The following is a 922,746-nucleotide window of genomic DNA, read 5'->3' on the forward strand; positions in this document are numbered from 1 at the left end:
TGCCAGGAAAACTGCACGCACTGGGCAACGTCTTTGGCCGGTTTGTCCGAGTTCAGGGTTTTGTACGGGGCCTTAGTGCGAGCATCGTTCATTGCCGAGCCCGCGCATCCCGCCAGCAAGGCAGCGGCCAGCGCTACCATCAGAATTCGCATTGCATTGCCTCATCAGGAAAAAGCGGACTGTATCACCGTGGCACAGCGAATCGTTCTGCTTTACTTCATTTATACAGCGACACCGCGCGACGATTCGCGCACCCTGTCGCGCCATAACGCTGCATCGCACTTTTGACTGGAAGCCCCATGACCCCCAACGCCGAGTTTTACAAACCGACCGCTGAATATGCCGACAAGCTGATCAGCCAGATCGGTCAGACGCCGTCCTGGATCGCCAAGCGAATCGGCGTCACCGACAAGCGAATTCGTTACATCCTCGACGGCGAGAGAACCGTCAAAGGCGAAACCACGCCGATCCAGATGACCTACACCGAGCAATTTGCCCTCGAATGTCTGGCAGCAGCGGCCAAGGCCAGCAAGAAACAGTCTTCGTAATCCGTTCTAAAGGAGTGACCATGGCGGCATCCGAGTTGCAACACGAACAGGCACTTAAGAAGTTTCTCGATGAACGTCCCGAGTTGCTCCATCAACTCGACAATCTCAACCCGCTGCTGGCGCAGGCCAAGGGTGAAACCCAAGCGCAGTTTCGCGAAGAGCGGTTGCATGAAGCCTTTGAGGAAGAGGCCGAACGCCTGGGATTGTTCGCCTGGGAGCTGACATTGCAACTCACGGCCGCCACGCCGCAAGACTACGAGGCCCAGCGCCTTGCCGTGCACCGGGAAGTGGCAGAGATGGCCGGCATGGACTGGCTGGAATATTGTGACTTGTATGGGATAACACCTTAGTCATCGCTCAAGGACATCGATCGCCCATGCTGCCATCCACCGCCAAGCCCCACGCCAGCCCCGGTCACCTGCACACGCAGAAATGGCGCGGGCGCATCGGCCTGAGTCTGGTGGCCATGCTTTCGGTATTGGCCGGGATGACCGACGCGATCGGCTTCATGGCCAGCGGCGACTTCGTTTCGTTCATGAGCGGCAACACCACCCGCATGGCCGTGGCCATCAGCGCGGGCGATCTGGGACTTACCCTGCGCCTGGTGATACTCGTCGCGACGTTCATCCTCGGCAATGCGCTGGGCATTATTGTCAGCCGGCTCAGCGGACGCCGAGCGCTGCCCCTGCTGCTGAGCATCGCCGCCCTGTTGTGCGCCGCCGCGGCCTGGCCTTACGACGAGCAACTGCCTGCGCTGCTGGCGGCGATCATTGCGATGGGCATGCTCAATGCTGCGGTGGAAGAAGTGAATGGTTTGCCGGTCGGACTGACCTACGTGACGGGTGCCCTGTCGCGCTTCGGTCGCGGACTCGGGCGCTGGATGCTCGGCGAACGGCGCAATGGCTGGCGCGTGCAATTGATACCGTGGACCGGCATGTTTGCCGGGGCGGTCATCGGTGCTGTGCTGGAGCATCACTTTGGGCTCAAGGCGCTGTTTGCCAGCGGTCTGTTGGCGGCGGCGTTGGGTTTGTTGTCGCTGAAAATTCCGCGGCGTTGGCAGTTGGGGTATATGCCGCGCTGAATAATATGCTGCCTGTAAGGACGCCTTCGCGAGCAAGCCCGCTCCCACACTCGACCGAGTTCTATCTAAAGAATACGGTTAAATGTGGGAGCGGGCTTGCTCGCGAAGGGCGCGACTCGGTCTCAAGACAATCGCCCTTCGCCGCCCCGCCGATAAAGCTTTATCATGGCCGCAGTTTCGCTGATCGAGTCCGTCATGAAGTTCGCCATCGCCGTGTTTTCCGCCGCCCATGCGCCCTCCTCGCGCCGCGCCTTGCTGTTCGCCCAGGCCGCGCTGGCCGGTGGGCATGAAATTGTCCGGCTGTTTTTGTATCAGGATGGCGTCTACAACGCCTCCGGCAGCGTGGTCACGCCCCAGGACGAACTCGACTTGCCCAAGCAATGGCGCACCTTCGTCAGTGAGCAAAAACTCGATGGCGTGGTCTGCATCGCCGCCGCCCTGCGCCGTGGCGTGTTGAACGAGGAAGAAGCCAAGCGTTATCAACGCGACGCTGTTGCCGTCGGCGCACCATGGGAATTGTCCGGGCTCGGCCAGTTGCATGACGCGGTGCAGGATGCCGACCGCCTGATCTGTTTCGGAGGCGCATAAGATGGCCAAATCCTTGTTGATCATCAGCCGTCAGGCGCCGTGGTCCGGACCGGGCGCGCGGGAAGCGCTGGACATCGTGCTGGCCGGTGGCGCTTTCGATCTGCCGATCGGCCTGCTGTTTCTCGATGACGGCGTGTTCCAGCTCGCGACGAAACAGGACGCCAAGGCCCTGCAACAGAAAGATCTGAGCGCCAACCTTCAAGCCTTGCCGATGTTCGGCGTCGAAGAGCTATTCGTTTGTGCTGACAGCGCGGCGCAGCGGGGGCTGGACCCGAGCGCGCTGTCGCTGGAGGAAGCCCAGGCGCTGGACGCCGCTGAAATCACCGCACTCATTGACCGTTACGACCAGGTGATCACCCTCTGATGTCGACTTTGCATGTGTTGTCTCATTCCCCCTTCGGCGACGAACGCTTGAGCAGTTGCCTGCGCGTGATCGGCTCCCATGACGCGCTGCTGCTGTCCGGCGACGCGGCCTATGCCTTGCAGCCGGGCACCGCACCGTTCAATGCATTGAACGCTCGCGGCCTCAAGCTCTATGTTCTGGCCGAAGACGCCCAGGCCCGGGCCATCGACGTTCCAGACTGGGCCGAAGCCATCGATTACCCGGCCTTCGTCGAACTGTCGATCAACCACGACAAGGTCAACAGTTGGCTATGAATGCATTGACGGTCGGCGCCCGCGCCATCGAGCTGGACAAGGACGGCTTCCTGGTCGAACTGAGTGACTGGTCGGAGGATGTCGCCAGTGCCCTGGCAGCTGCCGAAGACATCGAGTTGAGCCCCGAACACTGGGAAATCCTCGAACTGCTGCGCAGTTTCTACGCCGAGTTCCAGTTGTCGCCGGCCACCCGCCCGCTGATCAAATACACCGCATTGAAGCTCGGCCCGGAAAAAGGCAACAGCCTGCACCTGAACCGACTGTTCAAAGGCACCCCCGCCAAACTCGCCGCGAAACTGGCGGGCCTGCCCAAACCGACGAATTGCTTATGACCGACTACCCAGCGCTGACCCTCGAAACGCCCGCCGAACACCCGTTCGCCCAGTTCGTGCGCATCCTTGGCAAAGGCAAACGCGGCGCCCGCGACCTGACCCGTGAAGAAGCCCGCGCCGCCATGGGCATGGTGCTCGATGAACAGGTCGAGGAAACCCAACTCGGCGCATTTTTGATGCTGCTACGACACAAGGAAGAAAGCGCCGAGGAAATGGCAGGCTTCACCGAGGCCTTGCGCGAGCGCTTGACTCCACCGGCAATGGCGGTGGATCTGGACTGGCCAACCTACGCCGGCAAGAAACGTCACCTGCCTTGGTATCTGTTGGCAGCGAAGTGCCTGGCGCAGAACGGCGTGCGGATTTTCATGCATGGCGGCGGCGCCCACACGGCGGGTCGGCTGTACAGCGAGCAATTGCTGGAGGAACTGAACATCCCGCTGTGCCGCAACTGGCAGCAAGTCGGTGCGGCCCTGGACAACGGCGGACTGGCGTTCATGCCGCTGGTGGACTGGGCGCCACAGCTGCAACGGATGATCGATCTGCGTAACACCCTGGGACTGCGCTCGCCGATTCACTCGCTGGCGCGGATTCTCAATCCATTGGGCGCGCGTTGTGGCTTGCAAAGCATTTTCCACCCCGGCTACCAGGCAGTGCATCGCGATGCCAGCGGCTTGCTCGGCGACACCGCGATTGTGGTCAAGGGCGATGGCGGCGAGATCGAGATCAACCCGGACGCCGACAGCCATTTGTACGGCACCACGGGCGGTGAAAGCTGGGATGAGGAGTGGCCGCAACTGTCGAGCCAGCGCCACGTCAAACCGGCATCGCTTGAGCCAGAGCATCTGAAGGCCGTATGGCGTGGCGATGTGATTGACAGCTACCCGCAAATGGCCCTGATCTCCACCATGGCGCTGGCCTTGCGTGGCCTCGGCCAGACTCGCGAGCAAGCGTTCGAAACCGCCCAGCAATACTGGGACGCTCGGGACAAATCGATTTAATCGATCATACCCCCTCAAGCTTTGCGCTTTTTTATCGAACCTATCGGAATAGACTCCTCTCCAACGCTTATCGGTTGAGGAGTCTCGAACATGGGTTTGTTAGTTGAAGGTCGCTGGCAAGACAAGTGGTACGAAAGCAGCAAGGACGGCGCGTTCCAGCGTGAGCAGGCGCAGCGTCGCAACTGGGTCACCGCTGACGGCCAACCCGGCCCGAGCGGTGTCGGCGGTTTTGCTGCCGAGCCTGGTCGCTATCATCTCTACGTGTCCCTCGCCTGTCCGTGGGCTCATCGCACGCTGATCCTGCGCAAACTCAAGGGGCTGGAAAGCCTGATCGATGTGTCGGTGGTCAGTTGGCTGATGCTGGAAAACGGCTGGACCTTCGACAAGACGCTGGGCTCTACCGGCGACAAACTCGACCATTTCGAATTCATGCACCAGCGCTACACCGCCGATACCGCCGACTACACCGGTCGCGTCACCGTGCCGGTACTCTGGGATAAGCAGCAGAAGCGCATCGTCAGCAATGAATCGGCGGAAATCATCCGCATGTTCAACAGTGCCTTCGATGACTTGACCGGCAACGGTCTGGATTTCTATCCGGAACCATTACGCAGTGAGATCGATGCGCTGAACGAGCGGATCTATCCGGCAGTGAACAACGGCGTGTACCGCGCCGGTTTTGCCACATCACAGCATGCCTATGAAGAGGCGTTCGACGATGTGTTTGCGGAACTGGATCACCTGGAACAGGTGCTGGGCGCCAACCGTTACCTGACCGGCGAGTTCCTGACCGAAGCGGACATTCGTCTGTTCACCACACTGATTCGTTTTGACGCGGTGTATTACGGCCACTTCAAGTGCAACCTGCGGCGCATTGCCGATTATCCGAACCTGTCGAACTGGCTGCGGGAGATGTATCAGTGGCCGGGGATTGCCGAGACGGTGGATTTTACCCACATCAAGAATCACTACTACGGCAGCCACAAGACCATCAACCCGACCGGGATTGTGCCGAAAGGCCCAGAGCAGGATTTCACCGCGGCCCATGATCGGGAGCGGTTGAGTGGGAAAGGGGTTTGGCGCAGGGTCTGAAGATTGAGCAGTTTTTGAGGGCCCCAATCGCTAGCAGGCTAGCTCCCACATTTGATTTGTGTCGTTTCACAAATCCCCTGTGGGAGCTAGCCTGCTAGCGATGGGACCGACTCGGTTTTCAGAGTTGCCCCTGAGCCCCTTCAAACCACGCCAGTTTCTCGCGCAGTTGCACCACTTCACCGACGATCACCAATGTCGGCGCATGTACTTCATGCTCCGCCACCAATTGCGGCAAATCAGCCAGCGTGCCGGTAAACACCCGCTGATTGACCGTGGTGCCCTGCTGGATCAGCGCCGCCGGGGTATCGGCGCCGCGACCGTGCTTGATCAACTGCTCACAGATAATCGGCAAACCCACCAGCCCCATGTAGAACACCAGGGTTTGCGCTGGGGCAACCAGGTCGGCCCACGGCAAATCGGTGGAACCGTCCTTCAGGTGCCCGGTGACGAAGCGTACCGACTGCGCGTAGTCGCGGTGGGTCAGCGGAATCCCGGCGTACGCCGCGCAACCGCTGGCTGCCGTGATACCCGGCACCACCTGGAACGGGATGCCGTGAGCCGCCAGTTCTTCGATCTCTTCACCGCCACGGCCGAAGATGAACGGATCACCACCCTTCAATCGCACCACGCGCTTGCCTTGCTTGGCCAGATCCACCAATTGCTGGTTGATCTGATCCTGCGGCACGGCGTGATCAGCGCGACGCTTGCCGACATAAACACGCTCGGCGTCGCGACGGCACAATTCCAGGATCGCCGGTGCAACCAAACGGTCGTACAGCACCACATCGGCTTGTTGCATCAGACGCAATGCCTTGAACGTCAGCAGATCGGGATCACCCGGCCCGGCACCCACCAGATACACCTCACCGGTGGCCACCGGCGCTTCACCATCGATTTTCGCCTGCAACAGACGCTCGGCTTCACCGCCCTGCCCGGCCAGTTGACGGTCGGCAATCGGCCCCTGGAAAACCTCTTCCCAGAACGCGCGGCGCTGCTGCACATCCGGGAACAGTTTTTTCACCTGATGGCGAAAACGCGCCGCCAGGCCAGCCAGTTGGCCGTAGGTAGAAGGAATCCAGGTTTCGATCTTGGCGCGGATCAAACGTGCCAGCACCGGCGCATCGCCGCCGCTGGACACTGCAATGATCAACGGCGAACGGTCGACGATCGCCGGGAAGATCACGCTGCACAGCGCCGGCGCGTCGACCACATTGACCGGCACGCAACGCCGATGGGCATCGGCGGAGACTTGTGCGTTCAGCGCTTCATCGTCGGTGGCGGCGATGATCAGCCCGCAACCGTCGAGGTCCGCTTCGGCATAGCCACGCACCAGGCACTCGCCACCGCTGCCGGCAACCAGTTCGCGCAATTGCGTTTCGATTTCAGGTGCAACCACCCGCAGCAGCGCACCGGCATCGGCCAGCAGGCGGGATTTGCGCAAGGCGATCTCCCCCCCACCGACGACCAACACACGACTGCCGCGAAGGTTGTGAAACAGCGGCAGATAGTTCATTTAACCGATGACCTCGAGGCCACCCATGTACGGCTTGAGTACCTCAGGCACACGGATCGAACCGTCGGCCTGCTGGTAGTTTTCCAGCACCGCCACCAGGGTACGACCGACCGCCAGGCCGGAACCGTTCAGTGTGTGCACCAGCTCGGGCTTGCCGGTTTCCGGGTTGCGGAAACGCGCTTGCATGCGACGGGCCTGGAAGTCGCCACAGTTGGAGCACGACGAGATTTCGCGGTACTTGTCCTGGCTCGGGATCCACACTTCCAGGTCGTAGGTCTTGACCGCGCTGAAGCCCATGTCGCCAGTGCACAGCGCCAGGGTGCGGTAAGGCAGCTCCAGCAGTTGCAGGACTTTCTCGGCGTTGGCGGTCAGGCCTTCCAGCGCTTCCATCGACTGCGACGGCTCGACGATCTGCACCATCTCGACCTTGTCGAACTGGTGCTGACGGATCATGCCGCGGGTGTCGCGACCCGACGCGCCGGCTTCACTGCGGAAGCACGGGGTGTGGGCGACGAACTTGATCGGCAGTTGCTTCGCGTCGACAATTTCACCGGCAACGATGTTGGTCAGCGATACTTCGGCCGTCGGGATCAGGTACAGATCGGCTTCGCCTTCGCGGGCGATCTTGAACAGATCCTCTTCGAATTTCGGCAACTGGCCGGTGCCTTGCAGCGCCGGAGCCTGGACCAGATAAGGCGTGTAGGCCTCTTCGTAGCCGTGCTCGGTGACGTGCAGGTTGATCATGAATTGCGCCAGGGCGCGGTGCAGACGGGCAATCGGGCCGCGCAGCAGGGCGAAACGTGCGCCGGACAGCTTGGCGGCGGTTTCGAAGTCCAGCCAGCCGAACTTCTCGCCCAGGGCCACGTGGTCCTGAACCGGGAAATCGAAAGCGGTCGGCGTGCCCCAGCGGCGCACTTCGACGTTGTCGTCTTCGTCTTTACCGACCGGCACCGATTCGTGCGGCAGGTTGGGGATGCCCAGCAGGATCGAGTCCAGATCGGTCTGGATCGCGTCCAGTTCGACTTTACCGGCACTCAATTCGCCCGCCATGCGCTCGACGTCCGCCATCAGCGGCGCGATGTCTTCGCCGCGCTGCTTGGCCTGACCGATGGATTTGGAGCGCGCGTTACGTTCAGCCTGCAGTGCTTCGGTGCGGGTCTGGACGGTCTTGCGCTGTTCTTCCAGCGCTTCGATGCGCGCGACATCCAGGGCATAGCCACGGGATGCCAGGCGGTCCGCTACGTCCTGAAGGTTGCTACGTAACAGTTTGGAATCGAGCATGTCGGTCTCTCGTTATCAAAGTTTGGTCAAGGACAGGCCAGCCCAGGTGGCGAGCAGCCCGCCGAATACGCTGATGGCCGCATAGCCCAGGGCCAGCGGCACTTGCCCGCTTTCCAGCAAGCGCACCGTATCCAGTGAAAAGGATGAAAAAGTCGTCAGCCCTCCGAGGAAGCCGACGATCAACCCGGCGCGCACCTCGATCGGCACCTCCGGGCGAATCAAAAACAGACCGTATAGAACGCCGATCAGCAAACAGCCCACGATATTAACGGCCAGCGTCGCGGTATAGAAGTGCCGCGGCCAATTAGCGTTGATCCAGTTACCCGTGGCAAAGCGCAACAGCGTGCCGGCGATCCCGCCGACGGAAACCGCAACGATCAATGGAAGCACTATTTTCTCCGCTGCCGAGGGCTTAAACGGTCGAGTTTTGCCAGGTGATTGAGCTTTTCGCCGATCTTCAACTCCAGTCCCCGGGGCACCGGTTGATAGAACGGGATCGGGTCGAGTTCTTCCGGAAAATAATCTTCCCCTGCGGCGTAGGCATCAGGTTCGTCGTGGGCATAACGGTATTCGTCGCCGTAGCCCAATTGTTTCATCAGTTTGGTCGGCGCGTTGCGCAGGTGCAGCGGCACTTCCAGCGAACCGTGTTCGGCGGCGGCGCGCAGTGCGGTCTTGAAGCCCATGTACACCGCGTTGCTTTTCGGCGCGCAGGCCAGATAGGTGATGGCCTGGGCCACCGCCAATTCGCCTTCGGGGCTGCCGAGGCGCTCCTGCACTTCCCACGCCGCCAGGCACAGGCTCAGCGCTCGCGGGTCGGCATTGCCGATGTCTTCGCTGGCCATGCGCACCACGCGCCGGGCCAGGTACAACGGATCGCAACCGCCGTCGATCATTCGCGCAAACCAATACAACGCGCCGTCGGGATTGGAGCCGCGCACCGATTTGTGCAGCGCAGAGATCTGGTCGTAGAACGCTTCGCCGCCCTTATCGAAACGCCGACGGGTATCGCCGAGCAGGCTTTGCAGCAGGTCGGTGCCGATTTCGCTGTTGTCTTCGGCCAGGTCCGAGGCGTTTTCCAACAGATTGAGCAAGCGCCGGCCATCGCCATCGGCAGCCGACAGCAGCATCTGGAAGCCTTCATCGCTGAGGGTCAGGTTGCGTTTACCCAAACCGCGCTCTTCGGTCAGCGCGCGGTGCACCAGTTTGCGCAGTGCGGCTTCGTCGAGGCTTTTCAGCACATAGACTCGCGCACGGGACAGCAAGGCGTTGTTGAGTTCGAACGAAGGGTTTTCGGTGGTCGCACCGATGAAAATCAGCGTGCCGTCTTCGACATACGGCAGGAATGCATCCTGCTGGGACTTGTTGAAGCGGTGCACTTCGTCGACGAACAGAATCGTGCGCCGACCGTATTGCGCGGCCTGCTGCTTGGCGATTTCCACCGACTGACGGATCTCCTTGACCCCGGCCAGCACCGCCGACACCGTTTCGAAGTGCGCTTCCGAGACTTCCGCCAGCAATCGCGCCAGCGTGGTTTTACCCACGCCCGGCGGCCCCCAGAAAATCATCGAATGCAGGGCACCCTGCTCCAGCGCTTCGCGCAAAGGCTTGCCGCGAGCGAGCACGTGTTCCTGACCGACGTACTCATCCAGATTGGTCGCTCGCAGGCGCGCGGCCAAAGGCTGAGAGATCGGGGCGCTGCGAAACAGGTCCATGGCGTACGTTTAAAACCTCGTATTACAAATCTGCTGGAAACCTGTGGCGAGGGAGCTTGCTCCCGCTGGACTGCGCAGCAGTCCCTTTTTTGGGGGCGCTTCGCACCCCAGCGGGAGCAAGCTCCCTCGCCACATAAGCTCGCACCTACGGATTGCGGTTACTCCTGGATCACGTCCGCACCCTTCGGGATATCGAACTTGAACTTGGACGCCGGGATCGGCTCATTGGCCTTCACCCCGGTGAACAGGATATTGGTGCGCTGGCCGACGCTGTCGATCAGTTGCATGTCATTGACCAGACCGTTGCGGAACGACAGGCGCAGGCTGTCGAACAGGGTGTCCTTGGTTTTCGGCTTGAGGGTGAAGTCAATCACGCCGCCGGCTTCCTTGGCACTGATGTCGAAGCTCTCGCTGATCTTGGACACGTCACCGGACAACAGCAACGCTGGCGTCTGGGTCAGGCGCTGGTCGAGGTTCTTGATGGTGGCCTGCTCCAGGTCCGGGTCCCACAGGGTGACTTTCTTGCCATCGGAAACCATGGTCTGCTCGGCAGGAGCATTGGTGTGCCAGTAGAACAGGCCTGGACGCTGCAACGACATCTCGCCGGCAGTTTCCTGCAACTGAGTGCCAGTGCCATCGAGGGTCAGTTGCGAGAAACGTGCGCTCAGGGTCTGGGATTTTTCCAGCAGTTGGGTCAGACGCGCCACGTCCTTGTCATCGGCGTGGGCCGAAAGCGTGGTCAAAGCCAGTACCGGCAGCAACAGCATGCGGATCAGACGCATGGGAGTCCTCATTACATTCGTGGGAGTGCGGGTGGCGCCTCAGGACGCCGCCCCTTTTCATATCAGGTCAGTCGCGCGCCGGGGTTGGGGCCAGGACTTCTCGCGAACCGTTGGTGTTCATGGACGTCACGACCCCGGCCATTTCCATGGCTTCGATCATGCGCGCGGCGCGGTTGTAGCCGATTTTCAGCTTGCGCTGGACAGCGGAAATGGAAGCACGACGGCTTTCCAGAACGAACTGCACCGCTTCATCGTACAGAGCGTCAGCCTCGGGATCATCACCGTCGCCACCACCGCTGCTGCCTTCAAAGCCACTACCGGCCTCTTCGACACCGTTGAGGATGTCGTCGTTGTACTCCGGCGCACCGCGCAGTTTCCAGGCCTCGACCACACGGTGAACCTCATCGTCGGACACGAAAGCACCGTGGACACGAATCGGCAGGCTGGTGCCCGGCGGCATGTAGAGCATGTCACCGTGGCCCAGCAGTTGTTCGGCGCCGCCCTGGTCGATGATGGTCCGCGAGTCGATCTTGCTCGATACCTGGAACGCCATGCGGGTCGGGATGTTGGCCTTGATCAGACCGGTGATCACGTCCACCGATGGACGCTGGGTCGCGAGGATCAAGTGGATACCGGCCGCACGCGCCTTCTGGGCGATACGAGCGATCAGTTCTTCAACCTTCTTGCCGACGATCATCATCATGTCGGCGAATTCATCGACGACCACCACGATGGTCGGCAGTTTTTGCAGCAGCGGTGCTTCGTCGTGGATGCTTTCGCGCTTGTACAGCGGATCGCTCAACGGCTCGCCAGCGTCCTGGGCTTCCTTGACCTTGGCGTTGAAGCCCGACAGGTTTCGCACGCCCATCTTCGCCATCAGCTTGTAGCGGCGCTCCATCTCGGCAACGCTCCAGCGCAGGGCGTTGGCGGCGTCCTTCATGTCGGTAACCACCGGGCACAACAGGTGCGGAATGCCTTCGTAGATCGACAGTTCGAGCATTTTCGGGTCGATCATGATCAGCTTGGCGTCTTCCGGGCCGGACTTGAACAGGATCGACAGGATCATCGCGTTCACACCCACCGACTTACCGGAACCGGTGGTGCCGGCCACCAGCAAGTGCGGCATTTTCGCCAGGTCAGTGATGACCGGCTTGCCACCGATGTCGTGGCCCAGGGCCAGGGTGACCGGCGATTTGAAGTTGTCGTACTCAGGGGTCGACAGCACCTCGGAGAAGCGCACGATCTGCCGGTCTTCGTTAGGAATTTCGATACCGACCGTGGTCTTGCCCGGAATCACTTCCACCACACGCACACTGGTCACGGCCAGGGAACGTGCCAGGTCTTTGGCCAGGTTGGAGATGCGGCTGACTTTTACGCCGGCCGCAGGCTGGATTTCGTAACGGGTAATCACCGGGCCCGGGTGAATCGAATCCACGGTGACTTCGACGCCGAATTCCTTGAGCTTGATTTCCAGCAAATGGCCAACCGCAGCCAGGGATTCAGGCGAATAATTGAGTTGTTTCTTTTCTGCCGGGTCGAGAATCGAGATCGGCGGCAAGGTGCCTTCCACAGCGCTGTCGACGAACAGCGGTGCCTGTTTCTCTTTTTCGACACGCTTGCTCGGCGCGGCGGGCTTGACCGGCGCCGGCGCAATAACCGGCGGCACCTGCTTCTCGCGCTCGGACATGTGCTTGCTCAGGGCCTGCTCACGTTCGATCAGGCGTTCCTTGACCTTGGCCTGTTCGCGTTTGTCGCTGACGGTCGGCGCGACCACGTCGTGCACACGATCGTCGACTTCACGCAATTGCGCGACCAGTTGCTTGCGTTCGGTACGGGCCGCCCACCAACGATTGGCGGCGCCCTGGAACAGTTCAAACAGGTCGAGGGTGATCTTGCCGGTGACGTCCATCACCTTGAACCACGACAGGTCGGTGAATACGGTCAGGCCGAACAGGAACAGAGCGATGAACAGCAACGTGCTGCCCTGAATGTTCAGCGCGTTTTTGGCCAGGTCGCCAAGGCTTTCGCCCAGTGCACCGCCAGCGCCAGCCGGCAGACCGGTCGCGGCATGGAAATGGATATGAGCCAGCGCAGCACCGGACAGCACCAGGAACACCAGGCCGATCAAACGCCAGGAAAACAGCCAGCCGCTCCACTGCCAAGGCTCGTGGCGCTGACGGAAGATCTGATAAGCCTTGATCGCCAGCAACAACGGGAAGATATAGGCGAAGTAACCCAACACCATGAACAGGATATCGGCGCTGTAGGAGCCCGCCGGACCGCCGAAGTTCTGCACGTCGTCGATCTTGCTGTTGTGGCTCCAACCCGGATCGTCCTTGCCATAGGTCAGCAAGGCCATCATCAGAAACAGGCACAACGCACCGATGGCGATCAATGCACCTTCCTTGAGGCGGTAGTGCAAATGCTGGCGCCAGAGCGGAACGACTGTTTTGGGTGCTTCGGTGGATTTCTTCAAAACGCTACTTTTCCTGCGCCCAAGGCGCGTCCATCTGATGAATGTCTTTAAAAAAACGGCAAAAAACTGCCCAATCCAGGCAGGTAAAAAAGTTAACAGGCCTAACTGGTACTACTTTTAACACTGCGCCCCGGTTTTTATAAACACGAAGCGCATCGCTTATTTTGTTACAAACACTGTTACAGCCAGGCATTGTACGGGTTTGCTCATCCAATGCCATGCTGGCAACACTTGTATGCAGCATAGTCAAAAGCACATTGCATGCGACTCAATTTGAGCATGCATTCTCTTTTGTGACAAAGGCTTATGAGGTGTTTTTATGAGCGCAGTGCAACATCACCGTCTGATCATTCTGGGTTCCGGCCCCGCCGGTTACAGCGCAGCCGTGTATGCCGCCCGCGCCAACCTCAAACCCGTTGTCATTACCGGCATACAGGCAGGTGGCCAGCTCACCACCACCGTCGAAGTCGATAACTGGCCTGGTGATGTCGAAGGCCTCACCGGCCCCGTCCTGATGGAACGCATGCAAAAACACGCCGAACGCTTTGACACACAGATCGTCTACGACCACATCCATACAGCCAAGTTGCAACAGCGCCCGTTCGAGTTGACCGGCGACAGCGGCACTTATACGTGCGACGCGCTGATTATCGCCACCGGCGCTTCCGCGCAATATCTGGGCCTGCCATCGGAAGAGACATTTGCCGGCAAAGGCGTTTCGGCCTGCGCGACCTGTGATGGATTCTTCTACCGCAAGCAAGTGGTTGCCGTGGTCGGCGGCGGCAACACGGCGGTTGAAGAAGCCCTGTACCTGTCGAACATCGCCAGCGAAGTGCACCTGATTCACCGGCGCGACAAGCTGCGCTCGGAGAAAATCCTCCAGGACAAACTGTTCGAGAAAGCCGCCAATGGCAACATCCGCCTGCACTGGAACCAGAATCTGGATGAAGTGTTGGGTGATGCCAGCGGCGTGACCGGCGCCCGCCTGCGCGATAGCCATACCGGCGAAACCAAGGAACTGGCGGTTTCCGGCGTGTTCATCGCCATCGGCCACAAACCCAATACCGACTTGTTCGTCGGCCAACTGGAAATGCGCGACGGTTATCTGCTGGTCAAGGGCGGCAGCGAAGGTGATGCCACCGCAACCGCCATCGAAGGCGTGTTTGCGGCCGGCGACGTGGCCGATCACGTCTATCGCCAGGCAGTCACCTCCGCCGGGGCCGGCTGCATGGCAGCCCTCGACGCGGAAAAATACCTCGACGACATTCCCGTCGTTTAACGGCACACTGGGTGGCGAGCCTCACGCTCGCCACCGCCCTTCCCTTCTGCAAGCCCGGACGCCATGCTGACTTGGTTACAACGCAACTCCCTGACTTTCCCACCGCTGGAAAAAGCCATGCGCGACCCCAACGGCCTGTTGGCCGCCGGCGGCGACCTGTCTGCCGATCGGTTGATTCAGGCCTACCGCCACGGTTGCTTTCCATGGTTCTCGGAAGGCCAGCCGATTCTCTGGTGGTCGCCGGACCCGCGCACCGTACTGTTTCCCGACGAACTGCATGTGTCCCGCAGCCTGAACAAATTGCTGCGCCAGCAACGCTATCAAGTGACCTTCGATCAGGATTTTGCCGCGGTCATCAGCGCCTGCGCTGCCCCTCGGGAATACGCCGACGGCACCTGGATCACCGAAGCCATGCAGAACGCCTACCTGCAACTGCACAAACGCGGTTACGCACATTCGGTGGAAGTCTGGGATCAGGGCACGCTCGTCGGCGGGTTGTATGGCCTGGCGATGGGGCGGCTGTTTTTCGGCGAGTCCATGTTCAGCCGCGCCGACAACGCCTCCAAATATGGCTTTGCCACCTTGGTGCGACATCTGAAAGACTCAGGCTTTGTCCTGATCGACTGCCAGATGCCCACCGACCATCTGCACAGCCTGGGCGCCCGGGCGATCCCGCGCAGCGCATTCGCCGGTTATCTGTCGCAATATCTGGATCAACCCAGCCGCGCAACCTGGGTTTGCTGAGCGACTTTTGCGCGCGTGGCTTACACTTAATCGAAAGCATTATCCCGAGGGTTGATCATGACCGAGTTGGCGCGTTTGAAGTTCTATGCCACTCAGCCCCACTCTTGCAGCTATCTGCCTGAGGAGCAGGCCACGACCCTGTTCCTAGACCCTAGCCAGCCCATGGATGTGCATGTCTATGCAGACTTGTCGGAAATGGGTTTTCGTCGCAGTGGCGACCACTTGTATCGCCCCCATTGCCAGAACTGCAATGCGTGCGTGCCGGCGCGCATTCCTGTAGCCCAATTCACGCCCAACCGTCAGCAGAAGCGTATTTTCAAGCGTAACGCCGACTTGCAGGTGCGCCCGGCCAAGCCAGGTTTCAGCGAAGAGTATTTCGACCTTTATCAGCGTTACATCGAAGAGCGGCATGCCGATGGCGACATGTACCCGCCCAGCCGCGATCAGTTTTCGACCTTCCTGGTACGTGACCTGCCGTTCTCACGGTTCTACGAATTCCGTCTCGACGGACGGTTGCTGGCGATCGCCGTCACCGACCTTCTGCCCAACGGCCTGTCGGCGGTCTACACCTTCTACGAGCCCGCCGAAGAACGACGCAGCCTGGGGCGTTACGCCATCCTCTGGCAAATCGCCGAGGCCCGGCGCTTGGGGCTGGACGCGGTGTACCTGGGCTACTGGATCAAAAACTGCAAAAAAATGAGTTACAAGACCCAATATCGCCCCATCGAGCTGCTGGTTAACCAGCGCTGGGTCGTTCTGAACTAGAGCACACCCTTAAACCCCTTGGCTTGACCCCCACTTTTCGGGCACAATGCACGCCGCTTTTGCCTGGCGCAGTTGCACCGGGCCATTCACTGGACACCGAGGGCTTTACTGCATGTCGAAAGAAGACAGCTTCGAAATGGAAGGCACTGTCGTCGACACCCTGCCCAACACCATGTTTCGCGTGGAGTTGGAAAATGGGCACGTCGTAACCGCGCATATTTCCGGCAAGATGCGCAAGAACTACATCCGTATTCTTACCGGTGACAAAGTGCGCGTCGAGCTGACGCCCTATGACTTGAGCAAAGGGCGCATCACTTACCGCGCTCGCTAATCAAGTCAATACAAAACGCCCGGCATAATGCCGGGCGTTTTTGTTTGCCTGCGATTTACCTGCCGAACTCGGACAATGTGGGAGCGGGCTTGCTCGCGAAGGCGATCTGTCTGACACAGGGATGCTGGACCCACCGACGCTTTCGCGAGCAAGCCCGCTCCCACACTGGATTTGTGTATGACCTGCAGACAGCAAAAAGGCGCCAATCGGCGCCTTTTTGCTGTACTGCGGTTTAACGTCAGGCCATTTCAGCCGTGGTCTCGAACTCGAAGGTCAGCTCGCCGTCCTTGATGTCGATGTGTACCACACCGCCATGTTCGGCCAGTTCGCCAAAGAGAATCTCCTCCGCCAGTGGACGCTTGATCTTGTCCTGGATCAGGCGAGCCATAGGTCGAGCACCCATTGCCGAGTCGTAACCACCGGCCGCCAGCCAGCTGCGAGCCGCATCGGTGACTTCCAGCAACACACGCTTGTCTTCCAGCTGCGCCTGAAGCTCGGTAAGGAACTTGTCCACCACACTTTTGATGACCTCATGGCTGAGGCGACCAAACTGGATAATGGTGTCCAGACGGTTGCGGAACTCCGGCGTGAAGCTCTTCTTGATCACTTCCATCGCATCGGACGAGTGGTCCTGATGGGTGAAACCGATCGACGCACGCGCTGCGGTTTCGGCACCGGCGTTGGTCGTCATGATGACGATCACGTTACGGAAGTCCGCTTTACGCCCGTTGTTATCGGTTAGCGTACCGTGGTCCATGACCTGCAACAGCAGGTTGAAGACTTCCGGATGCGCCTTCTCGATTTCATCGAGCAACAGCACGCAGTGAGGCTGCTTGGTGATGGCTTCGGTCAGCAGACCGCCCTGATCGAACCCGACATAGCCCGGAGGTGCACCGATCAGACGCGATACGGTGTGGCGCTCCATGTACTCGGACATGTCGAAGCGAATCAGCTCGACGCCCAACGCCTTGGCCAACTGACGCGCCGCTTCGGTTTTACCGACACCGGTAGGCCCGGCGAACAGGAACGAACCGACAGGCTTGTCAGGCGACTTGAGGCCGGCGCGGGACAGCTTGATCGCGGTTGCCAACGAGTCGATCGCCGCATCCTGACCAAACACTGTCAGCTTCAAATCACGCTCAAGGTTACGCAGCAGTTCTTTGTCGGAACTGGTGACGTGCTTTGGCGGAATCCGCGCGATTTTCGCGACGATGTCCTCGACTTGCGGCACTTCGATGCGCTTCACACGCTTCTCGACCGGTTGCAAGCGCTGGTAGGCACCCGCTTCGTCGATGACGTCGATGGCCTTGTCCGGCATGTGACGGTCATTGATGTAACGCGAAGCCAGTTCGGCAGCCGCGCGCAGGGCTTCATCACTGTATTCAATATTGTGATGGCTCTCGAAACGCCCCTTCAGGCCGCGCAGAATACCAATGGTGTCCTCCACCGAAGGCTCCGACACATCGACCTTCTGGAAGCGTCGTGCCAAGGCACGGTCCTTCTCGAAGATCCCGCGGAACTCCTGGAAGGTGGTCGAGCCGATGCAACGGATATCACCGGACGACAGCAGCGGCTTGAGCAGGTTCGAGGCATCCATGACGCCACCCGACGCTGCACCCGCACCGATGATGGTGTGGATTTCGTCGATGAACAGGATCGCCTGCGGACGTTTTTTTAGTTCATTGAGCAACGCCTTGAAGCGTTTCTCGAAATCACCGCGATATTTGGTCCCGGCCAGCAAGGCTCCCAGATCGAGGGAATACACCACGCTGTTGGCCAGCAGGTCCGGCACCTGGTTGTCGACAATACGCTTGGCCAGGCCTTCGGCAATCGCGGTTTTACCCACGCCCGCCTCGCCCACCAGCAACGGATTGTTTTTGCGACGACGCGCCAGGATCTGGGCGACGCGCTCGACTTCCAGCTCACGACCTACCAACGGATCGATACGACCCTGGCGCGCGAGTTCGTTAAGGTTGCTGGCATAAGCATCCAGCGGATTGCCTGAAGAAGAAGACTCACCGCCCTCGTCATCCTGCATATCTTGCTCACCTTCAGAGTGATCGCCGTGCCCTGGCACCTTGGAGATGCCGTGGGCGATGTAGTTGACGACATCGATACGCGCAACGCTCTGCTGTTTCAGCAGGAACACTGCCTGACTCTCTTGCTCACTGAAGATCGCGACCAGCACGTTGGCGCCAGTCACTTCGCGTTTGCCCGAGCTCTGTACGTGAAACACAGCACGTTGCAGGACACGCTGGAAGCCCAGGGTTGGCTGGGTTTCGCGATCCTCGTCATGGACGGGGATCAATGGCGTGGTGGAGTCGATGAACTCCTGCAGGTCATGCTTGAGTTTGTCGAGGTTTGCACCGCACGCACGCAAAACGGTGGCGGCAGCCTCATTGTCCAATAGGGCCAGCAGAAGGTGTTCGACGGTCATGAATTCATGACGCTTCGAACGAGCCTCCTTGAAGGCAAGATTGAGGGTGACTTCGAGCTCGCGGTTTAACATAGCTTCACCTCATACCCAAGTGTCCGGCGATTAACCGTCCTTCTCGATTTCACAGAGTAGCGGATGCTGGCTTTCCCTGGCGTACTGGTTGACCTGCATGGCCTTGGTCTCGGCGATGTCGCGGGTAAACACTCCACATACTGCCCGTCCTTCTGTATGGACGGCCAGCATGACCTTGGTCGCCAGCTCGCGATTCAGGTTAAAAAACACCTCGAGCACTTCGACGACGAAATCCATCGGTGTGTAGTCATCATTAAACAAAACCACCTTGTACATCGGCGGCGCCTGTAAAGCAGGCTTGGCCTCCTGAACAGCAATGCCTGCGGAATCGTCGTCGTGTTCCTCCGGGCGATCTTTCTGGAGAGTCGGGCGATCCTGATTGAATGTTAGTCGAATCTGGCTGATTGCATGCATGGAAAGAAAGGTTCGTCAGTTGTGCAAATACAGTGGTGGGGGCGGCCTTGGAGGATTTCAACTCCGACTGCCTGGTCACCTTGACTATCGGCAAAACGGTGTTACAACCAATAGAGCCCACAGTGGGTAAAAAAGGTCCGCGGAGTCAACTTTTTTCGAAGAAGTGACTGCGGATGAACTGGATGATACTCCAGTGATGGAGTCTGTTGCAGAGGGATATGGGTATGTCAGGCGACAAGAAGACAGCGCCGGTCAAAGGCACTGTGAAAGGGAAGGTCAAATGGTTCAACAATGCAAAGGGTTACGGTTTTATCAACGAGGATGACAAAAGCGAAGACCTCTTCGCCCATTACTCGGCCATACAAATGGAAGGCTATAGAACCTTGAAAGCCGGGCAAGCCGTCGTCTTTGACATTATTCAAGGACCCAAAGGCTTGCACGCCGTCAACATCGGCGACCCAGCCGCTACAGCGAACAACACTACAGTCGCCATGCAACAGACCGAGAAGGTTTAACACCGCACCGTCATCCAGTCATAAAAAAACCGCCCGATTCAATCGCTTGAATCGGGCGGTTTTTGTCATGCCTGCTGTTCGCTTACATGTGCGAGATCAGCGCATCGCCGAAGCCTGAAGACGAAACCAGCTTGGCGCCATCCATCAAGCGCTCGAAGTCATAGGTCACGGTCTTCGCGGAGATCGCGCCGTTGGTGCCCTTGATGATCAGGTCGGCCGCTTCGGTCCAGCCCATGTGGCGCAGCATCATTTCAGCGGACAGGATCAACGAACCCGGGTTGACCTGGTCCTTGCCGGCGTACTTCGGTGCAGTACCGTGGGTGGCTTCGAACATGGCGACGGTGTCGGACAGGTTGGCACCTGGCGCAATACCGATACCGCCCACTTCTGCCGCGAGGGCATCGGAGAGGTAGTCGCCATTGAGGTTCAGCGTTGCGATCACATCGTACTCGGCCGGACGCAGCAGGATCTGCTGGAGCATGGCGTCGGCGATGGCATCCTTGACGACAACGTTCTTGCCGGTTTTCGGGTTCTTGAACTGCATCCACGGACCACCGTCGAGCAGGGTCGCGCCGAACTCTTCTGCCGCCACTTCGTAGGCCCATTCCTTGAAGGCGCCTTCGGTGAACTTCATGATGTTGCCTTTGTGCACGATGGTCAGCGAATCGCGATCGTTGTCGACCACATATTGCAGGGCCTTGCGCGCCAGACGCTTGGTGCCTTGCAGGGAAACCGGCTTGACGCCGATACCGCAGTTTTCGTCGAAACGGATCTTGGTAACGCCCATTTCTTCTTTAAGGAATTTGATGACCTTTGTCGCTTCCGGCGTACCGGCCTTCCACTCGATGCCGGCGTAGATGTCTTCGGAGTTCTCGCGGAAGATCGTCATATCGACGTCGCCTGGCTTCTTGACCGGACTCGGCACGCCTTCGAACCAACGTACCGGACGCAGGCAGACATACAGGTCGAGTTGCTGGCGCAGCGCTACGTTGAGGGAACGGATACCGCCGCCGACCGGCGTGGTCAACGGGCCCTTGATGGAAACCACGTAATCCTTGACTGCGTCCAGGGTTTCCTGAGGCAGCCAGGTGTCCTGATCGTAAACCTGAGTCGCTTTTTCCCCGGCGTACACTTCCATCCAGGAAATCTTGCGCTCGCCGCCGTAAGCCTTTTTCACAGCAGCATCGACAACCTTGATCATGACCGGACTGATGTCGACACCAATGCCGTCGCCTTCGATGAAGGGAATGATCGGGTTATTAGGAACATTGAGAGAATGGTCTGCATTGACGGTGATTTTGTCGCCGACGGCTGGAACCTGAATCTTCTTGTAACCCATGCTGAACTCCATTGATTGGATTGAACATCTGGCTTGGTTCGAGCGTAACCCAGTTGAATCGGCGCGCAAACCCTATGTTCTATCCATATGCCGCAAAGCCCTGCAACTGGCGCGCTACAAGCCTGAAAGCAAAGGGAAAAGCGCCAAAATCAAGCACGACGAATGACACCTCGCCGCACTCGCCCCTGCGACCTTTAGACCAATGGACGAGAATCGTTGCGTATGAACCATCGGCAGATTGCCAGCTACCTATGTATAATGCCGCCGCTGACCAAAGGGTCACGACGACTGGAAGGCTCTACGATGAGACTTTCAGCCCGACAGGCCGGCCTGTTACCGCAGACCGGCTGCTTGACGCCCTACTGATGCACCCAACATCACAGCAACGAAATCTCGATATTCGGCTCATGGATGACTTTGAACGAACGCGCTTACCCGGCGCCCCTCGAGTTTCTGCGCACGCTTTAGCAAAGAAGAGAGAGTTAATCCGAATATGCCCACCCGCTCGAAGATCATCTATACCTTCACCGACGAAGCCCCAGCCCTCGCCACCTATTCACTGTTGCCTATCGTAGAGGCGTTCACCGCCTCGGCTGATATCGCCGTGGAAACCCGCGATATCTCTCTTGCAGGGCGCATCCTGGCCAGCTTCCCCGAGCAACTGGGCGACAAAGCCGTAGCCGACCACCTCGCCGAACTGGGCGCCCTGGCCGTTACGCCTGAAGCCAACATCATCAAACTGCCGAACATCAGCGCCTCGGTTCCGCAGCTGCAAGCCGCGATCAAAGAACTGCAAGCCCAGGGTTACGCGCTGCCGGACTACCCGGAAACCGTGACCAGCGACGCCGACAAAGAAGCCAAGGCCCGCTACGACAAGATCAAGGGCAGCGCCGTGAACCCGGTTCTGCGTGAAGGCAACTCCGACCGTCGCGCGCCGCTGTCGGTGAAGAACTACGCTCGCAAGCACCCGCACAAAATGGGCGCCTGGGCTGCGGACTCCAAGTCCCACGTTGCGCACATGAGCAGCGGTGACTTCTACGGCAGCGAAAAAGCCGCCCTGATCGACGCCGCTGGCGCCGTGAAAATCGAACTGATCGCTCAAGACGGCACCACCACCGTCCTGAAAGAAAAAACCAGCGTTCAGGCTGGCGAGATCCTCGATTGCGCCGTCATGAGCAAAAACGCTCTGCGTGCTTTCATCGCCGCTGAAATCGAAAGCGCCAAGGCCCAAGGCGTGCTGCTGTCCGTTCACTTGAAAGCGACCATGATGAAGGTCTCCGACCCGATCATGTTCGGTCAGATCGTTGCCGAGTTCTATAAAGACGCACTGGCCAAGCACGCTGACGTGCTGGCACAGATCGGCTTCAACCTGAACAACGGCATCGGCGACCTGTACGCTCGCATCAAGGCCCTGCCGGCCGAGCAGCAAGCTGCCATCGAAGCTGACATTCAGGCGGTCTACGCCGCTCGCCCTTCCCTGGCGATGGTCAACTCCGACAAAGGCATCACCAACCTGCACGTGCCGAGCGACGTCATCGTCGACGCCTCGATGCCGGCCATGATCCGTGACTCCGGCAAGATGTGGGGCACCGACGGCCAGCTGCACGACACCAAGGCTGTGATCCCGGATCGCTGCTACGCGACCATCTACCAGGCCGTGATCGAAGACTGCAAGGCCAATGGCGCCTTCGACCCAACCACCATGGGCAGCGTGCCGAACGTTGGCCTGATGGCGAAAAAAGCCGAAGAGTACGGTTCCCACGACAAGACTTTCCAGATCAAGACCAACGGTGTTGTCCGCGTGACCGACACCAACGGCACCTTGCTGCTGGAACAGTCGGTTGAAGCCGGCGACATCTTCCGCATGTGCCAGACCAAAGACGCGCCGATCCAGGACTGGGTCAAACTGGCCGTCAACCGTGCTCGCGCCAGCAGCACTCCGGCGATTTTCTGGCTGGACCCGATGCGCGCCCACGACGGCGTAGTGATCGAGAAAGTTCAGGCTTACCTGAAGGATCACGACACTGCCGGTCTGGACATCCAGATCATGGCGCCAGTCGATGCAATGAAATTCACCCTGCAACGCACCCGCGAAGGCAAGGACACCATCTCGGTGACCGGCAACGTACTGCGCGACTACCTGACCGACCTGTTCCCGATCATGGAACTGGGCACCAGCGCCAAGATGCTGTCGATCGTGCCGCTGATGAATGGCGGTGGCCTGTTCGAAACCGGCGCCGGCGGTTCGGCTCCGAAGCACGTTCAGCAGTTGCTGGAAGAAAACTTCCTGCGCTGGGATTCGCTGGGTGAATTCCTGGCCCTGGCCGCGTCCCTGGAACACCTGGGCGTGACCTACAACAATCCAAAGGCGCTGGTTCTGGCCAAGACCCTGGACCAGGCCACCGGCCAGTTCCTGGACAACAACAAGTCGCCATCGCGCAAAGTCGGCAACATCGACAACCGCGGCAGCCACTTCTACCTGGCGCTGTACTGGGCTCAAGCGCTGGCTGCCCAGACTGAAGACACTGCACTGCAAGCGCAGTTCGCGACCCTGGCCAAAACCCTGACCGAGAACGAGGCAACCATCGTTGCCGAGCTCAACGCCGTTCAGGGCAAGCCAGTCGACATCGGCGGTTACTACCACGCCAGTGCCGAGCTGATCAGCAAGGCCATGCGCCCAAGCGCCACACTCAACGCGGCGATTGCTGCGCTGGTGTAAGGTTGTAAGGAAACATCACAAACCCCGGCCCTGTGCCGGGTTTTGTGTTTTCAGACCTTACACAAATCTCATGTGGGAGCGGGCTTGCTCGCGAATGCAGTTTATCATTCAGCATCTTTGTTGGCTGACACGCCGCATTCGCGAGCAAGCCCGCTCCCACACTGATCGCATTTCAATTTCAGAATTGAGGAATTTTATGGACTGGAAACCCCACATCACCGTCGCCACCATCGTCGAAGACAACGGCCGCTTCCTGATGGTCGAAGAGCACAAGGCCGGTCGCAACGTACTCAATCAGCCCGCCGGTCATCTCGACCCGAATGAAACCCTGACCGAAGCCGCGGTCCGCGAAACCCTCGAAGAAACCGGCTGGGACGTAGAACCCACCGGCGTACTGGGCATTTACCTCTATACCGCCCCGAGCAACGGCGTGACCTACCAACGGGTCTGCTTCATCGCCAAACCGCTGAAACATCATCCGGATTATCAGCTGGACGACGGTATCGTCGGCGCCAAGTGGTTGACCCGCGACGAATTAATCGAGCAGCGCGACAACTGGCGCAGCGAGTTGATCATCCGTTGCATCGACGACTACCTGGCCGGCAATCACTTCGGCCTCGAATTGATCCGTCCTTCTCTTTAGCCTTGTGCGCTTCAGCCTGCTAGAATCGCGTCCTTTTTCAAGACACTCATTGAATCCCTATGCGTGATCCAGCCCCTTCTGACACACAAAAGAAGCGCGTCATTGTCGGCATGTCCGGCGGCGTGGACTCTTCCGTTTCCGCCCTCCTGCTGATCGAGCAGGGTTATGAGGTGGAAGGCCTGTTCATGAAGAACTGGGAAGAAGACGATGGAACGGAATACTGCACCGCCATGGACGACCTGGCGGACGCCCAGGCCGTGTGCGACAAGATTGGCATCAAGCTGCACACCGCCAACTTCGCCGCCGAGTACTGGGACAACGTGTTCGAGCATTTCCTCGCCGAATACAAGGCCGGACGCACGCCGAACCCGGACATCCTGTGCAACCGCGAGATCAAGTTCAAGGCGTTCCTCGACTACGCCATGATGCTCGGCGCCGACCTGATCGCCACCGGTCACTACGTGCGTCGCCGCGACATCGACGGCCGCACCGAACTGCTCAAAGGCCTGGACCCGAACAAGGACCAGAGCTACTTCCTGCACGCCGTCGGCGGCGAACAGATCGCCAAGACCCTGTTCCCGGTCGGCGAGCTGGAAAAACCGCAAGTGCGCGCGATTGCCGAGAAATACGAGCTGGCGACCGCGAAGAAAAAGGATTCCACCGGGATCTGCTTCATCGGCGAGCGCCGCTTCAGCGACTTCCTCAAGCAGTACCTGCCGGCGCAACCCGGCGAGATCAAGACCACCGAAGGCGAGGTCATCGGCCGTCACCACGGCTTGATGTATCACACCATCGGCCAGCGTCAGGGCCTCGGCATCGGCGGCCTGAAAGACGCCAGCGACGAGCCGTGGTACGTGCTGATCAAGGATCTGGAGCACAACGAACTGATCGTCGGCCAGGGCAACGACCATCCGTGGCTGTTCTCCCGCGCCCTGCTCGCTTCGGACATCTATTGGGTCAACCCGATCGACCTGACTGAGCCGCGCAAGCTGACCGCCAAGGTCCGTTATCGCCAGAGCGACCAGCCTTGCACGCTGGAGAAGACCGCCACCGGCTACCGCGCAACCTTCGATGACCCGCAACGCGCGGTCACTCCAGGTCAGTCCGTGGTGTTCTACGACGGCGAAATCTGCCTCGGCGGCGGCGTCATTGAAGTTGCAGAGCCGTGGACCAGCAAAGGCGCTCTTCAAGGCGAGCAGCAATGACCCCCACTCAGGAGCAACTGACCGCGCTGGGCGGCGTATTCCTCGCCGCCGTGCTGGTGGACAAGATTGCCAAGACCGGCCAGACCAACGAAGCCGGCCTGACCTGCATGCTCGGCAGCCTGCTGATCCGCGACCCCAAGGACACTCTGGAAGTCTACGGCGGCGACGACATCAATCTGCGCGAAGGCTATCGCGCCTTGGTCGGCGCCCTCGAACGCGACCCGAGTGCCCTGCAGCGCGAACCGCTGCGTTATGCGCTGGCCATGCTCGGTCTTGAGCGTCAGCTGGCCAAGCGTAGCGACATGCTGGACGTGATCGGCAAGCGCCTGCCACAGATTCAGTCCCAGGTTGAACACTTCGGCCCGGCCCACGAAAACGTGATCGCCGCCTGCGGCGCGCTGTATCAGGACACCTTGAGTACCCTGCGCCAACGCATCCAGGTGCATGGCGACATGCGCAACCTGCAACAGCCGAGCAACGCCTCGAAAATCCGCGCCCTGCTGCTGGCCGGCATCCGTTCGGCACGCCTGTGGCGGCAGTTGGGCGGTCATCGCTGGCAGTTGGTGGTCAGCCGCCGCAAATTGCTGAAAGAGCTTTACCCGTTGATGCGTAACGAATAACGCGCATCGACAGCACCGAACCTAGCAATACGCGTAATACGCCGGTCAGTTGGCGACGGACCGGCGGATTTTTTCATGTATGATACGCGCCCCATTTCGTTGCCCGACTGTCCGAGAACACCCCATGCAGCTTTCTTCGCTCACTGCGGTTTCCCCTGTTGACGGCCGCTACGCCGGCAAAACCCAGGCCCTGCGCCCAATTTTCAGCGAGTACGGCCTGATCCGTGCCCGCGTTCTGGTTGAAGTGCGCTGGCTCCAGCGCCTGGCCGCTCACCCTGCCATCAGCGAAGTGCCGGCGTTCTCCGCCGAAGCCAACGCTGTGCTCAACACCCTGGCGGAAAACTTCTCTCTGGAGCACGCCGAGCGCGTCAAAGAGATCGAGCGCACCACCAACCACGACGTCAAAGCCATCGAATACCTGCTCAAAGAGCAAGCGGCCAAGCTGCCGGAACTGGCCAAGGTCAGCGAGTTCATCCACTTTGCCTGCACCAGCGAGGACATCAACAATCTGTCCCACGCCCTGATGCTGCGCGAAGGCCGTGATGACGTGATGCTGCCGCTGATGCGCCAGACCGCCAACGCCATCCGCGAACTGGCCATCCGTTTCGCCGGCGTGCCAATGCTGTCGCGCACCCACGGTCAACCGGCCTCGCCGACCACCCTGGGCAAAGAACTGGCAAACGTGGTTTACCGCCTGGAGCGTCAAATCGCTCAAGTCGCCGCCGTTCCGCTGCTGGGCAAGATCAACGGCGCTGTCGGTAACTACAACGCTCACCTGTCCGCCTACCCTGAGATCGACTGGGAAGCCAACGCCCGCGCCTTCATCGAAGACGAGCTGGGCCTGGGCTTCAACCCGTACACAACGCAGATCGAACCGCACGACTACATCGCCGAGCTGTTCGACGCGATCGCCCGCTTCAACACCATCCTGATCGACTTCGACCGTGACATCTGGGGCTACATCTCCCTGGGTTATTTCAAGCAGCGCACCATCGCTGGCGAAATCGGTTCGTCGACCATGCCGCACAAGGTCAACCCGATCGACTTCGAGAACTCCGAAGGCAACTTGGGCATCGCCAATGCATTATTCCAGCACCTGGCGAGCAAGCTGCCGATCTCCCGCTGGCAGCGCGACCTGACTGACTCCACCGTACTGCGCAATCTCGGTGTCGGCTTCGCCCACAGCGTGATCGCGTACGAAGCCAGCCTCAAAGGCATCAGCAAGCTGGAGCTCAACGAGCAGAAGATTGCCGCTGACCTGGACGCGTGCTGGGAAGTTTTGGCCGAGCCGATCCAGACCGTGATGCGTCGCTACAACATCGAAAACCCGTACGAAAAACTGAAAGAATTGACTCGCGGCAAAGGCATCAGCCCTGAAGCACTGCAGACTTTCATTGACGGCCTGGACATGCCAGCCGCCGCCAAGGCCGAGCTGAAACTGCTCACCCCGGCCAACTACATCGGTAACGCTGTAGAGCAAGCCAAACGCATCTGATCGACCGCTTGACCCTTTTAAGACGCCCGGCAGCGCCGGGCGTTTTTATTCCCGTATGAAAAGTGCTTTTTTTCAATAGGTTACACATGAATCCTGACATCCCTCTTCAACTTCTGGGCGGCATCACGGCACGGGAATTCCTGCGCGACTACTGGCAGAAAAAACCGCTGCTGATCCGTCAGGCGATTCCTGATTTCGAAAGCCCGATCGACGCCGACGAACTGGCCGGCCTGGCGCTGGAAGAAGAAGTCGAATCGCGCCTGATCATCGAGAACGGCGAGCGTCCTTGGGAATTGCGTCGCGGCCCGTTTGCCGAAGACGAATTCAGCAAGCTGCCTGAGCGTGACTGGACCTTGCTGGTTCAAGCCGTTGACCAGTTCGTACCGGAAGTCAGCGAACTGCTGGAGCACTTCCGCTTCCTGCCGAGCTGGCGTATCGACGACGTGATGATCAGCTTTGCCGCCCCCGGTGGCAGCGTCGGTCCGCACTTCGACAACTACGACGTATTCCTGCTGCAAGGCCACGGCAAGCGCAACTGGAAAATCGGCCAGATGTGCGATTCCGAAAGCCCGCTGCTGCAACACGCCGACCTGCGCATTCTCGCCGACTTCGAAGCGACCGATGAATGGGTTCTGGAACCGGGCGACATGCTGTACCTGCCGCCGCGCCTGGCCCACTGCGGCGTGGCCGTCGATGACTGCCTGACTTACTCGGTCGGCTTCCGCGCACCGAGCGCCGCTGAAGTACTGACCCACTTCACCGACTTCCTCAGCCAGTTCCTACCGGACGAAGAGCGCTACACCGACGCCGACGCCCTGCCTGCGGCCGATCCGCACCAGATTCAGCACGACGCCCTGGATCGCCTGAAAAACCTGCTCGCCGAACACATGAGCGACGAGCGCCTGCTGCTGACCTGGTTCGGCCAGTTCATGACCGAGCCGCGCTACCCGGAACTGGTAGTGGGCCCGGAAGACCTCGCAGAAGACGACGTCCTCAGCGCACTGGAGCAAGGCGCGGTGCTGATCCGCAACCCGAGCGCGCGCCTGGCCTGGTCCGAAGTCGACGACGATCTGCTGCTGTTCGCCAGCGGCCAGAGCCGTTATCTGCCGGGCAAACTGCGCGAGCTGCTGAAGATGATCTGCGCCGCCGATGCGCTGCACGTCGACAACCTCGGCGAATGGCTGAGCGACGAAGACGGCCGCGGCCTGCTGTGCGAACTGATCAAGCAAGGTAGCCTGGGGTTCGCCGATGAATAAGATTCACGTACGTGTCGCAGACTGGCAAAAGGACAACGCCGAGATCCGGCGCATTCGTGAGACGGTGTTCGTTGCCGAGCAATGCGTTCCACCTGAACTGGAATGGGACGCCGATGATGCATCGGCCGTGCACTTCCTCGCGCTCGAAGGCGACTTTCCGATTGGCACCGCACGTCTGCTGCCCGACGGCCACGTTGGCCGGGTGTCGGTTCTCAAGGACTGGCGCGGCCTTAAGGTCGGCGATGCATTGATGCAAGCAGTGATCGGTGAAGCCGAAGAGCGCGGGCTGAAGCAACAAATGCTCAGCGCTCAGGTTCAGGCCACGGCGTTCTATGAGCGCCTGGGCTTCAGCATGGTCAGTGAGGAGTTCCTGGAAGCCGGGATTCCGCATGTGGACATGGTTCGCCATTCGGCCTGATACCTTGTGGCGAGGGAGCTTGCTCCCGTTGGGTCGCGAAGCGGCCCTAAATTATTGGGACTGCTGCGCAGCCCAACGGTAGCAAGCTCCCTTGCCACAAAAGCTGCATGCAAACACCACAAAACGCCCTGACATCTCACGATGCCGGGGCGTTTTGCTGTCTACCATTCAACTTGCCCCTCCCCGGGCCGACAAACTGGCAATATCAACACTTTGAAGTTGGCGGAGATAACGGATATGTCCCTACGCACCCTGCTTGCCACACTGTTGGTGAGCTGCAGTTTTTCGGTCATGGCAGCCACTGAAATCGTGCCTTTGAATTACCACACCAGTGCCGACATGCTGCCCGTGGCGCAGGATTTCATCGGTAAGGAAGGCACCGTCAGCGCCTATGGCAATCAGCTCATCGTCAACGCTGATCAACGCAAAATCGACGAACTTAAGGCCTTGATTGGCCAACTCGATACTGCGCCAAAACGCCTGCTGATCACCGTCGATACCAACGAAAACAACTTCCAGGGCGATCAGGGTTACTCGGTGAACGGTGCAAAGCCCAGCCAGACCCGCATCATCAATCGCAGTACCGATAGCCGCGACGGCGGCATTCAGCAAGTCCAAGCTACCGATGGCATGCCGGCACTGATCCAGGTTGGCCAAAGCGTGCCGCTGACCAGCACCCAGACCGACTCCTACGGCGACCTGCGCAGCCAGACCGAATATCGCAACGTCACCCAGGGTTTCTACGTCACGGCCAACGTCACCGGCGAGATCGTTCATCTGTCGATCAGTACAAACCGTGACCGCTTGAGCCAGGAACGTCCCGATGTAGTGAACGTGCAAAGTACCGACACAACCGTCACCGGTCGCCTCGGCGAATGGATCCTGCTGGCCGGCACCAACGGCCAGACACAAGCTGATAAACAGGGCGTGACCCACAGCTACTCGACTCAAAGCCGCAACGACATGACCCTGCGGGTGAAGGTCGACACTTTGGACTAAGGCACCGAAAACTGACTGAAGAGTCGTATTAGACCAAAGATGTAGTGCTTGAAAAAAAGCACTACAAAACGTTTGACGAGCCAAAAAAGCGAAGGCATGATGGCCTCGCTCCCGCTAATCAGGGGCCCTGGCAAGGGCCTTCGAGGCGATGTTCGCACCTACCCCGCGAACCGCTTCGTGTCTGTACCGCCCACAAGGTGTGTTTGACGAGGTTGCCGACTGGAACGAAGTTGTCCCGAGGGACGGAAGCGTATTTAGGTAAACCCGGCATCACACTGAAGTTCGTATAAAGGCCCACGACGCCCGAATGCGCCCGCCAGTTCGCCCTTACCTGCTCACTTCCCCTCGAGCCCATCGTTCATCCCGTCGCCATCCCCGCCGAATCCGACTTGACCGCCTAAGCTTCTGGTCAGCGAGCGCAGGAATTTTCCACCGCAGAACAACTTTTCATAAAGACGCGACGAGGTTTATCTCCCATGGCACTGACACGCGAACAGCAAATTGCAGCCCTCGAAAAAGACTGGGCTGAAAACCCGCGCTGGAAAGGCGTGACACGCACTTACTCCGCTGCTGACGTCGTCCGCCTGCGTGGCTCGGTTCAACCTGAGCACACCTTTGCAAAAATGGGCGCCGAGAAGCTGTGGAACCTGGTTACCCAGGGTGCCAAGCCAGCCTTCCGTCCTGAGAAAGATTTCGTCAACTGCATGGGCGCCCTGACCGGCGGCCAGGCTGTGCAACAAGTCAAAGCCGGTATCCAGGCGATCTACCTGTCGGGCTGGCAAGTGGCTGCGGACAACAACTCCGCCGAATCGATGTACCCGGACCAGTCGCTGTACCCGGTGGACTCGGTTCCAACCGTGGTCAAGCGCATCAACAACTCGTTCCGTCGTGCCGACCAGATCCAGTGGAAAGCCGGCAAGAACCCGGGTGACGACGGCTACATCGACTACTTCGCGCCAATCGTTGCGGACGCTGAAGCCGGTTTCGGTGGCGTACTGAACGCTTACGAGCTGATGAAGAGCATGATCGAAGCAGGCGCCGCCGGCGTTCACTTCGAAGACCAACTGGCTTCCGTGAAAAAATGCGGCCACATGGGCGGCAAGGTACTGGTTCCAACCCAGGAAGCCGTACAGAAGCTGACCGCTGCTCGCCTGGCTGCTGACGTTGCCGGTACTCCGACCATCATCCTGGCCCGTACCGACGCCAACGCCGCTGACCTGCTGACTTCCGACTGCGACCCGTACGACCAGCCTTTCGTGACTGGCGAACGTACCCAGGAAGGTTTCTACAAGGTTCGCGCCGGTCTCGACCAGGCCATCGCTCGCGGCCTGGCTTACGCTCCATACGCCGACCTGATCTGGTGCGAAACCGCCAAGCCTGACCTGGACGAAGCTCGTCGCTTCGCTGAAGCGATCAAGAAGGAATACCCGGACCAACTGCTGTCGTACAACTGCTCGCCTTCCTTCAACTGGAAGAAAAACCTGGACGACGCGACCATCGCCAAGTTCCAGCGCGAACTGTCCGCCATGGGCTACAAGCACCAGTTCATCACCCTGGCCGGCATTCACAACATGTGGCACAGCATGTTCAACCTGGCGCACGACTACGCCCGCAACGACATGACTGCCTACGTGAAGCTGCAAGAGCAGGAATTCGCTGACGCTTCGAAAGGCTACACCTTCGTGGCTCACCAGCAGGAAGTGGGCACCGGCTACTTCGACGACATGACCACCGTGATCCAGGGTGGCTCGTCTTCGGTTACCGCGCTGACCGGTTCGACTGAAGAAGAACAGTTCCACTGATCTGCTTCGCCTGAGTAAACGGCCGTTGCGGACCGATTAAAAACCGCAACGACGCACATCTGACGCCCCGACTGGTTCGGGGCGTTTTTTTGGGTGCCACTTAGCCCTGACACGATCCTGTAGGAGCAAGGCTTGCCCGCGATGGGTGCGCCGCGGTGAATCAGGGGAACCGTGTCATCGTTCATCGCGGGCAAGCCTTGCTCCTACAAAAGCACAGAATTTGATTGATCCAGCTCGCCATCGCCACCCGAAAAATCCGCTAAAACCCAGCCCGCCGCTACTTGCAGTAACGCCCATATAAGACAACTTCCCAACTTCCCACAGGGCAAACAGTTTAAATCCCACGCCAAACAATATTGATTATCATTTAGCTACAACTATGTTCGTTACATTCCCTACAAAACATAATTGACGAAATGCCGGCTAATGCCCACGGGCCAAGGGTTACAGGGCTTTGAGGGTACGTAATGTCCTTATTCCTATAAATAATTTCGCTATAGGAATTTTACTTGCCGGGTGTTTAGCCATAAAATCAGCGGGATTGATTGCTGCGACATATCGTCACTGCTTTGTTCTTTTTCAAGCTCAGAGACCTTTGCTCTCTGTTAAGGATTACCAGCATGCCCGAAGCGACAGGACTCATGGCCCACAACTGGGGCTTTGCCATTTTCCTTCTAGGCGTCATCGGCCTCTGTGCCTTTATGCTGGGCGTCTCCAGCCTCCTCGGGTCAAAAGCCTGGGGCCGCAGCAAAAACGAACCGTTCGAGTCCGGCATGCTACCTACAGGTGGCGCCCGCTTGCGGCTCTCAGCCAAATTCTATCTGGTCGCGATGTTGTTCGTGATCTTCGATATCGAAGCCCTCTTTCTCTTTGCATGGTCTGTGTCCGTCCGCGAAAGCGGCTGGACCGGATTCGTCGAAGCTCTCGTTTTCATAGCAATTCTGTTGGCAGGTCTTGTCTACCTATTCCGAGTGGGCGCCCTTGACTGGGCTCCGGAAGCTCGGCGCAAGCGGCAAGCGAAGCTGAAACAATGAGGCTTTGGCAATGCAATACAATCTCACCAGGATCGACCCCGATGCTCCTAACGAGCAGTATCCGATTGGCCAACGGGAAACCGTTTCCGATCCGTTAGAAGATCAAGTCCACAAAAACATTTTCATGGGCAAGCTCGAAGACGTGCTTAACGGCACGATCAACTGGGGGCGCAAGAACTCCCTGTGGCCGTATAACTTCGGTCTTTCGTGCTGCTATGTGGAAATGACCACCGCCTTCACGGCGCCCCACGACATCGCGCGCTTTGGCGCCGAGGTTATCCGGGCATCGCCGCGTCAGGCGGATTTCATGGTTATCGCCGGTACCTGCTTCATCAAGATGGCGCCGATCATTCAGCGTCTCTACGAGCAAATGCTCGAACCTAAATGGGTCATTTCCATGGGTTCGTGCGCCAACTCCGGTGGCATGTACGACATCTACTCTGTCGTTCAAGGGGTGGACAAGTTCCTGCCCGTGGACGTCTACGTGCCTGGCTGCCCGCCCCGTCCAGAAGCTTTTCTGCAAGGCTTGATGCTGTTGCAGGAGTCGATTGGCCAGGAGCGTCGCCCGCTTTCCTGGGTCGTTGGCGATCAAGGCGTGTATCGCGCCGAGATGCCTTCCGAAAAGGAAAAGCGCCGCGAACAGCGAATCGCAGTCACCAACCTGCGCAGCCCCGACGAAGTCTGATCCAGATCTGCTTCTTTAATAGAACGAGAAACTGGCTTCATTCTTTACGTTGACCGAAAGCGATAAAATAACCATGACTACAGGCAGTGCTCTGTACATCCCGCCTTACAAGGCAGACGACCAGGATGTGGTCGTCGAACTGAACAACCGTTTTGGCCCCGAGGCGTTCACCGCCCAGGCTACCCGCACCGGCATGCCGGTGCTTTGGGTTGCCCGCGCCAAACTCGTCGAAGTCCTGACCTTCCTGCGCAACCTGCCCAAGCCGTACGTCATGCTTTATGACCTGCACGGCGTGGACGAGCGACTGCGCACCAAGCGTCAAGGGCTGCCGAACGGCGTCGACTTCTCCGTGTTCTATCACTTGATGTCGATCGAACGTAATAGTGACGTCATGATCAAAGTCGCCTTGTCCGAGAGCGACCTCAGCCTGCCGACCGTCACCAGCATCTGGCCGAACGCCAACTGGTACGAGCGTGAAGTCTGGGACATGTACGGCATCGACTTCAAAGGCCACCCGCACCTGACGCGCATCATGATGCCGCCGACGTGGGAAGGTCACCCGCTGCGCAAGGACTTCCCGGCGCGCGCCACCGAGTTCGACCCGTTCACCCTGAACCTGGCCAAGCAGCAGCTCGAAGAAGAGTCCGCGCGCTTCAAGCCGGAAGACTGGGGCATGAAGCGTTCCGGCCCGAACGAGGACTACATGTTCCTCAACCTCGGTCCTAACCACCCTTCGGCGCACGGTGCGTTCCGCATCATCCTGCAGCTGGACGGTGAAGAGATCGTCGACTGCGTTCCGGACGTCGGCTACCACCACCGTGGTGCCGAGAAGATGGCCGAGCGTCAGTCCTGGCACAGCTTCATCCCGTACACCGACCGTATCGACTACCTCGGCGGCGTGATGAACAACCTGCCGTACGTGCTCTCGGTCGAGAAGCTGGCCGGCATCAAGGTGCCAGAGAAGGTCGACGTCATCCGCATCATGATGGCCGAGTTCTTCCGAATCACCAGCCACCTGCTGTTCCTGGGTACCTACATCCAGGACGTCGGCGCCATGACCCCGGTGTTCTTCACCTTCACCGACCGCCAGCGCGCGTACACGGTGATCGAAGCCATTACCGGTTTCCGTCTGCACCCGGCCTGGTACCGCATCGGTGGCGTCGCCCACGACCTGCCGCGCGGCTGGGAAAAGCTGGTTAAAGACTTCGTCGAGTGGATGCCAAAGCGTCTGGACGAATACCAGAAAGCCGCACTGGACAACAGCATCCTGCGTGGCCGGACCATCGGCGTCGCCGACTACAACACCAAGCAAGCCCTGGAATGGGGTGTCACCGGTGCTGGTCTGCGTTCGACCGGTTGCGATTTCGACCTGCGCAAGGCGCGCCCGTACTCGGGCTACGAGAACTTCGAATTCGAAGTGCCGCTGGCGGCCAATGGCGATGCCTACGACCGCTGCATCGTGCGCGTCGAGGAGATGCGCCAGAGCATCAAGATCATCGAGCAGTGCATGCGCAACATGCCGGAAGGCCCGTACAAGGCGGATCACCCGCTGACCACGCCGCCGCCGAAAGAGCGCACGCTGCAGCACATCGAAACCTTGATCACGCACTTCCTGCAAGTTTCGTGGGGCCCGGTCATGCCGGCCAACGAATCCTTCCAGATGATCGAAGCGACCAAGGGCATCAACAGTTATTACCTGACGAGCGATGGCGGCACCATGAGCTACCGCACCCGGATTCGTACCCCAAGCTTCCCGCACCTGCAGCAGATCCCTTCGGTGATCAAAGGCAGCATGGTCGCGGACTTGATTGCGTACCTGGGTAGTATCGATTTCGTTATGGCCGACGTGGACCGCTAAGCATGAACAGCACGCTTATCCAGACAGACCGTTTCGCCCTGAGCGAAACCGAGCGCTCGGCCATCGAGCACGAGCTGCATCACTACGAAGACCCGCGCGCGGCGTCGATCGAAGCCCTGAAGATCGTCCAGAAGGAACGTGGCTGGGTGCCGGACGGCGCCCTGTACGCCATCGGCGAGATCCTCGGCATCCCGGCGAGCGACGTTGAAGGCGTGGCGACTTTCTATAGCCAGATCTTCCGTCAACCGGTCGGCCGCCACATCATTCGCGTCTGCGACAGCATGGTCTGCTACATCGGTGGCCACGAGTCCGTGGTCAGCGAAATCCAGAGCAAGCTCGGCATCGGCCTGGGGCAGACCACCACCGACGGTCGTTTCACCCTGCTGCCGGTCTGCTGCCTCGGCAACTGCGACAAGGCGCCGGCGTTGATGATCGACGACGACACTTTCGGTGATGTGCAGCCAGCAGGCGTTGCCAAATTGCTCGAGGGCTACGTATGACCCTGACTTCTTTCGGTCCAGCCAACCGCATCAAGCGTTCGGCCGAGACTCACCCGCTCACCTGGCGTCTGCGTGACGACGGCGAAGCCGTATGGCTCGACGAGTACCAGGCCAAGAACGGTTACGCCGCTGCGCGCAAAGCCTTCGCCGACATGGCCCAGGACGACATCGTCCAGACCGTGAAAGACGCCGGTCTTAAAGGTCGCGGCGGTGCAGGTTTCCCCACTGGCGTGAAGTGGGGCCTGATGCCCAAGGACGAATCCATCAACATCCGCTACCTGCTGTGCAACGCGGATGAAATGGAGCCGAACACCTGGAAAGACCGCATGCTGATGGAGCAACTGCCCCATCTGCTGATCGAAGGCATGCTGATCAGTGCCCGCGCACTGAAAACCTACCGGGGCTACATCTTCCTGCGTGGCGAATACACCACCGCCGCCAAGCACCTCAACCGTGCCGTGGAAGAAGCCAAGGCAGCGGGCCTGCTGGGCAAGAACATCCTGGGCAGCGGCTTCGATTTCGAGCTGTTCGTCCACACCGGCGCCGGGCGTTACATCTGCGGTGAAGAAACCGCACTGATCAACTCCCTCGAAGGCCGCCGCGCCAACCCGCGCTCCAAGCCGCCCTTCCCTGCCGCCGTTGGTGTATGGGGCAAGCCGACTTGCGTGAACAACGTTGAAACCCTGTGCAACGTGCCGGCGATCATTGCCGACGGCGTGGACTGGTACAAATCGTTGGCCCGCGAAGGCAGCGAAGATATGGGCACCAAGCTCATGGGCTTCTCCGGCAAAGTGAAGAACCCGGGCCTGTGGGAACTGCCGTTCGGCGTCACCGGTCGTGAGTTGTTCGAAGACTATGCCGGTGGCATGCGCGACGGTTACAAGCTCAAGTGCTGGCAGCCTGGCGGCGCCGGTACCGGTTTTCTGTTGCCGGAACACCTGGACGCACAAATGTACGCCGGCGGCATCGCCAAAGTGGGCACCCGCATGGGTACCGGCCTGGCCATGGCGGTGGACGACAGCGTCAACATGGTGTCCCTGCTGCGCAACATGGAGCAGTTCTTCGCCCGCGAGTCCTGTGGTTTCTGCACCCCGTGCCGCGATGGTTTGCCATGGAGCGTCAAGCTCCTGATGTCCATCGAGAACGGTGAAGGCCAGCCAGGCGACATCGAGACCCTGCTGGGTCTGGTCGGCTTCCTCGGCCCAGGCAAGACCTTCTGTGCTCACGCACCGGGCGCCGTGGAGCCGTTGGGCAGCGCAATCAAATACTTCCGTCCAGAGTTCGAAGCCGGTATCGCGCCTGTCAGCGCCGCCGTCCCGCCTCTGGCAAGGCCGATCGTAGTCGGCGCGTAAACGCTTAAAAAAAGCGAAGGGTCCGTGCCCTTCGCTTTTCGTGTGATGACGCCTTTAACGGCTGTGTTGATTCACGCGGATAACAAGATTCCATTAGCCACGCCCGCTGACACCGGGCCAACGAAGAACTTTGAACCATGGCCACTATCCACGTAGACGGCAAAGCGCTCGAAGTCGATGGGGCAGACAACCTGTTACAGGCATGTCTGTCTCTGGGCCTCGATATTCCGTATTTCTGCTGGCACCCTGCCCTTGGCAGCGTTGGCGCTTGCCGCCAATGCGCGGTCAAGCAGTACACCGACGAGAACGACACCCGTGGTCGTATCGTCATGTCCTGCATGACCCCTGCCACCGACAACACCTGGATCTCCATCGAAGATGAAGAATCCAAGGCCTTCCGCGCCAGTGTTGTCGAATGGCTGATGACCAACCACCCTCACGACTGCCCGGTCTGTGAAGAAGGCGGTCACTGCCACCTGCAAGACATGACGGTAATGACCGGCCACAACGAGCGCCGTTACCGCTTCACCAAGCGTACCCACCAGAACCAGCAACTGGGCCCGTTCATTTCCCACGAAATGAACCGCTGCATCGCTTGCTACCGCTGCGTGCGCTTCTATAAAGACTACGCCGGCGGCACCGACCTCGGCGTGTTCGGCGCCCACGACAACGTGTACTTCGGTCGCGTTGAAGACGGCACCCTGGAAAGCGAGTTCTCCGGCAACCTCACCGAGGTCTGCCCGACCGGTGTGTTCACCGACAAGACTCACTCCGAGCGCTACAACCGCAAGTGGGACATGCAGTTCTCGCCGAGCATCTGCCATGGCTGCTCCAGCGGTTGCAACATCTCCCCGGGCGAACGTTACGGCGAACTGCGTCGCATCGAAAACCGTTTCAACGGTTCGGTGAACCAGTACTTCCTGTGCGACCGTGGCCGTTTCGGCTATGGGTACGTCAACCGCGAAGACCGCCCGCGTCAGCCATTGCTGGCCAACGGCACCAAGCTGAGCCTCGACGAAGCGCTGGATAAAGCCGCTGACCTGCTGCGCGGTCGCAACATCGTCGGTATCGGTTCGCCTCGCGCCAGCCTCGAAAGCAACTACGCGTTGCGCGAACTGGTCGGTGCCGAGCACTTCTACTCCGGTATCGAAGCTTCCGAACTGGAACGCATCCGTCTGGTCCTGCAAGTGCTGAAAGACAGCCCGCTGCCAGTGCCGAACATGCGCGACATCGAAGACCACGACGCCGTGTTCGTCCTCGGTGAAGACCTGACCCAGACTGCTGCGCGCATGGCTTTGTCCCTGCGTCAATCGGTCAAGGGCAAGGCCGAAGACATGGCCGACGCCATGCGCGTTCAGCCTTGGCTTGACGCCGCGGTGAAGAACATCGGCCAGCACGCGCTGAACCCGTTGTTCATCGCCAGCCTGGCTGAAACCAAGCTCGACGACATCGCCGAAGAGTGCGTTCACGCCGCTCCCGACGACCTGGCCCGCATCGGTTTCGCCGTGGCTCACGCCCTCGACGCCAGCGCTCCAGCCGTTGAAGGCCTGGACGCTGAAGCCCTCGAACTGGCCAAGCGCATCGCCGACGCCCTGCTCGCGGCCAAGCGCCCATTGATCATCGCCGGTACTTCCCTGGGCTCAAAAGCCCTGATCGAAGCGGCTGCGAACATCGCCAAAGCCTTGAAGCTGCGCGAGAAGAACGGTTCCATCAGCCTGATCGTGCCAGAGGCCAACAGCCTCGGCCTGGCCATGCTCGGTGGTGAATCGGTCGACGCTGCGCTGCAAGCCGTGATCGATGGCAAGGCCGACGCCATCGTCGTGTTGGAAAACGATCTGTACACCCGCACCGACAAAGCCAAAGTTGATGCCGCTCTGACCGCCGCGAAAGTGCTGATCGTTGCCGACCATCAGAAGACTGCCACCAGCGATCGCGCGCATCTGGTCCTGCCAGCCGCCAGCTTCGCTGAAGGCGACGGTACTCTGGTCAGCCAGGAAGGTCGCGCCCAGCGCTTCTTCCAGGTTTTCGATCCGAAGTACATGGACGCGAGCATCCTGGTTCACGAAGGCTGGCGCTGGTTGCATGCCCTGCGCGCTACCCTGCTGAACCAGCCGATTGACTGGACCCAACTGGACCACGTCACCGCCGCTGTCGCAGACAGCACTTCGATCCTGAACCGCATTGTCGATGCCGCACCGTCCGCCGCGTTCCGCATCAAGGGCATGAAACTGGCCCGCGAACCGCTGCGTTACTCCGGTCGTACCGCCATGCGCGCCGACATCAGCGTGCATGAACCGCGTACCCCGCAGGACAAGGACACCGCGTTCGCCTTCTCGATGGAAGGTTACTCGGGTTCGGTTGAACCGCGTCAGCAAGTGCCATTCGCCTGGTCTCCGGGCTGGAACTCGCCGCAAGCCTGGAACAAGTTCCAGGACGAAGTCGGTGGTCACATCCGCGCTGGCGACCCGGGCACCCGCCTGATCGAAAGCACCGGTGACTCGCTGAACTGGTTCGCCAGCGTTCCGCGCGCGTTCAACCCGGCTCAGGGCACCTGGCAGGTCGTGCCGTTCTTCCACCTGTTCGGCAGCGAAGAGAACTCTTCGAAAGCCGCTCCGGTTCAAGAGCGCATCCCGGCCGCTTATGTTGCTTTGGCCAAGTCCGAAGCCGATCGCCTCGGTGTCAATGACGGCGCCATGCTGAGCCTGAACGTGGCTGGCCAGACCTTGCGTCTGCCGCTGCGTATCAATGAAGAACTGGGTGCAGGTCTGGTGGCATTGCCTGCGGGCATCGCCGGCATTCCGCCAGCCATCTTTGGCAAATCCGTTGACGGTCTGCAGGAGGCAGCTCAATGACCTGGTTCACTCCTGAAGTGATCGACGTGATCATCGCGGTCCTCAAAGCCGTGGTGATTCTGCTCGCCGTGGTGGTTTGCGGCGCACTGCTGAGCTGGGTCGAGCGTCGCTTGCTCGCCCTCTGGCAGGACCGTTACGGTCCGAACCGCGTCGGTCCGTTCGGCGCGTTCCAGATCGCCGCCGACATGATCAAGATGTTCTTCAAGGAAGACTGGACGCCTCCATTCGCCGACAAGATGATCTTCACCCTGGCACCGGTAGTCGCCATGAGCGCCCTGCTGATTGCCTTCGCGATCATCCCGATCACCCCGACCTGGGGCGTGGCGGACCTGAACATCGGCATCCTGTTCTTCTTCGCCATGGCCGGTCTGTCGGTCTACGCGGTGTTGTTCGCAGGCTGGTCGAGTAACAACAAGTTCGCCCTGCTGGGCAGCTTGCGTGCCTCGGCGCAGACCGTGTCGTACGAAGTGTTCATGGGCCTGTCGCTGATGGGCATCGTGATCCAGGTCGGCTCGTTCAACATGCGCGACATCGTCGATTACCAGGCGCAGAACCTGTGGTTCATCATTCCGCAGATCTTCGGTTTCCTGACCTTCTTCATCGCTGGCGTGGCCGTGACTCACCGTCACCCGTTCGACCAGCCGGAAGCGGAACAGGAACTGGCCGACGGTTACCACATTGAATACGCCGGCATGAAATGGGGCATGTTCTTCGTCGGTGAGTACATCGGCATCGTGCTGATCTCGGCGCTGCTGGTGACCTTGTTCTTCGGTGGCTGGCACGGTCCGTTCGGCATCCTGCCGCAGATCCCGTTCATCTGGTTCGCACTGAAAACCGCGTTCTTCATCATGCTGTTCATCCTGCTGCGCGCCTCGATTCCGCGCCCACGGTATGACCAGGTGATGGATTTCAGCTGGAAGTTCTGCTTGCCGCTGACCCTCGTCAACATGCTGGTGACCGCTGCGATCGTGTTGCTCAACACGCCCGCCGTCGCGGCTCAGTGAGGATAGAGAATCATGAAGTACATATTTGACATCGTGCATGGCCTCTACACCCAGCTTCGCAGCCTGGTGATGATTTTCGGCCACGCCTTCCGCAAGCGCGACACGCTGCAGTACCCGGAAGAACCGGTCTACCTGCCGCCGCGCTACCGTGGCCGTATCGTCCTGACCCGCGACCCCGACGGCGAAGAGCGTTGTGTAGCCTGCAACCTGTGCGCCGTGGCGTGCCCGGTCGGTTGCATCTCGCTGCAGAAAGCCGAAACCGACGACGGTCGCTGGTATCCGGAGTTTTTCCGTATCAACTTCTCGCGCTGCATTTTCTGCGGCCTCTGCGAGGAAGCCTGCCCGACCACCGCGATCCAGCTGACGCCGGATTTCGAAATGGCCGAGTTCAAACGTCAGGACCTGGTTTACGAGAAAGAAGATCTGCTGATCTCCGGCCCCGGAAAAAACCCTGATTACAACTTCTATCGTGTTGCAGGTATGGCGATTGCCGGGAAGCCGAAAGGCTCCGCGCAGAATGAAGCCGAACCGATCAACGTGAAGAGCTTGCTGCCTTAAGGAAGAAAGATGGAATTCGCTTTCTATTTCGCATCGGGTATCGCTGTGGTGTCCACGCTTCGCGTGATCACCAACACCAACCCTGTGCACGCCCTGCTCTACCTGATCATTTCGCTGATCGCCGTGGCGATGACGTTCTTCGCCCTCGGCGCACCGTTTGCCGGTGTCCTGGAAGTGATCGCCTACGCTGGCGCCATCATGGTGCTGTTCGTGTTCGTGGTGATGATGTTGAACCTTGGCCCGGCCTCGGTTCAGCAAGAGCGCGTCTGGCTCAAGCCCGGCATCTGGGGCGGCCCGGTCCTCCTCGCCGCGCTGCTGCTGGTGGAACTGCTGTATGTGCTGTTCTCCCACCAGACCGGTGAAGCCGTCGGCCACACCACCGTAGACGCCAAGGCCGTGGGCATCAGCCTGTTCGGTCCGTACCTGCTGGTGGTCGAACTCGCCTCGATGCTGCTGCTCGCCGCAGCCGTCACGGCGTTCCACTTGGGCCGCAACGAAGCCAAGGAGCAATGACGATGCCTGCTATCCCTATGGAGCATGGTCTGGCGGTCGCCGGCATCCTGTTCTGCCTCGGTCTGGTCGGCCTGATGGTCCGCCGCAACATCCTCTTCGTGTTGATGAGTCTTGAAGTGATGATGAACGCCTCTGCACTGGCCTTCATCGTTGCCGGTAGCCGTTGGGCGCAGCCGGATGGACAGATCATGTTCATCCTGGTGATCAGCCTGGCAGCCGCCGAGGCCAGTATCGGCCTGGCGATCCTGCTGCAACTGTATCGCCGCTTCCACACGCTCGATATCGACGCTGCCAGTGAGATGCGCGGATGAACCTACTCTTTCTGACTTTCGTATTCCCTCTCATTGGTTTCCTGCTGCTGTCGTTCTCCCGTGGACGCATCTCGGAAAACCTGGCCGCACTGATCGGCGTGGGTTCCATCGGTCTGTCGGCAATCGTTACCGCCTACGTGATCTGGCAATTCAACGTCGCCCCGCCGCAAGGCGGTCACTACACCCAGGTGTTGTGGCAGTGGATGGCGGTTGAGGGCTTCACGCCGAACTTCGCGCTGTATCTGGACGGCCTGTCCGTGACCATGCTCGGCGTGGTTGTCGGCGTCGGCTTCCTGATCCACCTGTTCGCGTCCTGGTACATGCGCGGTGAAGCCGGTTACTCGCGCTTCTTCGCCTACACCAACCTGTTTATCGCGAGCATGCTGTTCCTGGTGCTGGGCGATAACCTGTTGTTCCTGTACTTCGGTTGGGAAGGTGTGGGCCTGTGCTCGTACCTGTTGATCGGTTTCTACTACAGCAACCGCAACAACGGTAACGCCGCACTCAAAGCCTTCATTGTGACCCGTATCGGTGACGTGTTCATGGCCATCGGCCTGTTCATTCTGTTTGCCCAACTGGGCACGCTGAACGTTCAGGAACTGCTGGTGCTGGCACCGCAGAAATTCCAGGCCGGCGACTTCTGGATGGTCATGGCCACCCTGATGCTGCTGGGCGGCGCTGTCGGTAAATCCGCGCAACTGCCGCTGCAAACCTGGCTGGCGGATGCGATGGCCGGTCCTACTCCGGTTTCAGCACTGATCCACGCCGCAACCATGGTGACCGCGGGCGTCTACCTGATCGCCCGTACCCACGGCCTGTTCACCCTGGCGCCGGAAATCCTGCACCTGGTCGGCATCGGCGGCGGCGTGACCCTGGTTCTGGCTGGCTTCGCAGCCCTGGTTCAAACCGACATCAAGCGTATCCTCGCCTACTCGACCATGAGCCAGATCGGCTACATGTTCCTGGCCCTGGGCGTTGGTGCCTGGGACGGCGCGATTTTCCACCTGATGACCCACGCCTTCTTCAAGGCGCTGCTGTTCCTTGCTTCCGGTGCGGTGATCGTTGCCTGCCACCACGAGCAGAACATCTTCAAGATGGGCGGACTGTGGAAGAAGTTGCCACTGGCCTATGCCAGCTTCATCGTCGGCGGCGCGGCCCTGGCGGCCCTGCCTCTGGTGACTGCGGGCTTCTACTCCAAGGACGAAATCCTCTGGGAAGCGTTCGCCAGCGGCAACAACGGTCTGCTCTACGCAGGTCTGGTTGGCGCGTTCATGACCTCGCTGTACACCTTCCGCCTGATCTTCATCGCGTTCCACGGTGAAGCGAAGACCGAAGCCCACGCCGGTCACGGCATCGCCCACTGGCTGCCACTGTCGGTGCTGATCGTACTGTCGACTTTCATCGGCGCAATGATCGTTCCTCCGCTGCACGGCGTGCTGCCACAAAGCGTCGGCCATGCCGGCGGCGAAGCCAAGCACAGCCTGGAAATCGCGTCGGGCGCCATCGCCCTGGCCGGTATCCTGCTGGCCGCGCTGCTGTTCCTCGGCAAGCGTCGCTTCGTCACTGCCATCGCCAACAGCGGCGTCGGTCGCTTCCTCTCGGCCTGGTGGTTCGCTGCCTGGGGCTTCGACTGGATCTACGACAAACTGTTCGTCAAGCCGTACCTGGCGATCAGCCACATGCTGCGCAAAGACCCGCTCGACCAGACCATCGGTCTGATCCCGCGCATGGCCAAAGGCGGTCACACCGCCCTGAGCCGTACCGAGACCGGTCAACTGCGTTGGTATGCCGCCTCGATGGCTGCGGGTGCCGTGCTGGTAATTGGCGCCGTCGTGCTGGTAGCGGTCTGATATGAACCTTGCGAATTTGCGAAAGGAAACGAGCCCGTCATGATTCTGCCTTGGCTAATCCTGATTCCCTTCATCGGCGGCCTGCTGTGCTGGATGGGTGAGCGCTTCGGCTCTACCCTCCCACGCTGGATTGCGCTGTTGACCATGTCCCTGGAACTCGCGCTCGGCCTCTGGCTGTGGGCCCACGGCGACTATTCATTTGCTCCGGCGCCTGGCGCCGATCCGACCTGGGTGATCGAGTTCAAGCACATCTGGATCCAGCGCTTCGGCATCAGCGTGCACCTGGCCCTCGACGGCCTGTCGCTGCTGATGATCCTGCTGACCGGTCTGCTGGGTGTCCTCTCGGTACTCTGCTCGTGGAAAGAGATTCAACGTCACGTTGGCTTCTTCCACCTGAACCTGATGTGGATCCTGGGCGGTGTCGTCGGCGTGTTCCTCGCCCTCGACCTGTTCATGTTCTTCTTCTTCTGGGAAATGATGCTGGTGCCGATGTACTTCCTCATCGCGCTCTGGGGTCACAGCTCTTCGGACGGCAAGAAAACCCGGATCTACGCGGCGACCAAGTTCTTCATCTTCACTCAGGCTTCCGGCCTGATCATGCTGGTGGCGATCCTGGGTCTGGTACTGGTCAACTTCAACGAAACCGGCGTGATTACCTTCAACTACGCCGACCTGTTGAAAACCAAGATGTCGATGACCACCGAGTACATCCTGATGCTCGGCTTCTTCATCGCCTTCGCGGTCAAGCTGCCAGTCGTACCGTTCCACTCCTGGTTGCCTGACGCTCACGCCCAGGCGCCGACCGCTGGTTCCGTAGACCTCGCCGGTATCTTGCTGAAAACTGCGGCCTACGGCCTGCTGCGTTTCGCCCTGCCGCTGTTCCCGAACGCTTCGGCCGAGTTCGCGCCGATCGCCATGACCCTGGGTCTGATCGGGATCTTCTACGGTGCGTTCCTGGCGTTCGCGCAAACCGACATCAAGCGTCTGATTGCCTTCTCGTCCGTTTCCCACATGGGCTTCGTACTGATCGGCATCTACTCCGGCAGCCAACTGGCGCTGCAAGGCGCTGTGATGCAGATGCTGGCGCACGGTCTGTCGGCCGCGGCACTCTTTATCTTGAGTGGCCAGTTGTACGAACGCACCCACACCCGCGACATGCGTGAAATGGGCGGCCTGTGGTCGAAGATCGCTTACCTGCCGGCCCTCAGCCTGTTCTTCGCAGCCGCATCCCTGGGCTTGCCGGGTACCGGTAACTTCGTCGGTGAGTTCCTGATCCTGATCGGCACGTTCCCTGCTGCGCCGTTGGTCACCATCATCGCGACGTCCGGCCTGGTGTTCGGTTCGGTCTACTCGCTGATCATGATCCACCGCGCGTACTTCGGCCCGGCCAAATCGGACGCGGTACTGCATGGCATGGACGGTCGCGAACTGATCATGGTGGTCGGTCTGGCTGCACTGCTGATCTACATCGGCGTGTACCCACAACCGTTCCTCGATACCTCTGCCGCGACGATGCATGGCGTGCAGCAGTGGCTCGGCACCGCCTTCACTCAACTCGCTTCGGCCCGGTAAGAGCGCTATGGAATTCACGACTCAACACTTTATCGCGCTAGCGCCGCTGTTGATTACCAGCCTCACCATTATCGTGGTGATGCTGGCAATCGCCTGGCGCCGCAACCACTCGCAGACCTTCCTGATTTCCGTGGCGGGCCTGAACCTGGCTTTGCTGTCGATCCTGCCAGCCTTGAAAGTCGCGCCATTGGCCGTGACGCCATTGCTGCAAATCGACACCTTTGCCTGCCTGTACATGGCGCTGATCCTGGTCGCCACCCTCGCCTGTGTCACCCTCGCCCACGCCTACCTCGGCGATGGCGGTTCGGGTTACCCGGGCAACCGTGAAGAACTTTACCTGCTGATCCTGATGGCCGCCGCCGGTGGCCTGGTTCTGGTCAGCGCGCAGCACCTGGCCGGGTTGTTCATCGGTCTGGAACTGCTGTCGGTGCCGGTCTATGGTCTGGTGGCTTACGCCTTCTTCAACAAGCGCTCGCTGGAAGCCGGCATCAAGTACATGGTGCTGTCGGCTGCCGGCTCGGCGTTCCTGTTGTTCGGTATGGCGCTGCTGTACGCAGACTCGGGTTCCCTGAGCTTCGTCGGCATCGGTCAGGCGCTGGCGGCTACTGGCCTGCCAAGCTCGCTGGCGCAACTGGGCCTGGGCATGATGCTGATCGGTCTCGCGTTCAAGCTGTCGCTGGTACCGTTCCACCTCTGGACTCCAGACGTTTACGAAGGTGCTCCGGCGCCGGTTGCAGCGTTCCTCGCTACCGCATCCAAGGTTGCCGTGTTCGCCGTGATGGTGCGTCTGTTCCAGATCTCGCCAGCCGCAAGCAGCGGCGTGCTGAGCGACGTGCTGACCATCATCGCCATCGCGTCGATCCTGTTCGGTAACCTGCTGGCACTGACCCAGAGCAACCTCAAGCGTCTGCTGGGTTACTCGTCCATCGCCCACTTCGGTTACCTGCTGATCGCCCTGGTGGCGAGCAAAGGTCTGGCCGTGGAAGCCATCGGCGTGTACCTGGTCACCTACGTGATCACCAGCCTCGGCGCCTTCGGCGTGATCACCCTGATGTCCTCGCCGTACAACGGCCGTGACGCGGACGCCCTGTACGAATACCGCGGCCTGTTCTGGCGCCGTCCGTACCTGACCGCCGTACTGACCGTGATGATGCTGTCCCTCGCTGGTATCCCGCTGACCGCTGGCTTCATCGGCAAGTTCTACATCATCGCCACCGGTGTCGAATCGCACCAATGGTGGCTGGTCGGCTCGCTGGTACTGGGCAGCGCCATCGGCGTGTTCTACTACCTGCGCGTCATGGTCACCCTGTACCTGATCGAACCGAACCTGCGTCGCCACGATGCGCAACTGCACTGGGAACAGAAGGCAGGCGGCGTGATGCTGCTGGCCATCGCCCTGGTCGCGTTCTTCCTCGGCGTCTACCCACAACCGCTGCTGAACCTGGTTCAGCAATCGGGCCTGGCGGGTTGATCGCATAAGCGACATTCGGCAGTAAACAGAACGGCACCTTCGGGTGCCGTTTTTGCGTTTGGGCATTTGCGTGCAGCCACAAGTCATCGGTTGTCAGGAATGGCCTCTTCGCGGGCAAGCCCGCTCCCACAGGTTATGTGTCGTGCACAAAATTTGTGGTCTCACTCGGTTACTGTGGGAGCGGGCTTGCTCGCGAAGGCATCGGGACAGACACCAACAAAAACGGCACCTCTCGGTGCCGTTCGCCTTTAACAATACAACCAGCTTACTTACGCGCCGCCTCCCACGATTTCAGCAGTTCGGCGTAGCTTACGGTCTCGCCTTTAGGCTTCTCGTTCGCCAGTTTCGGCTTCGGTGCACCCGGTTGGTCGAACCAGTATTGCGCATCGCGCTCAGGGTTCATTTTCGGGGCGCAGGTGGCTTGGGCCTTGGAGCGTTCCAGGCGGGACATGATGGCGTCCTGATCCTTGGCCAGACCGTCGAGTGCCTCTTGCGGGGTTTTCTCGCCGCTGGCGGCTTCAGCAATGTGGCTCCACCACAACTGCGCGAGGCGAGGATAATCCGGCACGTTGGTCCCGGTCGGGGTCCATTGCACGCGGGCCGGGCTGCGGTAGAACTCCACCAGACCACCGAGTTTTGGCGCCAGGTCGGTCATCGCTTGCGAGTTGATGTCCGACTCGCGGATCGGCGTCAGGCCAACGATGGTTTTCTTCAGCGAAACGGTTTTCGAGGTTACGAACTGCGCATACAGCCAGGCAGCCAGTTTCTGTTTCTCAGGCGTCGACTTCATGAACGTCCACGAACCCACGTCCTGATAGCCCAGTTTCATCCCCTCTTCCCAGTACGGACCACGCGGCGACGGCGCCATACGCCATTTCGGCGTGCCGTCGGCGTTCATCACTGCCAGGCCGGGTTTGGTCATGTCGGCGGTGAACGCGGTGTACCAGAAGATCTGCTGGGCGATGTTGCCTTGGGACGGCACCGGTCCGGATTCGGAGAAGGTCATGCCCGCCGCTTCCGGTGGCGCGTATTTCTTCATCCAGTCCACGTACTTGGTGGTGGCGAACACGGCCGCCGGGCCGTTGGTGTCGCCGCCGCGGGTCACGCTGGAACCCACCGGATGGCAATCCTCGACGCGGATACCCCACTCGTCCACCGGCAAGCCGTTCGGCAAGCCCTTGTCGCCGCCACCAGCCATGGAGAACCAGGCATCGGTGAAGCGCCAGCCCAGGGACGGGTCTTTCTTGCCGTAGTCCATGTGCCCGTAAACACGCTTGCCGTCGATTTCCTTGACGTCTTCGGTGAAGAACTTGGCGATGTCTTCATAGGCCGACCAGTTCACCGGTACGCCCAACTCGTAGCCGTACTTTTCCTTGAACTTGGCTTTCAGGTCCGCGCGTTCGAACCAGTCGGCACGGAACCAGTACAGGTTGGCGAACTGCTGGTCGGGCAGCTGATAGATCTTGCCGTCCGGTGCGGTGGTGAACGAGATGCCGATGAAGTCCTTGATGTCGAGGGTCGGCGAAGTGAAGTTCTTGCCTTCGTTGGCCATCAAGTCGGTGATCGATTCGGTCTTGCCGTAGCGGAAGTGCGTACCGATCAGGTCCGAGTCGTTGACCCAGCCGTCATAGATGTTCTTGTCCGACTGCATCTGGGTCTGCAGTTTTTCAACCACGTCGCCTTCCTGCAGCAGGTCGTGGGTCAGCTTGATCCCGGTGATCTCGCTGAACGCCTTGGCCAGCACCTTGGATTCATACTCGTGGGTGGCGATGGTTTCCGATACAACCTTGATGCTCATCCCGCGAAACGGCTCAGCCGCCTTGATGAACCACTTCAGCTCTTCGAGTTGCTGATCGGCCGTCAGGGTGGACGGCTTGAATTCAGCGCCGATCCATTTCTTCGCGGCATCTTCGTAGGCATCGGCCCAGGCCGAAGCGCTCAAACCGCTGAGTGCCAGCATGGCTGCCAATGAAATGCTATGTCGCAGCTTATTGTTTTTGTCGAACATAGAGACCTCCTTATTGAATTTCGGAGCAACATTGCCGAGCGATTCGACTAGCCCCAACGCATCACAGCCAACAGCCACACCAGGGACAACGCGAACGCTACCCAGATGCTCCAGTCGGTGACGCCAATTACCAGCAAATGCAGGTAGGCGCTGCCGAGAAGACCGATAAACAACCGATCGCCACGGGTGGTGGCAATCGGCAAAAAACCACGTCTGAGAACACTCGGCGAGCGCAACTCCCAAGTCGTCATACCGATCAGGATCAAGCCGATCACACCAAAGAATGCCGCCGTCGGGACGGTCCAGCTCATCCATTCCATCATCAGCTCCTCATACCCGGCCCAGGGCAAAGCCCTTGGCCACGTGGTTGCGTACAAACCAGATCACCAGCATGCCCGGCAGGATGGTCAACACCCCCGCCGCCGCCAGCACGCCCCAGTCGATACCGGACGCCGAGACCGTGCGCGTCATGACCGCTGCAATGGGTTTGGCGTTCACCGAGGTCAGCGTTCGCGCCAGCAGCAGTTCGACCCAGGAAAACATGAAGCAGAAAAACGCCGTGACACCAATGCCGGAGCCGATCAGCGGGATGAAGATTTTCACGAAGAACTTGGGGAAACTGTAGCCGTCGATATAGGCGGTTTCGTCGATTTCCTTGGGCACGCCGGACATGAAGCCTTCCAGAATCCACACCGCCAACGGCACGTTGAACAAGCAATGCGCCAGAGCCACGGCAATGTGCGTGTCGAACAAGCCGATCGACGAATACAACTGGAAGAACGGCAGCAGGAACACGGCCGGTGGCGCCATGCGGTTGGTCAGCAACCAGAAGAACAGGTGCTTGTCGCCGAGGAAGCGGTAACGCGAGAACGCGTAGGCCGCCGGCAACGCCACACTGAGGGAAATCACCGTGTTCAGGCTCACGTAGTACAGCGAGTTGAGGTAACCGGTGTACCAGGCCGGATCAGTGAAGATCACCTTGTAGTTGTGGAAGGTGAAATCCTGGGGAAACAGCGTCAGCCCGCCGAGGATTTCGGTGTTGCTCTTGAAGGACATGTTCAGCAGCCAGTAGATCGGCACCAGCAGGAACAGGATGTAGATCAGCAGTGGAATCAGCTTTCTCTTGCTCATGGCGGGCCTCAGCGGTTGGCGTCAGAGTGAGTCATGGCGGTGTAGAACAGCCAGGACACCAACAGGATGATCAGGAAGTACACCAGCGAGAACGCGGCCGCCGGCCCCAGGTCGAATTGCCCGATCGCCATCTGCGTCAGGGTCTGGCTGAGGAAGGTCGTGGCGTTGCCCGGCCCGCCGCCGGTGAGCACGAACGGCTCGGTGTAGATCATGAAACTGTCCATGAAGCGCAGCATCACCGCGATCAACAGCACACTCTTGAGCTTGGGCAACTGGATGTGCCGGAACACCGCCCAGGCCGAGGCCCGGTCAATTCGCGCGGCCTGGTAGTACACGTCCGGAATCGCCCGCAACCCGGAGAAGCACAACAGCGCCACCAGCGAGGTCCAGTGCCAGACGTCCATCACCAGCACGGTGACCCAGGCGTCCATGGTGTTCGCCGCATAGTTGTAGCTGATGCCCATGGCATTGAGGGTCGAACCGAGCAGGCCAATGTCGGCCCGGCCGAAGATCTGCCAGATAGTGCCGACCACGTTCCACGGGATGAGCAACGGAATCGCCAGGATGATCAACACTACCGACGACCAGCGGCCCTTGGTCGGCATGGTCAGGGCGATCGCGATCCCCAGCGGAATTTCGATCAGCAGCACGCAGGCCGAATAGATGAACTGGCGCAACAGCGAGTCATGCAGACGCGGATCGAGCAGCACCTGCTTGTACCAATCGGCGCCAACAAAGTAACGGCTGGACTGGTCGAAGATGTCCTGCACCGAATAGTTGACCACGGTCATCATCGGGATCACCGCACTGAACGCCACCAGCAGGAACACCGGCAACACCAGCCACCAGGCCTTGTTGTTCTGCACCTTGTTCATGGCTGCACCTCATGGTTGGCCTGGGCTTCCAGCAGGAACTCGTCGGCGTAGACCATCAGCCACTGCGCCGGAAAACTGATGTAGGCCGTGCCTTCGGGCACCGGTTTGTCTTCGGCCAGGCGCACTTTCAGCGGTGCGCCATCGAGGTTCAGGGTCATGATCTTGTAGGTGCCGAGGTCTTCGACGTGTACGACCTGTGCCCGCATCGCGTCATCAAACGGCTCGTCCCAGACATGCACGAACTCCGGGCGAATGCCGACTTTCAGGGTTTTCCATTCAGACTCGGCGATGCGTTTCTGCATGGCCTCGGACAATGGCAAATGAGTCGAAGCGAAACCGACACCACCCGGTTGCGGCTGCACCTCGATCAGGTTCATCCCCGGACTGCCGATGAAGTAGCCGACAAAGGTATGACTCGGGCGCTCGAACAATTCCCGTGGCGTGCCGAACTGCACGATCTGCCCGCCGTACATCACCGCGATCTTGTCGGCGAAGGTCGAGGCCTCCAGCTGATCGTGGGTGACGTAGACCATGGTGATGTTGAACTGCTCGTGGATCTGCTTGAGCTTGCGCCGCAGCTTCCACTTCAGGTGCGGGTCGATCACCGTCAGCGGTTCGTCGAAGAGGATCGCCGACACGTCATCGCGTACCAGCCCACGGCCCATGGAGACTTTCTGTTTTTCGTCGGCAGTGAGGTTGCGGGCTTTTTTGCTGAGGAGGTTCTGCAGGTCGAGGACTTCGGCGATTTCCTGCACCTTGGTGTGAACTTTCGCCTCGGCCATGCCCTGATTGCGCAAGGGGAAGGCCAGGTTGTCGAACACCGTCATGGTGTCGTAGACCACCGGAAACTGGAAAACCTGGGCGATGTTGCGCTTCTCCGGGGTCAGGTTGTTGACCGCTTTGCCGTCAAACAGCACATGGCCCTGGGACGGGCTGAGCAACCCGGAAATGATGTTGAGCAACGTCGACTTGCCGCAGCCCGACGGGCCGAGCAAGGCGTAGGCGCCGCCCTGTTCCCAGATGTGGTCCATCTCGCGGATCGCGTAATCCTCCGGACCACTCGGCGTGCTGGTGTAGCTGTGGGCGAGGTTCTGCAAACGGATTTCGGCCATCAGGCAACCCTCGCGATGCGCCGGCCCGGCGCCTGGACCAGCCGCCCCTGCGCATCGAACACAAACAGTTTATGAGTCGGGATGTAGATGCGGATCGGCGCATCGACGTCGTATTCGTGCACGCCGGGCAAGTGCAGCACCAACAGGAAGTGTTCGTTGCGCACGTGCAGGAAGGTTTCCGAGCCGCTGATTTCCGCGACTTCGACGGTCACCGCCAATTCGAGGTCATCGTCGTTGCTCGGCACCAGCGAGATGTGGCTGGGACGCACGCCGAAGCGGAATTCGCCCTCGCCTACCGGGCGCAAATCGACGTTCAACGGGAAGTGCACGAAATTGGCGAAACTCACTTCGTTGCCGGCAATGCGTCCGGGCATCAGGTTGATCGGCGGCTCGGAAAACAGCTCCGCCGCCAGCACGGTCTGCGGCTGGTGATAGACCTCGGACGACTTGCCGCTCTGGATCACCCGGCCTTCGTGAAGAATGGTCGTAGTGCCGCCCAAAGCCAGGGCTTCGTTGGGTTCGGTGGTGGCGTAGATCGCGATGGTGTGACGCGCCTTGAACAGCTCGCGCATTTCCTGACGCAGCTCCTCGCGCAATTTGTAGTCGAGGTTGACCAGCGGCTCATCGAACAGGATCAGTTCGGCGTCCTTGACCAGCGCCCGGGCCATGGCCGTGCGCTGTTGCTGGCCACCGGAAAGTTCGAGGGGATAGCGCTTGAGGAATTTCTCGATGCGCAGCATCTTCGCGGTTTCCAGCACTTTGCTCTGGATCAGCTCATTGGACACACCGGCCTGACGCAGCGGCGAGGCGATGTTCTCGAAGACGGTCATGGTCGGGTAATTGATGAACTGCTGATAGACCATCGACACGTTGCGCAGGCGCACCGGGCGTTGCGTGACATCGACGCCATTCATCAGGATGCGGCCGCTGTCGGGCTTGTCCAGCCCAGCCATCAGACGCATGAGACTGGTTTTGCCGGACAGCGTGCGCCCGAGCAAAACGTTGAAGGATCCGGGTTCGAAACTGAGGCACGCATCGTCAATCCAGGTCTGGCCCTCGACGGTGCGGCTGACATGCTCCAGGGTTAATGACATGGCTCGGCCTTTTTTATTTTTGGAATCAAGCGACCGGAGCACTAGAGCGACTTTCGTGCCAGAAAATTCAAGTTGTTGATTCGTCTAGAAAATCCCGAAAATCAGGAAAAACTTGCGTTCGTTGCTGAACACAAATGAACAATCGCAAATGAACAATTGAACAGTTCACCGATTGACAATGAACAATAGTGAACAACACTCTATGGATGTTTTTGCCTCTGTAGGAGCACGGCTTGCCGGCGATGGCGTCTTCAAAATCGCCATCGCCGGCAAGCCGTGCTCCTACAGGTTTGTAGTGTTTGAATGTGATGCAACACCCATAAAAACAATAAAAGCTTGTTCAGAGACTGACTGCCATGGCCGCACCCGCCTCGCCGCTGTCCCACGACACCATCATCCAGGACTCCTGGTCCCGTTGCCGCGCGTTCGGCCTTGATCACCAGAGCGCCCCGGCATTCGATCAACTGCCGGCGGACGGCATCAAGCAATTGCTGGAAAGCCAGCATTCACTGGTGCAAACCACCCACCAGGAAGTGCTGCCGTACTACGAGAACATCCTCAGCAACTCCAATTGCCTGATCATGCTCGCCGACAATCAGGGCCAGGTGCTGACGTCCTGGGGCACCCAGCGTTTCATCGAGCCGAGCCTGACCCGTGGTTTCAGCGCCGGCGCCAGCTGGATGGAGCGTTGCAGCGGCACCAACGCCATCGGCACCGCACTGGCCTGTGAGCAGGCGGTGCACATCGAGCACGATGAACACTTTCTCAAGGCCAACCGTTTCATGACCGGTTCCGCCGCACCGATTTTCGATGCCGAGCGCAAGGTCATCGCGGTGCTCGATGTGTCCAGCGACAGCTACCTGCCGCCGTCCCACACCCTGGGCATGGTCAAGATGATGAGCCAGACCGTGGAGAACCGGCTGATCCTCAACCTGTTCCATGGCCAGCATTTCCAACTGACGTTCAACACCGGCCTGAACAACCTCGACAGCCAGTGGGCCGGGTTGCTGATTTTCGATGAGAGCGGCCAGGTGCTTTCGGCCAATCGCCGCGCCGACAATCTATTGGGCATTCGCCTGTCGCGAGTCAGTGTCGAAAGCCTGTTCAAAGTCTCGCTGCTGGAACTGCTGAATCAACCTGAAGGCCTGCCCTTCTCGCTGCAGGCTTCCGGGCGCAATCGCTTCCAGTGCCTGTTGAAACGGCCGAAACAGGTTCCGATTCAACCCAGAATCTTCACCGAACCTGCTGTGGCAAACCCGGCACCGGCGGCGATCAGCCTTAATACCCTGCATTTCGGTGACAGCCGCGTGGAAAAAGCCGTGCGCCAGGCCGAGCGCTTGCTGGAAAAAGACATTCCGTTGCTGATCCACGGCGAGACCGGCGTCGGCAAGGAAGTCTTCGTCAAAGCCTTGCATCAGGCCAGTTCTCGCAGCAAACAGGCATTCATTGCGGTGAACTGTGCAGCGATCCCCGCTGAACTGGTTGAGTCAGAACTGTTCGGCTACGAGAAAGGCGCGTTCACCGGCGCGAATCAGAAAGGCAGCATCGGCCTGATCCGCAAGGCTGACAAAGGCACACTGTTCCTCGACGAAATCGGCGACATGCCGCTGCCGACCCAGGCGCGTTTGCTGCGTGTGTTGCAGGAGCGTTGCGTGCAACCGGTGGGCAGCAGCGAGTTGTTCCCGGTGGACATTCGGATCATTTCCGCGACCAACCGTTCTTTGCGCGAGCAGGTGCAGTTGGGGCGCTTCCGCGAAGATTTGTACTACCGCATTGGCGGCCTGACCCTGGAACTGCCGCCGTTAAGAGAACGCAGCGACAAAGAGGCACTGTTCAAACGTTTGTGGGAACAGCATCGCGAACCGAGCCAATGGGCGGGGCTTAGCCGCGAGGTGCTGGAGCTGTTCAGCCGTCACCCGTGGCCGGGAAATCTGCGCCAGGTCAGCAGCGTGATGCAGGTGGCGCTGGCCATGGCCGAAGAACAACCGGTACGGCCGGAGCATTTGCCGGATGATTTTTTTGTCGATCTGGAGATGGAGCCTGTGGACACGCCCGAGCCGTTGGCCGTGGATCTGAATGATGTCGAGGATTTGAACCGGCAGTTGCAGGCGGCTGGGGGGAATATTTCGTATCTGGCGCGGCGGTTGGGGGTTAGTCGCAATACCCTTTACAAGCGGTTGCGTCAGTCAGGCGATTGATCGTTCCCACGCTCCGCGCCGCTAATGTCCGATAAATTTTTTTCAAAGCTGAAGGCAGCCGTGGGCACCTGTAAGCTTTGTTCGTTTTGGCCTTCGGTGTTCAAACTGTTCGATGCTCAATCCAAAGTAGGCATAGTTCACTGTTTCCATTGCTTGAGTTGAATCGCTCTCAGTTGGCGCCGCATACATGGTCATCCAGACAGTGCCAATTACTAGAAGGTTGGCTCGGCATATATCGCTGACGCGGTACCAAGTGCGCGCAGACCAATAAGCACGACCACCACCATTACCAGCCCCGCAACAATGGCTACACCGAACCCTGCCCGCGCGCCATAGACGTCGATGATCAGGCCTGAAAGTACTCCACCGAGCGCTACGCCGATGCTGATGCCTGTCGTCATCCACGTTAGTCCTTCGGTGATCCTGGACGGAGGAACAATGATAGTTCCCAGATTCATCACGATGACCATCGTTGGCGCGAACGACATGCCTGCCACAAAGAGCATTCCCGCAAGGATGTAGACGTCCGGTGAGAAAATGGGCAATACAGCTGTGACTGCCGTTACCAATATCCCGATAAAAAACTGCTTTTCAATCGCCAGGGAAATCCTTAACGCTCCGAATGTCAGGCCCGCGATCATTGAGCCGAGCGCATAGGCTGCCAAGATGAAGCTGGCGGACGTTGGCCAGCCTTGTGCGTTGGCGAAGGCAACTACAGCCACATCGATTGATCCCCCAATAACACCCATCGCTAGAAGTGCCAGAACGATGGTGCGAACGCCGGGGATAAGTAAGGCCGAACTTGCGTTCCTCCTGCTGCCCGCGACGACCTTCGGTTCTGTCTGCCGCTGCAGAAGAAAAGCAGTCACACCGATTACCAGGAGCAATACGGCAACAAGAGGTCCGGCTTCGGCGAAGAAGCTGATGCTCAGAGCAATGGCGAGTGGTGGGCCGATAATAAAGGCGAGTTCAGTTAGAACAGTGTCCAGTGAGAAGGCCGTGTGTAGTTGCGGCTTGCCACGGAAAAGCTGTGTCCAGCGCGCTCTTATCATGGCAGGCATGCTAGGCATTGTGCCTGCCAGTGCCGCAAGAATAAAAAACAGTACCGCTGGGGCCCGCATGTAGACAGCAAGTATCAGCGTCAGCAACATACCAATGCTGAAGGCAGTCACAAAGGGCAAAACCCGACTCTGACCTCGCTGATCGACGAGTTTCGATATTTGCGGGCCGATCAGCGCATTCGCCAATGTAAAGGTACCTGCGACAGAACCAGCCAGCCAATAAAGGCCCGTCTGCTGCACCAACATAGTAATGATGCCGATGCCGATCATTGCCTGTGGCAGACGAGCGATGGAGCTCGCGATGACTAACCCCATGACACCGGGGGTTGTCAGAAGTTCGCGATAAGGATTAGCCATGATTTCTCCAGTTTTTAATTCGACGCTGATAAGTATTCCGCTGCACGTGACGTAAACAATTGGATGCGGTTTACCGGCGACAAAAATGTCGATTTGAGCAAGCATACAAGAAGGTAGTTACAAAACTTGCAACAGCCCCACTTGCATGCCGGCTAGTGTCTGTAAAGCTAATGCTCAATCATCCTTGCAAGTGCTCGATCAAATGCTTCAGCCAAGTGCTCGCGATTACTGACATCAGCCATCATGGACAGATGCCCGCCCGGAACAGAAATAGAACGAATAGCCAAATCAGGTAATCGTTCTCTCCACCCGCCTACCATATCAACCCGAGGCAGACTCGAACGCTCACGATCCGCAGCGTAGAAATGATAGAGATTGATCGGTAATGGCACGGGCTTATAGGCGCCGGCAATTTGTGAAAATTGATAAATGGCCTGCCATTTGACTGTTTCCAGTGAGATGTCTGCGTTTAAATCATAACCTCCCAGTTCCTGGGCTTTTCTTATCAGCTTACCAAACTCATCACACTCACTTAATATATCGAATTCATGACGCTCCGCTTCGGAAACCATCGCCTTAACATGATCAATAAAATAGTGATTTATATCTTGATTCTTATAAAGCAACTTATGTGGCGCCGGAACATCAATAAATCCTAAAAACTCAACGCTGGCATCTTTGCACATAAGCGCATGGGCGATGGCGTAAGCGAGGATTCCTCCAGAAGAATATCCCGCAATCCGATAGGGCCCTTCAGGCTGAATCGCCTGGATGAGCGGTACCATTCTTTCCGCCATAACCTCCATTGAGCGAGGAAAAGGTTCGCCAATGGCCGACCACGGCAACACATGGATCGGGCAGCTCATCCGGATCTGTTGTGCCAGAGAAATAGCATACGAATAATCAGCTAATCCCGAAGGAACAAAAAAGACCGGAGACTCAGTCCCGCCACTGCGCACCGTGATCGCTCCGACATGCCGATTAGGCAAAGGAGACTGTGCGATTTCAAAGGCAAGGCTAGTCATACGCGGGTGTTCAAAAATGTCGCTCAGCGAACACTCCAAACCATAACTCCTGATTTTTTGCATCAGCTGGATGGCCATGAGCGAATGACCGCCGAGGGCGAAGAAGTTGTCATGGCGCCCCACCTGTTCAACCCCGAGCAACTCTGACCAAAGCGCTGCCAGGATAGTCTCAGTCTCACCTTGTGGGGCCTCATAGGCCGCATGGGCAAAGGCCTCCCCCTCAGGGACAGGCAATGCCCGCCGATCAAGCTTGCCGTTAGGCGTCAGCGGCAAGCTTTCAATGAGCACAAAGGCAGACGGCACCATGTAGTCGGGTAAACGTTCACTCAGATAATCACGCAGTCGTCCTGCAAGCGGTAAACCCGCCTCGGAGTAGGCCTTGAATATAGAGGCATCATTGTCCGAGACTGGCTGAGCCACCACATAAGCGACCAGTCGCTTGTCGGTGTCTACGCCTTGCACCTCCACAACCGCCTCGCGGATGGAGGGATGCTCGGTCAATCTGGCCGCGATTTCGCCCGGCTCAATCCTCAAGCCCCGGATCTTGACCTGGTCGTCATTGCGGCCCAGGAACACCAGGTTTCCGTTCGACAGATAACGGGCCAAATCCCCCGTTTTATACATACGCGCGTCAGGCTTGCCTGCAAAATGATCGAGCAAGAAACGCTCGTCCGTCAGTTCGGGGAGGTTGAGATATCCACGTGCAACACCGCTCCCGCCGATACACATCTCACCCACCGCACCCATCGGAACAGGCTCGCCATGCGCGTCCAGAAGGTAGATGCACGTGTTTGAAATCGGACGGCCTATAGGAACAGGATCAACATCATCAGACGAACAGCGATGGACCGCAGCCCAGACCGTCGCTTCCGTCGGGCCATATTCATTGAATAATTCAATGGCAGTAAATGCTGAAGTCACATCCTGAATCAGCTTCGCAGGACACAATTCACCCGCCACGATCACCTGACGGAGTTTTCCATATCCGAGTTGGGCGACTTGCGGCAGAACCAGTCTTGCGAGAGACGGCACAAGCAGCACCGATGTGACGCTGTTTTCAATCAAAAGACTGCTGATAATTTGTGGATCTATGACTGCTTTGGTGCCTGGTAAACACAAAGTACCACCGGTTGTTAACGTTCCAAAGATGCCTGCCACGGAACTGTCAAACGCCATCGATGACAATAGTAAAAACACCACATCGGATCCCGGTTTATAGACCGTGGTTCTTGCCAGTGTCGATGCAATCAATCCACGATGTTCGATCATGACGCCCTTGGGCTGTCCGGTTGAACCCGAGGTGTAGATGATATAAGCGAGGTTGCGGGGTGTAAGGCCGGGAATCTGGAAATTGGCATCAGCCTCCGTCAACACCCCTGCCTGGGATTCATTGGGATCTAGCACAATATGGGTCTGCAACGCCTCACCCAACACTTGCCGCCCGGCCGCATCGGCCAGCACCAGGGCCGGCGCCGTATCGGCAAGAATATAAGTCAGTCGATCTCCCGGATAGGCGGGATCAAGCGGCACATAGGCGCCACCCGCCTTCAGGATCGCCATAAGGCCAACAACCATCGCTGCAGAGCGCTCGACACAGATCGCCACCCGCTGGTCTGGTCCAACACCCAACTCGATCAGCCGATGTGCCAGTCGATTTGCCCTGACATTGAGCTCACCGTAACTGAACGCCTCCCCCTCAAAGATCAGTGCCGTCGCCTCTGGACTGAGCGCAACCTGCGCCTCAAATAAATGATGAATGCACAAATGATCCGGGCAGGATGCATCCGTCGTGTTCAACGTCTTGAGCAGCAATGTACGCTCAGACGCAGGCAGAATGTCCAGCTGTCGAACCGGGCGGAGCGGCGAGCGTTCCAAGGTCTGCGCCAGACTTTCCAAGGCCTGCTCCATATAGCCACACACACGATCGGAATCGAACGGAGTGACCACTTGGGTCGTCAACCCCAGCGAGTGACTGAAATCTTCCACAGACAATGTAAACGGATAATTGGTCCGCTCTTGTTCACTCAAGAACTCGACGCCGGGCATTTGCTGCATGGTTTGAACAATATTGTCCGCACCAGACAGATCATTGTGCCGATAGTTGAGCAATGCGCTGAACAGTGGCGTACCGGTAGCGACCCCACTGCACCTTTGTGCCAGCGCCAGTGAGGCATGCTCGTGAGCGAGCAACTCAGCCAATCGAGCATGAGCCCGCTGGACACTCCCGGCGGTATCAATGCCACCTGAGTCCAATCGGATCGGTAGAGTGTTGATGAACATGCCCATGGCTCGATCTGACCCATCTCCCGCTTGCATGCGTCCAAACAACACCGTACCAAACACGACCTGTTCCTGACCGCTGGTGCGTGCCAGTACTTGAGCAAAGGCAACGTGACACAGACTGGCGAGACTCACATTCAATCGCCTCGCCTGCGCCCGCAGCCGATCATTCAGTTCGGCCGAAACCATGCGGTGGGTCTGCCCCACCTGCGCGCCGTCCAGATGTACTTCCGCCAATCCAAATGGAAGCGTCGGCTCTTCTACATCAGCCAGCATTGATTTGAAGAAACGTTCATGCTCCTGCACGCTCTTGCCCATACGCACCTGAGCGATCAGGTTGCGGAACGGCTGAGGCGATGGCAGTTTCTCCCCACATCCGGAAAGGAAGGCTTGTACTTCGTTATAAAAACACTGCAATGAAGAAGCATCATCAATCAAGTGATGCTGAAGTTGCAGCAGAACAAAACGGCCTTCGACAGGATCATGGGCAACAATAAAGCGCAGCACCGGTGCCTGGGTCAGGTCAATTCGGTGGCAGCATGAATCAAAGCGCCGGGAAAGCTGTTCGGTAATCGGGCCATCTGCCGGATCAAGAACAACATCAGTGACTGAGAGTGGAGCCTGTCGCCAGACCACTTGCGCGGCGCGTGACATCCCTTCCCAGACAAAGGCGGTACGCAAAATGTCGTGACGGTCTACCACTTGTTGAACTGCGCCGAGGTATCGCTCCAATGTTTCACGATCAGCAAAGGTCATCTGGGCCACCAGCAAATAGGGGTCGCCTTCTTTAGCCAGCATGTGGTGGAACAGGATGCCGTCCTGCATCGGTGAGAGTGCATAGATGTCCTGGATGTTGGCTGCCCCGCCAGGAACCTGTGAAACGATCAGGTCGACGTCCGATTGGCTGAGTTCAATCAACGGCAACAGTTCGGGCGTGATTCTGGACGTGTCAGGCGTGATCAGGTTGGGCGGCACCATCACCTCACTGTGTTGGCCAAGCGTGCTAGCCAGCACCAACAACACGGGCGTCTGGAACAGATCACGCACAGCAAGGCTCAAGCCCTGGCGGCGCAACCGCTCGATCAACCGCACAGCCAAGAGTGAATGGCCGCCGAGGGCGAAGAAGTTGTCGTGGCGACCGACCTGTTCAACGCCAAGCAGTTCTGACCAGATCCTGGCAAGGATGACCTCTATCTCGCCTAACGGCGCCTCGTAGGCCGCATGGGCAAAGGCCTCGCCCTCAGGATCCGGCAACGCTCGCCGATCAAGCTTGCCATTACCCGTCAGCGGTAAGCTTTCCAGGCGTACAAAGGCAGACGGCACCATGTAGTCAGGTAAACGGCCACTCAGATAATCACGCAGTGTTCCCGCCAGCGCCAACCCAGCCTCAGAGCCTACCGACGTGTCATGAACATCCGACTGCGCCACTAAGTAAGCAACCAGGCGCTTGTCGGCCTTCTCGCCTTGTGCCACCACCACCGCCTCACGGATGGAGGGATGCTCGGCCAATCGGGCCGCAATTTCACCCAGTTCAATCCGGAAGCCGCGGATCTTGACCTGATCGTCATTACGGCCAAGGAACGCCAGATTGCCGTTCGGAAGATAACGGGCCAGGTCTCCCGTTTTATACATCCGCGCGCCAGGCTTGCCGGCAAAAGGATCGAACAAGAAACGTTCTGCGGTCAGCTCGGGACGGTTCAGATAGCCACGCGCAACGCCCGCACCGCCTACGTACATTTCACCCACAGCCCCCATCGGAACAGGCTGGCCAAACGCGTCCAGAAGATAGAGAGTCAAATCAGGCAGGCGCTTACCGACCCCGCTATCGTCTTGTTGCGCATCGGATGAAGTCAGCGGATACCAGGTGACGTGAACCGTGGTTTCCGTGATCCCGTACATGTTGACCAATTTCGGAGCCGACTCGCCACGCACACCATACCAATCGCGCAAGGTCGACGACGGTTGTAGCGCTTCGCCGCCAAAGATGACGTAACGCAGCCGATCCGATGACGGTTGTACATACTCCATCAAGGCGGTAAAGGCGCTCGGGGTCTGGTTCAGGACGGTGACGCCCTGTTCACAAATCAACTGGTAGAACGCCTGCGGAGAGCGGGTAATGGCATGAGGAACCAACACCAGCGTGCCGCCATAACGAAGGGCTCCCCACAGTTCCCAGACAGAGAAGTCGAAGGCAAAAGAATGGAACAGGCACCAGATGTCGCTGTTCGCAAAACCAAAGGCGGCGTGGGTCGTATCGAACAGACGCACCACCTGGGCATGCTCGACCATGACGCCTTTTGGCTGCCCAGTTGAGCCCGAGGTATAGATGATATAAGCGAGGTTGCTGGGGGTAAGCCCGGGAACTTCAGGATTGGCGTCCGCCCCGATCAACACTTCAGCCTGGACCTCATCGGGATCGAGCACGGTATGAGCCTGCAAAGCACTCCCCAGCGCCTGGCGCCCGGCCGCATCAGCCAGCACCAGGACCGGCGCGGTATCCCCAAGAATGAACGCCAATCGCTCCCCTGAGTACTCCGGATCAAGCGGCACATAGGCGCCGCCCGCTTTCAGGATCGCCATTAGGCCAACAACCATCGCCAGGGAGCGCTCGACACAGATTGCCACCCGCTGGTCGGGCCCCGCTCCCAGTGCAATCAGCCGATGTGCCAGCCGGTTAGCCCTGGCGTTGAGTTCGCCATAGCTCAGAGACTCTTGCCCAAAGACCAGTGCCGTTGCCTCAGGACTGCGTGCAACTTGCTCCTCAAATAGATGATGCATGCACAGATGAGCTGGGCAGGACTCCTCCACCGAGTTCCACGTCTTGAGCAACAATGTGCGCTCGGACGCATCAAGCAGGTCTATTGTGGCTACAGTCTGGCTTGCATCCCTGGTCATCTCGGCAAGGGCGGTCTTCAGATAACCTACATGACGCTCAATCGTGACCGAATCAAACAATGCAGTCGCATAGCCAAGAGCACCAACGATTCGATCGCCCGCTTCGGCCAGGTTCAGCTCCAGATCGAACCGCGCTACATCATAGGAAGAACCAACCGGACTGACTTCAAGGCCGGGAAAGGCCCATTGGCCTGCATCATGGTTTTGCCAGGCAAACACCACCTGAAACAGTGGCGTATGGCTCAATCGTCTTGGCGGCTGCGTGATTTCCACCACCTGTTCAAATGGCAGATCCTGATGATCCTGGGCCTTGAGTGCCCGCTCGCGTACTTGAGCAATGAGGTCGGCAACGGTCGGGTTTTCGCCAAGATCAATCCGCAGCGCCAGTGTGTTGACGAAGAAACCGATCAGCGGCTCAATGTCGCAATGGCCCCGGTTGGCACTTGGCGCTCCGATCACAATATCGTCCTGCCCCGACAGACGTGACAGTACAGTCGCCCAGGCCGACAACAGTGTCGTGAACAGCGTCACCCCTTGCTGCTGGCTAAAATGCTTGAGAGCAGTTGTCAGCTCTGCACTTAGTTCGATCGGCACAGAGGCGCCTACAAGGGATTGCTGCTCAGGCCGCCGTCTGTCTGTAGGCAGGGCGAGCAGCGTTGGTGCATCGGCCAGAGCCTGCTTCCAATAAGCCGCTTGCTCATTCAAGCGCTCCCCCGACAGCCATTGCCGCTGCCAGGCGGCATAGTCCGGATACTGGATTGCAAGCGGCGGCAAGGGACTGGCCTGATGGTTTCTGAAAGCCGTATACAGCGCACTTAGCTCAGGCAAAAGTATGCCGAGCGACCAGCCATCCGAGACGATGTGGTGTTGTGTGAGTAGCAATACATGCTTATCAGCAGATGAGGGGACAGACACTCGGATCAGGCAAGCCCGGATCAGTGGCCCCGCAGCGAGATCAAAGGGGGCGCGAGCCTCTTCGGTACAAAGCCTTGCAAGCTCGGCTTTTGCGCCCGCCCCAGGGAGATCAATCCGACGCAATGGCAAACCTTGATCACAGGCCAGCAGACGCACTTCGACCTCCCCCTCTTTGGTGACAAAGACCGAGCGCAATGCCTCATGGCGCGACCACAGTGCATCAAGGGCCTGCTGCAAGACCGTCAGGTTCAACTGGCCACATAATCTCAGAGCCAAGGGGATGTGATAGGCATCGCTGATTCCACTATCGAGTTGCGCCAGAAACCACAGTCGCTGCTGAGCAAAAGACAGCGGCAAGGACTCATCGCGAGAAATTGCCCTGATCGATGCTCGCGCCACAGCGCCAGCGTTGCGCTGAGCCTCAATCGCCAAAGCCACAGCCTTGAGCGTTGGAGAGGCGAACAAGGTTGCCAGAGGTAATTCAGCCCCAAACGATGCGACGCGACTGACCAGCCGCACGGCCATGAGCGAATGGCCACCAAGGGCAAAGAAGTTATCATGGCGACCGACGTGTTCAACGCCAAGCAGCTCTGACCAGATCCCGGCAAGGGTGACCTCTATCTCGCCTAACGGCGCCTCGTAGGCCGAATGGGCAAAGTCGCCCTCCTGCGGAACAGGCAACGCCTTGCGATCAAGCTTGCCATTGGCCGTCAGGGGGAAGCTTTCCATTCGCACAAAGGCAGACGGCACCATGTAGTCCGGTAAACGGCCACTCAGATAATCATGCAGCGTTCCCGCCAGCGCCAAGCCAGTTTCAGAAGCTACTTCCTTGTGCTCAGAGACATCAGTTTCCAGAATCTCGGACTGAGCCAAAACATACGCGACCAGGCGCTTGTCGGTCTCCTCGCCTTGCGCCACCACCACCGCCTCGCGGATGGAGGGATGCTCGGCCAATTTGGCCACAATCTCACCCAACTCAATGCGGAAGCCGCGGATCTTGACCTGGTCGTCATTACGGCCAAGAAAAACCAGATTCCCGTTCGGAAGATAACGGGCCAGATCCCCCGACCTGTACATCCGCGCGTCAGCCTTCCCCGCAAAAGGGTCGTGCAGGAAACGTTCTGCGGTCAGTTCGGGACGGTTCAGGTATCCGCGCGCAACTCCCGCCCCACCGATATACATCTCACCCACCGCCCCCATCGGAACAGGCTGGCCATGCGCGTCCAGAAGATAGAGGTTCAAATCCGGCAGACGTTGACCGATCACGCTGTCGGCTTGTTGTGCATCTGATGACGTCAGAGGGTAATAGGTGACGTGGACCGTGGTTTCCGTGATCCCATACATGTTGACCAGTTGTGGGACAAATTCGCCACGCACCCCATACCAGTCGCGCAGGGTCGACGGCTGCAGCGCTTCGCCTCCAAAGATGACATAGCGCAGCCGGTCCGATGACGGATGTACGTACTCCATCAAGGCGGTAAACGCGCTCGGCGTCTGGTTCAAAACGGTGACGCCCTGCTCACAAATCAACTGGTAAAACGCTTGCGGAGAACGGGTAATCGCATGCGGGACCAGCACCAGCGTCCCTCCATAACGAAGGGCTCCCCACAGTTCCCAGACCGAGAAGTCGAAGGCAAAAGAGTGGAACAGACACCAAACATCACTGGCCTCAAAACCAAAAGATGGATGTGTCGTGTCGAACAGACGCACCACCTGAGCATGCTCGACCATGACCCCTTTGGGCTGTCCGGTTGAACCCGAGGTATAGATGATATAGGCGAGGTTGCTGGGGGTAAGGCTGGTGACTTCAGGATTGGCGTCAACTTCAGCGTGGACATCACCAGGATCAAGGACGGTATGAGCCTGCAAAGCAGCCCCGAGCGCTCGGCGTCCCGCCGCGTCAGCCAGCACCAGGACTGGAGCCGTATCTGCAAGAATGAACGCCAGCCGTTCCCCCGAATATTCCGGATCGAGCGGCACATAGGCACCGCCCGCCTTCAGGATCGCCATCAGGCCAATAATCATCGCAGGGGAGCGCTCGACACAGATCGCCACAAGCTGGTCAGGTCCAACACCCAAGGTAATTAACCGATGGGCCAGCCGATTAGCCCTGGCGTTGAGTTCACCATAGCTGAGCGCCTCCCCCTCAAAGACCAGTGCCACTGCCTCAGGGTTGCGCGCAACTTGCGCCTCGAATAAATGGTTAATGCACAGATGATCCGGATATTTAGACATATTCTTCACCTTTCCCTCCTGGAAGCGAAAACTCCACTTTTATCGATTAATTGCACCTAAAATCGGACCTGTGCAAATTCTATAAAATATTGTCCATTGAACCACGTCTTTGGTTTTCCGTTACGACCTCACCATTGGCAAAATAGCGAATAAGGCAAAATCCTACTCATACGCAAGAAAGTTCCGACAATAATTACAAGCAGGCTATGTTCATTCATCACCTACGAATGCTAACAACTTAAGAGACTCAACCCCAAACACTTATATATGAACACCGGACTCACATAAGCACTAGAAGCTATTTTTATTCCCCGTCAAGATTTACCGCACTGCTCATACCGAATGGCTTATACCAGCAACACCTAAAGACACTAATATTTCCCAGACCAAGGATAGTTACCATTTTCTAAATATCCTGAGCACTGAAAATTATTAGTTACTTGATTTTTTTACCACAACGACTGCAGCAGAAAAAACAACTATAAAAAAATCACAACTATTTAATAACCACTCAGAATGTAACCCTCGACAAGATCTAAAGATAACGCAACACTGTTTTAATTAAACACTGATAAAAACAATGTATTTGCCATCCTAAAATCAGGAGTTAACCGAAGAACATCAAATAAAAACATGTCCTTATTTTATGAAATGCGCCAAGCGCCCCCTAATCGGCATAGGGGACGGACTTCATAGTCCGTACCCCTGCCACACCACCCGGCATGCGGGTCCGCACCGGGCGGTTCGAGAAATTGAGGTCAGGAGAGACGTGGTAGTCCCAAGCGGTCGAACCATGCAATATCAAGCACTCGGTTCATTTCCATACGGCTGTTACGCCACCAACTGCGCGAGTTTCCCGCAACTCTGCGTGCGCTTTCCTCGCGCGCACCCAGTGCTCGCAGCTCTCTGTAGATCGTCGTTCCACGCTTCCAGTGTTTGAGTTGGATAGCTCGGAGTCGATGTCGTATCCATTCGTCCAGCTCTCGCCAGACTCGCGGGGCTTGCGACAATCCAAAGTAAGCTTTCCAACCCAGCAGATAAGGATGCAGGCCGTTCACGACTTGCTGCATGCTACGACCGACTGAGCGTCGGGTACATTCGCGTATCCGCTTCTTGAATCGCTGCTGCGCTTTGAATGAGACGGCTCGCTTGGCTTCACCTTGGTAGGGCCAAAAGGCATACCCCAGGAACTTGCGACCGAATGCGCTCGTCACTGCACTCTTGCTCGTGTTGACGCTCAGGTGCAGCTTTTCATACAAACGCGTCAGCAAAGCCATCACCCGTTGCCCCGCCTTTTGACTATGAACATACACATTCGCATCGTCGGCATAGCGCACGAAACAATGGCCTCGGCGTTCAAGCTCGCGATCTACTTCGTCCAGCAGCACATTCGCCAGCAACGGCGACAGCGGGCCGCCTTGCGGCGCCCCGCAACGGCTTTTCTCGATCACGCCATTGATCAGCGTTCCCGAATCCAGATAGGCGCGGATCAGTCGGATTACCGCCCGATCCGCGATCCGTTTACGGAGACGATCCATCAGAATGTCGTGATCGACCCGATCGAAGAATTTCTCCAGATCCACATCCACCACTACTTTTCGACCCAAGGACACGTAGCGCTGAGCCGCCAAAACGGCGTCCTGCGCGCAGCGCTCCGGACGAAAACCGTAGCTGTGCTCACTGAAAGTCGGATCGAGGAGTGGCTGCAAGACTTGCAGCAGCGCTTGTTGGATCAAGCGGTCGGTGACCGTTGGGATACCCAACTCGCGCTCACCGCCGTCAGGTTTGGGAATGACCACACGTCGTACTGGACTGGGCCGGTAGACACCTGAAAGAAGCTGTTCACGAATCGCCGCCCACTGGGTCAGCAAGTGTTCGGCGGTCTGTTCAATATCCAGACCATCGACGCCCGCTGCCCCCTTGTTGGCCTTGACCCGTTTCCACGCCCGCTTCAGGTTTTCTCTCGCAAAGGCCCATTCCAGCAGCCCTTGCCCCGCGTTATCGGGTTCATCTTGCGGGCGATTGACCTCGTCGCTGATGGGACTTCTCACGGTTTCACCGCTCGCTATCTCCATCCGCCCCGCGTTTGGCAGGCATCTGACTTCCGGTTTCTCGCATCAACATGGCCTATAACGCTTTCTCTCGTTCGGCCCTTCGTCAAAAAAAAAGAAGACTACTACGGCCTCTGCTGACTTCTCGCTCCGGCTGGCGCCGTCGCCCTTTCAGGCGCGAGGCGAGATCTCCCCAGGTAAGAACGCAATCCTTCCCCGCACAACCGCCGGATCTACGCTGCCGTCCTTAAACCACAAGAGTTTCGCGGTTATTGGCCCACTCACCCTGGTCGACATCGCCTTATATCCGGTTCTTGTTCATCGGCTCGCGGTTTCGCTCCACGCTTCCTCCCCACACTCGGTCGCCCTCATGCAGTTGCGTTTCACTTCATTCACTGTGGTCAGCTCACGGCGGGACTTTCACCCACAAGATTGCGCCCATGCTGGGCGCACAAAACGAAAAACCCGCACAAGGCGGGTTTTGTTTTGTAGCGGATCAAGCAATCAGTCAGCCAATCGCCAAGTCGTCCCACCTTTCCCGTCTTCCAGCACCACGCCCATGGCGGTGAGCTGGTCGCGGATGCGGTCGGATTCGGCCCAGTCCTTGCCGGCACGTGCCGCCAGACGCGCAGCGATCAGCGCTTCGACTTCGGCTGCATCCACGCGCCCTTCGGCACCGGCTTGCAGGAAGTCATCGGCTTCAAGCTGCAACACACCCAATACGCTGGCGAGTTCTTTCAGACGCGCCGCCAGACCGGCCGCAGCATTGAGATCGCTCTCACGCAGACGATTGATCTCACGAACCATCTCGAACAACACCGCGCAAGCTTCCGGCGTGCCGAAGTCGTCGTTCATCACCGTGGTGAAACGCTCGACAAACGCTTCGCCGCCAGCCGGTGCCACGTTCGGCAGGCCTTTCAACGCGTGGTAGAAACGCTCCAGAGCGCCCTTGGCGTCCTTGAGGTTGTCTTCCGAGTAGTTGATGGCGCTGCGGTAATGGCTCGACACCAGCAGGTAACGCACGACTTCCGGGTGGTACTTGTCGAGCACGTCGCGAATGGTGAAGAAGTTGTTCAAGGACTTGGACATCTTCTCGCCATTGATGCGAATCATGCCGCAATGCATCCACGCGTTGGCGTAGGTCTTGCCGGTGGCCGCTTCGCTCTGGGCGATTTCGTTTTCGTGGTGCGGGAACTCAAGGTCGCTACCGCCGCCATGAATGTCGAAGGTCTCGCCCAGGCAGCAGGTCGACATCACCGAGCATTCGATGTGCCAGCCCGGACGCCCGGCGCCCCACGGCGATTCCCAGCTCGGCTCGCCCGGTTTGGCGGCTTTCCACAGCACGAAGTCCAGCGGGTCCTGTTTGGACTCGTCGACTTCGATGCGTGCGCCGATGCGCAGGTCTTCGATCTTCTTGCGCGAAAGCTTGCCGTAGCCCATGAACTTGGCGACGCGGTAGTACACGTCGCCATTGCCCGGGGCGTAGGCGTAACCCTTGTCGATCAGGGTCTGGATCATCGCGTGCATGCCAGGAATATGGCCGGTGGCACGCGGTTCCATGTCCGGTTTCTTGATGTTCAGGCGCGCTTCATCTTCGTGCATCGCCGCGATCATGCGCTCGGTCAACGCTTCGAACGACTCGCCGTTCTCGTTGGCCCGGTTGATGATCTTGTCGTCGATGTCGGTGATGTTGCGCACGTAGGTCAGATCGTAACCGCTGAAACGCAACCAGCGCGTCACCAGGTCGAACGCGACCATGCTGCGGCCGTGGCCCAGGTGGCAGTAGTCGTACACGGTCATCCCGCAGACGTACATGCGCACCTTGTTGCCATCCAGCGGCTTGAAGACTTCTTTGCTCTTGGTGAGCGTGTTGTAGATCGTAAGCACGTTAAATCCTTGAATCACTGGCCCCACGAATCACGCAGGGTCACGGTACGGTTGAATACCGGTGCGCCCGGTTTCGAGTCCTTGATATCCGCGACGAAGTAGCCTTCGCGCTCGAACTGGAAACGGTCTTCCGGCTGTGCATTGCCCAGCGAGGGTTCAGCACGACAACCGGTGAGTACCTGCAGCGAGTCAGGGTTGATGTTGTCCAGGAAACTGGCGCTGTCTTCGGCTTTCTCTGGGTTGGCCGAACGGAACAGACGATCGTACAGACGCACTTCGCACTCGACGCTGGCCGCAGCCGGCACCCAGTGCACCACGCCTTTGACCTTGCGGCCTTCAGGGTTCTTGCCCAAGGTTTCCGGGTCGTACGAGCAACGCAGTTCGACGATGTTGCCATCGGCGTCCTTGATCGCTTCGTCGGCGCGGATCACGTAGCTGCCGCGCAGGCGTACTTCACCGGTCGGTTCCAGGCGCTTATAGCCCTTCGGCGGCTCTTCCATGAAGTCGTCACGGTCGATGTAGATTTCACGGGCAAACGGCAGCGCGCGCACGCCCATGTCTTCTTTCGGATGACGCGGCAGTTCGAGGTTCTCGACCTGGCCTTCCGGGTAGTTGGTGATCACGACTTTCAGCGGACGCAGCACGCACATCGCGCGCGGGGCGCTCTGGTCGAGGTCGTCACGGATGCTGAATTCGAGCATGCCGAAGTCGACCACGCCGTCGGAACGGTTGGTGCCGATCATTTCGCAGAAGTTGCGGATCGATTTCGGCGTGTAGCCACGGCGGCGGAAACCCGACAGCGTCGACATGCGCGGGTCGTCCCAGCCGTTGACGTGCTTTTCATCGACCAGTTGCTTGAGCTTGCGCTTGCTGGTGATGGTGTAGTTCAGGTTCAGGCGGCTGAACTCGTACTGGCGCGGGTTGGCCGGCACCGGCAGGTTGTCCAGGAACCACTCGTACAGCGGACGGTGGCTTTCGAATTCCAGGGTGCAGATCGAATGGGTGATGCCTTCGATGGCGTCCGACTGACCGTGGGTGAAGTCGTAGTTCGGGTAGATGCACCACTTGTCACCGGTCTGGTGGTGATGCGCGTGACGGATGCGATACATGATCGGATCGCGCAGGTTCATGTTCGGCGAGGCCATGTCGATCTTGGCCCGCAGTACACGTGCGCCGTCCTTGAATTCGCCGGCCTTCATGCGGGCGAACAGGTCCAGGTTCTCTTCGACGCTGCGGTCGCGGAACGGGCTGTTCTTGCCTGGCTCGGTCAGGCTGCCACGGTATTCCTTGGCTTGCTCAGGGGTCAGGTCGTCGACGTAGGCATTGCCGGATTTGATCAGCTCTACCGCCCAGTCGTGCAACTGGTCGAAATACTGCGAGGCGTAGCGCACTTCACCGGACCATTCGAAGCCCAGCCATTTGACGTCGCTTTCGATCGCGTCGATGTATTCCTGGTCTTCCTTGGCCGGGTTGGTGTCGTCGAAACGCAGGTGCGTGACGCCGCCGAACTCCTGGGCCAGGCCGAAGTTCACGCAGATCGACTTGGCATGGCCGATGTGCAGGTAGCCGTTGGGCTCAGGCGGGAAACGGGTGACGATCTGCGTGTGCTTGCCCGAGTCCAGGTCTGCCTGGATGATCGGCCGCAGGAAGTTGACCGGCACGGCTGGGCCGGTCTTGGCATTCGAGGTAGGGTCGACAGTGGGCTTGCTCATAGGATCCTTGAACGTACAAGTGCGTGGCCGTAATGAAGGCCGGACAAAACAAAGCCGCTATCATAGCCGATGCCGTCAAGCACCTGACAGAGCGCACCTGCAAACGGTCGTATTTAATAGGCCGTAAATGAAAAACAGCCTCGAAATTCGCGCCCGTCACGCTAAACTGCGCACCTTGGCCGAGACAGGCTGAACCGGTTGCGGGATGGAATGTCCCAAAACCACGAATTCCTTATAAAGAGAAACGATCATGACCCAAGTCAAACTGACTACCAACTTCGGCGACATCGTCCTCGAACTGAACGCCGACAAAGCCCCGATCACCGTGGCCAACTTCATCGAATACGTTAAAGCCGGCCACTACGAAAACACCGTTTTCCACCGTGTCATCGGTAACTTCATGATCCAGGGCGGCGGTTTCGAGCCAGGCATGAAAGAAAAGAAAGACAAGCGCCCAAGCATCCAGAACGAAGCTGACAACGGTCTTTCCAACGAGAAGTACACCGTTGCCATGGCTCGCACCATGGAGCCGCATTCGGCTTCCGCGCAGTTCTTCATCAACGTGGCTGACAACAGCTTCCTGAACCACAGCGGCAAGAACGTGCAAGGCTGGGGCTACGCAGTGTTCGGTAAAGTGACCGCCGGCCAGGACGTTGTCGACAAGATCAAAGGCGTGGCCACCACGTCCAAGTCCGGTCACCAGGACGTACCAGCAGACGACGTGATCATCGAGAAAGCCGAGATCATTGAGTGATATTGCTGATTTCAGATTTACATCTGGAAGAGGAGCGCCCGGACATTACCCGGGCGTTTCTGGATTTGCTCGCCGGACGCGCCCGCTCGGCGAGTGCGTTGTACATTCTGGGCGACTTTTTCGAGGCGTGGATTGGCGACGACGCCATGACCCCTTTCCAGCGTTCCATCTGCCAGGCCCTGCGTGAATTGAGCGACAGCGGCACGGCCATCTTTCTGATGCACGGCAATCGTGACTTCATGCTCGGCAAGGCCTTTTGCAAACAGGCCGGCTGCACATTGTTGAAAGATCCGAGTGTCGTGCAGATCAACGGCGAGCCGGTGCTGCTGATGCACGGCGACAGCCTCTGCACCCGCGACGAAGCCTATATGAAGCTGCGTCGCTACCTGCGCAACCCGATCACCCTGTTCATCCTGCGGCATCTGCCGTTAAGCACCCGGCATAAACTGGCGCGCAAGCTGCGCAGTGAAAGCCGTACGCAAACGCGGATGAAGGCCAACGACATTGTCGATGTCACGCCCTTGGAGATTCCGCGGATCATGCAGCAATACGGCGTGAAGACACTGATCCATGGGCATACCCACCGCCCTGCCATTCACAAGCTGCAACTGGGCGAACAAGCGGCCCGGCGCATTGTGTTGGGGGATTGGGATCGTCAGGGTTGGGCGTTGCAGGTGGATGAAAACGGGTTTGCGCTGGCGCCGTTTGATTTCACGCCACCGCCGCAATTGGCTGCTCCGGCAAACTAACTACCGCACACTAACCCCTAATGAAATGGCTACCCCCTCACACCCTGTGATCGCTCTCTAAGCTTTCACAGGGTGTCTTTCGGAGGCCATTGCCATGAACAACGTAACTATTGTCGCTATCGATCTAGGGAAACATACCTTCCATCTGCATGCTCAAGATGATCGCGGTCATGAGCTCTACCACAAGAAATTCAATCGCGCAGGACTGGCCAGGCACTTGGCCAACCTTGAACCGTGCACGGTGGTGATGGAAGCCTGTGGCGGCGCCCACTATATGGCGCGAGAAGCAGCAAAATGGGGGCATATGCCCAGGCTCATAGCGCCTCATCTCGTGCGTCCTTATGTAAAAAGCAACAAGAACGACTTCGCCGATGCCATGGCGATTTGCGAGGCGGCGAGCCGCCCGACCATGCGTTTTGTGTCCCCGAAAACCGAAGCGCAACAAGCGCTGGCCATGCTCAACTCAGTGCGCGAGTCCTACATCAAGGAGCGCACCGCTACGGTCAATCGGATTCACGCCGGCCTGTTGGAGGTCGGTATCAGCCTGTCCCCAGGCTTTCACGCCATCAAAGAACTGCCAGCGCTGCTGGAGGAATGCTCATTTTCTGCGCTGATCAAACAAATCCTGCTGGGACTGCATGCGCACTTCAACTACCTGGACGGGCAGGTCAAGGCGCTGGACAAGCAGGTTGAACGCCAAGCCGCTGAAGATGATCTGGCTTCTCGCCTGATGACGATACCTTGCGTAGGCCCGATCACCTCCAGCGTCCTGGCTGCGGAGTTGGGCAACGGCCAGCAGTTCAAGTGCGGTCGAGACTATTCAGCCTCGATTGGGCTGGTGCCCAAACAACATTCCACCGGTGGCAAGACCGTACTTTTGGGTATCAGCAAACGCGGTGACCGAAATCAAAGGCGACTGCTCATTCAATGCGCCCGTGTGTATCTGATGGGGCTGGAACGACAGACAGGAGCGCTAGCCGATTGGGTTCGCCAGCTACTGGCTCGCCATCATTCCAACCGTGTGGTCTGCGCCCTGGCCAACAAACTGGCAAGAATCGCCTGGTCGATCGCCGCTCACCATGATGAATTCAAGGCGGGGTCAAGCGCGATGAACGCTTGACCCCGCTGCCACCCGAGCACCACCCACCTGGTTTTGCGATGCTGGATAACAGATGACGTGAACGGCCAACCGGCCTGACGACTACCCTGGGCTCCCACAAGGCTGAAAAAGCCTTCTCCCTATGAAGGGCCGTCAGGCGCGATTCTCATCGAGGCGCAGGGTCGTCCCCCAGACGCCGGATAGATGAAAGCAAGCCAAACACACATCAAAAACAGTATTGCAGAAATGGGGGTATCCATAGATGTGGGAGCGGGCTCGCTCGCGAAGAGGGCGTGTCAGTCGACATCTTTATTGACTGATCCACCGCTTTCGCGAGCAAGCCCGCTCCCACATTGGTTGCGCGGTGGTTAGTGGCCGGCGGACGCCGCAGGCCCGGCCTTCGCCGTAAACGGCGGTTTGGCCAGCCACACGATCAATATCAGCCCGAAGAACATCCAGCCCAGCAAGGTGAAGTAATCCACCGTAGACATGATGTACGCCTGGCTGATCACCATCTGATCCAGCTGCGTATAAGCCTTCGCCCCTGCCCCGCCGAGATGCGTCAACGCTTCACGAGTCGCCGGATCGAACTGGGTGATGCTTTCGGTCAGATAAGCGTGGTGCTGGTCGGCGCGACGGATCCAGATCCAGGTGGTCAGCGATGCAGCAAAGCTACCGCCCAGGGTTCGCAGGAACGTCGCCAGGCCCGAGCCGTCGGCAATCTGGTGCGGTGGCAAGTCCGAGAGCAGGATGGTCAAGGTCGGCATGAAGAACAGCGCCACGCCGATGCCCATGAACAACTGCACCATGGCGATATGCTGGAAATCCACTTCATTGGTGAACCCTGCGCGCATGAAACAGCTCAGGCCGATGGCCAGGAACGCCCCGCCCGCCAGCACCCGCATGTCGAATTTCGGCGCGTATTTACCGACGAAAGGTGACAGCAACACCGGCAGGATTCCCAGCGGCGCCACGGCAAAACCGGCCCACGTCGCGGTGTAGCCCAGTCGCGTCTGCAACCATTGCGGCAATATCAGGTTGATCCCGAAGAACCCGGCGTAACCCAGAATCAGCACGATGGTGCCGTAGCGGAAGTTGCGATAGGCGAATAGCCGCAGGTTCACTACCGGATGTTCGTCGGTCATTTCCCAGATCACGAAGAACACCAGCGCGACAACGGAAATCACCGAGCCAATGATGATGAAGTTCGATTCAAACCAATCGGCATCGTTGCCTTTGTCGAGGACGATCTGCAACGCGCCGACGCCGATGATCAAGGCGATCAGGCCGACGTAATCCATCGGCTGGCGGCTGGTGACCACCGGGCGTTTCTTCATCTGCTGGGTCACCACCCATGCGGCGAACACACCGATCGGCACGTTGATGAAAAAGATCCACGGCCAGCTGTAACTGTCGGTGATCCAGCCGCCGAGGATCGGCCCGGCAATCGGCGCCACCACCGTGACCATCGCCAGCAGCGCCAGCGCCATCCCCCGTTTCGCCGGGGGGTAGACCGCAATCAGCAGCGTCTGGGTCATCGGGTACAACGGCCCCGCCACCACGCCTTGCAGGACGCGGAAGCCCACCAGTTCCGGCATGGACGTAGAAATCCCGCACAGGAACGACGCGATTACGAACAGCAGCGTCGCCCAGATAAACAGCTTCACCTCGCCGAAACGGCGGCTGAGCCAACCGGTCAGCGGCAGTGCGATGGCGTTGCTCACCGCGAACGATGTGATCACCCACGTGCCCTGCTCCGCACTCACGCCGAGGTTGCCGGAAATCGTCGGCAACGCCACGTTGGCGATGGTGGTGTCGAGCACCTGCATGAAGGTCGCCAGCGACAGGCCGATGGTGCTGAGCACCAGGCTGGGCGGCGTGAAAGAGGCGTTATTGCTCATCGCGAATCCTTTGACACTCAGGTTGCGCTGCGCCCGTTACAGGCGCAGCCGGCGGATTGGCGAATCAGCGATGCGCGGTCTTGCTGACCGCGGCGCTGTTGTCGTGAATCAATTGCGTGATCATGGCGTCGGCCTCGGCCAACTGGCGGTCGTAGATGCTGGTGCTGAACGACGCCTTCTGCGGCGGTTGTTGCGCCAGCACCGGGCCGCTCTGGTCGTGCAGGTCCACATCGACGATGGTCGACAGGCCAACCCGCAGTGGGTGTTTGGCCAGTTCTTCGGCGTTGACGTGAATCCGCACCGGCACCCGCTGCACGATCTTGATCCAGTTCCCGGTGGCGTTCTGCGCCGGCAGCAAGGCAAACGCGCTGCCGGTACCGGCGCCGAGGCTGTCGATGGTGCCGCTGTATTTCACGCTGCTGCCGTAGAGATCGGTTTCGATCTCCACCGGTTGGCCAATGCGCATGTCACGTAGTTGGGTTTCCTTGAAGTTGGCGTCGATCCACAGTTGATCCAGCGGGATCACCGCCATCAACGCCTCGCCCGGCTGCACCCGTTGGCCCAGTTGCACGGAGCGTTTGGCCACGTAACCGGTAACCGGCGCGATCAAGGTGCTGCGGGAATTGTTCAGGTAGGCCTGACGCAGTTGCGCGGCGGCGGCCATGACGTCCGGGTGCGAGGACACCACGGTGTCGTCGACCAGCGCGCTGGTGGTTTTGAGTTTCTGCTGGGCGTTGGCCAGGGCGTTTTGCGCCGAGGTCAGGTCGTCACGGGCGTGGGACAACTCCTCCTGGGAAATCGCCCCGCCGCTGGCCAGGTTTTTCCGGCGGTTGTAGTTGTCCTGGGCTTTCTGCACTTCGGCTTGCTGGGCGTTGACCTGGGCTTTCATGCCGTCGACGTCGCTGTACAAACCGCGAACCTGACGCACCGTGCGGGCCAGATTGGCCTGGGCGTTTTGCAGGCCGATTTCGGCATCGTTCGGGTCGAAATTCACCAGCACCTGGCCCTCGTGGACCAGATCACCATCGTCGGCGCCGATGCTCACCACGGTGCCGGTGACCAGCGGGGTGATTTCCACCACGTTGCCGTTCACATAGGCGTCGTCGGTGCTTTCGCTCCAGCGCCCGTAAAATTCGTGATAGGCCCAGACGCCCACGCCACTGAGTGCAACGACTACGGCAAGCACCAGCAACATGAACTTGCGCTTGCCCGCGTTGGGATTGGCCGGGGTGTTTTCCGGGGATTGAGTTGTATCGGCAGTGGCCATGACAAGTACCTTGAATTAGTGGGTCAGCGTGGCTGGAGCGGCGTCGGCCGAGGCAATGGCCTCAGGCTGGAAGCCGCCACCCAGCGCCTGTATCAGTTGGATCGACAGGTCGATCTGCTCGGCATTCAGGTTGGCCAGCTGACGCTGGGCCTGAAGCAATTGCTGCTCGATGCTGAGCACGTCCAGGTAGTTGCCGATGCCGGAACCGTACCGCTGGACCACGGTGTTGTATGAATCCTGGGCGATGTCGGTGGCGTGCTGTTGGGCAGCGATTTGCCGACCGATATCACGCAACTGGTTGATGCTGTCGCTGACATCACCCAATGCCCTGACCAGGCTTTTGTTGTACTGCGCCACCGCCAGGTCGTAGTCGGCGTCGCGGGAATCGAGGTCGGCGCGTAGACGGCCACCGTCGAAAATCGGCACGGAAATGGTCGGCGCGACATTGAAGAAGCGGCTCGCCGAACCGAACATCGCATCGCCCAACAACGATTCGGCACCCGCCGCCGCGCTGAGGTTCAAGTTCGGATAGAACTGTGTTTTGCCCGCGTCGATATTCTTGCTCGCCGCCTCGACCCGCCAACGCGCGGCGACCAGGTCCGGACGACGACCGAGCAGCTCGGCCGGCAGCACCGACGGCAACGCCACGGCGCCAGGCTTGAGAATGTTCGGCCGGACGATTTCATTGCCGCGATCCGGGCCTTTGCCGAGCAGCACGGCCAGCGCGATCTTGGCGCTTTGCAGGCGTTTTTCGGCGTCGATCAGGTTGGCTTCGGACGTGGCTTCCAGGCTCTCGGTTTGCTGGAACTGATACTGGCTGTCGATCCCGGCGCTCAGGCGACGCTGGCTCAGGTCGAGCATTTGTTTGGTGCGTTTGAGGTCTTCGGCGGACAGGTCATGGACGATGTAAGCCTGCCCAAGATCGCTGTAGGCACGGGCCACGTCGGCGGACAAGGTCAACTGCGCAGCCTTTTGATCGACTTCCGCAGCGCGGGCCTCGCCCAGTGCAGCTTCCCAGGCGTCGCGCTGACCGCCCCAGAGATCGAAGTTGTAATTGAAAGTGGCACCGATGCTGCGCACGGTGGCGTAGTTGTCGCCCTGCCCCAGCGGATCCTGATCCTTGGCCAGACGCGAACGGCTGACACCGGCGCTGGCATCGAGGGTCGGCATCCGCGCGGCATCGGCGGCGTACGCCGCGGCGCTAGCCTGATGGGCACGGGCGTCGGCGATCTGCATGTCGGGGCTGTCGTGCAGGGCTTCGCGGATCAGGCCGTCGAGCTGCGGATCGCCGAGACTTTTCCACCAGTCGCTTTTCGGCCATGCCGCCAGGGACAACGTCACGCCGCTGAGGGATTGCCCGGCCTTGAGGTTTTTCGCATCGAGGCTGACGCCTTCGGTGGTCAGGCCGCTGTAACTGGCGCAACCGGCCAGGCTCATGGCCAACAGCACCAGGCTTAAACCGGTGCGCAGGGTTTTACTGTTCATTGTTGCCACCCAGACGCAGCACGGTGATCGAGTCACCGGCTGCCAGCAGAATTTTCTTGAGGATCAGCTCCAGGGTTTTCAGCTCGTCTGGAGTGATGGCGCCGGCCAGTTCATTCATGGCTTCGGCACCGATGTGCGGCAGGCGGTCAGCCAGTTTTTGCCCCTCTTGCGTGAGCACAAGCTGCACCTGCCGGCGATCCGCCTCGGAGCGCTGGCGAGCGAGGAAGCCTTTCTGTTCCAGACGATCGAGCATGCGCGTCATCGAACCGCTGTCCAGCGACAGGTGCCGACACAGCTCGCCCGGCGAATCAACGCCGTACTGGGCCATGATGATCAGCACCTTGAACTGCGCGGCGGTGATGCCGTGGGGTTCCATGTGCGTGTCGATGATCCGGTCCTTGAGCAGCGCAGCACGCCCGAGCAGGAGACCGAGATGGCAATTGTGGAAATCGTCTGGCGTGAAATGTTTCATCTGAACACCAATTAGCTGCCTAGGCAGTGAATGTATGTCGAGATGTTACTGCCTAGGCAGCGAATGTCAACGTAATAGTTAGGGTGCTTGGTAAATAGTTGACCGGTGGTGGCTTTTGGTTGGGTACATATCCGGTGCTGCGGTAACGGCTGCTTAGGGTTCCGCCCTTACGGCGGGTCACTTTCGAAGAGCGCGAAAGTAACCAAAGCGCTTTGCCCCTGACGTTCGGTGCCTCGCTGTGGCTCGGCATGCCCTCGCTCCGGTCCTGCTCCGTGGGCCCGCCGCCATCGGCCATCCATGGCCGGGGGCGGCTAACCCGGCATCCTTGCCGGGTTGCCCACTGCGCAGAACCTCCACTCGGCCTCTCGATGGGGCGACTACCGCCACAGCACCGCGAGGCGGCCTACCGGCCGGCCTGACTCTTGATGCGTGCGCACTTCTCTGTAGGAGCTGTCGAGTGCAACGAGGCAGCTCCTACATTGGGCGTGATACAGCACAAAATCGGGTCGGCTGTCAGGCCGCCATCGCCAGCAGGCTGGCTCCCACAATGGATCGGCGTACACCCACGCTCTTCACCACTCCACAGGCCGAGCGTTAGCTCGCCTGCCGCTTTTGATCTTGATCCACCCGCCCCATCGGAAGGCTGAGTGGAGGCGTTTATCCGGGGGTGGGCGCGCAGCGCCGTGCGGCGAAGCCGCACACATCGAGAGGAGGTCGTCGCGAAGCAGACCGGAGGCGATGCCCCCGGATGAATGCCGGAGCGAAGGAACCCCGAGCTCTAGCGAGGTGCCGTACGTAAGGGGCGAGCGTTTTTTTTGCTTACTTTTTTGAGGCGTTTGTCAAAAAAGTGAGTCGCCGTAAGGGCGAAACCCTAAGCCGCCGTTACCGAAGAAACGGATATGTACTCGATGAGAAATCAAAAATCCCGCTTATAAAAAATATCCAGCGAACTGGCCACACCACTCGCGGCTTCGAGGTAAACCTTCTTGCTCAGCTTGTAACGCAAGGCAATCGTATTGGCCGGCTCAAACACCCCAACGCCATACCGCAAACTGAGCTTCTCCGAAAGGTTGCCACTGGCCACAACACTGGTGGCATTACCACTGCCCTGGGTATCAAGCTGAAAATCCTCAATCCCCAGATTCTTCGCCAAACCACCCGTCACCCCGGAACTGCCCATCAGCCCCAAACCAAGCGCCGCCTGGGCAAGCATGTTGTTGTCCTCACCGTTGGTGCTCAGCGGACGCCCCAACACCAGATAGGACAACGCCTGCTCCTGACTCATGGCCGGCTCGGAGAAAATCTGCGTAGTCGGCTGCTCAGCGCTACCGCTCAAACGAATACCGGCGATCACATCGTCAGTCTGGCGAATCGCTTCAATATCGAGATACGGCTGATCAATGGGACCTGCAAACAGCAACCGCGCCCGACGCACCGTAAGCCGCTGGCCATAGGCGCGATATCGACCGTCGTTGAGCCACAGTTCACCGCGAGTGTCCATGTTGTCGCCGATGTGCACATGCCCCTGCACATTCGCGGTCAGGCCGAACCCGGCGAAGCTGAGTTTCTCCTCGCCGACCACCACATCGATGTCCATTTTCATGGCCAGTGGTGGTTTGCCTTCTTCGGTCTGCTGGCCGACGATCACCGTGTCATCGGAAACCTTGACCGTTGATGGCGGCAACTCGCGGATGGTGATGTCGCCCTTGGGCACCTGTACTTTACCGGCGATGGCCAGCTCGTCGCCCTTCATCGAGATTTTCAGGTCCGGCGCCACTTCGACCTTGGCGTACGGTTCGACGCTGACCGGCAAGTGCGAGCCCTTGAGCACCAGATCCACCACCAGCGCCTGACCCCAGGCAATGTTGCCGTTCAAGCTGCCCTGCCCGGTCTTGCCGCTTTTCCAGCCACCGTTGATCTGAACGGTTTCACCGGCGATCACAGCCTGCAATTGCAAGGCTTCAATCTCCATCGGTAGCTCAGGGCCGGACACTTCGCCGTCGCTGAGTTGCAGACTGCCGTTGACCTGCGGCGCCAGCAGCCCACCGGAAATCGTGCCGCTGCCATTCAAACGTCCGGTCAGCTTCTCGACCATCGGCACGAACGGCCGTGCCACCGACAAGTCCAGACCACTCAAGCGGAAGGAACCGCTCAACGGTTTGTTCTTCGGCAGCGGGTTGATCTGCGCCTGCACCATCAGTTCGCCGAGCTTGCCGCCGACGAAACTGAGGTCGGTGTCGATGCGCTTGGGCGTGAGTTTGCTGGTGAGTTTCAGGGTCTGGTACGGGAAGTCCAGCCACTGGTCTCTCTCCTTCACGCGCAACGTGCCACCGCTGGCATCGATGCTGACTACGCCGTTCGGGCCACTGGCGGGCAAGTCCAGTTGCACGTCAGCGTTGAGTCGACCCTGCCAGGCGAAATCCTTCGGTAGCCACTGCGCGAGGCTGTCGATCGGGAATTGCTTGAGGTGGTAACGCAGCTTCGGCTCCGGCATCAGCCGCTGGTCTTCGCCGCACAGACTGGCCGGACCAGACGCCCAGCAATGGGCGCCGAAGTTGATTTTGCCATCCGCCAGCCGCTCCAGTTTTGCCGGACCTTGCAGTTTCCAGTCCTGGCCCCCCGCCTGGATATCGCCGCTGGCCAGACGTCCGCGCCAATTGCCTTTATCCAGCGCTCCGTCGAGGCCGAGCGCGAGTTTGAGCTTCGGCCCTTGCAGGTCGAGGTTCAGTTTCTGGTTCTTGATGTCGCCCTGTCCGCTGGCGGTCAACGTGCCCAGCGAGGTATCGCCCGCCTGGATGCCGCTGCCCTTGAGGTCGATTTTCGCCCGTTGTGCGCTGTCGAGGGTCGCGTCGAGGTTCAGGCTTTGCAGGCGATTGTCCTGGAACGCCAACTGCGTGCCTTGCAGTCCCAGTTTGCCTTGCGGTGCCTTCAGCGTGCCGGCGACATCGACCCGGCCATTGATCTGCCCGCGCAGCTGCGGCCAGAGCTGAGCCAGGCGCAGCAGCTTGATATCGATCTGCCCGCTGAGTTTCTGTTGCAGGCTGCCCTTGCCGTTGATGCTGTTGTCACCGAGGCGAATTTGCAGGGCATTGAGATTCCATTGCTCACCAGCGCCGTCGGCCTTGGCCTGCAAAATCGCCGGTTGGCCGCGCAGTTTGCCCTTCAGATCAAGGTCGGCAGTGAGACCGAGTTTTTCATTCTTCAGCTCACCCTTGCTGCGCAACGGTCCAGCGAGGGTGCCCGGCAGTTCCGCGACCCAGTACGCCGGATTGATCGCCGAAAGATCCAGCGAAGTGTCCCATGCGATGCCATCGGCGAATTGCAGGTTCAGATGCCCTTCGGCCTTGCCCTGCCCGGCCACCAATTGAATTTGTTGTAGATAGATTTTCGTCAGGTCGCCGGCGAACGGGCTGGTCAGGGTGAACGCACCGGCCGGGCCGTCCAGCGCCGCATTGAAGTGGCCGAGGTATTTGCCATCGGTGTAGGAAACTTCACCGGTGAAGCTGCGCAGGGCCACCTCCGGTTCGTCGATCAACGGATAGAGGCTGTGCCACGGAAAGTCCAGCCAATCGATTTTCGCCTCGGCGCTCAGGCCTTTGCTCCAGTCCACCTGCCCGTTGAGTTTGAGGCTTTGCTTGTCGTTGGCAGTCAGGTCCAGCGCGGCGATCTGCGCGCCATTGGCGTCGACCTTGCCTTGCAGCGCCAGCGCGACCGGGCCTTTTTCCCCAGGCAAATTGGCCTTGCCGAGCAACTGATAGCCGCTTTCAAGATCGCCGGCGCCGGTGAGCTCCAGTTGATTGAGTTGCAGGGTGTCCGGCAGATCAGCACTGGGCTTGAAACCGTCAGCGGTGATGCGCACCTTGGCCGGCAGGTTTTCCGTCAGCGGTTGTAGCTCGCCAGTCAGTTGCCCGGTGAGATAGCCGCTGCTGTCGGCTTTCAGGTTCAGGGTTTTCAGCAGGTCGCCGTCAATCTTCAACGCCAATGTCCAAGGCGCGGGAGTCGACAGGGTCAATTGGCCCTCAGCGGTGAGCGGCCAGTTTCCACCGGGTTGCAATCGACCCGACAGACTCAGGCTCAGATCGTCACGCTGCAATTTCACCGAGTCGATCTGCATGCCTTGTTCTGTCCAGTGCGCCGCCAGCTGCAAATCCTTGAGCTGTTCGCTGCCATTGAACAACAGGCTGCCGACCTTGATGTCACCCAGCTCCAGTGCTACCGGCAGCTTCAAGTCTGGAAGAGTGATCGGCCCGCTGCTTTTCTCCTCCGCACCGGGCGGGAATTGCAGGCTGACCTGCTCAGCTTGCAATTGATCGATGCACAAGGTCATGCGTGTCAGGCACAGCGGCGACCAGGCGAAGATGACTTTGCTCAGCTCAACACGGTTGGTGTGTTGCTGCCACAGCACGCGGTCGGCGCTCCATTGCCCGCCGAGGCGACCCTGAAAATTGTCCAGGCTCAAACCCGGCGCAAAGCCCAGCGCCCAACGGCTGCCCGTCGCCGTACCGAGCACCGTGGCCAGCGTCACGACCAGCAACATCAACAGTGCCGCAATCGCCAGCAGCGTTACTTTCAAACCGCGTTTCAAAGCTCAGGCCCCATGGAAAAGTGCAATCGAATGCCACCATCGTCGTCCAGCGCATGGGCCAGGTCGAGGCGGATCGGCCCTACCGGCGAAACCCAGCGCACGCCGATACCGACGCCGGTCTTGAGGTTCGGCAGTTCGAGGGTATTGAAGGAGTTGCCCTGATCGACGAAGGTCGCGACCCGCCACTTTTCAGCGACGGAGTATTGGTACTCGACACTGCCGGCGACCATGTAGCGGCCACCGATGCGGTCACCTTCGTTGTTTTCCGGGGACAGGCTCTGATAGTCGTAGCCGCGCACGCTCTGGTCGCCACCGGCGAAGAAGCGCAGCGACGGCGGCACCGATTTATAGCCGTTGGTGGCACTGCCGCCGACCTGAACCCGTCCGAGGAAACGGTGCTTGTCGAACACTGTGGTCAAGCCTTTGACCAGAGCCGTGCCGTACAACAGGTTGTTGTCCGAGCCCAAACCTTCCTTGGCCACTTTGCTTTCGAATTGCAGGCGATAACCGTTGTGCGGGTCGATGCGGTTATCGCTTTTCAGGTACGAATAACTCACGCCCGGCATCAACAAGGTACTGAGCCCGGAGTCGTCGCCGAGTCGGTATTCCTCACGCTGCCATTTAAGCGAGACCACCCGCTGCCAGCCGCTTGGCAACTTGCTGTGCCATTCCGGGCCGATGGTCAGCAGCTTGCTGAGGCTGTCCTTGTCGGCGATTTCCTCTTTCTGATAGCCCCCGGCGAAACGCAGTTTGTCGGTCAACGGTGGGTCCAGCGGAATGTCGTAGAACAGCCCGACGTTTTGCCGTGGCGCCGAAATTTCCGTCTCCCAGCCATAGCTGTGGCCCTGCGGGTTGACCCAGTGCCGAGTCCAGTTGGCCTTGACCCGAGGGCCGACGTCGGTGGAGTAACCCAAACCCAAACCCATGGTCCGCGGCTTGCGGGTTTCCAGTTTGACGTCCACCGGGATCACATCGTCCTTGGACGCTGTCGGCGCGGCATCCACCCGCACACCCTCGAAATAGCCGCTCGATTGCAGCGCCTGATTGAGTTCGGCGATCAGTTCGGAGTCGTATGGCGTGCCGGCCTTGAACGGCACCATGCGTTGCAGCAGGTCTTCGTCAAACGGCGTGTCGCCTTCAAACTTGACCTTGCCCAGTGAGTAGCGTGGGCCGCTGTCATAAATAAGCTCGATATCGGCCACGCCGGCACGCGGGTCGACCGACAGTTTCGAACGGGTGAAATGGCCGCTGAAAAAGCCGTAGCGAGAAGCCTGGTTCTGGATCAACCGCTTGGCGTCGTCGTACTGGCCATGATTGAGCACCGCGCCGGTTTGCAGCGCATGGCTCTTGGGCACACGAAAGGATTTGAGCGAGGCTGCGGGGCCGTCGATGCGGATGGTGACGTTGCGCAAATGCACCGGCTCGCCGGGCACGATATTGAGGATCAGGTGCGGCGTCTTGCCACCCGTCACGTTGCTGTCGATCTGCGGCTGGTAGTAACCCAAGGCCTGGGCGGCCTTGCGCGCCTGTTCCTCGGCACCACGGCTGAAGCGCAACAAGGCCTCTTCGTCACGATCGCCGAGACTGCCGATATAGCCCTCTATATTGGCTTTGAGTTCATCGTTGGACGGTTTGATCCGCACATCCAATTCACTTTGCGCCAGTGCCGCGCAGCTGCTGATCAGCATGAGCACGCCACTGGTAATTCTTCCTGGAAACTTCATAGGCGCGGATGCTATCACGGGCACGGGAGCGTGATAGAGCCTGGCACGCAAGGAAAGTTCGACCTTAAGCGATTGCGCTCTGCACGACCTGCGGATTGGCGTGAAAAAACACATGCTCGCGAATCGGTCCTACGGCCACTTCGCCGATTTCCTCGTAACCCTGGCGCTTATAGAACTCCAGATAACGCGGATTGCCGGTATCGAGCATCACTCCCTGGGAATTTTCATCCACCGCGCACCAGTTATGCACCGCTTGCAGCAATTGTTCGCCGAAGTGTTTGCCCTGGAACTGCGGGTGAATCCCCAGCAATGGCAAGACATGCACCGAGTCTGACGGCGAACACGCCGCCACCGCATCGTGATATTCAAGGTAGCGACGGGTGCAGCGAAACCCGGTGCTGAGCACCATGCGCAAACGCCAGGCCCAGCTTTCGGTGATCCCCAGCCGACGTTGCGGCGGTGCGATCAGGGCGATACCGATCAAGCGATCGTTGACCAGCAGGCCGATGGCCGGTAAATCCTGCAAAAAGTGCTGTTTGACCAGTTCGCGCACGGTCGCGCGCACTCGCTGTTCGTAGCCGGGGCGTTCAGCTTCGAACAGGTAGCCGAACGTCGGCTCGTGGCGGTAAGCCTGATACAACAGCGAACGCGCTTCGCGGGAATAGCCGCTGTCGAGCATGTGAATATCGGCAATGGCGGTGGAGGTTTCGGGCATGTTGGTTGATCTCCCCGGCACAGCTCGGGCGGCTGCGCTCTTATTGGTACGAACTCAGTGGCGCTGACACAGTTCCTTACTGATTCGGAATCAGTGTAGGCAATGAAATGGCAAACGTCCCACCTCGCACTGGCCCGATTCCTACATGTCAGCTAGCATCGCCCTTTTGCCAGGACTGCCGACCATGAAGATTGTCTCCTTCAACATCAACGGGCTGCGCGCCCGTCCCCATCAGCTGGCGGCGCTGATCGAAAAGCATCAGCCCGATGTAATCGGGTTGCAGGAAACCAAGGTCCACGACGACCAGTTCCCGCTCGATGAAGTCAGGGCCCTTGGCTACCACGTGTATTTCCACGGGCAAAAGGGTCACTACGGCGTCGCCCTGCTCTCGCGCCAGGAACCGCTGGCCCTGCACAAAGGCTTCGCCACCGATGAAGAAGACGCGCAGCGGCGTTTTATCTGGGGCACGTTCGCCGACGCCAATGGCGTGCCGGTGACCATCATGAACGGCTATTTCCCACAAGGTGAAAGCCGCGACCACCCGACCAAATTCCCGGCCAAGCAACGCTTCTACGGCGATCTGCAGCAACTGCTGGAAAGCCAGTTCAAGAACGATCAACCGCTGGTGGTCATGGGCGACGTGAACATTTCCCCGGAAGACTGCGACATCGGCATTGGCCCGGACAACATGAAGCGCTGGCTGAAAACCGGTAAATGCAGCTTCCTGCCGGAAGAGCGCGAGTGGATGGCACGCCTGAAAAACTGGGGCCTGACTGACAGCTTCCGCCACCTCAACCCGGAAGTGGCTGACGTTTTCAGCTGGTTCGACTACCGCAGCCGTGGATTTGAGGACCAGCCCAAGCGTGGATTGCGCATCGACGTGATCCTCGCTTCCCACGGCCTGTTGCCACGGGTCAAAGCGGCCGGTGTCGACTATGAGCTGCGCGGCATGGAAAAACCGTCGGATCATGCGCCGATCTGGCTTGAGTTGAGCTAAAAAGCAAAAGATCGCAGCCTGCGGCAGCGCCTACAAATATCTTCTGTAGGAGCTGCCGCAGGCTGCGATCTTTTGACTGTCATATTTTAGAAACCTCACTGACTTAATCTCCCGACACCTCCTTTGGCTATATAAGGTGCCGGCATGACGCTGCGCGTATTGTTCCTGTTGATGCTGTGCCTGCCGCAAATGGCAACGGCCGGCACGTTGCCGATCCCCGAACACGGCCCGGCGCTGCGCATCCAGGGTTCCAACACCATCGGCGCGGCATTGGGCCCGGCGCTGGTCGAGGGGCTTTTGCGCGAACAGGGTTTGCTCAAGGTGCACAGTGAGGCCCCGGACAAGGCCAATGAGTTGCGGATCGTCGGCGAAACCGCGCAAGGACGCCGGGTCGAAGTGGAACTCGCGGCCCACGGTTCCAGTACCGGCTTCAGCGCGTTGAAAAACGGCAGCGCCGATCTCGCCGCTTCGTCACGTCCGATCAAGGACAGCGAGTTGCTGAACCTCGAATCTTTCGGCGACCTGAAAAGCCCCAGCGCCGAGCAAGTCATTGCCATCGACGGCCTGGCAATCATCCTTCACCCGCAGAATCCGTTGAATCAACTGGACACCGTGCAACTGGCGCGGATCTTCAGTGGCGAGGTCAAGACCTGGGAAGAACTCGGCGGCAGCGGTGGGACAATTCATCTTTATGCGCGGGATGATCAGTCCGGCACGTATGACACGTTCAAGGAATTGGTCCTCAGCGGTCGTGGGAAATCCCTGAGCAGCGCCGCGAAACGCTTCGAGTCCAGCGAACAATTGTCAGACGCGGTCAGCCTTGATCCGCAAGGCATCGGTTTTATCGGCTTGCCCTACGTGCGGTCAGCCAAAGCCGTGGCGATTGTCGACGGCCAGTCACAAGCCATGCTGCCGCTGAGCAATCTGATTGCCACTGAAGACTATCCGCTGTCGCGCCGCTTGTTCCTTTATCTGCCGCCTTCCGGAAACAATCCTTGGGCGCAAGCCCTGGTAACGTTCGCCCAAAGCAGTCAGGGCCAGGCGATTGTCGCGGCCAATGGCTTTATCGCCCAGACCGTCCAGGCCATGGCCGTCACACCGAATGCGCTGATGCCCGAGGGCTATCAGGCGCTTAGCCGTCACGCCCAGCGGTTGTCGGTGAATTTTCGCTTCGAGGAAGGCAGCGCCAATCTGGACAACAAGGCACGGCAGGACCTTTCGCGGGTGCTCGACTATATAGAGCAGAACGACAAGACCGAACGGCGGGTAACGCTGGTGGGGTTTGGCGACGCCAAGGACGACCCGGCGCGCGCCGACCTGTTGTCGAAACTGCGGGCCATGGCGGTACGGCGGGAACTGGTGAAGAGCGGCGTGGTGTTGCGCGAGATTCGCGGGTTTGGCGCGGTAATGCCGGTGGCGGCCAACAGCGCGGATGAGGGGCGGATCAGGAATCGGCGGGTTGAGGTTTGGGTGTATTGAAATGAAACAGGAACACATGTGGCGAGGGAGCTTGCTCCCGCTCGGCTGCGAAGCAGCCGCAAATCCAGTCACCATGGTGTGCCAGCAATACCATGGTCGCAGGTTTTAGGGCCGCTTCGCGACCCAGCGGGAGCAAGCTCCCTCGCCACAGGGGTCTTACTGCCCGCTACGCATCATCTCTTTCGGCACATATTTACCGATTTCGAATTTGCCAATCGCCGCCCGGTGCACTTCATCCGGGCCGTCGGCCAGTCGCAGAGTGCGCTGCATCGCATACATGTAGGCCAGCGGGAAATCATTGGAAACCCCTGCCCCGCCATGCATCTGGATCGCCCGGTCGATCACCCGCAAAGCCACATTCGGCGCGACGACCTTGATTTGCGCGATCTCGCTTTTCGCCACTTTGTTGCCGACGGTGTCCATCATGTACGCCGCTTTCAACGTCAGCAGGCGTGCCATGTCGATCTCCATCCGCGAGTCGGCGATCTTGTCGATGTTGCCGCCCAGGCGCGCCAAAGGCTTGCCGAACGCGGTGCGATTCACCGAGCGCTTGCACATCAGTTCCAGCGCGCGCTCGGCCATGCCGATCGAACGCATGCAGTGGTGAATCCGGCCAGGGCCAAGGCGACCTTGAGCGATTTCGAAGCCGCGTCCTTCACCCAGCAGGACGTTTTCGTACGGCACCCGCACGTTTTCGAAATGCACTTCGGCGTGACCATGAGGCGCGTCGTCGTAACCGAACACCGGCAGCGGGCGCACGATCTTCACACCCGGCGCATCCACCGGCACCAGAATCATCGAGTGCTGGGCATGGCGCGGCGCATCAGGATTGCTCAGGCCCATGAAGATCAGGATCTTGCAGCGCGGATCGCAAGCACCTGACGTCCACCATTTCTTGCCGTTGATCACCCATTGGTCGCCATCACGCACGGCACGCGCGGCCATGTTGGTCGCATCGGAGGACGCAACGTCCGGTTCGGTCATGGCGAATGCCGAGCGGATCTCGCCGCGCAGCAGCGGTTCGAGCCAGCGCTGTTTCTGTTCTTCGTTGGCGTAACGCACCAGCACTTCCATGTTGCCGGTGTCCGGCGCCGAGCAGTTGAACGGCTCCGGCCCCAGCAATGAGCGGCCCATGATTTCCGCCAATGGCGCGTATTCGAGGTTGGTCAGGCCAGCACCGAGCTCGGACTCAGGCAGAAACAAATTCCACAGCCCTTCAGCCTTGGCCTTGAGTTTGAGTTCTTCCATGATCGCGGTCGGCTGCCAGCGATCGCCCTCGGCGACCTGGCGCTCGAACACGGCTTCGGCGGGGTAAACGTAGGTGTCCATGAACGCGGTCACGCGCTCACGCAGTTCCTGAACCTTGGGCGAATAAGCGAAATCCATGAGCAGCTACCTTCTTGGGAGAGGTTGTTTAGGTCATGCAATCGATGCTAGAACAGCCATGAAAATTTACCTAGCCTATTCTCGGCGTGTATTAACATTCATCACCGATATATGATCGGCTGATCTTCAAGGCCAGCCGTCCACACAATAAGAGAGCCGCGTAAATGAATCTGAGCAAGGTCGACCTCAACCTTTTCATCGTCTTCGACGCGATCTACACCGAAGCCAACCTGACCCGTGCCGGGCAGATCGTCGGCATCACCCAACCGGCGGTGTCGAACGCTCTGGCCCGCCTGCGCGAGACTTTCAACGACCCGCTCTTCGTCCGTACCGCCCAGGGCATGGTGCCCACGCCGATGGCGCAGAACATCATCGGCCCGGTCCGCAACGCGCTTTCGCTGCTGCGCATTTCCGTGCAGGAAAGCCGCATTTTCAACCCACAGCAGGCGAACAAGACCTACCGCATCAGCATGACCGACCTCACCGAAGCGGTGATCCTGCCGCCGCTGTTCCAGCGTCTGCGCCGCCTCGCACCGACGGTGGTTATCGAGAGCTTCCTGTCCAAGCGCCGCGAGACCACCAAGGAACTGGCAGCCGGTCGCCTCGACTTCGCGGTGGACGCACCGCTCAACACCGACCCGCAGGTGCGTCACGTCAAACTGATGGAAGACCGTTACGTGTGTGCCATGCGCAAGGGACACCCGCTGGCGGGTAAGGAAAAACTCACGCTCGACGAGTACCTGAGCCTGACCCACATCCATATTTCCAGCCGTCGCAGCGGTCTCGGTTATGTCGACCTGGCACTCGGAAAAATGGGCATTCAGCGCAAGATCGCCCTGCGCTCCCAGCACTACTTGATGGCATCACAGGTGATGCAGCAGACCGACATGGTCATGACCGTGCCGGAACGCTTCGCCCGTCGTAACGATTTGCACGCCTTCAATTTGCCGGTCAACGATGTTCCGCCGGTGGAAACCCACCTCTACTGGCACGAAAGCACCGATCAGGACCCGGCCAACCGCTGGATGCGCGAGCAGATGATCGAGTTGTGCCAGCAGGTGACGGCGCATGAGAAGAAGCTCGAAAAAGCGTAGGACCTGACACCGAGTTATCGTTCATCGCGAGCAAGCTTTGCTCCTACAGGTTCGCCACCGCCCCGTAGGAGCAAAGCTTGCTCGCGATGGGGCCAGAGCGAGCCACCTAAAACCCTGCCCCTTGACGTAAACGTCAACCTACCTTTAGCTTAGCGCCATGACCTTTCGTGAGCGCTTCCATGAGCAGCCAGACCTACAGCATCTCCGACCTCGCCCGCGAGCTCGACATCACCACCCGCGCTATTCGCTTTTATGAAGAGCAAGGCCTGCTCAGCCCTGAACGTCGTGGTCAGGAACGTATCTACTCGCCCCGTGACAAGGTCAGCCTGAAGTTGATCCTGCGGGGCAAGCGCATCGGTTTTTCCCTGGCCGAATGCCGCGAGTTGATCGAGCTTTACGACCCCTCCAGCGGTAACACCAAGCAACTGCACAGCATGCTGGCGAAAATCAGCGAACGCCGGGAACAGCTGGAACAGCAATTGCTGGACATCGAACAGATGAAACTGGAGCTGGATACTGCCGAAGAGCGCTGCGTGCAGGCGCTGGAACAGACGCTCAAAAGCCAGGAATCGATTCAATAAACCCCGACCCCTTGTAGGAGCGAGCCTGCTCGCGATGGTCGTCAACGATGACGCATGTCTGCGGGATAAACGCGGTGCCTGGGAGCCCATCGCGAGCAGGCTCGCTCCTACAGGGTTCTCCGAACAATCAACACAGGTCGAATCCCCATGTCCCTCCCCACCCAAGTACGCCTGGTCGAAGTCGGCCCCCGCGATGGTCTGCAAAACGAAGCCCAACCCATCAGCGTCGCCGACAAGGTGCAACTGGTCGACGCGCTCACGGCTGCGGGCCTGGGCTATATAGAAGTCGGCAGTTTCGTTTCGCCCAAGTGGGTGCCGCAGATGGCCGGTTCCGCTGACGTCTTCGCACAAATCCAGCGCAAACCGGGCGTAACCTACGGCGCCCTCGCCCCCAACCTGCGCGGCTTTGAAGATGCATTGGCCAGCGGGGTCAAGGAAGTCGCGGTGTTCGCGGCAGCGTCGGAAGCGTTTTCCCAGCGCAACATCAACTGCTCGATCAGCGAAAGCCTGGAGCGTTTCGTGCCGATCATGGACGCCGCCAAACAACACGGCGTGACGGTGCGCGGTTACGTGTCCTGCGTACTGGGCTGCCCTTATGAAGGTCACGTCAAACCTGAGCAAGTCGCCCTGGTCGCCCGCGAGCTCTACGCCATGGGCTGCTATGAGGTTTCGCTGGGCGACACCATCGGCACCGGCACCGCCGGCGCAACGCGCAAGATGTTCGAAGTGGTGTCGGCTGACGTGCCGCGAGAAAAACTGGCCGGGCATTTCCACGACACCTACGGTCAGGCCATGGCGAATATCTACGCCAGCCTGCTGGAAGGCATCGCGGTGTTCGACAGCTCCATCGCCGGCCTCGGCGGCTGCCCATACGCCAAGGGCGCCAGCGGTAACGTCGCCACCGAAGACGTGGTTTACCTGCTCAACGGCCTGGGTATCGAAACCGGAATCGACCTCGACGCATTGATCCTGGCCGGCCAGCAAATCTGCAACGTGTTGGGTCGCCCGACCGGTTCGCGTGTGGCCAAGGCTCGCAGCACACAATGAGTGGGGGGAATGTGTCCGGGTGTTACCGCAACCTCTGAAACGTGGGCGCAAGCGAGTAACACGGAAACAAAATGTAGGGTTTTACCTGAGACGAAAAACCCTTCAAAAACTTAAAGCGTTGATTTTAAAGGGTTTTTAAAAGTTGGCACGGCTCCTGCTATATCTATCGCACAACAAGAATAAAAAAATTGCGGCAACCCTAATAAAAACAAGACGTAACGACTCTGACATAACAAAAACAACACGGCAGAGACGCAGCTAACAGATTTTTTTGGAGAAGATGTGCTTTTCAGGGTGCTTTTCGGAGTTACCCGCAACCGGACAGAGAATAATAAAACTACCTTCAGGTAGCTCCCGAATCGGTTGGATCGCTCAGCGAGAAAGTAGATCAGCGCTCAAAAAAATACGTTTGCTCTTGATCCCGAATGGGGATCGCCAAAAACAGCGGTAAAGGGCAACGGTTGCCAAAAACAAAAACAGACCGACCCTCAATAATAAAAAAAGAGCACGCGCAACGAAAATTAAAGGGGAGCTTCGGCTCCCCTTTGTGCTGTCTGGTGTTCTGGCTTTTCTCGATCCAATGTGGGAGCGGGCTTGCTCGCGAAAGCGGTGTGTCAGTCGACGCATGTATTGACTGACACACCGCTTTCGCGAGCAAGCCCGCTCCCACAGGGAAATGAGTCAGGCTTTATCGACGCGCAACTCCTCGATACTGATCTCGCGCATCCGGAATTTCTGGATCTTGCCGGTCACCGTCATCGGAAACTCCTCGACGAACTTGAAGTAACGCGGTGTCTTGAAGTGCGCGATGCGCTCCTTGCACCACGCTTGCAGCTCCTGCTCGGTGGCGCTGTGGCCGGGGTGAAATTTGATCCAGGCAACGATCTCTTCGCCGTAGCGCGAGCAAGGAATGCCGATCACCTGCACGTCGGCCACGGCCGGGTGGGTAAAGAAAAACTCTTCCAGCTCCCGCGGGTAAACATTCTCACCGCCGCGGATGATCATGTCCTTGTTACGCCCGGCAATGCACACGTAACCCTCGTCGTTCATGCTCGCCAGATCACCGGTATGCATCCAGCCTGCCTGATCGATCGCTTCTGCGGTGCCCTCAGAATTGTTCCAGTAACCGAGCATCACGCTGTAACCGCGAGTGCACAACTCGCCGATGGTGCCGCGCGGCACAAGGTTGCCTGCCTCGTCGATGATCTTGCTTTCCAGTTGCGGCTGGGTGCGGCCGACAGTAGTGACGCGCAACTCCAGCTCGTCTGACGGACCGGTCTGCAACGACACCGGACTGGTTTCCGTCATGCCGTAGGCAATCTGCACCTCGCTCATGTGCATTTCGCTGATGACACGACGCATCACTTCGATCGGGCACGTCGCCCCCGCCATGATCCCGGTGCGCAGGCTCGACAGGTCGAATTCGCCACGCTGCGGCTGATCGAGCATGGCGATGAACATGGTCGGTACACCGTAGAGCGCAGTGGCTTTTTCTTCGGCGACCGTGCTGAGGGTCAGCAGCGGGTCGAAGGCATCGTTGGGGTAAATCATGGTGCTGCCATGGGTGATGCAGCCGAGATTGCCCATGACCATGCCGAAGCAGTGATACAACGGCACCGGGATCACCAGGCGATCCGCGGCGGTCAGGCCAAGGCTTTCACCGACCATGTAACCGTTGTTGAGAATGTTGTAGTGACTGAGGGTCGCGCCCTTGGGGAAACCGGTGGTGCCGGAGGTGTACTGAATGTTTACCGCCTGATCGAAATGCAGGCTGTCCTGACGCTCGCGCAGTTGTTCGCCCGACACGCTGCTAGCCAGATCGGCCAATTGCGACCACGGCAGGAAACCGCTGGGCGGCTGCGCATCCAGGCTGATCACGCCGCGAAGATCCGGCAAGCGTTCACTCTGTAATTTGCCGATGGATTGCTCGGCCAGCTCAGGCACCAGGCCTTGCAGCATGGCGTGGTAGTTCGAGGTCTTGAAAGCCCCGGCGCAGACCAGCCACTGGCAACCCGACTGCTTTAATACGTATTCGAGTTCGGAGCTGCGGTAGGCCGGGTTGATGTTGACCAGGATCACGCCGATTTTCGCCGTGGCAATCTGCGTGATGCACCATTGCGCGCAATTCGGCGCCCAGATGCCGAGACGGTCACCAGCCTGCAAGCCCAGCGCCAGTAATGCCCTGGCATGCGCATCCGCCGCATCCGCCAGTTGCCGCCAGGTGTAGCGCAGCTGTTGATGGCGTACGACCAGCGCTTCTGCGGTCGGGTACTGCGCGACAGTGTTATCGAACGCCTGGCCAATGGTCATCGCCAGCAAGGCTTTGTCCTGGGAACCACGGGTGTAACTGCGTTGCGGGCTTGCACTGGGTTGATCCATGACGACCCCTATTGTCTTTATTAATGGGCTTGCCGCGGCTTCTTGTGGGAGCGGGCTTGCTCGCGAAAGCGTCGCATCAGTCAGCACATATACCGACTGAAACACCGCCTTCGCGAGCAAGCCCGCTCCCACAAAGTGGGTCCGCATTCTATCTTGAACTGTCTCTACTCTCGCTCAAGTTGACGTTAACGTAAAGGGTGATTGACAGCCTTTCGTCACAGGCTTACGTTAACGTAAAGGTGAGAGCCGAATCACTGCCCTCCCCACCCTACAAAAAAGCCAAAAGGTGACCCATGAGCTACCCATCCCTGAATTTTGCCCTCGGTGAAACCATCGACATGCTGCGCGATCAGGTTCAGTCCTTCGTCGCCAAAGAGATCGCCCCGCGCGCCGCTCAGATCGACATCGACAACCTGTTCCCCGCCGACCTGTGGCGCAAATTCGGCGACATGGGCCTGCTGGGCATCACCGTTCCTGAAGAGTACGGCGGTGCTGGCCTCGGCTACCTGGCCCACGTGGTGGTAATGGAAGAAATCAGCCGTGGCTCGGCCTCGGTGGCGTTGTCCTACGGCGCCCACTCCAACCTCTGCGTCAACCAGATCAACCGCAACGGCAATCACGAACAGAAAGCCAAATACCTGCCGAAGCTGATCAGCGGCGAGCACATCGGCGCCCTGGCCATGAGCGAGCCGAACGCCGGTTCCGACGTGGTGTCGATGAAACTGCGCGCCGAAAAACGTGGCGACAAGTACGTGCTCAACGGCAGCAAGACCTGGATCACCAACGGTCCTGACGCCAACACCTACGTGATCTACGCCAAGACCGACCTGGAAAAAGGCCCGCACGGCATCACCGCTTTCATCGTCGAGCGCGACTGGAAAGGCTTCAGCCGCAGCAACAAGTTCGACAAGCTCGGCATGCGCGGCTCGAACACCTGCGAACTGTTTTTCGATGACGTTGAAGTGCCGGAAGAAAACATTCTCGGCGTGCTCAACGGCGGCGTGAAAGTGCTGATGAGCGGCCTCGATTACGAGCGCGTCGTCCTTTCAGGCGGCCCGACCGGGATCATGCAGTCGTGCATGGACTTGATCGTGCCGTACATCCACGACCGCAAGCAGTTCGGCCAAAGCATCGGCGAGTTCCAGCTGATCCAGGGCAAGGTCGCGGACATGTATACCCAACTCAACGCCAGCCGCGCCTACCTGTATGCCGTGGCCCAGGCCTGCGAGCGCGGCGAAACCACGCGCAAGGACGCTGCCGGGGTGATCCTCTACAGCGCCGAACGCGCCACGCAAATGGCCCTCGACGCGATCCAGATTCTCGGCGGTAACGGCTACATCAACGAATTCCCGGCCGGCCGTCTGCTGCGTGACGCCAAGCTGTACGAAATCGGCGCCGGCACCAGTGAGATCCGTCGCATGCTGATCGGTCGCGAACTGTTCAACGAAACCCGCTAAACGGAGCTGTCCATGGCTATCCTGCATACCCAGCTCAACCCCCGTTCAGCGGAGTTCGCGACCAACAGCGCGGCGATGCTCAAACAGGTCGACGCGCTGCACACCTTGCTCGCCCAAGTCGCGCAAGGTGGTGGTCCGAAAGCTCAAGAACGCCACACCTCGCGAGGCAAATTGTTGCCTCGCGAGCGCATCAACCGCCTGCTCGATCCGGGTTCGCCGTTTCTCGAGATCAGCCAACTGGCGGCCTACGAGGTTTATGGTGAGGACGTTCCCGCCGCTGGCGTGATTGCCGGGATTGGCCGTGTGGAAGGCGTCGAATGCATGATCGTTGCCAACGACGCCACGGTGAAAGGTGGCTCGTATTACCCGCTGACCGTGAAAAAGCACCTGCGCGCCCAGACCATCGCCCAGCAAAACCGCCTGCCGTGCATCTATCTGGTGGACTCCGGCGGCGCCAACCTGCCGCGTCAGGATGAAGTGTTTCCGGACCGCGAACACTTCGGCCGGATCTTCTTCAACCAGGCCAACATGAGCGCTATGGGCATTCCACAGATTGCCGTGGTCATGGGCTCCTGCACCGCCGGCGGCGCGTATGTGCCGGCGATGGCTGACGAAGCGATCATGGTCCGCGAGCAAGCGACGATCTTCCTCGCCGGCCCGCCGCTGGTGAAAGCCGCGACCGGTGAAGTGGTCAGCGCCGAAGACCTCGGCGGGGCCGATGTGCACTGCAAGATTTCCGGTGTAGCCGACCATTACGCCGAAAGCGATGAACACGCCCTCGCCATCGCGCGACGCAGCGTGGCCAACCTCAACTGGCGCAAGCAAGGCGAGGTTCAGCAACGCACGCCGATCGCCCCGCTCTATAGCAGCGACGAGTTGTACGGCGTAGTCCCGGCCGACGCCAAGCAGCCGTTCGATGTGCGCGAAGTGATTGCGCGGTTGGTGGACGGGTCGGTGTTCGACGAGTTCAAGGCGCTGTTCGGGACTACGCTGGTGTGCGGTTTTGCCTACCTGCACGGTTACCCGATCGCGATCCTCGCCAACAACGGCATCCTGTTCGCTGAAGCGGCGCAGAAAGGCGCGCACTTCATCGAGTTGGCCTGTCAACGCCGCATCCCGCTGCTGTTCCTGCAAAACATCACCGGTTTCATGGTCGGCCAGAAATACGAGGCCGGCGGCATCGCCAAACATGGCGCAAAATTGGTGACCGCCGTGGCCTGCGCCAAAGTGCCGAAGTTCACCGTGATCATCGGCGGCAGCTTCGGTGCGGGCAACTATGGCATGTGCGGGCGCGCCTACGATCCGCGCTTCCTGTGGATGTGGCCGAATGCGCGCATCGGCGTGATGGGCGCCGAACAGGCGGCCGGCGTGCTGGTGCAGGTCAAGCGCGAACAGGCCGAACGCAGTGGCCAGGCTTTCAGCGCCGAGCAGGAAGCCGAGATCAAGCAACCGATCCTCGACCAATACGAAGAACAGGGACACCCCTACTATTCCAGCGCTCGCTTGTGGGACGACGGTGTCATCGACCCGGCCCAGACCCGCGATGTGTTGGCCCTGGCCTTGTCCGCGTCGTTGAACGCGCCAATCGAACCGAGCCGCTTCGGCGTGTTCCGGATGTGATTTTCTGTGGGAGCGGGCTTGCTCGCGAAGGATTCGCCGCGGTTCATCTGATGCACCGCGTTATCGTTCTTCGCGAGCAAGCCCGCTCCCACAAGGACCGTGGAGACGGAAGAACATGAGCGACTTCAACACCCTCGAACTGCTGACCGACCCCCGTGGTTTCGCCACGCTGTGGCTCAGCCGCGAAGAAAAGAATAACGCCTTCAACGCCGAGATGATCCGCGAACTGATCCTCGCACTGGACAAGGTCGCGAGCGATGCCAGCCTGCGCTTCCTGATCGTCCGAGGCCGTGGCAAGCACTTCAGCGCCGGCGCCGATCTGGCGTGGATGCAGCAGTCGGCCGAACTCGATTACCACACCAACCTCGACGACGCCCGGGAACTGGCGGAGTTGATGTACAACCTGGCCAAACTGAAAGTCCCGACCCTGGCCGTGGTGCAAGGCGCAGCCTTTGGCGGTGCGTTGGGCCTGATCAGTTGCTGCGACATGGCCATCGGTGCCGATGACGCGCAGTTCTGCCTGTCGGAAGTACGCATCGGCCTGGCACCGGCGGTGATCAGCCCGTTCGTGGTGCAAGCCATCGGCGAGCGCGCCACCCGGCGCTATGCCCTGACCGCTGAACGCTTTGGCGGGCAACGGGCACGGGAACTGGGCCTGTTGTCGGAGAGTTATCCGATTGCCGAGCTGGAGCAAAAAATCGATCAGTGGATCGACAACCTGCTGCTCAACAGTCCTGCCGCCATGCGTGCCAGCAAGGACTTGCTACGTGAAGTCGGCGACGGTTCGCTGAACCCGGCACTGCGTCGCTACACCGAAAACGCCATCGCCCGCATCCGCGTCAGCCCCGAAGGCCAGGAAGGTCTGCGTGCCTTTTTGCAGAAACGTCCGCCGAGCTGGCAAGCCGAAACCACCACCAAGGAGCCGCGTTGATGAGCGCACCTGTCCTCACTACCCTGCTGGTGGCCAACCGTGGCGAAATCGCTTGCCGGGTGATGCGCACCGCGAAGGCCCTGGGCCTGACCACCGTGGCCGTGCACAGCGCCACCGACCGAGACGCCCGCCACAGCCGCGAGGCGGATATCCGCGTCGACCTGGGTGGCAGCAAAGCCGCTGAGAGTTACCTGCAAATCGACAAACTGATCGCCGCGGCCAAGGCCAGCGGCGCCCAGGCGATCCATCCCGGTTATGGCTTTCTGTCGGAGAACGCCGGGTTCGCTCGCGCCATCGAAGCGGCAGGCCTGATTTTCCTCGGCCCGCCCGCCTCGGCCATCGACGCCATGGGCAGCAAGTCCGCCGCCAAGGCCCTGATGGAAACGGCTGGCGTGCCGTTGGTGCCGGGCTATCACGGCGAGGCTCAAGACCTCGACACCTTCCGCGATGCCTGCGAACGCATCGGCTACCCGGTGCTGCTCAAGGCCACGGCCGGTGGCGGCGGCAAAGGCATGAAAGTGGTCGAGGACGTCAGCCAACTGGCCGAAGCCCTGGCCTCGGCCCAACGTGAAGCGCTTTCGTCGTTCGGCGATTCGCGGATGCTGGTGGAGAAGTACCTGCTCAAACCGCGTCACGTGGAAATCCAGGTGTTCGCCGATCAGCACGGCAACTGCCTGTACCTCAACGAACGTGACTGCTCGATTCAACGTCGGCACCAGAAAGTCGTCGAAGAAGCGCCGGCGCCTGGCCTGAGCCCGGAATTGCGCCGCGCCATGGGCGAAGCCGCCGTGCGTTCGGCGCAGGCAATCGGCTATGTCGGCGCCGGCACCGTGGAGTTCCTGCTGGATGCTCGCGGCGAGTTCTTCTTCATGGAGATGAACACCCGCCTGCAAGTGGAACACCCGGTCACCGAAGCCATCACTGGCCTCGACCTGGTGGCGTGGCAGATTCGCGTGGCACGCGGCGAAGCGTTGCCGATGACTCAGGATCAGGTGCCGCTGCTCGGCCATGCGATCGAAGTGCGGCTGTATGCCGAAGATCCGGGCAATGACTTCCTGCCCGCGACCGGGCGTCTGGAGCTGTATCGCGAATCCGCGCCGGGTGCGGGCCGTCGAGTGGACAGCGGCGTTGAAGAAGGCGATGAAATCTCGCCGTTCTACGACCCGATGCTCGGCAAGCTGATTGCCTGGGGAGAGGACCGTGAACAGGCTAGATTGCGCCTGCTAAGCATGCTGGATGAATTCGCCATTGGCGGACTGAAGACCAACATCAACTTTCTGCGGCGCATCATCGGCCACCCGGCGTTTGCCGCGGCGGAGCTGGATACCGGGTTCATCCCGCGTTATCAGGAACAACTGCTGCCAGCACCTGCGCAACTCAGTGACGAATTCTGGCAAGCCGCTGCCCAGGCGTTTGCCCAGAGCCAGCACCGTTCAACACGCAGTGATGATCCGTGTTCGCCATGGGCCGTCGGCAACGGTTTCCGCGCCGGATTGCCAGCGGAAATCACCCTGCACCTGAGTTGTGAAGGCCAGGATCGTGCGCTGACTTTGGGCGACATCAACGCTCAGCTCCGGGGCGAGCAATTGCTGACCGAACACAACGGCGTGCGCCGCCAGCATCGGGCGATCCGTCGGGGTGAACATGTGTATTTGCAATGGGACGGTGAGCTGCATCGCATCGAGTCGTACGACCCGATCAGTGCCGTCGAGGCCAGCCATAGTCATCAAGGTGGGCTGACTGCGCCGATGAACGGCAGCATCGTGCGGGTGCTAGTGGAGGCCGGGCAAACGGTCGAAGCCGGGGCGCAATTGGTGGTGCTGGAAGCGATGAAGATGGAGCACAGCATTCGTGCACCGCATGCGGGTGTGATCAAGGCGCTGTATTGCCAGGAAGGCGAAATGGTCAGCGAAAGTAGTGCATTGGTCGAGCTGGAAGAGGCGTGAAAGGAAGATCGGTCCTACGCGCTGCGAGGACCGATCTGATCAGAACTTGGCTGTTGCCTGAACCACCACGCCGATGATTCGGCACCCTTCGGTGTAAAGGGCTTTCGGATACGTCGGATTGAGCGGGACCAGGTAACGCTGCCCGCCCTCTTCGATCAACTTGCGAAAAACCGCCTCGCTGCTGTCTCGCCACTGGGCTATGACCAGTTTGCCAGGCACTGCTTCCACGTCCGGGTCCACCAGGATCAACATGCCTTCGGCGATGCTGAGGCCACTGGGTGCGGTCATCGCATCGCCCGTGACCGTCAGCCAGAATGCTGCGCCTTGTGCGTGGTAGTCCGACAGTTCAAAACGGTATTGCGCCTGTTCGCCATCGCGGACTTCCCCGGTTTCCCGCCAGTCACTGACCGGGTAGCGGAAGTACGGGTTGTACTTTTGCGTCAGGGAAATCCCGTCGTCCTGCGGCTCTTGAGGCTCGCGAATCACCAACACCACCTCGAGAAAATCCATCCCGAGCGCCTTCAACACGCGGTTCATGTTGTCGATGCCGGGCTCGCGACGCTTATTCAGCCAATGACCAACGCCACCCTGGGACATCCCGAGGCGGTCGGCGAGTATCTCTTGAGTGACTTTGAGCTCACTCATCTTGGCCTTGACCAATTCAATCCATTTATCCATGTGCGGCACGATACGGGGTGGACTCCGCCCATCAAAACACAAATTGTAGTATTTAAACTATGGTCACAAATACATATCGTACTAGGATGGATTCACGGATCTGAATCAATCACGGAGCTTTCCCCCACCATGAGCCAACCCGCCAACGACCTGCCTGATATGCAAATCGACACCTCCCTCACCTCACCGCAAGGTTCGGCCGCCGCCCAGCGCGCACTGGACTATTACCTGAAACCGGCTGTTTCAGAGGAAGGGGTCGCGGAACGTTTCTTTGATGTGAACCGAAATATCAGCAGCGAGGAGGCGCTGGTCCATGCGTCAGACCTGCTGCGCTGTGCCGCAGCCACGGCTTTCGAGTCAGCCAGCCATTTGCAGGGTTCAAGTCGGGACTTGGCGTTTTCGGCAGTGCACATGATCGACATGGCCAAAGCCATGGTGGATCGGTCACTGGAGAGACATCAAATCGGTTGAAGCGAAGGTGTAAAAAAGAGAGGACTGGAAAGAATTTTCCAATCGCGCAGATAAAATCATTTGACTTGCAAACGAGAATGATTATTATTGCATCAGCTGGTCGCGAGATCAGTCGATGGACCAAAAGACCTTAGGTCGGTCTTTTGGACTATCTCCTCATCAGGCTAATCACGGTTTTTGACCCGGCTTTTTGCCGGGTCTTTTTTTGCCAGTTTTCTGGCTTATGGCTTCAGGCTAATGAAGTCTTTAGGTGCCGCAAATTCGATGGCGCGGATGATATCAAAAGAATATTTGTTGGCAAGAGAAGCCTGTGATCATTAGGGCAAACTAATGGCAAATAGCACTTGAGAATCAATCGCACAATCTCTAAGCTGCCTCGGCGTCAAGGAGGACGCCCCCCTTGATACCCCCTTCCAGCCCTTTCAATACACCGCGATATGCGAATCCGTTCGCGGCTCGGTTCCCCCGCACAACACTCCCGTTTCAGGATCACGCAGGATGATCTGCCCTCGCCCGTAACTGGTGAGATCGCAGGCAACTTCCACCGTGTGACCACGCCGTGCCAGCGCCGCCGCCATGTCCCGTGATGCATCCTGTTCGATTCCGACCTTCAGTCCGCCCAGCCATTGCCAGCGCGGCGCATCAAGGGCCGCTTGCGGGTTGAGTCCAAAATCCACCAGGTTCATCACCATTTGCACATGCCCTTGCGGCTGCATGTAACCGCCCATCACGCCAAACGGCCCCATCGCCTCACCGTCCTTGCTGAGGAACCCGGGAATGATGGTGTGGAAAGTCTTTTTGCCAGGGGCCAGGCAGTTGGAATGCCCGGGATCGAGGCTGAATTCTTCGCCACGGTTTTGCAGGGCGATACCGCTGTCGGGCAATACCACGCCGGAACCGAACCCGTGATAGTTGCTCTGGATAAATGAAACCATGTTGCCATCGGCGTCGGCGGTGGCCAGGTAGACGGTGCCGCTGGCGTGGGGATCGCCCGGCTGCGGCGCGATTGCCTGTTCGCCAATCTGCGCTCGGCGATGGCTTGCATAGTGTTCACTCAGCAAGTCATCGACAGCAACCCGCATGTGTTCCGGATCCGTGATGTAGTGCAAGCCATCGCTGTAGGCGAGTTTCATGGCTTCGAGTTGACGATGCCAGGTCTGTTGACTGTCGCGGTGATCGAAATCGAAGCCCTCAAGTATCTTCAATGTCATCAAGGCCACCAGCCCCTGCCCGCTCGGTGGAATCTCCCAGACGTCGACCCCGCGATAATTGACCTTGATCGGCTCGACCCATTGCGCGCGGTAGTCCTGCAAGTCGCTGGCGCGCAAGTAACCACCCGTGGCCCGGGAGTGTGCGTCCAGCCGTTGTGCCAGCGCACCACGGTAGAGACTTTCACAACCGCTGGCCGCCAGCTCGCTGAGGGTGCGAGCCTGGGCCGGGTTGCGGAACAGTTCACCGGCACGGGGCGCACGACCTTCAATCAGAAAGGTCTCGAACCAGCTTTCAAGCACCTCGCTGCGGTCGGGTGTGAAATCCTCCAGTGCGCTTTGCCATTGCAGCGCAACCACCGGCGACACGGGAAAGCCATCGCGCGCCAGACTGATTGCCGGTTGCAGCAACTCGGCAAACGGCAGTCGACCGAAACGTTTGGACAGCTCAGCCCAGGCCGACGGGCAACCCGGAACGGTGACCGGCGTCCAGCCATGCAACGGCATCTTTTCATGGCCCGCGGCTTTAACCGCCTCGATGCTCAAGGCTTGTGGCGCAGCGCCATTGGCGTTCAAACCGTGCAATTTGTTTTGCGTCCAGACCAACGCAAACGCGTCGCCACCAATACCGCAACCGGTGGGCTCGACAACGGTTAACGCTGCGGCGGTGGCAATCGCTGCATCGATGGCATTGCCACCACGACGCATGATTTCAATTCCGGCTTCAGCGGCCAGTGGTTGTGAAGCGGCGACCATGCCGCGTTTGGCGAAGACGCTTTGACGTTGTGAGGCGTAGGGATATTCATGGGCAGAAAATTTGAACATGGCAGGACTCACACAAATTTGTTTGATGGGCTTACAACACTCGACTGAGAAAGGCGCGGGTACGCGCGTGCTTCGGCTGACTGAAAATCTGCTCAGGCGGCCCCTGTTCGATCAGTTCGCCCTGATCGAGCACCACCACCCGATCAGCCACCTCACGGGCAAACCCCATTTCATGGGTGACAACGACCATGGTCATGCCCTCCTCGGCCAGCTCCTTCATGACTTGCAGCACTTCCCCCACCGTCTCGGGGTCAAGGGCGCTGGTGGGCTCATCGAACAGCATGGCCTGGGGTTTCATGGCCAATGCCCGGGCGATGGCCACCCGCTGCTGCTGGCCACCGGACAACATCGACGGGTAATGATCGGCCTTTTCCGCCAGCCCCACCCGCGTGAGCAGCGCCCGCGCTTGCTCCAGCGCCGCCGCGCGCGAAACACCCAGCACCTGGATGGGCGCCTCGATGATGTTTTCCAGAGCCGTCATATGCGGGAACAAATTGAATCGCTGGAACACCATGCCGATGTCCCGACGCTGGCGAGCAATGTTGCGCTCCGAATCCCGGACCAGGCTGCCATCGGCCCGGGTGCGATAGCCCATCGGCTGACCCGCGACGCGGATCTGCCCCGACTGGATGTCCTCCAGCAAATTGATACAGCGGATAAACGTGGTTTTACCGGAGCCCGACGCACCGATCAGCACCACCACTTCACCGCGTTTCACTTGCAGGGAAATGCCCTTGAGAATCTCAAGCTCACCAAACGACTTGTGGATATCCAGCGCTTCGATGACCAGTTCTTCACTCATGTGCGCCATCTCAACGCCCTCTCAACAGTTTCATGGTGTTGCGTCCGAACATCCGGCTGGCGGCCGGTGCCGGGCGATCGGACTGACCGAAACGTGTCTCCAGCCAGCGCTGGAAAAAGCCCCAGAGTGTGGTCAACGCCAGGAAGTAGATGGCCACGACCAGGTACAACTCGAACACGCGGAAGGTCGCCGAGGTCACCATTTGCGTGCTGAGCAGCAGTTCCTGCACCCCGATCACGCTGACCAGCGTGGTGTTTTTCAGCATCACGTTGAACTCGTTGCCCAGCGGCGGCACGATCACCCGGAACGCTTGCGGCAGCACGATGCGGCGCATCAATTTGGGGAACGTCATGCCCAGGGACCGCCCGGCTTCGTACTGCCCCTTGTCCACCGCACCGATGCCGGCCCGAATGATTTCGGCCATGTAGGCGCCTTCGTTGAGGCCCAGAGCGATGATCGCCGCCTGGATGTTGCCCGGCACGATGAACCAGCCGAGGTCCAGGTCTTCAAAGCGGAAAATCCCGCCCGCCGCCAACGCCGTGTACAGAAACACGATCTGCACCAGCAACGGCGTGCCGCGCATCAGCCAGACATAAAAGCGCACCGGGTATTGCAACAACGGGTTACTCGACAGCTTCATCAACGCCGCGATCAGCCCCAGCACACAACCGAGCAACATCGCCGAAACGCTGATCAGGCAAGTCAGCCAGAGCCCCGTCAGGTACACATCGCTGGGCTGCAACAGGTACTGCCAGAACACATCCCAATTGAAATTCATCTGGTTTTCCCTCAGTCCAGTTTGTCGCTGTCGACATGCCATTTACTGAGGAGCGCGGTGTAGCTGCCGTCGGCGCGCATGCCTTGCAGGACTTCGGTCAACGCCACGGTCAGTTGCGGATCGCTTTTGCGGACGCCAAAACCGGTGAGGATGCGATTGAAGGCTGGCACCGCTGACTGGAACAGGTCAGGAGCCAGTTGCTGATAGTGTCCGGCGGACTCGACCGTGGTGCCGAAGGCGTCTACCTGGTTGATGCGCAAGGCCTGGAACGCATCGGCATCGACGTTGTACACCACCAGTTTCATCGGCGCCTTGCCGGCCGCTTCAAGCTTTTCGTTCTCCTTGCCCAGCAGCATGCGGATGGTCGAACCGTTACTGACCGCGACCTTGAGCCCCGACAAATCCTCCAGCGTGCTCACCGATTTCGGGTTGCCCTTGGGCACGACGATCGACTGGCTGGAATACATGAAGTTGACGATGTCGATCACTTCGCGGCGTTCGGGTTTGTCGAACAGTTGATCGACGATCATGTCGCACTGCTGCGCCAGCAATGCCGGGATCAACCCGGCGAAAGGCGAGATGCGCCATTCGACTTTCTTGTCACCCAGGCGTTTGGCAATCGCTTCGCCCATGTCGACCTGAAGTCCGACCGGTTTTTGCTTCAGGTCAAACGACACCAGCGGCGGTGAGTCCATGCCGGAGCAATAGACGATCTTTTCGCTCTTGCTTAATCGCTCGGGTAACTCGGGGGCAGCAAACGCCCATTGGGAACACAGACTCAAGGTGAACACCGCAACTAACGCGCAAGGCTTTTGCATGACATGACTCCAGGTGGCTGCAACGGGGGATGTGTTTGTTCTTCTACTGATGAGCCTCAAGAAACTGAATCAACCGCGGGATGGTGCCTTCGATGTGCTCGCACACCACGGCGGCTGCCTTATCCGGATCGCCGGAACGCAACGCGGTCACGATCGAGGCGTGTTCGTCCCGGGCACTGCGGGGTTTGTCGGCGTGTTGCAGCCATAGGCGCATGTGCGGCTCGATCACCGAATACAGCGCCGAAATTTGCCGCATCAGGCGCGGGCGCTCACTCAAGCTGCACAGGTATTCATGGAAGGCGCGATGGCGGCTGACCCACTCGGCACCGTCCTCGCGGTAATCGTCCATCTCATCGAGCAGACGCTCCAGATGGCTGAAATGGCGCTCGCTCATTTTGGTGACAGCCACCCGGATGGCGAGGCCTTCCAGGGCACTGCGCATCTCGAAGACTTCGCGCATTTCGTCGATGTTCAAGCCGCGAACGATGGCGCCGCGATTGGGCCGCAGCGTCACCAGGCCGTCGGCATCCAGACGGCGGAAGGCTTCGCGCACGGGCATGCGGCTCATGCCGATTTCACCGGCGATGTCCTCGGCGATCAGCCGCTCGCCGGTGCGGTAACGTCCCTTGCAGATGGCCTCGAGAAGAAAATTGTAAGCCTCTTCCTCGGCGGTAACAGGCTGGCGCTCGGTGTAAACAGGGGCAAATTTCATCGGTGCACCTTTTGTATTTTTGTATCCAATTATCCATAAAGCCAAAAAAGCACGATGCATGCCAGATTACGCCTGGTACATGCAGGTGATTGATTAGGTTGATTTATTGAGAATGTAGGACGCCGGTGCGCGGATTGATCAGAGTCGGGTAACGAGTTGAAATGCCCCAGTCTGGGGTCGACAGGCCCCAAAGAGGTGCTGCTGGTAACACAACTGAAACCTTTGACTGCAATCGAACGTCGCGGCGATCGGTGAGCGACGAAACAGAACGGCGCTCATGGGGATGAAACGTTTTTTCTGCGCTCCTAACCCTTTACTCTTGCGTGTAAAGTAGCCGCCATAAAATCTAAATCAGGAACCCTGACCGTGGCTAAATCCTCTCTCGACATCAGTGCCAATTTCGACAGCGGCAACATTCAGGTCATTGACCTCAGCGACCCGCTCAAGCCCCTGCTGGCGATCCGCCCCGATACCAAGAGCAATCACTTTCAATGGTTCCACTTCAAGGCCAGCGGCCTGCACGTCGGTCAGGAACACTGGTTTCGCCTGAACAATGCCAGCCAGTCTTCGTACAACAAGGCCTGGGACGGTTATCAGGCGGTCGCGTCGTACGACCACGTCAACTGGTTCCGCGTGCCAACCATCTTCGAAGGCGACTGCCTGCGCTTCTGCCTTGAAGCCACGCAAACCCACGCCTGGTTCGCCTACTTCGAACCCTACAGCCGTGGCCGCCACGACTGGCTCATCGAACAGGCGCTGACCAAGGCCGGCACCGAACTGCTGGCCACCGGCAAGAGCGTCGAAGGTCGCGACATCCAGTTGCTGCGCAAAGGCACCGGCGCTGAAGGCCAACGCAAAGTGTGGATCATCGCCCAGCAACATCCGGGCGAACACATGGCCGAGTGGTTCATGGAAGGTGTGATCGAACGCCTGGAACACCACGACGACCCGGTGCTGAATAAACTGCTGGCCAGTGCCGACTTGTACCTGGTGCCGAACATGAACCCGGACGGTGCCTTCCACGGCCACCTGCGCACCAATGCCATGGGCCAGGACCTGAACCGCGCATGGCAGAACGCCAGCCCGGAAATCAGTCCGGAAGTGTTTTTCGTACAGCAGCAGATGGAAAAGTACGGCGTCGATATGTTCATCGACGCGCACGGTGACGAGGAAATCCCTCACGTGTTCACCGCCGCGTGCGAAGGCAACCCGGGCTACACGCCGCGCATCGAAAAACTCGAAGAGCATTTCCGCAGCCACCTGAAGCACACCACCAAGGACTTCCAGACCAAACACGGCTACACCCGCGACGAACCGGGGCAAGCCAACATGACGCTGGCCTGCAACAGCGTTGGCCAGAAGTTTGATTGCCTGTCACTGACCCTGGAAATGCCGTTCAAGGATCACGACGAACATCCGAACCCGTTGACGGGGTGGTCGGGCAAGCGGTCGAAGCAGTTGGGGAAGGATGTTTTGACGACTGTGGCGGATATGGTTGGTATTCTTCGCTAATACGCCGATCAACAAATCATGGCCTCAATGAGGCCATGAATCGCAAGGAATGCAGAAATCATTAAAATTTTGTTTATTTTTGCAGGGACACCAGCACGTTGATGGGAACCTCCCAACTACCTGACAAATTACGCGCCTTCATTTTCAGTGCTCCGTTAAATATACCTGAAGGTAGACCGGGATTATCTGCTTCAAGAAATGTCAGTTTGAAAGAAAAATCAATCTGATTTTGCTCCGAATTTTGACAACCAATATAAGAGTTCATGGCATACCAACCACACCTCCCCAACGCACGCTCTCCACGCAAATAAATGGTATGTTTCACACCACTACTATTTTCTAGTTCCACAGTTAGCCTGTTGTAGCCTGCTATCGCATAAACAAGCGTTGTTGGACCTTGGTCTGGAGCCAAAGTAACTACACCAGCCTGATAACTCCTTAACACGCTCAAATTCACGGTCTGCGTGGTAGTGCTTCCGTTGAGATTCAGAGCTATTCGATGAGTATTGGATGGTAGATTAGTGTATGAGGATAGCCGATCCGCATTCTCGCGCCATACTCGAGCCATGTTAGCAGTAGCTGTATTACCCAACGGCAAGCCGTGTTGATCTCGAACGGCTGAAGTTGAATAGTAAGGGGCTTCATTTCCACATTGAGCAGTGGTGGATTTCCCATTATTGAAACCGAAGTTATAACCTCCTCCCGGCTCATGACAGTGCCCCCCACCCACGTTATGGCCTACTTCATGACGAAACGCCTCTCCATAGACATACCCCAAAGCTAAACGGCCTGGCACGTACGCCCAACCAACGGCCGAATCATCGGGATGACCGGAAAAAATCCCATACAGCATATCTGGATCAAATGCTTGCATACTGGCAGAAAATATCTCAGGCAATCGGCTTAGCGTATCAGGCGTGAGTGGATAATTAGTCTCAACGACTTGCACCCCGACCAATTTCATCGAAACATTGGTTACTTGAGAGTTACGCAGAGCCAGATTGACGCTTTCCACTTGAGCCAATGCATTGGCATGAGCGTCTCCACCAGCGGCCTCAACCGCAGAACGTGAATATCCGATGAGCATTTCGATGACATAGGGGCCCTCCGAAGTGCGCGACTCCGGTACAACAGTCTTTGCGTCTTCCACGACCGTATCCGGGAGTGAATAATCTCGCTTTGGAAAAGGAGTATACCGACTATCACCTTTACCGTTGATTACAAGCAAACCTTTGTTTCCTGGTTGTTCAATAACAGCAGTCAACCCACCGTCACCAGACCTGACCGTCACCAATGAGCCGACAGACTTGTCCGGCATTAATAGATTCCCGCTCTCAACGGTATAACCATCAATCACCTTCGAACTCGACCGCTCAAACACCCCCGGTTTAATTACATCCGCATAAAGTTCTGCCGTTGTCTTACTCGCCACATTCTCCACAACCCAACTTTTCGGCCCAGCGGGATCTGGCGCAGGTGAATGAGCACACGCTCCAAGCAACCCAGCCAACAACACAACCGACAGCGAAGTACAAACACCTCGCATAAAACGCACACCTGCAGTCTTGAACATGACTCGTCTCCCTGAATGACACGAACAGTGCTGTTCGACTGGCCCCATCCGAGGCCACTGCAGTCTTCGAGCATTGAACGCGTCTTTTCGAGATGGCGAAACTGTCAAAGTTGACAGGTGGGGGGCTACACCAACCTGTAGGAGCTGCCGCAGGCTGCGATCTTTTGATCTTGACCTTTAAAAGCAAAGACAAAAGATCGCAGCCTGCGGCAGCTCCTACATTGGTCGTGTGTGTCGCGGAGTTCAGCCGCGATCCTTACCCCGCAACATGCTGTCCAGCACATCATCCCGACGTACCCAGGCATGAAACAACGCCGCCGCCAAATGCAGCAGCACGGTCAAAAACAGCAAGTACGCCAGATACCCGTGGGCCTTGCGCAGGAACGCAAACACCTGAGCGTTGGCCGCAACGATCGATGGTAATTGCAGCGAGCTGCTGAGCATCACCGGTTCGCCGGACGCCGAAATCATCGCCCAACCCAGCAACGGCAAAACCAGCATCAAGACGTACAGCAACACATGCGAGGCTTTGGCCGCGAGTGCTTGCCAACCCGGCAGGTCGGCGGGTAATGGAGGCTGCGTGGTGGAAAAACGCACCACAAGACGCACGATTACCAACAGCAGAATCGCAACGCCCAAGGGTTTGTGCAGGTGGATCAGCATTTCATGTCGCTCAGACACCGAAGCGACCATGCCCGCGCCGATAAACAACATGGCGATGATCATCAGCGCCATCAGCCAGTGCAGCAAGCGCGCCAGAGGAGCGAAGTGGTTGGGTTGAGTGCTCATTGCTGGGCCTCCTGTTTGGCGGCGGGCAATTGGCTGACTTCGCTGGTGCGACGCAGGTAGGACGTGGCGTAACCAGCTGAACGAGCGGCGAGCAACGGGTCGTCGGAACCTTCGATACCGGCGGGCAATACCAAGGGGTCGTAGTTGATATCACGGCACTCGCCGCTGAGTTGCGGCTGGGTGCTTTCAAGCACCAGCGTGCCGGCGTTCAACACTTTGCGCCCTTCGGGCCAGGCTTTGCTGGCGTCGTTCACTGGGTCGCCGGGGTTAGCCAACGTGATGTTCAACTGCCAACGCAGCGGCCCAGCGGCGATCCGTTGCACCAGATCCTTCTCCAAAAAATCGCTGCCTTCCGGCGCCGTGGCACCCGGTGCGTCCTGAGCCACCGGCACCATGCTCCAGCGCACCGCTTGCCGCTGCCCGGCGGCGTTCACCAGATAGAACGCGTTGACGCTGTTGTAGGTTTCGGTCACGTAGCTGGCCGAAGGCCTGGCCGTCTTGACCCACGTCAGAAACGGCACGGCTTCCGGGTGCGCTGCGAAGAATGCCGGCACAGCCTTGGGGTCCGGCTTGCCGGTAGCCGGGTCCGGCGATTGCGCCTGCTGGAATTGATAGAACGCCTCGGGCGTGCCCACCGGGAACACCGGCATGCTGTTCATCCCGGTGCGCCATTGCTGGCCGTTGGCCTGGGTGAAACGCAATGCCAGGCTGCGGATCGGCACGGCATTGTCCGGGGCATAAGGATTGCCGGCCGGCAGGGCCAATCGTCCGACCACCGGGGTGCGCGGCTCATTGAACACTTGCGCCGTGGAATAACTGCGCGCCTCGCCGCTGCTCTCGAAATGGCCGATCACGCACACGCCTTTGGAGTGATTGCGACGGAATCCGGGATGCACGCCGTTGTTGGTTTCCAGCACATTGATCAGTTTTTTCGGCGTCAGGCGCTGTGGGTCAAGCGCGCCGTTGACGTAGGCAAACGCCCCGGCCACGGCGGCGACGACCACGGCAATGCCGGCCAGACGCAATGTCAGGCTCGCGGCACTCAACGGTGGCCGGGTTGGCGGTGATGATCGATCTACCATGAAAGACTCCAGGGCCATCGGCCGCGAGTGAGAAGAATCAGGCAGACGAACCGCGCAGCGGTTTATTCCCTCGCGCGGTATTTATTTTTTCGGGCGTGGAATAACCTCCAGTCCCGGGCGTCTTCCTAGTCCACAGCGTAGTGACTAGTCAGTACTTCATGAACGATATCGACGAACAACTGAGAGAAATCATTCCCAGATTGCGGCGATTTGCCGTGTCGTTGACGCGCAACTCCAGCAGCGCCGACGACCTGGTTCAAGCCAGCCTGGAGCGTGCGCTGTCGAGTTGGGGCGCCAAGCGAGCCGACGGTGATTTGCGCGCCTGGCTGTTTTCGATTCTCTATCGACAGTTTCTCGATGCGCATCGACGTTCCCGGCGCTATGCACGCATGCTCGAATTTTTCACCGGGCGCGACGATGCGCAGCCGTCGGTGGAGCGCACCGTCATCGCGCAATCGACCCTCAACGCCTTCGACCGACTGCCCACCGAACAGCGCGCTCTGCTGCTTTGGGTGTCGGTCGAAGGCCTGAGTTATAAAGAGGTCGCCGAGATTCTCGACGTACCCACCGGCACCGTGATGTCCCGCCTGTCCCGGGCCCGCCAGGCCCTGCGCCAACTCAGCGATGGCGAAATCACCCGCCCAGCCCTGCGGAGACTCAAATGATCAGCATGCCCCCAAGCGAGCGCGACCTGCACGCGTACGTCGACCATCAACTCAACGAAGACGACCGACGTCTGGTGGAGACTTTTCTTGCAAGTAATTCGGACGTTTCCGCACAGGTCCGCGCCTGGCAGCAGGACGCCCAGCAACTGCGCGCGGCGCTCAGCGGCGCGTTGCAGCAAACCGCCAACCCGGCGCTTGATCCGGCGATGATTCGTCAGCGCCTCAAACGCCAATCGCGGCGACACCTGGCCAGCGCCGCGGTGTTGCTGATTGCGGTCAGCGTCGGCGGCTTCGGCGGCTGGCAAGCTCGGCAAATGACCTTCATCAGCGCTCAGCTACCGATGACCGATGCCCTGCAAGCCTATCGCCTGATTGCCCAGCAAGAAATATTGCCGGCCGACTACAAGGCCAGTGACGACGGCGACATGCAGGGCTGGCTCGACCGTTATTTCACCCTGGCCAATCGCCTGCCCGATCTTGCCGACGCCGGGTTCAAACCGGTGAGCGGACGCTTGCTCAGCACCGAACAAGGGCCGGCGGCAATGGTGGTCTACAAGAATCAAGGCGGGCAAAAGATCAGCTTCTACGTGCGCCCGCCGGGGCCGAAAAACTATCTGCTGCCGAGAGGCAGCCGCAGCGATGGCGGTTTGCAGGCCGAGTATTGGTCCGGGGGTGGCTACAACTATGCGATGGTCAGCCCGACCGATACGCCGGCGGCGCAGATGCTGAGGCAGACTCTGCAATTCTGATCACACACCAATCCCTATGTGGGAGCCAGCCTGCTGGCGATAGCGCCCTTACAGTCACTGCAATGTTGACTGACAGACCGCCATCGCCAGCAGGCTGGCTCCCACAGTTTCACCCCTGCCCAAACACCTGCGAAGGCCTGCGCAGCAACGGATCAAACGGATTGATCCGCGGCCCGATCAGCGCCGCTTCACGCTTGAGCATGTCCACCACCGTCGGCAAGCGATCCGGCCCGAGGCGATCACTCACCGTCGCCACACTCAACGCCGCCACCGCCCGCCCCTCACGATCGAGAATCGGCACCGCGACCCCGGCCATGCCCTGCAACACGCCGGTGTTGCGCCCGGCATAACCGAGCTTGCGCACGTTCTCGACTTCCGAGCGCAAAAACACTTCGTCGTACAGATGGAAATCCTTCAACCGGGGCAGGTTGTAATGGATCACCGTGTCGCGCTCTTCTTCCGGCAGAAACGCCAGGATCGCCAGGCTGCCCTGCCCCACGCCCAACGCCACGCGCCCGCCGATATCCCCGGTAAAGGTGCGAATCGGAAACGGCCCTTCACTGCGATCCAGACAGATCGCATCAAAGCCGCAACGCGCCAGCAAGAACAACGAATCACCCAGCGACGCCGACAGCCGCAGCAACGCCGGACGCACCAGTTCGCGCAGGTTGCCGCTGTTGCCCGCGCGGGCGGCCAGGGCGAAAAAATCCAGGCTCAGTCGATAGCGTTTGCTGCGCGCATCCTGCTCGACCATGCCCTCGTCCATCAGGCTGCGCAGCAGACGGTGGGTGGTCGGTTGCGACAAACCGATGTGTTGCGCCAGTTGCGTCACCCGCTCCCCGCCCTCAACCGTATCGCCCAACGCACGCAGCACCGCAAACAGTCTTGAGACGGCCCCGACTCCGACTTCATTTTTACTTTCATTCCGCTCAATGGAATCTGACATGTGATTTCTCGACAATTAATTTACTGATCGAATAAAACTAAAAATAGTCATCGCCTCAGTGAAATAGGCCATTGAGCCCATCCTAGTCTTCGACCTAATCTGCGTCCAGACGGGGTGATTCGAACAACAACGGCAGCCGACTGAAGTCGAGCGCCATCGCACCCCGCAACAACTTTTCGTATCTGCCCATACAAAAAAGCGCGCCCTCGGGCGACGCATAACAATCTCAGGTGGAGGCGCAGGCATGGCTTTTGTGCAACTTGAAAAACTCGGCAAACGCTACGGTGAAATCGACGCCGTGGTCGCCACCGACCTCTCAGTCGAGAAAGGCGAATTCGTTTCTCTGCTCGGCCCTTCCGGGTGCGGCAAAACCACCACCCTGCAAATGATCGCCGGCTTCGTCGAAGTCACCAGCGGGCGCATCGTGCTCGACGGTCGCGACATCACCCACGCCAAACCCGCCAGCCGTGGCCTCGGCGTGGTGTTCCAGAGTTACGCGTTGTTCCCGCACATGACCGTCAAGGACAACGTCGCCTTCGGCCTGCGCATGCGCAAAGTGCCGGGCGCCGAAATCCAGCAACGGGTCGATCGGGTGCTGAAACTGGTGCGCCTCAATCAGCACGCCGAGCGTTACCCACGGGAACTGTCCGGCGGCCAGCGTCAGCGTGTCGCCCTGGCCCGGGCGCTGGTGATCCAGCCGCCGGTGCTGCTGCTCGATGAACCGCTGTCCAACCTCGACGCCAATCTGCGCGAAGAGATGCAATTCGAGATCCGCCGCATCCAGCGCGAAGTCGGCATCACCACGCTGATGGTCACCCACGACCAGTCCGAGGCGCTGTCGATCAGTGACCGCGTGGTGGTAATGCAGGCCGGGCGCATCACCCAGATCGACGCGCCTTACACCCTCTACGAACACCCGCGCACCGAGTTCATTTCCGGTTTCGTCGGCAAGGCCAATCTGTTGCCCGGTGAACGCGACACGGCCGGCGTGGTTCAGGTGTGCAGTCGTGGCGACGGTGATCTGACCCTCAGTCTGCGCCCGGAAAAAATCGACCTGCGCGACGCCGGACATGGCCGCTTGCAAGGCAAGATTGCCAGCCGTTTCTTTCTCGGCAGCCAATGGCTGTACGGCGTATCAACCAACCTCGGTGAACTGTGCGTAGTGCGCCGCAACGATGGCTCGGCGCCGCTGAGCGAAGGCACCGCCGTCGGCCTCGATTGGGACGCAGCGCTGTTGCGCGTGCTGAGTGTCGACGAGGTGACGGCATGAGTACGCTCGCTGCCATCCGCCAAGGACGCCAGGGTTACTGGTTGTCGGCACCGGCCCTGGCCTTGTACCTCGGGTTGTTGGTTATCCCGCTGGCCTTGACGTTGGTGCTGTCGTTCAACGTCTTCGACTACAGCTCGGGGATCGACGGCGACGCCTTCACCGTCGAGCACTACAGCAGCCTGCTGGGCGATCCGTACTTCTATGAAATCTTTCTGCGGACCTTGTGGATCAGCGCGCTGACCACTCTGCTTTGCGTGCTGATCGGCGTCCCTGAGGCCTACATCCTCAGCCGCATGGGCACGCCGTGGCGTTCGATTTTCCTGATCCTGATCCTCACGCCGTTGCTGATTTCCGTGGTGGTGCGCGCGTTCGGCTGGAGCCTGTTGCTCGGCGCCGATGGCCTGTTCAATCAGACGTTGCAAGCATTCGGCGGCTCGCCGATGAAGCTGCTCTACACGCCGTTTGCCGTGGTGATTGCGCTGGTCCACGTGATGCTGCCGTTCATGATCATTCCGGTCTGGACCTCGCTGCAAAAACTCGACCCCGCCGCCGAGCAAGCCGCGCTGTCGCTGGGCGCCAGTCAGTTCACGGTGATTCGTCAGGTGGTGCTGCCGCAAGTGATGCCCGGCATTTTGTCCGGAACGCTGATCGTGTTCGGCCTCGCCGCCAGCTCTTTCGCGATTCCCGGGCTGCTTGGCGGACGCCGCTTGAAGATGGTCGCCACGCTGATCTACGACCAGTACCTGTCGGAGCTCAACTGGCCCATGGGCGCGGCGATCGCCGTGGCCCTGCTGCTCATCAACCTGCTGATCATGCTGTCGTGGAACCGCATGATCGAAGGCCGCTACAAGAAGTCATTGGGATAATTCGCCATGTCCAGGAACGGTCCTTTCGCCCTGTTGTTTCATACCCTGGTGGTGCTGTTCATGCTCGCGCCGCTGGTGGTGGTGTGCCTGGTGGCCTTCACCCCGGAGAACACCCTGAGCCTGCCGACCACGGATTTTTCCCTGCGCTGGTTCCGTGCGGTGTTCGAGCGCGCCGATTTTGTCGATGCGTTCTACAACAGCCTGATCCTCGCCTTCAGCGCCGCCTCGCTGGCGACCCTGATTGCCGTACCCGCCGCGCTGGCGATCACTCGTTTCGAATTTCCCGGCCGGGACTTTCTCAACGGGCTGTTTCTGTCACCGATCATCATTCCGCACCTGGTGCTGGGTGTGGCGCTGCTGCGTCTGTTTGCGCTGATGGGGGTCAACGGCAGCTTCGCCTGGCTGATCTTCGCCCACGTGCTGGTGATCACGCCGTATGTGCTGCGACTGGTGTTGGCCTCGGCCATCGGCCTGGACCGCAGTGCCGAACACGCGGCGCAATCGTTGGGTGCCGGGCGTTTCACGCTGTTCCGGCAGATCACTTTGCCGATGATTCTGCCGGGTGTCGCTGGCGGTTGGTTGCTGGCGTTCATCAACAGTTTCGACGAGGTCACGCTGTCGATCTTCGTCACCTCGCCGGCCACGCAAACCCTGCCGGTGCGCATGTACGTGTACGCCACCGAATCCATCGATCCGATGATGGCCGCAGTGTCGGCGCTGGTGATTGCGCTGACCGCGGTGACCATGATTCTGCTCGACCGGGTCTATGGCCTGGATCGGGTTCTGGTAGGGAAACAATGAGGACGCCATGGTGCTGCTGAAACGACTGGCCGAAGGCGACCGCTCGGCCCTGGACTTTACCCTCGACGGCCAACCGGCCAGCGCCTTGCTCGGTGACACCGTGTTGACGGCGGTGCTGACCTGCGGCGAACACCTGCGCGGCAGCGACTTCAGCGCCGAACCCCGCGCCGGTTTCTGCCTGATGGGCGCCTGCCAGGATTGCTGGGTGCGCCTGGGCGATGGCCGCCGGGTGCGCGCCTGCTCGACCCTGCTCGAAGCCGGACAACAAATCAGCCGCGAACCGGGGCGATCGTTATGAAACCCGTCGTCATCATCGGCGCCGGGCCGGCCGGGATTCGCGCGGCACAAACGTTGGTCGAACACGGTGTACACCCGGTTCTGCTGGATGAAGCGGCACGCGGTGGTGGGCAGATTTATCGGCGTCAGCCGGCCAACTTCAAGCGTTCGCCGGTCAAGCTGTATGGCTTCGAAGCGCGCAAGGCCAATGCGCTGCACCAGACAATCGACATCCTGCGCGAGCAACTGGATTACCGCCCGGAAACGCTGGTCTGGAACGCCGAGGACGACGCACTCGACACGTTGCAGGATGGCCGGGCCGGGCGACTGGCGTTTTCCAAAGTGATCGTCGCCACCGGCGCCACCGACCGGATTCTCCCGGTGCCGGGCTGGACCCTGCCCGGCGTCTACAGCCTCGGCGCCGCACAGATCGCCTTGAAATTCCAGGGCTGCGCCATCGGCGAGCGCGTGGTGTTTGCCGGCAGTGGACCGCTGCTGTACCTGGTCGCCTATCAATACGCCAAGGCCGGCGCGAAGGTTACCGCCGTGCTCGACAGCTCGCCGTTCAGCGCTCAGGCCCGCGCCCTGCCCGGCCTGCTGGCGCAACCGGCCACGCTGGCCAAAGGCATTTATTACCGAGGCTGGCTGACCGCCCACGGCATCGCGGTGCATCAGGGCGCAACGCTGAATCGCATCGACGGTGAACAGCGCGTGCAGTCGCTGAAATGGTCCGACTCTAACGGCCAACATCAGCTGGACTGCGACGCCGTCGCTTTCGCCCACGGCCTGCGCAGCGAAACCCAACTCGCCGACTTGCTGGGTTGTGAGTTCGCCTGGAACCCGCTCAATCGCGCGTGGCTGCCAACTCGTGACAGCGCCGGACGCAGCAGTGTCGCCGAGGTCTACCTGGCTGGTGATGGCGCCGGGATCATGGGCGCAGACGCTGCGGAAATGACTGGCGAGCGAGCCGCATTGGCGTTGCTCGAAGACATCGGCTACCTGATCCCGCCGCAACGCCCCGCGCAACTGGAGCAGGCACTGCAACGCATCGGCGATTTTCGTCAGGGTCTGGAGCGTGCTTTTGCCTTTCCCGACAACTGGGCCGCCGACGTCGCTGATGACGTGACGGTCTGCCGCTGCGAAGAAGTGTGTGCCGGTGACATTCGCCAAGTCGTGCGCGAAGGCCACTGGGAAATCAATCGGGTCAAGGCGCACTGCCGGGTCGGCATGGGCCGCTGTCAGGGCCGCATGTGTGGTACCGCTGCGGCGGAAATCATTGCCCGCGAAAGCCAGCGCCCGGTTTCCGAAATCGGTCGGCTGCGGGCGCAGGCACCGATCAAGCCGTTGCCATTTGGCCTGGAGATCGAAGCATGATCGACGTCGACGCAGTGATCATTGGCGGCGGTATCGTCGGCGCCTCCGCAGCGCTGTTTCTCGGCAAGGCTGGTCGCCGCGTGGCGTTGCTGGAACGGGATTTTTGCGGCTCGCATTCCAGCGGTGTGAACTACGGCGGCGTGCGCCGACAGGGCCGCCCGCTGTCGCAACTGCCACTGTCGCAACGGGCGCATGCGATCTGGGCGCAACTGCCACAGTTGATCGGCATCGACGGTGAATATCAGCGCAGCGGACACCTGAAACTCGCCCGCAGCCTCAACGATCTGCACGCCCTGCAAGACTATGCCGACAGCAGCCAGGGGTTCGGCCTCGACCTGCAAGTGCTCGACCGCGCTCAATTGCGTGCGCGTTTTCCATGGGTCGGCGAGGTGGCGGTGGGCGCGTCGTATTGCCCGGATGACGGCCACGCCAACCCACGGCTGGTGTCCCCGGCATTCGCCCGGGCGGCGCAGCGTCACGGTGCGCAGGTGCATGAACAATGCGCGGTGAACGCGGTTGAACATGACGGTCAGCGCTTCCGTGTGCGCACACAAACCGGTCTGGAGTTGCACGCGCCGTGGCTGTTGAACTGCGCCGGCGCCTGGGCGGGCAGCCTCGCCGCGCAATTCGGCGAGCCGGTGCCGATGCATTCCGGGCACCCGGCGATGCTGGTGACCGAACCGTTGCCGCTGGTGATGAACGCCAGCACCGGCGTCGAGGGTGGCGGCATTTATGCGCGTCAGGTGGCGCGGGGCAATTGCGTGTTGGGCGGTGGCCAGGGCTTTGCCCTCGACGACGCCCGCGCCCGCCCCGGTCAAGGCGCGGTGCTGGAAATCCTCCGCCAGGCCGTCGAGCTCTACCCGTTTCTTGAAGGTGCCCAGGCGATTCGCACCTGGAGCGGCACCGAAGGTTACTTGCCCGATCGCCAACCGGTGATTGGTCACAGCCGTACCCAGCCAGGTCTGTTGCATGCGTTCGGGTTTGCCGGCGCCGGTTTCCAGATCGGCCCGGCGGTGGGCCAGGCGCTCACCGAAATCATCTGTAGCGGCGCGTCAAAGACGTCGCTGGATGCGTTTTCCATCACCCGGTTTCACTCCATTTCCGTAGCTTGATAGAGGAAGGTCGCGCCAATGAAAAACTTCAAACGCACTGCTCTGCTCGGTTTGTCCTGCATGAGCGCCCTGCTCACCGTCACCCAGGCCCACGCCGAACCGACGCTTTACCTGGGCATGAATGGCGGGACCATGGAGCGGCTCTACGCCGACAAGGTGCTGCCGGCCTTCGAAAAGGCCAACAACGTCAAAGTGGTGATCGTGCCGGGCACCTCCGCCGACATCCTGGCCAAGGTCCAGGCCAGCAAGGGCAACCCGCAGATGCACGTGATGTTCCTCGATGACGGCATCATGTACCGCGCGATCGCCATGGGCCTGTGCGACAAACTCCAGGACAGCCCGACGCTGGAACAGATTCCGGCCAAGGGACGAATCAAGGAAGAAGCCGTGGCCGTCAGCCTTGGCGTCACGGGGCTGGCGTACAACACGCGCCTGTTCAAGGAAAAAGGCTGGAGCGCGCCGACCTCCTGGATGGACATGGCCGACCCGCGCTTCAAGGACAAACTGGTGTTCCAGTCGATGGCCTCCTCGACCTTCGGCTTGCATGGTTTCCTGATGTTCAACCGGATTCAGGGCGGCAGCGAGACCGATGTCGAACCGGGGTTCAAGGCCTGGCCGAACAGCGTCGGGCGCAACGTGCTGGAGTACATTCCGAGCTCGGCAAAAATCTCCGAAATGCTCCAGACCGACGAAGCGGCGCTGTTCCCGCTGACGCCGACCCAGGTCACCGCCCTGAAACTCAAGGGCATGCCGGTGGAGTACGCGCAGCCGAAGGAAGGCGCGGTGGTGCTCAACGTCGCCGAATGTGCGATCGCCAACAACACGCAACCGGAACTGGCGCAGAAACTCGCGGCGTTCCTGCTGACGCCTGAGGCTCAGGCTGCGGCGCTTGAGGATGGTGACCAGATTCCTTCTAACCCGAATACCCCGACGACCGATCGTACCCGTGGGCAGGTTGAGGCGATGAAGCAGTATCTTCAGACGGCGATTGCGGTGGATTGGGATCAGGTCAACGAACAGCGCCCGGCGTGGAATGCGCGGTGGAATCGGAGTATTGAGCGGTAGATAGCGTTTGTACGGGCACAGAAAATCCCTGTGGGAGCTAGCCTGCTAGCGATGGCTTTGTGTCGGGTTGAGCTGTTTTTGATGGTGTACATATCCGTTGCTGCGGCAAAGGCTTCCTATGGTTCCGCTCTTACAGCGGGTCACTTTCGAAGAGCGCGAAAGTAACCAAAGCGCTTTGCCCCTGACGTTCGGTGCCTCGCTGTGGCTCGGCATGCCCTCGCTCCGGTCCTACTCCGTGGGCCCGCCGCCATCGGCCATCCATGGCCGGGGGCGGCTAACCCGGCATCCTTGCCGGGTTGCCCACTGCGCAGAACCTCCACTCGGCCTCTCGAGGGGGCGACTACCGCAACAGCACCGCGAGGCGGCCTACCGGCCGGCCTGGCTCCTGAGGCATGCGCGTTTCTCTGTAGGAGCTGTCGAGTGCAACGAGGCTGCGATCTTTTGATGTGATTACATCCGCAAGATCAAGTCGGCTGTCAGGCCGCCATCGCCAGCAGGCTGGCTCCTACAGTTGGATTGGGTACATCCGTAGAAATCAGGTCGGCTGTCAGGCCGCCATCGCTGGCAGGCTGGCTCCCACAGTTGGATTGGGTACATCCGTAGAAATCAGGTCGGCTGTCAGGCCGCCATCGCCAGCAGGCTGGCTCCTACAGTTGGATTGGGTGTATCTGAAAGGGATTGGTTGGCTGTGAGGACGCCATCGCTGGCAAGCCAAGCTCCCACAGAAGAGCAAAAAAAGATCGGCGTACACCCACGCTTTTAACCACTCAACAGGCCGAGCGTTAGCTCGCCTGCCGCTTTTGATCTTGATCCACCCGCCCCATCGGAAGGCTGAGTGGAGGCGTTTATCCGGGGGTGGGCGCGTAGCGCCGTGCGGCGAAGCCGCACACATCGAGAGGAGGTCGTCGCGAAGCAGACCGGAGGCGATGCCCCCGGATGAATGCCGGAGCGAAGGAACACCGAGCTCTAGCGAGGTGCCGTACGTAAGGGGCGAGCGTTTTTTGCTTCCTTTTTTAGGCGCTTGTAAAAAAGGGAGTCGCCGTAAGGGCGAAACCATAGGAAGCCGTTACCGCAGCAACGGATATGTACCCAATCAACCAAGAACCTGGTCGGCCCAGAGGCCGCCAAGTCAAAACCCAACATCAAGCACAACGCTATCCAGATAAGTCCCCGCCGGCGGCGTCACCTGATCCGTATAAACCTTCGCGTTGTAATTAAAAACCTGACTCCCTGTACCCAACCCATTCCCAGGATTAACCTCGGCATCCGTACTCGCCCGCCGCGCACTCCCCACATTGCCCCAGCGAGTCACCCCGGCACTTTTGAAAATATCGTAAGCCAGAAAATTCCCCCCAGACACCATCCGCCGCCGCCCCCCGACACTGACCGCATTCTGCCCGTCCCCCAACCCGACGGTATACGCACTGCCCTTGGTACACGCCAGATTGATGGTCTGCCCAGTGACCGGAGCAAACGCACTGACCACAGGCGCACTGCCAAACGCAATGTTCGGCGCAGTGATGGTGCAGTCATTCGCCACCGTCATATTCACCGTCAGCGTGGTGGTGCCGCTGCTGATATCGCGCCCCAGGCAAATGTCACCGATGCCAATACCGGAGCAGTAATTCCAGCTCCAGAAAATGCTTAGGGTTTCGCTGTAGACCCCGGCCGCGACATTGCTGCCAACGATGGTGCGCAGGTAAAGCGGCACGGTTTTCGGCACCGTGCCGTTGAGCAGACCCAAGGCATCGATGATGCCGTTGCGGGCAAAGTCGTACGCCGTGCCACGGGTCAGCGGGTAACTGGTGCTGTTGTTGGCGTAAATCGTGTAGCCGATGACATCGCCGGTGGGTCCGCGCAAGCCGCTCTGGGTCGACGTGACCGTGGCATAAAAATGATCATTGGTCGTCAGCAAAGACAGCAGCGAACCGGTACAACTCAAGCCACCGTTGAGCGTGGAACTGGGCTGCGACGTGGTGCGCACGGCAATCGAACTCTGCGAACCGAATCCCGCCGGCGTAGTACTGACCACCGAGCACAAGGCCCACGCCGATCCCGGCAGCCATAGCGCCAGCAGCATCAGCCACTTCGCCATGTTCATTGGCACACCAGCGGACCGATCAACGGGATCTGATCCTGGTTCATGTCCACGGCGAACTGCACCTGGCAGGTTTTGCCATCGGCCAGGGTCACCTGCAGATTGTTCTGCGGCTGCAGGTTTTCCAGGTACACCAAGCCGTCCCAACCGACCACGGTTTGCGTGCCGCTCTGTGTGTGCAAAACACCGCTGCCCAAGGCCAATTCCTGCTGATGTGCGTCCACCAGCACGATGCTCGCGGCGATCACCCGGCTCAGTGGAAATTCCAGCAAATAGCCGCTGCCACGACGCACAGCGATGCGTTGCTCGACGTTCGGGCTGCGCACGTTGGCCGGTAGATTCAGCGGATCGATTTCGTATTTGCCACGGTAATAGGCACTGCTCCACGGCACGAGCAAATGGCCGTTGCGATCGGTCTGGCCGACCTGCTGGTTTTCGTAGCGCACCGGGATGTTGGCATAGCCATCGGTGCTGACCACCACGAAGGCATCGTCGATGCGGTTGGCGGCGAACACCTGGCGGTCCATCCACACCAGCGAACCGCTGGCATCGGCCCAGCGCGTTTCGGCGTCGCTGGTGCCGTAGACACCTGCCTGCAATTGCACCGATTGCAGGCGCCAGGTCAGGTCGGCCTGCCGGTAATCCGCCCCATCACCCTTGGCGTAACCGAGATTGAAACCCACCCCGCCCTCGGTCGGTACGGCGCGGCTGTAGTTGACGCGTTGTTGGCTTTGCCCGGTCTTGCTGCGCTCGCTGCTGATGGCCAGGCTGCTGCGCAGGTCGAAGGGAATCACCAGTTGCGCCTGCACCGCCCAGTTGCTGTCACCGATCTCGCGATTGGCAGACAGGTAAAAACTGCTGTTGCGCCACAGCGGTTTGCTCCACGTCAGGTTGAGCAGGCGCGTGCGCGAATCGTCCGCCGCGCGCACGTCGAAATACCCGGCGCCCAGGCTGCCCCAGGTATCGAGATTCACGCTCAGGGTCGCCTGTTCACTGCGCGTGCTGAGCGTGGTGTACGAGTTGTCGACAACCGTCAGGTCAGTGTATTGATCGCGCCGTTGCAGGCGCTGCCAGGAAAAACTGAAACGCTGGCTGCTGTACTGATAACCGAGGCTCATCTGCTGACCGCTTTCACCGTCGAAACGGCTTTGGCTGATGGCGCTGTTGAGCACACCGAAATTGCCCAGGCGCACATTGCCGCCGACACCGCCAAGGCTCAGGGCGTCCGAGGCTTCGGCGTGGCTTTCCAGGGTGAAGTTGTCACTCAGGCCATAACGCAGGCTGCCGGACGTTACGCCGGGGCCGTAACTGAAATCACGCAGGCCGTAATCCTGGCGCAAGGTGCCAGCGGCCACCGAGAAGTCGCTCAAGCCTTTTTGCAGCAGGCTGCTGGTGACGTAGAACGGCACCGTGGTCGAGACCTGTCGACCCAATGCATCGGTGGTGACCACTACGGCTTCGCCGGCGCCGTTGATGAAGGGAATGTTGGTCAGCGTGTAGGGGCCGGGTTGCAGATCGGCGCTGCTGGATTTGTAGCCGTTGATGAACAGGTCCACCGACGACGGCACCGCCGCCTCCCCGGCAAACTGCGGCAAGGGATAGGTCACCAGATCCGGGCGCACGCCGAAATCCCTGGAAAACTGCACCCCGCCCAGACGCACCGAATTGCTCCACGGCAAGGCACCGCTGACCAGATCCCCGGCCTCGTAGGTCAGCAGCCGCTCATCATCGGAGTAACGCCAGGTAGTGTCGTAACGCAGGTAGCCATTGCTCAGCGTACTGACTTCATCACCGGACAGCGTGCGGCGATATTGCCCGGTATTGGACAGAGTGCCCCAGCTGTCGAACAGCCGCACTTCGTTCCATGCCGCGAGGTATGTGCCGGCATCATCGGTGTCATTGAGGTACAGGTCATAGTTGAACAACGCGCCAAAACTGCTCAGGGCCGGAGTGCGCGGGTAGGCCTCGCGGCGGCCGACAAACTGTTCGGGCAACCAGTCCGGCGGCACGTCCAACAGCAAACGCTGGCCGTTGCTGTCGTACTCGCTGTGCAGGCCCGGCAGACTGTCGAGGCCGACTTCGGTGTCGATGTCTGCCGGCAGTTTCATTCCGGTATCGCGCAATGCACTGGCCGGGAGGAAAAACTGCCCGTTGCGCTGCTCGACCGCGACGACTCGTCCGGTGTTCATCTGGTTGACCACCAGCTCCAGAAACAACTGCGCATCGGCCACAGCCTCCATGCCGCTGGGCGGAGGCGGCAGGTCGCCGGCCTCTGCGTGATGAACGATCGCCAGGCAACACACCCAACCCACGGCCCACAACGGACGCTGAACACTGCGAGCCCAACCCTGGTTCATTACTACTTTTTGTCCGTCATTGGACTGTTGACTCCTTTACCTCATCCGGCCTTCATCGCGCTGGCGCAATACTCTGCACCTGCGACGCGCCATTGACCCGCACCTGCAACGCCGGTTCGCCGGCAACCGGACCGGGCGCAGGCCAACGCATGATGGCGCCGGGCAACACGTAGCCCAGCAGTCCTTCAACCAAGGGTTTGGTCTGGCTGCCCTGCTTGAGTGCCACATCGGTCAGCCGCGCGTGCACCGCGCCCTGGTTGCGCACTTCCACATAGGGCTTGCCGTCCACGGCCACCGTGCGCCAGGTCAGGTTCGGCAGGCCGATGCCTTTCGGATCGCGCTGGCGGGTGGTGTCTTCCTTGCTCCACAGGCCTGCGCCATAGGCGAACAACGGCACCGAGTAGCGCATCTGGAAACGAATCGCCGCCGCGGTTTTGCCGTCATCCGCCTGAGGTGGTTTCGCCGAGGGAATTTCATCGATGATGATCCGGTAGGCCAGCTCCTGACCCGGCGGAACATCCCGGGTTCGCGTCAGGCGCACCAGTTGCTTCTGGCCCGGTTCGATCTTCGCCACAGGTGGGCTGCCGATCACGTCGCGCTGATTCTGGTATTGATCGCTGAAGCCGCTCTGGCTCCAGGCAAACACGCGGATCTGCAGATTGGCCGTCTCGCTGCCGCGATTTTCCAGCCACAAGGCGCTGGCCTGTTGATCGGCCTCCAGCACCGGATCGATCGGCCAGATCAGCACCGAACTGGCCGCCTGCACCTTGGCCACTCCCAGCAACAGCACCGCCGACAACGTGCATCGCATAACCGGTAACCACATACACCTGCTCCTTGTTCAAATCACTCCGTTACCACGACAACTGCACTTGCAGCACATCGCTGTAGGTTCCTCCCGGCTGATTGCCCGGTAACTGCACCTGGCCGTAGATCGGCAGGCTGATGTTGTTTGCGTCGCTGTACGCCACTGCCACGCTTTGGCCGATTCCCAAGACCTGGCTGAACGCCGCATCGCGAAACAACTGATACGCCACCCGGTTGCTGCCGGTGGTGAGCTGCATCTGTCGCCCGCCGTTGTTGTACTGACCACCATCGACGCTCATGTTCAGCGTCACCCCCGGCGTGCATTGCAACTTCACCCCGCCGGTCAACGCCACCTGGACCGGGCCGGTGGCCAGCGCTGAACGGCTGCCGAAATTCAGGCTGCCGTAATTGGAAACGCCGCCGACCACCAGGCAACCGGCGGTCACCGTGGCGCTGACCTGGAAGCTCTGGCTGGTCACCGCCGCCAGCGGCAACGGCACACTGCCTGCGCACAGCAGCAGAAACGCCGCACAAGCATGGCGGGCCATGGCGCTAGAACGTCAGTTCGACGGCGACGGTGTCGGTGTAAGTACCGGCGGGCAAACCAGCCTTGCCCAGCGCCTGGCCGTAGATGTTCACGGTCTGCGCCACCCCGGTGCTGGGGGCGAGGTTGATCACGCCGTCAATCGCCAGCAGCTGCGAGTGCCCGGCATCGGTGTACAAGTCATACGGCACGTAGTTGGCAACCCCGTCATACAGCGCTCGGGTACCGCCCGCCGATTGCCCGTCATGGGCGCCGGCGCGGACCTTGACCGTCGGCGTGGTGCCGCTGGAGCAGAGAATCGACAGCGCCCCGCCGCCACCGCCCAGCACCTGGCCGCTGGCGGAGGTGAACAGGCTGTTGGCGGTGCCGAAATTCAACGCGCCGAAGTTCAGGTTGGTGGAGCCGCCGACACCGTTGACCTGACAACTGCTGGTCAGGATCAGGCTGGAAGTGATCTGGCCGGTGACCGTGGTGGCGGCCGTTGCGCTGGACGCCAGCGTCAGGCCAAGCAATGACAATCCGATCCTTGATGCAAACGTACGCATGGTGTCCGTCCTCTACGGGGTTACCAGTCGAGCGTCACCGTCAGGGTGTCGGTATAGACACCGGCCGGTAGCGCGCGGGTATTCGCCACCACCGAGCCGAATACCGGAATCGGTATCTGCGCCCCGCTGGTAACAGCGAAATTGTGTTGTTGGCCGATGCTGTAGCTGCGGTTACCGGAAGCATCGAGGAACAATTGATAAGGGATGGTCTGGCTGCCATTGCTCAGGCGCCGGGTGGTGCCGTCGCCGTGAGTGCCGCCGTCGATGGTGACGGTGAAACCGGTGACCGAGGGGTTGCAGGCAACGTTCAGCTTGCCGCTGGCTTCGTCGCCGAGACTGGCCTTGATCGGGTTGTTCCAGGTCGGGCCTTGCTGGCCGAAATCGAGGGTGCCGAAGTCGGCGACCGGGCTATCGGGGTTGGCCCCGTTAGTCACTTCGCAACCGGCGATGAGGGTCAGCCGCGCCTGAATCTGCCCGCTGATTGCGGCCTGCGCGACACCGCCCGTCAGTAGCAGTGCGCCTATGGCGATAACCCTGCAAAACTCGATTGTCATCACACCAATCCCAATTCCTTCAGGATTAAACACACGGTCGTTCGCTCGCGAACACCTCCTTCCCTGCACAATCGGGCTCCGCCAGATTGTTTGCTGCCAATCCACTCACCAGCTCACCGTCACCTTCACCAGATCCGAATAGCGACCGACCCGCACAATGTCCGCCAAGGGTTCGATGCGCGCATACAAGGGTAAATCCACCGAGCCGCTGTCCGGCACGCGACCGCTCATCGGCACATCCACCGCCAGCGGAATACGCCGCGCCGGGTCCTGATACAGCCGATAGGGAATGGGTTTGCTGTGCTCGGCGTTAGCCGCCATGTAGCGCACGTCGCCGACGCCGCCATGCAGGCCGCCATCCACGCGTAATTGATAAGGGGTATCGGGGTTGCATTCGAGCCGTGGCAAGCGCTCGTTCATCAGCGCGGCGCTCAATGGCCCGGCAGGATCATCCAGACGCGCGGTGCTGCCGAAGTCCAGCACGCCCAGTTGCTCGATTCCTGCGCTGCGTTGTTGCCCGACCAATTGACAGCCGCGCTGCACATCGACCCGTACCTCCACCTGGAGTTCGGCGGCCGATACTGTCGCACTGAGCCCTGCGCCCAAGACTGCCAACACCACACGTCCATTCACGGCCCCATTCCTTTTGAGGGGTGTCTTGTAGAAGTCAGGTTAGCAATGCATCGGGAAATCGCCAGTCAGCTAACGATAATTGGATCCATGAAAAGCAGTGATTTTATAGTGCCACTACCGCCAAAAGCCTCGACGGCTACGGGTTATAAGCTGTACACACCGCAGTATTCCGTCCAATTACATCCGAATTCAATCGACACAACTGGAAGCACATTCATCGCTCTGGTTACACTACGCCGCCGCAGCTCGGGGAGCCTGCCTGAAGATCACGGGGTGACATCCAGTGGCCGTTCGACCGCCCAACCGTTCACGTCTCACACCACGCTGGCCGTCACTTCGCCGCCTGTTCGGCAAAGCCTCGGCCGCGCCTGCGACCGGTCGGCTCATCCACGACTACTTTCACCACAAGGCCCATGCCCAGGGCTACACCCTCAGTCACAGCCAGCAACGCGTGATCGACTGCATGGCGCAACACGCCACGACGCTGACGGGCGCTGCGGCGAAAACCCTGCCGGGGCTCTATCTGCATGGTGCCGTAGGCCGTGGCAAGAGCTGGCTGCTGGATGGTTTCTTCCAGGCCATTCCCCTTGCGGAAAAACAACGCCTGCACTTCCACGAGTTTTTTGCCTGCCTGCACCAAGGGATGTTCCGCCATCGCGATCAGCCGGATGCGCTGGCGACCACCCTCGATGAATTGCTGCGTGATTGCCGGGTGTTGTGTTTCGACGAGTTCCACGTCCATGACATCGGCGATGCGATGTTGATCACGCGGCTGTTCAAGGCATTGTTCCGCCGAGGCATCCTGCTGCTGGTCACTTCCAATTACCCACCGGAAGGCCTGCTGCCCAATCCGCTGTACCATGCGCGCTTCAAACCGGTGATCGACCTGATCAATGCGCGCATGCAGGTGATGGAAGTCGGCGGGCCGCACGACTACCGCAGTCAGGTCAGAACCCACGCGCAGCAATTGTTCACTCAAGGTAAGTACGTCTGGCCCGCCACGCAGGCGCAGCGTCAGGCCTCCAACCTGCCTGACGCCGATGCCGCCGCCATTGCCTTGCCGGTCGGTACGCGCCACTTGCCGGCGCGCTACTGTGAAGGGCGCACCATCGGTTTTACCTTCAGCGATTTGTGCGATCAGCCCACGGCAGTCATGGATTATCTGGAATTGTGCCGACGCTTCGATCACTGGATCATCGATGAACTGCCGAACCTGGCGGACTGTTCGATTGCCGCCCAGCAGCGTTTCATCAATCTGGTGGACGTTCTGTACGATCAGGACAAGCACCTGATCCTGCTCGGCCAACGCTCGTTGCGTGAAAGCCTGGACGGTGATGCGATTGATCTGGCGCGTACGCGCAGCCGGTTGGGGCAGTTGGTGGAAGTTCGGGAGCCAGCCTGACAGGCAATCTCCCTTTCCCGCTATCATGCCGCCCATTCACTCGATCTACAGCGAACCCTTTCATGCACACCCTTGCACAACTGCGCGCCGGCACGCTGGCAGGCATCACTCGCCTGGACCTCAGCTGCGGCCTGACAGAATTCCCCCGGGAAATCTTCGATCTGGCGGACTCCCTGGAAGTGCTGAACCTCAGCGGCAACGCTTTGAGCTGCCTGCCGGACGACCTGCATCGCCTGACCCGTTTGCGCGTGTTGTTCTGCTCGGACAATCTGTTTACCGAATTGCCCGCGTGCGTGGGTCGTTGCATGGCGCTGACCATGGTCGGCTTCAAGGCCAATCGCATCGAGCACGTACCGGGCGCTGCGTTACCGCCCCGGCTGCGCTGGCTGATCCTCACCGAGAATTGCATCGAGTCCCTGCCGACCGAACTGGGTGAACGCCCGGACCTGCAAAAGCTGATGCTCGCGGGCAACCGTTTACAGTGCTTGCCCGAGAGTCTGCGCAACTGCCACCGACTCGAACTGATTCGCATCGCCGCCAACCGGTTGACCGAGTTACCTGAATGGTTGTTGTCCCTGCCGAGCCTGAGTTGGCTGGCCTACGCCGGCAACCCGCTGGAAAGCGAAGCGGCCCTTGAAGCAACGGCGAACATCCCTTGGTCGCAACTGCAACTGGAGTAGCAAATCGGCCAGGGCGCTTCGGGCGTGATCCATCGGGCCTCTTGGGCCAAACCGGGCCAGACCACAAGCGCCGTTGCGGTCAAACTCTACAAAGGCGAAATGACCAGCGATGGCTCGCCGCTACACGAAATGAACGCCTGCATCAGCGCTGGCAGCCATCCCAACCTGATTCGCGTTGAGGGTCGGGTGGTCGATCATCCGCAACAAACGGCAGGATTGGTGATGCAGTTGATCGAACCGGACTATCGCAACCTCGCCGGGTTGCCGAGCCTGGCGTCCTGTAGCCGCGACGTCTACGCCGACGATACCCGCTTCAGTGCCGAAGTCGCCCTGCGCATCGCCCGCGGCATCGCATCGGTGGCCGGACACTTGCACCATCACGGCATTACCCACGGCGATCTGTACGGCCACAACATTCTGTGGAACGAGCACGGTGATTGCCTGTTGGGTGACTTTGGCGCGGCGTCATTCCATGCCACGGCGGACAATCCGCAAAGCCGGGCATTGCAACGAATCGAAGTGCGAGCGTTCGGGATTCTGCTGGGGGAATTGCTGGAGCGGATTGACTCCGGGTTGAGCGATGAACAGCGTGGGACGCTGCGAGATCTGGAACAGTGCTGCTGTCAGCCCGATGTGCTGGCGCGGCCGGGGTTTGATGAGGTTGTTCAGGCGTTGGCAGTGCTTAACTCCGACAGCTAACAGCCCGTACAAAAATCTGTGGCGAGGGAGCTTGCTCCCGCTCGGTTGCGAAGCAGCCGTCGCTTTTGGGGACGGCTTCGCCGTCCAGCGGGAGCAAGCTTCCTCGCCACAGGTTAGATCAAAGCCAGTCTGACTTAACCCGCCAACCCGACAAACATGTCCTGCACGTCGTCGTGGTTATCGAGGCCTTCGAGGAACGCTTCGACTTCAGCCATCTGCTCATCGCTCAGGCCGCTGACCGGATTCTTCGGCTGGTAACCCAGCTTGGCCGACAGCACGGTGAAGCCTTGCTCGGGCAGGGCTTTTTGTACCGCGTCCAGGTCGGTAGGCTCGGTCAGGAACAGGGTCGCACCGTCTTCGCCCGGCTCGAAATCCTGGGCACCGGCTTCAATCGCGGCCATTTCCGGATCGGCGTCCGGGGTATCCGGCGAGGCTTCGATCATGCCGACGTGGTTGAAGTCCCAGGCCACCGAACCGGAAGCGCCCAATTGGCCCTTGCGGAACGCGACGCGGATTTCAGCCACGGTGCGGTTGATGTTGTCCGTCACGCATTCAACGATCAGCGGCACCTGGTGCGGGGCGAAGCCCTCATAGGTCACGCGATGGTATTGCACGGTTTCGCCCAACAGGCCCGCACCCTTCTTGATGGCGCGGTCCAGTGTTTCCTTGGGCATCGAAGCTTTCTTGGCCTGTTCAACCACCAGACGCAGGTGTGCGTTGGTGGTGGTATCGGCACCGTTGCGCGCAGCAATGGTGATTTCCTTCACCAGTTTGCCGAAGATCTTGCCCTTGGCGTTGGCTGCCGCTTCTTTGTGTTTAACCTTCCACTGTGCGCCCATTACTCACTCTCTTGTCTATGGCGCCGAGACATCTATTGGCCGACGCTTTGCGCAAGTTTACCCGGCCTAAAGTTGGCAATCGACCAAAAATTCCGACCACGAATCGACATCTTCTCCAACGGTTGTAGGGCGATTCTGAAACTTCGGTTTGCGATGTCCATAAACCGCTGAGGTTTCGTACCCTCTTCGCCTGTACCCATGGCAGAAGCGCGTTCGATGCATAACGACAAGGAAAGTCCCTACACCCTGACACTTCTCGACGACGACTTGAGCTTTCAGGTAGTACGGTTCAGCGGTCGTGAGGCCCTCAATCAACCCTATCGGTTCGACATCGAAGTGCTGGGCCTGGCGCCGGCCATGCCCCCCGAACACCTGTTGCAACAACCGGCGCTCCTTGGTTTTGGGCGAGGTGCGGGTATTCATGGCGTGCTGCACAGCGTCAATCGCGAGCATCACGGGCCGCACTGCGTCGGCTACAAACTGGTGCTGGTACCGGCGATGCAAGCGCTGGAGCAGTCTCGATCCCGGCGCATCTTTGCGCACCTCAGCGTGCCGATGATCCTGCGCCAGTTGCTGGAGGAACATCATCTGCCCGACAGCAGTTATCGCTTTGAACTGACGACCGGGCACTATCCACTGCGGCCGTTTTGCATTCAGTACGACGAGACCGACCTGGCCCTGCTGCAACGGCTGTGCGAAGAGGAAGGCATTCACTATCACTTTGAACACCATCACGACGCCCATGTGCTGGTGTTTGCCGAAGACAGCCTGAGTTTCCCGCAGGAACCGCTGTTGATGCCGTTCCACAGCGATGCGCCCGACGCCGGCAACGTACCGACGATCAGTGAATTGTTCCAGCGCCATGACGCGCCGCTCCTGTCGCCGCGACTCGACAGCAGAAACCGTGGCGCCGCAGGCCTCGACGACGGGGCGGCCAATCAGCCCATTGCCGGGGGAACGCCAACCTTGCCTCGCCCCGCCATCGAAAAGAGCCATCGCGATCAACTCGCCCGTCGTCATCTGGAACGCTTGCGTTGCCAGCAAGTGCAGATCCACGGTCAAAGCAATCACGGTGAATTACGCAGTGCCTGCATCGTGCAAGTGGCGGAACATCCGCTGTCAGGGTTTAACGATCAATGGCTGGTAACTCAAGTGCGGCATCAGGGACAACAGGGCTCGATTCTGGCGCCGGACACGCCGGACCTGCCGCCGCGCTACTGCAACCAGTTCACTGCCGTTCCCTGGTCGACGGTGTTCCGTCCGATGCTTGAACAGCCGAGGCCGAACATTCCCGGTCATCAGCCAGCGCGAGTGTGTGGCCTCGGCGGGCAACAGGCGACGGTGGATGAGCGAGGCCGAATCGAGGTCCGTTTATGGCCGGCATCGATCGCTGATCCCGAGACATCCGGCGGTCTTTGGCTACCGGTTGCCCTTGCTGTTTCGGACAACCGTAGCGAGCCGTGCGCACTGCCTTTGGCCGGCAGCGACGGGCTGGTCAGCTTTCTCGACGGCGACCCCGATCGGCCGGTGTTTTGCGCAAACCTGGGGCATCGCTCTGCGCCCCGTCCCGTTCGTTCCCCGGCGCCGCGCAGCGATACCCGACTGCTGCTGGACTGGCTGATCAAACCCACGAATCCGGGGGCCTGACCGTCAACCCTTGTCGGCCTTGCCGGCAGCAGCCGCGAACTTCGCCAGACGCACGTCCAGGTGTCGTGGCCGATGTCCGTGATCCTCGGCGCGCTCCTTGCGGCGGATGGCGTTGCGCACCATCAGCGAGCCGAGGTAGCGAATCGGCTCCGGTGGGAAGAAGCCCAGCGGCCCGTTGACCAACGGCGAACGGGTCCAGGCATTGTCGAGCCCCTGGACCATCGAAGCGAGAATCTGCCCGCCCATATGACACGGCCCGACGCCACTGCCGGAGTAACCGAAACCGTAGAACACGTTGCCGCTGGCGCTCATCTGGCCGAAGAACGGTAAACCGGTGACCGAACGATCCGACGGGCCGTTCCACGTTGCTTCGACCTTGACGTCGGCAAACGCCGGGAAGAAATCCGCCAGGCTGCTCTGCAACACGCCGGCATAAGGCGATGGTTGATCGAACACCGGCAGCATGCGTCCGCCATAGGCGAAGGTATTGCCACCCTTGCCGAGCATGATCCGGCCGTCCGGGGTGTTGTGGTAGTAGTGCACGAAAATCCGCGAATCAAGCACCGTGACGCCGCTGGTCAAACCGATCTCATTGAGCAAATCGGGCCGTGGTTCGGTGATCGCCATGTCGCTGGAAACGATCGCCACACTGCGCTCGAACTGCGGGAATGCGCGAGCCATCCAGGCGTTCATCGCCAGCACCACACGGTCAGCGCGAATAGTACCGTTACGGGTTTCGATGCCTGCTGGTTTGCCTTCTTCCAGCCCGGTCATGGCGGTGTTTTCATGAATCTTCACCCCCAATTGCAAAGCCACCCGGCGCAAACCGCGCACCAGTTTGCCCGGCTGCACACTGGCCGCCGCCGGAGAAAACCAGCCTTCCAAATGCTTGACCGAACCCGCCATGCGCTGCACATCGGCCACTGGCCTTTGAGTGAACGAGTTGATGCCGTTGCGCTCCAGCGCCGCGATTACCGCATCGGTCGAGCCGACCTGAGCGCGGTTGGTCGCGGTGTAGAGGGTGCCATCGAGGCGATAGTCCGCGTCCACCGCGTACTGTTCGCAGAAGGCGCCAATGGCGTGGATGCTGCGCTCCGATTCCTTGACCAGCCGCACGGCTTCTTCGACGCCGAACAACCGCTCAAGGGTGAAATACTTGGCCGACCACGACAGCGCGCAACCACCGTTGCGACCACTGGCCCCGGCACCGCAGATGTCCGCCTCGATCAGCAATACATCCAGCTCGGGGTTCTGCTCCTTGAGCATGATCGCAGTCCACAACCCGGTGTAACCGCCGCCGACGATACACACGTCGGCGCGGGCGTCGCCTTCCAGTGGCGGACAGGTTTCGGATGTATCAGCCTTCAAGGCCTGGTCCAGCCAAAAGGGTCTCATGGGGTCAATCTCCGGTCAGTGGTCCACACGCCAGCCTGCCGCAGGTGCAGCAGGCGACGAGGGACGGGATTCAGGTACGCAGGGTTTTGATGGTCATCGCTTGATTGGGCACGTAGGCGAAGTGAGTACCCAGGCCACCGGGGCGGCTGTTCCAGTGCGGGATCAGCACCAGCGCGGAGAACATCGCGCAACCGGCAAAGACGATGAACACGGTGACGGTGTCGAAGTAACCCGGTAGCAGCCCGCCGAGAATCGCCCCGACCGAGCCGCAGCCATTGACGAAACCGGCTGCCGTGGCGCCGGCCTTGGCGGTGCCGAAATCGATGGCCGCCGCGCCGCTGATCATCGAGTCCGGTCCGTAGAGCGTCAGGCCCATGACGAACAACAGCGCCACCACCAACGCCACGCTGCCGGTGTGCAGGGCGCCCATGAAAAACGCCAGGGAAACGGTGAGCGCCAGCAGGCTGATCACACAGGCCGGCATGCGCCGGGCGCCGAACAGTTTGTCCGAAGCCAGGCCAATCATGATCGGCCCGAGCAACCCGGCCAGTTCAAACGCAGTGGGAATGATCGCCGCGCCGACCTTGCCCACCGAGGGCATCTGTTCGAAAACGATCACCGGCCCCCACAGGAGAATCGCGTAGCGCGCCGGTTTGAGCATGAAGTACGCCAAACCCAGCACCAGCACGGTGCGGTTGCGCAGGATTTCCTTCAGCGGCTCCCACATGCTGATTTTGCTTTGCGCCTCGGCTTCTTCAGCGGTCAGCACAGGTTCCGGCTCCACCGCCGGCAAGCCGACGTCTTCCGGTTTGTTGCGTTGGAAAATAAAAAACAGCACGGCGACCAGCCCAACTACCGCCGCACTGGAAATGAACGCCGCATGCCAGCTACCAATGAGCGTATACGCCCACCAACCGGCAAACGGCGAGGCCACCAGACCACCAAAGGCGTAGCAGGAACTCCACAACCCCAGGACTCGCCCACGTTGCTCGGAGGGAAAGAAACTGCCGAGGTTCTTGCACAGCCCCGACCAACCGGTGGACTGCGCCAAGCCTTGAATCAACATGCAGGTGGCGAAGATCGGCAACGTGGCGTAAGTGCCCATCACCAGCGCGGCGGCCGCCGAAATCAGCAAGCCGCCGAGTACCACCACGCGAGGCCCGAAGCGGTCGGCGAGGATGCCCCAGGTGAATTGGCCGATGGCGTAAGCGGTCAGGTAAATGGCGTCGAGGTTGGCCATGGCCATTTTGTCGAGCATGAACGTCGGGTCTTCGCCGATGCCGAGTTTGGCAACGGAAAACGCTTTGCGGGTGAAGTAGAAAGCGGCGTAGGCGAGCCAGGTGATCGCGAAGATCTGCACGCGCCAACGCTTGATGGTGCCGATGTGCTTGTTCATTGTGGTTCTGACCTCAGGGTGTGAGTGTGCCGGCAGAATTGGAAGAAAACGCCTTTGTTTTTTATTGTTGAGCACTGCGAAATCACCTTGTCCCTGTGGGTGATTCCGGTCAGATGAGTCCTGTAGTTGCACGCACAGGCTCATGGCACCCGCTGCTGTTCGACTGACCAGTCACCGGGGCTGAGGTGGATAAAAACAATTACTGATTAATAAGTGAAATCGATTTATCGTATTTCACAAATAAGCTCAGCTTGTTACTGGAGTTTCCCATGTCGGTTTCCCACGCCCAGCTCAAAGCCTTCCATGCCGTGGCCGTGTACGGAAGCTTCACCAAAGCCGCCGAGCGACTATTTCTCACGCAACCGGCGATTTCCGACCAAGTGCGCAAGCTCGAAGAGCGCTACGGCGTTTTGCTGTTTCACCGCAACAAACGCTCGGTGCGATTGACCGATCTGGGAGAGCGATTGCTGAGTGTCACGCAGAAACTGTTCGTGATCGAAGCCGAGGCCCAGGAGCTGTTGCAGGACTCCCAGGCGCTGCAAACCGGCAGCCTGATTCTGGCGGTGGATGCGCCGGTGCACGTGCTGCCGCAGATCGCCCGGTTCTGCGAGCGCTACCCCGGCATCAGCGTCAAGATCGAAACCGGCAACACCGATGAATCGCTGTTCCGGCTCTTCAACTACCAGGCTGATCTGGCGTTGCTGGGCCGTGACGTCAGCGATGAACGCCTGCTCTCCCTGCCGCTGCGCAACGACCCGATGGTGGCGTTCGTGTCACGCAATCACCCATGGGCCGACCGCGAATCCATCACCCTCGCCGACCTCGACGACACACCGCTGGTGCTGCGGGAAATCGGCTCGGTGACTCGCCAGACCCTGGAAGAAGAAATGGCCGGCGCCGGGTTTCGCATCCGTCCGGCGATTCAGGTTGAAGGCCGTGAAGCGGCGCGTGAGGCGGTGGTGGTGGGGATTGGTGTGGGTGTTGTCTCGGCGGCCGAGTTTGGTGCGGATTCGCGGGTTTGTGCGTTGCCGATTACCGATTGCAAACGCAGGCTGACGGAAACGCTGGTGTGCTTGCGCGAGCAGAGTTCGCGGCGGATCGTGGCGACATTTCTGGAGATGGTTCGCGAGAGTCTTGTTTAAGCAGGTCTGGTCCTATCGCTAGCAGGCTAGCTCCCACAGGGGATTTGCGTTGACCACAGATTTTGCAGACAACACAGGACCACTGTGGGAGCTAGCCTGCTAGCGATGCAGGCAACTCGGTCTACCCGCCCGGTGCCAACCCGAAAAACGCCTGAATCAAGCGCAAATCCCGCCGCCGCTCCATGCACCCCATCATGTGCCGGTTCACCAACCCCTCGCCAATGATCGGCACCGCCGCCACTCGCGGATCATGGCTGACCTCAACTGACGACACCACGCCCACGCCCAACTCGGCGGCAACGGCCTCGGTCACCGCTTCACGACTGTCCAACTCCAGCAACACCCGTGGATTGACCTTGGCCTGGGCACACGCGTCATCGAACGTACGCCGGGTAATCGAACTCGGTTCACGCAACACCATGATCACCTGATCCAGTTCCTTGAGCGGAATGCCTTTGGTCCGTTGCGCCCAAGGATGCCCATCAGGCACCAACGCACAAATGCGTGATTCGCTCAGGGCTTGCAGATGCAGACCCTTGCGCGGCTCGACTTCGGTCAGCACCGCCACGTCGGCATGCTCGGACAACAATGCCGCCAACGTTTCCTGGGCATTGCCCAAGCGCAAATTCACGGTGATTCCCGGATAGCGTGCGCGCAGGCTCGCCAGCATCGGCATGACCATGTGCGGCCCGTCCGCCGCCACTTCCAGGCGCCCGGTCAGCAACTGTCGGTTGGCCTCCAGCATCACCTGCGCCTCTTCGGCCAGGCCGAACATCGCCCGGGTGATCGCCGCCAGTTTGGTGCCCTCCTCCGTCAACTCCACCCGTCGCGCGGTGCGGCGCAACAAGGTGATCTGGTAGTGCTCCTCCAGTGCCTTGATGTGCCCGGTGACCGCCGGTTGGCTGATGAACAACCGCGCGGCCGCCCTGGTAAAGCTGCCCTCGCGGGCCACGGCATCAAAAGCGCGGAGCTGAAACAGATTCATGGATAACCCTCACTGATGGCTGGCATAACAACAAACAATTTGATTGATAACTCGGCAAATTGCAATTTAGGCCCCGTAGCTTCATCCCATCGATTGCGAGGACACGAGAATGAGTACTGCCGCACCCATCCTGCTCACCCCCGGCCCGTTGACCACTTCGGCCCGCACCCGCCAGGCGATGATGGTCGACTGGGGTTCATGGGATGACCGCTTCAACCAACTGACCGCCAGCCTCTGCGAACAATTGCTGGCGATCCTCAACGGCGCCGCCACTCACCACTGCGTGCCGTTGCAAGGCAGCGGCACCTTCGCTGTCGAGGCGGCAATCGGCACACTGGTGCCTCGCGATGGCAAGGTGTTGGTGCTGATCAACGGCGCCTACGGCAAACGCCTGGCGAAGATTTGCGAAGTGCTCGGCCGCTCGTTCAGCACTTTCGAAACCGCCGAAGACGAACCGACCACCGCCGCCGACGTCGATCGTCTGCTGCGCGCTGATGCCGGCATCACTCACGTTGCGCTGATCCACTGCGAAACCAGCACCGGCATCCTCAACCCGCTGCCGGAAATTGCCCAAGTCATTGCGCAACGCGGCAAACGCCTGATCATCGACGCCATGAGTTCGTTCGGCGCCCTGCCGGTGGACGCACAACAGATTCCATTCGACGCACTGATCGCCGCTTCCGGCAAATGCCTGGAAGGCGTACCGGGCATGGGCTTCGTCTTTGCCCGTAAAGAATCCCTGGCCAGTGCCGCCGGCAACTCGCATTCGCTGGCGATGGACCTTTACGACCAGTACAGCTACATGGCCAAGACCGGCCAATGGCGCTTCACCCCGCCGACCCACGTGGTCGCGGCGCTGCATGAAGCCCTGCTGCAATACAACGAAGAAGGTGGCTTGCCGGCGCGGCACGAACGCTACGCCGCCAACTGCCAGGCATTGATGGAAGAGATGGGCAAACTGGGCCTGCGCAGCTTCCTGCCTGCCGCGATCCAGGCGCCAATCATCGCCACCTTCCACGCCCCGAAAGACCCGCGCTACCAGTTCAAGGAGTTCTACGAACGGGTCAAGGCCAAGGGTTACATCCTCTACCCCGGCAAACTGACCCAGGTCGAAACCTTCCGCGTGGGTTGCATCGGTCACGTCCAGCCGGCGGAGATGCGCGAAGCCGTGGCGGCCATCGCTGAAGTGTTGCGCGAGATGGAAGTGCTCGAAATCTGAACCACACCACCTTCCCCTGTGGGAGCGGGCTTGCTCGCGAAAGCGGCGTATCAGTCGACATCATTGCTGAATGTCAGACCGTATTCGCGAGCAAGCCCGCTCCCACAAAAAAGCAACCCATTATTAGCCAGTTGCCACAGGACTTGATCACCATGAACTACACCAACCCAACCAAACTGCAAGCCGCCATCCTCGACTGGGCCGGCACCGTCGTCGACTTCGGCTCCTTCGCGCCGACGCAGATTTTTGTCGAAGCCTTCGCCGAGTTCGACGTCCAGGTTTCCATCGAAGAAGCGCGTGGCCCGATGGGCATGGGCAAGTGGGACCACATCCGCACGCTGTGCGACCAACCGGAAGTTGCCGAGCGTTATCGCAAAGTGTTCGGCCGCACGCCGACCGACGATGACGTCACCGCCATCTACCAACGCTTCATGCCGTTGCAGATCGAGAAAATCGCCGAACACTCGGCGCTGATTCCGGGCGCCCTGGACACCATCGCCAACCTGCGCCAGCAAGGGATCAAGATCGGCTCCTGCTCGGGCTACCCGAAACAGGTCATGGACAAAGTCGTCGAACTGGCCGCCACCAATGGCTACATCGCCGACCACGTGGTCGCCACCGACGAAGTCCCCAATGGTCGCCCTTGGCCAGCCCAGGCATTGGCCAACGTGATCGCCTTGGGCATCGACGATGTCGCGGCTTGCGTGAAAATCGACGACACCGTGCCGGGCATTCTCGAAGGCCGTCGTGCCGGCATGTGGACCGTGGCGCTGATCTGCTCGGGTAACGCACTGGGGCTGGACTATGAAGGTTATCGCGCACTGGCCAGCGACACCCTGGACAGCGAACGCAAACGCATTCATGCAATGTTCGAAGGTTCGCGTCCGCATTACATGATCGACACCATTACCGACCTGCCGGAAGTGATTGCCGATATCAACAAACGTTTGGCCAACGGCGAAATGCCGCAAAACCAGTAAGTAAAAAGCCGTAGTACTCAAGTGAGCACTACGGCTTTTTTATGTCTTCGATTTACAGCAACATCAATTATCGCTCGTCGCTACCGAGAGGAATGTAGGTCTCGGCATCATCCTCATCTTCAATAATCAACGTTTGAACTTCATCCGTTGGATTCGTGGTGTCCGCCACTTCCTCCTGCTCAACAGATTCGGCATTTTCGACGACCTTTGTTTCAGCATCGTCCGGTACCTCGCCGTTGGGCTCGACCAGCCCTACCTGCTGCCCCGTTGCATCGATGACAACCCCATCCGGGTAAAACGTCAAACCATCAAACTCGAGCGCGCCATCGGCATATTGAATGGCGCCGTTGTTAAACTCTTTTGTTCCGTCGGACCACATTCTTCCCCAGGTGTATTCACTCACTTCACCACGGACTCCGTTCACATTGTCATTCATGCTCATTCCTTTGATCGCAAATTAATAAATACAGAAACATGGCAAACCCTTTAAATCAGCCGCCAAGCCAGATGCATATTAATCAACTACCTTCGTCACTCAAGCCTGAAACTGAAAATACGGCACAAACAGAATCGCCCTACACCTGATCAACCTCTTTCAAACAGCCTGCGGTTATTTTATTTACGTGAAACTTTCTTCATGTTCGCATGCGACAGAAAAGCCTGCGTGCGCCAGGCAATCCCATACAAACAGGATTACAGTTAAAGCACGCCGTCACACAAGAACGGTGGTTGGATCCGTCCCGTGAGGAACACCGTATGCCGTGGAAAAATTCCGCCTCGCGCTACAGCACCGTATCGATCGCGTTGCATTGGTTGATGCTGGTCTTGCTGGCGCTGGTTTATGCCTGTATCGAGCTCCGCGGGATCTTTCCCAAGGGCAGTGGCGGGCGAACACTGATCGTTGAATCGCACTTCATGCTCGGCCTGACGGTATTCGTACTGGTCTGGGTGCGGTTGTTCGCTCGCAGCCTCGGCCCGGCACCGCAGATCTTCCCGGCCTCGCCGCACTGGCAGATAACACTGGCCAGGCTGATGCACTGGGCGCTGTACATTTTCATGATCGCCATGCCATTGCTGGGTTGGCTGGTCACCAGCGCCAAAGGCAATCAAGTGATGTTCTACGGCCTCGACTTGCCGCTGCTGATGGCCGAGAACAAGGAACTGGCCAAAGAGCTTCAGGGCTGGCACGTCCTGGGCGGCACCATCGGCTACTGGCTGATCGGCCTGCATGCCGTGGCCGGGCTGTATCACCACTATGTGGTGGGCGATAACACCTTGTTGCGGATGATGCCCAAGCGCACTTGATTGCGCGATTCACTGAAATCCCCGGCGGCCCTGCAAGCCGCCGGTATGAACGAAGATCAGGCGTGTGCCCTTTTTGAATCGCCCTGATTCGACCTGCTGCCTGAGCGCCAGCAATGCCTTGCCGGTGTATAGCGGCTCAAGAGGAACGCCGCTGGCATGCTCGGTCCGTTCGATGAATTCAATTAGTTGCTGATCAACTTTAGCGAATCCGCCACGGCTGGCATCGATCAGCTCATAGACCGCTTCACCCGTTTGCTGAGTAATTTTTTCGACCTGCTGCGCTACACCATGATCGTCGGGTACCGCCAGCGCGCCATAAACCGCGTGCTCTCCCGCTTCGGCCAAAACCAGGCCAGCCAAGGTTGTTCCGGTTCCACAGGCCAGCCACCAACCGTCGTAATCACTCCAACCCAAATGAGGCAATTGCTTGCGGACCTGATCCTTGAGCTGCATGCAGCCACGCGCACCCGGCAAACCGCCACCGCCTTCAGGCACAGAATGCAGATCGGGATACCGTTCTTTCCATGGCAGCCAGAAACCCGGTTCGTGCCGCGCTCGATAACCGCCATAACCCAGCCAGTGCAACTGCATGCCGAACGCCTGCAAGTCCTTAACCGTTGGTGTTTCCTGTGGATGCCCGCGCAACAGGCCGACCGTGGAAAACCCGAACCGCTTGCCGGCCGCGGCCAGTGCATGCAGATGATTGGAATGCGCTCCACCGAGGCTGATGATGCCTTTAGCACCAGACTGTTCAGCGACTTTGAGGTGTTCAATCAGCTTGAACCATTTGTTGCCGCTGATCAGTGGGTCGATCTGATCAAGACGCAGGATCGCGACTTCGATGCCGGCCGTGGTGAGCCAGTCGAGAGAAAGGGGTTCGAGGGGGGCTTGGGGGAGCCAGTCGTTGAGAGAGAAAAGCATCGATGCCGGTTCTGGATGAAGATCCGGCATCTTAGCAATCAAACTGTGGCGAGGGAGCTTGCTCCCGCTCGACTGCGCAGCAGTCGCAGATCCGGTAAATCGACAATTCTGATCGACCGCATCTAATGGACTTGGGGCCGCTTCGCAGCCCAGCGGGAGCAAGCTCCCTCGCCACAGGTACTGGGTGGATTACAACTGCGCAGCCAACCGCGAACCCTGATTGATCGCCCGCTTGGCATCCAGCTCCGCCGCGACATCCGCGCCACCGATCAGATGCACGTTCTGCCCCGCCGCTACCAGACCGTCCTGCAACTCGCGCAGTGGATCCTGCCCGGCGCAAATCACGATGTTGTCCACCGGCAATACTTGCGGCTCACCGGTTTCGCCGATGCGGATGTGCAGGCCTTCGTCGTCGATCTTCAGGTATTCAACACTGTTGAGCATCTGCACCTGCTTGTTCTTCAGACCGGTGCGGTGAATCCAGCCGGTGGTCTTGCCCAGCCCGTCGCCGACCTTGGATTTCTTGCGTTGCAGCAGGAACACTTCGCGGGCCGGTGCATGGGGGGCAGCCTTGATCCCGGCGACACCGCCGCGTGCTTCCAGATGCGTATCGATGCCCCACTCTTTCCAGAACTCATCACGGTTCAGGCTGGTGGCCTCGCCCTGATGGACCAGGAATTCCGAGACGTCAAAACCGATACCGCCAGCGCCGATCACCGCAACGCGTTTGCCCACCGGTTTGCGCTGAAGCAGCACGTCCAGATAGCTCAACACCTTGGCGTTCTCCACGCCCGGAATCGCAGGGGTTCTTGGGGCGATGCCGGTCGCGAGGATGATCTCGTCGTAACCGCCCTCGACCAGTTTCGCCACATCGACACGAGTGTTCAGGCACACCTCGACGTTGCTGGTCTGCAATTTGCGGCTGAAATAACGCAGGGTCTCAAAGAATTCTTCCTTGCCCGGCACGCGTTTGGCGACGTTGAACTGGCCGCCGATCTCGCTGGCCGAATCAAACAGCGTCACCTCATGACCCCGCTCGGCCGCCACGGTCGCAGCGGACAACCCGGCAGGACCGGCACCGACCACGGCGATCTTCTTGATCTGCTGCACCGGCAAATAGTTGAGTTCGGTTTCGTGGCAGGCACGCGGGTTGACCAGGCAACTGGTCAACTTTCCGCCGAAGGTGTGGTCCAGGCACGCCTGGTTGCAACCGATGCAGGTGTTGATTTCATCGGCGCGGCCTTCTGCGGCCTTGTTGACGAAATCCGCGTCGGCGAGGAACGGCCGTGCCATGGACACCATGTCGGCATCGCCCTCGGCCAAAATCTGCTCGGCCACTTCCGGGGTGTTGATGCGGTTGGTGGTGATCAGCGGAATGCTCACCGAGCCACGCAGCTTGGCGGTGACTTTACTGAACGCCGCACGCGGCACCTTAGTGGCGATGGTCGGAATCCGCGCTTCGTGCCAGCCGATCCCGGTGTTGATGATCGTCGCACCGGCCTGCTCAACAGCCTTGGCCAACAGTACGATTTCGTCCCAGGTGCTGCCACCTTCGACCAGATCGAGCATCGACAAACGGAAAATGATGATGAAGTTCGGGCCGACCGCTTCACGTACGCGGCGGACGATTTCCACCGGGAGGCGCATGCGGTTTTCGTAGCTGCCGCCCCAGCGGTCGGTGCGGTGGTTGGTATGGGCCGCGAGGAACTGGTTAATGAAATAACCTTCGGAGCCCATGATTTCGACGCCGTCGTACTCGGCCTGTTGCGCCAGGGTCGAGCAGGTGACGAAATCGCGAATCTGTTTCTCGATGCCTTCTTCGTCCAGCTCTTTTGGCTTGAACGGATTGATCGGTGCCTGGATGGCGCTTGGCGCGACCTGCTTCGGGCTATAGGCATAACGACCGGCGTGGAGGATCTGCATGCAGATCTTGCCGCCCGCTTCGTGCACCGCGCGGGTCACGATCTGGTGCTTGAGCGCTTCTTCCTCGGTGGTCAGCTTGGCTGCGCCGGAGTAAACGCCACCCTCGTCGTTCGGCCCGATACCGCCAGTGACCATCAGGCCCACACCACCACGGGCACGCTCGGCGAAGTACGCCGCCATGCGCTCGAAGCCCCCCGGTTTTTCTTCCAGACCGGTGTGCATCGAGCCCATCAAGGTGCGGTTGCGCAACGTGGTAAAACCCAGGTCCAGCGGGGCCAACAGGTGCGGGTAATGAGCGGCGGTCATCGGTAACTCCACTACGAACGATCACGGAAAAAGTGAGGACGCTCTTTGGCGTCCCTCTGTCATGGGTTACAGACTATGAGCAGTCCATCGGTCGCTCAATGACCGAAACTGACAACTTATTGATCAAAATGTGCAGCGCCCCTTGGCAAGCGGGAACATGGGTCATACCCTAGTCGTCGAACCCTGCACACGGCTGTTGACTGTTTCCCCATGCGCAAACTTCTGTACCTGACTTTCTCCATGGCGTTGATCGCCGCACTGACGACCTACGCCATGTGGGCCGCGGACCGCCCGGTCGGTCATTACCTCTCGGACCTGCGGATCGATCTCGCGGTAGACCAGGGCCAACCCTCCGATCGAGGCAACCTGCTGGGCATACAACCGGAACTGTTTCCCACCGACTATCAAAGCCCTGAACGCTTGCACCGCAAACTCGCGGCCTACCTGCAAAAAGCGCAGGAACAAGGTCTGTTGAACGAAAAAACCATCGTCGTGTTGCCCGAACATGTCGGCACCTGGCTGATGGTCAGCGGTGAAAAGGACGAGTTGTACCAGGCCACCACCCTAAAGGAAGCCATGAACTGGCTGGCCGTGAGCAATCCTTTGAAATTCGTTCGCGCACTGATTGGCGCCGAGGGCGGCAGTCGTCTGGATGACGCGCATTTGCGCATGAAAGCCAAAGGCATGGCCAAGGATTACCAGGCGTTGTTCGGCGGGCTGGCAAAAGAATTCCATGTCACGCTGGTGGCGGGGTCCATCGTGTTGCCCGAACCGAGCATCATCGAAGGCACCCTGAAAATCGGTCGCGGCGCGCTGTACAACAGCAGCGTGGTGTTCGGCCGCGATGGATTGCCAATCGGCCAGCCGCAGCGTCAGATGCACCCGGTTTTCGAGCAGCAGGATGCGATCAAAGCCAACGGTGAGCACACCCTCAACGTCGTCGATACTCCGGCCGGGCGCCTGGGTGTGCTGATCGGCAGCGACAGTTGGTATCCGGACAACTATCGCAAACTCGACACTCAGCAGGTACGGATCGTCGCGGTTCCGGCGTTCGTTACCGGCCGTGGCACCTGGGATCAACCGTGGCGCGGTTACCAGGGCTCATCGACCCCGGGCTCCGTCAGCCTCAAGGCCGGAGAGCTCAGCGAGGGCCAGGCCTGGCATCGCCTGACCCTGACCACTCAATCGCCTTCCAGCCAGGCAATCGCTGGCATGAGCGTGTTCCTGCGCGGGCAATTCTGGGACCAGTCCAGCGCCGGCCAGAGTTTTCTGAGCAGCAACGGCCAGCATTTCGCCGACGGCAATGTCCGCGGTGCGCGTCTGCTGAACCTTTGGTTGTAAGCCATGAAACCGCAGCCGATGCGTCTCGGCGATTTGTCGGTCGGCTTCGTTCATAGCCTGGCCGACGCCGTGCGCAGCCACGGTGCCGACCCACAGCCGCTGCTGGAACAATACGGACTGGATGCCGCACGCCTCAGCGAAGCAGGTGCCCGACTCTCAATTCCGCGCTACATGCGCCTGGGCCACAGCGCCATCCAGTTGACCGGCAACCCGGCGCTCGGCTTGCGCATGGGTCAGCTCAGCCGCTTGAGCCAGGCCGGTCTGGCCGGTGTCACCGCGGCACAGGCACCGACTGTGCGCGAAGCGGCGCGCTGCCTGATTCGCTTCGAAGCCTTGTATGGCTCCAACTATCGCGGGCAATCGAGCTTTCACGAAGACTCTCAAGGGGCCTGGCTGCGTTTTTACTCCATCAGCCCTTACAACGGCTATAACCGCTTCGTGGTGGATTCGATCATCGCGGGCTGGTTGCAGCAATTATCCAGCGTCAGCCCTGCCCCGCTGTGCGCCGAACGCATCGAGATCGAATTCGAAGAACCCGACTACCGCGACGCCTACGACGCGTTGGGCGACTGCCCGATACAGTTTGTTGCCGAGCACAATCAACTGCGCCTGAATCTGGCCAGCCTCGCCCAGCGCAACCCGGAGCACTGCCCGAGCACCTGGCGCCACTTGCTGAGTTTGTGTGAGCGGGAACTGGAGCAACTGACACGCACCCGCAGCCTGCGTGAACGCATCACTCAGTTACTGGGGCCGTTGCTCAATGGTGGCCGGGAACCCGACCTGGAAGAAGTGGCGGCACGCCTGAAGCTGCCCACCTGGACTCTGCGTCGCAAACTCGCCGAGGAAGGCACGCAATTTCGCGCGATTCTCAACGACACCCGTCGCGACCTGGCCATGACCTACATTCGCGATACCGAACTGGCATTCGGAGAAATCGCCTACCTGCTGGGCTTCGCCTCAGCCGAAGCGTTTCAACGCGCCTTCAAACGCTGGACCGGCCAGACACCCGGCGAGTTTCGCCGCAGTCATCGCCAATCCGCCTGACACTTACAACTCGGTAGCGTCTTCGGCAGGCTCCAGCGGATCCAGTTCAAACGCCTGATACTCGAGCAGCTCTTCTTGATAATCGTCCATTTTCGAATCCCCCACAGCTCATTGAAAAAATGTCTGAATAAATGACCAGCGCCTTGAGCCTAAAGTGCCCACATGAAGGAAAAATGACGCGGGCACGACACTTCGTCGCTAATAAATAAAACGTAGCAGGCGGTCAGGGATTTATCACAGGATTTTTTCGATGCAGAGTGCAGGACAGCGGTCTGTTTGATGCGGGTCAATATTTACAGCGGGTACGGGACCAACGCGGCCTTCGCGTGGCCCCTTAGCGCCGATCACTGACCGGTGATCGGCATGGCCTGAATCGGCTCCGAAGGTGGCGCCATGTCGCTTGGGTTGGCCGGTGGCGTGATCGCTTCCGGGGAAGGCGTTGGCTCAGCGCTTGGAGCCGCAGTAATCGGTGCCGCTTCAGGCGGTGGTGCTACCGGCTCTGACGCGACTGGAGTCGCTTCGACCGGTGCCTGTGCCGCTTCTGCTGCCGGGGCAGGCTCAGCCGCGGTTTGCGGGGCCAACGGCGCCGGTGCGGCCTTGGGTTCAGGCACGCCCAGATCGGTTTTCGGCTTCTCGGTGATATGCGCCGCTTCTTTCACTTCCTTGGGCAGGAACAGTTCGACCAGCGCGAAGAAACGCTCGTAGAACTTGGCGGAGGTCACGGTTTCGCTGGCGACCTTGACCATCGAGTCATCCGACGAACCAATCGGCATCGATACCGAGCCCAGCACACCGACACCGAGACTGGCGGAGTTGTTGGTTTTCTTCAGTGCATACTTGTCTTGCAGGGCATTGGCGAACACCGTGGCGTGATGCCCGGCACTGCCATCTTCGGCGCAGACCACACTGAAACTGATTTCCATGTGGGTCTCGCCGGTCTGCTGGAAGCTTTTGTGCCCGCTGATCAGTTTTGGATCGCTGCTGGTGATGATGTAGCCCTGACTCAGCAAGGCCCGACGAGCGGCTTCACAGGAAGCGGTGTCGGCCACTGGATAGTTACGGGAAAATGTCCCGGAGTCGTCGAAGTTCTCATGCTCATAGATGGCGGCTTTCTTCGACGAGCACCCGGCCGCAACGGCCAGCACCAGCGCCAGCCCGGCAACACGCATGGGAAATGATTTAAACATTGAACATCCTGAGGAAAACGGTTCGGGGCGTATTGTGCAACAGATCGATGCTTAGCGGCGCATCGATTGTGTCTTAAACAGTTACAGGAGTGTTGACTCCGACATTCAGCAAATGTCCCGCACGCTTGTCTGTTCACCTGTAACAAAAAACCCCGGCCTTTCGGCCGGGGTTCTTGTGTAGCGCACCATTCATTCTGACATCAGAAACGCTTGATGTCGGCCTGGCTTTCCAGCTGCTTGCGGTAGGCCGCAAAGTCTTGCTGGCCAACGCGCGAAGCGAGGAAGCGACGGTATTGAGCCTTCTCTTCTTCAGTCGGCGATGCGGCTTCGTTGACACCGTTCAGGCGCACGATCACCAGGTTGCCGTCGGCCAGAGTCACGCTGGTGAACGTCGGCTTGTCCTTGGCGGCAGGCTTGGGCATGCGGAACAGCGCTTGCAGTACAGCCGGGTCAACCCCTTCCTGAGCGCGAGTCGCGGCTTCGGTAACCTTCCAGCTCTGACCGTCAATTGGCTTGTCCAGTGGCGACTTGCCTTCGCGCAGGCTGGCAATCAACTCATCAGCATGGGTCTTGGCAGCCGCAATGGCGTGTTCCTTGGCCAATTGCGCCCGGATCGGGCCCGCGACGCTTTCCAGCGGCAATTGCGTTGGCTTGAGGTGTTCCTTGGCGCGCAACACGATTACGGTTTCCGGATCGAGCTCGATGGCGGTGCTGTTGGCACCTTCATCCAGCACTTCCGGGCTGAACGCTGCGGTGATCACGGCACGGTTGGCCGCAATGCCTTCGCCACCTTCACGGCCGAACGGCGCGGAGGTGTGAACGGTCAACTTCAAGTCTTGCGCCGGCTGGGCCAGGTCGGAAGCTTCGAACGAGGCGTCCTCCAATTGCTTGGTCGCCTCGACGAATCGCTGCTCAACCTGCGCGGTCTTCAAGTCGCGGGTCAGCTTGCCTTTCAGGCTGGCGAACGTCGGTACTTCAGGCGCTTCCACGCCCAGCAGCTTGATCAGGTGGAAACCGAAGTCGGTGCGAACCGGCTCGGAAACCTGATCCTTGGCCAGCGAATACAGGGACTTCTCGAATACCGGGTCATAGACACCAGGACCTGCGTAACCGAGATCGCCGCCATTGTTCGCCGAACCCGGATCCTGGGAGAACTCCTTGGCCAGGGCCTCGAACTTCTCGCCTTTGGCCAGACGCGCCCGGATCTCTTCGATCTTGGCCTTGGCCTGCGCTTCGGTGGTCTTGTCGTTCACTTCGATCAGAATGTGCGCAGCCCGGCGTTGCTCGGACAGGTTGGCGATTTCTTTCTGATACGCCGCTTGCAGGTCTTCGTCCTTGACGCTGACCTGATCAAAGAAGGAAGCCTTCTTCAACTCCAGATAATCGATGACCACCTGATCCGGTGTCATGAATTCCTTGGCGTGTTCGTCGTAATAGGCTTTGACTTCGTCATCAGTCAGCTTCACCGCTGCCGGGTCAACCTTGATGTTCAGGGAGGCGAAATCGCGGGTCTGTTTCTCCAGACGGGCGAAAGCCAGAACCTGTGCGTCAGTGACGAAACCGCTACCCGCCAGACCGGCGCGCAACTGGCCGATCAGCATTTCCTGGGCCAGCATCTGGCGGAACTGCATACGGCTGTAGCCGAGTTGACGAATTACCTGGTCGAAACGCTCAGGACTGAACTTGCCATCGACCTGAAATTCAGGAGTTTGCAGGATGACCTGGTCCAGCGCCGCTTCGGAGAAGGCGAACTTGGAGTTTTCTGCGCCTTGCAGCAGCAGTTTGCGATCGATCAGGCCTTTGAGGGCCGATTCGCGCAGCATTTTTTCGTCGAGCAAGGAAGCATCGAAATCCTTGCCCAGCTGTTGCATGAGTTGACGGCGTTGCATATCGACCGCCTGGCTCAGCTCGTTCTGGCTGATTTCGTCACCATTGACCTTCGCCGCCTCGTTCTTGTGCGTCGTGGCCTGAAAAATGGCGTCGAAACCGGTCAAAGCCATCAGTGCAACGATGACCCCGATAATGGTCTTGGCAATCCAGCCTTGTGAATTGTCCCTGATATTCTGCAGCATGCGTCCCCCATAAACGGTTGAACTTCAAAAATTAGGCAACCGTGGAGCGTGGGTAGAATCCGGATAGAAGAAAGGCGCATCCGAGGATGCGCCTTCTCGTAACTGGCGGAGCGGACCGATGACTCGAACTTGCGAGCCTCGGCGTCTCGGACCGGCAACTGCCGTCTGGACTACCGCTCCGCTGCCAGGTCAGGCTTGACCCTGACCCGGATAGGCAAAAACCTGAATCGAACTTAGTTGACAGCTTCTTTCAGTGCTTTACCGGCTTTGAAACCTGGTTTTTTGGCTGCTGCAATTTCCAGCGTCTTACCGGTCTGTGGGTTACGACCAATGCGAGCTGGACGATCAGTTACGGAGAAAGTACCGAAACCAACCAGAACAACGGAGTCGCCAGCCTTGAGAGCGCCAGTGACGGATTCGATTACAGCGTCCAGCGCACGGCCAGCAGCAGCTTTCGGGATATCAGCGGATGCAGCGATAGCATCAATCAGTTCCGACTTGTTCACTCTAAGTCCCCTTATATCTATTTGAGTATGATTCTAAGTTTTTTTGGTGAAAGCAAAAACGAGTGCTGAATGGCCAACAGACACTTAAGAGCCGCTTTATAACAAGGGCTCTAAAAATCTGTCAAGGAAGCCCCCCAGGCAAATACGTACTAATGCGTGCTAATTCTTTCCTTAGAATCGGACTCGCGTTTTTCATCCTTCGCGACAATCTCCGGAGCCACATCCGGCAAGGGCTCCGGCGCGTATTGCAGCGCAATTTGCAGGACCTCGTCAATCCATTTAACCGGTTTAATCTGGAGATCTTGCTTGATATTGTCAGGAATCTCCTTCAGATCGCGAACATTCTCTTCAGGAATGATCACGGTCTTGATTCCACCGCGGTGAGCAGCGAGCAGTTTTTCTTTCAAACCACCGATCGCCAGCACTTGACCACGCAAGGTGATTTCACCGGTCATGGCTACGTCCGCACGCACCGGAATGCCGGTCAATGCCGACACCAGCGCCGTGCACATGCCTACACCGGCGCTAGGGCCGTCTTTCGGCGTCGCCCCTTCCGGCATGTGGATGTGGGTGTCACGCTTCTCGTGGAAGTCCAGGGGAATGCCCAGGCTCTTCGCGCGGCTGCGCACAACCGTCAGGGCTGCGGTGATCGATTCGACCATCACGTCGCCCAGGGAACCAGTCTTGATCAGCTGGCCTTTGCCCGGCACGACAGCGGCTTCGATGGTCAGCAATTCGCCGCCCACCTGAGTCCACGCCAACCCGGTTACCTGACCGATCTGATCCTGCTGCTCAGCCAGGCCGTAGCGGAATTTACGCACGCCCAGGTAGTGTTCCAGATCGTCCGCAGTGACCTTCACCGAGAAGCGTTTTTCCAGCGCATGCTCTTTGACCGCCTTGCGGCAAACCTTGGCAATCTGGCGCTCCAGCCCACGCACACCGGCTTCGCGGGTGTAGTAGCGGATGATGTCGCGGATCGCTTCGGCGTCGAATTCCAGCTCGCCTTTCTTCAAACCGTTGGCCGTGATCTGCTTCGGCGAAAGGTATTTGACGGCAATGTTGATCTTCTCGTCTTCGGTGTAGCCCGGCAGACGAATCACTTCCATCCGGTCCAGCAGCGCCGGTGGAATGTTCATGGAGTTCGAGGTGCACAGGAACATCACATCCGACAGGTCGTAGTCGACTTCCAGATAGTGATCGTTGAAGTTGTGGTTCTGCTCGGGATCAAGCACTTCCAGCAACGCCGACGCCGGATCGCCACGCATGTCGCTGCCCATTTTGTCGATTTCATCGAGCAGGAACAGCGGGTTACGGACGCCCACCTTTGTCATCTTTTGAATCAATCTTCCGGGCATCGAACCGATGTAGGTACGGCGATGACCACGAATTTCCGCTTCATCACGCACACCGCCAAGGGCCATGCGCACGAATTTACGGTTGGTGGCGTGCGCGATCGACTCCGCCAGAGAGGTTTTACCCACCCCCGGAGGCCCTACCAGGCACAACACCGGACCACGAATCTTCTTCACGCGCTTTTGCACGGCGAGGTATTCGAGAATCCGCTCTTTGACTTCTTCCAGACCATAGTGGTCGGCGTCGAGAATGTCTTCTGCGCGCGCCAGGTCCAGACGCACCTTGCTCTGAGCCTTCCACGGCACCTGAACCAGCCAGTCGATGTACGAACGCACCACGGTCGCTTCCGCGGACATTGGCGACATTTGCTTTAGCTTGTTCAGTTCGGCCGTAGCCTTGGCGAGCGCGTCTTTTGGCAGGCCGGCGGCATCGATGCGCTTTTTCAGCTCTTCGACTTCGTTATGCCCTTCGTCGCTGTCGCCGAGCTCTTTCTGAATGGCCTTCATCTGCTCATTCAAGTAGTACTCGCGCTGACTGCGCTCCATTTGCTTTTTGACGCGACCGCGAATGCGTTTTTCGACTTGCAGCAGATCGATCTCGGCATCCAGCAACGCCAGGACGTGCTCGACCCGGGCCGACAAATCGATGATTTCGAGGATTTCCTGCTTCTGCTCGATCTTCAGGGCCATGTGCGCGGCCATGGTGTCGACCAGGCGGCCAGGCTCGTCGATGCTGTTGAGCGACGACAGAACTTCAGCCGGGACTTTCTTGCCCAGCTGCACATATTGTTCGAACTGCGACAGCAGGCTGCGGACAAACACTTCCGACTCGCGCTCTGGCGCGTCGACTTCGTCGATCAACGAGACTTCGGCACGGCAATGGCCGTCCACTTCGCTGAAGCGCTCCACGGCGCCCCGCTGCTCGCCTTCGACCAGAACTTTTACCGTGCCGTCAGGCAGCTTCAGCAGCTGCAGAACGGTCGCTATCGTACCTACGCGATAAAGTGCGTCTTCACCGGGATCGTCGTCAGCAGGGTTTCTCTGAGCCAGCAGAAGGATCTGCTTGTCGCCCGTCATCGCTGCTTCGAGAGCTTCGATGGATTTCTCGCGCCCCACGAACAGCGGGATAACCATGTGCGGATAAACCACGACATCACGCAATGGCAGGAGAGGCAATTCGATGGTTGTCTTCATGATTTCGCCTCTACGGCGGCCATATGGCCGGAAACAGATGGAAGTAAGCTTGAAACCAAGATGGGGGCAGCCTTCAAAAAAAACAAGCACAAAGACTGTGTAAAAAACCGGAAAAAGCAAAGGGGCCCGAAGGCCCCTTCTTTGTACCAACCGCGTGACGCTTAGGCGTCTGGCGCGGCCTTGGCAGCAGGCTCACTGTTTTCATAGATATACAGTGGCTTGGACTTGCCTTCTATAACGCTTTCATCGATCACTACTTTACTCACCTCGGACTGCGAGGGGATTTCATACATAGTGTCGAGCAATACACCTTCGAGAATCGAACGCAGCCCACGGGCACCGGTTTTACGTTCCAGCGCGCGCTTGGCGACCGATTTCAGTGCGTCAGCCCGGAATTCCAGGTCCACGCCTTCCATCTCGAACAGCTTGGCATACTGCTTGGTCAGAGCATTTTTCGGCTCGGTGAGGATCTGCATCAAAGCAGCTTCATCAAGCTCGTCCAGCGTCGCAAGAACCGGCAGACGACCGACGAATTCAGGGATCAGACCGAACTTGACCAGATCGTCAGGCTCGACTTCACGCAGGGATTCACCGACTTTCTTGCCTTCTTCCTTGCTGCGAACTTCCGCGTTGAAACCGATGCCGCCCTTGGTGGAACGGTTTTGAATAACCTTTTCCAGACCGGAGAACGCACCACCGCAGATGAACAGGATGTTACGGGTGTCGACCTGCAGGAATTCCTGCTGCGGATGCTTGCGACCACCTTGAGGCGGAACGGAAGCGACCGTGCCTTCGATCAACTTGAGCAGGGCCTGCTGCACGCCTTCACCGGAAACGTCCCGGGTGATCGACGGGTTGTCAGACTTGCGCGAAATCTTGTCGATTTCGTCGATGTAGACAATGCCCATCTGGGCCTTTTCCACGTCGTAATCGCACTTCTGCAACAGCTTCTGAATGATGTTCTCGACATCTTCACCTACGTAACCCGCCTCGGTGAGGGTGGTTGCGTCGGCAATGGTGAACGGAACGTTCAGCAAGCGGGCCAGTGTTTCGGCAAGCAGGGTTTTACCCGAGCCTGTCGGACCGATCAGCAAGATGTTGCTCTTGCCGAGTTCGACGTCGTCATTCTTTTTGTCACGCTGGTTCAGACGCTTGTAGTGGTTGTACACCGCTACGGCCAGAACCTTTTTTGCACGCTCCTGACCAATCACGTACTGATCAAGGATGCCGCTGATTTCTTTAGGCGAAGGCAATTTATGCGCGCTGCTCTCGGCCTGTGCTTCCTGCACCTCCTCGCGGATGATGTCATTGCACAGGTCGACGCACTCGTCGCAGATAAAGACCGAGGGGCCGGCAATCAATTTGCGCACTTCATGCTGGCTTTTGCCACAGAAGGAGCAATAGAGCAGCTTGCCGTTGTCCTCGCCGTTGCGGGTGTCAGTCATTCGTTCGATCCAAATCCGATAGGCTTGCAACACAAGATGAAGGCTATTGCGGGCTTTTTCAAGCCCGCCGCTGATCAGACCAGCCGACCAAGCCTATTTTGAGCTGCTTATTTTAAGCGGGGCGCTGATTGATCACTTCGTCGATCAACCCGTATTCACGCGCAGCTTCTGCACTCATGAAGTTATCGCGGTTGGTATCGCGCTCGATTTCTTCAAGCGTGTGCCCGCTGTGCTTGGCCATCAACGTGTTGAGACGCTCACGGATGAAGAGGATTTCCTTGGCATGGATTTCGATATCCGATGCCTGGCCCTGGAAACCGCCCAGTGGCTGGTGAATCATCACACGCGAGTTCGGCAGGCAGTAACGCTTGCCAGGAGCACCGGCGGTCAGCAGGAAAGCGCCCATGCTGCACGCCTGGCCGATACAGGTGGTCGACACGTTGGGCTTGATGAACTGCATGGTGTCGTAGATCGACATGCCTGCTGTCACCGAACCGCCCGGGGAGTTGATATAGAGATGGATGTCCTTGTCCGGGTTTTCCGCTTCAAGGAACAGCAGTTGCGCACAGATCAGGTTGGCCATGTAGTCCTCTACCGGGCCAACCAGAAAGATCACTCGCTCCTTGAGGAGACGCGAGTAGATGTCATAGGCGCGCTCGCCACGAGCGGACTGCTCGACAACCATCGGGACCAGGCCGCCTGCGGCCTGGATATCAGAGTTCTGCTGAATATACGAATTACGGAACATGCTCTGCAGTCACTCCCAAATAGTTATGTCTTGAATACGCATAAGCCAGCTCGAGAGCTGGCTTATGGTGTGTGCTTCTAACGCAAAAACAATCAGTCGGCTTGTGGAGCTTCTACCGGCTTGACCGCTTCTTCGTAAGAGACCGATTTGTCGGTCACGCTAGCTTTCTGCAGAACAGTATCCACAACTTGCTCTTCCAGCACAACCGAACGAACTTCGTTCAGTTGCTGGTCGTTCTTGTAGTACCAGGACACAACTTGCTCAGGCTCCTGGTAGGCCGAAGCCATTTCCTGAATCATCTCGCGAACGCGGGTTTCGTCAGGCTTGAGGTCGAATTGCTTGACCACTTCAGCCACGATCAGACCCAGCACTACACGGCGCTTGGCTTGCTCTTCGAACAACTCGGCCGGCAGTTGGTCAGGCTTGATGTTGCCACCGAACTGCTGAACAGCCTGCACGCGCAGACGGTCAACTTCGTTGGACAGCAGAGCCTTAGGCACTTCGATCGGGTTGGTGGCCAGCAGACCGTCCATTACCTGATTCTTGACCTTGGATTTGATCGCCTGACGCAGCTCGCGCTCCATGTTCTTGCGAACTTCGGTGCGGAAGCCTTCCAGACCGGTTTCCTTGATGCCGAATTGAGCGAAGAACTCTTCGGTCAGCTCTGGCAGTTTTGGCTCGGAAACAGTGTTCACGGTCACGGTGAACTCAGCGGTTTTGCCAGCCAGGTCGAGGTTCTGGTAGTCCTCTGGGAAAGTCAGGTTCAGAACGCGTTCTTCACCGGCTTTAGCGCCAACCAGACCATCTTCGAAACCAGGGATCATGCGGCCGGAACCCAGAACCAGCTGAGTACCTTTGGCGGAACCGCCGGCGAACACTTCACCGTCGACCTTGCCGACGAAATCGATGTTCAGCTGGTCTTCGTTCTGGGCAGCGCGATCGGCCACTTCAAAACGGGTGTTCTGCTTGCGCAGGATGTCGAGCATCTTGTCCAGATCGGCATCAGCCACGTCAGCGCTCAGGCGCTCAACATTGATACCTTCGAAACCGGCAACGGTGAACTCAGGGAACACTTCGAATACGGCAACGTATTCCAGGTCCTTGCCTGCTTCCAGCGATTTAGGCTCGATCGAAGGCGAACCAGCCGGGTTCAGCTTCTGCTCAACCACAGCTTCGTAGAAGGAAGACTGGATCACGTCACCTACAGCTTCCTGACGCGCATCAGCACCGAAACGACGCTTGATTTCGCTCATTGGCACTTTGCCTGGACGGAAGCCAGCAATCTTGGCCTTTTGGGCGGTCTGCTGCAGACGCTTGTTGACCTGGCTCTCGATGCGCTCAGCCGGCACGGTGACGCTCATGCGGCGCTCAAGAGCAGTAGTATTTTCAACAGAAACTTGCATGGATATTCCTCGTTGCACAGACGTTAGCCGGCCGTTTCCGACCCCAGAATCAAGGGCATGCATTCTAGTGGGTCAAACTCAAGAAGTCACCCTACTGAAAACGGGTAAAAACGCAGCAGGCAATTTATAGGTGCGAATGCACGAATGCACCTCGCCCCGATGGCAAATACAACCAATCACGCCAGGGCTCTGCGCCAACCCTTCTATATATAGAAGCGGTCGCCAGCGATCTCCCTGACAGCCGACCTCGCAAGCAAGGCCGACGGACAGAGCGGCATCATCGAGAAACATAAATACGACGAAACGCCCCGCCCCTGCGGCCCGGAACCTGCGGCCGCTGAAACAAAAAAGGCGCCAGACTTTTCAATCTGGCGCCTTTCGAAATATGGGGTGGACGATGGGGATCGAACCCACGACAACGGGAGTCACAATCCCGTGCTCTACCAACTGAGCTACGCCCACCATATTGCGTAACAAGGAAGCCAAACAGCTTCGTTGCTGAACCCCATTCACACCAACCGGTATGAACGAAGCTTTATTTGGTGCGGATGAAGAGACTCGAACTCTTACGCCTCGCGGCGCTGGAACCTAAATCCAGTGTGTCTACCAATTCCACCACATCCGCGGAGTGAAGCTTTTAAAGCAAAGGCGCCAGACTGTTAATCTGGCGCCTTTTCGAAATATGGGGTGGACGATGGGGATCGAACCCACGACAACGGGAGTCACAATCCCGTGCTCTACCAACTGAGCTACGCCCACCATATTGCGTTACTTGTGCCAAAGCTGCCTAATGGCGCACCCGGCAGGACTCGAACCTGCGACCATCCGCTTAGAAGGCGGATGCTCTATCCAGCTGAGCTACGGGCGCCTTATTAGCTGTACCCTTGAAGGACTACAAACTAAGAGCTTGTCAGTCTTGCAGAACTGTAATTCCGTTCGACCTTCTTAACCAGTGCTAGGCTGTGCCCGACAAGTGCGACGAATAGTATAGAGCCCCCCAGAGGTCGTCAAATCCTTTTTAAAAAAAATTCATTTAATTAAAGGGGTTAGAGGAATTTGCAGACCAAGCGCCTTTGCCCTCACCGCATGACATGCGAGAATGCGTTCTCTTTTTTTCCCCTCTCGATGGTTAATCACGCGCAATGACTGCACAACTAATCGACGGCAAATCGATCGCCGCCAGCCTGCGCCAGCAGATCGCCCAACGGGTTACCGAGCGTCGCCAGCAAGGCCTGCGCACGCCCGGCCTCGCGGTGATCCTGGTCGGCAGCGATCCTGCCTCTCAGGTTTATGTCTCGCACAAGCGTAAAGACTGTGAAGAGGTCGGCTTCCTTTCCCAAGCCTATGACCTGCCTTCCGAAACCACTCAAGAAGCGTTGACCGATCTGATCGATCGCCTGAATGACGATCCGGCGATTGACGGCGTTCTGTTGCAGCTTCCTCTTCCTGAACACCTGGACGCCTCCAAATTGCTGGAGCGCATTCGTCCGGACAAAGACGTCGACGGTTTCCATCCTTATAACGTCGGTCGTCTGGCCCAGCGTATTCCACTGCTGCGTCCGTGCACGCCCAAAGGCATCATGACCCTGCTGGAAAGCACCGGTACCGATCTGTACGGAATGAATGCCGTGGTCGTAGGCGCGTCCAACATTGTTGGTCGCCCGATGGCGATGGAGTTGTTGCTGGCCGGTTGCACCGTGACCGTCACTCACCGCTTCACCAAGGATCTGGCCGGCCACGTCGGTCGTGCTGACCTGGTTGTTGTCGCCGCCGGCAAGCCGGGCCTGGTCAAGGGTGAATGGATCAAGGAAGGCGCGATCGTGATCGACGTCGGCATCAACCGCCAGGAAGACGGCAAACTGGTCGGTGATGTGATCTACGAAACCGCCCTGCCCCGCGCCGGCTGGATCACTCCGGTCCCGGGCGGCGTCGGCCCGATGACTCGTGCCTGCCTGCTGGAAAACACGCTGTACGCCGCCGAAACCCTGCACAGTTAAGGCTGGTTGCAGAGGTAGTCCGCGACACAAGGAACCCCGCCCATGGCGGGGTTCTTTTTTGCCCGCGGAACAGGTTCGACCATCCGCCGGAAAATGACATTTTTTTCATGTTTTCCGGGACTTTCACCTGTTACTTGAACAACCATCGACAGTTATTCAGCCATACTCCAGAATGTCGCGCTTTTTACGAAATAGCCCGTTACACAAACGGCGTATCAACACTTTATGAGTCTGCCAGCGTGAAAATCCGTCTTTCCATCCTGAGCCTAGTTTTTGCAGTTACAGGGACTTTCATCACGCCAATCGCCAGCGCTGGCGAAACCACCGCAGCGCCTCGAGATACCTCGCAACTCAAGCTCGCTTCCGGCAGCTCGTTGCTGCTGGATATGCAGACCAACAAAGTCATCTACGCCAGCAACCCTGACGTGGTTGTCCCCATCGCTTCCGTCAGCAAGCTGATGACCGGCCTGGTCGTGGTTGAAGCCCGGCAAAACATGGACGAATACATCAACATCAACATCAGCGATACGCCGGAAATGAAAGGCGTGTACTCACGGGTGAAGCTAAAGAGCGAACTGCCACGCAGGGAAATGTTGCTGATTGCCCTGATGTCCTCCGAAAACCGCGCCGCCGCGAGCCTGGCCCATCACTATCCGGGTGGCTATGCCGCGTTCATTGCGGCGATGAACGCCAAGGCCCGTGCCCTGGGCATGACCAATACCCATTTCGTCGAGCCGACGGGGCTCTCACCGCGTAACGTTTCGACCGCTCGCGATTTGAGCAAACTGTTGATCGCCGCGCACAAGTACCCGCTGCTGACCGAGTTGAGCACGACCAAGGAAAAAACCGTTACGTTCCGCAAACCCAACTACAGCCTGGGCTTTCGCAACACCGACCATTTGGTCCGCAAGCCGGACTGGGACATCCAGCTGACCAAAACCGGCTTCACCAACGAAGCAGGTCACTGCCTGGTGCTGGTGACCCGGATGGGTAATCGCCCGGTGGCCTTGGTGATTCTTGACGCCTATGGCAAGTACACGCACTTTGCTGATGCCACGCGCATGCGTAATTGGGTAGAGAGCGGCAAGAGCGCGGACGTGCCTTCCGTAGCCTTGCAGTACAAGGCAGACAAGAACCTCAAGCAGCGCCAGAGCGGCGTGGTTGAGGCTTCGAAGTAACATTGCCGTGAACCCATGAAAAAGCCCCGAACAGTCGGGGCTTTTTTTCGTCGCCAATTAATCGTTAGGCAGCGGCATCTGGTCGTCATCCGGAATGCCATCCCCTTTGCTCGGGTCGCGCCAGCCTTGCGGATGTTCGGTTGGCGCTACGGTGGGACGCGCCAGTGGATCTCGCATTGGGCTGTCCGGGTCCAGCACCGGATCGATGCTTTCTTCAGGAGTGGTCGGAACCGTTTCCGGACGTTTGTCGTTGAAACTCGAATCGGTAGACATACGCACCTCCATGAGACCTATGGTTTCAGATCACCGAGTGGATCGTAGGGCTTTGCCGGAGCCTTGGGATTGTCACCCGGCTTCACATCCTTCGGCGCTTTGGCCGGTCCGATGGGATCGACCTGAGGATCGGCGAGGTCAGGAGAATCGGGATCGAACCCCAGCTCATCATCGCCGGACGAATGCTCGGACGAATGTGGGCCGGCGGGGGTATTGGAATGTGCCATGGACGCCTCCTGATCACGGCCCGGAAAGATCAGGGCCTTACAGGTTCAGAGGACGCCAACGGGCCGGGGTGCCCGGCAGATGACGAACGGGCTTACTGTGCGTTCAGAGCCTTTTTGGCCTTCGCCGCCGCCTGTTCCTGGCCGGCCTGGGCCAGGTCGTTCGCCGCCTTGAGCCAGCGCTGCTGATCGACTTCCGCTGGAATCTGCGTCGGAGCCTGAATCAGCACCGCCCATCCACCGGCATCCTTGAAAGCCGATTCAAATGAACCGAAGCTCATCAACAACCGCTGGTCCATCCCGGCGCGCAACAGCACGGTCTGTTTCTGACGGTTATAGCCAGAGAGAATTGCATAACGCGGTTCAGCCCAGAGCGCCGAACCCTCGGTAAACCGCACCATCACCGGATATCCGGCCGCCACCTGAGTCAATAAGGCTGGCAAATTGCTGTCCAGCGGATAAACCATCATTCCGTACTCACGGGCGAGGTTCTGCATGTTCTGTTGCAACTGGGCTTCGGCGCCCGGTAAACGCAGCGGTTTGTCGAGCAAACCCGGGGTGATCACAATGCCTTGCTGGGACAACATGCTCGCCAGCACTTGCGGCCCGCTTTGATTGGCCACGCCCTTATAGAACCGGCCAGTGAGTTCGACCCGCTCCGGCAGCCGCTTGATCTGCGGCGCAACGCTCCCCGCGCAACCAGAAAGACTGGCGACACAACCCACGATCACCGCCACCGAAAGCATTCGAGAAATTACCCGCACCATCATCACTCTCTTGTTCAGACGCCAGGCAATCCGCTTCCCGGCTTGGGCATCGATCATAGGACGCCGCGCGGCAGCGGTATAGCCTTAACCGGTAGTTGGTTGCTTTCGATAGAGCGAACTGGTTGGTGCCAGGCGACTTTCGGTCAATTGCCTGAAACACGCCAGCGACTAGACTGTCACTTGCATAGCGTGTGCGCCCGCTGCAGGGCAAAGAGGAGGCATCGATGAGCCTGACAATGACAATCGTAATGTTGATTTCCGGCTGGCTGGCCGTCGCCGCTGCCATGTTGTGGGGAGTTCTGCGCATTACCCGCCGCCACCATCACCATCCGGTCCAATCGGCGCCAGTGACGAAAGCCGAGGAACCTCCCGTACGTCACGCCACCGCGCACTGACGTTATCCGGATACAAACAAAAACGGCCGCCTGGACTCTTTCGAGTTCAGGCGGCCGTTTCGTTTAGCGATGGTTAAGCTTCAGTGGCAATCCGCTTTTGCTTCGCGCGCCGGGACATCATGTTCAACACTTCAATCGTGGCCGAGAACGCCATGGCGGCATAAACGTAGCCTTTCGGTACGTGGGCGCCGAAGCCTTCAGCGATCAGCGTCATGCCGATCATGATCAGGAAGCCCAGGGCCAGCATGACCACCGTCGGGTTGTCATTGATGAACTTGGCCAGCGGATCAGCTGCAAACAACATCACCAATACCGACACCACTACCGCGATGATCATGATCGGCAGGTGCTCGGTCATGCCGACGGCGGTAATGATGCTGTCGATGGAAAACACCATGTCCAGCATCAGGATCTGCCCGATCGCCGCGGCGAAACCCAAGGTTACCGTCGATGTCGCCGATGTCGGATCATCAGGAGCAGGGTCCATGCTGTGATGGATTTCGGTCGTCGCCTTCCACAACAGGAACAGACCACCGGCGATCAGGATCATGTCTTTCCAGGAGAACGCGTGGCCGAAAATCTCGATCACAGGCGTGGTCAACTGGACAATGAACGCGATGGTGCTGAGCAAGCCCAATCGCAGGATCAACGCCATGCCGATACCAATGCGCCGCGCTTTCTGCCGGTGCTGCTCGGGCAGTTTGTTGGTCAGGATCGAGATGAAGATCAGGTTATCGATGCCGAGCACGATTTCCATCACCACCAGGGTGGCCAGGGCGACCCAGGCAGTGGGGCTGGCGGCGAGTTGTAAAAGGTATTCCATGGGTCAGTCCTGACTCGTTGTAAGACGGTTTAGATTTCCTTGGAGGAAGATTCGGATTTTTCCGAGTCTTTTTCCGATGATTCTTTTTTGCTGATCAGCCCGCCGGTGGCATCACTGAGCGCTTGCTCGGCGGCTTTATGGGTATCGTCGATGGCCTGTTTCGCGCTTTCGGCGGCCTTGCCCATCAGTTGTTGGGCGCTTTTTTCGGCTTGGTCGCAACCGGCCAATACCAGTAAAGATGTGATCAACAGCGCCGTGGCTTTAATTTTCATGATGCTTCCCTCGATATAACGAACGGGACCGAAACGATGGCCCGTTGATAGCGAGGCATTCTAGGGAAGCAGATACTTCAGGAAAATTCGTATTTTCAGCGGTTATACTTCGGTTTTTACGAACTGTAGAAGATCATGCTTAACTATCGGCAATTGCATTACTTCTGGGTGGTGGCCAAAACCGGCAGCATCGTGCGCGCCTGCGAACAGTTGAACCTCACGCCGCAGACCATCAGCGGTCAGATTTCACTGCTCGAACAAACCTATGGCATTGAGTTGTTTCGCCGTGTCGGTCGGCAACTGGAACTCACCGAAGCCGGCCGGCAGACCCTGCCCTACGCCGAGCAGATGTTTCAGCTGGGCGGAGAACTGGAACTGATGTTGCGGGCGCAACCCAATGAACAGCAGATTCTGTTCCGGGTCGGTGTGGCCGACGTGGTGCCCAAATCCATCGTCTATCGCCTGATCGCGCCGACCATGGAGTTGAGCGAACCGCTGCGCATTACGTGCCGCGAAGACAAGCTTGAACGTTTGTTGGCCGACCTGGCGATCCAGCGTCTGGACCTGGTGATCTCCGACAGCCCGATGCCATCGCACCTGGACATCAAAGGCTACAGCCAGAAGCTCGGTGAATGCGGGATCAGTTTCTTTGCCACCCCTGAGTTGGCGGCGCGATACGGCGAGGATTTCCCGCGCAACCTGCACGGTGCGCCGTTGCTGATTCCGGGACCGGAAACCGTCGTGCGCAGCCGTTTGCAACGCTGGTTTGCCGAACAACAGATCCAGCCGAAGATCGTTGGCGAGTTCGATGACAGCGCCTTGATGCAGGCCTTCGGCCAATCCGGCAGCGGAATTTTCATCGGCCCGAGCGTGATTGCCGATGAAGTGAAACGCCAATGCGGCGTAGAGGTGATTGGTCAGACTGACGCCGTGAGCGAGTCGTTCTACGCCATTTCCGTGGAACGCAAGGTCAAGCACCCTGGCATTGTCGCCATTACCGAAGGTGCCCGACGCGAGTTGTTTACAACGCTGTGATTTCTTCGCGTGGCTTGAAAGTCATCAGGGCGATGGCCAGCAGAATCGAAGCAAGAATAAAAGCCGCCGCCGCGAAGCCAAGACCTTGCAGGCCAACACTGTCGATCACCCGACCGCCGATCATCGCGCCCAAGCCAATACCGAGGTTGGCCCCGGCGATGTTCAACGACGCGGCAAACGCCGGTGCCTCGGGTGCGGCTTTCATCAGGCGCACATGGCTGACCAAAAACAACGCCGCCTGAGTCACGCCCCAGATACCCATCGCCGCCGCCAGACCGAGGGGCGAATGAATGTTCGGTACCAGCGCCACCAGGCCGGCAATCATGAATGCGCAGAACATCATCGAAGCCATCAGCGGGTGACGATCCACCGCGCGACCGCCCAACGAGTTGCCGATCAACCCGACCGCACCGAAGCCCATCAGGCACCAGCCAACCACCGTGCCGTTGAAACCGGCCAGGCGTTCAAGGATGTCCGCCAGATAGGTGTACGCGGTGAACATGCCGCTGAACACAATCACTGACAGCAGCACGTGACCGATCATCAACGGGCTGCGCAGGATCTTGAACTGCGAGCGAAAGCTGACCTGATGCTGGTGCAGGTTGGTTTTCGGCAGGTAGATAAACAGCAGCAAAGCCTTGGCAAAGGCGATGACCGCCAGAATGGCGAATGCGCTGCGCCAGCCGAACGCATCGGAAATCAGCGTGCCGACCGGAATGCCGAACACCGTGGCGCAGACGATGCCGAAGCCGATCTTGGCGATGGCGCGACCCGCGTAGTCCGGGCCGACAATATCGACGGCGGTTTCACTGGCCAGCGCCCAGAACACCGGCAACCCCAGTGCCGGGATCAACCGGGCGAACGCCATCACCCAGATATTCGGCGCCAGCGCCGCGAGGGTGTTGGCCAGGCCAAACATGATCAACACCGAGATAAACAACTTGCGTCGCTCGAAGCGGGCGAAGTACGCGGTGAGGAACGGCCCGAACGCGGCGACGGTGAAGGCGAACAGGGTCACCAGCAAACCCGCTTGCGGGATGCTGACGTCGAGGTCACGGGCGATGGCCGGCAACAGGCCGACGATGATGAACTCCGTGGTCAGCACCGTGAAACCGGCGGCGGACAACAGAAGAATCGGAAACAGCATGCAAAACTCCAGAAAACGACAACACCAGCGATAGGCCCGAAGGCTCACTGGCAGATGAAAATGAGGATGGCGAATCTTAACAGAGTGTTTCCGGATGCGGTTGCACGAACCTGCAATTCGCGTTGAATGCCGGGGTGGCAGTTCGTCACAGGTCTGAAAGATCGTTCTTACGCTGTGATAAAGTCCGCGCCCTTGTGGCGAGGGAGCTTGCTCCCGCTGGACTGCGCAGCAGGCCCATTTGGTGGGGCCGCTTCGCTGCCCAGCGGGAGCAAGCTCCCTCGCCACAGGAATCAGCGCTGGCATTAGCCCCGTGTTTCTTTCTCGGTTTCCTGCCCGCAGCCTGCCCTGTTTGTTGCTGCGCACCTTCGAAACCTCGCACTTATAAAAAATCAGAGATGCCGTTTTATGACTGCTTCATCCCCTTCTCTATTGCAACGCCTCAAACGCCTGAGCCTGGTCACGCAAATCGTGATCGGCCTGATCGCCGGTATTGCCCTGGCCGTGTTTGCGCCTGAAGCGGCGAAGTCCACCGCGTTCATCGGCAAAGTGTTTGTCTCGGCGCTGAAGGCCGTCGCGCCGATCCTGGTGTTCGTGCTGGTCATGGCGTCGATTGCCAACCACAAGCACGGTCAGGAAACCCACATTCGGCCGATTCTGTTTCTGTATCTGCTGGGGACTTTCGCCGCCGCCGTGGTCGCTGTGGTTGCCAGCATGATGTTCCCGTCGAGCCTGGTGCTGTCGACTCAGGATGTTGCTGTGTCTGCGCCTGGCGGTATCGGCGAAGTGCTGCAAAGCCTGTTGCTGAGCGTGGTCGACAACCCTGTCAGCGCCCTGATGAATGCGAACTTCATCGGCATTCTGGCGTGGGCCATCGGTATGGGCGTTGCCATCCGTCACGCCGGCGACACCACCCGTGAAGTGCTGGGCGACCTGTCCAACGGCGTGACCGTGATTGTGCGAGTGGTGATTCGCTTCGCGCCGCTGGGCATTTTCGGCCTGGTGGCCTCGACCTTGGCGACCTCCGGTTTCGGCGCCCTGATCGGTTACGCGCATCTGTTGGCCGTGTTGCTGGGCTGCATGTTGTTTGTGGCGCTGGTGATGAACCCGCTCATCGTGTTCTGGAAACTGCGTCGCAACCCGTACCCGCTGGTGCTGACCTGCCTGCGCGAAAGCGGCATCACCGCGTTCTTCACCCGCAGCTCGGCGGCGAACATTCCGGTCAACCTGGAGTTGAGCAAGCGTCTGGGCCTGCACGAAGACACCTACTCAGTATCGATCCCGCTGGGCGCGACCATCAACATGGCCGGTGCGGCGATCACCATCACAGTACTGACTTTGGCGGCTGTGCACACGCTGGGCATCGCTGTGGACATCCCGACCGCGATCCTGTTGAGCGTCGTCGCAGCGATCTGCGCCTGCGGTGCCTCGGGTGTGGCCGGTGGTTCGCTGTTGCTGATCCCGCTGGCGTGCAGCCTGTTCGGCATCCCGAGCGAAATCGCCATGCAGGTGGTGGCGGTTGGTTTCATCATCGGCGTGTTGCAGGACTCGGCAGAAACCGCGCTGAACTCCTCCACCGATGTACTGTTCACCGCAGCGGCTTGCCTGGGTGAAGAGGCAAAAGCAGAACGCCTGGCCTGACACAAATCCCTGTGGGAGCTAGCCTGCTAGCGATGAGGGCGCGACATTCAACATTGATGTTGACTGACAGTACGCCATCGCTAGCAGGCTAGCTCCCACAGGGTTAGTGGTGTAGCGAATAAATGCATACCCATGAAAAAGCCCCCGCAGCCTAAGGCTCCGGGGGCTTTTTTGTACCTGGACGGTTTAGAACGCGCCCATGTAGTCGCGCTTGCCCACTTCCACGCCGTTGTGGCGCAGCAGTGCGTAAGTGGTGGTGACGTGGAAGAAGAACTGCGGCAGGCCGTAGGTCAGCAGGTAGGACTGGCCGCTGAAGCGCTTCTCTTTAGGCGTGCCCGGACGGGTCACGATCTCGATGTTTTCCTTGCCGTTGATCTGCTCTGGCGTGAACTCGCCGATGTAAGCCAGAACCTTGGTGATCAGTGCTTGCAGCTCGGCGAAGGTGGTTTCGGTGTCGTCGTACTTGGGCAGTTCGACTTCGGCCAGGCGCGAAGAAATGCCTTTGGCGAAATCAACAGCGATCTGCACCTGACGCACCAGCGGGAACATGTCCGGGAACAGGCGCGCTTGCAGGAACGCATTCGGGTCGATGTTCTTTTCAGTGGCGTGGGCTTCGGCCTTTTTCAGCACGCCGCTGAGGGCGTTGAGCATTTGCTGGAGAACAGGGATGGAAGCGTCGTACAGGGAAATAGTCATGGCAGTCTCATGTGATGACAGGAGGGAAACGTCGGCCGATTATATCCATCCGCGCCCTCCCGAGACCGTTCTTTTTCAGCCGCCGTAAACCTTCGCCGCCGCAGATGTGGCTTCTCGTACTTTTCTTTGCTCTGCCAGTGCTATTTCTTTGAAATCATAGGTAGGAAAGAATTCTGTCCGGTAACTTCCCCACGCGGTGTTTTCGAGTGCGAGATTTACCGCTGAGAGTCGCGAGGCAGGCAAACGCAGAACGATGACTTGTCCTATACCCATCGTTATATTCCAGCTGACAATCTCTACCCCGGCGGGAGGGAACATCTTGTAAAACTCCTGTTTTACGAGTTGCGCTTTCAGCTCGCCCAATGGCCGTGACTGATCATGCTTCAGGAAAACAGTCAGCATGACTGCATTATCTGGCGTGACAACAGCCTCTTTGGAGACTGAAGGCGTTGTCGACTGTGCATTTGCGCCAGCCGAGCATATTCCAGCCAGCAGTAACATAGACATTAATAGCGATCTGAACTTAATCATCATGTTTTGCCTTTTATTTTTTGGGCTTTGCGGATGTTATTACAGAGCAGCGTCAATAACGTGAACGCTAGAAAACATTAAAACAATGGGCTGATAAAACATTGCAGGATGTATTTATTGCGACATCGAGGTTTTTATAGCGCCTTTGTAGGGTGCATGGACCATATAAATCCGGACCGGAGAATTGACATCTACAATGTCGCGGGCCACTTCTCGTGGATAGATGAACTCTTCGTCATTTAATCTTTCCAGTCTTCTGACCACAGTTCTGACCGCTCCTTTACCAGGCATCAGGATATGCTTTGCTTTATCACCGGTCCTCGATGACTTTAGTGGTGGCGCTTATTTTTTCTTGTGGAAAACCATCACTGCGATCAGCGAATAGAATATAGGACCGATATCAACCACTCACAATACCTGGTATATATTTGCAACAATTGCAGCAGTCATTACTTCCAATAACGGCCGATAGAATAATGGATATACGGGCATCTTCGTCAAGACACGGAAATCTCTGTAGGAATTATCGCTGGCTTCGACTTTCAGATCTTGTACTTCTCGCAATCAATGGAAAATCAAGATCAAAAGATCGCAACCTTCAACAGCGCCTGGGGTTGCGTTATGCAGGTGGTTCCATTTGATCGAGCACTCGATTCGTGGTGATCTTGGCAAGCGTGACGCTATTGGAAATACCCGGCAAAACATTGCGGGACCCGCCTTCCAGAAGATCCACCAGGTAATGGACCATGACATCGACCGAACTGCTGGCGAGCTCCTCCATGTAGGCAACGCTCAGATCGAGCACTTGCTGCGCGTCAGGCGATGTCGCCAACAATGAAGCGCGGCAAGACGGCAATGCTCGACTAACATCCCTGAACGAGGTTTTATTAGCCGATATTTTCCAGATCAACCGTTAGCGAGGTTCCAGCCACTGTGAGCACTGAGCAAGAAACGACGTTCGACGAACCACGGCTCAACAGCACGGAAATCCGCATTCTGGGTTCGTTGATCGAGAAACAGGCCACCAGCCCGGAAACCTATCCGCTGACCCTCAATGCCCTGGTGATTGCCTGCAACCAGAAAACCAGCCGCGAGCCAGTGATGAACCTCACGCCCGGTCAGGTCGGCCAGAGCTTGCGTGCGCTTGAGGGACGTGGTTTCACCAAACTGGTGATGGGCAGTCGTGCCGATCGCTGGGAACACAAGGTCGACAAGGCGCTGGAACTGGTGCCGGCGCAGGTGATTTTGACCGGGCTGATGTTTTTGCGTGGCCCGCAGACGGTGAATGAACTGCTGACCCGCAGTGGCCGCATGCATGAGTTTGAAGATACCGAACAGGTGGTGCATCAGCTGGAGCGGTTGATTGCGCGAGGGCTGGCGGTATTGATTCCGCGTCAGGCCGGGCAGCGTGAGGACCGCTATTCCCATGCGATGGGTGATCCGGCGGATATCGAGGCGATCCTTGCGGCGCGACAGAATCCGAGCGAGCGCGGTGCCGGCAGCGGTGTTTCGGTTGAGCGGATTGAAGAGCTGGAAGCGCGGATTGCGGCGCTGGAAGAGCGGTTGGCGCGCCTCGAATAAAGTGGTCTGCCTGTCACTTTTATGTTGGATGTACCGCCGCCTTCGCGGGCAAGCCCGCTCACACAGTGGATTGTGGAGGTTCATGGTATTTGTGAACGCCACAAAACCCTGTGGGAGCGGGCTTGCTCCGGGCGGCGTTCCGACGAAGACGGACTGAAAATTACCGCAAACTGGAAGGCTACTCACCGTCCCAATAATCGATGCCATCCTCCTGCCGCGCCACCGCAACAAACCCCGAAGCATTGCCCTCGGCATCCACCTTGAAATCATCCATCACCGCATATTTGCCGGAATCCGGGTATTCGCAGATTTCCGGTGACTGCTGAGTGCTGACCGCGAGGTAACGCAGTTCGGCGTTGCTGGTATTGATGATCTGGTGGGCTTTTTCCGGGCCGCCCGGCGGGCAGGCAATCACGTCGCCGGTACGGATTGGAAAACGCTCTGCGCCGAGTCGCACCTCGCCTTCCCCGGCCACCACATAGAACATCTCTTCATTGACCCGATGACTGTGAAACGGACTGCCACGCATGCCCGGTTCCAGCACATACAAGCGATAACCGAGCTTCTGCGCCCCCAATAGCTGACCGACGCGGGCCAGGCGCTGCTGGTAGCGCCCGGCAGTTTCGCCGGTGGGCGCGAACGCTTCGGGCAGCGGTTCAAGTTCGACCTGGTTCAAATTGAGAATGGGTGGATGCATGGAATCCTCCTAGCTGCGGGCAAATGCCACCGCTTTCTGAAATTGTTCCTCGGTTGGTCGCACGCCGGTGTACAACACAAACTGCTCCAGCGCCTGGATCGCAATCACTTCCAGCCCGGTAATCACTTTCTTGCCCTCGGCACGGCCACGCACGATCAGCGGGGTTTCCGAAGGAATCGCCACTACATCGAAGACGATGTCTGCCGATTTGATGACGTCAATCTCGAACGCCAGTTGACCGGCCTCGGTGCCACCATCCATACCCACGGGTGTCACGTTGACCAGCATCTGCGGGCGCCCCGTGCCCAGCTCCGGCTGCCACTCATAGCCCAGGGATTCGGCCAGTGCCCGCCCGGCGCGCTCGTTACGGGCCACGATCAAGCCATTTTTGTAGCCACCGTCACGCAAGGCGCTGGCCACGGCCTTGGCCATGCCGCCGCTGCCGCGCAGGGCGAAGGTGGTGTCCTTGGGCACGGCGTGGGTTTCCAGCAATTGGGCGATGGCAATGTAATCGGTGTTGTAGGCCTTGAGGTGGCCGTCGGTGTTGACGATGGTGTTGATCGACTGGATGGCGGCGGCCGATGCATCCAGCTCGTCGACCAAGGCAATGCAGGCCTCTTTGAACGGCATCGATACGCCGCAGCCGCGAATGCCCAAGGCGCGAATGCCGCCCACTGCACCGGGCAAATCCTGGCTGCTGAATGCCTTGTAGTAGAAATTCAGCCCCAGTTGTTCATACAGATGATTGTGAAATCGCAGCCCAAAGTTCCCCGGACGCCCGGAGAGCGACATGCACAGTTGGGTGTCTCGATTGGGGTTCATCTGCATGTGAATCTCCTTCTAACGCACTTTCAGATGGACGGGATTAGCCAGCCCACAGGATCTGATCGATGATATTCGCGTACCTGCCCGCGGCACTAAAACGTCCGTAAGCAAACCGGTACAGACCTTACACAAAATTTACCAAACGGCTGTGCTGATTTTCAAAAAAGCGCTGTCTTAGAAGTATCCCCGCGACAATCCTTGGGTCTATTGCAGACGCAAGCGCCGGGTTGAAGAACCGAGGAATTATCATGATCCGTAAAATCCCCACAGTTGCCTTGCTGATCGGCGCGCTCGCTATCGCAGGACAGGCGCAAGCCCATGGTGGTGGTAATGACGCGGCGGTATTTGGAGCGATCGTCGGTACTGCCATCGTTGGCTCGGCTCTGATCAACGCCAACCGGCCAGTCTATGTCGCGCCGCAACCGGTCTACGCGCAGCCGGCACCGGTTTATTACGCGCCACCGCCACCACCGGTTTACTACCAGCCGGCGCCGGTGTACGTGCAACAGCCGATCTATTACCGTCCGGCGCCGGTCTACTACGGACCACCCCGTGGCTATTACGGCCCGCCGCGCGGTTACTACGGCCCTCCCCACGGTTATGGCCGCTGGTGACAGACTCAAGGCCCCGCCCGAAAGCGCGGGGCTTTTTTGAGGCCGCTCGTCGGCAACCGTCTGGATAAATCGCGTCAGTGTCGTTATCGGGACAGTATCGATTGTTCAAGCAGGCAAGATTGACTCGCCCCTTCTTTTGGGGAAACCGTCATATATATGTCATGTCAGATCCGCAAGCTTGAACCTGTCCGCCAACAACAGGTTGAAAACAACAAGGACGCCCTCATGCCAACGCAGAACCCGCACCGCATTGTCGGTCTGTGCACTTCCAGCAAGGTGTACAACGCCCTGACCGAACTCAAGCACCTGGAAGGCCACCGCAGCGCCAAGTTCCTTTCGCTGCTGACGCAAAACCTGGTGCGCAAAGGCCTGCTCAATGAGCAGGAAGTGGTGCATATGCTCGACCAGGTGGTTGACTGACCGACAGACGGTCGGTTAGCCACAACTGCGTCAATGACCACTATCGAAAACGGTGATTGTCGGAAATTTCGCCCGCCCCGTAAGGTAGCTCCATAGATTGGTGGAGGTACTTATGATGTCTCAGGTTCAGATTATGTCCGTTATTGGCAGCGCCGTTCCCGCGCCACTCAGAGCGCTCGGAATGCTCGCCTGCTGGTATCTGGTCCAGGACGGCGAACAAATCAGCGGCCCGCTCACCTCACTGCCCGACGCCCAGGCGTTGTCGCAGCAAATCAGCGCCGGCCAGCAAGGCAAACTCAGCGCCTAAGGCAGCTGAACCCGCGGTTTGGTTTCGATGAAAATGGCCCAGCTCGACATGAACAGGGCCGCGATCAACGGGCCGATGACAAAGCCGTTGAGGCCGAAAATTGCCAGGCCGCCGAGGGTCGAGATCAGGATCATATAGTCCGGCATTTTCGTGTCCTTGCCCACCAGGATCGGACGCAGCACGTTGTCTACCAGGCCAATCACGAATACGCCGAACAACACCAGCGTCACCCCTTGCCAGATCGCTCCGGTAAACAGGAAAAACGCCGCTACCGGCGCCCAGATAATCCCCGCCCCCACCGCTGGCAACAGCGACAGAAATGCCATCAACACTGCCCAGATCAACGCGCTGGGAATGTCCAGAAACCAGAAAATCAATCCGCCCAACGCACCCTGCGTGATCGCCACCACCAGATTGCCCTTCACGGTGGCCCGCACCACCCGGTTGAACTTGAGCTGCAAACGACGTTTCTGGTTTTCCTCCAGTGGCACGGCCATGCGCACTTTGCGCGCAAGCTCTGCACCATCGCGCAAAAAGAAAAACAGCAGGTACAGCATGATGAAAAAGCTGACGATGAATTCGAACGTACCCTGACCAAAACTGAAGGCCTGGGTGGCGACGAACTGGTTGCCGGTCATCGCGCTCTTGATGATTTTCTCGCGCAGGCCGTTCAGTTCCCCCATGCCGAAGCGATCGAGCAAATGCTGGAAGTACGGCGGCAGGCTGTGCTTGAACTGCGCCACATAACCGGCGATATCCAGTTCCCCGCTTTCGATGTTCTTGTAGAGCGCCGTGCCTTCCTGAACCAGGAAGATACTCAGGATGATCACTGGCAGGATCGCGATCAACAGACAGATGCTCAAGGTCAGCAGTGAAGTGAGGTTACGTTGCCAGCCGAACTTCAATTGCAGTTGACGCTGCAGTGGGGCAAACAGAATTCCGAGGATCACCGCCCAGAATACTGCGCCGTAAAACGGCAGCAGAATCCAGACGAAAGCGATGCTCACCAGCAACAGCAAAACGGCCAGCGATTTGTCTTTGAGCGTCTCTTCGTTCATGTCCGATCCATGCCAATCCACCGGGTCGCAGAAGTACGCCCTGATGCTTAGGCCACGATGGCCCGCGCGAGTGCCATCGGTTTGTTCATCAAGCATAGATCCAGATCAATAAAGCCTTCGGGCCAGGCGTTTACCCTCTGCAGCTTTTGCGATCGACCCGCCATGAACCTCATTGCTCCCGAATTGCTCGCCCCCGCCGGCACCCTGCTCCAGGCCAACACGGTGAACTGATCACATGGAACTAATGACGCCCAAGGGCAACTTTCACTTTGATTTGCATCAGTTGCAGAACGTCAAAAGCGAAGCGATTGAAGTTGCACCGGGGGATGGGCACACGGTGTATTTGCCGATTCCGGATGCGGTGGATCTGAATTTCGGTCTGCTGATGCGCGATATCAGCGCAACGTAAGCCCCCTGTAGGAGCTGCCGAAGGCTGCGATCTTTTGATCTTAAGAAGCAAAATCAAAAGATCGCAGCTTTCGGCAGCTCCTGCACAGGTGGAACGCCTAAGCGAATTCCTCGCGCAACATCGCCACAAATGCTTCCCGCGCCGGGTGTACCCCGGCGTTTTCATGCCAGTAGAACAGGCTCTCGATTGCCGTCAGTTCAGGAAACTCGAACGCCACGCACCCGGCACCCTTGGCGTATTGATCGAAAACCCCTTTGGTCACCAGCGCCACGCCGGCACCGGCGCTGACGCAACCGACAATCGCGCCATAGCTGGCCAGGCTGACAATCGGCAGCGACAACCCGTTGCGCAATAACCAATGCTCCATCGCCGCCCGGTAAGGGCAGCCCTGAGGCCAAAGAAACATGGTCTTGTCGTGCAGGTCCGCCACATCGTGCAGCGGTCCGAGGGAAGTTGAGGCGATCACCAGCAACTCTTCGCGGTACATCGGCGTGCGCTTGAGTTGCGAGCGCTCGACGTCGACCGCGACGATTGCGCCGTCGAGCTTGTGATTGAACGTGTCGTCGAGCAACTGGGCCCAAGTGCCGGTGGTCAGCTCCAGCGCCACTTGCGGGAAACGCTTGTGGAATTTCGCCAGCAAACGCGGCAAACGCCCGGTGGCAGAAGACTCGATGGCACCGATGCGCAATGGCCCGGACGGATCGGCCGAAGGGTCCACCGCGCGTTTGGCCTCGGCGGTGAGGGCCAGGATTTTCGAGGCATAGGCCAGAAAGGTCTGGCCCGACGGGCTGATGCGCAATCCGCGCCCCTCACGCAAAAACAGCGCGACACCCAACTCTGCTTCCAGCGACTTGATACGCGCCGTGATATTCGATGGCACGCAATGCAGCAACTCGGCGGCACGGGCAATGCTGCCCACCTCGGCCACGGTCTTGAACATGCGAATCTGCGCCAGCTCCATACATCACCAAAAGTGAACGGTTAGCACAGTATAAGTCAGTTGTGGCGAACGATCAGGATTCCGATACTCGGTGCATATCCCACCGGTGCACGACCATGAATCCACTCACGCCCTCCCCCTTGAAAATCATCCTGGCCATGGCGTTTGTCGTGGCCTGCTGGGGTTACTCCCCGACCGGCATCCACATCGGATTGCTGGCCTACGACCCTGTGCACCTGGCGTTGCTGCGCTTTCTGATCGCTTCGGTGTTCATGGCCGTAGTCGCGGTATGGCGGGGTATCCACCTGCCGAAACTGCGGGATCTGCCGCTGCTGTTCGGGCTGGGTTTCTTTGCGGTGAGCCTGCATCACGTGGCAATCAATTTCGGCCAACAAGGTGTCAGCGCCGGCGCGTCGAGCGTACTGGCGCAGACGACACCGCTGTTCAGCACGTTGCTGGCGCGTTTCGTATTCAAGGATCGGGTGAGCCTCTGGCGTTGGGGCTGCGTGATACTGGGATTGGTCGGCGTGGTAATTGTGGTGGCCGGGGATCATGGCTTCGGCAGCATCGATGCCCATGGTTTGCTGATCCTGCTGGCGGCGCTGTCGTGGAGTCTCTACTTCGGTCTGCAAAAGCATCACACCGGGCGTTACGACGGGTTGACGCTGGTGTGCTACACGGTCTGGTCCGGGACCGCGCTGTTGTTGGTTTTTCTGCCGGGGCTGGTGGATCAGGTGGTGAATGCGCCGCTGCGTGTGCAGTTGGCGGTGTTTGCCTTGGGGATTTTCCCGAGCGCGCTGGCGTATCTGGCGTGGGCTTATGTGTTGGCGCATGTGGACTTGAGTCGGGCGACGATGACCTTGTATCTGGTGCCGCCGATGGCGATGCTTATTGCTTCTTTTGCGCTGGGCGAGAGACCGACGCTGATGGTTGGGGTGGGTGCGGTGGTGGTGTTGATCAGTGTGTTGGCGTTGAATCTGGAGCGTAGAGCGGTGGTTCAGGTGGCGCAGGCTTGATCGACGATTTGTGTTGAGGCGTTTGACGCCATCGCGGGCAAGCCTTGCTCCTACAGCGAAAACCGGTCCCGGCTGTTGGTCAAATGCAGCCACATCGCCGCCCGCGCCGCGTCCGGGTCCTGGCGTTTGATGGCGTTGAGAATCGCTTCGTGTTCGAGGTTGGCCAGTTGCCCGAGTTTGCTCAAATCCACCGCGCCGCGTTCGGCCGCGTTGACCCGGGTTCGCGGGATCATCGCGCTGCCCAGGTGTTGCATGATTTCGGTGAAGCACACGTTGCCGGTGGCCTCGGCGATCAGCAGGTGAAAGCGCCGGTCGGCTTCGACACAGCTGTCGTTGTTGGCCAGCAGGCTTTGATAGTCGTCGAGCGCTTCGCGCATCTGCTCCAGTTGCTGGTCGGTTCGGCGAGTCGCGGCCAGCGCCGCCGCCTGGGTTTCCAGGCCCATGCGCAATTCCAGAATGCTGCGCACGCCCAGCGCGGTATCGACATTCAGCCGTAACCCCTGCTCCGGCGCACGTTCCAGCACAAACGTGCCGATGCCGTGACGGGTTTCCACCAGCCCCGACGCCTGCAATTTCGAGATCGCCTCGCGCACGACCGTGCGACTGACCCCGTGCTCCTGAACAATCGAGTTCTCCGACGGCAGCTTGTCGCCGGGCGACATTTGCCCGAGCAGGATGCTCTGGGTCAGCTTGGCCACCAGATCGTGGGCCAGATTGTGGCTGCGCTTGCGGGCAGGTGCGTCGAGGTCTTCTTGCATGGCGGTCATCCAAAAGCAGAGCTAGCGGAATCGTAGCACCGCGCTCGGCCAGATTCTCAAGAAAACTTATTTACACTTGTATGACAACACTCAACAAAACGGCCTTTTCACGCACAAACGACGCTTTCTCAAATCGTAAAAAGATCAATTACTTTGGTACAAATCGCCATTTTGTTAGGCAAACCCTGTTGCAGGACGAAAAATTCTAGTTGTATGATGTCTATCAACAACGCAGCACCCGTCACACCCCGCATAAAAATAACGAGTGGGAGAAAACACAGTGAATACATCCATCTCCGGGATGAACGACGACGCCGATTCCGTGCTGAAGTCCGCCATCTCCAAAGTCAAACGTCACGTCCTGCCGCTGTTCGTCATCATGTTCATCGTCAACTACATTGACCGCGTGAACATCGGCTTCGTCCGCGCCCACATGGAACACGACCTGGGCATCGGCGCGGCCGCCTACGGCTTCGGTGCCGGCCTGTTCTTCATTGGCTACGCGCTATTCGAAGTGCCCTCCAACATCCTTCTGCAAAAAGTCGGCGCGCGCATCTGGCTGACCCGCATCATGCTGACCTGGGGCCTTGTCGCGGCGGGCATGGCGTTCATCCAGAACGAAACCCACTTCTACATCCTGCGATTTCTGTTGGGTGTGGCTGAAGCCGGATTCTTTCCCGGGGTGATCTACTACTTCACCCGCTGGTTGCCCGGTGTTGAACGCGGCAAGGCGATCGCGATTTTCCTCAGCGGCTCGGCGATTGCCTCGCTGATCTCCGGCCCGCTGTCCGGTCTGCTCCTGCAAATCAGCGGATTCGGCATGCACGGCTGGCAATGGATGTACTTCATCGAGGGCATGTTCTCGGTGGGCTTGTGCGCCTTTGTCTGGTTCTGGCTGGACTCCAAACCTCACGACGCCAAATGGCTGACCCGCGACGAGCAAGACGCACTGGTCAAGGCCATCGACGACGAACAACTGGCCCGCGAAGCCGCGACGCCGATCAAACCGTCACTGGGCAAACTGCTCAAGGACCGGCAGATCATCCTGTTCTGCGTGATCTACTTTTTCATCCAGCTAACCATCTACGCCGCGACGTTCTGGCTGCCGAGCATCATCAAGAAGATGGGCGACCTCAGCGATTTCCAGGTCGGCATGTTCAACTCGATTCCATGGTTGCTGTCGATCATCGGCATGTACGCCTTCGCGTCGCTGTCGGCCAAGTGGAAGCACCAGCAAGCCTGGGTTGCCGTCGCATTGTTGATTGCTGCTGCCGGGATGTTCATGTCCACCACCGGCGGACCGATCTTCGCTTTCGTTGCGATTTGCTTTGCGGCGCTGGGTTTCAAGTCGGCGTCGTCGCTGTTCTGGCCGATTCCCCAGGCCTATCTGGATGCACGCATCGCTGCGGGTGTCATCGCGTTGATCAACTCGGTGGGCAACCTCGGCGGCTTCGTCGCGCCGACCACCTTCGGCTTGCTGGAAGAGCGCACCGGTTCGATTCAGGGCGGGCTGTACGGCTTGGCCGCGACCTCGATCATCGCCGCGATCATTGTCTTCGCCGCACGCAACAAACCCAAATCCGCGCCCGCCATCCCATCGGCTGAATCCGCGCCTCGTCACGCTTGAAAGGATAAAAAAATGATCGCACAAGACACCACCAAAGCCCCGATCATCACCAGCATGCAGGTGGTTCCGGTGGCCGGCCATGACGGCATGCTGCTCAACCTGAGCGGCGCCCACGGCCCGTTTTTCACCCGCAATATCGTGATTCTCAAGGACAACGCCGGCCACACCGGCGTCGGCGAAGTACCGGGTGGCGAGCGCATTCGCCAAACCCTCGAAGACGCCCGCAGCCTGGTGGTCGGCAGCCCGATCGGCACTTACCAGAAGATCCTCAATCAGGTGCGCCAGACCTTTGCCGACCGTGATGCCGGTGGTCGCGGTTTGCAGACCTTCGACCTGCGCATCACCATTCACGCGGTGACTGGACTTGAAGCCGCGCTGCTCGATTTGCTCGGCCAGCATCTGGACGTGCCGGTCGCTGCCCTGCTTGGTGAAGGCCAGCAACGCGACGAAGTGAAGATGCTCGGTTACCTGTTTTATGTCGGTGACCGCAACGAAACCGACCTCGCCTATCGCAGCGAACCGGAGGCCGACAACGACTGGTTCCGCGTACGTCACGAGAAAGCCATGACCGCCGACGCCGTGGTGCAACTGGCAGTCGCCGCCCACGCGAAATATGGCTTCAAGGACTTCAAGCTCAAGGGCGGCGTGCTCAGCGGCGATGCCGAAATCGAAGCGGTCACCGCCCTCGCCGAACGCTTCCCCGATGCGCGCATCACCCTCGATCCGAATGGTGCCTGGTCCCTGAAGGAAGCGATCCGCCTGTGCCGCGATCAGCACAACGTTCTGGCCTACGCCGAGGACCCGTGCGGTGCGGAAAACGGTTATTCGGGCCGCGAAGTCATGGCCGAGTTCCGCCGCGCCACGGGCCTGAAAACCGCCACCAACATGATCGCCACCGACTGGCGGGAAATGGGCCACGCGATCCAGTTGCAATCGGTCGACATTCCGCTCGCCGACCCGCACTTCTGGACCATGCAAGGTTCGGTTCGCGTGGCGCAGATGTGCCACGAATGGGGCCTGACCTGGGGCTCGCATTCCAACAACCACTTCGACATTTCCCTGGCAATGTTCACCCACGTCGCGGCGGCTGCGCCAGGTGAGATCACGGCCATCGACACCCACTGGATCTGGCAGGATGGCCAGCGCCTGACCAAGGCCCCGCTGCAAATCGTTGACGGTTGCGTGCAGGTGCCGCAGAAACCTGGACTGGGCGTAGAACTGGACATGGACCAGGTGGCCAAGGCCCACGAACTGTACAAAGGCATGGGCCTTGGCGCGCGGGACGACAGCGTGGCCATGCAGTTTTTGATTCCGGGATGGAAGTTCGATAACAAGCGGCCGTGCCTGGTACGTTGATTCAGCGTTAGCGCGCCCAAAGCCCTATACCCGAGCCGCCAATCAACGGCTCGGGTTTAAAGATCGAGGTTTTAACCTCTAGAATGGCGCGCATATGAATCGACAACGGACAACATCAACATGGATCGCCTGAAAACGCTCGCGGCGTGCCTGGGACTGCTGACCGCAGGCCAGTGCGTCGCACAGGACCCAATCGAGTCGGTGGTGAATGCCGCTGTTAAACCGGTCATGCAGAAAGAAGGCATTGCCGGAATGGCCGTGGCCGTTACCGTCAACGGCAAACAGCACTTCTTCAACTACGGCGTGGCATCGAAAGAACCCGCCAAACCGGTCACCGAAAACACCCTGTTCGAGATCGGCTCGGTCAGCAAGACCTACACCGCCACCCTCGCCGCCTATGCTGTGGCCAACGGCAAACTGTCCCTGAACGACAAGGCCAGTCACATCCTGCCAGCCTTGCGGGGCAGCGCCTTCGACAACATCAGCGCCTTGCAACTGGGCACCTACAGCGCCGGCGGCTTGCCCCTGCAATTCCCGGCCGAATTCGATTCGCCCGACAAAATGCTCGGCTACTACCAACAGTGGAAACCGGCTTACGCCCCCGGCAGCCAGCGACTGTACTCGAACCCCAGCATCGGCCTGTTCGGCTACCTCGCCGCGCACAGCCTGGGTCAGCCGTTCGATGAGGTGATGGCGAACACCCTGCTGCCGAAACTCGGCCTGAAACACACCTTCCTGAAAGTGCCGCAAGACCAGATGGGGCTTTATGCCCAGGGCTACAACAAAGACGGAAAACCGGTGCGAGTCGGGCCGGGGGCGCTGGATTCCGAGGCATACGGGGTGAAAACCAGCGCTGCGGACCTGCTGGCGTTTGTTGAAGCGAACCTGAAACCGTCGCGCCTGGAAAAACCATTGCAGCAGGCGATTGCGTTGACTCATACCGGTTACTACACGGTCGACGACTTGACCCAGGGTCTCGGTTGGGAGTTGTATCGTTACCCGATCACTTTGGATCGATTGTTGGCGGGCAACTCGACGCCGATGGCGATGGAGCCGCACAAAGTCCAATGGCTGAATCCGCCGCAGTCGCCAGCGCAAGACTTGCTGATCAACAAGACCGGTTCGACTGGCGGGTTTGGGGCATACGTTGCGTTTGTGCCGTCGAAGGACATGGGGATTGTGATTCTGGCGAACAAGAATTATCCGAATGCGGAGCGGGTCAGGATTGCGCATCAAATACTGACCGCCCTGCCCTCGCTGTAGCAGCTGCCGAGCCTGCGAGGCTGCGTCCGGCTGCGAAGCAGTCGTAATCCGGCGAATGCGGTGCACCTGAAAGTACGCGGTTGCAGGTTTTACGACTGCTGCGCAGCCGGACGCAGGCTTCGCCAGCTGCTACAAGATCAGTCATCCGGCATTTCAGGCGGTTTGGTAGGTTTCGCCGGTTTCGCTGGCTTACCATTTTTTGCGCCTTTGGCCGCCGGTTCAGGTTCAGCGGCGGGCGTCGCCACGGTTGGCGCCGGGGTTTCTTTTTCCGCCGCCGGCAGCTGGTCGACGGCTGCGAAAATCTCTTCCAGCTTGACGGTATCCGATTGTTCGAATTTCTTTTCGCCGTCCTTGCCGACCAGTATCACTTTGGTCTTGGCGCCGGCGCCCAGCTTCAGTGAGCGGATCAATGCCGCCGTGTCTTGCGGCCCCAGGTCTTTGCCTTCGCGCTGGCCCATCAAGTTGAGCACGGTGTACAGCACCATGTTGCGATCGGTGAAACCCTTGCGATTGGCCGGCTCATCCAGCGCCTTTTTCAGGCTGACCCACGTCGGATCAACCGTGCTCGGAGCGATGACAATCAGCGGCCGGGCCCTGCCCTTGTCCATGTCCAGCGGTGAGTCGCCATCGGCGGCGAACAGGGGGCCGGCGACAGCCAGCAGGGTAGCCAGGGTCAGTGACCTGATGAGCATGCGCATCTCCTTTTGATATCCACGCTCTAATGATTGCGCATTGCGACGTTCGTTCCGGTGACGCTTCGCAAATGTGATTCGCCTTGCCCCAAGCTTAGGTCAGGGACGTCATTGCGCAACAGGCCTGGCTAATCTGAAACCATTACAAAGCACTACCTGATACGCCATGCGGATCGCTTATGAGCGCCACCCGCACCGGGATGGAAAAGGTAAACACGCTGCCCTCCCCCGGTTCGCTCTGCGCCCAAAGTTCCCCGCCGTGGGCCTGCACGATGCTGCGGCAGATGTACAACCCCAGGCCGCTGCCGTTGGGATTGCCTTCACGGATCGTCCAGTAGCGTTCGAAAATGTGCGGCATATGCTCCGCGTGAATGCCGCCGCCGTTGTCGCGTACCGAGACCATCACCTTGTCGTCCACTTGCCAGGCGTCGAGGTCGATTCGTCCGCCGGCCGGGGTGAATTTGATGGCGTTGCCCAACAGGTTCGACAGCACCTGGAACAGCCGCTGCGGGTCGGCTTCGACGCTCAATCCTGCAGAACTGGAGCAATTGAGCTCGATGTTTTTGTCGGACGAGAGGGTCACGAGCAAGGCACACGCTTTGTGCAGAACATCGACGACATCCAGTGGCTGGCATTCGAGCGGGTACTGCCCGGCGTCGAGTTTCGACTTGTCCAGCAGGTCGGCGATCAGCTTGTTCATCCGCCCGGTGGCGTCTTCCACGGAACCCAAAGCCGCGCTCATGCGCACGGTGTTCTTGCCCTCATCCCGGGCCACCAGGCGCTGCATCATTCCGCATTGCATGATGATGATCGACATCGGGTTGCGCAGGTCATGGGAAACAACCGCCACCAGCTCGTCGCGCACACGAACGGCTTCGTGTTCACGATGGACCTGACGGGCCAGGTCATTTTCAATCGCACAACGGCGCAACTCCCTGACCGCGTAGGCATCCGCCTCGCTCCACTCCCGCGCCCGGCCCTCCACTTGTTGTTCCCACAGGGCAAACGAGGTGCGCGGCCGTAGCCCGCTGCCAACGCTGTCGCCTCCGGTGAAATGCTCTTCGGGGTTGCCGCTCCATTGCATGCTCGAGCGCAGTTGCGGGCGAAACCACATGACCGCGTTGTCCACCGGTTTGGGCAGCACGAAGGCCAGCAGCCCACTGGCCACGTCGCTGTACAGCGCACTGGCGCCGTGTCGGCCTTGCAGGTGGTTGGTCAGCAAAGGGTCGGCGCTTTCCAGGCACTGCTCGCGAACCCACAGATGAAGCGCGCGCACCTGTTCGACGGTCGGACACTCGCCAAACATCTGCAAGCGATCTTCAATCAGCACCGCCACACCACCGGCCGCCGTCAGGTCCAGCAGTTGCTGCGGCTGGGTGAGCAGTCCCTCCAGTACATCGCGTTCAGCCTGCTGCATGGCGTTGCTCAGTTCATCGATCAGGCGGGATTTCTGCGCCCGCTGGTACTGCTCGTCGCGAGTTTGCAACGCGCTGATTTGCACACTGAGCAACTGCGCGATAGCGGTGCACATCGTGCGCAGTGAATGACTGACCAACAGCGGTTCCGGGTGAGCGCAGGTGATCAACCCCCAAAGCCGATCGCCCTCCAGCAGCGACAGGCTCATGGAGGCCCGCACGCCCATGTTTTCCAGGTACTGACAGTGCACCGGCGACACGCTGCGCAACACCGCAAAACCCAGGTCCAGCGGTTGTCCGGTGTCCGGGCGCAACGGCGGAAGAATCGGCACCGGTAGATACTGCGCGTCGGGGATCACCCGGATCCAGTTCAGCCGATACAGTTCACGGGCCTGCGGTGGAATGTCGGAAGCGGGGAAACATTGCCCCAGGTAACCAGGCATTTTCCCGCCCAGCGCCTCGCTGAGGACTTGCCCATGTCCTGCCGGCTCAAAGCGATAAAGCATCACCCGGTCGAACCCGGTGAGGCGCCGGATTTCGTCGACGCTGACGCTGTACAAGGCGTCGAGGGTCGCGGCTGCCTGCATCCGCCGCAGCGCCCGTAACAGGATGGCGCCGTTGTCCTGCGTCGTGTCCTGCACCGGTTCCAGTTCAAGTATCAGCATGCCGTCATGGCGGTTGAGCGATCCGGTGAAGCGCTGCCCGTTGATCTCCAGCAGCAAGGGGTTGGCATCTTCCAGATCATTCAGCCGTATCGCCCGGCGGACCTGGTCGGTTGTCGTGATACCCGCAAGCAACTGCAAAGGCTGTTGCAGTAATGCACCCGTCGTCCAACCGAGCAACGAAGCGCAATTGCGGCTGATCTGCTGGATGATCAACCCGGGCTCACTCATGGCCAACAGCACGCCATGGGGCTGGATTGTTCCCGGGATGCGGATCGCTTCGCTGGCGCACTCGGCGAGCGCGGCTTCAAGTTGCGCGTCGGTGAGGCGGTTCATGTCAATACCTCGCAATGTTCGAGCCAGGCTTCGAACGCCCTGAAGGTCGCCTGGGCCGCGACCACTGACTGCACCCGTTGAGCTGGCTGACGTACCTGATACAGACACGTCAGGAAACCACGCCACATCAACAAGGTGGCCGTGCCATACACCGCCAGAAACCGCCCGCCGTTGCGCTCATCGATACCCAGGCGCACGTACAGCTTGCTGCGCAGCGATTGCCCGCCCAGCGTTGCGCCTTCCAGTACGTACATCACGCCCAGCACGCTGGCAACGGATCGGGTCTGGAGGGAAAACCGGCAAAGGGGAATGGCGTCGATGGCGGCAGCGTCCAGCCCGAGGGCATACAGGTCGGCCTCCAGCGACGGTGTCTTGCTGCGAATCAGCCAATCGAGGTCGGGGATGCTCATCGCCACCGGTAACAGCAGGTTTTCCAGTGGCCGGTAGAAACCGTAATAGGCTTTGATCAGGCGGGTGTAGAGCAGCAGGTCGGCAGTGAGAAATGGAATGCGTTTTTCCAGCCCCTGATGCTGCAGGGTGGTAGCGACGCGCAGCTCGCTGAGGATCAGCGGCAGGTCTTTGGGCGGGGCGGTCACGACAATGTGTCGAGAGAGTACCCGGCGTCGGATTGATAGTCAGTAATGAGCGTGTGCACAGGCCACCTCTTGTCGATCACGGGGAATGCCGAGAGGTCATTCAGTGATGAATGAGGGCTGGCTTTTCACCGTATCACCTATCCGGTGCACGAGGTGGTTTGTTTCGGCAACCGCTACCGGTTAAAAGGCCAGCTTGTAACCAATCAGCACCAGCATCGTCGCCAGGCAAGGGCGCAGCACTTCATCGGAGATGCGTCCGGTCAGGTGGCTACCCAGGTAAATCCCCGGCAGCGAACCGACCAGCAAGTAACCCAGCACCTGCCAATCCATGTTGCCCATGCTCGCATGGCCCAGACCGGCGACCAGCGTCAGCGGCACGGCGTGCGCGATTTCCGTGCCGACCAGGCGGCGGGTCGGTAATAGCGGATAAAGGATGAACAACGCGACAGTGCCCAGGGCGCCGGCGCCGATGGAAGTCAACGCAACCATGGTGCCAAGGACCAGGCCCGTGATGACGGTCATGGCATTGAGGCGTGGGCCGCTTGGGTTGTAATTGCCGCCGGCGCGTTTGTGGGCGAAATCGAGCAGACGCTTCTTGAACAGAATTGCCAGCGCCGTGGCGAACAAAACAAAGCCCAGGGCTTGCTTGATGATCGCGTTCATCGCGTCGGGGCTGGAATGCAACGTGCTGAGGAACCACAGTGTCAGCATCACGGCCGGCACACTGCCGAGGGTCAGCCAACCGGTGATCTTCCAGTCGATGTTGTTGTTCTTCCGGTGAACCAGCACGCCGCTGGATTTGGTGATGGCCGCGTACAGCAAATCCGTGCCGACCGCCGTCGCCGGGTTGATGCCGAACCACAGCAGGATCGGAGTCATCAACGACCCGCCACCCACGCCCGTCATGCCGACGATGAAGCCGACGACGAGTCCGGCTACGACCAACCCGATGTTCACTAAATCCATTGATACGTCCACATAGACCGCAGGGAAAATCTGGCCCGCAGCATAGCGATTTTTCTTATAACCAGTTATATCGATACGATCTATCTTTATGCCTTGGCGCTAAATCACCCTGTGGGAGCGGGCTTGCTCGCGAAGACGTCCTGTCAGGCGAAATATGTGCTGGCTGACCCACCGCTTTCGCGAGCAAGCCCGCTCCCACATGAAATTGTGGCGAGTTCACTGCACGGGCAGGAAATTCAGAAACAGCAGGCTCTGCGCATAATTGAGACCGATACGCCGGTAGCGCTCATCGAGCATCTGCGTCAACAAGTCCAGCCGTGCAACGATCTTGCCGAACTCCACGGCAAAACTCAGGTTACTGCCCTCCTCCGAAATTTCGTTGGAGAACAGCATCGGCTGGCCATCCTTGTTCTGTCGCTGGCTCAAGATCCAGGTGGCGATTTCGATGTTGCGCGCGGCGTTGCTGACGAACGTCGGGTTGATCGCGTCCGTCATGTAGAACTCCAGGCGATTGCCGTGGGCGGTGACCAGCATGCTGCCGATGGCATAAATGAACGCCCCGACCCGGTCGCCGAGAAACTCCGGGCTCATGGCGAAACGCAACGCCGCCAGGTCTTTTTTTCCGCCCAGGGTGGGTAACGGCTGTTGCTGCTCGATGGCCATGCGCACTTGCTTGCCGGCGGTGCGGGCGTCGAGGAAGCCGGATTTTTTCAGTTCATCGGGGTTGCGCAGGTAGAGCTTGCTCATCAGCAGATACAGGCTGTCGAGGTTGTCACGCATGGTCAGCGTGGCCATGCGGTCGACGCTGGTTTGCAGGAATTCCTGGGGTTTTCCTTCGCGGATCTGGGTGAAAAGGTCATTGCCTGGCTGATGACTGCAGCCGCTGGCGCAGAGCAGCAACAGACCGGCCAACAGGCGAACGCGGACAAGGTTAAAGGGCAACACTCGAACCATAAGGGATTGGACTGACACATTCCTGTGCGGCGGGATTCGCCGCAACGGCTATGGATAGAGCCGGTCAATTGGAAAAAGTGCAGTGGTGGGGGTGAGCAATCGATCACCGGCAGTCAGGTTGCTTGCGTACGCGAGCTGTAACGGATATGTCCTCGACCAAAGGAACCCACCAGCTATCCTGATGCCAACCAAAGTAACGAGCAAAAAGGAAACAGGCATGCGCACGCTACAACTGGCCGGCACCCACGTACCCGTCATCGGCCAAGGCACCTGGCAGATGGGCGAAGACCACACCCGCCAAAAAGAAGAAGTCGCCGCCCTGCGCCAGGGCATCGAACTGGGCATGACCCTGATCGACACCGCCGAGATGTACGCCGAGGGCGGCGCCGAGCAAGTCGTGGCGCAAGCCATCGCCGGTCAGCGCGACAAAGTCTTCCTCGTCAGCAAGGTCTACCCACATAACGCCAGCCACAAAGGCGTCCCCGAAGCGTGCGAGCGCAGCCTGCGTAGGCTCAAGACTGACCATATCGATCTGTATCTATTGCACTGGCGCGGCCAGTACCCGCTGGAAGAAACCGTCGAAGCCTTCGAACGCCTGCGCGAAGCGGGCAAGATCGGCCGCTGGGGCGTGTCCAATTTCGACGTCAATGATCTGCAGGAACTGAACGCCCCGGCCTGCGCCACCAATCAGGTGCTCTACAACCTGGAAGAACGTGGCATAGAATTTGATCTATTGCCCTGGTGCCAGCAGCACCAGATGCCGGTCATGGCCTACTGCCCGATCGGTCAGGGCGGCAAGATGCTCGCCAACGCTACGCTCAAACAAGTGGCTGCCCGGCACGGCATGACGCCAGCCCAGGTATCGCTGGCATGGCTGCTGCGGCAGGACGGAGTGATTGCCATCCCCAAGGCGGTCCGCCCCGAACACGTACGACTCAATGCGCAAGCAGCGCAGTTGCAACTGGAAGCTGGGGATCTGGAGGCGCTGGACCAAGCGTTTCACGCGCCCAAACGCAAGCAGCGGCTGGCCATGGTCTGAGCCATCACGCTGTCAGAGGGCTTCGACATGAGAAGCACCGATCAACCGGACGACTTTAACCTGCAACGCTTTATCCAGGCGCAAGACCCGGTGTTCGACCGGGTCCAGGCCGAACTGAATACCGGCCACAAACGCAGTCACTGGATGTGGTTCGTCTTTCCGCAGTTTGCCGGGCTGGGCGGCAGCGAAATGTCCCGACGCTACGCCATCCGCTCCCGGGAAGAAGCGCAGGCCTACCTTGATCACCCCCTGTTGGGTGCCCGGTTGCGCACCTGCACACAGGAAGTGCTGAACATCGAGCAACGTTCGGTGGCGGCGATTTTCGGTCATCCCGATGACCTGAAATTTCATTCATCGATGACCCTGTTCGCCCAGGTCGCCGCCGATGACAGCCCGTTCCACCAAGCCTTGAACCAGTACTTCCACGGCATTCTGGATGACTGGACGTTGTCGCTGATGGACTCAAAACAAGCCCAGTTGCCCACCAATCAGGGTTGAGAAATCGTCATCGACAAACGGCAGGATCGCGTCCGCCACCGGTTGCAGCTGTTTGCTGATGTAGTGATCGTAATCGATGGGTGCGCTGCGGATTTCCAGCGGCTCGGGGCCGGCGACGGTGATCACGTAGCTGATCCAGCCACCGTTCTGGTACTGCCTTGGGCGGCCCTGCCGGTCGTTGTATTCGTCGGCGATGCGCGCCGCCCGCACATGCGGCGGCACGTTACGCTGATAGTCGTCGAGGGTGCGGCGCAGGCGCTTGCGGTAGATCAGGCGATCGTCGAACTCACCGGCCAGGGTCTTGCGCACGTAGTCGCGCACGTAGTCCTGATATGGTTTGCGGTGGAAGATCATTGAATACAGCTCTTGCTGGAACTGCCGGGCCAGCAGCGACCAGTCGGTGCGCACGGTTTCCAGGCCTTTGTAGATCATCTCGTCGGTGCCATCAGCGCGGGTGACCAGTCCGGCATAACGCTTCTTGCTGCCCTCTTCCGCACCGCGAATGGTCGGCATCAGGAAGCGTTTGTAGTGGGTTTCGTATTGCAGCTCCAGCGCACTTTCCAGGCCGTATTCCTGCCGCACATGCGCACGCCACCATTGATTGACGTGGTCCACCAGCGCCTGGCCGATCTGCGTGGCTTCCTGTTGGCCGTGGGCGCGGCGCAGCCAGACGAAGGTCGAGTCGGTGTCGCCGTAAATCACCGTGTGGCCCTGGGCTTCGATCAACTGGCGGGTGCGCAACATGATCTCGTGGCCGCGCAAGGTAATGGATGACGCCAGACGCGTATCGAAAAAGCGGCAACCGCTGGAACCGAGCACGCCGTAAAAGGCGTTCATGATGATCTTCAGCGCCTGCGACAGCGGCGCGTTGTGTTCGCGCTTGGCGGTTTCCCGGCCCTCGGCGACCCGCGAGACGATGGCCGGCAAACAATGCCGCGTGCGGGAAAACCGCGCCCCGCGAAAGCCCGGCACCGAGTCGGCATCGTCAGGATGCTTGAGCCCTTCGATCAGCCCCACCGGGTCGATGAGGAACGTGCGGATGATCGACGGGTAGAGGCTTTTGTAGTCGAACACCAGCACCGATTCGTACAGGCCCGGTTGCGAGTCCATGACAAAACCACCGGGGCTGGCTTGCGCTGGCTTACTGCCCAGATTCGGCGCGACGAAGCCCTGGCGGTGCATCAATGGCATATACAGATGCGTGAACGCCGCGACCGAACCGCCCATGCGGTCCACCGGCAAACCGGTGACGCTGGCCCGTTCCAGCAGGAACGTCAGCAACTCGGTCTTGGCGAAGATCCGCGTGACCAGTTCGCAGTCCTTGAGGTTGTACTTGGCCAGCGCTGGTTTGTCCTCGGCGAACATGCGGTTGATTTCGTCCATGCGCTGGTAAGGGGTATCGATGGACTTGCCTTCGCCCAGCAGGGTTTGCGCGACGTTTTCCAGGCTGAACGACGGGAAGCTCCAGGTTGCCGAACGCAGGGCTTCGATGCCGTCGATGATCAGCCGGCCAGCGGCGGACGCAAAGTAATGGTTGCCGCTGCCGTGTTCGCGCCACTGCATTTCATCGCCGCCACGCCCCAGTTTCAGCGGTACTGCCAGGCGCCGGGCGTGTTCGTGCAGCACCCGCAGGTCGAACTGCACGACGTTCCAGCCGATGATCGCATCGGGGTCATGTTGGGCGAACCAGTCGTTGAGTTTTTTCAGCAGCAGGGTTCGCGATTCGCAGTATTCGAGCTGGAAATCCACCTCGCTGTCGTCGCCGTTGGCCGGGCCGAGCATGTACACCTGGCGCTCGCCGCAGCCTTCCAGGGCGATGGAATACAAATCACCCTGCGCGGTGGTTTCGATGTCCAGCGACACCAGTTTCAGGCTCGGCCGGTAATCGGGATCGGGTTTCATCTGTGCATCGAGCACCAGGCCATCGGCCCCCGGCGTCCCGCCAAAACGTACCGGTGCGGTGATGAAGCGCTCCATCATGTAGCGCTCCGGCGGGCGCACGTCAGCTTCGTACACCTCGATGCCGGCCCGGCGCAGCGCAGTTTCCAGGCGCATCAACTGCCCGTGTTGCCGGCAATACAAACCGAGTACCGGGCGATGTTCGAAATCCAGCAGGGCCAGGGTTTTGAGCTCGATGTTTTTCTCGTCGTGTAACAGCGCCTCGGCCTGTTCACGCTGCGCGGCCGGAATGAACGCCACCGACGGCTGATGAGGCAGGCGGATGCGTCGCGGACCGCTGTCGGTCGCCAGCCAGAACTCGACTTCCGTGCCGGCCGGGGTATCGCGCCAATGCCGGGTCAGGACGAAGCCCTGCGGTAAATCCACCACTGCAAACCTCAGATTTGATTCAGGGTGATGATTCTACGCGTGATCTTTTCGAGGATTACGCAAGAAAAACCGCCGAATGACGTTTTTTGAGTGTTATCTGCCGCTTTCGCCCTTGCCCTGAACGCTTGCGTCTACGATTCTTCAATAACAACGACAACACCCGGGAAACCGCCATGAAAACCGTCGCGCAACTGCTCAAGCTGAAAGATCAGAAAAACCAGGAAGTGCACCAGATCAAGCCGGATCACATGGTGCTCGAAGCGCTGATGAAAATGGCCGAAAAGAACGTCGGTGCCTTGCTGGTGGTGGAAAACGACCAAGTGCTGGGCATCATCAGCGAACGGGACTACGCGCGCAAACTGGTGCTGCATGGCCGTTCTTCGGTGGGTACGCCGGTGCGCGACATCATGGTGTCGCCGGTGATCACCGTGGACACCCACCAGACCGTCGACACCTGCCTGGGCATCATGTCCGACAGACGCTTGCGTCACCTGCCGGTGGTGGAAAACGGCAAGTTGATCGGCCTGCTCTCGATCGGTGACCTGGTCAAGGAAGCCATCGCCGAACAGGCTGAATTGATTCGTCAGCTGGAGCAGTACATTCGCGGCGAGTAATGCGAGTCCTGTAGGAGCAAGGCTTGCCCGCGATTGAGGCACCTCGGTTTTCAGGCCAACCGAGTCATCGTTCATCGCGGGCAAGCCTTGCTCCTACAAGGGCGCGGGCCAATGCCGGGCGAAGACCGGTGCCAGTGTCGGATGCCGATCAATGCGTTCCAGCCACGCGAAAAACCCCGGTCGGGTCGTGCGCAAATGCTCCCGGCTCCCGGCCCATCGCGTAATCACCGCGGCCAGCACATCCAGTGCACCAGGTTTTTCGTCCTCCAGATACAGCTCAGCGGAAAACTGGTCGGCAAACACTTCCCAACTCCAGTGAAGACGCTGCCGGGCGCCAGCCATGAGATTTTCTCGCGACGCCTCATCCGCCCTGACCAGCCAGCGTTCGGGGTAATCGATGATGCCAATGGCCGCATAACAATTGCTGACGATGTACACCATCCCGCGAATGACCTGGTCTCGTTCGGCGGCTTCATACGGCAATAACTTCGAGCGGGGAAACATCATCCCGAGATGAATCAGGATCGCGGCGCTCTCGGTGAGGATGCCGCCATCGGGCAGTTGCAGCGTGGGGATCTGCTTGAGCGGGTTGAGCTTTTCCAGGGCCTGGGCGGCCTCCGGGGATGACTCGACATCGATGAAACGATAAGGAATCTCACACAGCTCCAGTGCGGCCTCGATCGCCGCCGCGCCCGAATTCTTATGACCATAGAGCTGATACATACACACCTCCTTGGGTTGCTCTTTAGTAGCTGACTCAGACCCCGTTGAAAAATTTCTTCGGCGCACTGCATCCAAAACGCTTAGCCAAGGGTAGTACCTGTAGCAGCCCCTGTTGCTATCGAGCGCAGTACTTACTTTCGGAGAGCTTTTGATGAACGCCAAACAGCTGATTTGCCTTGTCGGATTGTTCACCGCCATCCCTGCGGCCTACGCCCAGACCGGCCTGCCCGACAGCATCAAGGTACCGGAGGGGCACAAGGTCGCCATGGAAACCACCGGGGTCGGCGAGATTACCTACGAGTGCCGGGACAAAGCCAACGCAGCCGGCCAGACCGAATGGACCTTCGTCGGCCCCAAAGCCGTGCTCAATGATCGCAGCGGCAAGCAGGTTGGCACCTATTTCGGACCACCGGCCACCTGGCAAGCCAAGGACGGGTCGAAAGTCACGGGCACCCAATTGGCTGTCGCGCCATCGAGTCCGGGCAACCTGCCGTACCAATTGGTCAAGGCCAACCCGGCCGAAGGCAAAGGCGCCATGAGCGGCGTGAGTTACATCCAGCGTGTTGCCCTCAAGGGTGGCGTCGCGCCGGGCACCGAGTGCACGACGGCCAACAAGGGCAAGCAGGAAGTGGTGAAGTATCAGGCGGATTATATTTTCTGGGCGGCCAGTTGAGGCCCGGAATCCGACTGGACCTCCTGGGGGAGCCGCGTTGCTCCTACAGGAGTGCCGTTTGTTTGCTAGATTGCATTCGACATTTCACCCCATTGCCGGCCGAGAACAGTGTCCCTGCCCGAACCGCTTTTTGATTACGAACAGCACCTGGCTCGCTGCGCTCGCGGTGAGCGTCAGGCCCTGCGCGATTTGTATGTGCAGGAGAGCCCGCGGTTGCTGGGAGTGGCCAAGCGTCTGGTGCGCGACACGGCGCTGGCCGAGGACATCGTCCACGATGCGTTCCTGAAGATCTGGAGCGGCGCCGGGCGTTTTGACCCGGCGCGGGGTTCGGCCAGAGGCTGGATGTTCAGCGTGACCCGGCATCTGGCACTCAACCACCTGCGTGATCACAGCCGCGAGGTGCAGGGCGATGTCGATCTGCCGGACGACGTGGAAACCTTCGAAATACAGGAACACTCGGCACGCATCCATCTGTGCCTGGAACAACTGGAACCGGCGCGACGCAGTTGCATTGTGCACGCCTACGTCGACGGCTATTCCCACGCGCAGATTTCACACAAACTCGGTACCCCGCTGGGCACCGTCAAAGCCTGGATCAAGCGGAGCCTGACGGCATTGCGGGAGTGCATGGGATGATCACCAGACCCACCGACGAAACCCCGGAAGCGCTCGATGAACTGGCCAGTGAATACGTGCTGGGGACGCTGTCGGCCGAACAGAGAACGGAAGTTCAGCGACGCCTGCACAGCGATATCGGGCTGCGCACCGCGATAGACACCTGGGAACGCCGCTTGCTGGGCCTGACCGAACTGGCCGAACCGTACACTCCATCGACACATTTGTGGCGGCGCATCGAACGCAGCCTGAATGCCCTGAACCGCCAACCAACGGCGGCGTCCTGGTGGAACCGCTTGCCGCTGTGGCGTGGGCTCGCCGGTGCCGGGCTGGCCGCGACGCTTTTGCTCGGCACGATGTTGCTGACGCAAACCACGGTCAAACCGACCTACCTCGTGGTGCTGGTCGCCCCGCAGGACAAGGCTCCGGGCTGGGTGATCCAGGCCAGCAACCTGAGGGAAATCCAGTTGATCCCGCTGGGCGTTGTGGAGGTGCCCGCAGACAAGGCGCTGGAATTCTGGACCAAAGGCGAAGGCTGGCAGGGGCCGGTGTCCCTCGGTTTGGTGAAACCGGGTCAAACACTCTCGGTGCCGCTGGATAAATTGCCGCCCTTGGAACCGAACCAGTTATTCGAACTGACCCTGGAAAACCCCAATGGCTCGCCGATCGGCAAACCGACCGGGCCGATTCAGTTCATCGGGCGCGCGGTGAAAGTGCTCTGAGCGGCATCATCAGCCGCACGACAGGTATGTCGCTCGCTCTATCAATGCCGTCGATGTTCACAATCACGTCAATGAAGTTCTCTTAAAAATTGCGCGGCGTAACATCAGCTCCATACCAACCCATTACACCCCGGAGCACACGATCATGAAACGCCAAACCATCATCAGCATCGCTTTCTCGATCTTCGCAGTTAACGCTTTCGCCGCAACTTCTGCTCAACCCGTAGTCGCTGAAGGCGGCGCGGATCGTCTGATCGAAAGCCGTGTGGCTGAAGGTGGTTCGGATCGTCTGATCCAGAATCGTGTGGCTGAAGGCGGTTCTGATCGCCTGATCGAAAACCGCGTCGCTGCCGATGGTTCGGATCGTTTGAAAGGTAACGAAGTGGCTGCTGATGGTTCTGATCGCCTGCAAGGCAACACCGTCGCCGCCGATGGTTCGGATCGTCTGCAAGGCAACACCGTCGCCGCCGATGGCTCGGATCGCCTGAAAGGCAATGAAGTTGCCGCCGATGGCTCTGATCGCCTGAAAGGCAACGCCGTCGCCTAAGCAAATCGCTTCACCGCAACACCCAACAAAAAGCCCGGCCTGATCAGCCGGGCTTTTTCATGCTTTTTTTCAGGTCTGTGTCAGCGCGCCATGCAGCGCTGGTAACGCTCATCGACCCGTTTGGCAAACCATGCCGTGGTGAGTTTGCGGGTGATTTTCGGGCTTTGCAGCACGATCCCCGGCAGTACCGCGCGGGGCAGTGGCCGCCCTTCAGCCTTTTCCGCCAATGCAAAGACGCGCTGATAGAGCTTGCTGTTCTCGAACGCCAGCGTGTTGCCCTCCTCCAGTTGATCCCTGATTGTCGGATTGCGCATGTCCAGTTGCTTGCCGAGGGTGCGCACCGCCAGTTCCGTGGTGCCGGGCATGATCGAACCGTAGCGAACGAGGTCGCCATCCAGCGCCAGAGGGATGCCCGAAGCCCGACTCACAGCATTCTGGAACGCGGCATTGCGGCTGGCGTACCAACCGGCGTTGAAATCGGCGAAGCGATACAACGGCTGCGGGTAATTCACCGGATAGCCGAGCAAATGGGCGATGCCGAAGTACATCCCGCCACGACGGGTAAAGACTTCACGGCGGATCGAACCGTCCACCGGGTAGGGATAATCCTTGGCCTGTTGCTCGGCAAACTCGATGCTGACCTGCATTGGCCCGCCGGTGTGCACCGGGTTGAAGCCTGCGAACAGCGTCTTGCCCATGGGCACCATGCCGATGAAATCATCGAAAATCGCGCTCAGCTCCTTCTCGCTGCGCGCCGCATTCAAGCGGTCGCTGTAGGTTTTGCCATTGGGCGAATTGACCCGCAGCGCGCCACTGACCAATAGACCGGGAATGTGCGCCGAGGCTGCCCGGCGGTCGATCTCGTCACGGGCGATCTTGCCCAGGCCGGGCACCGTGGGATCAACCTGAAAGGTCGACTCCTGCTCGGTGACGGCCAGTACCGCACAGAGGTTTTGCGTGGTCGGCGCGATGTTCTGCGCGGCAAACGCCGCATAGATATCCGTGGCCCAGCCCTGGCGGTCGACGGTTTTCGCCGGTAGCAGGCGCACGATTTCCGCCTTGACCTCGGCGGGTTTGCGCGCCGGTGGCTCCTGGGTCCGTTGACTGCTGCAACCGGCGAGCACCAACAACGCGGCGAGGCTCATGATCAATCGATGGGCGTGCATGTGGCTCCTGGTCATTCGATGCGCCGGGTCGACGATAAGGCCGATGGCATGGTGCTGGCTATGACCCTCGTGCAGCGCCGCTGTTCCTTGAGACTGACACAGACCTGAAGCCCATTCGCCTCCAAATCTTTACCTGCACACCGTAATGACAAACGGTTTTTGCAATACATTTGGGAACAACTACCATTTGTATCTGGAGTCGCATTTGCGCAAGGAGTACCCGCGCCGTTCCAACTTACCTATCGGCGGCGCGCCGCCCAGGACCGGACCATGACTTCTCCAGCCCTTCCCTGCGTTCCTTTTCGCCCGACCCTGCTCGCCCTGCTCTGCTCAATGTCCATGACAGCCTATGCGGCAACGCCCGAACCCACCGAAGGAAAACCGCTAGTGCTGGGCGATGTCAACGTCAACGCCGAAGCCCCGGTGCCACCGGATCTGCCTCCGGTGTATGCCGGGGGGCAAGTCGCACGGGGCGGGCAACTGGGCGTGCTGGGCAACCAGGACATCATGGACGTGCCCTTCAGCGTCACCGCCTACACCGAAGAACTGATCCGCGACCAGCAAGCCGAAAACGTCGGTGATGTACTGCTCAACGATTCGTCGGTACGCCAGGCCTCCGGGTTTTCCAACCAGGCGCAGACCTTCATGATCCGCGGCCTGCCGCTCAACGGCGACGATATTTCCTTCAATGGCCTGTACGGCATCCTGCCGCGGCAGATCATTTCCACCGATGCCCTGGAGCGCGTCGAAGTGTTCAAAGGCCCGAACGCTTTCATCAACGGCGTGACCCCGTCCGGCTCCGGCATCGGCGGCGGCGTCAACGTGCAACCCAAGCGCGCCGTCGATACGCCCTTGCGACGCTTCACCATGGACATCAGCGATGACGGCCGCATCGGCGAGCACATCGATGTCGGTCAGCGCTTTGGCGAAGACAACCGCTTCGGTGCGCGGATCAACCTGTCCCAGCGCGAAGGCGACACCGCCATCGACGATGAAAACCAGCGCTCCAAGCTGTTCGCCATCGGCCTGGACTACCGCGGTGATGCCCTGCGCATTTCCGGCGACTTCATCTATTCCAAGGAACGCATCAACGCTGGCCGCAGCTCGGTGAACCTGGGCAATACCACGCACATCCCGGATGCGCCATCGGCCGACACCAACTACGCGCAGAAGTGGGGCTTCAGCCAGATCGAAGACACCTTCGGCATGCTGCGCGCCGAATACGACCTGAACGAGAGCTGGACGGCCTATGTCGCTGCCGGCGCCAAGCACACTCGCGAGGTCGGCAACTACGACGGCACCACCCTGGTCGGTAACGATGGCAGCTCCACCACCTCCGGCTCGTTCATTCCCCATGACGAGGACAACACCAGCGCCATGGGTGGCCTGCGTGGCAGATTCGCCACCGGCCCGGTCACCCACCAACTCAACCTTGGCCTGGCGGGCGTCTGGACCCAACAGCGCAACGCCTTCGATTTTGACCTGACTCAATACCCGAACAACATTTATCACCCTGTAGACGTGCCGGCGCCCCAGCCTGGCTTCTCCGGCGGCGACTTGCACGATCCCGGCATCACCGGCAAAACCTTCGCCCGCAGTGGCGCGGCCTCCGACACCCTGGGCTTCATGGATGACCGGTTGCTGGTGACCGTCGGTGTGCGGCGTCAGCAACTGGTGGTGCAGAACTACGCTTATGGTTCCGGGCCGCGCACGTCCAACTACGACAAATCGATCACCACTCCGGTCTACGGCATCGTGTTCAAGCCGTGGGAACACGTGTCGTTCTACGCCAACCGCATCGAAGGCCTGGCCGAAGGTCCGATTGCGCCGACCACTGCCGGCTCGCGCGTGGTGGTCAACGGTAACGAAGCCTTTTCACCGGCCCGTTCCAAACAGATCGAAGCCGGCGTGAAAGTCGACATGGGAACCTATGGCGCCACTCTCGGTGTGTATCGCATCGAGCAACCGGCGGATGGCTACACCCAAGCCATCGATGCCACCACGGCAGAGTTCATTCACGACGGTGAGCAGGTAAACAAAGGTGTGGAGCTCAACGTGTTCGGCGAACCGCTTGAAGGCCTGCGCCTGCTCAGTGGCGTGACGGTCATGGACACCGAACTGAAAAAAACCCAGGACGGCCTCAACGACGGCAACCACGCCATCGGCGTACCGACCTTCCAGTTCAACGCCAGCGTCGATTGGGATGTCCCCGGCCTGCAAGGCGTCGCCCTCAACGGGCGGATGTTGCGCACCGGCGGTCAGTATGCCGACGCGGCGAACAACCTCAGCCTGCCGACCTGGAACCGCTTCGACGCTGGTGCGCGGTATGCCTTCAGGGTTCAGGAAAAAGACGTGACCTTGCGCTTCAACGTCGAGAACGTGGCCAACAAGGAGTACTGGGAATCGGCCCAGGGCGGCTTCCTGACCCAGGGTGAACCACGGACGGCGAAGTTGTCGGGCACGATCGACTTCTGATCGCTGAATGCATTGCCTGTCGATCATTTCCGTTTGGCGGCCAACCTGGCCGCCCCGCAAGGCTGGACCATACTTGCTGCACACGGAAAGGAGGACAGGCTCATGCAGCGTAGCGACGTGTTGATCATCGGCGCCGGGCCGACCGGGCTGGTACTGGCACTGTGGCTGAGCAAACTGGGAATCCGCGTGCGGATTCTCGATAAAACCTCGACACCCGGCACCACGTCCCGGGCGTTGGCCGTACAGGCGCGAACGCTGGAGTTGTATCGCCAGCTCGGCCTTGCCGACGCTATCGTGGAAAAAGGCCACCGCGTGGCGGCGGCCAATTTCTGGGTCAAGGGCAAGCCTGTGGTGCGCCTGCCGCTGAGCCGGGTCGGCGAAGGCCTCACGCCCTACGCGTTCCTCGAAATCTTCCCGCAGGATGAACACGAACGTCTGCTGATCGAACGCCTCGCCACCTTCGGCATTACTGTCGAGCGCGACACCGAGTTGCTCGGTTTCGAGGAAACCGGCGATGGCATCACCGCCACGTTGCGCCTGCCCGACGGCCAGCAGGAAACCTGTCAGACCTGTTATCTCGCCGGTTGCGACGGCGCTCGTTCAATCGTGCGCAAAACCCTCGACACCGGGTTTCCCGGTGGGACTTATCAGCAGATTTTCTATGTTGCCGATGTGCAGACCAGCGGACCGACGGCCAATGGCGAACTGCACCTGGATCTCGATGAAGCGGATTTCCTCGCCGTGTTCCCGTTGGACGGCCAAGGCCGTGCGCGCTTGATCGGCACGGTGCGCGACGAACGCGCCGAGCACGCCGAAACCCTGCGATTCGAAGACGTCAGCAGCCAGGCCATCGAGCACATGAAGGTGAAGATCGAGCAAGTGAACTGGTTCTCGACCTATCGCGTGCATCATCGGGTGGCGGATCACTTCCGCACCGGACGCGCGTTTCTACTGGGCGACGCGGCCCATGTGCATAGCCCCGCCGGCGGCCAGGGCATGAATACCGGCATTGGCGATGCGATCAACCTGGCCTGGAAGCTCGCGGCCGTATTGAGCGGCGGTGCCGAGGCCAAATTGCTCGCCACCTACGAAACCGAGCGCATCGCGTTTGCCCGCAAACTGGTGGCCACCACCGACCGGGTCTTCACGTTCGCCACCGCCGAAGGCCGCATCGCCGACCTGCTGCGCACGCGCTTGGCGCCGTTCCTGATTCCGAAAATGGCTTCGTTTGAAACCTCCCGCGAATTCCTCTTCCGCACGGTCTCGCAAATCACCCTGAATTACCGGGGCATGCCGTTGAGCACGGGTGTTGCCGGACACGTCCATGGCGGCGACCGCCTGCCTTGGGCGCACGATGGCGAGGGCGACAATTTCGAATCGTTGAAGTGTGCGGGCTGGCAGGTGCATGTGTATGGCGACACCAGTGACGAGATGATCGCCTGGTGCAACGAGCATCATTTGCCGCTGCATGTGTTCGACTGGCGACCGGCGTTTGAAACCGCGGGCCTGGGGCGCAACGGCTTTTACCTGTTGCGGCCCGATACCTATGTGGCGATTGCCGAGACGAGTTCCGATCCGAAGGTGATTGAGCGGTATTTCAGTCATCAGGGGATTCGGCCGTTTTTTGGCGCATCCTGAAAAACACCCCATCCCCCTGTGGGAGCCAGCCTGCTGGCGATGGCGGCAGCACATTTAGCATCTATGTGTCTGACACGCCGCAATCGCCAGCAGGCTGGCTCCCACAGTTTTTTTGTGGTGAGGTCAGATCCCCGCCAACGCCAGATCCATCGCAAAGTAGGTGAAAATCAAATCCGCCCCGGCCCGCTTGATTGCCCCGAGGCTCTCGCGCACCACACGGTCTTCATCGATGGCGCCAGCTTGCGCGGCGAACTTGATCATCGCGTACTCGCCGCTGACCTGATAAGCCGACAGCGGCAAACGCGAGGCTTCGCGGATGTCGCGGATGATGTCCAGGTACGCACCTGCCGGTTTGACCATCAGCGCATCGGCGCCTTCCTGTTCGTCCAGCAGCGATTCGCGCAGCGCCTCGCGGCGGTTCATCGGGTTCATCTGATAGCTTTTGCGATCACCCTTGAGCGCGCTGCCGCCGGCTTCGCGGAACGGGCCGTAAAGGGCCGAAGCGAATTTGGTCGAATAGGCCATGATCGCCGTCTGGGTAAACCCGGCCTGATCGAGCGCCCGACGAATCGCCTGGACCTGCCCGTCCATGGCCGCCGAAGGCGCAATCACATCAGCCCCGGCGCTGGCTGCCGCCACCGCTTGCTTGCCGAGGTTGATCAGGGTCTGATCGTTGTCGACTTCATGGTTGTGCAGCACGCCGCAATGGCCGTGATCGGTGTACTCGCAGAAGCAGGTGTCGGACATGACGATCATGTCCGGCACCGCATCCTTGGCGATGCGCGACATGCGCGAAACCAGACCATCCTCGCGCCAGGTATCGCTGCCATTACCGTCAAGATGATGGGACACGCCGAACGTCATCACCGACTTGATCCCGGCGCGGGCATAGCGCTCGATCTCGCCGGCCAGTTTCGACTCGGGAATGCGCATCACACCCGGCATGCTTTTGATCGGCACGAAGTCATCGATTTCTTCTTCGACGAAAATCGGCAGCACCAGGTCGTTCAGGCTGAATTCGGTTTCCTGGAACAGACTGCGCAGGCTCGCATTGCGGCGCAGACGGCGTGGACGTGCTTCGGGGAACTGGCTGGACATGGGCAATCCTGAAAATCGGGGGACAATATGTGTGGGAGCGAGCTTGCTCGCTCCCACAGGGTTTGCGGTGTATCAGTTGGTGATGGGGTTCGGGATTTCCAGCCCACGCTTCACCGCCGGCCGCGCCAGGAATTTCTCGAGTACGCGGGTGACGTTCGGGAAATTCTGGATGCCAACCAGATCACCGGCCTCATAGAAGCCGATCAGGTTGCGGATCCACGGGAACGTCGCGATATCGGCGATGGTGTAGCGTTCGCCCATGATCCAGTCACGCCCTTCCAGACGTTTATCGAGGACGCTGAGCAGGCGTCGGCTTTCCTCGACATAACGGTCACGCGGACGCTTGTCTTCGTAGTCCTTGCCGGCGAATTTGTTGAAGAAACCGAGCTGGCCGAACATCGGACCGATCCCGCCCATCTGGAACATCAGCCACTGGATGGTTTCGTAGCGAGTCGCGCCTTCCTTGGCCAGCAGTTGCCCGCTCTTGTCGGCCAGGTAAATCAGGATCGCCCCGGACTCGAACAGCGGCAACGGCTGACCATCCGGGCCGTGGGGATCGAGGATGGCCGGGATTTTGTTGTTGGGGTTCAACGACAGGAATTCCGGGGACATCTGGTCGTTGGTGTCGAAGCCAACGCGATGCGGCTCATAAGGCAGGCCGATTTCTTCGAGCATGATCGAGACCTTGACGCCGTTGGGGGTCGGCAAGGAGTACAGCTGAATCCACTCCGGATACTGGGCCGGCCATTTTTGAGTGATGGGGAACGCAGACAAATCGGTCATGGGTTGGATCCACGAGAAAATTGAGAATGCCGATGATAATGGAGATCACACGGATTGAGACCGTTAGCGCCATCAATAACGCTGATGGTCGAGATCAATGCAGATCACAGTGTGCTTTCAGGCCTTCAGTGTAGGGTGTCCATAAATCCGCAACATCCTGTCGATAACCTTCGCTGCAACTCGTTGAAGGTTACCGGTAGATTGCTGCGCTCTCGGCCGGAATCGAACCAATGGGCTTCAGAGGACTCTGAGCACTGCCCATTTGAAACGGACCGGCTCCACGACATGGAAAACACCCGACTCAGGAAAAGTCGCGGTGTAAAGGTTTGTCAGCCTTAACCCAATACGCTGAAGAACCCTTTTTTCCATGAAGAATTTTCTGAAACTCGCCAATCGCTTCAAACATCGCGCCTATATATTCCTGCCCGCCCTGCTGGCGGCCAGCGCGTTGTTCATGTTGCTTGAGTCCCGCGAAAGCCGCGCCCAAACGGTGGACGGCACTCAGACGCTGGTGTTCCTGCGCCACGCCGAAAAACCCGAGGGTGGCCTGGGCCAGCTCAACTGCCAGGGCCTGAACCGCGCAATCGATCTGGCGACCTTGCTTCCGGAAAAATTCGGCAAGGCCAACTACGTGTTTGCCGCCAACCCGACGCGCAACGTCGAGGAAGGTGAGCTGGACAATTCCTACAGCTACATCCGCCCATTGATGACCATCAGCCCCAGCGCGATCAAGCTCGGCCTGCCGGTGAACATCAAATATTCGGCCAACGACACCAGCGACCTGGCCGATGAACTGCTCCACGACAAGTACCACAACTCGGTGATCTACACCGCCTGGTCCCACGGCTATCTGCCGGAACTGATCAACAAGGTCGCCGGGGAAGCTGTCGGCAAGAAGCAGAAGATCACCGAAGATTGGGAATCCAGCGACTTCGATTCGCTGTATGTGCTGACGTTGACCTGGCACAACGGCAAGGCCAGCCTGCAAAGCCATGTCTACAAGCAGGGGCTGGATAATGGGCAGGAGACTTGCCCGACTTGAGTTTTGCAGTGTCTGGGCGGGCCTCATCGCTAGCAGGCTAGCTCCCACAGTAGTTTTCAGTGAACACAGAATTTGTGTCCGGCAAAAATCAAATGTGGGAGCTAGCCTGCTAGCGATGAGGCCGGCATGAGCACCCTCACCCTCGCTGACTCACCCGCTCCCGCAAGTACTCGATAACCGCCCCCCGCTCCCCCGCAAACTCGATCCGCGCACCCTTCTTCTCCCGCTGAAAAACATACATCGGGTCGTAATACTCAACCAGCAACCCTTCGATCCAGCCTCGGTGCAGATCCACCGCGCCGCTGCGCCCCTGCTCGGCCAACGCGTCTTCCATCAGGATCAACATCCGCCGGTGCCGCTCACCGCCCAAACGCTTCTGCACATTGTTCAAGCTCGCCAGCAAGCGCTCGGAAAACAGCGCATAGCCTTCCTCGCCATGCACAGCGATGAACTCGGCACACAAATCCACCACGTAATCGCGCAGGATCCGCTCGACCCGCCCTTGCAGGCTGTCTTCGAGCCAGACCATCGGAAACTGCTGCATGCCCTGAAACAGCTGCAATGGCAACGCGCAACTGCCGATCGCGCGGCTCTCGTCTTCCAATACGAATTGTTCGAGGCCGTGATTGCGCTTTTTCAGCAGATCCACGGCCAGACGATTCTCGAAATCGATATTCGACGGTTGGCCCGTGGCGCGTTTGCCGAAGCTTGAACCGCGATGATTGGCGTGACCTTCCAGGTCCAGCCCGTTGCTCAATTGCGTCAGCACTTCGGTTTTACCGGTGCCGGTCATGCCGCCCAATAAAACGAAATCGCACTGGGCGACGGCCTGGTCGACGGTGTCCAGCAGGAATGTACGCATGGCTTTGTAGCCGCCCCCGACGCGCGGGTAGTCAATGCCCGCCTCGTCCTTGAGCCAGCGCTGGACGATCTGCGAACGCAAACCGCCACGAAAGCAATACAAAAACCCATCGGGATGCGCCCGGGCGAAATCCGCCCATCCTTGGATGCGTTCGGCCTTGATGGCGCCGGAGACCAATTGATGACCCAGTTCGATGGCGGCCTGCTGACCGTGTTGCTTGTAGCAGGTGCCAATCCGCTGCCGCTCGTGATCGTTCATCAGCGGTAGGTTGATCACGCCGGGAAACGCGCCCTTGGTAAATTCAACCGGCGCACGGGCATCCATCATCGGCCGGTCGTTGAGGAAGATGTCGCGGTAATCGGTATAGTCGACAGGCATCAAGACACCTCGACCGCGTTGCTCTGTCGCTCAACCAGTTCGCCGATCGGCGCCAGGTCCAGGCCCAGCTCGGCGGCGACCTTGAGGAATTCAGCATTGCCCTCAGGAGTGACGGCGATCAACAGGCCACCGCTGGTCTGCGGATCGCACAGCACGCGCTTGTGCAATTCCTGCAGGCGCCCGAGTTTGCTGGCGTAGCTGTCGAAATTGCGCAAGGTGCCACCGGGAACGCAGCCTTGTTCGAGGTAATACTCGACGCCCGGCAAGCGTGGCACCCGGTCGTATTCGATACGCGCGGTCAGGTCGCTGCCATCGGCCATTTCCACCAGATGCCCTAGCAGGCCGAAACCGGTGACGTCGGTCATCGCGGTCACGCCCTCAAGCTTGCCGAAGCGGCTGCCGGGTTTGTTCAGGGTGCACATCCAGTCGCGTGCCAGGCCGATGTCGGCGTTGCGCAACTTGCCCTTCTTCTCGGCGGTGGTGAGGATGCCGATGCCCAGGGGTTTGGTCAGGTACAGCAGGCAACCGGCGGTGGCGGTGTCGTTGCGCTTCATGTGGCGCTTTTCCACAAGGCCGGTGACGGCCAGGCCGAAGATCGGCTCCGGCGCGTCGATGGAATGGCCGCCGGCCAGTGGAATACCCGCCTCGTCACACACCGAACGACCACCGCGAATCACTTCCCGGGCAATCTCCGGCGCCAGTACGTTAACCGGCCAGCCGAGGATCGCAATCGCCATCAACGGATCGCCGCCCATGGCGTAGATATCGCTGATGGCATTGGTGGCGGCAATGCGCCCGAAATCGAACGGATCGTCGACGATCGGCATGAAAAAGTCGGTGGTCGACACCACGCCACGCTCTTCATCGATGGAGTACACCGCCGCGTCATCGCGCGAGGCATTGCCGACCCACAGTTTCGGGTCCAGATTCTGCGCGCCGCTGCCGGCCAGAATCACTTCCAGCACCTGGGGGGAAATCTTGCAGCCACAGCCAGCGCCGTGGCTGTATTGGGTCAGGCGGATCGGCTCGCTCATCAGGGACTCCTCGCAAAATAATGCGAGGAGTTTATACCAACGCGATTTTGAAGGATCGACTTACGGCAACAGAATCACCTTGTCGCCACTGCCCTGATTCACTTCCGCATATCGCTCCAGCCCTTCAGCCAAAGGCGTTTCGAACAACCCCTGAGGCAACGGCAGCAAGTCCTGATCGAAGAACTTGCCGAACTGGTCGAGCATCGCCGCACAGGCTTGCACGCCATACAGCAACGAGTTGATCCCCACCACCGAACCGCCCTTGCGATACAACGCCAGCGCCGGCAACTGCACCATGCCATCGACTGGCGCGGCGATGATTGCAATGCGCCCGAATGGGGCCAAAGCCGCAACGGAGGCCGGCAGCCAGAAGCCGGTAGTGTCGAAGATCACATCGGCGCCACCGGTGAACACAGCATTGACTTGCGCGCCCAGATCCTCGGGTTTATCCAGTTGCAGCGTTTGATAACCCTGGGCCTGCAAGTCCTTGACCTGCTCCGGCCGGCGCGCCGCCGCCAGCAGCTTGGCGCCCCGCACCTTCGCCAGTGCCAGCGCGGCACTGCCCACCGCCCCACCACCGATCACCAGCAAGCGGGTTTCGGCGGTCACCAGGCTGCGTTCCAGCGCATCCCACGCCGTGGTGTAGGGCACGCCAAGGCTGGCGGCTTGAGCGAAGCTCAAATGCGTCGGTTTGAGGGCTACGCCATTGGCCGGCAGTTTGACGAACTGCGCGTGGGAGCCATCGGCGAAGAAACCCAATTCGCGACCCGTTCCCCAAACTTCTTGTCCTAGCAGCGCTTGCGGGCCTTGCACCACGACACCGGCAAAATCACGGCCGGGAATCCTCGGCAGCGTGGTGTACGGAAAGCGTCCCAAAACGTTCTTTACGTCGCTGGGATTAAGACCGGCGGCCTTGATCTCCACCAGGACTTCATCAGCACCGGCAACGGGCGTCGGCACGTCGACGTAGCGCAGGGCCGCGAGGTCGCCGGTTTTGTCGAACTGTAATGCTTTCATGAATGTATCCATCGAGTAGGCGAAGAGGTTTCAGGAAATCCAGCCAGCGACCAACTGCCGGCCCATCGGCCAGAGTTTTTCACCGGCGAGCATGCCCAACAGGCCTATCAGCGCAATGGCCGGTGGCGCGGGCGAACGAAAATCCAGGGCGCCGTAGAGCAGACCGACACCCAGACCGATAACCAATGAAATGAAGTAGCTCATGGCAGACTCCGTGGGCGATTGAGGTATGCCTGGAGTCTAGAGAGGGAGGGCCGCGAACACCGGCCAAGTGCTTCTGAATTTCGGCCAAAACACCAACGCCGAACACAACACAACTTTGTAGCAGCTGGCGAAGCCTGCGTCCGGCTGCGCAGCAGTCGTGAAATCAGGCAAAGCGGGGTGTCAGTCAGATCACGAACGCAGGTTTTACGACTGCTGCGCAGCCGAACGCAGCCTTCGGCTGCTGCTACAGGGTTTACGTCAGGGCTGGATTTGGGACTGCGTCGCTGAATACTGCGAAGGCGCCACGCCCAACGCCCGACGGAACATGTCGCTGAAACTGCTGGGCGAATAGCCCAGTTCCCGGGCAATCGCACTGACCGGCACACCCTGGATCAACTCCGCCGCCGCCATCGCCAGTTGCACCTGCCGCCGCCACTCGGCGAAACCCATGCCCAGCCCATCCTTAAACAACCGCGCGAGGGTACGAACGCTGGCACCGGCATTTTCGGCGTGTTGTTCAAAGGGAATATCCAGCGATGGCTGGGCCATGACCGCCTGACAGAGATTCATCAAACGCCGATCGGAATCGTCCGGCAACGGGATCTTCAGCAGCGAGCGCCTGGCCCGCTTGAGCTCCAGTAGCGCCAGGCCTACCAACGCTTCGTAATATTCGGGAGCACCGTCGTCGCCCTGCTCCACCAGACCAACGATCAACTCGCGCAACAACCCGCCCACCTCAATCACCTGCACGCTGTCATCCAGCGTCGCGGCCAGGGATGGGCGCAGATAGATATTGCGCATTTGCAGGTCCGACACCACGCGAATCCCGTGGGGCACACCCGGCGGCAACCACACGGCGCGTTGCGGCGGCACAACCAGCGCTTCTTGCGGCGTCTCGACCCACATCACCCCGCTCATCGCGTACAGCAACTGCCCCCAGACATGCTCATGCGGCTCGATGAACAACCCGCGCGGGTAGGTCCGCGCCAGCGGTTGCACCGGCACATCGGTATCACTCAAATCGGGCGGGGCGGCAAGGGCCATGGTCAATGATCATTGGGTTGGGGGGACATACCATGGTAACGAGGCGACGCCGATGCCGCCAGCAACGGCAACCGCCTGACAATCCGACTGAATTTTCCCGGTGGCCCGCGATCCTTCTAAGTACAACAGGGAGGAAGTAGGGCTTTATGAACAACGCAAAACTTTTCGTCATTGAATACACCCTTCACGGCGCCCCCAAGTCGTTCATTATCCGTCTGGAAAAAATGGACAACGCCGAGGCCTGGCATTGGGCGAGCTGCGACGCAGGGATCGGAAGAATCCCGCGCTTTGGCCGTGAAAAGGTGCAAAAGACCAGCAAGCCGATGGCAGAAAAATTCGGCGTGGAAAATGTCAAATGGCGGCCGGCCAACTGACAGCGAACACGCGGAAAAGCTTGAAACCGGATGTGGAGCCCGACCAGGCTCCACATTCCTTTGTGCGATGCTTTTCAGTGAGCGCACTTGCAGCCTTGATGGCTGCACTCTTCACCGTGTTCGTGATGCTTGGCGCAGGCTTCACAGCAATAGTGCTTGCCGTGCCGCACGATCGGATGCTCGCCAAGATTGCAGTTGCATTTCGGACAGTCACATTTACGGTCATCGGACATGGAGCTGACTCCTTTTGTGGTGGTCGTCGGGGGTTGGGTTGATGGCCCGTTTTACCAGTGTAGGAGTTGGTGAAGGGACAGTTGGAAGAGATTTGGTGGTTTGGAGGACGCCATCGCTGGCAAGCCAGCTCCCACAGTGAGCGGGGATATCTGCAAGATTTTGGTCGGCTGCCAGGCCGCCATCGCCAGCAGGCTGGCTCCCACAGTTGGATTGGGTGTATCTGAAAGGGATTGGTTGGCTGTGAGGACGCCATCGCTGGCAAGCCAGCTCCCACAGTGAGCGGGGATATCTGCAAGATTTTGGTCGGCTGCCAGGCCGCCATCGCCAGCAGGCTGGCTCCCACAGTTGGATTGGGTGTTCTGAAAGGGATTGGTTGGCTGTGAGGACGCCATCGCTGGCAAGCCATGCTCCTACAGTGAGTGGGGATATCTGCAAGATTTTGGTCGGCTGCCAGGCCGCCATCGCCAGCAGGCTGGCTCCCACAGTTGGATTAGGTGTATCTGAAAGGGATTGGTTGGCTGTGAGGACGCCATCGCTGGCAAGCCAGCTCCCACAATGGTTTGGGGTGCACTTATGCTCTTCACCACTCCACAGGCCGAGCGTTAGCTCGCCTGCCGCTCTTGATCTTGATCCACCCGCCCCATCGGCAGGCTGAGTGGAGGCGTTTATCCGGGGGTGGGCGCGTAGCGCCGTGCGGCGAAGCCGCACACATCGAGAGGAGGTCGTCGCGAAGCAGACCGGAGGCGATGCCCCCGGATGAATGCCGGAGCGAAGGAACCCCGAGCCCTAGCGAGGGGCCGTACGTAAGGGGCGAGCGTTTTTTTTGCTTACTTTTTTGAGGCGTTTGTCAAAAAAGTGAGTCGCCGTAAGGGCGAAACCCTAAGCCGCCGTTACCGCAGCAACGGATATGTACACAAAACCCCAGGAGCCTGGTCGGCCCAGAGGCCGCCAAGGTCAAACCGCACACCGACTACTGCGATACATGAACACAAGCGCCAACCCCAAAAGCACCATCGCCAACACCCGACTCCCCGACAACTCGATAGCCGGATTCCCCAACCAGCCAAAATTATCGATCAACATCCCCATCCCCAACTGCCCGACAATCACCGCCACCGTCGCCACCGCAGTCCCGACCCGCGGCACCGCGCCGACCATCACCATCATGTAGACCACCCCAAACAGCGCCCCGCCGAGCTGCCACTTCGGCACCTCCAGCAGGCTCACCGCATGGGTAGGCTCGAAAAACACAATCAGCAACCCGGTCAACACCGCGCCCACCACGAAGGTCAGCAAACTGCTGCGCAACACACCGACCGTCTCGCCCAAACGCCCATTAATCGCCGCTTGCACACTCAAAACCGCACCAGCCGCCACGACCACCGCCAACAAAATAATCAGATTCATCATTACCCCCGAGCAATCAGAACAAGCGCCGCGACAATCAGCAGCAAGGCCAGCCAGCGTTCAGCGTTGACCTTTTTACGGGTGGCGCCGAACCAGCCGAAATGGTCGATCAGCACACTCTTGCCGACCTGCCCGGAAAGAATCGCGATCATGGTCATCGCAATACCGATGTGCGGCGTCGCCAACGTCAGCACCACCACATAGACCGGCCCGAGAAAACCGCCGATCAATTGCCAGCGCGGCAGCTCGCTCAAGGCCGGTCCCTTTTGCGGGCCGCTGAGCAGCAACAGGAAAAACAGGATCGCCGAGCCGACGCCGAAAATGCTCAAGGTCGCCCACAAGTGCCCGACCTGAACGCCCAACGGTCCGAGCAAACCAGCCTCCACGGACAGGCCCATGCCGGCCAGAATCACCAGCGGCAGCAGCAACAGCCGCAACCCCGGCTGCGTGACGGGCGTCGCTACTGCACCAACGTTGTCGAGAGAGGAAGACTGCATAAGAAAACACCGTTAAAGGAAATATGGCGCGCATTATCGGTTGGCGTTGCTGTGCGATAAATGGGAGCATCCAGACAACACTTTTGCGTAACTCGCACAGCAGGAATCACCATGCACGGCCTCAACGAACTGGGATTCAAGGCACTTCGGCTGTTTGTCGCGGTGCTCGACCATGGCAGTTTTTCCGAAGTCGCGCGCCGTGAGGGCCTGGCGCCCTCTTCGATTTCCCGACAAATCCAGTTGATGGAGCAGGCCCTCAGCCAGCAATTGCTCTACCGTCACACCCGTGCCGTGACGCCCACCGAGGCCGGGCGAGTGCTCGGCGATCACGCGCGACTAGTGCTGGTGCAACTGGAGGAAGCCGAACAGGCGTTGCAAGAACAACAGAGCGAACCGAGCGGACTGGTGCGGATCAACGCGCCAGTGGTGTTCGGCGAGCGGCATCTGACGCCGTGGCTGGGGCAGTTGTGCGCGCGCTATCCGAAGCTGCAACTGGATATCCAGCAAACCGACAGCTACGTCGCACCGTTGCAGGAAGGTGCGGATCTACTGTTTCGCATCGGCCCGCTGCACGACTCCAGCATGCAGGCGCGGGTTCTGGCGCCCCAGCGTTTTCAGGTCGCGGCAAGTCCCGCTTACCTGGAACGCCACGGCACGCCGCAGCATCCTGACGACCTCGCCAAACATCAGTGCCTGGCCTACAAAGGCGTGTCCGGGCTGCAACGCTGGTTTTTTCGCAAGGGCCAGCAACAGTGGACGCCGTACTCGGTGAAAGGGCCGATCACCGGCAACCACGCCGACACCCTGACGCAAGCCGCCGAACAGGGCTTGGGGCTGGTGATGTTTCCGTCATGGTTGATCGGTGAAGCGGTGCGCAACGGCAGGCTGGTGCCGGTGCTGAGGAACTATCAGGTGTCTAACAGCCTGGAACCGCAGCAGATCGCCGTGCTCTGGCCGGGCAGCCGACGCTTGTCGGTGAAGGTCAGGACGGTGATTGATTACTTTGTTGAGTGTTTTGGCGAGGTGCCGTATTGGGATAGGTCATAACCCCTCGGCCGGAAACTGCGCTTCTGTGGCGAGGGAGCTTGCTCCCGCTGGGCTGCGTAGCAGCCCCAAAAAAGCAGTGAGCGCTGCGCACTCAAGCGCGAGCAAGCTCGCTCGCCACAAAAAGCTTTGCCAGTCAGATCCGGAACTGTCCGACCAGACTGCCCAACCGCTGCCCAAGATCCGCGAGACTGCGGGAGGTTTGCGCACCGAGCTGGGTTTCGCCGGCAACGTTGTCCACCGCCACCGCAATCTGATGCACGCTGCGGTTGATCTCTTCAGCCACGGCGGTTTGCTCTTCGGCGGCGCTGGCGATCTGCGCGTTCATCGAATTGATGGTGGCGATCAACTGCGCCATGGTGTCGAGCGAGGCGCCCGCCTCGTTGGCCTGCGCGGACGTGCCGTCGCCGGCCTCGCTGGAGCGGCGCATGGCTTCCACCGCCGATTGGGTGCCGGCCTGCAAGCGATCGATCATGCCCTGGATTTCCTGGGTGCTGATTTGCGTACGACTGGCCAGCGCCCGCACCTCATCAGCGACCACCGCAAACCCGCGTCCGGCCTCACCGGCGCGAGCGGCTTCGATGGCGGCGTTGAGCGCCAGCAAATTGGTCTGCTCGGCAATCGAGCGGATCACCCCAAGCACGCTGACGATCGACGACACGTCTTTTTGCAGACTGTCGAGCGATACACCGCTGCTGCGAATGTCGTCCACCAAAGCATGAATCTTGACGATGCTGCCGGCCACCACACGCTTGGCGGCCTGGCCTTCTTCATCGGTCTGCTGGGCAGCCACCGCCGCGTTTTGCGCACTCTTGGCCACTTCCTGGGCGGCGGCGGACATTTCGTTGATCGCCGTGGCGACCTGATCGGTTTCGTGACGCTGACGCTCCATGGCCTTGTCCGAACGATGGGCCTGGTCGGACACCTGAGTCACCAGCCCGGTCAGTTGCGAAGTCATTTCGGTGATCTGGCGCACCAGGCCATGAATCTTGTCGACGAAACGGTTGAACGAGCCGGCCAGTTCGCCCAGTTCATCCTGGCTGGTGATGGTCAGGCGACGGGTCAGATCGCCCTCGCCTGCCGCGATGTCGTCAAGGTTGGCTTTCATCAGGTTCAGCGGACGCAGAATGGTGTTGGCCAACAGCATCCCCGCCGCAGCGATCAGCAACAGCACCACCCCGGCTACGCCAACGATGCTCAGCACCACGCCTTGCATGCGCTCCTGAACCTTGGCCTCGACCACCGCGACTTGCGCTTCGATGCCGTCGAGGTTGACCGACGTACCCACCGCCATGTCCCACTTCGGCAAGTATTCGGTGTAACCGAGCTTGGGCACCAGCACTTGGCTATTGCCCGGCAGCGGCGAGCTGTATTGCAGGTAATGCGTACCTTCCTTGGCGACTTTCACCAGATCGCGGTTGACGTAGACACCATTCGGGTCGCGGTTGTCCTTGAAGCTCTTGCCCACGCCTTCCGGGTCTTTGGCCTTGAACAGGCGCACAGTGTTGGAGTCGTAGCCGAAGAAGTAGCCGTCCTTGCCGTAGCTGATGCTCGATAGCAACTTGATCGCCTGGGCCCGTGCGGCGTCGTCGCCTTGAGCGGCAGCGTCGTACAGCGGCTTGATGGTGGTCATGGCCACGGCAACATAGCTTTGCAGGGTCGCCTTGGCATCGCTGAGCAGGCGCTCACGGGTTTCCTCGACTTCATGGCGGGCCTGGCCTTGCAGGATAAACAACGTGGTCAGGCTGATGACCAGCGCGAAGAGCAACACCGGCAGGACGGCAAGGGACAGGACTTTAGCCTTCAGGCTCATGCGCATGACGTTCACTCTTTTGATTTTGTTGGCGTGGGTAAAGGCTTTAACGGCACGCCGGGTCAAAAGTTGAACGCGATAATCGGAGGACACTGCAGATCCCCTGTGGGAGCGGGCTTGCTCGCGAAGAGGGCGTGTCAGTCACTATAAATGTTGCCTGACACACCGCTTTCGCGAGCAAGCCCGCTCCCACAGGGTAAGCGGTGTTTTACAGGACCATCGCAGCCACCCAGCCGAACACCAGCAGCGGCAGGTTGTAGTGCAGGAAGGTCGGGACCACGGTGTCCCAGATGTGGTGATGCTGGCCGTCGATGTTCAGGCCGGAGGTCGGGCCGAGGGTCGAATCGGAGGCCGGTGAACCCGCGTCGCCCAAGGCGCCGGCGGTGCCAACGATGCACACGATCGCCAATGGACTGAAACCCAGTTGCACGCACAGCGGCACGAAGATCGCCGCCAGGATCGGCACGGTGGAGAACGACGAACCGATGCCCATGGTCACCAGCAAACCTACCAGCAACATCAACAAGGCGCCGACGCCCTTGCTGTGATCGATGTAAGCCGCCGACGATTCGACCAGCGTTTGCACCTCACCGGTAGCCTTCATCACTTCGGCAAACCCGGACGCGGCGATCATGATGAAGCCGATCATCGCCATCATCTTCATGCCTTCGGTGAACAGGTCGTCGGTCTCACGCCATTTGACGATGCCCGACACCGAGAAAATCAGGAACCCGGCCAACGCACCGATAATCATCGAGTCCAGCAGCAACTGAATGATGAACGCCGCCGCAATCGCCACACCCGCCACCAGCAGGCTCATCGGGTTGTATTGCACCGCGACCTGTTCGACTTGCTCGATCTTTGTCAGATCGTAAACGCGTTTCTTGCGGTAGCTGACAAACGCGATCAGCAGGCCCGCGACCATGCCCAGCGCCGGAATGCCCATGGCGTGGGTGACATTGATGCCGCTGATGTCCACGCCGCTGCGCGCAACGTTGGCCAGCAGGATTTCATTGAGGAAGATGTTGCCGAAACCCACCGGCAGGAACATGTACGGGGTGATCAGGCCGAAGGTGATGACACAGGCGATCAACCGGCGATCCAGTTGCAACTTGGTCAGTACATAAAGAAGCGGCGGCACCAGCAAGGGAATGAAGGCGATATGTATCGGCAAGATGTTCTGCGAGGCGATGGCCACCACCCACAGCAGGCCGATCAACAGCCACTTGACCTCGCCACCGCCCGTGGCGTGCTGGCGATCGACCATTGCCAGGGCCTTGTCGGCCAAGGCATGGGCCATGCCCGACTTGGCAATCGCCACCGCGAAAGCACCGAGCAACGCGTAGGACAACGCCACCGTCGCCCCGCCGCCGAGGCCACTGTTGAAGGCTTTCAGCGTCGCTTCGATCCCCAGGCCACCGGTCAAACCACCCACCAGCGCACCAACGATCAGCGCGATCACCACATGCACGCGGGACAGGCTGAGTATCAGCATGATGCCGACCGCGGCAATTACTGCATTCATTGTCGTTCTCCAGACAAGCGAAAAGAGTCCAGCCGGGCGTCTGCATCAGCCGCCAGCGGGTTGAAGAATGGGTCTTATTAGAAGGGCGCGCACTTTGCCGGACCGCTGCCGCCTTGTCAAAGCCAACACCTGCCCACGTAGGAGCTGCCGAAGGCTGCGATCTCTTGATCTTCAACGCCGCTGAGGACGTAAAAATCAAAAGATCGCAGCCTTCGGCAGCTCCTACAGAGGACACTCCGTTATTCGACGGGAGGGATAAAGAAAGCTCTTTTGCAGCCGTTACAGTGCAAAGTCTCAGATATTTATCGAATAAGGACGTCTCCATGTCGCTCAGACAACTTTCCATCCAATGGAAAATCACCCTGCTGGCCGGGCTGTGCCTGGCGGGCATCGTGACCTTGCTGGTAGGTCTTTCGCTGTATCGCATGGAGCACAGCTCCGAGCTGGTGAAAGCCTCGAGCATGGAGATGCTGAATGAAGCGGCGCAAGCGCGGATCGAGTCCCAGGGCGAAAACCAGGCGCTGGTCATTCGCCAGCAATTCATGGACGCCTATCAATATGGCCACGGCTTTTCGCGTCAGGTGCTGTTCCTGCGCGACCAGGCCGAGAAGCGCTTTCTCGATGCCTTCGACCTGCGCGAAGACCTGACTCGTCAGGTCAAATCGGCGCTGCAAGCCAATCCGGAATTGCTCGGGTTGTCGTTGGTGTTCGAACCCAACGGGCTGGACGGCAAGGACGAACTGTTCGCCGATCAGAGCGAAGTCGGCAGTAACGAGAAGGGTCGCTTTGCCTTGTACTGGTCGCAACCGACGCCGGGCAAGCTGACCTCCATGCCCTTGCCGGAAAGCGACATGGCCAACACCCGCACCGGCCCCAGCGGCGAGGCGGCCAACGCCTGGTTCACCTGCCCGCGCACCAGCCTCAAGCCCTGCGTGATCGAGCCCTACTTCTATGTAATCGACGGTCACAACGTGCTGATGACCAGCATCGTTTTCCCGCTGATGGTCAACGGCAAGGTCATCGCTTCGCTGTCGGTGGATATCAACCTCAACAGCCTGCAAACGCTCAGCCAGAGCGCGAGCAAGAAACTTTATGACGGCCAAACCAGCGTCAGCATCGTCAGCCCGGCCGATTTGCTGGCCGGTTACAGCGCGGATGCGAGCAAGCTCAGCCAGCGCCTGGAAACCGTGGACAAGACCAGCGGCGCCGAGCTGATGCGCCTGCTCGCCACCAGCAGCACGACCAGCAGCCTGCACAGCGACCAACAACTGAAAGTGCTGGCGCCATTCCAGCCGATTCCGGGCGGCAAAGCCTGGGGCGTGTTGCTCGACGTACCGGAGAAAGTGCTGGTCGGCCCTGCCGAAACGCTGAAAAAACAACTGGATGACAGCAACACCGCCGGCACCCTGACCGAACTCGGCCTGGGCGTGCTGGCCGCACTGATCGGCCTGTTGCTGGTGTGGCTGATGGCGCGCAGCGTGACCAAACCGATCCTCGGCGTGGCGCACATGCTCGAAGACATCGCCAGCGGCGAAGGCGATCTGACCCGACGCCTGGCCTATGACAAACAGGATGAGCTGGGGCAGTTGGCCGGCTGGTTCAACCGTTTCCTCGACAAGCTGCAACCGATCATTGCCGAAGTGAAACGCTCGGTGCAGGACGCCCGCAGCACCGCGGACCAGTCATCCGCCATCGCCACCCAGACCAGCGCCGGCATGGAACAGCAGTACCGTCAGGTGGATCAGGTCGCCACCGCGTCCCACGAAATGAGCGCCACCGCCCAGGACGTCGCCCGCAGCGCGGCACAAGCGGCACAGGCTGCGAAGGATGCTGACCAAGCGACCCGCCGGGGCCTGTCTGTGATTGACCGCACGACCACCAGCATCGACAACCTCGCCGCCGACATGAGCGCGGCCATGGTTCAGGTCGAAGGCCTGGCGGCCAACAGCGAGAAAATCGGTTCGGTGCTGGAAGTGATCCGCGCCATCGCCGAACAGACCAACCTGTTGGCGCTCAACGCGGCGATCGAAGCGGCCCGTGCCGGTGAGGCCGGGCGTGGTTTTGCGGTGGTCGCCGATGAAGTACGCAACCTGGCGCGACGCACCCAGGAGTCGGTCGAAGAAACCCGCCTGGTGATCGAACAACTGCAAAGCGGCACTCAGGATGTGGTGGGTTCGATGGGCAACAGCCATCGGCAGGCCCAGGGCAGCGTCGAACAGGTTGGGCAGGCCGTGACGGCGCTGCGACAGATCGGCGACGCGGTGACTGTGATCAGCGACATGAACCTGCAAATCGCCAGCGCCGCCGAAGAGCAAAGCGCGGTGGCCGAGGAAATCAACAACAACGTCGCGACCATTCGCGACGTGACCGAATCGCTGTCGGGGCAGGCCAATGAATCGGCGCGGGTGAGCCAGTCGCTGAACTGCCTGGCCAATCATCAGCAGGGCTTGATGGATCAGTTCCGGGTTTAATTCCCACTGATCCCCTGTGGGAGCCAGCCTGCTGGCGATGGCTGTGACACATTCAGTATCAATGTGTCTGATACACCGCTATCGCGAGCAGGCTCGCTCCTACAGTTTTTTCGTACCTGTCATAACTCCTCGCCTTCATTAAGAATGATGGCGAGTGGATATCTACCCAAAGCCGATTATGCTTCATGAAACCTTGCAGCGATGCGAGGCCGTCAGTCTGTGTCCAATGGCCCGGGTACGGCAAAAATTGAGAGGTGCTCCGGCCTAAAACAAGAACAACGGAGAAAACTCATGGCGGCAATCGACAACACAACCACGGGCAGCGCACCCAACCACGGGATTACCAAGGAGGAGCGCAAGGTCATCTTCGCCTCGTCCCTGGGCACCGTGTTCGAGTGGTACGACTTTTACCTCTACGGCTCCCTCGCGGCGATCATCGCCAAGCACTTCTTCGCCGGCGTCAACGAGACCACGTCCTTTATCTTTGCCTTGCTCGCCTTCGCCGCAGGCTTTGCCGTGCGGCCATTCGGGGCGATTGTGTTCGGTCGGTTGGGCGACATGATCGGGCGCAAACACACCTTCCTCATCACCATCGTGATCATGGGTATTTCCACAGCGGTGGTGGGTTTCCTGCCCGGCTACGCGACCATTGGCGTGGCGGCGCCGATCATCCTGATCACCCTGCGCCTGTTGCAAGGTTTGGCCCTGGGCGGTGAATACGGCGGTGCGGCAACCTATGTGGCCGAACATGCACCGAAAGGCAGGCGCGGTTTCTTCACCTCGTGGATTCAGACGACCGCGACCCTCGGCCTGTTTCTTTCGCTGTTGGTTATCCTCGCCTGCCGCACCATCCTCGGCACTGAAGCCTTCGAAGCCTGGGGCTGGCGGATTCCGTTCCTGCTGTCGATCCTGCTGCTGATCGTCTCGGTGTATATCCGCCTGCAACTCAGCGAGTCGCCGGTGTTCCTGAAAATGAAAGCCGAAGGCAAGGCCTCCAAGGCCCCGCTGACTGAATCCTTCGCCCGCTGGGACAACCTCAAGATCGTGATCATGGCGCTGCTCGGCGGGACTGCCGGCCAAGCCGTGGTCTGGTACACCGGGCAGTTCTATGCACTGTTCTTCCTGTTGCAAACCCTGAAGATCGACCCGCAGACCGCCAACCTGCTGATCGCCGGCTCGCTGCTGATAGGCACGCCATTCTTCGTGATCTTCGGCAGCCTGTCCGACCGCATCGGCCGCAAGGGCATCATCATGGCCGGCTGCATCCTCGCAGCGCTCACGTACTTCCCGATCTTCCATGCGTTGACCCAATACGGTAACCCTGACGTGTTCATCGCGCAGGAGAAAAACCCGGTGACGGTGATCGCCAATCCCGACCAGTGTTCGTTCCAGTTCGACCCGGTGGGCAAGGCCAAATTCACCAGTTCCTGCGACTTGGCGAAGACTGTGTTGGCCAAACGGGCGATCCCCTATCAGAACGTCAAGGCTGAACCCGGGACCGTGGCGCAGGTACGCATTGGCGAGAAAGTGATCCAGAGTTTTGAGGGCACCGGCATGCCGGCCGCCGACTTCAAGACCCAGAACGATGCGTTCACCGCCACGCTCGTTACCGCCCTCAAAGAGGCCGGTTACCCCGAGAAGGCTGACCCGGCCAAGACCAACTACCCGATGGTGTTGCTGCTGCTGACGATCCTGGTGATCTACGTGACCATGGTCTACGGCCCGATCGCCGCCTGGCTGGTGGAATTGTTCCCGGCGCGCATCCGCTATACCTCGATGTCGCTGCCCTACCACATCGGCAACGGCTGGTTCGGCGGCTTTCTGCCGACGGTGGCGTTCGCCATGGTGGCGGCTACCGGTGATATCTACTACGGGCTGTGGTATCCGATCGTGATCGCGGTGATGACGGCGATCCTTGGCATTTTCTTCATGCCGGAAACCAAGGATCGGGAGATTCATCACACCTGAGCCTGACACAACACTATCCCTGTGGGAGCGGGCTTGCCCGCGAATGCGGTCTGTCAGTGGCGAATATGTTGTCTGACAAACTGCATTCGCGAGCAAGCCCGCTCCCACATGTTTTTGCGGTGTGGTTTTAGATGCGTTTTGGCAGTTCGATCAGCACTCTGAGCCCGCCCCACTCGCTTTCCAGCAACCGCAATTCCCCGCCCCACGTGTCGACGATATCGCGCACGATGCCCAGACCCAGACCATGACCAACAGTCTGTTCATCCAGCCGTGTGCCACGACTGAACACCTGATCACGCCGGTCTTCGGGAATGCCTGGCCCGTCGTCTTCGACGCTTAGCTCATAGCCATCCGTGGTCTCGACCACGCTCAAGCGAACCTCGGCGTCCGCCCATTTGCAGGCGTTGTCCAGCAGATTGCCCAGCAGCTCCAACAGGTCTTCGCGATCCCACGGCAGTTGCAGCCCCGTCGGGGCGCGATAACTCAGGTCCAGATGTTCACCGTGAATCATGTTCAATGTCGCCAACAAACCCGGCAACTCGGCGTCGCAATCAAACAGCGCGCCCGGTAAGGCATCCCCGGACAAGCGAGCGCGATTGAGTTCGCGATTGAGCCGCTGCTGCACCTGCTCCAACTGGTCCTTGAGGGTCTTGCGCAATTTCGGATGCGCGTCGAGTTGTTCGCTCGATGCCAGGCTCAACAGCACCGCCAACGGGGTTTTCAAGGCATGGCCGAGATTGCCCAGGGCATTGCGCGAACGCTTGAGGCTGTCTTCGGTGTGGGTCAGCAAATGATTGATCTGCGCCACCAGCGGCTCCAGTTCCACTGGCACCTGGTCGTCGAGTTGCGAGCGCTGGCCCTGCTGCAATTGGGCGATCTGTTCGCGGGCCTTTTCCAGTGGCCGCAGAGCACGGCGCACGGTGATGCGCTGCAACAGCAAAATCAGCAACAACCCCGCCAGCCCGAGTGCGAGCCCGACCTGCTGCATCCGCTGGAAGCTCTCGCGCACCGGCGTGTAATCCTGCGCCACGCTGATGGAGATCGACTGGCCGAGGCGGCGATAGTCCGAACGCAGCACCAGCAACTGCTGCCCCTCAGGCCCCAATTGCAGGTTGCTGTGCAGGCCGGGATGGTCGAGGCGCGGTAGCTCCTGGTCCCACAGCGAACGGGAGCGCCAATGGCTGTCGGCAAAATCGATACGGAAATAATGCCCGGAAAACGGCCGCTGATAGGCCGGTGACAGGCGTCGCTCATCCAGCTGCAAGCCCTGCGGACCGCGCACCAGCGCCACCAACAGGTTCTCGCTGTCGTTGCGCAGCCCGGCTTCGAGGTAGCGTTGCAGGCCCATTTCGAACAACCACAAACTGGTTTGCGCCAATATCAGGCCCACCACCACCATTACGCTGATCAGGCCCAGGCTCAAGCGACGCTGGATCGACCTCACCGCGCTTGCCCGCCGAACAGGTAACCCTGGCCGCGACGGGTTTCGATCACACTTTTGCCGAGCTTGCGCCGCAGGTGATTGACGTGGACTTCCAGCACGTTGGAGTCGCGCTCGGTTTCGCCGTCGTAGAGGTGTTCGGCGAGGTGGCTTTTGGAGAGGATCTGCTCGGGGTGCAGCATGAAATAGCGCAGTAATCGGAATTCGGCGGCGGTCAGCTGAATCTCCGCACCGTCGCGGGTCACGCATTGCCGGCCTTCATCCAGTTGCAGCCCGGCAGCCTTGAGCGTCGGTTGATTGACCTGGCCATGGGAGCGGCGCAGCAACGCCTGAATACGCAGGTGCAGTTCTTCAGGATGAAAAGGCTTGGTCAGGTAATCGTCGGCGCCGGCCTTGAGCCCCTCGATGCGCTCGGCCCAGGAACCGCGGGCGGTGAGGATCAGCACCGGCGTGGCCAGTCCACCGGAGCGCCACTGCTCCAGCACTTCCAGCCCCGGAACGCCCGGCAGACCCAGGTCGAGGATGATCAGGTCATAGGGTTCGGTGCTGCCCTGATACACCGCGTCGCGGCCGTCGGCCAGCCAATCCACGGCGTACCCCTGGCGATTGAGGCCGGCCATCAGTTCGTCGGCCAGGGGCACGTGGTCTTCCACCAGGAGCAAACGCATCGGTCAATCTTCCTTGTCTTTCAGTAAACGGCCGGTGGCGGCATCGAGGTCGAGCTCACGGACCACGCCTTCGGTGGTCAGCAACTCGACTTCATAAATGTAGACGTCGTGCTTCTCTTCAAGCTCGGCTTCCAGCAGTTTGGCTCCGGGATAGCGGTCCAGCGCCTGCTGCAATAACTGCTCAAGCGGCAGGATCACACCTTGTTGGCGCAGGCGCAGGGCTTCGTCCTGGTCCAGGTCGCGGGCCATGACCACCGAGCAGAAAGCCAGCAGCGCCAGCGCCCATCGGCTGCTGGCGCGCCAGTGTGTAAATGAAAACAGCGTCATTACAAATCCTGATGATCCTTGAGTACCTGCCCACTGACCGCGTCTAATTCCAGATCCCACTCGACGCCCTGCGGGTCGCGCAGTTCAATCTGGTAGATGTACTTGCCGTACTCTTCTTCCAGCTCGGTTTCGGTGACGGTGGAGCCCGGGTGTTTGGCCAGTGCGGTGGCGTTGAGTTTCTCGAACGAGACAATGGTACCAGCGTCGCGCAGCCGCAAGGCTTCATCCGGCCCCAGATCGCGGGCATGGGCGATGCTGGCGGTGAGACCGATGATGGTCGCGGTGAACAGGGCAGTCAGGGTTTTCATGGGTGTCTCCGTATTCTTTTATGTGTTGCCTACGGGGTGCACCTTAGCGATATGAACTTAATTGAAACTGAATTGCCATCATTGGCCACACCACAAAATCTGTAGGAGCACGGCTTGCCGGCGATGGCGCCCGCGAAATCGCCATCGCCGGCAAGCCGTGCTCCTACAGGTTTGGTGCAAGCTGTCACATAATTAACTGTTTTCCAGACACAGAGACCGGTATGACCGCCATCCACATCAAGTTCCCTTCCCTGACGCTCAAGGCCGGGCCGCGTGCCTTGGCGCGCATTCGTGAAAACGGCCTGAACGCCGCCGATGTCGGCACACTGCCGGGCGCTGCCGGGGGCCCGAAGGCACTGGGGATTCAGGGGCTGGACCTGGCGCTGTTCGGCGAATGGCTGCCGGCGGCGCCACGGGAGCGCTCGTTGATCGGTGCGTCGGTGGGCTCCTGGCGCTTCGCCAGTGCGTGTCTGCCTGACGCCACCGAAGGCATCCGTCGTCTCGGCCACCTCTACACCGAGCAGAATTTCGCCAAGGGCGTGACCATGGCGCAGATCAGCCAGAGCTCGCGGCGCATGCTCAATGACTTGCTCGACGGTCGCGATGCCACCCTCCTCGACAACGCCCATTACCGCTTGAACATCATGGTGGTCAAAAGCCACGGCCTGCTCGCCGACGATCATCGCGGCCGTCTGGGCCTGGGCCTGTCATCGGTGATTGCCGACAACCTGCGCGGTCGCGCCCGGCTGTCGCGGCACTTCGAACGGCTGATCATTCACGACCCGCGCCTGGCGCCACCGGTCAACGCATTGAACGACTTCCCGTCGCGCTTCGTCGCACTCGATGCCAACAATCTGCGCCAGGCCCTGCTCGCCTCGGGGTCGATCCCGATGGTGATGGAAGGCGTGCGCGACCTGCCGGGCGCCGGTGCCGGCACGTTCCGCGATGGCGGTTTGCTGGACTATCACCTCGACCTGCCCTACAGCGGCGATGACATCGTGCTCTATCCGCATTTCACCGACCGGATCATTCCCGGCTGGTTCGACAAGACCCTGCCGTGGCGCCGCGCCTGCCCGGCACGCCTGCAAAATGTGCTGCTGCTGGCGCCGTCGAAGGAATACCTGGCGCGCCTGCCCTACGGCAAACTGCCGGACCGAAACGACTTCAAGCGCTTCATGGGCGATGCCCCGAGCCGGCAGAAATACTGGCGCGCGGCGATGGATGAAAGCCGTCGGCTGGGTGATGAGTTTCTCGAACTCGCCGCCAACGGTCGCCTCGGCGAGCGCTTGCTGACCCTTTAGTCAGGACAAGCTGTTAAACTCGCCGCCTGCCCGAATCGCTGCGGCGAACGCCACCTGAACAGAGCTGAAAACACTGTGGAAATCTTCAAGGAATTTACTTTCGAATCCGCCCACCGCCTGCCTCACGTCCCGGACGGCCACAAGTGCGGACGCCTGCACGGCCACTCGTTCAAAGTGGCGATTCACCTGAGCGGCGATCTTGATCCGCACACTGGCTGGATCCGCGATTTCTCGGAAATCAAAGCGATCTTCAAGCCGTTGTACGAGCGTCTGGACCACAACTACCTGAACGATATTCCTGGCCTGGAAAACCCGACCAGTGAAGTGCTGGCCAAATTCATCTGGGCTGAACTCAAGCCGTTGCTGCCGGAACTCAGCGCGATTCGCATCCACGAAACGTGCACCAGCGGTTGTATCTATCGCGGCGAGTAAGCCAACAGAGCTGCGTTTCGTCAGTGATACAAAAAACAGCCTTCAAAGGCTGTTTTTTTTTGCCTATGCTTTTTGGCTCGCCCCCGCCAAGAGGACACGCGCATGACTGATTGGCCATTGCCTCAAACCTATCGCTTCAACGGACACTCCGTTCGCTATGCCGTACGCGGTGACGGTCCGCCGCTGGTGTTTGTGCACGGCACGCCCTTTTCTTCTTATGTATGGCACCGGATTGCGCCGCATTTCATCACCACGCACCGCATTCATTACTTCGACCTGCTCGGCTATGGGCTATCCGAGAAAGTCGAGGGTGACGTTTCATTGGGCGTGCAGAACGAGTTATTGGCACAACTGCTGGAACACTGGGGCCTGGATAATCCCGACGTGGTGGCCCATGACTTTGGCGGTGCGACCGTCCTGCGCGCGCATCTTTTGAACGGCAAGGATTACCGCAGCCTGACACTGATCGACCCGGTGGCATTGACGCCTTGGGGCTCGCCGTTCGTGCAGCATGTACGTCAGCATGAAGCGGCGTTCAGTGGGTTGCCCGACTACATTCAGCGGGCCATCGTGCCGGCTTACATTCGCGGGGCGATCAAGCGCGAAATTCCCGACGATGAACTCGCGCCCTATGTGCAACCGTGGCTGGGCGATCCGGGGCAAGCGGCGTTCTATCGGCAGATCGCCCAGATGGACGAGCGCTACACCCGCGAGGCCGAGGGCCTGTACCCGACGATTCGTTGCCCGGTGCAGATTCTCTGGGGCGAAGACGATCAGTGGATTCCCATCGAACGCGGGCGCGCCTTGCAGCAAATGATTCCTGGCGCGCAGTTCCATCCGGTCCCGAACGCCGGTCATCTGGTGCAGGAAGATGCGCCTGAAGCCATTGTCGCTACGCTGAATCGATTTCTGCCGTTACTCACCCATTCTGAATAAACCACGATCTACTGTGGGAGCGGGCTTGCTCGCGAAGGCTGTGGGTCAGTCGATGAATATGTTGTCTGACACTCTGCCTTCGCGAGCAAGCCCGCTCCCACATTTGATCTGCTGTGATCAATGTCACTGGCGAGGATCGCCGCTGGCGAGCTAACGTAGGGATATCGTCTACACGGTTCTCTATAAGGATTCGCCTCATGCACATCATCAACGCCCGGCTGCGCAACCAGGAAGGCCTGCATGAGTTGCACCTGGAAAACGGCCTGATCAGCAACATCGCGCGCCAGACCGAGGCGCCAACGCTGGGGCCGGAGGATCTGGACGCCGGCGGCAATCTGGTGGTGCCGCCCTTCGTCGAGCCGCACATTCACCTCGACGCGACCCTGACCGCCGGCGAACCGCGCTGGAACATGAGCGGCACGCTGTTCGAGGGCATCGAATGCTGGGGCGAGCGCAAGGCGACCATCACCTTGGAAGACACCAAGACCCGGGCCAAAAAGACCATTGAAAGCCTCGCCGCCCACGGCATCCAGCATGTGCGCACCCACGTCGACGTTACCGACCCGCAACTGACCGCGTTGAAGGCCATGCTCGAAGTCCGCGAGGAAAGCCGTCACCTGGTGGACATGCAAATCGTCGCGTTCCCCCAGGAAGGCATCGAGTCGTACCGCAACGGCCGGGACTTGATGGAGGAAGCGATTCACATGGGCGCCGACGTGGTCGGTGGCATTCCGCATTTCGAATACACCCGCGATCAAGGCGTCAGCTCGGTGAAGTTCCTGATGGATCTGGCTGAGCGCACCGGTTGTCTGGTGGACGTACATTGCGATGAAACCGACGACCCCCACTCGCGCTTTCTCGAAGTGCTGGCCGAAGAAGCCCGCAGCCGCGACATGGGCTCGCGGGTCACCGCCAGCCACACCACGGCGATGGGTTCTTACGACAACGCCTACTGCGCCAAACTGTTTCGCCTGCTCGGGCATTCGGGCATCAGTTTTGTTTCGTGCCCCACCGAAAGCATCCACCTGCAAGGGCGCTTCGACAACTTCCCGAAACGCCGGGGCGTAACCCGGGTCAACGAGTTGCTCGAAGCAGGCATGAACGTTTGTTTCGGTCAGGACTCGATCGTCGACCCGTGGTATCCGCTGGGCAACGGCAACATTTTGCGGGTACTCGAAGCGGGGCTGCACATCTGCCATATGCTCGGTTACCGCAATCTGCAAAGCGCGCTGGACCTGGTCACCGACAACAGCGCCAAGGCCTTGGCCTTGGGTGATCGCTACGGACTGGAACCGGGGCGGCCGGCGAATTTGCTGATTCTTTCTGCCGAGAATGACTACGAGGTGATCCGCAGCCAGGGGTTGCCGCTGTATTCGGTGCGCGGTGGCAAGGTGTTGATGAAGCGGACGATGCCGGTGGTGGAGTTCCCTGGCGATTAACGCTGGATCATCTATTGACCAGGCTGGCCTCTTCGCGAGCAAGCCCGCTCCCACACTTGATTTGTTTGCTGCACAGAATTCGTGTTCACAGGAGATTCAATGTGGGAGCGGGCTTGCTCGCGAAGGCGACTTCACAGTCACTCCACAAATCGAGCCGTCCCAAACAAGCTGACCCGACTCAATTCCCCCTGCTCTTCCTCCAGCAAAATCGGCGCCGTGCCACCGGGCATGGTCACTTTCACCTCACCGGCACTGACCCAACCCACGCGCCACGCCGCACACGCCACCGCACTGGCGCTGGTGCCCGACGACGCCGTCGGCCCTTCGCCTCGTTCGAACACTCGTGCGACCACATGCTGCCCGGACTCATGCATCGCCCATTGCAGATTGATCCCCGCCGGACACGGCCGCCCAGCCCCGGTCGGCATGGCATAGGCAATACGCGTCAGCCCTTCGCCCAACGCCGGCTCGCGCATCTGCTCGTTGCTCGGCAAGTGCTCGGCGCTGTCCACCAGCGTCACGCAATGTGGATTGCCAACCCGCGCGAATTGGCTGCGCGACCAAGCGCTATTGAGTGCTGACAAGGGTTGAACGTGGCTGAGTTCGCGGCCGTTCAACAGCGCCGTTTCGACGCCAACGGCACTGACCGCCGCCGGCCCGAACCCTGGCCCGCCCAGGTCAAGCCAGAAACCTTGCACGCCCTCGACTTGCGCGGCTTTCACCGATGTCTGCCCCGGTGAAGGGGTGTCGGATTTGTCGTGGTGAACCCTGAGTAAACAGGCTTCATCGCTGGGCAAAATCCCTTGGTCGCTGAGCGCCTGGGAGAAAATCGTCAGCCCGTTGCCACTGCGCTCGGCCAGGGTGCCGTCGGTGTTGACGATCAACAAATCGAAGGGCGGCGAAGACTGGAACGGGCCAACCAGAAGGCCGTCGCTGCAATGATCCTTGCTCCCCGCTGGTTGCGTGCCGGGAGCCCAGGAACAACACGCCTCGATGGCCGCCAACGCCCACTCTTCGCGGGTTTGCGCGGCGTAGCCGGCCTGATCGGGTACAGCGATACCCTGTTGGCGCAACGCCTCGGGCGCCACGACCCTATAAATGTTGCCTCGTGCATCGTAGAGCCGCTTCATGGCGCCCTCCCTGTGGAATGATCGGTCTGGCTCAACATATCGCGAAACACGGTCGGGCTGTGCAAGGATGTCAGCCTGTCGGAACGCAAAACCCTGCGGACGCTGATCGAACCCTCACCGCGAGATCAATGTCCCTTGGAGACGCGACGTTTTTTGCCAAGGATTGATATGACCACCCTCAACACCCGGACCTCATTCGTACCCGGACGCCTGGAACAGATGTCCACGCGCCTCGCCTTTTTCATCGCCGGGTTCGGCATCGCCGCGTGGGCGCCGCTGGTGCCGTATGCCAAGGCGCGTGCCGGGCTGGACGAAGGCACGTTGGGCTTGTTGCTGCTGTGCCTGGGCGTGGGCTCGATACTGGCGATGCCTTTAGCCGGCATCCTTGCCACACGCTTCGGTTGCCGCAAGGTGGCGACCGGCGGGACCTTGCTGATCTGTGCAGCGCTGCCGTTGCTGGCGACGGTGTCGTCGATTCCGGCCTTGATCGGCGCCTTGTTCATGTTCGGCGCGGGCCTGGGCACCGTGGACTCGACGGTGAACCTGCAAGCGGTGATCGTCGAGCGCGCCAGCGGCAAAAACATGATGTCGGGATTCCACGGGTTGTTCAGCCTGGGCGGGATCGTCGGCGCAGCGGGCGTCAGTGCCCTGCTCGGCCTTGGGCTTTCGCCGCTGGGCGCGATGCTGGTGGTGATTGCCTTGTTGCTGGTCACACTGTTGAAAGCCGTGCCGCACATGCTGCCGTATGGAAGCGAGAGTTCCGGGCCGGCGTTCGCCGTTCCCCATGGCATCGTGCTGTTTATCGGCGGGATGTGCTTCATCGTGTTCCTCGCCGAAGGTGCAGCGCTGGACTGGAGCGCGGTGTTTTTGGCGCAGGAGCGCGGGATCGACACGGCTTATGCCGGATTGGGTTACGCAGCGTTTGCGCTGACCATGACGGTGGGTCGCTTGACCGGTGATTCGATCGTGCGACGGCTTGGCGCGACGCGGGTGATTGTGTTCGGTGGGCTGACGGCGGCGGCTGGATTGGCTCTGGCCACATTCGCCCCGAGCTGGGAAGCGGCGCTGGTGGGATATGCGTTGTTGGGTGCCGGTTGTTCGAACATTGTGCCGGTGCTGTACACCGCGGTGGGCAAGCAGACGGTCATGCCGGAAAGCATCGCCGTGCCGGCCATTACCACTTTGGGTTATGCGGGAATACTTGCGGGGCCTGCGGTAATCGGATTCGTCGCCCACGCCGCCAGTTTGAGTTTTGCCTTTGGCCTGATGGCGCTGTTGCTGGTTGCAGTGGCGATTGGCGGGAAGGTGTTGAAAGTTTAAGAGCATCGCTAGCAGGCTAGCTCCCACAGGTCCTCGGTCGTACACATTTATTGTGTTCACCGAAAATCCTGTGGGAGCTAGCCTGCTAGCGATGAGGTCAACTCGGTCGGTCTATCAGAACCCGACGCTGGCCTGCACGAAGAACGTGCGCGGTGCGCCGACGTACATGCCCGAGTTGTTGTCGCTGGAGCGGGTGAAGTACTGCTTGTCGAAGATGTTTTTCACCCCGGCGCCGACTTTCAGGTTCGACACCTGCGGACCGAAGTCATAGCCGCTGCGCACGTTCCAGGTGACATAACCCGGAATGTCGCCGTACTGGCCATCGGCGGTGCCTTCGGTGATGTAGTTGTTGGTGAAGCTGCCGTCGGCGTTTACCGCGACGCCTGGCGAGCGCTGCTTGGACTGGGCAAATGCGTCGATGTTGTAAGTCCAGCGGTTGATGTCATAACGCAGGCCGGCAGTTGCCACCTGACGCGAGTAGAACGGCAGGTCACGGCCCTTGAAGTCCGGAATTTCCCCTTCATACACGGCACGGGTGTAAGTGAAACCGGCGTTGGCGGTCAGGCCATCCAGGCGAGGGTCCAGTGCGGCCATGTTGTAGTGGACCGACGCTTCAATCCCGCGGTGCGTGGTCGCGCCAAGGTTGGTCCAGCCTGCGTCGTTGCTGATGTACTGCAACTCTTTGTCGAAGTCGATGTAGAACAGCGTCACTTCACCGCCCCACACATCATCGTTGTAGCGCGTTCCGACCTCGTAGGTCTTGGCTTTTTCCGGCTCCAGACCGTTGGCCGGTTCGTCACCGGAGCCACCTTGGCCGAGCTGGAAATATTGCAGGCTGCCGAACGACGTCTCGTAGTTGGCGAACAGTTTCCAGGCATCGGAGATGTGATACATCACGCTCAGGGCCGGCAGCGGCTCGTTGCTTTCGATGCTGCGGTTCTTCTCCGGCACAGGCTTGCCCGCGGTGTCGAGCACCGGGCGGTCGTGCCAGTCGGTGCTGATGTGTTCAAAACGGATGCCCGGCGTCACGGTCCAGTTGCCGACATCGATTTTGTTGTCGACATACACCGAGTTCGCTTCAGTGCCACCGGTACGGTCCTGATAGATGTGTCCATCGGAACCCGGACGTACCACCGGTTCGTTGCTGCTGTTCAGCGCCAGGCGGCTGGCCGATTCGTGCATGCCTTCCTTCAGGTAGCGATAACCGACGCTGACTTCCTGGGTGGTCGGGCCGACGTCGAACACATGGGACACCCGTGGCTCGATACCGAAGGTGTAGTAGGTACGCGGGAACGAGCCGATAGTCTTCTGGTCCCGGGCGGCGATATTGCTGCCACGGAAGCTGTCGGAATAGTAGGTCAGCACTTCAGCCTGGGTACGGTCGTCGATCTGCCGTGCCCACTTGAACGACACGTCCTTGCGGCGGCCGCTGAAGTTGTCGTTGTTGCGATCGGACTGGAACGGGTCGGCGTCGTACTGCTTCTGCGTCAGGCCACCGGGCATGTCGGCGCTGGCGTCGTAGTAGTGGAAGTTGAGGCTGAAATCGTCGTAGTCGGTCGGAGCCCAATGCGTCTTGAGGATCACGTCGTCGATGTCGTTGCCGTTGTTGCGCTCGCGGTAACCGTTGCCGTTCACGCCGGAGTACAGCAGCGCCACGCCGAGCCCGTTGTCGGCGGTGCCACCGACGAATGCCGTGTCGATGTGCTTCCAGCCGCCGTGCTGGGAGGTTTCCAGGGTGCTGCCGATTTCAGCGGAAGCCTTTTCCGGAATCGCACGGGTCACGAAGTTGATCACGCCGCCCACGTTCTGTGGTCCGTAGCGAACCGAACCGGCGCCGCGCACCACGTCGATGCTGTCGAGGTTGCCAGAGGATATCGGTGCCATCGACAGCTGAGGCTGGCCGTAAGGGGCGAATGCGGCAGGTACACCGTCGATCAACACGGTGGAGCGTGGCGACAGACGCGAAGTCAGACCGCGCACCCCGACATTGAGGGAAATGTCGCTGCCGCCGGTGCCGTTGGCGTCCTGCACTTGCACGCCGGGTACACGCTTGAGCACGTCGCCAACGTTCATCGCGCCCTGCTCGACCATGGCTTCACGGCGAATCACGGTACGCGCGCCGGGGTGGTTCTGCACCACGGCGGCATCGGCGTCACCGAGCCAGTCGCCGACCACCTTGATGTCGGTCGCGCTCAGTTCCAACGGGCCGTTCGACGCCGAACTCGGCGCCGGCATCAAGGTCACCGAACCTTCATCGATCTGGTACTGCAGGCCGCTGCCTTGCAGCAACTGACGCAACGCTTCTTCCGGCGAAATATTGCCGTCCACCGCCGGGGCCTGCTTGCCGGCAACCAGTTCCGGGCTGAAAAAAACCTGCAACGAAGTCTGCTGGCCCAACTGAGTCAAGGCCTGGCCCAAGGGTTGCGCCTGGATGTGGATGGCGTCTGCGGCGAATGCCTGAGGCATCGCGACGTTGACCGCCAGCGCGAGCGCCAGCGGCAACCAAGGGAAGGTTTTGTTTTTAGCGGTGGATTTATTCACGTCGAACGTATTCCTGTGGATCGCAAGAGTGTGCGCTTGTTAATGCAAACCAGTTGCAGTTGAACAGGAAGACGATGAACTCGAAAAAAACCTGAATTTATTTTGAAATTATTTCCTGACTGCCGTCATCGAGGGTGCGCACGGCCACCGGAAGGATGCTCGGCAAGGCCTTGAGCAACGCATCGGTGTTGTCGGATTTGAACACGCTGGTCAGGCGCAGATTGCCCACCGCCGCGTTGCCGACCTTGAGTGGCTTGTCCCGATAACGCGAAACCTGCTCGGCGACATCGCTCAGGCTGGCGTTGTTGAACACCAGTTTGCCGCTGCGCCAGGCCGTCAGTTCAGCCGGATTGACCGGGTAGGCAGGCACGACCTTGCCCCCGGCATCGACATGAGTGCCCATGCCGGCGGTGAGGCTGACAAAATCGTTATCGGCCGCCGAGCGACCTTGAACCTTGACCGTGCCCTGCTCCACCACGACCCGGGTGTCGGTGCTGCCGTGGCGCACATCGAACCGGGTGCCGGTGACTGTGACCTTGCCGCTGCCGGACTCGACCACGAACGGTCGGCTGGTGTCGTGCTGGACGCTGAACATCGCCTCGCCTTCGGTCAGCTCGACGCCGCGCCGATTCTTTTCAAAGCGCACCTGAATCCGGCTGCGGCTGTCGAGGTCGACCACCGAACCATCCGGCAATGCCACGTGGCGACGCTCGCCCAGGGCTGTGGAAAACTCCGCCGTGTAAGGTGACGGTTGATTCAAGCCGCTGAACAGACCCAAACCGAGCGCCACTGCCACCACACTGGCGGCCACTGCATAACGCAGGATCGGGCGACGTTTGCTGCGGGCCGGCGCTTCTTCACACAGCGCGCGCAGACGCGCCGACGGCACCAGGTCGGCGGCTTTCCACAGGCCCTGGAGCAATTCGAATTCGTTTCGGTGTTGAGGGTGTTCGTCCAGCCAGGTTTCGAACTGGCGATGCGCGTCGACATCGACCGCGGGTTCCTGCAAACGCACAAACCACCGCGCCGCTTCATCGCGAACTGTTGTTTGCCCGCACGCACAATCACGAGTATCCATCATGGAAGTTCCTGTTTGGCTGGGGATGAGAATTCGCGGCCGCTCATGGGTAAAGTCCTTCAAGGCGGTCGCGCAGATGCCGCAGCGTGCGGATCATATACTTTTCCACCATGTTCTTGGACAGTCCAAGGCGTTCGGCGATTTCCGCCTGGGTCAAACCCTCGATTTTCTGCCAGACAAACACCTTGCGGCAGTTGACCGGCAGCTCGGTGAGCGCCCGTTCGATGGAATCAGCCAACTGGATTGCGTGCATGTAATGCTCCGGGTCGCCGTTGGGCGACTCACTGACATCAATCGCCTCTGACTCCATGGCGCCCCGCCGGTCCTCGCGCCGATAACCATCCACCGCGATATTGCGTGCGGTCTGGTGCAGATATGCCCGAGGTTGCTGCACCGCCGCCGAATCGGACTCAAGCACCCGCACAAAGGTATCGTGGGCCAGATCCTCAGCCTGCGAGCGATTTCTCAGGCGACGGGTCCAGGTGCCAACCAACTCTTCGTAATGCTCGAAAAAGCCGTGTCTGCGGGGCAGCTTGGGGGTCATTTCGGTGTGCTGTGGAGACGGGGGCGTGAATAGTAATGCTTCCTATTAACTCGAAGCAATGCTTTCGGTCCCGTCACAAAGCGCTTTGAGCGCTTGCCAATCCCCCGCCGGTCGGGAAAGCTAATGACGGCACAGATCCAAAGGATTCTGGCAGCAATTCCAATGCAGCTCCGCACCGGCTGTAGCAAAGTGCTGGCATTGTCTGACCCGGTTTTTCCGAAGGAACCCAGAAATGTTCACGTCACTTGCGTCGCGTCACAGTAAACCGCTCGCCCGGCTCGCCCTGGCCATCTCCCTGAGCGCCCTCGGCCTGCCTTTCTGGGCGAGCACTGCCCAGGCCCACGGCGGGCACGCCGAGATGGTGCCGCTGCAAGCGGGCCTTGAGGAGTTTGGCGCAACGGTCAAGTGGGACGACTACGCCAACCTGTTCACCATCGCCAAGGACGGGGTCTACCTCAAGGTCAAACCGAACAGCAAAGTGGCGATGCTCAACGGCAAACGCATGGAGTTGACGGTGCCTGTGGTGTTCAAGGACAAGACCGCCTACATGTCCAAGGACTTCATCAACCAGGTGTTCCAGTCCGGGCTGGACACGACTTTTGTCGTGGAAACCCGCCCCAACCCGCTCAACCCATTGAGCGCCGACGAAATCACCGCCGCGGTGGACATCGTCAAAAAATCGGAAAACTACAAACCCGGCTTCCGCTTCACCGAAGTCTCGGTCAAGGAACCGCCGAAGGACCAGGTGTGGAACTTCGTCTACACCGGGCAAAACGTCACCCAACCGCGCCAGGCGAACATTGTGGTGCTGGACGGCAAGCATGTGATCGAGGCGCTGGTCGATCTCGACAGCAAGCAACTCAAGTCCTGGAACCCGGTGCAAGGCGCCCATGGCATGGTGCTGCTGGATGACTTCGCGACCGTGCAAACCGCCGTCGAAACCAGCCCCGAATACGCGCAAGCCCTGGCCAAGCGCGGCATCACCGATGTAAAAAAGGTCGTGGCCACGCCGCTGACTGTCGGCTATTTCGACGGCAAGGACGGACTGGCACAGGACAAACGCCTGCTGAAAATCGTCAGCTACCTGAATGTCGATGACGGCAACTATTGGGCGCACCCGATCGAAGGCCTGGTGGCGATTGTCGATCTGGAGCAGAAGAAGCTGATCAAGATCGAAGACGAAGCGCTGATCCCGGTGCCGATGAAACCGACGCCGTATGACGGTCGCGGGCGCAAGGGCGTGGCGGTCAAACCGCTGGAAATCATCGAGCCGGAAGGCAAGAACTACACCATCACCGGCAACAGCATTCACTGGCAGAACTGGGACTTCCACGTTCGCCTCGATTCGCGGGTCGGCCCGATCCTGTCCACCGTCACCTACGACGACAAGGGCAAGAAACGCAAAATCATGTACGAAGGCTCGCTGGGCGGGATGATCGTGCCTTACGGCGATCCGGACGTCGGCTGGTACTTCAAGGCTTACCTCGACTCCGGCGACTACGGCATGGGCACGCTGACTTCGCCGATCGCCCGTGGCAAAGACGCCCCGGAAAACGCCGTACTGCTGGACGCGACCATCGCCGACTACACCGGCGCGCCGACCGCAATTCCACGTGCGATGGCGGTGTTCGAGCGCTACGCCGGGCCGGAATACAAACACCAGGAAATGGGCCAGCCCAACCTCAGCACCGAGCGCCGTGAACTGGTGGTGCGCTGGATCAGCACCGTCGGCAACTACGACTACATTTTCGACTGGGTCTTCCAGCAGAACGGCACCATCGGCATCGACGCCGGCGCCACCGGCATCGAAGCGGTCAAGGGCGTGAAGTCCAAGACCATGCACGAGGACACCGCCAAGGAAGACACGCGCTACGGTACCCTGCTCGATCACAACATCGTCGGCACCACGCACCAGCACATCTATAACTTCCGCCTCGACATGGACGTGGACGGCGAACAGAACTCACTGGTGGAAGTGAACCCGGTGGTGCTGCCGAACGACCGTGGCGGCCCGCGCACCAGCACCATGCAGACCGAAACCAAAGTGGTCAGCACCGAACAACAGGCCGCGCAGAAATTCGACCCGTCGACCGTGCGCCTGCTGACCAACTTCAGCAAGGAGAACAAGGTCGGCAACCCGGTTTCCTATCAGCTGATTCCGTATGCCGGCGGCACGCACCCGGTGGCCAAGGGCGCCAATTTCGGCAAGGACGAATGGCTGTATCACCGCCTGAGTTTCATGGACAAGCAACTGTGGGTGACGCAGTACAACCCGGAGGAAAAATACCCGGAAGGCAAGTACCCGAACCGCTCGGACAAGGACTCTGGGCTGGGGCAGTTCACTCAGGATAACCAGTCCATCGAGAACACCGATGACGTGGTCTGGCTGACCACCGGCACGACCCACATCGCCCGCGCCGAAGAGTGGCCGATCATGCCGACCGAGTGGGTGCATGTGCTGTTGAAGCCGTGGAATTTCTTTGATGAAACGCCGACGTTGAATCTCAATTCACCGAAGTAAGGCACACACGAAAACCTGTGGGAGCGGGCTTGCTCGCGAATGCGGTATGTCATTGAAATAGATGTCGACTGATACGACGCATTCGCGAGCAAGCCCGCTCCCACAGGGTTATCCGGTGATCAAGCGTGTTGCTTACGATACTCCCCCGGCGCAATGCCGAAGCGTGACTTGAACGCCGTCGAAAAATAGCTCGAATCGGAAAACCCCCACGAATACCCCAGCACCGACAACTTCTCTTCCCTGCCCGACTGGCGCAAAGACTCAGCACACAAATCCAGCCGCCGATTCTTGATGTAGCGCGCCACCACCAGGCCTTTCTTGGCGAACATCCGGTACAGGCCACGGGTCGACATGCCGACTTCCCGCGCCAGCCATTCCGGGCAGAGCTCTTCGGAGCGGATGTTCGCGTCGATAAAGCTCAGGGTCTTGCGGAAGATGCGCTCGTGCGGGTCCGCGCAATCGTCGGTCTGGCTGATCGCCGGACGCAGCAGGCTGACAATCGCTTCCAGCGTTGCTTCGCTTTCCTGGCGAGTGAGGTTCTGTTGGCGCGTGGCGTCGAGGATCAAGCGATGCGAGAGCATGGCGATGGGCGATGTCCCGGCGATCCGGTGGCCGCACTTGACCTGATTGAAGCGCAGGGTTTGCTCCACCAGTTGATACGGCAGGATCAGCGACAATTGCCGGGAGTTTTCGCTGTAGGTGAAATCGCTGGGCCTTGAGGCATCGATCAGCGTGATGTCACCGGCGGACAACAACACCTTGTCGTCGCCCTGAGCCATACCCGCCGTGCCATCGAGCTGGAACACCGCGAAGTATTTGCCGCCCTCGCCCGCCGCGACTTCATGCGGCGTGCGGTACAACCGCGCCTGGCAGGCATCGACGAAACTGAGTTTGAGGGCATCGCTGCGGTATTCCCTGATCTGACCGGCGAAACCGGCGCCCAGGGGTTGTGCGTTAAAGGCGCCACAGATCTGGTTGATCTGATGAATCCATTGATCGAACCCATCCTGGCGCTGTGCGTTTGTAGAAATCATGGCAGGCCTCACGCAGGCTTATTTTTATTGTCTACGTCAAAACACAGGTTCTCCTGAACAGCGACTCTCCCTGAACGGCGACGGGTTACTTCAACCCGCCAAACCGTCGATAAAAACTCTCGCCCACATCCGGCAACGGTCCGTCGGCGGTTTCCAGGGCACTGTTCAGCCATTCCTCGGCCTTGGCGTAGATCAAACGATAAATATTGCGGCACAACTGCCGGGCCGCGCGGCCTTCCCAATCGCCGGGCAACAACTCGTCCGGCAGTTGCGGGTCGCGCAGCAGCAGTTTGCGGTATTCATGAATAAGCAGGATCCGCGCCAGGAAGCAGTCGGACGGCTGCAGGTTTTCCTGCTCGCGAAGCGCTTGCCAGAGCGGTCGGAACAGTTGAATGAATTCGCTGTAGTGGGTCGCCAGTTCCTCGATGTTCCAGCTCTCGCGCACTTGCAGGCGCAGCGCCTTGGAGGCCAGTACGTCCTGGGCCGTGGTTTCGAAGACGATGGTGTCTTCCTGGGCGCCGAGGTCGAGCAAGGTTGCATTGACGTCGGTGCGATCGCTGCGCGGGCAGGCCAGGACTACGGGCGAAATCGCACCAAAACCTTGCCACTCCAGTTCTTCGCGCACTTGTTTGCGCTTGTCCTGGGTCAGTTGCGAAAGCATCACCAGGCACCACGAACCGTCCCAGGCCGGCATCGTGGTGCTGTAGACCCGCTTGAAGGCCTTGTCGAAACGCCGGCGACCGGTGCCGGTCAGGCTGTAGTAGCTGCGACGGCCGACTTTCTCGGCGGTCAGCCAGCCTTCCTTGGTCAGGCGAAAAATCGAGGTGCGGATCAGGCGTTCGTTGATGCCGATCGGTTCAAGCAATTGAATCAGGCTGCCAAGCCACACCGTCCCGCCGTGGGGTTCGATGGCATCACCGTACAAGGTGATGATCAAGGAACTGGCGCGAATCGGCGTCTGCTCCTGGAAGCGGGTAATCAGATGGTTCAAGGGTGTCAGGGACGACATGGGCGTACCGAGCAAAAAAAAGAAAAGGAATATACCGAAAGCTTTGGGGTTAATCCCAATCCCTTGTGGGAGCCAGCCTGCTGGCGATGGTGTGTCAGTCGACGCCAAGGTAGCTGACACACTTTCGCCAGCAGGCTGGCTCCTACAGGAGGGCAGTGTTCACAGGTTACTGCCTTTAGGCCGTAACCCGCTGTCGCTGATCCGTGGCCGATCCGGCTCCGGCTCGCTCAGCGGTTCGCACACCTGCATCTGCTCCAGGCAACGCTGGGCCAGTTGTTGATACTCGCGGGTCCCCGCCTGCTTCCACGCCACTTCCTGATCGCTGAGGGTGCGCTTGACGCTGGCCGGCGCGCCCATGACCAGCGACTGCTCGGCGCACTCGAAACCGGCCTTGACGAACGCCGCCGCCGAGACGAATGAACGCGGGCCGATCCGGGCGTTGTCCATCACCACCGCATTCATTCCCACCAGCGCGTCGGCGCCGATGCGGCAACCGTGCAGCACCGCGCCGTGACCGATGTGGCCGTTGCGCTCGACCACGGTGTCGCTGTCCGGGAAGCCGTGCATCACGCAGGTGTCCTGCAGGTTGGCGCCCTCCTCCAGCACGATCCGCCCGAAATCCCCGCGCAGGCTGGCCAGCGGCCCGACGTAACAATGCGGCCCAATGATCACGTCACCGATCAGCACGGCGGACGGATGCACATAAGCAGTCGGGTCGACCACCGGGGTCAGGCCATCGAGGCTGTAGCAGGTCATGGAAGGTTCCTTCACAAAGCGATGCCGATAATGACTTATTTTGTATCACATCGCTTTTACATACACAAAGACAAAAAAGCGTATCACTTGACAAGCGGCTTTCCGACGACCTGCTCCACAACGCAAAACCTCGCATGAAACCCAATGAAATATGGGTAAAACCCGCTATCAACTGCTGTTTCAGATTACCAGCGCACAACCACCATTCGACCAAAAGGACACATTAAATCAATTTCAGTATTGCATTTGCGTATCACGTTGTAGCTATACTTGGGCAAAACCGGCCCCTGCGGCCGATCCAATAACGAGCCGGCACCACGCCGAGCGTGCACCGTGAGGGCATCTGCCATGCCTCAAACCCTTGCCGTCGAACTGATAGAGCCTGGCGTTCGCCTGATTACCTTGCAGCGCCCGCAAGCCCTGAACGCCCTGACCACCGAATTACTGGGTGAGCTGGCCGATGAACTGAATGCCGCGCAAGCCGATGCCGAGACCCGTGTCGTGGTGCTCACCGGCAGTCGCAAGGCCTTCGCCGCCGGCGCCGACATCAAGGAGATGGCCGAGCGCAACCTGGTCGGCATCCTCGACGACCCGCGCCAGGCCTCGTGGCAAACCATCACCCGCTTCAGCAAACCGCTGATCGCCGCGGTCAACGGCTTTGCTCTGGGCGGTGGCTGCGAACTGGCGATGCACGCCGACATCATCATTGCCGGTGAAGATGCGCGCTTCGGCCAGCCGGAAATCAACCTCGGGATCATGCCCGGCGCCGGTGGCACCCAACGCCTGCTGCGCGCCGTCGGCAAATCCATGGCCATGCAAATGGTCCTGACCGGCGAGCCGATCGACGCCCGTCAAGCCCAGCGCGCCGGCCTCGTCAGCGAAGTCACGCAACCGGAATTCACCGTCGAACGCGCCCTGCACATCGCTCGCAACATCGCCGCCAAGGCACCGCTGGCGGTGCGTCTGGCCAAAGAGTCGCTGCTAAAGGCGATGGACACCGACCTCGCCAGCGGCCTGCGTTTCGAGCGCCACGCCTTCACCGTGTTGGCCGGCACCCGCGACCGCGACGAAGGCATTGCCGCCTTCCAGGAAAAGCGCAAGCCGACCTTTATCGGCCAGTAATCCGCCCACGAATTCGAATGACCTCCAAGAGAGCGCCAAGACCATGAACTTCGAACACATCCTGTTTTCCATCGAGGCCGGCGTCGCCCTGCTGAGCCTCAATCGCCCGGACCAGCTCAACAGCTTCAATACCCAGATGCATGGCGAAGTGAAGGAAGCGCTCAAGCAAGTGCGGCAGAACCCGGACGTGCGCGTGTTGCTGCTGACCGGCGAAGGCCGCGGCTTCTGCGCCGGGCAGGATCTGAGCGACCGCAACGTTGCGCCGGGCAGCGCCGTGCCGGACCTGGGCGAGTCCATCGAGAAGTTCTACAACCCGCTGATCCGCCAATTGCGCGACCTGCCGATGCCGGTGATCTGCGCGGTCAACGGCGTGGCGGCTGGTGCTGGCGCGAACATTCCGCTGGCGTGCGACCTGGTGCTGGCGGCGCGTTCGGCCAGTTTCATTCAGGCGTTCTGCAAGATCGGCCTCGTCCCTGATTCCGGCGGCACCTGGACGCTGCCGCGCCTGGTTGGCATGGCTCGAGCCAAGGCTTTGGCGCTGCTGGGTAACCGCCTGAGCGCCGAAAAGGCCGAGCAATGGGGCTTGATTTACCAGTGTGTGGACGACGCCGATTTGCGCGACGAAGCCCTGAAACTGGCACGCCACCTGGCGACTCAGCCGACCTACGGCCTGGCGCTGATCAAGCGCAGCCTCAACGCCAGCATGAGCAACAGCTTCGACGAACAGCTTGAGCTGGAGCGCGACCTGCAGCGTCTGGCCGGCCGCAGCGAGGATTACCGCGAAGGCGTCGGCGCCTTCATGGAAAAACGCACCCCAAGCTTCAAGGGACGCTGAGTCATGACCGCACTGAACACTAACGCACGCATCGCCGTGATCGGCGCCGGTGCCATGGGCGCGGGGATTGCCCAGGTCGCGGCACAGGCCGGGCATCCGGTGCTGCTGCTGGACAACCGCCCCGGCGCTGCCGCTCAGGCCATTGAAGGCATCGATCGGCAACTGGGCAAACGGGTCGAGAACGGCAAGCTGTCCGCCGAGTCGCGCAGCGCAACCATCGCCCGCCTGCAAGCCGTGGAAGCCATCGAGGCGCTGGCCGATTGCGAGCTGATCATCGAGGCCATCGTCGAAAACCTTGAGGTCAAGCGCGCATTGTTCCGCCAGCTCGAAGGCATTTGCGGCGAACACTGCATTCTGGCCAGCAATACCTCGTCGCTGTCGATTACCAGCATCGCCGCGCAGCTTGATCACCCAGAACGCCTGCTCGGCCTGCACTTCTTCAACCCGGCGCCGGTCATGGCGCTGGTGGAAATCGTCTCCGGTCTGGCCAGCGATCCGGCACTCGCCGAGTGCCTTTACGACACCGCCAAGGCCTGGGGCAAAAAACCGGTTCACACCCGCTCCACACCGGGTTTTATCGTCAACCGCGTGGCCCGACCGTTCTATGCCGAGAGCCTGCGCCTGCTGCAAGAAGGTGCCGCCGATTGCCCGACTCTCGACGCGTTGATGCGCGAAGCCGGCGGCTTTGCCATGGGCGCGTTCGAGCTGACCGACCTGATCGGCCACGACGTCAATTACGCCGTGACCTGCTCGGTGTTCGACGCTTATTACCAGGACACCCGTTTCTTGCCGTCGCTGATCCAGAAAGAGTTGGTGGACGGCGGGCGTCTGGGACGCAAGAGCGGTCAGGGTTTCTATAGCTACGCCCAAGGTGCAGAGCGCCCGCACGCCACTGAAATCGGCAGCGATGCGCAGATCGAAGTTTGTGCCGTGGAAGGCGACCTCGGCATCGCCCGGGGTTTGCTCGCACGCTTGCGTGAACAAGGCGTCCAGATCATCCAGCGTGACGGTCAAGGTTTGCTGCGGGTCGGTGATGCCGTTCTGGCGTTGAGCGACGGGCGCATGGCTTGCCAGCGCGCCAAGGAAGATGGCCTGCGCAATTTGATCCTGCTGGATCTGGCGCACGATTACGGCACTGCCAAGCGTATCGCCATCAGCTATGCGGCCGGCATTGATCCGCTAGCGCTCGAACAAGGCATCGCCCTGCTGCAACGGGCCGGCCTCAAGGTCAGCCTGCTCAGCGACAGCCCGGCCCTCGCCGTCCTGCGCACCGTCGCCATGCTCGCCAACGAAGCCGCCGACGCCCTGCTGCAAGGCGTGGCTTCTGCCGCCGACATCGATCTGGCAATGCGCGCCGGGGTCAACTACCCGCAAGGCCCGCTGGCCTGGGCCGATGCCGTTGGCCTGCCACACATTCTGAACGTGCTGGAAAACCTGCAAGCCAGCTATGGCGAAGAACGCTACCGGCCGTCGCTGCTGCTGCGCCGTCGGGTCGCCGAAGGGAGAAACTTCCATGACTAATCACGAAGCCATGACACTGGCCAGCGACTGCGCACAAGCATTGTTCCAGCGCGACACCGCCAGTCAGGCCATGGGCATGCGCCTGCTCTCGGCCGGTCCCGGCTGCGCCCGCGTCGGCATGACCGTGCGCGCCGACATGCTCCAGGGCCACGGCACTTGCCACGGCGGCTACCTGTTCGCCCTCGCCGACTCGGCGTTTGCCTTTGCCTGCAACAGCTACAACGAAGCCACCGTGGCCATCGGTTGCAGCATCGACTACATCGCCCCGGCGCATCTGGGCGACACGCTGAACGCCGACTGCATCGAGCAAAGCCGCTCCGGGCGCACCGGCAACTACGACGTACGCATTGAAAACCAGCAGGGCCAGTTGATCGCCCTGTTCCATGGCAAATCCTACAAAGTGCGCGGCCCGGTGCTGACGCAGGAGAACCCGAATGAATGACGCCCTGATCATCGACGCAGTCCGCACCCCTATCGGTCGCTACGCCGGTGTATTGAGCAGCGTGCGCGCCGACGACCTCGGCGCGGTGCCGCTGCGCGAACTGCTGCGCCGTCACCCGCAAGTGGACTGGAGCAGCGTCGACGACGTGATCTACGGCTGCGCCAACCAGGCCGGCGAAGACAACCGCAACGTTGCGCGCATGTCGGCGCTGCTGGCCGGGTTGCCGGTCAGCGTGCCCGGCACCACCCTCAATCGCCTGTGCGGTTCCGGGCTGGATGCGGTCGGCACTGCGGCGCGCGCCATTCGCAGTGGCGAGGCCGGTTTGATGCTGGTGGGCGGCGTCGAATCGATGTCCCGCGCACCGCTGGTGATGGGCAAGGCTGAGCAGGCGTTTTCCCGTTCGGCGGAGATCTTCGATACCACCATCGGCTGGCGCTTCGTCAATCCGCTGATGAAAAAAGCGTTCGGCATCGACTCCATGCCGGAAACCGCCGAGAACGTCGCCGAACAGTTCAACATCTCCCGCGTCGACCAGGACGCCTTCGCCCTGCGCAGCCAGCAACGCGCTGCCGCCGCCCAGGCCAACGGGCGCTTGGCCAAGGAAATCGTCGCCGTGGAAATTGCCCAGCGCAAAGGCCCGGCCAAAGTGGTCGAGCACGATGAACATCCGCGCGGCGACACCACCCTTGAGCAACTGGCCAAACTCGGCACGCCGTTCCGCGAAGGCGGCAGCATCACCGCCGGCAACGCTTCCGGGGTCAATGACGGCGCTTGCGCGTTGTTGCTGGCCAGCCCGGAAGTCGCCAAGCGCCATGGCCTGACCGCCCGTGGTCGCGTTGTTGCCATGGCCACCGCTGGCGTCGAGCCACGGATCATGGGCATCGGCCCGGTGCCAGCGACCCGCAAGGTACTGGAACTGGCCAACCTGAGCCTGGCGGACATGGACGTGATCGAGCTCAACGAAGCGTTCGCCGCACAAGGCCTGGCGGTGTTGCGCGAACTGGGCTTGAGCGACACCGATCCACGGGTCAACCCGAATGGCGGCGCCATCGCTCTCGGCCACCCATTGGGCATGAGCGGCGCGCGTCTGGTAACCACCGCCCTGCATGAACTGGAAGAACGTAACGGCCGCTACGCCCTGTGCACCATGTGCATCGGCGTTGGCCAAGGGATCGCGCTGATCATCGAGCGTCTATCCCACTAAAGAATCGCGATTCCCAAGGAGCCGAGAGGTATCCTTGGGGCATGCACTCAAAGCCCTTCCGTGAAAGGGCTGGAACACAAAAACAATTCGAGTGAACACATGAACATGCCAATAGCCCAAGCCGTGCTGAACCCTGTGCTGGACCCGCTGGAAACCGCCAGCATCGACGAGCTGCGCCAGCATCAGCTCGAGCGCCTGCGCTGGAGCCTGAACCACGCCTATAACAACGTGCCGCTGTACCGTCAGCGCTTCGATGCGCTGGGCGTGCACCCGGACGACATCAAGTCCCTGGATGACCTGGCGAAGTTCCCCTTCACCACTAAGTCCGACCTGCGCGACAACTACCCGTACGGCATGTTTGCCGTGCCGATGAACGACATCGTGCGCCTGCACGCGTCCAGCGGCACCACCGGTAAACCGACCGTCGTCGGCTACACCCAGAACGACATCGACACCTGGGCCAACGTGGTCGCGCGCTCGATCCGAGCCGCTGGCGGCCGACGTGGCGACAAAGTGCACATCTCCTACGGCTACGGCCTGTTCACCGGCGGCCTCGGCGCGCATTACGGTGCCGAACGCCTGGGTTGCACGGTGATCCCGATGTCCGGCGGCCAGACCGAAAAACAAGTGCAGCTGATCAAGGATTTCCAGCCGGACATCATCATGGTCACACCGTCCTACATGCTCAACATCGCCGATGAAATCGAGCGTCAGGGCATCGACCCGCACAAACTGGCCTTGCGCCTGGGCATCTTCGGCGCCGAGCCGTGGACCGCCGAACTGCGCAGCGCCATCGAAGCGCGTCTGGGCATCACCGCCCTTGATATCTACGGACTCTCGGAAATCATGGGCCCGGGCGTCGCCATGGAATGCGCGGAAACCAAGGACGGCCCGACCATCTGGGAAGACCACTTCTACCCGGAAATCATCGACCCGGTGACCGGCGAAGTGCTGCCGGACGGTCAGATGGGCGAACTGGTGTTCACCTCATTGAGCAAAGAAGCCCTGCCGATGATCCGCTACCGCACCCGCGACCTGACGCGCCTGCTGCCGGGCACCGCACGGCCGATGCGGCGCATCGACAAGATCACCGGACGCAGCGATGACATGTTGATCATTCGCGGGGTCAACGTGTTCCCGACGCAGATCGAGGAGCAGGTGCTGAAAATAAAACAGCTTGCCGAGTGCTACGAGATCCATCTGTATCGCAACGGCAACCTGGACAGCGTTGACGTGCATGTGGAGCTAAAGGCTGAACACCAGCACTTGACCGATGAACAGCAGAAGGCTGTTTGCGGGGAGTTGAGCAAGCACATCAAGACTTACATCGGGATCAGTACGCGGATCGTTTTACAGCCTTTCCATTCGATCAAGCGTTCTGAAGGCAAGGCCTGCCACGTTGTGGATAAACGTCCGAAAGCATGACTGCTGCACCTTTTCAGCCCCGCTTTTGCGGGGCTTTTTTTTAGTTGTCAACCGCCTACACCTGGATGCCTTAAACCGACTGTTCAGAGATTGCGTGCCAGTACACTGCTGACATCGACCCGGTTTTCATCTTGCGGCACCCGTTCTCTGAGCTGCTCAAGATGCGCGCCCAAACCGCCGATAATGCGCTTTTTGCGCTTGGCAGCTTCAACACGCAGCAGCAGGTAAAACCCGAACCCCGCTGACGCACCCCACCAGAAACCAAAAAAATAGGCCGCAATCCCCGAAAGCACAGTGGTGACCAACGCTGGAATCCAGTGGGATCTCGGCGGAACCAGCCGTGCGTACACCCACTCAGGTCTCGTCAACACAACGCTTTGCGAAACACTGTAGTTGCACACAATGGCAGGCAAACCATTCGTGCCTTTTGCATCCCCGACATAGACGACAGAGAGATCATCGCCTTTGCGAAACCGAAAGTCCGGGTTGCCGAGAACCAATTGCAACTCCAGACCATCAGGCGTTCTGACCCAGTACTCGTCTTCAATCTCATATTCAACGGGCTCGCGGCGTCGCTCACGGCTCAATATTTCACCACGATGAGTCCAGAACCTGACAACCACATTGTCGTATTTGTAGTCGTACATCGCTATTCCTGAAAATGCATCAACGATTGCGCGAGAGCGCCCGGCGCACGCTGTCACTGTTCAGCGCGGCACTTTCGGTTTCGGCTGGTGCTAAAGCTGGAGCTGGAGCTGGAGCTGGAGCTGGAGCTTGAGATTCCACCTGAACCGGGATTTCGATCTGGAAAGAAATTTCCGCCTGAATCGGGCTTTCGACTCGAGCAGCGACTGGCGCCGGGACTGCGCTTGGCATCTGAACACCATTACCGATCTGGTTTTTCAGCTTCTCAAGGTAGGCATCCAGATCGCTGGCCAGCATTTTCTTGCGCTGCGAGCCCTGATATAGCGCGTAGCAAAGGTACGCGGCCGCCGCCAGCAAACCCAGCCCCGCCGTTGCAAAACCGGCGACGCACAATCCCAGCACGATCAGCAGGGTCTTCCAGTTAAAGGGCCATAGTTCCAGCTCCGTACCGAGCATCTTGCCGTCGCGCAACGCCCAACGCTTGGCCGCCGTGTGGTTGTGCAGCAGGACGTGTAAAGGGTTGCCGTCCTTCTTCAAGGCACTGATCAAGGAGATTTGTTGCCCGGTACGCAACGGAATGTCCACGCCGCGCAGCTTCACGTCGTGCTCGATGCCATCGGCGGTCCTGATCCAGAACTCATGGTTGATGATCGACACCGAGCTGACCCGCAACGGTTTCTCTTCACCACTGTTGCCGCTTACAGGGCCGCCGGTGGTGGTCACGCGGGTTTCGCTGAGTTTTTCGCTGCCCACCACTTCACCGCTCAAAACAGTGAACGCAATGGTTTTATCGCCATGGGTGAAGGTGTGCATTTCGATTCCTTGATGAGTCCACGTCGGTCGATGCGCCGGAGGAAAGGTCCGTCAGCGGCGGATGCTACTAAGTAGCCACTAGCCTGTCCAGAAACCGTAATCGCCCTCCATACGTCGGAAGCGATACAGAAAAATTTACGACACGTTATTTTGTGTTTGATATTAATTTCTGTATCGCTTATAAAGTTCTCCATGCCTCAGAACAGATTCAAGGCGGGAGACCACAAATGTACGCACAGCTCGTAGAAACCGGCGTCAAGCGCATCAAGGACCTGTCGGAGATGTCCGAACAGGAACGCGCCTTCCAGGAAAAAATCGATTCAGAAATCAAGATCGAAGCGAAGAACTGGATGCCAGATGCTTATCGCCAGACGCTGATCCGGCAGATTTCCCAGCACGCCCATTCCGAGATCGTCGGCATGCTGCCGGAAGGCAATTGGGTCACCCGTGCGCCGACGCTCAAACGCAAACTGCAACTGATGGCCAAGATCCAGGACGAAGCCGGCCACGGCCTGTACCTGTACAGCGCCATGGAAACCCTGGGCGCCGACCGCGATGAAGAAATCGCCAAGCTGCACAGCGGCAAGGCCAAGTATTCGAGCATCTTCAATTACCCGACGCTGAACTGGGCCGACATGGGCGCGGTGGGCTGGCTGGTGGATGGCGCGGCCATCGTCAATCAGGTGGTGCTGCAGCGCACGTCCTACGGCCCCTACTCCCGGGCCATGGTGCGCATCTGCAAGGAAGAGAGCTTCCACCAGCGCCAGGGCTACGAAATCCTCCTGACCATGATGCGTCACGGTACCCAGGCGCAAAAAGACATGGTCCAGGACGCGATCAACCGTCTGTGGTGGCCGTCGCTGATGATGTTTGGTCCGAGCGATGAACACTCGCCGAACAGCGCGCAATCCATGGCCTGGAAAATCAAGCGCCAGAGCAACGACGAACTGCGCCAGCGCTTCATCGACCAGACCATCCCGCAACTGGAACTGCTGGGCTGCACCTGCCCAGATCCGGACCTGAAGTGGAACGCCGAGCGCGGCCACTACGACTTCGGCGAAATCCAGTGGAACGAATTCTACGAAGTGCTCAAGGGCAACGGCCCTTGCAACACCGAACGCGTCGCCACCCGCCGCAAGGCGATTGAAGACGGCGCCTGGGTCCGTGAAGCCGCCGTCGCCCACGCCCGCAAAAAACAAAACAAGAACGCCGCCTGATTCGGCCACCTGATGTGGAGTAACTGAAATGTCCGAGTGGACCCTCTTTGAAGTCTTCGTGCGCAGCAAGCACGGCCTCAACCACAAGCACGTCGGCAGCGTACATGCCGCCGACACCACCATGGCCATCGAGAACGCGCGCGAGCTCTACACCCGTCGCAGCGAAGGCGTGAGCCTGTGGGTCGTGCCTTCGGCGCTGATCACCGCTTCGTCGCCGGATGAAAAAGACCCGCTGTTCGATCCATCGGACGACAAGGTTTACCGCCACGCCAGCTTCTACGAGCTGCCGGCCGAAGTCGGGCACATGTGAGGTCGACCATGGACAACAAGACTGATCTGATCGAATACCTGCTGCGCCTCGGCGACAGCGCCCTGATCCAGGGCCAGCGCCTGTGCCAATGGTGCGGCAAGGCGCCGGCGCTGGAAGAAGAACTGGCGCTGATGAACGTCGGCCTCGACCTGGTGGGCCAGGCGCGCAACTGGCTGGAATACGCCGCCGAACTGCTGGACGACGGCCGCAGCGCCGACGACCTGGCATTCCGCCGCGATGAGCGCGCCTATCGCAACCTGTTGTTGGTGGAACAACCCAACGGCGACTACGCGGTGACCATCCTCAAGCAGTTCCTGTATGACGCCTGGCACCTGCCGGTGCTGCACGGGCTGAGCCAGTCCAGCGACGAGCGCATCGCCGGGATTGCCGCCAAGGCTGTGAAAGAAGTGACTTACCACCTGCGCCGCTCCGGCGAGTGGGTCGAGCGTCTGGGTGACGGCACGGAAGAAAGCCACAAGCGCATGCTCGCGGCGATTCCGGAAGTCTGGCGCTTCACCGTGGAACTGATCGCTGCCGATGACAGCGAACAGCGTCTGTGCGAAGCCGGCATCACCCCGGACATCGCCAGCGTCGCCGCGCAGTGGCAAGCCAAGGTCAACGAAATCTTCGCCAGCGCCACCCTGCCCGTGCCCGCCGCGCCGAGCTATTTCTACCTGAATGCGCGCAAGGGCCTGCACACCGAACACCTGGGCATCCTGCTGGCCGAAATGCAGTTCCTGCCACGAGCGTACCCCGATGCAACCTGGTGAGCTGATCGCCAGCGACCTCGGCGCCCGGCCGGCTCAACCGACCGACCTGGCCGCTGCGTGGGCGATCCTGTCCGAAGTCATGGACCCGGAAGTGCCGGTGGTCAGCGTGGTCGACCTCGGCATCGTCCGCGATCTGGACTGGCAGGCCGGACACCTGCACGTGGTGGTGACGCCGACCTACTCCGGTTGCCCCGCGACCGAAGTGATCGAGGGCGATATCCGTCAGGCGCTGGAACTGGCCGGATTCAAGGCGCCGCAACTTGAGCGCAAGTTGACCCCGGCCTGGACCACCGACTGGATCAGCGCCAGTGGCCGCGAACGCCTGCGCGCCTACGGCATTGCGCCGCCCGAGGGCAGCACCAGCAAACGCAGCCTGCTCGGCGAGAGCCCGGTGATCGTCTGCCCGCAATGCGGCAGCGCTCACACCGAAGTGCTCAGCGAGTTCGGTTCCACCGCGTGCAAGGCGCTGTACCGCTGCGTCGATTGCCGGGAACCGTTCGACTATTTCAAGTGCATCTGAGCGGCAAATCGGCCGTCGCAGCTGGAGAACAATAATGAGCAAATTTCACAGCCTGACCATCAAGGATGTGCGCACCGAGACCCGTGATGCGGTGTCCATCGCCTTCGAGATTCCGCAGGAACTGCAAGACAGTTTTCACTACACCCAGGGCCAGCACCTGGTGATGCGCACGCAACTGGACGGCGAAGAAGTGCGCCGTTCCTACTCGATCTGCACCGGGGTCAATGATGGTGAACTGCGTGTTGCCATCAAGCGCGTAGCGGGTGGGCGTTTTTCCGCGTTTGCCAATGAACAGCTCAAGGCCGGGCACAGCCTGGAAGTGATGCCGCCCGCCGGACATTTCAGCGTGGAACTCGACCCGGCGCGCCATGGCAGCTACCTCGCAGTAGCCGCAGGCAGCGGCATCACGCCGATCCTGTCGATCATCAAGACCACCCTGGAAACCGAGCCCCACAGCCGCGTGACCTTGCTGTACGGCAACCGTTCCAGTTCCGGCGCGCTGTTCCGCGAACAGCTGGAAGACCTGAAAAACCGTTACCTGCAACGCCTGAACCTGATCTTCGTGTTCAGCCGCGAGCAGCAGGATGTCGACCTCTACAACGGTCGGATCAACGCCGAGAAATGCGAGCAACTGTTCAGCCGCTGGCTCGACGTCAAGGCCCTCGACGCTGCGTTCATTTGCGGCCCTCAGGAAATGACCGAGACCGTGCGCGACAGCCTCAAGGCCAAGGGCATGGCGCCTGAGCGCATTCACTTCGAACTGTTCGCCGCCGCCGGCAGCCAGCAAAAACGCGAAGCCCGCGAGGCGGCGCGTCAGGTGGACGCCGCGATGAGCCAGATCACCGTGATCAGCGACGGCCGTGCCCTGGCCTTCGACCTGCCGCGCAACAGCCAGAGCATCCTCGACGCCGGCAACGCCCAAGGCGCCGAACTGCCCTACTCGTGCAAGGCCGGCGTGTGCTCGACCTGCAAATGCAAGGTCATCGAAGGCGAAGTGGAAATGGACAGCAACCACGCTCTCGAAGACTACGAAGTCGCGGCCGGTTATGTGCTGTCGTGCCAGGCGTTCCCGATCAGCGACAAAGTGGTGCTGGATTTCGATCAGCTCTGATTCTTCTGCCGCAATCGAATGATCCACAAAATCCTGTGGCGAGGGAGCTTGCTCCCGCTCGATCGCGAAGCGGTCGCAATACAGACGATGAGGTGTATCTGACGAATCGCGGCGTGAGGTTTTACGACGGCTACGCCGCCGAGCGGGAGCAAGCTCCCTCGCCACAAAAGCCAGGCAATACGTTCGTTCCTAAAAAAACAATAAGGAGAGCGCTTCCATGACACCCCAAGACATAGAACTCATCCGCCAGCACCCCGACTTCATCCAGCTGGTGCGCCGCAAGCAGAAACTCTACTGGTCGCTGTCGCTGATCATGCTGGTGATCTACTTCGGCTTCGTGTTGCTGGTGGCGTTCTCCCCCTCCACCCTCGGCCAGTCGCTGAGCGGCGGCGTGACCACCGTGGGCATGTTGGTGGGCGTGGTGATCGTGGTGCTGGCCTTTGCGTTGACCGGGTTCTATGTCTATCGCGCCAACAACGTGATCGACCCGCTGAATGAAAAACTCAAGCAGGAGTGCGCCCGATGAGCCGTCTTCTCGCGTTGTTTTTGCTGCCGCTGGCGGTAGTCACCGATCTTGCGGTGGCCGCCGACGGCGCGTCCCGTCCGCTGAACTGGAACGCCATCGGCATGTTCCTCGTGTTCGTGCTGTTCACCCTTGGCGTCACCCGTTGGGCGGCGCTGCGCACCCGCTCCGCCAGCGACTTCTACACCGCCGGCGGTGGCATGACCGGTTTCCAGAACGGCCTGGCGATTGCCGGTGACATGATCTCCGCAGCGTCATTTCTCGGCATCTCCGCGATGATGTTTCTCAACGGCTACGACGGCTTGCTCTACGCCTTGGGCGTGTTGGCAGGCTGGCCAATCATCCTGTTCCTGATTGCCGAACGCCTGCGCAACCTCGGCAAATACACCTTTGCCGACGTGGTTTCCTATCGCCTGGAACAGACTCCGGTACGCCTCACTTCGGCCTTCGGCACCCTGACCGTGGCGCTGATGTACCTGGTGGCGCAGATGGTCGGCGCCGGCAAGCTGATCGAATTGCTGTTCGGCATCGACTACCTCTACGCAGTCATGCTGGTCGGCGTGTTGATGGTGTTCTACGTGACCTTCGGCGGCATGCTCGCCACCACGTGGGTGCAGATTATCAAAGCGGTGATGCTGCTGTTCGGCACCAGTTTCATGGCATTCATGGTGCTCAAGCATTTCGGTTTCAGCACTGAGGCTATGTTCGCCGGCGCCACTGCCGTGCACGCCAAGGGCAACGCGATCATGGCCCCCGGTGGCTTGCTGTCGAACCCGATCGATGCGATTTCCCTCGGCCTGGGCATGATGTTCGGCACCGCCGGTTTGCCGCACATCCTGATGCGTTTCTTCACCGTCAGCGATGCCAAGGAAGCGCGTAAAAGCGTGTTCTACGCCACCGGCTTCATCGGCTACTTCTACTTGCTGCTGATCATCGTCGGCTTCGGCGCCATCGTCATGGTCGGCACTGATCCGACGTTCCGCGATGCCAGCGGCGCGATCATCGGCGGCGGCAACATGGTCGCGGTGCATCTGGCTCACGCGGTGGGCGGCAACCTGTTCCTCGGGTTCATTTCGGCGGTGGCCTTCGCCACCATTCTGGCGGTGGTCGCCGGGCTCGCGCTGTCCGGTGCTTCGGCGGTGTCCCACGACCTGTATGCCTGCGTGATGCGCAAGGGTCAGGCCAGCGAGCAGCAAGAGATGCGCGTGTCGCGCATCGCCACGCTATGCATCGGCGTGCTGGCGATCATCCTCGGCTTGTTGTTCGAGTCGCAGAACATTGCCTTCCTGTCCGGCCTGGTTTTGGCCATCGCCGCGTCGGTGAATTTCCCGGTGCTGTTCCTCTCAATGTACTGGAAAGGCCTGACCACTCGCGGCGCGGTGCTCGGCAGCCTGGCGGGGTTGTTCTCGGCGATTGTCCTGCTGGTGCTGAGCCCGGCGGTGTGGGTCAACGTCATGCATCACGACAAGGCGTTGTTCCCGTACTCCAACCCGGCGCTGTTTTCCATGAGCCTGGCCTTCTTCAGCGCCTGGCTGTTTTCCGTCACCGACAAATCACCCCGTGCAGCCCTTGAACGCGGCCGTTACCTGGCGCAGTTCATCCGCTCGATGACCGGCATCGGCGCCTCGGGTGCCAGCCAACACTGATTTCCCTCTTGACCGGCGCGGCCTCAACCGCGCCAGACACTGACCATACCCGGAGCAATCCTGATGTCTCACTCCCCTACCCTGCAAAGTTTCATCGCCGGTCGCTGGATCGGCCAACACGGCGCGCAGATCCTGCGCAGCGCCATTGACGGCCATGAAATCGCCCGCACCCATGAAGAGCGCCCGGACTTCGCCGAAGCCATCGAGCACGGCCGTCGCCAAGGTGTCAGCGGCTTGATGGCGCTGGATTTCCAGCAGCGCGCCCAGCGTCTTAAGGCTTTGGCCCTGTACCTGAGCGAGCGCAAGGAACAGCTCTACGCGATCTCCCATCACAGCGGCGCAACCCGCGCCGACAGTTGGATCGACATCGAAGGCGGCAACAGCACGCTGTTCACCTACGCCAGCCTCGGCTCCCGTGAGTTGCCGTCGGGCAACGTCGTCCACGAAGGCCCGGCCATGCAGCTGAGCAAAATGGGCACCTTCGCCGGCACTCACATCCTGGTGCCGCGCGGTGGCGTGGCGGTGCACATCAACGCCTTCAACTTCCCGATCTGGGGCATGCTGGAAAAATTTGCGCCGAGCTTCCTCGCGGGCATGCCGTGCATCGTCAAACCGGCCAGCGCCACCAGCTACCTGACGGAAGCCGTGGTGCGCCTGATCGATGAATCCGGCCTGTTGCCGGCAGGCAGCCTGCAATTGATCATCGGCGGCACCGGCGACCTGCTCGACCGCCTGCAAGGCCAGGACGTGGTGACCTTCACCGGCTCCGCCGAGACCGCGGCCAAGCTGCGCGTCAACCCGAACCTGATCCGCAACTCGGTGCCCTTCACTGCCGAAGCCGACTCGCTGAACTGCGCGATCCTCGCCCCGGACGTAACCCCGGATGACGAAGAGTTCGAGCTGTTCATCAAGGAAGTCGCCCGGGAAATGACCACCAAGGCCGGGCAGAAATGCACCGCCATCCGCCGCGCCATCGTTCCGGCCAAACACATTGACGCAGTCGCTAGCCGCTTGCGTGATCGCTTGGCCAAAGTCGTGGTTGGTGACCCGTCGGTGGAAGGCGTGCGCATGGGCGCACTGGCTTCCCACGATCAGCAGAAAGACGTGGCCGAACGTCTGGAAGCCCTGTTGCAAAGCAGCGACCTGTTGTTCGGTGCCCGCGATGGTTTCGAGCCGCGCGGTGAAAATGTCGACAAAGGCGCGTTCTTCGCCCCGACCCTGTTGCAAGCCCGCGACCCGCACGCCGAAGGCGGCGCTCACGATATCGAAGCGTTCGGTCCGGTCAGCACCTTGATGGCCTATGACGATCTGGACGAAGCGCTGGCATTGGCCGCGCGCGGTAAAGGCAGCCTCGTGGCCAGCCTGATCACCAAAGATCCGCAAATCGCCGCCAAAGCCGTTCCAGTCGCAGCAGCCTTGCACGGGCGTTTGCTGGTGCTGGATCGTCACTGTGCCGGTGAATCCACTGGCCACGGTTCGCCGCTGCCACAACTCAAGCACGGTGGCCCGGGTCGTGCCGGCGGTGGTGAAGAGCTCGGCGGCCTGCGTGCGGTAAAACACTACCTGCAACGCGCGGCGGTACAAGGTTCGCCAACCATGCTCGCGGCAGTCACCGGCGAATTCGTGCGCGGCGCCAAGGTCATCGAAACCGAAGTACATCCGTTCCGTCGCTACTTCCAGGACCTGCAGATCGGCGAGTCGCTGCTGACTCACCGCCGCACGGTTACCGAGGCTGATTTGGTGAACTTCGGTTGCCTGTCGGGCGATCACTTCTACATGCACTTCGATGACATCGCGGCCAAGGAATCGCAGTTCGGCAAGCGTATTGCCCACGGATACTTCGTGCTGTCGGCGGCGGCTGGTCTGTTCGTTTCCCCTGGCGTCGGCCCGGTACTGGCCAACTACGGCCTGGACACTTTGCGCTTCATCAACCCGGTGGGCATCGGCGACACCATCCAGGCGCGCCTGACCTGCAAACGCAAAATCGACCAGGGCAAGAAGAGCCCGCAAGGCGTCCCGCAAGGGGTGGTGGCGTGGGATGTGGAAGTGACCAACCAGTTGGGTGAACTGGTGGCGAGCTATGACATTCTCACCTTGGTTGTAAAGCGCGAGGATTGATCAGGGTTTGTCGTTGGCCACAGATCTTGTGGCCAACCACTAACCACTGTGGGAGCGGGCTTGCTCGCGAATGCGGAGTGTCAGTCGCCAAGATAAGTGGCTGACCCTCCGCTTTCGCGAGCAAGCCCGCTCCCACATTTGATCTTTACTGGTCTTAATTCTTACGCAACCACTCGATAAACAGCGCAAACAATTCCGACTGCGAACCAACCTCCAACTTCAAATACAGGTTCTTGCGATGCATGCGCACGGTTTCCGGTGAGATGTTCATCTGGCTCGCCGTGGATTTCACCGAGTGGCCCCTGAGCACCATGTGCGCCACTTCCCGCTCGCGTTCGGTGAGCACATCGCAACCGAATTGCTCGAAGGCCGATTGCACCCGTTGCTTGAGGTCATCGCGCAGGCCTTGGTCGTTATTGCCCTGGATCTCGCTACTGCGTTGCAGGCCACGCTGACTGAATTCGCTGATGAACTCGCGCACCAGCGGTTCGACGGCGCGCAGCAGATTCAACTGTTCGACACCCAGGCATTCACCGCCGAAACCTTGAAACAGGCTGACGGAAATTTTCGTGTCATTGCCGGTATCGACGATGTAGTAACTGTCTTCCGAACAGTTCGCCTTCAGGTAATAGGTCTTGTAGTAGTCGCTGTCGAAGAAGTTGTCCGGCGCAATTTCCTCCAGGTGATAGAACCCCTGCGCCAACCCTTGCTCCACGGCCAGGCAGAACGGGTCGAGCAAATACCCCCCGGCAAAATAGCGCTCAAGAATCGAGACCTGAAACTCCTGCGCGATGCCGCGCTGATGCAGCAACTGCGGTGCGCGGTCCTTGCGTTCCAGGCTGATCATCACCGACTCGATGGACACCAGCTGCCCCAACGCTGACGCCAGATATTGCAGGGCGTCAGGCTCATCGACATGGGCGAATGCCTCGCGCATTCCCCCATGCCATTTGTGCAATGCCCCGAAGGGCATCGCGATCAGCGTATCGTCGTTTGGTTTGCTCATGCCCCGCAGTCTAGCGGCTGAGCAAGCCCTTGGTAACAGCCGCACTGACGAAATCATTGGCCGGCGTACTGTCCGCTCGCCTCAAGCTCGGCCGCCACTTCCAGAATGCACACCCGCAGGATCTCGACAATTTCATCCACCTGCTCATAGGTGAGAATCAGCGGCGGCGACATGACGTTGAGGTGCATGATCGGCCGCACCAGCAAGCCTCGGGCCTGCGCGCGCGAGTGGATTTTTTCGCCGATGTTGATCTCGTCGGCGAACAGCGCCTTGGTGCGTTTGTCGGCGACGAACTCCACGCAGGCCATCAGTTTCAGACAGCGCACATCGCCCACCAGCGGCAAATCCCGCAGCGTGGCCAGACGCTGTTCCAGATAACCGCCGACATCGTCGACATGGGCCAGCAGGTTTTCCCGCTCGATGATTTCGATGTTCTTCAGCGCCGCCGTGCAGCACACCGGATGGCCGCTGTAGGTGAAGCCATGGGTAAAGCAGCGGCCCTTGCCAGGCTCGGCGATGACTTTCCAGATGCGGTCGGAAAAGATGCACGCACCCAGCGGCAGATACGCCGAAGTCAGACCCTTGGCGGTGGTGATGATGTCGGGTTGCACGTCGAACACGTCGAGGGAGGCAAAGAATTTGCCCAGGCGTCCGAACGAAGTCACCACTTCGTCAGCGACGAACAGAATGTCGTAACGCTGGCAGACTTCCCACATGCGCTTGAGGTAACCCTTGGGCGGAATGATCACCCCGCCCGAACCCATCACCGGTTCGGCAAAGAAACCGGCGACCTTGTCCGCGCCAATCGACTGGATCTTGTCTTCGAACTCCTTGACCAGAAACTCAAGGAACTGCGCCTCGTCCATGCCGTCCGGTGCGCGGTACGGGTTGGGGTTGGAGACGTGGTGGATCAATGGATTGGCGTAATCGAACTCCGGCACCCGGTCGGCAGCCTTGTTGCCGATCGACATGGTCAGCGTGGTGGAGCCGTGATACGCGTTGAAGCGGGCGATGACGTGTTTCTTTTCCGGTTTGCCACGGCAGTTCTGGTAGTACTGGATCAGCCGGTACGCGGTGTCCACGGCGGTGGAGCCGCCGGTGGTCAGGAACACATGGTCGAGGTCACCGGGAGCGAGGCTGGCAAGCTTTTCGCAGAGCTGGATCGCCACGTTGTTCGACATGTCGGAAAACGGATTCGAATAGGCCAGTTGCCGCACTTGATCGGCGATGGCCTCGGCCATTTCCTCACGGCCCAGGCCAATGTTGGTGCACCACATGCCGCCCACGGCATCGAGGAAACGGTTGCCCTGGGTGTCGTAGATGTAGGCGCCGTCGCCGGCAACGATGTTCAGCGAACCTTGTTCGGCGTGTTCGTCGAACACGTGATAGCCGTGCATATGGTGGGCCTTGTCGGCCTTGACCAGCCGGGACTCGTCCGCTGGGGAAAAAACGGTGCGTGTTGGCGTCGCCATAAATAAACCTCTAACCGAATTGACTAACGTTCGAACAAATCAGATCCCGCTTTTCACCGTGCTCCAGACCCGGGTCATGGCCCGCATGTCCTTGGCGTTCTGGGTCTTCTGCGGAAACAACCGCTCACGGGTTTGTGCATCGGGGTAAATCGCCGGGTTGTCGCGCACCGCGGCATTGAGCAACGGGGTGGCAGCGGCGTTACTGTTGGCGTAGTTGATGTAATCACTCACATCGGCCATCACCTGCGGTTGCATCAGGTACTCGAGAAACTTGTGGGCGTTGGCCACGTGTGGGGCGTCGGCCGGGATGTACATGTTGTCGAACCAGATCAGCGAGCCTTCCTTGGGAATGAAGTAGGCCAGGTTGATCTCTTTCTTGGCTTCTGCGGCGCGGGCCATGGCCGTCGCGTAATCGCCGGACCAGGTCATCGCCATGCACACATCGCCATTGGGCAGGCTGGTCAGGTAATTGACCGAGTCGAATTTGCGGATGTACGGCCGCACCGAAAGCAGCAACGCCTGGGCAGCTTTCAGGTCTTCCGGCGCGGCGCTTCGCGGGTCGCGCCCCAGGTACGTCAAAGCCATGGGAATGACTTCGGTGGGTGCATCGAGCAGGGTCACACCGCAGTCGGCAAACTTGGCGACGATCTTCGGATCGAAAATCATCGCCAGCGAACCGATCGGCGCGTCCGGCATGCGTTCCTTGATCTTGTCGACGTTATAGGTGATGCCGTTGCTGCCCCAGGTGTAGGGCGCCGAGTAGGTGGTGCCCGGATCGAAACCTTGCAGGTCCTGCAAGATTTTCGGGTCAAGGTTAGGCCAGCTCGGCAGCAGTTTTTTGTCCAGCGGCTGGAACACCTTGGCCTGGATCAGCGGTGGCGCGAGGGACGCGTTCAGCACGATCAGGTCATAACCGGAATGGCCGGTGAGCAACTTGGCCTGCACCGTTTCGTAGGCATCGAATGTGTCGTAGATGACCTTAATGCCGCTGGCCTTTTCGAAATCGGCCAGGGTCTTTTCGCCGATGTAATCCGCCCAGTTATAGAGCCGTAGCGTGTTGCTGTCGTTTACCTCGGCGGCGTAGGCATTCAGGGTCAGCGGTACAACAAACAGACTGGAAATCACCTTAAGCAGTGTCTTGCCCATAGCAAATGCACCTTATCAAGCGAGTTCGGCTCTGGATGAGCGGATGCACCTACTATTGGGCGATTCAACCGGTGGCACCATACCCCGAATGGGTGTGTCCACCGCGCACATGGCAAAAAGCATCAGCCCGGTTGACCCGTTTTGTCATAGCTGCGGGGTTTGCCTGACGCTTAAAGTGGCCGCCAAACCGAACCCGCAGGCGCCTTCCATGACCGACCTGATCAAACAAGAACTGAACGATGGCGTGCTGACGCTGACCATCGACCGCCCGGACAAGCTCAACGCGCTGACAAACGCCATGTACATGCGGCTGGCCGACCTGTTGTTTGCCGCTGACGAGAACGATGAAGTCCGGGTGATTATCGTGACCGGTGGCCCGAACTGCTTCACCAGCGGCAACGACCTGGTGGACTTCTTGAAAGAGCCGCCGACCCACCTGGACAGCCCGGCATTTCGCTTTATGCGCGCTGTGACGCATCTGCAAAAGCCGCTGATCGCAGCGGTGTGCGGGGCCGCCATCGGCATCGGCACCACCCTGCTGTTGCACTGCGATCAGGTGCTGGTGACCCGCAACGCCAAGCTGCGCACGCCGTTCGTCAACCTCGGCCTGTGCCCGGAGTTCGGCGCCAGCCTGCTGTTGCCGCGCCTGCTCGGCCAGGCCCGGGCTGCTCGCCTGTTGCTGCTGGGCGATGGCCTCGACGGTGCTCAAGCGGTTGAATGGGGTTTGGCCAATGAAGCCTTCGATGACGGCGAGCAATGCCTCGCTGCGGCAAGGAAAATCGCCCAACGCTTGTTGGCAATGCCTCAGCAAGCCTTGCGCCAATCACGCCACCTGATGAAGCAGCCCGGCATGGAAGAACTGCAAGCCACCCTGCGCGAAGAAAACACGCTGTTCATTCAGCGCCTCAATAGCGATGAAGCGAAAACAGCCTTGAACGCCCTGCTCAATCGCAGTACAGATAAGAATCCACCGAAAGGAAACCTGCCATGAACACTCCAGAAATCTACGTCGTCAGCGCCGCCCGTACCGCCATCGGCACGTTCGGCGGCTCGCTCAAGGACGTGCCACTGGCCGATCTGGCGACCACAGCCGTGAAAGCCGCGCTGCAACGCGCCGCCGTAGACCCGGCGCTGGTCGGTCATCTGGTGATGGGCAACGTGATCCCGACCGAAACCCGTGACGCCTACATCTCCCGCGTCGCTGCGATGAACGCCGGAATCCCGAAAGAAACCCCGGCCTACAACGTCAACCGCCTGTGCGGTTCGGGCCTGCAAGCGATCATCAACGCCGCACAGACCCTGCTGCTGGGCGATGCCGACATCGTCGTCGGTGCCGGTGCCGAATCCATGAGCCGTGGCCCGTACCTGCTGCCGTCCGCCCGTTGGGGTTCGCGCATGGGTAACGTGCAAGCCGTCGACTACATGCTCGGCATCCTGCATGACCCGTTCCAGAGCATCCACATGGGCATCACTGCCGAGAACGTCGCTGCGCGCAACGGCATCACTCGCGAAATGCAGGACGCCCTGGCCTTTGAGGACCAGAAACGCGCGGCCCATGCGATCGCCAACGGCTACTTCAGCGAGCAGATCGCGACCGTGGAAATCCAGGATCGCAAGGGCACCAAACTGTTCAGCGTCGACGAGCACCCGCGCGCCACCTCCCTGGAACAACTGGCCGCCATGAAGCCGGCGTTCAAGAAGGACGGCTCGGTCACCGCCGGCAACGCTTCCGGGCTGAACGACGGTGCCGCCGCGCTGGTCATGGCCACCGGCACCGCGGTGCAGGTCAACAACCTGAAACCGCTCGCCCGCCTGGTCAGCTACGCCCACGCCGGCGTCGAGCCGGAACTGATGGGCCTGGGCCCGATCCCCGCTACGCGCCTGGCGCTCAAGCGTGCCGGCCTGACCGTCGCCGACCTCGACGTGATCGAAGCCAACATCGCTTTCGCCGCTCAGGCCTGCGCAGTCAGCCAGGAACTGGACCTCGACCCGGCCAAGGTCAACCCGAACGGCTCGGGCATCGCCCTCGGTCACCCGGTCGGCGCGACCGGCACGATCATCGCCACCAAAGCCATCCACGAACTGCATCGCACCGGTGGCCGTTACGCGCTGGTGACGATGTGCATTGGCGGCGGTCAGGGGATTGCGGCGATTTTTGAACGGACTTGATACGTCCTTTCGGGGTGTTTAACCGCGTGCATATCCATTGCTGCGGTTAAGGCCACTTATGGTTCCGCCCTTACGGCGGGTCACTTTGGAAAAGCCCCAAAGTAACCAAAGCGCTTTGCCCCTGACGTTCGGTGCCTCGCTGTGGCTCGGCATGCCCTCGCTCCGGTCCTGCTCCGTGGGCCCGCCGCCATCGGCCATCCATGGCCGGGGGCGGCTAACCCGGCATCCTTGCCGGGTTGCCCACTGCGCAGAACCTCCACTCGGCCTCTCGAGGGGGCGTACACCTCAAAAGCAAAAGCGAGGCGGCCTGATAGCCGACCTGACTATTGCTGATGTCTCCGATTCCCTGTGGGAGCTGGCTTGCCTGCTATAGCGGCCGAACGGTCCACCAACCCCTCACAGATATGTCCCTGATCCCATTGTGGGAGCGAGCCTGCTCGCGATGGACGTTAACGATAACGCGTGATGCCTGATTGAACGCGTTGTCCAGAGTTTTCCGCGAACAAACTCCTTCAGGTGAGACTCGTACCCGACATCAGACCTTCGGTCAGCAACGCGACCAGGGGTTGCAGCAGATGTTGGGTACGGGGCTCGTCGCCGATCACCGCGACTTCCGTGGACGGTAGCGTCGGCAGCTTTTCCGACGGTTCGATAATCCGCATGCCTTCCTGCAAAAACGAAGTGCCCAGGGCGGTAACTCCGAGCCCGGCAGCCACGGCAGCCTGAACCCCGCCGAGATTGCTCGCCAGACACGCCGACGACCATTCCCGCTGCACCGAAGCCAGCGCCTCGACCATGATCGCGCGATACGCGCAGGGCGGTCGCATCATCACCAGGCGCAACGGTCGCGCCGCTTCGATTTCGTAGTCCTTCGCAGCAATCCACACCAACGGCTCACGCCAGATGATCCGGCCGCGTTGAGCGGCGCCCATCTTGCGCTTGGAAATCACCACATCCAGCCGCCCCGCTTCATGATCGGCCAGCAGGTCGCTGCTCAGCCCGGTGGTCAGCTCCAGTTCCAGGTCGGGATATAACTTGCTGAAACGCGACAACAACCGCGGCAACTGCGTGGGTACCAGGTTCTCGGAGATGCCCAGACGCAGAGTGTTGACCGTCACCGGCGCGCGCATCTCACGCATGAAACTGTCGAAGTGCAGCATCATTTTTCGCGCCCCGACCAACAGTCGCTCACCCTCCGCCGTCAACGTCAGGGTACGGCTGGTGCGCTCGAACACGCGCATGCCGAGGATCTCTTCCAGACGGATGATTTTCTGGCTCACCGCCGATTGAGAACGCGCCACCACCTCGGCCGCTGCCGTGAAACTGCCGGTTTCCGCCACCGCGATAAACGCGCGCAGCAAGTCGATTTCAAGGTCGCTGGATTGCATGATGTATTCGCCACTCAACTGGATGCCATAAATATTATGCGTTCGACTTCTAGATGGCAAAGACCGAATACTTTGGTCCAAGGCCCGGTTTCAAACAGCCGGGCAACCATGTCCTTGTCCAAGAGGTGCAACACTATGTCATCCAATACAGCCGTACAGATCGTCGAAAGCTTCTGGCGCGAAGTCTGGCAGGCACGCGATCCGCAAGCCGCCGCCAGGTTCGTCGCCGAAGACTTTGTCATCACCTCCGGTGGCGTTGAAATCGCCGGTCGTGAGCAGTTCATCGAATGGATCGGTATCTTCCTTTCGAAAATCGACGACTTTCAGTTCGGCGCCATCGAAACCTTTCAGAACGCCGACGGCACGCGCGTGGCGTCACGCTGGAAACTCTGCGGTAAAAACCGCGGCTTTATCGGTGGACGCTCCTGCGGCACGCCGTTCGAAATGCTCGGCACGGCCGTGTGGCAAGTGCGCGCCGATGGTTTGTTGCAGCACAACTGGGTCGAACGCAATGCGCTGGAAGTGCACCGCGACCTGATCGGCCTGTAAGCCCCCGTCACTACAGGGCTCAACCGCCCACGACCGTTAGATAATCCGCCCCGTTGCGCGTCGGCGCTGAAAGCCGCTGCCCAGGAGGCTATTACCTGAAAAAAGGTGATTGTCATGAAAAAACTACTGATGTTGTTTGCGCTGGTGTGCTCAGGTTCGGCGCTCGCGCAATCCCCTTCCGCCACCGAGCAATACCGTTACGGCATGCACCTGGACGTGGCGCAGGTCATTTCCATCTCGGAACCCCAAGACAAATGCCATCCATCACCGGTGACCATGATTTACCGGGACTCCCACGGCAATGTGAAAAGCCTGAAGTATTTGGTGGCGGGCACCGATTGTGGCAACGCGAACGACTGATCACTCCGCGGCACATCTGAGAAGTCCGATGGCGGTGATCGTGTTACTTCTGCATGTCCTGACCCCGGCCCATGGCGCAAGGCCGCCGGAAATTGTCATGGATATCCGCAACTGCCTGTATCCGTCGACACTGCTGCTGTCCCCATAAAAAAAGACGGGCAGACGAGTTGCGGCTCGTCCGCCCGCCAAAACGGGAAACCTTCAATACAGTTCTTTGTGCACGTGATTCGTTATAAATCGATCAGTACTGTTCAACCGACTGACGATGGGCGCTTAGAAAAAAGAGGACCCGACCCATGACCGGATCCTAAAAAGGAGTTCGTTGTTTGCTTCAAATCGACGCAGGGATCAGCTGTCCTGAGGCTCCAGGCGCGCGCCTTTACGCGTTACTTGCTGGCCGGGTTCGAAGCGCGCGTTGGGCGAGCGCACGGTGCTGATTTCACCTTGGGTGTCTTTGACTTCGTAGGCGGTTTCGGTGAGGCCGGCCGCTTCCTGCACCGAACTTCCGGCAAAGAATCCGGCGCCAGCACCAACCAGCGCCCCGACCGGCCCGCCCACCGCGCCCACCATCAACCCGGTGAGTGCACCGAAGCCTTTGCCGGCGGTGGTGTCGGGAACCTCGCGGACCACTTGGTCGGCCATGCACAGGGAGGAAAGCAACAGGCAGAGGGTAAAGCTGAGGGGGATTGAACGGGGCATGGCGATTTCCTGCTTCGGTTACGATGTTTTGGATACATCACGAAGCGTGCCAACTAGTAAATCGTTTATTTTCAATATGTTGCGAAACATACAAGTCTTAAAGACAACTATTAAAAAGAGTCCTAATGACTCCAAAATAGTCAAATAGACTCTGCCGACCTATTGATATCAAAATCAAAAATTGCAGCCTGCGGCGGCTCACTGGTAGCGCGTGCGATGCACATTCTTAGCTGTTCCTGGACATGAATGGGCTACCAACAGCTGCGATCTGTTCATAACACCCTGTAAAAAAATGACACAAACAGAAAAAGGAGACCGTCGTTTCGGAAACGTCTCACAGCCAGAATCTGAGCTTCTCGGTAGGGTCAATATCCCTCAGCGAGACGCTGGGATTCCCAAGGAAGAAAAGCATGACCAAAAAGGCAGTTATCGTTTTCAGTGGCGGGCAAGATTCAACAACTTGCTTAGTCCATGCGTTGCCGCTCTACGATGAAATTCACTGTATTACGTTCGACTATGGCCAACGCCATCGTGCGGAAATTGAAGTGGCGCAACAACTTTCAAAACAGCTAGGCGTGAAAGTGCATAAAATTCTAGACACTTCCTTACTGAATGAGTTGGCTATCAGCAGCCTAACGCGCGATAACACTCCATCTCTAAACATAAACAGCTCCGGGAATAACCTACCAAACACTTTCGTACCTGGTAGAAATATTCTGTTTTTGACCCTGGCATCTATTTACGCATATCAAGTGCGTGCTGAGGCAATCATCACTGGCATTTGTGAAATAGAGTGTTCCGATTACCCTGACTGCCGCGATGAATTTGTAAAGCACCTGAATGACGCTATCGAATTTGGCATGGATTACAAATTACATATTCAAACTCCGCTGATGCGGCTTAGCAAAGCGGAAACTTGGGCGCTTGCAGATCATCACCAACAGTTAAACTTGATTCGCCACGAGACATTAACTTGCTATAACGGCATAAAAGGAAGTGGTTGCGGCAATTGCGATGCGTATAATCTTCGTGCAAATGGATTAAATGAATTCCTTGAAAATAGAACGCAAATCATGAACAACCTAAAAACAAAACTTGATCTATAAATAACAGCCAATGGCAGGGGCATATGCGATTAACATCATGCCCCTAGCTTCATGCCGTTGATGCACCAGCAACATACCTTTTAAATAGTGACCTTGCTCCATATGCTGGAAAAACATTAAACACAGCAAAACACATTTTTATAGCTATCTGAGCGTAAATCAAATTCAGTATATCAGCACTTTGCATAATTCCGTAAAACGCAATATAACAAAATAGAAAACTATCTATAATCACAGCAAAAAAAGTGCTAAAGAATACACGCAAAAACAGAAATTTCGAATTCGTAAGCTCTTTTATTTTGCACAACAAATAAGAATTTACAGTCTCAGAAAACACAAAAGAAACTGATGACGCCACTAAAACAGACGACACATGAGCGACAACTTCCGCATACGGAACATCTAATTTCCAACCAGGCAGTCCAGGGAGAAAATTAACCGCATTAAGCAACAGAACAATTAGAGCATTACCGCCAAATGCAAATAACAAAGCTTTTTTGGCGAGTCTAAATCCGTAAGTTTCATTCAACAAGTCAACCACTAGAAATGTCAACGGATATAGAAATACGGCGGGAGGGACAACAAGATCGAATAAATCCAAATGTACAAGCTTGGTAGCAGCGATATTTGTAAAAACAAAAAGCGCAAGCAAAATCAAATTCAAAACAACATAAATCATCCACGACCGCTCATTACGATCGTAAATTTCGTAAGCTGTCACCGCAGCTCCACCAGAGTAGTACTTCCTGTAAATATCCTTAATTTCGGATTTACTTAAATCATCTATTATCTCGCTTTTCACCACTTCACTTATTTTTACCTTAATAATTTTCCCTGTAGAAATCACCATGACAACAACAAGGCCTTTACTATTCTCGAACCCTAGAAGCTTGTACTTGCCATTTTCAGGTTCATTACCCATTAAACCTTTCCTCTATTATCTCCCCCACAACACGAACAACTTCAGAATCATGGCAAGACGCATTAGTTATAAATAGCTTCCTCTCTATCCCGTCATACACCAATTTTTCTCTATCACTCCTCGTCACTCCTTTCCTTATTATCAAAATGTCACCGGGCTCGTTCACACCACTAATGCCCTTCTCCAAGAGCACACCTATTAAGTTACATGCGGTGCCAAAATAATAAGTAAGCGGGTGAGTTGCCGCCAACTCACCGATCCTCTTGTCAAGATTCAGAAAAAGCAAACTCTCTTTAATTATAGGAACCGCCGCAGGATTCATATTACCCTCTAGAGAAATACTGCTCTCAATGATTTCTCTCTCTTCAAAATCAACAGTCTCTATTTCCCTATAGGACACACCAAAAAAATCAGAAATCTTACGAATCGTGGATTGCTGAACGTTGACGACTCTTCCTTCGAGAATGTTATATATCGTCGTCCTGGTCAAACCACTAGAGCTACACAACGACAACTGCGTCTCCCCTCGACTTTTTATAAGATACTTTATGTTGCTCTTCAATCTTTCAGTTTTTTCTTTCTTATGCATCATGCAATTACCAACTCATAGCTATTACAGAATATTTACATATATTTTTTGATGAACAAGCATCCGACACAACTGACCTCAGCTAAAAAAGTAATAATGCAACCAAGCCAAAAAATCGTCAAACAATGTTTCACATCACTATCCCTACGTAAAGTCCTACAGGCACGCCCCACTTAATTTTAAGATGTTTCTTACAGCAAACAGTGTGTTATCCAGCGAAATAACCTACAGAACTATAGACGTGAAAAACGATGCAATGAAACACGAATCATTTAATTACATAGATGTTCAATATTTTGATTAATTATTTTGAATTTTCTGGTAATAAACCTGGCAGCCCGTCAATTCACGCACTGCCGCCAACAACTCTTCGACGGCATGGGACTGGCACTTCTTTTACTTTGAAAGGAAATCCGAAATGAAAAGGACCACCCCAAAACCAGACGCAGAGACAATCGACTTCTCCAAGCTCTCAAACATCACTGAACCCCTCGTCAGTGCGCGCCTGCGTAATCCAAACCGCCCCGATCCCGTCAGCCATGTCTTCACCATCATTCCGAACATCGATACGGAATCCTTGCTCTGTCACGCCTGCGAAACCCTTGCATCCCTGAATGTGATGGCTACTGATCTCGCGTGCGAAGTGGAAGGCTCGCGGCGAAACGTGATGTTGGCCATTCAGCAATTGGCCGTGCTGGGCGAATTGCTGGTCAATCGAGCGCTGGACAATCTCGACCCACCCGGTGGTTTGCCTGAGGCTGCGTCAAGTAGCTAATGCAGAGGTGCCGGTTCTTTAACTTCAAGGAGGTATTTCGTCATGGATAGATACATGCCCATCACCGGCATCGACTGCACCATTGCATCGCTGGTAATCGACACCGAAGCACCATTGGATGTATTGCACGAAACCGCGGCCTACCGCATCCGCACCGCGACTCAACTGCTGGAAGCATTTGCCTTCAGCGAGAGTGTTCACAGCGAGTTGGCGCGGGTGCTGGTGACTTCACTGCGCGACGGCTGTGACTTGCTGGATGTCGTCGGACGACGATTGCAGGCGCATCTTTCGTGAATCGCCAGAAATGACAACGGGCGCCTTTGGGCGCCCTTTCACAATCTTTGCCACTGCATTTCCCTTTGATGTTTTCACCCGCCAACTGGTCGCTTTCCATCAATCTGCCTCCCTCCTCGCGCCCTAGATTAGGTCCCAGAACGAAGCCGTACCGTGCGGCGCCAGTCACCGAGGAGATCATCCCGATGCACAATATCCAGAACCTCAAAACCCAAAGTTCGATCGACGGCTGGGATCATCAGGACCCGGAAGAGGCGTTCACCCTGCCCTCGCGTTATTTCTACGACGAGACTCTGTTCAAGGCTGAGCGCGACAATATTTTCATGCACGCCTGGCATGTGGCCGGGCACGTCAGCGAGTTCGCCGAGCCGGGGCAGTACGTGGTGACGGATCTGTTCGACCAGAGCGTGGTGGTGGCGAAGAATCGTCAGGGGCAGATCCATGCGTTCCACAACGTTTGCCAGCATCGCGGCAATCGCCTGCTCGAAGAACGTCGCGGCACCACCGGTGGCGTGGTGCGTTGCGCCTATCATTCGTGGTGCTACGAAATGGACGGCAGCCTGCGCAGCGCACCGCGTTGCGAGAAGATGAAAAACTTCGAGTTGCAGCAGTTCAACATTCCGCAGGTTCGCACCGAAGAACTGGGCGGCTTCATCTACTTCAACCTCGACCCGAACGCGCCGTCGCTGCGCGACTTGTTCCCCGGCGCCGACGAGGAAATGCATCGGGTGTTCCCGGACCTGGCCAACATGCGCCTGATCGAGGAACAGGACGTGATCGTGCCGGCCAACTGGAAGGTGATCATGGACAATTCCATCGAGGGCTATCACTTCAAGTTGTCGGGCCCGTGCCATATCGACCTGGCCGAGCTCATCGACTTCAAGGGCTATCAGTTGACCAAACGCGACAACTGGTGGACCTACATCGCCCCGGCCAATCTCTCGGTGACCGAAGCTTACGGCGTGCCGTTGCGCAAAGACCTCAACCCCGATGAGTGCTTTTTCAACATTGGCATGTGGCCGAACAACACCTTCTACACCTTCCCGTTCTCGGAGTTCCTGGGCTCGTTCATCATGATTCCGCTGGACGCCGAACGCTCGCTGCTGCGCTTTGGTTACTACTCCAACAACGCCGAGACCGCGGCGGTCAGCCAGTCGTGCATGAAGTGGATGAACGAAGACCTCGGGCCGGAAGACATTGCGCTGAACATCTCGGTGCAAAAAGGCCTGCGCTCAATGGGCTACAACCAGGGCCGCTACATGATCGACGCCCAGCGCAGCAATGAAAGCGAGCATTTGGTGCATCACTTTCATCGGTTGGTGTTTAACGGGATTCATGGGGCTTCCATAGCCTGATCCTGTAGGAGCAAAGCTTGCTCGCGATGACGGAGTAATACCCGACATCTATGTCACCTGACACACCGCCATCGCGAGCAAGCTTTGCTCCTACAGAGGGTGTGTCATGACTTTCTATTGATGGAGCACCCCGAACCATGGCCAACCATGCGTTTGATTACCTGATTGTGGGCGCCGGGTCCGCAGGCTGTGTGTTGGCCAATCGTTTGGGCGAAGACCCCGCCGTGCGGATTTTGCTGCTGGAGGCCGGGCCGGCTGACCAGAGCTGGACCATCGACATGCCGTCCGCCGTGGGTCTGGTGGTGGGCGGCACGCGCTACAACTGGAGCTACAGTTCCGAGCCGGAACCGTATCTGGACGGGCGCCGGATCGGCACGCCGCGAGGCCGCACGCTCGGCGGTTCGTCGTCGATCAACGGCATGGTCTACATCCGTGGCCATGCCAGGGATTACGACGGCTGGGCCGAACAAGGCTGCGAAGGCTGGCGCTATCAGGACGTGCTGCCGTACTTCAAACGTGCGCAAACCCATGCCGATGGTGCGGACGATTATCGCGGCGCGACCGGACATCTGCATGTCACGCCCGGCGATACGCAAACGCCGTTGTGCGCGGCGTTTCTGGCGGCCGGTGCCGAGGCCGGATATGGCTTGAGCAGCGACCTCAACGGCTATCGCCAGGAAGCCTTCGGACCGGTGGATCGCACCACCCGCAACGGCCGGCGCTGGAGCACGTCACGTGGCTATCTGCGCGAAGCGTTGGGCCGGGGCAACGTGCGCGTGACCACCGATGCGTTGGCGTTGCGCATCCTGTTTGAGGGTTCGCGCGCGGTCGGCATCGAGTACGAACAAAGCGGTGAGACGCATCAAGTATTTGCCCGACGTGAAGTGCTGCTGACTGCCGGAGCGATCAACTCGCCGCAGTTGCTGCTGCTCTCGGGCGTCGGCCCGGCGGCGGAACTGCGCGACCTGGGCATCAGCGTCAAACACAATCTGCCTGGCGTCGGTCGGCGACTCAACGATCACCCGGACACGGTCGTGCAGTACCTGTGCAAAAAACCGGTGTCGCTGTATCCGTGGACCACTGCACCGGGCAAATGGTGGATCGGTGCCCGTTGGTTCGCCACCCACGACGGCTTGGCGGCGAGCAATCATTTTGAGGCCGGGGCGTTCATTCGCTCGCGGGCCGGGGTCGAGCATCCCGACCTGCAACTGACCTTCATGCCGCTGGCGGTGAAACCCGGCAGTGTCGATCTGGTGCCGGATCACGCCTTCCAGATCCACATCGACCTGATGCGCCCCACCAGTCTGGGCAGCGTGACGCTCAGCAGCGCCGACCCTCGACAGCCGCCGCGCATCCTGTTCAATTACCTGAAAACCGCGCAGGATCGAGCCGACATGCGTGCCGGTGCGCGACTGGTGCGCGAGATCATCGAGCAACCGAGCATGGCCGCTTTCAAGGGTGAAGAACTGGTGCCCGGCCGGCACGTAAAAAGCGATGAAGCGCTGGACACGTGGGCAAGGCAAGTCACCGAAACCGGCTACCATGCCAGCGGCACGTGCAAGATGGGCCCGATGAGCGACCTCGAAGCGGTGGTCGACCCGCAACTGCGCGTGCATGGCCTGGATGGTTTGCGCGTGGTGGACGCGTCGATCATGCCGGTGATTGTCAGCGGCAACACCAATGCACCAACGGTGATGATCGCGGAAAAGGCCAGCGACATGATTCGTGGCCTGCCACCGCTGGCAGCGTCTGAAGCGCCGGTCTGGATTCACCCGCAATGGCAGACGCAGCAACGATAGAGGCGACGCATGAGCAACCACGCACCTGACAGCGCAATGCCTTCGCAATCCACCTTCACCTGGCGGCGCGGCGATGTCGCGCCGTTGCGGGTTGCGGTGTTGCTGTTGCCGTCGTTTTCGAACTTCGGCCTGGCCGCCGTGCTGGAACCCTTGGCCATCGCCAATTGGCTGACTCAGCGCCAGTTGTTCCAGTGGTCGCTGTTGTCCCTGGACGGCGAACCGGTGCAGGCCAGCAACGGTTTGGTCACCGTCGCCAATGACGGATTGAAGGCCGACCAGGGTTTTGATGTGTGCCTGGTAATCGCCAGTTTCGATGTGCACAAACACAGCCGCAACCTCGCGCTCAAGAGCTGGCTGCGCAAGCAGGCGCTGTTCGGCGCGGTGTTGATGGGCGTGGAAACCGGCACCGAACTGCTCGCCGCCGCCGGCGTACTCGACGGTTACGAAGCCGCTGTGCACTGGGACAATCTGCAGGGTTTTCAGGAAAGTTATCCACGGGTCCACGCCAAGCCGCAGCTCTATACGCTGGAGCGTCAGCGCATGACGTGCGCCGGCGCGACAACGACGCTGGACATGCTGCTCGGCTGGATCGGCCAGAGCGTCGACAGCGAACTGGCGCGGGAAATCGGCATGCATCTGTTAATGGGTCAGGTGCGCGCGCCGGCCGAAAATCAACTCGACGGCGGCCTGACCAACACCGGGCTGTACGGCAGCAAGATCCGCCGTGCCGTGCAGTTGATGGAACAGGCGCTGGAAGAACCGCTCGACTGCGAAGCGATTGCCGACAAGGTCGGGCTTTCGCGGCGACAACTGGAGCGGCAGTTCAAGCATCAAACCGGCCTGTCGCCGCTCAAGTACTACATCACTCTGCGGCTGGCCAAGGCCCACAGTTTGCTGCAACAGACGCGCCTGAGCGTGGCGCAAGTGGCGGCCTGTTCCGGGTTCGGTTCGCTGGAGCATTTCTCCCGCACCTACCGTGCCCGCTTCGGCTGCCCGCCCAGCGAAGACCGCAGCCAAATCTGGACCGCCCCGGTGATGCGCCAGCCGCTGCGCAAGGAGCAGCGGCCGGTCGAGGCGGACTGAATTCACAGGCGATAGCCCGGTTCTTCCTCGTCGAGAATCCCCATCAGCGCGTTGAAATGTTTGTCGGCAAAGCCCGGATAATCGAGCCATTGCCGGCAGGTCTTGCGCGCAATTTCATCACTGGCGATGCGCAACTCACGGCCGGTTGAAAGCGCGGTGATGTAGGTTTCGCAGGCCCGTTCGAAGTAGTACAGATCATCGAACGCCTGGGCGATGCTCGGCGCCGCCACCAGCAAACCATGGTTGCCCATCAACAGAATCGGTTTGTCCCCGAGCAGGCGGCTGACCCGCTCCGCCTCATCGCCCAGGCCCATTCCGTCAAAGCCGTCGTCGATGACCACTCGCTCGAAAAAGCGCATGCAGTTCTGCTCGATCGGTGGCAGCCGCGAATCCGCCAGACACGCCAGCGCCGTCGCGTATTTCGAATGGGTGTGCAGGATGCAACGGGCGTGAGGCTGGTTGCGGTGCAAGGCGCTGTGCAACGCCCACGCGGTGATGTCCGGCGCGTCGGGGCGGTCGAGGCTGGCGGGCTCGTCAGCGTTGACCAAAAGCAAGTCGCTGGCCTTGATCCGCGAGAAATGCTTGCCGTACGGATTGATCAGAAACTCCCGACCGTCCCCCGACACCGCCACGCTGAAGTGATTGGCGATGGACTCGTGCAGGTTCAGCCGCGCGGCCCAGCGAAACGCACAGGCCAGGCGGATTCTCAGTTGCTCGACAGGTTGATTCATCCCGTGCTCCACAGATGTTGATCGGTTGCCTGGCAGTGTAGAGAGACGCCTTGCGCGCACTTGACGGGAAACGACATTGGCTGCCGCTATTACGCGACTTCGCAACCGTGGGAAAACGGCGTGGTTATGCCGCGTTTGATCAAGAGCCGCGTTGCGCTCGCCGCCATAGTGAACAGCACGAACCCTTGGCTGGAGAGGCACATGTTGCAGATTCGTTTGTTCATTGCGGGCAGTTGGCAGGCACCACAAACTCCGCGCTACCGCGACGTGATCAACCCAGCGAACGAAGAAGCCCTGGCTCAGGTAGCCGTCGCTGGCCCGGAGGATGCGCAACGGGCAATCGAGGCTGCGCGCCAGGCTTTCGATCAAGGATCGTGGCCGACCATGCCGGTCACCGAACGCGCTCAACTGTTGCAGCAAATCGCCCGTTTGATCGAACAGGACGCCGAGCACCTCGCCCGCCTGGAAACCCTCAACGCCGGTAAAACCCTGGGCGAAAGCCTGGCTGACATCGGCAACGTGGTCGCGACTTTTCGCTACTACGCCGCGCTGCTGGAAAGCGAAAGCGCCAGCGTCAACAGCCATGCGCCGGCCCATATCATCAGTTTCAACCAACGCGAACCGGTGGGCGTGTGTGCCTTGATCGCGCCGTGGAACTACCCGCTGCTGCAAGCGGTGTGGAAAATCGCCCCGGCCCTCGCCGCCGGCAACACCGTGGTGTTCAAGCCCAGCAGCCTGACGCCGATGACGGCCCATCGCTTAACCGAACTGCTCAAACAAGCCGGTTTGCCCGACGGTGTTTTCAACCTGCTGTGCGGCCCGGGCGATGTCGGTGAATTGCTCGCCGCCAGCCATGACGTGGACCTGGTGTCGCTGACCGGTGGCGCCGGAGCCGGCGGCAAAGTGATGCGTGCGGCCACCGGCAACTTCAAGCGTGTGGCGCTGGAACTGGGCGGCAAGAATCCGAACATCGTGTTCGCCGATGCCGATTTTGACGTAGCGCTGGATCAGGCAATGAACGCGGTGTTTTTCAATGCCGGACAAATCTGCTCGGCCGGCTCGCGACTGTTGGTCGAGGACGGGATTCATGACCGGTTTGTCGAGGCGTTGCAGCAGCGGATCGGGAAGATTCGCCTGGGCAATGGCCTCGATCAGTCGACGCAAATGGGCCCGCTGATTTCCGCCGGGCAACGCGATCTGATCCTGACAATGATTGCCGGCGCCGTCGAACAAGGCGCGACGTTGCTGGCGGGCGGGACGATTCCCGAGCAGTTCGAACGCGGGTTCTGGCTGCGCCCGACGTTGCTCGGCAATGTCACCGCCGACATGCGCATTGCCCGCGAAGAAATCTTCGGCCCGGTGATCACCGTCGAGCATTTCAGCGGCGAAGCCCAAGCGCTGCAATTAGCCAACGACACGCCTTACGGCCTGGCGGCGGGCGTCTGGACCCGGGATATCGGCAAGGCGTATCGCATGGCCAAGCGCCTGCGGGTCGGCACCCTGTGGATAAACGACTACAACGCCGCTTTCCCGCAGGCGCCTTGGGGCGGCTACAAATCCAGCGGTATTGGTCGGGAACTGTCGCGAGCCGGGCTCGATGAGTTCACCGAGCTCAAGCACATCTACCTCAACACCGAACCGGCGGCGCTGAACTGGTTTGGTGCCGATCAAGCCTGAGACTTACGACTGCTGCGCAGCCGAGCGGGAGCAAGCTCCCTCGCCACAGGCAGGTTTCGCCACACCCACAACAACAAAAAAACCGAACACCCCAAACCGCTGCCGACGTTTACCTTCGAGGAGTTGATCCATGAAAGCCTTGCTCTTGCTTGTATCTCTGAGTTTGCCGCTGCTGGCCCAGGCAGCGGAACCGGAATCCTGCGCCACGGTGCGTTTCTCCGATGTCGGCTGGACCGACATCACCGTCACCACGGCCGTCGCCAGCGAAGTGTTGGAATCACTGGGCTACAAAACCAAAACCACACTGCTGTCGATCCCGGTGACCTACCGCGCCTTGTCCTCGGGCAAGGAGCTGGACGTGTTCCTCGGCAACTGGATGCCCACCACCGAAAACGACATCAAGCCCTACCGCGATGCCGGCACCGTGGAAACCGTGCGCGCCAACCTGCACGGCGCCAAATACACCCTGGCGGTGCCCGACTACGTGTACGACGCCGGGCTGCATGATTTTGCCGACATCGCCAAATTCAAGGACAAGCTCAACGGCCAGCTCTACGGCATTGAACCGGGCAACGACGGCAATCGGCTGATCCAGAGCATGATCGACAAGAACGCCTTCGGCCTGAAGGACTTCAAGATCGTCGAATCCAGCGAAGCGGCGATGCTCTCGCAACTCAAACGCGCCACGCGCAAGAACGAATGGATGGTGTTCCTCGGCTGGGAACCGCACCCGATGAACACCCGCAACAAGATGAAGTACCTCAGCGGCGGCGACGAATACTTCGGCCCCAACTTCGGCCAGGCCACGGTCTACACCAACGTGCGCAAGGACTACCTCAAGGAATGCAGCAACGTCGGCAAGTTGCTGCAGAACATGGAGTTCAGTTTGGTGATGGAGAACCAGCTGATGGACGCGGTGCTGAACCAGAACCAGAAGCCACGGGCGGCGGCGAAGGCGTGGTTGAAGGCTAATCCTGCGGTGTTGGAGGCTTGGCTGGTTGGGGTCAGCAGTCGCGACGGGAAAGATGGATTGGCGGTAGCCGGCGCCAGTCTGACCAGCCAATGATCATTTGAAGTCTGTCGCCTGACAGGGTAGCGAGCAGATTGTCAGGCGACCGTTTCACTGATGGGTTGATCACGCCTGGTCCTTCGGTGGCTTGATGCACGCCAACAACCAGGCCACCACCGCACAGATCATCAGGGTCCCACCCAGCGTCTGCCCCCAGGCTGCCAGCATCAATCCGCCACCTATCAACAGGTAATACAGCAAACCGAACAGCGCGCCGGCCGTACCCAATCGATCACCATAGTTGACCAGCGCCGAACCGAGGATGTTCGGGATTGCCATGCCGAAGGCCAGAACCACCAACACCATCGCCAGCACGAACAGCGCAGTGTCTTCCATCAGCCAGACAAAACTGGCGCCAACCAATGTCAGTGATCCCGCCACCTGTATGAGTTGCGCACTACTCAACCCGCGCTGCAGCAGCCGTTTATTGAGCCCGGCTCCCAGACCGGAACCCAGGGCGAGAATGACGCCACTGTAGCCGAACATTTTCGCACTCAGCCCCAGCCGCTCAAACATGAACGGAGCCAGGCTGTAGTAGCTGAACAAGCCAATGTTGAAGACCGCTACCAACAACGTCGAACGCCAAATGTCTCGATCCCGCAGCATTTGCCACGACGTCTCGAACAGCGCGGGCGACGCCACATGCTGTGGTCGGGTTTCCGGTAAAACCCGCAGGCACCAGAACCACAGTCCAACGGATAGCAGCAAAAGCCCTCCCGGCACGCCTGGATATCCGAAGCCATGCACCAGGCTTGCTCCGGTGAACAATCCAATGGCCGGGCTGGCGGCTAGCGCGATGCCCATAATCGAAAACACCTGAGCGAGTGCCGCCCCCTTGAAGCGGTCGCGCAACACGGTTTGCGTAACGACCGAGCCTACCGCAGCGCCGAATGCGGCCACGCCCTGGGCGGCCAACAGAGCATTGAACGTGCTTGCGCTGAGCGCCATCAACGAAGCTGCAGCGTACAGGGCCAACCCCGCAAGCATCGTTGGACGACGCCCGATCAGGTCGCACATCCGGCCCCATACCACCACGCCGAACGCGAACGCCAGGAAATACACAGAAAGCATTTGCGCCGATGCTTGCTGCCCAACGCCGAAGACTCGGCCAATGTCTACCAGCGCCGGGCTGTAAATGGATTGCGCCAACTGTGGAAACATCAACAGCGCGACCGCCAATACGACGATTTTTTTATCATTCATCACGACTTCACTCTCGAAAGAAACTGCCGTGCAGCTTAAGAAGTCGTAACTGTCGTAGTATCAGGATCCTGCCAACTTATCTCTGAAATCGGACAAACCATGGCTTGGCTCGACGCCCACGCGTCTTTTGATCCTGACAGCTTCAATGCACCGGTTGTCGGCATCGCCGCCGCCCTCGGTGATCACGATTCGGGCATGCATCATCATCAACGCGGGCAACTGCTGTTTACCCGTCAGGGCTGTACGCGTATCACCCTTGCCCAGCAATTGTGCCTGCTGCCACCCTCGCGCGCGGCCTGGATTCCTTGCGGTGTGGCCCATCGCGCCGTGATGCAACAGAGCGTCGATTACCGTTCCATTTACCTGAGCCCCGCGTTGTGCGCAGACCTGCCGCAGCAGGTCTGCGTGATTGAAGTCAACCCGTTGCTGAGGGCGGTGCTGGAGTCGATCGCCCACGCAGATTTCGACACGGCTTGGCAGCAGGGAAAGTACGTGCATTTGTTGGCGCTGTGCCTGAGCGAAATTCGTGACGCAGCCCGACAACCCATGCTGCTCCCGCTGCCGTCGGACAAACGCCTGGCACCACTTCTCGCGACCATCGAAAAGCTGCCGCCGAAACTTCAGTCACTGCAAGAGCAGATAGGTGCCAGCGGCCGCACCATCGGCCGAATCTTCCAACGTGAAACCGGCATGAGTTATCAGCAATGGCGCCAACAATGGCGCCTGATGCGCGCCATTGAACTGCTCACGACCGGGCGAAACATCGGTTTCAGCGCTTTCGAGCTGGGATTTTCCAGCGACAGTGCCTTCATCGCGTTCTTCAAGGACATGACTGGCATCACCCCCGGTGACTGGCTGAAATAGGACCTGACGACCGGCAGCACAAACCAATTGCAACAATATATTACCTGCGTCATATTACGCCCGTAATAACAGGCCGATTTCACAGGTACCCTTTCATGACCAGCATGCCCACCGTTGAACCTGCCCTGGCTGCCCCGCTGACCACCGCCAAACCGCCCCTGCTCAAACGCCTGCTCCTGTCGACATTGGGTATCGCGGCTCTGGTGCTGGTTGGCGTATACGCCACGCACTGGTGGACGACTGGCCGTTTCATCGAGGAAACCGACGACGCCTACATCGGCGGCGACGTGACGGTGATCGGGTCGAAGGTCGCCGGTTACATCGACGAAGTGCTGGTGACCGACAACCAGAAGGTCAAGGCTGGCGACGTGTTGATTCGTCTGGATTCGCGCGATTACCGCGCCAACCTGGCCAAGGCCGAAGGTGCGGTGGCGGCTGAAGAAGCCTTGCTCGCCAATCTCGACGCCACCGAGCAACTGCAACAGGCGGTGATCGGCCAGGCCCGCGCCGGCATCGATGCCGCCGGGGCCGAAACTGCGCGTTCGCGGGATGACGATGCGCGCTACAAACGCCTGGTCACCACCAGCGCCGTGTCGGTGGAAAGCGCCCAGCGAGCGAATGCCACGTTCAAGACCGCCCAGGCCCAAAGCAACCGCGCCCAGGCCGAACTGCTGGCGGCGCAACGACAGTTAAACGTGATCGCCACGCAGAAACAGCAGGCCCGCGCCGCGTTGATACAAGCCAAGGCCGAGCGTGATTTGGCGCAGTTGAACGTCGGCTACACCGAGTTGAAAGCACCGGTGGACGGTGTAATCGGCAACCGTCGGGCCCGGGTCGGTGCCTACGCCCAGGCCGGATCGCAACTGCTGTCGGTGGTGCCATCCAGCGGTTTGTGGGTCGATGCCAATTTCAAGGAAGACCAACTGGCGCGCATGGTGCCGGGGCAACGGGTGGTGATTCACGCCGACGTACTCTCAGGCCAGGAATTCCACGGTCACCTCGACAGCCTCGCACCAGCCAGCGGTTCGCAATTCAGCGTGCTGCCACCGGAAAACGCCACCGGCAACTTCACCAAGATCGTGCAGCGGGTGCCGGTAAGAATTCACCTCGACCCGGCCGACAGCGTGCTCGGTCATCTGCGTCCGGGTCTGTCGGTGACCGCTGAAGTCGACACGCGCAAGGAGCCTGAAACGACAGCCGTGGCCAGCGCGCCATGAGCCGCGCCCTCGCCGCCCCGGCGCAACCGTTCAATGCCGCGAACATGGCGACGGCGACCAAGGTCTTCGCCTTCGCCAGCATGTGCATCGGCATGTTCATCGCGCTGCTGGATATCCAGATCGTCTCGGCGTCGCTGCGTGATATTGGCGGCGGGCTGTCCGCCGGCACCGACGAAACCGCATGGGTGCAAACCAGTTACCTGATCGCCGAAATCATCGTGATTCCGCTGTCCGGCTGGCTTTCGCGAGTGTTTTCGACGCGCTGGCTGTTTTGCGCGTCAGCCGTGGGATTCACCCTGACCAGCCTGCTCTGCGGCGCGGCCTGGAACATCCAGAGCATGATCGCCTTCCGCGCGCTGCAAGGCTTTCTCGGCGGCTCGATGATCCCGATGGTGTTCACCACCGCGTTCGTCTTCTTCACCGGCAAACAACGGGTGATCGCCGCCGCGACCATCGGCGCTGTAGCCTCGTTGGCGCCGACTCTCGGGCCGGTAATCGGTGGCTGGATCACCGACGTTTCGTCCTGGCACTGGCTGTTCTACATCAACCTCGTCCCCGGCATTTTCGTCGCGGTGGCCGTGCCGATGCTGGTGAAAATTGACCAACCGGAACTGTCGCTGCTCAAAGGCGCCGACTATATAAGCATGGTGTTCCTGGCGCTGTTCCTCGGCTGCCTGGAATACACCCTCGAAGAAGGCCCACGCTGGAACTGGTTCAGCGACAGCACGATTCTGACCACCGCGTGGATCAGTGGCCTGTCGGGTCTGGCGTTTATTGGTCGGACGCTGCACGTGGCCAACCCGATCGTCGATTTGCGCGCCTTGAAGGACCGCAACTTCGCCCTCGGCTGCTTCTTCTCGTTCGTCACCGGGATTGGCCTGTTCGCCACCATTTACCTGACGCCGCTGTTTCTCGGCCGGGTTCGCGGTTACGGCGCGCTGGACATTGGTCTGGCGGTTTTCTCCACCGGTGTGTTCCAGATCATGGCGATTCCGCTGTATGCCTTTTTGGCCAACCGCGTCGACCTGCGCTGGATCATGATGACCGGCCTTGGCCTGTTCGCTTTATCGATGTGGGATTTCAGCCCGATCACCCACGACTGGGGGGCCAAGGAATTGATGCTGCCGCAAGCCTTGCGCGGGATCGCCCAGCAACTGGCGGTGCCGCCGGCCGTGACATTGACCCTCGGCGGCCTCGCACCGTCGCGGCTCAAGCATGCTTCGGGCTTATTCAATCTGATGCGAAACCTGGGCGGCGCCATCGGCATCGCCGCGTGCGCGACCATTCTCAACGATCGCACCAACCTGCACTTCACCCGGTTGGCGGAAAATCTCAACAGCACCAACGAGGCGCTCAACCAATGGCTGTCCCAGGTCGGCAACAACTTCGCCGCCCTGGGCCAGACCGGCGATATCGGCGTGACGGCCAGCCTGCATCAGCTCTGGCTGTTGACCTACCGCGAAGCGCAGACGCAAACCTACGGCGACGCGTTCCTGATGATCGGGGTGTGCTTCGTCATCGCCACGGCCATGGTGCCCTTGATGCGCAAGGTGCAACCACCGGCCGCGCCAAGTGCCGATGCGCATTGAGGCTCGACACGCTTGCTGAATACTCAGGCTTGAGGCGTTTTGCGGAAGCCGACGGCCAGTCGGTTCCAGCTGTTGATGGTGCTGATGGCCACGGTCAGGTCGACCATTTCCTTGGGCGAGAACTGGGCGGCGACCACTTCGTAATCTTCGTCCGGGGCGTGGGTCAGGCTCAGTTGGGTCAAGGATTCGGTCCACAGCAGCGCAGCACGTTCACGTTCGGTGAAGAACGGCGCCTCGCGCCAGGCCGTTACGGCGAACAGGCGACGCGGGGTTTCGCCTCCCTTGATCGCGTCGGCGGTGTGCATGTCGATGCAGAAGGCGCAGCCGTTGATTTGCGAAGCACGCAGCTTGACCAGTTCGATCAGGTTCTTTTCCAGTGGCAGCTTGGAAACGGCGGTTTCCAGGGCAATCATGGCTTTCAGGGCGTCAGGGCTAGCGGTGTAGAAATCGATGCGCGGTTGCATTACATGCTCCAAGGCAAGTGGGTGTGTCACTACGTTAGTCCCATGGGCGGATTGCACAAATAGCCAATTCCTCAGAAGTCGAGGAGGCCACCGACATCTTCCCTGAAAAAAGTTCCAAATGAGAATTGCCATCAGTCGGTCCGGGGCACTAGAATGCGATCAATTCTTAATTGCACTCACGCAGGATGCCCGAGTCGAGTATCTGCCCGCCATGTCGTCTGCCGATCAGCCTCTGAACCAGCAAGTCCACACCCTTTACAGCGAACATCACAGTTGGCTGCAAGGTTGGCTGCACCGCAAACTGGGTAACCGCTGTGATGCGGCCGACCTGGCCCACGATACGTTCCTGCGCCTGTTGACGCGCCAGGTGGTCAAACCGCTGGGCAGCGAACCGCGGGCGTTGCTGACGCATATTGCCAAGGGTCTGGTGATTGACCGCTGGCGGCGCCAGGACATCGAACGCGCGTATCTGGAAACCATCGCGTACCTGCCGGTGGCCGAAGTGCCGTCGCCGGAAACCCGCCTGCTGATCCTCGAAACCCTGTGGCGCATCGAAGCGCTGCTGCGGGAACTGCCGGCCGCGACCCGCGACACATTCCTCCTGTCGCAGATCGAAGGCCTGACTTATGCGCAGATCGCCACGCGACTGAATGTCTCGCTGATCACCGTCAAGCGCCATATGCGCGCGGCGTTCATTGCCTGCCTGAGTGTCGCTTGATGAATTCGTCGATGATCAACCCGCAGATTCTCGGAGAAGCCGCCGATTGGCTGGTGCAATTGCATTCCGGCACCGCAACACCGGCCGATCATCAGGCCATCGCCCAATGGCGCAGCCGCAGCGCCGAGCATGCCCAGGCCTGGCAACGGGCCGAAGTGCTGCTTGGGGATTTTCGTGGTGTGCCGGCCAACCTCGCGATCCAGACACTGCAACGGGCTTCGCGCAAAGAAGGCCTGAGCCGTCGTCAGACCCTCACCCGCCTGGGCTTGCTGTTGATGGCTGGTCCCTTGGGCATTGCCTCGCAGCATTTGCCTTGGGAGCAATGGAACGCCGATCAACGCACCGCCGTGGGCGAGCAGAAAAACCTGCAATTGCCCGATGGCAGCCAGTTGCTGCTCAACACCGACAGTGCGGTGAATATTGCTTTCAACCCACGTGAACGACGCGTCAAGTTGATCGACGGCGAGGTGCTGATCAGCACCGCGAAAGACCTCGGTGCCCGGCCTTTTATCGTCGAAACGCCCCACGGCACTGCACGTGCGCTGGGCACCCGGTTTTGCGTACGGACCGAGGGCTCGCGCAGCCATGTTTCAGTTCTCGAAGGGCAAGTGGTGGTCACGCCGCAACTGCTGCATGAAAGCACGACCCTCAATGCCGGCGAGCGCCAGAGCTTCAAGTTGAACAGGCTCGATGCACCGGAACGCTTCGACATCGAGGCCGTGTCCTGGGACAAGGGCATGCTGCTGGCCAACAACATGCGCCTGGATGAACTGCTGGGCGAACTGAGCCGCTACCGGCCGGGCGTATTGCGCTGCCACCCGGACGTCGCGGCGTTGCGGGTGTCGGGTGCGTTTTCCTTGCGTGACACCGACGCCAGCCTGCGCCTGCTCAGCGATACCCTGCCGCTGAACATCAGCCGCATGACCCGCTACTGGTTGTCGGTCGAACCGAGGGTCTGACGCGGTCAGTCGTTGATGTTCAAGCATTCTTTTTTGCGCATTGCCCTGAGCTGCGCGGCGCTGCTGCCGATCCACAGCCATGCGGCAGACATTGTTAGCGCCAGTCGCAACATTTCAATTGATCCGGGCTTGCTCAGTCAGGTACTGGCGCAATTTGCCGTTCAGGCAGGCGTGCCGCTGTCGTTCGACCCGGCATTACTGGGCAACCGCCAGAGCCCGGGGCTGCACTGCAATTTCAGTGTGCAATCAGGTTTTCAGCACTTGCTCGATGGCAGCGGCTTCGTCCTGATCAGCACCCGCGACAACGGCTTCACCTTGAAGCCTGAAGACGCCGCCAGCCCGGCGCTAGAACTGGACACGACCAACGTCAGTGCCTTGGGCAACGACAGCCCGGACACCTACGGCGGCGGACAGCTCGCCCGCGACGCAAACATCGGCATGCTCGGTCATCAGGCATTGAACGACCTGCCCTTCAGCGTCACCAGCTACACCGCCAAAACCATCGCCGACCAACAGGCCCGGACCGTCGGCGATGTGCTGCTCAATGACGCGTCGGTGCGACAGTCTGCCGGTTTCGGCAATTTTTCCCAGGTGTTCATCATTCGCGGCCTGTCGCTGGCCTCCGATGATATTTCCTTCAACGGCCTGTATGGCGTCCTGCCGCGCCAGATCATCGCCACTGAAGCCTTGGAACGGGTCGAGTTGTTCAAGGGGCCGAACGCCTTTATCAACGGGGTGACGCCCAGCGGCAGCGGCATCGGGGGCGGTGTCAACGTGCAGCCTAAACGTGCCGGCGACACGCCGACGCGCAGCATCACCCTCGATTACAGCAGCGACGCCCGCATCGGCGGGCACCTCGACCTCGGCCAGCGTTTCGGCAAAGACAACCGGTTGGGTGCGCGACTCAACCTGCTGCAGCGCGAGGGCGATACCGCCGTCGATGATGAAGACCAGCGTTCAGCGCTGATCAGCCTGGGCCTGGATTATCGCGGCGAGCGTCTGCGCCTCTCCACCGATCTGGGCTACCAGAAGCAGGTGATCAATCAGGGGCGCGCGGTGGTTTATGTCGATTCCACCTTGAACAAAGTACCCAAGGTGCCCGACGCCAATGCCGCCTATTCTCAGAGCTGGAGTTACTCGCAACTGGAGGACTCGTTCGGCATGGCCCGCGCCGAATATGACCTGAGCGAAACCTGGACGGCCTATGTCGCGGGCGGTGCCAAACACACCCGCGAAAACGGTGTGTATTCATCGCTGACCGTCACCGACCTTGATGGCAACGCCCGTGGCGGCATGCTCTACCCGCCCCACGATGAGGACAATCAAAGCCTGATGACCGGCCTCAACGGTCGCCTTCAAACCGGCCCGATCAGTCATCAACTGAGCCTCGGGCTGGCCGGCATCTGGGGCGAGCAGCGTTCGGCCTTCGAAACCATCGGCAGCACCGGGCGCTACAGCACCAACCTCTACAACATCGCTGAACAACAGCGACCTGCCGCCACTTCGTTCGGCAGCGATATTCACGATCCGCGCATCGTTGGCAAGAATACCCTGCGCAGCGGCGCCATCGCCGACACCCTCGGCGTCCTCGACGACCGCGTTTTGCTGACCCTCGGTGCGCGTCGCCAGTCGTTGAAAGTCGATGGCTGGAGCACCACTTCCGGCGCCCGAACGTCCAGTCATGACGCGTCGATCACCACCCCGGTTTTTGGTCTGGTGATCAAGCCTTGGGAATATGTTTCGTTCTACGCCAACCGCATCGAAGGCCTGGCCAAAGGTCCAACACCACCGACCACTTCACTCAACCGCGACGATACCTTCGCCCCGGTGCGCAGCAAGCAAATCGAAGCCGGCGTACGCCTGGACATGGGCAGCTACGGCGCGAGCATTGGGGCGTACCGCATCGAGCAACCGTCGAGCTATACCCAGGACGGGATCTTCCGGGTCGACGGCCAGCAACTGAACAAAGGCATCGAGCTCAACGTCTACGGCGAACCGCTCGATGGCCTGCGCCTGCTCAGCGGCGCAACCCTGATGAAGACTGAAATTGAAGGCAGTGCCAACGGCATCAACGACGGCAACCGCGCCGTCGGCGTGCCGCGTTTCCAGTTCAACCTGGGGGCGGACTGGGATGTGCCGGGGCTTGAAGGTGCGGCGCTGAGTGCAAGAATGCTGCGCACGGGCGGGCAATATCTCAATGCCGCCAACACCCAAAGCATTCCGGCGTGGAGCCGCTTCGATCTGGGTGCGCGGTATGCCTTCGGGTTCGATGACCGGGACGTCACGCTGCGCGCCAATCTTGAGAATGTTGCCAATGAGGCCTATTGGGCTTCGGCCAATGGCGGGTATCTGACCCAAGGGACGCCGCGGACGTTGAAGGTTTCGGTGACGGTGGATTTTTGATTCAACCCGAAATTTGCGGTGCGGCTTATGCCGTCATCGCGAGCAGGCTCACTCCCACATTGAATCTGCGTCGTTCACAAATCCCTTGTAGGAGCTAGCTTGCTAGCGATCCGCGCAGCGGCCATTCACCGCTAAGCCCGCTTGAGCAACCACTGCAAAAACCCTTTCTTGCGCACCACCACCGGCTCTTCCTGGATCAACGCCTGCACTTTGTGCAAGCGGAAATCCAGCAAGGTTTTCATCGCGTCGTTGATGTCGTGACGGGCATCCAGGCACGGTTTCAGGTAGTCCTTTTCGATGCGGTAAAGCGTACAAAAGGTCTTCGCGGCAAATTCGGCGGCCGATGAGGTGTCGGTCAGGATACCGGCCTCGCCGATCACTTCCCCTGGTCCCATGCGCCCGGTTTCGATGAGTGCACCGTGGATGTTCAGCGTCACCGAAACCACCCCGGACTCGATGATGAACAAGTGGTGGCTGACCTCCCCCGCCGCCAGTATCGTCTCCCCGGCGCGGAAGGTTTGCAGGTTCATGTTCTGGCTGAAGGTTTCTTTCTCTTCCTGGCGCAAGGTCGAGAAAATCGGCGAACTGTCGAGCAACGCCCGTGGTTTTGAAGAATCGCTCTCCGGATTGGGTTCCACGCTCGACAGCAAATTGATCCCCGATGCATGCAAGTGCCGATACGCCAGGTCGAACAGTTGATTGCGCACCGTGCGCTTCTCGCTCATCGAAGCGACAAACCCGCTGATTTCATACTCCGCGCCAGCGGCGCTGGAGCTTTTCAGCGCCACTTTCGGGCCGGGCACACTCAACAGAATGCGGCAGCCCTGCATCGCCCGCTCAAGGGCATCGATCACGGTTTGCGGACGGACATGGGGGCTGACCTGCAAACTGATGGAAAGGCCGAACATGTCGCTGGGGCGGCTGAAGTTGGTGATCTTGGCCTTGGCCGCCAGCGAGTTGGGGATCACGATCATACTGCCCTGGGAAGTTTGCAGCCGCGTGGCACGCCAATCGATGTCGATCACCCGGCCTTCGGTGCCATCGATGGCGATCCAGTCATCCAGTTGATAGGGCTTGGTGGTATTGAGGACGATCCCGGAAAACACGTCGCTGAGGGTGCTTTGCAACGCGAGGCCGACGATGATCGCCAAGGCGCCGGACGTGGCCAGCACGCCTTTGACCGGCAGATCGAGCACATAGGCCAGCGCCGCAATAACGGCGATCAGGAATATCACCGCCCCGAGCAAGTCTTGCAGCAATCGCCCGGTGTGCCCGACCCGTTGCATCATCACGGCACCGATCGTCACCGTCAGGGTGCGCGCGGCGAACAGCCACCAGGTGATCTGCAAACCGGTGGCTGCCAGGTGCAGCGGCACGTTGTCCACCCAGGGTGCCGGCACCATCGGGTTCATGCCTTCGTTGAACAACAGAACGCTGTACAGCGAAAAAATCACCAGCCGTGCAAGCAACTTCCAGTTGTGGTGGCTGGCATCGATCAAGCGCCACAACACCAGATCGATCAGGATCAGGATCAAGGCGCAGATCAGCGGGTGTTCAGCGAGCAACGACAGCATCAAGCAGCTCCAGCACAGGACGATGAGCAAAAGATCTCACAGATTGAGCACAGTGTAGGAGCAATTGATTTCGCTGGAATCTACAAACACCACAAAAACAAATGTGGGAGCGGGCTTGCTCGCGAATGCGGTGTGTCAGACAACGTAAATGCTGTTTGACACGCCGCTTTCGCGAGCAAGCCCACTCCCACAGGGGTGAGGTGTATTGCCGGAGTTATTTGCTGTCGGTCAGCGTGCTATAGCTGGTCATCAGGTTGCGGTAATCCGGGATGTGGTTGGAGAACAGCGTGCCCAAGCCTTCCACGTCGTTGCGCCAGTCGCGGTGCAGTTCGCAGGCCAGGCCGAACCAGGTCATCAATTGCGCACCTTGCGCGGTCATGCGGCTCCAGGCCGATTCACGGGTCAGTTCGTTGAACGTGCCGGACGCGTCGGTCACCACGAATACATCAAAACCTTCGGCCAGCGCCGAGAGTGCCGGGAACGCCACGCATACTTCAGTCACCACACCGGCGATGATCAATTGCTTCTTGCCGGTGGCCTTGATCGCCTTGACGAAATCTTCGTTGTCCCAGGCGTTGATCTGGCCTGGACGGGCGATGTACGGCGCGTCCGGGAATTGCGCCTTGAGCTCGGGCACCAGCGGACCGTTGGGGCCGGTTTCGAAACTGGTGGTGAGGATGGTCGGCAGCTTGAAGTACTTGGCCAGGTCGGCCAGGGCCAGCACGTTGTTCTTGAAACGGTCGGGGTCGATGTCGCGCACCAGCGACAACAGGCCGGTCTGATGATCCACCAACAGAACGGCGGCGTTATCCTTGTCGAGTCGTTTATAAGAAGTAGTCATTGCAGTAGTCCTGATTAGTTATCGGTGCCGATTGAGTATCGGCGTGAAGTACCCGCTTAACGTTCGGAATCCAGCTTTTCGTGCTCGTTGGCCACTTGCTGAGCCTTGAGATAGCTCTCGATCAGCAATTGATAATGCGGCATGGCCTGGGCGTAGACGGCGGCCCACTGCTCGGCGTCCGGACGGTTCCACGAGCCTTGCAGCTCAGAGAGCGTAGCCATGATGTCGATCGGCACCACGCCGGCCTGGGCCAAACGGGCAACTGTCAGATCGGTGGCCAGTTTCGAGTGGTTGCCGGAAGCGTCGACCACGGCAAACACTTTGTAGCCTTCGTGCACCGCCGCGATGGACGGGAACGCCAGGCAAACGCTGGTCAGGGTGCCGGCGATCACCAGGGTCTTCTTGCCGGTGGCTTTGACCGCCGCGTGAAATTCCGGGTTGTCCCAGGCGTTGATTTCACCTTTGCGCGCCACGTACTGCGCATGCGGTGCGGCCTCATGAATCTCCGGGATCAGCGGCCCGTTCGGCCCTTGCGGTACGGAAGCGGTGGTGATCACCGGCATCTTCAGCAGAGTCGCGGCCTTGGCCAGTGCGATGGCATTGGCGCGCAGTTGTGGCACGTCCATGTCCTTGACGATCTGGAACAGTCCGCTCTGATGGTCGATCAACAACATCGCGGCGTCGTTGGGGTCGATGGTCGGTTTCTGACCATTGAAGTTGGCAGCATTGACGGTGCTCATGAGCGTTTCCTCTTTTTGACAGGCAACAGCCATCCCTGGCCCGAAAACCGGCCTACGCGTCCTGTGTAGAGCGGGTTGTTGAAGCGAAACGGTTTAACCGTGCATCTGGCCGAAGCGGCCGGACTGGAAGTCGGCGAACGCCTGGTGGATTTCTTGCTCGGTGTTCATCACGAACGGGCCGTGGCCGACGATCGGTTCGTCGATCGGTTCGCCGCTGAGCAACAACACCACCGCGTCTTTGCTGGCTTCAAGGGTCAACTGATCGCCCTTGCGATCGAGCAGGGCCAACTGCCCTTCACGCACCGATTCCAGACCATTGACCTGAACCGCACCGCGCAAGACCACCAGTGCGGTATTACGCCCTTCATGCAGATCCAGAGTGAGCAACTTGCCGGCATTCAGGCGCAGGTCCCAGACGTCAATCGGCGTGAAGGTCCGCGCCGGTCCTTTGCGGCCGTCGAACTCACCGGCGATCAGGCGCAGGCTGCCGGCGTTGTCTTGCAGGGCAATGTCCGGAATGTCGCCATCAAGAATCGTCTGGTAACCGGCGTCGGCCATTTTGTCTTTGGCCGGCAAGTTGACCCACAACTGGACCATTTCCAGAGTGCCGCCGCTCTTGGCGAAACCTTCGGAGTGGAACTCTTCGTGGAGAATTCCCGAGGCGGCGGTCATCCATTGCACGTCGCCGGGACCGATCTTGCCGCCACTGCCGGTGGAGTCGCGGTGTTCCAGTTCGCCCTTGTAAACGATAGTCACGGTTTCGAAGCCGCGGTGCGGATGCTGACCAACGCCACGCCGTTCGGTGGTCGGGGTGAATTCAGCAGGCCCGGCGTGATCGAGCAGCAGGAACGGGCTGATGTGTTTACCCAGGTTGTCGTAGGAAAACAGCGTGCGAACCGGAAAACCGTCGCCAACCCAATGGCCGCGAGGACTGGTGTAGATACCGATGATGTTTTTCATGGTGTCTCCTGATGAAGTGAGTGAAGCCATGGACAAAGCTTAAAACCGTGGCCTTTGCTGCGCTAGACTGCAAAAATCAGCCTTAGCGTTCTATCTGGAGAACGATGGTGGAAGACCTCAACACCCTCTATTACTTCACTCAAGTGGTGGAACATCACGGTTTCGCAGCGGCCGGGCGCGCGCTGGACATGCCCAAGTCCAAGCTCAGCCGACGCATCGCCGAGCTCGAAGAGCGCCTGGGCGTACGCCTGCTCAATCGCACCAGCCGCCATTGCTCGCTGACCGAAATAGGCCAGGCGTATTACCAGCGTTGCCTGGCCATGCGCGTGGAAGCGGAAAGCGCCGCCGAACTGATCGAACGCAACCGCTCCGAACCCCAAGGCCTGGTGCGCATCAGTTGCCCGACGGCGCTGCTCCACACCTGGGTCGGGCCGATGCTGACCCGCTACATGCTCAAGTACCCTTTGGTGGAGTTGTTCATCGAGAGCACCAACCGCCGGGTCGACCTGATTCATGAAGGTTTTGATATCGCCCTGCGGGTGCGTTTTCCGCCGCTGGAAAATACCGACATGGTGATGAAGGTATTGGGCAACAGCACCCAGAGTGTCGTCGGCAGTCCGGCGTTCGCCCAACGCCTGTCGACACCGCCGTCGCCGGCAGACCTGAGCGGCATGCCGAGCCTGCATTGGGGCGCGGCGCAACGTGAGTATCAGTGGGAACTGTTCGGCGCCGAGGGCAGCACCGCATTGATCCGGCACGCGCCGAGGATGGTTACCGATGACCTGTTGGCCTTGCGCCATGCAGCGGTCGCCGGGGTCGGCATCGTGCACCTGCCCAGCGTGGTGGTACGCGATGAAATCGCTACCGGGCAATTGGTTGAACTGGTGCCGGGCTGGGCACCGAAAAGCGGCATCATCCACGCGATTTTCCCGTCGCGCCGAGGGTTGCTGCCGTCGGTGCGCAGCTTGATCGACTTTCTCGGAGAGGAATTCAGTCACAGCGATATCGCCTGAGACGGGCGACACATGGGACTGGCGGAGTTTTTATTTCGGACATAATATCGACGAGGATTACAACCATAATATCCGCTCCCGCCGAGGACTTGATCTCATGCAAAGCCCAACCCGCGACGCCACGCTCGCCCAATGGATCGCTCAGGAGCAGGCCATGCGCGCCCGTCTCGCCGGGCCCGGGAGTTTGTCCATGGCCGAAGTCAGCGCCCTGACGCCCGCAGAGTTTTTCGAAGGTATCGGCGACGGCACGCTGCCCTCCCCGCCAATTGGCACACTGATGGACTTCATTCCAATCGAATGGTCGGCCGGCGTGTTCATTTTCCAGGGCACACCGGATTCACGTCATTACAACCCGCTGGGCACGGTGCACGGTGGCTACGCCGCGACGTTGCTGGATTCGTGCATGGGCTGCGCGATTCATACGCAGCTGAAAAAAGGCCAGGGCTACACCACGCTGGATCTGCGCATCAGTTATGTCCGCGCCTTGAACAGCGCCAGCGGACCGGTGCGGGCCGAGGGCAAGATTGTTCACTTGGGGCGCTCGACGGCGTTGGCCGAGGGGCGGATTTATGATGTGGATGGGCGGCTGTATGCGACGGGTTCGACGACTTGCATGATTCTTGAGGCGCGGGGGTAAGGCTCCAGAACCGCGGTGCTGCCTTCGCGAGCAAGCCCGCTCCCACATTTGATCTTCAGTGAACACGGGGTTTGTGTCCCATACAGATTAAATGTGGGAGCGGGCTTGCTCGCGAAGAGGACCTTTCAACACCGACACCTGACCGACATACGGCCGATTCTTGACTTGCGGTAAACATTGCTTTGCCAATCCAGCGGTTTTTCCCACGAATGCAGGCGCGGATACTCACGCCCATTCCCACTGCAACCACTGGAGTCAATCATGTCTATCCCCGCATTCGGCCTGGGTACGTTTCGCTTGCAAGGCCAGGTAGTCATCGATTCGGTCAGCACCGGCCTGGAACTGGGCTACCGGGCCATCGACACCGCGCAAATCTACGAGAACGAAGCCGAAGTCGGCGAAGCCATCGCCGCCAGTGGCGTTGCCCGTGAAAACCTGTTCATCACCAGTAAGATCTGGGTCGCCAACTTCGCCAAGGATCGCCTGATCGAAAGCCTCAGGGAAAGCCTGCAAAAACTGCAGACCGACTACCTGGACCTGACCCTGATTCACTGGCCGTCGCCGGAAGACCAGGTGCCGGTCGAGGAATTCATGGGTGCCCTGCTCGAAGCCAAGCGCCTGGGCCTGACCCGGCAGATCGGCGTGTCGAACTTCACCGTCGACCTGATGAAACAAGCGATCGCCGCCGTCGGTGCCGAGAACATCGCCACCAACCAGATCGAACTGCACCCGTACCTGCAAAACCGCAAGGTGGTCGAGTTCGCACAAAGCCAAGGCATCCGGATCACCTCCTACATGACCCTGGCCTACGGCGAAGTGCTCAAGGACCCGGTGATCGCGACGATCGCCGACCGCCTTCAATCGACCCCGGCGCAAGTCACCCTGGCCTGGGCCATGCAACTGGGTTACGCGGTGATTCCGTCGTCGACCAAACGCGCCAACCTCGCCAGCAACCTCAAGGCCTGCGCCATGAAGTTGAGCGACGCCGACATGGCGCTGATCGCCAGCCTGGATCGCGGCCATCGCCTGACCAGCCCGAAAGGCATCGCACCGGCCTGGGACTGATCTTCAGCCCTGCTCAAGACGTTGGTCCAGGCGCGTCATGGCCTGATGCAACTGATCGACGGCGGCGTCGATCAGTGCCGCATCGCCCTCGCCGCAGGCACGTTCCAGTTGTTCGCAACAATCCACCAGCGCATGCGCCCGGATCATCTGCGCCCCGCCCTTGATCCGGTGCGCCAGATCCTGCAAGCCGTGGCTATTGCCGCTGGCATGCTCGTGCAGCAGGCGTTCGCGATCGTCGCGATTGGTCGCCGCTACATCACGCAACAGTTGCAGGATCAGCTCGCTGTCGGCACCCGCGAGCTGCTGCAGCCCGCTTAAATCTATTTCGGCGCTGGGAGGCGCTTCGCTGGAAAATCTCGCGGCCAACCATCCGCTCAGGTCAATCAGTCGAATCGGTTTGAACAGGCAATCGTCCATGCCCGCTTCAATGCAGCGGATTTTTTCTTCGGGTTGTGCGTTGGCGGTGAAGCCCAGAATCACCGTCGGTTGCTCCACGCCAAACCGTTCCTCATCGCGTATCGCACCCGCCAGTTCATAACCGCTGACCACCGGCATGTTGCAGTCGGTGATGACCAGATCGAAGGCCTGTTCGCGCCATTGCTCGAACCCTTGCCGGCCGTCCTCGGCGAGCAGTACGCGGTGCCCCAGATAACTCAGCTGCCGGGAAAGCAACAACCGGTTGGCCGGATAATCGTCCACCACCAGAATCGTCAGCGGCCGGGTCTTCACCTGGGATTGGCCCGGTAACGTTGCAGTGGCGGGCAATGGGTGCAACGCCACCAGTTCAAGGGTGATGTCCAACCGGGTGCCACGTCCCAAATCGCTGTCGAGCTGCAACTGGCCGCCCATCATTTCGCACAGCGTGCGGCTGATTACCAGTCCGAGCCCGGAACCCTGACGGCCCGATTGCGGGTTGTTCCCGGCCTGCTCGAACGGGCTGAACAGTCGCCGCTGGTCAAAGGCGCTGATGCCGATGCCGCTGTCCTCGATACGCACGCTGACCGCGAGGCGTTCCGGTGACACCGGCTCGACCGACAATTTCAGGCTGACCTCTCCCTTGTCGGTGAACTTGATGGCATTGCTCAACAGATTGGACAGCACCTGCTTGAAGCGAGTGGGATCGATCAGCACGTCGCGGTCACTGTGTTCGTCCATTTCGACCCGCCACTGCAAGTTTTTCTGCCGGGCCAGGCCTTCAAAAACCCGACACACCGACACCACCAACGCCTGTAGATTGGCCCGCTCCGGCGACAACGACAGATGCCCGGACTCGATACGGGCGATGTCCAGAATGTCGCCGATCAAGGCCAGCAACTGTTGCCCTGCATTTGATGCCACCTCGATCGCCGCCCGGTCAGTCACGCCCTCATCCGCCCGTTTCAGCGCCAGCTCGAGCATGCCGATCAGGGCATTCATCGGCGTGCGGATCTCATGGCTCATGGTTGCCAAAAACGTAGTCTTGGCCCGGTTGGCGTCGTCGGCGATGTCCTTGGCTTCCTGCAATTGAGCAAGCAATTGCTGACGTTGACGGATGTGCCGACGTTGCCAGGCGATCCACGCCACGGCGAGCAAGAGCAAGGCGCCAGCAACCGCGAACGCCTGGAAAATGCTCTGTCGATGGCGCAGCCAATAGCTCTGTTCCACCATCAGGTCATTGCGCCAAGGCAATATCAACGCGTCGATTTCTTCCGGAGGAATACTCAGCAATGCCTTGTCCAGAATCGAATGCAGCTCGGTGGCATCGAGGCTGGTCGCCAGAGTACTGCGCGCGGGATCGGTGCCAACCGTACTGCTGACCTCGAGGCGATCACGGTATTGCCGGGAAATCAGGTAACGGGCGCTGATCAATGAATTGATGCTGCCTTGTGCCTTGCCTTGGGCGACCATTTCCATGGCATCCGCCGACAATGGCGCATCCACGCACCGGATCAACGGGTAGTGTTGGCGAATGAACTCGCCGCCAACATTGCCTTGGGTCAGCGCCAGGATTTTACCGGCCAGGTCATCCAGGGTCTTGGGGCTGTCCGGTCCCACGCGCGTCACCAGCACAGTCGGACTGGTCAGCATCGCCCGGGTAAACAGCAAGTCCTCCTCGCGCCTGGAACTGAGACCGATGCCGGCCAGCACGTCCACCTCACCGCTCTTGATCGCCTTCATCATCTCAGCCACTGACTGCATCGAGCGGATGTCGAATTGCAGGCCGGTGCGCAGACTGATTTTCGCCAGCACATCGACACCGATGCCGCGAAACTTGCCTTCACTGTCGATGAAGGTGATCGGCGGGATATTCTCGTTGATCGCCACACTGACGCGCGGGTGCCGGTCGAGCCAACGCTGCTCGGCCACGCTCAATTGCAATGACTGCGTGCCCGGCATGGACACCCCGCTCGCCCCCCATCGCCGCAGAATGTTCATCTGCTCATTGGCCGTTATCGCCGACAGGGCCTTGTTGACGATGCGCAGCAACGCCGGGTTGTCACGGGCCATGGCAAAGGCAAAGCGACCGGATTCCAGGGGCGAGAAGTCCGCCAGTTGTACGTTGTTCAGGTAGTTTTTGCTGATCAGGTAATGGGCGCTGATTGCATCGCCCAGATAGACATCCGCCTGCCCGAAAGCCACGGCGCCCACGGCCCCCAGCGTCGACGGAAACAGTTCGACCTGCGCCTGTGGGTAGAATTGCTGCACGTTTTGCTCAGGCAAGTAGTGATACAACATTGCCAGGCGCTTGCCGGCCAGCGTCGGGTCCAGCGTTTGCGAGGAGTCGGTGCGGGTCACCAGTACCGGTTGATCGACCGCATAGGCGCCGGACATCTGTAGCTGCGGATCTTGCGCCTCATAACTGTTGGCCGTTCCCAGCAGGTCCGCCGCCCCTTGCTTGAGCGCCCGAACCGCCTCGTCTCGCGACGCATAGCGCCGAACCTCGACCTCCACCCGCAACAGTTGCTTGAGCAGCCCGGCGTAGTCCGCGGTCATCCCTTCAAGCGCATAACCTGTGGTGGTGATATCGAAGGGAGGATAGTCCGGGGCAGAGACGGCCAGCACCAACCGACCTTTTTGCCGCAGCCAGCGAGCGTCCGCCTTCGACAGTTTGACCGTCACCCCTTCCACATAGGAGCGTCCGAGCAAAGTCAGGGTTTGCGGCTCGGCGCTGGCACTCGCCCCCCACAGGCCAAGCCCCAGCACCAACAAGCAGTGCAGACAGCGCAGGGTTTTCATTCAGATCAAATTATTGCGTCGGGCAAGATCGCGCAGGTGCACCGACGACTCCACGTTGAGTTTTTCGGTCAAACGGGTTTTGTAGGTGCTGACGGTCTTGTGGCTCAAATGCATGATTTCAGCAATGGCCTTGTTGCTGATGCCTCGGGCCAGGTGCTGGAAGATCGTCAATTCGCGGTCCGACAGGTTGTCGATCAGCTGCTTTTCGCTGCGCTGCAACGAGCTCATCGACACCGAACTCGACGGGAGACGGGTGAAATACGTGTAGCCCCCCATAACGGCATGTACCGCCTTGTGCAGATGCTGCAGATCGTTGGTCTTGGCGACGTAGGCCGAAGCACCGGCGCGCATGCAGCGATCCTGATAGAACATCGGCTCCTGGGAGGTGAAGACCACGACGCGACACGGCACTTCACCTCCCTTGATCCGGGCCAGCACGTCCAGCCCGTCAAGGGACGGTATGTTCAAATCCAGTACCACCAGTTCCGGTTTGTGCTCGCGGATCATCGGCAAGACTTCATTACCACTGGAGGCTTCGTAAATGCGCTTGTACCCCTCAAGCTTGAGGACGATTTTGACCGCGCCGCGAATCACCGGATGATCGTCCACAATCAGCACTGACTTCATGGCAACTCCCTGGGCAAACACACGACGACCGGGCAGCGACTGCCCGTGGGCAAGGCCCGAACCAAACGCAGTCGCTGCGCATAGACTCTTGCACGGAAAACCGCGTCGCACTACCTGACAGAAATGACAGTGCCGACGAACGGTAGACGAGGATCAACCAGCGCCATCAAGCGCTGGATCGACGCGAAGTCAGGCAACAGGGCATGGCTCACCCGAACTTTCTGCTGCCCGCAGGCCGGGATCGGCGGCAGATCGGTCTGTTGGCCGTCATAGATCAACACGCGGTCCAGTTGCCGGTTATCCAGGCAGAAATCCAGCAAATCCAGCTTTCCACCTGCCAGCGCAGCATTGACGACCAGCAGATCGAAAGGTTCGCAAGCGTACTCCACCAGAGTGAGCAGCTCTTCCAGGCTTTGCACCGGCGCTACCCGGAAGTAGTCGAGCTGGTTGAACAATCGCTCGATTTTCATCCGGTTAAAATGCTGTTCATCAGCAATCAGGATACGTAAGGACTTGTCGGACAACGTGGCCCCCGGGTCAGATTAACGAGGGTGCAAGGCTACGGAAGACCCGCAGTGCTTTCTGTAGGACTTTTCCTAAATGCCTCACACAACTGCCTACAATCATTGCCAGCCAAACCGTCGGATGTAGAAACCCTTCACCGCCTGAGTCAGCCCCATGTACGCCAGCAGAATCACCGGCAGGAACACGAAGTAAAGCGACGGCAGCGCCTGCAATTTGAAGTAGTGCGCCAGCGGTCCCATCGGCAGGAAAATCCCCACGGCCATGATGATCCCGGTCATCACCATCAACGGCATCGCCGCGCGGCTTTGCAGGAACGGCACCTTCGGTGTGCGGATCATGTGCACGATCAGTGTCTGGGTCAGCAGCCCGACCACGAACCAGCCGGACTGGAACAGCGTCTGGTGATCCGGGGTATTGGCGTCGAACACGTACCACATCAAGGCAAACGTGGTGATGTCGAAGATCGAGCTGATCGGTCCGAAAAACAGCATGAAGCGTCCGACGTCGCCCGGCTGCCAGCGCTGCGGTTGCTTGAGCATTTCGTCATCGACGTTATCGAACGGGATGGCGATCTGGGAAATGTCGTAGAGCAGGTTCTGCACCAGCAGGTGCATCGGCAGCATTGGCAGGAACGGGATGAACGCGCTGGCCACCAGCACCGAGAACACGTTGCCGAAGTTGGAACTGGCGGTCATCTTGATGTACTTGAGCATGTTGGCGAAGGTCCGCCGACCTTCCAGCACGCCCTCCTCCAGCACCATCAGGCTCTTTTCCAGGAGGATGATGTCGGCCGCTTCCTTGGCGATGTCCACCGCGCTGTCCACGGAAATCCCGATGTCGGCGGTGCGCAGGGCCGGCGCGTCGTTGATGCCGTCGCCCATGAAGCCAACCACATGACCGTTGCCCTTGAGCAGGCGCACGATGCGTTCCTTGTGCGACGGGGTGAGTTTGGCGAAAACGTTTGTGGTCTCCACCGCCACCGCCAGTTCGGCGTCGCTCATGCGTTCGATGTCGTTGCCCATCAGCAGGCCTTGTTGCTCCAGCCCGACTTCGCGGCAGATCTTCGCGGTCACCAGTTCGTTGTCGCCGGTCAGCACTTTCACCGCCACGCCGTGCGCTGCCAATGCCTTGAGCGCCGGCGCGGTGCTTTCTTTTGGCGGATCAAGGAATGCCACGTAACCGATCAACGTCAGGGCCTGTTCATCAGCGAGGCTATAGGTGTCGCGACCCACGATCATCGGCCGTGCCGCCACGGCGACCACCCGCAGGCCTTCGGCGTTGAACACCGCAGTGACCTGACGAATCCGTGCCAGCAGTTCTTCACTCAACACTTCATCCACCACGCCGTGACGCACGCGCGTGCACACCGCCAACACTTCTTCCACGGCACCTTTGCAGATCAACAGATGCGGTTGATCGCGCTCGGCGACCACCACCGACATGCGCCGACGGGTGAAGTCGAACGGGATTTCGTCGACTTTGCGAAACGCTGTGCCGACTTTCAATTCACGATGGATTTCCACGTGTTCGAGCACCGCCACATCCAGCAGGTTTTTCAGGCCGGTCTGGTAGTAGCTGTTGAGGTAGGCCATTTCCAGCACGTCATCGGAATCGTTGCCCCAGACGTCGACGTTGCGCGCCAGGAAAATCCTGTCCTGGGTCAGCGTGCCGGTCTTGTCTGTGCACAGCACGTCCATGGCGCCGAAGTTCTGGATGGCGTCGAGACGCTTGACGATGACCTTCTTGCGCGACAGGAATACCGCGCCCTTGGCCAGGGTCGAGGTGACGATCATCGGCAGCATTTCCGGGGTCAGGCCCACGGCAATCGACAGCGCGAACAGCAGCGCTTCGGTCCAGTCGCCCTTGGTGAAACCGTTGATGAACAGCACCAGCGGCGCCATGACGAACATGAAACGGATCAGCAGCCAACTGACTTTGTTGACCCCGGTCTGGAACGAAGTCGGAGCACGATCGGTGGCGCCAACGCGCTGGGCCAGCGCACCGAAATAAGTGCTGTTGCCGGTAGTGAGGATCACCGCCATAGCGGTGCCGGACACCACGTTGGTACCCATGAACAGGATGTTGTCCAGGTCCAGAGGATTGAGCGTGTTGCTGTCCTGCTGGCGCGGGAATTTTTCCACCGGCATCGATTCGCCGGTCATGGCCGCCTGACTGACGAACAGGTCCTTGGCACTGAGCACCCGGCAATCGGCGGGAATCATGTCGCCAGCCGACAACACGATCAGGTCGCCCGGCACCAGTTGCTTGATCGGCAACTCACGACGGCCTTCGTCGCGACGCAGCACCGTGGCGGTGTTGCTGACCATCGCCTTGAGCGCATCGGCGGCCTGGTTGGATTTGCTTTCCTGCCAGAAGCGCAGCAGGGTCGAGAGCACCACCATGGAAAAAATAACGATGGCGGCTTTCATGTCTTCGGTCAGCCAGGAAATGACCGCCAGCAGGGTCAGCAGCAAGTTGAACGGGTTCTTGTAGCAGTGCCATAGATGGGTCCACCACGCCAGCGTTTGTTCGTGCTCGACTTCATTGAGGCCGAATTGCCCGCGCAGAGCTTGGGCTTCCAGTTCGCTCAGGCCGTCGGTGTGACTGCCCAGCGTGTCCAGCAACAGGCCGGTGTCACTGCCGGCAGCACTGACCAGGGTTTGCGCCAGGGTCGGCGGCACCTCACGGCTGACCGTGGTGTCGGTGAAGTTTTCCAGCAGCGCCAGGCGACGGAAGTGTCGGGCGATGTGGCGGGTGCGCAGGAATCCGGCGAAGAATTCTTTGAGCAGGGTCAGGTTCATGGCAGTTCCCCCAGGATCAGCCGGGAAACCGTCGAGCAGGCGTGTCGGTGCGCCGCGATGACGACACAGGGTCGAACATCACGCACGGTTCAGCGTCGATGAGAAGGACGTCGGGACACGGACCGGGACCGGCCGTGATCGGGATGCCGCTGCTCGCTTTTACGGCGAGACAACGGCACAAAAAGTCTGCGCGTTATCTGGCCGAGGATGTGCCGGTTATCGAAACCGGCCGACTACTGTCACTCGAACAAGTACCCACTGTGGGTCTCCGCTATTGATTGAAAACGCGCGAAGCTTACGCCCCGGTTTTTGCAGAGTAAACGCTGTGGCGGGGAATGGCTGGGGAAATGCGGGGTTCTTCAGGGAGGGTTCAGTTTTCAAGACTTACATCGTTCTCAAGGGCCTCTTCGCGAGCAAGCCCGCTCCCACATTTGACCTGTGTTCGCAGATTAAGTGTGGGAGCGGGCTTGCTCGCGAAGGCGGCCTTATAGACGCCGAAAATCCTAGCTGGCAGTCGCCAACAACAAATCCACCACCGAACGACTGTGCCCACGGTTCTTGCCATGGTCATACAGCGACCCGGCAATTTCATCGGCGCGGATCGGCAGGATCGACAGCAGCGTATCGCTCAAGCCGTGGCTGGCCTGGCAGAAGCCCTGCATATAGATGCCGGCCTTGCAGCGTTCGTCGGTGATCAGTTTGTAGTTGCGGTCGACCTCGAAATCGCCCAGGTATTGCTCCAGTGGCGCGAGCAGTTTGCGGTGCATCTGGCGCTCGTAACCAGTGGCCAACACCACGGCGTCGTAGTGACGAACCGTCACTTCACCGGTGGCATTGTTGCGCACCGCCAGTTCGATGCCGCGCTCGGTGGCCGTGGCTTTTTCGATGGTGGTCAGGGTTCGGAACGCGTGACGGGCGATGCCCGAGACTTTCTGACGGTAGAAGATCCCGTAGATGCGTTCGATCAAATCGATGTCCACCACCGAGTAGTTGGTGTTGTGGTACTCGTTGACCAGACGCTCACGCTCGCTGCTCTCCTGCTGGAACACCAGGTCGGTGAACTCCGGCGAGAACACTTCGTTGACGAACGGGCTGTCGTCCGCAGGCTTCAACGCCGAGCCGCGCAGGATCATGTCGACCTGAACCGACGGGAAGCTGTCGTTGAGATCGATGAAGGCTTCCGCCGCACTCTGCCCGCCGCCAATAATCGCGATGCTCATCGGTTGGTTGTTCACGCACGGCTGCTTGGCCATCTGCGCCAGGTACTGCGAATGGTGGAACACCCGACCGTCATCCTTCAGCACCTTGAACGCTTCGGGAATGCGCGGCGTGCCGCCGGCGCTGACCACCACGGAACGCGCGGTGCGCACGTGTTGATGGCCGGTCGCATCACGGGAAATGACCCGCAGCGCTTCGACTTGGTGGTTATGCAGCACCGGCTCGATGGTCAGCACTTCTTCGCCGTAGCGGCTTTGCCGTTCGAACTGCGCGGCGACCCAGCGCAGGTAGTCGTTGTACTCCATGCGGCACGGATAGAAAGTGCCCAGGTTGATGAAGTCCACCAGACGGCCGTGGGCCTTGAGGTAATTGACGAACGAATACGGGCTGGTCGGGTTGCGCAGGGTCACCAGGTCCTTGAGGAAGGAAATCTGCAACTCGCTCTGGGTCGACAGGGTGTTGCCGTGCCAGCTGTAGTTGGCCTGCTTGTCGAGAAACAGTACATCCAGTTCGCCCTGGATCGGCCCGCGCTCTTGCAGAGCGATGGCCAGCGCCAGGTTCGAAGGGCCGAAACCGACGCCGATCAGGTCGTGAACGATGGGCGATGCAATTGCCTGTGTCATTTCCAGTGTCCTCTGGATGAACCCCTCAACAATGGGGCAAGGAGAGCCTAAGTGACCTGACCGGCCTTGAGCAGGACAGTAGGTCGTCTGTTGAGTAGGAACGAGGACAGTGAAATAAAATTTAACAAGAAGGGATCAAAGGAGGATCAATGCGCATCCCATTGCCGCACGCGCACCCGGCAATGCTTCATCGCGTTGACGATGTGTTTCTCGACCAGCGCCTTGGAAATGCCCAGGCGTTCAGCGATCTCCGGGTGCGACAGGCCTTCGATCTTGCGCAGCAGGAAACTCTCGCGGCACAGCCTTGGCAATTCCGCTAACGCACGCTGGAGCATGTCCAGGCGCTGACCATGATCGAGGCTGCTGAAAGGCGACGGGCAGAAATAGCGCTCTTCATTATCGAGCACGTCCAGCGACTCGACCTGACGCAAGGCATTGCGCCGGTGATCGTCGATCACCAGGTTCAGTGCCGTGCGATAAAGGAATGCCCGGGGCTGCTCGATCGGCGTCTCGCTGGAACGCTCCAGCACTCGCAGATAAGCGTCATGCACCACATCTTCGGCGACCTGACGGTTGCCGAGCTTGGCGTTCAGGAAACACACCAGCTCTCGATAGTAGTTTTCCAACATGACTCCGGCACGGGTGCGGTTTCTGTCCTTGAACCAGCTAATCGACCATAAAAACGGGCAATGGCACGATAGTGGCAGTTTGAGCTGCGTAATTTATAGTAATTCTCATATAGATTTAAAGTACTGCTTTGTGTTGCCCGACAAATAGTCATGGTCTACACGTGTAACCCCATATGTCCGGGCCTAAATTCCCCGGGTCTTTCAACGTATAAAGGACAGCTCCCCGTCTTCCCGCCGCTGAACGACGGGCCGAAATCCTTTGGCCGGAACACTGCATGAAACGTCCCCGTCACACCCGACGCGCCCTGCTTGTCGCACTCTGCCTGATCCCCGTCATCGCCGTCGCTGCCTGGAAAATCATCCCGCCCGGCCGTGATCAGTTCGCAACCGTGCAAGTCACCCGCGCCGACATCGAAAGCAGTGTCACGGCATTGGGCACCCTGCAACCGCGTCGCTATGTCGACGTCGGCGCCCAGGCGTCCGGGCAAATCCACAAGATCCATGTGGAAGTCGGCGACGTGGTCAAGGAAGGCCAGTTGCTGGTGGAAATCGATCCGTCCACGCAACAGGCCAAACTCGACGCCGGGCGTTTCTCCATCGAAAACCTCCAGGCGCAGCTGCAAGAGCAAAAGGCACTGCATGAACTGGCCCGGCAGAAATTCCAGCGTCAACAGAACCTCAAGGCCGGCGGCGCCACCCGAGAAGAGGACGTGCAAACCGCCCAGGCCGAATTGCGCGCCACCCAGGCGCGGATCGACATGTTCCAGGCACAGATTCGCCAGGCTCAGGCCAGCCTGCGCAGCGATCAGGCCGAACTCGGTTACACACGCATTTACGCGCCGATGTCCGGCACCGTGGTCGCACTCGATGCCCGTGAGGGCCAAACGCTCAACGCCCAGCAGCAGACACCACTGATTCTGCGCATCGCCAAACTGTCGCCGATGACCGTCTGGGCGGAAGTCTCGGAAGCCGACATCGGCCACGTCAAACCCGGCATGACCGCCTGGTTCACCACCCTCAGCGGCGGCACCCGACGCTGGAAAAGCACCGTGCGGCAGATTCTGCCCGTGCCGCCAAAACCTCTGGACCAGACCAGCCAGGGCGGCGGCAGCCCCGCCAGTTCGAGCAAAAGCGGCAGCGCTCGCGTGGTGCTGTACACCGTGTTGCTCGACGTCGACAACGCCGACAACGCGCTGATGGCGGAAATGACCACCCAGGTATTTTTCGTCGCCGATCAGGCGCAGAACGTACTGACCGCGCCGATTGCCGCCCTGCAGGCCGGAACACAAGCCGATACCCAGACCGCGCAAGTGGTCGCCAAGAATGGCAGCATCGAACAACGCAACGTGCGCACCGGCATCAGCGATCGCTTGCGGGTGCAGATCCTTGACGGCTTGCAGGAAGGCGATCACCTGTTGATCGGCCCGGCTGACGGGAGCGGCGGTTGAATGCAAACGCCCCTGATCGAACTGCAGGACATCCGCAAAGCCTACGGCGGTGGCGACGCGCCTGAAGTTCACGTGTTGCGCGGCATCGACCTGTCGATCCATGCCGGGGAATTCGTGGCGATTGTCGGTGCCTCCGGTTCCGGCAAGTCGACGCTGATGAACATCCTCGGCTGCCTCGACCGCCCGACCTCCGGCGAGTACCGCTTCGCCGGGGAAAACGTCGCGGCGCTGGACAGCGACGAACTGGCCTGGCTGCGTCGCGAAGCCTTCGGATTCGTGTTCCAGGGTTACCACCTGATTCCGTCGGGCTCGGCCCAGGAAAACGTCGAGATGCCGGCGATCTACGCAGGCTTGCCGGCCGCCGAGCGCCACGCCCGCGCCGCCGCCCTGCTCGACCGCCTCGGCCTGGCCTCGCGCACCGGTAACCGTCCGCACCAACTTTCGGGCGGGCAGCAGCAACGGGTGTCCATCGCCCGCGCCTTGATGAACGGCGGCCACATCATCCTCGCCGACGAACCCACCGGCGCCCTCGACAGCCACAGCGGCAAGGAAGTCATGGCGCTGCTCGACGAGCTGGCGAGCCAGGGCCACGTGGTCATCCTGATCACCCACGACCGCGAAGTGGCGGCGCGGGCCAAACGCATCATCGAAATCAGCGACGGTTTGATCATCAGCGACAGCGCCCAAGACAACCCCGCCGCGCAACACTCCGCCACCCCCGGCGCCCTGCAAGCCGTCGATTTACGCAAACGCCTGAGCGAAGGCGCGGAAGCTACCGGCGCCTGGAAAGGCGAACTGGTCGACGCCGTGCAAGCCGCCTGGCGGGTGATGTGGATCAACAAGTTCCGCACCGCGCTGACCCTGCTCGGGATCATCATCGGCGTGGCTTCGGTGGTGGTGATGCTGGCCGTCGGCGAAGGCAGCAAGCGCCAGGTCATGGCGCAGATGGGCGCGTTCGGCTCCAACATCATTTACCTCAGCGGCTCGGCGCCCAACCCGCGCACACCGCTGGGCATCATCACCCTCGACGAGGTCAGGGCCGTGGCGAGCCTGCCGCAAGTGATGCGGATCATGCCGGTCAACGGCCAGGAAGCCGGGGTGCGCTTCGGCAACCTCGACCACTTGAGCTACGTCGGCGGCAACGACACCAACTTCCCGGCGATCTTCAACTGGCCCGTGGTCGAAGGCAGCTACTTCACCGAGGCCGATGAACAGAATGCGGCAGCGGTGGCCGTGATCGGTCACAAGGTCCGGACCAAATTGCTCAAGGACGTGGCCAACCCCATCGGCCAGTACATCCTGATCGAGAACGTGCCGTTTCAGGTGGTCGGCGTGCTGGCGGAAAAAGGCGCCAGCTCCGGCGACTCCGACAGCGACGACCGCATCGCCATCCCCTACTCCGCCGCCAGCGTGCGCTTGTTCGGCACGCACAATCCGGAGTACATCGCGATTGCCGCCGCCGATGCGCGCAAGGTCAAGGAGACGGAGCACGCCATCGAACAACTGATGCTGCGCCTGCACAACGGCAAGAAGGATTTCGAGCTGACCAACAACGCGGCGATGATCCAGGCCGAGGCGCGCACGCAAAATACCCTGTCGCTGATGCTCGGTTCGATCGCGGCGATTTCGCTGTTGGTGGGCGGCATCGGCGTGATGAACATCATGCTGATGACCGTGCGCGAGCGTACCCGCGAGATCGGTATCCGCATGGCCACTGGCGCCCGGCAACGGGACATCCTGCGCCAGTTCCTCACTGAAGCAGTGATGCTCTCGGTGGTCGGCGGGCTCGCCGGGATTGCCCTGGCATTGATCGTCGGCGGCGTGCTGATTCTCAGCGAAGTCGCAGTGGCGTTCTCCCTGATAGCGGTACTCGGCGCCTTCGGCTGCGCCCTGGTCACCGGTGTTGTCTTCGGCTTCATGCCGGCCCGCAAAGCTGCCCGACTCGACCCGGTCACGGCCCTTACCAGTGAATGATCGATTTATGAAGCCGCAACTCAGCCTGTTGACCATGTGCCTGCTGCTCAGCGCCTGCGGCAGTCCTGCCCAGCGTCCGGACAGCGGCATTGCGCCGCCCGCCGCCTGGCAATCGCCGCACATCGCCGGCTCCACCCGCGACAACCAGCAATGGTGGAACCGCTTTGGCAGCCCGCAACTGGGGCGCCTGATCGAACAGGCCCGGGTCGGCAGTTACGACCTGGCCGCCGCCATCGCCCGAGTGCGTCAGGCGCAGGCTGAAACGGTGGTCGCCGGCGGTTCACAGTTGCCCGAGGTCAAGGCCGGCGCCAACGCCAACCGCCAGAAACTGCTGCGCGGCAACGGCTACAGCCAACTGGATGCCGACAGCGACAACAGTGCTGTGGATTACTTCAACGCCAATCTGACGGCCAGTTACGAGATCGATTTCTGGGGTGGCCAGCGCGCCTCCCGCGACAGCGCGCAATTCGCCCTGCGCGCCAGCGAGTTCGATCAGGCGACGGTTGAGCTGACGTTGCTCAGCGGCGTGGCTAACGGCTACGCACAAACCCTGTCGTTGCAGGAACAGAGCCGCATTGCCGAGTTGAATCTGGCCAATGCGCAGAACGTTTTGAAGCTGGTGCAGACCCGTTTCGATTCAGGTTCGGCGACCGCGCTGGAACTGGCCCAGCAAAAAAGCCTGGTGGCAGCGCAGCAACGGCAATTGCCGCTGGTACAGCAACAGGCCACGGACGCGCAGATCAGCCTCGCCGCCCTGCTCGGTCGTCCGGTGCAGGAGTTGTCCCTCGGCCAGGAACGCTTTGATCAATTGTCATGGCCCGTCATCGATGCCGGCGTGCCCAGCCAATTGCTCAGCCGTCGCCCGGACATCGCCCGGGCCGAAGCGCAGCTGTCCGCGGCCCAGGCCGACGTCACCGTGGCCCGCGCCGCGATGTTGCCGACCGTCACCCTCAGCGCGGAAATCGGCTCCGGCGCCGACCGCGCGGGCGACATTCTGCGCAGCCCCTTCTACAACCTCACTGCCGGATTGCTCGCGCCTGTGTTCAACAACGGCCGCCTGGGCGCCGAACGCGACAAGGCCACAGCCCGCCAGGAAGAACTGCTGGAAAGCTATCGTGGGGCGATCATCAATGGTTTCGCCGACGTCGAGAAGGCCCTCAACAGCATTCGCGGACTGGACGAGCAACGGCAGTGGCAAAGCGAAGAACTGAACCAGGCGCAAACCGCGTTCAACATTGCGCAAAGCCGCTATGAAGCCGGCGCCGAGGATTTGCTCACGGTGCTGGAGACCCAGCGCACGCTGTATGCGGCGCAGGATTTGAATGTACAGCTGCGGTTGTCGCGGATGCAGGCGAGCATTGCGTTGTACAAGGCGCTTGGGGGTGGGTGGCAGGTTTTGTAATTGCTGCGTTCTTTCGACCGCCTTCGCGAGCAAGCCCGCTCCCACATTTGACCGTTTTTCCTCAGTTGGAATGCAGCCAAATGTGCGGACTTGCTCGCGAAGAACGATAACGCGGTGCTCAGGCCTGACTCTGCTTGGCCTTCAAATGCCGCGCATACCACGGTCGTTGCGGCACCTTGCGGAACAGGTCCGCGAGTTTCTTTTCGTCCTCACCAAAGGTAATCCGCAGCGCCAGCTTCATGGTTTCCGGATCCATTTCCACCGACTTGCCGGCCTGCAACCCCGGCGTGGTGCTGCAACCATGAGTGCTCGGGCCGAGCCACGGGTCGGCGATCTCGACCCAGCGCCCCGGCGCAAACCACGGCACGCCATTGACCTGCAATCGACTGACCTCACCCGGATGGAAGCGCTCATGGGCGCGGAACCAGTCTTCCAGCCGATCATCGATCCAGCCATGGAAATGCCAGAACACCGGATTTACATGGGAAGAAAACGGATCACCCAGGAAATCGTTTTCCGGCGCATACCACCGCGCGGAAAAATCCGCCGGATCGCGAGCGAACGGCACCGGCTGACCATTGGACGGATCACGCGGCACCGAAGCCCAGCGCATGTGCAGCCAGTCGTGCAAGCCCAGCTCCACCTCGGAACCAAACTGCCCCAACGTCAGCTTCGACAGATAACGCGGATCGCGGTACTGCGATTCCCAGACCTGGAAATTGCTGTGATACGTCTCATTGGTCTTGATGTCGCTGACCCACTGCGAGTACTCGTCATCGTCCTCGGCCAGCCAGGTCGGCGGCAGCGCGGTGGCGTCGTGGTTGTCGAAATAGTTGGCGAAGCCGATGCGGTCCCGGGCCAGTTCAGGCTGCGGCAGCGGAAAATGCGTCCACGATGGCAAATCCTGTAGCGAGCGCGCCGTACCGAGCATGTGCCGGTGCATGAAGAAAAAATCCACGCCCGAGCCATTGCGATCCTTGCGCTTGCCCCTGGCATCGCGCTCCAGGTCCCGCGGGCCCGGTTGCCAGCCGATACCGCGCAAGGCATTGCGCTTGTCTTCGGGCAAGGTGTGCCACTTGTCCCGGGACGCATGCCAGAGCTGATGGAACAGGCGATGTTCCTGGGACGTCAGCCACGCCAACAGCGGCGGATTCAGGCCGGTGCGCTCGCGGGCTTCGGGGAAGACTTTCTTCACAGCGACGAAACGATTGTCCTGCGCCGTCAGCATCAAGGGCCGATCCAGATCCAGCACGCGACCGCTCAAAGAGCCGCTGCCGGCATTGCCGAAACCAGCCCAGACTTCGTCCAGCGCCATGCTGAATTCGTAGTCACAGCTGCCATTGGCACTGACCAGTCGCCAACTCAACTGCGCCGGTTTGACGCCGGCCAGATCGCCGAGCACCCGGTAACGAGGCTGTTCGCCGGAACGCAAACGTTCGGCGGTGTCGAGAAAACCGATCAGGCCACGACCTTTGTGCCCGATGTCGAGAAACACTTCCAGACCGTCCCGTGGCAAGCCTTCAAGCCCCGCGTCACGGCCTTCGAAACGAATCTGCCAGACACCGCGCAGCGTATCCGCCAGGCGTTGGCCGGCGACATCCGCCACATCGAATGAAGCTTCGCCCGGCGTGATCGTCGGATCCGGTTTCGTCCATTCGCGATGCCCATAAAAAGCCGCAGGCACGGCAGCGCTGGTCAGCGCCAGGCCCGCCATGAACCATCGTCGAGAAATCGTCATTGCCCTACCTGTGTCAGCCATGAAGCAGGCTTTATCCAAGCTAGAACGTTTGTTGCCCCCATAAATTTAAAAGCTTCGCGAGCAAGCCCGCTCCCACATTTGATTTGTGTTCACCTCGTTCCAATGTGGGAGCGGGCTTGCTCGCGAAGAGGCCGGCACAAACATCTAAATTTCCGGATCAGCCACTCGTTCCTCCCAGATAGCAAAGCCCCCTGCGGCGAACCTGACTGAGACGGCAATGACAAAACCACGTTCGAAAAAGGCTCTTTTCATCGGCCTGCCGCTGGCCCTGGCGATCAGCGCCGGTGCCGGCTTCGCGGCCTGGGATTACTGGTTCAAGGACAATCCCGGCTACCCGGTCAAGGTGATGAAACAGGCCGATGAACTGCATGAGCGCCTTCTCTCGTTCGACAGTCACATCACCGTGCCGATGGATTTCGGCACCGCCGGCAACGAAGCCGACAAGGACGGTAGCGGCCAGTTCGACCTGGTGAAAACCGGACGCGGTCGCCTGTCCGGCGCGGCACTGACCATCTTCGGCTGGCCGGAAATCTGGAACGGTCCCAACGCGCCGCATCGCCCTACCGCCGGTTTCATCGAAGAGGCGCGGTTCGAGCAGGAAACCCGCTACAAAATCATCAGCACGATGGTGCGCGACTATCCCAATCAGGTCGCCATCGCCTACACCCCCGACGATTTCCGCCGCCTGCATGGCGAAGGCAAGTTCGCGATTTTCATGAGCATGCTCAACGCCTACCCGCTGGGCACCGACCTCAACGCCCTGGACAAGTGGGCCGCACGCGGCATGCGCATGTTCGGCTTCAGTTATGTGGGCAACAACGCCTGGGCCGACTCGTCGCGGCCGCTGCCGTTCTTCAATGATTCGCGCGACGCCCTCGGCGGGCTTTCGGACATCGGCAAACAAGCCGTGCACCGCCTCAATGATCTGGGCGTGATCATTGATGTGTCGCAGATGTCGACCAAGGCCCTGGAGCAAGTCGCGCGTTTGAGCCGCACGCCGATGGTTGCATCGCACTCGGCGCCGCGAGGACTGGTGGACATTCCGCGCAACTTGAGCGACCACGAAATGCAGTTGATCAAGGACAGCGGCGGCGTGGTGCAGATTGTCGGTTTCCCGACCTACATCCGCCCGCTGAGCCAGGCCACCCAGGACAAACTCAACGCCCTGCGTGCTCGCTTCGACCTGCAACCGCTGCAAGGCCTGGAGATGGCGTTGATGCCGGGCGACCCGATCATCACCGTGTGGTCCGAGCAACGTTTCGGCGAGTACGCCAGCCAGCTCTACGCCATCGTCGACGAAGAACCCAAGGCCACCCTCAAGGATTACGGCGACGCGATTGACTACGCGGTGAAGAAAATCGGCATCGATCATGTCGGCATCAGCTCCGACTTCAACGACGGCGGCGGCCTCGATGGCTGGAAGGACGTCAGCGAGGCGCGCAACGTGACCGCCGAACTGATCAGTCGTGGTTACAGCGAGGCCGACATCGGCAAGCTCTGGGGCGGCAATTTCCTGCGGGTCTGGGATCAGGTGGAAAAATCCTCCAAACCCGTCGCCAAAAACTGATGCCACTTTTGCCAAGCGAAGCCGAAGCCATGACCAACCGTCGTTCATTCCTCAAGCAGGCCGGTATTCTGGCCGCCGGCCTGCCGTTGACTGCCGGTGTGAGCCTGCCGGCGCTGGCCGGCAATCTGCAACAGCAGCCGCAACAGCAGCCGCAACCGCTGCCCAAAGGCAAATGGGCGCAATTGCGCCAGTTGTTCAATCAGGACCCGGACTACCTGCACTTCGCCAACTTTCTGGTGACCTCGCACCCGACACCGGTGCGCAATGCGATTGACATGCACCGCGCCAACATCGACCGCAACCCCGGCCGCGCCATGGACTGGGACCTGCAGGAAACCGAGAAACGCGAGCACAACGTGCGGGTCTGGGCCGGCCGTTACCTCAACGCCAAGCCTGAGCAGGTCGCGCTGACAGGCAGCACCACCGAAGGTCTGGCAATGATTTACGGTGGCATTCATGTGCGCCCGGATCAGGAAATCCTGGTCAGCGAACACGAGCATTACTCCACCAACTACACCCTGGAATTCCGTCAGCAACGCCAGGGCACCAAGGTGCGCAAACTCAAGTTGTTCGAGAACAGCCACGATATTTCCGTGGACGAAGTGCTGGACTCGATCAGCAAAGGCATCCGCCCCGAAACCCGCGTGCTGGGCATGACCTGGGTGCAATCGGGCAGCGGCGTGAAACTGCCGATTGGTGAAATCGGCAAACTTGTCGAAGAGCTGAACCGTCAGCGCGACGAGAAGGATCGCATCCTGTACGTGGTCGACGGCGTGCACGGTTTTGGCGTGGAGAACCTCGATTTCCCCGACATGCACTGCGATTTCTTCATCGCCGGCACCCACAAATGGATGTTCGGTCCTCGCGGCACCGGGATCATTTGCGCCCGCTCCGCCGAGGTCAAGGACGTCACGCCGATCATTCCGACCTTCAGCGAATCCACCGACTTCGCGACCATCATGACCCCCGGCGGCTATCACAGTTTCGAGCATCGCTGGGCGGCAGACGAAGCGTTCAAGTTGCACCTCGACCTGGGCAAGGCCGAGGTCCAGGCACGCATCCACGCACTCAACACCTACGCCAAGAATCGTCTGCTGGAGCAGCCACGGATCGAACTGGTCACGCCGCAAAGTCCGCAGCTGTCCGCCGGTTTCACCTTCTTCCGGATCAAGGATATGGACTGCGAAAAAATCGCCAGCGGGTTGATGCAGAACCGCGTGGTCTGTGACTCGGTCGACCGCGACGTCGGCCCCGTGATCCGTATCGCCCCCGGCCTGCTCAACAGCGAAAACGAAATCGACCGCTTCATGGCCCTGCTCAACAAAACCGCCTGACACAACCCCTGTGGGAGCGGGCTTGCTCCCGAATGCGGACTGCCAGACAGCATTAAGTTGACTGAGTCACCGCTTTCGCGAGCAAGCCCGCTCCCACAGGGGGCCTGCACAAGGCTGGCATCTCCCCGTTTTTTCTTTATCGAGATAACTCATGAACAGTGATCTGCTGTCTCACTTCAAGGCCCTCGCCCTGACCGCACTGATGGCCGGCCTGCTGCCGACTGCGGCTCAAGCCGCCACGCCCCCGCCACCGGGCAAGGTATTCAAAGACTGCAAGAACTGCCCGGAAATGGTGGTTCTGCCTGCCGGCACCTTCACCATGGGCACCCCTGACGACGAAGTCGGCCGCGAGCCCGATGAAGGGCCGATGCATGACGTGACGTTCGCCAAGCCGTTCGCCATGAGCCGCTTCCAGATCACCGCCGGTGAGTGGGACAGCTACGTGAAAGAGAGCGGCGCGACCATCGCCAACGGCGATACCCGCCCCGGTCGCGAATGCATCGCCAGCAAGCCGCGTTATCCACAGAGCCCACGCCAGCCGGCGGTGTGCATGAACTTCGACGACGTTAAAAACTACGTTGCCTGGTTGTCGAAAAAAACCGGGCAGAAGTACAGCATGGTCAGCGAAGCCCAACGCGAATACGCCGCACGCGGCGGCACCAAGGGCCCGTTCCCCTTCCCGTTCGATGAAGGCAAGGAATACAGCATCGCCAAGCACGCCAACACCTATGGCCCGGCGGACGGCTACAGCTACAGCTCGCCGGTAGGCAGCTACCCGCCCAACGCCTTTGGCATGTACGACATGCACGGCAACGTCTACGAATGGGTCGAAGACTGCGAACACCCGAACTACGTCGGCGCCCCCACCGACGGCAGCGCCTGGCTGGAACCCAACTGCGAAGCCGTGCGCATCCGCGGCAACGACTGGGGTGAAGCGCCGGTGTTCTCCCGCTCCGGCAACCGCAACAGCCAGTACCCGCAGGAACGTGGGGACTGGATGGGCTTTCGGTTAGTGCGCGACCTCTAAGCCACACCACACCCCCTGTAGGAGCCGAGCTTGCTCGCGATGGCGGTATTCCTGTCGAAAGAGATGTCGACTGGCAGTCCGCTATCGCGAGCAAGCTCGGCTCCTACAGGGGTATGTGTGCTGTCAGCCGCCATCAGTCGGCACCTCTCTAAATTAACCCCTCGACCAGACGTTCTACTGGGTATCTGCCTTCCGACCCAAGGAACTGTCTTCCATGACCCAGCCCACCCGAGGCGCCATCGGCGAATTGTTCGCCCTGCTCAAACCCTTTCGACTGATCGTCGCCGCGTCCATTTTCCTGGGCATGGTCGGCGGCCTGAGCGTCACGGTGCTGCTGGCGACCATCAACAACGCTTTGCATTCGGACAGCGGTCTGACCCAGGGCGTGGTCGCGCTGTTCGCCGGCCTGTGCCTGCTGGCGCTGGCCAGTTCGATCTGCTCCGACATCGGCACCAACTACGTCGGCCAGCACATCATCGCCAAGCTGCGTAAACAGCTGGGGGAAAAAGTCCTGTCGGCGCCGATCGAACAGATCGAGCGCTACCGCAGCCATCGGCTGATCCCGGTGCTGACCCACGACGTCGACACCATCAGCGACTTCGCCTTCGCCTTCGCGCCGCTGGCGATTTCCGTCACCGTGACCCTGGGTTGCATGGGCTACCTGGCGATTCTGTCGTGGCCGATGTTCCTGATCATGGTCGCCGCGATCCTGATCGGCACCGCGATCCAGGCCTACGCCCAGAGTAAGGGCGTGCAAGGTTTCATGGCCGCCCGTGACGCCGAAGACGAACTGCAAAAGCACTACAACGCAATCGCCGAAGGCGCCAAGGAACTGCGCATTCACCGCCCACGTCGCCAGCGCATGTTCACCTCGGGCATCAAGGGCACTGCCGAATTCATCTGCAACACCCAGGTGCGCTCGATCAACACCTTCGTCATCGCCAAGACCTTCGGCTCGATGCTGTTCTTCGTGGTCATCGGCCTGGCGTTGGCCCTGCAAACCTTCTGGCCGAGCGCCGACAAAACCGTGATGAGCGGCTTCGTGCTGGTGCTGCTGTACATGAAAGGCCCGCTGGAACACTTGATCAGCACCCTGCCGATTGTCAGCCGCGCGCAGATCGCCTTCCGCCGCATCGCCGAATTGTCCGAGCAATTTTCCACCCCGGAAGCGCATCTGCTGCACAATGATCAGGGCGACGTCAAACCGGCTGTGCATGAACTGCAACTGGCCGACGTGCACTACGCCTTCCCGTCCGTCGACGGCGCCGCGCCGTTTCAATTGGGGCCGGTGAACCTGACGATCAAACAGGGCGATATCACTTTCATCGTCGGCGAGAACGGCTGCGGCAAGACCACGCTGATCAAGTTGCTGCTGGGCCTGTACACCCCGCAACAGGGGCAGATCCGTGTTAACGGCGAAGCCATCGACGCGCAGAACCGCGACGACTATCGCCAGTTGTTCACTACCATCTTCGCCGACTACTACCTGTTCGACGACGTGGTCCAGGGCGATACGCACATCCCGGAAGACGCCAACAAATACCTGCAACGCCTGGAGATCGCACACAAGGTCAGCGTCAAGGACGGCAATTTCACCACCACCGACCTCTCCACCGGCCAGCGCAAACGCCTGGCGCTGGTCAACGCGTGGCTGGAAGAACGCCCGGTGCTGGTGTTCGACGAATGGGCCGCCGACCAGGACCCGACCTTCCGCCGGATTTTCTACACCGAGCTGCTGCCGGACCTGAAACGCCTGGGCAAGACCATCATCGTGATCTCCCACGACGACCGTTACTTCGATGTCGCCGACCAACTGGTGCGCATGGAAAGCGGCCGGGTCGTCACCGAGCTGATGCCGGCCTGAACCCCAATGACATTTTTTTCACATTTCTTTTCCGGTTTCGCATTCACGCCCCGTCTTAATAATCATTCCTATTAACAAAAACTCTGCACGACACTTTTTCAGGAGCACAGGTAAGTAATGCGATCTCTTCCACGCCGCACACCTCTCGCGCTGGCCGTACAGCGCCCGTCTCTGCATCGGACCCTGTTGACCAGCGTTCTGCTGACCGCCACGTTGCTGGGGAGCAACATGGCCAACGCAGCGCCTGTAAAAGTGAGTATCTCCGTGCAGCCGCTGTCCAGCGCGCTGACCGAGCTGGGCATGCAGACCAATCTGCAAATCCTCTACAGCCCGGACCAGGTTGCCGGCATCAAGTCCCGCGCCGTGTCCGGCTCGCTGGAGCCGTCCGCGGCCCTGGCCGAGATGCTCAAGGGCACCGGCATTTCGTTCCAGATCAACGGCAACAGCGTGACGCTGATTTCCGGCGGCTCTTCGAGCCTGCAACTGGGCGCGACCACCATTTCCGGCCAGGCGCTGGGCCTGACCACTGAAGACACCGGTTCCTACACCACCGGCGCCACCACCACCGCCACCAAGCTGCCGCTGACCATTCGCGAAACGCCGCAATCGGTGACCGTGGTTACGCGCCAGCAGATGGATGACCGTGGTGTCACCAGCGTCGCCGATGCCTTGCGCAATACTCCCGGCGTTACGACACAGAAGTACGACAGTGACCGTACCGAGTTTTCCGCCCGAGGCTTTGCCATCACCAACTTTCAGTACGATGGCGTCAATATTCCCTACGACGGTGTCTACGGTGAAAACCCGAACAACGGTGACGATGCAGCCAACCTCGACCACATTGAAGTCATCAAAGGCGCTACCGGCCTCATGACTGGCGCGGGTGACCCGTCCGCCACTGTCAACCTCATCCGCAAAAAGCCGACCAAGGAATTCAAGGCTTCAGTCAGCGCCACTGCCGGTTCCTGGGACAACTACCGCACCGAAGGCGACATCTCCGGTTCGCTGACCGAGTCGGGCAACGTGCGCGGTCGCTTTGTCGGCGCCCTGCAGGACAAAGATTCGTACATCGACCACTACAGCCAGAAGAAAGACCTGTATTACGGCGTGCTCGAAGCCGACCTGACTGACGATACCCTGCTGACCCTGGGTGTCGACAAGTCCAGCATCACTCCGCGCGGCAGTTCCTGGACCGGTAACACGGTTTACTTCGCCGACGGCGGCAAAACCGACTTCTCCCGCAGCTTCAATCCGGGCGCCGACTGGAGCCGTCGTGACTTCGACAGCACCACCTACTTCGCGTCCCTGGAGCAGGCGCTGGCCAACGACTGGAAACTCAAAGTCAGCCTCGACCAGAAAACTACCGATCACGATACTCAACTGGCCTCGGCCAGCGGTGGTTTCCCGGACCGCGACACCGGCGAAGGCATGTCCTTTTATCAGGGGCACTGGGAAGGCCATCGCGAGCAGTACACAGGCGACGTGAACGTCTCGGGCCCTTTCACCCTGGGCGGTCGCCAGCATGAACTCGTGGCTGGTTTCATGGCGGCCCACTCCCGTCAGACTGGCGCAAACTTTGGTAGTGCCACTGACTCCGATGGACTGGTGCCGGGCAACATCTTTGACTGGGCAGGCCATATCGCGAAACCGGACTTCCCGAAAATCGGCAAGTACGAGCGCACCCAGAGCCAGAACGGCGCTTACCTGGCCACCCGCCTGCGCCCGACCGATGATCTGTCGTTCATCCTTGGCGGCCGTGTCAGTACCTACAAGTACAACGAGGATTACAGCTACTACCCAGGCGCTGGCACCGACACACACGCCAGCTACAAGGAACATGGCGTCGTCACACCCTACGCCGGTGTAGTCTATGACCTGAACGATACCTATTCGGTCTACGCCAGCTACACCAGCATTTACCAGCCACAAATCAACAAGGACATCAATGGCAATACCCTTGAACCGGTTGAAGGTGACAGCTACGAAACCGGTCTGAAAGCGGCCTACTTCGAAGGCAAACTGAACGCCAGCCTGGCCTTCTTCCGCATCGAGCAGGACAACGTTGCAGAGTCGATCGGTACCAATGAGATCACCGGCGACGGCATTTTCAAAGCCGTCGACGGTGCCACCACCAATGGCGTTGAACTGGAGCTGGCCGGCGAACTGGCACAGGACTGGAATGTTTCGGCCGGTTACACCTACGCCCGTACTCGCGATCAGGACCATCAACGTATCTACGGCTTCCCGCTGGCCACCAGCAAACCCGAACACGTAGTGCGTACGTTCACTACCTACCGCCTGCCCGGCGCACTGGACCAGGTCACCGTCGGTGGCGGTGTCAGCTGGCAGAGCGCGTTTTACGGTCAGAGCTTCAGTCCGAACGTGGGTAATGGCGAAGGCGGTAGCACCATGCTCAAGCAAGGCGGCTACACCCTCGTGGACCTGATGACCCGTTATCAGTACGACGAGCACCTGAGCTTCACCGCCAACGCCTACAACGTCTTCGACAAGAAGTACCTGACAGGCCTGGGCAACTTCGGCACCACCTTCTACGGCGAGCCGCGTAACTTCCAGGTAACGGCCAAGTACGACTTCTGAGCCTGAGCCAAAATGAAAAATGCCCGTGTCGTGAGATGCGGGCATTTTTTTATGGGTCGGGATTTGCGGTGGATTTGATACCGCCATCGCGAGCAGGCTCGCTCCTACAGGGGATCTGCATTCACCTCGGTCAACTGTAGGAGCGAGCCTGCTCGCGATGGCAATAATTGCCACACCACAAACGCAACTGCCAGGCACAAAAAAACCGTCATCCCCAATCCGGAAATGATGGTTCTGTTTACTTCAGATCAAACCTTTGACCGCACCCACCCCGCCACTTCCGCATGAATCGCTTCCACCTCACTCAACAACCCCGCCATGCGCAGAAAGTCATGAGTCATGCCCGGCTGTTCAAGCAAGGTCACGTCGTTGCCGGCAGCGCGCAAGCGCTCGGCATAGGCCAGGCCTTCGTCGTGCAGCGGATCGTGGCCGGCCAGGTACACCAAGGCGGGCGCCATACCCGACAGGTCTTCGGCCAGCAGCGGTGAGCAGCGCCAGTCCGCGAGGTCTGCCGGGGTGCGGCCGTAGTGGGCGTAGAACCAGTCCAGCGTCGGGGTTTCCAGCAAGTACCCTTCGGCAAAATCCCGGTGCGAGGCGCGATGGGTGGTGGCGTCGGTGACCGGGTACACCAGCAATTGCGCCTTGGGTTTCAACGCCAGTTCTTCGGGTTCACGCACGGCGATCAGTGACAGCACCGTCGCCAGGGTTGCACCAACGCTGTCACCGGCCAGCGCCACCCGTGACGCGTCCAGGCCATGGGCCGAGCCTTCGCGCACCAGCCAGTTGCCGGCATCGCAGGCGTCCTGCACCGGGGCCGGGAAACGCCATTCCGGCGCCAGGCGATAATCCACGGTCAACAGGGCAAAACCACCCTGCGCGGCCAAGCGTCGGCACAGCGCATCGTGGGAATCGAGGCTACCGACTACGTAGCCACCCCCGTGGAAATACAGGATCACCGGTTGCAAACCGTCGACCGTTTGCCCGTCGCGATACAGCCGCGCCGCCAGGCGGTGGCCGTCGCGCGCGGCGATGCTGAAGTTCTCGCAGACGATGGTGTCCAGCGGCACATCGAGGAACCCCGAGGACGCTTCGAAATCGATCCGCGCCTGTTGCGGGGTCTGCTCGTGCATTGCGCGACTTTTGCCGGTCAGGCGGCCGAACTCGGCGAGTTCGAGAAAAGCTTCAAGTTCTGGCAGTACGGCCATGGGGTGAATCCTTCAAACAAAGAAATAGGATCTGCACATAATCCTGAAACGGCCACGGATCTTGTGGGAGCGGGCTTGCTCGCGAATGCGGTGTGTCAGCAGCATGAATGTCACTGACACTCCCTCTTCGCGAGCAAGCCCGCTCCCACAGGGGTTCGCGTAAGGCCGACCGTTATGCGATCGCCGTGCGGCGCTCCAACACTTGCTCAAGCTCATCCAGCAACTCATCACCACGCAGCAACTCGTAATGCCCGCCCGCCAACAAGCGATCAACGCCGTGATGGCCGACCTGCGCCTCGAACACCCGGCGTTCGTCGTCGCGCTCGGCCACCCACCAGCGATGGGCCGCCACTTGCACCTTCGGCAACTGCCGTTGGGCCAGGGCCAGTTGCTTGAGCGATGAACCGGTGGCGAAGATCTGCGTCAGTTCGCTCGCACCCAGCGCGGCGTTTTCGTTGGAACCGTGCATCGCCGCTTCGATCACCGCTGCGGCACCTTCACGCTCGTTCAGGCCAGCGGCTTTCAAGGCAATCAGCGTCTCTGCTTCTTCAGACGGTTGACCGAGGACGAACTTAAGGAAGTCGGCCAAATCTTCGCGCCAATCCCCCGCTTCCGCCGTGCCCGCCACGTAGCTGTCGACCAGTCCGGCAAACGCAATCGTCTGACCTTGGGCTTCCAGTTCATAGGCAACCAGTTGCGTCAGCGCACCACCCAATGACCAGCCGAGCAGGTAATACGGACCTTCCGGCTGCTGCGCACGAATCCGCTGTGTATAGGCCCGAGCCATCGCCAGCAGCGATTCGTCCTGCCATTGCGGGTCGAGCAACATGCGGCATTGCAGGCCATACACCGTGCGCCGGCCTTCCAGACGCCGGGCCAGCGGTTCGTAGTCGAACACCGTGCCGAAACCGGCGTGCAGGCAGAACAGCGCCGGCACGTTGGCAACCCGGCCATTCAACGCCAGCAGCGGGTCCGGCGCTTTCGCAGGCTCGGCCACTTGATAACCGCTGAGTTCGGCAATGCACGGTTTCTGCATCAGGTCGCGCAGCTTCAATTCGTAGCCCAGTTGCGGCTGACTGCGCACCCGCGAGATCACTTTGAGCACCTGCAACGAGTCGCCGCCGAGTTCGAAGAAGTTGTCGTCGATGCCCACTTGCGGCACGCCGAGCACCTCTTGCCAGATCGCGGTCAACGCCTGCTCCAGCGCGTTGCGCGGCGCACGATATCCACCGGTTGCCCATTCCGGCTCCGGCAGTGCGCGGCGGTCGAGCTTGCCGTTGGCCGACAGCGGGAAACGCTCCAGCACGAGGATTCGCGCCGGCACCATGTAGTCCGGCATTTGCGCTTGCAGCTCCGCCTTCAAACGACGATCCAGCCCGACCGTACCAGCAGCCACCACATAACCGACCAACTGCTTGCCGGTCGGCGTGTCGTGCACCACCACGGCGGCATCCTGCACGCCTGCGCATTCACGCAAGCGCGCCTCGATTTCGCCCAGTTCGATACGGAAACCTCGGATCTTCACTTGCTGATCGAGGCGGCCGAGGTAGTCGATCAAGCCGCATTCGCGCTGGCGCACCAAGTCGCCGGTGCGGTACATGCGACCACCGGCCTCGAACGGATCGGGAATGAAGCGCTCGGCGCTCATGCCCGGACGCTGGTGATAACCCCGCGCCAGGCATTCACCGCCCAGGTACAGCTCACCGCTGACACCCACCGGCAGCGGATTGAGATCGGCATCGAGCACGTACAAACCACGCCCGGCCACGCCACGACCAATCGGCGCATAGGCCGCGTCGCAGGTTTCGCTGGCTTCTGCACGCCACAGCAGCGGCGTGACCACGGTTTCAGTCGGGCCATAACCGTTGACCAGACGCTGCGGACGCAAGGCACGCTTGACCTGTTCGAAACTGGCGTCCGGTACCGCATCACCGCCGAAGCAATACACCTCGACCGCCGGCGGATTGCCCAGGCGCTCGGCCACTTCGGCCATCTGTTGCAGGTAGGCCGGCGGGAAGCAGGCGACGGTGACGTGGTGCCGATGCAGCACTTCCAGGGTTTGTTCCGGGGTCCACAAGCTGTCCTCGCGGATCACCAGGCTGCCACCGGCCAGCATCACACTCAGCCAACGTTCCTGGGCGCCGTCGAAAGCGAACGACATGAAATGCAGTTCGCGGCTGCGCGGTGCCAGTTCATAGAGGTCGATGATGCCGCGGCAATGCCGGGCAATCGGTCCACGCGCCACGGCCACGCCCTTCGGTTGGCCGGTGGAGCCGGAGGTGTAGATCAGATACGCCAGATGCCCCGGCAGTGGATCAACAACCGGGGATTCGCTGCTGCCAGCAACGCTCAACTGATCGAGCAACAAGCGCGGCGGGCTGTCGGCCAATGTCAGGCGTTCACCCAGATCGCTGTCGCAGATCAACAGGCTCGCCGCCGAGTCGCTGAGCATGTAGGCCAATCGTTCGGCCGGGTACGCGAGGTCCAGCGGCAGATACGCCGCACCCGCCTTCAGCACCGCGAGGAACGCCACGATGGTGCGCTCGGAACGCGGCAACGCCACCGCCACCATGCTTTCGGCACCGATGCCGCGAGCGATCAATTGCTGCGCCAGACCGTTGGCCTGTGCGTCGAGATCGGCATAGCTGACCTCACGATCCTCGCAGAACAGCGCGACTTTCTGCGGCTGGCTGCGGACATGTTGATTGAACGCCTGCAACAGATCAGCGTTGTCGGTAGACGCTTGCGGCAGGCACAAACGCACTTCGGGCAAGCCGATGTTGCCAAGCAAGCGATCGGCGTCTTCCGGCAAGGCGCGCAGCAACCCTTCCAGCTGAGCACGAATGCGCTCGACTTCCTGTTCGCTGAAGCGATCACGCAAGTACAGGTATTCGACTTCCAGGCCTTCGTCGTTGGCGCTGACCATCAAGTCCATCGGGAAGTTGGTGACGCCGCCGCTGCCGACTTCGGCGAAGCGCAGTTCGCCTTCCTCACCACCGCGCAAAGCACGGTCCACAGGATGGTTTTCAAACACGATGATGCTGTCGAACAGGCCTTGGCCACCCTGTCCGGCCCAGCGCTGGACGTCGGACAACGGCGTGTGTTCGTAGTCGCGCACGGCCAGGTTGTAATCCTGCAACTCACGCAGCCATTCGCCCAACGGCTGTTGCGGGTCGAGGGTCTGGATCACTGGCAAGGTGTTGATGAACAGGCCGAGCATTTCCTGGGCACCGGGCAAACCGGTCGGGCGCCCTGCCACCGTCGCGCCGAAGGCCACGCAGCGCTGCCCGCTATGGCGCTGCAACAGCAACAGCCAGGCACCTTGCACCAAGGTGTTGAGGGTCACGCGCTGACGCTTGGCGAAACTGTGCAACTTGCGTGTCGCCTCGGCATTGAGGTCACTGTACATCACGCCGTGGCCTGAGCCTGCGGCACCCGAAGCCTTGGCCAGAATGGTCGGGGCTTCCAGCAAAGCCAGGCGCTCGCGCCAGAAACCTTCGGCCTGGGCATCGTCCTGACGTTGCAGCCAGGCGATGTAATCGGCGTAGCGACCGGTCAGCGCCGGCAGGCTGTCGTGGTGATACAGGCGCAGCATCTCGCCCAGCAGACGCGAAGCACTCCAACCGTCCAGCAGCAGGTGATGGTAGATCCAGATCATCTGGTAACGCTCTTCACCGAGGCGAACCAGAATGAAGCGCATCAGCGGCGGGCAGCTCAGGTCGAAGCCTTTCGCCTGCTCGGCAGCCGCCAGTTCGCTCAGCGCTTGCTCGGTGTCACTACGCTCGCGCCAGTCGAGCTCTTCGATCGGCAACTCGACTTCGGCAAACACCGCTTGCAACGGATCGGCCAGGCCGTCGCGCCAGCGGAACGCCGCACGCAGTACTTCATGCCGCTCGACCAACGCCTGCCATGCCGCGCGGAAACGCGGCACCTGCAAGCCATCCACGGCCACGCTCAACTGGTTGACGTAGGGGTTGAGCTCCGGCGAATCGAGGCAATGGAACAACATGCCCTGCTGCATCGGCGACAGCGGATACAGGTCTTGCAGCCCCTCACGCGCCGTCACGTCGATGTGTGGAACCAGCGCGAAAGCCTCTACGGTCGGCGCGTCGACCAACGTAGTTTCACGACGGGTCGCCACGGCGGCGAGTGCACGGATGGTCTGCTGTTCGAACAATTGCTTCGGACTGAACACCAACCCGCGCTGCCCGGCACGGCTCACCGCTTGCAGCGAAATGATCGAGTCGCCACCCAGTTCGAAGAAGTTTTCGGTGACGCCCAGCGAATCCAGGCCGAGCAGGTCCTGCCAGATCTCCACCAACAGCGCCTCGGCGGGCGTCGTGGCGGCGACCTGATCGAGGCTCTGACGCGAGGCTTCCGGCGCTGGCAAACCCTGACGATCGAGCTTGCCGTTCGGCGTCAGCGGCAGCGCGGCCAGGCACATCAGGTGTGCCGGCAACATGTGCGCGGGCAGACGGCTGCGCAAGTGTGCGGTTAGTGCGTCACGCAGGTCCTGCTCATCGGCGAGCGGATCGCGCGGCACCACGTAACCCACCAGTTGGCGACTCACTGGCCCTTCGCGGTCGATGACGAACGCTTCACGCACGCCTTCGTGCTCCATCAGGCAAGCTTCGATTTCGCCGAGTTCGATACGGAAACCGCGAATCTTCACTTGCTGGTCAATGCGGCCGAGATATTCGACCACGCCATCAGCGCGGAACCGTGCGAGGTCGCCGCTGCGGTACAGCCGCGCCCCCGGCACGAAAGGGTCCGGCACAAAACGTTCGGCAGTCAGGTCTGGACGCTGGTGGTAACCCCGCGCCACGCCCTCGCCGCCGAGGTACAACTCGCCCGCCACGCCCACCGGCAACGGCTGCAAGCCACCGTCCAGGATGTACGCGCTGCGGTTGCCCACCGGGCGGCCAATCGGCATGAACGCCGAGTCGAATTCGGTATCCGGATACGCCAGCCAGATCAGCGGCGTGATCACCGTTTCGGTCGGGCCGTAGCCGTTGATCAGGCGCTTGGGTTGCAGCACTTGCTGAACTTCGTCGAACGCATGCTTGGCCATGCCTTCACCGCACGGGGTGTAGGAACGGATCGGCAGATCGCGCCCCGCTTCGCCCATGTAGTCGGCGATCTGCGCCAGGTAACTCGGGGTGAAACAGGCGATGGTGATGCGGTGTTTTTCGATCTCGGCGCAGGTGCGCTCGACGCTCCACAACTCGTCATCACGCGGCATCACCGCCGAACCGAACACCAGCGGCGTCAGCCAGCGTTCGTGGGCGCCGTCGAAGCTGATCGAGGCAAATTGCAGTTCGCGGTCGTCCGGGGTCATGCCGTACAACTCGCCGATCGACACGCAATGCATGGCCAGCGGACCGTGGGCCACGCTGACGCCTTTCGGTCGCCCGGTGGAGCCCGAGGTGTAGATCAGATAGGCGAGGTTTTCGCCGCAGGTCAGGTTGACCGGGTTGCTGTCCGCCATGGACTCCAACGGTTCACGGTCGATTTCCAGCACCGCCAGACCTTCCGGCAACGGCAGTTTTTCCCGCAGCCAGGATTGACTGATCAGCAGCGAAATCCCGCTGTCGTCCATCAGATAGCTCAGGCGTTCAGCCGGGTACGCCGGGTCGAGCGGCACGTAGGCGCCGCCCGCCTTGAGGATCGCCAGCAATCCGACGATCATTTCCGGCGAACGCTGCATCGCCAGGCCCACCCGCACTTCAGGGCCGATACCGCGCCCGCGCAAGTGGTGGGCCAGGCGGTTGGAGCGGCGGTTGAGTTCGTCGAAGCTCAGTTCCACATCATTGAAGATCAGCGCCGTGGCGTCCGGTCGGGCAACGGCCTGCGCCTCGATCAATTGGTGCACGCATAGCGGGTTTTCCGCGACGGTGAACGGCGGGTTCCACGCCAGCAATTGCTGGGCGCGCTCCGGTGCCGTTAGCAGGGCCAGTTCGCTCAAAGCAGCCTGAGGTGCCGCGACCATCGCCGCCAGCAGCGCGGCCAGATGCTCGCTCATGCGCGCAATCGCCGTGCTGCTGAAATGGTTGCACTGGTAGCTCCAGTTCAGGCTCAGCTGACTTTCAGCGGTGGCCGCCAGGGTCAGCGGGAAGTTGGTGCGTTCGTGATTCTGCGGGATCGAGAAGCTCAATCCGGCCGGCGCACCCTGTTGCAGGGCTTCGGCCACCGGGAAGTTTTCGAACACCAGCAGGCTGTCGAACAGCGGCTCACCGGCACGCCCGGCCCAGCGCTGAATGTCCCCGAGGGCGGTGAATTCATGTTCGCGCAGTTCGAGGTTCTGCGCCTGCAAACGGCTCAGCCATTGCTCGACGCTTTCCACGGCGTCCGGGCTGCTGATCACCGGCAAGGTGTTGATGAACAGACCGAGCTGGCTTTCCGCACCCGGCAAATCCACCGGACGCCCGGCCACGGTGGCGCCGAACGCCACGCTGCGCTGGCCGCTGTAGCGTTGCAGCAGCAGCGCCCACGCGCCTTGCACCAAGGTGTTGAGGGTGACTTTCTGCTGGCGGGCAAAGTCGCTGAAGCGTTTGCTGATGGCGACGTCGAACGTCTGGAGATGGTCGGAAAACTCCGCGTCCGACAGGTTTTTGCTGTCGCCATGGGCGAGGCTCTGAGCCAGCAGCGTCGGGTTGTCGAGGGTTGCCAGTTGCCCGCGCCAGAAAGCCTCGTCGGCCTCGGCATCCTGACGTTGCAGCCAGCCGATGTAGTCGGCGAAACGCCCGGTGGGCGCCTGCACTTCTTGCCCGGCATAACGCTGCAAGACTTCGCTCAGCAGCAGCGAGTTACTCCAGCCGTCGAGCAGCAGGTGATGGTGGGTGTAGATCAGTTGCTGACGCTCGTCGTCCAGGCGCACCAGCGTCAGACGCATCAGCGGCGCTTTGGTCGAGTCCAGTTGCAGGCGTTCGCTGTCGATCAGTTGCGCCAGCGCTTCGGCCTGATTGTCGCGACCGCGCCAGTCAAGGCAGGTCAGCGGCAATTGCAGTTGACGATGCACCAGTTGCACCGGCGCTTCGAAACCTTGCGGGAAGTGGAAACTGCTGCGCAGGATCGCATGGCCGTCGAGCACCGCTTGCCACGCGCGGCCCAGACGTTCGGAATCGAGACCGCGAGCCTCGACGCTGAGTTGGTTTACATACGCGCCAGACGCCGATTCGTAGAGACTGTGGAACAGCAAACCGGCCTGCATCGGCGACAGCGGATACACATCTTCGATCTGCGCCGGCGGCACCGGCAGACCATCGAGTTGCGCCTGGCTCAGGCGCGCCAGCGGGAAGTCGGCCGGGGTCACGCCACCCGCACCGTCGCTCAGGCAATGGTCGATCAGCGCCAACAGTTCGGCGCGGAAATCGATCGCCAGGGCTTCAATCTCGCGCAGCTCGAAGCATTCGCGGCTGAAGGTCCAGTCGAGTTTCAGTTCACCGCCATAGACCTGGCCGTCCACCGACAGCCAGTTCGGCAGTGGCGAGTCGGCGGATTGCGCGGCGCCGCTGCATTCCCTGGCCGGGGTGAACAACGCGTCCTCGGCAAAGCTTTGGTCGAACTGGCCCAGGTAGTTGAAGGTCACCCGCGCCTGCGGCAACGCCGCCAATGCGGATTGCGCCGCAGCATCGCCCATGTAGCGCAGCAAGCCGAAGCCCAGGCCTTTGCCTGGGATGTCGCGCAGTTGCTGCTTGATTGTCTTGATCGAAGCGCCGAGGTTGGCGGTCGGTGTCAGGCGCACCGGGAACAGGCTGGAGAACCAGCCGACGGTGCGGGTCAGGTCGATGTCGTCAAACAGCTCTTCGCGGCCATGGCCTTCGAGCTGAATCAGTGCCGATGCTTCACCGGTCCAGCGGCTGAGTGCGCGGGCTAATGCGGTCAGCAGCAGATCGTTGACCTGAGTGCGGTAGATCGCCGGGGCCTGTTGCAGCAACTGGCGGGTCTGATCACGATCCAGGCCGATGCTCACGCCCTGGCGCAGATGCCCGGCCTGACTCGCTTGCGCGTTGGCCGCCGGCAGCAAATCGCTGGCTCCGGTCAACTGCGCTTGCCACCACTTCAGTTCGGCGGCGGCGGTTTCAGAGCGTGCGTAAGTATCGAGCTTGTCCGCCCAAGCCTGGAAAGCGCTGGTCTTCGGCGGCAGTTCTTCACCTTGATAAGCGGCCTGCAAATCTTCCAGCAACACCCGCCACGAAACACCGTCCACCGCCAAGTGGTGGATCACCAGCAGCAAGCGTTGCGAGCCATCGGCCTGGGCGATCAGCGCCACGCGCAGCAGCGGTCCATCTTGCAGGCTGAAGCTGCGCTGGGCTTCGTCGCACACCGACTCCAGCGAGGCATCGCTGGCGACACGGGCGGTCCAGAGCATGTCAATGACGTCGGCGCTGTCGGCGCCGACATAACGCGCCGACCATTGGCCGTCGACCTGACTGAAGCGCAGACGCAGGGCATCGTGCTGCTTGAGCACACGTTGCAAGGCACCTTGCAGACGCGGCAGTTCAAGGGTTTCGCGCGGTGTCAGCAACACCGCCTGGTTCCAGTGTGCGCGTTGCGGGATCGGTTCTTCGAAGAACCAGCGCTGGATCGGCGTGAGTTTTTGCACGCCATCGACCGGCCCTTGTTGGGCCAGCGGCGCGGCCTGTTCCTTGACCACGGCAGCCAGGGCTTGCAGGGTTTGCTGCTGGAACAGGTCGCGCGGTTGCAGGCTCAGGCCGGCACGGCGGGCGCGACTGACCACTTGAATCGAGATGATCGAGTCGCCGCCCAGCTCAAAGAAATTGTCCTGACGCCCGACTTGCTCCACGCCCAACACGTCCTGCCAGATCTGCGCCAACACCTGCTCATGGCTGCTGCGCGGTGCTTCGAACGCACGCTGGCTGACCTGCGCGGTCGGCGCCGGCAGGCGTTTGCGGTCCAGTTTGCCGTTGGGACTCAGCGGCATCTGTTCGATCAGCACGGTCTGCGCCGGCACCATGTAATCCGGCAGGCTGCCGAGCAAATGGCTTTTCAGGGTTTCGCGCCACGCGCCTTGCTGCTCGGCATCAGCACCGACCAAAGCACGGTCCTGCGGCACGATGTACGCCACCAGTTGCTTGCCGCTCGGGCCGTCTAGGGCCAGGACTACGGCTTCCTGCACGTCCGGATGTTCTTGCAGACGCGCTTCGATTTCCCCGAGCTCAATACGCAGGCCGCGAATCTTCACTTGGTGGTCGATGCGTCCGCAGTAATCGATAACGCCATCGGCGCGATACCGCGCCAGGTCGCCGGTGCGGTACAGGCGCTCGCCGCTGCCGAACGGATCGACCACGAAACGCTCGGCAGTCAGCGCACCACGACGGTGATAACCGCGCGCCAGACCAACGCCGCCGAGGTACAACTCACCCACCGCGCCCAGCGGCAACGGTTGCAGTTCGCTGTCGAGAATGCAGGTGCGCAGATTGGCGATTGGTCGGCCGATCGGCACGCTGTCGCGACCCTCTTCGACGCAGGTCCAGTGGGTCACGTCGATGGCCGCTTCGGTCGGGCCATACAGGTTGTACAGGTTGGCTTGCGGCAGGCTGCGCAGGGTCTGGCGTTGCAGTTCCATCGGCAGCGCTTCGCCACTGCAAATGATCCGGGTCAGCGAGGTGCAAGCCAGCGCTTCGTCGGCACCGATGAACGCCGAGAGCATCGACGGCACGAAGTGCAGCGTGGTGATCGCTTGCTCAACGATCAGCGCGGCAAGGCGTTGTGGATCGCGATGCTCGCCCGGTGCGGCGATCACCAGCGTCGCGCCTTTCATCAGCGGCCAGAAAAACTCCCACACCGACACGTCGAAACTGAACGGCGTCTTTTGCAGCACGCGGTCTGACGGCAGCAGGTTGTAGGCTTCCTGCATCCACTCGATGCGGTTGTGCAGCGCCACATGGCGGTTGCCCGCGCCTTTTGGTTTACCGGTCGAACCGGAGGTGTAGATCATGTAGGCGAGGTTTTCTGCCACGGCGATGTTCGGCAGATCGCTGCCCGGCAGTTCGCTCAGCCAATCGGCATCGGCGTGCAGGCTCAAAGTGCGCACGTTGTCCGGCGTCGGCAGTTGCGCCAGCAAATGCGCTTGGGTCAGCAGCAGCGAAATGCCGCTGTCTTCGATCATGTAGCTCAAGCGATCCAGCGGGTATTCCGGGTCCAGCGGCACGTAGGCGCCACCGGCCTTGAGAATTGCCAGCAGGCCGACGACCATTTCGAACGAGCGGTCGCAGGCAATCCCGACGATCACTTCCGGGCCGACGCCCTGCGCACGCAAGTGATGGGCCAGACGATTGGCGCGCAGGTTCAGCTCGGCGTAGCTCAAGGACTGGCCCTGGAACACCAGCGCCGTCGCTTCAGGGTTTTCAATCACCCGCGCTTCGAAATGCCGCTGCACGCAGACTTCACCCGGATATACCTGAGCGGTGTCATTGAGATCATCGAGGATGCGCAGGCGCTCGTCAGCGTCCAGCAGCGGCAATTCGGCCAGCGGGGTTTGCGGGTTGGCCAGCACCCCGGCGAGCAGGTTGCGCCAATGCCGGGCCAGCGTTTCGATGCGCTCAGCGTCGAACAGGTCGGTGGCGTAGGTGAGGCTGGCGAACAGTTTGTCGCCCTCTTCCTGGGTATCGAGTTGCAGGTCGAACTGGGTGGTCTGCGCCGTGGCGTTCAATGCCTCGACCCGCAGACCGGCCAGCAAACCGCTGACCGCTGCCGGCCGGGCTTGCTGGTGATTGAACATCACTTGGAACAGCGGGCTGTGGCTCAAGCTGCGCTCACCTTGCAGCGCCTGCACCAGACGCTCGAACGGCAAGTCCTGATAATCCTGGGCATCCAGCGACGCGGTGCGGGTTTGCTCCAGTAACTGGCTGAACGGCAGGCGTCCGTCGAGTTCGGCGCGCATCACCTGGGTGTTGACGAAGAAGCCGATCAGGCCACGGGTTTCCGCGCGATTACGGTTGCCGATCGGCACGCCAATGCGCAAATCGGATTGACCGCTGTAGCGATAGAGCAAGGCATGGAAACTGGCGAGCAACAGCATGAACGGGGTCACGCCGCGTTGCTTGGCCAAGGTCATCAAACCGCTGGCCAGATCTGCGTCGAGGGCGAAATCCAGACGCGCACCGCGCTGGCTCGGCTGGGCCGGACGCGGACGATCCGTCGGCAATTCCAGCAGCGGCTGTTCGCTGCCGAGCTTCTCACGCCACCAGTTCAGTTGACGCTCCAGCTCTCCGGCGTCCATCCAGCGACGTTGCCACGCGGCGTAGTCCGAATACTGGATCGGCAGCGCTTGCAGTTCCGCGCCCTGCCCTTGGCAATGGCCGGCATACAGTCGGGAAAACTCTTCGATCAATACGCCCATCGACCAGCCATCGGTGACGATGTGGTGCAGGGTCAGCACCAGCACATGGTCCTCGGTGTCCAATTGCAACAGGCTGACGCGTAGCAGCGGGCCGTGCTGCAAATCGAATGGCCGGGCGATGTCCTGCTCGACCTTTTTCATTGCGCATTCGAAACGCTGCGCCGCAGGTTCTTCGCGCAAATCGTGCTGTTCGATGGACAGCGAAGTGAACGCCGCCAGCGTTTGCAGCACTTGGCCGTCGTCCTCGATAAAACGACTGCGCAGGCTCTGGTGCCGCTCCAGCAGCACATCAAAACTCTGTTGCAGGGCCGCGACATTCAGCGGTCCATGCAGACGCAGGGCGGCAGGAATGTTGTACGCCGAACTCTGTGGATCGAGCTGCCAGAGGAACCATTGGCGCTGCTGCGCGTAGGACAGTTCAAACGTCGCTTGCGGCTCGGCAGCGGCTGGAATCGGCAGTTGGCCAAAACTCACACCCTGCTCTTGCATCTTGGTCAAAAACTCGCGGCGCTTGTCGGCGGGCAGGCCGGCAAAGCGGGTGGCGATACGCATGGCGGTGGTGTGTTCCATCAGTTGATCTCCATCTCGTCGAGAAGCGACTCAAGCGCATCCAGACGTGCATCGTTGTCAGTCGGGGCTTGTTGCCCGGCCATGGCGGCGTAAGCCTGAAGGTCGTTGCTTTCGAAGAGCGCACGCAGCGGCAGCTCGATGCCCAGTTCCAGTTCCACGCGGGCGCTGGCCTGGGCGGCGAGCAGCGAGTGCCCGCCCAATTCAAAGAAGTTGTCGCGCCGGCCGATCTGCGCCACACCCAGCACGTCGGCCCAGATCGCCGCCAGTTGCTGTTCGAGTTGGCCTTCGGGGGCTTCGAACGGTCGTTGCCAGTTCTCTGCATCCGGCAGCGGCAAGGCCTTGCGGTCGAGCTTGCCGTTGCTGGTCAGCGGCAGGTCATCGAGCTGCAGCCAGTGGCTCGGCACCATGTAGTCCGGCAGGTCGACCTTGAGCGCGGCGCGCAGTTTGTCGCGCCAGGCGATCGGGTCATGCGGGGTCTGTTCAGCGACGACGTAGGCGCAGAGCTGCGGCCCAGCATCACCGGCATGCACGCTCAACACCGCCTGACGCACACCCGGTTGCGCCAGCAGCGCGGCCTCGATTTCACCCAGTTCGATGCGGAAGCCGCGAATCTTCACTTGCTGGTCGATGCGCCCGAGGTAATCGATGCTGCCGTCGGCGCGTTGACGCGCCAGGTCGCCGCTGCGATAGAGACGTTGCGACGCGTCAAACGGGCTCGGCACGAAACGCTCGGCGGTCAGACCGAAACGCCCGTGATAACCCCGCGCCAAACCAGCACCAGCGATGTACAACTCGCCCGCCACACCCACCGGGACCGGTTGCAACTGACTGTCGAGCAAGTACCAGCGCAGGTCGCGGATCGGCAGGCCAATCGGGCTCTGCGCCTTGCCGTCGAGGTCGGCCAGGCGAATGGCGCGGTAGGTCACATGCACCGTGGTTTCGGTGATGCCGTACATGTTCACCAGCGTTGGCTGTTGATCGCCGAAGCGTTCGAACCACGGACGCAGGCTGGCGACTTCCAATGCTTCGCCACCGAAGATCACCTGACGCAACGCCAGATTGCGCGAGCTGGTGCAGGCAATCGGCAACAGTTGGCGGAACGCGGTCGGGGTCTGGTTCAACACCGTCACGCCTTCATCGCAGAGCAAACGATGGAATTCCTGCGGCTCGCGGCTGATGTAATACGGCACGATCACCAGACGTCCGCCGGTACACAGCGAACCGAACAGCTCCCACACCGAGAAATCGAACGCGTAGGAATGGAACAGGGTCCAGACATCGTCCGCGCCGAAATTGAACTCGGCAGCAGTGGCCGTCAGCAGGCGGCCCACGTTGCCGTGGCTGAGCAAAGCGCCTTTTGGCCGACCGGTTGAACCGGAGGTGTAGATCACGTACGCGAGGTTGTCCGGGGTTGCCAGCGGCAGCAAATTGTCGGCGCTGTAGGCGTCCAGTTGCAGCGACGCCAGGTCCAGCACCTGCACGCCATCGCGGGCCGGCAAGCCGTCGATCAAGTGAGATTGGGTCAACAGCAGCGCAATGCCGCTGTCGTCGATCATGTAGCTCAGGCGCTCGGCGGGGTATTGCGGGTCCAGCGGCACATAGGCACCACCGGCCTTGAGAATCGCCAGCAAACCGACCACCAGCGGCATCGCCCGCTCGGTGGCGATACCCACGCGAACTTCCGGGCCGACACCCTGCTCGCGCAGTTTGCGCGCCAGTTGGTTGGCCTGGGCGTTGAGCGCGGCGTAGGTCAGGTGTTCGCCTTCATACACCAGCGCAATCGCGTCCGGCCGTTGCGCAGCCTGGGCTTCGAACAGTTGATGCAAGGTTGGCGACGGCGCTTGCGCTTGGAACGTCGGGTTCCAGTGCTGGATCAAGCCGTCGTATTGCGGCGCATGCAACAACGGCAGTTCGGCGACTCGCTGTTGCGGATCGGCCACCACCGCATGCAACAGGTTCAGCCATTGTTCGGCCAAGCGCTGCATCGAAGCCTCGTCATACAGATCGGTGGCGTAGCTCAGGCTGGCGTCCAGTGTGTCGCCCTGCTCCTGGGTATCAAGCACCAGATCGAATTGCGCGGTGTGCTGCTGCCAGTGCAAACGCTCGACCTGCAAGCCAGCGACGACCCGTTCCACGCTCGCGCCCAACTGCTGCTGGTGGTTGTAGAGCACTTGGAACAATGGGCTGTGATTGAGGCTGCGGTCCGGTTGCAAGGCATCGACCAACTGCTCGAATGGCAAGTCCTGATGGGCCTGCGCGGTCAGCGCCGTTTGCTTGACCTGTTGCAACAAGGTGCTGAATGGCTGTTGCCCGTCGATCTCGGCACGCAGCACTTGAGTGTTGATGAAGAAGCCGATCAGGCCTTCGGTCTCCAGGCGCGAACGCCCGGCACTCGGCACGCCAACGCTGATGCCCGACTGCCCGCTCTGGCGATGCAGCAAGGTCTGGAAGCTCGCCAGCAACAGCATGAACAAGGTCACTTGCTGTTCTTGTGCGCGTTGACGCAAACCGGCCAGCAGTTCGCGATCCACGTTCAGCGACAGACTTGCCCCGCGTTCGCTGCGGCGAGCCGGTCGGGTCAGCTCACTCGGCAGTTCCAACGGTGCCTGGCTACCGTCCAGTTGCTCACGCCACCACGCCAGTTGCCGCGCGCCCTCGCCCGCCTCCAGCCAGTTGCGCTGCCAACGGGCATAGTCGCTGTATGCCACCGGCAAACGGTTGAGGTCAGCCGCGCGGCCCTCGGCAGCCGCCTGATACAACGCGCTGAACTCATCGACCATCACCTGCATCGACCAGCCATCGGCGGCAATGTGGTGCACGGTCAGGACCAGCACATGTTCCTCGGCGCTGACTTGCAGCAGCAATGCGCGCCACAGCGGACCGTTGCGCAGGTCGAACGGCCGGGCGATTTCTTCGGCCACGGCATCGTTGATCGACGACTCTGCGACTGACCGCTCGCTCAATTGCAACGCCAGTTCGGCGTGCACCAACGGACGCGCCTGTTGACCGTCCTGTTCGAAGGTCGTGCGCAGGGTTTCGTGGCGGGCCTGCAATTGCAGGAAGGCTTGACGCAAGGCCTGTCGGTTCAACGGTCCTTTCAGGCGCAGCGCAGCGGGAATGTTGTAGGCGCTGCTCTGCGGGTCCAGTTGCCAGAGAATCCACTGACGCTGTTGGGCGTAGGACAGAATCCGCGGTTGATCGCCCGCCGCACGCTGCAGTAGCGGCTGAGCGCTGGTGTCGGCAAGCGCCGTACGCTCGGCGAATTCTTCCAGGTTCGCAGCGGAAAACAGGCTGCTCACCGACAGTTCGATGTTCAGTTGCTGGCGTACTCGGGAAATCACTTGCAGCACCAGCAACGAATGGCCGCCCAACTCGAAGAAGTTGTCGTCGCGGCCTACTTGTTCGACCTGCAATACGCTCTGCCAGATCGTCGCCAGTTGCATTTCCAGCCCTTCAGCCGGAGCGACGAACGCGCGCTGTGCAACGCCGGCTTCAGCACGCGGCAAGGCCTTGCGGTCGAGTTTGCCGTTGTTGTTGAGCGGCAATTTCGCCAGCAGGATCAGATGGCTCGGCACCATGTATTCCGGTAGCGCTTTGCGCATAACGGCCTTGAGACTTTCAACGTAGTCAGCTTCAGAATTCACCACGCCGCTGGCGACGACGTACGCCACCAGTTGCGTGCCGTCCTGGGCGATGACCGCTGCTTCGCGTACCTCGTCCCGGGCTTGCAGGCAGGCTTCGATCTCGCCCATTTCGATGCGGAAACCGCGAATTTTTACTTGATGGTCGATACGCCCGACGTACTCCAGATCGCCGTTGGCGTTGTAGCGCGCCAGGTCGCCGCTGCGATACAGACGCGCGCCCGGCTCGCGGGCAAATGGGTCCGGCAGGAAACGTTCGGCGGTCAGCGCCGGACGGTCGAAATAGCTCTGCGCCAGACAGGCCGGGGCGCCGATGCACAATTCGCCGACGCCATCGGCCGGCAGCAACTGACCGGCCGCATCCAGCACATATAACGCTCGGCCGGGAATGGCGCGACCGATCGGGATGCCGAACGCGTCGCTGGCATCGTCCAGACGGCATTCATGCACGCTGGACACCACGGTCGCTTCGGTCGGCCCGTAGGTGTTGAGCAGGCGTACATGACTCAAACCGGCCTGATGCCACAGGCGCAAACCTTCCACCGACATGGCTTCGCCGCCGACGTGCACCTGACGCAAATCGCCGAGGCTGCGCACCACGCCGCTGGCACATTCACGGGCCAGCAGGAACCAGTAGGCGGCGGGCAAGTCGGCCACGGTCACGCCTTGATCGACGATTTCCGTCGCCAGTCGACCGGCGTCCCACAGGTCATCGCCGCGCATGATCAACGCCGCGCCAACGCACAGCGCCGGGTAGCACTGCTCGACGAAGCCGTCGAAGCTAAAGGTCGCGAATTGCAGCACACGGTCGCCGGTCGACAACGCTGAATACTCGGCAGCGGTCTGGCAGAACTCGCGCAGCGCGCCATGGTCGATGGCCACGCCTTTGGGCTGACCGGTCGAACCGGATGTGTAGATGATGTAGGCCAGGTCTGCGGCTACGGCGCGGTTTTGTGGATCGCTGTCCGGATAGCCTGTGGCTTCGTCCAGGCTCAACAGGCGCAGATGCACCGGCAGCGGCAAGTCTTCCAGCAGGCCCGATTCGCACAGCAGCACATCGAGACGGCTGTCCTCGATCATGTAGCCGAGGCGTTCGGCCGGGTATTTCGGGTCCAGCGGCACATAGGCCGCGCCGCTTTTCAGCACGGCGAGCAGGCTGACGATCAACTGTGGGCCGCGACGCAGCGCCAGACCGACACGCTTGCCGGGTCCGGCGCCGTTGTCGATCAGGCGATGGGCCAGGCGATTGGCCTGGGTATTCAGTTGGCCGTAGCTCAGGGACTGACCATCAACCTGCAACGCCAACGCATCCGGAGTGGCAGCGGCTTGCGCGGCGATCCGTTCGTGGACCAGAAGTGTTGTGGATAACTCAACCGTGGCCGGCTGGCTGATGGCGAGTACCGCGTTTTTGCCTTCGGCATCGAGCAGTTCCAGCGCTCCCAATGCAGCGTCCGGGGCGCCGACCAATTGCGTCAGCAGGTGCTGCAGATTGGCCGACAGTTGAGCGACCTGAGCAGCACTGAAACGCGCCGCGTCGTAACTGAAATCGAAACTCAACGCTTCGCCCAACTCGATGCCCAGCGTCAGTGGATAGTGAGTGCGCTCGTGGTTGTGCAGGTTGCCGAAGGACAACCCGGCCGGCGCGCCCTGCTTCAGCGCTTCGTCGACGGGGAAGTTTTCGAACACCAGCAAACTGTCAAACAGCGCCGAACCCTGCTGCCCCGCCCAACCCTGAATGTCGTACAGCGGAACGTGTTCGAACTCGCGCATCGCCAGGTTCAGGCCTTGCAACTCGCTCAGCCACTGGCTGACGGTCTGATCCGGTTTCATCGAGCACACCAACGGCAGCGTGTTGATGAACAGCCCCAGTTGCTCTTCGATCCCCGGCAACGGTGCCGAACGCCCGGCCACGGTGGCGCCGAACACCACGCAGTCCTGGCCGGTGTAGCGTTGCAGCAACAGGCTCCACGCCGCTTGCAGTACGGTGTTGAGGGTGACTTTCTGCTGACGGGCGAACTCGGCCAGACGCTGGGTTGCGCGGCTGTCGAGGGCTACGCGATGTTCCTCGGTGCCTTCGGCGCCAACCGGTGGGCGCAGGGCTTCGGCCAGCAGGGTCGGGGCTTCCAGCGGCGCCAGCGCAGCTTTCCAGAATTGCTCGCCAGCGACGGCCGATTGCTGCTGCAACCAGCCTAGGTAATCGCGGTATTGCCCCGTTGGCGCCGGCAGCGACTGCCCGGCGGCGTAGTGCTGGATGACTTCGGCCAGCAACTGCGCGTTGCTCCAGCCGTCCATCAGGATGTGATGGCTGGTGTAGATCAGGTGCCAGGCGTCGGTGCCGGTACGCACCAGTTTCAAACGGAACAGCGGCGCCGTGCCCAGCTCGAAACCCTGGGCACGTTCGGCATCGGCCAGCGCGTCGGTGTCGGTCGCTTCAAGCACTTCCAGCGGCAGCGTCACCTGACGAGCAATCGCCTGATGGGCAACGTCGAGACCCTGCCAGTGAAAGCTGCTGCGCAGAATATCGTGACGCTCGACCGCTGCCTGCCAGGAGCGGGTGAAACGCTGGATGTCCAGGCCGCCGACGTCCAGGCGCAACTGGCTGATGTAGGCGCCGACTTGCGGCTCGTACAGGGTGTGGAACAGCATGCCCTGCTGCATTGGCGACAGCGGATACAGGTCCTCCAGCGTCGAGACGGCGAGCGGCAATCCATCGAGTTGCGCCTGATTGATCTGCGCCAGCGGGAAGTCCGACGGCGTGGCTTGCGCCACATCAAGCGCACAGCAGTGATCGATCAGCGCGTTCAGTTCATGCGCGTATTCGTCGGCCAGACGCTGAATGGTCGCGGTGTCGAACATCTCGCGGCTGAAGCCCCAGCTCAGGGACAACTCGCCGCCATAGACCTGACCTTCGACCACCAGCCAGTTGCCCAGCGGCGCCGATGGGTCCTGCGCCACACCGTTGCCTTCGGTGGACGGGGTGAACAACGCGCCCTCATCGAACTGACGGTCGAACTGCCCCAGATAGTTGAAGGTAATCCGCGGTTGCGGCAGCGCCGCCAGTTCCGCGCGGACCTCAGGCGTGCCGAGATAGCGCAGCGCGCCGTAGCCCAGGCCTTTATCCGGGACGTTGCGCAGTTGTTCCTTGATCGACTTGATCGATGCGCCGAGGTCGGCGTCGGGTTTCAGGTTGACCGGAAACAGGCTGGTGAACCAGCCGACGGTGCGGGTCAGATCGATGTCGTCGAACAGGTCTTCGCGGCCATGGCCTTCGAGCTGGATCAGCGTGCTGCCCTGCCCGCTCCAGCGGCAAACGGCGCGGGCCAATGCGGTCAGCAGCAGGTCGTTGACCTGGGTGCGATAGGCCGCCGGCGCCTGTTGCAGCAGCTTGCGGGTTTGTTCGACGTCGAGTTTGAGTTCGAGTTTTTCTTCGTAGCGGTTTTCCAGCGCACCGTTCGGGCGTTCGCATGGCAGCTCGTTTGCCGCGTCTTGCAGTTGCTTCTGCCAGTGGCCGTGGTTCTGTTCGAAGGCTGGCAGATGATCCTGCAAACGCGCGATCCAACGCTGATAAGTGCTGGTTTTCGCCTGCGCCGTGCCGCCGTTGTAGAAGTGCTGCAAATCTTCCAGCAACACGCGCCAGGAAACACCGTCCACCGCCAGGTGATGGATCACCAACAGCAAGCGTTCGGAGCCGTCGCCCATCGCCACCCATAGGGCGCGCAACAGCGGGCCGTTTTGCAGATCGAGGCTGCGTTGGGCCTCGTCGCACAAGGCGTTGAGTTGCTCGGCCGATTGCGCCTGACGCTGCCACAACACTGACTCCGTGGTCGGCGCGGCGTAAGTTTGCTGCCAGGTGTTTTCTGCCTGTGCATAACGCAGGCGCAAGCTGTCGTGCTGGGTCAGCAATTGCTCCAGTGCCCGCTCCAGCGCTTCGATGTTCAGCGCCTCGCGCGGCATCAGCAACAACGACTGGTTCCAGTGCTGACGCTCGGGGATCGCCTGTTCGAAGAACCATTGCTGCACCGGCGCCAGCGCCACTGCGCCGACCGCCGGACCTTGATCGATTTGCGATTGCCCGCCAGTGCGCGCCGCTTGGGCGAGGCTGCGGATGGTCTGGTGCTGGAACAGATCCTTGGGGCTGAGCACGATCCCGGCCTGCCGCGCACGGCTGACCACTTGCATCGAAACGATGGAGTCGCCGCCCAGTTCAAAGAAATTGTCTTCCAGGCCGACACTGTCGATGGCCAGCACGTCTTGCCAGATAGCGGCGAGGGATTTTTCCAGTTCGCTGCGCGGCGCGACGTGTTCGCGTTGTTGGGTAGAGCCATCAATCGCCGGCAAGGCCTTGCGGTCGAGTTTGCCGTTCGGCGTCAGCGGCAGGTGGTCAATGAACAACAGGAACGCCGGGACCATGTAGTCCGGCAAATGCTGACGCAGCGCGGCTTTCAGCGTCTCGCGCAGGGTCGCTTGCGCATCGGCATCGACTACCAGCGCCGAATCGTTTGGCACGATGTACGCCACCAGTTGCTGACCGTTGGCGCCGTCCTGGGCCAGCACCGCCAGTTCGCGCACCGCTTCCTGCTGCAACAGCCGCGCTTCGATTTCACCGAGCTCGATACGGAAGCCACGGACCTTGACCTGATGGTCGATGCGGCCAACGTATTGCAGGGTGCCGTCGGCCTGATAACGGGTCAGGTCGCCGGTGCGGTACAGGCGTTCGCCGCTGCTGGAAAACGGGTTCGGCACATACTTTTCAGCGGTCAGGCCTGGGCGAGCCAGGTAGCCACGGGTGATACCCGCACCGCTTAGGTACAGCTCGGCGGACACGCCTTGCGGCACCGGTTGCAGGTCGGCATCGAGCAGATAGCTGGCGGTGTGCTTGAGCGGGCGACCGATGTTGGCGCGACCGCCGGCTTCGCGGCGGGTCCAGGTCGAATAGGTGGTGTCTTCCGACGGGCCGTACAGGTCGTAGACGTGCTCGACGGTCGCTTGCTGGTACAGCGCGTCAACCAGGCTTTGCTTGAGCGGTTCACCGGCCAGATTGATGATGCGCACGCTTGGCGGGATCTGCCCGTCGCGTTGCAGCGCGTTGATCGCCGATGGAACCGTGTTGATCAGGCGCACTTGGTCCCGGGCCGGCAGGTGCGGCAACTCCAGGGCGTTGCGGGCGATGATCAGCGAACCGCCGTTGGCCAGGGTGACGAAGAGCTCCCACACCGACAGGTCGAAGCACACCGACGTGGAAGCCAGCACGCCTTGAATGTCGTCGCGGCTGTAAACCGATCTGGACCAGTCGATCAGCGCCAGCACATTGCGATGGGCGATGGCTACGCCTTTGGGTTTGCCGGTGGAGCCCGAGGTGTAGATCACGTAGGCGAGGTTGTCCGGCGTGACGCGGGTGACCGGGGCGCTTTGCGGGTAGTCGGTTAGCGACTGGATGTCGTCCATCAACAGGACTTGAGTGTCTGCGCTCACACTCAACGATTCGGCGACAGCCTGCTGCGTGATCAGCACCAGCGCGCGGCTGTCTTCGAGCATGTAGGCGACGCGCTCGGCCGGGTAATCCGGGTCCAGCGGCACGTAGGCGCCACCCGCCTTGAGCACGGCGAGCAAAGCCACCAGCAGTTGCTCGGAACGCTGCATGGCCACGCCGACCCGCACTTCCGGGCCGACGCCGAGTTCGATCAGTTTGTGTGCCAGACGGTTGGCTTGCTGATTGAGTTCGCTGTAAGTCAGTTGCGTGTTCGCGAAGGTCACGGCCAATGCATCAGGGCTCGCAGCCACTTGCTGGCTGATCAGCTGATGAATGCACAGATCTTCAGCGAAGCTTTCATCGGCGCGGTTCCAGTCATGCACGATGCGCTGATATTCGGCCTGTTCCAGCAACGGCAAATCACTGATGCGCTGCTGCGAATCGCTGACCATGCCTTGCAGCAAACGTGTCCAGTGCTGCGCCATGCGCGCGATGGTCGCAGCGTCGAACAGGTCGTTGGCGTAGGTCAGCGCGGCGTGCAGTTTGCCACCCTTCTCATAAGTATCGAGGGTCAGGTCGAACTGGGTGGTGCGCCCTTGCCACTCGATCATGCCCAGCGCCAGGCCGGACGCCGTGGTCACCGTGGAAATGTCCGCGACCTGCGGCTGGTGGTTGTACATCACCTGGAACAGCGGCGTGTGGCTGAGGCTGCGTTCCAGTTTCAAGGCTTCGACCAGACGCTCGAACGGCAGGTCCTGATGGGCTTGTGCGCCCAGCGCCGTTTCCTTGATGCGGCGCAGCAGATCGTCGACACGGGTCTGGCCGTCCAGTTGCGTGCGCAGCACCTGGGTGTTGACGAAGAAACCGATCAGGCCTTCGATATCGGCACGGTTGCGGTTGGCGATCGGCACGCCGACGCGGATGTCGTTCTGCCCGGTGTAGCGGTGCAGCAGCACGTTGAACGCACCGAGCAACAGCATGAACAGGGTGATGTTGTGTTTCTGTGCAGTGGCGCGCAGTTGCTCGGCCAGTTGCCCGTCGACGGCGAACTCGTAGCGCGTGCCGCGATAGCTCGGCATCGCCGGGCGCGGATGATCGAGGGGCAATTCCAGCACCGGGTGTTCGTCGCCCAGTTGCGCTTGCCAGTATTCAAGTTGACGCGCCTGCTCGCCCGCCTCCAGCCAACGCCGCTGCCACAAGGCGTAGTCGCTGTACTGGATCGGCAATGGCGCGAGTTGCGGTTGCGTGCCCGCATCGAAGGAGTCGTAGCAGCGGATGAATTCGTCGATCAGCACGTTCATCGACCAACCGTCGGACACGATGTGGTGCAGGGTCAGCAGCAGCACGTGTTCCTGTTCGGCGAGCTTGAGCAAGGTCACGCGCAGCAGCGGACCGCTACCCAGATCGAACGGCAACACCGATTGCTGCTCGGCGGCCCGGGCCACCGCCTGCTCGCGCTCGATGGCGGGCAAGGCGCTGAAATCGACGTGATCGATCACCAGCGGCGCCGTGGCTGGCACTTGCAGCAGAGTGTCATCGGGTTGCGGCGCAAACACGGTGCGCAAGGTTTCATGACGCGCCACCAGACTGGCGAAGGCCTGTTCCAGCGCCGGCAGATTCAGACGACCGGTCAGGCGTACCGCGCCCGGCAGGTTGTAGGCGCCGCTTTGCGGGTCCAGTCGCCAGAGAAACCACATGCGCTGCTGGGCGTACGACAACGCCTGGCGATCCTCGGCCTCGACGCCGGCAGGAATGGGGAAACGGGCGAAATCAACGCCCTCCTTGTGCAAGGCCGCAAGGAACATCTGGCGCTTTTCCAGGGGCAACCCGATAAACCGGCGAGCAAGTTTCAAGGAGTCTTCAGCATTCATTTCTGGGTATCCGGATCAGTGGCGGGAAGCACAAAGGCACGTCGTCCCTATAAAACGAATGCAGGCCGGAAAAATTAGCGAATGAGAACAAGTATCAGAAGGGAGGTAAAACGAGGGTGATTACAGGAACCTTGCGAACCCAAAAACCTGTAGGAGCAAAGCTTGCTCGCGATGGCGGTGTAACTGTCGATATCTATGTTGAATGTCAGACCGCTATCGCGAGCAAGCTTTGCTCCTACAAGAATCGGGGTCAGGCACTGGCAGCCATGGCATGCCGCCGATGATGCACCTCCAGCTGATCCTTGATCACCCGCAGCACCTTGGCCTCATGCTCATGAATGAAGAAGTGCCCGCCAGCGAGCATGTCCACGGAAAAGCTGCCGTGGGTTTCCTTGCTCCAGCCGATCAACTGCTCGGTGGTGGCGCGGTCAGCCTTGCCGCCGAGCACGTGCACCGGGCACTTGAGCAACGGTCGCTGGATCGGCTCGAAACGCCCGCACAACTGAAAGTCGGCGCGCAGGATCGGCAGCGTTAGGCTCATCAGCTCTTCGTTGGCCAGCACTTCCTCGCTGGTGCCGTTGAGCGTGCGCAGTTGCTCGATCAGTTCGGCATCGGTCTTGGGTTCGGCAAAACCTCGGTCGTAGTCGGCGCGCATCGTGGGCGCGGCGGTGCCTGAAGCGAACAAGGCCACCGGCTCCGGACCGCCGAGCGAGCGAAACGCGTGGGCCATTTCACAGGCCAGCAACGCGCCGAGGCTATGGCCGAACAAGGCAAAAGGCGCCTTGAGCATGGTTTTTTGCTCGTGGGCCAGTTGCAGCGCCAGGCGGCGCATGTCGGTGTGCAACGGCTCGCCGTAGCGCACACCACGCCCCGGTAATTCCACCGGTTGCAGCTTGATCCACTCCGGCAGTTTGCGCCGCCAGCGGCTATAGACCATGGCGCTCGCGCCGGAATAGGGCAGGCACAGCAATGTCAGCTGGGTCACCGGGCGTACCTCGAAAGTTGTCTGTAAAGAGAACGGATGAAGTACGCAGAGAATTAGTCGACCGGAGATCCCTGTAGGAGCGAGCCTGCTCGCGATGGAGTGTCAGCCACATTGATATTGACTGACACTCCATCGCGAGCAAGCTCGCTCCTACAGTTAAATCTTCATTTCAAATGGCGATAGCTTTGCACCGCTGACCCGAGAACCACCGCACCCGCGCCAATCGCCAGCCAAAACCCGCTCCTGGCCCCGAACGCATCAACCATCCACCCCGACCCCGCCGCACCGATCGCCACGCCGATGCTCAACCCGGTCACCAGCCAGGTCAGGCCCTCAGTGAGCTTGGCCGGCGGAACGATCTGTTCCACCAAGGCCATGGCGACAATCAACGTCGGCGCAAAAAACAGACCGGCGACAAACACCGCCAGCGACAACCCGAGAATGTTCACCGCCAGCAACAGCGGCAAGGTCGTCACCGCCGTCGCCACGCCACCATAGAGAAACAGTCGAGGCAACGGCACTTTCGAACGCAACGCACCGAACGCCAATCCGGCCATGCACGAGCCAATCGCATACACCGACAGCACAATACTCGCCGCCGCCGGTTGGCCCTGATGCTGGGCGAACGCGACGCTGACCACATCCACCACACCGACGATGGTGCCCATGGCGACCATCAACAGCATCAGCAACTGGATGTCCACGGAGCGGATGATCGACGCGGCATGATGTGCTTCATGAGGATGCACCGGTGGCTCGGTGCTGCGCTGCGACACAAACGCCGTAACTCCGATCGCCAGCATCAGCAATGCCGCCAACGGTCCGGCCTCGGGGAACGCCACCACGCACAAGCCCACCGACAGCGGCGGCCCGACAATAAAGCAGACTTCGTCCAGCACCGATTCCAGGGCATAGGCCGTTTGCAGTTGCGGCTGGCCGCGATACAACTCGGTCCAGCGCGCCCGCACCATCGCCGACATGCTCGGCATGCAACCGGCAATCGCGGCGAACACAAACAACGTCCAGTTCGGCGCCTGCAACCGGGTGCAGAGCAACACCATCAACAACGCCCCGCCACCGATCAACGCTGACACCGGCAAAATCCGTCGCTGACCAAAACGGTCCACCAGCCGCGACACCTGCGGCGCACAAAACGCCGTGGCCAGCGCAAACGTCGCCGCCACCGCGCCGGCCAATCCGTAGCCACCCTGCAACTGCGACAGCATGGTGATCAGGCCGATGCCGGTCATGGAAATCGGCATGCGCGCGATCATCCCGGCCAGCACAAAAGCACGGGCGCCCGGGGCTTTGAACAGTTCGCGGTAGGGGTTGGCCATGGGTGCAGGTCTCGTCAAGGGACTGCACGTTGCCATAAACGCTGATTGAGAAGAAAGCGTGGAATTGTTGGTTGTATGTGAAGGCCCCATCGCCAGCAGGCTGGCTCCCACAATGACTGATGTACACCCATCCAATGTGGGAGCCAGCCTGCTGGCGATGGGGCCAGAACAGTCAACGCACAAATGAACTCCAGTCCACCCAAACCAGTCAGCTAAATAGACCCCTGATTCCCGGAGCCCCGCGACAATGGCTGATCACCCCGAACGCCAAAGCCCCATCGACGCCCACGGCATCATCGGCGACATGCGCAGTGCCGCGCTGGTCAATGACAAGGGCAGCGTTGATTTTTTCTGCTGGCCGGAGTTCGACAGCCCGTCGATTTTCTGTTCGCTGCTGGACAGTCCCGAGGCCGGCATTTTCCAGTTGTCCCCGGACTTGCCCGACGCCCGCCGCGAGCAGATTTACCTGCCGGACACCAACGTCTTGCAGACCCGCTGGCTCAGCGATCGCGCGGTGGTCGAGGTGACCGATCTGCTGCCGATCGGCGACAGCGAGGACGATTTTCCGGTGCTGATGCGCCGGGTGCGAGTGGTCAGCGGCAAGGCAACTTTTCATCTGCGTTGCGCCGTGCGTCACGACTACGCCCGCGCCATGACCCGCGCGCGCATGGACAAAAAGGACGTAATTTTCGAAGCCGCCAATCAGCCATCGCTGCGCCTGTCTGCGGATCAGATTTTGCGCATGGACGCCAATGCGGCGGTCGCCGAATTCACTCTCGAACAGAACCAGACCGCCGAGTTCCTGCTCGGCGCCATCGACGATCCGCGCTTCAAGGAAGGCGCCGCCGCACTGTGCCTGCAACGCACGCTGAAGTTCTGGCGCGACTGGATCGGCCAGTCCAACTATCGCGGTCGCTGGCGGGAAATGGTCAATCGCTCGGCGCTGGCGATGAAGCTGCTGACCTCACGCAAACACGGCGCCATCCTCGCCGCCGCCACCTTCGGCTTGCCGGAAACCGTCGGCGGCGAACGCAACTGGGATTACCGCTACACCTGGATCCGCGACGCCTCGTTCACGGTGTACGCCTTCATGCGCCTGGGCTTTGTCGAAGAAGCCAATGCCTACATGCGCTGGCTGCGCGGGCGGGTCAGCGATTGTCGCGGCCAACCGATGAAACTCAACATTCTGTATGGAATCGACGGCCGTCAGGAACTGCCGGAAATCGAGCTCACGCACTTGTCCGGCCACGGTGGCGCGAAGCCGGTGCGCATCGGCAATCTGGCGTACGCGCAGGTTCAGCTCGACATTTTCGGCGAGCTGATGGACGCGGTGTATCTGGTCAACAAGTACGGCGAGGCTATTTCCCACGAAGGCTGGAAGCACACCGTGGAAGTGGTCGATCAGGTCTGCGAAACCTGGCAACAAGAAGACGTCGGCATCTGGGAAATGCGCGGCGAGCAGCATCACTTCCTGCACTCGCGCCTGATGTGCTGGGTCGCACTGGATCGGGCGATTCGTCTCGCCTCGAAACGCTCGTTGCCCGCCCCGTTCGCCCGCTGGGATCAGACTCGGCAAGCGATCTACGCCGACATCTGGGACAACTTCTGGAATGAGGAACGCGGGCATTTCGTCCAGCACATCGGTGGCACTGGTCTTGACGGTTCGATGCTGCTGATGCCGCTGGTACGTTTCGTCAGCGCAAAGGACCCGCGCTGGCTCTCGACCCTCGACGCCATCGAAAAAAACCTGGTGCGCGACGGCATGGTCTACCGCTACCACAACGACCTCAACCAGATCGACGGCCTGCCCGGCACCGAAGGCGCGTTCGCCGCGTGCTCCTTCTGGTACGTCGAATGCCTGGCCCGCGCCGGCCGGGTGGAAAAGGCTCATCTGGAGTTCGAACAACTGCTGCGCTACGCCAATCCGTTGGGGCTGTACGCCGAAGAGTTCGACAGCCACGCGCGGCATATGGGCAACACGCCGCAAGCGTTGACGCACCTGGCGTTGATCAGCGCCGCGTGTTTTCTTGATCGGAAGTTGAGTGGGGAGAAGAGTTTTTGGCAGCCTTGAAGTCGCCGCCTAATCAGCTCTGGCGAACAGGCTTTTGTGGCGAGGGAGCTTGCTCCCGCTGGGTTGCGAAGCAGCCCTGGAGGCTGTGAATACGATCTGTCAGGTGCACCGCATCGAAATGGTTTTACGACTGCTGCGCAGCCGAGCGGGAGCAAGCTCCCTCGCCACAAAAGCTCATTCGGCGTGGATTCTGTACAAGCCCGAGTCCTACATCTAATAAACAACCCCACCGCAATCCCCGATTGCCAGCCTATCCATCCCAACCTAACATCGACCTTCAGCGGGTACAGCGGAGCGGCGAAGTATTTCAACCAGATAGCGAAAGTTGAGTTCCAGGAGAAAACTGACGAATGAGTAATCACGCGCCGATCCAGTATGTCCGGACTCCGATTCTGAACCTCGCCTATGAGGAACACGGCCCCATCACCGGCGACCCGGTCATCCTGCTCCACGGTTTCCCCTATTCCCCCCGCGCCTTCGACGAAATCGCCCCGCCTCTCGCGGCCAAGGGCTACCGCGTGATCGTGCCCTACCTGCGCGGTTACGGCCCGACGCGATTCAACAGTCCTGACACGCTGCGTTCCGGGCAGCAAGCCGCCCTCGCTCAGGATTTGCTCGAGCTGATGGATGCACTTTCCATCGAGCAAGCGGCGCTCTGCGGTTATGACTGGGGCGGTCGGGCGGCGTGTATTGTCGCGGCGTTGTGGCCGGAGCGGGTTCGTTGTCTGGTGACGGGTGATGGCTACAACCTGCAGAACATTCCTCGTTCGATCCGGCCGCGCGCCCCGGAAACCGAGCATCGTCTCTGGTATCAGTATTATTTTCATACGCCGCGTGGCGTTGAGGGACTGACGGAAAATCGCCGGGGCGTGTGTGAGTTGTTGTGGAAGCTGTGGTCACCGACCTGGGCAAACAGGGCCGAGCGTTATCCCTTGAGCGCGCCCGCCTTCGACAACCCGGATTTCGTCGACGTGGTGATTCACTCTTATCGTCACCGCTTCATGTATGTGGCCGGCGACCCGGCGCTGGAGTCGATCGAGGAGGCGCTGACCCTCCAGCCACCGATCAGCGTGACGACGATTTCCCTGTGCGGCGCCGACGATGGCGTTGGCCCGGCAGGGGAGGTCGACGACGACATCGAGCATTTCACCGGGTGTTACGAGCGCCGGATGCTGGCGGGTGTCGGGCATAACATTCCCGAAGAAGCCCCCGAGGCAACGCTCAAGGCATTACTGGATCTGCTGCAACGCTGACGGAAAAACGCTCGCGATAGGCTTGCGGCGTTACGCCCATCGCCCGTAGGAAATTGCGACGCAGGGTTTCTTCGCTGCCGAATCCGCATTGCATGGCGACCCGTTTGATCGGTACGCCGGTATCGCTGAGTAGGCGCCGCGCAGTCTCGACCCGGATCAGCTCGATGGCCCGGGCCGGGGTCTGGCCGGTGTCGGCGCGGTAGTGGCGGACGAAGCTGCGTTCGCTCATGCCGGCCTGTAGCGCCAAGGTTGGAATGCCGAGGTCTTTGGTGAGGTTTTCGCTGATCCAGGCGTGAAGTTCGTCGAAACGGCTGCCTTCTTTCTGCAAGGACAAGGTCACGCTGAATTGCGACTGGCCGCCGGGCCGTTTCAGGAACACCACCAGTTGCCGCGCGACCTCCAAGGCCATATTGCGGCCCAGATCGGCTTCTACCATCGCCAGCGCCAGGTCGATGCCGGCGGTGACCCCGGCCGAGGTCCAGACCGGGCCGTCGTTGATGAAAATCGGATTGGGTTCGACCTGCAATTGTGGATGTTGCTGCGCCAACTGCTCGCATCGGGTCCAGTGGGTGACAACGCGCCGGCCATCGAGCCAGCCGCTGGCCGCCAGCAAAAAAGCCCCCGTACACACCGATGACACCCGTCGACATTGCGCCGCATGCTCACGCACCCAACTCACCAGAGGCTGATCTTCCGCCGCCGCGTAAACACCCCAGCCCCCGGCGATGATCAAGGTGTCGCTGCCCTGCTCGGGCAATGGTTCGGCCAACAACGCCAACCCTGCCGACGACATCACCGCCCCGCCGCCGCTGGCGATCACCGATGGCGCATACGGTGCCGGTGAACCTTGCTGGCGGGCGATGTCGTTGGCCGAGGCAAACACCTGCAACGGCCCGGTGACGTCGAGCAATTGCACGTTGGCGAACGCGAGTACGTGAATGGTTTTCGTCATTTTGGCGGAATTCGTGGGGTGATTGGCGTATGCGCCAAATCCTAGGCGCCTACAGTGAAGTCGTCCACCCACTTCAGGAGAAAAACACCATGACCTTGCAGATCGGTTTTCTGTTGTTTCCACAGGTGCAGCAACTCGACCTCACCGGCCCGTACGACGTACTGGCCTCGTTGCCGGATGTGAAGGTGCATCTGATCTGGAAGGACCTGATGCCCATCACCGCCAGCACCGGCCTGATGTTGAAACCAACCGTTACTTTCGACGATTGCCCGGCACTGGACGTGATCTGCATTCCCGGGGGCAGCGGCGTCGGGCCGCTCATGGAAGATGAGCAAACGCTGGCGTTCATCAAGGCTCAGGCCGCGAATGCGCGTTACGTGACGTCGGTCTGCACCGGTGCGCTGGTGCTCGGCGCGGCGGGCTTGTTGAAAGGCAAACGCGCCACCACCCACTGGGCCTATCACGAATTGCTGGCACCGCTGGGGGCGATTGCGGTGAAGGATCGCGTAGTGCGTGACGGCAATCTGCTGACCGGTGGCGGGATTACCGCGGGCATCGATTTCGCCCTGACGCTGGCCGCAGAACTGTTCGATAGGGACACCGCTGAACTGGTGCAATTGCAGCTGGAGTACGCCCCGGCTCCGCCGTTCCAGGCAGGTAGCCCGGAAACTGCGCCAGCCAGCGTATTGGAAGAGGCCCGCAAACGCGCCGCAGGTTCGTTGAAACTGCGCACGGAAATCACTGAGCGTGCCGCCGCGAAACTCGACCGTCGGTAGAAAAAAGCAGCGGGGGCCAAGGCTCCTGCTGCCAGGACTTTTCCTGCGCCCATAAAAAAACCCGCCGAAGCGGGTTCTTCCAAGACCATTACGACTCCCTGTCGTCAGCATTCCATGCAAATGGCCGATCATCCATGATCCTGAGCACTCCCTGTGCATCAGTGGATGAGGCCAGAATACGCATGGGATCCAATCCGCAATAGACGACATAGTTGTTACGGCGTGTAAGACATTCGCTATAGCGTCCCCTCCGAACACCCTTAGATGCCTCATGCACCAAGGCTGGAGGCCCCGAGTTTCGCGACTTGTAGCTGACTTTCAGCCGCCCGGTCGTCGCCATCCTCAAGAAACCACGCCGCCGACAAACCGGCAAACGCCAATACCCATTGCAACAACCGGCGCCGATCAAGCCCGGCGGCCTCGGCCACCACCTCTATCTGCCGCTGGAATCGTCGCGGGTCCGAGGCGGTCGGCAAGTCTGGATTGCAGATCAGATTGGCGTAATCGAAACCGCGCTCGCCGCTCACCCGTTTCGGGTCGATGGCCAGCCAGCCGCGCGGGCCGAAATCCAGGACATTGTCGTGGTGCATGTCGCCGTGCAACACCACAACGTCCTGCGGCTCGGCCAGCAAGGCTTCGGCGGTCAACAGGCACGCGGAATACGCACCGCCCTGAAGCTGCGCCGCCGCACGTAGCGAGGCGAACCAGGGTGACAAGGCAAACATCGGCGGTGGCGGTGTCGGTCGCGGAGCATGCAAACGGTCCAACGCCGCACACAGGATTCGGCTGGCCTCGTCGTCCTCGCCGTTGAGGGCCATGTGCATCAATGACCGCTGCCCCATCGCCCGCTCCAGCAACAGGCCATCGCCGTGCTGCGCGTAAACCTCGGCAGCGCCGTCGCCGTCCCACCAGGTCATCAACAGGTTGCCGAATTTTTCTTCGGCGTCGATGGCAATCTTCAACATGGCCGGCGCATCGCCCCGGCGCACCGGCAACAAGCGGCTGCCGGGCGTGGTGATCGGTTGTCCATCCGGCACCAGCGCCCAGCGTTTCAGCCACAGATCAAACATACTGCCGTCAGTCACTCTCGCGCTCGCGGGCTTTGGCGTTTTCAACAAGGAATTGTTCCAGTCTGTTCAATTGCTCTTCCCAGCCACGGCTGTCCATGTAATACGCCTCCTTCTGGCGTATGTCGGGAATGTGCGCGAATCCGGACTCGGAAACCTTGAGCAGCGTGCCGTCCTCGTAGTCTTCCATTTCGAATTTCACCAGCGTGGTGGGCTCCTGGGAGTAGTCGATCTTCGGATTCACGGCGTAAGGATGCCAGCGAAAGGAAAACAACTGCTGCGGCTCGACCCGCTCCACCAACACATTCCACAACACATGTTCGTAACCGGGATACGTCACCTGCCCCTGCGTCCACTCGCCGGCAATGAAACGCCTGCCTTCAAGCGCTACGCCGAACCATTGACCGAACGCCTCCGCGTCGACCAAGGCACGCCAGACATGGGAGCGCGGCGATTTAAGCTTGATTTTGCGCTCAAAACTATTGGGAACTGGTTTCATACGTCACCTCCTGTACTGAACAACAGTAGGCCTCTAAGACCACATGTCCAGCCCGAAAGTTGTATGAGTGGGCTGTCAGCTGTCGTAATCGTTCGCCTGACATCGATGCCGGCTTCGCTACACTGCACCGCAATTTCCCTCGTTACAGCGAGTTTCTGCCATGTACGCACGCTTTCTCCTGGCGTTGACGCCTTTGTTGTTCACGTCCCTGGCTCATGCCGTTGACTGCGACAACGCCACCGATCAGGCCACGATGAACCAGTGCGCGTCGCAGCAGCATGCGGCGGCGGACAAGGAGTTGAATGCGCTTTACCAGCAAATCACTTCGCGCCTGAAGGGTAACCCCGACAGCAAGAAACTGCTGCTGGGCGCGCAGCGGTCGTGGATTGCGTTTCGTGATGCCGAGTGCAAGTTTTCGGCGTCCGGGGTGGAAGGCGGGAGTGTTTATCCGCTGATCTACAGCAATTGCGTGACTGAATTGACCAAGGCGCGGGTTGAGACGTTCAAGACTTATCTGAAGTGCCAGGAGGGGGATTTGGGGTGTCCGGTGCCGGGGGTTTGATTTCGGCTATTTTTGTAGTGTTTTTGAGGGCCCCATCGCTGGCAGGCCAGCTCCCACAGGGTTCGGTGGTGTTCACACAATAGTGACCACACCGCAAATCCACTGTGGGAGCTGGCCTGCCAGCGATGGCGCCAGTTCAGGCGCCGCAATTACCGGACAAAAATCTGCGCCGTGGTAATCGCCATGTCCCCACCCGGCAACTTGATGCTGCCCGTCTGTTTCAGGCTGTCGGCATCGAAGATCGCCACATCGTTGAACGTCCCGGCCAGGTAGATCTTGCTGCCATCCTTGTTGAAGGAAATGCAGTAGTAGGAGTGTTCAAGCGTCGCCGCCTGGAGCATTTTCTTCTCTTTGATGTCGTACTTGGCCAGCCGATTGAGCACGCCGAACATCAGGTTCGGGTCTTTCGGCGAGCGCATGCCGCTGAAGTAGATTTCGGTCAGAGGGCCGAAATCGGTGGTTTCGGTCTTGCCGGTCTTCAGGTCGACACTGAACAGGCCGTACAGGTATTCGGCGGTGGCCGGGTCCTGTTTCTTGTCCTTGAATTTCGCGGCGGTGTAGAGCAGCGAGAAGTCATGGCGATAGGTCTGCTGGTTCCACACGTAGAGCACGTCCGGTGCGCTGTAGTTCGCGCGTTTCCAGTGGCGGCTGGGGATCAGCACGTCGAACTTGCCGGTCTGCACATTGACCTTGTAGACATCCGCCCCCGCCACGTACAGCGTGCCGTCGTCGCCGCTCTGCATGATGGTCAACTGACGCGGCGCCGGGAAACTGCGCACCGGTTTGGCGTCCATGCCGGCGTCGGTCTTGTACACATCAAGCCGCGGTTGCTGCACTTCGTAGCGATCGTTGAGCATCAAGGTCGGGTTGGCGACGGTGAACAACTCCTTGCCATCGTGGCTGAGGGTGAAGGCGAACATCGACTTGGCTTTCTCCCCCGGCTTCTGGGTAATGCTGGCGTGGAACACCTGCTTGCAGCTGTCCAGCTCAACGCCGTAGACATCCGCATAGTGATTGTTCAGGACGTAGGCGGTCTTGCGATCCGGTGACAACTGCACGGTGCCGGGGCCGAAGGCGTCGGGCATCTTGCAGGTCTTGTACAAGGTGTCCGTGGCCAGGTCGATAACATGCAGGTTGTTCGGGTAGTTGGTGGTCAACATGTATTCGTGACCGTCTTGCAACGCGGTGTTTTCATCCGCCAGGACACTGAGCGAACAGGTGCTCAGGACGGCGAAAGCGGCCAGGCCGCAGGCTTTTATGCTGTGCATGCTGGAATCCTTCTTCTTGTCAGATCACTTGTCTTTCGGGAAGACAGTGCCGAGGTTGCGCCAGTTGTCGTTGGACGCCTGGGCATCCTTGTTCCAGTCCGGATAGGTGCTCATCATGTCGGGCACCTGGGCCGGCCACCAGCACGGGTCGGAGCAGCCATACAGGTCAGCCTCCATAGGCTGGCACAGCGACGACACACCGCCAAACGCATCGATTTCCCAGCCTGGGTCGGTGGTCGACGCACAGCCCGCCACAGAGCTCATAGCCACCACTTCTTCGATGCGGTTCTCGTCCGCGGCCTGATCCAGCTTCAACGCTTTGTTATTGATTGCCTTGAGATGTTTCATATCAGTGAGCCTTGCGCGGAGTGATGTAGCTGCTGATGAACGCAGGGTTGTGAGCCATGATCCGGGTATAGACCTCGATGCCGAAGTCGACCCAGTCACGCATCAGTTCGCAGTAGTGATAAGTCGGGTGCGTCGGGTCGCCGTAACGCGCGTAGCTCTCGTGGTAGCAGCCGCCGGAGCACAGGTTGCGGATCTGGCAGTCCTCACAACCGGTGTTCGTGCGGTCCAGGCGCTGGGACAGAAAGTCGTTCAACTCCACTTGCTTCACGCCGCTGTGGACGTTGCCGAAGGTCGGCAGGCTCGAACCGGTAAAGCGATGGCACAGGTTCAGCTCACCCTTGTGATCCACCGCCAGCATCTTCAGGCCCGCGCCGCATGGCAGGGCTTTCTTGTGGCCTTCGTGAATGTCGGTGATCAACTGGTGCAGGTTGGAGAAACCGATGTTGCGGTGTTCCAAAGCGGCCTCCAGGTAACGCCGACCGAGGCGCTTCATGCTGGCGAAGACTTCGATCAGCTCGTCGCTGGTCAGGTTGAAGCTGCTGATGTCGCCGGAGGTCACCGGGGCAAAGCCGACTTCGGCAAAGCCCAGTTCGTTGAACAGGTGATCCCAAATGGTTTCGACGTCGGTCACGCCAGTGGTCAACGTTACCCGCGCGCCCACCGGACGGCTGTTGTAGCGCGACAGCAGCATCTCGGCCTTGCGCCGCACCACGTCATAGGTGCCCTGTCCGCCCACGGTGATGCGGTTGCGGTCGTGCACGGTTTTCGGACCGTCGATACTCACCGACAGACCGAAGCGGTGAGCGTTGAGATAGTCCACGGTTTCTTCGGTGAGCAGCGTGGCGTTGGTGGTCATCACGAACTCGACGAACTTGCCCGCCTCGCGAAAACGCTTCTCACAGTAGTCGACCATGTACTCGATCAGCTTGCGATTGCTCAGCGGTTCGCCGCCGAAAAACACTACGGTGAAACGCTCTTCGTCCGGGGATTCGCGCAGCAGCATTTCCACTGACGCGATGGCCGTTTCCACGTCCATTTTCTTGCCGGCCGAAGGCTTGTCCAAGTCTTCCTTGTAGCAGTAGGTGCAGCTCAGGTTGCAGCCGGTATTGACGTTCAAGACCACGGTATTGATTGCCGTGCGCTCGACCCGTTTGGCGGCGATGTCCGGCGTCAGCGGCGAGCCGTCGCTGACCAGTTCCAGGGCCATCAACTCGCGCAGGGTTTCGGTGATTTCCTCGCCGTTGAAACGCGAGGCGAGGCGCTGGATCAGGTCGTCCGAAGAACAACCGGGACCGCGCAAGGTATCGATGATCGTCCCGGTCAGTTCATCGCTGGCGAACAGCGAACTGCTGGGAATGTGAAACAGCATGCGGTCGGCATCGACGTGCACTTCGTGCAGGTTGCGTTCGACCAGATTCAAGATAGCGCCCATTGCCAACCTCCTGTGCAAGCCCTGCTTTGAGGGCCTGCGGTCATTCCGAAAAAATGTCTGAAACGTACAAGTCCAGGCACATCACGGAATGGGTGGATTGTTCCAGCGTTGCACGGTCACGATCATGTGACCTTCGCCGGTCAGGGATTTCCCTGCGTCGTCGACGGCGGCGATCACCTTGAGGTTGCCGGCATTGTTGGTGGACATCTTGCGCGCCGGGTTCGGCCCGGCATCGCCCGGCGTGAACACGCCCGTGTCGGCGTGCATGGTGCCGGCAAACTTGACGTCCTCGTCTTCCTTGGCGCGGTCGTCGAAGGCCTCGACCTTCCACTGCGCCGGGAACACACCGATGCGATACGGTTTGCCATCGGCGCCTTTGCCCCAGGCTTCGGCATCGAAACGGCCCTGGACTTTCGGCGTCGAACCGCCGCCCTCGCCTATGCGCGCCACCGAGAACTCCGGCACCACTTTGACCGAGGCGATCTTGCTGTAGACCGACAGGTTCGGGCCTTTCAGCGTACCGACGGTGACCGCGCGCAGGCCCGGCTGGGCATTGGCGGCAGCCTTGATTTTGACTTTGATCTGCTCCGGGCCTTGCTCGACGACTTCGAGCACTTCCACGCCTTTACCGAAGTTCGGCTTGCCACTGAGGCCACTGCCGATCAGGGTCACTTCGGTTTCGCTGCCGGCCTTCACATAACCAGGCTGCACCGCCAGCAAACGCTGGGAGCCCTGCTTGGCGGCGACGAAGTCCAGACCGCGCTCATCGTGCTCGGCCTCGAACATCCGGCCCTGCATCGCATTGCCTTGGGCAGCGAACACCTGGCGCATGGTCACGCCATCGATGGTCACGTTGCCGCGCCATTCGTAGCCGGTGTAGAGGATTGCACTGCCCTCACCGTTGAACGGCGTGCCGTCGGCGTATTGGCCTTTGACGCTGACCTTGAAAGTGTCGTTGCCGTCGGCGCTGACGCTCATCACACCGGCCAGTTCACCCTTGCCCGGCAAGTGACCGCTGAAGCTCCAGTCGCCGACCAGCGCCTCGCTTTTCGGCGCGGTGCTCAGCCATTTTTTCCAGGCCGGGTTGTCCAGCGGATAACGCTTGGCCAACAGCGGCACCATCTCTTTGCGGGCGAGATCGAACCAGTCGCGGTCACGGGACATCGCCTGGTATTCCAGCGACGGCCATTGGCCGAGGTGGAAGTTCACCAGTCGTTCCCACTCCTGCGCCGGACGCCGTTGCAGCGCCACCCGCGCACCGGAGTGGCAGCGGCCGCACATCTGGCTGGTCTGGTCGTCGAACTGCTCGACCGTGTTGAGCCGGCGCTCCATGGCATAACGCACGCCATCGGTTTCGCTCGGCGCCAGGCCTTGAGTGTCGGCCAGGTATTTGACCAGCGTTCGACGGTCTTCATCGCTGATCTGCAATCCGTGCATGGTCTGCATGCGGGCGATGCTCATCAGCCAGCCTTCCGGCGTCTTGCGCTGGTGGCTGATACGGCTCAGGGCGTTATCGGCTTCAGGGGTGTGACAGCCCTGACAGGTTTCCTTGAGGATGGTCTGGGCGTCGCGGGCTGCCAGGCTGTGAGGCGAATGCAGCGCCACGCAAGCGGCCACGGCCAGCAGGCTGGCGCTCATGCCTGATCGGAGTTTTCTCTTCATCAACGTCGAACCTCGCACGGTGCTTTCTTATTTTTGTGGCTTATCGTTTTTTTGGTTTCTGCCGTCGGTGGCGAACCACTGACGGAGGCAAGAGAAACGTCTGCGATGAGCAATACACGGAGCGTGCCAGCTTATGAATATTTCTATGAATCAATGACTTGTCGATAAAGGCCGGTGTTTTGCCAATCGTGTCGTCTGCGTTCCGCGTTTAATTTCGCGACAACTGTTTCAGCCTGAGACAAGCATAGCTTTCTGTAGGAGCGAGCCTGCTCGCGATGGTCGTTAACGATTACGCGTGCTTACTGGCTAAACGCAGTGCTCTTTAGTCCATCGCGAGCAGGCCCGCTCCTACAGGGTTTTGTGTTCGGGATGTCTCACGTCGTCGCAATTTGCGACGCTTGCCCACGCCGAGGCCATTCGAAAAACCACCAGCGAGCCCGCCCGTCCGGGCTCGAAACAAAGAAATCAACAACTGGCACAACCGTTGCGAAAGACCTCGCCACACGAACAAGACGAGGTTTCAACATGTCGCTCCCAAACCTGCTTCCCGCCACTTCGGCATTCATCCAGCGCGCCCCGCGCATGCTCATCGGCGGCGAATGGGTCGAGGCCGCCGACGGCCAGACCATGCCCCTGCACAACCCGGCCACTGGCGAAGTGCTGTGCGAGGTGCCACGGGCCACGCCGAACGATGTAGACCGCGCCGTGCTCGCCGCGCGCCAGGCCTTCGATGATTCAGCCTGGACCCGCACCCGTCCACGGGAGCGACAAAACCTGCTGTGGAAACTCGCCGACCTGATGCAACGCGACGCCGAGCTGCTGGCGCAACTGGAATGCCTGAACAACGGCAAAAGCGCAGCCGTCGCTCAAGTGATGGACGTGCAGCTATCCATCGACTTCCTGCGCTACATGGCCGGTTGGGCGACCAAGATTGAAGGTTCCACCGTCGACGTGTCGGCGCCGTTGATGCCCAACGATCAATTCCACAGTTTCATCCGCCGCGAAGCCGTGGGCGTGGTCGGCGCCATCGTTGCCTGGAACTTCCCGCTGCTGCTGGCCTGCTGGAAACTCGGCCCGGCGCTGGCCACCGGTTGCACCGTGGTGCTCAAGCCCGCCGACGAAACCCCGCTGACCGCGCTGAAACTCGCAGAACTGGTCCTGGAGGCTGGCTACCCGGAAGGCGTGTTCAACGTGGTCACCGGCACCGGCATCACCGCAGGTTCGGCCCTGACCCACAACCCGCTGGTGGACAAGCTGACCTTCACCGGCTCCACCGCCGTGGGCAAGCAGATCGGCAAGATCGCCATGGACTCGATGACACGGGTCACCCTGGAACTGGGCGGCAAATCGCCGACCATCGTCATGGCCGACGCCGACCTGAAAACCGCCGCGGCCGGTGCCGCCAGCGCGATATTCTTCAACCAGGGCCAGGTCTGCTGCGCCGGTTCGCGCCTGTATGTACAGCGCAAGCATTTCGACAATGTGGTGGCGGACATCAGCGATATCGCCAATGCCATGAAGCTCGGTAACGGCCTGGACCCGAGCGTCGACATGGGGCCGCTGATCTCGGCGCGTCAGCAGGAACGCGTCTACGGCTACATCGAAAAGGGTCGCGAAAGCGGTGCGACCATCGCCTGCGGTGGCGAGCAGTTCGGGCCGGGTTTTTTCGTCAAGCCGACGGTGATTGTCGACGTCGATCAGAAGCATTCGCTGGTGCAGGAGGAAATCTTCGGCCCGGTACTGGTGGCGATCCCGTTCGATGACGAAGCCGATGCTCTGCGCATGGCCAATGACAGCCCTTATGGATTGGGCGCGAGTATCTGGTCCAACGATCTGGCGGCGGTGCACCGGATGATTCCGCGGATCAAGTCCGGTTCGGTGTGGGTCAACTGCCACAGCGCCCTGGACCCGGCGCTGCCGTTTGGCGGGTACAAGATGTCGGGGGTCGGGCGTGAGATGGGGTATGCGGCGATCGAGCATTACACCGAGTTGAAATCGGTGTTGATCAAGCTGTAATCGCGGCGTTTTTCGGTCCGTCATCGCTAGCAGGCTAGCTCCCACAGGGGAATGCATTCCAATGTGGGAGCTAGCCTGCTAGCGATGAGGCCAGCCCAATCAGCACGAATTTCAGGGTTTGTAGCCTTGAGCCAACAACCAACTCCTGACCATCCGCCCCTGTTCGCAGGTCAACCCCGCCAACACCTTCTCCGCCGGCTCCGTGCGCAACCGCCGCACCAACACCGCCACCTCAATCCCCTGCACATGCCAAATCCCCAACGGCTGATCCGCGGTAATCACCACCTCAGCCTCATCGACAAATCCATCACGCAACACCGGCGCCCGTTCAATCCTCAACGCCTCGAAATTCGCCTCGGCATGGGCAACCTCGGCATCCGGCCATTGCCGCCGTGCCTGCCAGAAGGGTTGATCGAACCAACGCTGCTCATCGGCATAAAAGTCCCGACCGATCCGGGCGAAGCGCAGAAACAACTGCTCGACCCGCTGCTGATGAAAACGCTGGGCCAACCCCGCGCGTTCGGTTTTGCGCAGCAGGGTGTTGATCACCGTCGGTGCCTGCAAGGCCGAGGACAGCGATTGAAAAATGCCATTGCCCGACAGCGGGTCCACGGCCATCGCCGCGTCGCCCACGCGAATCCAGTTATCGCCGCACACCTGCGGGCTCAGAATCGCCGTGCTGCTGCGGGCGCGGAGCTGTAGATCGAGCTCGGGTTCGTCACCGAAAAATGCCCGGGCCACCGCCGAGTCCTGACGCCGCTGTTGGCAGTACTCCAGCAATTGCGCCTTGCCCGGCAACCCGGCGCTGGCCACGTCCACCGTCCATTGCCAGTAGCACTGACCGTCGGCCCGCCGCGCCATCCACGCCCAGCCATCCTTGAGGCTCTCCACGGCGCTGGCGGTAGTGCCCGGCGCACCTTGCCAGCGGTTGAGCAGGCTGACCGTCTCCGGCCCGCGCAGGCCTTTGCCGAGGGTCGGCGCCTGACGGCCACGGGCCTCGACCAGAAAGTCCGCGCTCAGCACCTCATGCCCTTCGATCTGGACTTGATGCCCTGAGGACGACGACTGCACGCCAAGCACCCGGCCTTCAATCAACACCACTCCCGCCGCACGCAAGTCCTCACGCAAACCGCGATCAAAGGTCGGGCGATCCAGCAGATACTCGATGTTTTGCGCGTGCTGCTGGCCGTTCCAGTTCACCTGACGTTGAGAGGGCAGCGTCGCATCCGCCAACGCCTGATGCAGGCCCGCAGCGCGCAAAGCCTCCAGCACCCGAATGGAAACGCCCTCCAGCGCCGCAAACCGGCGCCATTCACTGACCAGCGTAACGGCGTAACCCAGTCGCCGCAGCCCCAGGGCCACCGCTGCGCCTGCCGGCCCGGCGCCCACTATCACGATCGTGGTCATGGCGCGAAACGCCGTTCAGGGCCGCGATAACGCGCGTTGTGTCGAAGCCATTCGATGATTTGTTCGTTACTCGTCCCGGGCTGCTCCACCAGGAAACCGGCGATGTGCCCGCTCAATGCCGCGCAGCCGAGACTGGCGCCCGACTGCCCCGGATACGTGCCATGCACACACGCGGCGAAATCGGCCTGGGCACTGTTGAGCCAGGACCACTCGAGTTCGGCACAGCGTGCATCGCCGGTGACGCGCAGCACCTGTGGATAATTCGCCGGATACACGCCCTCGCCCTGCGCCGGACTGGAAGCGCAAAGCAGCACGCCCCGCGCCACAGCTGCCGCACAAGCTGTACGCAACAGGCTGCGATCCTGACGCAAACCGAGGCTCAGATTGATCAGGCGCACGTCCTGCGCCACCAGCCAATCGATGGCCGTGGCGATCTGCAAAGCGCTGGTGACCCCGCGCTGATCAAACACCTGGGCGACGCAAAACAGCGCCGACGGTGCACGCCGGCCGATGGCGTCGATCACTGCGCTGCCGTGTCCCAGTGGATCATCACGCAGGTCGCTTTCGGCGAGTCCGTCTTCTATCAGGGAAAAACGCCGCCCGGCGATCACCTGCACCCGTTGCGCCGCCGAGTGACCACTGTCCACCACACCGATACGCAGCTCAGCTTTCATAAGGCTCAGACTTCATGCAACACCGTTTTCGACATCAGTACACCGTCAATCAATTCGAAACGCAGATCGGCATCGGCCAGGGTTGAGGGGCGATGGCTGATCAGGATGCGGGTGCGCTCGGCAAACAGGCGGTCGATGGCCTCGATCACTTCGCGCTCGGTGGCTTCATCCACCGCCGAGGTGGCTTCGTCGAGTACCAGAATCAAAGGGTCCTGCAACAGCGCGCGGGCAATGGCGATGCGCTGTTTCTGCCCGCCGGACAACTGCTGGCCGCGCTCACCCAACGGACTGTCCAGACCCTCAGGCAAGGACGCGATCAGGCTGTCGAGCTGCGCCAACCGCGCCACTTCGGCAATCGCTTCACGGCTAGCATCCGGCACCGCATAGGCCAGGTTGTCGGCCAGACTGCCACCGAACAACACGATGTCCTGACTGACCACCGCAATGCGCTGACGCAGCTGGAACAGGTCCAGCTCACGCACATCCACTTCGCCCAAAAGCACCCGCCCGGACTGCGGATCGTGATGTCGTTGCAGCAGGTCGATCAGCGTCGATTTACCGACGCCGGAGCCGCCGCTCAGCGCAACTTTCAGACCGTAGGGAATCCGCGCCTCGATACCGCGCAATGTCGATTGGCGACCGGGATGTGTGAAATGCACGTCCTCGAAACGCAGCTCACCAGAAGCCGGCATCGGCTTCGGTGTGACCGGTGTGAGCACGGTCGGTTCTTCGCCGCGCAATTCCATCACCCGGCCGAGGCTGACGGTCATGCGTTGAATCGCCACGTACAGCCCCAGCAGGCTTTGCACCGGCCCGACAGCCATGCCCAGATAAGTGGAAAACGCGATCAATGCACCCAGTTGCCAGGTGCCCTGCACTACCCAGTAACCGCCAATCAAAAACGCGCAGGCCCGGGACAGCGAGGTCAATGTGCCCGGCACGGCCTGGGTGAAAAATTCTGTGACTTGCAGGCGCAGCAGTTGGCTCATGTAGCCCTGCCCCAACGTTTCCAGACGTCGCGCTTCACGCTGCTGCTGGCCAGCCGACTGGATGAATTTCATCACCGGCAGCGTCTCGACCATGAACGACGACATGTCCGCCGAACGCTCACGCAGTTGCCGCACATCGCGCTCGACCTTGCGCCGCATCCAGCGTAGCCAGAGCACGTCGAGAGGAATCAGCACCAGCGCCAGCAACGACAGTTTCCATGACAGGGTCAGCAGCATCGCCACCGCCACCACCAGGCCGATCACGCTGGACACCGCCGAGAACAGCGAGTCCACGGCAAAGCGCTGGATCTCCGCCACGTCGCCATCGAGGCGCGACATCAGGTCGCCGATGCGCCGCTGCCCGTAGAAGCTCGGCGACAGGTTTTGCAAATGCCGATACAGGTCATCGCGCAGGGCAAACAGCATGCGCCCGGACAACCGCGTGTGCAGGTAGCGGTTGATCCCCGACAGCGCCGTGCCCAGCAGTCCGGCGACAATCATCAGCCCGGCGATCAGCACCAGCATCGGGAAGTTGCGCGCCAGCAAACCATCGTCGATCAGCAGCTTGGTCAGCCATGGCTGCACCAGCACCAACGCCGAGGCGCACACCGACAATCCCAGCAACCCGGCAATCGCCAGCCGATGGGGCCGCACAAAACTGTAGAGCCAACGCAACGCCGCTTGCAGGGCCTCGGGGTTCTGGCTGTCGATCAGCCGAACGATCAAGCGCTGCATCACGAACGCAACTGTTTGAGCTTGCGATACAGGGTCGCGCGACTGATGCCCAGGGCGTCGGCGGCGGCCGAGACGTTGCCCTGATGGCTGTCCAGGGACTGGCGAATCATCTCCAGTTCGTTTTCACGGATGCTGCCGGCCTGGGGCCGTTCGGTCGCGGTCAATTCGTCGAGCATGCTGTCGGGCAAGTGGTCGAGGGTCAGCACTGTGTCACCCGGTTCACGCATGGCCAGCGCGGTGCGCAAGACCATCTCCAGTTGACGGATGTTGCCCGGCCAATGATAGCCGCCAAGCAAGTGATTGAGGCCGTCATGCAGCACCACGGTCGGCGCATCGAGCTTGGCCAGCAAACGACTGACCAAACCCGCGAAATCCTCGCGCTCGCGCAAGGCCGGAAGCATCACGCTGATGCCGTTGACCCGGTAAAACAGGTCTTCACGAAAATGCTTTTCTTCGACCAGACGCTTGAGGTCGCGGTGGGTCGCGCAGATCAATGCGACGTCGATGTCCTGCTCTTCGCCAGCACCCAATGGCGCGACCTTGCGGTCCTGCAACACGCGCAGCAGGCGAGCCTGCAGGGCCAGCGGCATGTCGCCGATTTCATCGAGAAACAGCGTGCCGCCATGGGCCTGCTGCAAGCGACCGACCATGCCGCCACGACGCGAACCGGTGAACGCACCTTCGCGGTAGCCGAACAGTTCGGACTCGATCAGGCCTTCGGGGATTGCCGCGCAATTCACCGCGACGAAGGGTTTGTCGCAGCGCGCGCCGGCCATGTGCAAGGCACGGGCGATGACTTCTTTACCGGTGCCGGTTTCGCCCAACAGCAAAACCGGTAGTTCGTTGGCCAGGCCTTGTCGGGCCATGCGCAGCGCGCGAGCGTAACGGGTATTGCTGCCGGCCAGGGATTCAAGATCGGGTTGCGGTTTGGCGGTTTTCGCCACGCTGCGCGGCGGGCTGCTGACATTGATTGAGCGTTGCGGCGCGCGCAGGGTCTTGTAGAAAAACTCGCCTTTGGCGGTTTGCAGACTACCGACGCCGCCCTGATGCAGTCGCGCCAGCAATTGCAGGCCATCGACACCGAGAAACTCTTCACAACGCCGACCGACCAGCGCCGAACGCTCGGCATGCAGCAACTGGCAGGCCTGGGCGCTGACCGCGAGGATCTGCCCGCCGAGGCTGACCGCCAGCAGGCCTTGCCATGGGGATTCGAGGTACTGGCGACGGCTGTGAAACGCCAGCACGATCTCGTCCGGATAACTGGCGTTGAACACCCGGCTCTCGATCTGGCTGACGGCCATGGCCAGCAGCGCGGTGCTGTCGTGGGCGCGGCCGAGCGGGCCTTCGCGGGTCAGGTCGAGGACGCCAAGGATGCCGCCCTGCGGGCAATGAATCGGCACCGAGGTGCAGGAAAAATCGCTGAGGCGATCCAGATAATGTTCGCCGCAATCGATCAGCGTTGGCCGGGCTTCAACCAGCGCGGTGCCAAGAGCATTGGTGCCGCGAGCGGCTTCGCTCCAGCAGGCACCGAGGGTGATGTCTTGCAGGCCGCTGCCCTTGAGACGGTCGGCGCGACCTTCGACGGCAAGGATGGTGGCGTCGGAGTTGGCGAGGATGATCAGCCCTTCCTTGCCCTGACGTTCGGCCAGGTAATCGATGGCCGGCAACGCGGCGTCGATCAGCAATCGGTTACTGGCCAGCAGCACGTCGAGGCTGGCACTCGATTCCAGTGCCAGCTCATGCTTGGCATTAAAATGCACGCCATGGCTGAGGCTGCGTCGCCAGGAGGCGTCGATTTCGGCGCGCAGCACGCCATCGGGCACTTCGCCTTCCAGATGCAGCTTTTCCCGGGCCAGCCGGGCTTCGCGGTGCAGTTTGGGGGAGTTTGTTTTTATTAGCGTCATCAAGCGCTCCGGGTCGTCCGCCCTGCGCCTTCAAACATCGGCGCCCTGGAGCAATCTTTACGTTAACGTCAGGGCGATGGCAAGTGCCGTAGGGCGCTTGTGTTCCGTCAGGTGGACCGCGTTATCGTTCATCGCGGGCAAGCCTTGCTCCTACGGTATCGAGGCGACCCAACAATTGCATTCAACCCCATCCCCTGTAGGAGCAAGGCTTGCCCGCGATGACGGTCTCCCAGGCGCGAAAAACTTAGAGCTGCCAAACCTCAGGGCTCACAAAAAACGCCTTGGCATTATCCTCCAGACTCTCCAGGTGATACCCACCTTCCTGCACAATCAGGCACGGCAACCCAAGACCGCGAAGCCGCTCACCCAGCACGGCGAATCCTTCCTGTGTCACCGCCACTTTGCTCTGCGGGTCCAGTTCGAAAATATCGAAGCCCAGGGACAGCACCAGCACCCCGGCGCCGAACTCCGTCACCGCCTTCAAGCCTTGATGGTTCAGACGTGAGGATCGCCCGGCGCCTTGCTCGGCACGGCGTACTGCGGCTTCAAGTGCCCGTCCTGATCGAGTAGCCAGGCGTCCATGATTTGCCGCACTACCGGTCCGGCAACTCGGCCACCGGCCTCGCCGTTTTCGATCATCACCGAAATCACGATCTTCGGATGTTCGGCCGGAGCGAAACCGACGAACAAAGCGTTGTCGCGGTTACGCTCGCGGGTTTTCTCGCGGTTGTAGCGCTCACCCTGCTTGATCGCCACCACTTGTGCGGTGCCGCTCTTGCCAGCGATCCGGTACTGCGCACCTGCCGCTGCGGCCCGGGCAATCCCGCGAGCATCGTGCATCACCATCTGCATGCCGTGGTTGACCTGCTCCCAGTCACGCGGATCCTTGAGCAGAATATTTGGCATCGGATGCTCATCCACCGGCGCAGCGCCGTCCACGGTCATGGCCAGATGCGGGCGGTTCCACACACCTTTGTTGGCGATCAGCGCCGTGGCCTGGGCCAATTGCAGCGGTGTGACTTGCATGTAGCCCTGACCGATACCGAGGATCACGGTTTCACCCGGGAACCACGGTTGGCGGCGTGTGGCGCGCTTCCAGGCCTGGGACGGCATCAGACCTGAGGATTCTTCGTACATGTCGAGAGAGACTTTCTCACCGAGCCCGAACATTGACATGTAGTCGTGCAGGCGATCGATCCCCAGCTTGTGCGCCAGATCGTAGAAGTAGGTGTCGTTGGAGCGCATGATCGCCGCATCCATGTCCACCCAGCCGTCACCACTGTGGTTCCAGTTGCGGTACTTGTGATCGAAATCCGGGAGTTGGTAGTAACCCGGATCGAAGACTCGGGTCTGGGGCGTGACGACACCGGCGTCGAGTCCGGCAATCGCGACCTCTGGCTTGATGGTTGAGCCTGGAGCATAGAGCCCGCGCAGCACGCGATTGAACAGTGGTCGGTCGATGGAGTCGCGTAGCGTCGAGTACTCCTTCGAGCTGATACCGGTGACGAACAGGTTCGGATCGAAACTCGGATTGCTGACCATGGCCAACACTTCACCGGTCGATGGATCAAGCGCGACCACTGAGCCACGACGATCGCCCAAGGCTTGCTCGGCGGCTTCCTGAAGCTTGACGTCGAGGCTCAGGACAATGTTTTCGCCGGGGACCGGGTCAGTGTGCTTGAGCACTCGCAGCACGCGGCCCTGAGCATTGGTTTCGACTTCTTCGTAACCGACATGGCCGTGCAGCTGCGACTCATAGAATTTTTCGATCCCGGTCTTGCCGACGGATTGCGTCCCGCGGTACTCGACCGTATCCAGCGCCTTGGATTCTTTCTCGTTGATCCGTCCGACATAGCCGACCGAATGAGCGAAATGCTCGCCCAGTGGATAGTGCCGAACGAACTGGGGTTCGACATCGAGGCCCGGTAAACGGAACTCGTTAACCGCGAGTACCGCGATCTGTTCTTCGCTCAGCTCATAGAACAGCGTCACCGGTACGAACGGATGGCGTGCCTGTTTCATGGCCTTGTCGAATTGCGTGCGGTCTTCAGCGGGCAGGTGCAGCAGGTTGACCACCTCGTCCAGCTCTTGATTGACATCGGACGCACGTTCGCGAGTGATGGTCAGGTTGTAGCTGGGCCGGTTGTCGGCCAGGACAACGCCATTGCGGTCATAGATCAATCCGCGAGTAGGCGTGATCGGCAGGACATGGACGCGGTTGTTTTCGGAAATCGTGGAGTGATAGTCGAATTCAACGACCTGCAGGATGTACATGCGCACCACCAGCGCGCAGGTAATGGCTACGACAAACAAGGCGCAAGCCATCAATCTTTTGTTGACCAGGCGTGTCTCTTTTTCGTGGTCCTTGATCGGTATCGGTTGGGGCATTTCTGAAGCAACTCTTTGAAAAGAAGGTACCGTTCCTTGGCGTGAAAACTGTCCGTCAAAAAAATGAGCTGCACCATAACAAAACTGCCAAGCCACTTTTATGTCATTTTTTTAACTTGAATTTCCAATTGGCCGAGGACTCGTGCGCTTCAGTCAATATTGATGTTCCCATTCCTGCATTTTTCTTGCTGATAGGTGAGTCGATACTGGATGCATGTCATTTTTTGGAGTGTGTTCATGCATCCGCGATTTCAACGATTACTGGGTTCAAACGGGTTTTCCATCGGATTGGAACTGCCGCTGGATAATGATTGGTCCAGCGATGGTCAACGGCTGCGGATAGCCGAGGACCGCCCCTTTGGTGTGCCTGATTTGAAGCAGCATGCCGCCATGGCGCGCTTGGCCGACCAGTCCGGCTTTCGCGCGCTCTGGGTCCGCGACGTACCGGTTTATGACCCCCACTTCGGCGACGCAGCACAGGTATTCGAAACCTTCTCCTACCTTGGTTATCTGGCCGGCATTACCGACAACATCATGCTGGGTACGGCTGCGGTCGTACTTCCGCTGCGTCAGCCTTGGCTGACCCTCAAGTCGGCCAACAGCATTGATGAGCTAAGTGATGGGCGCCTGCTGCTGGGCGTGGCCAGTGGCGACCGTCCGATGGAATATCCGTTGTTTGGCGTGGATTACGATCAGCGCGGCGAAATCTTCCGCGAGACCGTTGAATTGCTGCGCAGCCAAGGCGAGGGCCGATTGCCCGAAGGGGCACGCTTGCTTCCGAAGCGCGATCAGTCAGCGCCGTTGTTGGTTGCGGGGCTTGGTCAGCAATCTCCAGCGTGGATTGGCCAGCATATGGATGGTTGGCTCGCCTATCCTGGCACGCCGGATGAGCATCGTCGGCGAGTAGGGTTGTGGCGAGAGGTTGGCGGGGATAAACCTTATGTAAGTTTCGTTCACCTGGACTTGGCTGCCAATCCTCATGCGCCAATGCGACGAGTGCGCTTCGGTGGTAGCTGTGGACGGTTGGCATTGATTGACGAACTTCAGGCATTGCGTGAGGCAGGTGTTCAACACGTCGGGCTGCATGTGCGTCGCAGCGAACGGCCGGTCGCAGAGGTTATTGAAGAGATTGCAGAATTCGTGCTGCCGAAGTTTCATTAAAGCTGCGAAATGAAAAAGGGATAGCCAACAGGCTATCCCTTTTTTATCGCACTTTTCTTTCGCCCAAAACAAAACCCCAACTGCTTTCGCAATTGGGGTTTCGGAATTTAATCTTGACGATGACCTACTCTCACATGGGGAAACCCCACACTACCATCGGCGATGCATCGTTTCACTGCTGAGTTCGGGATGGGATCAGGTGGTTCCAACGCTCTATGGTCGTCAAGAAATTCGGGTACCGAATCGTGGCCAGTCGGCCGCGCTTCAGCAAATTGGGTATGCGATAGTTTTCGGTGTTTTGTAAGCGTCGAACTTTCGGTTCTTTCGTCTTCACACACCGCAATCTGGCTTTTACGCGCAAATTGCTTGGGTGTTATATGGTCAAGCCTCACGGGCAATTAGTATTGGTTAGCTCAACGCCTCACAGCGCTTACACACCCAACCTATCAACGTCGTAGTCTTCGACGGCCCTTCAGGGGACTCAAGGTCCCAGTGAGATCTCATCTTGAGGCTAGTTTCCCGCTTAGATGCTTTCAGCGGTTATCTATTCCGAACATAGCTACCCGGCAATGCCACTGGCGTGACAACCGGAACACCAGAGGTTCGTCCACTCCGGTCCTCTCGTACTAGGAGCAGCCCCTCTCAAATCTCAAACGTCCACGGCAGATAGGGACCGAACTGTCTCACGACGTTCTAAACCCAGCTCGCGTACCACTTTAAATGGCGAACAGCCATACCCTTGGGACCGGCTTCAGCCCCAGGATGTGATGAGCCGACATCGAGGTGCCAAACACCGCCGTCGATATGAACTCTTGGGCGGTATCAGCCTGTTATCCCCGGAGTACCTTTTATCCGTTGAGCGATGGCCCTTCCATACAGAACCACCGGATCACTAAGACCTACTTTCGTACCTGCTCGACGTGTCTGTCTCGCAGTCAAGCGCGCTTTTGCCTTTATACTCTACGACCGATTTCCGACCGGTCTGAGCGCACCTTCGTACTCCTCCGTTACTCTTTAGGAGGAGACCGCCCCAGTCAAACTACCCACCATACACTGTCCTCGATCCGGATAACGGACCTGAGTTAGAACCTCAAAGTTGCCAGGGTGGTATTTCAAGGTTGGCTCCACGCGAACTGGCGTCCACGCTTCAAAGCCTCCCACCTATCCTACACAAGCAAATTCAAAGTCCAGTGCAAAGCTATAGTAAAGGTTCACGGGGTCTTTCCGTCTAGCCGCGGATACACTGCATCTTCACAGCGATTTCAATTTCACTGAGTCTCGGGTGGAGACAGCGCCGCCATCGTTACGCCATTCGTGCAGGTCGGAACTTACCCGACAAGGAATTTCGCTACCTTAGGACCGTTATAGTTACGGCCGCCGTTTACCGGGGCTTCGATCAAGAGCTTCGCGTTAGCTAACCCCATCAATTAACCTTCCGGCACCGGGCAGGCGTCACACCCTATACGTCCACTTTCGTGTTTGCAGAGTGCTGTGTTTTTAATAAACAGTCGCAGCGGCCTGGTATCTTCGACCGGCGTGGGCTTACGGAGCAAGTCCTTCACCCTCACCGGCGCACCTTCTCCCGAAGTTACGGTGCCATTTTGCCTAGTTCCTTCACCCGAGTTCTCTCAAGCGCCTTGGTATTCTCTACCCAACCACCTGTGTCGGTTTGGGGTACGGTTCCTGGTTACCTGAAGCTTAGAAGCTTTTCTTGGAAGCATGGCATCAACCACTTCGTCACCCAAAGGGTAACTCGTCATCAGCTCTCGGCCTTAGAATCCCGGATTTACCTAAGATTCCAGCCTACCACCTTAAACTTGGACAACCAACGCCAAGCTGGCCTAGCCTTCTCCGTCCCTCCATCGCAATAACCAGAAGTACAGGAATATTAACCTGTTTTCCATCGACTACGCTTTTCAGCCTCGCCTTAGGGACCGACTAACCCTGCGTCGATTAACGTTGCGCAGGAAACCTTGGTCTTTCGGCGTGGGTGTTTTTCACACCCATTGTCGTTACTCATGTCAGCATTCGCACTTCTGATACCTCCAGCAAGCTTCTCAACTCACCTTCACAGGCTTACAGAACGCTCCTCTACCGCATCACCTAAGTGATACCCGTAGCTTCGGTGTATGGTTTGAGCCCCGTTACATCTTCCGCGCAGGCCGACTCGACTAGTGAGCTATTACGCTTTCTTTAAAGGGTGGCTGCTTCTAAGCCAACCTCCTAGCTGTCTAAGCCTTCCCACATCGTTTCCCACTTAACCATAACTTTGGGACCTTAGCTGACGGTCTGGGTTGTTTCCCTTTTCACGACGGACGTTAGCACCCGCCGTGTGTCTCCCATGCTCGGCACTTGTAGGTATTCGGAGTTTGCATCGGTTTGGTAAGTCGGGATGACCCCCTAGCCGAAACAGTGCTCTACCCCCTACAGTGATACATGAGGCGCTACCTAAATAGCTTTCGAGGAGAACCAGCTATCTCCGAGCTTGATTAGCCTTTCACTCCGATCCACAGGTCATCCGCTAACTTTTCAACGGTAGTCGGTTCGGTCCTCCAGTTAGTGTTACCCAACCTTCAACCTGCCCATGGATAGATCGCCCGGTTTCGGGTCTATTCCCAGCGACTAGACGCCCTATTAAGACTCGCTTTCGCTACGCCTCCCCTATTCGGTTAAGCTCGCCACTGAAAATAAGTCGCTGACCCATTATACAAAAGGTACGCAGTCACCTAACAAAGTAGGCTCCCACTGCTTGTACGCATACGGTTTCAGGATCTATTTCACTCCCCTCTCCGGGGTTCTTTTCGCCTTTCCCTCACGGTACTAGTTCACTATCGGTCAGTCAGTAGTATTTAGCCTTGGAGGATGGTCCCCCCATATTCAGACAAAGTTTCTCGTGCTCCGTCCTACTCGATTTCATGACCAAGAGATTTTCGCGTACAGGGCTATCACCCACTATGGCCGCACTTTCCAGAGCGTTCCGCTAATCTCAAAGCCACTTAAGGGCTAGTCCCCGTTCGCTCGCCACTACTAAGGGAATCTCGGTTGATTTCTTTTCCTCAGGGTACTTAGATGTTTCAGTTCCCCTGGTTCGCCTCTTGCACCTATGTATTCAGTACAAGATAACCATCTTATGATGGCTGGGTTCCCCCATTCAGACATCTCCGGATCAAAGTCTGTTTGCCGACTCCCCGAAGCTTTTCGCAGGCTACCACGTCTTTCATCGCCTCTGACTGCCAAGGCATCCACCGTATGCGCTTCTTCACTTGACCATATAACCCCAAGCAATCTGGTTATACTGTGAAGACGACATTCGCCGAAAATTCGAATTTCTCAACTAAGAGAACTCACAAATTTTACCTTAGCCTGATCCGTTACCAGTGAAAGTAACGTCCAGTCTATCTTTCTATCACATACCCAAATTTTTAAAGAACGAACTAGTCAAAGACTAGAAATCAACATTCATCATCGACACCGATGGAATGCTCATTTCTAAGCTTTACTTCAGAAGCAGTAGTGGTGGAGCCAAACGGGATCGAACCGTTGACCTCCTGCGTGCAAGGCAGGCGCTCTCCCAGCTGAGCTATGGCCCCGTATTTCTACAGGCGTTTCCCACACAAAATTGGTGGGTCTGGGCAGATTCGAACTGCCGACCTCACCCTTATCAGGGGTGCGCTCTAACCAACTGAGCTACAGACCCAATTTCGGGCTGCTTCTATATCGTCTTCTTCAATGAATCAAGCAATTCGTGTGGGAGCTCATGGAGCAGCTGAGTCGTCGATTAAGGAGGTGATCCAGCCGCAGGTTCCCCTACGGCTACCTTGTTACGACTTCACCCCAGTCATGAATCACACCGTGGTAACCGTCCTCCCGAAGGTTAGACTAGCTACTTCTGGTGCAACCCACTCCCATGGTGTGACGGGCGGTGTGTACAAGGCCCGGGAACGTATTCACCGCGACATTCTGATTCGCGATTACTAGCGATTCCGACTTCACGCAGTCGAGTTGCAGACTGCGATCCGGACTACGATCGGTTTTGTGGGATTAGCTCCACCTCGCGGCTTGGCAACCCTCTGTACCGACCATTGTAGCACGTGTGTAGCCCAGGCCGTAAGGGCCATGATGACTTGACGTCATCCCCACCTTCCTCCGGTTTGTCACCGGCAGTCTCCTTAGAGTGCCCACCATAACGTGCTGGTAACTAAGGACAAGGGTTGCGCTCGTTACGGGACTTAACCCAACATCTCACGACACGAGCTGACGACAGCCATGCAGCACCTGTCTCAATGTTCCCGAAGGCACCAATCCATCTCTGGAAAGTTCATTGGATGTCAAGGCCTGGTAAGGTTCTTCGCGTTGCTTCGAATTAAACCACATGCTCCACCGCTTGTGCGGGCCCCCGTCAATTCATTTGAGTTTTAACCTTGCGGCCGTACTCCCCAGGCGGTCAACTTAATGCGTTAGCTGCGCCACTAAGAGCTCAAGGCTCCCAACGGCTAGTTGACATCGTTTACGGCGTGGACTACCAGGGTATCTAATCCTGTTTGCTCCCCACGCTTTCGCACCTCAGTGTCAGTATCAGTCCAGGTGGTCGCCTTCGCCACTGGTGTTCCTTCCTATATCTACGCATTTCACCGCTACACAGGAAATTCCACCACCCTCTACCATACTCTAGCTCGTCAGTTTTGAATGCAGTTCCCAGGTTGAGCCCGGGGCTTTCACATCCAACTTAACGAACCACCTACGCGCGCTTTACGCCCAGTAATTCCGATTAACGCTTGCACCCTCTGTATTACCGCGGCTGCTGGCACAGAGTTAGCCGGTGCTTATTCTGTCGGTAACGTCAAAACACTAACGTATTAGGTTAATGCCCTTCCTCCCAACTTAAAGTGCTTTACAATCCGAAGACCTTCTTCACACACGCGGCATGGCTGGATCAGGCTTTCGCCCATTGTCCAATATTCCCCACTGCTGCCTCCCGTAGGAGTCTGGACCGTGTCTCAGTTCCAGTGTGACTGATCATCCTCTCAGACCAGTTACGGATCGTCGCCTTGGTGAGCCATTACCTCACCAACTAGCTAATCCGACCTAGGCTCATCTGATAGCGCAAGGCCCGAAGGTCCCCTGCTTTCTCCCGTAGGACGTATGCGGTATTAGCGTCCCTTTCGAGACGTTGTCCCCCACTACCAGGCAGATTCCTAGGCATTACTCACCCGTCCGCCGCTGAATTCAGGAGCAAGCTCCTGTCATCCGCTCGACTTGCATGTGTTAGGCCTGCCGCCAGCGTTCAATCTGAGCCATGATCAAACTCTTCAGTTCAAACATCTTTGGGTTTTGAGAAAACCCTAAACTTGGCTCAGCAATCGTTGGTTACATCTTTGATTTCTCGCGGAGTAACTTGTGATGCTGATAATCTGTTGACTAGCAGTCTGACTCCACAAGCACCCACACGAATTGCTTGATTCAGTTGTTAAAGAGCGGTTGGTTAAGATCTTTCGTCTCAACCGAGGCGCGCATTCTACAGCAGCCTCATTTGCTGTCAAGTGATTATTTTCAGAAGCTTTCGAGGAATTCCTCAACAACTTCAACCACTTGCGCTTCAGATCTCTCATCAGCGGGAGGCGAATTCTACAGCGTTACACGCTGCTGTCAACACCTCTTTTTCAACTTCCTTTTGGCTTCGATGACCTGAAGCAACCCGCTGCCGAAACCTGCGTAACTCATTGTTTACCAAGGAGTTTTCCGTTTCGACTGCGCCGGAAGTGGGGCGAATTATAGACACCTGAGATCTGCCGTCAAGCACTGATTTGATTTTTCTATCAGGAAGAACAAATTCACTGCTTATATATAGACGCGCCCGCATCGAATGCGCAGTATATTGCTCATCACCAAGAATAACACCCAAGCTCCCAACCCTGGACGATGTCACTCAATGAATGATCAGCCTCGCAGCCTTGCCTCGACCCTGTTTTCGGTCGGCCTGCTAATAATAGCCATGGCATCGATCCAGTCCGGAGCTTCCCTGGCCAAAAGCATGTTCCCTGTCATCGGCGCCCAGGGGACCACAACCCTGCGCCTGATTTTTGCAAGCGTGATCATGTTGCTGCTACTGCGCCCATGGCGCGCAAAGCTCACTGCAAAGTCGCTACGTACCGTCATTGTCTACGGGATGGCACTCGGTGGCATGAACTTCCTCTTCTATATGTCTTTGCGCACTGTGCCTCTGGGCATTGCGGTAGCGCTGGAGTTCACTGGACCATTGGCAGTTGCGATATATGCCTCGCGCCGGGCAATCGACTTTTTGTGGATCGCTCTGGCGGCAGTCGGCCTGCTGCTACTGATACCAATAGGGGCAACAACCGCGGGAATCGATTTGTTGGGCGCCGGCTACGCATTGGGCGCTGGCGTCTGCTGGGCGCTCTATATTCTTTTCGGTCAAAAAGCGGGGGCTGATAATGGTGTGCAGACCGCAGCGCTGGGGGTGATGATTGCTGCCCTGTTCGTTGCTCCCATCGGCATTGTTCATGCTGGCGCCGCACTGCTGACCCCATCATTGATCCCAATAGCCATCGGCGTCGCCATCCTTTCCACCGCCCTCCCCTATACCTTGGAGATGGTCGCCCTCACGCGTATGCCCGCCAGGACCTTCGGCACATTGATGAGCATTGAGCCTGCAATTGGCGCGCTGTCCGGCTTGTTGTTCCTCCATGAATACCTCTCACTGTCACAGTGGATGGCTATTCTGTGCATCATTCTGGCCTCCGTCGGCGCAACCATGACCATGGGCAGCACCGCCAAGCCTGCAGTCGCGGCGGATTGATGCAAGATTTGACGAGGTACTGGTATTTACCGTTCATTTAGGCCATGTTTAGGTCCGCAACCCAATGTCAGACATGGACTTTTCACGACAGGGACATCAGAACGCTTCACGCGAAAGCGAATACTGCCAGACCGGGCGTCAGATCCGGGAATGCACCAAGGACAGCAATGAAACGAATTTTGATATTGATCGCCGTTCTAGCAGTTGCGGGCTGCGCGGCGACCACGAAAACCCAGACCAAACATGGCAAGAGAGGGCTACACATCAACTGCTCGGGGCTGTCATCTTCTTGGGACCAGTGCTACGCCAGTGCCGCCAACTCTTGCAATCCCAAGGGATACAAGGTTATCGCCAAATCGGGTGATGCCGTGGAAGAGCCAGGTGATTATCCGTTTGGCCTCAACCCTGCCGGCTATACCAGCCGCAGCATGATCGTCATCTGCAAGTGATCTGATTTCACACAGTCAGGCTATCGCCCTGCGATCTGACGAGCGATCTCATCATGACTGGACTTCAGCACCTTGCGCTGGAGCTCCGGCGTGGCAAGCATCCGCGCCACCACCAACGCCCCGATGCATTGCGACAGAATGGCCCAAGCCAGACTGTCGCTCGCCAACACCTGCGCCCAACTCTCCTGTAATTGGCAGATCCAGTGCTCCGCCTGCTGCCGAATCAATACGTCGGAACGAGCAATCTCGGCGCCCAGTGCCGGTAGAGCGCATCCGGTTTCCGGGTGTTCGACATGGGACATGCTCAGATAGTGCTTCAAGCAGCGTTCCAGCTTGTCGCGATCCTGATCAGCGCCCAATCGCTCCAGACTTTGGCGCAACTCACGTTCTACGATTGATGCGAACAGTTCGTCCTTCGACGAAAAGTGGCTGTAAAAAGCGCCACCACTCAAGCCGATCGCTTTCATCAAGCCATCGACGCCTACCGTGGAAAAGCCGGACTTCTTGGCCGACACCGCACTGCTTTGCAGCAATTTTTCCTTGGTTTCCAGCTTGTGACTGGCGGAGTAACGCATTGCCCTTCCCTCAGAGTTGATCGCCTTGACGCTGATCGAATCGTAGCATAACGTTCGTTTAGTTAACGATCGTTTAACAAAGGGATCTGCCCATGAATAACAAGAAGGTCGTACTGGTTGTGGGTGCCGGAGACGCCACCGGCGGCGCTATTGCCAAGCGTTTCGCTCAAGAAGGATTTGTCGCCTGCGTCACACGCCGCAGCGCGGACAAACTCCAGCCGCTGGTCGATGCCATCCTGGCCGACGGTGGCGAAGCCCATGGCTTCGCTTGCGATGCGCGCAAAGAAGAAGATGTAGTGGCATTGGTCGAGCAGATTGAAAACGAGATCGGCCCTATCGAAGCGTTCGTCTTCAACATCGGCGCCAATGTGCCTTGCAGTATTCTCGAAGAAACCGCCCGCAAGTATTTCAAGATATGGGAAATGGCCTGTTTCTCAGGTTTCCTCAATGCCCGAGAAGTGGCCAAGCGCATGGCCAAGCGACAACGGGGAACGATCCTGTTCACCGGTGCCACCGCGGGTATGCGTGGTGCGGCAGGATTCGCCGCGTTCGCCGGCGCCAAGCACGGCATTCGTGCGCTGGCGCAAAGCATGGCCCGCGAACTGGGACCGATGAACATTCACGTCGCCCACATCGTGGTCGACGGCGCTATCGATACCGATTTCATCCGGGAAAGCTTTCCCGAGAAATACGCGACCAAGGACCAGGACGGCATTCTCAATCCAGAGCACATTGCCGAGAACTACTGGTACCTGCACAGCCAGCCCCGCGACGCCTGGACCTTTGAGCTTGACCTGCGCCCCTGGAGCGAACGTTGGTAAGCCTTTCCTACAACAATAATGAGAGCGCATCGACCATGAGCAAAACCGTGGAGTTCTATTTCGATCTGGGCAGCCCCGCCACCTATCTCGCATACACCCAGTTGCCGAAAATCTGTGAGCAAACCGACAGCCAACTCATCTACATCCCGTTCCTGCTTGGCGGCGTATTCAAAGCCACCGGTAATGCTTCCCCGGCGACCATTCCAGCCAAAGGTCGCTACATGTTTCAGGACCTCGACCGCTTTGCCAAACGTTACGGCGTGACGCTGAAGTACAATCCGCACTTCCCGATCAACACCTTGATGCTCATGCGCGCCGTCACTGGCATGCAGTTGCGCCACCCCCAGCGTTTCGCAGCGTTCATCGACTGTCTGTTCAAAGCGCTCTGGGTTGAAGGCCGCAGCCTCGATGACCCGGCAACCGTCGCAGCGGTACTGACGCAGAACGGCTTCGATCCCAATGAGGTGCTGGCCCTGACCGCCGACGAGGAAGTCAAAGCCGCACTCAAGGACAACACCGAGAAAGCGGTGCAGCGCGGTGTATTCGGAGCACCGAGCATGTTTGTCGATGATCAACTGTTTTTTGGCCAGGATCGACTGGACTTCGTCTTCGAAGCCCTGCGTTAAATCTCGACCACCAACCGCCCATGAGCGGCTCCCGACCGGAGCAGCTCATGGGCGGCCTCGGCGGTTTGCAGCGTGAACCGATTCGGATCGACTATCGGCAGCAGCTTGCCGCCCTCAATCAAACCTGCCGCTTGCCGAAGAATCTCACCGTGACGCTCGAGCCCCTGGCCAGTCAACAGCGGCAACAACGTGAATACCCCGGAATAGGTCGCCCCACGAAACGAAAGCGGTGCGAGACTGTGCTGACCCCAACCGAGGCAACTCACCACGTGACCGTGATAAACCCGTGCAGCCTTGAAAGACATATCCAGGGTTTCATCCCCCACCGTGTCATAAACAATATCGAAGCCCTCCCCGGCCGTGTGCTGCTCGACATAGTCCTCAACCGAAGATGTACGGTAATCGATAAACGTCGCGCCAAACGCCTCAATGATCCCTTGATGCCGCGCAGACCCCGTGGCAAAGACTTCGGCGCCGAATGCGCGGGCGATTTGTACCGCGACATGTCCGACACCGCCCGCCCCGCCATGAATCAACACTTTCTGCCCCGGCTGGACCCGAGCCCGGTCGACCAACCCTTCCCACGCCGTAATCAGCACCAACGGCAATCCTGCCGCTTCACGCATGTTCAGATTGCCTGGTTTACGCGCCAATAACCGTGTATCGACCACTGCATATTCAGCCAATGAGCCCTGGACTCCACCAATCCCCGTGGCCATGGCGTAGACCTCATCTCCCGGCAGCCAGCCACTGACGCCCTCCCCCAACGCTTCTACGGTTCCCGCCAGATCCATGCCCAACACCGCCGGCAAAGGCTGGCGCGCGTGAGCGGCCTGGCCCGAACGGATCTTCCCGTCCAACGGGTTCACCCCGCTGGCCGCGATCCGTACCAGGACCTGCCCAGCGCCCGGCACTGGCCGGGGAATGGAGGCCAAGCGTAATGGAGCATTAGCCGAGTCAACAATCAGCGCACGCATTTGCAGTGAGTCAGTCATTTCGCCTATTCCTGTCAGAGGTGGTTGTAGGACTGATCTTCCGCTAACCGACTCATGCCGATAAGACGCCATATCGCTATAGTGACTATGCCCTCAACGCATCAATGAGAGACCGCATGGACAAACTCAATGCAATGGCCATTTTCGTGCGGGTCGTCGAGCGCGGCAGTTTTTCCGCTGTCGCCCGAGAGTTGCAGACCAGCCAGCCGACCATCAGCAAAGTGCTGCGGGCACTGGAAACCGAGCTCGGTGGAAAGCTGATTGCGCGCAGCACGCGCAAGTTATCGTTGACTGATGAAGGCCAGCGCTACTACGCCGAATGCCGACAAATTCTCGCTGCAGTGGACGCCGCCGAGCATAGCTTTCAGTCCGGCCGGGAATCCATCGCCGGGCCACTGAGAATCGGTTCCTCCGTCAGCTTCGGGCGCTTGCAGATTGCACCGCGCCTGCCGGAATTCCTCATGCGCCACCCCGAGGTTCAGGTCGACCTGCAACTGAGCGATCAAAATCAGGATTTGGTCAGCGAGGGTCTGGATGTCACGTTCAGGATCGGCGCCTTGAACGACAGCGGCCTCATTGCCCGCCACGTCGGCACCACTTACCGGATAACTGTCGCAGCGCCGGATTACCTGGCGCGACACGGCCAACCGCAAACACCTCAGGAACTCAGCGGGCACAACTGTCTGCTGTTCAATCTGCTGAGCAGTCAGAACCTGTGGATCTACAACAAAGGCGCCCGACGACATGAAGTGCGGATCAAGGGCAATGCGCAGAGCAACAACTCCGAAGCCATTCGCGAGATGGTACTGGGGGGATTGGGGATTTCGTTGTCGCCGGTGTGGCTGTTTAGCGAAGACCTGAAAGCCGGGAGAGTGTTGCCGATCTTGCAGGACTACACCGCGCAGTCGCTGCCGATATATGCCGTGTCCCCGGCGAATCGTCGCCAATCCGCCAGGGTCAAAGCCTTCGTCGACTACATGAGCCGGGCGCTGGAGGCAGCGCCCGAACTGCAAGCAATCAAATAGCCGCGGTGCGGGTGTTCAACCACTCAAGGGCCGCGCCGTCGAGTAACGGGCTCAAACGCTCGCGCACTTCGGCGTGGTAGGCGTTGAACCATTGCTTTTCCTCTTCGCTGAGCAGCGAGGTTTCCAGGCAACGGGTGTCGATCGGGCACAGGGTCAGGGTTTCGAATTTCAGGAATTCGCCGAACTCGCTGCTGCCTGCTTCGCGATTCATCGCCAGGTTCTCAATGCGCACACCCCAGCGGCCCGGACGGTAAGTGCCCGGTTCGATCGAGGTGATCATGCCCGGTTGCATCGCGGTTTGCGGCGCAGGTGCGGCTTGATAGGCGATGACCTGCGGACCTTCGTGAACGTTGAGGAAGTAGCCCACGCCGTGACCAGTGCCGTGACCGTAATCGACGTTTTCTGCCCAGATCGGCGCCCGCGCGATGGCATCGAGCAACGGCGACAGAATGCCTTTCGGGAACTGCGCACGAGACAAGGCGATCACGCCCTTGAGTACGCGGGTGCAATCGCGCTTCTGCTCGGCGGTCGGCGTTCCGACCGGCACCATCCGCGTGATGTCGGTGGTGCCGCCGAGGTACTGACCACCGGAGTCGATCAGCAGCAGACCGTCACCTTCGATCACCGCGTGCTCTTCTTCGGTCGCGTGGTAATGCGGCATGGCGCCGTTGGCGTTGAATGCGGCGATCGTGTTGAAGCTCAGCGACACATAACCCGGACGACGCTCACGGGCAGCGGTGAGTTTTTCGTCGATGGTCAGTTCGGTGATGCGTTCGCGACCCAACGCCGAGTCCAGCCAGGTGAAGAACTCGCACAGCGCCGCGCCGTCCTGCTCCATCGCTTGGCGAATGTGCTCGGCATCGGCCAGGCTTTTCTGCGACTTGGCGAGGGTGGTCGGATTGAGGCCTTCGATCAGTTTGACGCCATCGCTCAGGTTACCCAGCAAACCTGCCGTTACACGCGCCGGATCGACCAGCAGGCTCGCGCCGTTCGGCACCGCACGCAGGGCTTCGGCCACTTCGCTGTAATCACGCAGGGTCACGCCGTCCTGTTCAAGGACCGCACGCAACTCGGCATCGACCTTGCTCAGCGCCACGAACAGGGTAGCTTGTTGCTGGTTGATCAAGGCAAAGGAAACGAACACCGGGTTGAACGACACATCGCCGCCGCGCAGGTTGAACAGCCAGGCGATGTCATCGAGGGTGGCAATGAAATGCCAGTCAGCGCCACGTGCCTGCAAGGTTTCACGCAGCTTGGCGAGTTTTTCGCCACGGCTGACGGTCGCTTGCGGAGGCAAGTGCTGATAGATCGGCTCGTTCGGCAGCGTCGGGCGATCGCTCCAGACTTCGTTCAGCAAGTCGATGTCGGTGCGCAGGCGTGCGCCGCGCTCTTCGAGTTTGCCACCCAGGGTACGCGCCGAGGCCACGGCCATTACTGCACCATCGACCGCGACCACGCCGCCTTCAGGGGTTTGTTCGGCCAGCCAGTCCAGAGGGCTCGGTTGGCCCGGTTGCAACTTGACCAGTTCGATGCCGCTGCCCTTGAGTTCCTTGGTCGCCTGTTCCCAATAACGGCTGTCGGCCCAGACACCGGCAAAATCCGCGGTCACGATCAGCGTACCAACCGAACCATGGAAGCCCGACAACCATTGACGCCCTTGCCAGTAGCCCGGCAGGTATTCGGACAGGTGCGGGTCGGCCGACGGCACCAGAAGCGCATGAATGCCCTCCCGGCTCATCAGTTCGCGGGTTTGCGCCAGGCGCTGGGGCACCGATCCGGTGATCGAAAACTGCGTATTCATCATGACTCCTGCTAACCACTCATCATTGTTGTTTAGTGCCGATCAACGCCGGCGCTTTATCGCCCTATTGCCAGAATGCCGGAGCACTGGCGCAGGCCGTTTTAATCAGTTGTACCGCTTGATCGATATCCTGGTCGGAGGTGAAGCGCCCCAGACTCAAACGGATGGTGCGACTCGCTGCGCGAGCGTCATGCCCCAGCGCCAGCAGCACATGGGACGGCGCATTGCTCGCAGAGTTACAGGCCGACGTCGCGGAAAACGCGATCGAGGCGCTTAGCGCCGCGGAACTGAACTCGCCTTCATTAAAGGTCAGGCTCAGGGTATGCGGGATTCTTTGGGTCGGGCTGCCATTGAGGCGCACGCCCGGAATGCTCAACAGCGGTTCGAGCAGGCGTGCACGCAGTCGTACGATCTTGTCCGCCTCTTCCTCGAATGAAGCCGCCGCCAGGGCGAAGGCCTCGCCCATGGCGACGATCTGATGTGTCGCCAGGGTGCCGGAACGCAAACCGCCTTCGTGACCGCCGCCGTGGATCTGTGCCAGCAAGCGCTGTTGCGCACGAGGCCCGACGTACAGCGCGCCGATGCCTTTGGGGCCGTAGAGTTTGTGCGCCGAGAACGACATCAAGTCCACCGGCCACTCGGCCAGGTCGATTGCTACTTTGCCCGCACCCTGAGCTGCGTCGACATGAAACAACGCGCCGCGCTCACGCACCACCTGGCCGATGGCCGGGATGTCATTGACCGTGCCCAGTTCGTTGTTGACCAGCATCAGCGAGACCAGGAAGGTGTCTTCGCGCATCGCGTCGCTGACCGCTTGCGCCGTAATCAAGCCTTCGGCGTCCGGCACCAGATACGTCACCGCGACGCCGGCGTCCTGCAATTGTTTTGCAGTGTCGAGAATCGCCTTGTGTTCGATCTGGCTGGTGATGATGTGGCCGCCGGCAATGCCGCGCGCCTGGGCGACGCCCTTGAGGGCGAGGTTGTTGGATTCTGTGGCGCCGGAGGTCCAGACGATCTGCTCAGCCTCGGCACCGACCAGTTCAGCGACCTGACGCCGCGCCTGCTCGACGGATTGCCGGGCCTGTTGGCCAAAGAAGTGGGAGCTGGAGGCCGGGTTGCCGAAATTGCCGCTGAAACCCAGACACTCGACCATGACCTTGATGACTCGCTCGTCCACCGGCGTGGTGGCGGCGTAGTCGAAATACAACGGACGTTTATTCATAAAAGACTCGCAGAGCGTGTTCCGGGATCAGGAGGCTCGTGACTGCAAACGGCGAGACGCAGCCTTATGAGCTGCGTCCGGTTTTCAGAACGTTACCAATACCTGATCGGATGCCGTTAAAGAAGTACAACTTCATTTAAAAGTGCGTAGGAACGCTCCTGAAAAGTGAGCTTAACAGGCATCGGGCGACCGATTGAAGCAATGCGTCAGCTAAAGCTTTCGAGCAGGATCGGATACAGCGACGCCACCAGCAGCGCGGCCATGCCCCAGTTGAACAGGCGCAGCCAGCGGCGATCCTTCAAAACGTTGCGCAACAGCGTGCCGCACGCGGCCCAGACACCGACGCTCGGCAGGTTGATCAGCGCGAAAACCGCAGCAATCACGATGACATTGGTGAAGTAGCCTTGCATCGGCGTGTACGTGCTGATGGCGCCGATGGCCATGATCCAGGCCTTGGGATTGACCCACTGGAACGCGGCAGCGCCCAGGTAGCTGATCGGTTTGCCCTCGCCCTTCTCACTGTCCGAGACCGGCCCGGAGTGGGCGATTTTCCACGCCAGATACAGCAAATACGCCGCGCCGACGTAACGCAGCACGGTGTAGAGCACAGGGTAAGTCTGGAACACCGCGCCCAATCCGAAACCGACCGCCACCACCAGCACGAAGAAGCCGCAGGTAATGCCGAGCATATGGGGGATCGTGCGGTTAAAGCCGAAGTTCACGCCGGATGCCAGCAACATCGTGTTGTTCGGGCCGGGCGTGATCGAGGTGACAAGGGCAAACAAAGCGAAGCCCAGCAGCAGATCGAGTGAGAGCGTCATGGGTGGCAGTCCATCAAGGTCAGTCAGGTATTGACCCTATCGCACACCCTCGGCGAAACCCATGGACAGTTACGCGAAAGTTGGACCCGTACAGTTTCGGCTCAGCTTGGGCGACCGTGCAGCTGTACAGCCCGCTCGGCGTTCATTTCGCCCTGCTTGTCGAAGCCATAAGTCTTTTGCGGTTCGCCGAGCAGTTCAGCCTTTTTCGCGTGGTATTCGTCGAAGGACAAGCCACGGCGATTCAACGCCTCCAGCGCCAGTTCCCGGGTTTCTTCGGCGGTATATGGCCGCAATTCCGGGGAAACGTGAGTGGCACATCCGGCCAGTACGGAGACCGCGAGCAGCAAGAAAGTGGCGATTAGAGGTTTCATGTTCGGCGTCCTGGCATCTGGGTTCGGGGCAATGAACACAGGCTACTCGCGCCATTGGATGATCAGAAATCAACGCTTTCGATAGTCGCTATCGAGTTTTCCTAATGCTGCTTTGGTCAGCACTTTATATTCATTAATGATCTATTAATATTTGTTTAATGTCTTTTACGGAATAAAGACAAGCCTTTATAACAACTGCATCGCCTCACGCACTGTTGCTCATGCAACTGTTTGCCGGGCAACAGCCATTCAACAAACAGCCCCTGAAAATCAACAGCGTGGACGGGTGAGTGCGCTGAAAGCCCCGTAATTCCTGGCTCCGAGGGATTGGTACAGCTCTTGCTCAACCGAGTGACTACTCACTGCTCGCTGAGCAACTGTTTAAAAAGGAACTGATCATGTCGCGTCCATTGAAAGTCGTCGCCGTTTCCGGCGGCACCTGGCGTCCATCCCGCACGCTGGTGCTGACCCAGGCGCTGTTGGCGCAGTTGGCTGAGCAACTGCCTATCGAAACCAGGCTGATCGAGCTGGGTGACATCGCCCGGCCACTGGGCGCGGCGCTGTCCCGTCAGGAGTTGAGCGCGGACATCGAAGCCGAACTGCAAGCGATCGAAAACGCCGACCTACTGATCGTCGCCGCGCCCGTCTATCGCGGCTCCTATCCGGGGCTGCTCAAGCACTTGTTCGACCTGATCGATTTGAACGCGTTGATCAACACGCCTGTGCTGCTGGCCGCCACCGGTGGCAGTGAGCGCCATGCGCTGGTGCTCGATCATCAATTGCGACCGCTGTTCAGTTTCTTTCAGGCGCTGACCTTGCCGATTGGTGTCTACGCCACCGAAGCCGATTTCTCTAATTACCAGATAACCAGTGAACTTCTAAAGGCCCGCATTCAACTGGCCGCAGAACGCGCCGCGCCATTGTTCGGCGTGCACCCCAACAATCTGCTGAAAATCGCTTAAGGATTTGTTCATGGATGTTTTCTGGTTTCTGCCAACCCACGGCGACGGTCACTATCTGGGCACCACTCAGGGCGCACGCCCGGTAACCCTCAACTATTTGAAACAGGTGGCACAGGCCGCCGACAGCCTGGGTTATCACGGTGTGTTGATTCCTACCGGGCGCTCTTGCGAAGACTCGTGGGTGATCGCTTCGGCGCTGGTGCCGTTGACCGAGCGCTTGCGTTATCTGGTGGCGATCCGCCCGGGGATCATTTCGCCGACCGTGTCGGCGCGCATGGCGGCGACGCTGGACCGTTTGTCCAACGGCCGCTTGCTGATCAATGTGGTGACTGGCGGCGACCCGGATGAAAACCGTGGCGATGGCAGCTTCCTCGATCACAGCGAACGCTACGAAGTCACCGACGAATTCTTGAAAATCTGGCGCCGGGTGTTGCAAGGCGAAGCGGTGGACTTCGAGGGTAAACACCTGCGCGTGCAGAACGCCAAGGCACTGTATCCACCGGTGCAGAAACCGTATCCGCCGTTGTATTTCGGCGGCTCGTCCGACGCGGCCCACGACCTGGCCGCGGAACAGGTCGATGTCTACCTGACCTGGGGCGAACCACCGGCCGCCGTGGCGCAAAAACTCGCCGATGTGCGTGAGCGTGCGGCGCGGAACGGACGCACGGTGAAGTTCGGGATTCGCCTGCACGTGATCGTGCGCGAAACCGCCGAAGAGGCCTGGAAAGCCGCCGACAAATTGATCGAACACATCAGCGACGAGACCATCGCCGCTGCGCAGCAATCGTTCTCGCGGTTTGACTCGGAAGGCCAACGGCGCATGGCCGCTTTGCATGACGGGCGTCGCGACAACCTGGAAATTGCACCCAACCTGTGGGCCGGCGTCGGTCTGGTACGGGGCGGGGCCGGGACAGCGCTGGTCGGTGATCCACAGCAAGTGGCGGCGCGCATCAAGGAGTACGCGGACCTGGGGATCGAGAGTTTCATCTTCTCCGGTTACCCGCACCTCGAAGAGGCTTATCGCTTTGCCGAGCTGGTGTTCCCGCTGCTGCCCGAGCCGTACGCCAGCCTAGCCGGGCGTGGTGTGACCAACCTCACGGGGCCGTTTGGCGAAATGATTGCCAATGATGTGTTGCCGACCAAAGCCACGGCCTGACCCACGCAATACCTGTAGGAGCGAGCCTGCTCGCGATGGTCGTCAACGATGACGCTGTCAATCAGACACCCCGCGTAATCGTTGTCCTCCATCGCGAGCAGGCTCGCTCCTACAGGGGAACTGCGTCGATTTTTATAAGGAAACCCGCGTGACTGCCAAGCCGCACAGCGCCCTGATATCCCCGCTGCAAACCGCCCGCCATTTGGCGGCGGAGTTTGCCTTGACCGCCGTCGAGCGCGACGAACGTGGCGGCACACCCAAGGCCGAGCGCGACGCCCTGCGCCACAGCGGCCTGCTCGCCTTGGGCATTCCCACCCAGTTCGGCGGCCTCGGCGCCAGTTGGAGTGAAACCCTGACCGTTGTGCGCGAGTTCGCCAAGGTCGACAGTTCGATTGCCCATGTATTCGGCTTCCATCACCTGATGCTTGCCACCGTGCGCCTGTTCGCCCGGCCGGAACAATGGCAGCCGTGGTTTGAACAGACCGCGCGCAAGAACTGGTTCTGGGGCAACGCCCTCAACCCGCTCGACACCCGCACCGTGGTGAAAAAACTCGGCGGCTGGCGTGAGTTTTCCGGCAAGAAAAGTTTCTGCTCCGGCGCCAGCGATTCGGAAATGCTGATCGCCTCGGCGGTGGACGAAAGTGCCGGCGGCAAGCTGTTGATCGCCGCAATCCCCAGCGGTCGCAGCGGCATCACCCTGCACAACGACTGGAACAACATGGGCCAGCGCCAGACCGACAGCGGTAGTGCCACGTTCGAACGGGTACGGGTCGAAGAGTCGGAACTGCTGCTCGATCCGGGTCCGTTGAGTACACCGTTCGCCTGCCTGCGCCCGCTGATCGCCCAGCTCACGTTCACCCATATGTTCCTCGGTATCGCCGAAGGCGCCTTCGAAGAAGCGCGGCAATACACGCTGACCGAAACCCGGCCGTGGCATAAATCCACCGCTCAGGATGTGTCCCAGGACCCTTATGTGCTCGGCCACTACGGCGAATTCTGGGTAGCCCTCGAAGGCGTGCGACTGCTGGTGGAACGGGCCGCCGAACTGCTCGACAAAGCCTGGGCCAAAGGCCCGAACCTCAGCGCCGACGAGCGCGGGCACCTGGCTACCGCGATCGCCACGGCCAAGGTCGCGGCCACGCGCAATGGCCTTGAGTTGTGTAGCCGCCTGTTCGAAGTGACCGGCGCGCGCTCGACCCACGCCTCACTGCGACTGGACCGCCACTGGCGCAACCTGCGTACGCAAACTCTGCATGACCCGGTGGATTACAAACTCCATGAGCTGGGTGATTGGGCGCTGAACCAGGCCCTGCCAATTCCGACTTTCTATTCATAGCTTTCCAATCAAGGAGCGTGCCCCATGCAACTGCTGACCTTACCGCCCTCGCCCGCTCTGGCCACGTCGATCCGCGCCACAGCCCAGGTATTCGAAGACCCGAAATCCCAGGCCTTGCTCGCGCATCTGCAACAGGTCGCGCCGAGCGAAGCGAGTGTGCTGATCATTGGTGAAACCGGCACCGGCAAAGAGCTGGTGGCGCGACATATCCACAACCTCAGCGCCCGCCGCAACCGGCCGTTCGTGGCGGTGAACTGTGGCGCGTTCTCCGAATCCCTGGTCGAGGCCGAGTTGTTCGGCCATGAAAAAGGCGCGTTTACCGGCGCGTTGAGCGCCAAGGCCGGCTGGTTCGAGGAGGCCGACGGCGGCACCTTGTTCCTCGATGAAATCGGCGATTTGCCGATGGCGATCCAGGTCAAGTTGCTGCGTGTGTTGCAGGAACGCGAAGTGGTGCGCCTGGGCTCGCGCAAGAGCATTCCCATCGATGTGCGGGTACTCGCGGCGACCAACGTGCAACTGGAAAAAGCCATCAACGCCGGGCATTTCCGCGAAGACCTGTATTACCGGCTCGACGTAGTCAGCCTGGAACTCAGCCCGCTGCGTGACCGGCCGGGCGACATCCTGCCGCTGACCCGTCACTTCATCGACGCCTACAGCCAGCGCCTCGGCTACGGCAGCATCACCATCAGTAAAGAAGCCGAGCTCAAACTGCGCAGCTACAGTTGGCCGGGCAATATCCGCGAGCTGGAAAACGTCATTCACCACACGCTGTTGATTTGCCGCAACGGTGTGATCGAACGCGATGACCTGCGCCTGTCGAACATGCGCATCGAGCGTCAGGACGACTATCACGCGCAAGTCGACGACTCCGCCGAAGCGCTGTTGGATCGGGCCTTTCAAAAGCTTTTCGAACAACAGGCCGGTGCGTTGCACGAGAAAGTTGAAGATGCGTTGCTGCGCGCCGCCTATCGCTTCAGCCATTACAACCAGGTGCACACCGCCGCGCTGCTGGGGCTGAGCCGCAACGTCACGCGCACACGCCTGATCAAGATCGGCGAGCTGGCAGTGAACAAACGCCGGCCTACGGAAAACGTGCAGGGCGAGCGGTTGATGCAGCTGTCGATTTAACCCATCGAGCCTGACTCGAAATAGGTGGCGCGGCCATCGCGGGCAAGCCTTGCTCCTACAGGATCTGTGTCGTTTGCACTCTTCTCAAACGACCCGAAACCTGTAGGAGCAAGGCTTGCCCGCGATGGCGTCCTCAAGGTCAACCGAGAATCAGAACCCCGGCGCAATCTGCCCTTTGTAACGGGTCAAGATGAACTGTCGCACTTCATCGGAGTTCAACGCCTTGGCCAGTTTCTGCAAACCCGGGTCGTTGATGTTATCGGGACGCGCTACGAGGAACTCGATGTACAGGCTCTTGCCCTTCTCGACGATCAGCGCACTGTTGGTGTCGATCCCGGCTTCCAGCGCGTAGTTGGCGAACACAAATGCCAGGTCCACCTGACTGACCGAACGCGCCAGCAGCGCCCCTTCCAGCTCACGGATTTTCAGGTGCTTGGGGTTTTCGACGATGTCGCGTTGGGTCGCCAGTGTGTTGCTCGGGTCCTTGAGTTTGATCAAACCCGCTTCATGCAGCAGCACCAACGCACGACCGGTGTTCACCGGGTCGTTGGGGATCGACACGGTCGCGCCATCCTTCAGCTCGGAGATGTTTTTGATTTTGGTCGAGTAAGCGCCGAACGGTTCGATGTGCACGCCGACCACCGGCACCAGATCGGTGTGGCGGGTCTTGTTGTAGTCATCGAGAAATGGCCGGTACTGGTAATAGTTGGCGTCGAGATTTTTCAACGCCAACTGCTGGTTGGGCTGGATGAAATCGGTGAACACCTTGATGTCCAGGTCCACGCCTTCCTTGGCCAACGTCGGTTTGACGAATTCAAGGATTTCCGCGTGCGGCACCGGGGTGGCGCCGACCGTGAGTTTTTCATTGGCGTGAACGCTCAACGAAATCAGTGCAGCCAAAACGGCCAGGGTCTTTTTCATGGGTTGCTCCAAGGCAGATCAAGTGGCCGTCGTGGGGCGGACGTGGGGCCGGTTTTTTTTGGTTTAGAACTGAATGTTTATCGGTGGCTGTAACGCGCTACCAGTCGGTCGCCGCTCATTTGCAGGGCCTGGACCAGGATCAACAACAGCACCACCGTGACCACCATCACGTCGGTCTGGAAGCGCTGATAGCCGAAGCGGATCGCCAGGTCACCCAGCCCGCCGCCGCCAATCACGCCGGCCATCGCCGTGTAATCGACCAGCACGATCGCGGTCACCGTCACCGCCGCCAGCAACCCTCCCCGGGCTTCAGGCAGCAAGGTGTAGCGGATGATTTGCCAAGTGTTGGCGCCCATCGCCTGGGTCGCTTCCACCACGCCGCGATCGACTTCGCGCAGCGCGGTTTCCACCAGCCGCGCGAAGAACGGCGTGCAGCCCACCACCAGCGGCGGAATGGTGCCCGGCACACCCAGCGAGGTGCCCACCAGCAGCGTGGTCAGGGGAATCAGCACAATCAGCAAAATGATGAACGGCAGCGAACGCAGCATGTTGACGATCACCGACAACACCCGGTAAATCCCGACGGCTTCATGCAACTGGCGCTTGCCGGTGAGGAACAGCAACACGCCCAGCGGCAATCCCAGCAGCACGGTAAAACCGAGGGCCGCGCTGAGCATGCTCAGCGTGTCGAGGCACGCCTGGCCGATGTCGGCCCAATAAATGTTCTTGAACAATTCGGCCATGATCACGACCAGTCATGACGCGGCGGTTTCACGCCGTTGAGCAGCCAGTTGCCGACCACGTGGTATTTCCAGCGCACCGGGTCGTGCAGGGTGTGGACCCGGGCGTTGCGCCAGTGGCGGTCGAAGTTGTGCTTGCGCAACGTGGAACGGGTGCCGCCGAGTTCGAACAGTTTGTTGGTCGCTTCGATGGCGATTTCGGTGGTCAGCACTTTGGCCTTGGCCACGGCCAGGGACGCGCGGGCAACGTTGTCTTCATCCGGTGCCGGACGCGCCGCATCCAGTGCATGACCGGCCCGCTCCAACAAGGCTTCGGCGGCTTCCAGTCGAATCTCCAGGCCGCCGACCTGAATGATGGTCAGCGGATCTTCGCTGGCTTTTTCCACACCCGCATCGATCCACGGCCGGGCGAATTGCTGAACGAAAGCGATGGTGTCGCGCAGGGCCGCGCGGGCAATGCCGGCGTCAATGGCGGCGGTGGTCAATTGGGCGAACGGTCCGGCCAGGGTCGGGCTTTCATAGGAGCGCCAGGTCGGGAACAGATTGAACGCCGCGACGTGCAGATCCTCGGCCAAAACGGTGCCGCTGGACGTGGTGCGCTGGCCGATGCTGTCCCAGTCATCGACGATCACCAGCCCTTGCGTGCCGCGCTCGACGAAGGCCAACTGGCCCTTCTGCTCTTCGTCCAGCGCCAGCACCGCCAGCCAGTGCGCATACAGCGAACCGGTGCAGTAGCCTTTGCGGCCGTTGATCACATGACCGTCGCCGTAACGGCGGATGGTGGTCTGAATGTCCTGCACGTTCTTGCCACCGGTCTCCGACAAGGCGTTGGCGAAGCGGTGACCTTGCAAGGCCAGCTCAAAGAAATGCGCCTGCTGCTCCGGCGTGCCTTGCAGGCGAATGTCTTCCAGCAGGCAGTAATGGTTTTGCGGAATCTGTCCCAGGGATGGATCAGCCGCCGAGATGATCGCGATGACCTGCGCCAGCACCGCAGAGGAGACCTGCGCGCCACCGAACGCTTTGGGCACGGTGATGCCCCACAGGCCGCTGTTGGAAAACAGATCGACGATCTCGGCGGGCACCTGGCGTGAACGGTCGCGCTCGGCGTCCTGCTCCAGCAGGATCCCGGCGACACGCTCGGCCACTTGCAGAGCTTCGGCTCCGTCAGCGATCCGGTGGGCTGACGGACGGTTGATCGGATAAACGGCTGATTCGGGCAAGGCAGGCATACAAGACTCTCGGTATCGGTAATACCTGAGTGATTGCAGCTTCTGTGCCTGACTGCGCGGGCTAGTGTTTACGGGGGTTTCGGCGGTGTTTCGAGGGTTTGATGATGCTCAGGCCAGACAATCTGTTGCTTCACTGTTGATGGCTGAACAGCGCACGCCTGTCGGCAGCCGTGTTGTTATTTGTGAACTTGAAACATGCTGAAGATCAAATCTAAAGATCATAGCCTTCGGCAGCTCCTACACTGGTTGGTCCTGCTTGAAAGCAGTGAATTCACAACAAGAACAGGGAGAAACCATCATGAGCGTTAAACCCATTCCAGAGGGTTATCACAGCATCACCCCGTACCTGGGCATCGCAAAAGCCGGCGAAGCCATCGAGTTCTACAAAAAAGCCTTCGGCGCCATCGAAGTCATGCGCCTGTCCATGCCCGACGGTGGTATCGGTCACGCCGAACTGCGCATCGGCGACTGCCCGATCATGCTCGGCACACCGTGCGATCAAGGGCCGTTAAGCAATCCGGACAACTCGCCTTCGGTCGGTCTGCATTTGTATGTGACCGATGTGGACAAGTCTTACAAACAGGCGATTGCGGCAGGTGGCACCGTGGTGTCGGAGGTCAAGGATCAGTTTTATGGCGACCGTTCCGGGACTTTGAAGGATCCGTATGGACATCTGTGGTTTTTGGCCACGCGGAAAGAGGATCTGACTCAGGAGCAGATTGAGCAGCGGGCCAAGGAGATGTTTCAGCAGGGTTGAGATCTTCAGGTTTGATAAACCGCCATCGCGAGCAGGCTCGCTCCTACAGTTGATGGCGGTCTATCAAACACACTTCATGAACAATCACACCACACTTCACGCCTTGCCCTCACGCCGCAACACTTTCAGGATGCAGCTAATCAGAACAAGGAGGCACTCATGTTTGCCGGATTCCTGAAAGACCAGCGCCGCGTCAACGGTGTGGATATCGCCTACCGCATCGGCGGCAGCGGGCCGGGCCTGTTGTTGCTGCACGGTCACCCGCAGACCCACATCATCTGGCACAAGGTCGCCGAACAACTGGCCGAGCATTTCACCGTGGTTGCCGCCGACCTGCGCGGTTACGGCGACAGCGGCAAACCGCCCGCCGATGATCTCCACGCGCATTACTCCAAACGGGAAATGGCCAAGGACAACGTCGAGTTGATGAAGGCCCTGGGGTTCGACCGTTTCTCGGTGCTGGCCCACGACCGTGGCGCCCGCGTCGCCCATCGCCTGGCGCTGGACCATGCCGATGCCGTGCAACGCATGGTGTTGCTCGATATCGCGCCAACCCTGGCGATGTATTCGCAAACCAACGAAGCCTTTGCCCGTGCGTACTGGCACTGGTTCTTCCTGATCCGCCCCGCACCGTTGCCGGAAACCCTGATCGACGCCGATCCCGAGGCTTATCTGCGCAGTGTGATGGGCAGTCGCAGTGCCGGACTCAAACCGTTCACCGAGCAAGCCTTTGGCGAATACCTGCGATGCCTGAAACTGCCGGGCGCCGCCCGTGGCATCTGTGAGGATTACCGGGCCAGCGCCAGCATCGATCTGCAACATGACCGCGCCGACATCGATGCCGGTCATCATCTGAACCTGCCGTTGCTGGTTTTATGGGGCGCCGAAGGCACGGTCGGGCGCTGTTTCGAGCCGCTCAAGGAATGGCAGCAAGTCGCCACCGATGTCCGTGGCAAAGCGTTGCCCGCCGGGCATTACATCGCCGAAGAAGCCCCTGAACTGCTGCTTGCCGAAGCGCTGGGTTTCCTGCGCTGATCACGGCGCCGCGCAGTCCGGCATCGGCCTGCGCGGAACACGAAACATTTTCTTTCATATCGCCCTTCGGGATTTCGGATGCTCATCCGTCCTATATAGATGCAGTCCTTTCGCGTAGGCAAAAGCCACGACTGGACTTTTATCGACCTCATCGCTGCGAAGCCCGTAGTAGAGGCCTTTTCATCGATATAAGACGCCCTGACCATGTCGAAGAAATCCCGCTCTAAACTCTGGTTCCTGGTTCATAGCTGGCTGGCGCTGCCCATCTGGTTTTTCGTCCTGATCGTCTGCGTGACCGGCACATTGGCAGTAGTCAGCCAGGAAATCGTCTGGCTGGCCAACCCGCAAATGCGCGCCAGCCAGCCGTCGGACGATGCGCCGCGGCTCAATTACGACCAGATCCTCTCCGCCATCAAGAAGGCCGAGCCCGACATCATTGTCGACAGCATCAGCCGTCCCGACGAATCGCACTTTGCGCTGGATGTCAGCGTCACCTACCCCGACGGGCGTGCGCTGACGGTCTACGTCAACCCGTATACCGGCGCCATTCAAGGCCCCGCTCCGCAATTCAACTTCCAGGCATTCACCCGCGCGCTGCATGGCTGGTGGCTGGTGCCGTTCACCAACGGCTACAGCTGGGGCTGGTATCTGGTGTCGTTCCTCAGCCTGCCGCTGCTGGCCTCGCTGGTGACCGGGCTGGTGGTGTACAAGCGTTTCTGGAAAGGTTTCCTGCGCCCGACCCTGCGCATTCGCCATGGCGCACGGATTTTCTGGGGTGATTTCCACCGTCTCAGCGGCATCTGGTCGATCTGGTTCATCGCGGTGATTTCCATCACCAGCACCTGGTTCCTGATTCAGGCCTTCATGTTCGACAATCAGATCACCATCTCCACCGCGCCGGTAGCTGCCGTAGTCCCGCGTGAAAGCGTGCCGCTCACCGTCGATGGTTCAGCGGCGCCGATGATCAGCCTGGAAGCTGCGATCCGCGAAGCCAAGGAACGCATTCCCGGCCTCGACGAGAGTTTTGTCAGCATGCCGGCCAACGCCTACAGCTACCTGTCGGTGGGTGGGCGCAGTTGGTATCCGCTGATGTTCCAGACCGCGGACATCAACCCGTACACCGGTGACGTTGCCGCCACGCGCTTGCTATCGGACCGCTCGGGCCTGGAGTTCGTAACCGAGTCCATGCGTCCGCTGCACACCGGTGATTTCGGCGGTATCTGGATCAAGCTGATCTGGTTCTTCTTCGGCCTGCTGCTGAGCATGATGGTGCTCAGCGGTCTGTTGATCTGGACCAAGCGCACTGCCCTGGCGACGGCCAACGCCCTCAAGCGCAGCAACAAACGCCCTCGTAACGAGAATGTCCCGGCGACCAGCCATGAAACCACGGAGGTCAGCCAATGAGCCTGTTCGCTGCGGAGAAACCGGGGTCAAAACTGAGCCGTTTCTGGCACAAATGGCGTTTCCACATCAACGTTCTGCTGTTGCTGGTGCCGCTGGGCTTCATGCCCAAGTACTTCGCCGATGCCGCGCTGTTCCGTGGCGATACCGGGTTGGGCGAGCGGGAAATCGGCGAAGTGCAGGTCGGCCCGTGGAGCGTGCGCCTGGCCGAGTTGCGCAATGAAGCACCGCGCCTCGATGGCCCCGCCGGCTACATGAAAAGCTTCAACGCCGCGCTGTGCAACAGCTGCCGCGAGCAGGTCAAGGCGACTTACCTGCGCATCGGCAAGCCGCGCAGCCTGCGCGCCGCCGGGGTGATTTTCTTCGGCACGCCGTACCGCATGGGCGCCATGTTGCCGATCCCGGAAAAAACCAAAGCCGACGCCGAACTGTGGATAACCATGGAAGGCTGGGACGGTTCCATGCATCAGGCATCCGTTCCTCTGAGCCAGGCCTCCCCCGCCACTCTCGCCTGGTTGACCACTCAAGGAGGCAAACCATGATCAACGTTATCCGCCCTCTCAGCGCCGCGGTGCTGGTGCTCTGCGCCGCTTTCAGCACCAGCGCCCTGGCCCACAACCCGATGTGCGAATGCAAGGCCATCGACTCCGAGCAGATAAAGTGCACCGGCGGTTTCTCCGACGGCAGCGGCGCACCGGGCGTGACCCTGGATGTGATCGGCTACGACGAAACCATCCTGGTGCCGGGCAAGCTCGGCGCCGACTCGACCCTGACTTTCAAGAAGCCCGGCGCCGAGTTTTATGTGCTGTTCGACGCAGGCCCCGGCCACGTGGTCGAAATCGACCAAGCGGACATTGAAGCCCCATGAGTACGCCAACCACGCAAGTCGTCCGCCCGGCCGGTGCCGGCCATGAAACCCTTTACGTATTCCTGTTGTGCCTGATGATCCTGGCGGTGGCCGGTTCGGTGGTCGCCTGGCGCGGCGAGTCTCAGGAAGTGAGCAGCGTCAACAGCCATCAACTGGATGCTCGTCGCGACCTCAGCGCTTCCGAGCAAGGCATCTACGCCGATTTGCGCGTGACGCTGGACGAGATTCACCTGCTGCGCCAGGAACAGCAAACCCTGCCGACACCAGCAACCCTCGCCGATGAAGGCTTTGCGCCGTTTGCCCAGGACGCCAGTTCCGTCAGCCGTGGCGCTCATGCCTGGCAGTTGCTCGACACCAAGGCTTACTTCGGCCAGAGCCACACCACCAGCGTGGCCGGCTCGTTCCTGATGCGTTTGACCGCAGAAGATGACGCCCCGGACATCTGGCTCAACCGCGCCACTGACCTTAAGGCCCCGGCCGACCTCAGCGATGCCGCGCTCGAAAGTGCTGGCTGGCAGCAGATCGTCGCGCAATTCGATGCCGGCGTGACCCGCCAGCACCGACACTGAACCCTCGCCTTCACCCGAGAGAAGACCGCTTTCCCATGCCTATTTCATCTCTACGCTCTGTTCTGCGCCTGACACTGGTCGGCCTGCTGGCCTGCCTGCTGACACCCCTGGCCAGCGCCGACGAGGCCAAGCGCCTGCGCATCGGCATCACCCTGCACCCTTATTACAGCTACGTAGCCAACATCGTCGGCGACAAGGCCGAAGTGGTGCCGCTGATTCCGGCCGGTTTCAACCCACATGCCTACGAACCTCGGGCCGAGGACATCAAGCGCATCAGCGGCCTGGACGTGATCGTGCTCAATGGCGTCGGGCATGACGACTTTGCCGACCGCATGATCGCCGCCAGCGAAACCCCGAACGTGCCGGTCATCGAAGCCAACGAAAACGTGCCGCTGCTGGCCGCCACCGGCGTTGCTGCACGCGGCGCCGGCAAGGTGGTGAACCCGCACACCTTCCTGTCGATCAGCGCCTCGATTGCCCAGGTCAACAACATTGCCCGTGAGCTGGGCAAACTCGACCCGGCCAACGCTAAGACTTACACCGAGAACGCCCGCGCCTACGGCAAACGCCTGCGCAAGATGCGCGCCGACGCCCTGGCCAAACTGACCGAGGCACCGAACGCCGAGCTGCGGGTGGCCACGGTGCACGCCGCCTACGACTACTTGCTGCGCGAATTCGGCCTGGAAGTGACAGCCGTGGTCGAACCGGCCCACGGCATCGAGCCGAGCCCGAGCCAGTTGAAAAAAACCATCGACCAACTGCGAGAACTGGACGTGAAGGTGATCTTCTCGGAGATGGATTTCCCGTCCACCTACGTCGACACCATCCAGCGTGAATCCGGGGTGAAGCTGTATCCGCTGTCGCACATTTCCTACGGCGAATACACCGCCGACAAGTACGAAAAGGAAATGACCGGCAACCTCAACACGGTGGTCCGGGCGATTCAGGAGTCGGGCAAATGACCTCGAAAGAAACCATCCTGGCCGATGCAGAATCCCCTGTGGGAGCGAGCTTGCTCGCGAAGGCGTCCGGTCAGTCAGCAGCATCGTCAACTGACACACCGCAATCGCGAGCAGGCTCGCTCCTACAGGTTTCGGGGCCGACGCTGGATTTTGCGGAGGTCAGCCTGACCCTTGGGCGCACGACGATCCTCGACAAGGTCACCTTTGAGGTTCAACCCGGCAGCGTGCACGCACTGGTCGGCCCCAACGGTGGTGGCAAGAGTTCGCTGATCAAGACCTTGCTCGGTCAGATGCCGCATCAGGGCCGCCTGAGCCTGCAATGGCCGGGCGAACCGGGGACGATCGGCTACGTGCCGCAAGCCCTGGAGTTCGATCGCGGCTTGCCGATGACCGTCGACGATTTCATGGCCGCCATGTGCCAGCGACGCCCGGCATTCCTCGGTTTGAGCAAGCACTACGCGGCGGCAATCGGCGACGCGCTGGAACGGGTCGGCATGCAAGACAAGCGCAAGCGGCGCATGGGTGCGCTGTCCGGCGGCGAGCGTCAGCGGGTGTTGTTGGCGCAAGGGTTGATTCCAGCACCGCAATTGCTGGTGCTGGACGAGCCGATGTCGGCCCTCGATGAAGCCGGGATTCGGGTGTTCGAGCGTTTGCTCGGCGACTGGCGCGCAGCAGGCATAACCGTGCTGTGGATCGAGCACGATCTGGAAGCCGTCGGGCGTCTGGCCGATCACGTTACCGGCCTCAATCGCCGGGTGCTGTTCGACGCCACGCCGAAACTGGCATTGACCCCGGATCGCCTGCTGACCCTGTTTTCGACCCATCCACGGAGCGCTGCCTGATGAGTTACGAAGCCTTTCGTTTGATGGTCCAAGGCTGGGCCTCTGCGGGTTATCTGCCTGAAGCGCTGGCGTATGGATTTGTGGTCAACGCGCTGCTCGCAGGGTTGTTGATCGGTCCGGTGCTGGGCGGTTTGGGCACGCTGGTGGTGGTCAAGCGCTTCGCGTTTTTCTCCGAAGCGGTGGGTCACGCAGCGCTGACCGGCGTCGCCATCGGCATCCTGCTCGGTGAACCCTACACCGGCCCTTATGGCAGCCTGTTCGGTTACTGCCTGTTGTTCGGCATCCTGCTCAACTACCTGCGCAACCGCACCGGCCTGGCGCCGGACACTTTGATCGGCGTGTTCCTCTCGGTGTCCCTGGCACTGGGTGCGAGTCTGCTGCTGATTCTGGCGGGCAAGATCAACGTGCACATTCTGGAAAACGTGCTGTTCGGTTCGGTGCTGACGGTCAACGGCAATGACCTGCTGGTGCTGGCCATCGTCGGCTCGCTGGTGATGGCCCTGGCCTTGCCGCTGTACAACCGCATCATGCTCGCCAGTTTCAACCCGCAACTGGCGGCGGTGCGCGGCGTGGCGGTGAAGTCGCTGGATTATCTGTTCGTGATTCTGGTGACGCTGATCACCGTTGCCGCGGTGAAAGTGATCGGCGCGATCCTGGTCGGTGCGCTGCTGGTGATTCCGGCCGCAGCGGCGCGTTTGCTCAGCCAATCGTTGAAAGGCTTTTTCTGGTGCTCGGTAGCGATCGCCACGATCAGCACGCTGTGCGGCATTCTCGCGCCGATCGTCTTCGACCTGCCGATTCCGTCCGGTGCCGCGATCATTCTGGTGGCCGGTATCGCCTTCGCCCTGTCCGCCATCGCGCGCGGCGTCGTCCCCAGCCTGAAAGGGAACCTTGGATAAATGACTTTTTCTCTACGCCAATTGACCCTGGCGGTCGCCCTGTGCGGGCTGGCCACAACGTCCTTCGCCGCTGACAACAGCAAGCCGCTGCGTGTGCTGGCCTCGTTGCCGATCACCTACGGCTTGGGCGAAGTCCTGCTCAAAGGCACCGACGTCAAACTGGAACGCGCCGCGCCGGACAACCTGCCCGGCAGCCGTCAGACCGCCTACTTCACCGGCCGAGGCGCCCCGGCGCTGGCCAAACTGGCGACCGACGCCGACGCGGTGATCGGCTTGCGTTCGCTGTGGCCGGATGATCCGCTGTACCCGATCTCGCGGCGCAGCAACATCCGCATCATCGAAGTCGACGCAGCCCGCCCGGTGGACGGTGCCCTGCCCGGCATCGCCGTGCAGCCTGACAACAAGGTCGACGGCTTGAACAGTCAACCGTGGCTCGCCAGCAACAACATGGGGCGAATGGCGGACGTGATGGCGGCGGACCTGGTGCGCCTGGCGCCCACGGCCAAGCCTGCGATCGAGGCCAATCTGGCGACGTTGAAACAGCGTTTGCTCAAGCTCAGTGCTGACAGCGAGGCGCGTCTGGCTGCTGCCGACAACCTTAGCGTGATGAGCCTAAGCGATCACTTCGGCTATCTGATTGGCGGTCTCAATCTTGAGCTGGTTGGCCTGGACGCAAGACCGGATGCCGAGTGGACGCCTGAAGCGCTGAAGGCATTGGCTGCGACGCTCAAAGACAATGACGTGGCCGTGGTGCTGCACCATCGCCAGCCTTCAGATGCGGTAAAAGCGGTGATCGCTGAGGCCGGGAGTCGGTTGGTGGTGTTAAGTGTCGACGCGGCTGATCCGGTGGCCGAGTTGGAGGGGGATGTGGATTTGGTGATCAAGGGGTTGAGTGGCTGATCACCGCAGCCCCCTGTGGGAGCCAGCCTGCTGGCGATGACGATGTAGGAGCTGCCGAAGGCTCGGGCCGCGTTCGGACGATCTTTTGATCTTGCTTTGAAAAAAAATCAAAAGATCGCAGCCTCGTTGCACTCGACAGCTCCTACAGGGATTACCCGCTACAAAAAGCCCGCTGACCGTCACCAGTCCAGCGGGCTTTTTTAGCGCAGATGTTTAGTGAGCAACAGCCTGCTCATCCATCTTCTGGCGCAAGCTCAGCGGACGCATGTCAGTCCAGGTTTCCTCGATATACGCCAGGCATTCCTTCTTCAGTCCGCTCTTGCCCACGGTGCGCCAGCCTTCCGGCACGGCCTTGTAGTCGGGCCAGATCGAGTATTGCTCTTCGTGGTTGACCACGACCTGAAAGAGGATGTCCTCGCGGTCGAATACTGACGTCATGCTGTCTCTCCATCACTGTAGGGTGGGCTGCACGCAACGTGCAGCCGCTATGTAGAAGGAACGTTCCAGGGCCTGGAAAATTTACAGGCCGGTGGTCGCGGCGGCCAACGCCCGGCCGAAAATCTCGGCGACGTGGTCGATTTCTGCGGCGGTAATCACCAGCGGCGGCAGGAAACGCACCACCGCGCCGTGACGGCCACCGAGTTCCAGGATCAAGCCACGCTTGAGGCATTCGCGCTGCACCAGCGGCGCCAGACGCGCAAACGCTGGCGGATGCCCCTGAGCGTCCAGTGCGCCAGTCGGGTCGACCAGTTCGACACCGAGCATCAGACCGCGACCGCGAATGTCGCCCAGTTGCGGGAAATCCCGCTGCAGGATGCGCAGGTGTTCGCTCAAGCGCTCGCCCATGGCGGCGGCGTGTTCGCAGACCTTGTGCTCGACCAGATAACGCATCACCGCCGAACCGGCAGCCATGGCCATCTGATTGCCGCGGAAGGTCCCGGCATGGGCGCCCGGCAGCCAGGTGTCGAGCCAGTCGCGATAGACCACCACCGCCAGCGGCAGGCTGCCGCCGATAGCCTTGGACATCACCACCACGTCCGGAATGATCCCGGCATGCTCGAAGGCAAACATCTTGCCGGTGCGGGCGAAACCGCTCTGGATCTCGTCAACGATCAGCGCCACGCCGGCCTTTTCGGTGATCCGGCGCAAACCGCGCAACCAGTCCAGGTCCGCCGGGATCACCCCGCCCTCGCCCTGCACCACTTCCACGATCACCGCTGCCGGCAGTTGCACACCGGCTTCGGGATCGTTGAGCAGGTTTTCCAGATAATTCAGGTTGGCCTTGACCCCTTGCGCGCCGCCCAATCCGAACGGGCAACGATAATCGTAGGGATACGGCATGAACTGCACGCCGCTGCTGAGCAAAGCGCCCAAGGGTTTTTTCGGCCCCAGGCTGCCCATCAGGCTGAGCGCGCCCTGGCTCATGCCGTGATAACCGCCCTGGAACGACACCACGGTGCTGCGGCCGGTGGCGGTGCGCACCAGTTTCAGCGCGGCTTCGACGGCATCGGTGCCGGTCGGGCCGCAGAACTGGATCTTGGCTTCTGCGGCCAGTGCTGGCGGCAACAGGCCGAACAGATCCTGAACGAACTGATCCTTGACTGGCGTCGTCAGGTCCAGGGTGTGCAGCGGCAATTCGTCAGCCAGCACTTGCTGAATGGCTTCGATCACCACCGGATGGTTGTGCCCCAGGGCCAGGGTGCCGGCGCCGGCCAGGCAGTCGATGAACGTGCGACCTTCAACGTCTTCGACATGAATGCCCTTGGCACGCTTGAGCGCCAGGGGAATGCGTCGCGGATAGCTGCGAGCATTGGATTCCTGCCGGCTCTGACGGGCCAGCAACGGCGATTCATTGAACTGATACAGCGTCTCGGTCGGGGCGACCCGGGCCGGCTGATCTTCGATAAGGCTGGTAGCGACTGACATCTCTCGACCCCTCAATAAGGTTTTCCTGTTCTGGAAACGCATCAGGGGCTCGGCGATTTAGACCTCAGGCAAGGCTTTGTGCATGGGGATGGCATGAAGTCCCGCCACCGCGAATGTTTCTGCGCACACCCGATAACCCAGTCGCCGATAAAAGGCTTCACCGGTGCGGGTGCTGTTGAGTCGGGACTGGCGCAAACCCTGGTTGATCAGCCAGCCCTCAAGATCATGCACCAGCGCTTGCCCGGCACCCCGGCGAAACCATTCCGGCTGCACGTAACAGAACGCCACTTTGCCGCTGACCGAAGCCATGGCGACACCCACCGGTTTGTCCTGCAACAGGGCGATGTTGAGGTACAACCGTTGGTCGTTGAGCCAGGGCAGAATGTGTTCGACGGTGTTGTTGTGGGTCCAGGCGGCAACGGTTTGCGGATCGTTGCGGTGGTCGAGCGCACAGCCGACGCGAATGGAGCGCTCGATGATGCGGCTGATGATACCGGCGTCGGCCGGGGTTGCCTTGCAGGTGTGTACGGATGCTTCCATGACGCGGTCACCTCAATCCATGAGTGTGAGGAACGATAGTCGTGGGCGGTCCGGGCGGCCAATGGAGAGAAGTTACAGATGATGTGCGACGTGGCTTTATGTAGGAGCTGCCGAACGCGGCCCGAGCCTTCGGCTGCTCCTACAGGGTTTGTGGTGTTTGTCAGATCGGTTGCAACGGCATGGTCAGTTCAACCCGCAACCCGTCCGGCCGGCTGTCGAAATGCAGCGTGCAACCACAGCGCTGGACGATGGCCTGCACAATCGCCAACCCGAGGCCGCAACCGGTGCTCTGGCCGTTGCGCCAGAAGCGTTGGGTCAAATGTTGCAGGTCATCTTCGGCAATGCCCGGCCCGTGATCGCGCACCACGAACTGCACGCGGTTGCCGGTAGTTTGCAGGCTCAGCTCCACCGGACCCTCGCCGGGTGTATGGCGCAAGGCGTTATCCAGCAAGTTGCGCAGCGCGGCAATCGACAGCACGGCAGGCATTTTGACCGGTGCCTGAGACACCTGAGTCGGCGGTTGAAACTTGATGCGCTGGCGATCACCGCCGGCCGTATCCTGAATCGCCAGTTTCGCCACTTGCTCGGCGCTGCATTGCACGCCATCGTCGAACGACAGACTGCCCTCGACCCGCGCCAGCAACAGCAATTGCTCAAGGGTCCGGTGCAAGCGATCGGCACCCTCTTCGGCCCGGGCCAGGGATTGATCCCGGGCCGCGCCATCGGTCATGCGCGCCACTTGCAGGTGGGTCTTGATCGCGGTCAGCGGACTGCGCAATTCGTGGGCGGCGTCACCGGTCAGCCGACGTTCGCGCTCGATGGTCTTGCCGATGCGCTGGAACAACTGGTTTTGCGTTTCAAGCAACGGTTGCAATTCGCTGGGCAACGGCTGAACCTGCAAGGGCTCCAGCGAGTCGGGACTGCGACGCATCAAGGCATCGCGCATGCGATTGAGCGGCGCCAGCCCCTGGCCAATCCCCAGCCACAGCAGGCACAGACAACCGAGCAACGCCACACCTACCGGCACCGAAGCGGCCAGCAGGATCGACATGTTCAACGCCTCACGCTCGATTTGCCGATCCGCCGTGGTGATGCGCAAATCGCCCCGGGCCAAGGTGAAACTGCGCCACGGCGCGCCGTCGATCATCTGATCGTGGAAACCCATTTTCTCGGCTTCCAGGGTTTGCCCCGGATCGCTGTGGCTACGGGCGAGAATTTCCCCGCGCAACGAGCTGACCTGACACGCCATGCCCCCGGGAATGTTCAACTGTTCGGCGCTGAAATGCGTGCCCTCGCCCTTGTTCGGCAACGGCGGCAGTTGCTCCATCAACCCGGCGACCATCCGCGCCGACGCCACCAGGCGCTGGTCGAGGGAAAACATCATTTGGTTGCGCAGGTCGCTGAGCATCCAGGCCGCAGCCAGCGCCCAGATCAGCGCAAACGCGGCGCCGAGCGTCAGGCTCAGGCGCAAACGCAAACTCATCACTTCGATTGTTCTCCGCCATCAGCCGGTCCCAGGCGATAGCCCAGGCCGCGCACGGTCTCGACAATGCCGTTGCCGAGTTTGCGCCGCAGGTGATGGATGTGGACGTTGAGGGCGTTGCTCTCCAATTCGTCGTTGAAACCGTAGACGCTGTCCTTGAGCTGCTCAGTGGACAGCACCCGGCCTCGGTTGTGCAGCAGCGCCTGTAGCAGCGATTGCTCGCGGCGCGAGAGGTCGACCGGCTGACCGGCGAGCGTGGTTTCGCGGCTGCTCGGGTCGTAAGTCAAAGCGCCATGTTCGATCAGGTTGACGCTGCGCCCCGCCACCCGTCGCAGCAGGGTGTGCAGGCGCGCGGCAAGTTCACGCAGGTCGAAAGGCTTGAGCAGATAGTCGTCGGCACCGGCCTGCAAACCGTCGACGCGGTCGGTCACCGAGTCCCGGGCCGTGAGGATCAGCACCGGCAGTTCCAGTCCGTTATGGCGCAACTGCTGCAACAACTTGAGGCCATCTTCGTCGGGCAAGCCGAGGTCGAGCACCATCACGTCGAACTCCGCCACCTTGAGCATCGCCCGCGCAGCAGACGCCGTGGCCACATGTTCCACGGTCAGACCTTGGGCGGTCAGGCCGGCGACGATGCCGCTGGCGATCAACTCATCGTCTTCACAAACCAGTACGTGCATGGAGAGCCTCGTGTAAATAATGCTGATTAGGCCGCTGACCGATTAAGCGGACATTATGCCGCAAGCGCCACTGCAACAAGGCCGCCACGGTTAATCATCGGTTAATCGCCGCCGCCCATTGTGCAGCTCACTTGCAAAGGATAAGGCTTTTCCATGCGTCAGCTGTTTCTACTCGTCGCCCTGCTGTTCTCCAGCCTGACCCAGGCCGGAAGCAATCCGTTCGAGACCAAACCCGATTTTCTGCCCGTCGACAAAGCGTTCGTATTCACCTCCGAACGCCTGGAATCCGGTGAAACCCAGCTCTTTTGGCAGATTGCCGACGGCTATTACCTGTATCAGAAACGGCTGAAATTCGACGGTTTGCCTGCCGATCAGCATCCGGCATTGCCGGAAGGCGAATCCCACAGCGACGAGTTTTTCGGTGAACAGCAGGTTTATCGTCAAGGCCTGGAACTGAAGATTCCCGCCGGTGCCAGCGGTAAGGTCAACGTGAGTTATCAGGGCTGTGCCGACGCCGGTTTGTGTTATCCACCGCAAACCAAAGTCGTAGATCTGGGCAGCGCCACTGCGGCCGGCACGACGAATGAAGCGCCCGACCAAGCCCTGGCCAGCAACCTGCAACAACGTGCGCTGGGCTGGAGCTTGTTGGTGTTCTTCGGTCTTGGCCTGTTGCTGGCCTTCACACCTTGCTCGTTGCCGATGTTGCCGATTCTGGCCGGATTGATTGTTGGCAGCGGTGCTTCGCCCAAACGCGGTTTGGCGCTGGCCGGCAGTTACGTGGTGAGCATGGCGCTGGTGTATGCGGCGATGGGCGTGTTGGCGGCTTCCCTGGGGGCGAACCTGCAAGCCTGGTTGCAAAACCCTTGGCTGCTGGGCAGCTTCGCCGCAGTTTTCGTGCTGCTGGCGTTGCCGATGTTCGGCTTCTTCGAGTTGCAATTGCCGGTGGCCGTGCGTGATCGCCTGGAAAACGTCTCGCGCAATCAGCGCGGCGGCAGCCTGATCGGTGCCGGTGTGCTGGGCGCCTTGTCCGGTCTGCTGGTCGGTCCGTGCATGACCGCACCGCTGGCCGGCGCCCTGCTCTACATCGCGCAGAGTGGTAACGCGTTGCATGGCGGGCTGATCCTGTTCGCCATGGGCATCGGCATCGGTGTGCCGCTGCTGTTGCTGGTGACCGTCGGCAATCGCTTCATGCCCAAACCTGGCGCCTGGATGAACCTGGTCAAAGGTATTTTCGGTTTCCTGTTCCTCGCCACCGCGTTGCTGATGCTGCGTCCGGTGCTGGATGAATCATTGTGGATCGGCTTGTGCGGCGCGTTGCTGCTGATCGCGGCCTACAGCGCCTGGAAGCAATCGGACGGTTTTGGTCGCGTGGCGCATCTGTTCGGTGCCACGTCGTTGCTGCTCGGTTTGTGGGGCAGTCTGTTGATGATCGGCGCGGCGGGCGGTAGTGATGATCTGTTCAAGCCGTTGCAGGTTTACCGCGCGTCAAACACGGCGGTTGCGGCTGTCCCGGTCGGTCACGACGCCTTCACCACCATCAAGGACCCGCAAGCACTGCAACGGGAACTCGATGCAGCACAAGCGCAGGGCCAGTGGGTGTTGCTGGACTACTACGCCGACTGGTGCGTGTCATGCAAAGTCATGGAAAAACAGGTGTTCGGCAAAACCAAAGTGCTCGAAGCCTTGAGCGATGTGCGCTTGCTCCGACTGGACGTCACCGCCGACAATGCCGCCAGCCGTGAACTGCTCGGCCGTTACAAAGTGCCGGGGCCACCGAGCCTGTTGTGGATCGGTGCCGACGGCGTCGAGCGCCGCAGCCAGCGCATCACCGGTGAGGTCGATGCCGACACGTTCCTGCAACGCTGGACCACCACCCGAGACGCCCGTTAATGCTGACTTTTACCCTCGGCACCTTTGCCATCGCGCTTAACCATCTGCTGCTGATCAGTGCATTGGCACTGGCGACGTTCGTCGGTTGGCGGGTGGCCAAGCGCGGGGGCGAGAACCCCGAGTCGGTGCTGTTCAGCCTGTTCCTGATCGGCATGCTCGCGGCGCGGATCGGTTTCGTCGCCGTTTACTGGAGCCACTATCGCAGTGATCCCTGGCAGGTCATCGACCTGCGCGACGGCGGTTTCCTCGCCTGGCCGGGGGTGATCGCGCTGGTGCTCGCCACCGTGTACCGCGGCTGGCGCCGCCCGGGTCTGCGTCGTCCGCTGGGCTTTGGCGTGGCCAGCGGCCTGGCGTTCTGGCTGCTGGCAACGTTCTCACTGAGTATTTATGAGCAAGGCACGCGCCTGCCGGAAATCACCCTGCGCAATGCGGCCGGTGAAACCGTGCAACTGGCCGACTACAAAGGCGGCCCGCTGGTGATCAATCTGTGGGCCACTTGGTGTCCGCCGTGTCGCCGGGAAATGCCGGTGCTGGAAAACGCCCAACAACAACGTCCCGACCTGACCTTCCTGTTCGTCAATCAGGCCGAAAGCATGCAAAGCGTCGCCACGTTTCTGGAAACCCAGGGCCTGAGCCTGTCCAACGTGCTGTTCGACGGCGGTGGTCGTTTGGGCCAGGCCGTCGGTTCCATGGCATTGCCGACTACGCTGTTCTATAGCCCCGACGGTCGCCTGCTGGGCAGCCATCTGGGCGAACTGTCGCAAGCCAGCCTGGCCCGCGCCCTGGAAAATTTCGACAACGTACCTGCCACCTCTTCAAGGAAACTGCCATGCCCCGCCTCCGCCACCTGCTGACCCTGAGCCTGGGTGCCGCCCTGCTGCACCTGCCATCGGTGCAGGCCGAAGAGTTGCCCGAGGCGATCAAGAAGATCGAAGCCAAAGGCGCGAAGATCGTCGGTCAATTCGACGCCCCGGATGGTTTGCGCGGTTACGCGGCGCAATACCAGAACCGTGGCATGGCGCTGTACCTGACGCCGGACGGCAAGCACGTGCTGCTGGGTAGTCTGTACGATGCCGAAGGCAACGACCTAAGCAGCGCGCCGTTGCAAAAACTGGTGTACGCGCCGATGGCCAAGGAAGTCTGGGCCAAGATGGAAGCGAGCAACTGGATCGCCGACGGCAACAAGGATGCACCGCGCATCGTCTACATGTTCAGCGATCCGAACTGCCCTTACTGCAACATGTTCTGGGAGCAGGCGCGGCCATGGGTCAAGGCCGGCAAGGTGCAACTGCGCCACATCATGGTCGGCATCATCCGCGAAGACAGCCCCGGCAAGTCCGCTGCCCTGCTCGCCGCCAAGGATCCGCAGAAAGCCCTGCAAGACCACGAAGCGGCCGGCAAGGGCAGCTCGCTCAAGGCCTTGAAAGATGTGCCGCCAGCGATCCAGGCGAAACTCGCAGCCAACATGCAGTTGATGGAAGACCTTGAGTTGCAAGCCACCCCGGCGATTTTCTATATGGACAGCAAGGGTGAGCTGCAACAGCAGCAAGGCGCGCCTTCGCCGGACAAGTTGGCGAAGATTCTCGGGCCGAAGTGATTTCATTGACCTCATCACGAGCAAGCTCGCTCCCCCAGGGATATGCGATTACCTGTGGGAGCGAGCTTGCTCGCGATGGCGTCGGCAGGTTCGATTAATTTCTCTCGGCTAAAAACCTCAGCAGTTCGGCAGTGACAAACCCCGGATTCTCCAGATTGGAAATATGCCCCGCCTCCGGCACCAGCACGCACTCGCAACCGATCAACTCCGCCATTTCATGGGCCTCCGATGGTGGCCGCGGCTTGTCCTGATCGCCGCACAACACCAGCGTGTTCGCCGCATCCAACTCGCCCAATCGCGGCAACAGATCATCCCGTCCAAAGGTAATCCGCCCCATCGGCACGATGCTTTCGCGCAAGCGCTCCGGTGGTAATGCAGCCAGTTTGGCGCGGAAGTCCTGATACAGCGCCGACTGCGGATCGATGCCCGGCCGGAAGAAAATCGGCACCACGATGTCCAGCAATTGCGGCGCGATCACACCGGTTTGCTCAATCATGTCGAACAACGAGAAATAGTACTGGCGGGTTGGCTCCGGTTCGACGCCGACGTAGGTGTCCATCAGCACCAACCCGTTGAGCCGCTGCGGTGCCGACAACGCCAGACGCACGCCCCACATGCCGCCGACCGACAGTCCGACCAATGTGACGCGATCGACATCCAGATGATCGAGCAGCGCCAATGCCTGACGCGCCACATCGTCCAGCGAAGTCGTGCCTGCGGGCAACGGCCCGGATTCACCGTGGCCCCACAAGTCCAGGGCGATCACCCGGTACTGCTGCGACAACGCGGCAATCTGTGGCGCCCACATGGCCTGGTCCCACAGGTAACTGCCGGCCAGCAGGACGGCCGGGCCGCTGCCTTGGTCGATGTAGTGGAGGGATTGTCCATCTATCGTTGCGAAGGGCATTGACTGTCTACTCGCCAAAAATGAAATGCCAAGACTGAGCCGTGCGCCAACGGCCGTCAATCATCCAAACGTTTCAGCCTTTGGCCTTGATGCGACGCACTGGGACGCGGTTTTTCGTTGGTGATTTGTAACAGCATTTGGGAAGCGTCTGACATCAATTCATCGGCAGCCTTGATAGCGTTGCACTGAACCGGACTTCAGGGCGATTGCGTGTAATCAGGTCAAGGAAGACTTTTTTGCACAGGCTGGAACTACGCCTTGGAGTCAGTGCCACGTTGCAGGACAAGGAGTCATGAATGTTCAATACGCGCCCCGATACCCGTTTCACCCTCACCATCACTGACTATGAACACGACTTTCAGGTCCTGGCGTTCACAGGCAACGAGTACATCAGTGAACCCTACGCCTTCGAGATCGAACTGGTTAGCGAACGGCCCGATCTGGACCTGGAAAACCTGCTGCATAAACAGGCTTTCCTGGCCTTCAACGAGCATGGCAATGGAAATGGCATTCACGGCCAAGTCAATCGCGTCGCCCGTGGCGATGGCGGCAAACGCCTGACTCGTTACAGCCTGACGCTGGTACCTCAGCTGACCAATCTGGCGCACCGAACCAACCAGCGCATTTTTCAACAACTGACCGTCCCGCAGATCATTGCGCAAGTACTGGAGGATCACGGCCTGCACCGTGAGTTTCACGTGTTTCATCTGGTCTCGGCATATCCTCCTCGCGAGTACTGCGTGCAATACCGGGAGTCGGATTTGCACTTCATCCAGCGCCTCTGCGAAGAGGAAGGCCTGCATTATCACTTCTGTCATAGCCGTGAAAAGCATCTGCTGGTATTTGGCGACAGTCAGGCAGTATTCCCCCGGATTGAAGGCATGACGCCGTATCGACAAGACAGCGGCATGGTTGCCGAAGAGCCGGTCATCAAACAATTCAAGCTGCAAATGGTCGCCCGAACCAGTCGCACCACACACCGCGATTACGACTTTAAAAAAGCCAGCAGATTGCTGGAATCCGAGTACCGAGCCGAGCCCGGCTATGCTGAGCCGAATCTTGAAGATTATGTTTACCCGGGCCGTTTCACCCAGGGCGGGCGCGGCAAACTGCTGAGTCAACGAGCCTTGGAGCGCCACCGCGCCGATCACCGTCTGGCCGAGGGAGAAAGCGATCAACCGGCCCTGGTTGCCGGTTATTTTCTGCAGCTATCCGACCATCCGATCAGCGAATTGAATGATCTGTGGCTACTGACAAGCATCAGCCACGAAGGCCGACAACCCGGCGTACTCGAAGAAAACGCTGACCACGATACAACCGGCCGGGCAAATGACTTTGTTCAGGGTTATCGCAACCGCTTTCTCGCCACGCCCTGGGACGTTTTTTACCGCCCGCCCCTGCGCCACGAAAAACCGCGAATGCTCGGCAGTCAGTCCGCCACGGTCACCGGTCCCAAAGGCGAGGAGATTTATTGCGACCAATACGGTCGGGTCAAGGTGCAGTTTCACTGGGATCGCCAAGGCCGGCATGACGATAAAAGCAGTTGCTGGTTGCGGGTGGCCTCCAGTTCAGCCGGCAATGCTCATGGCAGCGTCACCCTGCCAAGAGTGGGTATGGAAGTGCTCGTCAGTTTTCTGGAGGGTGACCCCGACCATCCCGTGATCAGCGGCTGCCTGATCAACAGCATCAACCCGCCGGCCTACGAACTGCCGGAACACAAGACCCGCAGTGTATTTCGATCCCGCAGTTCGCCGAACAGCACAGGCTTCAACGAACTGCATCTGGAGGATCGCGTCGGCCGGGAGTTGATCTACCTGCGCGCCCAACGCGACATGGAACAGAAGATCGAAAACGACAGCCGCCTCGAAGTGGGCAATGAGCGTCGGGAAACGGTCAAGGGCAACAGCGTTACGGTGCTGGAGGCTGAAGAGCACCGCACCGTCAGAGGAGATCGCAAAGTACACATCGCCAGCAACAGCCACACCCGCGTCGATCAATCGCTGGTCATCGATGCGGGTGAACAGGTTTGCATCAGGGCGGGTCAGCATCTGGTTCTTGAGGCGGGCACCAGCATCAGTTTGCGGATCGGAGGCCAGCACATCGTGATGGGCCTTGGCGGTATTTTCAGCAGCAGCGATATACAGATCGGTGGTGCTCCGGTGCCGGGCTCAGCCATATCGGCACCCGGACTGGTTGACGCGCTGTCAGCGCCACCGCAACTGCCTCCCCTGTTAGCACCCAGCCAAAGCGCATTGATGACGGCCAGCAAGATGATGGCTTCGGACTTTTGCCCGATTTGTGAAGCCTGTCGCGAAGGTATCTGCCTGCCCAATGGAGCCGTCGCATGACTGACTCGTTTCCCCGCCGCTGGATGGCTGACCAGCAACGTTCTGGTCATTCGTTGTGTTTGATACTGGACTCGGAAAATGAACGCGACACTCGCCAGTTGCTATTGAGCTCCAGCCAATTCGAGCAATACGTGAGTGTCTACGAGGGCACTGACATCGCTGATCTGGCGGATGCCGGACCGTTCATCTTCACCCTCGACCAGCCCGGCGACGGTCGCATCGATCAACTGTTCAAGCATCCGCAGCGCGACTGGGGGTGGCTGGTCAGCCTGCAAAAAGGTGACCTGCCCAAACTGATCAAACACTGGCATGAACGGTTGCTCATTGGTACACGCCCGCACCAGGCGCTGTATCGCTTTCACGACAATCGGGTGTTGGCCCGAGCCCTCGAACAATTATCCGCCGAGACTTGTCCGGCCTACCTCGGGCCGGCGGTCAGTGTCTGCTACTGGGATGGCGCAGACTGGAAAACTGCCAACAACCCTGCCCCCGGCAGTTATCCCGTGCCCTGCGAACCCCTGTGGTTGCATACACCGGCTCACCCTTCACAGGCGAACGAAATTCTGCGGATCAATGCCCATCGCTACCTGCTGGCCGAGCATGTAAAAGCCTACGCCGACCTCGCCGAACGGCACGACCCCGACGTCTGGCTGCGCGATCGGCTGTCGCAAGCGGATGCATGGGGCTGGCATGAGCCACAGCAATTGGAGTTTCTGCTGGTCCAGAGTCTGCAGGCACCGGCCTACACCCTCGCAGCGCATTGGCAGGTGCGTGCCGGGGAAACGCCGGCTGAACATTTTGAGCGGGTGTACGCACTACGGGGGGTGATGCCGTGATGAACGGTGTTTGGCAAGCCGCGAGCCTGGGTGGCTGCATCGTGTTGGTCGTCGGCTGCGCCAGCCAGCCGAATACCTTCACTTTCACGGCGGACTTGCCGCCTGGTTTCGCGTATCAGGCCATTGCCGTATATGTGCCAGCCAAAGGTGAAACCTGCACGGTACCCGGCGGGAGGAACACTGAGGTTGGGTATAACTTGAAATGGCGTGAGTCCTACGTATCTACAGCCGAAATTGCCTTGTACAGAACTGTCAGCGGCTGCCCTTTGGTAATCAGGCGCATTGAGTTGGAAATCAATGCCTCCTACGGCAAAACCCGGGGAGATTTTGGCGGCGACAGCGCCAACGTCGCCGTTCGGTATGAGTTGGAGGAGCAGTACCAGCGCACTTTCAGCGACTCGGGTGAAAGTATGTTTTTCGGCGAGTGCCAATGGTGGTTCCGCACCGCGGGGGCCTCGCGGCGCATTGTCAAAATCCTCGACTGCAAAAAAACCAATGCGCAAGGCGAGCTGGGAAAGGGTCGTCCGTTCTCGGCGTACACCCTCGATCAACTGCCGGGCAAGGTCGTGAAAATGAAGATCACGCTGGCTAAAGAGGAACGGCCCGCCATTGGCGATACCTGGGTCAAGGTGCCTGACGGCTGGAAGCGATGCATGGGCGACAACTTCGAAGACCAGTACGCGTTTTGCTACGGCAATTACAAAGACTTCAGCGGCTTTCGAATGCCCGATGGACGCCAATGCACCATTTACCCAGGCTGCATGGAATAAAAGGAGATTTGTACATGACGTCAATGGATAAAGAGTTGTCATCAGGTTTGGGCAGCAGAGTGCAGTCATGCCCACTTCGAGTGGAACTCCGACGATACCATCCGAGTACAACCTGCAATTTAGGAAGCGTCTGACATCAATTCATTGACGCTCTTGTTAGCGTTGCACGGAAACCGACTCCGACACGTCGTGTTGTGATCTGGCCATGGAAGGTCTTTCACATCCGGGTCCCGGAGCCTGTGCCACGTCACCGGACAAGGAACAAGGGATGTTCGACGCTAACCCACACTTGCGATTCACCTCTGCCTTGCGCACGACAATCCTGAGTGGTTGTTTCGCGCTGACCGCCGGCTGCGCTAGCCAACCGAATACCTTCACTTTCACGGCGGACTTGCCGCCTGGTTTCGCTTACGTCGCAACGGTCTACTACGTGCCCGCCAAGGGTGAAACCTGCACCGTTAAAAACCGCGACAACATAGCGCCCACGTTCAATCGCGAATGGCGAACGCAATACCAGCCGGATGCCGAAATCACCATCCGCCGCACGCGCAATGGCTGTCCCTTGGTGATCCGGCGCATTGAGCTGGATATCAATGCGAGCTATGGCAAAACCCGCAGAGAGTTTAGCGCGGACAGCGCCAATGTTGCCTTTCGGGATGAGTTGGAGGAGCAGTACCAGCGCACTTTCAGCGACTCGGGTGAAAGTACATTTTTTGGCGAGTGCCAATGGTGGTTTCGCACCTCGGGCAAGCCCCGCATCCTCAGAAAAATCCTCGACTGCAAAAAAACCAATGAGCAAGGCGAGCTGGGAAAGGGTCGTCCGTTCTCGGCGTACACCCTCGATCAACTGCCGGGCAAGGTCGTGAAAATGAAGATTACGTTGGCCAAGGAAGAACGGCCTGGCTGGGGAGACACCTGGGTCAAAGTGCCCGGGGGCTGGAAGCGCTGCATGGGCAAAGGTTTTGAGGACCAACGCGCTTATTGCAATGGCAATTACACGGATTTCAGCCACTTCAAGATGCCGGATGGCCGCGTCTGCACCATTTACCCCGGCTGCACGGAATAAGGAGATTTGGACATGACGTCAATGGATAAAGAGTTGTCATCCGGTTTGGGCAGCAGAGTGCTGTCATGCCCGGTACAAGGCAAGTGGAGCAGCTTTCAACTGGTCGACGAGTCTGGTTCTGGCGAACCCTATGCCGGACTGGTTTATACGGTGATCGATTCGGAGGGTCAGAAGTACAGCGGCTATCTCGATATCACGGGCACGGGAACAGTCACCAACCATTTTGCAGGCCCGATTGCGCTGGTTTTCCATGAAACGTACGAAGGTACAGAACAGCTGTATAAAGACTTACAGACAAGACCCCACTACCCCCTGAAAATCACCGAACTCCAGGTACGCGCCGAGCGGACCCGCTATCTGAACCCAGACGCAACCCGCACCATGGAAAACCCCGCCCAACCCTGCGCCGATGAGTTCCTCCAGGTGGAAGTGCGTCATCTGGTCGAGCATGTTTCGCATTTACCTCCAGAGCTCAGTCGCCCGGATGGCCTGGGACGGACAAAAATCATGGGCGAGCACGGCAAGCTCGGTCTTGCCCTGCTACCGCAACAGCACACCGTGCTGGAAGTGCGGCCGCTGCGGGCCTTGCGCCCGATGCTGTCGACCGGCCCCGAGTTCTGCGCGCTGAACCTCTACCAACTCGCTTTGATGGCCACCTTGAGTTACTGCCCTTTTGGTCAAGAGCCTAAAGAAACACCCGTAAGAGAAAGCACCGTGAGCTTTCCGCTGCAACCGAGCGTGGGGAATTGGTTTGGTGAAGCCTTGGCCACGTTCGATGAAGTGTGGCGGATCGAGTCGAAGCAAGCCAAACCTTACTACCCGCTGTATGAAGATGTGCCGTATTCAAAGCGTCTGGAAATAGTGCCGTTCGACCCGGCTCTCTATGACGTCAACAATCCCGAGCTGGAAGATGATCAGGAGCACCCGGCCAAGGTCCATTTCCTCAACGATGTTGACAAAAAAGGAGCCACTGACACCCAGGCTTTCATCACCCACAACGACGAACTGATCCTGATTGCCGTGAAGGGCACTTTAGAACTAGCCGATGGCCTGCGCGATGCCGATGCATACCAAGTTCCTTTTGAGGGCACCGATAGCAAGGTGCACCGTGGTTTTTATGAAGCCGCACAAAAAGCTAATGAGTTTGTCGTGAACTACCTCGATAAATTTTATGCTGGTCAAAAACTGCTGATTTGCGGCCACAGCCTGGGTGGCGCGATAACGTTACTGCTATCTGAAATGCTGCGGCGCGATCCCGAGGGTTACACCCTCCAGCTCTACACCTACGGCGCCCCCCGCGCCGGTGACGCCAACTTCGTCAAAAGCGCTGAACCGCTGGTGCATCACCGCATGGTCAACCACAACGACCCGGTGCCCAGCGTGCCCGGCACCTGGATGAACACCAAGGCCGATGTGTTCGGCGCCGGGGCTGCGCTGGCGTTCACCAACGTTCCGCTCGGCGTATCGGTATTCGTTGCGGGTATCACCAACTTGAGCGGCGAGCCTTATGAACACCACGGCACCTTGCGCCACTTCATGCCCGTGCAGTTTAACGGTAGGGAAATGTCCTCGATCCTCTGGGAACCAGGTTGTGACGTCATAAACCAGCATGCCGCGTGTACCTTGGCGCTGCAGCAACATAACGGCCTGCCGAACCGTCCATCATTGCTGGCGCAGATATTCCAGGTCGGGAACCACTTCATGATGGGCGCCTACATCCCGGCGTGCTGGGCCGTGCTACGCCGTTGGCAAGAAGCATCGGAGTCTAACCGTTCGCTGGTCACCCCCCGAGAGTTTGAGTTCGTAGAAGGATCACTGGTCGTCGTCACGGAAAATCTGCGCGACAAGCGACGTGATTTGCTGGCCAGGCCGGATGCTTACGTGCGAAGCCAGGAAAACTTCATCACAGCCCTCGAGCAGGAAATCGACAAGATCAAAACCACCCGCACGCGACTGGCGAACCTGCGCTATCAGTACATCAAGCAGGAAGATGTCTATGGCGCGCTGTGCGCTCAACCCGAACAACTGGCCCAGAGCCTGACACGCTGGCAGGCACACCCGCAAAACCAGGCCGCCGAGCAACTGGCCATGGCTCCCAGACCAAGACACATCGATAGCTTGATGGCGGCGAAAACCTTCGATATCGATTCGATTATCTAACCTCCCGCACACTCAATATTGATTGCGCCCGATCTGACGCCATCGCCAGCAGGCTGGCTCCCACAGGGGTTGGTGGTGATCACAAATCATGTGTGCACCACAGACCATTGTGGGAGCCAGCCTGCTGGAGATGAGGCCAGCTCGGACGCTAGAGCATCAAAGCCCCTCCAGCTCCGCCATCAAATCATTCAACCGATCCACCTTCTCCTCGGTGATCTCGCTGGCCGCCAACCCATCGATGTACCCGGCCAGTTCTTCCACCGTGCTGCATTCGAACATCGCCCGTAGCGGCACATCCCGTTGCAGGGTTTTCTGTACCCGCGAAGCGATCTGCGTGGCCAGCAGCGAATGCCCGCCCAGTTCGAAGAAGTTGTCGCGCACACCGACCTTCTCCACCTTCAGCACCTCGGCCCAGATCGCGGCCAGGATTTGCTCCAGCTCATTGCGCGGCGCTTCGTAGTCCTGGCTCTGCAACTGGCCGATCTCCAGCGCCGGCAGGGACTTGCGGTCCAGTTTGCCGTTGGCGTTGAGCGGCATCTTGTCCAGCCACAACCAATGCAGCGGCACCATGTACTCCGGTAGTTCGGCGCGCAGGCGTTGTTTGATGCGTTCCAGGCGTTCGGCTGGATTGAGCGCTGAATCCGCAGCCACCAGATAGCCGACCAAGTGTTTACCGTTCGCACCTTCCTGCACGCCGACCGCCGCGTCGCGGACTTCCGGTTGTTCATGCAGGCGTGCTTCGATTTCCCCCAGTTCGATGCGGTAGCCGCGAATCTTCACTTGATGGTCGATACGCCCGACGTACTCCAGCACGCCGTCACTGCGACGGCGGGCCAGGTCGCCGGTGCGATACAGGCGATCGCCCGGCGCGCCAAACGGGTTCGGCACAAACACCTGGGCGGTGCGCAACGGATCGCTGACGTAACCGCGCCCGACCCCGGTGCCGGCGACGCACAACTCGCCCACTGCGCCCAGCGGCACCAGTTCCAGTGCGCCGTCGAGCAGGTACAAACGGTTGTTGTCGGTCGGCGTACCGATCGGCAAGTAGCTGCCGCGAGTCGAGGCCAAGTCGACGCGGAAGAACGCCACGTCATCCGAGCATTCCGCCGGACCGTAGGCATTCACCAAGCCGATGTCCGGATAACGCAGCAGCCATTGATGCGCCAGTTCCGGCGGCATCGCCTCACCGGTCGGCAGCATCCAGCGCAAACCATCGAGGCTCATGCGCTCCTGGGCGAGCATGCCCTGGATCAGCGACGGCACGCTTTCCAGCACGGTGATGCCCTGAACCGAAACATGTGCCAGCAAACCTTGCGGATCGTGAGCGACGGTGTTCGGCACGATGTCGACCCGCGCGCCGAACAGCGGTGCGGCGAGGAACTGCCAGACCGAGATGTCGAAGCTTTGCGAAGCGGTCTGCGCGATCACGTCGGACTCGCTCAGGTTCAGGTACGGCACCTTGCTCAATTGGTTGTTGAGCATGCCGCGCTGTTCGACCATCACGCCCTTCGGCAAACCGGTGGAGCCGGAGGTGTAGATCACGTAGGCGAGGTTATCCGGGCCGCTGTAGATACCCGGATTGGCCACCGAAACATCGCTCGCCTGCACGTCTTCCCAGACCAACAGCTTAGGCCGATTGACGCAACCGAACTCTTCCAGCAACGCGACGGCTTGTTCATGACACGCCTCGGTGCAGACCAGCAACGGCGTACGGCTCAGGTCGATAATCCGGCTCAGGCGCTGAGTCGGCAGGCCCGGATCCAGCGGCAGATAACCTGCCCCGGCCTTGAAGCTGCCGATGATCATGCCGAGCAAATCGAGGTTGCGTTCAGCCAGCAACGCCACCGGCTGATCGCGCCCGACCCCGGCAGCGACCAAGGCGTGACCGAGTCGGTTACTGCGCTGATTCAGCTCGGAAAAGCTGTGCTGCTGATCGAGACAACTGGCAGCGATCCGCTGCGGATGCGCAGCGACCTGCGCTTCAAACAAGGCCACATAGCTCTGCTCAAGCGGATATTCGTGTGCGCTCTGGTTGCAACCGTGGATCAGGAAGTCCTGTTCCTCGGCGCCGAGCAACGGCAGGTCAGCCATGTCACCGTGGAACCCTTCGACCAACGCCAGCAGTAGTCGTTTGAACTCACCGAGCATGCGCTCGACGGTGTTTTCGTCGAAGTAACGCTGGTCGTACGACAGGTGCAAGCCCAGGTCATCGCCCGGATAGCACACCGCCGTCAGCGGGAAGTTGGTGTGGGTGCGGCCCGAATCGGAGGTTGCGTTGAGACTCTGCGCACGGTCCAGCACCGAGGTTTCCACCGGGGCGTTTTCGAACACGAACAGGCTGTCGAACAGCGGCTGGCCCTTCGGCAATTCGCTCTGCTCCTGGATGTTCACCAGCGGCAGGTATTCGTACTCGCGCAGTTGCATGTTGTTGTCGAGCAAGCCGCTGAGCCACTGGCGCACGCTGCAACGCTGATCGTCCTCAGGCATTTTCACCCGCAGTGCGATGCTGTTGATGAACAGGCCGACGGTGCGTTGCATCTCCGGCATTTCCACCGGGCGCCCCGCCACCGTGACGCCGAACAACACGTCACGATCACCGCTCAAGCGGCGCAGCACCAAGGCCCACGCCGCTTGGGCGAAGGTGTTGATAGTCAGCTGATGGGCCTGCGCCAGTTCACGCAGTTGTGCACCGTCACGGGCGTCAAGTCGGGTGTAGCGGTCGCCGACGATCATGCCGCCGCTGTCGCCGGCGTGCTCACGCAGGAACGGCCGGTCGCTCGGGATCGGCGTGGTCCGTTCGAAGCCTTGCAGGTTGGTTTTCCACCACTGCCGCGCTTCGGCCAGGCTCTGGCGTTGCAGCCAGCCGATGTAGTCGCGATAACGCGGCGGCACGGCCAGTTGCGCGTCACGGCCTTCGCCGAGGGCGCTGTAGATTTCGAAGAAATCGTTCATCAGCAGCGAACGGCACCAGGCATCGATGAGGATGTGGTGGTTGCTCATCATGAACCAGTAGCGCGCCGCACCCACGCGGATCAATCGCAGGTGAAACGGTGCCTGGTTGAGCAGATCGAACCCGGCCTCGCGCTCGGTCTTGAGCAAGGTTTGCAGCTTAGGTTCCTGCTCGGCTTCGGCGATATCGCTCCAGTCGAGGTACTCGATCGGCGTGCTGCCCGGCTTGTGGATAACTTGCAGCATGTCTTCGCCGACGTTCCAGCAGAACGATGCACGCAAGGCTTCGTGGCGGGCGATCACCGCTTGCCAGGCCTGGGCGAAACGCTGCGGATCGAGTTCGCTGTTGATGCGGTAGCGATCCTGCATGTAATACAGACCGGTGCCCGGTTCCAGCAAGGTGTGCAGCAGCATGCCTTCCTGCATCGGCGTCAGCGGGTAGACGTCTTCGATCGCGGCAGCCGGAATTGGCAGCGCATCCAGTTGCGTCTGGTTGAGCCTGGCCAGCGGGAAGTCCGACGGCGTCAGGCCACCGGCATCGTCGCGCAGACAATGTTCGATCAGGCTTTGCAGCTCGCCGAGGTAGGCGTCCGCAAGGTCCGTTATGGTCTGCGGATCGTGGCGTTGGGCGCTGAAGGTCCAGCGCAGGACCAGTTCACCGCCATAGACCTGACTGTCGACGCTCAACTCGTTGGGCAACGGCGCATTCAAATCGTGGGCCGCGCCGATGGCTTCATCCAGCGGATGGAACAACGCATCGGCACCAAAGCTCTGGTCGAACTGCCCCAGGTAGTTGAAAGTGATCGGCGCCACCGGCAACGCGGCCATGCTCTGGCGACTCAAGTCATCGGCGAGATATCGCAGCACGCCATAACCCAAACCTTTATGCGGCACGGCGCGCAGTTGTTCCTTGATCGCCTTGATCGACGCTCCCTGCCCGGCCGCTTCTTCAACGTTCGACGGGGTCAGGCGCAGCGGGTAAGCGCTGGTGAACCAGCCGACGGTGCGGGTCAGGTCGATCTCGTCGAACAGCGTTTCGCGCCCATGGCCTTCCAGTTGAATCAACGCCGAAGCGTGACCGCTCCAGCGGCACAGCACGCGGGCCAACGCGGTCAGCAGCAGATCGTTGACCTGCGTGCGGTAGGCGCTCGGCGCCTGTTGCAGCAATTGCCGGGTACGCTCGCTGTCGAGGCGCACGCTGACGGTTTGTGCATGACGATTCTGCCGACCACCTTCGGGACGATCATACGGCAGCTCGGCACTCGGCCCGGCCAATTGCGTCTGCCACCAGTTCAGCTCTTCACGCAGGGATTCGCTGCCGGCATACGCTTGCAAGCGTGCCGCCCAGTCTTTGAAGGCACTGGTTTTCGCCGGCAGTTTCACCGACTGCTGCGCGTCGAGTTGGCGATACACGGTTTGCAGATCGTCCAGCAGCACGCGCCAGGAAACGCCATCGACCACCAAGTGGTGAATCGCGATGAACAGCCGTTGCTGGGCCTCGGGACCATCGACCAGCAGCACGCGCATCAGCGGCCCCTCTTCGAGGTCGAGGCTGCGCTGGGCGTCGGCGAACAGGGCCGCGCATTTGTCCATCGACGTAACATGTACTTGCCACAACACCGGCGCATCGGAAATCGTCTGATGTTCGGCATGCCATTGGCCCGCCACGTTGCTGAAACGCAAACGCAAGGCGTCGTGCTGCTCAATCACCGCAAGCAAGGCTTGCTCCAGGCGATGGGGTTCCAGAGGCGAAGTCGGTTGCAGCAACAGCGCCTGGTTCCAGTGTTGTCGCTGTGGAATGTCGGTGTCGAAGAACCAGTGCTGGATCGGCGTCAGGCGCGACTCACCGCTGATCAAGCCTTGCTCGGCGGTGACCTGCTCGGTGCGGGTCGCCACGGCGGCGAGGGTCTGCACGGTCTGGTGCTGGAACAGGTCGCGTGGACTGAAGTGAATGCCCTGCTGCCGCGCACGGCTGACCACCTGGATCGACAGGATCGAGTCGCCGCCCAGTTCGAAGAAGTTGTCGTTGAGGCCGACCTGTTCGACGTTCAGCACTTCGCACCAGATCTGTGCCAGGGTGACTTCGAGCTCGTTGCTCGGCGCCACGTACTGCTGACGATTCAGCTCAAGGTCCGGCGCCGGCAGTGCGCGACGGTCGAGTTTGCCGTTGGCGGTCAGCGGCATGCTGGCGAGCAGAATCAGGTGCGTGGGCACCATGTAATCCGGCAGCTGCGACTTGAGATGCGCCTTGAGTGCTTCGCGCAGTTCAGCCTGTTGCGCTTCGCCAAACTCCGCGACTTCGGTGACCAGATAGCCAACCAGTTGCTTGCCGCTCGGTGCATCGAGCGCCAACACCACGGCTTCACGCACCGACTCGTGTTCCAGCAGACGGGTTTCGATTTCACCGAGTTCGATGCGGAAACCGCGAATCTTCACTTGATGGTCAATCCGCCCCAGGTATTCCACCAGACCATCGGCGCGCTGCCGCACCAGGTCGCCAGTGCGATAAATACGCCCGCCATTGTCGGCGAACGGATCCGCCACAAAGCGTTCGGCGGTCATGCCTGGACGCTGGTGATAACCCTGCGCCAGACCCGCGCCACCGACGTACAACTCACCGGTCGCGCCTTGCGGCACCAACGCCAGATCGGCGTCGAGAATGTACGCCACGCGGTCGCCGATCACGTTGCCGATCGGCACGCTGCCCAGGCCTTCGTCCAACACCTCAGGCGCGAGACTGGCCAGCGGCATGACCACGGTTTCCGTCGGGCCGTAGGCGTTGAAGAACGCGCTCGGTTTGAACGCTGCACGAATGCGCGACAAGTGTTCGCCAGTCAGCGCTTCGCCGCCGGTGATGATCATGCGCACCGGCAGAATTTCATTGCGGGTCGCCAGCCATTGCGCCAACTGGCTGCCGTAGCTTGGAGTGAAACCGAGGACGTTGATGTGATGGGTGCGGATCAGCCCGCAGATTTCTTCGGCATCCCATTGGCCCTGCGCCCGCAAAACCACTTGCGCGCCGCTCAACAACGGCACCAACAGACGCTCGGTAGCGGCGTCGAAGTTGATCGAATAGAAGTGCAGTTCGCAATCGTCCGGGCGCATGCCAAAGCGCTCGATCACAGCGCGGCAGTGCATGGCGATTTCGCCGTGGGAAACCACCACGCCTTTCGGCTTGCCGGTGGAACCCGAGGTGTAGATCAGGTACGCCTGATGTTGCGGCAGACTGATAAATGGCAGCTCGGTGGCCGGGTAATTGGCGAGCGCGGCCGCGTCTTCTTCCACGCACCAGCGGCCAACCGTCGACGGCAATTCGCCGAGAGCCTTGAACATCGCCGCGTCACTGAGCAGCAAGCCGACGCCGCTATCTTCGATCATGTAGTGCAGGCGATCGAGCGGGTATTCCGGGTCGAGCGGCACGTAGGCGCCACCGGCCTTAAGGATCGCCAGCAGGCCGACGACCATTTCCAGCGAACGCTCAAGCGCCAGGCCCACGCGCACCTGCGGCCCGACACCGCGCTCGCGCAGCATCCACGCGAGGCGATTGGCGCGGCTGTCGAGTTCGGCATAGCTCAGGGTTTGCCCGGCATACGTCAGCGCCGGCGCATCGGCACGCGCCAGTGCCTGTTCGCTGAACAGGTGATGGATGCACTGGTCGAGGCGATGTTCACCCGGCTCCACGCCAAGGCTTTCGAGCAGTTGCTGCTGTTCGCCCGCGTCCAGCAACGGCAGTTCACTGAGGCGCTGTTGCGGATCGGCAATCAACGCTTCCAGCGTGTTGCGCCAATGCGCGGCCATGCGCGCAATGCGCGGCTCGTCAAACAGATCGGTGCTGTAAGTCAGGCAGCAACCCAGGCGATGATCGAGGTCGGTGACTTCCAGGTTGAGGTCGAACTTGGTCGCGCGAGCATCGTTGGCCAGGTACTCGACCGTCATGCCGGCCAGGGTTCGGCTCTGCTGGAATTCCCAGCGCTGCACGTTGCACATCACCTGGAACAACGGGTTGTAAGCGGCGCTGCGCGGTGGCTGCAAGGCTTCCACCAGATGATCGAACGGCAGGTCCTGATGGGACTGGCCTTCGATCACCGTATGACGAACCTGCTCGAACAACTCGCCCACGGACATCTGCCCGTCGAGCTGGCAGCGCAACACTTGAGTATTGAGGAACGCACCGATCAGCCCTTCGCTTTCCGGACGGATGCGGTTGGCCACCGGCGCGCCGATGCGCAGGTCGGTCTGGCCGCTGTAGCGATACAACAACGTGGCCAGGGCGGCGGTCATGGTCATGAACAGGGTCAGACCGTTTTGCGCGTTGAAGACGCGGACCCGTGCCGCAAGATCGTCGCTCAGGTCGAAACGGAACAGTTCGCCTTGATGGCTTTGCACCGGCGGACGCGGACGGTCGGCGGGCAATTCCAGCAGCGGGTGTTCGCGGCCAAGTTGCGCGGTCCAGTAGTCGAGCTGGCGCTGACGTTCGCCAGACTCCAGCCACTGACGCTGCCAGACACTGTAATCGAGGTACTGCACCGGCAGCGGTTGCAACGGGGATTCGCGGTCATCGACGAACGCTTCGTACAGCGCACTCAACTCGCGGGCGAAAATGTCCATCGCCCAGCCTTCGGTGACGATGTGGTGCAAGGTCAGCACGAAGTAATGTTCCTGCTCGGCAGTCTTGACCAGGCAGGCGCGCAGCAGCGGCCCGGTTTCCAGATCGAACGGTTTGTGCGCTTCGTCGTCGGCCAGTTGCTGGACCTGCCATTCGCGACCATCGGCATCCAGCGCGGTGAAATCTTTCCAGTCCATGCGCACGCCCGTCTCGGCATGCACCTGCTGACGCGCTACGCCGTCGACGCTCGGGAACGTGGTGCGCAGGGTTTCGTGGCGCAGGATCAACGCTTGCAGCGCCGCTTCGAAACGCCCGACATCCAGCACCCCGCGCAGCCGCGCCATGCCGCCGACGTTGTAGGCCGGGCTGTCCGGCTCCATCTGCCAGAGGAACCACATACGCTGCTGGGAATGAGACAGCGGCACCGCTTGGCTGCGGTCGACTTTGTCGATTGGCGGCTGTTTGTTGGTACTGCCGCTGGCCTGGATCAGGCGCACCTGTTCGGCAAACGCGCCCAGTTCACTGTTCTCGAACAGCGCACGCAACGGCAACTCGACGTCGCAAGCCTGACGAGTACGGGAAATAATCTGCGTGGCCAGCAGCGAATGACCGCCGAGGCCGAAGAAGTCGTCGCGCAGGCCGACCTGCGCAAGGCCCAGCACTTCGCGCCAGATGCCGGCAATCTGTTGCTCCAGTTCGGTCACGGGCTCGACGTGTTCACGAACTTGCCACTGCGGTTCGGGCAAGGCGCGGCGGTCGAGTTTGCCGCTCGGGCTTAGGGGCATTTCGTCCAGGCGCATCAGTTGTGCCGGGACCATGTACTCCGGCAATTCCGCCGCCAATGCGTTTTTCAGTCGTGCGGTTTGCGCGTCGATGGATTCGGCGGAATCGGTCGTGGTGTAGTAAGCGATGAGTTGTCCGCCTGCCGAGGTTTCGCGCACCAACACCACGGCTTGGGCGACGCCTTCCTGGGCCAGCAGGCGCGCTTCGATTTCTTCCGGCTCGACGCGGAAGCCACGCAGCTTGACCTGCTGATCGAGGCGACCGAGGTATTCGATCACGCCATCGGCGCTCCAGCGTGCACGGTCACCGGTACGGTACAGACGCGCGCCCCGCTCGCCCAATGGATCGACGACAAAGCGCTCGGCGGTCAGGCCCGGGCGCCCCAGATAACCGCGCGCCAGGCCGATGCCGCTGATGCACAACTCACCCGGCACACCGGCCGGAACGGGATTGAGATCGCTGTCGAGTACACGGCAAATCACATTGCCCAATGGCCGGCCAATCGGCGAGCGCTCGCCATCGGCGCGGCTGCAGTGCCAATGGGTGACGTTGATCGCGGTTTCGGTCGGGCCGTAGCGGTTGTGCAGTTGCACCGCCGGCAGTTGCTCCAGCACGCGGTTGCGCAGTTCGGCGGGCAAGGCTTCGCCACCGGAGAACACGCGGCGCAGGCTGGTGCATTCAGCCGTCAGCGGTTCGTCGATGAACAACGCAAGCAGTGGCGGCACGAAGTGCAACGTGGTCACGCCGAATTGCTGGACCAGTTGCGCAATGCGGTGCGGATCACGGTGTTCGCCGGGGCCGGCAATCAGCAGTCGCGCGCCGGTGATCAGCGGCCAGAAGCATTCCCACACCGACACGTCGAAACTGATCGGCGCCTTTTGCATCAGCACATCAGTGCCGTTCAGGCGATAGGTGTTCTGCATCCATTGCAGGCGCTCGGCGAGTGCCGCGTGGGTGTTGCCGACACCCTTCGGTTGCCCGGTAGAGCCAGAGGTGTAAATCACATAGGCGAGATTGTCGTCGTGCAGGTGCAGGCCCGGCGCATGGCTCGGCCAGTTTTCCAGGTGCAAGGCGTCCATGGCGATCACGCAGACGCCGTCAGTCGCCGGCAAGCGTTCCAGCAACTGGGTTTGCGTCAGCAGCAAATCGACGCCGCTGTCATTGAGCATGTAGGCCAGACGTTCGGCCGGGTAATCCGGATCGAGTGGCACGTAGGCGCCGCCGGCCTTGATGATCGCCAGCAGACCGATCAGCAGTTGCGGCGAGCGCTCGCAGGCGATGGCCACGCAGACATCCGGACCGACGCCTTTGTCGCGCAGGTAATGGGCCAGGCGATTGGCCTGGGTGTGTAGTTCAGCGAAGTCCATTTGGCCGCCGTCCCACAGCAGCGCGGTGCGCTCCGGGGTCTGGCGTGCCTGTTCGTTGAGCAGTTCGGGCAGCCATTGGCTGGCTGGCATACAAGGTGCGACGGACCAGTCGGCTTGCTGATCGTGCTCAGCGCCGGTCAGCAGTTGCAGGTCGCCGATGGCGGATTGCGGTTGTGCACAAATGGCGCGCAACAGGTTACTGAAATGCTCGGACAAGCGTTCGATGGTCGCCGTATCGAACAACTCGCTGGCGTAGTCGAAGGACAGGCTCAGGCGACCGTTGCGATCTTCTTCGCTGTGCAATTGCAAGTCGAACTTGGCTTCGCGGCTGTGCCACGGCAGCTCTTCGGCCAGCAACCCCGGCAGGCGTTTCAACGCACTGAGGTCACGTTGCTGGTGGTTGAACATGACCTGGAACAAGCCCTGTTCACGGGCCTGCGGGAAGGCTTCGAGCAGTTGTTCGAACGGCAAGTCCTGATGCGCTTGCGCACCTAACGCCGCCTGACGGGTTTGCCCCAGCAGTTCAACGAACGGCAGCCGCGAATCCAGCTCCGCGCGCAGCACCTGGGTGTTGATGAAGAAGCCGATCAGGCCTTGGGTTTCCAGGCGCGGACGGTTGGCATTCGGCACGCCGATGCGGATGTCGCGCTGACCGCTGTAGCGGTGCAGCAAAGTCTGGAATGCCGCAAGCAGCAGCATGAAGGAAGTCGATTCATGGGCCTGGGCGGTCTGGCGAATCGCCTCGCTCAGGGTCGCCCCCAAGCGCACGGTGTGACGGGCGGCGCTGTGCAGTTGTTGAGCGGAGCGCGGATGGTCAGTGGCCAGGCTCAGGGTCGGATGCTCATCGCCCAACCGGTCTTTCCAGTAGGCCAGTTGACGCTCGCCCTCTCCTTGCGCCAGCCATTGACGCTGCCAACTGCCGTAGTCGGCGTATTGAGTCGACAATGGCGCGAGCGTCGCTTGCTGCCCTTGGGAAGCCGCCGCGTACAGCCGCGAAAACTCGTCGATCAGCACGTTCAGCGACCAGCCGTCGGCGATGATGTGGTGCATCGTCACCAGCAGCTGATGGTCTTCGTCGTCGAGGCGCACCAGCGTCACCCAGAACAGCGGGCCCTTCTCCAGATCGAACTGGGTGCGCGCCTCGTCCTCGCGGATTTGTTGCGCGCGGGCCTCACGCTCGGCGACCGGCAGATCGCTGATGTCGATCAGTTGCAGGTTGAACTCACTGGCCGCATCGACCTGTTGCAACGCCACGCCATCACGCTCGAAGAAGCGTGTGCGCAAAGATTCATGACGCTCGATCAATTGCTGGAAACTGGCGCGCAAGGCGTCTTCGTCCAGCTCGCCACGCAGGCGCAGGGCGCCGGGGATGTTGTAGGCGCTGCTTTGCGGGTCAAGTTGCCAGGTTATCCACAGACGGTTTTGTGCCAGGGATTGCGGCATCGGTTGATGACGCGACAGCGATGTGATCTCGCCCTGTGCCAAGCCACCGTCCTGTTGCTGACGGGCCACAACATCGGCGAATGCGCCGAGGGTCGGTGCTTCGAACAACAGGCGCAGGTTCAGCTCCAGGCCCAGTTCTTCGCGCAGACGTGCCACCACCTGCGTCGCCGCAATGGAGTTGCCGCCGAGCAGGAAGAAGTGATCGTCGGCGCCTATCTGCTTGACCTGTAACTGTTCACACCAGATCTGGCCGATCAGGCTTTGCAGCTCCGAAGCCGATTCGGTAATGCCCACGCTTTCGGTCGTGGCCGACGGGAACACGGCGTAGCTGTCGAGGCTGCCGTCCGCCAGGCGATTGCGGCACGCCGAGCGTTGCAGTTTGCCGCTTGAGGTCTTCGGCAGTGCGCCCGGATTGAGCAGCACCACCACGCTTGGTGCTTCCTGATACGCCTCGGCCACGGCTTGGCGAATGGTTTTGGTCAACGCTTCGGGCGGCAGGATTTTCTGCACGCTGCGGCTGATTTCCGCCGCGATGCCGATGCCTTCCTGACCGTCGACGGTAACGGCGAACGCGGCGACGCGCCCTTTGCGCACCACTTCCACTTCGCGCTCGACGGTTTGCTCGATGTCCTGTGGATAAAGGTTGTGACCGCGCACGATCAGCATGTCTTTCAGGCGACCGGTGATGAACAGTTCACCAGCACGCATGAAGCCCAGGTCACCGGTGCGCAACCAGGTACGACCGGCGTGCTGGACAAACGTCTTGGCGGACGCTTCGGGGTTGCGCCAGTAGCCGTGGGCGATGCTCGGCCCTGCGGCCCAGACTTCGCCGACGGCGTTGTCGGCCACTTCAGCGAGCGTCGCCGGGTCGACAATCAGCACGGCGTGATCCGGCTGACTGATGCCGCAACTCATGATCGCGCTGCCCTCGCCCGGCTCGGCGCGATTTTGCGTCAGGGCCTGATCGTCCACACGCAGGTTGCCGATGCCTTGACCTCGCGGTGTACCGGCGACGAACAGTGTGGCTTCGGCCAAACCATAAGAGGCCATGAAACTGTCTTCAGTGAAACCGCAGCTGGCGAACTTCTCGGCGAAACGCTCGAGGGTGTCGAGACGAATCGGCTCGGAGCCGGAGTACGCCACGCGCCAGCCGCTCAGGTCGAGGCGCGCCAGCGCTGATTCACTGACCCGCTCACTGCACAGACGATAGGCAAAGTCCGGCCCGCCGCTGATGGTGCCGCCGTATTCGCTGATCGCTTCGAGCCAACGCAACGGCCGGCCAAGGAAGTACGCCGGCGACATCAACACGCACGGCACGCCGCTGAAAATCGGTTGCAACAGCCCGCCGATCAGGCCCATGTCGTGGTACAGCGGCAGCCAACTGACGATCACGTCGTCAGGGTTCAGGTCGATGCCGAAACCATGACGGATCAGCAGTTCATTCGCCACCAGGTTGCCGTGGCTGACTTGCACGCCTTTGGGCAATGCCGTGGAACCGGAGGTGTATTGCAGGAAGGCGATGTGATCGTCTTGCAGATCCGCCGCGACCCAACGCTCGGCCATCGCGCTGTCGAGGTTGTCGACACACAGCAGCGGCGGCGCCCCTTCGATTTGCAGCAAGGCATCGCGCAGATCGGCGCTGGTCAGCAACAGACGCGGTTCGGCGTCACTGATGATCGACAGCAAACGCTCCTGGTGATGACGCTTGGTCGACTCCGGCGGATAGGCCGGCACCGCAATCACACCGGCATACAGGCAACCAAAGAACGCCGCGACGTAATCCGGGCCACTGGGAAACAACAGCACCGCGCGGTCGCCAAAATCAGCCTCGGCCTGCAATGCACCGGCAATCGTCCGCGCGCGCTGATCCAGTTCGCGATAACTGAGTACCACAGCCTGGTCCTGGGTTTCGGCGAGAAAACGCAAGGCCACCCGATCCGGCGTCAGGGCCGCGCGGCGCTGAAGGGCTTGGACCAGTGTGCTGGGGAGTTCGAACGCGTCGGTCATGAGGTTTCCTGCCTGAATTCGGCTTGCAAATGGAATCGGTTTTGCACTGTGCAATTCATCCTTGAGAACGGATGGCATCTGCAAATAATTAGTCGGCAGGCTTGAACGCCAGGCGGGCTGGGGTGCCGCAAGCGGGAGAGTCACTGTGTCGCAGTTCGCACTCTGCACCTTCGCGGAGCATTAGTTCTCTTTCTCAATTGACAATCATTATCATTCAACATAATTTGTCGCTCGATGTGTAGGACGGCCCCGGTCTTCTTGTCGTCCCACTAACCTTTTGGCAGCAGGGTGATTTCCATGACGGAACAAGTCTCCACAAGCAGGTGCGATTCGCCGCTACTTCAGGCATTCGTCGACAATCGACTGATTCTGGTCAAGATTGCAGCCCGCATCACCGGCTGCCGATCACGTGCTGAAGACGTGGTGCAGGACGCGTTTTTCCGGCTGCAATCGGCGCCGCAGATCACTTCCTCGTTCAAGGCTCAGCTCAGCTATCTGTTCCAGATCGTGCGCAACCTGGCGATCGATCACTACCGCAAGCAGGCACTGGAGCAGAAGTATTCCGGGCCTGAAGAGGAAGGTCTGAACGTGGTGATTCAGGGGGCTTCACCGGAAACGTCGCACATCAACTTTTCGACCCTGGAAAACATCGCCGACGCGCTCACCGAATTGCCAAGCCGTACCCGCTACGCCTTCGAGATGTACCGCCTGCACGGCGTGCCGCAGAAGGACATCGCCAAGGAACTCGGCGTCTCGCCGACCCTGGTGAACTTCATGATTCGCGATGCGCTGGTGCATTGCCGCAAAGTGTCGGGCACTCGGGCGGACAGCATTGCTCGTCGTTAAGACCTGAATTTTGTGTCGCCCCAATCGCTAGCAGGCTAGCTCCCACATTGGATCTGTGTCGTACAAAAGCCCCCTGTGGGAGCTAGCCTGCTAGCGATGAAGGACTCAAGATCAATACAGACCTTGAGCCCTACCCATCACACCAACCCACACCGATCAAAAAACCGCTCACGCCCCAGCGCCATCAACGCGGCACGCTTGTGCGGGAAGTCGAACTCTTTCTCGCAGTAAAACCGTTGCCCCTGCATGTATCCGATCATCTTGGCGTTGTCGGCGCGAGGCTCGGCGACCACTCGCTGGGTACGCGGATCATCGAGGAACAGGAAGTGCACCAGCGCCGACAACCAGCTCGCGACCTTGTGCGGGCCACGGTGGTTTTCTTCGCCGACCAGCATGTGAATGCCACGGTCGTAGTCACCGGCATCGTAGAACGGTGCGATGCGGTCTTCCTTGGCCCAATAGGCTTCGAAATAGGCGAACGGCTGATCGTCGAAACAGCCGATCAGCGTCAGGGTGTGTGGGTCGGCTTCGAGTTTGCTCAGGTACTCTCGATGTTTTTCGAGACTGCCCTTCTCCTGCCAGAAACTCGCGACCCGCGCACTGTTCTGCCAACGATTGAAACGGGCCAGGTCGAGGTCGATGTCCACGGTGCGCAGGGAAATCCACATCCCGAGCCGTGCATCAAAACGCCGATAGACTTCGCCACGCGGCTTCAGCGGGCGTAGCGGATGACGTTTGCCGCCACTGATGACCATTTGCTGCGGGTAACCGCGCGTCAGCGACTGCCCCAGCCAGGGCTGCGGCAACTGCCAGAACAGGGTGCGCTCACAGCGATAGTGACCGGCAGTTTCCGTGGGGATCAGCAAACCGCTAAGCAGAGCCTCGGTCGGGGCTTCATCGAGTTGCCAGGCCAGGCGCTGGCAGACCGGATGACGGGCGAACAACCAATAGCAGGCAGCCCACAAGGCCTGACTGTTCGGGCGAGCGAAGCGCTCTTGCAGTTGCAGTTGTGGCTCGGGGGTGCGGGTCAGCCGCAGTTCGATCAGCGGTTGAGCGTCAAGGCTGAGGCTCAGGCGGGTTTCAGTTTCATCGGCTACAAGACGACTGCCGGAAGGCAAGGCCAGGGCAGTCAGGTCATTCAGATTGGACATGGGTCGGGCTCACGTTAATCGTCGACAGTTCAACGATGTGACGTGAGCCGACGCCGGAAATTTAGGCGGCGTCGATCAAGGCGTGCCCGGAACCGGCACGATCGCAATCTTGTACGGGTCGAAAATCTTCAGCATCTGGCCGTTGTCCCGCAGCCCTTGCAGCAATTTGCCGAACGCCTCGCCCGTGATTGGTGCGGTCGGGCGCAGGATGGCGTAATGGTGATAAACCTGATCGATGCGATCGGACACCAGGAACTCTTTGCCGACATTCAGGTTGCGCAAAAAATAGTCGTTGAGGTAGGAGCGAGTGACGAGCGCGATGTCGGCACGACCGCGCAACACCATCAGCAGGTTGCTGTCATGGGAATAGGTCAGCGTGGCGCTGTAGTTTTTGGCCAGGTACTGGGGCTCGGCGTTGAAGTTGGCGAATTCATAGTGGTAACCACTGAACAGCGCCAGGCGCTTGCCCGTCAGATCGGAAAAATAATCCTGCTGGCGAATCGGCCGGCCCTCGGGTTGGCGTTGCGCGACAAAAATCTCGGCATCTTCAAGCCCCATGTCGACATCGGTGTGGGGAATGTCTTTCCAGCCCCAAGCGGGATTTTCGAAGATCGCCATGTCGATCCGGCCTTGCTTGAAGTCACCGAAGCGTCGAGGAATCGAGGTAGGCACCAACACGAATCGGTAGTCGCTTTGCAGGGCGTTGAGCGCTTCCGCCAGTTGCGGCAGCAAGCCCGTATCAGCGCCTTTTTCAGGGCGTACGGTATAAGGTGGAAAATGTGCGGCACCGATCCGCACCAGTTGTGCAGCCTGGGACGGCAGCACCCATAACGCCACGAGCGCTGTCAGCAAAAGCCGCGAAGCCGTCCGAATTGGCGAAGACATCAAGACAAGCCACTCCCCAAAATACTGCATCAATGCATTCAAGCTAGGCGGTTTCGCCCAGTTAGCCAGTTTCCTGCCGACCAACACAAACTAATTATTTTTCCTCAAGCACAAGGATCAACGCCTCATCGGCCAACTGATCGAGACTCATGCTGCCACCGGCGCGAAACCAGGTGGTGGTCCAGGACAGCGCCCCGGTCAAAAACCGTCGGGTGATGAACACATCGCCGCGAATGAAACCGGCACTCTTGGCCTCACCCAGCACCTGGAGCCAGATGTCTTCATAGATGTCCCGCAGCGCCAGGACTTTTTCCTGACCATCCTCGGACAGCGAACGCCATTCGTAGACCAGCACCGCCATGGCCTCGCCGCTGCCGCCCATGATCGACTGCAACTCGCAACGGATCAGCGCCAACACCCGCTCGCGCACGCTGCCGGCTTCGGCGATGGCTGCCCGCATCAACGCGGTGTTGTAGCGGATGGTCTCTTCCATCACGGCGCGCAGGATTTCGTCCTTGCTTTTGAAGTGATGAAAAATGCTTCCCGACTGAATGCCCACGGCGCCGGCCAGGTCGCGCACGGTGGTGCGCTCATAGCCTTTATTGCGAAACAGGTGAGCCGCCACTTGCAGTAACTTGCCACGTGCACTGTCCGGATCGGTCAACTGGCCGCTGTCGACCAATTCGCGCATAACCCTCAGGGCTTTTTGCTCATCCACCCGTTCTCTCCTACAGTCGTGATCACCGCTAAAACAGCGGGGTTGCGCGGGCAATTTAAGCTGACGGATGCAACCAAGCAAGCGCTCGGGCAGAAGATATTTCTGTCGTTTACAAACCAAGCGCTTGCTTGGTAGTCTCGAGTCACTCTGTTGGAGGTGGTTATGGAATCGACTACGCCGAGAACCATTCGCATTGGCTGTGCCAGCGCCTTCTGGGGCGATACCTCGACGGCTGCCGCGCAGTTGGTGGAAGGTGGGCGTCTGGACTATCTGGTTTTCGATTATCTGGCCGAAATCACCCTGTCGATAATGGCCGGTGCCCGGATGAAAGATCCCCAGGCCGGCTACGCCAGCGATTTCATTGAAGTCCTCAGTCCGCTGCTCACTCAGCTCGCTGAGCAGAAAATCCGCGTCATCAGCAATGCCGGCGGGGTCAATCCACAGGCCTGCGCCGCCGCCCTGCAAGCGGCCTGCGACAAGGCCGGCGTTTCATTGAAGATCGCCGTGCTGCTGGGTGACGACCTGCAACCGCAATTCAAGCAGCTGAGCACGCGTGGCATCCATGAAATGTTCAGCGGTGCGCCGCTGCCACCGATGTGCGTCTCAACCAACGCCTACCTCGGCGCACCGGGCATCGTCGAAGCCCTGCGTCTGGGGGCGGACATCGTGATCACCGGGCGCGTGGTCGACAGCGCGGTGGTCAGCGCCGCGCTGGTGCATGAGTTCAACTGGTCGTGGCACGACTACGACAAACTGGCCCAGGCTGCGCTGGCCGGGCACATCATCGAATGCGGCGCGCAGTGCACCGGTGGCAACTTCACCGATTGGCGCGATGTGCCCGATTACGAACACATCGGTTTCCCCATCGTCGAAGTCAGCGCCGACAGCCAGTTCGTCGTCAGCAAACCCGAAGGCTCCGGTGGACTGGTCACGCCACTGACGGTGGGTGAGCAGATGCTCTACGAAATCGGCGATCCGCGGGCGTATCTGCTGCCGGATGTGGTCTGCGATTTCACTCAGGTCAAACTGCATCAGCAGGGCAAGAACGCAGTGCAGGTGCACGGCGCGAAAGGCCTGCCGCCAACCGACCAGTACAAGGTCAGCGCCACTTACCCTAACGGCTTCCGTTGCACCGCCAGTTGCCTGATCGCCGGCATCGATGCGGTGGACAAGGCGCGGCGAGTCAGCGCCGCGATCATCAACAAGACCTCGGAAATATTCACTCAGCGCGGCTGGGCGCCCTACAGTGACGTGAGCATCGAACTGCTCGGCAGCGAGGCCACTTACGGTCCCCACGGTCAGCGCTCCGACAGCCGCGAGGTGGTGATCAAACTCGCGGTGCGTCACCCGAACAAACAGGCGCTGATAGTGTTCTCCCGGGAAATCGCCCAGGCCGCCACCGGCATGGCGCCGGGGCTGACCGGGATTGTCGGTGGTCGCCCTACTGTTTATCCATTGATCAGACTGTTCTCGTTCCTGATCGACAAAAACGCCTGTTCGCTGGAAATTGATTTCATGGGGCAAACCCAGCCATGCGAATTGCCCGCCATTGACGTGCTGGACACCGCCGATTTGCCTGCGCCATTCGACCCACCCAAACCCGACGGCCCGGCCGATGCCAGTGTGCCGCTGGTCAAACTCGCAGTCGCGCGCTCGGGCGACAAGGGCAACCACAGCAACATCGGTGTCATGGCCCGCGAGCCCGAGTACCTGCCGTGGATCGCCGAGGCGTTGACGCCGGAGGTGATCGTCGACTGGATGAACCATGTCCTCGACCCGGTGCACGGTCGCGTCGAGCGCTGGTATTTACCCGCCACTCATAGCCTGAATTTCCTGCTGGAAAACGCCCTGGGTGGCGGTGGCATCGCCAGCCTGCGCATCGACCCGCAAGGCAAGGCCTTCGCCCAGCAACTGCTGGAGATCCAGATTCCGGTGCCGCAGCGCATCGCCGACCAGGTCAAATAGAGGACAGTCACCATGGCCTACGATTCGATTTTCAGAACTGATCTGTTTGCCGGCCAGACCATCATCGTCACTGGTGGCGGCAGTGGCATCGGCCGCTGCACCGCTCACGAACTGGCAGCCCTCGGTGCCCATGTGATTCTGGTCGGGCGCAAGGCCGACAAGCTGAAAAGTGTCACCGCCGAGATTGTCGAAGACGGTGGCAAGGCTGACTGGAGCACCTGCGACATTCGCGAAGAAGAAGCGGTGACGCATCTGGTCAGCCAACTGATCAGCAAGCACGGGCCGATTCACGGTCTGGTCAACAATGCCGGCGGGCAGTACCCGTCGCCGCTGGCCTCGATCAATCAGAAAGGTTTCGAAACCGTGATGCGCACCAACCTGGTCGGCGGGTTCCTCATGGCCCGGGAAGTGTTCAATCAGTCGATGAGCAAACACGGCGGCGCCATCGTCAATATGCTCGCCGACATGTGGGGCGGCATGCCCGGCATGGGCCACTCAGGCGCGGCGCGCTCGGGCATGGACAACCTGACCAAAACCGCCGCATTCGAGTGGGGTCACGCCGGGGTGCGGGTCAACGCCGTGGCGCCGGGCTGGATCGCGTCCAGTGGCATGGACACCTATGAAGGTGCGTTCAAGGCCGTGATTCCGACCTTGCGCGAACACGTGCCGCTCAAACGCATTGGCACCGAATCGGAAGTCAGTGCGGCGATCGTTTTCCTGCTCAGCCCGGCGGCGGCTTTCATCAGCGGCAGCACCCTGCGCATCGACGGTGCCGCCAGCCTCGGCGGTCGTGCCTGGCCGATTCACAAGGCTACCAACAGTGAGTCGTATAACGGCTTTCACCGCGCCTACATTCCTGATGTCCTCAAGGATAAGGAATAACCCATGCCGGTGATTCAGTCGCAACTCGATCCCCACAGCGAGCAGTTCGCCCAGAACCATGCGGCGATGCTGAGCGCCATCGAGCAAGTCCGCACGCTCGAACAAAACCTGCTGAACAAGGCCGCCGAAGCCAAACCAAAATTCGACAAGCGTGGACAAATGCTGCCCCGTGAGCGCCTCAATCTGCTGCTGGACCCCGGCGCCCCGTTTCTCGAACTGGCCAGCCTGGCGGGCTACAAATTGCACGACGACAAGGACGGCAGCTCGGCTGGCGGTGGCTTGATCGCCGGCATCGGTTACGTCTCCGGTGTGCGGGTGCTGGTGGTGGCGAACAACAGCGCGATCAAGGGCGGGACCATTTCCCCCAGCGGTTTGAAAAAGTCCCTGCGCCTGCAACAGATCGCCATGGAAAACAAACTCCCGGTGATCACCCTCGCCGAAAGCGGCGGCGCCAACCTCAACTACGCGGCAGAAATTTTCGTCGAAGGCGCGCGCAGCTTTGCCAACCAGGCGCGGATGTCGGCCATGGGGTTGCCGCAGATTACCGTGGTTCACGGTTCAGCCACGGCGGGCGGCGCTTATCAGCCGGGGTTGTCGGACTACGTGGTGGTGGTGCGTGGCAAGGCCAAACTGTTTCTCGCCGGGCCGCCGCTGTTGAAAGCGGCGACCGGTGAAGTCGCCACCGATGAAGAACTGGGTGGCGCCGAAATGCACGCGCAAATCGCCGGCACCGCCGAATACCTGGCGGAAAACGATGCCGATGGCGTGCGTCAGGTGCGCGAAATCGTCGGCATGTTGCCCTGGAACGAGCAACTGCAATGGCTGCCCGAACTCCACTGGGAGGAACCGCTCTACCCCGTCGACGAACTGTTGGGGTTGATCCCGGATGACCCGAAAAAGCCCTACGACGTGCGCGAAATTATCGCCCGCATTGCCGACGGCTCGAACTTCCTCGAGTTCAAGGCCGAGTTCGATCAGCAGACCGTTTGCGGTCAATTGAAAATTCAGGGTCGCGCCTGCGGCTTCATCGGCAACAACGGCCCGATCACACCCAAAGGCGCGAGCAAGGCTGCACAGTTCATTCAGCTGTGCGACCAGAGCCAGACTCCGTTGCTGTTTTTCCACAACACCACCGGCTTCATGGTCGGCACCGAATCAGAGCAACAGGGCGTGATCAAGCACGGCGCCAAGATGATCCAGGCGGTGGCCAATGCCCGTGTGCCGAAACTGACCATCGTCGTCGGCGGTTCCTATGGCGCCGGCAATTACGCGATGTGCGGCCGCGGCCTCGATCCGCGTTTCATCTTCGCCTGGCCCAACAGCCGCACCGCCGTGATGGGCGGTGCGCAGGCGGGCAAAGTGCTGCGCATTGTCACCCAGGCCAAACAGGCCAAGGACGGCCTGGCGCCTGACCCGAAAATGCTCGACATGCTGGAACAAGTCACCGCGCAAAAACTCGACAGCCAGTCCACGGCGCTCTACGGCAGCGCCAACCTGTGGGACGACGGCTTGATCGACCCGCGCGATACCCGGATCTTGCTCGGTTACTTGCTGGATATCTGTCACGAGGCCGAAGTGCGGCCGCTGCAAGCCAACAGTTTTGGTGTAGCCCGCTTCTAAGGGCGATCAGAGGAGAACAATAAAAATGATCTTCACCCAGGAACACGAAGCACTGCGCCGCACCGTCCGCCAATTCGTCGAACACGAGATCAACCCTCACGTCGAGGAATGGGAAAAGGCCGGGCGCTTTCCGATCCACGAGATCTTCCGCAAGGCCGGCGACCTCGGCCTGCTGGGCATTTCCAAACCGGAAAAATTCGGTGGCATGGGGTTGGACTACAGCTATTCGATTGTTGCCGCCGAAGAATTCGGCACCATTCATTGCGGCGGTATTCCGATGTCCATCGGCGTGCAGACCGACATGTGCACCCCGGCCCTCGCCCGTTTCGGCTCCGATGAATTGCGCGACGAGTTCCTGCGCCCGGCCATCAGCGGCGAGCAGGTCGGTTGCATCGGCGTCTCCGAAGTGGGTGCAGGGTCCGATGTGGCCGGGTTGAAAACCACGGCGCGCAAGGACGGCGACGACTACGTGATCAACGGCAGCAAGATGTGGATCACCAACTCGCCGAGCGCCGATTTCATCTGCCTGCTGGCCAACACCTCGGACGACAAGCCGCACATCAACAAGTCGCTGATCATGGTGCCGATGAATACGCCGGGGATCAGCCTCAGCTCGCACCTGGACAAGCTCGGCATGCGCAGTTCGGAAACCGCCCAGGTGTTTTTCGACAACGTGCGCGTGCCGCAGCGCAACCGCATCGGCCATGAAGGCGCGGGGTTCATGATGCAGATGCTGCAGTTCCAGGAAGAACGCCTGTTCGGCGCGGCGAACATGATCAAGGGCCTGGAGTACTGCGTCGACAGCACCATCGAGTACTGCAAGGAGCGCAAAACGTTTGGCAGTGCGTTGATCGACAACCAGGTCATTCACTTCCGCCTGGCTGAATTGCAAACCGAAATCGAATGCCTGCGGGCGCTGGTCTATCAGGCCACCGAGCAATACGTCAAAGGCCAGGACGTCACGCGCCTGGCGTCCATGGCCAAACTCAAGGCCGGTCGTTTGGGCCGCGAAGTCAGCGACAGTTGCCTGCAATACTGGGGCGGCATGGGCTTCATGTGGGACAACCCGGTGGCCCGCGCCTACCGCGATGTGCGGCTGGTGTCGATTGGCGGCGGCGCCGATGAAATCATGCTGGGGATCATCTGCAAACTCATGGGCATCCTGCCGGGGAAAAAGAAATGAGCATCCTGCCGGTTTGCCAGACCTTGTTGCTGGAGCCGCACAACGGCGTGTTGCACATCACCCTCAATCGGCCGGAAAGCCGCAATGCCATGAGCTTGCAAATGGTCACCGAACTGCGCGCGGTGCTGGCGGCGGTGCACGATGACCGCGCCATTCGTGCGATCGTCATCGGTGGTGCCGGCGGACATTTCTGTGCCGGTGGCGACATCAAGGACATGGCCAATGCCCGCGCTCAGGGTTCGAGCGCGCACCGTGATTTGAATCGGGTTTTCGGTGCCTTGCTGCAAGAAGTGCAACACGCGCCGCAAGTGGTGATCACCGTGTTGCAAGGCGCAGTGCTCGGCGGTGGCTTTGGCCTGACCTGTGTCAGCGATGTCGCCATGGCCGATCATTCAGCGCAATTCGGTTTGCCGGAAACCAGCCTCGGCCTGTTGCCGGCGCAAATTGCGCCGTTCGTGGTGCAGCGCATCGGCCTGACCCAGGCCCGACGCCTGGCGCTCACGGCGGCACGTTTCGATGGCACTCAGGCGCGGCGCATGGGGCTGGTGCATTTTGTCGAACATGACCCGCAGGCATTGGCCGAGCGTCTCGATGAAGTGCTGGCCCATGTGCTGTGTTGCGCGCCGGGGGCGAATGCGGCGACCAAGAAATTGTTGCTGGCCAGTGCTGCACAGCCGTCCGATGAATTGCTGAATCAAGCCGCCGAGTGGTTCAGTGAAGCGGTGACCGGGGCTGAGGGAGTCGAGGGCACCATGGCCTTCGTGCAAAAACGCAAACCGGGGTGGGCTTCTTAAAAGCTTCGCGAGCAAGCCCGCTCCCACAGTGGAATGCATTTCAAATGTGGGAGCGGGCTTGCTCGCGAAGAGGCCCGAACAGACACCGCAAAAACAAGAGAGCCAGCCCATGCCCGGACTCAACAAAATCCTCATCGCCAACCGCGGTGAAATCGCCTGCCGCATCCAGCGCACCGCCCAGGCGCTGGGCTATCGCACCGTCGCCGTGTTCAGCGACGCCGATGCCGATGCGCTGCATGTGCAGATGGCCGACGAAGCCGTGCGTATCGGCGCGGCCCCGGTGCAACAGTCTTACCTGAATATCCCGGCGATCATCGATGCGGCCCGGCGTACCGGCGCGGATGCGATCCATCCGGGCTACGGTTTCCTCTCGGAAAACGCCGGCTTCGCCCTCGCCTGCCAACAGGCTGGCATTACCTTCATCGGCCCCAGGCCGGAAGCCATCGAACTGATGGGCAGCAAACGCCTGTCGAAAATTGCCATGCTCGAAGCGGGCGTGCCGTGCATCAAGGGCTATCAAGGCGCCGAACAGGATGACGCGACCCTGAGCCGCGAAGCCGGGCGCATCGGCTATCCATTGATGATCAAGGCCAGCGCCGGCGGTGGCGGGCGCGGCATGCGGCTGGTAAACGACGCCAGCCATTTGCTTGAGCAAATCCGCACGGCCCGCTCCGAAGCCCTGCACGGTTTTGGCAGCGATGAACTGATCCTCGAACAGGCATTGATCGATCCACGGCATGTCGAGGTGCAACTGTTCGGCGACCAGCACGGCAACCTGATCTACCTCGGCGAACGCGATTGCTCGATCCAGCGCCGCCACCAAAAAGTCATCGAAGAAGCGCCCTGCCCGGTGATGACTTCCGAGTTGCGCCAGGCCATGGGCGAAGCGGCGCTCAAGGCCGGGCGTGCGGTGAATTATGTGGGTGCGGGCACTGTGGAATTCCTGCTGGATACACACGGGAAGTTTTACTTTCTGGAGATGAACACCCGCTTGCAAGTGGAGCACCCGGTCACCGAACTGATCACCGGCCTGGACCTGGTGGCCTGGCAACTGAACATCGCCGAAGGGCAACCGCTGCCGCTGCGTCAGGAGCAGGTGCAGCTCACCGGTCACGCCATGGAAGTGCGCGTGTATGCGGAAGATCCGGCACAGGGTTTTCTACCGCAGACCGGACACATCTCAGCCTGGGAGCCAGCGCTGAAAGATGGCGTGCGCATCGACCACGGCTTGATCGAAGGTCAGCACGTCAGCCCCTTCTACGACCCAATGCTCGGCAAGATCATCGCTCACGGCGCCACCCGCGAAGAGGCCCGGCGCAAGCTGCTGCGGGCGGTGCAGGACAGCGTGTTGCTGGGGGTGCAAAGCAATCAGCACCTGCTCGCCAGCCTGCTACAACATCCACAATTCATCAGCGGCGAATTCAGCACTGGATTCATCACGCAGCATTTCGCCGATCATCCGTGTCTGCACCTTCATGTGCCCAGCGCTGAAGAACTGGCTATTGCTGCCGCCCTGCTCTATCACGCCTCGGCTAAGGCGCACCGCAGCTCGCTGGCCGGCTGGCGCAACAACGCCAGTGTGCCGTTGAGTTATCGCCTCGGTCTGGAAGATCAGGAGTGGTCGGTGGCGTTGAACGCGGTGCCGGGCGAGGCCTATCGGGTTCAAGCCGTCGGCCGCGAGCTGGAGCTGCGCGTGATCGAGTGCGACGGGCGCAGGGCCATCCTGGAAATCGACGGCATCCGCCAACGCCATGCCTATCGATTGGAGGCCGGGCGGCTGTGCCTGTTTACCCGACCGGGCAGCCTGCGACTGGAGGACCGGACCCAAGCTTTGGTCAACATTCAGTCCAGTGTCAGCAGCGGTACCCTCAAGGCGCCGATGGATGGCGCGATTGTCGACGTACTGGTCAGTGAGGGCAGCCAGGTCAGCAAAGGCCAGTTGCTGGTGGTGCTGGAGGCCATGAAAATGGAGCATCCGCTCAAGTCGGGTATCGACGGCGTACTCAAACGCTTGCAGGTGCAGGTCGGTGATCAGGTAAAGAATCGTCAGATTTTGTTGGAGGTTGAATAAGCCGCTAGGCGGATCCGTCGGGTTTGGCTACGCTCAGACCTATCAGGACGCGGATACCAGGAAACCTGCGATGCCTCATTGGCTGGTCATTGATCTGGAAGCCACCACCGATGAGGGTGGTTGGCCGATAACGGAAATGGAAATCATCGAAATCGGCGCCACCCTGGTGGACCGCAAAGGGCGCGAAGTGGACCACTTCCAACGCTTCGTCCGGCCGTTGCGCAGGCCGTTGCTGACCCCGTTTTGCCGGGAGCTGACGCACATCACCCAAGCCAACATCGATAACGCCCAGCCCCTTGGCGAAGTCTGGCCAGCGTTCGAGCGCTGGCTCGGCCAACATCACAGCCGTCTTGAGGGCTGGGCCAGTTGGGGCGATTACGATCGCAAACAGTTGCTCCAGGAATGGCAGCGCCTGCAACTCGACAGCGTCCTCAGTCGGGTTCAGCACATGAATCTCAAACAACGCTTCGCCAAGGCCCGGCGACTGGAACGCCCGCTGGGGCTCAATGGCGCCCTGCAACTGGCCGGTTTGCAGTTCACCGGCCAGCAACACCGGGCGCTTGAAGATGCGCGCAATACCGCACGGCTGCTACCGCTGGTTCTGCCGCTTTAGACAGGTGACGCCAACAAAGGCCTTGTGCATACTGGCCGGCCCTTTTTAGCCCTTTTCGAGGAATCGCCCATGTTTAAAGTCAACGAGTACTTCGACGGCACCGTCAAGTCGATCGCCTTTGGCACCGCTGAAGGTCCGGCGACCATCGGCGTCATGGCACCGGGCGAATACGAATTCGGCACTGCCCAGCGTGAAATCATGCACGTTGTGTCGGGCGCCCTGACCGTCAAACTGCCGGACAGCACTGACTGGGAAACCTTCGCCGCCGGCAGCCAGTTCAACGTGCCTGCCAACAGCAAGTTCCAGCTGAAAGTGGCCGTCGAGACTGCTTACCTGTGCGAATACCGCGGCTAAAACCCTGGGTTTTCACAGCGCAAAAAAATGCCCGTGTCCTTGGACACGGGCATTTTTCATTGTGCAAGGCAATTATTCGAGGATTTCTACCGGCATCCCCACTTCCAACCGGCCGTTGCTGTCATTGACCAGGTTCTGGCCGAACATCGCGCCGTCCTCAGTGGAGCGGTGCTTCTGCAAGCTGGCAAAAGGTTCGCGATCGTGGCTACGTTCACCGGTTTGCGGGTCGATCGTCGTCAAAATACAGCGCGAACACGACTTGACCACGCGGAACTCGACATCGCCGATGCGTATGCGTTTCCAACCATCCTCGGCGTAAGCTTCGCTGCCATCGATCACCAGGTTGGGTCGAAAGCGCAGCATTTCCATTGGCCGACCGACTTTCTGTGAAATATCCTCGAGTGAAGCCTGGCCGATCAGTAACAACGGGAAGCCATCGGCGAAGGCAACCTGATCATCATCCTTGCCGAAGCCCGACTGTGTGATCCGCGCGCGGTCCAGCGGCACTTGCACCAGACGCGTGGGTTTACCGATGAACTCACTGACCCAGGCGCCCGCCGCATCGCCGGCATCCGGCACACGCAAGGTATCGCGCCAGATGGTCACGCCGCGGAGTTCGGCGTCGCTGCCGGGTAATGCAATATCGATTGGCGAATGACCTGGCGCGCTGAGTGTCAGACCGCCCTCGGCATTCCACAACGCCGACAACTGGCTCATCTGCGCCACCGCGCGCTGGGTCAGGAAACGCCCGCTGACCTCGTCCACCAGCATCCAGCGTCGATCACCGTCCAGCCCCAGCTTGTCGAGACCAACCTGTTGCAGGACCTCGCCCTTGCCGGATTTCAACGGATAACGATAAAGCGCGCTCAGACGCAGCATGACCAGCTCCCTGTGGGCAAAAACGTCACCCTATACGAGCTTGATCGGCGAATCAAAGAGCAAAGACACTTGTAGGAGCGAGCCTGCTCGCGAAAAACGTCCGGATAACGCGTTAAGTCAGACAGCACGCGTTTCGTTGACGTCCATCGCGAGCAGGCTCGCTCCTACAGGGATAGATCAGGCTGGAACCGCATCAAGCATCAGGCGCTGGCGCACCACGTCGACGAGTTTGTCCGGCTGGAATTTGGAGAGGAAGTTGTCGCAGCCGACCTTCTTGACCATCGAGTCGTTGAAGCTGCCGGACAACGACGTGTGCAACACCACATACAAGCCACGCAGGCGTGGATCGTTGCGGATTTCGGTGGTCAGGCGATAGCCGTCCATCTCTGGCATTTCCGCGTCGGTGAAGACCATCAGCAGTTTGTCGGTCATGTTCACGCCCGTATCGGCCCAGGCCTTGAGCATGTTCAAGGCCTTCAAGCCATCGCTGGCGATGTGCATCTTCACGCCCAACTGACCCAGGGTATCGCGCAATTGCGCCAGGGCCACATTGGAGTCATCCACCAGCAGCACTTCACGGCCACGGGCGCGTTCCAGTACCGGATCATCCAGTTTGTCGCGCGATACCTTGGCGTTATAAGGGACGATCTCGGCCAGGACTTTTTCCACGTCGATGATTTCCACCAACTGATCGTCGACCTTGCTGATGGCGGTCAGGTAGTGCTGGCGACCGGCGCTAGCCGGCGGCGGCAGAATCGCTTCCCAGTTCATGTTGACGATACGGTCGACGCCACCGACCAGGAAGGCCTGCACGGAACGGTTGTACTCGGTGACGATAATCGTACTGTTCGGGCCCGGCACCAGCGGACGCATACCGATGGCCTGGGACAGGTCGATCACCGGCAGGGTCTGGCCACGCAGGTTGACCACGCCGCACACAAACGGATGACGCTGCGGCATCAGGGTCAACTTCGGCAGTTGCAGCACTTCCTGCACTTTAAATACGTTGATCGCGAACAATTGCCGTCCAGCGAGACGGAACATGAGAATTTCCAGGCGATTCTCACCCACCAGTTGCGTACGTTGGTCTACCGTATCGAGAATGCCAGCCATCAATGACTCCTGGGCTTGTACTGATGAATTCACTAGATAGAGGGTTATCGGCTGGTTTTGCCAGACCTTGACCCCCTCTAAAATGCCACGCTCAAAGATTGATGTCACATTAACATCATGCTTTACTGGCGTTGTGATTTCATCTGCTACAGTCTCTGCGTCGCGACCATAGTTTGCGCAATAGGTTCCGCTGCGTAAGGGATTCCCCTAGTAACAATCAGGCACAACCTGATATTCGCAATATCCAATAGCCATTAATGTGACGCCATTCTCATTGCATGAATGGAGTCAGGCTTTTGTGTGCGATCGCAGGTCAGTGGCCATCCACCCCCTCAACAAGTAGTTCCCCCACCTGCATCAAGGATGGCCGGAACGCGATCTCACGACGAAACGGTTACGTCGGGACGCCTGTCGTCCTCGTCGACACACACGACATCCCCTCATTAGTCATGACGTTGTGGAGATAAGCATGCCAAACAATCGTACAGAGTGGGCAAAGCGGGTCCCGGAGTTTCTCGTCGAAGCCGAATTGCTCTTGGCGAAAACCGAGGAATGCCTCAGCCATTTGCAACTGATCAGCAATGACAAGGACGCCATCGACTGCATGCTCAGTACTCTCCTGAGACTGGCCAGCAAGGCGGATGCCCTTGCGCTGGCAGCCGTTTCGGAGTTCTCGCTGCACATTCATGGCCTGCTCAACCACGCGCAGAATCACATGGACCTGCACGACCAGGCCCTGGGTGCGCTGAAAGATTGCCTGACTTTGATCGCCTGGCAACTTGAACTGATCGACCAGAACACCGGCCAGCTGAGCCTGGATGAAAGTGAACAGACCATACTGATCGAAGCCTTTGCCTTCCAGGTCGGCCAAACTCAGTATCAACTCCCGGTTAATTCCAAACCGTTCACACTCGTTCCCTATATGGAGCGGCAGGCTTAATCCACATTCTACGGGTCATGATGGCGCGACATATTGAGCACGCGCATGTCGCAATTGAACTCCGCATATCAATTAACGACAACCGCGAATAAACAACCTATTCCTTTCGGCATTTGATTGCTTGTCTTGACCAGGGTTTTTCCTGGTATTAAAAGACAAGAACCAAGGGAAACCGACATCTCTCCCACGACAAAAACCACACTTTTTCCAATGTGGAAATCACGTCCAGAATGCCTTGCATCCTGACTCCCGGGACATATATCGCATGCGCGACCAACGGTATCTTAAGTGGTATTATGCCGCCCATTAGTTGGCGTCAATTAATGGCAATTTGATTGCCACGGCCACAGTCGTTTAAATTCAAGACTGAATTTCTTATACAGAAATTGTGCAGCGTTGAAGTCGATGTACAACATTACAAAACAGAGACCCGTCAGCCAGCATGACCGGTCTGCCCGCAGCGAACCTCCATTGGCTCCATCCGCTATGTACGCCAGCCTCAAGTCAATCGCCACGTGGCCACCGTCCCGAGAAAATGCGCGACGGTTCACGCTTTTGTTATGTGCCTGCTCTACGCTCGGCTGCCTGCTGGTCTATAGCCTCTCCACTCCACTGCCACTGGCTCTGCTGGCGATCAATATCGCGGCCTTGAGCTGTGTCTGGGTGCAATATCGGCTGTCGCGCAAGTCAATCAAGTTTCAACCTCAGGAGCTGGCCGATCGCTTGCTCGAAGTCCAGGAAAACGAACGTCACCGCCTCAGCCGGGAACTGCATGACGACATCGGCCAATTGCTGACCGCTGCCAAACTTCAGAGTGACTGGCTCAAACGCCGAATGCCGGAAGAACTCCAGGGGCAATGCTCGGTACTGTGCGACACCCTGGAGGAAACCCTCGCCAAAGTCCGCGATGTGTCGGCCATCCTCAATCCACGGCAGTTAACCAGCCTTGGACTGGAAGCCAGTCTGCGTGCACATTTGCTCAAGACGCTGGCCAATACCTCCGTGCATTGGAGCCTGGACTGCCATCAACGCCTGACCGGGATTCCAGAAGAAATGGCCGTGGCGGCGTTTCGCATTACCCAGGAGGCGGTCACCAATATTCTCAGGCATGCCGAAGCGAAGAATCTGCTGGTCTGCCTGCAACGTTTGCCCCAGGGTCTGACATTATCGATCAGTGACGATGGCCAGGGTTTCGCGCCAGCCACGGACCCGGGTCGAGAGGGACAACGGGGAATGGCCGGGATGTCGGAGCGGATCGCTCAACTGGGCGGCACATTGACGGTGACCAGTGAACCGGGCAAAGGTACTCAAATCGAAGCTCTCTTCCCCTGGGCACCTCGCGCGCTCGAACGGGCCAGTACGAATAAGGTTATGCATTGACTTGTAACTTACTTCTGGTGGATGACCACTCGCTGATCAGGGCTGGCGTGCGCGCCCTGGTGCTGGATATTCCTGGCTACGCGGTCATCGGCGAGGCCAATGACGGCTCGCAGTTGCTCGCCATGGTCGAGCGCCTGTCCCCAGACATTGTGCTTCTGGATATTTCCATGAAGCAGACCGGTGGCCTTGAAGCTTTACAGCAACTCAAACGGGTCCGCCCGCAGAGCAAGGTCCTCATCCTGTCGATGCATACCGACCCGGCACTCATCATGCAGGCGCTCGAATCCGGGGCTCATGGTTATTTGCTCAAGGACACCACGGCCACTGAACTGGAACATGCGCTGGAAGCCTTGCGTAATAACGAACGCTACCTGAGCCCGGCCATTGCCCATACGGTCATTACCCAGGCATTGACCCGGACCCAGAAAAGCCCCGACCCTGCAGACTCGCACAACCTGACGGCCCGCCAGCTGGAAATCCTGCGCTTGATCGTTCGCGGAAAATCCACCCGGGAAATCGCCAACGGCCTGGGCTTGAGCGTCAAGACCGTCGAAACCCATCGCTCGCAGATCATGAAGCGCCTGCAAATCTACGATGTCGCGGGCCTGGTATTGTTCGCCGTGCGCGAGCAGATCATCAGTCTGGACGACTGACAGTTCCTGTCGCACTCAACAGCGGCGAGCCTTCGGGCAAATGCACCAGCAGTGCCGCCGGCCGCGCCGAGAACCGCAGGTTGTCACCCTCGAGCGGTTCACCATCGAGGTTGATATAGAGGCCCTCGGAAGCCTTGATCTCGACCCACGGCAGACGAGCCCGCACGAACATGTTGTCGATACCGAAGCCATCGGCCAACAGGTTTTTCAGGGTGCCAACCACTTCCTGCGGCGCGGGCAAAATGCTGATATCGAGCAAACCGTCGTCCGCCAGTGCCTGCGGGCATAACACATGTCCACCACCCGCCTGCCGGCCATTACCGATGCCCAGGGCCAGCAGATCTCCACTCCAGTGAAAATCCGGCCCCTGCAACTCGCCATACGCCGCATGCAGTTCGCTGAAGCGTGACAAACCGGTGAACAGATACGCTGCACCGCCAAGCACCTTTTTCAACTCCTCGGAGGTATTGGCCGTGACCTGACTGCCAAAACCGCCAGTGGCCATGTTCAGGAAAACCTGCCCGCCGACCTCCCCCAAATCAATCGGACTTGGCACCACCTCCAGAAGATCCAGTGCTAGAGCAGGCTCCAGTGGAACGCCAGCCGCGCGTGCGAAATCGTTGGCGGTTCCCAAGGGCATCAGCACCAGGCTGGCTCGCGTGGAATGCGCCGCCATAGCCTCGGCAATATCTCGCAATGTACCGTCACCACCACCGGCGACGATCTGTCTGTAACCTGCCGCCAACGCTTCTTCTACCAGCCGCTGTGCGTCGCCGGCCTCCCAGGTCAGCCGGACAGCCAGCTCCCATCCCTGTGCGCGCTTGTTTTCGACGGCGGCACGGACCTCTTCGTTGAGCGCCTGCTTGCCATGCAGAATCAACAGCGCCTTGCACTCGCTCATGGTTTATCACTCCCGGTATTGAATGGCGTACGGGAGATGTTGACCTCGTCGCACCCGCAAAAAGTCGCAAGAAGTTGAATTATTTCCGGCTGGGCAGCCTTGACTACTACATGGAGCGATTTTTCTTACAAAACGTGAGGAATCGGCTCAATTGACCAATAAGGGGGATTGGTACACTTTGGCACTTGGGTTTTTCAGTGATAAGCAAACACAAGGATGTGCCATGCAAAGCCATGATCTCAGGTTACCGGTGACTCCGGTCGTGCCGCTCGCAGAGAAGCGGACCAATCATCAAGCCGAATTCAGATACAGCGCAAAAACCAAAGGAGAAGTCGATATGGAACCTCGCGTCATTGAGCTGGAAACACACCTCAAATACATCCGCAGGGACATGGAAGAAGTAAGAACCGACGTCAAATCCATCAAACACAGGCTCGCCTATTCCGCTGGCGGAACGGCCGTCGTGCTTGGGCTTCTAGGCTGGATTGCCAATAGCCGTTTCGACCAGCTCGTAACGCTGCTCCTGGCTCATTGATCCGTCATCACGCCAAACCCGGTTGGATCAACCGGGCCTGCGTGACAAGCCAGCTAAAAAGGTCAGTCCAGCACTTCACTCAGCGGAATGAAGTAAACGCCGTCACCTGCAACCAGTGTGCGATTTTCCAGCACTTCAACCAGCCCATCGGCCCACGCGGCACTGCGCAACACACCGGAACTCTGGTTTTTGTAGATGATGGCCTGGCCATTCTCCAGTCGACCGCGCAAGTATTCACGTCGATTGCCGGCGATGGTCCAGTCAAATCCTGCCGGCACCTGCACCTTCAGCAGCTCCACCTGTTTGACGCCCTGACGCCGCAAAATATAAGGCCTGGCCAATAGGGCGAAGGTCACTAGAGTCGATGCCGGATTACCGGGTAAGCCAATCACCGGTACCCCACGAAAATGTCCAAATGTCAGCGGTTTGCCGGGTTTGATGGCGAGCTTCCACAAACTCAGCTCCCCTTCCTCCCGCAAGGCAATACCGAGAAAGTCAGCCTCGCCCACCGATACACCACCGGTAGAGAGAATCAGATCGACATTCTGCAAGTCACCCAGTCGTGCTCGCGTGGTTTCCAGATTATCCGGAAGAATCCCGGCGTCGATCACTTCACAACCCAACCGCTGCAACCAACTGCAGAGCAAAACGCGGTTGCTGTTATAGATCTGTCCTGGCCCAAGCGGCTGACCTGGCTCAATCAACTCATCCCCGGTGGACAGAACCGCAACGCGCACCTTGCGAACCACGTCCAGTTCGGCACACCCCAGCGAGGCAGCCAGACCTTGTTCAATCGGCCCCAAACGGGTACCCGCCGGCAAGATCAGTTCACCGACCGTGGTTTCCTGGCCTTGTGGACGAATGTTCTGCCCAATGCTCAAGTGCTCGGTGAAACGTACGCGTTCATCCGCCAGCACTTCGGCGTTTTCCTGCATCTCGACGCAATCGGCCCCGGCGGGAACAGGCGCACCCGTGAAGATTCGAGCACACGTACCCGGCTTCAAGGGTTCAGGTGCCTGCCCGGCAAAGATCTTCTGGCTGACGACCAACGGCTCTGCGGTCCAGTCAGCCATGCGCAAGGCATAACCGTCCATGGCGCTATTCGGCCAGGGTGGCAAATCGAGGGTCGACACCAGATCATCGGCCAGGACACGCCCCTGGACCTGCGCCAGCGGCAGACGCTCACGTTCGACAATCCTTGAGTTGTCGGCCATTTCCAGCAAACGCGCCAGCGCCACCTCGACCGGCATCAGGCTGCCGGACTTGCCTGGCTTACCCGCGGGATTCACAGGGAGCCGCCTGTTTCAGATGAGTCACGAAATTGCAGGGGCGATGCCGCGAATCCAGTTGCTCGCCAAGAATGCCGTCCCACCCGGTGCGTACGGCATTGGTCGAGCCCGGCAAGCAGCAAACCAGCGTGCCGTTGGCCAAACCTGCCAAGGCGCGCGATTGCACGGTCGAGGTGCCAATGTCCGCTACCGAGATTTGCCGGAACAGTTCACCAAAGCCATCGACTTGCTTGTCGAGCAAGCAGCTCACGGCTTCCGGCGTGCTGTCGCGCCCGGTGAAACCGGTGCCGCCAGTGATCAGCACCACCTGCACGACATCGTCGGCAATCCAGTTGGCGACTTGCGCGCGAATTTTGTAGAGGTCATCTTTAAGCAACACCCGGCAAGCCAGGTTATGGCCGGCAGCCGTCAAGCGGTCGACGAAGACCTGGCCTGAGGTATCGGTTTCCAGGGTGCGGGTGTCACTTACCGTCAGCACTGCAATGTTGAGCGGCGCGAAAGGTACATCAGCCTTGGCTTTCATAGGCTCGTCCAGTTGTAGGAGAAACAGCCCGGTGTTATATCACAGCGCCCCCATTTTTCGCCGCCCCCACGGAGACGAGCCATGAATCCGAGTTCACAATTACCACCCTGCTCCATTCTCCTCCTGGCGGGCGGACGCGGCCAACGCATGGGCGGTCAGGACAAAGGGTTGGTGGAATGGCACGGCGAGCCGCTGATTGCACATCTGCATCGCAAGGCTCGCCCGCTGAGCGATGACCTGATTATCTCCTGCAACCGCAACCTGGAAAAATACGCGCCCTACGCCGACCAGTTGGTTCATGACGACGAAGGCGACTTTCCGGGGCCATTGGCAGGCATTCGTGCGGGCCTGAAAGCGGCTCGCCATACCCACTTGCTGGTCTTGCCCTGCGACGTGCCGCGCATCGATGAAGCACTGCTCACCAGCATGCGCGAAACCGCCAGCCAGCATCCCGACAAACCGTTGATGTTGCGCCATGATGAGCATTGGGAACCCTTGTTGTGCGTGATTCCCGTGGCACTTCGCGACGACTTCGAAAGCGCATGGAGCGACGGTGAACGCAGCCCGGGCCGACTCATGCGCAAGCTGGGTGCAACTGCGCTACAGTGCCCTGACAACGATCCGCGTCTGGCCAACCTGAACACGCCGGAACTGTTAAGCGAACACAACACTGTGTCAGACTGAACGCACCCGAGGAACTTGCACGTGCTGCACACGTCTGAAGTTCAGTAACCAAAGAATTCATTTTCGGAGACACACCCATGACTCAACGGACCCTGGCCACTTTCATGCTCGCACTGGGCCTCGCTACCCTCGCCGGTTGCGCATCGCCTACAGTGATCACCTTGAATGACGGTCGCGAAATCCAGGCCGTCGACACGCCAAACTATGACAAGGATTCGGGCTTCTACGAATTCGAACAACTGGATGGCAAACAAACCCGCATCAACAAGGATCAGGTTCGTACCGTTAAAGAGTTGTAATCTTCGCGGCGACACCGGATACAAAAATGCCCCGACTTGTCGGGGCATTTGCTTTTCTGGCACGGCAACTTACGGGTTGGGTTCTTTCGCAAGCTTGTCCACCCGGGTCAATGCCTGCGTGGCTTCGGTGATGCATTTTTTGTCGTCGTTCGCTGCGTTGGCCGCTTCCGCGCTGGCCTGCATCCGTTTGACTTCCATGGTGGTGTTTTCGGACGTAGCCGGCAGGGTGGTGACCTTGTCCCTGAGCTCCTGGAGCTTGATGGTACAAAGGTCATGGTCTGCAGCAAACACAGGATTGGCCAACATTGCAGCGCAAATGAACATTCCAGCGAAAACGGTACGCTTCATGGGTATCTCCTTGCTTGGAAGGACTCGGAGCTGCCGAATGATCTGGCTGGACTGCCGAGGACTTTGAACGCCACGTTCGTGGGGCCTGTTCAAATGACTACGAACCTGACCACAAATTCGTTTTTTTCAAACAATACTCCAGCGCGGACAACAATCCTCCTGATCACCACTGCAGGGTGATCGTGCTCTCGAACTCTCTTTCCTGTCCCGTGACCGGGTCCACGAACTTTAGCCCTTGCGCCAGCAACTTCAATGGATTGGCGTAATCATCCTCCACATCCTTGAGCACCCGAGGATAAAACGGGTCGTTGCAAATGCTCGCGCCCAACGCTGTCATGTGCACCCGCAATTGATGTTTCTTGCCCGTCACCGGGTAAAGGCCATAACGCCAGAGATCGCCGTTCTTCTCCCTGACCTCGACAGCCGTTTCGGTGTTGCTGGCGCCCGGCCCTTCCTGCATACGGAAGAAAGGTTCACCGTCAATGAGTCGACTTTTATGAACCAATGGAAACGAGAGCTCCGGCAATGCTCGCGCGATGGCCTCGTAGCGTTTTTCGATCTGCCGTGTAGGAAACAACGACTGGTAGGCCGAACGGCTTTGAGGATTGGCGGAAAACAGCACCAGCCCCGCCGTATGCCGGTCAATGCGGTGCAAGGGCACCAGGTGCGGATTATCCAGGCGACGGATCAGCCGCCTCAGCAGGGTTTGTTCAACGTACTCACCGGCCGGCGTCACCGGCAGAAAATGCGGTTTGTCCGCCACCACCAGATGCTCGTCCGCGTACAGGATCGACTCCACCAGCGGGATCGGTTTTTCGTCCGGCACTTCCCGAAAGTAGTGAATGCGCAGCCCTTCCTTGTAAGGCAGATCGAGAGCGATTGGCGCCCCTTGCCCATCAAGCACGCGGCCACGCGCGATTCTGTCCAGCCATTGATCACGGCCAATGGCGCTGAAGTGCTCGCACAGGCAATCGAGTACGGTCTGCCACGAACCAGGCGGCAAGTAGAGTGTGCTGGCCTGGCTGTGTGCGGCAGAAAAAGGTGAAGTGGACATACGAAAGCTCTAACCCTCAATGCAGAGCGGCATTATCCAGCAGCGAGGGGAACGAACCTAGCGGAGAATCCTCAGGCCGGTATCTGTTTGCGCGCCGCCGCCTCGGTGTACTCCTTGAGCCAGCGCAGCACATCGACCGCCTCCCAGCGCCCCGGGTCATACAGCGCATACAACAAACCCTGATAGCCCACGACATCCAGTTGCCGGTGATAGCCTGCACGCTGGAACAAAGCTTCGATTTCAGCGAAACAGGTATTGAAATGCAGTTTGTTGAAAGGCGTTTTGCCTTCGGTTACCAGACCGTCCAGACGCAATTCGAGGACAGCCTCGCGTACCACGTCAACCGACATCCGGTTCACGCTGCTCTTCAATTGTTCGACGTTGACCACGATTCATCCCTCTCACGCCCGGACTTGCCTGCCCATCCTTTGAAAAACGGATGACAGCGCAGCAATCCGAATAACTGTATGCGCATACAGTATCCGAATCACTGCGGATAAGCCAAGGGGATCAACCGTAAAGTTCGACAAACGGGAATGGCGTTATCGCAAAAGACTAAGTTAGGAACGCCACCACTTCATCGGCGCCGAACGGCCAACCCAGCTCAGCGCCGGTATCAACCCGTCGCAGCACCGGAATGCGCAGGCTGTAAGCCTCGAACCAGGTTTCGTCGTCAGCGATGTCCACCAACTCCACCAGCAGACCCCGCTCGACAAACTCCATCAGCATGGCTTCGGCCACTTCACAGAGGTGGCACCCAAGGGTGCCGAACAGCTGACATTCAGGAGGCATGAGCGCTCAACCGAAAAATGTGAGTGACTATTCTAGGCCCACCCTAAAAAACCGTCGAGCCATTGAATCCTCGCGCCACACCTCAATCCTGGCTGACAGCGCCAATCTTGTGCACCGACAAATCCGCGCCGTAATACTCTTCCTCCTGGCTAAGACGCAGACCATGGAACGCCTTGATCGCTCCATACACCGCGAAGCCTCCGGCCAAAGCAACGACCACGCCCAGTGCCGTGCCGATCAACTGGCTGATCAGACTCACGCCGCCCAGGCCGCCCAATGCGCTCTGGCCAAAGATGCCGCAGGCAATCCCGCCCCACACACCACACAAGCCATGCAACGGCCACACGCCCAGCACATCATCGATATGCCATTTGCCTTGCGCGGCGGTAAAGCACCAGACAAACAATGCCCCGGCGATGGCACCGGTCACCAACGCGCCTACGGGATGCATCAAATCGGAGCCGGCACAAATCGCCACCAGTCCGGCCAGAGGACCGTTGTGCAGAAAGCCCGGGTCATTGCGCCCGACAATCAAGGCGGCCATGGTGCCGCCGACCATGGCCATCAACGAGTTCACCGCCACCAGCCCGCTGACGCCTTGCAGGGTTTGCGCGCTCATCACGTTGAAACCGAACCAGCCGACAATCAGGATCCACGAGCCCAATGCCAGAAACGGAATGCTCGACGGCGCGAAGGCCACCAGGCGCCCTTCGCGGTATCGACCATTGCGTGGTCCCAGCAGCAACACCGCTGCGAGTGCCAGCCAGCCGCCCATGGCGTGGACCACCACGGACCCGGCAAAATCATGGAAGCTGGCACCAAAGCTTTTCAGCAACCAGGCTTGCAAACCGAAGTTGCCGTTCCAGATCATGCCTTCGAAGAACGGATAGATGAACGCCACGATCAGTGCTGTCGCGCACAGTTGCGGCACGAATCGCGCACGCTCGGCGATGCCTCCGGAAATGATCGCAGGGATCGCCGCCGCAAAGGTCAGCAGGAAGAAAAACTTCACCAGCCCGTAACCGTGATCGGCGTTGATCACCGCCGCCGGTTGCATGAAGGTCACCCCGTAGGAAATCCAATAGCCTATAAAGAAGTAAGCCAGCGTCGAGACGGCGAAGTCGCTGAGGATCTTCGACAGCGCGTTGACCTGGTTTTTTTGCCGAACCGTACCCACTTCAAGAAAGGCGAAACCGGCGTGCATGGCCAGTACCATCACCGCACCGATCAGAATGAACAACGTGTTGGAACTATGGACCAGGCTGTCCACAGCGCTTTGCAGATTTTCCATGGATTAGGCAGACCTTAAGGCTGTAAAAAAGCACCAAAGCAGTTCGTGCGGGCAATCCATGCACCAAGTTGTGACGTACCGAATCCGCTCCGTCACTCCCGATGAACCGCTTCGGCGCACAGGGTTCGTCAACGCCAATCACGACCGAGACATTGACTCGTGTTTTGATTGTTTGAGTTATGGTTTCAAGCAAATCATGCCCAGCAACAGCGCATCACGCAGGCTGACGCACCACGACACAGCAAAAGTTGTACCAGTCATTTGTACTGAACCTTCGCGCAAGGCTCATACTCGAACGCTTCAGACGCCACTTATGGAGATCACCAATGGCCAGCACCAAGGCAAAGACTGCTCAAGAAATCCTGATGACCGACTTTCAGACCCTGGTCAGCGACACCGAACGGTTGCTGGAGCACACCGCTTCCCTGGCCGGGGATCAGGCCGATGACTTGCGCGACCAAATCCACGACAGTCTGTTGCGTGCACGGGAAACCTTGAAGCTGACCGAAGACTCCCTGCGCGAACGCGGCAAGGCTGCCGTCACGGCCACCGAAGACTATGTCCAGGCCAACCCATGGCAAGCGGTCGGGATCGCGGCCGGCGTGGGCTTTCTGATTGGCCTGCTGGCGACTCGGCGCTGATATGGCTCTCGGTGAATCCGGCCCTGACGAAACGGGCCAAAGCTCCTCACCGCGACGCCTGGGTGCCGCATTTCTTGGATTACTGCACAGCCATGTCGAACTGTTCGGCATTGAACTGCAGGAGCAAAAGGCCCGTACCGTAAGCCTGCTGTTGTTTGCAGGTCTGGCATTGGTATTTGCCTTGCTGTTGCTGGTGGGCTTGTCGACGCTGGTGATGATTGTGTTCTGGGACACCTATCGCCTCGCGGCCATCATCGGCCTTTGCGTGTTCTATACCCTCGCGGCAATCTTCTGCGGCGTGCGCTTGAGAGCGGCGATTTTCGATGAATCCTCGCCCTTCCACGGCACCCTGGAAGAACTGGCCAACGACCGGGAGCGCTTGCTGCCATGAACCTGCCTGAATTGCCTCGAAACAGTTCGCGCACGGAAATGCGCAAAGCGCTGATCCGCTTGCGCATGGAAATGCATCGCCAGGAAATCCGCCACGAATCCACGCAACTGCTGCAACCGCTGCGGCGTGTTCGCGGGATGACGCAAAATCTGCAGGACGGATTCGGCATCAAGCACGCCCCGCTGTGGGGCGTTGCTGCTGTCACTTTGCTCGGTTTTTTGACTGGCAAAGGTGCGAAAAGTGGCGGTGGAATTACCAGCCTCACCCGACTAGTCCGACTGGGCACCACGTTGGGGCCTCTGATCAAGCTGGTGCTGCAAGGCTCTTCGCGCAAGCACTAGGCTGTCACTTTCTGGCTGCATTCTTGCAAAGACCACGGGATGAACCTCTCTATCGAGGGGTTCGACCCTGCGTGCCTACCCGGCGACCAGGCTCTTTCCAAAAACAAGATCAACCAAGGAGGCCTTGTGATAGACGGGCAACCGCTCGCCTGCTTTCAGCCGTTCATCGATACAGCTACCGGCCGGATCGCGGGTGTCGAAGCGCTGGGGCGACTGCGTCAGGCCGACGGTCAGTTGGCTTCCGTGGGACCACTGTTCGCTGACCCCAGAACCAACGCCATCGCCTTGCGTCGCCTTGATCGCCAGTTGCGCGATAACGCCTTGAGCAGGTTGCATGAAGCACCCTCTGAATGGTTTCTAAGCCTGAACATTTCCCCGCGCTGGATCAGCCGCTTGCGCCCCGACCAGCCGCTGCCAAGTCTCAAGCAACTGAGCAAATACGATGTCGACCCGCAGCGAATCGTTTTCGAGATCACCGAACTGGGGGGCGATATCCAGCGCCTGGCCCAAGTGGTGGCGCGTTACCGGTCAGCCGGTGCCCGCATCGCCATCGATGACTTCGGTGCCGGTTATTCCCAGCTCGATCGCGTGCTGGCGTTGCAACCGGACATTCTCAAACTCGACATGCGTCTATTCCAGGCGGCAGCGCTGGGCGGGCCGAGCAGCGACGTGGTCAAAGCCCTGGCGCAAATGGCCGAGAAAACCGGTTGCTGGATCATCGCCGAAGGCGTGGAAACCGACGCTCAGCTCAATTTTGCGCTGGAATGCGGTTCACGTTACGTGCAGGGTTTTCTGTTCGCCGGAGCACAAGAAGACTTCTTTACCACCGACGCCTTTGTCGAGCGTTTTGCACAACTGCGTCAGCGCTACGTTCAGCAGAAACTCGCCGAACGCGGTCGTTTGATGATCATGCGCCAGCAACTCAGCGAACTGATGGCGATCCTGCAAGCATGGGCTCAGGCGCGCGCGCCGCTCAGCGCCTTGCCGCAATTGGACGCCTTTCCCTGGCTGCTGCGCTTCTATCAATGCGACCGTCACGGCACCCAACTGACGCCGAACCTGGAATGGCGCAACAATCGCTGGGTCGCCGACAATCGCTACCTGGGCCATAACTGGTCCTGGCGTCCGTACTTTTATCAGCTGCTGGCCGAAGGCTGGGATGAGCGGCGACTGACCCTGTCCAACACCTATCGCGACGCCACCAGCAACCAGTATTGCCTCACCGCCGGGCAATTTTTTGACAATGGCGAGCGCCTGCTGCTCATCGATATAGATGCAGTCGGGTTGTAGTTGCACTTGCAGGTCGTGATGCGAACCGGGAAGCTGGGGCAATCAGTCACCTGACGGAGAGACCCAGCCTTGGATTGGCAAACCCTGCTTACCCGCGAACGCCTCGGAAAGCCCCTGCACAGCCCGCAAGAACTCGGCCGCAGTCCTTTTCACAAAGACCATGACCGGATCATCTTCTCGGGGGCGTTTCGCCGTCTCGGGCGCAAGACCCAGGTTCATCCGGTCTCCAGCAACGACCATATCCACACACGCCTGACCCACTCGCTGGAAGTCAGTTGCGTCGGCCGTTCGCTGGGGATGCGCGTTGGCGAAACCATCCGCAGTGCACTGCCTGACTGGTGCGAACCCAGTGATTTGGGGATGGTGGTGCAATCGGCCTGCCTGGCCCACGACATCGGCAATCCACCGTTCGGCCATTCCGGCGAGGACGCGATACGTCACTGGTTCCAGCAAGCGGCCGGTCGTGGCTGGCTGGACGCAATGACTGAAGCCGAGCGCAATGACTTCCTCAATTTCGAAGGCAATGCCCAGGGCTTTCGGGTTCTGACTCAGCTGGAATACCACCAGTTCGACGGTGGCACACGACTGACCTACGCCACGCTCGGCACCTATCTGAAATACCCGTGGACGGCCCAGCATGCCGACTCGCTGGGCTACAAGAAACACAAGTTCGGCTGCTACCAGAGCGAGCTGCCACTGCTGGAGCAGATCGCTCAGAAACTCGGCTTGCCGCAACTCGAAGAACAGCGCTGGGCACGTCATCCACTGGTGTACCTGATGGAGGCCGCCGATGACATTTGTTACGCCCTGATCGACCTCGAGGACGGCCTGGAAATGTCGTTGCTGGAATACGCCGAGGTCGAGTCGTTGTTGCTGGATCTGGTGGGCGACGATCTGCCGGAAACCTACCGTCAGCTCGGCCCCGGGGATTCGCGCCGACGCAAACTGGCCATCCTGCGCGGCAAGGCTATCGAACACCTGACCAATGCCGCGGCCCGCGCCTTTGTCGAGCAGCAGGATACGTTGCTGGCCGGTACGCTGCCCGGCGACCTGGTGGAGCACATGCACGGCCCCGCCAAACGTTGCGTCCTGAATGCCAAAGACATGGCACGCAAAAAAATCTTTCAGGACAAGCGCAAGACCCTGCACGAAATCGGTGCCTATACCACGCTGGAAATCCTGCTTAATGCCTTCTGTGGCGCAGCGCTGGAGCAACACAACGGTCGAACGCCATCATTCAAGAGTCGAAGGGTCCTCGACCTGTTGGGTAACAATGCACCCGATCCTAACGGCTCGTTACACACTTCTTTTCTACGAATGATCGACTTCATCGCCGGCATGACCGACAGCTACGCCAGCGACATGGCGCTGGAAATGACCGGTCGCTCCAGTCATTGACGAAATCTGGTTATCGGCCATTACAGCCTCTGCGATGGCCGATCAACCACCAAGACTGCAAGCGCGTTCAACACTCGCTGAATTCCCCTACAACACTTGTCGAGGGAACTGATCGAATTCCCGTTATTCTCGCGAAACAATCATGCCTTCCCTCTGTTCGACAGAAGAAGCGTGAGCACCTTATGTTCAAAGACAACTTGCGTATTTTGCTGGTGGAAGACCATCCATTTCAGCTCAGGGCCACTCAATACCTGCTCGAAAGTTACGGCTTTACACAATTGACCACCACTGACAGTGCCGAAGGCGCATTGCAAAAGATGTTCATGGCTGCGCAGCCGTTCGATATTCTTTTGTGCGACCAATGTTTACCCGACCTTTGCGGGCTTGATCTGGTCAAGTTCGCCACTCATCGAGGGATGATCAAACAGGCAATACTGCTAAGTAGCCTGACGCCCGCCGAACTGGACAGCCTTAAAAATCTGGCGAATGCGCATGACTTGCCATTACTGGGTTATTTGATCAAGCCATTACAACAATCCGAATTCAGAAAACTATTAACTTTGATTTCATAGTAAGAAAAACCGGGAAAAGCCAATGTAATGATCAAAAACGGCACATTCAAGATCAAAACCGAGGATCAGCAACCTTCATTCAGCTTCGCAAAAATCTAGTTAACACGTAAGCCCATTCTTTTTCGCTTGTAGGACTATTCCTATATTGCTGCTACAGGTACATCAGTTCATACGTGACATCAACTATCTGAGCTAAGGTGCGCGCTTTATTTCAGCTCGCATGGGATTTGATTATGAACTCCGTTTTTATTGTCGACGATCACCCTGTCATCCGACTTGCCGTTCGAATGCTGCTTGAACATGAGGGTTATAAAGTCGTCGGTGAAACCGACAACGGGGTCGACGCCATGCAAATGGTCCGCGAATGCATGCCCGACCTGGTCATTCTCGACATCAGCATTCCCAAGCTGGATGGCTTGGAAGTGCTGGCCCGCTTCAACGCAATGAGTACTCCACTGAAAACATTGGTATTGACTGCACAGTGCCCGACACTTTTCGGTATTCGCTGCATGCAGTCCGGTGCTTCGGGATATGTGTGCAAACAGGAGGATCTCAGCGAACTGGTCAGTGCGATTAAAGCGGTATTGTCAGGTTACAACTATTTTCCAAGCGAGGCATTGAATCCGGTTCGCGGTGATGAAGCGCGTTGCGCCGAACTGGAACTGTTCAAATCAGTCAACGACCGGGAACTGATGGTATTGCAACTTTTTGCACAAGGTCGAACTAACAAGGAAATTGCCAAGGGCATGTTCTTGAGCAACAAAACCGTCAGCACTTACAAAAAACGCCTCATGCAAAAACTCAAGGCCAAATCACTGGTTGAACTCATAGAGATGGCAAAACGTAATGCGCTAGTGTGAGAGTCAGGATGCCCAGCCGTTTGAAGAAATGCCTGATACTGATGACCGCGGGCCTATGCCTGAGTACCACGTTGTTCGCGGGACAAAGTAGTGGAAACTATGCCCTGCTGAGTCGCTCGACAGTCGGGCATCTGGAAGTCCAGCTGGACCCATCACAAACACAATGGCTGAAAAGCAAACATGAATTGATCCTCGGCACTTCAGCGCCGGATTATCCGCCTTTCGACCTGACCCTCAGCGGCCACGATTATGAAGGATTCACCGCCGACTACGCCGGTATCCTCGGCAAGGCGACCGGCCTGCCCATCACGATCCAGCGCTTTGCGTCCCGGGGCGCGGCCATTGAAGCGCTCGAAAATGGCGAAGTGGATTTGCTCGGTACCGCCAACGGATTCGAAGCGCGTAGCGCCAACATCGTACTGTCCAAGCCCTACGCCGTGGATCAACCGGTACTGGTAACGCGTGAAGGTGAAACCCGCTCCCTGACCGATGGCCTCGCCGGCATGCGCCTGAGCATGGTGTATCACTACTTGCCGCTGGATGAGGTCAAGGCACTGTATCCAAAGGCGATCATTACCTCTTATCCGTCTTACCAAAATGCGATCAATGCCGTTGCCTTCGACCAGGCCGACGTGTTTCTCGGCGACACCATTTCCACCCACTACATGATCAACAAGGGGTACCTGAACAATATCCGCATGGCCAACTTCGGCAAACACGAAGCCTACGGCTTCAGTTTTGCGGTGCATAAAAACAACCCTGAGCTGCTCGGGATCATCAATGCGATGCTCTTGGCCATCCCCACCAGCGTTCGAGAAAACATTGCCAAACGCTGGAGTGCCGGCAGCGACATTCTGCTCACCGATCACAAACTGGAGCTCAGTTACAGCGAGGAGCGCTGGCTGGCGCAACATCCGGTAGTCCGCGTAGTCGTCAACGAGGCATTCGCGCCGCTGACGTTTTTCGACAGCGCAGGTAACTTCCGTGGGATTGCCGCGGACTTGCTTGAGCTGATCAGGTTGCGCACAGGATTGCGCTTCGACATCCAGCGCAGCCGCAACGACAATGAAATGATTCAACGCATCAAGGACAACCAGGCTGATGTCATCGCAGCACTGCTCCCGAGCGAGCAACGGGACACCCTGCTCAATTTCAGCCGGCCGTACCTGCAGAACTCCTATGTCCTGCTGACGCGCAAGACCGCAGACAGCCCCACCAACCTCACCCAGCTTCAGGGCAAGCGCCTGGCAATCGCCCATGGCAATCCGTTGATGGACTATTTGCGCAACGAGTTCCCGCAAATAAAGCTCATCGAAACCCCAGACACCTTCAGCGCTGTCGAGATGCTCGCAGAGGGTCAGGCAGAAGGTGCGGTAAATTCGCTGGTGATCGCCAATTACTTCATTTCCTCGCGACTCTTTGACCATACCCTGCAAATCAGCACCACCATCGGTACAGAACAAGCCGCGTTCTCCCTGGCGACAGGCCGTGAAGCCAAGGAACTCAATGACATCCTCAACAAGGCCCTATTGAGTATCGCGCCGGAGGAGCTGGGCATCATCAACAGCCGCTGGCGTGGTTACTCGGCGTCCTCACAAAACACCTGGCGCAACTATCATCGACTGTTCTATCAGATCGTCATCGCTGCCGGCGTGCTGTTACTGATTTCCGTGACCTGGAATGCCTACATGCAGCGCCAGATCAATCAGCGCAAGGCAGCCGAGCGCGCGCTGAACGATCAATTCGAATTCATGCGCTCGCTGGTCAATGGCACGCCTCATCCGCTTTATGTGCGAGATCGCCAGGGACTGTTGCAAAGCTGCAATGAGAGTTACCTGCAAGCCTTCTGCGCCAGACGCGAAGACGTTATCGGCAAGAGCGTCATCCAGGGCGCCATGAGCAATGCGTTCGAAGCCCGCGAATATCAGGCCGACTACCAGCGTGTCGTGGCCGAGGGCAGACCGCTGATTCTCGACCGCGCATTGCACATTGGGGGTCGCCGGCTGACGATCTATCACTGGATTCTCCCCTATCGGGATTCAAGCGGTGAGGTGCAAGGCATTATCGGTGGCTGGATCGACATCAGCGAACGGCGGCAACTGTTCGACGACCTGCGCAGTGCCAAAGAGCGCGCCGATGAAGCCAACCGGGCCAAAAGTACGTTTCTGGCGACCATGAGCCATGAAATCCGCACGCCGATGAATGCGGTCATCGGCATGCTCGAACTGACGCTGAAACGAATTGAACACCACCACCCTGACCGTTCGGCCATCGATGTGGCCTATCACTCGGCGAAGGATTTGCTGGAACTGATCGGCGACATTCTCGACATTGCGCGCATCGAATCCGGGCACCTCAGCCTGAGCCCGGAGCGTGTCAATCCGCGAGAGATCGTGGGGGCCGTAGTACGGATCTTCGATGGTCTGGCCCGGCAGAAAGAGCTTGAACTGCATCTGGACTTCAACCCGGCCAATCCGCCAATCGATGTACTGCTGGACCCGCTGCGCTTCAAGCAGGTGCTGTCGAATCTTGTCAGCAACGCCATCAAGTTTACCGAGCAGGGCCAGGTCCGGATTACCGTCGACCTGCGCCCGACCGCCGAGCCCGATCAAGTGCTGTTGCAACTGCAGGTTGAGGACAGCGGTATAGGGATCAGCGAACAGGATCAGCAGCGCCTGTTCGAGCCTTTTGCCCAGGCCGATAACGCCGTGCGGTCGGCCAGAGGCGGTGCCGGGCTTGGCCTGGTGATCAGCCGCAGCCTGTGCGAAATGATGGGCGGCAGCCTGCAATTGAACAGTCAGCCCGGCAAGGGGACGCAAGTGCGAATGTCACTGCCGCTACCTGCCCTGCCCCGTGAACCCATGGTGGAGACGATTGAAACGCAGATCCAGACCGCCAGCATCCCGTTGAATGTTCTGGTGGTCGATGATCATGCGGCCAATCGCTTGCTCATGTGTCAACAACTGGAGTTTCTGGGACATCGATTCAGTGTCGCGGCAGACGGCCAGGAAGGGTTCGAGGCGTGGAAAGCCGGAGCATTCGATCTGGTGATCGCCGATTGCAACATGCCGGTCATGAATGGCTACGAACTGGTCCGAGCCATTCGCCGACACGAACAGTCAACGCAACAACCGCCATGCACTGTGCTGGGTTTCACCGCCAATGCTCAAGCGGAAGAAATTCGACGCTGCAAACACGCCGGGATGAATGACTGCCTGTTCAAACCCCTGACCCTGGCCGCCCTGAGCCAATGGGTTGAGGGCATCGCACCGACGTCCCGCACTCCGGCCTTCAACCTGGAAGGGTTACAGCAATTGACTGGTGGCAACCCGGTATTGAACCAGCGTTTGTTGACCGAGCTGCTGAACAGTAACCGTCTGGACCGCCAAGGGTTGCAGATGCTTTACGGCTCCACGGATCCGCAGGCATTTCTCGACATCGCCCACAAAATCAAGGGCGCCGCCCGGATCGCTCAGGCTTTTCGATTGATCGACAGCTGCGAGGCGCTCGAAACAATCTGCCGCGCCCCATTCCAGGCGGAAAAAGTGGCCAAATGCTGTACGGCGGTGGAGCGCGCCCTGATGGAACTGGACCAGGCATTGCTGCAACAAATCGGCGAAAACGACGGAAGCAGAATGACAGAGGCTTAACTATGCTTGGACGCTGAGCAGTGTGTTAACCATCACGGAGCGACCTGCATGCCCAGCCCACTGCGTCCGGATCAACGGCGATTTCCCCTGCACGTTCATATCAGCGTGATGTTTACCTTCCTGCTGTTGCTGACCGGGGTAGTACTGGGCATTTTCAATTATCGGCAAACCACACAAATCATCCTGTCCAGCAGCGAGAAGCTATTCAATCGCATCGAACAGGATGTCCGCCTCGACCTGCAGGCCACCTACGAACCGATTCGTCATCTGCTGAGCCTGCTGGTCGTCAATCCTGCGATCCAGGCGCCGGACCTGGAGCAACGCCTGGCGCTGCTCAGGCCCTTCAGCCAGTCGTTGATCGATAACCCTGATCTGGCGTCGCTGTACCTGGGTTATGGCAACGGTGATTTCTTCATGGTTCGCCCTTTGCGCACCGCACATCTGAAAACACTGCTCAAGGCCCCGGACTCAGCGGCTTATCAAGTGTGGAGCATCGAGCGAAGCGCTAGCGGCCAGGCGCATTCCCAATCCTTGTTTTTCGATCAGAACCTGGCCTTGATCAGTCGCCAGGACAATCCCGAGGACCCATACGATCCGCGCAGCCGCGCCTGGTTTACCAGCGCCAGCCGCGACAACGATCAGATCACCACCGAACCCTACGTCTTTTTCTCGACCCACAACGTCGGCACCACCCTGGCCCGGCGCAGCGGCGAGCAGGTGGTGATGGGCGCCGACCTGACCCTGGCCGAACTCAGCGCCACCCTGGCCAAACATGTGGTGACCCCTTCCACGGAGATCGTGCTGTTCGATGCCCAAGGCAATGCGATCGCCTATCCCGACGCCAGCCGACTGATCATCGACGATCAGACCGCCCGCCTGATCAAGGCCGCTGATCTGAGCCCCAGCCTTGGTGCGTTACTTAAAAGCCCTCCCGAAGGCAATCGCCTGAACGCTTACGGTCGCCAATGGATCGTGGCCCGCAGCAGCATGCAGGAAGGTGGCCCCCAGGGACTGCAACTGGCGCTGCTGGTGCCGGAAGATGAATTGCTCGCCGATGCTTACCGCATGCGTTGGCAAGGCGCGCTGATTACCCTGGCAACGTTGCTGTTGTGTGTGCCATTGGGTTGGATGACATCGCGCATTCTGGTCAAACCCCTGCGCGCCCTGGTGCAGGAAGCGGATGCGATTCGCAGTTTCGATTTCAACTTTCCAATGTCCAGTCGCTCTCCGGTACTCGAAGTCGATCAACTGAGCGTGTCGATGGCGCGCATGAAAGACACCCTGACGAGTTTCTTCCAGATCACCGACAGCCTGAGTGCCGAGACCCGTTTCGCGCCTTTGCTGGAACGGGTGTTGTTTGAAACCGTGAAAATCGGCCAGGCCCAGGCCGGCCTGATCTATCTGCGCGAAGGTGACGGCGATCGCATGGAACCCCACGGGCTGGTCATCAACGATACCGCGCAGCCCCTGGCGTCATTCGACATCGGCGCCCACGAGCTTCAAAACCCACAGAGCCCGGCTTGGTTGCAGCAGTTGTCGAGTGCCGACAATGTCGTCAGCAATCTCGGTTTCGAGCAGGCCGGGGATTTGCAGAAAGTGCTGCTCGCACTGGAATGTCCCCGGGTTCATCTGATCGGCATCCGTTTGCACAATCGTCATAACGAAACCGTGGGCCTGTTGGTGTTTCTGCTGGCCGACAGCGGCGATCAAAGCGACCTGGAAAAACTTCGCCCGGACCGCATCGCGTTTCTACAGGCCGTGTCCGGTGCCGCCGCGGTGAGTATCGAAAGCCAGAGGTTGCAAGCCCGGCAAAAACAATTGCTGGACGCGTTCATCAAGCTGCTGGCCGGTGCGATTGATGCCAAGAGCCCTTATACCGGCGGGCATTGTCAGCGTGTGCCGGTCCTGACCCTGATGCTCGCTCAGGCCGCCGCGGCCAGTGAAGACCCGGCCTTCCGCAGCTATCAACCTACCGACGATGAATGGGAAGCCCTGCAAATCGCCGCCTGGCTGCACGACTGCGGCAAGATCACCACCCCGGAATACGTCGTGGATAAAGCCACGAAACTGGAAACCCTGAACGACCGTATCCACGAAATCCGCACCCGCTTCGAAGTGCTCAAGCGCGATGCGTGGATCAGTTACTGGCAAGCCATTGCCAAGGGGGGTGACGAACAACCTCTGGCGCAAATACGCGACGCGTCTTTGGCAGAGCTGGATGACGATTTCGCCTTCATCGCCCGCTGCAACCTCGGCGGCGAAGCCATGGCCGAGAGCGACCTGCAACGCTTGCGCAACATCGGCCAACGCACCTGGACACGAACCTTGGATGACCGACTGGGGGTTTCCTGGGAAGAAAACCAGCGTCAGGCCCGCAACCCGGCGCCGACACTGCCGGTCACCGAATCACTGCTCGCGGACAAGCCCGAGCATCTGTTCGAACGCGCCGAAGCCGAGCTGATTGCGCCGGACAATCCCTGGGGCTTCAAACTCGATGTACCGCGCTACAAGTACAACCGCGGCGAACTCTATAACCTGAGCATTGCCCGGGGCACCCTGACAGGCGAAGAGCGCTACATCATCAATCACCACATCGTGCAGACGATCCTGATGCTCAGCCACCTGCCCTTCCCCGAGCATCTGCGCAACGTCGCGGAGATTGCCGGCGGTCACCACGAAAAAATGGACGGCACCGGCTACCCCAAACGCCTGAAGCGCGAGGACATGAGCCTGCCGGCGCGGATGATGGCGATTGCCGATATTTTCGAAGCGCTGACCGCGGCCGATCGCCCCTACAAGAAAGCCAAGTCCTTGAGCGAGGCGCTGGGCATCATGGCGTACATGTGCCGCGATGCGCATATTGATCCGCAGCTGTTCGAGCTGTTCATCAACGCTCACATTTATTTGCAGTACGCCAAGCGTTTTCTCGACCCACAACAAATCGACGCGGTGGACCCTTCAGGCCTGCTGATCAAGGCAGGCCTCAAGGTTTGATCAGCAATCGGTCAGGCGCAGGAAAATCGCTGCCAGTTGCTCGATACCGGCCTGATCCTCGGCGGTGAAACGCGCCAGTTTCGGGCTGTCGAGGTCCAGCACACCGATCAGGCGACCGTCCTTGACCAGCGGCACGACCAGTTCGCTGTTCGACGCGCTGTCGCAGGCGATGTGCCCGGGAAACGCGTGTACGTCTTCGACCAGTTGAGTCTGCAAGGTTGCCGCCGCCGTACCGCAAACGCCACGACCGAAAGGAATCCGTACACAGGCGATCTGCCCCTGGAACGGGCCCAGCACCAGCTCTTCGTTGCGATTGAGGTAGAAACCGGCCCAGTTCAGGTCATCGAGCTGGTTGAACAGGAACGCCGAGAACTGCGCGGCGTTGGCGATGAAATCCCGCTCGTCCGCCAGTAGCGATTCCAGCTGTGCGTGCAGCATGCCGTAGCCGTCGAGGCCCTGGCCGCTCTTTTGTAAATCGATCATGCCTTGTGCTCCAACAGTTTCAGCCCGACCCAATAGCGGGCAAATTGATACGCGCAACGTCCATTGCGATTGCCGCGCCCCGTAGCCCAGCGCACCGCGAGGATGTCCAGCTCTTCGCTGCGTTGCCACTTGAGGCCGGCCTTGTCGGCCAGTTGGCCGATCCAGTGTTCGACGACGTTGAGAAAGTGTTCCTGGGTAAACGGATAGAATGACAGCCACAGGCCGAAGCGATCTGACAGGGCGATTTTGTCTTCCACCGCCTCGCTGGGGTGCAATTCGCCGTCGACCCGTTTCCAGTTTTCGTTATCGCTTTCCTTCTCCGGCACCAGGTGGCGACGGTTGGAGGTGGCGTACAGCAACACATTGTCCGGCGCCTGTTCGAGGGAGCCGTCGAGTACACTTTTGAGTACGCGATAATCGCCCTCGCCCGACTCGAACGACAGGTCATCGCAGAACAGCACGAAACGCTGCGGCAGTTTGGCGACTTGTTCGACCACCCGTGGCAAGTCCGCCAGGTGATCGCGCTCGATCTCGATCAGGCGCAAACCGGCCTTGGCGTGCTCGGCCAGCAAGGCGCGGACCAGCGACGATTTACCGGTGCCGCGCGAGCCCCAGAGCAAGGCATGGTTGGCCGGCATGCCATCGAGGAACTGTTGGGTATTGCGCCCCAGTTGTTCCACTTGGCGGTCGACGCCAATCAGGTCGGACAGGCGCATGTCGAGGCTGACTTCCAGCGGCAGCAGAAAACCGCTGCGACCCTCGCGCTGCCAGCGCGCGGCCAGGCAATTTGTCCAGTCGATGGATTGCCGAGGGGTGGGCAGCAGCGGTTCGATACGGGCCAGAACGGCATCGGCGCGTTCAAGAAAAGCATTCAATCGGGAATCCACGTCTTCTCCTCGGGCATGTTCACAGTAATGATGACGATACAGCGACGAAACACAGTGTTCGACAACCGGGACAAGCCCCGGTACAAGGGCTCGCGAGAGCGTCGGCATCCATGCATGATCGGCTATGCTTGAGCAGCGAAGGGAAACGGAAGTGGTTCAACACCCCATGGATATCAAGTTCACCAACCGGCTGTCTTACAAGCAAGCCAAGCTTACCGTGCTGGTGGGTTTCATTCTGGGCACGCTGCTCAGCCTGCTGCAAATAGGCATCGATTATGTCAGCGAAGACGCCTCCATCAACCGTGAAATTGTGTCTTTGCTGGAAATCAGTCACAACCCGGCCTCTCGTATCGCCTACAACATCGATGCCGAACTCGCTCAGGAACTGACCCTGGGCCTGTTGCGTTCACCGGCGATCATCGGCGCACGACTGACCGACAACAACGGCAACGTGCTGGCCAACGTCAAGCGCCCCGGCCTGCAAAGCGGTTATCGCGTGCTCAGCGACTTGTTGTTCGGTGCCGACCGCCAGTTCGAAGACCGCCTCTATCTGGACCACTTGCCGAACGAATCCCTCGGCACGCTGCGACTGGACGTCGACACTTACTCATTCGGTTACCGTTTTCTGCGTCGCGCCGAAGTCACCTTGCTCAACGGCTTCGCCCGCAGCCTGATCCTGACCGGCCTTCTGCTGGCATTGTTCTATGTGATGCTGACCAAACCGCTGGTGCGGGTAATCCGCGAACTCAGCGGTCGCGACTCGCGCAGCATCGAACCCACTACGCTGGAATGTCCGGCCGGACACGCCAACGATGAAATCGGCGTGCTGGTGAAAGTCGCCAATCAGCAATTCGAAAACGTCGCCACGGAAATCCAGCAGCGCCGCAATGCGGAAAACCGCCTGACCGACTACCTCAGCCAACTGGAAAACATCGTTTCGGCGCGCACCGCCGAACTCAAGGCAATCAACGCTCGCCTCAGCCAATCCAATCAGGAACTGGAAGTCGCCCGCAGCACCGCCCTTGACATGGCCGAAGCGCGCTCGGTGTTCCTGGCCAACATGAGCCACGAAATTCGGACACCGCTCAATGGCCTGCTGGGGATGATCGCGTTGTCGCTGGACGGTCCGCTGAATGCCGAACAACAGCAACAACTGTCCATCGCCCATGACTCGGGCAAGGTGCTGGTGGAATTGCTCAACGATATTCTCGATCTGTCGAAGTTCGATGCCGGTCAGCTCGAACTCGAACACATCCCGTTCGACCTCGGCTCACTGATCGAAGACACCGCCAACCTGCTGTCGCAGAACGCGGCGCCGAGTGTCGAACTGACCTGTCTCATCGACCCGCAGTTTCCGGCGCTGGTGCTCGGTGATCCGACCCGGGTCCGGCAGATTGTCAGCAACTTGCTATCCAACGCGCTAAAGTTCACCCGTTTCGGGCGGGTCGATGTGCGCCTGTCGACATCCGGCGACGGCGTCAGAATCGAAGTCTGCGACACGGGCATCGGCATTCCCCAGGACGCTCAGGTCAAGATCTTCCAGCCCTTCACCCAGGCCGGTGCCGGGATTACCCGGCAATTCGGCGGTACCGGGTTGGGCCTGGCCCTGACCTACAACCTCTGCGAAGCGATGCAAGGACGCCTGACCATCAGTTCGGAAGCGGGTTTCGGCAGCCAGTTCTGCGCGGAACTGCCGCTGCCCCGCCACACCCGAGCCCAGGTTCCGCCTGCGTTGCAAGGCAAGGTCCTCGCCATCACCGCCGCCAGCAGTGGCCTGGCGGAACTGCTGGGCAGCGTGTTGCCCGGTTGGGGGCTGGACTACCAGCAACGCTCGATCGACGATCCATTGATCGGTTTGAACCCCAATGTGCTGATCACCGATTGCCCCGAATGCCTGTTCAACCTACGCCCCACCATTACTGCGCCGATTTTGCTGGTGACCGCTTACGGCAGTTTCATGCCCAGCGAACAAGCCAACGCCCTCGCCCCTTTGCAACAACAGGCCCGCCCGTTGGCACGCAATGCGCTACATCAGAATCTACGACGTGTCCTGCAACCGGCAATCGCCACCATCAACGACGCCCCTGTCGATGCCCAAACCCCACAACGGCGTGCACGGGTGTTGCTCGTCGAGGACAACCCGGTCAATCAACTGGTAGCCAAGGGCATGCTGGGCAAACTCGGTTGCGAGGTGATTGTCGCCGCTCATGGGGTCGAGGCACTGGATCAGCTCGAAAGCAGCGAATTCGATCTGGTGTTGATGGACTGCAACATGCCGGTGATGGATGGCTATGAAGCCAGTCGGCAAATTCGCCGCAGCGGGCGCTGGCCGCAATTGCCCATCGTCGCGCTGACCGCCAACGCCATGTCGGAAGAGCGCGAACGCTGTCGTGCGGCGGGCATGAGCGACTATCTGGCCAAACCCTTCCGCCGGGAAGAACTGGCCGCGTTGCTGGATGTGTGGTTACCCGCTACGACAGCGCCTTGATTTGCCCCAACAGGTGATCCAGGCCGTCGCGCAGTTCATTCAATCGATCCAGATCCACGCCGCTGTCGCACAGCAACCGGGCCTTCAACGGCCCGACTCGATCGCGCAACGCCAAGCCGCTGGGCGACAGGCTCAAGTGCACCTCGCGCTCATCCCGTGCCGAACGCTGACGCTGAACCAGTTGCAGTTGCTCAAGGCGTTTGAGCAACGGCGTCAGCGTGCCGGAATCCAGCGCCAGACGTTCGCCCAGCGCCTTGACGGTCGGTTGCTCCGGCGCTGATGCCTGCCACTCCCACAACACCAGCATCGCCAGGTATTGCGGGTACGTCAGGCCCAGTTGATCGAGCATCGGCTTGTAGGCCCGGATCACCGCCCGGGAAGCAGCGTACAGCTTGAAGCAGAGCTGACTGTCGAGGTTCAGCGAGTCGACGGACAAACTGTTCATTTGAGCAGGGCTTCGATCTCGCTGCTCAAGTCCTGCGGCTTGGTCGCCGGAGCAAAACGCTTGACCAACTGGCCGTCCTTGCCGATCAGGAACTTGGTGAAATTCCACTTGATGCCTTGGGAACCGAGCAAGCCGGGCGCGCGTTTTTTCAGCTGCACGAACAGCGGATGAGCGCCCGTTCCGTTGACTTCGATCTTTTTGAACAGCGGGAAACTGACGCCGTAGTTCAGCTCGCAGAACTCGCTGATCGCCCCTTCGTTGCCCGGCTCCTGCTTGCCAAACTGGTTGCACGGAAAGCCCAGCACCACCAGGCCTTGATCCTTGTAGGTCTGCCACAGTTCTTCGAGGCCTTTGTACTGCGGGGTGAAACCGCATTTGCTGGCGGTGTTGACCACCAACACGGCTTTACCGGCGAAATCGGCCAAGGTCTTTTGCTCGCCCTTGATGGTGGTGCACGGGATGCTCAGCAGATTGTCGCTCACGATGAAAGCTCCGGATTCGGGAAGATGAGCCAAACATAGCGAGCAATTGAATTGTGTGCAATTTAATTAATCAATAAACCACCCACCTGTAGGAGTATAGCTTGCCGGCGATTTCGCCCTTGAGATCGCCATCGCCGGCAAGCCGTACTCCTACAGAGGTTTACTCGCGAGGCACCAGGTCCAGGCACACAGAATTGATGCAGTAACGCAGACCGGTGGGTGGCGGGCCGTCCGGGAACACGTGCCCCAAGTGCGCGTCGCATTTGGCGCAGACCACTTCCGTGCGGATCATGCCGTGGCTGACATCGCGGATCTCGGTCATGGCGCTGTCGCCGATCGGCGCGTAGAAACTCGGCCAGCCGCAGCCGGAATCGAACTTGGTCTTCGAGTCGAACAGCGGTTCGTTACAGCAGATGCAGTGGTAAACGCCATCGGTCTTGGTGGCGTTGTATTTGCCGGAGAACGGTCGTTCGGTGCCTTTGAGGCGGCACACGTTGTACTGCTCTGGATCGAGCATCGCCTTCCATTCTTCCAGGGTTTTTTCCAACTTTTCCATCATCACACCTCGGCGGCTGAAAAAGCCCGATCTGTACCTTTTCCACGGATCGGGCGGCACGTATGATTGCGCCTCGTCAAACGCCAGTCTGGCAGCCAGACCACGCGCATTCAAACGGATTTATGGATGCTGCCTCTCAAGGCGTCAGGCCTGTGTGATTACGCAGGATTCCCAGTACGGTTGTTCACGCGCCGCCTGGATCGTTCATTTTCGGGAACACATCGCCATGCAGGTCAGCAAATCGAACAAGCTCGCCAACGTCTGCTACGACATTCGCGGCCCAGTGCTCAAGCACGCCAAACGCCTGGAAGAGGAAGGCCATCGCATCCTCAAGCTGAACATCGGCAACCCGGCGCCCTTTGGTTTCGAAGCGCCGGATGAAATCCTCCAGGACGTGATCCGAAACCTGCCGACCGCCCAGGGCTACAGTGACTCCAAAGGCCTGTTCAGCGCGCGCAAGGCCGTGATGCAGTACTACCAGCAAAAGCAGGTGGAAGGCGTCGGCATTGAAGACATCTACCTGGGCAACGGCGTTTCCGAGCTGATCGTGATGTCGATGCAGGCCCTGCTCAACAACGGCGACGAAGTGCTGGTGCCGGCTCCGGACTACCCGCTGTGGACTGCTGCGGTGAGCCTGTCCGGTGGTAATCCGGTGCACTACCTGTGCGACGAGCAAGCCAACTGGTGGCCGGACCTGGCCGACATCAAGGCCAAGATCACTCCGAACACCAAGGCGCTGGTGATCATCAACCCGAACAACCCGACCGGCGCGGTTTACTCCAAAGAAGTGCTGCTGGGCATGCTGGAACTGGCCCGCCAGCACAATCTGGTGGTGTTCTCCGACGAGATCTACGACAAGATCCTCTACGACGATGCCGTGCACATCTGCACCGCGTCCCTGGCGCCGGACCTGCTGTGCCTGACCTTCAACGGCCTGTCCAAGTCCTATCGCGTGGCCGGTTTCCGCTCCGGATGGATCGCCATCTCTGGCCCGAAACACCACGCGCAGAGCTACATCGAAGGCATCGACATGCTGGCCAACATGCGCCTGTGCGCCAACGTGCCGAGCCAGCACGCGATCCAGACCGCATTGGGTGGCTACCAGAGCATCAACGACCTGGTGCTGCCGCAGGGCCGTCTGCTGGAACAGCGCAACCGTACCTGGGAACTGCTCAACGACATTCCGGGCGTGAGCTGCGTCAAGCCGATGGGCGCGCTGTACGCATTCCCGCGCATCGACCCGAAAGTCTGCCCGATCCACAACGACGAGAAATTCGTCCTTGACCTGCTGCTGTCCGAGAAGCTGCTGGTGGTGCAAGGCACGGCCTTCAACTGGCCATGGCCGGACCACTTCCGCGTAGTGACCCTGCCGCGCGTCGATGACCTCGACATGGCCATCGGCCGCATCGGCAACTTCCTCAAGTCCTATCGCCAGTAAATGGCCTTCACCGTGCGATGCCAACCCATCGCACGGTGATTCATTCAGCAACACATGCTTGCGCCCTGCCGCCCCCTGACACCTCACTCCCTGATCGATAACACCTGACCTGCTCGCGTCTAACAACGACGGGGGTCGGGGCGTCCAGTGGCTTACAAACACTTCCCGCTGCACCATCGGAAAAGTCCTTCAAGCGACTAAGCTATTGCCGTAGGACACAGTTTGAAATAGTCACCCGGTTGAATACCCCGGTGCAGCACCTTATATACCCCGCAGTACGCTACATCTTTAGCATAAGGAGATTTCTACAACCATGATGCGCATCCTGCTGTTTTTGGCCACTAACCTGGCGGTCGTGCTGATTGCCAGCATCACCCTGAGCCTTTTCGGCTTCAACGGGTTCATGGCGGCCAATGGGGTTGACCTCAATCTCAATCAGCTGCTGATTTTCTGTGCGGTCTTTGGTTTCGCCGGTTCCCTGTTTTCGCTGTTCATCTCCAAGTGGATGGCGAAGATGAGCACCAGCACCCAGATCATCACCCAGCCACGCACTCGTCACGAGCAATGGCTGCTGCAAACCGTCGAGCAACTGTCCCGCGAAGCCGGGATCAAGATGCCCGAAGTCGGGATTTTCCCGGCCTACGAAGCGAACGCCTTCGCCACCGGCTGGAACAAGAACGACGCGTTGGTCGCGGTCAGCCAGGGCTTGCTCGAACGCTTCTCGCCGGATGAAGTGAAAGCCGTTCTGGCCCACGAAATCGGCCACGTGGCCAACGGCGACATGGTGACCCTGGCGTTGATCCAGGGCGTGGTGAACACCTTCGTGATGTTCTTCGCCCGGATCATCGGCAACTTTGTCGACAAGGTGATCTTCAAGAACGAAGAAGGCCAGGGCATCGCCTACTACGTTGCGACCATCGTCGCCGAACTGGTCCTGGGTATCCTGGCCAGCGCCATCGTGATGTGGTTCTCGCGCAAACGCGAATTCCGCGCTGACGAGGCCGGTGCAAACCTGGCCGGTACCGCCGCGATGATTGGCGCCCTGCAACGCCTGCGTGCGGAACAAGGCCTGCCGGTGCACATGCCCGACACCTTGAACGCCTTCGGCATCAACGGTGGCATCAAACAAGGGTTCGCCCGCATGTTCATGAGCCACCCGCCGCTGGAAGAGCGTATCGACGCTCTGGCTCGTCGTCGGGGCTAACCAGCTCTGCTTAAATAGAAAAGGCCCGCAGCGATGCGGGCCTTTTTTTGTCTGCCGAGACCCGCACAGACAACGGTCTTTTAGCGAGTGGAAACCCGATACACCCGCTCCTCAAGCCGCGTGACTCCCGCCTCCAGAAACTTCCCGCTCTCGCTCAGCACATCCTGATCTTCCAGGATCTTCAGCGTCCAAGAGGCTCCGAACAACCGCTGCACTTCTTCATCGAGCACGGCAAACGGCGGACCGGACATTTGCGACTGGTCATAGTCCAGTGTAATCAGCAGTCCGAGAGACTCCTTCGGCAGTATCCGCGTCAAATGGGCGGAATAGCGCTCTCGCATGTCCGCCGGCAGCGCGATCAGTGCTGCACGATCATAAAGCGCGGAGCAATCGGCAACATCGCCTGCCGTCAGCTCGAAGAAATCGCCGCACCACAACTCAATGGATCCTGCCCGATAAACCTTGAACGGCCCCTGCTCGCTGACGGCCGGATCAAAGCCATGCTCACTGAAAAACTCCTCGACGGCTTTTTCCGACAGTTCGACTCCCAAGACCTCATGACCTTGATGGGCGAGCCATAGCAAATCCAGGCTTTTTCCACATAGCGGCACCAACACGCGTGCGCCTTCTTCAAAGCTCAACGCTGGCCAGAACCGCTTCAGATGAGGGTTCACCTGCGGCAGATGAAAGCCGATCTGATTCGACGCCCACTTCTTGTGCCAAAACTCCGGCTGCATAAATAACCCCGAAAATTCGATCAAAACACCCTAAAACTTATATTAGATTTAGATCAATGATCTGACTGAAGATGGTGCATCTTAACTCTCAGGAGCTCATTCATGTTCCCCAGCCTGTACATATCCCATGGCTCCCCGATGCTTGCACTGGAACCTGGGGCCAGTGGGCCAGCCCTCGCACGCTTGGCGGCTGAAATGCCTAAGCCCAAAGCTATCGTGATTGTTTCTGCACATTGGGAAAGCAACGAGCTGCTGGTGAGCGGCAATCCGCAACCTGACACCTGGCACGATTTCGGCGGTTTTCCCAAAGCCCTGTTCGAGGTGCAATACCCGGCGCCTGGCAATCCCCAGCTGGCCGCTGAAGTGGTTGAGCTGTTGAAGGCCAGTAACCTTCCTGCCCGTATGGACCCTCAGCGCCCCTTTGACCATGGCGTCTGGGTGCCTTTGTCGTTGATGTACCCGCAGGCAGACATTCCGGTCGTTCAGGTTTCACTGCCAACCCGTGGCGGCCCTGCCCTGCAAACCCGCGTCGGTCATGCCTTGGCCAGCCTGCGCGAACACGGCGTGCTGCTGATCGGCTCCGGCAGCATCACCCACAACCTGCGGGAACTGGACTGGCATGCCGGCCCAGAAAGCGTCGAACCTTGGGCGCAGGCGTTCCGCGACTGGATGATCGAGAAGCTGGCGGCGAACGACGAAGCAGCCCTGCACGATTATCGCCAACAAGCACCGAACGCCGTGCGCAACCACCCCAGCGATGAGCATTTGTTGCCGCTGTACTTTGCCCGCAGTGCCGGAGGCGATTTCAGCGTTGCCCACAAAGGGTTCACCATGGGTGCACTGGGCATGGATATCTATCGCTTCGGCTGAGATGAAGATCAAAAGATCGCAGCCTTCGGCAGCTCCTACATGGGATCGCATTTCTCTGTAGGAGCTGCCGTGGCTGCGATCTTTTTACAGGCAAAAAAAATCCCCGAACCAGTCGGGGATTTTTTATGTTCGATCAATCAGCCCGGGGGCGGATCAATCTTCGCGGTAGCGACGCAGCTTCAACTGCTTACCGGCAACGCGAGTGTCCTTCAGCTTGGTCAGCAACTTCTCAAGACCATCTTCCGGCAGCTCGACGAGGCTGAAGCTATCACGCACCTGGATGCGACCGATTGCTTCGCGAGCCAGACCACCTTCGTTGAGGATGGCGCCCAGCAGGTTCTTGGCAGCGATACCGTCACGCGCACCCAGCGCGGTACGGCAACGAGCACGACCTTCGCCCAGCGGCATTGGTGCGCGACGCTCGCGGTCACCACGCTCAGGACGATCACCGGAACGCTCTGGACGATCGCCACGCGGTGCGTTGTTCGGCACCAGTGGACGCTCTTTCTCGATAGCGGCCAGGTTCAGCGCTTGACCGTTGGTTGCCTTGCGCAGCAGGGCTGCGGCCAGGGCACGCGGGCTGCAACCGATGTCGGCGGTCAGGCGATCGAGCAGATCACCGTGGGTCGATTCAGCATCAGCCACCAGCGGCGACAGGCTGTTGGTCAGTTTCTTGATGCGCGCATCCAGAACGGCTTGAGCGTCCGGCAGGCGAACTTCAGCAACCTTCTGACCGGTTACACGCTCGATCACTTGCAGCATGCGGCGCTCACGTGGAGTCACCAGCAGCAGTGCACGACCTTCGCGACCGGCACGGCCGGTACGGCCGATACGGTGAACGTAGGATTCTGGGTCGTACGGCATGTCAACGTTGAACACGTGAGTGATGCGCGGAACGTCCAGACCACGAGCAGCAACGTCGGTCGCCACAACGATGTCCAGACGGCCATCCTTGAGGGAGTCGATCACGCGCTCACGCTGGTTCTGGGCGATGTCACCGTTCAGCGCAGCGGCTTTGTAGCCTTTGGCTTCCAGGGCACTGGCCAGGTCCAGGGTCGCTTGCTTGGTACGCACGAACATGATCAGCGCGTCGAAATCTTCCACTTCCAGCAAGCTGAGAACGGCCGAAGTCTTCTGGTCAGCGTGAACCAACAGGTGAGCCTGTTCGATCGCGGTAACGGTCTGGGTCTTGGTCTGGATCTTCACGTGTTGCGGATCGCGCAGATGGCGTTCGGCAATGGCACGGATCGACTGCGGCAAGGTGGCCGAGAACAATACGGTCTGACGGGTTGCAGGCAGAGCCTTGAAGATAACTTCCAGGTCGTCCATGAAGCCCAGTTTGAGCATTTCGTCGGCTTCGTCGAGAACCAGGTGGTTCACGGTCGCCAGTACTTTTTCGTCACGACGCAGGTGGTCGCACAGACGGCCCGGAGTGGCGACAACGATCTGTGCGCCATTACGGATTGCTTTCAGCTGTGGGCCCATCGGCGCGCCGCCGTAGACAGCCACAACAGTTACGCCCGGCATTTGCTTGGCGTAGGTTTCGAAAGCGGTTGCAACTTGTAGCGCCAACTCACGAGTTGGGGCCAGGATCAGGGCTTGCGGCTCGCGCTTTGCAGGATCGATGCGATGCAGGATCGGCAGGGCGAACGCAGCGGTTTTACCCGTACCGGTTTGCGCCTGACCAATCATGTCGTGACCGGCCATGATGATCGGGATCGATTGCTGCTGAATAGCCGATGGCTCTTCGTAGCCAGTCGCGATGACGGCTGCAAGAATATTCGGATTGAGATTAAAAGCGGCGAAGCCGCCGGTTTCCTGGGTCATGGGTCTGCCTCTAAGTGCATCCGCAAAGACCCATGCTCCAAAGCTGCGCGTGCCGTGTTGAGACTCAAGAGTCGCCCTGGCAGCTTTGTCGGCGGGGATTTGCGAAAACGAATGAATGAAAAGAATCGTCAAGGGAGAGTCCGCAGTACGGACGTGCAGCCGAAGCTGACTTCGGGGAATTGCTCTACCTAAACGCGGCCCGGCTAAAGGCCGGCGCGCACTATACCGGAATTTGCCGAAAAAGGGAGCTTTTTTTATCGCAAAACTCCCGCGTACGGCGTTCTGTCACAGGCTTTGCGGATAATCGTGCAAGCGTCTATTTTTCAAAGGCCCGGCCTTGCGGGTTATGGCGCTAAAACGGTTCACCCGGACCACCCGGACCGTCGGTCCGACTCCCCTTCCCGCCCGAGGAAATGCACCATGAAAGAGCTCAACACCAGTCGTGTGAGCCGTGAAAAACGCGGTCACGTCCTGTTGATCGGCCTGGATCGGGTGGCCAAACGCAACGCCTTCGACCTCGACCTGCTCAACGAACTGAGCCTGGCCTACGGCGAGTTCGAAGCCGACAGCGACGCGCGGGTAGCGGTGGTCTTTGGTCATGGCGAACATTTCACCGCCGGGCTGGATCTGGTGAGCGCCAGCGCGGCGCTGACCGAAGGCTGGCAGGCGCCACCCGGCGGTTGCGATCCATGGGGCGTGTTCGCCGGGCCCAGGGTCAGCAAACCGGTGATCGTCGCCGCGCAGGGTTATTGCCTGACCATCGGCATCGAATTGATGCTGGCCGCAGATATCAACCTGTGCGCCAGCAACACCCGCTTCGCGCAAATGGAAGTACAGCGCGGGATTTTCCCGTTTGGCGGGGCCACTTTGCGCCTGCATCAGGTGGCCGGTTGGGGCAATGCCATGCGCTGGATGCTGACCGGCGACGAGTTCGATGCCCGGGACGCCTTGCACTTGGGCCTGGTGCAGGAAGTCATGGCCAGTGAGGACTTGCTGCCGCGAGCGATTGAGCTGGCCGAGCGAATCGCGCGACAGGCGCCGCTGGGGGTCCAGGCGACGCTGATGTCGGCCCGGCAGGCGCGGTATGAAGGGGAAACCGCTGCGACACAAGGATTACCGACGCTGGTGAAGAAGTTGCTGACCAGTGAGGATGCGCAGGAGGGTATGCGGTCGCTGGTAGAACGGCGGCCCGGGATTTTCAAAGGCTGCTGAAAATCCGTGTAGGAGCTGCCGAAGGCTGCGATCTTTTGATCATGAAGAACAAAATCAAAAGATCGCAGCCTTCGGCAGCTCCTACAGGTGTGGTTGTATTCCTTATGTCGCCGGGCGAATAGCCTTGATCAATGTCTGCAACGAATACCCCAACCGCGGCGCCAACTCTTCAGCCCGGGCCGTCAGCCCTTCCATATCCAGTTCCTGATCCAGCTCCGAAGGCACAATCAGAATCACATTGCCCTCCTTCACCGGCAGCTCCCAGTAATGCCGATGGTAAAGCCCACGCAGTAACGCAGCGCCCAACGGCTTGCCATCGTCGGTGGCCCATTGGTTGATCACCAACCAGCCGCCCGGATTCAGGCGTTTCTGGCAATTTTCCAGGAAGGTCCAGGCCAGATGCCCAACGCCCGGGCCGACGTCGGTATAAAGGTCGACGAAAATCAGGTCCGCGGGCTCGGCGGTGTCGAGCAGTTCCAGCGCGTCGCCCACACGGATATACAGGCGTGGGTCGTCATCCAGCCCCAGATATTCGATAGCCAGGCGCGGTACATCCGGGCGCAACTCGATGGCTTCGACGTCTTCCAGCGGCAGGAACTTGAGGCAAGCCTGGGTCAGCGTACCGGCGCCGAGGCCGAGGAACAGCGCGGTTTCCGGTTGTTCGTGGCACAGCGCACCGATCAGCATCGCCCGGGTGTAGTCGTATTCGAGCCAGCTCGGATCGGCGGTGAACACGCAGCTTTGCTCGATGGCATCACCGAATTCGAGAAAACGATAGTCGGCCACTTCCAGCACGCGAATCACGCCAAATTCGTCCTGCACCTCGGCGAGCAAATGCTCGACGCGCTCCTCAGTCATCTCGTCTTCCGATTGTCAGCGGCAAAACCGCGATTGTCGGCCAAGCGACGGGAACAGGTCACGCACTAATTGCTGATAACATGGCTGCCCGAGCGTAAAACATTAGAGACCGTGATGAGCCAACCCTGGAGCCCTGACAGCTGGCGCGCCTTGCCGATCCAGCAACAACCCCAATATCCCGACACCGCGCATTTGCAGCAGGTCGAGCAAACGCTGGCCAGCTATCCGCCGCTGGTGTTTGCCGGTGAGGCCCGGGAATTGCGCCGTCAGTTTGCCGAAGTGACCCAGGGCCGCGCGTTTCTGTTGCAGGGCGGCGACTGCGCCGAAAGCTTCGCCGAGTTCTCCGCCGCGAAAATCCGCGACACCTTCAAAGTGTTGCTGCAAATGGCGATTGTCATGACCTTCGCGGCCGGTTGCCCGGTGGTCAAGGTCGGGCGCATGGCCGGCCAGTTCGCCAAGCCACGCTCGGCCAACGACGAAACCATCGACGGCGTGACCCTGCCGGCCTACCGTGGCGATATCGTCAACGGCATCGGTTTCGACGAAAAAAGCCGCGTGCCGGACCCGGAACGCTTGCTGCAGTCCTATCACCAATCCACCGCGACTTTGAACCTGTTGCGCGCCTTCGCCCAGGGCGGGTTTGCCGACCTGCATCAAGTGCACAAGTGGAACCTGGATTTCATCGCCAACTCGGCCCTGGCGGAAAAATACAGCCACCTGGCCGACCGCATCGATGAAACCCTGGCCTTCATGCGCGCCTGCGGCATGGACAGCTCTCCACAACTGCGCGAAACCAGTTTCTTCACCGCCCACGAAGCGCTGCTGCTGAACTACGAAGAAGCCTTCGTACGTCGCGACAGCCTGACCAACGATTACTACGATTGCTCGGCGCACATGCTGTGGATCGGCGATCGCACCCGTCAGCTCGACGGCGCCCACGTCGAGTTCCTGCGCGGTGTGAACAACCCGATCGGGGTCAAGGTCGGCCCGAGCATGAACCCTGAAGACCTGATCCGCCTGATCGACGTGCTCAACCCGGACAACGATCCCGGCCGCCTGAACCTGATTGCGCGGATGGGCGCGAACAAGGTTGGCGATCATTTGCCGCAGTTGATTCGCGCGGTGCAGCGTGAAGGCAAGCAAGTGCTGTGGAGTTCCGACCCGATGCACGGCAACACTATCAAGGCCAGCAGCGGCTACAAGACCCGTGACTTTGCGCAGATTCTTGGTGAGGTGAAACAGTTCTTCCAGGTGCACGAGGCAGAAGGCTCGTATGCCGGTGGTATCCATATCGAAATGACCGGGCAGAACGTCACCGAGTGCATTGGTGGTGCGCGGCCGATTACCGAAGATGGGCTGTCGGATCGTTATCACACCCATTGCGACCCGCGGATGAATGCCGATCAGTCGCTGGAATTGGCGTTTTTGATTGCTGAGACCTTGAAGCAGGTTCGGCGCTAAATCGCGTCGTTGCTATCGCTAGCAGGCTAGCTCCCACAGGGGTTTTGTGTACGCACAGATCCAGTGTGGGAGCCAGCCTGCTGGCGATGAGGCCAGCTCAATCACCCTCAATCTGTGCCAATGCCACCCGCAACCGATCCGCACTCGCCCGCGGGCAGTTCAACTGAACCTGCCCCAACCCCAGCCAATCCGCCATCCGCCGCAGATTCGCCGCCAACGCCAGCATCCCCTCGTCATCCAGCCCCGTCTCTTCCTCATGCACCGCATGCACCGCCAGCCGACCCGCCGCCCGCTCGGCGCGCAGATCGACACGTGCGGCAATCCGTTCGTGGTGCAAAAACGGCAGCACGTAATAGCCGTAGATCCGTTTGTCCTGCGGCGTGTAAATCTCCAGCCGGTAACGAAAGTCGAACAGTCGCTCGGTGCGGCTGCGCTCCCAGATCAGCGAATCGAACGGTGACAGCAACGCGCTGGCCTCGACCTTGCGCAGCACTTTCGGCTCGGGCAGGCAATAGGCGGGTTGTTTCCAGCCCTGAACGTCGCAAATGACCAATTCGCCCGCCTCAACCAGTTCCGCCAGACGCGGACGACTGTCCGAAGGGTTCAATCGGAAATAGTCGCGCAAGTCCTTCTCGGTGCCCACGCCCAAAGCCGTCGCGGCATGCAGTAGCAATCCTCGCTGGGCCTCGGCTTCACTGATCAACGGCTGCGCCAGAATCGCCGAAGGGATCACCCGTTCCGGCAAATCATAGAGCCGCTCGAACCCGCGCCGCCCGGCCACCGTCACTTCCCCGGCGGCGAACAACCATTCCAACGCATGTTTTTCCGCACTCCAGTCCCACCATGGTCCGGCCCGTTCCTGACGGGTCGACAGGCTTCCGGCGCCCAGCGCGCCCTGCTCCTCAACCGCAGCCAGCACCCGGCGAATCGTGTCCTGCTGCTCACGACCAAATCGTGCAAGTTGTTGATAGATGTCTTCGCCACGGGTTGCGCGTTGCATCCGCCAGCGCATCAGCGGGTACATCGACAGGGGTAACAACGAAGCTTCGTGGCCCCAGTATTCAAACAACGTGCGACGACGCCCCGAACTCCAGGCAGCCTGGTCGAGCAAGTCAGAAGAATAGGAACCCAGACGGGAAAACAGCGGGAGGTAGTGCGAGCGCACCACAGCGTTGACGGAATCGATTTGCAGGATACCCAGCCGCTCGATCAGACGGTTGAGCCCGGAAGCCTTGATCGTCGCTGGCGACTGGCGCCCGTTGAACCCTTGGGCGGCCAGTGCCAGACGCCGAGCCTGTTTGAGGGTAAAGGACAACGTTGCGGGCATGAGCATCTCCTTGTCTGCTCGCAACCTACCTCACCGGTAAGTGGTTTGTGTAGCGTCGCAATCATCATTTATGCATCGGATCGTTCCAGAACGGCTTGATCGACTCGTGCTCGACGTCCGCCCGACTCATGCCGATGTCCTTCAGTGCTTCATCGCTCAGGCTTGCCAGCAGTTCGCGCTCGCGATGCAACTCGTACCAGCGGCTGATCTTGTGCAGCAGATCGGAAATCAGGTGGACCGAATGGTGTTCTGCGCCTTGGAACTCATGTTGACCTTTCATCTTGTTGCCCTCCGTTTGGATGGCTCCAATATCGCGCCGGGTCTAAGATCAATCCAACAAATGTTTCTGATGGCAACCATCTCGGAGATTGATGTATGTCGAGCTACCCGACGATCGATACCGAAGTGCTGCGCACCTTTGTCGCGATTGCCGACCAGGGTGGCTTTACCCGCGCCGGGGAATTGGTGCATCGCACCCAGTCGGCCGTCAGCATGCAGATGAAACGGCTGGAAGAAGATGTGTTGCAGCGTCAGTTGTTCCAGCGTGACGGACGGCAAGTGCGGCTCACCGCCGAGGGCCAGGTGCTGCTGGGTTATGCGCGGCGCATCCTCAAGTTGCACAGCGAAGTGTTCAACACTCTGCGCGAACCGGACATGATCGGCACGGTGCGCATCGGTACGCCGGACGATTACGTGATGCGTTTTCTGCCGGGAATTCTGCGACGGTTTGCCCAGTCCTATCCGCTGATCCAGATCGAAGTGCATTGCGAATCATCAAAACAATTGTTGATGCGTCAGGATCTGGACCTGTCCATCGTCACCCGCGAGCCGGGCAGCGAAATCGGCCAGTTGTTGCGCAAGGAGCGTTTCGTCTGGGCCGAAGCGCAATGCTACAGCGCTCATGAACAAACGCCGCTGCCGCTGGCGATGTTCAACAGTGATTGCTTCTGCCGCTTGTGGGCCTGCAACGCCCTCGATGCTCAGGGCCGCGATTACCGCGTGGCGTACAACAGCGACAGCCTGTCGGCGATCATGGCGGTGGTCAGCGCAGGCCTGGCGGTTACCGCGCAACTGGAAAGCCTGATCACCCCGGACATGCGCATCCTTGGTGAAGCCGAAGATCTGCCGCTGCTACCGGAAGCCAGCATCATGCTCGTGCGCAACCTGCACAACCCGTCGCCGATTACCGAATGCCTGGCCGAACACATCATCGACGGCTTCAAACTTTAAAGGCGAGCATCACCGCAGAGAGCACCAGAAAACCGCAGAACAGCGCGCGCAGCACGCGTTCCGGCATGGCGTGAGCTATCTTCACGCCCCAACTGATGCTCATCAGGCCGCCAACCGCCAGCGGCACGCCAATCATCCAGTTCACCTGATGATGTACGGCATAAGTGACCAACGTGACGCCGGTGCTCGGTAGTGCGAGCGCCAGCGACAAGCCTTGGGCGACCACTTGGGTGGTGCCGAACAGGCTGGTCAACACCGGCGTCGCCACCACCGCCCCGCCCACACCAAACAATCCGCCCATGGTGCCGGACGCCGCTCCGAGTACACCCAGCCAAGGCCACGAGTAATTCATCTGCGAAGAAGCCGGTGCACTGGCGAAGAACATGCGCACCAGGTTGTAGGCCGATAGCGCGATAAGGAACGCGACAAACCCCATACGCATGGTTTGCGCGTCGATGCCCACCGCCCAGATCGAACCGATCCAGGCGAAGCAGAAACCCATGGAGGCCAGCGGCAGCGCGTGGCGCAACTCGATCTTGTTGCGCTGGTGATAGCGCCACAGCGCCAACATCACGTTCGGCACTACCATCACCAGCGCCGTGCCTTGGGCAATCTGCTGGTCAAGGCCACACAACACGCCCAGCAGCGGAATGGCGATCAGGCCGCCGCCGATGCCGAAAATTCCACCGAGCGTGCCCAACGCAGCGCCGAAGACCAGATACATCAAAAACTCAATCACAGTGATTTCCTCTCAAATCGAGCCGTTTATCCTACGCAGTTGGTTATGGCCCGGAAACGCATAGCAACGCACAATGGCTTTGCCTAACTCGCATAAGCGCAGAACCGCCATGAACCCGAATCAACTCACCGAACAACTGGGCCTGTTTCTCGACGTGCTGGAAACCGGCAGCTTTTCCGCCGCGTCACGTCGTCATCCACTGACCCCCTCAGCGGTAGCCCGGCGTATCGATAGCCTGGAAAGCGCGGTCGGCAGTCAGTTGTTCATTCGCAGTACGCACGCGGTACGCGCTACGCCGGCGGGACTGGCGTTTGCCGAGCGCGCGCGGCGCATCGTCGCGGAATTGCGTTTGGCCCGTGCCGAGGCGGTGTCGCTGAGCAGCGCGCCGGAAGGCCTGATTCGAATCGATGCTCCGGCCGCATTTGGCCGGCGGCATCTCGCCCCGGTGATTGCCGATTTTCTGATGCTCTATCCCGGCCTCGACGTGCAGCTACATCTGATCGACAGTTTCGTCGACATGCAGGGCTTGAACCTTGGCAAGGTCGATCTGGTGCTGCGCGCCGGGCAAATGGCCGACACCCGTTTGGTCGCTACACCGCTGGCGAGCATAGTGCGCATCGCCTGCGCCAGCCCGGACTACTTGCAGCGCCGTGGCGTACCAACCGACCCGGCGCAGCTGACTGAACACGACGGCCTCGACTGGGACGGCCTGGCCCCGCCCTTTGCCTGGCGCTTCGAACGGGACGGCCAGATGCAGTTGTATCGCCCATCGCGGGTGCGCATGAGTGCCAACAATGCCGAAGCGCTGGTCTGCGGCGCACTGGCCGGTTTGGGCATTGCGCACTTGCCGACGTGGCTGGCCAGCGAGTACCTGTTGCGCGGTGAACTGGTGCCGCTGTTCTGCGAAAACGGCCTACCCAAGCCGGAGAGCGCCGGCATCTATGCCTTGCGCCTGCAGCAGCAACCCAATTCCCGCAGTCGGCTGCTGCTGGAATACCTGAAAACGCGCTTCAGCCCCATTCCACAGTGGGATCTGGTACTGCAAACCCAACTGCACCACCACTAGTCCAGAATTATCTGGCGCATTAAAGATTTGCCCGCTAGATTCATGACGATCACTGATCGAAGGCTTCGAAATGACCACCGAGCGCAACACCCCGGACAACTGCGACGACCTGCTGCTGGACAACCAGGCCTGCTTCGCCCTGCACTCCACTTCGCTGATGATGACCAAGGTCTACAAACCCTTGTTGCAGGCGTTGGGCCTGACGTATCCGCAATACCTGGCGATGATGGTGCTGTGGGAACAGGACGGTTTGACCGTAGGCGAAATCAGCGCTCGCCTGCTGACCGATCCCGGCTCGCTCACGCCGCTGCTCAAACGCCTGGAAGTCGAAGGTGTGCTCAGCCGCACCCGCAGCCGTGAGGACGAGCGCGTGGTGATCATCGAACTCACCGAAAAAGGTCGCGCCTTGCGCGACAAGGCCCGAGGCATTCCCCAGTGCATCCTCGGCGCCAGCGGCATGACCCTGGAGCGATTGCAGAAGCTGCAAGCAGAGCTGCAAGAGCTGCGTCGTCACCTGCAAGACAGCCTCTAACTCTCCTGCCAGCACAAATCCCCTGTAGGAGTGAGCCTGCTCGCGATGCCGGTATCACATTCAGCCTGTGTGTTGACTGACACGCCGCCATCGCGAGCAGGCTCACTCCTACAGTTGTTCTGTGTTGAAGCGAAAAACCAGGTTCGCTCCCTCCCCCCGAAAAATTCCTGCTGAAAAAATCCCTCCTCGATAGCTCTAACTCAACGCTTCCAAGCGAAGGCATTCACCGCCCACTTACTTTTTTTCAATTTCTCGCAAAAATTTATCTTGCGCACCAAACATTGGCGCGTTACATTCACCTCGCACTTACTTAGCGCGCAAACATTTAGCGCAAAACAACCAAGCCCGAACGAGGATTTCACCATGCAAACTCTCTACACCGCAGTTGCAACTTCCACCGGTGGCCGTGACGGTCGTGCGATTTCCAGTGACAACATTCTCGACGTCAAACTCGCTACCCCAAAAGAACTCGGCGGTGCTGGCGGTGCGGCAACCAACCCTGAACAACTGTTCGCCGCAGGCTACTCGGCCTGCTTCATCGGCGCCCTGAAATTCGTCGCCAGCCAGACCAAGCGCAGCATCCCGAACGACGCGTCGATCACCGCACACGTCGGCATCGGCCAGATCCCTGGCGGTTTCGGTCTGGACATCGACCTGCACATCAACCTGCCGGGTCTTGAACAAGCCGATGCACAAACCCTGGTCGACGCTGCCCACCAGGTCTGCCCGTACTCCAACGCCACCCGTGGCAACATCGAAGTGCGCTTGCACGTCACCGTCTAACCACTGATATCCACTCAGGCCCGAACAGGAAATGAACATGAACACTTTCAGCAAAGTCTTGACCGGTACCCTTCTCGCTCTGTCCGTCCACAGTGCATTCGCCGGCGACGTTGAACACAACACCCAGGCATTCCTTGATGTGCTGAATGCCGGCACCGGCAAACCGATGGAGCAGATGACGCCTGCCGATGCCCGCGCCGTACTGGTGGGTGCGCAGGCCGGGGTCAAGCTGACGCTGCCAAAAGCCGATGTCAGCCAGAAGACCATTCAGGTCGACGGCCAACCACTGAGCTTGACCATCGTCCGGCCGGCCGGGGTCAAGGGCGAGTTGCCGGTGTTCATGTTCTTCCACGGTGGTGGCTGGGTATTGGGGGACTTCCCGACCCACGAACGACTGGTTCGTGACCTGGTTGTCGGTTCGGGTGCAGCAGCGGTTTTCGTCAATTACACACCGTCGCCGGAAGCGCATTACCCGGTGGCGATCAACCAGGCTTACGCCGCGACCAAATGGGTGGCCGAGCACGGTAAAGAGATCAACGTCGATGGCAAACGCCTGGCCGTGGCCGGCAACAGCGTCGGCGGCAACATGGCAGCCGTGGTCGCACTGATGGCCAAAGACAAGGGCACACCGGCGATCAAGTTCCAGGTACTGCTGTGGCCGGTGACCGATGCCAACTTCGATACCGGTTCCTACAACCAGTTTGCCGAAGGGCACTTCCTCACCAGAAACATGATGAAGTGGTTCTGGGACAACTACACCACCGATGCCAAACAGCGTAACGAGATCTACGCCTCACCACTGCGGGCAACCCCGGCACAACTCAAAGGCTTGCCACCAGCCCTGGTGCAAACGGCAGGCGCCGACGTACTGCGCGATGAAGGCGAAGCCTACGCCCGCAAACTCGATGAAGCCGGCGTGCCGGTGACCTCGGTTCGCTACAACGGCATGATTCACGACTACGGTTTGCTCAACGTGGTGAGCCAGGTGCCGGCGGTGCGTTCGGCGATGTTGCAGGCTTCGCAAGAGCTCAAGGAACACCTGAAATAACGCTAAAAGCAGAAGATCGCAGCCTCGTTCCACTCGACAGCTCCTACATGGGTTTGGCATTTCCCTGTAGGAGCTGTCGAGTGGAGCGAGGCTGCGATCTTTTGATGTTTCAGGCACAAAAAAGCCCGACTCAATGGTCGGGCTTTTTCATTCCTGAAGCTGTGCTTATTTAGCACGGCCTTTGTAGGAACCGCCTTCGCGGGTATCGATCTCGATCATGTCGCCGATTTCGATGAAGTCAGCAACCGACAGTTCGGTACCGTTCTTCAGCTTGGCAGGCTTCATCACCTTGCCGGAAGTGTCGCCGCGAGCGGAACCTTCGGTGTAGTCAACCTGACGCACGATGGTGGTCGGCAGTTCTACGGAAACCAGACGCTCTTCGAAGAAGATCGCTTCGCAAACATCGGTCATGCCTTCTTCAACGAAAGGCAGAACGGCTTCGATGTCTTCAGCGTTCAGCTCGTACATGGTGTAGTCGGTGGTGTCCATGAACGTGTAGGTGTCGCCGCTGATGAAGGACAGGGTCGCTTCTTTGCGGTCGAGGATTACGTCGTCCAGTTTGTCATCGGCGCTGTAAACGATCTCGGTCTTGTAACCGGTCAGCAGGTTTTTCAGCTTGGTCTTCATGATCGCGCTGTTACGACCCGACTTGGTGAATTCAGCTTTCTGAACCAGCCAAGGATCGTTTTCGAGACGGATCACGGTACCGGGTTTCAGTTCTTTACCAGTTTTCATTGCGAATATCCGAATTTGGATGGGATTTACAAAAATCTAGGCCGCGTATCATATCCAATTTCCATAAAACTGTACCAGCGCCGTGGCAAGATCGGCCTGCAAGGCCTGTTCCAGACACCACGTCTCGGCGTGTTTTTCCAGCTCTGGCCAGTGTTTACGGGTCGATTGCCAGTGGTCGGTCATTTTCTCACCGGCGTTCCACGCCCGCCAAAGACCGCTGATCGCCTCGCTTGCAGGCGCTGAAAGGTCTTTCACATAGAGCGCGAGGAAGGCTTCAAGCTTGTCCAGATGGACGTCCTCTTCCTGCTGATAGATGTGCCAGAGCAGCGGCCGGCCCGCCCATTGGGCACGGACAAAAGAATCTTCACCGCGTACTGCGTTGAAATCACAACTCCACAGCAACAGGTCGTATTGATCCTGTCGGACGAACGGCAGCACTTGCACGGTCAAGGCATCGCGCACATGCAGCGCGCCGGCCTTCAGATCGCTCACGCCGAGCCAGCGCTCGACATCGCCGAGCACCCGCCCTTCCGGGACCAGCAGATGCGTGGGTGAGGAATCACCCGCCAATTCGTCCAGCCAACTGGCCAGCCCGGCATTTTCGTAGGCAAACAGTGAAATCAGCTGCGCACCTGGCGCTCGATCAATCCCCAGGCTTTGCAGGAACGCTCTCTGTGCTTCAGGACTTTGCTGAAACTGTCGACGACGTTCCAGTAAACCGCTTTCACGCAACAAGCCGCCCGTGCCTTTCTGGAACCCTGGAAAGAAGAAGAATTTCTGCACGTGCTTGTACTTGACCGACGGCAGACCGTGGCAGCCGATCACCCAGTCCTCGGCACTCAGGTAATCGAGGTTCATCCACAGCGGCGGTTTTTCCCGTTCGGCCATGGCGTCCATGTAGGCGCTCGGCAACTGACAGGCGAACGCGGCGATCACCACATCCGCGGCTTCAGTCGGCAGCCATTGCGCCGGCCACTGTCGCACCTCGACACCTTGCTGCCATTGCTGCGAAACATGGATGTCGATTTCCGGGCACATGCGCTCGAAAGCACGCAGATCATCGACCCACAAACGCACCGCCAACCCATGCTCGGCCACCAGTTGCCGGGCCAGACGCCAGGTCACGCCGATGTCACCGTAGTTGTCGACCACGGTGCAAAAAATATCCCAGCGCCTGTTTTTTTTCATTTGAGGCATTTCAGGCATTCCAGGTTCCCGTTGGCAAAAGCCGCAATTGTCCGCATAAATTACCCCGCGCAGAAGAGCCGACGACGATTAATCTTCGTGCGACAATCGCCACTCGCCCGCGACCTACCGCCAGGAGGCAGTCATGCCCTACCGTCCCAACCCGCGTCGTCCGTTGCCGATCCAGCTCAACGCCGTGCAACTGACCGGCAGCATCGCCCTCGGTTTGTGGCTGGGGTTCATTGCCATCGCACTGACCTGCTGGCTCGCCTCGCGCCTGTTCTTCAGCGAGCAACTGGCCCCCGTGGCCCAGGCTGTGCAGCAACTGGCCAAGCCGCCGGTGGTACAACAGATGCCGGACATTCCGCCTCAAAGCCCTCTGTTCGAGCAATACGAAGAGAACCTGCGCAAGAACGAGCAGGCGCAACGGCTCGATCAGGCGCGCAGCAGCAACCGCAATCTGTCGAACGCCAAATGCCAGTTCTGGCTGCAACAGGACCAGACGGCACCGAGCGAAAAAAGTCGCGCCAACGTCCAGCAATTCTGCGATTGATCATGAATAAGCAAATCGTCCACCAACTGATTCTCGACAAACTGCGAGTCGACCTCGACATCGCCGAACGGGCCGCGCAGACCGCATACGAAACCGCGACCCACGAAGAAAACATCGCCGAAAACAAGTACGACACGCTGGGTCTGGAAGCGTCGTATCTGGCCGCCGGGCAGGCCAGGCGCGTGGAGGAAATTCGCCAGTCGCTGACGCTTTGCCAGAACCTGGCGCTGCGCCCTTATGACGAGCAGCGTGGCATTGAAGTCGGCGCACTGCTGGGGCTGGAAGACGAAAAGGGTCGCGAACAGTGGCTGTTTCTGGCACCTGATGCGGCGGGTCTGAAAGTCGATCTGGTCGGGCAGATGATTACCGTCATCACCCCGCGCTCACCGCTGGGCAAAAGCCTGCTGGGCAAGTTCGAAGGCGATGAGGTGGAGATTCTGGTGGCAGGCGCTCGGCAACAGTTCGCTGTCACCGAGGTCATCTAGAAAGGATTAATGGACTGGCAGTTCGACGCCGTCGAACAGCTCTTCCAGTTCCTGCTTGTTGTGGCACTGGATGGCTTTGGCCATGACTTCGCGGGTCAGGTGCGGGGCGAACTTCTCGATGAAGTCGCACATGAAACCACGCAGGAACGTACCGCGACGGAAGCCGATCTTGGTCACGCTGGATTCAAACAATTCGCTGGCATCGAGTACCACCAGATCGCTGTCGAGCTTGGTGTCGACGGCCATTTTCGCCACGATACCCACGCCCAGGCCTAGGCGAACATAAGTCTTGATCACGTCGGCGTCGGCGGCGGTGAACACCACTTTCGGCGTCAGGCCGCGATGGCTGAAGGCTTCGTCGAGTTTCGAACGGCCGGTGAAACCGAACACGTAAGTCACGATCGGGTATTCGGCCAGGGCTTCGAGGGTCAGCTTCGACAGCTTGGTCAGCGGGTGACCCTGCGGCACGACCACGCAGCGGTTCCAGCGGTAGCACGGCATCATCACCAGATCACCGAACAGCTCCAGTGCTTCGGTGGCGATGGCGAAATCGACGGTGCCGTCAGCGGCCATTTCGGCGATCTGCATTGGCGAACCCTGGTGCATGTGCAGGGCAACGTCCGGGTACTGCTTGATGAAATTACTGATCACCGGCGGCAACGCATAACGCGCCTGGGTGTGGGTGGTGGCGATCGACAGGGTGCCTTTCTTCTCGTTGGAGAATTCCTGGGCGATCTGCTTGATGCTTTCCACCTTGCGCAGGATCTCGCCAGCGGTGGTGATGATGCGCTCGCCCGCCGGAGTGACGCGGGTCAGGTGCTTGCCGCTACGGGCAAAAACCTCGACGCCCAGTTCGTCTTCCAGCAGGCGGATCTGTTTGCTGATGCCCGGTTGCGATGTGTAAAGGCTTTGGGCTGTAGCGGAAACGTTGAGGTCGTGGTGCGCCACTTCCCAGATGTAGCGCAGTTGTTGAAGCTTCATATGAATCCCTCAAAGCAGATAGACGCCACGGGCATCAGCGACGGTATATAACTATATTAATGGTTTGAAGAATAAATCTAGAACTTTTTTGTCGAAGTGCCACTATTCGTGCTCTAGCGATCCCCTTGGCGACGTCGTTCCACCAACGGCACCAGATAGACCGGGACCCGAGACAACTGCAACACCCGCGCTGCGGTCCGGCCCAAAGGCGTTTCCGCGCCAGCACCATGGCTATGACTACCTACGATCAACAAATCCACGGAGAGTTTCTGCGCCTGGTCGAGAATCACCTGCGACGGATCGCCTTGCAGCACGCGCACCGCCTGAATCCGCTCCAGGTCCAACTCCCCTTCTTCCCCCAGTTCTTCACGAAAACTGTCGAGTACCCGCTGCTCGATATTGGCGATGACCGTGTTCAGTCCCTGACTGTGAAACTCGTTCAACGCCTGCTCATCGAGATAACTCTGCAGCACCGATTCCGCGAACAGCCCCATGGGTTCCACCGCATGCACCACGTACAGGTCGGCATTGAATGTCCGGGCCAATGCCAGGGCATGCTGCATCACTAAAGGTGCGTACAGGCCGAGGTCAGTGGCATAGAGCATCGAGCGAATCATATGACCTCCTCGATTGCCAACATGGCGGAGATTGATTCAGCTTAGCAGTGCCTTGGCGAGTACGACGTCCGGCGCAACACGTTGATCGGCGGGCTTAAACCTTTTGCTCGTTGCTTATGCCATGGGGCACATGACCGGTGGCGACGACTTCCCGGGCCAACTCGCAGTGGCCGGCCTGGTCATCGAAAAACACATCGGCGGCGAAGGCTTCGAGAAACGCTGATTTGGTCAGGCCACCGAGGAACAGCGATTCATCCAGGCGGATGTCCCATTCACGCAAGGTGCGGATCACGCGCTCGTGGGCCGGCGCCGAACGGGCCGTCACCAGCGCCGTGCGGATCGGGCAGGCGTCATCCGGGAACTCGCGCTGCAACAGGTTGAGCGCCGCGAGGAAACCTTTGAACGGCCCGCCACGCAACGGTTCGCGGGCGGCTTCACGTTCGCTGGCCTGAAACGCTTCCAGGCCACCGGATTGATACACGCGCTCCGATTCGTCGGAAAACAGCACCGCATCACCGTCGAAGGCTATGCGCAATTCATCACTGGCGGCGCGGCTGGCACCTCCCGACAGAATGGTCGCTGCGGCAAACCCTGCGTCCAGCGCACTGCGCACGTCTTCGGCGTGGGTCGAAAGAAACAGGTCGCAACCAAAGGCCTTGAGGTACGGATAAGGACTGCGTCCGCCGACGAACGCCGCACGGGAAATCGCCAGCCCGTAGTGATCGATCGAATTGAACACCCGCAGGCCGGTGTCGGCGCTGTTGCGCGAGACCAGGATCACTTCGACCCGGGCGCGTCCCAGGTGGGCATTGAGGTTCAGGAGTTTCTGCACCAGAGGGAAGGCATCGCCGGGTTCCAGGATTTCGTCCTCGTGTTCGATCTGATACTGCCGATAGGCCTCGACGCCGCTCGACAGGTAGACCTTATGACTTTCGCTCAGATCGAACAGAGCGCGCGAGGAAATCGCCAGTACCAGTTTGTCGTCGATGTTCTTCGCCATGCCATTCCCCCTCAAGTGAATCTACTTACCGGTTACGTCGATCGATAAAACCCAGGCTGCGATACAAAGCCTCGATACGCGGCAACTCGCACCCTGCCGCTTTCGCGGCCGCCAGCGGACGGGCATAGATGGCGTCCAGTTCCAGCGGCCGTTTGTGCAGGTAATCGTGGTACATGCTCGGCCAATAGTCGGGCATTTTTTCGGTCACCATAAACAAGTGGTCGGCATAACCGGGCGGAACGTCGTGCCCGCAAGCGATGGCACCCTGGACCACTTCGGCCATCAACGCCTTGATCAGCTCGCGGCTGTCGGCATCGGCCATCAGCGGTGTGGTGCTCGCCCCCAGCAACACCGACAGACCGTTGTAGGGAATATTCCAGACCAGTTTTTGCCAGCGTGCCTGATGCAGGTTTGCCATGGCTTGAGAGTCGATGCCCGCAGCGCGGAACAGTCCGACGCCCTCCTCGACAATCGCAGTGCGCGTCGCGTCATCCGCTGCAGAACCGCTGTGGTAGCCGACATGCACTGCGCCGAGCGCCTGATGGGTGATCACGCCAGGCCCTTCGCGATGAACGCAGATATAGCAGAGCCCGCCGAGCACATGCAGCGAATCGGGAAGCAACTCGCGCAGGCTGTCCTCGACGTCCAGGCCGTTTTGCAACAGCAGCACTTTGGCATTCGGCGCGGCGGCTTTCAGGATGGCCGGGGCCAGATCCGCGTTGCTGGTGGTTTTCGCGCCCACCAGCAGCCAGTCACAGGGCGGCATGTCTTCGGCATTCGAATACGCCTGGACCGGGTTCAGCGTCAACGCACCATGCGGCGCACTGTCGACTTGCAGCCCGCGTTCGGCCACGGCAGAAAATTCGCTGCGCAACAGAAAATGCACATCGAAACCCGCACGCGCCAACATCACCCCGTAGAACCCGCCGATTGCACCGGTCCCGATAATCCCGATAGTCGGTTTGGCAACTGCCCCCATCATGGCAACTCCTCTGCTGTTCGACTCAGCGCCTGACGTATCGCCCGATTGAGCTCGGTGCCGGTCAGGCGCGAATGCAATGCCCCGAAGAACTCACCGTCGCGCACCACAAACAGCGCCGGCAAATGAAAGACCTGATAACGCTCGACCACCCCGCCATTGTTCCCCGCATCGATCCAGCACAGTCGATCGACGACCAGATCGAGTGCCGGCAATTGCTCACGGGCGAAACGGCAACTGGAACAGCCGACACTGGTGAAAATAACCAGTGACACACCATTCATCGTCAGCAGCCGTTGGTCGGCGTCGAAATCGGTCAGTTCCAATTCGACCACTATACTGGGGGAAACAATGTCAGATGGCCGACACATGGAGTCCGTGTTCATGGGACGATTTATTCCTCATCCTGACGATGTGCCTGTGGAATTAACGCTGCTCAAACCTGAGTGTATTTCGCGGCGCCAGCTGCACACTATCAGCCTCGGGGGCATGGCTTGCAATTATCACCGCGCATGGCGCCACGGCACGGCGCTGGAAGTGCGCATGCCGACGCTGAACCCCGACATGCGCTTTCTGGGCTATGTGGCCTGGTGCCTGCGACGAAAACGCGGCTATCTGGTGGGCATTGCCTTCGTCGACGAGCAGACGCTGTTCAGTGCCCGGATGGGCGAGCAGGTGTGCCAGATCGAGCGTTATTGCCGCCAGCACGACGCCCATAATGATCTGCAGGAAGTTCAGGCGCTGGCCCTTGAATGGGTTCAGGAGCACGCCGACGAGTTCTCCCACGAAACGGTTCGCAAGGCATTTGCCCAGCCTGTGGTGGATTAAACAGCGGCCAGCCCATTGTCTAGCCACGGTGTAACGCGCTAAGGTTCGGCTCCCCGACGCGCTTAATTTGCTGTGCTCCGCCGCGCGGGTTCGCTGGCGGCCGGCACCCGTGACCTGACGAGTAAACGATGGCTGATTTACCGATCAACGACCTAAACGTCGCCTCCAATGAGACGCTGATCACTCCCGACCAGCTCAAGCGTGACATCCCCCTGAGCGACGCTGCCCTGCGCACCGTCACCAAGGGCCGCGAAGTCATTCGCAACATTCTGGATGGCACCGACCACCGTCTGTTCGTGGTCATCGGGCCTTGCTCGATCCACGACATCAAGGCAGCCCACGAATACGCCGAGCGCCTGAAGGTTCTCGCCGCGGAAGTGTCCGATACCCTGTATCTGGTCATGCGCGTGTATTTCGAGAAGCCGCGCACCACCGTCGGCTGGAAAGGCTTGATCAACGACCCGTATCTGGACGACTCGTTCAAGATCCAGGACGGTCTGCACATCGGCCGCCAGTTGCTGCTGGACCTGGCCGAAATGGGCCTGCCAACCGCCACCGAAGCCCTCGACCCGATCTCCCCGCAATACTTGCAGGACCTGATCAGCTGGTCGGCCATTGGCGCGCGCACCACCGAATCCCAGACTCACCGTGAAATGGCTTCGGGCCTGTCCTCGGCCGTCGGCTTCAAGAACGGCACCGACGGCGGCCTGACCGTGGCGATCAACGCCCTGCAATCGGTTTCCAGCCCGCACCGCTTCCTGGGGATCAACCAGGAAGGTGGCGTGTCGATCGTGACCACCAAGGGCAACGCCTACGGTCACGTCGTACTGCGCGGCGGCAACGGCAAGCCGAACTACGATTCGGTCAGCGTCGCCCTGTGCGAGCAGGCGCTGAACAAGGCCAAGATCAAGCCGAACATCATGGTCGATTGCAGCCACGCCAACTCCAACAAGGACCCGGCCCTGCAACCGCTGGTGATGGAGAACGTCGCCAACCAGATCCTCGAAGGCAACCAGTCAATCATCGGCCTGATGGTCGAGAGCCACCTGAACTGGGGCTGCCAGGCCATCCCGAAAGACCTCGCCGACCTGCAATACGGCGTGTCGATCACCGATGCCTGCATCGACTGGACCGCGACCGAAAACACCTTGCGCAGCATGCATGCCAAGCTCAAGGACGTACTGCCGAAACGCGATCGCACCTGATCGCTGTTTATTGCAGAAAAAAAAACGCCGGGCTGAGCCCGGCGTTTTTTTATGTGTTCGTTTTGCTGAATGTCACTGGCTCAGCTTGGCCGCATGCCGCTGGTGACGCTCCATGTAGCGCTCGACGTAGGAGCACGATGGAATGACGGTGTAGCCCATTTCCTCGGCGTATTGCAGCGCCTGCTCGGTCAACGCCGCGGCAATGCCACGACCGCGCAAGGCGTTAGGCACAAACGTGCGATAGATATCCAGGGTCTGTTTCCCCAGATCCATATAAGTCAGGTAGGCACGATGACCGTCCACATTGGTCTCGAACTGATGACCAGCCTGGTCATGGTGGATGGACAACGCCTCGCTCATCACTACTCCTCGCGGGTCTTGAATTCCGACCCCTACCTTACCGATGTTTTTCCGGCGAAGGAACATCTACGCCACCCCGTGCCTGAATGGACACCGAGAAGAGCTACACCGATCTCGCGCAACCGAGCACGTACAAATAGTAGCCACCATTGACCGAAATGCTCAAGGTGCGCTCGTCATCGTGCAGGTTGGAAGGTGCTGCTCCGGGATACGCAGGAACGGCTCGACCGGAGGTTTTCCAAGGTCGATAGCCTGAACATTGCCGGATGTTGAGACTTAAGACGAGCGCCCGTAGTTAAAGTCACCTGAACATGGAGAAAGATATTGAGAGGCGTCGCGCAAAATCCGAACAAAAGTGTAGACGAATCCATCTAGCCAGACTTTATCCAAGACCGCAAAAAGAGCTGTTGGCATAGGGAACTTTTCTTATCCGGCTCGCTCATCTCGGGCCTCCCAGCTGGATATTTTTTAAACAGTGCAGTTAAAAGTTGCTCGAAAAAGAATCAACGCCTACAATTTTTTTTGCTTCTTGCTTCACGTCAGTTTTACTTACTACAAGTTATGGGTAGTATGTACGCCGGCTATTTCCTCACTCTGAGGAGACAGCTACTTAATAGAAAGTCCTTGAAGGGGAACACGATGAACAACGTTCTGAAATTCTCTGCTCTGGCTCTGGCCGCAGTTCTGGCTACCGGTTGCAGCAGCGCATCGAAAGAAACCGAAGCACGTCTGACCGCTACTGAAGACGCAGCTGCTCGCTCCCAGGCTCGTGCAGACGAAGCTTACCGTAAAGCTGATGAAGCTCTGGCTGCTGCTCAAAAAGCACAACAGACTGCTGACGAAGCTAACGAGCGTGCTCTGCGCATGCTGGAAAAAGCTAGCCGCAAGTAATAGTCCTTCGGGATTGTTATCAAGCCGACCCATTTTTGGGTCGGCTTTTTTATTGCCCGGCATTTGTCGCAGGCAATAAAAAACCCGCCGACGCGGCCTGCGTCGGCGGGTTCGGTTCAAACGTTACTGCAGCGGGTCGAGGGGCGCACTGGTCACCATTGGCGCAGCACCGCTCGGTACGCCGATTTCCACCGGCAGGCCGTCTTCGGCCGCAACCACATCGCGCACCACATCCCAGTTCATGCGCAGGTTGTTGGTGATGTCTTCACGCTTGAGCATCGCGTTGATCACGGCAGTGTGCTTGTCGACCACCGACGGGTTGCCCTTGTCGTCCAGCGGCGTATGCGCTTCCAGGTAAACCTTGCCGCCACTCACGCCGAACTTGTACGAGTCGTTGAGAATGCGTACGGATGTCCCGACTGGCACCATGCCGGCCATTTCCAGCACGTTGTTGTTGAACATGCGGAAGCAACCGTGGCTGGTGCGCATGCCGATACCGAACTTCTTGTTCGAACCGTGGATCAGGTAGCCCGGTGTGCCCAGAGTGAATTTGAACGGCCCCAGCGGGTTGTCTGGGCCTGCCGGCACCACGTTGGGCAGCGGATCACCGTCAGCGGCGTGCTCGGCCTTGATCGACGCTGGAGGCGTCCAGGTCGGGTTCGGCGTCTTGGCGATGATGCTGGTGTGGGCAATCGGCGAGCCCCAGCCTTCACGACCGATACCCAGCGGGAAGGTGTAGACCACGTTCCGGCCTTTCGGGAAGTAGTAGAGGCGGTATTCGGCCAGGTTGATGACGATGCCTTCACGCGGGCCCGGCGGCAGGATGAAACGGGTCGGCAACACGATCTCGGTGCCGGCACCCGGCAACCACGGATCGACGCCCGGGTTGGCCGCGACCATCTCCGTGTAGCCCAGGTCGTAGGTGGTGCCAAGGTCAGCGAAGGTATCTTCGTACTTGGCCTTGATCACTTGCACCTGGCCGACGATGTCTTCCCCAGGCGGTGGTAGTGGCAGCTCCAAAGCTGCAACGGGACCCGCCACGCAGAAGGCGGCAAGAGTCAGGCAGCGGGTGACGGCAGGAAAGCGCGGCAACATCCGGAAAATCCTTCGCATGATCAACAGAGGGTATAAGAACGCGATTGTACACCGCTGTCTGTTATTTCGGGGAGGTCGCCGCGAGTGCAGGCGATGCAAGGCGTTTTATGCGTGGGGTACATACCTATCCCCCCGTAGCCCCTGGCGCAGCTGTCGAGCGGAGCGAGGCTGCGAGCTTTTGATCTGGTACATACGCAAAATCAGCTTGGATGTCAGGCCGTCATCGCCAGCAGGCTGGCTCCCACAGAAGAGCAAATAGGCGTACTCCTCAGCTCTTCACCACTCAACAGGCCGAGCGTTAGCTCGCCTGCCGCTCTTGATCTTGATCCACCCGCCCCATCGGAAGGCTGAGTGGAGGCGTTTATCCGGGGAGTGGCGCGCAGCGCCGTTCGACGCAGTCGAACACGCTGCATGCAGGTCGTCGCGCAGCAGACCGGAGGGCAGTGTCCCCGGATGAATGCCGGAGCGAAGGAACACCGAGCCTTAGCGAGGGGCCGTACGTAAGGGGCGAGCGTTTTTTTTGCTTACTTTTTTGAGGCGCTTGTCAAAAAAGTGAGTCGCCGTAAGGGCGAAACCCTAAGCCGCCGTTACAGCAGCAACGGATATGTACACAATCAAAACGCGATTTCAGATCAAAGCTCAAACCGCAACTCAGGCCAGATCGGCGAAGTCCCACGCTTCTGCGACTCCAGAATCGCCCGACACAACGAACACAACCGCTGATCCTGAAACACTCGCCGATCAACACTCGACCAACGCGGCTGCGCAGGCAACAGACTCCCGCACAACGTGCGATCCGCCGAACCACCCAACTCCAGCTGACGAGTCACCAGATGCACCCGCACTTCCTGGCAGGCGAACAGATCCAGCTGTTCGTCAGGCTCGATCAGTTGATAGGCAAAAAGTGACCAGGCGGGACGCGGCATCGGGGGCTCCAAATCGGGGGCGCCACCTTAGCCGAAAGCCTGCCTCTAGAAAAGCGTCATAACAGCGGTTTTAGCGTAGGCCAGACATTTTCCAGCAACTTGTCCTGAGCCCCGGCCGCCGGGTGTATGCCGTCCGCCTGCATCAGGTCCGGATGACCGCCCACGCCATCGAGAAAAAACGGTACCAGCGGGATTTTCTTCTCTTCGGCAACGTTGCTGAAGACCTCGGCAAAAGCCTTGGTGTAACGCGCGCCATAATTGGGTGGCAACTGCATGCCGAGCAACAGCACCTTGGCGCCACTGGCGCGGGAGCTGTCGATCATCGAAGCAAGATTTTGTTGCAATTGCGTTGGCAGCAATCCGCGCAGCCCGTCATTGCCACCCAATTCGAGGATAACCAGCTCCGGCTTATGCTCTGCAAGCAGCGCCGGCAGCCGCGCCTGGCCTCCGGCACTGGTGTCGCCGCTGATGGACGCATTGACCACCTTATCGTCGAAACCTTCGTGTTTGAGCCGTTGTTCAAGCAACGACACCCACCCCAGCCGGGTATCCAGCCCGAAACCGGCGCTGATACTATCGCCAACGATCAGGACAGTACCCGCCGCTGCGTTCTGGGCCATGCACATCAAGGCCAGGCCAGCACTCAAAAACCACACACGCATCGGATTCTCCATGGGCGCAAGCATTCTCACCGCGAAGAACCTCAGCAAAGTGGTTCCCAGCGCGGAAGGTGAACTGACTATCCTGCACGAACTCAGCCTGGAACTGAACAAGGGCGACAGCCTGGCCATCGTCGGCGCGTCCGGTTCCGGCAAATCCACCCTGCTCGGCTTGCTCGCCGGCCTCGACCTGCCCAGCAGCGGCGAAGTCACCCTCGCCGGCCAGAGCCTAAGCAATCTCGATGAAGACCAACGCGCGCGCATCCGCGCCGAGCACGTGGGTTTTGTATTCCAGTCATTCCAGTTGCTCGACAGCCTCAACGCCCTGGAAAACGTCATGCTGCCGCTGGAACTCGATGGCCGCAAAGACGCCCGTGGCCGTGCCACCGAACTGCTGCAACGGGTCGGCCTCGGTCAGCGCCTGACGCACTCGCCTCGCCAGCTCTCCGGCGGCGAACAGCAGCGCGTGGCGATTGCCCGGGCGTTTGCCGCCGAGCCCGACGTGTTGTTTGCCGATGAACCGACCGGCAACCTCGACAGCCACACCGGCGAGCGCATCAGCGATCTGTTGTTCGAACTCAACAAGGAGCGCGGCACGACCCTGGTGCTGGTGACTCACGATGAACGCCTGGCACATCGCTGCCGGCGCCTGATCCGTCTTGAAGCCGGCCTGCTGGTCGCCCCTCTGGAGCCTTGATGGCACGTCTGCCGCTGTTGCGCCTGTTCAGTCTCGCCATCCGCCAATTGCTGCGTGATGCGCGCGCCGGTGAATTGCGCGTGTTGTTTTTCGCGTTGCTGGTGGCCGTGGCCGCGAGTACCGCCATCGGCTATTTCGGCGCCCGCCTCAACGGCGCCATGATGCTGCGCGCCACCGAGTTCCTCGGTGCCGATCTGGTGCTTGAAGGCAGCTCGCCAGCGCGAACCGAGCAGATCAGAAGCGGCACAGAACTGGGCCTCGAACACGCGCAAGTGGTGGAGTTCTCCAGCGTCATCGCCACCGACAACGGCATTCAACTGTCCAGCATCAAGGCCGCCGATATCGTCTACCCGTTGCGCGGCGAACTGAAGAGCGCACCTGCACCCTTCGCCCCGGAAGAGTCCGGTGGCGGGCCGAAACCCGGCGAAGCCTGGGTCGAAGCGCGGTTGCTGACGGCACTTGACCTGAAGATCGGCGACAGCATCGATGTCGGCATGAAAACCCTGACACTGGCACGCGTGCTGACCTACGAGCCGGACCGTGCCGGCAACTTCTACAGCCTGACGCCACGGGTGCTGATCAATCTCAGCGATCTTCAAGCCACCGGCGTGGTGCAACCCGGCAGCCGGGTCAGTTACCGCGAACTCTGGCGCGGCAACGCCACGGCGCTGGAAACTTATCGCCAATTGATCAAGCCCGGCCTTGCCGCCAATCAGCGTATCCAGGATGCCCGCGATGGCAATCGACAGATCGGTGGTGCCTTGGGCAAGGCTGAGCGTTACTTGAACATGGCCAGTCTGGTGGCCGTGTTGCTGGCCGGGGTGGCGGTGGCGTTGTCGGCGACGCGCTTCGCCACTCGCCGCTTCGACGCCAGTGCGCTGTTGCGTTGCCTGGGCTTGTCCCGCCGGGAAACCCTGGTGCTGTTCAGTTTGCAACTGACGGTCCTTGGATTGCTCGCCAGCATCAGCGGTGCCGTCATCGGCTGGCTGGCGCAACTGGGGCTGTTTGCTCTGCTGCATGATTTGCTGCCTAGCGACGTACCACCGGGTGGCCTGTTTCCAGCCATCGCCGGGATCGGCACCGGGCTGGTGGCACTGGCCGGTTTTGCCTTGCCGCCGCTGGCGGCGCTGGGTCGGGTGCCACCGTTGCGGGTATTGCGCAGGGACCTGCTGCCGATTCCCTCCAGCACCTGGATGGTCTACGGCGCCGCGTTGGGTGCCCTCGGACTGATCATGTGGCGCCTGAGCCTCGATCTGGTGCTGACCTTCGCCTTGCTTGGCGGCGGCGTCATTGCCGCGCTGGTGTTGGGTGGCTTGCTGTTGCTGCTGCTCAAAAGCCTGCGGCGCATGCTCGCCCGCGCCTCCTTGCCGTGGCGCCTCGGGTTGGGCCAGCTACTGCGTCATCCGCTGGCCGCTGCCGGGCAGTCACTTGCGTTCGGCCTGATCCTGCTGTCGATGGCATTGATCGCCTTGCTCCGTGGCGAATTGCTCGACACCTGGCAAAACCAGCTTCCAAAGAACGCACCCAACTATTTCGCCCTGAACATCCTGCCCGCGGACAAGCAAGCCTTTGCCGACCGCCTGATGGAACTGTCGGCGCAATCGGCGCCGCTATACCCCGTGGTGCCGGGGCGACTGATCAGCATCAACGGCGAACCGGTGCAGCAAATCGTCACCAAAGAGTCGGCGGGTGACCGGGCGATCCAGCGTGACCTGAGCCTGACCTGGGCAGCGGACCTGCCGGCGGGCAACAAACTCACTGCGGGCAACTGGTGGCCGGAGCAGACACCGGATGAGATTCCCGGAGTCTCGGTGGAGGGCAAAGTCGCCGAGAGCCTGAAACTCAAGCTCGGCGACCATCTGGTCTTCACCGTCGGCGGGGCCAATCGAGAGGCGAAAGTCACCAGCTTGCGGGAGATCAACTGGGACAACTTCCAGCCGAACTTCTTCATGATTTTCCAGCCAGGCACCTTGAAGGATCTGCCGGCGACTTACCTGACCAGCTTCTATCTGGCGGCGGGTCACGATCAGCAGATTGTCGATCTGTCACGGTCTTTCCCAGCGGTGACCATCCTGCAAGTCGAAGCGCTGCTGGCGCAGCTGCGCAGCATCCTCGCGCAGGTCACCTTGGCGGTGGAATATGTGCTGTTGTTTGTATTGGCAGCCGGGATGGCAGTGTTGTTCTCCGGCCTGCAAGCGACGCTGGATGAGCGCATCCGCCAGGGCGCGCTGCTGCGTGCGCTGGGGGCGGAGCGACAATTGCTGGTGAAGGCGCGGCGGATCGAGTTCGGCTTGCTCGGCGCGGTCAGTGGTTTGTTGGCGGCGATCGGCTCGGAAGTGGTGAGTCTGGTGCTGTACCGTTATGCGTTTGACCTGCCCTGGCATCCGCATCCGTGGCTGTTGGTGCTGCCGCTGATCGGCGCCGTGCTGATCGGCGGTGCCGGTGTGTTTGGCACCCGACGCGCCTTGAATGCCAGCCCGCTGACAGTTCTGCGCGAGGGTTGATAAACTCAAGCGCTCTTAATCACAAGAAGTCGCCATGAGCCGCTATCGCCCTCCCCGCACCGCCGGCACCGCGCTGATCACCCCCGAAGGTGAAGCGCGGATGCGCGCCGAGTTTCACGAACTCTGGCACGTCCGCCGACCGCAAGTGACACAGTCTGTCAGCGAAGCGGCGGCGCAAGGCGATCGTTCAGAGAACGCCGAATACACCTACGGCAAAAAGATGCTGCGCGAGATCGACAGTCGCGTGCGTTTTCTCACCAAACGCCTGGAAGCCCTGAAGGTCGTCAGCGAAAAACCCAGCGATCCGAACAAAGTCTATTTTGGCGCGTGGGTCACCATCGAAGACGAAGACGGCAAGGAGTCGCGCTATCGCATCGTCGGGCCGGATGAACTGGACCTGAAGCAAGGCCTGATCAGCATCGACTCACCGCTGGCCCGCGCACTGATCGGCAAGGCACTGGACGCCGAGGTTCGGGTCCAGACGCCTACCGGCGAACAGTGCGTGTATATCGTGGCGATCGATTATCCCTGAACGCTTCAGCGCCGGGTAATCAGCCCTTGCCGGGCGACGCGGGTCAGTTGCCGGATCATTTCGGGGGCATCTTCAGCGCTGGGCGACTGGATCACTGCCAGGTCGAAACTGTCGCCGGCAAAGCGAGCCAGGGATTCGCCGTCTTCAACAAACTGGATCAGGAAGGCTGCCGGACCACCGGTGCGACGTGGCCAGCCATCGAGGTAGCGCAAGAGCGTCGGCTGATGTTTACCGCCAAGCAGGATTTTTGGATTGCGCTGGGTGAGATGTGCCGTGATCGGCGCGGGACGTATAACGGGGCTTAGTGCATTCATCGTGTCGTGTCTCTGCCTCAAAAGTCTGCATGGCAGGTGAGAGGCAACACCGAACCAGCGCTTTAGCGGTATTTCGAAGCCTGTTTCAAGCTTCTATCGGCAACTGAATGAGTCACCTGGCGCCCCGCAAGTAGCTGTTTAAATCGGCGCATGAGCGGCATCCTAGAGAAGCTGACCGGACAGTGTCAAGAATGACGCACAACAAAAAAGGCCTGCGCAATGCAGGCCTTTTGCTTGAGCCAGAGCGGTCAGCCAGCGATGGCACGGTCGGCCGAGAGCTTGCCGGCGCCTTCGATCAGTACCGCGATGCTGCCACCGAGCAAGGCCAGGGCGAACTCGTAGCCGTTGTTGGCCATGAACAGACCGTTGCTGATGTGCACCGAGAAAATCGCCACCAGCGAGAGGAAGGTCAGGCCCAACGCCGCCGGACGAGCCAGCAGGCCAATGATCAATGCCAGACCGGCGAAGAACTCAGTACCGCCCGCCAGCGTCGCCATCAGGTAGCCCGGCGCCAGGCCGATGCTTTCCATGTACTGCGCGGTGCCGGCCAGACCGTAGCCGCCGAATGCCCCGAAGAGTTTCTGCGAACCGTGGGCAGCGAAGATGATGCCGACGAAAATTCGCAGAACAGTCAGGCCGTAGCCGGCGCGGGTAAACAGAACCTTGTTGATCAGTGTGCTCATGCTGTGTCATCCATTGTTTGTGTGTGTTGGTTGGCCGCTATATTAATCAGTAAATTTCATGTTAAAAGCGCAAAAAACCCACCTTAACAATCAGTTTATTCGATCACTTACGAAGGGCAACTTTTTGCCCCTGGGGCTCCAACGACTCCCGCTCCCGATCGAACGCCAGGTAATACTTGTTCACGCTATTAACATAGCTGACAGGTCCCATTCCCACCTGCTCCATGGCGATGCGCTCAACCTGAAAGAACCACTGATTGGGATTCAACCCGCGCCGCCGTGCCTCGGCGCGCATCCCCTGCACCCGCTCCGGGCCGATGTTGTAGGCCGCCAGCACGAACGCCATGCGCTCGCGCTCGTTGAGTTTGGGGCTGGCGAAGAACTTGCGACGAATCATCGCCAGGTACTTGGCCCCGGCCTGCACATTGGCATCGAGATCCTGAATATTGCTGACGCCGACTCGCTGCGCCGCGGAAGGCGTGATCTGCATCAGGCCGGTCGGCGCGCCGCCACTGCGCGCCTTGGGTTGCAGGCCTGACTCCTTGAACGCCAACGCCGCCAGGTTCAGCCAGTCCATGCCTTGGGCGTCGGCATGTTTTTGCAGCACCGGACGAAGTTTTTCCAGACGCTGCCGGTCAGCCTTGGCCAAGGGATAGTGCACTTGATAGAGACGCCGATAGATCCGCAGGAAAGCGACGTCCTGATCCGACGGTTTTTTGTAACCGGCGAGGAAACGGTCAATGCTGGCCCGCAACATCGAGGCATCGCGGCGCACAAACCAGAACTCCTCGCCCGGCTCGCTGACCAGCACCTGCCGGTCGAGACGCAATTTAGGCAGGATCTTGCTCCAGCGCTCGGCAATCGGTTGTTCGACGATGGTCAGGTGAAAAATCCCGCCCTGAACCATTTCCAGCACGTCCTCGACCGCCAGGCTCGGATCGACCCACTCGATGGTGACCGGTGGCAATTTATGCAGCGCGAGCTTTTGATTGATCTGGCTGACGGCGTCCCCGGCGGCGCTGCCGGTGGGCAATGCCAGGGTTTTACCCGACAGTTGTTCGAGACGGGTATAGCGCCGTTCGCCCTTGATGCCGACCAGCACCAGCGGGATGTTGCTGGCAATCGGCTCACTGGTACTGACGGCGTAACCGGCTCGCAGGTCGAGCAATTCACCCGGCGCCACCAGATCGCCCTCCCCGCGCTGCAACGCGCCGAGCAACTGATCCTTGGCCTTGGGGATGATCTTGAGGGTGATTTCCTGACCGTCACGGGCGTGACCGTTGAGGTATTGTTCGAAGGCGCGCAACCGATGATATTCGACACCGATGGCCTGGCCCTGGACTTCGCCGGAGCTGTTGCGGCTCTGGTTGACCAGCACTCGGAGCACGCGACTGCTGCGGATTTCCGTCAGGTCCCGGACCTTGGCGGCCGGCACGGCTTGCAGCGGTCCGGGCAGACGCGCGACCGCCGAGACCGGCAGCAGCAGCGAACAGCACAGCAGGAGCAAAACCGAGGGACGAATCATCCACTCTCCGCAAAGAATTCGGGTTGATCACATGAGTGATTTCATGAAATCACACGACAAAAACAGAGCGCCTGAGCGCTGGCAAAGTGCGAAAGACTGGCACAGTGATGGCACTCTGACCACCCCACCCAATCCCGCGGAATCAAAAGACAGCTATAACTCGTTGTAGTTCTTGGTTTTTCTTATAAATCTACAGCTCTGATATGCTTTCCGGCCTTTGGTCCGAGGTAGCACCATGCAACTCATCGATATCGGCGTCAACCTGACCAACCCCAGTTTTGCCGACAAGCATCAGGCTGTACTCGACCGCGCTTATGCCGCCGGCGTCTGCCAATTGGTGCTGACCGGCACCAACGTCGAGGGCAGCGAACAGGCGCTGGAACTGTGCCAGCAACTGGACGAAAGCGCGCAACGGCTGTTTGCCACCGCCGGCATTCATCCCCATGCGGCCAGCGACTGGAACGCCGACAGCGCCAGTCGACTGCGCAGCCTGCTCAAGGAATCGAACGTAGTCGCCGTGGGCGAATGCGGCCTGGATTTCAACCGCGATTTCTCGCCGCGCCCGCAACAGGAAAAAGTCCTCGAAGAGCATCTGGCGCTGGCGGTCGAGTTGCAGATGCCGGTGTTCCTGCACGAGCGTGATGCCAGCCAGCGTCTGCTGGAAATCCTGCGCGACTACCGCGATCAATTGCCGGCCGCCGTAGTGCACTGCTTCACCGGGGAAAAATCGGCGCTGTTCAGTTACCTCGATATGGACCTGCACATCGGCATCACCGGCTGGATCTGCGACGAGCGCCGCGGTACTCATCTGCATCCGCTGGTGAAAGAGATCAAGCGCGGGCGCCTGATGCTCGAAAGCGATGCGCCGTACCTGCTGCCGCGCAGCCTGCGGCCGAAGCCGAAGAACGGCCGCAATGAGCCGGCGTATCTGACCGAGGTGTTGCGCGAAGTGGCGTTGCATCGCGGGGAGACAGAGGAAGATCTGGCGGCGCACACGACTGCGTGCGCACGGGCGTTTTATGGTTTGCCCACTATCCCCCTGTAAACGCAGCTCGCACACATTGACCTGCATCAAGATTTGAATCCCTGCATAGCGGCACAATACTGGCACCTTGCCAATACTGTTTCCGCTATCAGAGAAGACCTCCATGGGTGCCTGGCTTAGCAATATCTCGTTGAAGTACAAATTTTGGGCGGTGAACGCTGTCGCGTTCATCACCACTTTGCTGCTGGTGGTATACGCAGTGCAGCTCGAACAGCAAGCCCTGACCCAGGCAGTGCAGGCATCGGTACAGGCTCAAGCCCGATTGCTCGGCACCTGGCCTGCCGAGCAACCGTTACCCAAAGCCGAAAACATGCTGACGTTCAATCGCGGGCAGGTTCCGGTGCTGAACGAGCAAGAGGTGCCGCAACTGACCAATGCCAATGGTTGGGTAGATATAAATACCATGCCGCTGCTGGGCAAAAACCTGCTGATAGGTGCCCAGGTATTCACTCGGGCGGACGGCCAACAGGTCGCGGTGATTGCCCATGGCCCGAGCCTGAGCCAGCTACTCAGTGAACGCTTTGCCAACTATGCGGTAGCGGTCTTAATCCTGATGCTGGCGATGCTCGGGGCCTCGCAATTGTTGATCCGATTCCTGCTCAGCCAGCTCAACACCTTGAAAGACGTGATGCTGCACGTCGAGAAGACCGGCGATCTGTCGGCCCGCGTCCCGCTGGCGTGCCGCGACGAAGTCGGGCAGATGGCCAATGCCTTCAACGCGATGCAGGCCGGTTATCAACGGGTGGTCAACACCGTCGCCAACACCGCGCGGCAACTGGACGACGGCGCCGCCCGGCTGGCGTCGAGCATGAACGAAGTGCGTCACGGCATGCTCGGCCAGCAGAGCGAAACCGACCAGGCCGCCACCGCCATCAACGAAATGACCGCCACGGTCTACCACATCGCCCAACACGCCGGCGCCACCCGTGACCTCTCGCAATCGGCCGATACCCTCGCCGGCAGTGGGCAGGCAGTGGTCATGCGTGTACAGAAGTCGATTGCCGGGCTGTCCACCGGTGTGCAGCAGACCGCCGAGATGATTCAGCGTCTGGCCGAGGACAGTCAGAAGATCAACGGCGTGGTCAATGTGATTCACAGCATTGCCGAGCAGACCAACCTCCTGGCGCTGAACGCCGCCATTGAAGCGGCCCGGGCCGGTGAAATGGGTCGTGGTTTTGCCGTGGTCGCCGATGAAGTGCGCAACCTGGCCAAGCGTGTGCAAACCTCGACGGATGAAATCACAGTGATGGTTTCGGCGTTGCAGGCCGGAACGCGGGATGCCGTGGACTTCATGCAGGAGAGCTCGTTCAAGGCCGACGACTGCGTGCAACAGGCACAAGAGGCTGGCGCGGCGCTGGCGGAAATCACCGGGGCGGTGGCGCAGATGCGTGAAAGCAATACGCAGATCGCGGTGGCGGCCGAGCAGCAAAGCCAGGTCGCAGAAGAAATGAACCGCGCAGTAGTGAGCATCCGCGACGTCACCGATAACACGGTGCAGCAGACGGTCAGCTCGGCGACCACCAGTAATGAGCTGGCGGCATTGGCCGGGGAGTTGAGCAAGGCGATCGGTCAACTCAAACTCTAACGGTCGGCGGCTGGCTACACCAAAGACCTGCGACACCCTGCCGCTCCGCGACCTTGGTCGACACTGACTAACCCGGGCGGTCGTGCGAGACTGTCTGTCCGGGCGGGAGGCCCGGGTGTCTTTGGTTGCCTGGAGTTCCCATGTCGCTGTCCAGCGGGCTGATTGCCGCCGTCGCCCTGGCCTATATGGCCATCATGTTCGCCATCGCCTTTTATGGTGACCGTCGCAGCGCGCCGTTGCCGCCGCGGGTGCGTGCCTGGGTGTATAGCCTGTCGCTGGCGGTGTACTGCACCAGTTGGACATTCTTCGGTGCGGTCGGCCAGGCGGCCGAACAGCTGTGGTCATTCCTGCCGATCTACCTCGGGCCGATCCTGCTGCTGATCGGTGCGCCGTGGGTCCTGCAAAAAATGGTGATGATCAGCAAGCAGGAGAACATCACCTCCATCGCTGACTTCATCGCCGCGCGCTATGGCAAATCCCAGTCGCTGGCGGTGGTGGTGGCGCTGATCTGCCTGGTTGGCGTGCTGCCCTACATTGCCCTGCAACTGAAGGGCATCGTGCTTGGCGTGAACCTGCTGATCGGTGCCGGCGCCGACGCCATGGGGGTTCGCGCGCAAGACACGGCATTGATCGTGTCGCTGGTGCTGGCGCTGTTCACCATCGTCTTCGGTACGCGCAACCTCGACGCCACGGAACACCACCGCGGCATGGTGCTGGCGATTGCGTTCGAATCGTTGGTGAAGCTGTTCGCGTTCCTGGCGGTCGGCGCGTTCGTGACCTTCGGGCTGTATGACGGTTTCGATGATCTGTTCAATCAGGCGATGCTCGCCCCGCGTCTCGAGGAATACTGGAAAGAAACCATCAACTGGCCGTCGATGGTGGTGCAGACCGGTGTGGCGATGATGGCGATCATCTGCCTGCCGCGACAGTTCCACGTAACCGTCGTCGAGAACATCGACCCGCAGGACCTGCGTCTGGCCAAATGGGTGTTCCCGGCCTACCTCGCGTTGGCGGCGTTGTTCGTCGTACCGATCGCGCTGGCGGGCCAGATGTTGCTGCCAAGCTCCGTGCTGCCGGACTCCTTCGTCATCAGCCTGCCGTTGGCCCAGGCTCATCCGGCTCTCGCGCTGCTGGCGTTTATCGGCGGTGCTTCGGCGGCCACCGGCATGGTGATCGTGGCCAGCGTGGCGCTGTCGACCATGGTGTCCAACGACATGCTGTTGCCGTGGCTGCTGCGCCGCAACAATGCCGAGCGCCCGTTCGAAGTATTCCGCCAATGGATGCTCTCGGTGCGCCGCGTGAGCATCGTGGTCATTCTGCTTCTGGCCTACGTCGCCTATCGACTGTTGGGTTCGACCGCCAGCCTTGCAACCATCGGCCAGATCGCCTTCGCCGCCGTGACCCAACTGGCACCGGCCATGCTGGGCGCGCTGTACTGGAAACAGGCCAACCGTCGCGGCGTCTTTGCCGGCCTCGCCGCCGGGACGTTCCTGTGGTTTTACACGCTGATCCTGCCGATCGCCGCCCACAGCCTCGGCATGTCCCTGAACAGTTTTCCGGGCTTGGCCTGGCTGCACAGCAACCCGCTGAACCTGCCGATCACCCCGCTGACCCAAGGCGTGGTCCTGTCCCTGGCCGGTAACTTCACGTTGTTCGCCTGGGTCTCGGTGCTGTCGCGCACACGGGTCTCTGAACACTGGCAGGCCGGTCGTTTCATCGGCCAGGAAATCAGTGCCCGGCCCAGCGCGCGCTCGATGCTCGCGGTACAAATCGACGATCTGCTGCAACTCGCGGCCCGCTTCGTCGGCGAGGAACGCGCCCGTCAGAGTTTCATTCGCTTTGCCTACCGTCAGGGCAAAGGCTTCAACCCGAGCCAGAACGCCGACGGTGAATGGATCGCTCACACCGAACGTTTGCTGGCCGGTGTACTGGGGGCTTCGTCGACCCGCGCGGTGGTTAAAGCCGCCATCGAAGGCCGGGAAATGCAACTTGAGGACGTGGTGCGCATTGCCGACGAAGCCTCGGAAGTTCTGCAATTCAACCGTGCGCTGCTGCAAGGGGCGATCGAGAACATCACCCAGGGCATCAGCGTGGTCGACCAGTCGCTGAAACTGGTGGCCTGGAACCGTCGCTATCTGGAACTGTTCAATTACCCGGACGGTTTGATCAGCGTTGGCCGGCCGATCGCCGACATCATTCGCCACAATGCCGAGCGTGGCTTGTGCGGCCCCGGCGAAGCCGAAGTGCATGTCGCCCGACGCCTGCACTGGATGCGTCAGGGCCGGGCGCACACGTCCGAGCGTTTGTTCCCTAATGGCCGGGTGATCGAGCTGATCGGCAACCCGATGCCCGGCGGCGGCTTCGTCATGAGCTTCACCGACATTACCCCGTTCCGCGAGGCCGAACAGGCGCTGACCGAAGCCAACGAGGGCCTGGAACAACGGGTGGCCGAGCGCACCCACGAACTCTCGCAACTCAATGTGGCCCTGACCGAAGCCAAGGGCACCGCCGAAGCGGCGAACCAGTCGAAGACCCGATTCCTGGCGGCCGTCAGCCATGACTTGATGCAACCGTTGAACGCCGCACGACTGTTTTCCGCCGCCCTCACCCACCAGGACGATGGCTTGTCCGGCGAGGCGCAAAAACTGATCCACCACCTGGACAGTTCACTGCGTTCGGCCGAAGACTTGATCAGCGATTTGCTGGACATTTCCCGCCTGGAAAACGGCAAGATCAACCCGGATCCCAAACCCTTCGCGCTCAACGAGTTGTTCGCCCCCCTCGGAGCCGAATTCAAGGCACTGGCGCGGGATCAGGGGCTGGAGTTCCGCGTCAGGAGCAGCACGCTGCGCATCGACAGCGACATCAAACTGTTGCGCCGGATCCTGCAAAACTTCCTCACCAACGCCTTCCGCTACGCCAAAGGCCCGGTGCTGCTGGGGGTTCGCCGACGCAAGGGCGAGTTGTGCCTGGAAGTCTGGGACCGCGGGCCGGGCATTCCGGAAGACAAGCAGCAGGTGATTTTCGAAGAGTTCAAACGCCTCGACAGCCATCAGACTCGCGCCGAAAAAGGCCTGGGATTGGGCCTGGCGATTGCCGATGGGCTGTGCCGAGTGCTGGGGCACACCCTGCTCGTACGTTCCTGGCCGGGACGCGGCAGCGTGTTCAGCGTCAGGGTTCCGCTGGCCCGGGCGCAAACCGCGTTGCCAACCAAGGCGGCCGAACTCAATGGCAAATTGCTCAACGGCGCGCAGGTGCTGTGCATCGACAATGAAGACAGCATTCTGATCGGCATGAACAGCTTGCTGACCCGCTGGGGTTGTCAGGTCTGGACCGCGCGCAATCGCGAAGAATGCATGGCGCTGCTCAGTGACGGCGTGCGTCCGCAATTGGCCCTGGTGGATTTCCACCTGGACGACGGCGAAACCGGAACCGAGCTGATGGCCTGGTTGCGCACCCGACTGGGCGAACCAGTGCCGGGCGTGGTGATCAGCGCCGATGGGCGACCGGAAACGATGGCCCAGGTGCATGCGGCGGGGCTGGATTACCTGGCCAAACCGGTGAAACCGGCGGCGTTGCGGGCGTTGTTGAGTCGGCATTTGCCGTTGTAGCAATTCATTCAGGTTGTTCACAATCCTGTGGCGAGGGAGCTTGCTCCCGCTGGGTCGCGAAGCGGCCCAAAAGAGGGACTGCTTCGCTGTCCAGCGGGAGCAAGCTCCCTCGCCACAAAAGCCGGCATCAATAAGATTACTCCGGCAACTCGACCAACCCATCCACATCAGTCATCGCCCGCTCCAGCAAATCCGCCGGCAGGCTTTTGCTCGCCCGCGCACCCAGCAATTTCAGCTGTTCGCTGCGGCTGACCAGATTGCCGCGGCCCTCTGTCAATTTGTTGCGCGCCGAGCTGTAGGCTTTATCCAGTTGCTGCAAGCGATTGCCGACCTCGTCCAGATCCTGAATGAACAACACGAACTTGTCGTACAGCCACCCGGCGCGTTCGGCGATTTCCCGGGCGTTCTGGCTTTGCCGCTCCTGCTTCCACAGGCTGTCGATAACACGCAGGGTCGCCAGCAAAGTGGTCGGGCTGACAATCACGATGTTGCGATCGAATGCTTCCTGGAACAGCGTCGGCTCGGCCTGCAATGCAGCGGAAAATGCTGCTTCAATCGGCACGAACAATAGAACGAAATCGAGACTGTGCAAGCCGTCGAGTCGCTTGTAATCCTTGCCGGCCAAGCCTTTGACGTGATTGCGCAGGGACAGCACGTGTTGCTTGATGGCGATCTGGCCGATGCCGTCGTCCTCAGCCGCCACGTATTGCTGATAAGCCGTGAGGCTGACCTTGGAGTCGACCACCACCTGCTTGTCGCCGGGCAGATAGATGATCACATCCGGCTGGAACCGCTCGCCATCCGGCCCTTTGAGATTGACCTGGGTCTGGTACTCGCGGCCCTTCTCCAGACCGGCATGCTCAAGCACTCGCTCCAGAATCAGCTCGCCCCAGTTGCCCTGGGTCTTCTGCCCCTTCAAGGCACGGGTCAGGTTGGTGGCTTCGTCGCTCAGGCGCAGATTCAACTGTTGCAGGCGCTCCAACTCCTTGGCCAAGGAAAAGCGCTCACGCGCCTCGGCCTGATAGCTTTCCTCGACGCGTTTTTCAAAAGACTGGATGCGTTCCTTCAACGGATCGAGCAACTGCCCCAGGCGTTGCTGACTGGTTTCGGCGAAACGCTGCTCACGCTCATCGAAGATTTTCCCCGCCAGCTCGGCAAACTGCGCACGCAGCTCGTCTCGCGAGCCCTGCAAGTCGTTGAGGCGTTGCTGATGGCTTTCCTGCTGCTCACGCAGCTCGGCGTTGAGCGAAGCGGCCTGCGCGTCCAGACGGCGCAATTCAGCTTCTTTGCCGGCACGTTCGATATTCCAGGCGTGAGCGGCATCGCGCGCATCGTCACGCTCGATTTGCAGCAGTTCGACTTCACGGCGTACGGCGGCGAGGTCCGCCTGTTTTGCGGCATTGGCCTGACCCAGATCAGCAATCTCATCGCGACTGGCTTCAAGTTGCGCGTTCAAGCCATCCTGCGCCAGATGCGCCGTAGCGAGGCGCTCTTCCAGCAGCGCAGCGTCGGCCTGTGCGGTGCCCGCCCGGCGCTGGAGCTGCCAGGCCAATACCAGTAACGGCAGAGCAGCGCCCGCCAGACCGAGCAAAGCGCTGGTCAAGTCCATAGCCATAGCCATTCCTGCCATTGAAATAATGCTTGAAGGTTAACCAAGGCGTCAGGTCTTGGACAGCTCAGTCTTCGATCAGGCCCAGTTCCTGTTGCGCGCGCAGATCCCCTGCCCGTGCGGCCTGACGCAAAAGATCGTGGCCGATCCGGCGATCGCGGGCATTCCCGCATTCGCGGCACATCAACTGGCCGAGACGACTTTGCGCCGCCACGATCCCTTCACGGGCCGGTTGCTTGAGCAATCGTCCGGCGATGTGTTTGACGTTGGGGTTTTCGCCCAGGCGCGGGCTGTCCAGCAACCACTCTGCCACCCGCATCGAAAAACGCTTGGGCGGGGCAACAGTGGAGGTTTTGGAGGAAGAGGAATCGGAAGGTGTACGAAACTTCATAAAGCACTGTGGGCAGATCGGAAGGCGCGCCACTCTACTCTTTTTTTCTTACAGGTAAAGCCGAAAAAATCCCGGCACGCCCGTGCTAGAGCAAGCGCTCGGGACAATCCACAGAAGCTGTGGATAACTCAGTGGACAACCGCCCCTGAACTCGCGCAAAGCCCTGTGGAATGGGGCCTGCAGTCAAACTGACGATTTTTTCACCAGTTAAAAAAAGCGATGTTTTTCATTGACTTAAATTTTGGTTACAGGCACCCACTACGCTTGAACGCTAGATGACAGCGGTGTGACAGACTGCGCAACTAATGTGCACAAGTACCTTCGCAGCGGTTATATCGATGCGCTTTTTCGGCGCACTTTGTCTCTTTGCCTGGGGATAAACCTTGGCAAACCCGTGATCCAGGCTGCTTACCACCCGCTGAGCGGTGATGACCATCGGTCGGATTCCGAGCTGTTTCAGGGCATTACCGGGGTTCACGACCTTCGATGAAAGACCTTTCGCGGACGCTCAACCCACGAGAGATCAATCTTTTTGGCTAACACACTTCCCTTCGCCAGTTCAATCCGTTAGTATCCGCGGCGTTAGTACCAAGCTGAAAGTCAATTCTGGTCGAACAAATCCCCCCGGTCAGCCTTCCAACAGGAAGCCTTCCACCGAACAAGCGGGATCGACCACCTCGATGGTTTCCAGGTAAATCTTGCGCCAACACAGCCTTTGAATCGAAAGCAAAGGGTGTTGCCAGGCTCACTTACTCTGACCGAACCAACCTGCAAATTGATCAGGATCTTCACCCCGGGCCCAGAACCTTTGCCCTCGATGTGTTGCCTGCCCTCCTAAGTACCTACCTGCCGGCCCAAGCGCGCAAAAATCATAGCGCTTCAAACTGGCTGCTTTGTTCCAGTCGGGTTCTTCGTTCGACCAATGGTGGTCGTCGTTACTGGAACGTTTTAATTTTGCACGGTTCTCATCCGTGTCGCTTGCAGGAACACCATTAATGACTACTCAAATCCATGCACAGGATGCCATCCGCACCCTAACCAACGCTTTTGCACCAATGAACTGCCTGATCATGGCCGCTCGCAAAGGCTGCTTCAGCTTCACCCTGGTCAACGAACACGGCATCGCCCGTCACAGCGAACGCCTGTACCCCGATCAATACTCCAGCGCCGAACCGCTGCAGGCTGTGATCGAACGTACTCGTCAGGCACTGGTTGCCTGAGACGCCAGCAAGGCTGATACATCAAAAGCCCCGCTCAAAAAGCGGGGCTTTTTGTTGCCCGACATTTCACATTGCGTGCGCAACGGCTAAGCACCAACCGATATAACGGTTATAACTGGAAGCCGGAAATATTTTAAAAACAGGCCTTTACGTAGCGAATATGACACTACACTTCAACTCAAGCGGCTTGTTCCGCTTCCGGCGAGCCTGAGTCGATCCACCGCTGCCAAAGCCCATCAGGCATCGCCCCTATTTGATGGTTTCGAGGGTTTTATGGGTATCGCTGCCAGCGAACTGTGCCGTTATGTGATCCGTCCGACGTTGATCTACCTGGGACGCCATAGCGCAACTGCCGAATCCCTGCTGCTGGGCATCGCCGCCAGTCAGTCAGCCCTTGGTTCCGCCCTGCATGACCGCCGTGGACACGGCCTGTACCGTATCGCCGAACCCCGCCACCAAGCGCTCTGGGACCATTACCTGGCACTCGACCCCGAGCGCGCCAGCCTGGTTCGCGGCCTGGCCAGCCAACATGCTTTTCTCAGTGGCCCGCATCTGGAATTGACCGTTAACCTGCGTTACGCCACAGCCATCGCCTGGTTGCTGGTCGAAGAACAGAACACCCCGCTCCCCGAAGCAGACGACCTGCTGGGCATGGCCCGAATCTGGCGCCAGACCTTCCAGCCCCAAGGACGCCTGAGAGACTTCACCTACGCCTGGCAAACTTGTGTTTCACCACTGAATCAGGTTGCCTGCTGATCAATCCTGGATCCAAAGATCGCGCAACACGCCGCGAATCTGGTTGGATTGTCCTACAAAACCGCTCTAAATCAAGCCATACAGCCTATGGCGCTGGGACGAAAATGTTGGTAATTTTCGCCCCGGTGATCACCAGGAGTTCTAATAATGAAAAAAGTAATGCTCAAAACCACCATTAGCCTCGCCGTTGCCATGGCATCCACCCAGATCTTTGCAAGTGGCTTTGCCCTGAACGAACAAAGCATCAGCGGGATGGGTACTGGTTTTGCCGGGCGATCTTCTTCTGCCGACGACGCATCCACCATTGTTGGCAACCCTGCCGGCATGTCTCGCCTCAAACGCGAACAAGTAACCGGCGGTGTTGCATTCATCGACGCACACACCGACATCAGCGATGCCAGCTCTCGTCCGAACGGCGGCACCAATAAAGGTGACATGGTCCCTTTCATGGGCGTGCCGATGGGATATTACGTCAAGCCACTCGATGACCAGTGGGCGGTCGGTTTCGGCGTATACGCACCGTTCGGTCTGGTAACAGACTATGAAAACGGCTTTGCCGGCCGTTACTTCGGCAGCAAGAGCGAAGTCAAGATCATCACCCTGCAGCCAACTGTCAGCTATGCCTTCAACGACAAGGTGTCGATCGGCTTCGGTCCGACCATTAACCGTATCGACGGCAAGCTCGAATCGAACGTATCCCTGAACCCGCTGGCATCGGACGGTGAAGTCAAGATCAAGGGTGACGACACTGCTCTGGGCTACAACATCGGTATCCTGGTTCAAGCCACCGACAGCACTCGTGTCGGCCTGACCTACCACTCGAAAGTGAAGTACAAGCTCGACGGTGATACCAAGGTCAACTACGGCTTGCTGGGTGCACTGGGTCAGAACCCGAACCAGAAGTTCGATGCCTCGCTGGACATCACCACGCCTGAGTCGGTTGATTTCTCGGTTACCCATCAGCTGGATGACCAGTGGACCCTCTACGCAGGCAGCACCTGGACTCGCTGGAGCCGCCTGAAAGAAATCTCTGTTGAAAACGAAGGCGTTCCCGCCGCTCTGGCTGCACGCGGCTTCGGCACCATCACCGAAGAACAGAACTGGCACGACACCTGGGCTCACGCCATTGGCGCTTCGTATCAGCTGAACAAGCAGTGGGTACTGCGTACCGGTCTGTCCGTTGACCAGGCGCCAACCAACAACGAAAACCGCTCCCCGCGCATCCCGACTGGCGATCGCAAGATTTTCAGCCTGGGCGCCGGCTGGAGCCCGACCGACGACCTGACCATCGACGTGGCGTACTCGTACCTGCGTGAAGAGTCGGTCAAGGTCAACAACAGCAACGGTGCTCCCCGCAACCAGAGCTACAGCGCCAAGTATGAAAACTGGGCGAACGGTTTCGGTATCGGTGCGACCTACCGCTTCTGATGATTTACGGCGAGCCTGAACCACTCGCCACCTGAATCAAAAAAGCCCCGCTCTCTTTTACAGAGGCGGGGCTTTTTCGTGGGCATCGATCAGGGCACCGAGGCGAGCCGCGGCGAAGCCAGGGCTTTCTCGACGGCAGCGATGAAATCAGGATCATCAGGCTTGGTCAGGCTGGAGAAACTGGCAATCACCTTGCCCTGACGGTCGACCACGTACTTGTAGAAATTCCACTTCGGCGCATTTTTTGACTGCTTGGCGAGGACCTTGAACAGATTCGTCGCATCGTCGCCGCGGACTTTTTGCGGCTCGGTCATGGTGAACGTCACGCCGTAGTTCACATAGCAAACCTTGGCGGTCTCGGCACCGTCCTTGGACTCCTGCTTGAAGTCATTGGACGGCACGCCAATCACCTCGAGCCCCTGCGCCTTGTAACGCTGATTCAACGCTTCAAGGCTTTTGAACTGAGGGGCAAAGCCACAGAAGCTGGCGGTATTGACCACCACCAACGGCTTGCCGGCAAAGCTCTTGCACAAATCGATGGATTCATTGGCGCGCAACTTGGGCAAAGAACCTTGCAGCAGCGCCGGGCAATCCGCCGCTTGAGCCAATCCGGTAAACGCCACCAGTAACGCGGGAACTGCTAGCCAGCGCATCAGCATATCGGTGCTTCCTTGTGAGGAATCGTCAGGATTGGAACTTACTTTAGCAGGCCCCCATGCCCAACTGCATCAGGGCCAGCCCGCCCTGATGCCAGCCCCACCACGCGAGGGCCAACAGCAAGGCACAAACAGCCAGGATCGTGATACGCGGCCAGAGACTGTTCATGTCGGACTCATTTGGCTTTGCAGACGTGCCACCGGCCGTTCCCGCACCGGCCAGTTCAATGCGGCGGCCATCAGGCTCAAGAGAATCGCTACCTGCCAGATCAAGTCGTAGCTCCCGGTCCGGTCATACACCACCCCACCCAACCAGCCGCCCAGGAACGAACCGAGCTGGTGAAACAGGAACACGATCCCTCCGAGCATGGACAGATTTCGCACGCCGAACAAGGTCGCCACCGTGCCGTTGGTCAAAGGCACCGTCGACAGCCACAGGAAGCCCATGGCCATGCCGAACAGATACGCGGTGGTCGTGGTCACCGGCGCCCACAGGAACAGCCCGATTACCACCGCTCGCAGCAGATACAAACCAGTCAGCAAACGCGGCTTGGACATGCGCCCGCCCAGCCAGCCTGCGGTGTAGGTGCCGAAGATGTTGAACAAACCGATCAAAGCCAGCACCGTCGTGCCGACCGTCGCCGGAAGATGTTGATCCACCAGGTACGCCGGCAAATGCACGCCGATGAACACCACCTGGAAACCGCAGACAAAAAAGCCGAACGCCAGCAGCCAGAATCCCGAGTGGGAACAGGCTTCGCGCAGTGCTTCGGAAAGGGTTTGCTCATGACCGAGGACAGGCAATGGCTTGTCCTTGAGCATGCCCACCAGCGGCACGATCAGCGCCACCAACAGGCCCAGCACCAGCAGCGCCGCAGACCAGCCGAGCCAGCCGATCAACCCCAGCGTGCCGGGCAACATGGCGAATTGGCCGAACGAACCGGCGGCGCTGGCAATTCCCATGCCCATACTGCGTTTCTCCGGTGGGACTGCCCGGCCAACCACGCCGAGGATCACCGAGAATGAAGTGCCGGACAGGCCGATACCGATCAACAGACCGGCGCTCAAGGACAAGGTCGCCGCCGAGTCGGACAGGCCCATGAACACCAGGCCCAGGGCGTACAGGACGCCACCGACAAGTACCACTTTCGCCGCGCCGAAGCGGTCGGCCAACGCGCCGGTAAACGGCTGGGCCAGGCCCCAGATCAGGTTTTGCAGGGCGATGGCGAACGCGAACACCTCGCGCCCCCAGCCGAATTCGGCGCTCATCGGCGCCAGAAACAGCCCGAAGCCGTGGCGAACTCCCAGAGACAACGCAAGAATCAGCGCACTCCCCAACAAAACCCAACCGCACGTACGCCACATCGATGTCATTCTTGTTCTCCGGGCGCGGGTATATACCCGCTTAAGATCGAACAAACCGGCATCAAGCCAGTTCGTCCAGCAACTTCAATAATGTTTCGCGCTTTTCGGCGCCCAAGCGATCGATCAATCGCTGTTGCGCCGCCTCCCAGGCCGGCAATGCCGCCTTCAACCGTTCAGCGCCGGCGTCGGTCAGCTTCACGATGCGATTGCGCATGTCCTCGCCTTCGATCAGCGTCACCAACCCTTCGCCCTCCAGCACCCGCAGATTGCGCCCGAGCGTGCTGCGATCCAGGCCCATGGCCTCGGCCAGGGTGGAAATGCTCGGCTGATCCAGACGCTGCAGATTGCACAGCAAAGAATACTGCGCAACGTTGATCCCGAAGCCATCGAGAGCGCCGTCGTAATGCCTGCTGACGCCACGGGCGGCGCGACGCAGGTTGATGCATAAACATTGGGAGTCGAGCATGGTGCGTGTATATACCCGCGGTTGTGTTAAATCAAGTTACATGATGTGGGAAGTTCAGAAAATCGCCAAGCCCACCAGCACCGCAACTTCCAGCAATTCCAGCAATGCACCGGCGGTGTCACCCGTTGTTCCGCCCAAGCGTCGCAGCATCACCTGCCGCAGCCAGACAAACATCCCCGCCGCCAACAGCAGCGCCAGAACACCGCTGACGCCTGCAATCGACACACAAGCCAAGGCACTGACCGCCAGCACCTGCCTGCCCGCCGAACGCGGAAGATGGTCGGCCAGTGCCTGACCCAAACCGCCTGCGCGCACATAAGGCGTGGTCAGGAACAAGCCCAGCAACGCACTGCGACCGATCAAGGGCACGATGATCAGGACCAGCGCATGCTGTTGCTCGATCAACGCAACCAGTGCGGCGAATTTGAGCAGCAACACCAGCGCCAGCGTGACCACCGCGATCGGGCCGCTGCGCGGATCTTTCATGATCGTCAGCGTGCGTTCGCGATCACCGAAACCGCCGAGCCATGCATCGGCGCTGTCGGCCAGTCCGTCCAGATGCAGTGCGCCGCTGAGTAACACCCAAACCGTCAGCAACAATGCGGTATGCAGCAACAGCGGTGTGCCCGCCAACAGCCAGTTCGACACCCACAAAATCCCGCCGAACAACAACCCCACCAGCGGATAAAACAGCAACGACCGCCCCAGTTCCTGCGGCGCCGGCATGCCCGGCAGACGAATCGGCAGGCTGCTCAGAAATTGCAGGGCGATCCAGAACGGCAACATGATCAGCGCACTTCCCTTAACGAAGCATCGGACTCGACCGCCAGCGAGAACAGCGCACCATGGCCGACCTCGACGTTGAGCAACTGCTCACGGGGCAAGCCTCGCGCCTGGGCCAGCAACAAGCGCATGACGCCGCCATGGCTGATCAGCAACACGCGTTCGCCAGCGTATGCCGCGCGCAATCGCGCCACAGCCGATAACACCCGCAGCGAAAAGTCCGTAACCGGCTCACCTTCAGGCGGCGTAAACGAATAAGGATCAGCCCAGAACAGACCCAAGGCTTCGGCGTCGGTTTTCATCAGTTCGGCAGCACTCTGCCCTTCCCAGGCTCCGAAGTGCAGCTCTTGCAGGTCTTTCTCCAATTGCACCGGCACAGCCAGCCGGGCACCGAGTTCCTCGGCGAACCGCGCGCATCGTTGCAACGGTGAGCTGACCAAGCGATCCCAAGGCCCCTGCTCAATCACCGCCTCGCGCATCTGCTGCCAGCCCTTGTCGGTCAGCGCATCATCGAGACTGCCGCGCAAGCCGCCGCCGAGTTCGGTTTCACCATGGCGCAGCAGGTCCAGGCGCAAGGTCATGCCGGACGATCCGCGACCGCCGCTTCGGCGAAGGTCGCCATCTGCCCGTGCAGATCACAGGCCAGACGCAGCAACGGCACCGCCAATGCCGCACCACTGCCCTCGCCCAGACGCAAACCGAGGTCGAGCAATGGTTCGGCGTTCAAGGTTTCCAGAACATGCCGATGCCCCGGCTCGGCACCACGATGACCGAACAACAGCCATTGCCGGCATTCAGGATTGAGGCGCACCGCCACCACCGCCGCGACGCTGCAGATGAAACCGTCCACCAGCACCGCGACGCCTTCCTGGGCACAGGCCAGATACGCGCCGACCAACGCCGCAATTTCGAAGCCGCCGAGATTGAACAATGTTTGCAGCGCATCACCACGCTGAGCGCCGTGCAAGGCCAATGCTCGCTCGATCACTTCGCCTTTGTGGCTGACACCTGCCGCATTCAAACCGGTGCCCGGTCCAGTCAGGTGTACCACCGGACAATCGAGCAAAGCACAGGCCAGCGCACTGGCGGCCGTGGTGTTGCCAATACCCATTTCGCCGCCAATGAACAACTGCGCACCGGCCGCTTTCGCCCGCAGCACGCTGTCGCGACCGGCCTGCAACGCACGCTCACCTTGAGCCACAGTCATCGCCGGGCCTTGCACAAAATTCGTCGTGCCCGGACCAACGTTCAAGTGACGCACTCCCGGCAGGTTCAACGACGGAGTGACTGTGCCGAGGTCGACCACTTCAAGGGAAGCCCCCAACTGCCGCGCCAGTACGCTGATCGCCGCGCCGCCGTTGACGAAGTTGTGCAGCATTTGCCCGGTGACTTCCTGGGGAAATGCCGAAACCCCTTCAGCGACCACACCATGGTCACCGGCAAAAATCGCGATCCACAGCTGCTCCAGGCTCGGCTTGACCTGCCCTTGCAACCCCGCCAATTGCACCGCCACCGACTCAAGCTGCCCCAGAGAACCGGCCGGCTTGGTCAATTGCTGTTGACGCGCTTGCGCCTGCTCGACGGCCTGGGCATCGATCGGTTGGCACGGGTTCAGCCACCAGGATTGGGTCATAACGCAGTTCCTTTGAGAGTCAGGGGCAGGCCGGCGACGGTCAGGACGACTCGCTGACAGCGCTCGGCCAGGGCTTGATGCAGCCAACCGGCTTCATCGACATAGCGGCGAGTCAATTCGCCCAGCGGCACGACACCCATTCCGGTTTCGTTGCTGACAAAAATGATTTCACCCGGCAGCGACGCCAGGCACTCCAGCAAAGCATCGCGCTCGGCGCTCAGGCGTTCGGCATCGTCGAGCATCAGCAGATTGGTCAGCCACAGGGTCAGGCAATCCACCAACAGGCAATGATCGGCGCGGGCGTTTTCACGCAGGACGCGGGCGAGTTCGAGCGGTTCTTCGATCAGCGCCCATTCGGCGGGGCGACGGGCGCGGTGATGGGCGACCCGATCGTTCATTTCGCCGTCCAGCGGCTGGCTGGTGGCGATGTAGGTCACCGACAATTGACTGTCAGTCGCGAGTTTTTCGGCCAGGCGACTTTTGCCGGAGCGGGCGCCGCCGAGGATCAGTTGCAGCATGGTTTATTCCTTAAAATGTGCAGTGAGGCGACTGCCGTCTTCGCAAGCAAACCCGCTCCCACATTCGACCGCGTTCCAATGTGGGAGCGGGCTTGCTCGCGAAGGGGCCAGCACAATCACCTCAAATCCCACAGAGCTCCCGCAACAGCCCGGTATCCAGATGCTTCTCCACCAGATCCGCCAGCCGCTCGATATCGCGCTCGCGCAACCCGTGGTAATCCACATCCTGCACCGCCTGCAAACCAGCCCAGCGCAGCAGTGCACTGCACGCCGCCGGGGACTCGAACAGGCCATGCAGATAGGTGCCGAAAATCTGTCCGTCGACGCTCTGCGCGCCATCGCTACGACCGTCATCCAGTTGCACGGCAGCGTGTTCCAGCGCCGGGCCGGTGGTCACGCCGGCATGGATTTCATAGCCGCTGACTTCGGCATCTTCAAGCGCCAGACGCCCGCGCACATTGCGCAGTTGCTTATCCTGTTCGAGCTGCGTTTCGAACGCCAGCAATCCAAGCCCCGCACTGGAACCCGGCGCGCCTTCAAGGCCCAATGGATCGTGGACTTGTTCGCCGAGCATCTGCAGGCCGCCACAAATACCCAAGACTTTTCCGCCGTAGCGCAAATGCCGGGAAATCGCCGTTTCCCAGCCATTGGCGCGCAGGTACGCAAGGTCGCTGCGCACGCTTTTCGAGCCGGGGAGAATGATCAGGTCGGCCGGTGGAATCGCCTGGCCGGGGCCGACGAATTGCAGGTCGACCTGTGGGTGCAGGCGCAGCGGGTCGAAATCGGTGTGGTTGCTGATGCGCGGCAGCACCGGCACCACAACTTTCAGGACCTGCTCGGCCTTGTCGGTCTGGCGCTGATCGATGCCGTCCTCGGCCTCCAGATGCAGGTCCATCACGTAGGGCAGCACCCCGATCACCGGTTTGCCGGTGCGCTCTTCAAGCCAGTCGAGACCGGGTTGCAGCAAGGCGATGTCGCCGCGAAAACGGTTGATGATGAAGCCTTTGACCCGCGCCTGCTCGCTCGGCGACAGCAGCTCCAGCGTGCCCACCAGATGCGCGAAAACCCCGCCACGATTGATGTCGGCGATCAGCACCACCGGGCAATCCACCGCTTCGGCAAACCCCATGTTGGCGATGTCGCCGGCACGCAGATTGATCTCGGCCGGCGAGCCCGCACCTTCGACCATCACCACCGGATACGCCGCGCTCAAGCGTTCGTGGGAGGCCAGCACCGCTTGCATGGCGATGGCTTTGTAGTCGTGATAAGCCACGGCGTTCATCGTCGTGACCGCACGACCGTGGATAATTACTTGAGCACCGGTGTCGCTGTTGGGTTTGAGCAGCACCGGGTTCATGTCGGTGTGCGGTTCGAGATACGCGGCCTGGGCCTGCACCGCTTGCGCGCGACCGATCTCGCCACCATCGGCAGTCACGGCGCTGTTGAGCGCCATGTTCTGCGGTTTGAACGGCACCACGCTCACACCCTGACGCGTGACCCATCGGCACAGTGCCGTGACCAGTGTGCTTTTACCGGCATCGGACGTGGTGCCTTGCACCATCAGCGTGGTCATCGGCTGTCCTTGGCAAAGGCTTCGAAGGCTGCGGAGAGACGCATCCAGTCCGCTTCCTCGCCCGGCAGGCCAAAGCGCAGGCTGCTGTTGTGCGCGAACAAGCGCAGCAGAATGCCGCGCCGGGCCATGAACTCATGCAATTCTTCGGCGCGCTCGGTGATCAGCCATTGGAACAGCGCACAGCCGCCCTGTGGCTGGAAACCGTGCAGCGCCAGCAATGACGCGAGACGCTCGCTGGCCTCGTCGGCGCGAACCCGCTGCCGCATATGCCCTTCGGTATCGCGCAGGCACGCCTGCCCCAACACACGGGTCGGCCCGCTGACCGCCCACGGTCCCACCTGCTCGGCGAGCAGTTTGAGCAACTTGCGCTCGGCCAGCACGAATCCCAAACGTACACCGGCCAGACCGAAAAACTTGCCGAACGAACGCAGCACGATCAAACCGACCTGATGGGCAAACGGCGCCACACTCAGGTGCGGCGTGTTGTCCATGAACGCTTCGTCCACCACCAGCCAGCCACCGCGTTGCGCCAGACGCGCATGCCAGTCCAGCAACCGGGCGGGCGTCAGGCTCAGGCCCGTGGGATTGTTCGGATTGACCACTACCAACACGTCGAGGCTGTCGACAAAAAAGTCGACTTCCTGCTCCAGCACTTCACGCACGATGTAACCGTTGCGGCGCCAGGCTTCGGCATGTTCGGCGTAACACGGCGACAGCACGCCGACTTTGCCGGCCCGGCGCAAACGCGGCAGCAACTGGATGGCCATCTGCGAACCGGCCACCGGCAATGCCTGCAAGGTGCCGTAGTAATCACAGGCAGCCTGCTCCAGGCCATCATCGGTTTCCGGCAGCCGTGCCCAGGCCCGCAGCGGGATATCCGGAACCGGAAACGGCCAGGGCGCGAGGCCGCTGGACAGGTCGAGCCAATCGGCGTCCTCGATGCCGTATTCGAGCGCCGCCTTGCGCAACCGTCCACCGTGTTCAAGCATAAAATTCAGCTCCCACGCAGAGAATCAGCAGCCATAACCATACCCCGCGCTGGACCAATTGCCAGCCACGGTCGATGGAGTCGGCATCCGCCGGCACACCTTCGCCCAGTTGCGGGCGCTGATGCAGTTCACCGTGATAAATCGCCGGCCCGCCCAACTCGACACCCAACGCACCGGCGCCCGCCGCCATCACCGGACCGGCATTCGGACTGTCCCAGGTCGGTCCCTGGGTGCGCCAGCATTTCATGGCCAGTCGAGTTTTGCCCAGCAGCGCGTAGGTCAAAGCCACCAGACGCGCAGGAATGTAATTGAGTACGTCGTCGATTTTCGCCGCCGCCCAACCGAAGCGCTCAAAGCGTTCGTTGCGATAGCCCCACATCGCATCCAGCGTATTGCTCAAACGGTAGAGCACCACGCCCGGCGCACCGGCCACGGCAAACCAGAACAATGCGGCGAACACCGCGTCGCTACCGTTCTCCAGCACAGATTCGGTGGCGGCACGGGCGACTTCGGTCTCATCCAGCTCACTGGTTTTGCGGCTGACCAGATAACTGACGCGTTTGCGTGCTTCTTCAAGATCGCCGCTGCGCAAGGCTTTCGCCACAGGCTCGACGTGTTCACCGAGGCTGCGCATGCCGAGGGCGCAATAGAGCGCGAGAATCTCGACGATCCAGCCTACGTAAGGTGCCCAGGAAAACGCCGTGGCGAGCAACGTCAGCGGCAACACCACGATCACCCACGCAGTGACACCATGACTGCGCCAGCCACGACCACCGCCGTTGAAACGTTGCTCGATGCGTTCGGCAAATCGGCCGAACGCCACCAGCGGATGCCAGCGTTTGGGTTCACCCAGCAGCGCATCCAGCGCAACCGCGGCGACACTCAACAACGCCACACTCATTGACTCACTCCCCAAAAATTCTCATACAACAATTCGCTCAGCGGGCGCGCCTGCGCCCAGCCTTCGAGCACCAGCATCGGCGCCGGATAGAATTCCTTGACCGGCCCCAGGCACAAAATGGCCAGTGGCTTGGCGCCGGATGGCAGGCCCAGCAAATCCGCAAGGGCTTGCGGTTCGAACAATGAAACCCAGCCCATGCCCAGTCCTTCGGCACGGGACGCCAGCCACAGGTTCTGGATCGCGCAGGACAACGAAGCCAAATCCATTTCCGGCAGGGTACGGCGCCCGAAGATATGCCGTTCGCGATCATCCATCAGCGCGGCGACCAACACTTCCGCGCAGTTGTTGATGCCTTCGACCTTGAGTTGCATGAACTCGTCGGTGCGCTCGCCGAGGGCTTCGGCGGTGCGGATGCGTTCTTCTTCCACCAGCGCCTGGATCTTGCCGCGCAAATCGCGGTTGCTGATGCGGATGAAACGCCAAGGCTGCATCAGGCCGACGCTCGGTGCCTGGTGCGCGGCTTCGAGCAGGCGCCGGAGCAACTCGGGCTCGACCGTGCCGCCGCTGAAGTGACGCATGTCGCGGCGTTCGGCGATGGCGCGGTAGACGGCTGCGCGTTCGGCTTCGGAGAAGGCGTTGTCTGTCATGGCCTCTTCGCGAGCAAGCTCGCTCCCACATTTGAAATGTGTTCCCCTGTGGGAGCGGGCTTGCTCGCGAAAGCGGTCTCAAGGACAGGTGCGAAAAGCGCAGCAATCGCCGCTGGATTCGACTGAAAATAAAAATGCACATAAGAGGCCGTCATCCGCCCCTCACGATAAACCGCCTCCGCCCCGCGCCCGCCATTCGGGCTCAAGCCTCGGGCAATCGGCGTCAGTTCGGTGGTGGTCAGCGAGTGGTGATAGGTGTGCCCGCGCAGCGAACCTTCCGGCAGTTCAACCGCTTGCAAGGCCAGGGCGGCGAGGCGTTTTTGCATCACTGCGTCACCGCTCAACAAACCCACCAATTCGGCGCGAGTGCCTTCGACATCGGTCAACGAATCGAGCAGATAAAGCATGCCGCCACATTCGGCCAGCAACGGTTTGCCCGCTGCGTGGTGCGCGCGAATTGCGTTCAGCATCGAAGTGTTTTGCGAGAGGGCCACATGGTGCAATTCCGGATAACCGCCCGGCAGATACAGGCTGTCTGCTTCCGGCAATTGCGCGTCACGGATCGGCGAGAAAAACAGCAGCTCGGCGCCCATCGCCCGCAGCAAATCCAGACTGGCGCCATAGGTGAAGGCAAACGCTTCGTCCCGGGCGACGGCAATGCGCACGCCGGCTAGCAGCGGCTCGGCCGTCATCACGTCCGGCGCGGCGAACTCAACTGCTGGCGGCAGCGCTACCTCGCAACTGCTGGCCAAGGCATCGGCCGCCGCGTCGAGACGTACATCGAGATCATTCAACTCGCTGGCCTGCACCAGTCCGAGGTGGCGACTCGGCAATTCGATCCCGGTCTCCCGAGACAATGCGCCGTACCAACGCAGACCTTCAGTCAGGCTGCCTTCGAGCAACTGTGCATGACGCAGGGTGCCGACGCGGTTGGCCAGGACACCGGCAAACGGCAAGTCCGGCTGATAACGCGCCAGCCCCAAGGCCAATGCGCCAAAGGTCTGGGCCATGGCCGTGCCGTCGATCACGCCGAGCACCGGCACACCGAAGTGTCGCGCCAGATCAGCGCTGGACGGCGTGCCGTCGAACAGCCCCATCACGCCTTCGATCAGAATCAGATCGGCTTCGCCCGCCGCTTCCCACAACAGGCGACGACTTTCCTGCTCGCCGACCATCCACATGTCCAGTTGATAGACCGGCGCACCGCTGGCGCGCTCGAGGATCATCGGGTCGAGAAAGTCCGGGCCGCATTTGAACACGCGCACCTTGCGCCCCTGATTACGATGCAAACGGGCGAGCGCGGCGGTGACGGTGGTCTTGCCCTGACCGGAGGCCGGCGCGGCAATCAGTACTGCCGGGCAGTGTCGACTGTTTTTCATAAAATAGTATTCACAGCTCGACGCCTTTTTGCGCTTTGATACCGGCCTGGAAGGCGTGCTTGATCATGCCCATCTCGGTGACGGTGTCAGCCAGTTCCATCATCTCCGGCTTGGCGCCGCGACCGGTGACCACCACGTGCTGCATCGGCGGGCGCGCCTGCAAATCGCTGAGTACTTGATCGAGATCGAGGTAGCCGTGCTTCAGGGCGATGTTCAACTCATCCAGCACCACCAGGCCGATGGACGGATCGCGCAGCAGTTCCTGCGACACGGCCCAGGCGGCTTGAGCGGCAGCGATGTCGCGTTGGCGATCCTGAGTTTCCCAGGTAAAGCCCTCGCCCATCACATGAAAACGCACCTGCTCCGGGAAGCGTCGGAAGAACAGTTCTTCGCCCGTGCTGTTGCGGCCCTTGATGAACTGCACCACGCCGCACTGCATGCCGTGGCCCATGGCGCGAGCGAGCATGCCGAACGCCGAGCTGCTCTTGCCTTTGCCGTTGCCGGTCAGCACCAGCAGCAGGCCGCATTCGTTCGGGGAATTGGCGATGCGTTCGTCGATCACGGCTTTTTTGCGCAGCATGCGCGCCAGATGACGTTCGTCACGATCAGGGGTATCAGTCATGGGGGAGCTCTCCGTTGAGGCAGGAATAACGGCGGGCAGGCACAAGAATAGATGGCAAGAAGCCTGGCATCGCCCACCGTGATGCCGCTTGGATGGATCAGGCCGGTCTCCGGGCTCATGAGCGGCGTTGGCCGGACTGCGTGCCTTCCCATGTCGACAGTCGACACAGTGGCGCAAAACGCAGTTTTCACTCATTTACCGTTGCGGGGGCAGCGCCGGGATCGCGAGGCTTCATATATCGAAGCGACCACTCACCGACTTCCCTGTTTCACTCTGTCGACCCAAGCCACAGAGCACCTGAAACAAGCCGCGAAGGTTAGAGGGTTGGGGGTGGAGCGTCAATTGAAGACGGGGCGCGAAAGCGAATAACTGCCGCCGATCAGCAATTTGACGTCAATCTTGTGCCACACTCCGAGCAGTGATATCAAAGAGCCACAACCTCACAACACAATAACAAGGGTGAGCCCCATGCAAGGCATGATCATCAGCAATCCGAAGCTCGAATTCCTGCGCCCGGTGCTGGAGCGCTGGTTTGACTGTATCGACCGCTACAACGCCGTGCGCGGCGATAACGAAACGCCCTACTGGCTCGACGAAAAGGCCAACCTCGGCCTGCTTTCCTCCGCCGCGTGGATGGCCGAGATGATCACCCTGCAGCAATCGCCCACCCGCAAACAGCTCGAAGAAGGCGAGCGCAATGCTCGCGCCGACCTGTTCATCGCCACCCCCGAAACACGCGCCTGGCTGCAGGCCACGCAACGCTGGCCACGGGTCAACAGCCTGAACCTGACCCAGGCGCTGCATGACATCACCAGCGATGCCAAGCGCATCAGCTACGCCAGCGACCTGAAACTCGGCTGCCTGTTCGTCGCACCGCAAAAACTCCAGCATGGCGCTACCCCGGAAGAACTCCAGGACATGGTCGATGACCTGCAAAAAGAGCACACCTGCGCCGTGGCCTGGTATTTCCCCTACGCCTATCGCAAATTGCGCAACGAAGCGGGTCACTATCACCCTGGTATCGCCGTTCTGTTCAAGGAAGCGCGCAGCTGAAGGTTGAACCATCCTGCGTCCATGCTTCTCTATGATTAAATCAAGGCACTCATAGGGAAGATCAGCAATGCGCACGTCTCAGCTCGTATTCGTTGTCGCTCTCGCCGGAGGGCTCGCCGCTTGCGGTGAAACCTCCAGCCTGCAAGTCTCCGACGGCACCGGCCCGTCGCCCAAGTTGCCCGAACCCAATAAAACCCTGTTCCCGACGATGAACATCGCCCCGGCGATAGGCTGGCCGGACGGCGCAAAACCTGTGGCCGCCAGCGGCACGCAAGTCGCCGCGTTTGCCGAGGACCTCGATCATCCGCGCTGGTTATACGTGTTGCCCAATGGCGACGTACTGGTCGCCGAAACCAACGCGCCGCCCAAACCCGATGACAACAAAGGCATCAAGGGCTGGATCACCAAGAAAGTCATGGGCCGCGCCGGCGCGGACGTACCGAGCCCGAACCGCATCACGCTGCTGCGCGACACCAACCACGACGGCATCGCCGAAACGCGCACGGTGTTCCTGGAAAACCTCAATTCACCCTTCGGCATGACCCTGGTCGGCAATGACCTGTACGTTGCCGATACCGATCGACTGCTGCGTTTCCACTATGAAACCGGCGACACGGCCATCAAGTCGCAGCCGATCAAAGTCGTCGACCTGCCGGGCGGAACGCTGAATCACCACTGGACCAAAAACGTCATCGCCAGCCAGGACGGCAGCAAGCTGTACGTCACGGTTGGCTCGAACAGCAACGTCGGCGAGAACGGCATGGATCAGGAAGAAGGACGCGCGGCGATCTGGGAAGTGGATCGCGCCACCGGCAACCACCGGATCTTCGCCTCAGGCTTGCGCAACCCCAACGGCATGGCCTGGGAACCGCAAAGCGGCGCGTTGTGGACAGCGGTAAACGAGCGCGATGAGATCGGCAGCGACCTGGTGCCGGACTACATCACCTCAGTCAAGGACGGCGGGTTCTATGGCTGGCCGTTCAGCTACTACGGCCAGCATGTCGACGTGCGCGTCGAACCGCAAAACCTGGACCTGGTGGCCAAGGCGATTGCGCCGGACTACGCAGTCGGGCCACATACCGCATCACTGGGCCTGACGTTTGCCGAAGGCAACACGTTACCCGCTCAGTTTAAGGAAGGCGCATTCATCGGCCAGCACGGCTCCTGGAACCGCAAGCCGCACAGTGGCTACAAAGTGATTTTCGTACCCTTCAGCGCCGGCAAACCGGTTGGGCAACCGTTGGACGTGCTCACTGGTTTCCTCAATGAAGATGAAAAAGCCATGGGCCGGCCGGTGGGCGTGGTGATTGATCAGCAGGGGGATTTGCTGGTGGCGGATGATGTGGGGAATAAGGTGTGGCGGGTGTCCGCAACTAAATAACTGCAAACCGCATACCCTGTGGGATCGAGTTTGCTCGCTCCCACAGGGTCGGCATTCAGCGCTTACGACAAAGCGTCAGGCCATCCCCCAACGGTAACAATGACAGATCCACCCGCGCATCATCCTTCAACGCTCGATTGAGCGCCTGGATCGCGCGAGTGTCCGCGCTCTCTGGATTGTCCTCCAGCACCCGCCCGCTCCACAGCGTGTTATCGAACACTGCCAGCCCACCGACCCGCAGCAACCGCAGCGCATGCTCCAGATAGGCGGGATAGTTGGCCTTGTCGGCATCGATGAACATCAGATCGAACTGGCCGGGCTGGTCCAACTTGCCAAGGGTCTCCAGCGCAGGCGCCAAACGCAGATCGATTCGCCCGGCCAATCCGGCTTCCTGCCAACAACGGCGGGCCGTGGCATTGTAATCGCCGGGAATGTCGCAGCAGATCAGCGAACCGTCATCCGGCAATGCCGCCGCCATGCACAGGGCGCTGTAACCGGTGAAGGTGCCGACTTCCAGCAGCCGCCGGGCGCCGGTGAGTTTCACCAGCAACGCGAGAAACTGCCCCTGCTCCGGCGCAATCTGCCAGCGCGCCATGGGCAGCGCCTGGGTTTCGTCGCGCAAACGCTTGAGCAACGGCGTCTCGCGCAGGGACACGTCGAGCAGATATTGGTACAGCGAATCGTCGAGATTGAGCGTGCGAGCGGTCATGACCACAACCTCTGGCTATTACGGATTGCGCGCGAGATGCTCCGGTTGCAGGACACGCTTGGCGCTCAGGTAGGCTTTCTGCCAATACGCCTTGGACAAGCTGTCGAGCTTGACCGTGCCGCCCGTGGCTGGCGCATGGACGAAACGACCCTCGCCGACGTAAATACCGGCATGGCTGACTTGGGAACCGCCATTGGTGGCGAAGAACACCAGGTCACCCGTTTGCAGGCCTTCCTTGCCGACGTTGGCGGCTTGCATGGAAATCATTTCACGGGTCGTGCGCGGCAGGGAAATTCCAGTGACATCACGGTACACGTAGCCGATCAGCCCACTGCAATCGAAACCCGAATCCGGTGTATTGCCGCCCCAACGATATGGCGTGCCGACCAGGCCCAACGCGCGAAACAGCACGTCTTCCGCTTCAGGCGAAAAGGCTTGGGAAGGACCGAATACGATGGGCGGGCGAACCACCGGCGCTGGCGGCGGTGTACGACTGGCGCAAGCGCTGAGCAGCGCTGCGAGGAACATGATTGCGAGGCGGGCCGACGTCGACATAAGCAGAGCATCCTGATCTGGCTGCGGCTTTTTTTCTGCTGGGGACGCAGAAAAGAAAACCGCCTGCGCAGTACGCAGGCGGTTTGCCATCATTGATAGATCAGAATTCTAGCGCTTATCAGGCAAACTTCAAGTAAGACTTTAAGTTCACCTTACAAACTGTCCGCTTACTTGCGTGCGGTGACGATCGGGGAAGCACCTGGAGCCATGGCGAGTGCGCGCTTGGCTTCGATGAAGGTCTTGCTCCAGTAGCTGTCGCCCAGGCTATCGATCCGCACACCACCGCTGCGGCGGCTGCTGGAATGGATGAACTGGTTGTCACCCAGGTAGATCCCGGCGTGACTGACGCGACCGCGACGGCCGTTGGTTGCGAAGAACAGCAGATCACCCGGCTCAAGCTTACTGCGCGAGACCAGTGGTGCGTCTACGTTGATCATTTCGCGAGTCGAGCGTGGCAGGTTCATGCCGGCTTCTTCACGGAACAGATAGCCGATGAAACCGCTGCAATCGAAACCGGCTTCAGAGGTACCACCGAAACGGTAGCGGGTACCGATCAGGGACATGCCGCGTTCGAGGATGCTGTCGGCCAGAACCGGAAGCTGGTAGGACTTGCCATCGGCAAAAGCTGCCAGTTCTTTTTCGGTGGCCACTTCTTCCTGGTAAAGAGAGTCTTGATAACGAACGGAAGACTGAGCGGTAACCGAGTTTTGAGCCTGCTGTTGTTGCGCTTGCTGCGACACTGGAGAGTGGGCAGCGCAACCGAACAGCAGGGTAACGAGTGCGAGAGGCACGAGGGGTGCAAAGCGATTTAGCATGGGCACGACCGTGGCTGATAGTTGTAAAGAAGGCGAGACTATGCCCGCTATCAACCTCATTTGCAAATTCAATCGATCTTTTTGTGACTTCTCGGTTTCTCGTTTACATCTAAGCGCTTAAGCCCATTTTGATCGCTCACGCGGCCTGCCCAGTGCAGGAAAGCGGATTTTCTGGCGCCTGAAATATGCCAAAAAGCGTTGCAGCGCCCGAATTTACCGGGCTCAGCTACCAGCCGAGGGTTTCTTTCAAGAAGGGAATGGTCAGCTTGCGCTGCGCTTGAAGGGAGGCCTGATCGAGCTGTTCAAGCAATTCGAAAAGCGCACTCATGCTGCGGGTGCCGCGAGTCAGAATAAAATGCCCGACCTCGTCGGTCAGGTGCAAACCACGACGGGACGCACGCAGTTGCAGGGCGCGCAATTTGTCTTCGTCGGAGAGTGGGCGCATCTGGAAGATCAGCGCCAGGGTCAGGCGGGATTTAAGGTCCGCCAGTTTCACCGGCAATTCACGCGGTGAAGTCGACGCGGCAATCAGCAAACGCCGACCGCTGTCACGCAGACGATTGAACAGATGGAACAGCGCCTCTTCCCAATCCGCTTTGCCTGCCACTGCATGCAAGTCGTCCAGGCAGACCAGCTCGTACTGTTCAAGGTTGTCGAGGATTTCGATGCCGCGATCCATCAACTCGGCCAACGGCAGGTACACCGCCGGTTCACCCATCTGCTCGAAACGCAGGCACGCGGCCTGCAACAGATGTGTGCGCCCTACCCCATGCTTGCCCCAGAGGTAAATCAGGCTTTCGGTCCACCCGGCGTCGGCTTCGCACAGCCGCTCGACATAGCCGAGTGCAGCGGCATTGGCGCCTGGGTAGTAGTTGATAAAGGTGGCGTCGTCACGCAGACGCACACCTAGGGGCAGCTGAATCGGTTTCATGCTGACTGAACAGTTCCAAAGGAACCGTTAGTGGCCTCTGTGTAAAGTTCGCGAAGTTTATACCCGTGAAGCCGACCGCACAATGCGACAGACCACAAGCAAAATCAAAGGTTTGCGTTGACGCTCCGGTTTTATGACAGTTTCTTTGGCGCTACGGGTGGCAACCCGGGATCAATCCGGGCTGCCTGCGTAGCGGTCTAAAGCTCCGGATCGTCAACACCGCTGTAAATATCTGAATCCTTATACAAATCATGCACATGGCGCACCAGCACCATGATCACGGCCGCCACCGGCAGCGCCAGCAAAACACCGGTAAAACCGAACAATTCACCACCAGCCAGAATCGCGAAAATCACCGCTACCGGGTGCAGCCCGATGCGATCCCCCACCAATAACGGCGTCAGCACCATCCCCTCAAGCGCTTGACCGACCATGAACACCGCGACGATGCCCGCCATCGGATACAGGTCGCCGCCAAACTGGAACAGCCCGGCAATCAAGGCCGCACCAATGCCGATGACAAAACCCATGTACGGCACGATCGCCGCCAGACCTGCAATCAAGCCAATCAACAGACCCAATTCCAGCCCCACCAACATCAAGCCTGCGGCGTAGATTACGCCGAGCGCCACCATCACCAGCAATTGCCCGCGGACGAAAGCGCCGAGCACCTCATGGCACTCTCCGGCCAGCATCACCGCGCGCTCTTCGCGATCACGGGGCAGCAGGCTGCGGATCTTGGCCATCATCAGGTCCCAGTCCCGCAGCAGGTAGAAACTCACCACCGGAATCAACACCAGGTTCGCAAGCCAGGCAATCAGCGCCAGGCCCGATGCCGTGGCCTGCGTCAGCACCACACCGACGATGTCAGTGGTCTGCCCCATGTGCTCGCTGATGGCTGCCTTGAGCTTGTCGAATCTCCAGAAGCCTTCCGACAGACCAAACTTCGATTGCGTCCATGGCAATGCAGTGTGCTGCAACCAATCGAGCATCTGTGGCGCCAGCTCATACAAACGGAACAGCTGCTTGGCGAGCATCGGCACCAGCACCAGCATCAGCGCGGTGACAATCAGGGTGAACAGCGCGAATACCGTGATAACGCCCCAGGTCCGTGACAGTCCGGCCTTCTCCAGTCGATCAACCACCGGATCGAACAGATAAGCCAGGAGCAACGCCACCAGGAACGGCGTGAGGATCGGATGCAACAGCCAGATAAACGCGCAGAGCAGGACCACTGCACCCAACCAGAACCAACGCCGCGTATCGGCCATGAACCACTCCATTGCTTCTATATAAAGAAAGAAAAACCTACCAGCGGAAACTCATTTGCGGCGTCGGTGCCGACGCAGGTGTTACGACAGGCGTCGCTGCACCGTCGGCCGCAGGCGGAACGGGTGCCACCGGGGCCGGAGCGGGTGCCGGCTCCACGGCGACCTCCTGCAATTTCGCCAGCGACAACTGCGCCCGCAACTGTTCCGCACTGCCATTGACCCGATAAAGGATCCGGTCGCCATCGACGCTTTGCGGACGCCCGCCAAAAGGCTCGAGCAAACGCCCCAGCGTGGCATAACGCTCAAGATTCATGCCTTTCACTTCCAGCAACTGCGGGGTCGAAGCCCCGGGTTTGGCGACGAATCGCGGCGCCAGTCGCTCGTTGACCGCCAGCATCACGGCGTCCGCCACGGCTGCCTGATCCGCCCCCTGAACACTGCCCGCCTCTTTTTGATCGCCCAGCCACAAACGCCACTTGGCTTGCCACTGACCACCCTCTTCGCGAGCATGCACCGCCAGCAAAGCGTCGGCATTGTAACGTTCCGAGGCGCTGCGCAGCGGCGCCGGATCAGCACTTTCCAGATTCGGTGCGGTAGCGACGATCTGTTCATTCAAATCCGCCAGTGGCAAACGCAATGGCAAGCCACGGTGTTGCGCCGCACGACGCAGCGGGGCCGCACTGGCCTGGCCATCGCCCACCAGGCTCGAACCATCGGTGTTGTCGTTCAGCCACCACCCGAGGATCGATGGCCGATTGGCGCCCCACATGGCCAATCCGGCACGACGCAATGCCTGTTCGGTGGTGCTCGGATCGAAATCGATCTTAAGGACTTCCGGCGGTCCGGCGTCATAGCCAAACTGAGTGATGATTTGTTGCGGCTCTTTGCGGACCGCCGCCAAACCCGGGCTTTGCGCTGCCTTGGGGTCGCCCGTCAGACGCAAGACCAGCGTATCGAGGGCGCGCTGAGTCGCCTGGTCACGCTCTTCCGGCGACTGGCCACTGACCGGTTCGCGAACTTGATAAAGGCCTTTGACGGTTTCGGCATGACTGACCAGGCTGACCAATGACAAACAGCCCACAAACAAGAATTTACAAAAACGCATGGAAGATTCCTGACGACAAGAGCGGCTGGAACAGATCGCATGAGACGATCGAGCAAGGCTGTGACCATCGCCCGGCGCAAAACATTCACACGTCCTGGGTAAGTTTTCGCACTGTCATAACGATAGACGGTTAATGGCGATACCTTGCGCAGGTCAGCAGGATGCCATCAACGTAAAAGAATTACGGTTTTTTTAGGCGGATATGCCCCTGCCGTCGGCCTGAGGATGGCCGCTGCCCTTCAAGCCTGATAAAATCGCGCGCCTTCGCAGACCGGCAACAGCCGGGCACCCTCGAAATTCGCGTGAGGCAATCGCCTTCGTCGATTTCGGCGGCCCCGCTGGACTCGGTCGTTACCCCTGAATCCCCCCTAAAGGCCTGGATCATGAGCAAGCAACCCTCCCTGAGCTACAAGGACGCCGGTGTAGACATCGACGCCGGTGAAGCATTGGTCGAACGCATCAAGAGCGTCGCCAAGCGCACTGCGCGCCCGGAAGTCATGGGCGGCCTGGGCGGTTTCGGCGCCCTCTGCGAAATCCCGGCCGGCTACAAGCAGCCTGTGCTGGTTTCCGGTACTGACGGCGTCGGCACCAAGCTGCGCCTGGCACTGAACCTGAACAAGCACGACAGCATCGGCATCGACCTGGTTGCCATGTGCGTCAACGACCTGGTGGTCTGCGGCGCCGAGCCGCTGTTCTTCCTCGACTACTACGCCACCGGCAAACTGAACGTCGAAACCGCGACCCAGGTCGTGACTGGCATCGGCGCTGGCTGCGAGCTGTCCGGCTGCTCCCTGGTCGGCGGCGAAACCGCTGAAATGCCTGGCATGTACGAAGGCGAAGACTACGACCTGGCCGGTTTCTGCGTCGGCGTGGTTGAAAAGTCGGAAATCATCGACGGTTCCAAAGTGGCTGCCGGCGACGCCCTGCTCGCCCTGCCGTCCTCCGGTCCGCACTCCAACGGCTACTCGCTGATCCGCAAGATCATCGAAGTGTCCGGTGCCGACATCGAAAACACCCAGCTCGACGGCAAGCCGCTGACCGACCTGCTGATGGCCCCGACCCGCATCTACGTGAAGCCGCTGCTCAAGCTGATCAAGGAAACCGGCGCCGTCAAAGCCATGGCCCACATCACCGGTGGCGGCCTGCTGGACAACATCCCGCGCGTTCTGCCAAAAGGCGCACAAGCCGTGGTTGACGTGGCGAGCTGGACCCGCCCGGCGGTGTTCGACTGGCTGCAAGAGAAAGGCAACGTCGACGAAAACGAAATGCACCGCGTGCTGAACTGCGGCGTGGGCATGGTCATCTGCGTGGCTCAAGAGCACGTTGAAACCGCCCTGAATGTCCTGCGTGAAGCCGGCGAACAACCTTGGGTCATCGGTCAGATCTCCACCGCTGCCGAAGGCGCGGCTCAGGTTGAATTGAAGAACCTCAAGGCTCATTGATGCACCAGACCTGTGATGTGGTGGTGCTGTTGTCCGGCACCGGCAGTAACTTGCAGGCCTTGATCGACAGCACGCGGACCGGCGACAGCCCGGTCCGCGTCGCTGCGGTGATTTCCAACCGCGCCGACGCCTACGGCCTGCAACGCGCCAGGGACGCGGGTATCGACACCCGCTCCCTGGATCACAAGGCTTTCGAGGGCCGCGAAGCCTTCGATGCCGCGCTGATCGAACTGATCGACGAATTCAATCCCAAACTCGTGGTGCTGGCCGGTTTCATGCGCATTCTCAGCGCTGATTTCGTACGCCACTACCAGGGTCGCCTGCTCAACATCCATCCCTCGCTGCTACCCAAATACAAAGGGTTACACACTCATCAGCGCGCGCTGGAAGCCGGCGACACTGAACACGGCTGCTCCGTGCACTTCGTCACCGAGGAACTCGATGGCGGACCACTGGTCGTACAGGCAGTAATACCGGTAGAGTTGCACGACTCGCCGCAGAGTCTGGCGCAGCGAGTCCATGTACAGGAGCACCTGATCTACCCGATGGCCGTGCGCTGGTTTGCCGAAGGCCGGCTATCACTCGGCGATCAGGGTGCTTTACTGGATGGACAGATACTCGCGGCCAGCGGCCACTTGATTCGAATCTAGGAGATTTTATGCGTCGTGCCCTGCTCTTCGCTTGCGCTCTGCTTGCCTTGCCCTTCGCGCAGGCCGCAGACCTTCAACCCTTCTCCGCCAGCTACACCGCTGACTGGAAGCAGTTGCCCATGAGCGGCACCGCCGAACGCAGCCTGACCAAGGAAGCCAACGGCGTCTGGAAGCTCAGCTTCAAGGCTTCGATGATGATCGCCAGCCTGTCCGAAGAAAGCACCCTGACCGTCGACAAGGACACCTTGCTGCCACAGTCCTACCACTTCGAACGTGGTGGCCTGGGCAAAGCCAAGAAAGCGGACCTGGACTTTGACTGGGCCGCGAAAAAAGTGACCGGCACCGATCGTGGCGACGCGGTCAACATTCCGCTGAACCGCGGCATGGTCGACAAATCCACCTATCAACTGGCGCTGCAGCATGACGTGGCCGCCGGCAAAAAAAGCATGAGCTATCAGGTGGTTGATGATGGCGAAGTCGATACCTATGACTTCCGCGTGCTGGGCTCGGAAAAAGTCGACACCAAGGCTGGCCAGATCGATGCAATCAAGGTCGAGCGCGTGCGCGACCCGACACAAAGCAAGCGCATCACCGTGCTGTGGTTCGCCAAGGATTGGGACTACTTGCTGGTTCGCCTGCAACAGGTCGAAACCGACGGCAAGGAGTACAACATCATGCTCCTGGACGGCAAGGTCAACGGCAAGGCTGTCAAAGGCAACTGATCCGTATCGCTACAAAAAAGCCCCGCAATCGCGGGGCTTTTTCATGCCGGACAAAAAACCGGAACGCTCACCCGCAGGCATGCTCTATACCTTCAAGGTCTTTTTTGATCGAATGAGTTTTCCTGTCGCCTGCGAGGTTTCCCATGACTGTCACCGTCAACACCGTTTCCGCTGAAGGTTTTCGTCACAGCGTCCAGATCGATGACCACGAACTCTTTGCCGATGTGCCTGTAGCGTCGGGCGGCGAGGGATCGGCGCCGGAGCCGCACGATTACTTCGACGCCGCCCTCGGTGCCTGCAAGGCCCTGACCCTGAAAATGTACGCGAAGAAAAAAGACATCCCGCTCACCGGTGTCGGCGTCGAGGTCAAGCGCGACAACAGCCAGGAGCAGAAAGGCAAATACGCGCTGCACGTCAAACTGACCCTCAAGGGTGTGCTGACCGATGCCCAGCGTGACGAACTGCACCGCGTGGCCGATCGTTGCCCGATCCACAAGCTGATGACCACGTCTGAAGTCAGCATCGAAACCCACCTCTCCGAAGGCGCGTTCAGCCAATAGCGGCAAGGTCTGCGCAAGCGGGTTATGCTCGACCGCATCACCCGCTCAGCCTGGAATGCACCATGAACACTCCGCTCGTGATCCGCCCCCGCGCCGAAGATGTCGAAGGCCAGCCGATTCTTCGCCCGTTGCCGTCAGCCAAATGCCGCAGCGTCGGGCCGTTCGTGTTTTTCGACCACATGCTCGAAACCGAGTATCCGGCGGGCAAAGGCATGAACATCCGCCAGCACCCGCATATCGGCCTGTCGACCCTCACCTACCTGTTTGAAGGCCAGATCCAGCACAAGGACAGCCTCGGCTCGGATCAGGTGGTCAATGCCGGCGACGTGAGCTGGATGACTGCCGGCAGCGCCATCGCCCACGTTGAACGCACACCGCAACCGTTGTGGGAGCAAAGTTTCAGGATGCACGGTTTGCAGATCTGGCTGGCCTCACCCAAGGATCATGAACAGGGTCCGGGACATTACAGCCACCATCCAGCCGCTTCGCTTCCGGTCAGCGATAACCTTGGGGTGAAGATCCGCATGATTGCCGGGTCAGGCTTTTGCCTGGAATCGCCGGTACCGGTACTTTCTCCGACGCTCTACGCCGAACTGCACCTGCAAACAGCCACGACGCTGCTGATTCCCACCGAGCATGAAGAGCGTGCGCTGTATGTGCTGAGCGGCGAGGTGCAACTGGATGGCGAGTTGATAGAACCGCATGCACTGGTGGTGTTGCCAACCGGAGCAGAGATGACGCTGTTCGCGGAGAGCGACTGCCATGCCGTGTTGTTGGGTGGCGCACCGCTGGACGGGCCACGGCGGATCAACTGGAATTTTGTCGCGAGCGATCCTGCGGCGATAGATGAGGCACGACGCAAGTGGGCGGCCGGTGACTGGCCGACGGTGCCGGGGGAAGTTGAGAGGATCGAACTGCCCTGAGATTTTAGTTACCTGTGGAACCGCCTTCGCGAGCAAGCCCGCTCCCACATTGGAACGCGGTTAAATGTGGGAGCGGGCTTGCTCGCGAAGGGGCCGGTTCAGGCTCTGACAAAGTCGGTGTCAGGCAACAGATCAGCCCTTGAACACTTCATCCAGCAGATTGTGCATGGACGTGAACGACCGGGCAGCCACCTTGGCGTCATACATCATCATCCCCGGCACGTTGGCGTGCGGGTCGGTGAAAGAGTGAAATGCACCGCCGTAGCTCAGCAGCTGCCAATCCACGCCCGCCGCGTTCATTTCATCTTCGAACGCCGGCAGTTGCTCTTTCGGCACCAATGGATCGGAGGCGCCGTGCAGTACCAGGACCTTACCCTTGATGTTTTTCGCATCAGCCGGATTCGGCGTGTCCAACGTGCCATGGAACGAAACCGCGGCCTTCACCGGCGCACCGGTACGGGCGAATTCGAGGGCGCAGCAACCGCCAAAGCAGAAACCGAAGGTCGCCAGCTTAGACGTATCAACTGCCACTTCGCCTTGACCCTGCAGCTGTTCGAATGCCACTTGCATGCGCTTGCGCAGCAACGGACGGTCATTCTTCAACGGCATCATCGCCGCGCCCGCCTCGTCATTGTTCGTCGGACGAACCGATTGACCGTAGAGGTCCGCGATCAGCACCACGTAACCCTTGGCCGCCACTGACTTGGCGATCTCCTCCGCACCGGCGCTGACGCCCATCCAGTTCGGCGCCATCAGCAGACCCGGACGCGGGCCCTTTTGGTCGGCGTCGAAGGCCAGGCGGCTTTCGTAGGTCTGGCCGTCAATCTGATAGGCCACGGAACGTACTGTGATTTGGCTCATTTCTGACTCCTGATTTTTGAACACCAGAATGAAAAAACCCGCCGAAGCGGGTTTTTCTACAACGCAGTTAAGCCGACAGCTCAACCAATAGCTTGTTCAGACGACGCACATACGCCGCCGGGTCCTTCAAGCTGTCACCGGCCGCCAGGGCCGCCTGATCAAAGAGGATGTGCGAAAGATCGCCGAATCGCTCATCGCTCTGCTCGTTGTCGAGCTTCTCGATCAGCGGGTGAGCCGGGTTGAATTCGAAGATCGGCTTCGAATCCGGAACCTTCTGACCGCTGGCTTCGAGGATCTGACGCATCTGCAGGCCAAGGTCCTGCTCGCCAATGGCGAGGATCGCCGGGGAATCGGTCAGACGGTGGGAAACCCGCACTTCGGCTACAGATTCGCCCAGCGCAGTTTTCAGACGCTCAACCAGACCTTCTTTGGACTTGGCGACTTCTTCCGCGGCTTTCTTGTCTTCTTCCGAGTCCAGGTTGCCCAGGTCCAGGTCACCGCGCGCCACGTCGACAAAGCTCTTGCCGTCGAAGTCGTTGAGGTAGCTCATCAGCCACTCGTCGATACGGTCGGTCAGCAGCAGCACTTCGATGCCTTTCTTGCGGAAGACTTCCAGGTGCGGGCTGTTTTTGACTTGTGCGTAGGTTTCGCCGGTCAGGTAGTAAATCTTGTCCTGACCTTCCTTGGCACGTGCCAGGTATTCGGCCAGGCCAACGACCTGCTCGCCTTCGTCGCCGTTGGTCGATGCGAAACGCAGCAGACCGGCGATTTTTTCCTTGTTGGCGAAATCTTCTGCCGGGCCTTCCTTCATGACCTGACCGAAGTTTTTCCAGAAGCCTTTGTATTGCTCAGGCTCGTTCTTCGCCAGTTTTTCCAGCATGTCGAGCACGCGCTTGGTCAGCGCTGACTTCATGGAGTCAATGATCGGGTCCTTCTGCAGGATTTCCCGCGACACGTTCAGCGACAGGTCGTTGGAGTCGACCACGCCTTTGATGAAGCGCAGGTACAGCGGCAGGAACGACTCAGCCTGGTCCATGACGAACACGCGCTGAACGTACAACTTCAGGCCTTTCGGTGCTTCACGCTGGTACAGATCGAACGGAGCACGGCTCGGCACGTACAGCAGCGAGCTGTATTCCAGCTTGCCTTCGACCTTGTTGTGGCTCCAGCTCAGCGGATTTTCGAAATCGTGAGCGATGTGCTTGTAGAACTCCTGATATTCCTCGTCCTTGATGTCGGTACGCGGACGGGTCCACAGGGCGCTGGCGCGGTTGACGGTTTCCCATTCAACGGCTGGTTTTTCCTCGCCTTCAGCAGCTGCCACTTCTTTCGGCAACTCGATCGGCAAGGCGATGTGATCGGAGTACTTCTTGATGATGTTGCGCAGACGCCAACCATCGGCGAACTCGTCTTCAGCGGATTTCAAGTGCAGGACGATGCGAGTGCCGCGCTCGGTTTTCTCGATCGTTGCAACTTCGAAATCGCCTTCGCCCTTGGACGACCAATGCACGCCTTCGCTGGCAGCGCTGCCGGCACGACGGCTGTACACGTCGACTTTGTCAGCGACGATGAATGCGGAGTAGAAACCGACACCGAACTGGCCGATCAGGTGCGAGTCTTTCTTCTGGTCGCCGGTCAGGTGCTTCATGAAATCGGCGGTGCCGGATTTGGCGATGGTGCCCAGGTGCGTGATCGCATCCTCGCGGCTCATGCCGATACCGTTGTCTTCGAGGGTGACGGTTTTAGCGTCCTTGTCGAAGCTCACACGGATTTTCAGCTCGGCGCCACCTTCCAGCAGTTCTGGCTTGGACAGCGCTTCGAAACGTAATTTGTCTACAGCGTCAGAGGCGTTCGAGATCAATTCGCGAAGGAAAATTTCCTTGTTGGAATACAGCGAATGGATCATGAGGTGCAGCAGCTGCTTTACCTCGGTCTGGAAGCCCAGGGTTTCCTTTTGAGTTTCCACACTCATGGTCATCAAACTCCAATCAGATGGCATTGGCCGCGACCTTGAGCGGTCGGCGGCGGGTTGTCATCAGAGTTGGGGGCTGAGTTCAGGATTTCAAGGGCTCCTCGAGTTTGAAATGCGCCCGGGCCGTGGCAATCGGCTCGCCTTCGGTGCTTTGCCAGGCGGTAATCGCCACGTTGGCCACGCGTCGCCCTTGGCGGCAAACCTGGCAGCGAGCCCAGGTATCGCGGAATTGGCCGGCACGCAGGTAATCGAGGGAGAAGTCGATAATCTTCGGTACGCCCGGCGAACCGGTAGCAATCAGCAGATGCAACGCCGCGGACAGCTCCATGAAGCCGGCAATCACGCCACCATGGATAGCGGGCAATAAAGGGTTACCAATGTTGTCTTTGTTGGCCGGCAGACGAAACAGCAACTCATCTCCTACTCGCGAGCATTCGACGCCGATCAGCGTGGCGTAGGGAATCAATTGCAGCAGCGCGCTGTAATCGCCCTTCTCATGGGCCGCTTGCAGTTGTTCCTGGAAATCAGTCATTTCGTACCTCCGGCGATGGCGCCACCAAAGCCCTTGGTGCCCTTGATGTTTTTGCCCATGCGCATGAAGGTGCCCACGACATGCGCGATCGGATGCTCGGGATCGTCCTGATAGGCAAAGCCGCGGGCGAAAATCACGTCTGTGGTCACCCGGTAGCACTGGGCAAAACCGTAGACATCTTTATGGGGTTCAGCGGCGTGCATGTAGTCGATACGCAGATCGAGAGTCGGGCACACCTCGAATTCCGGCAGCACGCAGAGGGTGGACATGCCGCAAGCGGTGTCCATCAGTGATGTCAGTGCGCCGCCATGAATAACGCCTGTCTGCGGGTTGCCGACGATCTGTGGGCTATATGGAAGCACCACGGTGAGCCCTTCACTGCTGGCGCTGTGCACGCTCAAACCAAGGACCTGACAATGTCTCAATGCCGAGAGAAATCGCGTCGCACGCTCAAAAATGGGGTTTTCGGCCATTTGATAAATACTCTTGTTTAATATCCGGACAGTGCAGTAGCAGTCCGGGTAAAAGTTCCGCGTTAGAACAAACTTATATATCTGAACAATTTGAGGAACTTAACCCTGACGCCTGGGCTCTTAAGGCCAGATAGATATTTTCCACAAGGAGAAACACCCCATGCGTAAGACTTTAGCTATTGCCTTGATGTTGACCGCTTCCCTCGGTCTCGCTGCCTGCGATAAAAAATCCGAGGACAAAGCTCAAGATGCTACCAAACATGCTGAGCAAGCTCAGCAAGACATGAGCAAAGCTCAGGATAAAGTGAACGACGCTGCGAAAGAAAACGCCGAAGCCGCCAAAGATCAGGCTGAATCGAACGAAGCAGCCGCAAAAGAAGCAGCACCTAAAAACTAAATCAGTTTTTAGCGTGATAAAAGAAAACCCGCCAAGTGCGGGTTTTCTTTTGTCTGCTGTTTTGTTGCGAGCTCAGCGTTAGAGCAAAATCGTTCGAAAAGTCGGACTAATCATCAGCAACAACGAACAGACTAATCCAACCAGCCAAACCAGGCTGCGCTGCCAGGTAAGATCTTTCCAATAGCACAGTAAGTAGATAACTCGGGTGATCACGAAGATGATCGCCAGCAAGTCAATCAGCCAACCTGCCGTCTGCGTGGTATGCGCCATCAACACACCCACCGCGAACAGTATGAACGCTTCGAAACTATTCTGATGTGCCGCCACCGCACGGGCACCCAGCCCAGTGAGTTGCGCCTGCTGTTGGCGCGGCAAGTGATTGTTGTAACCGCCCTGCTCTTTCATGGCCTTGCTCACGGGCATGCGCGCCACGTAAATCAGCAAGGCACTGATGAACACACACCAGAATGGAATACTCATCAAGCAGCCTCTTTATTCAGCTCGGGCAATGGCGCCTCAGTAGGTGTATAGACCATCACGTCGAGTACGTCGGAATGAAACTCGCGGCGGTACAACACAAACACCACGCCCGCGCTCATCAACATGAACAACCATGGACTGACGAACCAGGCCAGCATGGTCATGCCGAAGTAGTAAGAGCGCAGGCCGAAGTTGAACTGGTTGGCGGCCATGGATATGACCCGCGCCGCTCGGGCGGCAAAGGCCTTGCGCTCCAGCTCGGACACATGCCGTTCACCGACCATCGGTGCCGAACCCACCAGAATGGCGGCGAAATTGTACTGGCGCATGCACCAACTGAAGGTGAAGAAGGCATAGACGAACACCAAGGCCAGGCACAACAACTTGATCTCCGACATGCCTTGGGAAGCCTGTTGCACCATCGGAATATCCGCCAACAGCGACACCGCCCGCTCCGATGCGCCGAGTACCGTGAGAATACCGGCCAGGATAATCAGCGTGCTGGAGGCGAAGAACGAAGCATTGCGTTCCAGGTTGCCGATCACGCTGGCGTCCGCGATGCGGTTGTCACGCAGCAACATCCGGCGCATCCAGTCTTCGCGATAGAGATGAAGCACGCTGGCCAGACAAGCAGTGTCACGGCCCTTCCAGGTGGCATAGCGGGTGTAACCGCCCCAACAGACTACGAACCAGACGGCGGCAAGAATGTGGATCAGGTTGGCTTGGATGAACGACATGCAATTCCCTGTGAGATGTTGGCATAGGTGACCCCTGTAGGAGCATGGCTTGCCCGCGATGGCGGTGCGTCAGTCAACAACGGTGTCGAATGTTATACCGCCATCGCGGGCAAGCCTTGCTCCTACAGGTAAGGCTTCGACGTTAGCTCAACGGAAAAGGCACCGCATCTCCAGATAAAAAAAATGCCCCGTATCGATTGATACGGGGCATTTCTGTTTCTGCTCCAGACCCGCTTGTGACGGGTCGTGAAGCGACTTAAGCCAAGGCTTCTTCGCGCTTGCCCAGCAGACGGTCGCAAACCACCGCAACTACCAGGGTCATCACCGACGGCACCAGCCACGCCAGACCCTGCTCGCTCAGCGGCAGGTGAGCCAGTTGCGCCGGCATCCACTCCGCCAGTCCAGCACCCTTGAGGGCGTCGATCAGACCGAAGATGAACGACACCAGCATCACCGGGCCGAGGATACGACCCTGCTCATGCCAGAAGTCCTTGCAGAAGCTCAACGCCACCAGAACGATGCACGGCGGGTAGATCGCGGTCAGTACCGGGATCGAGAACGCAATCAGCTTGGTCAGGCCCAAGTTGGACACCAGCAGCGAGAACGCAGCAAGGATGATCACCAGCGTCTTGTAGGACAGTGGCAGCACACGGCTGAAGTATTCGGCGCAGGCACAGGTCAGGCCAACGGCCGTCACCAGGCACGCCAGGGAGATCAGCACCGCGAGGAAACCGCTGCCCAACGAACCGAACGTGTGCTGCACGTAAGCGTGCAACACCGCTGCACCATTGGTGGCACCGGCGGCCACTTCATGGCTGCCCGAACCGAGACGGAACAGGCTGATGTAGACCAGTGCCAGGCCCACACCGGCAATCAGACCGGCGATGATCGCGTAACGGGTGATCAGTGCTGGCGACTCGACGCCGCGGGAACGGATGGCGTTAACAATCACGATGCCGAACACCAGTGCGCCCAAAGTATCCATGGTCAGGTAACCATTGATGAAACCCTGGGAGAACGGTGCCGCTACGTACTCAGGCGTGGCATGGCCAATGTCACCCGCCGGCAAGGCGAATGCGGCGATGCCCAGAACAGCAAGCGCAATGATCTTCAGCGGTGCGAGGAAACGTCCTACGGTATCCAGCAGACGGCCCGGATACAGCGAGATGAAGAACACCAGTAGGAAGTAAACCGAGCTGTAGAGGAACAGCGCCAGCGGGCTCTCGCCGGTCAGCGGCGCCAGGCCCACTTCGAACGAGACGGTCGCCGTACGTGGCGTCGCGAACAGCGGGCCAACAGCGAGGTAGCAAGCGGCTGCCAACACGCCACCGGCCACTTTACCGATCGGGCTGCTCAACGCATCCATGGCGCCGCCAACCTTGGCCAGGGCCACGACAGTGATCACTGGCAGGCCCACCGCCGTGACCAGGAAACCCAGCGCCGCCATCCAGACATGAGGCCCGGACTGCAAACCGACGATAGGCGGGAAGATGATGTTGCCAGCCCCGACGAACAGGGCAAACGTCATAAAACCAAGTGCCAGGATGTCCTGGCCTTTCAACACTTTCATTAAGGAAATACCACACTACTGAATCGGAATTTAGAGAGGGATTTCCCTATGGGTGAGGGAAATGCTGTCGGTCCGTATGAGACCAACCCTTTTAGCGCGTTGCTGCCTTGTGGGCGCGGACGCAAAAATGGCGAGTAGCCTAACGAATCTGGCCGGAAAACGCACTGTTTGAGGGCGAACATTCCGATGCGCGACATTTCCGTGTCGCGTTTACACATCTAAATTTCATAAAGATCAAAAGATCGCAGCCTTCGGCAGCTCCTACAGGGGAATGAACTTATGTAGGAGCTGCCGAAGGCTGCGATCTTTTGATCTTCAAAAACGACAAAGGCCACCCGAAGGTGGCCTTTGTTTGGTGAAGCGTCAGTTAAGCGCGAGGCTTACTTGACAGCCCAACCGGTCAGCTCGGACAAAGCCTTGCCGATGTCTGCCAGCGAACGCACGGTTTTAACGCCTGCGTCTTCCAGGGCAGCAAACTTCTCGTCTGCAGTGCCTTTGCCGCCAGAGATGATTGCGCCAGCATGGCCCATGCGCTTGCCCGGAGGAGCAGTCACACCAGCGATGTAGGAAACAACCGGCTTGGTCACGTGTGCCTTGATGTAGGCAGCCGCTTCTTCTTCAGCCGAACCGCCGATCTCACCGATCATTACGATCGCTTCGGTCTTCGGGTCTTCCTGGAACAGCTTCAGGATGTCGATGAAGTTCGAACCCGGGATCGGGTCACCACCGATGCCGACGCAAGTCGACTGACCGAAACCGGCGTCAGTAGTCTGCTTCACAGCTTCGTAGGTCAGGGTGCCGGAACGGGAAACGATACCGACCTTGCCTGGCAAGTGAATGTGACCTGGCATGATGCCGATCTTGCATTCGCCTGGGGTGATCACGCCTGGGCAGTTAGGGCCGATCAGGATTACACCCAGCTCGTCGCACTTAACTTTAGCGTCCAGCATGTCCAGGGTAGGAATGCCTTCGGTGATGCAGACGATCAGCTTGATGCCGCCGAAAGCAGCTTCCAGGATCGAATCTTTGCAGAAAGGAGCCGGAACGTAGATCACGCTGGCGGTAGCGCCAGTGGCAGCTACTGCGTCTTTAACGGTGTTGAACACTGGCAGACCCAGGTGCTCGGTGCCGCCTTTGCCTGGAGTTACACCACCAACCATCTTGGTGCCGTACTCGATGGCTTGCTGGGTGTGGAAACTACCTTGCGAACCGGTAATACCCTGGCAGATAACTTTGGTGTCTTTATTGATCAGGACGCTCATTATTTGCCCTCCGCAGCTTTGACAACTTGTTGAGCAGCGTCGGTCAGGCTGGTAGCAGCGATGATGTTCAAACCGCTTTCTGCCAGTACTTTAGCGCCCAGTTCAGCGTTGTTGCCTTCAAGGCGAACAACAACCGGGATTTTCACGCCGACTTCTTTCACTGCACCGATGATGCCTTCGGCAATCATGTCGCAACGAACGATGCCGCCGAAGATGTTAACCAGTACTGCAGCGACGTTGGTGTCGGACAGAATGATTTTGAACGCTTCGGTAACGCGTTCTTTGGTAGCACCGCCGCCCACGTCGAGGAAGTTGGCTGGTTTGCCGCCATGCAGGTTGACGATGTCCATGGTACCCATGGCCAGGCCAGCACCGTTGACCATGCAACCGATGTTGCCTTCCAGTGCTACGTAGTTCAGTTCGAACTTGGCAGCGTGTGCTTCGCGCGGATCGTCTTGCGACGGATCGTGGAAAGTCTTCAGCTTAGGCTGACGGTACATGGCGTTGGCGTCGATGTTGATCTTGGCATCGAGGCAATGCAGATCGCCGTCAGCCTTGATCACCAGCGGGTTCACTTCCAGCAGGGCCAGGTCGTGATCCTTGAACAGTTTGGCCAGACCTACGAAGATCTTGGCGAACTGGGCAACTTGCTTGCCTTCCAGACCCAACTGGAATGCCAGCTCGCGACCCTGGAATGGCTGAGCGCCAACCAGTGGATCGATAGTGGCTTTCAGAATTTTTTCTGGAGTGTCGTGAGCGATTTTCTCGATGTCCACGCCACCTTCGGTGGAAGCCATGAACACGATACGACGGCTCGAACGGTCAACGACAGCGCCCAGGTACAGCTCTTTAGCGATATCAGTGCACGATTCAACCAGGATCTTGGTGACTGGCTGACCATTGGCGTCAGTCTGGTAAGTCACCAGACGCTTGCCCAGCCACTGCTGTGCGAAGGCTTTGGCGTCTTCTTTGCTGCGAACCAGCTTAACGCCGCCCGCTTTACCGCGACCACCGGCGTGGACCTGGGCTTTGACAACCCACTCGCTGCCGCCGATTTTGTCGCAAGCTTCTGCTGCTGCTTCCGGGGTGTCTACCGCGTAACCGGTGGATACTGGCAGGCCGTACTCAGCGAACAGCTGCTTACCCTGATACTCGTGAAGATTCATGCTTATTACCGTCTTCGTTAGGTACTGCGCATTCGGTGCTGCACTTGTAGAAGTGCCGCACCACCTGTGACTGCTGCTTGCGTAGCTGAGCTACGCAAGACTGCGTCCAGCGGACATTCCGCGGTGAGTCTTGCATGCAAGGCTCACGACGGGCCGTACCGCCGTGGTTTCTTATTGTCTTAACGCTTCTTGCGGTTGGCGATGTGGATGGCGCCGCCATTCACTGCCAGAGCAGCTTCGTGCAAGGCTTCCGACAGGGTCGGATGGGAGAAAACCATCATGCCCAGGTCTTCAGCGCTGGTGCCGAATTCCATACCGATCGCGCCCTGCTGAACCAGTTCGGCAGCGCTTGGGCCAATCACATGGACGCCCAATACGCGGTCTGTCTTGGCATCAGCGATGACCTTGACGAAACCACCGGTATCGTTGGCAGCCATGGCACGGCCGGAGGCTGCGAACGGGAAGGTGCCGACGTTAACTTCAACGCCTTCAGCTTTCAAGGCCTGCTCGGTTTTACCAACCCACGCGATTTCCGGGTGAGTATAAATAACCGAAGGGATCAAATCATAGTTCATCTGAGCCTTGTGGCCCTTGATGCGCTCGACAACCATGATGCCTTCTTCCGACGCTTTGTGCGCCAGCATCATGCCGCGAACCACGTCACCGATGGCGTAGACGCCCGGTACGGTGGTGGCGCAGTGATCATCAACGTGCACGAAACCGCGCTCGTCCAGGGTCACGCCGCAGTCGGCAGCCAGCAGATCAGTGGTCACCGGACGGCGACCAACGGCTACGATCAGCTTGTCGAAAGTGATGTTCTGTTCGCCGTTGGCATCGGTGTAGTTCACAACGACTTCGTCGCCGTTCACTTTGGAACCGGTCACGCGAGCGCCCAGCTTGATGTCCAGACCCTGTTTGGTCAGGGTTTTCAGCGCTTCCTTGGAAACAGCGGCGTCCGCTGCCATCAGGAAAGTGTCCAGGGCTTCCAGGACAGTCACTTCTGCACCCAGACGCGACCAGACCGAACCCAGTTCCAGACCGATCACGCCAGCGCCGATCACACCCAGACGCTTAGGCACAGTCTGGAATTCCAGGGCGCCAGTCGAATCGACGATCACATTCTGGTCAACCGGAGCTGGCGGAATGTCGATCGGACGCGAACCTGGAGCCAGGATCACGTTCTCGGCCTGGATGATTTCTACCGAGCCGTCTGGCTTGGTGACTTCAACTTGCTTGCCGGCCAGCAGCTTGCCGTGACCTTCAATGGAAGTCACACCGTTGGCTTTGAACAGGGTCGCAACGCCAGAGGTCAGGCCTTTGACGATGGTGGCCTTGCGGCCGACCATTGCTGGCACGTCCATGGTCACGCCAGCGTGGTTGATACCGTGGATCGCGAAGCCTTCTTTGGCTTCCTTGTACTTCCAGGAGCTGTCCAGCAGCGCCTTGGATGGAATGCAGCCGACGTTCAGGCAAGTACCGCCCAGAGCCAGTTTGCCTTCCTTGTCGGTGTACTTCTCGATGCAGGCAGTGCTGAGGCCCAGTTGGGCAGCCTTGATGGCAGCCACATAGCCGCCAGGGCCAGCGCCGATCACTACTACGTCAAATTTCTGCGACATTCAAAAAATCCTCTTTAGCGAAAAGCTTCAAGCCGCGAGCGGCAAGCCAAACTGCGGGTTTTCCGTCAGCTCGAGCTTGCAGCTCATGGCTGCTTCTATCAGATATCCAGCAACAGACGAGCCGGATCTTCCAGCAGGTTCTTGATGGTCACCAGGAAGGTCACAGCTTCTTTGCCATCGATCAGACGGTGATCGTAGGACAGTGCCAGGTACATCATCGGACGGATAACGACCTGACCGTTGATGGCCATAGGACGCTGGATGATGTTGTGCATGCCCAGGATGGCGGCTTGTGGCGGGTTGACGATCGGGGTCGACATCATCGAACCGAAAGTACCACCGTTGGTGATGGTGAAAGTACCACCGGTCATTTCGTCCATCGACAGTTTGCCGTCGCGGGCTTTCTTGCCGAAGGTAGCGATGCCGCCTTCGATTTCAGCCAGGCTCATCAGTTCGGCGTTACGCAGAACCGGTACAACCAGGCCGCGATCGCTGGAAACTGCAACGCCGACGTCAGCGTAGCCGTGGTAAACGATGTCAGCACCGTCGATCGAGGCGTTAACGGCCGGGAAGCGTTTCAGCGCTTCGGTGGCAGCCTTCACGAAGAACGACATGAAGCCCAGGCGCACGCCGTTGTGGGACTTCTCGAACAGGTCCTTGTACTTCGAACGCAGGGCCATGACTTCGGTCATGTCGACTTCGTTGAAAGTGGTCAGCATCGCCATGTTCGACTGAGCTTCAACCAGACGCTTGGCCACGGTGGCACGAACGCGGGTCATCGGTACGCGCTTCTCGATGCGGTCGCCAGCGGCGAACACAGGAGCGGCAGCCGAAGGAGCAGCAGCCTTGGCAGGCGCGGCAGCCGGAGCGGCTTTCTTGGCAGCAACGGCTGCAACCACGTCTTCCTTGGTCACACGACCGCCTTTGCCGGTGCCGGCAACGGAAGCGATGTTGATGCCGTTTTCTTCAGCCAGCTTGCGAGCAGCCGGTGCAGCAACAGGATCGTCTTCGCCTTCGGCAGCAGGAGCAGCAGCTTGTGCAGCGGCCGGAGCAGCAGCGGCTGGAGCAGCGGCAGCAGCACCGCCCGCTTCGATGGAGCCCAGCACTTCGTCGGACAGAACGGTGTCGCCTTCGTTCTTGACGATAGCGCCCAGCACGCCGTCAGCAGTCGCCAACACTTCCAGGACAACCTTGTCGGTTTCGATGTCGACAATCAGGTCGTCACGCTTGACGGCGTCGCCCGGTTTTTTGTGCCAGGTGGCAACGGTGCCATCGGCAACCGATTCCGGGAAAGTGGGGGCTTTGATTTCGATAGCCATTATCTGTGGGTCCTTAAATTCGGTTTCAGGTGCGCGAAGGCGTTAAACAGTAAAGGCGTCTTGCAGCAGTTTTTCCTGCTGCTCAGCGTGCATCGATGCATAACCGCATGCCGGTGCAGCAGAAGCCTCACGGCCCGCGTACTCGAGTACGAGAGACTTGTCGAGGTTACTGATGCTGCGACGCATGTGGTGTTGGCTGCAGTACCAGGCACCCTGGTTCATCGGCTCTTCCTGACACCAAACGGCAGCTTTGACGTTGGTATAAGGAGCCAGGACTTCTTTCAAGTCGTCCTCAGGGAATGGGTACAGCTGCTCGATACGCACGATGGCGATATCGTCACGGCCTTCGGCACGGCGTTTTTCCAGCAAGTCGTAGTAGACCTTGCCGCTACACAGAACTACGCGCTCGACCTTTTTCGGGTCTTGGGCGTCGATTTCCGGGATAACGGTCTGGAACGAACCTTCGGCCAGATCTTCCAGGGTCGAGATGGCCAGCTTGTGACGCAGCAGCGACTTCGGAGTCAGAACGATCAACGGCTTGCGCAGCGGGCGAATCACCTGACGACGCAGCAAGTGGTAGATCTGTGCCGGCGTAGTCGGCACCGCGACCTGAATGTTGTGCTCGGCGCACAGCTGCAGGTAACGCTCAAGACGAGCCGAGGAGTGCTCCGGCCCCTGACCTTCATAACCGTGCGGCAGCAGCATGGTCAGACCGCACAGACGGCCCCACTTGTGCTCGCCACTGGTGATGAACTGGTCGATAACCACCTGGGCACCGTTGGCGAAGTCGCCGAACTGGGCTTCCCAGATCACCAGCGCATCCGGCGTGGTGGTCGAGTAGCCGTATTCGAACGCCAGCACCGCTTCTTCGGACAGGAACGAGTCGTACAGGTCGAAGCGTGGCTGACCGTCGTACAGGTTCTGCAGCGGGATGTAGGTGCCCGCGTCTTTCTGGTTGTGCAGAACAGCATGACGGTGCGAGAACGTACCGCGGCCGATGTCCTGGCCGGTCATGCGGATCGGGTGACCTTCGAACGCCAGGGTTGCGTACGCCATGGTTTCGGCGTAACCCCAGTTGATCGGCAGGCCGCCGGCTTGCATCTTCTGACGGTCTTCGTAGATCTTCGCAACCTGGCGCTGAACCACGAAGCCTTCCGGGATTTCCAGCAGCTTGGCGGACAGTTCCTGCAAGGTCTTCAGATCGAAACGAGTGTCGTGACGCGCGGTCCAGGCGTGGCCCAGATACGGACGCCAATCCACGAACAACTCTTTGTTCGGCTCTTTGACCAGGCTTTTCACTACGTGCAGACCGTTGTCCAGCGCGTTGCGGTATTCGTCGACTTTCGCCTGAACACGCTCAGCGTCCAGGACACCGCCCTGGGTCAGACGATCGGCATACAGCTCACGGGTGGTGCGCTGTTTGGTGATCTGCTGATACATGATCGGCTGGGTGCCGCTTGGCTCGTCGGCCTCGTTGTGGCCGCGACGACGGTAGCAGACCAGGTCGATCACCACGTCACGCTTGAACTGCATGCGGTAGTCGATGGCCAGCTGGGTCACGAACAATACGGCTTCCGGATCATCACCATTCACATGGAGGATCGGCGCCTGGATCATTTTCGCAACGTCGGTCGCGTACTCGGTGGAACGCGAGTCCAGCGGGTTGCTGATGGTGAAACCGACCTGGTTGTTGATCACGATGTGCACGGTACCGCCGGTCTTGAAACCGCGGGTCTGCGACATCTGGAAGGTTTCCATGACCACGCCTTGACCTGCGAAAGCGGCGTCACCGTGGATGGAGATCGGCAGGACTTTCTCACCGGTTGGATCGTTACGACGATCCTGACGGGCGCGAACCGAACCCTCGACCACCGGGGAAACGATTTCCAGGTGGGACGGGTTGAACGCCATGGCCAGGTGAACTTCACCGCCGGTGGTCATCACGTTGGACGAGAAGCCCTGGTGATACTTGACGTCACCGGAACCCAGCTCGACCTTCTTCTTGCCTTCGAACTCGTCGAACAGCTCACGCGGGTTCTTGCCGAAGGTGTTGACCAGCACGTTCAGACGGCCACGATGGGCCATGCCGATGACGATTTCCTTGGTGCCGTAGGAACCGGAACGCTGGATCAGCTCATCGAGCATCGGAATCAGGCTCTCGCCGCCTTCCAGACCGAAACGCTTGGTACCCGGGTATTTGGTGCCCAGGTATTTCTCCAGGCCTTCACCGGCGGTCACGCGCTCAAGCAAGTGGCTCTTGATGTCGGCAGAATACGTCGGACGGCCGCGCACGCTTTCCAGACGCTGCTGGAACCACTGGCGCTGCTCGGAATCGGTGATGTGCGTAAATTCAGCGCCGATGGTGCGGCAATATGTCTGCTGCAACGCTTCGTGAATTTCGCGTAGGCTCGCTTCCTCTTTGCCGATGAACAGGTCGCCGGCACGGAAGGTCGTATCAAGATCGGCATTGGTCAAGCCGTAATGATTGATCGACAGGTCTGCAGGTGCAGGACGCTGCCACAGCCCCAGCGGGTCAAGCTGGGCTGCCTGGTGGCCACGCATACGGTAGGCCTGGATCAATCGCAGCACTTCAACTTGCTTCTTCTCGTGCTCACTGCTCACGCTGCCGGCGGAAACCGGTTGGGCGCGGCGCTGGTTCTTTGCCAGCAAGACGAAATGATCGCGAATTGTGGAGTGCGAAACATCGGTGGCAGAGTTGCCGTCAGCAGGCAACTTCTGGAAGTAGGTGCGCCACTCTTCTGGCACAGCGTTAGGGTCGTGCAGGTAGAGCTCGTAGAGCTCTTCCACATAGGCAGCGTTACTACCGGATAGGTAGGCACTGTTCCACATGCGCTGCATCACGCTTTCTTGCATGCTTGGTCACCCTCGGTTAGGGGAACACCACCGGTGTCGACACCGAGCAAACTTGCAGAAGTCCGAATGCAGCGACCAAAACAAGCCACTAGGATCACACTGATAGTCCGGGTACCAGCCCGGATGCCCCTGCTTGTCTCATTTCTTCAAAATAAGAGCCTCAGCCTTATAAGCTGCTGCTCAGGTTAAAACTACGGCGCCGGTTGAAGCCTGCGCCGTAGCATCCACGGGTACAGCGGTACTACATTTGCAGCAGCTGAATCACACGCCGCTCGAGAGCAGCATGTTACGGATGTGACCGATGGCCCTAGTCGGGTTCAGGCCTTTCGGACATACGTTGACGCAGTTCATGATGCTCCGGCAGCGGAATACGCTGAACGGGTCATCCAGCGCAGCCAGGCGCTCGGTAGTCTTGGTATCGCGGCTGTCTGCCAGGAAGCGGTACGCTTGCAGCAGGGCAGCTGGACCCAGGAACTTGTCCGGGTTCCACCAGAAGGACGGGCAAGAGGTCGAGCAGCAAGCGCACAGGATGCACTCGTACAGACCGTCGAGCTTTTCACGCTCTTCAGGGGACTGCAGACGCTCGATGGCCGGAGCCGGCGTGTCGTTCTGCAGGAATGGCTTAACCTTCTCGTATTGCTTGTAGAAGATGCTCATATCGACGACCAGGTCACGGATAACCGGCAAACCTGGCAGAGGACGAACGATCAACTTGTTACCTTTTACAACAGCAGACAGCGGCGTGACGCAGGCCAGGCCGTTCTTGCCGTTGATGTTCATGCCGTCGGAACCGCAAACGCCTTCACGGCAAGAGCGACGATAGGAGAAACCTTCGTCCTGCTCTTTGATCAGGGCCAGTACGTCCAGCACCATCAGGTCTTTACCACCGGTATCGACCTGGAATTCCTGCATGAACGGCGCGGCGTCCTGATCAGGGTTGTAACGATAAACACTGACTTGCAACATGGCGGCCACCCTTAATAAGTCCGAATCTTAGGTTCAAAAGTCGGAACAGTCTTCGGCGAGAAGTTCACAGCACGCTTGGTCACGCGCTTGTCACCCGGGAAGTACAGGGTGTGGCACAGCCAGTTTTCGTCGTCGCGGTCTTCGAAGTCTTCACGGGCGTGAGCACCGCGGGACTCTTTACGTACTTCGGCAGCGATGGCGGTAGCTTCAGCCACTTCCAGCAGGTTCTGCAGTTCCAGAGCTTCGATACGTGCAGTGTTGAACGCTTGCGACTTATCGTTGATCTTGACGTTGGCGATGCGCGCGCGCAGGTCAGCCAGCTGGGCAATACCCTTCTGCATGTATTCGCCGGTACGGAATACACCGAAGTAGTTCTGCATGCAGTTTTGCAGTTCGCGACGCAGGGTAGCCACGTCTTCGCCTTCGGTACGGTTGTTCAGTGCGTTCAGGCGCGACAGGGCAGCTTCAATGTCAGCTTCGGTAGCGTCGTCGTATTCGATGCCGTCGGTCAGCGCTTTTTCCAGGTGCAGGCCGGCAGCGCGGCCGAATACCACCAGGTCGAGCAGAGAGTTACCGCCCAGACGGTTGGCACCGTGAACCGATACGCAAGCCACTTCGCCTACAGCGAACAGACCATGAATGATCTCGTCCACGCCTTCAGCGTTCTGGGTGATCGCCTGACCATGAATGTTGGTCGGCACGCCGCCCATCATATAGTGGCAAGTCGGAACAACCGGAACCGGAGCAACGACCGGGTCAACGTGAGCAAACGTTTTCGACAGTTCGCAGATGCCTGGCAGACGGCTGTGCAGCACTTCCTCGCCCAAGTGGTCGAGTTTGAGCATTACGTGGTCGCCATTCGGGCCGCAACCGTTGCCGGCGATGATTTCTTTCACCATCGAACGGGCAACCACGTCACGACCAGCAAGGTCTTTGGCGTTCGGAGCATAACGCTCCATGAAACGCTCGCCGTGCTTGTTGATCAGGTAACCACCTTCACCACGGCAACCTTCTGTAACCAGTACACCGGCGCCGGCAATGCCGGTCGGGTGGAACTGCCACATTTCGATGTCTTGTACCGGTACGCCGGCACGCAGCGCCATGCCAACGCCGTCACCGGTGTTGATCAGGGCATTGGTGGTCGATGCATAGATACGACCTGCACCGCCGGTGGCCAGAACGGTAGCCTTGGCACGGATGTAGGTGGTTTCGCCGGTTTCGATGCAGATGGCGATCACGCCGACGAACTCGCCTTGCGAGTTCTTCACCAGGTCGACAGCGTAGTACTCGTTCAGGAACGTGGTACCGGCTTTCAGGTTGCCCTGATAAAGGGTGTGCAGCAGTGCGTGACCGGTACGGTCGGATGCAGCGCAAGTACGCGCAGCCTGGCCGCCTTTACCGTAGTCCTTGGACTGACCACCGAACGGACGCTGGTAGATGCGGCCTTGTTCGGTACGGGAGAACGGCAGACCCATGTGGTCCAGTTCGAAAACTGCGGCCGGGCCTTCCTGACACATGTACTCGATAGCGTCCTGGTCACCGATATAGTCGGAACCCTTGACGGTATCGTACATGTGCCAGCGCCAGTCATCGTTCGGGTCGGCCGAAGCGATGGCGCAGGTGATGCCGCCTTGAGCGGATACGGTGTGCGAACGGGTCGGGAACACCTTGGTGATCACGGCAGTCTTGTGACCGCCTTGTGCCAGTTGCAGCGCTGCGCGCATGCCGGCACCGCCACCACCAATAATGATGGCGTCGAAAGAAATCGTTGGAATGTTAGCCATGAATCAGATACCCCAGAGAATCTGCACACCCCAGACGAAGTAAGCGAACATCGCAACGCCGCATACTGCCTGGAAAAGGAAACGTACTGCAGTCGCGGACTTGCCCAGCGCCATCGGCGTCAGGTAGTCGGTCGCGATGGTCCACATGCCGACCCAGGCGTGAGCGCCGAGGGCCACAAGGGCCAGCAGACTGAAGATACGCATCCCGTTGTGGGCGAACAGGCCGTGCCATTGGTCATAGCCAATGCCCGGGTTCGCAGCGAGGTATCCGATCAGGAAAATGAAATAAGCCGCGAGAACGACCGCAGACACACGTTGCGCCATCCAGTCATACAGACCGGAACGCGAAAGGTTCGTAACGCTGGTTACCATATCCAAACTCCTGCCAGAACGATCAACACCACGGAAATGGCGATGATGATTTTCGAGCCCAGCGTGCCGCCTTCCAGCGTCTCACCGATGCCCATATCCATGATCAAGTGGCGCACACCGGCTACCAGGTGATACAGCAGAGCGGACAGGAGGCCCCATGCTACGAACTTGGCCAGCGGGCTGGTCAAGGTTGCCTTCACGTCGACAAAACCTTCCTCGGAACCCAAAGACTTGCCCAATGCATAAAGCATGAAGCCAAGGCCCAGGAAGAGGATGATGCCGGAAACACGGTGAAGAAACGACGTAACGCCGGTGATGGGGAGTTTGATGGTCCTTAGGTCTAGGTTTACAGGTCGTTGGCTTTTCACGGCTTTTTTTTCACACTGAAGAGCCCCTAACAATCAGGGCAAAGTTGTTGGGGAGTGCACTGGTCAGGTAACCACCACCCAGGGATGCGACCCCCAATAAAGCAGGCCCAAAAGCCCTTGGCGGTCGGTGGCCGAGTATAGACAGTTAGGCTACTAATGACAACGCAAAGACCTAACCCAAACAGCGGATTGCGCAACTGACATAAAAGGCGTAAATGGCAGGCAATTTCGAGAAAAAAGTCGGGTTAAAGCCTTCTGGAGCAAGACTTTAGGCAAATTGACATTCGAATTTATCTCACTATAGTGGTGCGGGCCCTGCGTGGGGGGTCTGTCTGATGATTTCAAGCATAAATAGGAGGCCACATGGCTGACAAAAAAGCGCAGTTGATCATCGAGGGCGCAGCCCCCGTCGAGCTGCCCATTTTAACCGGCACCGTTGGTCCCGATGTTATCGATGTTCGGGGCTTGACGGCCACGGGCCGTTTCACCTTTGACCCTGGTTTCATGTCGACCGCTTCCTGCGAGTCGAAGATCACCTATATCGACGGCGACAACGGCATTCTGCTGCACCGCGGCTACCCGATCGAACAGCTGGCTGAAAAGTCGGACTACCTGGAAACCTGCTATCTGCTGCTCAACGGCGAATTGCCGACCGCAGAACAGAAGGCCCAGTTCGTCAGCACCGTAAAGAACCACACCATGGTTCACGAGCAGCTGAAGACTTTCTTCAACGGCTTCCGTCGCGACGCCCACCCGATGGCCGTCATGTGCGGTGTAGTCGGCGCCCTTTCGGCCTTCTACCACGACTCCCTGGACATCAATAACCCGCAGCATCGCGAAATCTCCGCGATCCGCCTGGTTGCCAAGATGCCGACCCTGGCAGCGATGGTTTACAAGTACTCCATGGGCCAACCCATGATGTACCCGCGCAATGACCTGACGTACGCGGAAAACTTCCTGCACATGATGTTCAACACCCCGTGCGAGATCAAACCGATCAGCCCGGTGCTCGCCAAGGCCATGGACCGGATCTTCATCCTCCATGCCGACCACGAGCAGAACGCATCGACTTCCACCGTGCGCCTGGCAGGCTCTTCGGGTGCCAACCCGTTCGCCTGTATCGCCGCCGGTATCGCCGCACTGTGGGGCCCTGCCCACGGCGGTGCGAACGAAGCCGTTCTGACCATGCTCGATGAAATTGGCGATGTCTCGAACATCGACAAGTACATCGCCAAGGCCAAGGACAAGAACGATCCGTTCAAACTGATGGGCTTCGGTCACCGCGTTTACAAAAACCGCGACCCGCGTGCCACCGTGATGAAGAAGACCTGCGACGAAGTGTTGAAGGAACTGGGCATCCAGAACGATCCGCAACTCGAACTGGCCATGCGCCTGGAAGAGATCGCCCTGACCGACCCGTACTTCATCGAACGTTCGCTGTACCCGAACGTCGACTTCTACTCGGGGATCATCCTCAAGGCGATCGGCATTCCAACCAGCATGTTCACCGTGATCTTCGCCCTGGCGCGGACCGTTGGCTGGATCTCCCACTGGAAGGAAATGCTCTCCAGCCCGTACAAGATTGGCCGTCCACGCCAGCTGTACACCGGCTACGAGTCGCGTGATATCTCCAAGCTGGAAGACCGCAAGTAAGATTTTTCTTGCTGTAGCGTGTTGAGTTGTACCGGAGACGGCCTCTGCTTTTTTATATAAAGAGCAGGAGGCCGTTTTTGTTTGTGCGGTTTTTTTGGTGGTGTACATATCCGTTTTTTCGGTGACGGCGGCTCAGGGTTCCGCCCTTACGGCGGGTCACTTTCGAAGAGCGCGAAAGTAACCAAAGCGCTTTGCCCCTTTCGTTCGGTGCCTCGCCTAGGCTCGGCATGCCCTCGCTCCGGTCCTGCTCCGTGGGCCCGCCGCCATCGGCCATCCATGGCCGGGGGCGGCTAACCCGGCATCCTTGCCGGGTTGCCCACTGCGCAGAACCTCCACTCGGCCTCTCGATGGGGCAAGAAGGTCAAAAGCAAAAGCAAAAGCCGCGTACACCTTCGCTCTTCACCACTCATCAGGCCGAGCGTTAGCTCGCCTGCAGCTCTTGATCTTGATCCACCCGCCCCATCGGGAGGCTGAGTGGAGGTGTTCATCCGGGGATGGTCGCGCAGCGCCGTTCGACGCAGTCGAACTCATCGCATGTAGGTGCCAGCGAAGCCAACCGGAGGGCGATGCCCCCGGATGAATGCCGGAGCGAAGGAACCCCGAGCCTAGGCGAGGGGCCGGACGCTCGGGGCGAGCGCTTTTTTTGCTTACTTTTTTTGAGGCGCTTGTTAAAAAAAGTGAGTCGCCGTAAGGGCGAAACCCTAAGCCGCCGTTACCGCAGGAATGGATATGTACGCGATCAACAAAAGACAGGTCGGCTGACCGATAACCGCCCAATAAAAAATGCCCCGATCTTTCGACCGGGGCATCTCCTACAACTGCGTTACTTATATAAAAGCATCAAACCTTAGTGCGATACCGCCCCACTCGCCCCCAGACCAGTCTGCGAACGAACGAACTGAGGGAAGAACAGCGCCCGCTCATTGTCCGCAGCAGTCGACTTGTCAGTGATCGAGAAGAACCAGATCCCGACAAAGGCAATGATCATCGAGAACAGCGCCGGGTATTCATACGGGAAGATAGCCTTCTCGTGATGCAGGATCTGCACCCAGATGGTCGGGCCAAGCACCATCAAGCCAACAGCGCTGATCAAGCCCATCCAGCCGCCGATCATCGCACCGCGGGTTGTCAGCTTTTTCCAGTACATGGAAAGCAGCAGGACCGGGAAGTTGCAGCTCGCCGCGATGGAGAACGCCAGGCCCACCATGAACGCGATGTTCTGGCTTTCGAACAGAATGCCCAGCCCGATCGCCAGCACCGCCAAAGCGATAGTGGTGATTTTCGAGACGCGAATCTCATCCTTCTCGTTAGCCTTGCCTTTCTTGATCACGCTGGCGTACAGGTCGTGAGACACCGCCGATGCACCGGCCAGGGTCAGACCGGCAACCACTGCCAGAATGGTCGCGAACGCTACTGCCGAGATGAAGCCCAGGAAGATACTGCCACCCACCGCGTTGGCCAGGTGCACCGCCGCCATGTTGTTGCCGCCCAACAGCGCGCCAGCCGCATCTTTGAAGGCCGGGTTGGTGCTGACCAGCAGGATCGCCCCGAAGCCGATGATGAAGGTCAGAATGTAGAAGTAACCGATGAAGCCAGTTGCGTACAGCACGCTCTTGCGAGCTTCTTTAGCGTCACTCACGGTGAAGAAGCGCATCAGGATGTGTGGCAGGCCAGCGGTACCGAACATCAGTGCCAGACCGAGGGAGAATGCCGAGATCGGATCCTTTACCAGGCCGCCCGGGCTCATGATTGCTTCACCTTTAGGGTGAACCTTGATCGCCTCGGAGAACAGCATGTTGAAGTCGAAGTTGACGTGCTTCATCACCATCAGCGCCATAAAGGAGGCGCCGGACAGCAGCAACACTGCCTTGATGATCTGCACCCAGGTGGTCGCCAGCATGCCGCCGAACAACACGTACATGCACATCAGGATACCGACCAGGATCACCGCAACGTGGTAGTCCAGACCAAACAGCAGCTGGATCAGCTTGCCTGCACCGACCATTTGCGCGATCAGGTAGAACGCCACCACCACCAGCGAACCGCAGGCGGACAGCGAGCGAATCTGGGTTTGCCCGAGGCGGTAGGACGCCACGTCGGCAAAGGTGTATTTACCCAGGTTACGCAGACGCTCGGCGATCAGGAACAGAATGATCGGCCAGCCCACCAGGAAGCCGATCGAGTAGATCAGGCCGTCGTAGCCGGAGGTGAACACCAGCGCGGAAATACCCAGGAAGGAAGCTGCCGACATGTAGTCACCGGCAATCGCCAGACCGTTCTGGAAACCGGTGATCTTGCCGCCAGCGGCGTAGTAGTCGGAAGCCGAGTTGTTTTTCTTGGATGCCCAGTAAGTGATGTACAACGTCGCGCCGACGAACGCCACGAACATAAGGATCGCGGCGACGTTCAGCGGTTGTTTCTGCACGGCGCCGGTCAGGGCGTCAGCCGCCCAGGCTCCAGGTGCGAAGGCTGCGATGCTCAATAGAGCCATTAGACGCCGGATCATTGCTGAGCCTCCTTGAGAATCGCATTGTTCAGGTCGTCGAATTCGCCATTGGCGCGTCGTACGTAAATGCCGGTCAGGATGAAGGCCGAAAGGATCAGCCCGACACCGATCGGTATGCCCCAGGTAATCGATGACTCAGGGCTGAGTTTCGCCCCCAGTACATGCGGCCCGTAAGCAATCAAAAGGATGAATCCGGAGTAAAGCCCTAGCATGATCGCCGAAAGAATCCAGGCGAATCGTTCCCTCTTGCTAACCAGCTCCTTGAAGCGCGGGCTGTTTTGAATCGAGAGGTAAATGCTGTCGTTCATTGTTTTTATCCTCGCAGCACAGATTAAGTTGGAACGGTATCCACTCTATGCGGCTGCGGGGCAGGTTCCAGACGACCTTAGTCTTAGAACCACATGACGTTTTTGCCAATTATCAGCACACCATAAATCAATGTGGGAGCGGGCTTGCTCGCGAAGAGGTCGTATCAGTCACCATCAAGGTTGACTGTAAGACCGCTTTCGCGAGCAAGCCCGCTCCCACAATTCAAAGCGATATGTGCGTTATTTAGTCCAGGCAGCCACACGCTCAGGGTGTTTCGCGACCCAATCCTTCGCCGCTGCTTCTGGCTTGGCGCCATCCTGGATCGCCAGCATGACCTGGCCGATTTCATCCTTGGATTCCCACTGGAAGTTCTTCAGGAACTTGGCCACTTCCGGCGCTTTGGCCTCCAGGCCTTTGCTACCGATGTTGTTTACGGTTTCAGCCGCGCCGTACACGCCTTTCGGGTCTTCGAGGAAGCGCAGTTTCCACTTGGCGAACATCCAGTGCGGCACCCAACCGGTCACGGCAATGGATTCGTTTTTCTTCTCGGCACGGGTCAGCTCGGCGATCATACCGGCGCCGGAACTGGCCTTGAGTTGATAGCCGGTCAGGTCGTAGTCCTTGATCGCCTGATCGGTCTTGAGCATCACGCCTGAACCGGCGTCGATGCCAACGATGCGATTCTTGAAGGTGTCGTCGGTCTTCAGGTCCTCGATGGACTTGGCCTTGACGTACTCCGGCACGATCAGGCCGATTTTCGCATCCTTGAAGTTCGGGCCGTAATCGACGACCTGATCCTTGTTCCTAGTCCAGTAATCACCATGCGTGACCGGCAGCCAGGCCGACAGCATGGCGTCGAGTTTGCCGGTAGCCACGCCTTGCCACATGATCCCGGTCGCGACGGCTTGCAGCTTCACGTCATAACCGAGTTTCTGCCTGATCACTTCGGCAGCGACGTTGGTCGTAGCGACGCTGTCCGACCAGCCGTCAACATAACCTAAAGTCACTTCCTTACCTGCGGCGCTGGCCACGGTAGAACTGATCGCCAGCACCAAAGCGGCACCTGCGCCCAAGAGTCGTCGCATCTTCATCGTTACTTCCCCGAAAGTGCTGCGCTCGACGGATGCCGAGTCGCTTAAACGTATTGTTATGGTGCACAGCGCCCCCATCACGCCTTACCGCGAATTCGCTAGAACATCAGCGGAGTACTGACACTTCCGATAATCAACCTGACGCCATCAACGACCTTCTCTGCCAGCGACCTCAAGACATCGAGAAACGACATCACAACGCCATTAATCTCGAGCACCGCTGTCGTTCCGGGCAATCCGCCCGAACTTTGCATGTCAAAATTATGCGAGCCACCAAGCACGCGACAAATGCAGGTAACATGCGCCGCTTTACTCCCAGACGGCCTGACCATGCCCGCGACATCCCGCTTTCCTTTTTTTGCTTATCTATTCGCCTGCCTGCTGGGACTCTTTGCCCTTTGCGGCTTCTGGTACGGCATTGGTAAACCGGTGATTCTGCCGGATGTCGCCAGCGCGACGCACAAGCTGCAATGCGCGTCCTACACGCCGTTCGACAAAGACCAATCGCCGTTCGATGTGCCGTTCAACCTGCGCCCCGAACGCATGGACGCCGACCTCGCGCTACTGTCGAAAAGTTTCGAATGCATCCGCACCTACTCCATGACCGGCCTCGAAGCGCTGCCCGATCTGGCGCGCAAGCACGGCTTGAAGTTGATGATCGGCGCCTGGGTCAACAGCAACCCGGTGGACACCGAAAAAGAAGTCGACCTGCTGATTGCCTCGGCCAACGCGAACGCCGACGTAGTGACCGCCGTAATCGTCGGCAACGAAACCCTGCTGCGCAAGGAAGTCACCGGCGCGCAGTTGGCGAAGCTGATCAACAAGGTCAAGAGTCACGTCAAACAACCTGTCACTTACGCCGACGTCTGGGAGTTCTGGCTCAAGCATCCGGAAATCGCACCGGCCGTGGACTTCCTGACCATCCACCTGCTGCCGTACTGGGAAGATGATCCGTCGAACATCGATGCCGCGCTGCAACATGTGGCCGAAGTGCGCCAGGTGTTCGGCAACAAGTTCGCGCCCAAGGACGTGATGATTGGCGAAACAGGCTGGCCGAGCGAAGGCCGTCAGCGTGAAACTGCCCTGCCGAGCCGGGTCAACGAAGCGAAATTCATTCGTGGTTTTGTCTCTATGGCCGAGCAGCAAGGCTGGCACTACAACCTGATCGAAGCGTTCGACCAACCGTGGAAACGCGCCAGCGAAGGTGCGGTAGGTGGTTACTGGGGACTGTTCGATGCCGACCGCCAAGACAAAGGTGTACTGGCCGGTCCCGTGTCGAACGTACCGTACTGGTCGCAGTGGCTGGTGGTGGGCAGCTTGATTTTCCTCGGCACGCTTTTGCTCGGCGGTCGAGTTCGCAGCACCCGCGCAGCCTTGGTTCTACCGTTGTTTGCGGCGCTGGCTGCTTGCGCCATCGGCGTATGGGGCGACCTCGCCCGCGTCACCACCCGCTTCACTAGCGAATGGTTGTGGGTCGCGTTGCTGACAGCATTGAATCTTTTGGTGCTGGTGCACGCAGCGCTGACGCTGAGCCCTCGCACGGGATGGCGCGCGCAGGCTTTCAATGCACTGGAGCGTCGAGCGGGCTGGCTGGTGGCCGTGATCGGGTTTGCCGCCGCGGTGAGCATGCTGGAACTGGTGTTCGACCCGCGCTATCGCAGCTTCCCGAGCGTGGCGTTCATCGTGCCGGTGCTGGTGTATCTGTGCCGCCCGGTAAGCGTGCCGCGTCGGGAGATTGCGTTGCTGACCTTCATTATTGGTGCAGGTATTGCGCCGCAGTTGTTTCGTGAAGGGTTGCAGAACCAGCAGGCCTGGGGTTGGGCGTTGGTGAGTGGGTTGATGGTGGCTGCGTTGTGGCGGTGTTTGCGGGTACGAACGAAGCAACCGTCACAATAAGTCACTTGTTCAAAAATGATCGGACCCAATATCGAATGGGTTCGATTTAATGCCCCCGAATGAGCCTCACCAACTCTCGCGTTGCCACCTCACTACCGGGGTACTTTTTAACTTGCTCACCCGTTGCGACCAAAAGATCTACGTCTGCCTGACGAAACCTCTCAATAACTTCTGGTCGTTGCGACTGGAAGTATTGTGCTTGTACCTCGGGATTATTTTTAAACCCTTCTTGCGCGAAAAGGTCCTGCTGACTATAGCCCTTGGATTCTGCGAACCTGGCAATGGGTGGTGGCTCGGCCGCCTTCCTAGCCACTCTGAATTCAGCTCCAATGTTTCGTAGTTTTACTTCATCCACTAATTCACTAGCTTGCATCGATTGAGAAGTAGTTGGCATCCCTTCCCTTTCTGACGACGGGTTACGCCCAAGTCGAGACGGCGATTTACTGAAAGAACTCACAACACCCTTTTTCAATACGGTCATGGCACTGCTCAATTGCCCTCGGGCTGATACCAGCTGTGAAACCCCCTGAATGAACACAGGGAACTCTCCCTTCGAATCCACCTTGTTGACAGGGTCCCCCACGCAATACGCATACGCATTCACCCCACCCTTCCCAAACGGACTCAAATTGTCCGGACTGTTGAACCGCATCAACACAGGGTTAAACGCGCGGTATCCATTCCCGAGCAAGTAATGCCCAGTCACCGGATCCCGTCGCTCACCATTGAAACCCAGGAGACTGATCAAGCCACCTTCGGGAAAGCGATGACCATAAGGGGAATACGCTAGATGCCGACGTTGCTCCACAGCAACTGAATGTAAAACCGAACGCTGAAGATCGGTTGCCAGCAAAGCGGAGTCAACTTTTCCCAGCTGACGCTGTTACTGCGCCAGGAGCTGCGCGTCGTGTTCAAACACAGAGTGCTGCACCGGCCCTTGCGTCTCAGTCGTCAAACGATCTTTTCGGTAAAAGCGCTGAATGCTCTGCTGATTCAGAGGAACACAACTGGCAATCCGGTCCAGGGGTTCGTAGTGATAACTGCACAACAATGTATCTCGCTGAACGGTCATTGTTTTGCTCCGACTCAGATCCGGGTGCGGATGGCTAGATTCGGATTATTTGCAGCGGCCGTCTACTATCAGAAGTGATAGGTAGAGGATGGAAATCTGGCGTAGTGTCAGGCCTCATCGCGAGCAGGCTCGCTCCTACAGTAGATCTTCAGTGAACACAAAATCCGTGAGCCACAAAGATCAACTGTAGGAGCGAGCCTGCTCGCGATGGCTATCTATCAGGCACTACGAGGCGCCCTGACCAACCGCAACCCCGCAATCACCACCGCAAACACCGCCAGCGTCGTGTTGTACAACGCCAGTGCCGGGAACCCGAGCACCAGCGCCAGCACCGCCAGCCACCACCCTGCCCGTCCCGGTACAACGAAGCCGATGATGGCAGCGGCCAAGGCGCCATAACCCAGAATATTGAAGTGAATCATCAGCCCCAGGTTCGAACGAACCTGGCATTCCCAGCGACTCGCCTTGTCCACGCAAATGCCGACCCACTGCGCATCCTCCATGAAGCCATAACGCGCGCCATAACTGGCGGCCAGCCATAGCGGCAGCAAAACAAGCAGCAGAATCACGGGCAGACGGCGGGACATGAAGCACTCCAATTGACGAAAAACGGCGGCCAGCTTAATCGCCCGACAGCCTTACGCAAGCGATAACAACTGTTAACTGGTCATTCAATCGCTGCAAAGTGTATCGTCCAGCTACTATTACTTCGAATTAAGCCTGTTTGGTGCCGATGCGTGGCACTTTGGCGCAAATTCAGTGGTCACAGCCTGCGAACTTCATTCGGCACCTTTTCTAAGGGATCTAGTCATGCTCCGTTCCTTGCGCTTCGCCGCCCTGTTTGGCGGCCTTATATTGAGTGCGTCCGCACTGGCGGTCGACATCGACGCCGCCAGTTATGGCTACCCCTTGACCAACCCGTTCGAGGCGACCATCGCCACGACGCCACCGGACCTGCGTCCGGATTTGCCGCTGGACGATGACATCAATCAGTCCGACCGCACTCTGACCTTGCGCCCGGAACGGGCCTTCGAACTGCCGGACAACTTCTGGGCGGTAAAGAAACTCACCTACCGCATCGCCACGCAGGATAAAGCCGCACCGCTGATCTTCCTGATCGCTGGCACCGGCGCGCGCTATGACAGCAGCCTTAACGAATACCTGAAGAAGCTCTACTACCAGGCCGGCTATCACGTGGTGCAACTGTCGTCGCCCACCAGCTTCGACTTCATGAGCGCCGCTTCCCGCTTCGCCACGCCGGGCATTTCCAAGGACGACGCCGAGGACATGTACCGGGTGATGCAATCGGTACGTGCGCAAAACCCCACACTGCCTGTCACCGATTACTACCTGACCGGCTACAGCCTTGGTGCACTGGATGCCGCATTCGTTGCGCATCTGGACGAAACCCGTCGCAGCTTCAACTTCAAGAAAGTCCTGCTGCTCAACCCGCCGGTCAACCTCTACACCTCGATCACCAACCTCGACAAACTGGTGCAAACCGAGGTCAAGGGCATCAACAACACCACCACCTTCTATGAACTGGTGCTGAACAAACTGACCCGCTACTTCCAGCAGAAGGGCTACATCGATCTCAACGATGCGCTGCTGTATGACTTCCAGCAGTCCAAGCAGCACCTGACCAACGAACAGATGGCGATGCTGATTGGCACCTCGTTCCGTTTTTCGGCGGCCGACATTGCCTTCACCTCGGACCTGATCAACCGTCGCGGCCTGATCACTCCACCTAAAACGCCCATCACGGAAGGCACCAGCCTCACGCCATACCTCAAGCGTGCGCTGCAATGCGATTTCGACTGCTACATCACCGAACAGGTCATCCCGATGTGGCGTGCCCGCACCGACGGCGGCAGCCTGCTGCAACTGATCGACCAGGTGAGTTTGTATGCACTGAAAGACTACCTGCACGACAGCCCGAAAATCGCCGTCATGCACAACGCCGACGACGTCATCCTCGGCCCGGGCGACCTTGGTTTCCTGCGCAAGACCTTCGGCGATCGCCTGACCGTTTACCCGTTGGGCGGTCACTGCGGCAACATCAACTACCGCGTCAACAGCGACGCCATGCTGGAGTTCTTCCGTGGCTAAATATCTCCTGCTTCTCGCCGCGTTACTCTGTGCAAGCGCTGCCAATGCCGACAACAGCAAGGCCAACGCCCCGGTGGTCGTCGACAGTGACGGCTTCAAGGAGCCACTGAGCAAACTCAAGTTCAACCCGGGACTGGATCAGCGCGAGTTCGAGCGCTCGACACTCAGCGCGCTGAACGTCTACGACCCGCTGGAAGAGTGGAACCGCCGCGTTTACCACTTCAACTACCGGTTCGACCAATGGGTGTTCCTGCCGGTGGTCGATGGCTATCGCTACATCACGCCGAGCTTTCTGCGCACCGGCGTCAGCAACTTCTTCAACAACCTTGGCGACGTGCCAAACCTGCTGAACAGCCTGTTGCAGTTCAAGGGCCAGCGTTCGATGGAGACCACGGCGCGACTGCTGCTCAACACCACGATCGGCATCGCCGGCCTGTGGGACCCGGCCACCGCCATGGGCCTGCCGCGCCAGAGCGAAGACTTCGGCCAGACTTTGGGTTTCTATGGCGTACCGGGCGGCGCCTACTTCGTACTGCCGATTCTCGGCCCTTCGAACCTGCGCGATACCGGCGGATTGGTGGTCGACTTCAGCGCCGAGTCGGCGATCAACTTCCTCAATGTTGCCGAAGTCAGTTCCAACCATCCGGAAGTGTGGGTTCTGCGCGGCATCGACAGGCGCTACCAGACCAGTTTCCGCTACGGTCAGATGAACTCGCCGTTCGAGTACGAGAAGGTGCGTTACGTGTACACCGAGGCGCGCAAGTTGCAGATTGCCGAGTAATTACGGCAAGTGTAAATCAATGTGGGAGCGGGCTTGCTCGCGAATAAGGTGTGTCAGTCGACAATAAAGTGTCTGAGACACCGCATTCGCGAGCAAGCCCGCTCCCACATTTGTTTTGTGTTGTCTTCAGCCTTTCAGCGCTTTCCAGATTTTGCTGACAGCCATAACCCCGACCAACACCACCGCCCCCGCCACAATGCCCGCGATGCCATTGAGCAACACCGGCACGATAAACCCGGCACCACCCGCCGCTGCGCTGACACTTTCGATCCAGTGATGCACTACCGGCACACCGTGAGTCAGGATGCCGCCACCGACCAGAAACATCGCTGCCGTGCCGATTACCGACAGGCTTTTCATCATGTACGGCGCTGCACTCAGAATTCCGGCCCCGATGCTTTTGGCCATCTGCCCCGGTTTTTGAGTCAGCCACAAGCCCAGGTCGTCGAGCTTGACGATGCCCGCAACCAACCCGTAAACGCCGACAGTCATAACGATGGCGATACCCGAGAGCACGACGACTTGCTGGGTCAGCGCCGATTCGGCCACGACGCCGAGGGTGATTGCGATGATTTCCGCCGAGAGGATGAAGTCGGTGCGGATCGCGCCCTTGATCTTTTCCTTCTCGTACGCCACCAGATCCACCGCCGGGTCTGCCACGGCCTCGACCAGTTCAGCATGCTCGGCCTGATCTTCAGCCTTGCTGTGCAGGAATTTGTGGGCGAGTTTCTCGAACCCTTCAAAACACAGGTAGGCACCGCCGACCATCAACAACGGCGTGACCAGCCACGGAATGAACGCGCTGATGGCCAATGCCGACGGCACCAGTATCAGCTTGTTGATGAACGAGCCCTTGGCCACCGCCCAGACCACGGGAATTTCCCGTTCGGCACGCACGCCGCTGACCTGCTGGGCATTGAGCGCCAGATCGTCGCCCAGTACACCGGCGGTCTTCTTGGCGGCCATTTTGGTCATCAACGCCACATCGTCCAGCACCGCAGCAATGTCGTCGATCAGCAACAGCAAACTGCTTCCTGCCATGAATCGGGTTTCCTTCTAGAGTGAATGCGGTGCAGCATAGCGTGGCCGAGCGCCGCACGGAGCATTCTTGAGCGCCGCCAAAGGCCGGTGCTACCATGCGCAACCGCCAGAACAGGCAAGGAACCCCCTGGTTTATGAGCACCATCCGCGAGCGCAACAAACAACTGATCCTGCGTGCCGCCAGTGAAGAATTTGCCGACAAGGGCTTCGCTGCGACCAAAACCAGCGATATCGCAGCCAAGGCGGGATTGCCCAAGCCCAACGTCTACTACTACTTCAGATCCAAGGAAAACCTCTACCGCGAGGTCCTGGAAAGCATCATCGAGCCGATCCTGCAAGCCTCGACGCCATTCAATCCCGATGGCGTGCCGAGCGAAGTCCTGAGTGGCTACATCCGCTCGAAAATCCGTATCTCCCGTGACTTGCCGTTTGCCTCCAAGGTATTCGCCAGCGAAATCATGCACGGCGCCCCGCACCTGAGCGCCGACCTGGTCGAACAGCTCAACGGCCAGGCCAAGCACAACATCGACTGCATCCAGACCTGGATCGACCGCGGCCAGATCGCCCCGATCGACCCCAACCACCTGATGTTCAGCATCTGGGCCGCCACCCAGACCTACGCCGACTTCGACTGGCAAATCACCGCCATCACCGGCAAGGCCAAGCTGGATGAAGAGGATTATGAAGCGGCGGCGCAGACGATTATCCGGTTGGTATTGAAGGGGTGTGAGCCGGATCGATAGACCGCAGTGACTCTATCGCTAGCAGGCTAGCTCCCACATTGGATCTGTTGCGCGCACAAATCCCCTGTGGGAGCTAGCCTGCTAGCGATGAAGGCAACTCAATATCTCAAACCCAAATGGCATCCCACAGCGGATAGTCGCCAAGCTTTTCAACCAAACCAGCCCGCAACGGGTTGGCCACAACATATCGAGCCACCTTCAACAGATCTTCTTCCCTCCTTAAGGCCCGGTCATGAAAGCCTTTCTGCCAGAGAGTGACCTTACGGCCAGTAAACTGATTTACCGCTTTGGTACTCATCGATTTGGTCTTCTGCATAAGGTCACACAATGATCCCTGCTGTAACTCGACCAACCAATGGAAATGATCGGGCATGACAACCCAGGCCAGTGAATTCGCAATGCCTTGTTGTTGTGCATTTCGGAACTGATCCACGACCAAACGACCCAGCGCGAAACTCTTGAACATCGGTGTTCGTCCAAACGTGTTGGTGGTCAGCAGGTAAATTCGGTTGGTTTCAGCATAGCGACCGCGTCGTAAACGATGTGAAGCAGGTGAATCAGGCATTCCTTTGCCGCTCCCATGAATTGATCATGAGAAGGCTAGTTCGGCTGACTGAATTGAGATGTTCAAACTGTTGGCAGGATGTGTCTGGGAGATTGCTATCGCTAGCAGCTAGCTCCCACAGTTGATCACTGACACTCAGATAATCCAGTGTGGGAGCCAGCCTGCTGGCGATGGCAATAGATCAGTCAATACAAAATCAAGCCACAACCCCCGTATCCGCCGTCAACCCCAAAGCCTCGATCGCATTGATCGCACATTGCTCATCAACGTCCGACAAATCCCCGCTGATCCCCACCGCCCCCAGCACATTCCCGCCCTGATCGCGGATCAACACACCGCCCGGTGCCGGCACCACGCTGCCCTGGCCCAGGCTGTTCAATGCCGCGATAAACGCCGGGCGCTGTTGTGCGTCCAGCGCCAGCAGGCGCGAGCCTTTGCCTAGGGCGATGGCGCCCCAGGCTTTGCCGATGGCGACCTGCGGGCGCAGCAGGCTGGCACCGTCTTCGCGTTGCAAGGTGATCAGATGCCCGCCGGCATCCAGTACCGCGATGGTCAGGGGCGCAGCGGAGATTGCACGCCCTGCGGTGATGGCTTCGTTGACCAGGTTGACTGCGACTTTCAAGGTTAAAGCGCTCATGGTGCCGTCCTCATTTTGTTTTTCGGAAAGCCGTGGAGCTGCGCGTTTGTGCCGCAGCTCGATGCAACAAATAGAACACAATGAGTTATTTTTTTGTATACAATAATTCTCGAAAAGCGCCACATGCGACGAAAAGCCACAGTAGATTGGGCTTCCGACGAATGAAACGGTCGCTTGAGAAAATGGATTGACCTGCGCCGTCCGCCGTGAATACACTCTGCGCAAAGCCACTTGTATACAATTACAAAACGTAAAGAGGCACAAAACCATGAGCAAAATGAGAGCAATCGAAGCCGCCGTTCTGGTGATGCGCCGTGAAGGGGTTGATACCGCTTTTGGCATCCCGGGTGCAGCCATCAACCCGCTGTACAACGCCCTGCAAAAAGTCGGCGGCATCGATCACGTACTCGCTCGCCACGTTGAAGGCGCCTCGCACATGGCCGAGGGCTACACCCGCACCAAGGCCGGCAACATCGGCGTGTGCATCGGGACTTCCGGCCCTGCCGGTACCGACATGGTCACCGGGCTCTACAGCGCCTCGGCCGACTCGATTCCAATCCTCTGCATTACCGGCCAGGCACCCCGCGCCCGTATGCACAAGGAAGACTTCCAGGCTGTCGACATCACCAGCATCGTCAAGCCAGTCACCAAGTGGGCGACCACTGTTCTTGAACCGGGCCAGGTGCCTTACGCGTTCCAGAAAGCTTTCTTTGAAATGCGCTCCGGCCGTCCAGGCCCGGTGCTGATCGACCTGCCGTTCGACGTGCAGATGGCCGAGATCGAATTCGACATCGACGCTTACCAGCCACTGCCGCTGGCCAAGCCGACCGCTAGCCGCATTCAAGTCGAAAAGGCTCTGGCCTTGCTCGATCAGGCTGAACGTCCATTGCTGGTGGCCGGCGGTGGCATCATCAATGCCGACGCCAGCGATCTGCTGGTCGAGTTCGCCGAGCTGACCGGTATCCCGGTTATCCCGACCCTGATGGGCTGGGGCACCATCCCTGACGATCACCCGCTGATGGTCGGCATGGTTGGTTTGCAGACGTCGCACCGCTACGGCAACGCGACCATGCTCAAATCCGACGTGGTGCTGGGTATCGGTAACCGTTGGGCCAACCGTCACACCGGTTCGGTCGATGTGTACACCGAAGGTCGCAAGTTCATTCACGTCGACATCGAAGGCACTCAGATTGGCCGCGTGTTCACCCCGGACCTGGGCATCGTGTCCGACGCCGCTGCCGCGCTGACCGTGTTCATCGAAGTCGCTCGCGAATGGCAAGCCGCCGGCAAACTGAAAAATCGCAGCGCCTGGCTGCAAGACTGCCAACAGCGCAAAGCCAGCCTGCAACGCAAGACTCACTTCGACAACGTACCGGTCAAGCCGCAACGCGTTTACGAAGAAATGAACCAGGTGTTCGGCAAAGACACCTGCTACGTCAGCACCATCGGTCTGTCGCAGATTGCCGGCGCGCAGTTCCTGCACGTCTACAAGCCGCGTCACTGGATCAACTGCGGTCAGGCTGGCCCGTTGGGCTGGACCATTCCGGCAGCGCTGGGCGTGGTCAAGGCTGATCCGAACCGTAAAGTCGTGGCCCTGTCGGGGGACTATGACTTCCAGTTCATGATCGAAGAATTGGCAGTGGGCGCGCAGTTCAAGCTGCCGTACATTCATGTGGTGGTCAACAACTCGTACCTCGGTCTGATCCGTCAGGCACAACGCGGTTTCGACATGGACTACTGCGTGCAGCTGTCCTTCGATAACCTCAACGCTCCGGAACTCAACGGTTACGGTGTCGACCACGTCGCAGTTGCCGAAGGCCTCGGTTGCAAGGCACTGCGTGTGTTCGAACCGGCTCAGATCCAGCCTGCCCTGCGCAAGGCCCAGGAGCTGATCGAAGAGTTCAAGGTTCCGGTGATCGTCGAGATCATCCTGGAGCGCGTGACCAACATTTCCATGGGTACCGAGATCAACGCCGTCAACGAATTCGAAGACCTGGCGCTGGTCGGCAACGACGCTCCGACTGCGATTTCGTTGCTTGATTAATAGCTGACCGCTCCCCTGTAGGAGCGAGCCTGTGTGGCGAGGGAGCTTGCTCCCGCTGGGGCGCGAAGCGGCCCCAAAAGCTTAGCGACTGCTTCGCAGCCGAGCGGGAGCAAGCTCCCTCGCCACACAGCTCACTCCTACAGAGGGGACTCACACATTTACGGGAGACCACCATGCCGCGTTTCGCAGCCAACCTGTCCATGCTGTTCACCGAACAGGACTTCCTCGCCCGTTTCGAAGCGGCCGCCAAGGCCGGCTTCAGTGGTGTCGAATACCTGTTCCCGTACGACTTCAGCTCCGCCGAAATCAAGGCCAAGCTCGATGCCAACGGTCTGACCCAAGTGCTGTTCAACCTGCCGGCCGGTGACTGGGCCAAGGGTGAGCGCGGTATCGCCTGCCTGCCGGATCGCGTTGAAGAGTTCCGTGCCGGTGTCGATCTGGCCATCGCTTACGCGCAAGTGCTGGGCAACACCCAGGTCAACTGCCTGGCCGGTATTCGTCCGCAGGGTTTTGACGACGCTACCGTGGAAAAAACCTTCGTTGCCAACCTCAAGTACGCGGCCGACAAGCTGCAAGCGGCGGGTATCAAACTGGTGATGGAAGCGATCAACACCCGTGACATTCCAGGCTTCTACCTGAACAACACGGCGCAAGCTCTGTCGATTCGCGAGCAGGTCGGCAGCGCCAATCTGTTCCTGCAATACGACATCTACCACATGCAAATCATGGAAGGCGATCTGGCCCGCACCCTGCAATCGCACCTGGGCGAGATCAACCATGTACAGCTCGCGGACAACCCGGGGCGCAACGAACCTGGCACCGGTGAAATCAACTACCGCTTCCTGTTCGAACACCTGGACCGCATCGGTTACCAGGGTTGGGTCGGTTGCGAATACAAGCCGCTGACCACCACTGAAGCGGGCCTGGGCTGGTTGAAGACCCATAACGCGATTTGATGTTGAAACAGAACCATGTGGCGAGGGAGCTTGCTCCCGCTCGGCTGCGAAGCAGTCGTAAAACCTGCGAGCGAGTTCTACCTGAAACACCGCAGTGGCTGTTTTGGGGTCGCTTCGCAACCCACCGGGCGCAAGCTCCCTCGCCACAGGATGTGTCTACTTCAGCCACGCTCACATTATTTGGCTACACAAAAACAAGAGGATTTTCTCATGGCTAAAATCGGATTTATCGGCACCGGCATCATGGGCCACCCAATGGCGTTGAACCTGCAGAAAGCCGGTCACAGCCTGTTCCTGTCGGCGCATCACGATGCTGCCCCTGCCGATCTGGTCGCCGCCGGCGCCATCGCACTGGCGAACCCGAAAGAAGTCGCCCAGGAAGCTGAATTCATCATCGTTATGGTCCCGGATACCCCGCAGGTCGATGACGTACTGTTCCGTGCCGACGGCATCGCTGCCGGCGTGGGCAAAGGCAAAGTCGTGATCGACATGAGCTCGATCTCGCCGACCGCCACCAAGGCCTTCGCCGCCAAGATCAACGAAAAAGGCGCCCAGTACCTCGACGCGCCAGTGTCCGGTGGTGAAGTCGGCGCCAAGGCTGCGACCCTGAGCATCATGGTCGGCGGCGATGCCGATGCCTTCGAACGCGCACTGCCGCTGTTCCAGGCCATGGGCAAGAACATCACCCTGGTCGGTGGCAACGGCGACGGTCAGACCGCAAAAGTGGCCAACCAGATCATCGTGGCGCTGAACATTCAGGCCGTGGCCGAAGCCCTGCTTTTCGCTTCGAAAAACGGTGCCGATCCAGCCAAGGTGCGTGAAGCGCTGATGGGTGGGTTCGCTTCGTCGAAGATCCTCGAAGTTCACGGCGAGCGCATGATCAAAGGCACCTTCGATCCAGGCTTCCGCATCAGCCTGCACCAGAAAGACCTGAACCTGGCCCTGCAAGGCGCCAAGGAACTGAACATCAACCTGCCGAACACCGCCAACGCCCAGCAAGTGTTCAGCACCTGCGCGGCCATCGGTGGCAGCAACTGGGACCACTCGGCGCTGATCAAGGGCCTGGAACACATGGCGAATTTCTCGATTCGCGATAAGTAAGCCCTGCCGCAATACCTGTGGGAGCTAGCCTGCTAGCGATGAAATCGACGCGGTGTGTCTGATAGACCTCAGTGCCTGAATCGCTAGCAGGCTAGCTCCCACAGAGGTTCTAGCCGTTCTCCAATAACAAGAATTCCGGGAGCCCGCCATGTCGGTCGATCCGCAACAATTCCTGCGCGAGCTGTTCGCCACAGCCATCGACGCGGCCCATCCTCAGCAAGTCCTCGAAGCCCATTTACCCAAAGATCGCAGCGGTCGGGTGATCGTCATTGGCGCCGGTAAAGCCGCAGCCGCCATGGCTCAGGTGGTCGAGCGCTGCTGGCAGGGTGAAGTGTCCGGTCTGGTGGTGACGCGTTACGGTCACGGCGCACCCTGCGAAAAAATCGAAGTGGTCGAAGCCGCCCATCCGGTGCCTGACGCTGCCGGCCAAGCCGTCGCCAAGCGTGTATTCGAGCTGGTCAGCGACCTGAGCGAAGAAGACCGCGTGATCTTCCTGCTGTCTGGCGGTGGCTCTGCCCTGCTCGCACTGCCGGCAGATGGCATCACCCTGGCCGATAAGCAATCCATCAACAAAGCCCTGCTGAAATCCGGCGCCACCATCGGCGAGATGAACTGCGTGCGCAAGCACCTCTCGGCGATCAAGGGCGGACGTCTGGGCAAAGCCTGCTGGCCTGCCACTGTTTATACCTATGCGATTTCCGATGTACCGGGCGACCTCGCCACGGTCATCGCCTCCGGCCCAACCGTGGCTGACCCGAGCACCTCGGCCGAAGCGCTGGCGATCCTCAAGCGCTACAACATTGAAGTGCCGGCCTCGGTGCGCACCTGGCTGCAAAGCCCGGAATCGGAGACGGTCAAACCTGGCGATCCGAGCCTGGCCCGCAGCCATTTCCAGTTGATCGCCCGCCCACAGCAATCGCTGGAAGCGGCGGCGGTGAAATGCCGTCAGGCCGGTTTCAGTCCGTTGATTCTCGGCGACCTGGAAGGCGAATCCCGCGAAGTAGCCAAGGTTCACGCCGGCATCGCCCGTCAGGTGGTGCAGCACGGCCAGCCGCTGGCAGCACCGTGCGTGATTCTTTCTGGCGGTGAAACCACCGTCACCGTACGTGGCAATGGCCGTGGCGGACGCAATGCCGAGTTCCTGCTCAGCCTGACCGAGAGCCTCAAAGGCTTGCCCGGCGTCTATGCGCTGGCCGGTGACACCGATGGCATCGACGGTTCCGAAGACAATGCCGGCGCCATCATGACCCCGGACAGCTACGCCCGCGCCGCCGCCCTCGGTTTGAGCGCCAGCGACGAGTTGGACAACAACAATGGCTATGGCTATTTCGAGGCGCTCGACGCACTGATCGTCACCGAGCCGACCCGCACCAACGTCAACGACTTCCGCGCCATCCTGATCCTTGAGAGCCCAACATCATGACGCCTGATAAAAAGGTCAAAATCCTCGCCACCCTCGGCCCGGCTATCGACGGAATCGACGACATCCGCGAGCTGGTGCTGGCCGGGGTCAACATCTTCCGCCTGAACTTCAGCCATGGCGATCACGCCGATCACGCCCTGCGCTATCAGTGGATTCGTGAAGTCGAGCGTCAGCTGAATTATCCGCTGGGCATCCTGATGGACCTGCAAGGCCCGAAACTGCGGGTCGGCAAGTTCGCCGAGGGCAAGGTGCAATTGGTGCGCGGTCAAGCCTTGCGCCTGGACCTCGATACCACGCCGGGCGATGAGCGCCGGGTCAACCTGCCACATCCGGAAATCATCGCTGCGCTTGAGCCGGGCATGGACCTGCTGCTGGATGACGGCAAGCTGCGTTTGCGTGTGGTCACCAAGTACGCCGACGCCATCGACACCACTGTGCTCAACGGTGGCGAACTGTCGGACCGCAAAGGCGTGAACGTGCCGCAAGCGGTGCTTGACCTCAGCCCGCTGACCGCCAAGGATCGCCGCGATTTGAGCTTCGGTCTGGAACTGGGTGTGGACTGGGTGGCGCTGTCGTTCGTGCAGCGCCCGGACGACATTCGCGAAGCCCGCACCCTGATTGGCGACAAGGCTTTCCTGATGGCGAAAATCGAGAAGCCATCGGCCGTTGAACAGCTGCGGGAAATCGCCGAGCTGAGCGACGCAATCATGGTCGCTCGCGGCGACCTGGGCGTGGAAGTGCCGGCCGAAAGCGTGCCGCAGATTCAGAAAAACATCATCAGCACCTGCCGCGAACTCGGCAAGCCGGTGGTGGTGGCGACGCAGATGCTGGAGTCCATGCGCTTCTCACCGGCTCCAACCCGCGCCGAGGTAACCGATGTGGCCAACGCCGTGGCCGAAGGTGCGGACGCGGTGATGCTGTCGGCGGAAACCGCATCCGGCGAATACCCGCTGGAAGCCGTGCAGATGATGAGCAAGATCATCCGCCAGGTGGAAAACGGCCCGGACTATCAGGCGCAACTGGACGTCAGCCGACCGAAAGCCGAGGCGACGGTTTCCGACGCCATCAGCTGCGCGATCCGTCGAATCAGCAACGTGCTGCCGGTGGCGGTGCTGGTGAACTACAGCGAGTCGGGCACATCGAGTCTGCGCGCGGCGCGGGAGCGGCCAACAGTGCCGATCCTCAACCTGACGCCGAACCTGCAAACCGCTCGTCGCCTGACCGTGGCGTGGGGCGTGCACTCGGTGGTCAACGATCGCCTGCGCCAGGTCGATGAAGTCTGCTCCACGGCACTTGAGATCGCTCAGGCTCAGGGCATGGCGCAGCGCGGCGATACATTGTTGATCACGGCGGGTGTGCCGTTTGGGCAGCCGGGGTCGACTAACTCCTTGCGTATCGAGACGTTGATCTAGCGAACGCTTTTTTGTGGCGAGGGAGCTTGCTCCCGCTCGGCTGCGTAGCAGTCGCCTTTCGGTATGACGGGTTCCGAAGAGAAATCGCATTCACCGAGCTTGGGGCTGCTTTGCAGCCCAACGGGAGCAAGCTCCCTCGCCACAGAGTTTGTGCAACATCTTTGCTTTTCCACTGCCCTAGATTTCATCATGCCTGCCAACCACTTCAACACCCACTGCCCCGACTGGGCCGAAGCCTTGCTCAACGGCTTCAGTCAAATATTCCTCCAGCGCAATCCGCTGTGCGGTTTGCTGATTCTTTCGGCCATCCTGTTCACCGCACCCGCCTTGCTCGGCGGTGCATTGCTCGGCGGTGTCGCCGGGTTGCTCACCGCGCAACGCCGCAACTATGCCAAGGCTGATCGTCAGGCCGGGTTGTTCAGTTACAACGGCGTGTTGCTCGGCCTGCTGTTGAGCCTGTATTTCCCCTGGTCGGCGATGATGCCGCCGCTGATTCTGGCTGCTGGCGGCCTGAGTGCGATGATCACCCAGCAGTGGCTCAAACGCGTGCGGGTCAGCCAATACCTGCCTGCCTACACCACGCCTTTCGTCGTGCTGAGCTGGGTGCTGCTGTGCTTCGCCACGCCCTCGACAGAGGCCCACATGATCGAGGTCAGCACGCTGAACATGCTCGCCGCGCCCCTCAAAGGCATCGGCCAAGTAATGTTCCTCGGCCATCCATTGGCCGGTGCGATGATTGCCGCCGGCTTGCTGATCGCCGATCGCCGCGCCTTCTGCTGGGCGTTGTTGGCGTCTGTCGCGGGCATGGGCTGGAGCATGCTGCATCATGACTTCTACACCGCACTGCTTGGCCTCGGTGGCTATAACGCGGTACTCGCCGCCCTCGCCTTCAGCACTCAGCGTCGCCAACCGTGGCTGCCGCTGGTTGGCCTCGGCCTGGCGCTGGTGCTGACGCCGATGTTCGCCGCCATCGGTCTGCCCACGCTGACCGCGCCGTTCATCCTCGCCGGCTGGCTGGTAAACACGGCTGTTCAAGTGCTTCGCAAAACCACTGTCGCCCGTACGCCTTGCACTCTGGAGGAGAATCAACCTAGGCTGCGCTGATCATTGAGTCAGGCGTTATCCATGGACAGCAACAAAAACTGGCGTGAAGACCTTTACGTCATGATTTTCCAGAGCGACACCAAGGCCGGCAGGCGTTTCGACGGCATTCTGCTGCTGATCATCCTCGCCAGCATTGTGATCGTGATGCTCGACAGCATCGACAGCATTCACAAGAACTACGCCGATGTACTCGCCTACATCGAGTGGGGTTTCACGGTGATCTTCCTCGGCGAGTACATCCTGCGCCTGTATTGCTCACCCAAGCCCCTGCGCTACGCCTTCAGTTTTTATGGACTGGTGGATCTGCTGGCGATCGTGCCCGGCATCCTCGCGCTGTATTACGCCGATGCGCAGTACCTGCTGATTATCCGGATCATTCGGATGCTGCGGATTTTCCGCGTGCTCAAGCTCAGTCCGTACCTCAAGCAAGCCAACTATTTGATGTCGGCGCTGCGCGGCAGCAAGCAGAAAATCGTCGTGTTTCTGGTCAGCGTCTGCACCCTGGTGACGGTGTTCGGCACGCTGATGTATGTGATCGAAGGCCCGGAACATGGCTTCACCAGCATTCCCAAAGGCATCTATTGGGCTATCGTGACCCTGACCACCGTGGGCTTCGGCGACATCGTGCCGAAGACACCGCTGGGCCAGGTGATTTCGTCGCTGGTGATGATCACCGGTTACTCGATCATCGCCGTGCCCACCGGGATTTTCACTGCCGAACTGGCCAACGCCATGCGCGGCGAACAGCTGCAACACGACTGCCCGGTGTGCCGGAAAAACAGCCATGAACACGGCGCCGCATTCTGCTCCCGTTGCGGCAATGCCCTGTTCAAAAAACTGGAATAAGCAAAGTCACTTTTAATCTTTAAACGACTATGCGAGCCCGGCTATAGTCGCTGGCAAATTGCCTCGCTTTTACAAAAAATCTTCTCGAACAAGGAATTCGCAGTGAAAAAACTCTTTGGCGCCTCACTTCTGGCCGCTGGCCTTGCATTGACCAGCGTGGCTCAGGCCGCACCAACCCTGCTCAACGTTTCCTACGACGTGATGCGCGATTTCTACAAGGACTACAACACTGCGTTCCAGAAACACTGGCAAGCCGAGCACAACGAAAACATCACCCTGCAGATGTCCTTCGGCGGCTCCAGCAAACAGGCACGTTCGGTCATCGACGGTCTGCCGGCTGACGTGATCACCATGAACATGGCCACCGACATCAACGCCCTCGCCGACAACGGCAAACTGGTCCCGGACAACTGGGTCACGCGCCTGCCGAACAACAGCGCGCCGTTCACTTCGGCCACGGTGTTCATCGTGCGCAAGGGCAACCCGAAAGCCCTGAAAGACTGGCCGGACCTGCTCAAGGATGGCGTGCAAGTCATCGTGCCGAACCCGAAAACCTCGGGTAACGGTCGCTACACCTACCTTTCCGCCTGGGGCTACGTGCTGAAAAACGGTGGCGACGAGAACAAGGCAAAAGACTTCGTCGGCAAACTGTTCAAGCAAGCACCGGTACTCGACACCGGTGGCCGTGCAGCCACCACCACGTTCATGACCAACCAGATCGGCGACGTGCTGGTGACTTTTGAAAACGAAGCGGAAATGATCGCCCGCGAGTTTGGCCGCGACCAGTTCGAAGTCATCTACCCAAGCGTCTCCGCCGAAGCCGAGCCACCGGTTTCCGTGGTCGATAAAACCGTGGACAAGAAAGGCACCCGCGCCGCCGCCGAGGAATACCTGAAGTACTTGTGGTCGCCGGAAGGCCAGGAAATCGCTGCCGCCAACTACCTGCGCCCGCGTGACCCGGCCGTGCTGGCCAAGTACACCGACCGCTTCCCGAAAGTGGATTTCCTGTCAGTCGAGAAAACCTTCGGTGACTGGCGCACCGTGCAGAAAACCCACTTCAATGATGGCGGCGTTTTCGATCAGATCTACAGCGGTCAGTAATCGCTGAGCGGCAATGAAAAAGGCGACCTGCAGAGGTCGCCTTTTTTGTGGTCGTCAATTTCAGCTCAGATTGCCGCAGAAAATATTCTGGTTCCCGTCGGCCGGGCTTTCCCTCACCACCAGGGCATAGCCACCCGCTCGAAGCGTTTCCACGGCGACCGGCGCGCTCTTCCAGAAATACTGGTGCGACGCCGCTGAATAGAACCGCGCATTCGGACCGTCATTCATATCGTAGGCCGGTTTCGCACCCAGGCTCGCACAGCTTCCCGGATAGATATAGGCCTGCAAACGGCCCGGTAAAGCGCTGCCCATGCTCTCGCCGCTGACTGCGAACCAGAACACCGTTGCGTTACCGTCGGACATCATGATGGGCCGGGCGATGTTCCCGGCATTGATGGAAGTAGCGTTCAGGGGAACGTTGGTGACCTGACGATCAGGCACCGTCGAGCACCCAGAGATCGACCCAACCGCTACCACCAACGCCAGCGAAGATACGATTTTCATCGTGAAACTCCCGCTATGTAAGGACGCGTTGAAGTGATCCCCCTGTTGATTCTAGTTGCCGGGGCAAAGCGGGCATTTCTTCGGATGGCCGGTCAGGTCTGCCGGGGATTACATCGGCGGCGTCACACCATCCTTGCCCGCCGAAATCGACTGCGCCGTCAGCGTGCCGTCGGCGCTCTGGGTCACGAACGTCACGATTTTCACGCCCACCTTGAGCAGGCTGCGATCGCCCGGCATCAGGTTGACGATCGGTACGTCCTCCGGCACCAGGATTTTCTGTTGCCCGCCCTTGTAGTTGACGGTCAGCACCCGGCCGTTACTGACCACCAGATCGCCAACGCTGCCGTTGGTCATGCTGCTGCCCTTGGCCAGATCAAAGGGCCGATGGCCGTCGCCGCTGCCGGCCAGTTCCGGTGGGAAGACGTGGACTTCCAGCGCCTTCAGGCTGCCATCCTCTTGAGGAATGGCTGCCGAGCCGATGTAGCTGCCAGGCTTGATGTCCTCGATATTGGCCAGGGTGACGGCGCGGACTTTGGTGTCCCTGGTCAGGTTGATCACCACGTTTTCGCCGCTGTTGGCATGGACTTTCAGCGCGTCGGGGCTGACTCCGGTGATTTCGCCGCGTACGCCAATGCGCATGCCGGGTGCATCCTGGGCCTGGGCCATGCCTGCCGCGAACAGGCTGATTAATGTCACAACCGAAACGCCGTGCAGCAGATGACGGAACATCGCATTCATGGGTGGCTTCCTGTGATGAAACGTGAGAACAGAACATAAGCACGCTATCGAACAAGATGTAAGTGAATGTATCATCGGACCCCGATATTCTGACGCAACAATCATCGGCGCACGGCACGCACGTTCGTCACTCATTCCGCAATGGAATGACTGCTATCACTCCAATCTCTCTTCCGCCGTTCCGGTCAGGCCATTAGCCTGCGCGCATTCCCTTCTGTACAGCGAGACACGTTATGAACCCAGCGACTCAGGTGCCCCATGGCACCGCGACAATGACCCGAGGCATGGTGCTGCTGTTCGCCTTCTGCTGCGGCGCCATTGTGGCCAACATCTACTACGCGCAACCGATCATCGGCCTGATCGCGCCGGACATCGGCCTGACCAACACCATGGCCAGCCTGATCGTTTCGCTGACCCAGATCGGCTATGCGCTGGGCCTGTTTTTCCTGGTGCCGTTGGGCGATCTGCTGGAAAACCGTCGGTTGATGATCATCACCACTTTGGTGGCGATTGCCAGCCTGCTGGGCGCGGCGTTCACCGATCAGCCGAACGTGTTCTTGCTGATTTCATTGTCGGTGGGTTTCAGTTCAGTCTCGGTGCAAATCCTGATTCCACTGGCCGCACACCTGGCGCCGGAAGAATCTCGCGGCCGCGTGGTCGGAGGAATCATGGGCGGTTTGTTGCTGGGGATTTTGCTGGCGCGACCGGTTTCCAGCGTGGTTGCCGACCATTTCGGCTGGCGCGCCATGTTTGTGATTGCTGCGGTGTTGATGGCTGCAATCAGCATCGTCCTGGCGGTGACCATCCCTAAGCGCCAGCCTGATCACAGTGCGTCCTACGGCCAATTGCTCGGTTCGCTGTGGACGCTGTTGCGCCAACAACCGGTACTGCGTCAGCGTGCGTTTTATCAAGGTTGCATGTTCGCCACGTTCAGCCTGTTCTGGACTGCGGTGCCACTGGAGCTGGCGCGCAATCATGGCTTGTCGCAAACCCAGATCGCGATCTTCGCCCTGGTCGGAGCGATCGGCGCCATCGCCGCGCCCATCGCCGGTCGCCTGGCCGATGCCGGCCACACCCGCATCGCGTCATTGCTGGCGCTGCTATTCGCCAGTCTGAGCTTCCTGCCTGCGTTCATCCATCCGGTCTACAGCGTCATCGGCCTCGCCGTGACCGGTGTGGTCCTCGACTTCTGCGTGCAGATGAACATGGTCCTCGGCCAACGCGCGGTCTACGCCCTCGACGCCAAAAGCCGCAGCCGCCTGAATGCGCTGTACATGACCAGCATCTTCATCGGTGGCGCGTTCGGCTCTTCGGTGGCCAGTGCGGTGTATGAACACGGCGGCTGGTTGTGGATCGTGATTGTTGGCAGTGCGTTTCCGCTGTTGGCGTTGTTGCGGTTCTTGAGTGTTTCGCAGAAAGCTTCGCTGGCGACGGCTTAGTTTCAAAAGCTTCGCGAGCGGGCTCGCTTCTACAGTGATTTCTATAAGGACCTTCGATGGACCGCCTCGGCGCAATGGAAACCTTCGTCTACGTGGTGGAAACCGGTTCGTTCTCCGCGGCGGCCCGGCGTCTGAATATCGGTCAGCCCGCCGTGTCGAAAACCATCGCGCAACTCGAATCGCGGCTGGCGGTGCGGCTATTGTTGCGTTCGACTCGTGGCCTGACCCCCACCGAGGCCGGGCTGGCGTTTTTCGAGCGGGCCAAGCGCGCCATCGAAGAAGCCGATGAGGCCGACAACGCGGCGCGTGGCGCCGCCAGCGGGTTGACCGGAAACCTGCGGATCTGCGCCGCCGTAACCTTCGGCCGAATGCATATCGTGCCGCACCTTGGGCCGTTTCTGGAGCTGAACCCGGAGCTGAACATCGACCTGATGCTCGATGATCGCAACGTCAATCTGGTGGAAGAAGGCGTGGACGTTGCCCTGCGCATGGGCGCCCTGAGCGACTCCGGCCTCACCGCCCGCAAGATCGCCGAATGCCGGCGCGTGGTACTGGGCACGCCCGCGTACTTCGAAAAATACGGCGAACCCACCAGCCCCGCCGATCTGGGCGAGCATCAGGCAATCGTCTACACCCTCAGCGGCGGTGCCAACTGGCTGTTCAAGCAGGCTGATGAAGAACAACCCGTGATCATCAACGGGCGCATCCGCGTCAGCGCCGCCGAAGGTCTGCGTGCAGCCGTGCTGTCCCACCAAGGGTTGACCGTGGCATCCGAATGGATGTTCGCGCCGGAACTGGCCAGTGGCACAGTCCGGGAAGTCGTGAGCGAATGGACCCTGCCGAATCAAGACCTGTGGGCCGTGTTCCCCACCGGAAGAATGGCCAGCGCCAAGGCGCGGGGGTTTGTGGAGTATGTGCGGGGGTTGTTGAATAAATACGTTTGAACAGCCAGGCGTTTCGTTTATTGCGAATTTCGATTAATTCGAATAGCCTGCCGACATCGATTATTCAGAATATTGGAAACCGTCATGTCGACAGTCATTCATCCACCGATCCATTTACCCGCGGAACGCGAGGTGCAGCTTGCCAGTGAGGGGCAACGTGCACTTACAGCCTATCTCTGCACCCAAATCGAAACCCAGCGCATCCAGATTTTCGACGAGCGCAATGAAGCTCACAGCGTCGAACTACCGACCTCGGCACTGCGCCTGTTGGTCGATATCCTCGCTGAGTTAGCAGCGGGCAATGCCGTCAAAGTGGTTCCGGTCCACGCGGAACTGACCACACAGGAAGCGGCAGACTTGCTCAATGTCTCACGCCCGCACCTGATCAAACTGCTGGAGTCCGGTGAACTGTCCTACCACAAAACCGGCAAGCACCGACGTGTGCGTTTTGCCGATTTGATGGACTATAAAACCCGGCGCGATGCAGCCAGCGAGCAGGCAATGACGCTTCTCGCCGAGCAGGCACAGGCGTTAAGGACAGGATACGAGTGAGGCACACCTCTTTTACCGCTATATTTGACGCTTGCGTGCTTTACCCCGCGCCCTTGAGAGATTTTCTGATGTGGCTCGCGCTCTCCTCTACAACACACACCCATCAAACCCGACACTGACATTGCCCGGCAACTCGCCGCGATGCTCCATCAACCACGTATCAAACGTATGCCCGACATGCGTCAATACCGCCAACGCCGGTTGCAGTTCTTCAATGCACCGCAAAGCCAGGTTCAGGTCGTTATGATTACGTGGGGCCTGGGGTTGTGGTGGCATCGAGCAGTCGAGCACCAGCAAGTCCAACGGGTAACGTTGCAGAAACGCCGTGGTGTCCGGTGGCAGACCGACGGTGTCAGTCAGGTAGGCAATCCGCCGCCCTTCACCTTCCAGCAGATAGCCGAGGGTCGGTTTGGAATGCAGTAACGGCAGCGCGGTGACTTTCAGCGTGCCGAAAGAACGGGTTTCGAAAGCCTCGAACGGCTGGCTGAAATCAAGAATGCCGGGGTGTTTGTAAAGGTCAGCCAAACCTTCCGGGTCGACCGGGCCGTGCACCGGGATCACAAGGCCCTGGCCCCAGCGCAAGTGCAACAAACCCTGGGCGTGGTCGGCGTGGTAGTGAGTCTGGAAAATGCCGTTGAAGCTGCGCGGCGCAAAACGTTCGCACAGGTCGGGCAAGCCGCTGTCGATCAACCAGCGCTGATCGCCGCATTCGATCAACGCGCTACAGGGCAGACGCTGCAAGCGCTCGTCGTTACGCGCCCTCGCGCAAGCCAGACATTCGCAGCCGTAGACCGGGACTTGCCGGGCATCACCGGTGCCCAGCAACGTCAGGCGCATGGCGCTTGCTCGTCAATGCACGCCAGCAAGCGTTCGACCGTGCTCTCCAGCGGCCCGGAGTTATCGAGCAGGTGCAGCGCCGGGTCGTTGTCGGCCAGCAGGCGCTCAGTGAAACGGGCATTGCGCGCCAGCCGCTGATCGATTTCGACCAGCGATTCACGCCCACGCGCCAGCAGACGCTGGCGCAATACCGCTTGATCCACCGTCAGCAGCAACACCAACACGTTCGGATAGCGCAGGCGAGTGTTCTGCAAATGCCCCCGCGAGCCGTTGACCAGCACGTCATCCCCTGCCGCCAGCCAATCATCGATTTCCTGCGGGATGCCATAGGACAACCCATTGGCATGCCAGCTCAGGGCAAACGCGCCCTGAGCCTCCATGTCGGCGAACTGCTGCGCACTGACGCCCAGTGCCGCCTCGCCCACCGCTTCCGCCGAGCGGGTGATGACCCGCCGCACAATGCGGCAGCCGCGTTCGGCCAACCGCTCTCGCGCGGCATCGAGCAGGCTGTCCTTGCCCGAACCCGAAGGCCCGATGAGATAGATCAACCTGCCTGCCATCAAAACACCCTCTTCGCTTGTCGCCATACTTGCTGGACCACCGGCAAACCGTCCTGACTGCGCGCTTGTACAAGATCGGCGCGCAAACCCGGGGCAATCTCGCCGCGATCATTGAGACCTGCGGCCCGGGCCGGGTTCAGGCTGACCATGCGCACCGCTTCGGCCAAGCCGATCCGCTCGCTCTGCGCCGCCAGGACGAACGCCGATTGCAGCAGGCTCGCCGGGTAGTAGTCGCTGGACAGGATATCCAGCAAGCCTTCGGCGGCCAGATCTGCGGCGGCCACGTTACCCGAGTGCGAACCGCCGCGCACGATGTTCGGTGCGCCCATCAAGACCTTCATGCCGTTGTCCTGGCACCCGCGCGCCGCTTCGACGGTGGTCGGGAACTCGGCGATGGTCATGCCGTAGCGCGCCGACTCCTCGACGTGGGCCAGGGTCGCGTCATCATGACTGGCCACCGACAGGCCAAGGGCCAGACAATGCTCGACGATTGCCGCGCGGTAACGGTCGCTGTACGTGCGCGAATTGGCCATCTGCAACGTGATGAATTCATCCATCTGCGTGGTGGTCAGGTGGTATTTGCCCATGTAGTACTCACGGTACTTGGATTCCAGCACGAACTGGCGCTGACCCGGCGAGTGGTCCATCACCGACACCAGTTGCACCAGCGGGTTTTCCACCAGGTCGCGAAACACGGTGAGGGTGTCCGGGTGGCACAGCTCGCAGCGCAGGTGCAGGCGGTGTTCGGCGCGGGTCAGCCCGGCGTCGGATGCCTTGGAAATCGCTTCCAGCATCGCCGGCAGTTTCTGCATGCGATTGCCTTTGGGATTCACGTCGCCGATGGACACCGCGTCAAACACCGTGGTGATGCCGGCCGCGATGATCTGCGCATCATGGCTGAGCACCGCCGGCACTGACGGCCAGTCGACGCCGGGACGCGGGGTCATGTGGCGTTCCAGGTTGTCGGTGTGCAACTCCACCAGACCCGGCAGCAGGTAATCGCCGTTGAGATCCAGCGCCTGGGGCAAGCGGCTCGGGCCTTCGGCAACTTCGGCGATCAACCCGTCGCGCAGCACCACAGTGCCGTAGAACACGCGGTCAGCGGCGACCAGTTGGGCATTGCTGAGGATCTGTTCAACGGACATCGGCGTATTCCTTTTCGGTCACAGCGGCGGGCGTCATGTCGAGATGGCGGTCGGCAACCGCTTCGCGGGCGACACGGTCGTGGAAGATACCGATCAGCGCGGCACCGGCGACTTTTGCTTCATTCATCAGTTCCAGCACCACCTGACGATTGTTGTCGTCGAGGGAGGCTGTCGGTTCGTCGAGCAACATCACCGGCCACGCGACCATGAAGCCGCGGGCGATGTTGACCCGCTGCTGTTCGCCACCGGAAAAGGTGCCGGGCGCCAGTTGCCACAGGCGTTGCGGAATGTTTAGGCGAGTGAGCAGCAATTCGGCCCGCGATTGCGCCAGGTGTTTCGACCAGCCACGAGCCAGCGCTGGCTCCATCACCACATCCAGGCAAGCCACACGCGGAATCACCCGCAGGAACTGGCTGACATAGCCGAGCGTGCGCTGACGCACTTGCAGAATGTCCCGGGGTTCGGCGCCCACCAACTCCAGCCACTGGCCGTCATGCTGCATGCGGATGCTGCCGCCTGCCGGCAGATAGTTGCCGTACAGGGTGCGCAGCAAGGTGCTTTTGCCGGCACCGGACTGACCGTGCAGCACCAGGCATTCGCCGCCCGCCACACTGAAATCCACCCCGCGCAACACGTTGAGGACCACGCCGTTCTGCTGATGCAGGGTGAAGGTTTTCGAGAGGTCACGGACCTCGATCAAGTTATTCATCGCTCGGTTTCCACAGTTGGACGGGGCTTCACGGCTGCAACACCGAAGACACCAGCAGTTGCGAATAAGGGTGCTGCGGATCGTCGAGGATCTGGTCGGTCAGGCCGGTTTCCACCACCCGCGAACGGCGCATCACCATCAAGCGGTCGGCCAGCAACCGCGCCACCGCCAAATCGTGGGTGACGATCACCACCGCCAGGTCCAGCTCCCGCACCAGGCCGCGCAACAGGTCGAGCAAGCGCGCCTGCACCGACACATCGAGGCCACCGGTGGGTTCGTCCATGAACACCAGACGCGGGCTCGACACCAGGTTGCGGGCGATTTGCAGGCGCTGCTGCATGCCGCCGGAAAAGGTCCGCGGCAAATCGTCGATGCGCTGCGGATCGATTTCCACCTGGCTCAGCCAGTCGAGCCCGGCCCCGCGCAACTGCTGATAGTTGCGCACGCCCTGGGCCATCAGGCGTTCGCCGATGTTGGCGCCAGCCGACACGCCCATGCGCAAACCGTCGCGCGGGTTCTGTTCGACGAAGCCCCATTCGGTGCGCAGCAATGTGCGGCGTTCGGCTTCGCTGGCGCTGTACAGGTCCAGCCATTGGCCTTGTTTGTCGCGGTAGCCGATGCGGCCGTTCTGCGGTGGCAGGCGTCCGCTGAGCAGCGAGAGCAAGGTCGATTTACCCGACCCGGACTCACCGACAATCCCCAATACCTCACCGGGGTACAAATCGAAACTGACGTCCTGACAGCCCTTTTCCGGACCGTACAACAGCGACAAATCACGCACTTGCAGCAAGGGTTCGGTGGACACGGACAGATCGTTTTTCAGCGCCTGGTTCATTGGCCCTGCTCCTGCTGGCTGACGCGCTGGGCGCAGTAATAAGTGTCGGAACAGACGAAGCTCTGGGTGCCGGCGTCGTCGAGGATCAGCTCGTCGAGGAACGATTCACGGCTGCCGCAGATGGCGCAGCACTCCTCCCATTTCTGCGCCTCGAACGGGTGATCCTCGAAGTCGAGACTGGTGACGCGGGTAAACGGCGGCACCGCGTACAGCCGCTTCTCACGACCGGCACCGAACAGCATCAGCGCCGGGCTCATGTCGAGTTTCGGGTTGTCGAATTTCGGGATCGGCGACGGGTCCATCACGTAGCGCTCGTCGACCATCACCGGGTAGGCATAGGCCGTGGCGATGTGGCCGAAGGTGGCGATGTCTTCGTAGAGTTTGACGTGCATGACCCCGTAATCATTGAGGGCGTGCATGGTCCGCGTCTCGACTTCCGACGGTTCGATAAAGCGCAGCGGCTCGGGAATCGGCACTTGATAGACCATGATCTGGTCGGCGTGCAGCGGCGTTTCCGGGATCCGGTGGCGGGTCTGGATCACCGTCGCGTCCGGCGTACTTTCGGTGGTGGCGACGCCTGCGGTGCGGGCAAAGAAGCGGCGGATCGACACGGCGTTGGTGGTGTCATCCGCGCCTTGGTCGATGACCTTGAGCACGTCATCGTCGCCCAAAATCGCGGCGGTCAATTGCATGCCACCAGTGCCCCAACCGTAAGGCAGCGGCATCTCGCGACCACCAAACGGCACCTGGTAACCGGGGATCGCCACAGCCTTGAGCAAGGCGCGGCGGATCATGCGTTTGGTCTGTTCATCGAGGTAGGCGAAGTTGTACGCCGCGTCGCGGACCGGCGCTTGAGTCAGGTCATTCATGGTTGCTGCCCTCGGCAGGCTTGCGCAGTTTGCGGATCAGTTCCAGTTCGGCCTGGAAGTCCACGTAGTGAGGTAATTTGAGGTGCGAGACAAAACCGGATGCTTCGACGTTGTCGCAGTGCATCAGCACGAATTCTTCCTGCTGCGCCGGGGACACGATCTCTTCGTTGTACTCGTCGGCGCGTAATGCTCGGTCGACCAGCGCCATGCCCATGGCCTTGCGCTCGGCATGCCCGAAGGCCAGGCCGTAGCCGCGAGTGAACTGCGCCAGCTCCGTGGCCGAGCCGACGAACTGGTTGACCATCTCGCACTCGGTGACTTCGATGCTGCCCAGGTTGATCGGGAAACCCAGCTCTTCGGGCTCGATCCACACCTCGACTTCGCCGATGCGAATTTCCCCGGCGAACGGATGGTTGCGGCCGTAACCGCGTTGGGTCGAGTAACCCAACGCCAACAGGAAGCCTTCGTCGCCACGGGCCAGCGCTTGCAGGCGCTGGGCGCGATTGGCGGGCAATTCCAGCGGATCGCGGGTGATGTCCGCCACCGCTTCGCCGTTGTCGGATTCGTTCTTGATCAAGCCTTCCTTGGCCAGCAAACCGAGGACGCGAGGGCACGGTTCAAGACTGGCATTCGGGGTGGTTTGCGGCCCCGGATATTCGCCTTCGGCGAGCAGCGCAAAGTCCAGCAAGCGATGGGTGTAATCGAAGGTCGGCCCCAGCAGTTGCCCACCGGGCACGTCCTTGAAGGTGGCGGACAAGCGTCGGCTGAGCTGCATGTTCTGCGTATCGATCGGCAGGCTCGGGCTGAAGCGCGGCAACGTGGTGCGGTAGGCACGCAGCAGGAAGATCGCTTCGACCAGATCCCCCGCCGCTTGCTTGATCGCCAGCGCGGCCAGCTCTTCGTCGTACAGCGAGCCTTCGCTCATCACACGCGCCACCGCCAGCGGCAGTTGCTGACGGATCTGCTCAACGCTCAGCTCAGTGACCGAGGTATCGCCCCGGCGTTTCTTCGCCAGTAGACGGTGGGCATTGTCGATGGCCTGTTCGCCACCCTTGACGGCTACGTACATCAGGCACGCTCCTCTGCGATACGAGTACTGCGCGGCAAACCGATCAGGTCATGGCCGGCAGCGATAAACAGGTCCAGGCCCCGGGGAAATTCGATGCGCCGTTCACGCTCGCGCCAGAAGCCATCGGCCACCGGCAACGCAACATCGTGTTCACTTTCGATCCCCGGCCCGCGCCACTTCAGCCCTGCCCCGCCGTCGAGGCTTGGCAGTTGAACCAGCAAGGTGCAGGACTGATCCGGGTAGCGATCGTTGCCATGATCGAAGCCGCTCAGGTCGAGCAGATCGTCGGCCGCAAGCAAGGCAAACCGCGCGTCTTCACGCTTGGCGGTCAACGGGCAACCACAGTGGAACGCCAGGTTGGCGCGAATCAGCGGCGTGTCGAAGGACGGCGCCAGCCACAGCGGCGTGTCGACATCCAGCAGTGCCAGGCACAGTGCATAGGTCGCCGGTTCCAATCCTTCAAGGCTCGGCGTCGGTTGCAATGTCTGAATCAGACCTGGCCCAGCGAGTGCCTTCATAGCCGCGCGAAAACCGCGCTGGGCATCCAGCACCGGGTCGGCGAACGCCGGTTGCAACAGCTGTGCGCTCATCAGTTTTCTCCTCGCACGAGGGTGAAGAATTCGACTTTGGTGGCGGCGGTTTCCGCCTCTTTCTGTGCCCGGCGTTCGGCCTGGGCTGTGGCCAGTGGCGTGATCATTTCCGTTAGCCAGTGACGCTGTTGCACCCCTTGCAAATGCGCGTCGGCCAGGGCCGCGAGTTCGGCGTGAACCTTGTCGCGGCCCGCCAGGTAGCTGTAGCCGGTACGGCCATCGGCCAGGCGCACCACGCAGCGGGTCACGCTCATTTCGCCGACGTTGAACGGCGCACCGTTGCCACCCATGCGACCGCGAACCAGGGTCATGCCGATCTCCGGGGCGCGGATCAGTTGGTATTCGATGTCGCGCAGTGCGTCTTCGAAGGGCTGCAAATCACTGAGACGAGCGCGGGCCAGCACGCCGATCCAGTGCTGGCGTTCGGTGTGAGGAACAGGGTTTTGCATGGCGTTCTCCATCAGGTAACGACCTGGTATTGGAAGCGATCCGAACGACTGGTGGACTGGGCCAGCTCCACCGCACGGCCGTCGCGATCACGGGAAAGGGTGAACACACTCAGCGCCGGCAAATGCCGGGGCATCATCAAAAGCGCGGCTTCTTCGCGGTTGGGCAAACGGGCGCCGATCAGGCTTTGGGTACGGGTCAGCGGCATGTCCCGTTCGCTGAGGTACTGGCGCAACGAGCCGCCGGTGTAGTCCGCGAGCAGTGGCGCGTGGCTGGCGCAGTAGCGATGGCGGATCAGGCTGACCGGCTGGCCGTCGAGCTTGCGCAAAGTCTGCAATTCGATCATCGGCGCCATCTCGGCAATGCCCAGATGCTGCGCCTCTTCACGGCTGGCAAAGCAGTAGCGACGTTTGAGCAGCACCGCCTCGACGCCATGTCCCTGGGCCGATAGCGACTGGCTGTAGGCACTGTCGGCGGCCATCGGATAGATCAGCGGGCGTTCCAGCACTTGCGTGCCTTTGCCCTGACGGCGCAACAGGCTGCCCTCGAACACCAGCTCATCGATGGCGCGGCGCAAGGTGTGGCGGTTGACGCCGAAGCGTTCGGCCAACTGCACCTCCGCCGGCAGGAAGTCTCCGGCGCGGTAGTCACCCAGTTCACGACGCAGGATGTCGGCGAGTTCGCGGTACACCGGTTCATCTTGTCTAGACAACTGCATGCTTTAAAAAAAGCGCCCGCAGGCACCCCTCCGAAAATCAGATGAACTGCTTGCGCAGACGTTGCGAGAGGATGTCGATCAGGCTGACGACAACGATGATCACCAGCAAAACAGCGCAGGTTTGAACGAACTGAAAGGCACGGATGTTTTCCCACAGAATCACGCCGATCCCGCCCGCACCGACCATCCCCACCACCGTCGCCGAGCGCACGTTGGCTTCAAAACGGTAGAGCGCATACGAAACCCACAGCGGCATCACTTGCGGGATCACGCCGTAGATCACCTCTTGCAAGGCACTGGCGCCGGTAGCACGAACGCCTTCGACCGGGCCTGGATCAATCGCTTCCACGGCTTCAGCGAAGAGTTTGGCGAGTACGCCCGTTGTGCTGATCCACAGTGCCAGGACACCGGCAAACGGTCCCAGGCCGACGGCCACCACGAACAACATCGCGAAGACCATTTCGTTGATCGAACGGAAAGCGTCCATCACCCGGCGCAGTGGTTGGTGAATCCACCAGGGGGTGATGTTTTCCGAGCAGAGAATGCCCAGCGGCACCGAGCAGACAATCGCCAGCACCGTGCCCCATAAGGCGATTTGTACGGTGACGATCATTTCCTTGAGGTACGAGCGCCATTCATGGAAGTCCGGCGGAAAGAAATCCGCGGCGAACGTCGCCATGTTTCCCGAGTCGCGGTACAGCGCCATCGGATTCATTTCGGCGCCGTGCCAGGCCCAGGCCAGCAGGACCAGAAACAGGCCCCAACCGGCGTATTGCGGCCAGGTACGCTTGCCGACAGCTTCAGCGTGGAGAGTGGTCATGAGGGTTTCTCTAAAATTTTCCGATTGCATTGGCTGACGCAGCCCCCTGTGGGAGCGGGCTTGCTCGCGAAAGCGGTGTATCAGTCGCCATATCTGTTCAATGACACACCGCTTTCGCGAGCAAGCCCGCTCCCACATGGGGTCCGCGCCATGGATCAACCGGCGTTGGCGGTCTTTTTCTCGCTCTTCTCGAGCAAGGTGATGCGCTCTTGCAGCTTGGCCAGCTCGGCATCGATGTCGGCCAGTTTCTTGGCCTTGTCGGCGGCTTCAAGCTTGGTGTCGGCGCTGATGGTGGTGCGCTGCTTGAACAGCTCCAGCTGACGGATCGGCAGCAACTGGTCGTCGCTGGACTTCAGGAACTTGCCCAACTGCATGCCCGCGAGCACGGCTTTTTCGGAGTCGGTATCGCCGTAGCTGAAGATGAAATCGCGGATCTTGGTTTTCTCGCTGTCACTCAGCGCCTTGCTCCACACCAACGGGTCGGCCGGGATCAGCGGCGATTTCCAGATCACTTTCAGCAGCGCGGCTTTATCAGGCTGGGTGACTTCCAGGCGATCCCAGCTTTCGGTGTTGAAGGTCGCCACATCCAGCTGCCCCTTGGCCACGCTCAAGGCGTTGACTTCATGGCTGGAGTTGAGCGTGCGCTTGAATGCAGTGGCGGCATCGACGTGGTTCTTGGCGAACACGTAATAGCCCGGCACCAGGTAGCCCGAAGTGGAGTTCGGATCACCATTACCGAAGGTCAGGTTCTTGGCGTTTTTCAGCATGTCGTCAACGGAGTTGATCGGGCTGTCCTTGCGCGCGATCAACACGCTCCAGTAACCGGCTGCACCGCTGGCGGCCGCGGTCTGGGCGAAGATTTCGCCGTTGGAACGGTCCACGGCTTCGATGGCAGCCTTGTTGCCCAACCAGGCGACGTCGACCTTGTTGAAGCGCATGCCCTGGATCAGGCCGGCATAGTCCGAGGCAAACGTGGCGTTGATCTTCAGGCCGGTTTGCTTCTGCATGTCATCCAGAAACGGCTGCCAGATGCTCTTGAGGTTTTGCGAGGATTCGGTGGACATGATGCCGAAGTTGATGGCTTTTTCTTCAGCCTGGGCGGTGCCCATCACACAGCTGGCGAGCAGTGCTGCACCAGCAAAAACACGACCGATACGGTTCAACATGGAAAGGTTTCCTGAGGGTAAACGGTTGGGAAATTCGGGAGTTGTCACGCGCGCGCCATCACTAGCCGGGGCACGGCTTCGACTGGGCGAAGCTGGTCGGAACACATCAGGCTGGTGTCGATATCGGCGCCATACAAATCGTTGAGGAACTGCCCGCTCAGCTCGGCGGCGCGACCATCGAAATGAATCCGCCCGCCCTTGAGCGCAACGGCGCGCGGGCAATAGCGGGTGGCGTAGTCGACTTGATGCAGGGTCACGACCACGGTCTTGCCGTCGCGGCGGTTGATGTCGGCAAGGATCTCCATGACCTTGCGCGCCGACTCGGGGTCGAGCGAGGCGATCGGCTCATCCGCCAGAATCACCTCGGCACGCTGGGTCAGCGCTCGGGCAATCGCCACGCGCTGCTGCTGACCGCCGGACAGGGTCGAGGCCCGTTGCGCCGCCAGATCGGCGAGGCCGACGCGGTCCAGGGATTCCAGGGCGAATTGTTTTTCTTCGGCGTTGAACAGGCACAAATTGCCACGCCAGCGCGGCATGCGCCCCAGGCAACCGAGCAGCACGTTGTCGAGCACGCTCAGGCGGTTGACCAGATTGAACTGCTGGAAGATGTAGCCGATGTCGGCACGCAGGCGGCGCACTTTGCCATTGAGCCGTCCGCTCGCCTGCACTTCCCGCCCCAGCACCTTGACGCTGCCGCCGTTGTTTTTATCGCAACAGGCCAGGCCCGCGAGGTGGCGCAGCAAGGTGGATTTACCGGAGCCGGACGCGCCGATCAGCGCGACCATCTCACCGGCCGCGATGGTCAGTTCGAGGTCGACCAGTGCGGTTTTACGCGCAAAGGTCTTGTTCAGATGATCGACATGGATAGCTGCGTTCATGGGCTTCTCTGTCTGGTTGAACAGCCGTCCGTGGCTGTATTGGAGTTCAACCGACTTTAGGCACCGGGTATGTCAGCCCTATGACTTGCACAAGTCGCTGGTGTAACTATTTGATGAAGGTTTTGTGAAAGGTTGAGCTGTGCGCTCCGGCTTTACACAGATACTGTGCCTGCTGAAGATCCCTGTGGGAGCCAGCCTGCTGGCGATAGCTTTGTGTCAGGCTCTGTAGTTTTTGAGGGTGTACATATCCATTCCTGCGGTAACGGCCGCTGGCGGTTTCGCTCTTACAGCGACTCACTTTTTCAAACGCCAAAAAGTAAGCAAAAGGCTTTGCCCCGGCGTACGGCACCTCGCTGGGGCTCGGTGTACCCTCGCTACGGTGTCCATCAGGGGGCATCGCCTACGGTTTGCTTCGCTGCACCTCCTCTCGATGTGTGCGGCTTCGCCGCACGGCGCTGCGCGCCTAACCCCCTGATGAACACCTCCGCTCGGCCTGCCGAAGGGGCAAAAGATCAAAAGCCAGATCAAAAGCGAGGTGGCCGACCGGCCGGCCTGTTTGTTTGGTTCGTGCGCATTTCCCTGTAGGAGCTGTCGAGTGCAACGAGGCTGCGATCTTTTGATTTTGTTGTTTAGAAGCAAGATCAAAAGATCGCAGCCTGCGGCAGCTCCTACATTTGACTTGATACAGCTGCAAAATCAGGTCGGCTGTCAGGCCGCCATCGCCAGCAGGCTGGCTCCCACAGTCTGGAATGCGTACAAACCAAACAACCAGGTCGGCCGGTAGGCCGCCTCGGTTGTTTTTGACCCACCCGCCCCATCGGGAGGCTGAGTGGAGGCGTTCAGCCGGGGGTGGGCGCGTAGCGCCGTGCGGCGAAGCCGCACACATCGAGAGGAGGTCGTCGCGAAGCAGACCGGAGGCGATGCCCCCGGATGAATGCCGGAGCGAAGGAACACCGAGCTCTAGCGAGGTGCCGTACGTAAGGGGCGAGCGTTTTTTTGGTTACTTTTTTTAGGCGCTTGTAAAAAAAGTGACTCGCCGTAAGGGCGAAACCCTAAGCCGCCGTTACCGCAGGAACGGATATGTACCCGATAAAAAATCCCGGTCGGCTATAAGGCCGCCATCGCCATTCAGCACCCACAAAAAAGGCGACCCCGAAGGTCGCCTCTTGTGTCACTGCCCGAACTGCCGCCCCAATCCCCCAGGCACCCCATGAATATCCGTCTCCTCCCAAGGCCCCTTCGGACTGATCGACCTGCTCCAGCCATTATCCCAACGGTAGTACGTACGCTGGCGATAAAAGGTATTCGGCTGGTCATCCAGCACATAGACACCCAATTTAGGATCCCAGTGACTATTCCCCCCCGGCGGCGGCGCGAAACTGGCCGAGGTCCGGGGCAACGGTTTGGCAGGCTTGGCCGGAGCGCTCGGCTTGCTCGGCACAGTGGACGGCGCAGGCTTGGTACTCGGCTGCGACGGCGGGATCGGCGGTGGCGTCGGCTGCTCCACCGGAGGCCGTTGGACCGCACAAGCGCTCAGCCCTAAAACAACGCTGAGCAGGGTGATACGAGCGATGGCGGTCATGATGGTGCTTCCTGTTTATTCCCGGGGTTATTTATCCGGGCTGTCGATAGTCAGTTTTTGCGGCGCGGTGGTGCTGCTGGCCAGAGGCTGGCTACGACCGATCCACTCGCCGGCGGTGGGTTTGCCGGCGCGGGAGATGCGCGCAACCAGTTGGACTTCAGGAAAGTTCGACAGTTTCAACTGCGGCATCATCGCGTCAGCATCGCCCAGTTCGACAGTCGCCGGCAGGTCAGCCACGGTCAAGCGCTTGGCCGCCAACGGCGCGGGAGGACCGTTGGTGGCGCGGGCGAAGATGAACACGCTGTCGCCCGGCTGGACCTTGGCTTTCAGATCGGCCGCCAGATCCACCCGGACCTTGAGCAGCGCAGCAACTTTGGCCACCGGAGCCTCAGCTACCTTACCGCCACTGGCCACCAGTTTTTCCTTGGCGCGGGTAATGCCGCCCTGCAGCGCGATTCGGGATTTGTCTTCCGGTGGCAGTTGTTCCAGCAGGCGATTCCAGTAATCGATGGCGTCTTGGTAACGCTCGGCTTCGAATGCAGCGATGCCCAACAAACCGAGGCTGGTGACTTCCTTCGGATCGGCTTTCAGCGCTTCGTCAGTCAGCACTTGAATCTTGTCCGACCATTTCTTGCCATCCGCGAAGTACTGAGCCTGCGCCCATTGCCCCAACAGTTCAGGCTGACGCCCGGCGATGTTGACGGTGCGTTCGAAGATCTTCGCCGCATCGGCGGGACGATCCTGAGTCATGTAGGTGCGACCAAGGAAATACAGCGCCTCGGCGGAATCCGGTTGCGCCGCGACCGCACGCTCCAGACGCTGCGTCATCTCTTCCATCGACTGTGGCGCCTGGGAGAATTCCCGGGTCAGCTCGACTTTGTCGCTGGCACCGAAATGCAGATACAACCCCAGGCCCAGCACCGGGACCAGAATCGCCGCCAGCAACGGCGCCGGTTTGCCCAGACGCGTCACCCGTGGCGCGTCAACGCCTTCGGTGTCAGCGAGCAATTCGCGGGCAGCCTCGGCGCGGCCAGCATCCATTTGCGCGGCGTCGAGTACGCCCTCTTCCTGCTGAGTCTGCAACTCAGCCACGCGCTCCTGATACAGCGCCACGTTCAGGGCAGTACGATCCTCTTCGAGCTGGGCGCGACGATTGCGCAGAACAGGGATCAGCAGAAAACTCAGGGCCACCAGAAGGAGCAGACCTGCAGCGAGCCAGAAATCAATCATTCTTGGTTTTTATCCAACAGTTGATCGAGGCGCTTGCGCTCCTCGGCAGAAAGCGTGTCCGGGGTATCAGCGCGTTGCACGCGACGACGGCGGACGATCACCGCGATGATCACGAAGCCACCCAGCAGCAGGCCGGCGGGGCCGAACCAGAGCAGCGCAGTCTTGGCGTTGAGGGCCGGTTTGTAGCGGACGAAATCCCCGTAGCGATCAACCATGAAGTCGATGATCTGCTGGTTGTCCTTGCCCTCGCCGAGCATGCGGAAAATCTCCTTGCGCAGGTCGGCGGCAATCGGCGCATTAGAGTCGGCGATGTCCTGGTTCTGGCACTTGGGGCAGCGCAGTTCCTTGGTCAATTCGCGAAAACGTTCGCGGTCACCCTCTTTGGCGAACTCGTAGGTGTCGATGGCGGCATGCGCCACACCGGCCATGCTCAAACCCAAGACTACGGCAGCTAGCCAGCGCTTCATGGCTTGGCCTCATCAACCAGCGCCTGATACTTGGCCGCCAGTTTTTCGCGCCAGACCTGCTCGTCGATCACACCGACGAACTTGTCGCGGATGATGCCTTTGGCGTCGATGAAGAAGGTTTCCGGCGCGCCATACACACCGAGGTTCAGGCCCAGGGTGCCGGCATCGTCGCGGATATCCAGCTGATACGGGTTGTGGAATTCCGCCAGCCACTTCAAGGCGTCGGCGTTGACGTCCTTGTAGTTGATGCCGTAGATCACCACGCCCTTCTCGGCCAGTTTGTTCAGCACCGGGTGCTCGACCCGGCAGGAAATGCACCAGGTGCCCCAGACATTGACCAGTGCCGGTTTACCGAGGATGTCGGCGCGGGTCAGGGTCTTGTCGCCCTGCACCGCTGGCAGCGAGAACTCCGGGAACGGCTTGCCGATCATCGCCGAAGGCAGCTCGGCCGGGTCCAGGTACAGACCGCGATAAAGGAACACGGCAACCACCAGAAAAATCGCCAGTGGCAACAACATCAACCAACGCTTCATGCAGTGGCTCCCGACATGCCGAGTGCTTCACGCACCTTGGATTTCACCTTGACTCGATATCGGCGATCCAGCGCCGCCAGCAATCCACCGAGCCCGGTGAGCAAACCGCCGAACCAGATCCAGCGTACGAACGGTTTAACGTGCACGCGCACCGCCCAGGCGCCATCGCCCAGCGGTTCGCCCAATGCGACGTAAAGGTCACGGGTGAAACCGGCGTCGATCCCGGCCTCGGTCATCACCGAATTCTGCACGGTGTAGAGGCGTTTTTCCGGGTGCAGCACGCTGACTTCCTTGCCGTCGCGAATCACCCGCACGGTGCCCTTGTCGGAGGTGAAATTCGGGCCTTCGAAGTGCTTGGCACCTTCGAAGACGAACTGGTAACCGCCCAGGTCCATGGATTCGCCAGGCGCCAGGCGCAGGTCGCGCTCGGCACTGTTCTGGCTCGACAGCACTACGCCGAGGGCGCAAACCGCGATGCCCAGGTGCGCAACCTGCATGCCCCAATAGCTGCGGGTCAGGGTCGGCAGGCCTTTGATCAAGCCTTTGTGGCGCGTCTTGTCGAAGATGTCACGCACACCGGCCAGCAACACCCAGGCTGCAAGCATGAAGGTCGCGATCACTGCCCAGTTGAAATCGCCATAAGCGACGCCAGCCACCACGGCCAACGCGGCGCTGCCAAGCAATACAGGCGTGAGCATGCTCATCAGCCATTTGACCGGGGTGTCTTTCCAGCGCACCAGCATGCCTACCGCCATCACCACCATCAGCAACCCCATCAACGGTATGAACAACGCGTTGAAGTACGGCGGGCCGACCGACAGCTTGGCCCCGGTCATCGCATCGAGAATCAAGGGGTACAAAGTGCCGAGCAGGATCATCGAAGCCGCCACCACCAGGACCAGGTTGTTGCCCAGCAACAGGGTTTCCCGCGACCAGAGGTTGAAGCCGACCTGACTCTTGACCACCGGTGCACGCAAGGCGAACAGCGTCAGCGAACCGCCAACCACGAACAGCAGGAAAATCAGGATGAACACGCCGCGCTCGGGGTCGGAGGCAAACGCGTGAACCGAGGTCAGCACGCCGGAACGCACGAGGAAGGTGCCGAGCAAGCTCAACGAGAAAGCGGCGATGGCCAGCAACACGGTCCAGCTCTTGAACACGCCACGTTTTTCCGTGACCGCCAACGAGTGAATCAGCGCGGTGCCCACCAACCATGGCATGAACGAGGCGTTTTCCACCGGGTCCCAGAACCACCAGCCGCCCCAGCCGAGTTCGTAATAGGCCCACCACGAGCCAAGGGTGATGCCGATGCCGAGGAACGCCCAGGCAACGATGGTCCATGGACGCGACCAGCGCGCCCACGCCGCATCGAGGCGACCGCCCATCAACGCCGCGATGGCGAAGGCAAACGCCACGGAGAAACCGACATAGCCCATGTACAGCATCGGCGGGTGAACGATCAGGCCAATGTCTTGCAGCAACGGGTTGAGGTCGGCGCCGTCGCTGGGCACTTGCGGCAGGATGCGTTTGAACGGGTTCGACGTCAGGATCAGGAACAGCAGGAAACCGGTGCTGATCATGCCCATCACCGCCAATACGCGGGCCAGCATGACTTGCGGCAACTGCCGCGAGAACACCGACACGGCGAAGGTCCAGCCGCCGAGGATCAACGCCCACAGCAGCAACGAACCTTCGTGCGCGCCCCACACGGCGCTGAATTTGTAGTACCACGGCAAAGCGCTGTTGGAGTTGTTGGCGACGTAGGCGACGGAGAAGTCGTCGACCATGAAGGCGTAGGTCAGGCAACCGAAGGCGAACAGCAAGAACGCGAACTGCCCCCACGCGGCCGGCTGGGCCAGGCTCATCCAGAAACGGTCACCGCGCCAGGCACCGACCAATGGCACCACGGCCTGAACCAGCGCGAAACACAGCGCCAGAATCATGGCCAAATGGCCCAATTCTGGAATGAAAATGCCGGAAGTCATCGATCAACCCTCCTTCGCGGGTGTTGGAGCGGACTGACCACTGTCTTTCAACGCTTTGGTCACTTCCGGCGGCATGTACTTCTCGTCGTGCTTGGCCAGCACTTCATCGGCCACCACCACGCCATCGGCGTTGATCTTGCCCAGAGCGACGATGCCCTGCCCTTCGCGGAACAGGTCCGGGAGGATGCCGCGATAGGTGATGGTCACGGATTTGTTGAAATCGGTAACGACGAACTTCACGTCCAGCGAGTCGCCGGAACGCTGCAATGAACCCGCCTCGACCATGCCGCCGGCGCGGATGCGCGTGTCTTGCGGGGCCTCGCCGTTGGCGATCTGGGTCGGTGTGTAAAACAGATTGATGTTCTGCTGCAGGGCGCTAAGAGCCAGGCCGACGGCAGCACCGACCCCGACCAGAATCGCCAGAATGATGATAAGACGCTTTTTACGCAGCGGATTCACTTGCCGTTCTCCCGGCGCAGACGACGCGCCTCTTGTTGCAGATACCGCTTGCGGGCCAGGATCGGCGCCGCCACGTTGAGGGCCAGCACTGCCAGGCAAATGCCATAGGCCGACCAGACATACAGGCCGTGATGGCCCATGGCGAGGAAATCGCCGAATGACGCAAAACTCATCGAACGACCTCCAGGCTGTTTTCGACTTCGGCTTTTACCCAACTGGCCCGCGCTTCACGCTTGAGCACTTCAAGACGCATGCGCAGCAGCAGGACCGCGCCGAAGAAACAATAGAAACCCAGCGCCGTCAGCAGCAATGGCAGCCACATTTCGGCAGGCATCGCCGGTTTTTCGGTGAGGGTAAAGGTCGCGCCCTGGTGCAGGGTGTTCCACCACTCCACCGAGTATTTGATGATCGGGATGTTGATCACGCCGACGATCGCCAGCACCGCGCAGGCCTTGGCCGCGCTGTCACGATTGCTGATCGCGTTGCCCAGTGCAATCAGGCCGAAATACAGGAACAGCAGAATCAGCATCGATGTGAGGCGCGCGTCCCAGACCCACCACGAACCCCAGGTCGGTTTGCCCCAGATCGCCCCGGTGACCAGCGCCACGGCGGTCATCCAGGCTCCGATGGGCGCCGCGCATTGCAGGGCGACGTCGGCCAGTTTCATTTTCCACACCAACCCGACGACGCCGCACACCGCCAGCATCACGTAGATGGACTGCGCCAGCATCGCGGCCGGGACGTGGATATAGATGATGCGGAAGCTGTTGCCTTGTTGGTAGTCAGGCGGCGCGAAGGCCAGGCCCCAGACCACGCCAACGCCGATCAGCAGCAACGCCGCGACGCTCAGCCATGGCAGCATTTTGCCGCTGATGCCGTAAAACCATTTGGGCGAGCCGAGCTTATGAAACCACGTCCAGTTCATTACTGTTTCCATCACGGTTGCTGTGCGTTGTCACGCTCCAGCCAGGGTCTTTACTGGTTAAAAAACAACCAGACCTCATTATTCGCCGACACTGATCTTCAGGCCAGCCGCTATTGCAAAAGGTGTCAGGGTTATCGCCAGGGCGGTCAGGCTGCCAAGCCACAGGAGATAACCGGTCGCCGGCATGCCTTGGAGGGCGGCCTGCAAGGCGCCACTGCCGAGGATCAACACCGGGATGTACAACGGCAGAATCAGCAACGCCAGCAACAGGCCACCGCGCTTCAAACCGACCGTCAGCGCTGCGCCCACCGCACCGAGCAAGCTCAGCACCGGTGTACCCAGCAACAACGAAAGCAGCAACACCGGCAGACAGGCGGCAGGCAAACCGAGCATCAACGCCAGCAACGGTGCGAGCAAAACCAGTGCCAGGCCGGAAAAGGCCCAGTGTGCCAGCACCTTGGCCAAAACCAGAAGAGCCAGGGGGTGCGGCGAAAGGACCCACTGTTCGAGCGATCCGTCTTCGAAATCACTGCGGAAAAGCCCGTCCAGCGAGAGCAAAACCGATAAAAGGGCTGCCACCCAGACCAGTCCCGGGGACAAGGTTTGCAACAATTGAGACTCGGGACCGACCGCCAACGGGAACAGCGAAACCACGATGGCGAAGAAAACCAGAGGATTGGCCAGTTCCGCAGGACGGCGGAACAGCAGACGGGCCTCACGGGCGACCAACAGGCCGAAAACACTCATACGGCCCATTTCCCCAGATCGATGTCGCGATAACCGGCCGGCATCCGGCTCAGCGTGTGGTGAGTGGTCAACACCACCATGCCACCGCGTTCGCAGTGGGCAGCCAGGTGCTCTTCGAGTTGTGCCACGCCTTGCTTGTCGAGGGCGGTGAACGGCTCATCGAGAATCCACAGCGGTGGGCTGTCCAGATACAAACGCGCCAGGGCAACGCGGCGCTGCTGGCCAGCGGACAACGTGTGACAAGGCACGTCTTCGAAACCGCGCAATCCGACAGCCGCCAAGGCCTGCCAGATCGCCTCATGGGAGGCCGGTTGATGCAGGGCGCAGAGCCAGCTCAGGTTCTCTTCCGGGGTCAGCAAGTCCTTGATCCCCGCGGCATGGCCGATCCACAGCAGGTTACGCGCGAGCTCCGTACGTTGCTCGTTCAACGGCTGGCCGTTAAGCAACACCTCACCGGCCGTCGGATGCATCAGCCCCGATAGCAGGCGCAACAGGCTGGTCTTGCCACTGCCGTTGGGGCCGCTGATCTGCACCATTTCGCCACTGGCCAGTCTCAAATCGAGATTTTCGAAAAGCAGCCGAAGGTCTCGCTCACAGGCAAGGGCAACGGTTTGCAGGACAGGACTGGTCAAGGGTTCACGGGCCTTATACGGTTCAAGTCGGCTCTGGCGCGGCCGTTAAAGAGATGCAGAATAAATCTATTGGCGGCCCAAACTAGCGAGCTGCGTCAAATAATTGCAATGTTATCGGCACTCTGTATACAACTGGGCGGCATTATACATGCCAGCTCCTACTCTCAAGAGTGCATTTTCCCAAGGTTGTGACCGCGTATGACAGGCGAAATGAACATCCTCCCGCTACCGCCGACCACCCCGGCGACAACCCGTCCGCTGACGGTCAGTGGTGAGTTGCTCAAGCTGTTGACGCCAATCGAAGGACTGATAACCGCCGGTCAGACCGCCAAGGCCGAAGTGCTGTCGCTCAAGCAGGCGGATCAGACTTTTCAGCTACTGCTCAAGGTCACTCTCGAAAGCGGCCGCCAGACCACGGTCCAGGCCACCAGCAACCAGCCGTTGGCCCAGGGCACCAGCGTAGCTGTCACCCAGCCGTCGGCGGGCAGTCTGGCCATCACTGTGCAACAGGCCATCGCCTCCAGCGTCGCCACCCTCACCCGCATCGACACGGCGCAACTGCCGGTCGGCACGCTGTTGCAGGGCAAAGTGCTGACGTCCCAAGTGTTGCCGCAAGTGCCGGGGCAACCGACGGTGTTTCGTTCGATGGTCAGCCTGCTCAACACCGCGCTCAGCGGCAGCACCCTGAGCATCGACAGCCCGCAGCCGTTGCGCATCGGCACCTTGCTCAGTGCGCAGGTGCAGGACACGCAGACGCTGAAGTTCGTACCGCTAAGCAGCCGTCAGGAACAATTGGCGGTAACCCAGCAACTGGTCAGCCAGACCAGCCGTCAGGGCTCGCTGGATGGCTTGCTCAAACTCCTGCAAAACCTGCCGCCCTCGAACCAGACCTCCAGCGATCTGCGCGCGACCGTGGACAAATTGCTCGCCGGCCTGCCGGACGTGCAGCAACTGAGCACACCCAAAGGCCTCGCACTCGCGCTGGCCGGCAGCGGCGCATTCCTCGAGTCGAAACTGCTGAGCGGGCAAAACCCGACACTCGCCCCCGATATGAAGGCCGATCTGCTCAAACTGATCGCGCAACTGACACCGGGACTGCCGGCCAGTACCAATCTCAGCGCAATCATCGCCGCCAACACCCTGGTCCAGGCCATGCCGAGTTTCGTGCGCAATGCGCTGGGCATGCTCGGACAGGTCAGCGCCAAACCGTCGCCGAGCAGTTTTCCGCTGCCCGAGCGCCTGTTGCAAAGCGCCGAAGGCGAGGACGATCTTGAACAGCTGCTACGCCTGGCCGCCGCCGCGGTCTCGCGCCTGCAGAGCCATCAACTGTCGAGCCTGGAGCAGACCGGCGTGACCAGTGACGGGCGTTTGATGAGTACTTGGCAACTGGAAGTGCCGATGCGCAACCTGCAGGACATCGTGCCGTTGCAGATCAAGTTCCAACGCGAAGAGGCGCCGGACAAGGAACAACCCCAGGAACGCCGCGACGAGCGCGAGCCGAAACAACAACTGTGGCGAGTCGAATTGGCTTTCGACATGGAGCCGTTGGGGCCAATGCGGGTCCAGGCGCAGCTGATCAAGGGCTGCCTGTCCAGTCAGCTCTGGGCCGAGCGGCCGTACACCGCCAGCCTGATCGAAAGCAATCTGGCGTCATTGCGGGCGCGCATGCTTGCCTCGGGCCTGAACGTCGGCGATCTCGATTGCCACCACGGCAAACCACCCCAAGGCCCACAAACCCGCCTCGAACAACGCTGGGTCGACGAAAACGCATGAAAAACCCCAACGCCCCACGCCAGGCCATCGCCCTCAAATACGACGGCACCCACGCCCCTACCCTCACCGCCAAGGGCGACGAAGAACTGGCGGAAGAAATCCTGCGGATCGCCCGCGACTATGAAGTGCCGATCTATGAGAACGCGGAGTTGGTGAGATTGCTGGCGCGGATGGAATTGGGCGACAGCATTCCGGAAGAGTTGTACCGGACGATTGCCGAGATCATTGCGTTTGCTTGGAATCTTAAGGGCAAGTTTCCGGCGGGGCAGGATCCGGATGCGCCGAGGGTGGAGAAGGATGTTACTGAGCGTGGGGATGATTATTAAAGTTTCGAGGACGCCAGCGCGAGCAAGCTCGCTCCCACGATGATCTTCAGCGAACACATGTTTTGTGTCCGACATAGAGCCACTGTAGGAGCGAGCCTGCTCGCGATGAACGTACGGGCGCCGCGTTTCTCCAGGAAGCACGCGTCATCGTTGACGTCCATCGCGAGCAGGCTCGCTCCTACAGGGTGTCAGTTCTTGTGAAGCTTGCTCATTAACTCCGCCTCAGCCTGGGTCAAGCCGCAGGACTGGGTCAGTTCGTCGACGCTTGCGCCCATCCCGACCAGTCGCGCCGCCTGGGCGAACGACAGGCTGGTGGGGTCGCGTTGTTCCAGCTGAACGAGTTTTTCCGGCAACGGCGCGACGATCGAGCGCAGCTCGTGCAGGTCTTCACCCATGCGCACATTGCCGTTCTGGTAGTCGTCCACGCGTTTGGCCAGGTCCTTGATGCGCTGATCGCGCAGCGCATCACCCTGGGCCTGTTGCGCAGCGATCAGTTTTTGACTGCGAATGTACGCCAGAAACATTGCCAGCGTGCCTGCCCAGAACAGGAACAGGACAATGACCGCAACCTCGAGAATCAATCAGATACTCTCCAGTTCCGACCATTCTTCTTCGCTCATCATCTTGTCCAGTTCGACCAGGATCAGCAGTTCGTTGTTCTTGTTGCACACGCCTTGGATGAACTTGGCGGATTCCTCGTTACCGACGTTCGGTGCGGTTTCGATTTCCGACTGACGCAGGTAAACCACTTCGGCCACGCTGTCGACCATGATCCCGACAACCTGCTTGTCGGCTTCGATGATGACGATACGGGTGTTGTCGCTGATCTCGGCATTCATCAGGCCGAAGCGCTGACGGGTGTCGATCACGGTGACCACATTGCCGCGCAGGTTGATGATGCCCAGCACGTAGCTCGGAGCACCCGGTACCGGGGCGATTTCGGTGTAGCGCAGGACTTCCTGGACGCGCATCACATTGATGCCGTAGGTCTCGTTGTCCAGCTTGAAGGTGACCCATTGCAGGATCGGATCTTCGGAACCTTTTGCCGCCGTTGCCTTGTCATTCATACCCTGACCCCTCAAGAAACCGCCCTAGCGGTGTTGTTCTGTTATGTAGTTTTGTGGGTCGGCTTCGTGCCGCCCATGTGCTTTGCCCCGCCGCTGGCGATCAACTCGGCCAGCGCGGAAACGTCGAGCAACACACACATGTGTTCAATCACCGTGCCCGCCAGCCATGGCCGCTGGCCACGGTGACTGCGCCACTTGATTTCGTTCGGGTCCAGGCGCAACGAGCGGCTGACCTGATGCACCGCCAGGCCCCACTCGTAACCCTGCACCGAGATAACGTATTGCAGGCCCTGCTTGAAATCGTCGCGATAACGGTCGGGCATGACCCACCGTGCGGTATCCAGCACTTTCAGGTTGCCCGCCTGACTCGGCAGGATGCCGAGGAACCATTCCGGCTGACCGAACAACGGCGTCAGCTCATGACCGGCCAGGGAATAAATCGAACCCAGGCACACCAGCGGCACCGCTAGGGTCAACCCGGCGACATCGAACAACAGGCATTCGAACGGTTCGGCGGCCCAGGATGGACGACCGTCGGTGTCCACCGGTGGCGGCGTGTTGGCGGGTGGCAGATGAACTTCGACCACCGGCGCCACCAGCGTTGGCTGCACCTCGACAACCACCGGCTCCGGCGCTCGCAGTACTTCGGCGACTGGCGCCGCCAGTGTTTGCAGCAACGGCGCGATGGTCGATACCGGCGACAGGATCGGCGCCGGTGCTTCGATTACCGCAACTACCGGACGTGCTGGCACTTCCAGCGGCGCGGCCGCTTTGGCGACCGGCTCGGCAGTGACCCTGGCCTGGGCATCACGGGCCTGCTCTTCAAGCACCGCCGCCTGGAACTCATCGAGTGCCGCTTCAGCCTCGACCACCTCGGGCAGCGCTTCGACCGGCGGCAACAGTTCCTCGGTGACTTCTTGCAGAAGGTTGTCCAGGTACGATTGCAGCGCCAGTTGCGGGCGTGATGTCAGTTTCAATGGCCGGCTCAGACTCATCTCACGCCACCTGCGGAACAAGTTGTGCCGCCAGCAGATGCTTGAGCAACGCGCGATAGGCGAGGACGCCACGGCTCTTGCCGTCGAATTGCGAAGGCGTCAGCCCGGCACGGCTGGCATCGCGCAGGCGCGTGTCCACGGGGATGTAGCCTTGCCAGATGTCTTCCGGAAACTTGTCGCGCAAGACACGCAGCGTACCGAGGGACGCTTGCGTGCGGCGGTCGAACAGGGTCGGCACGATGGTGAACGGCAACGCCTGTTTACGTGAACGGTTGATCATCGCCAGCGTGTTGACCATGCGCTCCAGGCCTTTGACCGCCAGGTGTTCGGTCTGCACCGGGATCACCAGTTGCTGGCTCGCCGCCAAGGCATTGACCATCAGCACGCCGAGCAACGGCGGGCTGTCGATCACCGCGTAATCGAAGTCCTGCCACAACTGCGCCAGGCTCTTGGCGATCACCAGGCCCAGGCCACTTTGGCCCGGCGACTGGCGCTCAAGGGTCGCCAGCGCGGTACTCGACGGCAACAGGGAAATGCGTTCATCACTGGTCGACAGCAGCAACTGACCCGGCAAGCCCTGCGGCACGCTGCCCTTGTGCAGGAACAGATCGTAATTGCTGTGTTCCAGGCTGTCAGGGTCGTAACCGAAATAGCTGGTCATCGAGCCGTGGGGGTCCAGATCGACCACGACCACGCGCTTGCCCGCCTCGGCCAGCAAACCGGCTAAAGCGATGGAGGAAGTGGTTTTACCGACACCACCCTTTTGATTGGCGACTGCCCAGACTCTCATTCGGATTGTTCCTCCCGGCCGAATCGATCGACCGAGAAATAGCTCAACGTGTTAATGCGGGTGACGGAGAATTGACGGCGCTCTCTCGTACCGGCGACTTGACCGGGGTCGGTGCAGTTTGTGTGCCAGCACGCTTCAACGCGGCATCCGGTTGCGCATGGGCGGTTCCGGTACCGGTCAGGCTGCGGCGTACATCGAGATTGCGTGACACCACCAGCACCACACGACGGTTGCGCGCCCGGCCTTCCGCCGTGGCGTTATTGGCCACCGGCTGGAATTCACCGTAGCCCACCGATGCCAGGCGACCCGGGTTCACCCCTTGCATCGCCAGCATGCGCACGATGCTCGCCGAACGGGCTGACGACAGCTCCCAGTTGGTCGGGTACTGCGAGGTACGAATCGGTTGATCGTCAGTAAAACCTTCGACGTGGATCGGGTTGTCGAACGGCTTCAGGATCACCGCGACCTTGTCGATGATGTTGAACGCGATGTCGCTGGGCATGGCGTCGCCGCTGCCGAACAACAGGCTGGAATTGAGTTCGATCTCGACCCACAACTCGTTGCCGCGCACGGTCATCTGGTTGGACTGGATCAGATCGCCGAACGCCGCACTGATGTCGTCGGCGATGCTTTTCAGCGGATCGCTCGCGCCGGCAACCCCGGCATCGACCTGCTCGCTGTCCTTGACCAGCGGCTTGGCCGGAGTCACGGTCTTCGGTCGCTCTTCGCCGATCGGAATCGGCTTGAGGGCGCTGTCGGTATCGGTGAAGACCCCGATCAGCGCTTCGGAAATGATCTTGTACTTGCCTTCGTTGATCGAAGAAATCGAGTACATGACCACGAAGAACGCGAACAGCAAGGTGATGAAGTCCGCGTAGGACACCAGCCAGCGTTCGTGATTGACGTGTTCATCATGCTGGCGACGACGTGCCATGAGGTTATTCCCTTAATCCATGAAGCCTTGCAGCTTCAACTCGATGGAGCGTGGGTTTTCACCTTCGGCGATCGACAGGATGCCTTCCAGCAACATTTCGCGATAACGCGACTGGCGCAACGCAACGGATTTGAGCTTGGCGGCAATCGGCAGCAGCACCAGGTTGGCACTGGCCACGCCGTAGATGGTGGCGACGAAGGCCACGGCGATGCCGTTACCCAGTTGCGACGGATCACCGAGGTTGCCCATGACGTGAATCAGGCCCATCACCGCACCGATGATGCCGATGGTCGGCGCATAACCGCCCATGCTTTCGAAGACTTTGGCGGCTTCGATGTCGCGGCTTTCCTGGGTGTAGAAATCCACTTCCAGGATGCTGCGGATTGCTTCCGGCTCGGCACCGTCCACCAGCAGTTGCAGGCCTTTGCGCGAGTAGCTGTCGGGTTCGGCGTCGGCAATGCCTTCCAGGCCGAGCAAACCTTCCTTGCGCGCGGTCAGGCTCCAGTTGACGACGCGGTCGATACCACCGGCCAAATCGACGCGCGGCGGAAACAGGATCCACGCCAGGATCTGCATGGCGCGCTTGAAAGCGCTCATCGGCGATTGCAGCAACGCTGCGCCGATGGTGCCGCCGAGTACGATCAGGGCTGCCGGGCCGTTGGCCAGCGCACCGAGGTGCCCGCCTTCGAGGTAGTTGCCGCCGATGATGGCGACGAACGCCATGATGATGCCGATAAGGCTTAGAACATCCATCAGATACATGCCTCGACGATGTGCCGGCCAATGTCGTCCAGGCTGTACACCGCGTCGGCGAGCTCGGCTTTGACGATCGCCATCGGCATGCCGTAGATCACGCAGCTGGCTTCATCCTGAGCCCAGATCGAACTGCCGCCCTGTTTGAGCAGGCGCGCGCCTTCGCGACCGTCGGCGCCCATGCCGGTCAAGACGACCGCCAGAACTTTGTCACCGTAGGACTTGGCCGCCGAACCGAAGGTGATGTCCACGCACGGTTTGTAATTGAGACGTTCGTCACCCGGCAGGATTTTCACCGCGCCACGGCCGTCGATCATCATTTGCTTGCCACCCGGCGCGAGCAACGCCAGGCCCGGACGCAGGATGTCGCCATCCTCGGCTTCCTTGACGCTGATGCGGCAGAGCTTGTCCAGGCGCTCGGCGAACGCTTTGGTAAACGCAGCCGGCATGTGCTGGATCAGCACGATCGGCGCCGGGAAGTTGGCCGGCAATTGGGTCAGTACCCGTTGCAGGGCAACCGGACCGCCAGTGGACGTTCCGATGGCAACCAGTTTGTAGGCTTTGCGTTTCGGCGCGGGCGACGACGGCGTGGCCGCGTGGGCACGTGCTGGAATCGGTGCGGGTGCCGGACGTGCAGGCGCGCTGCTGCCGTAACTGCCGATGCTCGAAGGCATTGGCGTCGGAGCGGGTGCGGCCACAGGAGCCGGAGCACTGTAAGAACTGACACGACGGTTGCTGCGCGCGATGCTGAGAATCTTCTCGCACAGCAGTTGCTTGACCTTCTCGGGGTTGCGCGAGATGTCTTCGAAATTCTTCGGCAGGAAGTCCACCGCGCCGGCGTCCAGCGCATCCAGGGTGACCCGGGCGCCTTCGTGGGTCAGCGAGGAAAACATCAAGACCGGGGTCGGACAGCGCTGCATGATGTGCCGCACTGCCGTGATGCCGTCCATCATCGGCATCTCGTAGTCCATGGTGATCACGTCCGGCTTGAGGGCCAGGGCCTGATCGATCGCCTCTTTTCCGTTGGTCGCCGTACCGACGACCTGGATATTCGAATCCGCTGAAAGAATTTCCGAGACGCGGCGGCGGAAAAACCCCGAATCATCCACCACCAGGACTTTGACTGCCATAAACACTCCGTTAGACGGAGCGAGGCTCAGTCGCCCCGCTCCACCAGAATCAAATACGCCGTGCGGCGTAACGCTTGAGCATGCTCGGAACATCGAGAATCAGCGCGATGCGACCGTCACCGGTGATGGTGGCGCCCGACATGCCCGGGGTTCCCTGGAGCATTTTGCCCAATGGCTTGATGACCACTTCTTCCTGGCCCACCAGTTGATCGACGACGAAGCCGATCCGCTGGGTGCCCACCGAAAGGATCACTACATGGCCTTCACGCTGCTCTTCGTGAGCGGCGGAGCTGACCAGCCAGCGCTTGAGGTAGAACAACGGCAGCGCCTTGTCCCGCACGATCACCACTTCCTGGCCATCCACCACGTTGGTGGTCGACAGGTCGAGGTGGAAAATCTCGTTGACGTTCACCAGCGGGAACGCGAACGCCTGGTTGCCGAGCATGACCATCAGCGTCGGCATGATCGCCAGGGTCAACGGTACCTTGATGACGATCTTCGATCCCTGGCCCTTGGCCGAGAAAATGTTGATCGAACCGTTGAGCTGGGAAATCTTGGTTTTCACCACGTCCATGCCCACGCCACGACCCGACACGTCGGAGATCTCGGTCTTGGTCGAGAAGCCCGGGGCGAAGATCAGGTTGTAGCACTCGGTATCGCTCAGGCGATCGGCCGCGTCCTTGTCCATCACACCGCGTTTCACCGCGATGGAACGCAGGACGTTCGGGTCCATGCCTTTGCCGTCATCGGAGATCGACAGCAGGATGTGATCGCCCTCCTGCTCGGCTGCCAGGATGACCTTGCCGCCACGGGCCTTGCCCGAGGCTTCGCGTTCTTCCGGCGACTCGATTCCGTGGTCGACCGCGTTACGCACCAAGTGGACCAGCGGGTCGGCCAGGGCCTCGACGAGGTTCTTGTCGAGGTCGGTTTCTTCGCCGACCAGTTCCAGGTTGATCTCTTTCTTGAGCTGGCGAGCCAGATCTCGAACCAGACGCGGGAAGCGCCCGAAGACTTTCTTGATCGGTTGCATCCGGGTCTTCATGACCGCGGTTTGCAGGTCGGCCGTGACCACGTCGAGGTTCGACACCGCCTTGGACATGGCTTCATCGGCGCTGTTGGCACCGAGGCGAACCAAGCGGTTACGCACCAGCACCAATTCGCCGACCATGTTCATGATTTCGTCGAGACGCGCGGTATCGACCCGCACGGTGGTCTCGGCTTCGCTGGCCGGTTTTTCCGCCGGTGGCGCGGCCGGGGCACGGGCCGGAGCCGGTGCAGCAGCGGCGGCAGGCGCCGGTGTTTCGGCTTTCGGCTCGGGAGCCTTGGCTACCGGCTTCGGCGTCGCAGCCTTGGCGGCAGGTGCTGCAACCGAGGCGCTGGCGCCCGTTGCCGTTCCTGCCGTCGCGCCCACTTCGGTGAACTTGCCTTTGCCGTGCAATTCGTCGAGCAGCGATTCGAATTCGTGATCGCTGATCAGGTCACTACCGGCTGCAGCAGCGGCTGGCGCGGCTGGCGTCGGCACCGAAGCGATGGCCGATTCCAGCGCATCGACGGCAAAGTTACCTTTGCCGTGCAACTGGTCGAGCAGTGCTTCAAACTCGTCGTCGGTAATGTCGGAGCTATCGCCCGCAGCTTTTGGAGCCTGCGGTGCCGCAGGGGCAGCAGGTGCCACTGCATCGACGGCGAACTGGCCTTTGCCGTGCAGCTGGTCGAGCAACGACTCGAACTCGGCATCGGTGATTTCGTCGCTGGCAGCGGCATCGCTGGCAGGCGCTGGAGCAGCCGCCGGTGCCTCGGCCTGAGCCTTGACGGCGTTCAGCGAGTCCAGCAGTTGTTCGAATTCATTGTCGGTGATGTCACCCGATTCGCTTTCGGCGACAGGCTCTTCAACCACTTCGGCGACAGGTGCAGGCGCCGCCTCGTCCGCTGTTTGCGGCTCGGCCAGTCGGGCCAATGCGGCGAGCAATTCAGGCGTGGCAGCCGTGATCGGGCTGCGCTCGCGGACTTCGCTGAACATGCTGTTCACCGCGTCCAGTGCTTCGAGAACCACGTCCATCAATTCCGAGTCGACGCGACGTTCACCCTTGCGCAGGATGTCGAACACGTTCTCGGCGATGTGACAGCACTCCACCAGCTCGTTGAGCTGGAGGAAGCCGGCGCCCCCTTTTACAGTGTGAAAACCGCGAAAAATTGCATTGAGCAAATCCGCATCATCCGGACGGCTTTCCAGCTCGACCAGTTGCTCGGACAGTTGCTCTAGAATCTCGCCGGCCTCAACCAGGAAATCCTGAAGGATCTCTTCATCGGCGCCGAAGCTCATTAATGGTGTGCTCCTAACAGAACAGGTCTAAAAACCTAAAATCCAAGGCTGGATAACAAATCGTCCACATCGTCCTGACCGGACACAACGTCTTCTCTTTTATCGGCATGAATCTGCGGACCTTCACCCTGAGAGAGATGTTTTTGTGGATCTTTTTCTGCAAGCATCGCTTCACGGTCATGTTCGATGCCCGCAAAGCGGTCCACCTGACTGGCCATAAGCACGAGCTTGAGCAGGTTGCTCTCAACTTCGGTGACCAGTTGGGTCACTCGCTTGATCACTTGACCTGTGAGGTCCTGATAATCCTGGGCAAGCAGGATGTCGTTGAGGTTGGTCGACACGGCGCGGTTGTCAGTGCTGCTGCGCGCCAGGAATCCGTCGACGCGACGGGCCAGCTCGCGGAACTCTTCAGCCCCGACTTCGCGACGCATGAAGCGTCCCCAATCGGTGCTCAAGGCCTGGGCTTCGTCAGCCAGGCTGTTGACCAGCGGCGTGGCGTTTTCCACCAGATCCATGGTGCGGTTGGCCGCGGCCTCGGTCAGCTTGACCACATAACCCAGACGCTCGGTGGCGTCGGTGATCTGTGACACTTCCTCGGCTTGCGGCATGTGCGGGTCAATCTGGAAATTGACGATCGCGCTATGCAGCTCGCGGGTGAGCTTGCCCACTTCCTGATACAGGCCGCGGTCACGGGTCTGGTTGAGCTCATGGATCAATTGCACAGCATCGCCGAACTTGCCCTTTTCAAGGCTCTCGACCAGTTCGACGGCGTGTTTTTTCAGGGTCGATTCAAAATCGCCCTGCGAAGATTCGTTATGCCCCATAGCTCCCCCGTGGCGCAGTTCAACCGATGCGTTCGAAAATCTTCTCGATTTTTTCTTTCAACGCCTGGGCCGTGAAGGGTTTGACCACATAGCCGTTTACACCGGCCTGGGCCGCTTCGATGATCTGCTCGCGCTTGGCTTCAGCGGTCACCATCAGCACCGGCAGGTGCTTGAGCTTTTCATCGGCACGCACGTGGCGCAGCAGATCGATACCGGTCATGCCAGGCATGTTCCAGTCCGTTACCAGAAAGTCGATGCTCCCGCTGTTGAGAACCGGAATGGCGGTAGTGCCATCGTCGGCCTCGACCGTGTTGGTGAACCCAAGGTCACGCAACAGGTTTTTTATGATCCGCCGCATCGTTGAGAAGTCATCAACGATGAGGATTTTCATGTTCTTGTCCAATTCGACCTCCAAGCAGACTAAAACGCGCCCAGCACCTGGACGCGCCATTTCAATCAATCTGGCAAAACACTCGATGACTGTCTGGAGTACAGCGGATCGAGACCGGCGCGGTTCATCACCCCACCAGCCACGTCACAGTGCCCCCACACTGCCTTCAGCGCGCTCGCCACTCTCCCAAACGCCCCCGCAAACGGGCCGCGCACTGGCTGTGTAACTGGCTGACCCGAGACTCGCTGACTCCCAGGACCTCACCGATTTCCTTGAGATTCAACTCTTCGTCGTAGTACAGCGCCAACACCAGTCGCTCACGCTCCGGCAAATTGGCAATCGCGTCCGTCAGCGCCGCCTGGAAGCGTTCATCTTCCAGATCGCGTGACGGCTCGAGATGAGCACTCGCGCCATCCTCGTGCAGCCCTTCGTGTTCGCCGTCCTGCAACAGATCGTCGAAACTGAATAACCGGCTGCCCAGGGTGTCGTTCAAAATCCCGTAATAATCGTCGAGACTCAATTGGAGTTCGGCCGCAACTTCGTGATCTTTAGCGTCACGGCCGGTTTTAGCTTCAATCGAGCGAATGGCGTCGCTGACCATGCGGGTATTGCGGTGGACCGAACGTGGCGCCCAGTCCCCCTTGCGCACTTCATCGAGCATGGCGCCGCGGATGCGGATGCCCGCGTACGTCTCGAAACTCGCGCCTTTGCTGGCGTCGTATTTGGTGGAGACTTCCAGCAGGCCGATCATCCCGGCCTGGATCAAATCTTCGACCTGGACACTGGCCGGCAGACGCGCCAGCAAGTGATAGGCAATGCGTTTGACCAGCGGCGCATAACGCTCGATCAGCTCGTACTGCGCATCGCGTGCCGACTTCTTGTAGAGGTTGTAGCCGCTGGCTGTCATAGAACCGGTCCTGCCGTTTGTTGCACGAGGCGCTCGACGAAGAATTCCAGATGCCCGCGCGGGTTGGCAGGCAGCGGCCAGGTGTCGACCTTCTGTGCGATCGCCTTGAACGCCAGCGAGCACTTGGAGCGCGGGAAGGCTTCGTAGACGGCACGTTGTTTCTGCACGGCCTTGCGCACGCTTTCGTCGTAAGGCACGGCGCCGACGTATTGCAGGGCAACGTCGAGGAAGCGATCGGTGACCTTGGTCAACTTGGCGAACAGGTTGCGTCCTTCCTGCGGGCTCTGGGCCATGTTGGCCAGGACGCGGAAGCGGTTCATGCCGTAGTCGCGGTTAAGCAGTTTGATCAGCGCGTAGGCGTCGGTGATCGAAGTCGGCTCGTCGCAGACCACCAGCAACACTTCCTGGGCCGCGCGAACGAAACTGACTACCGAGTCACCAATACCCGCAGCGGTGTCGATCACCAGCACGTCGAGGTTGTCGCCGATGTCGCTGAAGGCCTGGATCAGGCCGGCGTGCTGCGCCGGGCTCAAATGAACCATGCTCTGGGTGCCGGACGCGGCCGGAACGATGCGGATGCCGCCGGGGCCCTGCAACAGGACGTCGCGCAGCTCGCAGCGGCCTTCGATCACGTCGGCCAGGGTACGTTTGGGTGTCAGCCCCAGCAGAACGTCGACGTTCGCCAGTCCCAGGTCGGCGTCCAGCAGCATGACGCGCCGGCCAAGCTCAGCCAAAGCCAGGGACAAGTTCACTGACACGTTAGTTTTCCCGACGCCACCTTTGCCGCCGGTCACCGCGATCACCTGTACGGGATGCATGCTGCCCATGTTATTTCTTTACCTTGTCTTGCATAGACGGAGGCCACATTACTGGCTGCGCGTTCGCAAACGGAACAATGCATGGCAGACCATCGATGTAGGTACAAAAACTATTCATTGTTACCTCAGCCTACCTGCTTGGTGGGGCTGTGGTAGATATCAGCGAACATGTCAGCCATGGCTTCTTCGCTGGGCTCTTCCTGCATTTGCACGCTAACGGCGCGACTGACCAGTTGATGACGGCGCGGCAGATGCAAATCATCCGGAATCCGCGGGCCGTCGGTCAGGTAGGCCACCGGCAATTCATGGCTGATGGCCAGGCTCAACACCTCGCCCAGACTCGCCGTTTCATCCAGTTTAGTCAGGATGCAGCCAGCTAGCCCGCAGCGCTTGTAACTGTGATAAGCGGCCGTCAGCACCTGCTTCTGGCTGGTGGTTGCCAGGACCAGATAATTTTTGGAACGGATGCCACGCCCGGCCAGGCTTTCGAGCTGCATGCGCAGCGCCGGATCACTGGCTTGCAGGCCGGCGGTATCGATCAGTACGACGCGTTTGCGCAGCAGTGGTTCCAACGCCTGCACCAGCGATTGGCCCGGATCGACATGGGTCACCGACACATTGAGAATCCGACCAAGGGTCTTGAGCTGCTCCTGGGCACCAATACGGTAGCTGTCCATGCTCACCAGCGCGATGTTTTGCGCGCCGTACTTGAGCACGTAGCGGGCAGCCAGCTTGGCCAGGGTGGTGGTCTTGCCCATGCCGGCAGGGCCGACCATGGCAATCACGCCGCCCTCTTCCAGCGGCTCGACTTCCGGGGTAGCAATCATCCGCGCCAGGTGCGCGAGCAGCATGCGCCAGGCCTGACGAGGTTCTTCGATATCGGAAATCATCGCCAGCAAGTCGCGCGACAACGGGCCGGACAGGCCGATGCGTTGCAGGCGACGCCAGAGATTGGCCTGGGCCGGACGGCTGCCTTGCAGCTGATTCCACGCCAGAGAGCCGAGCTGGACTTCCATCAGTTCGCGCAAGCTGTTGAGCTCGAAACGCATCGAGTCGAATGCACGCGAGTCGACAGCCGCTGCAGCAGCAGGCGCTGGCGACGGGCGCCGTGGCTCGGCGTAAGTCGGCTCGATGAGCGGTTCGGCGGCGGTCAATGGCAGGCCGGCGAACAACTGGCGATTGGTGGCGTTGTCGCTCTCGCCATCGCTGCGCAGGCTCAATTCGGCCTGGGCGGTGACGATCCGCGACTGAGTCTTGCGCAGCTCGTCTTCGAGTTCCATGTTCGGAACGCGCGGAGCCAGCGCCGACAGTTTGTAATCCAAGGCAGCCGTCAGCTCGACACCACCGGCGATCCGGCGGTTGCCAATAATGGCGGCATCGGCGCCCAGCTCATCACGAACCAGTTTCATGGCCTGACGCATATCGGCGGCGAAAAAACGCTTAACTTGCATAAACCACTACCTCAGCCGTTGGGCCCTACTGTCGCAACGATGGTCACTTGCTTGTTGTCAGGTATTTCCTGGTAGGCCAGCACATGCAGCCCCGGGACTGCCAGTCGGCCAAAACGCGAGAGCATCGCGCGAACCGGACCGGCCACCAGCAGGATCACCGGTTGACCTTGCATCTCCTGACGTTGCGCTGCATCGATCAATGAACGCTGCAGCTTCTCAGCCATGCTTGGCTCCAGCAGAACACCCTCTTCCGAGCCTTGTCCTGCCTTCTGCAGACTATTGAGCAATATTTGTTCCAACCTTGGCTCCAGCGTGATCACTGGCAGCTCGGAGTCAGTGCCTACAATGCTTTGCACGATTGCGCGGCTTACGCCGACGCGCACCGCAGCCACCAATGCGGCGGTATCTTGACTCTTGGAAGCGTTGTTAGCGATGGCTTCGGCAATGCTGCGAATGTCGCGCACCGGCACCTGTTCGGCCAACAGCGCTTGCAGAACCTTGAGCAGTTGCGACAGAGACAGCACACCCGGCACCAGCTCTTCGGCCAGTTTCGGTGAGTTTTTCGCCAGCAATTGCATGAGTTGCTGCACTTCCTCGTGGCCGATCAGCTCACTGGAGTGCTTGTACAGAATCTGGTTCAAGTGGGTGGCCACCACGGTACTGGCATCGACCACGGTATAGCCAAGCGATTGCGCCTGGGCGCGCTGGCTGATTTCGATCCATACCGCCTCCAGGCCGAAAGCCGGATCTTTGGCGGTAATGCCGTTGAGCGTGCCGTAGACCTGCCCCGGGTTGATCGCCAGCTCGCGATCCGGGTAAATCTCCGCTTCGGCGAGGATCACGCCCATCAGGGTCAGGCGATAGGCGCTCGGCGCCAGGTCGAGGTTGTCGCGGATGTGCACGGTCGGCATGAGGAAGCCCAGGTCCTGGGACAGCTTCTTGCGCACACCCTTGATCCGCGCCAGCAATTGCCCGCCCTGGTTGCGGTCCACCAATGGAATCAGGCGGTAACCCACTTCCAGGCCGATCATGTCGATCGGCGTCACGTCATCCCAGCCCAGCTCTTTGGTTTCCTGGGCACGGGCCGGCGATGGCAGCAATTCCTGCTGTCGCTTGACCTCTTGCAGGGCCTGGACCTTGACGATGTTCTGCTTGCGCCAGAACAGGTAGGCGCCGCCAGCCGCCAGGGCTGCCATGCTCAGGAAGGAGAAGTGCGGCATGCCAGGCACTAGACCCATCACCGCCATCAAACCCGCCGAAACGGCCAACGCTTTTGGCGAGGCAAACATCTGGCGATTGATCTGCTTGCCCATGTCTTCCGAACCGGAAGCACGGGTCACCATGATCGCGGCGGCAGTGGACAACAGCAGTGATGGCAATTGCGCCACCAAACCGTCACCAATGGTCAGCAAGGCGTACACCTTGCCGGCGTCGGCAAAGCTCATGTTGTGCTGGAAGATACCAACGGCCATGCCGCCGATCAGGTTGATGAACAGAATCAGCAAACCGGCGATGGCGTCACCGCGCACGAACTTGCTGGCACCGTCCATGGAACCGTAGAACTCGGCTTCCTGGGCCACTTCCGAACGGCGGGACTTGGCCTGGTTCTGGTCGATCAGGCCGGCGTTGAGGTCGGCGTCGATGGCCATTTGTTTGCCGGGCATTGCATCGAGGGTGAAACGCGCGCTCACCTCGGAAATCCGCCCGGCACCCTTGGTCACCACGACGAAGTTGATGATCATCAAAATCGCGAAAACCACGATACCCACCACGTAGTTACCGCCGATCACCACCTCACCGAAGGCCTGGATCACCTTACCGGCAGCGGCATGGCCGTCCTGACCGTGGAGCATCACCACCCGCGTGGAAGCCACGTTCAACGCCAGCCGCAGCAACGTTGCCACCAGCAGAATGGTCGGGAACACCGCAAAATCCAGCGGCCGCAGGGCGTACACGCAGACCAGCAACACCACAATCGACAGGGCAATGTTGAAGGTGAAAAACACGTCGAGCAGGAACGGCGGAATCGGCAACATCATCATTGCCAACATGACCAGCAGCAACAGCGGCACGCCCAGATTGCCTCGACTGAGGTCTGCCATGTTCGTGCGGGCACTGTTGATTAACTGAGAGCGATCCACCGGTATTCCCCGTTCCTTTGAAGCAAACTTTTGACGCCTGAAGCAGGCTCGGGGCGGCTATTGCAAGAAGCCTTCCAACTTTTGGATTTGAGGATGCAGCGGTGGCCAGTGCGGCCTGTGGAGATCCCTGTAGGAGCGAGCCTGTTCGCGATGACGTCGGCACAGCGAGTACGTACGTTGGCTTACCCACTGCTATCGCGAGCAAGCTCGCTCCTACAGGGTTAGCGGTGTCCAGACTTGTAACTGATCGAGCCATACAGCGCACCGAACCTATCAGTTCTGATAGTACCGAGCCGGCAAAAATCCGCCGATACTCAAGCTTCCCCGAATCTGGAGTAGGCTCCATGGCTTCCTCACAACCAATCCTGCTCAGCCGCAATGTCTACGACCCATTGGATCGCTTGATCAGCCAGTTTGGACCTGGCGCAACAGCGCACCAGCGCTTTTATTGCAAAAGTCGCTTGAGGACGGAAATACAGGGAGCGATCGGGTACTCCATTTTTCAGCAAGACGACTTGCTGCTGGCGCAACAGAAGAATCAGAACGATGCGGTCGAAAGCACGCTGCTGGCTACCGATCTGCAGCGTTCGGTGTTGCGGGCACTTCAAGCCGACCTGCAACCCCCCTTCGCTTATTCGCCATACGGCTATCACTCGGCCGAAAGCGGATTAAGCAGCTTGCTGGGGTTCAACGGTGAGAGGGCAGACCCGGTGACCAAGTGTTATCCACTGGGGAACGGGTATCGGATGTTTAATCCGGTGTTGATGCGGTTTAATAGTCCGGATAGTTGGAGTCCGTTTGGGGAAGGGGGATTGAACGCGTACATGTATTGCTTGGGAGATCCTATAAATAACATCGACTCGGCGGGACACATGCCTTTTCGTTTTCTACTCAGTGAACCCGCAGTTCACCGACCTCTTCTACAACAGGCATCCATCGCCAGTGGCGTTGGCGCAATCCCTACTCCCACTCCGCTCCCCAAAACACCTACAACGAACGCTACCCGGGCAATTCCTTCCAACTCAACAGAACTAAAGACGATACCCCCTCAAACATCTGGAACGGTAAAGCCCCCGGAGGTCACACAATCACTTATTAGCAAGATTGCGGCACAGCCATCAACTTCCCAGCCCAATAACGCCAACCCCGTTAACTATATTGGACACGATCAACGCGCCAGCGGGGATGCGCTAAATAGAAATTCAGCACCGACACTTGTTATTCCTGCACCTCGTAAAACAATGAGTAGCAGATGGGACAGAATTGATAAAGAACCCATAAAGTTCCCTGATACCAGGCGCCCCAAGGCAAAGACGCCCAACGAAACCAACACTGGTATTCGCACTGATTTCACTGGCTGGGGTGATCAAGACCCTAGAGAGTATTAAAAATACAATAATCAAAAAACTGTCACCCTCAATTCCGCCGCAAATCCGGCGGTAATGGCAAATCATCCTTAAGCGGCTCCGGCCGCTTTCCTTTGCCCGCCCGGTACTGCCGAATCTGATAAACATAAGCCAACGGAGTAAGCTTGTTCCACTTATGAAGATCTGCTGCGTGAGAACCTGCTCGCAAATATCGTCATATTGCAAACGTCCATACGGAATGATCCACCGCTATCGCTGGCGAGCCCGCTCCGACGAGATTTGCACCGAACAGGACAGGCCACATCAAAGAAACTATCAGTTCTGATAGTACCCAACGCCGACTTGTCCGCCGATACTCAAGCTTCTACTTGAAAGTCTCGAGCAAGCGCTATGGCACCTTCACAATCAATCCTGCACTGCCGCTATGGCTACGACCCGCTGGATCGTCTGATCAGCCAATTTCTAGCGGGCGCCCCCGAGCACCAGCGCTTTTATTGCAAAAGCCGCCTGAGTACGGAAATACAGGGGGCAATTGGATACTCCATTTTTCAGAAAGAGGATCTGCTGCTGGCGCAACAGAAGCGTCAGAACGATGCGATCGAAAGCACACTGCTGGCTACCGATCTGAAACGTTCGATACTGCAGACTCTCGAAGCAAACTTGCAACACACCATCGCATATTCGCCCTACGGCCATCGCCGGGCCGAAAGCGGATTGAGTAGTTTGCTGGGTTTTAACGGTGAGCGAGCAGACCCGGCGACCGGCCATTATTTATTGGGGAACGGGCATAGGGGGTTTAATCCGGTATTAATGAGATTTAATAGTCCGGATAAATGGAGTCCATTCGGGGAAGGGGGATTAAATCCTTACTCATACTGCTTGGGAGATCCGATAAATAAGAACGACCCAACAGGTAGAGTGCCAAATTTCGCCCTCGCACGATATCATCCTACTCCACACACCCCGAATAGATATTCCTTTGTAGAAACCGACAAACAATTTTTTCAACTTACTTACCCTGCAAGGGGTAGCAGCAAAGATTACCCACGCACATTGAACCTCACGAAAAAATTAACATTTAGGCAAAAGCTAACTCTTGAAGCACACAAAAAACCCGATCTTGTCTTCCCGAAGACTGAGCCAGATTCATTATTCTCTCAAGCGGGCAGGCAGTTTACGGGAGAGGAACTGATCAAGCTCCAAACAACTGGAGACCTACCTAAAGACCTCGTCAGAAAATTTGATCACCTGCATGGAAACGTCAACTATATCAAAGACCGTTATCCTCACGGACCATGGAACATAAGCGAGAGAAGAAAACGTGAAGAACAACTACTCAATGGCAAAGTACCGGGAGTAATACCAGCAAGGGCCGCTAAAATCCTGGCCAAACAGATCAAGTTATTTAGAAAAGGCGACATAGCTGACAATCCAAGTATTTTTTTCGGCGATTCCTATCTTGAAAAATATGAAAAAGTGATCAAGGACCATCAAGAATTTTAGAAGCACCACTAGATCACCATGCACTAGCTATACAGAGGTAGTAAGGGGAACGGTTTCAGAAATACAGCATCGCTAGCCCCGAAGTAATACCAACCATTTAAAGGTCGTAGTATTTCGACAAAAGCTTAACCGAACTTACAATGCAGAAATTAGCTTGCTGACGGCGACTTTAGATAAATAAACGCCGACTCAGGAATCCCGCCGCAAATCCGGCGGAATCGGCAAATCATCCTTCAGCGGATCCGGCCGCTTGCCCTTACCCGCCCGGTACTGCCGAATCTGATAAACGTAAGCCAACACCTGAGCAACGGCCAGATAAAGCCCACCCGGAATTTCCTGCTCCAACTCCGTCGAGTAATAAATCGACCGCGCCAACGCCGGCGACTCCAACAGCAAAATCTCGTTAGCCGCCGCAATCTCACGAATCTTCAGCGCCAGGAAGTCGCTGCCCTTGGCGATCAGCATCGGTGCGCCGCCCTTGTCCGGGTCGTACTTGAGGGCTACGGCGTAATGGGTCGGGTTGGTGATAACCACGTCGGCGTCAGGGATCGCCGCCATCATGCGCCGCTGGGACATTTCGCGCTGGAGTTGGCGAATGCGTTGTTTGACTTCAGGTCGACCTTCCTGATCCTTGTGCTCGTCGCGCACTTCCTGCTTGGTCATTTTCAGTTTCTTGATGCTTTCCCAGAGCTGGATCGGCACGTCCACGGCCGCGATGATGATCAAGCCGCAGGCCATCCACAACGTGCTCCAACCGACCACTTGCAGGCTATGGATGATCGCCCGGTCCAGCGGTTCGTGGGCGATGCGCAGCAGGTCGTCGATGTCCGCCGACAACACCAGCAGGGCCACGAACAGCACGATGAAAAACTTCGCCAGCGCCTTGAGCAGCTCAGCAATGGCTTTGGCCGAGAACATGCGTTTGAGCCCGGCACCGGGGTTCATGCGGCTGAATTTGGGGGCCATGGTGCCGGCGGAGAACAGCCAGCCACCGAGGGAAATCGGGCCGATCAACGCGGCCAGCAACAAGGTGATCATCACCGGTTGAATCGCCAGCAAGGCGATTTGTCCCGAGTGCAGCAGATAAGTGCCCATCGAACGCTGATCCAGCACCACCTCTCGCGACAGCGAAAAGTTCAGGCGCATCAGGTCCATCATTTCCTCGGCCAGCGCTCCGCCGAATATCAGTAATGCAGCAGCCCCGGCAAGCATGATCGCCAGGGTGTTGAGCTCTTTGGAACGGGCGATCTCACCCTTCTCACGGGCGTCCTTTTTCTTTTTCTCCGTGGGGTCTTCTGTTTTGTCCTGACCGCTTTCGCTTTCAGACATGACTCAGCGCGCCTGTGCCAGTTCGCGTAAAAACTGCAAGGCCTCGGTGGCCAGCGGTTGATACTGATTGAGAATGTCCGCCAGCCCGACCCAGACGATAAACAGCCCGAGCACCAGGGTCAGCGGGAAGCCGATGGAGAAAATGTTCAGTTGCGGCGCGGCACGGGTCATCACGCCAAAGGCGATGTTGACCACCAGCAGCGCGGTGATCGCCGGCAGCACCAGCAACAGCGCTGCACCGAGTACCCAACCAAGCTTGCCGGCCACTTCCCAGTAGTGATTGACCATCAAGCCGCTACCGACCGGCAGCGTGGTGAAGCTCTCTGTGAGCACTTCGAACACCACCAGATGGCCGTTCATCGCCAGGAACATCAGCGTCACCAGCATGGTGAAAAACTGCCCGATCACCGCCACCGACACGCCGTTGGTGGGGTCGACCATCGAGGCGAAACCCATGCCCATCTGGATCGCGACGATCTGCCCCGCCACCACGAACGCCTGGAAGAACAACTGCAAGGAGAATCCGAGGATCGCGCCGACGAGAATCTGCTCGGCGATCAGCAGCAACCCGCTCAAGTCCAGCGCATTGACTGGCGGCATGGGCGGCAGGTTGGGTGCGATGACCACCGTGATGGCGATCGCGAAATAAAGCCGTATGCGCTTGGGCACGAGGGAGGTGCCGAACACCGGCATGACCATGAGCAGCGCGCCGACGCGAAACAGCGGCAACATGAACGTCGCCACCCAGGTGCTGATCTGGGTATCGGTCAGTTGCAGCAGCGACGACATGGCTTAACCAATGACCTGCGGAATGCTGCCGTACAACTGCAGGATGTATTCCATGAAGGTCTGCACCAGCCATGGCCCGGCGACGATCAGCGTCACCAGCATGACCAACAGGCGCGGCAGGAAGCTCAAGGTCTGTTCGTTGATCTGGGTGGCGGCCTGGAACATCGCCACGATCAGGCCCACCAGCAGGCTCGGAATCACCAGCACGGCGACCATCAGCGTGGTCAGCCACAACGCTTCACGGAAGATATCGACCGCAACTTCCGGCGTCATGGCGAGACACCGCCGAAGCTGCTGGCCAGGGTGCCGATGATCAGCGCCCAGCCATCGACCAGCACGAACAGCATGATTTTGAATGGCAGGGAAATGATCAGCGGCGACAGCATCATCATACCCATGGCCATCAGCACGCTCGCCACGACGAGGTCGATGATCAGGAACGGAATGAAGATCATGAAACCGATCTGGAACGCGGTTTTCAGTTCCGAGGTCACGAAGGCCGGCACAAGGATGGTCAGCGGCGCCTGATCCGGCGTGGCGATGTCGGTACGCTTGGACAGACGCATGAACAGCTCAAGGTCGCTGGTGCGTGTCTGGGCCAGCATGAAATCCTTGATCGGCACCTGGGCCTTGGCCACGGCATCCTGGGCGGTCATTTTTTCCGCCAGATACGGTTGCAAGGCGTCCTGGTTCACCCGATCGAACACCGGCGCCATGATGAACAACGTCAGGAATAGCGCCATGCCGGTGAGGATCTGGTTCGATGGAGTTTGCTGCAAGCCAAGGGCCTGACGCAGGATCGAGAAGACGATGATGATCCGGGTGAAACTGGTCATCAGCATGACGAACGCCGGGATGAAACTCAGCGCGGTCATGATCAGCAGGATTTGCAGGCTGACCGAATATTCCTGAGCACCTTCGGCGTTGGTGCCCAGCGTGATCGCCGGGATCGACAACGGATCAGCGGCGAACGCCAACGGCGCGGCCAGCATCAGGACCAGCGTCAAGACGATGCGTAACGCACCCATTACTTCTTATCCTTCTGATCTTTGCCCAGGATCTCCAGCAGGCGCTGGGCAAACTCCGGCGTAGTCTTTTCAGTCGCGCTCGGTACCTGCACCGGCTCCTTGAGCACATGCAACGCGGTGATGGTTCCGGGGCTCAGGCCGAGCAGAATCTGCTCGTTGCCGACCTGTACCAGCATCAGGCGATCACGCGGGCCGAGGGCGCGGGAACCGATCAACTCGATCACCTGCCCCTTGCCCGCCGGGCCTGCCTGCTGCACCCGGCGCAACAGCCAGGCGAGGAAGAAGATCAACCCCAGCACCAGCAGCAGGCCGAACACCAGTTGCGTCAATTGCCCGGCCACGCCACTGCTGGCTACAGGCGTAGCGGCAGTAGTGGCGGTCGCGACAGGCTCGGCCGCCAGCACGCTCAATGGCAACGCCAGAAGAACCCCGAGAAACCTTTTCACTCAGCGCAGCTTCTTGATGCGTTCGCTTGGGCTGATCACGTCGGTCAGGCGGATGCCGAACTTCTCGTTGACCACAACCACTTCGCCGTGGGCGATGAGCGTGCCGTTTACCAGCACGTCCAGCGGCTCACCGGCCAGGCGATCAAGCTCGATCACCGAACCCTGGTTGAGTTGGAGCAGGTTGCGGATGTTGATGTCGGTGCTGCCCACTTCCATGGAAATCGACACCGGAATGTCGAGGATCACGTCGAGGTTCGGGCCATCGAGCGTGACCGGATCGTTGTTTCTCGGCACGCTGCCGAACTCTTCCATTGGCAGGCGGTTGGACGCGGAGCCGCCAGAATCGGCTGCCAGCAAGGCGTCGATGTCAGCCTGCCCGGCGTCACCGGTTTCTTCCAGGGCCGCAGCCCACTCATCGGCCAGCGCCTGGTCGTCCTGCATGTTCATATCGTCAGCCATGATGTGTCCTCGGCGAGCAAAAATTCAGAATTCGATTTACAGCAAATGAGTACGAGCGCCGGTCAACGGCGCTCGATCGGCTCGATCACCTGCAACGCAAGGTTGCCTTTGTGCGAGCCCATCTTGACCTTGAAGGCCGGCACGCCGTTGGCGCGCATGATCATGTCTTCCGGCATTTCCACCGGGATGATGTCCCCCGGCTGCATGTGCAGGATGTCGCGCAGTTTCAACTGGCGGCGGGCAACCGTGGCGCCGATCGGCACGTCGACATCCAGCACGTCCTGGCGCAGGGCGTTGACCCAGCGTTCGTCCTGGTCGTCGAGGTCCGACTGGAAGCCGGCGTCGAGCATTTCGCGCACCGGTTCGATCATCGAATACGGCATGGTCACGTGCAGGTCGCCGCCACCGCCATCGAGTTCGATGTGGAAGGTCGACACCACAATCGCTTCGCTCGGGCCGACGATGTTGGCCATCGCCGGGTTCACTTCCGAGTTGATGTACTCGAAGTTCACTTCCATGATCGCCTGCCAGGCTTCCTTCAAGTCGATGAAGGCCTGCTCCAGCACCATGCGCACCACACGCAGTTCGGTCGGGGTGAATTCACGCCCTTCGATCTTGGCGTGTCGGCCGTCGCCGCCGAAGAAGTTGTCCACCAGCTTGAACACCAGTTTGGCGTCGAGGATGAACAGCGCGGTGCCGCGCAGCGGTTTGATCTTGACCAGGTTGAGACTGGTCGGCACGTACAGCGAGTGCACGTATTCGCCGAACTTCATCACCTGCACGCCACCGACCGCCACGTCCGCCGAGCGACGCAGCATGTTGAACATGCTGATGCGCGTGTAGCGGGCGAAACGTTCGTTGATCATTTCCAGGGTCGGCATGCGTCCACGAACGATGCGATCCTGGCTGGTCAGGTCGTAGCTTTTGACGGTGCCGGGTTCGGCAGCGTTATCGGTCTGTACCAGACCATCGTCCACGCCATGCAACAGCGCGTCGATCTCATCCTGGGACAGCAGGTCCTGCACGGCCATGTCGTGTTCCTACTGCAGTACGAAATTAGTGAAAAGCAATTGTTCGATGACCACTTTGCCAAGCTCTTTCTGCGCCACTTCCTGGACGCTGGCCGTGGCTTTCTGGCGCAGCATTTCCTGGCCGACCGGCGACGCGAGCGTAGCGAAGTCCTGCCCGGAGAACAGCATGACCAGGTTGTTGCGGATCACCGGCATGTGCACCTTGAGCGCATCCAGATCAGCCTGGTTGCGGCCAAGCATGGTGATGCTCACCTGCATGTAGCGCTGACGGCCGTTCTGGTTGTAGTTGGCGACAAACGCCGGCGCCATCGACTCGAAAATCGCCGGCTGCTTGCCCTGCGGTGCGGCTTCAACCACGGCCGCCGGCTTGCTCTGGGCGCTGTGCATGAAGTACCAGGTGGCCCCCACGGACAAGCCGATCGCCAGCAGCAGAGCCACCACGACCGCGATAATCAGCTTGAGTTTGCCTTTGGTTGCGGGGTCTTTTACTGCTGCGTCGCTCTTCGCCATGCCAATAATCCGTCACTATTCGGGTTTTCACAGTCGCACGGATAGGCAAGAGCAAGTGTTATGCCAGAAGTGTTGGGAGGGGGATGGGTGGCGAGGCTGCACGGCAATTTGAAGAACACCATACAAAACCAATGTGGGAGCAAGCTTGCTCGCGATAGCGGTCTAACAGTCGATGAAAATGTCGACTGTCAGGGCCTCATCGCGAGCAAGCTCGCTCCCACAGGGTTTTGTATGGTGTTCAATCAGGCGTAGTAATCGACCGCGCTGGAACCGATCACGCTGGTAACCGGTGCGGCGACTTCGGCAACGCCTGGAGCGATTTCGTCATCCATCGAATCAAGACGACCGCCACTGGCACTGGTACGTCCACTTTGAGCCTGCTGATTCTGGCTCTGATCCTGCGAACCTCGATTCTGGTCGGACACGTTGACGTCAACCTGGCCCATGCCCTGCTGCGCGAACATGTCACGCAAGCGATGGACCTGACCATCCAGCGCTTCACGCACGCCGGGGTGGGCGCTCATGAATGTCACCTGGGTCTGCTGATCCGGAACCATGTTCACGCGAATGTCGAGACGCCCCAGTTCAGCCGGTTGCAACTGAATGTCAGCCGCCTTGAGGTTGACGCTGGACAGGTACATGACCCGGTTCACCACTTCTTCGGTCCAGCCACTCTGATGCATGGCGATCGGCTGGTTCACCGGCAACGCATTGGCGGTTTTCGGCGTAGCCGCTTGCGTGAGTGCCGCCAGTCGGTTGGCGAAATCGTCGACCCGCGTATCGCTGCTGGCCGACTTCAGATCCTTCAGACCGTCATCGATCAGTCCACTGAAAGCCTTCTCGCCACCCTGGCTGGTGCTGTCCTTGTCGCCCTGCACGTCGAGCATGCTGGCCATGCCGGCGGCAAAGTTCTGCGCAGCGGTCTGCTCACCATCGGCCTGCGCCTGGGCAGGCGTCGGCGCGGCTTTCGGCTGTGCCTGGCTAGACGCCGAAACGTGGCCGCTCTGCTCCATCGCCATGCGCAAGGCCGGCAATGCGTCGAGCGGATCGGCTTCGGGATCGAATTCGGTATCGGTGGAAGCGGCAACCGGCGCGGCTACAACGGGCGCAGCGACAGGCGCTTCGACCGGCGGCTGAGCGGCCTCTACAACCGGTGGTGTCACCGGCGCAGGCGTGGTGACCACCGGCTGCGCCGCCAACAGCAAGGCAGGATCAAGCGTCGGATCGACAGGCGCGGCATCGACGACCGGCGTCTGCGCTGTGTCCGCCGAATCATCGCTGGCAGTCTTGTCGTCGGCCTGCGCCGGTTTGTCGGCGGGCAAGGTTTTGCCGCTATCGGCAACCGCCGGTTCCGCGGCGGCAGACGAGTCGTCGGCGACGTCCTTCTTGCCGGCGTTGTCCGCAGCCTTGTCACTGACCGGCTTGGCGGCACCATCAGCTGCCGAGGCAGGCTTGTTCTGAGCCTGCTTGGCATACACCTGAGCGAAGCTGGAAGCCTTGTCCCCGGGCTCAGCGGTCAGCGCCGTGGAATTGGCGGCGTTGGCTTGCGCCTTGGCCGGCGCGACGGCCTGAAGAAGATTATTGGGGGTAACGGGCATTTAACGGTCTCCGCTGCACTGGGATCGTAGGTACAGTTAGAGAGTTATCTGCAAGGGTCGCGCCAGTTTCGCCGGATGACGACGAAAGGCGCGGGGGCGATTCAGCTTGCCGCCGGGGAACGCTGTCGCTCGGATTCATAGAGAGGCCGCACAATGGCGAACTCACTCTCGATTTCGCCAATCAATTGGTCAATATCGGCAGCCGAAAGGGTTTTGGCATTGTGCTCAAGCTTGCCACACAGGTCGGCGAGACTGATGGCGCCCATGTTGCTGCTGCTGCCTTTGAAGCTGTGGGCAATCTCGGTCAATTGCGCAGCCGAATCCGCCTGACGCAAAAGTTTCAGGCGCTCTTCGCAATCCGCGAGGAAGGTAACGACCAATGTCGAAAACTCATCCTCCATGACTTCCCGCAACGCGCTCAGCACGTCCGGGTCCAGATGTTTGTCAGCCACTTGCTCACTCCTTGATCAAGAATGCGCGGATTATGCCAGAGCCTCCCAGAAAAACTCCACGCGGGCAGTACGACCATCGTCGGACCAACTGGCATTACGCCCCAACTGACGGACCAGACTTACACCGCGCCCCGACAAACGGACAGGATCCACGGGGCGCTCCAGCACTCGGTCAACATCAAATCCCTTGCCGCTGTCCTCGACGCGAATCACCAGGCACCCGCCCTCGCCTTGCGGCGTGACTTGCAGGTGCACGCGCACATAACCGTCCTGCAACTCATCGAGACGCGCATTGCGCTGCTGATAATAATGACCAAACCCAGTGGCACTGCGCTTGAGGCTTGAGTCCAGGCCCAGCACGCCATGCTCCAGGGCATTGGAATACAACTCGGCCAACACACTGTAGAGCGCCCCGCTCTGCGCCCGCAGGCCGTGAACCTCAAGCAACAGTTGCAGCAAGTACGGCAGCGGGTTGAAGCGCTTGAGCGTGGCGGCGCGAAACTCGAAACTCACCGACCAGTCCAGCGGGCAGGACTGGCCGCTGTCGGAATAGACCGGCGCGGGCGGACTCAGTTGAGCCGGCTCCAACAGACTGACCTCGACCATGCTCACATCGTCGCGGGCCTCGCCACCAAAGTCCCGCAGCGCTTGCTGGATGTCTTCGAACAGCGCATCCGGCTGACGATTGGCCGCAAACACCTGCTGCAAACGCTGCACGCCAAACAGCTGTTCATTGGCATCGCAGGTATCGATCACCCCGTCGGACAACAGGAAAACCCGATCCCCCAGCGCCATCGGAAACACTTCGGTGCGGTCATCGAACGTTTGCGGGCTCAACACGCCAAGCGGCAAGTGCCGGGCGATCAGCGGCGTGCGCTCACCGCTGGCGATATTGTGCAGATAACCGTCCGGCATGCCGCCGTTCCAGACTTCCACCGAGCGCCGCTGAAAGCTCAGGCACAGCAGCGTCGCACAACAGAACATGTCCACCGGCAGGATCCGCTTGAGCTTGGCATTCATCTCGCGCAGGGTTTCCGCCAGGCCATAGCCCTTGGCAGTCATGCCGTAGAAGACTTCGGCCAACGGCATCGCGCCGACGGCGGCCGGCAAGCCATGGCCGGTGAAATCGCCGAGCAACACATGCATGTCGCCCGCCGGAGTGAACGCGGCCAGCAGCAAATCACCATTGAACAGTGCGTAAGGCGATTGCAGGTAGCGGATATTGGGCGCGTTCAGGCAACCGGAATGCGCCACTTTGTCGAATACAGCCTTGGCCACCCGTTGTTCATTGAGCAAATAGTCGTGGTGCCGGGCGATCTGGTCACGTTGCTGCAACACGGTCGCCTGCAATCGCCGCAAGCGGTCCATCGCCTTGATCTTGGCGGCAAGGATCACCTGGTTGTACGGCTTCGCCAGAAAATCGTCACCCCCGACCTCCAGACAGCGAGCCAGCGCTTCGCTTTCGGACAGCGACGTGAGGAAGATGATCGGCACCAGGTTTTCGCCGGCCAGCGCCTTGATCTGTTGTGCGGCCTCGAAACCGTCCATCACCGGCATCATTGCGTCCATCAACACCAGTTGCGGACGTTGCAGGCGAAACACCTCGACCGCTTCGGCACCGTTTGCGGCCGTCAGCACCTGATGGCCCTGACGCCGGACGATACTCGACAACAGCATGCGGTCGGCCGCGCTGTCTTCGGCGATCAGGATCGTCAGCGATTCGAGTGCAGGCTGCACGGCGATCAACTGATGTCGAACAGTTTGTCGAAATTGGAAATGGCGAGGATCTTCTTCACGTCGGAACTGCTGTTGACCACGCGAATATCGGAGTTTTCACCACCGGCGTGGTCACGCAACAGCAGCAGCATGCCCAGCGCGGAACTGTCGAGGTAGGTCGCGTCCTTCAGGTCGACAACGACCTCGGCCAGATCCCGGCTTTCGTAGGACTCACGAAATGCCTGATGCTTGGCGAAATCGAAGCGTCCCTTGATCGATATCGTCAGTTTTTGTCCATCCGGCGAGACTTCTGTAACGACTGACATGTCATGGCTTCCTTGTCATTGGTAAACCTGCTTGTACAAGGTTTAGCATTTGGTAGAGGTTGGGGCAAGGCAAAAGCCAGGATCAAAAGATCGCAGCCTGCGGCAGCTCCTACAGTATCGAATTTGCACGCGGTCAATGTAGGAGCTGCCGCAGGCTGCGATCTTTTCAAAGCCGCCCCTCAATACGCATCCTGCCGCGGCAAGCGCTGGGACAATTCATCCAGCAGCTTTTGCTCGCGTTTGTCTTCGAGTGCCCGCGCCTCATCGGCGTAGCGCTGAACCAGTTTGCGCAAGCCTTCGACCCGGGCGAACGCCTGTTGCCAGGTGTCCCGTGCCTTGTTCAGGTTGTTCTGGTGCCAGGCCAGGCTTTGTCGCTGTTGATCAATGGCCGTGCCCAACTGCGCGAGAAAGCCCTGATAGCCGAGCAACCACTGGCCCGACACACCGCTGCTGCCGCGCACGATCCACTGTTCTTGATAATCGAGGCGAAAAGCTTCAAGGTCGGCGAGCTTGCTTTCGGCCAAACGCACCTGCCCCTGAAAGTGCCCCAGACGCTGGACCGCGGTTTTCTCGGCCTTCTCGGCCATTTCCACCACGGGTGCCAGACGCCCTGCCCGAGTCTGGGCCATGACCGGTTAGCCGCCCGCCGCAGGCGCGAAGATCGAGGCGAGATACGCTTCGCTTTCGCCCAGGCTGATGCTGTCGTTGAGGCCCTGGCGCAGGTATTTGACCAGTTGCGGTTGCAGGGAAATCGCCAGGTCGGTCTCGCGATCACCACCGGCGACGTAAGCGCCGACGCTGATCAGGTCACGACTCTGCTGATAGCGCGACCACAACTGCTTGAAGTACTGCGCGCGCATCATGTGTTCCGGCGACACCACCGCCGGCATCACCCGGCTGATGGACGCCTCGATATCGATGGCCGGGTAATGACCTTCTTCCGCCAATCGCCGCGACAGCACGATGTGCCCGTCGAGCACGCCTCGCGCCGAGTCGGCAATCGGATCTTGCTGGTCATCGCCTTCGGACAGCACGGTGTAGAACGCCGTGATCGAACCGCCGCCCTTCTCGGCGTTACCGGCCCGCTCAACCAGTTTCGGCAATTTGGCGAACACCGATGGCGGATAGCCCTTGGTTGCCGGCGGCTCGCCAATGGCCAGGGCGATTTCCCGCTGGGCCTGGGCGAATCGCGTCAGCGAATCCATCAGCAACAGGACGTTCTTGCCCTTGTCGCGGAAATACTCGGCGATTCGTGTGCAGTACATGGCGGCGCGCAGACGCATCAGCGGCGCGTCGTCCGCCGGGGAAGCTACCACCACTGAACGCTTGAGCCCTTCTTCACCGAGGATGTGCTCGATGAACTCTTTAACTTCACGACCCCGCTCGCCGATCAGCCCGACGACGATAATGTCGGCCTCGGTGAAGCGGGTCATCATGCCCAACAGCACGGATTTACCCACGCCGGTACCGGCGAACAGGCCAAGACGCTGACCGCGACCCACCGTCAACATGCCGTTGATGCAGCGGATGCCCACGTCCAGCGGCTCGCTGATTGGTTCACGCTTGAGCGGGTTGATGGTCGGGCCGTCCATCGGCACCCAGTCTTCGGCCTTCATCCCGCCCTTGCCGTCAAGCGCACGACCGGCGCCATCGAGCACGCGCCCGAGCATGCTCATGCCCATCGGCAAACGACCGGTATCGGAAAGCGGAACGACGCGAGCACCGGGCGCGATGCCGGCAACACTGCCCACCGGCATCAGGAAAACCTTGCTGCCGGAGAAGCCCATGACTTCGGCTTCGACCTGCACCGGGTGATAGCTGTCGTCGTTGATGACCATGCAGCGGCTGCCCATGGCAGCGCGCAAGCCTTCGGCTTCGAGGGTCAGGCCAACCATGCGCAACAGGCGCCCTTCGAGGATCGGCGCGCCGGCCAGTTCCGTGGCCTCGGCGTAGCTACCGAGGCGCTTGGCGAAACTGGTGCGTTCAAGGCGCATCGGGAAGGTCCGGATCGGCAGCGGCTGCGGGTTTACTTTCGATCGGCAGTTCAAGGCTCACGTCCGGCGCGGCCGGGTGCAAGGCCTGCTCGTGGAGCTGATCGAACAGTTTGTCCATGACCTGTTTGACGCGGGTTTCCACCGTGGCATCGATGCGACTGTGCTCGGTCTCGACCCGGCAACCGCCGGGCAACAAGGATTCGTCCTCGACGATGCGCCAGGTTTCTTCATGGCGTTCGCGCAGTGCTTTGACCTGTTCGAAATCCTGCGGATTGATGTACAGCCGCACATTGCCCACGCCCAGCGGCAGCAGCTTGAGGGCTTCGCGCATGACGTGTTCGATCTGCGTCGAGTCGATGGCCAGTTCGCGCTGAATCACCTGTTTGGTGATGTGCTGCACGAGGTCGACCAGCGACTTTTCAATCTGGGTGTCTTGTTCGGCGATAGGCTCGAACAGATGCGCCATCAGCTGTTCCAGCCCGGCGATCTTGGCCGATAGCGCCACTTCAGCTTCCTGGCGGACCCTGAGCGTGGTGCTGTGGAAACCTTCTTTCTCACCCACCGCGAAGCCTTCGTTATAGGCTTCCTGGCGAATGCTTTCGAGTTCTTCAAGGGTCAGTGGCTGGACTTCCTCCAGCGGCACTTCTTCCATTTCCGGCGGTTCGGGTTCCGGCTCCGGTTCAGGCTCGGGTGCCGGCGGGTCGAAACTGGGCAGCGCCCAGGTATCGAAACCACTGACATCCCTGGCCCGGATCAGGTCAGTGGGTGAATCATCATGCTTGGCCATGGTGTTAGATCATTTCCTCGCCGCCCTTGCCACCGAGAACGATTTCCCCGGCCTCGGCCATACGACGGGCGATAGTGAGGATTTCTTTCTGCGCGGTTTCCACGTCGCTGACGCGTACCGGGCCTTTGGCTTCCAGGTCGTCGCGCAACAGTTCGGCCGCACGCTTGGACATGTTCTTGAAGATCTTTTCCTTGACGCCTTCGTCCGAACCCTTGAGGGCCAGCACCAGCACGTCGGAAGACACTTCGCGCAACAGTGCCTGGATACCGCGGTCGTCGACATCGGCCAGGTTGTTGAACACGAACATGAGGTCTTCGATCTGACCGGACAGGTCTTCGTCGACTTCGCGGATCGAGTCCATGAGCTGGCCTTCGATCGAGCTGTCGAGGAAGTTCATGATGTCTGCCGCGCGCTTGATGCCGCCCAGGGTGGTGCGCGAAGCGTTCGAGTTGCCGGAGAACTGCTTCTCGAGAATCTGGTTGAGTTCTTTCAGGGCCGCAGGCTGCACGGTGTTCAGCGACGAGACGCGCAGGATGATGTCCAGGCGCACCTTGTGGTCGAAGTTGCCGAGCACTTCACCGGCCTGGTCCGGGTCGAGGTAAGCCACCACGATCGCCTGGATCTGCGGGTGCTCGTAACGGATCACATCGGCGACGGCGCGCGGCTCCATCCACTTCAGGCTGTCGAGGCCACTGGTGTTGCCACCCAGCAGGATGCGGTCGATCAGGCCATTGGCCTTGTCTTCGCCCAGTGCCTGGGTGAGCATTTTGCGCACGTAGTCGTCGGAGCCGACACCCAGGCTGGTCTGGTCGCCGACGATGTCGACGAACTCGCTCATCACCTGCTCGACCTGCTCGCGGTGCACGTTACCCATCTGCGCCATGGCCACGCCCACACGCTGGACCTCTTTGGGCCCCATGTGGCGCAGCACCTGGGCGGCGTCGGTAGAGCCAAGGGACAGCAGCAGGATTGCAGCTTTGTCGACCTTGGACAGCTTGGCGGCAACGGCTCGGTTATCACTCATCTGCGTTAATCCACTCTTTCACGACCTGGGCCACACGACCCGGGTCTTCTGCCACCAGACTCTTGATTGCGTTCAACTGCGCGTCATAGCCTTCGCTCGGGCTCGGCAGCAGGATGCTTTGCGGGCCGCCGAGGCTGACGCGGTCGTTGGCCAGTTCGCCGTCCAGGCCGCCCATGCCACCCAACTCGACGTCGCTGCCGATGCCGGCCAGTTGTTTGTCTTTGCCGCCACCGGTGATGTTGTTGAGCACCGGACGCAGCACACCGAACACCAGCACCAGGATGAACAGGACACCCATGACTTGCTTGACGATGTCCCAGAACCACGGCTGGGAGTAGAACGGAATATCGGCAATCACTTCGCCGCGATCGGCGGAGAACGGCATGTTGATCACGCTGACGCTGTCGCCACGGCTGGCGTCGAAACCGACCGCGTCCTGCACCAGGCGAGTGAAGCGCGCCAATTCATCGGCGGTCCACGGCGCGCGGGTGGTTTCACCGTTGGCCGGGTTGATCTTGACCTGATCGTCCACCACTACCGACACCGACAGGCGATTCAATCGGCCCTGCTGCTGTTTGGTGTGGCTGATGGAACGGTCGAGTTCGAAGTTCTTGGTGGACTGTTGACGCTTGTCCGCCGGGTACGGCGCCAACATCGGCTGGCCGGTGGCCGGGTCCATGATTTGCTGGCCGTTGGCATCGATCAGTGGCTGGCCTGGTTGCACCATGCCGGCAGCAGGCGCAGCGCCCGCAGTCGTTTGCGGCGCGGAGGCCGGCGATGGCGGCTGGTTGCTCAAGGCACCCGGCACACCTTGCGGACCATTGCTGGCGGTGCGTTGTTCGTTGACCGACTGCTCGCTGCGCAACGCCGGTTGGTCCGGGTTGAACTGCTCGGAAGTTGACTCGACGGCACTGAAGTCAACGTCGGCCGAGACTTCGGCTTTATAGCGATCATTGCCCAGCACCGGTTGCAGGATGTTGTGCACACGCTGGGTGAGCATGCTTTCCATGCGACGGCTGTAATCGAATTGCTTGCCGGCCATGGTCAGTTCGGAATTTTCCGCCTGATCGGAAAGCAGGTTGCCCTTCTGGTCGACCACGGTGATCTGCGACTTGCTCAACTCAGGAACGCTGGTCGCCACCAGATTGATGATGGCAACCACCTGACCCGGCTCCAGCGACCGGCCGGAGTACAGCTCAACCAGTACCGAAGCACTCGGCTTGCGCTCGTCGCGCACGAACACCGAACTCTTCGGAATCGCCAGGTGCACGCGGGCGCCCTTGACATTGTTCAGGCTGGAAATCGTGCGCGCCAGTTCACCTTCGAGGCCACGACGATAGCGCGTGGCTTCCATGAACTGGCTGGTACCCAGGCCTTGTTCTTTATCGAGGATTTCAAAACCGATGTTGCCATCGCTGGGAGTGACACCAGCGCCCGCGAGTTTGAGTCGCGCACGGGACAGGTCTTCGGCCTTGACCAGCAAGGCACCGGAATTCGGTTCGACGGTGTAGGGAATATCGGCGGCGGCCAGGGTGTCCATGACCTGCTTGGCGTCCATACCGGCAAGGCTGCCATACAGCGGACGGTAGTCCGGCTGCTGGGACCACAACACCACGGCAAAGCCAATCGCCACGCTCGCGGCCAGGCCGACCAACAGGCCCACCTGACGCAGCATGGTCATCTCGGAGAGGTTTTCCAGGAAGGACAGACCGAACAGCGGCGGCTTGCCGTCTATCGGTGTGGCCTTGGCCGGAACATTATCGGCGACTGCTTCTGCCATGACTCAATCTCGTCCTTAAACCGGCATCTGCATGATGTCTTGGTAAGCCTGAACCAGCTTGTTACGCACCTGGGTCAACGCCTGGAAAGACACGCTGGCCTTCTGCGAGGAAATCATCACGTCCGTCAGGTCGACGCCGCTCTTGCCGATCTCGAAGGCACTGGCCAACTGACTGGAAGCCTGCTGGGTGTCGTTCACTTTATTGACGGCCTGACCGAGCATGTCGGAAAAGCTGCTGCCATTCAGTTCAGGGACGGCGGCAGTCGATTTCGGCGCAGACATGGCGTCCATTTGCATGGAGCGCATATCCAGCATCAACCGATTGAATTCAATACCTTGGCTCATGATTTCTCTCTTTGGCGACCCGCAATTTTTTGACACTCACTCGGCGGGTACTGAGGTGTTAGCAACAAGGGTGCCAGCTTTCGAGACGATCCCCCTGTAGGAGCGAGCCTGCTCGCGATGGACGCAAGAGCAACGCGTTTATCCTGAAACCCCGCGCAATCGTTAACGACCATCGCGAGCAAGCTCGCTCCTACAGGAATAGAGTCAGGTGGCGAACAAATACGCTTCTACGTCCATCCCGGCATCGCGCATCTGCGCCAGCTTGTAGCGCAAGGTGCGCGGGCTGATGCCCAGGCGTTCGGCGGCCTCTTTGCGACGGCCACGCTCGGTGCGCAGGGTGTCGATGATCATCTGGAACTCGCGACGACGCAGGTCATCCCCCAACGCGCCAGCAGACTCGGCGTCGACTTCCAGTGGACGCACCGGCACCGGCGCCAATGACGGCAACGGCGCGCAGGCGACCGGCCCGGCCAGACAGAAATCCTGCGGCTGAATCAGGCCGCCCTGTTGCAGGATCAGCGCGCGCTGAATCGCGTTGTCCAGCTCACGCACATTGCCCGGCCACGGGTAACCGATCAGGCACGCTTGCGCCTCGGGCGACAGTCGCGCCGCGGCATGCTTCATTTTATTGACGTGTTTGGCCAGCAACCGCTCGGCCAGCGGCAGGATATCGGCGGTGCGCTCGCGCAACGGACGCCACGCCAGTGGAAACACCGACAGGCGATAGTAAAGGTCTTCACGGAAACGCCCCGCCGCCACTTCCCCGGCCAGGTCACGGTTGGTGGTCGCGACCACGCGGATGTCCAGAGTGATCGGCTTGCGCGCGCCGACGCGTTCGACCTCGCGCTCTTGTAGCACGCGCAGCAATTTGGCTTGCAGGCCGAGGGGCATTTCAGAAATTTCGTCGAGCAGGATGGTCCCGCCATCGGCCTGTTCGAACTTGCCGGCCTGCGCGGCAATGGCGCCGGTGAACGAGCCTTTTTCGTGGCCGAACAATGTGGCCTCGAGCATGTTGTCGGGGATCGCCGCGCAGTTGATTGCAATGAACGGCTGACTGGCGCGATGGGAGTGCTGATGGATGTAGCGCGCCAGCACTTCCTTGCCCGTCCCGGACTCGCCGGAGATCAATACCGTGGAATCACTGCGAGCTACCCGCGCGGCCAGGTCCAGCAGCTGCGCACTGGCCGGCTCCAAAGCCACCGGCCCTTCGCTGTCCGCGTTGCCGAGACTGCCCAGCGCATGCCGGGCGACCAGATCGAGCAAGGCCTTGGGTTCGAAAGGCTTGACCAGATAATCTGCCGCGCCCTGACGCATCGCATCCACTGCGCGCTCCACGGCACCGTGCGCCGTCATCAGCAACACCGGCAGTTGCGGCTGTCGCGCCCGCAGCAAGCCCAGCAGTTGATGACCATCCATGCCCGGCATGTTGACGTCGCTGAGCACCAGGTTGAACGCCTCGGCCTCGACTGCGCCCAAGGCGTCTTCCGCCGAACCGACGGCTGTGTATTCGTGACCGGCGAGCAACAGCGTATCGGCCAGTGCTTCGCGTAAAGCGCGGTCATCCTCGACCAGTAGAACCTTGATACCCATGACTTTCACTCCGCTCCCTGAGCGCTGCTTTTTTCACTGACAAACAGCGGCAGGATGACCTGCGCACACGTGCCTCGGCCCACCCGCGAACGCAATTGCAACTCGCCCTGATGGGCACGGGCAACTGCCTTGACCACGGTCAGGCCGAGGCCGGTACCGGTGGCCTTGGTGGTGAAAAACGGTTCACCCAGACGCGCCAGCACGACGCCGTCGATCCCGCTGCCGCTGTCACTGACGCACACACGCAAGTGGTTGTCGCGGGTATACAGGTGGACCTTCAGGTGCACGTCACCGGCACTGGCCTGAATAGCGTTTTCGATGAGATTGAGGATGGCCCCGACCAGGGTGTCGCGACTGCACAACAACTCGCCGGCATGGCTGTCGCACTGCCAGCGGACAGGCAGGTCCTGCACATGGGTCAGGGCTGCCGCTTGCAGCGACTGCATCAATTGTTTGGGGGTTACGCGATCGGTCAGGGGCAATTCACCGCGTGCAAACACCAGCATGTCGCGCACCTGATGCTCCAGCTCGTGCAGGCGCTCTTTGAGACGCCCGGCAAAACGCTGCTGGGTCTCGACCGGCAATTCCTGCTCAGTCAAATGACTGGCGTAGAGCAGCGCGGCGGACAACGGCGTACGAATCTGGTGAGCGAGCGACGCAACCATGCGCCCGAGAGAGGACAGTCGCTCGTGTCGCGCCAGCTGATCTTGCAGGTGACGGGTTTCAGTCAGGTCGTTGAGCAACACCAGTTGGCCGGGCTCGGCATCCAGCGAGCGCGTGGCGATCGACAAGCGCCGACCATCCTTGAGTGAAACTTCATGACCGTCGTCTTCGCGAGGCGCAAAGCAGCGGGCAATGACATGTCGCCACAACTCACCCTCCAGCGGCAGGCCGAGCAGTTCACAGGCTGCCGGGTTGGCTTCGCGCACGATGCCCTGGGCGTCGATGACGATGACGCCACCGGGCAACAGGTCGAGAAGGTTCTGCAGACGGTTGGCCAGGCGTTCTTTTTCAGCCAGCTCCTGCATGCGCTGGGCGCTGACCACGGCCAGTTCACCCTTGAGCTCGGTGACCCGGGCTTCGAGCATGCTGTAGGAACTGGTCAACTGACTGGACATCTGGTTGAACAGGGCGAATGCCTGCTCGAGGCCAAGCCGGCTTGCCTGTTCTACGGACGACGATTGCCCCAGGGCATTAGGGACAGGAGACATCTGGGCGACTTGGGGCATCGTGCTCTCTCGCTTGGCTGACCGTCAGTGAAACGGAACGTTGCGAGGGACGTAGCAATACCCGTGCCTAAAAAAAACTTCTTATAAATGAAGCGCTTGAAAAACAGGCGTCAATCATCCGCCTGCTCATCTCCGTCACGACGGCTCATGCCGTACTTGCGCATCTTTTCCACCAGTGTGGTGCGACGGATACGCAGACGTTCGGCGGCGCGAGCCACAATGCCATTGGCATCGTCCAGCGCCTGCTGGATCAAGCCTTGCTCCAGACCACCGAGGTAGTCCTTCAGGTCCAGGCCTTCCGGCGGCAGCATGGCGTTGGCCGTGAAGTCCGGGGTATGACCGTTGATGGCCACCCGCTCTTCAAGATCGCTGCGCAAGCTGTCGACCAGTTGCTCGTCTTCGTCGTCGACGTAGCGGAATTTCTTCGGCAACTCGACCACGCCGATCACCCCATACGGATGCATGATCGCCATGCGCTCCACCAGGTTCGCCAGCTCGCGGACGTTGCCCGGCCAGCCGTGACGACACAGCGACATGATGGCGGCGGAGTTGAAACGGATCGAACCGCGCTTCTCATGCTCCATGCGCGAGATCAGTTCGTTCATCAACAGCGGGATATCTTCGACGCGCTCACGCAGCGGCGCCATCTCGATCGGGAACACGTTCAAGCGGTAGTACAAATCTTCGCGGAAGGTACCGATCTCGATCATGCTTTCGAGATTCTTGTGGGTCGCCGCAATGATGCGCACGTCGACGCTCTGGGTCTTGTTGCTGCCCACGCGTTCGAAGGTGCGCTCCTGCAATACGCGCAGCAACTTGACCTGCATCGGCAGCGGCATGTCGCCGATTTCATCGAGGAACAGGGTGCCGCCGTTGGCCAGTTCGAAACGCCCCGCGCGGCTGGTGATCGCACCGGTGAAGGCGCCCTTCTCATGACCGAACAATTCGCTTTCGAGCAGCTCAGCCGGGATCGCCCCGCAGTTGACCGGCACGAACGGCGCTTCACGGCGCTTGGAATGGTAATGCAGGTTGCGCGCGACCACTTCCTTGCCGGTCCCGGACTCGCCAAGGATCAGCACGCTGGCGTCGGTGTCGGCGACTTGCTGCATCATCTGACGGACGTGTTGGATCGCCCGGCTGGTGCCGACAAGGCTGCGGAAAAGATTGGGTTCGCGATGGCGACCGCGCTCGCGGGCCTGGTCGTACATTTCACGGTAGACCTGGGCACGGTGCAGCGAGTCGAGCAGTTTGCTGTAACTGGGCGGCATTTCGAGCGTCGAAAGTACCCGGCGACGCTGGTCGTCCGGCAGGTCAATGGAAGAATTATCGCCCATTAACAAAACCGGAAGGAACTCATCCCATGTCGCGAGTGTCTTTAGCAAGCCCATGAGTGCACCAGGAGCATTGACCGTCCCGATGAGGACACAGATCACTTCACGACTAGACGATAAAGAGCCGACAGCCTGCTGCCAGTCGTGGCTACCGCAGGGTAAATTTTCTTCACCGAGAAAATTTAAAATCACCGCCAGGTCGCGGCGGCGGACGCTATCGTCATCTATCAGCAGAATTTTGGTTTCACGCCACATGCAATAGCAACTTCCCTAGTCAACTCAATGCCCAAAATGCTGGGGCAAGCTAAACGCTTGCAGGCAGGATATGCCTGAAGACGACTGATATCTGGAGCCAGCCACTAGTTAAGTCAAAAAACCGTGCACAGTCAAATTTATGGCGCACTATGTTTGGATTAACTGGCGTCAATTAACCAAACAGATGGTAAACCTTTGCCGCGTTTTGCGCTTGGTTGATCTGCGTCATCTCGTCGACTATCGCTTGGCGCTCACCCATCGTCGCAGTCAGCAGGTCTTTGTAGACCGCCAACAACCCTTCCAGATTGCTGCGCAATGCCTCTTCGTCGATCGGCGCCTCGCTGAGCACCTCGTCAACGCATTCACGACAGGCCGTATCCAGTTCGCCAATCGCATCCCAATTGCGCGCCGCCAGGGCGTCGATCAGGGCTTCACGGGTTTCTTCTATGCGCCGCAGTGCTTGACTCATGACGTGATCCTCAGACCTTCAGGCCGATTGATTGGCAATGGCATCCCAACCGCTTTTCAGGGTTTCAAGCAAACCCGACACCTCGTCGATGATCGCCGCGTCGTTATCGCGATTGGCTTCCATCAGACGCGTCATCATGTAGGCGTACAGATTGTCGAGCTGCTGCAGCGATGCCGGATCGTCGGTTTTTTCCGGGTTCAAGCCATCGCGCAGGCCAATGATGATGTCCACGGCCTTACCCATCATCAACCCCTTGAGTGCGATGTCGCCCCGCTCCATCGCGCCTTTGGCCTGGGCCATGCGATCCAGCCCGCCTTCCATCAGCAGCTGCACCAGGCGATGAGGGTTGGCTTCAGAGATCTGAGCATGGGAATTGACCTTCTGATATTGGCGAAGGGCTCTCATGGGGTTCATGTTTCTACCTCGTGACAGATAACAACTGAAAAAGGATTGCTCTGGTCTTTATGTCGACTGAGCGACACATAACTTTAACGCAGACCCACCACCAATGAAAAAACCCAGGCAGTATCATTACAGACTGCCTGGGTTTTTTTATGCCTGATCCGGATCAGTTGTCTTTCGGATTGTTCAGCGCATTGAGCGTGGTCATGATGCTGTCGCTCTGTGCCCGCAGCTTGGCCACAAGGGAGTCCATCGCGGTGTACTTGGCCGTCAGGCTGGTTTGCAGGCTGGCCATGCGCGCGTCGAGGGAGTCCTGCTGCTTTTTCAAGTCATTCAGGCTGTCGGTCAGGGTTGCCGAACGGGCAGCGAACACACCGGTCTTGCTCAGGGCAAAGCTGTCGGTGGCGGACTTCATACGCGCCAGCAAACCGGTGTCACCGGTAAAGATGCCGTTGATGTCAGCGGCATTAGTCAGTGCGGCGGCATCGAACAATTTATCGTCGACGGACAGCAACCCGGTTTTCTGATCAGTCTTGACGCCAAACTGAGCGAGAGACTTCAAATCCCCTGTCCCGCCCATCGCGTTCAACTCGGTACGCACCGACGACATCAATGAACGCAAGGAGGCATCGCCCGTGAGAGCGCCTGAAGTCACAGAACCATCAGGATTGGTGGTGACTTGAGTCTCGGAATTCGAAGCCTTGATCAGGGCGTTGTAGGTATCGACGAAACCCTTGACCGCCGACTTCAGTGTCGCAGTGCTCGCAGACACAGTGATGGTTGCCGCCGTCGCTGGACCACCACCGGAAGGCGTCGGCGATACGCCGGTCAGTTTGAGCGTGATCCCGCTCACCGCGTCGGCGATGTTATTGGTCTTGGAGATCATGGACACACCGTCGAGAACGTACTCGGCGTTCTGCGGCGGAGCCAGGACAGTGACACCTGTCTGCAGGCCCGAGTTGCCCGACAGCGTCAGATCCGAGCCAACACCGGTCGTGGTCGAGGTCAACACCATGCGAGAGCCGCTAGCGTCGGTCAGGATGTTGGCGCTCAGCCCTTTGTTGGCGTACTGCGAGTTGATCGAGTCGCGCACTTGCTGCAAGGTCGCGCCCGCAGGAATGCTGACGTCGAACGTGTCGCTGCCCTGCTTGATGCTCAGCGTGGTCGGCACGGAACCGGCGTTGACCACCGAAGACGCACCACCGGCGTAAACCTGGGTGGAAATCTTCGAGGCGGTTGCCAGCTTGGTGACCAACAGCGAGAAACTGCCCGCCGCCGCACCGTTACCGGTAGTCACGGTGGCGACCTTTTCATCGGAAGAAGTACCGCTCAAGCCACTGAAGCTGGAGGCGGTTTTCATGTTGTCCAGTGCGCTGCGGAAGGCGTCCAGCGCTGCCTGGATTTTGCCGATGGACGACAGCGAGGTGGTTGCTTTCAGCGTCTGATTGTTGATCTGCGTTTGCTTGGGCGCGCGTTCCGCGTCCACCAAAGACTTCACGATCGACTGGGTATCGATGTTCGAACCAATACCGCTAACCGTTGTACCCGCCATCATCTCTCTCCTTATCCAGTGGCTGCCGACATCTTGACTAAGTGCATCTTAATCAGCGACAGCAACAAAATTCATGCCAGTTCAGACTTTGTCGTCAAACAACAAACTACTGGCGTCCGACAGGCTTTGTGCCAGTTTCAGTGCGGTTTCCGAAGGGATCTGGCGAATCACGTCACCAGTTTCGGTGGCGATAACCTTGACCACGACCCGGCCGGAAGAATCATCAATGGAAAAATCCAGTTTGCGCTGGGCAGCCTGAACGAATTCCTGAATATCGGTAACGGCCTTCTCCAGGTCGTCGCGCTTGGGCTCGGAGCCCGATGACGCAACGGCTTCAACCTTAGGCTGATCCTGTTTGACGGGGGCATTCGGCGCTGCACTCTGAGGAGCAACGGCCGGATAAGACAAGTTCAACTTGACGCTCATGTCCATGCTAAATCTCCTCATCACGGAAAAGACGAAAGGGCACGTAAACGCGCCCTTCCGTCAGTCACCAAGCGCTGGAATTACTGAAGCAGCTTCAGTACAGCGGATGGCAGCTGGTTAGCCTGGGACAGGATCGCGGTGGAAGCCTGTTGCAGGGTTTGTTGCTTGGTCAGCTGAGCAGTTTCCGACGCGAAGTCGACATCCTGGATCACGCCACGAGCAGCAGTGGAGTTGTCCGAGATGCTGCGCAGGTTGGCAACGGTGCTGTCGAAACGGTTTTGTACAGCACCGAGGTCAGCACGCTGGGAGTCGATGTTGGCGATCGCCTGGGTGATCACGTCAACAGCGTTTTGCGCGTTGGTGGCGGTGGTCACGTCGGTGTTGCTGACAACGGTTTTAGCCGAGCTGACGGTAGTACCGGCGGCAACGAACAGACCGGTTGCACCAGCGCCGTTCAGCGAGTAGCTGTTGGTGGAGTTCAGGGAAACTGCACCAGTCACCTGAACTGCAGTTGCAGCAGCAGCAACAGCAGTGCCGTAGGAGCCAGCACCGTCTTTGGCAGCGATCGAGATACCGGCGATTGCGCTGGCGTCACCACCGTTCAGGATGATGTTCTCACCGGTGTCGGATTTGATTTCCAGGTTGCTGGTGGTGGAGTTGAAGTTAACGCTGATGCCCAGTTTGGCGGCGTTGGATTTCAATTGGTCAGCCAGGCCAGCAGTGTCGGTTACACCAACGATGTTGACCGCAGTACCCGAACCTACCTTGATGGTGAAGTTCGCAGTACCTGGCAGTGCACCAGTGATCGCTGCAGTGTTAACAGTGAACTTGGCTTCAGTGCTGGCAGTAGCCGACAGGCCACCGATGGCGCCGTTCATCTGAGCAGCGGTAGCTTTGGCAGACTGGCCAGTAACGGTGGTGATGCTAGCGGTTTGGCCGCCACCGGTAATAGCGATTGCACCACCGGTAACACCAGCCAGCGAAGGCGGGATGGCTACGGATTTCAGCTGCTGGGAGCCGATGTTGTTAGCCGATACGTCGCCCAGAGTCATGTTGATGGTCTGGTTGGCGTTGGCGCCGACCTGGAAAGCGGTAGTACCGAAACCACCGTCCAGCAGGTTACGACCACCGAAGGTAGTGGTGGTAGCGATACGGGTCAATTCAGCGGTCAGAGCCGAGTATTCAGCGTTGTTCGACTTACGGTCTTCAGCGCTTGGCGAGCCGTTCGCGGAAGCCAGAGCCAGGGTACGCATTTTCTGCAGGATGTTGGTGGATTCTTGCATCGCGCCTTCAGCAGTTTGCGCGATGGAGATACCGTCACCGGCGTTCTTGATAGCGGTTTGCAGGCCGTTGATCTGGCTGGTCAGACGGTTGGAGATTTGCAGGCCAGCAGCGTCATCTTTAGCGCTGTTGATACGCAGGCCGGAAGACAGGCGTTGCATCGAAGTTTGCAGAGCGTCGGACGAACGGGTCAGGTTCTTTTGAACGTTCAGCGATGCAATGTTGGTGTTTACTGTTAAAGCCATGACGAAATCCTCGTTGGATGGATACTTCGGCTTCCGGCCCTGACATCCGTCGGGTTTGGCCTAGAGAACCTACGTAATAGTTATCGTCGTGAGGTGGCTTTGCTTGAGGGGTTTTTTCGAATTTTTTAGTGGCAGCTTGCCAGCCCTTTATTTTCAAGGCTTTAGAGACAGAAAATCGGCGCCAGAAAAAGGCAAAACGCCCGGAGACTTACGTTTCCGGGCGTTTTTATTACAGCAGATATCGGGTTGATCAACCGCGATAGAGAATTGCCGAACCCCACGACAAGCCTACGCCAAAGCCGCTGATGGCGACTCGGGTCCACTTGGAGTCGAACACATGGTTCTGCAGTAGCAGCGGAATGCTGGATGAAACCGTATTGCCGGTTTCAAGCATGTCCTTGACGAACTTCTCCGGTTCACCTTCTTCGAAGCGGCGCGCCACGGCATCGACGATGGCCGCACTGCCCTGGTGAATGCAGAAGGCATCGATATCGCCAGCCTGCAAGTTCGACTCGTCCAGCAGCTCATGCAAATGCGCCGGGACTTTCAACAGTGCAAAGTTGAAGACCTGACGGCCATTCATGAAGAACACACCGTCGGTGACTTTCAGGTGCGGCGCGCCGGAACCGTCGGTGCCGAACTTCGACTTGCCCAGTTGCCAGACCGCGTTTTCACCCATCCAGGTGGCGGTGGCGGCATCGCCGAACAGCATGGTGGTGTTGCGATCTTCCGGGTCGACGATCTTCGAATACGGGTCGGCGGTGATCAGCAGGCCGTTTTTCAGCCCTGCCGCTTCCATGAAGCCCTTGATCGCATAGATGCCGTAGACGTAGCCGGAACAGCCCAGGGAAATATCGAAAGCGGCGACGTGGGTCGGCAAGCCCAATTTGTCCTGAACGATTGCGGCGGTGTGCGGCAATCCTTCTTCGTCACCGTTCTGGGTGACGACGATCAGGCAATCGATGGCTTCACGCTTGAGTTCAGGACTGGCGGCGAACAGCGCATTGGCGGCTTCGACACACAGATCGGAAGTTTCCTGATCGGCATCCATGCGCGGCAAAAATGCCGAGCCGATCTTGCCAAGGATAAAGGTTTCGTCCTTGTCGAACTTTGCACCCTGGGCGTAGTTATCAACCCCGGCTGTCGGCACGTAACTCGCTATATTTTTTATGCCAATCATTATGGCTTCCCAATAATAAACAGCTGAACATCGCCGCTCGCTGAATCGAGGGCGTCTACAGTCGGGGCCCGGCCCCAGAAGAGGCAACGTCGGGAATCAAGAAACACCTTGAACAGCCCGCCACCTTCACCGCCCGCAGACAGGATACAGTGAAGATGCGCGTTTTGACTGACGGGTCACTCAGAGATTACTGCTTTATTTGATTTTGTGGTCCGGATCCCCGCCCCACCCCACCGTGCATCATCAAAAAAAATGCAAAAAAAAAGCCAGCCCCCTATGAAAGGGACTGGCCACGAGCGGTCAAGACCGACTCAAAGCTTGTTGAACAGGCTCAACTGGGAAACCTTGGCGAACGCCAGTTGCGCAGCCTGCAGCATGGTCTGCTGCAAGGTCAGGCGCGTCAGCACTTCCGCCGGGTCGGTATTCTTGATTCCGTTACCTGTCGATTCGTTGATCAGGCCGGAGCTCGTGTTCTGCTCTGCCTGCATATCCATCACGTTGCCCCGCGCACCGATCGCTCCGCGCGCCAGGTCGACCTGGTTCTTGGAGTTGTTCAGGTTGGCAATGGCGGACGCTACCGTGTCTTCCAGGAAACGCTGGGCGGCTGGGTTGCCTTGGGTCGGCGAGTCGAGCGCCGAACGCAGCTGGCTGATGGTATCGAGCACGTTCTGGGTCTGATGGGTATTGACCGCGATGTCGAACTGATCACCTGCAGCCGGAGTCGGTGGCGTACCGCCCAAGGTAAAGCTGACACCGGCCGCCGTTGCCACGCCAGCCACCACAGTCCCGGTGGTGACCGGGGTGCTGGTGCTGGTCAATGGGCGGGTGTACAGCTCGAAGGTGCCGGGACCGGTGAACTTCAGGACCGCGCCGCCTTCAGGGAAAAAGCTCTCGTAGTCGGCAGCGTTGGTTACCGTCGTCTGGGAAATGATCGCCGTCGAGGCGTTGCCCGGGGCGCGGTTGGCGACAAAGCTGTCTGGCTTGGCCGCCAACTGGAAGCTGTGACCGGCGATCACCGCATCAGCGGATGCCGAGTCAGCCGGGGTGTCGCCCGGCTGGAAAGTGATATCCAGCTTGAAGGTCACACCGCGGAAAGTGACGTCGGAACCTCCCTTGGTATTCGGATCAAACTTGCCACCGCCAGTCGCTTCGGCAGTCACGTCATTACCCAGTGCATCGGTAATCACAAACTGGGTACTGCTGGTGAACGCCATGGTGTAAGGCTGGCCGTTGCGGAAGCTCGCATCGAACGCCGGACCGGAACTGACCAGCCCCGGGGACAAGTCCACACGTCCGTCATTGACGGCCGGTGCAGTCATGGTGGTGGTGCTGCGGGCAGCGTTGATCGCCTGCTGGAAAACGTCCCAACCGGTATCGTTCAGGCCCAGCGACATCGAATCGCCGATCTTCAGTTCCAGCTGGGTCTGGTCGCCCTGATAGCTGTAGGTGCCGTCGCTGTTGCGCACGAACGGCTGAGTGTTGTTGCTCGCACCGGAAAAGATGAACTTGCCGTTGGCGTCCTTGCTGTTCATCAGGCTCAGCAATTGCTCTTCGGACTGCTTGAGTTCGGCGGCGATGGATTTTCGGTCATCGTCGTTCAACGAACCGCCACCGGCGCGGATCGCCAACTCACTGACTTTCTGCAGCACGTTGTTGATGCTGTCCAGCACGCTTTCTTCCTGCGCCTGCGCCGTGTTCAACGCGCTGATGTTGGTGGTGTACTGACCCAACATGGCTTTTTGCTGTTCGAGTTGCAGCAGACGGGCCGCACCAACAGGATCGTCCGCCGCGGTCTCGAGCTTCACGCCGCTGCTGGCCTGCTCGGCGGTCTTCATCACATTGTTGAGGTTGCGAGAATAGTTGGCAGCCGTCGTGGCGTAATACTGTGCTGTAGAAATACGCATGTTCTACGGCTCCTTAAAGGGCATTGATCAGAGTGCTGAAAATTTCCTGCGCAGTCTTGATGATCTGCGAAGAGGCCGTGTAGTACTGCTGGTACTTGGTCAGGTTGCCCGCCTCTTCATCGAGGTCGACGCCCGACAGCGAGTCACGGGCATTTCGCGCACCGGTCAGGATGGTGTCGGTGGCCGTGCCATCCAGCTGGGCTTGCTTGGTCAGGGAACCAACAGTCGTTACCAGACCACCATAGGCTTCGGTAAAACTCACGCCCGGGCTGGTGGCGCTGGCGCCGATAGTAGCCTTGGTTTGCAGCGCGAGCAGCGACTGGGCATTGCGGTTGTCGGTGCTGTCGGCCGCCGTCATGGAAATATTGAAACTGTCACCGGAAGCAGGGCTGCCGCTGACCGTCATCGCCACATTGAAGGTTTTGGCGTTGCCACCGGCATCGGTGTATGGCACCGCGATGTTCAGGTCGTTGTTCTGGCCCGGCACGATGCTGCCAGTGCCGATACTGGTGCCCTTGGCGTCGAATACTTCATAGGCGGTGGCGCTGGTCATCAACATGCGAACCGGCATCGCAGCCTTGACCGCCGTCTGCACTTCCAGGCGCTGGACCGGGTCGTAGATGTCCAGGAGCGTGCTCAGTTTCGGCTGGCTGACAGCACCGGTGCCGTCATTGCCCGAGGCCTTGGTGGACGTCAGCGGAGCGGACGTGGCCAGGGTCTTGGTGTCGGTCATGACCGTGGTCATGTCGGCGGCGGCGCCACGGGTCGGGGTGATCTTGAACGAATCGCCGGCGGCCACGGTGCCCGAATTGATGCTTAGGCTGAAGCCATCGATAACAGGATCAGCGGCAGGCGGTGTAGCGAAGGCGAAGTTGCCCATGTCGGTGTTATCCGACAGGCGACGCACGTTATATCCCGTCGCCGTGATGGTCACCTGATAATCACTGGCCGCCAGCTTGCTGGTGTCCTTGATGGTGACATTCAGGTTGCCGGACGCCGGATTGTTGTTGGCGTTGGCGATGCTGCGCTCGCCGATGGCTTTCAAACTGTTGATGTTGTTGAACAGCGCCGCGCCGAAGTTGCCGTTCTGGTCCAGGCCCTGGCCCAACTGCTTGTTGACCTGATCGGCGACGACCATGGCGATGCGACCGAGGCCATTGACCGCCGGTGCAAGCACTTCGTTGCGATAACGCACCAGGCCGCCCATCTCCCCACCGCTCATCACGCTGGTGATGTCGACTGAAGAGCCATTGCGATCCATGATGATCGAGGAACGGGTCGGATCGGCAGGGTCCGGCGCCACACGCAATTTGTTGACAACGTCGCCGACCACCAGCGGCTGGCCACTGCCCAGGTAGATATCTATTCGACCCTCGGTCTCGGTCACCTGCGTGCCGACCAGCTCGTTGAGCTGACGAATGGTTTCGTTGCGCTGGTCCAGCAGTTCGTTGGGGGTACCGCCCGAGCCGCTGACTTCAGCGATCTTCTTGTTGTACGCCGCCACGGTCGACGCCAGTTTGTTGACCTGATCGGCCATCGAACCCAACTGGTCGTTGATGTAGGTGTTTTGCTGCGACAGCTGCTGCGAGATCGAGTTGAAGCGACTGCTCAAACCCTGGGCATTGGTCAGCAATGCCTGGCGCGCGGCGTTATCGTTGGAGTTGCCGGCCAGGGTCTGCAACGACGCGAAGAACGATTGCAGGGTCTTGGTCACACCGGTACCGCTGTCGGACAGCAACTTGTCGACCTGGGTGGCCTGCCCCAGATAAGCCTGCGCATCGCTGTTGAGCGAAGTGGTGGTCTGCAACTGTGCATCGAGGTAGCTGTTGTACACCCGACGCACATCGGCCAGCGTGGTGCCGGTGCCGATGAACACATTGCCATACTGAATAGAATTCTTGCTGTTCTGTACAGTTTGCTGGCGCGAGTACCCGACGGTATCGACGTTGGAAATGTTATTACCGGTAGTCACCAACGATGCGTGGCTAGCGGACAAACCCGACATTCCGATGTTGAGTAAACTCATGGTTCAGACCTTGATCCTTAGTGCCTATAAAGGCGTGGTGGAAACGCCCGCCGCAGCGTAGTTCTGGTAACTCGTCATCTGCTTGGCTATCTGCGAAATCTTGCTTGCGTAGTCCGGGTCGGTTGCATAACCGGCCTTCTGCAACTCGCGTACAAACTGTTCTGGGTTATCGGCCGACTTCAGCACATCTTGATAGCGATTATTGGTCTGCAGCAAAGTAACAAGGTCGTGGAAACTGTCCTTGTAAGAGTCGTAGGAACGGAACTCGGCCGTCTCCTTGACCATCTCGCCATTCCTGAATTCGCTGGTGATCGCACGCGCCGAATTGCCTTGCCAGTTACTGCTGGCCTTGATGCCGAACAGGTTGTGGCTGCTGCTGCCATCCTGGGCGCGCATGACCGACTTGCCCCAACCGGTTTCCAGTGCGGCCTGGGCCACCAGGTAGCGCGGGTCGACGCCAATGCGATCGGCCGCTTCCTTGGCCATGGGCAGCATGGTGTTGACGAATTCGTCGGCGGAACTGAAGGCTTTCTTCGCCGGCGCCAAAGGAATTTGTGCGATGGCGCGACCATGAATCTGCATCGATCCGCTCGACGCCGCTTGCGCATTCGCCAGCCAGTCGCCGTTGTACAAAGGCCCGGCACCGCTGGTTGCTACGCGCTCCGGCAGTTGAGTCTTGCTGACCGCCGCAGGTGTCGTCGTGGCGGAAGGCACCAGGCCTGCCAGCAAGCGATCGGCCAGTTTCGGCGGCAATGCCAGGCGCCGCTGATTGATCAGTGCCATGTCATTGTGATGCGCGCCCTCGCCTGTCGGCGCCTTGACCGAACGCGAAGCCCACAACGGACGCTCGCCATTGACCCGTGACAGCGGCCCATTGATCGCCACCGTGCCCGCCGCAATTGGTGTTTGCGCAGCGGCTTTCGCGGCCTCCTGCTTGGCGGCGGACAGCGTTGCCGCTTCACCCGGCGCCAGCGGTTTGTTCTTCGACATCTGGCGCATCAGCACGTCGGCCAGACCAATACCACCACCCTCGCGGGACATGGAAACGGCCAACTGCTGGTCGTACATTTCCTGGTATTGCTTGGCTTCAGCGGTGTTGAGCGGATTGTCCTTGCCCAGCGCTTCGGTGGCCGAGCGCATGGACTTGAGCATCTCGCCGAGGAACAGCGATTCGAACTCCTGCGCCACCTTGCGCATGTTCGCGTCGCTGTTCTTGTCGCCGACCTTGAGCTGATTCAGCCGGTTCAGGTCGGAGAACGCACCCGAATCGCTGCTGCTGACCCGACCACTCTTGAACATGTCCATATGATCGCCGTCCTTAGATCACGATCAGGTCGGCTTGCAAGGCGCCGGCCTGTTTCAGTGCTTCGAGGATGGCCATCAAGTCGCCCGGCGCCGCGCCGACCTGGTTCACCGCACGGACGATTTCGTCGAGGGTGGTGCCCGGGCCAAATTTGAACATCGGCTTGGCTTCCTGCTGGGCGTTGACCCGCGAACGCGGCACGACCGCCGTCTGACCATTGGACAGAGGGCCGGGCTGGCTGACGATCGGGTCTTCAGTGATGGTCACGGTCAGGCTGCCGTGGGTGACGGCGGCCGGGGAAACCTTGACGTTCTGGCCGATCACGATGGTGCCGGTGCGCGAGTTGATGATGACTTTCGCCACCGCCTGACCCGGATCGATTTCGAGGTTTTCGAGGATCGACAGGTAGTCGACACGCTGGCTCGGATCAAGCGGCGCGGTGACGCGAATCGAGCCGCCATCAATAGCCTGCGCCACACCAGGGCCGAGCATGTCGTTGATCTTGTCGACGATGCGCTTGGCGGTGGTGAAGTCGGAGCGGTTGAGGTTCAGCGTCAGGCTGTTGCCCTGGTTGAATCCGCTCGGCACCGCACGCTCAACCGACGCACCGCCAGGGATGCGACCGGCTGACGGAACGTTGACGGTGATCTTCGAACCGTCGCGACCTTCGGCGTCAAAACCGCCGACCACCAGGTTGCCCTGGGCGATGGCGTAGACGTTGCCGTCGATACCCTTAAGCGGTGTCAGCAGCAACGTGCCGCCGCGCAGGCTCTTGGAATTACCGATCGACGAAACGGTGATGTCGACCTGCTGACCCGGCTTGGCGAACGCTGGCAGATCGGCACTGATCGACACCGCCGCGACGTTCTTCAACTGCACGTTGCCCGAACCCGGCGGCACCTTGATGCCGAACTGCGAGAGCATGTTGTTGAAGGTCTGCAGGGTGAACGGGGTTTGCGTCGTCTGGTCGCCGGTACCGTTAAGCCCGACCACCAGGCCGTAACCGATCAACTGGTTGGAACGCACGCCGGAAATGCTGGCGATGTCCTTCAGCCGCTCGGCTTGAACGTTGAAGGCTGCCGACAGCATCAGAGCGGCAACGATGAGACTTCTGAAGTTCAACATGCTCAACTGGAAAGCCACCTAGAAAGGGAACAGCGGGCTGAGGAAGAAACGGTCGAACCAGCCTGGCTGACTCGCATCGGCAAACGAACCGGTGCCCGAGTAGGTGATGCGCGCATCGGCGACACGGGTCGACGGCACAGTGTTATCGGTGGAGATATCGTCGGCGCGAACCAACCCGGCAATCCGCACCAGTTCGTCGCCGGTGTTGAGTGTCATCCACTTCTCGCCACGTACCGCGATGATGCCGTTGGGCAACACGTCAGCCACGGTCACGGTGATCGAGCCCGTCAGGGTGTTGCCCTGCGCGGCCTTGCTGTCACCCTTGGTCGCGCGGTCGCCTTCATAGCTGGCATCCAGGCTCAGGTCGCCACTGCCAAACGGGTTGTTGGTGTTCGGGGTAGAGCCGAACAGCGAGCTCAGGCCGATGCTGGCCTTGCTGTTCTTGCCGATTTGCGAGTTGGCGTTTTTGCTCGCCTGGGTCTTCTCGTTCAGGGTGATGGTGATGATGTCACCGACCCGGAACGCCTTGCGGTCGCCATAGAGGTTCTGCTCGAAACCGGCCTGATAAATCGAACCGTTATTCGCGGCAGCCGGCAGCGGCGTGCGCGGCAACACCGGGGCGTAGTAAGGATCATTGGGCTTGGGTGTCGGACCGACACAGCCGGCGAGCACGGTGATCCCACTCAATGCCAGAACAGAAACGAAGCGATTCATGACCCTTACCTCACGGTGTTGCAGGCGACCGCATGGCCGCCTCATAGACTTGATTACAGATTCTGCGTTACGAACGAGAGCATCTGGTCGGCGGTGGAGATCACCTTGGAGTTCATCTCGTAGGCGCGCTGAGTGGTGATCATGTTGACCATCTCTTCAACGGTGCTGACGTTGGACGTTTCCAGGGTGTTCTGCAGCGTGGTACCGAAACCGGCCAGGCCCGGCGTGCCGACTTGCGGCGCACCACTGGCGGCGGTTTCCAGGAACAGGTTGTTACCCACCGCTTGCAGGCCGGCCGGGTTGATGAAGTCGGCGGTTTGCAGGTTACCGATCACCTGGGACGCCGGGTTGCCGGCCACGGTGATGGACACGGTGCCGTCCTTGCCGACGGTGAAGGTCTGGGCGTCGTTCGGGATGACAATCGCCGGTTCCAGGGCGAAGCCGCTGGCGTTGACGATCTGGCCGTTGGAGTCCAGGTGGAAAGTGCCGTCACGGGTGTAGGACGTGGTGCCGTCCGGTTGCAGGATCTGGAAGAAACCGCGACCGTCGATGGCCATGTCCAGCGGCTGTTCGGTGGTTTGCAGGCTGCCGGCATTGAAGTTTTTCTGGGTGCCGACAATGCGCACACCAGTACCCAATTGCAGGCCCGACGGCAGTTCGCTGTCCTGGGTCGACTGGGCGCCTGGCTGGCGTTTGATCTGGTAGAGCAAGTCCTGGAACTCGGCGCGGTCACGTTTGAAACCCGTGGTCGACACGTTGGCCAGGTTGTTGGAAATGGTGGTCAGGTTGGTGTCCTGGGCGGACAGACCGGTTTTGGCAACCCATAGAGCCGGAAGCATTCGATTCTCCTCGTGCGCCTGTTTTACGGCGCGACGTTCTGATAATTAGCTGATCTGCAAGACCCGAGCCATGGCCTGGTCGTCTTCTTTGGCGGTGTTCATCATCTTGATGTGCAGCTCGAACTGCTTCGACAAGGCCAGCACCGAGGTCATCTCGTCCACGGCGTTGACGTTGCTCGACTCAAGGAAACCGGACACCAGTTTGACGTTGGCATCGGCTTGCGCCGGTTGGCCGTCCTTGGTGTGGATCGAACCGTCCAGGCCCTTGGTCATGTTCTTGATGTCCGGGTTGACCAGCTTGATACGGTCGACTTCCGCCATGACGCGAGGACCTTCGCCCATCGCACGAATGCTGATGGTGCCGTCCTCGCCCACTTCAATCTGCTGCTCGGGCGGCACGGCGATTGGACCGCCATTGCCGATCACAGGCATGCCGTTACCGGCGCGCAACACACCAAGGGCGTCAACCACCAGACTGCCGGTACGCACATAGCTTTCGCCGCCATCGGGATTCTGCACCGCCAGCCAGCCGTTGCCCTGCACGGCGACATCGAGATCGCGACCGGTCTGTACCAGCGAGCCGGGAGAGAAGTCGGTGGCCGGGCGTTCGGACATGGCAAACGCACGCGCCGGAAAGCTGTCGCCGAACACCGGCATCGAACGCGCCTGCTCCAGGTCTTTCTGGAAGCCGTTGGTGGAGATGTTCGCGAGGTTGTTGGCATGAGCCTTTTGCGCCAGTGCATTCTGGCTGGCGCCGGTCATTGCCACATAAAGGTACTTGTCCACAATCTTTCCTCTGCCTGCCGGACGTTTGCCGCCCACTGCTGTACTGACGAGGCATAAGCAATTTGCAGACCAACTTGTTTTTCGCGGCGCGAGGCCCGGCAAACAAAGGGCTTTGGAGGTATTGCGGGGAATTTTGGAAAGTAGTGAAGACGAAAAACCGGCGGTGTTATGCCGCTTCACGGCAATGGATCAAAAGATCGCAGCCTTCGGCAGCTCCTACAGGGGATTGGCGTTCAACCTGTAGGACCTTCCGAAGGCTGCGATCTTTTGATCTTCAGGAAATATCTTTGCCCACCTCATAATCCCGCAACTTGTTGGCAATGGTGGTGTGCGAAACCCCCAACCGCTTGCCCAGTTGCCGACTGCTCGGATGCTCGGAATACAAACGCTCCAGCACGGCTTTCTCGAAGCGCCCGACAATTTCGTCCAGCCCGCCCTCCAGCGAAAAATCGCCAAGCGGCTGACGCACGCCATAGTCCGGCAAGCGAATGTGCTCGGCCTTGACTGTGCCGCCATCGCACAGGGACACAGCCTGGAACAGCACGTTTTCCAACTGCCGGACGTTGCCCGGCCAGTGGTAATGACTCAGTCGGTCCATGGCCGCCGGGGCCAGTTTCGGCAGCGGGCAACCGATCTGCCGACTGGCCTGATCGAGGAAGTGCTCCACCAGCGGCGGCAAACCGTCGAGGCATTCGCGCAGTGGCGGGATGTGCAGCGACAACACGTTCAAGCGGTGATAGAGATCCTGACGAAACTCGCCGCGCGCGCACAGTTCGGACAGGTCAACCTGGGTAGCGCAGATCACCCGCACATCGAGGTAGACCTCTTCATCGCTGCCTACGCGACGGAAGCAACCGTCCTGCAGGAAGCGCAGCAGTTTCACCTGCAAGCGCGGGCTCATTTCCCCGACGCCATCGAGAAACAGCGTACCGCCCGCCGTCAATTCCAGCAGCCCGAGTTTGCCCTCGGCCCGCGCCCCTTCAAAGGCGCCCGGGCCGTAGCCGAACAACTCGGTCTCGGCCATGGACTCCGGCAGGCCGGCGCAGTTGAGCGCCATCAGCGGCGATTGCCCACGCGGGCTGGCCAGATGACAGGCGCGCGCCAGCAACTCCTTGCCGGTGCCGGTTTCGCCTTCTATTAATAGCGGCGCATCGAGTGGCGCCATGCGCCGGGCTTCGCGCACCACCGCCGCCATCACTTTCGAGCTTTGGAAGATGCTGTCGAAGCCACGCAATTCCTGCTTGCGCACGTTATAGATGCGCTCGCCAACGCGGTCTGCGCGGTGCAGCGTCAGTACGGCACCGGCCATCGCCTCGCTGTCATCGTGCTCCGATTGCAGCGGCGCAATGTCGGCCAGGAATACATCGCCCTTGACCTTGACCCGCAACCCGTTGATCCGCGATTTGTTGGCGCGCACCAGTTCCGGCAAATCGAAATCTTCGGCATAGCGCGACAACGGAATCCCCGGCACCTCGTCCACCCGCACACCGAGCAACTGCGCCGCCGCACGGTTGGCCGCCACGATGGAGCCACCCATATCGATCGACAACACCGGAAACTCAAGGGCACCGAGCAACGCATTGAGCTCCATGTGCCGACGCTCGCTGGGCATCAGCCCTACACGCTTGACGCCAAACACCCCGGCAATCGCCTCGAACTTCGGACGCAAGGCCTGGAACTGGATGTTGATCAGGTTCGGACAGTGCAAATAGATCGCATTGCCATGCTCTCCGCCCACCTCACCGCGAGCGACGTTGATGCCGTACTCCACCAACAGATTGAGAATGTCACGCAGGATGCCGATGCGGTTCTGGCAGTGGACTTTGATACGCATATAAAGGCCCGAACAGAAGTGAATGAGGCCCATTGCAGGAAAATTTCTGCTGAAGCACTCAGATAGTCGTCAAGATTATGTGACAGGTGGAGCACTTTTCCCACCCGCTAATCTCAACATCTGCGCGACAACGGCAAAAACGTAACGGAAACTTTACGATTATTGGAGGATTTTCCTACACGGAGCACTCATCACCTGCTGCCATTGCGCAATTCATGGGTTATTTCTGGGTCCATAGCAGCACATAACAAGAACGAATCCCCTAGCAGGAGAGCAGCATGAAGCAGACGCAATACGTGGCTCGCGAGCCCGATGCGCAAGGTTTTATCGACTACACCGCTGAAGAACACGCGGTGTGGAACACGCTGATCACTCGCCAACTGAAAGTGATCGAAGGGCGTGCGTGCCAGGAATATCTGGACGGTATCGAAAAACTCGGTCTGCCCCACGACCGCATTCCACAACTGGGCGAGATCAACAAGGTCCTCGGTGAAACCACCGGTTGGCAGGTCGCCCGTGTACCGGCGCTGATCCCCTTCCAGACCTTTTTCGAATTGCTCGCCAGCAAGCAGTTTCCAGTGGCAACCTTCATTCGTACCCGCGAAGAGCTGGATTACCTGCAAGAGCCGGACATTTTCCACGAGATTTTTGGCCACTGTCCGCTGCTGACCAACCCATGGTTTGCCGAATTTACCCACACCTACGGCAAGCTCGGCCTACAGGCTTCGAAGGAAGAACGCGTGTATCTGGCGCGCCTGTACTGGATGACCATCGAATTCGGCCTGGTCGACACCCCGCAAGGCCAGCGCATCTACGGCGGCGGCATCCTGTCCTCGCCGAAGGAAACCGTTTACTGCCTGTCGGACGAGCCTGAGCATCAGGCGTTTGATCCGCTGGAATGCATGCGTACGCCTTACCGCATCGACATTCTGCAGCCGCTGTATTTCGTGCTGCCGAACCTCAAGCGCCTGTTCGACCTCGCCCACGAAGACATCATGGGCATGGTCAAGCAAGCAATGCAGATGGGTCTGCATGCACCGAAATTTCCGCCCAAACCAAAAGCCGCCTGATCCGCAGCTTTTAGAATCAAGTGAGCCTGTCAGGAACCGACGCTTTGCTTTAGCGTGGTACACCTCTCAATAAATTCTGACGGCTGATCTCCCAACATTCGATTTCAGGAACACATCATGACCGCACTCACCCAAGCCCATTGCGAAGCCTGCCGCGCCGATGCCCCACAAGTCAGCGACGAAGAATTGCCGATCCTGATCAAGCAGATCCCGGACTGGAACATCGAAGTTCGCGACAGCATCATGCAGCTGGAAAAAGTCTTCCTGTTCAAGAATTTCAAGCACGCCCTGGCGTTCACCAACGCCGTCGGTGAAATCTCCGAGGCCGAAGGTCACCACCCGGGCCTGCTGACCGAGTGGGGCAAAGTGACCGTGACCTGGTGGAGCCACTCGATCAAAGGCCTGCACCGCAACGACTTCATCATGGCCGCGCGCACTGACGAAGTAGCCAAGGACGCCGAGGGCCGCAAATAATGCATTTCGATGCCATCGGCCGTGTCCCCGGCGACCCGATTCTCGGCCTGATGGAGGCCTATGCGCAGGACCCGAACCCGCGCAAATTCGACCTCGGCGTGGGTGTCTACAAAGACGCCCAGGGCCTGACGCCGATTCCGCAATCAGTGAAACTCGCCGAAGCACGTCTGGTGGAGCGTCAAACCACCAAGACCTACATCGGCGGTCACGGCGAGCCGGCGTTCGGCAAAGCGATCAATGAGCTGGTGCTGGGCGCCGACTCGAAACTTATTGCCGAACAACGCGCCGGCGCCACCCAGACACCGGGCGGCACGGGAGCGTTGCGCTTGAGCGCGGACTTCATCGCCCAATGCCTGCCGGGCCGTGGCGTATGGCTGAGCAATCCTACCTGGCCAATCCACGAAAGCATTTTCGCGGCAGCCAAAGTCAAGGTCAGTCACTACCCGTACGTGGGCAGCGACAACCGCCTCGATGTCGACGCCATGCTGGCGGTGCTCAATGAAGCGCCCAAGGGCGATGTCGTGTTGCTGCACGCCTGCTGCCACAACCCGACCGGTTTCGACCTGTCCCATGATGACTGGCGCCGGGTGCTGGACGTGGTGCGCAAGCGCGAACTGCTGCCGCTGATCGACTTCGCGTATCAAGGTTTCGGTGATGGCCTGGAACAGGATGCCTGGTCGACCCGGCTATTCGCCGCCGAGTTGCCGGAAGTGCTGATCACCAGCTCCTGCTCGAAGAACTTCGGCCTGTACCGCGACCGCACCGGTGCGCTGATTGTCTGCGCGAAAACCGCCGACAAGCTCATCGACATCCGCAGCCAACTGGCCAACATCGCCCGTAACTTGTGGTCGACCCCGCCGGATCACGGCGCGGCCGTGGTGGCGACCATCCTCGGCGATCCAGAGTTGAAAAACCTCTGGCGCGACGAAGTGGAAGCGATGCGCCTGCGTATCGCCCAACTGCGCAGTGGTCTGGTGGAAGCGCTGGAGCCACACGGTTTGCGCGAGCGCTTTGCGCACATTGGCGTGCAGCGCGGAATGTTTTCCTACACCGGGTTGACGCCTGAGCAAGTGAAAAACCTGCGCGATCATCACAGCGTTTATATGGTCAATTCAGGTCGGGCCAACGTGGCGGGGATTGATGCCACGCGGCTGGATTTGTTGGCCGAGGCGATTGCCAGCGTCTGCAAATAATCTTCAAACACTGCAACACCCTGTAGGAGCGAGCCTGCTCGCGATAGCGGAGTGTCATTCAACGCTGATGTTGACTGTTACACCGCTATCGCGAGCAGGCTCACTCCTACAGTTTTTTGTGCGCCAGTGCTACCGATCTGTCTATACAACCCCGTCCGTCGAAACAAATGGATATAAAAGTCTATTTGTCATTTTCAGTGCTGTATCCTGCCCAAGCTTTTTTGAAAGCGCGGATCTACCAGATCTATCAACAGACTTAGCGAGGAGCGCAACCATGCACGAGATTCCTAATCTCCCCTTCCCAAGCCTGCACGTACCTGAGCAGACGACCACGCAACAAGCCGGCGCCCAACAGCCCGAGCCGAAAGAAGCACCTGACAGTCGCAAGGCTGACAGCGAAGACTGAAACACCCGCCGTACAGACCGTGTGGAAAGCGCTAACATGCGCTTTCCACACTGCCTGAAAGAGCCTTTACCCATGACCGATGAATTCAGTGAAGCGCAAGCCAGCGTCCTGATTGGCACCGCCGAGAAAATGATCGAGATCTGGAATCGCCTCTCCCCCGAAAAACAGGCCGCGTTGCTTGCCCGCTTCGGCACAGAAGAAAATGCCTTGGCCGCTCTTGTCACCACGCAACTGGTGGCGCCCGCCAAGCCCGAGTGACCCCACCCGGCAAATAGTTTTACTTTTTCACAACCCACGACAGCCAGCACCGCTATCATAAGCAGCCTATCTATCCTGCTTCGCCGTGGACCTTTACCCATGTCTGAAAACCAGCGCCCCCTGGCGGTCACGCTGCAAGTTGTTTCCATCGTCCTTTTTACCTTCATCGGCTACCTGAACATCGGCATTCCCCTGGCCGTATTGCCGGGTTACGTCCACAGCGACCTGGGGTTCGGCGCCGTGATCGCAGGCCTTGTGATCAGCGTGCAATACCTGGCCACCCTGCTCAGCCGCCCGTATGCCGGGAAAATCATCGATAACAAAGGCAGCAAACTGGCGGTCATGTACGGCCTCGCCGGGTGTGGCTTGAGTGGCGTATTCATGCTGATTTCGGCTTGGACGCAAAGCTTGCCGATGCTCAGCCTGATCAGCCTGCTGATCGGCCGCCTGGTACTCGGCAGCGCGGAAAGTCTGGTGGGTTCCGGTTCGATTGGCTGGGGCATCGGCCGCGTCGGCGCGGCGAACACCGCCAAAGTCATTTCGTGGAACGGCATCGCCAGTTACGGCGCACTGGCGGTCGGCGCACCGTTGGGCGTGCTGCTGGTCAATCAAATGGGCTTGTGGAGCATGGGCGTGAGTATCGTGCTGCTGGCTGTAATTGGCCTGTTGCTGGCCTGGCCGAAAACCGCTGCGCCGATTGTTGTCGGTGAACGCTTGCCGTTCATGCATGTGCTCGGCCGCGTGCTGCCCCACGGTTGCGGCCTGGCCTTTGGCTCCATCGGTTTCGGCACCATCGCCACCTTCATCACCCTGTATTACGCCACGCAGCACTGGGATAACGCGGTGCTGTGCCTGAGCCTGTTCGGCGCCAGTTTCATCGGCGCGCGGCTGTTGTTCGGCAACCTGATCAATCGTCTCGGCGGTTTTCGCGTAGCGATTGTCTGTCTGTCGGTGGAGACCCTGGGCCTGTTGCTGCTGTGGCTGGCACCGGATGCTCATTGGGCGCTGGCGGGCGCAGCGCTGAGCGGTTTCGGTTTCTCTCTGGTGTTTCCGGCGCTCGGGGTTGAAGCGGTCAACCTGGTGCCTGCTTCCAGCCGTGGCGCGGCGGTGGGTGCTTACTCGCTGTTCATCGATTTGTCGCTGGGCATCACCGGGCCGTTGGCCGGTGCGATTGCGGCAGGTTTCGGCTTTGCTTCGATCTTCCTGTTCGCCGCACTGGCCGCACTCAGCGGCCTGGTGCTCAGCGTCTACTTGTACCGGCAGGCACCGAAGCAACGCGAAGCGCGGGACGCGCGTTAGAAGTCGACCTTGCCGCGCCCGGCCTTGATGTTGCCGCGCTTGGATTTGGATTCCAGCCGACGGGTTTTCGAACCGAGGGTCGGCTTGGTCGGGCGGCGTTTCTTTTCGACCTTGGTGGCGCTCTGGATCAACTCGACCAGACGTTCCAGCGCATCGGCACGGTTCTGCTCCTGCGTCCGGTATTGCTGGGCCTTGATGATCAACACGCCGTCGCTGGTGATGCGACTGTCGCGCAGCCCAAGTAACCGCTCCTTGTAGAACTCGGGCAAGGACGAGGCCGGAATGTCGAAGCGCAGGTGCATCGCACTGGAGACCTTGTTGACGTTCTGCCCACCGGCACCCTGGGCACGAATGGCCGTCAACTCGATCTCGGCATCCGGCAGATGCACGTTGTTGGAAATCACCAGCATGGAAAAGCGTCCGGGTACTAGAGCGTGCAGGATACCGCGAATTGGTTTCTGAATAGGAGACAATCATTGGAGCAGGTGACGAAAAAGCCATGACGGATTTTTCTTACAGTGTTGTCGGATTTGCAAAAGGAAAGTTGCTTTTTTTTGAATCGCAATATTAATCTAGGTTTCAAATTGACAGATCAACTAGATATGAATCTTGAAAACATCCGATACTACATCGCGGTCACCCTCCTGGTGCTGGGCTGCTCCGGCCTGCCCTCCGCACTAATTGTGTTTAGCATTAGAAAAATAATACACATAGACGAAAAATATTTAGATGCGGCCTACTTAGCGGCATACGTTATTGTTGTTTTTTTTGGATTAATATTTTACATTCCAAGAATGCGAAAACTTACGTAATTATTAAATCACACCCATAAATAACTTTTCATTCACCTTACACAAGCCACAAACCTAACACCTAACACCTAACACCTAACACCTAACACCTAACACCTAACACCTAACACCTAACACCTAACACCCAGCACCCAAAAACAGACCTTATAATATATGAAACTTGAAAACATCCGATATTACACATCTGTAACCCTATTGGTTTTTGCTTGCGCAGTACTACCTACCAGCCTTATTGCGCTTGGAATAACGAAAATTTTCGACACCGATGAAAAGTATCGTCACATCGTCTTTTTCACAATATATACGATTGTTGTTTTCTTGGGTTTGAAATTTTACACCCCAAGAATGCGCGGCGTGATATAAAACAACTATATAAAAACTACTTGTTTTCTCCCCCCTCCCCAGAAACCATCGCTTCTATTGTCAACAAGTCAACTAACACCTCAAAGGATAAAGCCAATTTTCCAGCCTGCCGATAAGCCATCTCATAGTTGATTGGGTCCCATCTGAACAATTCCACAGAGCCGACCCTTGATACTGGTCTAAACACGCCATACCCAGACAAAGCCAGATCCACGGCGTAATACTTCATATCCCCTTCATAATTATTGTCAGATGCAATTTGGTAAATTCGCCTAACAGGTCCAACCGTGTTTTCAGCCGCAGGCCCGCGATAAATATTAGCAAACCCCTCATAAATGTTATTAACGCCATGTCCAATCATAAATGAGCCCGGAATCGTACCAAGCCCTCCCGAAGCTAAGACAATCGAACCCCCTGTCCTGACCTGCATAACCCCTGCTACAACCCCTATGCTATTTTTTAGATAGAAACTGGCCTTTGATGTTAATTCTTCATATTCGACTCTTATTTCCTGTAATCCTTGCCACGCGCTGATGATCCCTTCATCAACGGCCTGTATAACCTCATCCGCATAGGATGAAATAATCGAACTAAAGCGAAGCCGCGTGAATCCATCCGGAAAATGTGTCATGCCGATTCTGCATCCCACTGCAGCCAGATCAGAAGCCGCTCCAGTCACATCATGAATATCGCAAGAATCCTCATTCACCCTCATTCCCCCAAGTACTATAAGCACTTGTGGCACCAGGAACGTGCGCCCAGGCAATATCCCTATATCGAATGGACACCAGCTCTTGCGGCTCTGCATCATTCATGCGAATAGCGTGGGGAACTTGCTGACTGATATGTGCAATACGCGCGCCTGTGAGATGTATTGAATAATATCGCTCTTGCCCTCCGACCGAAGCAGTACGGTAGAAATTTATAACGCACTCGACTTCTTCACGCTCATGCAGCGCGCTCGCTAACAGCGGCGATGATTTATCGATAGCCTTGGTAATCATGATCGGCATGTGCTTACCGCGACCACCTGCAATGCCGCCGTCACTTCCCGTCAGCATATCGTGCGAGTAGGCCAGCACCATGATTTCATCCTGATGGCCGAGTTGGCATTTATTGCCGATAGAGCTTTGACTTGAGCAACCTGCTGAAATCAAGCCTTGTCGTTTGCCGGTGATGCTCATGTAACTATGACTCGCCATAAATTATTGCTCCTTGATGGTTCGGAGCGCCAGAGTTTAGGGCGAAGAAGAGCAGACAGGGTGTAGGTCAGTTCTGAATTAATCTGCTTTGCTAAAAGTTCCGAAATCACTGTAGTAAACGACACCTCATCATGTAGGAACCGGACTTCAGTGCAATCGCAAAGTTAACGCATCAAGAACAAAAAACCCGGCACATGGCCGGGTTTGTTGTTTCTGCGTGGAGTTACTCCGTCGCAGCCTGCAAGGTGCGCTGGGCACTGCGCTTGTTCTTGATGCCGTAGCAGACCCACATGAACACGAGCCACACCGGAATCGCGTACACGGATGTCTGGATCCCCGGAATCAACAGCATCACGCCGAGAATGAACAACACGAACGCCAGGCAGATGTAGTTGCCATACGGATACCAAAAGGCCTTGAACAGCGGCGTCTGCTTGGTTTTGTTCATGTGCTGGCGGAACTTGAAGTGCGAGTAGCTGATCATCGCCCAGTTGATCACCAGCGTGGCCACTACCAGCGACATCAGCAACTCGAGCGCGCTGTGCGGAATCAGGTAGTTCAGCAGTACGGCAATCAGCGTAACGGCAGCCGAAGCCAGGATCGAACGCACCGGCACGCCGCGCTTGTCGATCTTCGCCAAGGCCTTCGGCGCGTCGCCCTGTTCGGCCATGCCCAGCAGCATGCGGCTGTTGCAGTAGGTGCCGCTGTTGTACACCGACAACGCCGCGGTCAGGACCACGAAGTTGAGGATGTGCGCGGCGGTGTTGCTGCCGAGCATCGAGAACACCTGCACGAACGGACTGCCGCTGTAGGAATCACCGGAGGCATTCAACGTGGTCAGCAGGCTGTCCCATGGGGTCAACGACAGCAGGATCACCAGGGCACCGATGTAGAAAATCAGGATCCGGTAGATCACCTGGTTGATGGCTTTCGGGATCACGGTTTTCGGCTTGTCGGCTTCGGCTGCGGTGAAACCGAGCATTTCCAGGCCGCCAAAGGAGAACATGATGAACGCCATGGCCATCACCAGACCGCTAGTACCATTCGGGAAGAAGCCGCCGTGGGACCACAGGTTGCTGACCGCTGCTTGCGGGCCGCCATTACCGCTGACCAGCAGGTAGCTGCCCAGGGCAATCATGCCGACGATCGCCACGACCTTGATGATCGCGAACCAGAACTCGGCCTCGCCGAACACTTTAACGTTGGCCAGGTTGATCGCGTTGATCAGCACGAAGAAGGCCGCCGCAGAGACCCAGGTCGGGATGTCCGGCGCCCAGTAGTGGATGTATTTGCCGACCGCGGTCAGCTCCGACATACCCACCAGAATGTACAGAATCCAGCAGTTCCAGCCCGACAGGAAGCCGGCAAAGCCGCCCCAGTACTTGTGCGCGAAGTGGCTGAAGGAGCCGGCTACCGGATCTTCGACGATCATTTCGCCCAGTTGGCGCATGATCATGAAGGCAATGAAGCCGCAGATGGCATAGCCGAGGATCATCGACGGCCCGGCGGATTTCAGCACCCCGGCCGAGCCGAGGAACAATCCGGTACCGATCGCGCCACCGAGGGCAATCAGTTGAATGTGGCGATTTTTCAGGCCGCGTTTCAGCTCGCCTGAATGCGAGTTTTGTCCACTCATGAAAAGGGTCTCACGCAAGGTTTGATGATGTTCGAAAGACGTTGCAGCTTGGGAAAAACGTTAAGCGGCACCGATCAAACCCCAGCGCAGGCACCAGGAGTTCAGCGTATTTACAACGGTCATGCGTCACCTGTTTGTTTTTATCTGTGACGAAATCGAACCCGACACGCTCGTGACGCGGCGGAGTGAACAAGGCGGATAGCCTTGAGGTTTGCGCAGGTGCGCAGGAGGTCACAGGTAAAACGCGGCGCATTGTACACCGCTAACCCCCTGCTGCCAGACCCGCTGGATCAGCGTGTCGGTTGCCGGGATTGCCTGTGTCCGCCCCGATGGCTTCGGGCGGCTGCAAAAAGGGAGTCAGACCTTTGCGGGTCGTTGACGGGGACGGTGGAAAAACCGGCCCGCGCGAAGAGCTGGAAACGGATTGCGGCGTTCATTGCGCCTCCTTTTTGTTATGCACCTGCACGACAGGCATGGGGCGCATGACACCTTGCTGGGGCCGGGGAAACAAGCGGGCTAGAGGGCTGGGGTAAGGGCATAAGTGAATGGAGTGTAAGATTTTTCTTACTGCCTTAAGGGAAAGGCGATTTCATGGGGTTAATCCGTGGATTTCGTCATGAATTCTTTACAGTCTGTAATTTTGGCTTTCCACCTTGGGCACCTCTGCGCTGCGACTGGCACCATCGCGGGCAAGCCCGCTCCCACAGGTAGGGAGGTGTACTCGCGATTTTGTGAACAACCACAACCTCTGTGGGAGCGAGCTTGCTCGCGATGGCGCCCTTAAAAACAACACAGACATAAAAGCCAGAAAAAAAAACGCCAACCCGAAGGTTGGCGTTTTTTATGAGGCGCTTGCCGATTACTCAGGCTTGCGACGACCGAAGCCCGGGCGCTGGCCCGAACCGGCCGGTGCACCACGGCGCTTGCCCGAAGGCTTGTCGCCATCGACCAGTTTGATCCCCGGACGTTTCGGCGCAGGCTTGGCCGGGCGCTTGGTGTCGGCTGGGCGATCGGCTACCGGTGTACCACGACCTTCGCCGCGCTCGGTACGACCATTGGCCGGACGTGGCGTGCGTGGACCGCGCTCACCGTCCTGACGCGCAACTGGCTTGCGACCTGGACGCTCGCCTTCGATCTGCGGCTCGCGGTTTTCCCGCGGCGCGGCAGGTGCGGCAGAGGCCGGACGCAAGGTACGCACACGTTCAGCCTTGGCCATCGGACGCGACGATTTACGCTGCATCCGGTCGAGCTTGTCTTTGCTCTTGGCGTTCATCTGCGGCATCGCGACCGGCGTCAGGCCGACCTCGGCACTCAGGATGTCGACTTCGTACTGGCTCATTTCGCGCCAGCGGCCCATCGGCAAGTCGGAGTTGAGGAACACCGGACCGAAACGCACGCGCTTCAGACGGCTGACCACCAGGCCCTGGGATTCCCACAGACGACGCACTTCGCGGTTACGACCTTCCATCACCACGCAGTGATACCAGTGGTTGAAACCTTCGCCACCCGGCGCCTGCTTGATGTCGGTGAACTTGGCCGGGCCGTCTTCGAGGACAACGCCAGCCTTCAGGCGCTCGATCATCTCGTCATCGACTTCGCCACGTACACGTACCGCGTACTCACGGTCCATTTCGTAGGAAGGGTGCATCAGGCGGTTGGCCAGCTCACCGTCAGTGGTGAACATCAACAGACCGGTGGTGTTGATGTCGAGGCGACCGATGTTGATCCAACGGCCTTCTTTCGGCTTTGGCATCTTGTCGAATACGGTCGGGCGACCTTCCGGGTCAACGCGGGTGCAGATCTCGCCGTCAGGCTTGTTGTACATGATCACGCGGCGGACCGACTCGGCGGCCTCTTCGCGCTTGATCACCTTGCCATCGATGGTGATGGCGTCGTGCATGTCGACGCGCTGGCCAAGGGTGGCGTCTTTGCCATTGACCTTGATGCGGCCGTGGCTGATCCAGGCTTCCACGTCACGGCGCGAGCCGACGCCGATACGGGCGAGGACTTTCTGCAGTTTTTCGCCTGCTGGGCCGATTTCCTGGTCGTCTTTCTGGTCTTTGATACTCATCTGGGCACCTCCCGGTGTGTTCTGAAAACTGGGTACTCGGGCGAAGGGATCGCCGAAGGGTCGCGAATCATACGCGCATGCGGGCGTTTGCGCATCAGAGACTAGCTGATCGAGGCAAGGTTATTGGATTTTCCGCTGGCCGGTGGTCCGCTGTTTTGCTGTGAACACAATCCCCACTGTGGGAGCGGGCTTGCTCGCGAATGCGTCAGGTCAGCCAACAAAGATGTCGCCTGACACGCCCTCTTCGCGAGCAAGCCCGCTCCCACAATGGATCTCCACAGTTCTCAAGATTCGTATCAGTCTTCGAATTCGCGGCGTTCAGCTTCGATGGCTTCGGCGAGCGCCAGGGCTTCGGCTTCTTCGTCGCTTAACTCGGGCTCGGGTTTCGGCTGTTCCAGCGCGGCAACGGCGGCCAAGAGTTTTTCACGAGCCTCGGCCACGCCGAGAATGTCGTCTTCCTGCTCCGGTTCAATTTCCGGCTCAGGCTCGATTTGGGCAATTTCAGGTTCCGGCTCGATGTCCGGCTGTTCCGAATCAAACTCAGGCGCCACGCCGTCTCGCAACAGATCATCGAAATCGGTCTTGATCCCCTCTTCCATGCTGTCCAGTTCCAGCAACAGCGTATGGAAACTGGTCTCCTCCTTGGGCTCTTCCGGCTCGGCGCTGGCATCGGCCAACTCTTGCAGCGATGCCGGCACCGGCGCGTCGTCGAAATCGAGGACCGGGTCGGGTTCCAGCTCACGCAACTCCGCCAGCGGCGGCAGGTCGTCGAGGTTTTTCAGGTTGAAGTGATCGAGAAACGCCTTGGTGGTGGCAAACATCGCCGGTTTACCCGGCACGTCGCGGTAGCCAACGATACGGATCCACTCGCGCTCCATCAGCGTCTTGACGATCTGGCTGTTGACCGCCACGCCCCGCACATCTTCGATCTCGCCCCGAGTGATCGGCTGTCGGTAGGCGATCAAGGCGATGGTTTCGAGCATGGCACGCGAATAGCGCTGCGGCCGCTCTTCCCACAAACGCCCGACCCACGGCGAAAACTTCTCGCGAATTTGCAGGCGATAGCCGGAAGCGACTTCCTTCAACTCGTACGCACGGCCATCGCAGGACTTGCCCAGAATGGTCAGGGCTTTCTTGAAAACCGCCGGCTCCGGGCGCTCGCCTTCTTCGAAGAGTTCGAACAGGCGCTCCAGGGATTGCGGTTTTCCCGAGGCCAACAGAAAGGCTTCAAGCAGTGGCGCCAGCTCGCGGGGTTCACTCAGGTTCATGATTCGACTCGTTATTCGGCTCGGGCTCGCACATGGATCGCGGCGAACGGCTCATTCTGCACCAGCTCGACCAAAGATTCCTTCACCAGTTCGAGGATCGCCATAAAGGTCACGACGACCCCCAGCTTCCCCTCTTCCGCGGTGAACAGCTCGACAAACGGCACAAAACCGCCGCCCTTGAGGCGTTCGAGTACTTCGCTCATGCGTTCGCGGGTGGACAGCGCCTCGCGGCTGACCTGGTGACTTTCGAACATGTCGCCACGGCGCAGCACCTCGGCCATGGACAGCAGCAGCTCCGACAGACGCACGTCCGGCAACAACTTGCGCGCGCGGGCCTCCGGGGCATCGAGCTTGGGCACCACCACGTCGCGACCGACACGGGTCAGGCCATCGATGCCTTCCGCAGCAGCCTTGAAGCGTTCGTACTCCTGCAAGCGGCGGATCAGTTCGGCGCGCGGGTCCTCTTCCTCATCCTCGACGGTTTCGGCGCGGGGCAGCAGCATCCGCGACTTGATCTCGGCGAGCATCGCGGCCATCACCAGGTACTCGGCGGCGAGTTCCAGGCGCACCGATTGCATCAACTCGACATAGCCCATGTACTGGCGGGTGATTTCCGCCACCGGGATGTCGAGGATGTTGATGTTCTGTTTGCGGATCAGGTACAGCAGCAGATCGAGCGGGCCTTCGAAGGCTTCAAGAAAGACTTCCAATGCATCCGGCGGGATATACAGGTCAAGCGGCATTTCCATGACCGCCTGGCCATAGACCATGGCGAAGGGCAGCTCTTGCTGGGCTCCGGCCTGACTGTCGACGGGTTCTACTGCGGACATCTAGGCCTCGGCCATGAACGGCGCAGGGTCGCCGCAACCGACGCGGATCACTTCCGGTTCGCCATCGGCGAGGCTGATCACGGTGGACGCCTTGATCCCGCCGAAACCGCCGTCGATGATCAGGTCGACCTGATGCTCCAGCAACTGGCGCATTTCATAGGGATCAAACATCGGGTCGGTTTCACCGGGCATGATCAGGCTCACGCTCATCAACGGCTCGCCGAGTTGATCCAGCAGTGCCAGCGCGATCGGATGGCTCGGCACCCGCAGGCCGATGGTGCGCTTTTTCGGATGCAGCAACAGCCTCGGGACTTCGCGGGTGGCGTTGAGAATGAAGGTATACGGCCCCGGCAGATGGGCCTTGAGAATGCGGAAAGTGCCGGTGTCGATCTTGGCGAACAGACCCAGTTGCGACAGGTCGCTGCAGATCAGCGCGAAGTTGTGCTTGTCGTCCAGCCCACGCAAACGGCGCACACGTTCCACGGCGACCTTGTCACCGATCTGGCAACCAATTGCGTAGGAGGAGTCCGTGGGATAAATCACCACCCCGCCACTGCGAATGATCTCGACAGCCTGTTTGATCAGGCGCGGTTGCGGGTTTTCCGGATGAATCTGGAAAAATTGACTCACATTCTCTACCTGTTCAGACGGCGGCAATAACTGTGTCATGTTTGAACCGACACCACAGGGGTGGCAGATCCTCCGGGAGCGGGCGGTACTCACCGATTTCCGACCACCCGCCTGGGCCATGGAAATCACTGCCGGCGCTGACCAGCAGACCGAACTCGCGGGCCAAAATGGCCAGGCTGCCCACTTGATCGGCAGGCTGATAACCATTGACCACTTCGATCGCGTGGCCCCCCGCTTGAATATAGTCGGCAATCAGGCGGCGACGCTTGCTGCGAGTAAATTCGTAATGCCAAGGATGGGCCAGACTGACCCAGGCCTTGGCTGCGCGCAGGGTTTCGACCGTGTCTTCCAGGGTCGGCCAGTGCTGCTTGACGTCCCCGAGCTTACCGGCGCCCAGCCATTTGCGAAATGCTTCGGCGCGATCCTTGACGAAACCTTCACGCACCATCCAGTCAGCGAAATGCGGGCGGGCAGGTGCGTTGCCGCTGTCGCCCAGTTCCTGCTGGATCTCGCGCGCGCCTTCCAGCGCGCCGGGCATGCCCTTCAACGCCAATTTGCGACTTATTTCTTCGGACCGCAGCCAGCGGCCATCGTGCAATTTCGCAATCGCTTCGACCAACGGTGCGGCATTGACGTCGAAACCGTAGCCCAACACATGAATGGTCGCGCCGCCCCAGGTACAGGACAATTCGACGCCGTTGACCAGTTGCATCCCCAGCGCAATCGCCGCTTCCCGGGCTTCAGCGATGCCTTCGAGGGTGTCGTGATCGGTCAAGGCCAGGACTCGCACGCCTTTCTCGAACGCACGCGCAACCAGAACCGCAGGCGCCAGGGCGCCATCGGAGGCCGTGCTATGGCAGTGCAAATCAACATTCACGGGGCTTTGTAACCTCAAATCAGCTGGCGCTATCGCGCGCCCATATGTTTGTTATTATGCCGCCACATCCTGCTTCTGGCTGCCACTGTGAAACAATTCATCGATTTCATCCCGCTCCTGCTGTTTTTCATCGTCTTCAAAATCGATCCACGGGTCGTCGACATTGCCGGCCACGAGGTAACTGTAGGCGGTATTTACAGCGCCACCGCGATGCTGATCATCAGTTCGCTGGTGGTCTACGGCACGCTGTTCATCAAACAGCGCAAGCTGGAGAAGAGCCAGTGGCTGACCCTCGTCGCCTGCCTGGTCTTCGGCAGCCTGACCCTGGCCTTCCACAGCGAGACGTTCCTGAAATGGAAAGCCCCGGTGGTCAACTGGCTGTTCGCCCTGGGTTTCATCGGCAGCCACTTCATCGGTGACCGCCTGCTGATCAAGCGCATCATGGGCCACGCGCTGACCCTGCCGGACCCGGTCTGGACGCGCCTGAACATCGCCTGGATCGTGTTTTTCCTGTTTTGCGGTGCCGCCAACCTGTTCGTCGCGTTCACCTTCCAGAGCTACTGGGTCGACTTCAAGGTCTTCGGCAGCCTGGGCATGACACTGATTTTCCTGGTCGGCCAGGGCATCTACCTATCCCGCCACCTGCACGATGCCGATACCACATCGCCAAAAACCGAGGACTGACATGCTTTACGCAATCATTGCCACAGACGTCGCCAACTCCCTGGAAGCCCGCCTGGCCGCACGCCCGGCACACCTTGAGCGCCTGCAAGTGCTCAAAGGCGAAGGTCGCATCGTATTGGCCGGCCCGCACCCGGCGGTCGACAGCAATGATCCGGGCGCAGCGGGTTTCACCGGCAGCCTGATCGTCGCCGAATTCGACTCCCTGAGCGCCGCCCAGGCCTGGGCCGACGCCGATCCGTACATCGCGGCCGGCGTCTACGCCAACGTTTCGGTCAAGCCGTTCAAGCAAGTCCTTCCGTAATATCCTCCCGCGCGATGAACCTTTAACGGTTCATCGCGATCTCAATCGCTCATTATTCTCGTTTGCCTGCCGACAACCTGCCAAATACCCGTATTGGAATCAGGAGTCGCGATGCGCAAAGGTCCTTTGTGTCTGATGTTGGTCACGCTGTCGATCGTGGCCCCCGCCCACGGTGAAGAAAGCGCCGAGGGTGTCGGGTCGACGCCTTTGTCCTTGAGTGCCGGCAGCCAGATCAACGAATTGCAGCAACGCTTGAAGGAAAGCGAGCGGCAACGAGAAGAACTGAACAAACAATTGCAGACTGCCGATGGCGAACGCGAGAGCGCCCAACTGACCCGGTTGCGCCAGGAGAACCAGCGTTTGAAGCTGCAACTCAAGGAAACCCAGGCCGGCAGTTCGATCCCGCGCTTGCTGACCGATCAGCAACAGTGGTTCGTCATTGGCGCCGGAGTTGCGCTAACGGCCCTGCTCTGCGGTATCTTCGCCAGTGGTGCAAGTCGAAAACGTCGACAATGGCTAAATTGAGTGAGTCATGAGCGAGCTGTTACTAATTGATGATGACCAGGAGCTGTGTGAGCTCCTGAGCAGTTGGCTGAGCCAGGAAGGCTTTCAGGTACGTGCCTGTCACGACGGCCAGAGCGCTCGTCGCGCGCTGGCCGAAACCTCTCCGGCAGCCGTCGTGCTGGATGTGATGCTGCCGGACGGCAGCGGCCTGGAACTGCTCAAGCAGTTGCGCAGCGACCATCCGGATTTGCCGGTGCTGATGCTCTCGGCCCGGGGCGAACCTCTGGACCGCATCCTCGGCCTGGAACTGGGCGCCGACGATTACCTGGCCAAGCCGTGCGATCCACGGGAATTGACAGCCCGCCTGCGCGCCGTATTGCGGCGCAGTCATCCGGCGGCGGTGTCCAGCCAGTTGGAGCTGGGCGACCTGTGTTTCAGCCCGGTGCGCGGTGTGGTCAGCATCGACGAGCAAGAGTTTTCCCTCACCGTTTCCGAAAGCCGTTTGCTCGAAGCCCTGCTCAAGCAACCCGGCGAGCCGCTGGACAAACAGGAACTGGCGCAAATCGCCCTCGGCCGCAAGTTGACCCTCTACGACCGCAGCCTCGACATGCACGTCAGCAACCTGCGCAAGAAGATCGGCCCGCATCCTGATGGCCGCCCGCGCATCGTGGCCCTGCGTAGTCGCGGCTATTACTACAGCCTCTGAATCTTTCTGTAGGAGCTGCCGCAGGCTGCGATCTTTTGACTTTCGTTTAGAAGATCAAAAGATCGCAGCCTTCGGCAGCTCCTACACAGCCTGTAAGTTTTGTCAGGTCAGCCGAAAATCATGTTTACCAAAGCTTTACGCTCCGCTGACCGCCGCTGACCTTGATCTCCGTAATCTGCACACATCCGGAACGTACCGGGAATGAGACAAGGAGATTCACCATGCGCAAGACTCTTATCGCTCTGATGTTCGCCGCTGCCCTGCCGACCGTTGCCATGGCCATGCCTGAAGGCACCGGACCGATGGGTGGCCCAATGGACGGTTCGCGCCATGGCGGTCAGATGCACGGCATGCACGGTAAAGGCCCCTACAGCCAGCTGGACCTGAGCCGCGAACAGCGCGAGCAGATCCGCAAGATCATGGGCGAGCAGATGCACGAGCGTAAGCAACTGGTCGACAAATACCTGGAGAAACTCTCCCCGGCCGACCAGAAAGCCATGAAAGACGAAATGGCCGCCAAGCATCAGAAAGCCGAAGCCGATGTGCGCGCCGTATTGAAACCGGATCAACAGAAGAAATTCGACGAGATCCAGAAAAAACAGGCTGAGCGTCGCGCCGAATGGGCAGAGTTCAAGGCCTGGAAAGCGCAACAACCGCAAAAAGCGCAATAATGCGCTGACCCCGGACCCAACGGCTGAACACCGTTGGGTCTTATGTTTTTGATCTAATGTGGGAGCGGGCTTGCTCGCGAAGGCGGTGTGTCAGTCGACAAATGCTTCAAATGGCACACAGCCTTCGCGAGCAAGCCCGCTCCCACACTGATCTGTGTTTTATTGAGGATTTTCCGTGCGTTCACTGTTCTGGCGTATCCTGGCCAGCTTCTGGCTGGCCATCGCTCTGGTTGCAGGGCTGTCCATATTGCTCGGGCACATGCTCAACCAGGATGCATGGATTCTCAGCCGCCATCCGGGCCTCAACACCCTGGCCGAACAGTGGACGCAAACCTACGAAGCCCAAGGCGAAGTAGACGCCCAGGACCTGCTGGAACAACGCAAGCGCCAGTATCACATCGACGTCCAGGTGCTCAACGAGAGCGGTGACCCGGTGGTGCGCGGCACCTTTCCGCGCCGCGCCGCAGCCTTCGAAGCGCGGCAGAACAACGACGACCGACGCCTGCCATGGCGACGCCTGACCGACGAATACACCAGCGAAAAAACCGGCGACACCTACCTGTTCATCTACCGGATACCCCACCCAGAACTCAACGCCTGGCACCGCGAAAGCCTGCTCTGGCCGCTGAGTGCATTGGGCATTGCCTTGGTGGTGCTGACCCTGTTCAGCCTGCTGGTGACCTTCTCTATCACCCGCCCTCTCAGCCGTTTACGCGGCGCGGTGCATGATCTGGGGCAAACCACATATCAACAGAACAGCCTGATCAAACTGGCCAACCGGCGCGATGAATTCGGGGTACTGGCCAACGACTTCAACCGCATGGGTTCGCGCCTGCAAAGCCTGATCGGTAGCCAACGTCAGCTGCTGCGAGACGTCTCCCACGAACTGCGCTCCCCGCTTGCCCGGTTGCGCATCGCCCTCGCACTGGCCGAACGGGCCACGCCTGAGGAACGGGAAAAACTCTGGCCGCGCCTCACCCGCGAGTGCGACCGGCTCGAAGCGCTGATCAGTGAAATCCTGGTACTGGCGCGGGTCGATGCCGACAACGCAAGCGCCGAAGAGGTGGACCTGAACTCGCTGCTCAATACCCTGCAAAAAGATGCGCAATTGGGTTCGCCGGATCAACTGGTCCATCTCGAAGCCGAGGCGCAACTGAGTCTCAAGGGCTGGCCGACCATGATCGAGCGCGCCGTCGACAACCTGCTGCGCAATGCCCAACGCTTCAATCCGGTCGGCGGTCTGCCGATTGAAATGCAGGCGTTGCGTAATGGCGAACGGATCGTGGTGAGCGTGCGTGATCATGGGCCGGGGGTCGACGCGGAACATTTGAACCAGCTCGGCGAGCCGTTCTACCGTGCGCCGGGGCAGACAGCGGCCGGGCATGGCCTGGGCCTGGCGATTGCCCGGCGTGCGGCCGAGCGCCATGGCGGGAATCTGGTGCTGGCCAATCACCCGGAGGGCGGGTTTATTGCCAGTCTGGAATTGCCGTTGGTGCCGGGGGCCGTCGTTTCGCCGTAAAAATGGGGTGATGCAAAAAGATCGCAGCCTCGTTTCACTCGACAGCTCCTACAGGCGTACACAAAACCTTGCAGGAGCTGTCGAGTGAAACGAGGCTGCGATCTTTTGATCTTCAGGCCTTACCGGGCCAGGCGCTGACGAATTCGGCCAGATCGACTTTCTCCGCCACTCGCGGTTCCTTCTGTGGTGTGCCGAGGTACAGGAAGGCAATCACCTCCTCACCTTCTGCCAACCCCAGCCCCTTGGCCACGTGCGGCGAATAAGCCAGATCCCCGGTGCGCCATACCGCGCCAATCCCTTGCGCATAGGCCGCCAGCAAAATCCCGTGGGCCGCGCAACCTGCCGCCAGCAATTGCTCGGACTTCGGATACTTGGCGTGGTCCTGCACCTTAGCGATCACGACCACCACCAACGGCGCCCGCAGCGGTCCGTTACGCGCCTTGTCGATGGCCGCTTCGGTGACTTCGCTGTCCTGCTGCTTCGCCGCCTCGGCCAGCAACTCGCCCATTTGCTCACGCGCCTCGCCTTCGACGGTGAGGAACCGCCAAGGCTGCAAATGACCGTGATCCGGTGCGCGCATGGCGGCGGCAAACAGCACTTCGCGCTGTGCCTGGGACGGTGCCGGCTCAATCAGGCGCGGGACGGAAACACGGTTGAGCAAAACGTCGAGAGCCTGCATCGGCCACCTCCAGAAAAATTTGTGCGGCTATTCTAGCTGTAACCGCGAGGGCAGTGCCGGTTTACATGCCCTGCCCCGCAGGTAGAATGGCGCCCTTCCCTATTTCAGCCCGAGCGGACTTCATGGCGTTGCCGACCTTACGTCTCATTGGTTTCATCATCGGCATCTTCCTGATAACCCTGGCCATCGCCATGGTCGTACCGATGGCTACGCTGGTGATCTTCGATCGCACCGGCGACCTGCCGTCGTTCCTTTGGGCCAGCATGATCACCTTTGTCGCCGGTCTGGCCCTGGTGATTCCCGGGCGCCCCGAGCATGTACACCTGCGACCGCGGGACATGTACCTGCTGACCGTCAGCAGTTGGCTGGTGGTGTGCATCTTTGCCGCGCTGCCGTTTTTGTTGACCCAGCACATCAGCTATACCGACTCGTTTTTCGAAAGCATGTCCGGGATCACGGCCACCGGTTCGACCGTGCTCAACCATCTGGACGAAATGTCCCCCGGCATCCTGATGTGGCGCTCGCTGCTGCACTGGATCGGCGGCATCGGGTTTATCGGTATGGCGGTCGCGATTCTGCCGCTGCTGCGTATCGGTGGCATGCGGCTGTTCCAGACCGAATCGTCGGACCGTTCGGAAAAGGTCATGCCCCGCTCGCACATGGTGGCGCGCCTGATCGTGGCGGCTTATGTGGGCATCACCATTCTCGGCAGCCTGGCGTTCTGGTGGGCCGGGATGAGCCCGTTCGATGCGATCAACCATGCGATGTCGGCGATTTCCACCGGCGGTTTCTCGACCTCGGACCAATCACTGGCCAAGTGGACGCAACCGGCGGTGCACTGGGTGGCGATCGTCATCATGATTCTCGGCAGCCTGCCGTTCACCCTCTACGTGGCGACCCTGCGCGGCAACCGTCGGGCGCTGATCAAGGATCAGCAGGTGCAGGGCCTGCTCGGCATGTTGCTGGTGACCTGGCTGGTGCTCGGCACCTGGTACTGGTGGACCACGCAACTGCATTGGCTGGACGCGCTGCGACACGTGGCGCTGAACGTGACCTCGGTGGTAACGACCACCGGCTTCGCGCTGGGGGACTACAGCCTGTGGGGCAACTTCTCGCTGATGTTGTTCTTTTATCTGGGCTTCGTTGGCGGTTGTTCCGGTTCGACTGCCGGCGGGATCAAGATTTTCCGCTTCCAGGTGGCCTACATCCTGCTCAAGGCCAACCTTAACCAGTTGATTCACCCGCGCGCGGTGATCAAGCAGAAGTACAACGGTCACCGCCTCGACGAAGAGATCGTGCGTTCGATCCTGACGTTCTCGTTCTTCTTCGCCATCACCATCTGCGTGATCGCGCTGTTGCTGTCGCTGCTCGGCGTCGACTGGATGACCGCCCTGACCGGCGCGGCCAGCACCGTGTCCGGCGTCGGTCCGGGGCTGGGCGAAACCATTGGCCCGGCGGGCAACTTCGCCACCCTGCCGGATGCCGCCAAGTGGATTCTCTCGTTCGGCATGCTGTTGGGCCGACTGGAGATCATTACCGTGTTTGTGCTGTGTATTCCGGCATTTTGGCGTCATTGACCGCCGCAGGCATTTGCAGCAACCGCGCCCGGTACTCGCCGGGCGTGGTGTCGAACCAGCGACGGAAAGCGCGGAAAAAATTGCTCGGATCGGCAAAACCCAGCAGGTAGGCAATTTCCAGCAGGGTCATGGTCGGTTGCGCCAGATACTGCTCGGCCAGCTCGCGCCGGGTGTCATCGAGCAACGTCTGGAAACTCGTGCCCTCTTCCTGCAACCGTCGCTGCAAGGTGCGTTGCGACAGGTGCAGCGTCTGCGCCACCGTATCGCGCTTCGGTTCGCCTTGAGGCAACAAGCGGCATAACACCTGCCGCGCCTTGTGGGTCACGCGGCTCTCGGAAAACCGCGCCAGGTATTCACCGGCAAACCGGTCATGCAGTAGCGCCATGGCTTCGTTGGCGGTCGGCAACGGGGCTTCCATGTCGGCACGTTCGAAAATCAACGCATCGTACGGCGCGTTGAACACCAGCGGCGCATGGAAGGCTTGCTTGTAGGGTTCGAGATTGAGCGGTTGATCGCCCTGCACCAGCACCTTGCGCGGATGCAGCGTGCGCCCGGTCAGCCAGCCACACAATGCCAGGGCGCAGGCCAGCGAGGCCTCGGCGCTTTGCCGGGTCGGCGGCAAGTGATCGCCGTGCACCGTCAGGATCAATGCGTAGCCTTCATCCAGCAGGCGAAAACTCAGGTCGGCACTTTCGGCAATGATGCGTTGAAATCGCACCAAACGCTGAAAGCCCTCGGCCAGGGTCTGGCTGGACATCAAGGCGTAGCCCGCGACGTGAAATTGCGCAGGCCGCACCACTTTGCCCATGTTCAGGCCAATCGCCGGGTTGCCGGACAGCTCGACCGCGCGCTGCCACAGTCGTGTCATGGAATCTTGCGGGAAGCGTGCATCCGGATCATCCAGTGCCGCGTAGTCGAGCCCCAGCTGTTTGAACAGAACCCGGCAATCCAGGCCGTCCATTTCCAGTGCTTTGACAATCCCCATCGCCCAGCTTGCAGAAGTCGTTCGTTCGCTCATGTCGGGTTCTTGCATGATGAGCCGTATTTCACGGCCAATTTCCGAAGGATACTAAAGTGGCGCCGATTGTCACTGGCTGACGCCATTGATCACTCTAGACTCAAATAAGCTACCCGCAGAACAACTTGCAGTCAGAACAATAACCACAGAGATCGCAGTCGTGGAAAACATCAAGCGTTTCAACAGCTTCGCTGAGTTTTACCCGTATTACCTCAGCGAGCACAGCAACAGCACCTGCCGACGCTTGCACTTCATCGGCACCACGCTGGTCATTTTCATTCTGGCACTGACCATCGGTCGTGGCGCCTGGATGCTGTTGTGGGCCTTGCCGCTGGCGGGTTACAGCTTCGCCTGGATCGGGCATTTCTTCTTCGAGAAGAATCGTCCTGCGACGTTCCAACATCCTTTCTATAGCCTGCTTGGCGATTTCGTCATGTATCGCGACATGATTCTGGGGCGCGTGCCGTTCTAGATCACAAGAGGATTGCCGATGAATGCCAATGCTCGTTTCACCCACATGAAGGACGGCACGCAGGAAGACTGGGCGATCATCGCCGCGGACTTCAGTGCCTATGCCCGCCAATTGCCGACACGGATCGCGGCGCACCTGAAGCTGCTGGAGGGTGATTTCGGCGGTTTTCCGGTGGATCGCCTGACCCATTCCCTGCAAACCGCCACCCGCGCCTGGCGCGACGGTCGCGATGAAGAGTACGTGGTCTGCGCCCTGCTACACGACATCGGCGACACCTTGGGCTCCTACAATCACCCGGATATCGCGGCGGCGATCCTCAAGCCGTTCGTCAGCGCCGAGAATCTGTGGATGGTGGAGAAACACGGGATCTTTCAGGGCTACTATTTCTTCCATCACCTGGGCATGGATCGGCACCTGCGCGAGCAATTCAGCGAACATCCGCAGTACAAGGCGACCATCGAGTTCTGCGCCAAGTACGATGCCGCGGCGTTCGATCCGGCGTATGACACGCTGCCGCTGAGCTTCTTCGAGCCGATGATGGAGCGGTTGTTTGCGCAGCCGAAGAACTCGATTTACAAGGCGGCGATGCAAGAGCGTTCGCCGGCATAAAGACACATTGAAACCAATGTGGGAGCGGGCTTGCTCGCGAAAGCGCCGTGTCAGGTTAAACATTCATTGACTGACACACCGCCTTCGCGAGCAAGCCCGCTCCCACAAAGGATTTGCGGTGGTTACGCCAATTCTGCGACTTTAGCCGCCTTCAACTGCGCCGCCCGCGCCTGTGCATCGGCCAGGCGATACAACTCGATCGTGCCATCCCAATGCTCGATCAACGCCGTGCACGATTCCACCCAATCACCGCAATTGAGGTAGTCCACCTCACCCACCTTGCGAATCTCGGCATGGTGAATGTGGCCGCACACCACGCCGTGCAACTCGCGCTTGACGCACTCATGGGCGATGGCTTCTTCGAAGTCGCTGATGAAGCTGACCGCGGTTTTCACCTTGTGCTTGAGGTACGCCGACAGCGACCAGTAGCCGTAGCCATAACGCGCGCGCCAATGGTTGAGCCAGCGGTTGAGGGTCAGGGTGATTTCGTAGGCCGAGTCGCCAAGAAAGGCCAGCCAGCGGTGGTAGCGAGTAATCACGTCGAACTGGTCGCCGTGGATCACCAGCAGGTGCCGGCCATCAGCGGTGACGTGCACGGCCTCGTCCACCAACTGGATGTTGCCCAGAATCAGCTTCGAATAGCGGCGCAGGAATTCGTCGTGGTTGCCGGTGACGTAGATCACCTCGGTGCCGCGCTTGCTCATGGTCAGCAGGCGCCGGATGACATTGGTGTGCGCCTGCGGCCAGTACATGCCGCCGCGCAGTTTCCAGCCGTCGATGATGTCGCCGACCAGATAGATCTTGTCCGCGTGATAACCCTTGAGAAACTGCGACAAGTGCTCGGCCTGGCAATCACGAGTGCCAAGATGCACGTCGGAAATCCACAGGGTCCGCACTCGTTGTTTACGGCTGGGTTTGGCGAGCTCGGCGCTGGTCATGGGCAACCCTCAGGACAAGTTTTGGCAAGCTTGCGCCGGTCGGGTTAATGGCCCATGACAGCGGCAAGTCAGTCCTGTGACAGCGCGTGCAGGCCGGGTCGGTGTAGACTGGCGCCCAGAACCGGGAGACCCGTGATGAGACCGATCCTCACCCTGCGCCAGTACACCGAAGACCTGATCGTCCACAGCCACGAGCATGCGCAACTGGTGTTCGGGCTGTCGGGTGCGCTGGATTTCGAGGTCGACGGGCTCGGCAGTCAGGTGGTCCAGCAAAGTTTCGTGGTGATTCCCTCGGGTTTTCATCATGCCTGCGGCAGCGCCAATGGCAGCCGTTGCCTGGTACTGGACGTGCCCGACGACCAGTGGATAGGCCAGTCCCTGGGCGAGCATGCCGATGCCAGTCGACGCTTGCTCGACAACGCCGGTCGTTTGTCACTGGATGCCGGCCAGAGCCAATTGGTCGATTGGCTGGCCAACAGCAAGGTCGATGACCCGCTGATTGCGCAACAGGGCGCGGTGCTGTTGCTGGCCAGTCTCAACAACGCCAGGCCCGAGAGCATCGGCGGTCGGCGCCTGCCCTATGCCGCGTTGAATGCGCACATCGACCAGTACGCCGCCTACCCGCTGCAAGTCGCCGATCTCGCTCGCGTGGCCGGTCTCTCCAGCGCCCGTTTGCATGCACGCTTCGTCGCCGAATGCGGGCAGACGCCGATGGATTACATCCGTAGCCGTCGCCTGCACAAGGCCGTCGCGTTGCTGCGAAACTCGCAACTGCCCATTGGCGAGATTGCCTGTCGGGTCGGCTACAGCTCCCAAAGTGCCTTTGCTGCTGCGGTACTGCGCGAGTTCGGCGCATCACCCGGCAAGCTGCGGCGCGAGGCTGGCGACAAATAACGCGAGTCTGGCGACAGACACAACGCCAGCGGGCGCGGTTAAATGACCGGGTCCACTACGTTTACCAAGGATTGCCATGACTCCCCGCACCGCCCTTGGCGCCTTGCATATCGGCGCACTGATGTTCGGCCTGACCGGTGTGTTCGGCAAACTCGCCGCCGCGTCACCGGCGATCATCGTGTTCGGCCGGGCGGCGTTCGCGGTGTTGGCGCTGGCGTTATTTGCACGCTTCGCCAGCAATACCCGCTGGCAAAAACTCGAAGCGGTGGATGTCCGTCGACTGTTGCTCAGCGGCTTGTTGCTGGCCGGACACTGGGTGAGTTTCTTCATTTCGGTGAAGATCGCCGGCGTGGCCATCGCGACCCTGGGCTTTGCCAGTTTCCCGGCTTTTACCGTGATCCTCGAAGGGCTGATTTTCCGCGAACGCATTCGCGCCAATGAAGTCCTGCTGGTGGCGCTGGTCAGCATCGGGTTGGTGCTGGTCACACCGGAGTTCGATCTGGCCAGCGGTGCCACCACTGGCCTGCTGTGGTCGGTGCTTTCCGGATTACTCTTCTCCCTGTTGTCGCTGACCAATCGCGCGAGTTCCGCACGCATCCCGCCGGTACAGGCCGCGCTGTGTCAGAACGTTGTGGTCGCATTGTGTCTGTTGCCGGCGGCGGCACCGCACTTGAGTGAAGTGCGCGCCATCGACTGGTTGTGGATCGGCCTGCTCGGGGTGTTCTGCACAGGGGTCGCCCACAGTTTGTTCGTCGCCAGCCTTGCAGTGATCAAGGCGCGAACCGCCGCCGTGGTCTTCGCTCTGGAGCCGGTATACGGCATCACCATGGCCTGGTTGCTGTTCAATGAAAACCCGACCCTGCGCATGCTGCTGGGCGGTGCGCTGATCATCGTCGCGATCGTGGTGTCCAGCCGACTCGCCGGCAGTTCAAGCAAGAAAGCCGTGGCGGCCGAAGCGGCGTCTCACTGAGTGCGGTCGTTGTGCCCCAAGTCGCGGTCCGGATCGATCTGGTCGCGAACTCTCTGCTTTAGCACTTTGGCTTCGGGGAAGCCGCCATCGGCCTTGCGCTCCCAGATCTGCACGTCGTCGCAGAAAATGTGAAAGACCCCGCCGGTGCCGGGTACCAGGGACACTTTGCCGAGGTCGTCGCCAAACGTACTGAGCAGTTCCTGGGCCAGCCAGGCAGCACGCAACAGCCACTGGCACTGGGTGCAATAGGTGATGACGATTTCCGGTTTATGGGCGGTCATGGGTGACGGGGTTCCTGAGGCAGAGTGATCGATCTCGATACCCAAGGTTATCGTATTCCGGCCAGTAAACTTCGGGCGGTCTGCTTCAGCGGCTCATCGGCGTCCTTGAGCAGCTCGTTGAGCAGTTCGATGGCGCTGTCCAGGTCACCGTCGTCGATGCAGGTCTGGGCCTGCTCCAGTTTGCCTGCGTTACCCGGCTCGGTCGGCTCGAGGCTCAGTGGCTCAAGTTCGAACGACTGATCCGGCTCGCTGAATGCCTCAAGAAAGCTGTCGTCCAGGGATTGGGCAACCGGCTCGATTTCCCACTCTATCTCCGGTTCGGGCAGCGCTGGCACGCTCGATGGCTTGCCAGAAGATGAACTGGCTTCCGTTGGGTCCAGGTCCCAATTGGTGTCCATCGACAGGTCATCCAGATTCAACTGGAAATCGTCCTTGGGCATCGGCTCCGGCATCACAGCAACCGGCCCCAGTTTCGGATGATGCGCACGCATCTCCTGAAGTTTCCGCCCATCGAACCCGGCATTACGCAGGCTGGCTTCCTGCGCGTTGTAAGCAGTCACATCACCCTGTTTGCCGAGAACTTCCAGCAATTGCACAGCGACATCGGTGCGCTGCGGCTCCTTGATCATCGCCTCTCGCAGCAGACTGATTGCTTCGCCATAGCGGCCGTAGGTCAGATAGATTGCGACCTCTTCAAGCACATCGCTCGCGGGTGTGTCTTCGTGGTGTGTATGTGTGGGTCGCAGTGCGGCAGCTTGTACCGCGGGGTCTGACGTGTGATCGGGTAAGGGTTCATGTCGGGGAGACTGATCGGATGTCGATCCGAACGTTGCCTGATCCTGCTGCCGTTGCCGACGAATCCACACAGCCAGAATCACCAACGCGACCAGCCCCGACAATCCGCCCATCAACAGCCAGTTCGTCCCGGGCTCCTCGACAACCACGGGCGCCGGAGCCACAGCAACGGGTGCAACCGGCTCCGGCGGCACTGGCTTGACCTCGGCCAATCGGGTTTGCAGCTCGGCTACCTGTTTTTTCTCAGCGGCGATCTGCTCGTCCTGAACTTTAAGCTTCGCGTTGAGTTCATCGATGGTGGCCTGCAATTGCTGGTTTTGCAGGACGCTGGCGGCCAGTTGCTCTGCGAGCGGATCCGCCGCGGGTACAGCGACAGGTTTTGGCAGCGGTTCCTTTGCTGTTGGCTTTGCCGCGACGGCGGGCTGGACACTCGGAAAGGCCGAAGCTGGACGATTGGCCACCGGTTCATCACTGGCGGGCTCAATGCCCGGCGTCCCCGGCGGATCGATCAACACCGTGTACTCGCGCAGCACGCGGCCGTTGGGCTGATTGAGTTGCACGAGGAAATTCAGGAACGGTTCATTGACCGGTTTGCTGGAGGTGACCTGGATCAGGCTGCGGTTGCCCCGCAGGACAGGCGTGAACTTGAGATCGTTGAGGAAGAGCACCCGCTCGACACCCGCACGCTTGAACTCATCCGCCGTCGCCAGCCTGGCCGACAGCTCGCCCTCTTCCAGACCGGCGGCGTCCACCAAAGCGATGTCGGCACGCAGCGGCTGATTCAGCGCCGAGTGCAGGGTGATCTCACCCAGGCCCAACGCCGGCGCCAAGGCCGACCAAGTGACAGCAGCAGCGGCCAGCACCCACCGCAAACAATACCGTACAACGACTCGCCGACTTTCAAGCATGAGCATCCCTTAGGTAACCAGAACCAACCTGCACGTGTTCGCACATCCGGTACGAACACGATATTGCGCAGTAGTTCTTATAGTCGGCTCAACGCGGTATCTCAAAAACCTGGCGTGGGGTTATGCCTCAAGATTTTTCAAGGTTGCCCAGGATGTGCCCGTGAACCCGCATGCAGACCCGTAAATCCGCCTCATCGACGCCTTCGAACAGTTCGTGGCGCAGTTGGGTGGCAATGGTTTCAATTTGTTCGATCAGGGGAAGCGCCGGGGCGCAGAGGACGATTTTTTTTGCCCGACGGTCTTCCAGCACCGCTTGGCGTTGTACCAGGCCCTGGCTTTCCAGGCTGTCTAGCAGGCGCGCCAGGGTCGGTCCTTCGACGCCAACGCTCTGTGCCAGCTCACGCTGGGTCGGGGCCTCTTCGAAACGCGCCAGATGCAGCAGCACCAGCCAGCGGGCCTGGGACAGCCCGAGGCCGGCAAGTCGGCGATCCAGTTCAGCGCGCCAGCCGCGCGACATCTGGGCCAATTGCATGCCAAAGCGGTGTTGATCGGTTAACGGCATAAAACACTCATGGTTAGACTGAAATAGAGAAAAACTAATTATTAGTCAGCTAAGCATGAGCCTCGACTGGAGGCAAGGACTGTTCTGTACTGAATCGTTACATCAGTGAGAGCCATCACTCAAATTTCAAATTCAGACTGTAAAGCGGCCCGAACGCAATACAAAACCCCTTCCGGCACACGTCCGGCAAACAGTGCGGAAATCTCCGAAACGGGCGGCAACTCACCTTCACCGTCGAGGAACGCGTCCTGAATTTCGCCCATCAGCTCTTCGGGCAAATCCAGCGCCTGCTCCAGCGACAACTGCTGTTTGCCAATGGCTTCGGCGAGCATGGTGTAGACGTTCTTTTCCGAACATTGCAGTTGACCGGCGATCTGCAACGGCGTCATGCCGGCGCGGGCCAGGGTGATCAGTTCGTGGCGCACATCGGCCACCGGTTTCGGCGCCTCGACCTGACCGCCGAGGACTTCGAGGAAGGCCTCGCCGTAGCGTTCGAGCTTGCGCGCACCGACGCCGCTGACCGTGGCCATTTCTGCAAGCGAGGTTGGCTGGCTGCGCAGCATTTCCAGCAAGGTCGAGTCGGGAAAAATAACGTACGGTGGCACGCCATGTTCTTCGGCGAGCTTACGCCGCAGGGCGCGCAAGGCTTCCCACTGTTCGCGTTCCTCACCGCGGACCAGTTGGCTCGCCTGGCTCTTGCTGCTTTTGGCGGTGGTTTGCGCCTTGAGGTCGCGGCGCAGCTCCAGGGTCACTTCACCCTTGAGCAACGGCCGGCACGTGTCACTCAGGCGCAAACCGCCGTAGCCCTCATGATCGACATCGGCCAGACCGCGAGCCACCAACTGGCGGAACAGCGATCGCCACTCCCCTTCGGCCCGCGCCTTGCCGACCCCGAATACAGACAGGTGTTGATGGCCGAAGCTGCGGACTTTTTCGTTGTCCTTGCCGAGCAGGACATCCACCAGATGCCCAACGCCGTAGCGCTGGCCAGTGCGGTAGATCGCCGAAAGCGCCTGGCGCGCCGGCTCGGTGGCATCCCAGGTTTGCACACCGTCGACACAGTTGTCGCAATGGCCGCACGGCTCTGGCATGTCTTCGTCGAAGTAGGCCAGCAGGGTCTGGCGACGGCAGCGGGTTTCTTCGCACAGCGAGAGCATGGCGTCGAGCTTGTGCTGCTCCAGACGCTTGTGGCGCTCGTCGCCCTCGGAGTTTTGCAGCATCTGCTTGAGCATCACCACGTCTTGCAGGCCGTAAGCCATCCAGGCATCCGCCGGCAGACCGTCACGGCCACCACGACCGGTTTCCTGGTAATAGGCCTCAAGGGATTTCGGCAAATCGAGGTGCGCGACGAAACGCACGTTCGGCTTGTCGATGCCCATGCCGAACGCCACGGTGGCAACCATGATCAGGCCTTCCTCGTTGAGGAAGCGTTTCTGGTGGTGGGCCCGCGTGTCGTTGGGCAGGCCGGCGTGGTACGGCAGCGCCGGGAAGCCTTGTTCACTGAGAAACACCGCTACTTCGTCGACTTTCTTGCGTGACAGGCAATAGACGATCCCGGCATCGCTGCGCCGCTCGGCGAGGAACGCCAGCAACTGCTTGCGCGGCTGTTCCTTGGGCACGATGCGGTAAAAAATGTTCGGCCGGTCGAAGCTCGACAGGAAACGCTCGGCATTCTGCAAATGCAGGCGAGTGACGATCTCTTCGCGGGTACGCTTGTCGGCGGTGGCGGTGAGGGCGATGCGCGGCACGTCGGGGAACATCTCCGCCAACTGACCCAATTGCAGGTATTCCGGACGGAAGTCGTGGCCCCACTGCGACACGCAGTGCGCTTCGTCGATGGCGAACAGGGAAATGTTCAACCCTTGCAGGAAGGACAGCATGCGCGGCTGGACCAGGCGTTCCGGGGCGAGGTAAAGCATTTTCACCTCACCGCGGCGGATGCGCGCCGCCAGATCGCGTTGCTGCTCGGCGCTGAGGGTGGAGTTCAACGCAGCGGCTGCCACGCCCAGCTCTTCGAGGGTGGCGACCTGATCGTCCATCAACGCGATCAACGGCGAGACCACCACCGCCAGGCCTTCGCGCAGCAGCGCCGGGACCTGGAAGCACAGGGACTTGCCGCCACCGGTAGGCATCAGGACCAGGGCATCGCCGCCGCTGGCCACGCGCTCAATGATTGCACCCTGGCGGCCACGGAAACTGTCGTAGCCGAAGATGTCCTTGAGGACGCGTTGAGCCTGTTCGAGCATAAAAACTCCAAAAATCACCGAAACATCCCTGCAAGGCTGGTTCAGAACCCGCGACGCTGCACCGACAAATCGTAAGTGCGCATTGCATGATGCTTCACATTTCAGCCGTGAAGCCGGCAGGGCATCACAAAACGCGCGAGTATACCCGAGCCCTGTCCGGCAAAGGGCGCCGCTGATAAGACACATGGACGCGCAAATATGCCTTGCGGCTGGCCCAAGCGCTCAAGAAGGCCTAGAATTCCCGCATCGAATATTCCCCAAGGTAGTCCTTTAATGTCCTTCGCTGAGCAACTAACCCGCCTGCAAGTCTTCCTCGACGCCGATGAACTGCATGACGAGGCGCTGGACTACGTGGCCGCCCACGGCTACCTCACCGCGCTGTCGATCTGCTCCGAAGTCGTTCCCGATCGTGAGTGGATAGATGCCCTCTTCGCCGAAGAGCCGCATTACAGCAGCGAAGCTCAACGCGAAGAGATCGAAGCCACTTTGATCGGCCTCAAGGCGCACATCGCTCGTCAACTGGCGTCGGATGAAGAATTCGAGTTGCCGTGCGACCTGGACCTGGGCGACGACCCGGACGATTCCGAACTGCGCGGCTGGTGCATCGGCTTCATGGAAGGCGTGTTCCTGCGTGAAGCGGCCTGGTTCGAAAGCGCCGAGGAAGAAGTCAGCGAAATGCTGCTGCCGATCATGGTCGGCTCGGGCCTGTTCGACGAGCAGCCTGAGTTCGAAGACATCGCCAAAGATGCCAACCTGATGGACGACATGATCGTTCAGATCCCGGAAGCCCTGACGGCGCTGTACCTGCTGTGCAACGCGCCAGACGAAAAACCGGCGATCCTCAAGCCTCGTCACCACTAAGGTCCTGCCTATGGACAACCCCATAGGCAACCGCTCCCTGATGTTGCGCTACGTACTGCTGGCCATCGGCTGGCTGAGCGTAGCGTTGGGGGTGATCGGGATTTTCCTGCCGGTGTTGCCCACCACACCCTTCCTGTTGCTGGCTGCTGCTTGTTTCGCCCGCAGTTCGCCGCGTTTCTATCAATGGCTGGTCGATCATCCGCGGCTTGGGCCTTGGATTCGTGACTATCTCGATGGCAATGGTATTCCGCTCAAGGGCAAGGTCTATGCCATTGGGTTGATGTGGGCGAGCATTCTGTTTTCCTGCTATCTGGTGCCGATGCCTTGGGCGCGGGGGTTCATGTTGACCAGTGCGGTGTTGGTGACGATTTATATTCTGAGGCAGAAGACTTTGCGCAAATTTTGAGTCTTTGGTTGTTGGTTTGGTGTACATATCCTTTTCTTCGGTAACGGCTGCTTAGGGTTCCGCCCTTACGGCGGGTTACTTTGAAAAGCGCAAAGTAACCAAACGCTCTTGCCCCTGACGTTCGGTGCCTCGCTGTGGCTCGGCATGCCCTCGCTCCGGTCCTGCTCCGTGGGCCCGCCGCCATCGGCCATCCATGGCCGGGGGCGGCTAACCCGGCATCCTTGCCGGGTTGCCCACTGCGCAGAACCTCCACTCGGCCTCACGAGGGGGCGAATACCGCAACAGCCCCGCGAGGCGGCCTACCGGCCGGCCTGGCACTTGATACGTGCGCGCTTCTCTGTAGGAGCTGTCGAGTGCAACGAGGCTGCGATCTTTTGATCTGATGCATCCGCGAAATTCTGGTCGGCTATCAGGCCGTCATCGCCAGCAGGCTGGCTCCCACAGTTTGGAATGCGTACGAACCAAACAAACAGGCCGGCGGTAAGGGCGAAACCATAAGCCGCCGTTACCGCAGCAACGGATATGTACACAATCAGCCCGACGACCAACCCCACCGTTCAAAAAACACCACCTAAACTTCACAAATCTGCATACGAGCAGCCCGATATGCCCCGCGGTCCGCGTAGTCCAGGATGGCCAACGCCCCGACTTCGGTTCGGCGGATGGTTGCTGCTGGGAGCTTTCCTGTTGGCCGGGCTGAACACTGTCTGGGCCGACTGGGATTTCACACAGAGCCTGCAAACCGCCGAAAAACGCTACGGTCCCCTCGGCCCCGCGCGCGGGCGAATCGAGGCCTGGAGTCAATTGCTGCAAAGCGAGCGCGATGCGCCTGAGCGCGAGCAGTTGACCGCGGTCAATCGCTTCTTCAATCAACAACTGAATTTCCAGGACGACACCCGCATCTGGCGCCAGACCGATTACTGGGCCACGCCCGTCGAAGCCCTGATCAAGGGCGCTGCTGACTGCGAAGACTATGCCCTGGCGAAATATTTCAGCCTGCGCGAACTCGGTATTCCCAGCGAAAAACTGCGCATCACCTACGTCAAGGCCCTGACCCAGAACCAGGCACACATGGTGCTCACCTTCTACAGCAGCCCCACCGCCGACCCGCTGGTGCTGGACAACCTGATCGGCGACATCCGCCCCGCCTCGCAACGCAAAGACCTGCTGCCGGTGTACGCCTTCAATGCCGAAGGTCTGTACCTGCCGGGTGCCAATGGCGGCAAACGCAGCAGCGACTCTAAAAAACTGTCGCGCTGGCAAGACGTACTGCAAAAGATGCAGGCCGAAGGCTTCGCCGTGGGCGATGGCTGAAGACCGCAGCAAGGAGCGTTGAATGAAACTGCGCAACCAATTGTTTCTCGCCATCTGCCTGTTCTTGCTGGTGGCGTTCAGCGGCAGTTTTTTTGTCAGCCTGGAAAGCTCTCGCGAGCAGACCCTAGGCCAGTTGCGCGCTCACGCCCAGGACGCGGCCACCGCGCTCGGACTGTCGCTGACCGCGCAGATCGATGACCCGGCGATGATGGAGTTGATGGTCAGTTCGATTTTCGACAGTGGCTATTTCAGCAACATCCGCATCGTCAGCATCGACAATCAGCAAGTGCTGGTAGAACGCAGCATTCCGGCGCAGACCAAAGGCGTGCCGGGATGGTTTGTCAGCCTGGTCAATCTGCGTCACGAGGGTGGCGACGCATTGATCATGCGTGGCTGGGAGCAGGCGGCACGGGTCGAAGTGCTGAGCAATCCGCAGTTCGCCCTGGCCAAACTCTGGGACAGTACCCTCGGCAGTCTGATCTGGTTGTTGGTCTGCGGACTGCTCAGCGCCGTGTTCGGTGGCTGGCTGTTGCGTCGGCAACTGCGTCCTCTCGAATCGTTGGTCAAACAGGCCGAAGCCATCAGTAAACGCGAGTTTTTGAGCCTGCCGAAACTGCCACGCACGCCGGAACTGAAACGCGTGGTGCTGGCAATGAACCAGATGGTCGAGAAGCTCAAGGCCTTGTTCACCGAAGAGGCCGCGCGCAGTGAAAAACTGCGCAGCGAGTCCTATCAGGACAGCCTGACCGGACTGGCCAACCGGCGCATGCTGGATGAACAACTGGCGGACCATTTACTGGTCGCCGAGCAACATGGCGACGGTCATTTGCTGACATTACGGATCAGTGACCTGAGCGGGCTCAACCAGCGCCTGGGCGGTCAACGCACTGATGCGTTGATCAGTGCGGTCGGCGAATTGCTCAAGCACCTGACCCGACTGCCGGAGCGACGCACCTGGCTGGCGGCCCGCAACCGTGGCGGCGAATTCAGCCTGTTGTCGCCGGGTCTGAACAGCGAAGACGCCGCTCGCCTGGCCGCAGAAATCAGCGCCACCCTGGAAAACCTGCGCCTGACCGGTGCCAGTGACTGCATGCCGGTCGCGCATCTGGGCATCGTCGCCTGGCACCCCGGCGAACCGGCCAGTGACGTGCTGATGCGACTCGATCAGGCACTGACCCAGGCCCACCAAAACCCCGAACGTCCCTGGATGCAGTTGAGCCACGGCGAGACCGTACCGAACCACGCGCAACATGACTGGCGCAGCTGGATCGACGATGCCCTGACGCAAGGTAAATTGCAGCTGTACTTTCAACCGGTGGTGCAATGCGCCGACACCAGTGAGGTGCTGCACCACAAAGTCCTCGCACGGCTGCTCGACCCGCAGGGCCAAGCGATTGCTGCCGGGCATTTCCTGCCGTGGATCGAGCGTCTCGGCTGGTCGGCACGCTTCGACCTGGCGATGCTTGAAGCGACCCTCGACTACCTTGCCGTCAATCGCTGGCCGCTGGCACTGAGCCTGTCCGGTGGCACCTTGCGCGATCAGTCGCAGCTGCAACTGATCCTCGACATGCTCGAATCACTGCCGGAACTGGCACCGTTGCTGACCCTGGAAATCGACGAACGCCAACTGCCGCCCCCCGACGATCTGCAACGACTGAGCCACAGCCTGCTCGACACCGGTTATCACATCGGCCTGCAGCATTTCGGCGGCAGCTTCAGCCAGATCGGCAACCTCACTCAATTGGGCCTGGCGTACTTGAAAATCGATGGGGCCTACATCCGGCACATTGATCAGCAGCGAGATAAACGGCTGTTCATCGACGCGATTTACCGGGCGACCAACAGCATTGACCTGCCGTTGATTGCGGAAATGGTCGAGACCCAGGGTGAGCTGGAGGCGATCAGGGAGTTGGGGGTGTTCGGAGTGATGGGCAGATTGATCGGGCCGCCGGAGCCGATGTGAGTTTTTTTCAGATACACCGCGTTATCGTTCATCGCGAGCAAGCTCGCTCCCACAGGGATTCGCGGCGTGCACCAGAATCCCGGTTCACTGAAAAATCTGTGGGAGCGAGCTCGCTCGCGATTGCGGTTTCACATTCAACTGTGAAGTTGACTGATCCAACGCGATCGCGAGTAGCCCACTTTTCAGATCAAACAGTATCCACCTTCAACGAATGATCATTGAGCATCCCATTGATGATCGTCGCCGTGTCCGCTCCGGAAATCACCCCGCCCGCCCCCGGCGTTACACCGTAATGGCTGGCCAGGTTGACGCCCGCCAGGTCGATGGTCTGGTTCGGTGCCGCGCCGGCCATGCCGCTGACGTCGATGCTGGTCACCAGCGACGCACCGCTGCCGCTGACAGTGAAGTGCAGGTAATCATCCAGCGAAGCGGCGGTGCCGTTTTCTCCTTGTAGCAATTGCGACAGGTCGAGTTTGTCGGTGCCCGGTGTGAAGTCGGTGATCACGTCATGGCCGCTATTGCCCTTGAGCCACTGGAAGGTGTCGGCGCCGCTGCCGCCGGTCAGGGTGTTGTTGCCCAGGCCGCCGATCAGGAAGTCGTCACCGCCCTCGCCCTTGAGCACGTCGTTGCCCAGGCCGCCGGTGATGATGTTGCTGTTGTTGTCGCCGGTCAGTTTGTCGTTGAAGTCGGAGCCGATGAGGTTTTCGATGGCGGTCAAGGTGTCGGTGCCGGCGCCAAAAGTGTTCTGCGGACCGCTCGCGCCCAGGTTGACCGTGACAGCTGAGGTGGCATGCGCATAGCTGGCAGTGTCATTGCCGGTGCCGCCATCGAGCAGGTCGTTGCCGATGCCACTGAACAGCAAGTCATTGCCCGCATCGCCATGCAGCGTGTTGTTGCCGGTACCGGCGGTGAGGATGTCATTGCCGTCACCGGCATTGATGACGTTGTCACCGTTGCCCGCCACCAGTGTGTCGTTGCCCGCCGTCCCGGTGAGGGTGTGGCCGTCCTGGTAGCTGATGGACACGTTGGCATTGTCGCTGCCGCCATGGTTGTCGCTGCCGCCATGGTTGTCGCTGGCGGTGTAGCTGCCGTGATAGTCCGGCGTGGTGTCGTGGGCGCCGGAATAATCGAGCTTCATGGTCAGCTGATAGCCTTCCGCGTTACCTGCACCGCTGCCGCCACCGACGTTGGCAATGTTGGTGACATGAATCTGGTAAACGCCATCGGCGTTTGCCGTGATGGTCTGGCCATCGGCGAGGGGAATCCAGGCGCCGCCGTTGATGGAGTACTCCATGGTGATATGGCCGGCGGCCAGGTTGTGGTCCAGATTGAGGGTTTCACCCTGCTTGAGGTTGACGGTGATGCGGTCCTCATCGTTGGTATTGGCGGCGGTGACCGGGCCCAGGTAACCACTGATCACCAACAGGGCGGTCATCGTTGCGGTGGTGGCCGCGAAGGAGCCGCGCACATTGCTCAGGCTCTGGTTGCTCGGTTTGACGCCGCTGCCGGAGAAGTCGATCGCACCGGTGCCGATGAAGTCCGCTCCCTTGGCAACCCAGCCGGTATTGAAGGTGGTTGGCGAAGCCTTGAGCGGGTCGCCGTCGGCGTCGGTGTCGTTGGCCAGCAGCAACTCGCCCGGCACCGTCACGCTGTTCGACAGCACGTTGGTGATGATGTGGTCATCGGTGGCCACCGGTGCCGCGTTCGGAATGACCTTGATCACCAGCGTCGAGTTGGCGAGATCGCCGTCGTTGTCGCTGACGGTGAAACCAATGTTTTCGGTGAGCACCACCGACGTGGTTTTCTGCGACACGTAGTTGTATTCGCCGGTATCCAGGTTCACCACCAGGGTGCCTTTGTTGTCGGTGGCGATGCTCAGGGTGTTATTGGTGGTATTGAAGGTGCCGTGGTTGGCGCCACCGCTGAAGTTCAGCGAACCCTGATTGTTGTTGCCTTTCGGATCGTAGGTGTACGTGGTGCCATCGACGGTGATGGTTTTGATGAAGCCGCCATCCGCCCCGAACGTGCCGCCCTCGCCCAGCAGCGAACCGGTGACTGGTGCGCCGATCACGGTGCCCGAGAGCACCGAGTTGAGTTGGCCGAGGTCGGTGACGATCACCGCGTTGGTATTGGTGCCCGTGCCGGTGCCGTCGTAGGCCAGTGGATCGAGGGCATCGTTGTCGACGTTTTTACCCAGGCCGATCGCGTAGTTCTTGATTTGATTGTCGGTGAGGAAGTCTTTCCAGTTCGCCTCATCCTGAGTGCCGATCGAGCCTTCGTTAGGTTTGCCGTCGGAGAAGAAGTAGCCGACGTTTTGTGCGCCCGTCAGTTTGCCGTTGGTGTTGAACGCATCTTGCGCGACGTCCACCGCCGCGTCGTAGTTGGTACCGCCGCCCGCCGACAGGCCGGAAACGATCGCCTTGGCAGTCGCCACGTCCACCCAGATTGAAGTCTTGTCGGTGGCGTTGCTGCTGAACGTCACGATCTGTACTTTGACGTCGCCGAGATCGTCGTACTTGTCGAGCAAGGCGCTGATGGCCTGCTTGGCCAATTCCAGCCGCGACAGGCCCGTAACGCCGGAGGCGTCGGCCATACTGCCAGACACGTCGATCACCAGCAGCAGGTTGGTGTCGATCTCCACCGCTGCCACCGAACGTTCCGATGCCACGGCCTTGGGCACGTCATCGACGATGTTGACTACGATGGTGCTGGTGGTGCTGTTGCCCGCTGCATCGGTGGCCTTGTAGGTGAAACTGTCGCTCAGGGTGTTCGGGCCATCGTTGGCGCCCGGCGTGGTTTTCGGTGCCGAGGTCAGGGTGTAGGTGTAGGTGCCGTTGGGGTTGAGCAGGATTTGCCCAAAGGCGCCGTTGGCACTGCCGACCAGGGTGTAGGTGATCGCGCCCGCCGCGCCGGTGACTGAACCCACCAGGGTTCCGGTAGCGGTTTCACCGGTGTTGCCCGGCTCGCTGCCGGTGACCGTGCCGGCCGCCAGGTCCTGGCCGTCCTTGCTCAGGTCGAGGGCTTTTTCGTAGACCGTCGCGTCGGTGTCGGTCACGGCTTTGATGTTGCTGTTGCAGACATCGACGGTGATAGTTGTGGTGCTTTGATCGCCATCGGCATCGCGCACGGTATAGGTGAACGTGTCGGTGGCACCCGGTGCAGCGACCGAGTTCGGGTTGCTGTGATAGACCGCGTTGCCATCGGCATCGAGGGTCAGGTAACCGTAGTTGCCGTTGATCTGCGAATTGAGCCCGCCCACCGCCGGGGTCGAAGTATTGCTGCCGGCGCGTACACCGATCACGGCACCGAGACCGTCGGCGCCGCCACTGTCATTGTCCAGTACGTTGCCACTGACAATCCCGCCCTCCGTCACCGAGACCGCGTCCGGTTTGGCCGTCGGTACGTCATCGACAATGTTCACCACAATGGTGCTGGTGACGACGTTGCCGAGGGAATCGGTGGCCTGATAGGTGAAGGTTTCGTGAGTGACGTTCGGGCCATCATTGGCGTTTGGCGAGGTAGTCGCTGGCGAAGTCAACGTGTAGGTGTAGGTGCCATTCGGGTTGAGCACGATTTGCCCGTGCTCCCCGGTGGCGCTGCCGACCAGCGCATAGGTGATCGCGCCCACGGCACCGCTGACCGAACCGACCAACGTGCCGGACGCGGTTTCACCGGTGCTGCCCGGCTGGCTGCCGACGACCGTACCTGCGGCCAGATCCTGGCCGTCCTTGTTCAGGTCGAGGGCTTTTTCGTAGACCGTTACGTCAGTATCGCTGACCGCTTTCAGGCAGCTGTTGTAGACGTCGATGGTGATGGTGGTGGTGCTTTGATCGCCATCGGCATCGCGCACGGTATAGGTGAATACATCCACTGCGCCCGGGCCGCTCACTGCGTTCGGATTGCTGTGATAGACCGCGTTGCCATTGGCGTCGAGAGTCAGGTAACCGTAGTTGCCGTCGATCTGCGTGTTGAGCCCGCCCACCGCTGCGGTCGAGGTATTGCTGCCGGCGCGCACACCGATCACGGCACCGAGACCGTCGGCGCCGCCGCTGTCGTTGTCCAGTACGTTGCCGCTGACGGTGCCGCCCTCTTGTACCGAATCAAAATCGGCTTTGGCCGTCGGTACGTCATCGACAATGTTCACCACAATGGTGCTGGTGACCACGTTGCCGAGGGAATCGGTGGCTTGATAAGTGAAGGTTTCGTGAGTGACGTTCGGGCCGTCGTTGGCGTTCGGCGAGGTAGTCGCTGGTGAAGTCAGGGTGTAGGTGTAGGTGCCATTCGGGTTGAGCACGATTTGTCCGTGCTCCCCGGTGGCGCTGCCGACCAACGCGTAAGTGATCGCACCCACCGCGCCGCTGACCGAGCCGACCAGGGTGCCGGACGCCGTTTCACCGGTGCTGCCCGGTTGGCTGCCGACCACGGTGCCAGCCGCCAAATCCTGGCCGTCCTTGGTCAGGTCGAGGGCTTTTTCGTAGACCGTTACGTCGGTGTCGCTCACCGCTTTCAGGCAGCTGTTGTACACGTCGATGGTGATGGTGGTGGTGCTTTGGTCACCGTCAGAATCGCGCACGGTATAGGTGAATACATCCACTGCGCCCGGGCCGCTCACTGCGTTCGGGTTGCTGTGATAGACCGCGTTGCCATTGGCGTCGAGAGTCAGGTAACCGTAGTTGCCATCGATCTGTGTGTTGAGCCCGCCTACCGCTGCGGTCGAGGTGTTGCTGCCGGCGCGCACGCCGATCACGGCACCGAGACCATCGGCGCCACCGCTGTCGTTGTCCAGCACATTGCCGCTGACGGTGCCGCCCTCTTGTACCGAATCAAAATCGGCTTTGGCCGTCGGTACGTCATCGACGATGTTGACCACGATGGTGCTGGTGACGACGTTGCCGAGTGAGTCGGTGGCCTGATAAGTGAAGGTTTCGTGGGTGACGTTCGGGCCGTCATTGGCGTTTGGCGAGGTGCTCGCTGGCGAGGTCAACGTATAGGTGTAGGTGCCGTTCGGGTTGAGCACGATTTGCCCGTGCTCACCGGTAGCGCTACCGACCAGCGCATAGGTGATCGCACCCACGGCGCCACTGACCGAACCGACCAGGGTGCCGGACGCGGTTTCACCGGTGCTGCCCGGTTGACTGCCGACCACGGTGCCAGCCGCCAGATCCTGGCCGTCCTTGTTCAGGTCGAGGGCTTTTTCGTAGACCGTTACGTCAGTGTCGCTGACTGCTTTCAGACAGCTGTTACTCACATCGATGGTGATGGTGGTGGTGCTTTCATCGCCATCGGCATCGCGCACGGTGTAGGTGAACAAATCCACCGCACCGGGACCGCTCACTGCGTTCGGGTTGCTGTGATAGACCGCGTTGCCGTTGGCATCGAGGGTCAGGTAGCCGTAGGTGCCGTTGATCTGGCTGTTCAGGCCGCCGATGGCCGAGGTCGAAGTGTCGCCGCCGGCACGCACGCCGACCACCGCGCCACTCGCCGCTGGGCCATCCGCGCCGCCGATGTCGTTGTCCAGCACGTTGCCGCTGACGGTGCCGCCCTCCGCCACTGAGGCCGAATCCGGTTTGGCGGTCGGCACGTCATCGACGATGTTGACGTTCAGTTCGCCATGGGCGGTGGTGTTGTTGTCGTCGGTCACCACCACGGCAAACAGCTCGGAAATGCTGTTGGTGCCGTTGCCAGTCGGGTGACTTTCGTTATCGGCCAGGGTGTAGCTGTAGCTCACAACACCGGTCACGGGATCAAACCCGGTGATGGTCAGCGTGCTGCCCAGCGGAGTGACGACCGATTGCGGGAAGCCTGCGACCACGCCACCGCTGACGACGGCGATACCGCCGACTGTCAGGGTTTGCACACCGTCCAGCGCAGTAATGGTGAAGGTGCCGTTTTGGGTCAGGGCCGGTGTGTTGGGGTCAGTGCCGTAGCTGAGGTTTTTTTCGTAGACGGTCAGTTCGCCGCCTTCGACGTTCAGGCCGTCGATAGTCACGCCATCGTCGTTGTTGTGAATGTTCAGCACCAGGTTGGCGGTGCTGGAATCGCCGTCGGCATCGGTCAAGGTGTAGGTGAACGTTTCAGTGCCGTTGCCACCGCCATGCAGGGCTTTGAAGTCGGCGTCGCTGGTGTTCAGGGTGTAGGTGTAAGTGCCGTTGGCATTCAGCACCAGAGTGCCGTAAGTGCCGACGAAAGTGCCGGGGGTAATCGGCCCGGAGTTTTCACCGACCGGCACGCGGTCCGCGCCTTGCACATCGTTGGTCAGCACGTTGCCGTTGAGGGTCAGCTGGGTTTCCGACGCCACGCCGTTACCGTCGTCGACGGCTTTGGGCACGTCGTCGGTGATGTTGATGTCCAGCGATCCGGTGGCGGTGTCGCCATTGCTGTCGCCGGCCACCACGGTGAAGTGTTCGCTGAGGCTGGTGCCGTCTCCGCTTGTATGGGTTTCGTTGCCGTTGAGGGTGTAGCTGTAACTCACCACGCCGGTGGTCGGGTTGTAACCGGTGATGGTCAGCGTGCTGCCCAGTGGGGTGGTGATCGACTGCGGGAAGCCCACGGCGACACCGCCGCTGATCACGTTGATCCCGCCGATGCTCAGGTTGCTCAGCCCGTCGAGGGCAGTGATGGTGAACGTGCCGTTCTGGGTCAGTGCACCAGGGTTGCTTGCCGAGCCGTCGGCGAGATTGGCTTCGTTGACGGTGAGTTCACCGCCCTCCACCGAGAGGCCCTTGAGGGTGACGGGATTGTCCGCCACTGGTGGAATGACTGGCGGAACGACTGGCTCGATCACCGCCGCTGGCGTGCCAGCGTCAGGGTCTGCATCACCATCGTGGCGCTCTTCGGGAAACTCGGGGATGCCGTTGAAACCGGCAGTGGGAAAGCCGATGTTCGGATCGACGCGCCCACCGACCTCTTCAAGCATGACGAAACTATGCCCGCCCCCCGCCACGCCACCCGGTGCACCGGTCGACGGCCCGGCTGCCGTGGCTTCCGCGGTTTGCGTCGGGTCATCACCAGCGGCAATGGCTTTTTGCAGTTGCTCAACATCGCTCAGTTGCGCCTGGCTCGGCGTCACCGCTTCGGCCGTGTCGACGTGGGGCGCGTGATCAGCCAGCAACTGTGGCGTCATTTGCAGGCTGCTGCCCCGACCAAGGGTCAGTTCCTGGCCATTTTGCAAATGCACCGCTACCGCGCCTTCGGCCCCGGTCGTCAGTTGATCACCGGCGAATAACCGGTCTCCTTCGATCAGGACACGACGAGTGCCGTCGCTTGAAACCGCGAACACCTGCCCGACGATCTTACTGACGATACCGATGAGCGTAGCCATGTGCATTTCCTCCGCTGCCAACCGCTGTCGGCATTTTTTTTATTGCGCGGAGCAATGCTTATGGATGGCTCAACGGGTTGCCCGGCGGATCGTCTACCGGTCAGCGGGTTTACCTGAGTAAGCCGTTGCCCTGGCGACGATCTCGCCCAGCGTGTTGCCCGCAGGCCACGTTTCTTTGCGCAACAACCCCTTTGCAATCAAAGGCATCGGGAACACATCGCAAATACGTTGCCCTGCGAGCGATGCGTAACGGTTCTGAATCACCCGAGTGACAAAAAACCGTCACTCAATTCCGCTACGCCTCCCTCCCCTCCAGCACTTCTCCGCCCTATGTCGATAAGTGGATCGGAACTTTTCACCGGCCCTGATGAGCGCCCTAAAGCTCATAAATCAAGGGCTTTCGTAGTGAACAATGTGCTGGATTTTGCAGAGCGCATAAGTTTTTTTCGGCATAACCCTTATGAGAAACACTTCTTAGGTTCTCTCCAGAATGTTCTTAGCTCTTCTGTAAAACGCGTGAAACGGTTTACCTATAAATGTCGTCAAATATTTGGCGACTAATAAAGCACCATCAGGAATCAGGGAGATGCACCATGCGCCTTTTAACCCCCCTATGCAGCGCGGTTCTGCTGGCCATGGCCTGCACTTCTCAAGCACATGCCATGTCATTGACCGAAGCCATTCAAAGCACCATCGCCACCCACCCGGAACTGGCGTCGCGGGTGGACAGCCGTCTGTCGGCTGACGAAGACGTGAAGGTCGCGAAGGGGGGCTTTTATCCGTCGGTTGACTTGAATGCCGCGTACGGGCGCGGGTACAGCGATAACACCAACACCCGGGCGTTCGGTAATCACCACACCGAAATTCTCAATTACACCCAGTCGGAACTGCGTCTGCGGCAGATGCTCTTCGATGGCTTCAACACCGCCAACGAAGTCGAGCGCACCAAAGGCGTGGTCAACTCCCGAGCCTATTACGCCCAGGGCACCGCTCAGGATCTGGCCCTGCGCACCATCGAGGTTTACCTCGAAGTGCTCAAGCGCCGTGAACTGGTGACGCTGGCCAAGAACAACCTGCAAGCGCATTTGCGGGTCAACGATCAGATCGGCCTGCGCACCGAGCGCGGGATCGGCAGCAATGCCGACGCCGACCAGTCCACCGCTCGTCGGGCGCTGGCGGAGAACAACCTCGACACCGCCGAAGTGGATCTGGCGGATGCCGAGTCGAACTTCGCCGCCGTGGTCGGGCGCCTGCCCGATGAACTGGAAGCACCGCCGTCAACTCGCGGCGAATTGCCGGCCACTTTGCAGGAAGCCCAGCAGAGCATGGTCGACAACAACCCGTACCTGAAATCCGCGCAGGCGGACGTGCAATCCGCCGAGAGCCAGTACGAAGTCGCCAAGTCGCCGTTCTACCCCCGCTTCGACGCCGAAGCCGCGGTTGGCGCGAACAACAACATTGCCGGCGAAGAAGGCCACGACAACGAATGGCGGGTCGGCGTGGTGATGAACTACAACCTGTTCCGCGGTGGCAGCGACAAGGCTCGCCTGCAATCGGATGCACACAAGATCAATCAGGCGATGGACATCCGCAACAACGCCCTGCGCCAGCTCAACGAAAACATTCACCTGGCCTGGAACGCCATGGTCAATGCCAAGAAACAAACCCCGACCGCCCGTGAATACGCCGACACCAGCAAACGCGTGCGCGTGGCGTATCAGGATCAGTTTGGCCTCGGCCAACGCACCCTGCTCGACCTGCTGGACAGTGAAAACGAACTCTACAACGCCAACCGTCGCTACACCGAAGTGCTCTACACCGAAGAGTATTCGATGTACCGTGTACTGGCGAACATGGGCCAGCTGTTGAGCAAGCAGCGGGTCGTACTGCCCGCCGATGCCATCGCCCAGGCCGAAGTGAAGAGCGAAGCTCGTTTGCCTGAACTGAAGTAGTGCACGGGAGCGATCAATGTGACCAGCATGGAACCCGGCAACACCGGTGTCGATCCGCGCCTGAGCTTCGATGACCCGCTTCTGGACGGTCTGTTGATCCTCTGCAAACTTCATGGCGCGACTGTCAGTCGCGCCAGCCTGAGTGCCGGGCTGCCAATGGCACACCAACGCCTGAGCCTGGACCTGCTGCCCCGTGCAGCGGCCCGGGCCGGTTTGCAGGCGCGTCTGCTGCGCCGCGACCTCAAGGACATTTCCCCGCTCAACCTGCCTGTGATGCTGCTGCTCAACAATGGCCGCACCGCGGTCCTGCGCCGTTATGGCGAGGACGGCCGCGTGCTGATCCTGCCCAGCGAAGCGGATGGCGGCGAACAGTGGATCAGCCCGCAGGAACTGGCCGAGCATTACACCGGCCAGGCATTGTTCGCCCGGCCACGGCATGAACTCGAAGACCTGCGCTCGCCGCTGGTGCCCCGCGTACAAGCCTGGTTTCGCGACACGCTGAAGCTGTCGAAGTGGTTGTACAGCGATGCGATTCTCGCCAGTTTCCTGATCAACCTGTTGGGCCTGATGGTGCCGCTGTTCGTGATGCAGACCTACGATCGCGTGGTGCCGAACCAGGCCACGTCGACCTTGTGGGTGTTGTCCATCGGCCTGTTGATCGGCACCGGTTTCGAACTTGTCCTGCGCGTGGTGCGCGCGCATTTGCTGGACACCGCCGGCAAGAAGACCGACGTGATCCTCTCGGCGACTTTGTTTGAACGCATCACCGGCATGGCGATGAAAGCGCGGCCGGCGACCATCGGCGGCTTCGCCCAGAGCATTCACGACTTCCAGGGCCTGCGGGAATTTCTCACCGCCGTAACCCTCACCAGCCTGATCGACCTGCCCTTCGCCTTGTTGATGCTGGTGGTGATCGGCCTGCTTGGCGGCTGGCTGGTGGTGATTCCGGTGCTGGCGTTTCCGATCACGATCATCTTCGCCATGATCATTCAGGCACGCCTGCGCGACACCGTGCAGAAAAGCCTGAGCCTCGGCGCCGAACGCCAGGCATTGCTGATCGAAACCCTCGGCGGCCTGGAAACCCTCAAGGCGTGCAGCGCCGAAAGCGAGCGCCAGCACAAATGGGAAAGCACCCACGGCGCCCTCACCCGCCTCGACAGCCACGCGCGCAACCTCTCGGCGCTGGCGACCAACGGCACATTGTTCATCCAGCAGTTTTCCGGCATGGCGACCATCGTCGCCGGGGTCTACAGCATCATCGCCGGCAATCTCAGCGTCGGCGCACTGGTGGCGACCTACATGCTCGGCAGCCGGGTACTGGCGCCGCTGGGGCAAATCGCCGGGTTGATCACCCGCTACCAGCAAGCGCAACTGACCATGAAAAGCACCGATGCGCTGATGTCGCTGCCCCAGGAGCGCGATGCCCGGCAACGGCCGCTGGAGCGCACCCAACTGCAAGGCGCGCTGGATGTGGTCGGCGTGACCTTCCACTACAACGGCCAGAACGCCCCGGCGCTGGCCAACATCAGTTTCAGCGTCAAACCTGGCGAACGCATCGGCATCATCGGCCGCAGCGGCTCGGGCAAAAGCACCCTCGGGCGGCTGGTGATGGGCTTCTACGAACCAGAAGAAGGCCAGTTGCTGCTCGATGGCCTGGACCTGCGGCAACTCGACGTCGCCGACCTGCGCCATCAAATCGGTTATGTCGCCCATGACTTGCCGCTGTTGGCCGGTAGCCTGCGCGACAACCTGACCCTCGGCGCGCGCTACATCAGCGACGCCCGCATGCTCGAAGTGGCCGAACTCACCGGCGTTACCGAACTGGCCCGGCAACACCCGCAAGGCTTCGACCGCCCTGTCGGCGAGCGCGGCCAATTGCTCTCAGGCGGCCAACGCCAGGCTGTGCTGCTGGCACGGGCGTTGTTGCTCGACCCGCCGATCATGTTGCTCGACGAACCCACCAGCGCCATGGACAACAGCAGCGAAGACGTACTGCGACAGAAACTCCACGGCTGGGTCCAGGGCAAAACCGTGTTGTTGGTGACGCACCGCACCTCGATGCTCAGCCTGGTGGACCGGCTGGTGGTGCTGGACAACGGGCGGATCGTCGCCGACGGGCCGAAAGAAGCGGTCATCGATGCACTGCGCAAGGGCCGTGTCGGCTCTGCGGCGGTCTAGGAGTTGCCCATGCCTGCTTCATCGGATTCTTCGAAAGATCGCGGCTACTTCGACAGTTTCGGCAAAAGCGCCGAAGCCGAATTCATGCCGGAAACCGCCGGCGCTTCATTGCAGGACTCGCCGCGCTGGTCGCGGGTGACCGTGTGGCTGGCGGCCGCGTTGTTGATCAGCGCGGTGGTCTGGGCCAAGTTCGCCGTGTTGCAGGAAGTGACGATGGGCGAAGGCAAGGCGATTCCGTCGAGCAAGGTGCAGGTGATCCAGAACCTGGAGGGCGGCATCGTCACCGAGATCTTCGTGCGCGAAGGGCAAATGGTGAACAAGGGCGACACGTTGCTGCGCCTGGATGACACGCGCTACCTGTCGAACAAGGGCGAAAGCGAAGTCGATCGTTATGCACTGACCGCACAGGTCGAACGACTATCGGCAGAAGCGGAAGGCCGACCTTTCAAGCTCTCGGACGAAGTGATCGCCAAGGCGCCGCAAGTGGCCGAGGACGAGCGCTCGCTGTACGAACAGCGGCAACGCCGACTGGCCAGCGAACAACGCACACTGTCAGAACAACTGAGGCAAAAAACCCAGGAACTGGCGGAATTCCGCTCGAAAGCCGGGCAGTACAGTTCCAGTCTGGCGCTGGTCAACCAAGAGATGAACATGTCCGAGCCACTGGTCAAGACCGGCGCGGTTTCGCCGGTGGAGATCCTGCGGCTCAAGCGCAGCGCCGTGGAAATCCGAGGCTCGCTGAACGCCACCACTTTGGCGATTCCCCGGGCCGAATCGGCGATTGCCGAGATCAGGAGCAAGATCGACGAATCGGAACAATCCTTCCGTTCGGACGCGGCCAAAGAGCTGAATGAGAAACGCACTGACCTGTCGAAAATCACGGCATCGAGCATCGCCATCGACGACCGGGTAACGCGCACCACGGTGACCTCACCCGTCAAAGGCATCATCAAGGTATTGAAGGTCAATACCATCGGCGGCGTAGTTCAGCCCGGCAGCGACATGGTGGAAATCGTGCCGCTGGAAGACAACCTGCTGATCGAAGCCAAGGTCCGCCCCCAGGACGTCGCGTTCCTGCATCCGGGCCAGAAAGCCATGGTCAAGTTCACGGCTTACGACTACACAATCTACGGTGGGCTGAGCGCGAAGCTGGAACTGATCGGCGCCGACACCATCACCGATGACAAGGGCAACAGCTTCTACCTGATTCAGGTGCGCACTGATAAAAACCATTTGGGAGGGGATGTGAAACCGTTGCTGATCATTCCGGGGATGGTGGCGACGGTGGACATTATTACCGGGGAGAAGACGGTGCTGGATTACCTGCTGAAACCGGTGTTGAAGGCGCGGACCGAGGCGATGCGCGAGCGGTAGTCTGGGTGGAGTTTGTTGGTGGCAGTTCTGCCGTCTTCGCGAGCAAGCCCGCTCCCACATTCGACCGAGTTCCTAAAGGAGAAATGCGATCAAATGTGGGAGCGGGCTTGCTCGCGAAGAGGCCGGCACATACAACGACTATTTCGGCCCATGATTACGCTGGAAAACCTCCTCCCCCATCGCCGCAATCTGCCCCTCGATCAACGCCTCGAACGGCTTCAGCAACGGCGCAAACGAGGTCGGCGCTTCCAAGGTTTCCAGCGCCTGCACTATCGCCTCCACCGTCGATAACGCTCCCGGCCCCGGTGCCTTGCGCAGTCGATAACGGGACACGCGGCCTTCGGCCAGCGTCACCCTCGGCAATGCTGCCAGCAACGGATTGAGGTGCAGCATCTTGCGCGCCTTGCGCCAGGTGCCGTCCGGGACCACCAGCAACAGCGGTTCATCGGATGCGACATACGCCTGCATCGGCTGGGCATCGTCACCGGGAAACAACAACCGCGCCCGATACCCCGGTTGATTCAACAGGCTGGGCAAATCCTCAAACACTTCGCCGACGATCAACTCGGCACTCTTCAACCCCAGCGCCGCCAGCCGCGCGGTATTCAACGCATGGTTCACTTCACTCGGATGCTGCAACAGCAACACCCGGGTGCGGCTGTCGAGGCTGGGGATCAACGGGCACAGGCAATGCGTTTGCGGTCGCAGGCAACGCGGGCATTGGATTCTGGACATCGTCTTCAGGCCTGATTCAGTTGTGCTTTGAGAAGATCGCGGAAAGTCTGGATCAACGGCTCGCGGCTGCGGCCTCGGCGCACGATCATCGAGAACGGCGCCTGATAACCGAACGTCGCCGGCAACAGCACGCGCAAATCGCCCTTGTCGGCCCAGGCCTGGGCGTAGTGCTCCGGCAAGTAACCGATGTAGGCGCCGGACAGCACCAGAATCAACTGCGCTTCCATACTCTCCACCGTCGCAGCGCTGTGCTTGAAGCCGTGGCGGGCCAGTTCGGCCTGGCTCCAGTAGCCGCGACCTACCATGCGCTGCTGGGTGATGACCTGCTCGGGAATGCGCCGCTCGTTAAACAGCGGATGCCGCGTGCTGCAATAAAGCCAGTGCTGCTCGCGGTACAACGGCATGTACACCAGACCGCTCATGCGCGTGGAAAACGCGCCGATGGCCAGGTCGAGGCGATTGTCCTGCACGCCAAGCTGCAACTCATAAGGGCTCATCACCGACAAGTGCAAGTGCACGGCCGGGTGTTCCTGGCTGTAGGCGCCGATGGCTTCGGCGAACGGCAAAGCCTTGTCGCTGACCGTGGAGTCGATCACTCCAAGGTTCAGCGTGCCGCGCAATTCACCCTTGAGCGCGGCGGCGTATTGTTCAAAACCTTCCAGTTCGCCGAGCAGGCGCAGGGTTTCCTGATGGAACAACTCACCCTTGCTGGTCAGGCTGAAACCACCCCGACCACGATGGCACAGCACCAGGCCAAGCGCGGCTTCGAGCTGACTCATGTAGGTGCTGATGGCCGACGTCGAGAGGTTGAGCTCTTGCTGGGCGTTGGCGAATCCCTGATGACGTACCACGCTGACGAAGATGCGCAATAGTTTCAGGTCGGGTAAAGCGTTGGCCATGGGCTACTCCTGCTCTTGTGGCGAGGGAGCTTGCTCCCGCTCGGCTGCACAGCAGCCGTAAAACCTGCTCATGTGGTTTGTCTGCCGGACTGACGTGAATGGTTTTGGGGGGCTTTGCCCCCAGCGGGAGCAAGCTCCCTCGCCACAGGTGCGGCACATGGCCGCAAGTCTATCCCCGCCACCGCCATTAGTTTAGAAAAATCTGAACTAAGTATTTGCCCGTAGCGATTCTTCCCGGCCACTACATTTCGCAGAATCGGCGCCACAAGGTGCACCCGTCCTCCGTGAACGGTGCAACCCAATAAATAAAACAACGACGATGAGGCCCTACCCGTGGACAAGATTCTTCACCAACCACTGGGCGGCAACGAAATGCCGCGCTTCGGCGGCATCGCCACCATGCTCCGACTCCCCCACGTACCTACCGCTGCCGGTCTGGACGCTGCCTTCGTAGGCGTGCCGCTGGACATCGGTACTTCGCTGCGCCCCGGCACCCGCTTCGGGCCGCGTGACATCCGCGCCGAATCGGTAATGATCCGCCCGTACAACATGGCCACCGGTGCTGCACCGTTCGACTCCCTGTCGGTTGCCGACATCGGCGACGTGGCGATCAACACGTTCAACCTGCTGGATGCCGTGCGGATCATCGAAGAGTCCTACGACAACATCCTCGAACACGATGTGATCCCCCTGACCCTGGGCGGCGACCACACCATCACCTTGCCGATCCTGCGTGCCATCCATAAAAAGCATGGCAAGGTCGGCCTCGTGCACATCGACGCCCACGCCGATGTGAACGATCACATGTTCGGCGAGAAAATCGCCCACGGCACCACCTTCCGTCGCGCCGTCGAAGAAGGCCTGATCGATCCGGACCGCGTTGTGCAAATCGGTCTCCGCGCCCAGGGCTACACCGCTGACGACTTCAACTGGAGCCGCAACCAGGGCTTCCGTGTGGTTCAGGCCGAAGAGTGCTGGCACAAATCCCTGACGCCACTGATGGCCGAAGTTCGCGAGAAAGTCGGCGGCGGTCCGGTGTACCTGAGCTTCGACATCGACGGCATCGACCCGGCGTGGGCACCAGGCACCGGCACCCCGGAAATCGGCGGTCTGACGACCATTCAGGCGATTGAAATCGTTCGCGGCTGCCAAGGCCTCGACCTGATCGGTTGCGATCTGGTAGAAGTCTCGCCCGCTTATGACACCACCGGCAACACCTCGCTGCTGGCCGCCAACCTGCTGTATGAAATGCTCTGCGTACTGCCTGGCGTGGTCCATCGCTGAGGATCGGTCATGAACCTACGTGATCAGGTTTTGAAAGCGGCTGCCGATCTGGTATCCGCCTTCGCCCGTAACGATCGCGAAGCCTACTTCGGCGCGTTCAGCGCCGATGCCAGCTTCGTCTTCTACACCCCCGAACAGCCGCTGCTGTCGCGCGATGCCTACCAGGCGTTGTGGGACAGCTGGCGCGCCGAGGACGGCTTCGAAGTGCTGTCGTGCACATCGAGCAACGCCTTTGTCAGCCTGCAGGGTGACGTGGCGATTTTCATCCATGACGTGGCCACCGAGCTGCGCATGCAAGGGGAGCAACACTTCAGCCAGGAGCGCGAGACGATTGTTTTCAAGAAACAAGCGTCTGGCCAAGAACAACAAGGCCTATGGCTGGCCTGCCACGAACATTTGTCCGCAATGCCGGAAGGGCTGCCACCCCCTTAGCCAAACAGGTGACGCTCACACACGATGAGCGCGCCTTTATGATCGGAGCAGATCATGAATAACAACAACAAAGACAATAGCCTTAGCATCGAAACAAATGGGGTCGAACAGATCCCGGACAATGAGCGCACCGCACGGCCCAGCGACCTGTTTCGCTTGATCTTCGGTGGCGCCAATACCTTTGCAACCGCCGTGCTCGGCAGTTTCCCGGTACTGTTCGGCCTGTCCTTCCAGGCTGGCGTCTGGGCGATTGTGCTGGGCGTGGTGCTCGGTGCATTAATCCTCGCGCCGATGGGTCTGTTCGGCCCGATCAACGGCACCAACAACGCCGTGTCTTCCGGTGCACACTTCGGCGTGCACGGGCGAATCGTCGGTTCTTTCCTGTCGCTGTTGACCGCCATCGCGTTCTTCTCGCTCTCCGTCTGGAGTTCGGGTGATGCACTGGTGGGCGGCGCCAAGCGCTTGATCGATCTGCCAGAAACCGACCTGACCCTGGGCCTGGCCTACGGTCTGTTCGCGCTGCTGGTGTTGACGGTGTGCATCTACGGTTTCCGCTTCATGTTGTGGGTCAACCGCATCGCGGTGTGGGCGGCCAGCCTGTTGTTCCTGCTGGGCATCTTCGCTTTTGCCCCGGCGTTCGACAGCCAGTACGCGGGCACGGTGGCCATGGGTCAGGCCGGTTTCTGGGCCGCGTTCATCGGCGCAGCGCTGGTAGCCATGAGCAACCCGATTTCCTTCGGTGCGTTCCTCGGTGACTGGTCGCGCTACATCCCGCGTGAAACGCCGAAAGGCCGGATCATGGTCTCGGTAATCGCCGCGCAACTGGCCACGCTGATTCCGTTCCTGTTCGGCCTCGCCACCGCCACCATCGTGGCGATCAAGGCACCGGACTACATCGCGGCCAACAACTACGTTGGCGGCCTGCTGGCCGTTTCGCCGACCTGGTTCTTCCTGCCGGTGTGCCTCATTGCAGTGATCGGCGGCATGTCCACCGGCACCACCTCGCTGTATGGCACCGGGCTGGACATGTCCAGCGTGTTCCCACGGGTGCTGTCGCGGGTCAAGGCGACGTTGCTGATCGGCGTGATGTCGATTGCCTTCATCTTCATCGGTCGCTTCGCGGCGAACCTGGTGCAGAGCGTGTCGACTTTCGCCGTACTGATCATCACCTGCACCACGCCATGGATGGTGATCATGATCATCGGCCTGGTGACGCGTCGCGGCTTCTACTGCCCGGATGATCTGCAAGTGTTCACCCGTGGCGAGAAAGGTGGCCGTTACTGGTTCACCCACGGCTGGAACTGGCGTGGCATGGGTGCCTGGATCCCGAGCGCGGCCGTTGGCCTGTGCTTCGTCAACCTGCCGGGGCAGTTCGTCGGCCCACTGGGCAACCTGGCCGAGGGCATCGACATCAGCTTGCCGGTCACCCTGGGCCTGGCTTCGGTGGTGTACCTGGTGTTGCTCAAGATGTTCCCGGAAGCGAGCGCCGTATTCGGCCCGAATGATTCACGCAGCAAGAGCACGGACCCGCTCGTTAAACCGGCGATGCAACCCGTCGCCTGATTTTTCGCCTCACATAAAAAATACAATCGGAGACACGCCATCATGGCTTTGGATTTAATCGTCGTACTCATCTACGCCGCCGCGATGCTGATACTCGGCTACTACGGCATGCGCAAGGCCAAGACCCACGAAGACTACCTGGTCGCCGGTCGTAACCTCGGCCCGGGCCTGTACATGGGCACCATGGCTGCCACCGTTCTGGGCGGTGCGTCCACCGTGGGCACCGTGCGTCTGGGCTATGTGCACGGCATCTCCGGTTTCTGGCTCTGCGCCGCACTGGGCTGCGGGATCATCGCGCTGAACCTGTTCCTCGCCAAACCGTTGCTGAAACTGAAAGTGTTCACCGTCACCCAGGTGCTGGAAAAACGCTACAACCCAATGGCCCGTACCGCCAGCGCGACCATCATGCTGGCCTATGCCTTGATGATCGGCGTGGTTTCGATCCTGGCCATCGGCACCGTACTGCAAGTTCTGTTTGACCTGCCGTTCTGGGTCTCTGTACTGGTAGGCGGCGGCATCGTCGTCATTTACTCGACAATTGGCGGCATGTGGTCGCTGACCCTGACCGACATCGTCCAGTTCGGTATCCAGACCGTCGGCCTGATGTTCCTGCTGTTGCCAATCTGCCTGTACCGTGTGGGTGGCTGGGATCAACTGGTCGCGCAACTGCCGGCCGCCAGCTTCAACTTCACCAGCATTGGCTGGGACACCATCATCACCTACTTCATGATCTACTTCTTCGGCATCCTGATCGGTCAGGACATCTGGCAACGGGTGTTCACCGCCAAGAGCGAAAAAGTGGCGAAGTACGCCGGTACTTCGGCCGGTATCTACTGCATCATCTACGGCCTGGTTTGCGCGCTGATCGGTATGGCCGCTCACGTGCTGATTCCGGATCTGGACAACGTCAACAACGCCTTTGCCGCTATCGTCAAAGTCTCGCTGCCGGACGGCATCCGTGGCCTGGTGATTGCTGCTGCCCTGGCAGCGATGATGTCCACCGCCAGCGCCGGTTTGCTGGCCGCCTCCACCACCCTGACTGAAGACCTGCTGCCGAAACTGCGCCGTGGTAAAGAGTCGAACATCGCCACCAACCGCCTGTTCACCATGTTGACCGGTATTGTTGTTCTGGGCATCGCACTGGTGGTCAATGACGTGATCAGTGCGCTGACACTGGCCTACAACCTGCTGGTAGGCGGCATGCTGATCCCGCTGATGGGTGCGATCTTCTGGAAACGCGCCACCACCGCCGGTGCCATCGCCGCCATGGCATTGGGCTTCATTACCGCCCTGGTCTTCATGTTCAAGGACGGAATGGATGCCAACACACCGATCTACTACAGCCTCGGTGTCAGCCTCGTGAGCTTCGTGCTTGTCAGCCTGATGTCACGTCGCCCGGCAACACTGGCGAGCGCCGCCTAAGCTGAACATAACGACTTGATGCTTTCTTCGACGGGTGTGGCGTCGGTTGCCACACCCGTTTTTTTTCGTCTGAAGGAAAGTGCTCGAATTCCCTGAACGTCTGGTGCGCCTCGCCGAGGCCGACATCCTCAGCAGGGATAAAAACAACAACGCCCGCGAAGAACTGCCATGAAAAGAGCCGCCGTTCGTGCTGCCGTGCATCGATACATCAGCCGTTTGCTGGAAGGCCGGGATGACTTCGACGACAACGCCAGTCTGGTGCAGTTGGGGTTGGATAAATCGGAAATTGAAGAGTTGATCTTCCATCTGGAAGACGAACTCGGCTTGACGGCGTTCACCGCCGAGGAAGACCGGATGCTCAATACGGCCAGGACAGCCAGTGACTTGAGCCGGTTTTTGATGGAGATCGGGCGGCATTGACAACAAGCGTCATCAAAACGAACACACCCTTTGTGGCAAGGGAGCTTGCTCCCGCTCGAGGGCGCAACCCTCGCAAAATATGTCGAAGCGCAACAATTGAAACAGTGTGATCAAGAGGGGCTGCTTCGCGACCCAGCGGGAGCAAGCTCCCTCGCCACAAAGGCACCCTCTCCACCCACGGTTTATCCGTTCAGCGGCGACGCTGCTGGCGTCGGCGTTGCTCGTCGTCAGTACGAATAGGCACAGGTTGCAGAGGCGGTTCGATCAAACCGAGTGCGACACCCAGGTCGTGCAGCCAGTTTTGGATTTTCTCTTTCATGATGCCCCCTTCAGGGTAGTGCCGAGCGGCCAAAATTCTGTAGCCCCTTCGCACTGATAATAGTCCGAAGTCCTGAGCAATGCTCGCCCAAAGTGGCAATGATCTGTTACTGAATCGATCACAATCGGCCGCCATTAAATCATGCAATCGCCCGGGCCTGGCTTTGCGCCGACGGATAGACCGCTTGCTGCTCCTCGATCCACGCATTCAGATTGGCCCCGACCATGCCCTTGCGCCACATCAGCCAGGTGGTTGCCGTGGCAAACGGCTCTGACAGCGGGTGCACTGCCACGCTTTCACGGCCCGGCAGACTGGCGAGCATCGACTCCGACATCAGCGCCACGCCGGAGCCGGCAATTACGCACGCGAGCATCCCCGGATAGGATTCAATCTCCATTGCCCGGCCCATGGCCGCATGATCGCGGGAGAACCAGGACTCCAGGCGCGTCCGATAGGAGCAACCCGGACGAAAAGTGAACACCGAACGCCCTTCCACATCCCGCGCGCTGATCACCGGTGGATGATCAGCCTCACTGATCAGCACCAGCCGTTCCTCACACAACAACACGCCATCGAGCCCGGACAATTCCGGCGGACCGTCCACCAGCGCCGCATCGAGCCGCCCTGTGAGCAAACCTTCCAGCAGCTCACCGCTGGGCCCGGATTGGACTTGCAGGTTCACCGACGGGTAACGCCGGTGATAGCGCGCCAACAGTGCCGGGAGGTGAATGGCGGCGGTGCTGTACATGGTGCCGAGCACGAAGTCTCCCGCCGGTTGGCCACCCTGCACCGCCGCATGGGCTTCGTCGTGCAAGGCGAACAACTTCGCGGTGTAGTCCAGCAAGACTTTTCCCGCAGGCGACAGCTGCAAACGCTGACGCTCGCGAACGAACAGTTCTACGCCCAACTGCTCTTCCAGTTGCTTGAGCCGGGTCGACAGGTTGGACGGCACCCGGTGCAGGCGTTCGGCGGCACGGGTGATGGACGCTTCTTCCGCCACAGCCTGGAAGATCCGCAATTGACTGAATTCCACTACCTTCTCCAAAAAAGAACAAGTTACTCAATATTATTCATTTTTCAAGAAAGTCAATCGAACCTAGCCTGACGGTCATTGAACCTCTGTTGGAACTCTGACCATGTCGCCCTTGATTCGATTGTCCGCCAGTTTTATCGCCCTGATGATGGCCATGGGCATCGGCCGTTTCGCCCTGACCCCGCAACTGCCGCACCTGCTCAGTGAAGGCCAGATCGACCTGACCGCCGCCGGCCTGATTGCCGCCGCCAACTACCTCGGTTACTTCCTCGGTGCCGTGGACGCGATGTTTTCCCGGCGTCCGGCGCAAGTTCGCCGCCGTCTGCTGGGTGGCTTGTGGCTGTGTGTGCTGCTGACCCTCGCCTCGTTCTGGGCACACGGCTTCTGGCCGCATCTGATCCTGCGCTTCGGTACTGGCGTGGCCAGCGCCTGGGTACTGGTGATGATCACCGCGCTGAGCCAGCCGTTGGCCGCCGCCGCCGGACGCCCGCGACTCGGCGCCTTGGTATTTGCCGGACCGGGTTTGGGGATTTTTCTCACAGGGTTGCTGGCCTTGGGCTCGAACCTCTTGGGTCAGACGTCCGCTACGTTATGGCTGGTGTACGCCGCCGTCGGTTTGGTGATGTTGCTGGGGATTGTGCGAATCCTGCCGCAACCGCCGGCAACCGTGGCCGCTGTCGCCAACGTCGCGACTTCGGACAGTCGTGGTATCGGCCGGTTAGGCCTGGTCTATGCGTTGTACGGCGTGGGCTACATCATCCCGGCGACGTTCCTGTCGCAAATGGCTAGCGCGCAGTTCCATGGCCAATGGCAGGCCGATCTGTTCTGGCCGTGCTTCGGCCTGGCGGCGGCGATCGGCGTGGTGTTGGTGAGTGTGCGTCGGCCTACTTGGGGGACGACACGTCACTGGCTGATGGCGACACTGTGGCTGCAAGCGGCGGGGGTGTTCGCTTGCCTGCTGGGCAATGGTCCCGGCCTCGCGCTCGGGGTGATTCTGTGTGGCACGCCGTTCCTGGCCTGCATGCAACTGGTGATTCAACGCTCGCGGGAATTGGCGCCCCACGCGACGCAACGCAATGCAGGCCTGCTGACCGCATGTTTTGCCGTGGGCCAGCTCAGCGGGCCGTTGCTGGCGGCATTGAGTAGCCACTTCAGCGGTGGCTTGCAGCCCGCGCTGGTGGTCGCGGGCATTGGGCTGGTGATCGCCGGGAGTCTGCTGTTCAGTCCACTCAGGACTGCCCAAGCGCTCTGCGCAAACGGCGGCGAACCCACTGCTCAGCGCTGACAAAGGTGATGCCCAACAACACCAGCACCGCGCCGATTACAAAGTTGAGGCTCAGCTCTTCACCCAGCAACACCACACCGAACGTGACGCCGAACAGCGGCGTCATGAACGAAAATACCGCCAGGTTCGCCGCGAGATAACGGCGCAACAGCCAGAACCAGATCAAGTAACTGAAAAACGACACGACCACGCCTTGGAACAGCACACTGGCCACCGCCACGGTGGTCAGGCTGACGTGGGTGATCTGGCCGCTGAGCAGCGCGATCAACAGCAAACCGACGAAACCGATGATCAATTGATAGAACAAGGTCAGGGTCACCGGCGCCTCCGACAACTTCGAAGCCCGAACCACCACGGTGGTCGCACCCCATGCGGCACCCGCCAGTACGCCCAAAGCATCGCCCAGCAACATGCGGCGATCGAGATTATCCCACGACACCCCGCCGGCAAACGCGATGCCAATTCCGACAAAGGCCAGAATGATCCCCAACCATTGCACCGGCCGCAACCGCTCACTGGGCAACAACCAGTGCACGCCCAACGCGGTAAAAATCGGCGCGGTATAGAGGAACACCGACATGTGCGCGGCCGTGGTCAGTTGCAGGCCTTCGGAAATGAAGAAAAACTCCAGTCCGAACAAGGCACCGGCCAACAACCCACCGCGCCATGTGGCACCGACCTGATCCCAGCCGCCCTTCCAGCAGATCAACAATCCCACGAGCAACGCGGACATGCCCGAGCGCCCGGCCGCCTGCATGACCGGCGCAATGTCGGGCGCCGCCCATTTGATCATCACCTGCTGGACGCCCCAGACCAGGCACAAACCCAGCATCACTTGCAGGGCAAAACCATCGGCGCTACGCCGGGTGGCGCTCACTGGAGAACCTTGACTACGACATGGAACATGGCAACAACTCGGCAGTGGAAGCAAAACTCTGCCCCTGTAGGAGCTGCCGCAGGCTGCGATCTTTGTTTTTGAAGATCCAGATCAAAAGATCGCAGCCTGCGGCAGCTCCTACAGAGGTGTTTCGAGTATCAGCTCAGTTCAATGCGATCGGCATGAATGACAATCTGGCCATTTTTGTACAACGCACCGATGGCCTTTTTAAAGTTGCCTTTGCTGACGCCGAACATGCTGCTAATCACAGTCGGGTCGCTCTTGTCGCTGACCGGCAGGCTGCCATTGTTCTCGCGCAACTTGGCGAGGATCTTCGAGTTCAGGCTGGTGGCCGCTTCCTGGCCGACCGGTTGCAGGCTCAGGCTGATCTTGCCGTCGGCACGAACTTCCTTGATGAAGCCCTTCTCTTCTTTACCGGCGCGCATGAACTTGAAGATTTCGTTCTTGTGAATCAGGCCCCAGTGCTTGTTATTGATGATTGCCTTGAAACCCATATCGGTGGCTTCGGCAACCAGCAAGTCAACTTCCTGGCCCGGCGTGTAGTTGGCCGGCGTCTTGTCGAGATAGCGATCCAGACGCGCCGTCGCGGTAATGCGGCGGGTGTGCTTGTCGAGGTAGACATGCACCACGGTGTACTCGCCGGCTGTCATCTGACGTTTTTCTTCGGAATACGGCAGCAACAGATCCTTCGGCAGCCCCCAGTCCAGGAACACGCCGATACTGTTGACTTCAACAACTTTCAAACTGGCGAATTCACCTACCTGAACTTTTGGCTTTTCAGTAGTTGCGATTAGTTTGTCATCGCTATCCAGATAAACAAAAACGTTTAACCAGTCTTCATCTTCGCTGGGAATATCTTTTGGAATATAACGATTGGGCAAAAGGATTTCGCCATCCGCGCCGCCGTCCAGATATAAACCGAAGTTAGTGTGTTTAACCACTTGCAAACTGTTGTAACGCCCGACTAAAGCCATGTCCAATACCCTCATTACGTGGCGGCATTCTACCCGGTTTTGCAGGCCGCGTTCGGTAGCCGGCCCGGTGGCGCAAGAAAATCCTGCGAAGGCCTTAATTTTCCTGGCTTTTGCCATGGGTAGCTGGCCGCTCGTCTGACCATTCCGACGACTTTCGTCACTGCCCGGCAAGGGTAAAAAGAGATTTTCCGAGTCATGTTTTTAGTTAAAACAGCGACTTAGGGAAAATAGACCAACAACAATTCGCGGCTTGTTTCGCCCTTCACCTGAAACGTCCAAGGGATATTTGCCAAGCAAATTGCAGGTAATTCCTGTACGATGCCTGGCCAAGTTAATTTTCTACAGGTTAATGGCCGCCATGCGTGTAAAAGCATCCACCAGCAAAGCAAAGCCAGCTCCAGCCGTTGAAACCAGCGAATCGATCAACAACCAGATCGCTGCATTCCTCAAATCCGGCGGTGAAATCCAGCAAATTGCCAAAGGCGTCAGCGGCCAGACGTTCGGCCCGTCCAAGCAGATCACCTTGGGCAAGAAGTAACACCCTTCGCTTCACCTGGTCCCTGGGCGCTTTGAGCTTCGAAGCGCCTGGACTGGAACCCTCGCAACAACTCCCTCGCAAACAATCAATCTTGTAAAAATCGACGAACGGCCCTCGATGCCCGTCATTCGCCGGTATCCTTGCACGCGTCTAGATCAAGCGTTTCAGCAGGCCTCTCCGCCCGCCCCCGCTGTTCATGGAGCGACGCATGTTCAAACCCTCCTGCTTACCCATCCTGCTAGTCAGCCTTATGGCGTGTTCGATCGCCCATGGGCAAATCTTTCAACGCGAGCTGGGGGATTTCGATCTCAAACTCGGCACCAGTCCCAGCCGTAGCATGGCCCAAGGCTTGGTCAAACCCTCGGCCGCCGGCTCATTTCATGGCGGTCTGGACCTGACGCACAACAGCGGCTTCTACTTTGGCCAATGGTCGCCCAGCATGGGCATCAGCCCGGGGAAAAATCTCGAGATCGATTCCTACGCAGGCTTTAAACAACCCTTCGACCAAACCTTCGGCTACGAAGTGGGCATGATCCATTACAGCTACCCCGAAGTGGAAACGCTCGACAGCCAGGAGCTGTTCGGTGGCCTGACCTTGCTCGGCAGTCGTTTCGGCATCGCTTTGAGCAACGACCCGGACAAACAGAACAACACGCTGTTCGCCGACCTCAGTGGCAATCAGCCGTTCGGCATCGGGATCAGCATGAAATACACCACCCACCAGCTGAACACGCCCGTCGCGGTGGACGGTGGTTACGTAGGAAGTTTCACCGATTGGTCGGTGAAACTGTCTCGACCGTTCATGGGCATCGACCTCAACCTGATCTACAGCGACTCCAGCCTCAGCGGCAGCTATTGTTCAGCCTATTCCGGGCACAACAGTCAGTGTGACGGGCTCGTTACCCTCAAGGCTGAACGCGCCTTCTATTGATTGGCTGAACTGCCGGGCTGATCTTGCGTTCACATGAGAATCAGTCCCCGAAGCCAGGCTTTCGCAAGGATTCGCCCATGTCTCGCTGGTTAAAACAGATCGCCTTCGTGCTCATGTTCACCCTCGCCCTCGGCGCGTGCAGCCGCATGGGCCTGGCCTACCGCAACCTCGACGTGATCATTCCCTGGACGCTCGGCGACTACCTGGACATGAACGGTGAGCAAAAAGGCTGGCTCAACGAGCGCCTCAAGGAACACTTGAGCTGGCATTGCACCACGCAAATGCCGGGCTACCTCGACTGGCTGGATCGACTGCAAACCATGGTCGCCACGAACCAGGTCACCGATGCCGCATTGCAAGCCCGCGCGCTGGAAGCCAAACAGGCGATCGCCGAAACGGCCCGGGAAATCACCCCCTCCGCGGTCGAATTGCTGCAAGGGCTGGACGACACGCAGGTCGCCGAAATGAACGAGGCCTTCGCCAAAGACCAGCGCAAACGCCAGGCGCAATACCTCAAACCCTCCCTCGATCAGCAGATCAAGGAACGCGGCGAGCGCATGGAAAAACGCCTGGGTGACTGGCTTGGCCCATTGAACGCCACTCAGCATCAGCGCGTCGTGGCATGGTCGAATGCCTTGGGCGACCAGAACACGCAGTGGATCGCCAATCGCGTCCACTGGCAGAAGCAGTTCAGTGCGGCAGTGGCGCAACGCCACAGCCCTGAATTCCCACAACAAATCGAGACGCTTCTGGTCGAACGGGAGCGTTTATGGACGCCTGCTTATCGTCAGGCCTTCGCTGCCACGGAAGCGCAGGCACGCTCGCTGTTCGTCGATTTGATGGCTGAAAGCACGCCGGAGCAGCGTCAGCGGTTGCTGACGAAAATCGAGGGGGTGAAGAAGGACTTTAGTGATTTGAAATGTCTGAAGGCTGCAAAACAAAGCTGAACATGTATACCCCCTTTATGGGAGCGGGCTTGCTCGCGAAAGCGGTGTGTCAGACGACATCAATCCTGACTGTTACACCGCTTTCGCGAGCAAGCCCGCTCCCACAGGTGTTTTGTGTGATCCTCAGGCAATCTGCGCCTTCGACGCCACCTCTTCAAATGTCACTTCATCCAGCGCATCTTCCTGCTCATCAAGCACCTGCCGTGGATGATCATTGCCCGGAATGCTGCTGTCGATCAGGCTCAGCAAACTGGAACCCCGAGGCGTCAAAATGTAATTGGACCCGGTGCCTCCCTGCTCCTCCGGCCGAGGCTCGATGTAACCGCGCTCCAGCAGTAATTTTTCGTACTCACCCGCCACCGCTTTCAGATGGTCAAGGTTCTCAGTCTGCTCACCTTCCGACGCTTTTTCCGCTGCGTACTGTTCGGCGTAAGGCCTTGGCGTGAAGCTGGCTTCGCCGTGCTGTACTTCATGCAGCAGGCGCTCGATCAAATCCCAGTTATAAGTCGTCATCCTGCAACCTCCGGTGCCCGTGAGTGAGGGGCTACATAGGTTGTGACCGGCATGGACTACAGCCGTTCAGCCCGGTTTTTTGCCACTACCGACCGGCGGTATGTCGAATTCCCGGCAAGCCAAACGACTAGGCTGTGTAAGTCACCTCCCAGCCCCACGCAGGAGAAATCACTATGAACATTCAGAATCATCCCGTCGTGTCCCGGGAAGAATGGCTCGCCGCCCGTAAACAACACCTGGCGCACGAAAAAGCCTTCACCAAGGAACGGGACAAACTCAGCGCCGAACGCCGCGCCTTGCCTTGGGTGAAAATCGACAAGGACTACCACTTCCAGGGCCCCAACGGTGAACTGAAGCTCGCCGACCTGTTCGGCGGGCGCAGCCAACTGGCCATCTACCACTTTATGTTTGCCGACGGCTGGGACGAAGGCTGCCCCGGTTGCTCGTTTCTCTCCGATCACATCGACGGCGCCAACCAGCACCTGGCCCACCATGACGTGGCCGTGGTGGCGGTGTCCCACGCACCGTTCGCCGAATTCCAGGCGTTCAAGCGGCGTATGGGCTGGAAATTTGATTGGGTATCGTCAGAAGGTTGCGATTTCAACTACGACTTTGGCGTCTCGGCCCGAGCCGAAGATGTCGCCGCCGGCAAGGCTACCTACAACTACGAAAAAACCGACGGCTCCGAGGAAGAACTTCCCGGCCTGAGCGTGTTTTATCGCAACGAGGGTGGCGAAATTTTTCACACCTATTCGACTTATGCCCGGGGCCTGGACATGTTGGTCGGAGCCTACAACTACCTCGACTTGACGCCTAAGGGCAGGAATGAAGAGGAAATCATGGAGTGGGTGAAACACCACGACAAGTACGATGACAAGACCTCGGCAAGTTGCTGTCACGGTGGGTAAACCCAGGGCTCCTCCACAGGTACTGACGGCCAGAGCTGAACTTTTTCCTACCTCCAGGCCTCAACCGGTTAACCCGCCTTAACCGGAACTGAGGCCTGACACATGAAAACCCTGCTCAAGCTCACCCTCGCCGCCACGCTCGCCTGCGCCCTGCCCGCCTGGGCCTGCACCCCCGAGGAAGCCACTCAAAAACGCGAACAACTGGCCAAGGAAGTCACAAAACTCACCGAGCAAAATCCGACCAAGGCCAAGGAGATCAACGATGAGTTGCAGAAAATGGACCTGGGGACTGCCGCGAAAGATCTTCCAGACAAGTGCCAGTTGATCGATCAGCGCTTGAAAGAGTTGGGAACAGCAGAGAAGAAAGCCGAGAGTTGAAGAACGCCGCCCATAAAAAACCGGACATCTGTCCGGTTTTTTATGTCCACTGCCTAAAGCATTTACTCAGCAGCCGGTGCTTCCGGCTTGCGACGCTTCAGCGGGGCCATGCCGTCCTTGCTCACCAGAGAATCGCTTTTCGGGCGATTGATGCTCTTGCGCTTGGTCGGGGTCTTGGCGGCGGTTTTTTTCTTGTCGCCCTTGGCGTCGGTCTTTTTCTTCTTCACACCGACAGCCTTGCCCGAGGCCTTGACCTTTTTCGGTCCGCCGTAGACGCCTTTGACTTCCTTGATGGTGCGGCGCTCGAAGCTTTGCTTGAGGTAGCGTTCGATGCTCGACATCAGGTTCCAGTCGCCGTGGCAGATCAGCGAGATGGCCAGGCCATCGTTGCCGGCGCGGCCGGTACGACCGATGCGGTGCACGTACTCGTCGCCGCTGCGCGGCATGTCGAAGTTGATCACCAGGTCCAGGCCGTCCACGTCCAGGCCGCGAGCGGCGACGTCGGTCGCAACGAGGATTTTCACCCCGCCCTGCTTCAGACGGTCGATCGCCAGTTTGCGATCCTTCTGGTCCTTGTCGCCGTGCAGCACGAACGCCTTGTATTCCTGCGCCACCAGACGACCGTAGATGCGGTCAGCCATGGCCCGGGTGTTGGTGAAGACGATGGCCTTCTGGTAGGTCTCGTTGGCCAGCAGCCAGTTCACGATCTGTTCTTTGTGCTGGTTGTGGTCAGCGGTGATGATTTGCTGACGGGTGGTTTCGTTCAGTTGGCTGACCGCGTTGAGCTGCAGGTGCTCAGGGTTGTTCAACACCTTGGCGACCATCTCGCGCAGGCCCGAACCACCGGTGGTAGCGGAGAACAGCATGGTCTGCTGGCGGTTGGTGCACTCGTCCACCAGACGCTGTACGTCCTCGGCAAACCCCATGTCGAGCATGCGGTCGGCTTCATCGAGCACCAGCACTTCGACTTCTTTCAGGTCGAGGTTGCCGGCGTTCAGTTGCTCGATCATCCGGCCCGGCGTACCGATCAGGATGTCCGGCACCTTGCGCAGCATGGCGGCCTGGACCTTGAAGTCTTCGCCGCCAGTGATCAGGCCGGACTTGATGAAGGTGAACTGCGAAAAGCGTTCAACTTCTTTCAGCGTCTGCTGAGCCAACTCACGGGTCGGCAGCAGGATCAGGGTCTTGATGCTGACCCGGATCTTGGCCGGGCCGATCAGGCGATTGAGGATCGGCAAAACGAATGCAGCGGTCTTGCCGCTACCGGTTTGCGCTGTCACCCGCAGGTCACGCCCTTGGAGCGCCAGCGGAATTGCCGCTGCTTGCACAGGCGTTGGCTCGACAAATTTCAGCTCGGCCACGGCTTTGAGCAGGCGTTCGTGCAGGGCGAATTGGGAAAACACGGGTGCTACCTCGAAGAAATGCAAAAAAACAGCTGCATAGGGTACCGGTTTCGAGCGCCGAGGCCGAGTTTCTTTATGCAAACGACAGTAAACAGTGGCTTTTTTGTTGCCTGATTTGTCATCGAACGTAATACAAAGCGTCTTAAATGCTCTAATCGCCTGTCGCGTCTTACAGAAGAATCGTTTTTACCCATGGATATCAAACAGCTCTGGATCAACATCCTGGACCTTTGGGGTGCCCTCGATCAGCATCCGCTCGTGCACTCCAGCCTGTCGCTGTTGCTGCTGTTGGCGATTGCGCTGGTCCTCGGACGGGTGGCGCGCTACCTCATACTGCATGCGGCCAAGATGCTCGGTCGCCAGCCGGCGCTGCACTGGATCAATGACTTTCTGCAGAACAAGGTGTTTCATCGCCTGGCGCAGATAACCCCCTCGCTGGTGATCCAGTTCGGCCTCAACCTGGTGCCGGACCTGAGCAAAACCAGCCTGAATTTTCTCGGCAATGTGGCGCTGGCCTTCACCTTCCTGTTTCTGCTGCTGGCGGTCAGCGCCCTGCTCAATGCGTTGCTGGACATCTACGCCCGCACCGAACACGCCCGCACCCGCTCGATCAAAGGCTACGTGCAGCTGACGAAAATGGTGTTGTACGTGTTTGGCGCGATCATCATCGTCGCCACGCTGATCGACCGTTCGCCGCTGTTGCTACTGTCGGGTCTGGGCGCCATGTCGGCGGTGATTCTGTTGGTCTACAAGGACACCCTGCTGTCGTTCGTCGCCAGCGTGCAGTTGACCAGCAACGACATGCTGCGGGTCGGCGACTGGATCGAGATGCCGCAAGTCGGTGCTGATGGCGATGTGGTGGACATCACGCTGCACACGGTCAAGGTGCAGAATTTTGATAAAACGATCGTGTCGATCCCGACCTGGCGCCTGATGTCCGAGTCATTCAAGAACTGGCGCGGCATGCAGGCTTCCGGTGGCCGCCGAATCAAACGCAGCCTGTTCATCGACGCCAGCGGCGTGCGTTTTCTGCGCGATGAAGAAGAGCTGAAGTTGTCGCAGGTTCATTTGCTGACCGACTACATATCCCGCAAACAGGCCGAACTCAAGGCATGGAACGAGGCCCAGGGCAACGTCGCGGCCATGTCGGCCAACCGCCGACGCATGACCAACCTCGGTACTTTCCGCGCCTATGCGCTGGCGTACTTGAAGAGCCACCCGGAGATCCAGCCGAACATGACGTGCATGGTTCGGCAGATGCAGACCACCGCGCAGGGTATTCCGCTGGAAATCTATTGCTTCACCCGCACCACGGCGTGGGCTGATTACGAACGGATTCAGGGGGATATTTTCGATTACTTGCTGGCAGTGCTGCCGGAGTTTGGCTTGAGCCTGTACCAGCAGCCGAGTGGTACGGATTTGCGGGCCGGATTGCTGCCGGCGGTGCTGGGCGCGAGCCATATTCCTGCGCCCGAAAAACATGTGATGTAACCCCGTAATTCATGTGTAGGAGCTAGCCTGCTAGCGATTGCGGTGTATCAGTCACATCTGTATCGACTGACACTCCGCTATCGCCAGCAGGCTGGCTCCCACATCTATGGATACCCCCATTTCTGCAATACTGTTTTTGATGTGTGTTTGGCTTGCTTTCATCTATCCGGCGTCTGGGGGACGACCCTGCGCCTCGATGAGAATCGCGCCTGACGGCCCTTCATAGGGAGAAGGCTTTTTCAGCCTTGTGGGAGCCCAGGGTAGTCGTCAGGCCGGTTGGCCGTTCACGTCATCTGTTATCCAGCATCGCAAAACCAGGTGGGTGGTGCTCGGGTGGCAGCGGGGTCAAGCGTTCATCGCGCTTGACCCCGCCTTGAATTCATCATGGTGAGCGGCGATCGACCAGGCGATTCTTGCCAGTTTGTTGGCCAGGGCGCAGACCACACGGTTGGAATGATGGCGAGCCAGTAGCTGGCGAACCCAATCGGCTAGCGCTCCTGTCTGTCGTTCCAGCCCCATCAGATACACACGGGCGCATTGAATGAGCAGTCGCCTTTGATTTCGGTCACCGCGTTTGCTGATACCCAAAAGTACGGTCTTGCCACCGGTGGAATGTTGTTTGGGCACCAGCCCAATCGAGGCTGAATAGTCTCGACCGCACTTGAACTGCTGGCCGTTGCCCAACTCCGCAGCCAGGACGCTGGAGGTGATCGGGCCTACGCAAGGTATCGTCATCAGGCGAGAAGCCAGATCATCTTCAGCGGCTTGGCGTTCAACCTGCTTGTCCAGCGCCTTGACCTGCCCGTCCAGGTAGTTGAAGTGCGCATGCAGTCCCAGCAGGATTTGTTTGATCAGCGCAGAAAATGAGCATTCCTCCAGCAGCGCTGGCAGTTCTTTGATGGAGTGAAAGCCTGGGGACAGGCTGATACCGACCTCCAACAGGCCGGCGTGAATCCGATTGACCGTAGCGGTGCGCTCCTTGATGTAGGACTCGCGCACTGAGTTGAGCATGGCCAGCGCTTGTTGCGCTTCGGTTTTCGGGGACACAAAACGCATGGTCGGGCGGCTCGCCGCCTCGCAAATCGCCATGGCATCGGCGAAGTCGTTCTTGTTGCTTTTTACATAAGGACGCACGAGATGAGGCGCTATGAGCCTGGGCATATGCCCCCATTTTGCTGCTTCTCGCGCCATATAGTGGGCGCCGCCACAGGCTTCCATCACCACCGTGCACGGTTCAAGGTTGGCCAAGTGCCTGGCCAGTCCCGCGCGATTGAATTTCTTGTGGTAGAGCTCATGACCGCGATCATCTTGAGCATGCAGATGGAAGGTATGTTTCCCTAGATCGATAGCGACAATAGTTACGTTGTTCATGGCAATGGCCTCCGAAAGACACCCTGTGAAAGCTTAGAGAGCAATCACAGGGTGTGAGGGGGTAGCCATTTCATTAGGGGTTATGCGGTGGCTGGAGATTTGCGTATGCCCAGTCGACTGATCCACACCGCCGCCAGAATCACACTCCCGCCAAGGAATAACCGCCCCAGCTCCTCATGCTGATTCCAGATCAACAAATTGATCAGCAATCCCACCGGCACATGCAGGTTGTTCATCACCGCCAGTGTCCCGCCATTGACCAGGCACGCGCCTTTGTTCCACCAGTACAGCCCCAGCGCGGTCGAGACCAGGCCGAGGAACAGCAGAACGCCCCATTGCAGCGGCGCTTCGGGCAAAAAATTCTGTTTGCCGAACAGCAGGAACGCCGGCAACGCCACTGCCAATGCGCCCAGATAGAAATAGCCGAAGCGCCGGTAATGCGGCAGGTCGCTCGGATGTCGCGCGACCAGATGCTTGTAGAGGACCTGCCCGGCGGCATAGGTGAAGTTGGCCAGTTGCAGCAACAGGAAGCCCATGAAAAAGTCGGGATTGATCCGGTCAAAGCGAATCACTGCCGCGCCTGCCACCGCCACCAATGCCGCGATCAAGGCCCAGGGATTGAAGCGGCGGTTCAGCGCATCTTCGATCAGGGTCACGTGCAGCGGCGTCAGGATGGTGAACAACAGCACTTCCGGCACCGTCAGCACGCGAAAGCTCAGGTACAGGCAGACATAGGTCACGCCAAACTGCAACGCGCCGATGAGCAACATGCCACGCATGAACGCCGGCTCGACCGAACGCCAGCGTGTCAGCGGAATAAACACCAGCCCCGCCAACAGCACACGCACCAGCACCGCGAAGTAACTGTCGACATGACCGGCCAGGTATTCGCCAATCAAACTGAAGGAAAACGCCTGGATCAGCGTGACAAAAAGTAGATAGCCCATGCTCGCCTCATTTTGAATGGCGGCGACGATAGCGGGTTTTGCCCCTAATCGCTAACCATCGACCAACACAAAACCTTGTAGGAGCTGAGCTTGCTCGCGATGACGGAGTGTCAGCCAACATCAAGGAAACTGATCCAGCGCCATCGCGAGCAAGCTCGGCTCCTACAGGTTCTGCGTTGTTCACAAAATCGCAGGCAAAAAAAAGCCCGATCTCGCTAAAGCGTTCAATCGGGCGGCAGCACTCAGGAGCAATAAGTGCAAAGGGAGGTTCGATGCGCGTACAGGCTTGAAGGGTTGCGCCAGGTCACTAGACCATCCGGTGATTATCTGGCGATTAACGGGTCAGGCCACTTGGGAAAGCTTGGCGTTCGCCTGGTTCAGGCCCTTCTCCTGGAAGTCGCCACCCAGGTTCATGCCTTCGGCGTGAATGAACGTTACGTCGTGGATACCGATGAAGCCCATGACCTGACGCAGGTACGGTTCCTGGTGATCCGCGGTGCTACCGGCGTAGATCCCGCCGCGAGCCGTCAGCACGTAGGCGCGCTTGCCGCTGAGCAGACCTTGAGGACCGGTTTCGGTGTACTTGAAGGTCACACCGGCACGCAGCACATGGTCGAGCCAGGCTTTGAGCGTGCTTGGAATCGCGAAGTTGTACATCGGCGCGGCCATCACCAGTACGTCGGCGGCCAGCAATTCGTCGGTCAACTGATTGGAGCGCTCCAGGGAAAGCTGTTCGATATCGCTGCGCTGCTCGGCAGGTTTCATCCAGCCGCCCAGCAGGTTGATGTCCAGGTGCGGCACCGGGTTGACGGCCAGGTCACGAACGCTGATCTCGTCTTTCGGGTGTGCGGCTTTCCACTGGCTGATGAAGGTCTGGGTCAGTTGACGGGAAACCGAGTCTTGCTGACGGGCACTGCTTTCGATGATCAGAACGCGGGACATTGGATGTAGCCTCCATCTGAGAATGCTGTAGGTCGATGGAGTGAAGGTTAAACAGTGCCATATCGATGAAAAAGCGCAAATAACTGCTATAACCGATCAAGAATTTCGTTTATAAGCGGAGCATGGTCAGTTGGCCTGCTCCGCTGGATGTCATTTCGGCTTGCAGGTCATGCTGATGTACAGCTTGATGATTTTGCGGTTGAACTTGGCTGAAAGATCCGCACTTTTACCGGCATCGAGGTTGATCCTGCGGGTCTTCGGCGATTCAGGACCATTGCGAAACACCACCGAGCATTCGGCAGCGGTGTCGCCGTAGTTGTTAACGGTGATGGAACCCATGTCGTAATCGGAAGCGTAGGTCGTGTAGTCGATCTTCAGGCCATTGAGTTCTTTTTGTACGTCGATCGGATAAGCAAACGCAGTTAGCGGCAACATCGCCAGCAGTACAAACCCCGATCTTGAATAAAACAGATTTTTCATTCAGCAGTCTCCAATAAGAACTGCGCAGCTTAGGACAACAGGAGCTCATCATGAAAGCGCCCCGCGTGACCCTTGATCAATGGCGAACGCTTCAAGCCGTGGTCGACCACGGTGGTTTCGCCCAGGCCGCCGAGGCGCTGCACCGCTCGCAATCGTCGGTCAGCTACACCGTGGCGCGCATGCAGGATCAACTCGGCGTGCCGTTGCTGCGCATCGACGGCCGCAAAGCGGTGCTCACCGAAGCCGGTGGCGTGCTGCTGCGTCGGTCCCGGCAATTGGTGAAACAGGCCAGTCAGCTGGAAGACCTGGCCCACCACATGGAACAAGGCTGGGAAGCCGAAGTGCGCCTGGTGGTCGACGCCGCTTACCCGAACGCCCGCCTCGTCCGCGCCCTGACCGCGTTCATGCCGCAAAGCCGTGGCTGTCGGGTGCGTCTGCGCGAAGAGGTGTTGTCGGGGGTGGAAGAAGTTCTGCTCGAAGGCGTGGCCGATTTGGCCATCACCGGGTTCAGCATTCCCGGTTATCTCGGCGCGGAGCTGAGCGATGTCGAATTCGTCGCGGTCGCCCACCCCGAACATCCCCTGCATCGTCTCAACCGCGAACTGAATTTCCAGGATCTGGAAAGCCACATGCAAGTGGTCATCCGCGACTCCGGTCGCCAGCAACCACGGGACGTCGGCTGGCTCGGTGCCGAACAGCGCTGGACCGTCGGCAGCCTGGCCACCGCCGCGACTTTCGTCGGCAGCGGCCTGGGGTTCGCCTGGCTGCCAAGGCACATGATCGAACGGGAACTCAAGGAAGGCACGCTCAAGCTGCTACCTTTGGATCAGGGCGGCAGCCGTAACCCGAGTTTTTACCTGTATTCAAACAAGGACAAACCGCTCGGCCCGGCGACGCAGATTCTCGTCGAGTTGCTGCGCACCTTCGACACCGCACCGCTGGACGCACCGTTCGCCGCCCCTGAACAAGCCTGACACGGAGTGTATGCATGGCCTATTTCGAACACGAAGGTTGCAACCTGCACTATGAGGAATATGGCCACGGCGCGCCGTTGCTGCTGGTCCACGGGCTGGGTTCCAGCACCCTGGACTGGGAAAAACAGATCCCCGCGCTGGCTGCCCACTACCGGGTGATCGTCCCGGATGTGCGCGGTCACGGGCGCTCCGACAAGCCCCGCGAGCGTTACAGCATCGCCGGGTTCAGCGCCGATCTGGTGGCGCTGATCGAGCATCTGGACCTCGGCCCGACACATTATGTGGGGCTGTCCATGGGCGGCATGATCGGTTTTCAACTCGGCGTGAATCAGCCGCAACTGCTTAAAAGCCTGTGCATCGTCAACAGCGCGCCCGAGGTCAAACTGCGCAGCCGCGACGACTATTGGCAGTGGTTCAAACGCTGGAGCCTGATGCGCGCGCTCAGCCTTCGCACCATCGGCAAAGCCCTGGGCGGCAAATTGTTTCCCAAACCCGAACAGGCAGAATTGCGACAAAAGATGGCTGAACGCTGGGCAAAAAACGACAAACATGCTTATCTCGCCAGCTTCGATGCCATTGTCGGTTGGGGTGTCCAGGAACGACTTTCAAAGGTCACCTGTCCAACCCTCATCGTCAGCGCCGACCGTGACTACACACCGGTTTCGCTGAAGGAAAACTACGTAAGACTGCTGCCGAACGCGCGGCTGGAAGTGATCGCCGATTCGCGTCACGCCACTCCGCTGGACCAGCCCGATCAATTCAACCAGACACTGCTCGAGTTTCTCACCGCAGTCGACACCAACACACTCAGGATCACTGACCCATGCTGAAAAAAATCGCCCTCGCCGCTGGCTCCGTACTGTTTGCCGCCAACCTGATGGCGGCAACGCCTGCCAAGGCGCCGCATGTTCTGCTGGAAACCACCAATGGCCAGATCGAAATCGAACTGGACCCGGTCAAGGCCCCGATCAGCACCAAGAACTTCCTTGAGTACGTGGACGCCGGTTTCTACAACAACACGATTTTCCACCGCGTGATTCCGGGCTTCATGGTCCAGGGTGGCGGTTTCACTCAACAAATGCAGCAAAAAGAAACCAAGGCACCGATCAAGAACGAGCACAAGAACGGTCTGGTCAACGTCCGTGGCACCTTGTCCATGGCCCGTACCTCGGTGCCAGACTCGGCCACCAGCCAGTTCTTCATCAACGTCAAGGACAACGATTTCCTCGACCAGGGTGACGGCTACGCAGTGTTCGGCAAAGTGGTCAAAGGCATGGATGTGGTGGACGTCATCGTCAATTCGCAAACCACCACCCGTGGCGGCATGAAGGATGTACCGGCCGACCCGGTGTTCATCAAGTCGGCCAAGCGCATCGACTGAAACTAAGCTGGACAAGGATGTCCGAGCGGTTGCCGGTGCTGCCGGCAACGCTCAAACCGTTAAAAGGAGAGCCCGTGCGCGGGCGAGAAACCGATGCTTTATCGCCGTTTTGAAAAACTGATCGACATCTTCCGCGACGCCCCGACAGCCGCTCCACCGGACCGCGTCCTGCCCTTCTACACCTATTACCTCAAGCAGGTCTGGCCGAGTTTCGTCGCCCTGCTGATCGTTGGCCTGTTCGGCGCATTGATCGAAGTGGCGCTGTTCAGCTACCTGAGCCGCATCATCGACCTGGCCCAAGGCACGCCCAACGCCGATTTCTTCAAGGAACACGGGATCGAACTGGCCTGGATGGTGGTGGTCGCGCTGATCCTGCGTCCGGTGTTCGTCGGCCTGCATGACCTACTGGTACACCAGACCCTGAGCCCGAGCATGACCAGCCTGATCCGCTGGCAAAACCACAGCTACGTGCTCAAGCAGAGCCTGAATTTTTTCCAGAACGACTTCGCCGGGCGCATCGCCCAACGCATCATGCAAACCGGCAACTCCCTGCGCGATTCCGCCGTGCAAGCGGTGGATGCGTTGTGGCATGTGCTGATCTACGCGATCAGTTCGCTGGTGCTGTTCGCCGAAGCCGACTGGCGCCTGATGATTCCGCTGCTGACCTGGATCGTCGCCTTCATCAGCGCCCTCTATTACTTCGTACCACGGGTCAAGGATCGTTCGGTGGTCGCTTCCGATGCGCGCTCAAAACTCATGGGGCGGATCGTCGATGGCTACACCAACATCACCACCCTGAAGCTGTTCGCCCACACCAATTTCGAGCAGCAATACGCCCGCGAAGCGATCAAGGAACAAACCGAAAAAGCCCAGTTGGCCGGCCGTGTCGTGACCAGCATGGACGTGGTCATCACCAGCATGAACGGCTTGCTGATCGTCGGCACCACCGGCCTGGCCCTGTGGCTTTGGACGCAATCGCTGATCAGCGTGGGCGCCATTGCGCTGGCCACCGGGCTGGTGATCCGCATCGTCAACATGTCCGGCTGGATCATGTGGGTGGTCACCGGCATCTTCGAAAACATCGGCATGGTGCAGGACGGTTTGCAGAGCATCTCGCAGCCGGTCAGCGTGACCGACCGCGACCAGGCCAAACCGTTGACCGTGGCCCGTGGCGAAGTGCGTTTCGAGAACGTGGACTTCCACTACGGCAAGCGCAGCGGGATCATCGGCGGGCTCAACCTGACGATCAAACCGGGTGAGAAGATCGGCCTGATCGGCCCGTCCGGCGCCGGCAAATCAACCTTGGTCAATTTGCTGCTGCGCCTCTACGACGTGGAGGGCGGGAAGATTCTCATCGACGGCCAGAACATCGCCGACGTCGGCCAGGAAAGCCTGCGCGAACGCATCGGCATGATCACTCAGGATACGTCCCTGCTGCATCGTTCGATCCGCGACAACCTGCTTTACGGCAAACCCGATGCCACCGATACCGAACTCTGGGAGGCCGTGCATAAGGCTCGGGCCGACGGATTCATTCCAACGCTTTCGGATGCTGAAGGTCGCATCGGTTTCGATGCCCATGTCGGTGAACGCGGGGTGAAACTTTCCGGCGGCCAGCGTCAGCGGATCGCCATCGCTCGCGTGTTGCTCAAGGACGCACCGATCCTGATCATGGATGAAGCCACGTCGGCACTGGATTCGGAAGTCGAAGCGGCGATTCAGGAAAGCCTGGAAACCCTGATGCAGGGCAAAACCGTGATCGCCATCGCCCACCGACTCTCGACCATCGCCCGGATGGACCGGCTGGTGGTGCTGGAGAACGGCAAGATCGCCGAAACAGGTAGTCATGCCGAACTGTTGGCCCACGGCGGCTTGTACGCACGGCTGTGGCAGCATCAGACGGGTGGGTTTGTCGGGATCGATTGAACCGCGAAAATCAAAAGATCGCAGCCTTCGGCAGCTCCTACAGAGGTAACACCTGTAGGAGCTGCCGAAGGCTGCGATCTTTGCTTTATTGCTGGCGGTATGGCAACACCGTCCGCGCTTCCTCGGCATACGCCAGCACACCCAGCCGTTCCTGCTGAAGGAAGTCTTTGACCGCCGCCTTCAACCCCGGATGACGCAGGTAATGCCAGGAATGGGTGATCACCGGTTCGAACCCGCGAATCAACTTGTGCTCACCCTGGGCACCGGCATCGAAACGCTGAAAGCCATTGGCAATCGCATAGTCCATACCCTGGTAGAAACAGGTCTCGAAATGCAGGCGATCGAACTCCGCCAGGCAGCCCCAGTAACGCCCGTAGAAGCTGTCGCCCCCCACCAGACTGAAGGCCATCGCCACCGGCCGTGAGCCTTGTTTGGCCAAGACCACGCGAATCGATTGCGGCATGCGCTCGGCCAGCAGGCTGAAAAATTCGCGCGTCAGATAAGGCGTTTGCCTACGCACGGCGTACGTATTGGCGTAGCAGGCATAGACAAAATCCCACTGCGCCTGGGTCAGCTCCCGCCCTTCCAGCCACTCGAACTCGAAGCCCTGTCCCACCACCTGTTCGCGCTCCTTGCGCATCTGTTTGCGCTTGCGCGAACTCAGCACATCGAGGAAATCCTGAAAGTCGCGATAGCCGCGATTTTGCCAGTGATACTGGCAACCGATGCGCTGCAACCAGCCCGGTTGCTCGGCCAATGCGGCATCGGTAAACGGGTCGGTGAAGTTGATGTGGGCACTGGAGAGTTGTTCGATTTCCAGATAGCCCGGCAGACTTTTCAGTAGCTCGAAACCATCCTCGACACTGGCTGCCAGCAATCGCGGACCGCTGACCGGACTGAACGGTACGGCGGTCAACAGCTTGGGGTAGTAATCGATTCCGGCACGCTCGCAGGCATCGGCCCAGGCGTGGTCGAACACGTATTCGCCGTAGGAATGCCACTTGCGATAGCTGGGCAATGCGGCAATCAACCGATCCCCTTCGACGTGCAGCAAATGCTCGGGTTGCCAGCCGGAATGTGGCCCGACACTGCCGCTGTCTTCCAGTGCGCTCAGAAATGCGTGGCTCAGAAACGGCTGATTTTCAGGCACCAGCGCGTCCCACGTTTGCGGAGCGATTTCAGACAGACTTTGCAGGCGTTGCAACGGCATTACCGTCCTCACTCTTCTTGGCGTGAAAGCCCCGCAAGTATCGCCGATCGCTCCCGGATGCACACGATCAATTCGACGACAGCGCTCTAACTCAACAGTTCGCGACGACTTTGTATCGTCACCGACATGCCATCACATTGCCACTGCACTGTCATAAACCGTCGCGATACTGGCGCCTGTTTTTAGAGCGTCGGGTTCTAACCCGGCCACTGTTTTCCGTCCATCACTGGTCGGTTGTGCCCTGGATGGCTCAGCCATCCACTCTCATCTTCGGAGATTGATATGCGTCTTGCTTCCACGAAAACTGCGGCGGCCCTGTGTGGTGGCCTGCTGCTGGCCATGAGTGTTCCAGCCAGCGCCGCAGTCGACGCCAAACTGCTCGACATGCTCAAAGCTAACGGCTCGATTACCAACGCGCAGTACAGCGAACTGCAAGCCGAGCTGGCCAGGGATCAGAAAGACCAGCAAATTGCCCGTCAGGCTCAACAAGAGACCAACGAGCAAATCGCCGCAACTGCGAAGAAAACCAACGAACTGAGCACCTTCGACCAGAAACTGGCGTGGGCTGCCAAGACCCAGTTCAAGGGCGACGTGCGCTTCCGTCAGGAAAACGTCCACAACGATGGCGTGTCGAACAACAAAGACCAGGATCGTCAGCGCATTCGTGCCCGCCTGGGTGCCTATACCGAAATCAACCCGCAGGTCGACACCGGTATCCGTATCGCCACCGGCAACAACGATGACCCGCGTTCCACCAACCAGAGCCTGGACAACTACTTCGACAAGAAGCAGATCTGGCTTGACCAGGGTTACGTCGATTACCACCCCGACGCCATCAAGAACCTGCACATCGTTGGCGGCAAGATGCCACAGCAATGGGTGAGCATGGGCGACGTGATCTGGGATAGCGACATCAGCCCTGAAGGTCTGTCCCTGTCGTACAAGTACCCGCTGAGCGGCAGCACCGAGCTGTTCGGTAGCGCCGGTCACTACACCCTCAAGGACAACGTCGATGGCGATGGCGTGCAGTTCAAGCACGACCTGCGTCTGTACGCTGGCCAGTTGGGCGCGCGCTTTGGCATCACCGACAACCTGAAACTGACTCTGGGCGGCAGCGTCTACGGTTACGACAACGACGACGACATCACCCCGGGCGGTACTTCCATCCCGGCCGCGCTGGCAATCAACGGCAACAGCCCGAACGAACAGTTCAAGCTGTTCGAAGGTTTTGGTCAGCTCGACATCGGTGGCCTGCCATTGCCACTCTCGCTGTACGGTCAATACGTCAACAACGACGATGCCAGCAACGACCAGGACACTGCCTGGCTGGCCGGTGTGAAGACCAAGGTCTACGGTTTTGCCATCGACTACAACTACCGCGACGTGCAGCGTAACTCCGTGGTTGGCGCTTTCACCGACTCCGACTTCGCCAACGGTTTCACCGGTTCGCGCGGCAGCAAGTTGAAAGTGAGCTACGAGCTGGACAAGAACTTCAACCTCGGCGCGACGTACTTCATGGCTAACTCTGACTACACCAACGCCACCCTCAAGGACTCCGACATCAACACCCTGCAACTGGATGCTGAAGCGAAGTTCTGATTCACCCCGCTACACGACCCGGGCAGGGAAGCCCGGGGCGCTTTTACAGCCTGGCGTTGGTCCGACGGTCCCCATCATCCGTCCGCCGGATCAACGCGAGTCTGTTTTCCAGTGTTACCGCATGATCCCCTCTGCATTCAGCGACGGTCTTCGACCCGCGCCTGACTCTTGCTCCAGTCCGTCAACAGGCTGTACGCCACCGCCAGTAACGTCGGACCGATGAACAGGCCGATGAAGCCGAACGCAATCAACCCGCCAAACACCCCCAGCAACACGATGACCAACGGCAAGTTGCCGCCGCGACTGATCAGGTACGGCTTGAGCACGTTGTCCACGCCGCTGATGATGAAGGTGCCCCAGATGCCGAGGAATATCGCCATCCCGTACTCGCCTTTCCAGGCCAGCCAGGCCGTGGCCGGAATCCATACCAGCGGCGGTCCCATGGGGATAAGACTGAGCAGGAACGTCACGATGCCAAGTACCAGCGCCCCCGGCACACCGGCGATCAGGAAGCCGATCAGCGCCAGCACGGCCTGAGCCGCCGCCGTGCCGATCACCCCGTTCACCACTCGCTGCACCGTGCCCGCCACCAGTTCGATGTAGTAGCCGGCACGCTTGCCGATCAGGCGCTCGAGCAAGCCATGGACAAACGCCGCCAGCCGTGGCCCGTCACGATAGAAAAAGAATACGAAGACGATGCTCAACGTCAGCTCGAGAATGCCGCCGCCGATCTGCGCACTGCGCGCCAGCAGCCAGTTGCCGACCTGGCCGAAATAAGGCTTGAGCGACACCATCATCGCCGCGCCCTGCTGATCGATGCTGTTCCAGATCCCCACCAGACGACCGCCCACCAATGGAATGCCACCCAGCCAGGCCGGTGCTTCCGGCAGGCCATCGACCTGCACATCCTTGATGAACGCCGTGGCATCACGTACATGGTCCGCCAGGTTGAAGCCCAGCCACACGAGCGGCGCCGCCACCAACACCATCCAGCCCATGGTCAACAGGGCTGCCGCCAGCGATTCGCGGCCATTGAGCCAACGGGTCAGCAGGCGCATCAACGGCCAACTGGCGAACGCCAGCACCGCGCCCCAGAACAACGCCGACCAGAACGGCGCCATCACCCAAAAGCTCGCGCCAAACAGCACCAGGAGCAGGATCTGCACCAACAGCCGATCGTTATTGATCATCCAAGGTCTCGAAAAAATCAGTCGTCAAAAGAATAGGCGAACGCGCCACGCGCGTTCGCCAGATACAGCCTAGCGCAACAGCTCGATGTGCAGGCCAGAGCCTTCGACGCTACCGGTTTCCATCCGCGCCGCACGCACGCCCTGGTCGATCAACGCCTGACGCCAGGCTTCGGCATTCGGCCCGGAAACACTGACCCGCAACGTGGTGTCCAGGTTCAGCCCACGGGAGATCAAGCGCAGCCAGGTGTCGCCCGGCGTCTCAGTCAGTTTGGGAAAGTCGAGCTCGCCGGTGCTTTTGAGTTCGCGCAACAAGGTTGCGGAGGTCGGCAGCAAATCGCCCAGCGGTGCGGCCGCCTCAAACTGTTCGACGTGCAGGTAGGCTTTGCGATTGCCGCGGGTGATGCTGTAAAGCGCCACCAGCGTGTTGTCTTTCGGAGCCGCCAGGCGCAACAGCAGGTACGCCTGCTCATTGTCGGAGCCATAGAGTTTGGCGTTGCCGAACACTTCGTTGGCCCACAGGCTGCTTTCGCCACAATCGCGGGCCTGGCACCAGAACAGCAATTGCGCGTCCTGCTTTTGCAAGGCTTCGCGGGCAGCGGTGAAGGCTTGGGTCGCCGAATGCTCCGGCGGCAGCTCGTACGTCACCGACGTCGCAGTGCCACGGGCGCTGACCTGGCCATCGAAGCGCAACTGGCCGCTGATCTTGCGGATCGAACCGAGCGGATAAATCCGCTCAAGATCGACCGCCGGGCGATAGTCGACGATCTGCGCATCGACCATGCGCGGCACGATCGGCAGGTCCTGGCTGCCTGGAATATCAGCGGCGAACAACAAGGGACTGAAACTGCACAGCGCCAGCAGACTGAGGGATCGCATCGATAGACTCATCGGATCAGCATGGCCTGGGCACCCTTGATGACACTGGCTTCATCGGCGCGTTGCGGCACCAGTAAGCCACGCTGCACAGCGGGCCGGGCCTCCATGGTCGCCATCCAGCGTTGCAACGCCGTCAAGCCGTCCACCGAGACGCCGGACCACTCATAACCACGTACCCACGGGAAGGTCGCGATGTCGGCGATGCTGTACTCGCCGGCAAGAAACTCGACGGTTTGCAGACGCGTGTCGAGCACTTCGTAGAGGCGGCGGGTTTCATGCTGATAGCGGTCGATGGCGCCCTGGAGTTTTTCCGGAAAATAACGGAAAAACACGTTGGCCTGGCCCTGCATCGGGCCTATTCCGCCCATCTGGAACATCAGCCACTGCAAGACCACCGAACGCCCCTTGGGGTCGGTTGGCATCAACTTGCCGGTCATTTCAGCGAGATAAATCAGGATGGCGCCGGACTCGAACACGGCAAAATCGCCGTTGGCGCGATCGACAATCGCCGGAATCCGGCCATTGGGGTTGATCTTGAGGAAGTCCTCGGACTTCTGTTCCTTATTGTCGAAACTCAAGGCATGCACCGTGTACGGCAGGCCGAGTTCCTCGAGCACGATAGAGACCTTGTGGCCATTCGGGGTCGCAGCGGTGTACAGATCTATCATGGTTGTCTCCCATTTCAACCCGCCCAGCCTCGACAGTTGCCCGGTGCAAGTCAAGGAATGGCGAAAAACCGATTGAAACAGTCTGCGACAAGGTCGGCACCGGACTCGTCATTCAAGTGCAAATGATGGCCGCCTGGCAGCTGTTCACGGCTAAAGGGTAGACGTTCCAGCAATTCAGGATGTTTGGCGAGCATGCCGTCGGCGGCAACCACCAGTTTTGCCGGACAACTGATGCGCTGGACGAAGGCCATCGCCTGTTCGGTGGTAAGACGCAGCGGCGATGGCAGTGTCAGGCGATTGTCGGTGCGCCAGGTGTAACCGCCCGGCACCGGCATCAAGCCACGTTGGGCCAGCAGTTCGGCGGCTTCGCGACTGACTGCCACCAAGCCTTTCATGCGCGCTTCAATGGCTCGGTCGAGGTTGTCGTAGACCGGTTTGCGTTTTTCCCGCAGATCCAGCTGCGCCTGAAGGGCCATGCCCATTCGCTCGGCAGCATTTTCGCCTTTGTCTGTAGGAGGAATCACACCATCGATCAACGCCAGATGGGTGACACGCTCCGGCAGCGAGCCGGCAATGATCAGCGAAGCGATCGCGCCCATGGAGTGCCCCAACAGCGCAAATCGATGCAAGCCAAGCTGTTCGGCGACTTGCAGCACATCGTGGGCATAGTCCCACATGGCGTAGCCCGCGCCGGGCGGGCGATGCCCGGAATGACCGTGCCCGGCCATGTCCAGCGCGATGATACGCAGGCCTTTGAGCTTTGGCGCCAGCCGGGCGAAGCTGTTGGCGTTGTCGAGCCAGCCATGCAGCGCAATCACCGGCAAACCGTCTTCGGGACCGAACAGATGCGCCGCCAACTCGATGTGCGGCAGGCTCAGGCGGACTTCTTCGACGACGTTGCTCATGCGCAATCCTGTTGACGACCGTCCCAGCGGCTGAACAGGTTTTTCAGCATCGCGGCAGTGTCCTGCGGACGTTCGAGCGGAAACATGTGGCCACCGGGCATGGTCAGGACTTCACCCTGCGGCAGGCGTCCGACCGAACTGACGTGATGGCGCATCACCACCCGGCTTTTGTGCCCGCGCACCACCGCCAGCGGCACTTTCAATTGCCGTGTGCTGCCTGGGCTGGTGTGTGGCACTCCACGGAAGATGCTGATTTCCGTCGCAGGGTCGAAACGCAGGCGCAGTTTGTTTCCAACCTTGTGCAAACCGTGCTGCAGATAGGCGTCAAAACATTCGGCATCGAAACCGCGAAACAGGGTTTTGCCGGCGAAATAGTGGCGGGCGCTTTCGAGATCGGCGAACTCTTCCCGCCGTCCCAAGGTCCGGCCAGCAGGCGTCAACTTATCGATGAAACCGAAACGCTTGGCCGCGCGGATCACCCATTGATCGGTACGAGTCAGCACCGGCGAATCGAGCATGACCACCCCGCGATATAGCTCGGGGCAACGCAACGCTGCGTGCAGGTGCAAGACCCCGCCGAAGGAATGGCCGACGCCCCACACCGGTTCTGGTTGCTGCCGGAGATGATGAATCAGCTCGTCCACCAGGTTGTACCAGTTGTCGTCCGCCGGAAAACGCGGGTCATGAGCGTGCTGCTCCAGATGCGTCACCTGATACTCGGGCGCCAGCGCCGCGAACAATTTGCCGTAGGTGCCCGAAGGGAAACCATTGGCGTGGGCGAAAAATATCTGTTGCGACATACCGGCAAATCCATGAGCGAGAACAGGTGTTGATTGTCCGTAAGACCGCGTCCTACAGCAATGACCGTAACTGACAGGAATGATGACAGTCCGGTCAAAGCTATGGATCGCCGTCAACGTGCCGGCGGCTTCTCACCCAGCGGCACTACTGCCATGGTCAGCCGCGATACGCAACTGGCCTTACCTTCATCGCTGGTCAGGCGGATGTCCCAGACATGGGTCGTGCGCCCGATGTGAATCGGCTTGGCAACAGCCGTCACCCGACCGCTGCGCAGGCCGCGCAAGTGGTTGGCGTTAATTTCCAGCCCCACGCAATAAAACTTGCTGGCATCGATGCACAGGTAACTGGCCATGGAGCCGACGCTTTCGGCCAACACCACCGACGCACCGCCATGCAGCAAGCCGTAAGGCTGGTGGGTGCGGTGGTCGATGACCATGCTCGCGGTCAGGGATTCTTCATCGAAGGCTTCAAAGCGGATGTCCAGCACTTCGCCGATGGTGTTTTTCTGGATTGCGTTCAACTGTTCGATGTTGGGAGTGGTGCGCCACAGACTCATCGCAGATTTTCCTTGTTGGTTTTATTCGTGCCTCAATCCTGCCACAGCACCGCTTCGTTGCGCTCGCTCCATTCTTCGAAGCGGGCACCGTAGGCCGCTTCGATCACGTTGCGCTTGATCTTCAGGGTTGGCGTGAGGAAGCCGTTTTCAACGGCCCAGCTGTCCTTGACCACCACCAGCCGCCGCAAACGCTCGTGTTTGTCGAGGGCGTTGTTGACCTCCTCCAGCAGCTTTTCCAGGCTGGAATGCAACCCCGCCCGCGCCTCTTGTTTCCCGACGGCAGACAGTACGCACAAGCCCAGCGGCGCACTCAAGCCATCGCCGACCACGCACACCTGTTCGATGCGCGAATGCACCGCCAGGCGATTTTCAATCGGCGCCGGCGCCACGTATTTTCCTTTGCTGGTCTTGAAGATTTCCTTCAGGCGCCCGGTCAGGCGCAGGTTACCTTCGGCATCTTCTTCGCCCTTGTCGCCGGTACGCAGGAAGCCGTCCTCGGTGATGGTGTCAGCGGTTTTCTGCGGTTCCTTGAAATAGCCGAGCATGGTCGCGCCGCTGCGCACCATCACCTCGCCCGACTCATCGATGCGGACCTCGACTTCCGGGCAAGGCTTGCCGATCCAGCCGGGTTTGTTCTGCCCCGGCAGGCAAATGTGCGAATAACCGCAGCTTTCGGTCATGCCATAGACCTCCAGCACGTCCAGCCCGAGCTTGCGATACCACAACAGCAAGCTCAGCGGCACCGGCGCGGCACCGGACAGCGCCACGCGCAAGGCATCGAGCCCCAGCCCGGCGAGGACTTTATGCCCGACCCGCTTACCGATGATTGGCAGGCCCAGCAGGAAGTCGAGGCGTTTTGCCGGGATCTTGCCGTACACGCCCATCTGGAACTTGGTCCAGATACGCGGCACGCCAAACAGCGCGGTCGGCCGGGCTCGTCGCAGATCGGCCAGGAAGGTGTCGAGGCTTTCGGCAAAGAACACGGTTTGCCCGGTATAGATCGACGCCAGTTCAACGAACATCCGTTCCGCCACATGACACAGCGGCAGATACGACAGCAGTCGATCCGACTCATTGAGACCAAACAGCTGCGTACCACGTGTGGTGGCGAAACCCAGATTGCCGAAGCTGTGCATCACGCCTTTGGGCATGCCGGTAGTGCCGGAGGTGTAGATGATGGTCGCCAGTTGATCGGCGCCGGGTTTGGGGTCGTCCTGGATCGGCGAACTGCGTTGCAGATCGTCCCAGCTGAAATTGAAGGAGCCCGGTGGGTGCAGTGGCAGGCTGATGGTCGGCAGATCGGGATTGACCCCGCGAGACATGCCGGGCCAATCGTCGAGCTTGCCGATAAACGCCAGCGCCGCTTCCGAGTGTTCCAGCACCTGGGCCACGGATTCGGCCGTGAGATTGGGGTACAGCGGCACCGAAACATGCCCGGCCATCCAGATCGCCAGGTCGGCGATGATCCAGTGCGCGCAGTTTTTCGAGATGAGAGCGATGTGACTGCCTTGGGGCAACTCCCGCGCCCGCAACCAATGCGCGGCGCAGCGAGCCTGATGACCGACGTCGGCCCAAGTCAGGGTCTCGACTTGCCCACCGCCGATGGGCTGAACCAAAAAGCGCTGACGCGGATGGCGGGCCTCACGCTCGTAGAAAACGTCCAGCGGCAAACGAAAAGCGGCAGACATGCGACTCGCTCCTTTGGTTTTGGTCTGGAGCAAGCGTAGCTAACCAAGCAAGTGCTTGGTTGAAATTTTGTAAGAAAAAAATAGATCAAAAGATCGCAGCCTTCGGCAGCTCCTACAGGGTGCACACCATCCCGATGTAGGAGCTGCCGAAGGCTGCGATCTTTGCTTTTATGGGTGCTTGATGCTGTCGAGTTTCATGGAGCCGACCAACAGTTCATCACCCTTGAGCTCCGCCAGCCCGGCCGTGCTGACCCTCTCCGGTGGATGCCCGGCGCCATGTTGCAGGTAGCTCAGCAGATTCCCCACCAGCGGGTTGTGGCTGACCAGCAACACGTTGCTGACCGCAACCATCTGTTCGGCCACCTTGTCCGGCTCGGTGTCCGGTGTCAGCCATTCGACGGTGCGGATTTCCGGTTTGAAACCCAATGCCTCGTGCACCAGCTGTGCGGTCTGCTGCGCTCGCAGGTACGGACTTGCATAAATCGCCGTCAGCGGCTGGCCAATCAAGTACGCAGCGCTGCGCAGCACTTCTTCACGACCGTGGTCCGTCAGTTCCCGCTCCGAATCGCTGGAGCGGGAGCCGTGTGGCACCGCTTCACCATGACGCAATACCCAGATTTTCATAGCTTGGGTTCCTCATCTCGGGCCGGGTGTGGCGCTGGCGCCACGACGTGCGGCGCTTCACCTTCCGGCGTACGCGGCGTTGGCCAATCGGCAAACGGCCAAGGCTTCTGGTCGCTGTGAAAACTGCCGAAACGACCGATCTGCGCCAGGAACTGGCTCAGACTGTCGCCGAAGTTCATCAGGCTGGCGCTCGGAGCGCCATAAATCAAACGATAGATCAACTGCACCAGCACCACGGCACCCAGGATGAATTGCGCCACTTGCCAGACCAGCACAAAGACGATCATCCACAGCACTCGCAGCAAAATGGATTCGTACTTGGCTTCTACTTTCTGATCGTTCATGTCTCGCTCCGTTCCGGTTAAGTAGTGGGCTCAGTTGAAACCGCTGGTGGAAATAAAGTCGACGTCGGTCTTCGGCTCGCCGCGCATCAGCAGGCCGATCACCTGCTCAAGCGTGCGCCCTTCAAACAGGATCGCATGCAGCCCGGCGACCAGCGGCATGTACACGCCGACCTCTTGGGATTTGGCTTTGAGTACCTTGAGAGTGTTCACACCTTCGGCCACTTCGCCCAGACGGTTGACCGCCTCGTCCAGGCTCAAGCCCTGGCCGAGGGCAAACCCGACCTGATAGTTGCGGCTTTTCGGCGAAGAGCAGGTCACGATCAAATCGCCCACGCCCGCCAGCCCCAGGAAGGTCATCGGGTTGGCGCCCTGATTCACCGCGAACCGGGTCATTTCTGCCAGCGCCCGGGTGATCAGCATGCTCTTGGTGTTTTCGCCCATGTCCAGCGCCACCGCCATGCCGGCAATAATCGCGTAGACGTTTTTCAATGCACCGCCCAGCTCCACGCCGAAACGGTCGGCGCTGGCATAAACGCGAAAAGTGCGGCCATGCAGAACGGCCTGGACACGCTCGCAGAGTTCTTCGTCTTCACTGGCGACCACCGTGGCGGTCAGCGCGTGTTCGGCGATCTCACGGGCCAGGTTCGGCCCGGACAGCACGCCGATGCGCGCTTGCGGGGCGATCTCTTCGAGGATCTGGCTCATCAGTTTGAAGGTCTGGGCTTCGATGCCCTTGGTCAGGCTCACCAGCATTTTGCCGCGCAGCAATTCGGCGTGCGGGGCCAACACTGAACGCAACGCGCTGGACGGCAGTGCGACGAAACTAAGGTCGCAGGCTTCCAGGGTCGCTTGCAGGTCGGTGACCGGGGTTACGCCGGGCAGAATCTTGATGCCTTTGAGGTAACGCGGGTTTTCGCGATTGACCCGAATGGCCTCGGCCTGGTCGGGATCACGCATCCACTGCAGGACCTGATGGCCGTTCTCGGCCAGCAGATTTGCCACGGCGGTACCAAAACTTCCGCCTCCCAGGACCGCAATCGGGCGCTGTTCAGTCATATGCAATCCGTTAATCCATACCAGTGGCGATGTCGGCATTATACGGAGCGCCCCAGTCGCGGCCAGCCCCCGCGTCAATTACCCGCGCAGATGGAAAGAAGTCCGATAAAACCGCGGAAAATGCTGACATCGTGACTGGAAAAGTCATCGGGCTCGGTTAACATGCGCGCCAACAATAATTAACAAGGATGTGTTGTGTCGCTGGGCTCTCCATCTCCCCACTCGCCGTTGGTGCTGGCGCTGGTTTTCAGCTCGCCATTGCTGGCTGACGATTTGTTCCTCGACAGCGATCCGCTGCCGCAAGTGCTCACGGCCACGCGCCTGAAGCAGTCGCCGGCCGCCGTGCCGGGGAGCATGACGGTGATCGACAATGCGCTGATCACCGCCAGCGGCGCGCGGGACATCAGTGAGGTGCTGCGGCTGGTGCCGGGCATGATGGTCGGCAACATCAGCGGCAATCAGGCCACCGTGAACTACCACGGCACCAGCGCCGGCGAAGCGCGACGCATGCAGGTATTGATCGACGGCCGTTCGGTGTACCGCGCGGGCCTGGCCACGGTGGACTGGAGCGACATCCCGGTGGCCATGGAAGACATCGAGCGCATCGAAGTTTTTCGTGGACCCAACACCGTCAGCTACGGCGCCAACGCGCTGATGGCGGTGGTCAACATCATCACCCGCAACCCGGCGGACAGCCACGGCACGCGGATGAAAGTTACCCGCGGCCAGCGTGGTATCAACGACTTTTATGCCAGCCAGGGCGTTGGCTGGGAGGATGGCGACTTGCGTTTGTCCCTGTCCGGCCAGCAGGACGATGGCTTCGACAGCGACCGTCGAGGCGCCGATTATCACGACAGTCGCCGCCTGAATCGCTTTAACCTGGCGGTCAGCCAGACGCTCAACGAGCAACAAAGCATCGATTGGCAATTGAACGCCAAAGAAGGCAGCAACCAACGCCCCTATACCTACCGCCCGGTGTTCTCGGGGATTACCCGCGCCGGGGACGATTCCGACGTCAAGGCCAAGGACTACGCCGGCTCGCTGCGCTGGAATCTCGACATCAATCCGGATCACAGCCTGTATATCCAGGGTTCGGCCCAACACTGGGATCGCCAGCAAACCTGGCGCGCCTGTGATGCCGAGGTGTCGTTCAGCCCGCAACTGACCGAACTCTGGCAACTCAACCCGAACTACACCGAGCGCCTGGCCCGCAACATCACGCGCTTCACCGGTCCCGGTGCGCCGGCGGGTACGCCAGCCGAGCAGGCGCTGGCCAATCAGGTCCTCGATCAATGGCGCAACGGCGCCAGCCAGACCGTCTGCGGCGACATCGACCAAAGCGCACGGGAAACGCGCTACGATCTTGAATTGCAGGACACCCTGAGCCTGTCCGATAGCCTGCGACTGGTTAGCGGCGTGAACTATCGTTACGACCGGGCAGATTCCGAGACCTACTTCAATGGCACCCTCGATGACACGACGTGGCGGGCCTTCGGCCAACTTGAGTGGCGCGCCAGTGAACACTGGTTGTTGCAGGGCGGCGCGATGTTCGAAGACACGCGGTTGATCGGCAGTTCGCTGACCCCGCGGGTGGCGGTCAATTACCTGATCAACCCGCGCCATGGGTTGCGTGCGGTGTATTCCGAAGCCATTCGCTCACCGGACATGTTCGAGAACAGTGTCAACTGGAGTTACCGCGTCACCAACATCCAGCCCGGGGCCTACGGCCAGTCCAGCGCCCGTTACTTCGTCAAGACACGCGGCCCCGGCGACCTCGATCAGGAACACATGCGTTCCCGGGAACTGGGCTACAACGGCTACTTTGCCGAGTGGGGGCTGGCGGTCGATGTGAAGCTGTTCTACGACGAAATCACCGGCATGATCAGCGAGCCGCTGCGCAACAACCAATACATTGCCAGCAACTCCAACACGGCACGTTTTTCGGGAACCGAAACCCAACTCGACTGGAGAGTCGGCACTGCCGACCGACTGCGCCTGACCTACGCCTACGTCGATTCCGATGCGAGCAACCCGCAGGATGCGCTACAGACCGCACGCAACAGCGGCTCCGTCGGCTGGCTGCGCGATTGGGGTCAGGGCTGGAACAGCGCTCTCTTCTATTATGGCGACGATGCGCTAAACGGTTACCGCTTCGAGCGGGTCGACACGCGCATCGCCAAGCAGATTCGCCTCGGCAAGGCCAATCTGGAACTGGCCGGCGTGCTCCAGCAACGCCTCGACAATCAACCCACCACTTTTGTCGACAACAACTACGACGAACGCCGAGTGCTGTATTTCAGTGCGGAGCTGGCGTTTTAAGATGGCGCATTGTCCGCCACGCAAGTCGCCAGGTGTGGGGCACCTGTTGGCCATGCTGTGCCTGGTGATCGGTGGCTGGCTGAGCAGCCTGTCGACCAACGCTGCGGACATTCTGTTGACCGGCGCCGAGGACAGCCCCGGCGTGCAATCTTTCATTCAGGCCCTGCGTGAATTGCGCCCTGGCGATCAGGTGCGCTTCCAGCCGCTGGTCGATCTGCCTGCGCCAGAAAAACTGGACGACGACACGCGTTTGATTCTGCTAGACCTGCCGAGCCTCGACTGGCGCCTGCAGGATCCGGAAGGCCCGGCGACGCTGGTAATGCGCATCAGCCGACTGCAAGCGCGCCAACACTTGGGTGACAGCCTGCCGCCGTACCTCAGCCTGCTCTGGAGCGATCCGCCGCTGGACCGCCAATTGCGCCTGACCCGACTCTTGCTGCCCCAGGTCAAACGGGTCGGCGTGCTGTATGACGATCACAGCGAGTTTCTGTTGAAGGAACTGCGCCGGGCCGCTTACACCCTTGGGCTTGAGGTGGTCACCGAACGCTGGGACAACACCCACGACAGTCGTCCATTGCAGACCTTGCTCAACAACAGCGATGTGCTGCTGGGCCTCGATGACCCCGATCTGTTCAACCAGAAAACCGCGAAAAACCTGCTGCTCAGCAGTTACTCGCGACAACTGGCGCTGATCGGCCCCAACGCAGGATTCGTCAGGGCCGGAAGCCTTGCCAGCACTTACACCGATCAGGGTGACTGGCTGGTGATACTCGATCAATTGCTGGATCAGCCACCCGCGACGTGGCCGCGCACGCTCTACCCGCTTCGCTTCAAAGTCTCAAGCAACCCGCAGGTGGCTCGTTCATTAGGTATGGAACAGATAAACGAAGCGTCTGTCGCAACACTGTTGGCCGAAAGAGAACGCCGCCCATGACCTTCCGTCGACGTTGGGACATCAACACCCGAACCCAGCTCATCAGCCTCGGCCCTGCCCTGTTGCTGACTTTGTTGTTGATCAGTTTCTTTACCTTCGTGCGGATCCAGGACCTGCGCCAGGAGCTCAACCACACCGGCCAACTGATCGCCAACCAATTGGCCCCGGCCACTGAATACGGGGTGATTTCCGGCAACAACGAGGTGCTAGAGAGCCTGCTCAAGGCCACGCTGGCCACGCCCAACGTGCGTTTCCTGGAAGTGCAGGACAGCGCCAACCGGATTCTGGTGTATGTCGAGCAACCGTCGGCCGACCACACCCGCCCGCATCAGGTCGAAGTGTTCCAGGCGCCGGTGCGCCTGCAACGGGTGCCGCTGCACAATGATTTTTTCCAGAACAACAAAGTCGCCAGCAATGCGCCCGCCGAAGACTATCTGGGCCGGGTGATCGTCGGTCTGTCCAACGATGCATTCAGTCAACGCCAGCAGGAGATCCTGCTCAAGGCTGCGATTCTGGCGCTGTTCGCCCTGCTGTTTACCTTCGTTCTCGCCCGCCGCCTGGCGGGGAGCCTGTCGCAACCGATCCGCGACATCGGCAATGCGGTCAAGGCAATCCAGGACGGCGACTACAAAACGCCGCTGCCCATCGTCGACGACACCGAGCTCGGCGCCCTGTCGCAACACATCAACAACCTGGCCAGCGGTCTCGAACAGGCCAGCCGTGAACAGCATCAAGCCATGGCGCAGTTGATCCAGACCCGTGAAGAAGCGGAAAAGGCCAACAACGCCAAGTCCGATTTCCTCGCGATGATGAGCCACGAACTGCGCACGCCGATGAATGGCGTGCTGGGTATGCTGCAGTTGCTGGAAACCACGCAGATGACCGACGAACAGGTGGAATACGCGGCGCTGGCTTCGGAATCCACCGAACACCTGCTCAAGGTCATCAACGACATTCTGGATTTCTCGCGCATTGAACGCTCGGAACTGGAGCTGGAACACATTCCGTTCAACCTCGCCGACCTGATCGGCACCTGCGCCCAGGCGTTCCAGCACAGCGCCGCACAACGAGGGCTCGATCTGCAATTGCAGGTTCCAGAGGACATGCGGGCGCTTCAGGTTCAGGGTGATCCGACGCGAATCCGGCAGATTCTGGTGAACCTGATCGGCAATGCGCTGAAGTTCACCGAGCAGGGTCGCGTGTCCATCGAACCGCAGTGGCAGTCACTGGATCACGAATTGCTGTGGTTCACCTGCACGGTGCGCGACAGCGGGATCGGCATCGCAGCCGAGAGCCTGGAACTGATGTTCAACGCGTTCCAGCAGGCCGACAGTTCTATTTCAAGACGTTACGGCGGCACCGGCCTGGGCCTGCCGATTGCGCGCACGCTCGCCGAACGCATGGGCGGCACCTTGCGCGCCCAGAGCGAAGAAGGTCGCGGCTCGGTGTTCACCCTGGAAATCCCGCTGGCGTTGTATCAACAGCCTTTGCCGGTACTGGCACCGCGGGCGCCCACAGGCAAAGGCGACGGTGAAGGGCGCAATGTGTTGCTGGTCGAGGACAATCCGGTCAACCAGACGGTCATCGAAGCCATGTTGCGCAGTCTCGGCTTTACAGTCAGCGTCGCCGCCGATGGCATGCAGGCGGTGCGCAGTGCCGAGAGCCTGATTTTCGAAGCGATCCTGATGGACTGCCGATTACCGATCCTCGACGGCTATGAAGCCACCCGACAGATTCGCCAACTGCCCGGTTGCACCGACTTGCCGATCATCGCCCTCACCGCCAATGCCTTGCAGGGTGATCGCGAAGCCTGTTTGTCGGCGGGGATGAACGATTATCTGGCCAAGCCCTTCAAACGTACTGATCTTCAGCAAATTCTGCAGCGCTGGGTGCAGTAGTACAGGCCTTTCGAGCATCTGCGACTGGCGTGAAAGGCGAAAGTGCGGCAGTCTTAGGCACCCGAACAGGCCCGAAAAGGGGCTTGAATAAAAATTTCAGTGCACAAGTGTACATTCATGTCCTTGGTGCTGTGACTTTCACCACAACGCAATAGTCTATGAGTAGGCTGCCGGTTCGAGGCATGAACGCTTCGATCGGCCGGGAAGATTTGCCCCACCTGCCGCATGGGACTATTGAGGAGCTCGCATGACCAAACAAAACGCCTTTACCCGGGAAGACCTGCTGCGCTGCAGTCGCGGTGAGCTGTTCGGCCCAGGTAACGCGCAACTGCCCGCCCCGAACATGCTGATGGTTGATCGCATCACCCTGATCAGCGAAGAAGGTGGCAAGTACGGCAAAGGTGAATTGGTCGCCGAGCTGGATATCAATCCGGACCTCTGGTTCTTCGCCTGCCACTTCGAAGGCGATCCGGTGATGCCGGGCTGCCTGGGCCTCGACGCCATGTGGCAACTGGTCGGATTCTTCCTCGGCTGGCAAGGCCTGCCGGGCCGCGGTCGCGCCCTGGGTTCGGGCGAAGTGAAATTCTTCGGCCAGGTCCTGCCGACCGCCAAGAAAGTCACCTATAACATTCATATCAAGCGCGTCCTCAAGGGCAAGCTGAACCTGGCCATCGCCGACGGTTCGGTCACTGTCGACGGTCGCGAAATCTACACCGCCGAAGGCCTCCGGGTCGGCGTGTTCACCTCCACTGACAACTTCTAAGGGTTATCCGCATGCGCCGCGTCGTTATCACTGGTCTGGGCATTGTTTCGTGCCTGGGCAATGACAAAGAGACCGTCTCCGCTAACCTGCGTGCAAGCCGCCCTGGCATCCGGTTCAACCCGGAATATGCCGAAATGGGTCTGCGTAGCCAGGTTTCCGGCTCCATCGACCTCAACCTTGAAGAGCTGATCGATCGCAAGATCTATCGCTTCGTCGGCCACGCGGCGGCTTACGCCTACCTGGCCATGAAAGACGCCATCACCGACTCCGGCCTGACCGAAGAGCAGGTGTCCAACCCGCGTACCGGCCTGATCGCCGGTTCCGGTGGCGCATCGACCCTGAACCAGATGGAAGCGCTGGACATCCTGCGCGAGAAAGGCGTCAAGCGCGTCGGCCCATACCGTGTAACGCGGACCATGAGCAGCACCGTTTCCGCTTGCCTGGCCACTCCGTTCAAGATCAAGGGCCTGAACTACTCCATCGCTTCTGCCTGCGCCACCAGTGCTCACTGCATCGGTACCGCCATGGAACAGATCCAGATGGGCAAGCAGGACATCGTGTTCGCCGGCGGCGGTGAAGAAGAGCACTGGAGCCAGTCGTTCCTGTTCGACGCCATGGGCGCCCTGTCCAGCAAACGCAACGACACCCCGGAACAAGCCTCCCGTGCCTACGATGCGGACCGTGACGGTTTCGTCATCGCCGGCGGTGGCGGCATGGTCGTGGTAGAAGAGCTGGAACACGCTCTGGCCCGCGGCGCGAAGATCTACGCGGAAATCGTTGGCTACGGCGCGACTTCCGACGGCTACGACATGGTTGCCCCGAGCGGCGAAGGCGCGATCCGCTGCATGCAGCAGGCGCTGTCCACCGTCGACACCCCGATCGACTACCTGAACACCCACGGCACTTCGACTCCGGTCGGCGACGTCGCGGAAATGAAAGGTGTGCGTGAAGTGTTCGGTGACAAGGCTCCAGCCATCAGCTCCACCAAGAGCCTGTCGGGTCACTCCCTGGGCGCCGCCGGCGTTCACGAAGCGATCTACTGCATGCTGATGATGGAAGGCAACTTCATTGCCGGCTCCGCCAACATCGACGAACTGGACCCTGCAGTAGCCGATCTGCCGGTGCTGACCAAGACCCGCGAAAACGCCACCATCAACACTGTGATGAGCAACAGCTTCGGTTTCGGCGGCACCAACGCCACGCTGGTGCTGAAGCGCTGGGAAGGCAAGTAATTCCCCGCCGCTGAGCCGCACATGAAAACGCCCCGACTGGTTCGGGGCGTTTTTTTTGCCTTTAGAAAAAACCTCAAGACATATACAAATCCCGTAGGAGCTGCCGAAGGCTGCGATCTTTTGACTTCAAGGCAGATCAAAAAATCGCAGCCTTCGGCAGCTCCTACAGGGGCATTTGCCGTTTCTGAACATGAAGCATTTGTCATGAAACTCAAGGCCCTGCGATTGAATGTCGCGTATTTCAAGGCCTGCGGGATTTTCTCCGATTCTGCAACAGTCCCTTTCCAAACTCAGTCGTTTACTTAGCAAGCTACCAAACCCTATAACAGAGTCCTGCACACGCCTTGCTGCAGATAACAGAGATTGGAGCTAGCAGATGACTGTAAAAGTGACTGAACGCGACGATTCACATAAATCCCACGAAGGCGTAGCCGCCGGTATCCGCATCTGGGATGTGCATCAACAAGGTTTGCTGGTCGGGATGTTCCACAACGAGATCGACGCCCACAACTACAAGGCTGAACTGGAAACGCTGGAGCATAAACGCGAACTGGCGACCGGTTGAAAAACGCTTTTATCACGATGCAGCCTGCCCCTTCCCTCCCGGGCAGGCTGCAATCTCTTTCAGACAACCTCGAGCAACGTCAAATACAGATCGCCCTCGATCGACACCGACGGGACTCGATCAACAATCCGACCCGCTTCAAGCCTGACCACTTCGACTTCGCCATCGCCCATTCCGTCATTGCGAATCGAAAACTGCAGCGATGACGGGTGACGCTTGGCGTAATCGAAATCCATACCGCAGGCGATCAGGAAATCGATTTTTGCCTCGGTGAGCTCAACCTGGCTGTCGCGCTCGCCCTCCTCCAAGTTGTAGTAATCCAGGCACAGATTGATACCGAAGGGGCAGCCATTGACGAGGCTATTGATAAACTTACCGTCATATCCATCAACGTAACTATGCTCGGCCCGCACGCTACTGAGTTTCTTCACCCTGACGACGATTTCTTCGGAAAGCCTGAATAGCCAAAAGTCCCCATCCATACTCAAGTGTTTGCCAAAGTCGATACCTGATACATGGCGTTTCGGCCACATCGACATCAATGGCCTGTCAACTTCATATTCTTTATTGGAAATGGCCAGCAGGTAATTAATAACATCGTAATAACTCGATTCACCTTCTCCAACTTTGATGAGCGTCGCACAACTCCCCGCCAGCAATACAATCTTGCCGTACCGTTCAATTGGAAGTTCTGTCATCAATGAAGCTACACCTTCGGGCACCTTCTCCAGATAGGCAGAGTTCAGTTCATGGAGCTCCGCTTCGCTGCGGACCTCATGCCAGGGGATGTTCCAGAAGAACTCAGGCAGTGTGAAGAAAAGGCAGGCGGCCCCGTCATGGTCCTCTCGGGCAGCCTTCGCGGCCATTTTCATCTTCCAGAGCACATGGTCAACCCGTGCATCCAACTCACTCGCCAGGTACTCGCTGATGGTTTGATAGGAGGACCGTTGCTTTGAAAACTGCGATTTGAAAGTGGGCTGACGTAACGAAGCGATACTTACAAGCATTGTTTTAATCCTTATTGATTGAAGTTCATTCCATTTGTTTTCTCCAGATCATTAAAACTATATTTTTTTGATAAAAGAAAACCCGAAAGATCGTATCGATACAACCTTTCGGGTTCAATGTGCAAAAACTCGTGAAGTGCTAGCAAACATGTAAGCCCGCTAGAACAACGATTTGATTACCACATCAGATCATCAGGAATCTGATAGGCCGCGTACGGATCTTCCTCAACGCTGACTTCTTCAGTCTTGACGTTCATCTGCACGATGCGCTGCGGATCGCGCTCCTGGATCTTCAGCGCCGCTTCACGCGGGATCACTTCGTAACCACCAACGTGATGGACGATGGCCAGCGAGCCGTTGCTGAGCTTGTTGCGCATCAGCGCGTTGACCGAGAGGCGCTTGACCTTCTTGTCGTCGACGAAGTTGTAGTAATCCTCGGTCGTCAACTTCGGCAGGCGCGTGGCTTCGATCAATTGCTTGATCTGCGCAACACGGGCCTTGGCCTCGGCTTTTTCCTTCTGCTGACGATTGAGCTCCTGATCGCGCTTGACCTTCTCGGCCATGGCTTCCTGAGCCGCGCGCTGCTGGGAATCATCGAGTTCGACCTGGCCTTTGTGGGCCAGACGCTGTTGCTTCTGCTTGTCTTTGCTGACCTGTTTGGCCTGCTTCTGGTTGACCAGCCCTGCTTTGAGCAACTGGTCGCGAAGGGAAATGCTCATGGTGCTTATTACTCACTTAGGCAACTGCTCAACCGCAGCTGGGCAAATTCTTTTCCTGACGTTTGGCTTCGCCCCATAAGGCGTCCAACTCTTCGAGGGTGCAATCTTCCATGGGACGGTGGGTGTCGCGCAATGCCTGTTCGATAAAACGGAAGCGTCGTTCGAACTTTCTGTTGGCGCCACGCAGCGCGGTTTCCGGATCAACCTTGAGGTGTCGCGCCAGATTGACCACGGAAAACAGCAGGTCGCCGATCTCCTCGGCTACGGCCGCCGGATCGTTTTCCGACATGGCTTCGAGCACTTCATCAAGCTCTTCACGGACTTTATCGAGCACCGGCAAGGCGTCCGGCCAGTCGAAACCGACCTGACCTGCACGCTTCTGCAATTTCGCCGAACGTGACAATGCCGGCAATGCAGCGGGCACGTCATCGAGCAACGACAACTGCTCCGGTGCCGCGGATTTCTCTGCGCGCTCTTCAGCCTTGATCTCTTCCCAGCGTTGCTTGACCTGGTCTTCATTCAGGCGCGGCACGTCCAGCGGCGCGTACAAGTCGCCGGTAGGGAACACGTGAGGATGACGACGGATCAGCTTGCGAGTGATGCTATCGACCACGCCGGCAAACTCGAAGCGCCCTTCTTCCCGGGCCAGCTGACTGTAATAAACCACCTGAAACAGCAAATCGCCCAACTCACCCTGCAAGTGATCGAAGTCCCCGCGCTCGATGGCATCGGCGACTTCGTAAGCTTCTTCAAGGGTGTGCGGGACGATGGTGGCGTAGGTTTGCTTGATGTCCCATGGGCAACCGAACTGCGGATCGCGCAGGCGGTTCATGAGGTGAAGCAGGTCTTCGAGTGAATACATTTATCTAACTCTGCAAGAACCTGTGGGAGCTGGCCTGCCAGCGATGGCATCACCTCGATTCCACTGAAGGACCGAGTTGTCTGCATCGCTGGCAGGCCAGCTCCCACATTGGATCGAGGTCACCATCAAGGCGTGCGGTTACGCCGCGTTTCGATGATGTTCGGCAACTGCGAAATCCGCCCGAGCAACCGTCCCAACGCGTCCAGCCCCGGAATCTCGATGGTCAGGGACATCAGCGCGGTGTTGTCCTCCTTGTTCGAGCGGGTATTGACCGCCAGCACGTTGATGCGCTCGTTGAGCAGCACTTGCGAGACATCACGCAGCAGACCGGAACGGTCGTAGGCGCGAATGACGATGTCCACCGGATAGGTAAGCACCGGCACCGGCCCCCAACTGACCTGGATGATCCGCTCCGGCTCGCGCCCGCCCAGTTGCAGCACCGAGGCGCAGTCCTGGCGGTGAATGCTCACGCCGCGGCCCTGGGTGATGTAACCGACGATTGCATCTCCCGGCAACGGCTGGCAACAGCCGGCCATCTGGGTCATCAGGTTGCCCACGCCCTGGATCTGGATGTCGCCACGCTTACCCGGTTTGTAGCCGGTGGCTTTGCGTGGAATCAGCTCAAGTTGCTCGTTGCCCCGCTCCGGCTCGACCAGTTGCTGCGCCAGGTTGACCAGTTGCGCCAGGCGCAAATCGCCGGCACCGAGGGCGGCGAACAGGTCTTCGGCGGTTTTCATGTTGGCCTTGTCAGCCAGCTTGTCGAAATCCACCGCCGGCAAACCGAGGCGATTGAGCTCGCGCTCAAGCAGCGTTTTACCGGCCGCGACGTTCTGGTCACGGGCCTGCAACTTGAACCAGTGAACGATCTTCGCCCGCGCCCGCGAGGTGGTGACGTAACCCAGGTTCGGGTTCAGCCAGTCGCGGCTCGGGGTGCCGTGCTTGCTGGTGATGATCTCGACCTGCTCACCGGTTTGCAGGCTGTAGTTGAGCGGAACGATGCGCCCATTGATCTTGGCGCCGCGGCAGTTGTGACCGATTTCGGTGTGCACGCGATAAGCGAAGTCCAGCGGCGTCGCGCCCTTCGGCAGGTCGATGGCGTGACCGTCCGGGGTGAAGATGTAGACGCGATCAGGTTCGATATCGACCCGCAGCTGTTCCGCCAGACCACCGATATCACCCAGCTCTTCGTGCCACTCGAGCACCTGACGCAGCCAGGAGATTTTCTCTTCATAGTGATTGGAGCCGGATTTGACGTCGGTGCCTTTGTACTTCCAGTGTGCGCAAACCCCAAGCTCTGCCTCTTCGTGCATGGCGTGGGTGCGGATCTGCACTTCCAGCACCTTGCCCTCGGGCCCGATTACCGCCGTGTGCAGCGAGCGGTAGCCGTTCTCTTTCGGGTTGGCGATGTAGTCGTCGAACTCTTTCGGAATGTGCCGCCACAGGGTGTGGACGATGCCGAGCGCGGTGTAGCAATCGCGCATTTCCGGCACCAGCACGCGAACGGCGCGCACGTCGTAGATCTGGCTGAATTCCAGACCCTTGCGCTGCATTTTGCGCCAGATAGAATAGATGTGTTTGGCCCGGCCGCTGATGTCGGCATCGACGCCGGTGGCCTGCAATTCGTTTTTCAGCTGGCTCATCACGTCGCTGATGAAACGCTCGCGATCCAGTCGCCGCTCATGGAGCAACTTGGCGATCTGCTTGTACTGATCGGGCTCAAGGTAACGGAAGGACAAGTCCTCCAGTTCCCACTTGATATGACCGATACCCAGGCGATGGGCAAGCGGTGCGTAGATGTCGAAGACTTCACGGGCGACGCGGTTGCGCTTTTCGTCGTCGGCGGTTTTTACCGCACGGATCGCGCAGGTGCGCTCGGCCAGTTTGATCAGGGCGACGCGAACGTCGTCGACCATGGCCACCAGCATCTTGCGCAGGTTTTCAACCTGGCCCTGAGTGCCGAGCACCAGGGATTTACGCGGGCTCAAGCTGTCGCTGATCGCCGCCATGCGCTGCACGCCGTCGATTAGCTTGGCCACTACAGGACCGAAGCGCTGGCTGATCGCCGGAAGCTGGATCTGGCCTTCGCGCACGCCACGGTACAGGACCGCGGCGACCAGCGAATCCTGATCGAGTTTGAGGTCGGCGAGAATCTCGGCGATCTCAAGGCCGGTGCGGAAACTCGAGTTTCCTTCCGACCACAGATTCTTGGCCGCATTGGCCTGTTGCTCAGACTCGCGAGCGAACTCGCAAGCCTCTTTCAAGGCTTCGCGATCCAGTGCCAGATCGACACTGACCGCATGATCGAGCCAAGCCTCGAGATTGATACTGCCGTCGGTGTTGATCGGCTGGTGTGCTCTCACCTGTACCATCTTGCTTACCTTCCCTACGACGCAGATTCAATGCGTCAAATCGCTGACCTTCGTTGCCGGTGCGCCCACGTCGGGCTGATGCGCGGCTGCACGGGCGGGCCAGTCGGACCAGACGAGCATCCTAGCTCGCTTCAAATAACGCCATGGCCTCGACATGTGCCGTCTGAGGAAACATATCGAGAATCCCGGCACGTTTTAACCGGTAGCCCTGCTTGATCAATTCGACCGTGTCGCGCGCCAGAGTTGCAGGGTTGCACGACACATACACCAACCGTTCGGCACCCAAGGTCTTGAGCTTGCGCACGACCTCGAAAGCACCGTCACGCGGTGGGTCCAAGAGTACCGCACAAAAGCCTTCGCGCGCCCATTCGGCGTCGGTCAAAGGCTGGGATAAATCGGCCTGAAAAAACTTCGCGTTATGCAGATTATTGCTAGCGGCATTCGCGGCTGCCCGCTCGACCATCACCTGCACACCTTCCACCGCCACCACTTCGCGAACGGTCTGGGCCAGCGGCAAGGCAAAGTTGCCCAAGCCACAGAACAGATCGAGCACGCGCTCATCCGCGGTCGGTTTCAACCAGTCCAGCGCCTGGGCAACCATTGCTTCGTTGACCGCGGCGTTGACCTGCACGAAATCTCCGGGCCGGTAAGCCAGTTCCAGATTCCACTGTTCCAGACGATAGCCCAACGACTGATCGGCCTCGACTGGTTGTGGTTCGCCCTCGCCATGCAGCCACAACTGGGCTTCATGGAACGCGCAAAAATCCTTGAGGATCGTCAGATCGGCGTCAGACAACGGCGCCATGTGACGCAGCAAAACTGCCAGCGATGAACCACTGAACAATTCCACATGCCCGAGCGCCTGAGGCTTGCTCAAGCGACGGAGCATCTCCGGCAAACGGGTCATGATTGGTTGCAAGGGCTGTACCAGCACCGGACATTCATTGATACCGACAATGTCCTGGCTGCCGGCGGCGCGGAAACCGACTTCGAGTTTCTTTGCCTTCATGTCCCAGCGCACGGCGACACGGGCGCGGCGGCGGTAGCCGAATTCCGGACCGCTCAAAGGCGCCGCCCATTCTTCAGGCTCGACACCGGCGACCTTGGACAATTGCTCGGCGAGCATGCGCTGTTTCAGGGCGAGCTGTTCGTTATGAGGCAGATGCTGCACGCTGCAACCGCCGCAACGGCCGGCATGGGCGCACGGCGCCGGACGACGCAATTCGCTGGCCTTGAATACCCGTTCGGTGCGCGCCTCGACCACTTTGCCGTGTGCGCCAAGCACACGCGCCTCGATCTCTTCACCGGCCAAAGCGCCGATGACGAACCAGGTGCGGCCTTCGAAAAACGCGATACCGCGACCGTCATTGGCCAGGCGCTCGATGGTCAGGCGCTGCTTTTTGCCGGTCGGAATTTGTGGGGCCTTGCTGCCGCCGGTGGGCTGGAAGCGCAGGCCTCTCTCATGCTTGGCCATCAGTTGGGCGCGTCGAAAATGCCGGTCGACAGGTAACGGTCGCCACGGTCGCAGATGATCGCGACGATCACCGCGTTTTCAACTTCTTTGGACAGGCGCAGCATTGCCGCCACGGCACCGCCCGAGGACACGCCGCAGAAGATGCCTTCTTCGCGGGCCAGTCGACGGGTCACGTCTTCGGCTTCGCTTTGCGCCATGTCGACGATCCGGTCCACGCGATCGGCCTGGTAAATCTTCGGCAGATATTCCTGGGGCCAGCGACGGATACCCGGGATCGCCGAACCTTCCATCGGTTGCAGACCGATGATCTCGACGTTTTCGTTCTGCTCTTTCAAGTAGCGCGAAACGCCCATGATGGTACCGGTGGTGCCCATCGAGCTGACGAAATGGGTGATAGAACCTTCGGTCTGGCGCCAGATTTCCGGGCCGGTGGTGGTGTAGTGCGCTTCCGGGTTGTCGCCGTTGGCGAACTGATCCAGCACCTTGCCACGGCCTTCGGCTTCCATCTTCTGCGCGAGGTCGCGGGCGCCTTCCATGCCTTGCTCCTGGCTGACCAGAATCAGCTCGGCGCCATAAGCGGTCATGGCGGCCTTGCGCTCTGCGCTGGAGTTATCCGGCATGATGAGGATCATCCTGTAACCCTTGATCGCGGCGGCCATGGCCAACGCGATGCCGGTATTACCCGAGGTCGCTTCGATCAGCGTATCGCCGGCGTGGATCTGCCCGCGCAACTCGGCGCGGGTGATCATCGACAGCGCCGGACGGTCCTTGACCGAACCCGCCGGGTTGTTCCCTTCGAGCTTGAGCAAAAGGGTATTGCTGGTGGCGCCGGGCAGGCGCTGCAAACGAACCAGCGGAGTGTTGCCGACGCAATCGGCGATGGTTGGGTACTGCAAGGTCATGGCGTATTCGCAATCCAGACTGCGGGGGCGCCTATCATACCGGCAAACCTCGGAAGGCCATATCACGCAAAGTGTGGTGCTTATGGCTTATGGGAATAAGGCGCTGGATCAGTCTTCATCTGCGTGCGCAACATTCAGCGCATAGAACTCATGCAGCTTGGCTTGCAACAAGTATTTGTCGGGAAGCTGAACCTGATACTCGGCGATCAGCGCTGGCGACAGACTGCGGTTAAGGGCGTACTCGACAACCTCGTCATCCTTGCTGGCACAGAGCAACACACCAATGGCGGGGTTTTCGTGAGGCTTGCGCTCGTCGCGATCGAGCGCTTCAAGATAAAAGTCGAGTTTGCCCAAATATTCCGGTTCAAAACGGCCGACCTTGAGTTCAATGGCCACCAGACAATTAAGCCCACGATGAAAGAACAGCAAGTCCAGCGCAAAATCACGCCCGCCGACCTGGATCGGATGTTCGGACCCGACGAAACAGAAGTCACGGCCCAGCTCATTCAGGAAGTCCTTGAGGCGTGCCAACAATCCTTTATGCAAATCCGTTTCGGCATGACTGCCAGGGAGGCCGAGAAATTCGACCATGTAGGCGTCGCGGAATATCTCCAGCGCTGCAGGGTGAGTTTGTTTCAGAGCGGCCGAGACTTTTGCCGGCTGAGTCACGCTGCGCTCGAACAGCGCAGCTTTGAACTGGCGCTCCAGTTCACGCTTCGACCACCTCTCCTGAACCGCCATACGCAAGTAAAACTCCCGTTCTTCCGGACGTTTGCTCTGGCCAAGGATGATCAGGTTATGCGACCACGATAATTGTCGCGCCAGTGGTGCGACTTTTTCTTCGACGCAGTAGATCTCATAAAACTGACGCATGCGGAACAAATTTGACCTTGTAAAACCGCGCAACCCAGGTTGAGTTTGAGCCAGATGCTCGGCCAACTGCCCGACTACGGCATCACCCCATTCGGAATTTTCCAGCTTTCGACTGATGTGAGCGCCGACCTGCCAGTACAACTCGATCAGTTGGGTATTGACTGCTTGAATGGCCTTTTGTCTGGAACTGTGAATCAGCGCGAGGACTTCATCGAAACGGTGATCACTTGTGCTAGTGGGAACGCTGGGTGCATTCATGCCCGACTCCTTGAGGATGAGTAAAAGCCAGAGCTTAAACGGTCAAGGAAGCCTCAAAATGCCGGTGATACCCTTTCGGAAACTTCGTACAACATCTCAGGAACGCTCCGCCATGATCAGCCTGATGGTGGTTCGGTCAGATTTCCATTCCGTCCTGAAAAACAAGGGGTAACAAATCGCTGTCAGCAAATGCACTTTTCTGTAAGAAAAAAGAATGTGCTCATCGGAAATTTCCTGCACCTCGCAACGGCATGCATGAACTAGTTGGCATCAGAACTTACAGATAATCTTTTTCAATGTTCAGTCAAACACGACGTCTGACTGCTCATAGGGTGCGGGACAAGCGATAACTCGCTGGTGATGCTCACACCTTAAACTTAGCCAAACTGAATTCATCTCAAGGAAGAAAACCAATGAAGATTTTACTCGCCCTACCCTTTGCCGCACTGATGATTGCGAGCGGCCAAGTCTCTGCTGCATGCGTTTATATTCAGAATACCTATAGTGGAATCGTGCCTGCCAACTCATACGTAGTTGTGCAGGGGCCGTTCACTATCACTAGCGCTAATGGTTGTAGACAAGCGAATATCACTTCTACCATTGCGGGCTTGGGGCTTGGTTCCCCACCCAATCTTGTAATTGAAAAACTGGATGGTTCTATTTGGAAGCACGTTGACGGTGGCAATCGCAGCACTGCTTCTACACTTGGAGCACTCGGCACCTATCGGGTTCGCCATGTAAACGAACATAACGTGGCAAGAGGTTACTCCGGCACTACACGTTATGGACGTTAAACTGTAAGGCTGCCGGTGCCCATCGTCTCCACTCCTGGGCACCGGTGATCTCAAGCTTGGATGCTGACGGATAGGTCGCTTTGAACTGAACTCGCGAAATAGGAAAGCGCGCCCAAGACATGATTTGCTCGAATCAGGCCTTTGGTGAATTCATGAAAGCCAGCGGCTTCAGTTGTTTTATGCGCCAGCCTGTCCTCAAGCATCTGATTGAGCATGGCTACTGCATTGAATTTAACGTCTGCTCCAGCTTGATGGCCATTTTCATCCGTTGCCATACTGCCTGACGTGAAGATGATCGATACATAATTATCTATCAGACCATTCTCACGAAGCAAAGAGCCAACCATGGCAAGCTCATAGGTACTGACTGACGTAAAGTCATATCCCTTCAGCGAATCCTTCAACTCTTCAATTGAAAGTTTTTCATCAAGCTTCAACACATCAACCGCATCGCCGGCATTGGTCTTCGTGTAACTATTAGTCATCTCAAGAGGATTCTTGACGAAATAGGCATCTGATTTCATCGACAAGGCTGGGTAATTAATATTCAAAAGACATCTCCCTGATTTTTTATTCTCAAGCTAGATATCGCCACCCAACTTTAAACCTTGAGAGTTTTGTCCAAGGAATGCCCTGTGAAGATGTTGCGAATTATCTCAAAACAACAATCTGATCATCGCTGATTAAACCGGTGATGTGTGAACCAACAACCGCATATTCATCCGCAAACCCGCCGCGGTGTTCTGCGCCCAAAGTTGTCCACCCTGACGCTGCACGGCGTTCCTGGCGATGCTCAGCCCTAGGCCAAACCCGCCGTCTCCAGGTCGTGAACCGTCGAGACGCGTAAAAGGCAGGAAGATCCGTTCCAGATCGGTTTCCGCTACACCACCGCCCTGGTCTTCCAGCCACAGATGCCAGAACTTGCCCTCACGGCGACCACCGAGGGCGACGATGCCGCCGGCCGGAGAATGCCGGATAGCGTTGCGCAGCATGTTTTCCAGCGCCTGCGCCAGGGTGTTGAGGTTACCGCGCACCCAGCAGGAAGCATCGACCTCGCAGCGCAATTGGGCGGGCGACCAGCAGCTTTCATAGCAGGCGTTTTCGGTGAGCATTTCCCACAAGGCCTGGACCTGGATCGCTTCATCGGGCAATCGCGTGCGTTCGGTGTCGAGCCAAGCCAGTTGCAGCGTGTCTTCCACCAGCCGCTGCATGCCATCGACTTCGCGGCCAATACGCTCGCGCAGGGCTTCCAGCCCTTGCTCGCTTTCGCTGGCCACCCGCAGGCGACTCAGTGGCGTGCGCAGTTCGTGGGACAGGTCGCGCAGCAATTGCTGTTGCAGCGCCACGGTAGTTTGCAGGCGCTCAGACATGTGATCGAACGCCCTGCCCAGTTCACCCAACTCATCGGAGCGATTGGTGGTCCGGCTCGACAACCGTACATTCAACTGATCGGCGCGCCAGGCATTGGCCTGTGCGCGAAGGTGATTGAGCGGCACCACCAGCAAGCGGTACAACCCGACGCACAGCAGCAAAGTGAACAGTCCCGGAATCACGCCGTTGGTGATCACGCGCCAGAACACCCGGTATTGCCCGGGCACGAAGCGTTGGGGCAGTTCGATCACCAGGCTGCCGGCGGAGGGATCGCCGGGAAACGGTACGCGCATCCATGGCCGACCTTTTTTGTGGATCGGCCAATCGAGGCCGCGCAGAAAGGTCAGGTGCTCGATGTCCTTGTCGGTCAACGGCTGGCTGCCCAAGGACTGCAAATCACCGCCGATGACACCCACCCAGCTCTTTTCCCGGCGTTGCATGCTTTGCAGCCAGCGGTCGACGCCCTGACGCTCGTCCTGACGCCACGCCTGCTCGGCTTCGGCGGAATAGCGCGTCAGGGTGCCTCGGGCCTCGTCCGAGAGGAACTGATTGCGCTCCTCCATGTAGCGGCCCCAGGACCAACTGAGCCAGATCATCAGCAGACAGAACGCCACCAGCAGACAGGCGAGTTTCCAGAACAGCGAGTGCCGCCCCGGCAAATTACATTTCATCGCCGGCACTCAGGATATAACCCTTGCCCCAGACCGTGCGCACTTCACGCTCGGTATAACCGATGGCCTTGAGTTTGCGGCGAATCTGGCTGATGTGCATGTCCAGGCTGCGGTCATGGGCCGCGTAACCACGCTGCAGCACATGTTGATAAAGGAAGGCTTTGCTCAACACTTCTTCGCCATTGCGGTTAAGGGTTTCCAGCAGCCGGTATTCGCTGCGGGTCAGGCCGGCCGCCTGCTCGCCGTAGAAAACCTCGAACAGATCGTCGTCGAAACGCAGGTTGTCCGTCGCCGGGGCAATCGCCGCCATTGTAGGCCGGCGATCAAGCGCAACCCGGCGCAGGATCGCTTCGATGCGCACGCGTAACTCGGCCATGCTGAAGGGCTTTGGCAGGTAATCGTCGGCGCCCAGGCGGAAGCCGCTGATGCGATCCGCCTCGGCACCGAGCGCCGACATCAACAGAACCGGCGTGGAATGGCTCTGGCGCAATTGCGTCAGCACCGACAGCCCGTCCAGGCCCGGCAGCAGGATGTCCATCAGCACCACATCGAAGGCTTGATCGCGGGCAGCGTCCAGTCCTTCCTGGCCGTTCTGGCACCAGGTCACCTGAAAGCCGCTACGACCCAGATGCTCGTGGACATAGGCACCGAGCACGAGGTCGTCTTCGATGGAGAGGATACGGGGATGGCCGGCAGCAATGGGAGTCATGAGTATCTGCAAATAATTCTCAGTTGACAATTATTCAAGATTGCATCGCACAGGGCAACCCAAGGGTTCTCCCAGCCTGTAAAAGTGTCGAGCCAACCGACGAATGACGACATCAATTTTACGAAGATTGCCCGCCTGCAAATCGCTACACTGCGCAGATGACGCGTGCCGGACGCATGCGCAGGTCTATCGATAGCTGGATGCAGGAGAGATGCGTGCTCAAGAAACTGGGAATTAAAGGCCGCGTGCTGTTGCTGACCCTGTTGCCGACCAGCCTGATGGCGTTGGTCCTGGGCGGCTATTTTACCTGGATGCAGCAATCGGACCTGCAAACCCAACTGATGCAGCGCGGTGAAATGATCGCCGAGCAACTGGCGCCATTGGTGGCGCCGGCCATGGGTCACCACAACAATGAGCTGCTGGAACGCATCGCCACGCAGTCCCTGGAACAACCGGACGTGCGTGCCGTGACCTTTCTCGCGCCGGACCGCACGCTCCTGGCCCACGCCGGGCCGACCATGCTCAATCAAGCCCCGCTGGGCGACGGCTCGCAGATGCTGCGCCGCAGCGGCAATGACGCGACCCGTTATTTGCTGCCGGTGTTCGGCAAACACCGCAACCTCGCCGGCGACGTGATTCCCGATGAAGCCGACCGACTGCTGGGCTGGGTCGAACTCGAACTGTCCCACAACGGCATGCTGCTGCGCGGTTACCGCAGCCTGTTTGCCAGCCTGATGATGATCGCCGCCGGTCTTTGCGGGGCGGCGCTGCTGGCATTGCGCATGGGGCGCACGATCAATGGCCCGTTAAGCCAGATCAAGCAAGCCGTGGCCCAACTCAAGGACGGTCATCTGGAAACCCGCCTGCCGCCCCTCGGTAGCCAGGAGCTGGATGAACTGGCGTCCGGCATCAACCGCATGGCCGGCACCCTGCAAAATGCCCAGGAAGAATTGCAGCACAGCATCGACCAGGCCACCGAAGACGTGCGCCAGAATCTGGAAACCATCGAAATCCAGAACATCGAACTCGACCTGGCGCGCAAGGAAGCCCTGGAAGCGAGCCGGATCAAGTCCGAGTTCCTGGCCAACATGAGCCACGAAATCCGCACGCCGCTCAACGGCATTCTCGGTTTCACCCACTTGCTGCAAAAAAGCGAGCTGACCCCGCGCCAGCTCGACTACCTGGGCACCATCGAAAAATCCGCCGACAGCCTACTGGGGATCATCAACGAGATCCTCGACTTCTCGAAGATCGAGGCCGGCAAACTGGTGCTCGACCATATTCCGTTCAACCTGCGCGACTTGCTGCAGGACACCCTGACCATTCTCGCCCCGGCCGCCCACGCCAAGCAGCTGGAACTGGTGAGCCTGGTTTACCGCGACACGCCGTTGTCGCTGGTGGGTGATCCGCTGCGGCTCAAGCAGATCCTCACCAACCTGGTCAGCAACGCGATCAAGTTCACCCGCGAAGGCACCATCGTTGCCCGCGCCATGCTTGAAGAAGAACACGAAGACAGCGTGCAACTGCGCATCAGCATCCAGGACACCGGCATCGGCCTGTCGAACCAGGATGTGCGCGCGCTGTTCCAGGCGTTCAGTCAGGCCGACAACTCGCTGTCGCGACAACCCGGCGGCACCGGGTTGGGACTGGTGATTTCCAAACGCCTGATCGAACAGATGGGCGGCGAGATCGGCGTCGACAGCACGCCGGGCGAAGGTTCGGAGTTCTGGATCAGCCTGAGCCTGCCGAAAACCCGCGACGACGCCGAAGACTTGCCCGGCCCGCCGCTATCCGGCCGGCGTGTGGCGGTACTGGAAAACCATGAACTGGCCCGTCAGGCCTTGCAGCACCAACTGGAGGATTGCGGCCTCGCCGTCACCCCGTTCAATACCCTGGAAAGCCTGACCAATGGCGTAACCGGCGCGCATCAGACTGATCAGGCAATTGACCTGGCGGTGCTGGGTGTCACTAGTAACGACATGCCGCCCGAGCGCCTCAACCAGCACATCTGGGACCTCGAACACCTGGGTTGCAAAGTGCTGGTGCTGTGCCCGACCACGGAACAGACGCTGTTCCACCTCTCGGTGCCCAACCCTCACAGCCAGCTCCAGGCCAAACCGGCCTGTACCCGCAAACTGCGGCGTGCGCTGTCCGATCTGGTCAACCCGCGCCTGCCCCGCAGCGAACCCGGCGAACCGGTCTCCAGCCGCGCGCCGAAAGTGCTTTGTGTCGACGACAACCCGGCGAACCTGTTGTTGGTGCAAACCCTGCTCGAGGACATGGGCGCCAAAGTGCTGGCCGTGGAGAGTGGTTACGCCGCCATCAAAGCGGTGCAGAGCGAGACCTTCGATCTGGTCCTGATGGACGTGCAGATGCCGGGCATGGACGGACGCCAGAGCACCGAAGCGATCCGCCAGTGGGAAAGCGAACGGCATTGCACGCCGCTGCCGATCGTCGCCCTCACCGCCCACGCCATGGCCAACGAAAAACGTGCATTGCTGCAAAGCGGCATGGACGACTACCTGACCAAACCGATCAGCGAACGGCAACTGGCACAAGTGGTATTGAAGTGGAGTGGCCTGGCGCTGCGCAATCAGGTCCCGGAGCGTTCCGGCGACAGCCATGGCAGCGCCTATGAATTGCTGGTGTTGGATCACGAAGAAGGTTTGCGTCTGGCCGCCGGCAAGGCCGATCTGGCGGCAGACATGCTGGCAATGCTGCTGGCCTCGCTGGAAGCCGACCGCGAAGCGATTCGCCAGGCCCAGGCAAGCCACGATCACAACGCCCTGATCGAACGGGTCCATCGCCTGCACGGCGCCACTCGTTATTGCGGCGTACCGCAATTGCGCGCCGCCTGCCAACGCAGTGAAACCCTTCTCAAGCAACAAGACCCGAAAGCCTTCGGCGCGCTCGAAGAACTCGACCGGGCGATCAATCGCCTGGCCGCCCAGGCACGGATCAATGCTTGATGCACAGCAAGGTTGTTGGCAGCCACACGGATTAACGTAGCAAAATTCCCGGGAGGATTTATGCGCACGATTCTTTTCAGCAGCCAGACCTACGACCGCGACAGCTTTCTTGCCGCCGACTTGCCATCCGGCATCGAGTTGCACTTTCAAGCGGCACGACTGAGCCTCGATACGGCAGCGTTGGCCGAGCATCACGAAGTGGTCTGCGCCTTCATTAACGATGACCTCAGCGCCCCGGTGCTCGAACGTCTGGCCGCCGGCGGCACACGCTTGATCGCCCTGCGCTCGGCCGGTTACAACCATGTCGACCTGGCAGCGGCCAAACGCCTGGGCTTGGCGATTGTGCGCGTTCCGGCCTACTCGCCCCATGCCGTGGCCGAACACGCGGTGGCGCTGATCCTGGCACTCAACCGCCGTTTGCACCGCGCCTACAACCGCACCCGCGAAGGTGATTTCAGCCTGCATGGGCTGACCGGATTCGACCTCGTAGGCAAGACCGTCGGCGTGGTCGGCACCGGGCAGATCGGCGCGACCTTCGCCAAAATCATGAACGGCTTCGGTTGCCAGTTGCTGGCTTATGACCCATACCCCAACCCTCAGGTCGAAGCGCTGGGCGCCCGTTATCTGAGCCTGCCGCAACTGCTGGCCGAATCGCAGATCATCAGCCTGCACTGCCCGCTCAATGAACAGAGCAAACATTTGATCAACCGCGAATCACTGGCGCACATGCAACCGGGCGCGATGTTGATCAACACCGGTCGCGGCGGTCTGGTGGACACACCGGCGCTGATCGAGGCGTTGAAGAACGGTCAGTTGGGTTATCTGGGGCTGGACGTCTATGAAGAGGAGGCGCAGCTGTTTTTCGAGGACCGCTCAGACCTGCCCTTGCAGGACGATGTCCTGGCGCGACTGCTGACGTTCCCCAACGTGATCATCACGGCGCACCAAGCCTTCCTGACCCGCGAAGCCCTGGGCGCGATTGCCGCAACCACCTTGCAGAACATCTCGGCGTGGGCGGCCGGTACGCTACAGAATCAGGTCGAGGGCTGATCGGTTCAGGCTTTCGACAAAAGAATCATCAGCCCCAGCCAACCGAAGCCGAGCAAACGCGCCAGCCAGCTATGCCCGGGGCGCAGCAGGAACCAGACAAAAAACGGCGGCAGCAAAAACACCATGATCTTCAGCCAGAGTTCTACCGGGCGCGGTCCTGCGGGCGCTGGAACCGGGGCCTGGATTTGAAGTTCAGGTTCAGGTTCAGCTTCGGGTTTGCGTCGACGCCCAAACGCCGCAGGCGTCACTCGGGGCACACTTTCATTGGTGGGTAACCGCCCGAACGAAATCACCGCTTCCTGTGGCGAGGTTGCCGCTTGCCCCGCCTGTGCTGGCGCACCGCAATGAATACAAGCAGGCGCCGTTGAACTGATGCGTTGCTTGCATTCAAAACACTCGATTAACGCCATGTCCATTCCTTAGAGATGCAAAAGCGGCAGTGTGCCATGACTCGACCGGCAAATTGAACCTGATCGAAGGTCATATGCCCACGCCATGCTGCGCGCAAGCCCGTGCTAGCATATCGCGCATATTTGGAGGACCCATGGTCGAACACGATTTCCGCTACAGCCTGATGAACCCGCAACACACCCTCACCGAATGCCGCGCCCTTGTGCCGGGGCGTTATCAAGTCACCGGCAACGGCGGCTCGATTCGTAATAACGACGTGTTGGTAGTGACCCTCAAAGGTGCCAAGGACTTGTCCATGCGCCTGACCGTCGAAACGGTTCGCCACTTGATCAACCCGCCCGGTCAATGGGTCGCGGTGGCCAGCGGTCCGGTGTTCGGCGAATTGGCGATCCACACCTGGCAAGTGAACTGCGACAGCTGCGCCAAAGAACTGAGCTTCGAGTTCGCGGTCGACGCCAAGCTGGGCAACAAGGCCGAAAAGCCTGCCGCCACCGCGCGGATTGCCGAGCTGGGCTGGACCACCGTCGGCGAAAAACACCTGTGCCCGAAATGTCAGGAGCCCGCGTGATGAAACGCCTCGCCCTGGCCGGTATGGTCGGTGCAAGCCTGCTGGGTTGTGCCGCCGAGCCTGTGCAATTGCAACAAAACCGCAGCTACATTCTGGAATGGATCGGCGAACGGCCGTTGATGGATTACAGCCACCTGACCATCACCCTCGGTGAAGACGGTCGCGCCTACGGTAACGGCGGCTGCAACCACTGGTTCGCGCCGTACACCCTGGAAGGCAACAAGCTGAGCTTCGGCAAGATCGGCAGCACCCGCAAACTTTGCGCACCAGCACTGATGGAGCAGGAAAAACGCTTCCTTCAGGCGCTGGAAGGCGTGCAACGCTGGGACGTCTCGTCGATCGAGCAGATGCGCTTCTGGCCGGCCGAAGGCAAGCCGCTACGCTGGTGGCTTGAAGAGGGTTGATCAACCTTCTTCAAACTCAAGTGAAAGACTGTGGCGAGGGAGCTTGCTCCCGCTGGGCTGCGAAGCAGCCCTAAAACCAGTCACCTCGTTTCGTCAGGCTCATTGTGCAAAACGGTTTACGACTGCTGCGCAGTCGAACGGGAGCAAGCTCCCTCGCCACAAATACCTCGTCAGTTTTTAGCCTGCAACGCCTCCAGCTTCGCCATCACCCCCGCCGCCGTCTGCTCGCCCATCAACTGTTCGCGCACCTTGCCCTTGTTATCGATGATGTAGGTCACCGGCAGCGCCTCACTGCGCGGCAACTCGAATACCTCGGAAGGGTCCTGCGCCAGCACAGTGAATTTGATACCAAGTTTTTCACTGGCGCCTTTCAGCTCTTCGCCCTGCACATTGTCGAAGTTGACGCCGAACACACCGATCTTCTTGTCCTTGAGCTGCTCGGCCAAGGTGTTCAACTCCGGAATCTCGGTACGGCACGGGCCGCACCATTCAGCCCAGTAATTGAGCACCAGCCATTTACCGTCCAGACGCTCGGCGGCGACCTTCTGCCCGTTCTGATCGATCCCGTAGTCGTTACCGCAGCCCCCCAGCATCAACGCCCCGATGATCGTCAATGCCGCTGCCAGTCGCCTTGTCATGTCGTGTTCCTTGTCAAAAATTGAATGCGCCTGCGACCCATCGCCTCTCACGGTTCTGGAATGCGCGCTGCACGGTTAGAATAGCCGCCACCTTACGCAAGATGCGACCCGCACATGACCGATCTGACGCTTTATCACAACCCGCGCTGCTCGAAATCCCGCGGAGCGCTCGAATTGCTGGAAGCCCGTGGCCTGACCCCGACCGTGGTCCGCTACCTTGAAACCCCGCTGGACGCCGCGCAGATTCAGAGTCTGCTGGGCAAACTCGGGATCAGCGCCCGGCAATTGCTGCGCACCGGCGAGGACGAGTACAAAACCCTCAACCTGGCCGTCAGCAATCTGAGCGAGGCGCAATTGATCGCCGCCATCGCCGCCCACCCGAAACTCATGGAGCGACCGATTCTCGAAGTTGGCGATAAAGCCGTCATCGGCCGTCCGCCGGAGCAGATCCTGGAATTGTTGCCATGAGTGCGCCGTACATTCTGGTTCTGTATTACAGCCGCAGCGGCTCGACCAACGAAATGGCCCGGCAGATTGCCCGTGGCGTGGAGCAGGCCGGTCTTGAAGCGCGGTTGCGCACGGTGCCGGCGATTTCCACCGAGTGCGAAGCCGTGGCCCCGGACATTCCGGACGAAGGCGCGCTCTACGCCAGCCTCGACGACCTGAAAAACTGCGCAGGCCTGGCGCTGGGCAGCCCGACCCGCTTCGGCAACATGGCGGCGCCGCTCAAATACTTCCTCGACGGCACCAGCAACCTGTGGCTGACCGGCGCGCTGGTGGGCAAACCGGCCGGCGTGTTCACCTCTACGGCGAGTCTGCACGGCGGCCAGGAAACCACCCTACTGTCGATGATGCTGCCGTTGCTGCACCACGGCATGCTGATCACCGGCCTGCCCTACAGCGAATCGGCATTGCTGGAAACCCAGGGCGGCGGTACGCCCTATGGCGCCAGCCACCACGCCGGTGCCGATGGCAAAAGCGGTCTGGATTCACACGAAGTGGCGCTGTGCCGCGCGCTGGGCATGCGCCTGGCCAAGACTGCACAGAAACTGGAGGGCTGAGGGTGGCCAAGAAGCCGAAAATCCTGCCCGCCATCGATTGGCTCGAACCTCGCGTCCGGGCCATGCGCGTGATCAGTCTGATGTGCTTTTTCGGCCTGGTGGGGTTGCTTTGCGTTTACTACCTGCTGGTCGCCGATCTGCACGGCGCGCGGCCATGGGTGATTTTGCTGATCGAACTGGTGCCGCTGCTGATACTGGCGCCGGGGATGATTATCGGCAGCCCGCGCGGGCATTCATGGATGTGCTTTGTGGTGAATCTGTATTTCATCAAGGGCGCGTTGGCCGCGTATGACCCGAACCGGCAGGTTTTCGGTTTGCTGGAGATGGGTGCGAGCCTGGCGGTGTTCTGTTCGGCGCTGTTGTATGTGCGGTGGCGGTATCAGTTGAACCGCAAATTGGCTGGCGAGGGCGAAATCTCCGTCGCCTGATCCGACGTCTTCGCGAGCAAGCCCGCTCCCACATTTGATCGCATTTCAAATGTGGGAGCGGGCTTGCTCGCGAACGGGACACCGCGGTGTCAATGATTGACGGTATAAGCCAGCATCATCGAAATCTGGCTCATCGGCCGCCCGCCACTTTCTTCGTACCACTGGTTGAACACATCCTGCACCAACGCGAGGTCACGCAGGCTGCTCGGCACTTTGTCGATGATGTTCTGTGCGTTCAACGCCGCCACCACGTCGTAGCTCGGCACAAAGGTGTCCTTGCCGACCATGCGCAGGAAACGCGGCGCCGACAAACCGCCCAACTGATGGCCACGCTTTTTCAGGAAGGTCCAGAGGCCGACGATGTCGGTCACCGGCCATTCGGCGATCATCGCCCCGAAGCTGCCCTTCTCGTGGGCGACATCCAGCACAAACTGCGCATTGCGTGGCACGCTCTTGAGCTTGCCCAAGTGGCGGATGATCCGCGCGTCCTGCATCAGGCGTTCGAGATGTTCGGCGCTCATCAGCACGACTTTTTCCGGGTCGAACTTGAAGAACACTTCTTCGAAGGCCGGCCACTTGGCATCCACCAGGCTGTGCTTGAGCCCGGCGCGGAACACCCGCAACGCCATGGTCGAGAGGTAACGATCGTCGGTGATGTCGCGCAGTTGCGCCGGGGTTTTGGGAACGGGCAGATGGGCTTCCAGTTCAGCTGCCGAACCGAATCGGTTCAAGCAGTATTCGTTCAGCCACTTGTAGTCGCGCATGCCCTCTCCTGAGGATAGAAACGAAAAACCTGTGGGAGCCAGCCTGCTGGCGATGAAGGGGTGTCAGTCAACAATGATGTGTCTGACACACCGCCATCGCCAGCAGGCTGGCTCCCACAGTAATCGTGTTTAGAGGTTGACCACATTGACGAAGCGCGAAGCCGCCGTCTCGTCGATCTTGAGGTTGGTGAAGTCGAACAGGTTGCGGTCCGCCAGTTGCGACGGGATCACGTTCTGCAGGCTGCGGAAAATGCTCTCGGTGCGCCCCGGCGTCTTGCGGTCCCACTCCTGGAGCATGTCCTTGACCACCTGACGCTGCAGGTTTTCCTGGGAACCGCAGAGGTTGCACGGGATGATCGGGAATTGCTTGAGGTCCGAGTAGGCCTGGATGTCTTTTTCGTTGCAGTAGGCCAACGGGCGGATCACCACGTTGCGACCGTCATCGGCCCGCAGTTTAGGCGGCATGGCCTTGAGCGAACCGTTGAAGAACATGTTCAGGAAGAACGTCTCGACGATGTCGTCGCGATGATGACCGAGGGCCATTTTGGTCGCGCCGATTTCGTCGGCAAAGGTATACAGCGTGCCGCGACGCAGGCGCGAACACAGCGAGCACGTGGTCTTGCCTTCCGGAATCAGTTCCTTGACCACCGAGTAAGTGTCTTTCTCGACGATGTGGTACTCGATGCCCAACTCTTTGAGGTAGGCCGGCAGCACGTGCTCCGGGAATCCCGGCTGCTTCTGGTCCATGTTCACGGCCACGATCTCGAACTTGATCGGCGCGACCTTCTGCAAGTGCATCAGCACATCGAGCATGGTGTAGCTGTCCTTGCCACCGGACAGGCAGACCATGACCTTGTCGCCGTCTTCAATCATGTTGAAGTCGGCAACCGCCTCACCGGCCTGACGGCGAAGGCGCTTTTGCAGTTTGTTCTGGTTGACCGTAAGAGTGCCCATGACGCGAAATCCGTGAGGTGTGACGAAAGGCGGGCATTTTACGCAAAAACATTCAAAGGGCGAAGAGTCTATGGTCTACAGACCCTTCAGCGATTACCCGGCTGTTTTACAGCGCAATTTGCTCTAAGCCCCTGCTGCTTGTGCGGTTAAGACCTTCCTATACTGCGACATAAGGTCGCATTCGAATTCCAGACCTATTACTTACTTGGCCATTGGCCCGTAGGCGCTCCACTGGGGGGCGACGGTAAATACAAGAGGAGTGACTGGCATGATCCATCACGTAGTGGGGCTCTTCACCCACCCTGACCAAGAATGGAAAGAAATCCGTGGCGACCAGGAGGAAAGCATCAGCCACATGTACCTGACCCACACGCTGATTCTGGCGGCGATCCCTGCTGTGTCGGCGTTCATCGGCACCACGCAGGTCGGTTGGGTCATCGGCAATCGCGCGCCGGTGATGCTGACGATGGAAAGTGCGCTATGGATGTCGGTCATGTCGTACCTGGCGATGCTCGGCGGCGTTGCAGTGATGGGGGCGTTCATTCACTGGATGGCCCGCACCTATGACGCCAACCCGAGCCTGGCCCGTTGCGTGGCATTTGCAACCTACACCGCGACTCCGCTGTTCATTGGCGGTGTGGCGGCACTGTATCCACACTTGTGGCTGGGGATGATCATCGGCACTGCGGCGATCTGCTACACCGTCTACCTGCTGTATGTCGGGCTGCCGACCTTCATGAACATTCCATCTGACGAGGGATTCCTGTTTTCCAGCTCGGTGCTCGCCGTAGGCCTGGTGGTGCTGGTGGCCATCATGGCGTTCACCGTGATTGTCTGGGGACTCGGCGTGGGGCCGGTCTATACGAACTGACTGCACAGAATAACTAGAGTCTGCCGACACAGGCCGCCGCAAGGCGGCCTTTTACTGCTTGAGCAACAGAAACGGTCGCGACCATTCGGCGCTTTGGCGATTCGCAAGGCCCCGGGGTTGCGGCATACTCGACGTCTCTGGAGATCCATCAAGCATGCCCGAGCAACTCAATACCCGCGTCGAAGACTGTTTCCAACAAGCCGAATCCTTTTTCAAACGACCTTTCAAACGCCCCGTGGTGAGCCTCAAGCTGCGCGGGCAAAAAGCCGGTGTCGCGCATCTGCACGAGAACCTGCTGCGCTTCAACCCGCAGCTGTACCGGGAAAATACCGAAGACTTCCTCAAGCAGACCGTGGCCCACGAAGTCGCACACCTGATCGCCCATCAACTGTTCGGCGACCGCATCCAGCCCCACGGTGAAGAGTGGCAGCTGATCATGCGCGGCGTGTACGAACTGCCGCCCAATCGTTGCCACACCTACGACGTCAAACGCCGCAGCGTGACCCGCTACATCTATAAGTGCCCGTGCCCCGACAGTGATTTTCCGTTTTCGTCACAGCGTCATGGCCTGGTGCGGCAGGGGCGGCGGTATTTGTGTCGGCGCTGTCGCAGTACCTTGGTGTTTAGCGGGGAGATGCGGGTTGAATAGCAAGATTTCCTGGGTTTGTACCGGCCTCTTCGCGAGCAAGCCCGCTCCCACATTTTGATCGCATTCCCCTGATTAACTCGATCAAAATGTGGGAGCGGGCTTGCTCGCGAAGGCGTCCTCAAAAACGCTAGAGAACCACCTTGGCCCGACGCAGTTTTTCTATCCGCTGCGCACTAAACCCCAACTCCCCCAACACCTGATCCGTATGCTCCCCCAACGCCGCACCAATATGTCGAGGCTGCGGCAAGCCATCCGAAAACTTCAGCGGGCACGCCATCTGCGCCTGACTCGAACCATCCCCACGCGGCACTTGCGTCACCAGCTCTCGCGCCTGCAACTGCGGATGCCGCACCGCTTCCCCCAGACTCAACACCGGCTCGACACAGGCATCCAGCTCTGCAAACAGCGCACTGAGTTCGGCAAAGTCATGCTTCTCGAATTCTACTTTCAGCGCATCCTTGAGCTTCTTCTGCTGCGCCGGTTGTGGCGACAGGCCCAGGCTCGCCAGTTCTTCCAGCCCCAACGCCACGCACAACTGCTTCATGAATGCCGGCTCCAGACTGCCTACCGACAACCAACGTCCATCCCTTGAACGGTAGTAATCGTAGAAGCTGCCGCCATTGAGTATCTGGTCCTCCCGGCCCGGCTCGACGCCACAGGCCAGATACCCGGCGCCGGCCATGGCGTTCAGGCTGAAGGCGCAGTCGGTCATGCTCACATCCAGATGCTGCCCCTGCCCGGTTTGCTGGCGGGCGATCACCGCCGCCAACAGGCCGATCACGCCGTGCAGCGAACCACCGGCAACATCCGCCACCTGCGCGCCCAAGGGCAACGGTCCGCTGTCGGCGCGGCCGGTGTAGCTCGCCAGCCCGGCCAACGCCAGGTAATTGATGTCATGGCCGGCGCGGTCCTTGTAAGGACCGGTCTGGCCGTAACCGGTGATAGACACATATATCAGCTTCGGATTGATCGCCTTTAAGGCTTCATAACCCAGGCCCAGACGCTCCATGACGCCGGGGCGGAACTGTTCCAGCACGATGTCGTAGTCCTGCAACAGCTGCTTGATCACCTCCAGCGCTTCGGGCTGCTTGAGGTCCAGCGCCAGGCTGCGTTTGTTGCGATTGAGGTAGGCGTGGCTGGCCGATACGCCCTGGTCGTGGGGCGGCAGTACACGCACAAGATCCATGCGCGTCGGTGATTCGATGCGCAGCACTTCGGCGCCCATGTCCGCCAGCAGTAACGAGGCGAATGGCCCCGGCAGCAGAGTCGAGAAATCCAGAACCTTGAGTGATGCCAGTGGACCGAGCATGAATGTTCCCCCTGAATGATGCCTCCAGACTAGGCAGCCGGACGCTCAGGGGCAATCACCTTATGTGCCAGTGACGCTGACCGTTGTGCTCAGGTCGCAGGCAGAAAAAAACCCGCCGAAGCGGGTTTTTTCATCACGACAAGGCTTACTTGGCGTTAACCGGGGTTACCTCTTCGGCGTGGCCCAGTACATCGTCCTTGGGCTCGTCGGCAATGCCGCGACCGCCCGAGGCCAGCTCGGATTGCAGCACGTCGGTGTCCAGCTCCTTGACCCACTTGGCCACGACGATGGTCGCCACTGCGTTACCGACCAGATTGGTCAAGGCACGGGCTTCGGACATGAAGCGGTCGATACCGAGGATCAGCGCCAAACCGGCAACCGGCAGGTGGCCAACGGCGGACAGGGTCGCAGCCAGCACGATGAAGCCCGAACCGGTCACACCGGCAGCGCCTTTGGAAGACAGCAGCAACACCACCAGCAGGGTGATCTGGTGCGTGATGTCCATGTGGGAGTCAGTTGCCTGGGCAATGAACACGGCCGCCATGGTCAGGTAGATCGCAGTACCGTCGAGGTTGAACGAGTAACCGGTCGGGATCACCAGACCCACGACGGATTTCTGCGCACCCAGACGCTCCATCTTGATCAGCATGCGTGGCAGTACCGACTCCGAAGAAGAAGTACCCAGCACGATCAGCAGTTCTTCACGGATGTAGCGGATCATTTTCAGAACGCTGAAGCCGTGAGCGCGAGCGATACCGCCCAGCACGATCAGGATGAACAGCAGGCAGGTGATGTAGAAGCAGATCATCAGTTGACCCAGCTGCACCAGCGAGCCGACACCGTAGGCACCGATGGTAAAGGCCATCGCACCGAAGGCACCGATTGGCGCGAGCTTCATGATCATGTTGATGATGTTGAACATCACGTGGGCGAAGCGATCGATGAAGTCCAGCAGCGGCTTGCCGTAGGCACCCAGGCGATGCAGGGCAAAACCGAAGATCACCGAGAACATCAGCACTTGCAGGATGTCACCCGTGGCGAACGCGCCGACGATGGTGCTCGGGATCACGTTGAGCAGGAAGCCGATGACGCTTTGATCAGCACCGGCCGCAACATAAGTGGCGACTTTGGAAGCATCCAGGGTGCTGACGTCGATGTGCATGCCGGCGCCTGGCTGCACGATGTTGACCACGACCAGGCCAACCAGCAAAGCGATGGTCGAAACGATCTCGAAGTACAGCAGCGCGTAGCCGCCGGTCTTGCCGACCGACTTCATGTCCTGCATGCCAGCGATACCGCTGACGACGGTGCAGAAGATGATCGGTGCGATGATCATTTTGATCAGCTTGATGAACCCGTCACCCAGTGGCTTAACGGCCACACCGATCTGGGGATAGAAATGACCGAGCAAAATACCGATGACAATTGCAACGATCACCTGGAAATACAGGGATTTGTACAGTGGCTGACGAGTCGTCATTGCAAAGTTCCTCAAGAGTGCGCGCTGCCAACATCCATCTATGGCCGGCGACACCTGAATTGCGAACCCTCCTGCACTGGAGGGATTTGTTTTTTCGAGCTGCGCGACGGCAAGCATCTACCGGTTGTATCGCAAAGCCCGTGCCACCTTCCGGCAAACCCCTGCAAGCCTTTTGATATCAAGGGCTGCAGGTTTTTCTTTGTCTCCTGACTGCCACGATGCAGTGGCGGATTTCCGCCCTTCGGCCAAATCGCCTCCTGCAATTTGGCGGATATCCGCCTTGTTCATCGATTGGAACCGCGGCTACCATCCGTCGCTCAATGCACGGATTTGCCTGTTATGCGCGAACGCACCATCGCCAGTCATTTCGCCCGCGCCGTGCTCGGTGGTGCGCAGCGGCGTGGCTTCGACTATTCCAGCCTGTTGCAGCAACTGGGGATCAGCCCCGAGTTGCTCGACGAGCCGCGGGCGCGCATCGCCCCGGAGCAGTTCACCCGGCTGATCCAGACACTGTGGCTGGCGCTGGACGACGAATACCTGGGTTTCGGGCACGGTCCCAGCAAGCCGGGCAGCTTCGCGATGATGTGCCATGCGGTCATCCATTGCCGTAATCTGGATAAGGCGCTCAACCGGGGCTTATTGTTTTATAGCCTATTCCCCGACGCCCCGCGCCTGACCCTGACGCGTGAAGACGAAATGATCCGCCTGAGCCTGGACGATTCGCAGCTCTGGGACCCGGACCATTTCCTCAGCGAAAGCCTGTTGGTGATCTGGCACCGTTTCGGCAGTTGGCTGATCGGCCAGCGGATTCGCCTGGAACAGGCCACGTTCAGTTATCCGCGGCCGGAACACGGTGCCGAGTACGACTTGCTGTTCTCTTGTCCTCTGACGTTTTCCACATCCCAGAGCAGTCTGCTGTTTCACAGCCGCTACCTGAACATGCCGCTGTTGCAGGACGAACGCACCCTCAAGCATTTTCTCGAACACTCACCGGCCAATCTGCTGTCGCGCCCGGATGACGGCAACACCCTGAGCAGTCAGTTACGGCGCTTGCTCAGCAGCGACAGTTCACGCTGGCCGGATCTGGAAGCCGTCGCCGCGCACCTGCATATCAGTCCGCAGACGCTGCGCCGGCATCTGCGCGAGGAAGGCACCAGTTTTCAGGAGTTGAAGGATCAGTTGCGCCGCGACATTGCGATCTATCACCTGAGCCGCAACGATCTGCCCTTGCAGCAGATCGCCGAACAGCTGGGATTCTCCGAGCCTTCGGCGTTTCATCGGGCGTTCAAGAAGTGGACGGGGCTGACACCGGGGGCATATCGGGCGCAGGAGAACTGAGCGCATAACCTGTAGGAGCACGGCTTGCCGGCGATGGCGGCTTCAAGGACGCCATCGCCGGCAAGCCGTGCTCCTACAGGTATTCGGATCACACCACCGGAAACTGAATCCTGAACGCCGCCCCACCCATCGGTGAATCACCCAGCGTTAGTTTGGCGCTGTAACTTTCGATGATGTCCTTGACCACCGCCAGGCCGATGCCCTGCCCCGGGTGCTGACGATCCAGGCGTTCGCCGCGTTGCAGGATTCGCGCGCGTTGGTCGGGTGGTACGCCGGGGCCGTCGTCCTCGACGCACAACTCGATGCCGCTGAGCGTCTGCCGTACGCTGACGCGCACTTCGCCCAGGCACAGGCGATAGGCGTTTTCCAACAGGTTGCCCATCATTTCCAGCAAGGCCCCCTGCTCGATCGGCACATAACACTCCTCCGGCAGATCCAGCGCCACCCGCACGCGTTTGTCGCGATAGACCTTGTCCAGCGTGTCGCACAGGCTTTGCAGCACCGGGCGCAGGCGTACCTGATGACGCACCAGTCCGCTTTTGCGCAGGCTGGCGCGCTGCAACTGATAGCTGATCTGCTGGCTCATGCGCTCGATCTGGGTTTGCAGCACCCAGGCCTGATCACGATCTTCGGGGCGTTGAGCCATGTCCTCGCTGACGCCTTGCAACACCGCCAGCGGAGTTTTCAGGCTATGGGCCAGATCATCGAGGGAATCACGGTAACGGCTACGCTGTTCCCGCTCGCTGTGCAGCAATCGGTTGAGGGAACCGGTCAGGCGCAGCAGTTCGCGCGGGTGTTGCTCGCTGAGGCTTTCGCGGTCGCCGCTTTCGATTTCATCGAGTTCCTGACTGAGCCGGCGCAATGCCTGCAAGCCCCAGGTCAGTCCGATCCACAGCAGCGCCAACAGCACCAGCAACGCGGCGCCGAAACCCAGATAGAGGTTTTCCCGCAGGCCTTCGAGGGTGATTTCGTATTCGCGAACCGGTTGCAGCGCAACAATGCTGAACGCCGCACTTTTGCCGCCCAGCAACTTGACCTCGACGTCATAGACGAAGAACTCCTCGCCACTGGCTTCGCTGATCCTGGCGAACTCGTTGCCGCGCCCGTCGTAGCGCGGCTTGTAGTTGATCTTCTCTTCCTGGGTAGCCTTGGAGCGCCAGACCAGATGACCCTCGCGGTCATAGATATAGCCGAGCAATCGGCTGTCGGTGAGATTGAAGCGCTCGTCAGGCAGTTGCGCCGGCATTTGCAAGTGGTTGTTCTCCACTCGCGCGGCAGAGATCAGCGTCGTGACGTCGGACGCCAGACGCTGCTCGATGGAGTCCTGCAACGCGAGGCTGAACGCACCCTGCATCGCCGGCAGCAGCGCCAGCATGAACAACACCGCCAGCAGTGTGGCGGCGAGCATCAAGCGGACACGAAGCGAACGAATCAAGTGCAACGCTCATTGAACAGATAACCGAGGCCACGCACGGTGTCGATCGGTTTGAACCCCACCGGCCCTTCGAGTTTGCGCCGCAGGCGACCAACCAGCACTTCGATCACGTTCGGATCGCGCTCGTCGTCATCCGGGTACAGCTGCTCCATCAAACGGTCCTTGGCCACCACCTGCTGATGATGGCGCATCAGGTATTCGAGGATGCGGTATTCGTAGGCCGTCAGCGCCAGCGGCTGATCATCGAGGGTCGCCTGTTTGCGATTGAGGTCCAGCACCAACGGCCCGGCAACGATAGTCGACTGGGTGAAACCGCTGGAGCGACGCAACAACGCATTGAGCCGAGCGTCGAGCTCTTCGAACTGGAATGGCTTGACCACATAGTCGTCGGCCCCGGCGGCCAGGCCTTCAACCTTGTCCTGCCAGTTGCCGCGCGCGGTGAGGATCAGGATCGGAAAGGTCTTGCCCCGCGAGCGCAGCTGACGGATCAGGTCGAGACCGCTCATGCCCGGCAAACCAAGATCGATCACCGCCAGATCATGGTTGAACTGCTCAGTCTGGTACAACGCCTCCTCGGCATTGGCCACGGACTCGACCACATGGCCGCTTTCCGTCAGGCGGGTTTGCAGGTGATGGCGCAACAGCGCTTCATCTTCGACGACCAGCAGTTTCATAACGCTCTCCCGGGCAAATCAAAATCTCCAGAGGTACAAACCTGCACCTCGATGGCTAACATGACAACGGCTTGCCGATACCCAGTGGATAAGACAAATCGTAGCGGCCCATGAGATCCTCATGGCGAAGTTTAATGCCATTGTGCGAGACCGACACATCGACGTACGTGGCGTAATAGCCGGAGTGGACGGCTTGCTGGCCCAGACTTGCGCCCCAGGCACTGCGCCTACCCGGCACAACATTAACGCTTGAACCGCTCAGCACACGGGACTTTTTTACTTTGCCGCCTGTCTCTCCAAAGGTAAGGCTGCCGAAGTTGTCGTCGGCAGCATGGGCGGCGGCACTGGCGCCCAGAACTGTGAATGCCAGCAGCAGATTTTTAAAGCCAGTCATAGGGAGTTTCCTCATGCGCTGTTCGCCTTTTGGGTACGTGCAAGATACCCGGCGTGCCCTGAACTCCCCCTGAACGCACTCTGAACCTGAGCTGAACCAAATCGACCCGACTCTTTCGACACGTTTCAACAGGAGATTCGACCATGCGCATGTTTCTCGCTGTCCTCTTACTGACGTTGAGCGGGCTCACCCAAGCCGCCATCAAGACCCAGGAAATCCCCTACCAAAGTGCCGACGGCACAAAACTGATCGGCTACTACGCCTACGACGACGCGATCAAAAGCCCGCGCCCAGGTGTCGTGGTGGTGCATGAATGGTGGGGACTCAACGATTACACCAAGCGCCGCGCCCGCGATCTCGCAGGGCTGGGCTATAGCGCGCTGGCCATCGACATGTATGGCGATGGCAAGAACACCGAACATCCCAAGGACGCCATGGCGTTCATGCAAGCGGCGTTGAAGGACAGCGCAGCTTCCAGCGCTCGGTTCCAGGCCGGGCTCGACTTGCTGAAGAAACAGCCGCAAACCGATCCACAAAAAATCGCCGCCATCGGTTACTGCTTTGGCGGCGGTGTGGTACTCAACGCTGCACGCCAGGGTGTGCCGCTGGCCGGGGTGGTGAGCTTCCACGGTTCGCTGGCGACCAATACCCCGGCGAAACCAGGCAGCGTGAAAGCGAAAATCCTCGTCGAGCACGGTGCGCTGGACAGCATGGTCACGCCGGATAACGTCGCGGCGTTCAAAGCCGAAATGGACAAGGCCGGCGCCGACTACACGTTCGTCAGTCTTGAAGGCGCCAAGCATGGCTTCAGCAATCCGGATGCCGATCGCTTGAGCCATGGCGATCACGGCGGGCCGGACATTGGCTACAGCAAAGCGGCGGATGAAAAGTCGTGGGCGGACATGCAGGCATTTTTCAAGAAAATCTTTGGCTGATCAGGTAAACCGCGGCGCGGCCATCGCGAGCAGGCTCGCTCCCACATTGAAATGCATTTCCCTGTGGGAGCTAGCCTGCTAGCGATAGCTGCGCCGCCGATCTCAAGCTTTGCACTACCCAGCCGCAACCCAACCCGGCAAAATGCCCGACATGAATCCCGTCCCCGCCCTGCCCGCCTGCTGCACGCCCCTCGATGCCCATTGGCCGCTGCCGGTTGTGCTGCCCGATGCGGTGCTGTTGAGCACCCGCTTCAATCCCTCGCAACTGCTTGGCGATGACTTCCAGCGCAGCGCCATCGAGGCGCCGGCGAGCATCCAGCGTTCCGTCGCCAAACGGCAGGCGGAGTTTCTCGCCGGGCGGATTTGCGCTCGCGCCGCGCTGCAACAACTGGAAGGCCTGAGTTTCAGCCCGGCCATCGGCGAAGACCGGGCACCTGTCTGGCCGGCGCATATCACCGGTTCGATCACCCACAGCACCGGCCGGGCCGCAGCCATCGTCGCGAACAAAAGCCACTGGCGCGGTTTGGGCATGGACCTGGAAAACCTGCTCAACGTCGAACGCGCCGAGCGCCTGGCCGGGGAAATCCTCACCCCACCCGAACTACAGCGCATGGCCGCCGGCCCGCGCGAGCAACTGGCGCTGCTGGTGACCCTGACCTTTTCCGTGAAGGAAAGCCTGTTCAAGGCGCTCTATCCGATCGTTCAGCAGCGCTTCTACTTTGAACACGCCGAAGTGCTGGAATGGACTGAAGCCGGTGAAGTGCGGTTGCGGTTGCTGACGGACCTGTCCAGTGAATGGCGCAACGGCACCGAGCTGGAGGCGCAGTTCGGGGTGCGGGATGGGCAGTTGTTGAGTCTGGTCAGTATCAAGGCCTGAAGACTTATGGTGTTTGCAAGGACCTCATCGCGGGCAAGCCTTGCTCCTACAGAATCGAAGCGCTCGCCGATTTCGCAATCAACACAGAACCTGTAGGAGCAAGGCTTGCCCGCGATGAGGCCGGAACAGACACCATGGCCCTCAACGTCTCTCCTGATTCCTCGGCCAACTCAAACTGAAACAGGCCCCGCCCAGGCTCTTGCTCTTGCCGATCAACGCTCGTCCGTCATGCCAATGGATGATCCGCCGCACGATCGACAACCCCAACCCATGACCTCCCGACGCACGGGTTCGACTGTCGTCGAGGCGCAGGAACGGGGTGAATATTTTCTCCCAGGCAATTTCCGGCACACCCGGCCCGTCATCCTCGACATCCACCCGACAGCGCTGCTGCCCCACCTGATAGCTGATGGTCACCCGTGACTGCGCGTGGCGCATGGCGTTGGTCACCAGGTTCTGAATCGCCCGGTGCAGGTAACGCGGCTCGGCCTCGACCCAGGCGTCGTCGTTATCGGCTGCCGACAGGCACAACCCGCGTTGCACGGTGACATCGGCACGCAACGGCGCCAGTTCCTCGATCACCTGATTGACCAGCGCATCCAGATCGATGCGCTGAAAATTCAGCGCCGGGGAACCTTGCTCCAGCCGCGCGTAGGTCAGCATCTCGTCCACCAGACGGTCGAGGTCTTCGATGTCGTGGTCCATGCCTTCGCAGTATTTTTCCAGGGCTTGCGGAGTGGTCGCTGAGCCGATCATTTCCAGGCCAAAGCGCAAACGCGCCACCGGCGTGCGCAATTCGTGGGACACAGCGCGCACCAGCTCACGCTGGATCGCCAGCAGTTGCTGCAGGTGCTCGGCCATACCGTTGAACGCCGACGCCAGCCTTCCGACAGAGTCCGCACCGCGCGCCGGCACGCGGGTTTCCAGGCTGCCTTTGGCGATGCGCGTGGCCGCCGCTTCCAGGCCACGTAGGCGCCGTTCGAGTTGCCGCACCAATAAATAGACGATCAAGCCGATCAGGGTCAGGCCCAGCGCGGCAATCAGCACCAGCCATTCCGGAGGATAAGGATTCATCTGGTACAACGGACCAATTTCCAGCACCCAGGGCGTGCCGACCATCCCGGCGAACACCCGGATCGAATCGCCGCCCTTGCCCAGCGCCATCACCGTGTCGCCCTCAGAGACCCGGCGACTCTGGTCTTCGTCCATGTCGGCGTCTTCGACCGTGACCAGGCGCAAGTCGAAACCAAAGCCCTTGTCCTGCTTCAATTGCGCCAGGCGCACCGGCTGCTCGCCCACCGGGTAGCGCACCAGTTCGTCCACCAACAGGTAAATGGTCGCCCGGGCCAACTGCTCGCTGATCTGCTGCACTTCCCCCGTGAGGACCAGTTGTTCCTTGTCACTGACCAGTCGATAAACCTTCGCCGCATGTGGCCCGGTCTGCTCCACCAGTGCCTCGCCATGCAGCACGCGGGTGCGCTGCCGGATGTCGAGGTCGGTCTCGTTGAAGGTTTTCAGCGCCAGCGGAATGCCCAGCAACCGCTCCCACACCAGCAACGCCCGGTGGCGCTCGGTCTGGTTCATCGGTTGCAGGTTGTCGGCCATCAGCGAAAACGTGCCGTGGGCCAGACGCTCGCGGTATTGCTCGCTGCGCACCTGGTTGAGCATGTGCAAGGCCAGCACACCAAGCACCGCCACCAGAATCAGCGCGGCGCACATGCCGCCATAAATACGCAGGAAGATCGAATTCACAGGCTTTGATCTACGCAGGCCTCGGGTACGAACAGATAGCCTTTGCTGCGCACGGTCTTGATCAGCCGCGGATGATCCGGGTCATCGCCGATCTTCGGACGGATGCGCGAAATGCGCACGTCGATGGAACGGTCCTGGCCGTCATAGCCGATACCGCGCAGCGCGGTGAAGATCTCTTCCCGGGACAGAATGCGCCCGGCGTTGGCCACCAGCAGCCAGAGCAAATCGAACTCGGCGCTGGTCAGTTCGATGCCGTTGTCATTCAGCCAGGCTTCGCGCAGGGCGTTGTCCACCACCAGCGGGCCGAATTGCAGGCGCCGTTGTTTTTCCGGCACCGGTTCCGGCGCCTCGCTGCGTCGCAGCAACGCCTGGATGCGCGCCAGCAGCAAGCGCGGGCGCACCGGTTTGCACACGTAGTCGTCGGCGCCCAGGTCGAGGCCGAGGATCTGGTCGGTATCGTCGCTGCGCGCGGTGAGCATCAGGATCGGGCCGTCATAGCGGTCGCGGACCTTGCGGCAAATGCTCAGACCGTCTTCACCGGGCAGCATCAGGTCGAGGATCACCAGGTCCGGCTGTTCCTTGGTGATCCGCGCCGCCGCCAGGGCGCCATTGCCCTCGATCGCCACGCGCAGGCCATTGGCTTCCAGGTAGTCGCGGGTCAGTTCGGCCAGACGCTGGTCGTCTTCGACAATCAATATTTGCCAGGCTTCTTGCTCCACGGTGACCTCTGTTTACCAATGACACTAATAAGGAAGGATCCGCCCGTCTTTTTGTAATGATTCGGGGGATAAATTGCATACACGCCGACCGATTGTATAGAACGTCGCCCGCACAGAACACAAGCCGGTAAATGCGTTCGGAGATGACGTATTTTTGTGATAGGGTTCGCGCCCTTAAAAATCCGTCCGGCCGTTTTCGATCGTTGAAAAATGCTGAAAAAAGGTCCGGTCCAGCAGCATCGCGGCCTACACGCCGATTGGCCCTTTCACACACAATTTACGCACAGGTTTATCCACAGGTAGTACGTTGCAATCGCCCCCCAAAACGCATTATCTTGTACCCCAGCGCCAAAAAAACCCTAGATGTAGGGTTTAGCGCAAAAAACCAAACACAAACCGGACACCAATTTCAAGCGCTTTTCTTGCCTCTGTCCGGTTGATTCAAACGTATTTTCGAAAGTCCAAACCGCGCGTGCGGATGGCTACTGTATTTCGGCCCAAAGTGGTGAAAACGGTACGGGTGTTGCAGTCCTGAACTGTCACCTCAAAGGACCCCGGTCTTGCGCCCAAGGCGTGAGACCAAAGACTTCGGCATGGAAGCGGCGCCCAATAGCCCCCTTCCTGATCTGTCCCGAAGTTGGTATGCCCGGCCCTCGCCGGTTGTAGTGCTTCAGGACGGAACGGTGGGCACTGTGATGGTGCCCAAACAAACATAGAGAATGTGGAGACAACCCCCCATGCAAACCGACACAACTCGCGAGAACCCGCAGGGCACCTTGCCGCAGGCTACCGATTCGAATCAGGATCTGTCCGCCACTGCGCCTGGCCAACTGCGCGTGATCAAGCGTAACGGCACTGTCGTTCCTTACACCGATGACAAGATCACCGTCGCCATCACCAAAGCGTTCCTCGCAGTTGAAGGCGGCACCGCTGCCGCTTCGTCGCGAATCCACGACACCGTGGCCCGCCTGACCGAACAGGTCACCGCCACGTTCAAGCGTCGCATGCCATCGGGCGGCACCATCCACATCGAAGAAATCCAGGACCAGGTCGAACTGGCCCTGATGCGCGCCGGCGAGCAGAAAGTCGCTCGCGACTACGTGATCTACCGTGACGGTCGTTCGAAAGAACGCGCTGCCCACGCACCGGCCGAAGAAGCGGTCAATGCTCACCCGTCGATCCGCATCACCCGCGCCGACGGCAGCTTTGCTCCTCTGGACATGGGCCGCCTGAACACCATCGTCACCGAAGCGTGCGAAGGCCTGGAAGAAGTCGACGGCGACCTGATCCAGCGCGAAACCCTGAAAAACCTGTACGACGGCGTGGCCCTGACCGACGTCAACACCGCTCTGGTAATGACCGCCCGTACCTTGGTTGAGCGTGAGCCGAACTACTCGTTCGTGACCGCCCGCCTGCTGATGGACACCCTGCGTGCCGAAGGCCTGGGCTTCCTCGGCGTGGCCGAAAGCGCTACCCACCACGAGATGGTCGACCTGTACGCCAAGGCCCTGCCTGCCTACATCGCCAAGGGTATCGAATTCGAATTGCTGAACCCGGTCCTGGCGTCCTTCGACCTGGAAAAACTCGGCAAGGCAATCAACCACGAGCGCGACCAGCAGTTCACTTACCTGGGCCTGCAAACCCTGTACGACCGTTACTTCATCCACAAGGATGGCGTGCGTTTCGAACTGCCGCAGATCTTCTTCATGCGCGTGGCCATGGGCCTGGCGATCGAAGAGAAGAACAAAGAAGACCGTGCGATCGAGTTCTACAACCTGCTGTCGTCCTTCGACTACATGTCGTCGACCCCGACCCTGTTCAACGCCGGCACCCTGCGCCCACAGCTGTCGAGCTGCTACCTGACCACCGTGCCGGATGACCTGTCGGGCATCTACCACGCGATCCACGACAACGCCATGTTGTCGAAATTCGCCGGCGGCCTGGGCAACGACTGGACTCCGGTTCGCGCATTGGGTTCGTACATCAAGGGCACCAACGGCAAATCCCAGGGCGTTGTTCCGTTCCTGAAAGTGGTGAACGACACCGCCGTTGCCGTTAACCAGGGTGGCAAGCGCAAAGGCGCTGTCTGTGCCTACCTGGAAACCTGGCACATGGACATCGAAGAGTTCATCGAGCTGCGCAAGAACACCGGTGATGATCGTCGTCGTACCCACGACATGAACACCGCCAACTGGATCCCGGACCTGTTCATGAAGCGCGTCTTCGATGATGGTCCGTGGACCCTGTTCTCGCCTTCCGAAGTTCCGGACCTGCACGACCTGACCGGCAAGGCCTTCGAAGAGCGTTACGAGTACTACGAAGCCCTGTCTCAGTACCCAGGCAAGATCAAGCTGTTCAAGACCATCCAGGCCAAAGACCTGTGGCGCAAAATGCTGTCCATGCTGTTTGAAACCGGCCACCCATGGCTGACCTTCAAAGACCCGTGCAACCTGCGCAGCCCGCAGCAGCACGTCGGCGTGGTTCACAGCTCGAACCTGTGCACCGAGATCACCTTGAACACCAACAAGGACGAGATCGCCGTTTGCAACCTGGGCTCGATCAACCTGCCGAACCACATCGTCAACGGCAAGCTGGACACCGCCAAGCTGGAACGCACCGTGAACACCGCCGTGCGCATGCTCGATAACGTGATCGACATCAACTACTACTCGGTGCCGCAAGCGAAGAACTCCAACTTCAAGCACCGTCCGGTCGGCCTGGGCATCATGGGCTTCCAGGATGCGCTGTACCTGCAGCACATTCCTTACGGTTCCGATGCCGCCGTACAGTTCGCCGACACGTCCATGGAAGCGGTCAGCTACTTCGCGATCCAGGCGTCCTGCGACCTGGCCGACGAGCGTGGCGCCTACGAGACGTTCCAGGGTTCGCTGTGGTCCAAAGGCATCCTGCCGCTGGATTCGCAACAGATCCTGATCGAAGCCCGTGGCCAGAAGTACATCGACGTTGACCTGAAGGAAACCCTGGACTGGGCACCGGTTCGCGCCCGTGTGCAGAAAGGTATCCGTAACTCCAACATCATGGCCATCGCTCCGACCGCGACCATCGCCAACATCACTGGCGTATCGCAGTCGATCGAACCGACCTACCAGAACCTCTATGTGAAATCGAACCTGTCGGGCGAATTCACCGTGATCAACCCGTACCTGGTTCGCGACCTCAAGGCTCGCGGTCTGTGGGACTCGGTCATGATCAACGACCTGAAGTACTACGACGGTTCCGTGCAGCAAATCGAGCGCATCCCGCAAGAACTCAAAGAGCTCTACGCGACCGCCTTCGAAGTGGACACCAAGTGGATCGTTGACGCGGCAAGCCGTCGTCAGAAGTGGATCGACCAGGCTCAATCGCTGAACCTGTACATCGCTGGCGCTTCGGGCAAGAAACTGGACGTGACCTACCGCATGGCCTGGTACCGTGGTCTGAAAACCACTTACTACCTCCGTGCCCTGGCCGCGACCAGCACCGAGAAGTCGACCATCAACACCGGCAAGCTGAACGCTGTTTCCAGCGGCGGCAACCACGGTGACGACTCGGTCCTGGCAGCACCTGCCGGTCCAGCTCCAGTGCCGAAGGCTTGCGCCATCGACGAGCCGGATTGCGAAGCTTGCCAATAAGCTGAGCCAATAGGCGCTGCGAGGCGCTTATCTGAAACCCCCGATCAGTCCTCTGGATTGTCGGGGGTTTTCTTTTGACCTTTAAAAGATCGCAGCCTCGTTCACTCGAGAGCTCCTACATTCGAATGCGGATCCCTTGTAGGAGCTGTCGAGTGAAACGAGGCTGCGATCTTTTGATCTTTTGCCGACCACAAAAAAGCCCCTCTTCCGAGGGGCTCCTTGTACTGCGATTCAGCCAACCAACATCAAGTCATCTGAATGATGGTCTGCATGATGGTGCTCTGGGTGGAGATGGTCTTGGCGTTCGCCTGGTAGTTGCTCTGCGCCTTGATCAGGTCGACCAGTTCGTTGGTCACGTTGACGTTGGACTCTTCCAGGGAGTTGGAGTGGATCTCACCCAGGGAACCGGTTTGCGGTGCGTCATAGCCCGGCTGACCCGAGGCGAAGGTTTCCTTCCAGCTGGTGCCACCCACTGGCTGCAGGCCTTGTTCGTTGGTGAAGCTGGCCAGCGCCAGTTGACCGATCGCTTTAGTCTGGTAGTTGCTGAAGTTAGCCAGCATCACACCGCTGCCATCGATGGTCAGGTTGGTGATCTGGCCGGTGGCGTAGCCGTTTTGATCTGGAATGGAACGTGCGCTGTCGGCGTTGAACTGCGTCGTGTTGCTCATGGCGATAGTCACACCCGCCGGGTCGGCGGCTGCACCGTTGGCTGCCCAAACGCCATTGGTTACTTTGCCCGGAATCCAGCCAGTAATTTTCAGGTCAGGGCTGACGACTGGAGGAGTGCCCGGCGTGGTGACCGAAACCAGCTTGCCACTGGTGTCAAAAGCCATGGTCGAAGGGACCGGACGCGAAGCTGCGTTCATCGGATCGCTGCCGTTCGGGTTGCGACCATCGATCAAGGTATAGACATCCCAGGTATTGGCCGCCGTCTTGACCATGTATTGGTCCATCTGGTGCGTATTACCCTGAGTATCGAAAATCTGGGTGGTGAACTGCTTGGTGAAAGCGGTTCCCGGCTTGCTCGGGTCGAACGGGTTGGCCACCTGGTCGATCACATCGGACTTGGAGTCCAGGTTGATCGTCGACGAAACGTTGGTGGTAGTTTTCGGCGCCAGGTTGGACGTGTCGATGCGCAAGTCCGTCAGCACGCCATTGATGATCTTGCCATTGGCGTCTACACCATAACCTTGCAGACGCGCAGTGCCGTCGGTGTTGGTGACGTAGCCTTCCTTGTCGACCTTGAACGTGCCGGCGCGGGTGTAGGACAACGATCCGCTGTCGTTGAGCACGAAGAAACCGGAGCCGTTGATGCCCATGTCCAGCACGTTACCGGTGTTGTTGATATCACCCTGGGTGAACTGCTGGGAGACGTTGGCCAAGCGCACGCCGCTACCGGTGGTCTTGCTACCCGAGCCCAGTTTGGTCGCCGAGTACACATCTTCGAATTCCGCACGGGACGATTTGAAACCGACAGTCGCGACGTTGGCAATGTTGTTGCCGGTTACGTCCAGTTGCTTGTTGGCGGCATAGAGACCGCTAAGGCCGATGTTGAAAGACATATTCCACTCCTTTGTGCCGGGTTAGTCGGCTCTATATACCAATGGTTTGCACTTTGGACAGGGCGATACTGCCCAGTCCAGCGAGGTTGAGCATCAACTCACCGCCGGTCTGGCTGATGGTTACGCTGGTGACGGTCGCCGGCAGGTTGGTGATCAGCGCAACAGCCTGATCATCGATGGTGGTGGTTGCCGCGAAGGTGTAAGTACCTGCCGGGGCTACGTTGCCGGCATTGTCCTTGCCATCCCATGTGAAGCTGGCGTTGCCGGCTTTCTGGTCGGTCAGGGTAATCGTGCGAATGACTTTGCCGTCCTTGTCGGTGATTTTCACTTCGGCTTGAGCCACCGACTGTGGCAGTACGACCGCACCGGTCATACCCTTGGTGGTATCGACCACAGCCTTGTCGCCCGGCGCGATGACCGAACGGCCCACCAACGACGAGGCTTGCAATGCCTGGGATGAGCCAAAGGCGCCGGCAATGCCGCTCACGGTATCGTTAAGCGAGGTGATGCCTTCCAGGCTACTGAACTGCGCCAGCTGCGCCACGAACTCACCGTTACCCTGCGGCTCCAGAGGGTTCTGGTTCTTCAGTTGTGTCACCAGCAACTGCAGGAACGCATCTTTGCCCAGGGCTTTTTTACCGGTGGCACTGCCCGCCGCCGACGCCAGGGCGTCAGTGTCCTTGTTCGTCTTGATCGAGGAATTGGCCAGGATGTCGTTGAGGCTCATGCCACTCGTGGTATCGCTAACACTCATCTGAGTCGCCCCTTATCACTGACCGAGGGTCAGGACTTTCTGCATCATGGTTTTGGCGGTGTTCATCATTTCGGCGTTGGTCTGGAACGAACGGCTCGCGGAAATCATGTCGGCCATTTCTTCCACCACGTTGACGTTCGGGTAGTAGACGTAACCCTTGGCATCGGCCGCCGGATGGTTCGGCTCGTAACGCGCTTCGAGGTTGCTCTGGTCTTCGACCACGCCCAGCACCTGCACGCCTTGACCGGCGGCATCCTGGTTCTGGAACAGCGAATCGCTGCCGCCGCTCTGGCCGCCCTGGAACATGGTGGCGAATACCGGATGGCGCGCGCGGTAGGTCTGGTCGATGCTCGACGAGACGGTCTCGGCGTTGGCGATGTTCGAAGCAACGGTGTTCAAGCGAGTGGTCTGCGCACTCATGCCGCTACCGGCAATGTTGAAAACACTGGATAGAGACATGACTTACTCTCCGCGCAGGGCTGAAACCAGCCCTTTGAATTTGCTGTTGAGCAGGGTGAAGCTGGCCTGGAAGTTGACGGAGTTTTCCGCGTAGTTCGACTGTTCCAGTTGGGCGTCCACGGTGTTCTGGTCGATCGAAGGTTGCATCGGCGTGCGGTACATCAGCGACTCGTCGCCATTGCCCAGGCCTTCGGCTTCGATGTGACGACTGTTGGTCATGTTCAAGGCGAACGTGCCGTTCTTGGCTTTATCGTTCTGCGCCTCGAGCACTTTCGAGAACTCCAGATCCCGCGCCTTGTAGTTCGGGGTGTCGGCGTTGGCGATGTTGTTGGCCAGGACTTCGGCACGCTGGGCGCGGAAGCCCAGAGCCTTTTCGTGAATGCCGAGCGCTTTATCGAAGCTGATGCTCATGTCGGGAAACCTTCGGGTGACCTGATTTTTCGTACGATGAACATAGCAAGCGTCATGCCAATTCAAAAAAGCCCGTAAACCGGGGCTTTGCGGGCAGTGGCAACGCGGCAATGCCAGAAAAGCGGCAACCGGTTTCCGCTGAATGCCGCTTTTCTGCCGCTTATCCAGATCAACACCGATCAACTGTAGGAGCAAGGCTTGCCCGCGATGGCGACGTTTCAGACAACATTTTCAGAGACTGACCCACCGCCATCGCGGGCAAGCCATGCTCCTACAGGTATTGCGGCGTTCTCGAGAGACACAGGCATAAAAAAAACGGGAGCCCCTGAGGACTCCCGTCTTTTGACAACACCAACAAAATCACTTCGCCTGGTAAATGATCCCCGGGCTGCACTGGACCATCTGGTAATGATCCGGCAATCCGTTCAGTGCTTCGGACGCACCGAGGAACAGATAACCGCCCGGCTTCAACGTGCTGTGAATGCGCAACAGGATGTCCTTCTTCACTTCCGCAGAGAAGTAGATCAGCACGTTGCGGCAGAACACGATGTCGAACTTGCCGAGGCTCGCATAACTGTCCAGCAGGTTAAAGGAGCGGAACTCCACACGACTCTTGATCGGCGCCTTGATGGCCCAGCGTCCCGGCCCTTTCGGGTCGAAATAGCGCTGCAACCGCTCGGGCGACAAGCCGCGACCGATGGCCAGGCTGTCGTACTCGCCGGTCTTGCAGTTGGTGAGCATGGTGCCGGACAGATCGGTGGCCACAATCTGCACGCCCATTTTCAACTGGCCAATGTTGGTCCGCTCGAACTCGTCAATGGACATCGACAGCGAGTACGGTTCCTGACCCGACGAACACGCCGCCGACCAGATCCGCAGACGCTGACCGGGACTGGCTTTGATCGCTTCAGGCAGTACCTTGTTCTTCAAGACCTCAAACGGATAGGTGTCACGAAACCATAGCGTCTCGTTGGTCGTCATCGCATCCACCACCATCTCGCGCAATCCGCTGCGCGGCTGGGTCTGGATGCGCTGGACCAGCTCACCGAGGGACTTGATGCCTTGCTGTTCCATCAGCTTGTTGAGACGGCTTGAGACCAGATACTGCTTGTTTTCACCGAGCAAAATGCCACAGGCTTTTTCCAGGAACACCCGGAACTGTTCGAAATCCAAATTACCCGTAGACAATGCTGCCGCCTCTTAAATCGTGTTGACTGCCAGGGGCCGAACGCCCCTAGCTGATGTCTGCTGCTTTGATCCGGTTGACTACCCGGGATGCCAGGTCATCAGGGCGGAATTTGGCCAGGAAGTCATCGGCACCGACTTTCTTGACCATCGCCTGATTGAACACACCCGACAACGAAGTATGCAGGATGATATGAAGCTTTTGCATGCGCGGGTCGTTGCGGATCTCGGCCGTCAGTGTGTACCCGTCCATCTCCGGCATCTCGATGTCGGAGATCATCATCAGGAACTCTTCTTCCGGCTTCTTGCCCTCATCGACCAGCTTGCGCAGGTAGTCAAGCGCCTGCTTGCCATCGTTCAACGCCACCACTTCGACACCGACCGTCTGCAGGCAACGCGTCACCTGCTTGCGCGCCACCGACGAGTCATCGACCGTCAGCACGCGCAACGACAGCGCCTTGTGCTGGGTTTCGACATCCACCACGCCGACCGAAATCGCTTCCGGTGTCGGCGCCACTTCCGCCAGTACCTTCTCGACGTCGATGATCTCGACCAACTGATTGTCGACCCGCGTCACCGCCGTCAGGTAGTGATCGCGACCGGTGCCCTTGGGTGGCGGATGAATCTCCTCCCAGTTCATGTTGACGATGCGTTCCACCGAGCGCACCAGGAAACCCTGGGTCTTGGTGTTGTACTCCGTGATGATCACGAAAGGATTGTTCTTGTCCTTCAAAGCACCGGAGCCGGTCGCCATTGCCAGATCAAGGATCGGAATGGTCGCCCCCCGAATATTCGCCACGCCGCACACGACAGGACTGGACTTGGGCATCAGCGTCAGTTGGGGGCATTGCAGCACCTCCCGAACCTTGAACACGTTGATCCCATACAGCTGCTGACCGTCGAGACGGAACAACAACAGCTCAAGGCGATTCTGCCCCACCAGTTGCGTGCGCTGGTTCACCGAATCCATTACACCAGCCATGCCCAGACTCCTACACCAACGCTAAGTGTTGTTGCGACGCACATTCATCTCTAAACGGCACGGCGCTTGCTTTTTATCTTTCTATGAACACAGAACCGACATTTTTCCGACACCTGACCACACCCTGCCGCAAATGGCTTGGTGCGTTGGCGGCTGTTTGCCTGTTCAACGCTGGCAGCCCTGCCCTTGCTGACGCAGTTACCTTGCCTGACATGCTTATCGGCGTCACTCAGGGCTTTCTTGAATTCACCGTAGAGGACTATCTGGCTACCAGTCAAACGGAAGGTCGCTACGAAATCCAGGTCAACCAGCTCGATCCCCGCTTGCGCATGCCGATGTGCGACAAGGAATTGACAGCCACGCTGGAGAGTCCGGCCAAGCCGCTGGGCCGGGTCACGGTCAAGGTTCGCTGCGAAGGAACATCGCCCTGGACCGTCTTCGTACCCGCTCAAGTCCGCCTGTTTCGCGACGTCGTGACCACCACCCGACCGCTGCGGCGCACCGGCATTGTCGAGCCTGGAGATGTCATGTTGCGCGAGCGCGATATCAGCGTGATCACACAGGGTTACCTGACGTCCCTGGACCAGGCGATCGGGCAAAGACTTACCCGACCAATGGTCGCCGATCAGGTGATTACCCTGGTGCACCTCGAACAAGCGGAAGTCATCCGCAAGGGCGACCAGGTAGTCATTACCGCCCGCAGTGGTACGCTCAGCGTGAAAATGCCCGGCGAAGCGCTGGCCAACGGCGGCATGAGCGAACAGATCCGGGTGAAAAACCTCAATTCCCAACGGGTCATCAAGGCGCAAGTTACCGCGCCCGGCCAGGTGGAAGTGTCGATGTAAGAGTTCTCTGGAGAGTGGCGCCGAACGAAGGTGTTCCCTAAACTGTGCCCCATGCAGGGCAAGCGTTGGCGCGCGCAAGCTCATTGATAAATGAGCCTAAAGTTTTTCCGGGTATGGCCGAAAACATGGCAAGCGTCCAAATTCCCAGAGGTTTTTATCATGGTCATCGATTTCAGCCGTTTGAACAGCTCCTCGTCACTTACGGGCAGTACACGTACCAGCGTTGCCAAGGAAACCGCCGATGCCGGCAAATCCGCGCCGCTGAATACCCCGGCCGAACAGGCCAGCACCGTCACTAGCGGGGAATCGGTACATCTCAGCAATGAGGCTCAACAGTTGCAAAAGGTCACTGATACGCTGCGCGATCAGCCTGCCGTCGACAAAGCCCGCGTGGCCGAGTTGAAAGCAGCGATTGCCGATGGCAGCTATAAAGTCGACAGCAACCGCGTAGCCAGCAAACTGCTCAACTTCGAAGCCCAGCGCTAGGGCCACGGCCCGCGCCAGGCTTTTGGACGCTTAAAACCCAAGGCCAGCCATGCACGACACTAATCTACTGCAACTGATCACCGATGATTTTGCTCCAGCGCAACAACTGCTGGAGTTACTGCGTACTGAGTCGCTCGCCTTGCATGGTCGCGACATGTACCTGCTCGAAGATATTCTGGCGCAGAAGCAGGCATTGATCATTTTGCTCGAACAGCATGGCCGCAAGCGCAGCGAAATCCTCGCCAGCCTCAATCTGCCCACCAACCGCAGCGGTCTGGAGCAACTGGCCAGCCAGTCCAGCGTTGGCGAAGCGTTGCTGGCGCAAAGCGATGTGTTGACCGACCTCCTGACCCAATGCCAGGCCGCCAATGCCAACAACGGTCAGTCGATCGTGGTACAGCAGGTCGCCACGGCCACCCAGCTGAAAATTCTTACCGGCGGCGAGCCTCCAGCGCTCTATGATGCCAGCGGAACATTTTCCAAGCTTGTGAAACCGCGCCCACTCAGTCAGGCTTGAGCCCGCCGATGAGCCCGCTCTATCAAGACGCGAAACATGCTGGCAAAATGCTGGCCAGCCGTAGTCAAAATTTGCCTGGAGATTGATTAACCGTGTCCAATGCCTTAAATGCGGATGATTCTCCGCAGCCACCCAAGGTGCTCAGCACGCCCCTGGAAATCTCCGGCAACCTTCGCCAGCTGCAAGAAAGCCATGACCCGCTGATCATCACGTTCCACGAACGCAGCCAGCGCTTCCAGAGCTATCTGGTGGACGTAGACCGTGACAGCAACACGATCGCCCTCGACGAAATGATTCCCCGTGACGGCGAACGCTACCTGCTGGCCGGCGAACCGTTCAAGGTCGAAGGTTTCCATGAGGGCGTGCGTATCGCCTGGGAAAGCAATGGCCCGCTGACCATCGACGAATCCGGCGGTGGTCGTTGCTACCGTGGCACGCTGCCTGACGAAGTGGTTTACCACCAGCGTCGCAATGCGTTCCGTGCCGCGTTGAAACTGGCACAGCTGGTCAACGTCAACCTGGATGGCGAGAAGCTCAAGGCACCGATCAGCGGCAAGCTGCTGGATATTTCCGCCACCGGCTGCAAGTTGCGCTTCGAGGGCGACATCACCGGCAGCCTGCAACTGGGCCAGGTCTATGACCGCTTCTCGGCCGCCCTGCCCTTCGGCAAGATGACGGCTCCAGTCGAACTGCGCTACCTGCACTTCGAAGAAAGAATCTCCACCACCTTCGCCGGTGTACGCTTCCACAACATGAGCGGGCTGGTGCAACGGCAGGTCGAACGGTTCGTCTATCAGCTGCAACGCGAAGCGCGTCGTTTCGACAAAGACGATCTCTGATAGCAACGCATCAATAAAAAACGGGCAGTCCCTTGCGGTGACTGCCCGTTTTTTTATGCCTGAGTGTTAAGGCCTGGCTTCGGTAAAGCTTTGTTCCCTGCCCGAATCCGGATCCTCTGGCGGCGTGTCGGTTGGCGGCTCCGGTTCCGGCGCTGGCTCGGGGGGAATCGGATTCTGCATCTGATCCTGCACCACCTGCTCATCCACTCGCGGATCAAGTGCCGCCACCAATGGCGAACTCGACATGCTGTCCGGCATGGCAACGTGATGCAGCGGTGCATCGTCCACCTGATGCAGGTTGGTCACGGCTTTCGGACGAATTCGCCACACCAGCACCAACGCAAAGAAACTGAAGAACGCATAGAGCATCTGACTGCCGAACAGCTTCATCAGCACGCCAGCCACCAACGGCCCGATGCTCGCGCCAACGCCGTAGGTCACCAGCAGCATCGCCGTCAGCGAAACCCGGCGATCGCCCTCGACGTGGTCGTTGGAAAACGCGACCGCCAACGGGTACAGGCAGAATTGCACCAATGAGCAGAGGAACCCGGCGACGAACAACACCTCAAGCGGCACCTGCTTCATGATCGCCAGCGGCATGGCGGCCAATGCCAGGCTGAACGCGAAACAGCGGATCAGCAGCGCCCGGTCATAGCGATCGGACAACCAGCCCAACGGCCACTGCACCAACAGCCCGGCAAAAATGCAGCTACCCATGAACAGACCGACCTGTTCCGTGGACAAGCCCTGCTGAGAGGCATACAGCGGCGCCAGACCGTAGAACGAACCAACAATCAGCCCGGCCCCCAGCACCGTACTCAACGATTGCGGCACTCGCTTGATAAAGAAGCGCGGCTCCATCGGTGCCGGATGCAACGGCGCCGGGTGAATGCGTCGCGTCAGGGCCACCGGCACCAGGCACAGAGTGAAGCACAGCGCGACCAGCATCAGCAGCTCAAGGCCCAGGCTCGGATGCATGACCAGAATCAGTTGCCCCAATACCAAGCCAAGGTAGGAAGCGATCATGTAGCCGCTGAACACCAGTCCGCGCTGCTTGGCATCCGCCTGCTCGTTGAGCCAGCTTTCGATGACCATGTACTGGCACATCATGCCGAGGCCGACGATCACCCGCAGGAACAGCCACGCAGGCAGCCAATCGACTAAACCATGCCCCAGCACCGCCGCACCGACGATCCCGGCACAAGCGGAATACGCTCGAATATGCCCGACCCGGGCAATCAGCCGATGGCCGATCTTGCCGCCCAGCACCAAGCCGAAATAGTTGGCGGCCATCAACGCACCGACCCACAGGCTATCGACGTGATCGGCAGCCAGGCGCAATGCCAGGTAAGTACTCAACAGGCCTGAGCCGATCAACATCATCAGCGAGGCGAAATAAAGCGCTCGAAAGGATTTCCAGATTTGGCGCATCGGCGTTCCGAGCGGCTCCTTGCAGTAAGAAACGGGCTATGCAAACGATAGCCCGATGTCGACATTTCGTCAGGCCTGGGCTGCTAGAACACGCCGTTCCCAGGGAGTAATTTCATCATAGAAACTGGTCAACTCCAGGGTCTTCGAAGCGATGTAGCCTTCGATGAACTCTTGGCCAAACAGTTCCTTCGCCAATTGGCTACGTTTCAGACGCTCAAGAGCGGCATGCAAGGTACACGGCAATGAAAGATTGTCCGGCACTTCAAACTCACCCTGTATCGCCTCACTCGGCTCCAGTTTGTGCTCTATGCCATACAACCCGGCAGCCAGGCTAGCGGCAATTGCCAGATAAGGGTTTGCATCGGCCCCCGGCAAACGATTCTCGACCCGACGAGCGACCGGCGAACTGGCCGGAATGCGCAAACCTGCGGCCCGGTTATCATGGGACCAGCAGGCATTATTCGGTGACGCAAAGGGATGGCATAAGCGCTGATACGAGTTCACGTTCGGCGCAAACAGCGCGGTGAAGTCCGCCATCGCGACCTGCTGCCCGGCGATGAAATGCCGAAAGGTCGCCGTCTCCTGCCCGGCATCGTCACTGAACACGTTACGCCCGCTGTCGATTTCGACGATGCTCTGGTGGATGTGCATCGAACTGCCCGGCGTGTGTGCCAACGGTTTGGCCATGCACACCACCGTCAGGCCATGCTTGAGCGCGACTTCCTTGAGCAAATGTTTGAACAGGAAGGTCTGGTCGGCCAGCAGCAGCGGGTCACCGTGCAGCAGATTGATCTCGAATTGGCTGACCCCCATTTCGTGCATGAAGGTATCGCGAGGCAAACCCAGCGCGGCCATGCATTCATAGACTTCACTGAAGAACGGCCGCAAGCCGTTATTGGAGCTGACGCTGAACGCTGATAGCCCATCCTCGCGACGACCATCCAGGCCTATTGGCGGCTGGAAGTTCTGAGTCGGATCAGGATTGGGCGCGAAGACAAAAAACTCCAGTTCGGTCGCCACCACCGGCGCCAGGCCAAGCGCCGCGTAGCGCTCGATGACCGCCTTGAGTTGGCCGCGAGTCGACAGGTTGGAGCTCTCACCGGTGAGCTCATCGGCATCGCAAATGGCGAACGCTCGCGGTTGCTTGCTCCAGGGCAAACGGTGGATCTGCGCGGGATCCGGCACCAGTGCGAGGTCGCTGTCGTCACTCCCATAAAAACGCGCTGGCGGATATCCGCCCATGATGCATTGCAGCAGCACACCCCGCGCCATCTGCAAACGCCGCCCCTCGAGGAAACCCTCGGCGGTCATCACTTTGCCCCGTGGCACGCCATTCAAATCCGGCGTGACACATTCAATCTCATCAATGCCCGTCAATCGCTGCGCGAGTGAACTCAGGCCATCGGTCGTCATAACGCAATCCTTGTTATTGTCCGAGCCGCGAACGGCGACCCGTACAAAATAGGCTCCGCGTGTTCGGAATATCAAGCAGCGTCAAATAAAAAGCTTTACGAAAAAAAGATCAGGGCAGATAGAGACTGAAGACGCCGCCACCCAATGGGCCGCCGTTGCTGATCTCCGTGCGTCCGCCGACGCCATTGCGCTGATGCAATGCCGCAATTCGTCCGGCAAAGTACAGCCCCAGCCCGGTGCTGCCGCTGCTGTGATTGATGCCTTGAACGTAGTCCGCCTGACGCTCGATCATCTCCGCGGGATAGCCTTCGCCATCGTCGTTGACGGTCAGCACCAGTTGCCCGGCTTCGTCACTGACACTGATCAACACCGCATGACGGGCATAACGAATCGCATTGTTGATGCTGTTGGCCAACACCGAAGCGATCAGCTCTCGATCGAAGAAACCCAGAGGGCTCAAAGGGTCGACCTCAAACGTTGCAGCGATACCGCGACTGGCAAACACATCCTGATGACAGGCCAGTTGCGCTTCGAGGAAGTCATCGAGCTCGTGATACGCCGGTTGCAGCGGCATCTGATTGACGCCTAGCTTGTACAGGCCCAGCAACTGCACGAGCATGCCGTTGAGGTGAGCGAACTCGAACTCGATCACACCCTGCTCCGGGGTATGTCGTGCCGGGTCTGGCAGGTTCGCCAACCATTGGCTGTGGGCCTGCATCAGCATGGCCAGCGAGTTCTTCATATCGTGCACGGTGGAAGCGATCACCGTGGAGAAGTCCAGGGTTTGCTGGTTATCGTTCATTCGCCAAACGCCTTGCTTTTGAGCTTCTGATAACGCGGATAACGAGCGTCGGAGTCAGGCATCAAACCGACCATTTTCAGGCAAGTCCGACATTCTTCAAGTTCCGCCGAAGCGACACTGGTATCAGTGCCGTGCAGCAGTGCCTGGGCCATGTTCAACGCGATACTGATGTTCTTCGGTTGTAGCGCCAGGGCTTTGCGGAACACCTGCCGGGCCTCCACCAGATTGCCGGTCTTGTACACGCGCACGCCCTGACGATTGAGCTCAGCAGCATCGTTGCCCGAATTGAGAATGCTCGGGTCGTCGGTCAGTTTGGCAATGCCCTTCATGACCGTCGGATCATCACCGTAGATTTCCGCGCAGTTCTTCAACATCGAGGCACCTGCGTCGGCTTGCCCGAGCATCTGCAATTGCTTGGCTACCAACAGCGCCGCTTCGGCACTCATGAACTGCTCCATGCCATCGAGGCGCATCATCGCTTGCTCGGTAAGCTTTTCGGCGGTCTCGGCATCGTTGAGCAACAGACTGGTGGCCTTCATCAGCCGCGCACGGATTTGCAGACCGGGGTCGGATGGATTCTCCTTCGCCACGGCACTCAGCGTTGTATTGATTTCCAGTCGGGTCCGGGTATCCAGGCCTTTTTCACTGCCTTTGCTGATCAAGGCATGGGCCAGTCCAAGGTTACTTTCAGCATCCTTGAAACGTGACTGCGCACCTTGAGCAACAGCTTGGCGGTAGGCTTTGGAGGCGGTGTCGAAATCTTCGTTAGCCATCGCCAACTTGCCGAGCTGGGCCTGACGACGCACCGCCAGTGGCGACAGGCGAATCGCTTCTTCCAATACTTTCTGGGCGTTCTTGTTGTCCCCTTCGGCGACCAATACATCCGCCATGCCGTCATAAAGCGACGGCATCATCGGAAACACTTTCAGCGCTTTCTCATAGATGCCTTTAGCCTGCGCAACCTGACCGCGCTTGAACAACAACTTGCCGAGCCCGGCGAAAGCCCAAGGCAAAGGTCGATCAGCAATGATGCTGTCGTAGAGACGCTCCAGTGCCTCGTTCTGATTCAAATCACGCAGTGCATCGGCGCGGTAGCGCAGGCACAGCGGCGAGTAACGGATATCTTGCTTGCACAGGGCAATGCAGGCGTTGAGCACTTCAACCGGTTTTCCCCGGTCGAGGGCCTGCAGGATCGGCTTGAGCAAAGTCTTGCGCTGCTCCAGACGCTCAAGGCGCTGGGCCAGACCGGACCGGTTGAAAGGCTTGGTCAGATACGCGTCGGGTTCGTGCTCCAAGGCACTGAGCACCATGGCCTGACTGGTCTCGGCAGTGACCATGACAAACACACTTTCATGACTGATCAGCTTCTCGATCATCAGGTCTTCGAGTACCTGCTGACCGTTCTTCTTGCCATCGCCGAGGTGGAAATCCTGCAGGATGAAATCGTAGGATTTCTGCGAACACATCTTCAGTGCCTGTTCGCCTGTGTCGGCAGTATCCACATCCTTGACGCCCAGTTCCCGCAACATCGACCTGACCGAACTGCGGAAGTCCGAAAAATCATCGACGATCAGAAAACTCTTTTGGTGATACGACAGCATCGAAGATTTCCAGGCAATTTAAGAGGAAGAACCGAATGGCATGAACGTCAGCTTCATCACCCCTTTACGGCGCGCAGATGATAGCTACTAGCCATAGGCTATCAAGCGATTTCTCTTGAACTGCGATAACGAATGGAGGCTGCGAGAAGGGAAGATCGCTGTGACCCTATGGTTATCGGCCAGTGGTAGCGTTCTCTTGAAGCAACAGGCCTTTGCTCAGCTAAAAAAACCTGAATGGTGATGGGGTAAAAACAGGACCTTCCGCCATACCACTTTTCTTTCGCCCAAAACAAAACCCCAACTGCTTTCGCAATTGGGGTTTCGGAATTTAATCTTGACGATGACCTACTCTCACATGGGGAAACCCCACACTACCATCGGCGATGCATCGTTTCACTGCTGAGTTCGGGATGGGATCAGGTGGTTCCAACGCTCTATGGTCGTCAAGAAATTCGGGTACCGAATCGTGGCCAGTTGGCCGCGCTTCAGCAAATTGGGTATGCGATAGTTTTCGGTGTTTTGTCAGCGTCGAACTTTCGGTTCTTTCGTCTTCACACACCGCAATCTGGCCTCTCTCGAGTTCACAAATTGCTTGGGTGTTATATGGTCAAGCCTCACGGGCAATTAGTATTGGTTAGCTCAACGCCTCACAGCGCTTACACACCCAACCTATCAACGTCGTAGTCTTCGACGGCCCTTCAGGGGACTCAAGGTCCCAGTGAGATCTCATCTTGAGGCTAGTTTCCCGCTTAGATGCTTTCAGCGGTTATCTATTCCGAACATAGCTACCCGGCAATGCCACTGGCGTGACAACCGGAACACCAGAGGTTCGTCCACTCCGGTCCTCTCGTACTAGGAGCAGCCCCTCTCAAATCTCAAACGTCCACGGCAGATAGGGACCGAACTGTCTCACGACGTTCTAAACCCAGCTCGCGTACCACTTTAAATGGCGAACAGCCATACCCTTGGGACCGGCTTCAGCCCCAGGATGTGATGAGCCGACATCGAGGTGCCAAACACCGCCGTCGATATGAACTCTTGGGCGGTATCAGCCTGTTATCCCCGGAGTACCTTTTATCCGTTGAGCGATGGCCCTTCCATACAGAACCACCGGATCACTAAGACCTACTTTCGTACCTGCTCGACGTGTCTGTCTCGCAGTCAAGCGCGCTTTTGCCTTTATACTCTACGACCGATTTCCGACCGGTCTGAGCGCACCTTCGTACTCCTCCGTTACTCTTTAGGAGGAGACCGCCCCAGTCAAACTACCCACCATACACTGTCCTCGATCCGGATAACGGACCTGAGTTAGAACCTCAAAGTTGCCAGGGTGGTATTTCAAGGTTGGCTCCACGCGAACTGGCGTCCACGCTTCAAAGCCTCCCACCTATCCTACACAAGCAAATTCAAAGTCCAGTGCAAAGCTATAGTAAAGGTTCACGGGGTCTTTCCGTCTAGCCGCGGATACACTGCATCTTCACAGCGATTTCAATTTCACTGAGTCTCGGGTGGAGACAGCGCCGCCATCGTTACGCCATTCGTGCAGGTCGGAACTTACCCGACAAGGAATTTCGCTACCTTAGGACCGTTATAGTTACGGCCGCCGTTTACCGGGGCTTCGATCAAGAGCTTCGCGTTAGCTAACCCCATCAATTAACCTTCCGGCACCGGGCAGGCGTCACACCCTATACGTCCACTTTCGTGTTTGCAGAGTGCTGTGTTTTTAATAAACAGTCGCAGCGGCCTGGTATCTTCGACCGGCGTGGGCTTACGGAGCAAGTCCTTCACCCTCACCGGCGCACCTTCTCCCGAAGTTACGGTGCCATTTTGCCTAGTTCCTTCACCCGAGTTCTCTCAAGCGCCTTGGTATTCTCTACCCAACCACCTGTGTCGGTTTGGGGTACGGTTCCTGGTTACCTGAAGCTTAGAAGCTTTTCTTGGAAGCATGGCATCAACCACTTCGTCACCCAAAGGGTAACTCGTCATCAGCTCTCGGCCTTAGAATCCCGGATTTACCTAAGATTCCAGCCTACCACCTTAAACTTGGACAACCAACGCCAAGCTGGCCTAGCCTTCTCCGTCCCTCCATCGCAATAACCAGAAGTACAGGAATATTAACCTGTTTTCCATCGACTACGCTTTTCAGCCTCGCCTTAGGGACCGACTAACCCTGCGTCGATTAACGTTGCGCAGGAAACCTTGGTCTTTCGGCGTGGGTGTTTTTCACACCCATTGTCGTTACTCATGTCAGCATTCGCACTTCTGATACCTCCAGCAAGCTTCTCAACTCACCTTCACAGGCTTACAGAACGCTCCTCTACCGCATCACCTAAGTGATACCCGTAGCTTCGGTGTATGGTTTGAGCCCCGTTACATCTTCCGCGCAGGCCGACTCGACTAGTGAGCTATTACGCTTTCTTTAAAGGGTGGCTGCTTCTAAGCCAACCTCCTAGCTGTCTAAGCCTTCCCACATCGTTTCCCACTTAACCATAACTTTGGGACCTTAGCTGACGGTCTGGGTTGTTTCCCTTTTCACGACGGACGTTAGCACCCGCCGTGTGTCTCCCATGCTCGGCACTTGTAGGTATTCGGAGTTTGCATCGGTTTGGTAAGTCGGGATGACCCCCTAGCCGAAACAGTGCTCTACCCCCTACAGTGATACATGAGGCGCTACCTAAATAGCTTTCGAGGAGAACCAGCTATCTCCGAGCTTGATTAGCCTTTCACTCCGATCCACAGGTCATCCGCTAACTTTTCAACGGTAGTCGGTTCGGTCCTCCAGTTAGTGTTACCCAACCTTCAACCTGCCCATGGATAGATCGCCCGGTTTCGGGTCTATTCCCAGCGACTAGACGCCCTATTAAGACTCGCTTTCGCTACGCCTCCCCTATTCGGTTAAGCTCGCCACTGAAAATAAGTCGCTGACCCATTATACAAAAGGTACGCAGTCACCTAACAAAGTAGGCTCCCACTGCTTGTACGCATACGGTTTCAGGATCTATTTCACTCCCCTCTCCGGGGTTCTTTTCGCCTTTCCCTCACGGTACTAGTTCACTATCGGTCAGTCAGTAGTATTTAGCCTTGGAGGATGGTCCCCCCATATTCAGACAAAGTTTCTCGTGCTCCGTCCTACTCGATTTCATGACCAAGAGATTTTCGCGTACAGGGCTATCACCCACTATGGCCGCACTTTCCAGAGCGTTCCGCTAATCTCAAAGCCACTTAAGGGCTAGTCCCCGTTCGCTCGCCACTACTAAGGGAATCTCGGTTGATTTCTTTTCCTCAGGGTACTTAGATGTTTCAGTTCCCCTGGTTCGCCTCTTGCACCTATGTATTCAGTACAAGATAACCATCTTATGATGGCTGGGTTCCCCCATTCAGACATCTCCGGATCAAAGTCTGTTTGCCGACTCCCCGAAGCTTTTCGCAGGCTACCACGTCTTTCATCGCCTCTGACTGCCAAGGCATCCACCGTATGCGCTTCTTCACTTGACCATATAACCCCAAGCAATCTGGTTATACTGTGAAGACGACATTCGCCGAAAATTCGAATTTCTCAACTAAGAGAACTCACAAATTTTACCTTAGCCTGATCCGTTACCAGTGAAAGTAACGTCCAGTCTATCTTTCTATCACATACCCAAATTTTTAAAGAACGAACTAGTCAAAGACTAGAAATCAACATTCATCATCGACACCGATGGAATGCTCATTTCTAAGCTTTACTTCAGAAGCAGTAGTGGTGGAGCCAAACGGGATCGAACCGTTGACCTCCTGCGTGCAAGGCAGGCGCTCTCCCAGCTGAGCTATGGCCCCGTATTTCTACAGGCGTTTCCCACACAAAATTGGTGGGTCTGGGCAGATTCGAACTGCCGACCTCACCCTTATCAGGGGTGCGCTCTAACCAACTGAGCTACAGACCCAATTTCGAGCTGCTAAGGCCGACCTCACCCTGCTCTTAACCACAGAGCATCGGGTGCGCTCTAACCAACCAAGCTACAACCCTAATGGCTGCTTCTTTCGTCTTCTTCAATGAATCAAGCAATTCGTGTGGGAGCTCATGAAGCAGCTGAGTCGTCGATTAAGGAGGTGATCCAGCCGCAGGTTCCCCTACGGCTACCTTGTTACGACTTCACCCCAGTCATGAATCACACCGTGGTAACCGTCCTCCCGAAGGTTAGACTAGCTACTTCTGGTGCAACCCACTCCCATGGTGTGACGGGCGGTGTGTACAAGGCCCGGGAACGTATTCACCGCGACATTCTGATTCGCGATTACTAGCGATTCCGACTTCACGCAGTCGAGTTGCAGACTGCGATCCGGACTACGATCGGTTTTGTGGGATTAGCTCCACCTCGCGGCTTGGCAACCCTCTGTACCGACCATTGTAGCACGTGTGTAGCCCAGGCCGTAAGGGCCATGATGACTTGACGTCATCCCCACCTTCCTCCGGTTTGTCACCGGCAGTCTCCTTAGAGTGCCCACCATGACGTGCTGGTAACTAAGGACAAGGGTTGCGCTCGTTACGGGACTTAACCCAACATCTCACGACACGAGCTGACGACAGCCATGCAGCACCTGTCTCAATGTTCCCGAAGGCACCAATCCATCTCTGGAAAGTTCATTGGATGTCAAGGCCTGGTAAGGTTCTTCGCGTTGCTTCGAATTAAACCACATGCTCCACCGCTTGTGCGGGCCCCCGTCAATTCATTTGAGTTTTAACCTTGCGGCCGTACTCCCCAGGCGGTCAACTTAATGCGTTAGCTGCGCCACTAAGAGCTCAAGGCTCCCAACGGCTAGTTGACATCGTTTACGGCGTGGACTACCAGGGTATCTAATCCTGTTTGCTCCCCACGCTTTCGCACCTCAGTGTCAGTATCAGTCCAGGTGGTCGCCTTCGCCACTGGTGTTCCTTCCTATATCTACGCATTTCACCGCTACACAGGAAATTCCACCACCCTCTACCATACTCTAGCTCGTCAGTTTTGAATGCAGTTCCCAGGTTGAGCCCGGGGCTTTCACATCCAACTTAACGAACCACCTACGCGCGCTTTACGCCCAGTAATTCCGATTAACGCTTGCACCCTCTGTATTACCGCGGCTGCTGGCACAGAGTTAGCCGGTGCTTATTCTGTCGGTAACGTCAAAACACTAACGTATTAGGTTAATGCCCTTCCTCCCAACTTAAAGTGCTTTACAATCCGAAGACCTTCTTCACACACGCGGCATGGCTGGATCAGGCTTTCGCCCATTGTCCAATATTCCCCACTGCTGCCTCCCGTAGGAGTCTGGACCGTGTCTCAGTTCCAGTGTGACTGATCATCCTCTCAGACCAGTTACGGATCGTCGCCTTGGTGAGCCATTACCTCACCAACTAGCTAATCCGACCTAGGCTCATCTGATAGCGCAAGGCCCGAAGGTCCCCTGCTTTCTCCCGTAGGACGTATGCGGTATTAGCGTCCCTTTCGAGACGTTGTCCCCCACTACCAGGCAGATTCCTAGGCATTACTCACCCGTCCGCCGCTGAATTCAGGAGCAAGCTCCTGTCATCCGCTCGACTTGCATGTGTTAGGCCTGCCGCCAGCGTTCAATCTGAGCCATGATCAAACTCTTCAGTTCAAACATCTTTGGGTTTTGAGAAAACCCTAAACTTGGCTCAGCAATCGTTGGTTACATCTTTGATTTCTCGCGGAGTAACTTGTGATGCTGATAATCTGTTGACTAGCAGTCTGACTCCACAAGCACCCACACGAATTGCTTGATTCAGTTGTTAAAGAGCGGTTGGTTAAGATCTTTCGTCTCAACCGAGGCGCGCATTCTACAGCAGCCTCATTTGCTGTCAAGTGATTATTTTCAGAAGCTTTCGAGGAATTCCTCAACAACTTCAACCACTTGCGCTTCAGATCTCTCATCAGCGGGAGGCGAATTCTACAGCGTTACACGCTGCTGTCAACACCTCTTTTTCAACTTCCTTTTGGCTTCGATGACCCGAAGCAACTTGCTGCCGAAAACCGCATAACTCATTGTTTACCAAGGAGTTTTCCGTTTCGACTGCGCCGGAAGTGGGGCGAATTATAGACACCTGAGATCTGCCGTCAAGCACTGATTTGGTTTTTCTATCAAAAACGCGCAAAAAGCAGGGAACAACCTATTTTCCTCTATATATAGAGGAAGGCCTGCGGAAATCAGGAGGTGCGTCTAGAGCGGCCACTTCTAATGGCCGGAAGAAACGAAGAGTGAGTAGCGAGGAAATAGTGGTGTCCCAGGGCAGGTTCGAACTGCCAACCTTCCCCTTAGGAGGGGGATGCTCTATCCAATTGAGCTACTGAGACACAAATTGCCCGCGAGAATACGCAAAGCGATAGACGGCGTGCATGTTAACGGGCACGCCTGCCTTTGTCATGTCATCCGTGGGCTTTTTAAGTGTAGGCAAGATGCCTTCTGAACCGGTAAAGATTCTCCGATCGATTGCCCCCACCTGATCAGCAGCGCTCCACCCGATGGAAGCATCTGCCATCCATCCTAAATACCCCTCAAGACAAACCTTCTTCTAGTAAATCGGCCATTTGCCACTATCCTGTAAAGGTAAGGAACAGTAATCGAATTCGTATGGTCTGACCTTCAGAGATTTGATAGCGGCTGCTGGCAGAGGATGCAGCCAGCGATATAGACCCGGCAGCTTTCCAAACCAGTCCGCATTTCTGATAATTGGTGCTGGCAGAAAGCCTTTATTCAGTTCAATATTTGTCACAGAATTGACGCCAATGATCTGGCTACTTTGAGGCATGATTCGCACCTCTATCAATTCAGGTTGAACATTTGGCCAGACGGCTTGTCCTACCAGACATCCTGCGGCTAATCCCGAAAACCGCTCCCCTGAACTAACCGGTTAAATATATGCGCCCATTGAAACAGGCAATCTATTCCAGCCGCACGGCTGACAAGTTCGTCGTACGTCTGCCAGACGGAATGCGTGAACGCATTGCCGAGGTGGCTCGCAATCATCATCGCAGCATGAACTCCGAAATCATTGCGCGCCTTGAGCAGAGTCTTATTCAGGAAGGCGCACTGGGAGAAGAGTTGAGCATGCGCCTGGACAGCCCTGAGCTGTCATTGCACGAACGTGAATTGCTGCAACGCTTCCGCCAACTTTCCCACCGTCAGCAAAACGCCCTTGTTTCGCTGATTGCCCACGATGCTGAAATGGCCGCCGACGCCTCCTGATTCACACTGAAAGCTCAAAGCCAGCCTGATCGCTGGCTTTTTTTTTGCCTGGAATCCGAGCACAAAAAACCCGCCAAATGGCGGGTTTTTTATTGAACAGGACGTCAGAGCAGGAAGATTGTCGCCAATCCCAGGAAGATGAAAAAGCCGCCGCTGTCGGTCATGGCAGTAATCATCACACTGGCCCCCATTGCCGGATCGCGCCCCATCTTCGCCAGGGTCATCGGGATCAAAACCCCCATCAACGCCGCCAACAGCAAGTTGAGCGTCATCGCGGCGGTCATCACCACGCCCAATGACCAGCTGCCATACAGCAAATAGGCAACAACCCCGATCACGCCGCCCCATATCACGCCGTTGATCAACGCGACCAACAACTCCTTGCGCATCAGGCGCGAAGTATTGCCAGTACTCACTTGGTCCAGCGCCATGGCCCGAACAATCATGGTGATGGTCTGGTTACCGGAGTTGCCGCCAATACCCGCCACGATCGGCATCAATGCCGCCAGCGCCACCAGCTTCTCAATGGAGCCCTCGAACAACCCGATCACCCGAGACGCTACGAATGCAGTGATCAAGTTCACTGCCAGCCAGGCCCAACGGTTACGCAGAGACTTCCAGACCGACGCAAAAATGTCTTCTTCTTCGCGCAGACCCGCCATGTTGAGAACTTCGCTTTCGCTCTCTTCACGAATCAGGTCGACCATTTCATCGATGGTCAGTCGACCGATCAGCTTGCCGTTCTTGTCGACTACCGGCGCCGAAATCAAGTCGTAACGTTCAAACGCCTGCGCAGCATCATAAGCGTCTTCATCCGGATGGAAACTCACCGGATCGCTGGCCATAACCTCGGAGACTTGCTTCTCGGGATCATTGACCAGCAAACGCTTGATTGGCAGCACACCCTTGAGGACGCCATCGTAATCGACCACAAACAACTTGTCGGTATGACCAGGCAGCTCCTTGAGACGACGCAGATAACGCAGAACCACTTCGAGACTGACATCCTCACGGATAGTCACCATCTCGAAGTCCATCAGCGCACCGACCTGCTCCTCATCATAGGAAAGGGCGGACCGAACACGCTCGCGCTGCTGGTTGTCCAGGGTCTCCATCAGCTCATGGACGACGTCTCGCGGCAGCTCGGAAGCCAGGTCAGCAAGTTCGTCGGCATCCATGTCCTTGGCCGCAGCCAGGAGCTCGTGATCGTCCATGTCGGCGATCAGGGTTTCACGGACCGAGTCGGATACTTCGAGAAGAATGTCGCCGTCGCGATCAGCCTTGACCAATTGCCAGAGCGTCAGACGATCGTCCAGCGGCAAGGCTTCAAGGATGTAGGCGACGTCGGCGGAGTGCAGATCATCGAGCTTGCGCTGCAACTCGACGAGGTTCTGCCGGTGAACCAGGTTCTCGACCCGGTCATGATGCGGGCCTTCCTGGCGGTGGGTCAGGTCTTCAACCACTCGCTGACGCTGCAACAGCTCAACAACTTGAGCCAAGCGGTCCTGCAAGCTTTCCTGCGTTTTCTTTACTTCAACTTCAGACATAGGCGAACTCCACTCCCAGCAGCGGGGCACGCCGGAAGGATCAATCAGTCAATTCATGATTGGAAAAACGGGGTATTGAGTAACTACTGGGTAAGTCCATGGAGGTATTCCACAAGCCCCGGCGGGGCTGACGGGCGCAATGATACACCGCCTGACGGTTTTAAATGTTAAAAAATCACGGCTGAAACAAGCGCTTGCAAGACAAACTTGAGCGCAGTCCTGATCCTTCAATCTCCGACGACTCATCCTGAAAAGAAAACACACCACAGCAAAAAAATGCGACAGCTAAGCTTCAGGAGAACCGTCATGGAGGACGCTCGATGCCATCGAACATGAAGCATTTTTTTCTTATCGCCCTGCTCTCCCCGCCTTGGGCACTTGCCACGACCATTCACCGATGCGAAGCGCCCAACGGACGCGTCACCTTCACCACACTGAGCTGCACGAGCGGCGACAGCCGTTCATCACACGAAATCAAAACCTTTACTCCGGGCAGCACAGTGACCGCTCTCATGCCTGAAGCGGAAACTCGCGGACCATCAAGTGCAAAAATCAAAAGAAGAGATCCAACCGTCGTCGGAAAGATCGAGGATAAATGCGGAAACCTGATCAGCGCCGGGGAGAGGCGCGAAGCTATCATCAATCAGCGGATTGTCGCGGGCATGAGCCAGCAAGATGTCGAAAGCGCTCTTGGCAAGCCGGACAGGATCAGCATTCGAAACTCGAGCACAAGTTACCGCTACGACACCAAGCGAGGTCGCAGTGCGCACATTGAGTTTGATGAGAAAGGATGCACAAAAGGAAAAGCCAAATCCCAGACGGCAAAAAGCCCGCATTAAATGCTAATGCTGTTCACTTAAGCGGAGCAGCCTTACGGTCCACTGGAAACCGGGTCTTTGAGATCTTCACCGTCCTTGGCCTCGAAGGCCTGGGGCGGTGATCCAGAAATAATCCTCCAATACCTGCCCTTAGCTCTGCCAATCGCCTCCCTGTCGCTGAAACCGGGTTAGCCGCTGCCATGACGATCAGTTGGACGGCGATGTATTGGCAGGCCGGTTTGAAACGGATGTCCGATGGCGCTCGACCAAACGCCACCGCCGCCTGACTGGCTTCCCGACGAATTACGTTGTATGCCAGCAAAAGTCCCCATACCTCCTGATAGACCAGATCGACTTTTTTGCTGCGCAAGGTCACTGCGTTCTGTTGCATTGAGCTCTTGATGTCCCTGAAGCCCAATTCGATCTCCCAGCGTTCCTGATAAAGCTTGGCAACGGCCTTGGTGTTGTAGGTGCTGGCCGGTAAAGACGTCATGACGGTCTTTAGCTTGCCTTGAATTTCGTAGCTGACTTCGCGGGCTTCCCAATGAGTTGGAAGGCTGGGGTTTCGTTTCCTGGCCTGTGGCGAGACTTTCATGCGCAACAGGCGATCACGCTCGTTGTAACGGGCCACTTCCTCACAGACCGTTCCTTTTTTGGCCGGGATCAACCAATGACGGTTGGTGCCGGCGTTGCTCAGGCTCGACAGCAGTTCAGCCCCCCAGAACCCCTTGTCGAATAACGTCACCGAGTGGTCGGGGATCTGCTGCAAAAACTCGTCGGCCAAGCGCATTTCACTGCGTCGGTAAGGGCCCAATTGAGCATCCAGGATCAAGTGCGAACGCACATTCATCAGCGCCACCAGCCGCATCATGGGAAATGGTGTCTGGCGGTCGGTCGCGGTATTTCCCGACCCAAAGTGATGCAGAAGCTCGGGCGTATCCGGGGTACGCAAGAGGGCACCGTCCACGGCGAACACCTGCAGGTCATTCTAGGCATCATCGGCATAGCGCTCCACGCCCCATTGGGTGCCTGCCTTGCGGAACAACCACTCAACGGGATCAGCGCCAAGCCGCTTGCGAGCTTCGGTTACACCGCTACGGGCCAACAGGTGGTCGGAGGCCAGGCCTTGAGCGCAAATGTTCAAGCGTCTAGCCACCTCGTGAACCGGCTCGTCACGAAACAGCGCCATGCCGAGTACCAACCAAAGCACTTGATCAGCGGGCAGGCGACGCCTGCGAATGGTGGCCTGACTGGAAAGATCCAGCGCAGACGCTACCCATTCAATGGGAATATTTTGGGTAAAGGTGCTCAGGTCGCAGAAGTTGAAAAGGTCGCCGAGGTCGAGCAGGTCCTGTTGAACAGACATAAAAAATCCGATGCCAGAGGTCTGGCATCGGATTTTCGGATAAGCCCGGCTTTGACTCAAATGCTTAAGTGAACAGCATTACGCATTAAATGCGGGCTTTCTGTTGTATGGTGCACTCGACAGGATTCGAACCTGTGACCGCTCGGTTCGTAGCCGAGTACTCTATCCAGCTGAGCTACGAGTGCAATTTGTGTTTTTAGACCAGATCACAACTGGTTGAAGCCAAGTCATTCGCATTGCTGCAGATGACTCTTAAATGGTGCACTCGACAGGATTCGAACCTGTGACCGCTCGGTTCGTAGCCGAGTACTCTATCCAGCTGAGCTACGAGTGCATTTGTTGCCGCGCATTATAGGCCGTCTAATCTCTATGTCAAACACTTTTTCTAGTAATTTCAACAACTTACCGAAGAAGCCAGATTACAACGTACTACGCAAATAATGGCGGAGAACGGGGGATTCGAACCCCCGACACCCTTTTGAGGTGTACTCCCTTAGCAGGGGAGCGCCTTCGGCCACTCGGCCAGCTCTCCGCAACACGGGGCGTATATTAACCAGCTTCTTCCCCGTTTGCAAACATAAAAAACGATAAAAATTAATGGCTTGGTTCTTCGTCCTTCTCTTTCTTGATGCGCAGGTAGATTTCCTCACGGTGGACGGCCACCTCTTTCGGGGCGTTGACCCCGATACGCACTTGATTTCCTTTGACGCCGAGCACGGTCACGGTGATTTCGCCATCACCAATAATCAGGCTTTCTGCGCACCGACGAGTCAGAATCAACATACCTTTCTCCTCACGCCTTACATTTCAGGGACAACAGTCTGCAAAAAAAAGGCACTCGACCTACAACCAAAAGCGGTCATGGCCTACATGCCTGAGTATTGACTAGCGCGAGCAAAAGAACAGCCTCGGGGTCACGCCATTCAAAAAAACAAAAGGCGCGGTCAGACCGCGCCTTCTGGCAAACGCATCACTCGCCCTGGCGGGCCGGTGCGTCCAGTTCGAAAGCCGTGTGCAGGGCACGCACAGCCAGTTCCAGGTACTTCTCTTCGATCACTACGGAGACTTTGATTTCCGAAGTCGAGATCATCTGGATGTTGATGCTTTCCTTGGCCAGGGATTCGAACATGCGGCTGGCCACGCCTGCGTGAGAGCGCATGCCAACGCCGACGATCGATACCTTGGCGATCTTGGTGTCGCCCACGACTTCACGGGCACCCAGCTCGCCAGCGGTTTTTTCCAGTACGGCTTGTGCCGCCTGGTAGTCGTTGCGGTGCACAGTGAAGGTGAAGTCGGTGGTGTTATCGTGCGCGACGTTCTGCACGATCATGTCGACTTCGATGTTCGCGGCACTGATCGGGCCGAGAATCTTGAAGGCAACGCCCGGAATGTCTGGCACGCCACGGATGGTCAGCTTGGCTTCATCGCGGTTGAAAGCGATACCGGAAATGATCGGCTGTTCCATGGTTTCCTCTTCATCAATAGTAATGAGGGTGCCCGGACCCTCCTTGAAGCTGTGCAGTACGCGCAGCGGAACGTTGTACTTGCCGGCGAATTCCACCGCACGGATCTGCAACACCTTGGAACCGAGGCTGGCCATTTCCAGCATCTCTTCGAAGGTGATCTTGTCCAGGCGCTGAGCCACGGACACCACACGCGGGTCGGTGGTGTAGACACCGTCAACATCGGTGTAGATCTGGCACTCGTCAGCCTTCAAGGCTGCCGCCAGAGCCACGCCGGTGGTGTCGGAACCGCCACGACCGAGGGTGGTGATGTTGCCGTGCTCGTCGACGCCCTGGAAACCGGCGACAACCACCACGCGACCTGCTTTCAGATCACCGCGAATCTTCTGGTCATCAATCTGCAAGATACGCGCTTTATTGTGCGCGCTATCCGTCAGAATCCGTACCTGGTTGCCGGTGTAGGACACCGCTGGAACACCGCGCTTGATCAGCGCCATGGCCAACAGTGCAATCGTCACCTGCTCACCGGTGGAAACGATCACATCCAGTTCACGAGGAACCGGTTGACCATCGCCACTGATTTGCTTGGCCAGATCGATCAGACGGTTGGTTTCGCCGCTCATTGCAGACAGCACAACCACCAGGTCATCGCCGGCATCGCGGAATTTCTTAACCTTGTCGGCAACTTGCTCGATTCTCTCGACGGTGCCGACCGAGGTGCCTCCAAATTTCTGTACGATCAAAGCCATTTCAAAGCCGCCTCTGCCCATGAAGGGCGCCCAAATAATCACTCAAACAGCGTTGCGGCCCGCCACTAGACTACGGGCCGCAAGCACTGCCTTATAAACCCTGCTCTACAAACGGAACGGTCAGCGCCAGTGCGGCATCCAGTGCGCCAGCGTCGGTACCGCCGCCTTGCGCCATGTCTGGACGACCACCGCCCTTCCCGCCCACTGCCGCAGCGGCTTGCTTCATCAAATCACCGGCTTTGAGTTGGCCAGTCAGGTCTTTGGTTACGCCTGCAACCAGAACGACCTTTTCCTCATGGACACTGCCGAGCAGGATCACTGCGCGGCCGAGTTTGTTTTTCAGTTGATCGACCAGCGCCAGCAGCGCCTTGCCATCCTGACCGTCCAGACGCACGGCCAGCACTTTCACGTCCTTGACGTCCAGCGCCTGGGCCGACAGATCGTCGCCCGCCGCGCTGGCAGCCTTGGCTTGCAACTGCTCGAGTTGCTTCTCCAGCAGACGGTTGCGCTCCAGCACAGCCGACAGCTTGTCGATCAGGTTGTCGCGGCTGCCCTTGACCAGGTTGGCCGCTTCCTTGAGTTGTTCTTCCGCCGCGTTCAAGTAAGCCAGTGCCGCAGCACCGGTGACTGCCTCGATACGACGCACACCCGAAGCCACACCGCCTTCGCTGATGATTTTCAGCAAGCCGATGTCGCCGGTACGGTTGGCGTGGATACCGCCGCACAGCTCGACGGAGAAATCGCCGCCCATGCTCAGCACGCGCACATTGTCGCCGTACTTCTCGCCGAACAGCGCCATGGCGCCTTTCTGCTTGGCGGTTTCGATGTCGGTTTCTTCGGTTTCAACGGCGGAGTTCTTGCGAATCTCGGCGTTGACGATGTCTTCCAGCGCCTTGATCTGTTCTGGCTTGATCGCTTCGAAGTGGCTGAAGTCGAAGCGCAGGCGCTGACTGTCGACCAACGAACCTTTCTGCTGAACGTGGTCGCCCAACACTTTGCGCAATGCAGCGTGCAGCAAGTGGGTAGCCGAATGGTTCAGCGAAGTGGCATGACGCACGTCAGCCTCGACGTGAGTTTCCACCGGTGCGCCAACGATCAGACTGCCCGACGCCAGCACGCCATGGTGCAGGAATGCGCCGCCGGTCTTGGTGGTGTCACGCACGTCAAAGCGCGAAGCGCCAGCTTGCAGATAACCACAATCGCCAACCTGACCACCGGACTCGGCGTAAAACGGCGTCTTGTCGAGAACGATCACGCCCTCGTCGCCTTCGCTCAATACGTCGACCGACTGGCCATCTTTGTACAGGGCAACGATTTTTGCCGAACCGCTGGTATCGGTGTAGCCGGTGAACTCTGTGGCCACGTCAACCTTGACCAGGGTGTTGTAGTCCAGACCGAACGAGCTGGCCGAACGCGCACGAACACGCTGGGCTTCCATCTCACGTTCGAAACCGATTTCGTCGATGGTCAGCTCGCGCTCACGGGCGATGTCGGCGGTCAGGTCCATCGGGAAACCGTAGGTGTCATACAGCTTGAACACCACGTCGCCCGGCACCACGGTGCCTTTGAGTTCAGCCAGGTCCTGCTCGAGAATTTTCAGGCCGTGCTCCAAAGTCTTGGAGAACTGCTCTTCTTCGGCTTTGAGTACGCGCTCGATGTTGCTCTGCTGCTTCTTCAGTTCCGGGAAGGCTTCGCCCATTTCGGCGACCAGCGCGGCAACGATCTTGTAGAAGAAGCTACCGGTGGCGCCCAGCTTGTTACCGTGACGGCAAGCACGACGAATGATCCGGCGCAGCACGTAGCCACGGCCTTCATTGGACGGCAGCACACCATCGGCGATCAGGAAACCGCACGAACGGATGTGGTCGGAAACCACTTTCAGCGAAGACTGATCGCCATTTTCACAGCCAATCGCCTCGGCCGACGCGCTCAGCAGGTTCTTGAACAGGTCGATTTCGTAGTTGGAATTGACGTGTTGCATCACCGCACTGATCCGCTCCAGGCCCATGCCGGTGTCGACCGACGGCGCTGGCAACGGATGCAACACGCCATCGGCGGTGCGGTTGAACTGCATGAATACGTTGTTCCAGATCTCGATATAGCGGTCGCCGTCTTCTTCGGGCGAGCCAGGTGGGCCACCCCAGATGTGGTCGCCGTGATCGTAGAAAATCTCGGTGCACGGGCCGCACGGGCCAGTATCGCCCATGGTCCAGAAGTTGTCGGAAGCGTATGGCGCACCCTTGTTGTCGCCGATGCGGATCATGCGCTCGACCGGCACACCGATTTCTTTGGTCCAGATGTCATACGCTTCATCGTCCGAGGCGTAGACGGTGACCCAGAGTTTTTCCTTCGGCAGCTTCAGAACACCGGTCAGGAAGGTCCAGGCGAAGGTAATCGCATCGTGCTTGAAATAGTCACCGAAGCTGAAGTTACCGAGCATTTCGAAGAACGTGTGGTGACGAGCGGTATAACCGACGTTTTCCAGGTCACTGTTCTTGCCGCCGGCACGTACACATTTCTGGCTGCTGGTGGCGCGGGTGTACGCGCGTTTTTCCTGGCCCAGGAAGCAGTCCTTGAACTGGTTCATCCCCGCGTTGGTGAACAGCAGGGTTGGGTCGTTGCCCGGAATCAAAGAGCTGGAGGCTACACGGGTGTGGCCTTGCTCTTCGAAGAAGCGAAGGAAGGCTTCACGGATTTCTGCGCTTTTCATTAGGTTCTTCCACGGAGGCTGCGGCCAAAGGCCTGTTCGAAACGTCAACAGACGAAACGACGGCAAAGGGCCGCATTATATCGGCCCTGCGCGCGGGGTACAGCGTGTTTATACGATAGAAACGGTCAATTGGACGGCTAACGCTATCACTTACGGGAAAAGTCGACGAATGTCGCGACGACCTGCTCGATTTGCGCACGGCTGACGTCCATGTGCGTGACCATGCGCAGACGTGCGGCGGCACTGAGCTTGACCCCACGTTCGGCGGCAAACGCCTTGAGCGCCTCGGCCTCGTCGCCCATCGCTACATAGACCATGTTGGTTTGCACCGGCTCGACTTCGTAACCCGCCGCGCGCAGGCCTTCGGCCAGCAATTGTGCATTGGCGTGATCGTCGGCCAGTCGCTGGACGTTGTTGTCCAGCGCATACAAGCCTGCCGCTGCCAGAATCCCGGCCTGACGCATGCCGCCACCGACCATCTTGCGTAAACGCCGTGCCTTGGCGATCAATTCAACCGAGCCGCACAACACCGAACCCACCGGCGCTCCCAGGCCTTTGGACAGGCACACCGAGACGGAATCGAAATGCTGAGTAATCTCCCGCGCATCGACACCCAGTTTCACTGCCGCGTTATACAGCCGCGCGCCGTCCAGATGCAGTTGCAAGCCATGTTCGCGGGTAAAGCTGCGGGCGCGGGCCAGATATTCCAGCGGCAGGACCTTGCCCTGCATGGTGTTTTCCAGCGCCAGCAGGCGGCTGCGGGCGAAGTGGAAATCATCGGGCTTGATGGCTGCCGCGACCTGATCCAGGTCCAGCGAGCCATCGGCCTGCACTTCCAGCGGCTGCGGCTGGATTGAACCAAGCACCGCCGCCCCGCCACCTTCGTACTTATAGGTGTGGGCCTGTTGGCCGACGATGTACTCGTCACCGCGCTCGCAATGCGCCATCAACCCCAGCAGATTGCTCATGGTGCCGGTCGGAACAAACAGCGCCGCGGCAAAACCCAACCGTTTTGCCAATTCAGCTTCCAGACGATTGACCGTCGGATCTTCGCCATAAACGTCGTCACCGGTGGCGGCGGTGGCCATCGCGTCGAGCATGCCGGCGGTGGGTTGGGTGACTGTGTCGCTGCGAAGATCGATAACGCTCATGAATCTGGCCTCGGTAGCAGGGGAAATCCCTTTCAGGAAGGAGTTACTGCGGTCATGCCGATGAATAATCAACCCTTGATCGTGGAAAAGACGAGTTGATTCAACGAAAAAGTCGATGGCAATCATCTGAAAGCATCAATGCGCATGTAGGAAATATGTGTTAAAAACGCTGCGCCGCCAAACATTTCGGCGGCAAAAACGTTCTCAGGGCGGGGTGCAACTCCCCACCGGCGGTAATTGCGCGCAATGCGCATAGCCCGCGAGCGCTTGTCGCAGCACGGCTTCGGCGGTGATTGGCAGCAAGGTCAGCAGACCCGGTGTGATCCCGGGGCCGACGGTCATAGTCCGGATGAAGAGAGAACGGGATTATCGCCAGAGGGCCGTTCGCAGGCATTCATGCCGGCGTGCATACCCTCAAATCCCATTCGATTCATAACGCCCTGTTTTTCACACAAACAGGAGTCAGAACATGCAACCCACCGCAATCGACAGCAAAAGCAAAAACCATCAGGGCGAGCGCGTTGCGTTCATTCAGGCCTGCTGGCACAAGGATATTGTCGACCAGAGCCGTAAAGGCTTCGTCGCCGAAATGATTGCCCAGGGTTATCAGGAATCCGACATCGACTTCTTCGAAGTCGGCGGCGCTTTCGAAATGCCTTTGCACGCCAAGTTGCTGGCCAAGACTGGTCGATATGCCGGCATCGTCGCGGCCGCGCTGGTGGTGGACGGCGGGATCTACCGTCACGAGTTCGTCGCCCAGTCAGTGGTCAGCGGCCTGATGCAGGTTCAGCTGGAAACCGAAGTGCCGGTGTTCTCGGTGTCCCTGACCCCGCATCACTTCCATGCCGGTGAAGAACTGCATCACAAGTTCTTCTTTGAGCATTTCGTGCATAAAGGTCAGGAAGCGGCGAAGACGTGTGCGGATACGCTGCACAAGATTCGTGCGTTGCGTCGTACTGAGCCGCGTGCACTAGCCGTCTAAACACCGGATACAACTGTGGGAGCCAGCCTGCTGGCGATAGCGGCGTATCAGTCGACAACTAAGATGACTGACACATTGCAATCGCTAGCAGGCTAGCTGTGTAAACCCACCACATTGGTTTTTCGGTGACTTCAGGCCAGGTTTTCGTCGGTTGTCGGCACAATCAGGATGCCGGCGCGCAGGCCGTTCTTCACCTTGGGGTTCGGGAAGATGATCCGGGCGCCCTCTTCTTCGATGATCCAGCGGGTATTGGCGATGTCTTCCGCCAGCAAGTAACCCACGTCCAACTCGGAAAAGTTCTCGATATCCACTGGCAGATTCAGGCGGAAGCTGTCGCTGTGCTTGATGATTTCCCGTGCCACGCTGAACAGTTGCAGCCCGTCCAGCGCCGCGTCGGTCAATTCCGGCTCGGTGCCTTCGATGATTTGCTTGAGGCGGTTTTCCAGCAGCGAAACGTTAACCCCGGCGTTCTGCCCGAACGGCCGAGCCTTGCCCAATTCCAGGGTGAAAGCCTCGGCGCCGAGCTTGTCATAAGTGTAGGAACTGAAAACGATGGACGGTTTGTTCTGCAACAACACCGCTTCCATGCCGGCCGCGCGCAGGCGAGCCAGTTCCTGACGCGAATGCTGGCGATCTTCCTTCCACGGGTACAAGGCGAACTGCTCGATTTTCGAGCCACGAATCGCGGTGTGCAGATCGTAGTGCAGGCGCTGGCGGTCCGGCAGGCTGAAGAAACTCGCGGCCAACCGTTCCAGTTCACAAGCACGTAAGGCCTCGGAGCCGCTGCTTTGTTCGTGACGGCCATTGAACAATCGATTGACGTCCTGCTCGACGAAACGCTCGCCTTTGCGAATCGCCTCTGGGTTGCCGAACAGGAACAGAATACGTGCGCGCGGCTTGAGGTCGCCGCGGGCGATGTCGTGCAACAAGCGATCGAGCAACTCGATCGGCGCTGTTTCGTTGCCGTGGATCCCTGCTGAAAGCAGCAGGTCCAGGCCGTTGTCGCGGGCTTCGGGTGGCCGGACTTCCAGCGCACCTTCGCTCAACCAGCGCATGCGCACGCCTTCGACAGTCAGTTGAGTCTTCTCCGCCGGTTCGCGGCCGGCGAGGGTCAGTTCAAGCAGTTTGCCGAGGGCGAGCATAGAGCGTTTTCCTTAGTGGTCGTGATTGCAATCCGGGCCGTGAACGTGATCCTCGTCGTCGCCGAGTTCAGCCGGTTCCATCTCCAGTTGCAGACTTACCAGATTAGTCGCCAATGGGCGCAGCAGCAGGTTGGCGTATTCGGCGTCGCCTTCTTCAACATCCACGCCGATCAGCAACTGGCCACGGCCGTCCTGCTGGATCCACAGCTCTTTGCCTTGCCACATGACTGCGACACGGGTGCAGGAAGTTTCCAGTTGCGTGCCGTCGGTGTCTTCAAGGATCAGCTGCAGGGTATCGCTCATGTGTTTACGCTCTCGTTTGAGATGAAGCGGCGCGCTGCCATGCGAGGCAACGCGCCGTCGATCAATTGATCTGGAATGGATAAACCGCGCCCAGTTTAAGGATTTGCGTCAGTTCATCCAGTGCCGTCCGGCACTCAAGCAGCAATTGCGGATCCGCGAGATCGTTTTCGGTCATGCGGTCGCGGTAGTGCTTCTCGACCCATTCGGTCAGAGTGCCGTACAACGGTGCGGTCATGATAACCCCTTGATTGACCGCCGCCAGTTCGGTTTCGTTGAGCGCGACGCGCAACCTCAGGCAAGCAGGGCCACCGCCGTTCTGCATGCTCTGCTTCAGATCGAACACTTTCACTTCGCGGATCAGGCCGCCGGAGCTGGTCAAACCCTGCAGGTATTGCCAGACGCGCTCGTTGCCACGGCATTCTTCCGGCACGATCAACAGCATGGAGCCGTCAGGACGCGACAGCAGTTGGCTATTGAACAGGTAGGAACGAACCGCGTCTTCCACGGTTACCGCGGAACGCGGAACGCAGACGGACTGAAATTTCCCACCGACTTTGGCGAGTTTGCTTTGCAGTTCAGCCAGCATCTGCTCGGTCTCGAGGAACGCGTCCTCGTGATAGAACAACACTTCACCGTTACCCACAGCGATTACATCGTTGTGGAACACACCCTGGTCGATCACCGACGGGTTCTGCTGGGCGTAGACCACGCCGTCATCGCTCAAGCCATGCAGGCGAGCAACGGCTTGGGACGCTTCAAGAGTCTGTCGCGCCGGATACTTCTGCGGTGCCGGGTACCGGGTGTCGAACGCACTGCGACCGAACACGAAAAACTCAACACCGGCTTCGCCGTACTCACGGCAGAAACGCGTGTGGTTGGCCGCGCCTTCGTCACCGAATTGCGCCACGGCCGGCAAGGCAGCGTGATGGGCGAAGTGCTTCTGATCGGCGAACATCGCCCCCAGCACGCGGCTGGTGGTCGGGTGCTCGATGCTGCGGTGATATTTGCAGTTGAGGTTGGCGGCGGTGAAATGCACGCGACCGTCCGCGGTGTCGGCGCTCGGGCTGACGGTGGCGGCGTTGGCCACCCACATGCTCGATGCCGAGCAACTGGCGACCAGCAATGGCATCGCTTCCTTGGCGGCGCGCTCGATCACTTGAGCGTCGGTGCCGCTGAAGCCCAGGCGACGCAGTGCAGCCACATCCGGGCGCTCTTGCGGCGCGAGCACGCCTTGCTGAAAGCCCATTTCCATTAGCGCTTTCATCTTCGCCAGGCCTTGCAGCGCGGCTTCCTTCGGGTTCGAAGATTGCTGGCTGTTGCTCTGGGACGCGACGTTGCCGTAGGACAGGCCGCCGTAGTTATGGGTCGGCCCCACTAGACCGTCAAAATTGACTTCATAGGATTTCATCAGCGAGGCTCCACGAGAATTCTGTTGTTATAGGCTTCAGTAACTGGATTTGAGACCGGGGCGCGGCCATCGCCAGCAGGCTGGCTCCCACATTGATTGCGTCGTACACATAATGTGTGAACACCACCGAACCTGTGGGAGCCAGCCTGCTGGCGATGGGCATCACGCCATTTTCACGCCTGGTGTCAGGGCGGCAGGCATCACCAGGCTCGGCGTTTCCAGCGAGGCCACTGGGTACGCGCAGTAATCCGCCGCGTAGTAGGCGCTGGCGCGATGGTTGCCCGAGGCGCCGACGCCGCCGAATGGCGCGCTGCTCGCGGCGCCGGTCAGTTGCTTGTTCCAGTTGACGATACCGGCGCGGCTTTCCAGCCAGAATTGCTGGTAACGCGCTTCGGAATCAGACAGCAGGCCAGCCGCCAGACCGTAGGCGGTATTGTTGGCTTCTGCGATCGCCGCTTCAAAATCAGCGTAGCGGATCACTTGCAGCAACGGGCCGAACAGCTCTTCGTCAGGACGATCGGCCACGGCGGTCACGTCCAGAATGCCAGGGGTGAGCAATGCTGATTGAGCCTGAGGCTGCGTCATTTCCAGCAGCGTCACGGCGCCATTGGCCAGCAGATGTTCCTGCGCATCCATCAACGCTTTCGCTGCGCCAAGGGAAACCACCGAGCCCATGAACGGCGCTGGTTGCTGATCGAAAGCACCGACTTCAATGGTCGAGCTGACCGCCACCAGCCGCGCCAGCAACGAGTCGCCCCAGGCGCCTTGCGGCACCAGCAAGCGGCGGGCACAGGTGCAACGCTGACCGGCGGAAATGAAGGCCGACTGAATGATGGTGTACACGGCGGCATCCAGATCGGCGACCTGATCGACCACCAGCGGATTGTTGCCGCCCATTTCCAACGCAAGGATCTTGTCCGGGCGACCGGCGAATTGCTGGTGCAGGTGATTGCCGGTGCGGCTGGAGCCGGTGAAGAACAGACCGTCTATGCCCGGGTTCGCCGCCAGGGCGATACCGGTTTCACGAGCGCCTTGCAGCAGGTTCAACACGCCCGCTGGCAGGCCGGCTTCGATCCAGCACTTGACCGTCAGCTCGGCGACTTTCGGCGTCAGTTCGCTTGGTTTGAACAGCACGCTGTTACCGGCCAGCAGCGCCGGCACGATGTGACCGTTCGGCAAGTGGCCAGGGAAGTTGTAAGGGCCAAACACCGCCACCACACCGTGTGGTTTGTGGCGCAGCACAGCGGTGGCGTCGCCCAACGGGCCGCGCTTCTCGCCGGTGCGTTCGCGGTAGCTCTGCACCGAGATCGCAATCTTGTTGACCATGCTGGTGACTTCGGTCGCGGCTTCCCAAAGCGGTTTGCCGGTTTCTTCACCGATGGTGCGTGCCAGTTCGTCGGCGTTGTTTTTCAACGCGGCGGCGAAGGCTTCCAGCACCGAGATACGCTCTTCCAGCGTGCGGCGAGCCCAGCCCGGAAACGCCTGACGCGCGGCTTGCACGGCGGATTCGACCTGATCAGTGGTGGCGCCGGTCCCGGACCACAGCACTTGCTGGGTCACCGGGTTCAACGACTCAAAGACTTCGCCCTGACCGGCCAGCCATTCACCTGCAATGTATAGCGACTTCATTATTTCGACTCCCGAGCAGCGGACAACGGAACGGCGCGCACCTGATCGCCGGCGTTGAGTTGAAGACGTTTGGCAGTCTGCGGGTCGACCACCAGCGTACCGGCGGCGAAGCGTGCCGGTGCGGCGGTGATCCGGCAGTCTTCGCGCTTGCGGTTGTGAATGATGAATGGCGTGGCATCGTCACCCGGTGTGCCGATGGCCAGCACCAGCGCCTGGCTGTCGCGTACCGCGCGGATTTTGCCGGTTTCGCATTCGATCGCCGGGCCGGCGTCGAAGATGTCGACGTAGCCTTGATAGCTGAAGCCTTCACTCTTGAGCATCGACAGCGCCGGCTCGGTGTCCGGGTGAACCTGACCGATCACGTTGCGCGCATCCGGCGACAGGAAGCAGGTGTACAGCGGGAATTTCGGCATCAGTTCGGCGATGAACGCCTTGTTGCCCACGCCCGTCAGGTAGTCGGCCTGGCTGAATTCCATTTTGAAGAAGTGCCGGCCCAGGCTTTCCCAGAACGGCGAACGGCCGGCGTCATCGGACACGCCGCGCATCTCGGCAATGATCTTGTTGCCGAACAGTTGCGGGAATTCGGCGATGAACAGCATCCGCGCCTTGGACAGCATGCGGCCGTTGAGGCCAGTGCGGTAATCGGCGTGCAAGAACAGCGAGCACAGCTCGGAGTTACCGGTCAGGTCGTTGGCCAGGAACAGCGTCGGGATTTCGCGGTAAATGTTCAGCTCTTGCGAGGCGCTGACGGTCAGCCCGACGCGGAAGTTGTACCAAGGCTCACGCAGACCGACGGCGCCGGCGATGGCAGAAATGCCCACCACGCGACCGTCGTCGTCTTCGAGCACGAACAGGTAGTCCGCATCGCCCCGCCCGGCTTCGCCGCGGAAAGTCTTCTCGGCCCAGCCGACCCGATGGGCCAGCCGTTCTTCGTTGGCCGGCAATGTGGTCAGGCCGGTGCCGGTGCTGCGGGCCAGGTCGATCAGAGCGGGTAAATCGCTACTGCGTACGGGACGAACGATCATGCTATCTCCTCAAACGGGCCGCTTGCGCCACCCGTGAAACTTCGCTGCTTTCTATACAAGCAATCAGGCCAGGCAGGCGTTAAACCGCTACCAGGCGCACGCTGGCACCTTCGCCGACGCCCAGGGCTTCGGCCGCTTCCAGATCCAGGGTCACCGGTTTGCCCGGCGCGTAATCGAGCTCGAGCATGACCGCGCGGTAATCCTGCAACTGCGCGTTGGCCACCAGGTACTGACGACCGACACCTTTGACCGGCTCGCCGATTTTCACCGGCACCACACGGCTCTGGGCGATCGAGCGGATCCCCGAGACACGGGCGTGCAAGGTCGGGCCACCGTCGAAAATGTCAATGTAGTGATCGGTCTCGAAGCCTTCGCGCATCAGGATGTCGAAGGTGATCTGCGCCCGTGGATGCACCTGGCCCATCGCTTCTTGCGCGGAGTCCGGCAGCAGTGGCACGTAGATCGGGTAATGCGGCATCAGTTCGGCGAGGAACGTCCGGCTCTTCAAACCACACAGACGCTCGGCTTCGGCGTAGTTGAGGTCGAAGAAGTTGCGACCGATGGCATCCCAGAATGGCGAGTCACCGTTTTCATCGCTGTAACCGACGATCTCGGTCACCACGGAATCGGCGAAGCGCTCCGGATGACTGGCGACGAACAGCAAGCGGCCGCGGGAGTTGAGTTCCGACCACGGCGAACCCACCAGATCACGCTGCACGTAGAAACTGGTCAGCAAGCTGTTGCCGGTCAGGTCGTGGCACTGCGAGAGCACGTGGATCTTGTTGTGAATCTTCAGCTCGCGGGAAGCATGCACGAAGGTTTCGTTGCGGAAGCTGTAGAACGGCTCGGAATAACCGGCCGATGCGACGATCGCCGAGCAACCGACCAATTTCCCGGTGGTGCTGTCTTCGAGGACGAAGAAATAACTCTCTTCACCGTTGAAGCTCACTTCAGCGGCGAACGAGGCTTCGCTCGCGGCGATCTTGTCGCTCAGGCGTTCAACGTCATCCGGCAAGGAAGTGACACCAATCGGGCTGTCCGCAGCCAGACGCTGTACCTCGCCCAGATCAGCCATTTGCGCGGGGCGCATCACCAGCATGGTGTCACTCCTTAATCTCAGAACTTACAGAAGAAAAATCCCGGGCCTACACAGAGATCAGTGTGGGAGCGGGCTTGCTCGCGAAAGCGGTGGGTCAGACAGCAACAATGTTGACTGATACACGGCTTTCGCGAGCAAGCCCGCTCCCACATTTGATCTTGCCCGGTATCAAAATTTGGGTTCGACGCCTGAAAGGTCAGGCGTCGAAGGGTCTATCAGGCTTGGGTCAGTTTCGCGGCAGCACGTTCGAAGCGGTCCAGACCGGCATCGATATCGGCGTCTTCCACCACCAGGCTCGGGGCGAAGCGCACCACGTCCGGGCCGGCTTGCAGGATCATCAGACCTTCTCGCTCAGCGGCGTTGAAAATGTCCTTGGCCTTGCCTTTCCAGGCATCACTCAGCACGCAGCCGATCAACAGGCCCATACCGCGGACCTGGGTGAACAAGCCGTATTTCTCGCCGATCTGCTCAAGGCGCGCCTTGAACTTGTCGTGCTTGGCGTTGACGCCGGCCAACACTTCTGGGGTGTTGACCACGTCGATCACCGCTTCCGCCACCGCGCACGCCAGCGGGTTGCCGCCGTAAGTGGTGCCGTGGGTGCCGACGACCAAGTGTTTGGCCAGGTCTTCGGTGGTCAGCATCGCGGCGATCGGGAAACCGCCGCCCAGGCTCTTGGCGCTGGTCAGGATGTCCGGGATCACGCCGTAATGCTGGTAGGCAAACAGATGACCGGTGCGGCCCATGCCGGTTTGCACTTCGTCGAAGATCAGCAGCGCGTTGTTCGCGGTGCAGAGGTCGCGGGCGCCTTGCAGGTATTCGAGTTCGGCCGGGATCACACCGCTTTCGCCCTGGATCGGCTCCAGCACCACAGCGCAAGTCTTGTCGGAAACGGCGGCTTTCAGCGCGGCCAGATCGTTATACGGGACGTGGGTGATACCGGTGATTTTCGGACCGAAGCCGTCGGAGTACTTCGACTGGCCACCGACGTTGACGGTGAACAGCGTACGGCCGTGGAAGCTGTTGAGCGCGGCGATGATTTCGTACTTCTCGCTGCCGAAACGGTCGAAACCGACACGACGGGCCAGCTTGAACGCGGCCTCGTTGGCTTCGGCGCCGGAGTTGCAGAAGAACGCACGCTCGGCAAACGTGGCGTCGATCAGCTTATGCGCCAGGCGCAGGGCCGGCTCATTGGTGAACACGTTGGACACGTGCCACAGCTTGTTGGCCTGCTCGGTCAAGGCACCGACCAGCGCCGGATGCGCATGGCCCAGAACGTTTACGGCAATCCCGCCGGCGAAGTCGATCAGCTCGCGACCGGACTGGTCCCAAACGCGGGAACCGGCGCCACGCACTGGAATGAAAGCGGCAGGCGCGTAGTTGGGAACCATTACCTGGTCGAAATCGGCGCGTTCTACCGCAGCGTGATCAACGGACATCGGAGTCTCCTGAAGAGGAACACTCGCCTGAAACTGGCGAGCGATGGGGGGATTGTAAGGACAGTTTTCAGCCCGGCCTTGCCGCCAAGCGACAACTTCTTATAGCGCAAACCCCGGATTTTCCCGGGTTTACAGCAGTGCGACATATAGGGTCGCAAAGGCGCAGTTTAACTGGCGGGGAGCGTTTGCGGCAGGCTTGCTTCGCGGTAACTCATGGCGATCAGGCAAGTGCGGTAAATATGTACCGCACATCGTCCGCGTTCGCGGGTTTTCCTAGGGGCCGATCAAACACCGATGGCCAACCTATCCGCATGAATACCGAATCCACCATCATTGTCGCTTCCGATGCTTCCACAGCAGCCGCTCACGTTCAGCATCTGCAGAATGTCATTCCGCTCTGGCTCCGCCAGGCTGCGCCTCATCGGCGTGAAGCGCTGCGCACCATCACACCCGCGCGAGCGGCCGGACTTAAAGACGCGCCGCCACATCATCATGCCGAACTGGGCAGGCTCATTGCCCGGCAGGCGTCCAGCCAGAATCAGGTCGACAAGACACTGGCGAAGCTGCAGAACCCCGCCGATTTTGCTGAAGCGCTGCTCAAAGCCGAACTCAAGACCCGTTTCGGCCTGGAGCTGGACGTTCGCGAAACCTTTCTGCGTCTTTATATACCCACGCGCTTCCCCTGGTTGCGGATGAAGTCCGGGGCTGCTCGCATCTGGACGGTGTCACTGCTGGACGCGGCGCTGCACAACTTCGAAAACGCAGAAACCAGCGTGGACGCCTTCGAGCCCGCCTCGACTTACATCACGGCGCCCTCCTCCAACGGGCAATTCAGCACCTTGCCGCAGATCCAGGAAAAAATGCCCATTCCGGCGTTTACCCGTCTGTGCCGGGAACTCGATATTGGCCAGCGTTATAAAACCTATCTGGAAGCCAATCTGGGCATCAGCAATCCCGTGGTCGCCGGGGCATTGCAATCCAAAATCCGTGAAGGCCAGCGAACAGCGCTGAGCGCTGCCCTGCACATGGCGCAGATGCAAAACCTGTTGGCCGGCGACGCATACGATCTGATCCGCGGCCTGCTCGACACGTCGGCGTCTGGACGTTCGCGAGGTCAGTCGTGGGGTTGTCATGACCTGACACTCATGAACGCCCGCCTTATCGGCATCCAGTTGTTTGCGCCAGACCTGGAACGTGCGCAAGGCGTGGTCAGGGTGGTGGCCTATATTCCTGGCGACCCTGAGCATCCGATCAAGCAATACCCTTCGTCCGCCGCATTCGCCGAGGAGCTGAGCCAGCGACTGCGCACCCCCGACTATCAACAGTTTTTCAGCCGGTTCATCGCCCATGAAGACAGAGGGCATTTCTTCGCGCAACTGAACAATCAGCTGGCACCTATCACCTGGCAACCCGTGCAGCCGGGCGATCCGCGACCGAGCTGGAGAGAAGCACCGAACCCGCGTCCCGACCTGCATCTGGTGGCAACGCCGATCAAGGTCCAACTATGGACGCATCTGTATCAATGCCAGCTCGACAAGATCCTCAACGATGCACGCGTGATTGCGGTCGCCACCGCAACGGTCGACCAGAAAGCCCGCTGGGCGCTTTGGGATTCCTTCACGGAAATTGCTTCGGCACTGCTCAACGCAGCGGCTTTCATTGCCCTGCCATTCGTGCCGTTTCTCGGTGAAGTAATGCTGGCCTACGTGGCCTACCAGATGCTCGATGAAACCTTCGAAAGCGTGGTCGACTGGGCGCAGGGACAGACTCGCGAGGCTTTCGGTCACTTCATGGGGGTCGTTGAAACTGCGGTGCAGTTGGGGGCATTTGCAGCAGGTGGCGTCATTGTCGCCAGCGAATTTCGAGCGTTGCTGCCTCGGGAGATCGTTCAGTTCTTCGACCGTTTCGACGCGGTAAAAAAGCCGAACGGTGAAACTCGCTATCTGCAACACGATCGCGTCACCGAACCGCAGCACATCGCCCCGGACACCGCGCAGCTACCGCCGTTGCAAGCGGACACACTCAAACGCTTGAAGATCGATCACGACATTCAAACCTTCATTGAGCAAATCGGCAGCGAACAGGCGGATGACTATCTGAAAGCCGACCCCGTGACGCAGCTCGAATTACTTCATGAGAACGGCTACTGGCCCGCCGGCAAAGGCCTGCGCTTGTTCGATGGATCAGCGCAAATTCTTTGGCAAAGCCCATCGCCTGATGTCCCGCTCCTGCTGCTGGATATCACACGCCTCAATGACGGTGACTTGCTCAAGTCTTTTCTCCTGGCTTTGTCAGAATCCGAAACAAAGACGTTGATGGGCGAGGAGTTCGGCCTGCCCTCTCCACGCCTCGAAGACCGTACCGACAACCTGCGCCGCACGCTGGCGCAACTGGCCCAGCGCAAGCGAAAAAGCCTGTTCGAGCAGCGCTATCGCAAACTTGAGCGCGGCGCACGCGCGGAGGTACAAACCCTGATCGACGCCGAACCTGGCTTGCCAACCAGCGTCGCGCAGGCCATTGCGGGCACGGCGGATGAACTGGAACTTCAGCAACTGAAAAACGGCAGGATTTCCCCGCGACTCTCGGAACTGAGCCAAGAGGCGGGGTTGCAAGTACGGGTGACACGCGCCTACGAAGGACTTGAATTGCCGTCCACCGAGGACAACCTTGATACCGACCGATTGGCGCTGCACACGCTGGCAAACTTGCCGGGCTGGACTGGAGAGACCCGACTGGAGCTGCGCCACTACAGCCACGAAGGTGCACTGATCGACAGCCTCGGCAACGCCGACGCGGCCGTACGCAAGGTGCTGGTACTCAGCGAAGAAGGTTCGTATCAAGCGTATGACCACCATGGAGAAGAACTCAGCGGCCTGAATACGCTCTACGCCAACCTGCTCCAGGCATTGCCGGACAGTGAGCGTGCAGCACTGAATATCCATATCGGTGAAGGCGATCGCCTCAAACAACTGATTCGCCAACATGCCTTGAGCCACGATGAAATGCGTGTCTTGCTGGCTGGATACCCCAACCTCAAACCCGCCTACGACCCGCAGGTCATGCGGTTGCTGGGCGGTGGCGACGGTTACCATCGGATACCGTTCAATACACCCACACTACAATCCCGAGCCCAGACGCTGTTTCCTCATTTATCCGGGCAAGAACTCGAGTCTTTTGTCGTTCGTCTGCAACGACACCCGAGCGGACCACGGGCAGAATTGCATCGACTCAATATTCAACACACGCAACTCGTCGAACACTTGTCTGCCTGGCGCGATGAAATTCCGCTGTTTATTCCTGATAACGAAATCAGACTCACCACTGAACAATTCGCTACCCAAAAACAGATTCGCCAACAGTTCATCATCGATCTGCTGGACTGCTGGCGCCGACAATGGACACTTCCAGAAAACGGGTTTGAAAGGGTCGACTTCGACTTCTTCCAACCGGTCATCGGTGAGTTGCCTCAGCTGAGCGCTGACTTCAGTGGCGTGACATCGTTGAGACTCGCAGGCAGCAAGGCCACACGAGGAATGCATGCATTTCTGAATGGTTTTCCTGGATTGCGCGAGTTGAAACTACGTTACTTCGAGTTGGGTCGCCTTCCGGACAACCTTTCTTCGTTGCCACTCAACCAACTGATTCTCACCGATTGCGCAGTCACCCTCAGCCCCGAGAGCCACGCCACGCTCGCCGGCTTACATGAGCTGACGATACTTGATCTGTACAAGAACCCATTGGACCTGATTCCCGATATCGGGGGCATGCCCGACTTGAACTACGTCGACTTGTCACACACAGGCATCACGGGTTTTCCAGATGAGTTGTTGAGCCGCCCGCACCTACGCACCGCGCTGCTCAACGACAATCAGATCAGAGAATTGCCCAACGCTCTTTTCACACTGCAACGCCGCACCCAGGAAGGCTTCGATCTGGGTAACAATCCGCTTTCAAAGGCGACTCGCGAACGTATCAAACAACACTTTCAGCAGACGCACCAAGACTTCGGTATTTACGCCGAAGACGCAGACATCAATCGCACTCAAGCGCTTTACCCAATGATGGATAAAGAGGAGGCCAGCAAATTCGTGTTTCTGCTACCCGGCACCCTGACCGAGGGACGAGTCGCACTGACACGCCTGGAAGCCGAACTCACAACCCTTGAAAACGATCTCGCCGCCTGGACTGCCGATATTCCTGCCGTCCACCCGCACAGCAATCAACCGTTCAACGCACAGCAACTGCTCATCGAACACTCGACACGGGATGAATTCAAACAGTTGGTATTGCGTTGTTGGCGTCGGGAAACTCAACCGGATGACTTCAGCGATTTGATGGAAACGACCTACGACCTGAGCGCAGATACCCTCGTTACCGGAGACTTGCCAACACTGACCGCGGACTTCAGTCATGTCGCGCTGCTTTACTTGAACAGCGACGGTGGCCTGACCGCTGGCGTCACGCGATTTCTGGAATGCTTTCCAAATCTCAAGACCATCAACATTCGCCGCTTTGCCCTGGATGATCTGCCGGAAGCAATCTTCAGGATGAGTCGATTGAAGTCGCTCAGTCTCCCCGATTGCAACATCACCCTGACCGGGAAAAGCGTGCTGAGCCTGGCCGAAATGACGCGCCTGGAATTCATCGACTTGAGCGGAAATCCCCTAGCGCTTGCTCCGGATGTCAGCCAGATGACGGACTTGGCCACGCTGCAACTGGACAACTGCGGTCTCACTGAACTACCGCCCGGCCTGCTGCAAAGCAAAAGTCTGGAAGCGGCGGACCTGAGCGGCAACGCGATTACTCGGGTACCCAGCGATATTCTGGAACTCCCCATGGAGATCGCCGAAAGCATTGACCTGCGCGGTAATCCGTTTTCCGAAGAAGGCCTGAAAGTTCTGGTTGAGTACTTCAGGCTGACCAACATCGACTTCGGTGTTCAAGCAGTGATCGAGCGGGTGGAGTTGGAGGTGTCGACGTCCGAGGCATCAGACGCCGAAGATTGATCAACCGCGCTCGGAAGGCACCGACGACAATTCGAACGGGCTGCTGCTGCGCCGCTGGTTGCGATCTTCCCGCGGCGTGGCACCGAAGAAATTGCGATAGGCGCTGGAGAAATGCGGCCCCGAGGAGAAGCCACAGGACAGGCCGATCTGAATGATCGACTTGCTGGTTTGCATCAACATCTGCCGGGCCTTGTTCAGGCGCAGTTCCAGGTAGTACTGGCTCGGCACGCGGTTGAGGTATTGCTTGAAGATTCGCTCCAGCTGCCGACGGGACACGCACACGTGCTGGGCGATTTCGTCGGTGGTCAGCGGTTCTTCAATATTGGCTTCCATCAGCAACACCGCTTGGGTGAGCTTCGGATGGCTGGAGCCGAGGCGGTTTTGCAACGGGATGCGCTGGCGCTCGCCGCCTTCGCGGATGCGCTCGACCACCAGTTCTTCCGAGACTGCACCGGCCAGTTCAGCACCGTGATCACGTGCCAGCACCGCCAGCAGCAAGTCGAGCACCGACATGCCGCCACACGCGGTCAGGCGATCGCGATCCCAGTCGAACAGATGGCTGGTGGCGATGACCTTCGGGAAGCGCTCGGCGAAATCGTCCTGCCAGCGCCAGTGCACGGCGGCGCGATAACCGTCGAGCAAACCGAGTTGCGCCAACGGATACACACCGGCCGACAGACCACCAATCACGCAACCGGAACGCACCAGTTGCTTGAGCGCGCTGCTGAGTGCCGGCGCCAATGTGGTCGGTGGCTCGTCAGCGAGCAGGAACAGTTTCTGGAAGTTTTCGAGCTTGCCGGTCCAGGCTTCACCGGGCAATTGCCATTCGCCTTCGGCCGGTGGTTCGGCTTGCAGGAACGACAGTTCGTAGACAACGTCCGGATGCACACGCTGGGCAACGCGCAAGGCCTCCTCAGCCAGCGCAAGCGTCAGTGCTTTAGTGCTGGGCCAAATCAGGAAACCAATTCGATGGGCAGTCATGGCGGGCAATCCGAAACGAAAACAGTGTTAGAAGCCAAAAGCGGCTGCAACCAAATTAGACCATCTGGCGCGCGCTGCGCAGCATGACCTAATTTGGTGCGTAACGGGAGCGATTACTTCAGGCTACCCGAGAGGAATTGCTGCAAACGCTCGGATTGCGGGTTCACCAGCACTTCGCGCGGGTTGCCGCTTTCTTCGACCACACCTTTGTGCAGGAACACCAACTGGTTCGACACTTCACGGGCGAAGCCCATTTCGTGGGTCACCACAACCATGGTCCGGCCTTCCTGGGCCAGGGCCTGCATGACCTTCAACACGTCGCCGACCAGTTCCGGGTCGAGCGCCGAAGTCGGTTCGTCGAACAGCATCACTTCCGGTTCCATCGCCAGCGCGCGGGCAATCGCCACACGCTGTTGTTCGCCGCCGGACATGTGGCCCGGGTAGGCGTCTTTGCGATGGGCGACACCGACCTTGTTCAGGTAGTGCTCAGCCTTGTCGCGTGCTTCGGCTTTCGATACACCGAGTACGTGAACCGGCGCTTCCATGATGTTTTCCAGCGCGGTCATGTGCGACCACAGGTTGAAATGCTGGAACACCATCGACAGGCGCGAACGCATGCGTTGCAGCTGTTTCGGATCAGCAGCCTTCAGCGCGCCGTCCTTGTTCGCCACCAGCTTCAACTCTTCGTTGTTGAGCAGGATCTTGCCCGCGTGCGGCTGCTCCAGCAGGTTGATGCAGCGCAGGAAAGTACTTTTGCCGGAGCCACTGGAGCCGATGATGCTGATCACATCGCCAGCCGCCGCTTTCAGGGACACGCCCTTGAGCACTTCGTGACTGCCATAGCGTTTATGCAGGTCTTGGACTTCAAGTTTGTACATGCGGTCGGTTCTCACAAAAACAGTCAGTCAGTCGTTGAGCAAGCGCCCGTGACGCAGCGCTTCGCGCCCCGCCACCTTGGCCAGCCAGAAACCGGGTTGGGCATAACGCAGCCGTTCAATGGCAAACAGCACCCCGGACGTACCAGCACACACCGTGCTGACCCGATCCGCGAGCGGATCGATCACTTCGAAAATCTCGTCCCCCGCTTCAACCCATTCGCCGGGTTGACGCAGGAAACTCACCACGCCGGGATGCGGCGCGAACAGCAATTCGGTGCCTTCGAACGGCATGCCTGCGCAAGCGTCCTGCGCCGGTTTCGGCCACTCGCCGCTGATCAAACCCTGCTCGGCGAGGAACGCCAGAATGCCCTCGGCGTACGCTTCGGTTTCGGTGCGACCGGTGTCGGCCTGACCACCCAATTCAATGGTAGTCGCCAGGCACGCCAGTGGAATCTGCGCATCCGGGAACAGACGCGACAAACGCAACCACGGCAGCGAACAGGCTTCGTCGAACGAACTGCCGCCGGAATCTTCCGCCAGCAGACCGACCCGCACATTGAGGTGCGCGGCCAGCGAACGCCATTGCGGCCAGTGCTGCGGCAAGGCGTACATGTGCAGCGCCGCTTCGGCATCGCAATGCAAATCCAGCACCACATCAGCGGTGCAGGCATGGCTGAGCAGGATGCGCTGCATGCCCTGCAACTGGCTTGAGGCCTCAGGCAATGCGGCCAGATGATCGGCCATGGCCTGACGAATCAGGCGAATATTGGCGTGCGGATCGTCGCCGAGACTGTCGGCCAACGCAGACGCCACCGGCGCGCTCAGCTCGACGAAATCGCGGTTGAAGTTCTTGCCGCTGCCCGCTTCGAAACGTCCTTGATGATTGCCTTGCAGCAGTTGACCGAGGCCCAGAGGATTAGCCACCGGCACCAGTTCGATCACACCGTTGAGCAAGCCGTGGGCTTCGAGTTCGGCCAGACGCTTTTTCAGCGCCCAGGCGGTGCGCATCCCCGGCAGTTCATCGGCGTGCAGGCTGGCCTGAATGTAGGCCTTGCGCTCGCCACTGCCGAAGCGGAACACCGAAATCCGGCGTTCGCTGCCCAAGTGGCTCCACGGCAATGAATGATCGATGCGTTCCATATCAGTGCTTCCGCGGGGCCAGGTAGCCCAACCAGCGGCGCTCGGCCAGTTTGAACAGCTTCACCAGAATGAAGGTCAGGCACAGGTAGAACACGCCGGCGGTGATGTAGGCCTCGAACGGCAAGTAGAACTGGGCGTTGACCGTGCGCGCGGCACCGGTGATGTCGATCAGGGTCACGATGGACGCCAGACTGGTGGTCTGCAGCATCATGATCACTTCGTTGCTGTACTGCGGCAGCGCCCGGCGCAGAGCGGATGGCAGCAGGATGCGCTTGTACATCTTGAAGCGCGACATGCCCATGGCCTTGGCCGCTTCGATCTCGCCGTTCGGCGTGGCGCGCAGGCTGCCGGCAATGATTTCGGCGGTGTAGGCGCTGGTGTTGATGGCGAACGCCAGACACGCACAGAACGTGGCGCTGGACAGCCATGGCCAGAGGAAGCTTTCACGTACCGCTGCGAACTGCGCCAGACCGTAGTAGATCAAGAACAGCTGCACCAGCATCGGCGTGCCGCGGATCACGTAGGTGTAGAGCCAGGCCGACATGTTGACGACCGGGTTCTTCGAGACGCGCATCAGGCCCAGCGGCAACGCACACAGCAGGCCGAAGAACAGCGACAGCCCGAGCAATTTGAGGGTAGTCAGCAGACCGCCGAGGTACAGCGGCAACGACTCCCAAATGACGTTGTAGTCGAAGATCATAGATCAGCCGCCCTTACGCCTACCGAGTAGCGCTTCTCAAGTTGACGCAATGCCAGCAACGAGACACTGGTGATCACCAGGTACAGCGCCGCCACTGCGAGGAAGAAGGTGAAAGGTTCGCGGGTGGCGTCTGCCGCCTGCTTGGCCTTGAACATCATGTCTTGCAGACCCACCACCGAAATCAGCGCGGTGGCCTTGGTCAGAACCAGCCAGTTGTTGGTAAAGCCCGGAATCGCCAGGCGAATCATCTGCGGCACCAACACCCGGAAGAACACCTGAAAACTGCTCATGCCGTACGCCATGCCCGCTTCAGCCTGACCCTTGGGGATCGCCATGAACGCGCCACGGAAGGTTTCCGACAGGTACGCACCGAAGATGAAACCCAGCGTGCCGATACCGGCAACCAACGGATTCAGGTCGATGTACTCGTCATAACCGAGCATCGGTGCGACGCGGTTGAGCAGGTCCTGGCCGCCGTAGAAAATCAGCAGGATCAGCACCAGGTCGGGAATGCCGCGAATCACGGTGGAGTACAGATCGCCCAGCCACGCCAGCCAGCGCACCGGCGACAGACGCAGTGACACGCCGATCAGGCCCAGAACGATGGCCAGGGCCATGGACGACAAGGCGAGCTGAAGCGTCAGCCAAACGCCATCGAGGATGACAGCCCCGTAGCCTTTCAACATGATTCAGGTCCTCGAAAGTTGGGATGAAAAAATGGCGCAAACCTCAGAGATCCTGTTGCTTGCGCCATTTCGGACTTGTCGCTGGGACGTGTTACTTGCCGTAGATATCGAAGGCGAAGTACTTGTCCTGGATTTGCTTGTATTTGCCATTCTCACGAATGGCAGCGATCGCGGTGTTGATCTTGTCTTTCAGCGCGTCGCCCTTGCGAACCGCGATACCTACGCCGTCGCCGAAGTATTTGACGTCGGTGAACGCAGGACCGACGAAGGCGAAACCTTTACCGGCGTCGGTTTTCAGGAAACCGTCATCCAGCAGCGTAGCGTCTGCCACGGTGCCGTCGAGGCGGCCGGCGGCCACGTCGAGGTAGATTTCGTTCTGCGAACCGTATGGCTTGATCTCGGCACCCAGCGGGGCCAGGACTTCGCGGGCGAAACGCTCGTGGATCGAACCACGTTGCACGCCGATGTTCTTGCCCTTGAGCTCGGTCAGATTGTCGCTGACCTGAGTACCGGCTTTCATGACCAGGCGCGCCGGGGTGTTGTAGTACTTGTTGGTGAAGTCCACGGACTTCTTGCGGTCTTCAGTGATCGACATGGACGACAGGATCGCGTCGATCTTGCGCACTTTGAGTGCCGGGATCAGACCGTCGAACTCTTGCTCGACCCAAACGCACTTGACCTTCATTTCTTCGCACAGGGCGTTACCGATGTCGTAGTCGAAACCAACGATGCTGCCATCCGGGGCTTTTGAGGCGAACGGAGGGTAAGCCGCTTCGATACCGATTTTCAGAGGTTTTTCATCGGCGAAGGTTGGCAGGGACAGCACGGAGGCGAGTGCCAGGGCGCCAAGCAGCACGAGTTTCTTCATCTTGGGACTCCATCGGTAAAGGGCTAAAACGGCAGAGTGAGCGACAGCCCATTATGCGAATGAGTGGAACCGGAAAGCGTTGCTGCGTCCTGGGAAGCGGGTGTTGAAATTCAACACGGGCAACGACGAGCGAGTGATCGGCATTCTAACGACAGGCCCGAAGCCGATATTTCTTCAATGCGACAACAAATTACAGAAGCACCGAGAAAGCCGTTTAGGCACGTTGACAGCCCTGCAAAATCATGCGAGAGCAAAAGACAGTGAACCGATCAATGCTGCAAATTGCGGGCCTATTATTGGCAAACCCTTCTAATCCGGCAAGCGTAGCGTGGGGTCTTATTTTTCAGGGGCGGGTTTTTGGCCCGGATTTGGGACACAGCGTTTCCCTACGCCCCGGATCGGCGCGATGCGGTTACACATTCAGTAACTTGAAAGATTGCGGGTAACAGTAGGAATGTTCCGAGGGTGGAAGCCGATAATTATTGGCCGGTGTTTAAGTGGTGGCTAACAGATCGCCATCGCGGGCAAGCCTTGCTCCTACGGGATCGGTGTCGTGCCAACGTCGGAAGGCCACCACAAAACCTGTAGGAGCAAGGCTTGCCCGCGATGAGGCCCGCACTATCAATAGAGAATTCAGGCCACAAAAAAGCCCCGCCAGGCTCACACCTGACGGGGCTTTCAGTGACTCAGAATCAGCGCTTACGCAACATTCATCGTCTTGTGCGTATCAATCAAATGCTGCACCACACCCGGATCGGCCAGGGTGGAGATATCGCCCAACCCATCGTATTCAGCCGTCGCAATCTTGCGCAGAATCCGGCGCATGATCTTGCCCGAGCGAGTTTTCGGCAGGCCCGGCGCCCACTGGATGACATCCGGCGAAGCAATCGGACCGATCTCTTTACGTACCCAGTTTTTCAGTTCCAGGCGCAGTTGCTCGTTCGGCTCTTCGCCGTTGATCAGGGTGACGTAGACATAAATGCCCTGCCCCTTGATGTCGTGCGGCACACCAACCACGGCAGCCTCGGCGACTTTCGGGTGCGCGACCATCGCGCTTTCGATCTCGGCGGTGCCCATGCGGTGGCCGGAGACGTTGAGCACGTCGTCCACGCGGCCGGTGATCCAGTAGTAACCATCGGCATCGCGACGCGCGCCGTCACCGGTGAAGTACATGCCACGGAAAGTCTTGAAGTAGGTGTCGACGAAACGGTCGTGGTCGCCATACAGCGTACGTGCCTGGCCTGGCCACGAATCGAGAATCACCAGGTTGCCCTCGGCCTCGCCTTCGATGATGTTGCCCAGGTTGTCCACCAGGGCAGGCACCACGCCGAAGAATGGACGTGCCGCAGAACCCGGCTTGAGGGCATGAGCGCCCGGCAGCGGGCTCATCATGTTGCCGCCGGTTTCGGTCTGCCACCAGGTATCGACGATCGGGCAACGGGACTTGCCGACATTCTTGTAGTACCAGTCCCAGGCTTCCGGGTTGATCGGCTCACCCACCGAACCGAGCAGACGCAGGCTGCTGCCATCGGCGCCTTCAACAGCGGCAGTGCCCTGCGCCATCATCGCGCGAATCGCGGTTGGAGCGGTGTAGAGGATGTTGACCTTGTGCTTGTCGACGATCTTCGCCACCCGGGTGATGTCCGGATAGTTCGGTACGCCTTCGAACAGCAGCGTGGTCGCGCCGTTGGCCAGTGGGCCATAGACAATGTAGCTGTGACCGGTGACCCAGCCGACGTCGGCGGTGCACCAGTAGACTTCGCCCGGGCGGTAGTCGAACACGCGCTCGTGAGTCATGGCCGCGTACAACAGATAGCCGCCAGTGGTGTGCTGCACGCCCTTCGGCTTGCCGGTGGAACCGGAGGTGTAAAGGATGAACAGCGCTTCTTCGGCGCCCATCTCTTTCGGCGCGCAAACGGTGCCCGCCACTTTCATCAGGTCTTCGTACCAGATATCGCGATGCTGGTTCCACTTGATGTCGCCACCGGTGCGCTGGCACACGATGACTTTCTGGATGCTGCTGGTTTCCGGGTTGGTCAGCGCGTCGTCGACGTTGGCCTTGAGCGGGATCTTCTTGCCGGCACGGATGCCTTCATCAGCAGTGATCACCACTTTGGATTTGCAGTCGATGATGCGACCGGCCAGGGCTTCCGGCGAGAAACCACCGAACACCACAGAGTGAATCGCGCCGATCCGGGTACAGGCCAGCATGGCGACCACGGCTTCGGGGATCATCGGCATATAGATAGTCACCACGTCGCCGCGGTGTACGTCCTGGCCACGCAGGGCGTTGGCGAATTTGCACACTTGTTCGTGCAGTTCGCGGTAGGTGATGTTGCGGCTTTCGGAAGGGTCATCACCTTCCCAGATGATTGCGACTTGATCGCCGCGCTCGGCCAGATGACGGTCGAGGCAGTTGTAGGAAACGTTCAGGGTGCCGTCGGCGAACCATTTGATGTCGACATGGTGATCGTCGAAGGAAGTCTGCTTCACCGTGGTGAAAGGCTTGATCCAGTCGAGGCGCTTGGCTTGCTCGCGCCAGAAGCCATCCGGGTTGACGACGGACTGCTGGTACATGGCCTTGTAGGTCGCCTCGTCGGTCAGCGTATTGGCCAGAACCTCGGGACGAACGGGATACAGGGAAGCCGCACTCATCTTTCTTACCTCGGTGGAATAGTTGTTTTTGTATGACCCCGTTTTAGCGGGGCCGCGGCTATAGAACCATTCGACGATGGTAGTAACAAGCCCCTACAAACTGTCGTGAATACTGCGCAAGCCCAGCTGCCAAGCCTCTTCCAGCTAATTACCTGTAGCAGCTGGCGAAGCCTGCGTTCGGCTGCGCAGCAGTCGCGAAATCAGCAGATACGGTTTATCAGGCACATCTCGTCAGGCCAATTGACGACTGCTGCGCAGCCGAACGCAGGCTTCGCCAGCTGCTACAGGGGCGCGTTATGCAGAGCATGTCTGGGGATTGTTACAGGATCTGTCAAAGGTGTTTATCAAAACCACGGCTATATGGACGAAGCGCCCGCGCCTAAAATCTGCCCCGCCAACCAGGCAAACTCTGATTAACCAAGTTACAGCCCCCACGAAGGCAGTTAATCAAACAAGCAAGTACTCAAGCTCCACACGCAATCCCAAAAAGATTGCGTGCCCCCTCTCGCCTCAAGAAAGGTAAAACTTAAATGAAAGCTTTATTGGTACTGGCCCTCAGCAGTCTGTGCGCAACCGCCATGGCAGACGAGGTTCAGACTGATGTCGCGCAGCAACAACCCCCTATCGAGGAATACACTTACTCGATGCACCTGGACATCGCCAAAGTTATCTCCATGAGCGAAGTTCCCAATGTGTGTGAAGTTGTCCCGATGAAGATGGAATATGACGACTCCAAAGGTCAGCGGCATATTCTGCGCTACAGCGTCATGGGTAACGGCTGCTCCAGCGGTTGATAGTGACTGCACCGAATCGGATCAATTCAGCGCTTGCTTAGGGTCGATTCCAGCCCGGCTTCGGTCGGGCTCAGTTGTGTTTGCAGTCGTCGAAAAGCGTTCGGAAACACAAGATGTAGTGAAAAAAGCCATTTTTTGATTGTTTTTTGAGCAAAAGTGAATTCGAGCAAAAATTACGAAAAAAAATCTTCACCCGCCAAAGCCCTGTAAACCCTCGCTCCGACCGAAAAACCCGCCCTCTCGTCCGCTCCATGCGCGGATTCGCCCCACCACGTCCGTAAAAATTTCCCTATAATGCGGCCTTAAACGGGCCTGCAATATCCCCTTACAGGGATGAATAGCCAGTCTGAAGCCCCGCAACGGCATTCGATGCTGATTGCGCCCATCAGAGGCTCTCGGAACCCCGTAAAAAATTCTGTTTTATTGCCTGCCTTGGCCGGTGCAAAAACGATTCCTTTAGATCCAACGCGGTCAGTACGACCGTGTGAAATACCAACCAATCAATTTCACACGGGCAATCTGGCCCTCACGCAGGAGACGACACGTCATGCTGAGCTGGGACGAATTCGACAAAGAAGACACGGAAGTAGCAGTCAAGGGCACTAACGCTGGCCACGCCACCGAAGCCAACATGGACCGTCTCGACAGCGCCGGCGGTGCCGCCGCCCTGGAAGCCCGCGCCGTGACCGCCGCTGACTCCGCCGCCGTTGCCCGCGCCAAAGCTGCCCTGGATTCGCTTGACGTCGCCGAAGGCCTCGCCGAACTCGAAGGCGCCTCCGCCCGTGTCGCCGTTGACGAAAAGCGCATGATCAACTGCCGCGCCGACCTCAACCAACTCGTCCCATTCAAGTACGACTGGGCCTGGCAGAAATACCTGGACGGCTGCGCAAACCACTGGATGCCGCAAGAAGTCAACATGACCGCCGACATCGCCCTCTGGAAAAACCCGGAAGGCCTGACCGACGACGAGCGCCGCATCGTGATGCGCAACCTCGGTTTCTTCTCCACCGCCGACTCCCTGGTTGCCAACAACCTGGTCCTGGCCGTGTACCGCCTGATCACCAACCCGGAATGCCGCCAGTACATCCTGCGCCAGGCCTTCGAAGAGGCGATCCACACCCACGCCTACCAGTACTGCATCGAATCGCTGGCCATGGATGAAGGCGAGATCTTCAACATGTACCACGAGATCCCATCGGTCGCGAAAAAAGCCACCTGGGGCCTGAAATACACCCGTTCGATCTCCGATCCGAAGTTCGAAACCGGCACCGTCGAAACCGACAAAGAGTTGCTGCGCAACCTGATCGCCTACTACTGCGTTCTGGAAGGCATCTTCTTCTACTGCGGCTTCACCCAGATCCTCTCCATGGGCCGCCGCAACAAAATGACCGGCGTCGCCGAGCAGTTCCAATACATCCTGCGCGACGAATCCATGCACCTGAACTTCGGCATCGACGTGATCAACCAGATCAAAATCGAAAACCCGCATTTGTGGGATGCCGAAATGAAGGAAGAAGCCTCGCAGATGATTCTGCAAGGCACCCAGCTGGAAATCGAATACGCCCGCGACACCATGCCTCGCGGCGTGCTGGGTATGAACGCGGCGATGATGGAGGATTACCTGAAGTTCATCGCCAACCGTCGTTTGTCGCAGATTGGTTTGAAGGAAGAGTACCCAGGGACGACTAACCCGTTCCCTTGGATGAGCGAGATCATGGACTTGAAGAAAGAGAAGAATTTCTTTGAGACGCGGGTTATTGAGTATCAGACTGGTGGTGCGTTGAGCTGGGATTGATTCCAGAGCTAGCCGCGATTTGACGACTTGAATCGGCAAATCGAACACTAAAGAGCCCCGATTTGATCGGGGCTTTTTTATGGAGTAGGAAATCTCTTACTCGCATTCTCAGTAATTGTAAAACCTCCTACAGCAATTCCAGCGCCTTCCGCATTGATAACCATTAGAAGCGCTTCTAAGCTCTATTGCAGGTGCCTAAGAAACGCCCAACGTAGAAGCTAATTTCCTCACACAGACCGCGTGCCGGCATCAGCCATGTATGCGAGATTCTGTATGTGAGAGATAGAGCTCGTTGGGATTTCTAAAGTCCTCTACGTCGGGTTCCGGCCCCTTCAACTTCATACGTAGAGGTAATGGATATGCCTGCAGAAACTCTCCCCCGATCAGTCATGCCTGATTCTTTCACTCCATCAATCTTCACCCGACACAACCTCTGCCTTCACGCCATCCTCCTTGAAAACCAGCCATGGTTCTGCGCCCGGGATATCGGCCGGTTGATGGGCGTCCATCTGAGTGATCGTATGGTTAGCAAACTGGATAAGGATCAGCGTCGTGTTTTGTGGATTGAGTATTTTCGGCAACCAGAAAAACAGCTGATGCTCAGCGAGTCGGGTGTGTATGCGCTGTTGGTGTATCACTACGTTCCAAGTAATCGGTTGCTACGTGAGTGGTTGACGCATCAGGTCGTGCCCGCTTTACGCGACGCCGAATCGTCGGTAAATCCAGATAGGCCAATGCTGAGTTTGTTGGACTGGCCGGAGATGTCGTTGAGCCTGCTGCATTGGCAGGATGAAGGATGGATTCGGTTGCGGGACATGCCGTACCTATTAAGCGGTAGCACGCAGGGATGCGTGCCGGTGACTAAGCCTTGGTGGCGGAAGGTAGCCCAAGTGTTTCAAACGCCTAAGCATTCGATGGGTTAAGTGAAGTGTTTGTAGGAATACTTCAGAGAACGGTCGCTATTTTCTGTAGGAAATTTCATAGACAGTCGTAGTGGCCACTCAGTATCGTCCGAGGGTTATCAACCCTCGGCGGTTTTATGGATACGAAAAAAGAAGATATCGGCTGGACTGACGACGAATTGGCAGCTTCGGTCGACGCGTATCTCGCAATTCAGGCTCGATACCCAAATGATGAAAAATTCAAAAAATCTGAGGAACACCGTCTTTTGCAAGACAGCGTGCTCCCAGGTCGCAACTACAATTCCATCGATTACCGCCTAAAAAACATTTCCGCTTTGTTCAACGAGCTTGGCCTGAAGACAATGTCCGCTTACAAGCCAAAGGAACATCTTGGCTCAGGAATAACCGCACGCCTCAACAAAATTCTTCAATCCAAGGGACTTTTGACGCTGAGTACCGATAGGCCTATTGCTGATAATGAAGTCCCAACTCGAGTAGTTAAGAAGCGAGGTAAAAAACAGGACTTGGTGAGTGAACCTGAAGGTGTTTTGATCCCCCAGCAAATGGTTAGTATCACCAGGTCTTTCGTTCGGACATCTAAAATCAGACAGTGGATTTTAGAGAACGCTAAAGGTATCTGTGAGGGGTGTCGCCAACCAGCTCCGTTTGAGATGGATGGGGCACCTTATCTTGAGGTTCACCACGTTAAGCACTTGGTACAACAAGGCACAGATCGTCGGAGCAATACCGTAGCACTGTGTCCGAACTGTCATCGTCGCTGTCATCATTCGAGTGACCGAGAGGCGTTCACAGCTTCACTTTATACAAAAGTGAAACGGTTGATACCCGAATAAGCGAGCAAAGAAAAACCCGTGGCGAGGGAGCTTGCTCCCGCTCGACTGCGTAGCAGTCGCCAAACCAGAAAACACCGTTTGCCCGATATGTCGCGTTAGCGGATTTTGGGGCCACTTCGTAGCCCAGCGGGAGCAAGCTCCCTCGCCACAATTCAGAGAAACAGAGACATTTCCTAACGTCATTCGAGAAGCATCCTACTGCCACGACACATCCAGTTCGCTAACGTCGCGCAGCCCGTTTACAGGGTTGCCGATGGACGAACGCACAAGGACAGTCAGTGGCTGGCAACAAAGACATTCCCAAGGTTAAAAACCCACCTTCCGGTGACGGCCATCACGTCACCTACCGCTTCATGACGCCCAGCGAACTGGCCGAGCGCGAAGCTCGGCAAAATGCCTACGAGGCCATGCTCGCCAGGCAAGACGACTACATGCGTAAGCGCCAGGTTGCCGAGGTCGAACAGAAACCGGTTCAAGTCGGATGCGTCTTCGCCAAATCCTGCAAGCTGCCGGATGCGGTCATCAATTACTCCAATCCCTCGGGGATGGTGCCGACCGACAGTCTGAAGGACTACGGCGAAATCGCCTGGCTCGGGGCTCGCGAGGCAGACGATGGCGGGTTGCTGAATCTGCAAACGATCAGTGGGAGTACCGTTGCGCTTGGCATCGGCCAACTGGCGCTACGCGTTCCCTCTCTTATCGTCCCGGCGATAGGTGCTGTCGGGCCTGCTGTCTCTGCTGTTCTTGGCGGTCTGGTCGCGATTTTCTGGACGCCCAGCCTCGGCGACAGCGCCCTCTACAGCGAAGACCAACTCCGCGCCCTCAATCAGGCCCGCACTCGCGTGCGCCTGCATATCGAACAGCAGGCCGACGGCAGCCTCAAGGGTTACGGTTTCTACACCGGAAAGAACCGCGATTGGGAATTGGTCGATGTCGTGCAGATCGGTTTGCGCGACAGCCAATACGTCGCAGACCTGGGAGAAGGCGTCGCACTGATCTGGACCCCGGCTGAAGACGGCTCCGACATTCTCGGCATCCCCGAACTGGAAGCCGCCCCGCAGGCGCCGCACATTTGGGTTTACCCGCCGACGAAACAGGCTGACAGCATCATCGTGAATCCGGTTTATCCGCCTGAGTACAAGGATTTCATTCTTGTGTTTCCGGTGGGGTCGGGGGTTAGGCCGGTTTACATTGTTATCAGTACGCGAGCCGGGGATCACGAGTACTACCCCCCTCCGGATGTACTTCCCGCATATCCTGATGCGAGAGTGGTGGGTCGCAAGACGGCCGTTCAAGGTGGAGGAGGACTTCGTAAAAGATGGAAAACATCAAAGGGATTAATTCTGGAGTGGGACTCTATGCATGGGACGGTCGAAATGTATGACTCCAGAGGTAACCCCCTGGGAGAGCACGATCCAAACACAGGCAAGCCAACGTCCATATCAAAGAACAAAAACTCGAAAAAAGGTAAAAAAAGGAGGGTCGAACCTTGAGATTTTTATTAGAAGCCTTTGACAAAGACACCGACTTTCAGATGTTTGTAGTTGAACTTCCGCAAGGTCGAGATGAGCAAATCAAAACCATCATGGGTTGGACGACAGAGCAACAGGGCTGGGAAGGCTACAATTTGAGTCCGCAGCAATTGGTGGAAATTGAAAAACTGGTAGGAAAGTCCATTGACCAAGCACGTTGCTACTTTCAACTCACGTGCAATGGATGAAGCGCCATCAATTACGCATACCCAATAAAAATACCTAGCAGCCACCTGTTCGGCTTTTTGTCCGTTGTCTTGCAAGCGTATTGAAGGAAACCTATGGCGAGGGAGATTGCTCCTGTCCGACGCGCAGCAGTCGCGAATCCGCGCAACACGGTTGCCCGGATATACCGCGTTTTCAGGTTTTGGGGCTGCTACGCAGCCCAGCGGGAGCAAGCCCCCTCGCCACAGTGTCGGTGCTCGACATGGATACTGTGTCGTTGATGGGAATCGCGAGCAGGCTCGCTCCTACAGGTTTGGTGGGTTACCGGAAATTTGCGGTGTGTTGAAGACAGTGAGTGCAACTCGAATCGCCTCCCGCTATTAATACCCTTCCCCTCACGGACCCGAGCCCGTCATGAAATTCGACCTCGCCTACTGCCTCAGCCTCGACGCCAAGCTGTCGATCTATGACGTTCGCGATTTGAATTTCGACGAGACCATGGCGTTCGATTCCGCGAAAGAGCATTTCCAGTGTCCCAACGATGCCTGTCGTTTGGCGTTCGACGCAGTGAATGAGTTGGGCACGTTCAACGCCAAGAATGTGAATTACGTACGCACGCCGCACTTCAAGAATCTGCCGAGTACGCGGCATGTCGAGGGCTGTCCTTATGTCAGCCTGAAGACACCGGCATCGGGTGTGGAGGCGGAAGGTGCGGAAACGGATGACAGCCGTGAGGAGCATTTCCCGTCAGAGCTGTTACTGACTCGGCGTGAGTATGTGCGTAAGCCGTCCAGCCCGGCGGTGGGTGCAGACACTCAGCGGGATGAGCCATTAACGCCATCGGTGACCAGCAGCGTCGAGCAGCCTAGCCGCGATTCGGCACCCGACAAAACCAGCATCTTCGCCCACCCCGTGGAATGCTTCGTGTCGAACTTCGACGACAAGGACCTGCTCAAGCGCATGCCGCTGAAGATTGGCGAGCACACCGCGCCTTATGGTTCCTTCTTCAAAAAGATCGAGTACCTGCAGGACAACAAGGGGCTGATTTACTGGGGCAAGATCAAAGAGATCAAGGATTACACCCAGAGCTTTCGCATCGATTTCGAGAAGAAGGTCTGGTTCGAGAAGAAGCCGTATTCGGTCAATGTTTACCTGAGCAAGAAGCTGATCGACACCTACCGTAAGCGCAAGGCGTTCCTGGAGGAGATCAAGCACGCTATCGACAGTGGACGTGAGTTGTATTGCTTCTTTTTTGGCGTGACGCCGGAGTTGAAGCAGGTGCCGAGCAAGAAAAAACCCGAGCAGACGTTCGGGGTGTTCAGCGCCAACATCGAGAATCTGGATCACTTTATCGTGCGGGAGGCGCCGGGCTTGGTGGATAAATAAGCTCGATGCCGTTCGTCTGGCCAAAAACACAAATCAAAAATTGCATTTGATCCCGGCTCAAAACAACTGTACAAAAACACAGTACATTTTGAATCAACACTCTCGAGCCGGAGAACACCATGGCCTCTCAAGCGATGAAAATCACCCTGGAACGTATCGCCCTTTTTCAATTCACCCCGGCCCACTGCGCCCAGGCCCGAGCGATGTTGGGTTGGAGCGTGGAAGAGTTGTCGCGGGAGGCTTCGGTTTCTGTTGACGCGATTGAGCGGTTCGAAGCGCAGCAGGATGTGCTGGATGTCACTCGGTTGGCGTTGGCGTATCGGTTTGAATCGGAAGGGTTGGTGTTTTTCCCGGGGTTTGCACCGGGTAGAGGGATGAACTTGAGAGGGTCTACGCCGAACCCGGTTGGGCGGACGGATTTTGCGATGGTTGAGTGAGGCGACGACGGATGAATGAGATCGACGATAGTGGCAACTGCGTTTATGAAGCACTGGGTATTCCAGATGCCAGTGATATGCGGACCAAATCTGAACATGTGATGAAGATTGGCCTAATGCTGGAAAGCGGTCAGCTGAGTAAAACTGAGGCGGCGCAGAAGCTTGGATTGTCTGTCGAAGAACTGAACGAAATACTTCGAGGAAAGTTTCGTGAGCTGAGCGTGGAAAAGATCTCGAATTACCTCGACCTGCTAAAAACGAGCGCAGCAGACTGATTTGGGCAGGGTTCCAAGCCGATCGGTGGATCGGCTTGGATAACCACTTCACGCGCTCTGCACAGTCGCTCGCTCACTCTCCCCTTCCACCGCCAACCACCACGCTTCCCCACGTTGCGGATGCATCAGGTTGAACGCTTCGCCCATCTGCGGCGTGGTAATCGAAACGCTGCGTTCCCAGGCCAACGCGAGAATGCGGTCGAAGGGTTCGTACCAGGCGTGGGTCGACAGGTCGAAGGTGCCGTTGTGGATTGGAAGCAGCCAGCGGCCCTTGAGGTCGATGTGGGCTTGCAGGGTTTCTTCGGGTTGCATGTGCACGTGCGGCCAGTCGACGTTGTAGGCGCCGGTTTCCATCAGGGTCAGGTCGAACGGGCCGTATTGTTCGCCGATGCGTTTGAAGCCGTCGAAGTAGCCGCTGTCGCCGCTGAAGAAGATGCGGGTGGCGTCGTCGATCATCACCCACGAGGCCCATAAGGTGCTGTTGCCGTCGAACAGGCCGCGGCCGGAAAAGTGTTGCGACGGGGTGGCGATGAACTGGATGCCATCGACTTCAGTGCCTTGCCACCAGTCCAGTTGACGGACTTTGCTGGCGTCGATGCCCCACTTGATCAGGGTGTCGCCGACACCCAGCGGAGTCAGGAAAACATTGGTCTTGTCGGCCAGTTTGAGCACGGCCTCGTAATCGAGGTGGTCGTAGTGGTTGTGGGAAAGGATGACCGCTTCAATCGGTGGCAACTCGTCGATGCTGATCGGCGGTTGGTGGAATCGCTTCGGGCCGGCCCATTGCACGGGCGAGGCGCGTTCGGCGAAGACCGGGTCGGTGATCCAGAATTTGTCCCGCAGTTTGAGCAACAACGTGGAATGGCCGAGGCGATAAACGCTGTGGTTCGGCGCAGCCATCAGCGCCGCTTGGGTCAGCGGTTGTACCGGGACGGGCGCTGTCGGGCGGGTGTCGCGCGGTTTGTGGAACATCGCGTTCCACAAGATGCGCAGGGTTTTGCCAACGCTTAAACGCTGTATCGGTGTGTGGTTTTGGAACTGCCCTTGTGCCTGCAGCGAGGCTTCAGGCGTGGACGCGTTACTCGCCGGGGAAACTGAATTGGCCATATCTGAATGACTCCAGAAAAACCGCACGTTTACGATTTTCCGCTTGGGACGATAAATGGCCAAGGCACGCACGCATCAGCCGAACACTCTATTTTTGACTGGGCAGGATTAACAAAACATTACACTGCACAGTGTAGTTTCAAGGTTGCATCAAAGCCGATCACAAGTAAACTGCTGAGTGTAATTTCCTTTTTTTTCCTGCCGAAGCGTATTTATGACAGCTCCACAGCGCCTCACCGACCGTAAACGCGAAGCCATCATTCAGGCGGCGATTGCCGAGTTCCGTGCCAACGGTTTCGAGATCACCAGCATGGACAAGATCGCCGCCACCGCTGGCGTGTCGAAGCGCACGGTGTACAACCACTTTCCCAGCAAGGAAGAGTTGTTCGCCGAGATCCTCAATCAGTTATGGGACCGGGTGACGGCAGAACAGGAGACGCCCTACAGCCCTGACCTGCCGCTGCGTGAACAGATGAAGCGAATTCTGTCAGCCAAGCTGGACATGATGGGCGATGACAATTTTCTCGATCTGGCGCGGGTGGCCATCGCCGCCGCCATCCATTCTCCCGAACGTGCGCAGAGCATGGTTGCCCGTATGGGCGAGCGTGAAGAAGGCCTGACCGTGTGGATTCGCGCCGCCCAGGCCGATGGGCGTTTGAAAGCGGTTGCCGCTGAATTTGCCGCGCAACAGATTCAGGGTTTGCTCAAATCCTTCGCCTTTTGGCCGCAGATTTCCATGGGTCAGCCGGGCTTGACGGCCGAGATGCAGGAAACCGTGGTGGAGTCGGCGCTGGACATGTTTTTGGCCAGTTATCAGTTGCAATAAATGACAAGGTCGACGGCGGCGACCAACGACTGATGACGCTGACTTCAACGACGCAATATGTTTCAGAATGAAACTTGCGCTGAGGCTATAGTGATCCTCAGTCCAGCGCCTTGCAGAGAGCATCATGACGACCACGAGCAACGAAACCGCCGCCCCTGTCGATCACCTGCGTTTCCATCGCCATCACGCCCATCTGGCGCCGACATTTGGCAATGACAAGTTTGCTCTGCGCGCCGAAGCGTTTGCGCGATTCTTCGGTACACCTACCTTTCTCGGCGCACAAACGCTGATCGTGGTCGCCTGGGTGTGCCTCAACCTGACCGGTTTCGCCCACTTCGATGCGTACCCGTTCATCCTGCTCAACCTGGCCTTCAGCCTGCAATCGGCGTATGCCGCGCCGTTGATTTTGTTGGCCCAGACCCGACAAGCCGCTCGGGACAAGGCCCAGTCCGATGCCGATGCGCAGCATCGCGAAGCTTTGGCCGTAGCCAACAGCGAACGTCAGGCGCAAGCGGCGCAAAACTCCGCGCAACTGCTGGCGTTGCTCGAGCAAAATACCCACCTCACGGAAATGACCAAGGCCCTCACCGAACGCATCGAAAACCTGACCACGGAAATGCATCAGCACTTTGTGCGCAAGGATGAGCCAAAGGACTGAACGGTTTCACGGTAGTTTCAGCGATTACAAGAATTCAACAAGTGTAGAGATCACTCATGGAAAATCGCGTCATTCGCATCGCACTGATCGGTGATTACGACCCGCAGGTCACCGCCCACCAAGCGATCCCCGTTGCCCTGCGCCTGGCTGCCGAACATTGCGACCTCGATGTAAAGGGGCAATGGCTTGCCACCGATAGCATCGAAACTCAAACGTCTCTGGATGAGTTCGACGGTTTCTGGTGCGTGCCCGCCAGCCCTTATCGCAGCATGGACGGTGCGCTGCGGGCGATTCGTTTTGCCCGCGAGCAACAGCGACCTTTCCTCGGCACCTGCGGCGGTTTTCAACACGCGGTGCTGGAATATGCGCGCAACGTACTCGGTTGGTCGGACGCCGAACATGGTGAGACCTCACCGGATGCAACCCGGGCATTGCTCACACCGCTGACGTGCTCACTGGTGGAGGCGGTCGACAGCATTCATTTGCTTGAAGGCTCGTTGATCGCCAAGGCGTATGAAACGTCTGAGATTCATGAAGGCTATCGCTGTCGCTACGGTGTGAATCCCGAGTTTGAACAAGCGTTGCTGAAGCAGGCACTTCACGCCGTCGGTCATGATGCTGAACAAGGCTTGCGTGCGGTCGAGCTCAATGGTCATCCGTTCTTCGTTGCCACGCTGTTCCAACCGGAACGCGCGGCGCTCAAGGGCACCCTGCCGCCGCTGGTGCGGGCGCTGGTCGAAGCTTGCGTGGAGCAGCGGAATTATGGGTTTAGTCGGTAAATGATGTGGTGTTCTTCAGGCCGTCATCGCGAGCAGGCTCGCTCCTACATTTGTGAACGACACAGATCCACTGTAGGAGCGAGCCTGCTCGCGATGAGGCCAGACCAGTCAACACAAAATCATCAACCCCGCACCAAACTCCGCACCGCCGAAATCTCCGGCACCTCTCGCCGATCCATGTACACCCGCAACGGTTCGGTGATGTTGATCCGGTCGTCGATGTTCTGCTCCAGCAGCAACTGAATCAATTCACGCTTGAGGGTCATGGCCTTCTCAGGGCCGGGCGCCCAGACAAATTCGCTGGTGGGGATGATGCCATCGTCGGCCACGTCCATGCCGAAGGCGTCTTCGCTGAAGCGCACGATGTAGTGGCCGGTCTTGCGGTTGAGGCCGACGAAGCCTTTGAGCTGGTCGGCAGCCTGGCAGATGAGCTCGGAAGTGATGCGCATGGTAAACCTCACAGTGGTGATCGTTGGTTTACACGCAGGCGAGCGAATGGCGTTCCCTCTTCCGGGGTTTACCGAGGGCAAGCGTACTGCAAACAAGCGCACAAAAGCGCTGACGAAAATCAGCTTTACGCACGTTTATGTCGGTCTCGCGATAGCGCTGGCAACGCTCAGTTGTTAAAAGGGACGTCTGTGAAAATCATCGCGAAAGGATTTCGAACATGCCTGCAACCTTCACCAAAAGCACCCTGCTGCTGAGTCTGCTGCTCGGCCTCGGCCAGGCAAACGCTGCCAGCGAGCCCAGCCCCACGGCATTGGCCACGCGCCAGGGCATTCCGCATCCGGCGGTGATCGCCCACCGTGGCGCGTCTTTCGATGCACCGGAATCGACAACCGCCGCGTACAAACTGGCCCGCGACCTCGGTGCCGATTATCTGGAACTGGACCTGCAACGCAGCAAGGATGGCGTGCTGTTCGCCCTGCACGACAACAATCTGCAACGCACCACCGACGTCGCCAGCAAATTCCCCGAGCGCAAGGACAGCCCGGCCAACGCGTTCACCATGGCCGAGCTGAAAACCTTGGATGCCGGCAGTTGGTTCAACACCGCTTACCCGGATCGCGCCCGGCCTTCATACGCAGGCCTGAAGATTCTGACCCTTGATGAAATCATCGATATCGCCCAAGGCAACCCGTTGCACAAACCCGGCCTGTACATCGAAACCAAGGAGCCGCAGCAGTTTCCCGGCATCGAACGCGATCTCAAGGACAAACTTCAGGACCGTGGCTGGCTGAGCCCCGCAGGTTCGAAACTGGCGAAAAGCGAGCTGGCGGTCGGTCAGGGCAAAGGCAAGGTGATCCTGCAAACTTTCGAAAAAAGCAGCCTCGAACTGCTGGAAAAGGAAATGCCGCAGGTGCCGAAGATCCTGCTGCTGTGGGTGGGCGAAGGCAACATCGAGCCGAAATCCAAAGTGACGTTTGCCGAATCCGGCGAGAAGGATAAAGCCGCTTACTACGCCAAGCAGCAGCCGAAGGACAAAGCCGAATTCCAGCGTTGGGTCGACTACGCCAAGGCCCAGGGCGCGATCGGCACCGGCCCTTCCGCTGCGCTGACCAAGGGCGGCGATCAGAGTTACTCGGACCTGGTGCAACCGTGGATGAACCAGTACACCCACGATCAGGGTTTGCTGGTGCACGTCTATACCATCGACGATGCCGTGGATTTCCAGAAAGTCATGGACGCCGGCGTCGACGGCATCTTCACCAACCGGGCCAGTGAGTTGCTGAAGTTCTACAAGCGCCCGGCGGCGGCGAGTGTTGATCAGGTGTTGAAGAATAATGGGTATTGATTGGGGACCGAGGCGCGTCCATCGCGGGCAAGCCTTGCTCCTACAAATTGCGTCGCCCCTGTAGGAGCCGAGCTTGCTCGCGATGACGCCGGATCAGGCAAAGGGAATTTTAAGGGTGGATTAAGTTACAAAAGCTAACCTGATCTCACTTAAACAGCTCACACAAGGAATGAACTCATGAAGACTCTGACTGCCCTGTTCACCGCTGCAGCCCTGACCCTCACCGCTGGTTTGGCCCAGGCTGATGTTCCTGTCGACCAGATCCCGCAATTGGTCAAGGATGGCAAGATCAAGCCGCTGGAAGAGCTGAACCAAATCGTGATGAAGCTGCATCCGGGCGCCACGATTACCGACAGCGACCTGGACAACCACTTCAACGGCTACGAGTACGAAGTCGAACTCAAAGACGCTAAAGGCGTTGAGTGGGACGTGGATTTGAACGCCGCCACCGGCGAAGTCCTGAAGAACAAAAAGGACGACTAAGCACACAGCAAAAAGCCGCACGATTGATCGATCGTGCGGCTTTTTTTCGTCTGGAAGTTTAATCAGGCCGAGGTGCTGACCTGCGCCTTCTGGCGAGCGATTGATTGCGCCACATAAGCGTCACAAAAACGTAATCCTACCTTGCGATGATGCGGCTCACGTGAACCTGTAAAACCCGCGACAGGCGCCTCTCTTTGCGAGCTCTCATGAATCACAGCATCGATCAAAGCCATCGCGATCCGGACCTGTTCGGCCTGCTTTACGGTTTCAGTTTTCGCCCCGGTGAGCGCGGTCAGGAAATCGATTCGGCCAGGGCTTTGCGCTGCTTGCAGCAACCGGAAGATGACAAGCAGTTTCTCTGGCTGCACCTGAACCTCGCCCACGCCGCGTGCGAGCGCTGGATGAAAAGCCATCTGGAGTTGCCCGACGAATTTTTCGAAGCCTTGCACGAAGGCTCGCGCTCGACGCGCATCGAGCATGTCGATTCGGCATTGCTGGCGGTGGTCAACGATGTGGTGTTCAACCTCAGCAGCATGGTCTCGTCGGATGTCTCGACGCTGTGGGTCTGTGCCGGCAGTCGGTTGATCATCAGCGCGCGCCTGCAACCGCTGCACTCGGTGGACAAGTTGCGTTCTTCGGTGAAGGCTGGCGAATGCTTTCGTTCGCCGCTGGAATTGCTGGTGCATTTGCTGCGCGATCAGGGCGAAGTGCTGACGCAGATCGTGCGCAAGACCAGCCTCAGCGTGGATCAGATCGAAGATGAATTGCTCTCTTCGCGCCTGTCGACCAACCGCGCCGAGTTGGGCGCCAACCGCCGGGTGTTGGTGCGCCTGCAACGCTTGCTCGCGCTGGAGCCGGGTTCGTTGCTACGACTGCTCAATCGCCCTCCGCCGTGGTTGCAAAAGGAAGACGTCAAGGAGCTGCGCAAATCCACCGAGGAGTTCGCGCTGATCATCAACGACCTGACGGCGCTCGGTGAACGGATCAAGCTGTTGCAGGAAGAAATCGCCGCCAACCTCAACGAACAGAGCAACCGCACGTTGTTCACCCTGACCGTGGTGACGGTGCTGGCATTGCCGATCAACATCATCGCCGGTTTTTTTGGCATGAACGTGGGCGGGGTGCCGCTTTCCCAGGATCCGGAAGGGTTCTGGATTCTGGTGGCGCTGGTCGCGACGTTTACCGTGATTGCCGGGCGCTGGGCGTTTCGCAAGCGGCAGGATTATTAAGATCAAAAGATCGCAGCCTTCGGCAGCTCCTACATTTGAAATGCGACTTCCTGTAGGAGCTGCCGAAGGCTGCGATCTTTTGATGTTGCATTTACAGATCAACGGCTCAACAAAACCCCGAACCCCTGACTTGGGGCAGTCTCTCTGTAACATTTAGCAATGATCATGAACGACACTCCTTCCCTCCTCAGGAATGTCTGGTATGGCTACCCCCACTTTCACCGCTGCTCCGGCGCCCGCCAGTAGTAGCGCCAAGCCGCAATTCGATAAAAAACCCGGCCTGATTACCGTCGTGGTGTTCGTTGCCGTGCTGGCCATCGGGTTGCTGTTTACCGCGTATAGCCTGATGCACGACATGAACGAACTCGGCACGGTGGTGACCACCTGGACGCCGTTTCTGCTGCTGGGTGTGGCGTTGTTGATCGCCTTGGGCTTTGAGTTCGTCAACGGTTTTCACGACACCGCCAACGCCGTAGCCACAGTAATCTACACCCACTCGCTGCCACCGAATTTCGCGGTGGTCTGGTCCGGGTTCTTCAACTTCCTTGGGGTGCTGCTGTCCAGCGGCGCGGTGGCATTCGGCATCATCGCGCTGCTGCCGGTGGAGCTGATCCTGCAAGTCGGTTCATCCGCCGGTTTCGCGATGATCTTCGCCCTGCTGATCGCCGCGATCCTGTGGAACCTTGGCACCTGGTGGCTGGGGCTGCCGGCATCTTCGTCGCACACATTGATCGGTTCGATCATCGGTGTCGGCGTGGCCAACGCATTGATGCACGGCCGCGACGGCACCAGCGGTGTGGACTGGGCGCAGGCCACCAAGATAGGTTACGCACTGCTGCTTTCGCCGCTGGTGGGTTTCGGATGCGCCGCGCTGTTGCTGCTGGCCCTGCGCGCGTTCGTGAAGAACCGTGCGCTGTACAAGGAACCGAAAGGCAACACTCCGCCGCCGTGGTGGATTCGCGGTCTGTTGATCCTGACCTGCACCGGCGTGTCGTTTGCCCATGGTTCCAACGACGGCCAGAAAGGCATGGGCCTGATCATGTTGATCCTGGTCGGCACGTTGCCGATGGCGTATGCGCTTAACCGCACCATGCCCGCGGATCAGGCGTTGCAGTTCGCCGCCGTGGCCGAAGTCACCCAGCAAGCGCTGGTCAAAGCCGCGCCGCAACCGGCCCCGGCCGATCCACGTCCGATCCTGTCCGAATACGTGCGCAGCAAGGAAGCGACGCCGCAACTGGTGCCGGCACTGGCCGCGCTGACCGGCAGTATCGGTGCCGAGGTAAAAGGTTATGGATCGCTGTCGAAAGTCCCGGCGGAAGCCGTGGGCAACGTGCGTAACGACATGTACCTGACCAGCGAAACCATTCGCCTGATGGACAAGAACAAGGTCGGGAATTTCGACGCCGACACCAACAGCAAGCTGCAACTGTTCAAGCAGCAGATCGACAACTCCACGCGGTTCATTCCGCTGTGGGTGAAGATCGCGGTGGCGATTGCGTTGGGGCTGGGCACCATGGTCGGCTGGAAGCGCATTGTGGTGACGGTCGGCGAGAAGATCGGCAAGACTCACCTGACCTATGCGCAAGGTGCCTCGGCGGAAACCGTGGCCATGCTGACCATCGGCGCTGCGGACATGTTCGGGTTACCGGTGTCGACCACGCACGTGCTGTCATCAGGCGTGGCCGGGACCATGGTCGCCAATGGTGGCGGCTTGCAGATGAAGACTATCCGCAATCTGCTGATGGCCTGGGTGCTGACCTTGCCGGCGGCGATTTTGTTGTCGGGCGGTTTGTATTGGTTGTTTACCCAAATCTTCTGACGCTACGCGGACTCTGTAGGAGCAAGGCTTGCCCCGCGATCGAGGCGTCGCGGTTTAACAAAAGCACCGCGTCATCGTTCATCGCGGGCAAGTCTTGCTCCTACAGGTTGTTAGCCGATCGAATGACGTCCCCCAACCAATCCATGAACGCCCTCACCCGCAACGGTAAATGCCGTTGCCGGGCATAAAGCAGCGACACTTCCATGGACGGCGCGTTGAACTGCGGCAACACCTCTACCAGTTCACCGCTGATCAAATGTCTGTGCATGCCCATTCGCGGCGCCTGGATCACACCGAACCCACCCAGGCACGCCGACTCATAGGCGTCGGTGCTGTTGACCGTGATGCTGCCGGCCATCGGCAGCCGCTGCACCTTGCCGTCGACCTCATACACAAACCCTTCGGAGCGTGCGCCCAGCACGCCGACGTAATGCACCAGCCGATGCTGCGCCAGATCCTCCAACTGCTGCGGCACGCCATATCGCTGCACATAGCCGGGGCTGACGCAGTTGACCATGGCGAAGTCGCACAGATGCCGCGCGACCACCGATTGATCGGGCTGCGCACCCACCCGCACCACGCAATCAAAGCCTTCACTGAGCAAGTCCACGCGGCGGTCGGTGCTGCTGATTTCCAGCTCCAACAGCGGATGACGCAGCATGAATTCCGGCAGGCGAGGCATCACCACACGGCGGGCCAGGATGTTCGGCATGTCGACGCGAATTCGCCCCACCAACGTGGCTTCGTCCTGGCGAAACAGGCCTTCGATTTCGTCCATGTGCGACAGCAAATCCTTGCTGCGTTCGTACAGCACCAGGCCGTCCTGAGTCGCTTGAACCTTGCGCGTGGTGCGCTGCAACAGACGCGTGCCGAGCAACGCCTCCAGCGCCTGCACATGCTCGGACACCGTGGACCGGGGTAGACCCAGACTCTCCCCCGCCAAGGTAAAACTCGACATCTCGCTGACCCGGACGAAGGTGCGCAGCAATTCCAGTTTGTTCATGGGCCTGACCCTTATTGTTCGGCTCAACCGACCAGTGATTCCGGTTTAGCCATGTTTATCACCCTGTAGCGGATAAATAAACTTCCTCCCATCCACTGCCCACTGCACTTGAGGAAGCCCCATGAACCGTAAAATCGCACTGATCACCGGCGCCAGCCGCGGCCTCGGCAAGAACACCGCGCTGCATCTGGCCGCCCAAGGCGTCGACATCATCGGCACCTACAACAGCAGCGCTGATGAAGCGCAGGCACTGGTCGCCGAAATTGAAAGCCTCGGCGGTCGCGCCACCCTGCTGCAACTCGATGTTGGGCAGAGTGAGCAATTCGCCGCGTTTGCCATCAAGGTCGACCAAGTGCTGCGCACACATTTCGACCAAGAACGCTTCGATTTTCTGGTGAACAACGCGGGGATCGGCCTGCACGCGAACTTCGTCGACACCACGGTCGAGCAGTTCGACTTGATGGTGAACATCCATTTCAAAGGTCCGTTTTTCCTCACCCAAACACTGCTGCCACTGCTCATTGACGGCGGACGCATCATCAACATTTCCAGTGGTCTGGCACGGTTCAGCCTGCCGGGCTACGGCACCTATGCGGCGATGAAAGGCGCAATGGAAGTGCTGACGCGCTATCAGGCCAGGGAACTGGGCGCGCGGCAGATTTCGGTCAACACCCTGGCACCGGGTGCGATCGAGACCGACTTCAGTGGCGGCGCGGTGCGTGACAACGCTGAGGTGAACAAGATGGTGGCGGGCAATACCGCGCTGGGCCGCGCCGGTGTGCCGGATGATATTGGCGCGGCGATTGCACTGCTGCTGGCGCCGGGAAGCCAGTGGATCAACGGGCAGCGGATCGAGGCGTCGGGTGGGATGTTTTTGTAAGTCGCTGCCAAGTCAGCACAAAACCTGTGGCGAGGGAGCTTGCTCCCGCTCGGTTGCGAAGCAGCCGTAAAGTACCGGGGACCGCTTCGCGCTCCAGCGGGAGCAAGCTCCCTCGCCGCAATTCAGCAAACCACCCGGGTCATCAGCACTCGCTCCCGCACCACGTCATACACCCAGTGATAAACGTAGGTGTACGGCAGGAAAAACAGCAGCACGCCGATATCCAGCAGGAACGCCTGCCACAGACTGACGTTCAACCACCACGCAATCAACGGCACGCCCAGGGCAACCAGTCCGCCTTCGAACAACAGCGCGTGCACCACGCGGACCCAGGCGTTGTGTGCAATGGCCAAGCGTTTGAGCACCCGGTCGAACAACCCGTTGAAGACTACGTTCCAGGCCAGCGCCAGTACCGCAATGACCATGGTGACGACGCCCATTTCCAGCATCGGTTTGTCCATGATCCAGGCCAGCAACGGCGTACAGATCAGAATGGCCAGCAATTCGAAACCGATGGCCTGGAAGATACGTTCAGTGATGGATTTGTTGGCGCTCATGGCCTGACTCCCTGAGTGACTGTGGTTGCCATGATCTGTCATCGCACCGATACTTCATAACCAATAACCATCGATCAAGGCGATAGTTCATGGCCTCTCATGAAGTGCTGCTGGCGTTTGTCGAAGCCGCTACCCAAGGTTCGTTTTCCGCTGCGGCGCGCAAGTTGGGCCGTAGTCAGTCGACCATCAGCGCGGCGGTGGCCAGCCTGGAAATCGACCTGAACCTGACGCTGTTCGACCGCAGCAGCCGCAAACCCGGCCTGACCCCGGCCGGGCATGTGGTGCTGCAACGGGCCGAAGAGATTCTCGCGGCCACCAGCCGTCTGGAAATGACCGCCAGCCAACTGTCGCAAGGGGTTGAGGCGAAGCTCACCGTGGCGCTTTCCGACACCTATCAGTCCGACCGTTTCGAAGCGTCACTCAGTGCGTTCGAACAGCGTTATCCGGACCTCGAACTCGAATGCCTGATCGCCGAATGCGACGATCTGGTGGCGCTGGTGCAAAGCGGTCGGGCGCAGATTGCCTTTGCCGAAATGCAGGACAGCTATCCGCCGGACCTGGTCAATTCGACGGTGGACGAACGCACGGAAATCGCGCTGTTCGTGTCGCCCGAACATCCGTTGGCCACGTTGAAACACATCGATAAGGACGTGCTGCAACAACACCGCGAATTGCGCCTGGCAACCATCGTCAATCCGTATGAGAGCCGGGCGAAGGGCCGCGTCTGGTCGGCGCCGAGTTATTTGATGCTGCTGGAAATGGCCCAGGGCGGTTTTGGCTGGGCGCCGTTGCCGCGCTGGCTGGTGGCGCGTTTTGGTCCGGGCACTTTGCAGGAGCTTCAAGTACGCGGCTGGCCGAAAACGGTGTCGGTGGATGCGCTGTGGTCGAGGCAGAATCCGCCGGGGCCGGCGGGGAGTTGGTTGTTGGGGAAGATGCTGGAATAGTGGTGAAGCTACTGGCCTCATCGCGGGCAAGCCCGCTCCCACAGAGAATTGTGTAGGTCGCAAACATTGGGTTCACCACCGACCACTGTGGGAGCCAGCCTGCTGGCGATGAGGCCAGCAAAAATCACACTACTCCAACGCCTTGAGCCGCCCCTCAATAAACCGCCGCTCCGGCTCTTGCTGCGTCAACTCCAGCGCCCGCTCATAGGCCGCCCGCGCCTGCTCCACCCGCCCCAACTGCCGACAAAACTCCGCCCTAGCCGAATGCGCCAAGTGGTAATCCAGCAGTTCACCGCGCTGCAAAATCGCCTCGACCAAGATCAGCCCCGCCAACGCTCCATCCCGTTTGGAAATCGCCGCCGCGCGGTTCAACTCGATCACCGGCGAAGGCACTGCCCGCAGCAGCACGTCATACAGCCCGACGATCTGTTCCCAATCGGTTTCCTCCACCGACGGCGCTTCAGCATGCACCGCCGCAATCGCCGCTTGCAGGCAATACGGACCGAAGCGACGGCTGCTCAGCGCCCGCTCCACGAGCATGCAACCTTCGGCAATCATTTCGCGGTCCCACAGCATTCGGTCCTGCTCATCGAGCAAAATCAACTCGCCGTTGGCGGAGGTTCGAGCTACGCGTCGCGACTCGTGCAACAGCATCATTGCCAGCAAGCCCATGACTTCCGGTTCCGGCAGCAACTCCATCAATAATCGACCGAGGCGAATCGCTTCGCGGGTCAGATCCTCGCGGGTCACTTGCGCACCGATTGACGCCGAATACCCTTCGTTGAACACCAGGTAAATCACTCGCAAAACGCTGTCGAGGCGCTCGGGCAATTCCGCCAGCGACGGCACTTGATAGGGGATTTTTGCATCGCGGATTTTGGCTTTGGCACGCACGATGCGCTGGGCGATGGTGGCCGGCGCCGAGAGAAAGGCCCGGGCGATTTCTTCCGTGGTCAGGTCGCAGACTTCGCGCAACGTCAACGGCACTTGAGCGTCCGCCGCCAATGCCGGGTGACAGCAGGTGAAGATCAGGCGCAAGCGGTCGTCTTCCACGTCTTCGTCACTCCAGTCGGCTTGCTCCAGCGCCTCCAGTTGCGCGATCAACAGCGGTCGCGAAGCGGCGAAACGGGCGCGTCGGCGCAACACGTCGATGGCTTTGAAACGCCCGGTGGACACCAGCCAGGTACGCGGATTGTCCGGCACGCCGTCCTGCTGCCAGCGCTCGACGGCGACGAAGAACGCCTCGTGCAGGGCTTCTTCGGCGAGGTCAAAATCGCCGAGCAAGCGGATCAATGTCGCGAGGATGCGCCGCGAATCCTCGCGATAGACCTGCTCGACCCGCGCCTTGACCGCCGCAGCCACCATCACTCAGGGATTCAACTGGCGCACGGGGCGCACTTCAACGCTGCCGACCCGGGCCGCCGGAATGTTCCCGGCGACCTGAATGGCTTCGTTGAGGTCCTTGGCATCGATCAGGTAAAACCCGGCCAACTGCTCCTTGGTCTCGGCGAACGGGCCATCGGTGATCGACATTTTGCCGTTGCGCATGCGCACGGTGGTGGCGGTCTGCACCGACTCAAGCGCCTCGGCGGCGACCATGCGGCCACTGCCCTGGATCGACTCGGCATAAGCCATGCACTCAGAGTCGTGCGGGCTCTCCGGCAGCGAATGCAGCAGGTGCTCATCGCTGTAGACCAGGCATAAATACTTCATCACGCTCTCCTTAACGAACGGATCAACTATGGCCGCGAATCGGCACTTTGGCGCTGCTTTCGCTAAAAAATCTCAGGGCTTGAGATCGAACAGCGTCGCGCCGGTCTGCATGTCGAACGGTGCCGACCAGTGTTCGTGGACGATCTGCCACAACCCCGCTTCCTGCCGATAGCACTGCGAGACACGCATCCAGCAGGCCTGGGTTTCGCCCTTGTCGTTGGTGCCGCCGCAATGCGCCAGCCAATGCGCGAAAGCGATTTCCTGGGACGGTTCAATGGTGATTTCGTTGAATTCGAAAATGTGCGGGCCAGGGCACATCTGCATGCATTCCTGCCAATGCGCGCGGTAGGCAGGCTTGCCCTTGAATTGCAAAGCCTTGACCGCGTCGAAGGAGACGATGTCATCGGCATACAGCGCCATGACTTTCTCAATGTCCTTGGCCATGACGGCCTGGCGATAGTTTTCGATCAGGTTCTGGATCTGGGTTTGCGAGTTCATGGTGGTTCTCCGTGGTTTTTATTGGAAGACACCCTTAGTCGTCTGGCGATCCGGCGAATCGACAGGTGAAATAAAAATAATCCAAACGGCGAGAATCGCTAGAATCGATGGCTCTATTGATGATGGAAAAAGGACACTCCAGTGACAGCCCGACTCGTGCCTTACGAAAGCCTGAATGCGCTGCAGCGCCAGCAGGTCGAGGCCATCGAAGTACATCCGGACCAGATCAAGTTCTCTGGCGACATTCACGGTGCCTTGCACAGCTTGTTATCCAAGCCAGGCCCCGGGGTCAAAGGATTTGCCCTGTTGGCCGAGGACATTCCCGTGGCCTTCCTGCTGCTCAAACGCCCGCCGGCACTGCCTGCATGGGCCGATGAACACAGCGCGACGCTGCATGCGCTGCAAGTCGATCAGCGATCTCAGGGCAAAGGCTACGGCAAGGCTTGCCTGCAAGCGCTGCCTGAGGCTGCGCGCTTGGCGTGGCCGGAAATCAAAGGGCTGGAGTTGTCGGTGGATGCGGACAATGAATCGGCGATTGGTTTGTATGCCAAGTATGGGTTTGTCGACAGTGGCGAGGCGTACAGGGGGCGGATCGGGTATGAGCGGCGGATGGGGTTGAAACTCTGAAACCACCACAATCCAAATGTGGGAGCGGGCTTGCTCGCGAAAGCAATATGTCAGTCAACATAGATGTTGAATTTACCGGCCTCTTCGCGAGCAAGCCCGCTCCCACAGGTGGATGTGTGTGGAATCAGAGATTGAGCACCATCTCATGCCACGCCATCCCGCCATGGTCAGAGCCAGAAGGCTTGACATAGGCGAAGCCCAACCCGGCGTACAACGGCACATGCCGTTCTTTGCACATTAAATTGATGCTGGCCTTGTCCATGGCGCGCATGCGCTCGATGAACTCGTCCATCAAGCGCTTCGCCAGCCCTTGCCCCTGATAGTCCGGATGCACCACCACCGACATGATCACCACATGCGGCCCGGCCGGGTCGTGGCCGATCAGTTCCTTGAATGCTTCGTCCGACATCTCCACCTGATACGCCGCACCGGAATTGATGAAACCGGCTACGACACCCTCCACTTCGGCAACGATGAAACCCTCGGGCCAGGTGGCGATGCGGGTGGCGATTTTCTCGCGCGTCGCCGCTTCGTCACCTTCGTAGGCAACGGTTTCGATGGCGTAGCAGCGGTCCAGGTCAGCAGGCGTGACATTGCGGATGACGGTGTTCATGGCAGCTCGGAATCAGCGGGGGGAAAGGCTGGGGATGATAAATCAGCCTTGGCGCGACATCGAGAGACGAATCGGCAGATCCGCCTCTCGATGCCTTGATCACGCCTTGATCGGCAGCCAGATTTCCAGCTTGCCGGTGTTGAGCTTCGGGTTGAAGTCTTCGCTGTAGCGTTCAAATTCCGGGGCGTCAGCCGTTTGATGACCGGACTGCGGCAGCCACGTGCCATGGATGTACTGGAAGGTTTGCGGCAGCGTTTCCAGCGGCCCTTTGTGCTCAAACACCACGTATTGCTGGGGCTGGACTTCTACCCAGCGGTACGTGTCCGGCAAATCGTCGAGCTTGCTGATCTCGACGCCGGCGATGTAATCGAAGCCGCCCTTGCCGTCGAAATTGCAGCAGATGCCGTAGGTCACTTCGCCTTTTTGCCCTGGCACTCTGCCGATGTGGGGAATGAATTTTTCCCAGAGTTCGGGAATGCCTTTTACGGTTTGCTGGGTAAATGTTCCGCCAAGCCCTGCAATCAGCAGGAAGTGTCCGTGCTCGATGCGTGGCTCGGACACTTCGACGCGTGTTTGCTCATCCATGACTCGACTCCTGCGCTTAAAAGTGGGTTCGGCTGGGAGTATAGAGGTCAAACCTGATTCGCCCAGTTACAGGGCGTGCAACTGCTCGACGGCGCCTGCGCCGACAAACTCGTTATAGCCCGATAGGATCACGTAGACCGCGAAATAGCAGAAGATCGCCGCCGATGCCATATAGGAGTAGCGCAGCAGTTTGTCACCGAGCAACTTGCCCCCGTGGCTCGCGGCGAAGCATAGTCCGGCAGACCACAGCAATCCGGCACAGAGAAAACCGCCGAGGAACAGCGCCGAACTCAGTGCACCGCCGCCACCGGACCGAGCGATCAGCGTGCCGCCCACGGCGGCGAACCAGAGAATCGCACTGGGCGACGACATGGCTAGAAAAATCCCACGGAAGAATTCCTTGCGATGGGAGTTGTGGCCAACCTCCGCGGTCTCGGCCAGCAGCGCTTCATGGTGGATCGCCGAGTAAATCATCTTCGCCGCGAAGTACACCAGCAGCGCCGAACCGCCGATCCACAGCACCCAACGCACGGTTTCGTATTGCAGCAAAACAGTCATGCCGGCCAGCGCCAGCACGGCGTAGATCAGGTCGCCGACGCAGGTGCCGAGCCCCAGCGCAAAGCCTTGAAAATAACCGCGTTGCATCGCCAGGGTGATCATCGCGATGTTGGCCACGCCGATGTCCAGGCACAGCGAAAGGCTCAGCAAAAAGCCACTGGTAAATTCCATCGAACCCTTTCCTTCGGACAAATTTGTTTATTTTGAGGCTGGACAGTCTGCCACAGCTGACCGTACATTCCGCCACAGGTCACCGCAGTGACCAGCGTCGCTCGGACGGTTCCGGGCGCTTACGTTATCCGAGGCAACAATGGCCGAACAAGGTTCGCCGCGCCGCTTTGCGCGCATAGATCGACTCCCCCCTTACGTTTTCAACATCACTGCCGAGCTGAAGATGGCCGCCCGTCGTCGTGGCGAAGACATCATCGACTTGAGCATGGGCAACCCCGACGGCGCCACGCCGCCGCACATCGTCGAAAAACTCGTGCAGGTCGCCCAGCGCGAAGACACCCACGGTTACTCGACTTCCAAAGGCATTCCGCGCCTGCGCCGGGCGATTTCCAACTGGTACAAGGAACGCTACGAGGTCGACATCGACCCGGAAAGCGAAGCCATTGTCACCATCGGTTCCAAGGAAGGCCTGGCGCACTTGATGCTGGCCACCCTCGACCAGGGCGACACCGTACTGGTGCCGAACCCGAGCTACCCGATTCACATCTACGGTGCCGTGATTGCCGGCGCCCAGGTGCGTTCGGTGCCGCTGGTGCCGGGCGTGGATTTCTTCGCCGAACTGGAACGGGCCATTCGCGGCTCGATCCCGAAACCGAAGATGATGATTCTTGGTTTCCCTTCCAACCCTACCGCGCAGTGTGTTGAGCTGGATTTCTTCGAGCGTGTGATCGCCCTCGCCAAGCAGTACGACGTGCTGGTGATCCACGACCTCGCTTACGCCGACATCGTCTACGACGGTTGGAAAGCCCCGTCGATCATGCAGGTGCCAGGCGCGAAGGACATTGCGGTGGAGTTTTTCACCCTGTCCAAGAGCTACAACATGGCGGGCTGGCGCATCGGCTTCATGGTCGGCAACCCGGAACTGGTCAACGCCCTGGCGCGGATCAAGAGCTACCACGACTACGGCACTTTCACCCCGCTGCAAGTCGCGGCGATTGCGGCGCTGGAAGGCGATCAGCAATGCGTGCGCGACATCGCCGAGCAGTATCGGCAGCGGCGCAACGTGCTGGTCAAAGGCCTGCATGAACTGGGCTGGATGGTGGAAAACCCGAAAGCGTCGATGTATGTCTGGGCGAAGATTCCTGACGCCTATGCACACCTGGGCTCGCTGGAGTTCGCCAAGAAGCTGCTGGCCGAGGCCAAGGTTTGTGTCTCGCCGGGTGTTGGATTTGGCGAGTACGGGGACGATCACGTGCGCTTTGCGCTGATCGAAAACCAGGACCGGATTCGTCAGGCCGTACGAGGGATTCGCGGGATGTTTCGGGCGGATGGGCTCGTCAACAAATCCAACGCCTGACCCATATCCCCTGTGGGAGCGGGCTTGCTCGCGAATGCGGTGTATCAGTCAATAGAGATGTTGAATGTACCGACCTCTTCGCGAGCAAGCCCGCTCCCACATTTGTTCTATGTTCAGCCCTGAATTCGATCACCCACAAAAAAACCGCATCGCTGCGGTTTTTTTGTGCCTGTCGAATCCCTTAGACGAACAGCGACAACAACAGAATAAAGCCCAACCCCACCACCGACAAGATGGTTTCCATCGCGGTCCAGGTCTTGAAGGTTTCGGCCACGGTCATGTTGAAGTACTGCTTCACCAACCAGAAACCGGCGTCGTTCACGTGGGACAGGATCAACGAACCGGCACCGGTAGCCAGCACCAGCAGCTCGCGGTTCACGCCCGGAATCATCCCTACCACCGGCACCACAATGCCTGCGCCAGTGATGGTTGCCACAGTCGCCGAACCGGTGGCAATACGAATCACCGCCGCCACCAGCCACGCCAGCAGGATCGGCGAGATTTGTGCGTTCACCGCCATGTGGCCGATCACGTCACCCACGCCGCTGGTTACCAGCATCTGCTTGAAGCCACCACCGGCACCGATGATCAGGATGATCGCGGCAGTCGGCGCGAGGCTCGCATCCAGCCATTTCATCATTTGGCTGGAGCCGATGCCCTGCTTGTAGCCGAAGGTGTACAGCGACAGCAGCAATGCCAGCAGCAACGCCGAAATCGGGTGACCGATCAGGTCCATGAAGGCGCGGAAGATGTTGCCATCCGGCAGCACGACGTCAGCAAACGTCTTGAGCAGCATCAGGAACACCGGCAGCAGCACGGTCACCAGGGTGATGCTGAAGCTCGGCAGTTCAGCCGAATCCGTTTCGCGCGCCAGTTGATCCACCAGCTCCTGGTTCGGATGACCGGGGATGTGCTTGGCGATGAACGTACCGAAGATCGGACCCGCAATGATCGCCGTTGGCAGCGCCACGATCAGACCATAAAGAATGGTTTTGCCGATGTCGGCACCAAACACGCCGATGGCCAGCAGCGGCCCCGGGTGCGGCGGAACAAGACCGTGCACCGCGGACAGACCGGCCAACAGCGGGATACCGATCTTGATGATCGACACGCCAGTGCGACGGGCAACGATGAACACCAGCGGAATCAGCAATACGAAGCCGATTTCGAAGAACAGCGGAATGCCCACCAGGAACGCGGCGAACATCATTGCCCACTGCACTTTATCCTTGCCGAAGGCGCGGATCAGGGTCTGGGCGATCTGGTCTGCCCCGCCCGACTCGGCCATCATTTTGCCGAGCATGGTGCCCAGCGCCAGGATGATGCCGACGAAACCGAGCACGCCACCGAAGCCGTCCTGGAACGCCTTGATGATGGTGCCGATCGGCATGCCGGAAGTCAGCCCGAGGAAGGCTGCGGCAATGATCAGGGCAAGGAAAGGGTGCAACTTGAACTTGGTGATCAGAACGATAAGCCCGATCACCGTGACCACTGCATCGAGCAGCAGGAACGTCTCGTGGGACATGCCAAACATTAGGGGTGTCTCCTGGTTGTTGTTGTTATTAAAGCGGGTAATTCGAAAGCCATAAGGACAGCGCTATCTCTGCAAGCAAAATTAACCGGCGCGCTTCAAGCCGTGCTCAAGCCACCAGTGGTGAGCCTGAACGGCCAGCTCATCGACGCTGTGGATCGAGGCATCGAGGGCCAGGGTCAACGGCTCGCCGACGGGGGATTCGAGGGTGGCGAACTGGCTGTCGATCAACGTCGACGGCATGAAGTGACCCGGCCGGTGGGAAACGCGGTCGGCGGCGACTTCGGGGGTCAGCTCAAGGAACACGAAGCCCAGGCCCGGCAAGGCACTGCGCAAGCGTTCGCGATAAATGTGCTTGAGCGCCGAGCAGGTCAGCACCGGGCGCTGGCCCGTGGCGTCGATGCGGCGCAGCTCATCGCACAGGCTGTCGAGCCAGCCGGCACGGTCTTCATCGTTCAGGGGGATACCCGCGCTCATCTTTTCGATATTGGCGGCAGGGTGGAAAGAGTCGCCTTCAATGGCAGTGGCGCCGCTCAATTGGCACAGGGCCTCGCTGACGCACGTCTTGCCGCAACCGGCAACGCCCATGATGACCAGGGCGGTGATGGGATGATTCATGTAACACCTCAGCGCGCAGACAGCGCTACCTTTGCCAGTTATGACACTAGACCAAAAGCAGAAGTTGCCGACGCCTTTCTTGTCATTTTATGGGTTGCAGCATGTTCGTTCCCAACGCCAAAAAGCGAGGATCAGGCGAACCCCCGCTCACGCATTTGCAGCTGCATCGAGACAGCGCTACCTTAGTGCCTTGAATTTTGTTTGGCAAGCCGTCGATGAATCCAACTAAAAACGATAAAAATACCCGCACCACTGGCCGCCCTACCCTGAACGAAGTTGCCCGCCTGGCCGGTGTCAGCCCGATTACCGCCTCGCGCGCGTTACGCGGAGTCAGTACCGTGGCCACCGAACTGGTGGAAAAGGTGCAGAAAGCGGCGCTGGAACTCAACTATGTGGTTAACCCCGCCGCCCGCGCTTTGGCTTCGGCGCAGAGCCATTCGGTGGTGGTGCTGGTGCCGTCGTTGTCCAACCTTTTGTTCATCGACACCCTGGAAGCCATTCATCAGGTTCTTCGTCCCAAGGGCTTCGAAGTGCTGATCGGCAACTTCCACTACTCCCGCGACGAAGAAGAAAACCTGCTGCGCAACTACATGGCTTATCAGCCGCGCGGTTTGTTGCTCACCGGTTTTGACCGCACCGAAAGCTCGCGGCGGATGATCGAAGCCAGCAACATTCCGTGCGTGTACATGATGGAACTGGACAGTGCCGCCGGGCTCAATTGCGTCGGTTTTTCACAACTGGCCGCCGGCGAAACCGCCGCCGAACATTTGCTGTCTCGTGGCCGCAAGCGCCTGGCCTACATCGGCGCACAACTGGATCAGCGTACGTTGCTGCGCGGCGAAGGTTTCCGCCGCGCTCTACAAAAGGCCAGCCTGTATGACCCGGCCCTGGAAGTGCTGACCCCTCGCCCGTCTTCCGTAGGCCTGGGTGGCGAATTGTTCCTGCAGATGATCGCCAGCCATCCCGATGTCGATGCGATCTTCTTCGGCAACGACGACCTGGCCCAGGGCGCGTTGCTTGAAGCGATGCGCCACGGGATCAAAATCCCTGAGCAAGTCGCGATCCTCGGCTTCAACGACCTGCCGGCCTCGGCCCACATGGTGCCGCGCCTGAGCAGCATCAGCACCCCACGCGAAGCCATTGGTCGCCGGGCGGCGGAGCAGATGTTGACGTTGATGGCCGGCAACACCGTGGCCAAACCGGTGCAGGACATGGGGTTTGAGTTGAAGGTGCGCGAGAGTACATGAGCACGACACCTCGTCAGCTCCCGCGATTAATCCTGCGGATCGAGATTATCCAGAACACGATTCACCGCCAGTTCGGCCAGCATGATGATCTGCGCAATCGCCAATGCCGTATTGCGCTGAGGGCCGTCCAGAAAGGTAGCAAAATCATTGGTCATGACGCTCGCCGAGGCCAATGATTCGCAGGCATGCGCCAGCAATGTTTCGTTGTTGATGCCCGGAGTAATGGAGAACAAAGGGCTGGGATTGCGTGGGGGGTTGGGCGTGGGTTTGAACATGGCAAAACTCCTAGAGTGGGGGAGCTGCCACGATTCGCTGCTAGACGAAAATAAGGTGGCAGCCGTGCGTGGGCTAGCAGACCAGGACTCTAGAACCCGGTAGACCCGAAGGTCTTCCCACGCGCAGCCGCCATAACGTGAGTCGATCACGAACGGTGGACGCTATGCGCCTAAAGTATCCGGGCTGCTAGACCCGATCGCCGAATTTGCAGCGACACGGAACGATAGAGTCCGGATACCAGACGCACAAGTCGGCGGATTCTGGCGTAGTTGTAGGCAAAGCTGCAAGAAAACGTACGTCTCAGAAACCCTCTGAAATCCATTGCCTTCAGACAACTCCTACACACTTGATGTCGACCGCTCGCAGGCACACTATTAATCCCGACGCCCTGTTTCGCTGATGGAGTAGCCAATGGAACACTCACTGAAAATTCTCGGCAAAGCCTCGTCGATCAACGTCCGCAAAGTCCTGTGGACCTGCGAGGAACTGGGTCTGTCCTTCGAGCGCGAGGATTGGGGCAGTGGGTTTGCCTCGACCCATAGCCCAGAGTTCCTCAGGTTCAATCCCAACGCCCAGGTGCCTGTGATCATTGATGAGAACGGTGTGTTGTGGGAGTCCAATACCATCTGTCGTTACCTGGCCGGCAAACACCAACACCACCACGAGCTGCTGCCCGGCGAACCGGCTGCGCGCGCCCGGGTGGAGCAATGGATGGACTGGCAGGCCACCGATCTCAATGCCTCGTGGAGCTACGCGTTCATGGCATTGGTGCGCAAGGATCCGGAGTATCAGGACGCGCATCGCATCGAGGTCGGCGTGCGAGGCTGGAACCAGAAAATGGCCATCCTCGAACATCAACTCGCGACCACCAAGGCCTATGTCGCCGGGGCCAAATTTACCCTGGCTGACATTGTCATCGGCCTGTCGGTCAATCGCTGGTTGATGACACCGATCGAGCGCCCGGACTTCCCTGCCGTCGACGAGTATTTCAAACGCCTGGCGCAGCACCCTGGCTTCCTGAAGCATTGCTGCAATGGCCTACCCTGAGCTGTCGAGCCGTACAGCAAACGTTTGCCGTCCAGCGGCAAAGCTTGACCGCGAAGACTGCTCACCCCTTCTCATTAGAATCATCAACCAATTGATTTAGTTGATATTTTTTCTTTAGGCACACTCTTTGCTCGAGGCACTGCACCACAAAAACCCACAAGGTCACTCATCATGTTGGTCAGTGCAAAATCAAACCTGGTAACCCCTCTCCCTAAACGCCCTGGTGAGGACCCGACCGCCGAAGCCGCCGCCGGTCTTCAAAGCGTCATGGCCCAGGCCCTGCAAAACAATGTGCAGGCGCAAACCACGCAAGCCACTACGCAGGTCCAGGAATCGGCAACCCAATCGGCTACGCAACAGGTCAGCGAAGCCGCCAAGGTCAGCGACAATGTCGATGAGGCGTTCGCCAAAACCCGCGTGAACCTGCAAGCGGTCTATGCGCCGCTACCTGAAGGCGTCAAGGACGCGATCGGGACCAAAGGCTCGGCCACGGACGAGTTCAAGGACTACATGAGTAAAACCCCGGAGCAGCGCATGCGTGATGCGATCCTTCAGGAGATGGGTCTGACTCAGGAAGAAGTCGAGCAGATGCCGCCGGAGCAGCAAAAGGCGATCGGCGAAGAAGTTGCCCAACGCATGCAGGAAAAGGCTGAAATCGCCCAGGCTGAAAAAGAGCAGGAAAGTGGCGACCAGAACAAATTACAGGTGGTCGACAAGTTCCTCGCTGCGCTTTAACAGGCCGAGGTGTAGGACCTGCCGCAGGCTGCGATCTTTTGATTTCGATTTTTTACAAACAAGATCAAAAGATCGCAGCCTGCGGCAGCTCCTACATTTGGTTGTGCTGCGTGTTAATTCAACTGCAACGTCGAGTTGAACTGGCTGATCGCATCCACCACATGTCGCGAGCCCTGCTGAATCTCCAGGATCACCTCCCCCGCCTCGTTCGCCAGTTCCACTCCGAGCCCCGTTCGACTCAAGCTCGATTGCATACTCGACACCGCACTCAATGACAAGTCATGGTTCTTGCGCACCACGTCGACGATCTCCAGCGTCGCCTGGCTGGTGCGTGCGGCGAGACTGCGTACTTCGTCGGCCACCACTGCGAATCCACGCCCATGCTCACCGGCGCGGGCCGCTTCGATCGCGGCGTTGAGCGCCAGCAGGTTGGTCTGATCGGCAATGCCGCGGATGGTCTGCACGATGGTGCCGATGATGTCGGACTGTTTGCTTACGGCATCGATGCTCAGCGCCGCTTCGTTCAGGTCTTTGGAAATGTCCTGGATGATCTGCACCGTCTGCTGCACCACCTCCGAACCCTTGCGTGCACAGACGTCGTTTTGCACCGAGGTGCTGTGGGCCGATTCAGCGGCGGTTTGCAGGGTGGTCATCTGCTGGGTGATGTCACTGGCGAATTTCACCACTTTGTACAGCCGGCCCTTGGCGTCGAACAACGGGTTGTAGGAGGCTTCGAGGAAGATTGTCTGACCTTGCTTGTTCTTGCGCTCGAAACGGTGCGAGTGATATTCACCGCGATTGAGCGAGGCCCAGAAATTTCGGTAGGCCTGGGACTCGGCTTCAGCGCGATGACAAAACAGACTGTGATGCTGACCGACCACTTCGTTGAGTGAATACTGCATGGTCTTCAGGAAGTTTTCGTTGGCGGTGATTACCCGGCCATCCGGACTGAACTCGATCACCGCCATGGAGCGGCCAATGGCGGCGAGCATGCTTTCGTTTTCGTGTTCCTTGTTGACCCTTGCCGTGATGTCGGTAGCGACCTTGATCACGCTGTGTACCTGCCGGTCGGGGCCAAACACCGGCATGTAACTGGCCTCGAGCCAGATTTCCTTGCCGGCCTTGTTCAACCGAGAAAAAGTGCCGCTGACTGGTTCTCCACGAGCCAGGTCACGCCACAATTTCGCGTACTGCTCGCTGCGATAAAACGCCTCTTCGCAGAATATCCGGTGATGTTTGCCGCGCACCTCGTCGACGCTGTAACCCATGGCGACGCAAAAATTTTCGTTGGCATCGAGCACGATGCCATCCGGCGTGAACTCAATCATCGCCATCGAACGGCTGACGGCCGCCAACTTGGCATTGGCCTCGGTCAGCGCGCAGCTAAAGCGTTCGATCTCAAGCAGGTCAGCTTTGTGATGAAGGTTAAACATGGTCGTATCACCCTAAGCGCGGTTTTTTGATTCATGAAAGTTTCAGGTCTTTCAAATCCACCACTACGTTCAATAGAACAGGCACACGCGCCCCTCCAAAAAAGGAAGGACCAGTCAGGTGATTGATGATGTTCGATCGGAGGGGGTCCCTATTGCGACACTCTCATCAAGACATCCTTCTCTTGATAGCCCGGAGTCGGGCCAGCCCTAACGTGCTCATAAGCAAACTCCCTTTCAGGACAGCTCCATTCAAGTGGGTCGGTGCCTTGGATTGCGCACTCTGGGACTAACCGTGACATTGCGGTCGACATAGTTAGTTACACGTGAGCATAGACAGACACGTTGGGCTTGCAAGGCCACTAGTCGGCCAGTATCGAGGACAAAAACGATTCAGCTTAGAGGGGAGCCGCTATGGCCACGGTATTGGCGAAGGGCTTTGAATCGATCGCGAGCAGGCTCGCTCCTACAGGGGATCTCAAGCGCCCACAAATTGCTGTGAACGCTCAGGATCCATTGTAGGAGCGAGCCTGCTCGCGATGGCTATCTTCAAGTCACGTTGAAATTACAAACTCGCACTCACCTTCGTGGCCACCTCACCCGGCACCCAGCCCTTCCACACCTGCGGCTGCTCACGCAAAAACGCTTCGGCGACTTCCCGCGGCTTCTGCCGTTTTTCACTCATCTGCCCCAAGGTCTGGTTCAGCAGATCGATCGGCAGGTCGACTTTTTCGAAGAACGCCACCAGGTCCGGGTACTGCGCCTTGAACGGTGCGGAGACACCAATCGCCAGGCTGGCCGGCATCGAGCGGGTGCCCTTGGGGTTCGGGTTGTTGGCGTCGGCCAGGGTTTTCCAGGCTTCGGCGTCGAACGGCGGTTCGTCGAGTTTCACCAGTTTGAAACGGCCCAGCAACGGCGTTGGTGACCAGTAGTAGAACAGCACCGGTTTGCCACGACGGATCGACGACGCGACTTCGGCATCCAGTGCCGCGCCGGAACCCGTGCGGAAATTGACGAAGCTTTCGGTGAGGTCATAGGCCTTGAGTTTCTGGCTGTTGACGATCTCCGAGGTCCAGCCGGTCGGGCTGTTGAGGAAGCGACCACGGCTCGGGTCTTCGGGGTCGCGGAACACGTCTTTGTACCTCGCCAGGTCCGCGACGGATTTCAGTTCCGGCGCCAAGGGTTTGATGCCGCGCTCCGGGTCACCCTTGATCACGTATTCCGGCACCCACCAGCCTTCGGTGGCACCCTTGACCGTGTCGCCCAAGCCAAACACTTTGCCTTCCGCAGCGGCTTTGACCCACGCAGGGCTGCGTCCGGCCCACTCTTCGCCGATCACTTGAATGTCGTTTTTCGCCAGCGCCGCTTCGAGGCTGACGGTGCTGCCCGGCAGGGTGTCCGTCGGGTATCCGTAACCTTTCTCGACGATCAGCCGAAGGATCTCGGTGATCAGGCTGCCGCTTTCCCAAGTGATGTCGCCGAAGTGAATGGGCGCGGTTTTTTCCGCTGCCGGTGCCTGGTTGGCAATCAGGCTCAGGGCCAGCAGCGAACTGCCGAGCAGGGTTTTGATCGATCTCATGCAGACCTCTTGTTTTGCAGGGGGCGGTTTAGGGATTGATTGGCGCTGTGCCGGGCGCAAAGGGCCTCGGAGCGGGTCATGTAGACGCTGACCGAGCGCTGGGAAATGCCCAGCTCAGCGGCGATTTGCGGGTAAGTCAGGCCGTCGACCCGCGACAACAGAAATGTCGCCCGAACCTTGCCAGGCAGGCGCGCCAGCGTGCGGTCGAGGCCCTGTAGTGCCTGGGTCAGTTGCACCAGTTCTTCGGGTGAAGGCGTTGAGGGTTGATCAACCTGCAGCAACTGATCGAGGTGCTGACGCTCCAGATCGCGACGACGCCAATGCTGATAAATCAGCCGGCGGGCGATGGTGGTGAGCAAGGCGCGCGGCGCGCGGATGGCGACCGGCTGCGGCGCTTCGAGCAACTGCACGAAGGCTTCGGCGGCGATATCTTCGCAACCGCTTCCCAGGTACTCGCGCAATCGCGCACAAAGCCAGGGGTAATGGGCGCGGAACAATCCGCCCACATCATTGCGATGGGAAAGGTCGGTGCCGGACATAGAGGCTCCAGGGTTAGGGGTCGCTGAATGTCCGGTCGTCCGGTGACGCGATCCTAGCAAGGAGCCTTATTCATTAATAATATTAAAAATGCATTTTTATATTCCATAAATGCATTTCAGCGTAACCGCCCATAGCCCAGCGCTACAGCCTCGCGCTGATAGTCGAGCACCACCTCATAGTCGGCTTCGCGGGCCGGAAGCACTTCCTGTAGACCAAGGATTTGCGCCACCTCCGGCAGCTCGCCCAAGGTCTGGTTCATCACCCGCCGAATCTCTTCCGCCTGTTCAATGCTGACACCCGCAGCGGTGATGTACGGCAGGGTCGGGCTGAAGGCACTGCGGACGACGACGCGCAGGCCGCTCACTTCCGCTTCGGCGTATCGAGCCAGATAAGCGAAAGTGACGCTGTCTATGGCCGCCAGGTCAGCCAGGTCTTCGCGCAACCAGCGCAGGCTTTCACGATGGCTACCGCTGATGCCCACCTCGGCAAAAAACTGCCCGTCCCGATGCAGCGGCGCCAGGCGATGACGCAGCAGGTTCATGCCGCTGTTGGAGTCTTCGCCATTGATCACGCCACGGCTGCCGTGAAAGTCCGCCAGGGTTCGCCGCTGATCATCGGCGCGACTCAGCAGCAGGCTGCAATGGTTGCCGCCGCTGCTGTCCGGCAGTTCATAGCGCGGGCGGCCGAGTACCCGGACCTGACCGCGCAAGGCAGTCATCAGCGGGTAGCCACAGGTTTGCGTCAGCAGTAAGTGCGGGGATAGCCAGAGGTCGGTCAGTGACAGGCCTTCGGCGTTGCGGCGCGTGGTGCCCAGCCGTTCGAGGATGCGCGCCAGCCAGCGCTCGTTGGCCTGGCGGATGGGCACGGGGGCGACGTACATCAGGAATTCGGCGAGGTGTTGTGTCATCAAAAATTCCCCATACAACGAAGATCTCTGTGGGAGCGGGCTTGCCCGCGATAGCGATCTACCTGAAAACATTGATGTTGGATGTGCCGGCCTCTTCGCGGGCAAGCCCGCTCCCACAGGGTCCGGAGGTGGCCAGACATCAGTGAAACGGATGCCGCGGGCTGTCGATCGCCCTCACTCCATGCTTACGCCACAACTGGCCATACCCGCGCACCAGAAACCCGCCGCTGCGCGCCAGCCATTGCTCGCGGCGTGCGCGATAAGCGTGGGGCAAGTCGTACCAAGGCAGGCCCGGCAAGTCGTGATGCACCAAGTGAAAATTGAGGTTGAGGAACAGCCATCGCCACGGCCAGCCCGCTTCGTTGAGCACGGTGCGCTGCTCCGGTGCCGCGTGCGGGCGATGTTCATAGTAGGAGCGAATCATCGCGATCGACAGCGCCGGCACACTGATCAGCAACAGGTAATGCCACACCGGCAATGCGCTGTAGCGCGCGATGAACAGCAGCATCAGCAGGGTGAGCGCGCCATGGCTGAGCCACATCAACCAGGCCTGACGTTCGCCGTTTTTCAGGCGTTGCAATTCTTCCGCGGCCAATGACAGCAAGGCCAGCGGCGCACCGATGGCGAAGCGGCCGAGTACGGTTTTGTTCAGCCAGTGCAGGCCCTGTTCGAACAGTGAACTGCCCTGCCAATGCTCGGCACTCACATAGCGACTTTCCGGATCGAGACCGGGAAGGGTCAGGTCTTCGTCGCGGTGATGCAGCAGATGGCTGTCGCGATACAGGGTGTAGGGATACCACACGGCAAACGGCGCGTAGCCGAGGATTTTGTTCAGCGCCGGCCAGCGGGTCGGATGGCCGTGCAGCAGTTCGTGCTGCACCGACAGCCAGAGCACCACAACCGGGATCAGCAACAACGTACTCAACCACAGGCCCAATCGATGGCTGCCCAGCACGATGGCGAACCAGGCGCTGTACACGCCGATCAACAACAGCCAGGTCGGCCACTCGGTGCGGGCGGTCAGGCGTTGGCGCAGGGTTTCGATTTCTTCTCGGTGGGCGCTATCGAAGTAATGGGGCATGGCGTTGCTCGGATCGGGGACCAGTCCCCTTCTGTGCAACGGCGGCGGGATTTCTTGCAGATTATTTTCGGTGTCGCTCCCGCATTGCGCGGGAGCGATCGGTCAGCTCAGGATCAATGGCCGAACACATTCACCTTCTTGGCTTTCTTGTCGGCGCGTTTTTCAATGGCGGTTTTCGCCGGCTTTTTCTTGTCAGCTTTCTTTGAATCCATACCTTTGGACATGATGCGTACTCCACTTACAGGGGATGTGAGATCAGGTATACACCTATCCTTGAGCACACGTTCTTTTATAATCGCCCGCTTTGCGCACCGACAGTCCGAGACCATGCCCGACACGCAATTCACCCAACTCGATGAGCCGCTTTGGCCATTGATGAACAAGTTTTACCGCGCCCATCAATCGTCGATGAAAGCGGTTCGCGATGCGCAATTGTGGGTCGCCCGGCGCAATGTAATCGTCGGCGCGTTGTGCTTGCGTCCGGTCTCCGGCGGGCATTGGCTGACCGGTTTGTTTGTCGATCCGTCGTGTCGCGATCAAGGGATTGCCGCCGCGTTGATCACGGCGGCGGTGAAGGATTGCGAATTGCCGGTGTGGCTGTTCTGTCATCCGGACTTGCGTGGTTTTTATGAGCGTCGCGGATTTACGTTTGATCCGCCGATGCCCTACGCGATGGTCGAGCGTTTGAGTCGTTATGCCCGCAGCAAGCCGATGATCGCCATGGGCTTAGAACCGTTGGTTAGGTCGACTGTCGATAATGTGTGATCGGCCCATGCGGCCTGCGTGCTAGCCTCGCTGTCGACTTCGACTTCGCTCAGGACGCCCCCCATGAAACCTGCTCTTCTGGCTGTGACGCTGACCGCTTTGCTCGCTCCTGTTTTCAGCCATGCCGCCGCACCAACCGTGTCCGCCGAGGAATACGCCAAGGTATTGGCCGGCAGTTGGCGTGCACCGGAAAACGTCGCGCGTGATGGTTACCGTCACCCGCAACAGAGCTTGCAGTTTTTTGGCTTGGGGCCGAAGCAGACGGTCATTGAAATCACCCCCGGCAACGGCTGGTACAGCGAATTGCTGGCACCGTTGCTCAAGGACAATGGCCATTACATCGCGGCGGTCCAGGCGCCGACGGTCAGTGATTACGCACGCAAGAACGAAGAGAAGCTGAAGAGCAAATTCGCTGCGGTTCCCGCTCAGTACACCAAGGCCCAAGTGCTTGAGTTCGATCCGAAAGCCCCGGCATTCGGCCAACCGGGCTCGGCGGACACCGTGCTGACCTTTCGCAACGTGCACAACTGGGTGCTGGCGGACACCGCGCCGCTGATGTTCCAGGCCTTCTTCAAAGTGCTCAAACCGGGTGGCGTGCTCGGCGTGGTGGATCACCGGGCCAAGGACGGGGCATCACTGGAGGACATCAAGCACAGCGGCTACCTGACCACCGATTACGTGGTGAAAATGGCGACCGATGCGGGTTTCAAGCTTGAGGCGCAGAGCGAAATCAACGCCAACCCCAAGGACACCAAGGATTATCCCGAAGGCGTGTGGACCTTGCCGCCAGCGCTGACACTGGGCGAGAAGGATCGGGCGAAATATGTGGCGATTGGCGAGTCGGACCGGATGACGTTGCGGTTCGTCAAACCTGCGAAATAAAAAGCAGAATCAAAAGATCAATCGTCGGCGTTGGGATCAAGGTCCGGGAACATCACTTCGGTAAAGCCGAACTTGCTGAAATCGCTGATGCGCGACGGGTATAACCGGCCGATCAAGTGATCGCATTCATGCTGCACCACCCGCGCATGGAATCCCGAGGCGATGCGCACGATCGGTTGCCCCTTTGGATCGAAACCTTCATAGCGAATGTGTTGATAACGCTCAACCGCACCACGCAGACCGGGCACCGACAGGCAGCCTTCGAAACCTTCTTCCAGCGTCGGGCTCAGCGGTGTGATCAACGGGTTGATCAGGATCGTCTGCGGCACCGCTTCGGCGTCCGGGTAACGTTCGCTGTGTTCGAAACCAAAGATCACCAGTTGCAGGTCCACGCCGATCTGCGGCGCGGCCAGGCCGACACCGCCGACGCTTTCCATAGTCTGGAACATGTCGTCGATCAGTTGCCACAGCTCCGGGCTGTCGAACATTTCGGCCGGCACTGGCGGGGCGATGCGCAGCAGGCGTTCATCGCCCATTTTCAGGATTTCACGAATCATGGTCAGGTTTCGTCAATGGTTGGTTTGGGTTGTGAATGATCACGGCCCAGTCCCGACACGTGGTGTTTTTCCTCATGGACGGGACCCAGCTCGCCGGCAACTTTTTCGCCCGGGTCTTTGCCCTCTCGCGACATGTGCTCGATCACCGCATTCATCTCCGCGCCGAGCAGCAACACGGCGGCGGAAATGTAGAAGTACAACAGCAACACGATGATCGCGCCGATACTGCCATACATGGCGTTGTAGTTGGCGAACTCCTTGACGTACAAACCGAAGCCCAGCGACGCGATGATCCATACCACCACGGCCAGCACCGAGCCAGGGGTGATGAAGCGAAACTCTTGTTTGACGTCGGGCATGACGTAGTAGATCAACGCCACGGCGACCATCAGCAAGATCACGATCACCGGCCAGCGCGCGATGGTCCAGAGGGTGACGATGAAATATTCGAGGCCGACTTGCGCGGCGATCCAGCTCATGACCTGCGGCCCGAGCACCATCAGCGCAGCGGCGACCAACAGCATGCCGGCGATGCCGACGGTGTAGATGATCGACAGCGGAAAACGCTTCCACGCCGGGCGGCCTTCGACCACATCGTAAGCGGCGTTCATCGCGCTCATCATCAAGCGCACACCGGCCGAAGCAGTCCACAGGGCAATCACGATACCCACCGAGAGCAAACCGCCCTTGGACTGCTGAAGTTGGTCGATCACCGGGTTCACCTGTTCCAGTGCCTGGGGCGGCAGCACCAGTTCCGATTGCAGGCGCAGCCACGAGAAGAAGTCCGGCAGGTGCAGGAAGCCGATCAGGGCGATCAGGAACAGGATGAAGGGAAACAGCGAAAACAGCATCTGATAGGCCAGCGCCGAGGCATAGGTCGACATCTCATCGTCGACGAACTCGGTGACCGTGCGCATCATCACACGGTGGATTGGCAGACCTTTCATGTCCGGAAAAATCATTCGCGTCTCCATTCGCCGCAAACAGGATGGGATTGAAATCGTGGCGACTCAGGGGCCGTTTTCATTCATCAAAGTAGCCTACCTGGCGACTTTGAAACAATTTCATCACTCAAGTTCAGGCTGACACAAAAACGGCCATCCGGGGATGGCCGCATCGTGCTTTTATCAAAGGCCGGATCAAGCCTTGTCGACACCTTTTTTGACGGCATCCTTGGCCTTGCCGACCGCTTGTTGGGCCTCGCCTTTCTTTTCTTGCACCACGCCTTCGGCGCGCATTTTGTCATTACCGGTGGCCTTGCCGACGCCTTGCTTGACGTTGCCGGCGGCTTCGTTGGCCATGCCTTTTACTTTATCGCCAGTGCTGCCCATGGTGATTCTCCTGCGTACATTTCAATGTGAGGAAAAGTGGTTACACAAGGTTGACCGGGAGCGTTTGCGCGGAGTTTCATTTATTTTCAGCAGGACATTTTATCGTTCGATGCAGGTTGAGCTTTATGTTTGCCCGGCTACCCTTGAGAATGCGCCTCGTATTGGCGCCGTGGCGCTGAAGATCCAATCCCCGCAGGAATGTTATGAAACTCGATAAAAAGCAGGCCATTGCCCGCAGAAACCAGGAACTTGGTGGTGCTGTGCTTGGCGTCAACAACTGCCACTTCACCGAACTGAACCGCAACCGCAATATCTGGTGGTTCGATATTCCGGTGGCGCGTCTGGCCGTTGGTCAGTACGAGTGGATTCACCTGCTGATGCACACCCCGGACACCGACGAACTGCTGCATCTGAAAGTGCCGACGGTGTTCCTGCGCGAGAAGCTCGAAGGCCTGGTGATTCGCAATCAGGGCAAGCGTAAAGCGGCCCTGAGCCTGGAACTGAGCGCCGACAAGGACTCGTACTTGCAGGACATGCGTCCGGCAGGCACCAACGTCAACTTCGCGCCGTTCCGCCAGTAACAGCAAAAGCTTCGCGAGCAAGCCCGCTCCCACATTCGATCGCATTCCTTCTGGAGGAACCCGGTTAAATGTGGGAGCGGGCTTGCTCGCGAAGACGACCTGACAGGCACCAATGACTTATCAGGCATCCAACAAAAAGCCCCGTATCTGCGGGGCTTTTTGTTTTACGCGGTGGCTTTCTTCGCGTTGATCTTCTTCAACTCTTCATCGCGCAGTTCACGACGCAGGATCTTGCCGACGTTGGTGGTCGGCAATGCATCGCGGAACTCCACGGAGCGCGGGACTTTGTAGCCGGTGACGTTGGCGCGCATGTGCTCCATCACCGTTTCCTTGGTCAGGGTCACACCCGGTTTGGCGACGATGAAAATCTTGATCGCTTCGCCCGACTTCTCGTCCGGCACGCCGATGGCCGCGCATTGCAGCACGCCCGGCAGGGTCGCCAGCACGTCTTCGAGCTCGTTCGGGTACACGTTGAAACCGGACACCAGGATCATGTCTTTCTTGCGATCGACAATGCGCATGTAGCCATCGGGCTGGATCAGCGCGATGTCACCCGTCTTCAACCAGCCTTCGCTGTCGAGCATTTCGTCGGTGGCGTCCTGACGCTGCCAGTAGCCCTTCATCACTTGCGGACCTTTCACACACAGCTCGCCGATTTCGCCCATCGGCTGCTCGACACCGGCATCGTTGATGACTTTGCACAGAGTCGATGGCACCGGAATACCGATGGTGCCGATCTGGATGTTCTGGATCGGGTTGACCGTGGCTACCGGGCTGGTTTCGGTCATGCCGTAACCTTCGCAGATGGCGCAACCGGTGACCGCTTTCCAGCGTTCGGCGGCGGCCAGTTGCAGGGCCATGCCGCCGGACAGGGTGACTTTCAGCGCCGAGAAATCCAGCTTGCGGAAGCCTTCGTTGTTGCACAGGGCCACGAACAGGGTGTTGAGGCCGACGAAGCCGCTGAACTTCCACTTCGACAGTTCCTTGACCATCGCCGGCAGGTCGCGCGGGTTGCTGATCAGGATGTTGTGGTTGCCGATCAGCATCATCGCCATGCAGTGAAAGGTGAAGGCATAGATGTGGTACAGCGGCAGAGGCGTGATCAGCACTTCGCAACCTTCATTGAGGTTGGAGCCCATCAGCGCCTTGCACTGCAACATGTTCGCCACCAGGTTGCGGTGGGTCAGCATCGCGCCCTTGGCCACACCGGTGGTGCCGCCGGTGTATTGCAGCACCGCCACATCGCCGCTGGCCGGGCTGGCTTCAGCCACTGGCTGGCCATGGCCCTTGCTCAGCACGTCGTTGAACTTGATGGCTTTTGGCAAGTGATACGCCGGCACCATCTTCTTCACGTACTTGATGACGCTGTTGATCAGCAGGCGCTTGAGCGGCGGCAGCAGGTCGGCGACTTCGGTGACGATCACGTGCTTGACGCCGGTCTTCGGCACCACGGTTTCTGCCAGATGCGCCATGTTGGCCAGGCAGACCAGGGCCTTGGCGCCGGAGTCGTTGAATTGGTGTTCCATTTCCCGCGCGGTGTACAGCGGGTTGGTGTTGACCACGATCAGCCCGGCGCGGATGGCACCGAAGACGGCAACCGGGTACTGCAACACGTTGGGCAATTGCACGGCGATTCGATCGCCCGGCTGCAAATCGGTATGCTGTTGCAGATATGCGGCAAAGGCACCGGACAATTCGTACAGTTCACCGTAGGTGATTGTCTTGCCCAGGTTGCTGAATGCCGGTTTGTTGGCGAAGCGTTGGCAGGATTGCTTCAACACTGCCTGAATATTCGGGTACTCGTCTGGATTGATGTCGGCAGCAATTCCAGCTGGGTACTTATCCTTCCAAAAGTCTTCGTTCATGGAAGCCCACTCCTCAGCAACGCGAATTCAGCACCGCATTTGATGCGATTATTATTGGTGTTTGGTCATTGGTGAATCTGGCTGACAGAAGGCCGAGAAGTCACAAAGCGCGCCGAGAGTAGCAGCTTTGCCAAGGGTCGCCTAGAGCCAAAAGCGGCCTCTACAGTCACATTTGTGACTCAAGAATGACAAGCAGTCATTTTAGAGCAAAAAACCTATAAAGCCCTGTAGCCCGCAGAAAACGGGACTTTACCCCAAAAAGCATCGCGGGCAAGCCTTACTCCTACAGTGGGGAGTCGTTCACACCAGGGTGGACGACTCGATAACTGTAGGAGCAAGGCTTGCCCGCGATCCGCGCGAAGCGCGGCCATTCACCGGTCAGGCAATATCCCGCAACTCCCGCCGCAGAATCTTGCCCACCGGCGTCATCGGCAACGACTCACGCAACACGATGTGCTTGGGCACTTTGTACGCCGTGAAGTTTTCCTTGCAGTAAGCCTTCAGCTCTTCAAGGCTTACTCCGGCCTCACGGGCCACCACGAACAACTTAACCGCCTCGCCCGAACGCTCGTCCGGCACACCGATGACCGCGCAGTTGGCGACTTTCGGGTGGGCCATGACCACGTCTTCGATTTCGTTCGGGTACACGTTGAAACCCGAGACGATGATCATGTCTTTCTTGCGATCGACGATGCGCACAAACCCGTCTGGATCGATCACCGCGATATCACCAGACTTGAACCAGCCCTCGGCATCCAGCACTTCGTTGGTCGCCTCGGGTTTCTGCCAGTAGCCCTTCATGATCTGCGGGCCCTTGATGCACAGCTCTCCCCGCTCGCCCAACGGCTGCTCGACGCCGTCATCATTGATCACTTTCAGCGTGGTGCCCGGCACCGGCAGACCGACCGTGCCGATGCGCGACTGGTCGCCGTACGGGTTGGTGCAGGCCACCGGCGAGGTTTCGGTCAGGCCGTAGCCTTCGGTGATGCGGCAACCGGTCAATTGCTCCCAGCGTTCAGCGGTGGCCTTGACCAGCGCGGTGCCGCCGGAGTTGGTGAGCTTGAGGCTGGAGAAGTCCAGGGTCTTGAAGTCCGGGTGGTCCATCAGCGCGACGAACAGCGTGTTCAGCCCCAGCAACGCCGAAAAGCGCCAGTTTTTCAGTTCCTTGATGAAGCCACCGATGTCGCGCGGATTGGTGATCAGCACGTTGTGGTTGCCGGTCACCATCATGCACATGCAATTCGCCGTGAATGCATAGATGTGGTACAGCGGCAGCGGCGCGATCATCACCTCTTTCCCTTCGCGCAGCAGCGGTTGGCCATCGGCCGCAAACTGACTCAGGCAAGCGCGCGCCTGCTGCATGTTCGCCACCAGGTTGCCGTGGGTCAGCATCGCGCCCTTGGCCAGGCCGGTGGTGCCGCCGGTGTATTGCAGCACCGCGATGTCATTGAGGCCGGCGCTCAGCGGCTTGATCCCCAGGCCTCGGCCCATGCGCAGCGCACTTTTGAAGGAAATGGCCTGGGGCAAGGAATAGGCCGGGACCATTTTCTTGACCTTGCTCACCAGCGTATTGACCAGCCAGCCTTTGGCGGCGGGCATCAGGTCGCCCATCTTCGCTTCGATCAAGTACTGGATGTCGGTATCGGGCAGCACTTCCTGGACTTTCTGCCCGAACATGTTCAGGTATACCAGCGCCCGGGCGCCGGAATCCTTGAACTGGTGACGCATCTCCCGCGCGGTGTACAACGGATTGGTGTTGACCACGATCAGCCCGGCGCGCAAAGCGCCGAACACGGCGATCGGGTATTGCAGGACGTTGGGCATCTGCACCGCGATGCGATCCCCCGGCACCAGGTCGGTGTGGGCTTGCAGGTAACCGGCGAACGCTGCGCTGTAGCGTTCCAGTTCGGCGTAGGTCAGGGTGACGCCCATGTTGCTGAACGCCGGGCGGTCAGCAAATTTCTTGCAGGAACGCTCGAACACCTCGATGACCGACTTGTATTCCGCGACATCGATGTCCAGCGGAACGCCGGCCGGGCGTTTGTCATTCCAGAAATCAGGTTGCATTGTTCTTGTCCTCTTTACCTGAACCTATCCGGGGCCGCTGGTCTGTCATTTCAAAAACAGAGAGCGGAGCTTCACGGACACTAGCAGCTATGGCGAATCAGGCAAATATGGGTAACGGCGTCATTGACCGTGTGAATCTTCCTGCCGTGGCGTGGGCTGATGCCAGCCTCGGAATGAGCTATACAATGCAACCAACTCGCGCCACCTGCATGGAAAGGAATCGCCATGATCCACGACACGTTCTGGCTGACCACCAGTGACCGCAGCCGTCTCTTCGTCAACCAGTGGCTGCCAGCCGGCGACCTCAAGGCCGTGATCCTGCTCGCTCACGGCATGGCAGAACACAGCGGCCGCTACGCGCGTCTGGCAGAAAAACTCTGCGATCAGGGCTACGGTGTTTATGCGCCGGATCAGCGCGGACATGGCAAAACTGCCGAAAACGGGACGCTGGGCCATTTCGCCGACAGCGACGGTTGGGCCAAAGTGGTGGGCGACCTCGCGTGCCTCAACCAGCACATCGGCCAGCAGCACCCCGGCGTGCCGATCGTGCTGCTCGGCCACAGCATGGGCAGCTACATCGCCCAGGCCTATCTGCTGCATCACAGCGCCAGCCTGCACGGTGCCGTTCTCAGCGGTTCGAACTTCCAGCCTGTGGCGCTTTATCGCGCGGCACGTCAGATTGCACGGCTCGAACGCCTGCGCCAGGGCCCCAAGGGACGCAGTGCGCTGATCGAATGGCTGTCGTTCGGCTCATTCAACAAACAGTTCAAACCGGCGCGCACCCGTTTCGACTGGCTCAGCCGCGACCCGGCGGAGGTCGATCTGTACGCAAACGACCCGCTCTGCGGCTATCGCTGCACCAATCAAATGTGGATCGATTTGCTCGGTGGGTTGCAGCAAATCAGCAAAGCGTCCAATCTCGCTCAGATCGATCCCGGCCTGCCGTTGCTGGTGATTGGCGGCGAATGTGATCCGGTGAGCGAAGGCAAACGTCTGAAAGATCTGGCCGACGCCTTGCGCGAGGCCGGCAGCCAGAGCCTGCAACTGACCATTTACCCGCAGGCGCGGCATGAACTGTTCAACGAAACCAACCGCGATGAAGTGACCGCCGATGTGCTGGCCTGGATCAACCAGACGCTGAGCAATCCCCGGCCACACCGAACCGAATAGTTTTTTGTGAATTTTTTTATTCGTCACAGGAATTGAGACAGATGACCCAGGTTACCAACACCCCTTACGAAGCCCTCGAAGTCGGCCAGACCGCCAGCTTTAGCAAGACTGTCGAAGAGCGCGACATTCAGTTGTTCGCCGCGATGTCGGGCGACCACAACCCGGTGCACCTGGATGCCGAATACGCCGCCAGCACCATGTTCAAGGAACGCATTGCCCACGGCATGTTCAGCGGTGCGCTGATCAGCGCCGCAGTCGCCTGCGAGTTGCCTGGGCCGGGCACCATCTACATCGGTCAGCAAATGAGTTTTCAGAAGCCGGTGAAGATTGGTGACACCCTGACAGTGCGTCTGGAAATCCTCGAGAAACTGCCGAAATTCCGCGTGCGCATTGCCACTCGCGTATTCAACCAGCGCGAAGAATTGGTGGTGGATGGTGAGGCGGAAATTTTGGCGCCGCGTAAGCAGCAGTCTGTGACGCTGACCGAGTTGCCGGAAATCAGCATCGGTTAAACGATCAGCCAAAAATAATGTGGGAGCGAGCCTGCTCGCGATAAGGACCTGACATTCAACATCGATGTTGACTGATCTGGCGCTATCGCGAGCAAGCTCGCTCCCACAGTTTTTACCGGCCTGGCTTACGAACGTGCGCGAGCCTGGTTACGCAGCGCTTTCACCTGATCATGATTGCGTTGCACGCCATGGTACTGGCGCTCAACGATGTCACGAATGCCCACCAGGTTGTGCTTGTTGATTTTCTCCATGGCGTCCCGATAAGCCTTCAGTGCATGGTCTTCACCACGCTCGGCTTCATTGAGTACCGCCTCTTCGTCCTTGCCGGTGAACATCGACTTCACGTCGACCCAGCGACGGTGCAGGTCGCCGCTGACACTGGTTGAAGTTTCTGGATCGCCACCCATCGAACGCACGGCACTCTGCAATTCCGACGCAGCGGCTGCACAGTCAGCGGAACGTTGCACGAACAGGGTTTTGAGTTCAGGGTGCTTGATGTCTTCAGCGCAAGTCTTGAACCCTTCCTGACCGTCTTTGCTGGTTTCAATCAGGTCGTTGAGTACAGAGATCGCTTCTTTATTCATGTCGGTCATTTTTCAATTCCTTGCGGTTGATGAAAGATGACTTACTCATTGCAGAGCGCATGCCAGCTTGGAAACGATTAATTTCCTGATATTTTTCAAATAGTTAACTTTATACAGAAAATCTGTATCCGTTTTTTTTGCATGATCTGTCAATTGGCCTGCATGCAGAATGCCTGTATTTTCCAGACTGACCGAATCAAGACGACTGCGTGATGAACCCTGAAAAGCTCGAACTGCTGATAACCCGCGAAATGCCCTTTGGCAAATACAAGGGCCGCATCATCGCGGACTTGCCGGGCCCCTACCTGAACTGGTTCGCCCGCGAAGGTTTCCCCCATGGCGAATTGGGCGGCTTGCTGGCCCTGATGCAGGAAATCGACCACAACGGTTTGTCGGAACTGCTCGAACCGCTACGTGCCAAACATGGCAAACCCGCGCCTCTCCACTGATTCATTAATCCCGCCTCCGATTGAGTAGCCCATGCCCGACAATACCCGCCGCGCCCGAGATGAAGCCTTTTGGCGGACCTTTGCCGATCGCTACGATTTGCAACCGGGCCCGATCAATCTGGAAAACGGTTACTTCGGGCGCATGTCGCGCACGGTGGTCGAGGAATATCAGCGCAACATCGAACTGATCAATCGCGGTAATTCGGTTCATGTGCGCCAGCGTTTCGAACAGGGCGAGAGCGTGAAGATCCAGGCGCAGGTGGCCAAGCTCATTGGCATGCCCGGCGAGAGCATCGCCCTCACCCGCAACGCCTCCGACGGTTTGCAATCGTTGATCCGCAATTACAATCGGCTGCAACCGGGCGACCAGGTGCTGATCTGTGATCTGGAATACGACACGGTAAAGAGCGCCATGCGCTGGCTGGCACGTCATCGCGGTGTCGAAGTGATCGAGATCGATCATACGCACCCCGCCAGTTTCGACAGTTTGCTGAGCACCTACCGCGAGACCTTCGCCCGATATCCGCGACTCAAGTTGATGACACTGACCCACGTCACCCACCGCACCGGTCTGGTGATGCCGGTGCAAGCGATTGCCGCCGCTGCCAAGGAACATGGCATCGATGTGATCCTCGACGGCGCCCACGCGCTGGGCCAGTTCGAATTCGACCTTGATGAACTGGGCATCTCTTTCGCCGCCTACAACCTGCACAAGTGGATCGGTGCGCCGCTGACCCTTGGCTTTCTCTACATCGCCCCCGAGCGCCTTGCGGACATCGACCCGGACATGGGCGAAATGCATTTCCCGATCACCGACATTCGCGCCCGCACGCCATACAGCACACCGAACATCCCGGCGTTGCTGACCCTGCCGTTGGTGCTCGAAGAGCATTGGGCCATGGGTGGTTCGCCCGCCAAAGGCACGCGTCTCAACTACCTGCGTAACCTGTGGGTCGGAGCAGTGCGCGAAGTGCCGGGCATCGAAGTCCTGACCCCGGACGATCCACGGCTGTATTGCGGCATCACGGCGATGCGTTTTACTGCACATGCCGATCAACAAGTGATGGTCGAGCGACTGCTCAACGAATACAACCTGTTCACCGTGGTACGCAGCGGCGCGGCGTGTGGTCCGTGCATCCGGATTACACCGGGGCTGACCACCACCGCTGACGACATGAAGCGCTTGACCACGGCGCTGATCGAACTGCGCTGACGTCACACGGTGTATTTGTCGAAGTCCTCGGGCCTGATTTGCGTCGACACCGCAAAGGTGTCGATACCGATGGTCATCTGCCCGAAAAATCCGTCCTCATTGGAATCGCGGCCCAGCGTGTGAATCTTCAGGGTCGAGTCTTCCCCGCCCATGGTGGTGTAAAAGTAATCCTGATCGTTGGTCAATGCTGTCGCGGCCCGGCCGCTGTATTGGCGGCTGCCGAGCACCGAGCGCGAGGCCACTTCGGGAAAGTACAGTTGCCCCACCCAGGCCACGTGCCGTTCTTCGAGATAGTTGTTGCCCGAGGTGATTCGCACGGCGACATGAATATGCAGGGCGCGCCCGGCATAGAAACCCGGAAAGATGCTGGTAAAGCGTACGTTGCCCGACTTGTCGGTGAACTGCCCGCCACGCAAGTACGTGTCGTCGTCGGTTCGCGGGATCGCGCCGATATCGCCGACGTCGGCTTCAAGGTCCGGATTGATTTTGCTCCAGCCCGAATAGAACCCACGCGCATTGCAGTGCCAGATATCCACCAGCGCGTCAGTGACCGGTTGAGCGGTCATGGCATCGACGATTTTCAAGCGCAGCACCAACGGAATGCCGTCGGCGCCTTCGCTGATGTTGCGGCGGATCAGTTTCGGATTGCGGAAGTACGGCCCGGCGATCTGCTCCGGGGAAAGCAGGTAAACGGGTGATGCTGAGGTGTAGGCGTCCATGACGTTCTCTCTTCCATAAGATGAACGCAGGCTAGCACTGGTCGATTCAGGGGGTGCGGTAACTATGTATCGCAGGATGTCCTTGTGGAGGCATCGTTTTTTGGGGCAAAAAAAAACGGTGCACCGACCAAGCGCACCGTAAAGCCGTAGAACACACAACGAAGTGTCGGGTGAAGCGATCAGTCCAGCAGCGCCAATGCCTCGGCGGTGCATTCCTGAATGCGGGCCCAGTCGCCGTTCTTGATCCACTCCGGATCAAGCATCCAGCTACCGCCCACGCACATGACGTTTTTCAGCGCCATGTAGCTCTTGATGTTGGCCGGACCGACGCCGCCGGTCGGGCAGAATTTCACTTCGCCGAACGGGCCGCCCAGGGCCTTGATGGCTGCGACGCCGCCGCTGACTTCCGCCGGGAACAGCTTGAAGCGGCGATAGCCCAAGCCGTAGCCTTCCATGATGCCCGAGGCATTGCTGATGCCCGGCAACAGCGGAATCGGGCTGGCGACGCTGGCTTCCAGCAGATCGCGGGTGATGCCTGGCGTGACGATGAACTGCGAGCCCGCCGCTTCGGCCGCGGCCAGCATATTGCGATCGAGCACGGTGCCGGCACCGGTCATCAGTTCCGGACGCTGCTCGCGCAGGATCTGGATGGCCTTGAGGCCGAACTGCGAACGCAGGGTCACTTCCAGGGCGGTCAGGCCACCGGCCGCGAGGGCATCGGCCAGCGGCAGGACGTCCTGTTCGCGGGCAATGGTGATCACCGGCAGGATCCGCGCCTTGGCGCAGAGGCTGTCGATCAGGGCAACTTTATCCGCCATGGAAACGGTCGGGGATGGGTTTTTCATAGCGGCTGTTCCTTGGCTCATGGGCACCAGTAAATCTCTAACGTGGGTTGCAGAAAAGCGCGAATCGGCATTGCGGCGACATCGTCACCGGCCAGTGCGGTATTCAGGGTGGTCAGCTTCGACTGACCGGAAATCGACAGAATCTTGTGCTTGGCCGAGGCCAGCAGCGCCCGGGTCATGGTCAGGCGCTGATGCGGCACGGTCGGCGCCAGCATCGGGTAGCAACGACGAATACCATCAGCCTGCAAGGCTTCGGCAAGGTTCGGGCTGTTGGGGAACAGCGACGCGGTGTGACCGTCATCGCCCATGCCCAACACCAACACATCGATCACCGGCAACTCGGAGAGCAAACGGTCGGCGTGATCGGCAGCCTGTTCGAGGTTGGCGCTGGCGCTGTACAGGCTCAGGAATTGAGCCTTGGCCGCCGGGCCTTGCAACAGGTAGCGCTTGATCAGTCCGGCGTTGCTGTCGGCGTGCTCAACCGGCACCCAGCGTTCGTCAGCCAGGCTGACGACCACGTTCGACCAGTCCAGCGCCTGCTTGGCCAGGTGCTGGAAAAAAGCCACCGGGCTGCGGCCACCGGACACCACCAGGGTCGCAGTGCCCTGGGCGTCGATCGCATCGCTCAATTGTTTGGCCACCTTCAGCGCCAGGCCTTCGGCCAGCAGCGTCGGGCTCTTGAACTCATGGGTGCTGACACCCTGAGGCAGTTTCAAATCAGATATCGCCATACCACGACCTCCCATCCCGCGTGATCAGAGCAATGGAGCTCATCGGCCCCCAGGACCCGGCCGCGTACGGCTTGGGCGCATCACCGGATTTTTTCCACCCGGCGATCAACTGGTCACACCAATTCCACGCGGCTTCGATTTCATCTTTACGGACAAACAGGTTCTGATTGCCACGCATCACTTCCAGCAACAACCGCTCGTAGGCATCGGGAATCCGTGCGCTGCTCCAGGTGTCGGAAAAATTCAGCTGCAACGGACCGCTGCGCAGCTGCATGCCTTTGTCCAGGCCTTGATCTTTGGTCATCACGCGCAAGGAAATGCCTTCGTCCGGTTGCAGGCGGATAATCAGCTTGTTGCTGATTTGCAGGCGCTGCTCAGGGGCGAAAATGTAGTGCGACGGTTCCTTGAAGTGGATGACGATCTGCGACAGTTTTTGCGGCATGCGCTTGCCGGTGCGCAGGTAGAACGGCACGCCGGCCCAGCGCCAGTTGCGGATGTCGGCACGCAGGGCAACGAAGGTTTCGGTATCGCTCTGGGTGTTGGAATTGGGTTCTTCCAGATAGCCCGGCACCGCTTTGCCTTCGCTGTAACCGGCGATGTACTGGCCGCGTACCACTTGTGTGGTCAGGCCTTCCGGGCTGATCGGCGCCAAGGCCTTGAGCACTTTGACCTTCTCGTCGCGGATGCTGTCGGCGGACAGGTCGGCCGGCGGGTCCATGGCGATCAGGCAGAGCAGTTGCAGCAGGTGATTCTGGATCATGTCCCGCAGCTGACCGGCCTTGTCGAAGTAGCCCCAGCGGCCCTCGATGCCGACCTTCTCGGCCACGGTGATTTCCACGTGGGAGATGTAATTCTGGTTCCACTGGGTTTCGAACAGGCTGTTGGCGAAACGCAGGGCGATCAGGTTCTGGACGGTTTCTTTGCCCAGATAGTGGTCGATGCGGTAGGTGCGGTTTTCCGGGAAGAACTGCGCCACGGCGTCGTTGACCTTGCGCGAGGATTCCAGGTCCGAACCGATGGGTTTTTCCAGCACCACGCGGGTATTTTCCGCCAGGCCGACCTTCGCCAGGTTTTCGCAGATCGCACCGTAAACAGCGGCCGGGGTCGCAAAGTAGGCAATGACCCGCTGCGAGCTGCCGGCCATCTCGGCCAGGGCGACGTAGTCTTCGGACTTGAGGAAATCGACGTGCAGATAAGTCAGGCGTGAGAGAAAACGTTCGACAACGGCTTCGTCCAGCTCTTTGGCACCGACGTAGCGGCGCAGCTCGGAGGCGATGAACGTCAGGTGCTCCTGCTCGCTGCCAGGCTCACGGGCTAGCGCGATGATCCGCGTGTCCTCGTGCAAGAGGCCGGCGCCGTCGAGTTGATAAAGGGCAGGAAACAACTTTCGCAGGGCCAGATCGCCGAGGGCGCCGAACAAGGCAAAGGTGCACGGTTCAACCGTAATCGAGAGCATGATGTTTGTTCTTTTATCAAGTTAAGCTACAAATACCTTTTTTCAAGGCATCACTCAAGGGAAAATGTAGTAATAACCACAACATTTTCGCAAAATACAGATTCCGAGTGGTGGTCGGTCGGAGCCATCAGTAGGATAGGCCACCGTTATGGGCCACACCAAAGGCCCTTTTTGCATTAGCCGCGCGCTTATCGGCGCAGGTGAATCAAGGATACTCATATGGACCGCGTGCGAAATTTACTGGAACAAATCCAGAGTCGCCTTGAAGAGTTGAACAAGGCCGAACGCAAAGTCGCCGAGGTGATCCTGCTCAACCCACAGCAGGCCACCCGTTTCAGCATCGCCGCCCTCGCCCAGGCCGCTTCGGTCAGCGAGCCGACGGTCAACCGTTTCTGCCGCTCGTTCGGTGTCAGCGGCTACCCCGAGCTGAAGCTTCAGTTGGCCCAGAGCCTGGCCAGCGGCGCTGCCTATGTCAGTCGAGCGGTTGAAGCTGACGACAATCCGGAAGCGTATACCAAGAAGATTTTCGGCAGCGCCATTGCGTCCCTGGACAGCGCCTTGCAGGCACTGGACCCAAACCTGATCAGCCGCGCCGTCGACCTGTTGATCCAGGCCCGGCAAATCCACTTCTTCGGCCTCGGCGCCTCCGCCCCGGTGGCGCTGGATGCGCAGCACAAGTTCTTCCGTTTCAACCTGGCCGTGACCGCCCATGCCGATGTGCTGATGCAGCGCATGATTGCCTCGGTGGCGCATACCGGCGAATTGTTCGTGATCATTTCCTACACCGGCCGCACCCGCGAACTGGTGGAAGTGGCGCGCATTGCCCGGGAGAACGGTGCTTCGGTACTCGGCTTGACCGCAGAGAACTCACCGCTGGCCAAGGCCAGCACTTTGAGCCTGAACATTCCACTGCCGGAAGACACCGACATCTACATGCCGATGACTTCGCGGATCATTCAACTGACCGTGCTCGATGTGCTCGCCACCGGCATGACCTTGCGTCGCGGGGTGGATTTCCAGCCGCATTTGCGCAAGATCAAAGAGAGTTTGAATGCGAGCCGGTATCCGGTGGGTGACGAGTTCAATTGATCCGGAATCTCCGCTGACTGATCCGGCCCCATCGCGGGCAAGCCTTGCTCCTACAGTTTTAAGTCGTCCGCAAATTCGGCGGGCAACCTCAACTTTGTAGGAGCAAGGCTTGCCCGCGATGGCGATACCCGCAACACAACAAAATTAAGCGCCCACCCGCGCCTGCAAACTCAAATGCGCCCGCTCGCCCGGCTTCAGGCACAGGCTATCGGTGCCGCCACTGGCGGCCTCCACGCAAACGAATTCGGATATCTCATTCCAGCTCACCCCCAGCAACGGCCGTGAGCCCGGATGCCAGACCACCGTGTCAGCCGTATCGCCAGTATCGATGCACAACGCCCGATCCCAGGCATGGTCATTGAGCTGCAATTCACCGTCATGCTGGAACACCCGCTGACAGCCGCCATCCACCCGCAACTCGCCTTCCTGCTGGCAAACCTGGCGGTTCAACTGGTCATAACCGTGCGCGCCTTCGAGCCCAGACAGCGCTACCTCACCGACATCACCAATACGCCAGTAAGCGTGCAACGCCTGACTCAACTGGCACGGCATATCGTCCTGATGCTCAGTACTCAAGCGTAAATCCATGCGTTCGCCCAAGTGCGCATGCAGGTCCACTTGCCAGTCGCACAACTCAAGCTGCCAATGCAGGCGCACGCCATCGTCGTCGCTGCTGCTGTCGATCAACTTCCAGTCGAGCAAGCGCGCCCAACCATGGGACGGCCAGGCGTTTTCACTCGGATGCCGGCCATACCACGGCCAACACACCGGCACGCCACCGCGAATCGCGCCGACCTGCGGCCACTTCGCCGCGCACCACAGCCACGGCTTCTGGCCCTTGGGCTGGAAGTGCAGCAACTGCGCGCCCTGGCGACTGAACACCGCCTGACACAGCGGATGATCAATCACCAACACGTCGCGCTTCTGATAGCGCTCCCACGCGAACACCGGACGTTCGCGCAAGGATTTGAAGAAGCGTTGTAGCGGATGCTCAAGCATGTGCCACGGTCCTGAAAATCATCTGTTGCCGGGGTGCGCGCTCCCCAAAAAAAAGCGGACAGCCTTGGCTGTCCGCAAAAATGCGCACATAGAGAGGAGCTTATCGCAGTCGCGTTAGAACACCGACTGAATTTTCAGGCCGGCGACCAAAGCGTTGTCGACTTCATCCACACCACCCGGGTGAGTGATGTATTGCAGGTTGGGACGCACGGTCAGCCAGTTGGTAACGTGGAAACCGTAGTTGAGCTCGTAGTTGTATTCGGTCTCACGCAGTGGCGAGAACAGTGGATCTTCGTAGTTGCTCACACCATTGGCGGCGTTGGTCAGCTCGGCGTTTTTCTTCACGTCATCGTTGACATGGATACGGGCGAAGCCGATGCCCAGGTCATCTTTCGGACGTGCGTCGAACGGGCCTTTGTACACAAACATCAGCGACTGGTAGTTGTCGACGATGTTGGTGTCCTTGTCGTGGAAAGTTGCGTTGGCGGCGATGTTCAGACCGCGGCTGGCGTCACCGTTATGGCTGGTGAGTTGCTGTTGTGCAACGAACCAGTAGCCGTGCTTGCTGCTGTGGCTGCGATAGGCGTTGCCGCTGGTGGCTGCATCATCGCCGTTGTCATCTTCACGAACGTCATCGGCGCTGGCGGTGCTTTTGTAGTAACCGACACGGTATTCGCCCGGCAGGTTGCCTGGGTTAGGCAGCCAGACCAGCTCGACCGGCAGAACGGTGCCGGCAGTACCGCTGCCGCTGAGCTTGAAGCCGTTACCGTGTTCCAGCTGCGACGGGTTCTGGTTGTACGCGCCGATCTGCGCATACCACTCAGGCGAGATGTTGTACTTCACGCGGATCGCCGCTTGGCTGACCGGCCAGTTGTACCAGATGTTGGTCGCCCAGTTACCCACTTGGGAACCGCAGAACGCCAGGTTCTGGAATTCGCACGGGAAGGTGTTGAAGTCTTCGCCTTCACCGAAGTAACCGGCCTTGACGTCCAGTTTGTTGTCGAGGAACTGATGCTTGATCCACAACTGGGTCAGACGGACCATGTGGCCACGGCCGTAGACTTCCTGCGAGGAACTCAAGGTGCCGGCACGCGGGTCGCCGACACGGTCGTTGGAGATGTTTTCACCGTTACGGTTGGTCAGCTGGATCTTGGCCTGGGTATTGTCCCAGCCGAACAGCTTCTCAAGGTCCAGTGCCGCGCCCAGGCCGAACTGGTCGGAGTAACGCGCAGTCTTGTCGTTGTTGAACCCGCCGTGGAGATTGCCGCCCACTTCACCGACGTAGTCCATCTTGATGTCGATGCCCTGCTCGATCAGCTTGGTTCGTTCGCCACCCCAATCCCCGGTCATCCATTCTGAATCGGCGCTAAACGCGTCAGCCGCGTGGACGCTACCGGCCAGTGTCATTGCTGCAATGGCAGACAACTGGCAGATAAGCTGAGCGCTGTTCTTCTTCTTCATCCCTACATCCTCGTTTTATTGTTATTAACTTTTCTTTTTCTAACGCGGTTACATCAGTCGCGGAGAGCAACAGGCTGCTCACCGCATATCCCCCAGTAGGATCGGGTTGTTGTGGGAGCTGGCCTGCCAGCGATAGCCTCACCTCGGTTCGACGTTAAACCGAATTGTCTGCATCGCTGGCAGGCCAGCTCCCACACAACCCCATTCCCACATTTGTTCTTCAGCGGCCTTTGAATTGCGCGACGTTGGCAGCGTGCGATTCGGTTTTCGGTAAGGCGGCAACCCCCAGGCGCTCGCCAGTATTGGCATCGAACAGCAGCACTTTCGCCGGATCGAATTGCAGGGTCAGGGTTTCGCCCACGGCCGGTGCAACGTCCGGCGCCAGACGGCAGCAGACCTTGGTTTCGTTGAGATTGACGAACACCAGCGTGTCCGGGCCGGTCGGCTCGGTGACTTGAACTTCAGCGCGAATGGTCGGCAATCCATTGGCATCGCCGTTCGCCAGCATGATCTGCTCAGGACGCAGGCCGAGGATCACTTCGCGGTCTTCCAGTCCGGCATCCTGCATGCTCATCGGCAGCTCGCAACGCGCCTGGCCACTGTCCAGCAGCGCGACAAGTCGACCGTCCTTGCGTTGCAGGCGCAACGGAATGAAGTTCATCGGCGGCGAGCCGATAAAGCTCGCCACGAACAGGTTGGCCGGGTTGTTGTAGATGTCTTTCGGCGTACCGAACTGCTGGATGATCCCGTCCTTCATCACCGCCACCTTGTCGCCCAGGGTCATGGCTTCGATCTGGTCGTGGGTCACGTAGACCGTGGTGGTTTTCAGGCGCTGGTGCATCAGTTTCATTTCGGTGCGCATCTCGACCCGCAGCTTTGCGTCGAGGTTGGACAGCGGTTCGTCGAACAGATAAATCTTCGGCCGACGCGCCAGGGCACGGCCCATGGCCACGCGCTGTTGCTGGCCGCCAGAGAGTTGGCCAGGCTTGCGATTGAGCAGGTGTTCGATCTGCAACAGCTTGGCCACCCGGGCGACTTCCTCGTCGATGGCCGACTGATTCATCTTGCGGATTTTCAGACCGAATTCGATGTTCTCGCGCACGCTCATGGTCGGATACAGCGCGTAGGACTGGAACACCATGGCGATGTCGCGATCCTTGGGGCTCATGCCGCTGACGTCCTGATCGCCGATCATGATCGCGCCGCCAGTGATGGTTTCCAGACCGGCGATGCAGTTCATCAGGGTCGATTTACCGCAACCCGAAGGCCCGACCAGGATCAGGAACTCGCCGTCCTTGATCGACAGTTCGATGTTCTTCAAGGTGTCCGGCAGACCGGCGCCATAGGTCTTGTTTACATTGCGAAGTTCGAGCGTTGCCATGATTACCCCTTGACTGCGCCGGCCGTAAGGCCGCGCACGAAATACTTGCCTGCGACCACATAGACCAGCAGGGTCGGCAGCCCGGCGATCATCGCCGCTGCCATATCAACGTTGTATTCCTTGGCGCCGGTGCTGGTGTTGACCAGGTTGTTCAGCGCGACCGTGATCGGTTGCGAATCACCGCTGGAGAACACCACGCCGAACAGGAAGTCGTTCCAGATCTGGGTGAACTGCCAGATCAGGCAGACCATGATGATCGGCGTCGACATCGGCAGAATGATCCGGCGGAAAATGGTGAAGAAACCTGCGCCGTCGAGGCGGGCAGCCTTCACCAGTGCATCCGGAATGCTCACGTAGTAGTTGCGGAAGAACAGCGTGGTGAATGCCAGGCCGTAAACCACGTGCACGAACACCAGCCCGGTGGTGGTGCTTGCCAGGCCCATCTTGCCGAGGGTGAACGACGCCGGCAGCAGCACGGTCTGGAACGGCAGGAAGCAACCGAACAGCAGCAGACCGAAGAACAACTGCGAACCACGGAAGCGCCACATCGACAGCACGTAGCCGTTCAACGCACCGATCGCCGTCGAAATCAGCACCGCCGGAACAGTGATCTTGATCGAGTTCCAGAAGTAACCGTCAACCGTGGCCCAGGCCTTGACCCAGCCAATGCCGGTGACCACGGTCGGCCAGCTCAGCAGGTTGCCGGTGCTGATGTCTTCCGGGGTCTTGAAGCTGGTCAACAGCATGACCATCAATGGAATCAGGTAAAGCAATACGGCGAGGATCAGCACCGCGTAGATCGCGATGCGACTCAGGCTGATGGCAGGTTTGGCAGCGAGACTAGTCATGACGCTTGGTCCTCAGCTCGGAGTACAGGTAAGGCACGATGATTGCGAGAATCGCACCGAGCATCAGAATCGCACTGGCCGAGCCCATGCCCATCTGGCCGCGACTGAACGTGAAGGAGTACATGAACATCGCCGGCAGGTCGGAGGAATAACCCGGGCCACCGGCCGTCATGGCCGCCACCAGGTCAAAACTCTTGATCGCGATGTGCGCCAGAATCATCACTGCACTGAAGAACACCGGGCGCAGGCTCGGCAGCACCACTTTCCAGTAGATCGTGGGCATGCTCGCGCCATCGATCTGCGCGGCACGGATGATCGATTGATCGACACCGCGCAGGCCGGCGAGGAACATCGCCATGATGAAGCCCGAGGCTTGCCAGACCGCAGCGATCACCAGGCAATACACCACGCGGTCCGGGTCGATCAGCCAGTCGAGACGGAAGCCTTCCCAGCCCCAGTCACGCAACAATTTGTCCAGGCCCATGCCCGGGTTGAGCAGCCATTTCCAGGCAGTACCGGTGACAATCATCGAGAGCGCCATCGGGTACAGGTAAATGGTGCGGATGAAACCTTCGCGACGGATTTTCTGGTCGAGGAAAATCGCCAGTGTCACGCCGATCACCAGCGTGATGCCGATGAACATGCCGCCGAACAGCGCCAGGTTCTTGCTCGCCACCCACCAGCGGTCGTTGTCGAACAACCGTGCGTATTGCGCCAGGCCCGCCCACTTGTAGTTCGGCAGGAATGTCGAGGTCGTGAACGACAGAACGAACGTCCACAGGATGTAGCCATAGAAGCCCACCAGAACGATGAACATGCTCGGCGCCAGCACCAGTTTTGGAAGCCAGCGTTGCAATGCATCGAACGGCGAGGCCTTGCTGAACACAGCAACAGAACTCATGGGGAAATCCAGTACGAGAGAAAAGGACTACTTTGGAAATGCTTCCCCTTGTAGGAGTGAGCCTGCTCGCGATAGCGGTGTGTCAGTCACCCAATCATCGAATGACAGATTGCAATCGCGAGCAGGCTCGCTCCTACAGGGGCCAGGCATTACTTGGCCGACTGAACCGCTGCGCCCAGTTTCTTGGCGGCGTCAGCCGGGTCGGCTTTCGGGTCGTTGATGTAGTTGGTCACCACATCGAAGAACGCGCCCTGTACCGCCAGCGTGGTTGCCATGTTGTGCGCCATGCTCGGTTGCAGGCCGCCGGACTTGGCGTCTGCCAGGAAGTCCTTGGCGGCGGTCTGGGCGCAGGAGTCGAAACCGTATTTGCCCATGTCCGCCAGCATGTCGTTACGCACCGGGATCGAGCCCTTGTTGATGCTGAAGACTTTCTGGAAGTTCTCACCCAGCACGACTTTGGCAATGTCCTGCTGACCGGCAGCAGTGCCCGCGTCTTTCTGCTTGAACACAGCCAGGGAGTCGATGTTGTAGGTGAAGGCCTTGTCGGTGCCCGGGAACGCTACGCACTCGTAGTCCTTGCCGGCGACTTTCTTGGCGGCGGTCCATTCGGACTTGGCCCAGTCACCCATGATCTGCATGCCGGCCTTGCCGTTGATGACCTTGGCCGCTTCCAGGTTCCAGTCCTGGCCTTTGCCGTCGGCGTCCATGTAGGTCGCGACTTTCTTCAGCTCGGTCAAAGCCTTGACCATTTCCGGTCCGGTCAGCGCTTTGTTGTCGAGATCGACCAGGGCTTTCTTGTAGCCATCAACACCCATCACCGAGAGCACAACGGCTTCGAACACGGTGCTGTCCTGCCAAGGCTGGCCACCGTGGGCGAGTGGAATGAAACCCGCAGCCTTGAGCTTGTCACCGGCGGCGTAGAATTCTTCGAGGGTGGTTGGTGGTTTTTCAATGCCGGCTTTCTTGAAGACTTCCGGGTTGATCCACAGCCAGTTGACGCGGTGGATGTTCACCGGCACGGCCACGTAATCACCTTCGTACTTCACGGTATCGGAGACTTTCTTGTCGAGCAGGCTGTCCCACTTCTCCGATTTGGCAACGTCTTTCAGGACATCGGTGTCGAGCAGGCCGGTAGACGCCCACTCCTGAATGTCCGGGCCTTTGATCTGGGCCACGCCTGGCGGGTTACCCGCAACGGCACGGCTTTTCAGCACGGTCATGGCAGTCGCACCGCCACCACCGGCGACTGCGCCGTCCTTCCAGGTGAAGCCGTCTTTCTCGACTTGGGCCTTGAGGACATCGACCGCTGCCTTTTCGCCACCCGACGTCCACCAATGCACGACTTCCACGGAACCTTTGGATTCGGCGGCAAGAACACTGAGAGGGAGCGCAGACAGGGAAGCGAGAGAAATGACAGTAGCGAGGCGAGAAATCGCATTCATCTAGTAGTACCTTTCTTGTTGTTATGCATGCAAGTCTGGTGCTTGCGCTGCATAGGATTTTAAACAGGGGAAACCCCTTCGCAGGTAACGAAGGGACGCGCGAATGTCACTGCATGGTTACATAGAACCGCTCTGGGACACCTGTGCCAGCGCACTGGCCATGCTCGGCGCCAACGGCAGTCGCGGGATCAACAACGCTTGCCAGGCGTGATACAGGTCGGGTTTTCCGGCCCAGATATCGGCACTTGGGCGGTTCAACGGGTCGAGTTCGTGATGCCAGCTGCCGTCGCAGCGGTCGATGAAATGACTGTCACAAAACTCCCAGAACAGTCGGTACCAGCGTTCGAATTGTTCATCGCCGGTACGCTTGAGCAACGCACTGGCGGCGGCGCTGGCTTCGCAATGAGTCCAGTGCAAGCGATGACGAACCACCGCTTTGTTGTCCCAGTCGAGGGTGTAGACAATGCCCGGCGCGCCGTCGACGTCCCAGCCATGCAGGCAATTTTGCTCGAAGAGTTTTTGCGCATCAGTGGCCAGCCAACCCGGCGTCAACATCCCGGCCTGCACCCGCGCCGCTTCGAGGTGCAGCAACAGCCGCGCCCATTCAAAGCCGTGGCCCGGTGTGGTGCCATAGGGGCGGAAACCGTCGGCCGGGTTGTCGTGGTTGTACTCGCGCAGCGGCTGCCAGTCGCGGTCGAAATGCTCAACCACCAGGTAATCGTTGGCGGCGGCGTGACCATGAATCACCCGCTCGACAATGCGCTGTGCACGGCACAGCCAGCGGTTGTCATCGGTGACATCGGCCAGCGCCAGAAACGCTTCGGTGGCGTGCATGTTGCTGTTGGCGCCGCGATAGGCTTCTTCATCACTCCAGTCGCGGTTGAAGGATTCGCGCATGGCGCCCTCCTCCTCGCTCCAGAAATACGCGTCGATGATGTCGATGGCATCATCAAGCAACGCTTGCGCGCCGGGACGTTGCGCGACCACCGCGGAACTCGCGGCCAACGCGACGAAGGCATGCAGGTAGGCGTTCTTGCCGGTGTTGCCGTCGCGGTGTTCAGCGACCGCGAACCAGCCACCGTGCACGGCATCGCGCAGCGGCCCGCGCAGGGCTTCGACACCGTGATCGACCAGTTCGGCAAACCCCGGCAGGCCTTGAATGTGGGCCATGGCAAAGCTGTGGGTCATGCGCGCGGTGTTCATGGTTTCGGCTTGCGCGTCGGCCGGCAGATGACCGCGCTCATCGAGATTGCCGAAGCCTTCAGGCAGCTTCGAAGCCTTGGCGAACGCCAGCATTCGCAAGCCTTCGGCAGCGAGCCATTGCTGGTGTGCAGGTGCGTTCAGCCAACTGCTGAAAGCAGGTTGGAAGGTGTGCATGGGAGACCTTTTTTGTTGTTATGACTGAGGGGCAGTCTAAACAACGGGCGATGGCGGGCTTGTAACGAAGGGGGCGAGTTATGTCACCGGGTTGTGACAATGCTGAGGCGAGGAATGTTTTGTGGCGAGGGAGCTTGCTCCCGCTGGGGTGCGAAGCGCCCCCAAATGAGGGACTGCTGCGCAGCCCAGCGGGAGCAAGCTCCCTCGCCACAGGGTCGGTGTCAATCCACTGATCGCGGTAACTGCAGGGTCACCCGCAACCCGCCTTCACGCAGGTTTTGCAGGCTGACCTCACCGCCATGGCTATGGGCAATGTTACGGGCGATCCCCAACCCCAATCCGTAACCTTGCTGTTGCCCGGCCAACCGGAAGTGCGGTTCAAAGACTTGCTCCAGCCGCTGCTCCGGAACCCCCGGCCCTTCATCGTCGACATGCAGGACAAATGCGCTGTCGTCGTCATCGATGTGCAGATGCGCGTTCTGCCCGTACTTCAACGCATTGTCGATCAGGTTGCCGATGCAGCGCTTGAGCGCCAGTGGTTTACCCGGATAGGCCGCGAGCGCCCGCCCTTGCTGGGTCACGCGGCCATTGCCGTTTGGCGCCAGATACGGCTCCACCAGACAATCCAGGACGTGATTGAGATCCACCGGCTCGATGTTCTCGTGGATATCGGTGTCTTTCACGCATTGCAGCGCGCCTTTGACCAGCAGCTCCAGTTCGTCCAGATCACGGCCGAACTTGGCTTGAAGTTTTTCGTCTTCGAGCAATTCGACGCGCAATCGTAGCCGGGTAATGGGCGTGCGAAGGTCGTGGGAAATCGCGCTGAACAACTGGCTACGTTCGGTCAGATAGCGGCTGATGCGTTCGCGCATGGTGTTGAACGCGCGCCCCACTTCAACCACTTCGCTGCCACCACCTTCGGCCACCGGCTCGACGTCGGCGCCCAGCGACAGATCCCGCGCCGCCCGCGCCAAACGCTTGAGCGGTCGGCTCTGCCAGTGCACCAGCAGGCCGATGAACAGCAGCAAGAAACCGCTGGTGAGAACGATGAACCACACCTGCTGCGCCGGCAGGCCTTGCTCTTCAAGACTGGTGTACGGCTCAGGCAGCAACGAGGCGATGTACAGCCATTCGCCCGGCGCCATTTGAATCTGCGTGACCAACACGGGCGGGTTCACCGGTTCCAGGGTCAGCGCGTAGTGCGCCCAGGAGCGTGGCAGCTCATCGAGCTTCAGGCCGGCATTGAAAATCCGCAGATCCTCGGGACTTACGAAGGACACCGAAATATCAGTGTCGTGACCCAAGGACTGTCGCAGCACTTCGTCCACCGCTTTCATCACCGCAGCCTTGCGCGGGGTGATCGGCAGGACTTCCATGCCCAGGGGTTTGTCGTTGAGCGTCACCACGAATCGCGTGCCGCCCATGCTGCGCAACTGGTCGAGCACCAGCGGTCGATAGGCCACCGGCAACGAACGAAAGTAACTGACGCTGGCCGTCATCGAATGCGCCAGGCTGCGGGCGCTGGTGACCAGTCCTTCGAGCTGTGTCGCACGCAATTGCGACACCCAGATCACGCTCGACAACGTCTGCGCGAACAACACCGCGAGCAAGGTCAGCAGCAACATGCGGCCGAGCAGCGAGCGCGGCACCGGCACCCGTTCTGCGAGTGTGCGCAGGGACTCAGTGACCATTGCTGGCAATCACATTGGCTGCCAATTGATAGCCGCTGCCACGCACGGTGCGGATCAGTCGCGGTGGCTTTTCCGTGTCGCGCAGACGTTGGCGCAGGCGACTGACCGCCATGTCGACGATGCGATCGAGCGGCATCAAATCACGGCCACGGGTGGCGTTGCCAATGGTGTCGCGGTCGAGGATTTGCTGAGGGTGATCGAGGAACAGTTTCAACAAGGCGAAATCGGCACCAGACAGAATCACCTCTTCACCGTCGATGTGAAACAGACGATGGCTGACCATGTCCAGCCGCCAGTCATCGAAGGCCAGCACTTCACCGCCGTTGCGCTCCTGACCGAATTGCGCGCGGCGCAACAGGGCCTTGATGCGCGCCTGCAATTCACGGGGGCTGAAAGGTTTACCGAGATAGTCGTCGGCGCCCAGTTCCAGACCGATGACCCGGTCGGCCTCGTCGGAGCTGGCAGTGAGCATGATGATCGGCACCTGCGCCCGTCGCGGGTGCTGGCGAATCCAGCGGCACAGACTGAAACCGTCTTCGTCCGGCAGCATCACATCGAGGATCACCAGGTCACTGGGCTCGTCGTTCAGGGCCTGGCGGAAACCGGCGCCATCGGGGGTGGTACGTACCTGAAACCCGGCACGGGTCAGGTAGGTGTCCAGCAACTCGCGTATCTCTTGATCGTCATCGACCAACAAAATCGACTTGTTGACTGAGCTCACTTCGAAGGCATCCTTGTTGTTGGAATTGGGGCGGATTATGCCTGATGAACCTTGGATATTTGTTGCCTGTTCTGGCCTCATCGCTGGCAAGCCAGCTCCCACAAGGGTCTGTGTCGTTCACAAACCTGTGGGAGCTGGCTTGCCAGCGATGAAGGCGACACGGTCTCAAGCCTGTTCGAGCGCTACTCCCGCCCCAACAAGTCCCGAATACGGCGCCGTCACCAGCCACACCGGTATCCCCTTGAAGTAGTCGCTCATGCAACCCTTGTCGGCGAAGCATCGGGCGAAACCGCTTTCGAGGAAGAAATCGGCAAATCGTGGAATCACTCCTCCCACGATATACACCCCACCGCGCCCACCGGTGGTCAGCACGTTGTTGCCGGCCACGCGACCGAGCCAGCAGCAGAATTGTTCGAGCACCTCCAAGGCAATCGGGTCGCCCGCCAGACCGGCAGCCGTAATCGCCTCCGGGGTTTCGAGCACAGGTTCATGCCCGTCAACGGCGCAGATCGCCCGGTAAACCCGTGGCAACCCGCCGCCACTCAACGCCGTTTCCGCGCTGACATGACCAATCTCATTGGAGATGTGCTGCCACAACTGGGTTTCGCGCGGACTGCTCAGCGGCAAGTCGACGTGACCGCCCTCCCCCGGCAACGCGGCAAACCGGCCTTCGCCCAGATCGAGCAAAGTACCGACGCCCAAACCGGTGCCCGGGCCGATCACCACCGCCGGGCGCAACGGCTCCGGCGTGCCTTCGCAGACCACGCGGAATTCGCCGGGCTGCAAACGGGTCATGCCCAACGCCATGGCCGAGAAATCGTTGACCAGCAACAGCTGATCGACCTGCAAGGTCTGGCAGAAACCCTTGCGGCTCAAACGCCAGTGATTGTTGGTGAACTTGAATTCGTCGCCGCTCACCGGCCCGGCCACCGACAGGCACACCGAGCCGATCGACCCCGGCGCCAGACCGAGCCCACTCAGGTACAGGCTGATCGCCTCTTCCGGGCTGGCGTGGTCGGCCGTCGCCAGCACCTGGACGCTTTCCAGTTGCTGGTTTTTCCACAACGCGAATCGTGCGTTGGTCCCACCGATGTCACCGACCAAAGCCAGTTTCAATTAAGCGTCTCCAGGGCAGAAGTGAAGGCGCTGGCCCCCTGCTCTGCCGAGCTGAAGGCCATGCGCATGAAACCAAACAGTTCGCGACCGGTGCCGATGTTGTTGCCCAACAGGCCCTTGGCCGGCGTGCGCGCTGCGAATTCTTCGGCGTCCACCTTAAGCTCCAGGGTGCCTTTGACGCCATCGACGCGGATGATATCGCCCTCTTGCACGCGCGCCAAAGCGCCACCGACATAAGCTTCGGGGCTGACGTGAATCGCCGCCGGGATTTTCCCCGACGCGCCGGACATGCGCCCGTCAGTCACCAGTGCAACCTTGAAGCCGCGATCCTGCAATACACCGAGGAACGGCGTCATCTTGTGCAGCTCCGGCATGCCGTTGGAGCGTGGTCCCTGGAAGCGCATCACCGCGACAAAATCCTTCTCCAGCAAACCGGCCTTGAACGCGTCGGCCAAATCCTGCTGATCCTGGAACACCATGGCCGGTGCTTCGACGATCTGGTTTTCCAGCGCCACGGCGGAAACTTTCATCACACCGCGACCAAGGTTGCCTTCCATCACTCGCAAGCCGCCCTCTGGCGAGAACGCACGAGCGACCGGACGCAGGATGCTTTCATCGAGGCTTTCGGTGATGCCTTCACGCCAAACCAGTTCGCCGTTGTCGAGGAACGGTTCCTGGGTGTAGCGGCTCAGGCCGTGGCCCATGACGGTGTTGACGTTTTCGTGGAGCAACCCGGCGTCCAGCAGTTCGCGGATCAGGAACGACATGCCGCCCGCGGCCTGGAAGTGGTTGATGTCGGCCTTGCCGTTCGGGTAGACGTGACTCAGGGTCGGCACCACCTCGGAGAGGTCGGCCATGTCCTGCCAGGTCAGTTGGATACCCGCCGCCATGGCGATGGCCGGCATGTGCAAGGTGTGGTTGGTCGAGCCGCCAGTCGCGTTCAGCGCGACGATGGAGTTGACCAGCGAACGCTCGTCGACGATTTCGCCGATCGGCATGAAGTTGCCGTTCTGCTTGGTCAGGCGCGTCACTTGGTGTGCGGCTTCGCGGGTCAGGGCATCGCGCAGCGGCGTGTTCGGGTTGACGAAGGAAGCGCCCGGCAAGTGCAGGCCCATGACTTCCATCAGCAACTGGTTGGTATTGGCGGTGCCGTAGAAAGTGCAGGTGCCGGGGCTGTGGTAGGAGTTCATTTCCGACTCCAGCAGCTCCTCGCGGCTGGCCTTGCCCTCGGCATAACGCTGGCGCACGTCGGCTTTCTGCTTGTTGGAAATACCGGAAACCATCGGCCCGCCCGGCACGAAGATCATCGGCAGATGACCGAAGCGCAGCGCGCCCATCATCAGACCCGGGACGATCTTGTCGCAGATGCCGAGCATCAGCGCGCCATCGAACATGTTGTGGGACAGCGCCACGGCGGTGGACAGCGCGATCACCTCACGGCTCGGCAGGCTCAGCTCCATGCCCGGCTCGCCCTGGGTCACGCCATCGCACATGGCCGGGGTACCACCGGCGAACTGGCCGACGGAGCCGATTTCGCGCAGGGCTTTCTTGATCAGTTCAGGGAAGACTTCGTACGGCTGATGCGCCGAAAGCATGTCGTTATATGACGAAACAATCGCAATGTTCGCGGAGTTCATCATCCGCAGGCTGTTCTTGTCGTCGCTGCCGCAACCGGCCACGCCGTGGGCGAAGTTGGCGCATTGCAGCTTGCCGCGCATCGGACCGTCGCTGGCCGCACCGCGAATCAATGCAAGGTAAGCCTCACGCGTGGCGCGGCTGCGGGCGATAAGCCGTTCGGTGACCTCAAGGACGCGGGGATGCATGTGTAGAACTCCAGGCTAACGGATGTGGCGACCTGATTGTCTATGCTGATCAAAGGCCGGTGTCGATGGGATGACAGACGGTTTTCTTGATCGGTTGGACCAGTTGATTCAGGTCACTCGTTGTAGATTGAACAAAATATTGCCATCAAAAAGGCTTGTTTTCTATTTTTTTGCGAATAATCTTGTAATTCCAACAACAAAACGACGGTAGCGCTGATAAATGACTCTTCGAATCGCAATCAATGGTTTTGGCCGTATTGGCCGTAACGTCCTGCGCGCACTCTATACCCAGGGCTACCGTCAGGATCTGCAGATCGTTGCCATCAACGATCTGGGGGACAGCGCAATCAACGCGCACTTGCTCAAGTACGACACTGTTCACGGCACGTTCGACGCCGATGTCCAGCACGATCAGGAAAGCCTGACCGTCAACGGCGACCGTATCGCGGTCAGTGCCATTCGCAATCCGGCCGACCTGCCTTGGGCCGCTGAAAAGATTGATGTGGTGTTCGAATGCACCGGTCTGTTCACCGACCGCGCCAAGGCCGCCGCGCATATTACGGCCGGCGCACGCAAAGTGATCATCTCGGCCCCGGCCAAAGGCGCTGACGCCACCGTGGTTTACGGGGTCAACCACGACATTCTGCGCCAGTCGCACCAGATCATTTCCAACGCGTCGTGCACCACCAACTGCCTGGCCCCGGTGGCCCAGGTGCTGCACCGCGAGCTGGGCATCGAAAGCGGTCTGATGACCACGATCCACGCCTACACCAACGATCAGAACCTGACCGATGTTTACCACACCGACCCGTACCGCGCCCGTTCGGCCACCCAGAACATGATCCCGAGCAAGACCGGCGCCGCTGAAGCGGTGGGCCTGGTCCTGCCGGAACTGGCGGGCAAACTGACCGGCATGGCGGTGCGTGTGCCGGTGATCAACGTATCGCTGGTCGACCTGACCGTGCAGCTGAAAAAAGAAGCCAGCGCCGAAGAAGTCAACGCCCTGCTCAAGCAAGCCAGCCAGCACTCGAAGATCCTCGGCTACAACACCCTGCCGCTGGTCTCCAGCGACTTCAACCACAACCCGCTGTCGTCGATCTTCGACGCCAACCACACCAAGGTCAGCGGCAAGTTGCTCAAGGTAATGGCCTGGTACGACAACGAATGGGGCTTCTCCAACCGCATGCTCGATAACTGCCTGGCGCTGTGCAACGCTGAATAAGCCCGGAGCAGTCACCGATGATCGGTATCAGCTTTACGCAAAAGACCCTGGCGGTGCGCAAGCGCATCGCCCTGGTTGCCCATGACCACTGCAAAGTGTTTTTGTTGGACTGGGCCGAGCGACAAAAAGACAGGCTGGCGCAGCATGAACTGGTCGCCACCGGCACCACGGGGTTGTTGTTACAACAACGTCTCGACCTGCCGGTAGAAAGCATGATCAGTGGTCCGCTGGGCGGTGACCAACAGCTCGGCGCGCGCATCGCCGAGCAACGAGTCGACATGCTGGTGTTCTTCTGGGACCCGTTCGAACCGCAGCCGCACGACCCGGACATCAAGGCATTACTGCGGGTCGCGGCAGTCTGGAACATTCCGGTGGCGTGCAACGAGTGCAGCGCTGATTACTTGCTCAGCAGCCCGATGATGGATCAGGCGCACACGCACCGGATCCCGGATTACGCCACCTATTTACAGGGCCGCGCATAAACCTTCACAAATCAATACTTGACCACTCGAGCGGATGATAAGCATTATCATTCGCTCGAAATGGATCAGGTCTTCCCGTGAGTCAATCGCGCTTCAATGACGTCTTCATCACTCAGCGAGTCTCTCTGCTGCGTACGCTGGAGCGGATGGTCAACAATCACAGCACCGCCGAAGACCTGCTGCAGGAAACCTACCTGCGCGTGACCCGTGCGCTCAGCGAGCGGGCCATCGATCACCTTGAACCCTTTGTTTTCCAGACTGCCCGCAACTTGGCGCTGGACCATTTGCGTGCGCGACGCATCCATTCGCGCACCATGGTCGACGACGTGCCGCCGGAGGTGATGGAAAGCGTCGCCGCACCCGCCAGCAGCGCAGAGGATGCCGCCCATGCCGAACAATTGCTCGAGCGTCTGAACGTGCGCCTCAGTCAACTCAGCCCCCGCCAGCAGCAGATTTTCATCCTCAGCCGCCTGCACGGCCACAGCTATCTGGAGATCGCCGAAAAACTCGGCGTATCGCTCAGCACGGTGCAGAAAGAACTGAAACTGATCATGACCATCTGCATCGGCGTTGCCGAACGGGCAAACGGCCTCTGAGTCGCCCGCTGCTCGACGGTTTTATTCATCAGGGCTACCCTTGGCCCACTTTTGCGCTTCACTAAAAAAACAGCCGTGCACAGACACTGCCGAGGAAACACCGTGACGGACACCCACCGCTCCCCTTCGCCCTCACCGGCGCAGGCCACTGCAGACGCGATGGACCAGGCTATGGACTGGCTGATCGTGCTGGACAGCCCGAGCGAAGAACAGACTCGCCAGTTCCACGCATGGCTCGCGGCCGACCCGGCGCATGCCGATGCGTTCGCCAAGGCCCAGGCGATCTGGAACGGTCCGCAAGTCACCCAATGCGCGCAAAGCCTGGCTGCGCGGCCTTCCAAAGTCACCGTACTGTCACGCCTGCGTCCGCACTGGAAACCCTTGGCCACCGCCGCCGTGCTGATCCTCGGTCTGTTCAGCTTCAGCAATCTGCCCATGCGCCTTCAGGCCGATCACCTGACCGTGGTCGGTGAACGCCAGCGCCTGCAACTGGAGGACGGCTCGAAAGTCCTGCTCAACACCAATTCGGCGTTTTCCAGCACCATCAACGATCAAAAACGCGTGGCCCGGCTGTATCAGGGCGAGGCGTTTTTCGAGGTCCAGCCCCACCGCGGCCAGCCGCTGGAACTCGATGCCGGCCTGGTGACCGCCAGCGTTCGCGACACGGCTTTTGCCGTGCGTTACCTCGACGGCGTGACACAGGTTCGCGTGCAGCGCGGCGATGTCGATTTGCGCGCCACCCGTGACGACGCGCGGATTCGCCTGACCGCCGGGGAAAGCATCCGCATCGGTCCTAATGGTTTCGATCGCCCGGCCAAACTGGATGCCGCCACCGACCTCGCATGGGTCCAGGGTCGACTGGTGTTTGAAAACTGCCCGCTGAACCAGGTGCTCGCAGAGCTGCGTCGCTACTATCCGGGCTGGATCATCAACAACAACGAACAGCTGGCCAATGTTGCCGTCACCGGTAATTACCGTCTCGATCAGCCGCTGGACGTGGTCCGTTCCCTGGCCCACATCACCTCGGCGCACTTGAAGGAATTCCCGGCGCTGGTGATTCTGAACTGAATGAGAATTATTTTTACTCGATAGTCATTCCCCGTACGTCTCGTTATAGCCAATGCAATTGATTCGCATCTCACCATGCCAATCAGCACCTATAAAGATTCGTGCGACACGGAGCGCTATCGATGTCCTCTCGCCTTACCCGCCAGTCCTCTTCACCGTCTCGCGTGCTGTCGCTGCTGACCGCCGCCATCCTGATGGCCGGCACTGCGCCGGTCATGGCCGCCAGCGCCGAGCAGCCAAGCCGCAACATGGGCGACTACTCGTTCGCCATTTCGCCGCAACCGCTGGTTTCGGCGCTCAACGCCTTTACCGCCGTGACTGGCTGGCAAGTGGGCTTGCCGGCAGAGCTGGCTGAAGGCGTGGCGTCGCCGGGCGTGCGCGGATCGCTACCGCCGGAAAAAGCTCTGGATCGCCTGTTGGTGGGGACCAACCTGAGCTACCGCAAACTGGGCAATAACAACATCGTGCTCGAACGCCGCACCACCGCCGGCACCCTGAACCTGCAACAGGTGACCATCAGTGCCACGCGTAACGAGCAGGACGTGAACAGCGTACCCAGCACCGTCACCGTCCACACTCGCGATGAACTGGACCGCAACAACGTCAACACCATCAAGGACCTGGTGCGCTACGAGCCGGGCGTTTCGGTGGGTGGTGCCGGTACTCGCGGCGGGATCAGCGGCTACAACATTCGCGGCATCGACGGTAACCGGGTCCTGACGCAGATCGATGGCGTGGAAATCCCCAACGGTTTCTTCAACGGCCCTTACGCCAAGACCCAGCGCAACTACGTCGACCCGGAAATCATCAAACGCGTCGAAATCCTCCGTGGTCCGGCGTCGGTGCTGTATGGCAGCAACGCCATCGGCGGCGCGGTCAGCTACTTCACCCTCGACCCGGACGACATCATCAAGCCTGGCCAGGACGTCGGCGCGCGCCTGAAGACCGGTTACAGCTCGGCTGACGAGAGCTGGCTCAAGTCCGCCACCGTGGCAGGTCGCGCCGATCAGTTCGACGGTCTGTTGCACTACAGCCAGCGCGACGGTCATGAAACCGAATCCTACGGCAGCAACAACAGCACCGGCCTGACGCGCACCGCCGCCAACCCGGAAGACGTACGCGCCACCAACGTGCTGGCCAAGCTCGGCTGGAACTACAAGGGCGACGCACGCCTGGGCCTGACCTACGAGAAGTACAAGGACGATCGCGACACCGATCAAAAAAGTGCCTACGGCGGTCCTTACTTTGCAGGCGCACCGACCATTCCCAACAGTGTCCTGCCCGGTGGCATGTACCAGTCGCGTACCGGTAACGACACCATTACTCGTGAACGCTTCGGCCTGGAACACAGCTTCGCCCTCGATAGCCAGTTGGTGGACAACGTCAAGTGGAGCCTGAACCACCAGATCGCCAAGACCGACCAGAGCACCGACGAGGTCTACTTCCCGATCACCCGCAAGGTTCTGCGTACCCGCGACACGCTCTATGAAGAAAAGCAGTGGGTGTTCGACGCACAACTGGATAAAAGCTTCAGCGTCGCCGACACCGAACATTTGCTGACCTACGGCACCACCCTCAAGCAACAGAAAGTAACCGGCTCGCGCAGCGGCAACGGTACGTGCCTGGCAATCGGTCGCGGCTGCACCGCCATCGGCGCCACCAGCGCTGCCGACGTGCTGAGAAAGTCCAGCGACTTCCCGGATCCGACCATCAACACCTACAGCGTGTTTGCCCAGGATCAGATCAGCTGGAACAACTGGACCTTCGTGCCCGGCCTGCGCTACGACTACACCGAACTCAAGCCGGACATTACCCAGGAATTCCTCAACACCGTGTCCGCCGACGGTCGTGGCACCGTCAGCGACGAAAACAAGACCTGGCACAAAGTCTCGCCCAAGTTCGGCCTGACCTACGCCTTCAACGACAATTACACCTGGTACGGCCAGTACGCCGAAGGTTTCCGCACGCCGACCGCGAAGGCGTTGTACGGGCGCTTCGATAACACCGCTGCCGGCTACAGCGTGGAACCGAACCCGGACCTGGAACCGGAAAAAAGCCAGAGCTACGAGACTGGTCTGCGCGGCAACTTCGAGCAGGGCTCGTTCGATGTGGCTGTGTTCTACAACAAGTATCGCGACTTCATCAACGAAGACGCCGTCACCCCAGGCTATGACGAACCGACCTTCCAGAGCGCCAACATCAAGCACGCCACCATCAAGGGTGCGGAGATCAAGGGCCGCCTGAACCTCGACGCCTTCGGCGCACCACAGGGCCTCTACACCCAAGGCTCGGTGGCTTACGCCTACGGTCGCAACAACGACAACGGCGAGCCGATCAACAGCGTCAACCCGCTGACCGGCGTGTTCGGCCTCGGTTACGACCAGGACAACTATGGCGGTTTGCTCAGCTGGACCGTGGTCAAGCGCAAGGATCGCGTCGACGACAGCAACTTCAAGTCGCCGGACGGCGTCAGCAGCCAGTTCAAGACTCCGGGCTTCGGTGTGCTGGATATGAGCGCGTATTACAAAGTCACCAACGACGTGACCGTCAGCGGCGGCGTCTACAACCTCACCGACAAGAAGTACTGGCTGTGGGATGACGTGCGCGGCTACGACAGCGTCGGCGAAGCGTCGGTAACGCAACCGGCCAACCTTGATCGCCTGACTCAACCGGGTCGTAACTTCGCGGTCAACCTGATCTGGGATATCTGACCTGACTCACCTCGCTGCGCGGTTTTCCATCGCCGCGCAGTGAGGTTTTTTTACTGTCAGGCCCGTGCTTATTCGTCTCGTTACCAAGCGCCTCTTTTTCCCCCAAGGAATAGTCATGACTACTCAGGACACCGCTCAACGCCCAAGCCTGCGTTCACAACGGTTGAACCAGGTCACCAACGAGCCCCACACCAAACTCGATGCGCTGGTCAAAGCCCACGCGCCGTTTGAAACCCAGGCCAACTTCGCCCGTTTCGTGGTGGCGCAGTACCTGTTCCAGTCGGAACTGGTGGCGCTGTACAACGATGCCGAACTGACCGCCATCGTCCCGGACCTGCCCGCTCGCTGCCGTGCCGAAGCGGCCAAGGCTGACCTGGCGGACCTGGACACCGAACTACCGGCACCGGTCGCCGGCGCAGTGAACAATCCGAGCAAGGCCGAAGCACTGGGCTGGCTCTTCGTCTCCGAGGGTTCCAAGCTCGGCGCCGCGTTCCTGATCAAGCGTGCCGTGGGCCTTGGCCTGAGCGAAACCTTCGGTGCCCGTCACCTCGGCGAACCGGCCGGTGGTCGTGCGCAAGGCTGGAAAAACTTCGCCAAGACACTCGATGAGCTGGAACTCCGCGCAGAGGAAGAAGCCGAGCTGGATAAGGGCGCGATCGATGCGTTCAACCGGTTTACGGTGTTGTTGGAACAGGCTTACGCCACTACCCCGGAAGTTGCCTGATTGAATGCAATCCCTGTGGGAGCGGGCTTGCCCGCGATGACGGTAGCCCAGACAACATTGATGTCGACTGATACACCGCTATCGCGGGCAAGCCCGCTCCCACAGGGACCGTGCCAATTCGCGAGATCCCGATCAAGTCTCAAAGCCATTCCCTGAGCCCATGCCCGCCTCCTCAAAACTCGCCCGCCTTCTCTTCGGCCTGCTGGCCTACATCAGCCTCGGCATCGGCCTGATCGCCATTGTCATTCCCGGCCTGCCGACTACCGAGTTCATCCTGCTGGCCGCCTGGGCCGCGACCAAAAGTTCGCCACGCTTGAGTGCCTGGCTGGAAAACCATCGACTGTTCGGCCCCATCCTCAGCAACTGGCGCAACGGCAAGATCATTGCGCGTCGGGCAAAAATCAGCGCGACTGTCAGCATGCTGTTATGTGCCGGCCTTATGTTGGTGATGCTGGACCATGGCTGGCCGATTTATCTGGCGATTGTCGGGATGGGATTGGGCAATCTGTGGATCTGGTCGCGACCGGAATCACTGGCGCAACACCCGTAATCCGCTCCGTGATTTTCCCCGTTTTTACTCCGCTTTTCGGCACATTTTCCCGCGCAAACGTTCAACCATGACCGTTCGTCGGCATGCCCCTCATGCAATTTCACCCTCACGCCGATGTGCATTGAATGGCGCTAAATGGATTTGGCGAGTCGAGCCGCAAAGGCTCACAGCCAACCATTCATTCCTTCGCGAGTTCGCCCTATGTTCGACTCACTGTCCATCCGCCTGAAAATCGTCCTGCTCTCCGGTCTGTGCCTGCTCGGCGTAGTCACGTTGATCGTGGGCATGAACTTCTACCAGACCAATCAGAACGATGAGCTGGTCAGCGATTCCAGCAGCAGAATGCTCACCGACAGTGTGCAGAACCTGCTCCAGGCCAAAGCTGCCGAGCAAGCGGTGCGGGTGCAGAAGACATTCGGTGAAACCTTGACGGTGGTGACCGCCCTGGCGGATCAGATCAAGGACATGCGCAACATGGCCGCCAAGCGTTCGCTTGAGCCCGGCGCATTGCGTGAAGAGTTGAACCTGAGTTTGAAAACCGCCTTCGAGCGCAACGGCAAAGTGCTGGGTATCTGGCTGGCCTTCGAACCCAACGGCCTGGACGGCAAGGACAGCGAGTTCGCCAATGACGCCGCCCGCCAGTCCAACGAGATCGGTCGTTTCGCCACGTACTGGAGTCGTGCCGGCGGTGAAGCGCTCAACACGATCATGGTCGAAGAGGACATGACCAAAACCACGCTGAACTTGAGCGGTACGCCTTACAACATCTGGTACACCTGCCCTCGGGACAGCAAGCGCACTTGCCTGCTCGACCCGTACGCCGATACGGTCGGCGGCAAGGAAATGTTGATGACCACCATTTCCGTACCGTTGCTGGTGGATGGCAAGACCATCGGCGTGGTCGGCATCGACATTGCCCTCGACGCGCTGCAAGCGACGGCGGTCGACTCCCAGCGTGAACTGTTCAACAGCGCCGGGCACATGTTGATTGTCTCCGGCACTGGTGTGGTGGGTGCCTACAGCGTCGACGCCAGCAAAGTCGGCAAGAACATCGGCGACACACTGGGCGCAGACGGCAAGGACGTCCTGCAGTTGCTCAGCAGTGGCGCACCAAAGATTCTGCAACAGGGCGACTTGATTCGTGCGGTGTACCCGGTCAGCCCGATTGCCGATTCCAAGGCTTGGGGCGTGGTGATCGACCTGCCCAAGCAAGTGTTGCTGGCGGACTCGGTCAAGCTGCAATCGGTGCTCGACGATGCCCAGCAAAGCGGCACGATCAAAGCCGTTGTCGTGGCGATCATTGCCGGCCTGATCGGTTTGCTGCTGATCTGGCTCACCGCTTCTGGCGTGACCCGGCCGATCAACAGCGTGGCTGAAATGCTCAAGGCGATTGCCAGCGGCGACGGCGATCTGACCCAACGCCTGCACTACAGCAGGAAAGACGAATTGGGCGAACTGGTCAGCTGGTTCAACCGCTTCCTCGACAAGCTGCAACCGACCATCGCGCAGATCAAGCAAAGCATCACCGATGCACGCGGCACCGCTGACCAGTCTTCGGAAATCGCCCGCCAGACCAGTGAAGGCATGCAGGTGCAGTTCCGCGAAATCGACCAGGTCGCCACGGCGTCCAACGAAATGAGCGCCACCGCCCACGATGTCGCCAACAGCGCATCGAACGCGGCAAATGCCGCCA

Annotated in this window: 815 protein-coding genes, 12 tRNA genes, 6 rRNA genes, 8 pseudogenes and 2 riboswitches (2 of these 843 cut by a window edge); of the genes and pseudogenes, 369 read left to right on the plus strand and 472 right to left on the minus strand. The window is 59.6% G+C overall.

Annotated elements, in window-relative coordinates; all coding sequences use genetic code 11:
• A protein-coding gene (locus V6Z53_RS22550) for a hypothetical protein (protein WP_338581853.1) crosses the window boundary here: on the minus strand, window positions 1-152 show its 5' end (the start). The gene continues 199 nt to the left of window position 1, outside the view; only the first 152 of its 351 coding nucleotides appear in the window; its start codon is at window positions 150-152; its stop codon lies off the left edge, out of view.
• A 147-nt stretch (window positions 153-299) separates the two neighbouring features.
• Between V6Z53_RS22550 and V6Z53_RS22555 the strand changes: the two genes are divergently transcribed.
• The 9 genes from V6Z53_RS22555 (at window position 300) to V6Z53_RS22595 (ending at window position 5,296) form a co-directional block, all read left to right on the plus strand.
• Complete coding sequence (locus V6Z53_RS22555; RefSeq protein WP_338581854.1) at window positions 300-548, plus strand: hypothetical protein; 249 nt, start codon at window positions 300-302, stop codon at window positions 546-548.
• 20 nt (window positions 549-568) lie between these two features.
• Complete coding sequence (locus tag V6Z53_RS22560; RefSeq protein WP_338581855.1) at window positions 569-898, plus strand: DUF6388 family protein; 330 nt, start codon at window positions 569-571, stop codon at window positions 896-898.
• A gap of 26 nt (window positions 899-924) precedes the next feature.
• Window positions 925-1,629, plus strand: a complete 705-nt coding sequence (locus V6Z53_RS22565) for a YoaK family protein (protein ID WP_338581856.1) — start codon at window positions 925-927, stop codon at window positions 1,627-1,629.
• Between the two features lie 195 nt (window positions 1,630-1,824).
• Window positions 1,825-2,217 (plus strand): sulfurtransferase complex subunit TusD, encoded by a 393-nt coding sequence (gene tusD / locus V6Z53_RS22570; RefSeq protein ID WP_338586549.1) that lies wholly within the window; start codon window positions 1,825-1,827, stop codon window positions 2,215-2,217.
• A gap of 1 nt (window position 2,218) precedes the next feature.
• Window positions 2,219-2,581, plus strand: coding sequence for a sulfurtransferase complex subunit TusC (tusC, locus tag V6Z53_RS22575; protein ID WP_338581857.1), 363 nt, complete (start codon window positions 2,219-2,221; stop codon window positions 2,579-2,581).
• On the plus strand, window positions 2,581-2,874 hold the full coding sequence (gene tusB, locus V6Z53_RS22580) for a sulfurtransferase complex subunit TusB (RefSeq protein ID WP_338581858.1): 294 nt from the start codon (window positions 2,581-2,583) through the stop codon (window positions 2,872-2,874). The genes tusC and tusB overlap by 1 nt, the downstream gene beginning before the upstream one ends.
• Complete coding sequence (locus V6Z53_RS22585) at window positions 2,871-3,206, plus strand: TusE/DsrC/DsvC family sulfur relay protein (protein WP_338581859.1); 336 nt, start codon at window positions 2,871-2,873, stop codon at window positions 3,204-3,206. The genes tusB and V6Z53_RS22585 overlap by 4 nt, the downstream gene beginning before the upstream one ends.
• Window positions 3,203-4,204 carry a glycosyl transferase family protein gene (locus V6Z53_RS22590; RefSeq protein WP_338581860.1) on the plus strand — a complete coding sequence of 334 codons (1,002 nt, stop codon included), beginning with the start codon at window positions 3,203-3,205 and terminating at the stop codon, window positions 4,202-4,204. The genes V6Z53_RS22585 and V6Z53_RS22590 overlap by 4 nt, the downstream gene beginning before the upstream one ends.
• A gap of 90 nt (window positions 4,205-4,294) precedes the next feature.
• Window positions 4,295-5,296 carry a glutathione S-transferase family protein gene (locus V6Z53_RS22595; protein WP_338581861.1) on the plus strand — a complete coding sequence of 334 codons (1,002 nt, stop codon included), beginning with the start codon at window positions 4,295-4,297 and terminating at the stop codon, window positions 5,294-5,296.
• A 118-nt stretch (window positions 5,297-5,414) separates the two neighbouring features.
• Here V6Z53_RS22595 and cysG read toward each other — a convergent pair whose 3' ends face one another.
• The 6 genes from cysG to V6Z53_RS22625 form a co-directional block, all read right to left on the minus strand.
• The gene (cysG, locus tag V6Z53_RS22600) at window positions 5,415-6,809 is read right to left on the minus strand and encodes a siroheme synthase CysG (RefSeq protein WP_338581862.1); all 1,395 of its coding nucleotides are present in this window, start codon (window positions 6,807-6,809) and stop codon (window positions 5,415-5,417) included.
• Window positions 6,810-8,090, minus strand: a complete 1,281-nt coding sequence (gene serS, locus V6Z53_RS22605; RefSeq protein WP_150701317.1) for a serine--tRNA ligase — start codon at window positions 8,088-8,090, stop codon at window positions 6,810-6,812. It abuts the gene before it with no gap.
• A 15-nt stretch (window positions 8,091-8,105) separates the two neighbouring features.
• A complete protein-coding gene (gene crcB, locus V6Z53_RS22610) occupies window positions 8,106-8,480 on the minus strand; it encodes a fluoride efflux transporter CrcB (RefSeq protein WP_077047840.1) in 375 nt (124 codons plus the stop codon).
• Window positions 8,480-9,802: a replication-associated recombination protein A gene (locus tag V6Z53_RS22615; RefSeq protein ID WP_338581864.1), complete on the minus strand. Its 1,323-nt coding sequence runs from the start codon at window positions 9,800-9,802 to the stop codon at window positions 8,480-8,482. The genes crcB and V6Z53_RS22615 overlap by 1 nt, the downstream gene beginning before the upstream one ends.
• A gap of 158 nt (window positions 9,803-9,960) precedes the next feature.
• A complete protein-coding gene (lolA, locus tag V6Z53_RS22620) occupies window positions 9,961-10,584 on the minus strand; it encodes an outer membrane lipoprotein chaperone LolA (RefSeq protein ID WP_338581865.1) in 624 nt (207 codons plus the stop codon).
• A gap of 67 nt (window positions 10,585-10,651) precedes the next feature.
• Window positions 10,652-13,060 carry a DNA translocase FtsK 4TM domain-containing protein gene (locus tag V6Z53_RS22625; protein WP_338581866.1) on the minus strand — a complete coding sequence of 803 codons (2,409 nt, stop codon included), beginning with the start codon at window positions 13,058-13,060 and terminating at the stop codon, window positions 10,652-10,654.
• A 319-nt stretch (window positions 13,061-13,379) separates the two neighbouring features.
• Here V6Z53_RS22625 and trxB point away from each other — a divergent pair, with 319 nt between their 5' ends.
• The 4 genes from trxB (at window position 13,380) to infA (ending at window position 16,179) form a co-directional block, all read left to right on the plus strand.
• Window positions 13,380-14,339 carry a thioredoxin-disulfide reductase gene (gene trxB, locus V6Z53_RS22630; protein WP_338581867.1) on the plus strand — a complete coding sequence of 320 codons (960 nt, stop codon included), beginning with the start codon at window positions 13,380-13,382 and terminating at the stop codon, window positions 14,337-14,339.
• A gap of 63 nt (window positions 14,340-14,402) precedes the next feature.
• Window positions 14,403-15,083, plus strand: coding sequence for a leucyl/phenylalanyl-tRNA--protein transferase (aat, locus tag V6Z53_RS22635; protein WP_338581869.1), 681 nt, complete (start codon window positions 14,403-14,405; stop codon window positions 15,081-15,083).
• A gap of 57 nt (window positions 15,084-15,140) precedes the next feature.
• Window positions 15,141-15,848: an arginyltransferase gene (locus V6Z53_RS22640; RefSeq protein ID WP_338581870.1), complete on the plus strand. Its 708-nt coding sequence runs from the start codon at window positions 15,141-15,143 to the stop codon at window positions 15,846-15,848.
• A gap of 112 nt (window positions 15,849-15,960) precedes the next feature.
• Window positions 15,961-16,179: a translation initiation factor IF-1 gene (infA, locus tag V6Z53_RS22645; protein ID WP_002553999.1), complete on the plus strand. Its 219-nt coding sequence runs from the start codon at window positions 15,961-15,963 to the stop codon at window positions 16,177-16,179.
• Between the two features lie 238 nt (window positions 16,180-16,417).
• Here the strand turns inward: infA and clpA are convergent, their stop codons facing one another.
• Both clpA and clpS read right to left on the minus strand, forming a co-directional pair.
• Window positions 16,418-18,688, minus strand: coding sequence for an ATP-dependent Clp protease ATP-binding subunit ClpA (clpA, locus tag V6Z53_RS22650; RefSeq protein ID WP_338581871.1), 2,271 nt, complete (start codon window positions 18,686-18,688; stop codon window positions 16,418-16,420).
• A gap of 30 nt (window positions 18,689-18,718) precedes the next feature.
• Window positions 18,719-19,102: an ATP-dependent Clp protease adapter ClpS gene (gene clpS, locus V6Z53_RS22655; RefSeq protein WP_020799529.1), complete on the minus strand. Its 384-nt coding sequence runs from the start codon at window positions 19,100-19,102 to the stop codon at window positions 18,719-18,721.
• Window positions 19,103-19,320: 218 nt separating this feature from the next.
• Here clpS and cspD point away from each other — a divergent pair, with 218 nt between their 5' ends.
• Window positions 19,321-19,617 carry a cold shock domain-containing protein CspD gene (cspD, locus tag V6Z53_RS22660; RefSeq protein WP_338581872.1) on the plus strand — a complete coding sequence of 99 codons (297 nt, stop codon included), beginning with the start codon at window positions 19,321-19,323 and terminating at the stop codon, window positions 19,615-19,617.
• An 82-nt stretch (window positions 19,618-19,699) separates the two neighbouring features.
• Here cspD and icd read toward each other — a convergent pair whose 3' ends face one another.
• Window positions 19,700-20,956, minus strand: a complete 1,257-nt coding sequence (icd, locus tag V6Z53_RS22665; protein ID WP_008015544.1) for an NADP-dependent isocitrate dehydrogenase — start codon at window positions 20,954-20,956, stop codon at window positions 19,700-19,702.
• On the opposite strand from icd, the gene V6Z53_RS22670 reads away from it, so the two are divergent.
• The 23 genes from V6Z53_RS22670 (at window position 20,955) to nuoN (ending at window position 47,673) form a co-directional block, all read left to right on the plus strand.
• Entirely contained in the window at window positions 20,955-21,122 is a 168-nt protein-coding gene (locus V6Z53_RS22670; RefSeq protein WP_338581873.1) for a hypothetical protein, read from the plus strand. The genes icd and V6Z53_RS22670 overlap by 2 nt on opposite strands.
• A 327-nt stretch (window positions 21,123-21,449) precedes the next feature.
• The gene (locus tag V6Z53_RS22675; protein WP_338581874.1) at window positions 21,450-23,675 is read left to right on the plus strand and encodes an NADP-dependent isocitrate dehydrogenase; all 2,226 of its coding nucleotides are present in this window, start codon (window positions 21,450-21,452) and stop codon (window positions 23,673-23,675) included.
• Between the two features lie 196 nt (window positions 23,676-23,871).
• Complete coding sequence (locus V6Z53_RS22680; RefSeq protein WP_338581875.1) at window positions 23,872-24,318, plus strand: NUDIX hydrolase; 447 nt, start codon at window positions 23,872-23,874, stop codon at window positions 24,316-24,318.
• 59 nt (window positions 24,319-24,377) lie between these two features.
• On the plus strand, window positions 24,378-25,523 hold the full coding sequence (gene mnmA, locus V6Z53_RS22685) for a tRNA 2-thiouridine(34) synthase MnmA (RefSeq protein ID WP_338581876.1): 1,146 nt from the start codon (window positions 24,378-24,380) through the stop codon (window positions 25,521-25,523).
• Window positions 25,520-26,143, plus strand: coding sequence for a high frequency lysogenization protein HflD (hflD, locus tag V6Z53_RS22690; protein WP_338581877.1), 624 nt, complete (start codon window positions 25,520-25,522; stop codon window positions 26,141-26,143). Before mnmA ends, hflD begins: the two co-directional genes overlap by 4 nt.
• A 124-nt stretch (window positions 26,144-26,267) precedes the next feature.
• Window positions 26,268-27,638: an adenylosuccinate lyase gene (gene purB, locus V6Z53_RS22695; protein WP_338581878.1), complete on the plus strand. Its 1,371-nt coding sequence runs from the start codon at window positions 26,268-26,270 to the stop codon at window positions 27,636-27,638.
• An 86-nt stretch (window positions 27,639-27,724) separates the two neighbouring features.
• Window positions 27,725-28,894, plus strand: coding sequence for a cupin domain-containing protein (locus V6Z53_RS22700; protein ID WP_338581879.1), 1,170 nt, complete (start codon window positions 27,725-27,727; stop codon window positions 28,892-28,894).
• Complete coding sequence (locus V6Z53_RS22705) at window positions 28,887-29,312, plus strand: GNAT family N-acetyltransferase (RefSeq protein ID WP_338581881.1); 426 nt, start codon at window positions 28,887-28,889, stop codon at window positions 29,310-29,312. Before V6Z53_RS22700 ends, V6Z53_RS22705 begins: the two co-directional genes overlap by 8 nt.
• Window positions 29,313-29,549: 237 nt before the next feature.
• Window positions 29,550-30,311 (plus strand): secretin N-terminal domain-containing protein, encoded by a 762-nt coding sequence (locus tag V6Z53_RS22710; protein ID WP_338581882.1) that lies wholly within the window; start codon window positions 29,550-29,552, stop codon window positions 30,309-30,311.
• 476 nt (window positions 30,312-30,787) lie between these two features.
• Window positions 30,788-32,113: an isocitrate lyase gene (gene aceA / locus V6Z53_RS22715; RefSeq protein WP_034146910.1), complete on the plus strand. Its 1,326-nt coding sequence runs from the start codon at window positions 30,788-30,790 to the stop codon at window positions 32,111-32,113.
• A 620-nt stretch (window positions 32,114-32,733) separates the two neighbouring features.
• Window positions 32,734-33,147 (plus strand): NADH-quinone oxidoreductase subunit A, encoded by a 414-nt coding sequence (locus V6Z53_RS22720; protein ID WP_077045930.1) that lies wholly within the window; start codon window positions 32,734-32,736, stop codon window positions 33,145-33,147.
• A 10-nt stretch (window positions 33,148-33,157) separates the two neighbouring features.
• Window positions 33,158-33,832: an NADH-quinone oxidoreductase subunit B gene (locus V6Z53_RS22725; protein WP_046037844.1), complete on the plus strand. Its 675-nt coding sequence runs from the start codon at window positions 33,158-33,160 to the stop codon at window positions 33,830-33,832.
• Window positions 33,833-33,905: 73 nt separating this feature from the next.
• Window positions 33,906-35,690: an NADH-quinone oxidoreductase subunit C/D gene (gene nuoC, locus V6Z53_RS22730; protein WP_338581884.1), complete on the plus strand. Its 1,785-nt coding sequence runs from the start codon at window positions 33,906-33,908 to the stop codon at window positions 35,688-35,690.
• A gap of 2 nt (window positions 35,691-35,692) precedes the next feature.
• Window positions 35,693-36,190 (plus strand): NADH-quinone oxidoreductase subunit NuoE, encoded by a 498-nt coding sequence (nuoE, locus tag V6Z53_RS22735; RefSeq protein ID WP_007981272.1) that lies wholly within the window; start codon window positions 35,693-35,695, stop codon window positions 36,188-36,190.
• Window positions 36,187-37,542: an NADH-quinone oxidoreductase subunit NuoF gene (gene nuoF / locus V6Z53_RS22740; protein WP_338581885.1), complete on the plus strand. Its 1,356-nt coding sequence runs from the start codon at window positions 36,187-36,189 to the stop codon at window positions 37,540-37,542. The genes nuoE and nuoF overlap by 4 nt, the downstream gene beginning before the upstream one ends.
• Before the next feature lie 137 nt (window positions 37,543-37,679).
• The gene (nuoG, locus tag V6Z53_RS22745) at window positions 37,680-40,394 is read left to right on the plus strand and encodes an NADH-quinone oxidoreductase subunit NuoG (protein WP_338581886.1); all 2,715 of its coding nucleotides are present in this window, start codon (window positions 37,680-37,682) and stop codon (window positions 40,392-40,394) included.
• Complete coding sequence (gene nuoH / locus V6Z53_RS22750; protein ID WP_160390008.1) at window positions 40,391-41,398, plus strand: NADH-quinone oxidoreductase subunit NuoH; 1,008 nt, start codon at window positions 40,391-40,393, stop codon at window positions 41,396-41,398. Before nuoG ends, nuoH begins: the two co-directional genes overlap by 4 nt.
• Window positions 41,399-41,410: 12 nt before the next feature.
• Complete coding sequence (nuoI, locus tag V6Z53_RS22755) at window positions 41,411-41,956, plus strand: NADH-quinone oxidoreductase subunit NuoI (RefSeq protein WP_338581887.1); 546 nt, start codon at window positions 41,411-41,413, stop codon at window positions 41,954-41,956.
• A 9-nt stretch (window positions 41,957-41,965) separates the two neighbouring features.
• On the plus strand, window positions 41,966-42,469 hold the full coding sequence (gene nuoJ, locus V6Z53_RS22760) for an NADH-quinone oxidoreductase subunit J (RefSeq protein WP_007970450.1): 504 nt from the start codon (window positions 41,966-41,968) through the stop codon (window positions 42,467-42,469).
• 2 nt (window positions 42,470-42,471) lie between these two features.
• Window positions 42,472-42,780 carry an NADH-quinone oxidoreductase subunit NuoK gene (gene nuoK / locus V6Z53_RS22765; RefSeq protein ID WP_007946416.1) on the plus strand — a complete coding sequence of 103 codons (309 nt, stop codon included), beginning with the start codon at window positions 42,472-42,474 and terminating at the stop codon, window positions 42,778-42,780.
• Window positions 42,777-44,630: an NADH-quinone oxidoreductase subunit L gene (nuoL, locus tag V6Z53_RS22770; RefSeq protein WP_338581889.1), complete on the plus strand. Its 1,854-nt coding sequence runs from the start codon at window positions 42,777-42,779 to the stop codon at window positions 44,628-44,630. The genes nuoK and nuoL overlap by 4 nt, the downstream gene beginning before the upstream one ends.
• 39 nt (window positions 44,631-44,669) lie before the next feature.
• Window positions 44,670-46,202, plus strand: coding sequence for an NADH-quinone oxidoreductase subunit M (gene nuoM / locus V6Z53_RS22775; protein WP_150701296.1), 1,533 nt, complete (start codon window positions 44,670-44,672; stop codon window positions 46,200-46,202).
• A gap of 7 nt (window positions 46,203-46,209) precedes the next feature.
• Window positions 46,210-47,673 carry an NADH-quinone oxidoreductase subunit NuoN gene (gene nuoN / locus V6Z53_RS22780; RefSeq protein WP_150701295.1) on the plus strand — a complete coding sequence of 488 codons (1,464 nt, stop codon included), beginning with the start codon at window positions 46,210-46,212 and terminating at the stop codon, window positions 47,671-47,673.
• A 265-nt stretch (window positions 47,674-47,938) separates the two neighbouring features.
• On the opposite strand, the gene V6Z53_RS22785 is transcribed toward nuoN, so the two are convergent.
• The 6 genes from V6Z53_RS22785 to V6Z53_RS22810 are packed head-to-tail and all read right to left on the minus strand — an operon-like array spanning window position 47,939 to window position 53,893.
• Window positions 47,939-49,681 carry an ABC transporter substrate-binding protein gene (locus V6Z53_RS22785; RefSeq protein ID WP_338581890.1) on the minus strand — a complete coding sequence of 581 codons (1,743 nt, stop codon included), beginning with the start codon at window positions 49,679-49,681 and terminating at the stop codon, window positions 47,939-47,941.
• Window positions 49,682-49,728: 47 nt separating this feature from the next.
• A complete protein-coding gene (locus V6Z53_RS22790; protein WP_338581891.1) occupies window positions 49,729-50,001 on the minus strand; it encodes a DUF2160 domain-containing protein in 273 nt (90 codons plus the stop codon).
• Window positions 50,002-50,011: 10 nt separating this feature from the next.
• On the minus strand, window positions 50,012-50,812 hold the full coding sequence (locus V6Z53_RS22795; protein ID WP_046032508.1) for a carbohydrate ABC transporter permease: 801 nt from the start codon (window positions 50,810-50,812) through the stop codon (window positions 50,012-50,014).
• Between the two features lie 8 nt (window positions 50,813-50,820).
• Window positions 50,821-51,687, minus strand: coding sequence for a sugar ABC transporter permease (locus V6Z53_RS22800; protein ID WP_150701293.1), 867 nt, complete (start codon window positions 51,685-51,687; stop codon window positions 50,821-50,823).
• The gene (locus tag V6Z53_RS22805) at window positions 51,684-52,799 is read right to left on the minus strand and encodes an ABC transporter ATP-binding protein (RefSeq protein ID WP_338581893.1); all 1,116 of its coding nucleotides are present in this window, start codon (window positions 52,797-52,799) and stop codon (window positions 51,684-51,686) included. The genes V6Z53_RS22800 and V6Z53_RS22805 overlap by 4 nt, the downstream gene beginning before the upstream one ends.
• Window positions 52,799-53,893: an ABC transporter ATP-binding protein gene (locus V6Z53_RS22810; protein ID WP_338581894.1), complete on the minus strand. Its 1,095-nt coding sequence runs from the start codon at window positions 53,891-53,893 to the stop codon at window positions 52,799-52,801. The genes V6Z53_RS22805 and V6Z53_RS22810 overlap by 1 nt, the downstream gene beginning before the upstream one ends.
• A gap of 356 nt (window positions 53,894-54,249) precedes the next feature.
• Here V6Z53_RS22810 and V6Z53_RS22815 point away from each other — a divergent pair, with 356 nt between their 5' ends.
• Window positions 54,250-56,091 carry a sigma-54-dependent Fis family transcriptional regulator gene (locus V6Z53_RS22815; RefSeq protein WP_338581896.1) on the plus strand — a complete coding sequence of 614 codons (1,842 nt, stop codon included), beginning with the start codon at window positions 54,250-54,252 and terminating at the stop codon, window positions 56,089-56,091.
• 212 nt (window positions 56,092-56,303) lie between these two features.
• Here V6Z53_RS22815 and V6Z53_RS22820 read toward each other — a convergent pair whose 3' ends face one another.
• From V6Z53_RS22820 to V6Z53_RS22840, 5 genes are all read right to left on the minus strand, one after another.
• Window positions 56,304-57,509, minus strand: coding sequence for an MFS transporter (locus V6Z53_RS22820; RefSeq protein ID WP_338586550.1), 1,206 nt, complete (start codon window positions 57,507-57,509; stop codon window positions 56,304-56,306).
• A 167-nt stretch (window positions 57,510-57,676) separates the two neighbouring features.
• Complete coding sequence (locus V6Z53_RS22825) at window positions 57,677-66,859, minus strand: amino acid adenylation domain-containing protein (protein ID WP_338581897.1); 9,183 nt, start codon at window positions 66,857-66,859, stop codon at window positions 57,677-57,679.
• A 758-nt stretch (window positions 66,860-67,617) separates the two neighbouring features.
• Entirely contained in the window at window positions 67,618-68,910 is a 1,293-nt protein-coding gene (ltrA, locus tag V6Z53_RS22830) for a group II intron reverse transcriptase/maturase (RefSeq protein ID WP_338581898.1), read from the minus strand.
• Window positions 68,911-69,414: 504 nt separating this feature from the next.
• Window positions 69,415-70,797: a cysteine--tRNA ligase gene (cysS, locus tag V6Z53_RS22835; RefSeq protein ID WP_150701289.1), complete on the minus strand. Its 1,383-nt coding sequence runs from the start codon at window positions 70,795-70,797 to the stop codon at window positions 69,415-69,417.
• Between the two features lie 14 nt (window positions 70,798-70,811).
• The gene (locus tag V6Z53_RS22840; protein ID WP_338581899.1) at window positions 70,812-72,509 is read right to left on the minus strand and encodes a glutamine--tRNA ligase/YqeY domain fusion protein; all 1,698 of its coding nucleotides are present in this window, start codon (window positions 72,507-72,509) and stop codon (window positions 70,812-70,814) included.
• A 250-nt stretch (window positions 72,510-72,759) separates the two neighbouring features.
• Between V6Z53_RS22840 and V6Z53_RS22845 the strand changes: the two genes are divergently transcribed.
• The 3 genes from V6Z53_RS22845 (at window position 72,760) to V6Z53_RS22855 (ending at window position 75,132) form a co-directional block, all read left to right on the plus strand.
• Window positions 72,760-73,263 carry a peptidylprolyl isomerase gene (locus V6Z53_RS22845; RefSeq protein ID WP_338581900.1) on the plus strand — a complete coding sequence of 168 codons (504 nt, stop codon included), beginning with the start codon at window positions 72,760-72,762 and terminating at the stop codon, window positions 73,261-73,263.
• Window positions 73,260-74,012: a UDP-2,3-diacylglucosamine diphosphatase gene (gene lpxH, locus V6Z53_RS22850; RefSeq protein WP_338581901.1), complete on the plus strand. Its 753-nt coding sequence runs from the start codon at window positions 73,260-73,262 to the stop codon at window positions 74,010-74,012. Before V6Z53_RS22845 ends, lpxH begins: the two co-directional genes overlap by 4 nt.
• Before the next feature lie 94 nt (window positions 74,013-74,106).
• Window positions 74,107-75,132: an IS110 family transposase gene (locus V6Z53_RS22855; protein ID WP_338581902.1), complete on the plus strand. Its 1,026-nt coding sequence runs from the start codon at window positions 74,107-74,109 to the stop codon at window positions 75,130-75,132.
• 347 nt (window positions 75,133-75,479) lie between these two features.
• Here the strand turns inward: V6Z53_RS22855 and V6Z53_RS22860 are convergent, their stop codons facing one another.
• The 7 genes from V6Z53_RS22860 to V6Z53_RS22890 form a co-directional block, all read right to left on the minus strand.
• The gene (locus V6Z53_RS22860) at window positions 75,480-77,012 is read right to left on the minus strand and encodes a DHA2 family efflux MFS transporter permease subunit (RefSeq protein ID WP_338581903.1); all 1,533 of its coding nucleotides are present in this window, start codon (window positions 77,010-77,012) and stop codon (window positions 75,480-75,482) included.
• A gap of 64 nt (window positions 77,013-77,076) precedes the next feature.
• Window positions 77,077-78,279, minus strand: coding sequence for an HlyD family efflux transporter periplasmic adaptor subunit (locus tag V6Z53_RS22865; RefSeq protein WP_338581904.1), 1,203 nt, complete (start codon window positions 78,277-78,279; stop codon window positions 77,077-77,079).
• A gap of 15 nt (window positions 78,280-78,294) precedes the next feature.
• Window positions 78,295-79,764, minus strand: a complete 1,470-nt coding sequence (locus V6Z53_RS22870) for an efflux transporter outer membrane subunit (RefSeq protein WP_338581905.1) — start codon at window positions 79,762-79,764, stop codon at window positions 78,295-78,297.
• Window positions 79,754-80,236: a MarR family transcriptional regulator gene (locus V6Z53_RS22875; RefSeq protein WP_338581907.1), complete on the minus strand. Its 483-nt coding sequence runs from the start codon at window positions 80,234-80,236 to the stop codon at window positions 79,754-79,756. The genes V6Z53_RS22870 and V6Z53_RS22875 overlap by 11 nt, the downstream gene beginning before the upstream one ends.
• A 916-nt stretch (window positions 80,237-81,152) precedes the next feature.
• Entirely contained in the window at window positions 81,153-84,821 is a 3,669-nt protein-coding gene (locus tag V6Z53_RS22880) for a translocation/assembly module TamB domain-containing protein (protein WP_338581908.1), read from the minus strand.
• Complete coding sequence (locus V6Z53_RS22885; RefSeq protein WP_338581910.1) at window positions 84,818-86,545, minus strand: autotransporter assembly complex family protein; 1,728 nt, start codon at window positions 86,543-86,545, stop codon at window positions 84,818-84,820. The genes V6Z53_RS22880 and V6Z53_RS22885 overlap by 4 nt, the downstream gene beginning before the upstream one ends.
• Before the next feature lie 64 nt (window positions 86,546-86,609).
• Window positions 86,610-87,260, minus strand: coding sequence for a GNAT family N-acetyltransferase (locus V6Z53_RS22890; RefSeq protein ID WP_338581911.1), 651 nt, complete (start codon window positions 87,258-87,260; stop codon window positions 86,610-86,612).
• Between the two features lie 184 nt (window positions 87,261-87,444).
• Here V6Z53_RS22890 and xthA point away from each other — a divergent pair, with 184 nt between their 5' ends.
• Both xthA and V6Z53_RS22900 read left to right on the plus strand, forming a co-directional pair.
• A complete protein-coding gene (gene xthA, locus V6Z53_RS22895) occupies window positions 87,445-88,257 on the plus strand; it encodes an exodeoxyribonuclease III (RefSeq protein ID WP_338581912.1) in 813 nt (270 codons plus the stop codon).
• Between the two features lie 144 nt (window positions 88,258-88,401).
• Window positions 88,402-89,736 (plus strand): phosphate ABC transporter substrate-binding/OmpA family protein, encoded by a 1,335-nt coding sequence (locus V6Z53_RS22900; RefSeq protein WP_338581913.1) that lies wholly within the window; start codon window positions 88,402-88,404, stop codon window positions 89,734-89,736.
• A gap of 156 nt (window positions 89,737-89,892) precedes the next feature.
• Here V6Z53_RS22900 and V6Z53_RS22905 read toward each other — a convergent pair whose 3' ends face one another.
• Window positions 89,893-91,122 (minus strand): acyl-CoA dehydrogenase, encoded by a 1,230-nt coding sequence (locus V6Z53_RS22905; RefSeq protein ID WP_150735202.1) that lies wholly within the window; start codon window positions 91,120-91,122, stop codon window positions 89,893-89,895.
• Window positions 91,123-91,286: 164 nt separating this feature from the next.
• On the opposite strand from V6Z53_RS22905, the gene V6Z53_RS22910 reads away from it, so the two are divergent.
• The 3 genes from V6Z53_RS22910 to V6Z53_RS22920 all read left to right on the plus strand — a co-directional run bounded on the left by V6Z53_RS22910 (window position 91,287) and on the right by V6Z53_RS22920 (window position 93,844).
• Window positions 91,287-92,216: a LysR family transcriptional regulator gene (locus tag V6Z53_RS22910; RefSeq protein ID WP_338581914.1), complete on the plus strand. Its 930-nt coding sequence runs from the start codon at window positions 91,287-91,289 to the stop codon at window positions 92,214-92,216.
• A gap of 179 nt (window positions 92,217-92,395) precedes the next feature.
• A complete protein-coding gene (locus V6Z53_RS22915; protein WP_007980992.1) occupies window positions 92,396-92,797 on the plus strand; it encodes a MerR family DNA-binding transcriptional regulator in 402 nt (133 codons plus the stop codon).
• Between the two features lie 147 nt (window positions 92,798-92,944).
• On the plus strand, window positions 92,945-93,844 hold the full coding sequence (locus V6Z53_RS22920; protein WP_338581915.1) for a hydroxymethylglutaryl-CoA lyase: 900 nt from the start codon (window positions 92,945-92,947) through the stop codon (window positions 93,842-93,844).
• 681 nt (window positions 93,845-94,525) lie between these two features.
• Here V6Z53_RS22920 and V6Z53_RS22925 read toward each other — a convergent pair.
• Window positions 94,526-96,223, minus strand: a complete 1,698-nt coding sequence (locus V6Z53_RS22925) for an AMP-binding protein (RefSeq protein ID WP_338581916.1) — start codon at window positions 96,221-96,223, stop codon at window positions 94,526-94,528.
• 293 nt (window positions 96,224-96,516) lie between these two features.
• On the opposite strand from V6Z53_RS22925, the gene V6Z53_RS22930 reads away from it, so the two are divergent.
• The 4 genes from V6Z53_RS22930 to V6Z53_RS22945 all read left to right on the plus strand — a co-directional run bounded on the left by V6Z53_RS22930 (window position 96,517) and on the right by V6Z53_RS22945 (window position 102,177).
• Complete coding sequence (locus V6Z53_RS22930) at window positions 96,517-97,680, plus strand: isovaleryl-CoA dehydrogenase (RefSeq protein ID WP_338581917.1); 1,164 nt, start codon at window positions 96,517-96,519, stop codon at window positions 97,678-97,680.
• Window positions 97,681-97,692: 12 nt separating this feature from the next.
• Entirely contained in the window at window positions 97,693-99,300 is a 1,608-nt protein-coding gene (locus tag V6Z53_RS22935) for a carboxyl transferase domain-containing protein (RefSeq protein ID WP_338581918.1), read from the plus strand.
• Window positions 99,301-99,415: 115 nt separating this feature from the next.
• Entirely contained in the window at window positions 99,416-100,231 is an 816-nt protein-coding gene (locus tag V6Z53_RS22940) for a gamma-carboxygeranoyl-CoA hydratase (RefSeq protein ID WP_338581919.1), read from the plus strand.
• Complete coding sequence (locus V6Z53_RS22945) at window positions 100,231-102,177, plus strand: acetyl/propionyl/methylcrotonyl-CoA carboxylase subunit alpha (RefSeq protein WP_338581920.1); 1,947 nt, start codon at window positions 100,231-100,233, stop codon at window positions 102,175-102,177. The genes V6Z53_RS22940 and V6Z53_RS22945 overlap by 1 nt, the downstream gene beginning before the upstream one ends.
• Window positions 102,178-102,216: 39 nt before the next feature.
• On the opposite strand, the gene V6Z53_RS22950 is transcribed toward V6Z53_RS22945, so the two are convergent.
• Window positions 102,217-102,855, minus strand: coding sequence for an XRE family transcriptional regulator (locus tag V6Z53_RS22950; protein ID WP_338581921.1), 639 nt, complete (start codon window positions 102,853-102,855; stop codon window positions 102,217-102,219).
• Between the two features lie 129 nt (window positions 102,856-102,984).
• On the opposite strand from V6Z53_RS22950, the gene V6Z53_RS22955 reads away from it, so the two are divergent.
• The gene (locus tag V6Z53_RS22955; protein WP_338581922.1) at window positions 102,985-103,326 is read left to right on the plus strand and encodes a DUF3077 domain-containing protein; all 342 of its coding nucleotides are present in this window, start codon (window positions 102,985-102,987) and stop codon (window positions 103,324-103,326) included.
• Between the two features lie 422 nt (window positions 103,327-103,748).
• Here V6Z53_RS22955 and V6Z53_RS22960 read toward each other — a convergent pair whose 3' ends face one another.
• From V6Z53_RS22960 to V6Z53_RS22980, 5 genes are read right to left on the minus strand one after another with little or no spacing between them, the layout of a single operon-like run.
• The gene (locus V6Z53_RS22960; protein WP_338581923.1) at window positions 103,749-105,359 is read right to left on the minus strand and encodes a gamma-glutamyltransferase family protein; all 1,611 of its coding nucleotides are present in this window, start codon (window positions 105,357-105,359) and stop codon (window positions 103,749-103,751) included.
• Window positions 105,360-105,390: 31 nt separating this feature from the next.
• Complete coding sequence (locus tag V6Z53_RS22965) at window positions 105,391-106,170, minus strand: amino acid ABC transporter ATP-binding protein (protein WP_338581925.1); 780 nt, start codon at window positions 106,168-106,170, stop codon at window positions 105,391-105,393.
• 1 nt (window position 106,171) lies between these two features.
• The gene (locus V6Z53_RS22970; protein WP_338581926.1) at window positions 106,172-106,939 is read right to left on the minus strand and encodes an amino acid ABC transporter permease; all 768 of its coding nucleotides are present in this window, start codon (window positions 106,937-106,939) and stop codon (window positions 106,172-106,174) included.
• 11 nt (window positions 106,940-106,950) lie between these two features.
• Window positions 106,951-107,757, minus strand: a complete 807-nt coding sequence (locus V6Z53_RS22975) for an ABC transporter substrate-binding protein (RefSeq protein WP_338581927.1) — start codon at window positions 107,755-107,757, stop codon at window positions 106,951-106,953.
• A gap of 43 nt (window positions 107,758-107,800) precedes the next feature.
• Window positions 107,801-108,469, minus strand: coding sequence for a GntR family transcriptional regulator (locus V6Z53_RS22980; RefSeq protein WP_338581928.1), 669 nt, complete (start codon window positions 108,467-108,469; stop codon window positions 107,801-107,803).
• A gap of 360 nt (window positions 108,470-108,829) precedes the next feature.
• Between V6Z53_RS22980 and V6Z53_RS22985 the strand changes: the two genes are divergently transcribed.
• Window positions 108,830-109,981, plus strand: a complete 1,152-nt coding sequence (locus tag V6Z53_RS22985; protein ID WP_338586551.1) for a M14-type cytosolic carboxypeptidase — start codon at window positions 108,830-108,832, stop codon at window positions 109,979-109,981.
• Window positions 109,982-110,054: 73 nt separating this feature from the next.
• Here the strand turns inward: V6Z53_RS22985 and V6Z53_RS22990 are convergent, their stop codons facing one another.
• From V6Z53_RS22990 to V6Z53_RS23000, 3 genes are all read right to left on the minus strand, one after another.
• A complete protein-coding gene (locus V6Z53_RS22990) occupies window positions 110,055-111,554 on the minus strand; it encodes a hypothetical protein (RefSeq protein WP_338581929.1) in 1,500 nt (499 codons plus the stop codon).
• Window positions 111,555-111,797: 243 nt separating this feature from the next.
• Window positions 111,798-112,343 (minus strand): cytochrome b/b6 domain-containing protein, encoded by a 546-nt coding sequence (locus V6Z53_RS22995; RefSeq protein ID WP_338581930.1) that lies wholly within the window; start codon window positions 112,341-112,343, stop codon window positions 111,798-111,800.
• Entirely contained in the window at window positions 112,340-113,425 is a 1,086-nt protein-coding gene (locus tag V6Z53_RS23000) for a catalase family peroxidase (protein ID WP_338581931.1), read from the minus strand. Before V6Z53_RS23000 ends, V6Z53_RS22995 begins: the two co-directional genes overlap by 4 nt.
• Before the next feature lie 158 nt (window positions 113,426-113,583).
• Here V6Z53_RS23000 and V6Z53_RS23005 point away from each other — a divergent pair, with 158 nt between their 5' ends.
• A complete protein-coding gene (locus V6Z53_RS23005) occupies window positions 113,584-114,090 on the plus strand; it encodes a sigma-70 family RNA polymerase sigma factor (RefSeq protein ID WP_338581932.1) in 507 nt (168 codons plus the stop codon).
• Window positions 114,087-114,839, plus strand: coding sequence for an anti-sigma factor (locus V6Z53_RS23010; protein WP_338581933.1), 753 nt, complete (start codon window positions 114,087-114,089; stop codon window positions 114,837-114,839). Before V6Z53_RS23005 ends, V6Z53_RS23010 begins: the two co-directional genes overlap by 4 nt.
• Window positions 114,840-114,948: 109 nt before the next feature.
• Here V6Z53_RS23010 and V6Z53_RS23015 read toward each other — a convergent pair whose 3' ends face one another.
• A complete protein-coding gene (locus V6Z53_RS23015; protein WP_338581934.1) occupies window positions 114,949-115,785 on the minus strand; it encodes an IclR family transcriptional regulator in 837 nt (278 codons plus the stop codon).
• Between the two features lie 244 nt (window positions 115,786-116,029).
• On the opposite strand from V6Z53_RS23015, the gene V6Z53_RS23020 reads away from it, so the two are divergent.
• From V6Z53_RS23020 to V6Z53_RS23050, 7 genes are read left to right on the plus strand one after another with little or no spacing between them, the layout of a single operon-like run.
• On the plus strand, window positions 116,030-117,055 hold the full coding sequence (locus V6Z53_RS23020; protein ID WP_338581935.1) for an ABC transporter ATP-binding protein: 1,026 nt from the start codon (window positions 116,030-116,032) through the stop codon (window positions 117,053-117,055).
• Complete coding sequence (locus V6Z53_RS23025) at window positions 117,052-117,921, plus strand: ABC transporter permease (protein WP_338581936.1); 870 nt, start codon at window positions 117,052-117,054, stop codon at window positions 117,919-117,921. Before V6Z53_RS23020 ends, V6Z53_RS23025 begins: the two co-directional genes overlap by 4 nt.
• A 6-nt stretch (window positions 117,922-117,927) precedes the next feature.
• Window positions 117,928-118,722 carry an ABC transporter permease gene (locus tag V6Z53_RS23030; protein ID WP_338581937.1) on the plus strand — a complete coding sequence of 265 codons (795 nt, stop codon included), beginning with the start codon at window positions 117,928-117,930 and terminating at the stop codon, window positions 118,720-118,722.
• 7 nt (window positions 118,723-118,729) lie between these two features.
• Window positions 118,730-119,020 (plus strand): (2Fe-2S)-binding protein, encoded by a 291-nt coding sequence (locus V6Z53_RS23035; RefSeq protein WP_338581938.1) that lies wholly within the window; start codon window positions 118,730-118,732, stop codon window positions 119,018-119,020.
• A complete protein-coding gene (locus V6Z53_RS23040; protein ID WP_338581939.1) occupies window positions 119,017-120,372 on the plus strand; it encodes an FAD/NAD(P)-binding oxidoreductase in 1,356 nt (451 codons plus the stop codon). Before V6Z53_RS23035 ends, V6Z53_RS23040 begins: the two co-directional genes overlap by 4 nt.
• Complete coding sequence (locus V6Z53_RS23045; RefSeq protein ID WP_338581940.1) at window positions 120,369-121,484, plus strand: FAD-dependent oxidoreductase; 1,116 nt, start codon at window positions 120,369-120,371, stop codon at window positions 121,482-121,484. The genes V6Z53_RS23040 and V6Z53_RS23045 overlap by 4 nt, the downstream gene beginning before the upstream one ends.
• A gap of 18 nt (window positions 121,485-121,502) precedes the next feature.
• The gene (locus V6Z53_RS23050) at window positions 121,503-122,549 is read left to right on the plus strand and encodes an ABC transporter substrate-binding protein (RefSeq protein WP_338581941.1); all 1,047 of its coding nucleotides are present in this window, start codon (window positions 121,503-121,505) and stop codon (window positions 122,547-122,549) included.
• A gap of 1,129 nt (window positions 122,550-123,678) precedes the next feature.
• Here V6Z53_RS23050 and V6Z53_RS23055 read toward each other — a convergent pair.
• The 7 genes from V6Z53_RS23055 to V6Z53_RS23085 form a co-directional block, all read right to left on the minus strand.
• Complete coding sequence (locus V6Z53_RS23055) at window positions 123,679-124,650, minus strand: spore coat U domain-containing protein (protein ID WP_338581942.1); 972 nt, start codon at window positions 124,648-124,650, stop codon at window positions 123,679-123,681.
• Window positions 124,647-127,004 carry a fimbria/pilus outer membrane usher protein gene (locus V6Z53_RS23060; protein ID WP_338581943.1) on the minus strand — a complete coding sequence of 786 codons (2,358 nt, stop codon included), beginning with the start codon at window positions 127,002-127,004 and terminating at the stop codon, window positions 124,647-124,649. Before V6Z53_RS23060 ends, V6Z53_RS23055 begins: the two co-directional genes overlap by 4 nt.
• Before the next feature lie 52 nt (window positions 127,005-127,056).
• Complete coding sequence (locus tag V6Z53_RS23065; protein ID WP_338581944.1) at window positions 127,057-127,830, minus strand: molecular chaperone; 774 nt, start codon at window positions 127,828-127,830, stop codon at window positions 127,057-127,059.
• Between the two features lie 28 nt (window positions 127,831-127,858).
• Complete coding sequence (locus tag V6Z53_RS23070; protein WP_338581945.1) at window positions 127,859-128,359, minus strand: spore coat U domain-containing protein; 501 nt, start codon at window positions 128,357-128,359, stop codon at window positions 127,859-127,861.
• A 4-nt stretch (window positions 128,360-128,363) separates the two neighbouring features.
• Window positions 128,364-128,900: a spore coat protein U domain-containing protein gene (locus V6Z53_RS23075; RefSeq protein WP_338581946.1), complete on the minus strand. Its 537-nt coding sequence runs from the start codon at window positions 128,898-128,900 to the stop codon at window positions 128,364-128,366.
• 20 nt (window positions 128,901-128,920) lie between these two features.
• Window positions 128,921-129,454 (minus strand): spore coat U domain-containing protein, encoded by a 534-nt coding sequence (locus tag V6Z53_RS23080; protein WP_338581947.1) that lies wholly within the window; start codon window positions 129,452-129,454, stop codon window positions 128,921-128,923.
• Window positions 129,455-129,559: 105 nt separating this feature from the next.
• Window positions 129,560-130,087, minus strand: a complete 528-nt coding sequence (locus V6Z53_RS23085) for a spore coat U domain-containing protein (protein ID WP_338581948.1) — start codon at window positions 130,085-130,087, stop codon at window positions 129,560-129,562.
• A gap of 283 nt (window positions 130,088-130,370) precedes the next feature.
• On the opposite strand from V6Z53_RS23085, the gene zapE reads away from it, so the two are divergent.
• Both zapE and V6Z53_RS23095 read left to right on the plus strand, forming a co-directional pair.
• Window positions 130,371-131,489, plus strand: a complete 1,119-nt coding sequence (gene zapE / locus V6Z53_RS23090) for a cell division protein ZapE (RefSeq protein WP_338581949.1) — start codon at window positions 130,371-130,373, stop codon at window positions 131,487-131,489.
• A 62-nt stretch (window positions 131,490-131,551) separates the two neighbouring features.
• A pseudogene (locus V6Z53_RS23095) lies at window positions 131,552-132,868 on the plus strand (leucine-rich repeat-containing protein kinase family protein).
• A gap of 134 nt (window positions 132,869-133,002) precedes the next feature.
• Here the strand turns inward: V6Z53_RS23095 and V6Z53_RS23100 are convergent.
• Window positions 133,003-133,707, minus strand: a complete 705-nt coding sequence (locus tag V6Z53_RS23100) for a YebC/PmpR family DNA-binding transcriptional regulator (protein ID WP_053161495.1) — start codon at window positions 133,705-133,707, stop codon at window positions 133,003-133,005.
• Between the two features lie 216 nt (window positions 133,708-133,923).
• On the opposite strand from V6Z53_RS23100, the gene tssI reads away from it, so the two are divergent.
• Window positions 133,924-135,354 carry a type VI secretion system tip protein TssI/VgrG gene (tssI, locus tag V6Z53_RS23105; RefSeq protein WP_338581950.1) on the plus strand — a complete coding sequence of 477 codons (1,431 nt, stop codon included), beginning with the start codon at window positions 133,924-133,926 and terminating at the stop codon, window positions 135,352-135,354.
• 3 nt (window positions 135,355-135,357) lie between these two features.
• On the opposite strand, the gene V6Z53_RS23110 is transcribed toward tssI, so the two are convergent.
• Complete coding sequence (locus tag V6Z53_RS23110; protein ID WP_338581951.1) at window positions 135,358-136,749, minus strand: FAD-dependent oxidoreductase; 1,392 nt, start codon at window positions 136,747-136,749, stop codon at window positions 135,358-135,360.
• A gap of 70 nt (window positions 136,750-136,819) precedes the next feature.
• On the minus strand, window positions 136,820-138,145 hold the full coding sequence (locus V6Z53_RS23115) for an MFS transporter (RefSeq protein WP_338581952.1): 1,326 nt from the start codon (window positions 138,143-138,145) through the stop codon (window positions 136,820-136,822).
• 269 nt (window positions 138,146-138,414) lie between these two features.
• On the opposite strand from V6Z53_RS23115, the gene V6Z53_RS23120 reads away from it, so the two are divergent.
• Window positions 138,415-139,287, plus strand: coding sequence for a LysR family transcriptional regulator (locus V6Z53_RS23120; RefSeq protein WP_338581953.1), 873 nt, complete (start codon window positions 138,415-138,417; stop codon window positions 139,285-139,287).
• A 121-nt stretch (window positions 139,288-139,408) separates the two neighbouring features.
• Here the strand turns inward: V6Z53_RS23120 and V6Z53_RS23125 are convergent, their stop codons facing one another.
• Window positions 139,409-140,272, minus strand: a complete 864-nt coding sequence (locus V6Z53_RS23125; RefSeq protein ID WP_338581954.1) for a LysR substrate-binding domain-containing protein — start codon at window positions 140,270-140,272, stop codon at window positions 139,409-139,411.
• A gap of 109 nt (window positions 140,273-140,381) precedes the next feature.
• Here V6Z53_RS23125 and V6Z53_RS23130 point away from each other — a divergent pair, with 109 nt between their 5' ends.
• The 3 genes and pseudogenes from V6Z53_RS23130 (at window position 140,382) to phnX (ending at window position 142,471) form a co-directional block, all read left to right on the plus strand.
• Window positions 140,382-141,491 carry a 2-aminoethylphosphonate--pyruvate transaminase gene (locus V6Z53_RS23130; protein WP_338581955.1) on the plus strand — a complete coding sequence of 370 codons (1,110 nt, stop codon included), beginning with the start codon at window positions 140,382-140,384 and terminating at the stop codon, window positions 141,489-141,491.
• A gap of 18 nt (window positions 141,492-141,509) precedes the next feature.
• A pseudogene (locus tag V6Z53_RS23135) lies at window positions 141,510-141,599 on the plus strand (DUF4381 domain-containing protein); the annotation flags it as partial.
• 44 nt (window positions 141,600-141,643) lie between these two features.
• Window positions 141,644-142,471, plus strand: a complete 828-nt coding sequence (gene phnX, locus V6Z53_RS23140; RefSeq protein ID WP_338581956.1) for a phosphonoacetaldehyde hydrolase — start codon at window positions 141,644-141,646, stop codon at window positions 142,469-142,471.
• A gap of 67 nt (window positions 142,472-142,538) precedes the next feature.
• Here the strand turns inward: phnX and V6Z53_RS23145 are convergent, their stop codons facing one another.
• Window positions 142,539-142,907, minus strand: coding sequence for a hypothetical protein (locus tag V6Z53_RS23145; RefSeq protein ID WP_338581957.1), 369 nt, complete (start codon window positions 142,905-142,907; stop codon window positions 142,539-142,541).
• A 320-nt stretch (window positions 142,908-143,227) separates the two neighbouring features.
• Between V6Z53_RS23145 and V6Z53_RS23150 the strand changes: the two genes are divergently transcribed.
• Entirely contained in the window at window positions 143,228-143,776 is a 549-nt protein-coding gene (locus tag V6Z53_RS23150; protein ID WP_338581958.1) for a cytochrome b, read from the plus strand.
• A gap of 9 nt (window positions 143,777-143,785) precedes the next feature.
• Here V6Z53_RS23150 and V6Z53_RS23155 read toward each other — a convergent pair whose 3' ends face one another.
• Both V6Z53_RS23155 and V6Z53_RS23160 read right to left on the minus strand, forming a co-directional pair.
• Window positions 143,786-144,697, minus strand: coding sequence for a pyridoxal-phosphate dependent enzyme (locus V6Z53_RS23155; protein WP_338586552.1), 912 nt, complete (start codon window positions 144,695-144,697; stop codon window positions 143,786-143,788).
• Window positions 144,698-144,886: 189 nt separating this feature from the next.
• Entirely contained in the window at window positions 144,887-146,926 is a 2,040-nt protein-coding gene (locus tag V6Z53_RS23160; RefSeq protein WP_338581959.1) for an NADPH-dependent 2,4-dienoyl-CoA reductase, read from the minus strand.
• Between the two features lie 210 nt (window positions 146,927-147,136).
• Between V6Z53_RS23160 and V6Z53_RS23165 the strand changes: the two genes are divergently transcribed.
• Window positions 147,137-148,267 (plus strand): carbon-nitrogen hydrolase family protein, encoded by a 1,131-nt coding sequence (locus V6Z53_RS23165; protein WP_338581960.1) that lies wholly within the window; start codon window positions 147,137-147,139, stop codon window positions 148,265-148,267.
• Between the two features lie 3 nt (window positions 148,268-148,270).
• The gene (locus V6Z53_RS23170; RefSeq protein WP_338581961.1) at window positions 148,271-149,311 is read left to right on the plus strand and encodes an AraC family transcriptional regulator; all 1,041 of its coding nucleotides are present in this window, start codon (window positions 148,271-148,273) and stop codon (window positions 149,309-149,311) included.
• A gap of 344 nt (window positions 149,312-149,655) precedes the next feature.
• On the opposite strand, the gene V6Z53_RS23175 is transcribed toward V6Z53_RS23170, so the two are convergent.
• From V6Z53_RS23175 to V6Z53_RS23225, 11 genes are all read right to left on the minus strand, one after another.
• Window positions 149,656-150,498: a DUF2242 domain-containing protein gene (locus V6Z53_RS23175; protein ID WP_338581962.1), complete on the minus strand. Its 843-nt coding sequence runs from the start codon at window positions 150,496-150,498 to the stop codon at window positions 149,656-149,658.
• 200 nt (window positions 150,499-150,698) lie between these two features.
• The gene (locus tag V6Z53_RS23180; protein ID WP_338581963.1) at window positions 150,699-152,570 is read right to left on the minus strand and encodes a SurA N-terminal domain-containing protein; all 1,872 of its coding nucleotides are present in this window, start codon (window positions 152,568-152,570) and stop codon (window positions 150,699-150,701) included.
• Between the two features lie 233 nt (window positions 152,571-152,803).
• A complete protein-coding gene (locus V6Z53_RS23185) occupies window positions 152,804-153,076 on the minus strand; it encodes an HU family DNA-binding protein (RefSeq protein ID WP_002552737.1) in 273 nt (90 codons plus the stop codon).
• A gap of 149 nt (window positions 153,077-153,225) precedes the next feature.
• A complete protein-coding gene (gene lon / locus V6Z53_RS23190) occupies window positions 153,226-155,622 on the minus strand; it encodes an endopeptidase La (RefSeq protein ID WP_338581964.1) in 2,397 nt (798 codons plus the stop codon).
• 161 nt (window positions 155,623-155,783) lie between these two features.
• Window positions 155,784-157,067: an ATP-dependent Clp protease ATP-binding subunit ClpX gene (clpX, locus tag V6Z53_RS23195; protein ID WP_007946893.1), complete on the minus strand. Its 1,284-nt coding sequence runs from the start codon at window positions 157,065-157,067 to the stop codon at window positions 155,784-155,786.
• Window positions 157,068-157,179: 112 nt separating this feature from the next.
• Window positions 157,180-157,815 carry an ATP-dependent Clp endopeptidase proteolytic subunit ClpP gene (gene clpP / locus V6Z53_RS23200; protein WP_219097672.1) on the minus strand — a complete coding sequence of 212 codons (636 nt, stop codon included), beginning with the start codon at window positions 157,813-157,815 and terminating at the stop codon, window positions 157,180-157,182.
• 92 nt (window positions 157,816-157,907) lie between these two features.
• Window positions 157,908-159,218, minus strand: coding sequence for a trigger factor (tig, locus tag V6Z53_RS23205; RefSeq protein WP_338581966.1), 1,311 nt, complete (start codon window positions 159,216-159,218; stop codon window positions 157,908-157,910).
• A 386-nt stretch (window positions 159,219-159,604) separates the two neighbouring features.
• A tRNA-His gene (locus V6Z53_RS23210) sits at window positions 159,605-159,680 on the minus strand.
• Between the two features lie 78 nt (window positions 159,681-159,758).
• Window positions 159,759-159,843, minus strand: a tRNA-Leu gene (locus V6Z53_RS23215).
• A 58-nt stretch (window positions 159,844-159,901) separates the two neighbouring features.
• Window positions 159,902-159,977: transfer RNA gene (locus tag V6Z53_RS23220), tRNA-His, on the minus strand.
• Between the two features lie 32 nt (window positions 159,978-160,009).
• Window positions 160,010-160,086: transfer RNA gene (locus V6Z53_RS23225), tRNA-Arg, on the minus strand.
• A 274-nt stretch (window positions 160,087-160,360) separates the two neighbouring features.
• Between V6Z53_RS23225 and folD the strand changes: the two genes are divergently transcribed.
• Together folD and pbpG are read left to right on the plus strand one after the other, a co-directional pair.
• Window positions 160,361-161,215, plus strand: a complete 855-nt coding sequence (gene folD, locus V6Z53_RS23230) for a bifunctional methylenetetrahydrofolate dehydrogenase/methenyltetrahydrofolate cyclohydrolase FolD (RefSeq protein ID WP_338581967.1) — start codon at window positions 160,361-160,363, stop codon at window positions 161,213-161,215.
• A 239-nt stretch (window positions 161,216-161,454) separates the two neighbouring features.
• A complete protein-coding gene (pbpG, locus tag V6Z53_RS23235) occupies window positions 161,455-162,393 on the plus strand; it encodes a D-alanyl-D-alanine endopeptidase (protein WP_338581968.1) in 939 nt (312 codons plus the stop codon).
• Between the two features lie 57 nt (window positions 162,394-162,450).
• On the opposite strand, the gene V6Z53_RS23240 is transcribed toward pbpG, so the two are convergent.
• The 3 genes from V6Z53_RS23240 to V6Z53_RS23250 form a co-directional block, all read right to left on the minus strand.
• Window positions 162,451-162,666 (minus strand): hypothetical protein, encoded by a 216-nt coding sequence (locus V6Z53_RS23240; protein WP_338581969.1) that lies wholly within the window; start codon window positions 162,664-162,666, stop codon window positions 162,451-162,453.
• Window positions 162,667-162,683: 17 nt separating this feature from the next.
• Entirely contained in the window at window positions 162,684-162,893 is a 210-nt protein-coding gene (locus tag V6Z53_RS23245) for a DUF6021 family protein (RefSeq protein WP_338581970.1), read from the minus strand.
• A gap of 92 nt (window positions 162,894-162,985) precedes the next feature.
• Window positions 162,986-163,714, minus strand: a complete 729-nt coding sequence (locus V6Z53_RS23250) for a peptidase C39 family protein (protein WP_338581971.1) — start codon at window positions 163,712-163,714, stop codon at window positions 162,986-162,988.
• Window positions 163,715-163,893: 179 nt separating this feature from the next.
• Between V6Z53_RS23250 and V6Z53_RS23255 the strand changes: the two genes are divergently transcribed.
• Entirely contained in the window at window positions 163,894-164,052 is a 159-nt protein-coding gene (locus tag V6Z53_RS23255; protein ID WP_338586600.1) for a hypothetical protein, read from the plus strand.
• Between the two features lie 73 nt (window positions 164,053-164,125).
• On the opposite strand, the gene V6Z53_RS23260 is transcribed toward V6Z53_RS23255, so the two are convergent.
• The gene (locus V6Z53_RS23260) at window positions 164,126-164,875 is read right to left on the minus strand and encodes a TerC family protein (RefSeq protein WP_338581972.1); all 750 of its coding nucleotides are present in this window, start codon (window positions 164,873-164,875) and stop codon (window positions 164,126-164,128) included.
• Between the two features lie 29 nt (window positions 164,876-164,904).
• Window positions 164,905-165,147, minus strand: a complete 243-nt coding sequence (locus V6Z53_RS23265) for a hypothetical protein (protein ID WP_338581973.1) — start codon at window positions 165,145-165,147, stop codon at window positions 164,905-164,907.
• A gap of 135 nt (window positions 165,148-165,282) precedes the next feature.
• On the opposite strand from V6Z53_RS23265, the gene nhaR reads away from it, so the two are divergent.
• Window positions 165,283-166,182, plus strand: a complete 900-nt coding sequence (gene nhaR / locus V6Z53_RS23270) for a transcriptional activator NhaR (protein WP_338581974.1) — start codon at window positions 165,283-165,285, stop codon at window positions 166,180-166,182.
• Here the strand turns inward: nhaR and V6Z53_RS23275 are convergent.
• Window positions 166,169-167,329, minus strand: coding sequence for an MFS transporter (locus V6Z53_RS23275; protein ID WP_338581976.1), 1,161 nt, complete (start codon window positions 167,327-167,329; stop codon window positions 166,169-166,171). The two genes, nhaR and V6Z53_RS23275, sit on opposite strands and share 14 nt — an antisense overlap.
• A gap of 405 nt (window positions 167,330-167,734) precedes the next feature.
• On the opposite strand from V6Z53_RS23275, the gene sstT reads away from it, so the two are divergent.
• A complete protein-coding gene (gene sstT / locus V6Z53_RS23280; RefSeq protein WP_338581977.1) occupies window positions 167,735-168,967 on the plus strand; it encodes a serine/threonine transporter SstT in 1,233 nt (410 codons plus the stop codon).
• Between the two features lie 186 nt (window positions 168,968-169,153).
• Here the strand turns inward: sstT and V6Z53_RS23285 are convergent, their stop codons facing one another.
• The 3 genes from V6Z53_RS23285 to V6Z53_RS23295 all read right to left on the minus strand — a co-directional run bounded on the left by V6Z53_RS23285 (window position 169,154) and on the right by V6Z53_RS23295 (window position 170,999).
• Complete coding sequence (locus V6Z53_RS23285; protein ID WP_338581978.1) at window positions 169,154-169,663, minus strand: DUF1993 domain-containing protein; 510 nt, start codon at window positions 169,661-169,663, stop codon at window positions 169,154-169,156.
• A gap of 75 nt (window positions 169,664-169,738) precedes the next feature.
• Window positions 169,739-170,197: a hypothetical protein gene (locus V6Z53_RS23290; RefSeq protein WP_338581980.1), complete on the minus strand. Its 459-nt coding sequence runs from the start codon at window positions 170,195-170,197 to the stop codon at window positions 169,739-169,741.
• Between the two features lie 616 nt (window positions 170,198-170,813).
• Complete coding sequence (locus tag V6Z53_RS23295; protein WP_338586601.1) at window positions 170,814-170,999, minus strand: hypothetical protein; 186 nt, start codon at window positions 170,997-170,999, stop codon at window positions 170,814-170,816.
• Window positions 171,000-171,127: 128 nt separating this feature from the next.
• On the opposite strand from V6Z53_RS23295, the gene V6Z53_RS23300 reads away from it, so the two are divergent.
• The gene (locus V6Z53_RS23300) at window positions 171,128-171,775 is read left to right on the plus strand and encodes a DUF480 domain-containing protein (RefSeq protein ID WP_338581981.1); all 648 of its coding nucleotides are present in this window, start codon (window positions 171,128-171,130) and stop codon (window positions 171,773-171,775) included.
• A gap of 178 nt (window positions 171,776-171,953) precedes the next feature.
• Here the strand turns inward: V6Z53_RS23300 and V6Z53_RS23305 are convergent, their stop codons facing one another.
• Together V6Z53_RS23305 and V6Z53_RS23310 are read right to left on the minus strand one after the other, a co-directional pair.
• Window positions 171,954-172,472 (minus strand): cupin domain-containing protein, encoded by a 519-nt coding sequence (locus tag V6Z53_RS23305; RefSeq protein ID WP_338581982.1) that lies wholly within the window; start codon window positions 172,470-172,472, stop codon window positions 171,954-171,956.
• Between the two features lie 9 nt (window positions 172,473-172,481).
• On the minus strand, window positions 172,482-173,300 hold the full coding sequence (locus V6Z53_RS23310) for a shikimate 5-dehydrogenase (RefSeq protein WP_338581983.1): 819 nt from the start codon (window positions 173,298-173,300) through the stop codon (window positions 172,482-172,484).
• 245 nt (window positions 173,301-173,545) lie between these two features.
• Between V6Z53_RS23310 and V6Z53_RS23315 the strand changes: the two genes are divergently transcribed.
• The 3 genes from V6Z53_RS23315 to V6Z53_RS23325 all read left to right on the plus strand — a co-directional run bounded on the left by V6Z53_RS23315 (window position 173,546) and on the right by V6Z53_RS23325 (window position 174,638).
• Window positions 173,546-173,911: a hypothetical protein gene (locus V6Z53_RS23315; protein ID WP_338581984.1), complete on the plus strand. Its 366-nt coding sequence runs from the start codon at window positions 173,546-173,548 to the stop codon at window positions 173,909-173,911.
• A gap of 225 nt (window positions 173,912-174,136) precedes the next feature.
• Window positions 174,137-174,331 (plus strand): hypothetical protein, encoded by a 195-nt coding sequence (locus tag V6Z53_RS23320; RefSeq protein ID WP_034149937.1) that lies wholly within the window; start codon window positions 174,137-174,139, stop codon window positions 174,329-174,331.
• A gap of 115 nt (window positions 174,332-174,446) precedes the next feature.
• Window positions 174,447-174,638, plus strand: coding sequence for a hypothetical protein (locus V6Z53_RS23325; RefSeq protein ID WP_338586553.1), 192 nt, complete (start codon window positions 174,447-174,449; stop codon window positions 174,636-174,638).
• Here V6Z53_RS23325 and V6Z53_RS23330 read toward each other — a convergent pair.
• Entirely contained in the window at window positions 174,635-175,696 is a 1,062-nt protein-coding gene (locus tag V6Z53_RS23330) for an AI-2E family transporter (RefSeq protein ID WP_338581985.1), read from the minus strand. The genes V6Z53_RS23325 and V6Z53_RS23330 overlap by 4 nt on opposite strands.
• Before the next feature lie 229 nt (window positions 175,697-175,925).
• On the opposite strand from V6Z53_RS23330, the pseudogene V6Z53_RS23335 reads away from it, so the two are divergent.
• Window positions 175,926-176,105 (plus strand): annotated as a pseudogene (locus tag V6Z53_RS23335) (U32 family peptidase C-terminal domain-containing protein); the annotation flags it as partial.
• A gap of 97 nt (window positions 176,106-176,202) precedes the next feature.
• On the opposite strand, the gene V6Z53_RS23340 reads toward V6Z53_RS23335, so the two are convergent.
• Entirely contained in the window at window positions 176,203-177,066 is an 864-nt protein-coding gene (locus V6Z53_RS23340; protein WP_338581986.1) for a LysR family transcriptional regulator, read from the minus strand.
• Window positions 177,067-177,161: 95 nt separating this feature from the next.
• Here V6Z53_RS23340 and V6Z53_RS23345 point away from each other — a divergent pair, with 95 nt between their 5' ends.
• Window positions 177,162-178,061 carry a DMT family transporter gene (locus V6Z53_RS23345; RefSeq protein WP_338581987.1) on the plus strand — a complete coding sequence of 300 codons (900 nt, stop codon included), beginning with the start codon at window positions 177,162-177,164 and terminating at the stop codon, window positions 178,059-178,061.
• 50 nt (window positions 178,062-178,111) lie between these two features.
• Here the strand turns inward: V6Z53_RS23345 and V6Z53_RS23350 are convergent, their stop codons facing one another.
• Complete coding sequence (locus V6Z53_RS23350; protein WP_338581988.1) at window positions 178,112-178,819, minus strand: FadR/GntR family transcriptional regulator; 708 nt, start codon at window positions 178,817-178,819, stop codon at window positions 178,112-178,114.
• A gap of 280 nt (window positions 178,820-179,099) precedes the next feature.
• Between V6Z53_RS23350 and V6Z53_RS23355 the strand changes: the two genes are divergently transcribed.
• The 3 genes from V6Z53_RS23355 (at window position 179,100) to ampC (ending at window position 183,065) form a co-directional block, all read left to right on the plus strand.
• A complete protein-coding gene (locus V6Z53_RS23355; protein WP_338581989.1) occupies window positions 179,100-180,446 on the plus strand; it encodes an MFS transporter in 1,347 nt (448 codons plus the stop codon).
• A gap of 12 nt (window positions 180,447-180,458) precedes the next feature.
• Window positions 180,459-181,802, plus strand: a complete 1,344-nt coding sequence (gene gudD / locus V6Z53_RS23360) for a glucarate dehydratase (RefSeq protein WP_338581990.1) — start codon at window positions 180,459-180,461, stop codon at window positions 181,800-181,802.
• A 120-nt stretch (window positions 181,803-181,922) separates the two neighbouring features.
• Window positions 181,923-183,065 carry a class C beta-lactamase gene (gene ampC, locus V6Z53_RS23365; protein WP_338581991.1) on the plus strand — a complete coding sequence of 381 codons (1,143 nt, stop codon included), beginning with the start codon at window positions 181,923-181,925 and terminating at the stop codon, window positions 183,063-183,065.
• Window positions 183,066-183,202: 137 nt separating this feature from the next.
• Here ampC and V6Z53_RS23370 read toward each other — a convergent pair whose 3' ends face one another.
• From V6Z53_RS23370 to V6Z53_RS23390, 5 genes are all read right to left on the minus strand, one after another.
• On the minus strand, window positions 183,203-183,757 hold the full coding sequence (locus V6Z53_RS23370) for a DUF4174 domain-containing protein (RefSeq protein ID WP_338581992.1): 555 nt from the start codon (window positions 183,755-183,757) through the stop codon (window positions 183,203-183,205).
• 142 nt (window positions 183,758-183,899) lie between these two features.
• The gene (locus V6Z53_RS23375; RefSeq protein ID WP_338581993.1) at window positions 183,900-186,170 is read right to left on the minus strand and encodes an ATP-binding protein; all 2,271 of its coding nucleotides are present in this window, start codon (window positions 186,168-186,170) and stop codon (window positions 183,900-183,902) included.
• The gene (locus V6Z53_RS23380) at window positions 186,167-186,766 is read right to left on the minus strand and encodes a biliverdin-producing heme oxygenase (protein ID WP_338581994.1); all 600 of its coding nucleotides are present in this window, start codon (window positions 186,764-186,766) and stop codon (window positions 186,167-186,169) included. The genes V6Z53_RS23375 and V6Z53_RS23380 overlap by 4 nt, the downstream gene beginning before the upstream one ends.
• Before the next feature lie 180 nt (window positions 186,767-186,946).
• Window positions 186,947-187,732, minus strand: a complete 786-nt coding sequence (locus V6Z53_RS23385; RefSeq protein WP_338581995.1) for a sulfite exporter TauE/SafE family protein — start codon at window positions 187,730-187,732, stop codon at window positions 186,947-186,949.
• Between the two features lie 216 nt (window positions 187,733-187,948).
• Window positions 187,949-188,686 (minus strand): hypothetical protein, encoded by a 738-nt coding sequence (locus V6Z53_RS23390; RefSeq protein WP_338581996.1) that lies wholly within the window; start codon window positions 188,684-188,686, stop codon window positions 187,949-187,951.
• A gap of 217 nt (window positions 188,687-188,903) precedes the next feature.
• Between V6Z53_RS23390 and V6Z53_RS23395 the strand changes: the two genes are divergently transcribed.
• Together V6Z53_RS23395 and V6Z53_RS23400 are read left to right on the plus strand one after the other, a co-directional pair.
• Window positions 188,904-189,725 (plus strand): aldo/keto reductase, encoded by an 822-nt coding sequence (locus V6Z53_RS23395; RefSeq protein ID WP_338581997.1) that lies wholly within the window; start codon window positions 188,904-188,906, stop codon window positions 189,723-189,725.
• 27 nt (window positions 189,726-189,752) lie between these two features.
• Complete coding sequence (locus tag V6Z53_RS23400) at window positions 189,753-190,223, plus strand: DUF1810 domain-containing protein (protein ID WP_338581998.1); 471 nt, start codon at window positions 189,753-189,755, stop codon at window positions 190,221-190,223.
• On the opposite strand, the gene V6Z53_RS23405 is transcribed toward V6Z53_RS23400, so the two are convergent.
• Window positions 190,188-192,548 carry a DNA polymerase II gene (locus tag V6Z53_RS23405; RefSeq protein WP_338582000.1) on the minus strand — a complete coding sequence of 787 codons (2,361 nt, stop codon included), beginning with the start codon at window positions 192,546-192,548 and terminating at the stop codon, window positions 190,188-190,190. The two genes, V6Z53_RS23400 and V6Z53_RS23405, sit on opposite strands and share 36 nt — an antisense overlap.
• Window positions 192,549-192,724: 176 nt before the next feature.
• On the opposite strand from V6Z53_RS23405, the gene V6Z53_RS23410 reads away from it, so the two are divergent.
• Window positions 192,725-193,165, plus strand: a complete 441-nt coding sequence (locus V6Z53_RS23410; protein WP_084323695.1) for a CBS domain-containing protein — start codon at window positions 192,725-192,727, stop codon at window positions 193,163-193,165.
• A gap of 93 nt (window positions 193,166-193,258) precedes the next feature.
• Here V6Z53_RS23410 and V6Z53_RS23415 read toward each other — a convergent pair whose 3' ends face one another.
• Entirely contained in the window at window positions 193,259-193,888 is a 630-nt protein-coding gene (locus V6Z53_RS23415; RefSeq protein WP_338582001.1) for a glutathione S-transferase N-terminal domain-containing protein, read from the minus strand.
• A gap of 151 nt (window positions 193,889-194,039) precedes the next feature.
• Between V6Z53_RS23415 and V6Z53_RS23420 the strand changes: the two genes are divergently transcribed.
• The 4 genes from V6Z53_RS23420 to V6Z53_RS23435 all read left to right on the plus strand — a co-directional run bounded on the left by V6Z53_RS23420 (window position 194,040) and on the right by V6Z53_RS23435 (window position 196,445).
• Window positions 194,040-194,561, plus strand: coding sequence for a DUF3455 domain-containing protein (locus tag V6Z53_RS23420; RefSeq protein ID WP_338582002.1), 522 nt, complete (start codon window positions 194,040-194,042; stop codon window positions 194,559-194,561).
• Between the two features lie 108 nt (window positions 194,562-194,669).
• Window positions 194,670-195,197 (plus strand): sigma-70 family RNA polymerase sigma factor, encoded by a 528-nt coding sequence (locus tag V6Z53_RS23425; RefSeq protein ID WP_338582003.1) that lies wholly within the window; start codon window positions 194,670-194,672, stop codon window positions 195,195-195,197.
• Complete coding sequence (locus V6Z53_RS23430; protein ID WP_338582004.1) at window positions 195,194-195,898, plus strand: anti-sigma factor; 705 nt, start codon at window positions 195,194-195,196, stop codon at window positions 195,896-195,898. The genes V6Z53_RS23425 and V6Z53_RS23430 overlap by 4 nt, the downstream gene beginning before the upstream one ends.
• A gap of 145 nt (window positions 195,899-196,043) precedes the next feature.
• A complete protein-coding gene (locus V6Z53_RS23435; RefSeq protein ID WP_338582005.1) occupies window positions 196,044-196,445 on the plus strand; it encodes a hypothetical protein in 402 nt (133 codons plus the stop codon).
• A gap of 80 nt (window positions 196,446-196,525) precedes the next feature.
• Here V6Z53_RS23435 and V6Z53_RS23440 read toward each other — a convergent pair whose 3' ends face one another.
• A complete protein-coding gene (locus V6Z53_RS23440; RefSeq protein ID WP_338582007.1) occupies window positions 196,526-197,611 on the minus strand; it encodes a DUF1615 domain-containing protein in 1,086 nt (361 codons plus the stop codon).
• A 270-nt stretch (window positions 197,612-197,881) separates the two neighbouring features.
• Between V6Z53_RS23440 and V6Z53_RS23445 the strand changes: the two genes are divergently transcribed.
• Complete coding sequence (locus tag V6Z53_RS23445) at window positions 197,882-200,086, plus strand: TonB-dependent siderophore receptor (protein WP_338582009.1); 2,205 nt, start codon at window positions 197,882-197,884, stop codon at window positions 200,084-200,086.
• 102 nt (window positions 200,087-200,188) lie between these two features.
• A complete protein-coding gene (locus V6Z53_RS23450; protein WP_338582011.1) occupies window positions 200,189-201,724 on the plus strand; it encodes an FAD-dependent oxidoreductase in 1,536 nt (511 codons plus the stop codon).
• Between the two features lie 123 nt (window positions 201,725-201,847).
• On the opposite strand, the gene hemB is transcribed toward V6Z53_RS23450, so the two are convergent.
• Window positions 201,848-202,822, minus strand: coding sequence for a porphobilinogen synthase (gene hemB / locus V6Z53_RS23455; protein WP_338582013.1), 975 nt, complete (start codon window positions 202,820-202,822; stop codon window positions 201,848-201,850).
• A 72-nt stretch (window positions 202,823-202,894) separates the two neighbouring features.
• On the minus strand, window positions 202,895-203,605 hold the full coding sequence (locus tag V6Z53_RS23460) for a glutathione binding-like protein (RefSeq protein WP_338582014.1): 711 nt from the start codon (window positions 203,603-203,605) through the stop codon (window positions 202,895-202,897).
• A 367-nt stretch (window positions 203,606-203,972) separates the two neighbouring features.
• Here V6Z53_RS23460 and V6Z53_RS23465 point away from each other — a divergent pair, with 367 nt between their 5' ends.
• Window positions 203,973-204,647, plus strand: coding sequence for a histidine phosphatase family protein (locus tag V6Z53_RS23465; RefSeq protein WP_338582015.1), 675 nt, complete (start codon window positions 203,973-203,975; stop codon window positions 204,645-204,647).
• A 136-nt stretch (window positions 204,648-204,783) separates the two neighbouring features.
• On the opposite strand, the gene mnmH is transcribed toward V6Z53_RS23465, so the two are convergent.
• From mnmH to V6Z53_RS23490, 5 genes are all read right to left on the minus strand, one after another.
• Window positions 204,784-205,887: a tRNA 2-selenouridine(34) synthase MnmH gene (mnmH, locus tag V6Z53_RS23470; protein WP_338582017.1), complete on the minus strand. Its 1,104-nt coding sequence runs from the start codon at window positions 205,885-205,887 to the stop codon at window positions 204,784-204,786.
• Entirely contained in the window at window positions 205,887-206,921 is a 1,035-nt protein-coding gene (gene selD, locus V6Z53_RS23475; protein WP_338582018.1) for a selenide, water dikinase SelD, read from the minus strand. The genes mnmH and selD overlap by 1 nt, the downstream gene beginning before the upstream one ends.
• Window positions 206,922-206,981: 60 nt before the next feature.
• The gene (locus V6Z53_RS23480; RefSeq protein WP_338582019.1) at window positions 206,982-207,938 is read right to left on the minus strand and encodes a zinc-binding alcohol dehydrogenase family protein; all 957 of its coding nucleotides are present in this window, start codon (window positions 207,936-207,938) and stop codon (window positions 206,982-206,984) included.
• 30 nt (window positions 207,939-207,968) lie between these two features.
• Complete coding sequence (locus V6Z53_RS23485) at window positions 207,969-208,142, minus strand: DUF1427 family protein (protein WP_192304656.1); 174 nt, start codon at window positions 208,140-208,142, stop codon at window positions 207,969-207,971.
• A 258-nt stretch (window positions 208,143-208,400) separates the two neighbouring features.
• On the minus strand, window positions 208,401-209,186 hold the full coding sequence (locus V6Z53_RS23490; protein WP_338582021.1) for a helix-turn-helix transcriptional regulator: 786 nt from the start codon (window positions 209,184-209,186) through the stop codon (window positions 208,401-208,403).
• A 146-nt stretch (window positions 209,187-209,332) separates the two neighbouring features.
• Here V6Z53_RS23490 and V6Z53_RS23495 point away from each other — a divergent pair, with 146 nt between their 5' ends.
• The gene (locus V6Z53_RS23495) at window positions 209,333-209,560 is read left to right on the plus strand and encodes a DUF6555 family protein (protein WP_338582022.1); all 228 of its coding nucleotides are present in this window, start codon (window positions 209,333-209,335) and stop codon (window positions 209,558-209,560) included.
• 74 nt (window positions 209,561-209,634) lie between these two features.
• Here V6Z53_RS23495 and V6Z53_RS23500 read toward each other — a convergent pair whose 3' ends face one another.
• From V6Z53_RS23500 to V6Z53_RS23510, 3 genes are all read right to left on the minus strand, one after another.
• Window positions 209,635-209,793, minus strand: a complete 159-nt coding sequence (locus V6Z53_RS23500; protein WP_338582023.1) for a metallothionein — start codon at window positions 209,791-209,793, stop codon at window positions 209,635-209,637.
• A 955-nt stretch (window positions 209,794-210,748) separates the two neighbouring features.
• The gene (locus tag V6Z53_RS23505) at window positions 210,749-211,204 is read right to left on the minus strand and encodes a DMT family transporter (RefSeq protein ID WP_338582024.1); all 456 of its coding nucleotides are present in this window, start codon (window positions 211,202-211,204) and stop codon (window positions 210,749-210,751) included.
• The gene (locus tag V6Z53_RS23510; protein ID WP_338582025.1) at window positions 211,204-211,698 is read right to left on the minus strand and encodes a DMT family transporter; all 495 of its coding nucleotides are present in this window, start codon (window positions 211,696-211,698) and stop codon (window positions 211,204-211,206) included. Before V6Z53_RS23510 ends, V6Z53_RS23505 begins: the two co-directional genes overlap by 1 nt.
• A 111-nt stretch (window positions 211,699-211,809) precedes the next feature.
• Here V6Z53_RS23510 and V6Z53_RS23515 point away from each other — a divergent pair, with 111 nt between their 5' ends.
• Window positions 211,810-212,745 carry a LysR family transcriptional regulator gene (locus tag V6Z53_RS23515; RefSeq protein ID WP_338582027.1) on the plus strand — a complete coding sequence of 312 codons (936 nt, stop codon included), beginning with the start codon at window positions 211,810-211,812 and terminating at the stop codon, window positions 212,743-212,745.
• Window positions 212,746-212,878: 133 nt separating this feature from the next.
• Here V6Z53_RS23515 and V6Z53_RS23520 read toward each other — a convergent pair whose 3' ends face one another.
• The 3 genes and pseudogenes from V6Z53_RS23520 to V6Z53_RS23530 all read right to left on the minus strand — a co-directional run bounded on the left by V6Z53_RS23520 (window position 212,879) and on the right by V6Z53_RS23530 (window position 216,080).
• On the minus strand, window positions 212,879-214,561 hold the full coding sequence (locus tag V6Z53_RS23520) for a methyl-accepting chemotaxis protein (protein ID WP_338582028.1): 1,683 nt from the start codon (window positions 214,559-214,561) through the stop codon (window positions 212,879-212,881).
• Window positions 214,562-214,658: 97 nt separating this feature from the next.
• Window positions 214,659-214,736: pseudogene (locus tag V6Z53_RS23525) on the minus strand (DUF4381 domain-containing protein); the annotation flags it as partial.
• Between the two features lie 27 nt (window positions 214,737-214,763).
• Window positions 214,764-216,080 carry a Na+/H+ antiporter NhaC family protein gene (locus V6Z53_RS23530; RefSeq protein WP_338582030.1) on the minus strand — a complete coding sequence of 439 codons (1,317 nt, stop codon included), beginning with the start codon at window positions 216,078-216,080 and terminating at the stop codon, window positions 214,764-214,766.
• A gap of 323 nt (window positions 216,081-216,403) precedes the next feature.
• Between V6Z53_RS23530 and V6Z53_RS23535 the strand changes: the two genes are divergently transcribed.
• Both V6Z53_RS23535 and V6Z53_RS23540 read left to right on the plus strand, forming a co-directional pair.
• Complete coding sequence (locus tag V6Z53_RS23535) at window positions 216,404-218,551, plus strand: methyl-accepting chemotaxis protein (protein ID WP_338582031.1); 2,148 nt, start codon at window positions 216,404-216,406, stop codon at window positions 218,549-218,551.
• A gap of 291 nt (window positions 218,552-218,842) precedes the next feature.
• Window positions 218,843-220,519 (plus strand): MFS transporter, encoded by a 1,677-nt coding sequence (locus tag V6Z53_RS23540; protein ID WP_338582032.1) that lies wholly within the window; start codon window positions 218,843-218,845, stop codon window positions 220,517-220,519.
• Between the two features lie 127 nt (window positions 220,520-220,646).
• On the opposite strand, the gene V6Z53_RS23545 is transcribed toward V6Z53_RS23540, so the two are convergent.
• Genes V6Z53_RS23545 through V6Z53_RS23560 form a run of 4 tightly spaced genes read right to left on the minus strand, consistent with a single transcriptional unit; the run spans window position 220,647 to window position 223,263 of the window.
• Window positions 220,647-221,963: a sensor histidine kinase gene (locus V6Z53_RS23545; protein WP_338582033.1), complete on the minus strand. Its 1,317-nt coding sequence runs from the start codon at window positions 221,961-221,963 to the stop codon at window positions 220,647-220,649.
• Window positions 221,960-222,628 carry a response regulator transcription factor gene (locus V6Z53_RS23550; RefSeq protein ID WP_338582034.1) on the minus strand — a complete coding sequence of 223 codons (669 nt, stop codon included), beginning with the start codon at window positions 222,626-222,628 and terminating at the stop codon, window positions 221,960-221,962. The genes V6Z53_RS23545 and V6Z53_RS23550 overlap by 4 nt, the downstream gene beginning before the upstream one ends.
• 3 nt (window positions 222,629-222,631) lie before the next feature.
• Window positions 222,632-222,955 carry a PepSY domain-containing protein gene (locus V6Z53_RS23555; protein WP_338582035.1) on the minus strand — a complete coding sequence of 108 codons (324 nt, stop codon included), beginning with the start codon at window positions 222,953-222,955 and terminating at the stop codon, window positions 222,632-222,634.
• The gene (locus V6Z53_RS23560) at window positions 222,955-223,263 is read right to left on the minus strand and encodes a PepSY domain-containing protein (protein ID WP_338582036.1); all 309 of its coding nucleotides are present in this window, start codon (window positions 223,261-223,263) and stop codon (window positions 222,955-222,957) included. Before V6Z53_RS23560 ends, V6Z53_RS23555 begins: the two co-directional genes overlap by 1 nt.
• Window positions 223,264-223,484: 221 nt before the next feature.
• Here V6Z53_RS23560 and V6Z53_RS23565 point away from each other — a divergent pair, with 221 nt between their 5' ends.
• From V6Z53_RS23565 to codA, 4 genes are all read left to right on the plus strand, one after another.
• Window positions 223,485-224,564 (plus strand): patatin-like phospholipase family protein, encoded by a 1,080-nt coding sequence (locus V6Z53_RS23565; RefSeq protein ID WP_338582037.1) that lies wholly within the window; start codon window positions 223,485-223,487, stop codon window positions 224,562-224,564.
• Window positions 224,565-224,639: 75 nt separating this feature from the next.
• The gene (gene queD / locus V6Z53_RS23570) at window positions 224,640-224,996 is read left to right on the plus strand and encodes a 6-carboxytetrahydropterin synthase QueD (RefSeq protein WP_008056290.1); all 357 of its coding nucleotides are present in this window, start codon (window positions 224,640-224,642) and stop codon (window positions 224,994-224,996) included.
• Between the two features lie 102 nt (window positions 224,997-225,098).
• Window positions 225,099-225,932, plus strand: a complete 834-nt coding sequence (locus V6Z53_RS23575) for an alpha/beta hydrolase (protein WP_338582038.1) — start codon at window positions 225,099-225,101, stop codon at window positions 225,930-225,932.
• 197 nt (window positions 225,933-226,129) lie between these two features.
• Window positions 226,130-227,371: a cytosine deaminase gene (codA, locus tag V6Z53_RS23580; RefSeq protein ID WP_338582039.1), complete on the plus strand. Its 1,242-nt coding sequence runs from the start codon at window positions 226,130-226,132 to the stop codon at window positions 227,369-227,371.
• A gap of 137 nt (window positions 227,372-227,508) precedes the next feature.
• Here the strand turns inward: codA and V6Z53_RS23585 are convergent, their stop codons facing one another.
• Window positions 227,509-228,501 carry a diaminopimelate epimerase gene (locus V6Z53_RS23585; protein WP_338582040.1) on the minus strand — a complete coding sequence of 331 codons (993 nt, stop codon included), beginning with the start codon at window positions 228,499-228,501 and terminating at the stop codon, window positions 227,509-227,511.
• 168 nt (window positions 228,502-228,669) lie between these two features.
• On the opposite strand from V6Z53_RS23585, the gene V6Z53_RS23590 reads away from it, so the two are divergent.
• Window positions 228,670-229,821 (plus strand): MFS transporter, encoded by a 1,152-nt coding sequence (locus V6Z53_RS23590; RefSeq protein ID WP_338582041.1) that lies wholly within the window; start codon window positions 228,670-228,672, stop codon window positions 229,819-229,821.
• 114 nt (window positions 229,822-229,935) lie between these two features.
• Here V6Z53_RS23590 and V6Z53_RS23595 read toward each other — a convergent pair whose 3' ends face one another.
• The 3 genes from V6Z53_RS23595 to V6Z53_RS23605 form a co-directional block, all read right to left on the minus strand.
• Window positions 229,936-232,362, minus strand: a complete 2,427-nt coding sequence (locus tag V6Z53_RS23595) for a TonB-dependent siderophore receptor (protein ID WP_338582042.1) — start codon at window positions 232,360-232,362, stop codon at window positions 229,936-229,938.
• Window positions 232,363-232,459: 97 nt separating this feature from the next.
• Entirely contained in the window at window positions 232,460-233,443 is a 984-nt protein-coding gene (locus V6Z53_RS23600) for a FecR family protein (RefSeq protein WP_338582043.1), read from the minus strand.
• Between the two features lie 40 nt (window positions 233,444-233,483).
• Window positions 233,484-233,984: a sigma-70 family RNA polymerase sigma factor gene (locus tag V6Z53_RS23605; protein ID WP_338582044.1), complete on the minus strand. Its 501-nt coding sequence runs from the start codon at window positions 233,982-233,984 to the stop codon at window positions 233,484-233,486.
• 232 nt (window positions 233,985-234,216) lie between these two features.
• Here V6Z53_RS23605 and tynA point away from each other — a divergent pair, with 232 nt between their 5' ends.
• Window positions 234,217-236,505, plus strand: coding sequence for a primary-amine oxidase (tynA, locus tag V6Z53_RS23610; protein ID WP_338582045.1), 2,289 nt, complete (start codon window positions 234,217-234,219; stop codon window positions 236,503-236,505).
• 119 nt (window positions 236,506-236,624) lie between these two features.
• On the opposite strand, the gene feaR is transcribed toward tynA, so the two are convergent.
• From feaR to paaY, 3 genes are all read right to left on the minus strand, one after another.
• Window positions 236,625-237,539: a transcriptional regulator FeaR gene (feaR, locus tag V6Z53_RS23615; RefSeq protein ID WP_338582046.1), complete on the minus strand. Its 915-nt coding sequence runs from the start codon at window positions 237,537-237,539 to the stop codon at window positions 236,625-236,627.
• Window positions 237,540-237,624: 85 nt separating this feature from the next.
• Window positions 237,625-238,548: a phenylacetic acid degradation operon negative regulatory protein PaaX gene (paaX, locus tag V6Z53_RS23620; RefSeq protein ID WP_338582047.1), complete on the minus strand. Its 924-nt coding sequence runs from the start codon at window positions 238,546-238,548 to the stop codon at window positions 237,625-237,627.
• A gap of 159 nt (window positions 238,549-238,707) precedes the next feature.
• Window positions 238,708-239,304 carry a phenylacetic acid degradation protein PaaY gene (paaY, locus tag V6Z53_RS23625; RefSeq protein ID WP_338582048.1) on the minus strand — a complete coding sequence of 199 codons (597 nt, stop codon included), beginning with the start codon at window positions 239,302-239,304 and terminating at the stop codon, window positions 238,708-238,710.
• 348 nt (window positions 239,305-239,652) lie between these two features.
• Here paaY and paaF point away from each other — a divergent pair, with 348 nt between their 5' ends.
• The 6 genes from paaF (at window position 239,653) to paaK (ending at window position 245,853) form a co-directional block, all read left to right on the plus strand.
• Window positions 239,653-240,426, plus strand: a complete 774-nt coding sequence (gene paaF, locus V6Z53_RS23630) for a 2,3-dehydroadipyl-CoA hydratase PaaF (protein ID WP_338582049.1) — start codon at window positions 239,653-239,655, stop codon at window positions 240,424-240,426.
• A gap of 43 nt (window positions 240,427-240,469) precedes the next feature.
• A complete protein-coding gene (gene paaG, locus V6Z53_RS23635; protein ID WP_338582050.1) occupies window positions 240,470-241,261 on the plus strand; it encodes a 2-(1,2-epoxy-1,2-dihydrophenyl)acetyl-CoA isomerase PaaG in 792 nt (263 codons plus the stop codon).
• A 3-nt stretch (window positions 241,262-241,264) separates the two neighbouring features.
• Complete coding sequence (paaH, locus tag V6Z53_RS23640) at window positions 241,265-242,782, plus strand: 3-hydroxyacyl-CoA dehydrogenase PaaH (RefSeq protein ID WP_338582051.1); 1,518 nt, start codon at window positions 241,265-241,267, stop codon at window positions 242,780-242,782.
• Window positions 242,775-243,224, plus strand: a complete 450-nt coding sequence (paaI, locus tag V6Z53_RS23645) for a hydroxyphenylacetyl-CoA thioesterase PaaI (protein WP_338582052.1) — start codon at window positions 242,775-242,777, stop codon at window positions 243,222-243,224. Before paaH ends, paaI begins: the two co-directional genes overlap by 8 nt.
• Complete coding sequence (gene pcaF, locus V6Z53_RS23650; RefSeq protein WP_338582053.1) at window positions 243,217-244,428, plus strand: 3-oxoadipyl-CoA thiolase; 1,212 nt, start codon at window positions 243,217-243,219, stop codon at window positions 244,426-244,428. The genes paaI and pcaF overlap by 8 nt, the downstream gene beginning before the upstream one ends.
• Before the next feature lie 99 nt (window positions 244,429-244,527).
• Complete coding sequence (gene paaK, locus V6Z53_RS23655; RefSeq protein ID WP_338582054.1) at window positions 244,528-245,853, plus strand: phenylacetate--CoA ligase PaaK; 1,326 nt, start codon at window positions 244,528-244,530, stop codon at window positions 245,851-245,853.
• Window positions 245,854-245,936: 83 nt separating this feature from the next.
• On the opposite strand, the gene V6Z53_RS23660 is transcribed toward paaK, so the two are convergent.
• Together V6Z53_RS23660 and V6Z53_RS23665 are read right to left on the minus strand one after the other, a co-directional pair.
• Entirely contained in the window at window positions 245,937-246,500 is a 564-nt protein-coding gene (locus V6Z53_RS23660; protein WP_338582055.1) for a hypothetical protein, read from the minus strand.
• A gap of 19 nt (window positions 246,501-246,519) precedes the next feature.
• A complete protein-coding gene (locus V6Z53_RS23665) occupies window positions 246,520-247,311 on the minus strand; it encodes a hypothetical protein (RefSeq protein ID WP_338582056.1) in 792 nt (263 codons plus the stop codon).
• Window positions 247,312-247,538: 227 nt separating this feature from the next.
• On the opposite strand from V6Z53_RS23665, the gene paaA reads away from it, so the two are divergent.
• From paaA to paaZ, 8 genes are all read left to right on the plus strand, one after another.
• A complete protein-coding gene (gene paaA, locus V6Z53_RS23670) occupies window positions 247,539-248,528 on the plus strand; it encodes a 1,2-phenylacetyl-CoA epoxidase subunit PaaA (protein ID WP_338582057.1) in 990 nt (329 codons plus the stop codon).
• A 28-nt stretch (window positions 248,529-248,556) separates the two neighbouring features.
• On the plus strand, window positions 248,557-248,838 hold the full coding sequence (paaB, locus tag V6Z53_RS23675) for a 1,2-phenylacetyl-CoA epoxidase subunit PaaB (protein WP_007943393.1): 282 nt from the start codon (window positions 248,557-248,559) through the stop codon (window positions 248,836-248,838).
• An 8-nt stretch (window positions 248,839-248,846) separates the two neighbouring features.
• On the plus strand, window positions 248,847-249,608 hold the full coding sequence (gene paaC, locus V6Z53_RS23680; protein WP_338582059.1) for a 1,2-phenylacetyl-CoA epoxidase subunit PaaC: 762 nt from the start codon (window positions 248,847-248,849) through the stop codon (window positions 249,606-249,608).
• Window positions 249,595-250,128 carry a 1,2-phenylacetyl-CoA epoxidase subunit PaaD gene (gene paaD, locus V6Z53_RS23685; protein WP_338582060.1) on the plus strand — a complete coding sequence of 178 codons (534 nt, stop codon included), beginning with the start codon at window positions 249,595-249,597 and terminating at the stop codon, window positions 250,126-250,128. Before paaC ends, paaD begins: the two co-directional genes overlap by 14 nt.
• 34 nt (window positions 250,129-250,162) lie before the next feature.
• Window positions 250,163-251,239, plus strand: a complete 1,077-nt coding sequence (paaE, locus tag V6Z53_RS23690; protein WP_338582061.1) for a 1,2-phenylacetyl-CoA epoxidase subunit PaaE — start codon at window positions 250,163-250,165, stop codon at window positions 251,237-251,239.
• A 217-nt stretch (window positions 251,240-251,456) separates the two neighbouring features.
• On the plus strand, window positions 251,457-251,765 hold the full coding sequence (locus V6Z53_RS23695; RefSeq protein WP_034149283.1) for a DUF485 domain-containing protein: 309 nt from the start codon (window positions 251,457-251,459) through the stop codon (window positions 251,763-251,765).
• Window positions 251,762-253,408 carry a cation acetate symporter gene (locus V6Z53_RS23700; protein WP_338582062.1) on the plus strand — a complete coding sequence of 549 codons (1,647 nt, stop codon included), beginning with the start codon at window positions 251,762-251,764 and terminating at the stop codon, window positions 253,406-253,408. Before V6Z53_RS23695 ends, V6Z53_RS23700 begins: the two co-directional genes overlap by 4 nt.
• Window positions 253,409-253,471: 63 nt before the next feature.
• Entirely contained in the window at window positions 253,472-255,526 is a 2,055-nt protein-coding gene (gene paaZ / locus V6Z53_RS23705) for a phenylacetic acid degradation bifunctional protein PaaZ (protein ID WP_338582063.1), read from the plus strand.
• Between the two features lie 154 nt (window positions 255,527-255,680).
• Here the strand turns inward: paaZ and V6Z53_RS23710 are convergent, their stop codons facing one another.
• From V6Z53_RS23710 to V6Z53_RS23720, 3 genes are read right to left on the minus strand one after another with little or no spacing between them, the layout of a single operon-like run.
• Window positions 255,681-256,589, minus strand: coding sequence for a LuxR C-terminal-related transcriptional regulator (locus V6Z53_RS23710; protein ID WP_338582065.1), 909 nt, complete (start codon window positions 256,587-256,589; stop codon window positions 255,681-255,683).
• Entirely contained in the window at window positions 256,586-258,004 is a 1,419-nt protein-coding gene (locus V6Z53_RS23715; RefSeq protein ID WP_338582066.1) for an aminotransferase, read from the minus strand. Before V6Z53_RS23715 ends, V6Z53_RS23710 begins: the two co-directional genes overlap by 4 nt.
• A 39-nt stretch (window positions 258,005-258,043) precedes the next feature.
• The gene (locus V6Z53_RS23720) at window positions 258,044-259,150 is read right to left on the minus strand and encodes a polyamine ABC transporter substrate-binding protein (protein ID WP_338582067.1); all 1,107 of its coding nucleotides are present in this window, start codon (window positions 259,148-259,150) and stop codon (window positions 258,044-258,046) included.
• 208 nt (window positions 259,151-259,358) lie between these two features.
• On the opposite strand from V6Z53_RS23720, the gene V6Z53_RS23725 reads away from it, so the two are divergent.
• Together V6Z53_RS23725 and V6Z53_RS23730 are read left to right on the plus strand one after the other, a co-directional pair.
• Entirely contained in the window at window positions 259,359-260,141 is a 783-nt protein-coding gene (locus tag V6Z53_RS23725; RefSeq protein WP_338586554.1) for an enoyl-CoA hydratase-related protein, read from the plus strand.
• Window positions 260,138-261,319, plus strand: a complete 1,182-nt coding sequence (locus tag V6Z53_RS23730; protein ID WP_338582068.1) for an acetyl-CoA C-acyltransferase family protein — start codon at window positions 260,138-260,140, stop codon at window positions 261,317-261,319. The genes V6Z53_RS23725 and V6Z53_RS23730 overlap by 4 nt, the downstream gene beginning before the upstream one ends.
• A gap of 512 nt (window positions 261,320-261,831) precedes the next feature.
• Here the strand turns inward: V6Z53_RS23730 and V6Z53_RS23735 are convergent.
• Entirely contained in the window at window positions 261,832-262,707 is an 876-nt protein-coding gene (locus V6Z53_RS23735; protein ID WP_338582069.1) for a LysR substrate-binding domain-containing protein, read from the minus strand.
• 135 nt (window positions 262,708-262,842) lie between these two features.
• Here V6Z53_RS23735 and V6Z53_RS23740 point away from each other — a divergent pair, with 135 nt between their 5' ends.
• Complete coding sequence (locus V6Z53_RS23740; RefSeq protein WP_338582070.1) at window positions 262,843-263,256, plus strand: nuclear transport factor 2 family protein; 414 nt, start codon at window positions 262,843-262,845, stop codon at window positions 263,254-263,256.
• Window positions 263,257-263,370: 114 nt separating this feature from the next.
• The gene (locus tag V6Z53_RS23745) at window positions 263,371-263,616 is read left to right on the plus strand and encodes a DUF2790 domain-containing protein (protein ID WP_338582071.1); all 246 of its coding nucleotides are present in this window, start codon (window positions 263,371-263,373) and stop codon (window positions 263,614-263,616) included.
• A 348-nt stretch (window positions 263,617-263,964) separates the two neighbouring features.
• Here V6Z53_RS23745 and V6Z53_RS23750 read toward each other — a convergent pair whose 3' ends face one another.
• On the minus strand, window positions 263,965-264,315 hold the full coding sequence (locus V6Z53_RS23750; protein ID WP_338582072.1) for a hypothetical protein: 351 nt from the start codon (window positions 264,313-264,315) through the stop codon (window positions 263,965-263,967).
• A 410-nt stretch (window positions 264,316-264,725) separates the two neighbouring features.
• Between V6Z53_RS23750 and queC the strand changes: the two genes are divergently transcribed.
• Complete coding sequence (gene queC / locus V6Z53_RS23755) at window positions 264,726-265,421, plus strand: 7-cyano-7-deazaguanine synthase QueC (protein ID WP_338582074.1); 696 nt, start codon at window positions 264,726-264,728, stop codon at window positions 265,419-265,421.
• Between the two features lie 49 nt (window positions 265,422-265,470).
• Here queC and V6Z53_RS23760 read toward each other — a convergent pair whose 3' ends face one another.
• Window positions 265,471-266,343, minus strand: coding sequence for a queuosine precursor transporter (locus tag V6Z53_RS23760; RefSeq protein WP_338582075.1), 873 nt, complete (start codon window positions 266,341-266,343; stop codon window positions 265,471-265,473).
• Window positions 266,336-266,932 carry a helix-turn-helix transcriptional regulator gene (locus V6Z53_RS23765; RefSeq protein ID WP_338586555.1) on the minus strand — a complete coding sequence of 199 codons (597 nt, stop codon included), beginning with the start codon at window positions 266,930-266,932 and terminating at the stop codon, window positions 266,336-266,338. The genes V6Z53_RS23760 and V6Z53_RS23765 overlap by 8 nt, the downstream gene beginning before the upstream one ends.
• 418 nt (window positions 266,933-267,350) lie before the next feature.
• On the opposite strand from V6Z53_RS23765, the gene V6Z53_RS23770 reads away from it, so the two are divergent.
• The 5 genes from V6Z53_RS23770 to V6Z53_RS23790 all read left to right on the plus strand — a co-directional run bounded on the left by V6Z53_RS23770 (window position 267,351) and on the right by V6Z53_RS23790 (window position 272,238).
• The gene (locus tag V6Z53_RS23770) at window positions 267,351-267,707 is read left to right on the plus strand and encodes a DUF6124 family protein (RefSeq protein ID WP_338582076.1); all 357 of its coding nucleotides are present in this window, start codon (window positions 267,351-267,353) and stop codon (window positions 267,705-267,707) included.
• Between the two features lie 42 nt (window positions 267,708-267,749).
• On the plus strand, window positions 267,750-268,001 hold the full coding sequence (locus V6Z53_RS23775; RefSeq protein WP_338582077.1) for a hypothetical protein: 252 nt from the start codon (window positions 267,750-267,752) through the stop codon (window positions 267,999-268,001).
• A gap of 185 nt (window positions 268,002-268,186) precedes the next feature.
• Window positions 268,187-269,356 carry an aromatic ring-hydroxylating dioxygenase subunit alpha gene (locus V6Z53_RS23780; RefSeq protein ID WP_338582079.1) on the plus strand — a complete coding sequence of 390 codons (1,170 nt, stop codon included), beginning with the start codon at window positions 268,187-268,189 and terminating at the stop codon, window positions 269,354-269,356.
• A 137-nt stretch (window positions 269,357-269,493) separates the two neighbouring features.
• Window positions 269,494-271,155 carry a choline dehydrogenase gene (locus V6Z53_RS23785; RefSeq protein WP_338582080.1) on the plus strand — a complete coding sequence of 554 codons (1,662 nt, stop codon included), beginning with the start codon at window positions 269,494-269,496 and terminating at the stop codon, window positions 271,153-271,155.
• A gap of 9 nt (window positions 271,156-271,164) precedes the next feature.
• Window positions 271,165-272,238 carry a GlxA family transcriptional regulator gene (locus tag V6Z53_RS23790; RefSeq protein ID WP_338582081.1) on the plus strand — a complete coding sequence of 358 codons (1,074 nt, stop codon included), beginning with the start codon at window positions 271,165-271,167 and terminating at the stop codon, window positions 272,236-272,238.
• 2 nt (window positions 272,239-272,240) lie between these two features.
• On the opposite strand, the gene V6Z53_RS23795 is transcribed toward V6Z53_RS23790, so the two are convergent.
• On the minus strand, window positions 272,241-272,969 hold the full coding sequence (locus V6Z53_RS23795; protein ID WP_338582082.1) for a class II aldolase and adducin N-terminal domain-containing protein: 729 nt from the start codon (window positions 272,967-272,969) through the stop codon (window positions 272,241-272,243).
• Window positions 272,970-273,170: 201 nt separating this feature from the next.
• On the opposite strand from V6Z53_RS23795, the gene V6Z53_RS23800 reads away from it, so the two are divergent.
• Together V6Z53_RS23800 and V6Z53_RS23805 are read left to right on the plus strand one after the other, a co-directional pair.
• Window positions 273,171-274,646: an aldehyde dehydrogenase family protein gene (locus tag V6Z53_RS23800; protein WP_338582084.1), complete on the plus strand. Its 1,476-nt coding sequence runs from the start codon at window positions 273,171-273,173 to the stop codon at window positions 274,644-274,646.
• Between the two features lie 130 nt (window positions 274,647-274,776).
• Complete coding sequence (locus V6Z53_RS23805; RefSeq protein ID WP_338582085.1) at window positions 274,777-275,712, plus strand: choline ABC transporter substrate-binding protein; 936 nt, start codon at window positions 274,777-274,779, stop codon at window positions 275,710-275,712.
• 69 nt (window positions 275,713-275,781) lie between these two features.
• On the opposite strand, the gene V6Z53_RS23810 is transcribed toward V6Z53_RS23805, so the two are convergent.
• The gene (locus tag V6Z53_RS23810; protein WP_338582086.1) at window positions 275,782-276,918 is read right to left on the minus strand and encodes an MFS transporter; all 1,137 of its coding nucleotides are present in this window, start codon (window positions 276,916-276,918) and stop codon (window positions 275,782-275,784) included.
• A 99-nt stretch (window positions 276,919-277,017) separates the two neighbouring features.
• Here V6Z53_RS23810 and V6Z53_RS23815 point away from each other — a divergent pair, with 99 nt between their 5' ends.
• The 3 genes from V6Z53_RS23815 (at window position 277,018) to V6Z53_RS23825 (ending at window position 280,588) form a co-directional block, all read left to right on the plus strand.
• Entirely contained in the window at window positions 277,018-277,782 is a 765-nt protein-coding gene (locus V6Z53_RS23815; protein ID WP_338582087.1) for a helix-turn-helix transcriptional regulator, read from the plus strand.
• A 95-nt stretch (window positions 277,783-277,877) separates the two neighbouring features.
• On the plus strand, window positions 277,878-278,999 hold the full coding sequence (locus tag V6Z53_RS23820; protein ID WP_338582088.1) for an HlyD family secretion protein: 1,122 nt from the start codon (window positions 277,878-277,880) through the stop codon (window positions 278,997-278,999).
• Entirely contained in the window at window positions 278,996-280,588 is a 1,593-nt protein-coding gene (locus V6Z53_RS23825) for a DHA2 family efflux MFS transporter permease subunit (RefSeq protein WP_338582089.1), read from the plus strand. Before V6Z53_RS23820 ends, V6Z53_RS23825 begins: the two co-directional genes overlap by 4 nt.
• A gap of 23 nt (window positions 280,589-280,611) precedes the next feature.
• Here V6Z53_RS23825 and V6Z53_RS23830 read toward each other — a convergent pair whose 3' ends face one another.
• Window positions 280,612-281,052, minus strand: coding sequence for a carboxymuconolactone decarboxylase family protein (locus V6Z53_RS23830; RefSeq protein WP_338582090.1), 441 nt, complete (start codon window positions 281,050-281,052; stop codon window positions 280,612-280,614).
• A gap of 211 nt (window positions 281,053-281,263) precedes the next feature.
• Between V6Z53_RS23830 and V6Z53_RS23835 the strand changes: the two genes are divergently transcribed.
• The 3 genes from V6Z53_RS23835 to V6Z53_RS23845 are packed head-to-tail and all read left to right on the plus strand — an operon-like array spanning window position 281,264 to window position 285,132.
• Window positions 281,264-281,770: a sigma-70 family RNA polymerase sigma factor gene (locus tag V6Z53_RS23835; protein ID WP_338582091.1), complete on the plus strand. Its 507-nt coding sequence runs from the start codon at window positions 281,264-281,266 to the stop codon at window positions 281,768-281,770.
• Window positions 281,770-282,729 carry a FecR domain-containing protein gene (locus V6Z53_RS23840; RefSeq protein ID WP_338582092.1) on the plus strand — a complete coding sequence of 320 codons (960 nt, stop codon included), beginning with the start codon at window positions 281,770-281,772 and terminating at the stop codon, window positions 282,727-282,729. The genes V6Z53_RS23835 and V6Z53_RS23840 overlap by 1 nt, the downstream gene beginning before the upstream one ends.
• A gap of 15 nt (window positions 282,730-282,744) precedes the next feature.
• Window positions 282,745-285,132: a TonB-dependent receptor gene (locus tag V6Z53_RS23845; RefSeq protein ID WP_338582093.1), complete on the plus strand. Its 2,388-nt coding sequence runs from the start codon at window positions 282,745-282,747 to the stop codon at window positions 285,130-285,132.
• A gap of 131 nt (window positions 285,133-285,263) precedes the next feature.
• Here V6Z53_RS23845 and V6Z53_RS23850 read toward each other — a convergent pair whose 3' ends face one another.
• The 4 genes from V6Z53_RS23850 to V6Z53_RS23865 form a co-directional block, all read right to left on the minus strand.
• A complete protein-coding gene (locus tag V6Z53_RS23850; RefSeq protein ID WP_338582094.1) occupies window positions 285,264-286,706 on the minus strand; it encodes a mechanosensitive ion channel domain-containing protein in 1,443 nt (480 codons plus the stop codon).
• 214 nt (window positions 286,707-286,920) lie between these two features.
• A complete protein-coding gene (gene ycaC, locus V6Z53_RS23855; protein ID WP_338582095.1) occupies window positions 286,921-287,547 on the minus strand; it encodes an isochorismate family cysteine hydrolase YcaC in 627 nt (208 codons plus the stop codon).
• Between the two features lie 56 nt (window positions 287,548-287,603).
• The gene (locus V6Z53_RS23860; RefSeq protein ID WP_338582096.1) at window positions 287,604-288,287 is read right to left on the minus strand and encodes an isochorismatase family protein; all 684 of its coding nucleotides are present in this window, start codon (window positions 288,285-288,287) and stop codon (window positions 287,604-287,606) included.
• A gap of 93 nt (window positions 288,288-288,380) precedes the next feature.
• The gene (locus V6Z53_RS23865; RefSeq protein ID WP_338582097.1) at window positions 288,381-289,247 is read right to left on the minus strand and encodes a pirin family protein; all 867 of its coding nucleotides are present in this window, start codon (window positions 289,245-289,247) and stop codon (window positions 288,381-288,383) included.
• A gap of 104 nt (window positions 289,248-289,351) precedes the next feature.
• Here V6Z53_RS23865 and V6Z53_RS23870 point away from each other — a divergent pair, with 104 nt between their 5' ends.
• The 3 genes from V6Z53_RS23870 (at window position 289,352) to dkgB (ending at window position 291,962) form a co-directional block, all read left to right on the plus strand.
• A complete protein-coding gene (locus V6Z53_RS23870) occupies window positions 289,352-290,260 on the plus strand; it encodes a LysR family transcriptional regulator (RefSeq protein ID WP_338582098.1) in 909 nt (302 codons plus the stop codon).
• Between the two features lie 97 nt (window positions 290,261-290,357).
• The gene (locus V6Z53_RS23875) at window positions 290,358-290,897 is read left to right on the plus strand and encodes a PaaI family thioesterase (RefSeq protein ID WP_338582099.1); all 540 of its coding nucleotides are present in this window, start codon (window positions 290,358-290,360) and stop codon (window positions 290,895-290,897) included.
• A 261-nt stretch (window positions 290,898-291,158) separates the two neighbouring features.
• Window positions 291,159-291,962, plus strand: a complete 804-nt coding sequence (gene dkgB, locus V6Z53_RS23880) for a 2,5-didehydrogluconate reductase DkgB (RefSeq protein WP_338582100.1) — start codon at window positions 291,159-291,161, stop codon at window positions 291,960-291,962.
• A gap of 3 nt (window positions 291,963-291,965) precedes the next feature.
• Here dkgB and V6Z53_RS23885 read toward each other — a convergent pair whose 3' ends face one another.
• From V6Z53_RS23885 to V6Z53_RS23910, 6 genes are all read right to left on the minus strand, one after another.
• Window positions 291,966-295,178, minus strand: coding sequence for a transporter substrate-binding domain-containing protein (locus tag V6Z53_RS23885; RefSeq protein WP_338582101.1), 3,213 nt, complete (start codon window positions 295,176-295,178; stop codon window positions 291,966-291,968).
• On the minus strand, window positions 295,179-295,805 hold the full coding sequence (locus tag V6Z53_RS23890) for a response regulator transcription factor (protein ID WP_338582102.1): 627 nt from the start codon (window positions 295,803-295,805) through the stop codon (window positions 295,179-295,181).
• Window positions 295,806-295,915: 110 nt separating this feature from the next.
• Window positions 295,916-296,329 carry a response regulator gene (locus tag V6Z53_RS23895; protein ID WP_338582103.1) on the minus strand — a complete coding sequence of 138 codons (414 nt, stop codon included), beginning with the start codon at window positions 296,327-296,329 and terminating at the stop codon, window positions 295,916-295,918.
• Window positions 296,330-296,428: 99 nt separating this feature from the next.
• Window positions 296,429-299,131 carry a magnesium-translocating P-type ATPase gene (gene mgtA / locus V6Z53_RS23900; protein WP_338582104.1) on the minus strand — a complete coding sequence of 901 codons (2,703 nt, stop codon included), beginning with the start codon at window positions 299,129-299,131 and terminating at the stop codon, window positions 296,429-296,431.
• Window positions 299,132-299,634: 503 nt separating this feature from the next.
• Window positions 299,635-300,972: a SidA/IucD/PvdA family monooxygenase gene (locus V6Z53_RS23905; RefSeq protein WP_338582105.1), complete on the minus strand. Its 1,338-nt coding sequence runs from the start codon at window positions 300,970-300,972 to the stop codon at window positions 299,635-299,637.
• A gap of 146 nt (window positions 300,973-301,118) precedes the next feature.
• Window positions 301,119-301,601 carry a sigma-70 family RNA polymerase sigma factor gene (locus V6Z53_RS23910; RefSeq protein ID WP_338582106.1) on the minus strand — a complete coding sequence of 161 codons (483 nt, stop codon included), beginning with the start codon at window positions 301,599-301,601 and terminating at the stop codon, window positions 301,119-301,121.
• A gap of 275 nt (window positions 301,602-301,876) precedes the next feature.
• On the opposite strand from V6Z53_RS23910, the gene V6Z53_RS23915 reads away from it, so the two are divergent.
• From V6Z53_RS23915 to V6Z53_RS23925, 3 genes are read left to right on the plus strand one after another with little or no spacing between them, the layout of a single operon-like run.
• Window positions 301,877-303,049 carry an efflux RND transporter periplasmic adaptor subunit gene (locus V6Z53_RS23915; protein ID WP_338582107.1) on the plus strand — a complete coding sequence of 391 codons (1,173 nt, stop codon included), beginning with the start codon at window positions 301,877-301,879 and terminating at the stop codon, window positions 303,047-303,049.
• Window positions 303,050-305,023 carry a MacB family efflux pump subunit gene (locus tag V6Z53_RS23920; RefSeq protein ID WP_338582108.1) on the plus strand — a complete coding sequence of 658 codons (1,974 nt, stop codon included), beginning with the start codon at window positions 303,050-303,052 and terminating at the stop codon, window positions 305,021-305,023. It abuts the gene before it with no gap.
• Window positions 305,024-305,030: 7 nt separating this feature from the next.
• On the plus strand, window positions 305,031-306,425 hold the full coding sequence (locus tag V6Z53_RS23925) for an efflux transporter outer membrane subunit (protein ID WP_338582109.1): 1,395 nt from the start codon (window positions 305,031-305,033) through the stop codon (window positions 306,423-306,425).
• 118 nt (window positions 306,426-306,543) lie between these two features.
• Here the strand turns inward: V6Z53_RS23925 and V6Z53_RS23930 are convergent, their stop codons facing one another.
• Window positions 306,544-308,163 (minus strand): PvdJ/PvdD/PvdP-like protein, encoded by a 1,620-nt coding sequence (locus V6Z53_RS23930; protein ID WP_338582110.1) that lies wholly within the window; start codon window positions 308,161-308,163, stop codon window positions 306,544-306,546.
• Window positions 308,164-308,401: 238 nt separating this feature from the next.
• Here V6Z53_RS23930 and pvdM point away from each other — a divergent pair, with 238 nt between their 5' ends.
• From pvdM to V6Z53_RS23955, 5 genes are all read left to right on the plus strand, one after another.
• A complete protein-coding gene (pvdM, locus tag V6Z53_RS23935; protein ID WP_338582111.1) occupies window positions 308,402-309,751 on the plus strand; it encodes a pyoverdine-tailoring dipeptidase-like protein PvdM in 1,350 nt (449 codons plus the stop codon).
• Window positions 309,752-309,780: 29 nt separating this feature from the next.
• Window positions 309,781-311,085 (plus strand): aminotransferase class V-fold PLP-dependent enzyme, encoded by a 1,305-nt coding sequence (locus V6Z53_RS23940; protein WP_338582112.1) that lies wholly within the window; start codon window positions 309,781-309,783, stop codon window positions 311,083-311,085.
• A gap of 151 nt (window positions 311,086-311,236) precedes the next feature.
• A complete protein-coding gene (locus tag V6Z53_RS23945; protein ID WP_338582113.1) occupies window positions 311,237-312,112 on the plus strand; it encodes a formylglycine-generating enzyme family protein in 876 nt (291 codons plus the stop codon).
• 214 nt (window positions 312,113-312,326) lie between these two features.
• Complete coding sequence (locus V6Z53_RS23950) at window positions 312,327-313,976, plus strand: cyclic peptide export ABC transporter (protein ID WP_338582114.1); 1,650 nt, start codon at window positions 312,327-312,329, stop codon at window positions 313,974-313,976.
• 117 nt (window positions 313,977-314,093) lie between these two features.
• Window positions 314,094-316,574, plus strand: coding sequence for a TonB-dependent siderophore receptor (locus V6Z53_RS23955; RefSeq protein ID WP_338582115.1), 2,481 nt, complete (start codon window positions 314,094-314,096; stop codon window positions 316,572-316,574).
• Window positions 316,575-316,822: 248 nt separating this feature from the next.
• Here the strand turns inward: V6Z53_RS23955 and V6Z53_RS23960 are convergent, their stop codons facing one another.
• The 5 genes from V6Z53_RS23960 to V6Z53_RS23980 all read right to left on the minus strand — a co-directional run bounded on the left by V6Z53_RS23960 (window position 316,823) and on the right by V6Z53_RS23980 (window position 343,018).
• Window positions 316,823-317,779, minus strand: a complete 957-nt coding sequence (locus V6Z53_RS23960; protein WP_338582116.1) for an alpha/beta hydrolase — start codon at window positions 317,777-317,779, stop codon at window positions 316,823-316,825.
• A gap of 172 nt (window positions 317,780-317,951) precedes the next feature.
• The gene (locus V6Z53_RS23965) at window positions 317,952-329,714 is read right to left on the minus strand and encodes a non-ribosomal peptide synthase/polyketide synthase (protein WP_338582117.1); all 11,763 of its coding nucleotides are present in this window, start codon (window positions 329,712-329,714) and stop codon (window positions 317,952-317,954) included.
• A complete protein-coding gene (locus tag V6Z53_RS23970) occupies window positions 329,714-340,696 on the minus strand; it encodes an amino acid adenylation domain-containing protein (RefSeq protein WP_338582118.1) in 10,983 nt (3,660 codons plus the stop codon). Before V6Z53_RS23970 ends, V6Z53_RS23965 begins: the two co-directional genes overlap by 1 nt.
• 250 nt (window positions 340,697-340,946) lie before the next feature.
• Window positions 340,947-341,681: an alpha/beta fold hydrolase gene (locus V6Z53_RS23975; RefSeq protein ID WP_338582119.1), complete on the minus strand. Its 735-nt coding sequence runs from the start codon at window positions 341,679-341,681 to the stop codon at window positions 340,947-340,949.
• Window positions 341,682-341,845: 164 nt separating this feature from the next.
• Complete coding sequence (locus tag V6Z53_RS23980) at window positions 341,846-343,018, minus strand: MFS transporter (protein ID WP_338582120.1); 1,173 nt, start codon at window positions 343,016-343,018, stop codon at window positions 341,846-341,848.
• 247 nt (window positions 343,019-343,265) lie between these two features.
• Here V6Z53_RS23980 and V6Z53_RS23985 point away from each other — a divergent pair, with 247 nt between their 5' ends.
• Together V6Z53_RS23985 and V6Z53_RS23990 are read left to right on the plus strand one after the other, a co-directional pair.
• The gene (locus tag V6Z53_RS23985) at window positions 343,266-345,089 is read left to right on the plus strand and encodes a glycoside hydrolase family 15 protein (RefSeq protein WP_338582121.1); all 1,824 of its coding nucleotides are present in this window, start codon (window positions 343,266-343,268) and stop codon (window positions 345,087-345,089) included.
• Between the two features lie 350 nt (window positions 345,090-345,439).
• A complete protein-coding gene (locus V6Z53_RS23990; protein WP_338582122.1) occupies window positions 345,440-346,342 on the plus strand; it encodes an alpha/beta hydrolase in 903 nt (300 codons plus the stop codon).
• Here V6Z53_RS23990 and V6Z53_RS23995 read toward each other — a convergent pair.
• Entirely contained in the window at window positions 346,311-347,294 is a 984-nt protein-coding gene (locus V6Z53_RS23995; RefSeq protein WP_338582123.1) for a GlxA family transcriptional regulator, read from the minus strand. The genes V6Z53_RS23990 and V6Z53_RS23995 overlap by 32 nt on opposite strands.
• A gap of 89 nt (window positions 347,295-347,383) precedes the next feature.
• Here V6Z53_RS23995 and inhA point away from each other — a divergent pair, with 89 nt between their 5' ends.
• Window positions 347,384-348,070, plus strand: coding sequence for an isonitrile hydratase (inhA, locus tag V6Z53_RS24000; protein WP_338586557.1), 687 nt, complete (start codon window positions 347,384-347,386; stop codon window positions 348,068-348,070).
• A 269-nt stretch (window positions 348,071-348,339) separates the two neighbouring features.
• Here inhA and V6Z53_RS24005 read toward each other — a convergent pair whose 3' ends face one another.
• The gene (locus V6Z53_RS24005; protein WP_338586558.1) at window positions 348,340-349,140 is read right to left on the minus strand and encodes an aminoglycoside phosphotransferase family protein; all 801 of its coding nucleotides are present in this window, start codon (window positions 349,138-349,140) and stop codon (window positions 348,340-348,342) included.
• Window positions 349,141-349,147: 7 nt separating this feature from the next.
• Window positions 349,148-349,636, minus strand: coding sequence for an SRPBCC family protein (locus tag V6Z53_RS24010; protein WP_338582124.1), 489 nt, complete (start codon window positions 349,634-349,636; stop codon window positions 349,148-349,150).
• A gap of 160 nt (window positions 349,637-349,796) precedes the next feature.
• Here V6Z53_RS24010 and V6Z53_RS24015 point away from each other — a divergent pair, with 160 nt between their 5' ends.
• The gene (locus V6Z53_RS24015) at window positions 349,797-350,198 is read left to right on the plus strand and encodes a lysozyme inhibitor LprI family protein (RefSeq protein WP_338582125.1); all 402 of its coding nucleotides are present in this window, start codon (window positions 349,797-349,799) and stop codon (window positions 350,196-350,198) included.
• 149 nt (window positions 350,199-350,347) lie between these two features.
• Here V6Z53_RS24015 and peaD read toward each other — a convergent pair whose 3' ends face one another.
• The 4 genes from peaD to peaA all read right to left on the minus strand — a co-directional run bounded on the left by peaD (window position 350,348) and on the right by peaA (window position 354,908).
• Window positions 350,348-351,466 (minus strand): quinohemoprotein amine dehydrogenase subunit beta, encoded by a 1,119-nt coding sequence (gene peaD, locus V6Z53_RS24020; RefSeq protein WP_338582127.1) that lies wholly within the window; start codon window positions 351,464-351,466, stop codon window positions 350,348-350,350.
• Between the two features lie 24 nt (window positions 351,467-351,490).
• Window positions 351,491-351,814, minus strand: coding sequence for a quinohemoprotein amine dehydrogenase subunit gamma (qhpC, locus tag V6Z53_RS24025; protein WP_008016081.1), 324 nt, complete (start codon window positions 351,812-351,814; stop codon window positions 351,491-351,493).
• A gap of 1 nt (window position 351,815) precedes the next feature.
• Window positions 351,816-353,246 (minus strand): quinohemoprotein amine dehydrogenase maturation protein, encoded by a 1,431-nt coding sequence (gene peaB, locus V6Z53_RS24030; RefSeq protein ID WP_338582128.1) that lies wholly within the window; start codon window positions 353,244-353,246, stop codon window positions 351,816-351,818.
• Between the two features lie 81 nt (window positions 353,247-353,327).
• Window positions 353,328-354,908 carry a quinohemoprotein amine dehydrogenase subunit alpha gene (gene peaA / locus V6Z53_RS24035; protein ID WP_338582129.1) on the minus strand — a complete coding sequence of 527 codons (1,581 nt, stop codon included), beginning with the start codon at window positions 354,906-354,908 and terminating at the stop codon, window positions 353,328-353,330.
• A 525-nt stretch (window positions 354,909-355,433) separates the two neighbouring features.
• Here peaA and V6Z53_RS24040 point away from each other — a divergent pair.
• Complete coding sequence (locus V6Z53_RS24040) at window positions 355,434-356,924, plus strand: aldehyde dehydrogenase family protein (RefSeq protein WP_338582130.1); 1,491 nt, start codon at window positions 355,434-355,436, stop codon at window positions 356,922-356,924.
• 111 nt (window positions 356,925-357,035) lie between these two features.
• Here the strand turns inward: V6Z53_RS24040 and V6Z53_RS24045 are convergent, their stop codons facing one another.
• The 6 genes from V6Z53_RS24045 to mrdA form a co-directional block, all read right to left on the minus strand.
• Complete coding sequence (locus tag V6Z53_RS24045) at window positions 357,036-358,331, minus strand: tryptophan 7-halogenase (RefSeq protein WP_338582131.1); 1,296 nt, start codon at window positions 358,329-358,331, stop codon at window positions 357,036-357,038.
• On the minus strand, window positions 358,328-359,005 hold the full coding sequence (locus tag V6Z53_RS24050; protein WP_338582132.1) for a S8 family serine peptidase: 678 nt from the start codon (window positions 359,003-359,005) through the stop codon (window positions 358,328-358,330). The genes V6Z53_RS24045 and V6Z53_RS24050 overlap by 4 nt, the downstream gene beginning before the upstream one ends.
• A 5-nt stretch (window positions 359,006-359,010) precedes the next feature.
• Complete coding sequence (locus V6Z53_RS24055) at window positions 359,011-360,729, minus strand: ABC transporter ATP-binding protein (RefSeq protein WP_338582133.1); 1,719 nt, start codon at window positions 360,727-360,729, stop codon at window positions 359,011-359,013.
• Window positions 360,729-362,633 carry a sigma-54-dependent Fis family transcriptional regulator gene (locus V6Z53_RS24060; protein ID WP_338582134.1) on the minus strand — a complete coding sequence of 635 codons (1,905 nt, stop codon included), beginning with the start codon at window positions 362,631-362,633 and terminating at the stop codon, window positions 360,729-360,731. Before V6Z53_RS24060 ends, V6Z53_RS24055 begins: the two co-directional genes overlap by 1 nt.
• 244 nt (window positions 362,634-362,877) lie before the next feature.
• Window positions 362,878-363,207 (minus strand): hypothetical protein, encoded by a 330-nt coding sequence (locus tag V6Z53_RS24065; RefSeq protein WP_338586559.1) that lies wholly within the window; start codon window positions 363,205-363,207, stop codon window positions 362,878-362,880.
• Entirely contained in the window at window positions 363,129-365,021 is a 1,893-nt protein-coding gene (gene mrdA / locus V6Z53_RS24070) for a penicillin-binding protein 2 (RefSeq protein WP_338582135.1), read from the minus strand. Before mrdA ends, V6Z53_RS24065 begins: the two co-directional genes overlap by 79 nt.
• Before the next feature lie 237 nt (window positions 365,022-365,258).
• Between mrdA and V6Z53_RS24075 the strand changes: the two genes are divergently transcribed.
• A complete protein-coding gene (locus V6Z53_RS24075) occupies window positions 365,259-366,182 on the plus strand; it encodes a TIGR03571 family LLM class oxidoreductase (RefSeq protein ID WP_338582136.1) in 924 nt (307 codons plus the stop codon).
• Between the two features lie 111 nt (window positions 366,183-366,293).
• On the opposite strand, the gene rrf (V6Z53_RS24080) is transcribed toward V6Z53_RS24075, so the two are convergent.
• The 5 genes from rrf (V6Z53_RS24080) to V6Z53_RS24100 all read right to left on the minus strand — a co-directional run bounded on the left by rrf (V6Z53_RS24080) (window position 366,294) and on the right by V6Z53_RS24100 (window position 371,498).
• Window positions 366,294-366,409, minus strand: a 5S ribosomal RNA gene (gene rrf, locus V6Z53_RS24080).
• 150 nt (window positions 366,410-366,559) lie between these two features.
• Window positions 366,560-369,451 (minus strand): 23S ribosomal RNA (locus V6Z53_RS24085).
• Window positions 369,452-369,696: 245 nt separating this feature from the next.
• Window positions 369,697-369,772, minus strand: a tRNA-Ala gene (locus V6Z53_RS24090).
• A 30-nt stretch (window positions 369,773-369,802) separates the two neighbouring features.
• Window positions 369,803-369,879 (minus strand) — tRNA-Ile (locus tag V6Z53_RS24095).
• Window positions 369,880-369,961: 82 nt separating this feature from the next.
• Window positions 369,962-371,498: ribosomal RNA gene (locus V6Z53_RS24100) — 16S ribosomal RNA — on the minus strand.
• Together the 16S, 23S and 5S rRNA genes with 2 tRNA genes alongside form the textbook arrangement of a ribosomal RNA operon.
• 613 nt (window positions 371,499-372,111) lie before the next feature.
• On the opposite strand from V6Z53_RS24100, the gene rhtA reads away from it, so the two are divergent.
• Together rhtA and V6Z53_RS24110 are read left to right on the plus strand one after the other, a co-directional pair.
• Window positions 372,112-372,999 (plus strand): threonine/homoserine exporter RhtA, encoded by an 888-nt coding sequence (gene rhtA / locus V6Z53_RS24105; protein WP_338582137.1) that lies wholly within the window; start codon window positions 372,112-372,114, stop codon window positions 372,997-372,999.
• A gap of 167 nt (window positions 373,000-373,166) precedes the next feature.
• A complete protein-coding gene (locus tag V6Z53_RS24110) occupies window positions 373,167-373,448 on the plus strand; it encodes a hypothetical protein (protein ID WP_338582138.1) in 282 nt (93 codons plus the stop codon).
• Between the two features lie 20 nt (window positions 373,449-373,468).
• Here the strand turns inward: V6Z53_RS24110 and V6Z53_RS24115 are convergent, their stop codons facing one another.
• Complete coding sequence (locus tag V6Z53_RS24115; protein ID WP_338582139.1) at window positions 373,469-374,023, minus strand: TetR/AcrR family transcriptional regulator; 555 nt, start codon at window positions 374,021-374,023, stop codon at window positions 373,469-373,471.
• A 92-nt stretch (window positions 374,024-374,115) separates the two neighbouring features.
• Between V6Z53_RS24115 and V6Z53_RS24120 the strand changes: the two genes are divergently transcribed.
• Window positions 374,116-374,844 carry an SDR family oxidoreductase gene (locus tag V6Z53_RS24120; RefSeq protein ID WP_338582141.1) on the plus strand — a complete coding sequence of 243 codons (729 nt, stop codon included), beginning with the start codon at window positions 374,116-374,118 and terminating at the stop codon, window positions 374,842-374,844.
• Window positions 374,845-374,879: 35 nt separating this feature from the next.
• Window positions 374,880-375,470 carry a 2-hydroxychromene-2-carboxylate isomerase gene (locus V6Z53_RS24125; RefSeq protein WP_338582142.1) on the plus strand — a complete coding sequence of 197 codons (591 nt, stop codon included), beginning with the start codon at window positions 374,880-374,882 and terminating at the stop codon, window positions 375,468-375,470.
• On the opposite strand, the gene V6Z53_RS24130 is transcribed toward V6Z53_RS24125, so the two are convergent.
• Window positions 375,467-376,465 (minus strand): zinc-dependent alcohol dehydrogenase family protein, encoded by a 999-nt coding sequence (locus tag V6Z53_RS24130; protein WP_338582143.1) that lies wholly within the window; start codon window positions 376,463-376,465, stop codon window positions 375,467-375,469. The two genes, V6Z53_RS24125 and V6Z53_RS24130, sit on opposite strands and share 4 nt — an antisense overlap.
• Window positions 376,466-376,581: 116 nt before the next feature.
• Between V6Z53_RS24130 and V6Z53_RS24135 the strand changes: the two genes are divergently transcribed.
• The gene (locus V6Z53_RS24135) at window positions 376,582-377,490 is read left to right on the plus strand and encodes a LysR family transcriptional regulator (RefSeq protein WP_338582144.1); all 909 of its coding nucleotides are present in this window, start codon (window positions 376,582-376,584) and stop codon (window positions 377,488-377,490) included.
• Here the strand turns inward: V6Z53_RS24135 and V6Z53_RS24140 are convergent.
• From V6Z53_RS24140 to V6Z53_RS24155, 4 genes are all read right to left on the minus strand, one after another.
• Window positions 377,483-379,291: an aminopeptidase P family protein gene (locus V6Z53_RS24140; protein WP_338582145.1), complete on the minus strand. Its 1,809-nt coding sequence runs from the start codon at window positions 379,289-379,291 to the stop codon at window positions 377,483-377,485. The genes V6Z53_RS24135 and V6Z53_RS24140 overlap by 8 nt on opposite strands.
• Window positions 379,292-379,355: 64 nt before the next feature.
• The gene (locus tag V6Z53_RS24145) at window positions 379,356-380,513 is read right to left on the minus strand and encodes an aminotransferase class V-fold PLP-dependent enzyme (protein WP_338582146.1); all 1,158 of its coding nucleotides are present in this window, start codon (window positions 380,511-380,513) and stop codon (window positions 379,356-379,358) included.
• 206 nt (window positions 380,514-380,719) lie between these two features.
• Window positions 380,720-381,334 (minus strand): LysE family translocator, encoded by a 615-nt coding sequence (locus V6Z53_RS24150; protein WP_338582147.1) that lies wholly within the window; start codon window positions 381,332-381,334, stop codon window positions 380,720-380,722.
• 101 nt (window positions 381,335-381,435) lie between these two features.
• Window positions 381,436-381,705, minus strand: a complete 270-nt coding sequence (locus tag V6Z53_RS24155; RefSeq protein WP_338582148.1) for a hypothetical protein — start codon at window positions 381,703-381,705, stop codon at window positions 381,436-381,438.
• Between the two features lie 398 nt (window positions 381,706-382,103).
• Here V6Z53_RS24155 and msuE point away from each other — a divergent pair, with 398 nt between their 5' ends.
• From msuE to V6Z53_RS24175, 4 genes are all read left to right on the plus strand, one after another.
• Window positions 382,104-382,667 (plus strand): FMN reductase, encoded by a 564-nt coding sequence (gene msuE / locus V6Z53_RS24160; RefSeq protein ID WP_338582149.1) that lies wholly within the window; start codon window positions 382,104-382,106, stop codon window positions 382,665-382,667.
• Between the two features lie 10 nt (window positions 382,668-382,677).
• Complete coding sequence (gene ssuD, locus V6Z53_RS24165) at window positions 382,678-383,823, plus strand: FMNH2-dependent alkanesulfonate monooxygenase (protein ID WP_338582150.1); 1,146 nt, start codon at window positions 382,678-382,680, stop codon at window positions 383,821-383,823.
• A 148-nt stretch (window positions 383,824-383,971) separates the two neighbouring features.
• Window positions 383,972-385,159: an acyl-CoA dehydrogenase family protein gene (locus V6Z53_RS24170; protein ID WP_338582151.1), complete on the plus strand. Its 1,188-nt coding sequence runs from the start codon at window positions 383,972-383,974 to the stop codon at window positions 385,157-385,159.
• Window positions 385,160-385,183: 24 nt separating this feature from the next.
• Window positions 385,184-386,287 carry a sigma-54 dependent transcriptional regulator gene (locus V6Z53_RS24175; RefSeq protein ID WP_338582152.1) on the plus strand — a complete coding sequence of 368 codons (1,104 nt, stop codon included), beginning with the start codon at window positions 385,184-385,186 and terminating at the stop codon, window positions 386,285-386,287.
• A 150-nt stretch (window positions 386,288-386,437) separates the two neighbouring features.
• On the opposite strand, the gene V6Z53_RS24180 is transcribed toward V6Z53_RS24175, so the two are convergent.
• From V6Z53_RS24180 to V6Z53_RS24190, 3 genes are all read right to left on the minus strand, one after another.
• Complete coding sequence (locus tag V6Z53_RS24180; RefSeq protein ID WP_338582153.1) at window positions 386,438-387,208, minus strand: MetQ/NlpA family ABC transporter substrate-binding protein; 771 nt, start codon at window positions 387,206-387,208, stop codon at window positions 386,438-386,440.
• Between the two features lie 77 nt (window positions 387,209-387,285).
• The gene (locus V6Z53_RS24185; protein ID WP_338582154.1) at window positions 387,286-387,951 is read right to left on the minus strand and encodes a methionine ABC transporter permease; all 666 of its coding nucleotides are present in this window, start codon (window positions 387,949-387,951) and stop codon (window positions 387,286-387,288) included.
• A gap of 2 nt (window positions 387,952-387,953) precedes the next feature.
• Window positions 387,954-389,177: an SfnB family sulfur acquisition oxidoreductase gene (locus V6Z53_RS24190; protein ID WP_338582155.1), complete on the minus strand. Its 1,224-nt coding sequence runs from the start codon at window positions 389,175-389,177 to the stop codon at window positions 387,954-387,956.
• Between the two features lie 298 nt (window positions 389,178-389,475).
• Here V6Z53_RS24190 and V6Z53_RS24195 point away from each other — a divergent pair, with 298 nt between their 5' ends.
• From V6Z53_RS24195 to V6Z53_RS24240, 10 genes are all read left to right on the plus strand, one after another.
• Complete coding sequence (locus V6Z53_RS24195) at window positions 389,476-389,934, plus strand: VOC family protein (protein WP_338582156.1); 459 nt, start codon at window positions 389,476-389,478, stop codon at window positions 389,932-389,934.
• A 159-nt stretch (window positions 389,935-390,093) separates the two neighbouring features.
• A complete protein-coding gene (locus V6Z53_RS24200; RefSeq protein WP_338582157.1) occupies window positions 390,094-390,969 on the plus strand; it encodes an alpha/beta fold hydrolase in 876 nt (291 codons plus the stop codon).
• A gap of 204 nt (window positions 390,970-391,173) precedes the next feature.
• Window positions 391,174-392,373, plus strand: coding sequence for a PepSY domain-containing protein (locus V6Z53_RS24205; RefSeq protein ID WP_338582158.1), 1,200 nt, complete (start codon window positions 391,174-391,176; stop codon window positions 392,371-392,373).
• A complete protein-coding gene (locus V6Z53_RS24210; protein ID WP_338582159.1) occupies window positions 392,370-392,912 on the plus strand; it encodes a thiamine pyrophosphate-binding protein in 543 nt (180 codons plus the stop codon). Before V6Z53_RS24205 ends, V6Z53_RS24210 begins: the two co-directional genes overlap by 4 nt.
• Complete coding sequence (locus V6Z53_RS24215; RefSeq protein ID WP_338582160.1) at window positions 392,909-393,238, plus strand: hypothetical protein; 330 nt, start codon at window positions 392,909-392,911, stop codon at window positions 393,236-393,238. Before V6Z53_RS24210 ends, V6Z53_RS24215 begins: the two co-directional genes overlap by 4 nt.
• Window positions 393,235-393,807 (plus strand): DUF6162 family protein, encoded by a 573-nt coding sequence (locus V6Z53_RS24220; protein ID WP_338582161.1) that lies wholly within the window; start codon window positions 393,235-393,237, stop codon window positions 393,805-393,807. The genes V6Z53_RS24215 and V6Z53_RS24220 overlap by 4 nt, the downstream gene beginning before the upstream one ends.
• A gap of 35 nt (window positions 393,808-393,842) precedes the next feature.
• Window positions 393,843-394,769 (plus strand): metal ABC transporter substrate-binding protein, encoded by a 927-nt coding sequence (locus tag V6Z53_RS24225; protein WP_338582162.1) that lies wholly within the window; start codon window positions 393,843-393,845, stop codon window positions 394,767-394,769.
• Entirely contained in the window at window positions 394,766-395,611 is an 846-nt protein-coding gene (locus V6Z53_RS24230; protein WP_338582163.1) for a metal ABC transporter ATP-binding protein, read from the plus strand. Before V6Z53_RS24225 ends, V6Z53_RS24230 begins: the two co-directional genes overlap by 4 nt.
• A complete protein-coding gene (locus V6Z53_RS24235) occupies window positions 395,611-396,510 on the plus strand; it encodes a metal ABC transporter permease (protein ID WP_338582164.1) in 900 nt (299 codons plus the stop codon). The genes V6Z53_RS24230 and V6Z53_RS24235 overlap by 1 nt, the downstream gene beginning before the upstream one ends.
• A complete protein-coding gene (locus tag V6Z53_RS24240) occupies window positions 396,511-397,410 on the plus strand; it encodes a zinc ABC transporter substrate-binding protein (RefSeq protein ID WP_338582165.1) in 900 nt (299 codons plus the stop codon).
• Window positions 397,411-397,623: 213 nt separating this feature from the next.
• Here the strand turns inward: V6Z53_RS24240 and V6Z53_RS24245 are convergent, their stop codons facing one another.
• From V6Z53_RS24245 to V6Z53_RS24265, 5 genes are all read right to left on the minus strand, one after another.
• On the minus strand, window positions 397,624-397,848 hold the full coding sequence (locus tag V6Z53_RS24245) for an MbtH family protein (RefSeq protein WP_150703736.1): 225 nt from the start codon (window positions 397,846-397,848) through the stop codon (window positions 397,624-397,626).
• Between the two features lie 81 nt (window positions 397,849-397,929).
• Window positions 397,930-399,336, minus strand: a complete 1,407-nt coding sequence (locus tag V6Z53_RS24250) for an aspartate aminotransferase family protein (protein WP_338582166.1) — start codon at window positions 399,334-399,336, stop codon at window positions 397,930-397,932.
• A gap of 57 nt (window positions 399,337-399,393) precedes the next feature.
• Complete coding sequence (locus V6Z53_RS24255) at window positions 399,394-399,876, minus strand: GNAT family N-acetyltransferase (protein WP_338582167.1); 483 nt, start codon at window positions 399,874-399,876, stop codon at window positions 399,394-399,396.
• Window positions 399,877-400,036: 160 nt separating this feature from the next.
• The gene (locus V6Z53_RS24260) at window positions 400,037-401,362 is read right to left on the minus strand and encodes an ATP-binding protein (protein WP_338582168.1); all 1,326 of its coding nucleotides are present in this window, start codon (window positions 401,360-401,362) and stop codon (window positions 400,037-400,039) included.
• Window positions 401,359-402,039 (minus strand): response regulator, encoded by a 681-nt coding sequence (locus V6Z53_RS24265; RefSeq protein ID WP_095196723.1) that lies wholly within the window; start codon window positions 402,037-402,039, stop codon window positions 401,359-401,361. The genes V6Z53_RS24260 and V6Z53_RS24265 overlap by 4 nt, the downstream gene beginning before the upstream one ends.
• A 153-nt stretch (window positions 402,040-402,192) precedes the next feature.
• On the opposite strand from V6Z53_RS24265, the gene dsbD reads away from it, so the two are divergent.
• Genes dsbD through dsbG form a run of 3 tightly spaced genes read left to right on the plus strand, consistent with a single transcriptional unit; the run spans window position 402,193 to window position 405,526 of the window.
• Window positions 402,193-403,929, plus strand: coding sequence for a protein-disulfide reductase DsbD (gene dsbD, locus V6Z53_RS24270; protein WP_338582169.1), 1,737 nt, complete (start codon window positions 402,193-402,195; stop codon window positions 403,927-403,929).
• On the plus strand, window positions 403,929-404,783 hold the full coding sequence (locus V6Z53_RS24275; protein ID WP_338582170.1) for a TlpA disulfide reductase family protein: 855 nt from the start codon (window positions 403,929-403,931) through the stop codon (window positions 404,781-404,783). Before dsbD ends, V6Z53_RS24275 begins: the two co-directional genes overlap by 1 nt.
• Complete coding sequence (dsbG, locus tag V6Z53_RS24280; RefSeq protein WP_338582171.1) at window positions 404,759-405,526, plus strand: thiol:disulfide interchange protein DsbG; 768 nt, start codon at window positions 404,759-404,761, stop codon at window positions 405,524-405,526. The genes V6Z53_RS24275 and dsbG overlap by 25 nt, the downstream gene beginning before the upstream one ends.
• A gap of 94 nt (window positions 405,527-405,620) precedes the next feature.
• On the opposite strand, the gene V6Z53_RS24285 is transcribed toward dsbG, so the two are convergent.
• Window positions 405,621-406,433 carry an alpha/beta fold hydrolase gene (locus V6Z53_RS24285; protein ID WP_338582172.1) on the minus strand — a complete coding sequence of 271 codons (813 nt, stop codon included), beginning with the start codon at window positions 406,431-406,433 and terminating at the stop codon, window positions 405,621-405,623.
• Between the two features lie 296 nt (window positions 406,434-406,729).
• On the opposite strand from V6Z53_RS24285, the gene V6Z53_RS24290 reads away from it, so the two are divergent.
• The 5 genes from V6Z53_RS24290 to V6Z53_RS24310 all read left to right on the plus strand — a co-directional run bounded on the left by V6Z53_RS24290 (window position 406,730) and on the right by V6Z53_RS24310 (window position 413,613).
• Window positions 406,730-408,781: a type VI secretion system tip protein VgrG gene (locus V6Z53_RS24290; protein ID WP_338582173.1), complete on the plus strand. Its 2,052-nt coding sequence runs from the start codon at window positions 406,730-406,732 to the stop codon at window positions 408,779-408,781.
• Window positions 408,778-409,617: a DUF4123 domain-containing protein gene (locus V6Z53_RS24295; protein WP_338582174.1), complete on the plus strand. Its 840-nt coding sequence runs from the start codon at window positions 408,778-408,780 to the stop codon at window positions 409,615-409,617. The genes V6Z53_RS24290 and V6Z53_RS24295 overlap by 4 nt, the downstream gene beginning before the upstream one ends.
• Window positions 409,617-410,387: a hypothetical protein gene (locus tag V6Z53_RS24300; protein ID WP_338582175.1), complete on the plus strand. Its 771-nt coding sequence runs from the start codon at window positions 409,617-409,619 to the stop codon at window positions 410,385-410,387. Before V6Z53_RS24295 ends, V6Z53_RS24300 begins: the two co-directional genes overlap by 1 nt.
• 268 nt (window positions 410,388-410,655) lie before the next feature.
• On the plus strand, window positions 410,656-411,453 hold the full coding sequence (locus V6Z53_RS24305; protein ID WP_338582176.1) for a hypothetical protein: 798 nt from the start codon (window positions 410,656-410,658) through the stop codon (window positions 411,451-411,453).
• 12 nt (window positions 411,454-411,465) lie between these two features.
• Entirely contained in the window at window positions 411,466-413,613 is a 2,148-nt protein-coding gene (locus V6Z53_RS24310; RefSeq protein WP_338582177.1) for a lipase family protein, read from the plus strand.
• A gap of 156 nt (window positions 413,614-413,769) precedes the next feature.
• On the opposite strand, the gene V6Z53_RS24315 is transcribed toward V6Z53_RS24310, so the two are convergent.
• A complete protein-coding gene (locus V6Z53_RS24315; protein WP_338582178.1) occupies window positions 413,770-426,768 on the minus strand; it encodes a non-ribosomal peptide synthetase in 12,999 nt (4,332 codons plus the stop codon).
• 297 nt (window positions 426,769-427,065) lie between these two features.
• Between V6Z53_RS24315 and V6Z53_RS24320 the strand changes: the two genes are divergently transcribed.
• Entirely contained in the window at window positions 427,066-427,614 is a 549-nt protein-coding gene (locus V6Z53_RS24320; RefSeq protein WP_150736074.1) for an RNA polymerase factor sigma-70, read from the plus strand.
• Window positions 427,615-427,751: 137 nt separating this feature from the next.
• Here the strand turns inward: V6Z53_RS24320 and V6Z53_RS24325 are convergent, their stop codons facing one another.
• The 3 genes from V6Z53_RS24325 to V6Z53_RS24335 all read right to left on the minus strand — a co-directional run bounded on the left by V6Z53_RS24325 (window position 427,752) and on the right by V6Z53_RS24335 (window position 430,368).
• Window positions 427,752-428,765 (minus strand): GNAT family N-acetyltransferase, encoded by a 1,014-nt coding sequence (locus V6Z53_RS24325; protein ID WP_338582179.1) that lies wholly within the window; start codon window positions 428,763-428,765, stop codon window positions 427,752-427,754.
• Window positions 428,766-428,840: 75 nt separating this feature from the next.
• Complete coding sequence (locus V6Z53_RS24330; RefSeq protein ID WP_338582180.1) at window positions 428,841-429,650, minus strand: transporter substrate-binding domain-containing protein; 810 nt, start codon at window positions 429,648-429,650, stop codon at window positions 428,841-428,843.
• Window positions 429,651-429,744: 94 nt separating this feature from the next.
• Window positions 429,745-430,368, minus strand: a complete 624-nt coding sequence (locus V6Z53_RS24335; protein ID WP_338582181.1) for a TetR/AcrR family transcriptional regulator — start codon at window positions 430,366-430,368, stop codon at window positions 429,745-429,747.
• A gap of 162 nt (window positions 430,369-430,530) precedes the next feature.
• Between V6Z53_RS24335 and V6Z53_RS24340 the strand changes: the two genes are divergently transcribed.
• The 8 genes from V6Z53_RS24340 to V6Z53_RS24375 all read left to right on the plus strand — a co-directional run bounded on the left by V6Z53_RS24340 (window position 430,531) and on the right by V6Z53_RS24375 (window position 439,850).
• Window positions 430,531-432,333, plus strand: coding sequence for an acyclic terpene utilization AtuA family protein (locus V6Z53_RS24340; protein WP_338582182.1), 1,803 nt, complete (start codon window positions 430,531-430,533; stop codon window positions 432,331-432,333).
• A 12-nt stretch (window positions 432,334-432,345) separates the two neighbouring features.
• Complete coding sequence (locus V6Z53_RS24345; RefSeq protein ID WP_338582183.1) at window positions 432,346-433,215, plus strand: SDR family oxidoreductase; 870 nt, start codon at window positions 432,346-432,348, stop codon at window positions 433,213-433,215.
• A gap of 3 nt (window positions 433,216-433,218) precedes the next feature.
• Window positions 433,219-434,835: a geranyl-CoA carboxylase subunit beta gene (gene atuC / locus V6Z53_RS24350; RefSeq protein WP_338582184.1), complete on the plus strand. Its 1,617-nt coding sequence runs from the start codon at window positions 433,219-433,221 to the stop codon at window positions 434,833-434,835.
• Between the two features lie 25 nt (window positions 434,836-434,860).
• A complete protein-coding gene (gene atuD, locus V6Z53_RS24355) occupies window positions 434,861-436,018 on the plus strand; it encodes a citronellyl-CoA dehydrogenase (RefSeq protein ID WP_338582185.1) in 1,158 nt (385 codons plus the stop codon).
• Window positions 436,015-436,812, plus strand: coding sequence for an enoyl-CoA hydratase-related protein (locus V6Z53_RS24360; protein WP_338582186.1), 798 nt, complete (start codon window positions 436,015-436,017; stop codon window positions 436,810-436,812). The genes atuD and V6Z53_RS24360 overlap by 4 nt, the downstream gene beginning before the upstream one ends.
• A gap of 109 nt (window positions 436,813-436,921) precedes the next feature.
• Complete coding sequence (locus V6Z53_RS24365; RefSeq protein ID WP_338582187.1) at window positions 436,922-438,883, plus strand: acetyl/propionyl/methylcrotonyl-CoA carboxylase subunit alpha; 1,962 nt, start codon at window positions 436,922-436,924, stop codon at window positions 438,881-438,883.
• A gap of 70 nt (window positions 438,884-438,953) precedes the next feature.
• Entirely contained in the window at window positions 438,954-439,496 is a 543-nt protein-coding gene (locus tag V6Z53_RS24370) for an exonuclease domain-containing protein (RefSeq protein WP_338582188.1), read from the plus strand.
• 69 nt (window positions 439,497-439,565) lie between these two features.
• Complete coding sequence (locus V6Z53_RS24375) at window positions 439,566-439,850, plus strand: pyrimidine/purine nucleoside phosphorylase (protein ID WP_338582189.1); 285 nt, start codon at window positions 439,566-439,568, stop codon at window positions 439,848-439,850.
• Window positions 439,851-439,922: 72 nt separating this feature from the next.
• On the opposite strand, the gene V6Z53_RS24380 is transcribed toward V6Z53_RS24375, so the two are convergent.
• Both V6Z53_RS24380 and V6Z53_RS24385 read right to left on the minus strand, forming a co-directional pair.
• Window positions 439,923-440,729 carry an MOSC domain-containing protein gene (locus V6Z53_RS24380; RefSeq protein ID WP_338582190.1) on the minus strand — a complete coding sequence of 269 codons (807 nt, stop codon included), beginning with the start codon at window positions 440,727-440,729 and terminating at the stop codon, window positions 439,923-439,925.
• Between the two features lie 177 nt (window positions 440,730-440,906).
• Complete coding sequence (locus V6Z53_RS24385; RefSeq protein ID WP_338582191.1) at window positions 440,907-441,842, minus strand: chemotaxis protein CheV; 936 nt, start codon at window positions 441,840-441,842, stop codon at window positions 440,907-440,909.
• A gap of 469 nt (window positions 441,843-442,311) precedes the next feature.
• On the opposite strand from V6Z53_RS24385, the gene V6Z53_RS24390 reads away from it, so the two are divergent.
• The 3 genes from V6Z53_RS24390 (at window position 442,312) to V6Z53_RS24400 (ending at window position 444,815) form a co-directional block, all read left to right on the plus strand.
• Window positions 442,312-442,782 (plus strand): hypothetical protein, encoded by a 471-nt coding sequence (locus tag V6Z53_RS24390; RefSeq protein WP_338582193.1) that lies wholly within the window; start codon window positions 442,312-442,314, stop codon window positions 442,780-442,782.
• A 486-nt stretch (window positions 442,783-443,268) separates the two neighbouring features.
• Window positions 443,269-444,162 carry a sensor histidine kinase gene (locus tag V6Z53_RS24395; protein ID WP_338586560.1) on the plus strand — a complete coding sequence of 298 codons (894 nt, stop codon included), beginning with the start codon at window positions 443,269-443,271 and terminating at the stop codon, window positions 444,160-444,162.
• Complete coding sequence (locus V6Z53_RS24400) at window positions 444,159-444,815, plus strand: response regulator transcription factor (RefSeq protein WP_338582195.1); 657 nt, start codon at window positions 444,159-444,161, stop codon at window positions 444,813-444,815. Before V6Z53_RS24395 ends, V6Z53_RS24400 begins: the two co-directional genes overlap by 4 nt.
• On the opposite strand, the gene yegS is transcribed toward V6Z53_RS24400, so the two are convergent.
• Window positions 444,799-445,716 carry a lipid kinase YegS gene (gene yegS / locus V6Z53_RS24405; RefSeq protein ID WP_338582197.1) on the minus strand — a complete coding sequence of 306 codons (918 nt, stop codon included), beginning with the start codon at window positions 445,714-445,716 and terminating at the stop codon, window positions 444,799-444,801. The two genes, V6Z53_RS24400 and yegS, sit on opposite strands and share 17 nt — an antisense overlap.
• Before the next feature lie 223 nt (window positions 445,717-445,939).
• Here yegS and V6Z53_RS24410 point away from each other — a divergent pair, with 223 nt between their 5' ends.
• Entirely contained in the window at window positions 445,940-446,251 is a 312-nt protein-coding gene (locus V6Z53_RS24410; RefSeq protein WP_338582199.1) for a hypothetical protein, read from the plus strand.
• A gap of 62 nt (window positions 446,252-446,313) precedes the next feature.
• Here the strand turns inward: V6Z53_RS24410 and glp are convergent, their stop codons facing one another.
• Together glp and moaB are read right to left on the minus strand one after the other, a co-directional pair.
• A complete protein-coding gene (glp, locus tag V6Z53_RS24415; RefSeq protein ID WP_338582201.1) occupies window positions 446,314-447,540 on the minus strand; it encodes a gephyrin-like molybdotransferase Glp in 1,227 nt (408 codons plus the stop codon).
• A complete protein-coding gene (gene moaB / locus V6Z53_RS24420; RefSeq protein WP_020796825.1) occupies window positions 447,524-448,063 on the minus strand; it encodes a molybdenum cofactor biosynthesis protein B in 540 nt (179 codons plus the stop codon). The genes glp and moaB overlap by 17 nt, the downstream gene beginning before the upstream one ends.
• 81 nt (window positions 448,064-448,144) lie before the next feature.
• Between moaB and mobA the strand changes: the two genes are divergently transcribed.
• Together mobA and V6Z53_RS24430 are read left to right on the plus strand one after the other, a co-directional pair.
• Entirely contained in the window at window positions 448,145-448,747 is a 603-nt protein-coding gene (mobA, locus tag V6Z53_RS24425) for a molybdenum cofactor guanylyltransferase MobA (RefSeq protein ID WP_338582205.1), read from the plus strand.
• A gap of 77 nt (window positions 448,748-448,824) precedes the next feature.
• On the plus strand, window positions 448,825-449,046 hold the full coding sequence (locus tag V6Z53_RS24430) for a YgdI/YgdR family lipoprotein (RefSeq protein ID WP_008055112.1): 222 nt from the start codon (window positions 448,825-448,827) through the stop codon (window positions 449,044-449,046).
• A 69-nt stretch (window positions 449,047-449,115) separates the two neighbouring features.
• On the opposite strand, the gene V6Z53_RS24435 is transcribed toward V6Z53_RS24430, so the two are convergent.
• From V6Z53_RS24435 to V6Z53_RS24455, 5 genes are all read right to left on the minus strand, one after another.
• On the minus strand, window positions 449,116-449,394 hold the full coding sequence (locus tag V6Z53_RS24435; RefSeq protein ID WP_338582209.1) for a hypothetical protein: 279 nt from the start codon (window positions 449,392-449,394) through the stop codon (window positions 449,116-449,118).
• 163 nt (window positions 449,395-449,557) lie between these two features.
• Window positions 449,558-450,448 (minus strand): pseudouridine synthase, encoded by an 891-nt coding sequence (locus V6Z53_RS24440; RefSeq protein WP_338582211.1) that lies wholly within the window; start codon window positions 450,446-450,448, stop codon window positions 449,558-449,560.
• Between the two features lie 71 nt (window positions 450,449-450,519).
• Window positions 450,520-450,837 (minus strand): transcriptional regulator, encoded by a 318-nt coding sequence (locus tag V6Z53_RS24445; protein WP_338582212.1) that lies wholly within the window; start codon window positions 450,835-450,837, stop codon window positions 450,520-450,522.
• A gap of 166 nt (window positions 450,838-451,003) precedes the next feature.
• Window positions 451,004-451,240 carry a glutaredoxin family protein gene (locus tag V6Z53_RS24450; RefSeq protein ID WP_338582213.1) on the minus strand — a complete coding sequence of 79 codons (237 nt, stop codon included), beginning with the start codon at window positions 451,238-451,240 and terminating at the stop codon, window positions 451,004-451,006.
• Window positions 451,241-451,322: 82 nt separating this feature from the next.
• Entirely contained in the window at window positions 451,323-452,531 is a 1,209-nt protein-coding gene (locus V6Z53_RS24455; RefSeq protein ID WP_338582215.1) for an ammonium transporter, read from the minus strand.
• A gap of 326 nt (window positions 452,532-452,857) precedes the next feature.
• Between V6Z53_RS24455 and V6Z53_RS24460 the strand changes: the two genes are divergently transcribed.
• The 9 genes from V6Z53_RS24460 (at window position 452,858) to V6Z53_RS24500 (ending at window position 464,668) form a co-directional block, all read left to right on the plus strand.
• Window positions 452,858-453,172 (plus strand): YqjD family protein, encoded by a 315-nt coding sequence (locus V6Z53_RS24460; RefSeq protein WP_338582217.1) that lies wholly within the window; start codon window positions 452,858-452,860, stop codon window positions 453,170-453,172.
• A 1-nt stretch (window position 453,173) separates the two neighbouring features.
• On the plus strand, window positions 453,174-453,563 hold the full coding sequence (locus V6Z53_RS24465; protein ID WP_338582219.1) for a phage holin family protein: 390 nt from the start codon (window positions 453,174-453,176) through the stop codon (window positions 453,561-453,563).
• Entirely contained in the window at window positions 453,560-453,904 is a 345-nt protein-coding gene (locus V6Z53_RS24470; protein WP_338582221.1) for a hypothetical protein, read from the plus strand. Before V6Z53_RS24465 ends, V6Z53_RS24470 begins: the two co-directional genes overlap by 4 nt.
• A 126-nt stretch (window positions 453,905-454,030) precedes the next feature.
• Window positions 454,031-455,194: an EAL domain-containing protein gene (locus V6Z53_RS24475; RefSeq protein ID WP_338582223.1), complete on the plus strand. Its 1,164-nt coding sequence runs from the start codon at window positions 454,031-454,033 to the stop codon at window positions 455,192-455,194.
• Between the two features lie 69 nt (window positions 455,195-455,263).
• Entirely contained in the window at window positions 455,264-456,592 is a 1,329-nt protein-coding gene (locus V6Z53_RS24480; protein WP_338582225.1) for a deoxyguanosinetriphosphate triphosphohydrolase, read from the plus strand.
• 182 nt (window positions 456,593-456,774) lie between these two features.
• On the plus strand, window positions 456,775-457,164 hold the full coding sequence (locus V6Z53_RS24485; RefSeq protein ID WP_338582227.1) for a response regulator: 390 nt from the start codon (window positions 456,775-456,777) through the stop codon (window positions 457,162-457,164).
• Window positions 457,165-457,397: 233 nt separating this feature from the next.
• A complete protein-coding gene (locus V6Z53_RS24490; RefSeq protein ID WP_175389648.1) occupies window positions 457,398-458,024 on the plus strand; it encodes a response regulator transcription factor in 627 nt (208 codons plus the stop codon).
• Window positions 458,025-458,032: 8 nt separating this feature from the next.
• On the plus strand, window positions 458,033-461,674 hold the full coding sequence (locus V6Z53_RS24495) for a transporter substrate-binding domain-containing protein (RefSeq protein WP_338582229.1): 3,642 nt from the start codon (window positions 458,033-458,035) through the stop codon (window positions 461,672-461,674).
• Window positions 461,675-461,722: 48 nt separating this feature from the next.
• Entirely contained in the window at window positions 461,723-464,668 is a 2,946-nt protein-coding gene (locus V6Z53_RS24500; protein ID WP_338582231.1) for an HD domain-containing phosphohydrolase, read from the plus strand.
• Here V6Z53_RS24500 and V6Z53_RS24505 read toward each other — a convergent pair whose 3' ends face one another.
• Together V6Z53_RS24505 and V6Z53_RS24510 are read right to left on the minus strand one after the other, a co-directional pair.
• Window positions 464,669-465,151, minus strand: coding sequence for a GAF domain-containing protein (locus V6Z53_RS24505; RefSeq protein WP_338582233.1), 483 nt, complete (start codon window positions 465,149-465,151; stop codon window positions 464,669-464,671).
• Window positions 465,148-466,038: an ATP-binding protein gene (locus V6Z53_RS24510; RefSeq protein ID WP_338582235.1), complete on the minus strand. Its 891-nt coding sequence runs from the start codon at window positions 466,036-466,038 to the stop codon at window positions 465,148-465,150. Before V6Z53_RS24510 ends, V6Z53_RS24505 begins: the two co-directional genes overlap by 4 nt.
• 166 nt (window positions 466,039-466,204) lie before the next feature.
• Between V6Z53_RS24510 and V6Z53_RS24515 the strand changes: the two genes are divergently transcribed.
• Window positions 466,205-468,526, plus strand: coding sequence for a response regulator (locus V6Z53_RS24515; RefSeq protein WP_338582237.1), 2,322 nt, complete (start codon window positions 466,205-466,207; stop codon window positions 468,524-468,526).
• Here the strand turns inward: V6Z53_RS24515 and V6Z53_RS24520 are convergent.
• The 3 genes from V6Z53_RS24520 to msrB form a co-directional block, all read right to left on the minus strand.
• Entirely contained in the window at window positions 468,510-468,971 is a 462-nt protein-coding gene (locus V6Z53_RS24520; protein ID WP_338582239.1) for a MarR family transcriptional regulator, read from the minus strand. The two genes, V6Z53_RS24515 and V6Z53_RS24520, sit on opposite strands and share 17 nt — an antisense overlap.
• On the minus strand, window positions 468,968-469,453 hold the full coding sequence (locus V6Z53_RS24525) for a glutathione peroxidase (protein ID WP_338582240.1): 486 nt from the start codon (window positions 469,451-469,453) through the stop codon (window positions 468,968-468,970). Before V6Z53_RS24525 ends, V6Z53_RS24520 begins: the two co-directional genes overlap by 4 nt.
• Before the next feature lie 160 nt (window positions 469,454-469,613).
• On the minus strand, window positions 469,614-470,009 hold the full coding sequence (gene msrB, locus V6Z53_RS24530; protein WP_338582241.1) for a peptide-methionine (R)-S-oxide reductase MsrB: 396 nt from the start codon (window positions 470,007-470,009) through the stop codon (window positions 469,614-469,616).
• 226 nt (window positions 470,010-470,235) lie between these two features.
• Between msrB and V6Z53_RS24535 the strand changes: the two genes are divergently transcribed.
• Window positions 470,236-471,447: a pyridoxal phosphate-dependent aminotransferase gene (locus V6Z53_RS24535; RefSeq protein ID WP_008030363.1), complete on the plus strand. Its 1,212-nt coding sequence runs from the start codon at window positions 470,236-470,238 to the stop codon at window positions 471,445-471,447.
• A gap of 313 nt (window positions 471,448-471,760) precedes the next feature.
• Window positions 471,761-472,651, plus strand: coding sequence for a protease HtpX (htpX, locus tag V6Z53_RS24540; RefSeq protein WP_338582242.1), 891 nt, complete (start codon window positions 471,761-471,763; stop codon window positions 472,649-472,651).
• A gap of 80 nt (window positions 472,652-472,731) precedes the next feature.
• Here htpX and V6Z53_RS24545 read toward each other — a convergent pair whose 3' ends face one another.
• Window positions 472,732-473,388 carry a thiopurine S-methyltransferase gene (locus V6Z53_RS24545; RefSeq protein WP_338582243.1) on the minus strand — a complete coding sequence of 219 codons (657 nt, stop codon included), beginning with the start codon at window positions 473,386-473,388 and terminating at the stop codon, window positions 472,732-472,734.
• A gap of 102 nt (window positions 473,389-473,490) precedes the next feature.
• Here V6Z53_RS24545 and V6Z53_RS24550 point away from each other — a divergent pair, with 102 nt between their 5' ends.
• A complete protein-coding gene (locus V6Z53_RS24550) occupies window positions 473,491-474,258 on the plus strand; it encodes a class III extradiol ring-cleavage dioxygenase (protein ID WP_338582244.1) in 768 nt (255 codons plus the stop codon).
• Between the two features lie 153 nt (window positions 474,259-474,411).
• On the opposite strand, the gene V6Z53_RS24555 is transcribed toward V6Z53_RS24550, so the two are convergent.
• A complete protein-coding gene (locus V6Z53_RS24555) occupies window positions 474,412-476,085 on the minus strand; it encodes a DEAD/DEAH box helicase (RefSeq protein ID WP_338582246.1) in 1,674 nt (557 codons plus the stop codon).
• 420 nt (window positions 476,086-476,505) lie between these two features.
• On the opposite strand from V6Z53_RS24555, the gene V6Z53_RS24560 reads away from it, so the two are divergent.
• Window positions 476,506-477,297, plus strand: coding sequence for a crotonase/enoyl-CoA hydratase family protein (locus tag V6Z53_RS24560; protein WP_338582248.1), 792 nt, complete (start codon window positions 476,506-476,508; stop codon window positions 477,295-477,297).
• Between the two features lie 102 nt (window positions 477,298-477,399).
• Here V6Z53_RS24560 and V6Z53_RS24565 read toward each other — a convergent pair whose 3' ends face one another.
• On the minus strand, window positions 477,400-478,155 hold the full coding sequence (locus V6Z53_RS24565) for a spermidine synthase (protein ID WP_338582249.1): 756 nt from the start codon (window positions 478,153-478,155) through the stop codon (window positions 477,400-477,402).
• A gap of 114 nt (window positions 478,156-478,269) precedes the next feature.
• Here V6Z53_RS24565 and V6Z53_RS24570 point away from each other — a divergent pair, with 114 nt between their 5' ends.
• Complete coding sequence (locus V6Z53_RS24570) at window positions 478,270-479,616, plus strand: 3-deoxy-7-phosphoheptulonate synthase class II (protein WP_338582251.1); 1,347 nt, start codon at window positions 478,270-478,272, stop codon at window positions 479,614-479,616.
• A gap of 97 nt (window positions 479,617-479,713) precedes the next feature.
• Here the strand turns inward: V6Z53_RS24570 and V6Z53_RS24575 are convergent, their stop codons facing one another.
• Together V6Z53_RS24575 and V6Z53_RS24580 are read right to left on the minus strand one after the other, a co-directional pair.
• Entirely contained in the window at window positions 479,714-480,943 is a 1,230-nt protein-coding gene (locus tag V6Z53_RS24575) for a winged helix-turn-helix domain-containing protein (protein ID WP_338582252.1), read from the minus strand.
• Window positions 480,944-481,007: 64 nt separating this feature from the next.
• Window positions 481,008-481,223 (minus strand): DUF1127 domain-containing protein, encoded by a 216-nt coding sequence (locus V6Z53_RS24580; protein ID WP_150703788.1) that lies wholly within the window; start codon window positions 481,221-481,223, stop codon window positions 481,008-481,010.
• A gap of 95 nt (window positions 481,224-481,318) precedes the next feature.
• On the opposite strand from V6Z53_RS24580, the gene V6Z53_RS24585 reads away from it, so the two are divergent.
• On the plus strand, window positions 481,319-482,173 hold the full coding sequence (locus V6Z53_RS24585; RefSeq protein ID WP_338582253.1) for a LysR substrate-binding domain-containing protein: 855 nt from the start codon (window positions 481,319-481,321) through the stop codon (window positions 482,171-482,173).
• On the opposite strand, the gene V6Z53_RS24590 is transcribed toward V6Z53_RS24585, so the two are convergent.
• A complete protein-coding gene (locus V6Z53_RS24590) occupies window positions 482,163-482,912 on the minus strand; it encodes a sulfite exporter TauE/SafE family protein (protein ID WP_338582254.1) in 750 nt (249 codons plus the stop codon). The two genes, V6Z53_RS24585 and V6Z53_RS24590, sit on opposite strands and share 11 nt — an antisense overlap.
• 109 nt (window positions 482,913-483,021) lie before the next feature.
• On the opposite strand from V6Z53_RS24590, the gene V6Z53_RS24595 reads away from it, so the two are divergent.
• From V6Z53_RS24595 to V6Z53_RS24610, 4 genes are all read left to right on the plus strand, one after another.
• A complete protein-coding gene (locus V6Z53_RS24595) occupies window positions 483,022-483,978 on the plus strand; it encodes a LysR family transcriptional regulator (protein WP_338582255.1) in 957 nt (318 codons plus the stop codon).
• A gap of 70 nt (window positions 483,979-484,048) precedes the next feature.
• Window positions 484,049-484,510 (plus strand): MarR family transcriptional regulator, encoded by a 462-nt coding sequence (locus V6Z53_RS24600; RefSeq protein ID WP_338582257.1) that lies wholly within the window; start codon window positions 484,049-484,051, stop codon window positions 484,508-484,510.
• Window positions 484,511-484,873: 363 nt separating this feature from the next.
• Window positions 484,874-485,293: an organic hydroperoxide resistance protein gene (locus V6Z53_RS24605; RefSeq protein WP_338582258.1), complete on the plus strand. Its 420-nt coding sequence runs from the start codon at window positions 484,874-484,876 to the stop codon at window positions 485,291-485,293.
• Window positions 485,294-485,330: 37 nt separating this feature from the next.
• On the plus strand, window positions 485,331-486,341 hold the full coding sequence (locus V6Z53_RS24610; protein ID WP_338582260.1) for an alpha/beta hydrolase: 1,011 nt from the start codon (window positions 485,331-485,333) through the stop codon (window positions 486,339-486,341).
• A 165-nt stretch (window positions 486,342-486,506) separates the two neighbouring features.
• On the opposite strand, the gene V6Z53_RS24615 is transcribed toward V6Z53_RS24610, so the two are convergent.
• Complete coding sequence (locus tag V6Z53_RS24615) at window positions 486,507-487,076, minus strand: elongation factor P (RefSeq protein ID WP_007943632.1); 570 nt, start codon at window positions 487,074-487,076, stop codon at window positions 486,507-486,509.
• Between the two features lie 48 nt (window positions 487,077-487,124).
• Entirely contained in the window at window positions 487,125-488,282 is a 1,158-nt protein-coding gene (gene earP / locus V6Z53_RS24620; RefSeq protein WP_338582264.1) for an elongation factor P maturation arginine rhamnosyltransferase EarP, read from the minus strand.
• 124 nt (window positions 488,283-488,406) lie between these two features.
• On the opposite strand from earP, the gene V6Z53_RS24625 reads away from it, so the two are divergent.
• Window positions 488,407-488,814, plus strand: coding sequence for a hypothetical protein (locus V6Z53_RS24625; RefSeq protein WP_338582265.1), 408 nt, complete (start codon window positions 488,407-488,409; stop codon window positions 488,812-488,814).
• A gap of 2 nt (window positions 488,815-488,816) precedes the next feature.
• Window positions 488,817-489,299, plus strand: coding sequence for a transcription elongation factor GreAB (locus tag V6Z53_RS24630; protein ID WP_338582266.1), 483 nt, complete (start codon window positions 488,817-488,819; stop codon window positions 489,297-489,299).
• 6 nt (window positions 489,300-489,305) lie between these two features.
• Here the strand turns inward: V6Z53_RS24630 and cysB are convergent, their stop codons facing one another.
• The 5 genes from cysB to V6Z53_RS24655 all read right to left on the minus strand — a co-directional run bounded on the left by cysB (window position 489,306) and on the right by V6Z53_RS24655 (window position 493,262).
• A complete protein-coding gene (cysB, locus tag V6Z53_RS24635) occupies window positions 489,306-490,280 on the minus strand; it encodes an HTH-type transcriptional regulator CysB (protein ID WP_008049066.1) in 975 nt (324 codons plus the stop codon).
• Between the two features lie 113 nt (window positions 490,281-490,393).
• A complete protein-coding gene (locus V6Z53_RS24640) occupies window positions 490,394-490,897 on the minus strand; it encodes a universal stress protein (protein ID WP_338582267.1) in 504 nt (167 codons plus the stop codon).
• A 94-nt stretch (window positions 490,898-490,991) separates the two neighbouring features.
• Window positions 490,992-491,897, minus strand: a complete 906-nt coding sequence (locus V6Z53_RS24645) for a 5'-nucleotidase (RefSeq protein WP_338582268.1) — start codon at window positions 491,895-491,897, stop codon at window positions 490,992-490,994.
• Window positions 491,898-491,922: 25 nt separating this feature from the next.
• Entirely contained in the window at window positions 491,923-492,879 is a 957-nt protein-coding gene (locus V6Z53_RS24650) for a putative 2-dehydropantoate 2-reductase (RefSeq protein WP_338582269.1), read from the minus strand.
• Window positions 492,876-493,262 (minus strand): thioredoxin family protein, encoded by a 387-nt coding sequence (locus tag V6Z53_RS24655; protein ID WP_338582270.1) that lies wholly within the window; start codon window positions 493,260-493,262, stop codon window positions 492,876-492,878. Before V6Z53_RS24655 ends, V6Z53_RS24650 begins: the two co-directional genes overlap by 4 nt.
• Here V6Z53_RS24655 and V6Z53_RS24660 point away from each other — a divergent pair.
• Window positions 493,261-493,704 carry a PilZ domain-containing protein gene (locus tag V6Z53_RS24660; RefSeq protein WP_338582271.1) on the plus strand — a complete coding sequence of 148 codons (444 nt, stop codon included), beginning with the start codon at window positions 493,261-493,263 and terminating at the stop codon, window positions 493,702-493,704. The genes V6Z53_RS24655 and V6Z53_RS24660 overlap by 2 nt on opposite strands.
• A 128-nt stretch (window positions 493,705-493,832) precedes the next feature.
• On the plus strand, window positions 493,833-494,909 hold the full coding sequence (locus V6Z53_RS24665; protein WP_095196788.1) for a 3-deoxy-7-phosphoheptulonate synthase: 1,077 nt from the start codon (window positions 493,833-493,835) through the stop codon (window positions 494,907-494,909).
• 72 nt (window positions 494,910-494,981) lie between these two features.
• Here V6Z53_RS24665 and V6Z53_RS24670 read toward each other — a convergent pair whose 3' ends face one another.
• Window positions 494,982-495,269: a GNAT family N-acetyltransferase gene (locus V6Z53_RS24670; RefSeq protein ID WP_020800382.1), complete on the minus strand. Its 288-nt coding sequence runs from the start codon at window positions 495,267-495,269 to the stop codon at window positions 494,982-494,984.
• A 639-nt stretch (window positions 495,270-495,908) separates the two neighbouring features.
• On the opposite strand from V6Z53_RS24670, the gene oprI reads away from it, so the two are divergent.
• The gene (gene oprI / locus V6Z53_RS24675) at window positions 495,909-496,160 is read left to right on the plus strand and encodes an outer membrane lipoprotei OprI (RefSeq protein ID WP_003183784.1); all 252 of its coding nucleotides are present in this window, start codon (window positions 495,909-495,911) and stop codon (window positions 496,158-496,160) included.
• A gap of 123 nt (window positions 496,161-496,283) precedes the next feature.
• Here the strand turns inward: oprI and V6Z53_RS24680 are convergent, their stop codons facing one another.
• The 3 genes from V6Z53_RS24680 to V6Z53_RS24690 form a co-directional block, all read right to left on the minus strand.
• Entirely contained in the window at window positions 496,284-497,255 is a 972-nt protein-coding gene (locus V6Z53_RS24680) for a L,D-transpeptidase family protein (protein ID WP_338582273.1), read from the minus strand.
• 632 nt (window positions 497,256-497,887) lie between these two features.
• Window positions 497,888-498,181 (minus strand): hypothetical protein, encoded by a 294-nt coding sequence (locus tag V6Z53_RS24685; RefSeq protein ID WP_003226812.1) that lies wholly within the window; start codon window positions 498,179-498,181, stop codon window positions 497,888-497,890.
• 56 nt (window positions 498,182-498,237) lie between these two features.
• Window positions 498,238-498,843 (minus strand): arylesterase, encoded by a 606-nt coding sequence (locus V6Z53_RS24690; RefSeq protein WP_338582274.1) that lies wholly within the window; start codon window positions 498,841-498,843, stop codon window positions 498,238-498,240.
• Between the two features lie 10 nt (window positions 498,844-498,853).
• Between V6Z53_RS24690 and V6Z53_RS24695 the strand changes: the two genes are divergently transcribed.
• From V6Z53_RS24695 to greB, 3 genes are read left to right on the plus strand one after another with little or no spacing between them, the layout of a single operon-like run.
• Window positions 498,854-499,537 carry an ABC transporter ATP-binding protein gene (locus V6Z53_RS24695; RefSeq protein WP_338582275.1) on the plus strand — a complete coding sequence of 228 codons (684 nt, stop codon included), beginning with the start codon at window positions 498,854-498,856 and terminating at the stop codon, window positions 499,535-499,537.
• A complete protein-coding gene (locus V6Z53_RS24700; protein WP_338582276.1) occupies window positions 499,537-502,041 on the plus strand; it encodes an ABC transporter permease in 2,505 nt (834 codons plus the stop codon). Before V6Z53_RS24695 ends, V6Z53_RS24700 begins: the two co-directional genes overlap by 1 nt.
• A 34-nt stretch (window positions 502,042-502,075) precedes the next feature.
• Entirely contained in the window at window positions 502,076-502,573 is a 498-nt protein-coding gene (gene greB, locus V6Z53_RS24705; RefSeq protein WP_034150173.1) for a transcription elongation factor GreB, read from the plus strand.
• Window positions 502,574-502,578: 5 nt separating this feature from the next.
• Here the strand turns inward: greB and V6Z53_RS24710 are convergent, their stop codons facing one another.
• From V6Z53_RS24710 to V6Z53_RS24720, 3 genes are all read right to left on the minus strand, one after another.
• Window positions 502,579-502,887, minus strand: a complete 309-nt coding sequence (locus V6Z53_RS24710) for a class I SAM-dependent methyltransferase (RefSeq protein WP_338582277.1) — start codon at window positions 502,885-502,887, stop codon at window positions 502,579-502,581.
• A 248-nt stretch (window positions 502,888-503,135) separates the two neighbouring features.
• Window positions 503,136-503,570 carry a DoxX family protein gene (locus V6Z53_RS24715; RefSeq protein WP_338582278.1) on the minus strand — a complete coding sequence of 145 codons (435 nt, stop codon included), beginning with the start codon at window positions 503,568-503,570 and terminating at the stop codon, window positions 503,136-503,138.
• 103 nt (window positions 503,571-503,673) lie between these two features.
• Window positions 503,674-505,095 (minus strand): transglycosylase SLT domain-containing protein, encoded by a 1,422-nt coding sequence (locus V6Z53_RS24720; RefSeq protein WP_338582279.1) that lies wholly within the window; start codon window positions 505,093-505,095, stop codon window positions 503,674-503,676.
• 235 nt (window positions 505,096-505,330) lie between these two features.
• On the opposite strand from V6Z53_RS24720, the gene V6Z53_RS24725 reads away from it, so the two are divergent.
• The 3 genes from V6Z53_RS24725 (at window position 505,331) to V6Z53_RS24735 (ending at window position 511,336) form a co-directional block, all read left to right on the plus strand.
• Window positions 505,331-506,140, plus strand: coding sequence for a TatD family hydrolase (locus tag V6Z53_RS24725; RefSeq protein WP_338582280.1), 810 nt, complete (start codon window positions 505,331-505,333; stop codon window positions 506,138-506,140).
• A gap of 103 nt (window positions 506,141-506,243) precedes the next feature.
• Window positions 506,244-507,725 (plus strand): methyl-accepting chemotaxis protein, encoded by a 1,482-nt coding sequence (locus V6Z53_RS24730; protein WP_338582281.1) that lies wholly within the window; start codon window positions 506,244-506,246, stop codon window positions 507,723-507,725.
• A gap of 140 nt (window positions 507,726-507,865) precedes the next feature.
• Complete coding sequence (locus V6Z53_RS24735; protein WP_338582282.1) at window positions 507,866-511,336, plus strand: NahK/ErcS family hybrid sensor histidine kinase/response regulator; 3,471 nt, start codon at window positions 507,866-507,868, stop codon at window positions 511,334-511,336.
• Window positions 511,337-511,472: 136 nt separating this feature from the next.
• Here V6Z53_RS24735 and rmuC read toward each other — a convergent pair whose 3' ends face one another.
• Together rmuC and V6Z53_RS24745 are read right to left on the minus strand one after the other, a co-directional pair.
• Window positions 511,473-512,837, minus strand: a complete 1,365-nt coding sequence (rmuC, locus tag V6Z53_RS24740; RefSeq protein ID WP_338586561.1) for a DNA recombination protein RmuC — start codon at window positions 512,835-512,837, stop codon at window positions 511,473-511,475.
• A gap of 175 nt (window positions 512,838-513,012) precedes the next feature.
• Window positions 513,013-513,336: a sel1 repeat family protein gene (locus V6Z53_RS24745; RefSeq protein ID WP_338582283.1), complete on the minus strand. Its 324-nt coding sequence runs from the start codon at window positions 513,334-513,336 to the stop codon at window positions 513,013-513,015.
• Window positions 513,337-514,331: 995 nt separating this feature from the next.
• Here V6Z53_RS24745 and V6Z53_RS24750 point away from each other — a divergent pair.
• The 3 genes from V6Z53_RS24750 to V6Z53_RS24760 all read left to right on the plus strand — a co-directional run bounded on the left by V6Z53_RS24750 (window position 514,332) and on the right by V6Z53_RS24760 (window position 516,740).
• Window positions 514,332-514,556, plus strand: coding sequence for a hypothetical protein (locus V6Z53_RS24750; RefSeq protein ID WP_130908481.1), 225 nt, complete (start codon window positions 514,332-514,334; stop codon window positions 514,554-514,556).
• A gap of 273 nt (window positions 514,557-514,829) precedes the next feature.
• Window positions 514,830-515,312: a hypothetical protein gene (locus tag V6Z53_RS24755; protein ID WP_008033583.1), complete on the plus strand. Its 483-nt coding sequence runs from the start codon at window positions 514,830-514,832 to the stop codon at window positions 515,310-515,312.
• Window positions 515,313-515,459: 147 nt separating this feature from the next.
• Window positions 515,460-516,740, plus strand: coding sequence for an outer membrane protein transport protein (locus tag V6Z53_RS24760; protein ID WP_338582284.1), 1,281 nt, complete (start codon window positions 515,460-515,462; stop codon window positions 516,738-516,740).
• Window positions 516,741-516,829: 89 nt separating this feature from the next.
• Here V6Z53_RS24760 and V6Z53_RS24765 read toward each other — a convergent pair whose 3' ends face one another.
• The 14 genes from V6Z53_RS24765 to cobO form a co-directional block, all read right to left on the minus strand.
• Window positions 516,830-517,399: a glutathione peroxidase gene (locus V6Z53_RS24765; RefSeq protein WP_338582285.1), complete on the minus strand. Its 570-nt coding sequence runs from the start codon at window positions 517,397-517,399 to the stop codon at window positions 516,830-516,832.
• A gap of 43 nt (window positions 517,400-517,442) precedes the next feature.
• Window positions 517,443-517,565 (minus strand): hypothetical protein, encoded by a 123-nt coding sequence (locus V6Z53_RS24770; protein WP_338582286.1) that lies wholly within the window; start codon window positions 517,563-517,565, stop codon window positions 517,443-517,445.
• A complete protein-coding gene (locus V6Z53_RS24775; protein WP_338582287.1) occupies window positions 517,562-518,770 on the minus strand; it encodes an MFS transporter in 1,209 nt (402 codons plus the stop codon). Before V6Z53_RS24775 ends, V6Z53_RS24770 begins: the two co-directional genes overlap by 4 nt.
• 52 nt (window positions 518,771-518,822) lie before the next feature.
• Entirely contained in the window at window positions 518,823-519,227 is a 405-nt protein-coding gene (locus tag V6Z53_RS24780; protein WP_338582288.1) for a MarR family transcriptional regulator, read from the minus strand.
• Window positions 519,228-519,281: 54 nt separating this feature from the next.
• Window positions 519,282-520,013 (minus strand): adenosylcobinamide-GDP ribazoletransferase, encoded by a 732-nt coding sequence (locus V6Z53_RS24785; RefSeq protein WP_338582289.1) that lies wholly within the window; start codon window positions 520,011-520,013, stop codon window positions 519,282-519,284.
• A gap of 2 nt (window positions 520,014-520,015) precedes the next feature.
• A complete protein-coding gene (gene cobC / locus V6Z53_RS24790; protein WP_338582290.1) occupies window positions 520,016-520,591 on the minus strand; it encodes an alpha-ribazole phosphatase family protein in 576 nt (191 codons plus the stop codon).
• The gene (cobT, locus tag V6Z53_RS24795) at window positions 520,588-521,643 is read right to left on the minus strand and encodes a nicotinate-nucleotide--dimethylbenzimidazole phosphoribosyltransferase (protein ID WP_338582291.1); all 1,056 of its coding nucleotides are present in this window, start codon (window positions 521,641-521,643) and stop codon (window positions 520,588-520,590) included. The genes cobC and cobT overlap by 4 nt, the downstream gene beginning before the upstream one ends.
• On the minus strand, window positions 521,640-522,161 hold the full coding sequence (cobU, locus tag V6Z53_RS24800; protein WP_338582292.1) for a bifunctional adenosylcobinamide kinase/adenosylcobinamide-phosphate guanylyltransferase: 522 nt from the start codon (window positions 522,159-522,161) through the stop codon (window positions 521,640-521,642). The genes cobT and cobU overlap by 4 nt, the downstream gene beginning before the upstream one ends.
• A gap of 121 nt (window positions 522,162-522,282) precedes the next feature.
• The gene (locus tag V6Z53_RS24805; RefSeq protein WP_338582293.1) at window positions 522,283-523,734 is read right to left on the minus strand and encodes a cobyric acid synthase; all 1,452 of its coding nucleotides are present in this window, start codon (window positions 523,732-523,734) and stop codon (window positions 522,283-522,285) included.
• Window positions 523,731-524,723, minus strand: a complete 993-nt coding sequence (gene cobD, locus V6Z53_RS24810) for a threonine-phosphate decarboxylase CobD (RefSeq protein WP_338582294.1) — start codon at window positions 524,721-524,723, stop codon at window positions 523,731-523,733. Before cobD ends, V6Z53_RS24805 begins: the two co-directional genes overlap by 4 nt.
• Entirely contained in the window at window positions 524,716-525,624 is a 909-nt protein-coding gene (gene cbiB / locus V6Z53_RS24815; protein ID WP_338582295.1) for an adenosylcobinamide-phosphate synthase CbiB, read from the minus strand. Before cbiB ends, cobD begins: the two co-directional genes overlap by 8 nt.
• Complete coding sequence (bluB, locus tag V6Z53_RS24820; protein WP_338582296.1) at window positions 525,621-526,271, minus strand: 5,6-dimethylbenzimidazole synthase; 651 nt, start codon at window positions 526,269-526,271, stop codon at window positions 525,621-525,623. Before bluB ends, cbiB begins: the two co-directional genes overlap by 4 nt.
• Window positions 526,268-527,650 carry a cobyrinate a,c-diamide synthase gene (locus V6Z53_RS24825; protein ID WP_338582297.1) on the minus strand — a complete coding sequence of 461 codons (1,383 nt, stop codon included), beginning with the start codon at window positions 527,648-527,650 and terminating at the stop codon, window positions 526,268-526,270. Before V6Z53_RS24825 ends, bluB begins: the two co-directional genes overlap by 4 nt.
• 10 nt (window positions 527,651-527,660) lie before the next feature.
• Window positions 527,661-528,272, minus strand: a complete 612-nt coding sequence (cobO, locus tag V6Z53_RS24830; RefSeq protein ID WP_338582298.1) for a cob(I)yrinic acid a,c-diamide adenosyltransferase — start codon at window positions 528,270-528,272, stop codon at window positions 527,661-527,663.
• A gap of 82 nt (window positions 528,273-528,354) precedes the next feature.
• Window positions 528,355-528,588, minus strand: a riboswitch (cobalamin riboswitch).
• A gap of 152 nt (window positions 528,589-528,740) precedes the next feature.
• Between cobO and V6Z53_RS24835 the strand changes: the two genes are divergently transcribed.
• Window positions 528,741-529,325: a hypothetical protein gene (locus V6Z53_RS24835; protein ID WP_338582299.1), complete on the plus strand. Its 585-nt coding sequence runs from the start codon at window positions 528,741-528,743 to the stop codon at window positions 529,323-529,325.
• 67 nt (window positions 529,326-529,392) lie between these two features.
• Entirely contained in the window at window positions 529,393-530,706 is a 1,314-nt protein-coding gene (locus tag V6Z53_RS24840; protein ID WP_338582300.1) for a sorbosone dehydrogenase family protein, read from the plus strand.
• 55 nt (window positions 530,707-530,761) lie between these two features.
• Here V6Z53_RS24840 and V6Z53_RS24845 read toward each other — a convergent pair whose 3' ends face one another.
• The 6 genes from V6Z53_RS24845 to V6Z53_RS24870 form a co-directional block, all read right to left on the minus strand.
• Window positions 530,762-531,415, minus strand: coding sequence for a class I SAM-dependent methyltransferase (locus V6Z53_RS24845; RefSeq protein WP_338582301.1), 654 nt, complete (start codon window positions 531,413-531,415; stop codon window positions 530,762-530,764).
• Between the two features lie 18 nt (window positions 531,416-531,433).
• Entirely contained in the window at window positions 531,434-531,970 is a 537-nt protein-coding gene (locus tag V6Z53_RS24850; RefSeq protein WP_338582302.1) for a C40 family peptidase, read from the minus strand.
• A 167-nt stretch (window positions 531,971-532,137) separates the two neighbouring features.
• Window positions 532,138-532,785, minus strand: a complete 648-nt coding sequence (locus V6Z53_RS24855; RefSeq protein ID WP_338582303.1) for an NlpC/P60 family protein — start codon at window positions 532,783-532,785, stop codon at window positions 532,138-532,140.
• A 226-nt stretch (window positions 532,786-533,011) separates the two neighbouring features.
• Window positions 533,012-533,716 (minus strand): DnaA regulatory inactivator Hda, encoded by a 705-nt coding sequence (gene hda / locus V6Z53_RS24860; RefSeq protein WP_338582304.1) that lies wholly within the window; start codon window positions 533,714-533,716, stop codon window positions 533,012-533,014.
• A gap of 197 nt (window positions 533,717-533,913) precedes the next feature.
• Window positions 533,914-534,987, minus strand: coding sequence for an AI-2E family transporter (locus V6Z53_RS24865; protein ID WP_338582305.1), 1,074 nt, complete (start codon window positions 534,985-534,987; stop codon window positions 533,914-533,916).
• A 37-nt stretch (window positions 534,988-535,024) separates the two neighbouring features.
• Window positions 535,025-536,092 carry a DUF2066 domain-containing protein gene (locus tag V6Z53_RS24870; protein WP_338582306.1) on the minus strand — a complete coding sequence of 356 codons (1,068 nt, stop codon included), beginning with the start codon at window positions 536,090-536,092 and terminating at the stop codon, window positions 535,025-535,027.
• A gap of 383 nt (window positions 536,093-536,475) precedes the next feature.
• On the opposite strand from V6Z53_RS24870, the gene purM reads away from it, so the two are divergent.
• The 5 genes from purM (at window position 536,476) to V6Z53_RS24895 (ending at window position 540,389) form a co-directional block, all read left to right on the plus strand.
• The gene (purM, locus tag V6Z53_RS24875) at window positions 536,476-537,534 is read left to right on the plus strand and encodes a phosphoribosylformylglycinamidine cyclo-ligase (RefSeq protein ID WP_053156858.1); all 1,059 of its coding nucleotides are present in this window, start codon (window positions 536,476-536,478) and stop codon (window positions 537,532-537,534) included.
• Complete coding sequence (purN, locus tag V6Z53_RS24880; protein WP_338582307.1) at window positions 537,534-538,184, plus strand: phosphoribosylglycinamide formyltransferase; 651 nt, start codon at window positions 537,534-537,536, stop codon at window positions 538,182-538,184. The genes purM and purN overlap by 1 nt, the downstream gene beginning before the upstream one ends.
• A gap of 8 nt (window positions 538,185-538,192) precedes the next feature.
• A complete protein-coding gene (locus tag V6Z53_RS24885) occupies window positions 538,193-538,906 on the plus strand; it encodes a DUF3108 domain-containing protein (RefSeq protein WP_338582308.1) in 714 nt (237 codons plus the stop codon).
• Between the two features lie 143 nt (window positions 538,907-539,049).
• The gene (locus V6Z53_RS24890) at window positions 539,050-539,466 is read left to right on the plus strand and encodes an OsmC family protein (protein WP_338582309.1); all 417 of its coding nucleotides are present in this window, start codon (window positions 539,050-539,052) and stop codon (window positions 539,464-539,466) included.
• Between the two features lie 62 nt (window positions 539,467-539,528).
• Window positions 539,529-540,389 carry a pirin family protein gene (locus tag V6Z53_RS24895; protein WP_338582310.1) on the plus strand — a complete coding sequence of 287 codons (861 nt, stop codon included), beginning with the start codon at window positions 539,529-539,531 and terminating at the stop codon, window positions 540,387-540,389.
• A 132-nt stretch (window positions 540,390-540,521) separates the two neighbouring features.
• On the opposite strand, the gene V6Z53_RS24900 is transcribed toward V6Z53_RS24895, so the two are convergent.
• From V6Z53_RS24900 to V6Z53_RS24915, 4 genes are all read right to left on the minus strand, one after another.
• Window positions 540,522-541,250: a dienelactone hydrolase family protein gene (locus V6Z53_RS24900; RefSeq protein WP_338582311.1), complete on the minus strand. Its 729-nt coding sequence runs from the start codon at window positions 541,248-541,250 to the stop codon at window positions 540,522-540,524.
• Between the two features lie 67 nt (window positions 541,251-541,317).
• Window positions 541,318-543,222, minus strand: a complete 1,905-nt coding sequence (gene htpG, locus V6Z53_RS24905) for a molecular chaperone HtpG (protein WP_338582312.1) — start codon at window positions 543,220-543,222, stop codon at window positions 541,318-541,320.
• An 82-nt stretch (window positions 543,223-543,304) separates the two neighbouring features.
• Window positions 543,305-543,754 (minus strand): PaaI family thioesterase, encoded by a 450-nt coding sequence (locus V6Z53_RS24910; protein WP_338582313.1) that lies wholly within the window; start codon window positions 543,752-543,754, stop codon window positions 543,305-543,307.
• Entirely contained in the window at window positions 543,751-544,227 is a 477-nt protein-coding gene (locus tag V6Z53_RS24915; protein ID WP_338582314.1) for a PaaI family thioesterase, read from the minus strand. The genes V6Z53_RS24910 and V6Z53_RS24915 overlap by 4 nt, the downstream gene beginning before the upstream one ends.
• Before the next feature lie 160 nt (window positions 544,228-544,387).
• Here V6Z53_RS24915 and V6Z53_RS24920 point away from each other — a divergent pair, with 160 nt between their 5' ends.
• Window positions 544,388-544,624, plus strand: a complete 237-nt coding sequence (locus tag V6Z53_RS24920; RefSeq protein WP_218441292.1) for a hypothetical protein — start codon at window positions 544,388-544,390, stop codon at window positions 544,622-544,624.
• Window positions 544,625-544,702: 78 nt separating this feature from the next.
• Here the strand turns inward: V6Z53_RS24920 and V6Z53_RS24925 are convergent, their stop codons facing one another.
• The 12 genes from V6Z53_RS24925 to sdhC all read right to left on the minus strand — a co-directional run bounded on the left by V6Z53_RS24925 (window position 544,703) and on the right by sdhC (window position 559,138).
• The gene (locus V6Z53_RS24925; protein ID WP_338582315.1) at window positions 544,703-545,104 is read right to left on the minus strand and encodes an MAPEG family protein; all 402 of its coding nucleotides are present in this window, start codon (window positions 545,102-545,104) and stop codon (window positions 544,703-544,705) included.
• Window positions 545,104-545,841: a DUF599 family protein gene (locus tag V6Z53_RS24930; RefSeq protein WP_338582316.1), complete on the minus strand. Its 738-nt coding sequence runs from the start codon at window positions 545,839-545,841 to the stop codon at window positions 545,104-545,106. Before V6Z53_RS24930 ends, V6Z53_RS24925 begins: the two co-directional genes overlap by 1 nt.
• 256 nt (window positions 545,842-546,097) lie before the next feature.
• On the minus strand, window positions 546,098-547,411 hold the full coding sequence (brnQ, locus tag V6Z53_RS24935; protein ID WP_338582317.1) for a branched-chain amino acid transport system II carrier protein: 1,314 nt from the start codon (window positions 547,409-547,411) through the stop codon (window positions 546,098-546,100).
• A gap of 380 nt (window positions 547,412-547,791) precedes the next feature.
• A complete protein-coding gene (sucD, locus tag V6Z53_RS24940) occupies window positions 547,792-548,673 on the minus strand; it encodes a succinate--CoA ligase subunit alpha (protein WP_095060813.1) in 882 nt (293 codons plus the stop codon).
• Entirely contained in the window at window positions 548,673-549,839 is a 1,167-nt protein-coding gene (sucC, locus tag V6Z53_RS24945) for an ADP-forming succinate--CoA ligase subunit beta (RefSeq protein WP_007919879.1), read from the minus strand. Before sucC ends, sucD begins: the two co-directional genes overlap by 1 nt.
• Window positions 549,840-550,018: 179 nt before the next feature.
• Window positions 550,019-551,455: a dihydrolipoyl dehydrogenase gene (gene lpdA, locus V6Z53_RS24950; RefSeq protein WP_103394793.1), complete on the minus strand. Its 1,437-nt coding sequence runs from the start codon at window positions 551,453-551,455 to the stop codon at window positions 550,019-550,021.
• A 98-nt stretch (window positions 551,456-551,553) separates the two neighbouring features.
• Window positions 551,554-552,774 (minus strand): 2-oxoglutarate dehydrogenase complex dihydrolipoyllysine-residue succinyltransferase, encoded by a 1,221-nt coding sequence (odhB, locus tag V6Z53_RS24955; protein WP_338582319.1) that lies wholly within the window; start codon window positions 552,772-552,774, stop codon window positions 551,554-551,556.
• Window positions 552,775-552,816: 42 nt separating this feature from the next.
• Complete coding sequence (locus V6Z53_RS24960; protein WP_338582320.1) at window positions 552,817-555,648, minus strand: 2-oxoglutarate dehydrogenase E1 component; 2,832 nt, start codon at window positions 555,646-555,648, stop codon at window positions 552,817-552,819.
• A 261-nt stretch (window positions 555,649-555,909) separates the two neighbouring features.
• Entirely contained in the window at window positions 555,910-556,614 is a 705-nt protein-coding gene (locus tag V6Z53_RS24965; protein ID WP_338582321.1) for a succinate dehydrogenase iron-sulfur subunit, read from the minus strand.
• Between the two features lie 11 nt (window positions 556,615-556,625).
• Window positions 556,626-558,398, minus strand: a complete 1,773-nt coding sequence (gene sdhA, locus V6Z53_RS24970) for a succinate dehydrogenase flavoprotein subunit (protein WP_338582323.1) — start codon at window positions 558,396-558,398, stop codon at window positions 556,626-556,628.
• A gap of 3 nt (window positions 558,399-558,401) precedes the next feature.
• Window positions 558,402-558,770: a succinate dehydrogenase, hydrophobic membrane anchor protein gene (sdhD, locus tag V6Z53_RS24975; RefSeq protein WP_007977503.1), complete on the minus strand. Its 369-nt coding sequence runs from the start codon at window positions 558,768-558,770 to the stop codon at window positions 558,402-558,404.
• Window positions 558,764-559,138 (minus strand): succinate dehydrogenase, cytochrome b556 subunit, encoded by a 375-nt coding sequence (gene sdhC / locus V6Z53_RS24980; protein WP_154851239.1) that lies wholly within the window; start codon window positions 559,136-559,138, stop codon window positions 558,764-558,766. The genes sdhD and sdhC overlap by 7 nt, the downstream gene beginning before the upstream one ends.
• A 363-nt stretch (window positions 559,139-559,501) precedes the next feature.
• Between sdhC and gltA the strand changes: the two genes are divergently transcribed.
• Entirely contained in the window at window positions 559,502-560,791 is a 1,290-nt protein-coding gene (gene gltA, locus V6Z53_RS24985) for a citrate synthase (protein ID WP_338582324.1), read from the plus strand.
• An 847-nt stretch (window positions 560,792-561,638) separates the two neighbouring features.
• Here the strand turns inward: gltA and V6Z53_RS24990 are convergent.
• The 3 genes from V6Z53_RS24990 to V6Z53_RS25000 all read right to left on the minus strand — a co-directional run bounded on the left by V6Z53_RS24990 (window position 561,639) and on the right by V6Z53_RS25000 (window position 564,697).
• Window positions 561,639-563,297: a cation acetate symporter gene (locus tag V6Z53_RS24990; protein ID WP_338582325.1), complete on the minus strand. Its 1,659-nt coding sequence runs from the start codon at window positions 563,295-563,297 to the stop codon at window positions 561,639-561,641.
• A complete protein-coding gene (locus tag V6Z53_RS24995) occupies window positions 563,294-563,605 on the minus strand; it encodes a DUF485 domain-containing protein (RefSeq protein WP_150702757.1) in 312 nt (103 codons plus the stop codon). The genes V6Z53_RS24990 and V6Z53_RS24995 overlap by 4 nt, the downstream gene beginning before the upstream one ends.
• A 240-nt stretch (window positions 563,606-563,845) precedes the next feature.
• On the minus strand, window positions 563,846-564,697 hold the full coding sequence (locus V6Z53_RS25000; RefSeq protein ID WP_338582326.1) for a glycine betaine ABC transporter substrate-binding protein: 852 nt from the start codon (window positions 564,695-564,697) through the stop codon (window positions 563,846-563,848).
• Window positions 564,698-564,985: 288 nt separating this feature from the next.
• Between V6Z53_RS25000 and V6Z53_RS25005 the strand changes: the two genes are divergently transcribed.
• Window positions 564,986-566,593 carry a beta (1-6) glucans synthase gene (locus V6Z53_RS25005; RefSeq protein ID WP_338582327.1) on the plus strand — a complete coding sequence of 536 codons (1,608 nt, stop codon included), beginning with the start codon at window positions 564,986-564,988 and terminating at the stop codon, window positions 566,591-566,593.
• Between the two features lie 46 nt (window positions 566,594-566,639).
• On the opposite strand, the gene V6Z53_RS25010 is transcribed toward V6Z53_RS25005, so the two are convergent.
• The 3 genes and pseudogenes from V6Z53_RS25010 to V6Z53_RS25020 all read right to left on the minus strand — a co-directional run bounded on the left by V6Z53_RS25010 (window position 566,640) and on the right by V6Z53_RS25020 (window position 568,252).
• On the minus strand, window positions 566,640-567,074 hold the full coding sequence (locus tag V6Z53_RS25010; RefSeq protein ID WP_338586602.1) for a hypothetical protein: 435 nt from the start codon (window positions 567,072-567,074) through the stop codon (window positions 566,640-566,642).
• An 81-nt stretch (window positions 567,075-567,155) separates the two neighbouring features.
• Window positions 567,156-567,665 (minus strand): annotated as a pseudogene (locus V6Z53_RS25015) (RHS repeat-associated core domain-containing protein); the annotation flags it as partial.
• A 218-nt stretch (window positions 567,666-567,883) separates the two neighbouring features.
• Window positions 567,884-568,252, minus strand: a complete 369-nt coding sequence (locus tag V6Z53_RS25020; RefSeq protein WP_338582328.1) for a hypothetical protein — start codon at window positions 568,250-568,252, stop codon at window positions 567,884-567,886.
• Between the two features lie 223 nt (window positions 568,253-568,475).
• On the opposite strand from V6Z53_RS25020, the gene V6Z53_RS25025 reads away from it, so the two are divergent.
• Together V6Z53_RS25025 and V6Z53_RS25030 are read left to right on the plus strand one after the other, a co-directional pair.
• Window positions 568,476-569,774, plus strand: a complete 1,299-nt coding sequence (locus tag V6Z53_RS25025) for a serine/threonine protein kinase (RefSeq protein WP_338582329.1) — start codon at window positions 568,476-568,478, stop codon at window positions 569,772-569,774.
• On the plus strand, window positions 569,767-570,555 hold the full coding sequence (locus tag V6Z53_RS25030) for a VacJ family lipoprotein (RefSeq protein ID WP_338582330.1): 789 nt from the start codon (window positions 569,767-569,769) through the stop codon (window positions 570,553-570,555). The genes V6Z53_RS25025 and V6Z53_RS25030 overlap by 8 nt, the downstream gene beginning before the upstream one ends.
• 126 nt (window positions 570,556-570,681) lie before the next feature.
• On the opposite strand, the gene V6Z53_RS25035 is transcribed toward V6Z53_RS25030, so the two are convergent.
• A complete protein-coding gene (locus tag V6Z53_RS25035) occupies window positions 570,682-571,596 on the minus strand; it encodes a DUF808 domain-containing protein (RefSeq protein WP_338582331.1) in 915 nt (304 codons plus the stop codon).
• A 134-nt stretch (window positions 571,597-571,730) separates the two neighbouring features.
• Between V6Z53_RS25035 and V6Z53_RS25040 the strand changes: the two genes are divergently transcribed.
• Window positions 571,731-572,339: a TetR/AcrR family transcriptional regulator gene (locus tag V6Z53_RS25040; RefSeq protein ID WP_338582332.1), complete on the plus strand. Its 609-nt coding sequence runs from the start codon at window positions 571,731-571,733 to the stop codon at window positions 572,337-572,339.
• A 106-nt stretch (window positions 572,340-572,445) separates the two neighbouring features.
• On the opposite strand, the gene V6Z53_RS25045 is transcribed toward V6Z53_RS25040, so the two are convergent.
• Both V6Z53_RS25045 and V6Z53_RS25050 read right to left on the minus strand, forming a co-directional pair.
• Window positions 572,446-572,904 (minus strand): transposase, encoded by a 459-nt coding sequence (locus tag V6Z53_RS25045; protein ID WP_338582333.1) that lies wholly within the window; start codon window positions 572,902-572,904, stop codon window positions 572,446-572,448.
• 196 nt (window positions 572,905-573,100) lie between these two features.
• A complete protein-coding gene (locus tag V6Z53_RS25050; RefSeq protein ID WP_338582334.1) occupies window positions 573,101-573,541 on the minus strand; it encodes a heme-binding protein in 441 nt (146 codons plus the stop codon).
• Window positions 573,542-573,809: 268 nt separating this feature from the next.
• Between V6Z53_RS25050 and gcl the strand changes: the two genes are divergently transcribed.
• From gcl to V6Z53_RS25090, 8 genes are all read left to right on the plus strand, one after another.
• Window positions 573,810-575,585, plus strand: coding sequence for a glyoxylate carboligase (gene gcl / locus V6Z53_RS25055; protein ID WP_338582335.1), 1,776 nt, complete (start codon window positions 573,810-573,812; stop codon window positions 575,583-575,585).
• Between the two features lie 173 nt (window positions 575,586-575,758).
• Window positions 575,759-576,541, plus strand: a complete 783-nt coding sequence (gene hyi / locus V6Z53_RS25060) for a hydroxypyruvate isomerase (protein ID WP_007971414.1) — start codon at window positions 575,759-575,761, stop codon at window positions 576,539-576,541.
• A gap of 210 nt (window positions 576,542-576,751) precedes the next feature.
• Window positions 576,752-577,642, plus strand: a complete 891-nt coding sequence (locus V6Z53_RS25065) for a 2-hydroxy-3-oxopropionate reductase (RefSeq protein WP_338582336.1) — start codon at window positions 576,752-576,754, stop codon at window positions 577,640-577,642.
• 148 nt (window positions 577,643-577,790) lie between these two features.
• Window positions 577,791-579,065: a glycerate kinase gene (locus V6Z53_RS25070; protein ID WP_338582337.1), complete on the plus strand. Its 1,275-nt coding sequence runs from the start codon at window positions 577,791-577,793 to the stop codon at window positions 579,063-579,065.
• Window positions 579,062-580,477: a pyruvate kinase gene (pyk, locus tag V6Z53_RS25075; protein WP_338582338.1), complete on the plus strand. Its 1,416-nt coding sequence runs from the start codon at window positions 579,062-579,064 to the stop codon at window positions 580,475-580,477. The genes V6Z53_RS25070 and pyk overlap by 4 nt, the downstream gene beginning before the upstream one ends.
• Window positions 580,478-580,666: 189 nt before the next feature.
• Window positions 580,667-581,581: an urea transporter gene (locus V6Z53_RS25080; protein ID WP_338582339.1), complete on the plus strand. Its 915-nt coding sequence runs from the start codon at window positions 580,667-580,669 to the stop codon at window positions 581,579-581,581.
• Window positions 581,582-581,602: 21 nt separating this feature from the next.
• Window positions 581,603-582,427, plus strand: a complete 825-nt coding sequence (locus V6Z53_RS25085; RefSeq protein ID WP_338582340.1) for an ion transporter — start codon at window positions 581,603-581,605, stop codon at window positions 582,425-582,427.
• Window positions 582,428-582,529: 102 nt separating this feature from the next.
• Window positions 582,530-583,528: a sulfate ABC transporter substrate-binding protein gene (locus V6Z53_RS25090; RefSeq protein ID WP_150702741.1), complete on the plus strand. Its 999-nt coding sequence runs from the start codon at window positions 582,530-582,532 to the stop codon at window positions 583,526-583,528.
• 60 nt (window positions 583,529-583,588) lie between these two features.
• Here V6Z53_RS25090 and V6Z53_RS25095 read toward each other — a convergent pair whose 3' ends face one another.
• Both V6Z53_RS25095 and V6Z53_RS25100 read right to left on the minus strand, forming a co-directional pair.
• Window positions 583,589-584,032 (minus strand): hypothetical protein, encoded by a 444-nt coding sequence (locus V6Z53_RS25095; protein ID WP_338582341.1) that lies wholly within the window; start codon window positions 584,030-584,032, stop codon window positions 583,589-583,591.
• A gap of 108 nt (window positions 584,033-584,140) precedes the next feature.
• On the minus strand, window positions 584,141-584,770 hold the full coding sequence (locus V6Z53_RS25100) for a hypothetical protein (RefSeq protein WP_338582342.1): 630 nt from the start codon (window positions 584,768-584,770) through the stop codon (window positions 584,141-584,143).
• 233 nt (window positions 584,771-585,003) lie between these two features.
• Between V6Z53_RS25100 and V6Z53_RS25105 the strand changes: the two genes are divergently transcribed.
• The 4 genes and pseudogenes from V6Z53_RS25105 to V6Z53_RS25120 all read left to right on the plus strand — a co-directional run.
• Window positions 585,004-586,209, plus strand: coding sequence for an MFS transporter (locus tag V6Z53_RS25105; protein ID WP_338582343.1), 1,206 nt, complete (start codon window positions 585,004-585,006; stop codon window positions 586,207-586,209).
• 56 nt (window positions 586,210-586,265) lie between these two features.
• Window positions 586,266-587,153 carry a LysR family transcriptional regulator gene (locus V6Z53_RS25110; RefSeq protein ID WP_338582344.1) on the plus strand — a complete coding sequence of 296 codons (888 nt, stop codon included), beginning with the start codon at window positions 586,266-586,268 and terminating at the stop codon, window positions 587,151-587,153.
• Between the two features lie 84 nt (window positions 587,154-587,237).
• On the plus strand, window positions 587,238-587,705 hold the full coding sequence (locus V6Z53_RS25115) for a helix-turn-helix domain-containing protein (protein ID WP_338582345.1): 468 nt from the start codon (window positions 587,238-587,240) through the stop codon (window positions 587,703-587,705).
• A pseudogene (locus tag V6Z53_RS25120) lies at window positions 587,702-587,791 on the plus strand (PIN domain-containing protein); the annotation flags it as partial. The gene V6Z53_RS25115 and the pseudogene V6Z53_RS25120, both read left to right, overlap by 4 nt.
• A gap of 1 nt (window position 587,792) precedes the next feature.
• On the opposite strand, the gene phnP reads toward V6Z53_RS25120, so the two are convergent.
• The 23 genes from phnP to ccmA form a co-directional block, all read right to left on the minus strand.
• Window positions 587,793-588,542 (minus strand): phosphonate metabolism protein PhnP, encoded by a 750-nt coding sequence (gene phnP, locus V6Z53_RS25125; protein WP_338582346.1) that lies wholly within the window; start codon window positions 588,540-588,542, stop codon window positions 587,793-587,795.
• The gene (phnN, locus tag V6Z53_RS25130; RefSeq protein WP_338582347.1) at window positions 588,533-589,102 is read right to left on the minus strand and encodes a phosphonate metabolism protein/1,5-bisphosphokinase (PRPP-forming) PhnN; all 570 of its coding nucleotides are present in this window, start codon (window positions 589,100-589,102) and stop codon (window positions 588,533-588,535) included. Before phnN ends, phnP begins: the two co-directional genes overlap by 10 nt.
• A complete protein-coding gene (locus V6Z53_RS25135; RefSeq protein ID WP_338582348.1) occupies window positions 589,102-590,247 on the minus strand; it encodes an alpha-D-ribose 1-methylphosphonate 5-triphosphate diphosphatase in 1,146 nt (381 codons plus the stop codon). The genes phnN and V6Z53_RS25135 overlap by 1 nt, the downstream gene beginning before the upstream one ends.
• Complete coding sequence (phnL, locus tag V6Z53_RS25140; RefSeq protein WP_338582349.1) at window positions 590,237-590,956, minus strand: phosphonate C-P lyase system protein PhnL; 720 nt, start codon at window positions 590,954-590,956, stop codon at window positions 590,237-590,239. Before phnL ends, V6Z53_RS25135 begins: the two co-directional genes overlap by 11 nt.
• Window positions 590,957-590,984: 28 nt before the next feature.
• The gene (gene phnK / locus V6Z53_RS25145) at window positions 590,985-591,791 is read right to left on the minus strand and encodes a phosphonate C-P lyase system protein PhnK (protein WP_338582350.1); all 807 of its coding nucleotides are present in this window, start codon (window positions 591,789-591,791) and stop codon (window positions 590,985-590,987) included.
• Window positions 591,788-592,660 (minus strand): alpha-D-ribose 1-methylphosphonate 5-phosphate C-P-lyase PhnJ, encoded by an 873-nt coding sequence (locus V6Z53_RS25150; protein WP_338582351.1) that lies wholly within the window; start codon window positions 592,658-592,660, stop codon window positions 591,788-591,790. Before V6Z53_RS25150 ends, phnK begins: the two co-directional genes overlap by 4 nt.
• Entirely contained in the window at window positions 592,653-593,729 is a 1,077-nt protein-coding gene (locus V6Z53_RS25155) for a carbon-phosphorus lyase complex subunit PhnI (RefSeq protein ID WP_338582352.1), read from the minus strand. Before V6Z53_RS25155 ends, V6Z53_RS25150 begins: the two co-directional genes overlap by 8 nt.
• Window positions 593,729-594,319 carry a phosphonate C-P lyase system protein PhnH gene (phnH, locus tag V6Z53_RS25160; protein ID WP_338582353.1) on the minus strand — a complete coding sequence of 197 codons (591 nt, stop codon included), beginning with the start codon at window positions 594,317-594,319 and terminating at the stop codon, window positions 593,729-593,731. Before phnH ends, V6Z53_RS25155 begins: the two co-directional genes overlap by 1 nt.
• The gene (gene phnG, locus V6Z53_RS25165; protein ID WP_338582354.1) at window positions 594,319-594,768 is read right to left on the minus strand and encodes a phosphonate C-P lyase system protein PhnG; all 450 of its coding nucleotides are present in this window, start codon (window positions 594,766-594,768) and stop codon (window positions 594,319-594,321) included. The genes phnH and phnG overlap by 1 nt, the downstream gene beginning before the upstream one ends.
• A gap of 11 nt (window positions 594,769-594,779) precedes the next feature.
• Entirely contained in the window at window positions 594,780-595,484 is a 705-nt protein-coding gene (gene phnF / locus V6Z53_RS25170; RefSeq protein ID WP_338582355.1) for a phosphonate metabolism transcriptional regulator PhnF, read from the minus strand.
• Window positions 595,485-595,521: 37 nt separating this feature from the next.
• Window positions 595,522-596,304, minus strand: a complete 783-nt coding sequence (gene phnE, locus V6Z53_RS25175; protein WP_212626853.1) for a phosphonate ABC transporter, permease protein PhnE — start codon at window positions 596,302-596,304, stop codon at window positions 595,522-595,524.
• 155 nt (window positions 596,305-596,459) lie between these two features.
• Window positions 596,460-597,470: a phosphonate ABC transporter substrate-binding protein gene (gene phnD, locus V6Z53_RS25180; RefSeq protein ID WP_338582356.1), complete on the minus strand. Its 1,011-nt coding sequence runs from the start codon at window positions 597,468-597,470 to the stop codon at window positions 596,460-596,462.
• A 44-nt stretch (window positions 597,471-597,514) separates the two neighbouring features.
• Window positions 597,515-598,348, minus strand: coding sequence for a phosphonate ABC transporter ATP-binding protein (phnC, locus tag V6Z53_RS25185; RefSeq protein ID WP_338582357.1), 834 nt, complete (start codon window positions 598,346-598,348; stop codon window positions 597,515-597,517).
• Between the two features lie 1,171 nt (window positions 598,349-599,519).
• Window positions 599,520-599,930, minus strand: coding sequence for a hypothetical protein (locus V6Z53_RS25190; protein WP_338582358.1), 411 nt, complete (start codon window positions 599,928-599,930; stop codon window positions 599,520-599,522).
• 27 nt (window positions 599,931-599,957) lie between these two features.
• Window positions 599,958-601,160, minus strand: a complete 1,203-nt coding sequence (gene ccmI, locus V6Z53_RS25195; RefSeq protein ID WP_338582359.1) for a c-type cytochrome biogenesis protein CcmI — start codon at window positions 601,158-601,160, stop codon at window positions 599,958-599,960.
• Window positions 601,157-601,627: a cytochrome c-type biogenesis protein gene (locus V6Z53_RS25200; protein ID WP_338582360.1), complete on the minus strand. Its 471-nt coding sequence runs from the start codon at window positions 601,625-601,627 to the stop codon at window positions 601,157-601,159. Before V6Z53_RS25200 ends, ccmI begins: the two co-directional genes overlap by 4 nt.
• A complete protein-coding gene (locus V6Z53_RS25205; RefSeq protein ID WP_338582361.1) occupies window positions 601,624-602,160 on the minus strand; it encodes a DsbE family thiol:disulfide interchange protein in 537 nt (178 codons plus the stop codon). The genes V6Z53_RS25200 and V6Z53_RS25205 overlap by 4 nt, the downstream gene beginning before the upstream one ends.
• Window positions 602,157-604,145, minus strand: a complete 1,989-nt coding sequence (locus tag V6Z53_RS25210; RefSeq protein WP_338582362.1) for a heme lyase CcmF/NrfE family subunit — start codon at window positions 604,143-604,145, stop codon at window positions 602,157-602,159. Before V6Z53_RS25210 ends, V6Z53_RS25205 begins: the two co-directional genes overlap by 4 nt.
• 3 nt (window positions 604,146-604,148) lie before the next feature.
• Window positions 604,149-604,604: a cytochrome c maturation protein CcmE gene (ccmE, locus tag V6Z53_RS25215; protein ID WP_060541439.1), complete on the minus strand. Its 456-nt coding sequence runs from the start codon at window positions 604,602-604,604 to the stop codon at window positions 604,149-604,151.
• Window positions 604,601-604,777 (minus strand): heme exporter protein CcmD, encoded by a 177-nt coding sequence (gene ccmD / locus V6Z53_RS25220; RefSeq protein ID WP_008055370.1) that lies wholly within the window; start codon window positions 604,775-604,777, stop codon window positions 604,601-604,603. Before ccmD ends, ccmE begins: the two co-directional genes overlap by 4 nt.
• Window positions 604,774-605,529: a heme ABC transporter permease gene (locus V6Z53_RS25225; protein ID WP_212626847.1), complete on the minus strand. Its 756-nt coding sequence runs from the start codon at window positions 605,527-605,529 to the stop codon at window positions 604,774-604,776. The genes ccmD and V6Z53_RS25225 overlap by 4 nt, the downstream gene beginning before the upstream one ends.
• A gap of 78 nt (window positions 605,530-605,607) precedes the next feature.
• Window positions 605,608-606,276, minus strand: coding sequence for a heme exporter protein CcmB (gene ccmB, locus V6Z53_RS25230; RefSeq protein WP_007980754.1), 669 nt, complete (start codon window positions 606,274-606,276; stop codon window positions 605,608-605,610).
• Complete coding sequence (gene ccmA, locus V6Z53_RS25235; RefSeq protein WP_338582363.1) at window positions 606,273-606,908, minus strand: cytochrome c biogenesis heme-transporting ATPase CcmA; 636 nt, start codon at window positions 606,906-606,908, stop codon at window positions 606,273-606,275. The genes ccmB and ccmA overlap by 4 nt, the downstream gene beginning before the upstream one ends.
• 198 nt (window positions 606,909-607,106) lie before the next feature.
• Here ccmA and V6Z53_RS25240 point away from each other — a divergent pair, with 198 nt between their 5' ends.
• Window positions 607,107-608,681: a flagellar hook-length control protein FliK gene (locus tag V6Z53_RS25240; RefSeq protein ID WP_338582364.1), complete on the plus strand. Its 1,575-nt coding sequence runs from the start codon at window positions 607,107-607,109 to the stop codon at window positions 608,679-608,681.
• Window positions 608,678-609,007 (plus strand): EscU/YscU/HrcU family type III secretion system export apparatus switch protein, encoded by a 330-nt coding sequence (locus tag V6Z53_RS25245; protein WP_338582365.1) that lies wholly within the window; start codon window positions 608,678-608,680, stop codon window positions 609,005-609,007. The genes V6Z53_RS25240 and V6Z53_RS25245 overlap by 4 nt, the downstream gene beginning before the upstream one ends.
• Before the next feature lie 188 nt (window positions 609,008-609,195).
• On the opposite strand, the gene V6Z53_RS25250 is transcribed toward V6Z53_RS25245, so the two are convergent.
• From V6Z53_RS25250 to flhA, 14 genes are all read right to left on the minus strand, one after another.
• Window positions 609,196-609,588: a DUF2802 domain-containing protein gene (locus tag V6Z53_RS25250; protein ID WP_338582366.1), complete on the minus strand. Its 393-nt coding sequence runs from the start codon at window positions 609,586-609,588 to the stop codon at window positions 609,196-609,198.
• Window positions 609,589-610,074, minus strand: coding sequence for a chemotaxis protein CheW (locus V6Z53_RS25255; RefSeq protein ID WP_007980742.1), 486 nt, complete (start codon window positions 610,072-610,074; stop codon window positions 609,589-609,591).
• 41 nt (window positions 610,075-610,115) lie between these two features.
• Complete coding sequence (locus V6Z53_RS25260) at window positions 610,116-611,063, minus strand: chemotaxis protein CheW (protein WP_338586562.1); 948 nt, start codon at window positions 611,061-611,063, stop codon at window positions 610,116-610,118.
• Between the two features lie 7 nt (window positions 611,064-611,070).
• A complete protein-coding gene (locus V6Z53_RS25265; protein WP_338582367.1) occupies window positions 611,071-611,859 on the minus strand; it encodes a ParA family protein in 789 nt (262 codons plus the stop codon).
• A gap of 43 nt (window positions 611,860-611,902) precedes the next feature.
• On the minus strand, window positions 611,903-612,793 hold the full coding sequence (gene motD / locus V6Z53_RS25270; RefSeq protein ID WP_338582368.1) for a flagellar motor protein MotD: 891 nt from the start codon (window positions 612,791-612,793) through the stop codon (window positions 611,903-611,905).
• A gap of 12 nt (window positions 612,794-612,805) precedes the next feature.
• On the minus strand, window positions 612,806-613,546 hold the full coding sequence (locus V6Z53_RS25275; protein ID WP_338582369.1) for a flagellar motor protein: 741 nt from the start codon (window positions 613,544-613,546) through the stop codon (window positions 612,806-612,808).
• Window positions 613,546-614,676: a chemotaxis response regulator protein-glutamate methylesterase gene (locus tag V6Z53_RS25280; RefSeq protein WP_338582370.1), complete on the minus strand. Its 1,131-nt coding sequence runs from the start codon at window positions 614,674-614,676 to the stop codon at window positions 613,546-613,548. Before V6Z53_RS25280 ends, V6Z53_RS25275 begins: the two co-directional genes overlap by 1 nt.
• Before the next feature lie 49 nt (window positions 614,677-614,725).
• Complete coding sequence (locus tag V6Z53_RS25285) at window positions 614,726-616,996, minus strand: chemotaxis protein CheA (RefSeq protein ID WP_338582371.1); 2,271 nt, start codon at window positions 616,994-616,996, stop codon at window positions 614,726-614,728.
• A 35-nt stretch (window positions 616,997-617,031) separates the two neighbouring features.
• The gene (locus V6Z53_RS25290) at window positions 617,032-617,820 is read right to left on the minus strand and encodes a protein phosphatase CheZ (RefSeq protein WP_338582372.1); all 789 of its coding nucleotides are present in this window, start codon (window positions 617,818-617,820) and stop codon (window positions 617,032-617,034) included.
• A gap of 19 nt (window positions 617,821-617,839) precedes the next feature.
• Complete coding sequence (locus V6Z53_RS25295; RefSeq protein WP_003183998.1) at window positions 617,840-618,211, minus strand: chemotaxis response regulator CheY; 372 nt, start codon at window positions 618,209-618,211, stop codon at window positions 617,840-617,842.
• A gap of 166 nt (window positions 618,212-618,377) precedes the next feature.
• Complete coding sequence (gene fliA / locus V6Z53_RS25300; RefSeq protein WP_338582373.1) at window positions 618,378-619,118, minus strand: RNA polymerase sigma factor FliA; 741 nt, start codon at window positions 619,116-619,118, stop codon at window positions 618,378-618,380.
• A complete protein-coding gene (gene fleN, locus V6Z53_RS25305) occupies window positions 619,115-619,945 on the minus strand; it encodes a flagellar synthesis regulator FleN (protein WP_008001746.1) in 831 nt (276 codons plus the stop codon). The genes fliA and fleN overlap by 4 nt, the downstream gene beginning before the upstream one ends.
• A gap of 116 nt (window positions 619,946-620,061) precedes the next feature.
• Window positions 620,062-621,387: a flagellar biosynthesis protein FlhF gene (gene flhF / locus V6Z53_RS25310; RefSeq protein WP_338582374.1), complete on the minus strand. Its 1,326-nt coding sequence runs from the start codon at window positions 621,385-621,387 to the stop codon at window positions 620,062-620,064.
• A gap of 11 nt (window positions 621,388-621,398) precedes the next feature.
• A complete protein-coding gene (flhA, locus tag V6Z53_RS25315) occupies window positions 621,399-623,528 on the minus strand; it encodes a flagellar biosynthesis protein FlhA (RefSeq protein ID WP_338582375.1) in 2,130 nt (709 codons plus the stop codon).
• Between the two features lie 344 nt (window positions 623,529-623,872).
• Here flhA and V6Z53_RS25320 point away from each other — a divergent pair, with 344 nt between their 5' ends.
• Window positions 623,873-624,916, plus strand: coding sequence for an RHS repeat-associated core domain-containing protein (locus V6Z53_RS25320; protein WP_338582376.1), 1,044 nt, complete (start codon window positions 623,873-623,875; stop codon window positions 624,914-624,916).
• A 28-nt stretch (window positions 624,917-624,944) separates the two neighbouring features.
• Here V6Z53_RS25320 and V6Z53_RS25325 read toward each other — a convergent pair.
• Window positions 624,945-625,049: pseudogene (locus V6Z53_RS25325) on the minus strand (hypothetical protein); the annotation flags it as partial.
• A gap of 236 nt (window positions 625,050-625,285) precedes the next feature.
• Between V6Z53_RS25325 and V6Z53_RS25330 the strand changes: the two are divergent.
• Window positions 625,286-626,398 carry an RHS repeat-associated core domain-containing protein gene (locus tag V6Z53_RS25330; protein ID WP_338582377.1) on the plus strand — a complete coding sequence of 371 codons (1,113 nt, stop codon included), beginning with the start codon at window positions 625,286-625,288 and terminating at the stop codon, window positions 626,396-626,398.
• A gap of 189 nt (window positions 626,399-626,587) precedes the next feature.
• Here V6Z53_RS25330 and flhB read toward each other — a convergent pair whose 3' ends face one another.
• The 35 genes from flhB to V6Z53_RS25505 all read right to left on the minus strand — a co-directional run bounded on the left by flhB (window position 626,588) and on the right by V6Z53_RS25505 (window position 662,503).
• A complete protein-coding gene (flhB, locus tag V6Z53_RS25335; protein WP_338582378.1) occupies window positions 626,588-627,727 on the minus strand; it encodes a flagellar biosynthesis protein FlhB in 1,140 nt (379 codons plus the stop codon).
• Between the two features lie 3 nt (window positions 627,728-627,730).
• Window positions 627,731-628,516 (minus strand): flagellar biosynthetic protein FliR, encoded by a 786-nt coding sequence (fliR, locus tag V6Z53_RS25340; protein WP_150704824.1) that lies wholly within the window; start codon window positions 628,514-628,516, stop codon window positions 627,731-627,733.
• Between the two features lie 3 nt (window positions 628,517-628,519).
• Window positions 628,520-628,789 (minus strand): flagellar biosynthesis protein FliQ, encoded by a 270-nt coding sequence (fliQ, locus tag V6Z53_RS25345; RefSeq protein WP_008058625.1) that lies wholly within the window; start codon window positions 628,787-628,789, stop codon window positions 628,520-628,522.
• The gene (gene fliP / locus V6Z53_RS25350) at window positions 628,786-629,544 is read right to left on the minus strand and encodes a flagellar type III secretion system pore protein FliP (protein ID WP_338582379.1); all 759 of its coding nucleotides are present in this window, start codon (window positions 629,542-629,544) and stop codon (window positions 628,786-628,788) included. The genes fliQ and fliP overlap by 4 nt, the downstream gene beginning before the upstream one ends.
• On the minus strand, window positions 629,544-629,990 hold the full coding sequence (gene fliO, locus V6Z53_RS25355; RefSeq protein ID WP_338582380.1) for a flagellar biosynthetic protein FliO: 447 nt from the start codon (window positions 629,988-629,990) through the stop codon (window positions 629,544-629,546). The genes fliP and fliO overlap by 1 nt, the downstream gene beginning before the upstream one ends.
• Window positions 629,991-630,449, minus strand: a complete 459-nt coding sequence (fliN, locus tag V6Z53_RS25360; RefSeq protein ID WP_338582381.1) for a flagellar motor switch protein FliN — start codon at window positions 630,447-630,449, stop codon at window positions 629,991-629,993.
• Between the two features lie 62 nt (window positions 630,450-630,511).
• Window positions 630,512-631,480: a flagellar motor switch protein FliM gene (fliM, locus tag V6Z53_RS25365; protein WP_056853014.1), complete on the minus strand. Its 969-nt coding sequence runs from the start codon at window positions 631,478-631,480 to the stop codon at window positions 630,512-630,514.
• A 9-nt stretch (window positions 631,481-631,489) separates the two neighbouring features.
• Window positions 631,490-631,990: a flagellar basal body-associated protein FliL gene (fliL, locus tag V6Z53_RS25370; protein ID WP_338582382.1), complete on the minus strand. Its 501-nt coding sequence runs from the start codon at window positions 631,988-631,990 to the stop codon at window positions 631,490-631,492.
• A 242-nt stretch (window positions 631,991-632,232) separates the two neighbouring features.
• The gene (locus tag V6Z53_RS25375) at window positions 632,233-633,588 is read right to left on the minus strand and encodes a flagellar hook-length control protein FliK (protein WP_338582383.1); all 1,356 of its coding nucleotides are present in this window, start codon (window positions 633,586-633,588) and stop codon (window positions 632,233-632,235) included.
• A gap of 101 nt (window positions 633,589-633,689) precedes the next feature.
• The gene (locus V6Z53_RS25380) at window positions 633,690-634,040 is read right to left on the minus strand and encodes an Hpt domain-containing protein (RefSeq protein ID WP_338582384.1); all 351 of its coding nucleotides are present in this window, start codon (window positions 634,038-634,040) and stop codon (window positions 633,690-633,692) included.
• Window positions 634,041-634,070: 30 nt separating this feature from the next.
• Window positions 634,071-635,777, minus strand: a complete 1,707-nt coding sequence (locus V6Z53_RS25385; protein ID WP_338582385.1) for a fused response regulator/phosphatase — start codon at window positions 635,775-635,777, stop codon at window positions 634,071-634,073.
• Between the two features lie 5 nt (window positions 635,778-635,782).
• The gene (locus tag V6Z53_RS25390) at window positions 635,783-636,082 is read right to left on the minus strand and encodes an STAS domain-containing protein (RefSeq protein ID WP_338582386.1); all 300 of its coding nucleotides are present in this window, start codon (window positions 636,080-636,082) and stop codon (window positions 635,783-635,785) included.
• Window positions 636,083-636,261: 179 nt separating this feature from the next.
• A complete protein-coding gene (gene fliJ / locus V6Z53_RS25395) occupies window positions 636,262-636,711 on the minus strand; it encodes a flagellar export protein FliJ (protein WP_338582387.1) in 450 nt (149 codons plus the stop codon).
• A gap of 6 nt (window positions 636,712-636,717) precedes the next feature.
• Window positions 636,718-638,076 carry a flagellar protein export ATPase FliI gene (gene fliI / locus V6Z53_RS25400; protein WP_150704815.1) on the minus strand — a complete coding sequence of 453 codons (1,359 nt, stop codon included), beginning with the start codon at window positions 638,074-638,076 and terminating at the stop codon, window positions 636,718-636,720.
• Entirely contained in the window at window positions 638,066-638,863 is a 798-nt protein-coding gene (gene fliH, locus V6Z53_RS25405) for a flagellar assembly protein FliH (protein WP_338582388.1), read from the minus strand. The genes fliI and fliH overlap by 11 nt, the downstream gene beginning before the upstream one ends.
• 4 nt (window positions 638,864-638,867) lie before the next feature.
• Complete coding sequence (fliG, locus tag V6Z53_RS25410; RefSeq protein ID WP_007983391.1) at window positions 638,868-639,887, minus strand: flagellar motor switch protein FliG; 1,020 nt, start codon at window positions 639,885-639,887, stop codon at window positions 638,868-638,870.
• Window positions 639,880-641,667, minus strand: a complete 1,788-nt coding sequence (gene fliF / locus V6Z53_RS25415; RefSeq protein WP_338582389.1) for a flagellar basal-body MS-ring/collar protein FliF — start codon at window positions 641,665-641,667, stop codon at window positions 639,880-639,882. The genes fliG and fliF overlap by 8 nt, the downstream gene beginning before the upstream one ends.
• Window positions 641,668-641,682: 15 nt before the next feature.
• Entirely contained in the window at window positions 641,683-642,012 is a 330-nt protein-coding gene (gene fliE, locus V6Z53_RS25420) for a flagellar hook-basal body complex protein FliE (protein ID WP_338582390.1), read from the minus strand.
• Window positions 642,013-642,216: 204 nt separating this feature from the next.
• Window positions 642,217-643,602 carry a sigma-54-dependent response regulator transcription factor FleR gene (gene fleR, locus V6Z53_RS25425; protein ID WP_338582391.1) on the minus strand — a complete coding sequence of 462 codons (1,386 nt, stop codon included), beginning with the start codon at window positions 643,600-643,602 and terminating at the stop codon, window positions 642,217-642,219.
• Window positions 643,603-643,607: 5 nt separating this feature from the next.
• On the minus strand, window positions 643,608-644,813 hold the full coding sequence (locus V6Z53_RS25430) for an ATP-binding protein (protein WP_338586563.1): 1,206 nt from the start codon (window positions 644,811-644,813) through the stop codon (window positions 643,608-643,610).
• 128 nt (window positions 644,814-644,941) lie between these two features.
• Window positions 644,942-646,417 (minus strand): sigma-54 dependent transcriptional regulator, encoded by a 1,476-nt coding sequence (locus V6Z53_RS25435; RefSeq protein ID WP_338582392.1) that lies wholly within the window; start codon window positions 646,415-646,417, stop codon window positions 644,942-644,944.
• Between the two features lie 172 nt (window positions 646,418-646,589).
• A complete protein-coding gene (gene fliT, locus V6Z53_RS25440; protein ID WP_338582393.1) occupies window positions 646,590-646,886 on the minus strand; it encodes a flagellar protein FliT in 297 nt (98 codons plus the stop codon).
• An 18-nt stretch (window positions 646,887-646,904) separates the two neighbouring features.
• Window positions 646,905-647,300 carry a flagellar export chaperone FliS gene (fliS, locus tag V6Z53_RS25445; RefSeq protein WP_338582394.1) on the minus strand — a complete coding sequence of 132 codons (396 nt, stop codon included), beginning with the start codon at window positions 647,298-647,300 and terminating at the stop codon, window positions 646,905-646,907.
• Between the two features lie 154 nt (window positions 647,301-647,454).
• Window positions 647,455-648,840: a flagellar filament capping protein FliD gene (gene fliD / locus V6Z53_RS25450; protein WP_338582395.1), complete on the minus strand. Its 1,386-nt coding sequence runs from the start codon at window positions 648,838-648,840 to the stop codon at window positions 647,455-647,457.
• 81 nt (window positions 648,841-648,921) lie between these two features.
• A complete protein-coding gene (locus V6Z53_RS25455; RefSeq protein WP_338582396.1) occupies window positions 648,922-649,272 on the minus strand; it encodes a flagellar protein FlaG in 351 nt (116 codons plus the stop codon).
• 74 nt (window positions 649,273-649,346) lie between these two features.
• Complete coding sequence (locus V6Z53_RS25460) at window positions 649,347-650,792, minus strand: flagellin (protein ID WP_338582397.1); 1,446 nt, start codon at window positions 650,790-650,792, stop codon at window positions 649,347-649,349.
• A gap of 250 nt (window positions 650,793-651,042) precedes the next feature.
• Window positions 651,043-651,972, minus strand: coding sequence for a ketoacyl-ACP synthase III (locus V6Z53_RS25465; RefSeq protein ID WP_338582398.1), 930 nt, complete (start codon window positions 651,970-651,972; stop codon window positions 651,043-651,045).
• A gap of 311 nt (window positions 651,973-652,283) precedes the next feature.
• Entirely contained in the window at window positions 652,284-653,876 is a 1,593-nt protein-coding gene (locus V6Z53_RS25470) for a flagellar hook-associated protein 3 (RefSeq protein WP_338582399.1), read from the minus strand.
• A 13-nt stretch (window positions 653,877-653,889) separates the two neighbouring features.
• On the minus strand, window positions 653,890-655,902 hold the full coding sequence (gene flgK / locus V6Z53_RS25475) for a flagellar hook-associated protein FlgK (RefSeq protein WP_338582400.1): 2,013 nt from the start codon (window positions 655,900-655,902) through the stop codon (window positions 653,890-653,892).
• Between the two features lie 24 nt (window positions 655,903-655,926).
• Complete coding sequence (gene flgJ / locus V6Z53_RS25480) at window positions 655,927-657,207, minus strand: flagellar assembly peptidoglycan hydrolase FlgJ (protein ID WP_338582401.1); 1,281 nt, start codon at window positions 657,205-657,207, stop codon at window positions 655,927-655,929.
• Between the two features lie 13 nt (window positions 657,208-657,220).
• Entirely contained in the window at window positions 657,221-658,330 is a 1,110-nt protein-coding gene (locus V6Z53_RS25485) for a flagellar basal body P-ring protein FlgI (RefSeq protein WP_338586564.1), read from the minus strand.
• Between the two features lie 18 nt (window positions 658,331-658,348).
• Entirely contained in the window at window positions 658,349-659,044 is a 696-nt protein-coding gene (gene flgH / locus V6Z53_RS25490) for a flagellar basal body L-ring protein FlgH (RefSeq protein WP_150704800.1), read from the minus strand.
• A 53-nt stretch (window positions 659,045-659,097) separates the two neighbouring features.
• On the minus strand, window positions 659,098-659,883 hold the full coding sequence (gene flgG / locus V6Z53_RS25495) for a flagellar basal-body rod protein FlgG (RefSeq protein WP_008055493.1): 786 nt from the start codon (window positions 659,881-659,883) through the stop codon (window positions 659,098-659,100).
• Window positions 659,884-659,928: 45 nt separating this feature from the next.
• Window positions 659,929-660,669: a flagellar basal body rod protein FlgF gene (locus V6Z53_RS25500; protein ID WP_338582402.1), complete on the minus strand. Its 741-nt coding sequence runs from the start codon at window positions 660,667-660,669 to the stop codon at window positions 659,929-659,931.
• A 274-nt stretch (window positions 660,670-660,943) separates the two neighbouring features.
• A complete protein-coding gene (locus tag V6Z53_RS25505; protein ID WP_338582403.1) occupies window positions 660,944-662,503 on the minus strand; it encodes a sigma-54-dependent transcriptional regulator in 1,560 nt (519 codons plus the stop codon).
• 278 nt (window positions 662,504-662,781) lie between these two features.
• Between V6Z53_RS25505 and phhA the strand changes: the two genes are divergently transcribed.
• The 6 genes from phhA (at window position 662,782) to V6Z53_RS25535 (ending at window position 667,203) form a co-directional block, all read left to right on the plus strand.
• On the plus strand, window positions 662,782-663,573 hold the full coding sequence (phhA, locus tag V6Z53_RS25510) for a phenylalanine 4-monooxygenase (RefSeq protein ID WP_008055500.1): 792 nt from the start codon (window positions 662,782-662,784) through the stop codon (window positions 663,571-663,573).
• Window positions 663,574-663,690: 117 nt separating this feature from the next.
• The gene (locus V6Z53_RS25515; protein WP_046037728.1) at window positions 663,691-664,047 is read left to right on the plus strand and encodes a 4a-hydroxytetrahydrobiopterin dehydratase; all 357 of its coding nucleotides are present in this window, start codon (window positions 663,691-663,693) and stop codon (window positions 664,045-664,047) included.
• Window positions 664,044-665,240, plus strand: a complete 1,197-nt coding sequence (locus tag V6Z53_RS25520; RefSeq protein ID WP_338586566.1) for an amino acid aminotransferase — start codon at window positions 664,044-664,046, stop codon at window positions 665,238-665,240. The genes V6Z53_RS25515 and V6Z53_RS25520 overlap by 4 nt, the downstream gene beginning before the upstream one ends.
• Window positions 665,241-665,514: 274 nt before the next feature.
• Window positions 665,515-665,646 (plus strand): hypothetical protein, encoded by a 132-nt coding sequence (locus tag V6Z53_RS25525; protein WP_263597392.1) that lies wholly within the window; start codon window positions 665,515-665,517, stop codon window positions 665,644-665,646.
• A 72-nt stretch (window positions 665,647-665,718) separates the two neighbouring features.
• Window positions 665,719-665,904 carry a hypothetical protein gene (locus V6Z53_RS25530; RefSeq protein ID WP_056853044.1) on the plus strand — a complete coding sequence of 62 codons (186 nt, stop codon included), beginning with the start codon at window positions 665,719-665,721 and terminating at the stop codon, window positions 665,902-665,904.
• A 99-nt stretch (window positions 665,905-666,003) separates the two neighbouring features.
• Window positions 666,004-667,203: an MFS transporter gene (locus tag V6Z53_RS25535; RefSeq protein ID WP_338582404.1), complete on the plus strand. Its 1,200-nt coding sequence runs from the start codon at window positions 666,004-666,006 to the stop codon at window positions 667,201-667,203.
• Here the strand turns inward: V6Z53_RS25535 and arfB are convergent.
• The 9 genes from arfB to V6Z53_RS25580 all read right to left on the minus strand — a co-directional run bounded on the left by arfB (window position 667,200) and on the right by V6Z53_RS25580 (window position 676,892).
• Window positions 667,200-667,613, minus strand: coding sequence for an alternative ribosome rescue aminoacyl-tRNA hydrolase ArfB (gene arfB, locus V6Z53_RS25540; protein ID WP_338582405.1), 414 nt, complete (start codon window positions 667,611-667,613; stop codon window positions 667,200-667,202). The two genes, V6Z53_RS25535 and arfB, sit on opposite strands and share 4 nt — an antisense overlap.
• A 781-nt stretch (window positions 667,614-668,394) precedes the next feature.
• Window positions 668,395-669,093: a DUF4225 domain-containing protein gene (locus tag V6Z53_RS25545; protein ID WP_338586567.1), complete on the minus strand. Its 699-nt coding sequence runs from the start codon at window positions 669,091-669,093 to the stop codon at window positions 668,395-668,397.
• Window positions 669,080-669,580, minus strand: coding sequence for an Hcp family type VI secretion system effector (locus V6Z53_RS25550; protein WP_338582406.1), 501 nt, complete (start codon window positions 669,578-669,580; stop codon window positions 669,080-669,082). The genes V6Z53_RS25545 and V6Z53_RS25550 overlap by 14 nt, the downstream gene beginning before the upstream one ends.
• A 223-nt stretch (window positions 669,581-669,803) precedes the next feature.
• Window positions 669,804-671,216: an amino acid permease gene (locus tag V6Z53_RS25555; protein ID WP_338582407.1), complete on the minus strand. Its 1,413-nt coding sequence runs from the start codon at window positions 671,214-671,216 to the stop codon at window positions 669,804-669,806.
• A gap of 859 nt (window positions 671,217-672,075) precedes the next feature.
• Window positions 672,076-673,287 carry a 23S rRNA pseudouridine(2605) synthase RluB gene (rluB, locus tag V6Z53_RS25560; RefSeq protein ID WP_338582408.1) on the minus strand — a complete coding sequence of 404 codons (1,212 nt, stop codon included), beginning with the start codon at window positions 673,285-673,287 and terminating at the stop codon, window positions 672,076-672,078.
• A 296-nt stretch (window positions 673,288-673,583) separates the two neighbouring features.
• Entirely contained in the window at window positions 673,584-674,555 is a 972-nt protein-coding gene (gene scpB, locus V6Z53_RS25565; protein WP_338582409.1) for an SMC-Scp complex subunit ScpB, read from the minus strand.
• Window positions 674,556-674,566: 11 nt separating this feature from the next.
• Entirely contained in the window at window positions 674,567-675,265 is a 699-nt protein-coding gene (locus V6Z53_RS25570) for a ScpA family protein (protein ID WP_338586568.1), read from the minus strand.
• A 120-nt stretch (window positions 675,266-675,385) separates the two neighbouring features.
• Window positions 675,386-676,015 (minus strand): L-threonylcarbamoyladenylate synthase, encoded by a 630-nt coding sequence (locus V6Z53_RS25575; protein ID WP_338582410.1) that lies wholly within the window; start codon window positions 676,013-676,015, stop codon window positions 675,386-675,388.
• 13 nt (window positions 676,016-676,028) lie between these two features.
• Entirely contained in the window at window positions 676,029-676,892 is an 864-nt protein-coding gene (locus tag V6Z53_RS25580) for a PHP domain-containing protein (RefSeq protein WP_338582411.1), read from the minus strand.
• Between the two features lie 87 nt (window positions 676,893-676,979).
• Between V6Z53_RS25580 and V6Z53_RS25585 the strand changes: the two genes are divergently transcribed.
• From V6Z53_RS25585 to V6Z53_RS25610, 6 genes are all read left to right on the plus strand, one after another.
• On the plus strand, window positions 676,980-677,576 hold the full coding sequence (locus tag V6Z53_RS25585; protein ID WP_338582412.1) for a septation protein A: 597 nt from the start codon (window positions 676,980-676,982) through the stop codon (window positions 677,574-677,576).
• Window position 677,577: 1 nt separating this feature from the next.
• Window positions 677,578-677,877, plus strand: a complete 300-nt coding sequence (locus tag V6Z53_RS25590) for a YciI family protein (RefSeq protein ID WP_008156126.1) — start codon at window positions 677,578-677,580, stop codon at window positions 677,875-677,877.
• Between the two features lie 111 nt (window positions 677,878-677,988).
• A complete protein-coding gene (locus V6Z53_RS25595) occupies window positions 677,989-678,402 on the plus strand; it encodes a translation initiation factor 2 (RefSeq protein ID WP_338582413.1) in 414 nt (137 codons plus the stop codon).
• 7 nt (window positions 678,403-678,409) lie between these two features.
• Window positions 678,410-679,087, plus strand: a complete 678-nt coding sequence (locus V6Z53_RS25600) for a response regulator transcription factor (protein WP_338582414.1) — start codon at window positions 678,410-678,412, stop codon at window positions 679,085-679,087.
• 221 nt (window positions 679,088-679,308) lie between these two features.
• Window positions 679,309-679,758 carry an LTXXQ domain protein gene (locus tag V6Z53_RS25605; RefSeq protein ID WP_338582415.1) on the plus strand — a complete coding sequence of 150 codons (450 nt, stop codon included), beginning with the start codon at window positions 679,309-679,311 and terminating at the stop codon, window positions 679,756-679,758.
• A 175-nt stretch (window positions 679,759-679,933) separates the two neighbouring features.
• A complete protein-coding gene (locus V6Z53_RS25610; protein WP_338582416.1) occupies window positions 679,934-681,277 on the plus strand; it encodes a HAMP domain-containing sensor histidine kinase in 1,344 nt (447 codons plus the stop codon).
• Between the two features lie 112 nt (window positions 681,278-681,389).
• Here V6Z53_RS25610 and V6Z53_RS25615 read toward each other — a convergent pair whose 3' ends face one another.
• On the minus strand, window positions 681,390-681,956 hold the full coding sequence (locus V6Z53_RS25615; protein WP_338582417.1) for an NAD(P)H nitroreductase: 567 nt from the start codon (window positions 681,954-681,956) through the stop codon (window positions 681,390-681,392).
• A 122-nt stretch (window positions 681,957-682,078) separates the two neighbouring features.
• Here V6Z53_RS25615 and V6Z53_RS25620 point away from each other — a divergent pair, with 122 nt between their 5' ends.
• A complete protein-coding gene (locus V6Z53_RS25620; RefSeq protein WP_338582418.1) occupies window positions 682,079-683,533 on the plus strand; it encodes a TrkH family potassium uptake protein in 1,455 nt (484 codons plus the stop codon).
• Here V6Z53_RS25620 and V6Z53_RS25625 read toward each other — a convergent pair.
• Entirely contained in the window at window positions 683,490-684,551 is a 1,062-nt protein-coding gene (locus tag V6Z53_RS25625) for an AraC family transcriptional regulator (protein WP_338582419.1), read from the minus strand. The genes V6Z53_RS25620 and V6Z53_RS25625 overlap by 44 nt on opposite strands.
• Window positions 684,552-684,711: 160 nt before the next feature.
• On the opposite strand from V6Z53_RS25625, the gene V6Z53_RS25630 reads away from it, so the two are divergent.
• Window positions 684,712-685,023: a DUF962 domain-containing protein gene (locus V6Z53_RS25630; protein ID WP_338582420.1), complete on the plus strand. Its 312-nt coding sequence runs from the start codon at window positions 684,712-684,714 to the stop codon at window positions 685,021-685,023.
• 18 nt (window positions 685,024-685,041) lie between these two features.
• On the plus strand, window positions 685,042-685,632 hold the full coding sequence (locus V6Z53_RS25635) for an HD domain-containing protein (RefSeq protein ID WP_338582421.1): 591 nt from the start codon (window positions 685,042-685,044) through the stop codon (window positions 685,630-685,632).
• Between the two features lie 122 nt (window positions 685,633-685,754).
• On the opposite strand, the gene V6Z53_RS25640 is transcribed toward V6Z53_RS25635, so the two are convergent.
• On the minus strand, window positions 685,755-686,570 hold the full coding sequence (locus V6Z53_RS25640) for a UDP-2,3-diacylglucosamine diphosphatase (RefSeq protein ID WP_338582422.1): 816 nt from the start codon (window positions 686,568-686,570) through the stop codon (window positions 685,755-685,757).
• A gap of 135 nt (window positions 686,571-686,705) precedes the next feature.
• On the opposite strand from V6Z53_RS25640, the gene V6Z53_RS25645 reads away from it, so the two are divergent.
• Both V6Z53_RS25645 and V6Z53_RS25650 read left to right on the plus strand, forming a co-directional pair.
• Window positions 686,706-687,464: an AraC family transcriptional regulator gene (locus V6Z53_RS25645; RefSeq protein ID WP_338582423.1), complete on the plus strand. Its 759-nt coding sequence runs from the start codon at window positions 686,706-686,708 to the stop codon at window positions 687,462-687,464.
• A gap of 76 nt (window positions 687,465-687,540) precedes the next feature.
• The gene (locus tag V6Z53_RS25650; RefSeq protein WP_338582424.1) at window positions 687,541-688,434 is read left to right on the plus strand and encodes a DMT family transporter; all 894 of its coding nucleotides are present in this window, start codon (window positions 687,541-687,543) and stop codon (window positions 688,432-688,434) included.
• On the opposite strand, the gene V6Z53_RS25655 is transcribed toward V6Z53_RS25650, so the two are convergent.
• From V6Z53_RS25655 to recQ, 4 genes are all read right to left on the minus strand, one after another.
• On the minus strand, window positions 688,428-688,715 hold the full coding sequence (locus V6Z53_RS25655) for a SelT/SelW/SelH family protein (RefSeq protein WP_084320512.1): 288 nt from the start codon (window positions 688,713-688,715) through the stop codon (window positions 688,428-688,430). The genes V6Z53_RS25650 and V6Z53_RS25655 overlap by 7 nt on opposite strands.
• A 47-nt stretch (window positions 688,716-688,762) precedes the next feature.
• Window positions 688,763-690,418: a FimV/HubP family polar landmark protein gene (locus tag V6Z53_RS25660; protein WP_338582425.1), complete on the minus strand. Its 1,656-nt coding sequence runs from the start codon at window positions 690,416-690,418 to the stop codon at window positions 688,763-688,765.
• A 127-nt stretch (window positions 690,419-690,545) separates the two neighbouring features.
• Window positions 690,546-690,980 (minus strand): MarR family transcriptional regulator, encoded by a 435-nt coding sequence (locus V6Z53_RS25665; protein WP_338582426.1) that lies wholly within the window; start codon window positions 690,978-690,980, stop codon window positions 690,546-690,548.
• A 119-nt stretch (window positions 690,981-691,099) separates the two neighbouring features.
• Window positions 691,100-693,226 (minus strand): DNA helicase RecQ, encoded by a 2,127-nt coding sequence (gene recQ / locus V6Z53_RS25670; RefSeq protein WP_338582427.1) that lies wholly within the window; start codon window positions 693,224-693,226, stop codon window positions 691,100-691,102.
• Between the two features lie 273 nt (window positions 693,227-693,499).
• Here recQ and V6Z53_RS25675 point away from each other — a divergent pair, with 273 nt between their 5' ends.
• From V6Z53_RS25675 to lapD, 4 genes are all read left to right on the plus strand, one after another.
• Complete coding sequence (locus V6Z53_RS25675) at window positions 693,500-694,087, plus strand: YecA family protein (RefSeq protein WP_338582428.1); 588 nt, start codon at window positions 693,500-693,502, stop codon at window positions 694,085-694,087.
• A gap of 10 nt (window positions 694,088-694,097) precedes the next feature.
• Window positions 694,098-694,493, plus strand: coding sequence for a YbaN family protein (locus tag V6Z53_RS25680; protein ID WP_338582429.1), 396 nt, complete (start codon window positions 694,098-694,100; stop codon window positions 694,491-694,493).
• Between the two features lie 606 nt (window positions 694,494-695,099).
• Window positions 695,100-695,807 carry a cysteine protease LapG gene (lapG, locus tag V6Z53_RS25685; RefSeq protein ID WP_338582430.1) on the plus strand — a complete coding sequence of 236 codons (708 nt, stop codon included), beginning with the start codon at window positions 695,100-695,102 and terminating at the stop codon, window positions 695,805-695,807.
• Between the two features lie 22 nt (window positions 695,808-695,829).
• A complete protein-coding gene (gene lapD / locus V6Z53_RS25690; protein ID WP_338582431.1) occupies window positions 695,830-697,770 on the plus strand; it encodes a cyclic di-GMP receptor LapD in 1,941 nt (646 codons plus the stop codon).
• Window positions 697,771-697,957: 187 nt separating this feature from the next.
• Here the strand turns inward: lapD and V6Z53_RS25695 are convergent, their stop codons facing one another.
• The gene (locus V6Z53_RS25695) at window positions 697,958-705,091 is read right to left on the minus strand and encodes a retention module-containing protein (protein WP_338582432.1); all 7,134 of its coding nucleotides are present in this window, start codon (window positions 705,089-705,091) and stop codon (window positions 697,958-697,960) included.
• A 593-nt stretch (window positions 705,092-705,684) separates the two neighbouring features.
• Here V6Z53_RS25695 and V6Z53_RS25700 point away from each other — a divergent pair.
• The 3 genes from V6Z53_RS25700 to V6Z53_RS25710 are packed head-to-tail and all read left to right on the plus strand — an operon-like array spanning window position 705,685 to window position 710,595.
• Window positions 705,685-707,043: a TolC family outer membrane protein gene (locus V6Z53_RS25700; protein ID WP_338582433.1), complete on the plus strand. Its 1,359-nt coding sequence runs from the start codon at window positions 705,685-705,687 to the stop codon at window positions 707,041-707,043.
• Between the two features lie 18 nt (window positions 707,044-707,061).
• The gene (locus V6Z53_RS25705) at window positions 707,062-709,221 is read left to right on the plus strand and encodes a type I secretion system permease/ATPase (RefSeq protein WP_338582434.1); all 2,160 of its coding nucleotides are present in this window, start codon (window positions 707,062-707,064) and stop codon (window positions 709,219-709,221) included.
• Window positions 709,222-709,230: 9 nt separating this feature from the next.
• Window positions 709,231-710,595 (plus strand): HlyD family type I secretion periplasmic adaptor subunit, encoded by a 1,365-nt coding sequence (locus V6Z53_RS25710; RefSeq protein ID WP_338582435.1) that lies wholly within the window; start codon window positions 709,231-709,233, stop codon window positions 710,593-710,595.
• 138 nt (window positions 710,596-710,733) lie between these two features.
• Here the strand turns inward: V6Z53_RS25710 and V6Z53_RS25715 are convergent, their stop codons facing one another.
• Together V6Z53_RS25715 and V6Z53_RS25720 are read right to left on the minus strand one after the other, a co-directional pair.
• Window positions 710,734-711,330: a DTW domain-containing protein gene (locus V6Z53_RS25715; RefSeq protein ID WP_338582436.1), complete on the minus strand. Its 597-nt coding sequence runs from the start codon at window positions 711,328-711,330 to the stop codon at window positions 710,734-710,736.
• A gap of 5 nt (window positions 711,331-711,335) precedes the next feature.
• The gene (locus V6Z53_RS25720; RefSeq protein WP_007972518.1) at window positions 711,336-712,229 is read right to left on the minus strand and encodes a LysR family transcriptional regulator; all 894 of its coding nucleotides are present in this window, start codon (window positions 712,227-712,229) and stop codon (window positions 711,336-711,338) included.
• Window positions 712,230-712,562: 333 nt separating this feature from the next.
• Here V6Z53_RS25720 and speB point away from each other — a divergent pair, with 333 nt between their 5' ends.
• From speB to V6Z53_RS25745, 5 genes are all read left to right on the plus strand, one after another.
• A complete protein-coding gene (gene speB / locus V6Z53_RS25725) occupies window positions 712,563-713,513 on the plus strand; it encodes an agmatinase (RefSeq protein ID WP_034146203.1) in 951 nt (316 codons plus the stop codon).
• A 9-nt stretch (window positions 713,514-713,522) separates the two neighbouring features.
• Entirely contained in the window at window positions 713,523-713,945 is a 423-nt protein-coding gene (locus V6Z53_RS25730; protein WP_338582437.1) for a nuclear transport factor 2 family protein, read from the plus strand.
• A gap of 54 nt (window positions 713,946-713,999) precedes the next feature.
• A complete protein-coding gene (locus V6Z53_RS25735; RefSeq protein WP_338582438.1) occupies window positions 714,000-715,508 on the plus strand; it encodes a cytosine permease in 1,509 nt (502 codons plus the stop codon).
• A gap of 42 nt (window positions 715,509-715,550) precedes the next feature.
• Window positions 715,551-716,930 carry a sodium:solute symporter gene (locus V6Z53_RS25740; protein WP_338582439.1) on the plus strand — a complete coding sequence of 460 codons (1,380 nt, stop codon included), beginning with the start codon at window positions 715,551-715,553 and terminating at the stop codon, window positions 716,928-716,930.
• A 168-nt stretch (window positions 716,931-717,098) separates the two neighbouring features.
• Window positions 717,099-717,350 carry an acyl carrier protein gene (locus tag V6Z53_RS25745; RefSeq protein ID WP_338582440.1) on the plus strand — a complete coding sequence of 84 codons (252 nt, stop codon included), beginning with the start codon at window positions 717,099-717,101 and terminating at the stop codon, window positions 717,348-717,350.
• A gap of 190 nt (window positions 717,351-717,540) precedes the next feature.
• On the opposite strand, the gene V6Z53_RS25750 is transcribed toward V6Z53_RS25745, so the two are convergent.
• Window positions 717,541-717,669: a PA1414 family protein gene (locus tag V6Z53_RS25750; RefSeq protein ID WP_007914492.1), complete on the minus strand. Its 129-nt coding sequence runs from the start codon at window positions 717,667-717,669 to the stop codon at window positions 717,541-717,543.
• A gap of 139 nt (window positions 717,670-717,808) precedes the next feature.
• Window positions 717,809-718,702 carry a LysR substrate-binding domain-containing protein gene (locus V6Z53_RS25755; RefSeq protein ID WP_338582441.1) on the minus strand — a complete coding sequence of 298 codons (894 nt, stop codon included), beginning with the start codon at window positions 718,700-718,702 and terminating at the stop codon, window positions 717,809-717,811.
• A 103-nt stretch (window positions 718,703-718,805) separates the two neighbouring features.
• On the opposite strand from V6Z53_RS25755, the gene V6Z53_RS25760 reads away from it, so the two are divergent.
• Window positions 718,806-719,987 (plus strand): MFS transporter, encoded by a 1,182-nt coding sequence (locus V6Z53_RS25760; RefSeq protein ID WP_338582442.1) that lies wholly within the window; start codon window positions 718,806-718,808, stop codon window positions 719,985-719,987.
• Here the strand turns inward: V6Z53_RS25760 and V6Z53_RS25765 are convergent.
• Together V6Z53_RS25765 and V6Z53_RS25770 are read right to left on the minus strand one after the other, a co-directional pair.
• Entirely contained in the window at window positions 719,932-720,864 is a 933-nt protein-coding gene (locus V6Z53_RS25765) for a DMT family transporter (protein ID WP_338582443.1), read from the minus strand. The genes V6Z53_RS25760 and V6Z53_RS25765 overlap by 56 nt on opposite strands.
• Window positions 720,865-721,022: 158 nt before the next feature.
• Window positions 721,023-721,859 carry a S1-like domain-containing RNA-binding protein gene (locus tag V6Z53_RS25770; protein ID WP_338586569.1) on the minus strand — a complete coding sequence of 279 codons (837 nt, stop codon included), beginning with the start codon at window positions 721,857-721,859 and terminating at the stop codon, window positions 721,023-721,025.
• A gap of 349 nt (window positions 721,860-722,208) precedes the next feature.
• On the opposite strand from V6Z53_RS25770, the gene V6Z53_RS25775 reads away from it, so the two are divergent.
• From V6Z53_RS25775 to V6Z53_RS25785, 3 genes are all read left to right on the plus strand, one after another.
• A complete protein-coding gene (locus tag V6Z53_RS25775; RefSeq protein ID WP_028621608.1) occupies window positions 722,209-722,397 on the plus strand; it encodes a hypothetical protein in 189 nt (62 codons plus the stop codon).
• Window positions 722,398-722,605: 208 nt separating this feature from the next.
• Window positions 722,606-723,328, plus strand: a complete 723-nt coding sequence (locus V6Z53_RS25780) for a TorF family putative porin (protein WP_338582444.1) — start codon at window positions 722,606-722,608, stop codon at window positions 723,326-723,328.
• 77 nt (window positions 723,329-723,405) lie between these two features.
• Complete coding sequence (locus V6Z53_RS25785; RefSeq protein ID WP_338582445.1) at window positions 723,406-724,275, plus strand: DUF6279 family lipoprotein; 870 nt, start codon at window positions 723,406-723,408, stop codon at window positions 724,273-724,275.
• 123 nt (window positions 724,276-724,398) lie between these two features.
• On the opposite strand, the gene V6Z53_RS25790 is transcribed toward V6Z53_RS25785, so the two are convergent.
• Window positions 724,399-724,788 (minus strand): transcriptional regulator, encoded by a 390-nt coding sequence (locus V6Z53_RS25790; RefSeq protein WP_338582446.1) that lies wholly within the window; start codon window positions 724,786-724,788, stop codon window positions 724,399-724,401.
• A gap of 173 nt (window positions 724,789-724,961) precedes the next feature.
• On the opposite strand from V6Z53_RS25790, the gene V6Z53_RS25795 reads away from it, so the two are divergent.
• Window positions 724,962-725,696 (plus strand): thioredoxin family protein, encoded by a 735-nt coding sequence (locus V6Z53_RS25795; protein ID WP_338582447.1) that lies wholly within the window; start codon window positions 724,962-724,964, stop codon window positions 725,694-725,696.
• Window positions 725,697-725,798: 102 nt separating this feature from the next.
• Complete coding sequence (locus V6Z53_RS25800) at window positions 725,799-726,074, plus strand: hypothetical protein (RefSeq protein ID WP_338582448.1); 276 nt, start codon at window positions 725,799-725,801, stop codon at window positions 726,072-726,074.
• Window positions 726,075-726,136: 62 nt separating this feature from the next.
• Here the strand turns inward: V6Z53_RS25800 and V6Z53_RS25805 are convergent, their stop codons facing one another.
• Window positions 726,137-727,477 carry a DEAD/DEAH box helicase gene (locus V6Z53_RS25805; RefSeq protein WP_338582449.1) on the minus strand — a complete coding sequence of 447 codons (1,341 nt, stop codon included), beginning with the start codon at window positions 727,475-727,477 and terminating at the stop codon, window positions 726,137-726,139.
• A 192-nt stretch (window positions 727,478-727,669) separates the two neighbouring features.
• On the opposite strand from V6Z53_RS25805, the gene V6Z53_RS25810 reads away from it, so the two are divergent.
• A complete protein-coding gene (locus V6Z53_RS25810) occupies window positions 727,670-728,968 on the plus strand; it encodes a mechanosensitive ion channel family protein (protein ID WP_338582450.1) in 1,299 nt (432 codons plus the stop codon).
• 345 nt (window positions 728,969-729,313) lie between these two features.
• On the opposite strand, the gene V6Z53_RS25815 is transcribed toward V6Z53_RS25810, so the two are convergent.
• The 4 genes from V6Z53_RS25815 to V6Z53_RS25830 form a co-directional block, all read right to left on the minus strand.
• Entirely contained in the window at window positions 729,314-730,339 is a 1,026-nt protein-coding gene (locus V6Z53_RS25815) for an IS110 family transposase (RefSeq protein WP_338580500.1), read from the minus strand.
• Between the two features lie 80 nt (window positions 730,340-730,419).
• Window positions 730,420-731,286, minus strand: a complete 867-nt coding sequence (locus tag V6Z53_RS25820) for a carboxylate/amino acid/amine transporter (protein ID WP_338582451.1) — start codon at window positions 731,284-731,286, stop codon at window positions 730,420-730,422.
• 342 nt (window positions 731,287-731,628) lie between these two features.
• Entirely contained in the window at window positions 731,629-732,228 is a 600-nt protein-coding gene (locus V6Z53_RS25825; RefSeq protein WP_338582452.1) for an FMN-dependent NADH-azoreductase, read from the minus strand.
• Between the two features lie 150 nt (window positions 732,229-732,378).
• Window positions 732,379-732,708, minus strand: coding sequence for a 3-phosphoglycerate kinase (locus tag V6Z53_RS25830; protein WP_338582453.1), 330 nt, complete (start codon window positions 732,706-732,708; stop codon window positions 732,379-732,381).
• A gap of 50 nt (window positions 732,709-732,758) precedes the next feature.
• Between V6Z53_RS25830 and V6Z53_RS25835 the strand changes: the two genes are divergently transcribed.
• The 4 genes from V6Z53_RS25835 (at window position 732,759) to V6Z53_RS25850 (ending at window position 736,989) form a co-directional block, all read left to right on the plus strand.
• The gene (locus tag V6Z53_RS25835; protein ID WP_338582454.1) at window positions 732,759-733,682 is read left to right on the plus strand and encodes a LysR family transcriptional regulator; all 924 of its coding nucleotides are present in this window, start codon (window positions 732,759-732,761) and stop codon (window positions 733,680-733,682) included.
• A gap of 14 nt (window positions 733,683-733,696) precedes the next feature.
• Window positions 733,697-734,512 (plus strand): alpha/beta hydrolase, encoded by an 816-nt coding sequence (locus tag V6Z53_RS25840; RefSeq protein WP_338582455.1) that lies wholly within the window; start codon window positions 733,697-733,699, stop codon window positions 734,510-734,512.
• The gene (locus V6Z53_RS25845) at window positions 734,506-735,063 is read left to right on the plus strand and encodes a peptidylprolyl isomerase (RefSeq protein WP_338582456.1); all 558 of its coding nucleotides are present in this window, start codon (window positions 734,506-734,508) and stop codon (window positions 735,061-735,063) included. The genes V6Z53_RS25840 and V6Z53_RS25845 overlap by 7 nt, the downstream gene beginning before the upstream one ends.
• 93 nt (window positions 735,064-735,156) lie before the next feature.
• Entirely contained in the window at window positions 735,157-736,989 is a 1,833-nt protein-coding gene (locus V6Z53_RS25850) for an ABC transporter ATP-binding protein (protein ID WP_338582457.1), read from the plus strand.
• Window positions 736,990-737,074: 85 nt separating this feature from the next.
• On the opposite strand, the gene V6Z53_RS25855 is transcribed toward V6Z53_RS25850, so the two are convergent.
• Window positions 737,075-738,199 (minus strand): GNAT family N-acetyltransferase, encoded by a 1,125-nt coding sequence (locus V6Z53_RS25855; RefSeq protein WP_338582458.1) that lies wholly within the window; start codon window positions 738,197-738,199, stop codon window positions 737,075-737,077.
• A gap of 282 nt (window positions 738,200-738,481) precedes the next feature.
• Between V6Z53_RS25855 and V6Z53_RS25860 the strand changes: the two genes are divergently transcribed.
• On the plus strand, window positions 738,482-739,798 hold the full coding sequence (locus V6Z53_RS25860; protein ID WP_338582459.1) for a putative porin: 1,317 nt from the start codon (window positions 738,482-738,484) through the stop codon (window positions 739,796-739,798).
• Window positions 739,799-739,935: 137 nt separating this feature from the next.
• On the opposite strand, the gene V6Z53_RS25865 is transcribed toward V6Z53_RS25860, so the two are convergent.
• From V6Z53_RS25865 to V6Z53_RS25910, 10 genes are all read right to left on the minus strand, one after another.
• On the minus strand, window positions 739,936-740,988 hold the full coding sequence (locus V6Z53_RS25865) for an AI-2E family transporter (RefSeq protein ID WP_338582460.1): 1,053 nt from the start codon (window positions 740,986-740,988) through the stop codon (window positions 739,936-739,938).
• Window positions 740,989-741,057: 69 nt separating this feature from the next.
• Window positions 741,058-741,864 (minus strand): DUF4892 domain-containing protein, encoded by an 807-nt coding sequence (locus V6Z53_RS25870; RefSeq protein ID WP_338582461.1) that lies wholly within the window; start codon window positions 741,862-741,864, stop codon window positions 741,058-741,060.
• An 8-nt stretch (window positions 741,865-741,872) separates the two neighbouring features.
• Complete coding sequence (locus V6Z53_RS25875) at window positions 741,873-742,532, minus strand: glutathione S-transferase N-terminal domain-containing protein (protein ID WP_338582462.1); 660 nt, start codon at window positions 742,530-742,532, stop codon at window positions 741,873-741,875.
• A gap of 50 nt (window positions 742,533-742,582) precedes the next feature.
• On the minus strand, window positions 742,583-743,437 hold the full coding sequence (locus tag V6Z53_RS25880; protein ID WP_338582463.1) for an alpha/beta hydrolase: 855 nt from the start codon (window positions 743,435-743,437) through the stop codon (window positions 742,583-742,585).
• Window positions 743,434-744,237 carry an alpha/beta hydrolase gene (locus V6Z53_RS25885; RefSeq protein WP_338582464.1) on the minus strand — a complete coding sequence of 268 codons (804 nt, stop codon included), beginning with the start codon at window positions 744,235-744,237 and terminating at the stop codon, window positions 743,434-743,436. Before V6Z53_RS25885 ends, V6Z53_RS25880 begins: the two co-directional genes overlap by 4 nt.
• 113 nt (window positions 744,238-744,350) lie before the next feature.
• Window positions 744,351-744,794 carry a hotdog fold thioesterase gene (locus tag V6Z53_RS25890; RefSeq protein ID WP_103397693.1) on the minus strand — a complete coding sequence of 148 codons (444 nt, stop codon included), beginning with the start codon at window positions 744,792-744,794 and terminating at the stop codon, window positions 744,351-744,353.
• 32 nt (window positions 744,795-744,826) lie between these two features.
• Window positions 744,827-746,482: an AMP-binding protein gene (locus tag V6Z53_RS25895; RefSeq protein ID WP_338582465.1), complete on the minus strand. Its 1,656-nt coding sequence runs from the start codon at window positions 746,480-746,482 to the stop codon at window positions 744,827-744,829.
• A 168-nt stretch (window positions 746,483-746,650) separates the two neighbouring features.
• Window positions 746,651-747,106, minus strand: coding sequence for a phosphohistidine phosphatase SixA (gene sixA, locus V6Z53_RS25900; protein ID WP_338582466.1), 456 nt, complete (start codon window positions 747,104-747,106; stop codon window positions 746,651-746,653).
• A complete protein-coding gene (locus V6Z53_RS25905) occupies window positions 747,103-747,450 on the minus strand; it encodes a DUF4389 domain-containing protein (RefSeq protein ID WP_150704360.1) in 348 nt (115 codons plus the stop codon). Before V6Z53_RS25905 ends, sixA begins: the two co-directional genes overlap by 4 nt.
• 30 nt (window positions 747,451-747,480) lie before the next feature.
• Window positions 747,481-748,506 carry an NAD(P)H-dependent glycerol-3-phosphate dehydrogenase gene (locus V6Z53_RS25910; protein ID WP_338582467.1) on the minus strand — a complete coding sequence of 342 codons (1,026 nt, stop codon included), beginning with the start codon at window positions 748,504-748,506 and terminating at the stop codon, window positions 747,481-747,483.
• Between the two features lie 195 nt (window positions 748,507-748,701).
• Between V6Z53_RS25910 and V6Z53_RS25915 the strand changes: the two genes are divergently transcribed.
• The 7 genes from V6Z53_RS25915 (at window position 748,702) to V6Z53_RS25945 (ending at window position 756,217) form a co-directional block, all read left to right on the plus strand.
• Entirely contained in the window at window positions 748,702-750,825 is a 2,124-nt protein-coding gene (locus tag V6Z53_RS25915; RefSeq protein ID WP_338582468.1) for a TonB-dependent receptor, read from the plus strand.
• 1 nt (window position 750,826) lies between these two features.
• Window positions 750,827-751,759, plus strand: coding sequence for an ABC transporter substrate-binding protein (locus tag V6Z53_RS25920; RefSeq protein ID WP_338582469.1), 933 nt, complete (start codon window positions 750,827-750,829; stop codon window positions 751,757-751,759).
• Window positions 751,756-753,657, plus strand: a complete 1,902-nt coding sequence (locus tag V6Z53_RS25925; RefSeq protein ID WP_338582470.1) for an ATP-binding protein — start codon at window positions 751,756-751,758, stop codon at window positions 753,655-753,657. The genes V6Z53_RS25920 and V6Z53_RS25925 overlap by 4 nt, the downstream gene beginning before the upstream one ends.
• A 247-nt stretch (window positions 753,658-753,904) precedes the next feature.
• Complete coding sequence (gene fabA, locus V6Z53_RS25930) at window positions 753,905-754,420, plus strand: 3-hydroxyacyl-[acyl-carrier-protein] dehydratase FabA (protein WP_003227150.1); 516 nt, start codon at window positions 753,905-753,907, stop codon at window positions 754,418-754,420.
• 11 nt (window positions 754,421-754,431) lie between these two features.
• Window positions 754,432-755,652, plus strand: a complete 1,221-nt coding sequence (gene fabB / locus V6Z53_RS25935; protein WP_338582471.1) for a beta-ketoacyl-ACP synthase I — start codon at window positions 754,432-754,434, stop codon at window positions 755,650-755,652.
• Between the two features lie 21 nt (window positions 755,653-755,673).
• Entirely contained in the window at window positions 755,674-755,958 is a 285-nt protein-coding gene (locus V6Z53_RS25940) for a hypothetical protein (RefSeq protein WP_338582472.1), read from the plus strand.
• Window positions 755,959-756,028: 70 nt separating this feature from the next.
• On the plus strand, window positions 756,029-756,217 hold the full coding sequence (locus V6Z53_RS25945) for a hypothetical protein (protein ID WP_150704355.1): 189 nt from the start codon (window positions 756,029-756,031) through the stop codon (window positions 756,215-756,217).
• A 59-nt stretch (window positions 756,218-756,276) separates the two neighbouring features.
• Here V6Z53_RS25945 and V6Z53_RS25950 read toward each other — a convergent pair whose 3' ends face one another.
• From V6Z53_RS25950 to V6Z53_RS25980, 7 genes are all read right to left on the minus strand, one after another.
• The gene (locus V6Z53_RS25950) at window positions 756,277-757,224 is read right to left on the minus strand and encodes a hypothetical protein (RefSeq protein WP_338582473.1); all 948 of its coding nucleotides are present in this window, start codon (window positions 757,222-757,224) and stop codon (window positions 756,277-756,279) included.
• Window positions 757,225-757,400: 176 nt separating this feature from the next.
• On the minus strand, window positions 757,401-757,943 hold the full coding sequence (locus V6Z53_RS25955) for a DUF2058 domain-containing protein (RefSeq protein ID WP_338582474.1): 543 nt from the start codon (window positions 757,941-757,943) through the stop codon (window positions 757,401-757,403).
• Between the two features lie 28 nt (window positions 757,944-757,971).
• Window positions 757,972-758,805, minus strand: coding sequence for a nucleoside triphosphate pyrophosphohydrolase (gene mazG, locus V6Z53_RS25960; protein WP_338582475.1), 834 nt, complete (start codon window positions 758,803-758,805; stop codon window positions 757,972-757,974).
• A 125-nt stretch (window positions 758,806-758,930) separates the two neighbouring features.
• Window positions 758,931-761,174, minus strand: a complete 2,244-nt coding sequence (relA, locus tag V6Z53_RS25965) for a GTP diphosphokinase (RefSeq protein ID WP_338582476.1) — start codon at window positions 761,172-761,174, stop codon at window positions 758,931-758,933.
• Window positions 761,175-761,295: 121 nt separating this feature from the next.
• Entirely contained in the window at window positions 761,296-762,648 is a 1,353-nt protein-coding gene (gene rlmD, locus V6Z53_RS25970; RefSeq protein ID WP_338582477.1) for a 23S rRNA (uracil(1939)-C(5))-methyltransferase RlmD, read from the minus strand.
• The gene (gene cysM / locus V6Z53_RS25975; protein WP_338582478.1) at window positions 762,648-763,550 is read right to left on the minus strand and encodes a cysteine synthase CysM; all 903 of its coding nucleotides are present in this window, start codon (window positions 763,548-763,550) and stop codon (window positions 762,648-762,650) included. The genes rlmD and cysM overlap by 1 nt, the downstream gene beginning before the upstream one ends.
• A gap of 108 nt (window positions 763,551-763,658) precedes the next feature.
• Window positions 763,659-764,681 carry a PDDEXK nuclease domain-containing protein gene (locus V6Z53_RS25980; RefSeq protein ID WP_338582479.1) on the minus strand — a complete coding sequence of 341 codons (1,023 nt, stop codon included), beginning with the start codon at window positions 764,679-764,681 and terminating at the stop codon, window positions 763,659-763,661.
• Between the two features lie 413 nt (window positions 764,682-765,094).
• Between V6Z53_RS25980 and V6Z53_RS25985 the strand changes: the two genes are divergently transcribed.
• Window positions 765,095-765,475 carry a hypothetical protein gene (locus V6Z53_RS25985; protein WP_338582480.1) on the plus strand — a complete coding sequence of 127 codons (381 nt, stop codon included), beginning with the start codon at window positions 765,095-765,097 and terminating at the stop codon, window positions 765,473-765,475.
• 50 nt (window positions 765,476-765,525) lie between these two features.
• On the opposite strand, the gene V6Z53_RS25990 is transcribed toward V6Z53_RS25985, so the two are convergent.
• From V6Z53_RS25990 to V6Z53_RS26000, 3 genes are all read right to left on the minus strand, one after another.
• A complete protein-coding gene (locus V6Z53_RS25990; protein WP_338582481.1) occupies window positions 765,526-766,026 on the minus strand; it encodes a hypothetical protein in 501 nt (166 codons plus the stop codon).
• 132 nt (window positions 766,027-766,158) lie between these two features.
• Complete coding sequence (locus tag V6Z53_RS25995; protein ID WP_338582482.1) at window positions 766,159-767,517, minus strand: sensor histidine kinase; 1,359 nt, start codon at window positions 767,515-767,517, stop codon at window positions 766,159-766,161.
• Window positions 767,507-768,226 carry a response regulator transcription factor gene (locus V6Z53_RS26000; RefSeq protein WP_338582483.1) on the minus strand — a complete coding sequence of 240 codons (720 nt, stop codon included), beginning with the start codon at window positions 768,224-768,226 and terminating at the stop codon, window positions 767,507-767,509. Before V6Z53_RS26000 ends, V6Z53_RS25995 begins: the two co-directional genes overlap by 11 nt.
• A 215-nt stretch (window positions 768,227-768,441) precedes the next feature.
• On the opposite strand from V6Z53_RS26000, the gene V6Z53_RS26005 reads away from it, so the two are divergent.
• Window positions 768,442-771,195, plus strand: a complete 2,754-nt coding sequence (locus V6Z53_RS26005) for a response regulator (protein WP_338582484.1) — start codon at window positions 768,442-768,444, stop codon at window positions 771,193-771,195.
• Window positions 771,196-771,255: 60 nt separating this feature from the next.
• A complete protein-coding gene (locus tag V6Z53_RS26010) occupies window positions 771,256-772,245 on the plus strand; it encodes a 2-hydroxyacid dehydrogenase (protein ID WP_338582485.1) in 990 nt (329 codons plus the stop codon).
• Window positions 772,246-772,250: 5 nt separating this feature from the next.
• On the opposite strand, the gene V6Z53_RS26015 is transcribed toward V6Z53_RS26010, so the two are convergent.
• A complete protein-coding gene (locus V6Z53_RS26015; RefSeq protein WP_338582486.1) occupies window positions 772,251-772,655 on the minus strand; it encodes a hypothetical protein in 405 nt (134 codons plus the stop codon).
• Between the two features lie 134 nt (window positions 772,656-772,789).
• On the opposite strand from V6Z53_RS26015, the gene V6Z53_RS26020 reads away from it, so the two are divergent.
• A complete protein-coding gene (locus V6Z53_RS26020; protein ID WP_007988765.1) occupies window positions 772,790-773,224 on the plus strand; it encodes a hypothetical protein in 435 nt (144 codons plus the stop codon).
• The gene (locus V6Z53_RS26025; RefSeq protein WP_338582487.1) at window positions 773,224-773,628 is read left to right on the plus strand and encodes an META domain-containing protein; all 405 of its coding nucleotides are present in this window, start codon (window positions 773,224-773,226) and stop codon (window positions 773,626-773,628) included. The genes V6Z53_RS26020 and V6Z53_RS26025 overlap by 1 nt, the downstream gene beginning before the upstream one ends.
• Before the next feature lie 170 nt (window positions 773,629-773,798).
• On the opposite strand, the gene V6Z53_RS26030 is transcribed toward V6Z53_RS26025, so the two are convergent.
• On the minus strand, window positions 773,799-774,266 hold the full coding sequence (locus V6Z53_RS26030) for a TlpA disulfide reductase family protein (RefSeq protein WP_338582488.1): 468 nt from the start codon (window positions 774,264-774,266) through the stop codon (window positions 773,799-773,801).
• A 114-nt stretch (window positions 774,267-774,380) separates the two neighbouring features.
• Between V6Z53_RS26030 and arsC the strand changes: the two genes are divergently transcribed.
• Genes arsC through V6Z53_RS26045 form a run of 3 tightly spaced genes read left to right on the plus strand, consistent with a single transcriptional unit; the run spans window position 774,381 to window position 775,755 of the window.
• Window positions 774,381-774,734, plus strand: a complete 354-nt coding sequence (gene arsC, locus V6Z53_RS26035; protein ID WP_338582489.1) for an arsenate reductase (glutaredoxin) — start codon at window positions 774,381-774,383, stop codon at window positions 774,732-774,734.
• Window positions 774,731-775,327, plus strand: a complete 597-nt coding sequence (wrbA, locus tag V6Z53_RS26040; protein WP_338582490.1) for an NAD(P)H:quinone oxidoreductase — start codon at window positions 774,731-774,733, stop codon at window positions 775,325-775,327. The genes arsC and wrbA overlap by 4 nt, the downstream gene beginning before the upstream one ends.
• 2 nt (window positions 775,328-775,329) lie before the next feature.
• Window positions 775,330-775,755: a DUF2069 domain-containing protein gene (locus V6Z53_RS26045; protein WP_338582491.1), complete on the plus strand. Its 426-nt coding sequence runs from the start codon at window positions 775,330-775,332 to the stop codon at window positions 775,753-775,755.
• Window positions 775,756-775,844: 89 nt separating this feature from the next.
• Here the strand turns inward: V6Z53_RS26045 and V6Z53_RS26050 are convergent, their stop codons facing one another.
• On the minus strand, window positions 775,845-776,519 hold the full coding sequence (locus tag V6Z53_RS26050) for a DNA-3-methyladenine glycosylase I (RefSeq protein ID WP_338582492.1): 675 nt from the start codon (window positions 776,517-776,519) through the stop codon (window positions 775,845-775,847).
• A 129-nt stretch (window positions 776,520-776,648) separates the two neighbouring features.
• A complete protein-coding gene (ttcA, locus tag V6Z53_RS26055) occupies window positions 776,649-777,473 on the minus strand; it encodes a tRNA 2-thiocytidine(32) synthetase TtcA (protein ID WP_217873618.1) in 825 nt (274 codons plus the stop codon).
• 268 nt (window positions 777,474-777,741) lie between these two features.
• On the opposite strand from ttcA, the gene V6Z53_RS26060 reads away from it, so the two are divergent.
• Complete coding sequence (locus tag V6Z53_RS26060) at window positions 777,742-778,344, plus strand: Yip1 family protein (protein ID WP_338582493.1); 603 nt, start codon at window positions 777,742-777,744, stop codon at window positions 778,342-778,344.
• 154 nt (window positions 778,345-778,498) lie between these two features.
• The gene (locus V6Z53_RS26065; protein WP_338582494.1) at window positions 778,499-778,993 is read left to right on the plus strand and encodes a SprT family zinc-dependent metalloprotease; all 495 of its coding nucleotides are present in this window, start codon (window positions 778,499-778,501) and stop codon (window positions 778,991-778,993) included.
• A 127-nt stretch (window positions 778,994-779,120) separates the two neighbouring features.
• Here V6Z53_RS26065 and V6Z53_RS26070 read toward each other — a convergent pair whose 3' ends face one another.
• Both V6Z53_RS26070 and V6Z53_RS26075 read right to left on the minus strand, forming a co-directional pair.
• A complete protein-coding gene (locus V6Z53_RS26070; protein WP_338582495.1) occupies window positions 779,121-780,302 on the minus strand; it encodes a CaiB/BaiF CoA-transferase family protein in 1,182 nt (393 codons plus the stop codon).
• Between the two features lie 145 nt (window positions 780,303-780,447).
• Window positions 780,448-781,782 (minus strand): dicarboxylate/amino acid:cation symporter, encoded by a 1,335-nt coding sequence (locus V6Z53_RS26075; RefSeq protein WP_338582496.1) that lies wholly within the window; start codon window positions 781,780-781,782, stop codon window positions 780,448-780,450.
• Between the two features lie 339 nt (window positions 781,783-782,121).
• Here V6Z53_RS26075 and V6Z53_RS26080 point away from each other — a divergent pair, with 339 nt between their 5' ends.
• Window positions 782,122-783,120, plus strand: a complete 999-nt coding sequence (locus V6Z53_RS26080; RefSeq protein WP_338582497.1) for an AraC family transcriptional regulator — start codon at window positions 782,122-782,124, stop codon at window positions 783,118-783,120.
• A gap of 88 nt (window positions 783,121-783,208) precedes the next feature.
• Here the strand turns inward: V6Z53_RS26080 and V6Z53_RS26085 are convergent, their stop codons facing one another.
• From V6Z53_RS26085 to V6Z53_RS26095, 3 genes are read right to left on the minus strand one after another with little or no spacing between them, the layout of a single operon-like run.
• A complete protein-coding gene (locus V6Z53_RS26085) occupies window positions 783,209-784,555 on the minus strand; it encodes an ATP-binding protein (protein WP_338582498.1) in 1,347 nt (448 codons plus the stop codon).
• Entirely contained in the window at window positions 784,552-785,229 is a 678-nt protein-coding gene (locus tag V6Z53_RS26090; protein ID WP_338582499.1) for a response regulator transcription factor, read from the minus strand. Before V6Z53_RS26090 ends, V6Z53_RS26085 begins: the two co-directional genes overlap by 4 nt.
• 55 nt (window positions 785,230-785,284) lie before the next feature.
• A complete protein-coding gene (locus V6Z53_RS26095) occupies window positions 785,285-785,623 on the minus strand; it encodes a hypothetical protein (protein ID WP_338582500.1) in 339 nt (112 codons plus the stop codon).
• Between the two features lie 143 nt (window positions 785,624-785,766).
• Between V6Z53_RS26095 and V6Z53_RS26100 the strand changes: the two genes are divergently transcribed.
• Together V6Z53_RS26100 and V6Z53_RS26105 are read left to right on the plus strand one after the other, a co-directional pair.
• Entirely contained in the window at window positions 785,767-786,558 is a 792-nt protein-coding gene (locus V6Z53_RS26100) for a dienelactone hydrolase family protein (protein ID WP_338582501.1), read from the plus strand.
• Window positions 786,559-786,709: 151 nt separating this feature from the next.
• Complete coding sequence (locus V6Z53_RS26105) at window positions 786,710-787,435, plus strand: 4'-phosphopantetheinyl transferase superfamily protein (protein ID WP_338582502.1); 726 nt, start codon at window positions 786,710-786,712, stop codon at window positions 787,433-787,435.
• A 141-nt stretch (window positions 787,436-787,576) separates the two neighbouring features.
• Here V6Z53_RS26105 and V6Z53_RS26110 read toward each other — a convergent pair whose 3' ends face one another.
• The gene (locus tag V6Z53_RS26110; protein ID WP_338582503.1) at window positions 787,577-789,187 is read right to left on the minus strand and encodes an ATP-binding protein; all 1,611 of its coding nucleotides are present in this window, start codon (window positions 789,185-789,187) and stop codon (window positions 787,577-787,579) included.
• Complete coding sequence (locus V6Z53_RS26115) at window positions 789,184-789,906, minus strand: response regulator (protein WP_338582504.1); 723 nt, start codon at window positions 789,904-789,906, stop codon at window positions 789,184-789,186. The genes V6Z53_RS26110 and V6Z53_RS26115 overlap by 4 nt, the downstream gene beginning before the upstream one ends.
• Window positions 789,907-790,643: 737 nt before the next feature.
• Between V6Z53_RS26115 and V6Z53_RS26120 the strand changes: the two genes are divergently transcribed.
• On the plus strand, window positions 790,644-793,538 hold the full coding sequence (locus tag V6Z53_RS26120; RefSeq protein WP_338582505.1) for a ribonucleoside-diphosphate reductase subunit alpha: 2,895 nt from the start codon (window positions 790,644-790,646) through the stop codon (window positions 793,536-793,538).
• Window positions 793,539-793,783: 245 nt separating this feature from the next.
• Here V6Z53_RS26120 and flgE read toward each other — a convergent pair whose 3' ends face one another.
• From flgE to V6Z53_RS26150, 6 genes are all read right to left on the minus strand, one after another.
• Window positions 793,784-795,100 carry a flagellar hook protein FlgE gene (gene flgE / locus V6Z53_RS26125; protein WP_338582506.1) on the minus strand — a complete coding sequence of 439 codons (1,317 nt, stop codon included), beginning with the start codon at window positions 795,098-795,100 and terminating at the stop codon, window positions 793,784-793,786.
• Window positions 795,101-795,131: 31 nt separating this feature from the next.
• Complete coding sequence (gene flgD, locus V6Z53_RS26130) at window positions 795,132-795,854, minus strand: flagellar hook assembly protein FlgD (RefSeq protein ID WP_338582507.1); 723 nt, start codon at window positions 795,852-795,854, stop codon at window positions 795,132-795,134.
• Window positions 795,855-795,869: 15 nt separating this feature from the next.
• A complete protein-coding gene (gene flgC, locus V6Z53_RS26135; RefSeq protein WP_007937507.1) occupies window positions 795,870-796,313 on the minus strand; it encodes a flagellar basal body rod protein FlgC in 444 nt (147 codons plus the stop codon).
• A 3-nt stretch (window positions 796,314-796,316) separates the two neighbouring features.
• Window positions 796,317-796,724, minus strand: coding sequence for a flagellar basal body rod protein FlgB (flgB, locus tag V6Z53_RS26140; protein ID WP_056853151.1), 408 nt, complete (start codon window positions 796,722-796,724; stop codon window positions 796,317-796,319).
• Window positions 796,725-797,084: 360 nt separating this feature from the next.
• Window positions 797,085-797,912: a protein-glutamate O-methyltransferase CheR gene (cheR, locus tag V6Z53_RS26145; protein WP_338582508.1), complete on the minus strand. Its 828-nt coding sequence runs from the start codon at window positions 797,910-797,912 to the stop codon at window positions 797,085-797,087.
• Between the two features lie 46 nt (window positions 797,913-797,958).
• Window positions 797,959-798,891: a chemotaxis protein CheV gene (locus V6Z53_RS26150; protein WP_338582509.1), complete on the minus strand. Its 933-nt coding sequence runs from the start codon at window positions 798,889-798,891 to the stop codon at window positions 797,959-797,961.
• Window positions 798,892-798,974: 83 nt separating this feature from the next.
• Between V6Z53_RS26150 and flgA the strand changes: the two genes are divergently transcribed.
• The 4 genes from flgA to V6Z53_RS26170 all read left to right on the plus strand — a co-directional run bounded on the left by flgA (window position 798,975) and on the right by V6Z53_RS26170 (window position 801,578).
• A complete protein-coding gene (gene flgA, locus V6Z53_RS26155; protein WP_338582510.1) occupies window positions 798,975-799,736 on the plus strand; it encodes a flagellar basal body P-ring formation chaperone FlgA in 762 nt (253 codons plus the stop codon).
• Between the two features lie 159 nt (window positions 799,737-799,895).
• Window positions 799,896-800,222 carry a flagellar biosynthesis anti-sigma factor FlgM gene (gene flgM, locus V6Z53_RS26160; RefSeq protein ID WP_056853155.1) on the plus strand — a complete coding sequence of 109 codons (327 nt, stop codon included), beginning with the start codon at window positions 799,896-799,898 and terminating at the stop codon, window positions 800,220-800,222.
• A gap of 49 nt (window positions 800,223-800,271) precedes the next feature.
• Window positions 800,272-800,739, plus strand: coding sequence for a flagellar protein FlgN (locus tag V6Z53_RS26165; RefSeq protein ID WP_338582511.1), 468 nt, complete (start codon window positions 800,272-800,274; stop codon window positions 800,737-800,739).
• Between the two features lie 92 nt (window positions 800,740-800,831).
• Window positions 800,832-801,578, plus strand: coding sequence for a flagellar regulator YcgR PilZN domain-containing protein (locus tag V6Z53_RS26170; protein WP_338582512.1), 747 nt, complete (start codon window positions 800,832-800,834; stop codon window positions 801,576-801,578).
• 66 nt (window positions 801,579-801,644) lie between these two features.
• Here the strand turns inward: V6Z53_RS26170 and V6Z53_RS26175 are convergent, their stop codons facing one another.
• From V6Z53_RS26175 to V6Z53_RS26220, 10 genes are all read right to left on the minus strand, one after another.
• The gene (locus V6Z53_RS26175) at window positions 801,645-803,009 is read right to left on the minus strand and encodes an MFS transporter (protein ID WP_338582513.1); all 1,365 of its coding nucleotides are present in this window, start codon (window positions 803,007-803,009) and stop codon (window positions 801,645-801,647) included.
• 69 nt (window positions 803,010-803,078) lie between these two features.
• Window positions 803,079-804,320 (minus strand): glutamine synthetase family protein, encoded by a 1,242-nt coding sequence (locus tag V6Z53_RS26180; RefSeq protein ID WP_338586570.1) that lies wholly within the window; start codon window positions 804,318-804,320, stop codon window positions 803,079-803,081.
• A gap of 211 nt (window positions 804,321-804,531) precedes the next feature.
• A complete protein-coding gene (locus V6Z53_RS26185; protein WP_338582514.1) occupies window positions 804,532-805,224 on the minus strand; it encodes a HAMP domain-containing sensor histidine kinase in 693 nt (230 codons plus the stop codon).
• Window positions 805,221-806,825: a response regulator gene (locus V6Z53_RS26190; protein WP_338582515.1), complete on the minus strand. Its 1,605-nt coding sequence runs from the start codon at window positions 806,823-806,825 to the stop codon at window positions 805,221-805,223. The genes V6Z53_RS26185 and V6Z53_RS26190 overlap by 4 nt, the downstream gene beginning before the upstream one ends.
• A gap of 332 nt (window positions 806,826-807,157) precedes the next feature.
• A 5S ribosomal RNA gene (rrf, locus tag V6Z53_RS26195) occupies window positions 807,158-807,273 on the minus strand.
• 155 nt (window positions 807,274-807,428) lie between these two features.
• Window positions 807,429-810,320, minus strand: a 23S ribosomal RNA gene (locus tag V6Z53_RS26200).
• A gap of 245 nt (window positions 810,321-810,565) precedes the next feature.
• A tRNA-Ala gene (locus V6Z53_RS26205) sits at window positions 810,566-810,641 on the minus strand.
• Window positions 810,642-810,671: 30 nt separating this feature from the next.
• A tRNA-Ile gene (locus V6Z53_RS26210) sits at window positions 810,672-810,748 on the minus strand.
• Window positions 810,749-810,907: 159 nt separating this feature from the next.
• Window positions 810,908-812,444 (minus strand): 16S ribosomal RNA (locus V6Z53_RS26215).
• A gap of 636 nt (window positions 812,445-813,080) precedes the next feature.
• Window positions 813,081-813,157: transfer RNA gene (locus V6Z53_RS26220), tRNA-Arg, on the minus strand.
• Window positions 813,158-813,722: 565 nt separating this feature from the next.
• Between V6Z53_RS26220 and V6Z53_RS26225 the strand changes: the two genes are divergently transcribed.
• Window positions 813,723-814,049 (plus strand): Arc family DNA-binding protein, encoded by a 327-nt coding sequence (locus V6Z53_RS26225; RefSeq protein ID WP_003178899.1) that lies wholly within the window; start codon window positions 813,723-813,725, stop codon window positions 814,047-814,049.
• Between the two features lie 104 nt (window positions 814,050-814,153).
• On the opposite strand, the gene mgtE is transcribed toward V6Z53_RS26225, so the two are convergent.
• Window positions 814,154-815,596: a magnesium transporter gene (mgtE, locus tag V6Z53_RS26230; protein WP_338582516.1), complete on the minus strand. Its 1,443-nt coding sequence runs from the start codon at window positions 815,594-815,596 to the stop codon at window positions 814,154-814,156.
• 320 nt (window positions 815,597-815,916) lie between these two features.
• Here mgtE and V6Z53_RS26235 point away from each other — a divergent pair, with 320 nt between their 5' ends.
• A complete protein-coding gene (locus V6Z53_RS26235) occupies window positions 815,917-816,435 on the plus strand; it encodes a cell envelope protein SmpA (RefSeq protein WP_338582517.1) in 519 nt (172 codons plus the stop codon).
• Window positions 816,436-816,448: 13 nt separating this feature from the next.
• Here the strand turns inward: V6Z53_RS26235 and V6Z53_RS26240 are convergent.
• The 8 genes and pseudogenes from V6Z53_RS26240 to ltaE all read right to left on the minus strand — a co-directional run bounded on the left by V6Z53_RS26240 (window position 816,449) and on the right by ltaE (window position 823,853).
• Window positions 816,449-817,780 (minus strand): annotated as a pseudogene (locus V6Z53_RS26240) (IS4 family transposase).
• Window positions 817,781-817,888: 108 nt separating this feature from the next.
• Window positions 817,889-817,965 (minus strand) — tRNA-Arg (locus tag V6Z53_RS26245).
• A gap of 72 nt (window positions 817,966-818,037) precedes the next feature.
• Window positions 818,038-818,114, minus strand: a tRNA-Arg gene (locus V6Z53_RS26250).
• A gap of 107 nt (window positions 818,115-818,221) precedes the next feature.
• Window positions 818,222-818,312 (minus strand) — tRNA-Ser (locus tag V6Z53_RS26255).
• 62 nt (window positions 818,313-818,374) lie between these two features.
• Window positions 818,375-818,563, minus strand: coding sequence for a carbon storage regulator CsrA (gene csrA / locus V6Z53_RS26260; RefSeq protein WP_002554426.1), 189 nt, complete (start codon window positions 818,561-818,563; stop codon window positions 818,375-818,377).
• 187 nt (window positions 818,564-818,750) lie between these two features.
• Window positions 818,751-819,992: an aspartate kinase gene (locus V6Z53_RS26265; RefSeq protein WP_007971040.1), complete on the minus strand. Its 1,242-nt coding sequence runs from the start codon at window positions 819,990-819,992 to the stop codon at window positions 818,751-818,753.
• Between the two features lie 91 nt (window positions 819,993-820,083).
• Window positions 820,084-822,702, minus strand: a complete 2,619-nt coding sequence (gene alaS / locus V6Z53_RS26270; protein WP_338582518.1) for an alanine--tRNA ligase — start codon at window positions 822,700-822,702, stop codon at window positions 820,084-820,086.
• Between the two features lie 146 nt (window positions 822,703-822,848).
• Entirely contained in the window at window positions 822,849-823,853 is a 1,005-nt protein-coding gene (ltaE, locus tag V6Z53_RS26275) for a low-specificity L-threonine aldolase (protein ID WP_338582519.1), read from the minus strand.
• A gap of 196 nt (window positions 823,854-824,049) precedes the next feature.
• Window positions 824,050-824,219, plus strand: a riboswitch (FMN riboswitch).
• A 103-nt stretch (window positions 824,220-824,322) separates the two neighbouring features.
• Between ltaE and V6Z53_RS26280 the strand changes: the two genes are divergently transcribed.
• Complete coding sequence (locus V6Z53_RS26280) at window positions 824,323-824,835, plus strand: 6,7-dimethyl-8-ribityllumazine synthase (protein WP_338582520.1); 513 nt, start codon at window positions 824,323-824,325, stop codon at window positions 824,833-824,835.
• A gap of 131 nt (window positions 824,836-824,966) precedes the next feature.
• Here the strand turns inward: V6Z53_RS26280 and astE are convergent, their stop codons facing one another.
• The 7 genes from astE to V6Z53_RS26315 form a co-directional block, all read right to left on the minus strand.
• Window positions 824,967-825,977, minus strand: coding sequence for a succinylglutamate desuccinylase (gene astE, locus V6Z53_RS26285; RefSeq protein WP_338582521.1), 1,011 nt, complete (start codon window positions 825,975-825,977; stop codon window positions 824,967-824,969).
• Between the two features lie 12 nt (window positions 825,978-825,989).
• On the minus strand, window positions 825,990-826,280 hold the full coding sequence (locus tag V6Z53_RS26290) for a hypothetical protein (RefSeq protein WP_007934905.1): 291 nt from the start codon (window positions 826,278-826,280) through the stop codon (window positions 825,990-825,992).
• A gap of 61 nt (window positions 826,281-826,341) precedes the next feature.
• On the minus strand, window positions 826,342-827,688 hold the full coding sequence (gene astB / locus V6Z53_RS26295) for an N-succinylarginine dihydrolase (RefSeq protein ID WP_338582522.1): 1,347 nt from the start codon (window positions 827,686-827,688) through the stop codon (window positions 826,342-826,344).
• Between the two features lie 162 nt (window positions 827,689-827,850).
• Complete coding sequence (astD, locus tag V6Z53_RS26300) at window positions 827,851-829,320, minus strand: succinylglutamate-semialdehyde dehydrogenase (RefSeq protein WP_338586571.1); 1,470 nt, start codon at window positions 829,318-829,320, stop codon at window positions 827,851-827,853.
• Window positions 829,317-830,342, minus strand: a complete 1,026-nt coding sequence (gene astA / locus V6Z53_RS26305) for an arginine N-succinyltransferase (protein WP_338582523.1) — start codon at window positions 830,340-830,342, stop codon at window positions 829,317-829,319. The genes astD and astA overlap by 4 nt, the downstream gene beginning before the upstream one ends.
• A gap of 79 nt (window positions 830,343-830,421) precedes the next feature.
• Window positions 830,422-831,441 carry an arginine/ornithine succinyltransferase subunit alpha gene (gene aruF, locus V6Z53_RS26310; protein WP_110658821.1) on the minus strand — a complete coding sequence of 340 codons (1,020 nt, stop codon included), beginning with the start codon at window positions 831,439-831,441 and terminating at the stop codon, window positions 830,422-830,424.
• Window positions 831,442-831,656: 215 nt separating this feature from the next.
• On the minus strand, window positions 831,657-832,877 hold the full coding sequence (locus V6Z53_RS26315) for an aspartate aminotransferase family protein (protein WP_338582524.1): 1,221 nt from the start codon (window positions 832,875-832,877) through the stop codon (window positions 831,657-831,659).
• Window positions 832,878-833,188: 311 nt separating this feature from the next.
• Here V6Z53_RS26315 and V6Z53_RS26320 point away from each other — a divergent pair, with 311 nt between their 5' ends.
• Entirely contained in the window at window positions 833,189-837,883 is a 4,695-nt protein-coding gene (locus tag V6Z53_RS26320; protein WP_338582525.1) for a DUF6543 domain-containing protein, read from the plus strand.
• Here V6Z53_RS26320 and argR read toward each other — a convergent pair whose 3' ends face one another.
• The 6 genes from argR to V6Z53_RS26350 form a co-directional block, all read right to left on the minus strand.
• The gene (gene argR, locus V6Z53_RS26325) at window positions 837,884-838,864 is read right to left on the minus strand and encodes a transcriptional regulator ArgR (protein ID WP_338582526.1); all 981 of its coding nucleotides are present in this window, start codon (window positions 838,862-838,864) and stop codon (window positions 837,884-837,886) included.
• 113 nt (window positions 838,865-838,977) lie between these two features.
• Complete coding sequence (locus V6Z53_RS26330) at window positions 838,978-839,742, minus strand: ATP-binding cassette domain-containing protein (RefSeq protein ID WP_338582527.1); 765 nt, start codon at window positions 839,740-839,742, stop codon at window positions 838,978-838,980.
• A gap of 27 nt (window positions 839,743-839,769) precedes the next feature.
• Window positions 839,770-840,882, minus strand: coding sequence for a M14 family metallopeptidase (locus V6Z53_RS26335; protein ID WP_338582528.1), 1,113 nt, complete (start codon window positions 840,880-840,882; stop codon window positions 839,770-839,772).
• A gap of 1 nt (window position 840,883) precedes the next feature.
• A complete protein-coding gene (locus V6Z53_RS26340) occupies window positions 840,884-841,582 on the minus strand; it encodes an ABC transporter permease (protein WP_338582529.1) in 699 nt (232 codons plus the stop codon).
• Window positions 841,579-842,268: an ABC transporter permease gene (locus V6Z53_RS26345; protein WP_338582530.1), complete on the minus strand. Its 690-nt coding sequence runs from the start codon at window positions 842,266-842,268 to the stop codon at window positions 841,579-841,581. Before V6Z53_RS26345 ends, V6Z53_RS26340 begins: the two co-directional genes overlap by 4 nt.
• A 91-nt stretch (window positions 842,269-842,359) precedes the next feature.
• Window positions 842,360-843,136, minus strand: a complete 777-nt coding sequence (locus V6Z53_RS26350) for an ABC transporter substrate-binding protein (protein ID WP_338582531.1) — start codon at window positions 843,134-843,136, stop codon at window positions 842,360-842,362.
• 103 nt (window positions 843,137-843,239) lie between these two features.
• Between V6Z53_RS26350 and V6Z53_RS26355 the strand changes: the two genes are divergently transcribed.
• Window positions 843,240-843,449: a hypothetical protein gene (locus V6Z53_RS26355; protein WP_338582532.1), complete on the plus strand. Its 210-nt coding sequence runs from the start codon at window positions 843,240-843,242 to the stop codon at window positions 843,447-843,449.
• A gap of 386 nt (window positions 843,450-843,835) precedes the next feature.
• On the opposite strand, the gene acs is transcribed toward V6Z53_RS26355, so the two are convergent.
• Window positions 843,836-845,791, minus strand: coding sequence for an acetate--CoA ligase (gene acs / locus V6Z53_RS26360; RefSeq protein ID WP_338582533.1), 1,956 nt, complete (start codon window positions 845,789-845,791; stop codon window positions 843,836-843,838).
• Window positions 845,792-846,321: 530 nt separating this feature from the next.
• Here acs and V6Z53_RS26365 point away from each other — a divergent pair.
• The 9 genes from V6Z53_RS26365 to V6Z53_RS26405 all read left to right on the plus strand — a co-directional run bounded on the left by V6Z53_RS26365 (window position 846,322) and on the right by V6Z53_RS26405 (window position 853,931).
• Window positions 846,322-846,585, plus strand: coding sequence for a DUF2790 domain-containing protein (locus V6Z53_RS26365; RefSeq protein WP_338582534.1), 264 nt, complete (start codon window positions 846,322-846,324; stop codon window positions 846,583-846,585).
• Between the two features lie 547 nt (window positions 846,586-847,132).
• Entirely contained in the window at window positions 847,133-848,380 is a 1,248-nt protein-coding gene (locus tag V6Z53_RS26370) for a ribonucleotide-diphosphate reductase subunit beta (RefSeq protein ID WP_046042310.1), read from the plus strand.
• A gap of 389 nt (window positions 848,381-848,769) precedes the next feature.
• A complete protein-coding gene (locus tag V6Z53_RS26375; protein WP_338582535.1) occupies window positions 848,770-849,303 on the plus strand; it encodes a Bro-N domain-containing protein in 534 nt (177 codons plus the stop codon).
• A 116-nt stretch (window positions 849,304-849,419) separates the two neighbouring features.
• The gene (locus tag V6Z53_RS26380; RefSeq protein WP_338582536.1) at window positions 849,420-850,136 is read left to right on the plus strand and encodes an HNH endonuclease; all 717 of its coding nucleotides are present in this window, start codon (window positions 849,420-849,422) and stop codon (window positions 850,134-850,136) included.
• A gap of 278 nt (window positions 850,137-850,414) precedes the next feature.
• A complete protein-coding gene (locus V6Z53_RS26385; RefSeq protein WP_338582537.1) occupies window positions 850,415-851,629 on the plus strand; it encodes an S-type pyocin domain-containing protein in 1,215 nt (404 codons plus the stop codon).
• The gene (locus V6Z53_RS26390; protein WP_338582538.1) at window positions 851,626-851,856 is read left to right on the plus strand and encodes a hypothetical protein; all 231 of its coding nucleotides are present in this window, start codon (window positions 851,626-851,628) and stop codon (window positions 851,854-851,856) included. The genes V6Z53_RS26385 and V6Z53_RS26390 overlap by 4 nt, the downstream gene beginning before the upstream one ends.
• 391 nt (window positions 851,857-852,247) lie before the next feature.
• Window positions 852,248-853,219: a hypothetical protein gene (locus tag V6Z53_RS26395; protein WP_338582539.1), complete on the plus strand. Its 972-nt coding sequence runs from the start codon at window positions 852,248-852,250 to the stop codon at window positions 853,217-853,219.
• 119 nt (window positions 853,220-853,338) lie between these two features.
• The gene (locus V6Z53_RS26400) at window positions 853,339-853,656 is read left to right on the plus strand and encodes an XRE family transcriptional regulator (RefSeq protein WP_338582540.1); all 318 of its coding nucleotides are present in this window, start codon (window positions 853,339-853,341) and stop codon (window positions 853,654-853,656) included.
• An 11-nt stretch (window positions 853,657-853,667) separates the two neighbouring features.
• On the plus strand, window positions 853,668-853,931 hold the full coding sequence (locus V6Z53_RS26405) for an XRE family transcriptional regulator (RefSeq protein ID WP_338582541.1): 264 nt from the start codon (window positions 853,668-853,670) through the stop codon (window positions 853,929-853,931).
• Window positions 853,932-853,979: 48 nt separating this feature from the next.
• Here V6Z53_RS26405 and V6Z53_RS26410 read toward each other — a convergent pair whose 3' ends face one another.
• Entirely contained in the window at window positions 853,980-855,038 is a 1,059-nt protein-coding gene (locus tag V6Z53_RS26410; protein WP_338582542.1) for an MBL fold metallo-hydrolase, read from the minus strand.
• Between the two features lie 214 nt (window positions 855,039-855,252).
• Here V6Z53_RS26410 and V6Z53_RS26415 point away from each other — a divergent pair, with 214 nt between their 5' ends.
• The 3 genes from V6Z53_RS26415 (at window position 855,253) to V6Z53_RS26425 (ending at window position 857,301) form a co-directional block, all read left to right on the plus strand.
• Entirely contained in the window at window positions 855,253-855,864 is a 612-nt protein-coding gene (locus tag V6Z53_RS26415; protein WP_338582543.1) for a TetR/AcrR family transcriptional regulator, read from the plus strand.
• Window positions 855,865-855,988: 124 nt separating this feature from the next.
• Window positions 855,989-856,522: a DUF1003 domain-containing protein gene (locus V6Z53_RS26420; RefSeq protein ID WP_338582544.1), complete on the plus strand. Its 534-nt coding sequence runs from the start codon at window positions 855,989-855,991 to the stop codon at window positions 856,520-856,522.
• A 56-nt stretch (window positions 856,523-856,578) separates the two neighbouring features.
• Window positions 856,579-857,301, plus strand: a complete 723-nt coding sequence (locus V6Z53_RS26425; RefSeq protein ID WP_338582545.1) for a CTP synthase — start codon at window positions 856,579-856,581, stop codon at window positions 857,299-857,301.
• Between the two features lie 122 nt (window positions 857,302-857,423).
• On the opposite strand, the gene V6Z53_RS26430 is transcribed toward V6Z53_RS26425, so the two are convergent.
• Window positions 857,424-857,750, minus strand: coding sequence for a DUF2025 family protein (locus tag V6Z53_RS26430; RefSeq protein ID WP_338582546.1), 327 nt, complete (start codon window positions 857,748-857,750; stop codon window positions 857,424-857,426).
• A 218-nt stretch (window positions 857,751-857,968) separates the two neighbouring features.
• On the opposite strand from V6Z53_RS26430, the gene V6Z53_RS26435 reads away from it, so the two are divergent.
• The 4 genes from V6Z53_RS26435 (at window position 857,969) to V6Z53_RS26450 (ending at window position 862,627) form a co-directional block, all read left to right on the plus strand.
• Window positions 857,969-859,096 carry a glycerophosphodiester phosphodiesterase gene (locus tag V6Z53_RS26435; protein WP_338582547.1) on the plus strand — a complete coding sequence of 376 codons (1,128 nt, stop codon included), beginning with the start codon at window positions 857,969-857,971 and terminating at the stop codon, window positions 859,094-859,096.
• A gap of 177 nt (window positions 859,097-859,273) precedes the next feature.
• Entirely contained in the window at window positions 859,274-859,579 is a 306-nt protein-coding gene (locus V6Z53_RS26440; RefSeq protein ID WP_338582548.1) for a PepSY domain-containing protein, read from the plus strand.
• 206 nt (window positions 859,580-859,785) lie between these two features.
• On the plus strand, window positions 859,786-860,808 hold the full coding sequence (locus tag V6Z53_RS26445) for a transporter (RefSeq protein ID WP_338582549.1): 1,023 nt from the start codon (window positions 859,786-859,788) through the stop codon (window positions 860,806-860,808).
• A gap of 202 nt (window positions 860,809-861,010) precedes the next feature.
• On the plus strand, window positions 861,011-862,627 hold the full coding sequence (locus tag V6Z53_RS26450) for an inorganic phosphate transporter (protein ID WP_338582550.1): 1,617 nt from the start codon (window positions 861,011-861,013) through the stop codon (window positions 862,625-862,627).
• A gap of 100 nt (window positions 862,628-862,727) precedes the next feature.
• On the opposite strand, the gene V6Z53_RS26455 is transcribed toward V6Z53_RS26450, so the two are convergent.
• The gene (locus V6Z53_RS26455) at window positions 862,728-863,630 is read right to left on the minus strand and encodes a LysR family transcriptional regulator (RefSeq protein WP_338582551.1); all 903 of its coding nucleotides are present in this window, start codon (window positions 863,628-863,630) and stop codon (window positions 862,728-862,730) included.
• A gap of 121 nt (window positions 863,631-863,751) precedes the next feature.
• On the opposite strand from V6Z53_RS26455, the gene V6Z53_RS26460 reads away from it, so the two are divergent.
• Window positions 863,752-864,510: an SDR family oxidoreductase gene (locus tag V6Z53_RS26460; protein ID WP_338582552.1), complete on the plus strand. Its 759-nt coding sequence runs from the start codon at window positions 863,752-863,754 to the stop codon at window positions 864,508-864,510.
• 122 nt (window positions 864,511-864,632) lie between these two features.
• On the opposite strand, the gene V6Z53_RS26465 is transcribed toward V6Z53_RS26460, so the two are convergent.
• Window positions 864,633-865,067, minus strand: coding sequence for a multidrug/biocide efflux PACE transporter (locus tag V6Z53_RS26465; protein ID WP_338582553.1), 435 nt, complete (start codon window positions 865,065-865,067; stop codon window positions 864,633-864,635).
• An 89-nt stretch (window positions 865,068-865,156) separates the two neighbouring features.
• Between V6Z53_RS26465 and V6Z53_RS26470 the strand changes: the two genes are divergently transcribed.
• Window positions 865,157-866,011 (plus strand): LysR family transcriptional regulator, encoded by an 855-nt coding sequence (locus tag V6Z53_RS26470; protein ID WP_338582554.1) that lies wholly within the window; start codon window positions 865,157-865,159, stop codon window positions 866,009-866,011.
• Between the two features lie 129 nt (window positions 866,012-866,140).
• On the opposite strand, the gene V6Z53_RS26475 is transcribed toward V6Z53_RS26470, so the two are convergent.
• The 3 genes from V6Z53_RS26475 to V6Z53_RS26485 all read right to left on the minus strand — a co-directional run bounded on the left by V6Z53_RS26475 (window position 866,141) and on the right by V6Z53_RS26485 (window position 868,222).
• Entirely contained in the window at window positions 866,141-867,376 is a 1,236-nt protein-coding gene (locus tag V6Z53_RS26475) for an RNA polymerase sigma factor (protein ID WP_338586572.1), read from the minus strand.
• Window positions 867,377-867,379: 3 nt separating this feature from the next.
• Window positions 867,380-867,724 (minus strand): YciI family protein, encoded by a 345-nt coding sequence (locus tag V6Z53_RS26480; protein ID WP_056852587.1) that lies wholly within the window; start codon window positions 867,722-867,724, stop codon window positions 867,380-867,382.
• 72 nt (window positions 867,725-867,796) lie between these two features.
• Window positions 867,797-868,222 carry a nuclear transport factor 2 family protein gene (locus V6Z53_RS26485; protein ID WP_338582555.1) on the minus strand — a complete coding sequence of 142 codons (426 nt, stop codon included), beginning with the start codon at window positions 868,220-868,222 and terminating at the stop codon, window positions 867,797-867,799.
• 141 nt (window positions 868,223-868,363) lie between these two features.
• Here V6Z53_RS26485 and V6Z53_RS26490 point away from each other — a divergent pair, with 141 nt between their 5' ends.
• Window positions 868,364-868,849 carry a GNAT family N-acetyltransferase gene (locus V6Z53_RS26490; RefSeq protein WP_338582556.1) on the plus strand — a complete coding sequence of 162 codons (486 nt, stop codon included), beginning with the start codon at window positions 868,364-868,366 and terminating at the stop codon, window positions 868,847-868,849.
• Between the two features lie 124 nt (window positions 868,850-868,973).
• Here the strand turns inward: V6Z53_RS26490 and V6Z53_RS26495 are convergent, their stop codons facing one another.
• From V6Z53_RS26495 to V6Z53_RS26505, 3 genes are all read right to left on the minus strand, one after another.
• Window positions 868,974-869,462, minus strand: a complete 489-nt coding sequence (locus V6Z53_RS26495) for an N-acetyltransferase (RefSeq protein WP_338582557.1) — start codon at window positions 869,460-869,462, stop codon at window positions 868,974-868,976.
• Window positions 869,463-869,561: 99 nt separating this feature from the next.
• Complete coding sequence (locus V6Z53_RS26500; RefSeq protein WP_338582558.1) at window positions 869,562-870,047, minus strand: GyrI-like domain-containing protein; 486 nt, start codon at window positions 870,045-870,047, stop codon at window positions 869,562-869,564.
• A gap of 66 nt (window positions 870,048-870,113) precedes the next feature.
• A complete protein-coding gene (locus tag V6Z53_RS26505) occupies window positions 870,114-870,776 on the minus strand; it encodes a LysE family translocator (RefSeq protein WP_150703105.1) in 663 nt (220 codons plus the stop codon).
• A 139-nt stretch (window positions 870,777-870,915) separates the two neighbouring features.
• Between V6Z53_RS26505 and alaC the strand changes: the two genes are divergently transcribed.
• Window positions 870,916-872,133, plus strand: a complete 1,218-nt coding sequence (alaC, locus tag V6Z53_RS26510) for an alanine transaminase (protein ID WP_338582559.1) — start codon at window positions 870,916-870,918, stop codon at window positions 872,131-872,133.
• Between the two features lie 181 nt (window positions 872,134-872,314).
• On the opposite strand, the gene V6Z53_RS26515 is transcribed toward alaC, so the two are convergent.
• On the minus strand, window positions 872,315-873,667 hold the full coding sequence (locus V6Z53_RS26515; RefSeq protein WP_034149192.1) for a GntP family permease: 1,353 nt from the start codon (window positions 873,665-873,667) through the stop codon (window positions 872,315-872,317).
• 81 nt (window positions 873,668-873,748) lie between these two features.
• A complete protein-coding gene (locus tag V6Z53_RS26520; protein ID WP_338582560.1) occupies window positions 873,749-874,282 on the minus strand; it encodes a gluconokinase in 534 nt (177 codons plus the stop codon).
• Window positions 874,283-874,497: 215 nt separating this feature from the next.
• Here V6Z53_RS26520 and V6Z53_RS26525 point away from each other — a divergent pair, with 215 nt between their 5' ends.
• Window positions 874,498-875,529 (plus strand): LacI family DNA-binding transcriptional regulator, encoded by a 1,032-nt coding sequence (locus V6Z53_RS26525; RefSeq protein WP_338582561.1) that lies wholly within the window; start codon window positions 874,498-874,500, stop codon window positions 875,527-875,529.
• A 26-nt stretch (window positions 875,530-875,555) separates the two neighbouring features.
• On the opposite strand, the gene V6Z53_RS26530 is transcribed toward V6Z53_RS26525, so the two are convergent.
• Window positions 875,556-875,804 (minus strand): DUF6124 family protein, encoded by a 249-nt coding sequence (locus V6Z53_RS26530; protein ID WP_338582562.1) that lies wholly within the window; start codon window positions 875,802-875,804, stop codon window positions 875,556-875,558.
• Window positions 875,805-876,216: 412 nt separating this feature from the next.
• Here V6Z53_RS26530 and V6Z53_RS26535 point away from each other — a divergent pair, with 412 nt between their 5' ends.
• Together V6Z53_RS26535 and V6Z53_RS26540 are read left to right on the plus strand one after the other, a co-directional pair.
• Window positions 876,217-876,852, plus strand: coding sequence for a glutathione S-transferase (locus tag V6Z53_RS26535; protein ID WP_338582563.1), 636 nt, complete (start codon window positions 876,217-876,219; stop codon window positions 876,850-876,852).
• A 171-nt stretch (window positions 876,853-877,023) separates the two neighbouring features.
• The gene (locus tag V6Z53_RS26540; RefSeq protein WP_338582564.1) at window positions 877,024-877,587 is read left to right on the plus strand and encodes a hypothetical protein; all 564 of its coding nucleotides are present in this window, start codon (window positions 877,024-877,026) and stop codon (window positions 877,585-877,587) included.
• A 113-nt stretch (window positions 877,588-877,700) separates the two neighbouring features.
• Here the strand turns inward: V6Z53_RS26540 and V6Z53_RS26545 are convergent, their stop codons facing one another.
• The 5 genes from V6Z53_RS26545 to V6Z53_RS26565 form a co-directional block, all read right to left on the minus strand.
• Window positions 877,701-879,020, minus strand: a complete 1,320-nt coding sequence (locus tag V6Z53_RS26545; protein ID WP_338582565.1) for a PAS domain-containing methyl-accepting chemotaxis protein — start codon at window positions 879,018-879,020, stop codon at window positions 877,701-877,703.
• 562 nt (window positions 879,021-879,582) lie between these two features.
• Window positions 879,583-880,596: an ABC transporter substrate-binding protein gene (locus V6Z53_RS26550; RefSeq protein WP_338582566.1), complete on the minus strand. Its 1,014-nt coding sequence runs from the start codon at window positions 880,594-880,596 to the stop codon at window positions 879,583-879,585.
• The gene (locus tag V6Z53_RS26555) at window positions 880,593-881,135 is read right to left on the minus strand and encodes a sigma-70 family RNA polymerase sigma factor (protein ID WP_338582567.1); all 543 of its coding nucleotides are present in this window, start codon (window positions 881,133-881,135) and stop codon (window positions 880,593-880,595) included. The genes V6Z53_RS26550 and V6Z53_RS26555 overlap by 4 nt, the downstream gene beginning before the upstream one ends.
• A gap of 116 nt (window positions 881,136-881,251) precedes the next feature.
• A complete protein-coding gene (locus V6Z53_RS26560) occupies window positions 881,252-882,043 on the minus strand; it encodes a PhnD/SsuA/transferrin family substrate-binding protein (RefSeq protein WP_338582568.1) in 792 nt (263 codons plus the stop codon).
• Between the two features lie 139 nt (window positions 882,044-882,182).
• On the minus strand, window positions 882,183-883,124 hold the full coding sequence (locus V6Z53_RS26565) for a fatty acid desaturase (protein ID WP_338582569.1): 942 nt from the start codon (window positions 883,122-883,124) through the stop codon (window positions 882,183-882,185).
• Between the two features lie 327 nt (window positions 883,125-883,451).
• On the opposite strand from V6Z53_RS26565, the gene V6Z53_RS26570 reads away from it, so the two are divergent.
• Both V6Z53_RS26570 and V6Z53_RS26575 read left to right on the plus strand, forming a co-directional pair.
• Window positions 883,452-883,889: a GNAT family N-acetyltransferase gene (locus tag V6Z53_RS26570; RefSeq protein WP_338582570.1), complete on the plus strand. Its 438-nt coding sequence runs from the start codon at window positions 883,452-883,454 to the stop codon at window positions 883,887-883,889.
• Between the two features lie 63 nt (window positions 883,890-883,952).
• Window positions 883,953-884,771 carry a methyltransferase gene (locus tag V6Z53_RS26575; protein ID WP_338582571.1) on the plus strand — a complete coding sequence of 273 codons (819 nt, stop codon included), beginning with the start codon at window positions 883,953-883,955 and terminating at the stop codon, window positions 884,769-884,771.
• Window positions 884,772-884,788: 17 nt separating this feature from the next.
• On the opposite strand, the gene def is transcribed toward V6Z53_RS26575, so the two are convergent.
• From def to V6Z53_RS26590, 3 genes are all read right to left on the minus strand, one after another.
• Window positions 884,789-885,328: a peptide deformylase gene (gene def, locus V6Z53_RS26580; RefSeq protein ID WP_338582572.1), complete on the minus strand. Its 540-nt coding sequence runs from the start codon at window positions 885,326-885,328 to the stop codon at window positions 884,789-884,791.
• A 2-nt stretch (window positions 885,329-885,330) separates the two neighbouring features.
• Window positions 885,331-886,290, minus strand: coding sequence for a YihY/virulence factor BrkB family protein (locus V6Z53_RS26585; RefSeq protein ID WP_338582573.1), 960 nt, complete (start codon window positions 886,288-886,290; stop codon window positions 885,331-885,333).
• A gap of 177 nt (window positions 886,291-886,467) precedes the next feature.
• Window positions 886,468-886,659 (minus strand): CsbD family protein, encoded by a 192-nt coding sequence (locus V6Z53_RS26590; protein ID WP_046816634.1) that lies wholly within the window; start codon window positions 886,657-886,659, stop codon window positions 886,468-886,470.
• Window positions 886,660-886,862: 203 nt separating this feature from the next.
• Between V6Z53_RS26590 and V6Z53_RS26595 the strand changes: the two genes are divergently transcribed.
• Complete coding sequence (locus V6Z53_RS26595; protein ID WP_338582574.1) at window positions 886,863-887,240, plus strand: hypothetical protein; 378 nt, start codon at window positions 886,863-886,865, stop codon at window positions 887,238-887,240.
• Window positions 887,241-887,404: 164 nt separating this feature from the next.
• Here the strand turns inward: V6Z53_RS26595 and fadD1 are convergent, their stop codons facing one another.
• A complete protein-coding gene (fadD1, locus tag V6Z53_RS26600) occupies window positions 887,405-889,105 on the minus strand; it encodes a long-chain-fatty-acid--CoA ligase FadD1 (RefSeq protein WP_338582575.1) in 1,701 nt (566 codons plus the stop codon).
• A 378-nt stretch (window positions 889,106-889,483) separates the two neighbouring features.
• Window positions 889,484-891,172, minus strand: coding sequence for a long-chain-fatty-acid--CoA ligase FadD2 (fadD2, locus tag V6Z53_RS26605; protein ID WP_338582576.1), 1,689 nt, complete (start codon window positions 891,170-891,172; stop codon window positions 889,484-889,486).
• A gap of 225 nt (window positions 891,173-891,397) precedes the next feature.
• Here fadD2 and V6Z53_RS26610 point away from each other — a divergent pair, with 225 nt between their 5' ends.
• Entirely contained in the window at window positions 891,398-892,342 is a 945-nt protein-coding gene (locus tag V6Z53_RS26610) for an alpha/beta hydrolase (RefSeq protein ID WP_338582577.1), read from the plus strand.
• Between the two features lie 41 nt (window positions 892,343-892,383).
• Window positions 892,384-892,854 (plus strand): MaoC family dehydratase, encoded by a 471-nt coding sequence (locus tag V6Z53_RS26615; RefSeq protein ID WP_338582578.1) that lies wholly within the window; start codon window positions 892,384-892,386, stop codon window positions 892,852-892,854.
• A 125-nt stretch (window positions 892,855-892,979) separates the two neighbouring features.
• On the opposite strand, the gene V6Z53_RS26620 is transcribed toward V6Z53_RS26615, so the two are convergent.
• Window positions 892,980-893,447 carry a PA2169 family four-helix-bundle protein gene (locus tag V6Z53_RS26620; RefSeq protein WP_338582579.1) on the minus strand — a complete coding sequence of 156 codons (468 nt, stop codon included), beginning with the start codon at window positions 893,445-893,447 and terminating at the stop codon, window positions 892,980-892,982.
• 203 nt (window positions 893,448-893,650) lie between these two features.
• Between V6Z53_RS26620 and V6Z53_RS26625 the strand changes: the two genes are divergently transcribed.
• Both V6Z53_RS26625 and V6Z53_RS26630 read left to right on the plus strand, forming a co-directional pair.
• On the plus strand, window positions 893,651-893,887 hold the full coding sequence (locus V6Z53_RS26625) for a DUF3820 family protein (protein WP_338582580.1): 237 nt from the start codon (window positions 893,651-893,653) through the stop codon (window positions 893,885-893,887).
• A 31-nt stretch (window positions 893,888-893,918) separates the two neighbouring features.
• Window positions 893,919-895,100 carry an aminotransferase class V-fold PLP-dependent enzyme gene (locus tag V6Z53_RS26630; protein ID WP_338582581.1) on the plus strand — a complete coding sequence of 394 codons (1,182 nt, stop codon included), beginning with the start codon at window positions 893,919-893,921 and terminating at the stop codon, window positions 895,098-895,100.
• Window positions 895,101-895,102: 2 nt separating this feature from the next.
• Here V6Z53_RS26630 and V6Z53_RS26635 read toward each other — a convergent pair whose 3' ends face one another.
• The 4 genes from V6Z53_RS26635 to zwf all read right to left on the minus strand — a co-directional run bounded on the left by V6Z53_RS26635 (window position 895,103) and on the right by zwf (window position 898,851).
• On the minus strand, window positions 895,103-895,819 hold the full coding sequence (locus V6Z53_RS26635) for an intradiol ring-cleavage dioxygenase (RefSeq protein WP_338582582.1): 717 nt from the start codon (window positions 895,817-895,819) through the stop codon (window positions 895,103-895,105).
• A gap of 179 nt (window positions 895,820-895,998) precedes the next feature.
• Complete coding sequence (locus V6Z53_RS26640; protein WP_338582583.1) at window positions 895,999-896,664, minus strand: bifunctional 4-hydroxy-2-oxoglutarate aldolase/2-dehydro-3-deoxy-phosphogluconate aldolase; 666 nt, start codon at window positions 896,662-896,664, stop codon at window positions 895,999-896,001.
• Window positions 896,665-896,681: 17 nt separating this feature from the next.
• Window positions 896,682-897,395, minus strand: coding sequence for a 6-phosphogluconolactonase (pgl, locus tag V6Z53_RS26645; RefSeq protein WP_338582584.1), 714 nt, complete (start codon window positions 897,393-897,395; stop codon window positions 896,682-896,684).
• The gene (gene zwf, locus V6Z53_RS26650; RefSeq protein ID WP_338582585.1) at window positions 897,382-898,851 is read right to left on the minus strand and encodes a glucose-6-phosphate dehydrogenase; all 1,470 of its coding nucleotides are present in this window, start codon (window positions 898,849-898,851) and stop codon (window positions 897,382-897,384) included. The genes pgl and zwf overlap by 14 nt, the downstream gene beginning before the upstream one ends.
• Before the next feature lie 228 nt (window positions 898,852-899,079).
• Between zwf and V6Z53_RS26655 the strand changes: the two genes are divergently transcribed.
• Entirely contained in the window at window positions 899,080-899,940 is an 861-nt protein-coding gene (locus V6Z53_RS26655; protein WP_173668879.1) for a MurR/RpiR family transcriptional regulator, read from the plus strand.
• A 144-nt stretch (window positions 899,941-900,084) separates the two neighbouring features.
• On the opposite strand, the gene V6Z53_RS26660 is transcribed toward V6Z53_RS26655, so the two are convergent.
• From V6Z53_RS26660 to edd, 11 genes are all read right to left on the minus strand, one after another.
• Window positions 900,085-900,939 carry a D-hexose-6-phosphate mutarotase gene (locus V6Z53_RS26660; RefSeq protein ID WP_338582586.1) on the minus strand — a complete coding sequence of 285 codons (855 nt, stop codon included), beginning with the start codon at window positions 900,937-900,939 and terminating at the stop codon, window positions 900,085-900,087.
• A 114-nt stretch (window positions 900,940-901,053) separates the two neighbouring features.
• A complete protein-coding gene (locus tag V6Z53_RS26665; protein WP_338582587.1) occupies window positions 901,054-902,400 on the minus strand; it encodes a carbohydrate porin in 1,347 nt (448 codons plus the stop codon).
• 220 nt (window positions 902,401-902,620) lie between these two features.
• A complete protein-coding gene (gene ugpC / locus V6Z53_RS26670) occupies window positions 902,621-903,781 on the minus strand; it encodes a sn-glycerol-3-phosphate ABC transporter ATP-binding protein UgpC (protein WP_338582588.1) in 1,161 nt (386 codons plus the stop codon).
• 2 nt (window positions 903,782-903,783) lie between these two features.
• Window positions 903,784-904,629, minus strand: coding sequence for a carbohydrate ABC transporter permease (locus V6Z53_RS26675; RefSeq protein ID WP_338582589.1), 846 nt, complete (start codon window positions 904,627-904,629; stop codon window positions 903,784-903,786).
• Window positions 904,622-905,530 (minus strand): sugar ABC transporter permease, encoded by a 909-nt coding sequence (locus V6Z53_RS26680; protein ID WP_338582590.1) that lies wholly within the window; start codon window positions 905,528-905,530, stop codon window positions 904,622-904,624. The genes V6Z53_RS26675 and V6Z53_RS26680 overlap by 8 nt, the downstream gene beginning before the upstream one ends.
• A 149-nt stretch (window positions 905,531-905,679) precedes the next feature.
• Window positions 905,680-906,972 carry an ABC transporter substrate-binding protein gene (locus V6Z53_RS26685; RefSeq protein ID WP_338582591.1) on the minus strand — a complete coding sequence of 431 codons (1,293 nt, stop codon included), beginning with the start codon at window positions 906,970-906,972 and terminating at the stop codon, window positions 905,680-905,682.
• 117 nt (window positions 906,973-907,089) lie between these two features.
• Complete coding sequence (locus V6Z53_RS26690; protein ID WP_338582592.1) at window positions 907,090-908,349, minus strand: AGE family epimerase/isomerase; 1,260 nt, start codon at window positions 908,347-908,349, stop codon at window positions 907,090-907,092.
• Window positions 908,350-908,570: 221 nt separating this feature from the next.
• Window positions 908,571-910,040 carry an ATP-binding protein gene (locus tag V6Z53_RS26695; protein ID WP_338582593.1) on the minus strand — a complete coding sequence of 490 codons (1,470 nt, stop codon included), beginning with the start codon at window positions 910,038-910,040 and terminating at the stop codon, window positions 908,571-908,573.
• A complete protein-coding gene (locus V6Z53_RS26700; RefSeq protein ID WP_338582594.1) occupies window positions 910,030-910,761 on the minus strand; it encodes a response regulator transcription factor in 732 nt (243 codons plus the stop codon). Before V6Z53_RS26700 ends, V6Z53_RS26695 begins: the two co-directional genes overlap by 11 nt.
• Window positions 910,762-910,926: 165 nt before the next feature.
• Window positions 910,927-911,877: a glucokinase gene (locus V6Z53_RS26705; protein WP_338582595.1), complete on the minus strand. Its 951-nt coding sequence runs from the start codon at window positions 911,875-911,877 to the stop codon at window positions 910,927-910,929.
• Window positions 911,874-913,700 carry a phosphogluconate dehydratase gene (edd, locus tag V6Z53_RS26710; RefSeq protein WP_338582596.1) on the minus strand — a complete coding sequence of 609 codons (1,827 nt, stop codon included), beginning with the start codon at window positions 913,698-913,700 and terminating at the stop codon, window positions 911,874-911,876. Before edd ends, V6Z53_RS26705 begins: the two co-directional genes overlap by 4 nt.
• Window positions 913,701-913,920: 220 nt before the next feature.
• On the opposite strand from edd, the gene gap reads away from it, so the two are divergent.
• From gap to V6Z53_RS26750, 8 genes are all read left to right on the plus strand, one after another.
• Window positions 913,921-914,922, plus strand: coding sequence for a type I glyceraldehyde-3-phosphate dehydrogenase (gene gap, locus V6Z53_RS26715; RefSeq protein ID WP_338582597.1), 1,002 nt, complete (start codon window positions 913,921-913,923; stop codon window positions 914,920-914,922).
• A gap of 17 nt (window positions 914,923-914,939) precedes the next feature.
• Window positions 914,940-915,404 (plus strand): methylglyoxal synthase, encoded by a 465-nt coding sequence (locus tag V6Z53_RS26720; RefSeq protein WP_338582598.1) that lies wholly within the window; start codon window positions 914,940-914,942, stop codon window positions 915,402-915,404.
• A gap of 77 nt (window positions 915,405-915,481) precedes the next feature.
• Window positions 915,482-916,000, plus strand: a complete 519-nt coding sequence (locus tag V6Z53_RS26725; RefSeq protein ID WP_338582599.1) for an RNA polymerase sigma factor — start codon at window positions 915,482-915,484, stop codon at window positions 915,998-916,000.
• A 102-nt stretch (window positions 916,001-916,102) separates the two neighbouring features.
• Complete coding sequence (locus V6Z53_RS26730; RefSeq protein WP_338582600.1) at window positions 916,103-917,068, plus strand: FecR domain-containing protein; 966 nt, start codon at window positions 916,103-916,105, stop codon at window positions 917,066-917,068.
• A 122-nt stretch (window positions 917,069-917,190) separates the two neighbouring features.
• Complete coding sequence (locus tag V6Z53_RS26735) at window positions 917,191-919,779, plus strand: TonB-dependent receptor (RefSeq protein WP_338582601.1); 2,589 nt, start codon at window positions 917,191-917,193, stop codon at window positions 919,777-919,779.
• Between the two features lie 115 nt (window positions 919,780-919,894).
• Complete coding sequence (locus tag V6Z53_RS26740) at window positions 919,895-920,503, plus strand: biliverdin-producing heme oxygenase (protein WP_338582602.1); 609 nt, start codon at window positions 919,895-919,897, stop codon at window positions 920,501-920,503.
• A 160-nt stretch (window positions 920,504-920,663) separates the two neighbouring features.
• Window positions 920,664-921,053 (plus strand): YbaN family protein, encoded by a 390-nt coding sequence (locus tag V6Z53_RS26745; protein ID WP_338582603.1) that lies wholly within the window; start codon window positions 920,664-920,666, stop codon window positions 921,051-921,053.
• Between the two features lie 201 nt (window positions 921,054-921,254).
• Window positions 921,255-922,746, plus strand: the 5' portion of a protein-coding gene (locus tag V6Z53_RS26750) for a methyl-accepting chemotaxis protein (RefSeq protein WP_338582604.1). 647 nt of this gene lie beyond the right edge of the window; only the first 1,492 of its 2,139 coding nucleotides appear in the window; its start codon is at window positions 921,255-921,257; its stop codon lies beyond the right edge, outside the window.

Source organism: Pseudomonas sp. MAG733B (assembly GCF_036884845.1).
Classification (GTDB): domain Bacteria; phylum Pseudomonadota; class Gammaproteobacteria; order Pseudomonadales; family Pseudomonadaceae; genus Aquipseudomonas.

Bases quoted from the DNA above. Each gene is read 5' to 3' on its own strand.
- V6Z53_RS22555 (WP_338581854.1), top strand. From the start codon at position 300: ATGACCCCCAACGCCGAGTTTTACAAACCGACCGCTGAATATGCCGAC.
- V6Z53_RS22560 (WP_338581855.1), top strand. From the start codon at position 569: ATGGCGGCATCCGAGTTGCAACACGAACAGGCACTTAAGAAGTTTCTC.
- V6Z53_RS22565 (WP_338581856.1), top strand. From the start codon at position 925: ATGCTGCCATCCACCGCCAAGCCCCACGCCAGCCCCGGTCACCTGCAC.
- tusD (WP_338586549.1), top strand. From the start codon at position 1,825: ATGAAGTTCGCCATCGCCGTGTTTTCCGCCGCCCATGCGCCCTCCTCG.
- tusC (WP_338581857.1), top strand. From the start codon at position 2,219: ATGGCCAAATCCTTGTTGATCATCAGCCGTCAGGCGCCGTGGTCCGGA.
- tusB (WP_338581858.1), top strand. From the start codon at position 2,581: ATGTCGACTTTGCATGTGTTGTCTCATTCCCCCTTCGGCGACGAACGC.
- V6Z53_RS22585 (WP_338581859.1), top strand. From the start codon at position 2,871: ATGAATGCATTGACGGTCGGCGCCCGCGCCATCGAGCTGGACAAGGAC.
- V6Z53_RS22590 (WP_338581860.1), top strand. From the start codon at position 3,203: ATGACCGACTACCCAGCGCTGACCCTCGAAACGCCCGCCGAACACCCG.
- V6Z53_RS22595 (WP_338581861.1), top strand. From the start codon at position 4,295: ATGGGTTTGTTAGTTGAAGGTCGCTGGCAAGACAAGTGGTACGAAAGC.
- cysG (WP_338581862.1), bottom strand. From the start codon at position 6,809: ATGAACTATCTGCCGCTGTTTCACAACCTTCGCGGCAGTCGTGTGTTG.
- serS (WP_150701317.1), bottom strand. From the start codon at position 8,090: ATGCTCGATTCCAAACTGTTACGTAGCAACCTTCAGGACGTAGCGGAC.
- V6Z53_RS22615 (WP_338581864.1), bottom strand. From the start codon at position 9,802: ATGGACCTGTTTCGCAGCGCCCCGATCTCTCAGCCTTTGGCCGCGCGC.
- lolA (WP_338581865.1), bottom strand. From the start codon at position 10,584: ATGCGTCTGATCCGCATGCTGTTGCTGCCGGTACTGGCTTTGACCACG.
- trxB (WP_338581867.1), top strand. From the start codon at position 13,380: ATGAGCGCAGTGCAACATCACCGTCTGATCATTCTGGGTTCCGGCCCC.
- aat (WP_338581869.1), top strand. From the start codon at position 14,403: ATGCTGACTTGGTTACAACGCAACTCCCTGACTTTCCCACCGCTGGAA.
- V6Z53_RS22640 (WP_338581870.1), top strand. From the start codon at position 15,141: ATGACCGAGTTGGCGCGTTTGAAGTTCTATGCCACTCAGCCCCACTCT.
- infA (WP_002553999.1), top strand. From the start codon at position 15,961: ATGTCGAAAGAAGACAGCTTCGAAATGGAAGGCACTGTCGTCGACACC.
- clpA (WP_338581871.1), bottom strand. From the start codon at position 18,688: ATGTTAAACCGCGAGCTCGAAGTCACCCTCAATCTTGCCTTCAAGGAG.
- clpS (WP_020799529.1), bottom strand. From the start codon at position 19,102: ATGCATGCAATCAGCCAGATTCGACTAACATTCAATCAGGATCGCCCG.
- cspD (WP_338581872.1), top strand. From the start codon at position 19,321: ATGGGTATGTCAGGCGACAAGAAGACAGCGCCGGTCAAAGGCACTGTG.
- V6Z53_RS22670 (WP_338581873.1), top strand. From the start codon at position 20,955: ATGCTGAACTCCATTGATTGGATTGAACATCTGGCTTGGTTCGAGCGT.
- icd (WP_008015544.1), bottom strand. From the start codon at position 20,956: ATGGGTTACAAGAAGATTCAGGTTCCAGCCGTCGGCGACAAAATCACC.
- V6Z53_RS22675 (WP_338581874.1), top strand. From the start codon at position 21,450: ATGCCCACCCGCTCGAAGATCATCTATACCTTCACCGACGAAGCCCCA.
- V6Z53_RS22680 (WP_338581875.1), top strand. From the start codon at position 23,872: ATGGACTGGAAACCCCACATCACCGTCGCCACCATCGTCGAAGACAAC.
- mnmA (WP_338581876.1), top strand. From the start codon at position 24,378: ATGCGTGATCCAGCCCCTTCTGACACACAAAAGAAGCGCGTCATTGTC.
- hflD (WP_338581877.1), top strand. From the start codon at position 25,520: ATGACCCCCACTCAGGAGCAACTGACCGCGCTGGGCGGCGTATTCCTC.
- purB (WP_338581878.1), top strand. From the start codon at position 26,268: ATGCAGCTTTCTTCGCTCACTGCGGTTTCCCCTGTTGACGGCCGCTAC.
- V6Z53_RS22700 (WP_338581879.1), top strand. From the start codon at position 27,725: ATGAATCCTGACATCCCTCTTCAACTTCTGGGCGGCATCACGGCACGG.
- V6Z53_RS22705 (WP_338581881.1), top strand. From the start codon at position 28,887: ATGAATAAGATTCACGTACGTGTCGCAGACTGGCAAAAGGACAACGCC.
- V6Z53_RS22710 (WP_338581882.1), top strand. From the start codon at position 29,550: ATGTCCCTACGCACCCTGCTTGCCACACTGTTGGTGAGCTGCAGTTTT.
- aceA (WP_034146910.1), top strand. From the start codon at position 30,788: ATGGCACTGACACGCGAACAGCAAATTGCAGCCCTCGAAAAAGACTGG.
- V6Z53_RS22720 (WP_077045930.1), top strand. From the start codon at position 32,734: ATGCCCGAAGCGACAGGACTCATGGCCCACAACTGGGGCTTTGCCATT.
- V6Z53_RS22725 (WP_046037844.1), top strand. From the start codon at position 33,158: ATGCAATACAATCTCACCAGGATCGACCCCGATGCTCCTAACGAGCAG.
- nuoC (WP_338581884.1), top strand. From the start codon at position 33,906: ATGACTACAGGCAGTGCTCTGTACATCCCGCCTTACAAGGCAGACGAC.
- nuoE (WP_007981272.1), top strand. From the start codon at position 35,693: ATGAACAGCACGCTTATCCAGACAGACCGTTTCGCCCTGAGCGAAACC.
- nuoF (WP_338581885.1), top strand. From the start codon at position 36,187: ATGACCCTGACTTCTTTCGGTCCAGCCAACCGCATCAAGCGTTCGGCC.
- nuoG (WP_338581886.1), top strand. From the start codon at position 37,680: ATGGCCACTATCCACGTAGACGGCAAAGCGCTCGAAGTCGATGGGGCA.
- nuoH (WP_160390008.1), top strand. From the start codon at position 40,391: ATGACCTGGTTCACTCCTGAAGTGATCGACGTGATCATCGCGGTCCTC.
- nuoI (WP_338581887.1), top strand. From the start codon at position 41,411: ATGAAGTACATATTTGACATCGTGCATGGCCTCTACACCCAGCTTCGC.
- nuoJ (WP_007970450.1), top strand. From the start codon at position 41,966: ATGGAATTCGCTTTCTATTTCGCATCGGGTATCGCTGTGGTGTCCACG.
- nuoK (WP_007946416.1), top strand. From the start codon at position 42,472: ATGCCTGCTATCCCTATGGAGCATGGTCTGGCGGTCGCCGGCATCCTG.
- nuoL (WP_338581889.1), top strand. From the start codon at position 42,777: ATGAACCTACTCTTTCTGACTTTCGTATTCCCTCTCATTGGTTTCCTG.
- nuoM (WP_150701296.1), top strand. From the start codon at position 44,670: ATGATTCTGCCTTGGCTAATCCTGATTCCCTTCATCGGCGGCCTGCTG.
- nuoN (WP_150701295.1), top strand. From the start codon at position 46,210: ATGGAATTCACGACTCAACACTTTATCGCGCTAGCGCCGCTGTTGATT.
- V6Z53_RS22785 (WP_338581890.1), bottom strand. From the start codon at position 49,681: ATGTTCGACAAAAACAATAAGCTGCGACATAGCATTTCATTGGCAGCC.
- V6Z53_RS22790 (WP_338581891.1), bottom strand. From the start codon at position 50,001: ATGGAATGGATGAGCTGGACCGTCCCGACGGCGGCATTCTTTGGTGTG.
- V6Z53_RS22795 (WP_046032508.1), bottom strand. From the start codon at position 50,812: ATGAGCAAGAGAAAGCTGATTCCACTGCTGATCTACATCCTGTTCCTG.
- V6Z53_RS22800 (WP_150701293.1), bottom strand. From the start codon at position 51,687: ATGAACAAGGTGCAGAACAACAAGGCCTGGTGGCTGGTGTTGCCGGTG.
- V6Z53_RS22805 (WP_338581893.1), bottom strand. From the start codon at position 52,799: ATGGCCGAAATCCGTTTGCAGAACCTCGCCCACAGCTACACCAGCACG.
- V6Z53_RS22810 (WP_338581894.1), bottom strand. From the start codon at position 53,893: ATGTCATTAACCCTGGAGCATGTCAGCCGCACCGTCGAGGGCCAGACC.
- V6Z53_RS22815 (WP_338581896.1), top strand. From the start codon at position 54,250: ATGGCCGCACCCGCCTCGCCGCTGTCCCACGACACCATCATCCAGGAC.
- V6Z53_RS22820 (WP_338586550.1), bottom strand. From the start codon at position 57,509: ATGGCTAATCCTTATCGCGAACTTCTGACAACCCCCGGTGTCATGGGG.
- V6Z53_RS22825 (WP_338581897.1), bottom strand. From the start codon at position 66,859: ATGTCTAAATATCCGGATCATCTGTGCATTAACCATTTATTCGAGGCG.
- V6Z53_RS22840 (WP_338581899.1), bottom strand. From the start codon at position 72,509: ATGAGCAAGCCCACTGTCGACCCTACCTCGAATGCCAAGACCGGCCCA.
- V6Z53_RS22845 (WP_338581900.1), top strand. From the start codon at position 72,760: ATGACCCAAGTCAAACTGACTACCAACTTCGGCGACATCGTCCTCGAA.
- V6Z53_RS22855 (WP_338581902.1), top strand. From the start codon at position 74,107: ATGAACAACGTAACTATTGTCGCTATCGATCTAGGGAAACATACCTTC.
- V6Z53_RS22860 (WP_338581903.1), bottom strand. From the start codon at position 77,012: ATGAGCAATAACGCCTCTTTCACGCCGCCCAGCCTGGTGCTCAGCACC.
- V6Z53_RS22865 (WP_338581904.1), bottom strand. From the start codon at position 78,279: ATGGCCACTGCCGATACAACTCAATCCCCGGAAAACACCCCGGCCAAT.
- V6Z53_RS22870 (WP_338581905.1), bottom strand. From the start codon at position 79,764: ATGAACAGTAAAACCCTGCGCACCGGTTTAAGCCTGGTGCTGTTGGCC.
- V6Z53_RS22875 (WP_338581907.1), bottom strand. From the start codon at position 80,236: ATGAAACATTTCACGCCAGACGATTTCCACAATTGCCATCTCGGTCTC.
- V6Z53_RS22885 (WP_338581910.1), bottom strand. From the start codon at position 86,545: ATGAAGTTTCCAGGAAGAATTACCAGTGGCGTGCTCATGCTGATCAGC.
- V6Z53_RS22890 (WP_338581911.1), bottom strand. From the start codon at position 87,260: ATGCCCGAAACCTCCACCGCCATTGCCGATATTCACATGCTCGACAGC.
- xthA (WP_338581912.1), top strand. From the start codon at position 87,445: ATGAAGATTGTCTCCTTCAACATCAACGGGCTGCGCGCCCGTCCCCAT.
- V6Z53_RS22900 (WP_338581913.1), top strand. From the start codon at position 88,402: ATGACGCTGCGCGTATTGTTCCTGTTGATGCTGTGCCTGCCGCAAATG.
- V6Z53_RS22905 (WP_150735202.1), bottom strand. From the start codon at position 91,122: ATGGATTTCGCTTATTCGCCCAAGGTTCAGGAACTGCGTGAGCGCGTG.
- V6Z53_RS22910 (WP_338581914.1), top strand. From the start codon at position 91,287: ATGAATCTGAGCAAGGTCGACCTCAACCTTTTCATCGTCTTCGACGCG.
- V6Z53_RS22915 (WP_007980992.1), top strand. From the start codon at position 92,396: ATGAGCAGCCAGACCTACAGCATCTCCGACCTCGCCCGCGAGCTCGAC.
- V6Z53_RS22920 (WP_338581915.1), top strand. From the start codon at position 92,945: ATGTCCCTCCCCACCCAAGTACGCCTGGTCGAAGTCGGCCCCCGCGAT.
- V6Z53_RS22925 (WP_338581916.1), bottom strand. From the start codon at position 96,223: ATGGATCAACCCAGTGCAAGCCCGCAACGCAGTTACACCCGTGGTTCC.
- V6Z53_RS22930 (WP_338581917.1), top strand. From the start codon at position 96,517: ATGAGCTACCCATCCCTGAATTTTGCCCTCGGTGAAACCATCGACATG.
- V6Z53_RS22935 (WP_338581918.1), top strand. From the start codon at position 97,693: ATGGCTATCCTGCATACCCAGCTCAACCCCCGTTCAGCGGAGTTCGCG.
- V6Z53_RS22940 (WP_338581919.1), top strand. From the start codon at position 99,416: ATGAGCGACTTCAACACCCTCGAACTGCTGACCGACCCCCGTGGTTTC.
- V6Z53_RS22945 (WP_338581920.1), top strand. From the start codon at position 100,231: ATGAGCGCACCTGTCCTCACTACCCTGCTGGTGGCCAACCGTGGCGAA.
- V6Z53_RS22950 (WP_338581921.1), bottom strand. From the start codon at position 102,855: ATGGATAAATGGATTGAATTGGTCAAGGCCAAGATGAGTGAGCTCAAA.
- V6Z53_RS22955 (WP_338581922.1), top strand. From the start codon at position 102,985: ATGAGCCAACCCGCCAACGACCTGCCTGATATGCAAATCGACACCTCC.
- V6Z53_RS22960 (WP_338581923.1), bottom strand. From the start codon at position 105,359: ATGTTCAAATTTTCTGCCCATGAATATCCCTACGCCTCACAACGTCAA.
- V6Z53_RS22965 (WP_338581925.1), bottom strand. From the start codon at position 106,170: ATGGCGCACATGAGTGAAGAACTGGTCATCGAAGCGCTGGATATCCAC.
- V6Z53_RS22970 (WP_338581926.1), bottom strand. From the start codon at position 106,939: ATGAATTTCAATTGGGATGTGTTCTGGCAGTACCTGTTGCAGCCCAGC.
- V6Z53_RS22975 (WP_338581927.1), bottom strand. From the start codon at position 107,757: ATGCAAAAGCCTTGCGCGTTAGTTGCGGTGTTCACCTTGAGTCTGTGT.
- V6Z53_RS22980 (WP_338581928.1), bottom strand. From the start codon at position 108,469: ATGAAATTTGCCCCTGTTTACACCGAGCGCCAGCCTGTTACCGCCGAG.
- V6Z53_RS22990 (WP_338581929.1), bottom strand. From the start codon at position 111,554: ATGTTCAAGACTGCAGGTGTGCGTTTTATGCGAGGTGTTTGTACTTCG.
- V6Z53_RS22995 (WP_338581930.1), bottom strand. From the start codon at position 112,343: ATGAGCACTCAACCCAACCACTTCGCTCCTCTGGCGCGCTTGCTGCAC.
- V6Z53_RS23000 (WP_338581931.1), bottom strand. From the start codon at position 113,425: ATGGTAGATCGATCATCACCGCCAACCCGGCCACCGTTGAGTGCCGCG.
- V6Z53_RS23005 (WP_338581932.1), top strand. From the start codon at position 113,584: ATGAACGATATCGACGAACAACTGAGAGAAATCATTCCCAGATTGCGG.
- V6Z53_RS23010 (WP_338581933.1), top strand. From the start codon at position 114,087: ATGATCAGCATGCCCCCAAGCGAGCGCGACCTGCACGCGTACGTCGAC.
- V6Z53_RS23015 (WP_338581934.1), bottom strand. From the start codon at position 115,785: ATGTCAGATTCCATTGAGCGGAATGAAAGTAAAAATGAAGTCGGAGTC.
- V6Z53_RS23020 (WP_338581935.1), top strand. From the start codon at position 116,030: ATGGCTTTTGTGCAACTTGAAAAACTCGGCAAACGCTACGGTGAAATC.
- V6Z53_RS23025 (WP_338581936.1), top strand. From the start codon at position 117,052: ATGAGTACGCTCGCTGCCATCCGCCAAGGACGCCAGGGTTACTGGTTG.
- V6Z53_RS23030 (WP_338581937.1), top strand. From the start codon at position 117,928: ATGTCCAGGAACGGTCCTTTCGCCCTGTTGTTTCATACCCTGGTGGTG.
- V6Z53_RS23035 (WP_338581938.1), top strand. From the start codon at position 118,730: ATGGTGCTGCTGAAACGACTGGCCGAAGGCGACCGCTCGGCCCTGGAC.
- V6Z53_RS23040 (WP_338581939.1), top strand. From the start codon at position 119,017: ATGAAACCCGTCGTCATCATCGGCGCCGGGCCGGCCGGGATTCGCGCG.
- V6Z53_RS23045 (WP_338581940.1), top strand. From the start codon at position 120,369: ATGATCGACGTCGACGCAGTGATCATTGGCGGCGGTATCGTCGGCGCC.
- V6Z53_RS23050 (WP_338581941.1), top strand. From the start codon at position 121,503: ATGAAAAACTTCAAACGCACTGCTCTGCTCGGTTTGTCCTGCATGAGC.
- V6Z53_RS23055 (WP_338581942.1), bottom strand. From the start codon at position 124,650: ATGAACATGGCGAAGTGGCTGATGCTGCTGGCGCTATGGCTGCCGGGA.
- V6Z53_RS23060 (WP_338581943.1), bottom strand. From the start codon at position 127,004: ATGAACCAGGGTTGGGCTCGCAGTGTTCAGCGTCCGTTGTGGGCCGTG.
- V6Z53_RS23065 (WP_338581944.1), bottom strand. From the start codon at position 127,830: ATGTGGTTACCGGTTATGCGATGCACGTTGTCGGCGGTGCTGTTGCTG.
- V6Z53_RS23070 (WP_338581945.1), bottom strand. From the start codon at position 128,359: ATGGCCCGCCATGCTTGTGCGGCGTTTCTGCTGCTGTGCGCAGGCAGT.
- V6Z53_RS23075 (WP_338581946.1), bottom strand. From the start codon at position 128,900: ATGCGTACGTTTGCATCAAGGATCGGATTGTCATTGCTTGGCCTGACG.
- V6Z53_RS23080 (WP_338581947.1), bottom strand. From the start codon at position 129,454: ATGACAATCGAGTTTTGCAGGGTTATCGCCATAGGCGCACTGCTACTG.
- V6Z53_RS23100 (WP_053161495.1), bottom strand. From the start codon at position 133,707: ATGGGCGCACAGTGGAAGGTTAAACACAAAGAAGCGGCAGCCAACGCC.
- tssI (WP_338581950.1), top strand. From the start codon at position 133,924: ATGCATAACGACAAGGAAAGTCCCTACACCCTGACACTTCTCGACGAC.
- V6Z53_RS23110 (WP_338581951.1), bottom strand. From the start codon at position 136,749: ATGAGACCCTTTTGGCTGGACCAGGCCTTGAAGGCTGATACATCCGAA.
- V6Z53_RS23115 (WP_338581952.1), bottom strand. From the start codon at position 138,145: ATGAACAAGCACATCGGCACCATCAAGCGTTGGCGCGTGCAGATCTTC.
- V6Z53_RS23120 (WP_338581953.1), top strand. From the start codon at position 138,415: ATGTCGGTTTCCCACGCCCAGCTCAAAGCCTTCCATGCCGTGGCCGTG.
- V6Z53_RS23125 (WP_338581954.1), bottom strand. From the start codon at position 140,272: ATGAATCTGTTTCAGCTCCGCGCTTTTGATGCCGTGGCCCGCGAGGGC.
- V6Z53_RS23130 (WP_338581955.1), top strand. From the start codon at position 140,382: ATGAGTACTGCCGCACCCATCCTGCTCACCCCCGGCCCGTTGACCACT.
- phnX (WP_338581956.1), top strand. From the start codon at position 141,644: ATGAACTACACCAACCCAACCAAACTGCAAGCCGCCATCCTCGACTGG.
- V6Z53_RS23145 (WP_338581957.1), bottom strand. From the start codon at position 142,907: ATGAATGACAATGTGAACGGAGTCCGTGGTGAAGTGAGTGAATACACC.
- V6Z53_RS23150 (WP_338581958.1), top strand. From the start codon at position 143,228: ATGCCGTGGAAAAATTCCGCCTCGCGCTACAGCACCGTATCGATCGCG.
- V6Z53_RS23155 (WP_338586552.1), bottom strand. From the start codon at position 144,697: ATGCTTTTCTCTCTCAACGACTGGCTCCCCCAAGCCCCCCTCGAACCC.
- V6Z53_RS23160 (WP_338581959.1), bottom strand. From the start codon at position 146,926: ATGACCGCCGCTCATTACCCGCACCTGTTGGCCCCGCTGGACCTGGGT.
- V6Z53_RS23165 (WP_338581960.1), top strand. From the start codon at position 147,137: ATGCGCAAACTTCTGTACCTGACTTTCTCCATGGCGTTGATCGCCGCA.
- V6Z53_RS23170 (WP_338581961.1), top strand. From the start codon at position 148,271: ATGAAACCGCAGCCGATGCGTCTCGGCGATTTGTCGGTCGGCTTCGTT.
- V6Z53_RS23175 (WP_338581962.1), bottom strand. From the start codon at position 150,498: ATGTTTAAATCATTTCCCATGCGTGTTGCCGGGCTGGCGCTGGTGCTG.
- V6Z53_RS23180 (WP_338581963.1), bottom strand. From the start codon at position 152,570: ATGCTGCAGAATATCAGGGACAATTCACAAGGCTGGATTGCCAAGACC.
- lon (WP_338581964.1), bottom strand. From the start codon at position 155,622: ATGAAGACAACCATCGAATTGCCTCTCCTGCCATTGCGTGATGTCGTG.
- clpX (WP_007946893.1), bottom strand. From the start codon at position 157,067: ATGACTGACACCCGCAACGGCGAGGACAACGGCAAGCTGCTCTATTGC.
- clpP (WP_219097672.1), bottom strand. From the start codon at position 157,815: ATGTTCCGTAATTCGTATATTCAGCAGAACTCTGATATCCAGGCCGCA.
- tig (WP_338581966.1), bottom strand. From the start codon at position 159,218: ATGCAAGTTTCTGTTGAAAATACTACTGCTCTTGAGCGCCGCATGAGC.
- folD (WP_338581967.1), top strand. From the start codon at position 160,361: ATGACTGCACAACTAATCGACGGCAAATCGATCGCCGCCAGCCTGCGC.
- V6Z53_RS23240 (WP_338581969.1), bottom strand. From the start codon at position 162,666: ATGTCTACCGATTCGAGTTTCAACGACAAACGTCCGGAAACGGTTCCG.
- V6Z53_RS23245 (WP_338581970.1), bottom strand. From the start codon at position 162,893: ATGGCACATTCCAATACCCCCGCCGGCCCACATTCGTCCGAGCATTCG.
- V6Z53_RS23250 (WP_338581971.1), bottom strand. From the start codon at position 163,714: ATGATCGATGCCCAAGCCGGGAAGCGGATTGCCTGGCGTCTGAACAAG.
- V6Z53_RS23255 (WP_338586600.1), top strand. From the start codon at position 163,894: ATGACAATCGTAATGTTGATTTCCGGCTGGCTGGCCGTCGCCGCTGCC.
- V6Z53_RS23260 (WP_338581972.1), bottom strand. From the start codon at position 164,875: ATGGAATACCTTTTACAACTCGCCGCCAGCCCCACTGCCTGGGTCGCC.
- V6Z53_RS23265 (WP_338581973.1), bottom strand. From the start codon at position 165,147: ATGAAAATTAAAGCCACGGCGCTGTTGATCACATCTTTACTGGTATTG.
- nhaR (WP_338581974.1), top strand. From the start codon at position 165,283: ATGCTTAACTATCGGCAATTGCATTACTTCTGGGTGGTGGCCAAAACC.
- V6Z53_RS23275 (WP_338581976.1), bottom strand. From the start codon at position 167,329: ATGCTGTTTCCGATTCTTCTGTTGTCCGCCGCCGGTTTCACGGTGCTG.
- sstT (WP_338581977.1), top strand. From the start codon at position 167,735: ATGACTGCTTCATCCCCTTCTCTATTGCAACGCCTCAAACGCCTGAGC.
- V6Z53_RS23285 (WP_338581978.1), bottom strand. From the start codon at position 169,663: ATGACTATTTCCCTGTACGACGCTTCCATCCCTGTTCTCCAGCAAATG.
- V6Z53_RS23290 (WP_338581980.1), bottom strand. From the start codon at position 170,197: ATGATGATTAAGTTCAGATCGCTATTAATGTCTATGTTACTGCTGGCT.
- V6Z53_RS23305 (WP_338581982.1), bottom strand. From the start codon at position 172,472: ATGCATCCACCCATTCTCAATTTGAACCAGGTCGAACTTGAACCGCTG.
- V6Z53_RS23310 (WP_338581983.1), bottom strand. From the start codon at position 173,300: ATGCAGATGAACCCCAATCGAGACACCCAACTGTGCATGTCGCTCTCC.
- V6Z53_RS23315 (WP_338581984.1), top strand. From the start codon at position 173,546: ATGATCCGTAAAATCCCCACAGTTGCCTTGCTGATCGGCGCGCTCGCT.
- V6Z53_RS23320 (WP_034149937.1), top strand. From the start codon at position 174,137: ATGCCAACGCAGAACCCGCACCGCATTGTCGGTCTGTGCACTTCCAGC.
- V6Z53_RS23325 (WP_338586553.1), top strand. From the start codon at position 174,447: ATGTCTCAGGTTCAGATTATGTCCGTTATTGGCAGCGCCGTTCCCGCG.
- V6Z53_RS23330 (WP_338581985.1), bottom strand. From the start codon at position 175,696: ATGAACGAAGAGACGCTCAAAGACAAATCGCTGGCCGTTTTGCTGTTG.
- V6Z53_RS23340 (WP_338581986.1), bottom strand. From the start codon at position 177,066: ATGGAGCTGGCGCAGATTCGCATGTTCAAGACCGTGGCCGAGGTGGGC.
- V6Z53_RS23345 (WP_338581987.1), top strand. From the start codon at position 177,162: ATGAATCCACTCACGCCCTCCCCCTTGAAAATCATCCTGGCCATGGCG.
- V6Z53_RS23350 (WP_338581988.1), bottom strand. From the start codon at position 178,819: ATGCAAGAAGACCTCGACGCACCTGCCCGCAAGCGCAGCCACAATCTG.
- gudD (WP_338581990.1), top strand. From the start codon at position 180,459: ATGATCGCACAAGACACCACCAAAGCCCCGATCATCACCAGCATGCAG.
- ampC (WP_338581991.1), top strand. From the start codon at position 181,923: ATGGATCGCCTGAAAACGCTCGCGGCGTGCCTGGGACTGCTGACCGCA.
- V6Z53_RS23370 (WP_338581992.1), bottom strand. From the start codon at position 183,757: ATGCTCATCAGGTCACTGACCCTGGCTACCCTGCTGGCTGTCGCCGGC.
- V6Z53_RS23375 (WP_338581993.1), bottom strand. From the start codon at position 186,170: ATGAACCGCCTCACCGACGCGCAACTTGAAGCCGCGCTCGCCGAGTGC.
- V6Z53_RS23385 (WP_338581995.1), bottom strand. From the start codon at position 187,732: ATGGATTTAGTGAACATCGGGTTGGTCGTAGCCGGACTCGTCGTCGGC.
- V6Z53_RS23390 (WP_338581996.1), bottom strand. From the start codon at position 188,686: ATGGTTCGAGTGTTGCCCTTTAACCTTGTCCGCGTTCGCCTGTTGGCC.
- V6Z53_RS23395 (WP_338581997.1), top strand. From the start codon at position 188,904: ATGCGCACGCTACAACTGGCCGGCACCCACGTACCCGTCATCGGCCAA.
- V6Z53_RS23400 (WP_338581998.1), top strand. From the start codon at position 189,753: ATGAGAAGCACCGATCAACCGGACGACTTTAACCTGCAACGCTTTATC.
- V6Z53_RS23410 (WP_084323695.1), top strand. From the start codon at position 192,725: ATGAAAACCGTCGCGCAACTGCTCAAGCTGAAAGATCAGAAAAACCAG.
- V6Z53_RS23415 (WP_338582001.1), bottom strand. From the start codon at position 193,888: ATGTATCAGCTCTATGGTCATAAGAATTCGGGCGCGGCGGCGATCGAG.
- V6Z53_RS23420 (WP_338582002.1), top strand. From the start codon at position 194,040: ATGAACGCCAAACAGCTGATTTGCCTTGTCGGATTGTTCACCGCCATC.
- V6Z53_RS23430 (WP_338582004.1), top strand. From the start codon at position 195,194: ATGATCACCAGACCCACCGACGAAACCCCGGAAGCGCTCGATGAACTG.
- V6Z53_RS23435 (WP_338582005.1), top strand. From the start codon at position 196,044: ATGAAACGCCAAACCATCATCAGCATCGCTTTCTCGATCTTCGCAGTT.
- V6Z53_RS23440 (WP_338582007.1), bottom strand. From the start codon at position 197,611: ATGCACGCCCATCGATTGATCATGAGCCTCGCCGCGTTGTTGGTGCTC.
- V6Z53_RS23445 (WP_338582009.1), top strand. From the start codon at position 197,882: ATGACTTCTCCAGCCCTTCCCTGCGTTCCTTTTCGCCCGACCCTGCTC.
- V6Z53_RS23450 (WP_338582011.1), top strand. From the start codon at position 200,189: ATGCAGCGTAGCGACGTGTTGATCATCGGCGCCGGGCCGACCGGGCTG.
- hemB (WP_338582013.1), bottom strand. From the start codon at position 202,822: ATGTCCAGCCAGTTCCCCGAAGCACGTCCACGCCGTCTGCGCCGCAAT.
- V6Z53_RS23460 (WP_338582014.1), bottom strand. From the start codon at position 203,605: ATGACCGATTTGTCTGCGTTCCCCATCACTCAAAAATGGCCGGCCCAG.
- V6Z53_RS23465 (WP_338582015.1), top strand. From the start codon at position 203,973: ATGAAGAATTTTCTGAAACTCGCCAATCGCTTCAAACATCGCGCCTAT.
- mnmH (WP_338582017.1), bottom strand. From the start codon at position 205,887: ATGCCTGTCGACTATACCGATTACCGCGACATCTTCCTCAACGACCGG.
- selD (WP_338582018.1), bottom strand. From the start codon at position 206,921: ATGAGCGAGCCGATCCGCCTGACCCAATACAGCCACGGCGCTGGCTGT.
- V6Z53_RS23480 (WP_338582019.1), bottom strand. From the start codon at position 207,938: ATGAAAGCATTACAGTTCGACAAAACCGGCGACCTCGCGGCCCTGCGC.
- V6Z53_RS23485 (WP_192304656.1), bottom strand. From the start codon at position 208,142: ATGAGCTACTTCATTTCATTGGTTATCGGTCTGGGTGTCGGTCTGCTC.
- V6Z53_RS23490 (WP_338582021.1), bottom strand. From the start codon at position 209,186: ATGGCCCTTGCCGCCCCGCCCGATTTGAGTGATACCGATGTGCCGGTG.
- V6Z53_RS23495 (WP_338582022.1), top strand. From the start codon at position 209,333: ATGAACAACGCAAAACTTTTCGTCATTGAATACACCCTTCACGGCGCC.
- V6Z53_RS23500 (WP_338582023.1), bottom strand. From the start codon at position 209,793: ATGTCCGATGACCGTAAATGTGACTGTCCGAAATGCAACTGCAATCTT.
- V6Z53_RS23505 (WP_338582024.1), bottom strand. From the start codon at position 211,204: ATGATGAATCTGATTATTTTGTTGGCGGTGGTCGTGGCGGCTGGTGCG.
- V6Z53_RS23510 (WP_338582025.1), bottom strand. From the start codon at position 211,698: ATGCAGTCTTCCTCTCTCGACAACGTTGGTGCAGTAGCGACGCCCGTC.
- V6Z53_RS23515 (WP_338582027.1), top strand. From the start codon at position 211,810: ATGCACGGCCTCAACGAACTGGGATTCAAGGCACTTCGGCTGTTTGTC.
- V6Z53_RS23520 (WP_338582028.1), bottom strand. From the start codon at position 214,561: ATGCGCATGAGCCTGAAGGCTAAAGTCCTGTCCCTTGCCGTCCTGCCG.
- V6Z53_RS23530 (WP_338582030.1), bottom strand. From the start codon at position 216,080: ATGAATGCAGTAATTGCCGCGGTCGGCATCATGCTGATACTCAGCCTG.
- V6Z53_RS23535 (WP_338582031.1), top strand. From the start codon at position 216,404: ATGTCGCTCAGACAACTTTCCATCCAATGGAAAATCACCCTGCTGGCC.
- V6Z53_RS23540 (WP_338582032.1), top strand. From the start codon at position 218,843: ATGGCGGCAATCGACAACACAACCACGGGCAGCGCACCCAACCACGGG.
- V6Z53_RS23550 (WP_338582034.1), bottom strand. From the start codon at position 222,628: ATGCGTTTGCTCCTGGTGGAAGACCACGTGCCCCTGGCCGACGAACTG.
- V6Z53_RS23555 (WP_338582035.1), bottom strand. From the start codon at position 222,955: ATGACGCTGTTTTCATTTACACACTGGCGCGCCAGCAGCCGATGGGCG.
- V6Z53_RS23560 (WP_338582036.1), bottom strand. From the start codon at position 223,263: ATGAAAACCCTGACTGCCCTGTTCACCGCGACCATCATCGGTCTCACC.
- V6Z53_RS23565 (WP_338582037.1), top strand. From the start codon at position 223,485: ATGACCGCCATCCACATCAAGTTCCCTTCCCTGACGCTCAAGGCCGGG.
- V6Z53_RS23575 (WP_338582038.1), top strand. From the start codon at position 225,099: ATGACTGATTGGCCATTGCCTCAAACCTATCGCTTCAACGGACACTCC.
- codA (WP_338582039.1), top strand. From the start codon at position 226,130: ATGCACATCATCAACGCCCGGCTGCGCAACCAGGAAGGCCTGCATGAG.
- V6Z53_RS23585 (WP_338582040.1), bottom strand. From the start codon at position 228,501: ATGAAGCGGCTCTACGATGCACGAGGCAACATTTATAGGGTCGTGGCG.
- V6Z53_RS23590 (WP_338582041.1), top strand. From the start codon at position 228,670: ATGACCACCCTCAACACCCGGACCTCATTCGTACCCGGACGCCTGGAA.
- V6Z53_RS23600 (WP_338582043.1), bottom strand. From the start codon at position 233,443: ATGATGGATACTCGTGATTGTGCGTGCGGGCAAACAACAGTTCGCGAT.
- V6Z53_RS23605 (WP_338582044.1), bottom strand. From the start codon at position 233,984: ATGACCCCCAAGCTGCCCCGCAGACACGGCTTTTTCGAGCATTACGAA.
- tynA (WP_338582045.1), top strand. From the start codon at position 234,217: ATGTTCACGTCACTTGCGTCGCGTCACAGTAAACCGCTCGCCCGGCTC.
- feaR (WP_338582046.1), bottom strand. From the start codon at position 237,539: ATGATTTCTACAAACGCACAGCGCCAGGATGGGTTCGATCAATGGATT.
- paaX (WP_338582047.1), bottom strand. From the start codon at position 238,548: ATGTCGTCCCTGACACCCTTGAACCATCTGATTACCCGCTTCCAGGAG.
- paaY (WP_338582048.1), bottom strand. From the start codon at position 239,304: ATGACCTGCTACAGCCTCGATGGCCTGACCCCGGTGGTCGACCCGACT.
- paaF (WP_338582049.1), top strand. From the start codon at position 239,653: ATGCCTCAAACCCTTGCCGTCGAACTGATAGAGCCTGGCGTTCGCCTG.
- paaG (WP_338582050.1), top strand. From the start codon at position 240,470: ATGAACTTCGAACACATCCTGTTTTCCATCGAGGCCGGCGTCGCCCTG.
- paaH (WP_338582051.1), top strand. From the start codon at position 241,265: ATGACCGCACTGAACACTAACGCACGCATCGCCGTGATCGGCGCCGGT.
- paaI (WP_338582052.1), top strand. From the start codon at position 242,775: ATGACTAATCACGAAGCCATGACACTGGCCAGCGACTGCGCACAAGCA.
- pcaF (WP_338582053.1), top strand. From the start codon at position 243,217: ATGAATGACGCCCTGATCATCGACGCAGTCCGCACCCCTATCGGTCGC.
- paaK (WP_338582054.1), top strand. From the start codon at position 244,528: ATGAACATGCCAATAGCCCAAGCCGTGCTGAACCCTGTGCTGGACCCG.
- V6Z53_RS23660 (WP_338582055.1), bottom strand. From the start codon at position 246,500: ATGTACGACTACAAATACGACAATGTGGTTGTCAGGTTCTGGACTCAT.
- V6Z53_RS23665 (WP_338582056.1), bottom strand. From the start codon at position 247,311: ATGCACACCTTCACCCATGGCGATAAAACCATTGCGTTCACTGTTTTG.
- paaA (WP_338582057.1), top strand. From the start codon at position 247,539: ATGTACGCACAGCTCGTAGAAACCGGCGTCAAGCGCATCAAGGACCTG.
- paaB (WP_007943393.1), top strand. From the start codon at position 248,557: ATGTCCGAGTGGACCCTCTTTGAAGTCTTCGTGCGCAGCAAGCACGGC.
- paaC (WP_338582059.1), top strand. From the start codon at position 248,847: ATGGACAACAAGACTGATCTGATCGAATACCTGCTGCGCCTCGGCGAC.
- paaD (WP_338582060.1), top strand. From the start codon at position 249,595: ATGCAACCTGGTGAGCTGATCGCCAGCGACCTCGGCGCCCGGCCGGCT.
- paaE (WP_338582061.1), top strand. From the start codon at position 250,163: ATGAGCAAATTTCACAGCCTGACCATCAAGGATGTGCGCACCGAGACC.
- V6Z53_RS23695 (WP_034149283.1), top strand. From the start codon at position 251,457: ATGACACCCCAAGACATAGAACTCATCCGCCAGCACCCCGACTTCATC.
- V6Z53_RS23700 (WP_338582062.1), top strand. From the start codon at position 251,762: ATGAGCCGTCTTCTCGCGTTGTTTTTGCTGCCGCTGGCGGTAGTCACC.
- paaZ (WP_338582063.1), top strand. From the start codon at position 253,472: ATGTCTCACTCCCCTACCCTGCAAAGTTTCATCGCCGGTCGCTGGATC.
- V6Z53_RS23710 (WP_338582065.1), bottom strand. From the start codon at position 256,589: ATGATTTCGTCAGTGCGGCTGTTACCAAGGGCTTGCTCAGCCGCTAGA.
- V6Z53_RS23715 (WP_338582066.1), bottom strand. From the start codon at position 258,004: ATGGCGACGCCAACACGCACCGTTTTTTCCCCAGCGGACGAGTCCCGG.
- V6Z53_RS23720 (WP_338582067.1), bottom strand. From the start codon at position 259,150: ATGGGCAAGACACTGCTTAAGGTGATTTCCAGTCTGTTTGTTGTACCG.
- V6Z53_RS23725 (WP_338586554.1), top strand. From the start codon at position 259,359: ATGACCGACCTGATCAAACAAGAACTGAACGATGGCGTGCTGACGCTG.
- V6Z53_RS23730 (WP_338582068.1), top strand. From the start codon at position 260,138: ATGAACACTCCAGAAATCTACGTCGTCAGCGCCGCCCGTACCGCCATC.
- V6Z53_RS23735 (WP_338582069.1), bottom strand. From the start codon at position 262,707: ATGCAATCCAGCGACCTTGAAATCGACTTGCTGCGCGCGTTTATCGCG.
- V6Z53_RS23740 (WP_338582070.1), top strand. From the start codon at position 262,843: ATGTCATCCAATACAGCCGTACAGATCGTCGAAAGCTTCTGGCGCGAA.
- V6Z53_RS23745 (WP_338582071.1), top strand. From the start codon at position 263,371: ATGAAAAAACTACTGATGTTGTTTGCGCTGGTGTGCTCAGGTTCGGCG.
- V6Z53_RS23750 (WP_338582072.1), bottom strand. From the start codon at position 264,315: ATGCCCCGTTCAATCCCCCTCAGCTTTACCCTCTGCCTGTTGCTTTCC.
- queC (WP_338582074.1), top strand. From the start codon at position 264,726: ATGACCAAAAAGGCAGTTATCGTTTTCAGTGGCGGGCAAGATTCAACA.
- V6Z53_RS23760 (WP_338582075.1), bottom strand. From the start codon at position 266,343: ATGGGTAATGAACCTGAAAATGGCAAGTACAAGCTTCTAGGGTTCGAG.
- V6Z53_RS23765 (WP_338586555.1), bottom strand. From the start codon at position 266,932: ATGCATAAGAAAGAAAAAACTGAAAGATTGAAGAGCAACATAAAGTAT.
- V6Z53_RS23770 (WP_338582076.1), top strand. From the start codon at position 267,351: ATGAAAAGGACCACCCCAAAACCAGACGCAGAGACAATCGACTTCTCC.
- V6Z53_RS23775 (WP_338582077.1), top strand. From the start codon at position 267,750: ATGGATAGATACATGCCCATCACCGGCATCGACTGCACCATTGCATCG.
- V6Z53_RS23780 (WP_338582079.1), top strand. From the start codon at position 268,187: ATGCACAATATCCAGAACCTCAAAACCCAAAGTTCGATCGACGGCTGG.
- V6Z53_RS23785 (WP_338582080.1), top strand. From the start codon at position 269,494: ATGGCCAACCATGCGTTTGATTACCTGATTGTGGGCGCCGGGTCCGCA.
- V6Z53_RS23790 (WP_338582081.1), top strand. From the start codon at position 271,165: ATGAGCAACCACGCACCTGACAGCGCAATGCCTTCGCAATCCACCTTC.
- V6Z53_RS23795 (WP_338582082.1), bottom strand. From the start codon at position 272,969: ATGAATCAACCTGTCGAGCAACTGAGAATCCGCCTGGCCTGTGCGTTT.
- V6Z53_RS23800 (WP_338582084.1), top strand. From the start codon at position 273,171: ATGTTGCAGATTCGTTTGTTCATTGCGGGCAGTTGGCAGGCACCACAA.
- V6Z53_RS23805 (WP_338582085.1), top strand. From the start codon at position 274,777: ATGAAAGCCTTGCTCTTGCTTGTATCTCTGAGTTTGCCGCTGCTGGCC.
- V6Z53_RS23810 (WP_338582086.1), bottom strand. From the start codon at position 276,918: ATGAATGATAAAAAAATCGTCGTATTGGCGGTCGCGCTGTTGATGTTT.
- V6Z53_RS23815 (WP_338582087.1), top strand. From the start codon at position 277,018: ATGGCTTGGCTCGACGCCCACGCGTCTTTTGATCCTGACAGCTTCAAT.
- V6Z53_RS23820 (WP_338582088.1), top strand. From the start codon at position 277,878: ATGACCAGCATGCCCACCGTTGAACCTGCCCTGGCTGCCCCGCTGACC.
- V6Z53_RS23825 (WP_338582089.1), top strand. From the start codon at position 278,996: ATGAGCCGCGCCCTCGCCGCCCCGGCGCAACCGTTCAATGCCGCGAAC.
- V6Z53_RS23830 (WP_338582090.1), bottom strand. From the start codon at position 281,052: ATGCAACCGCGCATCGATTTCTACACCGCTAGCCCTGACGCCCTGAAA.
- V6Z53_RS23835 (WP_338582091.1), top strand. From the start codon at position 281,264: ATGTCGTCTGCCGATCAGCCTCTGAACCAGCAAGTCCACACCCTTTAC.
- V6Z53_RS23840 (WP_338582092.1), top strand. From the start codon at position 281,770: ATGAATTCGTCGATGATCAACCCGCAGATTCTCGGAGAAGCCGCCGAT.
- V6Z53_RS23845 (WP_338582093.1), top strand. From the start codon at position 282,745: ATGTTCAAGCATTCTTTTTTGCGCATTGCCCTGAGCTGCGCGGCGCTG.
- V6Z53_RS23850 (WP_338582094.1), bottom strand. From the start codon at position 286,706: ATGCTGTCGTTGCTCGCTGAACACCCGCTGATCTGCGCCTTGATCCTG.
- ycaC (WP_338582095.1), bottom strand. From the start codon at position 287,547: ATGACTACTTCTTATAAACGACTCGACAAGGATAACGCCGCCGTTCTG.
- V6Z53_RS23860 (WP_338582096.1), bottom strand. From the start codon at position 288,287: ATGAGCACCGTCAATGCTGCCAACTTCAATGGTCAGAAACCGACCATC.
- V6Z53_RS23865 (WP_338582097.1), bottom strand. From the start codon at position 289,247: ATGAAAAACATCATCGGTATCTACACCAGTCCTCGCGGCCATTGGGTT.
- V6Z53_RS23870 (WP_338582098.1), top strand. From the start codon at position 289,352: ATGGTGGAAGACCTCAACACCCTCTATTACTTCACTCAAGTGGTGGAA.
- V6Z53_RS23875 (WP_338582099.1), top strand. From the start codon at position 290,358: ATGCAAAGCCCAACCCGCGACGCCACGCTCGCCCAATGGATCGCTCAG.
- dkgB (WP_338582100.1), top strand. From the start codon at position 291,159: ATGTCTATCCCCGCATTCGGCCTGGGTACGTTTCGCTTGCAAGGCCAG.
- V6Z53_RS23885 (WP_338582101.1), bottom strand. From the start codon at position 295,178: ATGAAAACCCTGCGCTGTCTGCACTGCTTGTTGGTGCTGGGGCTTGGC.
- V6Z53_RS23890 (WP_338582102.1), bottom strand. From the start codon at position 295,805: ATGAAGTCAGTGCTGATTGTGGACGATCATCCGGTGATTCGCGGCGCG.
- mgtA (WP_338582104.1), bottom strand. From the start codon at position 299,131: ATGAACCTGACCCTGCTCAAAGAATTCTTCGCCGGATTCCTGCGCACC.
- V6Z53_RS23905 (WP_338582105.1), bottom strand. From the start codon at position 300,972: ATGACACAGGCAATTGCATCGCCCATCGTTCACGACCTGATCGGCGTC.
- V6Z53_RS23910 (WP_338582106.1), bottom strand. From the start codon at position 301,601: ATGTTGGAAAACTACTATCGAGAGCTGGTGTGTTTCCTGAACGCCAAG.
- V6Z53_RS23915 (WP_338582107.1), top strand. From the start codon at position 301,877: ATGAAACGTCCCCGTCACACCCGACGCGCCCTGCTTGTCGCACTCTGC.
- V6Z53_RS23920 (WP_338582108.1), top strand. From the start codon at position 303,050: ATGCAAACGCCCCTGATCGAACTGCAGGACATCCGCAAAGCCTACGGC.
- V6Z53_RS23925 (WP_338582109.1), top strand. From the start codon at position 305,031: ATGAAGCCGCAACTCAGCCTGTTGACCATGTGCCTGCTGCTCAGCGCC.
- V6Z53_RS23930 (WP_338582110.1), bottom strand. From the start codon at position 308,163: ATGACGATTTCTCGACGATGGTTCATGGCGGGCCTGGCGCTGACCAGC.
- pvdM (WP_338582111.1), top strand. From the start codon at position 308,402: ATGACAAAACCACGTTCGAAAAAGGCTCTTTTCATCGGCCTGCCGCTG.
- V6Z53_RS23940 (WP_338582112.1), top strand. From the start codon at position 309,781: ATGACCAACCGTCGTTCATTCCTCAAGCAGGCCGGTATTCTGGCCGCC.
- V6Z53_RS23945 (WP_338582113.1), top strand. From the start codon at position 311,237: ATGAACAGTGATCTGCTGTCTCACTTCAAGGCCCTCGCCCTGACCGCA.
- V6Z53_RS23950 (WP_338582114.1), top strand. From the start codon at position 312,327: ATGACCCAGCCCACCCGAGGCGCCATCGGCGAATTGTTCGCCCTGCTC.
- V6Z53_RS23955 (WP_338582115.1), top strand. From the start codon at position 314,094: ATGCGATCTCTTCCACGCCGCACACCTCTCGCGCTGGCCGTACAGCGC.
- V6Z53_RS23960 (WP_338582116.1), bottom strand. From the start codon at position 317,779: ATGGCCGTACTGCCAGAACTTGAAGCTTTTCTCGAACTCGCCGAGTTC.
- V6Z53_RS23965 (WP_338582117.1), bottom strand. From the start codon at position 329,714: ATGGAACACACCACCGCCATGCGTATCGCCACCCGCTTTGCCGGCCTG.
- V6Z53_RS23970 (WP_338582118.1), bottom strand. From the start codon at position 340,696: ATGAATGCTGAAGACTCCTTGAAACTTGCTCGCCGGTTTATCGGGTTG.
- V6Z53_RS23980 (WP_338582120.1), bottom strand. From the start codon at position 343,018: ATGGCCAACCCCTACCGCGAACTGTTCAAAGCCCCGGGCGCCCGTGCT.
- V6Z53_RS23985 (WP_338582121.1), top strand. From the start codon at position 343,266: ATGGCTGATCACCCCGAACGCCAAAGCCCCATCGACGCCCACGGCATC.
- V6Z53_RS23990 (WP_338582122.1), top strand. From the start codon at position 345,440: ATGAGTAATCACGCGCCGATCCAGTATGTCCGGACTCCGATTCTGAAC.
- V6Z53_RS23995 (WP_338582123.1), bottom strand. From the start codon at position 347,294: ATGACGAAAACCATTCACGTACTCGCGTTCGCCAACGTGCAATTGCTC.
- inhA (WP_338586557.1), top strand. From the start codon at position 347,384: ATGACCTTGCAGATCGGTTTTCTGTTGTTTCCACAGGTGCAGCAACTC.
- V6Z53_RS24005 (WP_338586558.1), bottom strand. From the start codon at position 349,140: ATGTTTGATCTGTGGCTGAAACGCTGGGCGCTGGTGCCGGATGGACAA.
- V6Z53_RS24010 (WP_338582124.1), bottom strand. From the start codon at position 349,636: ATGAAACCAGTTCCCAATAGTTTTGAGCGCAAAATCAAGCTTAAATCG.
- V6Z53_RS24015 (WP_338582125.1), top strand. From the start codon at position 349,797: ATGTACGCACGCTTTCTCCTGGCGTTGACGCCTTTGTTGTTCACGTCC.
- peaD (WP_338582127.1), bottom strand. From the start codon at position 351,466: ATGCACAGCATAAAAGCCTGCGGCCTGGCCGCTTTCGCCGTCCTGAGC.
- qhpC (WP_008016081.1), bottom strand. From the start codon at position 351,814: ATGAAACATCTCAAGGCAATCAATAACAAAGCGTTGAAGCTGGATCAG.
- peaB (WP_338582128.1), bottom strand. From the start codon at position 353,246: ATGGGCGCTATCTTGAATCTGGTCGAACGCAACCTGCACGAAGTGCAC.
- peaA (WP_338582129.1), bottom strand. From the start codon at position 354,908: ATGAAGAGAAAACTCCGATCAGGCATGAGCGCCAGCCTGCTGGCCGTG.
- V6Z53_RS24040 (WP_338582130.1), top strand. From the start codon at position 355,434: ATGTCGCTCCCAAACCTGCTTCCCGCCACTTCGGCATTCATCCAGCGC.
- V6Z53_RS24045 (WP_338582131.1), bottom strand. From the start codon at position 358,331: ATGACCACGATCGTGATAGTGGGCGCCGGGCCGGCAGGCGCAGCGGTG.
- V6Z53_RS24050 (WP_338582132.1), bottom strand. From the start codon at position 359,005: ATGAAAGCTGAGCTGCGTATCGGTGTGGTGGACAGTGGTCACTCGGCG.
- V6Z53_RS24055 (WP_338582133.1), bottom strand. From the start codon at position 360,729: ATGCAGCGCTTGATCGTTCGGCTGATCGACAGCCAGAACCCCGAGGCC.
- V6Z53_RS24060 (WP_338582134.1), bottom strand. From the start codon at position 362,633: ATGACGCTAATAAAAACAAACTCCCCCAAACTGCACCGCGAAGCCCGG.
- mrdA (WP_338582135.1), bottom strand. From the start codon at position 365,021: ATGCCCCAACCGATACCGATCAAGGACCACGAAAAAGAGACACGCCTG.
- V6Z53_RS24075 (WP_338582136.1), top strand. From the start codon at position 365,259: ATGCATCCGCGATTTCAACGATTACTGGGTTCAAACGGGTTTTCCATC.
- rhtA (WP_338582137.1), top strand. From the start codon at position 372,112: ATGAATGATCAGCCTCGCAGCCTTGCCTCGACCCTGTTTTCGGTCGGC.
- V6Z53_RS24110 (WP_338582138.1), top strand. From the start codon at position 373,167: ATGAAACGAATTTTGATATTGATCGCCGTTCTAGCAGTTGCGGGCTGC.
- V6Z53_RS24115 (WP_338582139.1), bottom strand. From the start codon at position 374,023: ATGCGTTACTCCGCCAGTCACAAGCTGGAAACCAAGGAAAAATTGCTG.
- V6Z53_RS24120 (WP_338582141.1), top strand. From the start codon at position 374,116: ATGAATAACAAGAAGGTCGTACTGGTTGTGGGTGCCGGAGACGCCACC.
- V6Z53_RS24125 (WP_338582142.1), top strand. From the start codon at position 374,880: ATGAGCAAAACCGTGGAGTTCTATTTCGATCTGGGCAGCCCCGCCACC.
- V6Z53_RS24130 (WP_338582143.1), bottom strand. From the start codon at position 376,465: ATGACTGACTCACTGCAAATGCGTGCGCTGATTGTTGACTCGGCTAAT.
- V6Z53_RS24135 (WP_338582144.1), top strand. From the start codon at position 376,582: ATGGACAAACTCAATGCAATGGCCATTTTCGTGCGGGTCGTCGAGCGC.
- V6Z53_RS24140 (WP_338582145.1), bottom strand. From the start codon at position 379,291: ATGAATACGCAGTTTTCGATCACCGGATCGGTGCCCCAGCGCCTGGCG.
- V6Z53_RS24145 (WP_338582146.1), bottom strand. From the start codon at position 380,513: ATGAATAAACGTCCGTTGTATTTCGACTACGCCGCCACCACGCCGGTG.
- V6Z53_RS24150 (WP_338582147.1), bottom strand. From the start codon at position 381,334: ATGACGCTCTCACTCGATCTGCTGCTGGGCTTCGCTTTGTTTGCCCTT.
- V6Z53_RS24155 (WP_338582148.1), bottom strand. From the start codon at position 381,705: ATGAAACCTCTAATCGCCACTTTCTTGCTGCTCGCGGTCTCCGTACTG.
- msuE (WP_338582149.1), top strand. From the start codon at position 382,104: ATGTCGCGTCCATTGAAAGTCGTCGCCGTTTCCGGCGGCACCTGGCGT.
- ssuD (WP_338582150.1), top strand. From the start codon at position 382,678: ATGGATGTTTTCTGGTTTCTGCCAACCCACGGCGACGGTCACTATCTG.
- V6Z53_RS24175 (WP_338582152.1), top strand. From the start codon at position 385,184: ATGCAACTGCTGACCTTACCGCCCTCGCCCGCTCTGGCCACGTCGATC.
- V6Z53_RS24180 (WP_338582153.1), bottom strand. From the start codon at position 387,208: ATGAAAAAGACCCTGGCCGTTTTGGCTGCACTGATTTCGTTGAGCGTT.
- V6Z53_RS24185 (WP_338582154.1), bottom strand. From the start codon at position 387,951: ATGGCCGAATTGTTCAAGAACATTTATTGGGCCGACATCGGCCAGGCG.
- V6Z53_RS24190 (WP_338582155.1), bottom strand. From the start codon at position 389,177: ATGCCTGCCTTGCCCGAATCAGCCGTTTATCCGATCAACCGTCCGTCA.
- V6Z53_RS24195 (WP_338582156.1), top strand. From the start codon at position 389,476: ATGAGCGTTAAACCCATTCCAGAGGGTTATCACAGCATCACCCCGTAC.
- V6Z53_RS24200 (WP_338582157.1), top strand. From the start codon at position 390,094: ATGTTTGCCGGATTCCTGAAAGACCAGCGCCGCGTCAACGGTGTGGAT.
- V6Z53_RS24205 (WP_338582158.1), top strand. From the start codon at position 391,174: ATGTCGAAGAAATCCCGCTCTAAACTCTGGTTCCTGGTTCATAGCTGG.
- V6Z53_RS24210 (WP_338582159.1), top strand. From the start codon at position 392,370: ATGAGCCTGTTCGCTGCGGAGAAACCGGGGTCAAAACTGAGCCGTTTC.
- V6Z53_RS24215 (WP_338582160.1), top strand. From the start codon at position 392,909: ATGATCAACGTTATCCGCCCTCTCAGCGCCGCGGTGCTGGTGCTCTGC.
- V6Z53_RS24220 (WP_338582161.1), top strand. From the start codon at position 393,235: ATGAGTACGCCAACCACGCAAGTCGTCCGCCCGGCCGGTGCCGGCCAT.
- V6Z53_RS24225 (WP_338582162.1), top strand. From the start codon at position 393,843: ATGCCTATTTCATCTCTACGCTCTGTTCTGCGCCTGACACTGGTCGGC.
- V6Z53_RS24230 (WP_338582163.1), top strand. From the start codon at position 394,766: ATGACCTCGAAAGAAACCATCCTGGCCGATGCAGAATCCCCTGTGGGA.
- V6Z53_RS24235 (WP_338582164.1), top strand. From the start codon at position 395,611: ATGAGTTACGAAGCCTTTCGTTTGATGGTCCAAGGCTGGGCCTCTGCG.
- V6Z53_RS24240 (WP_338582165.1), top strand. From the start codon at position 396,511: ATGACTTTTTCTCTACGCCAATTGACCCTGGCGGTCGCCCTGTGCGGG.
- V6Z53_RS24245 (WP_150703736.1), bottom strand. From the start codon at position 397,848: ATGACGTCAGTATTCGACCGCGAGGACATCCTCTTTCAGGTCGTGGTC.
- V6Z53_RS24250 (WP_338582166.1), bottom strand. From the start codon at position 399,336: ATGTCAGTCGCTACCAGCCTTATCGAAGATCAGCCGGCCCGGGTCGCC.
- V6Z53_RS24255 (WP_338582167.1), bottom strand. From the start codon at position 399,876: ATGGAAGCATCCGTACACACCTGCAAGGCAACCCCGGCCGACGCCGGT.
- V6Z53_RS24265 (WP_095196723.1), bottom strand. From the start codon at position 402,039: ATGCACGTACTGGTTTGTGAAGACGATGAGTTGATCGCCAGCGGCATC.
- dsbD (WP_338582169.1), top strand. From the start codon at position 402,193: ATGCGTCAGCTGTTTCTACTCGTCGCCCTGCTGTTCTCCAGCCTGACC.
- V6Z53_RS24275 (WP_338582170.1), top strand. From the start codon at position 403,929: ATGCTGACTTTTACCCTCGGCACCTTTGCCATCGCGCTTAACCATCTG.
- dsbG (WP_338582171.1), top strand. From the start codon at position 404,759: ATGCCCCGCCTCCGCCACCTGCTGACCCTGAGCCTGGGTGCCGCCCTG.
- V6Z53_RS24285 (WP_338582172.1), bottom strand. From the start codon at position 406,433: ATGCCCTTCGCAACGATAGATGGACAATCCCTCCACTACATCGACCAA.
- V6Z53_RS24290 (WP_338582173.1), top strand. From the start codon at position 406,730: ATGTTCAATACGCGCCCCGATACCCGTTTCACCCTCACCATCACTGAC.
- V6Z53_RS24295 (WP_338582174.1), top strand. From the start codon at position 408,778: ATGACTGACTCGTTTCCCCGCCGCTGGATGGCTGACCAGCAACGTTCT.
- V6Z53_RS24300 (WP_338582175.1), top strand. From the start codon at position 409,617: ATGAACGGTGTTTGGCAAGCCGCGAGCCTGGGTGGCTGCATCGTGTTG.
- V6Z53_RS24305 (WP_338582176.1), top strand. From the start codon at position 410,656: ATGTTCGACGCTAACCCACACTTGCGATTCACCTCTGCCTTGCGCACG.
- V6Z53_RS24310 (WP_338582177.1), top strand. From the start codon at position 411,466: ATGACGTCAATGGATAAAGAGTTGTCATCCGGTTTGGGCAGCAGAGTG.
- V6Z53_RS24315 (WP_338582178.1), bottom strand. From the start codon at position 426,768: ATGACCGACGCGTTCGAACTCCCCAGCACACTGGTCCAAGCCCTTCAG.
- V6Z53_RS24320 (WP_150736074.1), top strand. From the start codon at position 427,066: ATGACGGAACAAGTCTCCACAAGCAGGTGCGATTCGCCGCTACTTCAG.
- V6Z53_RS24325 (WP_338582179.1), bottom strand. From the start codon at position 428,765: ATGTCCAATCTGAATGACCTGACTGCCCTGGCCTTGCCTTCCGGCAGT.
- V6Z53_RS24330 (WP_338582180.1), bottom strand. From the start codon at position 429,650: ATGTCTTCGCCAATTCGGACGGCTTCGCGGCTTTTGCTGACAGCGCTC.
- V6Z53_RS24340 (WP_338582182.1), top strand. From the start codon at position 430,531: ATGGAATCGACTACGCCGAGAACCATTCGCATTGGCTGTGCCAGCGCC.
- V6Z53_RS24345 (WP_338582183.1), top strand. From the start codon at position 432,346: ATGGCCTACGATTCGATTTTCAGAACTGATCTGTTTGCCGGCCAGACC.
- atuC (WP_338582184.1), top strand. From the start codon at position 433,219: ATGCCGGTGATTCAGTCGCAACTCGATCCCCACAGCGAGCAGTTCGCC.
- atuD (WP_338582185.1), top strand. From the start codon at position 434,861: ATGATCTTCACCCAGGAACACGAAGCACTGCGCCGCACCGTCCGCCAA.
- V6Z53_RS24360 (WP_338582186.1), top strand. From the start codon at position 436,015: ATGAGCATCCTGCCGGTTTGCCAGACCTTGTTGCTGGAGCCGCACAAC.
- V6Z53_RS24365 (WP_338582187.1), top strand. From the start codon at position 436,922: ATGCCCGGACTCAACAAAATCCTCATCGCCAACCGCGGTGAAATCGCC.
- V6Z53_RS24370 (WP_338582188.1), top strand. From the start codon at position 438,954: ATGCCTCATTGGCTGGTCATTGATCTGGAAGCCACCACCGATGAGGGT.
- V6Z53_RS24375 (WP_338582189.1), top strand. From the start codon at position 439,566: ATGTTTAAAGTCAACGAGTACTTCGACGGCACCGTCAAGTCGATCGCC.
- V6Z53_RS24380 (WP_338582190.1), bottom strand. From the start codon at position 440,729: ATGCTGCGTCTGAGCGCGCTTTATCGTTATCCGTTGAAATCCGGCAAG.
- V6Z53_RS24385 (WP_338582191.1), bottom strand. From the start codon at position 441,842: ATGGCTGGCATTCTCGATACGGTAGACCAACGTACGCAACTGGTGGGT.
- V6Z53_RS24390 (WP_338582193.1), top strand. From the start codon at position 442,312: ATGCCAAACAATCGTACAGAGTGGGCAAAGCGGGTCCCGGAGTTTCTC.
- V6Z53_RS24395 (WP_338586560.1), top strand. From the start codon at position 443,269: ATGTACGCCAGCCTCAAGTCAATCGCCACGTGGCCACCGTCCCGAGAA.
- yegS (WP_338582197.1), bottom strand. From the start codon at position 445,716: ATGAGCGAGTGCAAGGCGCTGTTGATTCTGCATGGCAAGCAGGCGCTC.
- V6Z53_RS24410 (WP_338582199.1), top strand. From the start codon at position 445,940: ATGCAAAGCCATGATCTCAGGTTACCGGTGACTCCGGTCGTGCCGCTC.
- moaB (WP_020796825.1), bottom strand. From the start codon at position 448,063: ATGAAAGCCAAGGCTGATGTACCTTTCGCGCCGCTCAACATTGCAGTG.
- mobA (WP_338582205.1), top strand. From the start codon at position 448,145: ATGAATCCGAGTTCACAATTACCACCCTGCTCCATTCTCCTCCTGGCG.
- V6Z53_RS24430 (WP_008055112.1), top strand. From the start codon at position 448,825: ATGACTCAACGGACCCTGGCCACTTTCATGCTCGCACTGGGCCTCGCT.
- V6Z53_RS24435 (WP_338582209.1), bottom strand. From the start codon at position 449,394: ATGAAGCGTACCGTTTTCGCTGGAATGTTCATTTGCGCTGCAATGTTG.
- V6Z53_RS24440 (WP_338582211.1), bottom strand. From the start codon at position 450,448: ATGTCCACTTCACCTTTTTCTGCCGCACACAGCCAGGCCAGCACACTC.
- V6Z53_RS24450 (WP_338582213.1), bottom strand. From the start codon at position 451,240: ATGCCTCCTGAATGTCAGCTGTTCGGCACCCTTGGGTGCCACCTCTGT.
- V6Z53_RS24455 (WP_338582215.1), bottom strand. From the start codon at position 452,531: ATGGAAAATCTGCAAAGCGCTGTGGACAGCCTGGTCCATAGTTCCAAC.
- V6Z53_RS24460 (WP_338582217.1), top strand. From the start codon at position 452,858: ATGGCCAGCACCAAGGCAAAGACTGCTCAAGAAATCCTGATGACCGAC.
- V6Z53_RS24465 (WP_338582219.1), top strand. From the start codon at position 453,174: ATGGCTCTCGGTGAATCCGGCCCTGACGAAACGGGCCAAAGCTCCTCA.
- V6Z53_RS24470 (WP_338582221.1), top strand. From the start codon at position 453,560: ATGAACCTGCCTGAATTGCCTCGAAACAGTTCGCGCACGGAAATGCGC.
- V6Z53_RS24485 (WP_338582227.1), top strand. From the start codon at position 456,775: ATGTTCAAAGACAACTTGCGTATTTTGCTGGTGGAAGACCATCCATTT.
- V6Z53_RS24490 (WP_175389648.1), top strand. From the start codon at position 457,398: ATGAACTCCGTTTTTATTGTCGACGATCACCCTGTCATCCGACTTGCC.
- V6Z53_RS24495 (WP_338582229.1), top strand. From the start codon at position 458,033: ATGCCCAGCCGTTTGAAGAAATGCCTGATACTGATGACCGCGGGCCTA.
- V6Z53_RS24500 (WP_338582231.1), top strand. From the start codon at position 461,723: ATGCCCAGCCCACTGCGTCCGGATCAACGGCGATTTCCCCTGCACGTT.
- V6Z53_RS24505 (WP_338582233.1), bottom strand. From the start codon at position 465,151: ATGATCGATTTACAAAAGAGCGGCCAGGGCCTCGACGGCTACGGCATG.
- V6Z53_RS24515 (WP_338582237.1), top strand. From the start codon at position 466,205: ATGGATATCAAGTTCACCAACCGGCTGTCTTACAAGCAAGCCAAGCTT.
- V6Z53_RS24520 (WP_338582239.1), bottom strand. From the start codon at position 468,971: ATGAACAGTTTGTCCGTCGACTCGCTGAACCTCGACAGTCAGCTCTGC.
- msrB (WP_338582241.1), bottom strand. From the start codon at position 470,009: ATGGAAAAGTTGGAAAAAACCCTGGAAGAATGGAAGGCGATGCTCGAT.
- V6Z53_RS24535 (WP_008030363.1), top strand. From the start codon at position 470,236: ATGCAGGTCAGCAAATCGAACAAGCTCGCCAACGTCTGCTACGACATT.
- htpX (WP_338582242.1), top strand. From the start codon at position 471,761: ATGATGCGCATCCTGCTGTTTTTGGCCACTAACCTGGCGGTCGTGCTG.
- V6Z53_RS24545 (WP_338582243.1), bottom strand. From the start codon at position 473,388: ATGCAGCCGGAGTTTTGGCACAAGAAGTGGGCGTCGAATCAGATCGGC.
- V6Z53_RS24550 (WP_338582244.1), top strand. From the start codon at position 473,491: ATGTTCCCCAGCCTGTACATATCCCATGGCTCCCCGATGCTTGCACTG.
- V6Z53_RS24555 (WP_338582246.1), bottom strand. From the start codon at position 476,085: ATGACCCAGGAAACCGGCGGCTTCGCCGCTTTTAATCTCAATCCGAAT.
- V6Z53_RS24560 (WP_338582248.1), top strand. From the start codon at position 476,506: ATGAAAGAGCTCAACACCAGTCGTGTGAGCCGTGAAAAACGCGGTCAC.
- V6Z53_RS24565 (WP_338582249.1), bottom strand. From the start codon at position 478,155: ATGACTGAGGAGCGCGTCGAGCATTTGCTCGCCGAGGTGCAGGACGAA.
- V6Z53_RS24570 (WP_338582251.1), top strand. From the start codon at position 478,270: ATGAGCCAACCCTGGAGCCCTGACAGCTGGCGCGCCTTGCCGATCCAG.
- V6Z53_RS24575 (WP_338582252.1), bottom strand. From the start codon at position 480,943: ATGCCCGCAACGTTGTCCTTTACCCTCAAACAGGCTCGGCGTCTGGCA.
- V6Z53_RS24580 (WP_150703788.1), bottom strand. From the start codon at position 481,223: ATGAAAGGTCAACATGAGTTCCAAGGCGCAGAACACCATTCGGTCCAC.
- V6Z53_RS24585 (WP_338582253.1), top strand. From the start codon at position 481,319: ATGTCGAGCTACCCGACGATCGATACCGAAGTGCTGCGCACCTTTGTC.
- V6Z53_RS24595 (WP_338582255.1), top strand. From the start codon at position 483,022: ATGAACCCGAATCAACTCACCGAACAACTGGGCCTGTTTCTCGACGTG.
- V6Z53_RS24600 (WP_338582257.1), top strand. From the start codon at position 484,049: ATGACCACCGAGCGCAACACCCCGGACAACTGCGACGACCTGCTGCTG.
- V6Z53_RS24605 (WP_338582258.1), top strand. From the start codon at position 484,874: ATGCAAACTCTCTACACCGCAGTTGCAACTTCCACCGGTGGCCGTGAC.
- V6Z53_RS24610 (WP_338582260.1), top strand. From the start codon at position 485,331: ATGAACACTTTCAGCAAAGTCTTGACCGGTACCCTTCTCGCTCTGTCC.
- V6Z53_RS24615 (WP_007943632.1), bottom strand. From the start codon at position 487,076: ATGAAAACTGGTAAAGAACTGAAACCCGGTACCGTGATCCGTCTCGAA.
- earP (WP_338582264.1), bottom strand. From the start codon at position 488,282: ATGCCTGAAATGCCTCAAATGAAAAAAAACAGGCGCTGGGATATTTTT.
- V6Z53_RS24625 (WP_338582265.1), top strand. From the start codon at position 488,407: ATGCCCTACCGTCCCAACCCGCGTCGTCCGTTGCCGATCCAGCTCAAC.
- V6Z53_RS24630 (WP_338582266.1), top strand. From the start codon at position 488,817: ATGAATAAGCAAATCGTCCACCAACTGATTCTCGACAAACTGCGAGTC.
- cysB (WP_008049066.1), bottom strand. From the start codon at position 490,280: ATGAAGCTTCAACAACTGCGCTACATCTGGGAAGTGGCGCACCACGAC.
- V6Z53_RS24640 (WP_338582267.1), bottom strand. From the start codon at position 490,897: ATGATTCGCTCGATGCTCTATGCCACTGACCTCGGCCTGTACGCACCT.
- V6Z53_RS24645 (WP_338582268.1), bottom strand. From the start codon at position 491,897: ATGGCGAAGAACATCGACGACAAACTGGTACTGGCGATTTCCTCGCGC.
- V6Z53_RS24650 (WP_338582269.1), bottom strand. From the start codon at position 492,879: ATGATGGGGGCAGTTGCCAAACCGACTATCGGGATTATCGGGACCGGT.
- V6Z53_RS24660 (WP_338582271.1), top strand. From the start codon at position 493,261: ATGGGACGATTTATTCCTCATCCTGACGATGTGCCTGTGGAATTAACG.
- V6Z53_RS24655 (WP_338582270.1), bottom strand. From the start codon at position 493,262: ATGAACACGGACTCCATGTGTCGGCCATCTGACATTGTTTCCCCCAGT.
- V6Z53_RS24665 (WP_095196788.1), top strand. From the start codon at position 493,833: ATGGCTGATTTACCGATCAACGACCTAAACGTCGCCTCCAATGAGACG.
- V6Z53_RS24670 (WP_020800382.1), bottom strand. From the start codon at position 495,269: ATGAGCGAGGCGTTGTCCATCCACCATGACCAGGCTGGTCATCAGTTC.
- oprI (WP_003183784.1), top strand. From the start codon at position 495,909: ATGAACAACGTTCTGAAATTCTCTGCTCTGGCTCTGGCCGCAGTTCTG.
- V6Z53_RS24680 (WP_338582273.1), bottom strand. From the start codon at position 497,255: ATGTTGCCGCGCTTTCCTGCCGTCACCCGCTGCCTGACTCTTGCCGCC.
- V6Z53_RS24685 (WP_003226812.1), bottom strand. From the start codon at position 498,181: ATGCCGCGTCCCGCCTGGTCACTTTTTGCCTATCAACTGATCGAGCCT.
- V6Z53_RS24690 (WP_338582274.1), bottom strand. From the start codon at position 498,843: ATGCGTGTGTGGTTTTTGAGTGCTGGCCTGGCCTTGATGTGCATGGCC.
- V6Z53_RS24695 (WP_338582275.1), top strand. From the start codon at position 498,854: ATGGGCGCAAGCATTCTCACCGCGAAGAACCTCAGCAAAGTGGTTCCC.
- V6Z53_RS24700 (WP_338582276.1), top strand. From the start codon at position 499,537: ATGGCACGTCTGCCGCTGTTGCGCCTGTTCAGTCTCGCCATCCGCCAA.
- greB (WP_034150173.1), top strand. From the start codon at position 502,076: ATGAGCCGCTATCGCCCTCCCCGCACCGCCGGCACCGCGCTGATCACC.
- V6Z53_RS24710 (WP_338582277.1), bottom strand. From the start codon at position 502,887: ATGAATGCACTAAGCCCCGTTATACGTCCCGCGCCGATCACGGCACAT.
- V6Z53_RS24715 (WP_338582278.1), bottom strand. From the start codon at position 503,570: ATGAGCACACTGATCAACAAGGTTCTGTTTACCCGCGCCGGCTACGGC.
- V6Z53_RS24720 (WP_338582279.1), bottom strand. From the start codon at position 505,095: ATGATTCGTCCCTCGGTTTTGCTCCTGCTGTGCTGTTCGCTGCTGCTG.
- V6Z53_RS24725 (WP_338582280.1), top strand. From the start codon at position 505,331: ATGCAACTCATCGATATCGGCGTCAACCTGACCAACCCCAGTTTTGCC.
- V6Z53_RS24730 (WP_338582281.1), top strand. From the start codon at position 506,244: ATGGGTGCCTGGCTTAGCAATATCTCGTTGAAGTACAAATTTTGGGCG.
- V6Z53_RS24735 (WP_338582282.1), top strand. From the start codon at position 507,866: ATGTCGCTGTCCAGCGGGCTGATTGCCGCCGTCGCCCTGGCCTATATG.
- V6Z53_RS24745 (WP_338582283.1), bottom strand. From the start codon at position 513,336: ATGAAGTTTCGTACACCTTCCGATTCCTCTTCCTCCAAAACCTCCACT.
- V6Z53_RS24750 (WP_130908481.1), top strand. From the start codon at position 514,332: ATGACTACTCAAATCCATGCACAGGATGCCATCCGCACCCTAACCAAC.
- V6Z53_RS24755 (WP_008033583.1), top strand. From the start codon at position 514,830: ATGGGTATCGCTGCCAGCGAACTGTGCCGTTATGTGATCCGTCCGACG.
- V6Z53_RS24760 (WP_338582284.1), top strand. From the start codon at position 515,460: ATGAAAAAAGTAATGCTCAAAACCACCATTAGCCTCGCCGTTGCCATG.
- V6Z53_RS24765 (WP_338582285.1), bottom strand. From the start codon at position 517,399: ATGCTGATGCGCTGGCTAGCAGTTCCCGCGTTACTGGTGGCGTTTACC.
- V6Z53_RS24770 (WP_338582286.1), bottom strand. From the start codon at position 517,565: ATGAACAGTCTCTGGCCGCGTATCACGATCCTGGCTGTTTGTGCCTTG.
- V6Z53_RS24775 (WP_338582287.1), bottom strand. From the start codon at position 518,770: ATGACATCGATGTGGCGTACGTGCGGTTGGGTTTTGTTGGGGAGTGCG.
- V6Z53_RS24780 (WP_338582288.1), bottom strand. From the start codon at position 519,227: ATGCTCGACTCCCAATGTTTATGCATCAACCTGCGTCGCGCCGCCCGT.
- V6Z53_RS24785 (WP_338582289.1), bottom strand. From the start codon at position 520,013: ATGTTGCCGTTCTGGATCGCCCTGCAATTTCTGAGCAGCCTGCCGATT.
- cobC (WP_338582290.1), bottom strand. From the start codon at position 520,591: ATGACCTTGCGCCTGGACCTGCTGCGCCATGGTGAAACCGAACTCGGC.
- cobT (WP_338582291.1), bottom strand. From the start codon at position 521,643: ATGACCCAATCCTGGTGGCTGAACCCGTGCCAACCGATCGATGCCCAG.
- cobU (WP_338582292.1), bottom strand. From the start codon at position 522,161: ATGCTGCAACTGATCCTCGGCGGCGCCCGCTCCGGCAAAAGTCGCCTG.
- V6Z53_RS24805 (WP_338582293.1), bottom strand. From the start codon at position 523,734: ATGACCACGCTGATGGTGCAAGGCACCACGTCCGATGCCGGTAAAAGC.
- cobD (WP_338582294.1), bottom strand. From the start codon at position 524,723: ATGCTTGAACACGGTGGACGGTTGCGCAAGGCGGCGCTCGAATACGGC.
- cbiB (WP_338582295.1), bottom strand. From the start codon at position 525,624: ATGAGTGTGGCGTTGTTGAGTGTCGCCGCGGTTGCGCTGGATGCGCTG.
- bluB (WP_338582296.1), bottom strand. From the start codon at position 526,271: ATGACAGACAACGCCTTCTCCGAAGCCGAACGCGCAGCCGTCTACCGC.
- V6Z53_RS24825 (WP_338582297.1), bottom strand. From the start codon at position 527,650: ATGAAAAACAGTCGACACTGCCCGGCAGTACTGATTGCCGCGCCGGCC.
- cobO (WP_338582298.1), bottom strand. From the start codon at position 528,272: ATGACTGATACCCCTGATCGTGACGAACGTCATCTGGCGCGCATGCTG.
- V6Z53_RS24835 (WP_338582299.1), top strand. From the start codon at position 528,741: ATGCAAGGCATGATCATCAGCAATCCGAAGCTCGAATTCCTGCGCCCG.
- V6Z53_RS24840 (WP_338582300.1), top strand. From the start codon at position 529,393: ATGCGCACGTCTCAGCTCGTATTCGTTGTCGCTCTCGCCGGAGGGCTC.
- V6Z53_RS24845 (WP_338582301.1), bottom strand. From the start codon at position 531,415: ATGACCGCTCGCACGCTCAATCTCGACGATTCGCTGTACCAATATCTG.
- V6Z53_RS24850 (WP_338582302.1), bottom strand. From the start codon at position 531,970: ATGTCGACGTCGGCCCGCCTCGCAATCATGTTCCTCGCAGCGCTGCTC.
- V6Z53_RS24855 (WP_338582303.1), bottom strand. From the start codon at position 532,785: ATGCTAAATCGCTTTGCACCCCTCGTGCCTCTCGCACTCGTTACCCTG.
- hda (WP_338582304.1), bottom strand. From the start codon at position 533,716: ATGAAACCGATTCAGCTGCCCCTAGGTGTGCGTCTGCGTGACGACGCC.
- V6Z53_RS24865 (WP_338582305.1), bottom strand. From the start codon at position 534,987: ATGGCCGATACGCGGCGTTGGTTCTGGTTGGGTGCAGTGGTCCTGCTC.
- V6Z53_RS24870 (WP_338582306.1), bottom strand. From the start codon at position 536,092: ATGCGTTTTTGTAAATTCTTGTTTGTGGGCTGTTTGTCATTGGTCAGC.
- purM (WP_053156858.1), top strand. From the start codon at position 536,476: ATGAGCAAGCAACCCTCCCTGAGCTACAAGGACGCCGGTGTAGACATC.
- purN (WP_338582307.1), top strand. From the start codon at position 537,534: ATGCACCAGACCTGTGATGTGGTGGTGCTGTTGTCCGGCACCGGCAGT.
- V6Z53_RS24885 (WP_338582308.1), top strand. From the start codon at position 538,193: ATGCGTCGTGCCCTGCTCTTCGCTTGCGCTCTGCTTGCCTTGCCCTTC.
- V6Z53_RS24890 (WP_338582309.1), top strand. From the start codon at position 539,050: ATGACTGTCACCGTCAACACCGTTTCCGCTGAAGGTTTTCGTCACAGC.
- V6Z53_RS24895 (WP_338582310.1), top strand. From the start codon at position 539,529: ATGAACACTCCGCTCGTGATCCGCCCCCGCGCCGAAGATGTCGAAGGC.
- V6Z53_RS24900 (WP_338582311.1), bottom strand. From the start codon at position 541,250: ATGAGCCAAATCACAGTACGTTCCGTGGCCTATCAGATTGACGGCCAG.
- htpG (WP_338582312.1), bottom strand. From the start codon at position 543,222: ATGAGTGTGGAAACTCAAAAGGAAACCCTGGGCTTCCAGACCGAGGTA.
- V6Z53_RS24910 (WP_338582313.1), bottom strand. From the start codon at position 543,754: ATGACTGATTTCCAGGAACAACTGCAAGCGGCCCATGAGAAGGGCGAT.
- V6Z53_RS24915 (WP_338582314.1), bottom strand. From the start codon at position 544,227: ATGGCCGAAAACCCCATTTTTGAGCGTGCGACGCGATTTCTCTCGGCA.
- V6Z53_RS24920 (WP_218441292.1), top strand. From the start codon at position 544,388: ATGCGTAAGACTTTAGCTATTGCCTTGATGTTGACCGCTTCCCTCGGT.
- V6Z53_RS24925 (WP_338582315.1), bottom strand. From the start codon at position 545,104: ATGAGTATTCCATTCTGGTGTGTGTTCATCAGTGCCTTGCTGATTTAC.
- V6Z53_RS24930 (WP_338582316.1), bottom strand. From the start codon at position 545,841: ATGTCGTTCATCCAAGCCAACCTGATCCACATTCTTGCCGCCGTCTGG.
- brnQ (WP_338582317.1), bottom strand. From the start codon at position 547,411: ATGAAAGTGTTGAAAGGCCAGGACATCCTGGCACTTGGTTTTATGACG.
- sucD (WP_095060813.1), bottom strand. From the start codon at position 548,673: ATGAGCGTCCTGATCAATAAAGACACCAAAGTTATCTGCCAGGGTATT.
- sucC (WP_007919879.1), bottom strand. From the start codon at position 549,839: ATGAATCTTCACGAGTATCAGGGTAAGCAGCTGTTCGCTGAGTACGGC.
- lpdA (WP_103394793.1), bottom strand. From the start codon at position 551,455: ATGTCGCAGAAATTTGACGTAGTAGTGATCGGCGCTGGCCCTGGCGGC.
- odhB (WP_338582319.1), bottom strand. From the start codon at position 552,774: ATGGCTATCGAAATCAAAGCCCCCACTTTCCCGGAATCGGTTGCCGAT.
- V6Z53_RS24960 (WP_338582320.1), bottom strand. From the start codon at position 555,648: ATGCAAGAAAGCGTGATGCAGCGCATGTGGAACAGTGCCTACCTATCC.
- V6Z53_RS24965 (WP_338582321.1), bottom strand. From the start codon at position 556,614: ATGTTGCAAGTCAGTGTTTATCGTTACAACCCTGATCAGGACGCCGCG.
- sdhA (WP_338582323.1), bottom strand. From the start codon at position 558,398: ATGGCTAACATTCCAACGATTTCTTTCGACGCCATCATTATTGGTGGT.
- sdhD (WP_007977503.1), bottom strand. From the start codon at position 558,770: ATGGTAACCAGCGTTACGAACCTTTCGCGTTCCGGTCTGTATGACTGG.
- gltA (WP_338582324.1), top strand. From the start codon at position 559,502: ATGGCTGACAAAAAAGCGCAGTTGATCATCGAGGGCGCAGCCCCCGTC.
- V6Z53_RS24990 (WP_338582325.1), bottom strand. From the start codon at position 563,297: ATGATCCGGCGTCTAATGGCTCTATTGAGCATCGCAGCCTTCGCACCT.
- V6Z53_RS24995 (WP_150702757.1), bottom strand. From the start codon at position 563,605: ATGAACGACAGCATTTACCTCTCGATTCAAAACAGCCCGCGCTTCAAG.
- V6Z53_RS25000 (WP_338582326.1), bottom strand. From the start codon at position 564,697: ATGAAGATGCGACGACTCTTGGGCGCAGGTGCCGCTTTGGTGCTGGCG.
- V6Z53_RS25005 (WP_338582327.1), top strand. From the start codon at position 564,986: ATGCAGGTAACATGCGCCGCTTTACTCCCAGACGGCCTGACCATGCCC.
- V6Z53_RS25010 (WP_338586602.1), bottom strand. From the start codon at position 567,074: ATGACCGTATTGAAAAAGGGTGTTGTGAGTTCTTTCAGTAAATCGCCG.
- V6Z53_RS25020 (WP_338582328.1), bottom strand. From the start codon at position 568,252: ATGTCCCGCCGTCTGCCCGTGATTCTGCTGCTTGTTTTGCTGCCGCTA.
- V6Z53_RS25025 (WP_338582329.1), top strand. From the start codon at position 568,476: ATGCTCCGTTCCTTGCGCTTCGCCGCCCTGTTTGGCGGCCTTATATTG.
- V6Z53_RS25035 (WP_338582331.1), bottom strand. From the start codon at position 571,596: ATGGCAGGAAGCAGTTTGCTGTTGCTGATCGACGACATTGCTGCGGTG.
- V6Z53_RS25040 (WP_338582332.1), top strand. From the start codon at position 571,731: ATGAGCACCATCCGCGAGCGCAACAAACAACTGATCCTGCGTGCCGCC.
- V6Z53_RS25045 (WP_338582333.1), bottom strand. From the start codon at position 572,904: ATGCCTGATTCACCTGCTTCACATCGTTTACGACGCGGTCGCTATGCT.
- V6Z53_RS25050 (WP_338582334.1), bottom strand. From the start codon at position 573,541: ATGAGCGCTTTAACCTTGAAAGTCGCAGTCAACCTGGTCAACGAAGCC.
- gcl (WP_338582335.1), top strand. From the start codon at position 573,810: ATGAGCAAAATGAGAGCAATCGAAGCCGCCGTTCTGGTGATGCGCCGT.
- hyi (WP_007971414.1), top strand. From the start codon at position 575,759: ATGCCGCGTTTCGCAGCCAACCTGTCCATGCTGTTCACCGAACAGGAC.
- V6Z53_RS25065 (WP_338582336.1), top strand. From the start codon at position 576,752: ATGGCTAAAATCGGATTTATCGGCACCGGCATCATGGGCCACCCAATG.
- V6Z53_RS25070 (WP_338582337.1), top strand. From the start codon at position 577,791: ATGTCGGTCGATCCGCAACAATTCCTGCGCGAGCTGTTCGCCACAGCC.
- pyk (WP_338582338.1), top strand. From the start codon at position 579,062: ATGACGCCTGATAAAAAGGTCAAAATCCTCGCCACCCTCGGCCCGGCT.
- V6Z53_RS25080 (WP_338582339.1), top strand. From the start codon at position 580,667: ATGCCTGCCAACCACTTCAACACCCACTGCCCCGACTGGGCCGAAGCC.
- V6Z53_RS25085 (WP_338582340.1), top strand. From the start codon at position 581,603: ATGGACAGCAACAAAAACTGGCGTGAAGACCTTTACGTCATGATTTTC.
- V6Z53_RS25095 (WP_338582341.1), bottom strand. From the start codon at position 584,032: ATGAAAATCGTATCTTCGCTGGCGTTGGTGGTAGCGGTTGGGTCGATC.
- V6Z53_RS25100 (WP_338582342.1), bottom strand. From the start codon at position 584,770: ATGAATGCGATGTTCCGTCATCTGCTGCACGGCGTTTCGGTTGTGACA.
- V6Z53_RS25105 (WP_338582343.1), top strand. From the start codon at position 585,004: ATGAACCCAGCGACTCAGGTGCCCCATGGCACCGCGACAATGACCCGA.
- V6Z53_RS25110 (WP_338582344.1), top strand. From the start codon at position 586,266: ATGGACCGCCTCGGCGCAATGGAAACCTTCGTCTACGTGGTGGAAACC.
- V6Z53_RS25115 (WP_338582345.1), top strand. From the start codon at position 587,238: ATGTCGACAGTCATTCATCCACCGATCCATTTACCCGCGGAACGCGAG.
- phnP (WP_338582346.1), bottom strand. From the start codon at position 588,542: ATGCGCCTGACGTTGCTGGGCACCGGTGATGCCCGGCAAGTCCCGGTC.
- phnN (WP_338582347.1), bottom strand. From the start codon at position 589,102: ATGGCAGGCAGGTTGATCTATCTCATCGGGCCTTCGGGTTCGGGCAAG.
- V6Z53_RS25135 (WP_338582348.1), bottom strand. From the start codon at position 590,247: ATGTCCGTTGAACAGATCCTCAGCAATGCCCAACTGGTCGCCGCTGAC.
- phnL (WP_338582349.1), bottom strand. From the start codon at position 590,956: ATGAATAACTTGATCGAGGTCCGTGACCTCTCGAAAACCTTCACCCTG.
- phnK (WP_338582350.1), bottom strand. From the start codon at position 591,791: ATGAACCAGGCGCTGAAAAACGATCTGTCCGTGTCCACCGAACCCTTG.
- V6Z53_RS25150 (WP_338582351.1), bottom strand. From the start codon at position 592,660: ATGAATGACCTGACTCAAGCGCCGGTCCGCGACGCGGCGTACAACTTC.
- V6Z53_RS25155 (WP_338582352.1), bottom strand. From the start codon at position 593,729: ATGTACGTAGCCGTCAAGGGTGGCGAACAGGCCATCGACAATGCCCAC.
- phnH (WP_338582353.1), bottom strand. From the start codon at position 594,319: ATGAGCGCACAGCTGTTGCAACCGGCGTTCGCCGACCCGGTGCTGGAT.
- phnG (WP_338582354.1), bottom strand. From the start codon at position 594,768: ATGCAAAACCCTGTTCCTCACACCGAACGCCAGCACTGGATCGGCGTG.
- phnF (WP_338582355.1), bottom strand. From the start codon at position 595,484: ATGCAGTTGTCTAGACAAGATGAACCGGTGTACCGCGAACTCGCCGAC.
- phnE (WP_212626853.1), bottom strand. From the start codon at position 596,304: ATGACCACTCTCCACGCTGAAGCTGTCGGCAAGCGTACCTGGCCGCAA.
- phnD (WP_338582356.1), bottom strand. From the start codon at position 597,470: ATGTTGAACCGTATCGGTCGTGTTTTTGCTGGTGCAGCACTGCTCGCC.
- phnC (WP_338582357.1), bottom strand. From the start codon at position 598,348: ATGAACGCAGCTATCCATGTCGATCATCTGAACAAGACCTTTGCGCGT.
- V6Z53_RS25190 (WP_338582358.1), bottom strand. From the start codon at position 599,930: ATGACCGCCATCGCTCGTATCACCCTGCTCAGCGTTGTTTTAGGGCTG.
- ccmI (WP_338582359.1), bottom strand. From the start codon at position 601,160: ATGATTGATTTCTGGCTCGCTGCAGGTCTGCTCCTTCTGGTGGCCCTG.
- V6Z53_RS25200 (WP_338582360.1), bottom strand. From the start codon at position 601,627: ATGAAGCGCTGGCTAGCTGCCGTAGTCTTGGGTTTGAGCATGGCCGGT.
- V6Z53_RS25205 (WP_338582361.1), bottom strand. From the start codon at position 602,160: ATGAAGCGTTGGTTGATGTTGTTGCCACTGGCGATTTTTCTGGTGGTT.
- V6Z53_RS25210 (WP_338582362.1), bottom strand. From the start codon at position 604,145: ATGACTTCCGGCATTTTCATTCCAGAATTGGGCCATTTGGCCATGATT.
- ccmD (WP_008055370.1), bottom strand. From the start codon at position 604,777: ATGAGTTTTGCGTCATTCGGCGATTTCCTCGCCATGGGCCATCACGGC.
- V6Z53_RS25225 (WP_212626847.1), bottom strand. From the start codon at position 605,529: ATGAACTGGACGTGGTTTCATAAGCTCGGCTCGCCCAAATGGTTTTAC.
- ccmB (WP_007980754.1), bottom strand. From the start codon at position 606,276: ATGAGTGTTTTCGGCCTGTTGGTCGCCCGTGAGGCCCGTCTGCTGTTC.
- V6Z53_RS25240 (WP_338582364.1), top strand. From the start codon at position 607,107: ATGACAGGCGAAATGAACATCCTCCCGCTACCGCCGACCACCCCGGCG.
- V6Z53_RS25245 (WP_338582365.1), top strand. From the start codon at position 608,678: ATGAAAAACCCCAACGCCCCACGCCAGGCCATCGCCCTCAAATACGAC.
- V6Z53_RS25255 (WP_007980742.1), bottom strand. From the start codon at position 610,074: ATGAATGACAAGGCAACGGCGGCAAAAGGTTCCGAAGATCCGATCCTG.
- V6Z53_RS25265 (WP_338582367.1), bottom strand. From the start codon at position 611,859: ATGAGAGTCTGGGCAGTCGCCAATCAAAAGGGTGGTGTCGGTAAAACC.
- motD (WP_338582368.1), bottom strand. From the start codon at position 612,793: ATGGCACGTCGTCGCCAGCATGATGAACACGTCAATCACGAACGCTGG.
- V6Z53_RS25275 (WP_338582369.1), bottom strand. From the start codon at position 613,546: ATGGATGTTCTAAGCCTTATCGGCATCATCATGGCGTTCGTCGCCATC.
- V6Z53_RS25280 (WP_338582370.1), bottom strand. From the start codon at position 614,676: ATGGCAGTCAAAGTCCTGGTGGTGGATGATTCGGGGTTTTTCCGCCGC.
- V6Z53_RS25285 (WP_338582371.1), bottom strand. From the start codon at position 616,996: ATGAGCTTCGGCGCCGATGAAGAGATCCTTCAGGATTTCCTGGTTGAG.
- V6Z53_RS25290 (WP_338582372.1), bottom strand. From the start codon at position 617,820: ATGGGGCATAACGAATCTTCGCAGGGCGATTTTGAATCGACCCTGAAA.
- V6Z53_RS25295 (WP_003183998.1), bottom strand. From the start codon at position 618,211: ATGAAAATCCTCATCGTTGATGACTTCTCAACGATGCGGCGGATCATA.
- fliA (WP_338582373.1), bottom strand. From the start codon at position 619,118: ATGACAGCCAGCGGCTACAACCTCTACAAGAAGTCGGCACGCGATGCG.
- fleN (WP_008001746.1), bottom strand. From the start codon at position 619,945: ATGGGCAGCATGCATCCCGTACAGGTGATCGCGGTGACCGGCGGCAAA.
- flhF (WP_338582374.1), bottom strand. From the start codon at position 621,387: ATGCAAGTTAAGCGTTTTTTCGCCGCCGATATGCGTCAGGCCATGAAA.
- V6Z53_RS25320 (WP_338582376.1), top strand. From the start codon at position 623,873: ATGGCTTCCTCACAACCAATCCTGCTCAGCCGCAATGTCTACGACCCA.
- V6Z53_RS25330 (WP_338582377.1), top strand. From the start codon at position 625,286: ATGGCACCTTCACAATCAATCCTGCACTGCCGCTATGGCTACGACCCG.
- flhB (WP_338582378.1), bottom strand. From the start codon at position 627,727: ATGTCTGAAAGCGAAAGCGGTCAGGACAAAACAGAAGACCCCACGGAG.
- fliR (WP_150704824.1), bottom strand. From the start codon at position 628,516: ATGTCGTCGCTGCTGCAACTGACCGATACCCAGATCAGCACCTGGGTG.
- fliQ (WP_008058625.1), bottom strand. From the start codon at position 628,789: ATGACGCCGGAAGTTGCGGTCGATATCTTCCGTGAAGCGTTGTGGCTG.
- fliP (WP_338582379.1), bottom strand. From the start codon at position 629,544: ATGGGTGCGTTACGCATCGTCTTGACGCTGGTCCTGATGCTGGCCGCG.
- fliN (WP_338582381.1), bottom strand. From the start codon at position 630,449: ATGGCTGACGATATGAACATGCAGGACGACCAGGCGCTGGCCGATGAG.
- fliM (WP_056853014.1), bottom strand. From the start codon at position 631,480: ATGGCCGTGCAGGACCTGCTGTCCCAGGATGAGATCGACGCGCTGTTG.
- fliL (WP_338582382.1), bottom strand. From the start codon at position 631,990: ATGGCGAAGAGCGACGCAGCAGTAAAAGACCCCGCAACCAAAGGCAAA.
- V6Z53_RS25375 (WP_338582383.1), bottom strand. From the start codon at position 633,588: ATGCCCGTTACCCCCAATAATCTTCTTCAGGCCGTCGCGCCGGCCAAG.
- V6Z53_RS25390 (WP_338582386.1), bottom strand. From the start codon at position 636,082: ATGTCAGTCGTTACAGAAGTCTCGCCGGATGGACAAAAACTGACGATA.
- fliJ (WP_338582387.1), bottom strand. From the start codon at position 636,711: ATGGCCCAGACTCGGGCAGGGCGTCTGGCACCCGTGGTGGAAATGGCC.
- fliI (WP_150704815.1), bottom strand. From the start codon at position 638,076: ATGCGCCTTGAACGCACCAGTTTCGCCAAGCGCCTCGGTAGCTACGCC.
- fliH (WP_338582388.1), bottom strand. From the start codon at position 638,863: ATGGCCAAGCATGATGATTCACCCACTGACCTGATCCGGGCCAGGGAT.
- fliG (WP_007983391.1), bottom strand. From the start codon at position 639,887: ATGAGTGATAACCGAGCCGTTGCCGCCAAGCTGTCCAAGGTCGACAAA.
- fliF (WP_338582389.1), bottom strand. From the start codon at position 641,667: ATGGCAGAAGCAGTCGCCGATAATGTTCCGGCCAAGGCCACACCGATA.
- fliE (WP_338582390.1), bottom strand. From the start codon at position 642,012: ATGAGCCAAGGTATTGAATTCAATCGGTTGATGCTGGATATGCGCTCC.
- fleR (WP_338582391.1), bottom strand. From the start codon at position 643,602: ATGGGTATCAAGGTTCTACTGGTCGAGGATGACCGCGCTTTACGCGAA.
- V6Z53_RS25430 (WP_338586563.1), bottom strand. From the start codon at position 644,813: ATGTCTCCTGTCCCTAATGCCCTGGGGCAATCGTCGTCCGTAGAACAG.
- V6Z53_RS25435 (WP_338582392.1), bottom strand. From the start codon at position 646,417: ATGTGGCGTGAAACCAAAATTCTGCTGATAGATGACGATAGCGTCCGC.
- fliT (WP_338582393.1), bottom strand. From the start codon at position 646,886: ATGAGTCAAGCACTGCGGCGCATAGAAGAAACCCGTGAAGCCCTGATC.
- fliS (WP_338582394.1), bottom strand. From the start codon at position 647,300: ATGAACCCCATGAGAGCCCTTCGCCAATATCAGAAGGTCAATTCCCAT.
- fliD (WP_338582395.1), bottom strand. From the start codon at position 648,840: ATGGCGGGTACAACGGTTAGCGGTATTGGTTCGAACATCGATACCCAG.
- V6Z53_RS25455 (WP_338582396.1), bottom strand. From the start codon at position 649,272: ATGGACATGAGCGTCAAGTTGAACTTGTCTTATCCGGCCGTTGCTCCT.
- V6Z53_RS25460 (WP_338582397.1), bottom strand. From the start codon at position 650,792: ATGGCTTTAACAGTAAACACCAACATTGCATCGCTGAACGTTCAAAAG.
- V6Z53_RS25465 (WP_338582398.1), bottom strand. From the start codon at position 651,972: ATGATTGGCATAAAAAATATAGCGAGTTACGTGCCGACAGCCGGGGTT.
- V6Z53_RS25470 (WP_338582399.1), bottom strand. From the start codon at position 653,876: ATGCGTATTTCTACAGCACAGTATTACGCCACGACGGCTGCCAACTAT.
- flgK (WP_338582400.1), bottom strand. From the start codon at position 655,902: ATGAGTTTACTCAACATCGGAATGTCGGGTTTGTCCGCTAGCCACGCA.
- flgJ (WP_338582401.1), bottom strand. From the start codon at position 657,207: ATGGACATGTTCAAGAGTGGTCGGGTCAGCAGCAGCGATTCGGGTGCG.
- V6Z53_RS25485 (WP_338586564.1), bottom strand. From the start codon at position 658,330: ATGTTGAACTTCAGAAGTCTCATCGTTGCCGCTCTGATGCTGTCGGCA.
- flgH (WP_150704800.1), bottom strand. From the start codon at position 659,044: ATGAATCGCTTCGTTTCTGTTCTGGCATTGAGTGGGATCACCGTGCTC.
- flgG (WP_008055493.1), bottom strand. From the start codon at position 659,883: ATGCTTCCGGCTCTATGGGTTGCCAAAACCGGTCTGTCCGCCCAGGAC.
- V6Z53_RS25505 (WP_338582403.1), bottom strand. From the start codon at position 662,503: ATGCGTATCAAAGTCCACTGCCAGAACCGCATCGGCATCCTGCGTGAC.
- phhA (WP_008055500.1), top strand. From the start codon at position 662,782: ATGAAGCAGACGCAATACGTGGCTCGCGAGCCCGATGCGCAAGGTTTT.
- V6Z53_RS25515 (WP_046037728.1), top strand. From the start codon at position 663,691: ATGACCGCACTCACCCAAGCCCATTGCGAAGCCTGCCGCGCCGATGCC.
- V6Z53_RS25525 (WP_263597392.1), top strand. From the start codon at position 665,515: ATGCACGAGATTCCTAATCTCCCCTTCCCAAGCCTGCACGTACCTGAG.
- V6Z53_RS25530 (WP_056853044.1), top strand. From the start codon at position 665,719: ATGACCGATGAATTCAGTGAAGCGCAAGCCAGCGTCCTGATTGGCACC.
- V6Z53_RS25535 (WP_338582404.1), top strand. From the start codon at position 666,004: ATGTCTGAAAACCAGCGCCCCCTGGCGGTCACGCTGCAAGTTGTTTCC.
- arfB (WP_338582405.1), bottom strand. From the start codon at position 667,613: ATGCTGGTGATTTCCAACAACGTGCATCTGCCGGATGCCGAGATCGAG.
- V6Z53_RS25545 (WP_338586567.1), bottom strand. From the start codon at position 669,093: ATGAGGGTGAATGAGGATTCTTGCGATATTCATGATGTGACTGGAGCG.
- V6Z53_RS25550 (WP_338582406.1), bottom strand. From the start codon at position 669,580: ATGGCGAGTCATAGTTACATGAGCATCACCGGCAAACGACAAGGCTTG.
- V6Z53_RS25555 (WP_338582407.1), bottom strand. From the start codon at position 671,216: ATGAGTGGACAAAACTCGCATTCAGGCGAGCTGAAACGCGGCCTGAAA.
- rluB (WP_338582408.1), bottom strand. From the start codon at position 673,287: ATGAGTATCAAAGACCAGAAAGACGACCAGGAAATCGGCCCAGCAGGC.
- scpB (WP_338582409.1), bottom strand. From the start codon at position 674,555: ATGAACCTGAGTGAACCCCGCGAGCTGGCGCCACTGCTTGAAGCCTTT.
- V6Z53_RS25590 (WP_008156126.1), top strand. From the start codon at position 677,578: ATGCTTTACGCAATCATTGCCACAGACGTCGCCAACTCCCTGGAAGCC.
- V6Z53_RS25595 (WP_338582413.1), top strand. From the start codon at position 677,989: ATGCGCAAAGGTCCTTTGTGTCTGATGTTGGTCACGCTGTCGATCGTG.
- V6Z53_RS25600 (WP_338582414.1), top strand. From the start codon at position 678,410: ATGAGCGAGCTGTTACTAATTGATGATGACCAGGAGCTGTGTGAGCTC.
- V6Z53_RS25605 (WP_338582415.1), top strand. From the start codon at position 679,309: ATGCGCAAGACTCTTATCGCTCTGATGTTCGCCGCTGCCCTGCCGACC.
- V6Z53_RS25615 (WP_338582417.1), bottom strand. From the start codon at position 681,956: ATGCAGGCTCTCGACGTTTTGCTCAACCGTGTTTCCGTCCCGCGCCTG.
- V6Z53_RS25620 (WP_338582418.1), top strand. From the start codon at position 682,079: ATGGCGTTGCCGACCTTACGTCTCATTGGTTTCATCATCGGCATCTTC.
- V6Z53_RS25625 (WP_338582419.1), bottom strand. From the start codon at position 684,551: ATGAGCGAACGAACGACTTCTGCAAGCTGGGCGATGGGGATTGTCAAA.
- V6Z53_RS25635 (WP_338582421.1), top strand. From the start codon at position 685,042: ATGAATGCCAATGCTCGTTTCACCCACATGAAGGACGGCACGCAGGAA.
- V6Z53_RS25640 (WP_338582422.1), bottom strand. From the start codon at position 686,570: ATGACCAGCGCCGAGCTCGCCAAACCCAGCCGTAAACAACGAGTGCGG.
- V6Z53_RS25645 (WP_338582423.1), top strand. From the start codon at position 686,706: ATGAGACCGATCCTCACCCTGCGCCAGTACACCGAAGACCTGATCGTC.
- V6Z53_RS25650 (WP_338582424.1), top strand. From the start codon at position 687,541: ATGACTCCCCGCACCGCCCTTGGCGCCTTGCATATCGGCGCACTGATG.
- V6Z53_RS25655 (WP_084320512.1), bottom strand. From the start codon at position 688,715: ATGACCGCCCATAAACCGGAAATCGTCATCACCTATTGCACCCAGTGC.
- V6Z53_RS25660 (WP_338582425.1), bottom strand. From the start codon at position 690,418: ATGCTTGAAAGTCGGCGAGTCGTTGTACGGTATTGTTTGCGGTGGGTG.
- V6Z53_RS25665 (WP_338582426.1), bottom strand. From the start codon at position 690,980: ATGCCGTTAACCGATCAACACCGCTTTGGCATGCAATTGGCCCAGATG.
- recQ (WP_338582427.1), bottom strand. From the start codon at position 693,226: ATGCTCGAACAGGCTCAACGCGTCCTCAAGGACATCTTCGGCTACGAC.
- V6Z53_RS25675 (WP_338582428.1), top strand. From the start codon at position 693,500: ATGTCCTTCGCTGAGCAACTAACCCGCCTGCAAGTCTTCCTCGACGCC.
- V6Z53_RS25680 (WP_338582429.1), top strand. From the start codon at position 694,098: ATGGACAACCCCATAGGCAACCGCTCCCTGATGTTGCGCTACGTACTG.
- lapG (WP_338582430.1), top strand. From the start codon at position 695,100: ATGCCCCGCGGTCCGCGTAGTCCAGGATGGCCAACGCCCCGACTTCGG.
- lapD (WP_338582431.1), top strand. From the start codon at position 695,830: ATGAAACTGCGCAACCAATTGTTTCTCGCCATCTGCCTGTTCTTGCTG.
- V6Z53_RS25695 (WP_338582432.1), bottom strand. From the start codon at position 705,091: ATGGCTACGCTCATCGGTATCGTCAGTAAGATCGTCGGGCAGGTGTTC.
- V6Z53_RS25700 (WP_338582433.1), top strand. From the start codon at position 705,685: ATGCGCCTTTTAACCCCCCTATGCAGCGCGGTTCTGCTGGCCATGGCC.
- V6Z53_RS25710 (WP_338582435.1), top strand. From the start codon at position 709,231: ATGCCTGCTTCATCGGATTCTTCGAAAGATCGCGGCTACTTCGACAGT.
- V6Z53_RS25715 (WP_338582436.1), bottom strand. From the start codon at position 711,330: ATGTCCAGAATCCAATGCCCGCGTTGCCTGCGACCGCAAACGCATTGC.
- V6Z53_RS25720 (WP_007972518.1), bottom strand. From the start codon at position 712,229: ATGGCCAACGCTTTACCCGACCTGAAACTATTGCGCATCTTCGTCAGC.
- V6Z53_RS25730 (WP_338582437.1), top strand. From the start codon at position 713,523: ATGAACCTACGTGATCAGGTTTTGAAAGCGGCTGCCGATCTGGTATCC.
- V6Z53_RS25735 (WP_338582438.1), top strand. From the start codon at position 714,000: ATGAATAACAACAACAAAGACAATAGCCTTAGCATCGAAACAAATGGG.
- V6Z53_RS25740 (WP_338582439.1), top strand. From the start codon at position 715,551: ATGGCTTTGGATTTAATCGTCGTACTCATCTACGCCGCCGCGATGCTG.
- V6Z53_RS25745 (WP_338582440.1), top strand. From the start codon at position 717,099: ATGAAAAGAGCCGCCGTTCGTGCTGCCGTGCATCGATACATCAGCCGT.
- V6Z53_RS25750 (WP_007914492.1), bottom strand. From the start codon at position 717,669: ATGAAAGAGAAAATCCAAAACTGGCTGCACGACCTGGGTGTCGCACTC.
- V6Z53_RS25760 (WP_338582442.1), top strand. From the start codon at position 718,806: ATGTCGCCCTTGATTCGATTGTCCGCCAGTTTTATCGCCCTGATGATG.
- V6Z53_RS25770 (WP_338586569.1), bottom strand. From the start codon at position 721,859: ATGGCTTTAGTCGGGCGTTACAACAGTTTGCAAGTGGTTAAACACACT.
- V6Z53_RS25775 (WP_028621608.1), top strand. From the start codon at position 722,209: ATGGCCGCCATGCGTGTAAAAGCATCCACCAGCAAAGCAAAGCCAGCT.
- V6Z53_RS25780 (WP_338582444.1), top strand. From the start codon at position 722,606: ATGTTCAAACCCTCCTGCTTACCCATCCTGCTAGTCAGCCTTATGGCG.
- V6Z53_RS25785 (WP_338582445.1), top strand. From the start codon at position 723,406: ATGTCTCGCTGGTTAAAACAGATCGCCTTCGTGCTCATGTTCACCCTC.
- V6Z53_RS25790 (WP_338582446.1), bottom strand. From the start codon at position 724,788: ATGACGACTTATAACTGGGATTTGATCGAGCGCCTGCTGCATGAAGTA.
- V6Z53_RS25795 (WP_338582447.1), top strand. From the start codon at position 724,962: ATGAACATTCAGAATCATCCCGTCGTGTCCCGGGAAGAATGGCTCGCC.
- V6Z53_RS25800 (WP_338582448.1), top strand. From the start codon at position 725,799: ATGAAAACCCTGCTCAAGCTCACCCTCGCCGCCACGCTCGCCTGCGCC.
- V6Z53_RS25810 (WP_338582450.1), top strand. From the start codon at position 727,670: ATGGATATCAAACAGCTCTGGATCAACATCCTGGACCTTTGGGGTGCC.
- V6Z53_RS25815 (WP_338580500.1), bottom strand. From the start codon at position 730,339: ATGAACAACGTAACTATTGTCGCTATCGATCTAGGGAAACATACCTTC.
- V6Z53_RS25820 (WP_338582451.1), bottom strand. From the start codon at position 731,286: ATGGGCTATCTACTTTTTGTCACGCTGATCCAGGCGTTTTCCTTCAGT.
- V6Z53_RS25825 (WP_338582452.1), bottom strand. From the start codon at position 732,228: ATGTCCCGCGTTCTGATCATCGAAAGCAGTGCCCGTCAGCAAGACTCG.
- V6Z53_RS25830 (WP_338582453.1), bottom strand. From the start codon at position 732,708: ATGAAAAATCTGTTTTATTCAAGATCGGGGTTTGTACTGCTGGCGATG.
- V6Z53_RS25835 (WP_338582454.1), top strand. From the start codon at position 732,759: ATGAAAGCGCCCCGCGTGACCCTTGATCAATGGCGAACGCTTCAAGCC.
- V6Z53_RS25840 (WP_338582455.1), top strand. From the start codon at position 733,697: ATGGCCTATTTCGAACACGAAGGTTGCAACCTGCACTATGAGGAATAT.
- V6Z53_RS25845 (WP_338582456.1), top strand. From the start codon at position 734,506: ATGCTGAAAAAAATCGCCCTCGCCGCTGGCTCCGTACTGTTTGCCGCC.
- V6Z53_RS25850 (WP_338582457.1), top strand. From the start codon at position 735,157: ATGCTTTATCGCCGTTTTGAAAAACTGATCGACATCTTCCGCGACGCC.
- V6Z53_RS25855 (WP_338582458.1), bottom strand. From the start codon at position 738,199: ATGCCGTTGCAACGCCTGCAAAGTCTGTCTGAAATCGCTCCGCAAACG.
- V6Z53_RS25860 (WP_338582459.1), top strand. From the start codon at position 738,482: ATGCGTCTTGCTTCCACGAAAACTGCGGCGGCCCTGTGTGGTGGCCTG.
- V6Z53_RS25865 (WP_338582460.1), bottom strand. From the start codon at position 740,988: ATGATCAATAACGATCGGCTGTTGGTGCAGATCCTGCTCCTGGTGCTG.
- V6Z53_RS25870 (WP_338582461.1), bottom strand. From the start codon at position 741,864: ATGCGATCCCTCAGTCTGCTGGCGCTGTGCAGTTTCAGTCCCTTGTTG.
- V6Z53_RS25875 (WP_338582462.1), bottom strand. From the start codon at position 742,532: ATGATAGATCTGTACACCGCTGCGACCCCGAATGGCCACAAGGTCTCT.
- V6Z53_RS25880 (WP_338582463.1), bottom strand. From the start codon at position 743,437: ATGAGCAACGTCGTCGAAGAAGTCCGCCTGAGCCTGCCGCACATCGAG.
- V6Z53_RS25885 (WP_338582464.1), bottom strand. From the start codon at position 744,237: ATGTCGCAACAGATATTTTTCGCCCACGCCAATGGTTTCCCTTCGGGC.
- V6Z53_RS25890 (WP_103397693.1), bottom strand. From the start codon at position 744,794: ATGAGTCTGTGGCGCACCACTCCCAACATCGAACAGTTGAACGCAATC.
- V6Z53_RS25895 (WP_338582465.1), bottom strand. From the start codon at position 746,482: ATGTCTGCCGCTTTTCGTTTGCCGCTGGACGTTTTCTACGAGCGTGAG.
- sixA (WP_338582466.1), bottom strand. From the start codon at position 747,106: ATGAAAATCTGGGTATTGCGTCATGGTGAAGCGGTGCCACACGGCTCC.
- V6Z53_RS25905 (WP_150704360.1), bottom strand. From the start codon at position 747,450: ATGAACGATCAGAAAGTAGAAGCCAAGTACGAATCCATTTTGCTGCGA.
- V6Z53_RS25910 (WP_338582467.1), bottom strand. From the start codon at position 748,506: ATGACTGAACAGCGCCCGATTGCGGTCCTGGGAGGCGGAAGTTTTGGT.
- V6Z53_RS25920 (WP_338582469.1), top strand. From the start codon at position 750,827: ATGGCGCATTGTCCGCCACGCAAGTCGCCAGGTGTGGGGCACCTGTTG.
- V6Z53_RS25925 (WP_338582470.1), top strand. From the start codon at position 751,756: ATGACCTTCCGTCGACGTTGGGACATCAACACCCGAACCCAGCTCATC.
- fabA (WP_003227150.1), top strand. From the start codon at position 753,905: ATGACCAAACAAAACGCCTTTACCCGGGAAGACCTGCTGCGCTGCAGT.
- fabB (WP_338582471.1), top strand. From the start codon at position 754,432: ATGCGCCGCGTCGTTATCACTGGTCTGGGCATTGTTTCGTGCCTGGGC.
- V6Z53_RS25940 (WP_338582472.1), top strand. From the start codon at position 755,674: ATGAAAACGCCCCGACTGGTTCGGGGCGTTTTTTTTGCCTTTAGAAAA.
- V6Z53_RS25945 (WP_150704355.1), top strand. From the start codon at position 756,029: ATGACTGTAAAAGTGACTGAACGCGACGATTCACATAAATCCCACGAA.
- V6Z53_RS25950 (WP_338582473.1), bottom strand. From the start codon at position 757,224: ATGCTTGTAAGTATCGCTTCGTTACGTCAGCCCACTTTCAAATCGCAG.
- V6Z53_RS25955 (WP_338582474.1), bottom strand. From the start codon at position 757,943: ATGAGCATTTCCCTTCGCGACCAGTTGCTCAAAGCAGGGCTGGTCAAC.
- mazG (WP_338582475.1), bottom strand. From the start codon at position 758,805: ATGTATTCACTCGAAGACCTGCTTCACCTCATGAACCGCCTGCGCGAT.
- relA (WP_338582476.1), bottom strand. From the start codon at position 761,174: ATGGTACAGGTGAGAGCACACCAGCCGATCAACACCGACGGCAGTATC.
- rlmD (WP_338582477.1), bottom strand. From the start codon at position 762,648: ATGGCCAAGCATGAGAGAGGCCTGCGCTTCCAGCCCACCGGCGGCAGC.
- cysM (WP_338582478.1), bottom strand. From the start codon at position 763,550: ATGACCTTGCAGTACCCAACCATCGCCGATTGCGTCGGCAACACTCCG.
- V6Z53_RS25980 (WP_338582479.1), bottom strand. From the start codon at position 764,681: ATGAATGCACCCAGCGTTCCCACTAGCACAAGTGATCACCGTTTCGAT.
- V6Z53_RS25985 (WP_338582480.1), top strand. From the start codon at position 765,095: ATGAAGATTTTACTCGCCCTACCCTTTGCCGCACTGATGATTGCGAGC.
- V6Z53_RS25995 (WP_338582482.1), bottom strand. From the start codon at position 767,517: ATGAAATGTAATTTGCCGGGGCGGCACTCGCTGTTCTGGAAACTCGCC.
- V6Z53_RS26000 (WP_338582483.1), bottom strand. From the start codon at position 768,226: ATGACTCCCATTGCTGCCGGCCATCCCCGTATCCTCTCCATCGAAGAC.
- V6Z53_RS26010 (WP_338582485.1), top strand. From the start codon at position 771,256: ATGCGCACGATTCTTTTCAGCAGCCAGACCTACGACCGCGACAGCTTT.
- V6Z53_RS26015 (WP_338582486.1), bottom strand. From the start codon at position 772,655: ATGGCGTTAATCGAGTGTTTTGAATGCAAGCAACGCATCAGTTCAACG.
- V6Z53_RS26020 (WP_007988765.1), top strand. From the start codon at position 772,790: ATGGTCGAACACGATTTCCGCTACAGCCTGATGAACCCGCAACACACC.
- V6Z53_RS26025 (WP_338582487.1), top strand. From the start codon at position 773,224: ATGAAACGCCTCGCCCTGGCCGGTATGGTCGGTGCAAGCCTGCTGGGT.
- V6Z53_RS26030 (WP_338582488.1), bottom strand. From the start codon at position 774,266: ATGACAAGGCGACTGGCAGCGGCATTGACGATCATCGGGGCGTTGATG.
- arsC (WP_338582489.1), top strand. From the start codon at position 774,381: ATGACCGATCTGACGCTTTATCACAACCCGCGCTGCTCGAAATCCCGC.
- wrbA (WP_338582490.1), top strand. From the start codon at position 774,731: ATGAGTGCGCCGTACATTCTGGTTCTGTATTACAGCCGCAGCGGCTCG.
- V6Z53_RS26050 (WP_338582492.1), bottom strand. From the start codon at position 776,519: ATGCGCGACTACAAGTGGCTGAACGAATACTGCTTGAACCGATTCGGT.
- ttcA (WP_217873618.1), bottom strand. From the start codon at position 777,473: ATGGGCACTCTTACGGTCAACCAGAACAAACTGCAAAAGCGCCTTCGC.
- V6Z53_RS26060 (WP_338582493.1), top strand. From the start codon at position 777,742: ATGATCCATCACGTAGTGGGGCTCTTCACCCACCCTGACCAAGAATGG.
- V6Z53_RS26065 (WP_338582494.1), top strand. From the start codon at position 778,499: ATGCCCGAGCAACTCAATACCCGCGTCGAAGACTGTTTCCAACAAGCC.
- V6Z53_RS26070 (WP_338582495.1), bottom strand. From the start codon at position 780,302: ATGCTCGGTCCACTGGCATCACTCAAGGTTCTGGATTTCTCGACTCTG.
- V6Z53_RS26075 (WP_338582496.1), bottom strand. From the start codon at position 781,782: ATGACGACTCGTCAGCCACTGTACAAATCCCTGTATTTCCAGGTGATC.
- V6Z53_RS26080 (WP_338582497.1), top strand. From the start codon at position 782,122: ATGCGCGAACGCACCATCGCCAGTCATTTCGCCCGCGCCGTGCTCGGT.
- V6Z53_RS26090 (WP_338582499.1), bottom strand. From the start codon at position 785,229: ATGAAACTGCTGGTCGTCGAAGATGAAGCGCTGTTGCGCCATCACCTG.
- V6Z53_RS26095 (WP_338582500.1), bottom strand. From the start codon at position 785,623: ATGACTGGCTTTAAAAATCTGCTGCTGGCATTCACAGTTCTGGGCGCC.
- V6Z53_RS26100 (WP_338582501.1), top strand. From the start codon at position 785,767: ATGCGCATGTTTCTCGCTGTCCTCTTACTGACGTTGAGCGGGCTCACC.
- V6Z53_RS26105 (WP_338582502.1), top strand. From the start codon at position 786,710: ATGAATCCCGTCCCCGCCCTGCCCGCCTGCTGCACGCCCCTCGATGCC.
- V6Z53_RS26120 (WP_338582505.1), top strand. From the start codon at position 790,644: ATGCAAACCGACACAACTCGCGAGAACCCGCAGGGCACCTTGCCGCAG.
- flgE (WP_338582506.1), bottom strand. From the start codon at position 795,100: ATGTCTTTCAACATCGGCCTTAGCGGTCTCTATGCCGCCAACAAGCAA.
- flgD (WP_338582507.1), bottom strand. From the start codon at position 795,854: ATGAGTGTTAGCGATACCACGAGTGGCATGAGCCTCAACGACATCCTG.
- flgC (WP_007937507.1), bottom strand. From the start codon at position 796,313: ATGTCTCTATCCAGTGTTTTCAACATTGCCGGTAGCGGCATGAGTGCG.
- flgB (WP_056853151.1), bottom strand. From the start codon at position 796,724: ATGAGCATCAGCTTCGATAAAGCGCTCGGCATTCACGAAAAGGCTCTG.
- V6Z53_RS26150 (WP_338582509.1), bottom strand. From the start codon at position 798,891: ATGGCTGGTGTAATGGATTCGGTGAACCAGCGCACGCAACTGGTGGGG.
- flgA (WP_338582510.1), top strand. From the start codon at position 798,975: ATGAACACAGAACCGACATTTTTCCGACACCTGACCACACCCTGCCGC.
- flgM (WP_056853155.1), top strand. From the start codon at position 799,896: ATGGTCATCGATTTCAGCCGTTTGAACAGCTCCTCGTCACTTACGGGC.
- V6Z53_RS26165 (WP_338582511.1), top strand. From the start codon at position 800,272: ATGCACGACACTAATCTACTGCAACTGATCACCGATGATTTTGCTCCA.
- V6Z53_RS26175 (WP_338582513.1), bottom strand. From the start codon at position 803,009: ATGCGCCAAATCTGGAAATCCTTTCGAGCGCTTTATTTCGCCTCGCTG.
- V6Z53_RS26180 (WP_338586570.1), bottom strand. From the start codon at position 804,320: ATGACCGCCGAGGGTTTCCTCGAGGGGCGGCGTTTGCAGATGGCGCGG.
- V6Z53_RS26185 (WP_338582514.1), bottom strand. From the start codon at position 805,224: ATGAACGATAACCAGCAAACCCTGGACTTCTCCACGGTGATCGCTTCC.
- V6Z53_RS26190 (WP_338582515.1), bottom strand. From the start codon at position 806,825: ATGCTGTCGTATCACCAAAAGAGTTTTCTGATCGTCGATGATTTTTCG.
- V6Z53_RS26225 (WP_003178899.1), top strand. From the start codon at position 813,723: ATGCGCCCATTGAAACAGGCAATCTATTCCAGCCGCACGGCTGACAAG.
- mgtE (WP_338582516.1), bottom strand. From the start codon at position 815,596: ATGTCTGAAGTTGAAGTAAAGAAAACGCAGGAAAGCTTGCAGGACCGC.
- V6Z53_RS26235 (WP_338582517.1), top strand. From the start codon at position 815,917: ATGCCATCGAACATGAAGCATTTTTTTCTTATCGCCCTGCTCTCCCCG.
- csrA (WP_002554426.1), bottom strand. From the start codon at position 818,563: ATGTTGATTCTGACTCGTCGGTGCGCAGAAAGCCTGATTATTGGTGAT.
- V6Z53_RS26265 (WP_007971040.1), bottom strand. From the start codon at position 819,992: ATGGCTTTGATCGTACAGAAATTTGGAGGCACCTCGGTCGGCACCGTC.
- alaS (WP_338582518.1), bottom strand. From the start codon at position 822,702: ATGAAAAGCGCAGAAATCCGTGAAGCCTTCCTTCGCTTCTTCGAAGAG.
- ltaE (WP_338582519.1), bottom strand. From the start codon at position 823,853: ATGAGCGTTATCGATCTTCGCAGCGACACAGTCACCCAACCCACCGCC.
- V6Z53_RS26280 (WP_338582520.1), top strand. From the start codon at position 824,323: ATGCAACCCACCGCAATCGACAGCAAAAGCAAAAACCATCAGGGCGAG.
- astE (WP_338582521.1), bottom strand. From the start codon at position 825,977: ATGCTCGCCCTCGGCAAACTGCTTGAACTGACCCTCGCCGGCCGCGAA.
- V6Z53_RS26290 (WP_007934905.1), bottom strand. From the start codon at position 826,280: ATGAGCGATACCCTGCAGCTGATCCTTGAAGACACCGACGGCACGCAA.
- astB (WP_338582522.1), bottom strand. From the start codon at position 827,688: ATGAAATCCTATGAAGTCAATTTTGACGGTCTAGTGGGGCCGACCCAT.
- astA (WP_338582523.1), bottom strand. From the start codon at position 830,342: ATGATCGTTCGTCCCGTACGCAGTAGCGATTTACCCGCTCTGATCGAC.
- aruF (WP_110658821.1), bottom strand. From the start codon at position 831,441: ATGCTGGTGATGCGCCCCGCGCAAATGGCTGATCTGGGCGAGGTACAG.
- V6Z53_RS26315 (WP_338582524.1), bottom strand. From the start codon at position 832,877: ATGTCCGTTGATCACGCTGCGGTAGAACGCGCCGATTTCGACCAGGTA.
- V6Z53_RS26320 (WP_338582525.1), top strand. From the start codon at position 833,189: ATGAATACCGAATCCACCATCATTGTCGCTTCCGATGCTTCCACAGCA.
- argR (WP_338582526.1), bottom strand. From the start codon at position 838,864: ATGACTGCCCATCGAATTGGTTTCCTGATTTGGCCCAGCACTAAAGCA.
- V6Z53_RS26330 (WP_338582527.1), bottom strand. From the start codon at position 839,742: ATGTACAAACTTGAAGTCCAAGACCTGCATAAACGCTATGGCAGTCAC.
- V6Z53_RS26335 (WP_338582528.1), bottom strand. From the start codon at position 840,882: ATGGAACGCATCGATCATTCATTGCCGTGGAGCCACTTGGGCAGCGAA.
- V6Z53_RS26340 (WP_338582529.1), bottom strand. From the start codon at position 841,582: ATGATCTTCGACTACAACGTCATTTGGGAGTCGTTGCCGCTGTACCTC.
- V6Z53_RS26345 (WP_338582530.1), bottom strand. From the start codon at position 842,268: ATGTTGAAAGGCTACGGGGCTGTCATCCTCGATGGCGTTTGGCTGACG.
- V6Z53_RS26350 (WP_338582531.1), bottom strand. From the start codon at position 843,136: ATGAAGAAACTCGTGCTGCTTGGCGCCCTGGCACTCGCCTCCGTGCTG.
- acs (WP_338582533.1), bottom strand. From the start codon at position 845,791: ATGAGTGCGGCTTCCCTGTATCCCGTTCGTCCCGAGGTTCTGGCCAAT.
- V6Z53_RS26365 (WP_338582534.1), top strand. From the start codon at position 846,322: ATGAAAGCTTTATTGGTACTGGCCCTCAGCAGTCTGTGCGCAACCGCC.
- V6Z53_RS26370 (WP_046042310.1), top strand. From the start codon at position 847,133: ATGCTGAGCTGGGACGAATTCGACAAAGAAGACACGGAAGTAGCAGTC.
- V6Z53_RS26375 (WP_338582535.1), top strand. From the start codon at position 848,770: ATGCCTGATTCTTTCACTCCATCAATCTTCACCCGACACAACCTCTGC.
- V6Z53_RS26380 (WP_338582536.1), top strand. From the start codon at position 849,420: ATGGATACGAAAAAAGAAGATATCGGCTGGACTGACGACGAATTGGCA.
- V6Z53_RS26395 (WP_338582539.1), top strand. From the start codon at position 852,248: ATGAAATTCGACCTCGCCTACTGCCTCAGCCTCGACGCCAAGCTGTCG.
- V6Z53_RS26400 (WP_338582540.1), top strand. From the start codon at position 853,339: ATGGCCTCTCAAGCGATGAAAATCACCCTGGAACGTATCGCCCTTTTT.
- V6Z53_RS26405 (WP_338582541.1), top strand. From the start codon at position 853,668: ATGAATGAGATCGACGATAGTGGCAACTGCGTTTATGAAGCACTGGGT.
- V6Z53_RS26410 (WP_338582542.1), bottom strand. From the start codon at position 855,038: ATGGCCAATTCAGTTTCCCCGGCGAGTAACGCGTCCACGCCTGAAGCC.
- V6Z53_RS26415 (WP_338582543.1), top strand. From the start codon at position 855,253: ATGACAGCTCCACAGCGCCTCACCGACCGTAAACGCGAAGCCATCATT.
- V6Z53_RS26420 (WP_338582544.1), top strand. From the start codon at position 855,989: ATGACGACCACGAGCAACGAAACCGCCGCCCCTGTCGATCACCTGCGT.
- V6Z53_RS26425 (WP_338582545.1), top strand. From the start codon at position 856,579: ATGGAAAATCGCGTCATTCGCATCGCACTGATCGGTGATTACGACCCG.
- V6Z53_RS26430 (WP_338582546.1), bottom strand. From the start codon at position 857,750: ATGCGCATCACTTCCGAGCTCATCTGCCAGGCTGCCGACCAGCTCAAA.
- V6Z53_RS26435 (WP_338582547.1), top strand. From the start codon at position 857,969: ATGCCTGCAACCTTCACCAAAAGCACCCTGCTGCTGAGTCTGCTGCTC.
- V6Z53_RS26440 (WP_338582548.1), top strand. From the start codon at position 859,274: ATGAAGACTCTGACTGCCCTGTTCACCGCTGCAGCCCTGACCCTCACC.
- V6Z53_RS26445 (WP_338582549.1), top strand. From the start codon at position 859,786: ATGAATCACAGCATCGATCAAAGCCATCGCGATCCGGACCTGTTCGGC.
- V6Z53_RS26450 (WP_338582550.1), top strand. From the start codon at position 861,011: ATGGCTACCCCCACTTTCACCGCTGCTCCGGCGCCCGCCAGTAGTAGC.
- V6Z53_RS26455 (WP_338582551.1), bottom strand. From the start codon at position 863,630: ATGAACAAACTGGAATTGCTGCGCACCTTCGTCCGGGTCAGCGAGATG.
- V6Z53_RS26460 (WP_338582552.1), top strand. From the start codon at position 863,752: ATGAACCGTAAAATCGCACTGATCACCGGCGCCAGCCGCGGCCTCGGC.
- V6Z53_RS26465 (WP_338582553.1), bottom strand. From the start codon at position 865,067: ATGAGCGCCAACAAATCCATCACTGAACGTATCTTCCAGGCCATCGGT.
- V6Z53_RS26470 (WP_338582554.1), top strand. From the start codon at position 865,157: ATGGCCTCTCATGAAGTGCTGCTGGCGTTTGTCGAAGCCGCTACCCAA.
- V6Z53_RS26475 (WP_338586572.1), bottom strand. From the start codon at position 867,376: ATGGTGGCTGCGGCGGTCAAGGCGCGGGTCGAGCAGGTCTATCGCGAG.
- V6Z53_RS26480 (WP_056852587.1), bottom strand. From the start codon at position 867,724: ATGAAGTATTTATGCCTGGTCTACAGCGATGAGCACCTGCTGCATTCG.
- V6Z53_RS26485 (WP_338582555.1), bottom strand. From the start codon at position 868,222: ATGAACTCGCAAACCCAGATCCAGAACCTGATCGAAAACTATCGCCAG.
- V6Z53_RS26495 (WP_338582557.1), bottom strand. From the start codon at position 869,462: ATGAACACCGTCATCCGCAATGTCACGCCTGCTGACCTGGACCGCTGC.
- V6Z53_RS26500 (WP_338582558.1), bottom strand. From the start codon at position 870,047: ATGGATGAGCAAACACGCGTCGAAGTGTCCGAGCCACGCATCGAGCAC.
- V6Z53_RS26505 (WP_150703105.1), bottom strand. From the start codon at position 870,776: ATGGAATTTACCAGTGGCTTTTTGCTGAGCCTTTCGCTGTGCCTGGAC.
- alaC (WP_338582559.1), top strand. From the start codon at position 870,916: ATGGCCGAACAAGGTTCGCCGCGCCGCTTTGCGCGCATAGATCGACTC.
- V6Z53_RS26515 (WP_034149192.1), bottom strand. From the start codon at position 873,667: ATGTTTGGCATGTCCCACGAGACGTTCCTGCTGCTCGATGCAGTGGTC.
- V6Z53_RS26520 (WP_338582560.1), bottom strand. From the start codon at position 874,282: ATGAATCATCCCATCACCGCCCTGGTCATCATGGGCGTTGCCGGTTGC.
- V6Z53_RS26525 (WP_338582561.1), top strand. From the start codon at position 874,498: ATGAATCCAACTAAAAACGATAAAAATACCCGCACCACTGGCCGCCCT.
- V6Z53_RS26530 (WP_338582562.1), bottom strand. From the start codon at position 875,804: ATGTTCAAACCCACGCCCAACCCCCCACGCAATCCCAGCCCTTTGTTC.
- V6Z53_RS26535 (WP_338582563.1), top strand. From the start codon at position 876,217: ATGGAACACTCACTGAAAATTCTCGGCAAAGCCTCGTCGATCAACGTC.
- V6Z53_RS26540 (WP_338582564.1), top strand. From the start codon at position 877,024: ATGTTGGTCAGTGCAAAATCAAACCTGGTAACCCCTCTCCCTAAACGC.
- V6Z53_RS26545 (WP_338582565.1), bottom strand. From the start codon at position 879,020: ATGTTTAACCTTCATCACAAAGCTGACCTGCTTGAGATCGAACGCTTT.
- V6Z53_RS26550 (WP_338582566.1), bottom strand. From the start codon at position 880,596: ATGAGATCGATCAAAACCCTGCTCGGCAGTTCGCTGCTGGCCCTGAGC.
- V6Z53_RS26555 (WP_338582567.1), bottom strand. From the start codon at position 881,135: ATGTCCGGCACCGACCTTTCCCATCGCAATGATGTGGGCGGATTGTTC.
- V6Z53_RS26560 (WP_338582568.1), bottom strand. From the start codon at position 882,043: ATGACACAACACCTCGCCGAATTCCTGATGTACGTCGCCCCCGTGCCC.
- V6Z53_RS26565 (WP_338582569.1), bottom strand. From the start codon at position 883,124: ATGCCCCATTACTTCGATAGCGCCCACCGAGAAGAAATCGAAACCCTG.
- V6Z53_RS26570 (WP_338582570.1), top strand. From the start codon at position 883,452: ATGCCCGACACGCAATTCACCCAACTCGATGAGCCGCTTTGGCCATTG.
- V6Z53_RS26575 (WP_338582571.1), top strand. From the start codon at position 883,953: ATGAAACCTGCTCTTCTGGCTGTGACGCTGACCGCTTTGCTCGCTCCT.
- def (WP_338582572.1), bottom strand. From the start codon at position 885,328: ATGATTCGTGAAATCCTGAAAATGGGCGATGAACGCCTGCTGCGCATC.
- V6Z53_RS26585 (WP_338582573.1), bottom strand. From the start codon at position 886,290: ATGATTTTTCCGGACATGAAAGGTCTGCCAATCCACCGTGTGATGATG.
- V6Z53_RS26590 (WP_046816634.1), bottom strand. From the start codon at position 886,659: ATGGGCAGCACTGGCGATAAAGTAAAAGGCATGGCCAACGAAGCCGCC.
- V6Z53_RS26595 (WP_338582574.1), top strand. From the start codon at position 886,863: ATGAAACTCGATAAAAAGCAGGCCATTGCCCGCAGAAACCAGGAACTT.
- fadD1 (WP_338582575.1), bottom strand. From the start codon at position 889,105: ATGAACGAAGACTTTTGGAAGGATAAGTACCCAGCTGGAATTGCTGCC.
- fadD2 (WP_338582576.1), bottom strand. From the start codon at position 891,172: ATGCAACCTGATTTCTGGAATGACAAACGCCCGGCCGGCGTTCCGCTG.
- V6Z53_RS26610 (WP_338582577.1), top strand. From the start codon at position 891,398: ATGATCCACGACACGTTCTGGCTGACCACCAGTGACCGCAGCCGTCTC.
- V6Z53_RS26615 (WP_338582578.1), top strand. From the start codon at position 892,384: ATGACCCAGGTTACCAACACCCCTTACGAAGCCCTCGAAGTCGGCCAG.
- V6Z53_RS26620 (WP_338582579.1), bottom strand. From the start codon at position 893,447: ATGACCGACATGAATAAAGAAGCGATCTCTGTACTCAACGACCTGATT.
- V6Z53_RS26625 (WP_338582580.1), top strand. From the start codon at position 893,651: ATGAACCCTGAAAAGCTCGAACTGCTGATAACCCGCGAAATGCCCTTT.
- V6Z53_RS26630 (WP_338582581.1), top strand. From the start codon at position 893,919: ATGCCCGACAATACCCGCCGCGCCCGAGATGAAGCCTTTTGGCGGACC.
- V6Z53_RS26635 (WP_338582582.1), bottom strand. From the start codon at position 895,819: ATGGACGCCTACACCTCAGCATCACCCGTTTACCTGCTTTCCCCGGAG.
- V6Z53_RS26640 (WP_338582583.1), bottom strand. From the start codon at position 896,664: ATGAAAAACCCATCCCCGACCGTTTCCATGGCGGATAAAGTTGCCCTG.
- pgl (WP_338582584.1), bottom strand. From the start codon at position 897,395: ATGGCGATATCTGATTTGAAACTGCCTCAGGGTGTCAGCACCCATGAG.
- zwf (WP_338582585.1), bottom strand. From the start codon at position 898,851: ATGCTCTCGATTACGGTTGAACCGTGCACCTTTGCCTTGTTCGGCGCC.
- V6Z53_RS26660 (WP_338582586.1), bottom strand. From the start codon at position 900,939: ATGCTTGAGCATCCGCTACAACGCTTCTTCAAATCCTTGCGCGAACGT.
- V6Z53_RS26665 (WP_338582587.1), bottom strand. From the start codon at position 902,400: ATGAAGAAGAAGAACAGCGCTCAGCTTATCTGCCAGTTGTCTGCCATT.
- ugpC (WP_338582588.1), bottom strand. From the start codon at position 903,781: ATGGCAACGCTCGAACTTCGCAATGTAAACAAGACCTATGGCGCCGGT.
- V6Z53_RS26675 (WP_338582589.1), bottom strand. From the start codon at position 904,629: ATGACTAGTCTCGCTGCCAAACCTGCCATCAGCCTGAGTCGCATCGCG.
- V6Z53_RS26680 (WP_338582590.1), bottom strand. From the start codon at position 905,530: ATGAGTTCTGTTGCTGTGTTCAGCAAGGCCTCGCCGTTCGATGCATTG.
- V6Z53_RS26685 (WP_338582591.1), bottom strand. From the start codon at position 906,972: ATGAATGCGATTTCTCGCCTCGCTACTGTCATTTCTCTCGCTTCCCTG.
- V6Z53_RS26690 (WP_338582592.1), bottom strand. From the start codon at position 908,349: ATGCACACCTTCCAACCTGCTTTCAGCAGTTGGCTGAACGCACCTGCA.
- V6Z53_RS26695 (WP_338582593.1), bottom strand. From the start codon at position 910,040: ATGGTCACTGAGTCCCTGCGCACACTCGCAGAACGGGTGCCGGTGCCG.
- edd (WP_338582596.1), bottom strand. From the start codon at position 913,700: ATGCATCCCCGCGTCCTTGAGGTCACCGAACGGCTTATCGCCCGCAGC.
- gap (WP_338582597.1), top strand. From the start codon at position 913,921: ATGACTCTTCGAATCGCAATCAATGGTTTTGGCCGTATTGGCCGTAAC.
- V6Z53_RS26720 (WP_338582598.1), top strand. From the start codon at position 914,940: ATGATCGGTATCAGCTTTACGCAAAAGACCCTGGCGGTGCGCAAGCGC.
- V6Z53_RS26735 (WP_338582601.1), top strand. From the start codon at position 917,191: ATGTCCTCTCGCCTTACCCGCCAGTCCTCTTCACCGTCTCGCGTGCTG.
- V6Z53_RS26740 (WP_338582602.1), top strand. From the start codon at position 919,895: ATGACTACTCAGGACACCGCTCAACGCCCAAGCCTGCGTTCACAACGG.
- V6Z53_RS26745 (WP_338582603.1), top strand. From the start codon at position 920,664: ATGCCCGCCTCCTCAAAACTCGCCCGCCTTCTCTTCGGCCTGCTGGCC.